At 57.2% G+C, this 922,746-nt stretch carries 837 protein-coding genes, 8 tRNA genes, 3 rRNA genes, 2 other RNA genes, 8 pseudogenes and 2 riboswitches (1 of these 860 cut by a window edge); of the genes and pseudogenes, 443 read left to right on the forward strand and 415 right to left on the reverse strand.

Annotated features, from left to right (window positions below; all coding sequences use genetic code 11):
* Window positions 1-29: 29 nt before the first annotated feature.
* Window positions 30-365, reverse strand: coding sequence for a DMT family transporter (locus N7220_RS07130; protein WP_283150764.1), 336 nt, complete (start codon window positions 363-365; stop codon window positions 30-32).
* A 746-nt stretch (window positions 366-1,111) separates the two neighbouring features.
* Here N7220_RS07130 and N7220_RS07135 point away from each other — a divergent pair.
* On the forward strand, window positions 1,112-2,779 hold the full coding sequence (locus tag N7220_RS07135; RefSeq protein ID WP_283150765.1) for an alkaline phosphatase family protein: 1,668 nt from the start codon (window positions 1,112-1,114) through the stop codon (window positions 2,777-2,779).
* A 108-nt stretch (window positions 2,780-2,887) separates the two neighbouring features.
* Here N7220_RS07135 and N7220_RS07140 read toward each other — a convergent pair whose 3' ends face one another.
* The 4 genes from N7220_RS07140 to N7220_RS07155 all read right to left on the reverse strand — a co-directional run bounded on the left by N7220_RS07140 (window position 2,888) and on the right by N7220_RS07155 (window position 6,464).
* The gene (locus N7220_RS07140; protein ID WP_283150766.1) at window positions 2,888-4,267 is read right to left on the reverse strand and encodes an ATP-binding protein; all 1,380 of its coding nucleotides are present in this window, start codon (window positions 4,265-4,267) and stop codon (window positions 2,888-2,890) included.
* The gene (locus N7220_RS07145) at window positions 4,243-4,908 is read right to left on the reverse strand and encodes a response regulator transcription factor (RefSeq protein ID WP_283150767.1); all 666 of its coding nucleotides are present in this window, start codon (window positions 4,906-4,908) and stop codon (window positions 4,243-4,245) included. Before N7220_RS07145 ends, N7220_RS07140 begins: the two co-directional genes overlap by 25 nt.
* A 127-nt stretch (window positions 4,909-5,035) precedes the next feature.
* Window positions 5,036-5,824 (reverse strand): COG4705 family protein, encoded by a 789-nt coding sequence (locus N7220_RS07150; RefSeq protein ID WP_283150768.1) that lies wholly within the window; start codon window positions 5,822-5,824, stop codon window positions 5,036-5,038.
* A gap of 46 nt (window positions 5,825-5,870) precedes the next feature.
* Window positions 5,871-6,464: an undecaprenyl-diphosphatase gene (locus N7220_RS07155; protein WP_283150769.1), complete on the reverse strand. Its 594-nt coding sequence runs from the start codon at window positions 6,462-6,464 to the stop codon at window positions 5,871-5,873.
* 356 nt (window positions 6,465-6,820) lie between these two features.
* Here N7220_RS07155 and N7220_RS07160 point away from each other — a divergent pair, with 356 nt between their 5' ends.
* A complete protein-coding gene (locus tag N7220_RS07160; RefSeq protein ID WP_283150770.1) occupies window positions 6,821-7,102 on the forward strand; it encodes a hypothetical protein in 282 nt (93 codons plus the stop codon).
* 63 nt (window positions 7,103-7,165) lie between these two features.
* Here the strand turns inward: N7220_RS07160 and N7220_RS07165 are convergent, their stop codons facing one another.
* Window positions 7,166-8,179, reverse strand: a complete 1,014-nt coding sequence (locus tag N7220_RS07165) for a YncE family protein (protein ID WP_283150771.1) — start codon at window positions 8,177-8,179, stop codon at window positions 7,166-7,168.
* A gap of 187 nt (window positions 8,180-8,366) precedes the next feature.
* Here N7220_RS07165 and N7220_RS07170 point away from each other — a divergent pair, with 187 nt between their 5' ends.
* The 3 genes from N7220_RS07170 (at window position 8,367) to N7220_RS07180 (ending at window position 12,017) form a co-directional block, all read left to right on the forward strand.
* Entirely contained in the window at window positions 8,367-8,903 is a 537-nt protein-coding gene (locus N7220_RS07170; RefSeq protein WP_283150772.1) for a MarR family winged helix-turn-helix transcriptional regulator, read from the forward strand.
* A complete protein-coding gene (locus N7220_RS07175; RefSeq protein WP_283150773.1) occupies window positions 8,900-10,072 on the forward strand; it encodes an MFS transporter in 1,173 nt (390 codons plus the stop codon). Before N7220_RS07170 ends, N7220_RS07175 begins: the two co-directional genes overlap by 4 nt.
* 622 nt (window positions 10,073-10,694) lie before the next feature.
* Window positions 10,695-12,017, forward strand: coding sequence for a methyl-accepting chemotaxis protein (locus N7220_RS07180; RefSeq protein WP_283150774.1), 1,323 nt, complete (start codon window positions 10,695-10,697; stop codon window positions 12,015-12,017).
* A gap of 88 nt (window positions 12,018-12,105) precedes the next feature.
* Here the strand turns inward: N7220_RS07180 and N7220_RS07185 are convergent, their stop codons facing one another.
* The 3 genes from N7220_RS07185 to N7220_RS07195 all read right to left on the reverse strand — a co-directional run bounded on the left by N7220_RS07185 (window position 12,106) and on the right by N7220_RS07195 (window position 15,338).
* Entirely contained in the window at window positions 12,106-13,488 is a 1,383-nt protein-coding gene (locus N7220_RS07185; RefSeq protein ID WP_283150775.1) for an MFS transporter, read from the reverse strand.
* Between the two features lie 149 nt (window positions 13,489-13,637).
* Window positions 13,638-14,570, reverse strand: a complete 933-nt coding sequence (locus tag N7220_RS07190; RefSeq protein WP_283150776.1) for a VTT domain-containing protein — start codon at window positions 14,568-14,570, stop codon at window positions 13,638-13,640.
* Window positions 14,571-14,963: 393 nt separating this feature from the next.
* Complete coding sequence (locus N7220_RS07195) at window positions 14,964-15,338, reverse strand: hypothetical protein (protein WP_283150777.1); 375 nt, start codon at window positions 15,336-15,338, stop codon at window positions 14,964-14,966.
* 176 nt (window positions 15,339-15,514) lie between these two features.
* On the opposite strand from N7220_RS07195, the gene N7220_RS07200 reads away from it, so the two are divergent.
* Window positions 15,515-16,954: an aminotransferase-like domain-containing protein gene (locus N7220_RS07200; protein ID WP_283150778.1), complete on the forward strand. Its 1,440-nt coding sequence runs from the start codon at window positions 15,515-15,517 to the stop codon at window positions 16,952-16,954.
* Window positions 16,955-16,972: 18 nt separating this feature from the next.
* Here the strand turns inward: N7220_RS07200 and N7220_RS07205 are convergent, their stop codons facing one another.
* From N7220_RS07205 to N7220_RS07215, 3 genes are all read right to left on the reverse strand, one after another.
* On the reverse strand, window positions 16,973-18,181 hold the full coding sequence (locus N7220_RS07205; RefSeq protein ID WP_283150779.1) for a winged helix-turn-helix domain-containing protein: 1,209 nt from the start codon (window positions 18,179-18,181) through the stop codon (window positions 16,973-16,975).
* A 64-nt stretch (window positions 18,182-18,245) separates the two neighbouring features.
* On the reverse strand, window positions 18,246-18,869 hold the full coding sequence (locus N7220_RS07210) for a trimeric intracellular cation channel family protein (protein ID WP_283150780.1): 624 nt from the start codon (window positions 18,867-18,869) through the stop codon (window positions 18,246-18,248).
* A gap of 4 nt (window positions 18,870-18,873) precedes the next feature.
* Window positions 18,874-21,252, reverse strand: a complete 2,379-nt coding sequence (locus tag N7220_RS07215) for a penicillin-binding protein 1A (RefSeq protein WP_283150781.1) — start codon at window positions 21,250-21,252, stop codon at window positions 18,874-18,876.
* Between the two features lie 134 nt (window positions 21,253-21,386).
* Between N7220_RS07215 and N7220_RS07220 the strand changes: the two genes are divergently transcribed.
* Window positions 21,387-22,280, forward strand: a complete 894-nt coding sequence (locus N7220_RS07220) for an HTH-type transcriptional regulator ArgP (RefSeq protein ID WP_283150782.1) — start codon at window positions 21,387-21,389, stop codon at window positions 22,278-22,280.
* A 10-nt stretch (window positions 22,281-22,290) separates the two neighbouring features.
* Here N7220_RS07220 and N7220_RS07225 read toward each other — a convergent pair whose 3' ends face one another.
* Both N7220_RS07225 and N7220_RS07230 read right to left on the reverse strand, forming a co-directional pair.
* Window positions 22,291-22,560: a hypothetical protein gene (locus N7220_RS07225; protein WP_283150783.1), complete on the reverse strand. Its 270-nt coding sequence runs from the start codon at window positions 22,558-22,560 to the stop codon at window positions 22,291-22,293.
* A gap of 3 nt (window positions 22,561-22,563) precedes the next feature.
* Window positions 22,564-22,773: a hypothetical protein gene (locus tag N7220_RS07230; protein WP_283150784.1), complete on the reverse strand. Its 210-nt coding sequence runs from the start codon at window positions 22,771-22,773 to the stop codon at window positions 22,564-22,566.
* Window positions 22,774-23,151: 378 nt separating this feature from the next.
* Here N7220_RS07230 and N7220_RS07235 point away from each other — a divergent pair, with 378 nt between their 5' ends.
* The 7 genes from N7220_RS07235 (at window position 23,152) to N7220_RS07265 (ending at window position 31,562) form a co-directional block, all read left to right on the forward strand.
* Window positions 23,152-25,209 (forward strand): S46 family peptidase, encoded by a 2,058-nt coding sequence (locus N7220_RS07235; RefSeq protein ID WP_283150785.1) that lies wholly within the window; start codon window positions 23,152-23,154, stop codon window positions 25,207-25,209.
* A 252-nt stretch (window positions 25,210-25,461) separates the two neighbouring features.
* Window positions 25,462-26,031, forward strand: a complete 570-nt coding sequence (locus tag N7220_RS07240; RefSeq protein WP_283150786.1) for a hypothetical protein — start codon at window positions 25,462-25,464, stop codon at window positions 26,029-26,031.
* 430 nt (window positions 26,032-26,461) lie between these two features.
* Window positions 26,462-27,853: a GntP family permease gene (locus N7220_RS07245; RefSeq protein WP_283150787.1), complete on the forward strand. Its 1,392-nt coding sequence runs from the start codon at window positions 26,462-26,464 to the stop codon at window positions 27,851-27,853.
* 39 nt (window positions 27,854-27,892) lie between these two features.
* The gene (locus N7220_RS07250; protein WP_283150788.1) at window positions 27,893-28,669 is read left to right on the forward strand and encodes a 3-hydroxybutyrate dehydrogenase; all 777 of its coding nucleotides are present in this window, start codon (window positions 27,893-27,895) and stop codon (window positions 28,667-28,669) included.
* Window positions 28,670-28,750: 81 nt separating this feature from the next.
* On the forward strand, window positions 28,751-29,458 hold the full coding sequence (locus N7220_RS07255; RefSeq protein WP_283150789.1) for a CoA transferase subunit A: 708 nt from the start codon (window positions 28,751-28,753) through the stop codon (window positions 29,456-29,458).
* Between the two features lies 1 nt (window position 29,459).
* The gene (locus tag N7220_RS07260; protein ID WP_283150790.1) at window positions 29,460-30,119 is read left to right on the forward strand and encodes a 3-oxoacid CoA-transferase subunit B; all 660 of its coding nucleotides are present in this window, start codon (window positions 29,460-29,462) and stop codon (window positions 30,117-30,119) included.
* 396 nt (window positions 30,120-30,515) lie between these two features.
* Complete coding sequence (locus N7220_RS07265) at window positions 30,516-31,562, forward strand: OmpA family protein (RefSeq protein ID WP_283150791.1); 1,047 nt, start codon at window positions 30,516-30,518, stop codon at window positions 31,560-31,562.
* A 245-nt stretch (window positions 31,563-31,807) separates the two neighbouring features.
* On the opposite strand, the gene N7220_RS07270 is transcribed toward N7220_RS07265, so the two are convergent.
* On the reverse strand, window positions 31,808-33,247 hold the full coding sequence (locus N7220_RS07270) for an NCS1 family nucleobase:cation symporter-1 (RefSeq protein ID WP_283150792.1): 1,440 nt from the start codon (window positions 33,245-33,247) through the stop codon (window positions 31,808-31,810).
* Window positions 33,248-33,586: 339 nt separating this feature from the next.
* On the opposite strand from N7220_RS07270, the gene N7220_RS07275 reads away from it, so the two are divergent.
* The 8 genes from N7220_RS07275 to N7220_RS07310 all read left to right on the forward strand — a co-directional run bounded on the left by N7220_RS07275 (window position 33,587) and on the right by N7220_RS07310 (window position 41,346).
* On the forward strand, window positions 33,587-34,285 hold the full coding sequence (locus tag N7220_RS07275; protein ID WP_283150793.1) for a GntR family transcriptional regulator: 699 nt from the start codon (window positions 33,587-33,589) through the stop codon (window positions 34,283-34,285).
* A 31-nt stretch (window positions 34,286-34,316) separates the two neighbouring features.
* Complete coding sequence (locus tag N7220_RS07280) at window positions 34,317-35,048, forward strand: aspartate/glutamate racemase family protein (protein ID WP_283150794.1); 732 nt, start codon at window positions 34,317-34,319, stop codon at window positions 35,046-35,048.
* Window positions 35,049-35,064: 16 nt separating this feature from the next.
* Window positions 35,065-35,991 (forward strand): allantoinase PuuE, encoded by a 927-nt coding sequence (gene puuE / locus N7220_RS07285; RefSeq protein ID WP_283150795.1) that lies wholly within the window; start codon window positions 35,065-35,067, stop codon window positions 35,989-35,991.
* A gap of 413 nt (window positions 35,992-36,404) precedes the next feature.
* Complete coding sequence (locus N7220_RS07290) at window positions 36,405-36,581, forward strand: hypothetical protein (protein WP_283150796.1); 177 nt, start codon at window positions 36,405-36,407, stop codon at window positions 36,579-36,581.
* A 397-nt stretch (window positions 36,582-36,978) separates the two neighbouring features.
* Window positions 36,979-37,983: an allantoicase gene (alc, locus tag N7220_RS07295; protein WP_283150797.1), complete on the forward strand. Its 1,005-nt coding sequence runs from the start codon at window positions 36,979-36,981 to the stop codon at window positions 37,981-37,983.
* On the forward strand, window positions 37,980-38,489 hold the full coding sequence (locus N7220_RS07300) for an ureidoglycolate lyase (RefSeq protein ID WP_283150798.1): 510 nt from the start codon (window positions 37,980-37,982) through the stop codon (window positions 38,487-38,489). The genes alc and N7220_RS07300 overlap by 4 nt, the downstream gene beginning before the upstream one ends.
* 269 nt (window positions 38,490-38,758) lie before the next feature.
* Entirely contained in the window at window positions 38,759-40,060 is a 1,302-nt protein-coding gene (gene pepP, locus N7220_RS07305) for a Xaa-Pro aminopeptidase (protein ID WP_283150799.1), read from the forward strand.
* A 107-nt stretch (window positions 40,061-40,167) separates the two neighbouring features.
* Window positions 40,168-41,346: an FAD-dependent monooxygenase gene (locus tag N7220_RS07310; protein WP_283150800.1), complete on the forward strand. Its 1,179-nt coding sequence runs from the start codon at window positions 40,168-40,170 to the stop codon at window positions 41,344-41,346.
* Between the two features lie 107 nt (window positions 41,347-41,453).
* Here N7220_RS07310 and metE read toward each other — a convergent pair whose 3' ends face one another.
* A complete protein-coding gene (gene metE, locus N7220_RS07315) occupies window positions 41,454-43,799 on the reverse strand; it encodes a 5-methyltetrahydropteroyltriglutamate--homocysteine S-methyltransferase (RefSeq protein ID WP_283150801.1) in 2,346 nt (781 codons plus the stop codon).
* A 109-nt stretch (window positions 43,800-43,908) separates the two neighbouring features.
* Here metE and N7220_RS07320 point away from each other — a divergent pair, with 109 nt between their 5' ends.
* Both N7220_RS07320 and N7220_RS07325 read left to right on the forward strand, forming a co-directional pair.
* Window positions 43,909-44,829 (forward strand): LysR family transcriptional regulator, encoded by a 921-nt coding sequence (locus tag N7220_RS07320; protein WP_283150802.1) that lies wholly within the window; start codon window positions 43,909-43,911, stop codon window positions 44,827-44,829.
* Window positions 44,830-44,991: 162 nt separating this feature from the next.
* Complete coding sequence (locus N7220_RS07325) at window positions 44,992-45,822, forward strand: ferritin-like domain-containing protein (protein WP_283150803.1); 831 nt, start codon at window positions 44,992-44,994, stop codon at window positions 45,820-45,822.
* A gap of 402 nt (window positions 45,823-46,224) precedes the next feature.
* Here N7220_RS07325 and N7220_RS07330 read toward each other — a convergent pair whose 3' ends face one another.
* Entirely contained in the window at window positions 46,225-49,911 is a 3,687-nt protein-coding gene (locus N7220_RS07330) for a DUF748 domain-containing protein (protein WP_283150804.1), read from the reverse strand.
* A 478-nt stretch (window positions 49,912-50,389) separates the two neighbouring features.
* Between N7220_RS07330 and N7220_RS07335 the strand changes: the two genes are divergently transcribed.
* The 5 genes from N7220_RS07335 to N7220_RS07355 all read left to right on the forward strand — a co-directional run bounded on the left by N7220_RS07335 (window position 50,390) and on the right by N7220_RS07355 (window position 55,020).
* Complete coding sequence (locus N7220_RS07335) at window positions 50,390-51,694, forward strand: STAS domain-containing protein (protein ID WP_283150805.1); 1,305 nt, start codon at window positions 50,390-50,392, stop codon at window positions 51,692-51,694.
* Between the two features lie 95 nt (window positions 51,695-51,789).
* The gene (hslV, locus tag N7220_RS07340) at window positions 51,790-52,335 is read left to right on the forward strand and encodes an ATP-dependent protease subunit HslV (protein ID WP_283150806.1); all 546 of its coding nucleotides are present in this window, start codon (window positions 51,790-51,792) and stop codon (window positions 52,333-52,335) included.
* 200 nt (window positions 52,336-52,535) lie between these two features.
* A complete protein-coding gene (locus tag N7220_RS07345) occupies window positions 52,536-53,492 on the forward strand; it encodes a biotin--[acetyl-CoA-carboxylase] ligase (RefSeq protein WP_283150807.1) in 957 nt (318 codons plus the stop codon).
* Window positions 53,493-53,497: 5 nt separating this feature from the next.
* Window positions 53,498-54,259, forward strand: a complete 762-nt coding sequence (locus N7220_RS07350; RefSeq protein ID WP_283150808.1) for a type III pantothenate kinase — start codon at window positions 53,498-53,500, stop codon at window positions 54,257-54,259.
* Window positions 54,256-55,020: a hypothetical protein gene (locus tag N7220_RS07355; protein ID WP_283150809.1), complete on the forward strand. Its 765-nt coding sequence runs from the start codon at window positions 54,256-54,258 to the stop codon at window positions 55,018-55,020. Before N7220_RS07350 ends, N7220_RS07355 begins: the two co-directional genes overlap by 4 nt.
* A gap of 33 nt (window positions 55,021-55,053) precedes the next feature.
* Here the strand turns inward: N7220_RS07355 and N7220_RS07360 are convergent, their stop codons facing one another.
* The 10 genes from N7220_RS07360 to N7220_RS07405 form a co-directional block, all read right to left on the reverse strand.
* A complete protein-coding gene (locus tag N7220_RS07360) occupies window positions 55,054-56,262 on the reverse strand; it encodes a flagella assembly protein FlgT middle domain-containing protein (protein WP_283150810.1) in 1,209 nt (402 codons plus the stop codon).
* 104 nt (window positions 56,263-56,366) lie between these two features.
* The gene (trmB, locus tag N7220_RS07365; protein WP_283150811.1) at window positions 56,367-57,047 is read right to left on the reverse strand and encodes a tRNA (guanosine(46)-N7)-methyltransferase TrmB; all 681 of its coding nucleotides are present in this window, start codon (window positions 57,045-57,047) and stop codon (window positions 56,367-56,369) included.
* 118 nt (window positions 57,048-57,165) lie between these two features.
* Window positions 57,166-57,627, reverse strand: coding sequence for a GNAT family N-acetyltransferase (locus N7220_RS07370; protein WP_283150812.1), 462 nt, complete (start codon window positions 57,625-57,627; stop codon window positions 57,166-57,168).
* Window positions 57,628-58,416, reverse strand: a complete 789-nt coding sequence (locus N7220_RS07375; protein ID WP_283150813.1) for a thiazole synthase — start codon at window positions 58,414-58,416, stop codon at window positions 57,628-57,630. It abuts the gene before it with no gap.
* Window positions 58,417-58,506: 90 nt separating this feature from the next.
* Window positions 58,507-58,710 (reverse strand): sulfur carrier protein ThiS, encoded by a 204-nt coding sequence (gene thiS / locus N7220_RS07380; RefSeq protein ID WP_283150814.1) that lies wholly within the window; start codon window positions 58,708-58,710, stop codon window positions 58,507-58,509.
* A 130-nt stretch (window positions 58,711-58,840) separates the two neighbouring features.
* Window positions 58,841-59,161, reverse strand: a complete 321-nt coding sequence (locus N7220_RS07385; RefSeq protein WP_283150815.1) for an energy transducer TonB — start codon at window positions 59,159-59,161, stop codon at window positions 58,841-58,843.
* Window positions 59,162-59,775: 614 nt separating this feature from the next.
* Window positions 59,776-61,779 carry a transketolase gene (gene tkt, locus N7220_RS07390; RefSeq protein WP_283150816.1) on the reverse strand — a complete coding sequence of 668 codons (2,004 nt, stop codon included), beginning with the start codon at window positions 61,777-61,779 and terminating at the stop codon, window positions 59,776-59,778.
* Window positions 61,780-62,088: 309 nt separating this feature from the next.
* A complete protein-coding gene (locus N7220_RS07395) occupies window positions 62,089-63,801 on the reverse strand; it encodes a PHA/PHB synthase family protein (RefSeq protein ID WP_283150817.1) in 1,713 nt (570 codons plus the stop codon).
* 92 nt (window positions 63,802-63,893) lie between these two features.
* Window positions 63,894-64,583, reverse strand: coding sequence for an N-acetylmuramate alpha-1-phosphate uridylyltransferase MurU (gene murU / locus N7220_RS07400; RefSeq protein ID WP_283150818.1), 690 nt, complete (start codon window positions 64,581-64,583; stop codon window positions 63,894-63,896).
* Between the two features lie 166 nt (window positions 64,584-64,749).
* A complete protein-coding gene (locus N7220_RS07405; RefSeq protein ID WP_283150819.1) occupies window positions 64,750-65,781 on the reverse strand; it encodes an aminoglycoside phosphotransferase family protein in 1,032 nt (343 codons plus the stop codon).
* Between the two features lie 95 nt (window positions 65,782-65,876).
* Here N7220_RS07405 and N7220_RS07410 point away from each other — a divergent pair, with 95 nt between their 5' ends.
* The 9 genes from N7220_RS07410 (at window position 65,877) to N7220_RS07450 (ending at window position 75,603) form a co-directional block, all read left to right on the forward strand.
* Complete coding sequence (locus N7220_RS07410) at window positions 65,877-68,015, forward strand: LPS-assembly protein LptD (protein WP_283150820.1); 2,139 nt, start codon at window positions 65,877-65,879, stop codon at window positions 68,013-68,015.
* Between the two features lie 8 nt (window positions 68,016-68,023).
* Window positions 68,024-69,316 carry a peptidylprolyl isomerase gene (locus N7220_RS07415; protein ID WP_283150821.1) on the forward strand — a complete coding sequence of 431 codons (1,293 nt, stop codon included), beginning with the start codon at window positions 68,024-68,026 and terminating at the stop codon, window positions 69,314-69,316.
* A gap of 34 nt (window positions 69,317-69,350) precedes the next feature.
* Entirely contained in the window at window positions 69,351-70,340 is a 990-nt protein-coding gene (gene pdxA / locus N7220_RS07420) for a 4-hydroxythreonine-4-phosphate dehydrogenase PdxA (RefSeq protein WP_283150822.1), read from the forward strand.
* A gap of 109 nt (window positions 70,341-70,449) precedes the next feature.
* Window positions 70,450-71,256: a 16S rRNA (adenine(1518)-N(6)/adenine(1519)-N(6))-dimethyltransferase RsmA gene (gene rsmA, locus N7220_RS07425; protein WP_283150823.1), complete on the forward strand. Its 807-nt coding sequence runs from the start codon at window positions 70,450-70,452 to the stop codon at window positions 71,254-71,256.
* Between the two features lie 165 nt (window positions 71,257-71,421).
* Window positions 71,422-72,162, forward strand: coding sequence for an amino acid ABC transporter ATP-binding protein (locus tag N7220_RS07430; protein ID WP_283151410.1), 741 nt, complete (start codon window positions 71,422-71,424; stop codon window positions 72,160-72,162).
* A 215-nt stretch (window positions 72,163-72,377) separates the two neighbouring features.
* The gene (locus N7220_RS07435; protein WP_283150824.1) at window positions 72,378-73,280 is read left to right on the forward strand and encodes a glutamate/aspartate ABC transporter substrate-binding protein; all 903 of its coding nucleotides are present in this window, start codon (window positions 72,378-72,380) and stop codon (window positions 73,278-73,280) included.
* A 181-nt stretch (window positions 73,281-73,461) separates the two neighbouring features.
* The gene (locus N7220_RS07440) at window positions 73,462-74,208 is read left to right on the forward strand and encodes an amino acid ABC transporter permease (RefSeq protein ID WP_283150825.1); all 747 of its coding nucleotides are present in this window, start codon (window positions 73,462-73,464) and stop codon (window positions 74,206-74,208) included.
* 1 nt (window position 74,209) lies between these two features.
* Complete coding sequence (locus N7220_RS07445; RefSeq protein WP_283150826.1) at window positions 74,210-74,878, forward strand: amino acid ABC transporter permease; 669 nt, start codon at window positions 74,210-74,212, stop codon at window positions 74,876-74,878.
* A complete protein-coding gene (locus N7220_RS07450) occupies window positions 74,875-75,603 on the forward strand; it encodes an amino acid ABC transporter ATP-binding protein (protein WP_283150827.1) in 729 nt (242 codons plus the stop codon). Before N7220_RS07445 ends, N7220_RS07450 begins: the two co-directional genes overlap by 4 nt.
* An 82-nt stretch (window positions 75,604-75,685) precedes the next feature.
* Here the strand turns inward: N7220_RS07450 and N7220_RS07455 are convergent, their stop codons facing one another.
* Both N7220_RS07455 and N7220_RS07460 read right to left on the reverse strand, forming a co-directional pair.
* Window positions 75,686-76,189: a Spy/CpxP family protein refolding chaperone gene (locus N7220_RS07455; RefSeq protein WP_283150828.1), complete on the reverse strand. Its 504-nt coding sequence runs from the start codon at window positions 76,187-76,189 to the stop codon at window positions 75,686-75,688.
* A gap of 148 nt (window positions 76,190-76,337) precedes the next feature.
* Window positions 76,338-76,682: a hypothetical protein gene (locus tag N7220_RS07460; protein ID WP_283150829.1), complete on the reverse strand. Its 345-nt coding sequence runs from the start codon at window positions 76,680-76,682 to the stop codon at window positions 76,338-76,340.
* A gap of 221 nt (window positions 76,683-76,903) precedes the next feature.
* Here N7220_RS07460 and N7220_RS07465 point away from each other — a divergent pair, with 221 nt between their 5' ends.
* Entirely contained in the window at window positions 76,904-77,596 is a 693-nt protein-coding gene (locus tag N7220_RS07465; protein WP_283151411.1) for a response regulator transcription factor, read from the forward strand.
* Window positions 77,597-77,599: 3 nt separating this feature from the next.
* The gene (locus N7220_RS07470) at window positions 77,600-79,003 is read left to right on the forward strand and encodes an ATP-binding protein (protein ID WP_283150830.1); all 1,404 of its coding nucleotides are present in this window, start codon (window positions 77,600-77,602) and stop codon (window positions 79,001-79,003) included.
* 45 nt (window positions 79,004-79,048) lie between these two features.
* On the opposite strand, the gene N7220_RS07475 is transcribed toward N7220_RS07470, so the two are convergent.
* Both N7220_RS07475 and N7220_RS07480 read right to left on the reverse strand, forming a co-directional pair.
* Window positions 79,049-79,330, reverse strand: a complete 282-nt coding sequence (locus tag N7220_RS07475; protein WP_283150831.1) for a hypothetical protein — start codon at window positions 79,328-79,330, stop codon at window positions 79,049-79,051.
* A gap of 100 nt (window positions 79,331-79,430) precedes the next feature.
* A complete protein-coding gene (locus N7220_RS07480; protein WP_283150832.1) occupies window positions 79,431-80,753 on the reverse strand; it encodes a deoxyguanosinetriphosphate triphosphohydrolase in 1,323 nt (440 codons plus the stop codon).
* 310 nt (window positions 80,754-81,063) lie between these two features.
* On the opposite strand from N7220_RS07480, the gene N7220_RS07485 reads away from it, so the two are divergent.
* The 6 genes from N7220_RS07485 (at window position 81,064) to N7220_RS07510 (ending at window position 87,643) form a co-directional block, all read left to right on the forward strand.
* Window positions 81,064-82,152 (forward strand): ABC transporter ATP-binding protein, encoded by a 1,089-nt coding sequence (locus tag N7220_RS07485; RefSeq protein WP_283150833.1) that lies wholly within the window; start codon window positions 81,064-81,066, stop codon window positions 82,150-82,152.
* A gap of 280 nt (window positions 82,153-82,432) precedes the next feature.
* Window positions 82,433-83,362 carry an ABC transporter permease gene (locus N7220_RS07490; protein ID WP_283150834.1) on the forward strand — a complete coding sequence of 310 codons (930 nt, stop codon included), beginning with the start codon at window positions 82,433-82,435 and terminating at the stop codon, window positions 83,360-83,362.
* Window positions 83,352-84,131, forward strand: a complete 780-nt coding sequence (locus tag N7220_RS07495) for an ABC transporter permease (RefSeq protein WP_283150835.1) — start codon at window positions 83,352-83,354, stop codon at window positions 84,129-84,131. The genes N7220_RS07490 and N7220_RS07495 overlap by 11 nt, the downstream gene beginning before the upstream one ends.
* 100 nt (window positions 84,132-84,231) lie before the next feature.
* The gene (locus N7220_RS07500) at window positions 84,232-85,296 is read left to right on the forward strand and encodes an ABC transporter substrate-binding protein (RefSeq protein WP_283150836.1); all 1,065 of its coding nucleotides are present in this window, start codon (window positions 84,232-84,234) and stop codon (window positions 85,294-85,296) included.
* Window positions 85,297-85,416: 120 nt separating this feature from the next.
* Window positions 85,417-86,475, forward strand: a complete 1,059-nt coding sequence (locus N7220_RS07505; protein WP_283150837.1) for an ABC transporter substrate-binding protein — start codon at window positions 85,417-85,419, stop codon at window positions 86,473-86,475.
* Window positions 86,476-86,527: 52 nt separating this feature from the next.
* A complete protein-coding gene (locus N7220_RS07510; RefSeq protein WP_283150838.1) occupies window positions 86,528-87,643 on the forward strand; it encodes a VanZ family protein in 1,116 nt (371 codons plus the stop codon).
* Between the two features lie 15 nt (window positions 87,644-87,658).
* On the opposite strand, the gene N7220_RS07515 is transcribed toward N7220_RS07510, so the two are convergent.
* From N7220_RS07515 to N7220_RS07535, 5 genes are all read right to left on the reverse strand, one after another.
* Window positions 87,659-88,114, reverse strand: a complete 456-nt coding sequence (locus N7220_RS07515; RefSeq protein WP_283150839.1) for an acyl-CoA thioesterase — start codon at window positions 88,112-88,114, stop codon at window positions 87,659-87,661.
* A 101-nt stretch (window positions 88,115-88,215) separates the two neighbouring features.
* Window positions 88,216-89,208 (reverse strand): lipoyl synthase, encoded by a 993-nt coding sequence (gene lipA / locus N7220_RS07520; RefSeq protein WP_283150840.1) that lies wholly within the window; start codon window positions 89,206-89,208, stop codon window positions 88,216-88,218.
* Between the two features lie 36 nt (window positions 89,209-89,244).
* Window positions 89,245-89,856, reverse strand: a complete 612-nt coding sequence (gene lipB / locus N7220_RS07525) for a lipoyl(octanoyl) transferase LipB (RefSeq protein ID WP_390901579.1) — start codon at window positions 89,854-89,856, stop codon at window positions 89,245-89,247.
* 117 nt (window positions 89,857-89,973) lie between these two features.
* Window positions 89,974-90,279: a YbeD family protein gene (locus N7220_RS07530; protein ID WP_283150841.1), complete on the reverse strand. Its 306-nt coding sequence runs from the start codon at window positions 90,277-90,279 to the stop codon at window positions 89,974-89,976.
* A complete protein-coding gene (locus N7220_RS07535) occupies window positions 90,276-91,157 on the reverse strand; it encodes a D-amino acid aminotransferase (protein ID WP_283150842.1) in 882 nt (293 codons plus the stop codon). The genes N7220_RS07530 and N7220_RS07535 overlap by 4 nt, the downstream gene beginning before the upstream one ends.
* A 296-nt stretch (window positions 91,158-91,453) precedes the next feature.
* Between N7220_RS07535 and phoB the strand changes: the two genes are divergently transcribed.
* The 3 genes from phoB to tal all read left to right on the forward strand — a co-directional run bounded on the left by phoB (window position 91,454) and on the right by tal (window position 94,881).
* A complete protein-coding gene (phoB, locus tag N7220_RS07540; protein WP_283150843.1) occupies window positions 91,454-92,140 on the forward strand; it encodes a phosphate regulon transcriptional regulator PhoB in 687 nt (228 codons plus the stop codon).
* 113 nt (window positions 92,141-92,253) lie between these two features.
* Window positions 92,254-93,543, forward strand: coding sequence for a phosphate regulon sensor histidine kinase PhoR (gene phoR / locus N7220_RS07545; RefSeq protein WP_283150844.1), 1,290 nt, complete (start codon window positions 92,254-92,256; stop codon window positions 93,541-93,543).
* A 258-nt stretch (window positions 93,544-93,801) separates the two neighbouring features.
* Window positions 93,802-94,881, forward strand: a complete 1,080-nt coding sequence (tal, locus tag N7220_RS07550; RefSeq protein WP_283150845.1) for a transaldolase — start codon at window positions 93,802-93,804, stop codon at window positions 94,879-94,881.
* Window positions 94,882-94,953: 72 nt separating this feature from the next.
* Here the strand turns inward: tal and N7220_RS07555 are convergent, their stop codons facing one another.
* Window positions 94,954-95,391, reverse strand: coding sequence for a hypothetical protein (locus N7220_RS07555; RefSeq protein WP_283150846.1), 438 nt, complete (start codon window positions 95,389-95,391; stop codon window positions 94,954-94,956).
* A gap of 395 nt (window positions 95,392-95,786) precedes the next feature.
* Entirely contained in the window at window positions 95,787-98,513 is a 2,727-nt protein-coding gene (locus N7220_RS07560) for a chitinase C-terminal domain-containing protein (protein ID WP_283150847.1), read from the reverse strand.
* Between the two features lie 597 nt (window positions 98,514-99,110).
* On the opposite strand from N7220_RS07560, the gene N7220_RS07565 reads away from it, so the two are divergent.
* The gene (locus N7220_RS07565) at window positions 99,111-99,707 is read left to right on the forward strand and encodes a 6-pyruvoyl trahydropterin synthase family protein (protein ID WP_283150848.1); all 597 of its coding nucleotides are present in this window, start codon (window positions 99,111-99,113) and stop codon (window positions 99,705-99,707) included.
* A 109-nt stretch (window positions 99,708-99,816) separates the two neighbouring features.
* On the forward strand, window positions 99,817-100,179 hold the full coding sequence (locus tag N7220_RS07570) for a nuclear transport factor 2 family protein (protein ID WP_283150849.1): 363 nt from the start codon (window positions 99,817-99,819) through the stop codon (window positions 100,177-100,179).
* Between the two features lie 20 nt (window positions 100,180-100,199).
* Here N7220_RS07570 and hda read toward each other — a convergent pair whose 3' ends face one another.
* Together hda and N7220_RS07580 are read right to left on the reverse strand one after the other, a co-directional pair.
* Window positions 100,200-100,892, reverse strand: coding sequence for a DnaA regulatory inactivator Hda (hda, locus tag N7220_RS07575; RefSeq protein WP_283150850.1), 693 nt, complete (start codon window positions 100,890-100,892; stop codon window positions 100,200-100,202).
* The gene (locus N7220_RS07580) at window positions 100,885-102,012 is read right to left on the reverse strand and encodes an AI-2E family transporter (RefSeq protein ID WP_283150851.1); all 1,128 of its coding nucleotides are present in this window, start codon (window positions 102,010-102,012) and stop codon (window positions 100,885-100,887) included. The genes hda and N7220_RS07580 overlap by 8 nt, the downstream gene beginning before the upstream one ends.
* Before the next feature lie 178 nt (window positions 102,013-102,190).
* Here N7220_RS07580 and purM point away from each other — a divergent pair, with 178 nt between their 5' ends.
* From purM to N7220_RS07605, 5 genes are all read left to right on the forward strand, one after another.
* Window positions 102,191-103,234, forward strand: a complete 1,044-nt coding sequence (gene purM, locus N7220_RS07585; protein WP_283150852.1) for a phosphoribosylformylglycinamidine cyclo-ligase — start codon at window positions 102,191-102,193, stop codon at window positions 103,232-103,234.
* 79 nt (window positions 103,235-103,313) lie between these two features.
* On the forward strand, window positions 103,314-103,919 hold the full coding sequence (gene purN, locus N7220_RS07590; protein WP_283150853.1) for a phosphoribosylglycinamide formyltransferase: 606 nt from the start codon (window positions 103,314-103,316) through the stop codon (window positions 103,917-103,919).
* On the forward strand, window positions 103,916-105,205 hold the full coding sequence (locus tag N7220_RS07595) for a DUF3108 domain-containing protein (RefSeq protein ID WP_283150854.1): 1,290 nt from the start codon (window positions 103,916-103,918) through the stop codon (window positions 105,203-105,205). Before purN ends, N7220_RS07595 begins: the two co-directional genes overlap by 4 nt.
* Window positions 105,141-106,073, forward strand: coding sequence for a DUF3108 domain-containing protein (locus N7220_RS07600; protein ID WP_283150855.1), 933 nt, complete (start codon window positions 105,141-105,143; stop codon window positions 106,071-106,073). The genes N7220_RS07595 and N7220_RS07600 overlap by 65 nt, the downstream gene beginning before the upstream one ends.
* Window positions 106,074-106,241: 168 nt before the next feature.
* Window positions 106,242-107,630 carry an RsmB/NOP family class I SAM-dependent RNA methyltransferase gene (locus tag N7220_RS07605; RefSeq protein WP_283150856.1) on the forward strand — a complete coding sequence of 463 codons (1,389 nt, stop codon included), beginning with the start codon at window positions 106,242-106,244 and terminating at the stop codon, window positions 107,628-107,630.
* Window positions 107,631-107,743: 113 nt separating this feature from the next.
* On the opposite strand, the gene N7220_RS07610 is transcribed toward N7220_RS07605, so the two are convergent.
* The 8 genes from N7220_RS07610 to N7220_RS07645 form a co-directional block, all read right to left on the reverse strand.
* Window positions 107,744-107,956, reverse strand: a complete 213-nt coding sequence (locus N7220_RS07610) for a hypothetical protein (RefSeq protein WP_283150857.1) — start codon at window positions 107,954-107,956, stop codon at window positions 107,744-107,746.
* 421 nt (window positions 107,957-108,377) lie between these two features.
* Window positions 108,378-108,848: a ClpXP protease specificity-enhancing factor gene (locus N7220_RS07615; RefSeq protein ID WP_283150858.1), complete on the reverse strand. Its 471-nt coding sequence runs from the start codon at window positions 108,846-108,848 to the stop codon at window positions 108,378-108,380.
* Window positions 108,849-108,914: 66 nt separating this feature from the next.
* Complete coding sequence (locus N7220_RS07620; protein ID WP_283150859.1) at window positions 108,915-109,520, reverse strand: glutathione S-transferase N-terminal domain-containing protein; 606 nt, start codon at window positions 109,518-109,520, stop codon at window positions 108,915-108,917.
* A 208-nt stretch (window positions 109,521-109,728) separates the two neighbouring features.
* On the reverse strand, window positions 109,729-110,502 hold the full coding sequence (locus N7220_RS07625) for a cytochrome c1 (protein ID WP_283150860.1): 774 nt from the start codon (window positions 110,500-110,502) through the stop codon (window positions 109,729-109,731).
* Window positions 110,503-110,518: 16 nt separating this feature from the next.
* The gene (locus N7220_RS07630) at window positions 110,519-111,859 is read right to left on the reverse strand and encodes a cytochrome b (RefSeq protein ID WP_283150861.1); all 1,341 of its coding nucleotides are present in this window, start codon (window positions 111,857-111,859) and stop codon (window positions 110,519-110,521) included.
* Between the two features lie 23 nt (window positions 111,860-111,882).
* Complete coding sequence (petA, locus tag N7220_RS07635; RefSeq protein ID WP_283150862.1) at window positions 111,883-112,467, reverse strand: ubiquinol-cytochrome c reductase iron-sulfur subunit; 585 nt, start codon at window positions 112,465-112,467, stop codon at window positions 111,883-111,885.
* Window positions 112,468-112,607: 140 nt separating this feature from the next.
* The gene (locus tag N7220_RS07640; protein ID WP_283150863.1) at window positions 112,608-113,102 is read right to left on the reverse strand and encodes a hypothetical protein; all 495 of its coding nucleotides are present in this window, start codon (window positions 113,100-113,102) and stop codon (window positions 112,608-112,610) included.
* Window positions 113,103-113,113: 11 nt separating this feature from the next.
* Window positions 113,114-113,866 carry a Nif3-like dinuclear metal center hexameric protein gene (locus N7220_RS07645; protein WP_283150864.1) on the reverse strand — a complete coding sequence of 251 codons (753 nt, stop codon included), beginning with the start codon at window positions 113,864-113,866 and terminating at the stop codon, window positions 113,114-113,116.
* A gap of 14 nt (window positions 113,867-113,880) precedes the next feature.
* Here N7220_RS07645 and N7220_RS07650 point away from each other — a divergent pair, with 14 nt between their 5' ends.
* A complete protein-coding gene (locus N7220_RS07650) occupies window positions 113,881-115,047 on the forward strand; it encodes a Do family serine endopeptidase (RefSeq protein WP_283150865.1) in 1,167 nt (388 codons plus the stop codon).
* A gap of 131 nt (window positions 115,048-115,178) precedes the next feature.
* On the opposite strand, the gene N7220_RS07655 is transcribed toward N7220_RS07650, so the two are convergent.
* On the reverse strand, window positions 115,179-117,119 hold the full coding sequence (locus tag N7220_RS07655; protein ID WP_283150866.1) for a monovalent cation:proton antiporter family protein: 1,941 nt from the start codon (window positions 117,117-117,119) through the stop codon (window positions 115,179-115,181).
* Between the two features lie 115 nt (window positions 117,120-117,234).
* Here N7220_RS07655 and N7220_RS07660 point away from each other — a divergent pair, with 115 nt between their 5' ends.
* From N7220_RS07660 to N7220_RS07720, 13 genes are all read left to right on the forward strand, one after another.
* Window positions 117,235-118,239 carry a KpsF/GutQ family sugar-phosphate isomerase gene (locus N7220_RS07660; protein WP_283150867.1) on the forward strand — a complete coding sequence of 335 codons (1,005 nt, stop codon included), beginning with the start codon at window positions 117,235-117,237 and terminating at the stop codon, window positions 118,237-118,239.
* A gap of 22 nt (window positions 118,240-118,261) precedes the next feature.
* The gene (locus N7220_RS07665) at window positions 118,262-118,780 is read left to right on the forward strand and encodes a KdsC family phosphatase (protein WP_283150868.1); all 519 of its coding nucleotides are present in this window, start codon (window positions 118,262-118,264) and stop codon (window positions 118,778-118,780) included.
* Window positions 118,781-118,789: 9 nt separating this feature from the next.
* Entirely contained in the window at window positions 118,790-119,371 is a 582-nt protein-coding gene (gene lptC, locus N7220_RS07670; RefSeq protein WP_283150869.1) for an LPS export ABC transporter periplasmic protein LptC, read from the forward strand.
* A complete protein-coding gene (gene lptA / locus N7220_RS07675) occupies window positions 119,343-119,918 on the forward strand; it encodes a lipopolysaccharide transport periplasmic protein LptA (RefSeq protein ID WP_283150870.1) in 576 nt (191 codons plus the stop codon). Before lptC ends, lptA begins: the two co-directional genes overlap by 29 nt.
* A gap of 44 nt (window positions 119,919-119,962) precedes the next feature.
* Entirely contained in the window at window positions 119,963-120,688 is a 726-nt protein-coding gene (gene lptB, locus N7220_RS07680; RefSeq protein WP_283151413.1) for an LPS export ABC transporter ATP-binding protein, read from the forward strand.
* Between the two features lie 60 nt (window positions 120,689-120,748).
* The gene (locus N7220_RS07685; RefSeq protein ID WP_283150871.1) at window positions 120,749-122,158 is read left to right on the forward strand and encodes an RNA polymerase factor sigma-54; all 1,410 of its coding nucleotides are present in this window, start codon (window positions 120,749-120,751) and stop codon (window positions 122,156-122,158) included.
* Window positions 122,159-122,204: 46 nt separating this feature from the next.
* Window positions 122,205-122,534, forward strand: coding sequence for a ribosome hibernation-promoting factor, HPF/YfiA family (hpf, locus tag N7220_RS07690; protein WP_283150872.1), 330 nt, complete (start codon window positions 122,205-122,207; stop codon window positions 122,532-122,534).
* Between the two features lie 315 nt (window positions 122,535-122,849).
* Complete coding sequence (gene ptsN, locus N7220_RS07695; RefSeq protein WP_283150873.1) at window positions 122,850-123,323, forward strand: PTS IIA-like nitrogen regulatory protein PtsN; 474 nt, start codon at window positions 122,850-122,852, stop codon at window positions 123,321-123,323.
* Complete coding sequence (hprK, locus tag N7220_RS07700) at window positions 123,304-124,248, forward strand: HPr(Ser) kinase/phosphatase (RefSeq protein ID WP_283150874.1); 945 nt, start codon at window positions 123,304-123,306, stop codon at window positions 124,246-124,248. Before ptsN ends, hprK begins: the two co-directional genes overlap by 20 nt.
* A 2-nt stretch (window positions 124,249-124,250) precedes the next feature.
* Window positions 124,251-125,111 (forward strand): RNase adapter RapZ, encoded by an 861-nt coding sequence (rapZ, locus tag N7220_RS07705; protein WP_283150875.1) that lies wholly within the window; start codon window positions 124,251-124,253, stop codon window positions 125,109-125,111.
* Window positions 125,098-125,481 carry a NusG domain II-containing protein gene (locus tag N7220_RS07710; protein ID WP_283151414.1) on the forward strand — a complete coding sequence of 128 codons (384 nt, stop codon included), beginning with the start codon at window positions 125,098-125,100 and terminating at the stop codon, window positions 125,479-125,481. The genes rapZ and N7220_RS07710 overlap by 14 nt, the downstream gene beginning before the upstream one ends.
* Window positions 125,462-126,007: a Gx transporter family protein gene (locus N7220_RS07715; protein ID WP_283150876.1), complete on the forward strand. Its 546-nt coding sequence runs from the start codon at window positions 125,462-125,464 to the stop codon at window positions 126,005-126,007. The genes N7220_RS07710 and N7220_RS07715 overlap by 20 nt, the downstream gene beginning before the upstream one ends.
* Window positions 126,004-126,612, forward strand: coding sequence for a flavin prenyltransferase UbiX (locus tag N7220_RS07720; protein WP_283150877.1), 609 nt, complete (start codon window positions 126,004-126,006; stop codon window positions 126,610-126,612). Before N7220_RS07715 ends, N7220_RS07720 begins: the two co-directional genes overlap by 4 nt.
* A gap of 8 nt (window positions 126,613-126,620) precedes the next feature.
* On the opposite strand, the gene N7220_RS07725 is transcribed toward N7220_RS07720, so the two are convergent.
* The 5 genes from N7220_RS07725 to dtd all read right to left on the reverse strand — a co-directional run bounded on the left by N7220_RS07725 (window position 126,621) and on the right by dtd (window position 130,900).
* The gene (locus N7220_RS07725) at window positions 126,621-128,015 is read right to left on the reverse strand and encodes an MATE family efflux transporter (protein ID WP_283150878.1); all 1,395 of its coding nucleotides are present in this window, start codon (window positions 128,013-128,015) and stop codon (window positions 126,621-126,623) included.
* 115 nt (window positions 128,016-128,130) lie between these two features.
* Complete coding sequence (locus N7220_RS07730; RefSeq protein WP_283150879.1) at window positions 128,131-128,445, reverse strand: hypothetical protein; 315 nt, start codon at window positions 128,443-128,445, stop codon at window positions 128,131-128,133.
* Window positions 128,446-128,675: 230 nt separating this feature from the next.
* Window positions 128,676-128,755: riboswitch (SAM riboswitch) on the reverse strand.
* Between the two features lie 115 nt (window positions 128,756-128,870).
* On the reverse strand, window positions 128,871-129,791 hold the full coding sequence (locus N7220_RS07735) for a GlxA family transcriptional regulator (RefSeq protein WP_283150880.1): 921 nt from the start codon (window positions 129,789-129,791) through the stop codon (window positions 128,871-128,873).
* Window positions 129,781-130,335: an isochorismatase family protein gene (locus tag N7220_RS07740; RefSeq protein WP_283150881.1), complete on the reverse strand. Its 555-nt coding sequence runs from the start codon at window positions 130,333-130,335 to the stop codon at window positions 129,781-129,783. The genes N7220_RS07735 and N7220_RS07740 overlap by 11 nt, the downstream gene beginning before the upstream one ends.
* Window positions 130,336-130,447: 112 nt before the next feature.
* Window positions 130,448-130,900: a D-aminoacyl-tRNA deacylase gene (gene dtd, locus N7220_RS07745; RefSeq protein ID WP_283150882.1), complete on the reverse strand. Its 453-nt coding sequence runs from the start codon at window positions 130,898-130,900 to the stop codon at window positions 130,448-130,450.
* A 172-nt stretch (window positions 130,901-131,072) separates the two neighbouring features.
* Between dtd and asd the strand changes: the two genes are divergently transcribed.
* The 5 genes from asd (at window position 131,073) to N7220_RS07770 (ending at window position 136,578) form a co-directional block, all read left to right on the forward strand.
* Window positions 131,073-132,179, forward strand: coding sequence for an aspartate-semialdehyde dehydrogenase (gene asd, locus N7220_RS07750; protein WP_283151415.1), 1,107 nt, complete (start codon window positions 131,073-131,075; stop codon window positions 132,177-132,179).
* A 138-nt stretch (window positions 132,180-132,317) separates the two neighbouring features.
* On the forward strand, window positions 132,318-133,148 hold the full coding sequence (locus tag N7220_RS07755) for an arylamine N-acetyltransferase family protein (protein ID WP_283150883.1): 831 nt from the start codon (window positions 132,318-132,320) through the stop codon (window positions 133,146-133,148).
* A gap of 55 nt (window positions 133,149-133,203) precedes the next feature.
* Complete coding sequence (locus N7220_RS07760) at window positions 133,204-133,809, forward strand: IMPACT family protein (RefSeq protein WP_283150884.1); 606 nt, start codon at window positions 133,204-133,206, stop codon at window positions 133,807-133,809.
* A 214-nt stretch (window positions 133,810-134,023) separates the two neighbouring features.
* Window positions 134,024-135,997: a hypothetical protein gene (locus N7220_RS07765; protein ID WP_283150885.1), complete on the forward strand. Its 1,974-nt coding sequence runs from the start codon at window positions 134,024-134,026 to the stop codon at window positions 135,995-135,997.
* A 17-nt stretch (window positions 135,998-136,014) separates the two neighbouring features.
* Window positions 136,015-136,578: a hypothetical protein gene (locus N7220_RS07770; protein ID WP_283150886.1), complete on the forward strand. Its 564-nt coding sequence runs from the start codon at window positions 136,015-136,017 to the stop codon at window positions 136,576-136,578.
* Between the two features lie 76 nt (window positions 136,579-136,654).
* Here N7220_RS07770 and yaaA read toward each other — a convergent pair whose 3' ends face one another.
* The 8 genes from yaaA to N7220_RS07810 all read right to left on the reverse strand — a co-directional run bounded on the left by yaaA (window position 136,655) and on the right by N7220_RS07810 (window position 146,110).
* Window positions 136,655-137,413 carry a peroxide stress protein YaaA gene (gene yaaA / locus N7220_RS07775; RefSeq protein WP_283151416.1) on the reverse strand — a complete coding sequence of 253 codons (759 nt, stop codon included), beginning with the start codon at window positions 137,411-137,413 and terminating at the stop codon, window positions 136,655-136,657.
* Window positions 137,414-137,511: 98 nt separating this feature from the next.
* Window positions 137,512-138,144 (reverse strand): response regulator transcription factor, encoded by a 633-nt coding sequence (locus tag N7220_RS07780; protein WP_283150887.1) that lies wholly within the window; start codon window positions 138,142-138,144, stop codon window positions 137,512-137,514.
* Between the two features lie 95 nt (window positions 138,145-138,239).
* Complete coding sequence (locus tag N7220_RS07785) at window positions 138,240-140,486, reverse strand: PAS domain-containing sensor histidine kinase (protein WP_283150888.1); 2,247 nt, start codon at window positions 140,484-140,486, stop codon at window positions 138,240-138,242.
* Window positions 140,483-141,484, reverse strand: a complete 1,002-nt coding sequence (locus N7220_RS07790; protein WP_283150889.1) for a 2-hydroxyacid dehydrogenase — start codon at window positions 141,482-141,484, stop codon at window positions 140,483-140,485. The genes N7220_RS07785 and N7220_RS07790 overlap by 4 nt, the downstream gene beginning before the upstream one ends.
* A gap of 27 nt (window positions 141,485-141,511) precedes the next feature.
* Window positions 141,512-141,766, reverse strand: a complete 255-nt coding sequence (locus tag N7220_RS07795) for an RNA-binding protein (RefSeq protein ID WP_283150890.1) — start codon at window positions 141,764-141,766, stop codon at window positions 141,512-141,514.
* A gap of 117 nt (window positions 141,767-141,883) precedes the next feature.
* Window positions 141,884-142,843 carry a complex I NDUFA9 subunit family protein gene (locus N7220_RS07800; protein ID WP_283150891.1) on the reverse strand — a complete coding sequence of 320 codons (960 nt, stop codon included), beginning with the start codon at window positions 142,841-142,843 and terminating at the stop codon, window positions 141,884-141,886.
* A 30-nt stretch (window positions 142,844-142,873) separates the two neighbouring features.
* Window positions 142,874-144,781 carry a lytic transglycosylase domain-containing protein gene (locus tag N7220_RS07805; protein WP_283150892.1) on the reverse strand — a complete coding sequence of 636 codons (1,908 nt, stop codon included), beginning with the start codon at window positions 144,779-144,781 and terminating at the stop codon, window positions 142,874-142,876.
* A 213-nt stretch (window positions 144,782-144,994) separates the two neighbouring features.
* Window positions 144,995-146,110 carry a YeiH family protein gene (locus N7220_RS07810; protein ID WP_283150893.1) on the reverse strand — a complete coding sequence of 372 codons (1,116 nt, stop codon included), beginning with the start codon at window positions 146,108-146,110 and terminating at the stop codon, window positions 144,995-144,997.
* A 97-nt stretch (window positions 146,111-146,207) separates the two neighbouring features.
* Here N7220_RS07810 and N7220_RS07815 point away from each other — a divergent pair, with 97 nt between their 5' ends.
* From N7220_RS07815 to N7220_RS07845, 7 genes are all read left to right on the forward strand, one after another.
* The gene (locus N7220_RS07815) at window positions 146,208-147,122 is read left to right on the forward strand and encodes a LysR family transcriptional regulator (protein WP_283150894.1); all 915 of its coding nucleotides are present in this window, start codon (window positions 146,208-146,210) and stop codon (window positions 147,120-147,122) included.
* A gap of 72 nt (window positions 147,123-147,194) precedes the next feature.
* Window positions 147,195-148,088 (forward strand): glycine--tRNA ligase subunit alpha, encoded by an 894-nt coding sequence (glyQ, locus tag N7220_RS07820; protein ID WP_283150895.1) that lies wholly within the window; start codon window positions 147,195-147,197, stop codon window positions 148,086-148,088.
* Between the two features lie 20 nt (window positions 148,089-148,108).
* Entirely contained in the window at window positions 148,109-148,597 is a 489-nt protein-coding gene (locus N7220_RS07825; protein WP_283150896.1) for a surface-adhesin E family protein, read from the forward strand.
* 6 nt (window positions 148,598-148,603) lie between these two features.
* Complete coding sequence (glyS, locus tag N7220_RS07830; protein ID WP_283150897.1) at window positions 148,604-150,664, forward strand: glycine--tRNA ligase subunit beta; 2,061 nt, start codon at window positions 148,604-148,606, stop codon at window positions 150,662-150,664.
* A gap of 58 nt (window positions 150,665-150,722) precedes the next feature.
* Complete coding sequence (gene gmhB / locus N7220_RS07835) at window positions 150,723-151,277, forward strand: D-glycero-beta-D-manno-heptose 1,7-bisphosphate 7-phosphatase (RefSeq protein WP_283150898.1); 555 nt, start codon at window positions 150,723-150,725, stop codon at window positions 151,275-151,277.
* A gap of 44 nt (window positions 151,278-151,321) precedes the next feature.
* A complete protein-coding gene (locus tag N7220_RS07840) occupies window positions 151,322-152,068 on the forward strand; it encodes a lysophospholipid acyltransferase family protein (protein WP_283150899.1) in 747 nt (248 codons plus the stop codon).
* Window positions 152,049-152,747 (forward strand): M48 family metallopeptidase, encoded by a 699-nt coding sequence (locus N7220_RS07845; RefSeq protein WP_283150900.1) that lies wholly within the window; start codon window positions 152,049-152,051, stop codon window positions 152,745-152,747. The genes N7220_RS07840 and N7220_RS07845 overlap by 20 nt, the downstream gene beginning before the upstream one ends.
* 73 nt (window positions 152,748-152,820) lie before the next feature.
* On the opposite strand, the gene N7220_RS07850 is transcribed toward N7220_RS07845, so the two are convergent.
* The 9 genes from N7220_RS07850 to N7220_RS07890 form a co-directional block, all read right to left on the reverse strand.
* Window positions 152,821-153,471, reverse strand: a complete 651-nt coding sequence (locus N7220_RS07850; protein ID WP_283150901.1) for a type II secretion system protein — start codon at window positions 153,469-153,471, stop codon at window positions 152,821-152,823.
* Between the two features lie 119 nt (window positions 153,472-153,590).
* Window positions 153,591-154,292 carry a prepilin-type N-terminal cleavage/methylation domain-containing protein gene (locus N7220_RS07855; protein ID WP_283150902.1) on the reverse strand — a complete coding sequence of 234 codons (702 nt, stop codon included), beginning with the start codon at window positions 154,290-154,292 and terminating at the stop codon, window positions 153,591-153,593.
* Window positions 154,255-155,694 carry a hypothetical protein gene (locus tag N7220_RS07860; RefSeq protein ID WP_283150903.1) on the reverse strand — a complete coding sequence of 480 codons (1,440 nt, stop codon included), beginning with the start codon at window positions 155,692-155,694 and terminating at the stop codon, window positions 154,255-154,257. Before N7220_RS07860 ends, N7220_RS07855 begins: the two co-directional genes overlap by 38 nt.
* Entirely contained in the window at window positions 155,691-155,948 is a 258-nt protein-coding gene (locus N7220_RS07865) for a hypothetical protein (protein WP_283150904.1), read from the reverse strand. Before N7220_RS07865 ends, N7220_RS07860 begins: the two co-directional genes overlap by 4 nt.
* Window positions 155,945-156,508 (reverse strand): hypothetical protein, encoded by a 564-nt coding sequence (locus N7220_RS07870; protein ID WP_283150905.1) that lies wholly within the window; start codon window positions 156,506-156,508, stop codon window positions 155,945-155,947. Before N7220_RS07870 ends, N7220_RS07865 begins: the two co-directional genes overlap by 4 nt.
* Window positions 156,508-157,785 (reverse strand): hypothetical protein, encoded by a 1,278-nt coding sequence (locus tag N7220_RS07875; protein ID WP_283150906.1) that lies wholly within the window; start codon window positions 157,783-157,785, stop codon window positions 156,508-156,510. The genes N7220_RS07870 and N7220_RS07875 overlap by 1 nt, the downstream gene beginning before the upstream one ends.
* Window positions 157,786-157,886: 101 nt before the next feature.
* Window positions 157,887-159,086 carry a type II secretion system F family protein gene (locus N7220_RS07880; protein ID WP_283150907.1) on the reverse strand — a complete coding sequence of 400 codons (1,200 nt, stop codon included), beginning with the start codon at window positions 159,084-159,086 and terminating at the stop codon, window positions 157,887-157,889.
* 6 nt (window positions 159,087-159,092) lie between these two features.
* A complete protein-coding gene (locus N7220_RS07885; protein ID WP_283150908.1) occupies window positions 159,093-160,775 on the reverse strand; it encodes a GspE/PulE family protein in 1,683 nt (560 codons plus the stop codon).
* Window positions 160,776-160,983: 208 nt separating this feature from the next.
* Window positions 160,984-162,633 carry a pilus (MSHA type) biogenesis protein MshL gene (locus N7220_RS07890; RefSeq protein ID WP_283150909.1) on the reverse strand — a complete coding sequence of 550 codons (1,650 nt, stop codon included), beginning with the start codon at window positions 162,631-162,633 and terminating at the stop codon, window positions 160,984-160,986.
* A gap of 458 nt (window positions 162,634-163,091) precedes the next feature.
* Here N7220_RS07890 and N7220_RS07895 point away from each other — a divergent pair, with 458 nt between their 5' ends.
* The 28 genes from N7220_RS07895 (at window position 163,092) to N7220_RS08030 (ending at window position 182,111) form a co-directional block, all read left to right on the forward strand.
* Window positions 163,092-163,901 (forward strand): ABC transporter ATP-binding protein, encoded by an 810-nt coding sequence (locus N7220_RS07895; protein ID WP_283150910.1) that lies wholly within the window; start codon window positions 163,092-163,094, stop codon window positions 163,899-163,901.
* A 25-nt stretch (window positions 163,902-163,926) separates the two neighbouring features.
* Window positions 163,927-164,688 carry a lipid asymmetry maintenance ABC transporter permease subunit MlaE gene (mlaE, locus tag N7220_RS07900; protein ID WP_283151417.1) on the forward strand — a complete coding sequence of 254 codons (762 nt, stop codon included), beginning with the start codon at window positions 163,927-163,929 and terminating at the stop codon, window positions 164,686-164,688.
* An 11-nt stretch (window positions 164,689-164,699) separates the two neighbouring features.
* Window positions 164,700-165,173, forward strand: coding sequence for an outer membrane lipid asymmetry maintenance protein MlaD (gene mlaD, locus N7220_RS07905; RefSeq protein ID WP_390901571.1), 474 nt, complete (start codon window positions 164,700-164,702; stop codon window positions 165,171-165,173).
* A complete protein-coding gene (locus N7220_RS07910; RefSeq protein ID WP_283150912.1) occupies window positions 165,174-165,806 on the forward strand; it encodes an MlaC/ttg2D family ABC transporter substrate-binding protein in 633 nt (210 codons plus the stop codon).
* The gene (locus tag N7220_RS07915) at window positions 165,803-166,072 is read left to right on the forward strand and encodes an STAS domain-containing protein (protein ID WP_283150913.1); all 270 of its coding nucleotides are present in this window, start codon (window positions 165,803-165,805) and stop codon (window positions 166,070-166,072) included. Before N7220_RS07910 ends, N7220_RS07915 begins: the two co-directional genes overlap by 4 nt.
* Window positions 166,073-166,213: 141 nt before the next feature.
* Window positions 166,214-167,083 carry an MlaA family lipoprotein gene (locus N7220_RS07920; protein ID WP_283150914.1) on the forward strand — a complete coding sequence of 290 codons (870 nt, stop codon included), beginning with the start codon at window positions 166,214-166,216 and terminating at the stop codon, window positions 167,081-167,083.
* Window positions 167,080-167,988, forward strand: coding sequence for an ABC transporter ATP-binding protein (locus N7220_RS07925; RefSeq protein WP_283150915.1), 909 nt, complete (start codon window positions 167,080-167,082; stop codon window positions 167,986-167,988). The genes N7220_RS07920 and N7220_RS07925 overlap by 4 nt, the downstream gene beginning before the upstream one ends.
* Window positions 167,989-168,020: 32 nt before the next feature.
* Window positions 168,021-168,776, forward strand: coding sequence for an ABC transporter permease (locus N7220_RS07930; RefSeq protein WP_283150916.1), 756 nt, complete (start codon window positions 168,021-168,023; stop codon window positions 168,774-168,776).
* A 20-nt stretch (window positions 168,777-168,796) separates the two neighbouring features.
* Entirely contained in the window at window positions 168,797-169,036 is a 240-nt protein-coding gene (locus N7220_RS07935) for a BolA family protein (RefSeq protein ID WP_283150917.1), read from the forward strand.
* Window positions 169,033-169,209, forward strand: coding sequence for a hypothetical protein (locus N7220_RS07940; protein WP_283150918.1), 177 nt, complete (start codon window positions 169,033-169,035; stop codon window positions 169,207-169,209). The genes N7220_RS07935 and N7220_RS07940 overlap by 4 nt, the downstream gene beginning before the upstream one ends.
* A gap of 82 nt (window positions 169,210-169,291) precedes the next feature.
* Window positions 169,292-170,542, forward strand: a complete 1,251-nt coding sequence (gene murA / locus N7220_RS07945) for a UDP-N-acetylglucosamine 1-carboxyvinyltransferase (RefSeq protein ID WP_283150919.1) — start codon at window positions 169,292-169,294, stop codon at window positions 170,540-170,542.
* Window positions 170,542-170,946, forward strand: coding sequence for a DUF4870 domain-containing protein (locus N7220_RS07950; RefSeq protein ID WP_283150920.1), 405 nt, complete (start codon window positions 170,542-170,544; stop codon window positions 170,944-170,946). The genes murA and N7220_RS07950 overlap by 1 nt, the downstream gene beginning before the upstream one ends.
* A gap of 136 nt (window positions 170,947-171,082) precedes the next feature.
* Window positions 171,083-171,733, forward strand: a complete 651-nt coding sequence (gene hisG / locus N7220_RS07955) for an ATP phosphoribosyltransferase (RefSeq protein WP_283150921.1) — start codon at window positions 171,083-171,085, stop codon at window positions 171,731-171,733.
* A gap of 208 nt (window positions 171,734-171,941) precedes the next feature.
* A complete protein-coding gene (hisD, locus tag N7220_RS07960) occupies window positions 171,942-173,240 on the forward strand; it encodes a histidinol dehydrogenase (RefSeq protein ID WP_390901572.1) in 1,299 nt (432 codons plus the stop codon).
* Window positions 173,241-173,326: 86 nt separating this feature from the next.
* Window positions 173,327-173,683 (forward strand): TfoX/Sxy family protein, encoded by a 357-nt coding sequence (locus N7220_RS07965; RefSeq protein ID WP_283150922.1) that lies wholly within the window; start codon window positions 173,327-173,329, stop codon window positions 173,681-173,683.
* Window positions 173,680-174,024: a cupin domain-containing protein gene (locus N7220_RS07970; protein ID WP_283150923.1), complete on the forward strand. Its 345-nt coding sequence runs from the start codon at window positions 173,680-173,682 to the stop codon at window positions 174,022-174,024. Before N7220_RS07965 ends, N7220_RS07970 begins: the two co-directional genes overlap by 4 nt.
* 132 nt (window positions 174,025-174,156) lie before the next feature.
* Window positions 174,157-174,750 carry an imidazoleglycerol-phosphate dehydratase HisB gene (gene hisB / locus N7220_RS07975; protein WP_283150924.1) on the forward strand — a complete coding sequence of 198 codons (594 nt, stop codon included), beginning with the start codon at window positions 174,157-174,159 and terminating at the stop codon, window positions 174,748-174,750.
* A gap of 28 nt (window positions 174,751-174,778) precedes the next feature.
* A complete protein-coding gene (hisH, locus tag N7220_RS07980; protein ID WP_283150925.1) occupies window positions 174,779-175,420 on the forward strand; it encodes an imidazole glycerol phosphate synthase subunit HisH in 642 nt (213 codons plus the stop codon).
* Between the two features lie 46 nt (window positions 175,421-175,466).
* Window positions 175,467-176,210: a 1-(5-phosphoribosyl)-5-[(5-phosphoribosylamino)methylideneamino]imidazole-4-carboxamide isomerase gene (gene hisA / locus N7220_RS07985; RefSeq protein ID WP_283150926.1), complete on the forward strand. Its 744-nt coding sequence runs from the start codon at window positions 175,467-175,469 to the stop codon at window positions 176,208-176,210.
* A gap of 78 nt (window positions 176,211-176,288) precedes the next feature.
* The gene (hisF, locus tag N7220_RS07990) at window positions 176,289-177,056 is read left to right on the forward strand and encodes an imidazole glycerol phosphate synthase subunit HisF (RefSeq protein ID WP_283150927.1); all 768 of its coding nucleotides are present in this window, start codon (window positions 176,289-176,291) and stop codon (window positions 177,054-177,056) included.
* Window positions 177,053-177,445, forward strand: a complete 393-nt coding sequence (hisI, locus tag N7220_RS07995) for a phosphoribosyl-AMP cyclohydrolase (protein ID WP_283150928.1) — start codon at window positions 177,053-177,055, stop codon at window positions 177,443-177,445. Before hisF ends, hisI begins: the two co-directional genes overlap by 4 nt.
* A 167-nt stretch (window positions 177,446-177,612) precedes the next feature.
* Entirely contained in the window at window positions 177,613-177,942 is a 330-nt protein-coding gene (locus N7220_RS08000) for a phosphoribosyl-ATP diphosphatase (protein WP_283150929.1), read from the forward strand.
* Window positions 177,943-178,062: 120 nt separating this feature from the next.
* Window positions 178,063-178,419: a histidine triad nucleotide-binding protein gene (locus N7220_RS08005; protein WP_283150930.1), complete on the forward strand. Its 357-nt coding sequence runs from the start codon at window positions 178,063-178,065 to the stop codon at window positions 178,417-178,419.
* Window positions 178,420-178,479: 60 nt separating this feature from the next.
* Entirely contained in the window at window positions 178,480-178,695 is a 216-nt protein-coding gene (tatA, locus tag N7220_RS08010; RefSeq protein ID WP_283150931.1) for a Sec-independent protein translocase subunit TatA, read from the forward strand.
* A gap of 25 nt (window positions 178,696-178,720) precedes the next feature.
* The gene (gene tatB / locus N7220_RS08015) at window positions 178,721-179,242 is read left to right on the forward strand and encodes a Sec-independent protein translocase protein TatB (protein ID WP_283150932.1); all 522 of its coding nucleotides are present in this window, start codon (window positions 178,721-178,723) and stop codon (window positions 179,240-179,242) included.
* Between the two features lie 3 nt (window positions 179,243-179,245).
* Entirely contained in the window at window positions 179,246-179,992 is a 747-nt protein-coding gene (gene tatC, locus N7220_RS08020) for a twin-arginine translocase subunit TatC (RefSeq protein ID WP_283150933.1), read from the forward strand.
* Window positions 179,989-181,758, forward strand: a complete 1,770-nt coding sequence (locus N7220_RS08025) for a PglL family O-oligosaccharyltransferase (protein ID WP_283150934.1) — start codon at window positions 179,989-179,991, stop codon at window positions 181,756-181,758. The genes tatC and N7220_RS08025 overlap by 4 nt, the downstream gene beginning before the upstream one ends.
* 194 nt (window positions 181,759-181,952) lie before the next feature.
* Window positions 181,953-182,111 (forward strand): hypothetical protein, encoded by a 159-nt coding sequence (locus N7220_RS08030; RefSeq protein ID WP_283150935.1) that lies wholly within the window; start codon window positions 181,953-181,955, stop codon window positions 182,109-182,111.
* A gap of 104 nt (window positions 182,112-182,215) precedes the next feature.
* Here N7220_RS08030 and pbpC read toward each other — a convergent pair whose 3' ends face one another.
* Together pbpC and N7220_RS08040 are read right to left on the reverse strand one after the other, a co-directional pair.
* Entirely contained in the window at window positions 182,216-184,390 is a 2,175-nt protein-coding gene (gene pbpC / locus N7220_RS08035; protein WP_283150936.1) for a penicillin-binding protein 1C, read from the reverse strand.
* Window positions 184,380-190,067 (reverse strand): alpha-2-macroglobulin family protein, encoded by a 5,688-nt coding sequence (locus tag N7220_RS08040; RefSeq protein ID WP_283150937.1) that lies wholly within the window; start codon window positions 190,065-190,067, stop codon window positions 184,380-184,382. The genes pbpC and N7220_RS08040 overlap by 11 nt, the downstream gene beginning before the upstream one ends.
* A gap of 169 nt (window positions 190,068-190,236) precedes the next feature.
* On the opposite strand from N7220_RS08040, the gene N7220_RS08045 reads away from it, so the two are divergent.
* Window positions 190,237-190,647: a VOC family protein gene (locus N7220_RS08045; RefSeq protein ID WP_283150938.1), complete on the forward strand. Its 411-nt coding sequence runs from the start codon at window positions 190,237-190,239 to the stop codon at window positions 190,645-190,647.
* Window positions 190,648-190,677: 30 nt separating this feature from the next.
* Here N7220_RS08045 and N7220_RS08050 read toward each other — a convergent pair whose 3' ends face one another.
* Genes N7220_RS08050 through N7220_RS08060 form a run of 3 tightly spaced genes read right to left on the reverse strand, consistent with a single transcriptional unit; the run spans window position 190,678 to window position 192,550 of the window.
* Entirely contained in the window at window positions 190,678-191,421 is a 744-nt protein-coding gene (locus N7220_RS08050) for a TlyA family RNA methyltransferase (protein WP_283150939.1), read from the reverse strand.
* Entirely contained in the window at window positions 191,421-191,735 is a 315-nt protein-coding gene (locus N7220_RS08055) for an MliC family protein (protein WP_283150940.1), read from the reverse strand. Before N7220_RS08055 ends, N7220_RS08050 begins: the two co-directional genes overlap by 1 nt.
* Window positions 191,736-191,764: 29 nt before the next feature.
* The gene (locus tag N7220_RS08060; RefSeq protein ID WP_283150941.1) at window positions 191,765-192,550 is read right to left on the reverse strand and encodes a pseudouridine synthase; all 786 of its coding nucleotides are present in this window, start codon (window positions 192,548-192,550) and stop codon (window positions 191,765-191,767) included.
* 101 nt (window positions 192,551-192,651) lie between these two features.
* Between N7220_RS08060 and N7220_RS08065 the strand changes: the two genes are divergently transcribed.
* Complete coding sequence (locus tag N7220_RS08065) at window positions 192,652-193,035, forward strand: SirB2 family protein (protein WP_283150942.1); 384 nt, start codon at window positions 192,652-192,654, stop codon at window positions 193,033-193,035.
* A gap of 48 nt (window positions 193,036-193,083) precedes the next feature.
* Here the strand turns inward: N7220_RS08065 and N7220_RS08070 are convergent, their stop codons facing one another.
* Complete coding sequence (locus tag N7220_RS08070) at window positions 193,084-193,959, reverse strand: LpxL/LpxP family acyltransferase (RefSeq protein WP_283150943.1); 876 nt, start codon at window positions 193,957-193,959, stop codon at window positions 193,084-193,086.
* Entirely contained in the window at window positions 193,956-194,828 is an 873-nt protein-coding gene (locus N7220_RS08075; protein WP_283150944.1) for a lysophospholipid acyltransferase family protein, read from the reverse strand. Before N7220_RS08075 ends, N7220_RS08070 begins: the two co-directional genes overlap by 4 nt.
* An 82-nt stretch (window positions 194,829-194,910) precedes the next feature.
* On the opposite strand from N7220_RS08075, the gene metK reads away from it, so the two are divergent.
* Together metK and paeA are read left to right on the forward strand one after the other, a co-directional pair.
* Complete coding sequence (gene metK, locus N7220_RS08080; protein ID WP_283150945.1) at window positions 194,911-196,080, forward strand: methionine adenosyltransferase; 1,170 nt, start codon at window positions 194,911-194,913, stop codon at window positions 196,078-196,080.
* 262 nt (window positions 196,081-196,342) lie between these two features.
* On the forward strand, window positions 196,343-197,617 hold the full coding sequence (paeA, locus tag N7220_RS08085) for a polyamine export protein PaeA (RefSeq protein WP_283150946.1): 1,275 nt from the start codon (window positions 196,343-196,345) through the stop codon (window positions 197,615-197,617).
* Window positions 197,618-197,681: 64 nt separating this feature from the next.
* Here the strand turns inward: paeA and N7220_RS08090 are convergent, their stop codons facing one another.
* Window positions 197,682-198,296: a lipid-binding SYLF domain-containing protein gene (locus N7220_RS08090; RefSeq protein WP_283150947.1), complete on the reverse strand. Its 615-nt coding sequence runs from the start codon at window positions 198,294-198,296 to the stop codon at window positions 197,682-197,684.
* Between the two features lie 243 nt (window positions 198,297-198,539).
* Complete coding sequence (locus N7220_RS08095) at window positions 198,540-199,967, reverse strand: coniferyl aldehyde dehydrogenase (protein ID WP_283150948.1); 1,428 nt, start codon at window positions 199,965-199,967, stop codon at window positions 198,540-198,542.
* A 212-nt stretch (window positions 199,968-200,179) separates the two neighbouring features.
* On the opposite strand from N7220_RS08095, the gene metF reads away from it, so the two are divergent.
* Window positions 200,180-201,010 carry a methylenetetrahydrofolate reductase [NAD(P)H] gene (gene metF / locus N7220_RS08100; protein WP_283150949.1) on the forward strand — a complete coding sequence of 277 codons (831 nt, stop codon included), beginning with the start codon at window positions 200,180-200,182 and terminating at the stop codon, window positions 201,008-201,010.
* Window positions 201,011-201,091: 81 nt separating this feature from the next.
* On the opposite strand, the gene N7220_RS08105 is transcribed toward metF, so the two are convergent.
* The 4 genes from N7220_RS08105 to N7220_RS08120 form a co-directional block, all read right to left on the reverse strand.
* On the reverse strand, window positions 201,092-201,556 hold the full coding sequence (locus N7220_RS08105) for an outer membrane lipoprotein (RefSeq protein ID WP_283150950.1): 465 nt from the start codon (window positions 201,554-201,556) through the stop codon (window positions 201,092-201,094).
* Between the two features lie 89 nt (window positions 201,557-201,645).
* On the reverse strand, window positions 201,646-202,242 hold the full coding sequence (locus tag N7220_RS08110; protein ID WP_283150951.1) for a 2OG-Fe(II) oxygenase: 597 nt from the start codon (window positions 202,240-202,242) through the stop codon (window positions 201,646-201,648).
* Window positions 202,202-204,271 (reverse strand): site-specific recombinase, encoded by a 2,070-nt coding sequence (locus N7220_RS08115; RefSeq protein ID WP_283150952.1) that lies wholly within the window; start codon window positions 204,269-204,271, stop codon window positions 202,202-202,204. Before N7220_RS08115 ends, N7220_RS08110 begins: the two co-directional genes overlap by 41 nt.
* Before the next feature lie 139 nt (window positions 204,272-204,410).
* Window positions 204,411-205,271, reverse strand: coding sequence for a fructosamine kinase family protein (locus tag N7220_RS08120; protein WP_283150953.1), 861 nt, complete (start codon window positions 205,269-205,271; stop codon window positions 204,411-204,413).
* A gap of 364 nt (window positions 205,272-205,635) precedes the next feature.
* Between N7220_RS08120 and bcaP the strand changes: the two genes are divergently transcribed.
* From bcaP to N7220_RS08145, 5 genes and pseudogenes are all read left to right on the forward strand, one after another.
* Window positions 205,636-207,033: a branched-chain amino acid transporter BcaP gene (gene bcaP / locus N7220_RS08125; RefSeq protein ID WP_283150954.1), complete on the forward strand. Its 1,398-nt coding sequence runs from the start codon at window positions 205,636-205,638 to the stop codon at window positions 207,031-207,033.
* A 65-nt stretch (window positions 207,034-207,098) separates the two neighbouring features.
* Window positions 207,099-207,701, forward strand: coding sequence for a GNAT family N-acetyltransferase (locus tag N7220_RS08130; RefSeq protein WP_283150955.1), 603 nt, complete (start codon window positions 207,099-207,101; stop codon window positions 207,699-207,701).
* Window positions 207,702-207,741: 40 nt separating this feature from the next.
* A pseudogene (locus N7220_RS08135) lies at window positions 207,742-208,380 on the forward strand (phosphatidylserine decarboxylase); the annotation flags it as partial.
* A 206-nt stretch (window positions 208,381-208,586) separates the two neighbouring features.
* The gene (pssA, locus tag N7220_RS08140; RefSeq protein ID WP_283150957.1) at window positions 208,587-209,375 is read left to right on the forward strand and encodes a CDP-diacylglycerol--serine O-phosphatidyltransferase; all 789 of its coding nucleotides are present in this window, start codon (window positions 208,587-208,589) and stop codon (window positions 209,373-209,375) included.
* Between the two features lie 130 nt (window positions 209,376-209,505).
* Window positions 209,506-211,296 carry a 2-isopropylmalate synthase gene (locus N7220_RS08145; protein ID WP_283150958.1) on the forward strand — a complete coding sequence of 597 codons (1,791 nt, stop codon included), beginning with the start codon at window positions 209,506-209,508 and terminating at the stop codon, window positions 211,294-211,296.
* Between the two features lie 236 nt (window positions 211,297-211,532).
* On the opposite strand, the gene N7220_RS08150 is transcribed toward N7220_RS08145, so the two are convergent.
* On the reverse strand, window positions 211,533-211,916 hold the full coding sequence (locus N7220_RS08150; protein ID WP_283150959.1) for a DUF2069 domain-containing protein: 384 nt from the start codon (window positions 211,914-211,916) through the stop codon (window positions 211,533-211,535).
* Window positions 211,913-212,512, reverse strand: coding sequence for an NAD(P)H:quinone oxidoreductase (gene wrbA / locus N7220_RS08155; RefSeq protein ID WP_283150960.1), 600 nt, complete (start codon window positions 212,510-212,512; stop codon window positions 211,913-211,915). The genes N7220_RS08150 and wrbA overlap by 4 nt, the downstream gene beginning before the upstream one ends.
* A 155-nt stretch (window positions 212,513-212,667) precedes the next feature.
* Between wrbA and N7220_RS08160 the strand changes: the two genes are divergently transcribed.
* Complete coding sequence (locus N7220_RS08160; protein WP_283150961.1) at window positions 212,668-213,921, forward strand: YihY family inner membrane protein; 1,254 nt, start codon at window positions 212,668-212,670, stop codon at window positions 213,919-213,921.
* Here N7220_RS08160 and aroB read toward each other — a convergent pair.
* The 7 genes from aroB to N7220_RS08195 all read right to left on the reverse strand — a co-directional run bounded on the left by aroB (window position 213,876) and on the right by N7220_RS08195 (window position 220,593).
* On the reverse strand, window positions 213,876-214,982 hold the full coding sequence (aroB, locus tag N7220_RS08165) for a 3-dehydroquinate synthase (protein WP_283150962.1): 1,107 nt from the start codon (window positions 214,980-214,982) through the stop codon (window positions 213,876-213,878). The two genes, N7220_RS08160 and aroB, sit on opposite strands and share 46 nt — an antisense overlap.
* Window positions 214,969-215,502, reverse strand: a complete 534-nt coding sequence (locus tag N7220_RS08170) for a shikimate kinase (protein WP_425326776.1) — start codon at window positions 215,500-215,502, stop codon at window positions 214,969-214,971. Before N7220_RS08170 ends, aroB begins: the two co-directional genes overlap by 14 nt.
* Before the next feature lie 121 nt (window positions 215,503-215,623).
* Window positions 215,624-217,726, reverse strand: coding sequence for a type IV pilus secretin PilQ (locus N7220_RS08175; RefSeq protein WP_283150963.1), 2,103 nt, complete (start codon window positions 217,724-217,726; stop codon window positions 215,624-215,626).
* Window positions 217,723-218,226 carry a pilus assembly protein PilP gene (locus tag N7220_RS08180; protein ID WP_283150964.1) on the reverse strand — a complete coding sequence of 168 codons (504 nt, stop codon included), beginning with the start codon at window positions 218,224-218,226 and terminating at the stop codon, window positions 217,723-217,725. Before N7220_RS08180 ends, N7220_RS08175 begins: the two co-directional genes overlap by 4 nt.
* A 53-nt stretch (window positions 218,227-218,279) precedes the next feature.
* Window positions 218,280-218,912, reverse strand: a complete 633-nt coding sequence (locus N7220_RS08185; protein ID WP_283150965.1) for a type IV pilus inner membrane component PilO — start codon at window positions 218,910-218,912, stop codon at window positions 218,280-218,282.
* Window positions 218,912-219,520: a PilN domain-containing protein gene (locus tag N7220_RS08190; RefSeq protein ID WP_283150966.1), complete on the reverse strand. Its 609-nt coding sequence runs from the start codon at window positions 219,518-219,520 to the stop codon at window positions 218,912-218,914. Before N7220_RS08190 ends, N7220_RS08185 begins: the two co-directional genes overlap by 1 nt.
* Entirely contained in the window at window positions 219,517-220,593 is a 1,077-nt protein-coding gene (locus N7220_RS08195) for a pilus assembly protein PilM (protein ID WP_390901573.1), read from the reverse strand. The genes N7220_RS08190 and N7220_RS08195 overlap by 4 nt, the downstream gene beginning before the upstream one ends.
* 168 nt (window positions 220,594-220,761) lie before the next feature.
* Between N7220_RS08195 and N7220_RS08200 the strand changes: the two genes are divergently transcribed.
* The 3 genes from N7220_RS08200 to N7220_RS08210 all read left to right on the forward strand — a co-directional run bounded on the left by N7220_RS08200 (window position 220,762) and on the right by N7220_RS08210 (window position 225,390).
* Window positions 220,762-223,065, forward strand: coding sequence for a penicillin-binding protein 1A (locus tag N7220_RS08200; RefSeq protein WP_283150968.1), 2,304 nt, complete (start codon window positions 220,762-220,764; stop codon window positions 223,063-223,065).
* Window positions 223,066-223,253: 188 nt separating this feature from the next.
* A complete protein-coding gene (locus N7220_RS08205) occupies window positions 223,254-223,871 on the forward strand; it encodes a nucleotidyltransferase family protein (protein ID WP_283150969.1) in 618 nt (205 codons plus the stop codon).
* A gap of 40 nt (window positions 223,872-223,911) precedes the next feature.
* The gene (locus N7220_RS08210) at window positions 223,912-225,390 is read left to right on the forward strand and encodes an NAD(P)H-hydrate dehydratase (RefSeq protein ID WP_283150970.1); all 1,479 of its coding nucleotides are present in this window, start codon (window positions 223,912-223,914) and stop codon (window positions 225,388-225,390) included.
* A 131-nt stretch (window positions 225,391-225,521) separates the two neighbouring features.
* Here the strand turns inward: N7220_RS08210 and rrf are convergent.
* The 15 genes from rrf to rplU form a co-directional block, all read right to left on the reverse strand.
* Window positions 225,522-225,635 (reverse strand): 5S ribosomal RNA (gene rrf, locus N7220_RS08215).
* 214 nt (window positions 225,636-225,849) lie between these two features.
* Window positions 225,850-228,740 (reverse strand): 23S ribosomal RNA (locus N7220_RS08220).
* 277 nt (window positions 228,741-229,017) lie between these two features.
* Window positions 229,018-229,093 (reverse strand) — tRNA-Ala (locus N7220_RS08225).
* Between the two features lie 156 nt (window positions 229,094-229,249).
* A tRNA-Ile gene (locus N7220_RS08230) sits at window positions 229,250-229,326 on the reverse strand.
* 95 nt (window positions 229,327-229,421) lie between these two features.
* Window positions 229,422-230,955 (reverse strand): 16S ribosomal RNA (locus N7220_RS08235).
* The 16S, 23S and 5S rRNA genes sit together here with 2 tRNA genes alongside, the layout of an rRNA operon.
* Window positions 230,956-231,500: 545 nt before the next feature.
* Entirely contained in the window at window positions 231,501-233,819 is a 2,319-nt protein-coding gene (locus tag N7220_RS20725; RefSeq protein WP_308446572.1) for a THUMP domain-containing protein, read from the reverse strand.
* A 27-nt stretch (window positions 233,820-233,846) separates the two neighbouring features.
* Window positions 233,847-234,182: an MmcQ/YjbR family DNA-binding protein gene (locus tag N7220_RS08245; RefSeq protein WP_283150971.1), complete on the reverse strand. Its 336-nt coding sequence runs from the start codon at window positions 234,180-234,182 to the stop codon at window positions 233,847-233,849.
* Window positions 234,179-235,414 (reverse strand): toprim domain-containing protein, encoded by a 1,236-nt coding sequence (locus N7220_RS08250; protein ID WP_283150972.1) that lies wholly within the window; start codon window positions 235,412-235,414, stop codon window positions 234,179-234,181. The genes N7220_RS08245 and N7220_RS08250 overlap by 4 nt, the downstream gene beginning before the upstream one ends.
* 11 nt (window positions 235,415-235,425) lie before the next feature.
* Complete coding sequence (locus tag N7220_RS08255) at window positions 235,426-238,242, reverse strand: AAA family ATPase (RefSeq protein ID WP_283150973.1); 2,817 nt, start codon at window positions 238,240-238,242, stop codon at window positions 235,426-235,428.
* A 7-nt stretch (window positions 238,243-238,249) separates the two neighbouring features.
* Window positions 238,250-238,972 (reverse strand): hypothetical protein, encoded by a 723-nt coding sequence (locus tag N7220_RS08260; RefSeq protein WP_283150974.1) that lies wholly within the window; start codon window positions 238,970-238,972, stop codon window positions 238,250-238,252.
* Between the two features lie 187 nt (window positions 238,973-239,159).
* Window positions 239,160-240,416, reverse strand: coding sequence for a hypothetical protein (locus N7220_RS08265; RefSeq protein ID WP_283150975.1), 1,257 nt, complete (start codon window positions 240,414-240,416; stop codon window positions 239,160-239,162).
* A 64-nt stretch (window positions 240,417-240,480) separates the two neighbouring features.
* Window positions 240,481-241,371, reverse strand: a complete 891-nt coding sequence (locus N7220_RS08270) for a beta-1,6-N-acetylglucosaminyltransferase (RefSeq protein WP_283150976.1) — start codon at window positions 241,369-241,371, stop codon at window positions 240,481-240,483.
* A gap of 5 nt (window positions 241,372-241,376) precedes the next feature.
* Entirely contained in the window at window positions 241,377-242,558 is a 1,182-nt protein-coding gene (obgE, locus tag N7220_RS08275; protein ID WP_283150977.1) for a GTPase ObgE, read from the reverse strand.
* A 258-nt stretch (window positions 242,559-242,816) separates the two neighbouring features.
* Complete coding sequence (rpmA, locus tag N7220_RS08280; protein WP_283150978.1) at window positions 242,817-243,098, reverse strand: 50S ribosomal protein L27; 282 nt, start codon at window positions 243,096-243,098, stop codon at window positions 242,817-242,819.
* A 21-nt stretch (window positions 243,099-243,119) separates the two neighbouring features.
* The gene (gene rplU, locus N7220_RS08285) at window positions 243,120-243,431 is read right to left on the reverse strand and encodes a 50S ribosomal protein L21 (protein ID WP_283150979.1); all 312 of its coding nucleotides are present in this window, start codon (window positions 243,429-243,431) and stop codon (window positions 243,120-243,122) included.
* Between the two features lie 292 nt (window positions 243,432-243,723).
* On the opposite strand from rplU, the gene ispB reads away from it, so the two are divergent.
* The 4 genes from ispB (at window position 243,724) to N7220_RS08305 (ending at window position 247,949) form a co-directional block, all read left to right on the forward strand.
* The gene (gene ispB, locus N7220_RS08290) at window positions 243,724-244,686 is read left to right on the forward strand and encodes an octaprenyl diphosphate synthase (RefSeq protein ID WP_283150980.1); all 963 of its coding nucleotides are present in this window, start codon (window positions 243,724-243,726) and stop codon (window positions 244,684-244,686) included.
* Window positions 244,687-244,753: 67 nt separating this feature from the next.
* Window positions 244,754-244,830, forward strand: a tRNA-Pro gene (locus N7220_RS08295).
* Window positions 244,831-245,508: 678 nt separating this feature from the next.
* Window positions 245,509-245,826, forward strand: a complete 318-nt coding sequence (locus N7220_RS08300) for a hypothetical protein (RefSeq protein ID WP_283150981.1) — start codon at window positions 245,509-245,511, stop codon at window positions 245,824-245,826.
* A 533-nt stretch (window positions 245,827-246,359) separates the two neighbouring features.
* Window positions 246,360-247,949, forward strand: a complete 1,590-nt coding sequence (locus N7220_RS08305) for a sensor domain-containing diguanylate cyclase (protein WP_283150982.1) — start codon at window positions 246,360-246,362, stop codon at window positions 247,947-247,949.
* Between the two features lie 111 nt (window positions 247,950-248,060).
* Here N7220_RS08305 and N7220_RS08310 read toward each other — a convergent pair whose 3' ends face one another.
* The 3 genes from N7220_RS08310 to N7220_RS08320 all read right to left on the reverse strand — a co-directional run bounded on the left by N7220_RS08310 (window position 248,061) and on the right by N7220_RS08320 (window position 249,947).
* The gene (locus N7220_RS08310; protein ID WP_283150983.1) at window positions 248,061-248,435 is read right to left on the reverse strand and encodes an Hpt domain-containing protein; all 375 of its coding nucleotides are present in this window, start codon (window positions 248,433-248,435) and stop codon (window positions 248,061-248,063) included.
* 217 nt (window positions 248,436-248,652) lie between these two features.
* Complete coding sequence (locus N7220_RS08315; protein WP_283150984.1) at window positions 248,653-249,168, reverse strand: GGDEF domain-containing protein; 516 nt, start codon at window positions 249,166-249,168, stop codon at window positions 248,653-248,655.
* A gap of 107 nt (window positions 249,169-249,275) precedes the next feature.
* Window positions 249,276-249,947: a response regulator transcription factor gene (locus tag N7220_RS08320; protein ID WP_283150985.1), complete on the reverse strand. Its 672-nt coding sequence runs from the start codon at window positions 249,945-249,947 to the stop codon at window positions 249,276-249,278.
* Between the two features lie 176 nt (window positions 249,948-250,123).
* Here N7220_RS08320 and N7220_RS08325 point away from each other — a divergent pair, with 176 nt between their 5' ends.
* Complete coding sequence (locus tag N7220_RS08325) at window positions 250,124-251,881, forward strand: sensor histidine kinase (RefSeq protein WP_283150986.1); 1,758 nt, start codon at window positions 250,124-250,126, stop codon at window positions 251,879-251,881.
* A 70-nt stretch (window positions 251,882-251,951) separates the two neighbouring features.
* Here the strand turns inward: N7220_RS08325 and N7220_RS08330 are convergent, their stop codons facing one another.
* From N7220_RS08330 to N7220_RS08415, 18 genes are all read right to left on the reverse strand, one after another.
* Window positions 251,952-253,565, reverse strand: a complete 1,614-nt coding sequence (locus N7220_RS08330; RefSeq protein WP_283150987.1) for an ATP-binding response regulator — start codon at window positions 253,563-253,565, stop codon at window positions 251,952-251,954.
* Window positions 253,566-254,732, reverse strand: coding sequence for an HD-GYP domain-containing protein (locus tag N7220_RS08335; protein WP_283150988.1), 1,167 nt, complete (start codon window positions 254,730-254,732; stop codon window positions 253,566-253,568).
* Window positions 254,732-260,308, reverse strand: coding sequence for a response regulator (locus N7220_RS08340; protein WP_283150989.1), 5,577 nt, complete (start codon window positions 260,306-260,308; stop codon window positions 254,732-254,734). The genes N7220_RS08335 and N7220_RS08340 overlap by 1 nt, the downstream gene beginning before the upstream one ends.
* 732 nt (window positions 260,309-261,040) lie before the next feature.
* Window positions 261,041-262,231 carry a 2-methylaconitate cis-trans isomerase PrpF gene (gene prpF / locus N7220_RS08345; RefSeq protein WP_283150990.1) on the reverse strand — a complete coding sequence of 397 codons (1,191 nt, stop codon included), beginning with the start codon at window positions 262,229-262,231 and terminating at the stop codon, window positions 261,041-261,043.
* Between the two features lie 69 nt (window positions 262,232-262,300).
* Window positions 262,301-264,913: a Fe/S-dependent 2-methylisocitrate dehydratase AcnD gene (acnD, locus tag N7220_RS08350; protein ID WP_283150991.1), complete on the reverse strand. Its 2,613-nt coding sequence runs from the start codon at window positions 264,911-264,913 to the stop codon at window positions 262,301-262,303.
* A 69-nt stretch (window positions 264,914-264,982) separates the two neighbouring features.
* On the reverse strand, window positions 264,983-266,137 hold the full coding sequence (gene prpC / locus N7220_RS08355) for a bifunctional 2-methylcitrate synthase/citrate synthase (RefSeq protein ID WP_283150992.1): 1,155 nt from the start codon (window positions 266,135-266,137) through the stop codon (window positions 264,983-264,985).
* Window positions 266,138-266,246: 109 nt separating this feature from the next.
* A complete protein-coding gene (gene prpB / locus N7220_RS08360; protein ID WP_390901574.1) occupies window positions 266,247-267,134 on the reverse strand; it encodes a methylisocitrate lyase in 888 nt (295 codons plus the stop codon).
* A 545-nt stretch (window positions 267,135-267,679) separates the two neighbouring features.
* On the reverse strand, window positions 267,680-269,356 hold the full coding sequence (locus N7220_RS08365) for a DUF1302 domain-containing protein (protein WP_283150994.1): 1,677 nt from the start codon (window positions 269,354-269,356) through the stop codon (window positions 267,680-267,682).
* A 28-nt stretch (window positions 269,357-269,384) separates the two neighbouring features.
* A complete protein-coding gene (locus tag N7220_RS08370) occupies window positions 269,385-270,050 on the reverse strand; it encodes a CoA transferase subunit B (protein ID WP_283150995.1) in 666 nt (221 codons plus the stop codon).
* A 10-nt stretch (window positions 270,051-270,060) separates the two neighbouring features.
* On the reverse strand, window positions 270,061-270,756 hold the full coding sequence (locus N7220_RS08375; protein WP_283150996.1) for a CoA transferase subunit A: 696 nt from the start codon (window positions 270,754-270,756) through the stop codon (window positions 270,061-270,063).
* A 29-nt stretch (window positions 270,757-270,785) separates the two neighbouring features.
* Entirely contained in the window at window positions 270,786-271,463 is a 678-nt protein-coding gene (locus N7220_RS08380) for a DsbA family oxidoreductase (protein ID WP_283150997.1), read from the reverse strand.
* Window positions 271,464-271,518: 55 nt separating this feature from the next.
* Entirely contained in the window at window positions 271,519-272,118 is a 600-nt protein-coding gene (locus tag N7220_RS08385) for an RBBP9/YdeN family alpha/beta hydrolase (protein WP_283150998.1), read from the reverse strand.
* A 30-nt stretch (window positions 272,119-272,148) separates the two neighbouring features.
* Window positions 272,149-273,465, reverse strand: coding sequence for an MFS transporter (locus tag N7220_RS08390; protein WP_283150999.1), 1,317 nt, complete (start codon window positions 273,463-273,465; stop codon window positions 272,149-272,151).
* An 86-nt stretch (window positions 273,466-273,551) separates the two neighbouring features.
* Window positions 273,552-274,604: a beta-keto acid cleavage family enzyme gene (locus tag N7220_RS08395; RefSeq protein ID WP_283151000.1), complete on the reverse strand. Its 1,053-nt coding sequence runs from the start codon at window positions 274,602-274,604 to the stop codon at window positions 273,552-273,554.
* Window positions 274,605-274,683: 79 nt separating this feature from the next.
* Complete coding sequence (locus N7220_RS08400) at window positions 274,684-275,532, reverse strand: TauD/TfdA dioxygenase family protein (protein ID WP_283151001.1); 849 nt, start codon at window positions 275,530-275,532, stop codon at window positions 274,684-274,686.
* Window positions 275,533-275,554: 22 nt separating this feature from the next.
* Window positions 275,555-276,535 carry a quinone oxidoreductase family protein gene (locus N7220_RS08405; protein WP_283151002.1) on the reverse strand — a complete coding sequence of 327 codons (981 nt, stop codon included), beginning with the start codon at window positions 276,533-276,535 and terminating at the stop codon, window positions 275,555-275,557.
* A gap of 125 nt (window positions 276,536-276,660) precedes the next feature.
* The gene (locus N7220_RS08410) at window positions 276,661-277,668 is read right to left on the reverse strand and encodes a universal stress protein (protein WP_283151003.1); all 1,008 of its coding nucleotides are present in this window, start codon (window positions 277,666-277,668) and stop codon (window positions 276,661-276,663) included.
* A gap of 13 nt (window positions 277,669-277,681) precedes the next feature.
* Entirely contained in the window at window positions 277,682-277,987 is a 306-nt protein-coding gene (locus tag N7220_RS08415; protein ID WP_283151004.1) for a Rieske (2Fe-2S) protein, read from the reverse strand.
* Between the two features lie 219 nt (window positions 277,988-278,206).
* Here N7220_RS08415 and N7220_RS08420 point away from each other — a divergent pair, with 219 nt between their 5' ends.
* A complete protein-coding gene (locus N7220_RS08420) occupies window positions 278,207-280,903 on the forward strand; it encodes a LuxR C-terminal-related transcriptional regulator (protein ID WP_283151005.1) in 2,697 nt (898 codons plus the stop codon).
* Between the two features lie 136 nt (window positions 280,904-281,039).
* On the opposite strand, the gene N7220_RS08425 is transcribed toward N7220_RS08420, so the two are convergent.
* The gene (locus tag N7220_RS08425; RefSeq protein ID WP_283151006.1) at window positions 281,040-282,677 is read right to left on the reverse strand and encodes a fatty acid--CoA ligase; all 1,638 of its coding nucleotides are present in this window, start codon (window positions 282,675-282,677) and stop codon (window positions 281,040-281,042) included.
* A 204-nt stretch (window positions 282,678-282,881) separates the two neighbouring features.
* A complete protein-coding gene (locus N7220_RS08430; RefSeq protein WP_283151007.1) occupies window positions 282,882-284,066 on the reverse strand; it encodes an acetyl-CoA C-acyltransferase family protein in 1,185 nt (394 codons plus the stop codon).
* 814 nt (window positions 284,067-284,880) lie between these two features.
* Here N7220_RS08430 and N7220_RS08435 point away from each other — a divergent pair.
* From N7220_RS08435 to N7220_RS08455, 5 genes are all read left to right on the forward strand, one after another.
* Window positions 284,881-285,054: a hypothetical protein gene (locus N7220_RS08435; RefSeq protein ID WP_283151008.1), complete on the forward strand. Its 174-nt coding sequence runs from the start codon at window positions 284,881-284,883 to the stop codon at window positions 285,052-285,054.
* 740 nt (window positions 285,055-285,794) lie between these two features.
* On the forward strand, window positions 285,795-286,793 hold the full coding sequence (locus tag N7220_RS08440) for an integrase domain-containing protein (RefSeq protein WP_283151009.1): 999 nt from the start codon (window positions 285,795-285,797) through the stop codon (window positions 286,791-286,793).
* Window positions 286,780-287,751, forward strand: coding sequence for a phosphatase PAP2 family protein (locus tag N7220_RS08445; RefSeq protein WP_283151010.1), 972 nt, complete (start codon window positions 286,780-286,782; stop codon window positions 287,749-287,751). Before N7220_RS08440 ends, N7220_RS08445 begins: the two co-directional genes overlap by 14 nt.
* A 97-nt stretch (window positions 287,752-287,848) precedes the next feature.
* A complete protein-coding gene (locus N7220_RS08450; protein WP_283151011.1) occupies window positions 287,849-288,361 on the forward strand; it encodes a helix-turn-helix domain-containing protein in 513 nt (170 codons plus the stop codon).
* Window positions 288,358-289,038: a VC0807 family protein gene (locus N7220_RS08455; protein WP_283151012.1), complete on the forward strand. Its 681-nt coding sequence runs from the start codon at window positions 288,358-288,360 to the stop codon at window positions 289,036-289,038. Before N7220_RS08450 ends, N7220_RS08455 begins: the two co-directional genes overlap by 4 nt.
* Window positions 289,039-289,299: 261 nt before the next feature.
* Here the strand turns inward: N7220_RS08455 and N7220_RS08460 are convergent, their stop codons facing one another.
* The 3 genes from N7220_RS08460 to N7220_RS08470 all read right to left on the reverse strand — a co-directional run bounded on the left by N7220_RS08460 (window position 289,300) and on the right by N7220_RS08470 (window position 291,823).
* Window positions 289,300-290,694, reverse strand: a complete 1,395-nt coding sequence (locus N7220_RS08460; protein WP_283151013.1) for a 4Fe-4S binding protein — start codon at window positions 290,692-290,694, stop codon at window positions 289,300-289,302.
* A gap of 97 nt (window positions 290,695-290,791) precedes the next feature.
* The gene (locus N7220_RS08465) at window positions 290,792-291,124 is read right to left on the reverse strand and encodes a cupredoxin domain-containing protein (RefSeq protein ID WP_283151014.1); all 333 of its coding nucleotides are present in this window, start codon (window positions 291,122-291,124) and stop codon (window positions 290,792-290,794) included.
* 159 nt (window positions 291,125-291,283) lie between these two features.
* On the reverse strand, window positions 291,284-291,823 hold the full coding sequence (locus N7220_RS08470; RefSeq protein ID WP_283151015.1) for an iron transporter: 540 nt from the start codon (window positions 291,821-291,823) through the stop codon (window positions 291,284-291,286).
* Window positions 291,824-292,177: 354 nt separating this feature from the next.
* On the opposite strand from N7220_RS08470, the gene leuS reads away from it, so the two are divergent.
* From leuS to N7220_RS08525, 11 genes are all read left to right on the forward strand, one after another.
* A complete protein-coding gene (leuS, locus tag N7220_RS08475) occupies window positions 292,178-294,790 on the forward strand; it encodes a leucine--tRNA ligase (protein WP_283151016.1) in 2,613 nt (870 codons plus the stop codon).
* Window positions 294,791-294,829: 39 nt separating this feature from the next.
* Window positions 294,830-295,345, forward strand: coding sequence for an LPS-assembly lipoprotein LptE (locus N7220_RS08480; protein WP_283151017.1), 516 nt, complete (start codon window positions 294,830-294,832; stop codon window positions 295,343-295,345).
* Complete coding sequence (gene holA / locus N7220_RS08485; protein WP_283151018.1) at window positions 295,335-296,330, forward strand: DNA polymerase III subunit delta; 996 nt, start codon at window positions 295,335-295,337, stop codon at window positions 296,328-296,330. Before N7220_RS08480 ends, holA begins: the two co-directional genes overlap by 11 nt.
* A gap of 102 nt (window positions 296,331-296,432) precedes the next feature.
* Entirely contained in the window at window positions 296,433-297,884 is a 1,452-nt protein-coding gene (rng, locus tag N7220_RS08490; RefSeq protein WP_283151019.1) for a ribonuclease G, read from the forward strand.
* Between the two features lie 133 nt (window positions 297,885-298,017).
* Window positions 298,018-299,046 carry a glycosyltransferase gene (locus N7220_RS08495; protein ID WP_283151020.1) on the forward strand — a complete coding sequence of 343 codons (1,029 nt, stop codon included), beginning with the start codon at window positions 298,018-298,020 and terminating at the stop codon, window positions 299,044-299,046.
* The gene (locus N7220_RS08500; protein WP_283151021.1) at window positions 299,043-300,185 is read left to right on the forward strand and encodes an FAD-dependent oxidoreductase; all 1,143 of its coding nucleotides are present in this window, start codon (window positions 299,043-299,045) and stop codon (window positions 300,183-300,185) included. Before N7220_RS08495 ends, N7220_RS08500 begins: the two co-directional genes overlap by 4 nt.
* The gene (locus N7220_RS08505) at window positions 300,185-300,976 is read left to right on the forward strand and encodes an NAD-dependent epimerase/dehydratase family protein (RefSeq protein ID WP_283151022.1); all 792 of its coding nucleotides are present in this window, start codon (window positions 300,185-300,187) and stop codon (window positions 300,974-300,976) included. The genes N7220_RS08500 and N7220_RS08505 overlap by 1 nt, the downstream gene beginning before the upstream one ends.
* On the forward strand, window positions 300,973-301,803 hold the full coding sequence (locus tag N7220_RS08510) for a sugar phosphate isomerase/epimerase family protein (RefSeq protein ID WP_283151023.1): 831 nt from the start codon (window positions 300,973-300,975) through the stop codon (window positions 301,801-301,803). The genes N7220_RS08505 and N7220_RS08510 overlap by 4 nt, the downstream gene beginning before the upstream one ends.
* Entirely contained in the window at window positions 301,803-302,159 is a 357-nt protein-coding gene (locus N7220_RS08515; RefSeq protein WP_283151024.1) for an EamA family transporter, read from the forward strand. The genes N7220_RS08510 and N7220_RS08515 overlap by 1 nt, the downstream gene beginning before the upstream one ends.
* Before the next feature lie 4 nt (window positions 302,160-302,163).
* Window positions 302,164-302,988, forward strand: a complete 825-nt coding sequence (locus tag N7220_RS08520; RefSeq protein WP_283151025.1) for a glycosyltransferase family 2 protein — start codon at window positions 302,164-302,166, stop codon at window positions 302,986-302,988.
* 15 nt (window positions 302,989-303,003) lie between these two features.
* A complete protein-coding gene (locus N7220_RS08525; protein ID WP_283151026.1) occupies window positions 303,004-305,283 on the forward strand; it encodes a hypothetical protein in 2,280 nt (759 codons plus the stop codon).
* 43 nt (window positions 305,284-305,326) lie between these two features.
* Here N7220_RS08525 and N7220_RS08530 read toward each other — a convergent pair.
* A pseudogene (locus N7220_RS08530) lies at window positions 305,327-306,169 on the reverse strand (IS3 family transposase); the annotation flags it as partial.
* Between the two features lie 77 nt (window positions 306,170-306,246).
* Here N7220_RS08530 and N7220_RS08535 point away from each other — a divergent pair.
* The gene (locus N7220_RS08535) at window positions 306,247-307,323 is read left to right on the forward strand and encodes an IS110 family RNA-guided transposase (RefSeq protein ID WP_283151027.1); all 1,077 of its coding nucleotides are present in this window, start codon (window positions 306,247-306,249) and stop codon (window positions 307,321-307,323) included.
* Between the two features lie 226 nt (window positions 307,324-307,549).
* Here N7220_RS08535 and N7220_RS08540 read toward each other — a convergent pair.
* A pseudogene (locus N7220_RS08540) lies at window positions 307,550-307,813 on the reverse strand (transposase); the annotation flags it as partial.
* A gap of 56 nt (window positions 307,814-307,869) precedes the next feature.
* Between N7220_RS08540 and N7220_RS08545 the strand changes: the two are divergent.
* From N7220_RS08545 to N7220_RS08555, 3 genes and pseudogenes are all read left to right on the forward strand, one after another.
* Window positions 307,870-308,139 (forward strand): annotated as a pseudogene (locus tag N7220_RS08545) (integrase core domain-containing protein); the annotation flags it as partial.
* Between the two features lie 254 nt (window positions 308,140-308,393).
* A complete protein-coding gene (locus N7220_RS08550) occupies window positions 308,394-310,259 on the forward strand; it encodes a hypothetical protein (protein ID WP_283151028.1) in 1,866 nt (621 codons plus the stop codon).
* Between the two features lie 412 nt (window positions 310,260-310,671).
* Window positions 310,672-310,965, forward strand: coding sequence for a hypothetical protein (locus tag N7220_RS08555; RefSeq protein ID WP_283151029.1), 294 nt, complete (start codon window positions 310,672-310,674; stop codon window positions 310,963-310,965).
* An 86-nt stretch (window positions 310,966-311,051) separates the two neighbouring features.
* Here the strand turns inward: N7220_RS08555 and N7220_RS08560 are convergent, their stop codons facing one another.
* From N7220_RS08560 to N7220_RS08620, 13 genes are all read right to left on the reverse strand, one after another.
* Window positions 311,052-312,161: an MraY family glycosyltransferase gene (locus tag N7220_RS08560; RefSeq protein WP_283151030.1), complete on the reverse strand. Its 1,110-nt coding sequence runs from the start codon at window positions 312,159-312,161 to the stop codon at window positions 311,052-311,054.
* A gap of 86 nt (window positions 312,162-312,247) precedes the next feature.
* On the reverse strand, window positions 312,248-313,069 hold the full coding sequence (locus N7220_RS08565) for a glycosyltransferase family protein (RefSeq protein ID WP_283151031.1): 822 nt from the start codon (window positions 313,067-313,069) through the stop codon (window positions 312,248-312,250).
* Window positions 313,066-313,974 carry a glycosyltransferase family 2 protein gene (locus tag N7220_RS08570; protein ID WP_283151032.1) on the reverse strand — a complete coding sequence of 303 codons (909 nt, stop codon included), beginning with the start codon at window positions 313,972-313,974 and terminating at the stop codon, window positions 313,066-313,068. The genes N7220_RS08565 and N7220_RS08570 overlap by 4 nt, the downstream gene beginning before the upstream one ends.
* Before the next feature lie 730 nt (window positions 313,975-314,704).
* Complete coding sequence (locus tag N7220_RS08575) at window positions 314,705-318,550, reverse strand: glycosyltransferase (protein WP_283151033.1); 3,846 nt, start codon at window positions 318,548-318,550, stop codon at window positions 314,705-314,707.
* A gap of 4 nt (window positions 318,551-318,554) precedes the next feature.
* On the reverse strand, window positions 318,555-321,110 hold the full coding sequence (locus N7220_RS08580) for a glycosyltransferase (RefSeq protein ID WP_283151034.1): 2,556 nt from the start codon (window positions 321,108-321,110) through the stop codon (window positions 318,555-318,557).
* Between the two features lie 3 nt (window positions 321,111-321,113).
* Window positions 321,114-322,454, reverse strand: coding sequence for an ABC transporter ATP-binding protein (locus N7220_RS08585; RefSeq protein ID WP_283151035.1), 1,341 nt, complete (start codon window positions 322,452-322,454; stop codon window positions 321,114-321,116).
* 1 nt (window position 322,455) lies between these two features.
* Window positions 322,456-323,274: an ABC transporter permease gene (locus tag N7220_RS08590; protein ID WP_283151036.1), complete on the reverse strand. Its 819-nt coding sequence runs from the start codon at window positions 323,272-323,274 to the stop codon at window positions 322,456-322,458.
* A 124-nt stretch (window positions 323,275-323,398) separates the two neighbouring features.
* Window positions 323,399-323,944, reverse strand: a complete 546-nt coding sequence (rfbC, locus tag N7220_RS08595) for a dTDP-4-dehydrorhamnose 3,5-epimerase (protein ID WP_283151037.1) — start codon at window positions 323,942-323,944, stop codon at window positions 323,399-323,401.
* Window positions 323,944-324,834 carry a glucose-1-phosphate thymidylyltransferase RfbA gene (gene rfbA / locus N7220_RS08600; protein WP_283151038.1) on the reverse strand — a complete coding sequence of 297 codons (891 nt, stop codon included), beginning with the start codon at window positions 324,832-324,834 and terminating at the stop codon, window positions 323,944-323,946. Before rfbA ends, rfbC begins: the two co-directional genes overlap by 1 nt.
* A 10-nt stretch (window positions 324,835-324,844) precedes the next feature.
* Complete coding sequence (gene rfbD / locus N7220_RS08605; protein WP_283151039.1) at window positions 324,845-325,738, reverse strand: dTDP-4-dehydrorhamnose reductase; 894 nt, start codon at window positions 325,736-325,738, stop codon at window positions 324,845-324,847.
* A gap of 1 nt (window position 325,739) precedes the next feature.
* The gene (gene rfbB, locus N7220_RS08610) at window positions 325,740-326,798 is read right to left on the reverse strand and encodes a dTDP-glucose 4,6-dehydratase (RefSeq protein WP_283151040.1); all 1,059 of its coding nucleotides are present in this window, start codon (window positions 326,796-326,798) and stop codon (window positions 325,740-325,742) included.
* A 157-nt stretch (window positions 326,799-326,955) separates the two neighbouring features.
* Window positions 326,956-327,279: a rhodanese-like domain-containing protein gene (locus N7220_RS08615; RefSeq protein WP_283151041.1), complete on the reverse strand. Its 324-nt coding sequence runs from the start codon at window positions 327,277-327,279 to the stop codon at window positions 326,956-326,958.
* Window positions 327,280-327,360: 81 nt separating this feature from the next.
* A complete protein-coding gene (locus N7220_RS08620) occupies window positions 327,361-328,014 on the reverse strand; it encodes a protein-L-isoaspartate O-methyltransferase family protein (RefSeq protein ID WP_283151042.1) in 654 nt (217 codons plus the stop codon).
* 88 nt (window positions 328,015-328,102) lie between these two features.
* Window positions 328,103-328,199, forward strand: a riboswitch (TPP riboswitch).
* A gap of 56 nt (window positions 328,200-328,255) precedes the next feature.
* Here N7220_RS08620 and thiC point away from each other — a divergent pair.
* From thiC to N7220_RS08635, 3 genes are all read left to right on the forward strand, one after another.
* A complete protein-coding gene (gene thiC / locus N7220_RS08625; RefSeq protein ID WP_283151043.1) occupies window positions 328,256-330,172 on the forward strand; it encodes a phosphomethylpyrimidine synthase ThiC in 1,917 nt (638 codons plus the stop codon).
* 352 nt (window positions 330,173-330,524) lie between these two features.
* Entirely contained in the window at window positions 330,525-331,964 is a 1,440-nt protein-coding gene (locus tag N7220_RS08630; protein ID WP_283151044.1) for a mannose-1-phosphate guanylyltransferase/mannose-6-phosphate isomerase, read from the forward strand.
* Window positions 331,961-333,364, forward strand: a complete 1,404-nt coding sequence (locus N7220_RS08635; protein WP_283151045.1) for a phosphohexomutase domain-containing protein — start codon at window positions 331,961-331,963, stop codon at window positions 333,362-333,364. Before N7220_RS08630 ends, N7220_RS08635 begins: the two co-directional genes overlap by 4 nt.
* A 4-nt stretch (window positions 333,365-333,368) precedes the next feature.
* Here N7220_RS08635 and N7220_RS08640 read toward each other — a convergent pair whose 3' ends face one another.
* The 9 genes from N7220_RS08640 to corA all read right to left on the reverse strand — a co-directional run bounded on the left by N7220_RS08640 (window position 333,369) and on the right by corA (window position 342,832).
* A complete protein-coding gene (locus tag N7220_RS08640) occupies window positions 333,369-334,745 on the reverse strand; it encodes an MFS transporter (protein ID WP_283151046.1) in 1,377 nt (458 codons plus the stop codon).
* A 249-nt stretch (window positions 334,746-334,994) separates the two neighbouring features.
* Window positions 334,995-335,324: a YegP family protein gene (locus N7220_RS08645; RefSeq protein WP_283151047.1), complete on the reverse strand. Its 330-nt coding sequence runs from the start codon at window positions 335,322-335,324 to the stop codon at window positions 334,995-334,997.
* Window positions 335,325-335,551: 227 nt separating this feature from the next.
* Complete coding sequence (gene ptsP / locus N7220_RS08650) at window positions 335,552-337,279, reverse strand: phosphoenolpyruvate--protein phosphotransferase (protein WP_283151048.1); 1,728 nt, start codon at window positions 337,277-337,279, stop codon at window positions 335,552-335,554.
* Between the two features lie 62 nt (window positions 337,280-337,341).
* The gene (locus N7220_RS08655; RefSeq protein ID WP_283151049.1) at window positions 337,342-337,611 is read right to left on the reverse strand and encodes an HPr family phosphocarrier protein; all 270 of its coding nucleotides are present in this window, start codon (window positions 337,609-337,611) and stop codon (window positions 337,342-337,344) included.
* 17 nt (window positions 337,612-337,628) lie between these two features.
* Window positions 337,629-338,030 carry a PTS sugar transporter subunit IIA gene (locus N7220_RS08660; RefSeq protein ID WP_283151050.1) on the reverse strand — a complete coding sequence of 134 codons (402 nt, stop codon included), beginning with the start codon at window positions 338,028-338,030 and terminating at the stop codon, window positions 337,629-337,631.
* A 202-nt stretch (window positions 338,031-338,232) separates the two neighbouring features.
* A complete protein-coding gene (locus tag N7220_RS08665; protein WP_283151051.1) occupies window positions 338,233-339,285 on the reverse strand; it encodes an FAD:protein FMN transferase in 1,053 nt (350 codons plus the stop codon).
* Window positions 339,285-340,232 carry a glutathione synthase gene (gshB, locus tag N7220_RS08670; protein ID WP_283151052.1) on the reverse strand — a complete coding sequence of 316 codons (948 nt, stop codon included), beginning with the start codon at window positions 340,230-340,232 and terminating at the stop codon, window positions 339,285-339,287. Before gshB ends, N7220_RS08665 begins: the two co-directional genes overlap by 1 nt.
* 139 nt (window positions 340,233-340,371) lie before the next feature.
* Window positions 340,372-341,670: a glutamate--cysteine ligase gene (gene gshA / locus N7220_RS08675; protein ID WP_283151053.1), complete on the reverse strand. Its 1,299-nt coding sequence runs from the start codon at window positions 341,668-341,670 to the stop codon at window positions 340,372-340,374.
* A gap of 202 nt (window positions 341,671-341,872) precedes the next feature.
* The gene (gene corA, locus N7220_RS08680) at window positions 341,873-342,832 is read right to left on the reverse strand and encodes a magnesium/cobalt transporter CorA (RefSeq protein WP_283151054.1); all 960 of its coding nucleotides are present in this window, start codon (window positions 342,830-342,832) and stop codon (window positions 341,873-341,875) included.
* A gap of 117 nt (window positions 342,833-342,949) precedes the next feature.
* On the opposite strand from corA, the gene prmC reads away from it, so the two are divergent.
* The 3 genes from prmC (at window position 342,950) to N7220_RS08695 (ending at window position 345,292) form a co-directional block, all read left to right on the forward strand.
* Complete coding sequence (gene prmC, locus N7220_RS08685) at window positions 342,950-343,792, forward strand: peptide chain release factor N(5)-glutamine methyltransferase (protein WP_283151055.1); 843 nt, start codon at window positions 342,950-342,952, stop codon at window positions 343,790-343,792.
* 69 nt (window positions 343,793-343,861) lie between these two features.
* Window positions 343,862-344,167, forward strand: coding sequence for a Grx4 family monothiol glutaredoxin (gene grxD, locus N7220_RS08690; protein WP_283151056.1), 306 nt, complete (start codon window positions 343,862-343,864; stop codon window positions 344,165-344,167).
* A 63-nt stretch (window positions 344,168-344,230) separates the two neighbouring features.
* A complete protein-coding gene (locus N7220_RS08695; protein WP_283151057.1) occupies window positions 344,231-345,292 on the forward strand; it encodes a glycosyltransferase family 9 protein in 1,062 nt (353 codons plus the stop codon).
* Between the two features lie 130 nt (window positions 345,293-345,422).
* Here N7220_RS08695 and N7220_RS08700 read toward each other — a convergent pair whose 3' ends face one another.
* Window positions 345,423-346,097, reverse strand: coding sequence for a glycine zipper 2TM domain-containing protein (locus N7220_RS08700; RefSeq protein ID WP_283151058.1), 675 nt, complete (start codon window positions 346,095-346,097; stop codon window positions 345,423-345,425).
* 271 nt (window positions 346,098-346,368) lie between these two features.
* Between N7220_RS08700 and N7220_RS08705 the strand changes: the two genes are divergently transcribed.
* Entirely contained in the window at window positions 346,369-347,271 is a 903-nt protein-coding gene (locus N7220_RS08705; protein ID WP_283151059.1) for a 5'-nucleotidase, read from the forward strand.
* A 264-nt stretch (window positions 347,272-347,535) separates the two neighbouring features.
* A complete protein-coding gene (locus N7220_RS08710) occupies window positions 347,536-348,738 on the forward strand; it encodes an ammonium transporter (RefSeq protein WP_283151060.1) in 1,203 nt (400 codons plus the stop codon).
* Between the two features lie 218 nt (window positions 348,739-348,956).
* Here the strand turns inward: N7220_RS08710 and N7220_RS08715 are convergent, their stop codons facing one another.
* The 4 genes from N7220_RS08715 to N7220_RS08730 form a co-directional block, all read right to left on the reverse strand.
* Entirely contained in the window at window positions 348,957-349,145 is a 189-nt protein-coding gene (locus tag N7220_RS08715) for a hypothetical protein (protein ID WP_283151061.1), read from the reverse strand.
* Window positions 349,146-349,623: 478 nt separating this feature from the next.
* Window positions 349,624-350,895: a type II toxin-antitoxin system HipA family toxin gene (locus tag N7220_RS08720; protein ID WP_283151062.1), complete on the reverse strand. Its 1,272-nt coding sequence runs from the start codon at window positions 350,893-350,895 to the stop codon at window positions 349,624-349,626.
* Entirely contained in the window at window positions 350,885-351,214 is a 330-nt protein-coding gene (locus N7220_RS08725) for a helix-turn-helix domain-containing protein (protein ID WP_283151063.1), read from the reverse strand. The genes N7220_RS08720 and N7220_RS08725 overlap by 11 nt, the downstream gene beginning before the upstream one ends.
* A gap of 366 nt (window positions 351,215-351,580) precedes the next feature.
* Entirely contained in the window at window positions 351,581-352,069 is a 489-nt protein-coding gene (locus tag N7220_RS08730) for an Lrp/AsnC ligand binding domain-containing protein (RefSeq protein ID WP_283151064.1), read from the reverse strand.
* A gap of 117 nt (window positions 352,070-352,186) precedes the next feature.
* On the opposite strand from N7220_RS08730, the gene N7220_RS08735 reads away from it, so the two are divergent.
* The 3 genes from N7220_RS08735 to N7220_RS08745 all read left to right on the forward strand — a co-directional run bounded on the left by N7220_RS08735 (window position 352,187) and on the right by N7220_RS08745 (window position 356,021).
* Complete coding sequence (locus N7220_RS08735) at window positions 352,187-353,503, forward strand: D-amino acid dehydrogenase (protein ID WP_283151065.1); 1,317 nt, start codon at window positions 352,187-352,189, stop codon at window positions 353,501-353,503.
* Window positions 353,504-353,543: 40 nt separating this feature from the next.
* Complete coding sequence (hemB, locus tag N7220_RS08740) at window positions 353,544-354,551, forward strand: porphobilinogen synthase (protein ID WP_283151066.1); 1,008 nt, start codon at window positions 353,544-353,546, stop codon at window positions 354,549-354,551.
* Window positions 354,552-354,695: 144 nt separating this feature from the next.
* Window positions 354,696-356,021: a hemolysin family protein gene (locus N7220_RS08745; RefSeq protein WP_283151067.1), complete on the forward strand. Its 1,326-nt coding sequence runs from the start codon at window positions 354,696-354,698 to the stop codon at window positions 356,019-356,021.
* Window positions 356,022-356,235: 214 nt separating this feature from the next.
* Here N7220_RS08745 and N7220_RS08750 read toward each other — a convergent pair whose 3' ends face one another.
* The 10 genes from N7220_RS08750 to N7220_RS08795 form a co-directional block, all read right to left on the reverse strand.
* Complete coding sequence (locus N7220_RS08750) at window positions 356,236-357,450, reverse strand: MFS transporter (RefSeq protein ID WP_283151068.1); 1,215 nt, start codon at window positions 357,448-357,450, stop codon at window positions 356,236-356,238.
* An 88-nt stretch (window positions 357,451-357,538) separates the two neighbouring features.
* The gene (locus tag N7220_RS08755) at window positions 357,539-358,588 is read right to left on the reverse strand and encodes an NADP(H)-dependent aldo-keto reductase (protein WP_283151069.1); all 1,050 of its coding nucleotides are present in this window, start codon (window positions 358,586-358,588) and stop codon (window positions 357,539-357,541) included.
* Between the two features lie 289 nt (window positions 358,589-358,877).
* The gene (locus N7220_RS08760; protein WP_283151070.1) at window positions 358,878-359,459 is read right to left on the reverse strand and encodes an RBBP9/YdeN family alpha/beta hydrolase; all 582 of its coding nucleotides are present in this window, start codon (window positions 359,457-359,459) and stop codon (window positions 358,878-358,880) included.
* Between the two features lie 2 nt (window positions 359,460-359,461).
* Window positions 359,462-360,280: an EAL domain-containing protein gene (locus N7220_RS08765; RefSeq protein ID WP_283151071.1), complete on the reverse strand. Its 819-nt coding sequence runs from the start codon at window positions 360,278-360,280 to the stop codon at window positions 359,462-359,464.
* 114 nt (window positions 360,281-360,394) lie between these two features.
* Window positions 360,395-361,033 (reverse strand): peroxiredoxin, encoded by a 639-nt coding sequence (locus N7220_RS08770; RefSeq protein ID WP_283151072.1) that lies wholly within the window; start codon window positions 361,031-361,033, stop codon window positions 360,395-360,397.
* 121 nt (window positions 361,034-361,154) lie between these two features.
* Entirely contained in the window at window positions 361,155-362,153 is a 999-nt protein-coding gene (locus N7220_RS08775; protein ID WP_283151073.1) for a sulfate ABC transporter substrate-binding protein, read from the reverse strand.
* A 99-nt stretch (window positions 362,154-362,252) separates the two neighbouring features.
* Window positions 362,253-362,591, reverse strand: coding sequence for a 2Fe-2S iron-sulfur cluster-binding protein (locus tag N7220_RS08780; protein WP_283151074.1), 339 nt, complete (start codon window positions 362,589-362,591; stop codon window positions 362,253-362,255).
* A 36-nt stretch (window positions 362,592-362,627) separates the two neighbouring features.
* Window positions 362,628-363,017, reverse strand: coding sequence for a RidA family protein (locus tag N7220_RS08785; protein ID WP_283151075.1), 390 nt, complete (start codon window positions 363,015-363,017; stop codon window positions 362,628-362,630).
* A gap of 101 nt (window positions 363,018-363,118) precedes the next feature.
* The gene (locus N7220_RS08790) at window positions 363,119-364,573 is read right to left on the reverse strand and encodes an N-acyl-D-amino-acid deacylase family protein (RefSeq protein WP_283151076.1); all 1,455 of its coding nucleotides are present in this window, start codon (window positions 364,571-364,573) and stop codon (window positions 363,119-363,121) included.
* A gap of 46 nt (window positions 364,574-364,619) precedes the next feature.
* A complete protein-coding gene (locus N7220_RS08795) occupies window positions 364,620-365,489 on the reverse strand; it encodes a MurR/RpiR family transcriptional regulator (RefSeq protein ID WP_283151077.1) in 870 nt (289 codons plus the stop codon).
* 122 nt (window positions 365,490-365,611) lie between these two features.
* Between N7220_RS08795 and N7220_RS08800 the strand changes: the two genes are divergently transcribed.
* From N7220_RS08800 to N7220_RS08815, 4 genes are all read left to right on the forward strand, one after another.
* Window positions 365,612-366,880 carry an amino acid deaminase gene (locus N7220_RS08800; protein ID WP_283151078.1) on the forward strand — a complete coding sequence of 423 codons (1,269 nt, stop codon included), beginning with the start codon at window positions 365,612-365,614 and terminating at the stop codon, window positions 366,878-366,880.
* A 309-nt stretch (window positions 366,881-367,189) separates the two neighbouring features.
* Window positions 367,190-368,527, forward strand: coding sequence for a GntP family permease (locus N7220_RS08805; RefSeq protein WP_283151079.1), 1,338 nt, complete (start codon window positions 367,190-367,192; stop codon window positions 368,525-368,527).
* Window positions 368,528-368,587: 60 nt separating this feature from the next.
* Window positions 368,588-369,073 carry a gluconokinase gene (locus N7220_RS08810; RefSeq protein WP_283151080.1) on the forward strand — a complete coding sequence of 162 codons (486 nt, stop codon included), beginning with the start codon at window positions 368,588-368,590 and terminating at the stop codon, window positions 369,071-369,073.
* Window positions 369,074-369,781: 708 nt separating this feature from the next.
* Window positions 369,782-370,729, forward strand: coding sequence for a DegV family protein (locus N7220_RS08815; RefSeq protein WP_283151081.1), 948 nt, complete (start codon window positions 369,782-369,784; stop codon window positions 370,727-370,729).
* Between the two features lie 52 nt (window positions 370,730-370,781).
* Here the strand turns inward: N7220_RS08815 and N7220_RS08820 are convergent, their stop codons facing one another.
* From N7220_RS08820 to N7220_RS08905, 18 genes are all read right to left on the reverse strand, one after another.
* Window positions 370,782-372,491, reverse strand: a complete 1,710-nt coding sequence (locus N7220_RS08820; protein ID WP_283151082.1) for a bifunctional metallophosphatase/5'-nucleotidase — start codon at window positions 372,489-372,491, stop codon at window positions 370,782-370,784.
* A gap of 152 nt (window positions 372,492-372,643) precedes the next feature.
* Window positions 372,644-373,333: a 2,3-diphosphoglycerate-dependent phosphoglycerate mutase gene (gene gpmA, locus N7220_RS08825; RefSeq protein WP_283151083.1), complete on the reverse strand. Its 690-nt coding sequence runs from the start codon at window positions 373,331-373,333 to the stop codon at window positions 372,644-372,646.
* Window positions 373,334-373,500: 167 nt separating this feature from the next.
* Window positions 373,501-373,701 (reverse strand): SlyX family protein, encoded by a 201-nt coding sequence (locus N7220_RS08830; protein ID WP_283151084.1) that lies wholly within the window; start codon window positions 373,699-373,701, stop codon window positions 373,501-373,503.
* A gap of 47 nt (window positions 373,702-373,748) precedes the next feature.
* A complete protein-coding gene (locus N7220_RS08835) occupies window positions 373,749-374,225 on the reverse strand; it encodes a CreA family protein (RefSeq protein WP_283151085.1) in 477 nt (158 codons plus the stop codon).
* Window positions 374,226-374,387: 162 nt separating this feature from the next.
* On the reverse strand, window positions 374,388-374,585 hold the full coding sequence (locus tag N7220_RS08840) for a hypothetical protein (RefSeq protein ID WP_283151086.1): 198 nt from the start codon (window positions 374,583-374,585) through the stop codon (window positions 374,388-374,390).
* 282 nt (window positions 374,586-374,867) lie between these two features.
* The gene (gene malG, locus N7220_RS08845; protein WP_283151087.1) at window positions 374,868-375,758 is read right to left on the reverse strand and encodes a maltose ABC transporter permease MalG; all 891 of its coding nucleotides are present in this window, start codon (window positions 375,756-375,758) and stop codon (window positions 374,868-374,870) included.
* Between the two features lie 3 nt (window positions 375,759-375,761).
* Entirely contained in the window at window positions 375,762-377,291 is a 1,530-nt protein-coding gene (malF, locus tag N7220_RS08850) for a maltose ABC transporter permease MalF (RefSeq protein ID WP_283151088.1), read from the reverse strand.
* Between the two features lie 250 nt (window positions 377,292-377,541).
* Window positions 377,542-378,747: a maltose/maltodextrin ABC transporter substrate-binding protein MalE gene (gene malE / locus N7220_RS08855; protein WP_283151089.1), complete on the reverse strand. Its 1,206-nt coding sequence runs from the start codon at window positions 378,745-378,747 to the stop codon at window positions 377,542-377,544.
* Between the two features lie 215 nt (window positions 378,748-378,962).
* Window positions 378,963-380,066, reverse strand: coding sequence for an ABC transporter ATP-binding protein (locus N7220_RS08860; protein ID WP_283151090.1), 1,104 nt, complete (start codon window positions 380,064-380,066; stop codon window positions 378,963-378,965).
* Window positions 380,067-380,180: 114 nt separating this feature from the next.
* Window positions 380,181-381,809 (reverse strand): alpha-glucosidase, encoded by a 1,629-nt coding sequence (locus N7220_RS08865; protein ID WP_283151091.1) that lies wholly within the window; start codon window positions 381,807-381,809, stop codon window positions 380,181-380,183.
* A gap of 478 nt (window positions 381,810-382,287) precedes the next feature.
* On the reverse strand, window positions 382,288-383,304 hold the full coding sequence (locus tag N7220_RS08870; RefSeq protein WP_283151092.1) for a substrate-binding domain-containing protein: 1,017 nt from the start codon (window positions 383,302-383,304) through the stop codon (window positions 382,288-382,290).
* A gap of 242 nt (window positions 383,305-383,546) precedes the next feature.
* Window positions 383,547-384,248, reverse strand: coding sequence for an RES family NAD+ phosphorylase (locus N7220_RS08875; protein ID WP_283151093.1), 702 nt, complete (start codon window positions 384,246-384,248; stop codon window positions 383,547-383,549).
* Complete coding sequence (locus N7220_RS08880) at window positions 384,223-384,600, reverse strand: antitoxin Xre/MbcA/ParS toxin-binding domain-containing protein (protein ID WP_283151094.1); 378 nt, start codon at window positions 384,598-384,600, stop codon at window positions 384,223-384,225. The genes N7220_RS08875 and N7220_RS08880 overlap by 26 nt, the downstream gene beginning before the upstream one ends.
* Before the next feature lie 118 nt (window positions 384,601-384,718).
* Window positions 384,719-386,281 (reverse strand): DHA2 family efflux MFS transporter permease subunit, encoded by a 1,563-nt coding sequence (locus N7220_RS08885; RefSeq protein ID WP_283151095.1) that lies wholly within the window; start codon window positions 386,279-386,281, stop codon window positions 384,719-384,721.
* Between the two features lie 140 nt (window positions 386,282-386,421).
* Entirely contained in the window at window positions 386,422-387,594 is a 1,173-nt protein-coding gene (locus N7220_RS08890) for an HlyD/EmrA/EmrK family protein (RefSeq protein ID WP_283151096.1), read from the reverse strand.
* A gap of 90 nt (window positions 387,595-387,684) precedes the next feature.
* Window positions 387,685-389,115, reverse strand: coding sequence for an efflux transporter outer membrane subunit (locus N7220_RS08895; protein ID WP_283151097.1), 1,431 nt, complete (start codon window positions 389,113-389,115; stop codon window positions 387,685-387,687).
* 67 nt (window positions 389,116-389,182) lie between these two features.
* Window positions 389,183-389,698, reverse strand: a complete 516-nt coding sequence (locus N7220_RS08900; protein WP_283151098.1) for a MarR family transcriptional regulator — start codon at window positions 389,696-389,698, stop codon at window positions 389,183-389,185.
* A gap of 58 nt (window positions 389,699-389,756) precedes the next feature.
* Window positions 389,757-390,341 (reverse strand): uracil-DNA glycosylase family protein, encoded by a 585-nt coding sequence (locus N7220_RS08905; RefSeq protein WP_283151099.1) that lies wholly within the window; start codon window positions 390,339-390,341, stop codon window positions 389,757-389,759.
* A gap of 88 nt (window positions 390,342-390,429) precedes the next feature.
* On the opposite strand from N7220_RS08905, the gene N7220_RS08910 reads away from it, so the two are divergent.
* Together N7220_RS08910 and N7220_RS08915 are read left to right on the forward strand one after the other, a co-directional pair.
* Window positions 390,430-391,161, forward strand: a complete 732-nt coding sequence (locus N7220_RS08910; protein WP_283151100.1) for a pseudouridine synthase — start codon at window positions 390,430-390,432, stop codon at window positions 391,159-391,161.
* Entirely contained in the window at window positions 391,158-392,225 is a 1,068-nt protein-coding gene (locus N7220_RS08915) for a patatin-like phospholipase family protein (protein ID WP_283151101.1), read from the forward strand. The genes N7220_RS08910 and N7220_RS08915 overlap by 4 nt, the downstream gene beginning before the upstream one ends.
* A gap of 559 nt (window positions 392,226-392,784) precedes the next feature.
* Here the strand turns inward: N7220_RS08915 and N7220_RS08920 are convergent.
* Window positions 392,785-394,230 carry a catalase gene (locus tag N7220_RS08920; protein ID WP_283151102.1) on the reverse strand — a complete coding sequence of 482 codons (1,446 nt, stop codon included), beginning with the start codon at window positions 394,228-394,230 and terminating at the stop codon, window positions 392,785-392,787.
* A gap of 420 nt (window positions 394,231-394,650) precedes the next feature.
* Here N7220_RS08920 and N7220_RS08925 point away from each other — a divergent pair, with 420 nt between their 5' ends.
* The 4 genes from N7220_RS08925 (at window position 394,651) to ubiT (ending at window position 398,197) form a co-directional block, all read left to right on the forward strand.
* Window positions 394,651-395,592 carry a carbohydrate kinase family protein gene (locus tag N7220_RS08925; protein WP_283151103.1) on the forward strand — a complete coding sequence of 314 codons (942 nt, stop codon included), beginning with the start codon at window positions 394,651-394,653 and terminating at the stop codon, window positions 395,590-395,592.
* A gap of 210 nt (window positions 395,593-395,802) precedes the next feature.
* Entirely contained in the window at window positions 395,803-396,801 is a 999-nt protein-coding gene (gene ubiU, locus N7220_RS08930) for a ubiquinone anaerobic biosynthesis protein UbiU (protein WP_283151104.1), read from the forward strand.
* Window positions 396,802-396,860: 59 nt separating this feature from the next.
* The gene (locus tag N7220_RS08935; RefSeq protein ID WP_283151105.1) at window positions 396,861-397,751 is read left to right on the forward strand and encodes a U32 family peptidase; all 891 of its coding nucleotides are present in this window, start codon (window positions 396,861-396,863) and stop codon (window positions 397,749-397,751) included.
* The gene (ubiT, locus tag N7220_RS08940) at window positions 397,745-398,197 is read left to right on the forward strand and encodes a ubiquinone anaerobic biosynthesis accessory factor UbiT (RefSeq protein ID WP_283151106.1); all 453 of its coding nucleotides are present in this window, start codon (window positions 397,745-397,747) and stop codon (window positions 398,195-398,197) included. The genes N7220_RS08935 and ubiT overlap by 7 nt, the downstream gene beginning before the upstream one ends.
* A 90-nt stretch (window positions 398,198-398,287) precedes the next feature.
* On the opposite strand, the gene N7220_RS08945 is transcribed toward ubiT, so the two are convergent.
* Together N7220_RS08945 and N7220_RS08950 are read right to left on the reverse strand one after the other, a co-directional pair.
* Window positions 398,288-398,959, reverse strand: a complete 672-nt coding sequence (locus N7220_RS08945) for a thiol:disulfide interchange protein DsbA/DsbL (protein WP_283151107.1) — start codon at window positions 398,957-398,959, stop codon at window positions 398,288-398,290.
* A gap of 116 nt (window positions 398,960-399,075) precedes the next feature.
* Complete coding sequence (locus N7220_RS08950; RefSeq protein ID WP_283151108.1) at window positions 399,076-399,756, reverse strand: SPOR domain-containing protein; 681 nt, start codon at window positions 399,754-399,756, stop codon at window positions 399,076-399,078.
* A 331-nt stretch (window positions 399,757-400,087) separates the two neighbouring features.
* On the opposite strand from N7220_RS08950, the gene argH reads away from it, so the two are divergent.
* From argH to N7220_RS08975, 5 genes are all read left to right on the forward strand, one after another.
* Window positions 400,088-401,473, forward strand: a complete 1,386-nt coding sequence (gene argH / locus N7220_RS08955) for an argininosuccinate lyase (protein ID WP_283151109.1) — start codon at window positions 400,088-400,090, stop codon at window positions 401,471-401,473.
* A gap of 99 nt (window positions 401,474-401,572) precedes the next feature.
* Complete coding sequence (locus N7220_RS08960) at window positions 401,573-402,061, forward strand: GNAT family N-acetyltransferase (RefSeq protein ID WP_283151110.1); 489 nt, start codon at window positions 401,573-401,575, stop codon at window positions 402,059-402,061.
* A gap of 77 nt (window positions 402,062-402,138) precedes the next feature.
* Entirely contained in the window at window positions 402,139-402,753 is a 615-nt protein-coding gene (locus N7220_RS08965; protein WP_283151111.1) for an NUDIX hydrolase, read from the forward strand.
* A 155-nt stretch (window positions 402,754-402,908) separates the two neighbouring features.
* On the forward strand, window positions 402,909-403,649 hold the full coding sequence (locus N7220_RS08970) for a pyridoxine 5'-phosphate synthase (RefSeq protein ID WP_283151112.1): 741 nt from the start codon (window positions 402,909-402,911) through the stop codon (window positions 403,647-403,649).
* Between the two features lie 63 nt (window positions 403,650-403,712).
* On the forward strand, window positions 403,713-404,258 hold the full coding sequence (locus tag N7220_RS08975) for an MOSC domain-containing protein (protein ID WP_283151113.1): 546 nt from the start codon (window positions 403,713-403,715) through the stop codon (window positions 404,256-404,258).
* On the opposite strand, the gene N7220_RS08980 is transcribed toward N7220_RS08975, so the two are convergent.
* Window positions 404,255-404,827, reverse strand: a complete 573-nt coding sequence (locus N7220_RS08980; RefSeq protein ID WP_283151114.1) for a hydrolase — start codon at window positions 404,825-404,827, stop codon at window positions 404,255-404,257. The two genes, N7220_RS08975 and N7220_RS08980, sit on opposite strands and share 4 nt — an antisense overlap.
* Before the next feature lie 55 nt (window positions 404,828-404,882).
* Between N7220_RS08980 and N7220_RS08985 the strand changes: the two genes are divergently transcribed.
* From N7220_RS08985 to N7220_RS09005, 5 genes are all read left to right on the forward strand, one after another.
* Window positions 404,883-405,506: a TetR/AcrR family transcriptional regulator gene (locus N7220_RS08985; protein WP_283151115.1), complete on the forward strand. Its 624-nt coding sequence runs from the start codon at window positions 404,883-404,885 to the stop codon at window positions 405,504-405,506.
* 208 nt (window positions 405,507-405,714) lie between these two features.
* On the forward strand, window positions 405,715-407,709 hold the full coding sequence (locus N7220_RS08990) for a ribonucleoside triphosphate reductase (protein ID WP_283151116.1): 1,995 nt from the start codon (window positions 405,715-405,717) through the stop codon (window positions 407,707-407,709).
* A gap of 128 nt (window positions 407,710-407,837) precedes the next feature.
* Window positions 407,838-408,026, forward strand: coding sequence for an anaerobic ribonucleoside-triphosphate reductase (gene nrdD / locus N7220_RS08995; RefSeq protein ID WP_283151117.1), 189 nt, complete (start codon window positions 407,838-407,840; stop codon window positions 408,024-408,026).
* 22 nt (window positions 408,027-408,048) lie between these two features.
* The gene (locus N7220_RS09000; protein WP_283151118.1) at window positions 408,049-408,777 is read left to right on the forward strand and encodes an anaerobic ribonucleoside-triphosphate reductase activating protein; all 729 of its coding nucleotides are present in this window, start codon (window positions 408,049-408,051) and stop codon (window positions 408,775-408,777) included.
* 144 nt (window positions 408,778-408,921) lie between these two features.
* Window positions 408,922-410,091: an NAD(P)H-dependent flavin oxidoreductase gene (locus N7220_RS09005; protein ID WP_283151421.1), complete on the forward strand. Its 1,170-nt coding sequence runs from the start codon at window positions 408,922-408,924 to the stop codon at window positions 410,089-410,091.
* 266 nt (window positions 410,092-410,357) lie between these two features.
* Here the strand turns inward: N7220_RS09005 and N7220_RS09010 are convergent.
* Window positions 410,358-410,433 (reverse strand) — tRNA-Thr (locus N7220_RS09010).
* Between the two features lie 144 nt (window positions 410,434-410,577).
* On the opposite strand from N7220_RS09010, the gene N7220_RS09015 reads away from it, so the two are divergent.
* The 3 genes from N7220_RS09015 to N7220_RS09025 all read left to right on the forward strand — a co-directional run bounded on the left by N7220_RS09015 (window position 410,578) and on the right by N7220_RS09025 (window position 412,737).
* Window positions 410,578-411,105: a pilin gene (locus tag N7220_RS09015; protein WP_283151119.1), complete on the forward strand. Its 528-nt coding sequence runs from the start codon at window positions 410,578-410,580 to the stop codon at window positions 411,103-411,105.
* A 27-nt stretch (window positions 411,106-411,132) separates the two neighbouring features.
* Window positions 411,133-411,852 carry a hypothetical protein gene (locus N7220_RS09020; protein ID WP_283151120.1) on the forward strand — a complete coding sequence of 240 codons (720 nt, stop codon included), beginning with the start codon at window positions 411,133-411,135 and terminating at the stop codon, window positions 411,850-411,852.
* 348 nt (window positions 411,853-412,200) lie between these two features.
* Window positions 412,201-412,737, forward strand: a complete 537-nt coding sequence (locus tag N7220_RS09025) for an REP-associated tyrosine transposase (protein WP_283151121.1) — start codon at window positions 412,201-412,203, stop codon at window positions 412,735-412,737.
* A gap of 146 nt (window positions 412,738-412,883) precedes the next feature.
* Here the strand turns inward: N7220_RS09025 and cysN are convergent, their stop codons facing one another.
* From cysN to yedA, 4 genes are all read right to left on the reverse strand, one after another.
* Complete coding sequence (cysN, locus tag N7220_RS09030; protein WP_283151122.1) at window positions 412,884-414,323, reverse strand: sulfate adenylyltransferase subunit CysN; 1,440 nt, start codon at window positions 414,321-414,323, stop codon at window positions 412,884-412,886.
* A 100-nt stretch (window positions 414,324-414,423) separates the two neighbouring features.
* Window positions 414,424-414,717 carry a YciI family protein gene (locus N7220_RS09035; RefSeq protein ID WP_283151123.1) on the reverse strand — a complete coding sequence of 98 codons (294 nt, stop codon included), beginning with the start codon at window positions 414,715-414,717 and terminating at the stop codon, window positions 414,424-414,426.
* 75 nt (window positions 414,718-414,792) lie between these two features.
* Complete coding sequence (cysD, locus tag N7220_RS09040) at window positions 414,793-415,719, reverse strand: sulfate adenylyltransferase subunit CysD (protein ID WP_283151124.1); 927 nt, start codon at window positions 415,717-415,719, stop codon at window positions 414,793-414,795.
* A gap of 366 nt (window positions 415,720-416,085) precedes the next feature.
* Window positions 416,086-416,964 carry a drug/metabolite exporter YedA gene (yedA, locus tag N7220_RS09045; protein ID WP_283151125.1) on the reverse strand — a complete coding sequence of 293 codons (879 nt, stop codon included), beginning with the start codon at window positions 416,962-416,964 and terminating at the stop codon, window positions 416,086-416,088.
* 152 nt (window positions 416,965-417,116) lie between these two features.
* Between yedA and hslU the strand changes: the two genes are divergently transcribed.
* On the forward strand, window positions 417,117-418,445 hold the full coding sequence (gene hslU, locus N7220_RS09050; protein ID WP_390901575.1) for an ATP-dependent protease ATPase subunit HslU: 1,329 nt from the start codon (window positions 417,117-417,119) through the stop codon (window positions 418,443-418,445).
* A gap of 462 nt (window positions 418,446-418,907) precedes the next feature.
* Here hslU and N7220_RS09055 read toward each other — a convergent pair whose 3' ends face one another.
* A complete protein-coding gene (locus N7220_RS09055) occupies window positions 418,908-419,537 on the reverse strand; it encodes a LysE family translocator (RefSeq protein WP_283151126.1) in 630 nt (209 codons plus the stop codon).
* 165 nt (window positions 419,538-419,702) lie between these two features.
* Between N7220_RS09055 and N7220_RS09060 the strand changes: the two genes are divergently transcribed.
* Window positions 419,703-420,581 carry a phosphoribosylaminoimidazolesuccinocarboxamide synthase gene (locus N7220_RS09060; protein ID WP_283151127.1) on the forward strand — a complete coding sequence of 293 codons (879 nt, stop codon included), beginning with the start codon at window positions 419,703-419,705 and terminating at the stop codon, window positions 420,579-420,581.
* 273 nt (window positions 420,582-420,854) lie between these two features.
* Window positions 420,855-421,472: a PAQR family membrane homeostasis protein TrhA gene (trhA, locus tag N7220_RS09065; RefSeq protein WP_283151128.1), complete on the forward strand. Its 618-nt coding sequence runs from the start codon at window positions 420,855-420,857 to the stop codon at window positions 421,470-421,472.
* Window positions 421,473-421,636: 164 nt separating this feature from the next.
* Here the strand turns inward: trhA and N7220_RS09070 are convergent, their stop codons facing one another.
* Together N7220_RS09070 and rlmH are read right to left on the reverse strand one after the other, a co-directional pair.
* Entirely contained in the window at window positions 421,637-422,233 is a 597-nt protein-coding gene (locus N7220_RS09070) for a Maf family protein (RefSeq protein WP_283151129.1), read from the reverse strand.
* 35 nt (window positions 422,234-422,268) lie between these two features.
* Window positions 422,269-422,739: a 23S rRNA (pseudouridine(1915)-N(3))-methyltransferase RlmH gene (gene rlmH, locus N7220_RS09075; protein WP_283151130.1), complete on the reverse strand. Its 471-nt coding sequence runs from the start codon at window positions 422,737-422,739 to the stop codon at window positions 422,269-422,271.
* 57 nt (window positions 422,740-422,796) lie between these two features.
* On the opposite strand from rlmH, the gene N7220_RS09080 reads away from it, so the two are divergent.
* On the forward strand, window positions 422,797-423,522 hold the full coding sequence (locus tag N7220_RS09080; RefSeq protein ID WP_283151131.1) for a TIGR01621 family pseudouridine synthase: 726 nt from the start codon (window positions 422,797-422,799) through the stop codon (window positions 423,520-423,522).
* 518 nt (window positions 423,523-424,040) lie between these two features.
* Here N7220_RS09080 and N7220_RS09085 read toward each other — a convergent pair.
* From N7220_RS09085 to N7220_RS09115, 7 genes and pseudogenes are all read right to left on the reverse strand, one after another.
* Entirely contained in the window at window positions 424,041-424,472 is a 432-nt protein-coding gene (locus N7220_RS09085) for a fosfomycin resistance glutathione transferase (RefSeq protein WP_283151423.1), read from the reverse strand.
* Between the two features lie 114 nt (window positions 424,473-424,586).
* Window positions 424,587-425,075 (reverse strand): annotated as a pseudogene (locus N7220_RS09090) (FMN-binding negative transcriptional regulator); the annotation flags it as partial.
* A gap of 52 nt (window positions 425,076-425,127) precedes the next feature.
* Complete coding sequence (locus tag N7220_RS09095) at window positions 425,128-425,811, reverse strand: DNA alkylation repair protein (protein ID WP_283151132.1); 684 nt, start codon at window positions 425,809-425,811, stop codon at window positions 425,128-425,130.
* Entirely contained in the window at window positions 425,808-426,947 is a 1,140-nt protein-coding gene (locus N7220_RS09100) for a 5-(carboxyamino)imidazole ribonucleotide synthase (RefSeq protein ID WP_283151133.1), read from the reverse strand. Before N7220_RS09100 ends, N7220_RS09095 begins: the two co-directional genes overlap by 4 nt.
* Before the next feature lie 5 nt (window positions 426,948-426,952).
* Complete coding sequence (locus tag N7220_RS09105; RefSeq protein WP_283151134.1) at window positions 426,953-427,219, reverse strand: hypothetical protein; 267 nt, start codon at window positions 427,217-427,219, stop codon at window positions 426,953-426,955.
* On the reverse strand, window positions 427,216-427,701 hold the full coding sequence (gene purE, locus N7220_RS09110; protein ID WP_283151135.1) for a 5-(carboxyamino)imidazole ribonucleotide mutase: 486 nt from the start codon (window positions 427,699-427,701) through the stop codon (window positions 427,216-427,218). Before purE ends, N7220_RS09105 begins: the two co-directional genes overlap by 4 nt.
* 341 nt (window positions 427,702-428,042) lie before the next feature.
* Window positions 428,043-429,365, reverse strand: coding sequence for an NAD(P)/FAD-dependent oxidoreductase (locus N7220_RS09115; protein WP_283151136.1), 1,323 nt, complete (start codon window positions 429,363-429,365; stop codon window positions 428,043-428,045).
* A 341-nt stretch (window positions 429,366-429,706) separates the two neighbouring features.
* Here N7220_RS09115 and N7220_RS09120 point away from each other — a divergent pair, with 341 nt between their 5' ends.
* The 3 genes from N7220_RS09120 (at window position 429,707) to N7220_RS09130 (ending at window position 431,731) form a co-directional block, all read left to right on the forward strand.
* Window positions 429,707-430,558, forward strand: coding sequence for a S1/P1 nuclease (locus N7220_RS09120; RefSeq protein WP_283151137.1), 852 nt, complete (start codon window positions 429,707-429,709; stop codon window positions 430,556-430,558).
* Between the two features lie 276 nt (window positions 430,559-430,834).
* Complete coding sequence (locus N7220_RS09125) at window positions 430,835-431,044, forward strand: cold-shock protein (RefSeq protein ID WP_283151138.1); 210 nt, start codon at window positions 430,835-430,837, stop codon at window positions 431,042-431,044.
* Between the two features lie 486 nt (window positions 431,045-431,530).
* Window positions 431,531-431,731, forward strand: a complete 201-nt coding sequence (locus N7220_RS09130) for a hypothetical protein (RefSeq protein WP_283151139.1) — start codon at window positions 431,531-431,533, stop codon at window positions 431,729-431,731.
* A 109-nt stretch (window positions 431,732-431,840) separates the two neighbouring features.
* On the opposite strand, the gene def is transcribed toward N7220_RS09130, so the two are convergent.
* On the reverse strand, window positions 431,841-432,377 hold the full coding sequence (def, locus tag N7220_RS09135; RefSeq protein ID WP_283151140.1) for a peptide deformylase: 537 nt from the start codon (window positions 432,375-432,377) through the stop codon (window positions 431,841-431,843).
* A 118-nt stretch (window positions 432,378-432,495) separates the two neighbouring features.
* Here def and N7220_RS09140 point away from each other — a divergent pair, with 118 nt between their 5' ends.
* From N7220_RS09140 to rsfS, 8 genes are all read left to right on the forward strand, one after another.
* A complete protein-coding gene (locus N7220_RS09140) occupies window positions 432,496-433,158 on the forward strand; it encodes a HugZ family pyridoxamine 5'-phosphate oxidase (RefSeq protein ID WP_283151141.1) in 663 nt (220 codons plus the stop codon).
* 55 nt (window positions 433,159-433,213) lie between these two features.
* Window positions 433,214-433,936, forward strand: coding sequence for a two-component system response regulator RstA (rstA, locus tag N7220_RS09145; protein WP_283151142.1), 723 nt, complete (start codon window positions 433,214-433,216; stop codon window positions 433,934-433,936).
* Window positions 433,937-434,125: 189 nt separating this feature from the next.
* Window positions 434,126-435,427, forward strand: coding sequence for an ATP-binding protein (locus N7220_RS09150; protein ID WP_283151143.1), 1,302 nt, complete (start codon window positions 434,126-434,128; stop codon window positions 435,425-435,427).
* A 226-nt stretch (window positions 435,428-435,653) separates the two neighbouring features.
* The gene (locus tag N7220_RS09155) at window positions 435,654-436,604 is read left to right on the forward strand and encodes a hypothetical protein (RefSeq protein ID WP_283151144.1); all 951 of its coding nucleotides are present in this window, start codon (window positions 435,654-435,656) and stop codon (window positions 436,602-436,604) included.
* A gap of 155 nt (window positions 436,605-436,759) precedes the next feature.
* Window positions 436,760-437,536: a trypsin-like serine peptidase gene (locus tag N7220_RS09160; protein ID WP_283151145.1), complete on the forward strand. Its 777-nt coding sequence runs from the start codon at window positions 436,760-436,762 to the stop codon at window positions 437,534-437,536.
* Window positions 437,537-437,614: 78 nt separating this feature from the next.
* Window positions 437,615-438,871: a glutamate-5-semialdehyde dehydrogenase gene (locus N7220_RS09165; protein WP_283151146.1), complete on the forward strand. Its 1,257-nt coding sequence runs from the start codon at window positions 437,615-437,617 to the stop codon at window positions 438,869-438,871.
* Window positions 438,868-439,524 carry a nicotinate-nucleotide adenylyltransferase gene (gene nadD, locus N7220_RS09170; RefSeq protein WP_283151147.1) on the forward strand — a complete coding sequence of 219 codons (657 nt, stop codon included), beginning with the start codon at window positions 438,868-438,870 and terminating at the stop codon, window positions 439,522-439,524. The genes N7220_RS09165 and nadD overlap by 4 nt, the downstream gene beginning before the upstream one ends.
* A 78-nt stretch (window positions 439,525-439,602) precedes the next feature.
* The gene (gene rsfS / locus N7220_RS09175; RefSeq protein WP_283151148.1) at window positions 439,603-439,974 is read left to right on the forward strand and encodes a ribosome silencing factor; all 372 of its coding nucleotides are present in this window, start codon (window positions 439,603-439,605) and stop codon (window positions 439,972-439,974) included.
* An 80-nt stretch (window positions 439,975-440,054) separates the two neighbouring features.
* Here the strand turns inward: rsfS and N7220_RS09180 are convergent, their stop codons facing one another.
* A complete protein-coding gene (locus N7220_RS09180; protein WP_283151149.1) occupies window positions 440,055-441,986 on the reverse strand; it encodes a methyl-accepting chemotaxis protein in 1,932 nt (643 codons plus the stop codon).
* A gap of 130 nt (window positions 441,987-442,116) precedes the next feature.
* Window positions 442,117-443,016, reverse strand: a complete 900-nt coding sequence (locus tag N7220_RS09185; RefSeq protein WP_283151150.1) for a LysR family transcriptional regulator — start codon at window positions 443,014-443,016, stop codon at window positions 442,117-442,119.
* Between the two features lie 223 nt (window positions 443,017-443,239).
* Here N7220_RS09185 and N7220_RS09190 point away from each other — a divergent pair, with 223 nt between their 5' ends.
* Window positions 443,240-444,241, forward strand: coding sequence for an aldo/keto reductase (locus N7220_RS09190; RefSeq protein ID WP_283151151.1), 1,002 nt, complete (start codon window positions 443,240-443,242; stop codon window positions 444,239-444,241).
* Between the two features lie 78 nt (window positions 444,242-444,319).
* On the opposite strand, the gene N7220_RS09195 is transcribed toward N7220_RS09190, so the two are convergent.
* From N7220_RS09195 to N7220_RS09205, 3 genes are all read right to left on the reverse strand, one after another.
* Window positions 444,320-444,937, reverse strand: a complete 618-nt coding sequence (locus N7220_RS09195; RefSeq protein WP_283151152.1) for an FUSC family protein — start codon at window positions 444,935-444,937, stop codon at window positions 444,320-444,322.
* A gap of 86 nt (window positions 444,938-445,023) precedes the next feature.
* Window positions 445,024-445,632: a DUF2239 family protein gene (locus N7220_RS09200; RefSeq protein ID WP_283151153.1), complete on the reverse strand. Its 609-nt coding sequence runs from the start codon at window positions 445,630-445,632 to the stop codon at window positions 445,024-445,026.
* Between the two features lie 106 nt (window positions 445,633-445,738).
* Window positions 445,739-446,941 (reverse strand): MFS transporter, encoded by a 1,203-nt coding sequence (locus N7220_RS09205; protein WP_283151154.1) that lies wholly within the window; start codon window positions 446,939-446,941, stop codon window positions 445,739-445,741.
* 141 nt (window positions 446,942-447,082) lie between these two features.
* Between N7220_RS09205 and N7220_RS09210 the strand changes: the two genes are divergently transcribed.
* On the forward strand, window positions 447,083-447,475 hold the full coding sequence (locus N7220_RS09210) for an OsmC family protein (RefSeq protein WP_283151155.1): 393 nt from the start codon (window positions 447,083-447,085) through the stop codon (window positions 447,473-447,475).
* 281 nt (window positions 447,476-447,756) lie between these two features.
* Here N7220_RS09210 and N7220_RS09215 read toward each other — a convergent pair whose 3' ends face one another.
* On the reverse strand, window positions 447,757-449,106 hold the full coding sequence (locus N7220_RS09215) for an MFS transporter (protein WP_283151156.1): 1,350 nt from the start codon (window positions 449,104-449,106) through the stop codon (window positions 447,757-447,759).
* Window positions 449,107-449,490: 384 nt separating this feature from the next.
* Between N7220_RS09215 and N7220_RS09220 the strand changes: the two genes are divergently transcribed.
* Window positions 449,491-451,212, forward strand: a complete 1,722-nt coding sequence (locus N7220_RS09220; protein WP_283151157.1) for an LTA synthase family protein — start codon at window positions 449,491-449,493, stop codon at window positions 451,210-451,212.
* Between the two features lie 133 nt (window positions 451,213-451,345).
* On the opposite strand, the gene aceK is transcribed toward N7220_RS09220, so the two are convergent.
* The gene (gene aceK, locus N7220_RS09225; protein ID WP_283151158.1) at window positions 451,346-453,184 is read right to left on the reverse strand and encodes a bifunctional isocitrate dehydrogenase kinase/phosphatase; all 1,839 of its coding nucleotides are present in this window, start codon (window positions 453,182-453,184) and stop codon (window positions 451,346-451,348) included.
* A gap of 431 nt (window positions 453,185-453,615) precedes the next feature.
* Between aceK and dnaN the strand changes: the two genes are divergently transcribed.
* Window positions 453,616-454,722: a DNA polymerase III subunit beta gene (dnaN, locus tag N7220_RS09230; protein ID WP_283151159.1), complete on the forward strand. Its 1,107-nt coding sequence runs from the start codon at window positions 453,616-453,618 to the stop codon at window positions 454,720-454,722.
* 80 nt (window positions 454,723-454,802) lie between these two features.
* Window positions 454,803-457,235, forward strand: coding sequence for a DNA topoisomerase (ATP-hydrolyzing) subunit B (gyrB, locus tag N7220_RS09235; protein ID WP_283151160.1), 2,433 nt, complete (start codon window positions 454,803-454,805; stop codon window positions 457,233-457,235).
* Between the two features lie 448 nt (window positions 457,236-457,683).
* Here the strand turns inward: gyrB and N7220_RS09240 are convergent, their stop codons facing one another.
* The gene (locus N7220_RS09240; RefSeq protein WP_283151161.1) at window positions 457,684-457,899 is read right to left on the reverse strand and encodes a hypothetical protein; all 216 of its coding nucleotides are present in this window, start codon (window positions 457,897-457,899) and stop codon (window positions 457,684-457,686) included.
* Between the two features lie 712 nt (window positions 457,900-458,611).
* Here N7220_RS09240 and N7220_RS09245 point away from each other — a divergent pair.
* From N7220_RS09245 to N7220_RS09265, 5 genes are all read left to right on the forward strand, one after another.
* The gene (locus N7220_RS09245; protein WP_283151162.1) at window positions 458,612-458,911 is read left to right on the forward strand and encodes a hypothetical protein; all 300 of its coding nucleotides are present in this window, start codon (window positions 458,612-458,614) and stop codon (window positions 458,909-458,911) included.
* Window positions 458,912-459,449: 538 nt separating this feature from the next.
* Window positions 459,450-461,726, forward strand: coding sequence for a beta-glucosidase family protein (locus tag N7220_RS09250; protein ID WP_283151163.1), 2,277 nt, complete (start codon window positions 459,450-459,452; stop codon window positions 461,724-461,726).
* A gap of 450 nt (window positions 461,727-462,176) precedes the next feature.
* Window positions 462,177-463,211: an AraC family transcriptional regulator gene (locus N7220_RS09255; RefSeq protein WP_283151164.1), complete on the forward strand. Its 1,035-nt coding sequence runs from the start codon at window positions 462,177-462,179 to the stop codon at window positions 463,209-463,211.
* Window positions 463,212-463,364: 153 nt separating this feature from the next.
* Window positions 463,365-464,171: a hypothetical protein gene (locus N7220_RS09260; protein WP_283151165.1), complete on the forward strand. Its 807-nt coding sequence runs from the start codon at window positions 463,365-463,367 to the stop codon at window positions 464,169-464,171.
* A gap of 48 nt (window positions 464,172-464,219) precedes the next feature.
* Window positions 464,220-465,161: a GGDEF domain-containing protein gene (locus tag N7220_RS09265; RefSeq protein ID WP_283151166.1), complete on the forward strand. Its 942-nt coding sequence runs from the start codon at window positions 464,220-464,222 to the stop codon at window positions 465,159-465,161.
* Window positions 465,162-465,388: 227 nt separating this feature from the next.
* On the opposite strand, the gene N7220_RS09270 is transcribed toward N7220_RS09265, so the two are convergent.
* Complete coding sequence (locus N7220_RS09270) at window positions 465,389-466,033, reverse strand: Vgb family protein (protein ID WP_283151167.1); 645 nt, start codon at window positions 466,031-466,033, stop codon at window positions 465,389-465,391.
* A gap of 38 nt (window positions 466,034-466,071) precedes the next feature.
* On the reverse strand, window positions 466,072-467,289 hold the full coding sequence (locus N7220_RS09275; protein ID WP_283151168.1) for a hypothetical protein: 1,218 nt from the start codon (window positions 467,287-467,289) through the stop codon (window positions 466,072-466,074).
* 125 nt (window positions 467,290-467,414) lie between these two features.
* Between N7220_RS09275 and N7220_RS09280 the strand changes: the two genes are divergently transcribed.
* The 9 genes from N7220_RS09280 to N7220_RS09320 all read left to right on the forward strand — a co-directional run bounded on the left by N7220_RS09280 (window position 467,415) and on the right by N7220_RS09320 (window position 479,761).
* Window positions 467,415-468,182 carry a DUF899 domain-containing protein gene (locus N7220_RS09280; RefSeq protein WP_283151169.1) on the forward strand — a complete coding sequence of 256 codons (768 nt, stop codon included), beginning with the start codon at window positions 467,415-467,417 and terminating at the stop codon, window positions 468,180-468,182.
* 125 nt (window positions 468,183-468,307) lie between these two features.
* A complete protein-coding gene (locus N7220_RS09285) occupies window positions 468,308-469,021 on the forward strand; it encodes a DUF2182 domain-containing protein (protein ID WP_283151170.1) in 714 nt (237 codons plus the stop codon).
* 248 nt (window positions 469,022-469,269) lie between these two features.
* On the forward strand, window positions 469,270-470,385 hold the full coding sequence (gene wecB, locus N7220_RS09290) for a non-hydrolyzing UDP-N-acetylglucosamine 2-epimerase (protein WP_283151171.1): 1,116 nt from the start codon (window positions 469,270-469,272) through the stop codon (window positions 470,383-470,385).
* Window positions 470,386-470,400: 15 nt separating this feature from the next.
* The gene (gene nfrB / locus N7220_RS09295) at window positions 470,401-472,641 is read left to right on the forward strand and encodes a cyclic di-3',5'-guanylate-activated glycosyltransferase NfrB (protein ID WP_283151172.1); all 2,241 of its coding nucleotides are present in this window, start codon (window positions 470,401-470,403) and stop codon (window positions 472,639-472,641) included.
* The gene (locus N7220_RS09300) at window positions 472,638-475,613 is read left to right on the forward strand and encodes an NfrA family protein (protein WP_283151173.1); all 2,976 of its coding nucleotides are present in this window, start codon (window positions 472,638-472,640) and stop codon (window positions 475,611-475,613) included. Before nfrB ends, N7220_RS09300 begins: the two co-directional genes overlap by 4 nt.
* On the forward strand, window positions 475,613-476,509 hold the full coding sequence (locus tag N7220_RS09305; protein ID WP_283151174.1) for a DUF4434 domain-containing protein: 897 nt from the start codon (window positions 475,613-475,615) through the stop codon (window positions 476,507-476,509). Before N7220_RS09300 ends, N7220_RS09305 begins: the two co-directional genes overlap by 1 nt.
* A 244-nt stretch (window positions 476,510-476,753) precedes the next feature.
* Entirely contained in the window at window positions 476,754-478,148 is a 1,395-nt protein-coding gene (locus tag N7220_RS09310; RefSeq protein WP_283151175.1) for a DUF3300 domain-containing protein, read from the forward strand.
* Window positions 478,149-478,164: 16 nt separating this feature from the next.
* Window positions 478,165-479,055 carry a DUF2950 domain-containing protein gene (locus N7220_RS09315; RefSeq protein ID WP_283151176.1) on the forward strand — a complete coding sequence of 297 codons (891 nt, stop codon included), beginning with the start codon at window positions 478,165-478,167 and terminating at the stop codon, window positions 479,053-479,055.
* Window positions 479,056-479,164: 109 nt separating this feature from the next.
* Window positions 479,165-479,761 carry a hypothetical protein gene (locus tag N7220_RS09320; protein WP_283151177.1) on the forward strand — a complete coding sequence of 199 codons (597 nt, stop codon included), beginning with the start codon at window positions 479,165-479,167 and terminating at the stop codon, window positions 479,759-479,761.
* Between the two features lie 124 nt (window positions 479,762-479,885).
* Here N7220_RS09320 and N7220_RS09325 read toward each other — a convergent pair.
* From N7220_RS09325 to N7220_RS09355, 7 genes are all read right to left on the reverse strand, one after another.
* Window positions 479,886-479,961 (reverse strand) — tRNA-Met (locus N7220_RS09325).
* Window positions 479,962-480,050: 89 nt separating this feature from the next.
* The gene (locus N7220_RS09330) at window positions 480,051-481,106 is read right to left on the reverse strand and encodes a peptide ABC transporter ATP-binding protein (RefSeq protein ID WP_283151178.1); all 1,056 of its coding nucleotides are present in this window, start codon (window positions 481,104-481,106) and stop codon (window positions 480,051-480,053) included.
* The gene (locus N7220_RS09335) at window positions 481,099-482,082 is read right to left on the reverse strand and encodes an ABC transporter ATP-binding protein (RefSeq protein ID WP_283151179.1); all 984 of its coding nucleotides are present in this window, start codon (window positions 482,080-482,082) and stop codon (window positions 481,099-481,101) included. Before N7220_RS09335 ends, N7220_RS09330 begins: the two co-directional genes overlap by 8 nt.
* The gene (locus tag N7220_RS09340) at window positions 482,082-483,017 is read right to left on the reverse strand and encodes an ABC transporter permease subunit (protein WP_283151180.1); all 936 of its coding nucleotides are present in this window, start codon (window positions 483,015-483,017) and stop codon (window positions 482,082-482,084) included. The genes N7220_RS09335 and N7220_RS09340 overlap by 1 nt, the downstream gene beginning before the upstream one ends.
* A 6-nt stretch (window positions 483,018-483,023) precedes the next feature.
* Window positions 483,024-484,034 carry an ABC transporter permease subunit gene (locus N7220_RS09345; protein WP_283151181.1) on the reverse strand — a complete coding sequence of 337 codons (1,011 nt, stop codon included), beginning with the start codon at window positions 484,032-484,034 and terminating at the stop codon, window positions 483,024-483,026.
* A 228-nt stretch (window positions 484,035-484,262) separates the two neighbouring features.
* Window positions 484,263-485,861 carry an ABC transporter substrate-binding protein gene (locus tag N7220_RS09350; protein ID WP_283151182.1) on the reverse strand — a complete coding sequence of 533 codons (1,599 nt, stop codon included), beginning with the start codon at window positions 485,859-485,861 and terminating at the stop codon, window positions 484,263-484,265.
* A 279-nt stretch (window positions 485,862-486,140) separates the two neighbouring features.
* Window positions 486,141-486,908 (reverse strand): DUF2189 domain-containing protein, encoded by a 768-nt coding sequence (locus tag N7220_RS09355; protein WP_283151183.1) that lies wholly within the window; start codon window positions 486,906-486,908, stop codon window positions 486,141-486,143.
* Window positions 486,909-487,277: 369 nt separating this feature from the next.
* On the opposite strand from N7220_RS09355, the gene coxB reads away from it, so the two are divergent.
* The 6 genes from coxB (at window position 487,278) to N7220_RS09385 (ending at window position 492,205) form a co-directional block, all read left to right on the forward strand.
* Window positions 487,278-488,381, forward strand: coding sequence for a cytochrome c oxidase subunit II (gene coxB / locus N7220_RS09360; protein WP_283151184.1), 1,104 nt, complete (start codon window positions 487,278-487,280; stop codon window positions 488,379-488,381).
* 24 nt (window positions 488,382-488,405) lie between these two features.
* The gene (ctaD, locus tag N7220_RS09365; RefSeq protein WP_283151185.1) at window positions 488,406-490,073 is read left to right on the forward strand and encodes a cytochrome c oxidase subunit I; all 1,668 of its coding nucleotides are present in this window, start codon (window positions 488,406-488,408) and stop codon (window positions 490,071-490,073) included.
* Between the two features lie 130 nt (window positions 490,074-490,203).
* Window positions 490,204-490,320 carry a cytochrome oxidase small assembly protein gene (locus N7220_RS09370; RefSeq protein WP_283151186.1) on the forward strand — a complete coding sequence of 39 codons (117 nt, stop codon included), beginning with the start codon at window positions 490,204-490,206 and terminating at the stop codon, window positions 490,318-490,320.
* Between the two features lie 4 nt (window positions 490,321-490,324).
* Window positions 490,325-490,882, forward strand: coding sequence for a cytochrome c oxidase assembly protein (locus tag N7220_RS09375; protein WP_283151187.1), 558 nt, complete (start codon window positions 490,325-490,327; stop codon window positions 490,880-490,882).
* A complete protein-coding gene (locus N7220_RS09380; protein ID WP_283151188.1) occupies window positions 490,879-491,055 on the forward strand; it encodes a DUF2970 domain-containing protein in 177 nt (58 codons plus the stop codon). The genes N7220_RS09375 and N7220_RS09380 overlap by 4 nt, the downstream gene beginning before the upstream one ends.
* Before the next feature lie 283 nt (window positions 491,056-491,338).
* Window positions 491,339-492,205 (forward strand): cytochrome c oxidase subunit 3, encoded by an 867-nt coding sequence (locus tag N7220_RS09385; protein WP_283151189.1) that lies wholly within the window; start codon window positions 491,339-491,341, stop codon window positions 492,203-492,205.
* A gap of 126 nt (window positions 492,206-492,331) precedes the next feature.
* Here N7220_RS09385 and N7220_RS09390 read toward each other — a convergent pair whose 3' ends face one another.
* Window positions 492,332-492,535, reverse strand: coding sequence for a twin transmembrane helix small protein (locus tag N7220_RS09390; protein WP_283151190.1), 204 nt, complete (start codon window positions 492,533-492,535; stop codon window positions 492,332-492,334).
* Here N7220_RS09390 and N7220_RS09395 point away from each other — a divergent pair.
* Genes N7220_RS09395 through cyoE form a run of 4 tightly spaced genes read left to right on the forward strand, consistent with a single transcriptional unit; the run spans window position 492,534 to window position 495,656 of the window.
* Window positions 492,534-493,259, forward strand: a complete 726-nt coding sequence (locus tag N7220_RS09395) for an SURF1 family protein (protein ID WP_283151191.1) — start codon at window positions 492,534-492,536, stop codon at window positions 493,257-493,259. The genes N7220_RS09390 and N7220_RS09395 overlap by 2 nt on opposite strands.
* Before the next feature lie 36 nt (window positions 493,260-493,295).
* Window positions 493,296-493,775 (forward strand): hypothetical protein, encoded by a 480-nt coding sequence (locus N7220_RS09400; RefSeq protein WP_283151192.1) that lies wholly within the window; start codon window positions 493,296-493,298, stop codon window positions 493,773-493,775.
* A gap of 2 nt (window positions 493,776-493,777) precedes the next feature.
* Window positions 493,778-494,794 carry a COX15/CtaA family protein gene (locus N7220_RS09405; protein ID WP_283151193.1) on the forward strand — a complete coding sequence of 339 codons (1,017 nt, stop codon included), beginning with the start codon at window positions 493,778-493,780 and terminating at the stop codon, window positions 494,792-494,794.
* Window positions 494,754-495,656: a heme o synthase gene (cyoE, locus tag N7220_RS09410; RefSeq protein WP_283151194.1), complete on the forward strand. Its 903-nt coding sequence runs from the start codon at window positions 494,754-494,756 to the stop codon at window positions 495,654-495,656. Before N7220_RS09405 ends, cyoE begins: the two co-directional genes overlap by 41 nt.
* A 106-nt stretch (window positions 495,657-495,762) precedes the next feature.
* On the opposite strand, the gene N7220_RS09415 is transcribed toward cyoE, so the two are convergent.
* From N7220_RS09415 to N7220_RS09425, 3 genes are all read right to left on the reverse strand, one after another.
* Complete coding sequence (locus N7220_RS09415) at window positions 495,763-497,382, reverse strand: methyl-accepting chemotaxis protein (protein WP_283151195.1); 1,620 nt, start codon at window positions 497,380-497,382, stop codon at window positions 495,763-495,765.
* 317 nt (window positions 497,383-497,699) lie between these two features.
* Window positions 497,700-498,128 carry a YybH family protein gene (locus N7220_RS09420; RefSeq protein ID WP_283151196.1) on the reverse strand — a complete coding sequence of 143 codons (429 nt, stop codon included), beginning with the start codon at window positions 498,126-498,128 and terminating at the stop codon, window positions 497,700-497,702.
* Between the two features lie 35 nt (window positions 498,129-498,163).
* Window positions 498,164-498,304 (reverse strand): hypothetical protein, encoded by a 141-nt coding sequence (locus N7220_RS09425; RefSeq protein WP_283151197.1) that lies wholly within the window; start codon window positions 498,302-498,304, stop codon window positions 498,164-498,166.
* Here N7220_RS09425 and N7220_RS09430 point away from each other — a divergent pair.
* The 3 genes from N7220_RS09430 to N7220_RS09440 all read left to right on the forward strand — a co-directional run bounded on the left by N7220_RS09430 (window position 498,303) and on the right by N7220_RS09440 (window position 500,799).
* Entirely contained in the window at window positions 498,303-498,722 is a 420-nt protein-coding gene (locus N7220_RS09430; RefSeq protein WP_283151198.1) for a VOC family protein, read from the forward strand. The two genes, N7220_RS09425 and N7220_RS09430, sit on opposite strands and share 2 nt — an antisense overlap.
* 173 nt (window positions 498,723-498,895) lie before the next feature.
* Complete coding sequence (locus N7220_RS09435) at window positions 498,896-499,504, forward strand: TetR/AcrR family transcriptional regulator (RefSeq protein WP_283151199.1); 609 nt, start codon at window positions 498,896-498,898, stop codon at window positions 499,502-499,504.
* Window positions 499,505-499,566: 62 nt separating this feature from the next.
* Window positions 499,567-500,799 carry an MFS transporter gene (locus N7220_RS09440; RefSeq protein ID WP_283151200.1) on the forward strand — a complete coding sequence of 411 codons (1,233 nt, stop codon included), beginning with the start codon at window positions 499,567-499,569 and terminating at the stop codon, window positions 500,797-500,799.
* A gap of 123 nt (window positions 500,800-500,922) precedes the next feature.
* Here N7220_RS09440 and N7220_RS09445 read toward each other — a convergent pair whose 3' ends face one another.
* The 3 genes from N7220_RS09445 to N7220_RS09455 form a co-directional block, all read right to left on the reverse strand.
* The gene (locus tag N7220_RS09445) at window positions 500,923-501,435 is read right to left on the reverse strand and encodes a DUF1993 domain-containing protein (RefSeq protein ID WP_283151201.1); all 513 of its coding nucleotides are present in this window, start codon (window positions 501,433-501,435) and stop codon (window positions 500,923-500,925) included.
* A 117-nt stretch (window positions 501,436-501,552) separates the two neighbouring features.
* Window positions 501,553-501,939, reverse strand: coding sequence for a nuclear transport factor 2 family protein (locus tag N7220_RS09450; RefSeq protein WP_283151202.1), 387 nt, complete (start codon window positions 501,937-501,939; stop codon window positions 501,553-501,555).
* A gap of 105 nt (window positions 501,940-502,044) precedes the next feature.
* Window positions 502,045-503,070: a cupin-like domain-containing protein gene (locus N7220_RS09455; RefSeq protein WP_283151203.1), complete on the reverse strand. Its 1,026-nt coding sequence runs from the start codon at window positions 503,068-503,070 to the stop codon at window positions 502,045-502,047.
* A 674-nt stretch (window positions 503,071-503,744) separates the two neighbouring features.
* On the opposite strand from N7220_RS09455, the gene N7220_RS09460 reads away from it, so the two are divergent.
* The 8 genes from N7220_RS09460 to N7220_RS09495 all read left to right on the forward strand — a co-directional run bounded on the left by N7220_RS09460 (window position 503,745) and on the right by N7220_RS09495 (window position 511,871).
* Complete coding sequence (locus N7220_RS09460) at window positions 503,745-504,383, forward strand: CDGSH iron-sulfur domain-containing protein (protein ID WP_283151204.1); 639 nt, start codon at window positions 503,745-503,747, stop codon at window positions 504,381-504,383.
* A 161-nt stretch (window positions 504,384-504,544) separates the two neighbouring features.
* Window positions 504,545-505,408, forward strand: coding sequence for a type 2 periplasmic-binding domain-containing protein (locus N7220_RS09465; protein WP_283151205.1), 864 nt, complete (start codon window positions 504,545-504,547; stop codon window positions 505,406-505,408).
* 63 nt (window positions 505,409-505,471) lie between these two features.
* Window positions 505,472-506,968, forward strand: coding sequence for a methyl-accepting chemotaxis protein (locus N7220_RS09470; protein ID WP_283151206.1), 1,497 nt, complete (start codon window positions 505,472-505,474; stop codon window positions 506,966-506,968).
* A gap of 245 nt (window positions 506,969-507,213) precedes the next feature.
* The gene (locus N7220_RS09475; protein WP_283151207.1) at window positions 507,214-508,167 is read left to right on the forward strand and encodes a trypsin-like peptidase domain-containing protein; all 954 of its coding nucleotides are present in this window, start codon (window positions 507,214-507,216) and stop codon (window positions 508,165-508,167) included.
* Between the two features lie 221 nt (window positions 508,168-508,388).
* Complete coding sequence (locus N7220_RS09480; protein WP_283151208.1) at window positions 508,389-509,369, forward strand: glycosyl hydrolase; 981 nt, start codon at window positions 508,389-508,391, stop codon at window positions 509,367-509,369.
* 282 nt (window positions 509,370-509,651) lie between these two features.
* Window positions 509,652-510,635, forward strand: coding sequence for a glycosyl hydrolase (locus tag N7220_RS09485; RefSeq protein ID WP_283151209.1), 984 nt, complete (start codon window positions 509,652-509,654; stop codon window positions 510,633-510,635).
* A gap of 187 nt (window positions 510,636-510,822) precedes the next feature.
* A complete protein-coding gene (locus tag N7220_RS09490; protein WP_283151210.1) occupies window positions 510,823-511,536 on the forward strand; it encodes an SDR family NAD(P)-dependent oxidoreductase in 714 nt (237 codons plus the stop codon).
* Window positions 511,537-511,571: 35 nt separating this feature from the next.
* Entirely contained in the window at window positions 511,572-511,871 is a 300-nt protein-coding gene (locus N7220_RS09495) for a Dabb family protein (protein ID WP_283151211.1), read from the forward strand.
* 92 nt (window positions 511,872-511,963) lie between these two features.
* Here N7220_RS09495 and N7220_RS09500 read toward each other — a convergent pair whose 3' ends face one another.
* The 3 genes from N7220_RS09500 to N7220_RS09510 form a co-directional block, all read right to left on the reverse strand.
* Window positions 511,964-512,281, reverse strand: coding sequence for a hypothetical protein (locus N7220_RS09500; RefSeq protein WP_283151212.1), 318 nt, complete (start codon window positions 512,279-512,281; stop codon window positions 511,964-511,966).
* A 275-nt stretch (window positions 512,282-512,556) separates the two neighbouring features.
* Window positions 512,557-512,766 carry a hypothetical protein gene (locus N7220_RS09505; protein WP_283151213.1) on the reverse strand — a complete coding sequence of 70 codons (210 nt, stop codon included), beginning with the start codon at window positions 512,764-512,766 and terminating at the stop codon, window positions 512,557-512,559.
* A gap of 629 nt (window positions 512,767-513,395) precedes the next feature.
* Window positions 513,396-514,088 (reverse strand): YoaK family protein, encoded by a 693-nt coding sequence (locus N7220_RS09510; RefSeq protein WP_283151214.1) that lies wholly within the window; start codon window positions 514,086-514,088, stop codon window positions 513,396-513,398.
* 315 nt (window positions 514,089-514,403) lie between these two features.
* On the opposite strand from N7220_RS09510, the gene N7220_RS09515 reads away from it, so the two are divergent.
* The gene (locus N7220_RS09515) at window positions 514,404-514,772 is read left to right on the forward strand and encodes a YrdB family protein (protein ID WP_283151215.1); all 369 of its coding nucleotides are present in this window, start codon (window positions 514,404-514,406) and stop codon (window positions 514,770-514,772) included.
* Between the two features lie 11 nt (window positions 514,773-514,783).
* Here N7220_RS09515 and pdxR read toward each other — a convergent pair whose 3' ends face one another.
* The 5 genes from pdxR to N7220_RS09540 all read right to left on the reverse strand — a co-directional run bounded on the left by pdxR (window position 514,784) and on the right by N7220_RS09540 (window position 519,014).
* Window positions 514,784-516,220 carry a MocR-like pyridoxine biosynthesis transcription factor PdxR gene (gene pdxR / locus N7220_RS09520; protein ID WP_283151216.1) on the reverse strand — a complete coding sequence of 479 codons (1,437 nt, stop codon included), beginning with the start codon at window positions 516,218-516,220 and terminating at the stop codon, window positions 514,784-514,786.
* A gap of 83 nt (window positions 516,221-516,303) precedes the next feature.
* Window positions 516,304-516,633 carry a YkgJ family cysteine cluster protein gene (locus N7220_RS09525; RefSeq protein ID WP_283151217.1) on the reverse strand — a complete coding sequence of 110 codons (330 nt, stop codon included), beginning with the start codon at window positions 516,631-516,633 and terminating at the stop codon, window positions 516,304-516,306.
* A gap of 143 nt (window positions 516,634-516,776) precedes the next feature.
* Window positions 516,777-517,640 carry an SDR family NAD(P)-dependent oxidoreductase gene (locus tag N7220_RS09530; RefSeq protein WP_283151218.1) on the reverse strand — a complete coding sequence of 288 codons (864 nt, stop codon included), beginning with the start codon at window positions 517,638-517,640 and terminating at the stop codon, window positions 516,777-516,779.
* Between the two features lie 98 nt (window positions 517,641-517,738).
* Window positions 517,739-518,311 carry a TetR/AcrR family transcriptional regulator gene (locus tag N7220_RS09535; RefSeq protein WP_283151219.1) on the reverse strand — a complete coding sequence of 191 codons (573 nt, stop codon included), beginning with the start codon at window positions 518,309-518,311 and terminating at the stop codon, window positions 517,739-517,741.
* 130 nt (window positions 518,312-518,441) lie between these two features.
* Entirely contained in the window at window positions 518,442-519,014 is a 573-nt protein-coding gene (locus tag N7220_RS09540) for a DUF4142 domain-containing protein (protein ID WP_283151220.1), read from the reverse strand.
* A 358-nt stretch (window positions 519,015-519,372) separates the two neighbouring features.
* Between N7220_RS09540 and N7220_RS09545 the strand changes: the two genes are divergently transcribed.
* Window positions 519,373-520,077, forward strand: coding sequence for a glutathione binding-like protein (locus N7220_RS09545; protein WP_283151221.1), 705 nt, complete (start codon window positions 519,373-519,375; stop codon window positions 520,075-520,077).
* A 78-nt stretch (window positions 520,078-520,155) separates the two neighbouring features.
* On the opposite strand, the gene N7220_RS09550 is transcribed toward N7220_RS09545, so the two are convergent.
* The 4 genes from N7220_RS09550 to N7220_RS09565 form a co-directional block, all read right to left on the reverse strand.
* Complete coding sequence (locus N7220_RS09550) at window positions 520,156-521,514, reverse strand: TAXI family TRAP transporter solute-binding subunit (RefSeq protein WP_283151222.1); 1,359 nt, start codon at window positions 521,512-521,514, stop codon at window positions 520,156-520,158.
* A gap of 226 nt (window positions 521,515-521,740) precedes the next feature.
* A complete protein-coding gene (locus tag N7220_RS09555) occupies window positions 521,741-523,255 on the reverse strand; it encodes an efflux transporter outer membrane subunit (RefSeq protein ID WP_283151223.1) in 1,515 nt (504 codons plus the stop codon).
* Window positions 523,252-526,524: an efflux RND transporter permease subunit gene (locus tag N7220_RS09560; protein WP_283151224.1), complete on the reverse strand. Its 3,273-nt coding sequence runs from the start codon at window positions 526,522-526,524 to the stop codon at window positions 523,252-523,254. The genes N7220_RS09555 and N7220_RS09560 overlap by 4 nt, the downstream gene beginning before the upstream one ends.
* On the reverse strand, window positions 526,521-527,762 hold the full coding sequence (locus tag N7220_RS09565) for an efflux RND transporter periplasmic adaptor subunit (protein WP_283151225.1): 1,242 nt from the start codon (window positions 527,760-527,762) through the stop codon (window positions 526,521-526,523). The genes N7220_RS09560 and N7220_RS09565 overlap by 4 nt, the downstream gene beginning before the upstream one ends.
* A 115-nt stretch (window positions 527,763-527,877) precedes the next feature.
* On the opposite strand from N7220_RS09565, the gene N7220_RS09570 reads away from it, so the two are divergent.
* Complete coding sequence (locus N7220_RS09570; protein ID WP_283151226.1) at window positions 527,878-528,531, forward strand: TetR/AcrR family transcriptional regulator; 654 nt, start codon at window positions 527,878-527,880, stop codon at window positions 528,529-528,531.
* Window positions 528,532-528,670: 139 nt separating this feature from the next.
* On the opposite strand, the gene N7220_RS09575 is transcribed toward N7220_RS09570, so the two are convergent.
* On the reverse strand, window positions 528,671-529,249 hold the full coding sequence (locus N7220_RS09575; protein WP_283151227.1) for an FxDxF family PEP-CTERM protein: 579 nt from the start codon (window positions 529,247-529,249) through the stop codon (window positions 528,671-528,673).
* A gap of 778 nt (window positions 529,250-530,027) precedes the next feature.
* On the opposite strand from N7220_RS09575, the gene N7220_RS09580 reads away from it, so the two are divergent.
* Window positions 530,028-530,639: an alpha/beta fold hydrolase gene (locus N7220_RS09580; protein ID WP_283151228.1), complete on the forward strand. Its 612-nt coding sequence runs from the start codon at window positions 530,028-530,030 to the stop codon at window positions 530,637-530,639.
* 124 nt (window positions 530,640-530,763) lie between these two features.
* On the opposite strand, the gene soxR is transcribed toward N7220_RS09580, so the two are convergent.
* From soxR to N7220_RS09600, 4 genes are all read right to left on the reverse strand, one after another.
* Entirely contained in the window at window positions 530,764-531,240 is a 477-nt protein-coding gene (soxR, locus tag N7220_RS09585; RefSeq protein ID WP_283151229.1) for a redox-sensitive transcriptional activator SoxR, read from the reverse strand.
* Between the two features lie 210 nt (window positions 531,241-531,450).
* Entirely contained in the window at window positions 531,451-532,944 is a 1,494-nt protein-coding gene (locus N7220_RS09590) for an MltF family protein (protein WP_283151230.1), read from the reverse strand.
* Window positions 532,945-533,461: 517 nt separating this feature from the next.
* The gene (locus N7220_RS09595) at window positions 533,462-534,538 is read right to left on the reverse strand and encodes an IS110 family RNA-guided transposase (RefSeq protein ID WP_283151231.1); all 1,077 of its coding nucleotides are present in this window, start codon (window positions 534,536-534,538) and stop codon (window positions 533,462-533,464) included.
* 128 nt (window positions 534,539-534,666) lie between these two features.
* Window positions 534,667-535,455 carry an SDR family NAD(P)-dependent oxidoreductase gene (locus N7220_RS09600; RefSeq protein ID WP_283151232.1) on the reverse strand — a complete coding sequence of 263 codons (789 nt, stop codon included), beginning with the start codon at window positions 535,453-535,455 and terminating at the stop codon, window positions 534,667-534,669.
* A gap of 204 nt (window positions 535,456-535,659) precedes the next feature.
* Between N7220_RS09600 and N7220_RS09605 the strand changes: the two genes are divergently transcribed.
* Window positions 535,660-536,700: a sigma-70 family RNA polymerase sigma factor gene (locus N7220_RS09605; RefSeq protein WP_283151233.1), complete on the forward strand. Its 1,041-nt coding sequence runs from the start codon at window positions 535,660-535,662 to the stop codon at window positions 536,698-536,700.
* 158 nt (window positions 536,701-536,858) lie between these two features.
* On the forward strand, window positions 536,859-537,929 hold the full coding sequence (locus tag N7220_RS09610) for a questin oxidase family protein (RefSeq protein WP_283151234.1): 1,071 nt from the start codon (window positions 536,859-536,861) through the stop codon (window positions 537,927-537,929).
* Window positions 537,930-537,988: 59 nt separating this feature from the next.
* Here the strand turns inward: N7220_RS09610 and N7220_RS09615 are convergent, their stop codons facing one another.
* A complete protein-coding gene (locus tag N7220_RS09615; protein ID WP_283151235.1) occupies window positions 537,989-538,927 on the reverse strand; it encodes an AraC family transcriptional regulator in 939 nt (312 codons plus the stop codon).
* Window positions 538,928-539,054: 127 nt separating this feature from the next.
* Here N7220_RS09615 and N7220_RS09620 point away from each other — a divergent pair, with 127 nt between their 5' ends.
* Both N7220_RS09620 and N7220_RS09625 read left to right on the forward strand, forming a co-directional pair.
* Window positions 539,055-539,954, forward strand: a complete 900-nt coding sequence (locus N7220_RS09620) for an SDR family oxidoreductase (RefSeq protein ID WP_283151236.1) — start codon at window positions 539,055-539,057, stop codon at window positions 539,952-539,954.
* Between the two features lie 371 nt (window positions 539,955-540,325).
* The gene (locus tag N7220_RS09625) at window positions 540,326-540,733 is read left to right on the forward strand and encodes a PilZ domain-containing protein (RefSeq protein WP_283151237.1); all 408 of its coding nucleotides are present in this window, start codon (window positions 540,326-540,328) and stop codon (window positions 540,731-540,733) included.
* A gap of 136 nt (window positions 540,734-540,869) precedes the next feature.
* Here the strand turns inward: N7220_RS09625 and N7220_RS09630 are convergent, their stop codons facing one another.
* Entirely contained in the window at window positions 540,870-542,036 is a 1,167-nt protein-coding gene (locus tag N7220_RS09630) for an acyltransferase family protein (RefSeq protein WP_283151238.1), read from the reverse strand.
* Between the two features lie 580 nt (window positions 542,037-542,616).
* Between N7220_RS09630 and N7220_RS09635 the strand changes: the two genes are divergently transcribed.
* From N7220_RS09635 to N7220_RS09655, 5 genes are all read left to right on the forward strand, one after another.
* Window positions 542,617-543,504, forward strand: coding sequence for a DUF4123 domain-containing protein (locus N7220_RS09635; protein WP_283151239.1), 888 nt, complete (start codon window positions 542,617-542,619; stop codon window positions 543,502-543,504).
* Window positions 543,501-544,022: a DUF3304 domain-containing protein gene (locus tag N7220_RS09640; RefSeq protein ID WP_283151240.1), complete on the forward strand. Its 522-nt coding sequence runs from the start codon at window positions 543,501-543,503 to the stop codon at window positions 544,020-544,022. Before N7220_RS09635 ends, N7220_RS09640 begins: the two co-directional genes overlap by 4 nt.
* Before the next feature lie 19 nt (window positions 544,023-544,041).
* Complete coding sequence (locus N7220_RS09645) at window positions 544,042-544,692, forward strand: DUF3304 domain-containing protein (RefSeq protein ID WP_283151241.1); 651 nt, start codon at window positions 544,042-544,044, stop codon at window positions 544,690-544,692.
* Window positions 544,693-544,709: 17 nt separating this feature from the next.
* Window positions 544,710-546,302 (forward strand): T6SS phospholipase effector Tle1-like catalytic domain-containing protein, encoded by a 1,593-nt coding sequence (locus N7220_RS09650; RefSeq protein ID WP_283151242.1) that lies wholly within the window; start codon window positions 544,710-544,712, stop codon window positions 546,300-546,302.
* 263 nt (window positions 546,303-546,565) lie between these two features.
* Complete coding sequence (locus tag N7220_RS09655; RefSeq protein WP_283151243.1) at window positions 546,566-547,123, forward strand: hypothetical protein; 558 nt, start codon at window positions 546,566-546,568, stop codon at window positions 547,121-547,123.
* Between the two features lie 80 nt (window positions 547,124-547,203).
* On the opposite strand, the gene N7220_RS09660 is transcribed toward N7220_RS09655, so the two are convergent.
* Window positions 547,204-547,524, reverse strand: a complete 321-nt coding sequence (locus N7220_RS09660) for a hypothetical protein (protein ID WP_283151244.1) — start codon at window positions 547,522-547,524, stop codon at window positions 547,204-547,206.
* A gap of 124 nt (window positions 547,525-547,648) precedes the next feature.
* Between N7220_RS09660 and N7220_RS09665 the strand changes: the two genes are divergently transcribed.
* Window positions 547,649-547,864, forward strand: a complete 216-nt coding sequence (locus tag N7220_RS09665) for a hypothetical protein (protein WP_283151245.1) — start codon at window positions 547,649-547,651, stop codon at window positions 547,862-547,864.
* 159 nt (window positions 547,865-548,023) lie between these two features.
* Here the strand turns inward: N7220_RS09665 and N7220_RS09670 are convergent.
* The 7 genes from N7220_RS09670 to N7220_RS09700 all read right to left on the reverse strand — a co-directional run bounded on the left by N7220_RS09670 (window position 548,024) and on the right by N7220_RS09700 (window position 555,537).
* A tRNA-Lys gene (locus tag N7220_RS09670) sits at window positions 548,024-548,099 on the reverse strand.
* Window positions 548,100-548,158: 59 nt separating this feature from the next.
* Window positions 548,159-549,100: a sugar kinase gene (locus N7220_RS09675; RefSeq protein WP_283151246.1), complete on the reverse strand. Its 942-nt coding sequence runs from the start codon at window positions 549,098-549,100 to the stop codon at window positions 548,159-548,161.
* 274 nt (window positions 549,101-549,374) lie between these two features.
* Window positions 549,375-550,466 (reverse strand): ABC transporter ATP-binding protein, encoded by a 1,092-nt coding sequence (locus N7220_RS09680; protein ID WP_283151247.1) that lies wholly within the window; start codon window positions 550,464-550,466, stop codon window positions 549,375-549,377.
* Entirely contained in the window at window positions 550,459-552,384 is a 1,926-nt protein-coding gene (locus N7220_RS09685; RefSeq protein WP_283151248.1) for a glycoside hydrolase family 127 protein, read from the reverse strand. The genes N7220_RS09680 and N7220_RS09685 overlap by 8 nt, the downstream gene beginning before the upstream one ends.
* A gap of 29 nt (window positions 552,385-552,413) precedes the next feature.
* Window positions 552,414-553,328, reverse strand: a complete 915-nt coding sequence (locus N7220_RS09690) for a carbohydrate ABC transporter permease (protein ID WP_283151249.1) — start codon at window positions 553,326-553,328, stop codon at window positions 552,414-552,416.
* Between the two features lie 10 nt (window positions 553,329-553,338).
* The gene (locus N7220_RS09695) at window positions 553,339-554,229 is read right to left on the reverse strand and encodes a carbohydrate ABC transporter permease (protein WP_283151250.1); all 891 of its coding nucleotides are present in this window, start codon (window positions 554,227-554,229) and stop codon (window positions 553,339-553,341) included.
* A gap of 57 nt (window positions 554,230-554,286) precedes the next feature.
* On the reverse strand, window positions 554,287-555,537 hold the full coding sequence (locus N7220_RS09700; RefSeq protein ID WP_283151251.1) for an ABC transporter substrate-binding protein: 1,251 nt from the start codon (window positions 555,535-555,537) through the stop codon (window positions 554,287-554,289).
* A gap of 248 nt (window positions 555,538-555,785) precedes the next feature.
* On the opposite strand from N7220_RS09700, the gene N7220_RS09705 reads away from it, so the two are divergent.
* The 5 genes from N7220_RS09705 to N7220_RS09725 all read left to right on the forward strand — a co-directional run bounded on the left by N7220_RS09705 (window position 555,786) and on the right by N7220_RS09725 (window position 562,754).
* A complete protein-coding gene (locus tag N7220_RS09705) occupies window positions 555,786-556,607 on the forward strand; it encodes an AraC family transcriptional regulator (RefSeq protein ID WP_283151252.1) in 822 nt (273 codons plus the stop codon).
* A 219-nt stretch (window positions 556,608-556,826) separates the two neighbouring features.
* Complete coding sequence (locus N7220_RS09710) at window positions 556,827-557,246, forward strand: VOC family protein (protein WP_283151253.1); 420 nt, start codon at window positions 556,827-556,829, stop codon at window positions 557,244-557,246.
* 291 nt (window positions 557,247-557,537) lie between these two features.
* Window positions 557,538-558,938, forward strand: coding sequence for a sodium:proton antiporter (locus N7220_RS09715; RefSeq protein ID WP_283151254.1), 1,401 nt, complete (start codon window positions 557,538-557,540; stop codon window positions 558,936-558,938).
* A gap of 380 nt (window positions 558,939-559,318) precedes the next feature.
* On the forward strand, window positions 559,319-561,706 hold the full coding sequence (locus tag N7220_RS09720) for a phosphoketolase family protein (protein WP_283151255.1): 2,388 nt from the start codon (window positions 559,319-559,321) through the stop codon (window positions 561,704-561,706).
* A 259-nt stretch (window positions 561,707-561,965) separates the two neighbouring features.
* Window positions 561,966-562,754 (forward strand): inositol monophosphatase family protein, encoded by a 789-nt coding sequence (locus N7220_RS09725; protein WP_483409574.1) that lies wholly within the window; start codon window positions 561,966-561,968, stop codon window positions 562,752-562,754.
* Here N7220_RS09725 and N7220_RS09730 read toward each other — a convergent pair.
* The gene (locus N7220_RS09730) at window positions 562,738-563,733 is read right to left on the reverse strand and encodes a Gfo/Idh/MocA family protein (RefSeq protein ID WP_283151257.1); all 996 of its coding nucleotides are present in this window, start codon (window positions 563,731-563,733) and stop codon (window positions 562,738-562,740) included. The genes N7220_RS09725 and N7220_RS09730 overlap by 17 nt on opposite strands.
* Window positions 563,734-564,046: 313 nt before the next feature.
* On the opposite strand from N7220_RS09730, the gene N7220_RS09735 reads away from it, so the two are divergent.
* Window positions 564,047-564,982: a peptidyl-prolyl cis-trans isomerase gene (locus tag N7220_RS09735; protein WP_283151258.1), complete on the forward strand. Its 936-nt coding sequence runs from the start codon at window positions 564,047-564,049 to the stop codon at window positions 564,980-564,982.
* 105 nt (window positions 564,983-565,087) lie between these two features.
* Here N7220_RS09735 and metW read toward each other — a convergent pair whose 3' ends face one another.
* The 4 genes from metW to N7220_RS09755 all read right to left on the reverse strand — a co-directional run bounded on the left by metW (window position 565,088) and on the right by N7220_RS09755 (window position 570,085).
* Window positions 565,088-565,693 (reverse strand): methionine biosynthesis protein MetW, encoded by a 606-nt coding sequence (metW, locus tag N7220_RS09740; protein ID WP_283151259.1) that lies wholly within the window; start codon window positions 565,691-565,693, stop codon window positions 565,088-565,090.
* Window positions 565,690-566,829, reverse strand: coding sequence for a homoserine O-succinyltransferase MetX (gene metX / locus N7220_RS09745; protein ID WP_283151260.1), 1,140 nt, complete (start codon window positions 566,827-566,829; stop codon window positions 565,690-565,692). The genes metW and metX overlap by 4 nt, the downstream gene beginning before the upstream one ends.
* 91 nt (window positions 566,830-566,920) lie before the next feature.
* The gene (gene msbA / locus N7220_RS09750; RefSeq protein WP_283151261.1) at window positions 566,921-568,702 is read right to left on the reverse strand and encodes a lipid A export permease/ATP-binding protein MsbA; all 1,782 of its coding nucleotides are present in this window, start codon (window positions 568,700-568,702) and stop codon (window positions 566,921-566,923) included.
* 660 nt (window positions 568,703-569,362) lie between these two features.
* Complete coding sequence (locus tag N7220_RS09755) at window positions 569,363-570,085, reverse strand: 16S rRNA (uracil(1498)-N(3))-methyltransferase (RefSeq protein WP_283151262.1); 723 nt, start codon at window positions 570,083-570,085, stop codon at window positions 569,363-569,365.
* A 507-nt stretch (window positions 570,086-570,592) separates the two neighbouring features.
* Here N7220_RS09755 and ilvA point away from each other — a divergent pair.
* On the forward strand, window positions 570,593-572,113 hold the full coding sequence (ilvA, locus tag N7220_RS09760) for a threonine ammonia-lyase, biosynthetic (RefSeq protein ID WP_283151263.1): 1,521 nt from the start codon (window positions 570,593-570,595) through the stop codon (window positions 572,111-572,113).
* 70 nt (window positions 572,114-572,183) lie between these two features.
* Here the strand turns inward: ilvA and N7220_RS09765 are convergent, their stop codons facing one another.
* Entirely contained in the window at window positions 572,184-573,221 is a 1,038-nt protein-coding gene (locus tag N7220_RS09765) for a zinc-dependent alcohol dehydrogenase family protein (protein WP_283151264.1), read from the reverse strand.
* A 225-nt stretch (window positions 573,222-573,446) separates the two neighbouring features.
* On the opposite strand from N7220_RS09765, the gene N7220_RS09770 reads away from it, so the two are divergent.
* The 4 genes from N7220_RS09770 (at window position 573,447) to N7220_RS09785 (ending at window position 578,169) form a co-directional block, all read left to right on the forward strand.
* Window positions 573,447-574,670, forward strand: a complete 1,224-nt coding sequence (locus N7220_RS09770) for a multifunctional CCA addition/repair protein (RefSeq protein ID WP_283151265.1) — start codon at window positions 573,447-573,449, stop codon at window positions 574,668-574,670.
* A gap of 103 nt (window positions 574,671-574,773) precedes the next feature.
* A complete protein-coding gene (gene mnmE, locus N7220_RS09775; protein ID WP_283151266.1) occupies window positions 574,774-576,147 on the forward strand; it encodes a tRNA uridine-5-carboxymethylaminomethyl(34) synthesis GTPase MnmE in 1,374 nt (457 codons plus the stop codon).
* 103 nt (window positions 576,148-576,250) lie between these two features.
* Window positions 576,251-577,555: an Hsp70 family protein gene (locus N7220_RS09780; protein ID WP_283151267.1), complete on the forward strand. Its 1,305-nt coding sequence runs from the start codon at window positions 576,251-576,253 to the stop codon at window positions 577,553-577,555.
* Between the two features lie 14 nt (window positions 577,556-577,569).
* A complete protein-coding gene (locus tag N7220_RS09785; protein ID WP_283151268.1) occupies window positions 577,570-578,169 on the forward strand; it encodes a glutathione S-transferase family protein in 600 nt (199 codons plus the stop codon).
* Window positions 578,170-578,493: 324 nt separating this feature from the next.
* On the opposite strand, the gene N7220_RS09790 is transcribed toward N7220_RS09785, so the two are convergent.
* The 4 genes from N7220_RS09790 to fabI all read right to left on the reverse strand — a co-directional run bounded on the left by N7220_RS09790 (window position 578,494) and on the right by fabI (window position 582,237).
* Window positions 578,494-579,420, reverse strand: a complete 927-nt coding sequence (locus tag N7220_RS09790; RefSeq protein ID WP_283151269.1) for a Dyp-type peroxidase — start codon at window positions 579,418-579,420, stop codon at window positions 578,494-578,496.
* A 2-nt stretch (window positions 579,421-579,422) separates the two neighbouring features.
* The gene (locus N7220_RS09795) at window positions 579,423-579,986 is read right to left on the reverse strand and encodes a YqiA/YcfP family alpha/beta fold hydrolase (RefSeq protein ID WP_283151270.1); all 564 of its coding nucleotides are present in this window, start codon (window positions 579,984-579,986) and stop codon (window positions 579,423-579,425) included.
* A 156-nt stretch (window positions 579,987-580,142) separates the two neighbouring features.
* Entirely contained in the window at window positions 580,143-581,120 is a 978-nt protein-coding gene (locus N7220_RS09800; RefSeq protein WP_283151271.1) for a quinone oxidoreductase family protein, read from the reverse strand.
* A 346-nt stretch (window positions 581,121-581,466) separates the two neighbouring features.
* Window positions 581,467-582,237: an enoyl-ACP reductase FabI gene (fabI, locus tag N7220_RS09805; RefSeq protein ID WP_283151272.1), complete on the reverse strand. Its 771-nt coding sequence runs from the start codon at window positions 582,235-582,237 to the stop codon at window positions 581,467-581,469.
* A 308-nt stretch (window positions 582,238-582,545) separates the two neighbouring features.
* On the opposite strand from fabI, the gene metH reads away from it, so the two are divergent.
* Together metH and N7220_RS09815 are read left to right on the forward strand one after the other, a co-directional pair.
* Complete coding sequence (gene metH, locus N7220_RS09810; protein ID WP_283151273.1) at window positions 582,546-586,268, forward strand: methionine synthase; 3,723 nt, start codon at window positions 582,546-582,548, stop codon at window positions 586,266-586,268.
* Window positions 586,269-586,412: 144 nt separating this feature from the next.
* Window positions 586,413-587,024 (forward strand): LysE family translocator, encoded by a 612-nt coding sequence (locus N7220_RS09815; protein ID WP_283151274.1) that lies wholly within the window; start codon window positions 586,413-586,415, stop codon window positions 587,022-587,024.
* A gap of 47 nt (window positions 587,025-587,071) precedes the next feature.
* Here the strand turns inward: N7220_RS09815 and N7220_RS09820 are convergent, their stop codons facing one another.
* Both N7220_RS09820 and N7220_RS09825 read right to left on the reverse strand, forming a co-directional pair.
* Window positions 587,072-587,539 (reverse strand): hypothetical protein, encoded by a 468-nt coding sequence (locus N7220_RS09820; protein ID WP_283151275.1) that lies wholly within the window; start codon window positions 587,537-587,539, stop codon window positions 587,072-587,074.
* An 8-nt stretch (window positions 587,540-587,547) separates the two neighbouring features.
* Window positions 587,548-587,934: an aggregation-promoting factor C-terminal-like domain-containing protein gene (locus N7220_RS09825; RefSeq protein WP_283151276.1), complete on the reverse strand. Its 387-nt coding sequence runs from the start codon at window positions 587,932-587,934 to the stop codon at window positions 587,548-587,550.
* A gap of 289 nt (window positions 587,935-588,223) precedes the next feature.
* Here N7220_RS09825 and N7220_RS09830 point away from each other — a divergent pair, with 289 nt between their 5' ends.
* Window positions 588,224-588,775, forward strand: a complete 552-nt coding sequence (locus N7220_RS09830; protein ID WP_283151277.1) for a hypothetical protein — start codon at window positions 588,224-588,226, stop codon at window positions 588,773-588,775.
* A gap of 365 nt (window positions 588,776-589,140) precedes the next feature.
* Here N7220_RS09830 and N7220_RS09835 read toward each other — a convergent pair whose 3' ends face one another.
* Both N7220_RS09835 and N7220_RS09840 read right to left on the reverse strand, forming a co-directional pair.
* Complete coding sequence (locus N7220_RS09835) at window positions 589,141-589,971, reverse strand: DUF1223 domain-containing protein (RefSeq protein WP_283151278.1); 831 nt, start codon at window positions 589,969-589,971, stop codon at window positions 589,141-589,143.
* Window positions 589,972-590,041: 70 nt separating this feature from the next.
* Window positions 590,042-590,458: a YccF domain-containing protein gene (locus N7220_RS09840; RefSeq protein ID WP_283151279.1), complete on the reverse strand. Its 417-nt coding sequence runs from the start codon at window positions 590,456-590,458 to the stop codon at window positions 590,042-590,044.
* A gap of 327 nt (window positions 590,459-590,785) precedes the next feature.
* On the opposite strand from N7220_RS09840, the gene N7220_RS09845 reads away from it, so the two are divergent.
* On the forward strand, window positions 590,786-592,399 hold the full coding sequence (locus N7220_RS09845; RefSeq protein ID WP_283151280.1) for an NAD(P)/FAD-dependent oxidoreductase: 1,614 nt from the start codon (window positions 590,786-590,788) through the stop codon (window positions 592,397-592,399).
* A 246-nt stretch (window positions 592,400-592,645) separates the two neighbouring features.
* Here N7220_RS09845 and N7220_RS09850 read toward each other — a convergent pair whose 3' ends face one another.
* Window positions 592,646-593,662, reverse strand: coding sequence for a class I SAM-dependent rRNA methyltransferase (locus N7220_RS09850; protein ID WP_283151281.1), 1,017 nt, complete (start codon window positions 593,660-593,662; stop codon window positions 592,646-592,648).
* Between the two features lie 254 nt (window positions 593,663-593,916).
* Here N7220_RS09850 and N7220_RS09855 point away from each other — a divergent pair, with 254 nt between their 5' ends.
* The 5 genes from N7220_RS09855 (at window position 593,917) to N7220_RS09875 (ending at window position 597,720) form a co-directional block, all read left to right on the forward strand.
* On the forward strand, window positions 593,917-594,150 hold the full coding sequence (locus N7220_RS09855; RefSeq protein WP_283151282.1) for an RNA-binding S4 domain-containing protein: 234 nt from the start codon (window positions 593,917-593,919) through the stop codon (window positions 594,148-594,150).
* Window positions 594,151-594,288: 138 nt separating this feature from the next.
* Window positions 594,289-595,656 carry an amino acid permease gene (locus N7220_RS09860; RefSeq protein WP_283151283.1) on the forward strand — a complete coding sequence of 456 codons (1,368 nt, stop codon included), beginning with the start codon at window positions 594,289-594,291 and terminating at the stop codon, window positions 595,654-595,656.
* Window positions 595,657-595,921: 265 nt separating this feature from the next.
* On the forward strand, window positions 595,922-596,449 hold the full coding sequence (locus N7220_RS09865) for a BON domain-containing protein (protein WP_283151284.1): 528 nt from the start codon (window positions 595,922-595,924) through the stop codon (window positions 596,447-596,449).
* A 136-nt stretch (window positions 596,450-596,585) separates the two neighbouring features.
* Complete coding sequence (locus N7220_RS09870) at window positions 596,586-597,197, forward strand: DUF1294 domain-containing protein (RefSeq protein ID WP_283151285.1); 612 nt, start codon at window positions 596,586-596,588, stop codon at window positions 597,195-597,197.
* Window positions 597,198-597,402: 205 nt separating this feature from the next.
* The gene (locus N7220_RS09875; RefSeq protein ID WP_283151286.1) at window positions 597,403-597,720 is read left to right on the forward strand and encodes a BON domain-containing protein; all 318 of its coding nucleotides are present in this window, start codon (window positions 597,403-597,405) and stop codon (window positions 597,718-597,720) included.
* A 94-nt stretch (window positions 597,721-597,814) separates the two neighbouring features.
* Here the strand turns inward: N7220_RS09875 and N7220_RS09880 are convergent, their stop codons facing one another.
* Together N7220_RS09880 and N7220_RS09885 are read right to left on the reverse strand one after the other, a co-directional pair.
* On the reverse strand, window positions 597,815-598,306 hold the full coding sequence (locus N7220_RS09880; protein ID WP_283151287.1) for a M48 metallopeptidase family protein: 492 nt from the start codon (window positions 598,304-598,306) through the stop codon (window positions 597,815-597,817).
* A gap of 33 nt (window positions 598,307-598,339) precedes the next feature.
* Window positions 598,340-599,719 (reverse strand): MATE family efflux transporter, encoded by a 1,380-nt coding sequence (locus N7220_RS09885; protein ID WP_283151288.1) that lies wholly within the window; start codon window positions 599,717-599,719, stop codon window positions 598,340-598,342.
* A 90-nt stretch (window positions 599,720-599,809) separates the two neighbouring features.
* On the opposite strand from N7220_RS09885, the gene N7220_RS09890 reads away from it, so the two are divergent.
* Entirely contained in the window at window positions 599,810-600,118 is a 309-nt protein-coding gene (locus N7220_RS09890; RefSeq protein WP_283151289.1) for a GIY-YIG nuclease family protein, read from the forward strand.
* Here N7220_RS09890 and N7220_RS09895 read toward each other — a convergent pair.
* Window positions 600,115-601,488 carry an HD-GYP domain-containing protein gene (locus tag N7220_RS09895; protein WP_283151290.1) on the reverse strand — a complete coding sequence of 458 codons (1,374 nt, stop codon included), beginning with the start codon at window positions 601,486-601,488 and terminating at the stop codon, window positions 600,115-600,117. The two genes, N7220_RS09890 and N7220_RS09895, sit on opposite strands and share 4 nt — an antisense overlap.
* Window positions 601,489-601,750: 262 nt before the next feature.
* Here N7220_RS09895 and N7220_RS09900 point away from each other — a divergent pair, with 262 nt between their 5' ends.
* A complete protein-coding gene (locus N7220_RS09900; RefSeq protein WP_283151424.1) occupies window positions 601,751-602,572 on the forward strand; it encodes a class I SAM-dependent methyltransferase in 822 nt (273 codons plus the stop codon).
* A gap of 498 nt (window positions 602,573-603,070) precedes the next feature.
* Here the strand turns inward: N7220_RS09900 and ugpQ are convergent, their stop codons facing one another.
* Entirely contained in the window at window positions 603,071-603,817 is a 747-nt protein-coding gene (gene ugpQ, locus N7220_RS09905) for a glycerophosphodiester phosphodiesterase (protein WP_283151291.1), read from the reverse strand.
* Window positions 603,818-604,073: 256 nt separating this feature from the next.
* On the opposite strand from ugpQ, the gene N7220_RS09910 reads away from it, so the two are divergent.
* From N7220_RS09910 to N7220_RS09920, 3 genes are all read left to right on the forward strand, one after another.
* The gene (locus tag N7220_RS09910) at window positions 604,074-604,346 is read left to right on the forward strand and encodes an oxidative damage protection protein (RefSeq protein ID WP_283151292.1); all 273 of its coding nucleotides are present in this window, start codon (window positions 604,074-604,076) and stop codon (window positions 604,344-604,346) included.
* A gap of 215 nt (window positions 604,347-604,561) precedes the next feature.
* On the forward strand, window positions 604,562-606,643 hold the full coding sequence (ppk1, locus tag N7220_RS09915; protein WP_390901580.1) for a polyphosphate kinase 1: 2,082 nt from the start codon (window positions 604,562-604,564) through the stop codon (window positions 606,641-606,643).
* A gap of 17 nt (window positions 606,644-606,660) precedes the next feature.
* The gene (locus N7220_RS09920; protein WP_283151293.1) at window positions 606,661-607,131 is read left to right on the forward strand and encodes a SixA phosphatase family protein; all 471 of its coding nucleotides are present in this window, start codon (window positions 606,661-606,663) and stop codon (window positions 607,129-607,131) included.
* Window positions 607,132-607,207: 76 nt separating this feature from the next.
* Here N7220_RS09920 and N7220_RS09925 read toward each other — a convergent pair whose 3' ends face one another.
* The 6 genes from N7220_RS09925 to polA form a co-directional block, all read right to left on the reverse strand.
* Window positions 607,208-608,401, reverse strand: coding sequence for a heme biosynthesis HemY N-terminal domain-containing protein (locus N7220_RS09925; RefSeq protein ID WP_283151294.1), 1,194 nt, complete (start codon window positions 608,399-608,401; stop codon window positions 607,208-607,210).
* Window positions 608,398-609,444, reverse strand: coding sequence for a uroporphyrinogen-III C-methyltransferase (locus tag N7220_RS09930; RefSeq protein ID WP_283151295.1), 1,047 nt, complete (start codon window positions 609,442-609,444; stop codon window positions 608,398-608,400). Before N7220_RS09930 ends, N7220_RS09925 begins: the two co-directional genes overlap by 4 nt.
* Window positions 609,441-610,202: a uroporphyrinogen-III synthase gene (locus N7220_RS09935; protein WP_283151296.1), complete on the reverse strand. Its 762-nt coding sequence runs from the start codon at window positions 610,200-610,202 to the stop codon at window positions 609,441-609,443. Before N7220_RS09935 ends, N7220_RS09930 begins: the two co-directional genes overlap by 4 nt.
* Before the next feature lie 4 nt (window positions 610,203-610,206).
* On the reverse strand, window positions 610,207-611,154 hold the full coding sequence (gene hemC, locus N7220_RS09940) for a hydroxymethylbilane synthase (RefSeq protein ID WP_283151297.1): 948 nt from the start codon (window positions 611,152-611,154) through the stop codon (window positions 610,207-610,209).
* A gap of 90 nt (window positions 611,155-611,244) precedes the next feature.
* Complete coding sequence (locus N7220_RS09945; protein ID WP_283151298.1) at window positions 611,245-611,682, reverse strand: hypothetical protein; 438 nt, start codon at window positions 611,680-611,682, stop codon at window positions 611,245-611,247.
* Window positions 611,683-611,958: 276 nt separating this feature from the next.
* Window positions 611,959-614,697: a DNA polymerase I gene (polA, locus tag N7220_RS09950; protein ID WP_283151299.1), complete on the reverse strand. Its 2,739-nt coding sequence runs from the start codon at window positions 614,695-614,697 to the stop codon at window positions 611,959-611,961.
* A 121-nt stretch (window positions 614,698-614,818) separates the two neighbouring features.
* On the opposite strand from polA, the gene N7220_RS09955 reads away from it, so the two are divergent.
* The 7 genes from N7220_RS09955 to N7220_RS09985 all read left to right on the forward strand — a co-directional run bounded on the left by N7220_RS09955 (window position 614,819) and on the right by N7220_RS09985 (window position 620,529).
* Complete coding sequence (locus tag N7220_RS09955; RefSeq protein ID WP_283151300.1) at window positions 614,819-615,553, forward strand: LOG family protein; 735 nt, start codon at window positions 614,819-614,821, stop codon at window positions 615,551-615,553.
* Window positions 615,554-615,593: 40 nt separating this feature from the next.
* The gene (locus tag N7220_RS09960; protein ID WP_283151301.1) at window positions 615,594-615,935 is read left to right on the forward strand and encodes a DUF2782 domain-containing protein; all 342 of its coding nucleotides are present in this window, start codon (window positions 615,594-615,596) and stop codon (window positions 615,933-615,935) included.
* A gap of 95 nt (window positions 615,936-616,030) precedes the next feature.
* Window positions 616,031-616,972, forward strand: coding sequence for a homoserine kinase (locus N7220_RS09965; RefSeq protein WP_283151302.1), 942 nt, complete (start codon window positions 616,031-616,033; stop codon window positions 616,970-616,972).
* Window positions 616,973-617,108: 136 nt separating this feature from the next.
* Complete coding sequence (locus N7220_RS09970; RefSeq protein ID WP_283151303.1) at window positions 617,109-617,678, forward strand: sigma-70 family RNA polymerase sigma factor; 570 nt, start codon at window positions 617,109-617,111, stop codon at window positions 617,676-617,678.
* 28 nt (window positions 617,679-617,706) lie between these two features.
* Window positions 617,707-617,904, forward strand: coding sequence for a zf-HC2 domain-containing protein (locus N7220_RS09975; protein ID WP_283151304.1), 198 nt, complete (start codon window positions 617,707-617,709; stop codon window positions 617,902-617,904).
* Window positions 617,905-617,944: 40 nt separating this feature from the next.
* Complete coding sequence (locus tag N7220_RS09980; RefSeq protein WP_283151305.1) at window positions 617,945-619,339, forward strand: FAD-binding oxidoreductase; 1,395 nt, start codon at window positions 617,945-617,947, stop codon at window positions 619,337-619,339.
* 59 nt (window positions 619,340-619,398) lie between these two features.
* Window positions 619,399-620,529 carry a M14 family metallopeptidase gene (locus N7220_RS09985; RefSeq protein ID WP_283151306.1) on the forward strand — a complete coding sequence of 377 codons (1,131 nt, stop codon included), beginning with the start codon at window positions 619,399-619,401 and terminating at the stop codon, window positions 620,527-620,529.
* An 80-nt stretch (window positions 620,530-620,609) separates the two neighbouring features.
* Here N7220_RS09985 and rpoH read toward each other — a convergent pair whose 3' ends face one another.
* The 4 genes from rpoH to ftsY all read right to left on the reverse strand — a co-directional run bounded on the left by rpoH (window position 620,610) and on the right by ftsY (window position 624,398).
* On the reverse strand, window positions 620,610-621,464 hold the full coding sequence (gene rpoH, locus N7220_RS09990) for an RNA polymerase sigma factor RpoH (protein ID WP_283151307.1): 855 nt from the start codon (window positions 621,462-621,464) through the stop codon (window positions 620,610-620,612).
* A 197-nt stretch (window positions 621,465-621,661) separates the two neighbouring features.
* Window positions 621,662-622,567: a permease-like cell division protein FtsX gene (gene ftsX / locus N7220_RS09995; protein WP_283151308.1), complete on the reverse strand. Its 906-nt coding sequence runs from the start codon at window positions 622,565-622,567 to the stop codon at window positions 621,662-621,664.
* Window positions 622,568-622,579: 12 nt separating this feature from the next.
* On the reverse strand, window positions 622,580-623,233 hold the full coding sequence (gene ftsE, locus N7220_RS10000; RefSeq protein WP_283151309.1) for a cell division ATP-binding protein FtsE: 654 nt from the start codon (window positions 623,231-623,233) through the stop codon (window positions 622,580-622,582).
* Between the two features lie 52 nt (window positions 623,234-623,285).
* A complete protein-coding gene (ftsY, locus tag N7220_RS10005; RefSeq protein ID WP_283151310.1) occupies window positions 623,286-624,398 on the reverse strand; it encodes a signal recognition particle-docking protein FtsY in 1,113 nt (370 codons plus the stop codon).
* 68 nt (window positions 624,399-624,466) lie between these two features.
* Between ftsY and rsmD the strand changes: the two genes are divergently transcribed.
* The 3 genes from rsmD (at window position 624,467) to N7220_RS10020 (ending at window position 625,742) form a co-directional block, all read left to right on the forward strand.
* Entirely contained in the window at window positions 624,467-625,015 is a 549-nt protein-coding gene (gene rsmD, locus N7220_RS10010) for a 16S rRNA (guanine(966)-N(2))-methyltransferase RsmD (protein WP_283151311.1), read from the forward strand.
* Window positions 625,016-625,051: 36 nt separating this feature from the next.
* Complete coding sequence (locus N7220_RS10015) at window positions 625,052-625,375, forward strand: excalibur calcium-binding domain-containing protein (protein ID WP_283151312.1); 324 nt, start codon at window positions 625,052-625,054, stop codon at window positions 625,373-625,375.
* Window positions 625,376-625,490: 115 nt separating this feature from the next.
* Window positions 625,491-625,742 (forward strand): YfhL family 4Fe-4S dicluster ferredoxin, encoded by a 252-nt coding sequence (locus N7220_RS10020; RefSeq protein ID WP_283151313.1) that lies wholly within the window; start codon window positions 625,491-625,493, stop codon window positions 625,740-625,742.
* A gap of 93 nt (window positions 625,743-625,835) precedes the next feature.
* On the opposite strand, the gene queC is transcribed toward N7220_RS10020, so the two are convergent.
* From queC to ruvB, 10 genes are all read right to left on the reverse strand, one after another.
* Window positions 625,836-626,537, reverse strand: a complete 702-nt coding sequence (gene queC, locus N7220_RS10025; RefSeq protein ID WP_283151314.1) for a 7-cyano-7-deazaguanine synthase QueC — start codon at window positions 626,535-626,537, stop codon at window positions 625,836-625,838.
* Window positions 626,538-626,542: 5 nt separating this feature from the next.
* The gene (locus N7220_RS10030) at window positions 626,543-627,892 is read right to left on the reverse strand and encodes a chloride channel protein (protein WP_283151315.1); all 1,350 of its coding nucleotides are present in this window, start codon (window positions 627,890-627,892) and stop codon (window positions 626,543-626,545) included.
* A gap of 10 nt (window positions 627,893-627,902) precedes the next feature.
* A complete protein-coding gene (queE, locus tag N7220_RS10035) occupies window positions 627,903-628,556 on the reverse strand; it encodes a 7-carboxy-7-deazaguanine synthase QueE (RefSeq protein ID WP_283151316.1) in 654 nt (217 codons plus the stop codon).
* Between the two features lie 156 nt (window positions 628,557-628,712).
* Window positions 628,713-629,435, reverse strand: a complete 723-nt coding sequence (locus N7220_RS10040) for a YbgF trimerization domain-containing protein (protein WP_283151317.1) — start codon at window positions 629,433-629,435, stop codon at window positions 628,713-628,715.
* Between the two features lie 92 nt (window positions 629,436-629,527).
* Window positions 629,528-630,064 (reverse strand): peptidoglycan-associated lipoprotein Pal, encoded by a 537-nt coding sequence (gene pal / locus N7220_RS10045; RefSeq protein WP_283151318.1) that lies wholly within the window; start codon window positions 630,062-630,064, stop codon window positions 629,528-629,530.
* A gap of 103 nt (window positions 630,065-630,167) precedes the next feature.
* Window positions 630,168-631,454: a Tol-Pal system beta propeller repeat protein TolB gene (tolB, locus tag N7220_RS10050; protein ID WP_283151319.1), complete on the reverse strand. Its 1,287-nt coding sequence runs from the start codon at window positions 631,452-631,454 to the stop codon at window positions 630,168-630,170.
* A gap of 42 nt (window positions 631,455-631,496) precedes the next feature.
* The gene (locus N7220_RS10055) at window positions 631,497-632,381 is read right to left on the reverse strand and encodes an energy transducer TonB (RefSeq protein WP_283151320.1); all 885 of its coding nucleotides are present in this window, start codon (window positions 632,379-632,381) and stop codon (window positions 631,497-631,499) included.
* Window positions 632,381-632,794, reverse strand: coding sequence for a protein TolR (gene tolR, locus N7220_RS10060; protein WP_283151321.1), 414 nt, complete (start codon window positions 632,792-632,794; stop codon window positions 632,381-632,383). Before tolR ends, N7220_RS10055 begins: the two co-directional genes overlap by 1 nt.
* Window positions 632,795-632,806: 12 nt before the next feature.
* Window positions 632,807-633,484 carry a protein TolQ gene (gene tolQ / locus N7220_RS10065; protein ID WP_425326777.1) on the reverse strand — a complete coding sequence of 226 codons (678 nt, stop codon included), beginning with the start codon at window positions 633,482-633,484 and terminating at the stop codon, window positions 632,807-632,809.
* A gap of 111 nt (window positions 633,485-633,595) precedes the next feature.
* Entirely contained in the window at window positions 633,596-634,642 is a 1,047-nt protein-coding gene (ruvB, locus tag N7220_RS10070) for a Holliday junction branch migration DNA helicase RuvB (RefSeq protein WP_283151322.1), read from the reverse strand.
* 581 nt (window positions 634,643-635,223) lie between these two features.
* Between ruvB and ribB the strand changes: the two genes are divergently transcribed.
* Window positions 635,224-635,910 (forward strand): 3,4-dihydroxy-2-butanone-4-phosphate synthase, encoded by a 687-nt coding sequence (gene ribB, locus N7220_RS10075; protein WP_283151323.1) that lies wholly within the window; start codon window positions 635,224-635,226, stop codon window positions 635,908-635,910.
* Here ribB and ruvA read toward each other — a convergent pair.
* The 3 genes from ruvA to N7220_RS10090 form a co-directional block, all read right to left on the reverse strand.
* On the reverse strand, window positions 635,876-636,475 hold the full coding sequence (gene ruvA / locus N7220_RS10080; RefSeq protein ID WP_283151324.1) for a Holliday junction branch migration protein RuvA: 600 nt from the start codon (window positions 636,473-636,475) through the stop codon (window positions 635,876-635,878). The two genes, ribB and ruvA, sit on opposite strands and share 35 nt — an antisense overlap.
* Window positions 636,476-636,550: 75 nt before the next feature.
* Window positions 636,551-637,072, reverse strand: a complete 522-nt coding sequence (gene ruvC, locus N7220_RS10085; protein ID WP_283151325.1) for a crossover junction endodeoxyribonuclease RuvC — start codon at window positions 637,070-637,072, stop codon at window positions 636,551-636,553.
* Window positions 637,072-637,935 (reverse strand): energy transducer TonB, encoded by an 864-nt coding sequence (locus N7220_RS10090; RefSeq protein WP_283151326.1) that lies wholly within the window; start codon window positions 637,933-637,935, stop codon window positions 637,072-637,074. Before N7220_RS10090 ends, ruvC begins: the two co-directional genes overlap by 1 nt.
* A gap of 164 nt (window positions 637,936-638,099) precedes the next feature.
* On the opposite strand from N7220_RS10090, the gene N7220_RS10095 reads away from it, so the two are divergent.
* The 4 genes from N7220_RS10095 (at window position 638,100) to N7220_RS10110 (ending at window position 641,602) form a co-directional block, all read left to right on the forward strand.
* Window positions 638,100-638,408 (forward strand): c-type cytochrome, encoded by a 309-nt coding sequence (locus tag N7220_RS10095; RefSeq protein ID WP_283151327.1) that lies wholly within the window; start codon window positions 638,100-638,102, stop codon window positions 638,406-638,408.
* Between the two features lie 180 nt (window positions 638,409-638,588).
* A complete protein-coding gene (dksA, locus tag N7220_RS10100) occupies window positions 638,589-639,005 on the forward strand; it encodes an RNA polymerase-binding protein DksA (protein ID WP_283151328.1) in 417 nt (138 codons plus the stop codon).
* A gap of 301 nt (window positions 639,006-639,306) precedes the next feature.
* Window positions 639,307-640,377: a 3-deoxy-7-phosphoheptulonate synthase AroG gene (aroG, locus tag N7220_RS10105; protein WP_283151329.1), complete on the forward strand. Its 1,071-nt coding sequence runs from the start codon at window positions 639,307-639,309 to the stop codon at window positions 640,375-640,377.
* A 160-nt stretch (window positions 640,378-640,537) separates the two neighbouring features.
* Window positions 640,538-641,602, forward strand: coding sequence for an FUSC family protein (locus N7220_RS10110; protein WP_283151330.1), 1,065 nt, complete (start codon window positions 640,538-640,540; stop codon window positions 641,600-641,602).
* An 18-nt stretch (window positions 641,603-641,620) separates the two neighbouring features.
* Here N7220_RS10110 and N7220_RS10115 read toward each other — a convergent pair whose 3' ends face one another.
* On the reverse strand, window positions 641,621-642,106 hold the full coding sequence (locus N7220_RS10115) for an E3 binding domain-containing protein (protein ID WP_283151331.1): 486 nt from the start codon (window positions 642,104-642,106) through the stop codon (window positions 641,621-641,623).
* A gap of 373 nt (window positions 642,107-642,479) precedes the next feature.
* On the opposite strand from N7220_RS10115, the gene N7220_RS10120 reads away from it, so the two are divergent.
* The 3 genes from N7220_RS10120 to N7220_RS10130 all read left to right on the forward strand — a co-directional run bounded on the left by N7220_RS10120 (window position 642,480) and on the right by N7220_RS10130 (window position 645,162).
* Window positions 642,480-643,673, forward strand: a complete 1,194-nt coding sequence (locus N7220_RS10120) for an acetate/propionate family kinase (RefSeq protein WP_283151332.1) — start codon at window positions 642,480-642,482, stop codon at window positions 643,671-643,673.
* 334 nt (window positions 643,674-644,007) lie between these two features.
* Window positions 644,008-644,778 carry a BPSS1780 family membrane protein gene (locus tag N7220_RS10125; protein ID WP_283151333.1) on the forward strand — a complete coding sequence of 257 codons (771 nt, stop codon included), beginning with the start codon at window positions 644,008-644,010 and terminating at the stop codon, window positions 644,776-644,778.
* 9 nt (window positions 644,779-644,787) lie between these two features.
* Window positions 644,788-645,162: a diacylglycerol kinase gene (locus N7220_RS10130; RefSeq protein ID WP_283151334.1), complete on the forward strand. Its 375-nt coding sequence runs from the start codon at window positions 644,788-644,790 to the stop codon at window positions 645,160-645,162.
* Window positions 645,163-645,262: 100 nt separating this feature from the next.
* Here N7220_RS10130 and N7220_RS10135 read toward each other — a convergent pair whose 3' ends face one another.
* On the reverse strand, window positions 645,263-645,979 hold the full coding sequence (locus tag N7220_RS10135; protein ID WP_283151335.1) for a LytR/AlgR family response regulator transcription factor: 717 nt from the start codon (window positions 645,977-645,979) through the stop codon (window positions 645,263-645,265).
* 4 nt (window positions 645,980-645,983) lie between these two features.
* Window positions 645,984-647,027, reverse strand: coding sequence for a sensor histidine kinase (locus N7220_RS10140; RefSeq protein WP_283151336.1), 1,044 nt, complete (start codon window positions 647,025-647,027; stop codon window positions 645,984-645,986).
* Between the two features lie 74 nt (window positions 647,028-647,101).
* Between N7220_RS10140 and N7220_RS10145 the strand changes: the two are divergent.
* The 4 genes and pseudogenes from N7220_RS10145 to N7220_RS10160 form a co-directional block, all read left to right on the forward strand.
* Window positions 647,102-648,208: pseudogene (locus N7220_RS10145) on the forward strand (YifB family Mg chelatase-like AAA ATPase); the annotation flags it as partial.
* Between the two features lie 396 nt (window positions 648,209-648,604).
* A complete protein-coding gene (locus N7220_RS10150; protein ID WP_283151337.1) occupies window positions 648,605-648,811 on the forward strand; it encodes a helix-turn-helix transcriptional regulator in 207 nt (68 codons plus the stop codon).
* A 437-nt stretch (window positions 648,812-649,248) separates the two neighbouring features.
* Entirely contained in the window at window positions 649,249-649,995 is a 747-nt protein-coding gene (locus tag N7220_RS10155; protein WP_283151338.1) for a hypothetical protein, read from the forward strand.
* Window positions 649,992-650,477: a hypothetical protein gene (locus N7220_RS10160; protein ID WP_283151339.1), complete on the forward strand. Its 486-nt coding sequence runs from the start codon at window positions 649,992-649,994 to the stop codon at window positions 650,475-650,477. Before N7220_RS10155 ends, N7220_RS10160 begins: the two co-directional genes overlap by 4 nt.
* A 38-nt stretch (window positions 650,478-650,515) precedes the next feature.
* On the opposite strand, the gene N7220_RS10165 is transcribed toward N7220_RS10160, so the two are convergent.
* Genes N7220_RS10165 through N7220_RS10180 form a run of 4 tightly spaced genes read right to left on the reverse strand, consistent with a single transcriptional unit; the run spans window position 650,516 to window position 651,984 of the window.
* Window positions 650,516-650,839: a hypothetical protein gene (locus tag N7220_RS10165; protein ID WP_283151340.1), complete on the reverse strand. Its 324-nt coding sequence runs from the start codon at window positions 650,837-650,839 to the stop codon at window positions 650,516-650,518.
* Window positions 650,814-651,188 (reverse strand): HAD domain-containing protein, encoded by a 375-nt coding sequence (locus N7220_RS10170; RefSeq protein WP_283151341.1) that lies wholly within the window; start codon window positions 651,186-651,188, stop codon window positions 650,814-650,816. Before N7220_RS10170 ends, N7220_RS10165 begins: the two co-directional genes overlap by 26 nt.
* 21 nt (window positions 651,189-651,209) lie before the next feature.
* On the reverse strand, window positions 651,210-651,701 hold the full coding sequence (locus N7220_RS10175; protein ID WP_283151342.1) for a hypothetical protein: 492 nt from the start codon (window positions 651,699-651,701) through the stop codon (window positions 651,210-651,212).
* A 22-nt stretch (window positions 651,702-651,723) separates the two neighbouring features.
* Window positions 651,724-651,984, reverse strand: a complete 261-nt coding sequence (locus N7220_RS10180; protein WP_283151343.1) for a hypothetical protein — start codon at window positions 651,982-651,984, stop codon at window positions 651,724-651,726.
* A gap of 116 nt (window positions 651,985-652,100) precedes the next feature.
* Here N7220_RS10180 and N7220_RS10185 point away from each other — a divergent pair, with 116 nt between their 5' ends.
* On the forward strand, window positions 652,101-652,349 hold the full coding sequence (locus tag N7220_RS10185) for a helix-turn-helix domain-containing protein (RefSeq protein WP_283151344.1): 249 nt from the start codon (window positions 652,101-652,103) through the stop codon (window positions 652,347-652,349).
* 252 nt (window positions 652,350-652,601) lie between these two features.
* Here N7220_RS10185 and N7220_RS10195 read toward each other — a convergent pair whose 3' ends face one another.
* The 4 genes from N7220_RS10195 to N7220_RS10210 all read right to left on the reverse strand — a co-directional run bounded on the left by N7220_RS10195 (window position 652,602) and on the right by N7220_RS10210 (window position 655,858).
* Window positions 652,602-653,174, reverse strand: coding sequence for a hypothetical protein (locus N7220_RS10195; RefSeq protein WP_283151345.1), 573 nt, complete (start codon window positions 653,172-653,174; stop codon window positions 652,602-652,604).
* On the reverse strand, window positions 653,167-653,895 hold the full coding sequence (locus tag N7220_RS10200) for a hypothetical protein (protein WP_283151346.1): 729 nt from the start codon (window positions 653,893-653,895) through the stop codon (window positions 653,167-653,169). Before N7220_RS10200 ends, N7220_RS10195 begins: the two co-directional genes overlap by 8 nt.
* Before the next feature lie 87 nt (window positions 653,896-653,982).
* Entirely contained in the window at window positions 653,983-655,323 is a 1,341-nt protein-coding gene (locus tag N7220_RS10205; protein WP_283151347.1) for an FRG domain-containing protein, read from the reverse strand.
* A 7-nt stretch (window positions 655,324-655,330) separates the two neighbouring features.
* Complete coding sequence (locus tag N7220_RS10210; protein ID WP_283151348.1) at window positions 655,331-655,858, reverse strand: hypothetical protein; 528 nt, start codon at window positions 655,856-655,858, stop codon at window positions 655,331-655,333.
* Window positions 655,859-656,123: 265 nt separating this feature from the next.
* Between N7220_RS10210 and N7220_RS20770 the strand changes: the two are divergent.
* Together N7220_RS20770 and N7220_RS10215 are read left to right on the forward strand one after the other, a co-directional pair.
* Window positions 656,124-656,231, forward strand: a pseudogene (locus N7220_RS20770) (ATP-binding protein); the annotation flags it as partial.
* A gap of 15 nt (window positions 656,232-656,246) precedes the next feature.
* Window positions 656,247-656,555 carry a magnesium chelatase subunit ChlI family protein gene (locus N7220_RS10215; protein WP_283151349.1) on the forward strand — a complete coding sequence of 103 codons (309 nt, stop codon included), beginning with the start codon at window positions 656,247-656,249 and terminating at the stop codon, window positions 656,553-656,555.
* A gap of 31 nt (window positions 656,556-656,586) precedes the next feature.
* Here the strand turns inward: N7220_RS10215 and N7220_RS10220 are convergent, their stop codons facing one another.
* Entirely contained in the window at window positions 656,587-657,012 is a 426-nt protein-coding gene (locus N7220_RS10220; RefSeq protein WP_283151350.1) for a hypothetical protein, read from the reverse strand.
* A 190-nt stretch (window positions 657,013-657,202) separates the two neighbouring features.
* Here N7220_RS10220 and parE point away from each other — a divergent pair, with 190 nt between their 5' ends.
* Window positions 657,203-659,176: a DNA topoisomerase IV subunit B gene (gene parE, locus N7220_RS10225; protein ID WP_283151351.1), complete on the forward strand. Its 1,974-nt coding sequence runs from the start codon at window positions 657,203-657,205 to the stop codon at window positions 659,174-659,176.
* Between the two features lie 114 nt (window positions 659,177-659,290).
* A complete protein-coding gene (locus tag N7220_RS10230) occupies window positions 659,291-659,836 on the forward strand; it encodes a nucleoside 2-deoxyribosyltransferase (protein ID WP_283151352.1) in 546 nt (181 codons plus the stop codon).
* Here N7220_RS10230 and N7220_RS10235 read toward each other — a convergent pair.
* Window positions 659,833-661,335 carry a capsule assembly Wzi family protein gene (locus N7220_RS10235; RefSeq protein ID WP_283151353.1) on the reverse strand — a complete coding sequence of 501 codons (1,503 nt, stop codon included), beginning with the start codon at window positions 661,333-661,335 and terminating at the stop codon, window positions 659,833-659,835. The genes N7220_RS10230 and N7220_RS10235 overlap by 4 nt on opposite strands.
* Window positions 661,336-661,553: 218 nt before the next feature.
* On the opposite strand from N7220_RS10235, the gene parC reads away from it, so the two are divergent.
* Both parC and N7220_RS10245 read left to right on the forward strand, forming a co-directional pair.
* Window positions 661,554-663,944 (forward strand): DNA topoisomerase IV subunit A, encoded by a 2,391-nt coding sequence (parC, locus tag N7220_RS10240; protein WP_283151354.1) that lies wholly within the window; start codon window positions 661,554-661,556, stop codon window positions 663,942-663,944.
* 7 nt (window positions 663,945-663,951) lie between these two features.
* Window positions 663,952-664,482 (forward strand): M15 family metallopeptidase, encoded by a 531-nt coding sequence (locus N7220_RS10245; protein WP_283151355.1) that lies wholly within the window; start codon window positions 663,952-663,954, stop codon window positions 664,480-664,482.
* A 111-nt stretch (window positions 664,483-664,593) separates the two neighbouring features.
* Here N7220_RS10245 and N7220_RS10250 read toward each other — a convergent pair whose 3' ends face one another.
* The 3 genes from N7220_RS10250 to thiD form a co-directional block, all read right to left on the reverse strand.
* Entirely contained in the window at window positions 664,594-665,178 is a 585-nt protein-coding gene (locus N7220_RS10250; protein WP_283151356.1) for a chloramphenicol phosphotransferase CPT family protein, read from the reverse strand.
* 4 nt (window positions 665,179-665,182) lie between these two features.
* A complete protein-coding gene (locus tag N7220_RS10255; RefSeq protein ID WP_283151357.1) occupies window positions 665,183-666,076 on the reverse strand; it encodes an AraC family transcriptional regulator in 894 nt (297 codons plus the stop codon).
* 141 nt (window positions 666,077-666,217) lie between these two features.
* The gene (thiD, locus tag N7220_RS10260; protein WP_283151358.1) at window positions 666,218-667,063 is read right to left on the reverse strand and encodes a bifunctional hydroxymethylpyrimidine kinase/phosphomethylpyrimidine kinase; all 846 of its coding nucleotides are present in this window, start codon (window positions 667,061-667,063) and stop codon (window positions 666,218-666,220) included.
* Between the two features lie 65 nt (window positions 667,064-667,128).
* Between thiD and N7220_RS10265 the strand changes: the two genes are divergently transcribed.
* The 4 genes from N7220_RS10265 to hemL all read left to right on the forward strand — a co-directional run bounded on the left by N7220_RS10265 (window position 667,129) and on the right by hemL (window position 669,596).
* On the forward strand, window positions 667,129-667,293 hold the full coding sequence (locus N7220_RS10265) for a rubredoxin (RefSeq protein WP_283151359.1): 165 nt from the start codon (window positions 667,129-667,131) through the stop codon (window positions 667,291-667,293).
* 78 nt (window positions 667,294-667,371) lie between these two features.
* Window positions 667,372-667,794 (forward strand): CopD family protein, encoded by a 423-nt coding sequence (locus N7220_RS10270; RefSeq protein ID WP_283151360.1) that lies wholly within the window; start codon window positions 667,372-667,374, stop codon window positions 667,792-667,794.
* Window positions 667,795-667,838: 44 nt separating this feature from the next.
* The gene (locus N7220_RS10275; protein WP_283151361.1) at window positions 667,839-668,306 is read left to right on the forward strand and encodes a CYTH domain-containing protein; all 468 of its coding nucleotides are present in this window, start codon (window positions 667,839-667,841) and stop codon (window positions 668,304-668,306) included.
* A 15-nt stretch (window positions 668,307-668,321) separates the two neighbouring features.
* A complete protein-coding gene (gene hemL, locus N7220_RS10280) occupies window positions 668,322-669,596 on the forward strand; it encodes a glutamate-1-semialdehyde 2,1-aminomutase (protein WP_283151362.1) in 1,275 nt (424 codons plus the stop codon).
* Window positions 669,597-669,644: 48 nt separating this feature from the next.
* Here the strand turns inward: hemL and N7220_RS10285 are convergent, their stop codons facing one another.
* The 8 genes from N7220_RS10285 to N7220_RS10320 all read right to left on the reverse strand — a co-directional run bounded on the left by N7220_RS10285 (window position 669,645) and on the right by N7220_RS10320 (window position 678,935).
* Window positions 669,645-670,367 carry a hypothetical protein gene (locus N7220_RS10285; RefSeq protein ID WP_283151363.1) on the reverse strand — a complete coding sequence of 241 codons (723 nt, stop codon included), beginning with the start codon at window positions 670,365-670,367 and terminating at the stop codon, window positions 669,645-669,647.
* Between the two features lie 10 nt (window positions 670,368-670,377).
* Entirely contained in the window at window positions 670,378-674,499 is a 4,122-nt protein-coding gene (locus N7220_RS10290) for a pilus assembly protein (RefSeq protein ID WP_283151364.1), read from the reverse strand.
* Window positions 674,500-674,512: 13 nt separating this feature from the next.
* Window positions 674,513-675,139: a hypothetical protein gene (locus tag N7220_RS10295; RefSeq protein ID WP_283151365.1), complete on the reverse strand. Its 627-nt coding sequence runs from the start codon at window positions 675,137-675,139 to the stop codon at window positions 674,513-674,515.
* A gap of 14 nt (window positions 675,140-675,153) precedes the next feature.
* Entirely contained in the window at window positions 675,154-676,431 is a 1,278-nt protein-coding gene (locus N7220_RS10300; protein ID WP_283151366.1) for a PilW family protein, read from the reverse strand.
* Window positions 676,428-676,838 (reverse strand): type IV pilus modification PilV family protein, encoded by a 411-nt coding sequence (locus N7220_RS10305; protein WP_283151367.1) that lies wholly within the window; start codon window positions 676,836-676,838, stop codon window positions 676,428-676,430. Before N7220_RS10305 ends, N7220_RS10300 begins: the two co-directional genes overlap by 4 nt.
* Before the next feature lie 20 nt (window positions 676,839-676,858).
* Window positions 676,859-677,470 (reverse strand): GspH/FimT family pseudopilin, encoded by a 612-nt coding sequence (locus tag N7220_RS10310; protein ID WP_283151368.1) that lies wholly within the window; start codon window positions 677,468-677,470, stop codon window positions 676,859-676,861.
* Window positions 677,464-677,958, reverse strand: a complete 495-nt coding sequence (locus N7220_RS10315) for a type IV pilin protein (RefSeq protein WP_283151369.1) — start codon at window positions 677,956-677,958, stop codon at window positions 677,464-677,466. The genes N7220_RS10310 and N7220_RS10315 overlap by 7 nt, the downstream gene beginning before the upstream one ends.
* A 488-nt stretch (window positions 677,959-678,446) precedes the next feature.
* The gene (locus N7220_RS10320) at window positions 678,447-678,935 is read right to left on the reverse strand and encodes a peroxiredoxin family protein (protein ID WP_283151370.1); all 489 of its coding nucleotides are present in this window, start codon (window positions 678,933-678,935) and stop codon (window positions 678,447-678,449) included.
* Between the two features lie 348 nt (window positions 678,936-679,283).
* On the opposite strand from N7220_RS10320, the gene ylqF reads away from it, so the two are divergent.
* From ylqF to N7220_RS10375, 11 genes are all read left to right on the forward strand, one after another.
* The gene (gene ylqF, locus N7220_RS10325; protein ID WP_283151371.1) at window positions 679,284-680,204 is read left to right on the forward strand and encodes a ribosome biogenesis GTPase YlqF; all 921 of its coding nucleotides are present in this window, start codon (window positions 679,284-679,286) and stop codon (window positions 680,202-680,204) included.
* Window positions 680,201-681,055, forward strand: coding sequence for a cobalamin-binding protein (locus N7220_RS10330; RefSeq protein WP_283151372.1), 855 nt, complete (start codon window positions 680,201-680,203; stop codon window positions 681,053-681,055). The genes ylqF and N7220_RS10330 overlap by 4 nt, the downstream gene beginning before the upstream one ends.
* Window positions 681,056-681,182: 127 nt before the next feature.
* A complete protein-coding gene (locus N7220_RS10335) occupies window positions 681,183-681,383 on the forward strand; it encodes a hypothetical protein (RefSeq protein ID WP_283151373.1) in 201 nt (66 codons plus the stop codon).
* Window positions 681,380-681,685: a cell division protein ZapA gene (locus tag N7220_RS10340; RefSeq protein WP_283151374.1), complete on the forward strand. Its 306-nt coding sequence runs from the start codon at window positions 681,380-681,382 to the stop codon at window positions 681,683-681,685. Before N7220_RS10335 ends, N7220_RS10340 begins: the two co-directional genes overlap by 4 nt.
* A gap of 36 nt (window positions 681,686-681,721) precedes the next feature.
* Window positions 681,722-681,901: non-coding RNA, 6S RNA (gene ssrS, locus N7220_RS10345), on the forward strand.
* 35 nt (window positions 681,902-681,936) lie between these two features.
* Window positions 681,937-682,530: a 5-formyltetrahydrofolate cyclo-ligase gene (locus N7220_RS10350; RefSeq protein ID WP_283151375.1), complete on the forward strand. Its 594-nt coding sequence runs from the start codon at window positions 681,937-681,939 to the stop codon at window positions 682,528-682,530.
* A gap of 226 nt (window positions 682,531-682,756) precedes the next feature.
* Window positions 682,757-685,297 carry a phosphoenolpyruvate--protein phosphotransferase gene (gene ptsP, locus N7220_RS10355; protein ID WP_283151376.1) on the forward strand — a complete coding sequence of 847 codons (2,541 nt, stop codon included), beginning with the start codon at window positions 682,757-682,759 and terminating at the stop codon, window positions 685,295-685,297.
* A 249-nt stretch (window positions 685,298-685,546) separates the two neighbouring features.
* Window positions 685,547-687,088, forward strand: a complete 1,542-nt coding sequence (locus N7220_RS10360) for a PTS transporter subunit EIIC (RefSeq protein ID WP_283151377.1) — start codon at window positions 685,547-685,549, stop codon at window positions 687,086-687,088.
* 100 nt (window positions 687,089-687,188) lie between these two features.
* A complete protein-coding gene (locus N7220_RS10365) occupies window positions 687,189-687,383 on the forward strand; it encodes a PspC domain-containing protein (protein WP_283151378.1) in 195 nt (64 codons plus the stop codon).
* 104 nt (window positions 687,384-687,487) lie between these two features.
* Window positions 687,488-688,150, forward strand: coding sequence for a glutathione S-transferase family protein (locus N7220_RS10370; protein WP_283151379.1), 663 nt, complete (start codon window positions 687,488-687,490; stop codon window positions 688,148-688,150).
* A gap of 82 nt (window positions 688,151-688,232) precedes the next feature.
* Window positions 688,233-689,495, forward strand: a complete 1,263-nt coding sequence (locus N7220_RS10375) for an AmpG family muropeptide MFS transporter (RefSeq protein ID WP_283151380.1) — start codon at window positions 688,233-688,235, stop codon at window positions 689,493-689,495.
* Between the two features lie 64 nt (window positions 689,496-689,559).
* Here N7220_RS10375 and N7220_RS10380 read toward each other — a convergent pair whose 3' ends face one another.
* Together N7220_RS10380 and N7220_RS10385 are read right to left on the reverse strand one after the other, a co-directional pair.
* The gene (locus N7220_RS10380; RefSeq protein ID WP_283151381.1) at window positions 689,560-689,817 is read right to left on the reverse strand and encodes a hypothetical protein; all 258 of its coding nucleotides are present in this window, start codon (window positions 689,815-689,817) and stop codon (window positions 689,560-689,562) included.
* 33 nt (window positions 689,818-689,850) lie between these two features.
* The gene (locus N7220_RS10385; protein WP_283151382.1) at window positions 689,851-690,666 is read right to left on the reverse strand and encodes an exodeoxyribonuclease III; all 816 of its coding nucleotides are present in this window, start codon (window positions 690,664-690,666) and stop codon (window positions 689,851-689,853) included.
* Between the two features lie 182 nt (window positions 690,667-690,848).
* Here N7220_RS10385 and pyrE point away from each other — a divergent pair, with 182 nt between their 5' ends.
* The 17 genes from pyrE to glmU all read left to right on the forward strand — a co-directional run bounded on the left by pyrE (window position 690,849) and on the right by glmU (window position 706,270).
* Window positions 690,849-691,496 carry an orotate phosphoribosyltransferase gene (gene pyrE / locus N7220_RS10390; RefSeq protein WP_283151383.1) on the forward strand — a complete coding sequence of 216 codons (648 nt, stop codon included), beginning with the start codon at window positions 690,849-690,851 and terminating at the stop codon, window positions 691,494-691,496.
* A 40-nt stretch (window positions 691,497-691,536) separates the two neighbouring features.
* Window positions 691,537-692,130: a DUF4124 domain-containing protein gene (locus N7220_RS10395; RefSeq protein WP_283151384.1), complete on the forward strand. Its 594-nt coding sequence runs from the start codon at window positions 691,537-691,539 to the stop codon at window positions 692,128-692,130.
* Window positions 692,131-692,331: 201 nt separating this feature from the next.
* Window positions 692,332-693,108, forward strand: coding sequence for a polyphosphate--glucose phosphotransferase (gene ppgK / locus N7220_RS10400; protein ID WP_283151385.1), 777 nt, complete (start codon window positions 692,332-692,334; stop codon window positions 693,106-693,108).
* 166 nt (window positions 693,109-693,274) lie between these two features.
* On the forward strand, window positions 693,275-695,188 hold the full coding sequence (gene mnmG / locus N7220_RS10405) for a tRNA uridine-5-carboxymethylaminomethyl(34) synthesis enzyme MnmG (RefSeq protein WP_283151386.1): 1,914 nt from the start codon (window positions 693,275-693,277) through the stop codon (window positions 695,186-695,188).
* Between the two features lie 45 nt (window positions 695,189-695,233).
* Window positions 695,234-695,860 carry a 16S rRNA (guanine(527)-N(7))-methyltransferase RsmG gene (gene rsmG / locus N7220_RS10410; protein ID WP_283151387.1) on the forward strand — a complete coding sequence of 209 codons (627 nt, stop codon included), beginning with the start codon at window positions 695,234-695,236 and terminating at the stop codon, window positions 695,858-695,860.
* Between the two features lie 6 nt (window positions 695,861-695,866).
* Window positions 695,867-696,658: a ParA family protein gene (locus N7220_RS10415; protein WP_390901576.1), complete on the forward strand. Its 792-nt coding sequence runs from the start codon at window positions 695,867-695,869 to the stop codon at window positions 696,656-696,658.
* 51 nt (window positions 696,659-696,709) lie between these two features.
* Window positions 696,710-697,555: a ParB/RepB/Spo0J family partition protein gene (locus tag N7220_RS10420; protein WP_283151388.1), complete on the forward strand. Its 846-nt coding sequence runs from the start codon at window positions 696,710-696,712 to the stop codon at window positions 697,553-697,555.
* 187 nt (window positions 697,556-697,742) lie between these two features.
* Entirely contained in the window at window positions 697,743-698,114 is a 372-nt protein-coding gene (locus tag N7220_RS10425; protein WP_283147460.1) for an ATP synthase subunit I, read from the forward strand.
* A 2-nt stretch (window positions 698,115-698,116) separates the two neighbouring features.
* Window positions 698,117-698,932 (forward strand): F0F1 ATP synthase subunit A, encoded by an 816-nt coding sequence (atpB, locus tag N7220_RS10430; RefSeq protein ID WP_313790863.1) that lies wholly within the window; start codon window positions 698,117-698,119, stop codon window positions 698,930-698,932.
* 119 nt (window positions 698,933-699,051) lie between these two features.
* Window positions 699,052-699,327, forward strand: a complete 276-nt coding sequence (atpE, locus tag N7220_RS10435; RefSeq protein WP_053938443.1) for a F0F1 ATP synthase subunit C — start codon at window positions 699,052-699,054, stop codon at window positions 699,325-699,327.
* Between the two features lie 37 nt (window positions 699,328-699,364).
* Window positions 699,365-699,835: a F0F1 ATP synthase subunit B gene (locus tag N7220_RS10440; protein ID WP_283147461.1), complete on the forward strand. Its 471-nt coding sequence runs from the start codon at window positions 699,365-699,367 to the stop codon at window positions 699,833-699,835.
* A gap of 6 nt (window positions 699,836-699,841) precedes the next feature.
* Complete coding sequence (locus tag N7220_RS10445) at window positions 699,842-700,378, forward strand: F0F1 ATP synthase subunit delta (RefSeq protein WP_283147462.1); 537 nt, start codon at window positions 699,842-699,844, stop codon at window positions 700,376-700,378.
* Window positions 700,379-700,388: 10 nt separating this feature from the next.
* Window positions 700,389-701,930: a F0F1 ATP synthase subunit alpha gene (gene atpA, locus N7220_RS10450; protein ID WP_283147463.1), complete on the forward strand. Its 1,542-nt coding sequence runs from the start codon at window positions 700,389-700,391 to the stop codon at window positions 701,928-701,930.
* A 26-nt stretch (window positions 701,931-701,956) separates the two neighbouring features.
* Window positions 701,957-702,826 carry a F0F1 ATP synthase subunit gamma gene (gene atpG / locus N7220_RS10455; protein WP_283147464.1) on the forward strand — a complete coding sequence of 290 codons (870 nt, stop codon included), beginning with the start codon at window positions 701,957-701,959 and terminating at the stop codon, window positions 702,824-702,826.
* Window positions 702,827-702,869: 43 nt separating this feature from the next.
* Complete coding sequence (atpD, locus tag N7220_RS10460; protein WP_283147465.1) at window positions 702,870-704,249, forward strand: F0F1 ATP synthase subunit beta; 1,380 nt, start codon at window positions 702,870-702,872, stop codon at window positions 704,247-704,249.
* Between the two features lie 11 nt (window positions 704,250-704,260).
* Window positions 704,261-704,689 (forward strand): F0F1 ATP synthase subunit epsilon, encoded by a 429-nt coding sequence (locus tag N7220_RS10465; RefSeq protein ID WP_283147466.1) that lies wholly within the window; start codon window positions 704,261-704,263, stop codon window positions 704,687-704,689.
* 207 nt (window positions 704,690-704,896) lie between these two features.
* Window positions 704,897-706,270, forward strand: coding sequence for a bifunctional UDP-N-acetylglucosamine diphosphorylase/glucosamine-1-phosphate N-acetyltransferase GlmU (glmU, locus tag N7220_RS10470; RefSeq protein ID WP_283147467.1), 1,374 nt, complete (start codon window positions 704,897-704,899; stop codon window positions 706,268-706,270).
* Window positions 706,271-706,286: 16 nt separating this feature from the next.
* Here the strand turns inward: glmU and N7220_RS10475 are convergent, their stop codons facing one another.
* Window positions 706,287-707,186: a YihY/virulence factor BrkB family protein gene (locus tag N7220_RS10475; RefSeq protein ID WP_283147468.1), complete on the reverse strand. Its 900-nt coding sequence runs from the start codon at window positions 707,184-707,186 to the stop codon at window positions 706,287-706,289.
* 350 nt (window positions 707,187-707,536) lie between these two features.
* Between N7220_RS10475 and ychF the strand changes: the two genes are divergently transcribed.
* The 17 genes and pseudogenes from ychF to N7220_RS10560 all read left to right on the forward strand — a co-directional run bounded on the left by ychF (window position 707,537) and on the right by N7220_RS10560 (window position 730,576).
* Complete coding sequence (ychF, locus tag N7220_RS10480; RefSeq protein WP_283147469.1) at window positions 707,537-708,628, forward strand: redox-regulated ATPase YchF; 1,092 nt, start codon at window positions 707,537-707,539, stop codon at window positions 708,626-708,628.
* Between the two features lie 161 nt (window positions 708,629-708,789).
* Window positions 708,790-711,996, forward strand: a complete 3,207-nt coding sequence (locus N7220_RS10485; protein WP_283147470.1) for a hybrid sensor histidine kinase/response regulator — start codon at window positions 708,790-708,792, stop codon at window positions 711,994-711,996.
* 319 nt (window positions 711,997-712,315) lie between these two features.
* Window positions 712,316-712,558, forward strand: a pseudogene (locus tag N7220_RS10490) (response regulator); the annotation flags it as partial.
* A gap of 45 nt (window positions 712,559-712,603) precedes the next feature.
* Complete coding sequence (locus tag N7220_RS10495) at window positions 712,604-712,855, forward strand: LuxR C-terminal-related transcriptional regulator (protein WP_283151429.1); 252 nt, start codon at window positions 712,604-712,606, stop codon at window positions 712,853-712,855.
* Window positions 712,856-713,283: 428 nt separating this feature from the next.
* Window positions 713,284-713,823 carry a fimbrial protein gene (locus N7220_RS10500; protein ID WP_283147471.1) on the forward strand — a complete coding sequence of 180 codons (540 nt, stop codon included), beginning with the start codon at window positions 713,284-713,286 and terminating at the stop codon, window positions 713,821-713,823.
* A 169-nt stretch (window positions 713,824-713,992) separates the two neighbouring features.
* Window positions 713,993-714,730, forward strand: a complete 738-nt coding sequence (locus N7220_RS10505) for a fimbria/pilus periplasmic chaperone (RefSeq protein ID WP_283147472.1) — start codon at window positions 713,993-713,995, stop codon at window positions 714,728-714,730.
* A gap of 150 nt (window positions 714,731-714,880) precedes the next feature.
* Window positions 714,881-717,499, forward strand: a complete 2,619-nt coding sequence (locus N7220_RS10510) for a fimbria/pilus outer membrane usher protein (protein ID WP_283147473.1) — start codon at window positions 714,881-714,883, stop codon at window positions 717,497-717,499.
* A 127-nt stretch (window positions 717,500-717,626) separates the two neighbouring features.
* Window positions 717,627-718,745, forward strand: a complete 1,119-nt coding sequence (locus N7220_RS10515; RefSeq protein ID WP_283147474.1) for a fimbrial protein — start codon at window positions 717,627-717,629, stop codon at window positions 718,743-718,745.
* Between the two features lie 108 nt (window positions 718,746-718,853).
* The gene (locus tag N7220_RS10520) at window positions 718,854-719,372 is read left to right on the forward strand and encodes a fimbrial protein (protein ID WP_283147475.1); all 519 of its coding nucleotides are present in this window, start codon (window positions 718,854-718,856) and stop codon (window positions 719,370-719,372) included.
* A 540-nt stretch (window positions 719,373-719,912) separates the two neighbouring features.
* Window positions 719,913-720,872 carry a fimbrial protein gene (locus N7220_RS10525; RefSeq protein ID WP_283147476.1) on the forward strand — a complete coding sequence of 320 codons (960 nt, stop codon included), beginning with the start codon at window positions 719,913-719,915 and terminating at the stop codon, window positions 720,870-720,872.
* 498 nt (window positions 720,873-721,370) lie between these two features.
* A complete protein-coding gene (locus N7220_RS10530) occupies window positions 721,371-724,634 on the forward strand; it encodes a hybrid sensor histidine kinase/response regulator (protein WP_283147477.1) in 3,264 nt (1,087 codons plus the stop codon).
* A gap of 103 nt (window positions 724,635-724,737) precedes the next feature.
* A complete protein-coding gene (locus N7220_RS10535; protein WP_283147478.1) occupies window positions 724,738-725,382 on the forward strand; it encodes a response regulator in 645 nt (214 codons plus the stop codon).
* Window positions 725,383-725,602: 220 nt separating this feature from the next.
* Window positions 725,603-726,616 (forward strand): hypothetical protein, encoded by a 1,014-nt coding sequence (locus tag N7220_RS10540; protein ID WP_283147479.1) that lies wholly within the window; start codon window positions 725,603-725,605, stop codon window positions 726,614-726,616.
* Window positions 726,617-726,619: 3 nt separating this feature from the next.
* Entirely contained in the window at window positions 726,620-727,369 is a 750-nt protein-coding gene (locus tag N7220_RS10545; RefSeq protein ID WP_283147480.1) for a glycosyltransferase family 2 protein, read from the forward strand.
* Window positions 727,366-728,421 (forward strand): glycosyltransferase, encoded by a 1,056-nt coding sequence (locus tag N7220_RS10550; protein ID WP_283147481.1) that lies wholly within the window; start codon window positions 727,366-727,368, stop codon window positions 728,419-728,421. Before N7220_RS10545 ends, N7220_RS10550 begins: the two co-directional genes overlap by 4 nt.
* On the forward strand, window positions 728,418-729,710 hold the full coding sequence (locus N7220_RS10555) for an O-antigen ligase family protein (protein WP_283147482.1): 1,293 nt from the start codon (window positions 728,418-728,420) through the stop codon (window positions 729,708-729,710). The genes N7220_RS10550 and N7220_RS10555 overlap by 4 nt, the downstream gene beginning before the upstream one ends.
* Window positions 729,711-729,724: 14 nt before the next feature.
* Window positions 729,725-730,576: a polysaccharide deacetylase family protein gene (locus N7220_RS10560; protein ID WP_283147483.1), complete on the forward strand. Its 852-nt coding sequence runs from the start codon at window positions 729,725-729,727 to the stop codon at window positions 730,574-730,576.
* Between the two features lie 34 nt (window positions 730,577-730,610).
* Here N7220_RS10560 and N7220_RS10565 read toward each other — a convergent pair whose 3' ends face one another.
* Window positions 730,611-731,012 carry a DUF488 domain-containing protein gene (locus tag N7220_RS10565; RefSeq protein ID WP_283147484.1) on the reverse strand — a complete coding sequence of 134 codons (402 nt, stop codon included), beginning with the start codon at window positions 731,010-731,012 and terminating at the stop codon, window positions 730,611-730,613.
* A gap of 134 nt (window positions 731,013-731,146) precedes the next feature.
* Between N7220_RS10565 and N7220_RS10570 the strand changes: the two genes are divergently transcribed.
* From N7220_RS10570 to N7220_RS10590, 5 genes are all read left to right on the forward strand, one after another.
* Window positions 731,147-732,343, forward strand: coding sequence for a glycosyltransferase (locus N7220_RS10570; protein ID WP_283147485.1), 1,197 nt, complete (start codon window positions 731,147-731,149; stop codon window positions 732,341-732,343).
* A 100-nt stretch (window positions 732,344-732,443) separates the two neighbouring features.
* Window positions 732,444-733,742 (forward strand): DUF445 domain-containing protein, encoded by a 1,299-nt coding sequence (locus N7220_RS10575; protein WP_283147486.1) that lies wholly within the window; start codon window positions 732,444-732,446, stop codon window positions 733,740-733,742.
* A gap of 123 nt (window positions 733,743-733,865) precedes the next feature.
* The gene (locus tag N7220_RS10580; RefSeq protein WP_283147487.1) at window positions 733,866-734,318 is read left to right on the forward strand and encodes a DUF4442 domain-containing protein; all 453 of its coding nucleotides are present in this window, start codon (window positions 733,866-733,868) and stop codon (window positions 734,316-734,318) included.
* 94 nt (window positions 734,319-734,412) lie between these two features.
* Complete coding sequence (gene dcm, locus N7220_RS10585; RefSeq protein WP_283147488.1) at window positions 734,413-735,681, forward strand: DNA (cytosine-5-)-methyltransferase; 1,269 nt, start codon at window positions 734,413-734,415, stop codon at window positions 735,679-735,681.
* Window positions 735,682-735,707: 26 nt separating this feature from the next.
* Window positions 735,708-736,175, forward strand: coding sequence for a very short patch repair endonuclease (locus N7220_RS10590; protein ID WP_283147489.1), 468 nt, complete (start codon window positions 735,708-735,710; stop codon window positions 736,173-736,175).
* Between the two features lie 304 nt (window positions 736,176-736,479).
* Here the strand turns inward: N7220_RS10590 and N7220_RS10595 are convergent.
* The 3 genes from N7220_RS10595 to N7220_RS10605 all read right to left on the reverse strand — a co-directional run bounded on the left by N7220_RS10595 (window position 736,480) and on the right by N7220_RS10605 (window position 739,841).
* A protein-coding gene (locus tag N7220_RS10595) for an IS3 family transposase (protein WP_283147490.1) occupies window positions 736,480-737,567 on the reverse strand; the annotation gives its coding sequence in 2 pieces (ribosomal slippage) (window positions 736,480-737,318 and window positions 737,318-737,567; 1,089 coding nt in all).
* Window positions 737,568-737,962: 395 nt separating this feature from the next.
* On the reverse strand, window positions 737,963-738,520 hold the full coding sequence (locus N7220_RS10600; RefSeq protein ID WP_283147491.1) for a flavin reductase family protein: 558 nt from the start codon (window positions 738,518-738,520) through the stop codon (window positions 737,963-737,965).
* 61 nt (window positions 738,521-738,581) lie between these two features.
* Window positions 738,582-739,841, reverse strand: coding sequence for a TIGR03862 family flavoprotein (locus tag N7220_RS10605; protein WP_283147492.1), 1,260 nt, complete (start codon window positions 739,839-739,841; stop codon window positions 738,582-738,584).
* Window positions 739,842-739,999: 158 nt separating this feature from the next.
* Between N7220_RS10605 and N7220_RS10610 the strand changes: the two genes are divergently transcribed.
* Together N7220_RS10610 and N7220_RS10615 are read left to right on the forward strand one after the other, a co-directional pair.
* On the forward strand, window positions 740,000-740,536 hold the full coding sequence (locus N7220_RS10610; protein ID WP_283147493.1) for a YaeQ family protein: 537 nt from the start codon (window positions 740,000-740,002) through the stop codon (window positions 740,534-740,536).
* 165 nt (window positions 740,537-740,701) lie between these two features.
* The gene (locus N7220_RS10615; protein WP_283147494.1) at window positions 740,702-742,279 is read left to right on the forward strand and encodes an ABC transporter substrate-binding protein; all 1,578 of its coding nucleotides are present in this window, start codon (window positions 740,702-740,704) and stop codon (window positions 742,277-742,279) included.
* 123 nt (window positions 742,280-742,402) lie between these two features.
* On the opposite strand, the gene N7220_RS10620 is transcribed toward N7220_RS10615, so the two are convergent.
* Both N7220_RS10620 and N7220_RS10625 read right to left on the reverse strand, forming a co-directional pair.
* On the reverse strand, window positions 742,403-743,032 hold the full coding sequence (locus N7220_RS10620; protein ID WP_283147495.1) for an NADPH-dependent F420 reductase: 630 nt from the start codon (window positions 743,030-743,032) through the stop codon (window positions 742,403-742,405).
* Window positions 743,033-743,225: 193 nt separating this feature from the next.
* Entirely contained in the window at window positions 743,226-744,062 is an 837-nt protein-coding gene (locus tag N7220_RS10625) for a LysR family transcriptional regulator (protein ID WP_283147496.1), read from the reverse strand.
* Window positions 744,063-744,181: 119 nt separating this feature from the next.
* On the opposite strand from N7220_RS10625, the gene N7220_RS10630 reads away from it, so the two are divergent.
* Together N7220_RS10630 and N7220_RS10635 are read left to right on the forward strand one after the other, a co-directional pair.
* Window positions 744,182-745,486 carry an MFS transporter gene (locus tag N7220_RS10630; protein ID WP_283147497.1) on the forward strand — a complete coding sequence of 435 codons (1,305 nt, stop codon included), beginning with the start codon at window positions 744,182-744,184 and terminating at the stop codon, window positions 745,484-745,486.
* A gap of 328 nt (window positions 745,487-745,814) precedes the next feature.
* Window positions 745,815-747,128, forward strand: a complete 1,314-nt coding sequence (locus tag N7220_RS10635) for an aspartate aminotransferase type Ic (protein ID WP_283147498.1) — start codon at window positions 745,815-745,817, stop codon at window positions 747,126-747,128.
* Between the two features lie 240 nt (window positions 747,129-747,368).
* On the opposite strand, the gene N7220_RS10640 is transcribed toward N7220_RS10635, so the two are convergent.
* The gene (locus N7220_RS10640) at window positions 747,369-748,574 is read right to left on the reverse strand and encodes an MFS transporter (RefSeq protein ID WP_283147499.1); all 1,206 of its coding nucleotides are present in this window, start codon (window positions 748,572-748,574) and stop codon (window positions 747,369-747,371) included.
* 110 nt (window positions 748,575-748,684) lie between these two features.
* Between N7220_RS10640 and N7220_RS10645 the strand changes: the two genes are divergently transcribed.
* The 9 genes from N7220_RS10645 to urtE all read left to right on the forward strand — a co-directional run bounded on the left by N7220_RS10645 (window position 748,685) and on the right by urtE (window position 763,078).
* Window positions 748,685-749,563 carry a LysR substrate-binding domain-containing protein gene (locus tag N7220_RS10645; RefSeq protein WP_283147500.1) on the forward strand — a complete coding sequence of 293 codons (879 nt, stop codon included), beginning with the start codon at window positions 748,685-748,687 and terminating at the stop codon, window positions 749,561-749,563.
* Between the two features lie 964 nt (window positions 749,564-750,527).
* Window positions 750,528-752,354 (forward strand): allophanate hydrolase, encoded by a 1,827-nt coding sequence (gene atzF / locus N7220_RS10650; RefSeq protein ID WP_283147501.1) that lies wholly within the window; start codon window positions 750,528-750,530, stop codon window positions 752,352-752,354.
* A 12-nt stretch (window positions 752,355-752,366) separates the two neighbouring features.
* Window positions 752,367-756,002: an urea carboxylase gene (gene uca / locus N7220_RS10655; RefSeq protein ID WP_283147502.1), complete on the forward strand. Its 3,636-nt coding sequence runs from the start codon at window positions 752,367-752,369 to the stop codon at window positions 756,000-756,002.
* Entirely contained in the window at window positions 755,999-756,745 is a 747-nt protein-coding gene (locus N7220_RS10660; protein ID WP_283147503.1) for a GntR family transcriptional regulator, read from the forward strand. Before uca ends, N7220_RS10660 begins: the two co-directional genes overlap by 4 nt.
* A gap of 194 nt (window positions 756,746-756,939) precedes the next feature.
* On the forward strand, window positions 756,940-758,205 hold the full coding sequence (gene urtA, locus N7220_RS10665; protein ID WP_283147504.1) for an urea ABC transporter substrate-binding protein: 1,266 nt from the start codon (window positions 756,940-756,942) through the stop codon (window positions 758,203-758,205).
* 198 nt (window positions 758,206-758,403) lie between these two features.
* Window positions 758,404-759,996: an urea ABC transporter permease subunit UrtB gene (gene urtB, locus N7220_RS10670; RefSeq protein WP_283147505.1), complete on the forward strand. Its 1,593-nt coding sequence runs from the start codon at window positions 758,404-758,406 to the stop codon at window positions 759,994-759,996.
* A gap of 215 nt (window positions 759,997-760,211) precedes the next feature.
* Window positions 760,212-761,444 (forward strand): urea ABC transporter permease subunit UrtC, encoded by a 1,233-nt coding sequence (urtC, locus tag N7220_RS10675; RefSeq protein WP_283147506.1) that lies wholly within the window; start codon window positions 760,212-760,214, stop codon window positions 761,442-761,444.
* The gene (gene urtD, locus N7220_RS10680; protein WP_283147507.1) at window positions 761,441-762,283 is read left to right on the forward strand and encodes an urea ABC transporter ATP-binding protein UrtD; all 843 of its coding nucleotides are present in this window, start codon (window positions 761,441-761,443) and stop codon (window positions 762,281-762,283) included. Before urtC ends, urtD begins: the two co-directional genes overlap by 4 nt.
* 102 nt (window positions 762,284-762,385) lie before the next feature.
* Window positions 762,386-763,078, forward strand: a complete 693-nt coding sequence (gene urtE / locus N7220_RS10685) for an urea ABC transporter ATP-binding subunit UrtE (protein WP_283147508.1) — start codon at window positions 762,386-762,388, stop codon at window positions 763,076-763,078.
* A gap of 200 nt (window positions 763,079-763,278) precedes the next feature.
* Here urtE and N7220_RS10690 read toward each other — a convergent pair whose 3' ends face one another.
* From N7220_RS10690 to dnaA, 7 genes are all read right to left on the reverse strand, one after another.
* Window positions 763,279-763,851: a sugar O-acetyltransferase gene (locus N7220_RS10690; protein ID WP_283147509.1), complete on the reverse strand. Its 573-nt coding sequence runs from the start codon at window positions 763,849-763,851 to the stop codon at window positions 763,279-763,281.
* A gap of 102 nt (window positions 763,852-763,953) precedes the next feature.
* On the reverse strand, window positions 763,954-765,105 hold the full coding sequence (locus tag N7220_RS10695) for a MalY/PatB family protein (protein ID WP_283147510.1): 1,152 nt from the start codon (window positions 765,103-765,105) through the stop codon (window positions 763,954-763,956).
* 34 nt (window positions 765,106-765,139) lie between these two features.
* Window positions 765,140-766,036 carry a DMT family transporter gene (locus N7220_RS10700; RefSeq protein ID WP_283147511.1) on the reverse strand — a complete coding sequence of 299 codons (897 nt, stop codon included), beginning with the start codon at window positions 766,034-766,036 and terminating at the stop codon, window positions 765,140-765,142.
* A gap of 240 nt (window positions 766,037-766,276) precedes the next feature.
* Window positions 766,277-767,101 (reverse strand): NAD(+) diphosphatase, encoded by an 825-nt coding sequence (nudC, locus tag N7220_RS10705; RefSeq protein ID WP_283147512.1) that lies wholly within the window; start codon window positions 767,099-767,101, stop codon window positions 766,277-766,279.
* Between the two features lie 299 nt (window positions 767,102-767,400).
* Window positions 767,401-767,868, reverse strand: coding sequence for an EVE domain-containing protein (locus N7220_RS10710; protein WP_283147513.1), 468 nt, complete (start codon window positions 767,866-767,868; stop codon window positions 767,401-767,403).
* Window positions 767,865-768,635: a sulfite exporter TauE/SafE family protein gene (locus tag N7220_RS10715; protein WP_283147514.1), complete on the reverse strand. Its 771-nt coding sequence runs from the start codon at window positions 768,633-768,635 to the stop codon at window positions 767,865-767,867. The genes N7220_RS10710 and N7220_RS10715 overlap by 4 nt, the downstream gene beginning before the upstream one ends.
* A gap of 588 nt (window positions 768,636-769,223) precedes the next feature.
* On the reverse strand, window positions 769,224-770,639 hold the full coding sequence (dnaA, locus tag N7220_RS10720) for a chromosomal replication initiator protein DnaA (RefSeq protein WP_283147515.1): 1,416 nt from the start codon (window positions 770,637-770,639) through the stop codon (window positions 769,224-769,226).
* A 284-nt stretch (window positions 770,640-770,923) separates the two neighbouring features.
* Here dnaA and rpmH point away from each other — a divergent pair, with 284 nt between their 5' ends.
* Genes rpmH through yidC form a run of 4 tightly spaced genes read left to right on the forward strand, consistent with a single transcriptional unit; the run spans window position 770,924 to window position 773,331 of the window.
* On the forward strand, window positions 770,924-771,058 hold the full coding sequence (gene rpmH, locus N7220_RS10725) for a 50S ribosomal protein L34 (protein WP_283147516.1): 135 nt from the start codon (window positions 770,924-770,926) through the stop codon (window positions 771,056-771,058).
* A 21-nt stretch (window positions 771,059-771,079) separates the two neighbouring features.
* Window positions 771,080-771,445 carry a ribonuclease P protein component gene (rnpA, locus tag N7220_RS10730; RefSeq protein WP_283147517.1) on the forward strand — a complete coding sequence of 122 codons (366 nt, stop codon included), beginning with the start codon at window positions 771,080-771,082 and terminating at the stop codon, window positions 771,443-771,445.
* A complete protein-coding gene (gene yidD, locus N7220_RS10735) occupies window positions 771,433-771,642 on the forward strand; it encodes a membrane protein insertion efficiency factor YidD (protein WP_283147518.1) in 210 nt (69 codons plus the stop codon). The genes rnpA and yidD overlap by 13 nt, the downstream gene beginning before the upstream one ends.
* A 27-nt stretch (window positions 771,643-771,669) precedes the next feature.
* Entirely contained in the window at window positions 771,670-773,331 is a 1,662-nt protein-coding gene (yidC, locus tag N7220_RS10740) for a membrane protein insertase YidC (protein ID WP_283147519.1), read from the forward strand.
* Between the two features lie 87 nt (window positions 773,332-773,418).
* Here the strand turns inward: yidC and N7220_RS10745 are convergent, their stop codons facing one another.
* Complete coding sequence (locus N7220_RS10745; protein ID WP_283147520.1) at window positions 773,419-774,447, reverse strand: aldose epimerase family protein; 1,029 nt, start codon at window positions 774,445-774,447, stop codon at window positions 773,419-773,421.
* Window positions 774,448-774,638: 191 nt separating this feature from the next.
* On the reverse strand, window positions 774,639-775,862 hold the full coding sequence (locus N7220_RS10750; RefSeq protein ID WP_283147521.1) for a XylR family transcriptional regulator: 1,224 nt from the start codon (window positions 775,860-775,862) through the stop codon (window positions 774,639-774,641).
* A gap of 229 nt (window positions 775,863-776,091) precedes the next feature.
* Here N7220_RS10750 and xylA point away from each other — a divergent pair, with 229 nt between their 5' ends.
* The 5 genes from xylA (at window position 776,092) to N7220_RS10775 (ending at window position 783,313) form a co-directional block, all read left to right on the forward strand.
* Entirely contained in the window at window positions 776,092-777,411 is a 1,320-nt protein-coding gene (gene xylA, locus N7220_RS10755; RefSeq protein WP_283147522.1) for a xylose isomerase, read from the forward strand.
* Between the two features lie 376 nt (window positions 777,412-777,787).
* Window positions 777,788-779,260, forward strand: a complete 1,473-nt coding sequence (gene xylB / locus N7220_RS10760) for a xylulokinase (RefSeq protein ID WP_390901487.1) — start codon at window positions 777,788-777,790, stop codon at window positions 779,258-779,260.
* Window positions 779,261-779,399: 139 nt separating this feature from the next.
* Window positions 779,400-780,419 (forward strand): D-xylose ABC transporter substrate-binding protein, encoded by a 1,020-nt coding sequence (gene xylF / locus N7220_RS10765; protein ID WP_283147523.1) that lies wholly within the window; start codon window positions 779,400-779,402, stop codon window positions 780,417-780,419.
* Window positions 780,420-780,503: 84 nt separating this feature from the next.
* On the forward strand, window positions 780,504-782,084 hold the full coding sequence (xylG, locus tag N7220_RS10770) for a D-xylose ABC transporter ATP-binding protein (RefSeq protein WP_283147524.1): 1,581 nt from the start codon (window positions 780,504-780,506) through the stop codon (window positions 782,082-782,084).
* Window positions 782,085-782,113: 29 nt separating this feature from the next.
* Window positions 782,114-783,313: a sugar ABC transporter permease gene (locus N7220_RS10775; protein WP_283147525.1), complete on the forward strand. Its 1,200-nt coding sequence runs from the start codon at window positions 782,114-782,116 to the stop codon at window positions 783,311-783,313.
* Window positions 783,314-783,325: 12 nt separating this feature from the next.
* Here N7220_RS10775 and N7220_RS10780 read toward each other — a convergent pair whose 3' ends face one another.
* From N7220_RS10780 to N7220_RS10790, 3 genes are read right to left on the reverse strand one after another with little or no spacing between them, the layout of a single operon-like run.
* Complete coding sequence (locus N7220_RS10780) at window positions 783,326-783,781, reverse strand: threonine/serine exporter family protein (RefSeq protein ID WP_283147526.1); 456 nt, start codon at window positions 783,779-783,781, stop codon at window positions 783,326-783,328.
* A complete protein-coding gene (locus N7220_RS10785; protein ID WP_283147527.1) occupies window positions 783,778-784,551 on the reverse strand; it encodes a threonine/serine exporter family protein in 774 nt (257 codons plus the stop codon). The genes N7220_RS10780 and N7220_RS10785 overlap by 4 nt, the downstream gene beginning before the upstream one ends.
* Window positions 784,548-785,153, reverse strand: a complete 606-nt coding sequence (locus N7220_RS10790) for a protein-methionine-sulfoxide reductase heme-binding subunit MsrQ (protein WP_283147528.1) — start codon at window positions 785,151-785,153, stop codon at window positions 784,548-784,550. Before N7220_RS10790 ends, N7220_RS10785 begins: the two co-directional genes overlap by 4 nt.
* A gap of 110 nt (window positions 785,154-785,263) precedes the next feature.
* Between N7220_RS10790 and proB the strand changes: the two genes are divergently transcribed.
* Window positions 785,264-786,385, forward strand: a complete 1,122-nt coding sequence (proB, locus tag N7220_RS10795; RefSeq protein ID WP_283147529.1) for a glutamate 5-kinase — start codon at window positions 785,264-785,266, stop codon at window positions 786,383-786,385.
* A gap of 73 nt (window positions 786,386-786,458) precedes the next feature.
* On the opposite strand, the gene N7220_RS10800 is transcribed toward proB, so the two are convergent.
* Window positions 786,459-787,124: a CNP1-like family protein gene (locus N7220_RS10800; RefSeq protein ID WP_283147530.1), complete on the reverse strand. Its 666-nt coding sequence runs from the start codon at window positions 787,122-787,124 to the stop codon at window positions 786,459-786,461.
* A 196-nt stretch (window positions 787,125-787,320) separates the two neighbouring features.
* Here N7220_RS10800 and N7220_RS10805 point away from each other — a divergent pair, with 196 nt between their 5' ends.
* The 4 genes from N7220_RS10805 (at window position 787,321) to rnpB (ending at window position 789,499) form a co-directional block, all read left to right on the forward strand.
* The gene (locus N7220_RS10805; RefSeq protein WP_283147531.1) at window positions 787,321-787,557 is read left to right on the forward strand and encodes a sulfurtransferase TusA family protein; all 237 of its coding nucleotides are present in this window, start codon (window positions 787,321-787,323) and stop codon (window positions 787,555-787,557) included.
* 6 nt (window positions 787,558-787,563) lie between these two features.
* On the forward strand, window positions 787,564-788,601 hold the full coding sequence (pyrC, locus tag N7220_RS10810; RefSeq protein WP_283147532.1) for a dihydroorotase: 1,038 nt from the start codon (window positions 787,564-787,566) through the stop codon (window positions 788,599-788,601).
* Entirely contained in the window at window positions 788,598-789,074 is a 477-nt protein-coding gene (locus tag N7220_RS10815; protein WP_283147533.1) for a hypothetical protein, read from the forward strand. Before pyrC ends, N7220_RS10815 begins: the two co-directional genes overlap by 4 nt.
* Before the next feature lie 13 nt (window positions 789,075-789,087).
* An RNA gene (rnpB, locus tag N7220_RS10820) (RNase P RNA component class A) lies at window positions 789,088-789,499 on the forward strand.
* Between the two features lie 497 nt (window positions 789,500-789,996).
* Here the strand turns inward: rnpB and N7220_RS10825 are convergent.
* Window positions 789,997-790,257: an accessory factor UbiK family protein gene (locus N7220_RS10825; RefSeq protein WP_283147534.1), complete on the reverse strand. Its 261-nt coding sequence runs from the start codon at window positions 790,255-790,257 to the stop codon at window positions 789,997-789,999.
* Window positions 790,258-790,537: 280 nt separating this feature from the next.
* On the opposite strand from N7220_RS10825, the gene glnK reads away from it, so the two are divergent.
* From glnK to N7220_RS10840, 3 genes are all read left to right on the forward strand, one after another.
* Window positions 790,538-790,876: a P-II family nitrogen regulator gene (glnK, locus tag N7220_RS10830; RefSeq protein ID WP_283147535.1), complete on the forward strand. Its 339-nt coding sequence runs from the start codon at window positions 790,538-790,540 to the stop codon at window positions 790,874-790,876.
* Between the two features lie 24 nt (window positions 790,877-790,900).
* Window positions 790,901-792,361, forward strand: coding sequence for an ammonium transporter (locus N7220_RS10835; RefSeq protein WP_283147536.1), 1,461 nt, complete (start codon window positions 790,901-790,903; stop codon window positions 792,359-792,361).
* Window positions 792,362-792,624: 263 nt separating this feature from the next.
* Entirely contained in the window at window positions 792,625-792,873 is a 249-nt protein-coding gene (locus N7220_RS10840; protein WP_283147537.1) for a hypothetical protein, read from the forward strand.
* A gap of 107 nt (window positions 792,874-792,980) precedes the next feature.
* On the opposite strand, the gene udp is transcribed toward N7220_RS10840, so the two are convergent.
* The 7 genes from udp to N7220_RS20835 all read right to left on the reverse strand — a co-directional run bounded on the left by udp (window position 792,981) and on the right by N7220_RS20835 (window position 799,406).
* A complete protein-coding gene (gene udp / locus N7220_RS10845) occupies window positions 792,981-793,757 on the reverse strand; it encodes a uridine phosphorylase (RefSeq protein WP_283147538.1) in 777 nt (258 codons plus the stop codon).
* Between the two features lie 34 nt (window positions 793,758-793,791).
* A complete protein-coding gene (locus N7220_RS10850; protein WP_283147539.1) occupies window positions 793,792-794,199 on the reverse strand; it encodes a cytidine deaminase in 408 nt (135 codons plus the stop codon).
* 175 nt (window positions 794,200-794,374) lie between these two features.
* Entirely contained in the window at window positions 794,375-795,694 is a 1,320-nt protein-coding gene (deoA, locus tag N7220_RS10855) for a thymidine phosphorylase (RefSeq protein ID WP_283147540.1), read from the reverse strand.
* Window positions 795,695-795,723: 29 nt separating this feature from the next.
* Window positions 795,724-796,506, reverse strand: a complete 783-nt coding sequence (gene deoC, locus N7220_RS10860) for a deoxyribose-phosphate aldolase (RefSeq protein ID WP_283147541.1) — start codon at window positions 796,504-796,506, stop codon at window positions 795,724-795,726.
* Between the two features lie 105 nt (window positions 796,507-796,611).
* Window positions 796,612-797,886 (reverse strand): NupC/NupG family nucleoside CNT transporter, encoded by a 1,275-nt coding sequence (locus N7220_RS10865; protein ID WP_283147542.1) that lies wholly within the window; start codon window positions 797,884-797,886, stop codon window positions 796,612-796,614.
* 292 nt (window positions 797,887-798,178) lie between these two features.
* Window positions 798,179-799,117, reverse strand: coding sequence for a protein-methionine-sulfoxide reductase catalytic subunit MsrP (gene msrP, locus N7220_RS10870; RefSeq protein WP_283147543.1), 939 nt, complete (start codon window positions 799,115-799,117; stop codon window positions 798,179-798,181).
* A 112-nt stretch (window positions 799,118-799,229) separates the two neighbouring features.
* Window positions 799,230-799,406: a protein MIGRI gene (locus tag N7220_RS20835; RefSeq protein WP_425326769.1), complete on the reverse strand. Its 177-nt coding sequence runs from the start codon at window positions 799,404-799,406 to the stop codon at window positions 799,230-799,232.
* 289 nt (window positions 799,407-799,695) lie between these two features.
* Between N7220_RS20835 and mraZ the strand changes: the two genes are divergently transcribed.
* The 18 genes from mraZ to N7220_RS10965 all read left to right on the forward strand — a co-directional run bounded on the left by mraZ (window position 799,696) and on the right by N7220_RS10965 (window position 818,775).
* A complete protein-coding gene (gene mraZ, locus N7220_RS10880; protein WP_283147545.1) occupies window positions 799,696-800,133 on the forward strand; it encodes a division/cell wall cluster transcriptional repressor MraZ in 438 nt (145 codons plus the stop codon).
* Complete coding sequence (gene rsmH, locus N7220_RS10885) at window positions 800,130-801,059, forward strand: 16S rRNA (cytosine(1402)-N(4))-methyltransferase RsmH (RefSeq protein ID WP_283147546.1); 930 nt, start codon at window positions 800,130-800,132, stop codon at window positions 801,057-801,059. The genes mraZ and rsmH overlap by 4 nt, the downstream gene beginning before the upstream one ends.
* Window positions 801,056-801,364 (forward strand): cell division protein FtsL, encoded by a 309-nt coding sequence (gene ftsL, locus N7220_RS10890; RefSeq protein ID WP_283147547.1) that lies wholly within the window; start codon window positions 801,056-801,058, stop codon window positions 801,362-801,364. The genes rsmH and ftsL overlap by 4 nt, the downstream gene beginning before the upstream one ends.
* Window positions 801,361-803,202, forward strand: a complete 1,842-nt coding sequence (locus N7220_RS10895; protein WP_283147548.1) for a peptidoglycan D,D-transpeptidase FtsI family protein — start codon at window positions 801,361-801,363, stop codon at window positions 803,200-803,202. Before ftsL ends, N7220_RS10895 begins: the two co-directional genes overlap by 4 nt.
* Before the next feature lie 2 nt (window positions 803,203-803,204).
* On the forward strand, window positions 803,205-804,683 hold the full coding sequence (locus N7220_RS10900) for a UDP-N-acetylmuramoyl-L-alanyl-D-glutamate--2,6-diaminopimelate ligase (protein WP_283147549.1): 1,479 nt from the start codon (window positions 803,205-803,207) through the stop codon (window positions 804,681-804,683).
* Window positions 804,684-806,063, forward strand: coding sequence for a UDP-N-acetylmuramoyl-tripeptide--D-alanyl-D-alanine ligase (locus tag N7220_RS10905; protein WP_283147550.1), 1,380 nt, complete (start codon window positions 804,684-804,686; stop codon window positions 806,061-806,063).
* 15 nt (window positions 806,064-806,078) lie between these two features.
* Window positions 806,079-807,152 (forward strand): phospho-N-acetylmuramoyl-pentapeptide-transferase, encoded by a 1,074-nt coding sequence (mraY, locus tag N7220_RS10910; protein ID WP_425326783.1) that lies wholly within the window; start codon window positions 806,079-806,081, stop codon window positions 807,150-807,152.
* Between the two features lie 15 nt (window positions 807,153-807,167).
* Window positions 807,168-808,592, forward strand: a complete 1,425-nt coding sequence (murD, locus tag N7220_RS10915; protein WP_283147552.1) for a UDP-N-acetylmuramoyl-L-alanine--D-glutamate ligase — start codon at window positions 807,168-807,170, stop codon at window positions 808,590-808,592.
* Window positions 808,589-809,779 (forward strand): putative lipid II flippase FtsW, encoded by a 1,191-nt coding sequence (gene ftsW / locus N7220_RS10920; RefSeq protein WP_283147553.1) that lies wholly within the window; start codon window positions 808,589-808,591, stop codon window positions 809,777-809,779. The genes murD and ftsW overlap by 4 nt, the downstream gene beginning before the upstream one ends.
* Window positions 809,772-810,845, forward strand: a complete 1,074-nt coding sequence (gene murG, locus N7220_RS10925; protein WP_283147554.1) for an undecaprenyldiphospho-muramoylpentapeptide beta-N-acetylglucosaminyltransferase — start codon at window positions 809,772-809,774, stop codon at window positions 810,843-810,845. Before ftsW ends, murG begins: the two co-directional genes overlap by 8 nt.
* The gene (gene murC / locus N7220_RS10930) at window positions 810,842-812,248 is read left to right on the forward strand and encodes a UDP-N-acetylmuramate--L-alanine ligase (RefSeq protein WP_283147555.1); all 1,407 of its coding nucleotides are present in this window, start codon (window positions 810,842-810,844) and stop codon (window positions 812,246-812,248) included. The genes murG and murC overlap by 4 nt, the downstream gene beginning before the upstream one ends.
* 183 nt (window positions 812,249-812,431) lie before the next feature.
* Window positions 812,432-813,349 carry a D-alanine--D-alanine ligase gene (locus N7220_RS10935; protein ID WP_283147556.1) on the forward strand — a complete coding sequence of 306 codons (918 nt, stop codon included), beginning with the start codon at window positions 812,432-812,434 and terminating at the stop codon, window positions 813,347-813,349.
* A gap of 6 nt (window positions 813,350-813,355) precedes the next feature.
* A complete protein-coding gene (locus N7220_RS10940; RefSeq protein WP_283147557.1) occupies window positions 813,356-814,102 on the forward strand; it encodes a cell division protein FtsQ/DivIB in 747 nt (248 codons plus the stop codon).
* Between the two features lie 85 nt (window positions 814,103-814,187).
* On the forward strand, window positions 814,188-815,420 hold the full coding sequence (gene ftsA, locus N7220_RS10945; protein WP_283147558.1) for a cell division protein FtsA: 1,233 nt from the start codon (window positions 814,188-814,190) through the stop codon (window positions 815,418-815,420).
* A gap of 143 nt (window positions 815,421-815,563) precedes the next feature.
* A complete protein-coding gene (gene ftsZ / locus N7220_RS10950) occupies window positions 815,564-816,751 on the forward strand; it encodes a cell division protein FtsZ (protein WP_283147559.1) in 1,188 nt (395 codons plus the stop codon).
* A 374-nt stretch (window positions 816,752-817,125) separates the two neighbouring features.
* On the forward strand, window positions 817,126-818,040 hold the full coding sequence (lpxC, locus tag N7220_RS10955; RefSeq protein ID WP_283147560.1) for a UDP-3-O-acyl-N-acetylglucosamine deacetylase: 915 nt from the start codon (window positions 817,126-817,128) through the stop codon (window positions 818,038-818,040).
* A gap of 6 nt (window positions 818,041-818,046) precedes the next feature.
* On the forward strand, window positions 818,047-818,229 hold the full coding sequence (locus tag N7220_RS10960; protein WP_283147561.1) for a hypothetical protein: 183 nt from the start codon (window positions 818,047-818,049) through the stop codon (window positions 818,227-818,229).
* A 186-nt stretch (window positions 818,230-818,415) separates the two neighbouring features.
* Entirely contained in the window at window positions 818,416-818,775 is a 360-nt protein-coding gene (locus N7220_RS10965) for a RidA family protein (protein WP_283147562.1), read from the forward strand.
* 162 nt (window positions 818,776-818,937) lie between these two features.
* On the opposite strand, the gene N7220_RS10970 is transcribed toward N7220_RS10965, so the two are convergent.
* Together N7220_RS10970 and N7220_RS10975 are read right to left on the reverse strand one after the other, a co-directional pair.
* Complete coding sequence (locus tag N7220_RS10970) at window positions 818,938-819,570, reverse strand: class I SAM-dependent methyltransferase (RefSeq protein ID WP_283147563.1); 633 nt, start codon at window positions 819,568-819,570, stop codon at window positions 818,938-818,940.
* Window positions 819,571-819,581: 11 nt separating this feature from the next.
* The gene (locus N7220_RS10975; protein ID WP_283147564.1) at window positions 819,582-820,430 is read right to left on the reverse strand and encodes a PA4780 family RIO1-like protein kinase; all 849 of its coding nucleotides are present in this window, start codon (window positions 820,428-820,430) and stop codon (window positions 819,582-819,584) included.
* A gap of 157 nt (window positions 820,431-820,587) precedes the next feature.
* Between N7220_RS10975 and N7220_RS10980 the strand changes: the two genes are divergently transcribed.
* Window positions 820,588-821,220 carry an NAD-dependent epimerase/dehydratase family protein gene (locus N7220_RS10980; RefSeq protein ID WP_283147565.1) on the forward strand — a complete coding sequence of 211 codons (633 nt, stop codon included), beginning with the start codon at window positions 820,588-820,590 and terminating at the stop codon, window positions 821,218-821,220.
* A 42-nt stretch (window positions 821,221-821,262) separates the two neighbouring features.
* On the opposite strand, the gene fba is transcribed toward N7220_RS10980, so the two are convergent.
* The 18 genes from fba to phnD form a co-directional block, all read right to left on the reverse strand.
* Window positions 821,263-822,336 (reverse strand): class II fructose-bisphosphate aldolase, encoded by a 1,074-nt coding sequence (gene fba / locus N7220_RS10985; protein WP_283147566.1) that lies wholly within the window; start codon window positions 822,334-822,336, stop codon window positions 821,263-821,265.
* A gap of 110 nt (window positions 822,337-822,446) precedes the next feature.
* Entirely contained in the window at window positions 822,447-823,442 is a 996-nt protein-coding gene (locus N7220_RS10990; RefSeq protein WP_283147567.1) for a class 1 fructose-bisphosphatase, read from the reverse strand.
* 136 nt (window positions 823,443-823,578) lie between these two features.
* Window positions 823,579-824,451, reverse strand: a complete 873-nt coding sequence (gene tpiA, locus N7220_RS10995; RefSeq protein WP_283147568.1) for a triose-phosphate isomerase — start codon at window positions 824,449-824,451, stop codon at window positions 823,579-823,581.
* A gap of 22 nt (window positions 824,452-824,473) precedes the next feature.
* Window positions 824,474-826,006, reverse strand: coding sequence for a glycerol-3-phosphate dehydrogenase (glpD, locus tag N7220_RS11000; protein ID WP_283147569.1), 1,533 nt, complete (start codon window positions 826,004-826,006; stop codon window positions 824,474-824,476).
* A 137-nt stretch (window positions 826,007-826,143) separates the two neighbouring features.
* Entirely contained in the window at window positions 826,144-826,392 is a 249-nt protein-coding gene (locus N7220_RS11005) for a hypothetical protein (protein WP_283147570.1), read from the reverse strand.
* Window positions 826,393-826,533: 141 nt separating this feature from the next.
* A complete protein-coding gene (locus N7220_RS11010; RefSeq protein ID WP_283147571.1) occupies window positions 826,534-827,241 on the reverse strand; it encodes an MIP/aquaporin family protein in 708 nt (235 codons plus the stop codon).
* Window positions 827,242-827,299: 58 nt separating this feature from the next.
* Window positions 827,300-828,796 carry a glycerol kinase GlpK gene (gene glpK / locus N7220_RS11015; RefSeq protein ID WP_283147572.1) on the reverse strand — a complete coding sequence of 499 codons (1,497 nt, stop codon included), beginning with the start codon at window positions 828,794-828,796 and terminating at the stop codon, window positions 827,300-827,302.
* Window positions 828,797-829,245: 449 nt separating this feature from the next.
* Complete coding sequence (locus N7220_RS11020) at window positions 829,246-830,016, reverse strand: DeoR/GlpR family DNA-binding transcription regulator (RefSeq protein ID WP_283147573.1); 771 nt, start codon at window positions 830,014-830,016, stop codon at window positions 829,246-829,248.
* A 304-nt stretch (window positions 830,017-830,320) separates the two neighbouring features.
* Window positions 830,321-831,454: a YjbE family putative metal transport protein gene (locus tag N7220_RS11025; protein WP_283147574.1), complete on the reverse strand. Its 1,134-nt coding sequence runs from the start codon at window positions 831,452-831,454 to the stop codon at window positions 830,321-830,323.
* Window positions 831,455-831,484: 30 nt separating this feature from the next.
* A complete protein-coding gene (locus tag N7220_RS11030) occupies window positions 831,485-832,738 on the reverse strand; it encodes an NRAMP family divalent metal transporter (protein ID WP_283147575.1) in 1,254 nt (417 codons plus the stop codon).
* A 15-nt stretch (window positions 832,739-832,753) separates the two neighbouring features.
* Window positions 832,754-833,629, reverse strand: a complete 876-nt coding sequence (gene hflC, locus N7220_RS11035; protein ID WP_283147576.1) for a protease modulator HflC — start codon at window positions 833,627-833,629, stop codon at window positions 832,754-832,756.
* Window positions 833,626-834,666 (reverse strand): FtsH protease activity modulator HflK, encoded by a 1,041-nt coding sequence (hflK, locus tag N7220_RS11040; protein WP_283147577.1) that lies wholly within the window; start codon window positions 834,664-834,666, stop codon window positions 833,626-833,628. The genes hflC and hflK overlap by 4 nt, the downstream gene beginning before the upstream one ends.
* A 231-nt stretch (window positions 834,667-834,897) precedes the next feature.
* Window positions 834,898-836,859: a helicase-related protein gene (locus N7220_RS11045; RefSeq protein WP_283147578.1), complete on the reverse strand. Its 1,962-nt coding sequence runs from the start codon at window positions 836,857-836,859 to the stop codon at window positions 834,898-834,900.
* A gap of 177 nt (window positions 836,860-837,036) precedes the next feature.
* On the reverse strand, window positions 837,037-837,864 hold the full coding sequence (gene phnX, locus N7220_RS11050; RefSeq protein WP_283147579.1) for a phosphonoacetaldehyde hydrolase: 828 nt from the start codon (window positions 837,862-837,864) through the stop codon (window positions 837,037-837,039).
* 12 nt (window positions 837,865-837,876) lie between these two features.
* On the reverse strand, window positions 837,877-838,983 hold the full coding sequence (psrA, locus tag N7220_RS11055) for an iron-containing alcohol dehydrogenase PsrA (protein WP_283147580.1): 1,107 nt from the start codon (window positions 838,981-838,983) through the stop codon (window positions 837,877-837,879).
* 41 nt (window positions 838,984-839,024) lie between these two features.
* Entirely contained in the window at window positions 839,025-839,834 is an 810-nt protein-coding gene (gene phnE / locus N7220_RS11060; protein WP_283147581.1) for a phosphonate ABC transporter, permease protein PhnE, read from the reverse strand.
* Window positions 839,831-840,643, reverse strand: coding sequence for a phosphonate ABC transporter ATP-binding protein (phnC, locus tag N7220_RS11065; protein WP_283147582.1), 813 nt, complete (start codon window positions 840,641-840,643; stop codon window positions 839,831-839,833). Before phnC ends, phnE begins: the two co-directional genes overlap by 4 nt.
* Window positions 840,640-841,515: a phosphonate ABC transporter substrate-binding protein gene (gene phnD / locus N7220_RS11070; protein ID WP_283147583.1), complete on the reverse strand. Its 876-nt coding sequence runs from the start codon at window positions 841,513-841,515 to the stop codon at window positions 840,640-840,642. Before phnD ends, phnC begins: the two co-directional genes overlap by 4 nt.
* Window positions 841,516-841,624: 109 nt before the next feature.
* Here phnD and N7220_RS11075 point away from each other — a divergent pair, with 109 nt between their 5' ends.
* Complete coding sequence (locus N7220_RS11075) at window positions 841,625-842,518, forward strand: LysR family transcriptional regulator (protein WP_283147584.1); 894 nt, start codon at window positions 841,625-841,627, stop codon at window positions 842,516-842,518.
* A gap of 373 nt (window positions 842,519-842,891) precedes the next feature.
* Window positions 842,892-844,409: an EAL domain-containing protein gene (locus N7220_RS11080; protein WP_283147585.1), complete on the forward strand. Its 1,518-nt coding sequence runs from the start codon at window positions 842,892-842,894 to the stop codon at window positions 844,407-844,409.
* A 200-nt stretch (window positions 844,410-844,609) separates the two neighbouring features.
* Here the strand turns inward: N7220_RS11080 and N7220_RS11085 are convergent.
* A tRNA-Lys gene (locus tag N7220_RS11085) sits at window positions 844,610-844,685 on the reverse strand.
* Between the two features lie 95 nt (window positions 844,686-844,780).
* Window positions 844,781-845,698 carry a LysR family transcriptional regulator gene (locus tag N7220_RS11090; RefSeq protein ID WP_283151431.1) on the reverse strand — a complete coding sequence of 306 codons (918 nt, stop codon included), beginning with the start codon at window positions 845,696-845,698 and terminating at the stop codon, window positions 844,781-844,783.
* A gap of 171 nt (window positions 845,699-845,869) precedes the next feature.
* Between N7220_RS11090 and N7220_RS11095 the strand changes: the two genes are divergently transcribed.
* The 8 genes from N7220_RS11095 to yicI all read left to right on the forward strand — a co-directional run bounded on the left by N7220_RS11095 (window position 845,870) and on the right by yicI (window position 855,972).
* Entirely contained in the window at window positions 845,870-846,883 is a 1,014-nt protein-coding gene (locus tag N7220_RS11095) for a zinc-binding alcohol dehydrogenase family protein (protein ID WP_283147586.1), read from the forward strand.
* A 126-nt stretch (window positions 846,884-847,009) separates the two neighbouring features.
* Complete coding sequence (locus N7220_RS11100; RefSeq protein WP_283147587.1) at window positions 847,010-847,804, forward strand: SDR family NAD(P)-dependent oxidoreductase; 795 nt, start codon at window positions 847,010-847,012, stop codon at window positions 847,802-847,804.
* A 181-nt stretch (window positions 847,805-847,985) separates the two neighbouring features.
* Window positions 847,986-849,020 carry a substrate-binding domain-containing protein gene (locus N7220_RS11105; protein WP_283147588.1) on the forward strand — a complete coding sequence of 345 codons (1,035 nt, stop codon included), beginning with the start codon at window positions 847,986-847,988 and terminating at the stop codon, window positions 849,018-849,020.
* A 327-nt stretch (window positions 849,021-849,347) separates the two neighbouring features.
* Window positions 849,348-850,562 carry an ABC transporter substrate-binding protein gene (locus tag N7220_RS11110; protein ID WP_283147589.1) on the forward strand — a complete coding sequence of 405 codons (1,215 nt, stop codon included), beginning with the start codon at window positions 849,348-849,350 and terminating at the stop codon, window positions 850,560-850,562.
* Window positions 850,563-850,637: 75 nt separating this feature from the next.
* Entirely contained in the window at window positions 850,638-851,540 is a 903-nt protein-coding gene (locus N7220_RS11115; protein WP_283147590.1) for a carbohydrate ABC transporter permease, read from the forward strand.
* A 1-nt stretch (window position 851,541) separates the two neighbouring features.
* A complete protein-coding gene (locus N7220_RS11120) occupies window positions 851,542-852,354 on the forward strand; it encodes a carbohydrate ABC transporter permease (RefSeq protein WP_283147591.1) in 813 nt (270 codons plus the stop codon).
* A gap of 125 nt (window positions 852,355-852,479) precedes the next feature.
* Window positions 852,480-853,553 (forward strand): ABC transporter ATP-binding protein, encoded by a 1,074-nt coding sequence (locus N7220_RS11125; RefSeq protein ID WP_283147592.1) that lies wholly within the window; start codon window positions 852,480-852,482, stop codon window positions 853,551-853,553.
* A gap of 97 nt (window positions 853,554-853,650) precedes the next feature.
* A complete protein-coding gene (yicI, locus tag N7220_RS11130; protein WP_283147593.1) occupies window positions 853,651-855,972 on the forward strand; it encodes an alpha-xylosidase in 2,322 nt (773 codons plus the stop codon).
* A gap of 93 nt (window positions 855,973-856,065) precedes the next feature.
* On the opposite strand, the gene N7220_RS11135 is transcribed toward yicI, so the two are convergent.
* The 19 genes from N7220_RS11135 to N7220_RS11225 all read right to left on the reverse strand — a co-directional run bounded on the left by N7220_RS11135 (window position 856,066) and on the right by N7220_RS11225 (window position 871,601).
* Entirely contained in the window at window positions 856,066-856,212 is a 147-nt protein-coding gene (locus N7220_RS11135; protein WP_283147594.1) for a hypothetical protein, read from the reverse strand.
* A gap of 375 nt (window positions 856,213-856,587) precedes the next feature.
* A complete protein-coding gene (locus tag N7220_RS11140; RefSeq protein WP_283147595.1) occupies window positions 856,588-857,232 on the reverse strand; it encodes a hypothetical protein in 645 nt (214 codons plus the stop codon).
* Window positions 857,225-857,731, reverse strand: coding sequence for an ImmA/IrrE family metallo-endopeptidase (locus N7220_RS11145; RefSeq protein WP_283147596.1), 507 nt, complete (start codon window positions 857,729-857,731; stop codon window positions 857,225-857,227). The genes N7220_RS11140 and N7220_RS11145 overlap by 8 nt, the downstream gene beginning before the upstream one ends.
* A 530-nt stretch (window positions 857,732-858,261) precedes the next feature.
* On the reverse strand, window positions 858,262-858,633 hold the full coding sequence (locus N7220_RS11150; RefSeq protein WP_283147597.1) for a hypothetical protein: 372 nt from the start codon (window positions 858,631-858,633) through the stop codon (window positions 858,262-858,264).
* Window positions 858,634-859,183: 550 nt separating this feature from the next.
* Window positions 859,184-860,143: a phage protein gene (locus N7220_RS11155; RefSeq protein ID WP_283147598.1), complete on the reverse strand. Its 960-nt coding sequence runs from the start codon at window positions 860,141-860,143 to the stop codon at window positions 859,184-859,186.
* A 70-nt stretch (window positions 860,144-860,213) separates the two neighbouring features.
* On the reverse strand, window positions 860,214-860,408 hold the full coding sequence (locus tag N7220_RS11160; protein ID WP_283147599.1) for a ribbon-helix-helix domain-containing protein: 195 nt from the start codon (window positions 860,406-860,408) through the stop codon (window positions 860,214-860,216).
* Complete coding sequence (locus N7220_RS11165) at window positions 860,405-860,815, reverse strand: hypothetical protein (RefSeq protein WP_283147600.1); 411 nt, start codon at window positions 860,813-860,815, stop codon at window positions 860,405-860,407. The genes N7220_RS11160 and N7220_RS11165 overlap by 4 nt, the downstream gene beginning before the upstream one ends.
* Window positions 860,812-863,499 (reverse strand): DUF3631 domain-containing protein, encoded by a 2,688-nt coding sequence (locus tag N7220_RS11170; RefSeq protein ID WP_283147601.1) that lies wholly within the window; start codon window positions 863,497-863,499, stop codon window positions 860,812-860,814. The genes N7220_RS11165 and N7220_RS11170 overlap by 4 nt, the downstream gene beginning before the upstream one ends.
* A 69-nt stretch (window positions 863,500-863,568) precedes the next feature.
* Window positions 863,569-863,865, reverse strand: a complete 297-nt coding sequence (locus N7220_RS11175) for a hypothetical protein (RefSeq protein WP_283147602.1) — start codon at window positions 863,863-863,865, stop codon at window positions 863,569-863,571.
* Window positions 863,862-864,101, reverse strand: a complete 240-nt coding sequence (locus N7220_RS11180; protein ID WP_283147603.1) for a hypothetical protein — start codon at window positions 864,099-864,101, stop codon at window positions 863,862-863,864. The genes N7220_RS11175 and N7220_RS11180 overlap by 4 nt, the downstream gene beginning before the upstream one ends.
* Window positions 864,098-864,244: a hypothetical protein gene (locus N7220_RS11185; RefSeq protein WP_283147604.1), complete on the reverse strand. Its 147-nt coding sequence runs from the start codon at window positions 864,242-864,244 to the stop codon at window positions 864,098-864,100. The genes N7220_RS11180 and N7220_RS11185 overlap by 4 nt, the downstream gene beginning before the upstream one ends.
* A gap of 293 nt (window positions 864,245-864,537) precedes the next feature.
* Window positions 864,538-864,708 (reverse strand): hypothetical protein, encoded by a 171-nt coding sequence (locus N7220_RS11190; RefSeq protein WP_283147605.1) that lies wholly within the window; start codon window positions 864,706-864,708, stop codon window positions 864,538-864,540.
* A complete protein-coding gene (locus N7220_RS11195) occupies window positions 864,705-865,040 on the reverse strand; it encodes a helix-turn-helix domain-containing protein (protein WP_283147606.1) in 336 nt (111 codons plus the stop codon). Before N7220_RS11195 ends, N7220_RS11190 begins: the two co-directional genes overlap by 4 nt.
* Before the next feature lie 10 nt (window positions 865,041-865,050).
* Window positions 865,051-865,305 carry a helix-turn-helix transcriptional regulator gene (locus N7220_RS11200; protein WP_283147607.1) on the reverse strand — a complete coding sequence of 85 codons (255 nt, stop codon included), beginning with the start codon at window positions 865,303-865,305 and terminating at the stop codon, window positions 865,051-865,053.
* An 87-nt stretch (window positions 865,306-865,392) separates the two neighbouring features.
* The gene (locus tag N7220_RS11205) at window positions 865,393-865,914 is read right to left on the reverse strand and encodes a hypothetical protein (RefSeq protein WP_283147608.1); all 522 of its coding nucleotides are present in this window, start codon (window positions 865,912-865,914) and stop codon (window positions 865,393-865,395) included.
* 100 nt (window positions 865,915-866,014) lie between these two features.
* Window positions 866,015-867,253: a tyrosine-type recombinase/integrase gene (locus N7220_RS11210; RefSeq protein ID WP_283147609.1), complete on the reverse strand. Its 1,239-nt coding sequence runs from the start codon at window positions 867,251-867,253 to the stop codon at window positions 866,015-866,017.
* Between the two features lie 192 nt (window positions 867,254-867,445).
* Window positions 867,446-867,521, reverse strand: a tRNA-Ala gene (locus N7220_RS11215).
* Window positions 867,522-867,643: 122 nt separating this feature from the next.
* A complete protein-coding gene (gene secA, locus N7220_RS11220; protein ID WP_283147610.1) occupies window positions 867,644-870,391 on the reverse strand; it encodes a preprotein translocase subunit SecA in 2,748 nt (915 codons plus the stop codon).
* Between the two features lie 310 nt (window positions 870,392-870,701).
* Entirely contained in the window at window positions 870,702-871,601 is a 900-nt protein-coding gene (locus tag N7220_RS11225) for a M23 family metallopeptidase (protein ID WP_283147611.1), read from the reverse strand.
* 48 nt (window positions 871,602-871,649) lie between these two features.
* Between N7220_RS11225 and N7220_RS11230 the strand changes: the two genes are divergently transcribed.
* The 5 genes from N7220_RS11230 (at window position 871,650) to N7220_RS11250 (ending at window position 876,919) form a co-directional block, all read left to right on the forward strand.
* Window positions 871,650-872,087, forward strand: coding sequence for a DciA family protein (locus N7220_RS11230; protein ID WP_283147612.1), 438 nt, complete (start codon window positions 871,650-871,652; stop codon window positions 872,085-872,087).
* A gap of 413 nt (window positions 872,088-872,500) precedes the next feature.
* The gene (locus N7220_RS11235; RefSeq protein ID WP_283151432.1) at window positions 872,501-873,331 is read left to right on the forward strand and encodes an undecaprenyl-diphosphate phosphatase; all 831 of its coding nucleotides are present in this window, start codon (window positions 872,501-872,503) and stop codon (window positions 873,329-873,331) included.
* A 121-nt stretch (window positions 873,332-873,452) separates the two neighbouring features.
* A complete protein-coding gene (locus tag N7220_RS11240; RefSeq protein WP_283147613.1) occupies window positions 873,453-874,034 on the forward strand; it encodes a thioredoxin family protein in 582 nt (193 codons plus the stop codon).
* Window positions 874,035-874,039: 5 nt separating this feature from the next.
* Window positions 874,040-875,188, forward strand: coding sequence for a GNAT family N-acetyltransferase (locus tag N7220_RS11245; RefSeq protein ID WP_283147614.1), 1,149 nt, complete (start codon window positions 874,040-874,042; stop codon window positions 875,186-875,188).
* Between the two features lie 120 nt (window positions 875,189-875,308).
* Window positions 875,309-876,919, forward strand: coding sequence for a methyl-accepting chemotaxis protein (locus N7220_RS11250; protein ID WP_283147615.1), 1,611 nt, complete (start codon window positions 875,309-875,311; stop codon window positions 876,917-876,919).
* Between the two features lie 43 nt (window positions 876,920-876,962).
* Here N7220_RS11250 and N7220_RS11255 read toward each other — a convergent pair whose 3' ends face one another.
* Entirely contained in the window at window positions 876,963-877,631 is a 669-nt protein-coding gene (locus N7220_RS11255) for a tetratricopeptide repeat protein (protein ID WP_283147616.1), read from the reverse strand.
* 456 nt (window positions 877,632-878,087) lie between these two features.
* On the opposite strand from N7220_RS11255, the gene N7220_RS11260 reads away from it, so the two are divergent.
* On the forward strand, window positions 878,088-879,971 hold the full coding sequence (locus N7220_RS11260) for a methyl-accepting chemotaxis protein (RefSeq protein ID WP_283147617.1): 1,884 nt from the start codon (window positions 878,088-878,090) through the stop codon (window positions 879,969-879,971).
* On the opposite strand, the gene N7220_RS11265 is transcribed toward N7220_RS11260, so the two are convergent.
* Window positions 879,968-880,648: an NAD(P)H-binding protein gene (locus N7220_RS11265; protein ID WP_283147618.1), complete on the reverse strand. Its 681-nt coding sequence runs from the start codon at window positions 880,646-880,648 to the stop codon at window positions 879,968-879,970. The two genes, N7220_RS11260 and N7220_RS11265, sit on opposite strands and share 4 nt — an antisense overlap.
* 427 nt (window positions 880,649-881,075) lie before the next feature.
* Here N7220_RS11265 and N7220_RS11270 point away from each other — a divergent pair, with 427 nt between their 5' ends.
* Window positions 881,076-882,113 (forward strand): purine-nucleoside phosphorylase, encoded by a 1,038-nt coding sequence (locus N7220_RS11270; RefSeq protein WP_283147619.1) that lies wholly within the window; start codon window positions 881,076-881,078, stop codon window positions 882,111-882,113.
* Between the two features lie 78 nt (window positions 882,114-882,191).
* On the opposite strand, the gene N7220_RS11275 is transcribed toward N7220_RS11270, so the two are convergent.
* Window positions 882,192-882,422, reverse strand: coding sequence for a hypothetical protein (locus N7220_RS11275; RefSeq protein ID WP_283147620.1), 231 nt, complete (start codon window positions 882,420-882,422; stop codon window positions 882,192-882,194).
* A gap of 34 nt (window positions 882,423-882,456) precedes the next feature.
* Here N7220_RS11275 and N7220_RS11280 point away from each other — a divergent pair, with 34 nt between their 5' ends.
* The 4 genes from N7220_RS11280 to N7220_RS11295 all read left to right on the forward strand — a co-directional run bounded on the left by N7220_RS11280 (window position 882,457) and on the right by N7220_RS11295 (window position 885,436).
* Window positions 882,457-883,431: a threo-3-hydroxy-L-aspartate ammonia-lyase gene (locus N7220_RS11280; protein WP_283147621.1), complete on the forward strand. Its 975-nt coding sequence runs from the start codon at window positions 882,457-882,459 to the stop codon at window positions 883,429-883,431.
* A 193-nt stretch (window positions 883,432-883,624) separates the two neighbouring features.
* Window positions 883,625-883,942 carry a hypothetical protein gene (locus N7220_RS11285; protein WP_283147622.1) on the forward strand — a complete coding sequence of 106 codons (318 nt, stop codon included), beginning with the start codon at window positions 883,625-883,627 and terminating at the stop codon, window positions 883,940-883,942.
* 191 nt (window positions 883,943-884,133) lie between these two features.
* A complete protein-coding gene (locus N7220_RS11290) occupies window positions 884,134-884,784 on the forward strand; it encodes a DNA-3-methyladenine glycosylase I (protein WP_283147623.1) in 651 nt (216 codons plus the stop codon).
* Between the two features lie 142 nt (window positions 884,785-884,926).
* Entirely contained in the window at window positions 884,927-885,436 is a 510-nt protein-coding gene (locus tag N7220_RS11295; protein ID WP_283147624.1) for a DUF1993 domain-containing protein, read from the forward strand.
* A 108-nt stretch (window positions 885,437-885,544) separates the two neighbouring features.
* Here the strand turns inward: N7220_RS11295 and N7220_RS11300 are convergent, their stop codons facing one another.
* A complete protein-coding gene (locus N7220_RS11300; protein WP_283147625.1) occupies window positions 885,545-886,018 on the reverse strand; it encodes an Lrp/AsnC family transcriptional regulator in 474 nt (157 codons plus the stop codon).
* Between the two features lie 650 nt (window positions 886,019-886,668).
* Here N7220_RS11300 and N7220_RS11305 point away from each other — a divergent pair.
* From N7220_RS11305 to ydiJ, 7 genes are all read left to right on the forward strand, one after another.
* Window positions 886,669-887,439, forward strand: a complete 771-nt coding sequence (locus N7220_RS11305; protein WP_283147626.1) for an ABC transporter substrate-binding protein — start codon at window positions 886,669-886,671, stop codon at window positions 887,437-887,439.
* A 126-nt stretch (window positions 887,440-887,565) separates the two neighbouring features.
* The gene (locus N7220_RS11310; RefSeq protein ID WP_283147627.1) at window positions 887,566-888,552 is read left to right on the forward strand and encodes a GlxA family transcriptional regulator; all 987 of its coding nucleotides are present in this window, start codon (window positions 887,566-887,568) and stop codon (window positions 888,550-888,552) included.
* A 100-nt stretch (window positions 888,553-888,652) separates the two neighbouring features.
* Window positions 888,653-889,885 (forward strand): aspartate aminotransferase family protein, encoded by a 1,233-nt coding sequence (locus N7220_RS11315; RefSeq protein WP_283147628.1) that lies wholly within the window; start codon window positions 888,653-888,655, stop codon window positions 889,883-889,885.
* 205 nt (window positions 889,886-890,090) lie between these two features.
* On the forward strand, window positions 890,091-891,143 hold the full coding sequence (locus tag N7220_RS11320; protein ID WP_283147629.1) for an arginine N-succinyltransferase: 1,053 nt from the start codon (window positions 890,091-890,093) through the stop codon (window positions 891,141-891,143).
* Window positions 891,140-892,177 carry an arginine N-succinyltransferase gene (gene astA, locus N7220_RS11325; RefSeq protein ID WP_283147630.1) on the forward strand — a complete coding sequence of 346 codons (1,038 nt, stop codon included), beginning with the start codon at window positions 891,140-891,142 and terminating at the stop codon, window positions 892,175-892,177. The genes N7220_RS11320 and astA overlap by 4 nt, the downstream gene beginning before the upstream one ends.
* A gap of 163 nt (window positions 892,178-892,340) precedes the next feature.
* Complete coding sequence (locus tag N7220_RS11330; protein WP_283147631.1) at window positions 892,341-893,384, forward strand: DUF1338 domain-containing protein; 1,044 nt, start codon at window positions 892,341-892,343, stop codon at window positions 893,382-893,384.
* Window positions 893,385-893,734: 350 nt separating this feature from the next.
* Window positions 893,735-896,776 carry a D-2-hydroxyglutarate dehydrogenase YdiJ gene (gene ydiJ / locus N7220_RS11335; RefSeq protein ID WP_283147632.1) on the forward strand — a complete coding sequence of 1,014 codons (3,042 nt, stop codon included), beginning with the start codon at window positions 893,735-893,737 and terminating at the stop codon, window positions 896,774-896,776.
* 151 nt (window positions 896,777-896,927) lie between these two features.
* Here ydiJ and serA read toward each other — a convergent pair whose 3' ends face one another.
* Complete coding sequence (gene serA, locus N7220_RS11340) at window positions 896,928-898,157, reverse strand: phosphoglycerate dehydrogenase (protein ID WP_283147633.1); 1,230 nt, start codon at window positions 898,155-898,157, stop codon at window positions 896,928-896,930.
* A gap of 572 nt (window positions 898,158-898,729) precedes the next feature.
* Here serA and N7220_RS11345 point away from each other — a divergent pair.
* On the forward strand, window positions 898,730-907,447 hold the full coding sequence (locus tag N7220_RS11345; RefSeq protein WP_283147634.1) for a glycoside hydrolase family 94 protein: 8,718 nt from the start codon (window positions 898,730-898,732) through the stop codon (window positions 907,445-907,447).
* A gap of 34 nt (window positions 907,448-907,481) precedes the next feature.
* Here N7220_RS11345 and N7220_RS11350 read toward each other — a convergent pair whose 3' ends face one another.
* Both N7220_RS11350 and phhA read right to left on the reverse strand, forming a co-directional pair.
* Window positions 907,482-907,769, reverse strand: coding sequence for a 4a-hydroxytetrahydrobiopterin dehydratase (locus N7220_RS11350; protein WP_283147635.1), 288 nt, complete (start codon window positions 907,767-907,769; stop codon window positions 907,482-907,484).
* Between the two features lie 819 nt (window positions 907,770-908,588).
* Window positions 908,589-909,479 carry a phenylalanine 4-monooxygenase gene (gene phhA / locus N7220_RS11355; RefSeq protein WP_283147636.1) on the reverse strand — a complete coding sequence of 297 codons (891 nt, stop codon included), beginning with the start codon at window positions 909,477-909,479 and terminating at the stop codon, window positions 908,589-908,591.
* Window positions 909,480-909,625: 146 nt separating this feature from the next.
* On the opposite strand from phhA, the gene N7220_RS11360 reads away from it, so the two are divergent.
* On the forward strand, window positions 909,626-910,102 hold the full coding sequence (locus N7220_RS11360) for an Lrp/AsnC family transcriptional regulator (RefSeq protein WP_283147637.1): 477 nt from the start codon (window positions 909,626-909,628) through the stop codon (window positions 910,100-910,102).
* Between the two features lie 207 nt (window positions 910,103-910,309).
* Window positions 910,310-912,055: a DUF885 domain-containing protein gene (locus tag N7220_RS11365; protein WP_283147638.1), complete on the forward strand. Its 1,746-nt coding sequence runs from the start codon at window positions 910,310-910,312 to the stop codon at window positions 912,053-912,055.
* Between the two features lie 969 nt (window positions 912,056-913,024).
* Here the strand turns inward: N7220_RS11365 and N7220_RS11370 are convergent.
* The 6 genes from N7220_RS11370 to N7220_RS11395 form a co-directional block, all read right to left on the reverse strand.
* Complete coding sequence (locus N7220_RS11370) at window positions 913,025-913,720, reverse strand: GNAT family N-acetyltransferase (RefSeq protein ID WP_283147639.1); 696 nt, start codon at window positions 913,718-913,720, stop codon at window positions 913,025-913,027.
* A complete protein-coding gene (locus N7220_RS11375) occupies window positions 913,717-914,349 on the reverse strand; it encodes a 4'-phosphopantetheinyl transferase family protein (protein WP_283147640.1) in 633 nt (210 codons plus the stop codon). Before N7220_RS11375 ends, N7220_RS11370 begins: the two co-directional genes overlap by 4 nt.
* Window positions 914,350-914,520: 171 nt before the next feature.
* Window positions 914,521-914,667: a hypothetical protein gene (locus tag N7220_RS11380; RefSeq protein WP_283147641.1), complete on the reverse strand. Its 147-nt coding sequence runs from the start codon at window positions 914,665-914,667 to the stop codon at window positions 914,521-914,523.
* 246 nt (window positions 914,668-914,913) lie between these two features.
* A complete protein-coding gene (locus N7220_RS11385) occupies window positions 914,914-916,278 on the reverse strand; it encodes a sigma 54-interacting transcriptional regulator (protein ID WP_283147642.1) in 1,365 nt (454 codons plus the stop codon).
* Between the two features lie 8 nt (window positions 916,279-916,286).
* The gene (locus N7220_RS11390; RefSeq protein WP_283147643.1) at window positions 916,287-916,847 is read right to left on the reverse strand and encodes a hypothetical protein; all 561 of its coding nucleotides are present in this window, start codon (window positions 916,845-916,847) and stop codon (window positions 916,287-916,289) included.
* On the reverse strand, window positions 916,834-918,261 hold the full coding sequence (locus N7220_RS11395) for a sensor histidine kinase (protein ID WP_283147644.1): 1,428 nt from the start codon (window positions 918,259-918,261) through the stop codon (window positions 916,834-916,836). The genes N7220_RS11390 and N7220_RS11395 overlap by 14 nt, the downstream gene beginning before the upstream one ends.
* 404 nt (window positions 918,262-918,665) lie before the next feature.
* Between N7220_RS11395 and N7220_RS11400 the strand changes: the two genes are divergently transcribed.
* Together N7220_RS11400 and N7220_RS11405 are read left to right on the forward strand one after the other, a co-directional pair.
* On the forward strand, window positions 918,666-919,862 hold the full coding sequence (locus tag N7220_RS11400; protein WP_283147645.1) for a cation:proton antiporter: 1,197 nt from the start codon (window positions 918,666-918,668) through the stop codon (window positions 919,860-919,862).
* A gap of 103 nt (window positions 919,863-919,965) precedes the next feature.
* Complete coding sequence (locus N7220_RS11405) at window positions 919,966-921,093, forward strand: YbdK family carboxylate-amine ligase (protein WP_283147646.1); 1,128 nt, start codon at window positions 919,966-919,968, stop codon at window positions 921,091-921,093.
* Between the two features lie 52 nt (window positions 921,094-921,145).
* Here the strand turns inward: N7220_RS11405 and N7220_RS11410 are convergent, their stop codons facing one another.
* Window positions 921,146-922,195, reverse strand: coding sequence for a porin (locus tag N7220_RS11410; protein ID WP_283147647.1), 1,050 nt, complete (start codon window positions 922,193-922,195; stop codon window positions 921,146-921,148).
* Window positions 922,196-922,385: 190 nt separating this feature from the next.
* A protein-coding gene (dinB, locus tag N7220_RS11415) for a DNA polymerase IV (protein WP_283147648.1) crosses the window boundary here: on the reverse strand, window positions 922,386-922,746 show its end. The gene runs 695 nt beyond the window's last position; the window shows 361 of its 1,056 coding nt (coding positions 696-1,056); its start codon lies beyond the right edge, outside the window — the gene reads right to left on this strand; it ends in the stop codon at window positions 922,386-922,388.

Consider the following 922,746-nt stretch of genomic DNA (forward strand, 5'->3'; position numbering starts at 1 on the left):
TGTCTCATCAGTCCTCGCCACGGCGAGTCTCAGGCGCTTTCGCTGAGATTGAGCACAATCAGGCTGGCAATCGCCAGACCTAGCCCCAGCAATTTGACCGAGGACACGGATTCGCCAAACCAGGTAATCCCCACCACCGCCGTCAACGCGGTGCAGGCGCCAGCCCACACGGCATAAGCGAGGCCAATTTCCAGTTGTTTGGTGGAAAGCGCCATCAGCCAGATCGCGCTGAGGTAGCAGGCAATGGTGATTGCCGTGGGCAGCGGGCGGGAAAAGCCAGCGGAAAACTTGAGCCCAACGGTGCCTATCACTTCGGCAAAGATGCTGAGCCCCAGAAAAATCCAGGCAGGTTTGATAGCAGGCATGCAGATCCTCACAACCCAATGTTTATACCGAACATTGAGAGCAGGAGAGCAGCGGTACCCAGACGGCATAACGGTATGTCATCCAGACCGGGAACACAAGTTGAGGCAGATGCGCACACCCAAGCGACCAGGCCTGTAGCATCGACCCTGGCCCGTCATCGCCAAAACCTTACACAAACTCAATCCTTGTAAGCACAGATTCATGGCTGAAAACCGCCACGGTTTCTGAAACAACAACATGCCAAGGTAGCATGCACGTCCCCTGCCGACGGCCGATTATTAAAATCAGCGCAACAACGTGGAAAATGCAAATAGACGCAATCAAAGTCCGCTTCTTCAAGACCAAGTGGGCCTTGTCTTTTTGCCGCGAACCTGATGCCAGCAATGCTAATTTTCACAACCCTGCTGCGTTATCTGCATGAAACCTGGCAATGGAACAACACGAGAATGAGGTCGTTGAAACCAGAAAACCAATTCAAATACAAATCTGACTTTTAAAAAAAAGATGTATTGCCGATTAAGAAAACATCCAGCGAAGGGCTATTTTCAGCCAGCTTTGCTTTTGGTTCTTCATAAAAAAAGCAGTTGTACAAAATAATAACCGGCCCTCAAATTGTCTGAAAACGAATCGCAGCCTTGATTCTGGATTGTTGCAGATGAAACCCTAAGTTTCTTATAAGTAAAGTGAAACGAAATTAACATGTAAGCAAAATAGTATTTTTCGCTTTTCACCCTGAGCGAATTACATGAAACTTCTTCACTTCACCTGGGTACCTGTGCTGGCCGCCCTGCTTGCTGGCTGCGGCGGTTCTTCTGACAGTTCGAGCACTCCCACTCCGACGCCTACACCGGCCCCGACGCCAGCGCCGGTTGCGGTCGGCCCGACTGCGAAGCGAGTCTTGCTGATCAGCATCGACGGCATGCATCAACAAGATCTGAGCGTTTGCGTGGCCAACGGCGGTTGCCCCAATCTGGCGACGCTGGCGCAAACCGGCGTGACGTATACCGGTGCCACCACGCCGGGCTTGTCGGATTCTTTCCCCGGTCTGGCCGCGCAACTCACTGGCGGTTCGCCCAAGACCGCAGGCTTGTTCTACGACGTGTCTTATGACCGCACGCTGTACGCGCCAGGCGACGCCACCTGTACCGGCGCTCAAGGCTGGAACGTGGTGTTTGATGAGACGACAGGTGTTGATGCGTTGAATGGCGGCGCACTGGTGCACATTGATGGCGGTGGCTCGTTCAACCCGCAGGCGATCCCGCATCAGAAGCTCAATGGCGTATGCGTGCCGGTTTATCCGCATAACTACATCAAGACCAACACCATTTTTGAAGTGGTCAAAGCCAATCTGGCTGGCTCGCGTACGGCATGGGCAGACAAGCATGCCTGGGGTTATGACTGGGTGAATGGTCCTTCCGGCAAGGGTGTGGATGATCTGGCCCGCACGGAGATCAACTCTACCGATGCCGCTACCGGCACGGATTACACCGACGTCTATACCCACACCGAAACCTTCGACAATCTGCACGTGCAGGCCATCATCAACCAGATTGACGGGAAAGACTCCACCGGCGCTGCAGCCAGCGTGCCGACGCTGTTCGGCACCAATTTCCAGACTTTGAGCGTGGCACAGAAAGCAACGCGGGCCAGCGGCGGCGGTTATACCGACGCGGTCTTCACCCCGGGCCCGCAAGTCAGCGCAGCCATCAAGTATGTGGATGCCGCGCTGGGCAAGATGGTGGCAGAACTCAAGGCGCAGAACCTGTATTCATCGACCTTGATTGTAGTGTCCGCCAAGCATGGCCAGTCGCCTTCCGATCATTCCTTGCTGATCAAGAATGGCGATACGTTGAGCGCCTTGCTCCAGGCAAACAATTATCTGGATTCGACCGGGCACTTTGGCCAGAACGCCACCACCAGCGGCAGCCTGAATGATGGCACCGGCTTGTCCGGCACTGGCATGGTACAAGACGATGATGTCGGCCTGATCTGGCTGCATGACCAGTCACAACTGCCCGCCGTGCTGGCTACCTTGCAGGCCAATAACGGTTGTACCGGCACCGGCATCTGCGCCAACAACGCCCAGGCTTATATCTTGTCGGGCTCGCAACTGGCGGCAAAATTTGGCGACCCGGCACAAGGTCGTACGCCAGATATCATCGTGCAACCTAATCCGGGCGTCATTTACACCAGCAGCACCAAGAAAGATGCCGAACACGGTGGCAACGCGCCAGACGACAGCCACGTAGCGCTGCTGGTTTCCTACCCGACATTGACCGGGCAGACCAACACCACGGCGGTTGGGACCACGCAGATTGCCCCGACCATCCTCAAGGCACTGGGCCTGGCACCGACCTTGCTGAACGCGGTGCAGGTGGAAGGCACTGCGGTACTGCCAGCGTTGGGATATTGATTCACCCAATCGACAAAACGCACGTAGCAAACTGGTAAAAGAAAACGGCCCGCTGGGCCGTTTTTTTCATATGGATGTACGGATATCCCGCTTGGGCCTTTGCCGCTGCTAGTTGGCAGAGTCTGGTGCGGCAAGCACATCCAGCGCGGGAAACGTCACCCGTACCCGCAGGCCACGCTGCCGGTTTTCATCTACGTATGCCAGTGCGATATGGGCGCCGATACGTTCGGTAATGACCTTGACGATGGATAGACCCAGCCCCGCGCCGGTTTCGTCATTGCCCAGCACGCGATAAAACGGATCAAACACCCGCGCCAGTTCTGTGGCAGAAATTCCGGGACCGGTATCGTCAACCTGCAACACGACCTGCTCGCCGTGCGCTTCCACCGCAAGGTCTATTCGCCCGCCAGCGGGGGTGTAACGAATCGCATTATCCAGCAGATTTTTGACCAGCACTTTCAGGTCGGCCTCCTGGGCACGGATCAGCGCGTCCTTGCCATCGACCACGCCGATATCAAGCTGCTTGGCTTCGGCCAGTGGCAGCAGGTCTTCCAGCACCAGCCGAAAAATATGCTGGATCGACACCGTATTGGGTACGTCGCCAGCCGTGCCTTGCATTCGCGCCAGGGTCAGCAGTTGGTCGATCAGGATGCGGGCGCGTTCGATGCCACCGCGCAAGGCAGTCAGGCGCTCTTGCGCCTGGGGCGACATTGGGGCCGTACTCAGCCGTTCGGCCTGTAACGACAGCGCGGTGAGCGGCGAGCGCAATTCATGCGCGGCGTCCGCCACAAAGCGCCGCTGGCCTTCCATTGATTGAGCCACCCGCCCCAGCAAGCGGTTGATGGCCACCACAAACGGGCGGATTTCGCTGGGCAAGGTATGCGGTGCGATCGGGTGCAGTTCTTGCTCACCGCGCTGGTCAATTTCCTGCGAGAGTTCGGCAATCAGCCTGAACATCTTGCGCACCAGATCGGCCACCACCAGCAACAACACTGGCACCAGAATCAGAAACGGCAACAAAGTGCGCAAGGCGCTATCACGGGCGATTTCGTCCCGGACGACCGTTTCTTGCGACACCGCAATGCGCGCACCACCGCGCACGGTTTTGATCAGCACTCGATAAGTATCGTCGCCGGTGACCAGTGTTTGCATTCCGTCTTTCAAACTGGCCGACAGCGCCGGTGTTGATCTGTCGTCATCGCCGGGCGTATTGGCGTCAACCGGAACACGCTGCACCACGACTCTGACATCTTCCTCTCGGTCGGAGAGTTTGCGCGGGTTGCCTACTGGTGGGAGCGGCAAGTGATGCTCGTCAAACAACAAGGCGACCTGACGCAGCGTCTCATCCTGCAGTTCGTGCGCTTCATCCTGGGCTGTAAAAAAAGAAAACGCGCCAGCAATGATGGCGACGCCCAGGATGACCACTGCCAACCACAGCGACAACCGCAGTTGCAGCGAGTCTTTTATTCGCTCTTTGAAACCATCCATCCCACGCCCCTTATATTTTTGATGGCTTCGTTGCCCAGTTTTTTGCGTAGTGAGTGGATCAGAAACTCAACCACGTTGCTTTCGACTTCTTCGCCCCAGCCATAAATGCGGTCTTCCAGCGCGGACCGCGACAAAATCGCACCGGGACGGCTCATCAAGGCTTGCAGCAATGAAAACTCGCGGCTGGACAAGCGCTGCGGCGCGCCATCCTTGAAGGTGGCTTCACGGGTGGTTGGGTCCAGTTCCAGAATGCCATTGCTCATGACCGGCATGACATGGCCATTTTTGCGCCTCAGTACGGCGCGGATGCGGGCCAGCAATTCGGCCATCTCAAATGGCTTGAGCACGTAGTCGTCAGCACCGCTATCCAGCCCGGCCAACCGGTCAGCCAGCGCGTCACGCGCAGTAATGATCAATATCGGCACCGGGTTATCACTGCTGCGGATGCTGCGCAGTACGCTCAGGCCATCTTTGCCCGGCAAGCCCAGATCAAGCAGCACGACGTCGTAATACTGACAGGCGAGCGTATCCATGGCGTTTTGCCCGTTACGCACCCAATCTACCGCGCAGGATGCGTCACGCAGCGCGGCCTGGATTACCTCGCCGATCATGGCGTCATCTTCGACCAGCAATACCCTCATAACGACCTCACCGACTTGATAACGAGCGCTTCCGCGTGCTGAGCCAAAGCGCTATGCAAGAATCCACAGGGCAATTCATCAAACTTGTTTATACACAGCCTGCCCTGCCTGCATGGCGCGCAACCGCTTACTCCAGCCATTGCGATCCAGTCAGATGCTTGCGGGTAGCGCTGAGATATCCCACCAGGCCAATAGTGGTCAGCAAGAATAACCCGCTGGTGACCAGCTTGCCCAAGCCCAGACCACCGTCATGGACCGGCTGGGCCAACCAGTCGCTACAGGCATTTCCAAAGGAGCAAGTCAGCACGCAGGCGGCCCAGAAACAACTGGTGGCGCTGAACTCCAGCAGGTAATGGCCCACTGCAACCAGCCCGAGCGCGACACCCAGTAACAGAACCGTGAAGGCATAACCGGGATGCAGATTTTCTGCCACCCAGTCGCCAGCGATTGTTCCCAGCGCAAAGGTGAACAGGATGGCTAGCCAGTAAAACAACTCACGTTTGCGGGTGACTATCGAGCGAAAGGACACCGAACTTTCTTCGGCATGCCACACAGCCAAAGTAATCCATAACATCACGCAGAACAAACCAGTGGCATAGGTCAGCGGCACACTCAGTTGGTCAATCAGGCTGTCGCTGAGCAACGCACCGGCCATGCCAACCAGCAACATGCAGCACCAGTACAGCCACGGCGTGAACTGACGGCTGCGCACCTGCGCTGGCAATATCGCCATCAGCAAGATCCCAAGGACCATGCAATAACCCGTCAGACCTGATCGCGGATCGGCATTGAGCAAATCCGCTGCCGACTTGCCGACGGTGGTCGACATCATTTTGATCAACCAGAACAGCATCGTCACGTCCGGCACTTTGACCGGCCTTGCGGGAGCAGGTATTTCGGTGGCGAAATCGATCACCATAAACTCCTGCCCACCAAAGTCACCACACTGTGGTCGTAGCGGGTCATTTTGGTATCCAGCCACGTCTGATGAGTGGTTGCCCGACAAAGCGGTAACATTGTTCCACCCATTGAAACAGCCAGCTCATCAAGCGTTGTGGCTGGCGGCATAGCGCGGCAGTGAGGGCTGCGACAATGGCAGCACCCAGCATATCCAGCGAGAAATGCACGCCCAGATAAATACGCGCCCACGCCACTGGTAAACCCGTTAACGCCAGTGCGACGCCGATTCGGCGCAGGTGTGGATGCAAAGCCAGGCTGAATGCCACGGCCCAAAGCAGCGTGAGGTGATCACTGGGGAAAGATGAGTCAGCCACGTGCTGGATCAAGGTATGCCCCACACCGATCATGAACGGGCGCGGGTGCTGCCAGACCAGGCCAATCAACTGGTTCAGACCCAGCGCAAGCAGACCGGCAGTGGCGGCCTCTGTGGCAAAACGGCGGGTGGACGGGCTGCCACGCAACCAGCAGATCACCAGCAGCAACGGCACCAGCCAGATCAAATAATCAGCCAGCACCGTCGCGCACAGCACGGTCCCGGCGGCGGGGTGAGCAGGCGCATTCATCCACAAAAACAGCGCTTGATTGAGTTCTTCCAATTTCCAGCTCCGTAAACCAGGCAAAGCCTGCTGCCAGCCCAAAGGGGTGGCCGTGGCGCAAACACAAGCTGCGCACAATTTTGAAAGCTGGAATGTACCTGGGCTGACTTAGCCAGGACTGAGGTCGGCGCTAAGGCTGTTCTAAGTATCAAAGAACATGCTAATGAAGCGCGCAATTGCGCTTGAAACGGGGTGAGGAAGTTTGCGTACCAGCTTTGCAGGCTCGGTCCGGGGGGTCCGGGCAAGCGTGAAGGCGCGGTTACACCAAGTGAATCACTCTGCCTTCTTTGCAGTTCGATCTGCAGTAACGTCAGGACGCAATGCTGCGCCTGGCAACACACACAGGGAGTTTTGCCATGTCAGTTGGCGCCGTAGCATCCAGTTCGCTCAATGTTTCCATCAAATCGCCGGTCGCTTCGGCATCCAGCAGCAACACTGCATCTTCGGCCACTCAAGAAGCGAAAGAAACCGCAGCACAAACGGCACAAGAAGCCCGCGGTGGTGACCACCAAGCGCAACGGCTGGAACAAAAACGCGCCCAGGCGGCGGCCAATCAACCCGGTGCCACCCCGGCTGCATCCAGCCAAAGTTCGGTATTGACCAGCACTTCGGGCAATCTGATCAACGTAAAAGCTTGAAAACGCCAGGGTCAGTCGTCGATGCTGGCCAGCGCGGGACCAGCATTGGCGATTGTTTTATGGCTAACGCCCAAGCACCAGAACGCGGAAAGTCCCCTCTTGCGCCACCGGACGGGCGCCAGGTCCGCCAGCTGATGCTGCCGGGTCTTGTGGCTTGAAACTGGCAGTAGGCAAATATAGTTTGTGCAGCAGTGTGTCTGCCGCAATGGTACGAGCGCCAGGCGCTGTCTTGATGATTGCCACAGTCGCAAACTGGTTGGGCGCGGTTTGTGCCACCACGCTGACCGTGCCATCGCGACCATTGGCGCTTATGGCGTAGCCATCCAGTAACGCTACCCCATCCGCGCCACGACCAATCGGTGCTTGCCCCAGCACCTTGCCAGTCACCGGATCGCTAATCACCATCACGCCATTGCCGCATACCGAATACAGGTGTCCGCTGGTTTCATCACGCGCCAGACCGGTTGGACTGTCGCAGGGGCTAATCGAGTAGCGCTGCACCAGCGCGCCTTTGCGTATATCCAGCACGGCGACTTCATTGGTGTCTTCGATATTGAAAAACACCAGTCCGTAATTGTTGGTTTGCGCGAATTCCGGCTTGCCCCCGACGGCAATTGCGGGCTGCACCAGCTCCCCGGTTTTGGCATTCACAATGCTGATATCTTGCGATTTGCCATTGAAGGTCACCACGCGCTGGGTCGCGGCGTCATACACGATGGCATCCGGATTACTTCCCACCTTGATCCGCCGTCCGGGTTGCAGGGTTTCCAGTGCAAACTCGCCAATCTCGTTGTCGGCACCATTGCTGGTAAAGCCCAATCCCAGATCATGCGCGATAGCGATGCCGTGCACGCCATGGGTAGCCGCGATCACGCCCTGGAGCTTGCCGGTACGGGTATCGATCGCATCGGTCTGAGTGCCGTTCGCCACAAACAGGCGCTGGCTGGCGGCATCATATTGCAGGTAATCCCACCTGACCGGCCCATCAATGGCAATCTGCGCGGTGACTTTATAGTCAGGCGCGGCCAGCGCCACGGCGGTGGCCAACAGCATGCTCAGCAACAATCCCGTTTTCATTCCCGACAGTCTCCTGGTGTAATGACGAAACACACACTCTTGGCTCGGTGCGTAATGCGCGCAGCATAACAGGCGTAGCCCGACATCGACGGATGCGCCATTCATCGCCTCAACCCCCATTCAGCGCTTTCATTCAGACAGGCTTATATGCAGTATGCATACATGCAGTTTGCATATGAGGTGTGTCATGGCTCTGCCCGTTGAAAACTTGCTGGGTGTGCTCGCCTTGCATGTCATGGATGAAATCCACGATCAGCCCATGCCTGCCGCACTAAGCGGGCTGACCACGCGGGCGGCGCTAAATGCAATTCATATCTATCCAGGCTGTTCAATTGAAACCCTGCGCGAGGTGCTGGACTTGTGTCACCCTGCGGCGGTGCGGGCGGTAGCCGGATTGGTTACCGCCGGCCTGGTCAGCAAAGACCCCGGGCGTGACAAACGCACTGTGGCGCTCAACCTGACCGAGGGCGGCTTGCTTGAACTGGAGCGAGTCATGGCGGCGCGTGATGCCATGCTGCAACGCGTGGTCGGACGCCTGGATAACTCCGAGCAAATCCAGCTGGAAGCATTGCTGATCAAAATGCTGTGGCACGAAACCCGCGACAGCCCGCACTCCATGCGCCTGTGCCGGTTATGCGACGATGGCCCTTGTCTGGAGGCAGGCTGCCCGGTGGAAAATCGCGCCACTGGCTTGCCCATGCCGATTCATCAGGTGACAACGTGACCGCCTCTTCCCGACTTCCGTGGCACACCATCAGTGCGCTAACGCTGGTGTCTTCATTTGCGCAGATCGGCCAGTTCGGCTTTGGCTTTATGGTGTTGCCACTGTGGCTGGCTCAGCATGGGCTGGATGCACCCCGCGCCGGTCTGTTCGCCGCCATGCAATGGACCGGCATGCTGGTCGGGCTGATAGGCACGCCTGGTCTGGCCGCACGCTTTGGAGCCCGTTTGGCGGTTGGCGCGGGTTTGCTGATCAGTGTTGCGGGCTTCGCCATCATGCCTTGGGCGCAATGGCCATTATGGTTACTGGCCGCGTTTTTGATTGGTGCGGGCTTGGGCGTGCGCTGGATTGCCAATGAATCCTGGCTGTATCGCCTGGTGCCGTCCGCCTACAGTGGCCGCGTGGTTGGTACGCACGAAACCCTGATTGCGCTGGCCGAAATCATCGCGCCGTCGTTTGCCGTGTGGCTGGGTATCGCGGGCGATATGCCGTTTATTGCGGGTGGGCTGTTTACCTTGAGCGCGGTCATTCCATTACTGTTTGCCCGGGGCGACAGCCACGACCCGGCACATCATGCGCACTCACCCGCACCGGCCACCAGCGCCAGCCGCTTTAGTCCGGTGATCAAACTGGGCATGGCCACCGCCGTGGTCGGTGGGCTATGCGCGGGTGCGTTCTATGGTTTGTTCCCGTTGTTTACCAGTGGCCGTGGAATATCCAGTACCGATTCGGCGAGTCTGCTGGCGTTGTTTGGCTTGGGCGCAGCCTTGTGCCAGATGCCCATAGGCTGGCTGGCCGATCGCATCGGGCTGGCCGGAACCGTGTTGATCAGCAGCGTGGCTGCCGTGGTCTCCAGCCTGTTGCTACTACTCAGTTGGTCGCCCGCACTGGCAGCTGGTGCCTTTTTGCTGGGCGGCGTCACCGCGGCGTTTCTGACGCTGGCGGTCTACGCCGCCGCCAGCAGCCCGGTCAGCGCCATGGGCCGCAACATGCGCCTCATCACCGTGACCTACACCGGAAGCTCAATCCTCGGCCCGCTTGGCGCCGGTACCGGCATGAACCTGTGGGGTGGCGATGCCTTGTTGTGGCAGGAGATCGGGCTGGTGCTGCTGCTCGGCGCGGTGGCACTGGCGATGTTGCGGGTGGCGCGGACTGCCGCGTCTCAAATTTGACATAGCCCGCGCAGGCTCAGCGCCTCGATAACATTGTTTGGGCTCGCAATCTGGCGTGTTGCGGCCTACCCAAACAATAAATCAATGCCCTCAGCCCCTTTTTTACGTCCTGTTTCGCAGGCACGGTTCATACATCTTTTTGCCAGATCCGCAGCTACATTTGCAAAGGATTAAATGGCCGTCAATCGTAAACACGTGCGTACGTTTTCGCTGGTCATGACTAGCTGGACAATAAGTCCACGCAAGTGCGGCCTTTCTTTTATTTTGTGGAAAACTTACAAAATTTGAGCTAAAACCAGCAAAACTGCTAGATATATCAGTTTACAACTTACGCAAAATACTACTAAACACTTACCCGACAGTAGCAAAAAAAATACAGTTCCCCGCTGTTTGGGAAGCTGATTTGTCAAACAATGACCCGCTCAGGTAGTAATTAAGCAAACAATGATATTTGAAATTGATGCCTTATTACGGGTAGCGCATTTAAGCGTTTAACTACTCGATTGGCCTGTTTCTCAGATATTTGATCCGGCCTTGGTCATGCTCGCCCCACATCGGGACGATCCGCAGCACATCGTCGATCCATCGTCTGTGTATAAAAACTGTTCTGGGAGGAGTCCCCATGTTTAACCGGCAGAGCAAAGAACTGGCATTGCAGCAGGACCAGAAAATCAAGTTGCAAGACGCTTTCCTGACAGCCCTGGACCGGTCCATGGCGGTGATCGAATTCACGCCGGATGGCACCATTCTCTGCGCCAATGACAATTTCCTGAAAACCACGGGTTACGAGCGATCCGACCTGGTCGGCAAGCATCATCGGGTGCTGTGCGAGCCGGGTTACGCGAGCAAACCGGAATACGCCGACTTCTGGCGACAACTGGCGGCGGGCAAGTTTTCTTCCGGGCGCTTCAAACGGGTTCGCCGCGATGGGCAACCGATCTGGCTGGAAGCCACTTACAACCCGATCTTTGACGACCAGCACCGGGTCATCAAAGTGGTGAAGTTTGCCCAGGACATTACCAGCCAGATCTCGGCGCAAGAGAGCCAGCGCAATATGCTCAGCGCCATTGATCGTTCGATGGCCTCCATCGAATTCAATCTGGATGGCACCATCATTACCGCCAACGATAACTTTCTGCACGCCACGGGTTATCGGCTGGATGAAATCAAAGGCCAGCATCACCGCCTGTTCTGTGATCCGGATTACCGCAACAGCGTGGAATATGCCGAGTTCTGGCGTACGCTCAATCGCGGCCAGTTTGTATCTGGCCAATTCAAGCGCATGTCCAGGAATGGCAACGTATTGTGGATGGAAGCCACCTACAACCCGATTTTCGATACCGAAGGCAAACCGTACAAAATCATCAAGTTTGCCAACGACATTACCGAACGCGTGCTGCAGCAAGAAGCCGATGCCCAGAATGCGCGCCACGCCTATCAGATTTCTGAAGAAACCGACGCGGTGTCTGAGCAAGGCAAGCAGGTGATCCAGCATGCGGCGCAAGAAATGCACGGCATTGCCAACACGGTGCAAAGCGCGTCAAAGCTGATCGAGGAACTGGGCGTTAAATCCAGCCACATCAGCAGCATCGTCAATACCATTAAAGAAATTGCCGACCAGACCAATCTGCTGGCTCTGAATGCCGCCATTGAAGCCGCCCGCGCGGGCGAGCAAGGGCGTGGTTTTGCGGTGGTGGCGGATGAAGTACGCAAGCTGGCCGAACGCACCGGCGTATCAACCACCGAGATTGCCGGGATGACCAGCAAGATTCAGGAAGGCACCCGCTCGGCCATTCTGAGTATGGAAGCCTGTGTAAACCAGGCCAACGATGGCGTGACGCTGGCCAATCAGGCAGGCGATGCCATTATTCGCATCAGCGAAAGCTCCAAGCAGGTGGTACGCGTGATCCGCGAGTTTTCGTCGGTGAAGACTGCAAAAATCTGACGGGCTATCTAACAGATATACATGGCGGATATACAAAGAGGCATCCACGGATGCCTCTTTTGCTGTCTGCCTGCAATGCCCGCTGCAATCACCCGCGTTGCGCCATTTCGCTCCCGGCGTCATGCGGCAACTTGCGCGTGACCGGAATCGACAGGATCGAGAACAATCCGATCACCAGAAATGCGGGCCAGAAGTCAGACTCCTGAATATGCGTGTGCCCTTGCAGATGATTGGATAACTGCAGTGCCATCCCCGCCACAATCACCCCCAGCCCCAGCGACAACTGCTGCACCACGCTGGCCAGACTAGTGGCGCGGCCGGCGTCTTCACTGCGGATATCGGCATAGACAATCGAGTTCAGGCAGGTGAACTGCAGCGACGGGAAGAACCCGCCCAGTGCCACCACCACCAGCATCACCATGATCGAGGTGTGGCTGTTAAACAGGCCGAAGGAAGCCAGCGCCAGGCCGGCCAGCAGCGCATTGACCATCAACACCTGGCGAAAGCCCCAGCGCTTGAGCACACGCGGCCCCAGGCTTTTCATGAATAGCGCGCCAAAGGCCGAAGCGCAGGTAATCGCGCCGGATTGAAAAGCATTCATGCCCATGCCTTCCTGCAGTGCCAGCGGCAGCAAAAACGGCACCGAGCCCAAACCAATCCGGAACAGGGAACCACCCAGCACGCTGGCGCGAAAAGTGGGTATCTGCAAAAAGCGTGGGTCAAGCAACGGATGCTCCGCGTGCAACGCTTGCCGAAAGTACAGCCACAGCACGATCACGCCAACCAGCGTCATGCCGATAGCCCATTCCACCGGCACCAGATGGCTACCCAGCAGCGCCAGACCCAACATGGTGAACGAACTACCCAGCGCAGACACGATGAAGCCACGGACATCCAGCGGCTCCGGCGAAGCCTCACGCGTGTTGCTGATAAAGCGTCCTGCCAGATACAGACCCAGCAAGCTGACCGGGATGTTCACGAGAAAAATCCAGCGCCAGTGAAAATACGTGGTGATAAATCCACCCAATGGCGGCCCGATCACCGGCCCGAACAATGCGGGCATGGTCAGATAGCCAATGGCTTTAACCAGATCGGCACGCGGTATCGCCCGGAAGATGATGATGCGCCCGACCGGCACCATCATCGCCCCGCCCATACCTTGCAAAAAACGTGCGCCGACAAAGGCTTCCAGCGAACTGGAAACCGCGCACAGCAAGGAGCCCAGCATGAAAATGCCAATGGCAGAACGGAACACAGTGCGCGCGCCAAAGCGGTCGGCCACCCAGCCACATACCGGAATAAACACACCCAAGCCGACGACATACGCGGTGAGTGCCAGTTTCAGGGTAATGGGGCTTTGTCCAAGATCGCGGGCCAGTACCGGCAGCGAGGTGGAGATCACCGTGGCGTCCATGTTTTCCATGAACAAGGCACAGGCGACGATAAGCGGAATAATGAAGGGACGATGCATGACCAAAGCCGGAGGCACCACCGATCAAGTGGTACCGCATTGTAGCGATTGGTCTGATATGTCAGGGTAACAGGCTGTAAGTTTGCACAGAGATACAGTTAACGGCTGGCCGGACAATAACGACGCATTATCCGGCAGCCCGCAGACCGTCAGCTTTGCAGTTCGGCCTCGAACCAGGCTTCAAGCCCACCCGCCAGCGGCAAAGCGCGGGTCCAGCCCATGCCGCGTAATTGCTGGGCAGCGGCCACAGCCGAGACATCATTGGGACAGCTGCAGTAGAGCACCACGTCCCGGTCCTGCAGCAGAATCGACGTGGCAGTGTCGATCTCTTTCAGGCCGATCAGATAAGCGCCAGGAATCACCCGTGGGTCCAGCGAACGCCCTTCCGCCGAGCGTACATCGATGATTACCGGATCGGTACCGGCAGCAATGGCTGCCTTTAATTGCGCCACCGAAATGCGTGGCATTTCTTCCGACAATTCTGCTGCGTGACGGCGTTTGATCACCCGGCCGATGAGATAAACCACCACCAGTGCCGCCAGCGACCAGATGGCGCCCTCGCCTAATTGCTCCAGCACAGCGAGGACCAGATCAAGCTGATTGCTGAACAGGGCACCCAGCCCGAGAAACACGACCGCCCAGAAAATGGAGGCCGCCACATTCCAGCGCAAAAACGCCGGTAATGACCAACCCAACGCGCCCGCCAGTGGCGGAGCTACGGCGGAAATCCCCGGTACGAACTTCGCCGCAAACAGCGACAGCCCGCCCCATTTCACAAACAGGGTTTCGCTTTGCCGCACACACACATCGGCCGACAAAGACACTTTACAGATCACGCCCAACACGCGCCGACCCAGACGGCGCCCGGCCATAAACCAGACCAGATCACCCAGCGCGCCACCCACGGTCGCGGCCAGCAGCAAACCCAATGCCATTTCACCAGACGCAGTTGCCAATGCGCCCACCATCACCAACAGCGGCGCAGCGGGCAGCGGCAAGCCCGCCCGCGAAATCAGCGTCACCAGAAAAGTCAGCGGTAATGCGTACTGCTGGGTCCAGCCCAGCAAAAAATGGATGTTCATTGGGTCACAGGGTGAGATTCATGCACAGACCAGCTATCGCGGTGGTTTATGCATCGATCATACGATTTTCCACTATTTACTGAGACATTTGTGGGCGGGCTGTGCGAACGCAAGATCATGCGCCGACTACTGGCTGGTCTGAAAGACCGCCGGTCATCCGCATTGCAGCAATTGGCCGGGTATGGCCGGGCAGGAGAAGGTCACAAACTGAAGAGCGTTGGCCTGGTTGGCCCGGGGAGACCGGAAAGACCGTCGTGTTCGAGCACACGACGGTCATCCAGATTATCAGTTATCGAATGCGCCACAGCTTGGGCGGGCTAACCAGTTCACTGCAGACCATCTGACGATGTTTGCAGAAGGTATTTGAAATCGCGGCGACCCCAGCCAAGGCGATCAAAGGCGAAATGAAGTGGCCAAAGTCACCGTTTGCCGCAGCCAACCGTAACACCGCGCGGGCAGGCGGATGGCCTTGATTTTGTTCCACAGCACCAGACTCTGGGACTTGGGCTCCTGAAAGCCAATGCAGCGCAGCTCCGTGCCGCCCACCGCATACAAGGTGGACCACCCCTCTTCCTGCATGGTGTAGAAGTCTCCCGACTTCAGATAACGCGGCACTTGATATACCTCTTCCGCCAGCCAGCGTGGCGCTTCGGCCAGGTGCAGATGCCCGGATAACACGTGCAGTGCCATGCCTGGGCGACTATGAAACTGGAAAGTCTGGCCATTGAGCATTTCGATAGTCAGAAAAGATTCGGGAAGGCGCGACATGCTGGCAATCTCCTGCGGTGGGATATGCCATACAGATTAAGGAATAGCACCGCCGCCCCACAGGTACACACGCTGATTTTGCGCAACGAAACAAGACCAGAACAGTGCATCTGTTTCGATGCAGATCAGGAAAATCTGTATCTGTTATGCCTCCGGCGTGCACCGCAGAATGGGGCATGGACCAATTGCCTATCTACCGCCAGCTCGCCAGCCACTACCGTCAGGCCATTGAAACCGGCACCTTGCGCCCCGGTGATCGTATGCCTTCAGTGCGCGCATTGATGGAACGGCATGACATCAGTCTCTCTACCGCGTTGCAAACCTGCCGCCACCTGGAAAGCCAGGGCTTGCTGGAAGCGCGGCCACGTTCTGGCTACTTTGTCTGCCATCGCTCCCGCAGTGCGCTGGCCAAGGTGCCCGATCCGATAGTGGCCCTGCCTGATACCGCGCAATACGTCGGCATCAACGAGAAAGTCTCGGCGATTCTGGCGCAGGCCATGAGCAGCAAAGTGCAGATCAACCTGGGCGTGGCGTGCGGCGCGCCGGAGTTATACCCAAACGAGGCATTGCGACAAGCTGCGGTACGGGTATTGCGCCAGCAACCGGAACTGTTCGGTAGAGCCGTGCCACGCAACGGTCACAGCACCCTGCGCAGCGTGCTTGCCCGGCGTGCCATGGGGGCGCGCATGAATCTCACCGCCGATGACATCATCATCACCCACGGCTGTACCGAAGCGCTCAACCTGGCGCTGCGCGCCATTGCCCAACCGGGCGACATCATCGCCGTGGAATCCCCCACCTTTTACGGTGTGCTGCAGATACTGGAAAGCCTGGGCATGCGCGCGCTGGAAATCCCCACCAGCCCGGAGACCGGGATCTCGCTGGAGGCGCTGGAGCTGGCCGTGCAAACCTATGGCAGCATCAAAGCCGTGGTGGTGGTGCCGCATTTGCAAAACCCCTTGGGCGCGATCATGCCGGAAGCCCACAAAATACGGCTGGTCAACTGGTGCGAAACCAACAATATTGCGCTGATTGAAGACGACACTTATGCGCTGCTGGCCGATAACGACAGCACCATGCCGTCGCTCAAAAGCTGGGATCAAACCGGCAATGTGATCCATTGTGCGTCACTGCACAAAACACTGGCGCCAGGCATGCGCGTGGGCTGGATTACCGCAGGTAAATGGCGCAGCCGCGTGGAAATGCTCAAATACGCTCATTCCCGCCCCAATGAAGCGTTGTCACAACTGGCTGCCGCCAGTTTTCTGGGGTCGGGCGAGTTCGAGCGTCATTTGCGGCGCCTGCGCACCCATCTGCGTACGCAACGCCTGCAAGTCGCCCAAGCCGTCGCTGGGTACTTTCCCGAAGGCACCCGCCTGACCGTGCCGGAAGGCGGCTTTGGCCTGTGGGTAGAAATGCCCGAAAAACGCAACTCGCAAGCTGTGTTTGAGACAGCCCTTAAAGCAGGCATCCGTATTGCGCCGGGAGTGATGTTTTCCAACTCGCAGCGCTTCAATTCGTTTTTGCGGATCAGCTGCGGCACGCCGTATAACAGCGAGCTGGATCAGGCGATGCGCAAGTTAGGGGCCATTGTGGAGAAGTCGCCAGCAGGTTGAGCGGGGTTAGGCCCAGTTCTACGCCGCCAGCAACGCTTCCGCCACGCCCACCGGCGCATTCCGGATAACCACCTGCGGCGTGGCATGCCAATCCGCACATTTCTGGATGGCTTTGCGTATATCCGTCAGCAAGCGCCCGCTCACCCGCACTCCCTCTTCAAGATGCAACGATTTGATCTCGAAGATACCGCTGGTTCGGTGCGCTTTGGCATCCAGCCGCCCAACCAACTTGCCGCGATTGAGTATCGGCAGGCTGAAATAGCCATATTTGCGCTTGCGCTCCGGGGTGTAGCACTCGATGGTGTAGTCGAAACCGAACAAGGCCGAAGCCCGTTTTCGATCCCACACGACGGGGTCGAACGGCGATAACAACGTGGTCACGGTCGAGGCCAACTCGCCGCTTTGGGCGGCGTCGATTTGTTCGGCCAGTTCATGATGTATCCAGGTAGCGGCCTTCCAGCCTTCAACCTGCACCGGGATCAACTCCCCCGCATCAGTCAGCGCTTGCAGGTCCGCCAGATAGGACACTTTGGGCAGGCGGTAGTAATCGGCAACCCAATCCGCGCGCACCACGCCCAAGGCGCGACAACTACGGCGGATCAGTTCAACGTGCACGGTAGCCGAATCAGCCAGATCTCGGGCATCGTCCCAGTTTTTGAGTACGCGTTCAGCCAGGTCATACACGCGATGGAAGTTGCGACGCTCGCTGACCATCAATTCGCCCGTGGTGAACAAGACTTCCAGGTGGCGTTTTTCCGGCTTCCAGTCCCACCAGCCGCTGCCCGAGCCCTCGGCCCGCGAGAAATCGGCAGCCCGCACCGGGCCACTTTCGCGGATTCGCTGCAATAGTTGGTCGATGTCAGCCTGATATTGCTGGTGCCAGTTAGCAGCGTATTTCCAGCCCATGCCGGATGGATCGAGCATGCGATGGCGCATCAGGCCGTAGTCTTCAATCGGCAGAAAACATGCCTCGTGCGACCAGTACTCGAACAATTTGCCTTCGGCCAGCAGTTGTTCCAGCCAGGTGTTGTCGTATGCACCCAGCCGACTGAACAACACCAGATAAGGGCTGCGCGCCACCACGTGGATAGTGTCGATCTGCAATTGGGCCATGCGGCGGATGGCGTCCAGCATATCCGGCTTGTTGGCTTTGCGCCGGGGTGGCGTCAGTAAGCCTTGCGCGGATAAATGCAGGGTGCGGGCAGCAGCAAGCGAGATGGTTTTCACGATGGGCAAGCATCAAGACAAGAGAAGCCGATTCTACTCAATCTGCCCGAACGCACTTGGGCAATTACTCGAAGCCGCGGATTCCTGTGCCGGAAAATCCCGGCAGCTCCCAGCGAAAGTGAATCGCCAGCCAGCGAATAACGAAACCGATGGCCAAAGCGATGAGCGACGCCGTGCCAGCTTCGACATCCAGCACCTGTAGCCCCATATACAAACCACCGGCAATCAGCGAAATGCTGGCATACAACTCGCGTCGCAAAACCAGTGGAATCTCGTTGCACAGAATGTCGCGCAGCACGCCACCAAAGATGCCGGTGATCATACCGAACACCACAGCAACGGCGGGATGCACGTCGGCACCCAGCGCGATGTTGCAACCGATAATGGTAAATGCCACCAGCCCCAGTCCGTCGACCAGCAAAAACAGCATGCGCAAGCGATGGATATGCCGGGCCACGGCGGCGGTCAGTATCGCAGCCACTACGGTGAACAGCAGATATTCAGGGTTCGCCACCCAGCTGAGCGGGTAATGCCCCAACAGCATGTCGCGGATCGACCCACCGCCCAGCGCGGTGACTGTACCCACCAGGCACAGCCCGAATAAATCCATCCCGCGGCGCATGCCCATGATTGCGCCCGACATGGCTTCGGCGACAATCGCGACCAGATAAATGTAATGCAGCAGCATGGCTTCAACCGTCATTGGAAAACAACTTCAAAATAGTCTCACGTTCGGCTTCCTGCGCTGCTTTATCGTTTTCAGCGGGTGCGGATGCCACATTGGCCGAGCCACCATTGTTCACAATCTGGCATTTGAACGGGCTGCGGATAAAGTCATGGTCATCCGCCACGCAAGTGCCCGTGGTGTATTCGCTGTACACAAAATCGTCGCCATCTTGTACCAGACCGGCTGGTGGATCTGTTTGCGGCACCGGCTCGCGCTGCGCCAGCGCGGTTTTCATGTAATCGATCCAGATTGGCAGCGACACCGTGCCACCGGTACGCCCACCCAAACTGCGCGGCTGGTCGTAGCCCACCCACACCACCGACACCAGATTGCCACCATATCCGGCAAACCAGGCATCGCGGGCGTTGTTGGAGGTGCCGGTTTTACCGGCCAGATCATCCCGCCCCAATACCTTGGCCGAGTGCGCGGTGCCGGTGCTGACCACGCCGCGCAGCATGCTGTCCATCAACCACGCGTTACGCGCTGAGACCACGCGTTTACCCGTAGCCTGTACCGGTGCGGCATACAGCACCTTGCCCAACCGGTCGTTCACGCTCTTGATCAGGCGCGATGGCACTTGAATGCCGCCGTTGGCAAATACCGCATAAGACGAAGCCATCTGCAATGGCGTTGCGCCACCAGCGCCCAGCGCCAGCGGCAGCGATGGCGGGTTGCGCGCAGCATCAAAGCCAAACTGCACCGCGTGTTGCTGCACAAACTGCGGCCCGGCGGCCTGCATCAGACTGACTGAAACCAGATTCTTGGAGCGTGCCAACCCGCGCCGAACGGTGATGAATCCTTCGTAATTGTTGCTGTAGTTCTTCGGCCGCCATGGTCGCGCCCCGGTTTCTTCTGCGGTCAGCAGACGCTGGGTGTCATCCACTTCGGTACCGGGGAAGTAGCCTTTTTCCAGCGCTGCCGAATAAATAAATGGCTTGAAGCTGGAACCCGGTTGCCGATACGCCTGCAGGGCGTGGTCATATTTGTTGCGGGCAAAATCAAAGCCGCCCACCAGCGCCAGGATGTCGCCGCTACGCGCATCCAGCGATACCAGCGCACCTTCCATTTCCGGTAAAGCCACCAGTTGCCAGCGTTCGTTGCCCAGATCATGGGCATAGACAATGGCCCCGCGATTGACCGCGTTGGCGGGCGTAAAGGTAATGCCGGTGGTGGCGATATCCAGCGGCGAACCATCGCGGCGCAGCGCCCGCAGCACGGTACCTTGGTGCCCGGTCACCAGCGTGGCAATAACATCGTCGCCGCTGTCGGGCACGCTGGATAACAGACTGCGCACGGTCTGGCCGTCCGGGCCATCGGCTGGCAGGCTCACTGTTTTAACCGGGCCGCGATAACCACGAGACGCTTGCAGATCAAGCAACCGGGATCGCATTGCAGCGTCGGCGCGGCGCTGATCCGACATATTGATGGTGGTGTGGATATCCAGCCCCATGGCATAAACGTCATCGCCATAGCGTTCCAGCGCCCAGCGCCGGGCGGCTTCTACCGGGTAAGCGGCTTCGCGCAAAGCCGGGTTGTCCGGCGCCAGTTCCAATGGTTCTGCCAGCGCTTGCTGGTATTGCGGGTCAGTCAGATAACCCAGTTCGTGCATCCGTTTGAGGATGTATTGCTGGCGTACTTTGGCGCGCTCCGGGTTGGCCACCGGGTTGTAGGCCGATGGTGCTTTGGGCAGGCCCGCCAGCATGGCCGCTTCCGCCACGCTGATCTGGCTGATCGGCTTGCCAAAATAGATATTGGCCGCCGCCGCAAAACCGTATGCCCGCTCGCCCAGGTAAACCTGGTTCATGTACAGCTCCAGCAAACGGTCTTTGCCGTATTCCTGCTCCAGCTTGAAGGCCAGCAGCATCTCGGTCAGTTTGCGCTCGACGGTTTTTTCTCGCGTCAGATAGAAATTACGCGCCACCTGCATCGAGATCGTGCTGCCGCCCTGGCCATGCCAACCGGTCAGCACATTCGCCACTGCCGCCCGCGCCAGGCCAGAAAAATCCACCGCGCCGTGCTCGTAGAAACGCGCGTCTTCAATCGCCAGCAAGGCCTGCTGCATACGTTGCGGTATTTGCGCCAACGGCAATACGTCGCGTCGCTCCTGGCCGTATTCCGCCAGCAAGGTGCCATCGGTGGCGTAAATGCGCAGGGGTTGCGCTGGTTGATATGCCGCCAGTTCTTTAATTGATGGCAGTCCTTGCCAGGTGTGCCAGGCCCACCAGCCCAGCGCGCCTGCCCCAATCACACTCAGGCCAACAACAAAACCCAGTGCCAGCAGCACACCGCGCCAGAAACGGCGCAGCGATGACTTGGCAGGAGGAGTAGCGGGGGATTCAGTCATTGGTTTTCCATGAGGGTCGCAGCTTGCTGCGGGCGTGGATTATGCAAAGGCAATGGCATAACATGAACATTGCTTACTATTTATTAGCCATGCTTAAATATTCTTAATATCGAACCTTTTGCGGAGCCTGTACCGTGGCACTAGACCCCAGACAAACCGAGGCGCTGCTGGCCGTGATTGAAACCGGCAGTTTTGAACAAGCCGGAGCCCGCTTGCATGTCACGCCGTCGGCGATTTCCCAGCGGGTGCGTGCGCTGGAAGAAGACATGGGCGCGGCACTGGTGGTGCGCAGCCGCCCGGTACGGGCCACTCGCGTGGGGCAACGGCTGCTACAGCATTTGCGTCGGGTCATGCTGCTGGAAGAAGACCTGGCCTCTGACCTGACCGAGCAACGTCACGCGCCCTTATCAGTAACCATCGCGGTCAACGCCGATACGCTGGGAACCTGGTTTTTTCCGGCACTGGCCGAATTGCTGGCCAGCGAACAGGTGTTGTTGGACCTGGTGGTGGAAGACCAGGACCACACCTATGAAGTTCTCGAAACCGGTATGGCGACGGGGTGTATCAGCACTCAGCCCAAGCCAATGAAAGGCTGTTTTGCCGATCCGCTGGGCATCATGCGCTACCGGCTGATCGCCAGTGCCAGCTTTGCGGCGCGCTGGTTTCCCCAAGGATTGAACCGTGCTGCCGCACGCCATGCACCGGTGGTGGCCTATACCCGCAAGGACGCGCTGCAAGCCTCGTTTTTGCAGGAAAGACTGGGCCTCACGGCAAAGGCTTATCCCTGCAATTACGTGCCAGGTTGCGATCCGCATTACGCCGCCATCAAGTACGGATTGGGTTATGGCATGGTGCCCGAGATGCTGATTCGCGATGCGTTAGCGGCGGGGGAACTGGTTGATCTGGCGCCAGATCATCCCACCGATATCGCGCTGTTCTGGCATGCCTGGAAAGTCCAGTCGCCTCGCATGGAGAACATGTCACGGCGGATCGGTGAAGCCGCGCGCCAGTTGCTCACGGTGAGCTGATTCGCCCAGATCAGCGCAAGGTCACGCGATAGATATGCGGTAATGCCGCGTGCTCTGGCTTCCCTGCAGTCACCACCGGCAATTGCCGTAACGCCCCGGCCGCCACCGGCTGGGCGTTGGCTTCAGCGGCCTGCAACGCAGCCGGTTGCACAACCCAGGCGTCCAGCAACAAAGCACAGGTCAGCACGGCGCTACCAATAAAGCCCAGCCAGAACAGCAATCGATGCCAGTGCAGGGAAGCAGTCTTGCGGGGAGCCATTTGCTCTGCAAATTGGGTCATGACTCATTCCCCACGCAGAAAAGACATGGAAGCCGGCATGGAGCCAGCGACACTCTGCGCGACGGCGGCGGTATCCGACACTGCGGCACCAGTCTCGGCCAGCGACAGCATGGTGTGGATTCTGGTTTCAAAGGCCAGCGCTGCCTCGACGGCATCCATCACGGCAAAACCGACTACAACAGCAACAAGTGCAATGACAAGAGTGCGTTTCATGATGATCTCCGGTGTTCTTTTTTGTTAAGCCGCCAATCCGAACCCTCGGTAGCAGCGAATGAACACAGTGTGATCGGGTCTTGAATAAAGGTGAATTCAGCTTAGTATTTGTACGTAATGCATAAAATAACTTAATAAGTAACGGAGCAAATCCGCCGCCGTGGCCGCAGGTGGGGTGGATCAGACAGATTCAGCAGTCATACTGGCCTTGGGCGTGAGCATTCGCGAAAATGGCCCGGCACTGGTTTTACCTGCAATCATCACCTCCCCCGCAGTCTTCCTCGCCTGATCCCGGAGCCAACCCGCAATCCCGGACAGCCAGACCCGGCCAAAGCGAGCGAACGGACTGGATCAAAGCTCATACAAAGAGAGTCTGTCTTGCGTAAATTACTGATCTTAAGCAGCTTTTTACTCCCCACCTTGGGCTTCGCGGCCGAAGGCATGTGGACGCTGGATAATCTGCCCACCGCCCGTATCCAGCAGCAATATGACTTCATCCCCAAGCAGGACTGGATCGACAAGGTCATGCATGCGTCGGTGCGTATTGCTGGTGGCTGCTCGGCGTCGTTTATCTCGCCCAGCGGACTGGTGCTAAGCAACCACCACTGCGCGCTGTCGTGCGTCGAACAACTGTCGACGGCCAAAAAAGACTATGTGCACGATGGCTTTCTGGCCGCCACGCCTGGCCAGGAAGTCCGCTGCCCGGAAATCGAATTGAACCGGCTGGACCAGATTACCGACGTCACCGACACGGTAAAGAAAGCCACCGAAGGGCTGGATGGCAGCGCGTTCAAACAAGCGCAGAACGCCGTCAAAGCCACGTTGGCCCAAGCTTGCGTAGGCGACGATAAAACCACTACCCGCTGTGATGTGGTCGATCTGTATCACGGTGGCCGCTACGACTTGTACAAATATCACCGCTATCAGGACGTGCGCCTGGTGTTCGTCCCGGAAAAAGCCATGGGCTTTTTTGGCGGCGATCCGGACAACTTCAATTTCCCGCGCTATGACCTGGATATGTCTTTGCTGCGGGCGTATGAAAACGGCAAACCGGCGGTGGTGAAGGATTACTTCCCGCTCAATCGCAACGGCGCGCAACCGGGTGAACTGACTTTTGTGACTGGCAACCCCGGCATGACGCAGCGCCTGCTCACGGTGGCCCAACTGGAAACCACGCGTGATGTGCGCCTGGTGCACAGCTTGTTACGGCTGTCGCAAATGCGCGGCATGCTCACCGAGTACAGCCGCAGCAGCGATGAAGCCGCACGCGTCGCCTCCACGCATTTGTTTGGCGTGGAAAATACCTACAAAGCCCGCTACGGCCAGCTGGAAGCGTTGTTGAACCCGGCGCTGCTGGAACAAAAGCGCAAAGACGAAGCCAGCCTGCGCGCCTTTGTGGCCGGTAATCCGGCGCTGCAGGCCAAAGTGGGTGGCGCATGGGATGCCATTGCCCAGGCCGAACTGAAATATCGTGATCTGGAAAACGATTACCTGACCAAAGAAATCGGCATCGCGTTTGATAGCCGCTACTTTGATATCGCCCGCGATGTGCTGCGTGGTGGTGATGAACGCCCGCAGGCCAATGCCAAACGCCTGCCCGAGTTCAATGAATCGGCACTGCCGCAGCTGGAACAACGGTTGTTCTCCAGCGCGCCGATCTACCCGGACTTTGAACAGGCGCGGCTGACCGCTTCGCTAACCAAAATGCGCGAATTGCTGGGCGCGGATGATCCATTCGTCAAGCAGGTGCTGGGCAAGCAATCGCCAGCACAAGTGGCCGCACAACTGGTCAATGGCACGCATCTGGGCGATGTAGCTGCGCGTAGGGCCTTGTGGCAAGGCGGCAAGAATGCGGTGGCGGCATCGAACGATCCGTTTATCGTGTTGGCGCGCCTGGTCGACCCGGCGGCGCGTTCAATCCGTAAGCAGTACGAAGACAGCGTGGAATCGGTCGAGCAGAAGAATGCCGAACTGATCGCCCAGGCCCGCTTTGCCCAAGCCGGTACCGGCGTTTATCCGGATGCCACGTTTACGCTGCGCTTGTCATATGGTGAGGTACGCGGCTGGAAGGAACATGGCCGCGACATCGCGCCATATACCGACCTGGCTGGCTTGTTTGGTCGCGCCACCGGTGCCGAACCGTTTGCCCTGCCGCAATCGTGGCTGGCGGCCAAAGACCGGCTGAACCTGCAACAACGACTGGACTTCGTCACCACCAACGACATCATCGGCGGCAATTCCGGCAGCCCGGTCATCAATCGCAACGGCCAGATTGTCGGGCTGATTTTCGACGGCAATATCCATTCGCTGGGCGGCGCGTTTTATTACGATGAAACGCTGAACCGGTCTGTCGCGGTACACAGCGGCGCCATTCTGGAAGCGCTGGACAAAATTTACGGCGCCGGTGCGCTGGTCAAGGAAATGACTGCCCCATAAACAATACGGCGCAGCGTGGAAAGCTGAAACTGCTGGCGTGTCGGCCGGGCATCGCAAATGATGCTCCCCGCATGCCAGTGGTCGCTTTAAGACGTCCTGATACGTCAGCGATACAAATCAGCGGAACCTGGACAAACGCGGGATACATGGCTCTGGTGCAATGCCAGCCAGGTCCGTCCGTTCTGGGCGGCCAATCCACTCATGTCGCCAGTTGCCCTGAGTGGCATCGATATCGACTCGGGGAGTATGGCCATGACCAGCAGCATTTCATCCAGTTCAGTTTCGTCGCTGCTGGCCAGCCTTAGTTCCAGCAGCACCAGTTCAGGCACTTCCACTACCGACAGTCTGCTCAACGATGTACTGGCCGCAGAAGAATCGATTACCAGCAGCAGCGCAACGACAGCTGTCGCCAGCCCCAGCACCACCGTCTCGTTGGGAAACAGCAGCAATAACAGCGATGCGACGACGTATACTTCCGCCGGGTTGCTGTCAGATCTGAACCAGATTCTGGCGCAAAACACCATGACCGACCCGTTGCTGGCCAGCGATTCGGCAGACAGCACCGATAGCAGTTCGAGCGACATGCTGAGCCTGCTTGACGGCAGCAGCGCAGCCGCCAGCACAGGCAGCAGCAGCTTTGATTCGTTACTGAGTGAGCTGGAAGGCAATTCTGGCAGCTCCAGTTCAGCCACTGCGGCGGCGTCAGGCAGCACCACCTCACTGGATAGCCAGTGGGCGCAAATCCTGCAGAACGATCCGCAGGCAGCCAGCGAAGTGACCACTGCTTCGCTAAATCAAAGTCTGATCAATTCGCTGTTGTAACGCCCTCGCTCGCCGGCGATCAGGCCGGTGACATGACATCTAACGGCTACTCCTTTGCTTGCGGGCAAATCGGGTAGCCGTTGTGTTTTGCTACGCCCGTTATTGCCATTGCCCGCTGCGCTTTCACTAGCTACATCATAATTCGTCTCTATTCGGAGACTTCGTCCACAAATCGAGACAAAACCGCGTTTTCGGCGCTGCAGTTACTGATTTAGATCAGTTTGCTGCGCTCGCACAAATCGTCGAATCGTCTACGTTTCGAGACAACCCTTCCCGATACTCCCACGCCGAGCCGCGTAAACCCTCAATATGTAGTTCATTTTTTCCTGGTACAAAATCTGCTTTTACCCGGTGGCGCACTGAATATGTGCGACTGGCGAATTCCTCGTCAGACAGAACGGCAAAAAAAATATCGCCACTGGAGGAGTAAATGGCTCTGCTGATTGTTCTAGCCGCACTGGCCTTGCTGATGTACACCGCTTATCGCGGTTACAGCGTGATTCTGATGGCACCCATTGCCGCGCTCGGTGCGGTGCTGCTGACTGATCCGACGCTGGTTGCACCGGTGTTCAGCGGCATCTTCATGGAAAAGATGGTGGTGTTCGTCAAACTGTACTTCCCGGTGTTTTTGCTGGGCTCCCTGTTTGGCAAATTGATCGAGCTATCCGGGTTTTCCAAATCCATCGTGAATGCGGTCATTGGCTGGATTGGCCGCGAGAAAGCCATTGCCGTCATCGTGGTGGTCTGCGCCCTGCTTACCTACGGCGGCGTTTCGCTGTTTGTGGTGGTGTTTGCGGTCTACCCGTTTGCGGCCGAGATGTTCCGCCAGGGCAATATCCCCAAGCGACTGATTCCGGGCGTGATTGCGCTGGGTGCTTTCTCGTTCACCATGGATTCACTGCCCGGTACACCGCAAATCCAGAACATCATCCCGACCACTTTTTTCAAGACCACCACGTGGGCTGCGCCGGGGCTGGGCGTGGCCGGTGCGCTGTTCATTTTTGTGGTCGGCCTGCTGTATCTGAACTGGCGTCGCCGGGTGCTGATGCGCTCGGGGGAAGGTTACGGCACCAATCTGCTTAACGAACCCGCGCCGGTAGATACCTCCAATTTGCCCTCGCCCTGGCTAGCGATTGCGCCGTTGGTGCTGATCGGCGTGATCAACTTTGCATTAACCCGTTTGATTCCGGCATGGTACGGCGCCAGTCACACGCTGGCTTTGCCGGGTCTGGCCAAACCAGTCACCACGGTTATTCCGGCGGTAACGGCCATCTGGGCAGTGGAAGGCGCGTTGTTGTTTGGCGTGATCTTTGTGTTGGCCACGGCTTTTCGCACCATTCGCAGCCGCGTGATGGAAGGCAGCAAGCAGGCCGTTTCCGGCGCTTTGCTGGCCGCCATGAATACCGCCTCGGAATACGGTTTTGGCGGTGTGATTGCCGCCCTGCCCGGATTTATTGCGGTCAGCCACGCCCTGAGCGCCATTCCCAATCCGCTGGTGAACGCCGCGATCAGCGTCAGCACATTGGCGGGGATTACCGGCTCGGCCTCGGGCGGCATGAGCCTGGCGCTGGCGGCATTGTCAGACACCTTTATCCAGGCCGCCAATGCGGCGCATATCCCGCTGGACGTGCTGCATCGCGTGGTGGCCATGGCCTCGGGCGGCATGGATACGCTGCCGCACAACGGCGCGGTGATTACTGTGCTGGCGGTCACCGGGCTGACCCATCGTGAGTCTTATCGCGACATCTTTGCCATCACCCTCATCAAGACCGTGGCGGTGTTCTTTGTGATCAGCGTGTATTACCTCACCGGCCTGGTGTGAGACGGATATCCAGCTTCATTTTTTGTGAGACATACACTCATGACAGACCTTAAAGGCAAAACCGCACTGATTACCGGCTCGACCAGCGGCATTGGCCTGGGCATTGCCCAAGTGCTGGCGGCCCACGGTGCCAACGTGGTGCTCAATGGCTTTGGCGACGTGCTGGCCGCGCAGGAAAGCGTCACCCGTTATGCCGGGCGCGTGGGTTATCACGGTGCGGACCTGGCCCAGCCAGACCAAATCGCCGATCTGATGCGCTATGTTGAAAGTGAGTTCGGCGGTGCGGATATCCTGGTGAATAACGCGGGCATTCAGCATGTCGCCAACGTGCAGGACTTTGCGCCAGAGCGCTGGGATGCGGTGATCGCAATCAATCTCTCGGCGGCTTTTCACACCATGCGGCTGGCCATTGATGGAATGAAGGCACGGGGCTGGGGCCGGATCATCAATATTGCATCCACCCATGGTCTGGTGGCCTCGGCGCAGAAGTCCGCTTATGTCGCAGCCAAACATGGGCTGATTGGCTTAACCAAAGCCGCCGCGTTGGAACTGGCGCAAACCGGCGTGACCTGCAACGCCATCTGCCCCGGCTGGGTAAAAACGCCGCTGGTGGAAAAACAGATTGCCGATCGGGCAGCGGCCACTGGCATTTCCGTAGCACAAGCCACTCGCGACTTGCTGATCGAAAAACAACCTTCGGCTGAGTTTGTGACCCCACAGCAACTGGGTGAACTGGCGCTGTTTCTGAGTAGCAATGCCGCCGCGCAAGTGCGTGGCGCGGCATGGGCGATGGATGGCGGGTGGACGGCGCAATGAAGCGCACATCTTTCGGATTAGCTGGGTGGCTGATCAAGATTGGCGGGGCAACCGTGGTACACCAGAACTGGACAACCAGACATGAATAAACTTTATCCGGACGCCCGCACGGCACTGGCCGATATCGTCGCCGATGGCCAGACCATCGCTGTCGGTGGCTTTGGTTTGTGCGGTATTCCTGAAGCGCTCATTAGCGCCTTGCGTGACAGCGGCGTGCGTAATTTGACGGCGATTTCCAATAACGCCGGAGTTGATGGCTTTGGCCTGGGCCAGTTATTGGAAAGCCGACAGATTCGCAAGATGATTTCCAGCTATGTGGGCGAAAACAAAGAATTTGAGCGCCAGTATCTGGCAGGCGAACTGGAACTGGAATTCACCCCGCAGGGCACGCTGGCCGAAAAACTGCGGGCAGGCGGCGCGGGGATTCCAGCGTTTTTTACGCCGACTGGCTACGGCACGCTGGTGGCTGAAGGCAAAGAAACCCGCGAGTTCAACGGCAAGATGTATGTAATGGAAACCGCGCTGGTGGCCGATGTCTCGCTGGTCAAAGCGTGGAAGGCTGACAAGGCGGGCAATCTGATATTTCGCCGCACTGCACGCAACTTCAACCCCAACGTGGCCACCGCCGGACGCATTACCGTGGCCGAAGCGGAAATTATCGTCGAGATTGGCGAGCTGGACCCGGACCAGATCCACACGCCGGGCATCTTTGTGCAGCGACTGATCCACAACCCGCACCCCGAAAAACGTATCGAACAACGCACTGTGCGTGTGGCAAAGGAAAGCTGATATGGCCTGGACCCGAGACCAAATGGCCGCGCGTGCCGCCAGAGAATTGCAGGACGGCTTTTACGTGAACCTGGGCATTGGCCTGCCCACACTGGTGGCCAATCATGTGCCGGATGGAGTGGAAGTCTGGTTGCAATCCGAAAACGGCCTGTTGGGCATTGGCCCTTTTCCCACCGAAGATGAAGTCGACGCCGATCTGATCAACGCCGGCAAGCAAACCATCACTACCCTGCCTGGCTCGGCCACGTTTGCCAGCGCCGATTCGTTTGGAATGATTCGCGGCGGCAAGATCAATCTGGCCATCCTCGGTGCCATGCAGGTAAGCGAAAAAGGTGACCTGGCCAACTGGATGATCCCCGGCAAAATGGTCAAAGGCATGGGCGGCGCGATGGACCTGGTCGCCGGCGTCGGGCGAGTGATCGTGTTGATGGAACACGTAGCCAGGAAAAAAGACGGCACAGAGGAAATCAAGCTGTTGCCGGAATGTACCCTCCCGCTAACCGGCGTCGGTGTGGTCGATCTGATCATCACTGATCTGGCGGTACTGGAAGTCGGCAAAGACCGCCTGCATGTGCTGGAACTGGCACCCGGTGTCAGCGCTGAAGAGGCCCAGGCGAAGACGGGTGTGGCGTTACAGTTTGCCGTTGGCTTAGTCGCTTAACCAGATCAGTGCCTGCTTTTCTTGCGGCGACGCGCGAGCCCGCTGCTCTTCACCCCTGTAATACCACTGGTACCGCAGGGTTAAGCTGTGGTGCCAGTTCATCTCTTATCCACACTCAATTGTCAGGCTATTCTTACAAATTTATTGCTACGCTCTGCTCCAATACCACTTGTCCAGGTGGTATTAGCCCTTGCCATCCGTGTTGCAAAAAAAATACAAAAAAATCTTTCCCCTACCGTACGTCTGCTGATACCAAATTGTAATTATTTGTTGCACTGCCGGGTACCTATAGTCCGAAGCAGGTTGCCATTACAAACGCAATCAACCTATTGGTGCCGCGCTTCGCCAAAATGGCCAGGCCCGACAGACCTTCAAGGCAAGAGTAGGAGCAAAAAGATGAAGAAAGCACGTATTTGCCTGACCATTCTGGCAGGGCTGATCAGTACTCAAGCCCTTTGCGCCGATGATTTTTCCGGCTTTTTTGGGGGACTGAAAGCGGGTATTAACCGCTCGGAAACCGACGGCAATTTTGCGACCCACAGCAACGATGCTTTTACAGGTGGTGGCGAGCTCGGCTACAACATGCAGTGGGACAACTTCCTGGTCGGGTTTAGCGGCTTTTATGACTATATCGACAAAAGCGCTCACGACGGGCCTGGCAGCGGCATGACTTCCCAGTACGGTGCCAACCTGGGAGGTGCGGACTTGAAACTGGGTCTGCCGTTTGATCGCTGGATGCCGTACGCCAAACTGGGCTACGGTCGGGTTAATGGTTCCGGCGAGAGCAACAACTTTGGTGGTAACGCCTTTCACGGCGGGTTGGGGCTGGAATACAAACTGGCACCTCACTGGGGTCTGGCTGGCGAATGGACCGCGACCGAGCCGTCTGATCACGGCATGAAGTTCAAGAGCAACAGTCTGACGCTGAACCTGAACTACTATTTTGGCAGCCCGACTCCGGCTCCTATGCCGGTAGCCGAACCTGCGCCAGCGCCAGCTCCGGCACCAACTCCGGCACCGGAACCGCAAGTGGTTACCAAGCACTTCTCGCTCAAAACTGACGTGCTGTTTGAGTTTGGCAAGGCCGATCTGAAACCTGAGGGCCATGACGCACTGGACAAGCTGTATGACCAAGTCAAATCGCTCGATCCAAAAGAAGGTAAAGCCATCGTGATCGGCTACACCGACCGGATCGGCAGCGAGAAATACAACATGGATCTCGGCTATCGCCGCGCCAAAGCCGTTGCGGACTACCTGGTGTCCAAGGGTGTTCCTGCTGACAAGGTTGAAGCCCAGAGTAAAGGCGAGGCAGACCCGGTTACTGGCGACACTTGCGCCAAGGTCAAGGGTCACAAAAAGCTGGTTGAGTGCCTGGCGCCAGATCGTCGCGTAGAGATTGATGCGCAAGGTGTGCATGAAGAAACAGTGACACCAGCGCAATAAGCGTTTTTTAGAGTATTGCCGGGAAGAACGGCCAGGTTGCACACCATGCAATCTGGCCGTTCTTATTTGGGCTGGATTTGCAAAGCTGAATCCCGACCGCGCGGCTCACTTCTCTGAATTCAAGCGAAGGGGAAAGTACGCATTGGGTGATGCCTGGCAATGACTCGACACATCGCCCACATGTCTGTAGCGCCAAAAACAAAGAGCGCGAGAGTTACCCCTCGCGCTCATCTTCCCGAATGCAACTACGCTACTTGGCGTGCCGCCCGTACAAACACCGGGCTCTTCATGATTGCCAGATAAGAAATCCCGCCCAGCGCACAACCGATAAACCAGTTGAAGTCGGCCATTGATTTGATCCCGGCAAAGGTAATCAGCAAACCGGCAGCCACCGACGGCACCAGCGCATATAACGCGCGCTTGTTTACGCCGTTGTCGTACCAGTACGCGCCACCGGCTTTGTCTTTGTACAAGTCGTCCACCACGATCTCCTGATTGCGCACCAGGTAGAAGTCCGCCAGCAAAATCCCGAACAACGGGCCAATGAATGCCGCCAGCGTATCGAGCGTGTAGTGGATTACGTCCGGTGAATTAAAGAGGTTCCACGGTGTGAGAAACACCGAGCCGATGGCCGCGATAAAACCACCCGCGCGGAAAGACACTTTGCTGGGGCTGACGTTGGAGAAATCAAACGCTGGCGAAACAAAGTTGGCAACGATATTGATGCCGATCGTTGCGGTGACGAAGGTAAACGCGCCCAGCACCGCCACCAGCGTGTTGTCGATTTTGGCCACAACCTGGATCGGGTCGGTAATCATCTGGCCGAACACCGGAATGGTGCCCGAGGTAATCACCACGGTGACCACCGAGAACGCCAGGAAGTTAACCGGCAAACCCCAGAAGTTGCCGCGTTTTACTTCCTTGAACGATTTGCCGTAACGCGAAAAGTCGCCAAAGTTGAGCATCGGGCCAGAGAAGTACGACACCACCAGCGCAATCGCGGTGATCATCGGGCCAATCACGGCCAAACCATGGTATTTCACTTCACCCAGGTTAAAGGTGATTTTGCCTGGACCGGCCTTCATCACAATCCAGACAGCCAGACACAGCATCACCACGTACACCGCCGGGCCAGCCCAGTCGATAAAGCGTTTGATGGTGCCCATGCCGTTCCAGAACACCAGCGCCTGCAGCACCCACATGATCATGAACCCCAGCCAGCCCAGATAACTGAGCCCGGCAAAGGCGCTATGGGTGAGCGTTTCCAGACCCGGAAAAAAGCGCAGCAGCACAATGGTCAACGCGCTGGAAGCAAGGAAAGTCTGGATGCCGTACCAGGCCACCGCAATCAGCCCACGAATGATCGCCGGCACATTCGCACCCCACACGCCAAAGGCCATGCGGCAAGCCACTGGGTACGGCACGCCGGCTTTCTGGCTAGGCTTGGCGACCAGATTGGCAAACACATTCACCAGACAGATCCCGGCGATCAACGACACCAGCACCTGCCAACTCGACAAACCCAAAGCAAACAGGCTACCGGCAAACACGTAGCCACCAACACTGTGTACATCCGACATCCAGAAAGCAAAAATGTTGTACCAGTTCCAGTCCTGCTTTTTCAGCGGGCCCAGATCTTCGTTGTAAAGCCGGTCACTATAACCGGCTGGAGTTTGCTCAGACATGGAATGACTCCTGACCTGTTGATTTACTTTGCCACACTGGTCCCCGCCATTTCTGGCAGGGTTCAGCGCAGCTCACTTTGTATACAATCGGTAGCAGCGATTCCACTTTGGTCATTCGCTGCGCATAAGGTCTGCAGTAAGATGACCAGCAAAAAGCGTTCCAGCGTTTGCCTGATACAAAGAATAATGGCCATAAGCCCATTGCAACGCGCTTCAGTGCTACGATTCGCATTACGCAATTGGCATTAACTTTGTATACAATAATTAGAAAATACGAATACAAAATACGATACAAAACGGTGCAACCGCACCAGAACCGGGCAATAAAAGGAAGTCAGCATGTCCGCAAAAACGCGTGACGAAGCCATTTACGAGAACCTGCACGCCGCCATTTTTGAGGTGCAACTCCCCCCTGGCACCCGCCTGCCAGAGGATGAACTGGCCGAGACTTTTGGCGTATCACGCACCGGTATTCGCAAGGTATTACAGCGGCTGGCGCACGAGCGGCTGGTGGATATTGTCCCCAACAAGGGCGCTTCGGTGGCGCAGCCATCGGTAAAAGAGGCGCGTGAGGTCTTTGCGGCCCGCCGCATGATTGAATGCGCCGCCTTGCCGCAAGTCATCAGCCATGCGCGAGCCAATCAAATCAAAGTCTTGCGCGAGATCATGCTGCGCGAGGATGAAGCACAACTGAGTGGTAACCGCCCCGCCGCCATCCGCCTTTCCGGCGAGTTTCATCTGGCGTTGATCCGCATTGCCGATAACGACACGTTGGCGCATTTTTTACGGGAGTTGGTCGCACGTTCGTCGCTGATCATCGCCACTTATGGCGCGCCGATTGCTGTTTCATGCCGCCACTCCGAACACGAACAGATTCTGGATTTGATCAGCACCCGCGAAACCAAAGCCGCCGTGGAGTGGATGGACCAACACCTGCTGGAAGTCGAGCGCAGTTGCAGCTTTGCGGTAGAAGACGAAGAACCGGACCTGAAAGCCATACTGAGCACCATCGCCCGCCGTGGCACGGGACTTGCATAACCCGACTAGCCACGACTTGCCAGGAACCACCATGCGCCTACGCATCATCAACCCCAATACCACCGCCAGCATGACTGACAAGATCGGCGCCGCGGCGCTGGCCGTGGCCCGACCGGGGACCGAAATCATTGCGGTGAACCCGGCCAGCGGCCCGGTGTCGATTGAATCGCACTTTGACGAAGCCATTGCCGCCGTGGGTGTATGCGATGAAGTTCGTGCGGGCGAAGCGACTGGCACTGACGCGTACGTGATCGCCTGCTTTGGCGACCCCGGCCTGTACGCCGCCCGCGAGCTGACGCGCGCCCCGGTGATCGGCATTGCCGAAGCCGCGTTTCACATGGCTAGTTTGATTGCCACACGGTTTTCGGTGGTCACCACGCTGGGCCGCACCGGGATCGTGGCTGAGCGTCTGCTACATGAATACGGTATGGCCAACCGCTGTCGGCGCGTGCGTGCGGCGGAAATCCCTGTACTGGCGCTGGAACGCAATCCACAAGCGGCATTTGAGTTGATCGTGGAAGAAGCCCTGCGCGCCCGGCGTGAAGACGGCATTGGCGCGATTGTGCTGGGTTGCGGCGGCATGGCCGATCTCACCGACCAAATCGCCCAGGCCGTAGGTTTACCGGTGGTCGAAGGCGTGACCGCAGCGGTGGCGCTGGCCGAATCACTGGTTACACTGAAACTGCAAACCAGCAAACACGGCGATCTGGATTTCCCGCCCGCCAAACCCTTCAGCGGCGACTTTGCGCGTTACTCCCGTTAACCACCCGGACCACTTTATGACGCAACACTATCCACGCGATCTGATCGGTTATGGCCGCAATCCGCCCCACGCCAACTGGCCGGGGAAAGCCAGGATCGCCGTGCAATTTGTACTCAATTACGAAGAAGGTGGCGAGAACTGTGTGCTGCATGGCGATGCGGGCTCAGAGCAGTTTCTGAGTGAGATGTTCAACCCGGCCAGCTTTCCGGGCCGTCATCTCTCGATGGAATCGATCTACGAATACGGCTCACGCGCTGGGGCATGGCGCATTCTCAAAGAGTTTGAAAAACGCGGTCTACCGTTGACCATTTTTGGCGTATCGATGGCGCTGGAACGCAATCCGGAACTGACCCACGCCTTTGTCGAACTCGGCCACGAAATCGCCTGCCACGGCTGGCGCTGGATTCACTATCAAGACATGCCCGAAGCGCAAGAACGCGAGCATATGCAGATCGGCATGGACATCATCGAACGCCTGACGGGCGAGCGCGCGCTGGGCTGGTACACCGGCCGCGACAGCCCCAATACCCGGCGACTGGTGGCCGATTACGGCGGCTTCTTGTATGACTCCGACTACTACGGTGACGACCTGCCGTTCTGGACCACCGTTACCAAAACCAATGGCGAAACGGCTCCGCACCTGATCGTGCCCTACACGCTAGACACCAACGACATGCGCTTCTCGCTACCGCAAGGGTTCTCGCAGGGTGATGACTTCTTTACCTATCTGCGAGATGCGTTTGATGTGCTGTACGCCGAGGGCGAAGACAGCCCAAAGATGCTAAGCATAGGCATGCACTGCCGTTTACTCGGCCGCCCCGGGAGGATGCGGGCGTTGCAGCGTTTTCTGGATCATATTGAACAACATGAGCGGGTTTGGGTTTGTCGGCGGGTGGATGTGGCGAAGCATTGGCGGGCGGAGCATCCGTTTAAGGATGTGTAGGGCGGGTGGAGCCCGCCGCTGGCGGCTGGGCCAGCATTGCAATGTGAAGAGATGGGGTGCCTGCGGCACGGTTTGGTTTGATACCCGGTGGTGACCGGGAGCACGATACTTTTTCTTGCCTCGCCAAGAAAAAGTAACCAAAAAGAAGGCGACCCCGCACCGGCGTCCAGCCTGCGGCTGGATACCCCCACTTTCGCAAGATTGCCCCGGCGGGTCGACGAACTAGCCCGCAAGCGGGCGTCGGACAAGCGTCACCCGAAAGCCCGGGGCAATCTTGCTTCGCTTGGCGCCTGAAAGGGGAGGAAAAGCACGTCGTCTGTTGGCTGGCGGTCTTTGTTTGCTGTTGCCGTTACTGGCTGCCGACGTTGTACTGGATTTCCGCCAAGGGGACCGCCTAGGTCGGGAATGACGATGTGATTGGTGTGCAAGGGTTTCCTGCTGTTGCTGTTGCTGTTGCTGTTGCTGTTGCTGTTGCTGTTGCTGTTGCTGTTGCTGTTGCTGTTGCTGTTGCTGTTGCTTTTAGCTCCCCTCTTCTGAAAGAGGGGCAGGGGGGAGATGGCTGCAATGTGGAATTCACCGTTGCTGTCTGATCCACCCAAAAACCAATCTCCCCTAACCCCTCTTTGGAAAAGAGGGGAACTGGTATCGCGGTTAATTCCAGATTCATCATCCTTGCTTAGCCACGCCGACCGAGGGAGCGCAGGATGCGCGTAAAGACCCCTGGCCAACAGACTGTTCGTTTCGGCTTTTGACCTTGGGCCCCGTCGGCGCTTGAGCCCGGGTCGCCTTTTGCTATCCCGCTCTGCGGGACTTTTGGTTACTTTTCTTTGGCGAAGCAAAGAAAAGTAACGTGCCCCCGGCCACCGCCGGGTATCAAAAGCCTTTAAACCCCGTGCCGAAGGCACTAACAAAACAAGCTTTTAAAGTTGCAGTTAAAAATTTCGTATTTGGGACAACCATTCAAACAACCCGGACGCTCAGCCCCTCATGACCGAACAACCCATCCTCCCGCTTTGGGCAAAACAATCCATCAACCTCGCCGACCCGCGGTTGGGTGCGCTCGCCATCGCCGCGAGCGATGAATTCTTCGCCCCACTCTCCCGTATGCTCAACCCCGAGCCCGCCGTGTTCATCCCCGGCAAATACGACGACAACGGTAAATGGATGGATGGCTGGGAAACGCGCCGCAAACGCACCATGGGCCACGATTGGTCGATCATCAAACTGGGTCGCAAAGGCGTGATTCACGGGTTCGATGTCGACACCAGCCACTTCACCGGCAACTACGCGCCAGCGGTATCAATTGAAGCCACCAGCAGCGCCAGCGACAACCCTGCCGATCTGGCTCAGGTACAGTGGCAAGAAGTGTTGGCCTCCACCAGCCTGTCCGGTAACTCACACCACTTTCTGCCTGCCACCACTCATGGTGAGTTCACCCATCTGCGTATCCACATCTATCCAGATGGTGGCATCGCCCGTTTGCGCGTGTATGGCCAGCCGGTAGGCGCGTTTGATGAGCCCGGCAAGCTGTACGATCTGGCCGCGCTGGAAAACGGTGGTCGGGCGGTGGCATTTAACGATGCTCATTTTGGCGTGGCGTCCAACCTGCTGTTGCCGGGGCGTGGCATCAATATGGGTGATGGCTGGGAAACCCGCCGTCGCCGCGAGCCGGGTAATGACTGGTGCATCATCCAGTTGGGCACGTCAGGAATCGTCGAGCGAATTGAAGTCGATACTGCGCACTTCAAAGGTAATTATCCGGATCGCTGCATGATCCAGGCAGCGCGCATGGACGGTGGCACGGATCAATCCATCATCACCCAAAGCATGTTCTGGCCGGTGTTGCTGGATGAACGCAAACTGCAGATGGACCATATCCACAGCTTTGCCGACGGCATTGCAGCGCTGGGGCCAATAACGCACGTGCGGCTGAATATCATTCCGGATGGCGGCGTTTCACGCCTGCGCATCTGGGGCAAGGTCGCGCCATGAGCGAGCCGTTGCCACTGACGGTTGAATGGCTGACGGCCGAGGCGTTTGCGCCGTTTGGCGATGTGATCGAAGCCAGCGGCGCGGAGCGGCATTTCCCCATCAATGGTGGCAATACCGAGCGCTATCACGATCTGATGAAGATTGAGGTCGACAACGACGGTCATCCCATCGTCAGTATTTTTCGCGGGCTACCGCGCAAGCTGCCCTTTGCCGTGACCATGCTGGAACGTCATCCAAAGGGCAGCCAGGCGTTCATGCCACTGAATGGACGGCAATATCTGGTGGTGGTGGCACCGCGCGGCGAGGCGGTAACGGTGACCGATATCCGGGTGTTTCTGGCTCACGGCAGCCAAGGCGTGAACTACGCGGCGGGCACCTGGCACCATCCGTTGCTCGCGCTGGATGAAACATCAGATTTTCTGGTGATCGACCGCGCCGGGCCGGGCAACAATTGCGATGAAATCACACTGGCGCGTGTTGGCGTCATCCCGTTGCCACTGCCGTAGTTCGCTCCCCAGTAGCCCGGATGAAGCAACGCGAGAATCCGGGAGCCATGCCTGCCACAAACATATCTGGACGAAGGGCCGTGGTCGCCCGGGCAAGCGACCATGACTACCAGCCGTTTCACGACCAAATAGCCCAACCCAATGGCATCCATCCCACAGCGCCAACGCTGCATCTCCCCGCGCCAAGGCTTCCCGCTATAATGCCCCTTTCACCCATATCCCAACAAAACTGCCGCGCTCCGTGATCCGGGCCGCCGCCAGGAGCCTGAATGCAACCGTACGCATCCCGCCGTCAGCAGCTTATTGATACCCTCGCCCCTGGCGTGCTGATTCTGCCCACCGCCCCGGAACAAACCCGCAACGCCGACTCCACCTATCCCTATCGCTACGACTCCAGCTTCTATTATCTGAGCGGCTTTCAAGAGCCCGAAAGCGTGGTGGCGCTGGTGATTGGCGATCAAGCCCAATCCGTGCTGTTTTGTCGCGATAAAGACGAAACCCGCGAAATCTGGGATGGCTTTCGTTACGGTCCGGCAGCGGCTAAAGAAGCGTTTGGTTTTGATGCAGCGTTCACCATTGATGAACTCGATACCGAGATCGTCAACCTGCTGAAAAACCAGCCGCGCGTTTACTTTGCGCTGGGTGCAGATGCCGCTTGGGATGCCCGCTTGACTGGCTGGCTGAACGCCGTGCGCGCTCAATCGCGGACCGGCGTGACTGCGCCGACCGAAATCATCGACCTGAGCCCGATTCTGGCCGAAATGCGTGTGTTCAAAGATGAACACGAAATTGCCAGCATGCGCCGCGCCGGGCAGATCAACAGTGAGGCACACAAACGCGCCATGCTGGTGGCCAAGGCCGGTCTGCATGAATACGCGGTGGAAGCCGAACTGCAGCACGAGTACTACCGCAACGGCAGCCGTTTTCCGGCGTATACGTCGATTGTCGCTTCCGGTCCCAATGCCTGTGTGCTGCATTACGACCGTAACGATCGCCTGATGCAGGAAGGCGATTTGCTGCTGATTGACGCCGGTTGCGAAATCGATGGTTACGCCAGCGACATCACGCGCACCTTTCCCATTAATGGCCGCTTCAGCGCGCCGCAAAAAGCCATTTATGAACTGGTGCTGGCCGCGCATGCCGCAGCACTGGATAAAGCCCGTCCCGGCAATCGTTATACCGACATGCACAACGCCGCCGTGCGCACGCTGGCCCAAGGTCTGATTGACTTGAAGTTCCTGACCGGCACGGTGGATGAAGTCATCGAGAACAAGACTTTCCGCCAGTTTTACATGCACGGCACCGGCCACTGGCTTGGGCTGGATGTGCATGATGCAGGCGCCTACAAGGTCAACGGCGAAGACCGCATTCTGGAAGCGGGAATGGCGTTTACCATCGAGCCGGGCTTGTATATCCGTCCGGCCGAGAACGTGCCCAAAGAGTATGAGTACATCGGCGTACGGATTGAAGACGATATCCTGCTCACCGCCAACGGCACGGAGATTCTCAGCGACGATTGCCCGCGTAGCGTGGAAGACATCGAAGCCTTGATGAACCGTTACCCGGTCTAATCTTTGTAGGGTGCGCATTAATGCGCACCGTTTATATCAAGCTGAAGACGAACGCGTTCGCATGCCAAGGCATGCAAACCCTACATTGCCCATTCACAGGAAACACCATGATCGCGCGCCCGTTACCTTGCCATGTAGATATCGCCATTGTCGGTGGTGGCCCGGTGGGCGCGCTGGTGGCGCAACGGCTGGCACGTCAGGGCAAGCAGGCACTGGCCATTGAAACGCGCCAAAGCGTGGAGGATGGCCCGACCGATCCGCGCGCATTGGCGTTGTCCTGGGCCAGCTATCAAGCGCTGCTGGACGCTGGTTTGTGGCGAGATGGCCTGGCGCCAACAGCGATCCAGCGCGTGCACGTATCGCAACAAGGCTCGCTGGGCCGCACGGAGCTGAACGCGAACGAACTCAATCTGCCAGCGCTGGGCTACGTGGTCAGCTACGACAAACTGGCACGGCTGGCGCTGGAGCAACTGACCCTCGGCCCGGCGCAACTGGCCTTGGGCACCACCGTCACCGGCGTCCGTAGCCTGTCGCGCTTTGCCGAGCTGCAACTGGCCACGCACACCGGCCCGACCAGCATGACAGCACGGCTGGTGATTCTGGCCGATGGCGGCAAGTTGATCAGCCAGATCAATGGCGTGCAGCAAACCGTCAAACCGTATAACCAGCACGCGATTCTGGCCACGCTCACGCCTACGGTGCCACATGCAGGCGTGGCGTATGAACGCTTTGCCGATGATGGCCCGCTGGCCCTGTTGCCGTATGGCGATGACTTCATGCTGGTGTGGACACAAACCCCGGAACAAGCCGAAGCGCGTCTGGCGCTGTCCGATGAAGACTTTATGGCCGAAGTAGCCCAACGCTTTTCCGCCAGACTGGCAGGATTTTCCGCAGTCGGCCCGCGCCGCAGCTGGCCGCTGGCGCTCAAGACACTCGATTCAGTGGTCGCGCCGCGCATGGTCATGATCGGCAACGCCGCGCAAACCCTGCACCCGGTCGCGGGCCAAGGCCTGAACCTGGGTCTGCGCGATGCCGCGGTGCTGGCTGATGTCATCGCCACCACACCAGCTCGTGAGTTGGGTGAAGCAGCCATGCTGCAGCGCTACGCCGCTTTGCGCCGCAAGGATGCAGGAGTGGTTACCGCGTTTACCGATAATCTGATTTCATTCTTTGATCGTCCGAACCCGGTGTTCAAACATGCCCGCAGTTTGGGGATGCTGGCGATGGACCAGATCGGACCATTGCGGCGCGGATTTGCGCGGCGGATGGTGTACGGCGTGAAGTGAGGTGGTGCGCCCCAAGGACCCGGAAGTACGTAGCCCGATGGAGCGCAGCGGGAATCCGGGCTACAACGTCGCAGGATGCGGTTGGCACCCTGCGTCGCTTCAACACCTCAATGCGCGCAACCGCACTCGCCGTGAGATATCTCCACCTTCGCTGGCGAATGATCCACGGCCAAAACACCGTTCTTCGCCAGTTCCAGCCGCGCGCGACGAGTCGCTTCCAGCATGGTGTTCAATGCTGCCTCAGTCTCCGGCCAGCCACGCGTCTTCAGGCCGCAATCCGGGTTCACCCACAAGCGTTCTGCCGGAACCACTTCTGCCGCTTTGCGGATCAAGCGCAGCATTTCGTCCACCGGCGGTACGCGCGGGCTGTGGATGTCATACACGCCCGGGCCAATCTCGTTCGGATAGGCAAATTCGCCAAACCCGGCCAGCAATTCCATATCTGAGCGTGAGGTCTCGATGGTGATCACATCGGCATCCAGCGCGGCAATCGCCGGCAGAATGTCGTTGAATTCCGAATAGCACATATGGGTGTGGATCTGCGTTTCATCCTCGACACCACTGGCAGAAACCCGGAATGCTTGCCCGGCCCACGCCAGATAAGTCTGCCAGTCGCTCTTTTTCAGTGGCAAGCCTTCACGGAACGCGGGTTCGTCGATCTGGATCACGCGGATACCGGCTTGTTCCAGGTCGACCACTTCATCCCGAATCGCCAGCGCGATCTGCAGCGTGATATCGCTACGCGGCAAATCATTGCGTACAAACGACCACTGCAAGATGGTGACGGGGCCGGTCAGCATGCCCTTCATCGGCTTGGTGGTGAGGCTCTGGGCGTATTGGCTCCATTCCACCGTCATCGGCGTCGGGCGTGAGACATCGCCAAACAGGATAGGCGGTTTTACGCAGCGGCTGCCGTAGCTTTGCACCCAGCCATTGCGGGTAAAGGCAAAGCCGGACAACTGTTCGCCAAAGTACTCGACCATATCGTTGCGTTCCGGCTCGCCGTGCACCAGCACGTCGATACCCAGCTTTTCTTGTTTTTCTACTACCAGGCGAATTTCAGCCTGCATCGCAGCGCGGTAGTCCTCTGCTGGCAGATTGCCGCGTTTGAACGCAGCGCGGGCGGCCCGGATTTCGGCAGTCTGCGGAAAGCTGCCAATGGTGGTGGTCGGCAGTGGTGGCAGGTTGAGCCACGCTTGCTGTTTTTGCTGGCGAACTGGGTAGGCCGAATCACGCTGCGCATCACTGGCTTGCAAGCCGTTCACTCGTGCCTTCACCGCCTGTTGGTGAATACGGCTGGAAGAACGACGCGACGCTTGCACGGCATCCGAGGCAGTCAACGCTTGCGAGATGCTCTGCGCACCCGCCACCAAACCACGCTTGAGCGTCGCCACTTCGGTCAGCTTTTGCCGGGCAAAGGCCAGCCAGGACACAAACTCGCGGTCCAGTTCAGTTTCGTTCTGCAGATCAACCGGGCTGTGCAGCAGCGATGAGCTTGATGCCACCCACAGCTTGTCGCCCAGTCTGGCTTGCGCCGCTTGCAGGGTATCGAGCGAGCCACGCAAGTCATTCGCCCAGATATTGCGGCCGTCCACCACGCCCAGCGACAACACTTTGTCCGCTGGCCATTGCGCAGTAAATGCATCCAGTTGCGCCGGGGCGCGCACCAGATCCAGATGCACGCCTGCCACCGGTAAAGTGCTCAGCAGCGTTGAGTGATCGGCCACACTTTCAAAGTAAGTCGCCAGCAGCAACTTGAGACCGGCTTGCGACAGCTCACGGTAGACCGGAGCAAAGGCATTCAGCCATGGCTGCGCCAGTTCCAGCGCCAGAATCGGCTCATCAATCTGCACCCATTCCACACCACGGGCAGCCAGTTTTTCCAGAACGCGGCGATACGCGGGCAATACGCGCGGCAGCAGCGACAAGGTATCAAGACCGGGTGTCTTGCTCTTGGCCAGATACAAGAATGTCAGCGGTCCGATCAACACCGGCTTGGTGTTGTGGCCTTGCGAACGCGCTTCATCCACTTCATAAAAGAACCAGTCCACGCCGCCATCAAAGCGGGTTTCGACATCCAGTTCCGGCACCAGATAGTGGTAGTTGGTATCGAACCACTTGGTCATTTCCAGCGCGGGTTGCGCGGTATTGCCACGCGCCAGTTCAAAGTATTGCTTGAGCGTGAGTTTTTGCGCGTCAAAGCCAAAACGCGGCGGAATCGCGCCGAGCAACACAGCGGTATTAAGCATCTGGTCGTACCAGGCGAAATCACCGGCGGCGACAAAATCCAACCCGGCTTCTCGTTGCCAGGCCCAGTGGGTGCGACGCAAATCAGCGCCAGTTTTGGTCAGCGCCGCTTCGTCGATCTCGCCACGCCAGAATTTCTCCTGGGCGAACTTGAGTTCACGTTGTGCGCCGATGCGAGGGAAGCCCAGAACATGAGCCTTAGTCATGATTTTCTCCATATCCATGAATTTGACTTGTCATCATCGGCGCATCGTCGCTATGATTCAAATTCAAAATATTCACCAATGTCATGAGCAGTAATCATGAGAGGCCACAATGCAATCTTTACTTGAGTTACGGCACCTCAAAACCCTGGCTGCGATCCAGGAAAACAAAAGCATTACCCGCGCAGCGGAGCGTTTACATCTGACGCAATCGGCCGTTTCGCACCAGTTGCGCTTGCTGGAAGACCATTACGGCGTGCCACTGTTGACGCGCAAAGGCAGTACGTTGGCGTTTACTCCGGCAGGCGAAAAGTTGTTGTTGCTGGCGCAAAGCGTGATGCCGCAAATCAACGCCGCCGAGCGCGACATCGCCAAATTGCGCGAGGGTGAGGCTGGGCAACTGCGCATTGCGGTGGAATGCCATACCTGTTTTGACTGGCTGATGCCGGCGATGGACACCTTTCGCGAGCGCTGGCCAGAAGTCGAACTCGATATCGTCTCCGGCTTTCATGCCGATCCGGTCGGGCTGATTTTTGAAGACCGCGCTGACCTTGCAATTGTGTCCGAACTCGAAACCGAACCGCGCGTCACACACTTGCCGCTGTTTGTGAGCGAAATGGTCGGGCTGGTCGCGCGCGATCACCCACTGGCCGCCAAGCCATGGCTGGATGCAATCGACTTTGCCGATGAAACGCTGATCACCTATCCGGTGCCGGACGACATGCTGGATCTGATCCGCAAAGTGCTGCGCCCGGCGGGAGTGAACCCGCTGCGCCGTACCACCGAGCTCACCGTGGCGATGCTGCAACTGGTGGCCAGCAAGCGTGGCATTGCTGCGCTGCCACACTGGAGCGTGCAGCATTATCTGGAGCGCGGGTATGTGGTGGCCAAGCCCATTACCGAAACCGGTTTGACCAGCGAGTTGTACGCAGTGGTGGCGTCGGAACGTGCACAGGTGGCGTATCTGCAGGAGTTTGTGGCGATTGTGCGTGATGTCAGCGCCAGCGAACTGCCGGGAGTAACGCTGCTGTAGGAATGCGCCGGGTAATATTTGTCTGGAAATCGACTACGCAAAACTACGCTTTCTCAATTAAAACAAGGGTGTCATCCCGCAGTGCGGGAACAACGTTGCTTACTTATAGCCCAACCGCGGATAGCGATGCAGCGCGTCGCCGCCACACCAAGGAGAAGGCCCATGGCACCCGTCGCTCAAGCAGCAGCACTGTCCTGGCAATTTGATAATGTCGACCTGACTCGGGTTGATTTCAGCCGTATCAAAGACAACGAAACCTTGTTCTATCTACTGGTGGCGTCATCGTTTATTGAAAGTGGCGCAGATTTGTATACCAGCAACTTGGTGGATTTTTTTGCCGACGACGCGGAAGTCGCCGCCTGGCTTAGCAATCACTGGGAACAAGAAGAAATGCAGCATGGGCGCGCATTGCGTTGCTACGTGCAGCACGTCTGGCCAGATTTTCCGTGGCAGGCCGCGTTTAACGATTTCTTCGAGGAATACGCGGCGCTGTGCGTGGCTGAAGAACTCGAACCGACCAAGGCCCAGGAATTGGCCGCACGTTGCGTTGTGGAAACCGGCACCTCCAGCCTGTATCGCGCCATCAACACCTGCACCGATGAGCCGGTGCTGCGCGAGATCACCGATCACATCCGCCGTGATGAAGTGACCCACTACAAACACTTTTATCACTACTTTTTGCGCTACCGCGAAGCACAACATTTAAGCCGCTTCAAAACCTTCACCACCCTGGCCCGCCGCTTGCTGGAACTGCGCAACAGCGATGCCGAGATTGCCTTGCGCCACACCCTCACCCACCACAATCCCACCGCGTCTGACTTTCATCGCCAGCGGATCAACAACGAGGTCAGCGGTCTGATCCGGCGCAACCTGCCGGTAGATATGACCATCAAGATGCTGCTCAAACCGTTATTGCTGGGGCCAAATATGCAGAAGGCGTTGCAGTGGCCGTTGCAGGGCGCCACGCAGTTGTTTTTGCGGATGCCATTGTAGGTTGGGGTCAGGACTTGGTTGTTGTTGCGATTACCGATCATCCCCACCTTGCCCTGGATTCCCGCCAAGCGGACCGCCGAGATCGGAAATGATGATGTGATTGGTGTGCAACGGATTGCTGCGGGGGCTGTGACGGTTGCTTTTAGCTCCCCTCTTTTGGAAGAGGGGCTGGGGAAGATGGCTGCAATGAGGGATTAACCGCTGCGGCCCGGTCCACCCAAAACCCAATCTCCCCTAACCCCTCTTTGAAAAAGAGGGGAGCCACTATTGCTGTTACTCCTGACTCTGCCTCTTTGCTCACCACGCCGACCGAGGGAATGCCGGAGGCGCGCAGAGGTAACAGGCAAATAGACGGCTCGCTTCCCCGCTACAACCTGCATAGACATCAACCATAAAGCACCGTTAGCCCAACTTGAACGCCGCCCGCGTTGTCGGGCCGCCATCTTTGGCCGCCGCGCCGCCGCCTGCATCAATTCGTGGCTGGGTGACGTAAACCCGCGCAACATCCACACCTTTGCTTTCCAGGAAGCTTTTCACCACCAACGCCCGCTGGTTGGCTAGCGCGCGTAATTCGTTCTCCCCGGCCGGCAAATTGGCCAGTAACAGTTTCTCCATCTCCGCAGGTGGCAGCGACTTGTTCATCCCGATCAGATTGGTCGGTTTGTTGGGGAATTTGGCCTGCTTGTAGACCACTTCCAGCAACTTCGGATATTCCTCGGGCGTGATCTCCAGCGCGGTTTCATCGGCCACCGATTCGCCGTGTTCCACCAGTTGCTTCGCTTTGATTGCCTTCATGCGCGACAAGACCATTTCTTTGCGCAAACCCGTTTGGTCTACCGCAGGATCGGCCCAGCCACTGATTTCCAGCTTCATGGCAGGACGGTCATTCAGCGCAGTAGTCAGCTTGCTCAAGCTTTCTTGTGTGGCGGTATCCAGCACCGCCGAACCGGGAGCAAAGGCGGCGTAAGAGAACTGCGGGCCGCCGCCAAAGGCCGATGCCAGCAGATCAAACGGCGCGGTAATGGCTTTCTCCAGCAGGTTGACGATGACCTTGATGATCAAACCGCCCACGCTGAATTGCGGATCGTCCAGCGAACCGGCAATGGGCAGGTCCAGATTGATCTGGCCGTTGCGGTCAGTTAGCAACGACAAAGCCAGTTTCACCGGCAATTTGGTGGCATCCGGGCTATCGGTTTTATCACCCAGCGTCAGCTGATCCAGACTTACCTTGTTTTGCGCCAGCAATTTGCGGTTTTCAATTTGATAGTGCACATCCATGGACAGCTTGCCTTTCTGGATGCCATATCCGGCGTATTTGGCCGAATAGGTTGAGGCTGCTGCCAGTTCGTACCCCTTCACCGAAGCATTGATATCCAGGAACAACTGCTGCGCCAGCGGATTAAGCTGGCCACTGACCGCAACGGGTGCGATATGGTCCACGCTTCCTTTGATATCCAGTGCAGCGCGGGCGGTTTCAGCCGAAGACAAACCGGTGATGGTGCCGCCCATATCGGTCAGATTGGCAGTGTAATTCGGCTTAACAAAGTCATCGGTGTAATTGATATTGCCGCCCGCCAGTTTGATGGTGCCGATACTGATGGGCGGCAACGGCTTGGCCGGAGCACTCACCGGGGCCGAAGCCACTGCACCAGGCTTGGGCGCCGGAGTGGGCACAGGCGTAGCGCTGACCGCCGCGCTGGCCGGGGCCGAGGCGCTGGTCAGCGAGACCTGCTTGCCACGGCGATCCGCGTTGCCCTCTTTGACAACAATGTCGGCCAGGTTCAAATGACCATCCGGGTACAACACCAGCCGCGAGTAAAAATCCTGCAGCGACACGGTGTTGACGTTGACCCGCAATGGTTCAAAGCGGGCATCAATACCGCTCACATCCAGCCGCTTGAATTTGAGGAAGTCCTCGCCCGTAATTTTATCCAGTGAGTACAGATCATCCACCCGGACACTACCGCGATAACTGCCGGTAAATTTGGGCGCTGTGCCGAATACCAGGTCCCCCTTGGCCGAGACGTGAATGCTGGGCACGGTAACGTTCAACCAGCGCGAGTAATACGCCTGGCCATAACCCACATCCAGATTCTGCAAATTGAGTTTGATCTTGCCCGAGGCCGGAGAGTTGGCAACCGCCCCGGAGACTTCATAACGGCCGCCTTTCCCGCCCAGCGCCAGCAGGCTGAACTGCGCAGGCGTAGCGGAAGGCCATTCCACCGGGCCGGTTTCCAGCTTCAGGCTTTTGATTACCACCGGCGGTAACTTGGGTAATTGGTGATCAACAAACCGCATGCCCAGGTTATCAATGTTTACCGCGCTGGCGGCAACATGCGGGGGCTTAAGCTCTGCGACCGCAGCAGCGACCGGTCGCCCCACGTGCGCGTCTGCGGCCTGCGCTTTGGTTATCCCGCCCCAGTCGATCAGCCCGTCGAGCCCGCGTGCCGCGCCGATATTGGCATCGGCCAGCGTTACCCGGCCCAGTTGATAGCGGGCGTTGTCAAAGTCCAGCGACGCATCGGCAATAGCCAGTTTGCCAATCTGCAACTGGCCTTCCTTGCTGTTGTTGAGCTTGAACTGGAAGTTATTGAAGCTGCTATTGACCGCACTGAGCTTGAGACCGGTGTCGGCGGCATAGTGATACTGGCTGGCAAAATCGAGCGTGCCGCCGGTAATTGCCGCATTCAGCCGGGGCGTTGCGTAGGGCTGATATTGCGGCAGTGCCAGGGCCGCCAGTTTGATATTGCCGTCCAGCACCAACGGTTGCAGCGTAAACGTGCCCTGCTGGGTGATTTTTTCACCCGCCGGAGTAGCGGCGGCGATGTCCAACGTGGCTGCGGTTTTACCGGGCAAAGTAAAGCGCTGCACCGTGATATCGAGCGGATCAAACACCGTGACAAAGGCCGGTTTCACGGTTTCATCACGCAAGTCCACACGGGATTTACGCAGATTGATCTGCGCAATCGCTACATCGGGCGTTGCCGACGGTTGTTCTTTTGCCGCCGCAGCGCTTGCCGCTGCCTTGGCGGGCGCCGCCGTGCTTGCTGGTTTGTTCTGTAATGCCTTGATGAAGTTCAGGTTACCCGCGTCGTCACGCGTTACGGCCAGATGCAGCCCATCGCTTTCTACGTTCTGCAAATGGTAAACGCCCGCCAGCGGACGCACATCCGCCAGTGTGATTTGCAGCCTGGTCACTCCAAATAACGGCGCGCCGGCATCATCGATCAGCTGCACATCGCGCAGCGCGGCCGAGCCGGTCAGGCGCAGTTGCGGCTGGTCATGCTCTTGCCGGAACACCAGTTGCAACTGGCTATCGAACTTGGCCGCAGGCAGTTTGATACCCAATTCCAGCGGCACATATTGCATGTATTGCGGCAAATCCAGTCCGGTTACTTTGAGATCAACCGTGGTCTGCCGGGTGTTTTCAAACGGCGTGGTTTTGCCATGCAGATCAAACGGCGAGCCATTCAATTTGAATGCCAGATGCGGCTCGACCACGGTATCGACAAAGCCCGGCAAGCTGGAAATAAACGGCACGCCCAGCTCGATACCGGTGATTGCCGTTTTCTGTTTAACCACCTGGTCATCAAAATCGATACGCCCACCCAGAAGCTGGATGTTGTAAAGCGCAAAGCGTGGCAGTGTATTGTCCGTTTTGGGCTTGCTGGCAGGCTGATCGAGCAAATCCGACCAGTTGTAGCGATGCGCAGTTTGCCGCTGCAGCAGCAAGTAGGGTGTATCCAGGGTCAGCGCGCTCAGCACCGGGCCGCGGCGCCAGATTGAGGCCAGATCGAGATTGGCGACCACGCTCTTGGCTGAAAGCACGGTTTTGCCCGCTTCACGCACCTGCAAACCGTCTATATGCGCTTGCAGGGTGAACGGGTTGAAGCCCATGGCGGCAATGGTGGTGGGGCGATGCAATGCCTGGGTTAGCGCTTTTTCCAGTTGCGGCCGGGCCAGCCAGGGCAGCAACAAAAATCCGCCGATTGCGACAAGCACCAGCAACACCGCCAAACCAGTCAACCAGCGGGCCAAGCGGCCAGGTGTGCGAATGAAACCAACTAACCAAGCACGCAAACGGGGCATTCAGACGTTCCGTAGAAGGTAAAACAGACAAATAGCGCTATTGTGAGTAAACAGGCATCTGCAATTGCCTGGCTTGCGTATATAGATAGTGTATAGGTGCAATCAATGCTGACAACAACGTCTGCGCAGCACGCAAAGGCCATGGCAAAGACATTCGCTTTCACGTATCTATCTTGAATATTTCAAGGAAGGCAGAGCAGACCCAAATACGTTAAGCAGATACAAAACAATTGGTCGCCGCCGACGCTTCGGGATCAACCTGGCTTCCCGCTGGACCGGCTTAGCGCTTAGAATCGGGGTATAAATCAGAATGTTTTACAACATTTACGATTCGACCTTATAGCTTTAAACCGGGCATGTCGCCTGGCGCGCAGCGAACATTATCTGCGCCCATGAGCTATGACGCCGTGCTTTATTTCACTTGATCACCCCTGAGCTGCGGTGGTCAGGCTTATGAATTTGAACCCGGGTAAATAACGTGGTTTTTTCGTTTTTCAAGAAAAAAGAGGGTGATGGCAAACCAGAACCGCAAACCAGCGGTCCGGTTACTGCCCCGCGTGCGCCAGCCGCGGCGCCCGCCCCTGCACGTGCTGCCACTGCCGCAGCGCCTGCAGTTACAGCCGCCAAACCCGATGTGCCCACTGTTTCTCCGGCCAAGTCGCCCGCTCCTGCCGCTGCCAGCAAGCCGGTAGCCGCTGAGCCATCCAGCTATAACCTGCAAGAACTGACCATCGAAGTCGAAGACGGCAGTACCAATCTGACTGAAGCCGAAGAAGAAGCAGTTGTGTTGTACGCCAATGGCCAGACTGCTGCGGCTGCCACCAGTTTGCGCGCCGCTATTCCTGGCATCACCGGCCAGCGCCGCATCGAAACCTGGTCGATGCTGTTCGAGCTGTATCAACAGCTGGGCAAGCATGCTGACTTTGACGATCTGGCGCTGTTGTACGTGGTTGAATTCGAATCCACGCCGCCGCTGTGGCGTGAACTGGCGGCCAATACTGCTGCCGCGGCCGCCGCAGATGCCGCCGCAATTGGTACGGCCGGATATATCTCGCTGCCGGCACAACTGAATGGCGACAACACCTCACGTGAAGTCGACAAGCTGGTCACCACGTGTAAATCCGGTACGCCTGTGCGCCTGGATATGAGCAAGGTGTCAGGCATCGACAGTATGGCCGCAGCGGAACTGTTGTTTGGCTGGCAAAGCGTACGCAAGCTAGGCAGCGTGGTGCAGGTGATTGGCGCTGACAGCATGATCAAACTGCTGGGTAGCAAGATCGAACCTGGTCGCGTTGCCCCGGCCGAAGCGCCTTATTGGCTATTGTTGCTGGAAACAACCCAGGCCAGCGGGAATCAGGATGCGTTTGAAAATATCGCCATCGATTACGCGGTGACCTATGAAGTGTCGCCGCCCTCGTGGGACGGCTCGCTGGTATTTGCCGCGCCAGCCAAAGGCGCACCAGCAAGCAGCAAAGCAGCGGCAGCACCCCCTACCCCATCTACACATTCGCCAGATCGACTGCTGTTGTCCGGCGCGCTACTGCAAGGCGCCGCAGCACAACTGAAGGGCATTCGTGAATTTGCAGATCGCCAGAGCCGCCCGGTGCTGGACTTCCGTGAAGTCACCCGCGTCGACTTTGAAACAGCTGGCCAGTTATTGAATCTGGCCATGGAGCTGGTGCAAAAAGGCGTGGTGGTACGCCTGGCCGGAGCCAATCCGCTGGTGGCCGGCATGTTGCGCTTGATGGGCATTGGCGATCTGGTCGAAATCAGCGGCAACTGACGCCCCCTTCCCTGCCCGACAATCTCTCCTGCGCTTGAACGGGGCCACTTGCGCCCCCACATCAATTGCAACATACGTTTGCAGGAAAGAATCCCATGGAGCAATTTGACGGAACAACGATCGTCTCGGTGCGTCGCGGTAGCGATGTGGCCGTGGGCGGAGATGGCCAGGTCACACTGGGCAACGTGGTGATCAAAGGCACCGCACGTAAAGTACGCAAACTTTACAACGACAAGGTCATTGTCGGTTTTGCTGGCGGCACTGCCGACGCGTTCACTTTGTTCGAGCGTTTTGAATCCAAGCTGGAAAAACATCAGGGCAACCTGACCCGCGCTGCGGTGGAGCTGGCCAAAGACTGGCGTACCGACCGCATGCTGCGCCGACTGGAAGCCATGTTGATCGTGGCCGACCCAACTGCCACCCTGGTAATTACCGGCAACGGTGACGTGCTGGAGCCAGAACAAGGCATCGCAGCGATTGGTTCGGGTGGTGCTTACGCCCAGGCCGCTGCCCGAGCATTGCTGGAACATACTGATCTGCCGCCATCGGTGATCGTCAAAAAGGCGCTCGAAATCGCTGGTGATATCTGCATTTACACCAATCAGAATCACGTGGTGGAAACCTTCGAGCAACCCCGGTAAATAGCGCCTGGTTACTCAAAAAAAAAGCGGGCCATGCCTGCTTTTTTTACGTCCGAACGCCTGCCGTGGCCAAGACTGGCCACAAGCCGTGTGCCACAAATACACAAACTCGCTCCTTCGGGCGAAGAAACAACACCGCATGCCCCTGCCAATTGCAGCCCGCGCTCACTTTGGCAGCCGCCTGCGCTAAAATCCCGCGCATGAACCATACACTCGCCTGCCTGCGGCATCTGAATGCCGAAACCTGGGTCTCTGGTGCCCGCATTGCCGAGGCGCTGGATTTATCGCGCGCCAGCGTATCCACTGCACTGGCCCAAGCCGAGGGCTTTGGCATTACGCTGGAACGCAAACACGGCGTGGGCTATCGCCTGACCGAACCGGTAGATTGGCTGGATACCAAGGTCATCCAGCGGCTACTGCCCCGCAATGGCGTATTGCACGTTGAGGTGGCCGACCGTACTGATTCGACCAACCGGCAATTGCTGGCGGCACCGGCACACGGCTTGGCACTGGCGGCAGAATGGCAAGACAGCGGGCGCGGACGGCTGGGGCGGCGCTGGCAAGGTCGCCTGGGTGCCAGTTTGATGTTTTCACTGGCTTGGTCATTTCCTGGCGGCGCGCCTACGCTGGCCGGGCTGCCGCTAGCGGTAGGCAGTATCGTGGCTGAAGCGCTGGCGGAATGCGGCGTCGGCAATATCGCCCTGAAGTGGCCGAACGATTTATTGATCGGCAACGCCAAAACCGGCGGCATTCTGATCGAACTGACCGGCGATGCGCTGGGACCGGCATGGGCGGTGATCGGTATCGGGCTTAATTTGTTGCCGCCCGCCGTTGAAGTTAATCAGGTGGCTACCGGTCTGACCGAGCATGGCCTGAATGTAACGCGCAATGATTTGCTGGCACGTTTACTGGAAAAACTGGAACATGGGCTGGAACGGTTTGCCCGCAATGGCTTTAGCGAATTTCGCCAGCAATGGGAAAGCCGCCATGCCTGGCAAGGTTTACCAGTCACGCTTTCCGGTCCGGATGGCAGTACCCAGGCAGGCATTGCCGCTGGCGTGACCGCCGACGGCGCATTGCGCCTGGAAACAGCCGATAAAGAACTCATCATCCACGCGGGCGACGTCAGCCTGCGCCTCGCCGCAAATCAGGGCTAAGACTCATGTATCTGTTGATTGATCTGGGCAACACCCGCCTGAAATGGGTCCAGGCCACTGCCGCTGACGCCTGGAGCGAGCTGACCGAGGTGGACGCGCAAGCCAGTGAAACCTGGCACAGCCTGTTCTACACCCTTGAGCAGCCAAAGCGTGTGTTGGCTTGTTCTGTCGGGACTCCGCATATCCGCGACTTTCTGAGCCGCGCAGCGTTTGACATGTGGAACATCGAGATTGAATGGCTGACTGTCACCCGTGAGGCGCTCGGTGTGGAAAACCGTTATCGCAACCTGGCCCAGCAGGGGCCGGATCGTTGGGCTGCGGTATTAGGCGCGCGCAGTCTGTATCCGGATCAAGCATTGGTGGTCGCCAGCGCAGGTACGGCGCTCACGGTTGAAGCGGTCACGGACGACGGGCTCTACCTGGGCGGCACCATCCAGCCCGGATACCGGCTGATGAAACAATCGCTTAACCAGGGCACCGCCCGCCTGCCTTTGGCCGACGGCTATTTTCACGATTATCCGACCTCGACCGAAGACGCCATTGAAACCGGTTGCCTGACCGCGCTGGCCGGGAGCGTGCAAGCCATGTTGCGCCGGCTGCAAATGCGCGCCGACGCACCACGCGTTTTGTTAAGCGGCGGCGATGCCGAGCGTTTGTCCGGACATCTCGATATGCCGCACACGCTGGTCGATAACCTGGTGCTGCATGGTCTGGCGGCGCTGGCGTTCAGTACCCATCAACCCAATGTGGCGGAGCCCAGCGCATGAAGTGGATACTCGCCGTGCTGCTGGTCGCCAATGTCGCTTTTCTTGCGCTGAACAAAACACTCCCGAGCGCGCTGCCAGCAGGCACCGCATCGCATGAGATCAACGCGGACAAAGTCCACATCGTAACCGGCAACGTAGCTTACGCCTCGCAAGCGGCCTCTGCGGCAGCAGCCAGCGCGCCGGCAGAAGTTGCCGCCGCTACTCCGATGCCAACCGCAGTACCAACGGCAACGCCTACACCCGTTGCCGCAGACGCGACCCCAACGCCCACGTTGAAACCGCTCGCGCAAAATAGCGATACACCGCAGGCGTGTTTGCGCTGGACCGGGCTGACCGGGGATCAAGCCGATATCGCGCGCGCGCGCATCAAGGCACTCAAGTTGGTGGCCACCGAACAGAATCTGGGTAGCAATGCCAAGGTGTGGGTATACATTCCGCCGCAACCTGATCTGGAAAGCGCCAAACGCAAAGCTGAACAGCTGGCCCAGTTGCAAATTGATGATTACTTCGTGGTCAACAATGGCAGCAAGTGGCAAAACGCCATTTCGCTGGGTGTGTATTCGACCCATGACGCCGGAGCACGACGTCTGGACGAATTGCGGGCCAAGGGCGTGAAGTCCGCCGTTCTGCGCGACAAGGATGACTCCCTGCGCCACAGCAGTTTTGTATTGAAGTCGGTTACCGACAGCCAGCGCGATACCCTGAACAAAGCGGCGGCTCAACTCAAAGGTACGGTACTGGAACCGGCCAGCTGCGGCTGATTAGCTGCGAGCGGTTCCAGGTCGCATTGCCACTCAAGGTTCGAACTTGGTGACTTTGGCACCGGACTGGGATTGCACAGCTGCTGGCTCGCTGTCCATTTCTGGTTGCGGCGCGGGCTGGTTCTGCTCATTCAGCAGTTTCGGCGCAAACCGGACAAAATCTCCCGGCTGCGCCTGACCTTTATCGACCGTCACTGCCGCGAATTGCGTTTGCACCTGAGCAACAGTCGCCATCCCGGCGCGTGTTTCCGGCAAACCCAAGCCCATACCGGGATTGCTACCCGGCGTGGAAATCGGCTGCATGCCATATTTTTCGCGATAAAACTGCAAGTGGTCGCCGGCAACCAAACCGCTCATGGCGCCTGCATCCACGTAGGCCAAACCGTTTTCCACCTTGGTCACGCGTGCTGAAAACGGTACACAAGCCACGTCCGACTGCGCCCCGGCAACTAGTTGCTCAGCTACGCTGCCAAGCGCCTTGCCAAAGTCGCTACTCATGAACCCGGCGCTGCCCACCGGCTGCGATGCCCGTGCCAGGATATCGCCAGAGACCACAGTCTGCACCCGCCGTTGCGCCACCACTGCGCCAGATACGGTATCGAATACAAAGATTTCGATATCGGCATGGCGTGCCGATGGCGTGGCTTTCAGGCCGGCACCAAAGAAATCCAGTATCGGTCCGTCCAGTGCCAGCTTGCGCTCACCGGGCCGCACATCCGAGCCATGCGTGGCGCGATAGGTTTCGCCTTCGGTGGAAATATCCTGAACGATTCCGCCCAGTACCAGTTGCGTACCAAACTCCCGGCCCAGCAACCGCACTTGATCCGGCAAGAAGATCGGCGCATCGAAACGCGGATCAAGATCAAATGGCACTTCCCCTTTGCTGGCGCTGGTTAACCAGCCGCCCACGCGGGTGAATTTTTGCTGAAAAATCTGCTGCAAACCGGACTGCAGCTGGCGCAGATCCTGCGATTGCGATGGTTGGCGCACCCAGAATGGGGTGACCAGCAGTTTGCGTTTGTAGGGGTTGGCGGCGCAACGCGGCGGGGCGATCTCGTCCCCTGTCACTACCGGCACCACGGTGCCATCTGCACTCGTCGCAGCAACGCTGGCGCTGTTTTTGGGGATACCCGGATTAACCCATCCCGCAGGTTGGGTGGTATCAGCCAACGTAAGGTGCGGCACCATCGCCACAACCACAGCGGCGATAGAATGGCCAAGCAAAGTAAACCGGGAGGGCATGCGTGATATCCGCAAAAAGCAATTTAACCGAGACATGATATATGGATATCACACACTCGGCTGGGCCGCCCGGTTACTTGAGAAAGCGCGGCGTCAGTGCGTGCTTAGCGCACGCGAAACACCAAGTCCCACACGCCATGCCCAAGGCGGATACCGCGCTGCTCAAACTTGGTCAGCGGACGATAATCCGGGCGCGGCGCGTAGCCGTCCGCGGTGTTTTCCAGCGCAGGTTCGGCGCTCAGCACTTCCAGCATCTGGATCGCGTAATCCTCCCAATCGGTGGCCAGATGGATATACCCGCCCTGCTTGATGCGGCTGACCAGCAATTTTACGAAGTCTGGCTGGATCAGGCGACGCTTGTTATGGCGTTTCTTGTGCCACGGATCAGGGAAGAACACGTGCACGCCATCCAGCGCGGCGGGGGCGATCATCTGTTCCAGCACATCCACCACATCGTGCTGCACGATGCGCAGATTGGTCAGGCTTTGTTCGCCCACCAGTTTGAGCAAGCTGCCCACGCCGGGCGTATGCACTTCGCAACCGAGGAAATCTTTCTCGGGAGCGCCAGCGGCGATTTCCGCCGTGGCCTGGCCCATGCCAAAGCCGATTTCCAGAATCTTCGGCGCGGCACGACCAAAAGCAGCGGCCAGATCCAGCGGCTCGGCAGCATACGGGATCATGAATTGCGGGCCAAAGTCGTTCAGCGCACGTTCCTGACCGGCAGACAGATGCCCCTGGCGCAGCACGAAGCTGCGGATACGGCGCATGTAATGTGGGTTGTCCATAGCAAAAACCTGAATTCGATGTAATGCGGGGGATGCAAACAAAACGCCGCACACTGGTGCGGCGCTGCTAGCGATGAATGGCGGCCATGTTAAAGCCTGCAGCGGCTTTTAGCCAGAATCACCGGGTCAGCGGCAGGCTGTAGTAACGGTAAGTCTGGTCCATTTCATAGCCCAGCGACTCGTACAAAGCCTGCGCCGTGGTGTTGCTGTGGGCGGTGGAGAGGTCGATGCGCACCGCGCCGGTGGCCTCGCCGTGCTGGCGGGCCTTTTCCATCAACAGCCGGGCAATACCGTGCCCTCGCGCCGTTTCTGCCACGAACAGGTCGTACAACGTCCAGAACGGCGCTGCAGCCAGCGAGCAAAAACCGGGATACAGCTGGATGAAACCGGCAGCTTGGCCATCAATCTCGGCCAGCAGCACCACGCTTTGCAGTTTGGCCAGGCGCTCCGCCAGATAATTGCGGGCGAGCGTCAGATCGGATGGAAGTTCGTAAAACACCCGATAGGCATCGAACAACGGCGCCACTGCGTCGAGATCATCCAGCGAGGCATAACGGACACTCACCACTGTGCCCGCCATTTACTTGGCGCCAATCAAGCCGGAGATCGGGCTGGACGGATCAGCACTGTACAGCTTGCGCGGCATGCGGCCAGCCAGGAACGAATCGCGGCCGGCCTGCACCGCCAGATTCATCGCCCGCGCCATGCGGATTGGATCACGCGCGCTTGCGATGGCGGTGTTCATCAGAATGCCGTCGCAGCCCAGTTCCATGGCAATCGCGGCATCGCTGGCAGTGCCGACACCGGCATCGACCAGCACCGGCACTTTGGCGTTCTCAATGATGAGACGCAGATTCCACGGATTAAGAATCCCCATGCCCGAGCCGATCAACGACGCCAGCGGCATTACCGCCACGCAGCCAATCTGCTCCAGTTCTTTGGCAATGATCGGGTCGTCCGAGGTGTAGACCATGACGTCGAACCCGTCCTTGACCAGCACTTCTGCCGCCTTGAGGGTTTCGCGCACATTCGGGTACAGCGTGGTGGAATCGCCCAGCACTTCCAGCTTGACCAGGTTGTGACCATCAAGCAGTTCACGACCCAGGCGCAGTGTGCGCACTGCATCGTCCGCGCTGTAACACCCGGCGGTATTGGGTAGATAGGTGTATTTCGAGGGCGGTACGGCATCCAGTAAAGACGGCTGGCTGGCGTCCTGGCCAATGTTCACGCGGCGAATGGCTACTGTGACAATCTCGGCGCCACTGGCTTCAATCGCCAGCCGGGTTTCTTCAAAGTCCTTGTATTTGCCGGTGCCTACCAACAAGCGTGACGAATAGGTTTTTCCGGCAATCTGCAACACATCGGACATGATGAAACCTCTTGGGAAATGAAAACAGGAAATCTGGAAAGACGATCACACCGGTGGATATCAACCCGCCATACGTGAAATAGACATTGCTCAACCACCACCCACCGCAACCACAATCTCCAGCTGGTCGCCATCAGACAACGCGGTCGCGGGAAAAGTGCTGCGCGGCACGATCTCGCCATTACGCTCAATCGCTACCCGTTTGCCGAGCAAATCCAGATGCTGCACCAGATCAGCTACCGTGAGTGGCGCGGGAAATTCGCGAGGCTGGCCGTTAATGGAAAGCTTGAGCATGGGCTTGTAAGTTGCAGAGCGGAAAAGTGCGCATTTTACCACGGCAAATCAGGCCAGCCGGTTTAGGCGACCGGTTATTTGATTAAATCAAACAATCGGGGCTATCCGGTTACTCGCATGTAACCAGCATTCAATCGCTCAGACGGAACTCGATCTGCTGGATTGTTTCGGCGGCGATTTTAATGCCATGGCGTTCGGCCGGGGCGAAGCGCCACTGTTGTTGCACAGTGGTCCTGGCCGCGTCATCCAGCCGTCTGGAACCACTGGATTGCTGCACGTGGACATCATCCGCCACGCCTTGGGCAGTGACATGAATACGCAGCATCACAACGCCCTCCTCGCCTCGTTGGCGGGCGGTTTCGGGGATGACCGGTTTGGGCGCTTGCAGGATACGGATGGATTGGGTGGCGCTGGTTGTGTCCTCAGTAGCGGCCGTCGTACCAGACGACATATGGGCGCAATTCACATCCTGGCCGCTGTCGCAGTGGGCTGAACCGGTACTGGATGGAGCGGGATTTGCGGAGGCAGCGGCGGCGCGGCTTTGAGGAGAATTCGCTGTCGATATCGTATTGGGCGATGCCGAGGCTGTTGCCATCGCCTGCATTGCGGTCTGCTTCGAGGTGGCAACCCCGGATTCTCGCTTCGCTTCATCCGGGCTACGAGATAAAGGACGGGCGTGCGGCGCGGTCTGTTGAACTGGGGGGTTCAGGCTGGGGCCGGATTTATTTATTTGGGGACTAGATACTGCGGGGTCAGCGGCCGATTTTGCTGCGGAAAGGTTCTGCGCTGGCGCCATCGCAGAACTCTGACCCGTTGTCACCGAAGACTGCCGCAAACTCACCGTCAATTGCTCCGGTACTGCAATGTGCCGCGCCATCACTCCGCGCCACAGCAACAGGCAGCCGTGTGCAGCTAGCGAGATGATCAGCGCCAGCAGCAAATAACGGGATGAGGGTGGGGAAGGCTTCACGGGCGTCAGTATAAACGTCTGGGGCAAACAAAACGGGCACCCGCAGGTGCCCGTTGCTGATGACGCTACCGGGATAAAACCCGGCAGACCGCCATTTACTTGATGATTGCCTTGGCCTTGGCCACTGCGTTCTCGACGGTGAAGCCGAACTCCTTGAACAGCAGCGGAGCCGGTGCGGATTCGCCAAAGCGATCCATACCCAGCACGTCGCCTTCCAGGCCAACGTACTTGCGCCAGAAGTCGGACACACCCACTTCGATGGCCAGACGCGGCACGCCAGCTGGCAGCACGCTAGCCTGGTAAGCCTTGTCTTGCTTGTCGAACACGTTGGTCGATGGCATGGAAACAACGCGCGATGCGATGCCTTCAGCAGCCAGCGCTTCGTGAGCCTTCACCGCCAGATCGAGTTCCGAACCGGTAGCAATGATCACAACCTTCGGGTTAGCCGCATCGCGCAGGACGTAACCGCCCTTGTTGATATTGGCGATCTGTTCGTCGTTACGAGCCTGGAATTGCAGGTTCTGACGGGTGAAGATCAGCGTCGAAGGTGTCTTGGTTTCTTCGATTGCGTGAGCCCACGCCACCATGCTTTCCACGGTATCGGCCGGACGCCATACGTTCATGTTCGGGATGTAACGCAGGGTCGATGTTTGCTCAACCGGTTGGTGCGTCGGGCCATCTTCGCCCACGCCGATCGAATCATGCGTAAACACGAACAGTTGCGGGATCTTCATCAGTGCGGCCATACGCAACGCATTGCGTGCGTATTCGCTGAACATCAGGAAGGTCGCGCCGTATGGACGATAGCCGCCGTGCAGCAAGATACCGTTCATGATCGCGCTCATACCGAATTCGCGCACACCATAGCTGATGTAGTTACCGGACAACGAATTGTCGGCTTCACGAGTCAGCGTCACGCTGGTCTTGACGTTAGTCAGGTTGGAACCAGTCAAGTCAGCCGAGCCAGCCAGGAATTCTGGCAGCGACGGGGTGTAGGCGTTCAGTGCGTTTTGCGAAGCTTTACGCGTTGCAATGGTTTCAGCCTTGCTGTTGGCTTCAGCCACGGCGGTCTTCACCACTTGCGCCCAGTCAGCCGGCAGACGATGCGCGTTGCGGCGCTCGAACTCTGCAGCCAGTTCCGGGTGAGTCTTGCTGTATTCGCGGTACAGGCTGTTCCATGCCGATTCCCACTTCTCGCCAGCGGCTTTCTTGTCCCAACCGGCGTACACGTCAGCAGGGATTTCGAACGGGCCGTGGTTCCAGCCAATCGCAGCGCGAGTCGCGGCGATTTCTGCATCACCCAGCGGCGAGCCGTGGCTGTCGTGGCTATCAGCTTTGTTAGGCGAGCCCTTGCCGATCACGGTCTTGCAGCAGATCAGGGTTGGGCGTTGGGTTTCAGCCTTGGCTTCTTCGATTGCGGCCAGCACGGCGTCCACATTGTGGCCGTCGATTGGGCGAATCACGTGCCAGCCGTAGGCTTCAAAGCGGCCGGGGATATCTTCGGTGAACCACTTGTCGGTGTGACCGTCGATGGAAATGCCGTTGTCGTCCCAGAACGCGACGAGCTTGTTCAGGCCCCATGTTGCGGCCAGAGCACACGCTTCGTGACTGACGCCTTCCATCATGCAACCGTCGCCCAGGAATACCCAGGTACGGTGATCAACGATGTCAAAACCCGGGCGGTTGAATTCTTGACCCAATAGTTTTTCAGCCAGCGCAAAACCCACTGCATTGGCGATACCCTGACCCAGCGGGCCAGTGGTGGTTTCAATCCCTTCGGTGTAGCCGTATTCCGGATGGCCCGGAGTCTGGCTGTGCAGCTGACGGAATTGCTTGAGTTGTTCGATCGGCAGGTTGTAACCGGTCAGATGCAGCAGCGCGTACTGCAGCATGGAGCCGTGGCCGTTGGAGAGGATGAAGCGATCGCGGTTAGCCCAATGCGGGTTTTGCGGGTTGTGGTGGTAGTTACCTTCGCCCCACAAAGCCAGCGCGATTTCTGCCATGCCCATCGGCATGCCGGGGTGACCGGAGTTGGCTTTTTGAACTGCATCCATCGCCAGGGCGCGGATGGCATTGGCGAGATCGGCACGCGTTGCCATATGAGAAATCCTCTCGAAATTATTCGAAACGTGGTTCGAAGTGTGGGAAACAGAGATGGTACGGCGCAAAGTCGTCCACAAAATCGCTCTATCCAGACGGTCTGGTCAAAGCGGTTTTGTTGGCGACTTCAGGGCCGCGCCTTCGCACTGGCCGACATTATCCCCGAGTCATAGCCCTGGGGACAACCCGTAGCGAGAGCAAATCTCGTTACGTTTTAAACGGAACGGCCAAATCCGGCCTATCCGTCTGCCGAACACAAATAAAACCGGCAGTGCCAGGCACTGCCGTTTGCTAAAACGCGCCAGCACTCAATCGAGCACGTATTGCCCCGGCGCTGCCATGATTTTCGGGTATTGCCGGTTGGAAAGCTTCGGTTTGACCCGGTTGCCGCTAAAGGGTTGCAACCATTGCGCCCACGACGGCCACCACGATCCGGCCACCTTTTCCTGGCGACCATGCCAGTCGTCGGTTTCCTCACCACGAGTCACCGAACCTTGGCGAAAACTGCGTTTCGAGGTCGGCACTGGCGGGTTAACGATGCCCAGAATGTGCCCGGAACTGGATAACGTAAACGTCAGCGGACCTTTGGCGACGCGCGTCAGGCTCCAGGTTTGCTGCCAGGGGGCAATGTGGTCTTCCTCGGTAGACACCATAAACAATGGCGTTTCGATACGCGACAGATCAATCGGCTCACCGGCGATGGTCAGCGCATCCGGCTGGATCAATTTGTTATGAAAGTAGAACTCACGCAGATAGTAGCAATGCATTTTCTGCGGCATGCGCGTGGTGTCCATGTTCCAGTACAACACGTCGAACGCCATGGGTGTTTCGCCCAGCAGATAGTTGCTGACCCAGTAGTTCCACACCAGGCTGTTCGGCCGCAGCATCCTGAAGCTGGACGCCATCTCGCGCCCATCCAGGTAGCCCTTCTGCGCGATGGTGCGCTCGACAAACGCCAGGCCTTGTTCATCCAGAAAGATATCGATATCGCCGGGTTTGGAGAAATCCGTGAGCGAGGTCAGCAAGGTGGAACTGGCAATCTTGCCCGCCTCGCCGCGTTTGGCCAGCCATGCCAGATAAGTTGCCACCAGCGTGCCGCCAATGCAGTAACCGGTGAGGTTGACTGTTTCGCTGCCAGAAATCGACCTGGCCACTTCAACAATCTGATCAATCCCTTCGCTCAGGTATTCATCAAAACCGACCTCGGCCGCATCCGCGCCCGGATTGACCCAACTGGCAATGAACACCGAAAAACCTTGCTCGGTCAGATATTTGACCATGCTCTTTTTGGCATCCAGATCCAGCACGTAATACTTGTTGATCCACGGCGGAATGATGACCAGCGGCACTTTGTACACATCTGGCGTCACCGCATCGTAGTGGATCACTTCCAGCAACGGCCCGCGATGCACCACGGCGCCCGGCGTCAACGCCAGGTTTTCACCCACTTTGAAAGCATCCGGATCGGTCATGGAAATCTCGCCGCGCTGCGCATCGCGCGCCAGATTCTCCAGCCCTTTTTGCAGGGACTCACCACGCGTTTCCAGCGCCCGGGCCATGGCAACCGGGTTCAGGAAGAAATAGTTATTGGGGGCAACGGCATTGAGCCACTGCCGCAGCCAGAACGCGGAGCGATTACGCTCGTCCTGGCTCAAGCCCGGCGTGGCAAACAGGGAGTCTTGCAGCCAGCGGGTGTTGAACAGATACCACTCTTTCAAGCCGTCCCAAAACGGCGACTCAACCCATTCCGCGGCGGTAAAGCGGGTGTCTTCCGGGTTTGGCGCAAAAATATCGCTAACCGGCTGTCCCAGGAACCGCTGCCAGGTGTAGTCGCCCCAATGCCGGGCATCGTCCGCCCAGAACGCCAAGGCACTGGATAGCTCGGCAGGATGCGTCAACCAGGCCTGCTGCGCCTTGAAGGTAGTCGCCAGTAAGCCGAACGGGTCAAATGCCTGGCGCAGATTGCGCTGCAGTTCGGTCAGGCGGGCGGTCTGTTCTTGTAGCAAGGAACGGTTGGTCATGAGTGGCTCCGGCAGATAACCGATCAGACCAGCTTACGTTGCAGCGCACCAAAACTCAACGCCGCCCGGCAGGCATGCGATTAGTTGGCTTGTTACGCCACCAGCTGATTGGCTGCAGCCAGGCGTTCAGTAGTACCGACATCCAGCCATTGCCCGGTAAAGCGCTCGGCGGTGAGCTGACGTTGTGCCATCGCCCGCAGAAAATGCGGCAACAACGGCGACGGTTGATTGGCTGGAACATCGCGCAAAAAGGCCGGCGTGTAGACCGCCAGCCCGGCGTAGGTCATCGGCTCGTCGCCGGCCTCGCTGGCTTTGGCATAGCCATCGGCGTCCATCGCCAGATCACGACCAGTGGGGTAGCTGGCTTTGGGCATCAGCACCAGATGTCCCAATTGTTGTGGCGCTTGCTGCATGCGCTGGGCCACGGCAACCAGCTGGGCGAAGTCATAGTCGGTAAAGATATCGCCATTAATCACCAGAAACGGCGCATCACCCAGCAAGGGCAAGGCATGGGCAATACCACCGGCGGTTTCCAGCGCCGTGGTTTCTGGCGAATAACTGATCCGCATACCCCAAGCGCTGCCATCGCCCAGCCGTTGCTCAATCAGTTGTCCCAACCATGCGTGGTTAATGACCACCTCACGGATGCCCGCAGCGGCCAGTTTTTCCAGATGCCATACAATCAGCGGCTTGCCGCCGACTTCCAGTAATGGCTTGGGGCAGGTATCAGTCAGCGGACGCATGCGTTCGCCACGGCCGGCGGCCAGAATCATTGCTCGCATGGGATGCTCGCTGAAGAATGGAATAGGTAGGGTTTGCACGTTTTAACGTGCGAACGCGTTCAATACCGTCGTTTTTTAAAAGGAAGCAAAAAAACAGGACGGCGCCCGGCGCGAATGGCGCGCATAAACACGCACGCTGCACCGTCGCACCCGGCCGTTCAGTTCGTCAGAAGGTAAAACCGCTTTCGACCTGCTCACCCTGCGCATTCAGCAAAATGCGATACAGGCCGGTGAGTTCCGAATAACGCTGGCAAACCTTGCGCATATAGCCCAGCACACGTGGGATATCGGCCAGATAACGGTCTTTGCCATCGCGATGATGCAAGCGCGCAAACAATCCCAGTACCTTGATATGACGCTGCAAGCCTTGCCATTCGAAGGCACGGTAGAAGTCGCCAAAATCGTCGTTGACTGGAATTCCTGCGGAGCGCGCCTTTTCCCAGTAGCGGATGACCAGATCGAGTGCAAAGGCTTCATCCCACTCGACGTAGGCATCGCGGAACAGGCTGACCACGTCGTAGCACAGCGGACCATTCACAGCGTCCTGGAAGTCAATCACGTACAACTCGTCGTCTTTGACCATCAGATTGCGCGAGTGATAGTCACGCAACATGAAGCCAGTCGGTTGCGCCAGGCATTGCGCCACGATCAGGGCAATCGAACGCTCCCAAGTCGCCAGGTCTTTGTCTTTGAGTTCGACGCCCAGATGTTTGCCCAGATACCACTCGCGGCCAATTTCCATTTCGCGACGCAAAAATGCGCCATCAAACGCTGGCAACTGCTCGGCCGAGGTGTTTTTCTGGATGTGGACCAGGGTATCAATCGCCTTCAGATACCAGGCTTTGGCGGTGCGTTCATCGGTCAGTAACTCCGAGAGCATCACGTCGCCCAGGTCTTCCAGCAGCGTCAGCCCAAGTTGCGCATCGTGCGCAATGACCTGTGGCACACGTACACCGGCGGCGGACAGCTGTTGCTGGATTGCCAAAAATGGCTGCGCATTGAATTGCTGTGGGTCGGCGTCCATCACCATCAGGCTGCGATCGGGCCATTGCGCACGCCAATAGACGCGAACACTAGCGTCGGAGCCGCCTGGTTGCAGGGTTTGGGGTGGCGCAATGGTGACCGAAGTCAGCCATTGCCTGATCTGATCGCCGCGCTCGGGGCTGCCTGGGGCGGGAATGTGAACGGTTTGCTGCATGAGACTCACTGCATTGCGGTAGAATCCGCCAATTCTATCAGCACGTCGCCCCGGCCCGCATGCTCGCCACTCCTCCCTTTCGTTGCACAGTTTTGATGTTCGCGCTGATAAGCGCGCTTTCGCACGCGGCCGAGGAGGCGCAAACCGAGGATGTGCCGGTCTCGATTGAGGCAGATCACATCGAAGGCCAGCAGCCCGACACCGCCAAAGCCACTGGCAATGTGCACATGACCAAAGGCGTCGAAGACTATTACGCCGACTGGGCGACCTACGACCAGTCGAACCAGCATTTGCTGGCTGGTGACAATGTGCGGCTGGAAAAAGAAGGCGACGTGATGACCGGTCACGAGCTGGATTATTTCCTGGATCGCAAAACAGGTACGCTGACTGACCCGGATTACCAGATCGCCCAAGGCCTTGGCCGCGGCAATGCGGTGACCTTGCTGTTTGAAGGTGACAAGCAATATCACTTCCAGCAAGGCCGCTTTACGACCTGCCCGGTCGACAATAACAGCTGGTATCTCAACGCCAAGAATATGTGGCTTGATTACAACGTGGAAAAAGGCGAAGCCACCAACGCCTGGATCGACTTCTACGGTGTGCCCATCCTGTACATGCCGTGGATGAACTTCCCGCTCAATAACAACCGGCAGACCGGTTTCCTGGTGCCAGCGTTGGCGGTGAACAACCGCAACGGCCTGGACCTGACGCTTCCGTTCTACTGGAACATCGCGCCGAACATGGACGCCACCATTTACCCGCGCTACCTCAGCGATCGCGGGCTGATGATGGGTGGTGAATTCCGGTATCTGGAGCCGTCATACTTTGGCTCGATCCGTGGGGATGTGCTGCAAGACAAAGAAGCGGACATGACCCGCTACGATATCTTTTTCAAGCATTCGCAGACGCTGACCGACCGCTTGCACTTGACCCTGGATATCCAGAAGGTCTCGGACGACAACTACTTCAACGATTTTGGCGATCGCGCGGCTGTCGCTTCGCAAACCAGCCTGCCCCGCCAGGGTGTACTGACTTACACCGGCGACGGCTGGTCCAGTTCGATGAACTGGCTGCATTACCAGACACTGCAAAGCGTCACCAATCCGATTGCGATTCCGTACGCGCTATCTCCGCAAATCACGTTTAACACTGCGCCGACCTATCTGGACGGTCGCATACAAACAAACGTGCAAGCGGAATTCACCAATTTCACGCATCCGACTGAAACCAATGGCTACCGCACCTGGGTTTACCCCAGCGTGTCAGTGCCGTTCCTGACGTCGTACAGCTTTATCACGCCAAAGATCGGCGTGCATGCCACTGAATACAATCTGACCGCGGCCAATGGCAACAGCGAGGGCAGCGAAAGCCGCGTGTTGCCGATCATGAGTCTGGATTCGGGTCTGGTGTTTGAACGCGACCTGGACTACAAGGGCGACAGCTATACGCAAACGCTGGAACCGCGCGCTTATTACTTGTATATCCCGTATCGCAATCAGTCAGGCCTGCCTAACTTTGACTCGGCCCAGACCGATTTCTCGTATTCGCAGATGTTCTCGGAAAACCGCTACACCGGTAACGACCGCATCAACGATGCCAACCAGATCACCGTCGCGCTAACTTCGCGCCTGTTTGAGTCTGACACTGGTATCGAACGGCTGAACGCAACCATCGGCCAGCGTTTCTATTTCAAGAGCCCGCAAGTTTCGCTGGATAGCAGCACGATTCCGAACACCAGCAAGTCCGATTTGCTGGTTTCACTGGGTGGCGAAGTCCTGCGCAAGCTCAATGCTTCATACGAAATCCAGTACAACCTGCAGGATCGCACCACCTCTTACAATGCCTTCAACCTGACCTGGCGACCGGACGACGCCAAGGTCTTCAACATGCGCTACATCTACAGCACCTACACCTCGCCGCTGACCAAGCAAGTGGACTTCTCCGGTCAATGGCCGCTGGGCGCGGGCTGGTATGGTGTGGGCCATGTGAATTATTCGCTGATCCCGTCCGATACCAACCGTTTTCTGGATACACTGGCCGGCGTTGAATACAATGCGGGCTGCTGGGCATTGCGTCTTGCCGCCCAACGTTACGTAACCAGTGACGGTGGCACCAGCAACACGTTCTACTTCCTGCTGCAACTTGGTGCACTCGGTGGTTTGGGGACAAATCCTCTTAGCGCCTTGCGCACAGCCATTCCTGGCTACACCGACATCTTTAGCCCTAACAAGTGATCGACTTTATGAAGCTCCGTTCCATTTTTGCGCTCGCTGCCCTGGTTACCACCATTGCGGCGCCAGTGTCTCAGGGCGCCGACGTCCAGACTGTCGACCGCATCGTGGCCGTGGTCAATCGCGAAGTCATTACCGCGAATGAACTGGCGGCCCGCGTCGCCCAGGTCCGCCAGAACCTCAAGTCCCAGAAAATCGCCGAACCACCGATGGACGTGCTGCAACGTCAGGTGCTCGAACGCATGATCAACGAAGACGTGCAACTGCAGTTCGCTGCATCTACCGGCTTGAAAGTGGACGATGCGCAGCTGGATCAAGCCACCACTGCGCTGGCCAAGCAAAACAAAATGACCGTGCCGCAATTTCGCGATGCGCTCACCGGCCAGGGCATTACCTGGCCTGAGTTCCGCAAACAGATCCGCACTGAAATGACCCTGCAGCGCTTGCGCCAGCGTGAAGTCGACAACCGCGTGGTCGTGACCGATGCCGAAGTCGATGAATACCTGAAGCTCAATGCCAACAAGCAGCAGATGGATTACCGTCTGGCGCACGTGCAAGTTGCAGTGCCGGAAAACGCCACGCCGGATGAAGTACAAGCCCGTCGCGCCAAGATTGTGGCAGCTCGCCAGGCCATTAGTGATGGCAAGGATTTCGGTACCGTGGCGGCACAGTACTCCACCGCCAAAGACGCAACCGAAGGTGGTCAACTGGGTTGGTACGCTGCTGGCAGCTTGCCGCAGCAAATGGTTGATCTGCTGCAACAAATGCAGCCGGGTCAGCTGACCGACATCATCCGCAGCCCGGCCGGTTTTGAACTGGTCAAGCTGATGGAAGTGCGCAAGCAAGACAGCCAGCAAATGGTTCAGCAAACTCACGTGCGGCACATTCTAATTCGTCCGAGCGAACTGGTTTCCGAAGCTGAAGCCAAAGCCAAGTTGATCCAGATTCGTGACCGTATCGACCATGGCACCAAGTTTGAAGAAATGGCTCGCGCCTTTTCGGAAGACGGCAGCGCAGCCAAGGGTGGCGATCTGGGCTGGATGAATCCGGGCGAAACCGTGCCTGAGTTTGAACATGCCATGGACGCACTGAAGATTGGTGACGTCAGCCAGCCGGTGCAAACGCAGTTTGGTTTTCACTTGATCCAGGTACTGGATCGCCGCCAGCAAGACGTGACGCAAGATCGCGAGCGCTTTGGCGTACGTAATGAACTGCGCCAGCGCAAGGCCGACGACCAGTACGAAAGCTGGGCACGTCAGTTGCGTGATACCGCCTACGTTGATCTGCGCCTGAAAGACGAATAAGCCAGTCGGCGTTGCAACGCATCAAGGACCAGTCATGAGCGCTCTGCCCCGCATTTCAGTCACCAGTGGCGAACCGGCCGGTATCGGCCCGGAGCTACTGGCTGCGCTGGCGGATGCCGCTCTGCCAGCGCAACTGGTTCTGCTGGGCGACCGTGCTTTGCTGCGTGAGCGCGCTGCGTGCAGCGGCAGCCAAGCCGAGTGGCCCGATTACCAACGAGATACCACGGCTGCTGTCTCGCTACTGCATGTGCCGCTGGCTCAGCCCGCTGTGGCAGGCCAGTTGAACACCGCCAACGCCCAGTACGTACTGGATATGCTCGACATCGCCACCGATGGTTGCATGACCGGTGAGTTTGCGGCGGTCGTCACCGCGCCTTTGCACAAAGGCGTGATCAACGATGGCGTGGCCAGCCAGTCCGGCAAGTTCTTTTACGGGCACACCGAATACCTGGCCGAGCGCACCCATACGCAGCGCGTGGTGATGATGCTGACCGGTGCCAATTTGCGCGTAGCGTTGGCAACCACCCATCTGCCACTCAAAGATGTGGCCGCCGCCATCACCGAAGACAGCCTGACTGAAACGCTAGAGATTCTGCACTCGGATCTCAAACACAAGTTTGGTCTGGCCAATCCTCGCATTCTGGTCGCGGGTTTGAACCCGCATGCGGGTGAATCCGGCCATCTGGGGCGGGAAGAAATTGACGTCATTATCCCGACGCTGGATAAACTGCGCGCACAGGGCATGACGCTGATCGGGCCGCTGCCCGCCGACACGCTGTTTAATCCGGCACAGCTGGAACGCGGTGACGCGGTTCTGGCGATGTACCACGATCAAGGCTTGCCGGTGCTCAAATTTGCCAGCTTTGGCGCGGGCATCAATGTCACGCTCGGCTTGCCGATCATTCGCACGTCGGTCGATCATGGTACGGCGCTGGATCTGGCTGGCACCGGGCGCGCCGACGCGGGCAGCCTGATTGCTGCCACAGAACTGGCCATTAATCTGGCCAATGCCGCTCACGGTTAATCCCGATTATCAACCGCCCCGGCACCCTATACAGTATCGCCAGCCAGTGCTTGAACACTGACATGGCGATTTTCCATTTTTAGAACTGGTTATCCAGAAAGCACATCGCATGGGCCACATTCCCCGCAAACGTTTTGGGCAGAACTTCCTGCAAGACCAGGGCGTGATTTACGACATCGTTGCCTGCATCAACCCGCAACCGGGCGAGCCGCTGGTCGAAATCGGGCCAGGTCTGGCTGCGCTGACCGAGCCGCTAATGGCGCGGGTTGGGCATCTGCACGTGGTGGAGATTGACCGCGATATCGTCACCCACCTGGTGCAGCGCTTCAAACCGGAACAACTGACCATTCATAACGAAGATGCGCTCAAGTTTGATTTCGGCGCGCTGGCCGCACACATTGCGCCGGGCAGCCGCATCCGGCTGGCGGGCAATCTGCCGTACAACATCTCGACCCCGCTGTTGTTCCATCTGGCGGAGTTCGGCTCGTCTATTGCCGACATGCATTTCATGTTGCAAAAAGAAGTGGTTGACCGCATCGCCGCTGAACCGGGCACGGCCGATTACGGGCGGTTGTCGATCATGTTGCAGGTGCGTTTTGCTACCGAACACATGCTGGATGTGCCGCCGGGCGCATTCTATCCGCCGCCCAAGGTTGATTCGGCCGTCATCCGGCTGATCCCGTGGCCAACGCCGCCGTGGCCGGTGGACGATATGCCGACACTGGAAAAACTGGTGCTCAAGTCTTTCGCTGCCCGCCGCAAAACCCTGCGCAACAACTTGCGGGGCGTGGTGGACGATGCCGAACTGGCAGGCGTGGATATTGATGCGGGCATGCGTCCGGAACAGATTACGGTCGAACAGTACGTGCGGCTGGCCAACTGGATGTTTGCGCAGAAGCGGGCCATTGGCGGATAAGCACAACTTGCCGTGGTCAAATTTTGCGAATTACCGTAAATTCGGTGCAGCACATCCTGTAAGCGTCCCCGCCATTCGCTGTGCCAGAACTCATCGCTCTGGCCCCACTGGCAGGGGCCAAACCAACCCCATCGGGCATACGCAATGAACGCAGAAACCGCCGCCATGATCCGCTTCAATCAGGTCAATAAATGGTATGGCCGTGAGCACCATGTGCTCAAAAACATCAGCCTTGAAGTCAAAACCGGCGAGGTTGTGGTGGTGTGCGGGCCGTCCGGTTCGGGCAAATCCACGTTGATTCGCACTATCAACCAGCTCGAAGCCATTAACGATGGCGAAATCTGGGTCGATGGCATCCAGGCAAACAACCCGAAAACCAATATCAATCGCCTGCGCGAAGAGGTTGGTTTTGTCTTTCAGCACTTCAATCTTTACCCGCATTTATCAGTACTGGAAAACATCACGCTCGCGCCGATTCGCGTACGCAAGATGAGCCACGTTGATGCCAACGCACGCGCCATGGAACTGCTGGAGCGCGTTGGCCTGGCGCACAAACGCGATGCTTATCCGGCCCAGTTGTCGGGTGGCCAGCAACAACGCGTCGCCATTGCGCGCGGCCTGGCCATGCAACCCAAAGTCATGTTGTTCGATGAGCCAACTTCGGCGCTAGACCCGGAAATGATCGGCGAAGTGCTAAAAGTAATGCAGGGTCTGGCCGGTACGGGCATGACCATGATGGTGGTAACCCATGAAATGGGCTTTGCCCGTGAAGTAGCCGACCGCGTTATTTTTCTGGATCACGGCGAAATGCTGGAAGAAGCTGCACCAGAAGAGTTCTTCCATCACCCGCAGCATGAGCGGACCCGGCAGTTTTTGCGGCAGATTCTGGCGCCAATGCACGGTTAAGGTGCATTAAACGCACCCCGACGGGGCCGGCAAAAATGTCGGCCCCTTTGTTTTTTATTAGTAAAATCCGCAACTTGCGTCATTATTCAGACAGCATGAAACTGAATCTGAAACTGCTTTGAACAACCCCGGCAATTCAGGGATATCACTAAGGGCGTTTGAAACGCTGCATCCCTATACTGCCGTCATGCCCATCACAGCTCGTGGAGAATAAAATGTTCAAACTTGTGCCCGCCGCACTGGCTCTTGCCGCCCTTTGTAGCATGACCGCCGCCCACGCCGAAGAACTGACCGGCACCCTGAAAAAGGTGAAGGAAAGTGGTGAAATCGTAGTGGGCGTGCGTGATTCGTCCATTCCGTTTGCTTATTACGACAACCAGCAAAAACCGATCGGCTACTCGATGGATCTGGCTGGCAAGATTGTGGACAACGTCAAAAAGACGCTGAACATGCCCAACCTGAATGTGCGCTACAACCTGGTGACCTCGCAGACTCGTATTCCGCTGGTCACTAATGGCACCGTCGACTTTGAATGTGGCTCCACCACCAACAACGTCGAGCGCCAGAAGCAAGTGGCTTTCTCGGTGGGCATTTTTGAAATCGGCACCCGTTTGCTGACCAGCAAGAAATCCGGCATCAAGGACTTCTCTGACCTGGCAGGCAAGAACGTGGTGACCACTGCCGGCACAACGTCCGAGCGCCTGATCAAGGCCATGAACGCCGACAAGAAAATGAACATGAACATCATCAGCGCCAAGGATCACGGCGAGTCTTTCCTGATGCTTGAATCGGGTCGCGCTGTTGCCTTCATGATGGATGACGCTTTGCTGGCCGGTGAAATGGCCAAGGCCAAGAGCCCGGGCGACTGGACTATTACCGGCAAATCGCAATCGTACGAAATCTACGGTTGCTCGATGCGCAAGGAAGATCCGCAGTTCAAGAAGGTTGTGGACGATGCAATCAAAGCCACCTTCAAATCCGGCGATGTCAACAAGATGTACACCAAGTGGTTCCAGCAACCGATTCCACCAAAGAATCTGAACCTGAATTTCCCGATGAGCGACGAGCTCAAGCAACTGATCGCCAATCCGACGGATAAATCTGCGGAACAGATGTAAACCGCGGTCGTCCCGAACAAAAGGGGGCAAAGCGCCCCCTTTTTTGTCATAAAGAAACCAACGCACACAGCAAGTACCCGCTCACCCCGGGTACCACAAGAGCTATGCCACGCCCGCCGGAGTTGATCTTGGGCGCCATGCTGGCTTGTGCTTTGCCATTGCTGCTGTCAGGGGGAATAACATGAATTACCACTGGGATTGGGGCGTGTTTTTCAAGCCCACCGGGGTAGGCTCGGAAATCTATCTGAACTGGTTTATTGCCGGCTTGGAGATGACCCTGGGTCTGGCGCTGGCGGCCTGGATTATCGCGCTGGTGCTGGGCACCATCCTGGGCGTAATGCGCACTTTGCCGGGCAAAATATTGCCGCGCATTGCCGGCGCTTACGTCGACTTGTTCCGCAACGTGCCGTTGCTGGTGCAATTGTTTATCTGGTACTACGTCATACCGGATTGGCTGCCCGAGAGCATAGGCAACTGGCTCAAGCAAGATATCTCGCCCATCATGAACGCCTTTATCACGGTCACCGTGTGTCTGGGCCTGTTCACTGCGGCGCGGGTCTGCGAGCAAGTGCGTACCGGCATTCAAGCATTGCCCAAGGGCCAGACCAATGCAGCACTGGCGCTTGGACTGAGCCTGCCGCAGGTTTATCGCAATGTGGTGGTGCCACAGGCGTTTCGCATCATCATTCCGCCATTGACCTCCGAGTTTCTGAACATCATCAAGAACTCGTCGGTGGCGTCATTGGTGGCTTTGCCGGAACTGCTGGCGCAAACCAAGCAGACGGTGGACTTTACCGCCAACCAGTTTGAAGCCTATACCGTCGGCACCTTGATCTACTTTGTGGTGAACATCGGACTGATGCTGTTCATGCGCTGGGTGGAAAAACGCCTGCGTGTACCGGGCCTGATTGCGCTGGGAGGCAAATAACATGCTGCATTTTTCTGATCTTTCCGGATCGCTGCCCGGCTTGTGGGACGGCATGAAAATCACACTGCAGATGTTGCTGATGGCAGTTGTCGGCGGCATGGTGCTGGGTACACTGCTGGCGCTGGCGCGACTGTCGAGCAACAAGTTTCTCAGTTCGCTGGGCGGGTTCTACGTTACTTACTTCCGTTCGATCCCATTGCTGATGGTGATCTCGTGGTTCTACTTTGCCGTGCCGCTGATCATTGGCTGGGTCACTGGCGCCAACCACCCTATCGGCGCTTTTGTGTCTTGCCTCGTGGCGTTCACCATGTTCGAGGCCGCGTATTACGCCGAGATCGTGCGGGCCGGCATTCAGGCGGTTTCGCGCGGCCAGATCAACGCTGCCTATGCGCTGGGCATGCCCTACGGCCAGGCCATGCGTCTGGTGGTGCTGCCGCAAGCGTTTCGCAAAATGACGCCGCTGCTGCTGCAACAGTCGATCATCCTGTTTCAGGATACATCGCTGGTCTACGCGGTCGGTGTGCTCGACTTCTTTAACGTCGCCTACTCCAAAGGCAACATCACGGGTGAATTGCAGCAGTACATCCTGCTGGCCGGTGTGGTGTATTTCGTGATCAGCTTCGGTGCCTCCCGCCTGGTGAAGCATCTGCAAAAAAGGATGACCGTATGATTTCCATCAACAACATCAGCAAGTGGTATGGCGAATTCCAGGTGCTGACCGATTGCAGCACGCAGGTTGAGAAAGGCGAAGTGGTGGTGGTGTGCGGGCCCTCGGGCTCGGGTAAATCCACGCTGATCAAGTGCGTTAACGGGCTGGAGCCATTCCAGCAAGGCACTATCACGGTGGAAGGCACCTCGGTAGGCGATGCCAAAACCAATCTGCCCAAGCTGCGCAGCCGTATCGGCATGGTGTTCCAGAACTTTGAACTGTTTCCGCATCTGACCATTGCCGACAACCTGACCATTGCGCAGATGAAGGTACTCGGCCGCGGCAAAGACGAAGCACTGGAAAAAGGCATGAAACTGCTGGATCGCGTCGGCCTGAAAGCGCAAGCCGCCAAGCACCCGGGCCAATTGTCTGGCGGTCAGCAACAGCGTGTGGCCATTGCGCGCGCGCTGGCCATGGACCCGATCGCCATGCTGTTTGACGAGCCAACCTCCGCGCTTGATCCGGAAATGATCAACGAAGTGCTGGATGTGATGGTGGAACTCGCCAAAGAAGGCATGACCATGATGTGCGTGACCCACGAAATGGGCTTTGCCAAGAAAGTGGCAAATCGCGTCATCTTTATGGATCGTGGCCAGATCATCGAAGATGCCAAAAAAGAAGAGTTCTTTGGCAGCCCGCGTTCGGAACGGGCGCAGGCGTTTTTGTCGAAGATTCTGCAGCACTGATACACCGCAGCATCGGCCGCATAGAAAAAGCCACGACTTCAGTCGTGGCTTTTTATTTACCCAACACAATCACACCAATACATTACTCCTGAGCGTCGCCCGGTTTGGCGTGGTCAGCGCGATGCTGCGCCCACTTGGCTTCACGCTCTTTCATCTTGGCTTGCAGTTGCTGCTGCTGGGCTGGCGTCAGCACGGCATACAACTGATGCTGGAACTTCAGCCGTGCCGCACGACCGGCCACCATTTGCTGCGCATCGGTCTGGACCAGTTGATCTGCCTTGGCATCGCTGTAATCGCTGGAGAACAGCAGCGCCTGCTCCTGATCATGGCTGGCCTTCATACCTTGCATTTGTTGCTGCATGGCCGAGCGGTTGGCTTGCATCAGTTGCTTGATCTGCGCTTTCTGGGCGTCGGTCAGATTCAGGTCTTTGAACATCATCCAGCCATCATGCGGGCCGTGCGGGCCTTTGTGCATGTGCTCTGCTGGCGGCTGAGTCGGTGCATCGTCAGCAAATGCGCTGGTGACCAGCGTGCCCATCGCAACGGTAGCGACAACGGCGGCAATCAGGTTTCGAGTCTTGAACATGGTTCACTCCTTTGCATATGACTTGTGGTTATCGGGTTCCGGCGGGGTCAACCGGCGATGGTTACATTATCCGGTGACCCTGTGTTAAGCGGTGTTAATCGATTGAAAAGACAAAGTAAAGTTTCGTATCAGGGCATTGCCAGCGGTATCAACCACGCCATTGCGGACGATTGCCGTGGTCACCACGACCGTCGTGCCAGTCACCGTGATCCGGGCGACCACCCCAATGTGCCGGAGGAGCCGGACGATAATAAACCGGGCGCGGTTGCACAACATACGGGCGATAAACCGGACGTGGCGGAACGTAATAGACCGGGGCTACCACCGGGCGAGGTGCGTAGTAAACCGGGGCGGGGGCTACCACCACCGGCGCTACGGCTACAGGCAGCCCCAGTCCGATACTGACCGATACGTGCGGGCTGGCCATGGCGGAACCGGCGCTCAGACCGATTGCGGCGGCGGCGATGCCAATCAGGTATTTGATCTTCAACATGGTGATCTCCAGAAAAGTGGTTTTACAGGACAAACAACCTGGCGCTGTTCTGCGTTGCCTTGGTCGTTTGGCGTGATTCCACTATGCTCGGCCCTTTGGTAAAGGTGGGTTATCGAAGTGCAAAGATTGCGTAAAGCAACCGCCCTTTACTTGGTTAATCCCCGCTAAATCAGCGAAGATGTGAACCGGATCACGCGAAAATGAATATAAGCAAAGGAAGCATCATGCGAATTCTGCTGGTGGATGACGACACCGAACTCTGCGCCATGCTGGCTGAATACCTCGGCACCGAAGGCTATGAGGCCGATGCCGTGCACGATGGCGAAGCGGGCGTTGCCGCCGCATTGTCGGGCAAGTACGGGATCATGGTGCTGGATGTCATGATGCCGCGCATGGGCGGAATTGAAACGCTGCGGCAAATCCGCGAGAAAAGCCGCATTCCGGTGATCATGCTGACCGCCAAGGGCGATGACATTGACCGCATTATCGGGCTGGAACTGGGTGCCGATGATTACGTGCCCAAACCCTGCCAGCCGCGTGAACTGGTGGCTCGCCTGCGCGCCATCTTGCGCCGCACCGGCAATACCGAAACCACAGAAGACGATCCGGTCGTGCCACTGGTTTCCGGCCCGTTACAACTGAATCCGGCATATCGGCGGGCCGAATGGAACGGCGAGCCGCTTGATCTGACCAGCTCCGAATTCAACCTGTTAGAGATGCTGTTGCGGGCACAAGGCAAAGTGCTCAACAAGAACGAATTGTGCGAGCAAGCGCTAGGCCGCCCGTTTACCCGCTATGACCGCAGCGTGGACGTCCACATGAGTAACCTGCGCCAGAAGCTGGGCAATTACGCCGATGGCCGCACGCCCATCCAGACCGTGCGCGGCATTGGTTATCAATGGCTGACGGAGTAAGCGATGCCTAAAGGACGTTTATTCTGGAAGATTCTGATCGGCTTCTGGCTCACGCTGATTTGCGTGTTCTTTGGTGTGGCCGCCGTTTTTGCCATTTACGATGAACAACGCGCCGTGGTGCAGGACGCACTGGCCACCAATCCGCGGTTGTCGGTCCTGACCACTTCGGCCGCCAGCGTGCTGCGCTATGGCGGCGTCAATGCGTTAACCGAGGTCTCCGCTTACTGGCCGCGCTTTGCCAAGACCAATATCCTGGCAGTGGGCGACGACGACAAAGACGCGCTGGGCCGCCCGGTTCCCGCCAATGCGCTCAGCATGGCGCGCCAGTATGTCCACAACAACAGACCCGCCAGCGCTGGCGAACCCGATCAAAGCACGCCCAGCGTAATCCAGGTGGTGACGCCGCAGCAGCAACATCTGCTGGTGTTTGCCGTGTTTGACGAAAACATGGTCCGGCGCACGCCACAACGACAATGGTTGCCGCCGCAAATGCTGTGGCTGGGTGCATTTGGTAGCCTGATTTTCAGCGCCCTGCTGGCGTGGTACCTCACCCGCCCTATCCGGCTGTTGCAACGCGCGTTTGATCGAGTTGCCAATGGCGATCTGGATGAGCGTATCGCTCCGCGCATGGGCCGACGGCGTGACGAAATTGCCGACTTGGGCCACGACTTTGACCGCATGGCCGAGCGCCTCAAACAGTTGGTCCACTCCCAGCGCCAGCTATTGCATGACGTGTCGCACGAGCTACGCTCACCGCTGGCGCGCCTGCAAGTAGCGGTAGGTCTGGCCCGCAAACAACCCGACAACATGATGACCAGCCTGGATCGGATCGAGCGTGAATCGAAACGCCTGGATGAGTTGGTGGGAGAGCTACTTACGCTCTCGCGGCTGGAAGCCGCTGGGCAGGCTGACCCGGATCACTACTTCGACATGATTGAACTGCTGGATGCAATTGTCGACGATGCCCGCTTTGAAGCCGAAAACGCCGGAATCCAGATCGGTCTGGGTATCGACCCGGCGCTAGCTAACCAGGAGGCCATTTTGAGTGGCCGAGCCGAGCCGATGTATCGGGCGGTGGAAAACGTGGTGCGCAATGCGCTCAAATATTCGCGGCCAGGGCAACGCGTAGACCTGGATGTACAACTGGCAGATGGCGGCAAAACGCTGGAAATCAGTGTGACCGATCAGGGCCCCGGTGCGCCGGAAGAACAACTGGAATTGATGTTCCAGCCGTTTGTGCAACTGGATGGTGAAAACCGCCAACCGGGCTATGGTTTGGGGCTGGCGATTGCCCAGCGTGCGGTACAAGCTCACGGCGGCACCATCAAGGCCACCAACCGTGCCCAGGGTGGCCTGATGATCTCTATCCGGTTGCCGTTGATGTCAGGGCTGACCGAGGCGGCGTAGCGTGGATTCGTTCCGGCTGCGGGACGAATCCATCACGCGCATTCTTTATTGCAGTGGCTGTGTCTGGACCTGCGCGGTAGCCGTTGTCGGGGCGGCGGTTAGCCCGGCGTGTTGCACAGGAGCAGGTGTGGCTGAAGGCGCTGTGGCCTTGTCGTAAGCCCAGCCGCCGACTGCGGCGGTGCCTTCGACACCCGCCTTGCCCACATCCCAGGCAATACCGGTTGCCGTAGTGGCCACGTTCACCGCAGCGGCTCCTACTGATACCACGGCACAACCATTCAGCGCTGCCAGCAGTGGCAAAGCCATCAATCCCAACGACCACTTCATTTTTTGCTTCATCTTCCTGAATATTCTTTTCTGCGGGCGCAAACCAGTGGCTGGCTGCGCCCATTTGTTGTTGCAAATCCGTTATTGCAAACCGGTTAAATTAGCGGCCCATACCGCCTACTTGTTGCGCCAGATAGGTGGCGTAGTTGTCGGTCATTCCACCGATAAAATCGAGTACGCGCCGATAGGTCTGGTAAATCGGCCACTCTTTGCGCGGCGCATTGTATTCCATCAGGTCCAGAATGCGCTTCATCCTGAAAGGCAATTCCGGCGAAACTTTGAGCTGGTAAGCGGCGTTGCAGAATGCATCAAGCAGGATATCCAGGCAAGTGAACGACCCCACCTCAATTTCCACCTTGCGCCGGGCGTTGAAAATACGGTCTCGCGCCAGTTGTTTGGATTCGGCAATGCCCTGGCGCACGCTGGCCGGGCAATCATTGAGCAAATCGCCCTGATAACTGCCTTCCATCAAGCGTGGATACTGGCGCAAGAACGCCTCCGCCACCTCGGCCACGCAGCGCCCGACTGCCTTGCCGCGCAACAACGAAATCTTGCGACGGGTTGATGGCGCCGCTGCGACTTCCAGCTGCAGCAATTCATGATCGCCGCCGCAGATTTTCAGCAAGATCGGTTCAACGATCTCGTACGGCAGCATGCCAATCTCGATACCGTCTTCCAGATCAAGAATGGCGTAGCAAATATCGTCAGCCGCTTCCATCAGATACGACAATGGGTGCCGTCCCCATTTGCCCGGCGAAAGTTGTGGCAACCCCAACTCGGAAGCCACTTGTTCCAGCAGTAGATGTTCAGATTGATAACAGCTGAACTTGCCCTTTTCACCGGCGTATTCGCTGGTCCACGGATATTTGAGCGTAGCGCCCAGCGTGGCAAAGGTCAGGCGCATGCCGCCTTCAAAGCGATGGTTTTCCAGTTGCGTAACCACCCGAAAGCCTTGCGCGTTACCTTCAAAGGTTTGCAGGTCACGGCGTTCGTCAGCAGTCAGGTTTTGCAGCAGGTAGGCATGTTCATCGCGGCGAAACCAGTCGCGAATCGCGTATTCACCGGCATGGCCAAACGGCGGATTGCCAATGTCGTGCGCCAGGCAAGCAGCCTGGATAATCGCGCCCAGATCATAGGGCGTGATGTGCGCTGGCAAACGGCCCTGCAACTTTTCGCCCACCAGAATACCCAAGCTACGGCCTACGCAGCCAACCTCAATCGAATGCGTCAGCCGCGTATGCACGTGATCATTTTCGGTCAGCGGATGCACCTGCGTTTTGCGCCCAAGCCGCCGGAATGGTGACGAAAACACAATGCGGTCGTGATCTTTGTGAAAGTCGCTGCGCGACGATTCGACATCGTGCGCTTCGTTACGCGGCGCGCCCAGACGTTCGGCACTAAGCAAGCTATTCCAGTCCATCATGATTTTGGCGATCCGGTGACTATACTGACGCAACAAAAAACGGGCCGCTGGCAAGCGCTAACGGCAAGGCATCATACCGCGTGGCCAGCCTGGCGCGGCACTTCATCAGTCGTCATATTGGCGACGTAGCGTTGTCTATTTTGATCCACACACGCTTGCATCAGGCTTGCTGCGGCGATGCCGACGCCGGGACAATGCCCTGTCAACCACACCGCCCCCACGCAATTGCTTGTCTTTACGGGTAAAACGGCCGCCCAGGGGAGCAGGAATTTAGTTAAAATGGCCGCCGTTTTTTTGCTGGGGTAGATCAATGGCACTGCTGGAAATTCGGGACGTGGTCAAACGCTTCGGCGACTTCACCGCCGTCAACCACGTGAGCCTGAGTGTTGAAGCAGGCGAGTTCTTTACCCTGCTCGGACCATCGGGCTGTGGCAAGACCACATTGCTGCGCATGCTGGCCGGTTTTGAAGAGCCGGATGAAGGTCAGTTGCTGCTGGATGGCAAACCACTCAATGGCGTTCCGCCAGAAAAACGCCCGGTACATACGGTGTTCCAGAGCTATGCCCTGTTCCCGCATATGACAGTGGCGCAGAACGTGGCTTTCCCGTTGAAGATGGCCAATATCCCGGCCGATCAGGTCAAAGCCCGTGTGACCGAAGTGCTGGATGACGTGCGCCTGGGCCAGTTTGCGCAGCGTTTTCCACATGAATTGTCCGGTGGCCAGCGCCAGCGCGTAGCCATTGCCCGCGCCCTGGTGAACCGCCCACGCGTGCTGCTACTGGATGAACCGCTGTCGGCGCTGGACGCCAAGCTGCGCGAGCAAATGCAGCTGGAACTGATCAACCTGCAAAAGGAAGTCGGCATCACGTTTATTTACGTGACGCACGATCAAGGCGAAGCACTGGCGCTGTCGCATCGTATTGCAGTCATGAGCCAGGGCCAGGTGGAGCAACTGGACGCCCCCGAGAACATCTACAGCTATCCCAAGAGCCGCTTTGTGGCTGACTTTATCGGCCAGTGCAATTTGCTGGATGCCACCATTCGCGAAATTGGCCCAGAGCGCATGAAGGTAGAGATTGCCGGCGTCGGCATGGCCGAAGCGCTGCCCGTTGCGGGAGCCACCGTCGGCCAGCAAGGCACGCTCACCCTGCGTCCCGAGAAAATCAAACTGGCCGCAACCCTGCCCACCGGCGTGGCCGACGAAGTCCACTTCAAAGGCACAGTGCATGACTGCCTGTATCTGGGCGACGTGACTGTGTACATCGTCGAACTGGAAAACGGTACGAAAATTGAGACCATGCTGCCCAACGCCGCATCGGGCCGCGCGCGCTTCTTTGATGACAATGATCAGGTAGAACTGGCATGGCGTTTCGACGCTGGCCATTTCTTGCTGGCGTGATGAGAGGCAGCCAGGGCCTGTCCCCATTTGTTTTGCAACCACCGCAGCCTTGAGCGGCTGGTCAGGCAAGAAATGAGGAGAGACGTCTGGTTATTCCAGATGAACGACGAATGACACTGCATGACTAGCCGGGCAAGGCTGCCCGAAGGGTTCTAGCCCGCAAGCCGCCATACGGTGTTGTGAACCTTGCCAATGAAATAACCATTGCCCGCGGTTCACGCCTTGTCTGGCGGCTTGCGGACCAGAACGGTGACTGCAAAACAAATGAGGACCGGCCCTAATGGCGCGCTCAAAAAACCTGGCAAAGTGGCTGATTTCCGGCCCGCCGCTGCTATATCTGATCTTCTTCTTTGCCATCCCTACGGCATTGATGGCGTTTGCGGCATTCCGCTTTCCCGGCGACTACGGCGGCTTGTTGCCGCTGATTGGCGCCGATCCGGCCACCGGCAAAACCGTGTTGCTGGTGAACAGCCAGAACTGGCACGACTACCTGACGCTGGATAACTTCGCGCGCTTCTTTCAGGAAGCGGTGTACGTCGAGTTGTTCATCAAGTCATTCGGTTATGCCGCGCTGACCACGCTACTGTGCCTGGGCATGTCTTACCCGCTGGCGTGGCTGATTGCCCGCAGCCCGAAGAAATGGCGTGACTTGCTGGTGCTGCTGGTGATCTTGCCGTTCTGGAGCAACTTCCTGATCCGCGTGTATGCCTGGATGATTATCCTGGGGCCACAAGGCTACTTTGCCAAAGTGGTGAACATGGCATTGGGCTGGATCGGCATCGCGCCGCAGCAGTTTCTGTTTACGCCGTTTGCCGTGATCATCGTGCTGGTTTATGTGCATCTGCCGTTTATGGTGCTGCCGCTGTACGCCAATCTGGAAAAGCACGACATGGCTTTGCTGGATGCCGCGCAGGATCTGGGCGCATCACGCTGGCAACGCTTCTGGAAAGTCACCTGGCCATTGAGCTTGCCGGGCGTCTACGCAGGAGCTGCGCTGGTGTTTATCCCGGCGCTGGGCATCTTTGCGGTGCCTGATCTGGTGGGCGGCACCGACGGCATCATGATCGGCAATCTGATCAAGCAACAATTTCTGGATTCGCGCGACTGGCCATTTGGTTCGGTGCTGTCGATCATGCTCACCCTGTCCGTGCTGCTGATGGCCGGTTTCATGACCATGCTTGGTCGCGGAGGTAAGCGCAATGCACTCTAAACAAAGCAAATGGCTGTGGGGCGCGTCCCTGCTGGTTTACGCATTTTTGTACATGCCGCTGCTGATTGTGGTGGTGTACTCGTTCAACGACTCCAAACTGAACGCGGAATGGGTCGGCTTTACCACTCAGTGGTACGGCGTGTTGTTCAACGACGACCAGATGCTCACAGCGGCGCGCAACTCGCTGCTGATTGGCGTCACCTCCAGCTTCTTCGCCACCATTCTGGGCACGCTGGCGGGTCTGGCCATGTACAAGTACAAGCTGCGCTTGCTGCCAGTGCTGGTGCTGACGCCGATTGCCATTCCGGAAATCCTGATGGCGTTGTCACTGCTGATGTTCTTTGTCGTGCTCAACTTCAGCATGGGCTATCTGTCGATTGGCCTGGCACACATTGCGTTCTCGATTGGCTTCGTGGCGATTGTGGTGCGCTCGCGTTTGCAAGGGATGGATGAATCGCTGGTGGAAGCCGCGCGCGACCTGGGCGCATCGCCATTGCAAGCGTTCTGGCAAGTCACCTTTCCGCTGATTCTGCCGGGCATCATCGCTGGCGCATTAATGGCTTTCACACTTTCGATTGATGACTTTGTGATTACTTACTTTGTAGCCGGCGCTGGAGCGTCTACCCTGCCGCTGCAGATTTATTCCATGCTCAAGATTGCCGTTACGCCCGAAGTGAACGCGATTTCCTCGCTGTTGATGCTGCTGACGCTGGCACTGATTGTCATCGCCGCCAAAGTCGCCCCGGGTGCCTTGCGCGCCAGTCACTAAAAACCCCAGTTACAGGTTCGGCCCGGTGCTGAACCTTCTTTCGCCGGTAAACTGCCTGCCCCAATCATTGGGGCGGGCAGTTTCATTGAGGAAGGACGTTATGAAAAAACTGTTGTTGTCGCTTTCACTGGTCGCACTGGCCAGCGCCGCCCATGCCGATAATGTGCTGCATTTGTTCAATTGGAACAACGCGGTGCCGGACAGCACCATCAAGGCGTTTGAGAGCCAGTGCAAATGCCGCGTTGAAGCCACTTATTACGGTTCGGTAGAAGAGATGCTGGCCAAGCTCTCGGCAGGTGCCACCGGCTTTGACGTGATCGGACCGGCCAACTACGGCATTACGCCGTTGGTGAAACTGAACCTGCTGCAGCCGCTGGATCACAGCAAGTTATCCAACCTCAAGAATATCGCCCCGGCTTTTGCCAATACCAGGCTTGATCCGGGCAACAAGTATTCCGCGCCGTATGACTTCACGGTCACACTCGTCGGATACAACGAAACCAAGGTCAAAGAGCTGGGCCTGGACCCGACCACGTGGGCCATTGCCTTCGACCCCAAGGTGCTGGCCAAGATCAAAGGCAAGATCACCGTACTGGATGATCCGCGTGAAGTGATCGGCGAAGCGCTCAAGTACAACGGTTTTTCGGCCAATTCCACCAATCCGGCCGAGCTGAAAAAAGCCGTGGCGACGATCGAGGCCGCCAAGCCGTATTGGGCGGCATTCAACAGCCAGAGTTACATCAAGGAACTCACGGTCGGCAATATCTGGGTGGCGCTGGGATACTCGAACGATATGTACCAGGCCCGCAGCGATGCCGCCAAAGCCAATCGCCCGTTCAAGATAGGTTACGCCTTGCAAAAAGAAGGCAACGGCATGACCGCGGATAGCTTTGTGGTCGCCAAAGCCGCGCCACGGGCCGATCTGGCGCATCAGTTCATCAACTTCATGCTTGATGGCAAAAACGCGGCTGAAACCACCAATCAGGTAGGCTCCGGCACATCCAACACCGCTGCTTTGCCTTTTGTGCGCGCAGACTTGAAAGCCGTGCCCGCTATCGCCCCGAGCTCCGCTCAAGCCAGCAAACTGGAGCAATTGACCGATCTGGACGCCAAAACCCGCCGTGCGTGGAATCAGGCCTGGACCGAGATCAAGGTCAGCAAATAAACGACAGTCGTTGCGGCGAGGTTTTCCAGAATATCTGATCTGGCATAATCGCCGTTTTCCGGCGTGGGACAGCGTATTCCGCGCCCTTTTTTGTGGTTCCGCAACTGGAGTGTCAACCCGATGAAAAAGCTTTTGATGGCCTTGATGTTGGCCGCAGGCGCCGCCCACGCTGAAGATGTTTTGCATATCTACAACTGGAACAACTACATCGCGCCGGAAACCGTAAAGCGCTTTGAAGCCGACTGCAAATGTAAAGTGGTGCAGGATTACTACGGTGCCATGGAAGAAATGCTGGCCAAGCTGGCCGCTGGCGCCAAGGGTTACGACGTGATCGTCCCTACCGGCTTTGCCCTGCCGCCGCTGATCAAGCAAGGCCTTGTGCAGCCGCTGGATAAAACCAAAATCCCGAACATCAAGAACATGAACCCGGCGTTCATGAACAGCCAGTTTGATCCGGGCAACAAGTACTCGATCCCTTACGCTTTCACCACCACGTTGATTGGTTACAACGACAAAAAGATCAAGGAACTGGGCATTGATCCGACCAGTTGGTCTGCCATTTTTGATCCGGCAGTGCTGAGCAAGATCAAGGGCAAAGTCACCGTACTGGACGACCCGAAAGAACTGTTTGCTGCCGCCATGATGTACAACGGTTTCAATCCGAACAGCACGGACATGAAACAATGGCAAAAGGCCAAGGACACCATCATCAAGGCCAAGCCTTACTGGGCTGCGTTCAATAACCAGAGTTACATCAAGGAACTCACGGTCGGTAACATCTGGCTGGCGCATGGTTATTCCAGCGATTTCTTCCAGGCCAACGCTGATGCCCACACCGCCAAGCGTCCGTTTGGCGTGGCGTATGTCCTGCAAAAAGAAGGCAACACCTTGTCGGTGGATAATGTGATGGTGATGAAGTCCGCACCGCGTCCGGATCTGGCGTTCAAGTTCATCAACTTCATGACTGATGGCAAAAATGCATCCGATCTGACCAACATGATCGGCTCGGGCAACCCGAACGCCGCCGCCGGCCAGTTTGTGCAAGCTGACATCAAGAAAAACACCGCGGTATTCCCGGCTCCAGCTGATATGAAAAAGCTGTATCAACTCAACGCTCTGGAAGGCAAACCGCTGCGTGATCTGAACCGGCTCTGGACGGAAGTGAAGACCGCCCGGTAAGCTTCAAGGGGTAGCCAGTCTGGCTACCCTTTTTTCATTGCCCTCCGGCCTCATGCGCGCACTCCCTCCCATCAGCTTCCTGGCCCACCGTACTGCCCCCACTCGCGTGGCGCGCTACTTCTTCTGGTGCTACCTGCTGGTTGTGCTGCTGGTCTCGTTTTACCCGTTCTCCGGCTGGCGTTTTACCGGTGAACCGATCTTTGCCTTCTATACCTACCCGCTGCCGTATTACTTCACGTTTTTCGACAATCTGATCAACGTGGTTGCTTATTTCCCGCTGGGATTATCCGCCGCGCTGGCCATGCGGCGCTGGCGCTGGCTCGGGCCCTTACTGGCAGCGCTGATCGGCATCCTCACGTCGTGCGGGGTCGAATTTGTGCAGCAGTTCATTCCGACCCGGGTGGCGTCCAATATGGACATCCTCTCCAATGGCTGCGGCAGCGTCATTGGCGCGTTTGTGTCGGTGATTGTGGCGATGCGCCGCTCACAACGGCGCTGGCTGGTGTTCCGGCATTCGCACCTGTTTCCCGGTGGTGCAGCGGAATGGGGCATGGTGTGGCTGGGCCTATGGCTGATTACCCAGTTCGATCCATCCGTGCCGTTCTTTGGCGTGGTCGATGAACCACGCGGCATCCCGCAACCCATTCTTGCGCCCATGGGCGATCCAGCTTTGTTTTTGAACCTGCTGGAAGGCTGCGGCATGATGCTCAACACACTGGGCGTATGCTTGTTTGTGTCAGTGCTGGTGCGCCACAGCCGCGAGATACCCCGCGCGATTGCGTTGCTGGTCACGGTGGTGCTAGCCAGCAAAATCGTCTTTGCCGGGGCCATGCTCAAGTGGGTGGATTTTTTTGCCTGGATCAACCACAACGTGGCTTTGGGTGGCTTGGCAGCACTACCCTTGCTGGCAGTGCTGTTGCGGCTGAAACGCCCATGGCGGGCGCTGGCCGGGGCCGTGTGCTTGCTGGCGACCGTATTGGTGAGCTGGATGTGGCCACTCACACCCCAACTGTCGGCCATTTTGCCGTTGTTCCGCTGGAACTACGGCCATCTGATGCACTTCCGCGGACTGGCGGCGCTGATCAGCGATCTGTGGCCCTACGGCACCATGTTGTTCCTGCTGGGCTTTGCCGCGACCTACCGCAGCGAGAACGAGCCCGACTGGTGAGTGCGCAAATGCGACTCAGGGCTTGTGCAGTCGCGCTATACGCCGTGCTTCGGCATCCTGCCAGCGCTTTTTCTCGATCTGTTTTTCTGGCTCAAACAGTGGCACTGGCGTGGTTTTACCATCGTCCCCTATCGCCACCATGGTGAAGTAGCAACTATTGGTGTGCCGTACCGTACGCTCGCGGATGTTCTCGGCGATCACCTTGATGCCGATTTCCATTGAGGTGCGCCCGGTGTAGTTCACGCTGGCCAGAAAAGTCACCAGTTCGCCGACGTGAATCGGCTGCTTGAAGGTGACCTGATCCACCGACAGCGTCACCACATAGGTTCCTGCATAGCGGCTGGCACAGGCATAGGCCACTTCATCCAGCAGTTTCAGCAATTGCCCACCATGCACGTTGCCAGAAAAATTGGCCATTTCCGGCATCATCAACACGGTCATGGAAAGCTGGTGGCGGGGAGTGTCGCTCATGAAATGTTCCTGGATAAGTGAACGCGGCAGATACGATGTGGATATACCAAAAGTAACGCCGGGCAAGCCCGGCGTCATCTGGATTATTTGCAGCGTCTGACTTAAACCACGCCAGCGTGATGCGCCTGCGCGTCGGCATGATAGCTCGAACGCACCATCGCACCCACGGCGGCGTGCTTGAAGCCCATCTTGTACGCTTCTTCCTCAAACATCTTGAACACATCCGGGTGCACATAACGCAGCACCGGCAGATGGCCATTGGAAGGTTGCAGATACTGGCCGATGGTCAGCATGTCGATGTCGTGATCGCGCATGTCACGCATCACTTGCAGGATTTCTTCATCAGTTTCGCCCAGACCGACCATGATCCCGGACTTGGTATTCACGTGCGGGTATTTGGCCTTGAAGTCTTTCAGCAGCTTGAGCGAATGCAGATAATCCGCGCCGGGGCGGGCTTGCTTGTACAAGCGCGGCACGGTTTCCAGATTGTGGTTCATCACGTCCGGCAAACCAGCGGCAAAGATATCGACAGCGATATCAAGGCGGCCGCGGAAATCCGGCACCAGCACTTCGATCTGTGTGGCCGGGCTGGCCGCGCGGGTCTTCTGGATGCATTCCACAAAATGCTGGGCACCGCCGTCACGCAGATCGTCACGGTCGACCGACGTCACCACCACGTAACGCAGCTTGAGCGCAGCGATGGTTTCAGCCAGATGTTGGGGTTCGTTCTCATCCAGCGGATTGGGACGGCCGTGGCCGACATCGCAGAACGGGCAGCGACGGGTACAGATGTCGCCCATGATCATGAAGGTGGCTGTGCCCTTGCCGAAGCACTCCCCGATGTTGGGACAGGACGCCTCTTCGCATACCGTGTGCAGCTTCTGGTTGCGCAGAATGTCTTTGATTTCGTAGAAGCGGCTATTGGTGCTGGGCGCCGTAACGCGAATCCAGTCCGGCTTCTTAAGCTTTTGTTCCAGCGGAACAATCTTGATCGGGATACGCGCTGTCTTGGCTTCGCCTTTGTGTTTTACACCGGCGGAGTTGGAAGCAACAGGGGAGGCAATCTCGGAGGCAGTCTTGAGTTCTTCAGTCATCGTGTCAGCGCAACCCTTGCTTGTGGCAAGCGTTAATCAGTTGATTTGTTGCAGAATTTTGTCGGCCATTCTACGCGCAAGCGTGGCAGGTGTCTCGGCAAAGCCGTAATCACTCAATTGAGCAATCCGCAGGCCTTCGTAGCCGCACGGATTGATCCAGCCAAACGGCTGCAAATCCATGCCGACATTGAACGACAAACCATGAAATGAACAGCCATTACGAATGCGCAAACCCAGCGCGGCAATCTTGGCCTCGCCCAGTTCATCACGCACATATACGCCCGGCGCATCGACCTTGCCCCAGGCTTCGATATCAAAGTCTGCCAGCAAGTTGATAACGCTTTGTTCCAGCTTGCGCACCAGTTCACGCACACCGAGCTTGCTGCGACGCAGGTCCAGCATGGTGTAGGCGATCAGCTGGCCGGGACCGTGATAGGTGACCTGCCCGCCCCGATCAATCTTGACGATGGGAATATCGGTCTGGCGCAAGATGTGTTCCGGCTTGCCCGCCTGGCCCAGGGTGTAGACCGGCGGGTGCTCGAGCAACCAGATTTCGTCCTGGCTATCCGGCGTTCGGGCATCGGTGAAGTCCTGCATGGCGTGCCATGTCGGCTCATAGGCTTGCAGGCCGAGCGGGCGGACCAGCACGCCGCCGACCTCAGCCGGTTGCTGATCGTGCCAGCCCTCTGTGGCGACCAGCACACCGTTGTTCTCCTCACGCCTCACGCCTTGCTCCTTTTAGCCCCGGTTGAGCGGGACACACCATCACAACACCATGCGTACCAGCGGATGCGCCCGCAACGCGGCATCAATGGCGTGCACTTGTTCAACGCTCTCAAACGTAATGGAGAGCGTGGCGGCGTAGTAATTGCCTTCACGGCTTTCGCGAATGGTGACCAGCTCAGCCAAAAAGCCGGGGATATGCTGTACGGTCACTTCCATCAGCGCAGCGTGAAATTCGTCCTGGGCGACCTGCTTGCGGCTCACCGCTTTTACCGGGATCAACACGGGAAACTCAACCAGGTCTTCCAGCTTGGGCTGGCCCAGATCAGTCAGGTTAACTTCGCTCATGCTTGTGGCTCCTTGTGGCGCATTACGTCGCGCTTGAATTGCTGATAATGGCGATACATGGCCCGGAACAATGGCCCGGGCTGCCCGCTACCAACCGGGCGGCCATCCATAATCACCACTGCCAACACCTCTTTGGACGATGAAGTCAGCCAGACTTCGTCGGCATCACGCACTTGCTGCTCGGTGATCTCACAAACCCGATGCGCCATACCATGTTGTCGGGCCAGTTCCAGGATGAGGTCGTAAGTGATGCCGGTGAGCATCAGATGCGAGGGTGGTGGGGCCAGTATTTCGCCTTGAATGACCACAAAGATGTTGCTCGATGAGCCTTCTATCAAGAGGCCATCCCTAAATAGTACCGTTTCCGCCGCCCCTTCAGCCACCGCCAACTGACGAAGCAACACGTTGGCGAGCAGTGTCGTGGCCTTGATATTGCAACGCAGCCAGCGGATATCCGCCGCAGAAACCACCGCGACGCCCTGCTCTACCAGATCCGGCGACGGCTGAGTCAGCGGGTCGGCATAGATCAACACCGTGGGTTCAACTTTCGTCGGAATCACATGATTACGCGGGTACGCTGGCCCGCGGGTTACCTGCAAATAGACCGACTGATCGGCAAAACCCTGCAAGCGGATGATCTCCAGAATCAGCGTTCGCCAGGTTTCCCGCGAATGCGGGTTATCGATCTGCACGGCAGCCAGGCTGTTTTCCAGCCGGGTCAGGTGTTCATCCAGCCGGAACGGCAAGCGGCTGTACACCGGAATGACTTCGTACACACCGTCACCAAACAGAAATCCGCGATCCAGCACCGGCACCTGGAGTTGCTCCAGCGGGGCAAAACGGCCATTCAGATAAGCGGTGAGTTCGGGAATTTGCATGGCGAAGTCTCAGGGCTGCACAAAGTAATATTCCATTATGGCCTTGGCTGGGCCTGCTGAAACCTGGTGATTTACCGTCAACTCAGACAACCGCTGGCGTTGTCAGGAAGGCCTTATTAAAAACTTGTAATATTCTGTTCACATTAGAGCCTTAATCTCGCAACAATTTTCGGGCGCCCACGTCGCATACAACAATTGAAAACTGGCCATTTGAGCTGGTTTCACTCGGAGATGAGCCACCCTCGGGATGGCAGCTTGAAGCGCCCTAACCGCAACCACTGCGAGGTTTTAACCCGATGCCAGCCAATATCTTGCTCGTTGAAGACGAACCAGCCATCCAGGAACTGATTTCCTTCAACCTGACTCAGGCCGGCCATCACGTCATGCGGGCCGATTCAGCCGAATCTGCAGCGCATATCGTGCGTAATGCTTTGCCCGATCTGATTTTGCTGGACTGGATGCTGCCCGGCATGACCGGCATTGAATTTGCCCGCAAGCTGCGCGGCGAAGAACGTACCCGCCAGATTCCGTTGATCATGCTCACCGCGCGTTCGGATGAACAAGACAAGATTATTGGGCTGGATACCGGTGCCGATGATTACATCACCAAGCCATTCAGCCCGCGTGAACTGCAAGCGCGCATCAAGTCGGTGCTACGTCGCCGCTCGCCGCAAGTGACGGATGACTTGGTCGAAGTACAAGGTTTGCGGCTGGACCCAACCACTCACCGTGTCACCGGCAACGGCGACCCGATTGATCTGGGCCCGACGGAATTTCGTCTGCTGCATTTTTTCATGACTCACCCGGAGCGTGTACACTCGCGCGCCCAATTGCTTGATCAGGTCTGGGGTGATCATGTGTTTGTGGAAGAGCGCACCGTGGACGTACATATCCGCCGTCTGCGCTCGGCACTGGAAATCTCCGGCTATGACCGGTTAATCCAGACTGTGCGCGGCACCGGTTACCGCCTTTCCGCACAATAAAAACCAGTTGAAAAATCCACCGGCTTTATAAAACCGTAAGCCGGTGGAAAAATCGTAATAAACTCATGCCAGTCTCGACCGCATAAAAACCCGTTCCGCTTTCGGACTTTTCGATGATTTGGCTGCGCTCGACCATTTACTATATTTCTATCGCCCTCGTGGCCTTGCTGGTGTCTGCCATCGCCGGGCCGCTCTGGGGTTTATCTCTGGCGGTGATCATTCTTGGAATGGCCACCGCATTCCATTTGTTCAATCTGGCCCGTTTGCTGCGCTGGATGCGTAACCCGCGCGTTGATAACGTGCCTGGCAGTTTTCTGCTGTGGCAAGACTTGTTCGACCGGCTGTATGACCAGGTTCGTTCGCAAAAGAAAACCCAGGAACGGCTGGCACATATGCTGGAGCGCTTTACCAGCGCTGGCGAAGCGTTGCCTGATGGCGTGATCATGCTGGATGAACACGACCGGATTGAATGGTGCAATCAGGCCGCCAGCCAGCATCTGGGCATTGATCGTGTTACCGACATCTGGCAAATCGTCACCAACATCGTGCGTCAGCCGAGCCTGCGCGAATATCTGCGCATGCAGGATTTTGCGCACCCGCTGATGCTGCGCACGACTCGTCCTCACGAACAGGTGTTGTCAGTGCAACTGGTGCCGTTTGATTCAACCCGCAAATTGCTGCTGTCGCGCGATATCACCCAGCTGGATCGGGTCCAGACGGTGCACCGCGACTTCATTGCCAATGTCTCGCACGAACTGCGCACGCCGCTGACGGTGGTCGGCGGGTTTATCGAGACCATGATCGACATTCCGCAACTGGACGAGACCACGCGCGGCCAGCAACTGCAATTGATGTACGACCAGACCCAGCGCATGCAACGGCTGGTGGATGACTTGCTGACTTTGTCGCGGCTGGAAAACGGCCAGCAGATGAAGGAAGAAGAAGTCGACGTGCCGCAATTGATGAAACTGATGCAGGCCGAAGCGGCCGGTTTGTCGCAAGGTCGCCATGAAATCCGCATCGGCACTCTGGCGCCGATCCGCTTGATTGGTAATCACGACGAACTGCATTCGGCGTTTGGCAACCTGGTGTCCAATGCCATTCGCTACACGCCGACCGGCGGGCAGATCACCATCAACTGGCAAGCCGATGGCGAGCAACCTGTGTTCAGTGTCCAGGATACCGGCATCGGCGTGGCGCCCGAACATTTGCCGCGACTGACCGAGCGCTTTTACCGGGTGGATCGCGGTCGTTCGCGTTCGACCGGTGGTACCGGGCTGGGGCTGGCGATTGTTAAACATATTCTGCAGCGGCATCAGGCGCAGCTGGCAGTGAAATCCCGGCTGGGTGAAGGCAGCGAATTTTCGGTGCGCTTCCCACCGCATCGCTCGCTAAGTGACTGAGCTGGCGTGATCTGTAACGGCCAGAAATTCGCAAAAAGCAGCCCAATGCGAGGGCGTACGTCGGGAAAACCCCGATTCTTGTGTTTTATTTATGCGCCCTGGCCCCATATACTTGCGTACCGCCGGGCGCTACGCGAGCCGGTAGTGTGAAATCTTCGAAGTGATCGCATGTCCAACACAGTGTCATTAGCGGATAATGACGGATGAATTGGGCGGTTACGCCTTTTTATGACAACGTATGAATTTGAGGTGAATGCAATGAGTAGAATCGCTGCCATCAAGCCCTTCGGGCAACGTATCTGGCTGGATAACCTGTCCCGCGGCCTGCTGAAATCCGGCGAACTGGCTCGCCTGATCCAGGAAGACGACATCGCTGGCGTCACATCCAACCCGGCGATTTTCTACAAGTCCATCAGCTCCGATGAACTGTATGCAGGCGACCTGGCTGAGCTGAAAAAGCAAGACCTGACCGCTGAACAACGCTACGAAGCACTGGTTGTGCCGGACATTCAAGCCACTTGCGACCTGACCGCACCGATGTACCGCGACACGAAGGGTCTGGATGGCTACGTCAGCCTGGAAGTCTCGCCGACTCTGGCTAACGACGCACAAGGCACCATCGACAACGCCAAGCGTCTGTGGGCTGCCATCAATCGTCCAAACGCCATGATCAAGGTTCCGGCTACTCCAGCTGGCGTGATCGCGTTTGAAGAACTGATCACCTCCGGCATCAACGTGAACATCACACTGATGTTCAACCTGAAGCATGTTGATGACGTGACCAACGCCTACGTGCGCGGTCTGGAAGCACGTGTTGCTGCTGGCCTGCCGATTGATCACATCCGCGCAGTGGCATCGGTATTCCTGTCCCGCGTTGATACCCTGATCGACAAAAAGCTGGAAGCGCTGGGCACACCAGAAGCCAAGGCTCTGTCGGGCAAAGTAGCTATCGCTTTCGTCAAGGTGGCTTACCAGCACTACAAGAAGCTGTTCCACGGCAGCCGCTTTGCGGATCTGAAAGCCAAGGGCGCACATCCACAACGTCTGCTGTGGGCATCCACCGGCACCAAGAACGCTGCTTTCCGCGACACCATGTACGTGGAAGAGCTGATCGGGCCAGAAACCGTTAACACCGTGCCAGACGCTACCCTGAACGCATTCCGCGATCACGGCGTTGCTGCTGACAAGCTGGAAACCAACACCGAAGCTGCGGTTGAGACTCTGGTCCAACTGCGCAAGGTAGGCATTAACTACAACCTGATCGGTGAACAACTGCAGGTTGAAGGTCTGAAGCTGTTTGACGAAGCGTTTGAAAAGCTGCTGGAACTGACCAAATAATTGGTCCAGTCTCACTGGCATAAAAAAACCGGCTTTCATGGCCGGTTTTTTTATTGGTCTCGCTCAAGACACTCAACCCGTCATCAATGCTTGCGCCCGTTCCAGATAGGCCACCATCAGTTGCGTACGCTCACGCCCGAACACCAGCGAGGCCACCTGCGCCACCACAGAACGCTGCTGGCCTGGCGCACATTCGTCCGCAGCATTGGCCACCCAGCACTCACAACCACTGATGTGGCCGAGGGGCGACACGGTCACCGTATTGGCGCCGATCTTGCACCAGTTGCTATTGGCTGCAGCGCGGATGTGGTCCACGTCGTACAGGTTGGATGAGGTCATGCCTCCCGCAATGGCATAGAAGTCGTGCTCGCCATCCCACGCGGCAATACTGGCGGTGCTTTGATTGATAACGCGGCCATTGAATGGCCAGGCGGTATACATGGCTTGGGCCGGGCTGGCCAAGGCGAACAGGACGGCGGCAAAACAACCTGCAACTGCAATTCGTTTCATATCGACGGCTGGAATAATCTGAGTGGCCTGCTTAACAGCAAGAACCGGGCCAGCTGTGGCAAGACGCCTTGTTTTCAGAGACTTAGCCAACATGCCAGTTCATTGCTGACTTGTTTCAGCCAGGTTAAGAACTCATGACGTCGCCATATAGCGACGCTTACTCTATGCCATATGGCTATTTGCTTGATTTGAATGCGGTATGACTGTCGCCATATGGCGACGCCGACGTCAGAAAGTGACAAATTCGTGACGATTTAACCGCAATGAAGGCGTAACTGGTGCGCGCATGCCCGGCGTGGGAAGAGCCGAATCCTATATCCGCCAGGCAATAAAAAACGGGCCAGTCTTGCGACCGGCCCGTCCGTTCAAGGAGATATCGTCAGCGTCAACGCGACTTATTTCAAGCCCACGGTTGCATCGGGATTCTCTTGCTGCAGGATGTACTTGGTACCGCCAATGGTCACGACATAGTTCGACGGACCAGAGATCGGCAGGTAGTAGTTCAACGCCACGGTCACAGTCTGCCCCGGGGCGATGGTTTGCCAGGTCGGAACGCTGAACTTGGCATGGTTGTAGTTGGCCTTGAAGCCACCAATATTGTTCGGACCACTGTAACCCGCCGAAGTATTGGTCAAACCGAAGCCAGACTGATCCGCCATGGTGGCCGGAGTCGAAACCGGGTAATCAAACTCGATCGTGGTACCGCCCGGGATGGTTTGCGTGGTGTTGTTGGTCAACTCCATCTTGGGGGTGATCGGGTAGTTGTTATCGCCCAGCGGCCACTGATCCAGCGTAATCCCCAGCGCTACCGAGGTCGTCGGCAGTGTGGTTTCGGCCTTCTTGTTGCCATACGGCGCGGCAGCGGTGAAGGCGTTGTAGATGTCGGTGGTCAGCGTGGTGCCCATGTAGTACTCGCCCTTGCCGCCGTTCATGCTGGCGTTCCAGGCATAGTCACCGGCCAGTTCCCAGATCATGGCGCCGCCGATACCGTTGTTCACGATATATTGGGCCTTGGCCTGGATGGACTGCTCGGTTTCGGTCGACAGGAACACTTGCTTGGTGGCATTCCACAACCACGGCGCGACCAGCGTTGCGCTGTAGTTAGGAACATACGTGCCGGTGATGGTCTTCTCGGTCACCTTGTAGGCGTCCAGATAGTCCGGAACGATGCCATTCTGCAAGTTCAGGGTATGCCACAACGGGTTGCCCCCGCCCGGCACCGGATTGCCTTGGGTGTCCAGGTCATACCACACGTTATCGATACCGGTCGCACCCTGACCGCAAGTCGCAATGCCCTTGCAAGTAATGGTGCTGCTCACTGTCGGCGAAGTACCCCACAAGCCGTTGGTGCCGCCCGTCACGCCCTTCCAGCCACGGGTGTAGTACGGCACACCCAGGTTGATCCGGCCTGCTTGCATTGCGCCACGATAATAGTGGAAGGCCCAGTCGGTGTTCAGATAACCAATGCCGCCGTATTGCGAAGCGCCGTACACGCCACCCGCCTTCAGTTCAGCATCGTTGCCATCGTCAAACAGCGCGGCGTTCGGACCGACATACTGGTTCCATGCGCCATGCAGGTCGTAGGACATCAAGCTGGCGTAGTCCAGATACTGCAGACCGGACATGTTTTCTTCGCCACGCAGAATCCAGCCCGAAGCCGAACCGGCAATGCTCAGCATGTAGTACTTGTTGTCGTTGGCCGCTGCGGCATCCAGTTTCTGGCGCAGGGTTTTGAGCAACAAGTTGTAGCTGGTCATCAAACCTTTCTGACGTGGCCCCGAGATGGAGAAGTCGTCCGGGTTACCGGCTTGCGAGTTGGTGGTTGGGTGCTCGTAGTCGATGTCCACGCCATCAAAGAACGTGTACTGACGCAGGAACGCCACGACCGAATCGGCAAAGGTATTGATCCCGGCCGTGTTGGTGGAGCCATCGGCATTGGTGGTCATGGTGTAGAAACCAGTACCGCCCGCCCAGCCGCCAATCGACATTATCACTTTGACGTTCGGGTTGGCTTTCTTGTATTGCGCCAGCAGGTTGAAGTGCCCCTTGTATGGCAACGAGGTGTCCATCTGCGCGCCAGCCACACCCGGCCAGGTCAGGTTGATATCGGCGCTGGTGGCGCTGGTATCAATGGCGATCTTGTAGGTGTTCTGGTCAACCGTCGCAAACGCGTAGTTCAGGTGCGAGATCTTGTTCCATGGCACGTTGTTCACCAGGTAAGACGGAGTGCCATCCACACCGGTGCGCCAGCTGGCGAAGTAACCCACGATCCGGCGATTCAGCCCGTTGGCCAGCACTTCACGGCCATTGGCGTCATACACCTTGCAATACGGCACGCCGGTCGCACCGGGGATCAGACCATCCGGACGGCAAGCATTGGCTGACGGGGTTGGTGCAGGCGTTGGTGTCGGGCCTGGCGCTGGTGTCGGTGTTGGTGTTGGTGTTGGTGTTGGTGTTGGTGTTGGTGTTGGTGTTGGTGTCGGTGTCGGTGTCGGTGTCGGTGTCGGTGTCGGTGTCGGTGTCGGCGTCGGTGTCGGCGTCGGCGTCGGCGTCGGCGTCGGTGTTGTATTGCCACAGTTACCGACGATCAACCACGGCTGGCCGCTGCCCGTAACACCGGAATTGGTAGCCGGGCTCTGGCCCTGGGTCCACCAGTTGGCCTGGTAGTTCACGCCATTCAGGCTGACCAGCGCGCCAGTGCTATAGGCAGTGGTGGCATTCCACGCTGCATTACAGTTACCGGAGGGAGTCGGTGCCGGAGTGGGCGTTGGTGTTGGAGTAGGTGCCGGGGTTGGCGTCGGAGTCGGCGCAGGTGTTGGGGTAGGAGTCGGTGTCGGAGCTGGTGTTGGGGTAGGAGTCGGTGCTGGCGTTGGGGTCGGCGTTGGTGTGCCGCCGGCATCCGCGCCAAGATCTTTCCACAGGCTCGGGGTTGCCGCCGGGTTCCAGTTGGCACCGACATAATCGGTCTGGGTTACCAGCGCTTGATAATCGTGACCGTTGTAATAAACGATCGTGCCAGCGGTATAGGTACCGCCATCTTGCCAGGTCGGGTACGCGGCGAACGCGTATACCGCAGCCAGGGCAATGGGCAAGGCCGCCAGGGCCAGCCGCTTGCTTTTCATGGTTAAGTCTCCAATCCAGTTTTGTTTATATCGAAGTGACCCGTTCATGATTTCGACGGGCCTTTCAAGCGCAGGCTTGTAAGAAAAGCCGGATTACGCGCTCGCGGGCGAATGCTTATGGGGCCGCATTCTGCCCTTGAACCTTCGATTAGCTTGAAGCACCCCAAGTGTGTCAAGGCAAGCGCCGCTGCCGCCAAACGCCTGCCCGTGGCACAACCAGACCAGTGCGTTGAACGCGACATATTGCGCTGCAACATAAACAGGATCGGAGGACGGATTGCGCCGATGCAATGCCAGTTTTTTCCGCAAACCGTTTTGCCGCAGCACAAAAATCAGGGATTACTGTTGAAGACCGGGAAATACCACTTCAGAAAGCGCTACCACTGGTCTGTGACAGCCGGATGTCAACCAGACGCGTCAACGCGCCTTTGACGTCAGTCGCATACGGCAAACTACTTACAATACTTACGACAAACCTTGTCCCAGGCTGCAACGCAACACGGCCAATTTTGCCGATAAAGCGGTTGGATCGCCCTGCCGCTTGCAGTCGATAGCCGGTTTCTGATAAAACCCGAGTTCATTACTCAGGTTTTATTCATGCTGATCCGCAAGCTGTTCAAATTTGAAAGTGCACATATCGTGCGCAACTGTTCTTCAGACCGCTGCCGCCGTTCGATCCACGGCCATAGCTACAAGGTTGAAGTGCTGCTGGAAGCGCACGCCCTGGACAACGGCCAGATGGTGTACGACTTTGGTCTGATGAAAAGCACCATCAAAGACGTGATCGATGCGTTTGATCACGCCATCTGTTTCTGGGATAAAGACGACCCCGAATACATTCGTTTATCCAAAGAATTCAGCGCACGCTGGATTGCCGTGCCGGTATCGCCTTCGGCCGAGCAATTTGCCCGCATGTTCTTTGTGGTGATCGACGCGATCCTGCAGAACACGATCATGAAAAACGGCGAGAGCGATGTGCGCCTGCATTCGGTGATCGCCCACGAAACCGAAACCGGTTACGCGCAGGCATTCCGTGAAGACGCCGTGAATGAGCGCATGGGCATCATTCGCCTGCAAGACCTGGTGTTTTCGGAGCAGGTAAAAGCCGAATGGCATGACCCGCAAATGATGGAAAAACTGATCGCTGGCGAAGCGTTCATCAACCCAGAAGTGCCGCTACAAATCAAAGGCTGATGCGGCCGCCGCAGTAGCGGCGGATCTTGCAAATATAATCGTCCTCGCTAGCCGCGCTGGCATATGCTATCCCTGTGAAATACCCGCCCCCAGCACAGGACGATAGCCCATGAATGTCGCCACCATTTTGTCCCCCGAAGCAGTCGTTGCCGCACAAGTCGATGCCTACAACGCGCACGATCTATACCGCTTTGTGGCTTGTTACTCGCCGCATGTCGTCATTTCCGGCTGGCCATCCGGGGCCGCGCGGCTGGAGGGCCGGGATGCGCTGGCGGATTACTACCGGGATTACCGTTTCAACTTGCCCGATCTAAGCGTGCAGATTCGTCAGCGCATTGTTTACGGCAATGTGGTGATTGATCACGAGGAAGTGTACGGGCTGGAAAAACAACCGGTGATGGCCGTGGCCATTTATGAAGTTCACGACGGGCTGATCAGCAGCGTGCATTTTCTGGACGAGCCGACCTGGTAACACGCTCTGAGCATGATGCGTCAGGGCGCCGGAAATATCCCGCCCTGACGGCGCTCGCCACTGAGTACTTCGCGGATCAACGGCACGGTAACTGGCCGTTTGAGCGATAACGCATAGCGATTGGCTTGTTCCAGCACTGAGCGCAGGCTCGCCAGATCACGTCGGCTATGGCGCAGCAGGTAATCCGCCGCTTCCGTCGACAACTCAAAGCCCGATTCGCGGGCCTGCGTGCGCAATGCGGCAATCTTGTCGGAATCCGACAACGCCTTGAGTTGATACACCAACCCCCAGCCCAGGCGAGTCGTCAGATCATCACGCAAGTCCAGTTGCATGGGCGGCACCGGGCCAGTTGCCAGCAAGCGGCCGCTGCCTTCGCGCAACGTGTTGTAGTGATCGAACAGGCGGATTTGCTGTTCCGGGTCCAGTTGATCGACGTTATCGACAATCAACGCGGCGTCAGCAGCCAAGAAGTCGGGTAAGGACTGACTGGCCGCATCAATGCTGATCACACCCGGCCAGCGTTGCGCGGCGGCCGCCAGCAAATATGACTTGCCCACGCCATTGCCGCCCCACAGATACAGAAAGCGGATGTCACTCGCGCCCGCGGCCCATTCGCCCAGCATAAACAACAGCTCGGCGTTTTCGCCCGGCACAAAGCCTTCAAAGCTGGGCGGCTGCGGCAGGTACAAATCAAGAATCAGTTGCTCACTCATCGCCCTTTCCTTGCTGCAGATTGCGGCGTGAGATGCCAGCGTGCGGATGCTTGCGATAAACATCGCTATCCAGATAATGCCTTCGCAGGTGGCGCAGGCCGACTTGCAAAATGGCGGCCATCGGCAACGCCAGCAAGACTCCGACAAAACCAAACAACTGGCCGAATGCCATCAGGGCGAAGATCACCGCGACCGGATGCAGCCCGATGCGGTCACCGACCAGATAGGGCGTTATCAGATTGCCTTCCAGCGCCATGCCGACCAGAAACACCACCAGGCACAAGCCGATGCCGACCACCGACCCAAACTGCCCGGCGGCCGCCAGCGTGGCCAGCACCATGCCGGTGCCCGAGCCGAGATACGGAATAAACGTCAGCAAGCCCGAAACAATACCCACTGGTAGTGCGGCATTCAGCCCGGCCAGATACAGGCCGCCGCTGTAAATCACGCACATGACCAGCATTACGGTGAGCTGGCCGCGCAAGAACTCGGACAACACATCGTCAATTTCGACCAGGAAGCCGCGAAAGCGTCGGTCCCAGCGGCGTGGCACCAGTTCCAGCACGCGCGGCGAGAATTTGTCGCCGTCCCGTAAAAAGTAAAACAACACCACCGGGGTAAGGAAAACATTGGCCATGAGGCCAATAAACGCTCTGCCGCCGTTGCCAAGACTCTTGAAGATGCTTGGCAAAGCAGCCTTGATCGCTTCTTCGTGGCCAGCTATCCAGGTGACAAATGAATCGTGATCCAGCGCCACATGAATACCAAAACGCTGTGCCAGCGCCGGTGCCAGCGTGTTATCCACCCAGTCGGCAAAATGCGGCGCCAGGTGATAAAGCTGCTGTACTTGCTGGATGACCAGCGGCGCAATAATCAGCAGCAAAGCCAGCAGCAGCAACACCAGACCGATAATGACCAGCAAGGCGGCCAGATTGCCGTTGACGCGATGACGGGTCAGCCAGGATTGGGCCGGATGCAGGATGTACGCCAGGATCGCAGCGGTCGCAAACGGCATCAAAACCGGCATCAACAGCCAAAGCAGCGCGCAGGCGGGCACCAGCAGGGCAGCAAGCCAGGCCGGGTGCAATTCTTTGGGCAGACGGGGAGTCGGGCGTATCATCGCAGGATGCGTTAAAATACTGAGCTTTTTGGCAAAAAGGCTGCCAATTCTAGCTGCAACGCGGCATTACCGCCATGAACCTGAGTTCCGACGGTCACGTTTTGTAGCTATAAGTTGAAAACATTGCAGCCATTTGCATACGCCATTTGATCAGATCAGGACCACGAGGCCACCACGCATGACCACCACCCCCACCGGCTTGAGCTACCGCGACGCAGGCGTTGATATCGACGCGGGCGATCAACTTGTCGAAAACATCAAACCGTATGCCAAGCGTACCATGCGCCCGGAAGTGCTGGGCGGTCTGGGCGGCTTTGGCGCGATGGTGGAGATCTCGAAGAAATTCAAGGAACCCGTGCTGGTTTCCGGCACTGATGGCGTGGGCACCAAGCTCAAGCTGGCTTTCGAACTCAATCGCCATGACACCGTCGGTATCGATCTGGTCGCCATGAGCGTAAACGATATTCTGGTGCAAGGCGCCGAGCCGCTGTTCTTCCTCGACTACTTTGCCTGCGGCAAGCTCAATGTCGACGCCGCCACTGAAGTCATCCGCGGTATTGCCCACGGCTGTGAACAAGCCGGTTGTGCGCTGATTGGCGGTGAAACCGCCGAGATGCCGGGCATGTACCCGGTTGGTGAGTACGATCTGGCCGGCTTTGCGGTTGGTGTGGTGGAAAAAGCCAACATCATCACCGGCAAAACCATCGGGCCTGGCGACGTAGTATTGGGCCTGGCCTCCAACGGCGCGCACTCCAACGGTTACTCGCTGGTGCGCAAGATTCTGCATCTCTCCGAAGCCGATTACGCCGCCGAGTTTGAAAACGGCAAATCGCTGGCGGATGTTGTGATGGCCCCGACCCGCATTTATGTGAAGCCGTTGCTCAAGCTGATGCAAACCCTGCCGGTCAAAGGCATGGCGCACATCACCGGTGGTGGCATTTCTGAGAACGTGCCGCGCGTACTGCCTGACAACGTAGTCGCACAAATCGACGCCAAGAGCTGGACCATGCCCAAGCTGTTCCAGTGGCTGCAAGAGAAAGGCGGCGTGGCGGCGGCAGAAATGTATCGCACCTTCAATTGCGGTATCGGCATGGTCGTGATTGTCGGTGCCGATCAGGCTGACGCTGCCGAGCAACTGCTGACTGGCGAAGGCGAGACGGTTTATCGCATCGGCACTGTACGTACCCGTAACGGTGACGAACACCAGACCCAAGTCGCTTGAACTGTGTGAGAACTGCCACGCTGAGAGCCGGTCAAATGCCCGGCTCTCGCGTTTTCAACGCTTACTGCATGCGTCTTTCATGAAGAACATCGTCATTCTGGTTTCCGGTCGCGGCAGCAATATGCAGGCGATCGTAGAAGCCAATATCCCTCAAGCCCGCATTGCGGCAGTGATCTCCAACCGGCCCGATGCTGGCGGCCTGGCGTGGGCGGCTGCGCGCGGCATCGCCACGGCGGCGCTGGATCACACCCAATTTGCTGATCGCGCGACGTTTGATAGCGCCCTGGCGCAACTGATTGACGGGTACGAACCAGACCTCGTGGTACTGGCTGGCTTCATGCGCATCCTCACCGACGGTTTTGTAAACCACTACGCCGGACGCCTGATCAATGTACATCCGTCCCTACTACCTGCTTTTACCGGCTTGCACACCCACCAGCGCGCCATTGATGAAGGCGTGAAACTGGCCGGTTGCACCATTCATTTTGTCACTGCCGAACTTGATCACGGCCCGATCATCGCGCAAGCAGCGGTGCCTGTACTGGAAGACGACACCGCTATCGCACTGGCTGAGCGCATCCTGATTGAAGAACATCAGCTTTACCCACTTGCCGTGCAATGGTTTGTGCAAGGTCGCCTCCATATTGAGGGCCATCGCGTGCGCATTGGTCACGCCGCCGCATGAGCCAACCCCGCGTCGCCAATCGCTGGCGAGCACCCCGCCTTCTGCTGATCCTGGCCTTTGTCGTGTCGTTGATCGCGCACTTTTTGTCGATCTCCGGCGACATGATCTACGACTATGTGATGAACGGTACCAGCCCGGATACCCATGAGAAATTACGCAAAGCCACGCACAAGTTGTCCGCGCAAGAATGGGATGACGATGACAAACGGCCAGAAGCACTCAAGGGCATCAAACGCCCGGATGTAGTCACGGTCTGGCTCACACCGAAGCAACCCGTAGTCAAGGCGCCAGTGGTGGTCGCTGTCGCCCCCAAGCCCGAGCCGCGCAAAGCTTCGCCAGTTGTACGGCGCAAACCCAAGCCAGCAGTACAACTGGCTAGCCGCAACAGTGCCAGTGCCGCCAGCGCGACAGAAGTCGCAGCCGCGTCTGTACCGACCTCCTCCTGGTTCAGCAGTGCCAGCGCCGTTGCCAGTGCACCTGCCAGCGAGACGATTGCCGCAGCCAGTGCGCCAGCCCCAGCTGGCAATGGCAAGGCGAATCACGGCATAACCGCCAGCAGTCCGCAGATCGCCAGTGCAGCAAGCTCGGCGAGCGCTTCTGCCCCGCAAATAGTCGCCGCCGCCAAGGGCTTTCCACAGACAGTGGCGATTACCTATAAATATCAGGGCCTGCCGATTCCGGCGCGGCTGAAATGGGAAGCGCAAGGCGACAGATACTCACTGAATATTGCTGCCTCCATGTTTGGCAAAAGCCGCGCCTTCAGCAGTGTCGGCAGCATCAGCAAAGATGGCTTGGCGCCAAATCGCTTTAGCGACACACGCGACGGCAAGCTGCAAAATGAAGCGCTGTTTGACTGGTCCAGCCATCAGTTGACCTTGCACGACGGCAACAAGACTATTCAAGCGGACTTGCACGCTGGCGATCAGGATTTGTTCTCCGCCGCGTTCCAGTTTGCGCTGCAGGGTTCACGCATGAAGAACTTCACCTTTTCGCTGGCCAGCGGACGCAAGGTGTACCCGAACGTCGCATTTGAGATTCTGGGTGAAAAAACCCTGAAGCTTTCCGGCAAGCCGGTCGATGCCATTTTGTTACGCGGTGTATTTGAAGACCGGGTTTTTGATTTCTGGCTGGCGCCGCAGTGGTCCAACCTGCCCGTGCGCATGGTCTTGAATATGGGCAAGGACTCGCCGCTGGATATCTGGGCCACGGAGATCGAGATCGATGGCAATACCGTACTGGAAGCGCCGATTCCTGGCCTTGATCGCCCACGTGGCCCGCACGGCTAACCCTTATCTGTTCGCCAACACCATGAAGCCTATGAACTTTCGCTCGTTGTTAATTGCCTGCTTGTGTGCTTTTCCTGCCATGATGGTCGGCGCAGCCACGCCCGGCGCTTCGGCACCAGCCGAGGCATCGAGTATCGTTGCGGTCAGCCAGCAAGCTGCTGTTAATCCGGCGCAGCTGGATGCGGCTACAGCAAAGGCAATCAAGGCTTTTCCGCAGAACGTAGGCATCACTTATGTCTATCGTGGTTTACCCATTCCGGCGCGTCTGAAGTGGGAATCGGGCAATGGCCGTTATTCGTTGACGATTGGCGCCGCGTTGTTCGGGCGCACGCGGGCCTTCAGCAGCGAAGGACGCATTGGCAAAAATGGTCTGGAGCCAGAGCATTTTACCGACACCCGCGACGGCAAGCTAGAAAACGAAGCGGTATTTGATTGGTCCAGCCATCAGTTAACGCTGCATGATGGCGACAAAACCTCGGTCAATGAATTGCATGCGGGCGATCAGGATTTGTTCTCCGCCGCCTTCCAGTTTGCCTTGCAGGGCGTGCATAGCAGAAATTTCACTTTCTCCATGATCAGCGGTCGCAAGGTCTACAAAAATGTGGCCTTTGCAGTCATAGAAGAAAAAACATGGCGCTTGTCTGGCCAACCCGTTGATGTAGTTTTGCTGCGCGGCACCTTCGAAGATCGGGTATTTGATTTCTGGCTGGCCCCGCAATGGTCTAACCTGCCAGTAAGGATGGTGCTCAATATGGGCAAAGACGCGCCGCTGGATCTTTGGGCCACGCAAATCGACATTGATGGCACGGCGGTACTGCAACCACCCACCGCTGATCCGGGCTCTCGACCCAAATCATCGGGCAATTAAGCACTTTTGTATTTTGATGTCCGGCACGCTGGCAGCACAATTTGCCGCAAACCGGGCAACTGAGAACCTGCAGTTCGCACCACTGGCATCGATCGGATGGCTCTTGGTGCATTACGGACCGCAGCGTTCTTTATTGTTCACGAATTAACATTACCAAGAAAAAACACCATGCTTCTCACAACGATCCAGTTCAACGCAGTGCTCGACGCCCTTGAGCAGATTCTGCCCTTCACCGCTCCGGCTGACGTTTGTATGTCGCGCCTGTTCCGCGAACATAAAAAGCTGGGCGCGCGTGACCGTAGCGCGGTGGCAGAAAACGTCTTTGGCGTATTGCGAGCGCTGCCCAAACTCAAGTGGATTGCTGGCGAAGAAGCCGGTGCGCGCCTGTGGCTGCTGGCTTTTCATGCCGCCGTAGAAAAACGCACCATGAAAGAACTGGCCACCTTCTATCGCGAAGACCAACTGGAACTGGCGAAGAAGTGGAAAGCCGTGAATCTGGCGGAAGCGCCGCTCGCCGTGCGCGCCGGGTTTACGCAATGGATTGTCGACGCCTTGCACGCAGAAGGTCGCAGCAATGACGAAATCCTCGCCATTGGTCACGGTCTGGGCCAAAGCGCGCCACTGGATATCCGCGCCAACTTGCTAAAAACCAAGCGCGACACGCTGCTGGAACAATTGCGCGCGGAACATTTTGTGGCCGAGCCAACGCCTTACTCGCCTTGGGGTATCCGCTTGGGTGCCAAACCCGCCTTGTCGCGCCATCCAGGTTTCCTTGGCGGTCTGTATGAGGTGCAAGACGAAGGCAGCCAGTTGCTGGCGTTGATCTCTGGCGTACGCCGTGGCCAGATGGTGACCGACTTCTGCGCTGGCGCCGGTGGTAAAACCTTGGCACTGGGCGCGCTGATGCAATCGACCGGGCGTTTGTATGCGTTTGACGTGTCGGAAAAGCGTCTGGCCAATCTGAAGCCGCGGGTGGCACGTTCTGGTTTGTCCAACGTGCAAGCGCAACTGATTTCATCCGAACACGATCAAAAGATCAAACGTCTCGCAGGCAAGATGGATGTGGTTCTGGTCGATGCGCCATGCTCTGGCTTGGGTACGCTGCGCCGTAATCCGGATCTGAAATACCGTCAGACACTGGTAGGCGTGGGTGAACTGAACAACAAGCAGGCATCGATTCTGGCTTCGGCGGCACGACTGGTAAAGGTGGGCGGGCGTCTGGTCTATGCCACCTGCAGTATCCTGGAGTCGGAAAACAGCGTCATTGTCGATACCTTCCTCGCCACTCATCCCGAATTTGAGCGCATGGACGTTCGTACGCTGCTGAGCAAAGAACGCGTCGAGCTTGAACTGGCCGGCCCGGACCTGGTTCTGAATCCGCAACAGCACGGCACTGATGGCTTTTACGCCGCCGTATTGCAACGCAAACCGCTGCAGGCTCAAGTTCTGGAAAGCGAAGCCACAGAAGAACTGGAAGAGTCCGCCGCTGCTAACGATGCTGACGAAGAAAGCGGCGAAGCCGTTGCGGTCGAAGAAGTTGTGGCTAGCGCGCCCTGAGTGACTTGTTCCCGGCCAGGCCGGGACTGCTAAACGAAAAAAAGCCCCGGTGATTAGCCGGGGCTTTTTACATTCCGGCTCGGTCATGGGCCCGAGTCGGAACGGTGAACTCTTTATTCGACGATCAAAGTCAGGTCGTTAACCGATTCCATACTGGAATTACCCGGACCCCAACAAACCTTGGCGCGCTTGCCAACTTGATACAGCACAAGGCCGTCAACTTGTTCGGGTTCACCCAAGCCACCGGCACGGTTCACGCGCATATTCGGTTCAAACTTGGTTACATCGGAACCAACCTTACCAAAAAACGGGATGCTGATGCTCATGGTGAATCTCCTTTCGGGCGACTTATTCAATGACTTCATCATACATCAAACGTAGTTAAATTACGTAACTAAATTTCAAACGTTTATCACTAAATACTACAAAAAATCATACGAAAACATCGAAAATAAAATCAAAAATACAATCCAACACACTGTTTTTTATATGTTTTTTATATGTTTTTTAAATAATTAGGACAAAAACATAAAATTCAAAATGGATATTTTTGTAGTATAAATGACATTTAATTAACGTTTTTGGTGCAGAAAAACATCATTTCTAGCGTTTATGCACCAGAACTACGCACCCTTTTCGCCACTCGAACCCTACACTGCAGACAAATGGTTGGCCGTCAGACCCATCAATAAAAAAACCTCGCCGAAGCGAGGTCTTTTTTTGACAATACAAGCCAGCGACTGCCGGTTATTTCACAACCCGCAAATGCGAACGCCCTGCCGATGGACGCGGCGGCTCGGGATGATCATCATCGTCGTTGTTGTCCTGCTGCACAGCATCGTGGAGATCTTTGCTGGCCAGCACCGGGCCCGACTCGGCAGAAGAGCCTGCTACTTCTTCCGGCGGCGCTTCATATTCAAAGCCCATCCCCTCACCGTTCTCACGCGAGAAGATCGAGACCACAGTGCCTACCGGGATCATGATGTCGCGCGACACGCCATTGAACCTGGCCGAGAACGATACGTAGTCATTGCCCAGATTCAAACCACGAGTGGCGTTGTAACCGATGTTAAGAACAATTTCCCCGTTCTTGACGTATTCCATCGGCACCTGCATCTCGTTGCGGACCGCAACAACCAGATAAGGCGTAAAGCCGTGGTCGGAACACCATTCGTGAATGGCACGAATCAGATAGGGTTTGGTCGAGACTGATGACATGGATATACCCCAATAGCATGAAAGGCGATGCGCCAAACTACGGTGGCACATCGCGCTCATACCATATTACTTGCGCATGGCTTTTTCGTTGGCGGTCAACGAATCGATAAAGGCCTGGCGGCTGAACAGACGCTCACCATACTTCAGAATCGAGGCCAGTGGCTTGGTCACTTCAATGCCATAGTGCTCAAAGCGCCACAGCAGCGGTGCAATGGCCACGTCCAGCATCGAGAACTCTTCACCCAGCATGAACTTCTGCTTGGCAAACAGCGGAGCAATCTGGGTCAGATTGTCGCGAATGGTCACGCGGGCAGCATCTTGCGCTTTCTTGGTGGCGGCGCCGTCTTCCAGTGTTTTCACGTGGATGAACAGTTCGCGCTCGAAATTGAACAACATCAGGCGGGCACGGGCACGCATGACCGGATCAACCGGCATCAGTTGCGGGTGCGGGAAGCGCTCATCAATGTATTCATTGATGATGTTGGATTCGTACAAGGTGAGATCACGCTCAACCAGAACCGGCACTTCGTTGTACGGGTTCATGACGGCGAGGTCTTCTGGCTTGCTATGCACGTCGACATCGATGATTTCGAAGTCCATGCCTTTTTCAAACAAAACGATGCGACAGCGGTGGCTGAACGGGCAAGAAGTGCCGGAATACAGCTTCATCATAAGGCGGGGTCTCCGAATGGGGATGACGTAAAACGCTGAATTGTAAAGACTTTCGCTCAACAAGGCCAGAAAATGAGCGATAACCAAATGATTAATAAGGAAAAAATGCCTGTCTGCCGAGCGCCACACTTGAAGATATGACCAGCTCAGGATTACCAATGAAAAACGGGGCCAATGGCCCCGTTTTTTGCTGCATCACCCAAGCTGCTTAGTGTTGCACGTCTTTCCAGTAATCCTTCTTCAGCGCATAAGTCAGCGGGAAGAGGATAAAGATCAGGAACAGCAATACGGCATAGCCGATTTGCTCGCGATGAATCTGGGCTGGCTCACTGATGTAAACCATGAAGTTGACCAGATCGCCCACGCGCTTGTCGTACTCGGTGGAATCAACCTTGTCGCCATCAAAACGAGTCAGCAGACCGGTTTTGACCAGCTTCACGCCTTCCAGCACTTGGGCGTCTTTGCCGTTAACCTTCTCGGTCTTGTACACCGGCTCCTGGGTGCCTTGCAGCTCCCACAGCACGTGCGGCATGCCAACCTTGTCGAACACTGCGTTGTTCCAGCCGGTCGGGCGGGAATCATCACGGTAGAACGAACGCAGGTAGGTATACAGCCAGTCAGCACCGCGAGCACGAGCTTCTACCGACAGATCTGGCGGAGCAGCACCCAGCCAGTTCTTGGCATCGGCGTTGGTCATCGCCACACGCATCGGGTTACCAACCTTGTCGGTGGTGAACATCAGATTCTTTTTGATCTGATCTTCAGTCAAGCCAAGGTCAGTCAGGCGGTTGTAGCGCACCAGCGCTGCACCGTGACAGGACAAGCAATAGTTGGTGAAGGTTTGCGCGCCGCGTTGCAGCGACTCGGTATCTTGCAGGTTGATCGGTGCCTTATCCAGCGCCGGACCACCTTCTTCAGCAAACGAAGCCAGCGGCAGGCACAGCACTGCAGCGGCAAGCCAAACACGTAAATTCAGTTTCATGGCTGCGGTTGTCCTGTTAAATCACTTTGGCAAAGAGAGCCGTGAGCACCAAGGTAATCGCGACATAGACAAAGAAGCGAACCTTGCGCTCAAACGTCGCATCGGTCGTGCGGCTTGGTACCGGCTTGTAGCTATCGAGCTTGGTATAGAACGGCATACCGGCAAAGAAGCCAAAGTAGATCACCGACAGAATCCGCGAGACCAGCGTACGCACGTCTGTTGGCGGCAACGTACCCAGAATGCCCAGACCGATAAACGCCACCAGGAACAGCACCAGCGCAGTCTTGAATACCGGGCCGCGATAACGCACGGACTTGACCGGTGCACGATCCAGCCATGGCAACAGCGCAATCACGACAACCGCAGCGCCCATCGCCAGCACGCCCCAGACTTGCGAACCAAGGAACGACGGCACCGCACGCAAAATGGCGTAGAACGGAGTGAAGTACCAAACCGGCGCAATGTGCGGAGGAGTCTTCAGCGGATCAGCCGGGATGAAGTTGTTGTCTTCAAGGAAGTAACCAAACATGTTCGGCTTGAAGAACACGATGGTCGAGAACACGATCAGGAAGACCACCACACCCAGGATATCCTTGATGGTGTAGTGAGGATGCATCGGCACGCTGTCCAGCGGAATGCCAGTCTTCGGGTCTTTATTCTTCTTGATATCCACGCCATCCGGGTTGTTCGAACCGACTTCGTGCAGCGCGATCAAGTGAGCCACCACTAGCGCCAGCAGCACCAGCGGCACAGCAATCACATGCAGCGCAAAGAAGCGGTTCAGTGTCACGTCGGACACCACGAAGTCACCACGGATAAAGGTCGACAGGTCTGGTCCGATCAGCGGAATCGAAGAGAACAAGTTAACAATAACCTGCGCACCCCAGAACGACATCTGACCCCATGGCAGCAGGTAGCCCAGGAACGCTTCGGCCATCAGCACCAGGAACACCAGCGAACCGAACACCCAAACCAGTTCACGTGGCTTCTGGAACGAACCGTAGATCAAGCCACGGAACATGTGCAGATAAACCACGACAAAGAACATCGAGGCGCCGGTGGAGTGCATGTAGCGGATGATCCATCCCCCCGCCACGTCACGCATGATGTATTCGACCGAATTGAACGCCACCGAGATGTTGGTGCCCGGAATGAGCGAGCCATCCGGCTTGTAGTTCATGGTCAAAAAGATACCGGTAACAATCTGGATTACCAGCACCAACAGTGCCAATGAACCAAAGAAGTACCAGAAGTTGAAGTTCTTGGGCGCGTAATACTCGGACATCTGCGACTTCCATGTGGAAGTCAGCGGAAACCGGTCATCAACCCAGTTGAGGATTTCTTGTGCTTTGCTCATGTCTCAGCCTCTTTGGGAGCCGGTTACTTGTCGTCGCCGATACGCAGCGTGGTATCGGTCAGGAACTTGTAGGGCGGAATAGGCAGGTTCAGTGGCGCCGGAACACCGGAGTACACGCGACCTGCGAGGTCGTATTTCGAGCCATGACAGGGGCAGTAGTAGCCGCCGAGCCAGTCCGGACCCAGATCCGCCGGAGCCAGCTCCGGGCGGAAGGTTGGCGAACAGCCCAAGTGCGTACAGACACCGGTGGCAACCCAGATTTCCGGCTTGAGCGAACGCCATTCGTTGTGCGCGAAATCCGGCTGATCGCTGGCGTCAGACTTGGGATCGTTGAGTTTGCCATCAAGCTTGGGCAGATTGTCGAGCATTTCCTTGGTGCGTTTAACCACCCACACCGGCTTGCCGCGATATTCGACGTTAATCTTCTGGCCCATCTCAAGCTTGCTGATGTCCACTTCTACCGGCGCGCCAGCGGCTTTCGCGCGCTCTGACGGCAGGAAGCTTGCGATAAACGGCGTCGCGATTCCCGCTACAGCTACCGCACCTGCGCCACTGGTGGCGAGAAGCAGAAACCGACGTTTGCTGTTATCAACGTGCTGGTCACTCATAACCCGATCCCTGACAAATTATGGAACAAGAAACAACGACCAAACCACGCTCGCGCGTGGTTCATGGGTGATGTTGCTCGTAAAACGCGTGAATTCTACCCGACGTGCGGCCGAACTAAAAGCCGCACGCGTACAAGGGACTACCAGCCACCACTGCCAGCGTAACCGGCAAGCTCTTTACTGAGTTTGTCAGACACTACACCGGTGATTTCCGCTACGCGTTCTTTGGCTGTTCCAGGATAGCTGACCTGAAACACTCTTGCCGAAAGATTCAGCCCGCCACTGGCGGGGCTCAACATATAGACCATCCGCGCCTCGGTAGGCTGTTTGGCAGTGGTCACAACCTCGGCAAACTCCACTCGCATGGCGCTGCGATTACGCACATTCATGCCTTTGCCGGTGCGAAATTTAACGATGTCATCGAGCACGGCTTGAGCAGTGCGGCCTGTAATACGCACGCTAGGCACCTGACCGGGAGCCGGCAATTTGGTCTGTGGCAATTGCGCCTCAGTCGGCGAACTGGCATTACCAACACCGGGACGACCGCCCGAAGACGATTCTGGCGGGGTAGCACATGCCGCCAGCAACACGCTGGCAACCAGCGCCAGCAGGCGCAGTGGGGAAAGTGATTTCATATTCACGCGATTCATACCGGGTTGGGAACTTCCAGGTGGATAACGTCAAGGCCGAAGTGAGCCGCAAGATGATCGCCCAGCGCCCGTACACCGCCTCTCTCGGTAGCATGATGACCAGCCGCCAGATAGGTCACACCGGATTCGGCCGCCAGATGTGTCACGAATTCAGCGCTTTCGCCGGAAACAAAACAATCGATATCCAGTGTGGCCGCTTCATGGAAAAACCCTTGGGCGCCACCGGTACACCAGCCGATGCGGCTGACTGTGCGATCGGCCGGGCCCAGCACCAAAGGTTCGCGTCCGGTTGCGGACATTAACCGGGCGGTCAGTTGTGCCACCGTAGCTGGGCTACTGAGTGTGCCAACGCAACCAAGTTCCTGATCGCCAAAAAATTGGTCAGCCGTCGCACCCATTAATTTACCCAGCGTCGCGTTATTGCCGACTTCCGGGTGGGCGTCTAGCGGCAGATGGTAAGCAAAGAGGTTAAGATCTGCCCCAAGCAATGCGGCAATTCTGGCTTTCTTGGTCCGCACCACTGGCTGGGCTTCGCCTTTCCAGAAAAAACCATGATGCACCAGCAAAGCATCGGCCCCCGTTTCTATCGCCATTTCGATTGCAGCCAGGCTGGCGGTGACCGCTGTCGCCACCCGGGCGATACTTTCACGGCCCTCAACCTGCAGGCCGTTTGGGCAATAGTCGCGAAAGCGCGATACGGACAAATATTGTCCGATATACTTTTCCAGTACCTGTCTGTTTACCGGCATTGATCCGGGTCCCTATGAAAAAACTTTGGTTGATTTTCGCACAAACCACTACCGCCGGGCTTGCGATCTGGTTCCTTGCAACCTTGCTCTATCCGGAGTGGGTACCGAACAAGGCGATCCGCGAAGTGGTCACGCTGCGCGAGAGCACGCATGCTTCCGGCCCGGCCAGCGCGGTTGCTTCCGCGCCCGTCAACCGTGCACCGCTTAGCTATAGCGCCGGTGCGCACCGGGCAATGCCAGCGGTGGTGAATATCTATACGTCCAAAGAAGTACGCTCACCGCGCCATCCGATGCTCAACGATCCGGCATTCCGCCGCTTCTTCGGCAACGACGATGCGCAGCGCACTTCCAGTCTGGGCTCCGGGGTGATCGTGTCCGACAAGGGCTACATCATCACCAACAATCACGTGGTGGAATCGGCCGACGAGATTGAAGTCGCACTGGCCGACGGTCGCACGGCCGAAGCTAAAGTGGTGGGCTCTGACCCCGATACCGACCTGGCTGTGATCAAGGTCGATGAAGGCACCTTGCCGCCAATTGCCTTTGCCGATGGCGACAAGTTGCAAGTGGGCGACGTGGTATTGGCAATCGGCAACCCTTTTGGTGTGGGCCAGACCGTCACCATGGGCATTGTTTCCGCGCTGGGCCGCTCACAACTGGGCATCAATACCTTCGAGAACTTCATCCAGACCGACGCCCCGATCAACCCGGGTAATTCCGGCGGCGCGCTGGTGGATACTGAAGGCAATCTGGTTGGCATCAATGCCGCTATCTATTCACAGTCTGGCGGTTCGCTCGGCATCGGCTTTGCCATCCCGGCTTCCACCGTCAAGCAGGTCATGGAAGCCATTATCAAAGACGGCAAGGTGACTCGCGGCTGGCTGGGCGTAGAAGCGCAGGATGTCACGCCGGAACTGGCGGCGTCGTTCAAGCTGAAACAAGCCCACGGCGCGCTGATTGCCGGTGTGGTGCGCGGTAGCCCGGCGGATAAATCCGGCATCAAGCCGGGCGACATCCTGTTGTCGGTCGCGGGCAAAAATATCGACGACTCATCGGCCATGCTCAATCAGGTGGCGGCACTCAAGCCTGATGAAATCGCCGCCATGCATTTGTTCCGCAACGGCCAGGACATCACCTTGAATGTGAAAATCGGACGTCGTCCGAAAATTGCCCAACGCTAAAGCATCGCCATCGTGAGCCAGCCTGGCTCGGCCGATAAAAAACCGCCCAGTCGCTTAGGGCGGTTTTTTTATATCGCGGCAAAGCCGACTAGAACGGGGAGGCAACACCATCGCAGTAACGCTCGCTCAAGCTAACCGCCGCTCAACAACAGCATTTCCGCTGCCGAGAGATTTTCCGGCTCGCCCAGCAGCACCAGCACGTCGCCCTCCAGCAATTCGAAATCGGCCTCAGGCAAGACTGGCGGCATATTGGTTCGGCGCAGGGCTTTCACATCGATATGCATCGCTTCCAACCCCAACTCACCCAGATGGCGCCCGATTGCCGCCGAACCTTTGATCAAGTGCACACTGTGCAGGCGCGGCTGGGAGCGGTCGCTTCCCTCCACGTCATCGGTCGCGCTGCGAAAGAAGCCACGGAACATCTGATAGCGCGCTTCCCGGACTTCCCGAATGCGCTTGAGCACCCGATTGAGCGGCGTGCCTAGCAGCATCAGCGTGTGCGATGCCAGCATCAGGCTGCCTTCCAGGATTTCGGCCACCACCTCGGCGGCACCGGCGGCTTTGAGTTTGTCTATATCCGAATCGTCGTAGGTGCGCACGATCACCGGCAAATCCGGCCGCAATTGCTTGGCCAGTTCCAGAATCTGTAACGCGGAATGGGTATCGGCATAGGTCACCACCAAGGCGCGCGCGCGCATCAGCCCGGCGGCCAGCAAGACCTCGCGCTTGGCGGCATCACCATACACCACCGATTCACCCGCTGCGCCAGCTTCACGCACCACTTCCGGGTCCAGATCAAGCGCAAAGAACGGGATGTTTTCTTGCGACAACAACCGCGCCAGTGATTGCCCGCTGCGCCCATAGCCACACAACACCACATGCCCCTGCGCGCCCATCGACCGCACCGCAATCTGATGCAGGTTGGCCGCCATATTCATCCACTCGGAACTGGCCAGGCGCAGCACGAGCTTGTCGCTGTGCTGAACAATAAACGGCGTAGCCAGCATCGATAACACCACGCCAGCAATGGTTGCTTGATGCAGTTCGCTGGAGATCAGCCCCGAACTGGCCGCCAACGCCAGCAACACGAAGGCAAATTCGCCGCCCTGCCCCAAGGTAAAACCGGTCCGCCAACTTGGCCCTGGCGACGAGCCAAACAAGCGCGCCAACCCGGCAATCAACAGCATCTTGCCCGGCCCCATCAACGCCAGCACCACTAACACCAGCCACCACTGCCGCAGCAAGGTGCCGAAATCCAGATTCATGCCGACCGTGACAAAAAACAGCCCCAACAGCAAATCACGGAACGGCCGGATATCGTCTTCCACCTGATAGCGATATTGCGTTTCGGCAATCAACATCCCGGCCAGAAAAGCGCCCAGCGCCATCGACAAACCGGCCAGATCGGTCAGCCAGGCAATACCCAGCGTGATGAACAACAGGTTGATCATGAACAGTTCACTGGAATGCTGCCGCGCCACCAGGTTGAACCAAGGGCGCATCAACTTCTGTCCCAAGTACAACAACAAAAACAACACCACCACAATCTTCAGCGCGGCGAAACCCAGCGCGTAGAACATCTCTCCGGCCGGGCGACTCAGGGCCGGGATCATGATCAGCAGAGGCACCACCGCCAGATCCTGAAACAACAGCACGCCAATGGCGTTCTGGCCATGTGGCGCGTTCAGTTCATTGCGCTCAGCCAGCAGCTTGGAGACCATCGCAGTGGACGACATCGCCAATGCGCCACCCAGTGCCAAGCCGGTCTTCCAGTCGCCGCCGCCTATCAACGTCACCGCGCAAACCAGCAGCGCCGTAGCCACTACCTGACTGGCACCCAGCCCGAATACCACCCGCCGCATCGCCATCAGACGGGCCAGATTGAATTCCAGACCAAGGGTAAACATCAGGAATACCACACCGAATTCGGCCAGGTGTTCGGCGCCGGTGGAGCTGTCAATAAAGCCCAAGGCATGCGGGCCAATAAGCATGCCCACAACCAGATAACCCAGCATGGCCGGGAGTTTCAGGCTGCGGCAGGCCACCACGGTCAGCACGGCTGCGGCGAGCAAAAGAAGCAGGGAAGTGAGGTGAATGGCGATTCTCGATGTCGATAATTGTGGGCTTTAGTATAGTGAAACAGCATACCGGCGAGCCTGCCATGTAACAACGTCGCTAGCAGATTCCATGCCCGGTCTTTTATACTTGATCGCCATGAGCCCCAAAGACACCTCCCGTTTTCTCGCCCGCGCCCGCCATGTGCTGGCGATTGAAGCCGCCGCCATCGAGCATATCTCGCAACGGCTGGACGAACGTTTCAGCCAGACCTGTGAACTGATGCTGGCCTGCAAAGGTCGCGTCGTCGTCACCGGCATGGGCAAATCCGGCCATATTGCGCGCAAGATTGTCGCCACCATGTCCAGTACCGGCACGCCCGCGCTGTTCTTGCATCCGGCAGAAGCCGCGCATGGCGATCTGGGCATGATTACGCCCCAGGACGTGGTGCTGGCACTGTCGTACTCCGGCGAATCAGACGAGTTGCTGACCATTTTGCCCAGTCTGAAGCGCTTGGGCGTGCCGCTGATTGCCATGACCGGTAACGGCAAATCCACCCTCGCCCGCGAAGCGCATATCTGGCTGGATTCGGCCGTGGAACAAGAGGCCTGCCCGCTAAATCTCGCCCCCACCGCCAGCACTACAGTGGCTTTGGCGCTGGGCGATGCTTTGGCTGTTGCCATGCTGGAAGAGCGCGATTTTGGTGCAGAAGACTTCGCCCACTCCCATCCGGGTGGCAGCCTTGGGCGACGCTTGCTGATTCGCGTGAGCGACGTCATGCGCCACGGCGACGACTTGCCCATCGTGCAGGAAGACACGCCATTACGCGATGCACTGATGGAAATCAGCCGCAAAGGCCTGGGCATGACCGCAGTCATGAATCCGCAGAACCAGTTGGTAGGGATTTTCACCGACGGTGATCTGCGTCGCGCGCTGGACCGTGGCGTGGACGTACATCACACGCGAGTACTTGAAGTGATGACGCCCAACCCCATCACCATAGAAGCGGGTAAATTGGCCGCACAGGCGGTATTGATCATGGAAGAGCGCCGCATTGGCGCTTTGCTGGTCACCGATAGCGGCAAGCTCGCTGGCGCTTTGAATATGCACGATCTGCTGCGCGCACGCGTAGTCTGACTGGCACCGAACAGGGAACACCATGAACCACCAAGCAGCAAAAGCCGTACGCCTGATGATCTTTGACGTCGATGGTGTCATGACCGATGGCAGTCTGTTTTACAACGACGCCGGTGAAGAACTCAAAGCATTCAACTCGCTCGATGGCCACGGCATTCGCATGCTGCAAGACAGCGGCGTCAAGGTGGCAATCATTACCGGGCGCAAATCGCAACTGGTGGCCCATCGCGCGCGCAATCTGAATATTGAACTGCTGTACCAGGGTGCGAATGACAAGCTGGAAACGTTTGGCGAACTGCTGGCAGCCACCGGCCTGACCGCCGAACAATGCGGCTATATGGGCGATGACGTCATTGACTTGCCGGTGATGCGCCGAGTGGCGTTTGCCATTGCCGTGCCAGACGCGCCGGAAATCGTGCGCGACAACGCTCACTACATCACCAGCAAACACGGCGGTCACGGCGCAGTGCGTGAAGCCTGTGAATCCATCATGCGTGCACAAGAAACGCTGGATGGTATCCTCGCGTACTATTTGCGCTAAGGACGGCCAGTGAATTCTTTGTCTTCGCGACTCTTGCCGTTGGTGTTGATTGTGTTCCTGGCGCTGCTGGTGTGGGGACTGAACTCTGCCGCAACCTTGCCGGCACTGGACAACCAACGGCTGGTGGATGAGCCGAATTTGATAGCCAACAACACCCATACCGTGCGCTTTGACGAACTGGGTCGGCCGTTCGAGCGACTGGACGCCGACAAAGTCAGCCATTACGAAGAAAACGACAGCGCCTGGTTCGACAATCCGCACCTTGTGTCTACTGCACCGGGCAAACCGCGGGTCGACCTCGTTACCACGCGCGCGCAATCGATCAACAAAGGCGAAAAATTGTGGATGCCCGAACCCACCACGATGACGCGCCAGCCAGATGCACAGCACGCGCAAATGGTCATTCACGGTCGGGAAATCTGGTATCAACCCAAACCCGGTGACGCCTGGTCGGAAGCCCCGGTCGATGCCGACATGGGTGCCTACCACGCCAAGGGTGTTGGCTTTCAAGCCGACCTTGCTGGCCAGACCCTTTTAGTTAAATCCAGAGTGAGCACCACTTATGTCCCTGCGCAACGCAGCAGTAAATAGCGTCCTGACAATCAGCCTGGCGCTGGGGGCAACTGCCGCCCTGGCCTCAACGGCTGATCGTGAAAAGCCGATGAAAATTGAAGCTGATTCGGCCACTTACGACCAGAAAGCCAATACCGGTGTGTACACCGGCAACGTGGTTGTCACGCAAGGCACCATGACGCTGCGCTCGGACAAGCTGGTGATCCATCAAGACGCGGATGGCATGCAATATTCGCAAGGCGATGGCAAACCAGTGAAATTTCGCCAGCAGGCAGATGATGGTGAATGGGTTGATGCTGAGTCACTGCATTACGATTACAACCAGAAAACCGGCATGCTGGTGCTGACCAACAGTGCCTGGGTGCGCAAGAACCAGAACGAAGTGTTTGGGGACATCATCACTTACAACCTGAACAACGACCAGTACACCGCCAACAGCACCAAGTCCGGCGCCGGTCGCGTCAATGTGACGATCGTTCCGAAGAAAAAAGACGCCAGTGCCGCTGCCACCACCAAACCGGCGGCAACCAAGGCCAGTGCAGTCACCGCAAGCGGGGCCCAATGAAGCCCTCCCGATCACTCGATAACAACGGCCCGGCCACTCAACCCATGACTGCATCCCTGAACGCTTCCGGTTTGATGAAACGCTACGGCAAACGCACCGTGGTACGTGACGTAGCCATTCGAGTGGATGCGGGAGAGGTCGTCGGTTTGCTTGGCCCTAACGGCGCGGGCAAAACCACCAGCTTTTATATGATTGTCGGGATGGTCGCTGCCGATGGTGGCGAAATCACCCTGAATGGCCAGGACATCAGTCGCCTGCCGATGCACCAGCGCTCAGAACTGGGCTTGGGTTATCTGCCGCAGGAAGCTTCGATTTTTCGCAAGATGACGGTCGCCCAGAACATTCTGGCTGTGCTGGAACTGCGCGAGAAAAACGCCACCCGCCGCGCCGAAAGACTGGACGAATTGCTGCATGAATTGCACATTGCCCATCTGCGTGACAGCGGCGCCATGAGTTTGTCTGGCGGCGAGCGGCGACGTGCCGAAATCGCCCGCGCACTGGCTGCTGATCCGCGCTTTATTTTGCTGGACGAACCCTTTGCCGGAGTCGATCCGATTGCGGTGATGGACATCCAGCGCATCATTGCTTATCTGCGCGACCGTGGTATCGGCGTGCTGATTACCGACCATAACGTGCGCGAAACGCTGGGGATTTGTGATCGGGCGTACATTATCTCTGAAGGCTCCGTGATGGCATCCGGGCATCCAGCCGAAATCATTGCCAACGAACAAGTGCGCAAGGTTTACCTGGGCGAACATTTCCGCATGTAACCGCGCCATGCCTAAAGCGCCGATCAACCGCCACCCTCTTTGTCTGGATATAAACGCAGCATGAAGCAATCCCTTCAACTGCGTCTTTCGCAGCAACTGAACCTCACCCCGCAGCTGCAGCAGTCAATCAAGCTGTTGCAGCTGTCCACACTCGATTTTCAGACGGAAATCGAGCGTTACCTGCTGGAAAATCCGCTGCTGGAACAAGATGGTGGCGGCAGTAACCCTTCCGACAGTCCCGAACCTGTTTCCGGCGAGAGCGACAGCACCCCGCAAGAACCGGCCTACGATGGCAGCGGCGACGACATGAACTGGGGTAGCGGCACCGGCAATGCGCGCAACGGTGACGATGATGACGACTTCGATCCGGCCACCCAGGTCGCCAAAGAGCTGACGCTGCGCGAGCATCTGCTGGATCAAGCGGGGGTGCTGCGTTTGCCCGAGCGCGACCATGCTGCCCTGGCTTTCATGATCGACGCAGTGGACGATGAGGGATTTTTACCAATGTCCCTCGAAGAATTACTGGAACAAATCCCGCCGGAGATCGTCACACATCTGGAGCTTGAAATTGATGACCTGGCCGTAGCACTGGCCAGACTCAAGCAGTTTGATCCCGTTGGGGTGGGTGCCCGCAATACTGCGGAGGCTTTGGGCCTGCAGTTGCGCCTGGTTGCACCTTCTCCCGCTTGCGAGCTGGCACGACAGATCGTCGGACAACATCTCGATTTATTGGCCGGGCGTGACTACACTAAGCTCAAAAGGTTACTGAAATGTGACGACGCGGCACTGAAAGCCGCGCAAAGTGTGATCACCAGTCTGAATCCGCGCCCGGCAGCACAATGGGCGGCATTGACACCACGTTACGTTGTACCTGACGTACTGGTGCAAAAGATCAAGGGGCAATGGCAGGTGAGACTCAATCCAGCCGCGATGCCGCGGTTGCGCATCAATCAAGTCTATGCAGATATCCTGCAACGTAGCGAAGGCGGTGTGCTGGCGCGCGAGTTGCAAGAAGCCAAATGGCTGGTGAAAAGCGTGCAACAACGCTTTGAAACCATTCTGCGGGTCGCTCAGGCCATCGTTGAACGCCAGCGTGCGTTTTTCGAACATGGTGAAGTCGCCATGCGCCCGCTCGTCCTGCGCGATATCGCCATGGAACTGGATCTGCATGAATCCACCGTGTCCCGCGTTACTACCCAGAAATACATGACCAGCCCACGTGGCTTGCTGGAGTTCAAATACTTCTTCGGCAGTCACGTTGACACCGAAGCCGGTGGCGAATGTTCGGCCACCGCCATCAAAGCGCTCATCAAACAGATGATCCAGAACGAAGACAAAACCCGGCCGCTCTCAGATAGCGCCATTGCCGAAGCTTTATCCGGGCAAGGGATCGTGGTTGCGCGGCGAACCGTTGCCAAGTACAGGGAGGGCATGAACGTTCCACCCGTCAATCTGCGCAAAAACCTGTAGCCCTTATCGGTGCAGTGTCTTAATGGCTTACCAGAAGGAGAATGCCATGAACCTCAACATCAGCGGACATCACGTTGAAGTGACCCCGGCCTTACGGGAATACGTTACCAGCAAGCTCGACCGGATAACGCGACACTTCGACCAGGTTGTAGACGTCAGCACGATTCTGTCTGTAGAAAAATTGCAGCAGAAAGCCGATGTCACAGTGCGGGTTCGCGGAAAAGACATCCACGTTGAGGCATCAGACAAGGATATGTATGCGGCCATTGATTTACTGGTCGACAAACTTGATCGGCAGATTGTGAAACACAAAGAATGCTTGATGGATCATCGCGGCGAAGCGATCAAACATCAGCAAACCGTCGAAGAGGAATGACTTTCCGGCATTAACCAGTCCTTTGATACAACAAACGGGAGCCAATAATACTGGTTCCCGTTTTTGTTTATGCATTCTGGGCGGTACAATAGTATTGGTTGTGCAGTGCAATGGCACGTTAATGGGGCAAGATTGCACTGTCCTGGCTAATAAATTGCGCAATACTTATCAAATAGCACCGTAAATGCGGTGTGGTTCGCAGTTCCAGTGAGCACTATCCAGACCGGTGAATAGAGCAAAAGCAGCCATCGGAATTCGTCACAGGTGGGGCGCGCAGGATACGCCCGCCGCTTTGGTCAGTGAGTCGGCAACACGATGAGTCTGATATCCAGAATTCTGCCCGCCAATAATGTGTTTCTAGATTTGGACGTGGGCAGCAAGAAACGTGTTTTCGAACAGGTGGGGATACTGTTCGAGAATAGTCACGCCATTGCGCGCAGCGTTATTTTCGATAGCCTGTTTGCCCGCGAAAAACTCGGCTCAACCGGCTTGGGCCAAGGTGTGGCAATTCCACACGGCCGCATCAAAGGTCTGAAAGAAGCCAGCGGCGCGTTTATCCGGCTAAAAAGCCCGGTGCCTTTTGATGCGCCGGATGGCAAGCCCGTGAGCCTGGTCTTTGTGTTGCTGGTTCCCGCTGCTGCCACCGACCTGCATTTGCAGATATTGTCCGAGCTGGCCCAGCTCTTTTCTGATAAAACCGTGCGCGAACAACTTGCAACGGCCAGCGACGTGGACGCGGCCTGGAAACTGATTTCCACCTGGGAACCGTATGCCGCAGATTACCGTTAGACAGCTGTTCATCGATAATGCGGAAAAGCTCAGGCTCACTTGGGTAGCAGGTCAATCCGGTGCCAACAATCTGCTCACCAATGATGCCGCCGAACAAAAGCCGCGTCTGGCACTGGTTGGTCACCTGAACTTCATTCACCCCAACCGCGTGCAGGTTTTGGGGATTGCCGAAGTCAATTATTTTGCCGGTCTTAGCCCCGAGGCCCAGAAAGATTCGGTCGAACGCCTGTTTGCCAATGAAATGGCACTGATGGTGGTTGCCAATGGCCAGCCCGTGCCCGACACCTTGCGTGAAGGTGCCGAACGTCACCACGTACCGCTGCTGACCTCCACCGAACAATCGCCATATTTGATGGACGTGCTGCGCTATTACCTGGCCAAGGCACTCGCGGTTTCCACCCACTTGCATGGCGTGTTTCTGGACGTGCTGGAAGTGGGCGTATTGCTGACTGGCGAGTCGTCGATGGGTAAGAGCGAACTGGCACTGGAGCTGATCTCACGCGGCCACGGTCTGGTGGCCGACGATGTAGTTGAGGTTTATCGCACCAACCCGGAAACACTGGAAGGTCGCTGTCCGCCGATGCTGCGCGATTTTCTGGAAGTACGGGGGATCGGCGTGCTCAATATCCGCACCATTTTCGGCGAAACTGCCGTGCGCCCCAAAAAGACGCTCAAGCTGATCGTGCATCTGGCCAAAGCGGGCGGCGAAACGCTGGCGCCAATTGATCGGCTGCAAATGCAGGCGGCCACGCAGGAAATCCTCGGCGTGCAAATCCGCAAACTGGTGATTCCGGTGGCGGCGGGTCGCAACTTGGCGGTACTGGTTGAGGCCGCGGTACGTAACTATATTCTGCAATTGCGCGGCATCGACTCCACCCGCGAGTTTATTGAACGGCACCAGCGCTTTATGGAGCTGGGCGAATAACGATGACGCAAAAACGGCAACAGGTCATCCTGCTTTCAGGGGTCTCGGGCGCGGGCAAGAGTGTAGCGTTGCGCATTCTGGAAGACCTCGGTTATTTCTGCATCGACAACCTGCCCTCGCCCATTTTGCCGCAAACCGTCGCGCTGCTGGATGAAGATGGCTACCCCAAGGTTGCCATTGCCGTTGACTCTCGTAGCGCGCACAACCTGGCCGCTTTTCCCGATCACCTGGCGGCGATGCTGGAACTCAAAGTCGACGCCCGCTTGTTGTTCCTGGAGGCGAGCGATGAAACGCTGGTGAAACGTTTCTCGGAAACCCGCCGCGCGCATCCGCTCTCTGGCGGCAATCTCACCGTTACCGAGGCCATCGCGCTTGAACGTGAGATTCTGGAATATTTCTCCGCCAATGCTCATCGCATAGATACCAGCGTGCTGTCTGCAAACCAGCTGCGGGCAATGGTGCGCGACTTTGTCGGGCTGGATCAATCCCGCCTGACTTTGATTTTTGAGTCATTTGGCTTCAAACATGGCCTGCCGCAAGATGCCGACTTTGTGTTTGACGCACGCTGCTTGCCCAACCCGCATTACGATCCGGTCTTGCGCCCACTCACCGGCAAAGACCAACCGGTCATTGATTTCCTCAAACGCCAGGAAGCCGTGGGCCGCTATTTAACCCACTTGATTGGCTTTCTGGAGCACTGGATTCCCGAGTTTGATCGCGACCACCGCAATTACGTTACGGTCGCGATTGGTTGTACCGGTGGCCAGCATCGTTCCGTTTTCCTGGCGGAACAACTGGGCCGCCACTTCGCCAATCAACGCCAGGTCTTGATACGCCATCGTGAGCAACATGGTACGGCCTGAATGGCGTCTGTTGCAGCCCGGTGACTGGTTGGTGATGTTGCTGGCGTTAAGTCTGGTCATCGCTTTGGCCAGTTATGCCTGGCAGCGCGATACCGCAACGCATGTGCGCATTTATCAGTCTGGCAAATTGTTTGCCGAACTCGATCTGGCGGCTGATCGGCAGATGAAAGTGCCCGGCCCGTTAGGTGACACCACCGTTCAGGTCGCTAGCGGGCGCGCGCGTATCGCCGCCGACCCCAGCCCACGCCAGTATTGCGTGCGGGCTGGCTGGCTGACCGAAACCGGCCAGATCGCCATTTGCCTGCCTAATCGCACCAGCATTGAACTGACAGGTAGCCGCGCACGCGCCTATGACAGCCTCAGTTACTGATAGCGCGCCGCTCAAAGTCGTCGCGGGCGCAGACGACCTGCGCATCGCCCGTTATGCCGCAATCGCCATCTTGCTGGGCGTGATCGAGGCGGGCTTCCCCTCGCCCATCCCCGGAGTAAAACCCGGCATTGCCAATATCATTACGCTGGTGGTGCTGTGGCGCTACGGCTGGCGTGATGCCGCCTGGGTTTCATTGCTGCGGATCTTTGGCGGGGCGTTGGTGCTCGGTGGCTTTCTCTCACCAGGCTTTGCGCTGAGCGTGTGTGGCGGCATTGTTAGCCTGGCCGCATTGGCTGCAGCCCAGTATTTGCCGCGCCGCTGGTTCGGCCCGGTCAGTCTTTCACTGATTGCCGCTTTCGCCCATATTGCCGGACAACTTGGGCTGGCCCGACTGTGGCTGATCCCCAATAATGGGCTGATCCGCCTGGCGCCGGTGTTTTTTGGCGCAGCACTGATTTTCGGGCTGGCAAACGGGCTGATTTGCGCCCGCTTGCTCAACGCATCGCCCAAGGAAACTACACCATGAAGACCATTACCGTCGGGCTCACCGGCGCCTCGGGTTTGCCATATGGCATGCGTTTGATCGAATGCCTGCTGGCGGCGGGTTGTCATGTGCATGTGCTGTACACGCAAGCGGCACAGATCGTCGCCAAACAGGAGCTGGGCTACACCTGGCCGGGCCGGGCGGCAGATTTTGATAACTGGTTGCGCGAACACTTCAAACTGCCCGCTGATACCAAACTGGATGTCTGGGGCCAACAGGAATGGTTCGCGCCGATGGCATCGGGCTCGAATCCGGGCGATGGCATGGTGGTGTGTCCGTGCACCATGGGCGCGTTGGCGGCTATTGCCGCAGGCGTGTCAGATAATCTGCTGGAACGCGCTGCCGATGTCATGATCAAGGAAGGAAAAAAGCTGGTGCTGGTGCCGCGCGAAGCGCCGTTCTCCGCGCTGCACCTGGAAAACATGCTCAAGCTGGCGCGGCTGGGCGTAGTGATTCTGCCGCCCAACCCAGGTTTTTATCATCATCCGCAGAGGATTGATGATCTGGTGGATTTTGTGGTGGCACGCATTCTGGACCAACTGGCCATTCCCCACACACTGATGCAGCGCTGGGGCGATAAGGCCTGACTGAAAAACTAGAGAGCCTGTTCCGTAACACGGAGAGCAGCTTTCTCGCGAGCCACTGCCCGCTGGCTGACGCGGGCAAATTGCAGCGTCAGCATGACTGCAGTAAATCCCAACGCCACCACCAGTGCCTCCCAGTACCCCACCGCGCCGCGACCAACAATGGTATCGCCGACGCCGAAAGTCAGCGCATAGCCCAGCGGCAAGCCAATCACCCAGAACGCAGTGAGATGGATGATCATTGGTGTGCGCGTCACCTTGTAGCCGCGCAATATCCCGGCAGCGACCACTTGGGTGGAATCAAACAACTGAAAGAATGCGGCATAAACCAGCAACAACGACGCCAGCGCCAGCACTTGCGCATCCTCCGTGTACCAACTTGCGACCCAGCCATGCCCAAATGCGGTAAACAGCCCAGATACCGCGGCTGCTGCCACACCCATCTTGAAGCCAGCCCAGCCAATAAAGCGTGCATCTTGTGGCTGCCCGGCACCCAATGCCTGACCAACCCGCACCGTCAGGGCGGTGCCCAAGGCAGCTGGAATCTGGAACACCAGCGAAGCAAAATTCAGCGCGATCTGGTGCGCGGCGACCGGCACTGTACCCAAGCGAGCGATCAGCAGCGAGATACCGGCAAAGGCGCTGACTTCCACAAAGAACATCAGTCCCATGGGCACACCCAGCTTGAGCAACTCACGCTGGCGATGCCAGTCGATGCGCACCCAGTGGCGCAACGGATAAGTCTCGCGATACACCGGCGAGAATCGCATCCACGCCAGCATCATGACGGCGCTGGCCCACAGGCAAAATGCCGTGGCATAACCGCAACCCACGCCACCCAGCGCCGGAAAGCCAAAATGGCCGTAAATCAGAATCCAGTTCACCGGCACGTTCAGCGCCAGCCCCAGCAAGGCGATCACCATCAGCGGTTTGGTACTGTTTAGACTTGCACTGTAGCTGTAGCAAACCCGGAAAAACGAGAACGCTGGCAAGCCCCACGCCACTGCACCGAGGAACCGCCGTGCTTTGTCGGCCACATCCGGCGTCAAGCCGAGATGATTAAAGATGGGCATCGCCAGCCATACCAGGCACAGCCCAACCACGGTGAACATCGCCGCCTGATAAAACGCCTGTTGCACCAGACCAGGAATACGTTTGGTATCGTTGGCGCCCACCGCATGCGCGATCAGCGGGCTGCTGGCCAGCAGCAGACCGATCATGGTCACGATGACGGTGATCCAAACGGAGGCACCCACGGATACGGCAGCCAGATCGCCCGCCGAAACGTGACCAGCCATCACCGCATCCACAAACGCGGTGCCCACTTGGGCCAACTGGCCAATCATGATCGGCCAGGCCAGATGCCAGGTGGCGCGGATTTCACGCCAGATACGCGGCAGAGTCATGCGGTCCTTGCTAAAGCGCTTAAGCTTTTTTGATTATGTGCGATTGATATGAGGTATTGCGCCACTCACAGCCGGTCAGACCGGCAACTTGCAAGTGATTGGTATGTGACCTGCGTCAATCCAGTGGTGTGCACTGCGGCCTGGCTGGCACTTCGTAACTGCCAATCAGTTCTGGCAGGCGCTGACACAGCAACAAGGCGGCCTCCAGCTCGATATCCAGTACCGCCAGCGAACCGTCATCCAGCAGTTGCGTGTGATAACCCAGCGCCACTGCCACCGCTGCGGCTTTGGATAAAGGCGCAGGGCCAGCACTGGCCGCGCATTTCAGGCGCAGCCAACGGCGATAATCGAGTCGCAAGCTCAAAACAGCTTGCGGTTTGCTGCGGCGTTGTTGGAACAAAGCGAACTCGGGAACAAAACAGTCGTACATGGTGGCCTCCTGAAGTTGAGAAAAAATCAACGACGGCCACCGGTCTTCTGATCCGCGCCAAAACCAACAATGATTCGGGCACAGGCGGCCGACGCTTTAGCAGCATTTCCCGAATCCACTCAAGTGGTTCGGCGCGCCCCGCAAGTTGTCGCTTAACTCGGCGCGGCCACGCTTGCGCGCGGCAGGTATTACAGATGCAGCAAAATCTGAAAACAAAAAAACCTGCGTGCCAGACGCAGGTCGCGGCACGCTTTAGCAGTATTTATAACGCGCCCGCAAGCTGGCTGATCAAATCGGCGCGATAGTTTCATTTGTACGCCTTGGCGGCGGGAGGCGTCAAGTAGTGGCTCAAGTGGTTTAGGTCTGCAAACGACGGGCTGGCTGGGCCGAACCGCCCAACGATCACACCAAACAAGATTGAAAGCTCACACCGTAACCCCACTCCGCATTCGCCCCATCACCCTGCGCAAGTCTCGCGCCGAGCCAAACCCCGACAACTCCGCCACTCGCTCCATCGGCAAGCGACTGTCCGCCAGCAGGGCTTGCGCCTGCGCGACTCGCAGCAATCGTAGATATTCGGTTGGCGCGGTTTGCGCGTGTTCACGGAACAGGCGGGTCAGGTGGCGGGCGGAGACATGCACCAGCTCTGCCATGTTTTCCAACGACCAATCCGCCGCCACATCTTGCGCCAGCTTTTCCTGCACCCGATGCACCAGCGGGTGTAGATGGTTGCGATGTTGAAACCAGGCGGACAGCTGCGGGTCATCGCCACCGCGGCGAAAGTACACCACCAACCGGCGGGCAATTTCGGCGGCTTTTTGCGGTGAGATTTTGGTAGCAATCAGCTGCAAGGCCAGATCTATCCCGGCAGTAATGCCAGCGGACGTCCAGATCGGCCCATCTTGCACAAACACCCGGTCGGCCTCGACTTTGGCGGCTGGGGCAAACTGCTGCAACTCGGCGGTGTGCATGTAATGCGTGGTACAGCGACGCCCATCCAGCAAGCCCGCTCTGGCGGCGTACAACGCCCCGGCACAAACGGTCGCCAGTTCAATGCCGGGCTGGAGCATGGCGGTGCGCAACCAGCGGGTGATGACCTCGCCCTGCGCAGTATCTGCGCCGGGCTCATGGCCGGGAACGATGAGCAAGGCCGGTGCAATCAGCCTGGCGGGCAGTGGCTCAAGATTGGCAATGGTGACGCCGACCAGTGTGCGTGCTTCACGGGCAGGCCCGACAAAGTGCAGCCGGAAGTGCTCGTCACCCGCCATGCGCAGGGCTTCTGCCGGACCGGCCAAGTCCAGCAAAAGCAAGTCATCGGCCACCACCAGCCAGACATCAAGCGGCATATTGCTCGTCTAGCGCGGCCAGACATTCTGCCACTGTGGAAACTCGCGCAAACCGGCCAGCCAGGACCAACTCCGTGCGATGTTTGATTTGTGCAGCAGTCACCGTCACACCGTCGGCATGCGTCATCGGCCAGGTCAGTGTGGCTTCGGAGACAAAATCGACCGCGTAGCCCAGGTCAGACGCCACGCGCGCTGTGGTTTCGCAGCATTGCTCGGTGCGGATGCCGCTGATGCTGACATGGTCAATGTCATTGGTTTTGAGCCATTCCAGCAGGCCGCTTTCGGTCAAGGCATTGTGCACGTGTTTGTTAAAAACCAGACCACTTGGATCGGGCATCCAGTCCAGCGCCACACACAAGCCGTTAGCCGGGTCGAAGGCGCCCGCCGAGTGATGGAATATCTGCACCACTGGCCAACCCCGCGCCTGGTATCCGGCGATCAGCGCCAGCTGCTTCTCTTTAAATGCGGGGAGATCATCTTCAGTCCAGAACGGGCGGTGTATAAACGATTTCTGGACATCAATTACAATCAGGGCGGATTTCATGGCAAGGCTCCTCGGGTTGGTTGCAGCCTTAATTTACGATGCAGCATGCCATGAACCAAGGGGCGCTGGCGACCAGTAGCGGACAATTCAGGACATACCCTGTTGAACGCGCTCACTCGGGATTTTTTGAATCCAGTTGCAAGGTTACCGGTCCATCATTCAGCAAGCTCACCTTCATATCCGCGCCAAATACTCCGGTTGGCACTGGTTTGCCCAACAAGGCAGTCACCCGGGCGACGAAATCATCAAACAACCCAGTCGCATGCTCTCCCTTGGCCGCGCGCATCCACGAGGGCCGATTGCCTTTCTTGTATGAGCCAAACAAAGTGAACTGCGATACCGCCAGGATTTCGCCACCGGTCTCCAGCACCGAGCGGTTCATTATTCCTGCGTCGTCTTCAAACACGCGCAGATTGCAGACCTTGGCGCTCATCCACGCCAGATCTTCGGCCGTATCGGCGGGTTCAATCCCCACCAGCAGCAGCAAGCCAGCGCCAATGCGGCCGACGGTTTCACCCGCCACATCGACCTGTGCATGTTCCACCCGTTGCAGCAAAACCCGCATTCTGACCGCCCCTTTTTGCAATTTCGCCAAAACCCTCATGTTAGCGGGTTATTGGTGCCCGTCCGTACCGATCAGCGCCGAATTGGTGCCAAGGCTGGCGTTCAATCGCGGATTTCTCTAATATCATCAATCCACTTGGATATTTGTAACCCTGTTGCTGAAGGAAAAGATGATGAAGAAGGTAGGCTTGGTCGGTTGGCGCGGCATGGTGGGCTCGGTGCTCATGCAACGTATGCAGGAAGAAAAAGATTTCGACCTGATTACCCCGACATTCTTCACCACCTCGCAAGCAGGCAGCACCGCGCCGAACTTCGGCAAAGACGCAGGCACGCTTAAAGACGCGCACAACCTGGACGAGTTGCGCGCCATGGACGTGATCATTTCCTGCCAGGGCGGTGATTACACCAACGACGTATTCCGTCGCCTGCGGGCTTCGGGCTGGGAGGGCTATTGGATCGACGCCGCTTCTACCCTGCGCATGGAAGACGACGCAGTCATCATTCTGGACCCGGTCAACGATAGTTTGATCCGCAACGCCGTAGCCAGTGGCGTCAAGAATTTTGCTGGCGGCAACTGTACCAACTCCATCCTGCTGATGGGCGTGGGCGGTTTGTTCCGCGAAGACCTGGTGGAATGGGTTAGCTCGATGACTTACCAGGCGGCCTCCGGTGCGGGCGCCAACAATATGCGCGAACTGGTCAAGGGCATGGGCGTGATTCACGCGGCCGTGGCTGATGAGCTGGCCAATCCGGCATCGGCCATTCTGGAAATCGACCGCAAGGTGGCCAAATCCATCCGCGAAGATGTGCCGACCGAGTTCTTCCCGGCGCCACTGGCTGGCGGTTTGATCCCGTGGATCGACAAGCAACTGGAAAACGGCCAATCCAAGGAAGAATGGAAAGGCCAGGCCGAAGTAAACAAGATCCTCGGCACCGACAAGACTATTCCGGTTGATGGCCTGTGTGTGCGAATTGGCGCAATGCGCTGCCACAGCCTGGCGCTGACCATCAAGCTGAAGAAAGACCTGCCCTTGAGCGAAATCGAAGCACTGATCAAATCCACCAACCAGTGGGTGAAGTGGGTGCCGAACGATCGCAGCATCACCGAACAAGAACTGACCCCAGCCGCCATCACCGGCAAGCTGGATATCGGTGTTGGCCGCGTGCGCAAGCTCAACATGGGCCCGGAATACATCAGCGCGTTCGTGATCGGCGACCAATTGCTGTGGGGCGCTGCCGAGCCACTGCGCCGTATGTTGCGTATTTTGCTGGATAAGTAACAGACCGCCAGAAACGCTGGCTTGCTTCATCAAAAACCCGTGCTTGTCGCGGGTTTTTTGTTGCCAACGTGCGTGTCATGCCGCCGCACTAACGGCTTTGGTGTCTTATGATGGTCTGGTGCCCACATGGAAAACCGCATGGACTTCATCAACCTTTATCTGCAGCGTCTTGGCCTGACGCGAGACAGCCTGCCCGCCGACCCGGTAGCGCGCTTGAACCTGCTGCACAATACCCACCAGCAATGCATTGCCTTCAACAACATCGAAGTTCTGCTCAGTCGTCTGCCCGAACTCGACCCGGATAAGGTCGTCGACAAGGTGCTGCGACGTGCTCGTGGCGGTTACTGTTACGAACTCAATGGCCTGTTCGGTTGCTTGTTACGCGAGCTGGGTTACGACACGCATTTTCATCTGGGCAAGATGCTGGCCGGTAGCGGAGTCGGGCCGGAAGAACGTCCACGCACTCACCACGTGATATCGGTATTGATTGAGCGCCAACGCTGGATGATAGATGTGAGCTTTGGCGCGCGCGGTCTGGTTGAAGCGGCGGTATTGCAGACCGAACAGCCTTTCACACAAATGGACACTTTGCGCTATCAGCCCTATGGCGATGGGTATCTGCTGCAAAGCCAGATCAAGGGCGAATGGCAGACCCTCTACTGGTTTGATCTGGTCGAGGTTTACCCGGCGGACTGTGTCATGTCCAACTACTACTCGTCGACGCACCCAACTTCGCCGTTCCTGCACAATCTGATGGCCCTGCGCCTGACCGGCCCACGTGCTCGTGTCACCTTCAATAATCTGCGTGTGGCGCAGGTGAACAATGGCGTGCGCGAAGAAACACTGTTGACATCATCGCAGCAGTTACGCGACGCAATCGAGAAGCATCTGCATATCGTATTGGATCACACCGAGGCAGAGAGTTTGTACCTGCGGATCAGTGAACAACCCGCACTCCAGCTGGTCTGATCCCACCCCAGAGAATGCGCAGCCGCTAAAATGGCGTTTTACCCGCGCCACCACCATGCCCACCTATACGCTTGCCGCGCCAGTGCATGCCGAACTGGAAATCAAAAAGAGCCGCTTCCTCGGTAGCGTCCTGCCTGTGGCAGACCGTGCTGCTGCTTTGGCAATCATCGCACGCACACGTTCCGAGCATTCCGCCGCAGCCCATGTCTGCTGGGCTTTGCTGGCTGGAGGTGAATCTGGCATGTCGGATGATGGTGAGCCTTCCGGCACTGCCGGGCGTCCGATGCTGAGCGTACTTCAGCATCACCATCTGGATGGCGTGCTCGGTCTGGTTGTGCGCTATTACGGCGGAATACGGCTAGGCGCTGGCGGCCTGGTCCGCGCTTATACCGATGCAATTGCCAGCGCTATTAAACAGGCCCAAGTGGTTCCACTCACGGCCAAGGTCACCATCGAGATCGAGATTCCCTATGCCGATGAAGCCCGTGTACGCCACTGGCTGATGCAATCCGGACACTTACTGACCGCTTTTTCACATGCCAACCTTGTAAGACTTTGCTTTATAACAAATGCAAGCGACCAAGCAATAGCAGAAGAAAACTTGCAAAACCTGACCCAAGGCCAGGTGCGATTTCTGGGGCCTGCTGCATCATCCCGATAAATCGCAATGGCATAAAAACCTGTATAAACAAGCCTCAAAACCTTCCCCTCACGGACTTTCCGGATCGCCTGCATATTTAGTATCAAATGAGACTGTTACGTTTATTCATGCAATTTCTTACAAAGATTGCACAAAAATATCAGACTTCACTAATATAATCGGAACAGCATGGCCCCGGTCATGCCACCACCCATAAAAAGTCAGGGGCACCCTCTTGGAATCTTTGCTTGAACAAAGCCGGAAACTTGTTGTTGCCGGCACTTTACTCACAACGCTGTTGCTAACAGCATGTGGAGGCGGCGGCGGTGGCGGCGATAGCTCGCCCTCCCAAGCCGCAGCCGTAACCCCGGTACCCACCCCAGCGACACTGACCGGCGTGTTCATCAGCGAGGTCGGCAACAACGCGTATTACAACACTGCGGCCTGGTTCGAGATTTACAACAAGACTGGGCACGCAATTGATCTGGCCAGCTATTCCGTGCGAACTCGGGCAATCAATCCGGATAACGGTACGCCAGCAGCACCCGCAATTGAAACGTTTGCGCTGCCCCATCTGACTATCCCCGATCAAGGTCGCGTGGTGGTCGCCAGCAAAGTCGACCCGACGCTGGTGAACAACAGCAATGTGACTTATATCAGCGATGCCAGCGGCTACGTTCCAAGCTGGAGCACCGCTGCGGGTTTCGTCGAGTTACTTGCAAATGGCAAGACAACCGACTTTGTCCGGTTTGGGAGTGAGTCGACTGCACCGATCAGTTCCGGTATGTGGATCGGCGCGAACGTCCCTGCATTTGCCAAGACTTCTGATGTAAACGGTATCAACACTCTGAGCTCGTCTATCGTTCGCCTTGATAGCAATTTCACGCAAACGCACACCAGCACCGACTGGACGGCGGTGAATTTCTCGACGCCTGGCGGCCCCAATGACGTTGGCCCCGGCGTGGTCGACAGCGATGCCGATGGTATTCCCGACAGCGCCAAAGTCGCCGGTGGCACTTACAGCGGCATCGACTTGTACAGCATGGGTGCACGCCCCGGCCAACGCGATCTGTTCATCCAGGTTGATTACATGAACAGCACTGACCCGGGCATTACGCCTCAGCAGCAAGCCTTGCAGAATGTGGTTGCAGCGTTCAGGGCGCATAACATCGCCGTTCACTTTGATGCTGGTAACTTGTTCGCCGCCGCATTTGATCCGGTTAACTTCAACCTCAGTGGCGCGGTCAGCAACAAGCGAGCCTTGGTGCCATGTACAACTGTGTATTCCACCAGTCAATGCACCGATGTAAACACAATCAAATCGGCTGCGTTCGATTACCGTCGCAAGGCCATGTTCCGTTATTTGCTGATGGCCAATAGCCAGAACCTGGACGGCTCATACAGTTCCTCGGGCGTTGCCGAATTGCTGGGGCCGGACCTGGTGGTCACCTTGGGTGGCTGGAATCTGAATACCAACAATGCCGCCAATACCAACATGTTGGTCAACTATCAGGCCGCGACCATCATGCATGAGTTGGGTCATACGCTGGGCCTGCAACACGGTGGAGACGAATCCACCAACTACAAGCCAAACTACTACAGCGTCATGAACTACATGTATCAGCTGTATGGTTTACCCAAAGACCCAACCGGCGCCGATCAAGCCACCAACAGCAACGGTTTGTCTGAGGTCAATGAGCGTTATTACCTTTACAGCCTCAGCCTGCAATCGAATCCACCTGCCCAGTTTGTGCCGGGCATTAACAACACCGCCTATTACCCGGCAGTCATGCATGACGGCCCCGCGACGACCACTTTCAAGATGGATTACTCTGACGGCACTGGTGCATTGCTGGACGAAAACCTGCTGAATGAATCATTGGTGATCGGTCGCGGCGCAGGCGCGAACGCCTACGGCGATTGGGATCTGAATGGCCACAATACGACTGGCACCTATCGTTTTCATATTGTGGACGAGGGCATGGATACTAGCTTCACCCAGATGCACGATTACAATGACTGGGCCAACCTCGTACTGGCAATCAATAAGTACGGTGTGGCGCATTTTAATGGCGCCAGCATCAAATCTGCTTCCTCTGCATTGCCGAGCACGCCATATGATCCGGTATTCAATACCCGGCGCCCGCTAGCACGAGAAGATGCGCCACCCGCCTTGTTGATCAAGCACCTGCGCGCGCTCAATCCATAATGGTGAGCATGAAAACCATGAAAAACCTGCTCTGGGTTTGCCACGGATTGCTGGCGTTTGCGCTCACTCATGCGAACGCCGCAACCCCATTGCAGATCCAGGGCGCCACTTTTCAGCCCCAAGAGGCCAAGGTCGCATTGCCCGCGGTGGATCGACAGCAGGTTTTGCGCTTTCGGCTGGATCAGCCAGTGACGATTTCAGGTTGGCCAGCTTCGCTGCCCCGCAAGCTCGGCCAGCAGAATATCTCGCTGATGAGCCTGCCCAATCCGGCTGGGCCAATAACTTTTGCACGATTTACGCGTGCGGGAGTGCCAACGCCTTGGCTGGTGCTGGTTTCCCGAGGTCGCTCTGGCAGCGAAATCATCGCGCCCTGGCGCTTGAAGATAGAGCCTGCAAGCCGCTATTCGCTCAACGCGGGTGACGGTTCAATACGCCTTATCCATCTGGCGCAGCCCGTCATTCTGAAAGATGCGCAGGGGGTGCGCTGGCAATTTGAACTGCTCAGTGTGAGTGCTCCGGCCAACTCCGGGCAGGATCAGGAAGCGCGTGGCGATTGGTATCTACGCCAGCTAAGTGAATAAACCAGTATTGGCAGAAAATAAAAGGCCGCCCGTTCAACTACGGGCGGCCTTTTTTGCGTATCGCATTCGCGCAAATTTATTCCGCCAGTCGTCGCCGAAACAACCATCGCTGCTCATCGCTGCCGTCCGCCACAAAAGCATAGCCTTCCAGATCAAACTGTTTAAGCTGCTGCGGATCGTCCAGCTGATTCAATGCCGCGTAGCGCACCATCAGGCCGCGGGCGCGTTTGGCGTAGAAGCTGATGATCTTGTACTGGCCGTTCTTGAAGTCTTCAAACACTGGAGTAATCACCGGGCAGTTCAGCAATTTGGGCTTGATTGACTTGAAGTATTCGTCCGAGGCCAGATTCACCAGCACTTTTGGCTTTTGCGCGTTGAGTGTTTGTGTCAGCGTATCGCCCCACCAGGCATACAGATTTTTACCCGCCGGGTTAGCCAGCGACTTCCCCATTTCCAGACGATAGGGCTGGATCAGGTCAAACGGCTTGAGCAAGCCATAGAGGCCGGAGAGGATGCGCAGGTGAGATTCCAGATAATCGAAATCCGGCTCGCTCAAGTGCGCAGCACCCAGCCCTTCGTAAACGTCACCCATAAACGCCAACACCGCAGCCCGTGAATTGCGGACGGTGAACGGGCGCTTCCAGCTTTGGTAGCGACCTGCGTTAAGTACGGATAACTCGTCCGAGATATCCATCAGTTTGCCCATATCCGCTGGCGTCATTTGCTTGAGGATATCGACCAGTTCGGCGGAGCGATCCAGGAAAGCGGGTTGAGTATGCCGCCTGGTTACGAGCGGCGAGGTGAAATCGAGCGTTTTGGCGGGCGAGATCACCATCAGAAAACCCGCGCGCTGGCGGGTTTTGCGAGGAGTGGCCGCCAATGGCGCGGTCAACGGTTGGTTCATTACTGTTGCTCTTGTTGCTAAACCGGGGGTTATTCCGGCTGTTGGGTATTGATTTGCGCATCGCGCAGCAAGGCGGCGAGTTCCATTGCTGTTTTGACGTGCATTTTTTCCAGAATGCGCGCGCGGTGTACTTCCACCGTTTTCATGCTGATCGAAAGATCATCGGCAATTTGTTTGTTCAGGCGGCCAGTCAGGATCAGCTTCATCACCTCGCGTTCACGCGGCGTCAGCGTGGACAAGCGGATTTCTACGGCGTGTTTGGCTTGCCACTGATTGCGGCGCGTGGTGTCGGCGCGCAGACAGCTTTCGACCAGATCAACAATTTCGTTATCGCTGAAGGGTTTTTCTACGAAATCTGCCGCGCCACCTTTCAGTGCGGCAACCGCCATCGGTACGTCGCCGTGACCAGTCAGAAACACGACTGGCGGGGTATAGGCATACTCCTTCAGGCGTTCAAACAATTCGGTGCCGCTCATGCCGGGCATGCGCACATCCAGAATCAGGCAGCTAAAGCGCTCGGGCGCGTAGTCAGCAAGGAACGATTCCGCTGAGGCAAAAGCTTGTACCTCGTGATCGCGGGTAGAAAAAAGCCAGGCCAGTGCGTCACGCAGGGCGTCGTCGTCGTCCACGATCGCGATGCGGCCGAAGTTGTTGGCTTTCATGGGTTTGCTCCTTGAGTCATGATCAATGCACGTTCCGTGAGGTGCGCCTTTATAACGCGTTTGTGACGACCAAAAAAGTAGTTTCCGTTTTTCGACTACAAATCTTGCTCAACCAACCCTTCGTCCGTTGTTGGGAACGGTACCGTAAAGATGAAACGCGTACCACCACCAGGATTTTCTTCCACCCACATCCGGCCGTGATGATGTTCGATAATGGATCGGCAAATATTCAGGCCAATGCCCATACCGGTGTCTTTGGTCGAGAAAAATGGCTTGAACAATTGTTCGCGTTGTTCGGGCGCAATCCCCACGCCACGGTCAGCAATCGTCACCCGAAGCATCTCGTCATCACGCGACAGGCCAATGGCCAGGGTACGCCGGTCACGCGGGGTGGCATCCATGGCTTCCAGCGCGTTCTTGATCAGATTGAACAATACTTGTTCCAGCATCACCGCATCGGCATAGATGGGCGGCATGCCTTCGTTTTGGGCAATGGAAATCTCCACGCCGCGCCGCACGATCTCGTGCCCCAGCAAGCCGAGCACGGTTTCCAGCAGCGTGTTGATGTCACAGCGCTGCCGCCGCGGCGCGCGACGTTGTACGAACTCGCGAATGCCGCGAATGATGTGGCCAGCGCGTTTGGCTTGTTCGCCCATTTTGTCCAGCGCCTGGCCCAGCTGCGGCAAATTTGGCGCAGTGCTGGATAGCAAATTGCGGCAACCCGAGACATAACTGGCAATGGCACCGAGCGGCTGATTCAGTTCGTGCGCCAGGCTGGAAGCCATTTCACCCATGCTGATCAGGCGGCCGGTTTGTTGCAGCGCTTCGTTTTGTTGGCGCTCGCGCTCGCTGGCGCTCTTGAGTGCGGTGATGTCGGTGGCAATCTCCAGCCATACCGCAGAACCATCCACCCAAGTGCTCTGGCGACTTTTTACCTGATACCAGTGATCGCGATAAGTGTCGTACCACTCGGCATCCACCGGAGGCTCGGCCCGGCGCACTACCAGCGGCACAATACAGCAGCGTCCGCGCAGATCCGGCAACTGAAAGGCGCGATCGAACTGCAGATTGGACATCAACAATTCGCCGGTTTCAGCATCGGTGACCGCCACCGACGCATCCAGGCCATTCAGTACCGCCACAAAGCGTTCGTGCGAAGCTTGCAGCGCTTCGCGCTCGCGGCGGATTTCAGTTACGTCATGCAGCGAGCCCATCCAGCCAATGTGGTGACCATCGCCATCGACCAGGCGTGAGGCGTGGATACGCACGTCAAAGCGTTCGCCATTACGGCGCATCAGTCGCACCATAAAACCGGATGGCTCGACATGTCCCGCAACAATGGCATCGTAAGTGGCCTGGCAGCGCTCGATTTCTTCGGGCGGCCAATATGGCATCGGTGGACGCGTCTCACGCAGTTCTTCGGCGCTGTAGCCCACCATCTCGCCAAAGGCGCGGTTGGTGTAAATGATGCGGCCACGGCGATCGAACGCGATCATGCCGGACACCAGCGAAGTGTCCACCGCATGGCGAAATGCGACCTCGGCCTTGAGTTGTTCTTCCGCCTGCGCACGCACCTTGATCATGCGATTGAGCGCGGCGGTGGAAGCCAGCATGGCGATGGCCAACACCAGCATCAATGCAGGCAGGATGTCACCGGTGGCGGAAACCGACCCGGCGTAGAGATCGCCCTTGAGCTTCATCTCCAGCGGCGGCGCTGTGAGCTGAATGGTGTGGCTGATGCCGGTGGTGTCCAGTTGCCGCTGGAACTTGGCAGCGAGCGGATGACCGTTCGCGTCGATCAGCGATATCTGGTAGCGCTGGGCAATCCACCACGGCACCTGTTGCTGCAGCAGCGTATCAAGCGCAAACACCGCAACAATAAAGCGCCGCCGATCTGGCGTGGCGATGGCGTAAGTGACTTTGGGTTCGCCATGAGAAACCGACACCTCACCCCAACCGCCAGCGCCCTCATAGGGTACGGACCAGTTGTTCTGGGTCGCGGCATGCCACAGCACCAGACCGTGTCCGTTCTGCACAGAGAAACTGGCAATCTCCGGACTGGACTGAATCAGCGACTGCACGCGGGCCTGGAATATCGGCTCGCTTAGATCGGTGATATTGAGCGTTGCGGCCAGCCCGGCCAGCGATTGCAAATCGAACGTGATCTGCTGTTCGATGGCTTGTTTTTGCCACAGCAGATCCTGTTCCAGCAAGGTAGAGCGCTGACTGGTTGCTTCGTCACGCGATTGCAAAAGCCAGGCTGCGAAAGCCAGCGTAAACACGCCGGCCAGCAGCCCAGGAATCAGTGGAAGCCAGCGCGCGAAGCGATGGGGTGAACTCATGCACCGGGTTTTACTGCATTCACCAACGGCTGTCCATTTTGATATGCAGTGATGTTTTCCAGTACGGTATGCGCGATGGCGGCCAGCGCCTCATCCGTCAGAAAACCCTGGTGCGAGGTGATCATTACGTTGGGAAAGGTGGTCAGCCGCGCCAGCATGTCGTCTTTGAGCGCCTCATGCGATAGATCCTCAAAGAACACGCCTTCTTCGTACTCATACACATCCAGCCCGACACCAAACAACTGGCCGGTCTTCAATGCCTTGATCAAGGCTTTGGTATCAATCAACCCGCCACGACTGGTGTTGATGATGACCGAGCCCTGCTTCATCTTTTTCAGCGTAGTGGCATTAATCAGATGTTGGGTTTCCGGGGTCAGCGGCGCGTGCAATGACACGATATCGCTCTGCCCCAGCAATGTATCCATATCCACAAATTCGCAGCCGATCTCGGCAGCACGCTCGGCTGACGGAAAGCGGTCATACGCCAGCACGCGGCAGCCAAAACCCTTGGCGATCTTCATCGCTGCCACACCGATCTTGCCAGCGCCAATCACGCCAAAAGTGCGGCCATGCAGGTTGAAGCCAACCAGGCCATCCAGCGAAAAATTGCCTTCGCGAATACGTTGGTAGGCGCGATGCGTTTTGCGTACAAGCGTCAGCAGCAAGGCGAACACGTGTTCGGCCACCGCTTCAGGCGAATATGCGGGCACACGCGTCACCGTGACACCAAACTCGGCGGCGGCGGCAAGATCGACGCCATTGAAACCGGCGCAACGCAATGCCACATGCCGCACGTTCAAACGGGCCATTTCCTGCAACACGGCACGATCCAGCCGGTCGTTAACGAACGGACATACCACATCAAACCCAGCCACCAGCGGCACTGTGGTGCCATTGAGCCGATCTTCAAAGAAGGCCAGTTCGTAGCCAAATTTCTTGTTGGCGGCTTCCAGCCCCGCCCGGTCATAACGTTTGGTATCAAAAACAGCGATGCGCATCCACTTATCCTCAGGGCAGCGCCCGACTTAATTGCCCCAGCCCAGCGAAGTATGGGCGCACTGCAAGGTGCGCTCACGCCAGAGGTGGCCTTCCAGTTGGCGAGCAATGGCACCGACATCGGTATCCGATCGATCAATCGTTACCAATGCTGCGGTGCGTTCCCCCAAGCCTTCTGCCAGCGTGATTTCACCCATGTCGGGCACACCCAGGTCGGCCAACATGGTACGCACTTCATCCACGGTAACGTCTGGCGGCAGGTTGCCGAGCATGATTTGAGCCATGGGAAACACTCCTTGATAGAAGAAAATTGATAGTCGAAAACCAGTGTAGGCGGATTGTCGGGCTAGCGAAACGCGGAAAATGCATTTTGATTGGTGGAGCCCGCCCGCGTGGGCTGGCTAAGGCTTGCGGCCGGCCTTGCTGCGAAAGTGCGCATACTTGCTGCCGCGAGCGGCATGGGCCATCCAGCCTGGTGCCACCGCTTCCAGCGCGGTAGGCTTGAAACCTGGAATATCCGGGAAAGGCTGATCAGTCACATTATCGACGCGCATCGAATCCAGATTGTCACGACTCAGCGGTGGATTAGGCAGCAAGGACATCGCCGCAGCCTGCAACCGCGCCGCCCAATCCGGCAATGGCAATACCGGGCGCGCATTCCCACTCACGCGACCGGCATAGCGCACCAGTTCGGCCAGCGTGTAGACCTTGGGGCCAGCCAGATCGAAACTTTGCCCGATCCAGTCGCGCCGATGCAGGGCAGTCTCAAACACCCGCACCACATCCTGCACCCATACCGGCTGAAAGCGGGCATGCGCACCGGCTAAAGGCAGCAACGGTGCCAGCTTTTGCAGTTCAGCAAACAAATTGAGGAAGCGATCCTCTTCACCAAATACCACCGATGGCCGAAAGATGGTCCAGTCCAGTTCGCTTTGCCGCACCAATGCCTCAGCCGCGCCCTTGCTGCGTTGATACATTGATGCCCCGGCCGGGTCCGCGCCCAACGCGCTCATGTGCAGGTAGCGTCGGCCGCCATTGGCCTGGCAGGCCGCAATGATATGCCGCGTCAGTTCGACATGAGCCAGCTCAAACTGTCGCTGGCTGCCTTGTAACAAGCCAACCAGATTGACCACCACTCGCGCTTCGCGAACCAGGCGCTTGAGCACAAGCGGGTCGTGTACGTCGGCTTCGATCAGCTCAACCCGTGGCAGCGTCAGCAGATGCTCCCGGGCGCGTTCGCGATCCCGGGTGGGAATGGTTACCGGATAACCAACACGACACAACCGTGCGGCCAGAGCGCGGCCGATAAAGCCGCTGCCACCAATCAACAGTACCGGGTGCAGTACCAGACTCTGAACCATGCGCACTCCTTGCCCGCTTTACCCCTGCAATCAGGGGGCGTCGATGGTCGCCGCATCTACGTTTTTGCCCGGAATCGGCGCCAGCCGCGTGTGGAAAGATTCGGACTCGCCAAACGATGCCCCGTACAACTGGGCGTTGGCCATCACCTTCTTTACGTAGTCGCGGGTTTCTTCAAACGGAATCGTTTCAATATAGACAATCGGGTCCAGCTGCCGCGTGTCATCCTGCCACGCTTTCGCCCGCCCTGGCCCGGCGTTGTAACCCGCAGTGGCCAGAATGGCCTGACCACCGAGGCGGTCCAGAATATAGCGCAGATAAAACGCGCCATATGCCACATTGGTGTCCGGATCAGTCAGGCTGCTGATATCCAGTTTTTTCTGGCCGTTTTTCTTGCCCACCCACTGCGCAGTGGAAGGCATCAATTGCATCAAACCGCTGGCCCCTGCGCCCGAGCGGATGTCCGCCACAAAGCGGCTTTCCTGCCGAATCAAGCCGTATACCCAGGCCGGATCAAGATTCTGCGCCCGCGCTTCGCGTTCGATCTGCTCGCGATAAGGCGTCGGGAAACGCATCACCAGACCCGATAGCGGTTTGGCGCGTTCAGCCGAATAGATCGAGCGATCATAAATTTTGTTGCGTGCGGCCAAGGTAGAAGCGGCGACCAGTTCTTGCGGGCTCAGATCACGCATGGCCCAGTTCCACTCGCGATTGCCCTCAACCCGCCAGTTCTGGCCGAACAGCGCCAGGGCTCGCACCACGCCCGGCTTGGCGCCTACGGTTTTGATTTCAGTGTCCGTCGGCAAATAGGGCGATGGCGTGGCTTCCAGCGCCGGACCGGCTTCTTCACGGGCGAGCAAGGCATAGAAATCATCGCCGTCAGACAATTTCAGCAGGATGGGTGCGGCCTCCTGCGCCCGATTGGCACGTTTGAGAGCCTGCGCATACCAGTAACGCCAAGCGTTTTCGGCGGCTTGATCTGCCGGCATGGCGGCAATGCGATCGAGCACGGCGGTCATGTCACCCACGCGCAAAGCGGCGCGCACGGACCATGCCCGACCATCGGCATCCAGGCCATCCAGTCCGCCACGGCTAAACCAGCCGCTGGCTTCTGGATGCTGTTTTTTGGCAGCGATTTCGGCAATTTGCTGCCAGCCATACCGGCGATCTGCTTCGGGCAGTTTTTCTCTGAGGCTATCCAGCGCTTGTGCTGCGGCATCCGGGTCGGTGCGGGCGATGCGCTGAACTGCAAACAGCGCCACTTCGCGACCTGCGCGGTGGCTGTAATCCAGCTTGCCCAAGGCTTTTTGCGGTTGCGAATTGGCCTGCCCCAACACGCGCCCGGTCAATTCGGACGGAAACCCGACTCGCGGCGCCAGCTGGGTGGCAAAGTCGTTGCGCCCAGCCGACAAAGCCATACGGATGCGTAGCCAGGCATCTTCTTGCGTTAGCTGCCCGGCAGAAAACAGACTCTCGAAGATGGGGCCACAACTTTCCGGCTGACCTTTATCGGCAAACCAGAAGCCGCGCAATTTGCTCAAATCTGCGCTGCCGGTAGCCGCGATACGGGCTTGGGCATTCAGGCACTGCAAATCAAGCGACGGTGAATCCAGCTTGGGAAACTCGACCACGTAATGCGCCCAGTCCTGGCGCCGACCCAATTCTTTTAGCCAATCCTGACGCAGCCGTTCGGCCAGCGGCGTGCCGTCAAACCGGGCAAAAAAAGCGTCCACGTCTTCTTGTGCCACGGTATTCAGTTGGGTACTGAGCAAGTAATAACGCGGGTACATCTCCAGCGGGTCGTTCTGCGCGTTGTCAGCCATGCGACTGAGCGCCGGAATATCGCGACTGCGGGCGGCTTCACGCAGCGCGGAGAGATCAATCTGGGCATGGGCGCCGATGCTGGCAACCAACAGGCAAAGGAATACGGGAAGTTTCATGAAACCGGCGACTCAACGGAATGGGATGGCGCGAAAGTGCAGATTTGAATACAGCACTGGCTTTGCCGAAGCATAGGGCATGCCCCGCACCGTGTCACAGGTCATTTTTGTGTCAGCAAGTACGAGGTTCAGGCTAGACAAACCACTCGATCACACGTTCCCCATCCTGAACGACACACCATTCCATTCTTGTAAGTGCCGTCCTGCAAATTGCTACTGCAGTAGTGCACGCACCGCGAGGTTGATCCCGGCACCACCAGCAATCAGCCAGACAAACAGCGTCGTCGCCAGTAACAGTGGTTTTACCCCCGCCGCCCGGATGGCGGTGATGCGGGTATCCAGCCCCAGAGCGGCCATGGCCATGGCCAGCAAAACGGTATCCAGTTGCAGCAAAGCGTTGACCATCGGCTTGGGCACCCAGCCCAGCGAATGCACGCCCGCCATGACAATGAAGATCAGTGCGAACCACGGAATGGTAATGCCGCCGCTGGCTTTCTCTTCACCCGCTTGCGGAGCCCGCGCCACCCACCAGGAAACAAAGACCAGGAACGGAGCCAGCATCATGACCCGGATCATTTTGGCAATCACGGCCGTGTCCGCCGTGGCCGGACTGACCTGGCTGGCTGCCGCCACAACTTGCGCCACTTCATGGATGGTCGAGCCGGTATAGATACCAAATGCCTGCGGCGTAGCCAGCAAACCCAGGTGCTGGGCCAGCGGGTAAAGCGCCGGATACAGAAACATGGCCGCAGTACCAAACACCACCACGGTCGAAACGGCGATGGTGACAGTCGAAGGTTTGGCCCGCAGCACAGGTTCAGTCGCCAGCACGGCGGCGGCACCACAGATCGCGCTACCGGAGCCGATCAACAGCGCGGTTTGCCGATCCAGCCCAAAAATCCGCGTACCAGCCTGATAAGCCAGCACCAGCGTACTGGAGAGCACCAAGCCGTCGATCAGCACAGCGGAAATACCGACCGCGCCAATTTGCTGAAATGTCAGACGAAAGCCATACAGAATGATCCCCAGCCGCAGCAGTTTTTGCTTGGAAAATTTCACCCCCGGCCCGCAACGCTCACCCATGGCGGGATAAAACGTATTGCCCAGCACCATGCCACCGACGATGGCTAGTGTGAGTGCGGACAAGCCGGTGGATTGCATTGCTGGCAGGCCAGCCAACCAGCTGGCCACCGCAGCGAATAGCAACGTCAGCAACAACCCGGGCGCATGCTGTAACAGCGCCATGCCCCAGTTGGCGTAAAAAAGACTCGCATCGGCCAACGCATGCTGGTTAAGTGCTGGATTAGCTGTTTTGCTAAGGGAATCCACGGTTTGCCACCTGGCTACAGAAAAGACAAACCCATGTTATTCAGTTTGGTTATATATTAATAACCAATAGTTTCATTGAGACTGATCGGAAAAATCGATGATCAAACTGACCTTGCGTGAACTGGAAATTTTCCTGGCTACCGCGCGCGCTGGCGGGGTCACCGTTGCAGCGGAGCAGGTAGGGTTGTCGCAGTCCGCAGCCAGCAGCGCCTTGGGCGAACTGGAACGCCGCCTTGGCGTGCAATTGTTTGATCGGGTCGGCCGCAGGGTAGAGCTTAACGAACACGGACGCTGGTTGTTGCCCCAAGCCGAAGCCTTGCTCGCACAGGCCCGCGTGATTGAAGAACGATTTCGCACCGATGCGCCGGCACGATTGCGTCTATATGCCAGTTCCACCATCGGCAACCGCGTATTGCCAGAATTGGTCGCCCGTTTCTTGCAACAGGCACCGGACAACCGCATTGAGCTGGCCATTGGCAACACTGCCGATGCCGTGCAGGCCGTGGCGGAATATCGTGCAGACCTCGGGCTGATCGAGGGAATCAGCGATGACGGGCGTATCACAGTGGAACCGTGGTTACGCGATGAACTGGTCGTAGTGGCGCCACCGGACCATACCTGGGCCGGTCAATCCGTGTCGCCCACCCAGCTGGCCACGGCGCGCTGGTTATTGCGCGAACCGGGATCAGGCACGCGTGAGGTATTAAGCGGGGCATTATTACCGCTGGCGGGCAGTCTGGAGGTGGCGCTGGAATTAGGCACCAGTGAAGCCATCAAGGGCGCAGTGCGCGCAGGATTGGGCCTGGCTTGTTTGTCACACCGGACTGTTTCAGGCGAATTGGCTCGCGGCGAGCTGATTGCGCTGGCCACGCCAGAGCTGGATTTAACCCGCCATTTTTATCTGATCCGCGCCCGCGATAAAATCCCCACGCAAGGCATGCAGCGCTTTCACGCCTGGTGCATGGCGCTACTTGCCGAGGAATCTCCTGGTACAGCGAGCGCGGCAAAATAGCCGAAAACCGCCAAATACAAGTAGAATCAGCGGGTTTAGAGTCACCACGCCCACCGGGCCGAGAACTACGCAATGCTGACCTTTCAGGAAATACTGCTTACGCTGCAAAGCTATTGGGCCCGCCAGGGCTGCGCGCTATTGCAGCCTTACGATATGGAAATGGGTGCCGGTACTTCGCATACCGCCACGTTCTTGCGCTCCATCGGCCCAGAGCCGTGGAATGCCGCGTACGTGCAACCCTCGCGTCGCCCCAAAGACGGCCGCTATGGCGAGAACCCCAACCGCCTGCAGCACTACTATCAGTTCCAGGTGGTGCTCAAGCCTTCGCCAGACAACATCCAGGACTTGTACCTGGGTTCGCTGCGCGAACTGGGCGTTGACCCGACCATACATGACATCCGTTTTGTAGAAGACGACTGGGAAAACCCGACACTGGGCGCCTGGGGCATGGGCTGGGAAGTCTGGCTGAACGGCATGGAAGTCACCCAGTTCACCTACTTCCAGCAAGTGGGCGGTCTGGATTGCAAGCCGGTGTTGGGCGAAATTACCTATGGCACCGAGCGTCTTGCGATGTACCTGCAAGGTGTAGAAAACGTCTATGACCTGATCTGGACGCGTTATCCCGATGGTCAGGAAGTCACCTATGGCGACATCTATCACCAGAATGAAGTGGAGCAATCCACTTACAACTTTGAATACTCCAACGTTGAATTGTTGTTGAGTCTGTTCAACAGTTTTGAAGGTGAAGCCCGCACCCTGCTGGAAGCCGGTTTGCCGCTGCCAGGCTACGAGATGATCCTGAAAGCCGCGCACACCTTCAACCTGCTGGATGCACGCGGCGCGATTTCGGTGACCGAACGCGCAGCCTACATCGGCCGTATCCGCACGCTGGCGCGCATGGTGGCGCAAGCCTATTACGACTCGCGCGAAGCACTGGGTTTCCCCATGTGCAAAACGCCGGTCTGAGGCCGACGCCGATGAGCGCCATGCGTCGTCTTGTCTTTGCCATATCTCTGCTGGTCATGCTGGCGGCGTGTGGCAAGTTTGACGACGGCACCACTGCTCCGCAACCCGTGCCCACGCACGGGGATTGGCGCTCCTATGGCGAAATGGAAGACTTTGAAGTGCTGGCCGATATCAAATCGATCTCGCACAACGAGCGCGACGCCGATTCGCAATACACCTATGTGTGGATGCTCCAGCACTTCAAACAAACCCAGGTCGATGGCACGTCCAAAGGCGAGTACCGCAAAAAGTACATGCGCCAGGCCATACACTGCCCGAGCGGGCGCATGGCCGGTATTGCCGTTGAATTGCGTACCGAAGACGATGAAATCGTCGCCCGGTATGACGTCCCCGGTTATCAGTGGGAGTTTGAAACTCCCGCTCCCGATACTTATGGTTCGGACTTCGTGCGTCAGGTCTGCCTGATCGAGAAGCACCAGGACCAACAAGCTGAAAAATCGAACGAGTAAATCACGATGTCGCAAACCCTGCTGATCGAACTTTTCACCGAAGAACTGCCGCCTAAGGCACTCCCGCGCCTGGGCGCTTCGTTCGCGCAAACGCTGTTTGACGAACTGAGCAAACTGGGCTTCGTGGACAAAGACGTGGAGTTCCACCCTTTCGCCAGCCCGCGCCGTCTGGCGGTATCGATCCCCAACGTGCTGGCAGTGCAACCGGAACAGCAAATCGAAAAGAAAGGCCCAGCCGTTGCTGCGGGCTTCAAGGATGGTCAGCCTACGCCAGCGCTGGCCGGCTTTGCCCGTTCTTGCGGCGTAACGCCCGAGCAACTGGAAAAAACCCACGACGGCAAGCAGGATATTTTTGTTTTCCGCGCCACCAAGCCGGGCGAGCCATTGTCTGGTGTGCTGTCTGGTCTGGTCGAACTGGCGCTCAAAAAACTGCCCGCGCCCAAAATGATGCGTTGGGGCAATCGCGATGGTCAGTTTATCCGCCCGATTCATGGCCTGATCGCCCTGCACGGTAACGATGTGATCCCGGCTAAAGCGTTGCATCTGGATGCAGGCCGGGTGACGCGTGGACATCGTTTCTTGTCGACAGGCGAAATCAGCCTGAGCAGTGCCGACGGTTACGCCAGAACCCTGTACGAAAACGGCAAAGTGGTCGCCAGTTTTGCCGCACGCCGCCATTTGATCGAAGATCGTCTGACCAGCGCCGCGCACGCCATTGATGCCACCATCGCCCCGTCCGACGGTTTGCTCGACGAAGTCACCGCGCTGGTTGAATGGCCTGTTGTCTACACCGGAGAATTCAGTGCGGACTTCCTGAAAGTACCGCAGGAATGCCTGATTCTGTCGATGCAGCAACATCAGAAATACTTCCCGCTGCTCGACGCCAACGGCAAGCTGCTGCCGAAATTCCTGGTGGTATCCAACCTCGAAACCGCCGACCCATCCAACATCATCCACGGCAACGAGCGCGTGTTGCGCGCACGGCTGTCTGATGCGCAGTTCTTCTTCCAGCAAGACCAGAAAATCAAGCTGGAAGGCCGCGTGGGCAAGCTGCATCAAGTGGTTTACCACAACAAGATTGGTAGCCAGTTTGAGCGCGTGGAACGCCTGACCAAGCTGGCCGGTGAAATCGCCGCCGCTTTGGGTGCAGACCGCAAACTGGCCGAACGGGCCGCCTACCTGGCCAAGGCCGATCTGGTATCCGATATGGTCGGCGAGTTCCCGGAACTGCAAGGCATCATGGGCATGTACTACGCCCGCATCGACGGCGAAGACGAACAAGTCGCGCGCGCTATCGAAGGCCACTACCACCCCCGTTTTGCCGGCGACACGCTGCCGGAAGGCCCGATTGCCCTGGCCGCCGCGCTGGCCGACAAACTCGAATCCATCGTCGGGATCTATGGCATTGGTTTGATCCCGACCGGCGACAAAGACCCGTTCGGCCTGCGCCGCGCCGCCTTGGGCGTGCTGCGCATGTTGCTGACCTTGCCGCTGAATCTGAAAGCGTTGCTGGTCAGTACTGCGGCCACCTTCCCGGCGGGCGTGGTTAGCGCCAATGTGCCTGATGGCGTGTTTGATTTCATGCAGGAACGCCTGAAGAACTATCTGGCGGCCGATTACCCGGCGGCCGATATCGAAGCCGTGCTGGCGTTCAAACCGGCCCGCCTTGACGACATCCAGAAACGCCTGGCGGCAGTGGCCGAGTTCAAAGCGCTGCCAGAAGCCGCTGCATTGGCAGCAGCCAACAAGCGTATCCGCAATATCCTGAAAAAAGTGGAAGGCGAGATTCCGGCATTGAATCCGGCCTTGTTTGCCGAGCCCGCAGAAAGCGCTTTGCATGCCGCCGCCCAAACCATTACCGGCCCGGTCAACAATGCACTGGCGGCGCAAGACTTTACCGGTGCGCTCAAGCAATTGGCCGCGCTCAAAGCGCCGGTCGATGCGTTCTTTGATGGCGTTATGGTCATGGCAGAAGATGCCGCTGTGCGTGGTAACCGACTGGCACTGCTGGCGGGTCTGGCTGAGTTGATGAACCGTGTGGCAGAGCTGTCGCTGCTGGCCGAATAAGCTGTGTAATGCGAACCGCGCTCAGCCAATCCAGCTGGCGCGGCCAACCTGAATGGTCATGGCCCATATGCAACTTAAACTGCTGATTCTTGATCGTGATGGGGTCATCAATGAAGACGACCCCAACTACATCAAATCACCCGCCGAGTGGATTCCCATCCCCGGCAGCCTGGAAGCCATTGGCGAGCTGACACGGGCGGGCTGGTCGCTGGTGGTCGCCACCAATCAATCCGGCGTGGCTCGTGGCTATTACAACGTGGAGATGCTTAACCGCATCCACGCCGCCATGTACAAAGCAGTGAACGAGGCCGGTGGGCATATCGACGCAGTATTTTTCTGTCCGCACGCACCTGAAGATCAATGCACCTGTCGCAAGCCACTGCCCGGCATGATCCTGGATATCGTACGGCGCTATAACATCCAGCCTGCCGAATGCATCATGGTGGGCGACAGTCAGCGCGACCTGGAGTGCATTGCCAACGCAGGCGGCAAAGCCATTCTGGTACGCACCGGCAACGGCGCCAAGACCGAAGCCGCAGGCAAAATGCCAGCAGGCACACTGGTGTTCAACGATCTCGCCGCCGTGGCGCGGCATCTGCTCACAAGCAACTGATTAATCCGTTCGCGCACGCGAATCAGCAAGGAAGTACCCAAGTCATGGTGTTGTTGCGCTCTCTCATTTACTGGCTGTTCTTCAGCATCGTTACCCCGCTGTACGCCCTGCTGTGCTTTCTGATTTTGCCGCTGCCGCCCAGAACCCGCGTCAAGATCATCTCGACCTGGTGCGTGACTCTGCTGTGGTTGCTGGAGCGCATTTGCGGCCTGAAATACCAGGTAACCGGCCGCGAGAATATCCCGCCAGGCCCGGCAATGATCATGTGCAAACACCAATCCGCTTGGGAAACCTTGGGCTTGCAATTGGTGTTCCCGCCGATGGTGTTTGTGGTGAAGCGCGAACTGTTCAAGATTCCGTTTTTTGGCTGGGGCTTGCGGGCTGCCGCGCCTATTGCCATTGACCGCTCTGCCCGCGCCGAAGCCCAACGTTTGTTGATGGAACAAGGCCGTGACCGGGTTGCGGCCGGTTTGTGGATCGCCATTTTCCCGGAAGGCACGCGTATTGCGCCGGGCCAGCGAGGCAAGTACAAACAAGGCGGCGCCCGACTCGCTAGTAGCCTGGATATCCCGATCGTTCCCGTGGCGGTCAACGCTGGTGAATTCTGGCCGCGCAACTCGTTCCTCAAATATCCAGGCGTAATCACCATGGCCATTGGCCCGGTTATTGAAACGACCGGACGCACGCCCGACGAACTCATGGCCGCAGCGGAAACCTGGATCGAAACCGAACAAAGCCGCATCGAAGGTGCCGGCCCATGCTTTCCCGGAAATGAGCAAGCAAAAGCTTGAGTTGCAGAACGGCGAGATGCTGGAGTACGAACTGACTCGCAGCGCCCGTCGTCGATCAATCGGCCTCAAAGTAGACCGCTCCGGGCTCACGCTGGTGATCCCCACTCGCGCTACCTTGGCCGACGCCGAGCGGGCCATCCGCGCCAAGCTGGCGTGGATACGCGGGCACCTGAGCAAATTGCAAAACCTGCCGCAGGTTACGCCGAACCCTTTGCAGGCTGGCGCCACCGTCCAGTGGCTAGGCCAGCCCTGCCAGATCATCGCCCCTGCCCCACGCAGCAGACTCTCCGATCAAACTCTGGCACTGGCCAGTAAAACCGGTGAGCCTGCAGCCGTACTGGCTGCATTTGTACGCTTCAGCCAAGCCGCAGCGCGCGTCTATTTTGCCCAGCGCGCCGCCTTCTTTGCGCCATTGATGCGGGTCAGCCCCAAGCGGGTCTTGTTGACCTCCGCCGGGACGCGTTGGGGATCATGTACTGCAGCCGGCGATGTGCGTATCCATTGGCGCCTGATGCAAGCGCCGCCAGCCGTAGTGGACTACGTCATCGTGCATGAGCTGGCGCACTTGCGAGAGATGAACCACTCTCCCCGCTTCTGGGCCGAAGTCGAAAAAATCGTGCCCGACTGGAAAACCCAGCGACAGTGGTTACGGCAGCACGGCAATGCGCTGCATGGTTAGCCTGTAGAGTGAACCTGGTTTACACAAAAAAAGGCCGCTTTATGCGGCCTTTTTAATGGCGAGCGCCTACCGCTCAAGGCAGAAGCCGAATCGATAATGCGGCGGAACCGGATTTACTCCAGCAATCGGCATCAGCGCTATAGCCCGTGGGGCTATCCTTGGTTCCCGTCGCGCTGCTACGGATTTCGCCCGTGGTGGGATCACCATCGTCAAACTGCTGATCGAGTGCGCATACGTAACGAATATCGACCACTTTTTCGTCCAACCCTTGCGCAACCAGCCAGCTAGAACCTGCTGCTGTGCCACCTTTGCCGTCTTCGCCTTTAGCCACCGCCCACAAAACACCACCAGGCATCTTCTGGTCAGCAGCAGCTAACAGTCTGCTGTTCTGGATCAGCATGCTCCAGAATTGCGAGGCTTCTGCTTCACCAAGTATCAAACCATCTTTGGGATTGCTGGCGTCGCCAACGCACTCGGCCGGAGTCTTCGCCGCGCTGCTGCAGCCATCTCCCGGGTATGCCTGATAACGTTCAAAGAAGACCTGCATGGCGGTCTGAATTTTGCTGGAACTGGCGTAAATGCTTTTGACCCGCGCACCATCAATCAGGTCTTTACCCTTAAACGCCATGCCCAACAACAAGCCTACAATAACCAGTACGGTTGCCATCTCCACCAAGGTAAAACCGGCCTGGCGCGAGTGGCCTCGATACGTAGAGTACCTCATAAAATCTAACTCCTCATTTTCATTTGTGCGGTTGTAACTACCTGAAAATGCAAGGAGTGCTGGCGTATTTCTGTGGAAACGTTGCTTGTAGTTATTGGTTAGATTGGCGGCGAGCCGTGTTACGGCAATCTGCCCGCACTAATTGCCTCGGCAATCAATTGACTGGGGTTGATCCACTCAGTCAAATCGTCATAGGCGTTGGTGGCGGGCTCATCAATGCGCGGCTTGCTGATGAACATTTTGCTGTCACTGGCATTTACCAACTCATCCGCATTCCCTTTGCCTTCAAGCGGCCCGGGGCCATGGGCGCCGTGCGACACAATCACCACGGCAACCGCGCTTGCGAGGTAGTCCTGGCTATTGGCGCTGGGGTAGATTTCCAGGTCCCCCAGCGTGAGCAGATGAAATACCATTCCCGGCGCCAGCAGGACTTCTTCAGACTTGTTGGTATTCGGCCCGGCAAATGCCTCGCTAACCCGATAGGTAAACGGCCTGCCCCAAGCGTCCACGTGCCCCAATCCCAGCGTCGCCCATGGCAAGTAACCCTGCAGATAGGCACATCTACCGGTGGTTGCTTCACGCATTTCCAGCCCGGTCGCCTCCGCGCCAACTTGCGCGGCACAGGGCAAGCGGCCATTGCGCACCGCATACCCGAGCAAGGTTTGCTTGATTGCCGCGAGTTGATCTTGCGTGGAACGTGCGCGTTGCACCTCTTGTGACAAGCGGATCGCCCCCAGAGCACCGGCCATCAGTAGCCCCAGCACGGCCAATACCACCGCCATTTCAACGAGCGAGAAACCATTGTGGCGCGGTGAAGCCATTGTCTGATCCAGGTTTTAGCCAGCGGTAAATCCGGTCATTGCTGGACAGCGCGGGAACCGCCAGCATTTCTGTTTCGCCAGTCTGCGTTTGCCATCCTTGCTGATTGATCACGCTATTCAATGCACCGGTTCGAGGATCGACAAACCCCGGCACAGCCTCCAGATAATTGGCGAGACTGGATTTATCCGTGGAGGTGCTCCGAGCCTGGCCAGACAGCGGCCAGCCAGGGCTGACCATGATCGCGTCAGCGCGCACCGGCCCGCTAGTGGTAACAATTGTTGATGACACACTGCAACCCGTTGCCGGTGGCGCAATTGCATCGGCGTTCACGCTGTAATAAAACTGCTGTTCCCAGCGATTGCGATACAGCCATTTGAAGCGCTCGGTCGCGTTGGCGCCTACCTGCTTGCTCACCTCGTTAATCAGCCAGATCGATTTGGGCAAGCGCCCACGACAAACCGCCAGATCGGGCACGCAATCATTGGCGTTGGTTTTTGTCGCAATATCGACGCAGGCCGGGTCATCAAACCTGGCTGGATGTGGCAGTTTTCCGGCTCCTTTGTACAGCCGCCACCATTCCAGCAGGCGTTGATAATCCCGCAATGCACGCAGCGAAACCGCCTGCATCAATTCGCTACGCCGGATCACCGCCACCCGGTCATTGAGGATCAATTTTTGCCTGGCGTCGCGAATATCGCCGCCGACAAACGCGCCTTTGCTCATATCCAGATTGCTGAAACTACCGTCTGTTGTACTGGCACTTTCGAGATAGTTAGATGCGTTGACTTTGTCTGCCGCAGTGCCACGTTTTTGGTTAGGCAGCGCCACACCCGGTGCAAAAATGACGACGACTGCAGGATCAGTCTGGGCAGTTAGCGCGCTGTGCGCGGGCGCATTCCACGCCTGAAACCAGGCGGATTTGGGTACGAAATCCGGATTGAGAATACTTGAGTTACTTTCTTCAAAGCCTTCCACGACAGCCATCCACAAGCGCTCGCCGCTGCCGTCCAGAAAAGGGGCGTGCAACATTGTCCGGTGGGCAATACGCCCCAAGCGCAAAGCGGCTTTCGTGCATGTTCCCGCCGCATCGCCCTGATAACCCGCACGGTCACTAGCGGGGTCTTTGCTGTCCGGGCACGGAAAAGCGCCGGGACGCGCCAGATTGGTGGAACCCGAACCACTCAGCCCACCGTTTTGCACTGACCACGCCAGCAATGCGCTGCGGGCATCCGCCAAGGCCCGGCGGGTTACTTCCTCGCGCCGTTCTATCGGATTGACTTGTGCCAGAAGACTTTGGATCTGCCAGAGAAACACGCCGCACAGCAACGTCAGCATCAGCAGTGCAGTAACGCCGCGCTGGCATCGCAATGACCGTGGGGCTGAACGCCGGTAGCGGTTCATGGCCCCTCCTGCCATTCATCACCGACCCGCACATGCGCAGGGACAGATATCACAGGTTGTGATGCCGCATCGACCCAATGCCGAATGTGTCCGTCAGCAATTGTTTGCGCACTCAAAACATGAATAACGCTTACGGCGGGCATAGATGCGATGGTCATGGCCGCGCGTTCTTGCTGCGAATAAAACAACCGGCCCCACTCGGCAGCCACGGCTGGCAATGCGATACACAAGAGCAGAATCACGACAGATTTCATGGCTGCAACGCCCCGCCAGGCACGTTCGGGCCAAAACCGATCACTTCGCCGGAGCAATGCATAACAATGCCGGACGGATGGTCTGTGGTAGTGCTTCGAGTAAGGTGACACGTCGACACATCCAGCCAGCCCGGGAGGGTTTCGAGACGAGACCAGAACCTGGAGAGTGCTTGCTCATGCATGAGCCAGACATCGAACTCCAGCGCCACTGCCACCAAACGCCACGCCCCTTGAACTGGCCCTGCAGGCAGGGGTTTGGCAAATTGTGAATGGATGATTTCGAATTGCCCATCAACCGCCCCTGCCACCCAGTCCTCTATTACTTTGGCATCTGCAGGTTGCAAGGCGCCTCGTTCAGCCAGTTGTTTGAGCCGCGCGCGGTCCTCGGCACTTAACCAGACCGGTTTGGGTTGCTGCTGGCTCTGCTGGCGATATTCAATCCATTCGTCCTGCGCATGTTGCAGCGCAAGCAAACGCCATGTGGCTACTCCAGCCAGAATCAGGGAGGCCAGCACTAGTGCGCTACTCGCCAGATAAGATCGCACTAAATGCCTTTGCATTACCGTGCACCTGCGGGATGTAATGACGCAAAGGCAATCAACCAGTGCCAGTGCCGATTGGACTCAGGCCTGGCATCTGCTACTGCAGGAGCTGTTCTGGACACTGCTGCCGCACCTTGTTCCAGCATGCTTTTTTTGAAAGTGTTAAACGTTGAGGTCTCACTGGAGCCGTCATCGGCAAGCAGCACGAGGCGCAATTGCCGCTTTATCCCCGCAGCAACGACATCAGCCTCGTCAACGGGCTCCCAATCCACCGCGTCAAGCTGCAATTGGGGGAATGCCAGTAACACCGTACTGAGCGACTGCAAAGCCGACTGCATATCCGGAATATCGGCGGGATATTTGCGGAACAGTTGCACAACTGCCTGATCAATATGGGCGTCAGACTCTGCAATCAGCGCTCGGGGCGGCTGGGTTGGCATCAGCAGGCCTTTCATTTCAGCGCGCACCTGTATTGAGTAAGCAAGCAGGAGCCCGCAATAAATACCGCTGAGTACCGCTATTCCCCAATTGGCCACGGCAAACCGTCGCGCTAACTGGTATCGCCGTTGCACCACCAACAAATGTGCAGGGAGTGGCAAAGCATTGCGAACCAAGGCCCTTCGCTGCAAAAGTCTGGACCTGCTATTTTTTGGTTCTGACTCGACCACCAGTTGGTGGGGCGGCATCCCCGGAAACACGGGCAGCGATGCGGCGGGCACTTCCGTCAGTTGTTCCGCAATATTGTGAGAGAGGCGGATCACCAACTGCTGCTCAGTGCCCAGCAACATCCGGCTCTCCAGATGAGCACAGGTATTGGCAATATCCTGCGCCAAGCCGTGTGGTGATTGCTCGTCCGTCTCCTGGCAAAGCCGGGTAAACAACGCCAGCCCATCTCGGGCGAGTACGTGGCGCACGCCACCACCGAGACCAGGAAGCACCCATAACTGTGGCCCCACCGCTTTGTAACGGATAGTGGCTACGAGGTCAGCGTAAAAACATACGCAGTCGATCACGTGCCCAGCGGCGACCAAGCCATCCAGCAGGTCTGCTATCAGTGTCGACTGCGCCATGCCACCGAAGACTGCCATTGTGGGTGTTACGCTTGGCATACTCCGGCCCGAACCTCCTGGACAACCAGGGAATATCTGTCGGGCCCGACTCTGCAGATAAGACGAGTAGTCCCTTTTTTTCAGCACCGGCAACGGTTCGATCAGATAATCCTGCTCAGGCAAATCAAGCACGATTGTTACCGGCTCAGCTTTTAGCGGTAGGCAGGACAGGACTTGAGCCAGCATGTCGGCCTGCAGCGGTATTTGCGCATGCCACTGCCAACGGGCGCCGGCACAGTGACCCGTACGAACAAATGCAGCGCCAACCATCACCACTGTTTTTGTTCTCATCGTAATCGACCCAGGTTATCGAACACCGGGCCCAACACGGCGAGCATGATCCAGCCAAGCAAACCACCCAGAACGACGGTTATGCAGGGTTCGATCAGACTATGGATACGCTGGGCAATCAGCTTTACGTCGCGCTGGTAGTAGTGGGCGACCTGGCGCAGTGCTGCGCCCAAATGGCCGGTTTGCTCGCCGGTTCGCAGCATTGCCATCAGTAAGTCAGGCAGCAAAGAGGTACTCGCAAATGCCTGCCCCAAGCTGGCTCCTTCTTCGATGCGCAAGCGGGCTTGCTGCAGGAGCGCGCGTAACTGGATGCTGGTCACTGCCGATTGGGCAATTCTCAAAGCATCCAGTAGCGGCACGCCGGCGTCGTAAAGCAGTCCCAGGCTCTGGGCGTACTGCCCCAATGCGCTCTTGAGTCTGAGCGTGCCAAGAAGTGGCAAATCGAGTAAAAACCGGTCACAGCCAGCCGCAACTCGGGAGCTCGTTTTGATTGCCCAGATCAGACCCGCAAGGCTCGTCAGCGCAAGTGACAAGATGGCCCAGCCGTAGTGACTAAGTAATCCTGTTGCGAGCAGCAGTGCCCGCGTGGCCAACGGTAATTTCCCACCAGTGTCCGCGACAAAATCCTGTACTTGCGGCATCACGCTGGTTAGCAAAAATAACGTGGCCGCCAGCATCACCGTGGCGGCAAAAACCGGGTAGTAGAAAGCCTTGCCAGTTTGCTCGGCGACTTCATCGCGCCACAGGAAATAGCCATGCAAATCAGCCAGCACTTCCACCAGTTGTCCGCTGGCTTCGCCCGCCCTCACCCCATTAAGCAGCAGTGGCCCGAAACACGTTGCGTGCGTCTCCAGTGCTTGGGAAAACGTTGAGCCCTCGTGAATTTGCTGCAGCACAAGAGGTACTGCATCTGCCAGAACACCCGCAGCCAATGCATTGCGCAATTGAGTCAGGCTATCGAGTAATGGAATTCCGGCCTGCAGCATCTGGCTCAAATGAAAGCAGAAATCAGCCAGATCACGCCAGCGCGCAGTTTTGCGGCGGAACACGCCCAAAGCGTTGCCCTGCCGTTGTGCCTGCAGCAGCGTCAGACCGCTGGCCTGCAACTCTTTTTCCAGCTCGACGTGTGAAGCAACATTGCGTTCACCCCGGCTAGGCCGGCCTTGCTTGTCGATGGCGTGATAGCGGTAGCGCATGGGCAATCACCGCAAAAACTGGGCTGAAAAGTCGGCCACCCGACAGGCTTCAGCCGTGTCCGTCTGGCCGGACAACACCTGGTTAATCAATTGCTCCTGCAAGGGCTGAAAGCCAAGTTGGCGAGCCATATCCAAAGCCTGCATGCGTTTCGCAGGCTGGAGCAGCAATGCGGCCAGTTCCGGCACCACAAACAATTGCTCCATGACTGCAAGACGGCCGCGATACCCACTGTCGCCACATCGTGGGCATCCCACCGCGCGATATACCGGGCTCTCAGGCGCGCTTTCCACAATTCTCGCCAAGATAGCGTCTGCTGCTACTGGTTCGCGGCAGGCTACACATAACTTGCGCACCAGACGCTGGGCTATGACTCCCAGCAAATTTTCGGCCAGCAACGCAGGGCTTACCCCCAGATCCAGCAGGCGCGGAACTGCCCCGAGCGCCGAATTGGCATGCAATGTCGCAAACACCAGATGCCCTGTCATGGCGGCCCGTAAAGCCACGGCGGCAGTCTGAGCATCCCGGATTTCACCGATCAGGATAATGTCCGGGTCCTGACGCAGCAGCGCACGGACACCCTCATCGAAATCCAGACGCGAGCCTTCACCCATTGAACTCTGCCGGACCCCGTCGAGCTTGTATTCGACCGGGTCCTCCAGCGTCATGATATTGACGCGCTCGCTTTTGAGATGAGCCAGAATTGAATACAAGGTGGTGGTTTTGCCAGAGCCGGTCGGGCCAGTCATCAAGATCAGCCCCGCCGGGCGCTGGATCAGTTGCAGCAGTCCTTTCAACGCTTTGGGTGGCAAACCCAACTGGTCTAACGCAAGCAAGCCGCGATTGCGCTCCAGCAAGCGCAACACCAGGTTCTCACCCGTTACCGTCGGCATGCAGGCGGCGCGAATATCCAGTTGGCGATGGCCGCAATCCACGCTGAAGCGTCCATCTTGCGCTGCCCTATTTTCCGCAATATCCATCCCGGCCAGCCCCTTGAGCCGCACTAGCATCATGCTCCAGAATCGCTCATGTACCACACGCACCGCGCGCATGACGCCATCGACCCGATAACGGACGCGCACAAACGCAAGTTCTGGCTCAAAGTGGATATCAGATGCGCTTTGTCTGGCCGCATCCTCAATAAATGCCTGTACGAGCGAGCCCACCCGCCCATGACCGGTTTGGGCCTGGTCTGCAAGCGCGTCAATTTGGTCGAGTAAAGCCTCAATGCCCAACTCACGTGGATAACAAGCATCCAGGCGCAAGGCCAGGCGAGATTCGCTAATCAGCCTCGCCTCGACCCGGCGCGCCTGTGGCACCAGCCAGCGCAACCGATCCAGCAGCATCGGTTGGTTTGGGTCAACCAGACCAATCAATAACGCCGCCTCAATGGGCTCCCAGGCGATCGGATAAAAACCGTACTGCCGGGCCACCGCTTCTGGCACAAGACCAATGGCAATATCGTCCGCAACAAAATGTTCAGGTGCTGGCATCGCGTTAACGTGTTGCTCAGCCAACGCCGTATCCAGTTGCTGTTCAGACAAGAATCCGAGCAGCAAGAGTTGCTGTCCAATCAGCAAACCGGTGCGCCGCTGTTCCGCCAGCGCGATTTGCATCTGATCCGCAGCCACCCATTGGCGCTCCAGCAAATAACGGCCGAATTGCCCCACTTGCATGCGATGTGTGGTCATTGCTTGTCTGCCCTGGCGCCGAGGGTGGAGGCACTTGCCCGCAGCGCGTTGTGGCGCTGTAACCAAGCGGTATATCTCGCTTGGTGCTGGGCAGAGGTTTCTGTCGCAGATATCGATATTTGCGGGGCTGCTGGTGCTGTCGGCCAACGCAGGCCGGACACTATGGCGAGCAGAAGAAAGATCGCGGCAACGACCAGACGTGGCGTCATCATGGCGTTACTTCCGGAGCTTGCACGCTGCCGTTGGCAAATGCTGAAAGGTCGTTACCGGCCGCAGCAGAAAAGAAGGTATCACCAGGAGGCTGGATGCCGGTTTGTGCCAAGGTGGAATTCGGAGTCGAACCATCGATCACCCGTGGGCGCAGGAAAATCACCAGTTCGATCCGTCTGGTCTGGTCGTCGCGATAGCTGAACAAGTCACCCAGGCCAGCAACACGAGACAACCCGGGCAATCCGGTGCGCGCATTGGCACTGGCATCCTGGATCAGTCCGCCCAACATGGCCAACTGGCCTGACGGCACATGCAGCGTGGAGTCGAACTCACGCACCTGTAATACCGGCACCTGGCTAACCACCGGCTTTTGCATGTCTCGCGACATCAGCGCCACGGCTGGGTCTTCAACCCAGGAGCGGATATTGGTGATGGTCGGCCGCACATTCAGCGCGATTTCACCCGTGGCCGATACCTGTGTGAGTACCTGCAGTACCAGCCCCACCGGCACTGTGTGCAGTTTGCTGGCGTAGTGGCGGCGCGTGATATCGCCATTGCTGTTCTGGTCTTCAGTTAGATCCAGCGTGAAATAAACCTGTTCATCCACCACCTTCATCACGGCGGGCTGATTATTGATCGCAACGATTTTGGGGCTGGATAAAACCCGGGTGCGGCCAAATTGTTCGAGTAGTTTTACGGTGAGATTGAAACCACTCAACAGTGGATTGCCTTTGCTGATCAGGGCCAGCGGCACGTCACCCAAGTTGTTGCCTGTGGTTTGCTGCGAAACCTGCCAGCCTTTATCGGAAGCCGCGAGCCAGCCCCAGTCGATACCCGCCTGGTAGTGATCCGATAAAGCCACTTCCACAATCGTGGCTTCTATCAGCACCTGGCGTTGGGCATTGGCACCCAGAGAGTTGATAAAGCTGGCGACCTGCAACTGTTCTGTCGCAGTGGCATAAACGCCGATAACCCCGGTTTCGGGGTGCACCAGCACCAGTCTGCCAGGTTTGTGCGATTCGGTCGTGGCCGGTACGGCGATGTGCTCACCAGTTTTGCTCTCTGCCCGCGCCCGGCCTGCCTCGGCTAGATTTTTTTCGATACGCGACAGTTTTTCGGCCACGTCGATCGCCGAGGTCGTTTTGCCTGCAGTCGAAGTGCCAGCCAGAAGCGGCAACCCGGTTGGCGAAGAGACCTGGACCGCTGCAACCACTGGCCGCTCAGTCACTTGCAGCATGGCTTTTAGATGGGCCTCCAGACGCTCCCAGAACATATTGTCGGCGGTGGATTCGATCTCGGTGGTGGAGCTATTGATTGCACTGCCTGTTCGCTCATTGCTGATGCTACCGCCCGTCCCTGAAACCGAGTTGGCCAGGCTGACCGAGGAACGCACTTTGCGAGACAGGTTGAAATAGTCGATATGGTAGTTCGCCCAATAAGGTTCATCGGGCATGACAGTTAACACCCCACTTTCCAACGTCCAGCGCAGCGGTACCTGCCTGGCCACCCGCTCAAGAATCTGCGGCAAGGTCTGATTCAATGCATTCAGGGTGACTTCGCCGCCAATTGCGGGATGCACGTCGAGGTTTACCTTGGCGTCACGCGCCAGGGTAAACAACAACGATGCCACCGGCAGCTTATAGGCCACGACGGAAAACAATTTGGGACGGTTCGGGGTGGGGATGGCGGGAGGAACAGACGTGGGGACAGCTGCGTCTGCATGAACTGGCAGTGGTGTATCCGACAAATGGCCCATTGGAAGTGGGCTTGGACGACCGGTCGTGCCGCAGCCGACCAGTACGCAACAAATCAGCAACATCCCGAACAATGTGAATCTTACCGTTTTGCCCATTTTGTATCGGCCCGACACAGCATCAGGCCAGCGACCCATGACGAAGAATGAGCGCTAAAAACTACACTTCGGCAAAAATTGAAATTTTGATGTTAGTCATTGGCAATTATTACGATAATTGCCTTTCTCAATTCTTTCTGACAGAACAGCATTTGGCTGCATGTATTTTCATGACATATTCATAGGGCTGGCGGCAACGCCGCTTTATCCCTAAAATGGACGTCCTTTGTACTCACCAGTCTAACCGGGTTCGCATGACCTCCCCGCTTGTCCAGATCGATCGGGTTCGCTTCGGCTATTCAGAGCGAGACATCCTCAGTGATGTATCGCTTACAGTCGCGCGCGGCCAAGTGGTTGCCATTATGGGCGGTTCGGGCTCAGGTAAAACCACGCTCCTGCGACTGATCGGCGGCCAGATCAAGGCGCAAGGCGGCTCAGTCAAGGTTGATGGTGACGAAGTAGGTTCATTGGGTGAAAGCGCCCTGTATGGCATGCGGCGCAAGCTCGGCATGCTGTTCCAGTTTGGCGCGCTGTTTACCGATTTGTCGGTCTACGACAACGTGGCCTTCCCCTTGCGCGAACGCACTTCTTTACCCGAGTCGGTTATTCGCGATCTGGTTTTGATGAAGCTGCAAGCGGTCGGATTGCGTGGCGCCATTGATCTGATGCCATTCGAGCTTTCCGGCGGCATGGCACGCCGCGTGGCCTTGGCCCGCGCCACGGCGCTGGACCCGCTGATCATGATGTACGACGAGCCATTCACCGGGCTTGATCCGATTTCTCTATCGACAATCGGGCAACTGGTACGTGAACTCAACGATGCTTTGGGCGCGGCGTCGATCATCGTGACACACGATGTTTCTGAATCGCTGGATATCGTCGACTACGTTTATTTCTTGTCGGGCGGCAGCGTTGTGGGCCACGGCACACCAGACCAGATCCGTGCCTCGGAAGTGCCGTTTATCAAGCAGTTCATCAACGGCGAACGTGACGGCCCGGTGCCATTCCACAAGCCGGCCCCGCCTTATGCACTGGATCTGGGACTGGAGAACAACCGTGGATAATGTTCTCGTACGCTTTTTTTCGAGTATTGGTCGGCCATTTACCAATACCTTTATCAAGGTCGGGTTTGCCGCGCGTTTTTTTGTGGCGATACTGCGGCACTCGCCGACATCGTTACTGCGCTTACGCCTGACCATCCGCGAGATCTGGTTCGCTGGCGTGTTGTCGGTACTGATTATTGTGGTGTCTGGCTTGTTTGTCGGCATGGTGCTGGCGCTGCAGGGCTATGACACGCTCAGTCGTTTTGGTGCTTCATCCGCCTTGGGCATCATGGTGGCGCTGTCGTTGGTGCGCGAACTGGGACCAGTGGTCGGTGCACTACTATTCGCCAGCCGTGCGGGTTCTGCCATCACCGCCGAAATTGGCTTGATGAAGGCCACCGAACAGTTGTCGGCCATGGAAATGATGGCGGTCAACCCGATCGCCCGTGTCGTCGCTCCCAAATTCTGGGGCGGTGTGATTTCGATGCCTTTGCTCACGGCCATGTTCAGCGCCATGGGCATTATTGGTGGTTATCTCATTGGCGTGCATTTGTTGGGGCTTGATTCCGGCATCTTCTGGTCGCAAATGCAAAGCTCGGTAGATATGCGATTTGATGTCATGAACGGCATCATCAAAAGCGTGGTGTTCGGGATTGCCGTTTCGCTGATCGCGGTATTCGAAGGTTACGACGCAGCACCCACCGCCGAAGGCGTCTCGGGGGCGACAACGCGTACTGTCGTAACCTCTGCACTGGTAATTCTTGGTCTGGACGTGATCCTGACCGCATTCATGTTCCGGGGAATCTGATGAAACGAGGCATGATCGACTTTTGGGTCGGACTGTTTATCGCCGCTGGTGTAGTTGCCATTTTGTTCTTGTCGCTGCGCGTGAGCAGCCAGAGCGGCCTGCCGGCGCGCTCAACTTATACGGTGACGGCCAACTTCGACAATATTGGCGGGCTGAAAGTGCGGGCACCGGTGAAAAGTGCCGGCGTAGTCGTGGGCCGCGTCACCAATATCGAACTGGATACGTCCCGTTACGTCGCCAAAGTCACCATGGCGCTGGATAACCACTATCATTTCAGCCGGGATTCATCGGCCGAGATTCTGACCTCCGGTTTGCTGGGCGAACAATACATCGGCATTACGCCGGGGGCTGACGACAAGATGCTCGCCGCGGGCAGCACCTTCAAACTGACATCGTCGGCCATCGTGCTTGAACAACTTATCAGTCGTTTCCTGTTTTCCAAGGCGGAAGACGGTAGCGACAAATCTTCAGCGGGAAATCAATAAATGACTGTGTTTAAAAACTGGCTGGCTGCGATCTGTGTGGCAGCGTTGCTTCCTGGTGCTGCATTTGCAGCGCCTGCCGCCACTGATTCACCTGAACAGATCGTGCGTAGTGTCAGCAAGGACGTGCTGGACATCCTCAAGAAAAACGACAAAGACACCAGTACCATCCGCAGTCAGGTTGAAACCCGTCTGGTGCCACTGGCCGACTTCAACCGCATGACCGCGCTGGCCGTGGGCCGCTACTGGAAAAGCGCCACGCCTGACCAGCAACAAGCGCTGACCAAAGAATTCCGCACCATGCTGGTTCGCACCTATCTGTCGGCGTTGACTATCTACAAGAACGCGCAGGTTGACGTGAAGGGTTCACGCCCGGGCGACACACCAGACGAGCAAACTGTACAGACCGAAGTCAACCTGCCAGGCCAGAAGCCAATTGGCCTGGATTTCAACTTCGAGAAAACCGATGCGGGCTGGAAGGTGTTTGATATCTCGGTTGAAGGGATCAGCTTCATCAACAGCCACCGCAACCAGTTTGGCACCGTTATCCGCAAAGACGGCATTGATGGCCTGATCAAGCAGCTCGCGGCCAGCAATGCGGGCTCTACTGCAAAAACCGGTAGCGCTGCCAAATGAGCGTTCATGCCATTACCGGCAAGTTAACGATGGATACCGCCGGCGCGCAGCTGGCGGCATTCTCGTGGCCAGTAGCGGCAAATGAACTGACGCTGGACTTGAGCCAGGTGCAGGAAGTCGATTCGTCGGCCGTTTCAGTGCTGTTGCATTGGCAACGCCAGGCAAAAACCCAACAAGCCAACTTCCTGATTACCGGCGTGCCTCCGGCGCTACGTGAGCTGGTGCGGCTGTATGGTGTAGAAGACCTGCTGCCCACCGGGGCCTGAACGGATCGGCAAACCCCGCCCCATGCGGGGTTTTTGCTTTTGTGACCGCTGTAAATTCACTTTTCAATTCAGGCTGATAGCTTGCCCGAAACCGCTTACAATACGGGTCTGTCCCGAATCAAAAAAATGCCAATCCTGACCATGCGACGACTTGTCCCCATTGCCGCGCTGTTGCTGACGGCCTGTGCCAGCCCCAAAAACAATTACGATCCGCTTGAACCGGTTAATCGTGGCGTTTTCTTTGTGAATAACGTGGTCGATCAAGCCGTGGTCAAACCGGTGGCAACGGTCTACGCCAATTACGCCCCTGGCCCGGTCAAGCAAGGCACCAGCAACTTCTTTGGCAATATCGACGACTTGTTCTCCAGCTTTGGCTCATTGCTGGAAGGACATTTCAAAGAAGCAGGCACCAGTATCAGCCGCGTCGCCGTCAACACTACCATTGGCATGTTTGGCATTTTTGACTGGGCCACCGACATGAAATTGCCGAAGCCGGATCAGGATTTAGGTCTGGCTTTGGGACATTGGGGAATCGGCAGCGGCCCTTATCTGATGCTGCCGCTGCTGGGACCAACCACCTTGCGTGATTCGGTTGATCCGGTTGTGCGCACTTTCTACGGTCCAGGCAGCTATCTGAACACCACCGGCGAAGAAATCCTCTGGGCGTCTGTTGATGGCATCAACATGCGGGCTCAGGTTCTGCCGCTGGATGCACTGATCGAATCCCAGCCTGACCCGTACGCCTATATCCGTGACGCCTATCTGCAGCGCCGCTGGTACAAGGTTTACGATGGTCAGCCGCCACACGCCTTGCAGTTGGGTCCAACTGACGATGACGACGCGGCTGATGACGCAGCACCGGCACCTGGCGCCGCCAGTGCGCCGGCCGCTGCTGACAAGCCCGTTGCCCCAGTAGATGCTTCTGCAGTTGCCTCGGCCACGCCAGCCGCAGCAGTAATTGAAGCGCCCGCAGCCACTGCTGCGTCGGCAGAAGTAAAGGCCAGTCAGTGAGCGCTATCCAGTTCAACCAGGTCGTCAAACGTTATGGCGACTTCCAGGCGCTCAACGATGTCAGCTTTAGCGTAGAAGAAGGCGATTTCTTTGCACTGCTGGGCCCAAATGGCGCAGGTAAAACCACGCTGATATCCATCTTGGGCGGCCTGGCCCGCGCCACCAGCGGCCAGATTTCGATCATGGGCCGCGACGTGGTCACCGATTACCGTAATGCCCGTCGCGCCGTCGGCATCGTGCCGCAAGAATTGGTGTTTGATCCGTTCTTCAGCGTGCGCGAAACGCTGCGTTTTCAGTCGGGGTATTTCGGCCTCAAACAAAACGACGCCTGGATCGATGAGATCCTCGAAAACCTTGGCCTGACCAATAAAGCCAATGCCAATATGCGCTCCCTGTCTGGCGGTATGAAACGCCGGGTGATGGTGGCTCAGGCGCTGGTGCATCGGCCCCCGGTCATTGTGCTGGATGAGCCCACGGCCGGGGTGGATGTGGAACTGCGCCAGACACTGTGGGAGTTCGTGCGCCGCTTGAACAATCAGGGCCACACCATTGTGCTGACCACGCACTATCTGGAAGAGGCTGAAGAATTATGCAATCGCATCGCCATGCTCAAGCAAGGCAAGCTGATTGCGCTGGAAGACAAACAAAAGCTGCTCAATCGCGGCAAAGCCCGCACGCTGCGCATCAAGCTGTCTGAAGGCAATTTGCCATTAAGCCTGGCCGATCAGGTCATCGCCGAGAAAGACGGTCTGTATGATTTGCGCCTTGCTGACGTGGCCGGACTGGAACAGATTCTGGGCGAACTCCGCCAGCATGGCGCAATCGTGCGCGATATCGAGATCGCCAAACCCGATCTGGAAGACATCTTTGTCGAAATGATGCAAGGCCGTACTGCGCAAGGCTAAGCCCGCACAGACGCCCGACGGAACCCACATACATGCAAGGTTTTTCCACCCTTTTCTACAAAGAACTGCTGCGCTTCTGGAAGGTCAGTTTTCAGACCGTACTCGCGCCGATTCTGACAGCGCTGTTGTATTTGCTGATCTTTGCCCATGTGCTCGACTCACATGTAGAACCTTATCCAGGCGTGCGCTATACCGCGTTTCTGATTCCGGGTCTGGCGATGATGTCGATGCTGCAGAACGCGTTTTCCAACACCAGTTCCAGTCTCATTCAGTCCAAGATCACCGGAAATCTGATCTTTATTTTGCTGCCGCCGCTGTCGCACTTTGAATTCTTTGCCGCTTACGTGCTGGCAGCTGTCTTGCGCGGCGTGATTGTAGGCGCGGGCGTATTGCTGGTAACGCTGTTTTTTGCCATTCCGCCAATCCAGCACTCCTTGTGGATTCTGGTGTTTGCGCTACTGGGTACCTCGATCATGGCCATTCTGGGTTTGATCGCGGGGATATGGGCCGACAAATTTGACCAGTTGGCGGCTTTCCAGAACTTTTTGATCATGCCGCTGACTTTCCTGTCTGGCGTGTTTTACTCGATTCACAGCCTGCCACCGTTCTGGCAAGGCGTTTCCAACTGGAACCCTGTGTTCTATGTGATCGATGGCTTTCGCTTCGGATTTTTCGGGGTTGCCGATGTTTCGCCATGGCTCAGTTTGACCGTTGGCGGCGCTACATTGCTGGTACTCGCCACATTGGCCTGGCAACTGATAAAATCCGGTTATAAATTAAGGCACTAGACTAGAAAGCAACGATTCTGATGACTCCCGAACAAGTTCAAACCCTGCTGGTTACCCGCCTGGACGCCACCGCGACCGAGGTGACTGGTGACGGCCACCATTTTTACGCCCGCCTGGCTTCGCCCCGTTTTGAAGGGCTGGGCCTGCTGGCACGACATCGCCTGGTCAAAGAGGCACTCAAAGACGTGATCGATTCTGGCGAACTGCATGCGCTGTCGCTGGAAAAAACGCTCACGCCCGCAGAATGGGCCAACCGGTGAGCGATTCTGATCGCTTCAATCTCGATGGCATCGCCGCTGACAAAGCCCGCATCGAAGAAGCCAACCGGACCCAACGCACAACGCGCGACCGCAGCACCCAGAAGCTGATCGCACTGACCAATCTGCCCTGGCTGATCGCCATCGCGGCCTGGTTGCTGTGGAAATACCTCTGAGCACAGTCCAGATAACTCATACCGAAGCAGCCGCTAACGGCTGCTCACGCTAACCGCATTCCCGCAGGAGCGGGCAAAGATCATGGAAAAACTGAAAATCATCGGCGGCCATCCGCTGGCAGGCGAAATCACCATTTCTGGCGCCAAGAACGCAGCATTGCCGATTCTTTGTGCGGGCCTGCTCACCGCCGACACACTGCGCCTGACCAACGTGCCGCAATTGCGCGACGTCAAAACCACCCAGAAGTTGTTGCAAGGCATGGGCGTGCGCGTGATGACCGATAACGTTCACGAATACGAACTGACTGCCAATGCCATCACCAACCTGTGCGCGCCGTATGACCTGGTGAAAACCATGCGCGCATCGATCCTGGTGCTCGGCCCAACGCTGGCCCGTTTTGGTGAAGCGCAAGTGTCCCTGCCCGGTGGTTGCGCCATTGGTGCTCGTCCGGTGGACCAGCACATCAAGGGTCTGCAAGCGATGGGTGCCGAGATCGTTATCGAACACGGTTATGTCAAAGCGTCTGGCAAGCTCAAAGGTGCTCGCATCGTCACCGACATGGTGACCGTGACCGGCACTGAAAACCTGCTGATGGCAGCAACATTGGCCGAAGGCATCACCACCATCGAGAATGCCGCACGCGAACCGGAAGTGGTTGATCTGGCCGAATGCCTGATCGCCATGGGCGCTAAAATCAGCGGCCACGGTACGGATACCATCACCATTGAAGGCGTGAAATCCTTGCATGGCGCCACCCACGCCGTAGTGCCAGACCGCATTGAAACCGGCACATTCCTGTGTGCCGCCGCCGCCGCGCAAGGCCGCGTGGTATTGCGCAATACCCGTGCCAACATCCTGGAAGCGGTCTTGGACAAACTGCGTGAAGCCGGTGCGTATATCGAAGCGGGCGACAACTGGATTGCGCTGGACATGAAACAGCGCCCGAAAGCCGTGAACGTGCGCACGCTGCCCTACCCGGCGTTCCCGACTGACATGCAAGCGCAGTTCATGATGCTCAATGCCATCGCCGATGGCACCAGCGTCATGACCGAAACCATCTTTGAAAATCGCTTCATGCACGCGCCAGAGCTGACGCGGATGGGCGCCAACATCAGCACCGAGGGCAACACCGCCATCGTTCGCGGCGTTGAAAAACTGTCTGGCGCCACCGTCATGGCCACTGATCTGCGCGCTTCGGCGTCGCTGGTCATTGCCGGTCTGATCGCCCAAGGTGAAACGATCGTCGATCGCATTTACCATCTGGATCGCGGCTACGAGCATATTGAAGCCAAACTGGGCGGTATTGGCGCGCAAATCGAGCGGATCGCCTGATGCTGACACTCAACCCGAAACCGGCCAGCGACGACAGCGACGGCAAACTCAAGCCGCCTACCGGCGTCGAGAAAACCGTCGCCATGCTCACGCATTTGTCCGGCATTTTCTGGATTCCGTACCTGCCGATGCCGGTGTTGGCGTTGATCATTCCCTTTCTGGTGCTGCAATTTGCCCGCGTGCATTCCGAGTATGTGGAACAACACGCGGTGCAGGTCGCCAACTTCCAGTTGCTGATGGGTTGTTTTTACGCGCTCGCCATGATCTTGTCGTACGCGTTGCATAATGTATTTCCGATCTGGTGGGTGGCCATAGGCTCCGCCATGTTTTGTCTGTGGGAAGGCGCCAAAGCCATCAATGGCTGGCCGTCACGTTACCCACTGAACCTGAAACTCTTCAAATAAGAGCGGCAAATATAACCCTGCTGGCTGCGTTGTACTCACTTGCCGTACCATTTTGTACTGTCTGCGTTTCGCACGCCTTGCCATCACCGCTTCGCTGGGTTTTATCCGCCACTCTATAAACAGAGCAAGACAACATATGATTACGATCGCGCTGTCCAAAGGCCGCATTTTTGAAGAAACCGTCCCGCTGCTGGCTGCCGCTGGCATCGTGCCGAGCGAGGCACCAGAAAGCTCGCGCAAGCTGATCATTGGCACCAATCACGAAGATGTGCGCCTGATCATCGTGCGTGCCACCGACGTCCCCACCTACGTGCAATATGGCGCGGCCGATCTGGGCGTGGCGGGTAAAGACGTGCTGCTGGAACACGGCGGCGCGGGCTTGTATCTGCCGCTGGATCTGGAAATCGCCAAATGCAAGCTGATGGTCGCCGTGCAGAACGGCTTTGATTATGAAGGCGCGGTGAAACAAGGGGCACGCTTGCGCATTGCCACCAAATACACCGAATGTGCACGCGAGCACTTTGCCTCCAAGGGCGTGCACGTTGACCTGATCAAGCTGTACGGCTCGATGGAACTGGCGCCGCTTGTGGGTTTGGCCGATGCGATTGTCGATCTGGTTTCTACGGGTGGCACGCTGAAGGCCAACAACCTGGTGGCGGTGGAAGATATCCGCGATATCAGTTCACGGCTGATCGTGAACCAGGCCGCACTCAAGCTCAAACAAGATCGCCTGCAGCCGATTATTGATACGTTCGCCGCCACGGTTGCAGCGCGTAACCCCGCCTGAAGCCGCAGTTGCAATAAAGACCAGCGCCCTCACTCCTCATGGATGAGGGCGTTTTCATGTGCGGTCTGACCGGATAAAACCGATCCAGCCATTTCAAACGATTCCCGCCCCTAACCCCTGCCTGTCCAGATTGTGAACAAGTGGTTTCGCAACGTCGGGGATGCAGCCGGTATAATCACTCTCCTTTGCATAAAACCGGATGTTTGCCATGATCCGCCGTCTCGATTCACGCGCCCCCCAATTCCAGAGTGAGCTGGCTGCACTGCTCGCCTTTGAATCTTCCCAAGACCCGGAAGTCGATACCCGTGTCGCCGTGATTCTGGACGACGTCAAACATCGGGGCGATGCCGCAGTTATCGAATACACCCAGCGTTTTGATGGCCTGAGTGTCGATGCCATGCCGCAACTGGAGTTGTCGCAAGACGAACTCAAAGCCGCATTCGAGCGTCTGCCGCAACAGCAGAAAGACGCCCTGCAAGCCGCTGCCGCACGTGTACGCAAGTATCACGAGCATCAAAAAATGTCGTCGTGGCAGTACACCGACGAAGACGGCACGCTGTTGGGTCAGCAAGTTACACCGCTGGATCGCGTTGGCATTTACGTGCCAGGCGGCAAAGCGTCGTATCCGTCGTCCGTGTTGATGAACGCGATTCCCGCGCACGTCGCGGGCGTGAGCGAAATCATCATGGTCGTCCCGACACCGCGTGGTGAACGTAACGATCTGGTGCTGGCCGCGGCTTATATCGCCGGGGTTTCCCGCGCCTTCACCATCGGCGGTGCGCAAGCGGTTGGCGCACTGGCCTATGGCACCCAAACCATCCCGCAAGTCGACAAGATTACCGGCCCCGGCAATGCCTACGTTGCCGCCGCCAAACGCCGCGTATTTGGTATTGTCGGTATCGACATGGTAGCCGGGCCGTCAGAAATTCTGGTGGTGTGCGATGGCACGACCGATCCAGACTGGATAGCCATGGATTTGTTCAGCCAGGCCGAACATGACGAGATCGCCCAAGCCATTTTGCTGTGTCCGGACGCTGACTTTATCGAGAAAGTGGCTGCCAGCATTGAACGCCAACTGCCCGAAATGCCGCGTGCCGATATTATCCGCGCGTCGCTCAGTGGTCGCGGTGCGCTGATCCAGGTGAAAGATCTGGATGAAGCGTGCGACATCGCCAACTGGATTGCCCCGGAGCATCTGGAGTTGTCGGTAGATAATCCGCAAAACTGGCTGCCCAAGCTCAAGCACGCTGGCGCGATCTTCCTTGGCAAGTTCACCTCGGAAAGCCTGGGCGATTACTGTGCCGGGCCAAATCACGTATTGCCGACCGCCCGTACCGCACGGTTTGCCAGCCCGCTGGGCGTGTATGACTTCCAGAAACGCTCCAGCTTGATTCAGGTTTCCGCCGAAGGCGCGCAAAGTCTGGGTCGCATCGCCAGCACACTGGCGCATGGCGAAGGCCTGCAAGCGCACGCACGTGCAGCCGAGTATCGCTTGAACGATCAGTAATCCGTAAGAGTTAATCTCAAGAGCCCGGCTATGCGTCCAGCCGGGCTAGCACTGCACCGATAACACCGGCCCGAGGGTGATCTGCAATGCCAGCAAAAAGTGAATATCTGGAATGGCTCGTCGAGCAGTTGGCGCCATTGGGCCACATCCGCGTCAAATCCATGTTCGGCGGCTACGGGCTGTATTGTGATGAGGTCTTTTTTGCTCTCATCGCTGACGACGTGTTTTACGTAAAAGTGGACGACACCAGTCGCCCGCGTTTTGAGGTCGAGCAGTTGCAACCGTTTATGTACCGCATGAAAGACGGTTGCCAGCAAACCATGTCGTACTACCCGCTGCCGGAAAACACCTTGGAAGACCCAGAGGCGATTCGCGATTGGTCGCGAGAAGGCATTGGTGCGGGTTTGAGGGCTGTGGCCAGTAAAAGCAAAAAGAAGAAATGACGGGGAAAATCTCTACCCAAAGCGCCATGCATTACAACTGGGGCAATGGCGAAGATGGCTGGCACCTGGTACGTAATCCTGCACTGTCAATCATTCAGGAACGGATCGGCCCGGGCGGTTCGGAGCAGCGTCATTATCACCATCACTCAAGCCAGTTTTTCTATGTTTTGAGTGGCCAATTGCAGATCGAAATCGCAGGCAGCACCGTTTTACTGGGTCAGCACGAAGGGGTTGAAGTCTCCGCTGGCGTCCCGCATCAAGTACAGAACCGTTCGCAAACCGACGTACATTTTCTGGTTACGTCGCTACCGCCGAGCCACGGCGACCGGGTTGCAGCCTGATTTGGTGCCATTTATTGCCATTTACGGCGTTTTAACGCGTTCAATGCCCGCTTTTGCTTCACGCGCATGACGAAGTCGTGGACAATTACGCCAATTGCGCCCACAAGGGCTATTGCTGATTACGAGAACACAATGCGTCAAGTTCAGGTTACCCGCGACACTCTTGAAACCCAGATCACCGTCTCCATCAATCTGGATGGGACAGGCAAATCCAAATTCGACACCGGCGTGCCGTTTCTGGAACACATGATGGACCAGATCGCCCGTCACGGTTTGATCGATCTGGATATCGTGGCCAAGGGTGATTTGCACATCGACGCCCACCATACCGTGGAAGATGTCGGCATTACGCTGGGCCAGGCTTTTGCCAAAGCGGTGGGTGACAAGAAAGGCATTCGCCGTTACGGCCACGCTTATGTGCCGCTGGACGAAGCCTTGTCGCGCGTGGTGATTGATCTTTCTGGTCGGCCCTGTCTGGAATACGGCGTGGAATACACCCGTGCCATGATTGGCGGTTTCGACGTTGATCTGTTTGGCGAATTTTTCCGCGGTTTTGTAAACCACGCGGCAATCAGTCTGCATATCGACAACCTGAAGGGCAAAAACGCCCACCATCAGGCCGAGACCATCTTCAAGGCATTCGGCCGTGCATTGCGCATGGCAATCGAATACGATGAACGCATGGCTGGCATTACGCCATCCACCAAAGGCACCCTGGTCGGTTAACCGACTTTTCTAGCGTTGAATATCTGAAATGCGCATTGCAATCGTTGACTACGGAATGGGCAATCTGCATTCCGTCACCAAAGCCCTTGAACACGTTGCCGGTGATGACGCCAGCATCGTGCTGACTGACGATCCTATCGAGGTCGCAGCCGCTGACAAAGTGGTTTTCCCCGGGCAAGGCGCCATGCCGGACTGCATGAGCCATTTGCAGGAAAGCGGTCTGAAACAAGCGGTGCTGGACGCTGCCACCCAAAAACCGTTCCTCGGCATCTGCGTGGGCGCCCAATTGCTGTTTGATTACAGCGAAGAAGGCCAGACGCCGGGCTTGGGCGTATTTGCCGGTGAAGTAATGCGCTTTCCCAAAGACCTGATGCATGACGAGCACGGCCAAAAGCTGAAAGTGCCACACATGGGCTGGAACGAGATGTTCATCACGCGTGAGCACCCGTTGTGGCAAGGCATTCCGGATGGTGACCGCTTTTACTTTGTCCACAGCTATCACTTCAAGCCTTCTGACGACATCACAGTGATTGAATCGGCTTACCCTTACCGGTTTGCCGCCGCCGTTGCGCGCGACAATATTTTCGCAATTCAATGCCATCCGGAGAAAAGTCACAATGCCGGGCTGCAATTGCTGCGAAATTTTGTACACTGGGATGGTCGCCCTTAAACGGGTGACTCCTCTAACAACCTGACTTCATTGAAGTTTCTGCATCATGCTGATTATTCCCGCGATTGATTTGAAAGACGGCCACTGCGTACGTTTGCGCCAGGGCCTCATGGAAGACGCAACCGTGTTTTCTGAAAAACCCGCTGCCATGGCTCGCCACTGGCTGGATGCTGGCGGTCGCCGCTTGCATCTGGTGGATTTGAACGGTGCATTTGCCGGCAAGCCCAAGAATCTGGACGCCATCAAAGCCATTCTGGCCGAAGTCGATGGCGAGATTCCGGTGCAACTGGGTGGCGGTATTCGTGATCTGAACACCATCGAGCAGTATCTCGATGCCGGTATCGATTACGTCATCATTGGCACCGCTGCGGTCAAGATTCCAGGTTTCTTGCACGAAGCATGCGATGCCTTCCCTGGCCACATCATCGTCGGACTGGACGCCAAAGATGGCCGCGTTGCCACCGACGGCTGGTCCAAGATTACCGAGCACGATGTGGTTGATCTGGCCCGCCGCTTCCAGGATTACGGCGTGGAAAGCGTGATCTACACCGATATCGGCCGCGACGGCATGCTCTCTGGCGTCAACATTGAAGCCACCGTCAAGCTGGCGCAGGCGCTGACCATTCCGGTGATCGCATCTGGCGGTCTGACCGATCTGGATGACGTACGCAAGCTGGTCGAAGTCGAAAGCGAAGGCATTGAAGGCGTGATTACCGGTCGTGCCATTTACGAAGGCACCATCGACTTCAAAGCCGCGCAAGACCTCGCCGACGAAGCGGTTGCTGCCTGACCTTTACCCTGCAGCCCTCGCAAAGAAAAATGCCGGTGCAACACGCCGGCACTTTTTTTCCCGGGCCCGGAAGCTGACATGCCACTAGCCAAACGCATTATCCCTTGCCTTGATGTCACCGCTGGCCGCGTGGTCAAGGGTGTGAACTTTGTTGAGCTGCGCGATGCGGGTGATCCAGTTGAAATCGCCAAGCGTTACGACGAACAAGGTGCCGACGAGCTCACCTTTCTGGATATCACAGCGTCTTCGGATGATCGCGATCTGATTCTGCACGTCATTGAAGCCGTCGCCTCGCAAGTGTTTATCCCGCTCACGGTAGGCGGTGGCGTGCGCAAGGTAGAAGACGTCCGGCGTTTGCTGAACGCGGGTGCCGACAAAATCAGTATCAACACCTCCGCCATCACCAACCCGCAACTGGTCGCGGATGCCGCCGCCAAATTTGGCAGCCAGGCGATTGTGGTGGCGATTGATGCCAAGGCTGTGTCAGGCACGAATGATCGCTGGGAAGTCTTCACCCACGGTGGTCGCAACGCTACCGGCCTGGACGCGGTGGAGTGGGCAATCAAGATGCAGCAACTGGGCGCTGGCGAAATCCTGCTGACCAGCATGGATCGCGATGGCACCAAGATCGGTTTCAACCTGCCGCTGACCCGTGCGGTGTCCGACGCTGTGGATATTCCGGTGATTGCTTCTGGCGGCGTGGGCAATTTACAGCATATGGTCGAGGGCGTGACCCTGGGCCATGCCGATGCCGTGCTGGCCGCGTCGATCTTTCACTTTGGTGAATACACCGTGCGCCAGACCAAAGAAGCCATGCGCGATGCCGGGATCGAGGTGCGTTTATGAGCTGGCTGGATGAAATCAAATTTGATGATGCCGGGCTGGTGCCGGTCATCGCCCAGGACGAGCACACTGGCCGCGTGTTGATGTTTGCTTTTGCCAATCGAGATGCCGTTGCCCTGGCTGCCGAAAAAGGCACCGCGCATTACTGGACCCGCTCACGCCAGAAGTTGTGGCACAAAGGGGAAGAATCCGGCAATTTCCAGCACATCAAGGAAATCCGGCTCGATTGCGATGGCGATGTCTTGATCTACATCATCCAGCAGGATGGCGGAATTGCCTGCCACACCGGACGCGAAAGCTGTTTTTTCCGTAAACTCGTCGGCGCTGAATGGGAAGTGGTAGACGCGGTGCTGAAAGACCCGGCAAGCATTTACGGCAAGCATTCGCACTAAAGGTCGTCGGCATGAACCGTTGAATGGTCGCCCCGGAGCCCGTCGCAAGACGGGCTTTTCAAATTGCCCGGGTTGATTCGTACATCTTAAAACATGCTGCCTGCAACCCCGCCGTCCTTTCGTAATCAAACCACCCTATAATTGACCCTTTGCACCTGGAGCGAAGTATGGTTTCCGCCGAGATTCTGGAACGCCTGTCTGAGACACTCGCCGCGCGGCGTAACGCAGACCCGTCCACTTCCTATGTCGCCAAGCTGTTTCATAAAGGCCAGGAAGCTATCTTGAAAAAGGTGGGAGAAGAAGCGGTCGAAACCATCATGGCCGCCAAAGATGGCGACAAGCTGCACCTGGTACGTGAAGTTGCAGATTTGTGGTTCCACACCATGGTATTGCTGGCCCACGAAGGCTTGAGCGCAGAAGATGTGCTCGCCGAACTGGCCCGCCGCGAAGGCATTTCGGGTATCGAGGAAAAAGCCTCACGCCCGGCGCACGATTAAGTACACGTAAGTACGCAACGGACTGCCCCAAAATATCGTTGTACTGATACCGGCACCGGCCGGATTAACCGGCTACTCGCGTAGGCGTGGTTAGACGTCTGGTGTACATGGAGAATAACAATGACTGATTGCCTGTTCTGCAAGCTGGCCAGCGGTGAAATCCCCAGCAAGCAAATTTATGAAGATGATGAAGTCGTGGCTTTTCACGACATCCATCCGGTCGCGCCAGTGCATTTTCTGATTGTGCCCAAAGTCCACATTGATTCACTGGCACATGCCCTGCCGCGTCACCAGGCATTGCTGGGCAAGATGTTGCTGCTGGCACCGCAACTTGCCGACGAACATGGTTTGGCGGATGGCTTTCGCACCGTGATCAATACCGGTCACGCGGGTGGGCAGACTTTCTTCCATCTGCACGTGCACGTCTTTGGCGGTAACGCCATGACCCCGAATCTGGCTGAAATCAAAACGCAGTAAGTCGATCTTTCTGTTGTTACCTTAATGAACGTGCGGCTTTGCGCCGCCTGGAGCAAACAAATGGGTTCTTTAAGCATCTGGCACTGGCTGATTGTGCTGGTCGTGGTCGTACTGATTTTTGGTACCAAGAAACTGAGTAATGTTGGCAAGGATCTGGGTTCTGCCGTGCGTGGGTTCAAGGAAGGCATCAACGGTGAAGGCGAAGCAGCCAAGCCAGCCGATACCAAGCCTGAAGCTGGCCGCGTCATTGACACTGCCGAACGCGACAAACGCTAAACCGCCCTGCTGACGGAAATTACTCGTGTTCGACATCAGTCTGGGTGAGATGGCCGTAATCGGTGCGGTGGCCTTGGTTGTCATTGGCCCGGAGCGGTTGCCAAAAGTAGCGCGTACACTGGGCTTGCTGGTGGGGCGCGCGCAGCGCTTTGCGTCCAGCGTTAAAGCCGATCTGGATCGCGAGATTGCACAAAGCGAACTGGCAAAGATTGAGGCCGAGATGCGCGCTGAAGGCACCGCCTTACGCAACACAATCCATCAGCCACTGGCTGACGCCAAAGCCGCGTTGCTCAGCGCGACACCCGAAGTCGCAACGCCCACCATTGCTACACCAGCGATGATGGAGCCCGCACATGTTGCCACGCCCGAAGATATGGCACTGGCGCCGCAAATTGAACAACCTGTGGTGGCAGCAACGCCTTCCGTTGCCAGCGCCGCCCCGCACGCCGAACCCGCCGCAGAACTTGTCCCCGAGCATGACGAGCGTCAGCTTGATCTCTTTTACACTCCGCCCGCCGAGCAACCGCCGGCGCGTGATCGTCGCTGAGTCATGACCCAGGATAACTTTCAGCCGCTGCTGGTCCACCTGATCGAGTTGCGCACGCGCATTGTGCGCAGCGCGCTGGTGTTCTTTGTCGGCTTTGCCATCTGCTTTTACTTCTCGCAGCAGCTGTATGACTTTCTGGTGGCGCCACTGACTGCCGTGCTACCGGGGCAGAAACTGGTTTCCATCGGCATTGCCTCACCGTTCTTGCTGCAGGTAAAAATCGTGGCCATGACGGCGGTGGTGATCACCATGCCTCACAGCCTGTACCAGCTGTGGGCCTTTGTCGCACCCGGCCTCTATGCCCACGAAAAACGCATGATCGGACCGCTGGTGGTGTCGTCCACGCTGCTGTTTGTCTGCGGGATGGCGTTCGCTTATTTCTTTGTGTTTAAAACCGTGTTCGGCTTCGTCGCCACGCACATTCCGTCATCCATGACCTGGCTGCCGGATTCCGACCAGTACTTGAGCTTTGTACTGGGTTTGTTTATTTCTTTCGGCATCACCTTCGAAGTGCCGGTAGCCATCGTGCTGCTGGTTCGCATCGGCGTGGTTACCGTAGAAAAACTGGTGAGCTGGCGCCCATATGTGATTGTGGGTGCGTTTATCGTGGCTGCGGTCGTCACTCCGCCCGACCCGCTTTCGCAATGCCTGCTCGCCGTCCCACTCTGGCTGTTGTATGAAGCCGGTTGCATCGTCGCCCGCTGGACCGGGCGCGGCGCTCCTCCCAACACCGACCCACAAGAACAATGAAAACTCCCGCTTCACTTCGCATTTATCAGGCATTGTTATTTCTGCTGGCCGCTGTGCCATGTGGCATTCCATTCCGTTATCCGCCCAATCCGGTGTTCCCGTCAGAACTGGCCGCTTTTGGTTTCTGCGCCCTGCTGATCATGGCTGCGGCGGCACTGCCTAATACCTTGCGCCGCAGCGCCCCGCCGTGGATGAGCTGGCCGTGGCTGGCTCTGGCCGCGGTGTTGCTGATTCAGATTGTGGCCCTGCCGGTTATTTACTGGTCTGAGCGCACCATTCCACTCAGCTATCTGATTACGGCTGGTCTGGCCGTATGGAGCCTGTCGCTGGCCCGTGACGAACATGGCATTGAGCCATTGGCCGTTGCGCTGGCGTGGGGCTTGCTGGTGGGTGCGCTGTTCAATACCGGCATTTCAGTGCCGCAGATTGTGCAGTTGCTGGAACATGGCCCGCGCCTGATTTTTGGCAACATTGGCCAGAAAAACATGTACGGCCATTATCTGGCCTGGGGTCTGGCTGCGGCGGCATGGCTGACGGCGCATCGCCGTTTGCAAAGCTGGGCCTTCTGGATTCTGGCGGCGTGGCTGGCCTTGTCCATGGCGTGGTGTGGTTCGCGCTCCATCTTCCTGTACGCCGGTGCCTGGCTGGTATTCGGTGGCGTGCTGTTCTTCACCACGCATGGCAAAAACCGCCGCTTTGCGGGCTTCCTGTTCGGGGCGGCAGTATTGATTCTGGCCATGCAGTTCGTGGCACCACTGATCAACGAAGTCATGCAAGCCTCCTTGCACGCCAAGAATGAAGTCCCGACCGGGCTGGACCGGCTGGACTCCAATGGCGCCCGTCGTCTGGTGGAATGGCACAAGGCCTGGATGGTATTCCTGGAGCATCCGGTGCTGGGCGTAGGCTGGGGCGGCTATGGCGCGGAAAGCGTGCGCTTGCAGGTAATTCCGGCCTTTGCCAAGGTCGTTGAACCGGTGTTGTTTACCCATTGCCACAACTCGCTACTGAACCTGATGGCAGAAACCGGCGTAATCGGTACCGTCGTCGTCGTCGTGCCGCTCTTGCTCGCCTTTGCTGCACTGTGGGGCCGTCGACACGATACGGTGGCGGTGTTTGGTGCGTCGCTGGTGATCGTGTCCATCCTGCACAGCCTGGTGGAATACCCGCTGTGGTATTTCCACTTCTTCGGCCCGTTTGCGCTGATGCTGTACCTGATGTTCGACAACGCGCCCAAAGGCGGCCTGTCGATGGTGCAGGCCCGCATGGGTGGCATGTTGACCGGCCTCGCCGCACTGGCCCTGGGTATTGCCGGTACCGCGTTTTATATCCAGCTTTATCCGATCATGGATAGCTCCAGCAAGCCCAAAGAGAACGAGCGCCGCATCCATATCCTGGAGCAAATGCGCCACAATCCGTTGCTGGATTACTTTGCCGAATTTGGTCTATCGAACTTCATCGTGGCCAACCGGGACGACATCGCCTGGAAGCTGGGCGTTGTTGCCCAACTGGATCGCATCCATCCATATCCGGGCCAGTTGTCGGATGAGGCCATCATGCGCGCACTGTTAGGCGATCAAGCCAGGGCGCACGAACGCATTCGCCAGGCAATTTATTCGTTCCCGGATAGCCTGGGTTATTACCGCCACGAAATCGAACGCTTCCCGCATGAACCTGCGGTGCAAGCGTTGCTGGTGGATGTGGCCGCAGGGGAAAAAATGTATGGCAAACAGCCATACGATCCAAACGATGATAGCGACGACGATTGATTCCATCATCGCAGCGCAATTAGAAAAGCCGGCTCCCCAGCCGGCTTTTTTCATGTCCGTGCGAGAAACAGAAGCCCTCACGGCTAGCCGTCCATCAGTACCGCCAAGCGCAGCGCATCCATCCGGACGAAACCGACGTAGATGATAACAAGGGCCACAACAGCCCTCCTTTTTGACCAGCAAGGAGAATCATCATGAAACGTCTCATCGTGTCTCTTGTGGTTTTGGCATTTACCGGTTTGACTGCAGGCAGCGTATTGGCTGACGGCGTGGGTGCTGGCGGAACCCAAGGCGGTGCCAATGGCGTGATGCGTCACCCTATGCCCAAACCGGCGCCTGACAGCACCAACTAACAAGAACCACTCAAGGCCGCAGCATCCGCTCACAACAGGCCCGTAATAAAAAAGGCTACCGCCAGGGTAGCCTTTTTTTATTTCCAATAACACACAGCCAAATGCTAACTCTGCCGTTTCGCCGCCTTCTTTCCAGGCGGGCTTTGCTTCAGAAATGCGCCGCGCACTTCAAAATGGACTTGCTCGATCACTTTGCGATTGTCACGCAGCTCCAGCACATGCCGCCCCGGCATCGGGAACCATGCCAGCGCACTGCCTTTACCCAGCGGTTTGCCGTTGAGCCACCACTGCGGTTGGCCGACGCCATCGGCCCGAAATACCACACGCTGATTAGCCGGTGGAATATCCGGGTCCAGCGCGTAAACCGAGCCATCAACCGGATTGCTGATGCCTTGCGGTTTGGCGCGCTGATCTGCATCGGCTGCGTACACCACATCGCGGGCGGTGCCCGGCAGAAAATACTCGCGGCGACTGGCTTCAACTGTGTTTTCAAAGCGAACCTGCCGCATCTCGACACCAACAGGCGCAGTCGGCGGACGCGATGGCGTATTGGCATGCAGGCGGCCCATCACTTCCAGCCACACCGGCGCGGCACCGTGCATGCCGGAGACATCCCACATCGGCGCGCCGCTGGCGTTGCCAACCCACACCGCCACCGTATAGCGCTGCGAGTAACCCACCGCCCAGTTATCCCGCATATCCTTGCTGGTGCCGGTTTTAACAGCAGTCCAGAACCGCGTAGCTAGCGCGCTTTCCAGGCCAAAAGTGCGGGCGCGGGCGGTTCGGTCGGACAGGATATCGCCAATGATGAAGCTGCTTTTTTCATCCAGTAAACGCACCGCTTGTGGCTTGGGATCTGCGCTCAGCCAACGGGTCGGGTTCTGCAGACCACCATCGGCCAAGGTGCGATAGGCATTGGCCAGATCCAGCAGCCGCACATCAGCCGCACCCAGCGCCAGGCTGTATCCATAATAATCGCCGGATTCATTCAAGCTGGTCAGCCCGAGCGCGTACAAACGCTCACGCAAGCGGTTGGGCGTAACCATCTCGATGGTGCGCACAGCAGGCGTGTTGAGCGAAGAGGCCAGCGCGGTACGGGCGGACACTGGGCCTTTGAAATCCTTGTCGTAGTTCTGGGGCGCATATAATCCGCTGGCGGTTTGCAGGTCCAGCGGGCTGTCGTCCAGTAGCGATGCGGCAGTGAGCCAATGTCCTTCCAGGGCGATCTGGTAGAGAAATGGCTTGAGCGTAGAGCCGGCCTGGCGCAGCGAGGTCACGCCATCGACCGCGCCCGCTTTGGATAAATCGCCGCTGGAACCTACCCACGCCAGGATATCGCCACTGCGATTATCCAGCACCACCAGCGCGCCATCCTCCACGTTGCGCTGGCGTAGTTCAGTCAGCTGCCGCCGCAAAGTTTCGGTGGCAAAGCGCTGCAGATTGGCATCCAGCGTGGTCCGGATCGGTACACCAGGCGGTAGTTTTGAGCGTGCCAGCAGCTTGCGGGCAAAGTGCGGGGCCAGTTGTTCATCTTGCTGATAGCCATTGCCATGGCGCGCCAAGGCGATCTGCGTTTCTACCGCGATCTGGTCACAACCCTCTTTGCGGCCCATGTCGTGCAAGATGCCGCAAGCGCGTTGGGCTACTTTGGGAGGAGCCGCATTGGGCGCACGGATCAAGGCCACCGCAATGGCCGATTCATGCGCATCCAGACCGGATGGCGACTTCTCAAACAGCGAGGCCGAGAGTGCGTCCAGCCCGACAATCTCACCGCGAAAACTCACCAGGTTGAGATAAGCCTCCAGCACCTCGGCCTTGGTCCAGCTGTGTTCCAGCCATTGTGCCGAAATTCCCTGCTGTACCTTTTGGGTGAGTGAGCGCCCTTGTGTTCCGCGCTTGAGATCGTCATCCAGCAAACCCACCAATTGCATGGTCAAGGTGGAGGCGCCGCGCGTGCGCCTGTTCCACAAATTGCCCCAACTGGCTGCCGCCACGGCGGACCAATCGACCCCGCTGTGCTGATAGAAGTTGCGGTCTTCCGACAACACCAGCGCCTGGCGCATGGCCGGCGAGATTTCCGGCAGGGTCACCCAGTCGAGCTTGCGCACGGCCTGATCGACGCGGACCCGCTGCAATGGCTGGCCGGTGCGATCCAGCAAAATCACATCTGACGAGCGCCAGCCGGATTTCACTGACTGGAAATCCGGCAGCGCCAAAGCAGGGGCGGCGACCAGCGCCAGCACAAGCGCCAGCCGCGCAGCCCATCGATCAGCGTGCATCGTTCACCTTGAACACCGCATTGGGAGCAGCACCAAAGACATCGGGCGCATACAGGGCCTCAACCCGCGACGGCGGCAATTTGAAGGTGCCGGTGTTATTCAGCCGCATGGTGTATTCCACCGTAAAGCTGCCGCGCGGGATGTACTCGTAATAAGCCCGATATCCGGCAAAGCGGCGTTCCACATAGGCTGGCCATGCATCGCCAGATTGCTGCTCGCCCTGCGTGGCAATTTGCGAATCACGCCCCAGTCCATTGCCCAGAATGCTGGCGCCAGTCGGCACCGGGTCATCGACCACTACCCAGGTCATATCGGCTTGGGCAGTAATCTCCAGCTTCACCCGCACCACATCGCCGCGCGAATACTGACCGGCAACTTTGGTCTCAACCGGCGTGACGGTTTTCTTGATGCGATAACCGGCGGTTTGCGGTGCGGTGAGCGGCAATGCCGCTGAAACCTGCACTGTTGCCCACGGGGAGCCGGTGCCCTGTTGCGTCAGCCCCAGCGTGCCCTGGCCGTTGGCGGGCCACGGCAAATCCACCTTGGGCGGCAAGGCGGACTGCCACGTCACCGATTGCTTGCTGTTACCCAGCGCCAGATTGACCTGCCCAGTGACCGGCTGGCTTTCAAATTGCGCGCTGAAATGCCGCACCGCCAGCGAGCCCCAGGCATTGGCATTGGTCGTCCACCAGGCGCCGCGTTCCTGGCGGCCCAGCAAGCCGGTCAGCAGACGTGGCATGTCGTCTTTGAAGGTCGGCATCTGGCTGGCCACCAGCACCAGGCGGGCAGAGTTCACATCGGCGTTGCCCATCAGCCACCACCAGTAATCGTCGCGCTCAGTAGAGAACACCATGCGCGTGCCCTGATAGGTGAGTCGTCCGCGCAATAGCTGCTCGGCCTGCGCCAGTTTGGCGGCGCGATCCGGTGCGGTCGGCATGTGCTGCAACAGCGACATCCAGTCGATCACCATGCCGGTCGACCAGCTATTGAGCTGCACGGTGAGCGTATCCAGTTGCCGTGGCAGTGCCCGACCATAGCGAGACAATGCTTCCAGCGCGGCCAGACGGCGAGCATCGCCCGAGTCACGCGGCATCCACAGATCACGCTTGAGCTTGCCCTCAACAAAATTGGTCAAGGCCGTGAGCATGCGTTCGCGCGAGTCATCGGGAATCTTCCAGCCTGCGTCGTTGGAAACCGCCAGCAAATATGCAGTAAGCGTATCGCTGCCCATGGAGCGACTGCCCTCCTGCACCGGGAAATACTGCGCCAGACCATCGGCATCCAGATAGCTGGGCAGGTCAGCCATGATGGCATCCCAGCGGGTTTTGTCGTTCAAGCCAATGGCAATGGACGAGCGTTGTTCCAGGCACGAATATGGATAGCGCAAGAACCAGTCGCGCACGGCGGGCATATCGCCGCCCAGTTTAGCCTGCAATTGCACCGACACCCCGCCACGCCCCGGCTCGGCCCCTTGTGGCAAACCGACCGGGATCGATACTTCACCGGTAATCTGGCGCAAGGTGGCTTGTTGTACGGTCACTGGTGTAGCTGGCTCAATATCCTGTTTGAAGGCCAGCTTGTCTTGTGCCTTCTCGCCCCCTTGCTCTTTGGCCGAGAGCGTCCATTGCAGGCTGGAGATACCTGCTGGCACCGTCACCGGCCATTTCACCTCACGCGCTTCGCCGGCGGGAATCTGCACGGTTTGCGCATTCAACGGTGGCAAGCCTGCAGCTTGCGCCTCGACCAGCATGGTCATGACGCGGCTTGAGCCGTTGCGGATATTGATACCGGCGTCGACCTGATCGCCCGAGCGCGCCAGTGGCGGAATGCCGGAGGTGATCTGCACATCCTGCGTCACGGTAATGCTGGCCGAACCAGTGCCAAAGTACGCATCACCACTGTCCGCCACAGCTACCAGCTTGAAGCGGGTCAGCGCGTCGTTCAGCGGTACGGTCACGGTGGCGCTACCGGTTTTATCCAGCACCACGTGGGGCTGCCATGTCAGCAACGTATCCAGCAGTTCACGCGTTGGTGCGAAACCGCCACCGCCGCCCGGTGCAAGCGCTTTACGACCGAAGTGGCGTTTACCCACCACTTGCAGTTGCGCGGTAGAGGTCTCTACGCCGTAGCTGCGTCGTTGCAACATGGCTGTGAGCAAATCCCAGCTAGTGTTCGGCTGCAGTTCCAGCAAGGCTTCATCCACCGCGGCAAACGCTACTTCCGAGCCAGCCGGTGCAGGTTGACCGTTGGGAAGCTTGACCTGAACCTTCACCGTGGCGGTTTTGCGGATCGAATAGGTTTGTTTATCCGGCGTTACTGTCACCGCCAGTTTGTGGCCTGCGGTGCCGATGGTGAGTTCAGCCATGCCATATTTGAAGGCAGGCCGGGACAAATCGACCATTGCCGTCGGTGCTTGATAGTCACGTCCTTCGTTGCGGAAGGCATCCCACCAATCCAGCGGCGTACGCCAGCCCCAGGTAAAGAAGGAATACCACGGTACTTCGCGCACCCGGCCACGAACTGCCAGCACCGATACATACACATTCGGCGCCCATTGCGGTTCTATTTTCAGATCAATCGACGGGTCTTTACCGCTCAGCTCCACTACGCGGGTTTCAATGACACCTTCGCGCTCAATCGCCAGCCAAGCTGTGGCTTTGCGGAACGGCATACGGACTTGCAAGCGAGCGGTATCGCCAGGTTGATAGCTGGTTTTTTCTGGCAAAACGTCGATGCGGTCGTTGTTGTCGACGTCAAACCACATCTCACCTTCGCGCGTGACCCAGATGCGTTGTGAGGCACTGGCCGGATGGCTGGCGCCATCATCGGTCTGGGCAATCAACTCAATACTGCCTTCGTTTTTGAGCGAGATGTCGCAGAACACCAAGCCACGCGAGTCCGTTTTGCCATCGCAAACGTTGCCCAGATCTTTAGTGGTTTCCTGGTGATCGTAGGCATAAAAGCCGCCCACCAACCGTTTGCGACTGGAAAGATACTCATGTTCCACGGCTTTGACGGTCACATTACGCCCGACCACCGGTTTGCCATTGGTATCGAGCACCACCGCTTTGAGCCCGGCACTCTTGCCCACCGAAACCCAGTCGTCCACATTCAGGCCGATGCGCACTGCGCTCGGCCACAGCGCGACCGTGCGCGAGAGTGTTTGTACCTCGCCATTCGGATCGGCGTAGGTGGCTTCCATCACCATGTCGTAAGGACGGTCGAGCTTGGGTAGATCTTTCACGGCGGTCTTGGCATTGCCGTTGGCATCTAGCGTGAGCGCGGATTTATCCAGCACCACTTTGCCATCGAGCGATTTCTGCTGCTCCCCACGCGCGGTTTCCGGCGCGGAGAAGCTGAAGTTGTCGTAGCCCTCAACCCGGTCATAACGGTCGCGCAGCATGGCGCTAACCTGAATCGGCAAGCCCTTGGCCGGGCCACCCGTGCCATAAGAGAGCGACACGTTCAGCGGCACGCTGGTCGGGGCAGCTGTGGTTTTGGCGTCGGCCGAGAGCTGACCACGCATCACCGGCAGCCGGAACTCTTCCACCCGGAAGGTGCCGGTGTAAAGCGTGATGCCATCGCGATCAATGCTGGCCTCTCCTTTGTCGCCCTCACCGCGATTGGGCTTGCGGGTCAGCGAGACCGAATACATCCCCAGCTTGGCGGTTTTGGGAATGGCAAAGGTCGATTCGGCATAGCGCCCCTGGCGCCACGTCAGTGGATATTTGAACGACTGCCCACTGCCATCATGGGTAATCACCATTTGGTCCGGCAACTGGCTCGCGCGCGGCAGGCTCAGACCTTTGCTGGTTTCCACGCGCATGAAGTGCTTCATCGAAACCGTTTCGCCAGCGCGGAACAACGGGCGATCAAACACCGTGGTCGCGCGGACCGAGGGCTGCGGACTCATGTCGGTCGGCACCGGGAAGCGCCAGGATTCAATGCCCTGATTCCAGCCAGAACGCACAAACGACACGTCGTCGCGCCCTTGGGCATCCTTCTTGCGTGCGGTCACAAACAGACCATCAAGCGAACCGGCCGGGCAGTTGCCGTATTCCTCCAGCGCATGATCAATACTGGCTACGCCTTTGCTGTCGGTTTTGCCTTGCCACAGCAAAGTGCGGCGACAGTCATAGATGCTGACTTGCGCGTCGGCCACCGGCTGCGCCCGATCCAGCGTGGTCACCCACACCGCAGCGTTTTCGCGCCCCCGCTTCAGATGTACTCCCAAGTTGGTGATCAACATAGCGGTGCGCACGTACATCGGCGCTTCCAGCCCCAGCAACGATTTACCCAACAGGCGCGATTGCAGCTCTACCACATGCAAGCCCGGTTCTTTGGCCGGAATGCCGACCACCGAGAATGGCCATTTACCGTTTTTGTCTGGCGACGTCGGGACGGGCATGCTTTGGACGCCCTTCTGCCCTGCCAACAAGCTCAGGCGCCGCGTTTCAACATCTTTGCCCTTGATGTGCGCGTAGGACTCGTGCCAATTCTGCACTTTGGCCAGCCAGGTCATCATGGACTGGTCATCAGTGACAGTCAGGCTATCCACCCCAACCTGAATCTGTTTCACATTGAGGTCGGCTTCAACGTCCCGCAAGGTCACGGCAATGGCCGGATCGGCATTCAGTTCCACAATGCCGAACGGCGCAGCGGCGAACTTGGCCAGAGGCGGTGCCAGTGCAGTACTGAAAGCCAGCGGGAAGGCCGCTTGGTTGGTCAATTCCCGACCGTTCTCATCAACAAAACCATCCGGCAATTTGATTTTGAAGGCGGCGCTGGGCGAGAACGGCGGCTTGAAAGTGGCTTCATAAACGGTGCCGCCGCTGTCGCGGCCGAAATCCGGTTTGCGTTCGCCATCGGGCGTTTGCAGCACAATTTGCTCGGCCCGCTTGCGCTGTACCTGTGCCGAGAACCGTAGCGTGACCGGGCGCAGCGGAATACACGCCGCCTTGGCACTTTCGCGCTCACACGTAAATGATGCGGCAAACGCTTCGCGCACGGTGAAATCCAGCGTTTGTTTTTCTTTGCTACCCGGGCGTTCCAGCACCAGTTTTACTTTCTTGCCTGCGGGCAGACGCTGGCCGCAATCGATAGCATCAATATTGGCCGCCTGTTTTTGCCAATCCAGATGCTTGATCAGGGTGGCTTTGTCGGCAGCGCTGATACGCTGGGCTGGCAGGCGCTCGGGTGAGCCTTCTACCTGGCAAAACAGAGGAATTGGACCGGTGATCTTGCCGTTGTAACGCAAGACAAAAGTCTGGTCTTCGTCGATCTCGCTGCCGCTATCCGGTGCGCTTTCCACTACCGCCAACGGCCCTGTGGTGAAACGGAACTGCCGCGTGCCGGTTATCTCTTCGCCCGCCAATGTCTTGAGCGTGGGCTTAACATTGAAACGGCAGGCAGTCTGGCCCGGCAAGCCTTGCGGAAAATCCATCACCCAGGTTTGGTCATCAATCCAGTGCGCGTCACCCTTTTGCGCGCAATCGACATCAAATGGTGCAGCCGCCCCGACGCTGCCCATGCGGATCATCGGGGCGGAAAAAGTCGCGCGCACCTGCTGGACTTCGCGGACTTCATTTTGTGGAGAGAAGGAAGAAACCGTGGCCGCTTGAGCTTGCACCCCGGCGATGGCAATTAAAAACAGGGCAGAGCGACAATATGTCAGCATGATTTTTATCGGCGGGAAGCGGTTGATCGATTTTTATACTTTCCCGATTTTGGCAGAAACTTACGATTTGTTGCATTTAACTTGGCAAGTTTGAGAAAATTCACGGTCGATATGGTCGCAACCCAACCCAACCGGGTGCACATTTCCTTATTGCTACAGGAGCATTCCCATGCAAGTTCAGACCTACCTCACGTTCAACGGCAACTGCGAAGAAGTACTGGCGTTTTACAGCCAGTCATTGGGTAGCAAGACCACATATGTGGTGCGCTACAAGGAGGCTCCGGCGGATCAAGCCACTGACCCGGCGTGGGCTGAAAAGATTCTGCATTCGAACTTTTCGATAGGCGATACACAGCTTATGGCCATGGACTGTACGCCCGAGCGCGCCACGGCCCAGAAGAATGGCTTCACGCTCTCGCTGAATGTCAATACGGTGGAAGAAGGTGAGCGCTATTTCAACGCGCTGGCTGATGGCGGCCAGATAACCATGCCATTTGGCCCCACGTTCTGGACCAAAGGTTTTGGCATGGTAAAAGACAAGTTCGGCACGCCGTGGATGATCAACTGCACGGATCAATAAGCCGTCGCCAGTAGCCAGGAGGGCTGTGCGTTAGCGGTATACCGCGTAGATGAAAAACTCGCGGTTACCGTCGCCGCCGGCAATCGGGCTGGGCAGGTAATCCAGTACCGTAAAGCCGGCGGCGTGCGCGGCAGAACGAATCTTCTGTTCGACTTCCGGATAGCAGGACTCATCGCGCACGATGCCGCCTTTACCCACTTTTTGCGGCCCGACTTCAAATTGCGGTTTGACCAGAAACAGCAGTCGCGCGCCCGAATCGATAACGCTGGCAATGGCCGGCAAAACCAGCGTCAGCGAGATAAACGAGACATCGCCAACCACCAGGTCAATTGCAGCATCCAGCGCAGAAGCGATCAGTTCGGCGTTCAAATGACGGGCGTTGACGCCTTCAAATTGCTGCACGCGCGGGTCTTGTAGCAAACGCGGATGCAACTGGTCATGCCCCACCTCCACCCCCACCACCCGGCGCGCACCTGCTTGTAACAGGCAATCGGTAAAGCCGCCGGTAGAGATGCCCACGTCCAGCGCCAGCATGCCAGTCACATCCAGTCCGGTATGGGCCAGCGCACCCGCCAGCTTTAAACCGCCGCGTGAAACGAAGCGATCCGCCGCATCAGGAATAACCGTGATGGCGGCATCATCGAACACCTTAAGACTAGCCTTGGTGACCGTTTTGCCTTCCACGGCCACGCGCCCGGCCTCAAGCAAACCCTGTGCAGCGGTGCGTGACGAGGCCAAACCGAGACTGACCAGCAGCAAATCGATTCGCTGCATCAATCGGCCACTTTATGACATTCGAAAGCAATCATATTGCCGTCGTGTTCCAGAAAACTGTCTGCACCTTTGCTATGCCACAGCCATTCGCCATCGCCCCAAGCCGCGCCAGAGGCCACTGGCGTTTGCGCGAGGTCGAGAATGCGATAGGCATAGCGAATCCGCACGTGGGACATTTCGGCATTCGATTGCACGGTAAAAGCCTGCCCGTTAGCGCATTCGTAGCGACCATTGATTTGCTCTGGCGTGGCCCAAGCCAGCGCGGGCAGCGCCAGCAAGCCGGTGACCAGGGCTTTTTGGGCGAGATGCAACATGGCGTTCTCCTGATCAGCAAAAATGCGGATTAGTCGAAATGCTCGTTCGCGGCAAGATAACGCCACTTGCCGGGCGGCAACTGACCCAAACGCACATTACCAATGCGAATCCGCTTCAACCCGACTACGCGCAAACCGACCAGTTCGCACATGCGGCGGATCTGGCGTTTTTTACCTTCGCGCAAAATGAAGCGCAGTTGGTCCTTGTTTTGCCAAGTCACGTTGGCCGGTTTGAGCGCCGCACCATCCAGTTCCAGACCGTGATTGAGCAAACGCAAGCCTTCTTCCGACAAAGCACCTGCCACGCGAACCAGGTATTCCTTGTCGACGGGAGAGTCCTCGCCGATCAGGGTTTTGGCAACGCGGCCATCTTGTGTCAGGACCAGCATGCCCACCGAGTCGATATCAAGACGCCCAGCCGGCGCCAGACCACGCAGATGTTGCGGGTGAAAGCGCACGCCGGAGAGATCGCCATCCCAGTGGTTATCCAGCGTCACCAGCACGGAAGCCGGTTTGTAACCACGCTCGGCCTGACCCGAAACAAAGCCAACGGGCTTGTTGATCAGGATGGTGACGCGGTTGGCCTGCGCTTGCTGCGCCGGTTTATCCAGCGTGATTTCCTGGCCTGGCAATACGCGGCTGCCCAGAATGTTGACGACCACGCCATCCACACGAACCCAGCCGCGTTCTATATAGTCATCGGCCTCACGGCGCGAGCAGATGCCCAGTGCGGCCATGCGCTTGGACAGGCGCATCGATTCGTCTGGCGCGGTCGCGCCCTGCTCGGGAACGTCTGGCGTCGATTCATCGGTCATGGTGTTCATCTCCCTGTAACTGGCCGCCTGCAAGCGAACCCGGCAGAATACCAGAATTGTAGGCATCAACTGCGCGCCGCGCCCCAAAACACGGAGAAAACATGGTGTATTACCTGGCAATCAAGCATATCCACATGCTGTGCGTGGCTCTTTCCGGTCTGCTGTTTGTGTTCCGCGGCAGCCTGATGCTGGCCAATTCGCCGCGCCTGCAGTCCACCTGGCTGAAAGTTACGCCCCACGTGGTCGACAGCGTGCTGCTCCTCGCTGGCGTTACGCTGGTGATCATCAGCCACCAATATCCGGGGCAGCAACCGTGGCTGACGGCCAAACTGATCGGACTGGTGATATACATCGTATTAGGGACAATCGCGCTGAAACGTGGCCGTACCAAGCGCACGCGGGTACTCGCTTTGATTGCGGCTCTGGCAGTGTTTGCGTGGATTATCTGCGTGGCCATTACCCGCAATCCGCTGCCATTCATGTAGTTCGGCAAGGTGGGTTTGGCAAAACCAATCCACCTTGCGCCGCCCGCATCAATACGGCGACTTATCGCCTTCGGGCCGGGTTTTGAAGCGCCGGTGCAGCCAGTAATACTGCGCCGGGATTTCACGCACCCGGTCCTCAATAAACCGGTTCATGCGTGCGGTATCGGCCAGCAGATCGTCAGATGGAAAATTATCGGTCCACGCCGGGTAATAACGCGTGACGAAACCGTCTTTTTCCAGCCGCGTAATCATGGGCACCACCACCGCTCGGCCCAGTTGCGATAAGCGTGACAACGCCGGAATCGTCGCCGCCGGAATGCCAAAGAACGGCGCAAAGATAGATTCCTTCGGGCCCATATCCTGGTCAGGTAGGTAGTAGAACGGCAGCGTGTGTTGGCGCAGTGCTTTGACAATGGCGCGGATGCCATCGTTACGCTTGATCAGCAGTGGCTTGCCAAAGCGGCTGCGACCCATGAGCAGCAACTCATCCATCGGGTTCTGGTGCGATGCCGAATACATGCTGGCACCCCAGTGATCAATGGTGTGGCGGATACCACCGTAATCCAGCCCGATAAAATGCGGTGCCAGCAGAATGATCGATTGGTCCTGTACGGCCAGATAGTGCTCGTAGCCTTCGCGACGGACCAGTTTCTCTACCCGCTTTTTCGAGCCAAACCACAGCACGCCGTAACTGAGCAGGCAGGTCGACAGCAAGCGGAAGTGCTCACGGATGACCTTGCTACGCTGGGCGTCGGTCCATTCCGGGAAACACAGACGCAGATTGGTCATGCCAATGCGCCGCCGTCTTCCGGCCACCAGATAAAGCAAGCTGCCCAACGCCGCACCCAGCCAGCGCAGCACAGTAAACGGCAATAAATGCAGCAGCCAGAAAAACGCAGCCAGCAAACGGGCGGGAAAACTCATTCAGACTCCGGCTCCGGCGCACCGGCCGGACTCTTGTAACGGTTATAGCTCCACAGATACTGAGCCGGGGCTTTTAAAATCAGCCGTTCCAGATTGCGATTGAGCAAAGCGGCGTCGCGCGCAGGTTCGCCATTAAAGCTGCCCTGCATTGGTTCAACGTGAATCACGTAACCTCGCCCCCACGACAAGCGCTCGGCAAAACAGAACAGTACCGTCGCCTTATTGCTGCGCGCCAGCCGCGGCAGCAACGTCATGGTATAAGCGCGATGCCCGAAAAACGGTGCCCATGCGCCATCACCCGCCCCCGGCGCCTGGTCCGGCAGGATATAGATGGTCTGCTTTTCACGCAGGGTTTTCAGCAGCAGGCGCACGCCCTGGGCATTGGCCGGTGCCGCGCGACCATTGGCCCGATCGCGGCTTGCCAGCATCATGGGTTCCAGCCATTTGATCTTGGGCGGTCGATACAGCGCTGCCATGATGCGCGGGATATTCCAGCCCAGATACACGCCACACACTTCGATCCCACCCAGATGCGGCGACACAAAAATGATGGGCTCCGGCTTTTGCAAGGCGGCTTCAACGTGCTCCCAGCCTTGCGTACGCTTGACCATATTTGATACGTGCTGCGGCTTGCGCAGCCACGCCGCCAGCAGTTCCATAGCGCCCTTGCCGTGCTCGGCAATACTTGAGCGCCTTAATCGGATATAATCTATGGTTGTATCAAATTGCGCTGCCCGCCTCGCATTGTCATCGAGCCGGCGGCGATAAGTCGGGGAAGTCCACCACGCGACCCAGCCCAATGCAAAGCCAACGGCTTGCAGGATGCATAATGGAATATATGCAAGTGGTCTGAACAAGCGCACAAGCATGTGTGGATAACCTTTCGGGCAAAACCCGGATTCTAGCGACTTTCAACCATTACAGACATGGCATTAAAGGACCATATAGCCCATGAGTGAATTCCTGTTTACCTCTGAGTCAGTCTCCGAAGGACACCCGGACAAGGTTGCAGACCAGATTTCCGACGCCATTCTCGACGCGATCCTGGCACAGGACAAGTACGCGCGCGTGGCTGCGGAAACACTGGTAAATACGGGCCTTGTGGTCCTGGCGGGTGAAATCACCACCACCGGCAATATCGATTACATCCAGATTGCGCGTGACACCATCAAGCGCATCGGCTACGACCATTCCGACATCGGTTTTGACTACAAAACCTGCGCGGTGCTGGTGGCGTACGACAAGCAATCGCCCGACATCGCCCAAGGCGTGAACGAAGGCCAGGGCATGGATCTGGATCAAGGCGCGGGCGACCAGGGTCTGATGTTTGGCTACGCTTGCGACGAAACCCCGCAACTGATGCCAGCCGCCATTTACTACGCGCACCGCCTGGTGCAGCGCCAGTCCGAACTGCGTAAAGATGGCCGTCTGCCATGGTTGCGCCCGGATGCCAAATCGCAAGTCACGCTCAAATACAATGCAGATACCGGCAAGGTGATTGGCGTCGACACAATTGTGTTGTCGACCCAGCATCATCCGGATGTCTCGCACGCGCAATTGACCGAAGCGGTCATCGAAGAAGTGATCAAGCCGGTGTTGCCACCGGAATGGCTGCAAAACAACCCGAAATATCTGGTCAACCCGACTGGCCGTTTCGTGATTGGTGGCCCGATGGGCGATTGCGGTCTGACTGGCCGCAAGATCATCGTCGACACCTACGGCGGTGCAGCACCACACGGTGGCGGCGCGTTCTCGGGTAAAGACCCATCCAAGGTGGATCGTTCCGCTGCGTATGCCGGTCGTTACGTCGCCAAGAATATTGTCGCTGCGGGCATTGCCAAGCAGTGTCTGGTGCAGATCAGCTACGCGATTGGCGTATCCAAGCCAGTTTCGATCATGGTCGATACCTGGGGCACTTCCAAGCTGTCCAATGAACAAATCGTTGATTTGATCAAAAAGCATTTCGACCTGCGCCCCAAGGGCATTGTGCAAATGCTGGATCTGCTGCGCCCGGTGTACACACGCACTGCCGCGTATGGTCACTTTGGCCGCGAAGAGCCGGATTTCAGCTGGGAACGCACCGACAAGGCCGAAGCGCTGCGCGCGGATGCAGGCTTGTAAACAACGGCTGGTGAGTTAAAAAACGGGGCGATTCAGCCCCGTTTTTTATTTGGCCACATGTGGGCGCGGTACCTTGTGGCAGCCATGGTCATCAATCTGAATGCCGCACCTGTCACACTGGAAGTCTGACCTTACCCCCTTGACATGAACCTCTGCGGCAAGAGTTCCTCACAACTTGGATCGATATGCGCTATTTTGCGAATACGACACTAATAATCTTCGGCCATCGGGGTATCCATTGAGCATATCAACAGGTCTCTTTTTGCTGGTTCTGCTGATCGCGTTATCCGCCTTCTTCTCGATGTCGGAAATCTCGTTAGCCTCCGCGCGTAAATTCAAACTGCAAATGCTGGCCGAAGAAGGCGAGCCACGCGCGCAAGCGGTGATCGATCTGCAAGAAAAGCCCGGAGACTTCTTTACCGTAGTGCAGATTGGCGTCAACGCCGTGGCCATTCTGGGCGGGATTGTAGGTGATGCCACCTTCTCGCCGCTGCTGTTGCGACTATTTGGCTCGCTAGACCCGGCGCTGGCCGCCAAGCTGGCCTTTCTAAGCACCTTTTTGATCACCACCGGTTTGTTCATCCAGTTTGCGGATCTGATTCCCAAACGCTTGGGGATGGTGGCGCCCGAACAGGTGGCGGTGGCCATCGTGCGGCCAATGCGCTGGTGTTCGTTGATCCTGATGCCATTCGTGTTGTTGTTTAACGGCGTCGCCACAGTGGTGTTGAAAATGCTGGGCATGCCCGCCCAGCGCTCAGAAACTGTCACCGCCGGCGAGATCGTGGCGCTGGTCGATGCGGGGGCCGAGGCAGGAACGCTGCACAAGCAGGAACACCGCTTTATCGAGAATGTGTTTGAACTGGCCGAGCGCTTTTTACCCTCCGCCATGACCGCGCGCGAAGCCGTAGTTTATTTCTCGCTCACCGATACGGATGCCGCCATCCGCCAGAAGATCGCCAGCCAGCCGCACGCCAAGTTTCCGCTGTGCGAGAACAGCAGCATCGACACCGTGTTTGCCTATATCGATGCCAAAGATTTGCTGCATGCCATCCTGAAAAATCCGCAAGCAGCACTGGTTGCCACGCTGCGCGAAATCGCCGTCAAAACCGTGCTGGTGGTGCCCGATACATTATCGCTGGCCGACGTACTGGATCGATTCCGCGAAACCCGTGAAGACTTCGCAGTGATCATCAACGAATATGCGTTGGTCGTGGGCGTGATCTCGCTCAATGACGTCACCGGCCAGTTGATTGGCAGCATCGTCGATAACAGTGATGAAGACCAGATCGTGCGCCGCGATGAGAATTCCTGGCTGGTCGATGGCATGACCCCGATTGGCGATCTGAAGCGTGCCATTGAACTGAACGAAATGCCCGATGAAGAGAACTACGACACGCTGGCGGGCTTTTTGATGCTCAAGCTCAAACGTATCCCCAAGAAAGCCGAGGCAGTGGAATACGGCGGGTTCCGTTTTGAGGTGGTGGATATTGACCATCACAAGATCGATCAGGTCTTGATCAGCCGCTTGCCGGCATGAAAAAAGGGGCACATGGCCCCTTTTTTTTACACCCTTCGCGGGTTAGCGCAGAACGCTGGCAGGCTTATTTCTTGCCTTTGTTCAGGTCTTTGTCCACGTAGTACTTGGTGCCGGATACGGTAACTTCAGCATCAGCGCCGTTTTCGGTGAACTGGTAAGCGTAAACGCCTTCCCCAACGGCACGAGCACCTTCAAAACCACCACCTGTATCACCCGCCTTGGCCGACGCGCCCGCTTCACCACCAAACACCCAGCCTTTGGTCACAAACTTGTGGAAAGCTTCTTTGTTCGGAAATATCAGCACCAACCGGGTATTTTTGATACCCAGACCCAAGCCACCCTTGACTTGAACCATACGCATGAAGATTTCATGCCCATCGCTTTGGTTAACCGCCAAGCCTTCACCACCACCGGCACCCGCAAACAATATGGTCGCACTACCGTTATTGAAGACCGCATAACCGGCGGATTTGGCAATGGCATCCTTGGCAGTCGGGTGCTTCTTGTAAACCGTCTCCAGCGTATCCTTGGTCACAGCGCGTACTGCCTGACGTTGTTCCTCTGGGGACTTGGCGTTGGCGCCAGCTGAGCCACCCGTAGCAGGCATTTCATCAGCGTAAGCCTGGGCACCGAAAAGCAGAGCAACTGCTGCGGGGATAACGAGCCATTTCTTGTTCATATTGATGTTCTCCTATCAAGTGACATTATCGGTATGCAACACCGTCAATCCCGGAATCTGCGTTCCGTCCATATTGCCGCGCGGATGCAGCAACTGGTTCGGCGGGTGCCGAATTACTTTCCCCCTGATACATTCCTTCAATATAAGCCAGCGCCAGCCAGATGCACTGTGCGGGACATGCTTGTTATAGCCAGGCTCGCGCCAAGTTGCCTGGTTGACTGACACGGCTGCACTGGTAATTTGTCATTTCAACAACAACCGGATTACGCGGGTAAAGACTTCCCCATAAGGCGGCTCCAGCCAATCCATCGCTCGCACTACGCCTTGGCGCAGCACCGGCTTGAGGTGAGAAAACGAATCAAACCCGGCCTGACCGTGATATGCCCCCATGCCGCTCTGCCCCACACCACCAAACGGCAGATCAGCTGCGGCGATATGCAACAAGGTGTCGTTAATGGTGACGCCACCGGCCTGTGTTTCTCGCAGGATGCGAGTCTGTTTCTTGCGCGACCGGGTAAATGCATACAGCGCCAGTGGCTGCGGACGCAGGTTGATATAGCTCAGTGCTTGTTCCAGATCGTCATACGGCACGAGCGGCAATAACGGTCCAAAGAGTTCTTCGTTCAACAATCGCGCATCGTCGGGCACGCCGGTGTACACATATGGCGTAAAAAACCGGGACTCCGCCGAATTGGCCTGCGGCGGCACCAAGGCATGAGCTAACGCGCCCAGCGTCAATGCATCGTCGTGGATCTTCTGCATCCGCTGATACTGAGCGGGCGTCGCCATTGAGGCAAAGTCTTGCGGAAAATCCGGGTAGTGTCGTTGTGTCCAGCGTTTGGCGATGGCAATAAAATCAGCCTCGCGCCCACGCGGCAGCAATACATAGTCTGGCGCGATGCAGGTTTGCCCGGCATTCACCAGCTTGCCGTACAAGATGCGCGAGACCGCCTGTTCAAAATCGTAGTCATTCAGAATCAGCGCGGGCGACTTCCCGCCCAACTCCAGCGTCACCGGCGTCAGGTTTTTCGCAGCAGTCTGCATAACGCTGCGCCCGACGCTGGTCGAACCAGTAAAGAGCAAATAATCAAACGGCAACTCGACAAACGCCTTGGCCTGGCTGACATCGCCGCCCAGGAACACCAGTTCGTCTTGCGCAAAATAGTGGGGGCATAGCTGTTGCAGTAACTGGCACAGCGCCGGCGATGCCTCAGACAACTTGATCAGCGCCCGGTTACCGGCAGCAAATGCGGCAATCAACGGCCCAAAGGCCAGAAATGCCGGGTAATTCCAGGGCACCACAATGCCAACCACACCGCGCGGCTGCGGCAATACCTGCGCCCGCGCTGGCCATAATTGCCAGCCCGTGGCTCGCCGACGCGCCCTCATCCAGCGTGGACCGGCGTGTAATGCGTGGGCGATGCCAGCCAGCGTCGGCGCCAGTTCCAGCAGCTCGGTTTCCTGAGCCGGACGCTGACCAAAATCGTTATTGATGGCGGCGATGATGGCCTGACGATTTTCCAGAAGCAGCCGCCGCAATGCCAGCAACCGCGCCGCCCGCTGTGACCAGTCGGGAAACGGCTGGGCGCGCTGTGCCTTCCGTAAACGGGCAAAGTGGACGCCGAGATCACTGCGGGTCAGTTCGGGCAAATCATGTTGGGCGTTTTGCATTGGCGCTCGGGCTAAACCTGGCTCTGGCGTGAATGAATAAACATCATTGTAGGTACATTCGCACAAATCAGTCATAGGATGCTCGCCGCATTCGTTTGTTTGAAATGTCCTACATGCATCGGACTCACGGCGGCATGAAGCTGGCGGCGAGCCAGCAATGGATGCTCAGTGTTAAGATGCCCCGTTGTTATTAGAAGATATGACAAGACATCGTGAGCCAGACGCCCATCAGCTTTGAATTCTTTCCGCCCAAAACCACTGAGGGCGCCGACAAACTGCGAATTACGCGGCGGCAGCTGGCGCAGTTCAAGCCAGAATATTGCTCAGTGACCTTTGGCGCGGGTGGCACCACCCAGGACGGCACGCTCAATGCCGTGCTGGATATCCAGTCCGAAGGGCTGGCGGCGGCACCGCATTTGTCCTGTATCGGCTCCAGTCGGGCCAGTGTGGCCGAGATTCTGCAACGCTATCGTGACAACGGCATTCGCCATATCGTGGCTTTACGCGGCGATATTCCGTCAGGCATGGTGGATGTCGGTGAGTTCCGTTACGCCAACGAACTGGTGGCGTTTATCCGCGAGCAACATGGCGAACATTTTCACATTGAAGTGGCGGCCTACCCGGAATATCACCCGCAGTCCGCCAGTGCCGAGGCTGACCTGCGTAACTTTGTGAACAAGGTCAACGCCGGAGCCGATTCGGCCATCACCCAGTATTTCTTCAATGCCGATGCCTATTTCCGCTTTGTGGATGAAGTGACCGCACGCGGGGTGAAGATTCCGGTGGTGCCAGGCATCATGCCGATCCAGAACTTCAATCAGCTCAATCGTTTCTCGGAAATGTGCGGAGCGGAAATTCCGCGCTGGCTGAAGTTGCGCTTGCAATCGTTTGGTGATGACAGCGCATCGATCCGCGCTTTGGGCCTGGATTTCATTACCGAGCTCTGCGACCGCTTGCTGACTGCGGGCGTACCTGGTCTGCACTTTTACACGCTCAATGCCGCTGGTGCGGTATCGACGATCTGCCAGCGTCTGGGCCGCTAAAGCGGGCTCGCAGGCAATACCAAAACAAAAGGGCCGAATCGGCCCTTTTGTTTTGTGCGGACATCTACCCGAAATGACGGCTTAACGCTGCACTGGCACCACGCGGCTGGTCTGGCCGTCACTGATGACATCAACCCGTTGCCCGGCCGAGAAGCTCATGTCCGCCGCCTGGGTAATCACCAAGCGTTGGCCGTTATCCAGGCGCACGGTAATTTCCAGCGCAGCCTGCGTCGAGCCGTTCTTTTCAATCTGGTTACCCGCCACACCACCGGCAATCGCGCCCAGTACACCCGCCACAATCGCGCCGTTGCCACCGCCAATCTGGCTACCAGCTGCCCCGCCAATCACGCCACCCGCAATGGTGCCGATTGCATTAGTGTCATTCTGAATGCGCACGTTACGAACACTTTCCACAATCCCCGCCTGCGCCGTAGAGGTACGCATGGCCTGGCTGCGAGTGTAAGTGTTGGCCGAATCACTGGCGCAACCGACCAGCGCGAGCGAGGTAGCGGCAAGAGCAATGACAAGGGTGCTGCGCAGTTTCATGGCTATCTCCGGATGCTGAAGTACGTATGAATTTTCACAAGGAATCAACACATTATAGTTGCTTCAGGTAGCACCTGACGCCGCAACATTCACACTGGCCGCCGCCGGAACCAGCCAGTCAGTGAGCGGCGTTCTCGTGTCGCCGGCAGCACTTCATGCTCGAAGCGGTCAGACAGAAACAGCACCAGCGTACCGCCATGCGGAGTCACGTCCTGCGTGCAACCATGGTCCTGGCTGTCCAGATAAATGCGCAGCTGGCCGCCATCGCTATCTTGCCAGTCTTCGTTCAGGTACAGCACGAAGGTCACAACCCGCGTATCAGCGTTGCGGTGCTGGTCCAGATGGCGCTGGTAAAAGCCACCCGCCGGATAGACCGCGAAATGGGCTTCAAATTCCACCAGTCCCAGATAAAGACTGGCATTGAAGGCCTGGCGCAATTCTTCCAGTTGGTCCAGTACCGGCACCGCGAGCGGCGCATCGTTGTCCAGCCACAGGACTTCATCCCCACGAATGCTGATATCACGCTGATAGCCTTGCTCGCGCCCGACTCCCGCAGGGCGAAAATCAGCCTGGAGCGCGTCCATATCGGCCCGCAGTGCGGCGACCTGTTGCGGATTCAAAAACCCTGGCCAGACAAACTTGCCTTCATCGACCAGTGCTTGCACGACGGTGTTGTACCCACTCAACAACGGATTCTCCTGTTAATTCGATAACCCTGGTTTCTTCCGGTTTGGCGCGCGGCGGAATCAGGAAGTCCTGCGGACGGGTCACAGCGCGTCGCAGCAGTCTGCCAACAATGGGACGAGTCGAACGCAGGGTCAGTTTGCGCGAACGCAGCGCCACCCACAGCGCCAGCCCGAAACTCACCAGCAAGTTGATCAAGCCGATCAGCGCGATGCCGACCGCCGAAATGGCCACTACGTGCCAGTCCAGCGTGAAGTCATAACTCACTGCGGCAAACGACAGATACGCAGACGAGAAAGTGATATGGCGAATATCAATCGGCAAGCCCAGTAGTACGCCTATGGTACCAATCGTGCCCAGCATCAAGCCAAAGTAGAAATTACCAGCCAGCGCGCCCAGATTGTCGCCAATGTAAGTACCAAGCCGCCTGGCGCGCGATTCGCCGGCCAGCCTGTTCAGCCACGGCAAGGCAGCGATCCGTTGCGGAATCTGGTTATACAACGCTTTGTTGTCGTAATAACCCGAGATCAATCCGGCCAGAAACAGGCATACCCCGGCAATACCAGCGTGAAACAAGGCCAGGCTCTGGATCGGATTCAGGTCGTGCAACAGATGCTGGGCTTTGTCGACGTCCACCACCGGGCTACCGGTTACCCAAACCCACGCCAGCGCAATCAGCAACGCGGTTGGCAGCACCACCAGCACGTTGCCCATGATCGCCACAAACTGGGTGCGAAAGACTTTGACGATCAACTCACTGAGTTGGTTGATGTCTTCCGGCTTGAGCTTGCCCGAGCGCGTGCCTTCATGCAGCGTGGCGGCAATCTTCGCTGCCGTCATCGCCGGTTGTTTGGTAGCGATGGTGCAATGAACGATATGCACCAGCATGAAACCAAACGCGTAGTTCAAGCCGAAAACCAGCGCTTCCAGCAATAGCGGCAAGTGCGCTTTGGCCACCAGCAGCTTGAACAGCGCCATAAAGCCGACAATCAACCCGGCGCCCGCGGCCGAGCGGAACATGTTGCGCCATTCCTTGCGCGACTCGGCAATGTAGTGGCCGCCGGTGTGGCTGGCATGCTCGGTCACCTGCAGCGCCAGCAATTCGGTATTTTCGGCGAACACGTCCCGCAAGGAGTGTTTGCGGTTTTCGGCACGGACCAGGGCGATACTGACGCCCAGCATGGCTTCGCCTTTTTCCTTGGTGCGAGATACTGAAACCACCCGCAGCAGGGCTTTAAGCCGTTCAATATGCTGAGTGAGGCGCAGCAGGTGGTACGTGAGGCTCACTGACACCCCGTTGCGCAGCGCGTGTTTGCGCACCCGCACCACCACTTCTTCACACTGTTCCAGCAATACCAGAATGTGGCGCTCGTCTTCCTGCGGCGGCACCTTGTTGGTCATCGCCTGCAGATTGTGTTCGATGAAGGTATGAACCTCCAGATTCTGCCGCACGAACGGCGACACAAAACGCTTGGCGTCTGGATGATTGCGCACGATCTCCGGCTCAAGCCCGATCGCGGCAATGCGTGTCGACAGGACCTCAATGGCCTCCAGCACTTGCACCCGAATCCGCCCGATTTGCTCGAAGTCGGTTTCCTCTTCGATATGCAGCGCCCGGCCCAGGCTAAACCAGATGTCCTGCGGAATCGCTTCGAGCCAGATGTAATCGTTATGCCGAAAAAACACGCTGCCAAACAGATCGCGCAGCGAGCCGGGAATGGGCGCGGGCGGCAGGATGCGGTCGCCAATGCGGCGCGATACCGCGGCAAAAAAACTCTCGTTCGACAAAATGCCGGTGTCGGCAAAGAACTGCACTTGCTCGCTGCGCGACAGCACCGACAGCAGACAACGGCGCACGGCGGCACGAGCTTGGGGCGATTGCTCCAGCAAATACGCCAACGAGCGCACGCTGTTGATGGCGGCTTGCGTGTCGTCTACCCGGCGTGGCCGCATGGCCGCAACCAGTTGCCGCAGCAACTCCGGGGCGCGCTCGGGGGATGCATCTATCATGGCGTGCAAGGTTGCTTGCATGCATTCTCCTGGAGTGGGTCAAGTTCACGATCTGGGCGATCGATTGTTATGTATTTGTTTTATATATATTCGCTGCACGCCGTCTTGCCGATGGCATTTGCGGCGGAGCAGCATTAAACGGTAAACCCGGCAGGTAGCGTCAAGCCGAAATGTTCACAAGCAGCGCGTCAATCATCGTCTGCGCTCTATGCACATAGCCGCCGCCAAACATGTTGGCGTGATTGACCACATGGTAAAGATTGTAAAGATCGCGGCGCCGTTCAAAGCCGCTATCCAGCGGCCACGTTGCCTGATAAGCCTGATAAAACGCCGGGCTGAATCCACCAAACAACATGGTCAACGCCAAGTCTGCTTCGCGGTCACCATAGTAGCAGGCGGGGTCAAACACCACCGGGCTGCCATCCGGCAGATACGCCGCATTGCCGCCCCACAGATCACCGTGTAACAGCGAAGGCACTACTTTGCGCTGGCCGAAGAAATCATTAAGCCCATCAAGCAATGGCTCGGTATCGTGCAGCGCCAACCCGTTGCTGGCCGCCAGATCAAACTGATGCCGCAAACGCCGCTCACGATAGAACTCGACCCAGTCGTCCATCCAGCCATTGGGCTGTGGTGTGGAACCGATGGTGTTGTCACGCTGCCAGCCAAAGCTCGCTGCGCTTAGCCGATGCAGTTGCGCCAGTTGCTGGCCAAGTTGTGCTTCATCGCCACGCCGCCGTAAATCCAGCCATTCCAGCACCTGAAACGAACTTCCCGCCGCCACACCACAAACCACTGGTGACGGCACGTGAATCCCTTTAGCCAGTGCCAGCAAACCTTCTCGCTCGGCCTCAAACATCTCGCGACGATTGTGTTGGTTCAGTTTGACGAACCAGTCGCCCTGGTCAGTGCGCAAGCGCCATGCCTCATTGATATCCCCTCCGGCCACCACTTCGGCCCGGCGAAACTGCAGTGGCCGCTCAATAACTGTAGCCAGTTCAGCGACGATTTCGTTCCACATTCAAGCATCCTTTTGCTGTGCCGGATGGCAAACAATCTGGCGCGATAGGGCAAACTTATTGCCCATTTTTTGCACAGTTGAACTATAGAAAACCCAGGAAAGCAAGTGGGGATTTTCAACCTTACAAGCCAAAACCAAAGCATGTACTGTGCGAACACCCCATCAAGTGAATCTTGACAGCGCCAGCGAATCGGTCAACCCGTATGACTGGCTGTCCTGTTCATCTACGCGGCGTCCATTCCCGGCCACACCCCGGCATCTGGAATGCTACGCCGCTCCTGTTAGCCCACGAGGCGAGCAATCGACGCAGCCGGGTTGCAGTTTGCACCCGGCGGTCCCGCCGCAATCTTCGAAAGCTGAAATCATGAGTTTATTCCGTACCAAAAATATCGATGCCATGGTGGCCGTGAGTCAATCCGGCGTATCTGGCCTCAAAAAAGCCCTTGGTCCAACCGATCTGGTTTTGATGGGCATCGGTGCGATTATCGGCACCGGCATTTTCGTTCTGACCGGCACTGGCGCGCTGACTGCAGGTCCAGCGCTCACGCTGTCGTTTGTCATCGCCGCCATCGCCTGCGGCTTGTCTGCGTTGGCATATGCCGAATTCGCGTCATCCATTCCGGTTTCCGGCTCTATCTACACGTATTCCTACGCCACGCTGGGCGAACTGGTCGCCTGGATTATCGGCTGGGATTTGATGCTGGAATACGGTCTGGCTACTTCGGCGGTTTCCGTGGGCTGGTCAGGTTATTTCCAGTCGTTGATTCATGGCTTTGGTATTGATTTACCCACCATTCTGACCGCCGCGCCGGGCGCTGTTCCGGGCAAGCATACGCTGTTTAATCTGCCCGCCTTTCTCATCATGATGGCGATCACCACGCTGGTTTCAATTGGTGTCGCGGGTTTTGCGCGGCTGAACAACATCATGGTGGCGATCAAGATTGGTGTGGTGCTGCTGTTTATTGTGGTGGGCGTAGGTTACGTAAAACCTGCCAACTGGACCCCGTTCATGCCGTTTGGTTTCCATGGCATGTTTAACGCCGCGGCCTTGCTGTTCTTTGCTTTTATTGGTTTTGACGCCGTCTCCAGTGCGGCGGAAGAAGTCAAAAACCCCAAGCGGGATCTACCTATTGGCATTATCGGTTCGCTGGCAGTGTGCACCATTTTGTATGTCGCTGTTTCCGCCATCATGACCGGTATCGTGCCATACCAGCAGTTTGCCGGTGTCGATCACCCGGTCTCGCTGGCATTGCAATATGCCGGGCAGAACTGGGTAGCCGGGTTTATCGATCTGGGCGCCATTCTGGGCATGACAACGGTGATTCTGGTGATGATGTATGGCCAGACCCGTGTGATCTTTGCCATGTCGCGCGATGGCTTGCTGCCGGCAAAACTGGCCAAAGTACATCCGCGCTTTGCCACGCCGTTTATCACGACATGGGTCGTCGGCATCGTGTTCGGCATTATCGCCGCGCTGATTCCGCTCAATATCCTGGCCGAACTGATCAATATCGGCACCTTGACCGCGTTCTCGCTGGTCTCGGTAGCAGTGATTGTCTTGCGCAAAACCCGGCCCGAGCTGCATCGCGCCTTCCGTTGCCCAGGCGTGCCATTCCTGCCGTTGCTGGGTATCGCGTTCTGCCTGTTCTTGATGAGCAACCTGCAAGCGATTACCTGGCAAGCCTTTGGCATCTGGCTACTGATTGGCTTTGTGGTGTATTTCGGTTACTCACGCCGCCACTCAAAACTCGCCCAGCGGTAACTAGCCGGTCAACCTCAAGTCGCCCATGCGCATTATCCAGATTAGTGTTTCTTCTGGATCATGCCGTGGGCGATTTTCCGTTGTTGGTCACGACCAACTTGTTGTTGACTGCGTTCACGCCTGCTGATGCTGCTTATGTACAGCTATTCGCCGGCGAATCGACGCTGATCGAGATGCTGGACAATGCACCCTGGCCCTATCCTGACGGCGCAGCCCAGCGCTGGATAGCCACACATCCCGACCTTTATCAGAACCGGCAGGCCATTTACCTGGCTATCCGCCTGCGTGGCAACGGCCAGGTGATAGGCTGTGTTGAGTTGCACGATCTGGTACCACAGCACCGCGCCGAACTGGGCTACTGGATTGCCTTGCCGTGGCAAGGACAGGGCTATGCCAGCGAAGCGGTACGAGCATTGGTCGAATACGCCTTCGACGCTCTGGCGCTACGTCGGCTGGATGCGACAGTGTTCACGCGCAATATCGCCTCGATCACGTTGTTGGAAAAACTGGGCATGCAGCGTGAAGGTCTGCGCCCCGGTTGGGGCTCCAGCCGCGGCAATCCGGAAGATGTTTATTGTTATGGTCTGACCCGGGCGCGCTGGAATGCCCGGACGGCGGCTGCTGGTGTGCCGCCCGACACCGTGGCGTCCCGTATCAGCAGCCCCTGAGTTACAATTCGCTCTTTGCGAATTTGTACCGGGGAATAATTTGAACAAGCACTATCCACATCCGATCCTGGCACGCGAAGGCTGGCCCTTTATCGCCCTGAGCCTGATCGTCGCCATCGTGGTGACTGCGCTCGCTGGCGCATGGTCGATTCCGTTCTGGATCATTGCCGTATTTGTCGTGCAGTTCTTCCGCGATCCGCCTCGCGTTATCGTGGCCGACCCCAAGGCTATTCTGAGTCCGGCTGATGGCCGTATCGTGGTCGTCGAAAAAGCCATGGACCCGTACCGCAAGGTCGAAGCGCTCAAGATCAGCGTATTCATGAACGTGTTTAACGTGCACTCCAACCGCAGCCCGGTTGATGCCACCATCGAACATATCGAATACAACGCCGGTTCGTTCCTGAACGCCGCGCTGGATAAAGCCTCCAAAGAAAACGAGCGCAATGCCGTGCTGGCCAAACTGGCCGACGGCACGCAGATCACCTTTGTGCAGATTGCTGGCCTGGTAGCCCGCCGTATTCTTTGCTACGCCAAAGTGGGCGATCAGTTGGCTCGCGGCCAGCGTTACGGTTTTATCCGCTTTGGCTCGCGCGTTGACGTGTACTTGCCGCTCACTGCCAAGCCGCGAGTGACGATTGGCGACAAAGTTTCGGCCACCGAAACCATCCTTGCCGAACTGCAATAAACCCGCATTCAGTATGAGTCATGACGGCGGGAAGTCTCATCTCCACCGTCAGCCCGGCAAGGTCTGCCCAACAAGGCAGACCTTGTTGACCTGGAGCGTTCCAGGTCGCTAACACAACCGTTTCAGCCCATACCCGGCCAAGGCCGCGACAGAATGGTTCTGTTAGCGCTTTCACCATTACAAACAATAAGGGATAGCCGATGCAATCCAAACGCCCCATTACTCTGCGCCGCCAAAGTATTTACCTGCTGCCTAACCTGTTCACGCTGGCCGCCTTGTTCTCCGGCTTCTACGCCATTGTTCAATCAATGAACAAAATGTTCGTGCCCGCCGCCGTGGCCATTTTCATTGCCATGATCCTGGACGGGCTGGATGGCCGCGTAGCGCGCCTGACTCGCACGCAATCCGCCTTTGGCGCTGAGTTCGATAGCTTGTCGGACATGGTTTCGTTTGGCGTGGCGCCAGCACTGGTGGTGTACGAATGGGCGCTGCGCGACTTCGGCAAGATTGGCTGGATGGTCGCGTTCGTTTATTGCGCCGGTGCCGCCATGCGCCTGGCACGCTTCAATACCAATCTGGAAACGGGCGACAAACGCTGGTTCCAGGGCCTGCCTTCCCCTTCGGCCGCCGCGCTGGTCGCAGGCCTGGTGTGGATTAGCCACGAATACGCTGAAGAACTGGCGCCGCTCAGCGATGCCCTGCCATTTATTGCGCTGTTCTTCACGCTGTTTGCCGGTCTGACCATGGTGTCTAACGTCAAATTCTGGAGCTTCAAGGAAATCAATATGCGCAAGACCGTGCCGTTTGTGGCACTGCTGGTCATGTTGCTGCTGTTGATGCTGATTGTCGCCAAGCCGCCGCTGGTCTTGTTCTGCCTGTTTATTGCTTATGGCGCATCGGGCTATGTCATGTCGGCCTGGAACATGCTGCGCCGGGGTAAAAAACCCGTTGAACGTAGCAATAGCCACTCCGCACCTCCAGAAAATTAGACATTTTGTAGTAATTAATGTCCAACCGGTCAAGCTAACTGTCGATTTCGTTCTGAAATTCGACAAAACCGTTTGACCAAATGTCCACAGCGTTTTATGCTTGAGTCCAATTACTGGTCTGGAGCATGACATGTCTGTGGACATTGAACGTCTGATCGAGCACTTTGGCGGCCCCAGCGAGCTGGCCGATGCGCTCAACCGCCTTTCCCCTGACGATCCTGTGTCCCGCGCTGCCATCTACAAATGGCGTGAACGCGGCAGCATGCCCCTCTCCGCACTGAACCGTCTTACCCGACTCGCCGCCAGCCAGGGGCGATCTTTCGACATCCAGTCTTTCTTTACCGGCGCTTCCACCGCGCCGAGCACACGGAGCACACCGAATATGGGCGATCGTTTGTTTATTTTCGACACCACATTGCGTGACGGCGAACAATCGCCCGGCGCGTCGATGACTCGCGAAGAAAAAATCCGTATCGCCCGCCAACTGGAACGCCTGGGTGTCGACATCATCGAGGCCGGCTTTGCTGCCGCCAGCCCGGGCGATGCCGAGTCGATTCGCCTGATTGCGGAAATCATCAAGGAATCCACCATCTGTTCGCTGGCTCGCGCCAACGAGCGTGATGTACGCGCTGCCGGTGAAGCGATCAAACACGCCGCACGTGGCCGGGTGCATACCTTTATTGCCACCAGCCCGATCCATATGGAAAAGAAGCTGCGCATGACGCCGGACCAAGTGGTCGAGGCCGCAGTGAAAGCCGTGAAGATTGGTCTGGAATACACCGATGATGTCGAATTCTCCGCCGAAGACGCGCTGCGCTCTGACCCGGTATTCCTCGCCCGTATTTTTGGCGAAGTGATCAAGGCTGGCGCCAAAACCATCAACGTGCCCGACACCGTCGGCTATGCCGTCCCGCACTTTACCGAATCGTTCTTCCGCAATTTGATCGCCGCGACCCCGGGCGGTGATTCAGTGATCTGGTCGGCACATTGCCACGATGACTTGGGCATGTCGGTCGCCAACTCGCTGTCCGCCGTGCTGGGCGGCGCCCGTCAGGTGGAATGCACTATCAATGGTCTGGGCGAGCGTGCCGGTAACGCCAGCCTGGAAGAGATCGTCATGGCGGTGAAAACCCGCAAGGACGTCTTTGGCCTGGAAACCCGTATCGACGCGACGCAGATTGTGCCGACCTCCAAGCTGGTTTCGACCATTACCGGTTATCCGGTGCAGCCGAACAAGGCGATTGTGGGTGCCAATGCTTTTGCTCACGAATCCGGTATTCACCAGGATGGCGTGCTCAAGCATCGCGAAACCTACGAGATCATGAGTGCCGAATCGGTCGGCTGGTCGACCAACCGCCTCACCTTGGGCAAGTTGTCGGGCCGTAATGCCTTCAAGACCAAGTTGGGCGAGCTGGGTATTGAATTGGCCAGCGAAGAATCGTTGAACGCGGCCTTTGCCCGCTTTAAAGAGTTGGCCGATCGCAAACGCGAGATTTTCGACGAAGACCTGCATGCGCTGGTGTCCGACGAACTGATCGCCATCGAACAAGAGAAATATCGTCTGACATCGCTGAAGGTGGTGTCGGAAACCGGCGAAACACCAAGTGCCACGCTGGTCATGGCTGATGACGGCGCCGAAAAACGCGCCACCTGTGATGGCGATGGCCCGATTGATGCAACCTTCCGCGCCATTGAATCGATTGTCAGCAGCGGCGCTGAAATGCAGTTGTATTCGGTGAACGCCATTACCCAAGGCACGGACAGCCAGGGCGAAGTGACTGTGCGTCTTTCCAAAGAAGGCCGCGTGGTTAATGGTCAGGGCGCCGATACCGACATTCTGGTGGCCAGCGCCAAGGCGTATATCTCAGCCGTCAACAAGTTACATAGCAAAATCACACGTACCCATCCGCAACCCGTGTAAGTCGCTTATCGGCGCAATGGCGCATTCTGCGAACGGGTCAGCGGCCGCTGACCCGGTTCACCTCGCAGTGCGGAGTTGCCGGAATCCATCCGCCCACAAGGCAGGACAGGCGAAGGTTTTACCAAAACCTTTGACACCTTGGGCGCACAGAACCAGACGTTCTGCGGCGAACCCCAAGGCTCCGGCATTATTTTCCCCTTCCCTTCTGCAATACCTCAGCCAGCCACTTCCCGCTTTTACATTCCTGCTTCAGCTTCAGCCTTCAACACGCTGGGCCGCGTCCACTTGGCGTAATACGAAATCGCAAAAAACGCGACCGTGGTGATGGCCACTTCAATCATTGCCAGATTGCGCGACAAGCCAACGTCACTCCATGAGCGCATCAAGCCTTCCATCCACCACAGCAAAATGAACATCGACGCCCACTGGTAGGTGTAACGGCGCCCATGCAGCAAACCACGCAGTGGTAATAGAAGCGGCACAGCCTTGAACGCGAACGAAGAACCACCAGGTCGCAAAGGCGCCAGCCATAACTCCCACGCCAGACACAGCGCGATCAACAGCAACACACACACTACAGACGTCCATTGCGCCCACGCGCGCCGTACTGCCGGGCTCATGCTGCCACCGCCAGTTTGAGGGCCACTTCAGCCAGCCGCTTGCCTTGGGCAACGGCCAGTTGCCGTTCATGTTCAGAGATGGGCTGTTCGCCGCGCATGCCGGCAATATGACTCACGCCGTATGGCGTGCCGCCCGTATCGGTGGCAGAAAGCGCCGGTTCGGTATACGGCGTACCGAGCAAGATCATGCCGTGATGGAGCAGTGGCACCATCATGGTCAGCAAGGTTGCTTCGTTCCCGCCATGCATGGAGCCCGTGCTGGTGAACACGCATGCCGGCTTGCCAGCCAGTGTGCCAGCCAGCCAGGCATTGATGGTCGAGTCCCAGAAGTACTTCATGGGCGCAGCCATATTGCCGAATCGGGTCGGGCTACCCACTGCCAGCCCGACACATTCGATCAAGTCTTGCTCCCAGACATAGGGAGCGCCAGTTTCTGGCACAGCGGGCTCGGTGGCTTCACATACCGTGGATATCTTCGGTACTGTGCGCAGCCGCGCGGTCGCGCCAGGCACCGCATCAATACCGCGTGCAATGAGTTGTGCCAGCTGGCGGGTTGCGCCATGCGTGCTGTAGTACAGAACCAGGATATCGGCCAACGAAAACTCCAGATGCAGAAAACAGAATGTGTACCGGACAATGAAGCACTCCATGACAATGGCGCGGCTAAACTGCGGCGGTATGGTTAAACTTGCGTATTATAAATTCTCGCTGGCCCCTTGATGGGCCATTTATTCAGGAAGCTTCCGAACTCATGAATGTGTCTGCGCTGGCAAAACAAAAATTAGAGGTACTGCTCACCCTGCAGTTCTGGCGCCGCTTGCTGGGATTCTTAAAATTTGTCGGGCGCCGTTTGCTGGAAGATCGCTGCATGCAAACCGCCGGCAGCCTGACTTACACCACCTTGCTGGCGATTATTCCGCTGTTCACCATCGCGCTGACGTTGTTTTCTGCGTTTCCGATGTTCGACGATTACAGCACCCGCTTCCGTTATTTTATCGTAGCCAACCTAGTGCCCGATGCCTCGGGCAAGGTCATCAGCGTTTATTTGCGCCAGTTCTCTGATAACGCCGAAAAACTCACCGCCTTCGGCACGATCGGCCTCGCCGTCACTGCGCTACTGCTGGTCTTCAATATCGAGAAAACGTTCAACCAGATCTGGGCGGTGCAACGCCAGCGCAAGCTATTGTCCAGAACGCTGATTTACTGGGCCGCCATCACACTGGGGCCGCTGGCGCTGGGCCTGAGTTTATCCATGACTTCCTGGATCTACCACCACAGCGGTGGTTTGATCGGCGGGATTCGCATTTTCGACAGCACGGTGCGCGTCGGCCCCTGGTTTGTGACCTTCGCCATGCTCAGTCTGATGTACAAGATGATCCCCAATTGCTACGTACCGCGGCGTCACGCCGTCGCTGCGGGCCTGGTGGTCGGGGTGGCGCTGGAATTGATGAAGGCGCTGTTTGGTTTGTACATCAAACAGTTTGTAACGCTCAAACTGGTCTACGGCGCCTTTGCCAGCTTCCCGATCTTTTTGACCTGGCTCTATATGTGCTGGGTGATTGTATTGGGCGGCGCAGTGTTTTCCGCCAGCCTGTCGTACTGGCACGGCAACGCCTGGCGTTGGCAGAGCTTTGCCAGCATTCGTTTCGAACAGGCTTTGCGCTTGCTGGTCGAGCTATCTCGGGCTCACCATCGCGGCGAGATCATGCATATTGACGCACTACGCCGCCAGGTCAGCCTTGGGCTGGATACCGCGCACTCCTTGCTGGAACGCATGCTGGAAAAAGGCTGGGTGGAACAGGTCAGCGACGACGCGTGGTTGCTGGCGATATCCCTGGAACGCATCACGCTGGTTGAGGTATTCGAACATGTCGTATCACCTCTTTACGCGCATGACGGGCAACATCTGGCAGAGCTGATCGGCCAGATGCGCCATTCCCTGAGTGAGAGTCTGGCTGATTACGCCGCGCTGGAAGCCACTGCGTCGGCAGAACAGCCAGCCTGAAGGGCCGCTGCGATGACCGTCGGCGTGAGCGAGCCGATGTAGGACTCACCCAGCTTGCGCAGCAAGATGAACTTGATTTTGCCAGCGTCGACCTTCTTGTCCTGCGCCATCAAATCCGAGAAGCGCTCGAATCCCAAATCAGGCGCAATCGTCGGCAAGCCCGCAGCCGCGATCAGCTTGATGATGCGATCCAGATCGGTCTGGGTGATCTGACCGAGTTCGAGCGAAGCACGCGCAGCCAGTACCATTCCGGCAGCAACGCCTTCACCATGCAGCCAGGCGCCGTAACCCAGGCCCGTTTCAATGGCGTGACCAAAGGTATGCCCCAGGTTCAGCAAGGCGCGAACGCCATGTTCTTTTTCGTCCTCGCCAACAATGCGTGCCTTGTTCTGGCAACTGCGCTCGACCGCGTATGCCAGCGCGTCGGTATCACGCGCCATCAAGCGCTCAATGTTGGCTTCCAGCCATTCAAAAAACGCCAGATCATCAATCAAACCATATTTGATGACTTCGGCTAGGCCGGCGGAGAATTCACGCGCGGGCAAGGTATCCAGACTGGCCAGATCCGCCAACACCAGTTTGGGCTGGTAGAACGAACCAATCATGTTCTTGCCCAGCGGGTGATTGATCGCTGTTTTGCCGCCAACGGATGAATCCACTTGCGCCAGCAGCGTGGTCGGAATCTGGATAAACGGCACGCCACGCTGGTAGACCGCAGCCGCAAAGCCCGTCATATCGCCCACCACGCCACCACCCAAAGCAATCAACGTGGTTTTGCGTTCAGCACGGGCGCGCAACAGGCCATCAAAAATCAGATTCAGCGTTTCCCACGTTTTGTATTGCTCGCCGTCGGGTAGCACAATCGTGACGACCTGCACGCCTGCGCCCTCGAGACCTGCTTGCAGCGGCGTCAGATAAAGCGGCGCCACGGTGGTATTGGTGACGATGGCTACGCGTGGTTGCGGCAGCAACGCCGTAATGCGATCTACCTGTGCCAGCACCCCGCGGCCGATCAAAATGTCATAAGAATCGGTGCCAAGGTCGAGCTTAACGGTGCGCATACGCTTTGTGTTCCAGTTGCTGCAACAGTTGATGAGTCAAATGCTGGACGGTTTGCCGACTGGTATCGATGACCAGATCAGCAACTTCGCGATAGAGGGGATCGCGCGCTTCAAACAACTCGGCCAAACGCTGTTTAGGATTGGCCGTTTGCAGCAGCGGGCGGTTTTTGTCGTGGGCCGTGCGCATGTACAAGTCATCCACGTTGGCGCGCAGGTAAATCACAAAGCCGCCGCGTCGCAAACTGGCACGATTGTCCGGATTGAGCACCGCACCACCGCCGGTGGCCAGCACGATCTCTTTCATGCCCGCAAGTTCGGCAATCACCGCGCATTCGCGCGCACGAAAGCCGGCCTCGCCTTCGAGCTCAAAAATAGTCGGCACGCGCACGCCGGTACGCGCTTCGATCTCATGATCGGAGTCATAAAAGGTTTTACCGGTAGCGCGCGCCAATGCGCGACCGACGGTCGTTTTACCCGCGCCCATCAGGCCGACCAGAAAGAAGTTGCCTGGCATTTTCATAAATATGATTGTACAGGAAGCCGCTAGCCTAAGGCACGTGGGGCCGGGCATGCAAACTGACTGTTCACCGCAAAATAAAAAAGGGAGCCGAAGCTCCCTTTTTTCATTAAAACCAGGCGGATTAACGCAGGGTCAGATCAGACTGCAGAATCTTCGGTGTAATGAAGATCAGCAATTCAGCACGGTTATCGGTATCAATCTTGTATTTGAACAAGTTGCCCAAGACCGGAATATCGCCCAGCAACGGTGTCTTGTTGACCGAGTTTGCCAGTGTCTGGGTGTAGATACCACCGATCACAATCGTGCCACCGTTCTCAACCAGCACTTTGGTCTCAATGTGCTTGGTATTGATCGCCGGACCGTTGGCCGTAGACTGCCCCACACTGTCCTTGTTGACCTTCACATCCATGATCACATTGCCATCTGGCGTGATTTGCGGAGTGACTTTCAGCGACAAGGTGGCATCTTTAAACGCAATGGTGGTCGCGCCGTTCTGTGCACTTTGCGAGTACGGAATCTGCTGACCGTCCTCAATCACCGCTTCAACTTGATCGGCGGTAACCAGACGCGGACTGGAGATGATCTTGCCCTTGCTGTCTGCTTCCAGCGCGGACAATTCCAGACCGACCAGCCAGTTGGCGCTTGCCGCGACCAGAGCAAAGGTGGAGGCATTACCCACACCCAAGCCGGTTGCTGGCAGGTTCACGTTCAGCAGATTGGTCGCAGAAGTCCCGCCAAGCGTGCTACTGGAGGACGATGACGACGAGCTGCTGGACGATGACGAAGAGCCGGTCTGGGTGAAGTTGTTCAAACTTGGTGCCGTGCCGATAGTTGTGCCACCGCTGTGACCCAAGGCAGCCCAACCCAGACGGGCACCCAGTTCACGGCTAAAGGTATCCGAAGCTTCAACAATCCGCGCTTCGATCAACACCTGGCGAACCGGGATATCGACCTTGTTGATAATGGCGCGAATCTGCTCGAGCTTGCTCGACACATCCTGAATGAACAAGGTGTTGGTACGTGGATCGACCACCACACTGCCGCGCTTGGACAGCATTTGCTGACCACCATCGCTCAGCATTTTCTTGATGTCATCGCCCTTCTGATACTTAAGCTGGAAGGCTTCAGTACGAGTAGGTTCGAGATCATCCACAGACTTCTGGGCTTCAAACTGCTGCTTTTCTTTGTCGGCCAGTTCCTGACGTGGCGCAATCCACAGCACATTGCCACTGCGACGCTGATCCAGGCCCTTGGCTTGCAGAATGATATCCAGCGCTTGGTCCCATGGCACGTCTTTCAGGCGCAGGGTCAGGTTGCCGTTCACCGTGTCGCTGGTCACGATATTCAGACCAGTAAACTCGGCGATCACTTGCAGCACGGTACGGATTTCCACGTTCTGGAAATTCAGCGACAGCTTTTCGCCCTTATAGACAGGCTTGGCCTTGGCCGCCTTGTCTTCATCCAGTTTTTCCCGAACTTCGACAATGAAACGGTTTTCAGTCTGATAGGCCGAATATTCCCAGTTACCCTTGGGTTCGATCACCATGCGGGCGTTGTCGCCCAGGGCGAATGAATCAACCTTGACCACTGGCGTACCAAAGTCGGTCACGTCCAGACGACGTTCCAGCGCCTTGGGCAAGGTAGCCTTGGTGAAATCAACAACCAGGCTCTTGCCTTGCGGGCGAATGTCGATCCCCACATTCGGGTCAGACAAGTCGACCACCAGACGGCCTTCGTTGTTGGCACCGCGACGGAAATCAACAGCCTTGATCGATTGCGTAGTGGCTGAAGGTTTAACATCGGCAAAGTGCACCGGACGCGCTTCTGGGGCCACGGCGGACTGCGAACCATCCAGGGTAATCAGGAACGAGTTCCCGTCGACCTTGGTGGTATAGCCAGCCTGCTTTTGCAGGTTCAACACCACACGGGTACGACCCGAGCCTTCGGCCAGATTAATCAGCCGCAACGCGCTGCCGTTGACCTGAACCGAGCTCTTGCCCGCCTGATTGGCGGCACCGGCAAAGTCAAAGGCGATCCGGGGCGGCGTATTGACCGAGAAACTGGTCGGTGTAGGCACCGCGCCATTAAAGGTCAGCTTGATCACCTGCTTTTCTGCAGAGACCGTAGTTACATCCACGGCGGTAATATCTGCCGCAAACGTCCATGATGCTGCCAGCGTAGTGCTTGCCAGCAACACTCGTTGCAGGAACGATGCTTTGATCATTTCTTTTGCTCCGCCTCTTGCAGGGGAAGCGACGTATCGCGCTCCACCCAGTCTCCGCCGCTGTCTTCGACAATTTCTTTAAGCTTCACTTCCGTCTCGCTGATCGCGAGCACCTTGCCGAAATTTTGTCCCATATAATTACCGACCTTGATCCGGTACAGATTGCCGTCAGGCGCCCGAATCAGGGCCTGTATCGTTTTTGCTTGCTGCAATGTGCCAACAAAAGTGAGCTTTTCGAGGTCGTAGCTTTCGAGTGCTTCTTTAGGGCGATTCATATCTGGCGTAACGCCGCCGTTGCCCTTGCGCGCCATATCCATTTTGTGTGGGTTGAACGGGTCAGCCACATCAAATGCGTTATAAGTAAACGGCGTATACGGTTTGGCTTCCGGCAGTGGCTCAACCTTGCCACGCATGCCTTCGCTGCTTTCGCGCATCCAGGCCTTGAGATCGCTGTTTTGATCGCCAAAGCAGCCGGACAAAGCCAAAGCCAGCAACGACACTGCCACCCCTCGCACCATCAGGCGTTTCTCTCGATAATCCATGCGAGTGGTCCTCATTTGTTCTTCTTCTTCGCCGCAGCTTCAGCCTGGCGCACCGCCTGCGCTTCACTGTCATCCAGCGCGCGATAGGTTTTGGCTACAGCAGACATCGCCAGCATGTCAGGCGACTTTGGCACCGACAGTTCGATATTGGTCAGCGTCACGATGCGCGAAAGCTGCGCCACATCGCTCACAAATGCCGCGAGATCGTGATAGCTGCCGGTGATCTTGATGTCGATTGGCATTTCGGCAAACTCAGCCGTTTTGACCTCGGCACCAGGCTTGAACAGATCAAACTGCAGACCGCGCCCTACACCCGCCTGGTTGATTTCGGTCAGCAATGTTTCCATTTCCGACTTGGTCGGCAGTTGCCGCAGCAATGCACCAAACGACTGCTGAATTTCCGCCAGCTGCTGCTTGTATGCTTCCAGGTTGATGGCTTTCTTTTCTTTATCCAGGTACTCAGTCTTGAGCGCTTCTTCTTTCAGTTGTCCAGCAGAAAGCTGGTCCATCTGATCGCTCCACAGATAGAAATACCCCAAACCCAGCACGACCACGAACACCAGCACCGCCAGACCTATCTGGGCGCCTCGTGGCCAGTTCCCCATATCCTTGGGATCAAGATTGCGCAAATCGTCCAGAGTCATTATTTGGTTCCTCCGGCAGCAGATGCCGGACGGCGCGCGGCAGCAGCGGGTGCCGACGCATCGTCGGTGACCCGGGTAATAGCGACATTGAGCGTAAACTCGGACAAGCGCTGGTTGGCAACCTGAGCCGACTTCACTTCAACCAACGTGGGCTGCTCGAACACCGGTGAATCAGACAGATTGCGCATCAAGGTTGAAACGCGGGCGTTCGATTGCGCGTAGCCATTCAAGACCAGTAACGCATCCTTCTGCTTTACCGACTTCAAATAGATACCCTCAGGCGTCTGGCGAGTCAGTTGGTCCAGCACTTTGACATCTTCAGAACGGTTGGACTGCAAGCGCTCAACCACCTTTTTGCGATCAAGTAGCTGTTGCTTTTCCAGCTTCAACTTTTCAATCTCGGCAATCTGCTGGTCCAGCTTGGCGTTTTCCTGGGTCAGGAATGTATTGCGTTCGTTCTGCGTATCAAGCCGTGCCTGATAGAAGAAATAACCCAACGCCACCACTGCAGCAGAAGCCACAAAAGTAAATCCAAGAGCAGCCAGATAACGGTTATGTCGCGCTTTACGCGCTTGTTCGCGGTGCGGTAACAGGTTAATGCGGATCATGTCGGGTCAAACCTCCGCATGGCCAGACCACATGCGATCAACAGTGAAGGTGCGTCCAGCTGAATCTGCTTGCCGCGGACCTTGCCTGTCGCCATGCCGTAGAACGGGTTGGCGCGCATGGTGCTGGTCACTTGGGTACGACTGGAGACCGCGTCATCCAGACCGTGAATGGCACTGCAGCCACCCGCGAGCAAGATGTGATCAACCGAGTTGTAATTGCTGGACGTGTAAAAGAATTGCAGTGAACGCGAGATTTCCAGCGCCATGGTGTCCATGAACGGCTGCAGCACTTCGGGCTCGTAATTTTCCGGCAGGCCACCATTTTTCTTGGAGGACTCTGCCTCTTCCGAAGAAAGGTTGAACTTGCGCTGGATTTCCTGGGTCAACTGGTTTCCGGCGTAAGCCTGATCCCGGCTATAGATCGATTGCCCATCTTTGAAAATATTCATGTGCATCGCAGTCGCGCCGATGTCGACCACCGCCACAATCTGGTTGTCACCGTTGCTGGGCAACTGTGGCCGCATCAACTCGAACGCAGCTTGCGTCGCGTAGGATTCGACATCCACCACCAAAGCTTTCAGACCGGCCGACTCAATGGCAGCAACGCGCTCTTCAACTTTTTCCTTTTTCGCCGCCGCGATCAAGACCTCGGATTCTTCCGGCACGTTGGGCGCAGGGCCCAGCACCTGGAAGTCGAGATTGACCTCGTCCAGCGAAAAGGGAATGTACTGGTTTGCCTCGGTCTCGACCTGAGTTTCCAGATCGCGATCAGACAAATCCCCCGGAACCAGGATTTTTTTGGTGATTACCGACGCAGCAGGCAACGCAATCGCGACATTTTTCAGTCGGGATCCCATTTGCCGCCATGCACGGCGCAACGCCTCGGCCACAGCGTCCATATCAGCGATATTGCCATCGGTTACCGCATCTTTCGGCAACGGTTCAATGACATAGCGCTCAAGACTGTAATTGCGCCCGGTTTGACCCAGTTCGACCATCTTGACGGCCGAGGAGCTGATATCCACTCCGATCAATGGCGGCGCCTTTGGTTTGAGAAAGTCGAGATTCAACACAATTTCCTTTTAAAAACAGGAAAGTAGAATGATATCCTGTCAGAATGCGTGAAAATCCTAACAAGCACTGGCCAGACCTGTAAAGAAGCGCCTGTAATTTACGTTTATTTTTGCAACAGGCAGCGAATATCGTAAATTGCCTGTAATGCTGCCATTAATGAACCACACATGACAAAACGAATCCTGCTTATTTGCGTTGGCATCTTCGGCGGCCTTATTATTTTCGCCGTTGGTCTGGCTTTTTTTGCCGTCCTTCTGACATATCCGCGTTTACCGTCGCTTGAAGCATTAACCGAGTACCACCCCAAAATCCCATTACGGGTATACACCGCCGATGAGATATTAATCGGTGAATTCGGTGAAGAACGCCGCGCATTCGTGCCCATTGATCAGGTACCAACGGTCATGAAACAAGCATTGCTCGCCGCCGAAGACGAACGTTTTTATCAACACGGTGGCATTGATTACGTGGGCGTAATGCGGGCGATGGCTGGAAATATCGTGTCCGGTCATGCGCAATCCGGCGCTAGCACCATCACCATGCAAGTTGCCCGTAATTTTTATTTATCCAACGAAAAAACATTTAACCGTAAATTCAACGAAGCATTACTGGCATTCAAAATCGAGCACAATCTCTCGAAAGATCAGATTCTTGAGCTTTATCTGAACCAGATTTATCTCGGCCAGCGTGCATACGGTTTTGCATCTGCATCACAAACCTATTTCGGAAAAGATCTAAAACAATTAAATGTTGCTGAGGCGGCCATGTTGGCAGGACTGCCCAAGGCGCCTTCTTCGTATAATCCAGTTGCCAATTTCAAACGCGCTACATTACGCCAACAATATGTATTACGGCGCATGCATGAGCTGCATTTCATCACCGACGAACAGTACACCAGTGCACTGAATACGCCGCTGCAAATCAAACGTATGGTCCAGGATTTCCCGGTTCATGCCGAATATGTTGCAGAAGCGGTACGACAAATGATGGTCGACCGTTACAAGGATGCCGCGTATACCGCCGGATTCAAGGTTTACACGACACTCGACAGCAAGGACCAGACAGCCGCGTATGAATCCCTGCGCAAGGGGTTAATTGATTACGACACTCGTCATGGATATCGCGGCCCCGAGGCTTTTATTGACCCTGATCTTTTCAAGTCTGGTAATGAAGAGGCGCTGGACGATGCGGTTGCTGACGTGAAGGACTCGGGCGATTTGCTGGCAGCAGTGGTTCGGCAATCCTCACCCAAGTCCGTCACTGCGTGGCTTAAAGGTGGCGAGAACATCACTATTGAAGATGATGGGCTCAAATTTGTGCGTTTTGCATTAACTGACAAAGCCAACCCCACCGCGCGCATACGGCCAGGCGCGATCATCCGGGTCAAACAAACCGATAACGGATGGGCGATTAGCCAGTTGCCACAAGTCGAAGGTGCGCTGATTTCACTGAACAGCCAGAACGGGGCGGTCAAAGCCATGGTGGGCGGCTTTGACTTTAACCGCAGCAACTTCAATCACGTCACCCAAGCCTGGCGGCAACCGGGCTCCAGTTTCAAACCCTTTGTCTATTCTGCTGCGCTGGAAAAAGGGGTTACCCCTGCAACGCTGATCAACGATGCACCAATCGTGATCAACCCGGACCAGGTTGGCGGGCAGAAGTGGGAACCCAAGAATTACGATGGCAAGTACGAGGGCATGATGACGGTGCGTAATGCGCTGACGCACTCCAAGAACCTGGTGTCGATCCGCATTCTGCAATCGATCACCCCGCAGTTTGCTCAGCAATTTGACACCCGCTTTGGCTTCACCGTACAACAGAACCCGGCCTATCTCACCATGGCCCTGGGCGCCGGTAGCGTGACACCGCAGCAGATGGCGGAAGGCTATGCCGTGTTCTCCAACACTGGCTACCGGGTCTATTCCTGGTATGTAGACAAGATCATGGATGGTCGCGGCAACTTGCTGGCGCAGATGGCACCGCAAGTCGCCGGGCAAAATGCCAAACGCACCCTCGAAGCCCGTAATGCCTTTGTGATGACCAGCATGATGCAGGATGTCGTGCGCTACGGCACTGGCTCAAAAGCGCGGGTATTGGGCCGAACGGATCTGGCCGGCAAGACCGGGACCACCAACGATACGCACGACGCCTGGTTCGCTGGCTTCAACCCGGATGTGGTCACGGTTGCCTGGGTGGGCTTTGATCAGCCTCGCTCACTGGGTGGCTCGGAAACCGGCGGTGCCGCTGCGCTACCGATCTGGATCAGTTATATGGGTAAAGTGCTGGCAGATATGCCGGAGCGGCAATACCCAGTACCCAATGGCGTTGTTGCCCAAACCATTCAGACCGAGAAGGGTGATCGCACTGAGTATTTCTTTAGCGAATACACGCAGACCAACCCTGATCTGGGCCTGGGGAGTGGTACTGCAGCCACGCAACCGCTGGATGAGATAAAGGATTTGCTGTTCTGATTCGCTTAAATGCGCGTAATGAATTACTGTTATGCAAGTGAGGTCCGTTGCCAGTGCAATCGATCTCACCCTTCCCCCGAGATGACGCCCCGGAGGTTCCCGACCTGACGCTTCTTACAGCTGAAAAGACGGCACGTGAAATCACTGCCTGCCTGCTCAATCTGACTGCAAACGGGAGAACCACCATCATGGGTAAAGCATTTTCCGCCGATCGTCACACCATGACTTTGCGCGCAGAAATCGCACATCATGCCGCACGCATGATCGCCGAAGATCATTTGCATGATTTCGCGTTAGCCAAGAAAAAAGCAGCGCGACAACTGGGGGTCTCTGAAGCGCACGTTCTGCCATCCAATCAGGAAATCGAAGATGCGCTGGAAAGCTATCGGTCGATCTATCAACCAGAGCATGGCGACAGCCTGAAACAGCTACGGCTAAAAGCGGTAAGCATGATGCGCCTGCTGAGCCCGTTCTCTCCCTATCTAACAGGGTCGGTTTTGTCTGGCGTCGCTGGCGAGCAGTCCGATATCAACATGTTGCTATATACCGACGACCCGAAAAGCGTTGAAATCTTTTTACTGAACGAACGCATCGAATATCAGCATCTGGAACCTCCCCCCGCACACCGGCATGCTTCGTATCCGACTTTGGCATTCTGGTATGACGACACCCAGATCAAGTTACACGTGCGCCCCAAAGTTGCCGAGCGCCAGAATCCACGTCGCGACGAGCGCGAACGAGCCCGGCTGGATGAGGTACAAATGCTGCTTGAGCGCCCAACCACTTTCGGCGCCTTAGCTCTGTAAAACCCGCCCCCGCGCCAATTAATCATTCCGGGCAATCCGTTTGGTTGCTCTGGAGCTTTGCATGACTCACCCATTGTATTGCGCACGCATCACGCGCGAAATCGAACAGATTCAAGCTTCTGCAGGTGTCCCGCTCATGGCTCGGGCAGGCGAAGCTGCCGCCAACTGGATTCAGCGGCGTTTTGCACTCACGACCCCCATCACAGTACTGGTTGGCCCCGGCAACAATGGCGGCGATGGCCTCACCGTCGCCTGGCATTTGAAGGCCTCCGGATATTCGGTGCGGGTGCATTATGTGGGCAATCCGGAGCAAGCATCCCCCCCGACGGCCAATGCGCATAAACTCTGGCAACAAGCAGGCGGGCGGCTGGATGAACAATGGACAGCGGATGCCGGCGTAGTCATCGATGCATTGTTTGGTATCGGGCTTAGCCGCAATGTGCCGACTGATCTGCAACAATTGTTTAGCTCAATTATCGCCTCCCGCCAGCGAGTGATAGCCCTGGATATTCCCAGTGGGTTGCACGCTGATACTGGCGCGATTCTCGGCGCCGCACTCCCCGCTCAAGCGACACTCACCTTCATCGGCGACAAACCCGGCTTGCATACTGCCAATGGGCGGGATTATGCGGGTGACGTCACCGTGTTTGACCTCGGGATATCACAGGATGCCTTCCCCGAGTCCGACTTGCAGCTATTTGCTCTGAAACAACTTCCGGGCGCACTGCGCCGGCAACAAGTGAGTCACAAAGGCACTTACGGCACGGTTGGCATCATCGGCGGCGCAAAGGGCATGACCGGAGCCGCGCTATTGGCCGGACGGGCCGCGCTGAAACTCGGAGCAGGCAAAGTCCGCATTGGCTTGCTTGGCGACAGTGTGAGTGTCGACCCGCTTTATCCCGAACTTATGCTCAACAGTGCCGAAGCGTTGATGGAACAGCAATGTGCCGTGCATCTGATTGGGCCAGGTTTGGGACGCACGGAACAAGCGCATAAATTGCTGGAAGATGCGCTGAGCAAACCAGGCCCCTTGGTCATTGATGCGGATGCGCTGAACCTTATCGCGGGCGATAGCAAACTTGCCAGCGCATGCCAAAGGCGTGGCACCCGCGTAATCATCACCCCTCATCCCACTGAAGCTGCGCGTTTGTTGGGCACAACAACAGCGGCAGTTCAGGCTGATCGGCTTTCCGCAGCCCGGGATTTGGCAGGGAGATTCAACTGCGTTGCCGTATTGAAGGGTTCGGGCACTGTCGTTTGTGATGGCACAACAACTTCGATCAATTCATCGGGCAACGCCGCGCTGGCCGCGGCAGGGCAAGGGGATATTCTCGGCGGCATTATTACGGCTTTGCTTGGCCAGGGGCTTGCCCCCCCGCAGGCAGCAAGGGTGGCTGTATTTATTCATGGCGCGGCGGCCGACAACTGGGTCAAAGCCTTCCCTAACGCCATCGGACTGACTGCGGGGGAAACCATAGATTACGCGCGGCAGGCTCTTAATGATCTAGAGGTGGAATAGTAGACGACAAAGCCCCGCAGTTCATCGCTGCGGGGCTTTGTCCTTGCGTACTGCCTTTTGCCTTGCGCGCCTTGCGCACGGTGCAAAGCAAAACGCCCGGTACAGGTTCCTGTCCGGGCGTTCAAAGGGGTGTCTGGCAATGACCTACTTTCACACGGGTAATCCGCACTATCATCGGCGCTAAGTCGTTTCACGGTCCTGTTCGGGATGGGAAGGCGTGGGGCCAACTCGCTATGGTCGCCAGACGTAACTGGTTAGAGTCACGACTGTTATTCGTCGCTGCTCTGATTCTGGAAGAAGCTGCAGGCAAAGCCTGCTGTTTAGCGTGGCCGGTCCGGTTTTCACCCTGACCCACCACCGACTCAATTCGTTCGTATCGTATTACTTGGGGTTGATTCGTACTTTCGTACTTCTGTTCGAGCTCGTCACCAACACAACCCGAAACAACGCTCAGGTTATAGGATCAAGCCTCACGGGCAATTAGTATCAGTTAGCTTAACGCATTACTGCGCTTCCACACCTGACCTATCAACGTTGTGGTCTCCAACGACCCTTCAGGGGAATCAAGTTCCCAGGGAAATCTCATCTCGGGGCAAGTTTCGCGCTTAGATGCTTTCAGCGCTTATCTCTTCCGCATTTAGCTACCCGGCGATACCACTGGCGTGATAACCGGTACACCAGAGATGCGTCCACTCCGGTCCTCTCGTACTAGGAGCAGCCCCCCTCAAATTTCCAGCGCCCACTGCAGATAGGGACCAAACTGTCTCACGACGTTTTGAACCCAGCTCACGTACCACTTTAAATGGCGAACAGCCATACCCTTGGGACCGGCTACAGCCCCAGGATGTGATGAGCCGACATCGAGGTGCCAAACTCCGCCGTCGATGTGAACTCTTGGGCGGAATCAGCCTGTTATCCCCGGAGTACCTTTTATCCGTTGAGCGATGGCCCTTCCATTCAGAACCACCGGATCACTATGTCCTGCTTTCGCACCTGCTCGACTTGTCAGTCTCGCAGTCAAGCCACCTTGTGCCATTACACTATCAGTACGATGTCCGACCGTACCTAGGTGACCTTCGAGCTCCTCCGTTACACTTTGGGAGGAGACCGCCCCAGTCAAACTGCCTACCATACACGGTCCCCGATCCGGATAACGGACCAAGGTTAGAACCTCAAAGGGGTCAGGGTGGTATTTCAAGGTTGGCTCCACACGAACTAGCGTCCATGCTTCATAGCCTCCCACCTATCCTACACAAACCACTTCAAAGTCCAATGTAAAGCTACAGTAAAGGTTCACGGGGTCTTTCCGTCTAGCAGCGGGGAGATTGCATCTTCACAAACACTTCAACTTCGCTGAGTCTCAGGAGGAGACAGTGTGGCCATCGTTACGCCATTCGTGCGGGTCGGAACTTACCCGACAAGGAATTTCGCTACCTTAGGACCGTTATAGTTACGGCCGCCGTTTACTGGGGCTTCGATCAAGAGCTTGCACCCCATCACTTAACCTTCCAGCACCGGGCAGGCGTCACACCCTATACGTCGACTTTCGTCTTGGCAGAGTGCTGTGTTTTTGATAAACAGTCGCAGCCACCTTTTCACTGCAACCTCTTCACGCTCCACGAGCAAGTCGCTTCACGCTACAGAGGCACACCTTCTCCCGAAGTTACGGTGTCAATTTGCCGAGTTCCTTCTCCTGAGTTCTCTCAAGCGCCTTGGAATTCTCATCCTGCCCACCAGTGTCGGTTTGCGGTACGGTTCCGTATTGGCTGAAGCTTAGTGGCTTTTCCTGGAAGCATGGGATCAATCACTTCGGTCCGAAGACCTCGTTATCACGCCTCAGTGTTAAAGGGGACCGGATTTGCCTAATCCCCACACCTACACGCTTGAACCGGGACATCCAACACCCGGCTGACCTACCCTTCTCCGTCCCCACATCGCACCAATACAAAGTACAGGAATATTAACCTGTTTCCCATCGACTACGCTTTTCAGCCTCGCCTTAGGGGCCGACTCACCCTGCGCCGATGAACGTTGCGCAGGAAACCTTGGGCTTACGGCGAACGGGCTTTTCACCCGTTTTAACGCTACTCATGTCAGCATTCGCACTTCCGATACCTCCAGCACACTTTACAATGCACCTTCACAGGCCTACGGAACGCTCCCCTACCACGTGCAATAAATTGCACATCCGCGTCTTCGGTTACATGTTTGAGCCCCGTTACATCTTCCGCGCAGGACGACTCGACCAGTGAGCTATTACGCTTTCTTTAAATGATGGCTGCTTCTAAGCCAACATCCTGGCTGTCTGTGCCTTCCCACCTCGTTTTCCACTTAACATGTCATTTGGGACCTTAGACGGCGGTCTGGGTTGTTTCCCTCTTGACAACGGACGTTAGCACCCGCTGTCTGTCTCCCAGGCTGATACTTGACGGTATTCAGAGTTTGCCATGGTTTGGTAAGTCGCGATGACCCCCTAGCCATAACAGTGCTTTACCCCCGTCAGTAATACCTGAGGCACTACCTAAATAGTTTTCGGGGAGAACCAGCTATTTCCAGGTTTGTTTAGCCTTTCACCCCTATCCACAGCTCATCCCCTGATTTTGCAACATCAGTGGGTTCGGACCTCCAGTGCGTGTTACCGCACCTTCATCCTGGCCATGGATAGATCACCTGGTTTCGGGTCTACGCCCAGCAACTGTGCGCCCTGTTCGGACTCGGTTTCCCTGCGCCTCCCCTATGCGGTTAAGCTTGCTACTGAACGTAAGTCGCTGACCCATTATACAAAAGGTACGCAGTCACCCCATTTTCAGAGGCTCCCACTGTTTGTATGCATCCGGTTTCAGGTTCTATTTCACTCCCCTCCCGGGGTTCTTTTCGCCTTTCCCTCACGGTACTGGTTCACTATCGGTCGATCACGAGTATTTAGCCTTGGAGGATGGTCCCCCCGTCTTCGGACAGGATTTCTCGTGTCCCGCCTTACTTGTCGCATGCTCAGTACCACAATTCTCTTTTCGTGTACGGGGCTATCACCCACTGTCGCCGGCCTTTCCATGCCGTTCCACTAAGAGTACTGCTATCACATGCAGGCTCTTCCGGTTTCGCTCGCCACTACTTCCGGAATCTCGGTTGATTTCTTTTCCTGCAGCTACTTAGATGTTTCAGTTCGCTGCGTTCGCTTCTCATGACCTATGTATTCAGTCATGGATGACCCAAAAGGGCCGGGTTTCCCCATTCGGACATCTACGGATCAAAGCTCGTTTGCCAGCTCCCCGTAGCTTTTCGCAGGCTACCGCGTCCTTCATCGCCTGTGATCGCCAAGGCATCCACCAGATGCACTTATTCGCTTGATCCTATAACCTCAGACTTGTCTCAGGTTACAAAATCGTGTTTGCGACGTTACATCGAAACCATATAAAACAGTCTCGATTCACTCGATACAATCAAACCCAATTTATTACTACTAAATTTGAGTCTTGCTTCTTCCAGTTTGTTAAAGATCAGATACGGTGCCTTGCGGCAAGCAGTGATTAAACTGCTCTAATTGAAGCAATTAGAAACAAATATCCTCCCGCACTTTGCAGGACACTTGTTTATAAGTGCTTTTACGATTGCCTCACCGCCAGGTGATGGTGGAGGTTGACGGGATCGAACCGACGACCCCCTGCTTGCAAAGCAGGTGCTCTCCCAGCTGAGCTAAACCCCCAATCGTGTTTGCTTTTTGTCAGAGCACTTCCATCCACCTTCTTCCGTCTTTTGCGCGGCAGTGACCGAGCAAGACAAGGAAGGCACAACCGACGTGTACTGTTTCGTACACGAGGTTTTGCATGACGCCGTATTGCGACGGTCAATGTCGTGCAAATGGTGGGTCAAGCTGGAATCGAACCAGCGACCCCCGCCTTATCAAGACGGTGCTCTAACCAACTGAGCTACTGACCCAGCTCCACAAATTACGGCGTCTTCGCAGACGCCGCTTTCCGTATCTTCAACCTACAGCCGATGAGTGTGAGTACTTGGTCCAGACCATTCTCTTGAAAGGAGGTGATCCAGCCGCAGGTTCCCCTACGGCTACCTTGTTACGACTTCACCCCAGTCATGAATCCTACCGTGGTGACCGGCCCCCCGAAGGTTAGCCTGGCCACTTCTGGTAAAACCCACTCCCATGGTGTGACGGGCGGTGTGTACAAGGCCCGGGAACGTATTCACCGCGACATGCTGATCCGCGATTACTAGCGATTCCGACTTCATGCACTCGAGTTGCAGAGTGCAATCCGGACTACGATCGGTTTTGCAGGATTGGCTCCCCCTCGCGGGTTGGCGACCCTCTGTACCGACCATTGTATGACGTGTGAAGCCCTGGTCATAAGGGCCATGAGGACTTGACGTCATCCCCACCTTCCTCCGGTTTGTCACCGGCAGTCCCATTAAAGTGCCCAACTGAATGCTGGCAACTAATGGCAAGGGTTGCGCTCGTTGCGGGACTTAACCCAACATCTCACGACACGAGCTGACGACAGCCATGCAGCACCTGTGTTCTAGCTCCTTGCGGCACTCCCAAATCTCTTCGGGATTCTAGACATGTCAAGACCAGGTAAGGTTTTTCGCGTTGCATCGAATTAATCCACATCATCCACCGCTTGTGCGGGCCCCCGTCAATTCCTTTGAGTTTTAATCTTGCGACCGTACTCCCCAGGCGGTCTACTTCACGCGTTAGCTGCGTTACCAAGGTCCGAAAACCCCGACAACTAGTAGACATCGTTTAGGGCGTGGACTACCAGGGTATCTAATCCTGTTTGCTCCCCACGCTTTCGTGCATGAGTGTCAGTATCAGCCCAGGGGGTTGCCTTCGCCATCGGTGTTCCTCCACATCTCTACGCATTTCACTGCTACACGTGGAATTCCACCCCCCTCTGCCGTACTCTAGCGAGCCAGTCATCAATGCAGTTCCCAGGTTGAGCCCGGGGATTTCACATCGATCTTAACAAGCCACCTGCGCACGCTTTACGCCCAGTAATTCCGATTAACGCTTGGACCCTACGTATTACCGCGGCTGCTGGCACGTAGTTAGCCGGTCCTTATTCTTCAGGTACTCTCATCCCCGGGACGTATTAAGTCCAAGGATTTGCTCCCTGACAAAAGGGCTTTACAACCCGAAGGCCTTCTTCACCCACGCGGCATTGCTGGATCAGGCTTGCGCCCATTGTCCAAGATTCCCCACTGCTGCCTCCCGTAGGAGTCTGGGCCGTGTCTCAGTCCCAGTGTGGCGGGTCGTCCTCTCAGACCCGCTACGGATCGTTGCCTTGGTGAGCCTTTACCTCACCAACTAGCTAATCCGACATCGGCCGCTCGTATGACAAGAGGTCTTGCGATCCCCCTCTTTCCCCCTCAGGGCGTATGCGGTATTAGCCAACCTTTCGGTTAGTTATCCCCCATCACACGGTACGTTCCGATGCATTACTCACCCGTTCGCCACTAACTTGTGGAGCAAGCCCCACAAGTCCGTTCGACTTGCATGTGTAAAGCATGCCGCCAGCGTTCAATCTGAGCCAGGATCAAACTCTTGAGTTCAATCTCTGTTACTTAAATTTCGCACTCGCTTAAAACTCGAAATTACAAAGTAAAACTTTGCAAATATTCTCATCTAAGTGCGAGTACTTGTTTTGTCCTTCCCAAGCACTCACACTCATCGGCTGTAATTTGTTAAAGATCGTTTGCCACCAGACCCGGAAACCCTGCTAAACTCTTCGTTTTCGCCGTTTCGCTGTTGTGTCTGCAGCGGAGAAACCGAACTATACGGACCAGACCGGACCCCGTCAACACCTTCCTGCAACATTCTTCGCCCCGCCTGCACAAACCCCTGATCCGTAAGAATATTTCTTTCAGCGATCATTGCAGTCCCGTGACAGACCCCTCGCCCTACCCCGCAAAACACGGCCTTATCCCCTGGTTCACCCCTTCCTTCCGCACCATAAAACACCCCAAAACCGCACCAAAGCACCCCAAAACAGCAGCACCAAAGCAAAAGCCGCTCTGGCGAGCGGCTCTTTGTTGCGTGAACCTCACATATATATCTGGGTAGTCCGTATATATAGCGGGTTCTCAAGGTAGTGCGATCAAACCTCCCGGTTGGACCCAGCCACCACCTTGAACTCATACAAGCGGCAATCCAGCGCGCCGTTATAGATTGGTGTGCGTTTGGTGGCGTTCAGGCGAATCAGTTTCGGCAAACGCATATCTGCTGTTAACAAATAAGCGCGCCAGCCAGAGAAACGTTGCTTGAGCGAGTCACCCAGTTGCGGATAAAAGCCGGCAAGTTTTTCCAGTTCATCCAGTCGCACGCCATAAGGTGGATTGGAGATCAGCACGCCTTCGTCCGCCGGTGGTTGCGCCAGCAAGACGTCGCCCACTTGCACCTTGATGTAGTCCTGCACACCAGCCGCTTCGATATTGCGCATTGCGCTATCAATGGCGTGGATATCCCGATCACTACCCACAATCGGGAACGTCAGTTCATGGCGTCGCGCCGCTTCGCTTTCCTGCTTGCACTGTTGCCAGAACGCGCGGTCATAGCTGGATAGTTTCTGGAAGCCAAATTCACGCAGTCGGCCTGGCGCCATATTCAAGGCCATCATCGCGGCTTCGATCAGGAAGGTGCCGCTGCCGCACATAGGATCAAGCAACGGCTCATTGGCGTTCCAGCCTGCCAACGCCAGCAAACCGGCCGCCAGGTTTTCGCGCAGCGGTGCTTCCACGCTTTCCTGGCGATAGCCGCGTTTGAACAGCGGCTCGCCCGACGTATCTATATATAACGTCGCCAGACGATCAGTCAGGAACACGTTGATGCGGATATCCGGGTTATGGGTATCCACACTCGGGCGCTCATCGGTAGCGGCACGGAAGATATCGCAAACCGCATCTTTCATTTTCAGCGCAATGAAATCAATACTGCGCAAGCCACTGCGCTGGGCGGTGACATTCACCTTGATGGTGCGCGACACATCAAACAAGGCTGGCCAATCGGTGCGCGAACCCAACCGGTACAGATCAGCCTCGTTACGATAAGCGCGCTCATCAAGACGCAGCATGATGCGGCTGGCAAAACGTGAATGCAGATTCACTACATACATCAATTCAGCTTTGCCTTCGAAGGCCACTCCGCCCTCACCGGCCAGAACCGCATCCGCACCCAATCGAGTCAGTTCATCCGCCAACAGTTGCTCCAGGCCACGCGGGCAGGGGGCATAGAAGTGTTGAATGGCAGTCCAGTCAAACGCATCCGGGGCCACCGCTGGTGCGGCATGGCGCGCAGTGCCGCCACCCTGCGCAGGTTTACTGAAAGAACGCGCGCTGGCCGGGCGTTCATCGCGCCGTGGTTCTGACTGGCGTTCGTCACGGTTGAAGCCACCACTGCGGTCGCGCTCACCAAACGATTTCGCACCATACGGTTTTGGCGCATTGCGGTCGGCCGGGCGATCTTGTGACGGGGAACGATCACCGTATGCCGGTCGGTCACTTGGCGCACGTTCATCCCGACGTTGCTCCGGTCGACGCTCATCACGATTGAAGCCACCGCTACGATCGCCAAACGACTTGGCGCCGTACGGCTTGGCTGGACGGCCTTCTGCCGAACGATCTTGTTGTGGAGACCGATCACCATACGCAGGTCGATCAGTTGGCGCACGCTCATCCCGGCGTTGCTCTGGTCGACGCTCGTCACGATTGAACCCGCCGCTCCGGTCGCCAAACGATTTGGTGCCATACGGCTTGGCCGGGCGGCCTTCTGCCGAACGATCTTGCGACGGGGAACGGTCACCATATGCTGGTCGATCACCTTGCGTACGTTCATCTCGCCGTGGTTCTGGGCGACGTTCGTCCCGATTGAAACCACCAGTCCGATCCGGAGCAGGCTTGGCACCGTATGACTTCGGCGCCTGGCCGCTGAATGAGCGTTCTTGCGATGCCGGCCGGGCGTGGGGTTTATCGCCGCCACCTTGCTCGCTGCGACGCGTATCCGGGTTCCGCTCATCACGGCTGAACTGACGCGGCGGGCGATCCCCGGCTGGGCGATCATCACGGCGCTGGTCTGGTCGGCGTTCGTCACGATTGAAACCGCCACTGCGATCACCGGCCGGTCTGTCGCCGTACGGTTTGGGTGAGCGCGGACGGCCATCATCACCCGTCGCAGTCACTTTGGCATAAGGCTTGCCGCCACCGCTACGCTCATCACGCTTGGGACCGGAAGGGCGGCGTTCGTCACGACCACCTGCCGCGGCAGTTTTATCGCGAAAAGTCGGGTCTTGCGCATAAGGTTTACTCGCCTGGCCGCCGGAAAATGCCGCAGCACGACCAGCCGGACGCGCCGGGCGCCGGGCATTGCCCCCCGCGGTTTGGGCTTCTGTGGGCGGCAATTTCAGGGTCTTTTTTTCACTCATGTTTTGTATCCAGTTCAAACCACCCGATCAGGGCAGCGAACGGCGCAACGCGGCAGGCAGTTTAGCCCGCACCAGGCGGTACGACGTTTGTATTAGTTCGGCCAGCAATGTGTCTGGCAAAACCGTGGGCGCATCAAGCGCAATCCAGCGATGCCGCGCCAAGTAAGGCGCCGGGCATACACCGGGATAATCAGTCAGTTCCAGAAAGCGTTCGGCTTCTACCTTGAACGCCACTCCGCCGGCCTCGCGCACCATGGCAAACGTCTTGCCGCCGATGGAATAAACCTGGCTGGTTTGCCATTTCACGTCGAAGGTCACGCCAGGCAAAGCCGCGCACAGTGCCTGAAACTGCGCAGTATTCATAGATATTGTTCCTGCCCGGCCTTTTGACTGAGTTGGTCCATGCTTTGGGCCAGCCCCGCCAACGAGGAAGGCAACTTACCTGCCAACAGCGTTTCGAGCTTGCGGCGATCCGCATCGGTTAACGGCAGGCGATGATCACATTGCATCAGTGTAGCCTCATCCATCGGCCAGGGTTGCCATATACCGCCCGTCTGGCTGGCCAAAGCACCAGCCTTGAGTGCCAATTCGATTCCCCATGGATCGCAATCACAGCTGATGCGCACCGGCACTTTTGCCAGCGCCAGCAAATGCCGCACGCTATCCAGCCACCAAGGCGCTACATAACCGGGCAGCCAGATCACCAACTCACCCGCGCCCGCTTGCTGACAGACACTGGCAAAGGCGGAGAGGTTCTCCACAATAGTGATTTGCTGTATGCCGATGATCTGATCGCACGTTGCGACATTGGCAGGCGTCATGGCCACATGCTGCGGCAGGAGCGACAAATCCAGCATTACCCAGCCGTTTGCGACCAGCGTGCAATTGCCACCCAGCGTCAACAGCGGTGCATGCGCCGAAATACCGCAAGCGGCCAGATCAACATGCTCATTGAGCCACTGCCACTCGGCGTCGTGGATGAGCCGGGTCCGCGAGCGAACAAACTGCGCAAACTGACTACGTGTGCCACTGCGGCCCTGAGCCAACCATTGCGCCAGGCCGTCGCACAACTGCCGGCGCGACGGCACGGACTGGCTGGTGCTGCCAGCCAGCGCCAAAGACAGCGCCAGCAAGCGTTCATCTGTTACACCAAACCAACGCAGATTTTCGCGTTTGGCTTTTTCTGCCGCCGGGTCAGCCAGGCCCATCTCTTCACGCAGCGCAGATAAATCACGCCATGTGAGCGATTTTGGTTGCCAGGAACCCGGCGCAATCCGACTGCTGACTTCTTCGATCTCGATCCAGCCGCGCAGTAACAAACCCAGCAGAGCTTCAACGGCCAGATGTTGACGCTTGGGACCAGCCCAATCCAGTAAGACCATCCATTTGGGATGCTCGGACCGCGTTTGTTTGAGCCACTCCAGCAACAAGGCGCGTCGTTCGCGCGGCCAATCAGCCAATGATTGCGGGGCGTTCAAAGCAGCACGCAGTCGGCGCTTCTCTGGCGCGGCATCACGCCCCGGCTCACCAAGGCTTAGTATTTCAATACCGGGCTGCGACTCGTGTGCACGCCAGTCTTGCGTCCCCTCATCCATCGCGCTACGGGCTACTCCGACGTCACCGGCGCGCGCACGCGCCGCCGCGTTTGCGCGATGATCGGCGCCCAGGTTTCACCTGGCTGTTTCTTGCGGGTGGTCAGCGTCAGTTCGCTTGGGCCATAAACATTGGTGTTATGCGTCAGCGGCGTGGTGATCAGGTACTGCGCTTGCGTGGCTTTAAGGAAGCCGCCAACCCGGTCGATATTGAAGATATCCAGGTGGGCAAATGGCTCATCAATAAACACAAAGCCCGATGGATTGGCTTCATCCATCATCAGGCTGATCAGCATGATCAGCGACTTCATCACCTGCTGCCCGCCCGATGCCTCACCATCATTCAGACCCATCATGCCTTTCTGGTCAAAGTTGAAGCGCACGGTGAGACCGGCCTGCGACAGCACCAGATCATCGTTATCCAGATGCGGCAGATCAGTCTCGACCTCAATACCCGACAACTCACCCAGCCGTTTCAGGTTGCGGCCATAGGCGCGAACGGTAGCTTTGAGCTTGTTGATATAGGCACCGCGAGCTTCATCAGTCAGCAGTGCGGTGCGCTGAACTTCATTGCGATGCACCAGCGTATCGTTCGCCAGCGCGTTGTAATCGTCAGTCACTTTGTCGCGGCGGGCGATGATGGTCGGATCAGTTTCCCAATCGATCTGTGCCAGCCGTTCACGTTCGCGCTCAACCATATGCAGCACTTCACGCGAGCTGCCGTATTTGTCTTTCAGCGCGCGCATATGCTCACCCACGCGCACGCGTTCTGGCATCTCGGCCTTGGCCTGACGCAAATCGCGGATACGGCGGCTTTGTTCATCGCGCTGGCGGGCCAGTTGTTCCAGTTCCACCTCAACCAGGCCGTTCAGGCGATCACGGCGATCTTTGAGTTTTTCAAACGCCACGCGACCATCTTCACGCGAGGTACGCGCTTCTTCCCAGCTGGCTTGGGCGGCGGCCATGGCGGCGCCGGCTTCTTGCACCCGACGTTGTTCTTCCGGCCATCGCTCGGCCACGGCAGCAAATTCATCCTGGCGCGCAGCCAGTTGCACCACGGCTTGCATACCCATCAAAGATTGCTGAATGGCGGAAATATCGCGCTCCAGTTCCACCAGCTTGCCTTCGTCCTGCAGCAGTTGGTCGTTCAGATCACGCAAGCGGCGGCTGGCTTCGGTCAGACGCGATTGCCGAGCAGCTTCACCGAAGGCGTAATCGCCCGGTCGCGCTGAGATATCACGCGCGCCACGGCGTTCTTTGTGATAACCCTCGCGAGTAATCCAGTCGCCATCCAGATCTTTACCGTCTGCCACCGATTTGGCGCGTTGGGTGCGATTGAGCAAACCCACCAGCCAGCCCGGCGCATCGGCTTTGAAATCGACCACTTCCAGAATCGAGTTGCGATTGGCCGTGCCGATGCTTTCACGCTCGGGCACAATGAAATGGCGATATTTGAGTTGCTGACCAATCTCGAATGCGCGCTGCCGATCCGCATAGCGGTTCAGCAAAATGATATGGCGATACGGCGCCAGCAAGGCTTCCACCGCGTCTTGCCAGCTGTTGTCGCTCACCTCAACGATTTCGGTCAGCAGTTGATGCGGGATACCGGCTTCATCCAGCGCTGCACGCATGCGGTTCACGAAGTCGGGATGCGGCTGACGACCTTGCTGCAACGAATACTGGGCTTCGGCCAGTTGCTGGCGCTCATCCTTCATCAATTTGATGGACTGCTTGAGCTGGGCCGCTGCTTCACGCCGCTCGCCCAGTCGGTCATTCAGCGCCACACCATCGGCACCATGTTCTGCCTCGGCCAGATTGCGCAGGCGTTCGGCTTCTTTCATGGTTTTTTCGCTATCGCGGGCAGCGTCACGCGCTACCTGGAAAGCGGCGTAGGCTTCGTCGTGTTCTTTGCGGGCCGATTCTTCGCCGGATTGGGCATTCTCCTGGCCGGTGGCGATCTGCCGATATTGGGCATCCAGCGCGTCCAGTTCATCCTGCTTCTGGCGCAACCCTTTACGCGCGCCACGGAACTGGTTGATGTAGCCGCGCAAGCTTTCCCATTGCTCCACATACTTGAGTGCCGGTACGGCTTGTTGTTCCAGCTTTTCGATATCCAGTTGCAGCGAGCGCCATTCCAGATGGTTATTGGCGCGCAGGCGCAGGCGTTCAACATCCAGCCCGACCTGGCTGAGCTGCTGCTCCATCTTGCCCAGTTCGCCCTCAGCTTCTTTCAGCCGCAGCTTGGCTTCGGCGTAATGATCCAGCACCTGCTTGTCGCCAAACACCTGGAACACCAGGTCCAGCAACGCTTTAGGCGAGTATTCGCACAGCTTGTCGGTATCGCCCTGCTCCAGTGCCAGTACTTCGGCAATCGCCGGGGTCAGCCCGGCTTGCTCCAGCCGACGTTTGTATTCACCGACACCCAGCCACTGCACGGCGGATTCGGTATCGGCGTTCATCGGGACATCGCCTTCGGCAATGGCGTACTGGCGTACCCAATCGCCGCCTTGTTTCTTGATGCGGCAAAACAGCGTCACCTCATCTGAGGTAGCCGGAAAAAACAGATACGGAAACAAACCGCCCGCTTGCTTGCGCGGATTGGACACCACGCCACGCAGCCAGGCGTAGTTTTCGCGGTTGTTACGCACATAACGTTTGTAATCACGCCGACCGGAACACTTGAGCGCAAGCAATGTGCGCAAAGCATCCAGCAACGTGGTTTTACCCGAGCCGTTCGGGCCAACGATGGTGACAATCTGGGCATCCAGCGGCACGCGAATGGCACGCCAGAAATCCCAATGAATCATTTCGAGTTCGCGAATCTGGAACATATTCTAATTACGCCTCTTCTTCAGACTCGGACTGCGGCAGGTTATCGGTGGCCAGATCAGCCTCTGGCTCGTCCGCATTATCGTCATCAACCGCGATGCGGGTGCCGGTCAGCTTGAGCACTTCGGCCAGCGCACCTTCAATAATGCGTGGCGCCAGTTTGGCGTAGTCGATCATCAAATCCAGCAACGGGCCTTCGTGGATCATCTTGTTGCGGCGGATCACAAAGCCCAGCTTGGCCAGTTGCCCCAGGTTCATCGAGAACCGCGATTTACCACCGAGCTTTTTGCCAAAGTCAGCGTAGACCGCATCTTCCGGAATGCCCGGCGCAATTTCGTCACCACGAACAATGGGTTTCTCGGTGACGAACATATCGGTCTGAGTGTCGCCAGCCTCGCTCGCCCGGGCAATCTGCCGCTCGCGCTTGGGCAGAATGATCAGCGCCCACACCACCACCAGCAAAGCGATGGCGTCACGCGGCAGACCCATATTATTGGACAGCCAGTTCTCGCCCTCGCCAAACACCCAGTCTTCCATCTCGGGCTCCAGGCCCACCGCGATGTATTCAGCGTAGGGGTTTTCCAGCAACTGCAGGCCGCATTCTTCCAGCCGCCGCTCCAGGCTTTCGCGGAAAACCTCGTCGATCAGCGCGCGCCGCGCCAACGGGTCTTTGCGCGGAATAAAGCGATGCGCCAACAAGCGCGCCAGCAGGATATTGAGGGCTTGATCCATAGTTCTCTAGTTCAATTCAGCCAGTTGTTCTGTCATTTCGTAGCCAGGATGAAACGTAGTGAGAATCCGGGGTGGCAATGCTTGCCGCGGCGGACTCTGCGCAACATTCATATTCCCAAGCCTGCATACTTTCTTGTATTGCTACCCCGGATTCCCGCTTACGCTTCATCCGGGCTACCGGGCCTAACTAAAGCGGCTTGACCCAACCTCGCGTCAGCGTTGCCACCTCGGGGTGATCCACTTCGTCCACGATGTCTTCAGTCACAAACGCCAATGGCAACTTCACCAGATCAGCCACAATGCTTTGTTCCAGCGCAGCTTCCTGGTCGCCCAGCAGGGACAATAACGACAAGCGATACGCGGTTTCAGGGTATGTATCTGCCAACACGGCCTGAGCCAATGTGGTTTCCACATCTATGCCTTGCAGCAGGGCAAACAACTCTTCGGCGTGGATCAAGCGTTCGGCTTCAACAGCGGTCATCGCCGGGGAAATCTCGGATGAAGGCAGATCGCTGGCGACGATTTCATCACGCTCGCGTTCCAGCAGTTCAAACTCGGTCACATCCAGCAAGATATCGGACATGGCAAACGACGGTTCGGGGTGGAAGGTGAGCAGGTCACGACCCAGCGTGGCCAGTTGTTCTTGCGTGCGTTCGCGCAGCCAGTCAGCCACGTTGGTCGAGGTCAAACCCGATTGGCCAAGGTGAACACGCTGCGCGGCCAGTTCTGCCAAGCGACGCTGGAAGACGCCGGTCATGCGCAGCATACGGCCTTGCGCCAGAGCAATCGCCTGCGCCACTTGCTGCACCTGGCGATCACCCGATTCATCTTCCAGCACGGAGCGGACCACGTCTGTGCCCTTCTCCACCCACTTCCATACGCTTTCGAGCTTGGCCCGGGCATTGCGAATCTGGTATTCCGATTGGGATTCGAGCGCTTCTTCAAAATTGCGGTGCAGTTCGTTCAGCCGCGCATGCAAATGCTGCAGGGCTTCAGGCGAGACATTACCCAGCGCCTGGCCAGCGGCGACTTGAGCGGTGAGATAACCGAGTTCGGCATCGCTATCGGCAAACTGGGTGAGCGTGGCGATGGCGGCCAAGGCAATGCGGGCCGATTCACTGAGCGAATACAGGCTCTCGTCGCTATCCCACACCAGCAAGCCGTTTTCACGCAGGCGCTTGAGCACCGTGTCGCGCTTGACCGGGTTGATATACGAGAAATGCGTTTCGAGTTCTTGCGGGCTCCAGCGCGGCGCGTCGGCGCGCGAGCCGATCACTCGCAAAATCAGCAGGCGCACCATCACTTCATCTTCACCACCACGAAACAGCGTGATGAGCGCGTTGAGATATTCGCGGGCGCGCAACAGGCTAGCCAGTGGCCCTAAATCAGCCGGGTCAAATCCGGGCTGGAAAAACTCGGCGAGCGGTGATTCCGTATTGATCATGCGGGGCAGCGGGCCGTTTTCAAAGATGGAGCATTTTACGCGGGAAGCCGCATGCGATGGGTGGTTATGCGACCGATTGACGTGTTGCCAACGCCTGGTCGATGAGCGCGGTCACTTTGCCGTCGGCCGTAAACTTGCGCGCAAACAGCGTCGGACCCGACACCAGCTCGGCGACATCTTCAGTTTCAAAGGTAGCGGGTGACCAGGCATCCGCTTGCCAACGGATGGCGTGATGGTTGTGTTTGACCAGATGCGGCGCCACACAAGTGGCCATCAACACGGTTTGCACAAACATTTCATCGGGTACGCTGGTGGTCTGAAAGAACCGGATAACTGACGGATTACGGTCCACAAAATCGGTCAGCACTTTGCAGGCATCAGCTGACAAACACCACCATTGAGAACCGGCCCATACTTGGGCGAGCGGCGTGGGGAGACGGCGATGCAAACCCAGGCGTCTTGCGCCACGCTGCAACTTTTGGAGGGCTTTGCCCAGCGGCTTGCCATTAAGACTTTCGGGATGAAATGCTTGCCAGCGATGGCGCACGTCGAACTGCGCTTGCGAGCGCACGTCCAGATAACCCAAGGCGTCCGACGCACCTAGCCGGGCAGCGATCTGCGCATGAGTTTTGACGGGGTAGTCGGCGCCAGACAGCAGTATCGCCCAATCAAAGCCTACGGCCTGCGCCGCAGCAAGCAAATCCAGCGTTGCGGCGACCAGCGAAAAACCACCCCAGCCACACGCTCGCCGTGCGATGAATTGCACCTCCGCGTTGGCGGGCATCGCGGCTTGCATTGCCGCGAAGGTGGCATCGCTGGTTTTGGCATCGATATGCAGATAACACCGCACACCGGGCCCCTGCAGACGCGCAACCAACCGACCCAACTGGGCCGGATGGTCGTGCGCGAGGATCAGGTAAGCAATCTGCAGCGGTGCCTGTTGTTGCTCAACCAACCCGCTCAGGCCTCGTCGCCATCAACATGCTGCAAAGCTGCAGCGCATTCTTCTGGCGTCAGCCCTTCGCAAACATTGGGTGCCGGAGCCGGTGCAGCTTCAGTGGCGTGAGCCATTTGTTCTTTCTTGAGCGCGCGGGCGGCGTCCAGATAATCCATGATCGCCCAGGTCAGGCCACGGCAACCTTCGCCAGTCAGACCGGAGATGGTAAACAGACGGCGCTGTTGCGGATCAAACGGCTTGTACGGATCAGGCTCGCCACCATCCCAGCCATAGGCTTCGAGGAAGTCTTTCACGCGTTGATCGCGCTCTTCTTCCGGGATCATGTCCAGCTTGTTCAGCACCAGCCAGCGCGGCTTGTCATGCAGTTCTTCATCGTACTTGCGCAGTTCTTCAACGATGGCCTTGGCTTCAGCAACCGGATCGGTGCCTTCATCAAACGGCGCCAGATCAACAATGTGCAGCAACACACCAGTGCGGGTCAGATGCTTGAGGAAGCGATGGCCCAGACCAGCGCCTTCTGCCGCGCCTTCAATCAAACCGGGGATATCGGCAACCACAAAGCTGCGGTTGTCATCGATACGTACTACGCCCAGATTCGGGTGCAGCGTGGTAAACGGATAATCGGCCACTTTGGGCTTGGCGGCAGAAACGGCGCGAATGAACGTGGATTTACCGGCATTAGGCATGCCCAGCAGGCCAACGTCAGCCAGCACTTTCAGTTCCAGTTTCAGTTCACGGGTTTCGCCTGGCTCGCCGGATGTGGTCTGGCGTGGCGCACGGTTCACGGATGACTTGAAGTGGATGTTGCCCCAACCGCCCTTGCCGCCCTTGGCAATGCAGATGCGCTGACCGTCGTGGGTCAAATCGGCAATGATTTCATCGGTTTCGGCATCGGTAATCACCGTGCCCACCGGCATGCGCAGTTCGATATCGTCGCCCGCCGCACCGTAGCAATCGGCACCGCGACCGGACTCACCATCCTGCGCTTTGTATTTTTTGACGAAGCGATAATCGACCAAGGTGTTGATATCTTCATCCGCCACGGCCCACAAGCTGCCGCCACGTCCGCCATCGCCGCCATCCGGGCCACCACGTGGGATGAATTTTTCGCGGCGCATACTGGCCGACCCTTTACCGCCCTTACCGGCGATGACTTCAATTCTGGCTTCGTCAATGAATTTCATGATGAACTCTGAGTGTGAGGCATGAGGGGCGCGGTGCGAGGAGTAAACACCTGGCTGATCGCATCATGCGCGAACAGCCCCCGGAAAAACCGGACCTGGCGCCTTCGTCTGGTGCCACCGGTCCTCGACATTATACAAAGTGACGGGCAATAAGTTTCAAAGTGGTTCTCACTTGACGCCTTATCAAGACCCCACCCCTTACAAACAAAAAGCCCTATCACAGGGATAGGGCTTTTTCAGGAAATGACCCCGTAGCGATTAAGCTACTTCGATCACTTCGCCTTCGTACGGCTGAATGGTCACAGTGCGACGTTGTTGCGCGCCCTTGATCACAAATTTCACGTAACCGTCGACCAGCGCGAACAAGGTGTGATCCTTGCCCATACCAACGTTGTCACCAGGATGGAACTCGGTGCCACGTTGACGCACGATAATCGAACCGGCGTTGATCAGTTCGCCACCGTAGGCTTTTACGCCCAGACGTTTGGCGTGCGAATCGCGGCCGTTACGGGAACTACCGCCAGCTTTTTTGTGTGCCATGGTTGTTAGCTCCTGTCTGAATTACGCGTCGATAGAATCGATGCGAATTTCGGTGTAGTTCTGGCGATGGCCTTGATGTTTCTGGTAGTGCTTACGACGGCGCATCTTGAAGATGCTGACCTTCGCGCCACGACCATGAGACACGACCGTTGCCTTGATGGCAGCGCCGGCGACCACAGGGGTCCCGATCGTCACTGCATCACCGTTTGCCACCATCAATACTTCATTCAGTACGATCTGGCTGTCGATGTCTGCAGCAATCTGTTCTACTTTAAGTTTTTCGCCGACGACAACTTTGTACTGCTTGCCACCGGTTTTTACGACTGCATACATTTAACAAGCTCCAAAGAGTTTGCACCCAAAAAACTGCACTACTTGCGCAATACAGCCCTCCGCCCTTGCGGAAGAATCGGCGACTATACGCTGGACTCCTTTACCCGTCAAACACTTATCGCATTTTCCGGCTACCGTTCAGGGGGTCGGCAAGGCCTCGCCAAAAACTGAAATCAAAACAAAAAATCGCCGCCCGCCTTGTTGCAACACAATCGTGGTCGAAGCATGTACCTGAACCATGCTAAGATTTCGCGTTTACTTAATACCCAGTTCAAGCGAGGCGCTCGTGGCAATGGAGTTGGTCAAATCGGTCGTCGACCAGGATATGACGGCGGTTGACGCCTTGATTCGCAAACAGCTCTATTCAGATGTCGTGCTGGTGCGCCAGGTCGGTGAATACATTGTTTCTTCCGGCGGCAAGCGCCTGCGGCCCATCCTGGTGCTGCTCACCGCCAAAGCACTGGGCTATCAAGGCGAACATCACCACACTCTCGCTGCGGTAATCGAGTTCATCCACACCGCCACTTTGCTGCACGACGATGTGGTCGATGAATCATCGTTGCGCCGTGGCCGCGAAACCGCCAACGCCCTGTTCGGCAATGCCGCCAGCGTCCTGGTAGGCGATTTCGTTTATACCCGCTCGTTCCAGATGATGGTTTCCGTTGGCTCCATGCGCGTCATGGAAGTGCTGGCTGAAGCCACCAACATCATTGCCGAAGGCGAAGTGCTGCAATTGATGAATATCGGTAACGTCGATATCGATGAAGCCGGCTATTTGCAAGTTATTCAATACAAAACCGCCAAGTTGTTTGAAGCCGCATCCCGCCTTGGTGCGATCCTGGCTGGCGTCGATGCCGATACCGAAGCCGCCTTTGCCCGTTACGGCATGCACCTGGGTACTGCGTTCCAGATTATCGACGACGTACTGGATTACTCCGGCCACACCGAAGAGATCGGCAAGAACCTGGGTGACGATCTGGCTGAAGGCAAACCAACACTGCCATTGATCTATGTCATGCGTAACGGTGATGAGGAACATGCCACCGCCGTACGCGAAGCACTGACCCATGCCAGCCGTGACCGTTTTGATGATGTCAGCCGCGCAATTCACGCCACCGGCGCACTCGAATACGCCCGCAAAATTGCCACCGAAGAAGCCGCCCGCGCCAAGGCCCAATTGACTGGAATACCAGATAGTCCAGCCCGCCAGGCCTTGCTGGCGCTGGCAGATCTGGCTATCTCCCGAAACAGTTGACAGCCCCCAAGTCGGCGGAGATAATCCCGTTTCTTCGCAGCTTACAAGCCTGCGCAGACACCCAAGTCGGGGTGTAGCTCAGCCCGGTGGAGCGCTACGTTCGGGACGTAGAGGCCGGAGGTTCGAATCCTCTCACCCCGACCAGATTTGCCTTGTTGATCAAGGACCGCACAAAGCCCCACTTGCTGGGGCTTTGTCGTTTTCGGCCATTTCGTGACGAATTAGTGGCTGGCCGCAGACCTTTCGCATCACCGCCGCGAAACCCCGATTAAAACGGCTTTCCAGATTCGCCCCCAACAACAGAAAGGGGCACGCGGTGGCAGCCATCAGTTTTCACTCGACAATCGTTACCCCAATGTTCCGAGCTGCCGGACAAAGCGCCGTGCACATGCCAGCCGAACGCCGTCGGCGCGACGCCACGATCATGCAGTACTTCAAAGCCCATGCGCCCTGCCGCAATCCGCTTGCCATAGCAGGTGAGCGCCTCGCGCGACTGCATTACAAGACGATAGCGGGCAAGGTCTGGGCATAGAGGGCTTCGGCTTCCTGTTTGAATTCATCAGCAAAGGCCCGCTGTATGGCGACTTGCCCGGAGAAAGTAACCGGCGCGCAGGCTGTCGATGAGTTCGTGGCCCCCCCTGCCGATGCCGCATCAATCACAAGGATGGCCACGTGGTCTTAGCCAGGCGGGCCCTTTAGACCGGCCTGGCCAGGTTTGTTCCCCTGCAAAACCACCTGGTTTTTATGGTAGTTGTTCGCAGCAAGTATTTTCCTCGCGGTGTCAGAATTCGCCGAGTCTCATTTCGAGACAAGGAGATAGCCATGAAGAAACCTGTTTTTATTCTTGCAGCTGCCGCTGTGCTTTCCCTGCCAATGGCTTTTGCGGCAGAAACCATCGTGGTTCAGCAACCCGCACCGGTTTATGCACCGGCACCCGCTCCCGTTTTTCCGGCTGGCGGAGTAGTGATGGGCATGGCCGTTGGCGCTGCCATCGCCAATAACAATAATGATGAAATCAACGTAAACGTCAATCGCTCGACCAATATCCAGCGCGACCAGATACAACATTACGACCGCAACAACACGGTCAACGCCAATCGAGATGCACCACGGACAAGACGGCAAGGCCGTAACCGTTAATGGCTCCGTTGCAGGCTCAATCCATTAACAGCGCGCCATAGCCTCCACCTGCTGCAATGGCACTTCTCGCATTGCGTTGCCAAAACTAAAACTTCAACTCCTGCACGTCACCTCCGGCCAACCGGGCGACGCGATGCAACGCTCGCCCTGTTCGCCCCCTCAATACCCTTTTTATTCCCCCGATCCGGCCAAAAACGGTACCGCCAGTCCCACAACAAACGGTGCCCGCACAGCAAATAATCCCTGCAAGATCAAGGCGGTAATACTGCCGTTTTTCCCGGTTTGCTTAGACCCGCTCAGTTTCGCCACATTGAAGTTGGGTAAAACGTACGGACGTGCTGGTTGGCTTTCGTCAATGCCCTGGTGCGATCCGGAAAATGCATGGTCATAAAGCGTACGCACAGCAATTCGGGGTGACGTCGGGCCTGCAAAATTCTCCGCCCGTTGCTTGGGTTTACCAGTTCACTGATGCAGACCGATGCGCTCACTCCCGGCCCGGCCCTATCAGTACGTTTATATGAGTGTTGTTCATCGTGCATCTACGATCTTTCACGAGCACTTTATTCTCCGGCCTGCCGGCCAAACGGGCGCTACTGATACTGGCGCTGCTGGTTCAGGGTGGCAGTGTGGCGGGTTATCTCTATCTGGAACGCGGCTGGATTGAGGCGGGGGTGGTGCAGAGCCTCAGAAACGTTTCGTCGATGCATATGCGAAGCTTCGAGCAACTCGAGACAACGTTGAATTATCAGCTCGCAACTGTTGCTGACGAAATGCAGGAGATGGGTGTCCACGCGGACAACCCGCAAAAAAGGAAGCTCCTGCTAAGCAAGGAAACAAAACACGGATGGCTTGATACCGTCGCGGTACTTGATTCAACCGGCAAGATCATTGCCCTTGACTCTGGCGTGCCGGTGGCGTCGGTCTTGCCGGCGACTGTTCTGGCCAATAACTCCTTCAAGGATTCGCCACAATACCGCTTGATCTATGATCGCTGGGTAGAATCCACCTCCGCTTTTGTCGCCCGCCCGTTTGCCGCCGAACTGGGAGGAGGTGGCATGATGACTTACCAGATGATCAGGTCGCCCGATGGCAAAACCATGGGCAGTGTTGTGGGCTTCACCAGCCTGCATAGCTTGTCGGTGCTGCTTAATACCGACGCAGTGCGAGGTTTCGATCTTGGCAAAGATGGCGTGCTGGCCATTCTTGATTACCACACGCGAGAAATGCTCTATCGCTATACCTATGCCGGGGATCCGCAAGCGGGGCATAAAGGTGGCGGGCAAACGATCAGCAGCTCATCTTTTCGGGACACCCGCTATGGCCCGGATGTGAAGTTTTACCGGTCTACGGTTGACGGGCTGGAGCGGCTCGTCGTGCTGGCCCCGCTGCACGACGCCCGCTGGCTGCAAATGGTCGCGCAAAGCAAAAACGAATACCTGTTTAACTGGCGTATCCAGGCCGCCATCACCGGCCTTGTATTTGCCTGTATCTGTGTCCTGCAATGGCTGCTGTTGGACGTATTTCACCAGAACCAGGTGCAGCGCAAAGTACTTGAATACGACGCTCTGCATGACCTCATGACGGGTCTGGCTAACCGGCGCAAATTTTTCAGCTGGACCGAGACGATCCAGCATCAGTCAGATCGGTATCGGCAGCCATGGAGCGTTCTGGCACTGGACGTGGACCATTTCAAGAAGGTCAACGATACCTACGGCCATGACGCAGGGGATGCGGTGTTGCGTACGCTCGCCGATATTTTGCGGGCCAACATCCGCGATTGCGATATTGCCGCGCGCTTTGGCGGAGAGGAATTCATCATTGGCCTACCCCAGACCGAACAGCACGGCGCAGCGGTTGTGGCGGAGCGCATCCGCCAGGCGCTGGCGGAAACGGTCGTTACGGTGAACGGACAGGATATCCGCTGCACCGTCAGCATCGGCATTGCTGAATACCAGCCACAATCTGGCATGAATATGCAAAACGTATTGAAACAGGCAGATGCCGCACTTTATCGCGCCAAAGCATGGGGTAGAAACCGCGTGGTATTGGCCAAAGACCTGACGGCACCTGCAATTGCTGCCAAGCCCGTCAAAGATGGGCGCAAGGTCAGCGTGACTCACTGATATCCGCCAGCCGAATCGGCAGAGCTGAAGATGAAATTGAAATAACCATCACTGACGCGCTGGCAAGCGTGTAGCCAAACCGGTTGTCGGCTACGATTTCACGAACCACTGCTAGCCAGCATCTCCAGAGCCATCCTGGTCTGTTCCGCAATCGTTAGCAACGGGGCGAAGCCCAGCGACAATCGCCTGCATTTGTCGTGCCAGGGCAGAATCCAGCTGTGCAACCACGTGATCGCGAGGCAAATCAGCGCCACGATTCAATTCAAGGCTCGCTTCCAGCTCGGCAGCCAGATTTTGCGTCTCCCGCGCGCCAATCATCGCGGCTAGCCCTTTCAAAGTATGGGCAAGACGCTGTGCCGTTTGCAGATCATTGCAGGTGAGCGCCTCTCTGATTACTTGAGCGGTTGCGGCCTGATTTTTGACAAAGGCCTGCAGAATTACGCGGCGACGGTCTGCATTGCGCGAACGGAACCAGGTGGCCGTCATATCCAGTCCATCTATTTGCAATGTTGCTTCCCGGTGGGCGAATGGTGGTATCAGTTGATGTGCGTTGCGGCTGCGGCAAGCCGGTCGACGCAACCAGCGGCATGCGAAGACACGGGTTGGTTCCGCTTGGGCAAAAGCCGGGCCGGACTGGACATGGCTTGGGTGCTTACCTGAGCATCAGCCCGAGTTGAGTCGGAATGTTAGCTGGCCGTTCTGATCACGCCCCAGCCAGCACAGCCTGACCCCTGCCCGATTGTCTGGCTCGAGCAAGCGCCTCATCCGCCCGGTTCGCGACGCCAGCCATACCTGCCTCCAGATCCGGAAAGGACGCGGCGACACCAATATGCACAGTGCAGCGGATCGTCCGATCGAGAAATGAAATGGACTGGTTAGCCAATACGCTGTGGATGCGTAGTGCTACTGCCTGGGCGTAGCCTTGCGTTGCCTGCCATAGACCTATCACGAATTCGTCTCGGTCCAGACGGGCGGCGATATCGCAATTACGCAAGCTGGCTCGCAAGACATCGGCAACCAGCGCCAGCGCAATGTCCCCGGCGTCATAACCGCCGGTGTCGGTAATCTGTTTGAAGTGCTCCAGATTCAGAACAAGCACGGCGTATGGCAATTGATCACGCACTAATGGCTCAGCCCAACAGAAAAACTGGTGCCGGCTATGCAGACCTGTGATCTGGTCAAGCGCAGAGCCGGGTGCAAACGTGTTGAGATTTTCCATAAGGAATCATCTCAAACTGCAGAAAGAAGTGACTGAGCAAATATGAGCAAATCGCAGATATTTAGCCACGTTGCGCGGCTGCATACAACAATAAGGTGAGACTCGCGCTAATTGCGCAATTCAATGGGATCGTGAAAGCGATAGCCTATATTACGCAAAGTAGTCACCGGTAATTCCAGCCCACACGCTTGTTCGACTTTACGGCGCAGGCGCCGCATCTGGGTATCCATACGGCGCTGATCATAGTCGAGAAAGCGTTCACCCAAGGCGCTAACAATGGATTGCCGGGAAACGTCACCGCCGCTTGCGAGTGCAAGCAGCACAACGTAATCTTGCCCGGATAACGGGATCGGCGGGAAACCAGGGGGAATGAGTTGGCGGGGAGCAGCCTGCAGAATCCAGCAGGGTAATGTATCGGCAACCAGACGGCGGCCCAGTGCTGCTACCGTGGCGTTCAATTCGTCTAAATCGGCAAGTTTTGAAAGGTAGTGATCAGCCCCGTCAATCAGGCCGCTCACTTTGTCATGGGTGGTATTACGGGCGGTCAGGACGATGATGCCAACCCGCTGACGAGCAGCACGTAGCTGTTTGATCAAGTCCGTACCGTCGCCATCCGGCAATCCGAGGTCGATGATGACAATTCGGTGTACAGCGGGAATAAACGCCTGGCGAAATTCGGCAATACTTTTAGCCACCGTAACGTCATGGCCGTTTTCACCCAAATACTCGGCCAATTCTTCGCAAAGAATCGGCTCGTCTTCCAGTAATACCAGATTCATGATCATCCCGAATAAACCCGGAAATTCCATGCCCGGGTTCGTTCATCATTGCTGCACTAACACGCGTGTGTTGAGGCAAAACGATGCGTCCGATCCGTATGACATGGTCCTATCCAATATTACGATACTTATTTTGTGTCGCAATGGGAGTTTGCGGACTTTGCCTGGCGCAGCCGGTGCAGGCGGAACCTCAGCCCATTGCTACGCCGTGGCTAATTGATAGCACCGCAACCCTCACAGCCAAAGACGCCGGGCGCGCCACAACCTGGAACCCGCCAGTCACCGAAGTGAATCATGGCTTTACCGCGGCAGCGATCTGGCTGGGTGTAAATCTCGATGCTGCCCATGGTCAAACCATTCTCGAATTGACCAATCCGATACTTGAAGACGTGCGGCTGTACCAACTGCAGAGCGATGGCTCCTGGCAGGAACAACGGGCTGGCAGAGCCGTAGCGCACAAGCTTTGGCCACTGGACACCATCAGCGTGGCCTTCGTCTTGCCGCCATCCACGGCGAGTACGCATTTCATGCTGCGGATCGCTTCGCGCACGTCCCTTTCCACCCGGGTGCAGTCCTGGTCCGCCAAAGCGTTCTATGCGCATACCGCCGAGGAAGGTTTCTGGCATGGCGTGTACTTCGGCGTGTCTTTCCTGGTAATCGCGCTACAGCTGTTTTTCTGGTGGTGGACGCGAGAAGCGTTTATGGGCTGGTATGGCGCCTATGCAGCAACCATCTTGCTGGTGGTGCTGCTCGCAAGCGGACTACCACGTCATCTTGCGGGCAGTGTGGCCGTTCCGCTCGGTGGATTTGCGCTGTGCATTTTGCCTTGGGTGGGGGCAAAACTTTCTTCCGGCATGCTGGATCTGCGGGACTGCCTGCCGCGTTACGGCCGAGCCATGCTCTATGGATTGGGCGCGGTTGCCAGCGTTGCTGCCCTGCTGACTCTGAGCGGTTTTTACGCACTAGGCGTCAGTGTTGCGGCCATTGCCTCATTGCTGTGGGCAATCACCACTCAAGTCGCAGCCTTTGTCCTGTGGCAGCGAGGTATGCGCAAAGCACTGTTTTATATGGTCACCTTCAGCATCTTTGATCTGGGTGCCGCTATCCGCTACCTGCGCAATCTGGGAGCACTCTCCCCCAGCGTGCTCACCGACTACAGCCTGCAGGCAGGCGCGTTAATTCATATGGTCATGATGAGTCTGTACATCATTTACCGCTACAACGCGCTGCGACGGGCTCTGGCTATCGAACAACTGGCCCATCAGCAGCAGCGCGATTTTGTGTCCATGGTGTCGCATGAGTTTCGCACCCCCATGGCCATCATTAATACATCGGCGCAGAAACTGGCCGCCAATCCAGACGGGCCCAAAGAGCGCTTCCTGCAACGCTGTACCAACATCCGTAATGCCTGTCTGCGAATGAGTAACCTGATCGACGAATATCTGTCGCTAGATCGCCTGGAATACGCCGAGCAGCCCATGCATCATGCCTGGTGCAGCATCCAGGAGTTGCTCGAGGAAGTGGCCGCCGACTTCCCATATCGGCGAGTGCACGTAATAACAAATGCCCTGCCCGCCAGGTTCTTTTGCGACCGTCAGCTTTTACGCGTTGCTTTGGGCAATCTGCTATCTAACGCCAACCGCTACTCGCCTCCGGATAAAGGCATCGAACTGCAGGCCGAGGGCGACGATACTGGGGATGTGCGAATACGGGTGGTGGACCATGGAGAAGGCATTGCCCCCGACGAACTGCCACGTATTTTCCAGAAGTACTTTCGTGGTCGAAATGCCAGCAGCAAGCCCGGAGCGGGACTAGGGCTGTTTCTGGTCGAACGCATTGTGCAACAGCATGGCGGCAAGCTGACGGTGGCCAGCCCGGCGGGCGAAGGCTGTAGTTTCTCGATCTGGCTGCCGCATACCACCGACCAGCCCTAGCCTTTCACGCAGCGTTGTTGCTTGAATCGGCTTGAGCAAAATCGCTTTCAGCAGCAGGAGCCCGCTACAGTCATGCCAGTCGCTCAGCGCCAGTTTCGGTGCTGGATTCAACGTAATCCGCCGGAATGAGCGGCAGCTGAATACTCAGAGTGGTTGTGGCGTTTTCGGTCGACACCGCAAAAGCGATCTGGCCGCCTTGAGCCTCAGTCAGCAGCTTGGCCGAATACGTACCAATGCCCGTACCGCCACGTTTGCCTTTGGTCACAAACTTGGAGAAAAACACATCCCGTATTTCGATCGGGACCATTCCTTCATTGGTGATGAAAATACACAGCATGTCACCCTTTTTCAGTTTGACGCTCACCAGGCCTTTCTCAGGCGCGGCCTCGCAAGCATTCTTGAGCAGATTCTGAAAAATCGACCAGGTGAGCATGGCATCACCGAATGCACGTGCCGGCTCCGTGCCTGCGGCTTCGTCTGCTTCCACGGAAATGGTCAATTGCTTGTGTTTGAATGCCGTACGTACAAGATGTACGACTCGCTGCAAAATATCTTCGACCTCAATCGGCTTGGCCTCCAGTACAAACCGGCCGGTTTCAATTTTGTACAATTCGGACGAAAGATTGATCATGCCAAGTAATTGCAAGCTCGTTTCCTCGGCCTCACGTAACTGATCAACCTGATAACGATTCATTTGCTTCATGGAATCTGTGGCAATCAGGTTTTGCAGCAGGCCGATTACACCGGCCAGGCCGCCTTTGAGGTCGTGACGCATGACATGTTCTACATCGTCACGCAGTCTGGCTGCCTCCAGCATGCTGTCATAACCCGCCTGGAGAGAGCGGTGCAGCGTCACGTAGCGCATGAAATTGCGGATGCGCAATGTCAGCTGGTCAGGATCGATGGGCTTGGTCACAAAATCAACTGCACCCAACTCTAGGCCGGCATGCCTGTCTTTGTCTTGTGCCAGGGCAGTGACAAAAATCACCGGAATACTCTGCGAGCCCGGGTGCTCGCGCATGCGTCGGGCGACTTCAAAGCCATCCATTTCCGGCATCATTACGTCGAGTAAAACCAGGTCGGGCGGCGTGGCTGAATGGCAAATTTCAAGCGCCTTTTCACCGTTAAGGGCAATGCGGATGCGGTATTCATCCTTGAGCAACTCCGCCAATACCTGAAGATTATCCGGCGTGTCATCCACCACCAGTACCGTGGGTTTCTCGGGTTGGGCAACCGGCTCATCGGTTGCCGTCTTTGCCAGCATTTCTTTCATTGCCGCGAGCGCTTTCGGCGGACGCGGTTTCCAGTTGATTGCCCTGTTGATGCTCGCTTCCAGCCGATCCGGCGAGTACGGCTTGACCAGTAAATCGCTCACGCCGTTGGCGATGGCCTGTTCAAGATGCCTGCGGTCTGACTCAGCCGTAATCATCACAAAGGGCAACCGACACAAACTCTCGTCGTTGCGCACTTCGCATAACAATTCAAAGCCGGTCATCACCGGCATGTTCCAGTCAGACAAGATGACATCTACCCGGTGCCTGCGCAGCAGCCGCAATGCTTCGGCCCCATTGCTTGCCGTGATGACTTGATCCAGCCCCAGTTGGCGCAATTGGGTCGTGGTGACTTTGCGCATGGGCTCAAAATCATCGACCACAAGTACCACCAGATCCTTGAATTTCTGCATTTATGCCTGCCTTGATTCTTGTGATTCCAGACTGCCGATCAACCTGGCTTTCTGTTCGAGCTCTGCGTCCGTATCGCCGTAGAACCTGGCAATAGCCTGGAACTCTCCCTGCAACTGGTCAAACGCATCGACAATGTCCGGGTCAAAATGCGTGCCGCGTCCAGCCAGGATGAGATTGGAGGCGGCTTCGTGCGACATGGGTTTCTTGTATACGCGCGGGCTGATCAAGGCATCGTAAACGTCGGCCAGCGCCATAAGCCGTGCACTGAGCGGAACACCATCGCCGGACAAGCCAAGTGGATAGCCGCTGCCGTCCCATTTTTCATGATGAGAAAAGGCGATTTCCTTGGCCAGCACCAGAAACTCGATCTGATAGCCCAGCATCTGCTCCATTTTTGCGATGGCAGCGCGCCCTTTTACGGCATGCGTTTTCATGATCTCCATCTCTTGCGGGGTCAGCTTGCCCGGCTTTAACAAGATGTGATCAGGAATACCCACCTTGCCGATGTCATGTAATGGCGCCGATTTGAACAACAGATCAATGTAGTAATCATCCAGCTGGGCGCTAAAGCGAGGGTGGTCGCGCAAGTGCTCGGCCAGGGCCTTCACATAGCGTTGCGTGCGCAAGATATGGTTGCCAGTCTCCGAATCGCGCGTTTCCGCCAGCGAGGCCATTGCAGCAATCGCCACACTCTGCACCGCTACCACTTCCCGCGTACGCCGCGCAATCTCGCATTCCAGATAGGTATTTTTGTCGCGCAGCAGATCCCTCATGCGTTTCAGGGCCAATTGGGCAGTTACCCGCGACACTAAAGTTGACGGAGAAATCGGCTTGGTAATGAAGTCGACAGCACCGACTTCAAACCCGCGAGCCTCATTTTCTTCATCCGAGTGGGAGGTAAGAAAGATCACCGGGACATCGCGGGTCGCCGCATTGATTTTAAGCATTTCGCAGGTCAGATAACCGTCCAGCCCATCCATCTCGACATCAAGCAGGATCAAATCCGGCATATCGCCATGCGCCAGCAGGGCAAGTGCCACTTCGCCGCTGCTCGCGAGCAAGAGCCGGAAGTCGGGCTCCAGCAAATGCGCCAGTATTTCCAGCATGGAAGGCGTGTCGTCGACCACCATGATGGTCGCCTTATCCGACGTTGTTGCAGACTTCATTACGAATCCCTTCCTTCAATTGCTGTGACTGCGGCCTGCAGCGCACTGCGGGCAGTCCCAAAATCAAACATCCGCATTGCCTGCTCTACCTCACGTATGTGTTGCGGCAACGCCTGCCGTAACAGCGGCGCGGACTTTTCAAATAATTCACCGGCCTCGGCATCGTCCTTGCTCAACAAGTGTTCGAGTCGGGCGCACAGTTTTCTGACCTGCTCGAGATCCGGACTGCTGCCCGGCTCCGCAGATAAAGCACTGGGGGTAGCAGGCAGCACCGCGGCGAGCTGGGCCAACAGCGGGTGCAGAGCGGCTTCCAGCGCGTTGATGCGTACCTCTATCAACTCTGCCGCATGCTGATCGCGTAACGCATGTTCGACCTCAGCGGCCAGCTGCTGCACCTGGACCGCACCAAGTTGCCCGGCCACGCCACGCAGGCTATGAAAACTGCGCTGTGCCGTGGCGGTGTCGCCTTGCGCGAGTGCGGCGCGAGCCTCGACAACCGCATTGCCATGGCTTTCAACAAAGCTGCCCAGCAAGCGCAGATATAACGCGGTGTTGCCGCGAATTCGGCGCAGCCCGGCGACCGAATCAAGTCCGTGGATGTGTGACAGCGTGGAGCCTAATTCGACTGGCGATGCGCTTGCAGCGGGTATTTCGGACTTGGCTGCGACCGGCTTGAGCCACCGTTGCAGCGTATTCCAGAGAGCCTCTGGCTCCACGGGTTTGGCGATATGGTCATTCATGCCGATTTCGAGGCAACGTTGACGATCTCCCGTCATGGCATTGGCGGTCATGGCGATGATTGGCAGGGTGTGGCCTTGACTGCGGATCATCTGCGTCGCCACGATGCCATCCATGACCGGCATCTGCATGTCCATCAGCACGAGGTCAAAGTTGTTTTCAGCGATTTTTTGCACCGCTATCGCTCCGTTCCCGGCCAGCTCCACGCTCAACCCGCCTTCTGCCAACAGCTCCATAGCGACTTGCTGGTTCAGGGCGTTATCCTCAACCAGCAAGATGCGCGCTGCCTGCAACTTCGGAACCTGGAAGGAGCCAGTGGTTAATGCGTAGGTGGGTCTGACGACGCCAGGCGTGGCCAGAACGTTGGCGATACAGTCATGCAACTGGCCCGAACTCACTGGTTTGGGCAGCGTGCCATTGATACTTTCCGAGGCCGCCTGCAGCCGGATCTGCTCATTGTCGTAAGCTGTCATCATGACAATGCGTGCGGGGCGTGACGGACGGTGCGAGCGTATATGCCGACTGGCCGTGAAGCCGTCCATGCCGGGCATATTGCTATCCATAAAAATAATGTCATAGGGCTTGCCCATCTCATCCATCGCAGCAACGCGCTCAATTGCGGCCTCCCCCGATGAGGTGGCATCAACCTCCAGCCCCAAGTGGTTGAGCATGCGTGTTTGCGTTGTGCGGGCGCTGTCGTTGTCGTCCACGACCAGAACCTTGGCGCGCGGCAGTATTTCGTTTCGCTGCGCTGCATCACCTGGCACCGCCGGAATACCCAGACTGGCCGTAAACCAGAAGGTGCTGCCCACTCCGTAGGTGCTCTGCACCCCGACTTCGCCGTGCATCAGACCTGCCAGCATTTTGCAAATAGCCAGGCCCAGACCGGTGCCACCATATTTGCGGGTGGTGGACGTATCTGCCTGCCGGAAAGAATGAAATAACAGACCGCGCTGCTCATCGCTAAGGCCAATGCCCGTGTCCTGCACGGCAAAATGCAGAACCGCCGCCTGCCCTTGCAACTCACCCAGTTGCACGGAGAGTTTGATCTCACCCTCATGGGTAAACTTGATCGCGTTATTGATGTAGTTGATGAGCACCTGCCGCAGTCGCACCGGATCGCCAATCAAGCGGCGTGGCACGTCATGGGCCACATCGAATATCAGTTCAAGTGATTTGACCGATGCTTTTTCGATGTGCAGCGCGCCAAGATCGTCCAGCAATTTGTCGAGGGAAAATTCCACCTGCTCGATGTCGAGCTTGCCCGCTTCAATTTTGGAAAAATCCAGAATATCGTTAATGATGCCCAGCAGATGCTGGCTTGAATCCTGAATTTTTTTCAGATAGTCGCGTTGTTTGGGCGTCAAGTCAGAGCGCGTCGCCAGATGGGCCATGCCGACGATCACGTTCATCGGTGTGCGAATTTCGTGGCTCATATTGGCCAGGAAATCACTTTTGGCCCGTGTCGCGATTTCCGCATCATCCTTGGCGGCCGCCAGCTGCGCGGTTCGTTCTTCAACCAGAGCTTCAAGATGCTGCTTGTAGGATTCGAGTTCGCTGCGCGCCAATTCCGCATCTTCAGCCAGACTGATAGCCGCCGCCCGTTCATCCTGCATGATCAGCGCGCTTTGGCTCAGGCGCTGTTCAACCCGTCGATTGCGCCGGTCCTGCAAAGCGGTAGCCGCAATCAGATTGGCAAAGTGTTTCAAAAAACCAATGATTTGCGGCAGTCTGGTTTCGTCCAGTACCGCATCTGCATCGTTCAGGACACCCGTTGTCGTCAAACGAAAAGGCGCAGTGCGCAGAACGGCGACTTGCTGAGCATCAACCCAAATCGGCGCGGCGCAAGCGTATACACCTGCAACGCCATGATAAATCGCACACTCGCTGGCAATGGACTGGGGGTCGCTGCCATCGACACGTTGCATTGCGGCGAGGGAAAAATCCTCGCGCCAATCCGACGCGACCACCAACACCCCATTTTGATCGAAGATGGCAGCATTGATGCCCAACAGGTCGCAGTAATCAACAAGAATACGCTGTGTTTCAACGGTCACCGGCAATACCGGAATATCTGGCGTAATTGCCGTGGAGCCGATAGTTGGCAGTGATGTGGGCGGCGCCAAGACTTGTGCGGGCGCATCGCCGTCCACTTGCTCGGGCGAGTCATAGATGGGTGAATGACCCAGCTCCAGCGCCAACGCATTCACCTGCCGCTTCAATTCGATAACCCGGCTTTCTCGCCCTAATGCCAGCCGGTTGAAGCGCTCGATTTCATCGATTTTTTTGCGGTCGGATACATCGACAAACGTCCCGATCACGCCGCCTGGCGAACCATCGGCTTTGCGAAAACTGGATATGTAATAGAGGGTGTCATGCACCAGCCCATCCGCAAAAGATAGAGACATCTCACGCTGCACCGAAGAACCGCTGGCTACGAGCTCTTTATGCTCCATGTGATGGGCATGGCGATCAGCCTCCGGCATAAAGTCCAGGTCCAGCACCTGTTTGCCGATGAGCGCCTCACGTTGCATATTGAATGTCTGCTCGTATGCTCGATTGAAGCCCAGATAACGCAGGTCAGCGTCTTTGTAGAAAATGGGATAAGGAATCGTGTCGATCAAAGCCTGCAACAGCGCGGTATGGTCACGCTCCTGTTGCTCAGCCCGGCGCAGTTCGGTCGCATCATGAAAGAACACGACAGCGCCGTCCTGAATGTCATCTTTATAAAGCGGCGATATGCCGTAGTTGATCGGCAGAAGCGATCCATCGCGACGCTGCATCAGGCCACTAAACCGGCTGCCGTAGGCACTATTGACTCCAGCACCTAGATCACTGCCTGAATCGGGCATTTGGTCATCGGCAAAGTGCGATTCACAAGCAGCCAGCTCATCAATGCTTTTGCCCAGCAACTCTGCTTCCTGGTATCCAAGCACTTCCGCCGCATATGGGTTGATAAACGTCAGCCGGTTATCGGCCCCCAATCCCATCACGCCATAACGGGCAGAGGTCAGAATCATGCGATTGAGCTGCTCCAGCTCCGCCTGTTTGGCTTCGTCAAGCTTGCGCTGGGTGATATCGCGCACAGCCGCACAAATATAGGTGCCTGCAACGGTGTGTTTGGGCAAGACAGACAAGCGCACGTCCACCGGAAACTCGCTGCCGTCACGGCGCAATCCGCGTACGTTCGCGTTGGTGGAAGACATCGATCGTGCCACTGCCTCCACGGCATAACCATCGCGCAGCGCTGGATGCCGTGCCCGCGCTGCTGTTGGTAACAAGACTTCAATTGGCTGCCCGAGCAAGCCACCACGCGAATAGCCAAACATGCTCTCCAACTGGGTATTACTCAGCACAATAGAGCCACATTCATCGACAACCAACATGCCGTCTGGAGCCGACTCAATGATGCTGCGGTACCAGGCTTCGGTGACCGCCAGTTGTTCTTGCTGTTCTTCCAGCAGACGGGTCTTCTCGGCGAGTCGTCGATTGAGTTGTTCCAGCTCCTCGCCATGTTCCTTTAACTGCTGCCCCGAAATAGCCAGCGCATCGGCCTGAATCTGCGTTCTTTCGAGCAGTTCCTGCGTTCGCAAGGTGCGCAGTAAAACATCCAGACGCGGCTCAACAATCAGCGACAACCGATCAAGCGCATACAGTTCGCGCTCGCTAAAGCTATTGAACGAGGCAAACTCGATCACGGCCATCTGCGCGCCGCCCAACTGAAGTGGCAGCACAACCAGATTGAGCGTGGCATCAGCCCGATCGGTTACAACCAAAGGCCAGGACGAGGCAGGGACTCCATTGACTGACATTGGCTTTTGAGCAGACCGGGCCTGAACCAACAGACGCTCCGCCACCTGCGCGCGCGCAGCGCCTTGCTCTTCGGTCAGGCCATAGCCACCGATATAAACAAACTCGCCGCCTGCTTCGCGTTCCAGATAGAACGCTGCCCGCTCGCAACGCAGCATCGGCGCTGCTGCGACCAGCAGTTGCTCGGCAAATCCGGCCAGGCTTTCCTGTTTTTGCATGACATTTGCAATGTATAACCAGCCTTCCGTGGTCCACTGCTGATCCTGCAACCGACTCGCAAGATTGTTGTACGCAACGGCAATCAGGTCGATCTCGTCCTTTCCGGCAACGCTGACACGTACCGAGAGATCATTCCCGGCGGTAGCCTGGCGCATCGCCGCGTTAACCCGGCCAATCTTGCGATTGAGTTGTCGTAGCATGCCGTACGCCCAAGCCGTACCAAGCAATACCGCAAGCGCCAGAATGGACCCGGTCACCAGATAGGCCCGCATTTGATTGCGATGTGCGTTTTCGAAATTGGCTTTGGCCACGCGCAATTGCAAATCAATCAACTGATCGATGCTGGCGAAAACCTGCGCAAAGTTGTCCTCCAATTCGCCATGTTCCAGCTCAGTCAATCCCGCACTGTTTTTCGCGGTTATGAGCGAGTCCAGTCTGGCCAATGTGCCGTCGGCCGCGTCCATGCTCAGACTGGTCTGCGCCACCAGTTTTTTTTCTTCGTCAGTCAACGCAGTTTTGAGATAAGTATCCCATCGGGCATGAATCGAGATTTTTGCCTGCCGAATGCTCGCCTGGGCCACGTCCCAGTCGATCTTTCCTGCTCCTAGTTTGTGAACGACCTCCAGCGCATGCTTGGCATACAGATCTTCAATGCGCTTAAGCTCGGCCAGGCTGGTTACCCGGTCGTTGTAGGTCGTTTCAAAATCAGACTGGATAGAGGCTACCCGGTAGACGTTATTTCCGCCTTGCACGAGCATCAGAAAAAGGCCGCCAAACAGCAGCATCAGCAGCTTGGCCCGAATCGTCATTTCCGAGTTTATTTTGGTCAATTTCAATTTAGTGCTCTCATTCATAAACTTGGTCAGGAAATGCTCAATTCAAATAAATTCGAGATATCGCACACCGTGCAATATCCGTTGGCGACAACAACAGATTGTTTGGCTACCCTTTCAAATCGGCCAATTCACAGTGCCGGGTGAATCTGGATAGCTGGATCGGCTTGATTGCCGCTTGCCCTGACCCTAAGCCAGGCCGGGAGCACTAAGCGCCCGGATTTCTGATCCATCAAGCGATCAGCCGCTATGCCGCACGGCGGGTACACTCGCCACTCGCTGGAGGTGCCATCGCGCTTGACGGATCGAGGAAATGTCTCGTCGCCATGAGGCGCTCTTTTTTACATTCCGGATGACTATTGGGCGCCAATAATCGTTATCCTGTTTGCTTTGCAAACAGCCTGCAATGCACTGCAATTCGCTATCAGCCGAACAGTCCGTTTTCTATTTTCAAGAACAGATTTCTGAAAATAACATCATCCGGAATTTCAAATCTGAGCAAAGCTGAGCATTGTAAATAACGCCAATAAACCCGAAAAAAAAGCAGCCTTCCGGACGGAAGGCTGCAATCAGACATAGCGCGATGTTATCGCGTCGGTCAGTTGGATCAGGGCATAAGCCCCACCCTGATTGGGTTACGAATCAGGGATTCGTGGATCTGCGGCATGCATTCACAAACCTGGCTGCTCACATCCTCATAAATCGTTCTCAGAACGCCTCGCCCGGCACGCGCACCCAGCCTTCCATCAACACGCGAGCACTTCGGCTCATGATTACTTTGGTCACGGTCCACTCCCCGTTGAGCTGGCTTGCCTGTGCACCAACCCGCAAGGTACCGGAAGGATGACCAAAGCGCACGGCCTGGCGCTCGCCCCCACCCGCGGCGAGATTGACCAATGTGCCTGGGATGGCGGCGGCGGTACCGATGGCCACGGCGGCAGTGCCCATCATGGCGTGGTGCAGCTTGCCCATTGATAGTGCACGTACCAGCACATCAATGTCCGCAGTAGCGACCGGCTTGCCGCTGGATGAGAGGTAAGCCTTCGGTTTTGCAACGAAGGCGACTTTCGGCGTGTGCTGACGCGTGGCGATCTCGTCCAGGTTCTGGATCAACCCCATGCGCAGCGCGCCGTGAGCGCGGATGGTTTCAAACATCTGCAGCGCTTTGGCGTCACCGTTAATGGCATCCTGCAGTTCAGTGCCGGTGTAGCCGATTGCTTCAGCCTCGACAAAAATGGTCGGGATGCCCGCGTTGATCAGCGTGGCTTTCAGCGTGCCAACGCCGGGTACTTCCAGATCATCCACCAGATTACCGGTGGGGAACATCGAACCGCCGGCACCGTCTTCTTCTGCTGCCGGGTCGAGGAATTCCAGCTGTACTTCTGCTGCGGGAAAAGTGACGCCATCGAGTTCGAAGTCACCGGTTTCCTGCACCGCGCCGCCGGTAATCGGCACGTGCGCAATGATGGTCTTGCCGATATTGGCCTGCCAGATCCGGACGGTGGCGATACCGTCATGCGGAATACGCGCTGAGTCGACCAGTCCACCCGAAATGGCGAATGAACCCACCGCCGCCGACAAATTGCCGCAGTTGCCGCTCCAGTCGACGAAGGCCTTATCGATAGACACCTGGCCAAACAGATAGTCGACATCGTGATTGGGGCGGTTACTCTTGCTGACGATCACAGTCTTGCTGGTGCTGGAAGTCGCGCCACCCATGCCGTCAATCTGCTTGCCGTATGGGTCGGGGCTACCGATCACGCGCATCAGCAAAGCGTCACGCGCAGCGCCGGGCTGCTGCGCGGCTTCGGGCAAATCTTGCAAACGGAAGAACACGCCCTTGCTGGTGCCGCCGCGCATATAGGTGGCGGGAATCTTGATTTGAGGTTGATATGCCATTGCATTGCCTTATTGCCAAAGCCGGACGGCGCATCGCTACGGCGCCCGGCTTGTGGTTGAGTCAGCCCATCAGACGGTCTCTGCCGCCGATTCAAGGAAGTCCTGCGCAAAACGCTGCAGCACCCCGCCCGCTTCGTAGATTGCGACTTCTTCATCACTGTCGAGGCGGCAGGTCACCGGCACTTTGACCATTTCGCCATTCTTGCGATGAATCAGCAGCGTCAGCGTGGCGCGCGGCGTACGTGCGCCGGTCACGTCGTAAGTCTCGGTACCGTCGAGTGCCAGCGTTTTGCGATTGACGCCCGGTTTGAACTCCAGCGGCAGCACGCCCATACCGACCAGGTTGGTACGGTGAATGCGCTCGAAGCCTTCGGCCATGATGACTTCGACACCCGCCAGGCGCACACCCTTGGCCGCCCAGTCACGCGAGGAACCCTGGCCGTAGTCAGCGCCAGCCACGATGATCAGTGGCTGCTTGCGTTCCATATAAGTTTCGATGGCCTCCCACATGCGCATCACTTCGCCTTCCGGCTCCACGCGCGCTAACGAACCTTGTTTCACCGTGCCATCGGCGTTCAGGACCATTTCGTTGAACAGCTTGGGGTTGGCGAAAGTGGCGCGCTGTGCCGTCAGATGATCGCCGCGGTGGGTAGCGTAGGAATTGAAATCTTCCTCCGGCAAGCCCATTTTGGTCAGATATTCGCCCGCCGCGCTGCTCGCCATGATGGCGTTGGACGGTGACAAGTGATCTGTGGTGATGTTGTCCGGCAACACCGCCAGCGGGCGCATGCCTTTGAGCGTGCGTTCGCCCGCCAAGGCGCCTTCCCAGTACGGCGGGCGGCGAATGTAAGTGCTCTTCGCGCGCCAGTTATACAGTGGAGTGACCTGCTCGCCGCTGTCGGCTTGCGGGGCAAACATCGGCACATAGACCTGGCGGAACTGCGCAGGCTTGACGGCGCTTTTTACGACCGCGTCGATTTCTTCATCGGCGGGCCAGATGTCTTTCAGGCGAATTTCTTTGCCGTCGACCACACCGAGCACATCTTTTTCGATATCAAAGCGCATGGTGCCCGCAATGGCGTAGGCCACCACCAGCGGCGGTGAAGCCAGGAACGCCTGCTTGGCGTACGGGTGAATGCGCCCGTCGAAGTTGCGGTTGCCAGACAGTACGGCCGTCGCGTAAAGGTCACGGTCGATGATTTCCTGCTGGATGCTTGGTTCGAGTGCACCGGACATGCCGTTGCAGGTGGTACAGGCGAAGGCAACGATGCCAAAACCAAGTTGTTCCAGTTCTGGCAGCAAACCGGCTTCTTCCAGATAAAGTTGTACCGTTCTGGAGCCAGGCGCCAGCGAGGTCTTGACCCACGGCTTGCGGCTAAGGCCCAGGCGGTTGGCATTACGCGCCAGCAGACCGGCAGTGATCACATTGCGCGGGTTGCTGGTGTTGGTACAGCTGGTGATGGCGGCGATGATCACCGCACCATCCGGCATCAGGCCAGCGGCCTCTTCGGCGCGGGCCTTGTCGAGGTCGACGGCAATACCGCGTTCGGCCAGCGCCGAAGTGGGCAGGCGCTTGTGCGGGTTGGACGGGCCGGCCATATTGCGCACCACGCTCGACAAATCAAAGTGCAACACGCGTTCGTATTCAGCGTTTTCAAGGCTATCGGCCCACAGGCCAGTATGCCGGGCGTACAGCTCGACCAGCCGCACCTGCTCTTCCTCGCGCCCGGTGAGCTTGAGGTAGTCGATGGTCTGCTGATCGATAAAGAACATCGCCGCCGTGGCACCGTATTCAGGGGCCATATTGGAGATGGTGGCGCGGTCGCCCAGCGTCAGCGCTGCAGCGCCCTCACCGTAGAATTCCAGATATGCGCCAACGACCTTTTCTTTGCGCAGGAACTCGGTCAGCGCCAGCACCACATCTGTGGCGGTAATGCCAGGCTGCGGTTTGCCAGACAGTTCGACGCCAATGATGTCGGGCAAGCGCATCCACGAGGCACGGCCGAGCATTACGTTTTCGGCTTCCAGCCCGCCAACGCCAATGGCGATCACGCCCAATGCGTCAACGTGCGGGGTGTGGCTGTCGGTGCCAACCAGCGTATCGGGGAAGGCCACGCCATCTTTGGCATGAATCACCGGGCTCATCCGCTCCAGATTGATCTGGTGCATGATGCCGTTGCCCGGCGGGATCACCTCGACATTCTTGAAAGCCTTTTTGGTCCAGTCGATGAAATGGAAGCGATCTTCGTTGCGGCGATCTTCAATCGCGCGGTTCTTGACGAAGGCTTCGGGGTCGTAGCCGCCACATTCAACCGCCAACGAGTGGTCGACGATCAACTGCACTGGCACGACCGGATTAACTTGTGCGGGGTCACCGCCCATGTCGGCAATGGCGTCACGCAGACCGGCCAGATCGACCAGCGCGGTCTGACCAAGGATGTCGTGACAGACCACGCGGGCCGGGAACCACGGAAAATCCAGCTCGCGTTTACGTTCAATCAGCTGCTTTAGTGAGTCGGTCAGCGTGGCAGGCGAACAGCGGCGGACCAGATTTTCAGCCAGTACGCGTGAGGTATAGGGGAGCTTGTCATAAGCGCCAGGCTGGATCGCCTCAACCGCAGCACGCGTATCGAAGTAGTCCAGCTGGGTGCCTGGCAGAGGTTTGCGGTGTGCAGTATTCATGGCGTAGGCAGACTATAGAGTTGTGGCCAAGGGCAAGAAAGGGGGCAACGGCCCCCTCTGCATTCAGAATCAACGCTGTTCGATCGGCACGTAGGCCAGATCTTCCGGCCCGGTGTAATTGGCCGAAGGACGGATGATCTTGCCGTCCTGACGCTGTTCGATGACGTGCGCGCTCCAGCCCGAGGTTCGCGAAATCACGAATAGTGGTGTGAACATTGCTGTCGGCACGCCCATCATGTTGTAGCTTACCGCGCTGAACCAGTCGAGATTGGGGAACATCTTCTTCACGTCCCACATCACCGACTCCAGGCGTTCGGCGATATCAAACATCTTGCTGTCGCCCACGGCTTTGGACAGCTCACGCGCCACACCCTTGATCACCTTGTTGCGCGGGTCGGCGATGGTGTAAACCGGGTGACCAAAACCAATCACCACTTCCTTGCGCTCAACACGGGCGCGGATGTCGGCTTCTGCTTCGTCCGGGCTTTCGTAGCGCTGCTGGATCTCGAACGCGACTTCGTTGGCGCCACCATGCTTGGGACCACGCAGTGCGCCAATCGCGCCCGTGATGCAGGAATACATATCCGAACCCGTGCCAGCGATAACGCGGCCTGCAAAGGTCGAGGCGTTGAACTCGTGCTCGGCGTACAGGTTGAGAGATGTGTGCATTGCCCGCACCCACAACTCGCTTGGCTTCTGGCCGTGCAACAAGTGCAGGAAGTGACCACCGATAGTGTCATCGTCGGTTTCCACATCGATACGTTTGCCGTTGTGGCTGAAGTGATACCAGTAGAGCAGCATGGAGCCGAAGGACGCCATCAGGCGGTCAGCGATTTCGCGCCCGCCCGGCGTGTTGTGGTCGTCTTTTTCCGGCAGTGTGCAACCCAGCGCCGAAACGCCGGTACGCATCACATCCATCGGGTGGGCCGACGCAGGCAGCGCTTCCAGCACGGCTTTCACCGATGCAGGCAGGCCGCGCATGGCCTTGAGTTTTTGCTTGTAACCGGTCAGCTCGGCCTTGTTGGGCAGCTTGCCGTGCACCAGCAAGTAAGCGACTTCTTCAAATTCGCAATGCTCGGCGATATCGAGGATATCGTAGCCGCGGTAATGCAAGTCGTTACCGGTGCGCCCTACGGTACACAGCGCGGTATTGCCAGCGGTCACGCCGGACAGAGCAACCGATTTCTTCGGTTTGAGCGGAGTTGGAGTTGCTACGTCATTCATTGCCGTTGCTCCCTTGCAGGTCGTCTCGATAGATCAAGAAAAAACAGATTGTTAAGTTCAGAGAGGTTGGCCGGAGGGGTTTCACAGTCCGGCCGACCATCATGTGCAATCACTTTTGTGTGGCGGCTTCACCGGCGAACAGCGCATCGAGCTTCTGTTCGAAGGCGTGGTAACCCAAGTGCTGATAGAGGTCGGCACGGGTCTGCATGGTGTCGAGCACGTTGGCCTGAGTGCCATCGCGCTGGATTGCCTGATAGACATTCAACGCGGCCTGGCTCATCGCACGAAACGCCGAGAGCGGATACAGCACCAAGCCAACGTCAGCGGAAGCCAGTTCATCAGTGGTGAACAGCGGCGTCGCGCCGAATTCAGTGATATTGGCAAGAATCGGCACTTTGACCGCAGTCGCGAAGCGGCGGTACATATCCAGACTGGTCATCGCTTCGGGGAAGATCATGTCGGCACCGGCTTCAACACACGCCACGGCGCGTTCGATTGCCGCATCCAGCCCTTCGACCGCCAGCGCATCAGTGCGTGCCATGATCACAAAGCTGTTGTCACGACGGGCATCGACTGCCGCCTTGATGCGGTCGACCATTTCGCCCTGCGTCACAATCGCCTTGTTCGGGCGATGGCCGCAGCGCTTGGCTTGCACCTGGTCTTCGATATGCACAGCTGCAGCACCGGCTTTTTCCACGGCCCGCACGGTGCGGGCGATATTGAAAGCGCCGCCCCAGCCGGTATCGATATCGACCAGCAATGGCAGTTCGGTGACATCGGTGATGCGCCGGATGTCGATCAACACGTCTTCCGGCTGGGTGATGCCCAGATCGGGAATGCCGCAACTGGCTGCGGCAACACCACCGCCAGACAAATAAAGCGCCTTGAAGCCGCTATGCTCGGCAAGGCGGGCACTGTAGGCGTTGATGGCACCGACCACTTGCAGTGGATGTTCGGTCTGGACCGCCGCGCGAAAGCGGGAACCTGGTGAAGACATTCGCATTTCCTTTATCTAATAACCGCCTGTACATGATGTGCATTTGGGCCGCATCTCACTGCCATGCGACACAAGCAACCCTATACCTGGCACCAAAACAGACAAGCGTTTGCATGCAGAATCAGGGCAGGAAAATCGCATCCTTGCGGGACTGAAAACCCGCCATCCCGATTCCAGTGCGACCTGGCTATTGATCATTCATAAGCGGGCTATTTGATGGCGCAGCCCGGATAAGCGGCTGAGGAATCAAGTGATATCAATGTAGCTGACAAAAGTTGCCAAAGCCCCCCTCTAGTACAGGGGGTTTTGGTAGCGACAGAGCCGTATCCGCCCCCACTCCTGCACCTCACCGGGTGTACTGCAAATCCGTGACCAGGACAGCCACAGGCGGGCCTTGGACATTGGAGCAGGAGTGGCATGCTGGCGTTCACAACCAGCAGCACCGGACACCGATTCAGCCGATGAAAGAGCGGCCGATTCGATGTCCGCACTGGTGCAAAGAATGTATTAAAAGTCGCCCGGAACCGGGCGACTGTATGGCTGGTTTAGAACGTGGTTTTAAAGGTCAGCGACACGGTATCGCGATCGCTCAACAGACTCATCAGCCCGGCATACGAGGTGATGGTGCCGTTAGCAGCGGTCCGGTAAGGCCCGAAGAACGAGGTGTACTTCAAGCTGAACTCGTATTTCGATTTCACCATTGCGGTTAAACCGGTCGACCAGTTCCCCGTATGTTGATTGCCGCCCAGCGGAACTGCCGACTCACCCTTCAGACCATCCGAAAAGCTGGTTGGCATGGACAGATCGACGCCGGTAAAGACCTGGGTCCAGGCGGGTGCAACAAACAGGTTGATACCGAAAAAGTCCTTGGTGGAGCGGTCGATCCCGGTATATGCCGGATTGCCACGATACTGCGCATAGCCGCTGGTAACAGACACCAGCCGGTTCCAGGTCAGCTCGGCCTGGACTGTTGCGCGATCAAACAAAGCCGTTTTGCCGAAGACCTTGGTGTCATTGATGGCCAGGTGCAGGGTGTTACCGTACGCACCACCAGTGTCGCCATCTTTAGGCATTGCCGCGATAAAGCCAGGCGTGCCTGCCTTGGCCGGGGCAATGGTCAGGAAAGGCTGACTATTGAGCGGCATATTTTCGCGGTAGCTCAAATCCACTGCCAGCTTGGTGCCCGCGACATCCTTGTTCAGGCTTAGGCCATAGATATCGATGCCCTGGGCAAACGCCACGCTGTATTGCCGGGTGACCGGATTAAGAATCACCGAGTCTGGCAAGGTATCGGAAGTGTTGCGGTAAAACAGGCCGAGCGTGCCGCCAAGCCAGCTTGGAGACCATTTGGCGTAGAGGCCATAGTCGCCGGAGCTGTCTGGCGTCAGATCTTTGCCATGTTTGGCCAGCAGGCCGCCAGGCAGATAGGCTGACTCGCCACCATTGAGCGCAAGGTCATACATGCCCAGGTAAGAACCTGCCTCCGGGAAGCGCGAATGCTCCCAGTCCAGATAGTACTGCGCGCCAAATTTCCATTCCGGCGAGACCACATAATCAGCGGTAAGCTGATTGCGCGGCAGGTAAACCTCTTTTTGCTCATTGCGCGGAATGGTAAACAGCTTGCCAAGGTCCATGGCGAACTGGCCATAGTCGATGCCATGCAGCAGCGTTTGTGTACCGCTGCCCCACACCTGCAAACTCTTACCTGCCGTGACATTGAGCTTCTGGTCCGTGCCGATATCGAAGTTGCTGAAAGCGTAGGCTTCCAGCAATTCGCCCGACGCGCCGTGCGCGTAACGGTCGGTATAGTCGCTCAGGCCAAGGGCGGGCTTGCCATTCACCAGGTGATTGGGCGTCGGGTTGGGGTTATCCAGATTGTTGTAGGCAGCGTCGTACCAGGCCGCACCACTGACACGGAACCCCATCTTGTGCTGATAGCTGAAGTCGAACGCGCTAAACAGATCAAGCCGTTCTGACGTCATCTGCCCCTTGTCAAAGTTCAGGTCGCCATCGTTGTAGTTCGGGCTGCTGGTGATGTGCGGATCTTGCGCAGAGACGCGGTTCGCCAGGTTCACCTTGACGGTGTTGTCCCAATTCACCGAGATATCGCTGTTACCGGTATCAAACTTGTAGGCCTGAGCCGGCATGGCAGTCAGGGCGGCTGCTGTGGCGGCCGCCAATACGGACAATTTGCTCACGAACCCCTTAGATTTCTTCGACATATCTCCCCCACTCATTTTAATGTTCAAGTTATATCTGGACTTCTACATCTTGATGGGACTGCAGAGCCGCCATCAGCCGAGCTCCTGTGAGCATTTGAATTTCAGTTGCCGTTACCCCCGGAGCGAGCTCGATCAGTTGCAAACCATTCGGGGTCACATCGATCACCCCCAGGTCCGTGATAATCCGGTTCACTACAGCGCAGCCAGTCAGCGGCAGCGCGCATTGCTTCAGAATTTTGTGTTCGTTGCCCTTGGCGACGTGCTCCATCAGCACCACCACGCGGCGGGCGCCAGCCACCAGATCCATCGCCCCACCCATGCCCTTGACCAGCTTGCCGGGGATCATCCAGTTGGCCAGATCGCCGGTTTCGCTCACTTGCATGGCCCCGAGAATGGCCAAGTCGATATGGCCACCGCGAATCATTGCAAACGAGTCCGCGCTGGAAAAATACGAAGACCCGGGCAAGGCCGTGACGGTCTGTTTGCCCGCGTTGATCAGGTCTGCATCCACCTGATCGTCAGTCGGAAAAGGTCCGATACCTAACAGGCCATTTTCGGATTGCAGCCATACGTCCATTCCTTGCGGGATGTGGTTGGCAACCAGCGTCGGCAGACCAATCCCGAGGTTTACGTAGAAACCGTCCTGCAGTTCCTGTGCTGCACGCGCCGCCATTTCATCGCGAGTCCATGCCATGTCTGTGCTCCTAGCCTTGTACGGTGCGTTGTTCAATGCGCTTTTCAGGCGTCGCATTGATCACGATGCGATCAACGTAAATGCCCGGCAGATGGATTTCGTCCGCGGCCAGCGCGCCGATCTCGACCAGTTCCTCGACTTCCACCACAGTGACGCGGCCAGCCATGGCACAGACCGGATTGAAGTTGCGTGCGGTCTTGTTGAACATCAGGTTTCCAGCCTTGTCGGCCTTCCACGCCTTGACCAGCGCCACGTCCGCAGTCAATGAATGCTCGAGGATGTGCGGCACGCCATTGAACTCGCGCACTTCCTTGCCTTCGGCGACCATCGTGCCCACGCCAGTACGGGTGAAGAAGGCCGGAATCCCCGCGCCGCCAGCGCGCAGCTTCTCGGCCAGCGTGCCTTGCGGGGTGAATTCGAGCTTTAGTTCGCCGCTCAGATACTGGCGTTCAAACTCTTTATTGCCGCCGACATAGGACGAAATCATCTTGCTGATCTGGCGTGTGGTCAGCAGTTGACCCAGCCCGAAGTCATCGACGCCAGCGTTGTTGCTGATACAAGTGAGATCACGCGCGCCGCTGTCGCGCAGTGCGGTAATCAGCGCTTCGGGAATACCGCAAAGCCCAAATCCGCCGACAGCGAGCGTTTGTCCGTCGCGCACGATTCCGATCAGAGCGGCTTGCGCGCTCGGATAGAGTTTGTTCATGGCATCAATCCAGTGAGTGGTAGTCGCTGCTACATCGAGTTGAGCGCGGGATAACTGAGCGCGTGCTGCATTGCTGCGAGCAAGGTTTCCGGCGGCAGTGCGCCGGACAAGGTGAACTGCTGGTTGAACACAAAACTGGGCACACTGCCCACACTGCGGCGGGATGAAGACTGCGCGTCTGGTTCTGGCGCAGCCTCACTGATCGGCGTGCCAAGACAATCTGCAACCGCTGCGCCATCGAAACCGTATTTGATTCCCAGCCGGGTCAGCAGCGCGTGGTCGCCAATATCCTCGGCATCTACAAAGTAACCTTGCAGCAGCCGTTCAATCAGCGCTTCCTGCTGTTGTGCGCTGCCGTGCTTGCCCACGAAATGAATCAAGCGGTGTGCGGCCTGCGTACTGGGCATAACGGTGATTTCCCCGAACGCAAAGTCGATCCCCGCCAGACGGCCAGCGCGCTGCACCTGAACCCGCCGCGCGGCCACTGCTTCATGGCTGCCCAGGCGCTGCACATAAAATTGCAGATAGGGCAGCCCTTGGGCCAGTACATCGGGCAGCAGCATGTGCGAGCGCCAGATCATTTCGACCTCGACATCCGGATTGAGCTTGTTCAATTGGGCAATGGCAGTGCTCAAATGACGCTTCCCGATCAGGCACCAAGGGCAAATCAGGTCAAAAAAGAATTCGATAACCAAGGGCGTCTTCATACACGGGTCACAATAAGGAGCAAGGGCACAGCGATTGAGCGGTGTCGATATTGGTTCACTGCGGAGCAACAGCACTGTCGAGCTGGCAGAGGTCACGAATCAACGTTTGTGCCTGCGGCCACTCGCCAAATCCTGCTGCCGGGTTTAAATGCCCAACCGGGCCGATTAGCTCTACACGACTACCCCAGGCCTCAGCCATCGCAATAATGCGTTCAAGCTTGCCCAGCGGATCGTTACTGCTGGCCGCCACAATTGAGGCAAAAGGCAGTTTGCTGCGTGGAACGGGCAACCAGCCGTTGGCGGCGATTGAATGACTGTCCGGGTAACCGGCTGGCATCGGAGATTCCAGATCGGCGGGAGCCGCCAGCAATGCGCCCAGAATGGGACGCTGATGCTGGCTGGCCCACTGAACCGTGATCATGCAACCCGCACTGTGTGCCACCAGCACAATCGGCCCTTCGATTTCACTGACAACCTGCTGCAACGCGGCTACTCGGGCGGCGCAACTCAGTTTGTCGTGTTCCAGCGGCGGCACCGAGCGCACCTTGTGACCAGCTTGATGCAGCTTTTCTTCGAGCCGGGTTTGCCAATGTTCTGGCACGTGGTCGCGCAGCCCCGGAACAATCAAAACGGTGGGCGATGTGCAGTGGCTCATGATGTGATTCTCATTTCTCACGTGATTCGGTTAAATCCGGGCTTTGGCGCGCATGGCGTCCAGATAAGCCAGATCGTGTGAGTATTTGCGTTTGGCGATCACGAACACCGCAGTAGCCAGCAAGCCGATAAAGAGAATGACGCGCAGTGCAACCAGCAGCCCCACTTTGTCGGCAATCAGCCCGGTTACAAACGGCCCTGGCGCCAGGCCCAGCAGGTTATTGGCCAGAGTCAGCGTGGCAAATGCCGTGGCATGGATGGAGGTTGGAGTCAGCCCGGCCACCATGGCACCGGCCGGACCAGATGTACCCGCCACCAGAAAGATGCCCAAGCCAAGCAACACCAGTTGCAGCGGACCAGCTGGAATCTGCAATGCCAGCGACAAGAACGTGAACGAGACCAGGCAAAACGCGATGGCGAAGGTCAGTTTGCGTGACGGGTTATTGCGGCTGAAGCGATCGGTAATGCCGCCACAGAACACCATGCCCACACCGGCGATCAGCAAGAACATCGCCGCAGTCACCCCGGCCTTGTCGGTCGGCATGGCGTAATAGCGGTTCAGATAACTTGGCATCCAGGCCAGGATGGCGCCCATCAGGAAGAACTGCAGGCCGCTGCCCACGTAGACACACTTGACCGTGCGGGTGGAGAACAAGCTGGGCAGCATGGCGCGCCAGCTGATGCGCGCTGCGGCGGCTTCTTTGGCCTCGGTCGTGACTTCAGACTTTTGCTGCGCCAGACGCTGTTCAGTCACCACCAGGCGGTAAATGCTGACCAGCACCAGACCGAACAGAGCCATGATGCCAAACGACCAGCGCCAGCCCATATGTACGGCGATCACGCCGCCGATCCCCATGCCCAACACCGAACCGAAGGCACCGCCGGCCATAAAGGCACCGGTCAAGGTCGAACGCATGTTGGCGGGAAAAATACTCAGGATCAATGCGATACCAACACTGCCGTAGGCGGCTTCACCCAAACCAACAAAGAAGCGCGCGACCAGCATTTCGCCGTAGTTGTTGGCCAGCGCACAGCCCAATGTGGCGAGTCCCCAGACGGCAGCCATCACCGTAATGCTTTTGACGCGGCCCCAGCGGTCTGCCAGCAAAGACAAGGGGAAAGTCAGCAGGCCAACCATCAGCGCTACCACGCCACTGAGCGAACCCAGTTGCGTATCGGACAATCCCCATGCCGCTTTAAGCAACGGAAAAACCGCATTCAAGACCTGGCGCGACATGTAGTCAGACAACAGCAGGCCAAAGGTCAGAGCAAAAACGACCCAGGCATAAGTACGAGAAACCGATGGTGCTTCCTGATAATCCGCGACCATGGCATTAGCGATATTCATTCCCAAAATGCTGCCCTCCAGATTGTCTGTGGATCGTTATCGGGCCGGGCCAAAGCGTCGTTGAACTGCCTTGGCCCCAGGCGCCCTTATTTACGCAGCGGCACGTTCTTTTCGCCCGACTTGCGATTTGGCGCCATGCCGTTTTCGGCCAGCGTCTGCTCAACGGTGTCGTACTGCACGCCAATCTTGTAAATGGCACGTGCTTCCTTGCCATTGGCCACTTCCCGGCCAAGTTCATGGGCAACGCGCACGCATTGCTGAATCTGCTGCACCGAACTCATGCGCTTGCCGTGCTGGTCGATGATGGTGTCTTCAATGCCGCAACGTGGGTGCAGGCCCATCGCCATTGCCATCATGTTGAAGGGCAGAACGTTCTTCAGCAGCGATTCGGCGGTCAGCGTGCAACCTTCTGGCGCACGATGGATGAAGTTGAAGAAGTTGAACGGATTCGGGCCATCAAAGCCGCCCCCGATGCCAATCCATGTCAGGTTCAGCGGACCTTTGTACGCACCTTTACGCACCAGACGGTCCAGCGTTTCCAGCGCGTGGATACCGGTCAGCTGAAAATGCGGCTGGATGCCAGATGCCGCCAGTCGACGCAGATGCTCTTCAACCCATGCCGGGCCAGCGGGCACGGTCATTTCGCTGTAGGCGGCCTTCAACCCTGGGTTAGCCAGCGAGGTGCCTTCCAGGTATTCCGGATAGAGCAACTCCATGATGTTCATTTGCGTGGTGTTGATCGCTACGGTCACCTGGTCTGGCTTGGGCAACAGGTCCGCCAGCATGTGGCGGGTGTCATCAGACAACCACTTGGCCGCCTGGCCATCGTCTTCCGGCGCAAACGAGATCGAACCGCCCACCTGGATGATCATGTCGGGCACGGCATCACGCACACCGGCGATCAGTTCATTGAATTTGGACAGGCGCTTGGAGCCTTTGCCGTCGAGTTCACGCACATGCAAATGCAGCACGGTGGCACCGGCTTCATAACAGTCGACGGCCTTTTGTACCTGCTCTTCCATGGTGACCGGGATGTCTTCGGGGAAGTCTTCCGGTGCCCACTCCGGGCCGTACGGCGCCACGGTGATGACGACTTTGTCCTGGTTTTCTGGATGCAGTGAATCGTCTAGAAATTGCATGGTGTATCCCTCTTCTTGCGTCGGTTATTTGTTTTCAGGTGGCTTGAGTACGTGCCTGACCCATCGGTCAGGCAGCTGGCTAAAACGGTTTGTCGCCGACGATGCCTGCCCGCTCCATTTTGCGATGGCATGGCGGGTAGTCCATCACCGCGTAATGCTGGGTGGACCGGTTGTCCCAGATGGCCACGCTGTTGGGTTTCCAGCGCCAGCGCACCTGGTATTCGGGGATGTAGGCCTGGCTGATCAGATAGCGCAGCAGGTCGCTTGCACCCGGATTGGCATCCTGGCCGTAGCGCACGTTGGCTGCGGTGTGGTAGTTGGTGATATGCGTGGTGAACGCATTCACATTCAGGATTTTTTCGCCGGTTTCGGGATGCGTGCGCACCACCGGGTGCTCCGCATCGGGAAATCTATCTTTGAGCGCCAGGCGTTTTTCGATTGGCAAGGCCGCGCCAAAACTGGCTTCAATGCTATGGCGAGCGCGCAATCCGGCGATCCTGGTTTTGATCTCGTCGGGCAGCTTTTCGTAGGCCAGCACCATGTTGGCCCACATGGTGTCGCCACCCACTGGCGGGCATTCCACGCAGCGTAGTACAGCACCGAACTGCGGCGTTTCGCGCCAGGTGGTATCGGAATGCCAGGCATTCTCGTAGCGATCGTTCGGCTGCTCCGGGTTCTTGTAGATCCGCACCAAGCCGGGGTATTCCGGGTCGCTGCCGACGACTGGATGATCCTCCAGGTCGCCGAAGCGACGCGCAAACGCGACGTGGTCAGCGCGTGAGATATCCTGGTCACGCAAGAACAGCACACGGTGCGTCAGCAGCGCGGCGCGGATTTCGGCAAACAGTCCGTCATCGTGAACGGCATCGGCCAGGCTGACGCCAGTCAGTTCGGCACCCAGTGCATAAGTCAGTTGTTCGATACGCATGAGATTGGCTCCTTGGCCCGGATCAGATGACGAACACCGATGAGCCGGTCGTCTTGCGTGTTTCGAGATCGTGATGCGCCTGCGCGGCGTGTTCGAGCGAGTAGCGTTGATTGATCTCGATCTTGATCCGGCCAGCCGCAACGTGGCCAAACAGTTCAGCGGCCAGTTCGTCTTTTTCTGCGGGATCAGCGATGTAATCCGCCAGGGCCGGGCGGGTCAGATAGAGCGAGCCCTTCATCGCCAGCAGTTGCGGATTGAACGGTGGAATCGGGCCAGAGGCCGTGCCAACGCAAACCATCAGGCCACGGCGCTTGAGCGAATCAAGCGATGCTTCGAAGGTATCTTTGCCCACGCTGTCGAACACCACGTTCACGCCCACGCCATTGGTCAGTTCACGCACGCGCTTGGCGACGTCTTCCTGGCTGTAATTGATGGTGTGGTCGCAACCATGAGCGCGGGCAATTTCTGCCTTGGCTTCGCTCGACACCGTACCAATCACGGTCAGGCCGAGGATCTTGGCCCACTGCGCCACAATCAGCCCAACGCCACCGGCAGCGGCATGCAACAGAATGCTGTCGCCTTGTTTGAATGGATAAATGCGGCGCATCAGATAAGCAGAAGTGAGGCCACGCATGGTCATGGCGGCGGCTGTTTCGCAACTGATTCCTTCCGGCAGCTTGATCAGCGGCGCGGCTGCAATCAGTCGTTCGGTGCTGTAGGCGCCCAAGGTGTTGATGAAGCCGGTGTAGGTAACACGGTCACCCACGGCGACATTGGTCACGCCTTCACCAATGGCTTCCACCACGCCAGCCGCTTCCACGCCCATGCCGGCGGGCATTGGCACTGGATACAGACCGGAACGGAAATACGTATCAGCAAAGTTGAGCCCGACCGCTTCGTGCCGCAGGCGTACCTGGCCCGCCGCCGGGGCGCCGACCGAGACTTCTTCGTACTTCAAAACGTCCGGTCCACCAGCTTCATAAAAACGAATGGCGTGTGCCATGTTGCTCTCCTGTTATCCATGTGGGCGCTATAGGCTCACACGGTAAAAATTCATCAGATTAAAACAAAGTGTTATATAAAACACATTTGTTATATATTTTTAATATAAATCATTACGGGTGACGGCTAAACCAGATCGGCGATCAGGGTAAACAAGTGCTCGAATTCGGCTGCGGTGCTGCCATCAAAGCGCGGATCATCGTTGCTGGAAAAGACGCATTTGATTTCACCCCAATCTGCTTCAGTCAAATGACGTAGCGCAGCAGGAATGATCACCCCTTCTTCACGCCCCAGGTGTTCCCATACGAATCGGGCGTATTGGGTAACGGCGGTTTTCATCTCGTTCAGCGTCGCTTCGCCTGCCACGTATCGGTCAACAACCAGGGCCAACTCCGCGGTGAGCTCGGCATCTCGTTGATGCTGGTGTTCCAGTTCGTCCAGATCGGCAGAAACCAGATCGGTCCGCTCCCGCAACTTGCGGAAAAGGTATTCACTTTCTTTAGGATGATGCAGGGTCAGCGCAAAGGCCTGGATATAACGAATCATGGACTGCATCAGCGCATGATTTGGTGTATGACCGTGCTCTTGTGCAGTCTGGATCATATAAAGCCATGCGCGCAAAATTGCGGCGAGCGAACGGTGCTGGTCACGAATGATCGCAATGGCCTGAGACGACAAAGTGGACTTGCTGGCCGCCGAAACCAGCACCGGAATGTCGCTGTGCATCAACACTTTGAGCATTTGCGCATCGAGCATGGTGTCGGCGCGGTCGCCCTTGCCATGCAAGGCCATGAAGATCAGATCGCAATCACCGGCACGCGCAGCACTCAAAATAGCCTGTGAGGGATCATCGCTCACGCAACTGCTTGAACTGCACGGCACGCTTTGGGCGCGGGCGGCGGATTCCGCTCTGGCCAGCAACTCACGCGTGCGGTTTTCGTAGACGTAGGTAAACTCGGTCGGTACAGATTGCCGATTGCCTTCTGCCGATCCGAACAGCAAGGTCGCGTGGTCGGGCTGGGCGTGGAAAAAGCTGATGCGGGCATCCAGGGTGCGGGCCAGTTCGACAGCGCGACTGACCGTTTCAATGGAAAGATCGGTATCGTCGATGGGGACAAGCAGGTGACGGTACATGGCAGCTCCAGGCTCAGGCAATCAGGACCTGCACTTTTCCTTCGACCACCCTGACCGGCAGGGTAGGAACAGAAAGTGCGGCGGAAACGTTATTTGCGCCGGTGGTTACGTCAAAGCGCAGGCCATGAGCCGGGCACACCACGGTACGCCCCGAGAAACAACCGCCGGAAAGCGCCGAGCCCATGTGCGGACAGGCATTTTCCAGCGCATGAATGGCGCCATCCACGTTGAACAGAACAACGTCATAGCCGCCGAGGCGTACTGCCAGCGAACGCCCTGGGGCAAGCTGCTCCTGGGCACAGACGTCTTCGTATTTCATGTGGTTATTTCCCGTATGGAGTGAACCCTGAAGCTAGAGTAAATCTAGGAATGTTCCGACGCCCTACTCAGAAAAGGGAGGGAAGAGGGGGGGTTGACCAGGTGGGGGGATTCGACTGATCCTTCATTACGGGCATGGCTATTTCTGGCCCGGTGGTTGAGTGGTTGGGCTGATGGCGTACTGTCAGCCAGACATTGCATTACCTAAAGGCGCAGCCTGATGTCGTCAGAGAGTAGTGGTGCATTCGGCGCCGTAACCGAATTTGTTCTCAAGACCACCCCCCCCAAAGCACCCCGCCATTTGCTGGTCCGTCCCCGGCTGAGCGCCATTGAGGACAGCTTTCGGGAACATCGTTTGATTGTGGTGCAGGCCCCCGCCGGGTTCGGGAAAACCTCCCTGCTGGCGCAATGGCGGCGCGAATATCTGACCCAAGGTGCCGTAGTCGCCTGGCTGCTAGCCGATGGCCGCGATGATCCCTACCGTTTTCTGCAAGGTCTGGTGCATGCAGTCAGAGTGGGGGCGGCGCGGCCAAACTTTGGCCGGTTACTGGTCGAAGGCGCAACCGCAGTGGTGGGAGAACTGGAGGGCGTGACCACCTGGCTGGCCGAACTGGCGATGTCCGCACTGGACCTGGTGTTGTTTATTGATGAAGCCGACCACCTGCCGCAAGCCAGCCTGACGGCATTGACGTACCTGATGCACAACGCCCCCAGCAACCTGCGGGTCGTTGTTGCGGCGCGCAGCGGGATCACCGCCGCTGTCGCTGATCTGGAAGGCTATGGCCAATGCGCAGTGATTGGCGCCGAGACACTGCGTTTTCGGCTGGATGAAACCATTGCGCTGATCCGTAACCGATTCGGCGCCCGCGTCGATGCCGATACCTGTGCGCGTTTGCACGAACTGGCCGAAGGCTGGTCACTCGGTCTGCAGTTGACACTCTCGGCAATGGAACGGGAGAGCGACCCGTTATCTGTGCTTGGTTCTTTATCCAGCAGCGCGGGTGGATTGCGTGACTATTTCGTTGATGGCTTGTTATCAAAGCTGCCCGCCGCTGACCTGACCTTTCTCACCAGCATTGCGCTGGTCGATCAGTTGCACCCAGACCTCTGCGCAGCTTTGAGCAGCCATGAGCACGCAGAAGAACAACTTGCCCGTTTGATGCGGGAAACGCCGATTTTTGTCGCCAGCGAAAATGGTACATGGTGCCGCTTGCATATGCTGGCGCGTGACGTATTGCGGGCGCGATTTGCGCAATTACCGCAGAAAGAACAGGCACAACTACATGGCCGCGCCATGCACTGGCTGGCCGAGCACGGCATGGTGGAAGAAGCGGCAAGACACGCCTACGCGGCGGGCGAATACAGCGTGGCCTTTGCCTTTGCCGAGCGTTGTTTTTACGACGCGGTAAGACAGGGACATCAGGTGGCGGTACTCGACTGGTTCGAGCGCTTGTCCGAAAGTGACCTGGAGCAGCGCCCCCGTTTGCGACTGGCTGCGGCATGGGTACTGGCCCGCAGCGAGCGCCACGATGAAGCAGAAAGACAAGTCGACCGCTTGCTGGCCAACCCCGATATCGATGACGAATTGCGCTATGAATGCGCGCTGATCATGTGCGCAGCGGCTTATTTTGGCGACGATCCCGACCTTTTTGTCGCCATGTTCAAACCCTGGGCTGGCTCGGCTCCCACGCGTGACCCGTGGCTGCTGCAAATTCACGCCAACCGGCTTGCTGGCAACGCCATCCTGCACGGCGACCCGGCGCAGGCACGACGACATCAGCAGCTCGTTCCAGCCTTCGGCGGAGACAGACCCGCCGGCTATGTAGCGCGTTGGGGCGGGCTGATGGTGGGTCTGAGCTATCTGGTCGAGGGCCAATTCCGCCTGGCGGAAGAAGTCTTGCGACCTGCACTGGCTGGCGCTGAACTGGGTCTCGGACGACGCAACCCCTTGTCGTGCATGCTGGCGTCCTTGCTCGCCACGGCGGTCTACGAGCGCGACCAACTCGATGAAGCCGCCGCCTTGCTGGCCAACCGGCTGGACGTGCTGGAACGGACCGGCACCCCGGAAACCGTGATGTACGCTTATCGTGCCGCCGCCCGCGTGGCCGCCGCCCAAGGCAGCGAACATCGCGCTCTGGATCTGCTTGAGGCCATGTACTCCACGGGCGTCGCGCGCAACCTGCCGCGACTGTGTGTGGTCAGCCTGGCCGAACAAATCCGCATTCATGCCGGGCGTTTCCGTTCGGAAACCTGCCGTGCCCTGGTGCAGCGGATCGATGAAATCGTGCAAGCCAACGCGGATCGTGGCCCGTTGTGGCAAAAACTGGTGATCTTCTTCCAGACCCTGTCACATGCTTATGCGGCGTTTTCCGTGCAGAACTGGCGCGGCGCGCTTGAAGATCTAGCCATCGCCGGCCCCCAAGCAGACGCCATGAAGATTGGCCGCTATCGCATCGAAATCATGGCATTGCGAGCATTTGCGCTCGATAACGTCGGTGAAGATGGCGTGCCCTTGATTCGTGAGGCGATGAATCTGGCCCAGACCTTTGGCCTGGCCCGCACCTTGGCCGATGCTCATCCTTCGCTAGCAGACTGGGCGCGGCGGGTAGCGAAAGAAAGTGAGGATGTGGGCGCTGGCGGGCAGATCCCGCGTGCGGCACGCCCACCTGTCGAAAACAAAAACGCCGCCCCGCGTGCGCTACCGAGTATGGGTTTGACCCCCAGAGAGCGAGACTTGCTTGAGCAGCTGGCACGCAATCTTTCGAATAAAGAAATTGCCATTGCCATGTCGGTGAGCGAAGAAACGGTGAAATGGCATCTGAAAAACCTGTTTGGCAAATTAGATGCCGGTTCACGCCGCCAAGTTGTGCGACGGGCGCAACTGTTGGGTTTCCTGGAAGGCGGCGGCGCTACCTAGCCATCAGGCTTGTCCCTTGCCCTGCGACAACACATCACATGCCCATCACATGCTGGCCAACTCAATCTGACAGATCAATCCTGATTAAAAGCCCGCCGTGACGCCAACCCAGCTTTGCCACGGCGGTAAAACGGTGCTAGCGATATTGATTGCGCAAAGCCAGCTTGTTGAGCTTGCCAACGCTGGTTTTGGTCAGTTGTTCAACAAACTCGATCCGTTCCGGAATGGCGTATCTGGAAATAAATCCTTGCGCCGCAAAGTTCTGCAAATGCGTGCGGATATCCTCACCAGACAGTTTGTTGACGAATTCCGGCAGCACCACCACCAGCGCCAGCGGGCGTTCGCCCCATTTGTCATCAGAAACGCCGATGACAGCCGCTTCCATCACCGCCGGGTGACGGCAGATCAACTCTTCCACTTCCAGCGATGACACCCACTCCCCGCCCGTCTTGATGACGTCTTTCATCCGGTCGGAAATCTGCAGATAGCCGCGCGCATCAATATGGCCGATATCCTGCGTGTGCAGCCAGCCGCCGTCCCACAGCTGTTCCGAGGCATTCGGGTTGTTGAGATAACCTTGCGTGAGCCAAGGCGCGCGGATGACGACCTCGCCAGCGGTTTTTCCATCCCGTGGACAAGTATCCATCTGCTCGTTGACGGTTCTCAGTTCGACCAAAGACACCGGGCGACCCGCGCAGAGCCGCGTAGCAATGTCTGTCTCACCTTCGACCAGGTCTTCGCTCATGACTTGCGCCAGCGCCACCACCGGGCAGGTTTCCGACATGCCGTAGCCGGCAAATACATCGATACCGCGCTCAAGCGCCGCCTTGGCCAGACTGGATGTCAGCGCAGAGCCACCAATGATCGCCGTCAGTCCAGACAAGTCGATATCGCGCCCGGCCGGGTCGGACAACAACATGTTCAGGATCGTCGGTACGCTATGCGTGAAGGACACCTTTTCTTTCTCAATCAATTTGAGAATGGTGCCAGCCTGATAGCGCCCCGGATAAACCTGTTTGAGCCCGGCCAACGTCGCGATATACGGCAACCCCCAAGCATGCACATGGAACATGGGCGTCAGCGGCATATAGACATCGCCGCGATGCAGGCCGCCTTGCTGTGGCGCCAGGGCCAAGGTATTAGAGACCGCGAGCGTATGCAGAACCAGCTGCCGATGGCTGAAATACACACCTTTGGGTGTGCCGGTGGTACCGGTGGTATAGAACGTCGTCGCCCGCGTGTTTTCGTCGAAGTCGGGGAAATCAAACTTGTCTGCGCTGCTGCTGAGCAAGCTCTCGTATTCCCCTTCGAAATGAGCAGGAACGGACGCAGATTCGTCAGACAGCAGAATGAATTTCTTGACGCTCGTAAGCTTGGGTTGAATCTCTGCCAGAACGGGCAGGAAGTCCTCATTCACCAACAGCACATCGGCCGCCGCGTGGTTGAGGGTGTACAAGATTTGATCCGGTGACAGCCGCACGTTCACCATCTGCAGCACTGCGCCCAGCATCGGCACCGCGAAGAAACACTCCAGGTAACGGTGGCTATCCCAATCCATCACGGCCACCGTACAGCAGCCCTTCACCCCCAGATTGGTGAGAGCATTGCCCAGGCGGTTGATGCGCAGCGAGAACTCTTTGTAAGTGTGCCGTCGCTTGTCCGCGTAGACGATCTCCTGTTGCGGCGCTACGGCCAGCGGCGTGTGCAACAGCTGCTTGATCAGCAACGGGTAGGTATAAGCGGAGGCCGTAACCGGGATGGTGTTTGTTTCCATAAATACGATGCTTCCTGTCGAACCGTGCGCTCGAGTGGCGTGCTGCCGCAGGATGGTGCGGCCAGGAACATATGACCTCTCCTGAAACCACGCCACTCAAGCTCACTTGAAATCGTTCAAATAGACCAGCCAGCCGTACTGAGCTTGCAATATCGTGCCCCAATCAACCGGGCACGACAGCAAGTTCAGAAACGGCCGATGGCGTCACGCACGCTCGAAAATCGCCGCCACGCCTTGGCCGCCGCCGATGCACATGGTAACCAGTGCATAGCGCCCGCCGATCCGTTGCAGTTCATGCAGCGCCTTGACGGTGATGATGGCGCCGGTCGCGCCCACCGGATGGCCGAGCGAAATGCCGGAACCGTTCGGATTAACCTTCGCCTGATCAAAGCCCAGTTCTTGCGCCACTGCGCAGGCTTGGGCCGCAAACGCTTCGTTCGCTTCAATCACGTCGAGATCAGCAACGGTCAGCCCGGCACGCTCCAGCGCAATGCGGCTGGCTGGCACCGGGCCGATCCCCATATAGGCAGGATCAACCCCGGCATGCCCCCACGACACCAGTCGCGCCAGTGGCTTCAGGCCAAGCGCCTCTACCCGTGCGCCGTCCGCCAGTACTAATGCAGCCGCGCCATCGTTGAGGCCAGAGGCATTGCCAGCGGTGACTGAACCGTCTTTCTGGAACGCGGGCTTCATCTTGGCCAGTTGCTCCAGCGTGGCATCGGCGCGCACGTGCTCATCGGTATCGAAAACCACCGTGCCCTTGCGGCTGGCAATTTCGACCGGGACGATCTGTTCTTTGAAGCGCCCTTCGGCAATTGCCCGAGCGGCGCGTTGCTGGCTTTCCAGCGCCAGCGCATCTTGTGCCTCGCGGCTGATGCCGTAACGGGTCGCGACGTTCTCGGCGGTAATGCCCATATGAATCTGCTGCCACGGGTCATGCAGAATGCCGAGCATGTAGTCGATCATCTGCGCATTGCCCATGCGCGTGCCCCAGCGAGCGCCGGGCATCATGTAAGGGCCCCGGCTCATCGACTCGGCACCGCCGCCGACAGCGATATCAGCATCACCCACCATAATGCTCTGCGCGGCCAGCAAGATCGCCTGCAGGCCAGAACCACACAGCCGGTTGACGTTGAAGGCCGGAGTTTCCTGCGGGATGCCAGCATCCACCGCCGCGACCCGAGATAGGTACGCATCGCGAGTTTCGGTCGGGATTACATTGCCCATCACCACCTGACCCACCGCCGCCGGGTCAACTCCGGCGCGTTCAAGCGCGGCGCGAATCACCGTAGTGCCCAGTTCAACCGGAGCAACATCTTTGAGCGAGCCGCCAAAGGCGCCAATCGCGGTACGGGCAGCGCCAACGACAAAAATTTCTTTTGGATTCATGGATATTCCTCTCGCCTCGCAAGCGCATTACCTGCGACTCGGCTCTATGCGTTATATGACCGATTCGATACTAGAGGCTGTTCCATGAAATTCCCCCCCCTAGTCGCAGGGGGGCGGTACGGAGCCTCCCCGGCACTTCAATTCCCGCCGATACCTCCTACCTTGAGCAACAGAGCGCTTCACGCTCCTGCTCGCGACACCCGGCGTTCCGCGTTCGTCTGTTTCCTGCGTGCATAACGTTTGCGTTTGAGCCCCTTCGGGATCTGGGCCAGCCCAGATACTCCAATATCCGATCAGGGCTTCTGGGGTCAATCAGAAAGGACTGGGGCATATTGCTGCGATAGGTATCGTGATTGCCTATCTCGTATCGCGTGGCGGCGGGATGTAGGTATGTGACCCGCAGCCAGGTACCTCAGCTACTCCGAACGAAACAAAGTCGAAAATATGGAAAGCGGAGTGCAGAGCGAATGTAGTCAAATCGATGCCAGCGTGGCAGCTACCAGTGTTAGCGGACTGCTCGCCAAGGTATCTAGTAACGACGAGGCTGCAGGAAAACTCCGAACTGTGGGTACCGGCGTTCTGGCATCAGTTCGTCAAGGCGCGAAAATTTGGCGGCAAATCAGGGCAGGGAACAGTCTGGTTTTTATGGTCTGTGCCTGCGTCGACGCGGTTTTCGGCACGAATGCATATTCGTGGCCATCTCTTGGGCCCGAAAAAATACGCTACCACCGTCAGCAATTTTTACGTCATGCGCCGAGGCCAACCCCTCAGGCGGGTAAACCGTTTTGTCCTAATTGAATAGGAGGTCAACAACATGCCAACGCAATCAGAACGCAGGAACCAGCGTCAGAAAGAACTGAAAGAAAAAATCGATTTGGTCTTGGAAAAACTTGCGGCCAGGGGCATCACTGGTGAAGCGTATGACGAGATCGCAAAAAAAATCCAGTACCTGTCCATCTTACTATGCTCGCGGGCGAGCTGGAAATGAGCAGGGCTGGGGGCCGCGCTATCCAATCCGCTACCGCAAACAAACGAAAACGACAGTAGTTGCATCGCTTCTATTCTGATGCTAAATTTAACCCGTTACCCAAGAAGCATATCGACGGCTTCTTCCGTGGTTCAACGCCACAACCCATTATTGCTACCACGACATCAACACGGCCAATAGTTGCGTTTTGATCTCGCCTGCCTTTGAGACAGTTTGCCCCACTGCAAACTATGTTCTCTTCGCCCCTGCCCCGCCAAAGCCTGAAAATTTATTTCAGCAAGCCTTCACGGCTGGTTATTCAACCAAACCGTAAATTCCCGAATACACCGCTTCACCCTCCTTGGCCCGATTGTGGCCCACTAGCCGCTGCGCACGGCAGACCAAATCGATCCCCCTTCGCATTTCCCCCGCGCGATTATTCGCGCCTTAAACCTCAATAGAAACATGGAGTGCGCTTTTCGCTCACTCCGGCTTCTTCTGCCAGGCATCAGCACACCTTAATGCCATGCTGACCTCTCTCCTGGATTGTCTTGCATAAGTGGTTTCACAAGCCACTGTCCTGGACGTGCCCCCGTCCCGCTCACTGTCGACAACTCGAACAGTCACTTCTCCATACCCCTTCCACAGAACCCTGCAATTCAGCCCGGTTATCACAACGGGTTCAGACCTCATCTCATCACAGCACGGTTCATGGGCGGAAGGGCGTCCGATTTTCTTTGTATCACCCAACGGAGAGAAATGTGGCAAATCGACCATCCAAGACACGGCGGGAACGCAAGGCATTGCTAAATGCTGTAACTGCAAGCAAGGCATCCAGGACCAAGGTTAACTATGCACACTGGACCAATCGTTTGTGGAACCTGTTGAAAGAGCGCGGTCACGACTTGCGCTTCCCGGAAAAGGTCCCTGAAACCGAAATGATTGCAATAGTCAAAATTTATGTCTCGCGACTAGAAGGCCTGAGTGTGCGAAGCATTCACAACCAACTGGCCGCCATACGGAAGGTCTTGGCACACTGGGGTTTCTCTAGTCTTGCCTCACCGACCCACCCAGTGTTGAACAATTTGGCACTCCTGGGCAAAACAGCATCCCGCGTTTCCACGCGCCGACCCTGCAATGATCTTCGCTTTAATGAAATCATGCTTCAGGCGGAAACACTTCGGCTCCCTCAAGGTGTCATCGCCATCATTGGCCTGCAGCGATATCTTGGCTTGCGTGCCACCGAGGCATTGATGAGCGCCAATAGCCTCGCGACCTGGTTACATCGTGCACGTACAAATCAACCTCTTCATATCATCTACGGGGTCAAAGGGGGGCGGCAACGGTTCGTGAACTTGGCCCCAGATAATCGCGAAGGGGCTTTGATCTGGATTGAGCGCGCACAACGGGTCGCCAAAAAACAGCACAATCGACTCATGGTTAATGATCGGCTCAAGCACGCAGATAACACCTACCACGAACACTGCCGCAAAGTCGGTCTTGCTAACCCAGCAGGCCCCCATACCTTGCGTTACAGGTGGGCGACAGCCCAGCTGGATCATTACCTCAACACGGCAAATCTCTCTTTACGTGAAGCCAAAGCGGCAGTGGCGCTTGATCTGGGGCACGGAGAGGGCCGCGGAAATGAAATTTGCGCACGCTACTGCCGCGAGTACCTGATCAAACATGGACTTTTGGTACCACGAAAGCCAGCAACCGAATTAGCCATACCAATGCATTTAAAAAATGAGGTTGATTGAGCAATTGCTTAGCCCCGACATGCTGAACATCGGACACCCATGTCTAGCAGCACAACAAAATAAAAAAGCCGGCAGACAATGCCGGCTTTTTTATTTTTCACGCTTAACTAAAGACTGGCACCGTCACGTGCCCCATTCGCTCGCGACGCACATCACGCCATCCCTGATTTTTTCTCAGTGTTTTCTGGCATTCTGCGAAGTTGCGTCGCAACATGAAGCAGCAGCGACATTCATTGCGTCGCGCTGCCAATCCGTAAATCCATTCAAGGTAGCCATGCATTTCTGGCAGGTACTGACCAATTTCGGCGATTCAGCACTGCTGCTTCCGGTGGCCGTTGTGTTGATCGGCTGGATGCTCTACGAGCAAGCCTGGCGCTGCGCATCGATCTGGGTGGCGTTGTTTGTTCCGGCCATGGTTCTGGTAGTGGCTACCAAACTGGCCTTTCTGGGTTGGGGCATCGGCATCGAAAGGCTGGATTTCACCGGATTTAGCGGGCACACCACGCTCTCAATGGCGATCTATCCGGCGCTAGCAGTGTGGATTGTGCAACGCATGCATCCGCGCAATCATCTTCGTGCTTATGTATTGGGCTGGCTGTTTGCACTGGTGATTGGCGTGTCCCGGTTGACGCTGAACAAGCACTCGCTGTCCGAGGTGGCCGCGGGAGTGGCTCTGGGCACGGCGGTGAGCCTGACCTGGACATGGCTGTCGGCGCTCGATTCCCGGCCCAGCCACCACTTTGTGCTGGCGGTTGGCATTCTGGCGATGCTGATCGGCGGGCTGCATGGAGAACGGGCACCCACGCAGGGGTTTATTGCGCGGTGGGCGATATCGATGTCGCATCGTCCGGTGCCCTATAACCGCTATACCGCTTGGCCGGGCAGCCATCCGCACCACTTCTCACCGAGCAATCCGGCTTACGACCGTTTTCCTGGAAAAACACCGCAAACCGAGTAATGGCGCGCTCTCGTCGGCTCGGTGGCGGGTTTTTGTCGTGCTCATTCCAGCCAGAATCCCGCATACTGTTGTCATAAATTGAACTGCGGAGACCAGCGTGTCCCAGAACCGTATTCAGGCTTTGCGCAAACAGCGCGCGTGGACTCAAGAGCAGCTAGCCCAGTGTAGCGGCCTGAGTGTGCGCACCATCCAGCGTATCGAAAATGGCGAACCTGCCGGGGCGGAAACACTGCAAGCCCTGGCTGCAGTGTTTGAAGTGCCGGTTCAGGATTTGCAGGAATCCGCCATGGCACCGCCGCCCTTGTCGGCCAGTGCAAGTCCGCCAGCAGATGCTCCGGACCCACAAGCCGCATCGCAAGAAGCAGAATTGCGCGCCCAAGTTGAGCGGGAAGCTCGCTTCTGGGGGCAGATGCAGCGATTCGGCGCCTTGTTGGTGGTTTTACTGATCATCAATCTGCTGACCAGCCCGAGTTATTTGTGGGTGAAATGGGTGGCATTAGGCTGGGGTTTGGCGCTGGTGTCGCGAGCTTTGCGGGTATTTCAACTATTTGGCGGGTTCGGGCCGGTCTGGCAAGAGCGCCGTTTACAACGTTTAAGGGCCAAAACATGAGCAACACAACCGCCGTCAACCAGCGCCCGAAACTGCGCACCGGGCTGATTATCGAGATTCTGGTCAATTTTGTGTTGCCGTGGCTGGTTTACCGCCAGGTTGAAGCGCAGTGGGGCTCACACAACGCCTTGCTGGCCTCGGCCGTTCCGCCTGTGTTGTGGAGCGTACTGGAGCTTGTTCGCCATCGTCGCCTCGATGCGCTGAGCCTGCTGGTCATCGCCGGGATTGTGCTTTCGGTGGGCGCCGTGGCGCTCGGTGGCAGCCCAACCTTGATGCTGATGCGCGAGTCCTTGATTACCGGCGCCTTCGGCCTGGCATTTTTGATCTCCGCCGGTTTGCGCCGCCCGCTGATTTATTATCTCGCCCGCGCCACCGTGGCACGGGAAAAGGGCGATGCCATGGTCCGCTTCGAGCAATATTGCACTGATGGCAACGGCAAAATCGCCCGCTGGCTGATTGTGATGAGTCTGGTCTGGGGCGGCGGTTTGCTGGCCGAAATGGCACTGCGGCTGTGGCTGGCGCAAACCTTGCCGATCGAGCGTTTTCTGTTGGTTTCGCCGTGGTTGAGTTACGGCATCTATGCCGCGCTGGGCGGCTGGACCTGGTGGTATCGCCGGCAGTTGCGCAATCGCCATCAGCGGCAAGAAGCAGGCACGTTGGCGCAAGTGCAGCCCTGATCTATCTCCCGTCCTGTTCCAACGCACCCTTTATAAAAAAGACCCGTCCATATTGGCGGGTCTTTTAACTGGGCGCTGCACTCAGCAACGCAATTTCTGGATTATCAACACGTAGCCCGGATGAAGCGTAGCGAGAATGCGGGGCATGTCGGCCCGAGGGAGCCGGGTGATTCGTTGATGCATTGTCACCCCGGATTCTCGTTAACACGCCATCCGGGCTACGGGTTTGGGAGCATCACCTTAGGCAACGCACACTCTGGATTACCAGCCCCAGAACATCAGCCACCAGCTGGTATCAATCAACGCCAGCGCTCCGGCAAACACCAGCCAGGAAGCTGTTTTTTGCCCGATGTTCGCGCTGTAGCGGCGCAACACGCCAGCGGCCAGCCACAGGCTCCACAGATTGGCCAAGGTGAGCATGGTGATACGCACCGGGCTGACCCACAGCAACGACACGCCTTCCGGCTTGAGAATGGTGATCGATGTTGCGGACAAGCCGAGAAACAATCCACAGCCCGCCAGCGGAATCAGCGCCAGTGCCAGATGGTGAAAGCGCCGGGTGTCCCAACGCCCCAGCAAACGATTGGCAACGGCCAGAATGGTACTCAGCGCAGTGCCCAACGCCAGACCGATGGCCACAATCCATGCCACCACCAACGAGCCGTCCAGCAAGGTAAAGACGTCGTTTTGCTGCGGATAATTGGTAAAGATGAACCACGGCAAGGATTTTTCTAGCGGCCACATGATGTTACGGTTGATCAACCACTCGGCAATGCCTTGCTTGAGGTCAACCATCCACGGGCTGACTGTCCACTGGAACGCGCCAATGGCCAGACCGAGCATGCCAAACAGCAGCAAAATGGTTTGCCAACCGGCGTCTTTAGTCGGGCCAACTTTGACGATTTCTTCGCTGGCCGAGCGCGCAGTCAGCTCGATTGCATCGCGGTGACCGCTGCAACGGCCACACATATGGCATTCCGCATTCCCTTCCATATGCCGGATGGGCACCAGCGGCGCACAGACAATGGGGATCACTTTCTTGCCGTGGTAAGACCTCTTCCAGGCGTCGCCATTCACCTTGAAATGCACCGGTGCCAAGCGAGACAGCATGTTGAAGACGCCGTTGACCGGGCACAGATATTTGCACCAGGCGCGTCGGTCACGCGCATACAAAAAGCCGATGATCATGGCAGCAACAGTGGAGCCGCCCAAGACCACGATCACTGCTTTGGGATATTGGTAAACGCTGACCATCTGGCCGTAGATGGTGGTGCCGGCAAAGGCCACAAACGGCCAGCCGGACCAGCGAATCCAGCGCGGCAAAGGCAGGTTAAGACCAAAGCGGCTGGTGAACTCTGACAACGCGCCTTCCGGGCAGAGCACGCCACACCACAAGCGGCCAAACAGCACCATGCTCAGCAACACAAACGGCCACCAGATGCCCCAGAACAGGAACTGCGCGAATACCGTCAGATTATTGAAGATGCGCGCGTCGGAATCCGGCAGCGGACTGATCACCGGCAACACCAGCAAGCCCACGTAGAACACCACGACGACCCATTGCGCCGCGATAATCGCGCCACGATGCCGGGCCAGCCAGTTCCCGGCTTGGGCCAACAGGGTTTGAGTTGGAGTGCTACTTGACGCTTGCTGCATTGCTGCTGCCTTTCTTTTCCGAAGATGCGCATCTTACCGGCATGCGAATCATTTCGAACTGTAAAACCTGCCGCTTAACCGCCAGGATGACTGGCAATTACTTCGCGATGATCTTGCCTTTGGCGGTGGTCTGATGGAAATCGTCAAACCAGGTGTATTCGCCAGCGGACAAGGGCGCGAGAATCACGGATGACGTCACGCCAGGGCCGAGCACCTTTTCTTTGCGCAACTGCGTGCTTTCAAATTCCACTGCCTGGCTGCCGGTATTTGAAACCACCACACGAATCTTCTTGCCCGTCGGCACAACCAGTTCGGTTGGCGACGCTTTGCCGTCTTTGAATTCGATCTTGATTTCGTATGGCTCTTCCGCCCAGGCGGTCGCGGTTAACGCAGCGCTAGCCAGCGCTAATGCCAACAGATGTTTACGCATCTTGTATTTCCCCTTGCCCGCCGCAGGTGGCAGGCATTGCCAAATCTTGCAAAGTCAAAACCATCGCCCGCAAAGCATAAAGGGCACGCAGCCGGATCAGCCGCGCGCCCATGGGCAAAAACCAGAGCCGGATCATGTCCGGCCCGGCTTAGCTCAGGCTTAGTAACCGCCCTTCTTGCCTGTGCCTGCGAAGGTGAACTCGTAGTCGTTGGTGATGGTGTCAAACCATGGACCAACGCCGGTTTCCTTATCCACATGGCGGCCAAAATGCGCCATCGGGTTCTTGGATGGCGGCAAAATGGTGAGCTTGAGTTTGTACTTGCCTGGTCCGAACAGTTTGACGTTATCGCCGTAATGCGGGCCGTCATCGGCCACCATGGCCATCATGTCGCCAGAGATTTTCTGATTGGTGCCCACTTTGGTGACTTCATACTTCACCAGCAGCGCCGGCATCCATTCGCCTTCAGCAAAACCGTTCGGGTTGTGCTTGAGCGCGTGGATATCCGCCTCCAGGTGAATGTCCGACTCTTCGGCTTTGCGCATCATGCCTTCCGGATCCATCTTGATCGGCTGCAGATACACCGCACCGATTTCCATGCCGCCTTTGAGCAGCGGCTTGCCAATCGGATATTCAGCGGCAAAGGCTGATGCAGCCAGGGTCAGCGCAGCAACAGCGCCAGCCAGAATCGAAACACGCATTGTGAACCTCATCGGAAAATTGAATTAATTATCAATTGAGAAGCATTATCATTTCACGAATGATGCCTGACCGTGTCGCTTAGCTCAAGTGCTCAGTAACAAAAATGTTTGATCCGCATCAGATTTCCTTCGGAGGAGGTCTGTGGCAGCCCGTAGCCCGGACTGGGCTCTCCAGCGAGGGAATGGCGAAGCACGGTAAGTGACTGGCTATTTCTGCCCACGCCGCCCGATATCCGCAATTCCCCACCGTTCACCTCACTCTTTTTGGGCAATGCATCGCACGCGCCGTGACGCCCCGGCCCTGCTCCCCGTATAATTCACTCCTTTTGACCGACTTTTTTCCCGGACCAAGCCATGCAAGAGCAATACATCCCGGCAGAAGTAGAAGCCGCCGCGCAAAGCGAGTGGGAACAACACCAGACAGACCGTGCCCTTGAGGACACTTCCAAGCCCAAGTTCTACTGTCTATCCATGTTCCCCTACCCGTCCGGGAAGCTACACATGGGCCACGTGCGCAACTACACCATTGGTGATGTGCTCAGCCGCTACATGCGCATGAATGGTTTCAACGTGCTGCAGCCGATGGGCTGGGATGCGTTCGGCATGCCGGCAGAAAATGCGGCCATCAAAAACAAGGTCGCCCCGGCCAAGTGGACTTACGAAAACATCGATTACATGAAGATCCAGTTGAAATCGCTGGGTCTGGCGATCGACTGGGAGCGCGAAGTCGCCACCTGCAAGCCCGATTACTATCGTTGGGAACAATGGCTGTTCACCCGCCTGTTCGCCAAAGGCATCATCTACAAGAAAAGCGGGATGGTGAACTGGGACCCGGTCGACCAGACCGTGCTGGCCAACGAACAAGTGATCGATGGCCGTGGCTGGCGTTCGGGCGCGCTGGTAGAAAAGCGCGAAATCCCGATGTATTACTTCCGCATCACCGATTACGCCGAACAACTGCTGCAGGATCTGGACCAACTGGGCGGTTGGCCTGAGCAAGTCAAAACCATGCAACGTAACTGGATCGGCAAGAGCTTTGGTGCCGAAGTGGCGTTTGATTATGACGTTGCCACCACCGGCGAAGCCGGCCAGCTCAAGGTCTACACCACCCGCCCCGATACGCTGATGGGCGCGACCTACGTGGCTGTAGCGGCCGAACACCCGCTGGCGACCCTCGCCGCAGTGAACAAGCCAGAACTGCAGGCGTTTATCGCCGAGTGCAAATCCGGTTCCGTGGCCGAAGCCGATGTCGCCACCATGGAAAAGAAAGGCATGCCGACCGGGCAGTTCGTAATCCATCCTCTGACCGGCGAAAAACTGCCGGTGTGGATCGCTAACTACGTGCTGTGGGGCTACGGCGAAGGCGCAGTCATGGCCGTACCTGCGCATGATGAACGCGATTTTGAATTCGCCAACAAATACAGCCTGCCGATTGTGCAGGTGTATGCGCCGGTTAATGGCGAGAACAATTTCGACGCCAAGGTCTGGCAAGACTGGTACGGCGCCAAGGATGACTCGATCCGTACCATCAATAGCAGCAAGTACGACGGCAAAGATTACCAAGGTGCGTTTGATGGCATCGTGAGCGACCTGGAAGCCGGTACTCACGGCACCAAGCGCACCCAATATCGTCTGCGGGACTGGGGTATCAGCCGTCAGCGTTACTGGGGCTGCCCGATCCCAATCGTCCACTGTGCCGATTGCGGCGATGTGCCGGTGCCAGAAGACCAGTTGCCCGTCGTGTTGCCAGAAAACGTCGTTCCCGATGGCCGTGGCAACCCGCTGGCGCGCATGCCAGAGTTCTACGAAACCGCCTGCCCATCCTGCGGCAAGCCAGCCAAACGTGAAACCGACACCATGGATACGTTCGTGGAGTCGTCCTGGTATTACGCCCGTTACACGTCGCCTGATGCCGCCACCGGCATGGTCGACGAGCGCGCCAAATACTGGCTGGATGTCGACCAATACATCGGCGGCATTGAACACGCCATCCTGCACCTGTTGTACGCGCGCTTCTTCCACAAACTGATGCGCGACGAAGGTCTGATCCACACCGACGAGCCGTTCCGCAACTTACTCACGCAAGGCATGGTGATTTGCGAAACGTTCTATCGCGAACATGACGACGGCAAGAAAGACTGGATTGCCCCGGCTGACGTGGAAATCGAACGCGATGCCAAGGGCAAGATCATTGGCGCGACGCTCAAGAGCGATGGCCTGCCAGTGGTAGTCGGCGGCATCGAGAAGATGTCCAAATCCAAGAACAACGGTGTTGACCCACAAGCGCTGATCGAGAAATACGGCGCGGACACCGCCCGCTTGTTCATGATGTTTGCCGCACCGCCAGACCAGAGTCTGGAATGGTCTGACGCCGGTGTGGAAGGTGCTTATCGCTTCCTCAAGCGTTTGTGGAAGCTGGTCAACGATCATGTTGCAGGTGGCGTCACCACGGCGTATGCCGGCGGCGAATTGTCAGCAGAACTCAAAGCATTGCGCTTTGCCTTGCACAGCACGATCCAGAAAGTGAGCGATGACTACGGTCGCCGCAAACAATTCAACACCGCCATCGCCGCAGTCATGGAGTTGCTCAACGCCTTGAGCAAGCAAGCAGGCAGTGATGCCAGCGCGCGGGCAGTGGCACAAGAAGTACTGGAAACCGCCGTCAAGTTGCTGTCGCCCATTGCACCGCACGCCACCAACGCACTGTGGGCAGCGCTGCGCCCGGACTCACGCCTGGCCGAGCAAAGCTGGCCGGTGGTCGACGAAACCGCACTGGTACAGGACGAAATCGACATGGTCGTACAAGTGAACGGCAAGCTGCGCGCCACGATTCGTGTATCCAAAGACGCCAGCAAAGAAGCCATTGAAGCGATCGCGCTGGGTGACGAGAACGTGCAACGCTTTGTGGAAGGCACGCCGAAGAAAGTTATCGTGGTACCGGGTCGACTGGTTAATATCGTCGCCTGACCCATCAACCCCGTCCAACAACCACCAGGGTTTTACGCAATGACTGCAACGCTGCGCCGCCTGACGGCCATTTTACTGATTAGCCTGCTGGCGGCCTGCGGCTTTCATTTGCGCGGGCAAGGCCCGAATTCGGGCTTTGCTTACCCCACGGTGTATGTGGAAGGCAAAGGCGGCGTCGCCCAGCAGTTGCGGCTGTATCTGCCGCTGCTGCCTAACGTCAAGTTGATCAAAGACGCCACACAAAAAGATGTCGCCAAGATTGCCATCCTGAACGAGAGCACCAACAACGCCGTGCTGACTATTAATAGTGCAGGCCAGGCTACGGAATACAAGACGTCGTTTGTGGCCACCTTCAGCGCCTTCCGCCCCGATGGCACTGCCATTATGGAAAGCCAGCAAGTGACGCTGTCGCGCAGTTACTCCTATGATCCGAACAACCCGATTGCCATGACCGGTGAATCCAACCGCTTGGTCAAAGACATGCAGCAGGATGCCTCGCAACTGATCCTGCGTCGTATCAACGCTGTTGCTACACACGGCGACAATGCGCAGTGATGATCTGGCCCGCCACCTGAAAGGCGGGCTGGCGCCGCTTTATTTGCTGCATGGCGAAGAAGGGTTTCTCACGCTGGAATCGGCCAACGCCATTCGCGAAGCGGCGATGCGTAACGGCTTTAGCGAGCGTGAAGTGCTGACGGTGGAAAGCGGATTTTCCTGGAGCCAGCTCGGCCACATCGGCAATTCTTTCTCGCTGTTTGCCGAGAAAAAACTGGTTGAATTGCGCATCCCTACCGGCAAGCCCGGCGTGGAAGGCGCTAAAGTGCTAGAAGCCTATGCCGCTCGCCTGCCGCAAGACACTGTCACCGTCATCCAGTGCCCCAAGCTGGATCGTACCGCCCAGAATGGCAAATGGTTTCAGGCGCTGAGCCAGCACGGCGAAGTCATCGAAGCCAAGCCCATTGAGCGCACCGCATTGCCCAACTGGATTGCCGCGCGCATGACGGCTCAGCAACAATCGCTGGAACCCGATGCCATGCGCTTTCTTGTCGACCGGCTGGAAGGCAACCTGTTCGCGGCGCATCAGGAAGTACAAAAGCTGGCGCTATTACATCCCGCCGGAACGTTGACGTTAGAGCAAGTGCGCGAAGCAGTGGCCAATGTTGCCCGCTATGATGTCTTCCAGATGGGCGAAGCGCTGCTGGCTGGCGACGCTACGCGCTTTGTGCGCATGCTGGATGGCTTGCGGGCCGAAGGCGAAGCACCGCACCTGGTCTTGTGGGCGCTCGCCGAAGAAATTCGCGCACTGTGGCGACTGGCTCAAGGCCGCGCCAACGGTGCCAATATGGCACAGCTATATAAAGAAAACCGGGTGTGGGGTGCCAAGCAAGGCGTGGTAGACAAAGCACTCAATCGCGTAGGCGGAACCGAACTGCGAGCCGCGCTCAGTACCGCAGCAAAAATCGATCAGATCAATAAAGGTGTCGGCCAAGGTGATGCCTGGGACGAATTACTGAACATGTGCCTGCCCTTGCTCAAATAGGCCCGAGCCATCTCGGGCATTGCACTGCAAATATCTGCCTCACACTCGACCCAACGCCAGATAGCTTGGCCAGAACATAACAAATACGTGAGAGATTCGACGATGAAAGAACAGATTCTGGTCAATATCACCCCGCAAGAAACGCGCGTGGCGACGGTTGAAGACGGCGTGGTGCAGGATATCCATATCGAGCGCAGCACCCATAGGGGGCTGGTCGGCAACATCTATCTGGGCGTGGTTAAACGTGTCTTGCCAGGCATGCAGAGTGCCTTTATCGAGATCGGACTGGAACGCGCCGCGTTTCTGCATATTGCTGACGTGATCGAACAACGCCAACATCCCAACGAAGAATTGCGCATTGAGCGTCTGGTGCACGAAGGCCAGCCCGTGGTCATTCAGGTCATTAAAGACCCGATCGGCACCAAAGGTGCCCGCCTTTCCACCCAGATCAGTATTGCCGGCCGCTTCCTGGTGTTTCTGCCGCAAGAAACCCACATCGGCATCAGCCAGCGCATCGAGAACAACGACGAACGCGACCGTCTGCGTGCCCGACTGGAAAGCCTGCTGCCACCGGGCCACCTCGGCTATATCATCCGCACCTCGGCCGACCATGCAACCGATGCCGAACTGCTGGCCGATATTGACTACCTGAACCTGATCTGGGCCGACATCCGCCAGAAATCACAAACCCAACCGCCCAAATCGTTGCTGTTCCAAGACCTCTCGCTGCAACTGCGTACGTTGCGCGACATGGTGAACAGTGAGACCGAAGAAGTATTGGTGGACTCTCGCGAGAACGTGCAGAAGATGCGCGAGTTTGCTCAGGCTTTTGTGGCCGACGTATTTCCTCGCGTACAGCATTATTCGGGTGAACGCCCGCTGTTTGAACTGTATGGCGTAGAAGCAGAGATTGAACGCGCACTGGCCCGCCGCGTAAATCTGAAGTTTGGTGGCTACCTGATCATCGATCAAACCGAAGCCATGACCACCATCGACGTCAACACCGGCGGCTTTGTCGGACATCGTTCGTTTGACGACACCATCTTCAAAACCAACCTGGAAGCCACCCACGTCATCGCCCGCCAGCTGCGCCTGCGCAATCTGGGCGGCATTATCATTGTCGACTTCATCGACATGGACAATGACACCCATCGCAACGCCGTGATGGACGAACTACAAAAAGCCATCGGCCGCGACCGCACCAAAGTAACGGTCTCCAATTTCACCAGCCTTGGCCTGGTTGAAATCACCCGCAAACGCACCCGCGAAAGTCTCGCCCACGTACTCTGCGAGCCCTGCCCCACCTGCCAGGGCCGGGGCCAGATCCGTACCGCCGAAACAGTCTGCTACGAAATCCTGCGTGAAATCCTGCGCGAAGAACGCCAGTTCAAAGCCCGCGAATACCGCATCCTGGCATCGCAAAACGTAATCGACATGTTCCTGGACGAAGAATCCGCCAGCCTCGCGCAATTAGTAGACTTCATCGCCAAGCCGATTTATTTGCAAGTTGAGACGGCATATACGCAGGAGCAGTTTGATGTGGTGTTGATGTAACCACTTCACGCAATCACTTCACGGGACCAAAAGGGTGACGCCCGTTTCCTCTCTCGGTAAAATATCAAAAATCACCGAAATTTTTACTGAAAGCTGACACTTGCATGCATGCAAGGTTGGTGGAGTATTTGCAATGAGCTTCTTCCCAGTATTCTTGTCAGTTGTGTATGTAGTGCGTAATCAACAGCCGCAACTTGAGACAATTTTGAAAGACGCCTCTGCAGCTTTATCGTCCTTGGCGAGTGATTACGAGCTGATCGTCGTCGATAATGCTTCAAACGACGAAAGTGTGTCGATTCTGAAGAGGCTGACCGCCCAGAATGGGTTACCAAACCTGCAAATCTACGCCCTGACAAAAGAGGTGGATGCAGACACAGCCTCTTGGGTCGGGCTGGAAAGTGCGCTTGGTGATTTTGTAGCTGTTATCGATCCGCTGACTGATGACATTTCCTTTCTGCCCCAGATGCTAGACAAAGCTGTGAGCGGTGCGGATGTGGTGTTTGCCAGGAATTTGCAAAAGCCAGCGCAGAACGTGACTTACCGGGCTGCTTTTTCGGTGTTCAACCGTCTCTATAAGTATTTCAGCGGTGTTCACCTTGCTAATGAGGCCCCTCAGTACCGATTGCTCAGCAAGCGTGTGGTGAACTTTATTCTGCAGCATGCTCAACCTGCGACGACTTATCGGCATTTGCCCGCGACAGGGGGGTTCGCTCGGGCCAATCTGGAGTACAGTACCCCGCCGTTTTCGGCAAAGCAGAAGAAACTGGGTGAAAGCGTCGACCGAGGCATGCGTTTACTGGTGTCGACAACCAAGGCCCCTATGCGCTTGGTGACTGCTCTTTCGTTGTTTGGCGCGGTTGCTAACTTGGTTTACTCCATTTATGTGGTGGCCATCGGCTTGTTCAAGCCCCACGTAGCACCGGGTTGGGTGAGCTTGTCCTTGCAACAGTCCGGTATGTTTTTTCTCATTTCGCTGGTTCTTCTGGTTTTGGGCGAATATATCCTGCAGATGGCTAGCCTTTCAAATGAGGGGCCGCTTTATCATGTTGCTCAGGAGTTCACCAGTGCTCGCATGACCCATCGTGAAAAGCTCAATATCGAGGAAGTAATGGCGCCTCCCACCAATGGGACACTCGGTGAAGAGCAGCGAGTTCACGGATGACAGGTTCGGGAAGCACATTTGATGCCGTCATTATCGGCGGTGGCTTTTACGGTTCGGCAATCGCAATTTATCTGGCCAAGCAGCGCGGATTGCGGCGGGTTTTATTGCTTGAGCGAGAAACCCAGCTGCTGGTTCGTGCCTCTTACAATAACCAGGCGCGCGTCCATAATGGGTATCACTACCCGCGAAGCTTTACCACCGCCTTTCGCAGCCGAGTGAATCTGCCGAAATTTGTTCGCGATTGGCCCGAGGCAGTCAAACGCGATTTCACCAAGTTGTATGCGATTGCCCGGCGCAATTCAAAAGTCACAGCACGCCAATTCGAGCGCTTTTGTCATGAGATTGGCGCGAATGTCAGCCCCGCTGACGCAAAGCTCCGGGCTCTTTTTGAGCCACGACTGATTGAGGACGTGTTTGCCGTTGAGGAATATGCATTCGATGCAACAGTGCTGGCCCGCTGGGCCGAGCGTGAACTGGACGATAATGGCGTACGGGTTCTGCTTGGTACCCGGGCAACCGGTGTTACCAAAATGGCGGACGATAGTCTGGCCGTGACAATGCAAACTCCGGGCGGCGAAACAGAACAGGTGCAATGCCGGTATCTCCTGAATTGCACCTATAGCGGACTTAACCAGTTGCGCGGCAATTTTCCCGGAACGCAAACTCGTCTCAAGCATGAAATTACCGAAATGGCGCTCATGCACGTACCTCCCGAGCTAGAGAATATTGGCATTACGGTAATGGACGGGCCTTTCTTTTCGCTAATGCCATTTCCTGCTCGTGGACTACATACTCTTTCCCATGTCAGGTATACGCCACATTTAAGCTGGGAAGATGAGTTGGGCACCGATCCGTATGAAAAGCTCGCTCGCTACGAGCGTGCTACACGCACGGACAGAATGGTGAGAGATGTAGGGCGATATCTGCCGTCTGTACTCGCAGCGCGGCATATTGATTCGCTGTTTGAGGTGAAAACCGTCCTAATGAAAAATGAGGGCGATGACGGCAGACCCATTTTGTTTGAAAAGCATTTTGATTTGCCAGGGTGTTTTTCAGTGCTTGGCGGCAAGATAGACAATATTTATGACGTTCTTGAGAAACTGGAAATTGAGCAGTTCGAGAACCTGGAGCAGATGTAATGACAAATGCACTGATTGGTTTCTCCGGTTTTGTGGGGAGTACGCTTTTGCGGCAGGCCCACTTCGATGCGTTGTACCGTTCAACCAATATCCAGGATATTGCGGGTGAAGCGTTCGACGTTGTGGTCTGTGCCGGGGCGCCGGCACAGAAGTGGATTGCTAATCGCGACCCGGAGGCGGATCGCCAGAAGATCGAATCGCTGATTTCACATCTTAAAACGATTAAATGTGAAACTTTCGTTCTGATTAGCACCGTGGATGTTTTCTTGCAGCCTCTAGGGGTGGACGAAGACACGGCAGTGCAGGAGACAGGTCTACATGCATATGGCCTGCATCGCAGACAATTGGAAAAGTTTGTTCAAGAGCACTTCCCCAAACATTTGATTGTGCGCTTGCCTGGTTTGGTCGGCCCGGGGCTGCGTAAAAATGTGATTTATGACTTCCTGAATAACAACAATCTTGTGTCCATTGAAAGTCGAGGGGTATTCCAGTTTTACCCAATGGTGAACCTTTGGTTCGATATTCAAGTTGCACTGCAGGCTGGACTGACATTGGTCCATCTGACGGCTGAGCCAATCAGCGTTGCCGATGTCTCGCTTCTTGGCTTTGGCAAGCTCTTTGGGCATCAATTGTCCGGCACACCTGCCCGGTATGACATGCAAACTTTGCATGCGGCAATCTTTGGCAAAGGCGGACGGCATCAATATAGCGCTAGCGAAACGCTACTTGCCATACGCGCATATGCTCAGTCTGAGCCCTTCGCTCGGACCTCCTCGGCGGGTGTAGCATGAGATTGGCCATATCGAATATTGCGTGGGACACCACTGAAGATGAAGGGGCGGCCGCGCTTTTGAAGAAATACCACGTCGACGCCATTGATATAGCGCCCGGCAAATATTTTCCCGTGCCAGGAAAAGCAACTGCTGCTGATATGCATGCCGTTAAAGATCAATGGGCTGAGCGTGGCGTTGAAATTACCGGGATGCAAGCGTTATTGTTTGGGACAACGGGGCTGAATATGTTCGGGGCTCCTGATATCCAACAGGCTATGCTCGATCATCTCGGGGCGGTGTGTCGCCTCGGTGCTGGTACCGGTGCGAAACGGCTTGTGTTTGGCTCTCCCAAAAATAGAGATCGCTCGGGCTTGAGTGACTCACAAACTTTGGATATGGCGATTCCATTCTTTCGTCGCTTGGGTGACTTGGCCCTGCAGCATGATGTCATCGTGTGCCTTGAACCAAATCCCCCTTGTTATGGTGCAAATTTCATGACTGATAGCGTGGAAACGGCTGAGGTGGTTCAGCTGGTCGGGCATCCCGCTATAAAAATGCAGCTAGATACTGGCGCTTTGACTATCAATGGCGAAAACGCGCGCAATGTATTGGCGGAGCACGCTGAATTAATAGGGCACGTACATGCCAGTGAACCCGATCTGATTCCACTAGGGGATGCAAAAACAGATCATGGAACGCTCCATGCCATTTTGAGGGAGTACCTGCCTGAGCATGTGGTTTCGATCGAGATGGTGGCGACAAAGCATGAGCCACATCTCGCTTCGATTGAGCGGGCATTGATTGTGGCAGTCCAGAATTATAGGTCTGCGAAGGAATATCGCTAATGAAATGGCTGATCCTTGTCTTGGGTATCGCAGCTAATGCGTCGGCCAGCGTGCTCGTCAAACTGGCCATGCTCCCGCCCAGAAAGTTTCCATCGCTTTCCGACCCAGCCGCAGCGCTGACAAACTGGCCATTTTGGGTGGGATTGACTCTTTATGGCGGGGCATTCCTGCTCTATGCAGCGGCATTGGCACGATTGCCCTTGAACATTGCACATCCCATTTTAACCTCTGGTGCAGTTGCCACCGTTGCTTTGTCGTCTACATTGATTTTTCGGGAGCCATTTCACTGGACAACCGGTGCGGGCATTCTGTTAGTCATTGCGGGTGTTTTTCTTATTACTGTGCGAGTTGCGTAACCCAATGGCTATGACCTCCTGCGTTTCTCCTGATGTACGTGCCTCTTGGCAGGTGCCTTCATTTACCCAATCTCTGTGGTTGGGTCGGCAGCATCCGTGGTGTGTAGTTATTCCTGTCATTAACGAAGGCGAACGTATCAAAAGCCTGATTGCGAGGATGGACGCACTGGGTATTGCAGAAGTCGCGGATATCATTATTGTCGATGGAGGAAGTACCGACGGTTCTCTGGAATTAAGCGCCCTGCAGGCAAAGGGAGTCCGGGGACTTCTGGTGAAAACTGGGCAAGGAAAGTTAAGTGCCCAATTGCGCTGCGCATATGCTTTCGCTTTGGACATGGGCTATTCGGGGATTGTGACCATTGATGGCAACGACAAAGATGATCCCGAGCCGATCCCGAGATTCATTGCAGCGCTTAACGACGGGGTCGACTTCGTCCAGGCCTCCCGTTTCATTGCCGGTGGTATTGCCCAGAACACCCCAAAAGCGAGGGATTTTGCTATTCGATTTATTCACGCCCCCTGCCTGAGCTTGGCCTCAGGATTCAAGTGGACTGACACAACCCAGGGCTTTCGGGCATATAGTAGCCAGTTGCTACTTGACCCTGCAGTTGCCCCGTTTCGAGACGAGTTTGCCGGGTACGAACTACTCGCTTACCTCTCTTATATCGCGCCCAGGATGGGCTATCGCTGCGTTGAATTGCCGACAAGCAGAAAATATCCGAAGGGTGAGGTTCCGACCAAAATCAGTAGTGTCCGTGGAAATCTTGCGGTTATGAAGGTGCTATTAAAGGCATGCCTTGGCCAATACAATCCATCCCAGAAACTTTAAAAAAAAATCATATTAATGAAAATCGTATCCATTGAAAGCAGCAGGACTTTATTGTTGTTTGCATGCCTGTTTGTCGTCATATTCTCGTCTCTGCACCTTAACACCGGTTCTGGTTCCAATGGGAATGTTGAGCAATGGATTAACCTGACGAATCAGATGTTCTATGGAAAGCAGGACTTCCTATTCAGTTACGGGCCGATGTACTGGATAGCGGGAGGTGCGACATCACAGTATAGCGTCATGTCTTACTGGGGAGCTATTGGCTTCTTGAGCTCCATTAATGCGGCCGTATGGACACTGATTTTATCAATGACCTTGAAAGCAGGTTCGATTGCTTTCCTAGCTATCGCATTTTTTCTTTTTTTTGGAAATTTGGTTTTTCCTCCCTCCTTGTTTTTATGGCCGTTCATAGTTGCGACCTATCTGGACCATAGAAAGTCGGTCGATCGACCCATCAATTTAAAGCAATGCATTGTGCTTGGAGTCCTTGCAGGAGGAGCCATCTACATAAGATATTTCTATGGCTTGGTGGCTGCAGCCACTTTTGGATCTTATTTTTTTAGTTGCATGATTAGTGATAGAAAAATTCATCTGTTCGGCGTATTTGCTGCCAGCATGGTCGTGAGCTATTTGTTTGTTGGGTTATTGGTTTTCCACGACACGACCAGCATAATTAGTTACGTTGTCATCAACAATCAACTGAGTTTTGGCAATTCTGTTGATATGACACTAGATGTGGGGAATACTACAAAAACTTGGATTATTGTTGCTCTTGTATTGGTTGCGCTTAACGCGTACGTCGTTCTACGCAAAAGACAGTTTTTCCTCACAATTAATATTCTCTTGCTGATTTTCTTCAAGCTGGGCTTTGGGCGTGCAGACCATTATCTCAACTATTTTGTTTCGCCTGTGGCCATGCTCGCGCTCTTGGCTATTTTTGAGAAATCAAAAATTGGCCGTGCAGTATTTTTGCTAATCATGATCGCTTTGTACTACTTGTCAACCACGCCAAGTTACATCAACTCCCCCACGAGGGACCCTTTGCGTGCAGCCATTGATTTCAATAGCAGCTACGCGGCACGAATGGCCAATGCTTACCCAGAATTCAAGCTGGATTCAGTAATGCGGGAACTCATAGGCAATTCTACCGTTGACGTTTATCCGTATAACAATGAGTACATATTCGCCAATGAATTAAATTATCGGCATAGGCCGCTATTCCAAGGCTATATGACACTTACGCCGAAACTCGACGCTATGAATCAGACTTATTTCGAATCGCCTAACCGCCCCGAGTTCATATTGTGGACTGCGGGCATTTCATGTACTTCTGCCCGGTGCAACCCGTTCGATTCGCCTGACCAGAAATATTCGCTAAATGAAGACCCGTTAACCACTAGTTCAATTCTTCTTAATTATCATGTTGTTAAAAGTGGCAAGGGGAAGGGCGGCGTGCCGCTGCTGCTTTTGCGCAAAAATCAGTTTGTGACAGCCTATGCGGAAAAATTTATTGCCGAGCGAAATATGGAATTTGGAAAATGGTATTTAGTTCCCAAAGTGAGCGGTGGCTTGCTTAAAATCAAACCGAATTTCAAGCTGACCATTTATGCAAAGGTCAAAAACATGTTATTCCGCGGCAATGTCCTGAAGATTAAACTTAAAGGGCAATCTGGGCAGATACGCGAGTATAGGCTGAATATTTTGAATGCTTCCAGCGGTGTGACGGTATCGCCGTTGTTGGATAACATTGACCTTAGCGGCGAAAGAATCACCGAAATTATGTTTGATACAGCATCAAGTGGCTATTTTGAACCAGAGTTCACAGCGAATTGGGTCAACATTGCGGCCGCTAGTATTGTAGATCGTGGGTATGTATCGTCTGACGCCATTGTAAACGGGGTTCCGGCCCATGATGACCAAAAGTCGGGAGTATGCGATGGCTCAATAGATACAGTGAATGGGGCATTGATCACAGCCGCCCCCCTGCGGGTGTCGGATTTTATGGGGGTGCGCGGATGGCTAGCAGCATCCACTCAGAAGGGCGAGATTTATGACAATATCTTCCTCACCTTCACGAATCAAGCCGGCAAGCAGATCTACGTTAAAACTCGCAGCCAGATACGAGACGACGTAGCGAAGGCGTTCAAACAGCCTCCACTTAGCGCTGCTGGTTTTGAGTCACAAGTTGACGTTTCGGGGTTTCATGGAAAGGTCATACTAGGCATGGCTGGAATGATCGGCTCTGTTCTCTATACGTGCAGCCAGTTTCAGGTACCGATTCAATTGGTAAACTAAGCAACCAACATTTGGCTTGATCTCCTCCCGCTTAGCCGAGCGGCTAGAACTGGAGATTCCCGGCTTCAAGGTGTGCGAGCCGGAACTCGCTCGGGGTCCGGTTTCCCAGTGAGCTATGCGGCCTGAACTCGTTGTAGTCGACCCGCCAGCGCTCAATCTTTTCCCGCGCATCGTCCAGCGACAGGAACCAGTGCACGTTCAGGCATTCATCCCGCAGACTGCCGTTGAATGACTCGATAAACGCATTATCTGTGGGTTTGCCCGGACGTGAGAAGTCGAGCGTGACCCCGTGTTCATACGCCCAGTGGTCCAGCGCATGCGAAATGAACTCGCTGCCATTGTCCACCTGAATCCGTTGCGGCGTCCCGCGCAATGCCTGTAGATGCCGCATCGTGGCCACGACATCCACTGCTTTCAATGCGTAATCCACCGTGATGGCCAGGCTCTCTCGGCTAAAATTATCCACTACAGTCAACGCCCGGATTCTTTGCCCGTTGAACAGCTGGTCCGCGATAAAATCCATGCTCCAGCAGGCATTTACCGTAGAGACTTCAGGTCGCCCCTGCCGGTGCGCGGCAGCCACGCGACGGCGTGGCCGCTTGCTGCGCAGGTTCAGCCCTTCCTCGCAGTAAATCCGGTACGTCTTCTTGTGGTTGATCAGCCAGCCTTCGCGCCGCAACAGCACATGGATGCGCTCGGCACCGTAGCGAATGCGCGTGGCCGCAATCTCCCGGATCCGCTGTCGTTCGGCCCGGTCATCCCGGGGGTGGGCGTGGTAGAAGTAAGTGGCCTGCCGCAACCGGATCACTGCCGTCGCCCGGCGGATGCTGACCCGGTAAGCCTCAATCAGGAAGTTGGCCAGCTCGCGCTTGCGGGCTGGCTTCAGAGCTAATGGAATGGTCCGCCCCTCCCTCTGCAGGAACATACTTTGATTGGGCTTCACCTTTCAGCAAGGAGACGATCATGAGAAACAAACCTGTTGGCGCAACCGTGTACGGGATCGATCTGGGTAAGACCACTTTTCATGTCGTGGGTCTGGACGCTGCGGGTCATCCTGTTCAGCGCATTACGCTCAGTCGTAACACCATCTTCACTTTCTTTTCGAATGCCACTGCGGCGCGGATCGGCATGGAGGCCTGCCCCGGATCACAATGGCTTGCCAGGAAACTTGAATCTATGGGGCATACAGTCAGAATCATCCCGGCCCAGTTCGTCAAACCCTATGTCAAATCCAACAAGAATGACCTGATCGATGCAGCAGCCATTGCCGAAGCCGTGACGCGCCCCACCATGCGTTTTGTGCAGGCACGTTCCGTGGAGCAAGTGGAATTGCAGGCCCGGCATCGGATCCGGGACCGGTTGATTGCCAGCAGGACTCGCTTAATTAACCAGGCTCGCGCATTCTGCCTTGAGTTTGGCATCCCCATCCGGGCCGGTAGCAGTGCATTCAAGCTCGGCTTGCCGCAGGTGCTGGCTGATGAAACAAATGATCTCACGCCTCCCATGCGCGACATGCTCCGAGACCTGGCAAATGAGCTGGGGCAGATCGAGCAGCGCATCAACGACGTCACCGAACACATCAATGCCGTTGCAACCCGTTCAGAGATGGCAAGGCGCCTGACCAGCATTCCCGGTATCGGTAATCTCGGTGCTACTGCCATTCTGGCGGCCGTCGGGGATGGTCATCAGTTTCATAAGGCCAGAGATCTTGCCGCCTGGCTGGGGCTCGTGCCTGCGCAATACTCCACCGGTGGCAAATCGACCCTTCTCGGTGTCAGCAAGCGCGGCAACAGCTACATCCGGCGTTTACTCATTCATGGCGCGCGCTCTTGTGTCCTGCATCTGGACAGCTCAAAGGACCGGCTGGGCGAGTGGATCGCCGGGCTGGAAGCACGCATGCATGCGAACAAGGTGGTCGTGGCACTGGCCAACAAACTGGCCAGAATCGTGTGGGCGATCCTGAACCACCCTGGCACACTCTATTTACGTGACGGCCGGATCAGCACACGAACACCACAGCAGGAAGGAGAAATTGCCTGACCCATTCCCAGTTTGCTGGATTCTGTATTGACGACAAAACAGCCAAACGGCGCACGGTAAATCTTGCAAAAAAAGCGGGTTCAGAGCCCGAACCGCTATTTAGAAACCGTACGCGCGTATTTCATCATGGCCTGGCTGTAACAACAGCCCACTCGCGAGAGGCCGGATACATTAAGGCAAACTGTTCTGTCACGGATACACCATCTTGCAAAGCCGGGGCGGACCATACATTTTTTTGAATGACTTCCTGCAGCATCTGCTTGTCCAGGCTCAGGTCAGCCACCATCCGCTTGAGCCGGGCATTTTCTTCTTCCAGCTGCTTCAGGCGCCTCAATTCGCTCACGCCCAGCCCGGCGTATTTCTTTTTCCAGAGATAAAACGTGGCCTCGCAAATGCCCATCTTGCGGCAGACCTCCGCCGTGGCGGTGCCCGACTCGGCCTGGCGCAGCGCAAAGGCAATTTGTTCTTCCGTGTATTTCGACGTTTTCATGGCCAATCTCCTGCCCGTGAAGGCATCAAATCTGCCAGAAATCCCTGGTTTTCGCTGCTCCGGTTTTGTGGGAGGAGATCACTCATCAACGCGAGGTACAGCTACGCCAGATTCAGCCGGGCAAGCCGAACCAGAATGCGTACATCGAATCATTCAATGGCCGGTTTCGTGATGAATGCCTGAATGAACACTGGTTTACCAGTCTGGCCCATGCACGGGTACTCATAGAAACCTGGCGCCGGGAATACAACGAGGAAAGACCCAAGAAATCGCTGCGCGGCCTGACGCCGTCCGCGTATGCCAGGCAACTGGCGGCGAAGTCGGTTAGCCGCTCGGTTAGGCGGGAGGAGATCACCCGCCGAACTAAAGAAATGGCTAAGATTACCGGCCATGCCCCTAGAAGACGAATTTAATCCCGTTTACAAATACTTCCTCCAGGCATCCACTTACATCTTATCGGTCAGAAACAGTCCATTTAAGCCCGAGGCAACACTCGCACGTCGAATGCAATTCTTTATTCATGTTACAACGCAGCTACGGAGATAAATGAGCCTAGTCCTGTTCAACAACAAATGTTAGGATGAAGGAAATAGAATGTGCACTAGCCTCGTTACCGGCAGCAAAAAATATTGGAAATTTGTCTATGCTAACCAACGCTATTATCATCAGAAAAGCAATCAGCATATTATTTTATGCGGGAATATTTTTTTTAGCTATCTCCATTCTATTTTTAAGAAATCCTGATCCTATTTTTAATCCTGTAATTTACGCAGAGGATGCACTTTGGACTGCATCAGGGCTGACTAACGGGTGGTTACACGTATTGCTTCACGCGAGAACGGACTATTTTGTTTTTATCAATATATTTTTATTGTTTATTTCCACAAAATTAAGCACTTTTTTTTCAACAAATCCGCTCTCTCTTCTTCCGCAAGCAATTGCTTTTGTTTCTTTTTCATTCTACTCCGCTATAGCAACGTTTGCATTTGCAACTCTAAGGAAAATCACTACATCATTCTTTTCCGGAATCGGATTCATTTTGATTGTTTTGCTTCCAATGGGCAACACGCAAAATGAAACAATTGGGAGAATATTGCAAGTTGGATTTGTCATCCCCTTGCTTGTCGTAATGTTGCTTTTTTGGCGTGACGAACTAAGATGCAAATTGCTTTCAATTTGCGTTGATATATTTTTATTTATTTGTGCTGCAACAAATCCGATTACATTAGTCCTTGTTTTTTCTTACGTTATTTTTGATTACTCGCGAGACGAAAACTTCTTGTCATGTATAAGAAGAACAGGAATTCTGATTACTTCATTTACTGTTCTCGCCATATACCTCCTCCCCCGACTAGGTGGTAAAGGCGGGGTTCCGGAGGATATGGTTAGTAGCAACCTAATTGAAGCAACAGTTGCAAGACCTTTACTCTACCCCTTTTTATTTCCATGGTACGAGAAACTATCAGACGCGGTTTCTATCTTACTTTTTTTATTTTTATTTGCAATGACTTACAATGCCTACCGAAAATCAGGCAACGAGCACGCAAAGAAACTTATTCTATTTTCCGCTGTTGCTTTGGCAATCTACGATCTATTGTCTATCATTAAGCGACCGGGCTTGACAAGCTTTTTTTCAAACTATCAAAACACTGGGCCAGATAGATATTACGTAGGATTGAATGTATTGGTGGTATTTTTGACAATTTCTTGTATTTCTCAAATATCGCGAGCGCGGAAAAATATATTTTTCTTATTTTTAATAATGGTATCGATTTTTGAAGTTTACGCTTTCAACGGGTCGCTGATTTTTGAATTTTATGAAACTCGGCAGCCCATAAAAACGATGTTTAACTTTCCTGAGCAAATTTGTCTTAGTGAGCCTCAAATACCTTTAGAAGCCACGTCGCGGATAGAAATTTATCCTGAAACATCAGAATGGATCATGTCAGTTCCTTCTCGTTATATAAAAAAAGAGGGATGTAATTTTACTAGCCGTGCAGATGCTGGAATCGCCCACCTAGGTGAAGTATATAAAATACAACCAAGCACCCCACTTGGAGAGGCTAATGCAATACCCCTCTTAATGACAGCGGCTCAACAAAACCAAAACACAAGCTTAAATCGTATAGGGGTTATGTTTGCAACCTACGTTAAAATAAACCAAGGCGATGCCGTATTGCGCCTAAGGGGGCCGAAAGGCGCCGAATTCATTCAAAGATTTTCTCTGGCAACACTCTCGGATAATAAATATCACTATTTCAACCTTGATTCAAAGCGTTACACGCTCGGTGAAATTTCCGGACTCACTGGTAGAGGGGTGAGCACATGGGAAGCCCATGGTGACAATGGAAGCGTTAATACCTGCCTTGTGTATGAGTACGTCGACGGCAAGAAACGCTTTACACCAGGATGCCCATTAGATGGGCCAGTTCGAGTGCTGAGATAAGCGCTTCACAAATTAGCCGCTCGGATTCAACCGGTCAGTATAAGCCCTGCGTATTACTGACTGGTCTGGCCCGGCCTCAATGGACACCGTGTTAAGCACTGAGTGCTGATTTGCGCTGCTCGAATTCCACCGGGGTCAGATACCCCAAGTCGAATGGCGGCGATGAAGATTGTAAAACCGGTGTATTCAAACACAGCCAGCACCTGGTTCACTGCATCACGCTTGAACGATTCGGGGTAAGTACGTCTGTCTTGGTCATGAACACAACTCCTAGGTGGGCATTATCCACCTTAAGTTAGTCCATTGAGGTCGGGGCACACCACGAACGGAACGAGAACAAAGAGATCGCCTATGCTGAAACCCTAGACGATTCAGGACAGTAGCGGAATGCACAAACTATAACGTGCTCAGCATGCGCGAGACTATCGACTTGTTTGGCGTTGGCTTTGAGATGCCGAAGGAATGGAAACCTGAAGTTTATCAAGAGTACATGGTGCCAATTCTGATTAGCCGCGACGAAGGCCCTCAAGTACTTCACGCAACCTACGGGACGATTCCGAAAAAGCACTTTCCGCCCGGCGCCAAATTCTCAACGGTGAACGACCTCGTCGGATCAATTGGCGAAAAGCATTGGTTTAAAATCGGTTTGGAAGCGCTGCCAACTTTGTTTGGTGCCGATACTGCAGTTCTACGATCCGTGCAATGAAACTGCTAACTCCAAGAAAAAACCTAAGTTTTAGCACGATAGCGCAAATGCTAGACAAAGTGTTGCGCTGTCTGAATCCCTCTAGGTTAAGAACCTCGGGGGTTTCGACGACGCCGAACAATTAACCAGCGCGGAGCGCGAAAGCGGGCAATACAACGGTATAGCCATATATAAGCGACAATAAACATGACCACAGAACACTGAAGAGCAAATGTATTGCTCCAGAAAAGCGTCGCGGGAATCACGCCCAAAGAAGACAATAACCATAGATAAGGTGATGTCATCGAATTGCGAAATACCTTATGCCGTGGATCCGGGCTTCCAACCGCCCAACGCATCAGGCGTTTGTACACAAGCTGATGCAAATGGGCGGCATCGGGAAGGCCAGGATTAGCTTGACGCGACAGACGTCTTGCCATGGTAAATATGGTTTCAACAACAGGGTAAATCACCAAGAGGAAAGCGAACCAAGGCGATACGCCTGGATTACGCGCTATCAGCAAAATTGCCGACGCCGCAATCCAGAAGCCCAGAAGATAAGCGCCACCATCCCCCAGGAATATCAGGCCCCTTGGCCAGTTCCAGAACAAAAACCCAAGGCACGCACCAATGCCGCCTGCAGCCAAGGACCAAATTAGGTGGTCTCCATTCAGGAAAGCAACGTACCCGATCCCTGCCAGCATGATTGCAGCCACCGCCGCCGACAAGCCGTTATAACCGTCAATAAAGTTCATCGCATTGGTTACGCCGGCCAACGCAACAACCGAAAAAACAAAAGAGATTGCGGGAATACTCATAACACTGTCGATAAAAGAGATATCGAGCCGCACAACCCGAATGCCAAGTAACCACCAGGCGAGCATGGCTGAAAATAAAATACAGCTCATCCGCAGAACGACCCCTCCGCGCTTGCTAATATCTTCAAAAAGCCCACTGGCAAATGCCGGGAGCACCACCAGCAACATATGTAAAAAAAACAGTTGTTCAGTTTTCGCCCGATACCACAGTGCCACCCAGCATGAAAGTAGTGCCACCACAATCGCAAGGCCACCAATCCTCGGTACCGGCCAGACATGAAATTTCTGAACTCCGGCAAGATCGGAATCTGAGCTAAAACGTGCGTGCAAATGGCTGCTGCGAACTAGCCACATCGACACGAGGAACGCTACAGCAAAGGAGAAAACAATAGGTAGCACGTATTATTACTCGATGAAAAAAGGATCATGGATCTACTGCACCTAACGCAGCCACGACAGGTAGGCCATCTTATTATGGGTTCATTTTATAATAAAAGCTCACGTTTCGCTCGGGCGTTCCTCGTCTTTCGGTATGAATCTAAAAACCAACCCCATTTAAAGAAATAACGCACACTTGATGCAACATGGAAAAAAAGTAATTTCTTGCTCTTATATGAACCTTTCGCATACGCATGAGTAATTGAAGCTTCCGGATAAAAACAATTAATCCAGCGCGCCCCAATTCGCCGACAAAGATCGGTATCTTCAAGATACATAAAATACCCTGGATCAAATCCACCGACCCCATCAAAAGCCTTTTTTCTTAATAACATGAAGCATCCGGAAAGCACTGGAATGTCAGCGATTTCGTTATAACTCCAATTAGCGAGATCATATCGGCTGCTCATTGAATTTAGACAGGGCATTGAGGGCAAAAAACGCCTTGCCAGCAAATCAACAGGGGTGGGCAACATTTTACACAGCCGCTGTATATGCCCGTCAGGAAATCGTACCTGCGGCATCAGCAATCCCACGTCCTCATTATTTCCAATATAGGTCAGCATTTTTTCTATATCCGAGGGCAAAAACGAAACATCTGGATTAACCACAAGATGAAATTCTGCGCCAAATCCACTCAACCAAGAATAAGCAAGATTATGCCCTTTTCCGTAGCCTAGATTGCGTCCGATGGATAAATAACCCCAGCCATTTTTCAAAACTTCATTTTTTAAAATTGCATCACCAAAATTATCGACCACACAAATTGCCGTACTACGTAGCGCACACAGTGATTGAAACAAGGGCTCCAATTCTGACAAAGTGGATTTATATATAACCACCGAGATGGTTAATTTTAATTCGCTCATCGCCTTCCCGACCTGCCAATCATCCCATGCCACAATCCGCTCAACATCATTTTGAAATGAGCAGCACCGTTATCCGCGAACACACCATAAACAACGAAACGTATTGGTAATTTTGTCAGCTCAATAAGCTTCCAGCAGAGCGGAACGTAACTTCGCCGCATCAACGCAATGCCGTTTCTAACAAAATAATAATGCCTTAAAGGTGAATGCAAAGGGTAGCGCCTACCAAATACGCTGATAGGTTCCTCGCCCAATGTGTGCTGCATTACAATTTGCGGACAACCATACGAGGCCCAGCCCAGTGCATTAGCACGCAAGCCCCATTCAATATCCACAAAATCAATAAACAAACTATCATCCATTGGACCCACCGCATTCCATGCCTCGCGAGTAATGCAAGCACCAGAAGTAATCAGATAATCCGCACGAATGATTTGTTCGCCCTGAGCAGGTAGGCGCCGTATCCTCAGCCCCTCGCGCCGGATAAATGGCGCCAATCGGCCAAGCCGACGATCAAAATAGGCCGGCCCAACCTGTGCTACTTGTCCAACTTGTTGTGCCTGATAACAACAATCGAGCAGCGCTTGAAGAGCGCTGGATGTGACATCACTATCTTGATCGAACAAAAAGACATAACCACATCCCGCGTCGAGCAGGTATTTGATACCAATATTGAGCGCAAAGGCAATACCCATGTTTTCCATCATTACCAGCAAGCGGACATTACCGGCACTCTCAATGGGAAGTTCAATCGCAGCCCCCCCTGGAGTGTTATCAACCACAACCAGCTGCTGCACGAACCGGGACAGACGTGTGATTCTTGCGATCACATCAGGATCAGGGAAATAAGCAACAATAACAGCCCCAGCTATTTTGGGGACACCACTCACACCAGGATCGGTCATTCTTATTCCAGAAAAGCTTTGCAATGAATTTCTCAGGCCCGTCTTCGATCTCATATTGCAAAAATGGACGTGTTAAATTGCACACCGCGAGTAATGGGAAGCGCGGGAGGCATTTCGTTCCGCTACCTCCAGAATTCGCTCCCCCAAAAAAGTCTTTCCACGGGTACATGCCGAAAGCCGCGGCATAAAAACTGCAAAACCAAACTTCAGGAGAAGCCAAACCGAATGTATCAATAGGTGAGCAGCCTTACTGCACGAAAAATCACCATTGCATTCTATTTTGGACTCCACTGAACCAATTTCTTGGTATTTCCGAATACCCTCATGGAATGAATCACTGCCAATATTTAACGCGGAAAGTTAATACGTTTAATCAGCGCCGCCTACCTTCCCATTAATTACCATTTTCTGTATGGCCTTATACCGTTGCGTTGAGTGGACATAAGGCCTTGCCAGTGCACTAACGTTCCGCGATCGAAATCGCGCAGTTAATGGCTGCCATGTAAAAAATCAATGCCGCAAATGACCTCAACCGATTTTAATCACGGAAATCACAAATATAAACTCGATATTATCGCGGCGACATAACTTGCGGATGTCGTCTTTTTTTGTATTACATTTGTGCATATGTATTTAGTCAAAAAAGCGCCTATTAGTCGCTTTGCTTCCCTAAACGAGCCGGTATCTCCTGTTATCAATATTGTTTGCTCGTTAAACATCATGGTGCATTTCAGTTCGTGACTACCCGTGGTTGGCTCGAAATACTGAAAGGGGTTATTTTCAGGTCCAGCCATGGGCTATATGCAGGGTCGCGCTGTAATGCATCGCCGTACGTCCTGGTCATATAATCGACTTCTTTTTCAAAGCGCATCCGTTTGGCTGGAGCGATATCGGCACCCCGCGTAGCTGATTCATAATGGTAAAGCTCTGCAAACGGCGTCCACAAATTTCTGTAACCCGCGTCGCGGATACGTATGCACAGATCGACGTCATTAAATGCAACGACCAAGTCTTCTTCGTTTAGGCCATTGACCTTATCAAACACTTCTTTACGTACAACAAGGCACGCGGCTGTTACTGCGGACAAGTTTTGAACCAACCACGCCCGCCCGAAATAACCAGGATTTTGGCGTGTTAAGCCATGGTGCATATGGCCCGCGACGCCACCAAATCCCAACACTACGCCCGCGTGCTGCAGGGTGTCATTCGGATACCACAGTCTTGCGCCTACCGCGCCAATTTCTGGCCGGACAGCTTGACTCACCATTTCGCTGAGCCAATCAGGAGAAATAACCTCGATATCATTATTGAGCAGGCAAATTATTTCTCCCGCCGCCTCAGCCACGGCACAATTATTCAGCCTTGAATAATTAAACGGTGAGTCATCACGCAGTATCCGGATATGCCCTTTTTGTTGAAGCAACGCAAAATAAGCCAGTGCATTTGGGTCTGTGCTGCCGTTATCTACCAAAATTATTTCATAATTTGGGTAAGTGGTTTTTTCCAAAACACTTTCAATACACTGTCTAACCAGTTCGACTGCATCTCGCGTCGGAATGATAATCGATACTTTGGGAGGGCTAGTTGGCAAGGCATACTTCACACGCAGCATACCCATGCCAGGCATGGCCTCGTCGACCACCGCCGTCACGCCGTTCCTTTGCAGATGCTCTTCTACCGCATGGATGGCAGCAGTCAGTGCGTAGGGTTTCTCCGACCCAGCGGCTGCGGTGCTTCCCGGCACAATACGCCAGTGGTAAAGAATCCGAGGAATATGTACGATCGATCCATGGCCTGCAACTTCGATGCATCTAAGGGCTAGATCGTAGTCTTGGCTACCTTGCATGCCTAATCGAAAGCCCCCAACTTGCCGAACCAACCCTAGCTCGTATACCCCCAAGTGGCTGAACATGTTTTGAGAAAGGAATAAATCCGGGTTCCAGTCTGGCTTGAAATATGGGTCAATACGAAGCCCTTCTGGCGACAGCTTGTCTTCATCACTGTAAAAAAGCTTGGCTAGTGGATTGGCGATAATTGCCTTGGCGACCTCGTACAGCGCGTGCTCTGCCAGTTCGTCGTCGTGATCAAGCAATGCTATAAACTCGCCTGTCGCCAATCCGAGCGCACTGTTGCTTGCCTCTACTATGTGCCCGTTTACTTCGCGAAAGGTGACTTTGATCCGCGAATCCTGCGCGGCATAGCGCTGCAATATATTGCGAACATGCGGCTCCGTTGATGCGTCATCGGCAATACAAAGCTGCCAATGAGGATAAATCTGGTTACGCACGGAATCGATCACTGCCCCTAGCAGGTGTTCTGGCGTGTTGTATGTCGGCATAACGACGCTGATCTGAGGTGGTTTTTCTAGGCTGGCTATCTCATCTTGCATACGCTTGCGGCTTGCTGCGTCCCGAGTATCAAAGCGCGTGATCCAGGTTGGATAATCGATAGGCGTTTCTTGATTCAGCGCCGCTTGAACAATGGGTTCCGGCTGAGGGCGCTCAAGATCACGAAAACTATTGAGGGCCTCTACCGGACCCTCTTTAAGCACAGCCCTGGATGCGCGAGCCCCCAACTTACTCCAGCCCCCCAACGCCGTACGTAGCCGCCGTAGCTTGCCCCACCGCGCTCGCCAAGCGACTGCCACTGACATTACCTTTCGCAGATCGGCCGTTGCCCTCCACGATTTTGATTGATATACGGCTCCAAGTTCACTACGCAACGCATTGACTTCAACACCCAGAACATTGATATGCCCTTCGCGCTGGCCAGCTATCGACAAGGCCTGTGTTAACTCTTGCCCAAGCTCCTTGAGCTGATCATTCAACGTGTGAATCTGACTTTTCAACGCCAAGTTATGTGTTTCAAGGCTTTTGGCATGCTCTTGAAGAGCGTTGGTATGCTCTTCAAGAGCTTTGCCACGGGCAAATTCGTGGGGAGCGGCCACAGGGTCCAGTTTCGTTGGCAACTCAAAAGCCATCATCTGACTTGGACGCGCGGCGCGTTGTGCAATGCGGGTATGTAGCTCATATTCGTCGACCAACAAAGCGCTGAGTCGCGGTGCTACATCCATATCGCAACATTGCATCACGCGCACGATCAGGTCGACGATGTTGAGAGGGACTCCTGCCTCCGGGACTGCCACCACGCCGGCCCGCAACAGGCAATGAAGCAACCCACGAAATACCACATATTCTAGTGAGGTTGATTCCTGCTCATCCCATTCAAAATCGAATCCCGTGAGCTGGCCATCTGCGGCCATCATCAGATTAAATGGAACTGCGTCGATAAGTCGACCCGGCAACACCGCAGTCTTTTCCTGGCCTTGGCTTAACTCATATTGCTTCAACCAATCAATCCAGACCGTTGCCCATTGCGCAATATGGGTTATCTGCCAGCCTGGTTGCCCCAGAATCAACGGCAATTGGTTAAAATAGATTCGCCCATCTAAATAAGCTTCCGAGGAAGTAGCCGCGCCACTTTGCTCTAGGCGCGCGTCCGAAAAAAGCGAATTGCGTAAAACTAGCTTTTCTGTGCCGCGTTGGACAATCCTGATTTCTCGCGCAAATTCTTTTTGACGTTCCGCGGAATAGGCAAATGCCAAGTTGTCTTGCGCCACTTCGGGAGCCCCCTCGCTCGCTATTACGAGAAAGGAATTTGCCAATTCGGCCGCCATACCGTTCGCCGCGACCTCGCGCCACGCTGCACTCTCTACGAATAATCTCTTGTAATCGTAGTGCTGATTACGCGCACTCTGGCCGCAGAGTAAATTTTCAACAAAGTCGGCCCCCTGTTCCATGCCCTTTTCGGTGAAGACAATTGCGGGCAATTTGTAATCAGGAAATGGGTATAGAAACTGCGGTTGCGCAAAACCTGCGTTTAATAGCTGTGCCTGGAGTATTTTTCGGCCAAAGGTTACCGGCCCCTTTGCATCGTAGCGCCCTTCGATACCCACGAAAGCCGACCCTAAATGATCTTCTGGAGCACCGGCAAAATATTTAAGCCCAAGTTGGTTCTCAATCGCGACGATCAACACCCCAGATGGCTTCAGATGTCGCTTTGCAATTTGCAGCGCTGCCTGAATCGGGTCTGGTCCATCAATAAACATGCGGCTGTATTCAAGAACGCCGATCATCGTAACAACGTCGTATTTTTTCCCTTCGGGAAATCGCTGGAAATTATCACTGTATATGCTGACATTCTGCAGACCGCGGCAACGGGCAGCGGCAATACCAGCCCGCCGAGCGCTCCCCTCAACAGCTGTAACGGTCGTGGCAGTTTCACCAAGATAGCGAGTTATGGCGCCGCAACCCGCGCCAAGCTCAAGGACATCGCCTTGCAGGAGGTGTTTAATTGGGCGCAGCAAATTAGCCCGGGCGGGTGAAAAATGGTAAAGAGTGGCCCAGTCATCAGCCTTGGCGAACAACTCGGATGACCCAACTCCGACATCTTTCGTATCGCAAATAAGCTGATAAATCCGGTTTTCCGTTTCGTCACCGTCTGAGTAGCCAAACGGTGCCTGCTCGGGCCGGACATAAATACCCAAGTCAGCGCGAAATTCGAAGCCAGTTATCATTTACTTAAATTCTCTTGATAGGTATATGTTGGGCCAATTGCTGTAAATGTTCTTTCAGCTCTGCCGCTTGGTCTGGGAAAAGACGGATATGATGCTTGTAAGGATTGGGGCGCAGATCACCTCGGCTATGCCTGATAACAAGCCTCTCGATCGCGGCCCTCAATTGCGTACCGTCATCGTCTAGAGAAATAATATCGCCATTTTCGCCGACAACGATATCCTCTGTTACTCCCCCGGCATCCGTTGCGATGACCCAAACATCACGCACAAGCGCTTCTCTAACTGTTAGGCCGAAGCTTTCTTTCCATTGCGTCGGAAATAACAGGACATCAATACGGGCAAAGAATTGGTCTATATTTTTTTGCGTATAAGCAGGCACGATCTGAACATCGCCGGCCAAGCGAAACTGTGCGGGCTCCATCGAGGCTTCGCCCAAATTCAGTAGATTATCCACCAGGATCAACTCATAATTTGCAGTGGACAATCCATTCAGGGCATGCTTGATAACATGTATACCCTTGATTTCTGTGTTTCCACCAACGTAGCCTAACCTTAATTTGGTCGCAGGCAATTTGCGGGTCTCCACTGGTGGACGAATCCCGTTTTTGTGTACCACGATTTGCTCAGCAGCAAATCCATTTTGAGCATATAACTGTTTAAAAAACGCGCTGGGCACCAATAACAGATCAGCTTTCTGTAAAATGCTGCTCAAGCGCTTCTGCCGATAGCGGTTCAATTTTGGATTTTCGACACATCGATCACAGATCGCCAAGTCAATGGTAGTCTGATGACAATATTTTTTCTTTCCGGTAATCATGAATTGGCGGCCACAAATCCACCAAGCATCATGCAAAGTCACTACAAATGGAATCCCTCGAAATTTACAGGCCTCGGCCATCAATGCCCCAAGGCCCTGAACCGAGTGCAAATGGACTACATCCGGTTTGAATATCGCTAACACCTCTAGAAAAGGCGTTAGCGTTGATGGATTTTCAAACTCTTTCGTCTTGTCAGCCTCGTATGGGAGGCCCATGCCAAATACCATGGTATTTTTTGCTTCATAACGTACTAGTTGATAAGGCGGCGCCTTATCAACTGGTAATGCGGTAAATACGCAGACGTCGGTGTCAAGCGTATTTGACAGAAGCGCAGTCAGCTCCTCGGCCACGACCGTTGCACCACCAAAGCTGCGTGGTTCAAAGAAGATATTGACCTGTAATACCCGAAGTTTGTTTCTGGTCGCCTGTGCAGTGGGCCGGCGCTCTAGTAGAGGAGCCAAACTAGTCTGTGCAATTGCGGCGGGCATGTATGCGCTGAGTACGCTGATCTTGGCTGCAGCCCCTATCTTGCTTCGCAATTCTGGGTTTGTGACAAGGTTTTGCAGTGCAAGGCGCCACTCCTCCTGATTGTCCGCGAGATAGCCATTTGCCCCATCCAAAACGACGTCACGGAATGCCGAGCGCGGTGAACATACTGAAGGTAACGACAAGACACCCGCTTCCAGAAATTTGATATTGCTCTTGGCGTCATTAAATATAGAAGGTTCAAGGGGTGCGATGCTGATATCGCACTCGGACAATAACCGCAGGTAATCAGAGTATGCGGCCAGTGGGAATCTCTCTATCTGGTCAACAAACTCGACAAATTCGGCAGGGAGATTTAATTCACCCACGATTCGTAACCTGACCTGCGGATTGGCACGCAAAATTTGGATAATTGCATTGGCAGCGCAGCGAAAATCGGCGTCATGGGTTTTTGTCCCCGAACCATAGCCAATACGCACCACGCTATCGTTCCGAGGTTTGCCCTGAGTAAGCAACGCGTCTACCGCATCCAGCGTTTCGCGATCCAATGCATTGTTTATGACCCATACGTCCTTAATGCCGATTTCACGCATTTCCTGGGCGATCCCTTCTGTCGATGCAATTCCCGCGCCACACGCGATGAGCATTTCCCGATAGAGTCTCGCACCCTCCAGTAATTGCCTGACCATATCTTCGGACAGTTCTTTTAAATTGCTATTGAGACTGTATTTCTCCTCGTTAAAAATGAGGTCGTCTACTTCCCAATATATGCGGGCGCGCAAGCGCCTCGCTTCTTCTACGAGCTGGATACATTGTGGATAAGCGGGCACGCGGTAAAAAATAATGATCGAGTGCGTTTGTAAAGCTGCGGTACAAGCTTGTAAATCGGTCCAGCTCAATACCGTGCAGGGGTAGCCCAACCCACCGACCATTTGCTGTTTTTGAGTTACGCGATATTTGGTGCATTGAGGAATGCTCGTCTCGGCAATAATCAATACGCGACAACCCAACGACTCTATGGCATCTCGGTTAACTGGCGGCAATGATCTGGGTAGCCCCAAACTAACAAGGATGGGCTGATAGCGCAAGACGCCGGAAAGACCTCGCGTGCGAAGAAAGCGAGCGGCACGCAGGCACGTGTGAATTAGCCCGACGTGGCGCAAACTATCTACCACGGCGTGACAAAGACCTTTTACTCGCGACAATGCTAGTTTGGGCGAGCGAAGCGACATAAAGATAAAGCGAACGAACTGCATATTTCAACTTGCCTGCAGCAAGTTATTAGACGGTGAGTCAAAAACAATTTGCGCTTGTAAATCAACCAGCCCGGAAAACGCTGTTACTGGATCGACCTTTAAGTGAATGGAATCATAACGACGGTCATGCGGAATAACCTCTCCAGACAATGAGCGACTGGCAATACCCACGGAAACAAAATAGTCCCCTTCGAACAATCTTAATGGTAACGATACAGAGAAAATGCCATCCATCCCTGGTTGAGCAATATCCAATACTTCAGACCCTTGCTGCTCTGTGTTCGTGTTGTATATCGTAATGCCTTCTTTGGTTTTTACGGCAAAACCAAAAATTGGGCGTACAACAACCGCCAAAAAACGAACACGCAAGGCCAGAGTTAGATACTGCCCGCTAATTAAGGTATTTGGAAACTGACTACCATTGACGAAAGCAGCAAAATCAACCAGTTCAGCAGCCCTGTCTCCCCAACGATATTCAGAAGGGTTGTAATACGGACGGGCCTCAAAGCTTTTATCCAGATCTGCCAAAGCAGTATGGTTAGACGAAATAATGGGTACAGCTTTGGGTACAGCTTCTAGTTGGGTAACTACATCAGTTTTCACTTCAACAACTGGCTTGCCAAATAGTATATCCAGGTAGCGGTTAACGACTTGCCGAGGAAGGCCAGTCGCCACCATATGGCCACCATCAAGCAAAATAGCTGAATCACAATGTGACACAATTTGCTCGGTCGCGTGGGTGACCAATAGGATGGAGGTTCCGTTCTCTTTCAGCTTTTTCAGACGTGCGAAGCATTTGGCTTGAAACTTGGCATCTCCTACCGCCAGTGCTTCATCCACAATAAGTACCTCTGGCTCTATCTGCGCTTGCACCGCAAAAGCCAAGCGAATCAGCATACCGCTCGAGTAAGTACGGGTCGGTGCGTGCACGAAATCGCCAATATCAGCAAATGCCAATATATCGTCGATACGAGCATCAGTTTCTTCTCGACTCAAGCCTAGAAGAGAGGCATTCATATAGACGTTTTCCATACCAGTAAATTCCGGATTGAAACCCGCTCCCAACTCCAGCAACGCTGCCACGCGACCGTTTACCGTGACCTCTCCGTGAGAGGGGTCCAGCGTTCCAGTGATTATTTGCAATAGAGTAGACTTGCCCGATCCATTTTTACCTACTACCCCGACCGTCTGCCCACGCGGAACTACAAAATTAATATCGCGTAAGGCCCAGAATTCTTTATGTAATGCTACCTTGCCCTTTGAAAGCGCATGAAACAGACGGTGGTGCGGCTTTGACCAGATATTAAAGCACTTGGCGACGTTACTTACTTCTATAGCATTCATATCAAAGTACATCCGCAAAACCGCGCCGCGTTTTCTGAAACCAGGCAAACGCAAGAGTCGCAAGTACAAGACTCACTAAGGAATTCATCCCTAACGCCAGGAAATCAGGGCGGAGGCCTTGCACAAAGACCCCACGAGCTTGTTCAATGAGACCAGCCAAAGGATTTAGCATAATCAATCCTTGGAAACGAGGAGGAATCGCACTAATCGGGAAAAAGATCGGGCTCAGGAACATTAGAATAGTGATGAAAACGGTAACGATTTGCCCTACGTCGCGAAAATAGACTCCCAGTGAAGATAAAAACCACGACGACGCCAAACAGAGGAGACACACAGGGATCAGCACTAGTGGGTAATACAGTGCAGTCCAGGGAATGCCAACTCCTGCGATGACCATGAAAATCACCAAGACTGCAATGCCAATCAACACATTGAAGAGCGCAGCCCCCAAACTGACGAAAGACAACACTTCCAAGGGAAAAATGACTTTTTTAACGTAGTTCGCATTACCGAGAATCAAGTTTGGTGCACGCGTAAAACAGTCAGCAAAAAGATTGAAGAGTATCAAACCGCAGAACAAGACAATGGCAAATTCAGCTTTACCGCCACTCATACCTCCCCACTTAGCTTTGAAGACCACGCTGAATACAAACGTGTATATGCCAAGCATCAACAGGGGATGCAGAACGGCCCAGACCATACCCAGCATCGAGCCGCGATAACGGCCCACAATCTCGCGGACGATCAAACTCTTGATTAGCCCCCTGTTGCGCAAAAAAGAAGCCACCAGTTCTGCTGGGCCAAGCTTGTATTCTTTCATTTTTCCAACCGAATCGACACAGCACTCATACCGCGCCGTTTGTTAACAAGCATGTTTTACCTCGGCGCAGTCCCAATCGTACCAACACGCCATCACAAAATTCAGAGGGCCCTAGAGAAGGCTATCAAACGAAATATTCTGCGAGAGCGAAAGCGGATGCTTCAGCATCCTTACCAGAAACCACGGGCTGTACCTGCAGGGGCCAGTCGATGGCCAATGTCTTGTCATCCCAGCAGATAGCCCGCTCGTACTCCTTGGCCCAGTAATCCGTGGTCTTATACAAAAATTCGGCGTATTCGGAGGTGACAACAAAACCATGGGCGAACCCCTCTGGCACCCACAATTGCCGCTTGTTTTCGGCACTTAAGGTCTCGCCCACCCATTGACCAAAGGTAGGCGATGATTTTCGTAGATCAACTGCAACATCAAAGACCTCGCCAAGCGTCACCCGCACGAGTTTGCCTTGCGCCTGTAGTATCTGATAGTGCAGACCCCGCAGTACTCCCCGGCTGGAGCGTGAATGGTTGTCCTGGACGAAGTTGACTGTACGCCCTATTGCTTGCTCGAATCGAGCATGGTTGAAGCTCTCAAAAAAGAAACCCCGGTCATCCCCAAAAACTTGGGGTTCGATTATTTTTACGTCCGGAATGGCAGTGTCAATCACTTTCATTAAAAAACCTTATCCTTCAATATCTTCAGCAGATACTGACCATATCCATTTTTCTTGAGAGGCTGTGCCAGCTTCTCGATTTCGGCAGCACTTACCCATCCGGCATGGAATGCAATTTCTTCTGGGCAACAGACTTTCAGCCCTTGGCGAGATTCAATGGTATGAATGAACTGGCTGGCCTCAAGCATCGATTCGTGCGTGCCCGTATCCAGCCAGGCATAGCCGCGACCCATGGTTTGCACTTCCAGTTCACCACCGTTCAGGTACGCAGCATTCACATCCGTGATTTCAAGTTCACCACGGGGTGAAGGCTTAATACTCTTGGCAATTTCGACCACTTTATTGTCATAAAAGTACAAACCAGTTACCGCATAATTCGACTTAGGAGTTTGCGGTTTTTCTTCGAGGCTAATCGCATGGCCAGCAGCATCGAACTCAACCACGCCATAGCGTTCCGGGTCATTTACTCTGTACGCGAAAACAGTTGCTCCGCTCGTCTTGGCGGAAGCGTCCGCCAACAGACCAGCAAAATCGTGTCCATAGAAAATATTGTCGCCAAGCACGAGTGCGCAATCATCGTTACCAATGAATGATTCGCCAATGATAAAGGCCTGAGCCAAACCGTCCGGGCTGGCTTGTACAGCATATTGCAGGTTGATACCCCACTGGCTGCCATCACCTAACAGTTGCTCAAACCGGGGGGTGTCCTGGGGGGTGGAAATCACCAAGATATCGCGAATGCCCGCCAGCATCAGCGTGCTAAGCGGGTAATAGATCATAGGCTTGTCGTAAATCGGCAGGAGCTGCTTGGATACCGCAAGGGTCGCCGGGTAAAGGCGGGTACCAGATCCACCTGCGAGGATGATCCCTTTTCTGGAACGAGTCGTCATTGCAAAATTCTCAAATCATTAATTGAAGGGTTCGCTGCAGCGTATCGCGCCATTCAGGCAAGGCCAGACCGAAAGTGGTACGCAACTTGTCGGTCGATAGCCGGGAATTGGCTGGCCGAGGCGCTGGCAACGGGTAGCCGGACGTGGGAATCGGCTCGATGTCGCTGGCTTTTAACTTAAGCGCAGCTCCCAAGGCGCGTGCCTGATCGACAACCTCAACCGCATAATCACGCCAGTTGGTTTCGCCTGCAGCGGCCAAATGGTAGATTCCATAGGGGAAAGCGTCTGTGCTCTTGGCGTGCAGATACTGTCCGACAACCTGGGCAGCCACGTCTGCAATGACAGACGCAGCGGTAGGTGCGCCAAACTGGTCCGCAACGACTTTAAGGCTTTCGCGCTCACCCGCCAGACGGAGCATGGTTTTGGCAAAATTATTGCCATGAGCACCAAAAACCCAGCTGGTGCGAAAAATCAGATGCCGCGCACCTGAGGCAGCAATGGCCTGTTCACCGGCCAGCTTGCTTTGACCATAAACCGAGCGGGGACCAGTCGCATCAGACTCAAGATACGCCCCGGCTTTGTCGCCGTCATACACATAGTCGGTAGAGAAATGCACCAGCAGTGCGCCTGACTTTACTGCCGCTGCGGCCATGACGGCAGGAGCAGTGGCATTGATGGCAAATGCCAACTCTCTTTCCGTTTCTGCACGATCCACTGCGGTATAAGCAGCCGGATTTACAATGACGTCCGGCGCATATCTGTCCAGCAATGCAGCAACCGCATGCTCGTCAGCGAGATCACACTCATCCCGTCCAACGGCAATGACCTCACCCAAAACGGAAAGGCTGCGCAGCAATTCAAAGCCAACCTGCCCCTGCTTTCCTGTTACCAGAATCCGCGTCATTTCAATTTCCGTATTGCTGGTTGACCCAGTCACGATAGGCACCACTGGTCACATTCTGGACCCATTCCTGGCTATCCAGGTACCACTGTACGGTTTTGCGAATGCCGCTTTCGAATGTCTCGGTCGGTTTCCAGCCCAATTCATCCGCCAGCTTGGTTGCGTCAATGGCGTAGCGGCGATCATGACCGGGGCGGTCGGTTACATAGGTAATCTGGCTAAAATAGGACTGACCATCCTCGCGCGGGCGCAGTTCGTCAAGGATGCTGCAAATATGCTGCACCACATCCAGATTGGCTTTCTCGTTCCAGCCTCCCACATTGTAGGTTTCGCCCAACCGGCCGGCCTGCAGGACCCGGCGGATGGCGGAACAATGGTCCTTCACGTACAACCAGTCGCGGATTTGCTGGCCGTCACCATAAATAGGCAGCGGTTTCCCAGCCAAGGCATTAAGGATAACCAACGGAATCAGCTTTTCCGGGAAGTGGTACGGGCCATAATTATTGGAGCAATTGGTCGTCAGTACCGGCAGCCCGTACGTGTGATGCCATGCACGGACCAGGTGATCTGATGCGGCTTTGGAGGCCGAGTAGGGGCTATTCGGCTCGTAGGCATTGGTTTCACGAAACGGGTGATCGTCAGCGCTGAGCGTGCCGTACACCTCATCGGTCGACACATGCAAGAACCGGAACGCTGCGCGCTCTGCTTCCGGCAATGCACTCCAGTAGGCACGAACCGATTCCAGCAAATTAAAAGTGCCAACAACGTTGGTCTGGATAAAATCGCCTGGGCCGTGGATTGACCGATCAACGTGCGACTCTGCCGCAAAATTCACTACCGCGCGCGGGCGATGTTCTTCGAGCAGGCGAGCGACCAGTTCACGATCACCAATATCGCCATGCACGAACGCATGCCGAGCATCGCCCGCAAGGGACTTGAGCGTATCGGCATTGCCCGCATAAGTGAGCTTGTCGAGATTGATGACGGCTTCGTTGCTTTCAGCCAGCCAGTCGAGAACAAAATTACCGCCGATAAAGCCGGCGCCGCCGGTGACCAGAATCATAATTTCAATGCGTCCATGGTATGGATAGAAACCGACAGAGCGTCATGTGCGCATGCTCTGTCGTAAAACCAGAAATGATCAGATATTTTGACAAAACTCGCCAGCAATACGCTTGTGAATCTGACAATTCAAAACAATCTGTGGTTATTTAGCGATATCAATAACGCGCCATCGCCGGCTCAACCTCGCCCGCCCAGCCATCCACCCCGCCCGCGAGGTTATAAACATGGCCAAACCCTTGCCGCTCCAGAAATACGCCGACTTGATAGCTGCGCATACCGTGATGGCAGATCACCACCATCTCTGCATCTTCATCCAGCTCCTGAAAACGCGACGGGATTTCATTCATCGGCAGGGGCTGGCTGTTTTCCAGGTGGCACATGGCAAATTCCCATGGCTCACGCACGTCGAGCAAAACCGGATTAGTTCGGGTTTCGTCCGCCAGCCAGGCGGCGAGGTCACGCGCGGATAATTGCTGCATTTGTTACTTTCCAGATACATGTGACTGCATAAAAAAGGCGTGGCACGCAGCCACGCCCTTGCGTTGTCGAGCAACCCGGCCTTAGAAGTGGAAGGCCGGTGCCACCGGTGCGTTTTTCATGCGCGGCAGGTTGTACTCAAACAGCTTTTCTTCGCTGAACGCGCCATGGTCAACGCGTTTTACCAGCGTTGCGCTCATGATTGGCAATTCGCCGACGATCGCGATCAGGCGACCACCTACGGCCAGTTGATCTTTCAGCGTAGCAGGCACAGAGGCAAAAGAGCCAGTGGCGATGATTACATCGAACGGCGCTTGCTCAGTCAGGCCATGCACGGCGTCGCCAACGATAACGCGAGCGTTGCGCACACCTGCGGCGGCCAGATTGGCTTCCGCTTGTGAGGCAAGGGCCGGTTCGATTTCGATGCCGTACACGTTGGCGGCCAAACCAGCTGCCAGCGCCATCAGATAGCCGGTGCCAGCACCAGCAATCAGCACCTTGTCGGCGGGCTGCAGTTCTACTTCTTGCAAGAAGCGGGCTTCGACTTTCGGTGCCAGCATGGTTGCGTCATGGCCGATAGGCAGTTCGGAATCCACAAAGGCCAGCGCCCTTTTGTCGGCCGGCACGAAGTCTTCGCGTTTGACCGTCAAAACCCGATCCAGCACCTTCTGATCCAGAACGTCCCAAGGACGGATTTGCTGTTCTACCAGCAAGTAACGGGCATGTTCCCAATCCATATTTTCACCTTGAATTCGGCCGCAAACCGGCGCGCGCACTATCAAATTAACTTGCGATTATCGCATAAAGTTAGTACCTTGCCACATAGAGTTTCGCTAGGGGTTCCGCTGTATTTGGCGGATGAGAGAGTCCCTTTGCACCTGATCCGGTTCACACCGGCGTAGGGAAGCGAAGCCGCCGTCCCCTCTGGCATGGCGTCTTTTGCGCATCCCCGCGCCCTTTTCATACAAGGAAGACGCCATGAATAATCGTGCAGATTTCACTGCAGCCCAGGCCCATGTGGACGAAGCTGCCATCCAGCCGCTGCCCAATTCCCGCAAAGTGTATGTCCAAGGCAGCCGCCCGGATCTGCGCGTGCCCATGCGCGAGATCAGCCAGAACGATACGCCGACCGCGTTTGGCGGCGAGCAAAATCCACCCATCACCGTGTATGACTGTTCCGGCTTGTACACGGACCCAACCGCAACGATTGATGTACGCAAAGGCTTGCCCAGTGTGCGCGGCGCGTGGATTGAGGAACGCAATGACACAGTCTTGCTGGATCAACTGACCAGCGACTTTGGCCGCATGCGTGCTGACGACAAGACGCTGGACGAACTGCGCTTTGAGCTGCATCGCCAGCCACGCAAGGCCAAAGACGGCGCCAACGTGTCGCAAATGCATTACGCCCGTCAAGGCGTCATCACGCCAGAAATGGAATACGTGGCGATCCGCGAAAACATGCGCCGCGAAGAATATATGCAAAGCCTGCTGGATATCGGCGGTGACAAAGGCAAGCGCATGGCGGATCTGATGCTGCGTCAGCATCCCGGCCAGAGTTTTGGCGCGTCCATCCCGGCCAAGATCACCCCCGAGTTTGTACGTGACGAAATCGCCCGTGGCCGCGCGATTATCCCCGCCAACATCAATCACCCCGAAGTCGAGCCAATGATCATTGGCCGCAATTTCCTGGTGAAGATCAACGGCAACATCGGCAACTCAGCCGTCACCTCGTCCATCAATGAAGAAGTCGACAAGATGACCTGGGGTATCCGCTGGGGCGCGGACACCATCATGGATTTGTCCACCGGCAAGAATATCCACGAAACGCGGGAGTGGATTCTGCGCAACAGCCCGGTGCCGATTGGCACGGTGCCAATCTACCAGGCGCTGGAAAAGGTTAACGGCAAGGCCGAAGACCTGACTTGGGAACTGTTCCGCGACACGCTGATCGAGCAAGCCGAACAAGGTGTGGATTACTTCACCATTCACGCGGGCGTATTGCTGCGTTATGTGCCGCTCACCGCCAACCGCATGACCGGCATTGTGTCGCGTGGCGGCTCGATCATGGCCAAGTGGTGTCTGGCGCATCACAAGGAGAACTTCCTCTACACGCATTTCGCCGACATCTGCGAAATCATGAAGGCCTACGATGTGAGTTTCTCGCTGGGCGATGGCTTGCGTCCAGGTTCGATCTGGGATGCCAACGACGAAGCCCAGTTGGGCGAATTGCGCACGCTGGGCGAGCTGACCCAGATTGCGTGGCAGCACGATGTACAGGTGATGATCGAAGGCCCGGGCCACGTGCCGATGCAGTTGATCAAAGAGAATATGGACCTGGAACTGCAAGACTGTTCCGAAGCGCCGTTCTACACGCTGGGGCCTTTGACCACCGATATCGCCCCCGGCTACGACCACATCACTTCCGCCATCGGTGCGGCGCAGATTGGCTGGTACGGCACGGCGATGCTGTGTTACGTGACACCGAAGGAACACCTGGGCTTGCCGAACAAAGATGATGTCAAGGAAGGCATCATCACCTACAAGCTGGCTGCACACGCTGCAGACCTGGCCAAGGGCCACCCAGGCGCGCAGATTCGCGACAATGCTTTGTCCAAAGCACGCTTTGAATTCCGCTGGGAAGACCAATTCAACCTGGGTCTCGATCCGGACAAAGCGCGTTCTTTCCACGATGAAACGCTGCCACAAGAAGGTGCCAAACTGGCGCACTTCTGTTCCATGTGTGGTCCGCACTTCTGCTCAATGAAGATCACCCAGGACGTGCGCGAATACGCAGCGCAGCAAGGCATCAACGAAGCGGAAGCGCTGAACAAGGGTATGCAAGCCAAATCCATCGAGTTCGTAAAACGCGGCGCCGAGGTTTATCACAAGGAATAACCCACGTCCGGGCCCGTCTACCGGGCCACGAGTGAGTCACAAAATGAGCGCTGCGGCGCTCATTTTTTTTGCGCGCTCAGCCAAGCTGGCATGAAGTGCCTTTCAACTACAGGATTGCTCCGTTAGTCGTGATTTTTTGTAAGCTTTATGCTTTCCATATTGAAATATTCCAACGCCACAGCGGAGTTCTTTGAGAAGGATCAGTGTTTACTTATAGATAAACAGTGAAGTTAATGCTTGACTCCTTGTATTGCATTGCACAAAAATTACTAACAACAGGGACAAACTTGTCTCCTATAGTAAATAAACTTCAATGCCATTTTGCGCCGTCAATATCCAACAGGAGCAAGCCATGTCTGTTTATCCAGTCGTTCTATGTGGTGGTAGCGGTTCGCGGCTGTGGCCAATGTCGCGTGGTGGGTATCCCAAGCAATACCTCAAGCTGACCGGCAAAAACAGCCTGTTGCAACAGACTGTGGAGCGTTTAAAGGGCATTGCCGAGGTTAATCCGCCGCTATTGATATCGCATGAAGAGCAGCGCTTTCTGGTGGCGGAGCAAGTGCGCAAAGTGGATGTCACGCCACAAACCATCGTGCTGGAGCCCGTCGGCAGAAATACGGCGCCTGCCGTCGCCATCGCCGCCTTGCTGGTCACCGAGAAAGACCCGGAAGGATTGCTGCTGGTACTACCGTCGGATCACGTCATCCAGAACGAGACAGTTTTCCACGCCTTGGTCGCGCAAGCGGCAACGGTGGCACAGATGGGCAAGCTGGTTACCTTCGGGATCAAGCCAACCTCGCCACAAACCGGTTATGGCTATATCCGCCGCGGCGCGTCGCTCACTACCGATGGCGCTTATCACGTTGACGCTTTTGTAGAAAAACCGGATCTGGCCACTGCTGAGCAATTCCTGGCGGCAGGCAGCTACTACTGGAACAGCGGTATGTTCATGCTCAAGGCCTCGGTCTATCTGGATGAGCTGCGTCGCCTGCAACCAGAAATGCTGGTCAACGCCCAGCTGTCGCTGGAACGCAGCATGCGCGATGGCGACTTCACCCGGCTGAACAAAGACGCCTTCACCGCCTGCCCGTCTGATTCCATTGATTACGCGGTGATGGAGAAAACCACGGAAGCCGCCGTGATTGAGGCCGCCGATCTGGGCTGGAATGACATCGGCTCGTGGAGTGCGCTGGCTGATATCGGTGACAAGGATGATGATGGCAACGTGGTGCTTGGGGATGTGCTGACCGACCAGGTTAGCGGCTCCTACATCCGTGCGGAATATCGCATGATTGCCGCCATCGGCCTGAAGGATATTGTGATTGTCGAAACCGCCGATGCCATTCTGGTCGCGCACAAAGACAAAGTGCAGGACGTCAAAAAGATTGTGGAGCGGCTCAATGCCTCCAAGCGCTCCGAGTCGATCACGCACCGCAAAGTGGTACGGCCGTGGGGGTCATACGAAGGCATCGACAATGGCGATCGCTTCCAGGTCAAACGCATTATCGTCACCCCGGGCGCGCAACTGAGTCTGCAAATGCATCACCACCGCGCGGAGCACTGGATCGTGGTCAAGGGCACGGCGCTGGTGGATAACGGCGATCAGCACATCTTGCTGACCGAAAACCAGTCCACGTATATCCCGCTGGGTGTCACGCACCGCCTGAAAAACCCTGGCAAGATTCCGCTGGAATTGATCGAAGTGCAGTCCGGCCCATATCTGGGCGAGGATGACATCGTGCGCTTTGAAGATACCTACGGCCGGGTAGAAGCGCCTGCGGTGATCAAATGAGTGGCGGTAGCTTGCGTTGTTTCAAGGCCTACGACATCCGCGGCCGGCTGGGCGATGAGCTGAACGAAGACATCGCCTACGCCATTGGCCGCGCGTATGCCCAGTTTCTGCAGGCCAGACGGGTGGTGATCGGTGGGGATGTGCGTACTTCTACCGATGAGCTCAAAGCCGCGCTGGCTAACGGCTTGATGGATGGGGGTGCCGATGTCATCGATATCGGCATGACCGGCACTGAGGAAGTCTACTTTGCCGCGTTTCATCTGGATGTAGATGGCGGCATTGAAGTCACTGCCAGCCACAATCCGATCGACTACAACGGCATGAAGCTGGTCAAGCGCGGTGCCCGTCCCATCAGTGGCGATACCGGCTTGAAAGAAGTGCAACACCTCGCCGAAACGCGCAACTTCGCCCCTGCGCTCCGGCGCGGCACGTTAACCCGTCAAAGCATCCTGGATGCGTACATTGAGCATCTGCTGGGTTATGTCGATCTGGCAACACTCAAGCCGCTCAAACTGGTGGTCAACGCCGGTAATGGCGCTGCGGGCCACGTGGTCGATGCGCTGGAAGCCGCGTTTACCCGGTTGCATGTGCCGATCACGCTCATCAAGGTGCATAACGAACCCGACGGCACCTTTCCTCATGGCATTCCCAATCCACTACTGCCGGAATGCCGCGCCGATACGGCCAACGCAGTCAAAGCGAACGCCGCCGATATGGGCATTGCCTGGGATGGCGACTTTGACCGCTGCTTTTTGTTTGATGAACGCGGCGAATTCATCGAGGGTTATTACATCGTCGGTCTGCTGGCCGCAGCGTTCCTGGCACGCCAGCCTGGCGCCAAAATCATCCATGATCCGCGCCTGACCTGGAACACCATCGACGTCGTGAAAACCGCTGGCGGCATACCGGTGCAAAGCAAGACCGGCCACGCTTTTATCAAGGAGCGCATGCGCCAGGAAGACGCCATTTATGGCGGCGAGATGAGCGCACATCACTACTTCCGCGATTTTGCCTACTGCGACAGCGGCATGATTCCGTGGCTGCTGGTGTGCCAGTTGCTGAGCATCACCGGCGAGCCTTTGTCGGCGCTGGTGGCAGATCGCATTGCGCGCTTCCCGTCATCCGGTGAAATCAACCGCAAACTGGCCGATGCACCCGCAGCCATCGCCGAGATTCGCCGCCGCTATGAACCTGAAGCACTGGCGGTGGATGAGACCGACGGCATCAGTCTGGAGTTTGCTGACTGGCGCCTGAATCTGCGCTCGTCCAACACCGAGCCCGTGGTGCGGTTGAATGTGGAGTCACGCGGTGATCCGGCACTGATGCAGCGCCATACCGACGACATCCTTAAGGTACTAGATGGCTTTGCACTCCAGCCAACCGAGGCAGCAACACACTAAGCACTCAGGCCTTTGCGGGCACGACATGCGGCATGGGCGCTTTGAAAATGCCCCATGCCGCCAGCAGCAGCAAACCGATCGACACCCAGGCGGCCTCGCGCAGGCCGCTTATGGTTTGCGCGGCATCTCCGTTGGCCAAAGACCCGAACACCGCCACTCCAATGGCACCTGCGGCTTGCCGGGCGGCGTTCAGAACCGCCGACGCCGTGCCGGAACGCTGCTTGGGTACGCTGGCCAACACGGTGGTGGTCATCGCTGGCACTGCCAGTCCCATGCCGGTCGGGATCAGCAAGAACGCCACAAACAACAACGTGTGTGAGCTTGCTCCGGCCACACTGAGCAGCAACAGAAACCCTGCCGCATCCAGCGACGCGCCCAACAAAATCGGCAAGCGCCGCCCGAAGCGGGCCATCACCCAGCCGCTGATCACATTGGACAAAAAGAACCCGGCGGTGAGCGGCAGAAACGCCAGTCCGGCGTGCAAAGCGGAATATCCCAACACGCGTTGCAGATAAAGGGTGAGCACAAACAACATGCCGTAATAGGTCAGATTAACCGCCATACCAAATAACACGGCCGCGTTGAAGGTGCGATTACGAAACAGGTCGAGTGGGATGGTCGGCTCAGGCACGCGCTGCTGCACTCGAAGAAACACGAAACCGAGCAAAAACGCCAAGGTAAATCCGCCCCAGATAAATGGATGACCAAAACCCAAGGGGCGGGCCTCGATCACGGCGGCGATCAGTGCGGTAAGTGCCAGCGTCACCAGTATCTGGCCAGTCCAGTCGATGCGATGGGAGTGCGCGTGGCGTTCGGTTTCCGGCAAACGCAGGCCCAGCAACATGCCAGCCAGGCACAGCGGTAGATTGACGAAGAAAATCCAGCGCCAGCCCACCGTATCCATCAGCAACCCGCCAATCACCGGCCCGGCGGCAATCGAGATGCTACCCGCCGCAGTCCACCAGCCAATGGCCCGGCCGCGTTCAGTGGGCGCATCAAAAAATACGTGGTTAAGCAATGCTAGCGAATTGGGCAGCATTACCGCCGCACCCAGGCCCTGCAATGCCCGGGCGGCGATCAAACTCAAAGAATCGGGTGCCAAGCCACACAGCAAAGAAGCCACGCCAAACACGGCAAAGCCCATCACAAAGCCACGGCGACTACCAAAACGATCGCCCAGCGCACCAGCCGACAGCATGAAAATCGCAAATGCCAAGGTATAGGCATCGACAATCCATTGCAGCGTGGCCACTCGGGCCGAGAACTCGGTCGCGATATGCGGCAGCGCGACGTTAACGATGGTCACATCAAGCTGCCCCACCACAAAAGCCAAGCTGGTTGTACCAACGACAAAAGAAAACCGGGGCGAGGCTGGATTCATGAGTGACTACTGTGGAGTGGGAACAAGAGCTTTAGAACGCCGGAGACGGCGATTGAACATGAGTGGCGTCAAACGCGGCCACGGTGTGGGCGACATCGCGCAGCTATGACGCAGGCATAAAGGGGAAGTTACCAAGCCGATTTGTCATCGGTCAAGCGCAGATCTGCGGGCAATATCCGGTTTCTCTCCCACAACGATCTGCGCTCTTTGCAGTTGGCTCGTTTGATACAGCCATCAACGAGGTCTGGATCAGTCTTCTACCAAAACGGCTTCCGGGCCGTTTTTCTTGACCGACTCGATGCCGTTTTCTTGCGATGCCTTGCTGTTGTACAGCTCGCTCTTGCCAATGACCTGGTGATTGGCCGCCTTGAGTACAAAGTAGGGATGCCCGTCTTTGCTTTCTTTGCGCTCGTAATTGTCGTCATCGGCGGCGTTTTTGCGCACCGACTCGATCCCGTTGAGAGCCGAAGCCTTGGCATGATATAGCTCGCTGGTCAAAATGATCTGACCGTTAGCGGCATGTAGATTGAACATGTACTGGCCATCTTTGGCCTGTTTCAAATGGAATTTGCCTGACATGGTTGTTCCTTATCTGCTTATGAACCAGGAATCAGCGGTAAGGCCACGGCGCTTGTGCCCGGATCAATTGGCACTCAACGCCAGCGGCTGGGGTGCGGGCAAAAAAACCCTACCAGGTCAGTATTGGAACAAGCTGACGCATTTTTAAAGTTTTTAGCTGCATCAAAAGCAAAAAACCTGCAGCCGCTGATGCAGCATGCAGGTTTTGTGTGGGCGTCGGTGGCAAATCAGGCTTGCAGTTGTTCCATCACCTGGCGCAAACCGTCGATTTCGTCGGCTTCCAGCAACTGGGTAATCAGTGGCTGGATTGCGGCCAGATCAGTCGACAACACCTGTTCTTTCACCTTGAGCAACCGCGCCGGCAACATGGAGAAGCGGCGCAAACCCAGCCCCAGCAGCAAACGTGTCAGCGCCGGGTCACCTGCCATTTCGCCGCACATCGAGATCGGCTTGCCGACGCGATTGCAGGTACTGATGACGTGATGCAACAAGCGGATTACTGCCGGATGCACCGGGTCATATAAGTGCGAAACCGCATCATCATTACGGTCAACGGCCAAGGTGTACTGGATCAAGTCGTTGGTACCAATGGAAGCGAAATCCAGGTGGTGCAGGAAATGCTCCACCGTGAACGCCGCCGCCGGGACTTCGATCATGCCACCCAGCTCAATCTGTTCATCAAACGGAATACCTTCCGCGCGCAGCTGGGCTTTGACTTCTTCCAGATGGCGACGGGTCTGCTTGACCTCACCGACGTGCGACAGCATCGGCACCAACAGTTTGATCTTGCCGTGTGCCGAAGCGCGCAGCAGTGCGCGTAACTGGGTGCGGAACAGCTGTGCTTCGGCCAGGCACAAACGAATGCCAGTCAAACCCATCGCCGGATTAGGCGCGTCAGACTCCTCCTGCCACTTGGGAATCTTGTCTTTGCCCAGATCGATGGTGCGGATGATCACGGGCTGTCCGGCCATTTGCTCGGCCACAGAACGGTAGGCCTGGTATTGCTCTTCTTCAGTCGGCAGATCGTCTTCACTCAGGAAGAGGAATTCCGAGCGGAACAGGCCGATACCGGTGGCGTGGTTTTCCAGCACCTGGTCGGTGTCTTCCGGCAATTCGATATTGCCGAACAGTTCAATCTCGATGCCGTCTTGCGTCACCGGCAGACTGGTCCGGATGTCCTGCAGTTTGGCCTGGCGGACAGTCCATTCATCTTGGCGAGCGCGGTATTCGGTCAGCGTGCGTTCGTCCGGATTGACGATCACCACGCCATTCACGCCGTCAACGATCAGTAGTTCGTCTTCATGAATCAGCGAACGAGCATGGCGCAGCGCCAGCACGGAGGGTAAATCCAGGCTGCGCGCCAGAATGGCGGTATGCGAAGTCGGGCCGCCGACATCGGTAATGAACGCGGTGTATTCGCTGTCTTTGAACAGCACCATATCGGCGGGCGAAAGATCGTGCGCCACCAGAATGGAATCGCGATCAGTCGGTGCCGGGGTGTGCATGGCCATGTCGTGGCCAGCCAGCGTTTTAAAGATACGCTCGGTCACCTGAATGACGTCGGTGCGCCGTTCTCTCAGATACTCTTCTTCGATCTCGTCAAACTGCGCCAGCAGGGCATCAAGCTGCAACTTGAGCGCCCATTCGGCGTTGCATTTGCGTTTTTCGATAATCTCGCGCGGCTCAACCGACAGTGTGTGATCGTTGAGCAGCATGATATGCAAGCTGAGAAACGCACCGAGTTCCGTGGGCGCGTTATCCGGAATGCTGCCCCAGAGCATTTCCAGCTCCTGGCGGGCAGTCTTCACCGCCGAGTCGTAACGCGTTACCTCGCCGGCAATATCTTCCGGGCGCACCGTGTAATGCGCGATCTCGATATCGGTATGCGATATGAGGTGAGCATGGCCAATGGCAACCCCGCCGCCAATGCCGATCCCGTGCAAGGTAAGGCTCATTACGACTCCAGTACCGAGAAATGAACCACCGTCACAGCCTGTTGCTGCACGGTGGATGGGGTTTATTCGCCTTCGCCGAAATAATCGGCGATCAGAGCTTCCAGCGCATCCAGTGCGTTCTGGTCGTCCGGGCCGGTGGTTTCGATGGTCACCGTGCTGCCTTTGCCCGCCGCCAGCATCATGACGCCCATGATGGATTTCGCGTTGACACGCTTCTGGTTGCGGCTGATCCAGACTTCACTTTGAAACTGGCTGGCCAGTTGGGTCAGCTTGCTGGACGCACGGGCATGCAGCCCAAGTTTGTTCACGATTAAGAGTTCTTTTACCGGCATGACACATCAACCCCTGATCAACCCTGTGCCGCATTGGGCAACATATACAAAACGCCTTCCAGTCCACCGGTGATCGCCTTGCTCACGACGATTTCCAGCGGCTGATGGCAATAAGTCAACGCGCGCACCAGCATGGGCAGGTTGACCCCCGCCACCGCTTCCACGCGACCGGGCTGGATCAGCCGGTTGGCCACATTGGATGGTGTGCCGCCGTAAATATCGGTCAGCAACAATATTCCCGAGCCATCATCGAGCATCTCGATCAGGTCATGCGCTTTGAGTACCACGTCGTCCGGGTCTTCGGTTTTGCTCACCGAAAGCTGGCCGATATTGGTCAATGGCCGACTCATGATGTGCTCGGCACACGAGATCAGCGCTTCGCCAAGCGATACGTGCGTGACGATGATGATACCTACCATTCAGGACATTCCTTGTGCATGACCACCGCAGATTCAGGCACTCCCCCCATAAGCGAGCTGGCCGAATCCGTCTTGTTCGAGCGCGGCAGACACACAAGGCCCTGCCGCAACCTTGTGATCATACCTGACGTCCGTTTCCTGAATTTATAACCGAATTCCCTTATGCATTGCAGCAATCAAATAAGCGACAACTCAGGCGGTATCAACGCAGCCGGTAAATGTGTGGCGGTGCCTGCAACCACTGCACGCGGCTTTGCATGGATGGCGTGAGATAAACGCTGCCGTCATTGCCCACGATCAGCACATCTTTCACGCCAAAGCGGCTGGCGTAGTGCACGGCGGTGTCTTTACCACCAATAAAGACTGGCTTGGTAATAGCATCCGAAATGGCGCCAGCTTCTTGCGAGCTGGGTGCAATCAGCGTGGCCGATTGCATGGTTTGCGCGGGCCAGCCGGTGCGCGGGTCAATCAAATGGCAGTAGCGTTTGCCATCAACCTCAAAATAACGTTCGTAATCGCCCGAAGTGCCGATCGACTCGCCATCACCCAAGGTGATCACCGCCATCGCGCCTGGTTTACGCGGGTGCTGCAAGCCAACTTTCCACGGCGTATCGCCCTTCTTGCCCAACGCCAGCACGTTACCGCCAATATTGATCAGCGCGTTATACATGTGATGTTTACGCAGGTAGGCGGCGGCACGATCCAGCGCAAACCCTTTGAAGCCACCCAAGTCGATATTCACATCCGGATTGGTGCTGGATACGTTCGGGCCGTCAAATTGCAGATCATCCAGCGTCGGTTTCATCGCCACCAGTTGGCGAATCTTGTCCGGGTCAGGCAGCACGGGCGCGAAGGTATCGTTATGAAAGCCCCACGCCGCCACCAAGTCGCCAATGGCCGGATTAAACAACTGGTCCGAGCGCTCGGCATAGCCTTTGGCCTGCTGCAGAATGGCGACCATTTCCGGATCGGCCTGCGCCGCTTCGCCCATGGCAAAAGCGTTATTCAAACGGGTAATGTCAGATGGGTGCCAGGCGTGCAGTTTGGCGTGCAGCCGATCCAGATCAGCCAGAATGGTGGCCGTCGCCGCTTTTGCTTTGTCTTCGTCGACGCCGTAAATGGTGATCTGCACGGCGGTGCCAAAGACATAGCCGTCTTGCTGAAACATCGGCGGTTTGCTGCAACTGGTCAAACCCGCCAGCAGCGCCAGCATGCCCAGCCAGCGCAGAGCGCTAAACAAAGTCCGCACAGACATCAACCCAGCTTGCGTTCGAGCGCGCTGATAAACAATGCAGCCACATCAATGCCGGATTGGTCGGTGATTTCCTGAAAGCACGTCGGGCTGGTCACGTTGATTTCGGTGACATTCTCGCCAATCACATCCAGCCCCACCAGGAACAAGCCTTTGGCCGCCAGTTGTGGGCCAAGCGTTTCGGCAATTTCGCGGTCTTTGGCAGTGAGTGGTCGGGCCACGCCGGTGCCGCCCGCCGCCAGGTTGCCACGTGTTTCACCTGCCTTGGGAATTCGTGCCAGGCACCAGTCCACCGGTTTGCCATCAATAATCAACACGCGCTTGTCACCGTCTTTGATCGCGGGCAGATAGCGCTGCGCCATGATGGTGCTGGTTTCATTGATGGTGAGCATTTCAATAATCGAACCCACATTCGGGTCGTTGGCGGTAATGCGGAAAATCCCCGCACCACCCATGCCATCGAGCGGCTTGAGAATCACGTCGCCATGTTCAGCCAGAAACTCGCGGATGTCGGCACCGCGTTGCGTCACCAGCGTGGGCGCGGTGAATTGCGGATGCTTGAGGATCGCCAGCTTTTCGTTGTAGTCACGTAGCGTCTGGCCGGGGTTGAATACGCGTGCGCCTTGCGCCTCGGCCAGCGTCAACAGATGCGTGGCGTACAGATATTGCGCGTCGAAAGGCGGATCTTTGCGCATCAACACTGCGCCAAAGTCTTTCAGTGCTTCGTGTTGCGGGGCTTCCAGCTCAAACCAGTGCTTGTATTCCTGGGTAGCGGTAAAGCGCAGCCGCTGCGCGTTGGCTTGCACCACGCCTTCTTTCACCCGGATATCGTCGGCCAGCGTGATCCACAATTCCCAACCGCGTTTGTTGGCCTCGCGCAGCATGGCATAGGTGGAATCTTTGTGGATTTTGAACCCGGCTACAGGGTCGGCAATGACGAGCAGGCGCATGAGGGAATCCCGTTATTTCTGGATGACTGAGCCAGGGCGATGGCGGGAATAACAGCTAATCTGCCGCTCCCGTAGCCTCAGCTTTTGCAGCAGTGAAGTGGTGGATTGGCTACGCCAACATCCACCCTCCACCATGAGATCAAGCCGCAAACGACAACTGTGGCTCGGGTGCTGTCGCTTCGATTTCATGCGATGCGGCCAACAGCGCCAGCCGCGCCACCACGCCATAAGAATAGAAGCGGTTCGGTGCGCTATCCGGTGCACCATCGCAATCTGGTGTGGTACACGGCGAGGCAAACGCCAGCGGCTCGAAATGCATGCCTGGCGCGTTGAGGTTTTCTTCCGGGCCACGGCCGGTATGCACGCGATAGAAACCACCGACCACAAAGCGGTCGACCATGTACACCACGGGTTCAGCCACGGCGTCATTGATACTTTCAAAGGTCGGCACGCCTTCTTGCACGATCACGTCGTGCACTTCCAGCCCTTCCTTGACCACCGACATCTTGTTGCGTTGTTTGCGGTTCAGGCCGATCACTTCGTCCGCCGACTTCACGCTCATGATGCCCATGCCATAAGTACCGGCATTGGCTTTGACGATCACGAACGGGTCGTGATCAATGCCGTGTTCGGCATATTTGACGCGGATCTTGGCCAGCGTGCTGTTCACGGCATCAGCCAGTTGTTCTTCGCCAGCGCGATTGTGGAAATCCAGACCATCCACGTGAGCGAAGTACGGGTTGATGGTCCACGGATCAATCCCGATCAGTTTGGCGAAGTCGTCCGCCACATGGTCGTACGCGCCAAAGTGATTGGTCTTGCGGCGCACCGACCAACCGGCATGCGGTGGCGGCACAATGATTTGTTCGACATCATCCAGCAGCGGCGGAATACCCGCAGACAGATCGTTATTCAGTAGCACCGCACATGGATCAAACCCGGCTACGCCAATCCGGCGGCCATTTCGCACCAGCGGCTCCAGCGTGAGCTTCTGGCCATCCACCAGATCAAACGTGGTTGGCTCGGTGATTTCAGGGTTGAACGTGCCCAGACGCACCACGAGCCCCGCCATGCGCATGATGCGCACCAGCGCGGCCACGTTTTGCAGGTAGAAAGTATTGCGAGTGTGGTTTTCCGGAATCAACAACACGCGCCGCGCATCGGGACACATGTTTTCCAGCGCGCTCATCACCGCCTGTACACCCAGTGGGTGAAATGCCGGATTGAGGTTGTTGAACCCCCCCGGGAACAGGTTCATGTCGACCGGAGCGAGCTTGTACCCGGCATTGCGCAAGTCCACCGAACCATAAAACGGCGGCGTCGATTCTTGCCATTGATTGCGAAACCAGTGCTCGATTTCAGGCTGGGCGGAAAGAATACGGCGCTCCAGATCCAGCAATGGGCCAGAAAGCGCGGTGGTGAGATGCGGAACGGTCATGGGGAACACTCATCAAAAACAGCGTCAGCCAGAAATGCGGGCGGCATCCTGATAATACAACCCGCATGCATATGTTTCATCCCTAACTCGGCGCTGCGGGGTGTGAATTTATCCCGACAAATCGGGACAACCAAGCCGCGCACTGCCGAAAACATTCACGAGCCACGCCCGCAACACAGGCAATCCGCGTGGCAGTTTGCGGCTACAACCAACCTTTGCGCTTGAAAAACCAGTACGGCGCAATGCCGGACAGCACCATCAACACGAGCGCAAACGGATAACCAAAGTGCCACTGCAATTCCGGCATCGCGCCAAAGTTCATGCCGTAAATACTGGCAATGACCGTCGGCGGCAGAAACACCACGGCAGCAATCGAGAAAATCTTGATGATCTTGTTCTGCTGCAAGTTGATCAAGCCCATCAGCGCGTCCATCAAGAAGTTGATCTTGTCGAACAGAAAGCCGGTGTGATTATTCAGTGACTCCAGATCCCGCAGCACTTCGCGCAGGTCATCTTCCTGCGTTTGCTTCAGGACGCGACAGCGCAGCAAAAACGACAGCGAACGCCGCGTGTCCATTAAATCCAGCCGCACTTTGCCGTTCAAGTCTTCCTGCGTGGCGATGTCGGCCACCGTATCGGCCATAACGGTGTCAGTCATCACATTGTGGCGATTCAGCACCCGGCGGCTGACCTTGTCCAGATCGGCATAAACGCCTTCGAGCATATCCGCCGCGTACTCAACGGCGACGTCGTAAATGGCCAGCAGTACGTCTTCCGCTGAATGCACATAGTCCGCCTGCATGCGCGCCCGCATCCGGAACAGGCGAAAGGCGGCGAGTTCTTCATTGCGGATGCTCAACAAGCGCCCGTCGTTGAGCAGGAATGACACCGTGACCACGTCTGCGCCATCATTAAACTGGTGCAGAAAAAACGAGTTCAGATGAATACCGGCCTCGTCGACAAAGCAACGGGCAGAATCCTCGATATCTTCTACTTCATCGTCATTGAGCTTGAGCCGGAACACCTGCTGCAATAGCGCGCGTTCGTGCTCGTTGGGCTCCACAGAATCAATCCAGACCACGCCCTCACGTGTGAGATCGTCCGCCGATTCCACGGCCACCGGTCGTAGTCGTCCTTCCACAAAACCATATGCGGTTAGCATTTGTGTCGCCCTGCGTGAGATACCGCGCGGATTATAGGAGATGTCACCGGCCCACGCTTGCGCTGTGTATCTGCTTCAGACATCGCCAGCAGGCGCGAATTCGGAGGCCCAGGCAAAATGTTTTACACTGCGCCCATGCTTACCTATCAGAATCTTGCCAGCCAAAGCGGGCTGGACCGGGCCGATATCCACGCGCTGTTTGGTCATCTGGGCGGCTTCGGGCGTGCCTGGTTGATTGCGCACGGCGACGATCCCGCACCTGATGAGTTCGTTGCCCGCTTTAATGTGCTGGCCGAACGACGGCGTAATGGCGAACCGATTGCGTATCTCACCGGCGAAAAAGAGTTCTTCAGTTTGCCATTCAGCGTTGCGCCGGGCGTATTGATTCCGCGTCCGGAAACCGAACTGCTGGTGGAACTGGCTTTAGAGCGCCTGCCAGCCGGCGCGCCGCGCATTCTGGATATGGGCACCGGCAGCGGGATTATTGCCATCACTCTGGCGCATGAATGCACCGGTGCCCGCGTCACCGCGCTGGATGCCTCGCCCGCAGCGCTGGCCATTGCCGGGATTAACGCCGCACGCCATGCGCCACAGGTCACTCTGTTGCTGAGTGACTGGTACCAGGCACTCGGTGACGCGCAATTTGATCTGATTGTGTCTAACCCGCCGTATATCGAACAACATGATCCGCATCTGGCCCAAGGCGATCTGCGCTTTGAGCCACGCTCGGCCTTGACTGATGAAGCCGATGGCCTGGCGCACATTCGCACCATTGTGGCGGGGGCGCCGTCCCACTTACACGGCGGCGGCTGGCTATTGTTTGAACATGGCTACGACCAAGGCGAAGCATCCAGATCCATCCTCGCCGCCGCAGGTTTTTCCGCAGTGCAGACTTGGCAAGATCTGGCTGGCCTGGATCGCGTCAGTGGTGGGCTTGCCCCGGCGAGTCGCGCTGGTTAAAATACCCGAGTAAATTAATCAGTTAAAGGCGCTGCGCTTGCGACGCGCCGCAACCTAGCGAGTCACCCCATGAGCGTTCAAGAGTCCATCCGCCAGACCGTCACCGAAAACCCGGTTGTCCTTTTCATGAAAGGCACACCGACTTTTCCACAGTGCGGCTTCTCGTCCGCCGCTGTGCAGATGCTGAAAAACTGCGGCGCCAATTTTGTTGCCGTTAACGTACTGGAAGACCCGGAAGTCCGTCAGGGCATCAAAGAGTTCTCCAACTGGCCAACCATTCCACAGCTGTACGTCAAGGGCGAATTCGTCGGCGGTTCGGACATCATGAAAGAACTGTTCAGCTCCGGCGAACTGCAACAATTGCTGCAAGACTGATTGGTTACCCGTAACGCATGCCTAAACGCCAGCTGACCACTGGCGTTTTTTGTTTGAGTGCCATTGGGCCAGTACCATCGCAGCGTTGCTCTTCAGCATTATATGATCTGGAACCCGGTCCTTTCTCTTGTACAAGGCCTCCCACGCATGCTGGTGCTCCCTTCCTCTTATCACCGCGTTGCTGTTGTTCTGGCTCCCCGCCTGGGCGACTCCTTGCTACTGATGGTGCTGGCGCAGAATTTGCGGCTTGCCGGCAAGGAGGTGGTGGTATTTGGCAACTATCCGCGGTTACTGGCGCCATGGTTTCCCGACTTCGATTTACGCCCGGCACTGGAAGAAGCAACAGCAACACAAAGCCTGCAAGAATTTGAACTGGTGCTGCACATGCATGTGGGCTGGCCGCTGGAGCTGCGCAAGCATCACGCCCGCGTGGTCTATTACGATGAAATCATGGCCGTCACGGGCCGCGGTATCGTCAAGCTTGATCAGATTGCCTTGTTCTGCAAACGGCATCTAGGCCTGGGCGATGCCAGCACCGACAACGGGCTGCGTGATATCGAGCGCATGCAGTATCGCCGCTATGCCAATCGTGTGGTAATTCACCCATCTTCGACATCAGAGCTACGTCGTTGGGCGCCAGAGCGTTTTATGGAACTCGGGCTCGCCCTCAAACAGAAGGGATTTGAGCCCGTATTTATTGTCGGCCCGGAAGAGTACGACAAGTGGGCGTGGATCAAGCCTTATGGCCTTGAAGTCCCCGAGTTCCCCTCGCTGGCTGCCATCGCCAGCTTCATTCACGCCTCGGGCTGGCTGATTGGCAATGAATCTGGCATTGGACATCTGGCGTCCAATCTGGGCATCCCTACTTTGTGGTTTGCCGGTCGCGGCAAACGTGCCCGGATGTGGCGGCCGGCATGGTCACCAGCGCGGGTGATTTATCCCTGGTTTCTACCCACCGCAACTTTACGTGACCGCTTCTGGCGCGAAGTGATTCCGGTCAGCCGGGTTATGGCCGCGTTTGCAAAGTTAAGAAAAACAGCACAAAAACAACTGAGGCCGCCATTACCAGCAATACCCCCGGTAGCTACCATCACATCAGACAGGACGGTTCCTTGCGAGTCTTGAGTGCAGGAGCAGGTCAGCACTCGCACTACTCGGAAGTGCCACGCTCCGCTAACAAAAAGCCCCACAATTGCGGGGCTTTTTGTATTGGGGTAATTCATACCGTTTCATTCGCATCAGATGCGCCAGCCAATTAGTGATGGTAGTAGCCGCCACCATGCCAACCACCCCAACCACGGTAATACCCATAATTGATCGACACAGCAGGCCAGATCACCGGGGCGCCGTAGTAAACCGGCGCGGCCTGATACACCACAGCAGGTTGCTGTACGACCACGGTTTGCGGCTGATCAACATAGGTAGTCGTGGCATTGGTGGTAGCCGGTTGCTGCGGCGCGCTGCCGCCATCCACGTTTACCTGAATCGGCACCTCGCGACCTGGATCGTAGGCCATGCGAGTGGTGTAGCGCTGACCGGCGTACTCGTAAGTCACGTCATAGCCAACGGTATGTTGTTGCTGGGTCTGCGTGGTAGAACAACGGCGTACGGTTTGTGTGCTCACACCGCTGTTCTGATTCGCCAAGTTGTCACCAGCCAGAGCCCCGACTACGGCACCGGCAGCTGTCGCCGCCACGTTGCCATTGCCGTGCCCTACCGTGTTACCCAGCAGACCACCAAAAATCCCCCCGAGGATCGCGCCGCCGTAGGTGCGTGGTTGTTGCACCTGAACTTGCTCATCCCAGCATGACTGCTGCGGTATTGAAACTTGCTGCACCACCGGCGTGGTATTGATAACGCGGCCGTACTCGGCGGCCTGCGCTGCACCGGCGATTCCGGCAAGGGTCATTAGCAGAACGATTCTTTTCATTTTATCCACTCGCTTGCAGCACACTGGCTGCGCTTTGCACCCCGATTGGGGACATCACACCTTACGTATTTTCACGCTTTTGCATCTGGCGTACCAGGATGCGCGTCACAGCAAACACTTTTACGTTCAGTCACTTGGATGGCCTGGATGCCATCTGGTTCGGCGTTTTTCGCATTCTTTACAATCTGTCACCGGACCAGCCATTTCCAGCCTGATCGCGCGACCAGCGGTTATGATGCAAATACCCATCGAACGTATCCGCGAGGTTTGCATGTCCTACTCTTTGGCCAATCAATTGGTCGTCGCCATCTCCTCGCGTGCCCTGTTCGATTTCGAAGAAGAAAACACCCTCTTCGAAACGGGTGATGCCTCAGCCTATAAATCGTTACAACTGCGAAAACTGGATGAACCCGCAACGCCGGGCGTGGCCTTCGCTCTGGTGCAAAAGTTGCTCGCTTTCAACGAGGGCAGCGCCCACCGCGTTGAGGTGGTCATTCTTTCGCGCAATGACCCGGTGAGCGGTTTGCGCACTTTTCGCTCGGCCCAGCATCACGGTCTGACGCTCGAGCGCGGCGTATTCACGCAAGGCCGTGCCCCCTTCAAATATCTGAACGCGCTCAACGCCAATCTGTTTCTGTCCGTAAACGAGGCCGACGTACGCGAAGCGCTCGCCGCCGGTTTTCCCGCGGCTCGGGTTTACCCGCAATCGGTACATGCTGCCGGATTGCATCCGCATGAAATCCGCATTGCATTTGATGGCGATGCCGTGCTGTTTTCCGATGAAGCCGAACGCATTTATCAACGCGATGGCCTGCCGGCATTCCACCAGCATGAGCACGATCACGTCACCCGCCCGTTACCGGCCGGTCCGTTCAAGCCGCTGCTCGAAGCCTTGCACCGATTACAACGTGCGGCATCACCAATCCGTTTACGCACAGCGCTGGTCACTGCACGCAGCGCCCCGGCGCATGAACGGGCGATCCGTACCCTGATGGATTGGCAAATTGAAGTGGATGAAGCGATGTTTCTGGGTGGGCTGGAAAAAGGCCCGTTCTTGCGCGAATTTGAGCCCGACTTCTTCTTCGATGATCAAACCGGCCATTGCCTGTCTGGCGCCTTAGCCGGACCAACCGGTCAGGTGATCGCCGGGGTCGCCAACGAAGTCGAATCCTGATCCGGCTTACGCAATCGCACTTGATTGGATCGTTTTTCATCCACTCATTCAACAAAAGCATCAAAACAGTGCGTTTACATAACCGATGATCACCGTATTGCGCCAATTTGGTTCACATAACGCACCAGCAGAAAATCACAAAACACATATCCTTTTTAACTTCATATAGATATGACTTTGGCACAGGGATTGCTTTTGGTGCACCTCCACTAAAAAAGAGGCGCCCGAGCAAGTGGCGCACTGCTGCAATTCCTGGAGCCTTAAGTGAATCAATTACCTGCAAGTGATGACGTCCTGTTCATCCTGATCGGCGCCATCATGATCCTGGCCATGCATGCCGGGTTTGCTTTTCTAGAACTTGGTACCGTGCGCCAGAAAAATCAGGTCAACGCGCTGGTTAAAATCCTGACCGACTTCGCGGTTTCAGCCATTGCCTATTTTTTCATTGGCTATGGCGTGGCGTATGGCGTGCACTTCATGTTGCCGGTGCATGATCTCAATACCAACCACGGCTATGGTCTGGTGCGGTTTTTCTTCCTGCTGACCTTTGCTGCGGCGATTCCGGCGATCATCTCTGGCGGCATTGCCGAACGCGCGCGATTCCATCCACAGTCTGCCGCCACCTTCTTGCTGGTCGGCTTCGTCTATCCATTTTTTGAAGGAATGATGTGGAACGGCAATTACGGCGTGCAGAAGTGGTTGCAATACCATTTTGGTGCGCAGTTTCATGACTTTGCCGGTTCGGTGGTGGTTCACGCCGTAGGCGGCTGGATTGCCCTGCCCGCAGTGTTGCTGCTTGGTGCGCGCAAAGGGCGTTATCGCAAAGACGGCGGCGTCAGCGCGCATCCACCTTCATCCATTCCTTTCCTGGCGCTGGGTGCGTGGATTCTTATTGTCGGCTGGTTCGGCTTTAACGTAATGAGCGCACAGCGCGTTGCTGGTATCTCTGGCCTGGTTGCCATGAACTCGCTGATGGCGATGGTGGGCGGCACGCTGGCCGCCATGTTCTGTGGCAAGAACGACCCTGGCTTTATCCACAACGGCCCACTGGCTGGGCTGGTCGCCGTGTGCGCGGGTAGCGATGTCATGCACCCGCTGGGCAGCCTGATCACCGGTGCCATCGCGGGCGGCATGTTTGTTTATCTGTTCACCATCACCCAGAACCGCTGGAAGATCGACGACGTACTGGGCGTATGGCCGCTGCATGGCCTGTGTGGCACCTGGGGCGGCATCGCCGCTGGCATCTTTGGCCAGACTTGGCTAGGTGGCGCAGGCGGGGTGAGTTTTGTCAGCCAGATCATCGGCACGCTGCTGGGTATTGTGGTCGCCTTTGCGGGTGGCTGGCTAGTCTACGGCGCGCTCAAGAAAACCGTGGGGCTGCGCTTGAGTGACGAAGAGGAATACAACGGCGCGGACTTGTCGATTCACCGCATCAGCGCCACGCCCGAGCGCGAGAGCCACTGGTAGAACTGATATTGAAGAATTAAAACTGGCATCCACATCACAATAAGCCAATGTTTTCAAACGATTCAATAAAACAGGAAAATTGCACCAAGTCTGGCGTGGCTGCGACTGGTTTCGCGGACACCGGCCTACGCCATGCCAACCCATTGTAGCGCGCTGGGCATTGTGATCTGTCCATAGCCTTGTGGGCAGATCAGGCAGGAGCCAGCAAGCAGGCCCAGTTAAACATTTTCGTTGGTGATCTTTCTGAGCGAAAATCCGGTCGCCTGCGGCTCGATGACCAAAGTATCACCTTCAGACCAACCCAACTCTGCGAGCAGGGTGTCTGGTAATTCCAGTATCCGGTCTCCACTGCCGTCGCGGCAGTCCTGTAGCGGGAGTGTCCAGATTCTCCGATCATCAGAAGTCATATCTTGCGTCCCATGGCAGAAGTCCCCTCAAGGATAGCATCGGGATTTACCGTGGGATGCCCTTCTGACTGTTCTGCCGGCCATCCAGTACGGCCTATGCGCCTGCAAGCAGCGGTCAACGGTGCAGCAGCAATACAATCGGCTTGTTGCGCGAACTCGACGTTCGAAAGTTTTGGCTAAACCGCTGTGCAGCTGTCGCTTCTGGCCTGCTGCAGATGCTCACACTGGACGTCGCCAACATTGGGTTTGGCCTGATTAGAAGTCTGTCACGGCAGGTGATCTGGAATCGAATCAAGGTGCTGAAGGCCAATGAGGCCATGCAGCCCCTAAACCGGAACGCGCGCAAGTTGGGGATGAGTATAAATGCGCTTGCTCAGAGGATGGATCAACAACCCGGCGCTATGCGCTCACGGTGCGTATTCAAGCGGTGTGGGTCTTTCTTTCCGGTGGTTCTGTACCATGCCTCATGCCCCTGACTTCAGCCCGTACCGTCTCGCCCCTCGATAAGCGCACGCTGGCGAGCGAAGCAGGCCATCACTTGCTGCACATCCCGTTCCGGCAGGCCCACCGACCGATACACATCCGCAGACTCGGCAAGAACATCGCTTATTTTCTGCAGAGCACGGTCGGCTGCTTTGGGCGCGACACCGAACTCGCGCGCAATCGACATGGCATCTTCAAGGCTTGCGTTGTTGCTTTCCTTGACCCTGATCCCCTGATAGCCCAGGTTCGTTAGTTGGGGCACCACATCGAACACCGGCGAAAGGCGATAACGATTGCCCCCGTCATGCAGGTAGCCATGGTTTTTGATGTGATCATCCGTGTTGTCTACGAACAGGTTGAAGAGCAAGCGAATAAACAACTCTTCCAGATCCAGCCGCATTGCACCGGAAACCCCGTGCTCACGCAACGACTGGGCCAGTTTGACGTACGAGCCCTCATTGCCTTGATACGCGCAATTGGTCATGGCTGCGCCGGACAAATAATGGATGCAATGACCGGAGGTTACCGAGCCTGGGCGATCAAAGCGCCGTAGTAGCAAAACACTGCGATGCCCGATTTTGCGGAGCCTGAATTCGGGAACCCGGATACCACACTGTGCTGCCAGGGTGAGCGTCCCAGCTTCCAGCAATTGCACATCCATGGTGTCGGCCGGCGCGGCAAACTTGGCCAGCCAGAGCTCATCCGCATCGATGAGGCTCGCTTTCGGCCGCACGCCACCCAAGCTCGCACCGGGATTCAACATGCGGCGCGTTGTTATGGGCACCTCAATGCCTTGGGCAATCTGGTCTGCGGCGACCTGCAGCTCCTCCAGTGTGGCCATTTCTATCGCGAGGTCGGCCGCTGATGGTTGCTGTGCCTCTTGCAGTGCCTTGTCCTTGCCCCAGAACACGAGCCCGCCCACCCTTTCGCGGTTGGTTTCCATCAGGGCTTCTACGGTTGACAACTTGTGGCCGAAGCGCGCGGTCAGCACCAGGTCTCCCCACGCGTCAGGCAGCGCATCCTGGATAGTCAGCGGAAGCGGGCCGCCATCACGCCAGCGGGTGGGCCCAATCTCAAAAGGTGCCTGTGATTTGGGTAGCCATGCCGGGTTCAGGGCAATCGTGAAGCGGTTGGCCAGGTATTGCAGACCGTATGACAAGTCGCCGGCCGGCATGGCTCCCGCCCCATAGCGAACCACGGCAGCGGGTGTGGGTACGGATTCATCTGGCTGGAACAGGCTGAGATAAAAACGATGGTCAGAAGTCACGCTCGTCATCCCTGACCGGCTTCAGCGCAGCATTCGACTGCTTGCGGGATTTGCGCACCAACGTCGCGTCAACGGGGGCCAGGCGGGCGAGGCTGTCCAGTTCACCAAGGTGGTACAACGCATTGACAAGCGTACCAACGGACACCCCTGATGCACCCAGCTCAAGAGAACGAAGCGTGTTCTCACTGATCAACATACGGCCGGCCAGATCCGGAATCGTCAGACCTTTTTCTTTGCGCAGGAAGCGCAGACGGGCGCCGAGCTCGGCCAGCGCTTCATTGCCTTGCGCAGGCGTGCGCAGATCAATTTTTATTTTCATGGCAACACCTCAAAATTTTGAACTTTATTTACTGATTAAAGCAAAATTTTGCGGTTTTTTCTATAACCCGCCAATAAACTAGAATAATATGCAAAATTTTGATGTTTTTACCCCTTAAAACACCAATATTTTGATGCTATTGAACCTGAAAACGTCTCTGTTTTCACCACATGTGTTTCTCAGGAACGAGATCAATTTGCCTGCTTTCAGACGTTTACACGGCCTACAGACCGGCGTCAGTTTGCCGGACTTAATCCCCCGATGCCTGGTTTAACTCCGCATTTTTAGAACCAGCGCCGATTCATCGACTAAATACGAAAACGCCGCTCCCATCGAGCGGCGTTTTTCATTTGTGCACCACCTGCTTCAATCCGGCAATGGCAACGCCAGCGTCTCTTTGACTTCTTCCATCACCACATAACTGCGCGATTCGGCGGCGCTGGGCAAACGCAGCAGAATGTCGCCCAGCAAGCGCCGGTAATGGGTCATGTCTGGCAGCCGCGCTTTGATCAGGTAATCAAAGTCGCCCGAGATCAGATGGCATTCCAGCACTTCCGGGATGGTGGCCACCGAGCGGCGAAAGTCGTCAAATACCTCGCCCGACTTGCGCCCCAGCTTGAGTTCTACAAACACCAGCAGCGGCGCTTCCAGCAATTGCGGGTTCAAGCGGGCGTGATAACCGGTGATGACGTTGGTTTCTTCCAGCCGTTTTACCCGCTCGGCGCAGGGGGTGGCGGTCAGGCCGACCTTCTCGGCCAACTCGGTAATTGGCAGCCGGGCATTGGCCTGCAGCAAGCGCAAAATCTTGTAATCGATGCGATCCAGCGTGCGTCCGGATTGATAACGAGTGCGCATTGCAATGTAGTCTCTGTTTTTGACCTAACAAATGGAGAGTATCACTAGTTAACGCTTCATATACTCGGCTTATTCTCCAACTATATGACATACAACAGTGTGTCCCCGGGTCAAGCGATGAAAGCAATTGTGATCGGTGCAGGTGTCGTGGGCGTCACCACCGCGTACTACCTCAGGGCAGCCGGTGTCGATGTCACCGTGCTGGATCGACTCGAAGCGCCAGCGGATGAAACCAGCTTCGGCAACGCCGGGCAGGTGTCGCCTGGCTACGCCGCGCCGTGGGCGGCGCCGGGCATTCCGTGGAAAGCCATGAAATGGCTGCTGTCGGAACACGCCCCGCTGCGTATCCGCCCGGATGGCACGTTCTTTCAGTTGGCATGGATGGCCCGCATGGTTGCCAACTGTACCGAGGCCGCCTATGCCCGCAACAAGAGTCGCATGGTGCCGCTGGCCGAATACAGCCGTGATTGTCTGCGTGATCTGCGCAAAGACCTCAACCTGCATTACGAAGAGCGCTCGCTGGGCACATTGCAGATTTTCCGTAACGACAAACAACTGGCGGCCGGGCGCCGTGACTCCGGCTTGCTGGATCAAATGAACGTCGCCAATCAGGTGCTCGATCAAGACGGTTTGCTGCAGGCCGAACCCGCCCTGAAAGCCGTGGCTCACAAGCTGACCGGCGCGCTACTGCTGCCCAACGACGAAACCGGTGACTGCAAGCTGTTCACCGAACGGCTGGCAGCGATTTGTGTCGAGATGGGCGTGCATTTCCGTTTTGGCGTGACCGTGCAGTCGCTGGTGGCCGAAGGTAAACGCATCAGCGCGGTCGAACTGGATAGTGGCGAAACGCTAAACGCTGACTCGGTGGTGCTGGCCGCTGGCTGTGCTTCACGTGCGCTGGCTTTGCCACTGGGGCTGGATTTGCCGGTTTACCCGGTCAAGGGCTACTCGATTACCGTGCCGCTCACCAACCCGGAAGGCGCGCCGCGCTCAACTGTGCTGGATGAAACCTACAAGATCGCGCTGACCCGCTTTGATAATCGTCTACGCGTGGGCGGCATGGCGGAAGTGGCCGGGTTCGACAAACGCATTGATCCAGTGCGTATCGATACGCTCAATATGGTCACCAACGATCTGTTCCCGCATGCGGGCGATTTGTCCAAAGCCAGCAAGTGGACCGGCCTGCGGCCAATGACGCCCGATGGCACGCCGATTGTGGGCAGCACGCCATATGACAACCTGTTCACCAACACCGGGCACGGCACGCTGGGCTGGACCATGTCGTGCGGCAGCGCGCGGGTGATTGCCGATACCGTTCTGGGTCGTCGTCCGGAAATCGATGCCCGCGAGTTGTCTATGGCGCGTTACGCCAAAGGCAATGCCCGTATTCACGAAGGCAGCAAAACGTCTGGTCAGATAAAATGGGCGGATTGATCTACATCAACCGCCATTCATTCTGACCAAAGTGCCTGCCATGAGTTATCTACGCCAGTTCCCCGCAACGCGTATGCGCCGCATGCGTCGTGATGATTTCTCCCGCCGTCTGATGCGCGAAAACGTGCTGATGCCGAGCGACCTGATCCTGCCGGTGTTTGTGCATGAAGGGGTCAACAAAGAAGAAATCGTCGCCTCGATGCCTGGCGTGAAGCGTCAATCCATCGATTTGTTGCTCAAAACAGCAGCCGAAGCGGTGGAGTTGGGCGTACCGGCGCTGGCGTTGTTCCCGTCGATTGATCATTCGCTCAAAACACTGGGCGCGGAAGAAGCGTGGAATCCGGATGGCCTGGTGCCACGCACCATCCGCGCACTGAAAGAGGCTTTCCCGCAACTGGGCGTGATTACCGATGTGGCACTGGACCCGTACACCATCCACGGCCAGGACGGCATCATCAACGAAGACGGTTATGTGCTGAACGAGGAAACCGTCGTCGCCCTGATCAAACAAACGCTGTGTCACGCCAATGCCGGTGCTGACATGATCGCCCCCAGCGACATGATGGATGGCCGCATCGGCTCTATCCGCCAGGCACTGGACGAAGCTGGCCATGAAATGACGCGCATTCTGGCGTACTCGGCCAAATATGCCTCGGCCTTCTATGGCCCGTTCCGCGACGCGGTGGGTTCTTCGGCCACGCTGGGCAAAGGCAACAAAGCGCAATACCAGATGGACCCGGCCAATTCGGACGAAGCGCTACACGAAGTCGCCATGGACCTGACCGAAGGCGCGGACATGGTCATGATCAAACCGGGCATGCCATATCTGGATATCGTGCGCCGCGTTAAAGACGAATTCGGTGTGCCGACCTTTGTTTACCAGGTATCCGGCGAATACGCAATGCTGCAGGCGGCCATTCGCAACGGCTGGCTGGATGAAAAGAAAGTGGTGCTTGAATCCCTGCTGGCGTTCAAACGCGCCGGAGCCGATGGCATTCTGACCTACTTTGCGCTGGATGCTGCCCGCTGGATCAAGGGTCAGTTCTAAGCTGATTTGACGGTTTTACCTCGCAAAGCCCGCAAGCCAAATGCGGGCTTTGCCGTTTGTGCCACCGGAACATTCCGGCACAAAGCCGGTCTGCGTCGGTTACATTATAAAAATCCCCTTCGTAATCCCCTTCCTCAGGACTCAATGAGTAGCAGCTTTTTGCTGGTTCTACTGGCCATCGTGCTGGTGTTGTTAAACGGTTTTTTTGTGGCCGCCGAATTCGGTCTGGTCAAGCTGCGCCAGACGCAGGTCAAAGCCATGGCGCGTGCCTATGGCTGGCGCGGGCGCATTCTGGCAAAAACCCACGCCAATCTGGATGCATATTTGTCCGCCTGCCAATTGGGTATCACGTTGGCCTCGCTGGGTTTGGGCTGGGTGGGCGAGCCCGCTTTTGCCCATCTGATTGAACCCATGCTGGGCTGGATTGGGGTGACCAGCCCTGAGTTGGTCAGCGGCGTGTCGTTTGCCGTCGCGTTTTTCACCATTTCGTTTTTGCATATCGTGGTGGGTGAACTCGCCCCCAAATCCATGGCGATCCGCAAGTCCACCACCATTGGGCTGTGGACGGCTCCGGCGCTGTATCTGTTTTACTGGGGCATGTATCCGGCGATCTGGCTGTTAAATGCCAGCGCGGCGTGGGTACTCAAGGTGGTTGGGCTAGGCGCGGAACATGGCCACGAGAGCGATTACTCGGCGGACGAAATCAAGCTGATCATGCGCACCAGCAAACCCGAAGCCGGGTTCTCGCGCAAGGAATGGCGCACGCTGGCGCAGTCGCTGGATTTCCCGACACTGGACGTGGCGGACCTGATGCACCCGTTCACCGACGCGGTGATTCTGGATGCACGTCAGCCGATGGACGAGAACCTGGATCGCATCGCCCGTAACCGTTTCAGCCGTTATCCGTATCTGGATGAAAATGGCCGGATCAAGGGCGTGGTCCACGTGAAGGATATTTTTCTGGCGCATCGCTTTAGCAGGCTGGAATCCACGCTCGATTCACTGGTACGCCCGGCTGAAGTCGTGTTGCCGACGATTCCCGCCCGTACCTTGCTGGAGCGTATGCGCCAAGGGGCATCGCACTTTGCCATCGTGGCGTGGAACGATGAGGAACCCGTCGGCTTTGTCACCATGGACAATCTGTTGAGCGCCATGGTCGGTGAGATTCGCGATGAGTTCCGTCAAAGTCAGGATGACTGGACATTGATGGACGACGGTTCAATGATCGGCAAAGGCACGCTCACCGTGGTGACACTGGAGCGCGCGCTGGGCATAGATATCGATATCGACGGGGCGGATACCGTGGGCGGGCTGGTGCAACTGAAAACCGGTCGCGTGCCGGAAGAAGGCGAGCGGATCGAGTTTGACCACTTCAGTGTGGTAATCAAGAAAATGCGCGGCCCGCGAATATTGCTGGTGCGGGTGTTCCCGAAAAAGACCACACAAGATCAGGACCACGTGCGGTTTTAGCAAGTGACCGTTGGAGTCCCGTAGCCCGGATGGAGCGTGCCCCTCGGGGGTACCCCCATATAGCGTTCGGATATCACGTATAGCGGCTGCTGCGGGGAAGCGAGAATCCGGGGCTGCAACGTATCAGTGGGCGACCGACATTTGATTTTGCCAATATCGCAACCCCGGATTCCCGCTGGCGCTTCATCCGGGCTACTAGTTCGCCGCGCTGTGGCTAAGTTGCACTCACCAACGTCTCGCGCTGGGTCAGTTGCGGGAACCAGCGCATCCATAATCCCACCACCACCAGCGTGCCGATCCCGCCCAACACGACGGCGGGCACCGGGCCTAACAAGGCGGCAGTCACGCCCGATTCAAACTCGCCCAACTGGTTGGATGCGCCGATAAAGATCGAACTGACTGCGCTCACCCGGCCGCGCATGGCGTCCGGGGTTTCCAGTTGCACCAGCGATGAACGAACCACCACACTGATCATGTCCGAGGCGCCCAGAAATGCCAGCGCGACCAGCGACACAAAGAAGTTGCTGGATAAACCAAACACAATGGTCGCCAGGCCAAACACACCCACCGCACCAAACATGATTTTGCCGACGCGTTGTTTGAGCGGGTAATGGGCGAGATAGATCGACATGCTCAATGCGCCCACTGCCGGGGCCGAGCGCAGCACGCCCATACCCCACGGGCCAGTGTGCAAGATGTCGCGGGCATAGATCGGCAGCAGCGCGGTCGCGCCGCCCAGCAGCACGGCAAACAGATCAAGCGAGATCGCGCCCAAGATGACTTTTTTCTCGCGGATATAACGGATACCGGCGAAGAGAAATTCCAGCGATGCCGGAGGTTGAGTGCGCTGAACCTGGCGTAACAGGGGCAGCGTGCCGATGGCAACGGCGGCAATCAACCAGCACACCGCGCTCACGGTGTACACCGCGTCCGGACCCACGGCGTAGATGAAACCACCCAACGCCGGGCCCGAGATGATCGCCACCTGCATCACCCCAGAGTTCAGCGCCAGCGCACGTGGCAGGTCTTTTTCAGTCACCAGGTTGGGCACCAGTGCCTGCAAGCTGGGCGATTCAAACGCCCGGCCTGCGCCAATGCAGAACGCGCCCATATACAGCGCCAGCGGCGTAAGCAAATGGTAGAAACTGCCCACGGCCAGTGCTATGGCGGCAGTGCCTTCCACGATCTGGCAGATGGTGACGATGCGGCGACGGTCATAGCGATCCGCCACATGCCCGACCACCAGCGTCAACAGCAATTGCGGCAGAAACTGCGCAATGCCGATAAACCCGAGGTTAAGCGCGCTGTGGGTGAGGTCGTACATCTGCCAGCCCACGGCGACGGCCAGCATCTGGTAGGCGAGAAACGAGCCAAGGCGGCTCACCAGAAAATGACGATAAGGCTTGAGCGCCAGTAAAGAAGAATCCATGCGGTTTTCCACTGAGGAAAAAACAGGAACGGATGCGTGGGCATCCGTTCCTTTTATTACTGCCTGAGATGTTCCTCAGGTACCGACATCAAGGTGCCGGGTTAGGCTGCTTGACGTGTACTGCTTCGATTTCCGCGAGGATTTCGGCGCCCAGCTTGACGTTGATGCTCTCGATGTTCTCTTTGAGCTGCGCCATGGTGGTGGCGCCAATCAGGTTGCTGGTCACAAACGGACGGCTGTTTACGAACGCGAGTGCCAATTGTGCCGGGCTGATGCCGTGTTTACGGGCGATCTGCACATAACCATTGATGGCGACTTCCACTTCTGGCTTGGTGTAGCGGGTGAAGCGTTCGTACAGCGTGATGCGGCCATCGGCCGGACGTGCACCGTTCAGATACTTGCCCGACAGCGCACCAAAGGCCATTGGCGAATAAGCCAGCAAGCCGACATGCTCACGGTGGCTGAATTCCGAGAGGCCAATTTCAAAGGTGCGATTCACCAGGCTGTACGGATTCTGGATCGACACAATCTTCGCCACGCCGTGTTTTTCGGCGGCGGCCAGAAACTGCGCCACGCCCCACGGGGTTTCGTTGGATACACCAACGTGGCGAATCTTGCCGGATTTGACCAGTTCAGCCAGCGCCAGCACGGATTCTTCAATCGCTACGGTTTCTTCACCATCCACCCACGGATACGCCAGGCGGCCGAAAGTGTTGGTGCTGCGATCCGGCCAGTGCAGTTGGTACAGATCGATGTAATCGGTTTGCAGGCGCTTGAGGCTGCCATCTACCGCTTCAAACAAGCTGGCGCGGTTGTGGTTGGTCTGGCCGTTACGGATGTGGTTGGGTTGATGCGGCTGGCGCACCGGGCCTGCCGCTTTGGTGGCAATCACCACCTCGCTGCGGCGACCGGTTTTAGCCAGCCAGGTACCAATGTATTGCTCGGTACGGCCTTGGGTTTCTGGCTTGGGCGGCACCGGATACATTTCGGCCACATCCAGAAAATTAACGCCTTGGGTCAGGGCGTAATCAATCTGCTCGTGGGCTTGGGCTTCGGTGTTCTGTTCGCCCCAGGTCATGGTGCCCAGACCAATCAGGCTGACTTCGAGATCGGTGAGGCCGAGTTTGCGGTATTCCATTGTGGCTCCTTGTTATCCGGGAGCGCCGTAGCGCCCTCGCCCAGCGAACCGAAGCGCTTGAATTGCGTATGCACTCAATGCGCGTCATGCCGGCAAGGTGCGGCATGCATTGGTTTTGCTGGCTGAAGAAATTGATTGCTGCGGTGACTGTCGGCTTTTCCAGGTCGGCCCGCAACGCGTTGCCCGATGTCTGGAACCAGCGTCGTTTGTGTTCCCCAAGCATGGGTAACGGTGCAGCGCCGGTAAACGTTGACCCGACCGGTCGTATATTACCGTTAGCCCGCGCGATTTACTTGCTGAGTTTACGCAAAAGCTGGCGCAGCAGCTTGATACCCACCGGCCATTCGCCATGGCCGGAATCGACGTTGATATGCCCGACGCCAGACAACGGCACCAGATCGCTGCCCCAGCTGCTGGCCAATGCGGTAGCGCGATCCAGCGAGCAAGTCGGATCATTATCGCTGGCGACCATCAGACTGGGAAAAGGCAACGCTCTGGCCGGCAGTGGCAAAAAGCCCTGAAAGCTGTCGGGCGCTTCGTCGCGGGTGACATCGGCCGGAGCCACCAGCAAGGCGCCGACAATCTGCTCCACCTGGCGCGACAAGGCGGACCAGTGTCCTACCGTCACGCAACCGAGGCTATGCGCCACCAGCACGGTTTTGCCCTGCGCTTTGTGCAACGTGCGCTCCAGCCCGGCCACCCACTCGGCGGCACGCGGGTTTTCCCAATCGTGTTGTTCCACCCGGATCAACTCCGGATATTGTTCGCACCAGCGCGTTTGCCAGTGTTCGTCACCCGATCCGCGCCAGCCCGGCGCAATCACTATGCTATTGCCGCTTTCCAGCCAGCGCTCAATTGGATCAACCACCATGCTTATCCCCTTCCCAGCGGGCGTGGTTCGCCCAGATAGAATCCTTGCAACAGATCAGCCCCGGCATCGATGGCAATGGCGTGCTGAGCTTTTGTTTCAATCCCTTCCACTACCACCGTGGCTTCCAGCTCGTGCAGCAACTCCACCAACTTGGGCAGTGCCCGCTGCAGACGCGGCGATGTCGCGGCCTGGGCAATCAAGGCTTTATCCAGCTTGACCACATCGGGCTCCAGCTGCCACAAGCGGTCCAGATTGGCGTGACGACTGCCAAAGTCATCAATGGCAATGCGGTAGCCCACGCTGCGATAGTTGTTCACGGCCTCGCGCACCCGGCTTAATTCGCCCGGCGCGATTTCATCCTCGACGATTTCCAGCACGATCTGCTCCGGTTGCCAGTTCAAGGTCTGCAGCACGCGCTCAAACACCACGCCGTGGCGCTCGACACCGGTCAGCAATTGCGGATGCACGTTCAGATACAAGCCCGTCAGGCCGGTCTGGAAAGTGGCGTAGTTGTACAAATGCAGCGTGCGCGCCAGCCGGTCAAACGAGATCAAGCGGCCATGTGCCACCGCTGCCTGAAATGCGGCTTGTGGCGACATCGGCTTGCTGCGGGCCGATGCGCGCAATAGCGCCTCGTGCCCCTGCACGTTCCCTTTCGCATCAAAAATCGGCTGGAATACGCTGTTCAAGGCCAAGCCCAGCGCCCGCACGCCAATGCCGCGAGCACCGTCGACATTGAACTCGGCCTCAGGCCAGTCCTGGCGAACGAAATCGGGCAAAGGCATGGCTAATGCGCCAGGCAAGGAGGTAAAGCCGGTCATGGATATCTCATTGGTTCTACAACAACTGCAAACAGCGGCCACAAATCGGCGGCGAAAAAAAGCCAGGCCCACAGGACCTGGCTGGCAGACCGTTGGCGTGCAGTGCGGGCGGTCTTACTTGTTGGGTTGCGGGGTCAGGCGCAGATAAGGACGTACGGCACGGTACCCTTTGGGAAAGCGCTGTTTGATTTCGGCTTCGTCTTGCAGCGAAGGCACGATCACGACTTCATCACCGTCTTGCCAATTGGCTGGCGTGGCTACTTTGTAGTTGTCGGTGAGTTGCAGTGAATCGATCACCCGCAAAATTTCATTGAAGTTACGACCGGTCGAGGCCGGGTAGGTCAGCGTCAGCCGGATCTTTTTGCTCGGATCAATGATGAACACCGTGCGCACCGTGGCATTGGCCAGCGAGTTCGGGTGGATCATGTCGTACAGCGAGGCCACTTTTTTGTCGGCATCGGCAATGATCGGAAAGTTGACCCGGGTGTTTTGAGTTTCGTTGATGTCATCGATCCACTTGTGATGCGATTCGAGCGGATCAACGCTCACGGCCAACGGTTTGACGTTACGCTTTTTGAATTCGTCCGCCAGCTTGGCGGTGTAACCCAGTTCGGTGGTGCACACGGGCGTGAAGTCTGCCGGGTGCGAAAACAGCACAATCCACTTGTCGCCAGCCCACTCATGAAAATGAATCGGGCCTTCGGACGAGTCTTGCGAGAAATCGGGGGCGACATCGCCCAGACGCAGAGTCATTGCGGTACTCCTTCAATTTCATTGATTTTCAGTGCTGGCATGCACTATCAGCACCGCCCTCGCGGATGCCCCGATCTTGCGATCACGGCATCCGCTACCTGCTTATAGTCTGTTTTGCGGCTTAGTGTGCGTTGTAGATCTGGTCGAAAACGCCACCATCAGAGAAGTGGGTTTGCTGGGCTTTGGTCCAGCCGCCGAACACGTCGTCGATATCAAACAGCGCCACTTTCGGGAACTGGTTGGCGTACTTGGCGTACACATCCTTGTCGATCGGGCGATAGAAATTGCGGGCGGCAATCTCCTGGCCTTCCTTGCTGTACAGGTACTTCAGGTATTCCTCGGCCACTTTGCGGGTGCCCTTCTTGTCGACCACTTTGTCCACCACGGCAACCGGCGGCTCGGCTTTGATCGAGATCGACGGCGTCACGATGTCAAACTTGTCAGCACCGAATTCTTTTTGCGACAAGACGGCTTCGTTTTCCCAGGCCAGCAATACATCGCCTAGACCACGCTGGGTGAAGGAGATGGTCGAACCGCGCGCGCCGGTATCCAGCACGGGCACGTTCTTGTAAACCTTCTGGATGTAATCCTTGGCTTTTTCATCGGTACCGTAGGTCTTCTTGGCCCAGCCATAGGCCGCCAGATAAGCCCAACGTGCGCCGCCGCTGGTTTTCGGATTGGCGGTAATTACTTTCACGTCGCTACGAACCAGATCGGTCCAGTCTTTGATTTTCTTGGGATTACCTTTACGTACCAGGAACACGATGGTGGAGGTATACGGCGTAGCGTGATCCGGCAGTTTGGCTTGCCAGTCCGGCGCCAGCAGCTTGCCTTTGTCGGCCAGCACGTCGATGTCATAGGCCAGTGCCAGCGTTACCACATCGGCCTGCAGGCCATCGAGTACCGAACGCGATTGCGCGCCGGAGCCACCATGCGACTGGCGAATGGTGACGTCATCACCGGTTTTGGCTTTGTAGTATTTGGCGAAGGACTTGTTGTAGTCCTGGTAGAGTTCACGGGTCGGGTCGTACGACACGTTGAGCAATTCATAGCTGGCGGCCAGCGACGAGGTGGCGGCAAAAGCGAATACGAGCGAGGTCAACAACGGCTTCAACTGCATGGCGGCGATCCCTTAGGCTTGTTTTTTATTAGAACAAGCCGAAGTCTGCCAGTTAGTTATTTAGGCGTGAAAGACTAATAAACTAAATCGTAATTCCATTTAGAAATATACGAAAATTTCGCGCTCCAGCACGATATGACACGCCAGCCTTGGCAGCTCTGGGCTGTCAGGTAAAGTGCGTGGCGCAGAGGGCGCCATCAGCCCGGCGCGGATCAACACATTGCGTTCAATCCCGCCCAATTGCACCGGGCGCGGCTGGCCTTCGTGCAGCAAGCGCACCACGCACGCGCCGCAGGTGCCTTGCCCGCAGCGCCAGGCCATGGGCAGCTTGCCCGCCGCCACCTGGTCGCGCACCACGTCAATCAACCGCTGACCCGGCTCACCCTGGACTGTCAGCGGCTGTGCCAGTTTTTCTGAAGCAAACGTCACTGCGGGCATGGGTGGTTATCCTGAGCGAATGCTTGGACGATCAAGTTATGGCTTCTTGTACGCCACGCAATCGACTTCAACCTTGCAGTCGATGACCATGCTCGACACCACGCAGGCGCGCGCGGGCGGGTTCTCGCCAAAGTATTCCTTGAACACTTTGTTGAACGACTGGAAGTCACGCGGATCGTCCAGCCACACGCCACAGCGCACCACGTGTTCCGGGCCGTAACCGGCTTCTTGCAAAATCGCCAGTACGTTCTGGATGGTCTTGTGTGATTGCGCGACGATGCCGCCTTCAATCACTTCACCGTTTTCCATCGGGGTCTGGCCAGAGACAAACAACCAGCCATCCGCGCCTGCCGCACGGGCAAACGGCAGGTGCTGACCACCAGTACCGGTGCCGCCACCTACGCCATACCGGGTGATATCGCTCATGGTTTCTTTCCTTTTTCAGTTACACACATCAATCAGGTATGGGCAGCATCAGGCCGCCAATACGCTCAATCCACTTCAATCTGGCCGGAGATATCCCGGAATCAACCCGCGCCGCCTACTCTTCCCCGCGCCAGAAACGTCCCGGCACGCTGGCCGGTCGGCTGCTTGTTTTGTGCCGACAACACGCCGTTCACCCACACTGCGGCAATCCCTTCCGCCGGTTGCAGCGGGTCGGTAAATGTCGCGGCATCGCGTACGGTTTCGGGGTCGAATAGCACCAGATCCGCCCAATATCCTGCGCGGACAAAACCACGTTCGGCCAATCCAAAACGCTCTGCCGACAAGCCGGTCATTTTGTGGACGGCTTCCGGCAATTCAAAAATCTGTTGTTCGCGGCAGTAGTACCCGAGCACGCGCGGGAATGCGCCCCACAAGCGTGGATGCGGCAACGGGTCGTTGGGCAGACCATCCGAGCCCACTGCGGTGGCCGGGTGGCGCAGTACATTGCGCACATCAGCCTCACTCATGCAGTGATACACGGCGCCCGCCGGTTGCAGCCGCTTGGCCGCTTCGATCTGCTCCACCCGCCATTCCGCGGCGATTTCGGCCAGCAATTTGCCGCCCATTTCCGGGTGGCTTTGCGACCAGGTGACCAGAATGTCGATCTCGTCGGTGACTTGTTTCAAATCCAGGGTGGATGAGCTGGCGGTATACGGATAACAATCACAGCCGACCACTTGATCCTTACGCGCTTCGTCCAGCGCCTTGAGCACATCTACGGTGCGACCCCAGTTTTCGACGCCAGCGCATTTAAGATGCGAGATCACCACCGGCACGCGGGCGTGTTTGCCGGTCTGGAAGGCTTCGTCCATGGCGTCCAGAATCTCGGCGAACTCGCTGCGCAGATGCGTGGTGTAGATACCACCAGCATCAGCCAACGGTTCTGCCAGCGTCATGATTTCCTGCGTACTTGCGGCATAGGCATTGGCATAGGCCAGCCCGGTGGATAACCCCAACGCGCCGTGATCCAGCGCCTCGCTCAACTGCGTACGCATGGCCGCGGTTTCTTCTGGCGTAGCAGTGCGATCCAGCGTGCTCATATGGTTTTGGCGCAAGGCGGTGTGGCCAATCAACGCAGCGACGTTGACCGAAGGCTGCGCCTGATTCACTGCATCCACATACGCACTGAAAGTTGGATATTGAAACGCCTCGGCGGTACCCAGCAGGTTCATCGGGTCCGGCGGATCGCCCTTGAGCGTCACTGGCGACGCGCTGATGCCGCAGTTGCCGACAATCACCGTCGTCACGCCTTGCGAGAGCTTGGGCCACATTTGCGGCTGACGAATCACGTTGGTGTCGTCGTGGGTATGCACGTCAATAAACCCGGGGCTGAGCACCTTGCCGTTGGCATCAATGGTTTGGGTTGCTTGCCAGTCTCGCAGCTGGCCGATGGCGGCGATGCGGCCCTCGTTGATAGCCACATCAGCCGGGTAGGCGGGCGCGCCACTGCCGTCGACAATCCGCGCGTTGATAATCAGGGTTTCACACTGGTTCATGCCGCTACTCCTTGCTTGTTCTTGCCCAAACTTCGCGACCGATAGATCAATCGCCCAGCGGCTGGCGGTCATCGCCGCCACGGCTGGTATCGAGCACGTATTTGATCCGCCGCAATAGCTCCTGACTCTGGTCGCGCTCCAGCAAAGCCACTTCGGTGGCCAGAATATCCAGCGCCATCAACATCGCGTAACGCGAACTGGATGGTTTGAACACAAAGTCCGTTTCCATGGTCTGGATCGGCAATAGGTGGTCGGCCAACTTGGCCAGTGGCGATCCCAATGCGGTAATCGCCACCACCCGCGCGCCGTATTCGCGGGCGATGGCTACACTGGCCAGTAACTCCGGCACCTGGCCGGTGACTGAAAATGCCAGCACCACACTTTGCGTATCCATGGTGGCGGCAACCACACGCTGCAGCACGGCGTCTTGATATGTGGCCACGGGCACGCCCAGGCGCACCAGCCGGAAACGCGCCTCGTCAGCGACTACAGTGGAACCACCACCCATACCAAATGCATAGACCATGCGCGCGTTGCCAACCGCGCTAGCCGCCTTGCGTACTATGTCTAGATTGATTAACTCGCGATTGGCCTGCAGCAGCGCCACGATGTCTTGGTACACCACATCGGCACTGTTGGCAGGCGCGTCAGAACGTGGCTGCAAAAAACGGGTGCCGATAGCGCTGGCCTGCGCCAGGCGGCGTTTGAGTTCGCGTACGTCCGCGCAACCCAGCACCTTGGCAAAGCGCGTCACACTGGCTTTACTCACCCCGGCTTGTTCGGCCAGCGTATCAATACTGGCGGCACTGGCGGCGGCCAGATCAGACAGGATCAGCCGCGCCACTTTTTGCTCGGATACGCTCAGCTCGCCACTGCGTTCAGCAATGCGGGTAACGATGTCGAAGGTGGGTTCCATGTACGCCGCTGATCTAGTCAGGAAGGTTTTGGGCTTGACTGTTACTTTATAACAGATCAGATTTGAAGGTAACACGATCTTGCGTTGCTGATTGTTCTATCTCCTGATAAATGGTGGATTCAATGACTGATACAAACTACCAAAGTGGCATGATTGATCCGCTCAACAAAGGGCTGGGCGCACTGGATGCACCCATTTCTCCAGCTGCCGCCACCGGCTTGGGCTGGCGCTTGCTGGACGAAGAAATCAGCCTGCCCGCCGCCGTGCTGTATGAAGATTTGATCCAGCACAATCTGCAGTGGATGCAGCAATTTGTCAGCGAGTACGGCGCCAAACTGGCGCCGCATGGCAAGACCACCATGGCGCCCAAGTTGTTTGCGCGGCAAATCGCCGCTGGTGCCTGGGGCATTACCCTGGCCACGGCGCATCAGACGCAAGTGGCCTATCAACACGGTATTCGCCGGGTGCTGATGGCCAATCAACTGGTCGGCCGCCGCAATATGGAGATCGTGGCCGATCTGCTGCGCGACCCGTCCTTCGAATATTTCTGTCTGGTCGACTCCGCCGCCGGGGTCAATCTGTTGGGGCAGTTTTTCAGTGAGCGCGGCCAGACGCTACAAGTGCTGCTGGAACTGGGCGTAGCCGGTGGCCGTACCGGCGCACGTGATGTCACGCAGCAAGCCGAAATTATCGCCGCCCTTGCCCGCTGGCCGGATGCGCTCAAGCTGGCCGGGGTTGAAGTCTACGAAGGCGTGCTGAAAGAAGAAGCCGATATCCGCGCCTTTTTGCAGCGCGCCGTGGGCGTTGCCCGTGAACTGGCCCAAAGCGGCTGGATCAAGCGTTACCCCGCCGTGTTGTCCGGTGCCGGTTCGGCCTGGTACGACGTGGTGGCGCAAGAGTTCTCCAAAGCCGATATTGGCATGCCGCTGGACGTGGTGTTGCGACCCGGCTGTTATCTGACCCATGACGTGGGCATTTACAAGGCAGCGCAGGCGCAAATCCAGACCCGCAATCCGATTGCGCGCAAGCTGCGTTCCAGCCTGAAACCGGCACTACAACTGTGGGCTTGCGTGCAATCCATCCCTGAACCAGAGAAAGCCATCATCGCACTGGGCAAACGCGACGCCGCCTTTGATGCCGGCCTGCCTACCCCGGCGCAACGCTATCGCCCCGGCAGCGCGGCACCGGTTGCTGTTCCGGCGCACTGGCTGCTGACCGGCATGATGGATCAGCACGCCTATATGCAAATCCAGCCCGGCGATGATCTGCAAGTGGGCGACTTGATCGCCTTTGATATCTCCCACCCCTGCCTGACCTTCGACAAATGGCGGCATATCCCGGTGCTGGACGCCGATTTTAGGGTTGTCGATGTAGTCCAGACCTTCTTCTGATCAGAATCTGCCAGGAAATGGCCGTCATTCGCACTACGACAAACAGCCCGGCGCAATTTGGCCGGGCTGTTGTACAACTACGGTGCATCCCTGATACACGACAAACTTTGCAAATGTTAACGTTAACATTTGCTGAAAATCATGGTGTTATAAAAACCGGCCGCCCAGAGCTGGATGGCAAGTACGGATCGTCGCCGCAATCCTGACGCAAAATAATTGTGCAGGTTTTGCATGAAAGGTGACGCAAACCAACTACAAAGGCTGAAGGAGCCAAATCCTTTACCAGCCAATTAGCAGGAGTCGATTCAAATGGTGCAGGGAAGCATGCTGCTGATTTACGCCCTGGTGGCGATTGTGGCGCTGATCGTTCTGATCGCGCGCTTCAAGATGAATCCGTTTATTACCTTGTTGGTGGTGTCATTTGTGCTGGCCGTTTCGGTCGGCATGCCCATGACCACCATCGTCAAATCGTTTGAAACGGGGGTTGGCAATACGCTGGGGCATATTGCGCTGGTGATTGCGCTGGGCACCATGCTCGGCAAGATGATGGCCGAATCAGGCGGCGCGGAGCAGATCGCGCTGACGCTGATTCGCTGGTTCGGTGAGAAAAACGTGCACTGGGCCATGGTGACCATTGGCTTGGTCGTGGGTCTGCCGGTGTTCTTTGAAGTCGGCTTTGTGTTGCTGATCCCGATTGCCTTTAACGTTGCCAAACGCACTGGCTCGTCGATGGTGCTGGTCGGTATCTCGATGGTGGCTGGCTTGTCGGTGGTGCACGGTTTGATCCCGCCTCACCCTGCGGCTTTGCTGGCGGTGACGGCTTATCATGCCGATATCGGCAAGACCATTTTCTACGCCTTGATTGTCGGTATCCCGACCGCCATTCTGGCTGGCCCGGTGTTTGCCAAACAGATCAGCAAGTACGTGAAGCTGGATGGCGAAAACCCGATGATGAAGCAGTTCGCGCAACAGCAAGCGCGTGAACTGCCTAGCTTTGGCATTACGCTGGCCACTATTTTGTTGCCGGTTGTGCTGATGCTGATCGGCAGTTGGGCTGACGTCTTCTTTGCCAAGGGCTCGCTGGGGAATGATTTCCTGCGCTTGATCGGCAATTCAGTGATGGCGCTGCTGATTGCCACGCTGGTCAGCTTCTGGACTCTGGGCTTTGCCCGCGGCCTGAGCCGCGAGACCATCCTCAAGTTCAGCAACGAATGTCTGGCTCCAACCGCCACCATTACTCTGGTGGTCGGCGCGGGCGGCGGCTTTGGCCGCATCCTGATGGATAGCGGCGTATCCAAGGTAGTGGTGGATATGGCCACCAGCGCGCATATCTCGCCGCTGCTGCTGGGCTGGATGGTGGCAGTGCTGATTCGCCTGGCTACCGGCTCGGCCACTGTGGCGATGACCACGGCTTGCGGCATCGTGGCCCCAATCGCCATGGCAGCCGGCGCACATGCTGAACTGATGGTGCTGGCTACCGGCGCGGGTTCGCTGATCTTCTCGCATGTGAATGACGGTGGGTTCTGGCTGGTGAAGGAATACTTCAACATGACCGTACCGCAAACGCTTAAAACCTGGTCAGTGTGTGAAACGATTATCTCGGTAGTGGCATTGTTGCTAACCCTGGCGCTGGCCACAGTGGTTTAACCCCATGCAGCAAACGGCCCGCCACGCAGGTGGGCCGCGTTTTTATCTGGAGCGGTAAGCATGATTCTGATCTTGATGGGTGTATCTGGCAGCGGCAAAACCACCGTTGGCCAACTGCTGGCGCAAAAACTGGGCTGCGGTTTCTCGGATGCCGATGTGTTTCACAGCGAATCCAATATTGCGAAGATGCACAACGGCATCCCGCTAACCGACGACGACCGCTGGCCCTGGCTGGCGTCGATCCGCGCCGCCATCGAGGACTACCGCGCCCGCGGCATCACCCACGTGTTTACTTGCTCCGCGCTGAAGGAAATCTACCGCGAGAAGCTGGCCCATGCCGGTGAGAGCGATATTCACTTTGTGCTGCTTAATGGTTCGGTTGCGCTGCTGCAGCAGCGCCTCGCGCAACGCAAAGGCCACTTCTTTGACCCGCACCTGCTGCAAAGCCAGATTGATATTCTGGAGATTCCGGACAACGCGATTGTGGTCGATATCGCCCCAGCGCCGGATGAAATTGCCGATGAGGTTTTGCGGCGGTTGAAGTAGATTTTTGGTGGCCTGCGGCGAATTGGTCGCCGGACAATATCTTGTGAGAAACCCGGCTTTGGCCGGGTTTTTTGTTTGTTGTTGGCAGCGGCTATCTACTACCACACCGAATTCTGCCCAGGGGACCGCCGAGGTCAGGAGTGACGACGTGATGGGTGTGCCACCGGGCCTTTGCCTTTGCTTCCGCCACAAGCATACCGCTCTGTAAATCACGCCGACCGAGAGTCGGAGACCCAGGCTCCGACCGACCGAGGGAACGCAGGATGCGCGCAGAGATTCCTGGCCAACAGTCTGTTCGTTTCGGCTTTTGACCTTGGCCCCCGTCAGGTGCTTGCACCCGGGTCGCCTTTCTTTTGGTTTCTTTTCTTTGGCGACGCAAAGAAAAGAAACGTGCTCCCGGGCACCCCCGGGTATCAAATGCCTTTAAAACCCCGTGCCAAAGGCACTAACAAAACCACCGCAACGGCGAGTTATACCCGGCCTACATTCCCGCCAACGTCCCTCCCACACCCGCAAATCACCAAATCCGCAACACATCTCCCCAATCAAACACCCCTATTACCGATCATCCCGGTTGCCCAACCTCTCATCATCTTGCTATCTGTAATGTAACTGGCATCATTGCGCTATATCAGGACGTCATGATGGCGTCACAAAACATAAAAACAAAACAACTCACATAGCGGTACCACTCTGGAGGAGTTCTGCATGCGCATCGGCATCGTTACCGATTCCTGCTGCGACTTGCCACGTTCGTTCCTGGACGAACATGGCATCGTGATTCTGCCCATCACCATCCACGGCTCGGATGGACAAACATTTCTGGATAGTCGAGATCCACAAGCGACCCAGGCGTTTTATCGCGACCGCCTTACTGGTGGCGCTACCGGATTTGAATCGTCACCGTTTTCCACCGATGAAATCCGCAAGCTGTTCCTGGACAAATTGGTGGTCGAATTCGATTACGTGTTTTGTCTGACGGTGATGTCCAGCCGCAGCCGGATTCACGAATACGCCACGCAAGCGTCATTGAGCATTCTCAATAGCTACAAACCCATCCGTGAAAGCGCTGGCGTTACCGGGCCGTTTTCCCTGCGCGTGTTTGACAGCAATAACCTGTTTACCGGGCAAGGGCTGATGGTGGCCGAGGTGGCGCGGATGGCTGCGGCGGAGAGTTCCACGCTGGAGATCATCCGTCATATCGAGCGCCTGCAAAAAACCACGCAAGCGTTTTTGATTCCGGAAAATCTCGGCCAGTTGCGCACCCAGGCGCGGCGCAAAGGCGACAAGAGCGTGGGTCTGATGTCTTACATGATGGGTTCGGCGCTGGATATCAAACCGGTAGTGCGTGGCTTCCAGGGCGATACGCAACCAGTTGGCCGCGTGCGCGGGTTTGAAGCTGGTGTGCAGAAACTGTTTGATCTGGCCGTCACGCATATCGAAAGCGGGCTGGACGCACCAACCATCTGCGTGAGTTACGGTGGCGATCCGGCACGGGTTGCGGCGCTGCCAGGCTTTAGCAGACTGGAAAAAGTCGCCCGCCAGCATGAAGTGCGAGTGCTGGTGTGCGAGATGAGCCTGACTGCCGGGGTGAATATCGGCACTGGCGGGGTTTCCGTGGCATTCGCTTCGCCGCGCGAAGCCACGCTGGACTAAGACCCGGCAACGTTGGTCATCGCCCGCGCCAGTCACAGGCCCGAGGCGGTTGTTAATTGCGCCGGATAATCCGGTCTGCGGCAACTTTGCGGCCTGCTGGCTGGCCCATTGCGGCCTTGTGCTGCAGATAGCCGGTCAGCGCTTGCAGATCCAGCACCGGCGTGACCACGCGGTCTAACCCATCGCGAAACACGGTCACGCCGTCTCCCCCTTCCGCCAGAAAGTCGTTCATCACCACGCGGTAGTTTTGCTCCGGCTCAATGGGATGCCCGTGAAGCATCATTGAAGTGGCGTCGATACGTTCGTTGATGGGCAGACCCGCATCCCAGGCATAGCTGAATCCACTTGATACCTGCATGACATGCGCGGTGGAGGCCGTCAGCACCCATTGCTGTTCCAGCGCCGACTTGATCTGCGCACCGGTCAACGTCATCACCACCAGATTGTTATTGAACGGCAGCGTGGCAAAGGCATCGCCAAAATTGACGGTCTGTTGCGGATTGGGCAAAGCATGCGGCAAATCGTCGCGCATGGTGCCGCGATTCAAAAATACGATCTGCGTGCCGTAGATTTTGGTGGCCGACAGATAAGCATCCGCCACCAGATCGCCCAATGGCGCTTCGCCCGTATCCGGATGCATTTTACCGGCGCGCACGACCTGCTCGACGGCCAGTTTTGCGACGGTCTGGCGCGCGGCGGGCTCAGTCAGCGCTTCGGCGCGAGCCACAATCCCCTGCATGGCCGGGTCGGCGGGCAAGCGGGCCGGGTCGACCACCAGGTTCACCGAGCGCTGGCGGATTTCCTTGCCGGTGACCGGGTCGATGGTCAGCGTGATACGGGTCAGCAAGTGGCCGTAGTCTTCCGCTTGCGTCACCAGCTTGTGGTCTACCCGGCATTGGTAGCCGCGATGGGTGTGACCGGAGATCACCGTATGCACGTCCGGGTCCAGCCGTTTGGCAATGCCGACAATCTCGCCGGTCAAGGTATCGCAATCGCTCACGTCAAAGCGCTGACGGGTGTCGCCGCCTTGGTGAATCAGGGCCACAAAAACCTTGATGCCCTGTTTGCGCAGTTGCGCCACGGTGCGGTTGATGGCCTCGGCCTCATCTTCAAAACGCAAACCGGCAACGCCATCGGGTTCGACAATCAGCGGCGTGGATTTGAGCACCGCGCCAATAAAGGCGATGGGTACGCCGTGGGCCTCGCGGATCACGTACGGTGGCAACAACGGCTGGCGCGTAACGGTGTCGATGACGTTGGCGGCGATCCAGCGAAATTTTGCGCCGCTGTAACCAGGCTGATACTTGCAGGCCCGCTGCGCTTCGTTTGACTGGCAACCGCCGTTTTGCATGCGCAGCAGTTCATCGCGGCCCCGGTCCAGTTCGTGGTTGCCGAGCGCACTGAACTCCAGCCCGAGCTGGTTGAGTGCGTCAATGGTCGGCTCGTCACGCAACAGCCCGGAGGTGAGCGGACTGGCCCCGATCAAATCGCCGCCGCCGACAAATATTAAATGCGGATTGCGGGCGCGTTCCTGGCGCACCATGGCTCCCAGCGCGTCTATGCCACCCGCAGGAATCATCTTGCGACTGCCATCGGGCTGCGGCGCGTAAAACGGCGTGGGCAGCAGATTGCCATGCAGATCATTCAAGGCAAGGATTTCGACCTCAAACGGTTTGCCCGCCACTGGCATTTCGGAAGCCTGGGCAAAACGGGCCAGGAAAATGGCACAACAGAAAACAGCGGTCAGAAGCGAAAAGCGCATGGCGGCAACGAAGCAAATCCAGATCAGACGTGGGTCAGTGGTTGATAACGGATCAACAGACAAAAACCGGGAGCCAGGCCACCGCAAATTGTTGCAGCAGGAATGGCTCCCGAGATGAAACGGCAAATCCCTTAGGTGCTATGGGTACTGGCTCAGTCCAGATAGCCGATGCGGGTGGGTTTCAGGTCCGCATCAAAGTCGTAAATCAGCGGTGCACCGTTGGGAATTTCCACCCCCATGATGTCCGCATCAGATACGTTTTCCAGGTATTTCACCAACGCGCGCAACGAGTTGCCGTGCGCGGCAATCAACACATTCTTGCCCTCGCGCAGCGATTGCGAAATGTGCGATTCCCAATACGGCAGCACCCGGAACACGGTGTCTTTCAGGCATTCGGTCAGCGGCACTTCTGCGCGTGGCGCTCCGGCGTAACGCGGATCGCCAAACACATCGCGCTTGTCGCCAGGTTCCAGCGCCGGCGGGCGCACGTCATAACTGCGACGCCAGATGCGTACTTGTTCATCGCCGTGCTGCGCCGCTGTTTCGGCTTTGTTCAGGCCAGATAGCGCGCCGTAATGACGTTCATTCAGTCGCCAGTCGATCTGCACCGGAATCCACATGAGATCCATTTCGTCCTGGATATGCCACAGCGTGCGGATCGCCCGTTTCAGCACCGAGGTATACGCAATGTCGAACGTGTAACCCGCCGCTTTCAAACGTCGCCCGGCATCCCGTGCCTCGGCCGCGCCTTTTTCGGTGAGATCGACATCAATCCAGCCGGTAAAGCGGTTTTCCAGATTCCATTGCGATTCGCCGTGGCGAACAAGTACCAGTTTGGCCATGAGGTTCTCCGGTGAGAGGAATATGCGCGGGCAGTCGCCTTGCGGCTACCAGTGGTCCAGGACTTCAAGAATAGCAGGCAAGCGCAGTTTGACGCAGCCTGGCGCATGCAGTTCGCCAATCCGGCTTATTTACGGGACCTCTCCTGGCGACCAGGCCGAAGCCGACCTCAGTAATGCGGCGGAATTTCGTCGGCCAGTGAAGTCGGGCGATAGTTTTCCAGCGTGCGCACGTTGCCTGCCAGCTCCCGCAAATCTTGCTGCAAGCGGCTGATTTGTTGCGATTGCTCGGCCACAATTTTATTGAGCGTTTCGAGCAGGTCGTCTTGCAGGGCGACCTTGATTTCCAGTTCAGTGATACGCGATTCCATAAATGCCTCCGTCTTCAAGCTTTGAGGACGCGATTCTACGGCCAGGATTACGGTTTGAGCGGAATGGTTTGCCCGCTCACCGCCACCACCGCAATGGCGTTATCCGGGCTGCCATCCACCACTTTGTCCGAATACGTCAGATAAGCCAGCGTATTGCGTTTGGCATCTACCAACCGCACCACCCGTACATGTTTGAAGATAAACGACGCTCCTTGCTTGAAGACTTCTTCCTGCTTGGGGATAGGCTTGAGAAACTTGATCTCGCCCACCTGGCGGCAAGCCACCGAGAACCGCGACGGGTCTTTGGCCATGCCCACGGCACCGCTCAAGCCACCGGTTTTGGCACGCGACACGTAGCAAGAAATGCCCGAAACGGAAGGGTCATCAAAGGCTTCGACCACGATCTTGTGGTCCGGCCCGACCAGCTGGAAGGCAGTATCGACCGAGCCGATTTCTTCCGCCCACGCACCCATGGCAATCGCTAGCAAGAGCGTGCCACTTGCAATGGCAAACCAGGTTTTCATTGTCACGTCTCCAGTGGTTTTTGCCAGCATACCTGCGCCACGGCGACGAATATATGAATGCGCTATCGGCGGCATCGCAAATACAAAAAAAGACTGGCGTCGCCGTCAGTCTTTTTATGCCGCTTGATCTGGGGTATCTGTCTCGCCTGTATGGCTGACCCTTTACATCTGACCCGCTTGTTGCTGCTTTTGCATGGTCGGTACCGGCATGGGCGTGCTGTTCTTCTCCCATGGCGGCGGACGGCGCACGGCGCCTTGTGAACCACCGGCGGTACCGCCACCGCCCATGCCATCGGCCCAACTGCTTGTCGGGATAGCCAAGGTGGATAGAAGAGCCAGAGTGAGTGCGACTTGCTTCATGTGATTTCTCCAGGAAACCCGAAGGTGCAGCCACATCAGGGAGGGATATCCAGTCTGCGCTGCTATAGCTTTAGTCGCCTTGGCATGCGAGTTCTATCCGCCGTGACCGCAACGGCCCGCCAAACGGCAGGCCGAACCGCAGACGTAAAAAAACCGGCCCCCCTGCGGGAGGGACCGGTCCAAGTCGCGTGCAAAAGATAACCAGGATTGCTACTGCAATGTTTCTATTCCGTCCTCTTAAAGCCTGTGGTTTCGTCGCTAGGACAACGTTGCCACCGGCTTTTAGCCCTTCACCCCGCCCGATGTCAGCCCGTTCACCATCCACTTCTGCGATAACAAAAACAGCAGCGTAATGGGCAGGCCAGACAAAATTGCAGCGGCGGCAAAGTCGCCCCACAGATAGTTCTGTGTGTATAAGTAAAGTTTTGATCCCACAGCCAGCGTGAGATTTTGTTCCTGGTGCAACAAAACCGACGCCACCGGATACTCAATAATGGCGCCAATGAATGCCAACAGAAATACCACAATCAAAATGGGTACCGCCATAGGCAACAATACGTAGCGAAACGTTTGAAAATGGCTGGCACCGTCCACCAGCGCGGCTTCTTCGATTTCGACTGGAATCGTTTCAAAGTAGCCCTTGATGGTCCAGATATGCAGCGCCACGCCACCGGCATAAGCCAGCACCAGACTGCCGTGGCTATCAATGCCCAGCCACGGCACGTAATTGCCGATCTGGTCAAAGATGGCGTAGATGGCGATCAGCGACAGCACCGACGGAAACATCTGCATCAAGAACAAGGCATTCAGGCCAAACTTGCGGCCCACAAACTTGAGCCGGGCAAAGGCATAGGCGCAAGTTGTGGACAACACCAGCACCACCACGGCGGTCATCAGCGCCACCTTGCAGGAGTTCCACAGCCAGTGCAGCACCGGGAACGGCGGGTCAACCTGATGCCCGAACTGGTCGATGTACGAAAAGCCCAGCGCCAGCTTCCAGTGCTCCAGACTGATGTGATCCGGAATGATGCCGCCAGCAGCAAAGTTGCCGGAGCGCAATGAGATCGACACGATCATCAAGAACGGAAACAAACACAGCGCAATAAACGCGATGAGGGCAATGTGAGTCGCAGCAACGCGTCCGGTATGACTTTTATCCAGCACCATGGCCATGGTTTATTTCCTTTCCTGCACATTAACGCGAGTGAGCTTCAGGTTCAGCAGCGACAGCGCGCCCACCAGGATGAAGATCACCGTCGAGATCGCTGCCGCCAGGCCGAAGTTCTGGCCCGAATCCTGGAAGGCAATGCGATAGGTGTAGCTCACCAGAATGTCGGTCGCACCGGCTGGCGTCATGCTGTCGGCAAAGTCCGGACCGCCCGCAGTCAGCAGCGAGATCAGCACAAAGTTGTTGAAGTTGAAGGCGAAACTCGCCAGCAACAACGGCATGATCGGCTTGGCAATCAGCGGCAGGGTAATGCGGGTGAGGTTGGTCCACGCGCCGCCACCGTGAATGGCTGAGGCTTCATACAAGTCGCTCGGGATCGATTTGATCAGCCCCATCACCAACAGCATGATGTACGGATAACCCAGCCAGGTATTCACCAGCAGCAACATGGCGCGGGCGAGCCACGGGTTGGAGAACCATTCCGGCTTGATGCCAAACATGGCGTGCAGCACGTAGTTGATCTCGCCAAAGTTCTCGTTGAACAAGCCTCTGAAGATCAAGATCGAAATAAACCCCGGCACGGCATAAGGCAGGAACAAGGCCACGCGGTAGATACCGCGAAACTTGAGCGATTCCCAACTCAAAGCCACCGCCAGCAAGAAGCCCACCACAAAGGTCAGCAACACAGTGCCTGCGGCAAAACAGACGGTCCAGACAAAGATTTTAAGCAGCGGACCACGGAACTGGCTGCTGGTAAACAACTGCACAAAGTTGGCCAGACCCACTTTGACGGTAAAGCCTGGCGTGACTTTCTCGCCAGCGGCGGTTTCATAAAAACCGGTCTTGATATTGGGCTTGAGCACATCGCCCGTTTGCAGGTTCTTCAGCGAGCCATCTGCGTTCTGGCTGTACAACGGCGCAGAAGGCGAGACTTTGGAGAACCCTGAAATCTGGTATTTCGAGACGTGATCCGGCACCACAATGCGCAACTCTTTGAGCGCGGGCTGCATGGCGATCACGGCGCGAATGGCGATCTTCTCGCCTGCGGGTGCAGCGTTGGCCGGGTAGACTTTGAGTTCAACCGGTTTGCCAGTGGCGTGGTCCAGATTGACGCTGTCGCTCACCCAGTTGTGGCCATCGGCGGAACTCAGATAAATGCGGGCGTCGGCACCGGCCGGGTAAATGGCCATATCCAGCGCGTCGCCGCCAGCGGAATAGGTCTGATCCAGAAAATAGCGGGTGACACGATCAAACGTCAGCAGATTGGTAGAACTGTAATTGGTAAAGCCGATGCTCACGGTATAGGCGGCCGGGAACACCACAAAAACGAGTGCGGCAAATACACCGGGGTACAGATAGCGCCATGGATACAGACGCGGCGAGCTGAGCAGCCAGATCGATGCCGCCAGGATCACGGTGAACCCCATGGCTGTCCAGGTATGCCCGGCGGTGTAGACCGCCACAATCAGCCATATCGAGGCCAGTATCAACAGCAGCCCCAGTGCAGGGCCGGCCCAGCGGGCCAGTTTGCTTTGCATTTCCGTGTTTCCTTGCCGGCTCTACGGCATCAATGCGCGCGATCCGGAACAACCCAAATCATCGAGAACTCCCACCGCTAGATATCTGGCGGGAAACACCCCGGCCGCAACGTGGCAGCGCTGTTGCCGGGGTTTACTACTTTGCTCACGCAGGGTGCGTACTTGTGCCGCACAGCGGCGTTATGCGCACCGTCCCGCCTTGGCTGAACGCGTTCGCACGCAGTGCGTGCAAACCCTACGGTGTTGTCAATTACTTGGCCTTGATCTTGGCTGCAGCTGCGTCCAGACCATCCTTCACGCCTTGACGGCCTTGGGTGATGTTCTGCAGCGTGGTAGCCATGGTCGACCAGAACTTGCCCATTTCCGGGTTGTTAGGCATTGGCGAACCCGCTTGTGCGCTCTTCATGGTGGCAGCGATGTTCGGATCAGCCTTCAGTTCGTTGTAGAACGCCTTGTTGGCAGGTACGCCCAGCGGCACATCGTCGTTCATGGTCTTCAGGCCCTTGACGCTGAGCATGTAGTTTTCCAGGAACTCAACAGCCAGATCCTTGTTCTGGCTCGATTGCACGATCATCGCGCCCAGCACGCCCACGAACGGCGCAGATGCCTTGCCATTCACGGTCGGGATTGGCGCCACGCCGAAGTTGATCTTGCTCTTCTTCAGGTTTTCCCAAGCCCACGGACCGGTAATCATCATGGCAACCTTGCCTTGATTCACGCCTGCTTCCATTTCAGCGTAAGAAGCGCTCTTGGGCATGGCACCGGTCGAGATCAGCTTCATCAGTGTGTTCACACCAGCAACCGAACCGGCATTGTTCACGCCGACATCGTCGGCATCATAAGAGCCGTCCGCCTTGTGCTTGAATGGATAACCACCACCCGCGCCCAGCAGCGGCCAGGTGAAGTAGGTGTTGGTGTAGTCCCACAGAATGGCTTTTTTGCCTTCGCCGGAGAGTTTTTTGTCCAGCGCCATCACGTCGTCAAACGACTTGGGCGGTGTGGGGACCAGATCCTTGTTGTACACCAGCGCCACAGCTTCGATGGCGATCGGGTAACCCCAGGTCTTGCCGCCCGAAGTCCAGGCCTTCCAGCCCAGCGGATCGATTTCACCCTTGACCTTGGCGCTAGGATTAACCGGGCTCAGCAAACCGGCAGTGGCCCATTCGCCCATGCGGTCGTGTGGCCAAATGAAAATATCCGGGCCTTTACCAGCAGCGGCAGCTTGCTGGAACTTGTTCGGTGCATCTTCCGGGCGCTCTACCACCACTTGCACGCCGGTCGCCTTGGTGAATTCAGCACCAATGGCCATCAAACCTTTGTACGACTTGTCGCCATTGGTCCAGATCAGCAGTTTGCCAGGTTCAGCGGCCACTGCAGACATTGCACCCAGCCCCATGACTGCAGCTGCAACCGACGACAACACTACTCGACCCAAACGACTGCGCGAGATATCCATTGCTTGACTCTCCATCGATATATTTTCAGAGTTTTGATAGTGAGTGACCGGCAAAACCAACCTGATGGCGCTTCAGAGTCGTACCAGGCAGATTTTACTGACTACTCCAGTCCCTAAACCGGTTTGAATAGCGCCGGAAGCCACATTGTTCAACCAGATCACCGCATGTGCGATCAGTAAAAGCCATTACGACAATGTGGGTTTCCGGGCAATCTTCACTCAGCCAGGGGGTCCAGCCGACGCAAGGCAATGCCTTGCGCGTTAAACAGGTAACCATGCTGCGGTTTGAAGCCGATCGACATGGATTCGCCAATCTCAACGTGCTTGAGTGCGGGGATACGCACGGCCATCGGCGCCTTGCTGCCGACGTGTTCCATATACAACACAGATGAATCGCCCAGGCGTTCCAGCACCACCACTTTGCCGCTGACCACATTGTCCTGGATCGCCACATTCAAGTGTTCCGGACGCACGCCGACGGTGACTTCATCACCTACTTGCGCGCCGCTGGCATCTACCGCCACGCGCACTTGCTGGTTGTCCGGCAGCGTCACGCTGACGCCGCTGGCGTCAATCTGGGCAATGCGGCCAGTCAGGAAGTTCATGCCGGGCGAACCAAGGAAACCGGCCACGAACAGATTCACTGGTTCGTAGTACAGCTCGGTCGGCGTGCCGACTTGTTCCAGCCGTCCGGCCTGGAACACCACGATGCGGTCGGCCAAAGTCATGGCTTCGACCTGATCGTGCGTCACGTAGATCATGGTCGCGCCCAGTTTGCGGTGCAGCTGGGCGATGTAGATCCGCATCTGCACGCGCAGCGAGGCGTCCAGGTTGGACAGTGGTTCGTCGAACAGAAAGACTTCCGGCTTTTGCACAATCGCGCGGCCAATGGCTACGCGCTGACGCTGGCCACCCGACAATTCGCGCGGCTTGCGTTCCAGCAGGTGATCCAGCTGCAGCACTTTGGCGACGTCTTGCACAATCGGCGTGTACTCGGCCTTTTTCATATTGGCCAGGCGCAAACCAAATGCCATGTTTTCAAACACGCTCATGTGCGGATACAGCGCGTAAGACTGGAACACCATGGCAATGCCGCGCTTGACCGGCGGCAGCTCGTTCATGCGCACGCCGCCAATCTGCAACTCGCCTTCGCTGATGTCTTCCAGACCGGAAATCGTGCGCAGCAGCGTGGTTTTGCCACAGCCAGACGGGCCCACAAAAACGATGAACTCGCCGTCGTTGATTTCCAGATCAATGCCATGCAGCGTGGTGACTTCGCCAAAACGCTTTGTGATGTTCTTCAGACTAACTGTTGCCATGCTGTCTCTCTGTTTACCGCATCAAGCTGGACGCGTTCGCACGCTGCGCGTGCCAACCCTGCAAAATCTGCTCACGTAGGGTGCGCATTCATGCGCACCGCCACCTCACCAACTTCAAACCACCACGCCAAACCAGCCACCCCACGCGCCCAGCTTGAGGGTCTTGCCCACCAGTTCGGCGCCTGCCAGACCGTGGCCAGCCAGTTCGGTTGCAGCAACCGGCAACTCAAACGTCGTTTCTTGTTCACTCAAATTGAACACCGCCACAATCGTCTGGCCATGCCAGCTACGAGTGAATGCCAGCACCGGTTCAGCGGATTTGAAGAACGCGATATCGCCCTCAATCAAGGCCGGTTGGGTTTTACGCCAGTGCAGAATGCGGCGATAGGCGTTGAGCGTGGATTCACTGTTCGACTCTTGCGTATCCACGGCCAGCGGTACATGTGTCGCGGCAACTGGCAGCCAAGGTTCGTGCGCGCCAAAACCGGCATTAACCGCGCCAGACTGCCACGGCATGGGCGTGCGGCAACCGTCGCGGCCTTTGAATTCCGGCCACATCGTAATGCCGTACGGGTCTTGCAGTTGTTCAAAGGTCAGTTGCGCTTCGGGCAGGCCCAGTTCTTCGCCCTGATACAGGCAACTGGAGCCACGCAAGGCGGTTTCCATGGCCAGAATCATGGGCGCAAAGCGCGGATGTTGCGTGTCTTTGCCCCAGCGGGTAACAACGCGGATCGAGTCGTGGTTGCCGGTAGTCCAGCAGCCCCAACCGTCTTTGATTTCGGCTTCCAGATCACTGACCTGGCTGCGGATATGTTCGGCAGAGAAGTCGGCGGTCAGCAGGTTAAAGCTGTACGCCATGTTCAGCTTGTCGCCGCCATTGGTGTACTCGGCCATGATGCTCAGGCTATTGTCGTCGCCCACTTCACCCACGCTCATCGCGCCGTATTGATCCAGCAGCTTGCGGATGCGCTGCAGGAAAGCCACGTTTTCCGGCTGGGTCTTGTCGTACAAATGCGCTTGGTAACCGTACGGATTTTCAATGCTCACCGACGCGGTATCACGCTTGGTCGCTGGCGGATTGCTGCGCAGTTGTTGATCGTGAAAATGGTAATTACACGCATCAAAGCGGAAGCCATCCACACCGCGCTTGAGCCAGAATTCGATCTGTTCCAGCGTGGCATCCTGTACTTCCGGGTTATGGAAGTTCAGATCCGGCTGGCTACCGAGGAAGTTGTGCATGTAGTACTGCAGGCGACGGGTATCCCAGCGCCACGACGGGCCGCCGAAAATCGACAACCAGTTGTTGGGCGGCGTGCCGTCAGCTTGCGGATCGGCCCAGATGTACCAGTCGGCTTTGGCGTTGGTCCGATCCTGGCGGCTTTCCTTGAACCAGGCATGCTGATCTGAGGTGTGCGACAACACCTGATCAATGATGATCTTCAGACCAAGCGAATGCGCTTTGGCCAGCAGGCGGTCGAAGTCCTCGATTGAACCGAACAGAGGATCAACCGCACAGTAATCAGAAACATCGTAGCCAAAGTCTTTCATCGGCGACTTGAAGAACGGGCTGATCCAGACTGCATCGACACCCAGGCTGGCGACGTAATCCAGATGCGCGCTGATGCCATTGAGGTCACCCACGCCATCGCCATTGCTGTCGGCAAAACTGCGCGGATAAATCTGGTAAATCACCGCACCACGCCACCACTTTGTGCTGCCTGAAGCTGCCTGTCGCTTACTCATGATTTCTTCTTTGAAAAGAGTCATTCACCAAAATGTCTCGCCCGATACTTTGGTTAATGACCCGGGTTACCGGTTTACTCAACTGCCTCGTTGCGCCGGGTGCGTAGCAGTTATAGACCGCCCGTGCACGCTGCGAGAACCAGGTTTGTGCCTTATCCGCGCGGCGGATGATGCGGGCTATTGCGTAGTGCAATCACCACCAGCTTCTTTTGTCAGCACGAGACCAAGCCACTTTCAGCTCAATTTGATGGACAAATCCGGCATTCACATCAATCAAACCGGTTTGAATCAGCGTAGAGCGCATCTTAAACCTGGTAGTAAGCAATCAGAAACTACGGTAAATCACTTATGAGAGAGGAAGCAGAAACGCGTGCCGTGGCGCAAACCCAAGCAGCAAAGGACGAACGCGGGTTCAGCGTCAGCAGATAAAGGCATCTGCATGCTTTACCGGGCGTTGCAAAAAGGAGGAATTCGCAGTTCAGGCGGTTGCTGGTGCCATATCGGTACTGCCGCAAACAAACTCCGGGCGCCACAGGCGGTTAAGTGTTTGCGGCGGGTTGCCGGCAAGACGGCCCAGCATCAATTCGGCCATGGTGCGACCGGCTTCGCGCGCTTGTGGCTGGACGATGGCGCTCACGGTCATGCTGTCGGCCAGCAAAGCCGGTAAACCACCGAACACGATCACCGAGATATCGCGCCCTGGTTGCAGGCCGCTCTGGCGCAAGGCGTTCATCACGCCCACCGCCGAGACGTTGTTATCCACCACCACCGCTGTCGGGCGTTGCGGCAAGGCCAGCAGTTGATTGAGCGCAGCGGCACCTTCGGCCGGGCTCAGGCCGCCTTGCACCATGAACTCGGGTTCCACCTGCACGCCCGCTGCGTGCAGGCCGACCAGATAACCCATGCGCCGTTGTGCGGCGAAATTCATGCTCAGCGGCGCGCTGATCAACGCAATATGGCGGTGACCTTGCGCGGTGAGGCGGTCCACCGCGATGCGCATGCCGTATTCGTTATCGTAATCGAACCAGGCGTAGGGCTTGGCCAGATCACTGCGTCCGTGCGCCACAAACGGGAAGTTCTTTTCTTGCAGATATTGCAGCCGCGCATCGCTCACTTGCGTTCGCGCCACAATCAAGCCGTCCACGCGCCCGCCAGAAACCACGCGCTGATAGGTTTCCAGTTCGTTCTCTTGCGCGGCCGAAACAATCACCAGGTCCATCGCGGCTTCACCGAGGCGTTCGGTAATACCGGCAATGATGTCCAGAAATACCGGATCGCCCAGATCAGACGGCTCAAACGGATAAATGATGCCGATGCTGTCGGTTTTGCCCGTCGCCAAACGCCGCGCCACAGTATTGGCGCGATAACCCAAACGCGCCGCCGCCTCTACAACGCGCTCGCGGGTTTCGGCATTGACTTCAGGAAAGCCATTGAGCGCGCGACTGACGGTCGTTGGGGAAAGCTGTAAATGGGCAGCGAGCTGACGAAGGTTCATGGGCACCAGGTATGGATCGGCAACAGAGCGACGAAATGCGGATGTTAAACGGTTGTGCGCAAAAATGGCTAATTGCCTGATGCTGTTACGCGATCAGCAAGATAGATCGACCACGTTTTGCCATTGCCGCACATTCTGCGGGCCCGTCCCGGCCAAAGCCATCCAGCGAATGCCGTATCCCTGGCTAATTGGCGGGTTTACCGGCATCGACGGCGCCATTTTTCCGGTATCGGAAGCGCGATTCAGTTTTCGAAGCGAAAAGAGATGGTTTCCACGCCGCGCCGGAACAGCACGTTGGGGCCTTGCAGCGTTAAATGCCATTCTTCGCTGGCCAATGGTTTGCGCCGCTTGAATGCCCGCACGTTTACCACCGCCACACACACACCGTGGTCCGGGTCGCGTACGGATTCATACAGAATGAGATCGACATCGCTGTTCTCACGCGCGGCGCTGCCCAGTTCGTGCGTGGCGGTGTAGTTGTCTGGTGCGTTCCACAGGCTGGCATGTTCAGCAAACGGTGGCTTAAGCAAATCAATGGCTTTGCCCGCGACGCTAACTTGAAACAAGGTGCGGGCTAGCGTGACATGGGTATCGCGCAAACCAGCCGAAGCCCGGTTGAAGCGATGCTGCCAGTAACCGGATTCCGCCATCGCGGTCAGTTTGTTTTCGGCGGCATAAAGCATGCCCAGCGCACCGGGCCGCACAAAGCGGCTGCCATTGGGAGGATGCGCCGGGTAGCGAAACGGCGTGCTTAACAGGTAATGCAGTTTGGCGGCATCGGTCGGCAGCGGCGGTTTGTTGTCATCCAGAATGGCCTCAAGCAGGGCTTGTTCATCCGGATCGTTATCCACCAGCGCCAGTGTCGCCACCTCGCGTTGGGTTTCCACCGAACGCCAGGGCTTGAGGGCGACTTCTGCGTTAGATTCGGCCGCGCATGGAATCAAGATAAATCCCTACCTGAAACAAGCCACCGGCACCGCGCCGGACGATATCGGACGGTACGCCACCCAGATCGGTGTTAGGCGAATGCATCCAGCGCCGGATCAGGTCTTCCTGCCCGCCGAGAATCGACGACAGCGAGCGATAAACACGAATCAGCGCCAGCGCGGCGTCCCATTCCGGGCGATGCGTATTCAGTTCGTACTGACCGTGCACCATGCGGCTGACGCTGGCACCAGACAACCCAAGCAGGCGGCCCAGGTCAGATTGGCGAAAATCGAGCTTCTCTGCCGTGCGCACTACAGCTTTGGTGATTACTGCTTCTTCTTGCGGCGTGACTTTTTCAAGTGCAGTCATGGCAAAACTCCTTTCTGAGGAAAATATACCACTTTATTGTTTCCACAGAAAAACCCCACCGATCAACGTGGGGTTTTTCTGTAAATCTTGATGAACTCGCCTGAGTCGTCACGGGGACTCAGTGACCGCCACCACCCGAACCGGCATTGTTGGTGAATGGCGGCTTAGCCAGCCAGACAATGGCCACCAGCGACAGGAAGATCACACCCAACAGCCAGAACACTTCTTTGGTGGCGATCATGTACGCCTGCTGATTGATCACCTGATCCACCTGGGCATACGCGGCCTGCGCCGATAAACCAAGGTCTTGCAGCTTGGCCAGATAATCCGTCGTGGCCGGGCTGGCATTGGTAATGTTTTCGGTCAGGCGGGCATGCGAGAAGGTCTCGCGCCGATCCCACAAGAACACGGCAATGGCTGTGGCAAAGCTACCCGAGATGGTCCGGAAGAAGTTGGACAAGCCCGAAGCCGAAGCCATTTGTTGCGCGCCCAATCCCGACAGAATGATCTGGTTGATCGGGATAAAGAAACACGCAATCGCAATCCCCTGCGAGAAGCGCGCCAGTGCGATGTAGCCGAAATTGGTATCCAGCGTAAAACTGGCGTACCAGAACATGGTGCCGGCAAACACGGTGAACGCCACTGACGACACCACGCGCAACTCAAGCCGGTTGATGTTCTTGCCAATAATCGGCGAGAGCAGCAGCGCCAGCACACCGCCTGGCGCAGTGGCGATCCCGGCCCACGTGGCGTTGTAACCCATCACCGTTTGCAGCCACAGCGGGAACAGCACGGTCGAACCAAAGAAGCAGAACATGCCCAGCGACAGCACAATTACGCCGATACGGAAATTGCGCCGCTTGAGCAAGGTGAGGTCAACAATCGGATGTTTGTCGGTCAGCTCCCACGCCACGAAGTAGGTCAGCGCGGTTACTGCGATCACAGCCAGGGTAACGATGAAGGTGGAGTTGAACCAGTCCAGATCGTTACCGTTATCCAGCATGACTTGCAGGCTGCCCACGCCCGCCACCAGCAAGATCAGCCCGACCACGTCGATAGGCAATTTGACGGTCTTGGTTTCGCGGTGCTTGAGCAACTGCCAGGACATGATCCCGGCGGCCAGACCAATCGGCACGTTGATGTAGAAAATCCACGGCCAGCTGAACTGGTCGGTGATGTAGCCGCCCAGCAAGGGCCCGAAGATCGGCGCAACAATCACCGTCATCGACCATAACGCCAGCGCCACGCCTTTTTTCTCGGGTGGATAATTGTTCAGCAGCAAGGTTTGCGACAACGGCACCATCGGGCCGGAGACCAGACCTTGCAGGAAACGGAATGCCACCAGCATGGGCAGGCTGTTCGCCAGACCACACATGATCGACATCACCGTAAACAACAGCACGGATAACGAAAAACAGCGCACCTGGCCAAAGCGGCCAGCCAGCCAGCCGGTCAGCGGCACGGCAATCGCCGCCGCCAGACCATACGAACTGATCGCCCATGTGCCCTGATTGGCCGCCACTGCCAGATCCCCGGCGATATGCGGCACCGACACGTTGACGATGGTGGTGTCGAGAATTTCCATGAAAGTGGCAAACGACAATGCCACCGTCATTAGCCCGAGCTTGGCGCCATGTAAAGGCGCGGGGCTGGGCGCAACCGCCTGGTCGCTGGAAGCCATGATTACCCTCCAGGGTAAGAACTGGCACAACCGTTACCTTGGGCGACGGCTGGCTTTCTTTTATTCAATGATCAACGAATTGATGTGCTGGATTGCGTGGCGCACCTGATTTGTCACCGGCGGCCACGCCAAGGTGCGTCTTACTTGCCGAGGTTCTTCGTCACAATGTTGTTGGCCAGCTTTTCGGCGTCTTGCATCGGTTGAGCAAAAGCCTCGGTGGCGAACAGCGGTTTGTTGGCGGCCGTGGCGGACAGCACATCGCCATCGCGGTTATGGGTATCGACCTCAACAACGGTCGACAGGCCAACCCGCAGTGGATGCGCTGCCAGTTCTTTTTCATCCAGCTGGATACGCACCGGCACGCGCTGCACTACCTTGATCCAGTTGCCGGTGGCGTTTTGCGCTGGCAGCAGGCTGAATGCGCTACCGGTACCGGCACCCAGGCCTACAACCTTGCCGTGGTACTCAACCTTGCCGCCATAGATATCGGCGGTGATTTTGGCGGCCTGACCGATGCGGATATTACGCAGCTCGGATTCCTTGAAGTTGGCATCCACCCACAGTTGGTCCAGCGGCACAATCGACAGCAACGATTGGCCTGGGGCGATACGCGCGCCAACCTGAACACCACGCTTGGCCACGTAACCCGACACCGGCGCGACGATGGCATTGCGTTGCACCGACAACCACGCTTGCTCAAAGTTGGCTTTGGCGCGCAGCACGGTCGGGTGGTGCGGGATATCCACACCATCAATGCTGGCGTGCTGAGCTTCGGATTGCTTCACCGCCACATCGAGCGCGGCTTTGGCGTTCTCGACTGCATCTTTGGCGTGGGACACTTCTTCCGTCGACACAGTATGGTCGGCGGCCAGCGGCGCACGGCGATTCAAGTCATCGTTAGCGCGGGACAAATCAATCTTGCGCTGGGCCAGCACCGCATCGTACTGGGCGGCATTGGCATATTGCTGGCGCAACTGGCGCACGGTATCGCCCAGGGCGGCTTCCGATTGTGCCAACGCTACTTTGGCGTCCACTGGGTCCAGCTTGACCACTTCTTCGCCGCTCTTCACAAATTGCGTTTCGTCGGCACGGATTTCAGTCACGGTGCCGGTGACCTGCGAGGTCAGCGTGACCAGGTTGCCGCCCACATAGGCGTTATCGGTTTCTTCGCGCTGCGACAACACCGTGGCGTAGTAAATGCCATAGCCGATCCCGGCCAACACAAATACGGTGGTGATAATGGCCATTATCGGCTTGCGTTTTTTTTGCTCGGGCGTAGCTGCCGGCTGGGCGGCGTTGGTTTCTGTCGTCATGGTGTTTCTCCGGAATCTGTTTTGTCTTTTTGCGTGGTCAGTGCTGACCACTTTTGCTCAATTTTTTAAATGCTGATCTTTGGCAGGCGCTTATTCAGCCTGTGCAGCGGTATCGGCTGGGGCCTCGTAACCGCCGCCCAAGGCGCGAACCAACGCGACTTCAGCTTCCAGCTGACGATTCTTCAGCACCAGCAACTGGTCCTGGATCATCAGTACCGGCAGCTCCGCACGCAGGACCGAGCCTTGATCCGTCAGGCCGCTTTGCATCCGTTTTTGCTGGCTATCGCGAACGCCTTCAGTGGCATGCAGATAAGCACGCATCGCTTTTTCCTGATCGCTCAAGCCTTGCAGCGCAATGCCCTGATTGGCCACGTCCTGCACGGCGTTTACCAATGTCTGGTTGTACTGGGCAATGGCAACATCACGCTGCGCACGGTCACCTTGCAAGCCAGCCGCCAGGCGACCGCTGTCAAAGATCGGCAAGCTGATCCCAGGCGTAATGCCATAGGTACGCGTGCCGCGTTTGAGCAGATCGTCCAGACTCAGGCTGGAGAAACCGAAGAAGGCACTCAGGTTTACATCGGGGTAAAACGCAGCTTTGCTGGCATCGGTGCGCTGCACACTGGCTTCAACGCGCCAGCGTGCGGCTTGCAGATCTGGACGACGGGCCACCAGATTCAGGCCAAGATCGGTCGGCACGCCACCGGCAGTAGCCGGCAATGGCCGGGCGCCCAAATGGTCGATGCCGCTATCACTACCGGTCACGCCAACCAAAGCCCGCAGCGATTCACGATCTTTGCGCTCACTGGTTTGCAGTTGCGCGATCACGCTGTCCTGATTGGCCACGTCACCACTCGCGCTACGCTGCACAGTGTCGTTTTCCAGACCGCTTTGCACGCGGCGTACCGCGATTTTTTGCAGCCTGTTTTGCACGTCGCGCTGCTGCTTGACCAACTCAATGCGTGCCAGATCGGCCTGCCAGGCAAAGTAGGCCTGCGCCACAGCAGCGGTCAGCGCTTGTTCAGCAGCGGCGTAGTCGGCACGGCTGGCAGCGGTTTCGCCCAATGCGGCGGCAATCTCGGCCTTGTGCTTGCCCCACCAGTCAAACTGGTAAGTGGCGTTGACCATCGGTTCGCTGTCGGTGATCCAGGTGCCAGCCAGAGGCGGCGGATAGATGCCGTATTGCGAGGTCATTTCGCGGGAGACACTTACGCTGGCGCGAATGTTCACACCGTCGGCGGCGCGAGCCTGGCTGATGCCGGTCTGCGCCAAGGTCACGCGCGTCTGCGCCACGGCCAGCGACGGCGAGCCCTTAAGGGCGGCATCCATCAGTGCGTTGAGCTGATCATCTTGATAACGCGTCCACCAGCGTGCTTGCGGCCAGCCTTCCTGCGCCAGCTTGAGCTGGGTGGAAAGCTGGGCGGCGGCGGCGTCGCGCATCTTGACCGAGGGGTGGTCATCCGGAACGCTCGCGCATCCCGCCAACAGTACTAATATGCCAAACGCAAGCTTTTGTTTCATATCGTTATAATCAAAAGTGGAATTATTTAGGCAAAAAAAGTGGCCAGCGACAATCAACCGTAGTTGATCAAGTCAGACGAGCCAACAGTTTTTTCAATACGCTTTCCAGCACATCACGCTCTTCGGCGGTCAGTACCTCAAATGGTGCGAATGCGTAATTCTGGATTTTTGGCAGCAGCTCTTTTACGAGTTCTTCGCCATGTGGAGCCAGGTAGAGATCGATGCGGCGCCGGTCTTCCGGGTTGGGTTCACGCGTCAACAACTCTTTGGCAACCAGCTCATCGCAAATCCGCGTGACATTGGCGCGCGATTCGCCAGTCGAATCAGCCAGATCTGACGGGTTTAACGGCTTGCCTTGCGAGCTGACCAGCATGACCAGCGCCAGAAAACTGATGCGGTTCAGGCTGTACTCACGCAGCACTTGATTCATGCGCGCGTTCAGGCCACCGGCGACGTGCTGCAGCAGCATTTTGAGCAATACGCCCTGCCGATCGCTGCCCGGCACGCGGGAGCAAACACGCTCGATTCGCTGTTCAATATCCACAAAACTGGGGATATCGGTGTGATCATGGATTTCGTTCATGGCTAAATAGTAAATATTTGTACTATTTATAGCAAGAATTATTTGAACCGTCAGTCGGTTATCTGGTCAATGCGTGCGCTACGCACGCCCTTAATTCGGGCAAGACTTCCTCGGCAAACCACGGATTGTGTTTTAACCACGCCTGATTACGCGGGCTGGGATGAGGCAGCGGAATGCAGCGCGGGCTGTATTCGCGCCATGCGCGCACCGTGGCGGTGAGATCGGCTTTGCGTTGGGCGCCAAGAAAATACGCCTGCGCATACTGACCAATCGCCAGCACCAGCTCAACCTGTGGCATGAGTGGCAACAAGCGCGAATGCCACAACTGGCGGCATTCTGGCCGTGGCGGCAAATCGCCGGACTTGCCTTTGCCGGGATAGCAAAAGCCCATCGGCACGATGGCGATGCGCGAAGCATCATAAAAAGTGGCTTCATCTACCCCCAACCATTCGCGCAAGCGTCGGCCAGAAGCATCTGACCAGGGCACGCCCGAGGCATGGACTTTGGTCCCTGGCGCCTGTCCGACAATCAGCACTCGCGCAGTGGTCGACGCAGTCAACACCGGCCTTGGGCCAAGTGGCAAGGATGCGGCGCAATGCGTACAGGCGCGGATCTCGGTCAACAGTAAATCAAGCTCGCTCATCACCACCTGCAAAAAAAAGAAAAGGCGGCGGCGTTGATACCGGCCGCCCTACTTTCAGTCAACGCGCACTCGCGTTAAAGTTGCGCCCATGAAACTAGCACTCGATCGCATTCTCCAATCCCAAGGCTTTGGCTCGCGCAAAGGCTGCCGCGAACTCATTGCCGACGGCGAAGTCGCCATTAATGGCGAGCTCGCTACCGACTACCGCACCGTTTTCGAAACGGACGGCATGCTCATCACCTTGTTCGGTGAAGAAGACTGGCCCTATCGCGAACGGCTATATGTGGCACTGAACAAGCCTAGCAATTATGAATGCTCGCGCAAACCAAGCCATCATCCGGGCATTCTGACGCTGTTGCCGGACCCGCTGATTGAACGCGACATCCAGCCGGTCGGGCGGCTTGACCATGACACCACCGGCCTGCTGCTACTGTCGGATGACGGCGCGTTTATCCACGCGCAATCGCACCCGCGCCATCATCAGCCCAAAACATATCTGGCAACCGTCGCCGAAGCGGCCACCGAGAAACTGGTGCAACACTTGCGCGACGGCGTGCAATTGCATGACGAACCCGCACCGATTGCCGCTTTGTCCGCCCGCCTCGTCGATGAATTCCATATCGAGATGGTGCTGGACCAAGGCAAGTATCACCAGGTTAAACGCATGCTGGCCGCAGCGGGCAATCACTGCGCGGCACTGACCCGCGTGGCCATTGGCGGACTGACACTGGCATCGCTGGACCTGGCCGAAGGCGAATGGCGTTATCTGACTGATGAACACATCGCCGCACTGAACCGGGAACCGGATCTCTCCGCATGAAGTATCTGAAGATCCAGGCCGGGCCAGCAGCCCTGGCGCAGATTCAGTCTGCCGGTTTCATGCCGGATATGTTCTCTCATCTGGGTGCGGCAGCGGGCGGTCCCAAGTGGCAAGTGCTGGCACGGCTGGATCGCATTCTATTTGGCGAATGGTTGGCCGCGCGGAGCACGCCGCTGCAAGCCGTAGGCGCATCGATAGGCGCATGGCGACTGGCTGCGGTGGCCATGAGTGATCCGCTGGCCGGGCTGGAGCGCTTTGAAGCGGCCTATCTGGAGCAACGCTACACCGTCAAGCCACCGGCCAGCGAAGTCACCCACGAAGCCCGCAAGATCATGACGGCGATGTTCGGTAGCGATGGCGTCGAGCAGATCATCAGCAACCCCAAGCTGCATTTGCATATCCTCACCGCGCGTGGCCTGAACGGCGTGGATGGCTCAGGCAGCCGCAGTGACCGCAAAGCGCTGGTCCGAGCTGTTTTCGCCAACGCCCGTGGCCGTCGGCATATGGCCAATTTCTTTCAGCGCGTGGTATTTCACACCGGCGCGCACCCCGCCCGTTTTATCGACGATGGCTTTGGCGATACCGCTGTGCCACTCAATACCGCCAATTTCAGCGATGCTTTGCTGGCCAGCGGCGCCATCCCTGGCGTACTGGAAGCAGTGAAAGACATCCCCGGTGCACCTGCCGGGACTTATCTGGATGGCGGGCTGATTGATTACCACATGGATCTGGCGCTGGCCGAGCCGCAAGGACTGATGTTGTTGCCGCACTTTGCCAGCAAAGTCACCACCGGCTGGCTGGATAAATTTCTGCCATGGCGCAAACCGCTGTTTATGGATCGCACGGTATTGCTGGCACCGACTGAGGAATTCCTCAAGCTGTTGCCAAACCAACGTGTGCCCGATCGCAAAGATTTCATCCGTTACGAAGGCCGCGATGCCGAACGGGTTCGCGACTGGAAGGTGGCGATTGAGGCCGGGCAGTATCTGGCGGAGGACTTTGCGACGTTGATCAATAGCCGGGAGCCGGTACAGTTTGTTGAGCCGTTGCCAGGGCGGCGGTGAGGGTCGCTGGGGCATTGCACCCCCGGATTCTCGCTTCGCTTCATCCGGGCTACTGGTTACCACGTCACCCTTTTGCCTGGCTTTTGATCTTTACCTGGCAGACAAAGCAACGGAACACGCCGACCGAGAGCCGGAGACCTCAGGCTCCGGCCGACCGAGGGAACGCAGGATGCGCGTAAAGGCAACTGGTCACCAGTCTGTTCGTTTCGGCTTTTGACTTCGGGCCCCGTTTGCGTTTGCGTTTGCGTTTGCGTTTGCGTTTGCGTTTGCGTTTGCGTTTGCGTTTGCGCTTGCGCTGTCGGGTCGCCTTTTGCTATCCCGCTCTGCGGGACTTTGGGACACCTTTCTTTGGCGACGCAAAGAAAGGTGTCGTGCTCCCGGTCACCACCGGGTATCAAACGCTTTTCACAACCGTGCCGCAGGCACTAACAAAAACACGCCTTCAGCGTAAAACAAGCAACAACATCTGTCTGGCGGATTGCACCTGCCCTACCTGCGCAGCAATGGTGGGTTATCGCCCCGAGCGAGGCTCCAAACCCACCTTACACATCAACTAACCTTAACCCAGCTTCGCCGCAATCCCCGCCGCCAGCTTCGGATCAACCTTCTCGAAATGCCCCAGCATCCGCTGCACCACACCCGGTTGCGTCACGGCGGCCATCGAGCCGGCGATGTTATCAATCAGCAATTGTTGCTGCGAACCATCCATCAAATGGAACAGCGCCGCCGGTTGCGAGTAATGATCATGCTCGGTTTCTGCATGGCTGTAGCGATCAGCACTCACCTCGCCCAGCGCCAGCGCGGGTTCGGCGTAACCTGGCGCTTGCTCGGCAGAGCCACCCAGCGAGTTGGGTTCATACACCGGCGCCGCGCCACCATTACCGTCAAAACGCATGGAGCCATCGCGCTGATAGTTGTGGAACGGGCATTGCGGCGCATTCACCGGCAATTGCGCGTAGTTGCTGCCGATGCGATAGCGATGCGCATCGTTGTAGGCAAACAGACGACCTTGCAGCATTTTGTCCGGCGAAAAGCCCATGCCATCCACAATATTGGCGGGCGACAAGGCGGCTTGTTCGACTTCGGCAAAGTAGTTTTGCGGATTGCGGTTCAGTTCCAGCTCGCCGACTTCAATTAATGGGAACTCGGCATGCGGCCAGATTTTGGTCAGATCAAACGGGTTCCAGCGAAATTGTTGCGCCTGGGTTTCTGTCATCACCTGGACACAGACACGCCACTTGGGAAAGTCCCCCTTGTCGATGGCGTTGAACAGATCACGTTGGGCGTAATCCGGATCGGCCCCGGCCAGGCGGCCCGCTTCGCTCGGGTGCAGATTCTTGATGCCGGCCTTGTTCTTGAAATGCCACTTCACCCACACGCGCTCGCCAGCGGCGTTAATCAGGCTGAAGGTGTGGCTGGAGAAGCCATGCATAAAACGGAAGCCATCAGGCGTGCCCCGATCCGAAAACAAGATGAGAATCTGATGCAGCGCCTCGGGCGAGAGCGACCAGAAATCCCATTTGGCATTGGCGTCTTTCAGGTGCGTTTGCGGATTACGCTTCTGGGTGTGGATAAAGTCCGGGAACTTGAGCGGGTCTTTGATGAAGAACACTGGCGTGTTATTACCGACCATGTCCCAGTTGCCGTCTTCCGTGTAGAACTTCACCGCAAAACCGCGTGGATCGCGCTCGGTGTCGGCAGAACCAGACTCGCCACCCACCGTAGAAAAACGCAGGAATACCGGGGTTTCTTTGCCAAGCTCGCTGAACAGTTTGGCCCGCGTATGCGCGGTGATATCCGCAGTCACCCGGAAAGTGCCGAATGCGCCGGAGCCTTTGGCATGTACCACCCGCTCTGGCACCCGCTCACGGTTAAAGTGGGCCAGTTTTTCCACCAGATGAATGTCTTGCAGCAGCACCGGCCCGCGCGGGCCCGCAGTCACGCTGTTCTGGTTATCGGGAATCGGCTGGCCAAAATTGGACGTCAGAATCGGACGGTCAGACATGGTTAAGGCTCCTGAACTATGTGCTCTGAAAAGGGTTGGGACAGATGAACAATCCGGCTAATACGATCCGCTGTAATGCGCCCAAAGCTCTGCCCACTCGCTGCGTCTGAATAGCTGCATGATGCGCACTCTTGCCTGAGGGGATGAACTGATTGTGGGCGACGCCAGCCAATAATAAAAATTGAATATCCATACTTCTTTGGTAGTTAAAAACTATATTGCGACTCACCACCGTTGCCCGCTTTGATCGACCGCGAGGATCAACCACTTGGGGCGCTGCAATCGGTATAGACCGGATTTGGCCCAGATTTATGCAGAACTGGATAAACACTGCGTGCGATTAAATGGCATTGCATGTCGCCAGCGCCCGCCGCGTCAGGGCAATGGCATAATGCGAACATTTCCAGCACCGAGCGCATCATGGCTATCCTGATCAGTGGTTCCATTGCCTACGACACCATCATGGTGTTCCAGGACCAGTTCAAAAATCATTTGTTGCCTGACCAGCTACATATTCTTTCCATTTCGTTCCTGGTGCCGGAGATGCGCCGCGAACTGGGTGGTTGCGCCGGCAACATTGCCTATAGCCTGAAAGGCCTGGGCGATGAGCCGCTGATTGTCGGCACGGTCGGCAGCGACTTCGGCCCCTATGCCGCTCGCCTGGATAAACTGGGTATCTCCCGCGCCGGGATCCAGGAATTGCCAGAACACTTCACCGCGCAATGCTTTGTGACCACCGATCTGGACGACAACCAGATCGCCGCCTTCCACCCTGGCGCCATGAATCTGTCGCACTTCGTGCAACTCACTGAAATCGGCGTGCCGGTCACGCTGGGCATCGTCGGGCCGGATGGCAAGCTGGGCATGCAGGAACGCTGTCGCCAACTGGCCGCTGCTGGCGTGCCGTTTATCTTTGATCCGGGCCAGGCCATGCCGTTGTTCTCGGGCGAAGAAATGCTGGAAATGACCGAACAGGCCGACTACCTGACCCTGAACGATTACGAAGCCGAAGTGATGTCGAAAAAGACCGGCTTCTCGATTGCGCAATTGGCACAAAAGGTCAAAGCACTGATCGTCACTTATGGCGCAGAGGGTTCGGAGATTTTTGCCGATGGCCAGACTTATCGCATTCCGGCCGTCAAAGCCGAAGCGGTGGTAGACCCGACTGGTTGCGGTGACGCCTTCCGCGCCGGCTTGTTGCACGGTATCAGCCATGGCTGGGACTGGCCGAGCACCGGCAAGCTGGCGTCCCTCTTGGGGTCACTCAAGATCGCCCAGCGCGGTGCGCAGAATCATCACGTTGAACTGGCCGATATCAAGCAGCGTTATCAAGCGGCATTTGGTGAAAGCTGGCCCAGTTAACTGAGCCCCTGGCTTGGCAAAACCTCAGACCCGATACGCCGTCAGTAGTACATGACGGCGTATCGGGTCTTTGTTTTGGGCACTACCTGATATTCACCGCGTTCGCTTTGTCGGCACCTGCCAATTACAAGAATTCATCTTGATCAGGATTAAGGGCCATTCACGGCAACCAGCCTAAGCTGCTCCGCTTTGCCTCTGGCGGAGCGTTGCATGCGTGTTCCTCATCTGGTCTGCCCCGCTGGCAGCCTGCAAGCCCTGAAAAAAGCCGTGGACCACGGCGCCGATGCGGTCTACGTCGGCTTCAAAGACCCCACCAACGCCCGCAATTTTGCCGGACTCAATTTCACCGATCAGCAGCTCACCGAAGGCGTGCATTACGCCCACCAGCGCCAGCGCGAAGTGCTGGTGGCGATCAACACTTACCCGCAAGCCGGGCAAACCACACACTGGCATCGCGCCGTAGATCGCGCCGCCGATCTGGGCGCCGATGCAGTGATTGTTGCCGATATGGGTCTGCTGGAATACGCCACCCGCACGCATCCGCAATTGCGGCGCCATCTTTCGGTACAGGGCTCTGCCACCAACGCTGACGCGATCAACCTGGCCCGCGATCATTTCGGGATTTCCCGCGTGGTGCTGCCACGGGTGCTGACCCTGCCGCAAGTAGAGTACGTGGCCGCACATACCAAAGTAGAGGTCGAAGTATTCGGTTTTGGCAGCCTGTGCGTCATGGCAGAAGGCCGTTGCCAGCTGTCATCGTGGGCGACCGGTGAATCGCCTAATACCCACGGCGTGTGCTCACCCGCTGCGCATGTGCGCTGGGAGCAAACCGGCGGCACGCTCAACGCCCGCCTCAACGGCATTCTGATTGATCGCTTTGCCGAAGGCGAACCAGCTGGTTATCCGACCCTGTGCAAAGGCCGTTTTGAGGTCTCGGGTGATACGTATTACGCGCTGGAAGAACCCACCAGCCTGAACACGCTAGCGATCCTGCCAGAGCTATTACGTATCGGCGTCGCCGCCATCAAGGTCGAAGGCCGCCAACGCAGCCCGACCTACACCGCCCAGGTGACCAAAGTGATGCGTGAGGCCATCGATGCCGCAGCCAGCAGCCGTTATGCCGTCAAACCAGACTGGACCCGCCAACTGACCGACGTCTCGGAAGGGCATCAGCAAACGCTGGGCGCCTATCACCGGCCGTGGCGCTGAACCGGCAAACGTCTGCGGTCCCTACCAAACCAGAACAAGCAATGATCAAGGAAACGCGCATGAAAATCGCCTTAGGCCCTCTGCTGTATTACTGGCCGCGCAGCCAGGTCAGCGACTTTTACGCCGCCGCCGCCCACTGGCCGGTGGGCATCATTTATCTGGGTGAAGTGGTCTGTGCCCGCCGCCACGAGCTACGTACTGCCGACTGGATTGAATTGGCGCAAACGCTCCAGCAAGCAGGCAAAACTGTGGTGTTGTCGTCGCAAGCATTGCTGGAATCGGCGGGTGATTTGATCAGCCTGCGCAAACTGGCCGACGCCGGGTTCGCGCTGGAAGCCAACGACCCTGGCGCGGTCAAGATTGCGCAGGACGCGGGCGTGCCGTTTGTAGCTGGCCCGCATTTGAATATCTACAACGGCGCTACGCTGGATTGGTATGCCGCACGTGGTGCCACCAGCTGGGTGCCGCCAGTAGAAATGCCCGGCGCAGCATTACGCCAGTTGCTGGCAGAACGCAGTTGCAGCATTCCCACCGAAATTTTCGCCCATGGTCATGTGCCGCTGGCCTTTTCCGCCCGTTGTTTCACGGCACGGCATTTTGATCTGAGCAAAGATGCCTGTGAATTTCGCTGTATTGAACATCCGGACGGGCTGGACGTGAACACACGTGATGGTCGGCCGTTCTTGCGCATCAATGGTATTCAGACCCAATCCGCCGCTTGCCAAAGCCTGTTCAGCGCACTGCCAGAACTCAAAACCAGCGGCGTGGATGTTTTGCGCATCAGCCCGCAAGCGCACTTCACCGAAGAATGGGTGCGCGCCTATGCGGCAGCTTTGGCCGGAGAAGCCGTCGAGCCCGATATCGCCACGTGGCAACCCGAAGGTATTGCCAACGGTTATTGGTACGGCAAAGCCGGGATCGAACATCTGATCGGGAGCGGTGCATGCTGAACTTTTTTACCACTTTGCCGCGCAAAGTACTGCCACGTTTACCCGAAGCGCCACCGGCGCTGGTTGCTGGCTTTGTACTTAACCGGCTGGCACCCAGGCTGTGGGCGGATGACGATTTTTCCTGGCTGAACGGGCAAACAATCCGCATCGCCATCCGTGATCTGGGATGTGGTTTGACGCTTACCCATAATGGCCGCCGCTTTGCTGCCAGCAACGCGCCTGCCTCGGTCACGCTGGCCGCCAACTGGCGCGATCTGGCGGCGTTGATGCGACACGAGGCTGATCCGGACACGCTGTTCTTTCAGCGCAAACTGCTGATTGAAGGCGACACTGAGTTAGGTCTGCATCTGAAAAACCGGCTGGATGCGACCGATTGGGACGCGCTCTATCAAAGCTTGCCAAAGCCCATTGCCCGCTGGCTCACGCCCGGCCATCTCGCCAGCTAACGCTTTCGCCCGCCAAAAAGAAAACGCCCGGCAAGTATCTGACCGGGCGTTTTGCTTTTCACAGCACATGCAGCGAACTAGCGCGTGCTGTTATTTTTTCTTGGTGGTTGCGGCGGCAGCAGGTTTTTTCTGTGTTGCGCGCTCTTTGGCGATCAACTGGTCGATCACCGTCAGCACCGTACCGTCTTCCTTGCCTACCATGGACGGCGCAGTTACAAATTTGCCGTTCACGATAAAGGTCGGGACGCCGTCAATCTGATAGGTATTCACCAGTTGCGAAAGCTTGCCCAACTCAGCGTTGGCCGAGAACGAGTTATAAGCGGCCTTGAACTGGTCGACATTGATGCCTTGCTTCTTCACCCAGTCAAACAGGACTTCATCGCGACGCAGTTCCAGACCGTCACGTTGAACAGCGTTGAACACAGCTTGCTGGTACTTGGCAGCGATGCCCATCTGGTTCAGCGCCACAAAGATTTTGGCGTGAGCGACGATATCGCTACGGCCTTGCCACACCACGTGATAGCGGATGAAGTTCACATCCTTGGGCAACGCGGCAGCCCATTTCTCTACATACGGTTCAACGTGGAAACAATGCGGGCAGCCGTACCAGAAGAACTCGATGACTTCGATCTTGCCAGGTTGCTGCACCGGCACGGGATTGGTCATCAGTTTGTATTCGGTGCCTTCTTTGATATCGGCATGCGCTGCTACCGCGGCCACCAGGCCAACTGCGAGCAGCAAGGATTTGATCCAGCGGGTCATTGCTAACGTTCCTTTATTGTTTAGATGGCAACGGCGGCTGTGACCGCCTTTGCCCGCATAAATTCACTGTCTTGCCATTTTATGTTGCGACTACCCAAGTTCAGTCACTGACCTGGTTACTGCCCTTTCACAGTCGCGGCGACAATGCCATTGGACTTGAGATCGCCCCGCGCCTTATCCATATCGGCCACGCTGCTGAACGGACCAACCCGCACCCGATGCCAGACGCCCTTGTCCTGGGTTTCCACCGTCTGAATGCGCGCTTCAATCCCGATCAATGCCAGCTTGGCTTTCAGGTTGTCCGCTTCTTGCTCATCCTGGAACGCCCCGACCTGCAGATAAGCACCTTTAGGCGCCTCTACCGTAGCGGGCGGAGTAGCGTCAGGCTGAACCGGTTTTTTGGTCGGGGCAGCCTGTTTGTCGCTTTTATCTGACATGGCCGGCAACACTTTGTAGAAATCAAAGCGTTCGCCTTCACTGGCAACCTTGGGCGCCGGTGTTGGCGTGGCCGCACCGCCAGACTGTGGCAAGGGCTGTGCAACATCCTTACCTTCACCTTGCGGGCGCAAGACTTCGGGCTGATTCGCCACCGAAACCGGCGCGCTGGACACCGCGTCCGGCGGTGGCGATGCGGCCTTGTTGGCAAACGGATTGGTACCACGATTGATGTAGAACGCGACCCCGACTGCAACGGCAACGCCGACCAGTGCTCCCAGCACAAGCCCCGTCAATAAAGAACCACCGCCTCCCCCACCGCCCCCGCGCGACGATGTGCCACTTGAACGGGTGCGCTTCATATCTCTACTCATGTATTCCTTCTCCGGCGCTTCCCATAACGCCTGTACCGCCAATTCGCTGACAATCGCGCCAGCCTGGCCGGGTTTTTTCCGTAATCAACACGATATCGATTTATGCCTGATACTAAAAGGCTCATTTCGGGCGCCGGACGGTCAATGTGCCCGAAACCGGCGCCTAGCGCGGCAAACGGCGGAATTCTAGCACCCGCAATAGGCCTTGCCGCAGATAATAAAGAGTAATTTTGCTTCTCAGGAAGTGACGGTGCAGTGCAACAGAAGTCTGGCCGTCATATAATCAGCCCCTCGTCTCGTGTTTCCAGGGTTTTTCCCCATGCAGGATTCAAAAAAAGGCTGGTCCGGCCGGTTCACCGAACCCGTCTCCGATCTGGTCAAGCGCTATACCGCATCGGTCGATTTCGACAAGCGCATGGCGGAGGTGGACATTCAAGGTTCGCTGGCACACGCCACCATGCTGCAACGCGCGGGCGTCCTGACGGCAGAAGACCTGCGTGCCATCCAGTCCGGCATGGCCGACATCCTGGACGATATCCGTCACGGCACTTTTGAGTGGTCGCTGGATCTCGAAGACGTACATATGAATATCGAGCGTCGCCTGACCGAAAAAATCGGCGACGCGGGCAAACGTCTGCATACCGGACGTAGCCGCAACGACCAGGTCGCCACAGATATCCGCCTGTATCTGCGCGGAGCGGTTGATCTGCTGATTGGCCTGGTGCACGACCTGCAAATTTCGCTGCTGGAACTGGCCGAGAAACACGCGTCCACCGTCATGCCAGGCTTTACCCATCTGCAAGTGGCGCAGCCGGTGACGTTTGGTCATCACATGCTGGCGTATGTGGAAATGCTGGGCCGCGATGCCGAGCGTTTTGCCGATGCCCGCCGCCGCGTTAACCGGATGCCGCTGGGCGCTGCCGCGCTGGCGGGTACGACTTTCCCGATTGATCGCAACTACACGGCCGAACTGCTCAATTTTGAAGCCGTCTGTGAGAACTCGCTGGACGCAGTGTCTGATCGCGATTTCGCCATCGAATTCACCTCTGCCGCCGCGCTGACCATGACGCACCTGTCGCGCTTGTCGGAAGAACTGATCCTGTGGATGAGCCCGCGCTTCGGCTTTATTGATATCGCCGATCGTTTCTGTACCGGCTCGTCGATCATGCCGCAGAAAAAGAACCCGGATGTGCCAGAACTGGTGCGCGGCAAGACTGGCCGTGTGAATGGCAATCTGGTATCCCTGCTGACATTGATGAAGGGCCAGCCACTGGCCTACAACAAAGACAATCAGGAAGACAAAGAGCCGCTGTTCGACACCGTGGATACGCTGGTCGACACCTTGCGCATTTACGCCGACATGATGCGTGGCATTACCGTGCGCCCGGAGTGTATGGCCGCTGCAGTCAAACAGGGTTATGCCACTGCCACCGATCTGGCCGATTATCTGGTCAAGAAAGGCTTGCCGTTCCGTGATGCGCATGAGGCCGTTGCTTTAGCGGTGCGTTACGCCGAAGAAAAGCGCAAGGATTTGTCCGAGCTGCAACTGGTAGAACTGCAAAGCTTCTCGTCGCTGATTGATTCCGATATCACCGAAGTGCTCACACCCGAAGGCAGCATTGCCGCGCGTGACCACGTCGGCGGCACGGCACCCAATCAGGTGCGACTGCAGATTGGCAAGTGGCGCCAGCGCCTGGGCGTCTGACCCGGCAGCCTTGATCGGTCAAACCCGATTTGCACACCCCAACAGGCCGCCATTGCGGCCTGTTTTGTTTCAAGCTCCGACACTCTGGACTTACCTTCGATGACTATGCCTTCCCAAGCTGATATCCAATGGCACTGGCTGGCCTTTGCTGATTTCGATATCGCCACGTTGTTTGACTATCTCAAACTGCGTCAGGACGTGTTCATCATTGAGCAAAACTGCGTCTACCCCGATCTGGATGATCTGGACTCGCCATCGTGGCACCTGGTTGGAAAAAACGCCCAGGGCAAAGTCGTTGCCGCGTTGCGCCTAGTGCCGCCTGGTTTGAAATATGCCGAACCTTCGATCGGCCGGGTTGTGGTTGCGCCGATTGCACGCCAGGGTGGCATGGGTAAACGATTGGTGGCCGAAGGGTTGCGGCAGTCGGCGCAAATCTGGCCAGGCCTTGGTAACCGGATTGGCGCGCAGGCGCATTTACAGCGCATGTATCAGTCATTGGGTTTTGAGCCAGTGGGTGAGCCTTACGATGAAGACGGCATTCTGCATGTAGACATGCTTTGGTCGCCGCACCAGGCCACAGCGAACTGAAGCTGTGAACGAGTGGTTTGACAAGCTCGCTCCTGCCGTCAAATGATGGTGGCCACCCTTCGCCCAGGATGATCCCGATGACGACTTCCCGCCTTGAACAAGCTCGCCGCCTGCAAGCCGTGGCCCAAACCGGGCTGCATTACGCCCGCGATCCGTTCGATATTCAGCGCTACCAGGAAATCGCCGCCATCGCCCATGCCCAGTTGGCCGAGCTGACTGGCGCGGCCACCACAGAGCAAATCACGCAGTTGTTTATCCCTGAAAAGGGTTATGCCAACCCCAAGCTGGACGTGCGCACCGCCGTGTTCCGGGATGACCGCATTTTGCTGGTGCGCGAACTGAGCGACGGCTGCTGGACATTGCCCGGAGGCTGGGCCGACGTGGGCTCAACGCCAGCACAGATCGCCGCCCGGGAAGTGCTGGAAGAAGCGGGTTTTGTAGTGCGCATTAGCCGTTTTATGAAGCTGATCGACATGCACCAGCATGCTCATCCACCCGAGCCGTTCCATATCTGGAAGCTGATCTTTCAGGGCGAAATCCTCAGCGAAGGCCAGCCAGACGGGATCGAAACGGATGGCGTGGGTTTCTTTGCGCTCGATGATCTGCCGCCGTTGTCATTGCAACGCATCCTGCCCGAGCAGATTGCGCGGCTGTTTGAATTACGGGCCAGCGGCGGGGTTGATTTCGACTGATCACACCGGCGGAACAGCATTCACTCACTGCTATCCAGCGCCAGCACCCGGTTTTTTCTGCGAAACGCCTCCCAAAAGCAAGTCGGCGCGATGGACACCCACGGTCATTCAGGGAAAAATGCTCTTCTTTGGCAAACCGCAGCGCGCCCTACACCATGCCCACCCAGCTCAGCGTCAATCTCAACAAGATCGCCCTGATCCGCAATTCGCGCGGACGTGATTACCCTTCGGTGCTGCACTTTGCCCGCCTCGCGCTGGAAAATGGCGCCGCCGGGGTCACCATTCACCCGCGCCCGGATCAACGCCATGCGCGTAATGCCGACGCCTTGGCATTGGCCGCGCTGGTACGCGACTTTCCCGGCACCGAGCTGAACATTGAAGGCTATCCTTCGCGCGATTTCCTCGACGTGGTGCTGCAAGCGCGCCCGGCACAATGCACGCTGGTGCCGGATGAACCCGGTCAACTGACTTCTGACCATGGCTGGAACATTCGCGAGCGGCTGGATTTTCTCAAACCGGTCGTGGCCGAACTGAACGCCGCGGGTATTCGTGTGAGCCTGTTTGTTGACCCGGACGTGGAGCAGATTGCTCTGGCCCCGCAAACCGGCGCGGCGCGAGTCGAGCTTTACACCGAAGAATACGCGGTGCGCCATGGCGAAGGCAGCCATGCGCAGGTGCTGGACGCCTACGTGGCGGCTGGTAAAGCAGCGCATCAAGTCGGGTTAGGGCTGAATGCAGGCCATGACCTTAACCTGCAGAATCTGGGCGATTTTCTGCAGGCGGTGCCGGGCGTGGATGAAGTTTCGATTGGCCATGCGCTGGTGGTGGAGTCACTGGAAAGCGGTTTTGCCAATGTGGTGCGACAGTACGTCGCCATTTGCCACGCAGCCCGTTAAGTCTGCCCATATCCGAGATTGATCCCGCAACTTGTTTAGCATTTGTCCAGGCAAGGAGCCCCAATGCAGTCCGGCGTTGTAATGCAAGTCAGCGTGAGCGCCAGTCACACTTTCAGCAAACCCAACGTGGTCAGCATCCGGCTGTTGGCAGGTTTGGGGGTGGAAGGAGACGCTCACATGGGGACGACGGTTAAGCATCGCTCGCGTGTGGCGGTTGACCCAACCCAGCCCAACTTGCGCCAGGTGCATCTGATTCACGCCGAACTGCATGACGAATTGCGCGAACGCGGGTTTGATTTGCTGCCGGGGCAAATGGGCGAAAATATCACCACCCGCGGTATCGATCTGTTGGGTTTGCCGCGAGGAGCCCGTTTGCATATCGGCGAGCAGGCGGTGGTGGAGATTACCGGCCTGCGTAACCCATGTGCGCAACTGGATCACTATCAACAAGGACTGACGGCCGCTGTGTTGGGGCGAGATGAGGCTGGCAATCTAATACGCAAAGCGGGCGTAATGGGCGTGGTGCTGGTCAGCGGCGAAACCCATCCCGGCGATACCATTCGGGTCGAGTTGCCACCGCTACCCCACCACAAGCTCGAACGCGTTTAGCTAGCCAGACCTTCCAGCACCTCCGCGGTGCTGCGTACCTGCGACAAACGCGGAAAGATATTCGCGAATGCAAACGCATGTTGTTCGGCATTGGCTGCACTGCAGGCATCTTCTGCAATCACCAGTGCATAACCGTGCTCCCACGCCGCGCGAGCGGTTGATTCAACACCGATGTTGGTCGAAATCCCGGCCAGCACAATGGTTTTGATGCCACGGCGGCGCAATTGCAAGTCCAGTTCGGTGCCATAAAATGCGCCCCACTGGCGCTTGGTGATCTTGATATCCTGATCGCTTACTGCCAGGTCTGCGGCAAATTCCAGCCAGTTGGCCGGCAAAGTGGCAGCGGGCGAAGGCCTATCCACCGGCTGCTTAAGCGCATCGGCAAAGTCACCGGCCCAGCCCACGCGGACCAGCACGACAGGAGCGCCCAACTCACGGAAGCGCCGAGCCAAAGCATCACCATGCTCTACCACCGTTTGCGCGGTGTGCGGGCCGCCAGCAAACGGCAGAATGCCTTGTTGCAGATCAATCAACACCAATGCGGTGGTTTGTGGATCAAGCTTTACCATGTTGTTGGACTCCATCATTATGTGAGGAACTCCTCACAAAAACGAGTATATGAGGATGACCTCACAAAACGCAAGTATTACCGCCAAACAACCACAGCGCGAACGCGGTCGCCAACGGGTTGCCGCCCTGCTGGACGCAGCCGCCAGCCTGTTCGCAAACAAAGGCTTTGAAGCGACCACCATGACCGGGATTGCCGCGCAGGCAGGGGCATCCATCGGCTCGCTCTATCAGTTTTTCCCCACCAAAGAACATGTGGCGGATGCAATCCTGACCGAACACGCGACTGATCTCCACTTGCAAATGAGTGCCTTGGCGGCACGGGCCAACAGCCTGAGTCTGCAAGAAACAGGGTCACAGCTATTCGCCGCGCTGATCGAGTTTCGCGCCGCACATCCTGCCTTTGCTGTTCTGGTAGAAGCACGAGGCGCACCTTTCGTGCGCGCCAGCGGCATTCGCCAACGCTTGCGCGAGCAAGTGCTGGATATCTTGCGCCACAAAGCCCCGGCCATAAGCGATGAGGAACTTACGCCTATTGCCATTGCGATCCTGCAAATCATGAAAGCCGCGGTAGCACTCAACGGTGAAACTGATCTCCCCCAGCGCGACGCCGCGCTGCAAGCTTTACGCGAGATGCTGCTAGGGTGGATAACAAGCCGCTTAGGACCAGCTACGTCCTGAAAACTGATGTCTTGGGCAGACCCGCTTCTGTGTCGGGGCTCAGCATGGAAAAGCTGTCCAGAATTCGTACTGGGGGGCATTCTTCACGCCACTCATTTTTATCGTAATTGACCGGCATCAAACAGCAGCGGCTTCCGACTATCGCCCTCGCCAAACACTATATATGGTGTCGTTAATTGATTAATTAACCATATATAGAGGTTTTATCGTGACCACTCAGCCACTCTACGTGCGCAAACGCGACGGCCGTATCGTCCCCTTTGAAGCGGCCAAAATCGCTAGCGCGCTTGAGCGGGCAGCGCAGTTGAGTGGCGAATTCAATGCACCCCAGGCGCTGGAACTGGCCCAACTGGTCACCGGGCGTCTGGCCGGAACCAATGCGCCGGGCATTGAGGCGATTCAGGATCAGGTTGAAGAAGCGCTGCTGGAGCAGCACCACCTGCAAACAGCGCGGGCCTATATCGCCTATCGCAGCCAGCATGCCCGCCTGCGCGCTGACACCCGTACCGTGGTGGACGTTGAATCCAGCATCAACGAATATCTGAACCAGTCTGATTGGCGTGTGAATGCCAATGCCAACCAGGGCTGGAGTCTGGGTGGCATGATCCTGAACACCAGCGGCAAGGTCATTGCCAATTACTGGCTCAACCACGTTTATCCTCCGGAAATCGGCGCGGCACATCGCTCGGGTGCGATCCACATCCATGATCTGGACATGCTCTCCGGCTATTGCGCCGGTTGGTCGCTGCGCCGCTTGCTGCACGAAGGCTTCAATGGCGTGCCGGGCAAAGTGGACGCCACGCCGCCCAAGCATATGTCCAGCGCCATCGGCCAGATCGTCAACTTCCTTGGCACGCTGCAAAACGAATGGGCTGGCGCGCAGGCGTTCTCCTCTTTCGATACCTATATGGCGCCGTTTATCCGCGTCGACCAGCTCAGCTTCAAGCAGGTCAAACAGTACATTCAAGAACTGATCTACAACCTGAACGTGCCTAGCCGCTGGGGTACGCAGACGCCGTTTACCAATCTGACCTTTGACTGGGTTTGCCCGGAAGATCTGCGCGAGCAAATCCCGTATGTGGGCGGCCAGGAAATGCCGTTCAGCTATGGCGAACTGCAAGCCGAGATGGATATGATCAACCGCGCCTACATCGAAGTGATGATGGAAGGCGATGCGCTGGGCCGCGTGTTCACCTTTCCGATCCCCACCTACAACATCACCAAAGACTTCGATTGGGATCACCCCAACACCGTTTTGCTGTTCGAAATGACTGCCAAATACGGCCTGCCCTACTTTCAGAACTTTTTGAACAGTGATCTGGAGCCGCACATGGTGCGCTCCATGTGCTGCCGTTTGCAGCTGGATTTGCGCGAGCTGCTCAAGCGCGGCAACGGGCTGTTTGGCTCAGCCGAGCAAACCGGCAGTCTTGGCGTGGTGACGCTTAATTGCGCCCGCATTGGCTACGAATTCAAGGGGGATGAAGTCGGTGCTTTTGCCCGCGTAGATGAATTGATGGAACTGGCCAAACAAAGCCTGGAAATCAAACGCAAACTGATCGATCGGCTGATTGCGGGCGGCCTCTATCCCTATACCAAGCGCTATCTTGGTACGCTGCGCAACCACTTCAGCACGCTGGGTGTGAACGGCGTCAACGAAATGATCCGCAACTTCACCTGCGACGAACACGACATCACCACGCCGCGGGGTTACGACTTTGCCAACCGGCTTATGGATCACATTCGTGATCAGATGACGACATTCCAGGAAGAAACCGGCCATCTGTACAACCTGGAAGCCACGCCAGCCGAAGGCACCACCTACCGCTTTGCCAAAGAAGACAAACGCCGTTATCCGGAAATACTGCAAGCGGGCACCGTGGCGCAACCGTATTACACCAACTCCACCCAATTGCCGGTGGGTTATACCGACGACCCGTTCGAAGCGCTGGCGCGCCAGGAAGTACTGCAGCGCAAATACACCGGCGGCACGGTACTGCATCTGTATATGAACGAGGCCATCTCCAGCGCCGACGCCTGCCGCACCTTGGTTAAACGTGCGCTGGCGAATTACCGGCTGCCCTATGTGACGATTTCGCCCACTTTTTCAATCTGCCCCAAGCACGGCTATTTGAGCGGACACCATGAGTTCTGCCCGAAATGTGATGCCGACTTGATTAGCAAAAAGCAGCCCTGCTGCGCCTAGGTTTGCTGCATGTGCATGCAGCGCACGCGGCTGAACGGTTGCCACGGAATTCCAGCCGCGTTCTTTTCTTCTCTTCCAACCCAAAACCCAAGCAATCCTTTGGGCCAGTGATCTAACAGGAGCACGCCATGAACGACCTCAACATCCAGCAACATCTGCACAACGCCACAGCCCAAGCCATTCAGCTCAAAGGTGAAGAACGCACCCGTTGCGAAGTGTGGACACGAGTAATGGGTTATCACCGGCCCGTTTCCGCATTCAATATCGGTAAACAGGGTGAGTTCGCCGAACGCCAATTCTTTACCGAGCAACATTGAATAACATCAAGAGCACACCGATATGACCATGCCAGACGAACACGCGCCTCATCCACCCAAGCTGGGCGGACTTGTGCCGTTCTCCAGTTGCGACTATCCGGGCAAGCTCGCTTGCGTAGTGTTCATCTCTGGCTGCCCCTGGCGTTGTCACTATTGTCATAATCCGCACCTGCAAACGCGCAGCAAAACACCAACCGAACCCGCTTGGGATGATATCGTCAACTGGCTGGAGGGACGCAAAGGCTTGCTGGATGCCGTGGTCTTTTGTGGCGGCGAGCCGCTAACCGAGCGCTGGTTGCCGTTGATGATGGCGCAAGTCAAAGCCATGGGGTTCGAGGTAGCGTTGCATACCGGCGGCGCCTATCCGGAGCGACTGAAACAATGCCTGCCTTATCTGGACTGGGTGGGCTTTGATGTCAAAGCCCCCTTTGCCGAATATGAAGGCGTAACGCAGATTCGCGCAAGTGGCGACCCGGCGCGCGAATCGCTAGGGCTCATACGCGATAGCGGCGTGGCCTATGAGTGCCGCACCACCATCCACCCATCCTTGCTGAACGACGATGCCTTGCTGCGGCTGGCCGGAACATTGGCGGTTTATGGCGTGCAAGACTTCGTGCTGCAACCTTTCCGGCCCAATGGCTGCGCCTCCAGCCAATTGCTGCAACAACCGGCACCAGCCGATTATCCAAGCCCCGTCACTTTGCAGCAGCTAAGTAAACTGGTGCCCGGAACTCGTATAAGGGCGCATTAATCACCGCCCATCTCGTGATTTTTATACACGGCATCATCAGCGCAGCAACGCCTTGATCTAGATCAAAATCACTCGACGACCAAACCCGCAGACTCCCACCCCTCAACAAAGAAAACGCCATTGTGGCGGGAGATCGCATTCATGCTGCACCACACTTTCAAACCGCTGCTCATCAAGGGTAAAGCGCTGCTACCAATCGTGCAGGGCGGGATGGGGGTTGGTATCTCGGCCCACAAACTGGCCGGTGCCGTTGCCAAAGAAGGCGCGCTAGGCACCATCGCTTCTGTTGATCTGCGTCATCATCACCCAGACCTGCTGGAGCAAAGCAAAGCAACAAAAGTTCAAGCCGAACTGGATGCCTTGAACTTTGAGGCGTTAGCTCGTGAAGTAAAGCTGGCCAAGGCCACTGCACAAGGTAACGGTTTGATTGCCGTGAACGTGATGAAAGCGGTTGCTTCCAATACCGACTACGTGCGCGCCGCCTGCGAAGCCGGCACCGACGCCATCGTCATGGGCGCGGGCCTGCCGCTGGATTTGCCGGAAGTCACCGCAGACCACCCGAACGTGGCGCTGGTGCCGATCCTCTCGGACAGCCGCGGCATCAACGTGGTTCTGAAAAAATGGCTCAAAAAGAACCGTTTGCCCGATGCCATTGTGATCGAACACCCGGCCCACGCCGGTGGCCATCTGGGTGCCACCAAGATCGAAGAAATTCATAACGAGAAATTTGATTTCGACCGTGTCCTCACCGAAACCCATCAAATCTTCAAAGACCTGGGTCTGGAAAGCGCACGCATCCCGTTGATCGTCGCCGGTGGCATCAACAGCCACGAAAAAGTACTGCATTATCTGAACAGCGGCGCCAGTGGCGTGCAGTTGGGCACCGCCTTTGCCGTTACAGAAGAAGGCGATGCTCATGCCAATTTCAAAGAAGTGCTGGCCAACGCTCGCGATGAAGACATCGTCGAGTTCATGAGTGTGGCCGGTCTGCCCGCCCGTGCCGTGCTCACACCATGGCTGAAGAACTACATCAATCGCGAAGTGCGTCTGCAATCCAACGCCAAGGCTGATCCGGCCCGTTGCACTCAAGGCATGAACTGTTTGTCGGTCTGCGGCCTGCGCGATGGCTTGGCTAAAGTCGGCCAGTTCTGCATCGACCTGAAACTAGCCGCAGCCATGCGCGGTGAGGTGAACCGGGGCTTGTTCTTCCGCGGCGCCGACAGCCTGCCCTTCGGCAGCGCCATCCGACCGGTGCGTGAGCTGATCGACTACCTACTCACCGGCCAACGCCCGCAAAATCTGGCGGCAATCTGATCGCTCTTTGGCGGGATTCCCAGAGCTATATAAGAGAAATCTGACGAATTAGAGAAATTGAAGGTGACGAAAAACGTCACTTTGATGAGAAAGGCCGGATTGTGCAAACAACCGGCCTTTTGTTTTGCCATAAAATTCCCACCACTCGTCGCCGCCTGGCGCAAACGCCCTGGCACGCAGCCGTAACAAATCCCGTCGCAAATCCACCCATTCCTGCAGGCCCAAAACAAAAAGGGCCAGGCTGAAAGCCTGACCCCTGCTGCATCTGGTGCCGTTGAAGTGAATCGAACACTCGACCTACTGATTACGAATCAGTTGCTCTACCAACTGAGCTACAACGGCAAGAGCCGGCATTATAAGCAACTTTGCAAGGGATACCAACCCGGGCACAATGCGCCGGCGGCATACAGGACACTGGCATGGCTTTTGCTCAATAGCTACTGCGCGGGTACGCCGCACACCAACAAATATTTTTGGAGATTGAACATGCAACGTATGCAAAAGGGTTTTACCCTTATCGAACTGATGATCGTGGTTGCGATTATCGGTATCCTGGCTGCTGTGGCGATTCCGGCTTACCAAAACTACATCATCCGCGCAAAAGTGACTGAAGGTCTGGGTCTGGGTGATGCAGCTAAGACTGTTGTTGCTGATAATGCCGCTAACGCAGCTGCTCAGTTTGACCTCGGGTATCAACCAGTGGGTGCCACTGCAAACGTGACTTCTGTTGCTATTGATGGTACTGGTGCTGGCGGAATCACCATTACCTATACCCCAAGCGCTGGTGGTGTACCTGGTAAGAATACAATTACCCTGACCCCATATTTCAAAGCTGGTGGCACCTCCGCTGCAGCTGGGACCGTATTGACAGCTCTGTCGATTGCAAACGGTGCGATTGTCGTTCCGACCGATGCTATCCAGTGGGATTGCTCCGCAGAGAATCACACAGCCGTAGCTCCAGGCGCAGTTGCAGGTACTCTGCCAGCCAAGTACGCTCCTGCCGCTTGCCGCTAATATGGCGTAGCCCTGTAGCCCTGTAGGGTGCGCATTTATGCGCACCATTACACCCAAACACCCGCTGTATTCCGGCGGGTGTTTTGTTTTATTGGTTTGATGAACGAACCGTCCACTGAACGCGTTCGCACGCGTGGCGTGCAAACCCTACGGGTGCGCATGCATGCGCACCACCACACCCAAACACCCGCTGCATTCCGGCGGGTGTTTTGTTTTGTGGATTTGATTAACGAACCGTCTGCTGAACGCGTTCGCACGCACGGCATGCAAACCCTACGGGTGCGCATGCATGCGCACCACCACACCCAAACACCCGCTGTATTCCGGCGGGTGTTTTATTTTGTGGATTTGGTTAACGAACCGTCCGTTGAACGCGTTCGCATGCACGGCATGCAAACCCTACGGGTGCGCATTCATGCGCAACATTTCGTCCAAACACCCACTGCACTCCGGTGGGCGTTTTGTTTTGTTTTGATTAACGAACTGTCCATTGGACGCGTTCGCATGCTCGGCATGCAAACCCTACGGGTGCGAATCCATGCGCACCCATTACACCCAAACACCCGCTGCATTCCGGTGGATGTTTTGTGTTGTGGATTTGATTTACGAACTGTCCGTTGGACGCGTTCGCATGCATGGCATGCAAACCGTACGGGTGCGCATTTATGCGCACCATTACACCCAACCACCCGCTGCATTCCGGCGGGTGTTTTGTTTTATGGATTTGATGAACGAACCGTCTGCTGAACGCGTTCGCACGCACGGCGTGCAAACCCTACGGGTGCGCATGAATTCGCACCATTACACCCAAACATCCACTGTATTCCGGTGGGTGTTTTGTTTTATGGGTTTGATGAACGAACCGTCCACTGAACGCGTTCGCACGCGTGGCGTGCAAACCCTACGGGTGCGCATGCATGCGCACCACCACACCCAAACACCCGCTGCATTCCGGCGGGTGTTTTGTTTTGTGGATTTGATTAACGAACCGTCCGCTGAACGCGTTCGCATTTATCCCGATTCATCGGGACGCATGGCGTGCAAACCCTACGCGCAATCAACCTTTGGGGAACGGCGAATTGCTAACCTGCGAATATGTCTCGCTATCGCCGTTCGCACACGCCTTCCGCGTCCTGGTTCTTTACGGTGGTTACTTTTCGTCGCCGGAAAATACTGACTGACGAAACGCTTCGCGACGCATTACGGGCCGCAATCCAAAAGGTACGAACAACCCGCCCGTTTGTTATTGATGCCTGGGTTTTGCTGCCAGACCATATGCATTGCATCTGGACATTGCCGGATGGCGATCATGATTACTCCGGGCGCTGGAGCCTAATCAAGAGCATGGCGTCACGTAAGTTGCCGGAATATCACCAACCGGGCTGGATGAGCCAATCCAAAACCAGTCGGCGCGAATCGACCATTTGGCAAAGGCGGTTTTGGGAACATCAATTGCTTGATCAGGCGGATTTTAATCGGCATATGGATTACATCCATCTCAATCCATTGAAACACGGCTTGGTCAGGAGCGTAGCCGATTGGCCTTGGTCGAGCTTCCACAGATATGTGGAGGCCGGAGTTTACCCATTGAATTGGACTCGCGACCATCCGTTGATTGATACCATGGAATGATTGCAAACACGACGTAGGGTTTGCACACGTCGTGTGCGAACGCGTTCAGTGGCAATCGAATACACAACACCGCAAAACATCCATGCATTGCAACGAGTGTTTTGTTTTTGTGACATTGCACGCGTTCGCACGCGGGCGTGCAAACCCTACGAAATATCTTTCGCACCCCATCCCGGAAAATACTTGCGCACCAGCGCGTTCATTTCCAGCTCAAACGCACGCAGCCGTTCCAGTTCGCTCATCGCGGCAATGTCGTCAACGGCAGAAGCAGCGTCTGTGGCAACCGCACCAGTCACCATCCCCGCCCCCGCAGTCGCATTGCTCAAGCGATCGATCACAATAAAGCCGCCAGTCCCACGGCACAGCGCGTAGCTGTCAAACACCACCGGCGCATTGGTTTCTACGGTAACCAGGGCAATCTCGTTTAGCGCGAGCTTTTCGGCAGAGATGTGCGCCAGGGTGTTCACGTCAATGCGATGCTTGATGCTGCGCACGCGGCCGAACACGCTTTTGCCGCCGAGTTTGAACTGGTATTCCTTGCCGGCTTGCAGCGGGGATTCGCTCATCCAGACGATATGGGCGTCGAAGGCCTGGCTGATGGCGGGCTGGATGTCTTGCGCGCGGACCAGCAGGTCGCCACGGCTGACGTCGATTTCGTCTTCCAGCGTGAGCGTCACGGCCTGGCCGGCGAAGGCACTGGGCAGGTCGCCGTCATAAGTGACAATCGCTTTGACTTTGCTGGATTTGCCGGAAGGCAACGCCACCACTTCGTCGCCCGGGCAGACGTGGCCGGCGGCGATGGTGCCGCAGAAACCACGGAAATCCAGATTCGGGCGGTTAACGTATTGCACCGGCAGGCGGAAGGCATTCAGTTTGGCGTGGCGGGAGACTTCGACCGATTCGAGCAGGTTCATCAGCGTGCCGCCGTCGTACCACGGGGTGCGTTCGCTCGGGGTTACAACGTTGTCGCCGCGCAGCGCTGAGATCGGGGCGAAGCGGATGTCGTCGATGTCCAGTTGATCGGCGAATTGCAGGTATTCGGCACGGATTTCGTTGAAGCGCGCTTCAGAGAAATCCACCAGATCCATCTTGTTCACGGCCACCAGCACATGTTTGATGCCCAGCAGCGACACGATAAAGCTGTGACGACGAGTCTGCGTTTGCACGCCGTAACGGGCATCGATCAGGATAATGGCGAGGTCGCAAGTGGACGCGCCAGTGGCCATATTACGGGTGTATTGCTCGTGGCCCGGGCAGTCGGCAATGATGAACTTGCGCTTGTCGGTGCTGAAGTAGCGATATGCCACATCAATGGTAATGCCTTGCTCGCGCTCGGCTTGCAGGCCATCGACCAGCAGCGCCAGATCGAGTTCTTCGTCGGTGGTGTTGTACTTTTTGCTGTCTTTGGCGATGGCGGCCAGTTGGTCTTCAAAGATCAGCTTGGAGTCATGCAACAAGCGGCCGATCAGCGTGGATTTGCCATCATCCACGTTGCCGCAAGTGATAAAACGCAGCAGGTCTTTGTTCTCATGCTGTTTCAGGTAGCCGAGGATGTCGCTGGCGATCAGGTCAGATTGGTGAGACATGGTAGTTCCAGTAGGGTTTGCATGCTTGGTGGGCATTGCCCACGAACGCGTCATTACGATAGGTCGACCGGTGCGCACAAATGCACACCCTACAATTCAATTATGCAATCAACGCAGCCAGTGACGCGGCGCTCAGGTTGGGATTGAACTCAACCACCTGATAACGCGCGGCATCGGCCACAGCAAATGGGTCTTGCGCCAGGATACTTTCCAGCGCGTTGCGCGATTGGGCTTGCGCCAGGATCACCCCGCCAATACGTGGCGAGCGCGGGCCAGACAACAAGAACACGCCCGCATCGTAGTGCGTTTGCAGAAACGCCCGGTGCGCGGGCACCAGGGCATCGATTTCTGTCAGTGGGCGGATGTAATCAACCAGCACAACGAACTTGGGCATTGGGTTTTCCAGTGGTCATCCGGGCTACGCGGGCAGGTGGATCAACGCAAAGTAGCCAATCCACCCTACGCAGGCTCAGAAATAACCTTCCATTTTTTTCTTTTCCATCGAACCAGACGAATCGTGGTCGATCACCCGGCCCTGGCGTTCGCTGGTTTTGGTCAGCAGCATTTCCTGGATGATCTCGGCCAGTGATTGTGCGTGTGATTCCACCGCGCCGGTCAGCGGATAACAGCCGAGCGTTCTGAAACGCACCCACTTGGTTTCGATACTGGCTTTCTGTTCCGGCGTCAGGTACTGCAAGATGCGATCGTCGTCGATCATCACCAGCGTGCCGTTCAGATCCACCACCGGGCGCTCGGCCGCAAAGTACAGCGGCACAATCTCGATATTTTCCAGAAAGATGTATTGCCAGATATCCAGTTCAGTCCAGTTGGACAGCGGGAACACGCGAATCGACTCACCTTTGTCGATGCGCGAGTTATAGATATTCCACAGCTCCGGGCGTTGGTTCTTTGGGTCCCAACGATGGTTCTTGTCGCGGAACGAGTACACGCGCTCTTTGGCGCGAGACTTTTCTTCGTCGCGGCGAGCGCCGCCAAAGGCGGCATCAAAACCGTATTTATCCAGCGCCTGCTTGAGGCCCTGGGTTTTCATCACGTCCGTGTGTTTGGCACTGCCTGCCGTGAACGGGTTGATGCCGGCTTTGACGCCTTCTTCGTTCACGTAAGTGATCAGGTTCCAGCCTTCTTCACGCTGTTTTTCACGTAGCTTGTACATTTCCTGGAATTTCCAGGTGGTGTCCACGTGCATCAGCGGGAACGGCGGCTTGCCAGGAAAAAACGCCTTTTTTGCCAGGTGCAGCATGACGGCGGAGTCTTTACCGATGGAATAGAGCATCACCGGGTTTTCAAATTCGGCTGCCACTTCGCGGATGATATGGATCGACTCGGCTTCCAGTTGCTTGAGGTGAGTCAGCCTCGCTTCGCTAATGCCTGTCATTGCTGCTTGCTTTACCTGAGAGTGGATACGCGTTTGGACTTTGTTTATCGCTTTGGGCGGGCGTGTTTACGCCAGGCGAACGCGGAAACGTTCGAATGTACCGGATCGCCAGGTATCAAGAAAGATTCAATCGTTATAACGATATGGAAACGGCGCTGCAGGGCGCGCTGGATATGGCGATGGGGGGTAATTCACGTAGCCTGGATGCAACTACCGCTCTGGGAAGACGCGCCCGCAACGCCACCGGATACCTCATATGACGGATGTAGGGTGTGCGTTTACGCGCACCGTGAACAGCATCGCCTTTTGGTGTCGGTGCTCGCTCTAAACACCATTGAACGCCTTCGCAAGCTGCGCTTGCAAACCCTACTTGCGCGCATGTCCGATCACGATCAGCGCCACGCCCGCCAATATCACCGCCATGCCGCCCAGCAACGGCAGGCTGATCGACTCCCCGGCAAACGTCGCACCCAACAACACCGCAACGACCGGGTTCACGTAGGCGTAACTGGTCGCCAGCGCCGGGCGCGAGTGGTTGATCACGTATACAAATGCGCTGTAGGCCATGATCGAGCCGAAGGTAATCAGATACAGCAGCGCACCGATACTGGCCGCCGGAATGTGCGCGGGCAGATGCTCGCCATGGATCTGGCTCATGATGAACAAAACAATGCCACCGCCGAGCATCTGCACAGCCGCCGACATGCCGCCTTTGGGCATATCCAGCCGGGGCTGCAATATGGTGGCGAACGACCAGGTTGCGGCGGCAATCACCACCAGAATCACCCCACCGGGGCTGGCTGCGGCGCTGGCGTCCAGGTTCAGTAATCCCACCCCCAGAATGCCCAAGCCGACGCCAAGCCACTCCATGACCTTCGGGCGCGTGCCAAACAGCCAACCGAACAATATGGCAAACACCGGGCCGCTGGCGACCAGCAAGGCGGCGAGCCCGGACGGCACGCTTTGCTCGGCAAGGCAAACAAAGCCATTGCCGATACTCATCATCATGGTGCCGATGATGATGCCGTTCTTCCATTGGCGCGCACTCGGCCAGGCCACCTTGCGCCATTTGAACCAGCCCAACAGCAGACATCCGGCCGTGGTCATGCGAATGGCCGCCAGCAATAGCGGTGGAAAGCCTTCCAGCCCAACGCGGATACCCAGATAGGTGGAACCCCAGACAACGTAAACGATGGCGAGACACAGAATGAGAATGGCGGGGCGAGCGGGCTGGGTGTGTTGCACGAGGGTGTTCCGGTAACCGGCTAGCAAGAGGCCAGCGCAGGACGGGTAATGCTGCCATGTTTATCCGGGCAGCGCAGCGTACAGCCGGCCTTGAAAAAGGCCGCTACAGCCTGAACCTTGATCCTAACCAAGTTGAAGGACCCGGATACACCATGACTACCATGACGCCGCACGAAATCGTCCATGAGCTGGATAAACACATTGTTGGCCAGAAAGATGCCAAGAAAGCCGTGGCGATCGCCCTGCGCAATCGCTGGCGCCGTCAGCAAGTGGCCGAACCGCTGCGCCACGAAATCACCCCCAAAAATATTTTGATGATTGGACCGACCGGTGTTGGTAAAACCGAAATCGCCCGCCGTCTGGCCAAGCTGGCCGATGCCCCGTTTATCAAGGTGGAGGCGACCAAATTCACTGAAGTGGGTTACGTCGGCAAAGACGTCGACAGCATCATTCGTGATCTGACCGAAATCGCCGTTAAAGGCGCCCGCGACCGCGCCATCGCCAAAAACCGTGGCCGCGCTGAAGATGCGGCCGAAGATCGCGTACTGGATGTGCTGGTGCCGCGCGCGCCCAAAGGCCCGTTTGCGCCAAATCCGGAACTGGATGAGGCCGGTCGCGAAACCCGCCAAAAATTTCGCAAGATGCTGCGCGAAGGCCAACTGGACGAGAAAGAAATCGAAATTGAAGTCTCGGCTAGCGCGCCAGCTATGGACGTGATGGGCCCACCGGGCATGGAAGACTTCACCAGCCAACTGCAAGACATGTTCAAAGGCGCGATGGCGGGCAAGACGCGCACGCAGAAAGTCAAGATCGGCGAAGCCATGAAGCTCTTGACCGAAGAAGAAGCTGCCAAGCTGGTGAACGAGGAAGAAGCCCGCGCTGAGGCGCTCAAAGCCGTAGAACAGAACGGCATTGTGTTTATCGACGAAATCGACAAAGTAACCAGCCGCGCCGAGGGCGCTGCCGGTGAAGTCAGCCGCCAGGGCGTGCAGCGCGATCTGCTGCCACTGGTAGAAGGCACTACCGTTAGCACCAAGTACGGCATGATCAAGACCGATCACATTCTGTTTATTGCGTCGGGCGCTTTTCACCTGGCCAAACCGTCGGACCTGATCCCCGAGTTGCAAGGGCGCTTTCCGATTCGGGTGGAACTCTCGTCGCTGTCGGTGGAAGACTTTGTACGCATCCTGACCCAGACCGATGCTTGCCTGGTGAAGCAGTACGAAGCACTGCTGGCTACCGAAGACGTGCAGCTTGATCTGACCGATGACGCGGTTCAACGCATTGCCGAGATCGCCTGGACAGTAAACGAGCGTACCGAGAATATCGGTGCCCGGCGCCTGTCGACAGTACTGGAAAAGCTGCTGGAAGATTTGTCGTATGAGGCTAAATCCGGGCCGGTGAGGATTGATGCGGCAGCGGTGGATGCCAAGCTGGGGGCGTTGGTGGGGGATGAAAATTTGTCGCGGTATATGTTGTAACACCGACGTTGCTCGTAGCCCGGATTCGCGCAGCAATTCGGGGTGCGATGTGGGTAGCCGCAAACGCGAGTAGCTTATTGAAGTATTGCCACCCCGGATTCTCACTTCGTTTCATCCGGGCTACGGGCGTTCATCATGGCATCCTCGGTGGCCCACTGGCATGCCACTCGTGCAAACCACGCCGATCGAGAGTCGGAGACTCAGGCTCCGACCGACCGAGGGAACGCAGGATGCGCGCAAAGACCCCCGGTAAGCTTTTGCCCTGGGACCCCTTGCGGCAGCAGGGTCGCCTTTCTTTTGGTTACTTTTCTTTGGCGAAGCAAAGAAAAGTAACGTGTTCCCCGGCACCCCGGGGTATCAAACGCTTTTAAAGGCCCGTGCCGCAAGGCACTAACAAAACAGGCATTTGACGTCGAAGTAAGAACCAGAATCTCAAGGCGGGTTACACCCGCCCTACATTCATCATCTCGCCACAATCAACCTCACCCCTAACCCCACAAAAATCGTCCCCGCAATACGATCCAGCCACAACCCAGCCCGTGGCCGGCGATTCAGCCACTGCCCTACCGCACCAGAAAAATATCCCAACAATCCAAACAACACCGCCGCCTGCGCGGTAAATACCAGTCCGAGCTGCGCGGTCTGCCAGCCCACTGCGCCGTGAGCGGTCACTACGAATTGCGGCAGAAACGCCAGAAAGAACAGCACCACCTTGGGATTAATGGCATTGGCAAACAAGCCTTTGGCAAACAGCTTGCGCAACGATTCGTCCGCTGCCCGGCCATCGGCTACGCGGGCGCCGCCGCTGCTGCGCAAAGCCTGAATACCCAGCCAGACCAGATACAAGCCTCCACTCACCTTGAGTGCCGTGAACGCAATGGGCGATGCCGCGATCAGCGCACTGATTCCCACAGCCGCCAGCACGGTATGACTCAGACAACCCAAGGCGCAACCCAGACCAAACACCATGCCGCGTTTGCGCCCGCGCGAGATGCCAATGCCCAGCACCATCAGGTTGTCCGGGCCGGGGGATACGGTGATGAGCATGGCGGCGGCCAGAAAGCCAAAAAACTGTTCGGGTGCGAGCAGCATATAAAGTCTTTTTTGATACATGGGAATGACTCATCTTACGTCGCCACGGCTGACGGCGAAACTGCTGGTGCCATACCCCTCTGGTCAGGCGGAAAGTGCATCAACGCTGCCCGCCGCCATCAACTACAGGCATAATTCGCATTTTTGCCAGCGCAGGGATGCCCCATGACCGGACTGACGACCACCAACCTGAAAAGCCTGAAGAAAATCTACTCCGGCAAAGTACGCGATCTGTACGAGATTGATGACCAGCGCATGCTGATGATCGCCACCGATCGCCTGTCCGCGTTTGATGTGATCCTGGCCGAGCCGATCCCGGAAAAGGGCAAGATCCTGACCGCCATTTCCAATTTCTGGTTCGACAAATTCAAAGGTCTGGTGCCCAGCCACTTCACCGGCGAGCAACCGGAAGACGTCGTCAGTGCGGAAGATCTGCCGCAAGTTCAAGGCCGCGCCGTGGTGTGCAAGCGCCTGAAGCCGGTGCCGGTTGAAGCCGTGGTGCGCGGCTATATCGTGGGTGGCGGCTGGAAAGACTACCAGGCTACTGGCATAGTCAGCGGCGTGAAGCTGCCTGCAGGCCTGCAGGAAGCCGACAAGCTGCCTGAACCCATTTTCACCCCGTCGACCAAAGCGGCGATTGGTGACCATGACGAACCCATCTCGTTTGAACAGTGCGAACAACTGATCGGCGCCGATCTGGCGGCGCAAGTCCGCGACACCGCCATCCGCCTGTACAAGACGGCATCCGAATTCGCCGCCACCCGCGGCATCATCATTGCTGACACCAAATTTGAGTTCGGCCTGGATGAAAATGGCACTCTGACGCTGATGGACGAAGCGTTGACGCCGGATTCCAGCCGTTTCTGGCCTGCCGACCAGTACAAGCCTGGCAGCAACCCGCCCAGCTACGACAAGCAGTTTGTGCGCGACTGGCTGGAAACCACTGGCTGGAACAAAACGCCACCCGCACCGGCACTGCCGCTGGAAGTGGCAGAACGCACTGCCGCCAAATATCGCGAGGCGCTGGAAAAACTCACCGGCTGATCACCGGTGTCACATTGTTGTAAATACAAAGGGCCCACAGTGGCCCTTTGTTGTTTGTCTGCATTGCGCCGCACAAAAAAAGTTGTCCAAGCGCAATAAATTCAGCTATTTCTGAGAACTAGTTGTCCGATTAGGTCAAGAATGTCGCTCGGCAGGTTTGTCGGGCCGGATGGTTGCAGTGGATTTAACCATTCTGCATAAATAACACCCCTGAAACCAGGCAAGCAGGTAAGTTAGAGCACTTGCGAAACGAGATTTCAAGAAAAGGCTTCTATGTATCGCGGCGAACGATTCAATGGTTACAGCCATTTGGCCGGTGCGATTCTTTCGGTCATCGGCTTGGTGTTGCTGATTGTTTATTCCAGCATGCATAGCGATGCCTGGAAGGTGGTCAGCACCGCTGTTTACGGCAGCACGCTGGTGTTGCTGTACACCATCTCAACCCTCTATCACAGCCTGCATGGCAAGGCCAAAGCGGTATTCCAGAAGCTGGATCACTGCGCCATTTACCTGCTGATAGCCGGGAGCTACACGCCGTTTGCGCTGGTCACCTTGCGCGGACCGTGGGGCTGGACGCTATTTGGCGTGAACTGGGCTCTGGCGGTGATTGGCATCGTGCAGGAAATCCTGATCGGCAAGCGCACCCGACTGTTCTCCATGCTGATTTACGTGGCCATGGGCTGGATGGTGGTGTTTGCCCTCGAACCGCTGATGGCGGCGCTACCTATCGTTGGTTTTTACTGGCTGGCAGCGGGCGGCATCATCTACACCGTGGGGATTGTGTTCTTTCTGTTCGACGAGAAGGTCAAACACTTTCACGGCATCTGGCACATGTTTGTGCTGGCGGGCAGCGCGTGCCAGTTTGTGAGTATTTTGGGATATGTGAAGTAAGAACCTAATGGTAACGGCGGGCTTCACCGGCCCTGCGAAGCGGGCTTTACCAGGCTGGTGTCCGTAGGGCGGATGAAACCCGCCGTAATGCTCTGTGATAGATCACGGGGTGGATTTGGACGGGGATGGCTACGCGCATCCACCCCACACAACGACGGCCCCACTCACAGCGCCAGCAACCCCATCCCGTATTTGCCCAGCAGCACCGCAGTTTCATGCAGCGGCAAGCCCATTACGCCGGTAAAGCTGCCCTCCAGCCGCGAGACAAACAAGCCACCACCGCCCTGAATGCCATACGCCCCGGCTTTATCCATCGGTTCGCCGCTGGCTACATAAGCGGCAATTTGCGCTTCAGTCAGTTTGGCAAAATGCACCACGCTCACTGACAACGCCACCTCCACGCCTCCAGCATGGCGCAGGCCAAGACTGGTCAGCACTTCGTGACTGGAGCCGGATAGGTCCCGCAGCATGCGCGTGGCATCCGTGGCATTTTCCGGCTTGCCCAGGATGTACTCACCCAGCACCACGGTCGTATCCGCAGCCAGCACCGGGCGCACCGGTAACCCTTGTTTGACCATCGCCGCCCAGCCGCTTTCCGCTTTGTCATGCGCGAGCCGTAATACGTAATCACGCGGATTTTCGCCTGGCAGCGGCGTTTCATCCACCGGCGCGGCGATGCGTTCAAATATCACGCCTACTTGCGTCAGCAGTTCTTTGCGGCGCGGGCTGGCGGAGGCGAGGTACAAGTCAATATCAATCATATGATCAGATTCTTTGATGGGTTTACCCGAACCACTTATTCGCGGTGATACGGGTGGTTATGCAAAATGGAATACGCCCGGTACAGCTGTTCGGCCAGCAACACCCGCACCATACCGTGCGGCAAAGTCAGGGCAGACAATTGCAGTAACTGGTCGGCGCGCTTTTTAACAGATGGGTCCAGCCCGTCGGTGCCGCCGATGATAAACACCGCATCGCGACCATCGGTGTGCCAGTCTTTCATTTGCTCGGCCAGCTTCATGGTGGTCCAGTTGGCGCCGCGTTCATCCAGCGCAAACACGCGTGCACCTTGCGGAATGGCGGCCAGAATGCGCCCGGCCTCTTCTTCCATCACCTGTTGTGGCGTGCGTCCGCCCGAGCGTTTATCCGGTTTGAGTTCAACCAGACTGATCGCGAACTCGCGCGGCATGCGTTTGACGTATTCGCCAAAGCCGTCTTCGATCCAGCCGGGCATTTTGTGCCCGACGGCAATGATGATGAGTTTCATGGCGTTTCAAGGTATATATGTTGGGTCGAACTTTACCCGCAAGCCGCCCAGACCGAAATGGCCGATGTTGATCATGCTCTGCACTGCGCCGATCCTGCGCAGTTATCCACCCTGTTTACCCACGCTGATTTTCTGGTGATCTACAAGCCACCTGGCATGAGTTTTCATCGGGAAGGCGACGAGCCGGGCGTTATGGATATCCTGCGCCAGCAGCAGGATGGTCCGTTGTTTCCACTACACCGGCTGGATCGCATTACCTCTGGCTTGCTACTGATCGCCCGCAATGAGAACGCCGCACGCGAGTTTGGCGAGATGTTTGCCTCACGCCAGCTGGAAAAATTCTATCTGGCACTCTCTTCACGCAAGCCGCTCAAAAAGCAGGGCACCATCGCCGGTGGCATGCAGTCCGGGCGCGGCGGTAACTGGCTGCTGACCCGCGATACCGCCAACCATGCCGTCACCCAGTTTTTCAGCTACGGCTTGGGTAACGGCTTGCGCGGCTTTCTGCTGCGCCCGCGCACGGGTCGCACTCACCAGTTGCGGGTGGCGCTCAAAAGCTTGTCAGCACCGATTCTGGGCGATATTCGTTACGGTGGTGAGGCGGCTGATCGTGGTTATCTGCATGCCTTTGCCCTGCGCTTTACCTGGCAAAACCAGAGTTGGGCGTTTCGGCTATTGCCACAGTCTGGCGAACATTGGCCACAGCAGTGGCCATTACTGGCGCAGCCCGATCTGCAGGCACCGTGGAATTTGCCCTGGCCCGCAGCCAAAACAGATAAATAATCGTCAGATTAAAGTCAGCAATTCTGCCAACCGGCTGCAGTGGCCAGGTCAGCGGTGTGCTTTGCCGTGCGTAACTCCGCTACCATCGGCTCACTGCTCGCAAAAGACGGGTAGACAAGAGATTGACGAGGATGAAACACGATGCAATGGATCCGGCCTTCTGCCTTATCCGCGCTATCGGCTGCGCCAAATGCAGCCCACTCCTGCGCGGCATACCCCACATGCCACACCGAACGCGTGCATGCGTCCGCAAGCATAGTCAGTTACAACACCAGATACCATCAGCCATGTGTCAGTGCACGCCATCAGGTGAGCATTTACTAATCCCTTGCCTGACGCCAGGCGATGCTGCGCCATGGCTCGCTTACCTGTTCCAGAAAACACCAAATTCCCGCTGTCTGATCAATTGAGTTTCACGGTTTCACCGTAGTGGTAGTAGCAGTGCTGTACGCGCCCACCTTGCGGCCCCTTCATGGGGCCGCCTTTTTTTGGGAGAGCACAGTTTGACGGCATGAACCTCAGGAGAAAATCATCCCGGCATAAGGCTTGTTCCGGCAGGCCGCAAGACGGCTGGCGAGATCGCCCACATGCAGTTCCAGTTGATGCCCATCCGGGTCCAGAAAGTAGAACGATTCACCCTCGCTGCGATTCGCCTTCCACTCCCGAGCGCCACAGGCCAGCACGCGCTGGCTCAGTTCGGCAAATTGCGCAGCGGCAACGCCAAACGCGATATGTGTGTAATCCGGGCTGGCTGAATGAATTCGCGCCGGGTCTAGTGACAAACACAGCCATTGCGCGCCGACGGTGAGATACGCGCCGCCATCCCACTGCGCATGCAATTGCGCGCCCAGGCCAGCCACATAAAACCGCACCGCGCGATTCACATCACCCACGGCCAGTGTCAGGTGATTCAAACCGGTAGCCGCAGCAGGTGCGTCGGCCGTTTGCATGGCATGAGCCAGTTCCGCTTCACCGCGTGCAGCCAGCGCACGTGCCACTTTGGCTTGATCTACCAGGGGGCGATTCTGCGAGAGTTTGAACTTGCCTTCCCACCGGTCAACCCGAATCTCGAACGCCACGATATGCGTGGACAGCTTTTCGACATAAGCCGGTGGCATCAGCTCGGCAGACAGCGGCGCGGCTTCGTAACTGCCAATGAGCGCCGCCAGTGTAGATGCCGGATCATCCAGCAAGCTCACCGTTCCCGCGGCATGCACCGCTATGTAATTCCACGTTGGCACGGCCGGGCCAGTAGCGTACCAGGTTGGCGAAATATATCCGTGTGGGCCGTGGAAGATCACCAGAACCTGCGCATCGTCAGACCAGGCCTGCCAGTGTGGATTGATCCGTGCCACGTGGCCTTGCAGTCGATCACCGTCAGCACCGGTATGCAAGACCAGTGGCACATGACTGGCGTAAGGCATGCCATCGACCGTACTGATGACGGTGGCAAAGGCGTGCGCCCGCACAAAGTCGTGGATGGATTGAGTCTCGGTGGCCGAAAAATGGCTGGGAATATACATGGCGGGTACTGGGCAAAGGTGAACCGGCATCGTGCCACGCCAGGCCCGGTGCGGCTAGTGACGCCCAGCGAGGGGCTCTCGGCTAGAGGTGCTTGCTGGCTTCGCGAATCGACAACGGCGATAACCGCTCCGCATGCTGCTGCACAAACGCCCGGATGATATCCGGATCAGTCCACGCGTGTTCGCGCAGACCCCAGCCTATGGCTTTGCGGATAAAGAAATCGGTATCGGCCGCATTGGCCAGGCAGGCGTGAAACAACCGTGATACGTCGGTGCTGGCTTTCCAGTGCAACTGATAAATGATGGCCGTACGGCGCAGCCACAGGTTCTCGGCGAGTACCAGTTGATCGATTTGCGGGATGAGCTCTGGATGGCGCAACACCAGTCCACCAATAATGCGACCAGCCAAGGTATCTACCGAATCCCACCAGGATTTGGTCACCACCAGCGCCAGCAGACGCGGCAAGGCGACGGGCGTGAGCGCTTTTGCGCAGGCGGCCAGCAGATCACAAGCGGCGTATTGGTATTCGCGCTCGGGTTGCGCCCACAACGCATCGGCCAGATCAAGCAAAGCCGCCTCGGCCAACGCTTGGCGCGCTTCTTTCTCTAGCGGTTTGGTCAGGATGCGCCGCTGCGGCGTTGCGACACCCAGATATGCAAAATGGCCGCGCATATACGCGACCATTTGTGGGGCTCGCAGCGGATCAGCTGCCGGTGCCAGCACCGCAACATAGCGCTCAAGCCATGCTGCGGTGGTCTCTGTCACAGCGTGTCCTTGATGGCCACGGCTTGTTCCAGTGCGGCGTCGGGCGTGTCGGCCAGCACGTTGAAGTGACCCATCTTGCGGCCAATGCGCGCTTCTTTCTTGCCGTACAAATGCAGCTTGGTATTGGGTGCGGTCAGCAGTACTTCCCAATGCGGCTCGGCGTTGTTCTCGCCCCAGCTATCGCCCAGCAAGTTGACCATGACTACCGGGCGCAGCAAATCCGGGCGGCCAGGATACAAGCCGCACATGGCGCGCACTTGTTGTTCAAACTGGCTGGTGACGGTGGCGTCCAGCGTGTAGTGACCGGAGTTGTGCGGGCGCGGCGCCATTTCGTTGATCACCAGGCGATCGCCTTCCAGCACAAAGAACTCCACCGCCAGCACGCCAACGTAATCGAGTTTTTCTACCAGTTGCAGCGCCATGCTTCGCGCCTTGTCGAGCAAGGCCTGGCTGATGCGGGCCGGGACAATCGAGATGTCCAGAATGCCATTCACGTGCTGGTTTTCCGCCACCGGGAAGCAGGCTGCTTCGCCGGCACAGGTACGGGTGACAATGGCCGAAACCTCTGCCACCAGCGGCAGCATTTTCTCCAGCACGCAGGCCTGATGCTTCATGTTGGACATGGCGAGGCGCGCTTCTTCAGCGCTGTTGACGCGGACCTGGCCTTTGCCGTCATAACCCATACGCGCTGTTTTCAGAATACCGGGCAGGTAAGGTGACAAATCACCCGCCAGATCACCCGCGTTATTCACCGCCAGAAATGGCGCGGTATCCAGACCCGCACCACGAATAAAGGTTTTCTCCGCGATGCGGTCTTGCGCAATGGCGACTGATTCACCCGATGGGCTGACCGGCACGCCTTGCTGCGCCAGCCAACGCATGCTGTCGGCGTTGACGTTCTCGAATTCGGTGGTAACGGCGGCACAGGTCTGAGCCAGTTGCGCCAGCGCTTGCGGATCAGTGTACGGACGGGCGATGTGGATGTCGGCGAAGTCTGCCGCGGGGGAATGTGGGTCCGGATCAAGCACGGTGACTTGATAGCCCATGGTTTTGGCAGCGACTGTAAACATGCGGCCAAGCTGGCCACCACCCAGAATACCCAACATCGCGGGTGGAAGAATCGGCTTGATCGCCATTATTTTCAGTCCTTTTCTCGTTTTGCTTTGAGGATTTGCAACTGCGCAAAGCCCCATAAGGCCAGTCCATAGACAAAACCGGCCGTCAAACCCAATGGAAACGTGTGTAACAGCCCCGAAATAGGGTCTTTGCTAATACCATTTAGCGTACGCACTAAATACAACAGCGCACTGGTCGGAACACCCCAACACACTACGCCACGCCACAGCACACAGCGCCACCAGCCGCCGGAAACGACAGCCTGGTAGCGTGCCAACTCATCCTGATTCATACCTCTGGCAGCGTCATATCCAGCACGGTACGTTCCTGGCGCATGCGGAACTGATCCAGTTTCTCGGCCAGTTCAGGGTTTTCAGCAGCCAGAATGGCCACCGCAAACAGACCCGCATTGGCCGCACCGGCCTCACCAATGGCAAAGGTGGCGACCGGCACACCTTTAGGCATTTGAACGATAGACAATAAAGAGTCTTCGCCGCGCAAATACTTGGATGGCACGGGCACGCCCAGCACTGGAACCGTTGTCTTTGCTGCAATCATGCCCGGCAAATGGGCGGCGCCACCAGCACCGGCAATGATGCATTTCAGCCCGCGCGACCTGGCGGTTTCTGCGTATTCAAACATCAGATCCGGCGTACGGTGCGCCGAGACCACTTTGCATTCAAACTCGATGCCAAATGCTTTGAGCTGCTCGGCGGCCTGACGCATGACGTCCCAGTCGCTATTGCTGCCCATGACTACGCCAACTTGCGCCATGCGATATCACTCACGGGAAAAACACCAAATCTTACCGAAGAAAGGGGGCATGCTGCCAATTGCCATTGGTCAGTGTGCGCTGAAATACGCAATAAAAGACAGCAAGCCGGGGCGAGAAACCAAAAATCACAATTTTATTAAACAGTCAATAATTAGATCGCGATAATGACCGTCGGTGCAGGCAAGCAGAGGATTCGTATTGCGCGACGTGTTACCACGCCGCGCGGTTTCGTTTCCATCCTCTGTTTATAACGCCGCCTCGATAGGTCGGCGTTTTTTTTGCCTGTACCAAACGCGAGTGGCTTCTGACAGCCCAACGCGATATGGCACACGCCCACTACTTAGTGCAGCTTGAGCGCCGGGTTGGCGATACGGCGCAGCTTGTCACCCAGATACAGCAGAGTAGCCATAAACCAGCCGTGCAAGGCGGCCTGGTGCATGCGGTACAGCGAAGAGTAAATCAACTTGGCGCCCAGCCCTTCCACGTAATAATCGCGCTTGGGCCCGACCACCGCTGCCAGGCTGCCCACCGCCGTGCTCTTGCCCAGCGACACCATGATGCCCTGCGGCTTGAAGCGGAACGGCGCCACTTCGCGTCCTTCAAAATATTGCTCCAGCATTTGTGCCAGCCAGCGCGCCTGCTGGTGAGCCACTTGCGCCGTCGCGTTCAGCGGCGGACCACCTTCACCGTCGGTCGCAAACGCGCAATCGCCAATGGCAAAGATATGTTTGTCGGTCACGGTTTGCATGACCGAAGTCACTTCGATCTGCCCGTTGCGATTGGTTTGCAGGCCCAGCGTCGATAACCACGGCGCAGCCTTCACCCCGGCGGCCCAGACAATGATGTCCGACGGAATGATCCGGCCATCGGCCAGCGACACGCTATCGGGGTTCACTTGCGCCACTTTGCTGTTGGTGAGCACCGAAATATGACGGCGCTCCAGCTCAGTCGTGGCATATAAAGACAGCGATTCCGGCGCACCCGACAAAATACGCGGCGCAGCTTCAATGATGTTGATGCGCAGTTGGGCCGGGGCCAGATGCGAGCCGTAGTTATGCGCTTCCGTCACCGCGTGATGAATCTCCGCCGCCAATTCCACACCGGTTGGGCCTGCACCAATAATGGAGATCCGCAGCTCGCGCAGTGGGTCGTTGGCGGTACCAACAATAAACGACTGGCCCAAAATGCGTTTGCGCAGGCGGTCGGCTTCGGTCGGGGTATTCAGTTGCATGCAGTTTTCCTGCACTCCTGGTGTACCAAAGTCATTACAGATGGCGCCCACCGCCAGAACCAGCGTGTCGTAGGGGATCAAGCGTGGGCCGGTCAGCACCGTGCCATCGTCCTCATCGCGCACCGCATCCAGCCGGATGGTTTTCTCTTCCCGATCCAGATCGCTCATGAAGCCGAATTCAAACTCATAACCGTGGCGATGAGCGTGCGCGAAGTAATTCACTTCATCCTCGCCGGTATTGAGCGCGCCGGTTGCGACCTCATGCAGCAGCGGTTTCCAGATATGCGTCGGCGATCCATCTACCAGCGTCACCTTGGCCTTATGCGTGCGGCCCAGGTTGTGGCCAAGCCGGGTTGCCAACTCCAGTCCGCCTGCACCTCCACCAACAATGACAATACGATGCGGCTTTCCTGGTTCTGTAGCGATGCTCATGGTGTTCCCCGAATCTTCAATATAAGTAGCGAATCTGGTATCAAGCGGTGCGCTGGCCGGTTACGCAACGCAGTCAGTTGCCGGGCAACGGCAAGCTCAAGCGGCGACTTTCTGGACACCCGGCCCACGGCTTTTGGCAATTTCAAGCCCAATGGTTAACTTTTGGCGTAATTTCACACGAATAACCGGAGAATGCCTGCCAAATACCTTGCTTGAAAACAAAAAAATTACGTAGCCAACAGCGTTCTAATTACAAGTTTGCACAATCCCTTGCGAACATTTATATGAGAACAAGCAAGAAACACCGCCCCTTCCCCTGGCTACTTGCTTTGGCCAGCTTGGTGCTTTGTCTTGTAAACCAGCCGGCCCTGGCGTGGGGAGCCCAGGGCCACCGCATTACCGGACTGGCCGCATGGAAGCTGCTTACGCCACAGAGCCGGGCTGCGGTACGTGACCTGCTGGGCACCGACAATCTGGCTGATGCCACAACCTGGCTGGATCGTAACCGCGCCGCTCTCGCCCTTAGTCACCCGGGCTCCGCCCAGTGGCATTACGACGACATCCCTCTTTGTAGCACCGCTGATTACAGTAGCTACTGTCCGAACGGCCAATGCGCGACTGATACCTTGCGCCGCGAGTCCGCTACTTTGAGTGATTCCGCAGCCACGCGCGAGGCGAAACAACTCGCTTTGCGCATTGTCATTCACCTGGCCGCCGATATAAGCCAACCGCTGCACGCGGCCAATAATGCCGATCGTGGTGGCAATGACGAACAAGTGATCTTTGCGGGTCGCCCGACCAATCTGCATGCCTTATGGGACAGCGTCATGCTCAAGCGGCTATTGCGTGGCACCAGTGAAGCTGCTTTTGCCGATCAATTGTTAAGTGATTTCGCGCCGCAACTGGCCGCATGGGCAGCGGGTACGCCCCAAGACTGGGCCGATGAATCCAACGCTCTGGCACGCGCACTGGCGTATGGCGAGTTGCCTGGCGGGTTCACTTGTCCGCAGCGCACCGCTGGCGTGACGATTGATGTGCCGCTGGCCTACGCCGACGCCATGGCCCCCGTTTTGCGGCACCAGTTGGCTAAAAGCGCTGCGAGAATTGCCAGCATTCTGAATCAGGCCTTTGCTGTTTACCGGGGCGGCGACTCCGACAGTCAAGGCAACTTGCCTGCGAGCGGCTATCGTTAAAGCTGGCGGCAAACGACTAACGCAAAACAGGCAAAATTGCCACGCAGCCCGCACCAATCATGGGCCTGCGCCACTTGTCGAAAATCATTTGTAGCTATCGACAGTAAAAAAAAACCTGTGTATGGTGCGGCCTTGCACTTCTCGATTCAGCATGACCACGGTTTACCCTGCTTTGCCCTTGTAGGCGTTTTGCCAGAGTTTCCGGTACGTTTCCTGATCGTATGCACCACCGGGCTTTCAGCCCATTTTTAAAAAATTGTTTCAAAGGAACGTAGCATGTCTACTACTACCGGTACTGTTAAATGGTTTAACGACACCAAGGGCTTCGGCTTCATCACCCCTGATAACGGCGGCGACGACCTGTTCGCGCACTTCTCCGAAATCACCGGTCAAGGCTTCAAGACGCTGAAAGAAAACCAGCGCGTTGAGTTCGAAGTAAAGAACGGCCCTAAGGGTCTGCAAGCTGGTGCCATCCGCGCCATCTAATCCTTCCGATTAGATTTGCTTGAAAAAAAACCGCAGCTTGCTGCGGTTTTTTTATTGCCCCTGCCGGCCCAGCCCTGCACCGAGCTATGCTCCTTGGCCCCCGAAAGTTGCTCAAGCCGTTGATCAGCATCTGCGGTGACACGCAGATCTTGATCATCCGCCCCCACAAGTCGGTTACGCCCAGCAAGTGTAAAACCGTACTAATGTATGAAAACGCATTCAATTCTTCATGCACTACGTACAAAAAAAGAACTAAAACTACACGATTATGACAAAAACATGATTGTTGGGTGACGTAAAAGAAATCATTATTTTACATTTAATCATTTAAAAACAATAATATAAATACAATCAATGCCACTCTAGAGCACCGACCGCCATGTAGTTGTTGCGTGTACATTCCGTAAATAATTACTACGTAGTATAACTACGAAACAGTTATACTGACGTCATCAAAATTCAATCAGTTCTCTGGAGAGAAACATCATGGCAATCAGCATCCCTTTCTTCGGCAAGTCCGCACAATTTGAACGCAACACCCGCGTGAACCGCGTAGCGACCGTCAGCAAGCCAGAAGCAGTTGATGGCATCGTGATGTTCCAGAAGGGTAACAAGGCCAAAGTGTGCTGGGGCCCGGGCAACCAGAGCGTTGAGTCCGTACGCGACCTGACCCTGATCGTTGAGTAATTATTGTTGAGGCAAACGCCCGGCACCGTGTGGTGACGCGCAATAAAAAGCCCTGCAGCTGCAGGGCTTTTTTGTTTTCGGCGTTGAGCATTGTCGCAACACCGTTCAATCAATCATCCGGCGCATCGGTCAGATCCGGAAACAATACGTCCAGAAAACCAAAGCGCGTCATGTCCCGGATACGCTGCGGGTACAACACACCCCACAGATGATCACATTCATGCTGCACCACGCGGGCGTGGAAGCCTTCGGCAATGCGGTCGATGGCGTGACCGTGCTGATCAAACCCTTGATAGCGGATGCGGGTATAACGTGGCACTTCACCACGCAACCCCGGCACCGACAAGCAACCTTCCCAGCCAGACTCTTCCTCATCGCTCAGCGGCGTAATCACCGGATTAATCAGAATGGTTTGCGGCACCGGCTTGGCGTCGGGGTAACGCGGGCTGGCTTCAAAACCAAAAATCACCACCTGCAAGTTAACGCCAATCTGCGGGGCGGCGATGCCCACGCCGTTATAGGCATGCATGGTGTCGAACAGGTCTTCGATCAACATATCCAGTTCAGGGGTATCAAAGGCCGCAACCGGCAGCGATGGCTCCTGCAGGCTCGGCGTTCCCATTTTCAGCACCGTACGTACGGTCATTTTCAGTTGCTCCAGCCCGCTGGGCTCACAAAGTGTGCAGATTGCGGTCCCATAAAAAGGACGCGCGGCGGCGGCTGCCGCTACAATCGACATATTCCCAAAACAATAGCTGGCTGTCATGTCCCATGCCGCGAACGCGGTCCCCGAGTGGGTGCCGTCGGCCCGCAAGTTATTACGCCGCAGTCGCGAAGGCGCGCTGGCAACGCAATCAGCCCAGCTGGCCGGGTTTCCGTATGCGTCCTGGCTGCCCTACGCCTGCGATGAAACGGCCAGTCCACTGTTTGTGATCAGTCGTCTGGCTGAACATACCCAGAACCTCCTGACCGATGGCCGGTCCAGTCTGCTGGTATATGACAGCACCGACGACGCCGTTGCTGCCGAACGTGTCACGCTGGTCGGCATTGCGCGGCCGGTTGCCGCCACGCCCTTGCTTATGGCTCGACTCCAGCGGTATCAGCCACAGGCAGCGCAATTTCTGGCGTTGGGGGACTTTTCGGTCTGGCGCTTGCAGGTAGACGTTCTACGCTACATTGCCGGATTCGGGCGCATGGGCTGGAGCAACAGCGAACAGTGGCAAGCCGCACCGGTTTTATCGCTGGAAGACGAACACGCGCTGTTGAGTGAACTGGCCCCACAAAGTGAGGTATCACTCATCGGCGTAGATTTTGACGGGATGGATGTCCACCGCAATGGCAGGTTCATCCGTTATGCCTTCGAAACCTGCCCGACCGATATCCCAGCGCTGCGCGAAGCGGTACTCGCCCAACTGCGTGCCGGCTGATCATCGTGGCCAATTTTAATAACGTATTAACTGATTAGTGGATTCGGAGTAATCGATGACCCAACGCATTCTGTTCGTTGAGGATGATCTGGAACTGGCCGGTTTGATCGGCGGTTTCCTGAAGAACTTTGAATTTGAAGTAGAACACCTGGCTGACGGCAACCACGTGATCGAAAACGTGCGCGCCAATCCGCCCACACTGATTTTGCTGGACCTGATGCTGCCCGGCAAAGACGGCATGACCATCTGCCGCGAACTGCGCGAGTTCTATACCGGCCCGATTGTGATTCTGACCTCGCTCAATAGCGACATGAACCAGATTCTGGGGTTTGAGATCGGCGCCACCGACTACGTGGTCAAGACCACGCCGCCGTCGGTACTGGTGGCTCGCATCAAAGCGCATCTGCGTCAGTCCACCGGCACCGTCACCCCGACCATCAGCGCCGCCAAAGATGACCGCACCACCACCAACTTTGGTCATCTGATCATTGATTCGCGCAACCGCACTGCAACTTACCGCACCGAGCCGCTGCATCTGTCGACCGGTGACTTTGACTTGTTGTGGGAGCTGGCCAGCCACGCTGGGGAAATCCTCTCGCGCGATCATTTGCTCAAGCGTTTGCGCGGGATTGAATACGACGGGCTTGATCGCAGTGTGGACGTGGCGATTTCGCGTTTGCGCAAGAAACTGGCAGATGATCCGATCGAGCCACGCAAGATCAAGACCATTCGCCATAAAGGCTATTTGTTTGCGACCGACATCTGGTGGCAAGAATAAGGCCTGCTGCCAGGAAGTGAACCGGATGCCCCCGGCGCCAGGATCCGACCTCACCCGGTCCTGCGCGGGCGTGGCATCCCTGCCGGAGCGCCGTGACTGACCATGTCTGCCCGCCCACGTCGCCATCGCCTGACACGTCTGACTTTAACCCTGCGCCGTTCCCGGCGTTCTTTCCCGGCGGGTTTTGCAATGCGCCAGCTTTTTTTGCGTTTCTATCTCACGGTTGTGCTGTGTTTTCTGGCCTCGGCGTTAATCATCGGCGGCCTGTACAAGCACATGATCGAGCGCATCAACCAGCATTACCTCACCGATATCTTCCAGACCACCATCAGCATTGTGGAAGAAGAACTGGGCGATTTGCCGCAATCAATCTGGCATAGCGAAATCAGCCGGCTGCGCGGCAAGCTGCCGGTGCCAGTCGAAATTGAGCAGCTGGATGCCTACACACTCAGCCCGCCCAACCGCAAGGCGCTGGCTGATGGCGACATCATTTTGCTGGAAGATGAAGACATCTATCTGCACCGCATTCCGGACACCCAACTGATTGTCGTGCTGGGACCGGTGCCGTATCTGAACCGGCTGGACAATATTTCCTGGCCCGACATTCTCGGTTTGCTGCTGATGTGCGCGGCGCTGGGCTTGCCCACGTGGTTATGGCTGCGACCGTTCTATCGTGATTTGCGCTCGCTGATTCGCCAGAGTCGCAAAATGGGCAGCGGTGACTTTCAAGTGCGCGCCGAGCTTTCCGAGAACTCGCCGCTGTCGACACTGGGCTCCACCTTCAACCGCATGGCGCACGACGTGCAAGAGCTGACCGCCAGCCGCCAGCAAATGATCGACGCCATCTCGCACGATCTGCGTACACCACTGGCCCGCATGCGTTATCGGCTGGAAGCGCTCAAAGCCGGCGCTGAAACGGACTCGCAAGCCGCAGGTATGGAGCGCGATCTGGAACAGATCGATCAGCTGGTCGAAGAATGGCTCACGCTGCGCAAACTGGAACGCTCGCAACTCAAGCTGGAAGTCCAGCCCATTGAAATGCTGCCGTGGCTGGAGCGCCAGCTGACTGAACTGGCCGTCGGCGGCACGCCGGTGCCACTGGAAAACGCCACCGGTATGCGTGCGCCGCTGATGTCGGCCGATAGCTATTATCTGTCGCGCGTGCTGGGTAATCTGATCAGCAACGCCCGCCGCTATGGTGGCGGCAAAATCCAGGTGGTATTGACCTGGTCCGACGGCGTAGCGCGCCTGATGGTGGACGACAACGGCCCCGGAATTCCCGAAGCAGAACGCGAACGTTTGTTGCAGCCGTTCGAGCGACTGGAAAGCAGCCGCAACCGGACTACGGGCGGATATGGCCTGGGTTTGGCGATTGTGGCCATGGTCATGCGCGGGCACGGCGGCAATTTGCGCATAGAAACCTCACCGTTGGGCGGGGCTCGCGCCTTGTTGTTCTGGCCAACGAACATGAAAGACGCCGATAAACTGTAAGTTAAAGGGCTGATGCCACCCCATCAGCCCTTTGAATTGTAAGGAAAAACCAGCCCCACGCTGGTGCGGCTAATAACAAAAAGAACGATTCATGCACCGCCGAAGTACATTCAGTTACAACACGCAACCATCCCCGCACTGACCGCACGCTCGCAATTCTCAATAATCCACTCCAACACGAAACACACGTGTCCCGCATTCCTCAAAATATTGTTGGAGAAACACCATGAACAAGTTGGTTGCTGCTCTCGTCGCTACCATGTTTGCCGGCGCCGCTGCTTTTGGCGTTGCTGCTGACGCTCCTGCTTCCACCGTTAAATCGGTGAAGGTTGAAAAACACGCTCACAAGAAGGCTTCCGGCGCTACCGAGCAAAAAGCTCAAGCGAAGAAGGCTTCCGCTGCTTCCGTAGCACAAAAGGCTCAAGCCAAGAAAGCTTCCGCAGCTTCCTCGGTACAAAAAGCACAGGCCAAGAAGGCTTCTGCTGCTTCCGTAGCGCAAAAGGCTCAAGCCAAGAAAGCTTCCGCAGCTTCCTCGGTACAAAAAGCACAAGCCAAGAAGGCTTCTGCTGCTTCCGTAGCGCAAAAGGCTCAAGCCAAGAAGCACAAGGCTTCGGCAGCTTCCGCAGCTCAAAAAGCACAAGCCAAGAAGCACAAGGCATCCGCTGCTTCCGTAGCTCAAAAAGCACAAGCCAAGAAGCACAAGGCATCCGCTGCTTCCGTAGCTCAAAAAGCACAAGCCAAGAAGCACAAGGCATCCGCCGCTTCCGTAGCTCAAAAAGCACAAGCCAAGAAGCACAAGGCATCCGCCGCTTCCGCAGCTCAAAAAGCACAAGCTAAAAAGCACAAGGCATCCGCTGCTTCCGTAGCTCAAAAAGCACAAGCCAAGAAGCACAAGGCATCCGCCGCTTCCGCAGCTCAAAAAGCACAAGCCAAGAAGCACAAGGCATCCGCTGCTTCCGTAGCTCAAAAAGCACAAGCCAAGAAGCACAAGGCATCCGCTGCTTCCGTAGCTCAAAAAGCACAAGCCAAGAAGCACAAGGCATCCGCTGCTTCCGTAGCTCAAAAGGCTCAAGCCAAGAAGCACAAGGCTTCGGCAGCTTCCGCAGCCCAAAAAGCTCAAGCTAAAAAGCACAAGGCTTCCGCTGCTTCCGCAGTGAAGGCATCCGCAGCTAAGTAATTGGCTCCGGTAATACCAACAAAAACGGGGACTTCTGTCCCCGTTTTTGTTTTTGAACTACCCGGCGTGCCAGGCGTCTGCCACCTAGGCACAAAGCCTGACGTGGGGTCAGCGCTATTTCCCTGGTTTAGTTGGACTGGTTTTCGAGGTTTCTCATGAAGTGGTTAATCGTTCTGCTCTCTTTTGCCGCCGCTTTGGCTCACGCCAACCCTGAGCAAGAACGCAAGGCGCTGTTTTTTGGTCACGATGACCGCGTGTTTATTCCCGCACCGTATGCTGCGCCGTTCAATGCGATTGGCGTATTGCAGACCGAAAAACAAAGCGAATGCACCGCGACGCTGATTTCCCCCACTACCGCCGTTACCGCTGCGCATTGTTTTTTGATGGAAGGCCGCACCGTTGATCCGGGTCGCTGGTTCCTCGCAGGTTTTAACAAAGGCAAATACACCGCCCGTTATCGCGTGGTCAGCCAGATTTTTAATCCCCGCTTTCAAGCCGGGCTGAAATACAAAGGTGATGATGTCTACATCATGCCTGCCGCCGCGCCCTACGATATGGCCATCCTGAAACTGGAGCTGGTTGATGGCACCGCACCGCAGCCTATCCCCGCTTTCAGCGGCAATCGCGCTGAGCTTGAAGCGCTGCTCAAGCAAAGCAAGTTCACGGTCACCCAGGCTGGTTTTGCCGAAGACCACGACGACGCGCTCACTGCGCACCGTGGTTGCAGCATCACCAAGCTACGTAGCAACAACACGATTTATCACCGCTGCGACACCTTGTCTGGCGACAGCGGCTCGCCCATCTGGGTGGAAACAGCTCACGGCCCGTTGCTGATTGGCGTGCAAAGTTCGGCGCCAGACTGGTTCAATCGCAAGATCGCCGACAACGTTGGCGTTACCGTCTTGCAAATGCCGGTACTGCCGCAACGTTAAGCCAGCAGCAGCCGGAGCGGACAGCAGCATGCCATTTCGCTACAATGGCATGCTATTCCCTTGATTTTCGAGCAGAAGATGGATATTCAGGCATACATGCAGGATGTTGGTCGTAAAGCACGCCAGGCCAGTCGCGCCATGGCCAAGGCTGACACCCGCGCCAAAAATGCTGCCCTGGAAGCAATTGCCACCGCTGTTGAACGCGATGCTGCGTTGCTGATCGCCGCCAATAACCAGGATATGGAACAAGCCCGCGCTGATGGCCTTGAACCTGCCCTGCTCGATCGTCTGCAACTGACTGAAAAAACCATTCGCACCATGGCCGAAGGCCTGCGTCAGATCGCCTCTTTGCGTGATCCGGTGGGCGAGATGGGCGATTTCAAATATCAGCCTTCCGGCATTCAGGTCGGCAAGATGCGTGTGCCGCTCGGCGTGGTTGGCATCATTTATGAAGCCCGCCCCAACGTCACCGCTGATGCGGCCGGGCTGTGCATCAAATCCGGCAATGCCACCATCCTGCGCGGTGGGCGCGAGGCGTTCCACTGCAACCAGGCGATTGCCAAGCTGGTGAAAGAAGGCCTGGCCGTGGCCGGTTTGCCGGAAACCGCCGTACAGATTATCGAAACACCCGATCGCGCCGCCGTGGGCGAGTTGATCACCATGGCCGAGTTCGTGGATGTGATCGTGCCGCGTGGCGGCAAGAGCCTGATTGAGCGCGTGGCCAAAGATGCCCGCGTGCCGGTGATCAAGCATCTGGATGGCATCTGCCACGTCTACATTGATGAAGAAGCGGATGCCGACAAAGCTATTCGCATTGCCGATAACGCCAAAACGCATCGTTACGCGCCCTGCAACACCATGGAAACGCTGCTGGTGAATGCCAAGGTGGCGCAAGCCATTCTGCCGCCACTGGCTGACATTTATCGCGCCAAGGGTGTGGAACTGCGCGGTTGTGCAGCCACGCGCGATATCCTGCCTGACGCGATTCCGGCTACTGAAGAAGACTGGCGCACCGAATACCTGGCGCCGATTCTGTCGATCAAGATCGTGAACGATCTGGACGCGGCCATGGACCATATCAACACTTATGGTTCGCACCATACCGACGCCATCGTCACCGAAAACTATTCCAAAGCGCGCCGTTTCTTGCGTGAAGTGGATTCGGCTTCGGTGATGGTCAACGCCTCTACCCGTTTTGCCGATGGCTTTGAATACGGGCTGGGTGCAGAGATTGGTATCTCCACCGACAAAATCCACGCCCGCGGCCCGGTTGGGCTCGATGGTCTGACCAGCGAAAAATGGATTGTGCTCGGTAACGGAGAAGTCCGCGTTTGAGTACCCCTGATATAGCCATGCCGCCGAAAGCCACTTTGGGTATTTTCGGCGGCACCTTTGACCCGATTCACAATGGCCACCTGATCCTGGCCCGGGCCTTGCGCGATACGTTCGCCTTGCCCGAAGTACGGCTGATCCCCACCGGTTTGCCACCGCATCGACCGGCCCCACCGGTTTCGCCGCAGCAACGTTTTGACTGGGTGAACCAAGCCCTGGCTGGCGAATCCGGGCTGACAGCCGACGACCGGGAGGTGCGCCGAGACGGCTACTGTTATACGGTAGATACCTTGGCCGAGTTGCAACAGGCTCTGCCGGATACCTTGCTGGTGTGGTTGATCGGGGCAGATTCGTTCCACCACCTGACCACCTGGCAGCGCTGGACCGACCTGCTTGAAGCCGGTCATATGGTGATTGCCGCACGTCCCGGCTACGATTGGACTAAGCTTTCTGAAGAACTCACGCGGGTATTGCAATCCCGCGAAGTGCCAGCGCAAACCGACGCGTTGGGCAAAGGCAGGATCAGCATCCTGCCAACTCCGCTCATGCCGTTTTCTGCTACCGATCTGCGCGAAAAACTCGCGCGCGGTGAAGATATCAACGGCCTGACTCCGGTCGCCGAAGCCATTCGGCAGTCCGGGCTTTACCTAACTTGAAGCGGTTTTACCGCCGGATGGGCAAACGTCAGTCAGACTTGTTTGCCGGTTCCGTCGGTCACCGCAGGATATGGATGCATGAACGAACACACACAGCAGATGCGCGACGTTGCCGTAGCGGCACTGGAAGATATCAAGGGCAAAGAAATCCTGGTCCTGGATACCACGCAGCTCACCGATCTTTTTGATTGCATGATCGTCGCCACCGGCGAATCAAACCGCCAGGTTCGCGCCCTGGCCAACAACGTCAGTGTTGAGCTCAAGGCCAAGGGTTTTGAGATCGTCAGCACCGAAGGCGAAGACTCCGGCGAATGGGTACTGGTCGACGCGGGTGATCTGGTCGTGCACGTGATGCTGCCGCCAGTACGCGACTACTACGACCTGGAACAATTGTGGGGCGGCCAGAAGCCAACCTTCAATCCGCTGGGCAAGAGCTGGTCTGCGGTATAAGGCTTGAATGCAAAAGACCGGTTTGACCCGGTCTTTTGTGTTTCTGGCGCGGCCACAAACCGGCTGCCGCTGACAACGCGCTAGAGCCTGAAACGCCCCAGCGTGGTAGTCAGGTTGCTTGCCACCTGATGCATTTCTTCTGCCTCCGCCGCCGCCTCGCGCGACGCGGCTTCGTTCTGCACGATCATCTGCGTCACACGTTCCACGTTGGTGGCAATCTCATTACTGGCCTGGCTTTGCTCGCGCAGCGCGCCGGTAATCTCACGCGTCACCCGCAATACCTCACTGGATGCACCTTCAATCCGGCGGATGGCTTCGCCTGCCTCATTCGCCATATCCACGCCCTGCGTCACCCGTGATTGCGTCATCTGGATGTTCCTGGACGTGTCGTTGGCACTGGTCTGGACGGCTTCAATGGTACGGCTGATTTCCTGGGTTGATTGCGCTGTACGCTCCGCCAGCTTGCGTACTTCGTCCGCGACCACCGCAAAGCCACGGCCTTGTTCCCCGGCGCGCGCAGCTTCAATGGCCGCGTTCAGCGCCAGCAAGTTGGTTTGATCGGCCACTTCACGAATCACCTGCACCACGCTGGCAATCGCGCCGGTTTGCTGCGCAGTGGCTTCAATCACTTTGGCGGTTTCATCAACCTGATTCGCCACGCCCTGGATTTCCGTCACGGTGCGGGCGATCACCTGGCCGCCTTGACGCGACAACGCCGCGCTTTCGTCCGTGCTTTCCAGCGCCGTCTGCGCACTGGCCGCAATATGATTCACACTCACGGTCAGTTCTTCCAGCGCCGCTGCCATGGTCGTCGTGGCATCACTCTGGCGGGCCGAGCCCTCGGCGATCTGCCGGGACGTCGCTTTAAAGCGGGCGGCAATCTCGTTCACCCCGCGCGCTTCTTGCTGGATTTCTTCAATCATGGCCCGCAGCGCATCGCGCATTCGCGACATGGCTATCAGCATGCTGCCTGGCGCTGCATTGCTGATCTTCAGCGGAAACGACAAATCACCGTCGGCAATGGCCTGTGCCGCACGAACAGCCAGTTCCGGCTCACCGCCCAATGGCTTGAGTACCAGATGCCGCAATAACGCCAGCAATACCAACAGCAGCAAGACCGCCACCAGCACTGCACTGGCACCAATCACCAATGCGCGCTGACGGGCGATCTGGTTGACCTCAGATTCCGGCCACATCGCCACCACTTTGAATTGCCAGGCATCAAACGGGCGCTCGACCTTGGCCCAACCCGCAGGCGTACTTTCGACCACCTGCTGCGCGGTGGCGTCGTCTACCCCGGAGGAATGAAAGCGCACTTTGCCTTTGTCATCGACCACCGCCACAAAGCCACTTTGCAGCAAACGCGTCCGCCCGACCGTGGTTTGCAGCGGCGTCAGATCCACTTTGTAACCGACATACCAGATGCCGATCACCGCATTGGCGGCATCGCGAATCGGTTCATAGCCGGTGATATACGGGTTGCCCAGAATATCCACCTGCCCATAAAACGGCTGGCCCTGGCGGATGGCAGCGATGGCACGGCCCTTTGGATCAAGCATGGTGCCAATGGCACGCACGCCGTCCTTTTTGACGTTGGTAGACACGCGCACGAAGTCTTCACCGGAACGGGAGAACAACGTGGCCGTCCCGCCCATGATGTCGAACAGGCCATCGACCAGCTCAAAATGATTGGCTTGCGGCTGCGTACCTAACAGTAATTCGGGGACTTGTTTGTCTTTGACTGCCACCGCAGGCCCGGCGGCGGGAACGCCCGTCGCTATACCGCGCGACTTGAGCAGCTTCATGGAGGCCTGAACCCGCGCTTGCATCTGATCGTTGGTCAGCTGCAGTTGATCGACCGCATTTTGGGCGGCCTGTTCAGCTTGGGCATCGGTTTGTTGATGAACGCGATCGCTTTCGTTCAAGGCAAACAGCAGCGCGCCTCCCAAAATAACCGGAAGTAAAATCGCAGCAACAGCCGTGGCAACACGACCCTGCAAAGAGTGCGGCATGGGGAATCCTGGTTGTATCAGCATTTTATAATGCGCGAATTATGCCAAATGAATGCTGAGTACGTGACAGTACGACTTGTTCACCGACAAACGGCGACAATCCAGATAATTTAAACCGCGCAAACCTTTGCTAGCGTGAAGTGGCCAGCAGAATATCTGCCACCCAATCCACAAACACCCGCACACGGGCAGACAAGCGCCGGTTTTGAGCATAGACCACGGAAACCGGCAGCGGCGCCGCCCGATATTGCGGCAAGACTTCCTGTAACTCGCCGCTGGCCAACAGCTCCTGTAAACCTGCGTGCGGCGCTTGAATCAGCCCCAGCCCGGCTTGGCAACAAGCCACGTAGGCCTCCGAGCTACTAACCGAGATCAGGCTGCGCATCCGTAGCGTGCGCGACTCACCGGCCACGAAGTATTCCCAATCCAGATCACGTCCGGCGCGGCTGGAATGAAAATTCACCGCCAGATGCGAAGCCAGATCTGCCAGCGTTTGAGGCGTGCCGTGCTGTTCCAGATAACTACGCGAGGCGCAGTTGATTTGCTCGATCATGCCAACGCGGCGTGCCATTAATGTGGAATCGGCCAGCGGCCCCACGCGCACGGCGCAGTCCACACCCTCGCCGACCAGATCGACAAACCGGTCCGACGCGCCAAAACGCAGCTGGATATCCGGATAACGAGTGAAGAAATCCGGCAGGTGTGGAATCACCTCAAACCGCGCCATGCGCTCGGGCATATCCACCTGAACAACGCCCGTGGGTTGCTGCGTGGCGCCACTGAACAAGGTTTCGGTCTCCTCGAGTTCGGCAACCAGCCGGGTGCAGCGCTCCTGATATAACAAGCCTTCCTGCGTCAAACTGACCCGGCGTGTGGTGCGCTGGAATAACTGCGCGCCAAGGCGTTTTTCCAGAGACTGAATGGCATTGCTGACCGTAGCGCGCGGCAAATGCAGCCAGTCCGCCGCTTTGGTGAAGCTGCCAAACTCGGCCACTTTAAGAAAAACCTGCATGGCCTGAATGCGATCCATTGCTGAGCTCTGAGAGGTTGATACATTAATTGTTATTTACATTCGGATAATAAATCCAGTTTTGCGGTATTTATCCAGGTATCGCGATCAATAACAATGCACTCCAACGCGCTGGCCTCTGCCCCAACAGAGAATCATCAAACGCAAGCACAGGGTTACTACACTGAGGCATCGACAAATATCTGCCGCTGCCCATCCACTGTTTTGAGACTGGAGTTTGACAATGCAAACACGACAACTTGGTAAGACCGGCCCGCTGACCTCTGCGCTGGGTCTGGGCTGCATGGGCATGTCTGGCATGTATGGCCCGGCGGACGAGGCCGAAAGTATCTCCACCATTCACGCCGCGATGGACGCAGGTGTGGTTTTGCTGGATACCGGTGATTTTTACGGCATGGGTCACAACGAAATGCTGATCGGCAAAGCGCTGCAAGGCAAAAACCGTGATCAGGTACAGATCAGCGTCAAATTTGGCGCACTGCGTGATCCGGCGGGCGGCTGGTCTGGTTATGACTCCCGCCCGGCGGCGATCAAGAATTTCCTCGCCTATACGCTGACGCGCCTGGGTGTGGATCACATTGATATCTATCGCCCCGCCCGGCTGGACCCGAACGTGCCGATTGAAGAAACCATTGACGCGATGGCCGATCTGGTCAAAGCGGGTTACATCCGCCATATCGGTTTGTCTGAGGTGGGCGCGCAAACCATCCGCCGCGCTGCGGCAGTAGCGCCCATTGCCGATCTGCAAATTGAATACTCGCTGATCTCGCGCTCGCTGGAATCGGACATTCTGCCCGCCTGCCGAGAACTAGGCATTGGCATCACGGCTTATGGTGTGTTGTCGCGCGGCTTGATCAGTGGTCACTGGACGCCAGAACGGTCACTGCAAAAGGGTGATTTCCGCGGCGTGAGCCCACGTTTTTCGGGCGACAACCTGGTCCACAACCTAGCACTGGTAGATACGCTGCGTGGCATTGCGCAAGCCAAAGGCGTCACCGTGGCGCAGATTGCCATTGCCTGGGTGCTGGCGCGTGGCGAGGATATCGTGCCACTGGTGGGTGCCCGCCGGCGTGAACGTCTGGCCGAATCATTGGCCGCGCTGGATGTACAGCTGAGCGCCGCAGATCTCGCACAAATCGAGAACGCCATCCCCGCCGATGCCGCCGCCGGTGAGCGTTATCCGGCAGCGCAACTGGCGCATATGGATAGCGAAAAACACGGCTGATCCAGCTAATGTGTATGGCCGGGTGAGTTAACTGCCTGGCCATTTCAGATCGCCATTCACATCAATTGCGACAGCGGTTCAATCGTCCGCCTGACCACCGCGATAATCGCGCGCCACGTCTTTGCGATGCTGCAAAACACCGCGCTGATGCGCTTCAAACAACTTGGCGGGCAGCGCCGGTTGTTCTTCTATGTGCCGATAGCGGCCCAGCTTGAACAGCGTCATCAAACTGGCCTCGGCAAAGTGCAAACCACCGCCAATCAACACGCCCAGCAAGACCTCACCGGTGCGAAACAGCGCGGTCAGTTCCGGCGTGACGTCAGTTGAAGACGTTAACAACACCAAAGGCGCGGTCCACAAACAGACCCGGATGGTCGGGCGCCCTTTTGCGATGACAGCGCAAATACCCACCGCCAGCGCCAGCTGCCACGCCAACGGCACGTTTAGCCACAAACCTGAGCGATGAACGATCAAGGCAATCAGCGCGCCCAGCAAGGTGCCGATAATCCGCCCGGACATGGAGTCGCGCGTGGCGTGGATGTTCTCTTGCGAAACGATCAGCGCCGACATCGACGCCCACACCGGATGCGGCAACTGCAGTACCAACGCCAGCAAATATGCCAGCGTGGCCGATCCGGCGCAGCGGATCACAAAGCTCACCATGTCAAACGCGCGGTGGCGGAACTCGACTTCCATTGCTACTCCCGATTTTCAACCGACCCCTTTTGGTAGTTCAGCGTAGGCCGTGCGACGGGGCGCGTCCAATCGCTGGCGCCTTGGCCTCAGGCAAATGCAGCTGCGGCCAGCTTGTCTGCATGGTTGCGGATATCCGTCGGCCAGCGGGCAATCTGGCTCGCCCACTGCACGGTATCGCCAGCAAACAGCGCGCGGCTGGCCTCTTCAAAGCCGGGCTGATCACCAGCCATGGCCGCCATAAAGCGATAACACGCCTCCTGCGCTTTTCGTTGCCGGTCTTTACCTTCATTGGCGTGCCGCGCAGCTTCTACCAATTTGCGTAATGCCACCGAGGCGCCGCCCGGTTGGGCATTGAGCCATTCCCAGTGGCGCGGCAGCAAAGTGACCTCGCGCGGCACGACACCCAACTTGGGCCGACCTCGACCACGCGCTGGTTCGTCGTTTGCTTGCACTGCGGGTTCGAGTGCCGGTTCGGCTACGGTGGATGCGGCCAGACGCTGGGCCACATCGGTAGCGGTCCCACGAAAATCTACCTCAACAAGCTGGCTGGTGACGTCATCAAAAATGAGGATAGACGCCGATTCACCGCCATCGAGCGCGGCTTTGGCCGCAACGGCTACTTGTGCCAGCTCACCCGACGCCAGCAGGTTGCTTCCGGCAAAAGCGGAACAGGTTTGTGATTGACTGGAATTCATGGATCGGCCCCTTCAGGCGCATTCGATCGACATAATTTACCCGGACAATAATAACCACGTCAATATTTTATCCGGGTAAATATATCTCGATATCCGCCAAATCCGCTCAGATCTGCTCTTTTACGGCATCGGCAATGACCAACTTGCCATTCGGGCGGACCCGCGCCACCAGCAAGAATCCCACTGCCACCACCAGCAACACTGCGACCATGGCGGCCGAACCCCAAGCCTGCATCGCCATGCCGGTAATAGCCGGGCCGGCGCTACTGCTCACGTTCCAGGTCAGAGCTATCAACCCGGCAGAACGCAGCAAGGCCGCGCCGGTAAAGTAATCGCCACTGGCCACGACCGCCAGCGTGTACACCGCGCCCGCCAGCCCGCCAAGCACAAACAGATATGGCCACCACAACCACGAGGCATGCACTACCCACGGCATGAGCGGCAACAGCAGACACAACAGCAAACCACATAAGCGATGGATGCGTGCGCGGCCCCAGTGATCGGCCAGCCAGCCCACAGCAAATTGCAGCATGGCATCTCCAGCCATGACCACTGCGGCGGCCAGCAATGCTTGCTCGCGCGAGAAACCGTAATCCAGCGCAAACAGCGGCAGAAAGCTCAGGGTGACGGTATCAAACAGGGCAAAGAATGCGGTGCCAGCGATGATCACCGGGGCGAATCGCATAATGGCCCACCAGGAGGCGTTGGCATTCTGGGTGGCATCAGCTGGGGCGATCTCGCTGGCGTGGTCGTCATCCGTGCCGCCACGGGCCAGGGCAACGCCAGGCGCGCCCAGCAAGAACAATGCACCGGCAATCAAAAAGCCGGTATCAGGCAAGCCGGACAACCAGGTGGTCAGCCCTGGCCCCAGCATCTGGCATAGGCTGAAACTGGTGGAGTAGATCGCCACCACGCGGCCACGTGACGCATCGGGCGGCAAGAGGTTGATCCACGCTTCGCCCAGCACAAATAGCGGCGCCATCGACAAACCGAACAAAAACCGCAGCAGCGCCCAGCTCGCCAGCGAAGAGGTGAACTGCAATGGCATCACCGCAGCGGTCGCGAGCAGCATGCAAGACAACATGACGGTGCGCCGCCCAAGGCGTCGGGTGATTGCTGGCGCGGCAAAGGTGCCGGTCACCCCACCCAGCGCACTGGCCGCGGCCAGCCAGCCGACCACTTCCGGGCCAAAGCCCTGCCGGATCAGCGCCAGCGCGGTTAGCGGCAAGGTGCAACCCAAGCCGATGCCGACAATCGCCACACTGAATGTCACCGCCACAAAATCCCGCCAGACGTGCCGCTCCAGCATGCAAGCTCCCCAAGTTTCGACGCCCAAGACCAGCTGGCGTCAGAGTCTGGATTCTAGCGGTGCCAGCGCATGGTGAACCAATTGGCGAGCTACACTGTGCAGACCACCTGGGTACGGTCTCACTTTTCTGGCGGAGTAATCATGACTATCAATGTGAACTGGCAAGCGGCCAGCGGTGAGTCGCTAGCCCATATCAGCAACGGTACGGCGCAATGGGTGGCAGATATCAGCCCGGCCGCCGGTGGCAACGGCAAAGCGCCAGACCCCCACGATTTGCTGGATTCCGCGCTGGGTGCCTGCACCGTGCTGACGCTACAGATGTACGCGCAACGCCGTGGTTATGCTTTGGCAGACATTGCAGTGAGTGTGACGCGGCACGAGGAAGACGGGGTGTACCGGTTGCAACGCCAGATCACCTTGGGCGGTAATCTGGATGACGCCGCCCGCGCCGATTTGCTGCGGGTAGCGGAGAAGTGCCCGATTCATAAAGCGTTGAGCGGGAGATTTGAGATTGCGACTGAGTTGGTGGGTTAACGGCTAGCTCGGCTAGCTTCACCCCTTCGCATAAACATATGCAGGGCGGCTACAACCCGCCGCGCTCCGCCCGAATCAGTATCCGCCCAAAGCACGCGGCGGCGCTGTACCCACCCTACTAGACACGACACTCAATGAGCACATAGGGTGGGTTAGCCGACCCGGCGTAACCCACCGGCAATGCCGCCTCAATGACAGCACCACATAACCTTGGCTTGTTGGGGCAGATGACTTTGATCTGTGCAACGCCCTTTTGGGGTATTGCACCCTATGCAATTGAACTAGCCCCGCTGAGCCACTGGCTGCGCACCCACTTCTGCAGCCTCACTGGTAACCACATCGCTCACGAGATCAGCCCCTTTGGTTTCACGCATCGACAATACGGCCAGGAAGCTCAACAACGCCGCCACCGATACATATCCTCCCACCCAGCTCAGACCGCCTTTTTCCACCAGCACCTGCGCAATAAACGGTGCAATCGAGGCCCCGATGATCCCGCCGACGTTATAGGCAATGGACGCCCCGGTATAACGCACGCGGGTCGGGAAGATTTCCGGCAGCAACGCGCCCATCGGTCCAAAGGTAAAGCCCATCAGGAACAGCTCGATCACCAGGAACAGCCCGACCGAAACGGTGGTGCCACCGCCAAGCAGCGGCGCCATGGTGAAGCCAGACAACATCGCCAGCGCAGTACCCAGCAACAGCACCGGACGGCGCCCCCATTTATCGCTAGCCCAGGCTGACAGTGGCGTGCCCAATGCCATAAACAGCACGGCAAAGCACAACAGCGCCAGGAATTCGGGCTTGGAGAAATGCAGCACTTTCACGCCATAAGACAGCGAGAACACGGTTGAAATGTAAAACAGCGCGTAACACACCACCATCGAGAAAGCGCCTTGCACCACTGGCACCAGATGGCCAGAGAAAGTCTCGAACAGCGGCACTTTCACGCGTTCATTGCGTTGCATGGCTTGGGCGAACACCGGGGTTTCGTGCAGCTTGAGGCGCACATACAAGCCGACCATCACCAGCGCGGCGCTGAAAATAAACGGCACGCGCCAGCCCCAGCTTTTGAACTGGTCATCGCTAAGCAGCACCGCCAAACCAAAGAACAAGCCATTGGCAAACAGAAAACCAATCGACGGCCCCATCTGCGGAAACATGCCAAACCACGCGCGCTTGCCGGCAGGGGCGTTTTCGGTAGCCAGCAATGCGGCACCGCCCCACTCGCCGCCAAGGCCAATGCCCTGACCAAAGCGCAGCACGCACAACAGAATCGGCGCGAGCGTGCCAATACTGTCATAGCCCGGCAAGAAGCCAATCAGCGTGGTCGATACGCCCATTACCAGCAATGAAGCCACCAACGTGGATTTACGCCCGATGCGGTCGCCAAAGTGACCAAACAGCGCAGAACCAATCGGCCGCGCCAGAAAGGCGATGCCGAAAGTGACAAACGCATTGAGCGCCTGGGCGGTGCTGGATTCTTTGGGGAAAAACGTCGGGCCAATGATCAGCGCGGCGGCCGTGGCAAAGATGTAGAAATCAAAAAATTCGATGGCGGTACCGATAAAGCTGGCCACCGCAACCCGCGCCGTGGAATTGGCAGGCGGGCTGATCGCAGAAGTCGTCATGGCTGGTTCTCTGTATTTTTATGACACTGCGTGGCAGAGAATGCCAGTTGCTGATCCAGCAGCCGCCATCCTCCAGTCATGCCGTCAGGTATGTATGGGGAGAGTCTGGCAAACGGGCGGACGACGGGTGCGAATTTGCACCAGGACACAACGGGCGGCGGATGTGCCGCGGGCTGGGTCTCGAACCGGAATGCGTTTGCGGCTGGATAAGCTGGAAAAGATGATAAGGATGCGCAAAAAAACCTGCAAGCAGGGGAACCCGCCATGCTTTTCGTCAGTCTCTCTTCAGGATTTTCACAAAAATGTAAAAATTGCCGTTTGCGTGGCCCCGGCTCTCGGTCTAAGGTCGGGGGTTTTGCCGCTGCCACCCACCTCATTGCGCCCATGAAATTGCTCAGCCCCGCCGCCATTGCGGATATTGGATTCCGCAAACTGCGCCCGGCCACCGTGCCGGCATGGCTAGCGCCTGCCTGGAAAAAAGTCAGCCCCGTCGCGCCAGTGCTTCTGTTGTTGGCCATGCGCATTCTGGTCGATACCGATTGGGCCGCCCCGCGCGTGCTGTTTCAATTGCTGTTGTTCTGCTTCTTTTTTGCTTTTCTGGAACGCTGGTCCGCGGTAGCCGCCACCATCGGGCTGGAAGGCGCGTTGCTGAACGGTAGCTGGATCAAGGAAGACGCGACGGGCGAGCCGTTGCTGACGCGGGATCTGTTTGAAGTGTCGCAGGGCGCCGCGCTGACTGGTTATGCCGACTGGCATCTGGTGTTCTACGTGGTGCTGACTTTGCTGGCTGTGGGCTATGGCCTGTATCGGCATCCCAAAATACTGTCGTGGCGGCTATTACCGGCCACCATCCTGCCCGCCCTGTTTTTTATCCGCATGGATAACCCGGCCCGGCTGGATGACTACATTACCCCGCGCCTGACCGATGCCCTCGATACCCAGTATCTGTCATACAACTTCCGTGAAAACGCGCGCAGCAACGGCATTCTGGGGCACTTGTACCTGAACGCCGAAACCGTGCCGCCGCCGGAGCATGGCCCGCATAATTTCTACGCCGCCGCGCCACTGCGCCAATTTGATGCCTCCACGCCAGATGTATTCGTGGTCCTGTGTGAGTCTTGCTTCACCACCGAAGACCAGCGCTTTCCCACGTCTGTGCTCAAGCTCAAAGACCAGGGCTTTGCACTGACTCACATGGTGAGCCCGGTATACGGCGGCGGCACAGCGGAGGCCGAATTTGAAGTGCTAACGGGCCTGTCCAGCAAGGTTTTCCCGGGGGTGGATTACCAGAACTTTGCCAACCAGTATCGCAGCGATGCGCATACCATCGTCAGCCACTTCCGCCACGAGGGGTATCACACCTACGGCCTGCATGACTATTACTCGACCTTCTGGAAGCGCAACATCATTTATCCAAAGTTCGGCTTTGACGAGACGCATTTTGTCGATGAAATGGACTGGAGCGAAGAAGGCTGGCCGGATGACTCCTTGTTGTTTAACAAGGTGCTGGACCTGTACGGCAAGAGTCCGCGCAAGCAAAAAACGATGATGTTCCTGGCCACGGTAATGACCCATGGCAAATACGTCGGCGCCAATGATGACAACGGCGAAGCGGATTACCGCAACCGCCTGGATAAATCCATCGCCGACATGCAGAGCTTTGTGACCAACCTGCAAAAGGCCGCAACCAAGCGCAAACGGCCATTGTTGATTGTGGTGTTTGGCGATCACAAACCCGGCCTGACCGCCGTGTTCAATCGCGACGGTGTGCTGAGCAACAACCTGTTCGCCAGTGCGGGCGAGCGCAATGAAGACTTCCGTTTTGTACCACGCCTGTCTCCCGAACAACTGGCCGAACGCGGCAGCATTCCGGTGCTGGTGAAGTACGTCGGCAAGCAAAAGAAATTGGCGGGCGAGATGGCCGACAATATGACCGGTAAACCGCTGCTGTGCATGTCATCGCAACTGGCTCAAACCACTGAGCGCCAAGGCCAGTTCTTCGGCTCGCTCGCCCGAGTGTGCGATGAAATGAACGGCATGCCATATGGCGAGCACGGTTGGGAGAATACCTTCCCACCGGCGTTGTATGCGGAGCGGTTGTTTTAGCCCACATGGATTTAAAACATGTAGCCCGGATGAAGCCATCAGGCGGGAATCCGGGGCAAACCCAGTGGCCGGATCGATTGCGGCGGACACGGCAAACACAGCAATCCCGGATTCCCGCTGCGCTCCATCCGGGCTACGGGAATGGGTTTGGGTGTAGAGCCAACCCATCTGCCGCATCTGAAGCCGCTACCGCCTTAAAGCGGTTACAAAACCGCGCGTCCTGCGGGTAAGGATAGAAGTCCTCCACAATCCCCTGCTGGATACGTGCTTTGGTTTGCTGCCAGAACTCGGGCTTGAGCAAATCGGCGTGGTATTTGAGGAAAGCTTCGCGCATGTCGGCGCGGTTGAGCAAGAAGTCGCCGAACTCTTCCGGATAGACCTCGTTTTTATGGCCGGTATACCAAGCCTCGCCGCTCAACTCGTATTCCGGTGCCAAAGGTGGTGGAATGCGGCGGAAGTCGCAGTCGGTCATGTATTCGATTTCGTCGTAATCGTAAAACACCACGCGTCCGGCGCGGGTCAGGCCGAAATTCTTGAACAGCATGTCGCCGGGGAAGATATTGGCTATGGCCAGTTCGCGCAGCGCGTTGCCGTAATCGCGGATGACGGTTTCGACGATCTCGCCGCGATTGTTATCCAGCAGAATATTCAGCGGCACCATGCGGCGCTCGATGTATAGATGGCGGATCACCACGGTGTCGCCATCTTCCTCGTACATGGTCGGCGCCAGCCGGGCCAGTTCTTCCAGTAGCTCCGGATCGCAACGGTTACGCGGCAAGGCCACATTGGAGAACTCCCACGAGTCGGCCATGCGCCCTACCCGATCGTGTTGCTTCACCATCTGATACTTGGCGCGCACCAGTTTGCGGTCGACCTCTTTGGGCGGCGGGATCACGTCTTTGATGACCTTGAATACGAACGGGAACGACGGCAGCGTGAACACGATCATCACCATGCCTTTGATCCCCGGCGCGACGGTAAAGCGGTCGGTGGAATGGCGCAGGTGGTGAAACAGCTCGCGGTAAAACATGGTTTTACCCTGCTTGCCCAAGCCCAGCATGGTGTACAGCTCGGCGCGTGAGCAATCCGGCAACACTTCGTGCAAGAACTGCACGGTAGCGGAGGGGACTTCCATATCCACCAGGAAATATGCCCGCGAGAGCGAGAACAAATGGCGGATGTGATAGTGATTGAACAGCGCGGCGTCCACATACAATTGCCCGGCAGCATTGCGGAACAGTGGCAGCGCAAAGGGGATTTCTACATCGCCATTGATCGCCCGGCCAATGATGTACGCAGTTTTGCCGCGATAAAACGGCGAGGCCATGACCTGGATGTGCGCGTTGAACGCCAGCTTGGGCCAGTGTCCCAGATGCGCGTGTACCGCCCGCAGAATGTAGCGCACATCACGCTTGAGGTCTTCAAACGGCAGGCTCCAGCCAAAATCCGTCAGCAGTTTTTCAATGGTGTCTTCCAGCCAGCTACGCGACGGATAGTAGGTGCGATAAACCTGCGGGTGATGCGCCTCGATGTATTCGGTGGACACCGCTGGCCGGTAGAAGATGAAATCGTTGTGAAAATACGTGCGATGCAGGATGCGACAGCAGACCGAGTTGAAGAAGGTCTCGGCCAGCTCCGGCTGCTTGTGGTTGATCAGCAGCGCGATATAGGCGGTTTTGGCGCTGGCCCACAGTTCGTCGGGCAGGTTTTGCAGCGCAAAACGTTGTTCGATGCGGGCAACGGCCTCATCCACCCGCGCATCGTAAAAGGCAATCCGCTGGCGTACCGTCTCCCGTAGCGCGGCAATGTCGCCGGACTCAAAATGCCCCTTGGCCGACTGGGTACACTCACGAAACAGCCGGTAGTGGAAATCAAAGCCTTGCAGAATCGCCAGCGCCAGTTCAGCGGCATCACCATTTGCGGCGATATCGCTCACCGACGGCGCGACAACAGCTTGCTCCAGGTGTCCCATACAACCTCCACAACGCTCGGTTCGTGTTCAGTCCAGTTTAGGGCGGTACTGCCGATTGCGTGGGACCACGTTAGCGTGGTGCATTGCAACAGACGATTGGGCCAAACCCGCAGGCGGGTGTTTGAAGCGGTAAGTGACTTCGTAGCCCGGATGGAGCGTGAGCGGGAATCCGGGATTGCAATGCTTCCGCGGGCAATTAGCTTTTAACTTGCCAACGGCATCCCCGGATTCTCGCTTTGCTCCATCCGGGCTACGTTCACCTTTCCCCAGCCACCTTGCACCGCCTTTCTGCCCGCTAAACGAAGGCTTGCAGCCGTTAACCGTCCTCTGGCAAACATGGCAGGGCGGTAAAGGTAGCTTGCACGTGTCTTGAGGCCCGGTTTCGGGTAAAATCTTTTCCTATTTGAACCCACTTTTGCGGACCTGTAGCCATGCCCTTGTTGCAAGCCGAACGTGATGCCCTGCTGAAGCCGCTCGCCACCGTGACCGGTATCGTCGAGCGCCGTCATACGCTGCCAATTCTGTCTAATGTGCTGATCCGCAAACAAGGCGACACCCTCGCCTTTACCGGGACTGATCTGGAAATCCAGATCGCCAGCCAGCAAAACGAAGGTTTCTCTGGCGAAGATTTCGCCATCACCGTTTCGGCCAAGAAGCTCTCCGACATCCTGCGCGCCATTCCGGACCGCGCCGTGGTGACGTTTGAAGACAACGAAGGCCGTTTGACGCTCAAAGCCGGCAAGAGCCGCTTCCAGTTGCAAACCCTGCCAGCGGGCGATTTCCCGACACTGGCGGTGGATACCAACCTGAAAGCCACCATCCGCATGCCGCAAGGCCAGCTCAAAGCACTGTTGGGCCGCGTGCAGTTTGCGATGGCGCATCAAGACATCCGCTATTACCTCAATGGTTTGTTCTTTGTGACTGAAGGCAGCCACCTGAAACTGGTTGCCACTGACGGTCACCGTCTGGCGTTTGCTTCGGCCGAGCTGGATTCCAGCTTCGAGAAAAACGAAGTGATCCTGCCGCGCAAAACCATTCTGGAACTGTACAAACTGCTGGCCGAAGTGGATGACGAAGTCACCATTGATATCGCCAGCAACCAGGTACGCTTTGCCTTTGGCAATATCGTGATCCACTCCAAGGTGGTTGACGGCAAGTTCCCGGATTACCAACGCGTTATTCCGCAGAACAACGACAAATTCCTGAAGATTGAACGCCAGACTCTGTTGTCTGCCCTGCAACGTGCCGCAATTCTCTCCAACGAGAAATTCCGTGGCGTGCGCTTGGTGCTGACCGATGGCGTGATCAAGATCCTGTGTAACAACAACGAGCAAGAAGAAGCGCAGGAAGAAGTCGAGATCGACTACACCGGCGCGCCGCTGGATATCGGCTTCAACATTCAGTATCTGCTGGATGTGCTGACCAACCTGCAAGTCGAAACCCTCGACTTTGTGTTCGGCGATGTGACCTCCAGCGTACTGGTCAACATTCCAGACAATGAACACTTCAAGTACATCGTGATGCCGATGCGTATCTAACGTACGCCGTTGAAATCACCGTCAGGCTGGGGCTTCCCCGGCCTTTCGTCTTTTATTGCAGTCCAGGAACAAGCATCGACATGAGCGAAAATATCGACCCGCAAGCCCCGCAAATTTCCAGTACCAGCCAGGAATACGGCGCCGATAGCATCAAGATCCTCAAGGGTCTGGAAGCCGTACGCAAACGCCCCGGCATGTATATCGGCGATACCGGCGACGGTACCGGTCTGCATCATATGGTGTTCGAAGTCCTGGACAACGCAATTGACGAAGCTTTGGCCGGCCATTGCGACACCATTCGCGTCATCATCCACGCCGACAACTCCATCAGCGTGGAAGATAACGGCCGTGGTATTCCTACGCAGATCAAAGAAGACGACGAGTTCAAGCGCTCTGCCGCTGAAATCGTCATGACCGAACTGCACGCCGGCGGCAAGTTTGACCAGAACAGCTACAAGGTGTCTGGCGGCCTGCACGGCGTGGGTGTGTCGGTGGTGAATGCGCTGTCGGACTGGCTCAAGCTCACCGTGCGCCGTGACGGCAAAGTGCACACTATGGAGTTCCGTCAGGGTGAACGCGTCAAGCCGCTGGAAATCACTGGCGACACCGATCGTCGCGGTACTGAAGTCCACTTTTTTGCCTCGATTGAAACCTTTGGTTTGATCGAATTCCACTACGAAATCCTCGCCAAGCGGATTCGCGAACTGTCGTTCCTGAACAATGGCGTGGGCATTACGCTGATCGACCGTCGCAGCGGCAAAGAAGAAAACTTTGCCTACGTCGGCGGCGTGAGCGGCTTTGTGGAATACATGAACCGCAGCAAGACCGTGCTGCACCCGCACATCTTTCACTCTGTGGGTGAGCGCGATGGCATGACCGTTGAAGTGGCCATGCAGTGGAACGATACCTATCAAGAATCCGTGCAGTGTTTCACCAACAACATTCCGCAGCGCGACGGTGGCACTCACCTGACCGCGCTGCGTATGGCGCTGACCCGTACCCTCAATAATTACATTGAGGCGAACGAAGTCGCCAAGAAAGCCAAGGTGGAAACCAGCGGTGACGACATGCGCGAAGGCCTGACCTGCGTGCTGAGCGTGAAACTGCCAGACCCCAAGTTCAGCAGCCAGACCAAAGACAAGCTGGTTTCCAGCGAAATCAGCCCGGTCGTGCAAGAAGTACTGGGCCAGGCACTGAACGACTACCTGCTGGAAAACCCGGCTGACGCCAAGATCATCAGCGGCAAAGTGGTTGAAGCCGCCCGCGCCCGTGAAGCCGCCCGCAAAGCGCGCGACCTCACCCGTCGTAAAGGCATTCTGGATGGCTTGGGCCTGCCAGGTAAGCTGGCCGATTGCCAGGAAAAAGACCCGGCGCTATCTGAAATCTACCTGGTCGAGGGTGATTCCGCCGGTGGTTCTGCCAAGCAAGGCCGTGACCGCAAGTTCCAGGCCATTCTGCCGCTCAAGGGTAAAATCCTGAACGTCGAACGCGCGCGTTTCGACAAGATGCTGGGCAGCCAGGAAGTGGGCACGCTGATTACCGCACTGGGTTGCGGTATCGGCAAAGACGATTTCAATATCGAAAAACTGCGCTACCACCGCATCATCATCATGACCGATGCCGACGTGGACGGTTCGCACATCCGTACGCTGTTGCTGACGTTCTTCTACCGCCAGCTGCCAGAACTGGTTGAGCGTGGTTACATCTACATCGCCCAGCCGCCGCTGTACCGTGCAGCGCGCGGCAAGAGCGAAGCGTATCTGAAAGACGATCAGGAACTGGACCAGTACCTGTTGAAACTGGCCGTGAACGGCGCCGAAATCATCCCCGGCACCGACAAACCAGCCATCGCCCAGGAACAACTGGAAAGCCTGTCGCGCCAGTATTTGATCACCAACGCCGTGATCGCGCGCTGCAGCCGCTTTATCGACCCGATGGTGCTCAACGCCCTGCTCTACAGCGGCGCAATGGACCTATCCACCCACGCAGCGGCAGAAGACTCCGCCGCCCGCCTGACCGCCGCGCTCAAGCATCCGGCCTTCATCGTCCACGCCAGCACCTTTGAAGACGCTGGCAGCGTGCTGAAGATCGAACGCCACCTGCACGGCGTGGTGACCATCCAGTACATCGATGAAGACTTTGTGTTGTCTGGCGACTACGCCCAGCTGAAAAAGACCGGCGACATGCTGTCTGGCCTGATCACCGAAGGCGCCAAAGCCCGCCGTGGGGACCACGACATCGCCATCAACACCTTCAAGGAAGGCCTGGACTGGCTGCTAAACGAAGTGCGCCGCGGCGTCACTATCCAGCGCTACAAAGGCCTGGGCGAAATGAACCCGGAACAGCTGTGGGAAACCACCATGGACATCACCGTCCGCCGCCTGCTGAAAGTGAACGTGGAAGACGCCATTGCGGCGGATGAAGTGTTCACCACGCTGATGGGCGACCAGGTTGAACCGCGTCGGCATTTCATTGAGCAGAATGCGCTGGTGGCTCGGAATATTGATATTTGATTTGTGTTGTAGCAGGAACCATAAGCTGAGATTTTGGGAGGCATCTATTGAGATATTTATGGATGCTTCGCTTCAATAGCGTGGTTCTATGGCGCCTAGCCTACAAGACCGGCAAAGAGAAAAGGCCACCTTTCCAAGGTGGCCTTTTCTCTTTCACGCTGCACGGCAATCCTCAAGCGAAGGTCATCATCACTTTGCGTTTGTTATGTTTTGATGGCTGCAACCTATAAATCATCTCCCGTTTCATCTTCATAGGCCAGATTCCCTGCTTCACTTGGGGAGATTCACGCCCATTAACAGGATGTCCATAAAACGGGCAGCAGCCCATCCGGTGCCTGACTCGGTTGCACATACGTAAGATCGATTGACCTTGTACTCCAGCTAGACAAAGCAAGTAGCCCGGATGAAGCGCAGCGGGAATCCCACCTACTTGCTAGCTTTTCATCCCTCAATACTTGATATCACGAGCAGTCTGACGGCCTTGTTGCTTGGTTTCGCGCTTATCGTGACGGCAACTCGCGTTGCTTTTCTGGTTGGCGGCCCGGCAGGCTTGTTTGGTGTCGCGCGAACCTTGTCGTGTGTCTTGCCGGACGTCACGTGCGTCGCGACGCTGTTGTGCTTGCTCCGTTACGGCGGACTGGACTGACCCTGCGCCCAGGGCCATTGCAAGTACCAGTGCGATAAGTCCAGGATTTCTTGCTTGCATGACGTGGTCTCCCTCCATGAAAGTGATTGGCGAGCTGGTATTAATTTAGTGGATGCACAGAAATGTGGGCGCAAAATCTTCGGGAAGCCTCCCACTTTCACCCAATTTGTTAATGCCAGTGATCGTGGGCGGCAAAACTCTGTTGCTCGTTGTGAAAACCGACCCAGGCAACACTACGAGGGCCACGATCACTTCCTGTCGTTAAGGCGAGAAAGAGCCAAAGGCGGCGGTACTAACGGTATGTAATCACTCTGGTTGAACAATGGTGATTGCTTTGCTGTTACTTAGGCGTGGTCAGTTGGTCGGCAAGGAGCCTGAATGAAACGGCGCGATAATCCGGGAGCCATATCGCAAAACACCTTCACTGGTCCGAGTGATATATTGCGCCCCCGGATTTCCGCTAACGTTTATGCCGAGAATCGGCCTTCATCCGCGCTACGAACCACGAGCTAGCTTAGAAAGACGCAAAGTTCGACCGGTTCAGAAAAAACGCCCGGCTCGCTCGGGACTTTTCTTGGCGAACCAAAGCCACCACTCCTGTGCGTCTGTGCCAACACCTGCTATCTTACTTTTGTGTCAGTTGGTGAACGGGCAGACAATTGGCCATCGACAGCCAGCAGTCGGCCAAAAACGAAAGCTTGAAAACACCTGATGATCAAGGGGCGTTGGTATGGATAAGCATGTTTTGGAAATTGGCAGCAGGCATCTGAATTTGCAGGATATAAAAAAATACTGGGTTGATTGTGAGTCCGCAGAGGAACAGAAAATCCGGACTAGCCAGCAAGAAAATAACTATCTTGGAGGCATGTTTTCGTTGCTGATTGCCGGTGTGGTCAGTGCTTATCTCGCACGAAAACAAAGACGGTCCGCCACAACAAAATACCTGCATATTGAAACGAGCCAGAATGGCAGTTATTGCTTTTCGGAAGATGAAATCAACATCAACGATGTGCTCAGCAAGCTCAAGTAAACAGGTTCATGACTGGCGCAGCGGGTTCTGCCTGACCAATTTCGGGACGAACAAATACAGGCCCGCCCGCTGTGGTTGCCGCGAAACTCACACTCTTTCAGTGGCTTTGCCGCTGCACTCAACAAAAGCCGCATCCGGTGGTTCTTCGGTTTTACCTTCCCCTTTTTCGACAACCTCCGGCGTGGTGTTCCTCCCCTCGAAAAGGTGTGTTTTGACTCCACCCGATGTGGCCATCTGCGAAAACCAGAAGGTGGCGGGTTATCCGCGCCACATCTTGTCGCCTCTCAGAAAAACCCAGCCGTTTCAAGCAGTAACCGTAATATCTAACCCTTACCTGGTTCACCCTAGAGTCGTCACACGCGCGTCACATTTCGTCTTTTTCTGGCTACCTTTACGCAATTTTGCGCAACCGGGTGCCAAATGCCGCAACGGCGTGCAAAGAGCGTTTTGGTTGACCCGACTACCATGTTTGCTCCGATAACAAATCCCGCGACCGAGTAATAAATCGGCCGACAGGGAGTATGGAGTAGAGATAAACATGACGACTCGCACAACATTGGCCTTGCTGTTTGCAGCGGCCGGTCTGCTGTCTGCCTGCGGCGGCAGCGACGATAGCAAACCCGCCACAACCACAACGGTGACCGATCCAGATACGGTTGCGGATCAGCGCGCATCGGCGTTGGTAGCGCAAATGACGCTGGATGAAAAAATCCAGCTGGTTCATGGCGTCGGTACCCAAACGGGGCCGCTGGGTGGCGCCGGATATATCCCCGGTATTCCGCGCCTGGGCATTCCTGATTACTACACTGCGGACTCAGCAACTGGCGTTTATCAGGCCAAAAACGGCGTAACGGTGGATAACGGCGCTACCGCAATGCCATCAAATATCGCGCTGGCCGCCAGTTGGGACACGCAACTGGCCTACAACTACGGCTCGCAGATTGGCAAAGAATTGAGAACCATCGGATATACCGAAGGTTTGGGTGGCGGCGTAGATCTGGCGCGCGAATTGCGCAATGGCCGCATTTTTGAATACATGGGCGAAGACCCGGTACTGGCGGGTTATCTGATTGCCTCCCGCACTACCGGTACGCAAGATCAAAAGGTGGTCGCGACCATCAAGCATTTTGCCGCCAACGATCAGGAAACCAATCGCTTTACTTCCAATTCAATTATTGACGAGCGCACGCTGCGCGAGCTGCAATTGTTGCCGTTTGAAATTGGCATCAAACAGGGCAAGCCCGGCAACGTGATGTGCGCGTACAACCTGCTCAACGGGATCAAATCTTGCGAGAACACCTACCTGCTGACCGATGTGCTCAAGACCGAGTGGGGCTACCAGGGCAAGGTGCAATCTGACTGGTTCATGGCGCTGACCGACACGGTACGCGGAGCCAACGCCGGGCTGGATGAAGAAGAAGGCGGTTCGACCGACGATAGCGCCGGGTTCTATGGCGTGCCCACCTTCTTCAACCAGAAGCTGAAAGCCGCCATCGCCGCCGGCACCGTGCCCCTGTCACGTCTTAACGACATGGTGCAACGCAAGCTGCGCACGATGATCCGGCTGGGCATCATGGATTCTCCCGCACCCTTGGGCGGCACCATTGACCAAGCTGCTGGCGATGTCGCAGCCAAGGCGGCGGCAGAGCAATCCATGGTCTTGCTGAAAAACGCCACGCCAACCGGCACTACGACCCCGGCTCTGCCGCTGAACGCTGCAACTATCCAGCGGATTGTGGTTATTGGCGGTCATGCCGATGTCGGCGTAATGACCGGCGGCGGTTCAGCGCTGACCCCTCCCCGTGGCGGCAATGCAGTAACGTGTCTGAACCCGACAGCCACGATTGGCGGGCAAGTGACCGGCTGCGCCACCTGGTATAAATCGTCGCCGCTGGATGCAATCAAGGCCAAGGCACCGAACGCCACCGTTACTTATCTGGATGGCTCCGACGCTGCGGCCGCCGCAACCGCTGCTGCCAACGCAGATGTCGCAATCGTCTTTGGTACGCAGTGGGAAACCGAAGGCGGTGATCTGGCATCGCTCAGCCTGCCTGACGCTGTAGCCGATCCGGCCAACCAGTCTTACGACCAGAATGCCCTGATTGCTGCCGTAGCGGCCAGCGCCAAGCGCAGTGTGGTTGTGCTGGAAAGCGGCACAGCCGTGACCATGCCGTGGGTGAACAGTGTCCATTCCGTGCTTGAGGCCTGGTATCCTGGTATTCAGGGTGGCGCAGCGATTGCCGATGTGTTGTTTGGCACGGTTAATCCGTCGGGCAAGTTGCCGATCACCTTCCCGGTTAACGACACGGATCAACCGCAAAAGGCGATTTCCTCGACTGATCTGAATGTGGTTTACAGTGAAGGGCTGAACATGGGCTACCGCTGGTACGACTCGCAAAACATTACGCCACTGTTCCCCTTCGGGCACGGCTTGTCGTACACCAGCTTTGCGTATTCCGGTCTGACCACCGCAGTGGATGCCAATGGCAATCTCACAGCCAGCTTTACGCTCAAGAACACCGGCTTGGTCGCCGGGGCTGAGGTCGCGCAGATTTACGCCGCGCTGCCTGCCGCTGCGGGTGAACCACCGCAACGCTTGATTGGCTGGCAAAAGGTGCAACTGGCGCCAGGCGCCAGCACCAAGGTCACTGTGAGCGCAACGGCTGAACGCCTTGCCATCTGGGATATCACGCTGCATCAGTGGCGCATTCCGGCGGGGACGTTCTCGTTTACCGTGGGTGGCTCCTCGCGTGACCCGCTGGCATTGGCAAGCAAACAACCCTTTGCCGGAAAAGTGCTTGCGCTGACGCACTAACGTCTGTTCAACCGGGATAAACCGCAGCGTTTGTTGCAAGACGCGGTTTATCCCGGTTTTCGCCGCGTGCATTTATAAAAAGGCTTGATAGAAACAACTGACCAAACACCGTGTTAGCGGTCAGGCCAGAACAGGATGAAGGTGGGGTAAACCCTGCCAGGACGATGTAACAAGCTGTGTTAGATTAAACACCGTCATGCGCAACGAGTGGAAATCGTTGCCGCATGATCTCCCGGCCAGACAGTGCCGGGCTTCAGGTTCGTGCTGCCATCACGTTCCCGATGTACCAGATGCTTTGTATGTCTGTGTAACGCCTGCGTATGGGCGTTGCCAGCGCATCGATCATTCCATAACTGCTGGAATACAACTTCGCGTTTGCCACCTTTGGTGGAATGAGCGCGACGTTGCGCCGCTACGCAAACGCGGCCAGCATGCGTTGTGAGGTTAAAAATGGCAGTTTGGCCTAAAACAGTCACCAGCCGATTGGCACTTCTTGGTCTGGAATCCGCAAAAGCCAGAGGCATCAGCCCGGCCGAGTTTCGCCGTATCACCGGCATCACGGAACTCGAAACCAAAGATCCGCAGGGCCGGATTGCCGCAGCCAAACACATCGCAATGCTGAATCTGATGGAGCGTTCGCTGCCATCGACCTCAGAAAATCAAAGCCTGCTGGCTATTCCCCTGGCCGCGCCATTCAGCACAGTGATTGGCATCGTTGCCAACTCGCCCACGCTCAAAGATGCCTATCTGAATTACCTCCGCTTCAGGGCATTGATTGGCGATGTTGACGATCTGCGCATCAAGGAAGAAAACGGCCGCTTCGAATTTGAATACGTGCTGGACGGCGATCATAACCGCACTTCCCTGAGTGCTTTTGGCAATCTCATAACGATGGCCAAGCTGGCCCGCCAATACACTGAAGACGACGATCTGCCCGTCATGCTTGAACTGACTGGCAAGCCCTTTGCCTCTGAACAAAAGCTGCAGGATGTTGAAAAATGCAAAGTGCGCTTCGGGCAAAGCCACAATCGGCTGGTTCTGAATCTGCCGACGGCCAATGCCCGCTATCACCTGCACAATCGCACCGCGTTTGATGCCATTCACGGCCAGGCCGTTCACGATCTCAAGGCACTTTATAAACGGCACTCGTTTGCTGCCCGAGTTGAAGGACTGGTCGAAGAACAGGCCCGCAATATGTCGTTCCTGGCCGAGGAACACACCACGCTGGAAATGGTATGCGGCGGCTTGAATATGTCGCGCTTCAGCCTGCATCGGCGGCTGCAAAAAGAAGGAACCAACCTTCGGCGGATCATGAATCAGGTCCGGCTCGAAAAGGCCAAAGAATTGCTCCTGCAAAACGAGATGTCAGTCTCGAACATCAGCGACATGCTGGGGTTTTCGTCGGTATCCGTGTTCTCAAGGTTCTTCTCCGAGCAAAGCGGCACTTCGCCATCCCGCTACAAGTCACTGCACACCTGTGACTGAGCGCAATGCCGATCGCGTTTTTGCTGCCCAAACCCGGTCATTGTCGCTTTCAACATACAGCTAGATATCCGTTCAGAGCTTCCTGACCACGGCAATGCCGGGCCGTGGTTAGAATATCAGTCTTTTATCAATTACTTATGGGTTGGCTGGACCATGGCAGAAGGACATTTTGATGCGCCGGTGTTTATCAAGGAGTTGTATGAAACAACGGTCAACATCACAGATACCCCCTTCTTCTATAACGATGGCGGACAGCCGGTTTATCTGAATGCGCTGCCAGCCGGGGTCACACCGCTGGAACCGGCGACAACTAATCCGGCAGTAGCCATTGGCAATGAATACGTCGTCGCCGAGGTCATGGGCATTAAACCGACGCCACCCTATGGCGTGGAAACCCAGTTGGGATTTATCGCCAAAGAAGTGGTGTATGAACCGATGTGGGCCACGCGCGATATTGCCGCCGCATTTGGCATCACGCTGGTCGAACCCGGTCAGGGCGTTCCGCTAAGTAGCCCGGTACACACGCTCTCCCAAGTCGAATATGAATACGGCGTCTTTGCCGGACATTGGTCGCCTTATCAGAACACCGGCAACAATCTACTCACCGTGGTGTGCACAGACCTGGAACATCACGACTTTCCGCATGTTTTTGCCTCTACCGATCCCGAATTTCCGTTGGTGATTTCGGTAGCCAGATACTGGCCCAAGCTCTCAAAAATCCGCGTGGCAGACTTGTGGGTACGGCGTGGTTGTGCGCTTTATATCCCACCCAAACCAGCCCACGACAACCCGGAATGCATTGATCTGCATAACAACCGTAACTCGGCCCGGGCATGCTGGGGCGATATCAAACACAGTTCGGTGGTGACCAAAACACTGCTGCAAACCGAAAACGGCTTCTTTTACTGGTACTGGAACGCCGCGCCTACGGTGCATACCAACCTGACCGCGGTGCGTTAATCAAAACAACCGCCATTCGGTCCAACAAACAATTCAGGAAACCCCGGCATGTCTGATATCCACGATCTTGATAGCGATAGCGCGGTTTACAAAACGCTGCTGGAATCCACCCAAGCCATTCCCTGGAAAATTGACTGGGCCAGCATGCAATTTGCCTATATCGGACCGCAGATTGAGCCATTGCTGGGCTGGAGCCAGGACAGCTGGGTTTCCGCCGAAGACTGGGCGATGCGCATTCACCCGGATGACCGCGATTACGTGGTGAATTTCTGCATTTCGCAATCCAAAGCCGGGATAGACCATGAAGCAGACTACCGCGCGCTGACCAAAGACAACGGCTACGTGTGGATACGCGATGTCGTGCACGTGGTGCGAGACGAGAATGGCGAGGCGCAATCGCTGGTCGGGTTCATGTTTGATATCAGCGAGCGCAAAAAGACCGAAGAAAAACTGATCAGCCTGCAAAAAGAACTGGAAGCGTTGTCATTCAAAGACGGGCTGACCGGCATCGCTAACCGGCGCCGCTTCGACTCCAGCCTGGATGTGGAATGGACCAACGCCCAGCGTACTGGGCAACCGCTCTCGCTCATTTTGCTCGATATCGATTTCTTCAAACAATACAACGACCGTTACGGGCATATCCTGGGCGACAAATGTCTGACCCGCGTGGCCCAGACATTGAGCCTGGCCATTGCCGGCCCCAGAGACATTGCGGCGCGATTTGGCGGTGAGGAGTTCGTGATTTTACTGCCAGAAACCGACGAAAACGGGGCGCGTGAGGTGGCGGAGCGGTGTCAGCGGCTAATTGAAAAACTGCAGATTCTGCATGAGAAAGCGGACGACGTTCAGGTGCTCACAGTCAGCATGGGCGTCGGAACTATCGTCCCGAGCGCAGGCATGGAAGCCACGGACTTCATTCAGGCCGTAGACAAATGCCTTTATAGCGCCAAACAAAATGGCCGCAACCGGATCGAATCGGCACGCATTTAACCCTGGACTCTGCTGCGCCGATTGCCATCATGTAGCCCGGATGAAGCGTGCCCCTCGGGGTACCCTCACAAGGCGCCTGGATATCGCATATAACGGTTGCAGCGGGGTGGCGAGAATCCGGGGGATTGCAATGCATCAACCAATAACTGGCATTCGCCTTTGCCAATATTTGGCCCCGGATTCTCGCTTCGCTTCATCCGGGCTACATCTGAGTCTGAGCTGAAAGATCAACCAGCGGCCCGCTTGGGCCGCCGTACCGTCCGCAACTTGCCACTGCCGCCGCCGCCGCAGAAAAACTGATCCGCGCCGTCTGATTCCAGACCAGACACGCCTACACCTTCCGGCATCTCCAGCCGTTCCAGCACTTCGCCGGTTTGCGGGTCGATGTGGCGCAGTTCGCTGGCGTCGTTTTCCCAGGTGCCGTGCCACAGTTCGGAATCCACCCAGGTTACGCCCGTCACAAAACGGTTGGATTCAATGCTGCGCAAGATCGCACCGGTTTCGGGGTCGATCTGGTGGATTTTGCGTTCGCGATACGCGCCTACCCACAGCGTGCCCTCGGCCCAGGCCATGCCCGAGTCACCACCGCCGCCAGGCGCAGGAATGGTGGCCAGGGTGTCGCCCGTTTGCGGGTCAAGCTTGAGGATGCGGTCGCCGGAAATCTGGAACAAATGCTGGCCATCGAACGCCGTGCCCGCGTGGGCGGAAATGTTCAGCGCACGTTTCGGCTCGCCACTGGCCGGGTCCAGCGCGGTGAGGGTTTCACCGGTCGCAATCCAGACTTGTTGGCCGTCGTACGTCACCCCACCAATCTGGCTCACACCAGGAAAAGGGCCGTACTCGCGGATGATTTCTGCTGGTAGTCGCTTCATGTTTGTATCCTGGTTACTGGGTGCGGATGAGTACCATGTTAGCCACCTGGCAACGGCGCAGAGAGTAACAACGTTGTCGTGAATCCCGGTGCGGGCGGCGTCAACCAGCGTCTGGCACGACCGTGGCCCAAGGCCTGCACCTTGCCCGCCTCTGACAGCACGTCGAGCGAGCGCTGGATTGTGCGCTGACTCGCCCCAAGTGCTAGCGCCAGCGCAGAACTGGACCACGCTTCGCCATCGGCCAGGCAGGCCAGCACCGCCGCATGCTTCTCTTCTACCGGCCGCGCAAGCACAACCACCTCCGATGAATGCGGCACCAGCGTGAATCCGCGGGGCGTAGCGCTAACCTCTGCCAGCGTGCCCAGCACAGCGCGCAAACGGCCGATTTCAACCCGCAACCGCGCCCGATGTGATTCGTCGGCATGCCTGGCCCGAAACGCCCGCGCGACCAGCGTGTCTCTGGGCACATCGGCTGGCCACGCTTCAGCCAACGCGCGCGCCAGCACGAACAACACCGGACGCCTTGCCAGCGCGATTACTGTGTTGGTATCGCACACCACGTGGCGGCAGGCATCCACGATCAGCGCCTTTGAAGCCAATAATACTTCGACCTCATCGAGCAGGATGGGCCGTTCTTCACCTCGCACGATCAAGCGGGCGGCAGGTGTGTTCAGCATAAACATTGCACTGCCCACTTCTGCCGACAGAGCGGGAATACGGGCGCGGCGGGCGGCGCTTTCAGCCCGGGCCAACGCAGCGCGGGCAGCGGTCGCCTGCAGCCGCCGCATGGCGATGCCCGCCACCATCAGTTCATGTGCAGTGCTTAAAACCGGCGGCAATCCGGTTGGATCAAGGCTGGCTAGCAGCATCTCGGCGGCGTCCAGTTGCCCGATCAACAATTGGTGTCGCACTTCCAGATACTGCGCATGCGCGGCGTTGATCTGGTCACCGTGTGCGGCCAGCGTTGCCCGCGCGGTGGCGAGCGCCTTGGCGGGCCAGCCCAGATCACGCGAGGCGAGTGCGATTTCTGCCTCAGCCACCACGCAACGCGCCCGTGCCACTGCCTCTTTCGCGCCAAATGCACGCGCTGCACTACGCACCAGCGCCTTCGCCCGCACGAAATCGCCCAATTGCGCGAGAGCAATTCCGCGCAGCGCCAACGCCGGTGGGTCGTTGCGCAAGGCCACAAAATTCAGAGCACCCAGCGGGTCTCCCGCCGCCAGCGCGCCCGCCGCCGCCGTGATCAGTGAGTCCATGCAAATCCCGCCAAACTTGTCACTCCCTCGCGTTTCAGGCCCGGTACTAATCTAGCACACGTCACTCAACCACCTTGTCGCAGGCAGTTCTGACCGAACGGCGAGGCTTCTCAACGGAGATCATCATGATGACGACGCACGTAACTGGAACTCACGAAGAATGGCTGGCCGCGCGACTGAAATTGCTGGCGGCTGAAAAACAGCTCACGCATCACAGCGATCTGCTGGCGCAACAACGCCAGGCACTGCCGTGGGTTCGCGTGGACAAGACCTACCGCTTTGAAACCGACAAGGGCAGCGCAACACTGAAAGACCTGTTTCAGGGTCGCTCGCAATTGCTGGTGTATCACTTCATGTTCGGGCCGGACTACACCGCCGGTTGCCCGTCTTGCTCGGCCATTGCTGATAGCTTCGACGGCTTTGTCTCCCATCTGGCCAATCACGACGTGACGCTGGCGGCGGTTTCCCGCGCACCGATTGCCAAACTGAGCGCCTACAAAGAGCGCATGGGTTGGTCGTTTCCGTGGGCCTCTTCGCAGGGCGGCGATTTCAACTTTGACTTCAACGTGTCATTCACTGAGGAGGAACAACGCAAGGGCGATATTGAATACAACTATATGCGCGGTGCGCATGCCATGGACGCCGTTCCGGCACCAGAACCGGTGGTGCAGTTTGCCAACAGTTGCGGTACCGACGCGGCTACGTATGCGCGCGATCGCCCGGGATTGAGCGCCTTCGTCATGGAAGATGGAGTGATCTATCACACCTATTCCACCTATGCCCGCGGGCTGGACGGCATCTGGGGCATGTACCAATGGCTCGATCGCGCGCCGCTGGGCCGCAACGAGACGGGCATCTGGTGGCGCCGTCATGACGAGTACGAAAAGTGCTAAGGCATGGCAGCAGCGTTGTGGCCGTACGCGGGAAGCGGGCGGCTGCAACCCGCCCATCTCCCGTTCCCGCTTCCCGTGGTGTCTTCTTCGGCAGCCTGGCACTGCTGTTTGTGGTGAGCGCGGCTATGACCATCATCTGGTGCCGTTCGATGGCGGATATGGATGGCATGACTATGCCAGGCGACTGGACCATGTCCATGACCTGGATGCGCATGCCGGGCCAGACCTGGTTGCGCGCCGGGGCGGTGTTCCTTGGCATGTGGGTGATGATGATGGTGGCCATGATGCTGCCAGCGCTCGCCCCCGTGCTGTGGCGCTACCAGCAATGGGCAAGCCGTTCAGCCCATGCCCGGCCAGCCCGGCTCACCATCCTGGTGGGTCTGGCTTACTTTAGCGTGTGGACGATGGTTGGTCTGGCTGCCTTCCTGGTCGGGATCACGCTGGCAACCCTGGCGATGCAGCAACCCGTGTTGGCGCGCGCCGTGCCAAGTCTGGCAGGAACCGTGGTGCTGATGGCTGGCGCGCTGCAATTCACCCGCTGGAAAGCGCATTTGCTGGCCTGCTGCCGAGGCAGCTCCGGCCATGGCGGCGAGTTCGGGCCGGCCAATGCCAGCAATGCGTGGCGCTATGGCCTGCAACTGGGTAGCCACTGCTGCCAGTGCTGCGCCGGACTCACCGCAATCTTGCTGGTCGGCGGTGTAATGGACCTGCGCATGATGGCCATCGTCACTGCCGCCATTAGCGCCGAACGCCTGGCCGCACGTGGCAAAACGGTGGCATACGCAATTGGCATCGTCGCTGTCGTGGGGGGGCTATTGCTGATTGTGCGAAATATCTAGCTTGGGAGCGTCGTCGTATATGGTCAGACCGGAGCCAGACCGTCTCTTGGCAATCAGTTGAACCACCCACGACGCTTTTTTTTGCGCGTTCATCAAGGTCACGCTGCCTTCTCGTAATTGTCATCCGCCAATTTCTTGTAAAGTCAAAAAATACCTATCAATACCCTGACTTCATATTGTTGGTTATTTGTCAGCGATGCGGTTATATATGTAGAGCTTTATCAATAACGCTTTCACTGGAAGTAACCATGCGTGACATCCTGCTTGTCTCCGGCACCCGTCCCGAAATCATCAAGATTGCCCCGCTTTATCATGCATTGCGCTCACAGCAATGGGCACGTGTGTATTGGTTGCATACCGGGCAGCATGGTGAAATGGCGCAGCAGATTCTGGCGTGTTTTGACATCACGCCCGATATCACGCTGGAGCGCCGTGGCAGCAGTCTGGCCGACTTCAGCATCGGTTGTCGGGAGCAACTGGAGGCGGTGATGCTTAGCCGCGCCTGGTCGTTGGTAGTCGTGCAAGGTGATACCGAAAGTGCTTTTCTGGGAGCGCTGGCCGGGTTTTACCACCGGGTGCCGGTGGCTCACGTTGAAGCAGGCTTGCGCACTTACAATCCGGACCGGCCGTTCCCGGAAGAAGGCTTGCGGCAGATGATCGGCCGGGTGGCACGCTTTCACTTTGCGCCCACCGAACGGGCACGCGATGCCTTGTTGAAAGAGAACATCGCCAACAGTCACATCACGCTTAGTGGCAATACCGTGGTGGATGCCCAGCAGTGGGTCATTGCCCATCGCGGCATTTCACGCCAGGCCAGCGATCGCGGGCATATGTTGGTCACCGTGCACCGGCGCGAAAACTGGGGTCACGATGTTGAGGAAATCTGCCACGCCATTGCCGACATCGCCACCGCGCATCCGGATCTACCGGTACTGTTTCCGGTGCATTTGAACCCGGTGGTGCAAAAACCGGTGCATGACATCCTTGGCCATATTGCCAACGTGCAACTGGTGCCGCCGCTGGATTACCTGCAGATGCAGCAAGCGCTGGTCGATGCCTGGCTGGTACTGACTGACTCCGGTGGTTTGCAGGAAGAAGCTCCCACATTTGGCGTACCGCTGCTGGTATTGCGTGAAGAAACCGAGCGTCCCGAAGCCATTGATGCAGGCTGCGCCCGGCTGGTGGGCACGAAACGGGCGACCATCGTCGAGCAGGTTGAAGCACTGTGGCAGAACAAAGCGGCGTATCAAGCCATGCAGCAGGCGGGCAATCCGTTTGGCGATGGCAAGTCGTGCGAATACATTGTGGCAACACTCAAGAAAGGCCTCGCGCATAAAGCCGATCCGGCTCCGGACTTTGCCTAAGCCGGGAGTGCATTGATGTCTTTGCTGGATATATTTTCAACCTACCTTTACGGCCTGAAGCTGCTTGCCATTGCGGTGGCGGTGATGATGCTGGTCAGCGGCATCGATGATTTGTTTATCGATGTGGTTTACTGGGGCCGCCGTATCTGGCGCCTGCTGACCATTTATCGCAACCACCCGTATCTGGATTACACCGCGCTGTACGAGCCGGACGAAAAGCCGTTGGCCATCATGGTGCCCGCGTGGCAAGAAACCGGAGTGATCGGCAAGATGGCCGAACTGGCCGCCACCACGCTGGATTACGAGAATTACCACATCTTTGTCGGCACTTATCCCAATGATCCGGATACCCAGCGCGACGTGGATGAAGTCTGTGCGCGCTTTCCCAATGTACATAAAGTGGTCTGCGCCCGCCCCGGGCCAACCAGCAAGGCCGATTGCCTGAACAACGTACTCGACGCCATTTTGCAATTCGAGCGCCGAGCCAATTTCGAATTTGCCGGTTTTATCCTGCACGACGCCGAAGATGTGATCTCGGATATGGAATTGCGGCTGTTCAATTTTCTGGTGGCGCGTAAAGATCTGATCCAGATTCCGGTTTATCCGTTTGAACGGCCGTGGACCAACTTCACCAGCCTTTCTTATCTGGATGAGTTTGCCGAACTGCATGGTAAAGACGTGCCGGTGCGCGAAGCCGTCGCCGGTCAGGTGCCCAGCGCTGGCGTTGGCACGTGTTTCAGCCGCCGTGCAGTACTGGCCTTGTTGGCCGATGGCGATGGCATTGCCTTTGACGTACAAAGTTTGACCGAAGACTACGACATTGGCTTTCGGCTGAAAGCCAAGGGCATGACCGAGGTGTTTGTGCGCTTCCCGGTGATCCGCGATACGCCTACGCATTCGCTGGGCAAACGCCTGCTGGGGCAAAGTCGGCGCTCGTCCACCGTGATCTGCGTACGCGAGTATTTTCCGGATACCTTGCACACGGCGGTAAGGCAAAAATCGCGCTGGATTATCGGCATTGTTTATCAGGGCTTCAAAACCCACGGCTGGACAGGCAACTGGACGCTCAATTATTTTCTCTGGCGTGACCGCAAAGGCGCCATCAGTAACTTTGTGAGCTTTATCGCTTCGCTGATCCTGATCCAGTTGTCGGCGTTATGGCTGTACCAGCATTACTGGCCAAATGCCTACCGCTTCTTGTCGATTTTTGAAGGCGACCATGGACTGGTGCTGCTGCTGTGGGTCAACTTCTTCCTGATGGCCAACCGCATGCTGCAGCGGATTATCTTTGTCTCCGGTTATTACGGCATTGGCCAAGGTTTGATGGCGATTCCACGCTTGTTCTGGGGCAACATCATCAACTTCCTGGCGAACTGGCGTGCGCTGAGCCAGATCATTGCCCAAGGCGATCCGCGTCGCGTGGCGTGGGACAAAACCACGCATGACTTCCCCAGCGTGGGTGGCGAAAATCGCGCCCGCCGACCGCTGGGCAGCATCCTGATCGAGCAAGGCGCCATTACCGAAGCCCAACTGGCCAGCGCTCTGGCGCAACACCGCAGCCAGGGTCTGCGCCTGGGAAGCTGGCTGGTACAAACAGGGGTCGTTAGCGCGCAAGCACTGGCAGAGGCGGTTGCTACGCAGAGTCATGTCAGCACCGAAGCGGTCGATGCCTACAGTCTGTCGCCCCAGCTAATTGGCCGCGTTCCCGCTGCAATGGCCATGCACTATGCCATCTTGCCGCTGCGCGAAGAGGGCAAAACCCTGGTGGTGGCCAGTGAATCCGATATTGACCCGGTATCGCTGGCGGCACTGGAACGCAAGCTGGAACGCCCGGTGCGTTATGTGATCGCCCGCCGTGGCGAGGTCACGGTAGGATTGCGCCGCTGGTATCTGCCCAAACTGCAAGCCGACCCGCGCGAACTGCTGGACGCGGCCATCGACCAAGGTTTGATCACACCCGCGCAAGGCCAGGCCATCTGGCAGGAATACGTACCTCAACAAGTATTATTTGCCGAGATATTGATGTCACTGGGTCATCTGGATACCGCCGCTCTTAAAGCCCTGCTGCTGCGCCATGAGCGCTCCAGCCAAAGTCTGCGTGAATTTCTGGTGGATGAAGGCGTGATTAGCCAGCACACCCTGCAAGAGGCATTGCAGCTGCAAGATCAGCTGCAGCCCTCAATGCCGCAACTGCTGCAACGCGCTGGCGTGACCATGGAACAGCTGGACCACCTGCGCCCGGCGGCGGCCGTATGAATACGTCTTTGAGAGTACTCCCTGCCTTGTTGGCACTGGCCCTTGCGGCACCGGCGTTGAGTGCAACGGACAGCAGGCTGGACCTTGGCGACGAAGTGAGCGGCTACCGGCGATTCATTATTTATCCGCATTTGCAGAAGGCCTTCGCGCTGCAGCAGCGCGGCGAAAACCAGCAAGCCATCAGCGAATTCCTGGCCGCGCAAAAGCTGGTACCTAAAAATGCCACCGTTGCGCTTTATCTGGCCGATGCCTATCAACGCAATGGCCAGCCTGATCGGGCCGAAGCGGTGCTCAAGCAAGCGGCCCAGCGCACGCCCAAAGACATGCGCATTGCCGAAGCACTGGCGACGCTGCAAGGTGCCCAGGCAACACAAGCGCCTGAAGAGGTCAGCGAAGCCGGGGGCGCCGCGCAAGCCCCAGCCGCTACAGACACCACTTGCCAGCCCAAAGAAACGCCAGTGTGCAAGGCCATAGCCGGCAATGCCGCATTACGCGCGGGTCAGTTGGCCAAGGCGCAAGCCGAACTGGATGCTGACGATGGTTTTGCGGCCAGTCCGCAAGGCCTGGAGCTGCGCCACTCACTGGCACAACGGGCGATCTTTTTACGCGACTGGCCGCGAGCCGAAAGCCAGTTTGCCGCACTCAATGCCGCAGGCCAACTCACGGCCAACGAGCGCAGCCAGTGGCTTAATCTGCTGCTGACACAGGGACGCCTGAGCGATGCCGAGCGTCTGCTGAACCAGAGTCCTGCCGTACGTGGACGTGATCAGCTGGCCTATGCACAGGCATTGGCCCGGCGTGGTGAGCGCGCAGCGCTCGTCCGTTACATGGTCGGCAAACAGCCTGACTTCCAGAACGCCGCCGATGAGCAGCAATGGCTGAGCTTGCTGGAACAAATGCCGGGCATAGAACGCGACACGCTCTATGCGGAATACACACCCACCTTTAGCGTCAACCGCCGCGCCCAGGCGCAGGCGCTGGTACCGCGCCTGATCGCCAGCGGCAGCGACAATGCCGCCCAGCGCATGCTGGAACGTTTGCCCGCCGACGAAATGCTCCGCGAGCGTTTTACCCTGAGCGTGAAAGCAAATCAGCTTGATCTGGCCGAAAAACAGGCAGCAGCCCTGCTACGGCAACACGATAACGATCCGGCGTTGCTCGATTCACTGACCTGGCAACTGATTGCTCATGATGGCCAGGCACAAGCCGCCCGCTTGTTGCTGGATAACTATCCCTTCACCGCCGCGCAGCCCGCACGCCGTGGGATTTTGTTGCAACGCCTCACCGGCTTGATCGGCGAAACCCCGGCATTGCTGACCGCTGAAGACAAGGCCCGGCTGGCAAATCCTCTGGCTACACCGGGTCCGCGCGGGCATCAGGCAGCGCTGTTTGCCGGCCTCAAGGACTGCAAACAAGTCCATGATTTGCTGGGTGATCTTTCCAGCGGCTACAGCCATGACGACTGGATGCGGCTGGGCGACTGCTATAGCAGTGACAACCTGCCGGGTCTGGCGCAATACAGCTATCAGCAAGCCCGGCAGCGGCAACCCGACGATGGCTACGCGACGCGCGCCGTAGCCTACCAGGCATTCGCCACCAAAGATTACGCCAGCGCGGCACAAGCGTGGCGCTCGCTGCGCAAGGCGGACTTGCTGCCCGGCGAGTTGATCTCCGCCGCTAATACCGACCTGGTCGCGGGCGACAAACCCGGTGCAGCGCAATGGCTGGATGAATACGAAGACCGCGGCGCCGTGCGTGACGATGAATACTGGTGGTTGCGCGCACAAACCGCCCCCGATGCCACCGCCGAACGCGCAGCGCTGGAACGTGCTCTGGCCCAGCGCGAAGACGCCCGCTATTACCAGCGACTGGCCACGCTGCAGAGCGCCGACAAGCAATATCAAGAGGCTGTGGTCTCGTTGCAGCGGGCCCAGGCGCTTGCTCCAGACGATGCCGAGTTACAGGCAACACTGGGCTACGCTTGGTGGTTTGCCGGAAACGCGGCCAAATCGCGAACAGCATTGCAGGCCGCGCATCAACAAGCGCCAGGCGACATTGCCATCACCCGGCAACTGGTTTATTCCAGCCAGCGCATGAGCGATAACACGGCCGCTCGCGCCTATGCCCGCGAGGTGATCGATTACGACCTGACTATTGATCCTGCCGATAAAACCGACGCCGATCTGGAGCAGCAATTTGGCTTCAGACGCCTGCATGAAGATCTGGGCCGTCGCTGGAGCTTTTCCGCTGGCGCGTTTATGGGGACCAACGCCGGTTCAATTGCCAACTCACCGGAGCCGGGCACGGCCTACCGCAGTTATTCGCAAGTTGAGGCAGACTACCGCCTGGGTGACCCGGCGATTCGCGACGGCAAAACGCTGGAAGCCTATGCTCGCATTTTTGCCGGTAGTGGTACCGAGGGCGACCAATATGCCGCCTTACCCATTTACGCGCCGATGTTGGGCACTGGCCTGCGCTGGAAGCCGTTGCGTGACTGGACCTTCTACCTGGCCGCCGAATATCAGACGCCACTGGATCGCACCCAGGATACGGTTTCGGACGTCATGTTCCGGGCCAGCGCATCGCTGTTCAACGATGGCAAGTTCAGTGATGAATGGCACGAATCCGGCACGGGCTGGATGGCGCAGAACCTGTATCTGGACGCCGCTTATTACCTGCATCAGGAGCGCGCTGCCGCCACTGCGGACTATCGCCTGAGTTATCACAAGAAACTGGTGCGGGGCCAGACCCTCGAGCCGTACGCCCATATGCAATACAACCTGTTGGACCAGCAAGGGTATAGCCGCGATGTACGGGCGGGCTTGGGTATGCGCTGGAATCACTGGTATGGCGAAACCCGTTACGATGCCTATCCGAGCAAGATCAGCGTCGGACTGGAGTTCCAGCACGCTTTCGAAACTTATCTCGGTGACACTAACACCGTGTTCCTGACTTTTGGAGGACTCTGGTGATGCGTCTGATAAAACTTCTGCTGCTCGGGCTGCTTTGCTTGCCGGGGCTGGCCCAGGCCATGAACGCCATTTTTTATCAGCCGCAGTTACGCGATCTGAGCATCGCCGCCGCCAGCTGGCCGCGCATCTTTGCTACGGCACGGCAGAGCGGATTTGATACGCTGGTCATGCAGTGGACCCGCCAGGGCGACGCCTTTACGGCGCCGGAACAGCAAGCCTGGCTCACCGCTCGCCTGAACGAGGCGCACGCCGCCGGTTTGAAACTGGTTATCGGCTTGAGTTCTGATCCTGATTTTTTCATCAAGCAGCAACAACCCGCACGCTTGCTGGATAGCTACTTCAACGGCATGGCCAGAACCGATGCAAAACTCGCCCAATACTGGATCAAACAGCTGGGGACTGATGCCATTAGCGGCTGGTATTTAGGGTCGGAAATTGACGACATGCGCTGGCGCGAACCGGACAGCCGCAGCCAGTTGCAAAACTGGCTCAATCGCAGTCAGAAACTGCTGCACGCGCAGGGCGACAAGCCGGTGTATGTCAGCAGTTTTTTTGCCGGCAATATGGCACCCACGCAATATGCCGCCATGCTGGAGCAACTCGGTCACGGCAGTGGCGTGCATATCTGGGTTCAAGATGGTGCTGGCACCGCCAAACTGAACGAAGCTGAACGCGGCTTGTACGTGGGCGCTGTCACGCACTGCGACGGCCCGGCGGCCCAAGGCATCGTGTTTGAGTTGTTCCGCCAGACCGGCACCGACGACAACTTTACCGCCGAGCGCCGGACACCAGAGGAAGCCCGGCAACTACTCAAGCAACGCGCGGCATGCGGCGGTGACAGCGTGTTTTTCTCGCTGCGCTATTTGCCCGGGCTGGAAGGGCTGTTGCCCATTTGATGCGCCCCTGTTGCCCGCGACCGAATCCTGGCACGAGCGGTTAAGCAGCGAAAGCAGACCGCCGTCTGTCCGGGAAAAACTTGCTAACAACGCAAGACTCCTCTTTGCTAAAGGGCAAGATAATCCGGTATCAGTGCTTTGGCTCAGCCGCCAAGCGAGGAAACCCGGACATCTAAAAATGAAGTCATAACCAGCAGATCAGTGATCTGCATGATTCCGCCCGGGGACCTCTGCAATGGTGGCAGTGCTCAAGACTCTGCGTCAGTACGCATTGATGCTGGCGTTACCCCTATGGTTGCTCTGTGCCGCCTGGCCAGCGCTGGCCGCAGATGATCCACCGTTGTCCAATGCCCAGCTTGATCAGCTGGTGGCGCCCATCGCTTTATATCCAGACTCGCTGCTTTCCCAGTTGCTGATGGCAACGACGTATCCTGACGAGTTTGAAAAAGCGTATCAGTGGTCCAAAGCCCACCCCGACTCCAAGGGCGATTCCGCCGTAAAAATGGTTGAAGCGCAAAACTGGGACCCAGCTGTTGCCTCTATGGTGGCCTTCCCGGATGTGCTGATCACGCTTGGCGGTCAGCCCAAATGGGTAAAGGACATGGGCGATGCCTTTCTGACCCAGACTGCCGACGTGATGGACGCGGTCCAGCGCTTGCGGAATCAGGCGCAAAAAGCGGGCAACCTGCAATCGAACGAGCAGGTTACCGTGACCACGCAACCTGGCCCCAAACAGCAAGTCATTGTGATCGAGCCGGCCCAACCGTCGGTGGTGTATGTGCCGACTTATAACCCTGCCGTGGTGTACGGTCCTTGGGCGTACCCAACTTATCCTCCCTATTACTACCCACCACCTGCTGGATACTGGTTTTCCACTGCGGTGATGACTGGCCTGGCGTGGGGTGTCGGCATTGCCGTGGGCAACGCGCTGTGGGGCGGCTGCAACTGGGGTTCAAGTAACGTCAACATCAACGTAAACAAGTACAACAACATCAATTCCAACCGCAAATTTGAAGGGGGCGGTGATCGCGCTTCCTGGAAACACGACCCCGGCCATCGCACCTCGGACTACCGGGGCGGTGCTGCCGAACGTGATCGCCTGAACAACGATTTCAAAACCAACCAGCGCGAACAATTCCGCGGTCGTGATGACGCTGGTCGGGAAAATGGGCGTGATAATGGACGAGACAACGCTCGAGATAATGGACGCGACAACGCCCGTGACAATGGCAGAGACAATGGACGCGATAACGGTCGGGCAAATACCCGTGACGCTAACCGCGAGCGAGCTGCGAACACCATGGAAAGCCGCGGCATCAGCAACTCGTCGCGTGGCGGCAGAACCGGCGGGGCACAGGCCGGGCAAATGGATCACAATCGCGGCGGCGCCAACAGTGGCCTGGGCAATAACAACGGAGCCCGTGGCGACAACCGCAGCCAGGCGGGATCACGTAACAATGCCCTCACCGGCGTCAACGATATGCAATCACGAACAGAGTCCTCGCGCGGTCGGGAAAGCCGCGCCTCGCCCAGCATGCAAGGCACCAGCCGAGCTGGCGCTTCAAACCGCTCTGCTCCGGCAGCCCGCTCCTCCACCAATCGCCCGGCGCGCAGTGGTGGCGGTGGCCGTGGTCGTTGAATAACGAGGGTTAATCATGCATGCAACGCGTCTATTCAAGGCTGTGCTGATCCAGATCATGCTCTGCGCGTCGATCGGGGCCATGGCAGCAACAGCACCACGTATTTTTCCAACGCCAGAGGCCGCTGCAGACGCCTTGGTTGACAGCATCGCCACCCATGACGATGACGCACTCAGTGTCATTCTTGGCAGCAACTACCGCACCTTTATTCCCACCGGCGGCATAGCGCCTGAAGACATCACCCGCTTCCTCGCGGCTTGGGCGCAAGCGCATGAGATCGTGCAGGTGGATGAACACAAGGCACTGCTTTCTGCGGGCACGGCGGGCTGGACTTTGCCAGTGCCGATCGTCCACGGCAAAGCTGGCTGGTATTTCGATACCAAAGCGGGTGCCGACGAAATGCGCACGCGGGCCATAGGTCGCAACGAACTGGCCGCCATCCAGGCAACGCTGGCGTACGCCGATGCCCAGCATGACTACTGGAACTGGTCGCAAGCCCAAGGCCAGGCCGCCTACGCCCAAAAGCTGTTGTCCACTCCTGGCAAAAAAGATGGCCTGTATTGGCCCACCCAGCCCGGCGAAGATCCCTGCCCGCTGGGCCCGCGCTTTGCCGATGCCAAAGCGGGTGAGCCATACCACGGTTACCGGTTCCGCATTCTGACGGCGCAAGGTGATGCCGCTGCCGGTGGCGCGAGGAACTACATCAAGGATGGGCGGATGGTGGACGGGTTCGCCCTGATCGCCTGGCCTGCCAGCTATGGCAAAACCAGCATCATGAGCTTTATGGTCAATCAGGACGGAGTGGTTTACGAGGCCAATCTTGGCTCGGCCACAGACCGGCTTGCCCGTGGCATTCGTACTTTCAATCCAGGCGAAGGCTGGAGCGAACTCAAGAACAACCCATAGCCCCATAAAGCCGATAACGAATAACTCAAGGGATGAAAACCGGAGCTGGTCCCGGCCGCCACCCAGCCCATTTCCCACACGCTCTTGCTACCTGCATCAGGAGAACACCATGAAAGCCTGTCTCGCGCTGATACCTGCTGGATTATTGCTGTTTGGCTTCTTGTCAGCACCACTTCATGCCGAAGACACCGCGGCAGCGGCGAGCGCCCCGTCCAAGTTCATGGCCGCCAGCGCTCACGCCACCGGCACCATCACCGCCATTGATGCAGCTACCCGCACAGTCACCATCAAAGGCGACCGCGGACGTGTCTTCGATATCGTGGCAGACGACAGGGTGCGCAATTTTGATCAGCTGCATGTCGGTGACCTGGTGGGCGTGGTTTACCAACGCTCCATCGCGCTCACCCTGCAAAAAGGCGGCGGCAAAGCCCGCACCGTTATGTCGACCATGGCCTCCAGCACAGCTGAAGTGGGTGAAAAACCGGGTGGTAGTGAGGTCCGGCAACATACCGTGGTGTGCGACGTGCTGGCGGTAAACAAGAAAGCACATACGATCACCCTCAAGGGGCCGCAAGGACACGTCATTGACGCCGCGGTAGAAGACCCGGAAGTCATGAAGGTAGTGAAAAAAGGCGATCAGATCGTCGCCGTGGTCACCGAAGCGATCGCGATATCGGTCACTCCCGCCGCCACCAAGGGCCAGTAGGCTGACCGTAGTAATGGCTTCGGACAGCATCTCTCTGATCCGGAGCCCTGTTACCACACCAGCGATAACGGACCCAGATATGCAAAAAGCCCAACCATCACTGGTTGGGCTTTCGCTTTGAAACTGGTTGCGGGAACAGGACTCGAACCTGTGACCTTCGGGTTATGAGCCCGACGAGCTGCCAACTGCTCCATCCCGCGACAGAGAAGAAGAGTATGTCATGGATATTGCAATGCGTCAACACCTACATGACTTTTAGTTTTATAGCTCTTGTTCAACGCCTCCACCCTTATGTGTTTGGACTAGCCGTTCCCGCAGAAATTTCTTCTACCCGATGACAGGCAATCTGCCGACCGGCAAACGGGCGCAGCAGCGGCACTTCTGCTTTACAACGCGCCTGGGCATAGGGGCAGCGGGTATGAAAGCTGCAGCCACCAGGAGGGTTGATTGGCGAGGGCAACTCGCCGGTCAGCTTCACCCGCGTCTGCCGGTCTTCATGACGGATGGCCGGGGTGGCTTGCATTAGCGCGCGGGTGTACGGGTGCAGCGGGTTGTCAAAGACCGCCGCGTTGGCTCCGTATTCCACGGTAGAACCGAAGTACATCACCATCACATCGTCAGCTACGTGCTCCACCACAGCCAGGTTGTGGCTGACAAACACGTACGCGGTGCCGAACTCTTCTTGCAGATCCATAAACAGATTGAGAATCTGCGCCTGGATGGAGACATCCAGCGCCGAGGTCGGCTCATCGGCCACCAGCACTGCCGGGTTGAGGATCATCGCGCGGGCGACGGCGATACGCTGGCGTTGGCCGCCAGAGAACATATGCGGATAGCGGTGATAGTGTTCCGGGCGCAAACCAACCCGTCGCATCATGTCGCGCACTTTGGCTTCACGCGCTTTGGCGTCCAGACTGGTATTGAGCAGCAACGGTTCTTCCAGTTGCGTGCCCACTTTCTTGCGCGGATTGAGTGATGCGTATGGGTTCTGGAACACCATCTGCACCCGTGGACGCAGGCCACGCAGGGTGGTTTTGTCGGCAGTTGCGACTTCCACCCCAGCAATATTGAGCGATCCGGCCGACGGCGTTTCCACCATGGTCAGTTGCCGCGCCAGCGTGGACTTGCCACAGCCCGATTCTCCGACCACCGCCAGCGTACGATGCGCGGCGAGTTCGAAGCTCACGCTATTGAGGGCTTTCACTGTCGCGTGACCGCGCAAAAAGCCCCGTGATACCTGGTAATGGCGCGAGAGTTCACGCGCGATCAGAATCGGCGCTTCGCCAGTGGGGGCGGGTGCGCCTGGATGCGATTGATGCCAGGTTTGAGTGGGTTGATTAGCCATAAATCGGTTTTCCTGCGTCATCAAGCGGGAAGAAACAGCGCGTTAACGCAGCTTGGGCGGGAATAAGCTCCGGGTGCTGGGTGCGGCAACGGTCTTGCACATACGGGCAGCGCGGAGACAACAAACAGCCAGCCGGGCGATCATATTGACCGGGTACCACGCCGGGCAGCGTGTTCAGACGCGCCGCACCCTGGCTGTGTTCTGGAATGGATGACAGCAACGCCTGAGTGTATGGATGGCGCGGCAAGTCAAAGATGGTCGGAATCGGGCTCTGTTCGACCACTTCACCGGCGTACATCACCACCACACGCTGCGCCACTTCGGCCACCACGGCCAGATCGTGGGTGATCAGAATAAGACCCATGCCCTGACTCTTTTGCAGATTCACCAGCAGTTCCATGATCTGCGCCTGCACGGTCACATCGAGCGCGGTGGTTGGTTCATCCGCAATCAGAAACTTGGGATTACAGGCGATGGCCATGGCGATCATCACACGCTGGCTCATGCCGCCGGACAACTGATGCGGATACGCAGTGAGGCGCGATTTGGCGTCGGGGATTTCGACCAGTTCCAGCAATTCCAGCGCGCGTTTCTTGAGCGCGTCGCCCCGCAGTTCGGTGTGTTGCTTGAGCGTTTCGATAATCTGATAACCCACCGTGTAGGCCGGGTTCAGGCTCGACAGGGCGTCCTGGAAGATCATGCTGATATCGCGACCGACAATCTTGCGTTTGTCGCGTGGCTTCATATTCAGCAGGTCTTTGCCATCAAACACCAGTGAATCCGCAGTAACGCGACCCGGAGCGTCGATCAGCCCCATCAGCGCCAGCATGGTCACGCTCTTGCCGGAACCGGATTCACCGACAATGCCGACGATCTCGCCCGCATCCACACTCAAGCTCACGTTGGATACGGCGCGGAACGGGTTGGCCGCACTGCCAAATTCAACAGACAGATTTTTGATTTCAAGCAGTGCCATTACGCGAGCCTCTTCAGTTTCGGGTCCAGCGCATCGCGCAGACCGTCGCCCATCAGATTGAGCGCCAGCACGGTAATCAGAATGGACAAACCAGGCATGGTCACCACCCACCAGGCGCGCTCGATATAGTCACGCGCGGCGGCCAGCATGGTGCCCCACTCCGGCAGTGGCGGTTGCACGCCCAAGCCCAGAAAACCCAACGCAGCGGTATCGAGAATGGCGGAAGAGAAACCCAGCGTGGCCTGCACGATCAGCGGGGCCATGCAGTTGGGCAGCACCGTGTTGAACATCAACCGCAGCTTGCCCGCGCCCGACAACCGCGCCGCAACCACGTAATCCTTGCCCAGTTCAGTCATGGCCGACGCACGCGTCAGCCGCACATACGATGGCAAGGTCACAATCGATAGCGCCAGCATGGTGTTGACCAACCCCGGCCCGAGTACCGCCACAATGGCAATGGCCAGCAGCAAAGACGGCAGCGCCAGCATGATATCCATCAAGCGCATGATGGCCGTGCCCAGCCAGCCCGGATAAAACGCCGCCAGCAAGCCCAGCGCAATGCCCGGGATCAGCGAGACGACCACCGACACCAGACCAATCATGAGCGACAACCTGGCGCCGTGCATCAAGCGCGAGAGGATGTCGCGACCCAATTCATCGGTACCGAGGAAGAACGTGGCGTGGCCATCGTGCGTCCACGACGGCGGGGTCAGCATGAAATCGCGGAATTGTTCGCTGGGGCTGTGCGGTGCAATCAGCGGCGCCAGCACAGCGGCCAGAACCAGAATCACCAGATAGATCAGCGCAATCAGCGCGCCGCGATTGGCTTTATAGGCCAGCCAGAATTCGCGGATTGGCGTGGGGTGGTGCAGTACCTCTGCCACCGGCACCGCTGCTGCGGTTTCTGCCACGGTTTGAGTTGTTGTTTCGGCCATGCCCTGTTACCTCGCGTGGCGAATGCGCGGGTTGATGACGCCGTACAGCACATCAACCAGCAGGTTTACAAAAATGATCAGTGTGGCGATCAGCAAGATGCCGCCCTGTACCACCGGGTAATCGCGGGCGCCAATGGCGTTGATCAGCCATGAACCCACACCCGGCCAGGAGAAGATGGTTTCGGTCAGTACGGCACCGGCCAGCAATGTGCCGACCTGCAAACCAATCACCGTCACCACCGGCATCAGTGCATTGCGCAGTGCGTGAACCAGCACGATGCGGGTCATCGACAAACCCTTGGCGCGCGCGGTTCGGATGTAATCCTCACGCAGCACTTCCAGCATGGATGAACGCGTCATGCGGGCGATCACCGCCATCGGGATCGTACCCAGCACAATCGACGGCAAGATCAAATGCTCCAGCGCAGATTTGAAGGCGTCCATGTCGTGCGCCAGCAAAGTGTCGACCAGCATCAGGCCGGTGACTGGCGGCACGTCATAGAGCAGATCGATGCGGCCCGAAACCGGCGTCCAGCCCAGTTGCACCGAGAACAGCATGATCAGGATCAGACCCCACCAGAAAATAGGCATGGAGTAACCGGCCAGCGCCACGCCCATCACGCCATGGTCCGCCACCGTGCCACGACGTACTGCGGCGATGATGCCCGCGCCCAAGCCCACGATCAGTGCAAAGATCATGGCGCAAATGGATAACTCCACCGTGGCGGGGAACAGCGTCAGAAACTCATGCATCACCGGCACTTGAGAGCGTACCGAAAGGCCCAGATCACCATGCACGGCATGGACCAGGTAATGCCAGTATTGAAGATAAAGCGGTTGATCCAGCCCGAGGCGCTGCATGGCCTCGCGGTAGAACACCGGGTCAACGTGACGCTCGCCCATCATTACCAGAATCGGGTCGCCCGGAATCAGGTGAATCAGCGAAAACGCCAGCAAGGTGATGCCCAGAAAAGTCGGAATCACCACGCCTATGCGACGCAGCAAAAATCGGATCATGTGTGCGTACTCGCAGATACAGAAAATACAGAAACCGGAAATCCGGCCAGCACAAAGCGTTTTTTCAACATCGCTGACTAACCAGAACGTCGGGTTATAGCCGGTTGGCCGCCCGCTGTCATATGAGTTTGTTCAATTCATTTATACAGGTTTTTCGGGCGGCCCATGGACGACAAAGCCGGCCCCGCAGAAGCACCGGGCCGGCCTGTCGCGTATTACCCAAAGCCGTTACTTCAGGCTCACACCGTAGAACGAATTCAGACCAAACGGGCTGATTTTGAAGCCATCCACTTCTTTGCGCATCGGCTCATAAACAGTCGAGTGGGCCACCGGGGTAAACGGCACTTGCTGCTTGAAAATCACCTGGGCTTGCTCGTACAGCTTGGTCCGTGCGGCCTGGCTTGGTTCAGTGCGCGCCTTCACGATCAGATCGTTGAAGTCTTTTTCGCACCATTTGCCAAAGTTATTGCCGTCCACCGCTTCGCAACCCAGCAATGTTCCCAGCCAGTTGTCCGGATCACCATTGTCACCAGTCCAGCCGATCAGCATTGCATCGTCTTCACCAGCGTGAGCGCGCTTGATGTATTCGCCCCATTCGTAAGTCACGATCTTGGCTTTGACGCCGATCTTGGCCCAGTCATTCTGGATCATTTCGGCCATCAGCTTGGCGTTGGGGTTGTACGGGCGTTGTACCGGCATGGCCCACAGGGTGATTTCAAAACCGTTAGGCATACCCGCCTTGGCCAGCAGCGCCTTGGCCTTGGTCACATCGTTCGGCGCGTCTTTCAGGGTCTTGTTGTAAGACCACTGGGTCGGCGGCATCGGGTTGGTAGCCAGCTGGCCAGCACCTTGATAGACGGCGTCGATAATGGCTTTCTTGTTGATGGCCATATCCAGCGCCTGGCGCACTTCCAGCTTGTCCAGCGGCTTGTGGGTAACGTTGTAGCTCACATAACCCAGGTTGAAACCAGCCTGGCTTGGCACTTTCAGCGCCGTATTGGCTTGCATGGCTTTCAGATCAGCCGGACGCGGGTAAGACATGATCTGGCACTCGCCCTTTTGCAGCTTCTGATAGCGCACGGACGGGTCGGTGGTAATAGCAAAGATCAGCTTGTCCAGCTTCACTTCGCCTTTACGCCAGTATTCGGTATTGCCGCTGTAACGGATCACGCTGTCTTTTTGATAAGCGTTGAAGATGAATGGGCCGGTGCCGATCGGCTGGGTGTTGATCTGGTCTGCCTTGCCTGCCTTGAGCAACTGGTCAGCGTATTCAGCCGACACCACCGAGGCAAAAGACATTGCAATGTTCTGCAGGAAAGCGGCGTCACCCTTCTTCAGCGTGATCTTGACCGTGTACGGGTCAACCTTCTCTACCTTCGTAATGTTGGTATCCATGCCCATGTCAGATGCATAAGGATACGAGGCGTTAGTCGCCTTGTTGAAAGGCAGGTTTTTGTCGGTCAGCCGGGCAAAGGTAAAAATCACGTCGTCCGCGTTGAAGTCACGCGTGGGCTTGAAATAGCTGGTGGTATGGAACTTCACACCCTTGTGCAGCTGGAATGTATAAGTCAGACCATCGCTGCTGACTTCCCATTTGTCCGCCAGACCTGGGCGAATCTGGGTGGAACCCGGCACAAACTCAACCAGACGGTTGTAGATGGTTTCAGCCGAGGCATCAAAGTCGGTACCGGTTGTGTAGCGCGCCGGATCAAAGCCCGCCGGACTGCCTTCGGAGCAGTAAATCAGTGTTTTGCCTGCGGCCATTACGCCACCTGCGCTCAGTGCCAGCACCGATGCAAGTGCAATACCTGCTTTGATCTGCTTCATGTTAGCTCCACCTCCGGTTTAAAAAGAAAAGCCCCAATAACAAGGACAGTGGGCGCAAATCGTAGACACGCAGCGCTACGACACCATTCGGAATAACCCCTATTGGGCAATATTTGTTGATGGTTATCAAACCAGACTAGCAGCGGCAGGAGCAAATGCAAAAAACCGTGGCTGCCAGCAGGCTTACCACGGTTTTCCATCTTCATGACACTAGTTACCGCGTGAAGTCGCGAGCCAACCGGGAAAATCCCGGTGAACCCGCCTCAAAAACGCACCAGATCAGTGCACCAGATCGCGATAAGCACACCAGGTTGCGTGCCCCAAAAGCGGGAAAATCACGACCAGACCTACCAGGTAAGTGGCGAATCCGATGGCGGTCAGCACCACAATGATCGCGGCCCAGACCAGCATGGCAGGGATGTTTTCTGCCACCACCCGTACGCTCGTCACCAGGGCGGTAATGCTGTCGACTTCACGATCAGCCAGCATCGGAATCGACACGGCTGCGATGGCGAATACCACACAGGCCAGCACCAGGCCGGTCAGCGACCAGGCAATGGTGAACCCAAGGTATTCCGAGGTCAGCGCATGGGTGAAGAACTGCATGCCAACCGCTTCACCACCATAAAACAGCGCAAACAGAATGGCCGAAATGCGCTCCCAGCACATGGCGATAAAACCCAGAATGACGCCCATGAAGGCAATCTGGCCCACGTTGCGCAGCAGATCACGAATGGATTGCGCAAAGGAGGTCTCCCGTCCTTCTTCACGTTCCTTCGTGAGTTCGTAAATGCCCGCCGCACCCAACGGTGCCAGCAGCAGAAAACCGGTAATCGCAGTTGACGACAAATAGGCGTAGTTCGCCGCAATTTTCATCACAAGAAAACCAATCAGTGCAATTACGACGCCGTAACCTAAACTGGGTAGCGGGTGCGCCTTGAAGTCGATCCAGCCTTGTTTTAACCAGTAAAAAGACCGCAACGCACCCACCTTGCCGGTTTCGGGCATGGAGAAATGATCGTCGAGTCCGTGCAAGTGCAAGTCCATGATTTTTGTCTCCTCTTTGCGGGCATTTCCCTTCACCCGTAATTCATGATTACGTCAACCCCGCACAAAAAGAGACACTTGTCCGATGAGCGGTGCAGCAAAAAGGTGCGTTTTGCATCAATGGTTTGCGGCAGATTAAAAATTTGCTACCTTTTGTAAACAAAACCCGGGAAAGCTGGCTGAAAACAAAGTCAGTACCTACAAGAGCCTGTCCGCAAGTGAACGCAAGCACGAACCATCGGTAGTAGTGCCCGTTTTAAAGTTCGGTAACAGCGCAGTGAGCTGTTGCTCTACTGAGACACTCATTACCTTCAGTTGCTTTGCCATTCATCTGCCATCAGGCGAGAAACGCACTACTGGAGGTTTTAGATGCTGCTCAGGCGACTTTGTGTCGCGCTGGCCTGTACGCCGGCGTTTGCATTTGCTGAAAGTTTGTACACGTTCCAGACTCCGCAATCCTCCATCGCCAGCCGCATCAGCGACCTTCACACGTGGATCATGTTGATCATCGTTGTGATCTTCGTGATCGTGTTCGGTCTGATGTTCTACTCGATTTTCAAACACCGGAAATCGACTGGCCACGCTGCCAAACATTTCCACGAAAACACCGCCGTCGAAATTGCCTGGACCATCATTCCGGCGCTGATCCTGGCCGTTATGGCCTGGCCTGCCGCCAAACTGGTGCTGGACCAGAAAGACACTCGCGACCCGGACGTCACCATCAAGGCCACCGGCTACCAGTGGCAATGGGGCTACGACTATCTGGACTATGGTTTCGGTTTTCGCAGCCATCTGGCTACGCCGCGGTTGCAGATCGACAACTACACCGGCGACGTCGCCAAAAACCAGCAATACCTGCTGGAAGTGGATGAACCGGTGGTGGTACCTGTCGGCAAGCGCGTACGTGTGCTGACCACCGCCAACGATGTGATCCACAGCTGGTATGTGCCGGCGCTGGGTGTCAAACAAGACGCCATTCCCGGGTTTATCCGTGACACCTGGTTCACTGCCGACCACATTGGCACCTATCGCGGCCAATGTACCGAGCTGTGCGGGCGTGACCATGGCTATATGCCGATCGTCGTGAAAGTGGTGAGCGACGCCGACTTCAAGACGTGGGTAGGCGTACAACAGGCAAAAGCCAAAGCAGCAGCGGATGACCCGAACAAGAAGTGGACCAAAGACGAGTTGATGGCTCGCGGCAAAACGGTGTTCGAATCCAACTGCGCGGCGTGTCACAAGATTGACGGCAAGGGCGGTGGCGCGTTCCCGGCACTGGCTGGCAGCAAGATCGCCACCGGACCGAAAGATGGCCACATCCATATCGTGCTGACTGGCAAAAATGCGATGCCTTCGTGGGCGGGTTTGTCCGACACCGAGATCGCCGCCGTCATCACCTACGAACGCAACAGCTTTGGCAATACGGACGGCGACTTTGTGTTGCCGGCTGAAGTCAAAGCGGCCCGCAAGTAATCAGGGAATCAGGGACACAACACCATGACCACTGAACACGTTCTACCGCGCGATGCCGCTCCTCATGACACCGCGCATGGCCACACTGGCCACGAAGATCATCACCACGGCGCGCAAGCAGGCTGGCGCCGCTGGGTGTACGCCACCAACCATAAAGACATTGGCACCATGTACCTGTGGTTTGCCTTCAGCATGTTCTTGCTGGGCGGCACCTTTGCCTTGGGCATCCGCGCCGAGTTGTTCCAGCCAGGTTTGCAGTTCTGGCAACCGGAGTTCTTTAACCAGCTGACCACGCTGCATGGCGTGATCATGGTGTTCGGCGCCATCATGCCGGCGTTTACCGGGCTGATGAACTGGATGATTCCGCTCATGATCGGCGCGCCGGATATGGCGTTTGCCCGCATGAACAACTGGAGCTTCTGGCTGCTGCCACCGGCGGCGCTGTTGCTGATCATCTCGCTGTTTGTGCCAGGCGGCGGCCCCGGCGCGGGCTGGACCTTCTACCCGCCGCTGTCGGTGCAACTGGGTGCGGGGATGGACTTCGGTATCTTCGCCATTCACTTGATGGGGCTGTCTTCCATCATGGGCTCGATCAACATCGTCACCACCATCCTGAACATGCGCGCACCGGGCATGACGCTGCTGAAAATGCCGATGTTCGCCTGGACATCACTGGTCACTGCCTATTTGCTGATTGCCGTAGCGCCCGTGCTGGCTGGTGCGGTGACGATGCTGCTGACGGATCGACACTTTGGCACGCACTTCTTCAACGCGGCTGGCGGTGGTGATCCGATCCTGTTCCAGCACGTGTTCTGGTTCTTCGGCCACCCCGAGGTCTACATCATGGCGCTGCCCGCGTTCGGCGTGGTGAGCCAGATTCTGCCGACCTTCAGCCGCAAGCCGCTGTTTGGTTATGTGTCTATGGTCTACGCCGTGTGTGCCATCGCCATCCTCAGCTTTATGGTGTGGGGCCATCACATGTTCGCGGTGGGCTTCCCGGCCACGGCGCAGTTGTTCTACATGTTCATGACCATGCTGATTGCTGTGCCAACCGGCGTGAAGGTGTTCAACTGGATCGCCACCATGTGGCAAGGCTCGATGACGCTGGAAACGCCAATGCTGTTCGCGATTGGCTTCTTGTGTCTGTTCACCATTGGCGGCATGTCCGGCCTGGTGTTGTCGCTGGCGCCGGTCGATATCCAGTTGCACGGTACGTACTACGTGGTGGCGCACTTCCACTACGTGCTGGTGGCCGGTGCGCTGTTCAGCCTGTTTGGCGCCACCTACTACTGGCTGCCCAAATGGTCCGGCTATATGTACAACGAGCGCATGGGCAAGATCCACTTCTGGTGGTCGATGATTGCTTTCAACATCACTTTCTTCCCGATGCACTTTCTGGGTCTGGCCGGCATGCCACGGCGGATTCCGGATTACGCGCTGCAGTTCACCTTCTTTAATGAAGTTGCTTCGGTTGGCGCGTTCCTGTTCGGCTTTGCACAGATTTTCTTCCTCTACAACGTGATCCACACCATTCGTGGCGGCGTCGGCCCTGCTCCGGCCAAACCATGGGACGGCGGCACCACGCTGGAATGGGAAGTCGCCTCGCCCGCTCCGCACCACACCTGGGAAACCCCGCCGGATGCAGCACTGGTCCAGCGTGGTCTGGTGGCGCAAGGGTTGGAACATAACTGAGGCGTGAGGATGTGTAGTTGTAGGGTGCGCATTCATGCGCACCATGAGGGCAACAGCAACTGAACGCGTTCGCAAGCGAAGCTTGCAAACCCTACGGCGCTGAGCGGGGATGAATGAGATGGAGAACGCAATGACCCACGAACAACCTGAGCGCCGCCGCAACATCCGGACGGCATTGATCCTGGCCAGCATTGCCCTGGTGTTTTTTGCCGGGATCATGGTTCGGCATTGGTTGTTTGGTAACTGACACCATGAATACCGCCACGCTCAATCAAACCCGGCAAGGCAATCGCAAAACGGCGATAAAGCTGGGGGTGATCGTGCTGGCGATGTTCGGGTTCTGCTTTGCCATGGTGCCGATGTATGAGGTGTTCTGCCGCGCCGTGGGCATTCAGCAAGACCGCATCGTCAATGAAAACGACGTGGTGCCAGCGTGGTCGCAACGCATTGATCTGGACGCCAATGAAGCGCCTGGCGTGTTGGCGAAGCTGATTCCGCTGGATCACACCGCCAGCGGTAAAGCCGGCCAGTTGGTAAAAGCGCATTTCCGGCTGGAAAACCCGACCGACAAGCCGTTGCAGTTACGGGCGATTCCCAGCTACGCGCCCAGCAACGCGGTGCGGTTTGTGCAAAAGCTGCAATGTTTCTGTTTTGATGCCATCGATCTGGCCCCGCATGAAACACGCGATGTCACGGTGGTGATGCTGTTGAAAAAAGAACTACCCGAGTCGCTGGGGCCGATCACCTTGTCGTACACGTTGTTCAACGCTGCAGATAGCTCGGCAGACGGCAAGGTGAGCGGCTCATGATCGCCACCATCAAAACCGTGCTGGCCGCATTTTTTGGCGTCCGTGGCCGTAAAGGTGCCGAGGCCGAAAAACTCAAGCCGCGGCAATTGATTGTGACGGCGATTGTGTTGGCGCTATTACTGGCATTGGGCGTATTTACGCTGGTGCATTTTCTGGTGGCAAGCAGGACGTAGTGGACATTCAAGCCCGAGAGTTCGTAGCCCGGATGAAGCGCAGCGGGAATCCGGGAGCAATGCGTAAAAGAATCGCACCGCAATGAATGGTAAACGTCGCAGCCCCGGATTCTCGCTAACGCTTCATCCGGGCTACATGATGAGTTGAAAGCAGACAGAAATACCGGCAAACGCATTACTGGAGGAGGCTGCAACCCATGGTTGCAACCCAATAAAAGGCGGGCTAACCCGCCACTCACAAGCACCACGCAAGGCCACTTCGGTGGCAGCCCTGGAGAGAAACATGAACGTAGAAAACGGCATCCACGATCCGCACTACTTCGTGCCGCAGCCTTCCCGCTGGCCTATAACCGGCTCTATCGCGCTGTTCTGCATGACCTGCGGTACCGCGTTCTGGATCAACAACATGCAGTTCGGCAAGTGGGTCTTGCTGCTTGGGTTCTTGATCCTGATTCGCATGCTGTTCGGCTGGTTTCATGATGTCATTCAAGAGTCCCAACACGGCGATTACGGCCAGCAGGTGGACCACTCGTTCCGCTGGGGCATGAGCTGGTTCATCTTCTCGGAAGTCATGTTCTTTGCCGCGTTCTTTGGCGCGCTGTTCTACACCCGGGTGATCTCGGTACCGGAACTGGGCTGGTTCTCGGACACGCACTCCTTGCTATGGCCGCAGTTCAACGCTGCGTGGCCCGCGGTAAGCGGCCCCAAGACCGGCGGCTACACACCCATGGAAGCCTTTGGCATTCCGGCGATCAACACCGGCTTGTTGTTGTCGTCTGGCGTGACCGTGACTTGGGCGCACTGGGGCTTTCTCAAGAACAACCGCACGCAAATGGCGCTGGGCCTGGCGTTCACCGTGGCCTTGGGTATCTGCTTTTTGTTCTTGCAGGGTTTTGAATACCACCACGCTTATACGCAGATGAACCTGACGCTGGCCTCTGGCGCGTATGGCATGACCTTCTTCATGCTGACCGGCTTTCACGGCATGCATGTGTTGGTGGGCGTGCTGATGCTGTCCACCATGCTGGGCCGCGTGCTCAAGGGCCACTTCACCCCCGCGCATCATTTCGGCTTTGAAGCCGCCGCCTGGTATTGGCACTTTGTAGATGTGGTGTGGCTGGGTTTGTTCGTGTTTGTTTATTGCTTGTGAGGCTTGCCCCGATTTATCGGGATAAAGGCGGCGAGGTACCTCACACAACCAGTTGTACGGCAGGCGGGTGCAGTGCAGGGGCTTATAAGAGGAGAAGGGAAAGGCAGGGATGCCTTTCCCTATCCCTCACACAGCAGGGCCGTGGGGTTGCAGATAACCGAAGTACCACGCCAGCAACAACAGGATAAACAGTGCGACCGAAACCGCGATCCGCAAAGTGAGCGATTTCGCCAGTTTTTCAGACCCTGCCGGGCCGCGTACCAGTTGCAGCAAAGCACGGCCCAGTGCAACCAGAATGATCAGCAAAAACAGCACTATGACGATTTTCATGGCATCTCCTCCTGATATTGGCAACGGTAGCACAAACGTCATAAAGCTGCCGGTCGCCCACCAGCGACGCGGTGCTTTGCTCGGTCTGGCCGGGCTGGTGTTGCTGACTGTGGCACTCGGTTGCTGGCAAGCCGCTCGCGCGGTTTACAAGCAACGGTTGGCCGATCACTACGCCGCCAGCATCGCTGCGCCCGCTTTGCCATGGGGCAGCAACGATGAACCACCGTTGTTCCGGCGCCTCACTCTCAAAGGTCACTGGCTCGCCGGCCAGACCTTGTATCTGGATCACCGGGATTACCAGGGCGAGATTGGCGTGGAAGTCATCACTCCGTTTCAGCTGGATGATGGCGGCATTGCGCTGATCAATCGCGGCTGGAAAGCACACAATACCGTCGAAAGCGCCCCCGCGCTGATTGCGCCCCAAGTGGAAGTGCTCGCCTGGCCGCGCTTCTTTGAACTGGCCAAAACCCCGCCGCAAGGCAATCTGTTCCAGAACATCACCGCCGCCCGCTTTGCCGAGTGGTCGCATCTACCCAAGCCGCTGTGGTACGGCCGTTTGCGCTCGCCCGCGCAAGATGGCCTGGCCCACGACAGCGCCACGCCTGACTTCAACCCCGCCCGCCATATCGGTTACATGCTGACCTGGTGGGGCATGAGCATTGCCGGAATCTTTCTGTGGCGACATTTTCGCCGTTCGACTCAACCGCAATCGCAGTCCAAATAAAACAAGATCAACAAGATCGCACGGAGACATACGAATATGAATAGCGGGCAAAAAACACTTCTCACGATGTTTGGCATTACGCTCGCCCCCATCCTCGCCGCGCAGGCGTTTTATTCCTGGTGGCAACCCAATCACGTCAAAAGCTATGGCGAATTGCTGGCGACCGAGTCAGTGGTCCCGGCCAACGGTTTCTGGCGGCTGGTGGCGGCCGATCCATCCGGCTGCACCGACAACCAGAAACAACTGCTGTTTGCCACCCGCCAGATGCGCCTGGCACAAGGTCAGGAAAGCCATCGTATTCAGCGTGGTTCCACCACTGTTTGCCCGGCGCTGGATAGCGACGTGGCGGTGCTGGCGCCAACCACCCATTTGCAGGAAAGCGGCCTGTATCTGATCGACCCGCACGGCAATCTGGTGATGCGGTATCGCCCCGGCCAGATCGACGACAACGAAGGCCGCAAAAAAGCGATGGCGGAGATCGGCAAGATCCTCAAAAACAACGAAGCGCTGGGCTGATCATGGCGAACTCACGTTTGCGTTATCTGGTCTGGCTAGCCGTGATCTGGACTTTCGCCCTGGTGATGCTGGGCGCGTTTGTACGCTTGTCTGATGCGGGCTTGGGCTGTCCGGATTGGCCTGGCTGTTACGGTCATCTGACCGTGCCGGAAAAACCGCACGAACTGGCGCACGCCGCCGCCACATTCGGCGCGATGGTGGAGCCGGAAAAAGGCTGGAAAGAGATGATCCACCGTTACGTAGCCGGTGGCTTGGTAGTGATCGTGCTGGCGCTCACCGTGTTGCTGGCGCGTAATCGCCGCAAATATCGCATTCCGGCCTTGCTGGTCTTTGCGCCTTTGCTGGTGATCGTGTTTCAGGCACTGCTGGGGATGTGGACGGTCACGCTCAAACTGATGCCCGCTGTGGTCACCGCGCATTTGCTCGGCGGCATGACCATGCTGGCCTTGCTGGGTGCGATTGCGGTGAAAGGCACGCTCCCGAGCATCAATATCAGAGGCGCTACTCGCACGCTGGCGTGGATTGCGCTGGCGGCCTTGCTGGCGCAACTGGCGGTGGGCGGGCTGGTGTCCAGCAATTACGCCGGGTTGGCCTGTGATGGTTTCCCGACCTGCCGCGGCAGCTTTGCGGCCCCGGATGGCCTGGCGCAAATGTTGCGACCGGGTCGCCAGTTGGGGCTGACGGCCGAAGGCGCGCCGCTGACCATCGCCAACCTGGCGGCGATTCACTGGTTGCATCGTGTCGGCGCGTTGATCGTCACGCTGCTCACCGTGGTTCTGGCATTGAAACTGGCTGGATATCAGCGGCGGCTGGCGTTGCTGTTACTGGCGGCGCTAACGCTGCAAGTGTTGCTCGGTATTGCCAATGTGTTGTTCTCGCTGCCTCTGCCGCTCGCCGTCGCCCATAACGGTGGCGCGGCGCTTTTGCTGTTTTCCCTCGTCAGTGTGATCGCCCGTAGTAGCGGGCAAAGGACGCAACATGTCTACGCAAACGCTCGTCACGCCTTCGCGGGTCGTTGAATTCTGGCGACTGGGGAAACCCAAAGTCGTCAGTCTGATTGTGTTCTGTGCGGCAGCGGGTGCCTTGATGGCGACGCCGCAATGGTCGGCCTTGCCCAATGTGGTGATGTGCTTGCTGGGCATTGCGCTGGTGGCCATGGGCGCGGCGGCAGTCAATTGTCTGGTGGAGCGCGATCGGGATTCGGTCATGCGCCGCACGGAGCGTCGCCCGCTGGTTAAAGGCACCCTCACACCGCTGGAGGCCGGTTTATACGCCGCCACGCTAACGCTCTCGGGCCTGTGGCTGTTGCTGACTTTCGGTAATGTGCTGGCCATGTGGCTGACACTGGCCACCTTCTTTGGCTACGCCGTGGTGTATACCCGCTGGCTCAAACCGGCCACGCCACAAAACATCGTAATTGGTGGCGCAGCAGGTGCTATGCCGCCGGTGCTGGGCTGGGCGGCGGTCACTGGCAGCGTGCCCGCCGAAGCCGCCGTGCTGTTTTTGCTGATCTACACCTGGACGCCGCCGCATTTCTGGGCGCTGGCACTGTATCGCGAGCTGGATTATCAGAAAGCTGGCCTGCCGATGCTGCCCGTCACCCATGGCGCGGCGTTCACCCGCCAGACCATCGTGCTGTACGCAGTGATGCTGTTCGCCGTGGCCTTGCTGCCGTTTGTGATTGGCATGAGCGGCTGGGTCTATCTGGCCATTGCGGTGTGGTTCAACAGCGGTTTTCTGGCTCGCTCCATCAAGCTGTATCGCACCGCCGATGACGCCGTCGCCCGCAATCTGTTTTTGTATTCGATCAAGTATCTGGCGTGGGTGTTTGGCGCGCTGATTCTGGACCGTTTGTACACGGTGGTGGCCAGCCACTTCTGATCTTTTAGGTCGACGTTCTCGCCATTCGCCCTGACCGGGTGGATGGCTGAAAAACAAACGGGATGCCCATTGAGCATCCCGTTTGTTTTGCCAGCTACTGATCAGATTAAAGCTGGAAGCGTTGCACCATCGTGTTCAACCGCTGAGCAATCTGGGCAATTTCGTTAGCGGTTTCGCTGGAACGGTGAATCGACGCCGTGGTTTCTTCAACCATCTGCGCAATGTCTTCCACCCGCACCGCAATGCTGGTGCTGGCATTGCTTTGCTCACGCGTGGATATGGCCATTTCGCTCAAGCTTTTGAGGGTGTTCTGCGCACCTTCATGAATGCGCCCGAGCGACTCCGCCACTGCTTTCGCTGCTGCGACGCTGTTGTTCACTTGCGGTAACGCGCCTTCCATACCCGCCACAGCGGCGTCGGTTTCGGACAATACGGACTCGAGCATGTGACCGATATCCACGGTCGCTGCGCTGGTGCGCTCGGCCAGTTTACGGACCTCATCGGCCACCACGGCAAAGCCACGACCTTGTTCGCCCGCACGCGCCGCTTCAATGGCGGCATTCAGCGCCAGCAAGTTGGTTTGCCCGGCAATGTCTTTGATCACGGCCGCAACGGACGAAATCTCGCGCGATTTGGTATCCAGGTCGCGAATACGTGCCGAGGCACTGGACACGCTTTCTGCCAGTTCCTGCATGGCAACTGACGCCGTGTTGACCTGCACCACGCCTTCGCCAGCCAGTTCGGTCGCCGTTTGCGAGGTGCGCTCGGTATCGGCAGTGTTATCCGAAATATGATTGATGCTGACCGTGAGTTCTTCCATGGCCGAGGCCATCGAAGCAGTCGCATCGGACTGGCGACCGGCAGCGGAGGAAATCTCCTTGCTGGCATTGGCGATCAGTCCGGAATGCTGTTCCAGCTGGCGCGCATCACGCTGCACTTCAGCCAGTACCGAGCCGAGCGATGCCCGCATTTTCTCAACCGCGCCCAGAATGCTGTCTGTAGAAGCATTGTGCGTACTGCGATCTGCGGCGAGGTTACCCTGCGCCACCCGCGTCACCAGATTCACCACTTGCTCGGGCTCGCCGCCCAGCGTTTGCAGCAGACGGCGCACAGCCAGCACCAGCATGGCGCCGACAATCCCGGCCAGTACCAGACACACCAGCACCTGCCAGCGGGCGTTACTCCAGAAGCGGGCATCGGCTTCGGCAAAGCTGATGCCGCTGCCCACTACCCAGCCCCAATGCGGCGTGCGCACTGCCACCGACAACAGGTCTACTGTTTTGCCGTTACGTGTGGAATCCCACCAGTATTCGGTAAATGCGCCACCGGATTGGTCCAGCGCTTTGGCCGCAATGGCGCCCACGCTATTGCCCTTGGCATCTTTGAAATCGTTAAAGCTGGTGCCATTCAGTTGAGGGTCCAGCGGCGTGGCGACAAACACCAGTTTGTCGTCGGTGACGTAAACGTATTCGGACTCGTGATATTTGTTTTCCCGCAGAATCTGCGTCGCCAGCGCTTTGGCATCGGCCTCGCTCATCTTGCCCGCGGCCGCCTGGTTTTCCAGCTGCACAATGGTGTTGTAAGTGCTTTTCACCAACTGCTGGATGCGCGCCTTGTTGTCGATATTGCTGGCACTGCGCAATACGTACAGCCCGGTGACCATGGTGCCCAGCAAGAACACCAACACTATCGCGGTTAATCCCCACGCTTTCTGGCGCAATGTCATTTCGTTTTATCCTCTAATCTTGTTTTGATCTTGTACTGTGCCGCTACTATCCAATACCTGCCGTCAGATTTCACATCTCATAATCAAACCTGACCTGAAAATCGCAAAATTATTTTGCCGAATCAATCCAATCGAAGGCTTTGGCACCGCATATGTGCAGCACATGCAATATGTCTTGTCAGACTACTGCTTTCATCATGTTAGCGAACAGTGCATTGGTTCGCTAACTTTACATATTTTTTCAACACTTCGGGTGTGCACCTGCCCAACGCGGACGTGACCCCACGTGTTGGGAATAAAGGTAAACCTGTGCGAACTCAAGGCAGGAAGATGGCCTTGGTGGTCTCGAACTCGATGGGCGACGAAGTGTGCTGGTGCACAATCTGCCAGACGCCTTGCCTGCGGCGCAGCGCCAACGTCATGCGGTTTTGCATGCCGCGCAATCGGGTGCCGTCTTGCGCGATTGCCTGGTATGAGACGAACAGATAGGCCATTGCCATGTCTGCGTCTGAGGTTGTCTGGATATTGGAGAAATCGACCAGCACCCGCTCTTCTTGCAAGGAGCCGAACCAGCCTTGAACGATCTTGCGCCAGGCAACAATGCCGCGATATTCCCACTCGGCCCACATATCAAAAATGCTGATGTCCTGGTCATAAATGGCCAGAAAGGCATCGACATCTTTGGCGTATACCGCAGCCTTGTATGCCGCCAGTATCGGCAGGACAGGTGATTCTGCTTCAGTCATTGCGGTGCTCCCAAGTCGTACATTGTCGGCGTTGCCTATGCATTCAAATGCATCAACGCCAGGGCAAAGCGCAGACAAATACAACGGTTACCGCGCCGCCGCTCGTTACGGTGTTGACCGGCGCGGGCATCGTGTACTTTATCGGCTACCTTAGTCACCAGAGACCGCAGCGCCATGCGTCCCCGCCTTAATCTCATCTTGCTGGGTGTAGCCGTTATCGCCAAAACCGTCGCTTTTTACGAAGCGCTGGGCTGGCCCAAAGCGGACAGCAGTCACGATGGCTTTGCCAAGTTCGATCTTGGAGGTGTAGTGCCGGGAATCCAGTCGCGCAAGGCATTTGCGATGGATGCCCATAGTGACACCAGTGAAAGCAGCGGTTTTTCTGCCATGGCACTAGCCTATATCGCCCGCTCCGCCGAGGATGTACCGCGCGTTCTGGCCAAAGCAGCTGCGCTGGGCGCCACCATCGTCAAACCCGCCACGACCAATACCTGGGGCATTGCCGGATACTTTCGCGATCTGGATGGGCATCTGTTTGAAGTGCTGTACGAAGAGGGCTGGGTGTTTGATGAGAATGACAATCTGGTGGTTTAGGGCTGACGATACGTGGCCGGCCAAAACCCTCAGCGCGCATCCAGGCGGAACTGGCTTGCCACTCACGCGCAGCTCGTCACACTCGCAGTGAATAACCCGACCCACCGCTGATCCTGCCAGACTTGATTAGGAAACAACCGTTTCCTATATTTTGCGACATGACAGACATGCCAATGACATTGCCAGCCAGCACCAGACCGCGTGGGCGTCCGCGCGAGTTTGTCATGGACGACGTACTGGATCGGGCGATTCTGGTTTTTCGGCAACAGGGCTATCACGCGACCTCGGTGGACGATCTGGCGCGGGCCATGCGGCTCACGCCCGGCAGTTTGTACAAGGCATTCAAAGACAAGCGGGCGATTTTTCTGGCGGCACTGGATCGTTACGCCACCTTGCGCTCGCGGCAGATACGCCAGATTGCCGCAACCAATAAAACCGGGCGGGAACGCTTGTGTGATGTGCTGACCGCTTATGTGCAGACATCGCAAGGCGATGAGGGACGCAGCGGTTGTCTGGTGGTCGGCAGCGCGGTGGAGCTGGCAATTCTGGACCCCGAAATCGCCCTGCGGGTGCGTGGATCATTGCGCAAGAACGGCGCTTTTCTGGCCAGCTTGATTGAAGCCGGGCGGCTGGATGGTTCCATTGCGGCCCATATAGACAGCGAGGCGACCTCGCAGTTACTGGTCTGCCTGACCCAAGGGCTGCGGGTGGTGGGCAAAACCGGCGGCACCCGACTGGACGCCGCTGCGGCGGTTGCAATTGCCATGAAATGGCTGGATTGACTCAAGCCATCCCGTTTTTTGCTTATTTAGGAAACGATCACTCCCTTTCTGGAGCCAGCACGATGACCACGTCCTCTACGCCCGCCAATGTTCCAGATAACAACGGCATTTCCCACGGCATGACCTGGTTGCTGGCGACGGCTTGCGGTCTGATCGTGGCCAATATCTATTACGCGCAGCCACTGATCGGGCCGATCGCGGCCGCGCTGGGACTGACACCTGCCGCGGCGGGTTTGATCGTGACAATGACGCAAATTGGCTACGGCGCGGGGCTGATCCTGATTGTGCCGCTGGCAGATTTGCTGGAAAACCGGCGGCTAGTGTTAAGCGTGCTGGGTATCGCCATCCTGGCCTTGCTGGGCGCGGCGTTTGCTAACCAGCCACTTTCGTTTTTGCTGGCCGCATTGCTGATCGGCATTGGCTCTGTTGCCGTGCAGGTGCTCGTGCCCTATGCCGCGCATCTGGCCCCGGAAGCCATGCGCGGGCGAGTGGTCGGTAACGTGATGATCGGACTGATGTTAGGTGTGATGCTGGCGCGACCGGGGGCGAGCTTCATTACCTCTATATCGTCGTGGCACGTGGTTTTTCTGGTTTCTGCCTTCGTGATGTTGCTACTGTCGCTGGTGCTCGCCCGCGCCTTGCCGTCGCGTACCCCAACGAATCGCCCACACTATCGCAAGCTGCTTGCTTCGATGGCGCATCTGGCGCTAAACACGCCGTTATTGCGACGCCGCGCGCTGTATCAAGCTTGTTTGTTCGCTGCGTTCAGCTTGTTCTGGACCACCACTCCACTACTGCTCGCTGGCCCGGCATTTCATCTGTCGCAGCGTGGCATCGCTTTGTTTGCCCTGGCGGGCGTGGCCGGTGCCATTGCCGCCCCCATTGCCGGGCGGGTGGCGGATCGCGGCTGGAGCCGACCTGCCACCGGCATCGCAATGATCAGCGTGGCACTGGCGTTTGGCCTGACGCACTTGGTTCCGGCTGGCTCGCCCATGGCGTTGGGCTTGCTGGTAGTGGCGGCGATCCTGATCGATTTTGGCGTTCAGGCCAATGTGGTGCTGGGCTATCGCGCCATTTTTACGCTGGGGGCCGAGTACCGCGGGCGACTCAATGGTTTATACATGGCGACCTTTTTTGGCGCCGGCGCCGTGGGCTCCGCTGCTGGAGGCTGGGCCTTTGCCCACGGTGGCTGGGCGCTGGCCTCGGCAATCGGTTTAACCTTGCCCATTGCTGCGCTGTTGTACTTTGCGACCGAACGGGCGCAGTGCGGCGAACCAGCCAGTGTGACGCGTTGATGGCGTTGCCTTGCCGATAACGCCGCAAATGAAAATCCCGATCGAGCCCTGGCGATTATTTCACCGTAGCTTAATCGGGATGGGGTGCTGCCACTCAAACCCGGCGGCAGCTAGCCAGTGTGCTTACTCGCCAAACGGTCCCAGGTAGTCGGTCTTGCCAATATCCAGCCCGTGCTGGCGCAGGATGTCGTGTGCCGTCGCGATATGGAAAAAGAAGTTGGGCAGCACAAAGGTCACCAGATACTCATCGCCGCTGAACGTGGTTTTGATGGTGCTGAAATCCAGCGTGACTTCAGTGGCTTCAGTGCCTTCCATTTGTTCGGGCGCAATGCTGTCAAAAAACGCCAAGGTCTTCTGGATGCGCGTTTGCAGTTCAGCAAAGCTGTTTTCGCAATCAATAAATCGCGGCACTTCAACGCCCGCAAGGCGGCCAATGGCGTTTTTGGAAGTGTCTGAAGCTCGCTGAATCTGCCCGGCCAATGGCAGCATGTCGGTCGCCAGCCTGGCATGTACCAGCATTTCCGGCGGCAAGCCGGTGGCTTGGGCGTGGGCCAGCGCTTTATCCAGATAGCTGGACAGCACTCGCAGGCCGCGCTGAAACACCGGAATGGAAAGGCGATACATCGAAACTGCCATGGCTTGATTGCTCCTTGAAGGTTCAGCTAACTGTGGCGGCAATGTGGGCAATTTCAAGCTGTTATCAGCGGTATCGGACTGCGAAATGCCAGGCGGACGATCAATCGTCTGGCTGCTTCAGTGATCAGTCGCCGTATCCAGCTTTGGCGTGCCCAGCTTGAACCACGCCTTGGCGATTTTGCCGTCGCTCACTTCGTAAATGGCAATCACGTCCACCGTGCCCACACCACCCGCAAACGTGCGCCGGACCACTTCGCGATCCACCACCAGATTGCCTACCGACACCCGCGTCAGCAATTGCCCAAACAACAGCGGCTCGGCAAAACGGATTTCGTGGCGCTGGCGAATCGCCGCAGCGCCCTCGGCCAGCAACGTTGCAGGGTGCTCATAATACAAAGCATCGTCATGCCAGTACGCCATAAAGGCGTCGATATCGCGGGCGTTGTACGCCGCAAGCTGCCCAGCGACGACCTCTTCCGCTTCGTTGGTATTACTGCTAGTCATTTGCACTACTCACAGGTGGACAACAAGCTGTCTACCATAAAGCAAATCGCCGCCCCTGCGTATCCGGCAGGGCGCGGCGATCGGTCGCGACCAGGCCAGGATGCGCTAGAAAGTACGCGCCGCCGGGTAAGTGCTGGTGAAATCATTGCCCCAGCGAAAGTTGATGAACGACATCGTTACCGAGACTTCCAGCCCTTCCACAAAATGCCAGCAGCCCACCGGCAGGAACAGGATTTCACCCGGGTTCAGAATGCACTCGCGCACCTGCACATTGCGCATGGCGGGGAAGCGGTTGTAGTCGATATTGCGGGCGTCAACATAGGTGAAACAGTGTTCATGGTTGTACATGCTGGCAATTTCGTTGGCGGGCACCAGCAAAATGCGTTTGCGGCCGATCACCTGGGCCATGAAGTTGTTGGTCAGGTCATGGTGAAACGGCGTGATGGTGCCCGCCGGGCCGAACCACAGGAAACCTTGATCCGTTGAGCCCGGATTCAGATACTCCGGCAACGGCAAGATGTCGCGCCACAATTCGGCCAGGGCCTGCCGATTGTGCGAATCGTTATAGGCCGTCATGTAAAAATCGTTGGTCGGACTGTGGGTGCGAACCAGTTGCACGAATTCGGCAAAGCGCATGCTCTTTTCGTGCCGGCGTTTGTCCAGTTCATAGTGCTCGTTACTGTTGCGGCCAAACTGGACCTCCACCGCGCGCTCGCCACAGCGATCGGCGAAGTAATCCAGGCTCCATTTCTGCATGGCAGGCCATTGATCCATCATGCCGGTGATGATCACCGGGCGCCCGGCGGTGTAGTAATCGTTGAAAAACTCGGCGCTGGATAACCGCTGGCGCCGCGGGATTTCCGGCGAGCGTAGTTGCTCCAGCCGCCGCTGGTTGTCCAGCACCCAATCGTGCTTGGCGAGGCGGTTTTTCAGTCGTTCGGCGCCCGCCAGATACGGGCTGGCCAGCGCAGCCTGAACCTCACGCAGTGCGTCTTCCGGGTCGGCCCCGGCCGCCACCATCACCTTGGTCAAATCCTGCGGCGCACCGCCCAGCAGCAGGTTTTCGGCAATCCAGCGTCGCCATTCGTGATCCACCACAACCCGCGGTGTTGTCTGATTTTGCGTTTCCATCCGCCTCCCTGGTCAGTGCCAGTGGTTATTGTCTCGTTGTCCGGGTACACACCAGCGCGAGGCCCGGTATGTACCACCCTCGATACTGCGCAATAGCCTACTTCGCGAGCCCCAGTCTGAGTAGCGGCAAGCGGTCAGGCGTTCGGTAAACGAGACATTCGGTGGCAGATGGAAATAAACCGGCGTCACCGTGCCGTAGAACTTATTTGTGTTCCTGCAATTGCAACAACCACGAGAACGCGGACGGATTGCGTTGAGCAAAGGATGGGCGGCCGGGCCGGGTTGCCATGTTGACTGGCAAGGGGGCGGGTTTGGTTCGGAATTTAAGGGTGGTACCGGCGGATAAGTTGCCCATGATGCACTCCTGTTGAACGTGTGAAAGTACAAAAGGTAAGTGCATGAATTATGAGACTTGTGAGAAATTTCTGCGAACGGGCTCCGTTGTAAGTTGATATTTATCAATATGTTGTGAACACACCACCCGCAGCATGGCTCTCCCTTACCATCCGGCTGAGGTGGCCAGATAGCAGCCTGCAAGCCACTTCCCGGCAAAGCGCGCGTTGCCGCCTAGAATGAGTTTTGAAGCTCGCCAGTAAATCCGGTCAACCACCGGTATCAGGGCAGATAAACCAGTTCGACTGCGCCCACGCGCCTGGTTTTAGCAGGAGACCAATATGAGCAAGGAAATCGTTCGCGGTAGCAGTGCCGTTATCGAGTTTGATAGCGAGCGCTGCATTCACTCTCGCCACTGCGTACTGGATAGGCCAGATGTCTTTGTGCCCAATGTGGCCGGAGAATGGATACACCCTGACCAGGCCAGCACGGCCGAACTACTGGAGCTGGCCCGCAACTGCCCGTCCGGTGCCATTCAGTGCCAAGGTCTGGACGGCACTTTGCTGGAGGCGGCGCCGCTGGTGAACACCGTACGGGTGCGCGAGAACGGCCCTTTGGCGATGCATGGGCCAATTTATATCAACGGTCAGACGCAAGGTTATCGCGCCACATTCTGCCGCTGCGGGGCTTCCAGCCATAAGCCATTCTGTGATGGCAGTCATGCCGGGGCCGGGTTTACCGCCAGCGGTGAAGCACCCGCCGCGACCAGCGAACCGCTGGCGCAACGCAACGGTGATCTGCAAATTGAACCCACACCCAATGGCCCGTTGCATGTCACCGGCTGTCTGGAAGTGGTGACCGGCACCGGCAAAACCATTAACCGCGTCACCGATGCCTGGTTATGCCGTTGCGGCCACTCTGGCAACAAACCGTACTGCGACGGTAGCCATGTCAAAGCCGGTTTTCGCAGCGAACCCTGACGGTTGGGCTGTGTGTCCTTTCAATAGGGCCGAAGTGAGGTGGCTTAGCTAACTGGCATACCCTATAACGGCAATGTATCAGCGCATGTAACACTGCATTGCCCGGACTGATGCACACGCCGGTCCGGTATAACAAATGCAGGACAATGGGGGAGTATCTGATGGGTTTGCATATCCAGCGCGCCGCAGGGGCGCTTTTGTTGCTGGGACTGCTGTGTCTGGCACCCCAGCTCGCCGCACAAGTCATCATCACCAATCCGGCCACCGAGCCCAAAGAGCAACTGGCGCTGTCGGTGCTCAAGCTGGCTTTGTCCAAATCCATGCCGGATGCCACTTTCCAGGCGCTGCCGCAGTTCTCGGAAGAAGCGCGCTCGGTCGAATACCTCAAGGAAGGCAAGATGTCTGTGATGTGGGCCGGCACTCAACCTTCGTACGAGCAAGAACTGACGCCGATCCGCATCCCGCTGGAAAAAGGCATGCTCGGCTACCGGATTTTCATCATCCGCAAAGGCGATCAACCCAAGTTTGATCAGGTGAAAACGCTGGACGACCTGAAAAAACTCAAAGCCGGTCAGGGCCGTTTCTGGGGCGATACCGCAGTGCTCAAATCGGCCAATCTCCCAGTGGTGACGCCGGTCAAATACGCCAGCATGTTCCCGATGCTGGAAGGCGAGCGCTTTGATTACTTTCCCCGCGCCATCCACGAACCGTGGAGCGAGGTGGAAAAATACAAAGACCTGAATCTGGAAGTGGAAAAACACATCCTGCTGGTCTACCCGTTTGCCATGTATTTCTTTGTCGCCAAAGACAACAAACCGCTGGCGGATGCCATCACGCGCGGCATGGAAGCAGCCATCAAGGACGGCAGCTACGACAAGCTGTTTTACAGCAACCCGCTGGTGTCCGATGCGCTGTCACGCGGGCATCTGAAAGACCGGCTGGTGTTCCGTATTCCCAATCCGTACATGTCGCCGGAAACCCCGGTCAATCGGCCCGAACTGTGGCTGGATATCACCAAATACTAAGCAGCGTAGCGCTTGTGCAAGCAGGCGCCGGTTGCAACTACCAGTGAGGGGAAGTCTATGGGCATGACAACAAGATCAATCAGTACCCGCCTGATCGGCACCGTGAGCGTCGTGGTGCTGGTCATCACCATCCTGGTGCTGGGGGTAAGCTATGCGCTGGTTTCACACCAGGCGCAGCAAGACCTGCAGGAAAAAATCGGCGAAAGCTCAGACGTGCTGGGCATCGTCTTGCGTGATCCGGTGTTCACCTACGACAACGGCCAGATCAGCGCGATTCTGGCGTCGTTCATCAAACAGAATCACGTTTACCGGCTGCACGTGGCAGACCAACGCGGCAAGGTGCTGGGCGAGATCAAGCAAGAGCAAACGGTGTCTGACAGCTTGTTGCAAAGCCAGACCATCAAACTGGTCGGCGAAGATGGCAATGCGTTGGGTCAGGTGGTGGTGGATTTCCGTACCGATTCGGTCGGTCAGCAAATCCGCGTTACCTCGCTGTACGTGGTGGGCGCCGTGTTGTGTGTGCTGGCAGGGGTGATGTTCAGCCTGGCCATCATGATGCGCACCTTTGTGACCAGCCCGGTCAAACGCATCAACCGGGCACTGGGCGAAATCGCGGCCGGTGGCGGCGATCTGACCAAACGGCTGACTATTTCCAGCCATGACGAACTGGGCGAACTGGCGGGCAGCTTCAACCGCTTTGTGGAAAACCTGCACACCCTGCTCAGTACGGTGGTGGGTTCGGCCAAACAGTTGTCGGTGGCCGCAGATGGCCTGGCCGCACGCACCAGCGAAGTCTCCGCCGCCAGCCGCAAACAGCTGGAAGGCGCGGAAGAAACCGCACAATCACTGGCCGAGATGTCCAAAGTGGCGCAAGACGTGGCCAGCAGCGCCACGCGTTCGGCCACCAGCACGCACGAGGCCAAGCAACAGACCCAATCCGGCGTTAGCGTGGTCACCAACACGGTTGAACAAGTCGGCCAGCTGGGTGCCGAGATTACCGATACGCGGGATCGCATTATTGATCTGCGCAACGACTGCAATGCCGTCACGCGCGTGCTGGACGTGATCCGCAATATCGCTGAACAAACCAATCTGCTGGCCTTGAACGCCGCCATCGAAGCCGCCCGTGCGGGCGAGGCGGGCCGGGGTTTTGCAGTCGTGGCCGATGAAGTGCGCAAACTGGCCCAACTGACCGGTGCTTCCACCAGCGAAATCGCCGAGATGGTCGACAAACTGCAATCGGCCGCGCGCAATGCCGGTGAAGCGATGGACCGCAGCCACGCCCGCGTGGATGACACCGTACAGCGCTCGCAAGAAGCCGGCGTTTCGCTGGAGCGCATCCGCGACAATATCGACATCATTGACGACATGAACGTGCACGTGGCCGCCGCCGCAGAACAGCAAAGCCGCACCATCTCTGGCATCAGCAGCAATGTGGAATCCATCCAGCGGCTGGCGCATCAGGTAAACGACATGTCCGCTTCGGCCCACGCCGAAAGTCGTGAAGTGCTGAATATTGGCGAGAGCCTGCGTAACGAACTGGGTAAATTCCACTTGTGATTGGCCCGTGTGGTCAGATGCGGGTGGGCTCTCCCGCTCTGACCGCTTTAGTACTGCGTAATGCTGTGTTGCCCTGCAGCCAGGGCTTCATTCCCTCCAAGGGAAAGGTATTTCATGTTGCGGTGCCCGTAGCCGGCACGCCAATCAAACACAGCTGCCGCGATTCGCAACCTCCAGCCTGGAACCAGACGGCTTAAACCCAATTACCCCAAGCCGCATTTGCGTTGCAAATATGTATCTTGATTATGTCAATTTCCATCATGAAGTTGACGCAATTCTTACCATTTGAAATGATGGCAGCCCTCATTTCAATAATAAAATCAATCATGAAAATCCGGTTGCCTGGCGTTCTAGCCCTCTTGATCCTCTCTGCCCATTGCCCGGCCGAGGTTTATAAATCAAAGGATGCAGCCGGGAATGTGACGTTTTCCAATGTTGATCCTTCTAGCGGTGGCCAGGTTTACTCAGGCAATGGCAATCAGGGTGGCACTGTAAGTTCCACACGCACGGTAACCAACTATGCCTATTCCCGTTTTGGCGCATGGGCCAGTTACCGGACCACGCAAACCTATCAAGTTAGAAGCCGATCTATCGCGTCCGGCAGCGGGTTTCGGGTTGCCAACAGCCTGATTGTGACCAGCAAACACCTGGTACACGATTGCAGTCAGGTCATGATCAATAATCAGCGCGCCGCTTTGCAGGTTGCCTTGAGTGGTGCCAGCGATCTGGCCTTGTTGCGCGACGGCTGGGGTACAGGTTCGCTGATAAAGTTCCGCTCAGACGAACCAGTCTTGGGTGAGCCGGTTTTTGTTGGGGGCTACATGCTGCCCAACCAGCCCACAGATAGCTTTTTGCTTAGTCCGGCGCAGGTTCAGGGCAAGGCGGCAGGCAATGATCCGCATATGTTTGAACTCTCAGGCAAAATCGTCCCGGGCGCCCGCGGCGGCCCCGTACTAGACCAGGCCGGGCACTTGATTGGCATGGTTGGAGTGAACACGAATACCGAAACCGCTTCGCACACCATAGATGTATCGAGTACCGACCATCAAAGTCCAGCTATCAAAAACACCGAAATCATCGCCTTTCTGAAGGCATACAACATCGATCCACTCATGGCCACCGCAACTCAGCCGGTTTCGCAAAGCGCAATTTCCGGGAATCTGGAACACGCAATGGTGACGATTTCCTGTTATCGCTAAGAGCCTGACGAAGATGCAGTATTGTGTACTTTGAGTGCAATTGTGCTCTGTTTACCGTTTATCGCGACTAAATGACTGCACGTGCGCTATGCCTTGCCGCCCTGCCTGGTAAATGTCAGGATGCGTTCCGATCAGTATTCAACAACGATCGGGAACGGTTCTATCTCCCACCACAGCAGACAGGGTGCGGCAAAGCGCCGCAGCAGGAATAAACAGCAGATATGCCTAATTTCAATTTGATTGGTGACTGCAGGCGCGCATTTGCCTTCCTGCTTGTAAGCGTTTGCCTCGGTCTTGCAAGTTGTGGCGGCGGCGGTGGGTCTGCAGGTAGTACTGGCAACAATAGCTCGAATGCAGCCCCAATCACGCCCACTCCCGCACCGGCGCTCACCCCAACCCCCTCCCCTACCCCAACATCGGCGCCAGCCAGCAAAAGCGCCAAGCGCGGTATTGCTTATGATCTGGCCTCGTCGCAAGACATGGCGGCTGTCGCGACGGGTGCGAGCTGGTGGTACAACTGGGGGCAGACTCCCAACAGCGGCATTCCCACGGATTACCAAGCCCGCTATGGCATGGATTTTTATCCCATGCTGTGGAACGGCAACTTTGTCGACGCCAATGTCATTAGCTGGCTGCAAGTACACCCGTCGGTCAAATATCTGCTCGTGCTTAACGAGCCCAATCTGGTCGATCAAGCCAATATGACGCCCGCTCAGGCGGCGGCATTGTGGCCGCGGTATGAGGCGATCTCCGCCGCGACCGGCGTCAAGCTTGTTGGCCCGGCGATGAACTGGGGCACCATGGCCGGATATAGCGATCCGGTGGTGTGGCTGGATGCGTTTTACGCGGCCTACCAGGCGGCCAATGGCAATCGCAATCCGCAGATCGATTACCTGGCTTTTCACTGGTACGACTACGGCCTGGGCGCGCAGCTGGATCGGCTGACCAAATACGGCAAGCCATTCTGGGTGACCGAATTTGCCAACTGGCATAGCTCAAACGACGGCGCGCAGATTGATACGCTGGCCAAACAAGAGGCGCAAATGGCCGACATGGTTGCCACCTGCGAAACACGCAGCGATGTTTTCCGCTATGCCTGGTTCACTGGGCGCATTAATCCAGATCCGCATTTCGACAGCTTGCTGGCAGGCAGTGGCATATTGAGCGACTTGGGTAGCAAGTACCTCACCCAACCTTGGTAAACAGGCGCTGACGTGGGTGGCACGGATCAGCGGCTTCAGGATCAAATACTCGACTACTCTGCATAAAGCCACGCTTGTCGGTAATTTGCGCGCCCTGTCGTTGTTGCCAGAACGCGCCAATATGACGTTGGTCTACAACCAGATAAAGATCTGAATAAGCACAGTCAACTGCATCGGCAATATGGTGTACCGGGCATGTCCGCCTGCGCCTGATGCTGCACTGTGCCGCTGCCCTTGGGGGGGGTTCCGCACACATCGTGCTCGCAAAAGAGGAATCCGGTTATGCCAATCCAGAAACAACGAGACAGCTTGCGCTGCCTGGGCTCCCTGCTGGCACTGGGTGCCGCGCTGGTGCTGGGCGGCTGCGGCGATGGTCAGGACAGCAGTAGTTCCGCCATGCCCAGCACTGCATCCGCCAGCATCAAACAGACCACCACAGTGCTGCCGCAACAGCCAGTCGTCGCGGTTACGCCTGTGCCGAAAAACACCACCAAGAGCACCAAACGCGGTATTGCCGACAATCTCGGCGGCTATTCAATGCTCGATCTGGCCGCAGTCTCGCCGGGCGTGAGCTGGTGGTACAACTGGAATCTCACCCCCACCAGTAATCTCCCTTCAGACTACCAGGCCATGTACGGCATGGAATTCGTGCCCATGATCAAGACCGGAGACTTTGTCGATGCCGACGTGATCAACTGGTTGCTGGCTCACCCTTCGGTCAAGTTCCTGCTGGTTCTCAACGAACCCAACCGCACCACACAAGCCAATATGACGCCGTGGCAAGCCGTGGCGGTGTGGCCACGGTTTGAGAACATTGCGGCCAAAACCGGTGTGAAACTGGTCGGGCCGGCCATGACTAACGGCAACACGCTGCACTATGGCGATCCGGTGTATTGGCTGGACAGTTTTTACGAAGATTTTCGGGCACTGTATCAACGCGATCCCAAGATCGATTTTCTGGCTTTTCACTGGTATGACTACGGACTGGCGGCGGCACTGGACCGGATGGACAAATACGGCAAGCAGATCTGGGTCACCGAATTCGACAACTTTCATACCGGCAACGACGGGCTGCAGATTGATAGCCTGAGCAAGGCACTGGCGCAGCAGGCCCAGATGACTAATATCCTGGAAACGCGCAGCGACGTGTATCGCTACGCCTGGTACACCAGTCGCTTGTCCGGTAATCCCTTGTTTATCAATTTGCTGAGCGGACCGGGCCAGTTGACGGCCATGGGTAGCCAGTATGTGACGCTACCGTGGTGAGGCGGCGCCACCAGCATCGCCAGCGGTGCGGTGCATGTCAGAACATGAGCACACTGCGATAAGCGCCAAGCGACCACCGCCTCTTGCGGTGGTTTTTTTTGGCCTCATGTACTTGCGGGTAGATAAACCGGTTTGCGGACCCAATCGGCAGTTTCCGTCCCGGCAGCGACCATCACAGGAAGCATTCATGCGTCTCGCAATCATCAGTGGCGGCTCTAAAGGTCTGGGAGCCAGTCTGTGTAATCAATATCTTGCCGCGGGTTTTACCGTGGTGGAGTTTTCCCGCTCGGCCCCGCACGATTATTCGATCCAGGTTGATCTGGCCGACCCAGTCACCACGCAGCAAACGGTGGCGACCACACTGCGAGCGTTGGCCGGGCAAAAGTGGGATGAAATTGTGGTGATCAACAACGCGGGCGTACTCGACCCAATCGGCCCCACTTCCGTCAAAGACCCGCAGGCGGTACTGGCAAATATCAACACCAACTTTGCTTCCGCCATTGTGTTTATCAGTGAAGTTGTTGGTGCATTTCAGGGGCACGCTGCCCGCAAAATCATCGCCAGCGTTTCGTCCGGTGCCGCGTTGAAGGGTTATGCCGGCTGGTCGCTGTATTGCGCCGCCAAAGCAGGTGTGGAGAATTTCATCCGTTCAGTCGCGCTGGAACAGATTGCCCAGAGCCAGCCTTTCTTTGCCATCAACATTGACCCCGGCGTAATGGATACCGGTATGCAGGCGCTGATTCGCAGCAGCACTGTTGCCGACTTTCCGGATGTAGCGCGTTTTGTCCAACGCAAACAAGCAGGCGAATTGCGTTCCGCCGATGCGGTTGCCCGCGCGATCCGCCAGATCATCGACCAACCCGCACTGGAAAACGGCGGGCGCTATCCCGCCGTGGTTTGATCCAGCAGGCTTAACCCGAACAAGGATGCACTCTCATGGCTATCCGCCACCTGGTTTTACTGAACTTTAAAGATGACCTTTCCCCGGCAACCCGGACCGAACTGGAAACCGCATTCGTGGCGTTGTCGCTGCAGATCGATGGCATCACTGCCTTCGATTGGGGTATCAATCACAGCGTGGAAGGCTTGGGCAAAGGCTTTACGCATGTTTTCAACTTCACTTTTGTGGATGCCGCCGCGCGGGATACCTATATGGTGCATCCGGCACATCTGGCCTTTGTGGCACAGCTACAACCGTGCCTGAACGATGTGATCGTGCTGGATTACGACCTCTGACCTCGCCTGCACAATGCCCTAACGCGAAAAGCCCCGTAGTGTGCGGGGCTTTTTCTATTACGCGGCATAAGACTGGTAATCGCCCCGTTTATTTAGCGAGCAGAAGTGTCTTGCGCCCCGTAGCTGGCAAACACGCTTTTGACCACCCCACCCGCCGTTTCAATACGGCAGCCACGATAACCGTAGCCGTTTTTCATTTGCACAAAGCTGACCCCGGAGGCCGCAATCGTGCCCAGCATATTCTGGCGGGCGATATACGTTTGCAGCGCTTCGACCGTAGCAATCGATTTCAGCGGTCCGCAGGTTTCCTGCGCCTCCCGCCGCTTTTGTTGCACGCTGTAGCTTGAATACAGCATCAGTCCCGTAAACAGGCACATCAGCACCAGCGACATCACTTTCCTGGCAGTCATTCGGCTAATCCGGCCACTATTTGGTCAAGCGACAATTCTAGACCCAGCCGCACCACTGCAAACCCGGTGACACCGTGGCGTGCCGCCGGCGCGACACTTTGGCGACGAAAGCCATCCACCCCGACTCAGCAGAATGGCTCGGCAATATATAGACCGATCCGGAATATACATATGCCAGCCAACACCAATTGCGCGCGATAACAAAAGTGCCAGATATGCCCATACCTCGCTATTTTAAATACGCGATGTAAGGAAATAGCTAATGGGAATTCAAATCAAGCCAGTTTCTTTGGCCTGGATTTCATCAAACGGGCTTTTGCTTCCAGCAAATCATCCAGGTTTTCGAACATGCCTAAAGGCACGTACCCGACCTTGATTCCACTGGTAAAAGCGCGGACGTTTTTATCCAGCATTACGTACAATTTTTCAACGTGGAAATTCTGGCTTTCAACACTGTATTGAAGCACGTACAGACTTTCATTCATCGCCGTAGCAACCCCAAAATATTTGCGATGTGTAAGAAACGAAAGTGCCGGACAAAAAACGCGAGACACCTACCCCGGCAACAAACCATAAAGATAAAAATCCTGGTATGGTTTACCAAGGCAAGCGAAGGACAGGGCGGGTAACCCTGCGTGCATCGTCTTATTTAATAAGAAATTTGTCAAGAACCAAATGACAATGGCACTCATAAAAACAACCAGAGCCGCTCGTTTATTGCAAGCTCAAGTTCGCGCCGATGGTTGCACCGGTTTGGGCGTTCAATTGCACCAGCCGCGTGCAAATTGCACTACCCATTCCCAATATCGCATGAGCCGAAAAGCGATATGTTTTGAAAAAACCTGGATTCTTTCCGATATATCAGCGTCAATTATTTGAATATGAAACCGGTTCCGTTTTCATGTTTGTTGTTAAAGGCAATTTATTTGCCCTGATTAATCTGGATATTGAAACAATAAGATATTTCTAATATTCGGGAAGTATCGACATATACATCAACACAGATTTGCCTGTGCCCATTTTCGGCTCAGGAAGAAACCTTAAACCGTCAAACGCCAGCCGTGCCCGGCTGTGTGCATTTGGCGCGGGCTTGGTCTGTCAAAGCACGGCAAATCTAATGAGCAGGTAAAGGAAATGCCACTGTCTGGCGCGCCAGACAAGTAGCGGCGAGCGCCAGCCAGGGTGGCAGTGCAAAGCACCAAAGGCCGATCAAATGGAACAGCACTGCGGCAGCGGCACAACCAACAGCGAAGGCCAGCACCGTGGCTGCCAGGCGCGAGATGCGGTTTTTGACCAGGGCCTGCTGCTCGGCCGGTAAACCGCCCAACAGATCCACCGCATCAATGACAATCTGGGTGGTACTGCCGGTCATCAAGGTCGTTGGCGGCGCGCTGGATAGATATATCCGGTGCACCGCGTTCTGGATTGCCATTGCCGCGACCAGCGTCATGCCTGTGAGCAACGCTGGCCAGTGATCGCCATTGGGAAACGGCCCCAAGCCGATTGCAAACACTGCGGCAACGAGTAGCAGCAGTGTTTGCAGTCCCAGCAGAAACGGTATTTCTGCAATCTGCCGTTGAGTAAGCACCGCGCCGCCAACTCGTACCAGCCCCACCACCACGCAGAACAAGGGCAACGCCGCCAGCTTGGCAATCACGCCTGAAGTGCCAAATGCCAGCGCCGCGCCCAAGGTGACGAAGTTGCCGGTGACATGAGCCGTAAACAGCCCTTGCAGCGCCAGAAAACCAGCCGTATCGACATAACCGCCGGTAGCGCTGAGAACACCAGGCAGATTCACAGTTTTCATGGGGTTCCTTGTTGCAACAAAAGAGCCAAGTCATGGCAAACAGGCTGCAGATTAACCGGATTCATTCATCGATGGATATGCGTTTAGCATGTTCAGAGGCCGCATGGGTTATCGGTATCAAGCAGGACGGTGATGCCGCAGTTCGGTTGAAGGCAAGCAAAAAGCCGACCAGTCCGCATTGGCATTTGCCAATTACCCCACGGACCAACCGCGATTAACTGTAGTTGCCCAGCCGCCGAACTGTACCCGCGCAGCCGGTATTTTTCTGGCGGTGATCTACACTGCGGCTGACTACCTTCTGCTGTGAGAGGCGCCATGGGCTATCACCCGGTCAATCTGCTGTTCCGGTTTATCCTCGAACTGGTCGCGCTGGTAGCGATGAGCTTTTGGGGCTGGACGCAGCATGACGGACTGGCGCGCTATGCCCTGGCGCTGATGGATCCGCTGCTGGCGGCAACCATCTGGGGCATTTTCAATGTACCCGGGGACCACAGCCGCTCCGGCGATGCCTTGGTGGCGGTGCCTGGCATGGTGCGGCTGGCCATCGAAGCGGTCATTTTCGGCTTTGCGGTATGGGCGCTATTTGCCACCGGCGCGGTTACGCAAGGGCGGTGCCTGGCCGCGGCGCTGGTTATTCACTACGCGTTGTCGTGGGACCGCAATCTCTGGTTGCTGCGCCGCTGAAGGGCGAGCGCTCAAACCCCGCGCGAGCGCAATACGTGCGCCAGCTTGCCCAGTGCTTGATCGATATCGGCAGCGCTAATGCCACCATAACCAAACAAAATGCCGGGCCGTTTGGGCCGCGCCGTATGAAAGCCGGATATGCCGTACAAGCCCACTGCCACTTCACGCCCCGCCGCAATAATCGTTTCTTCGGCCAGTCCGGGTTTAAGCAAAGCGGTTAAATGGATGCCCGCCGCAGGCACAATTGGTTCAAACCACGTTGCGAGATCACCGTGCAGATGCGCCAGTAGCATGGCGCGGCGGGTTTCGTAGTGTTTGTGCATGCGCCGCAAATGCTTGGTGAAGTCCCCATTGAGGATAAACCGGCCGACTGCCGCCTGGGTCAGCGTGCAAGAGTGGCAATCGCCAATTTGCTTGGCTTTTTGTAGCGCCGGCTTCAGCGACAGCGGCGGCACCACATAACCCACGCGCAACTCGGGAAAGATGGTCTTGGAAAACGTCCAGACATAGGCCACCAGTCCCGCGCGATCCAGACTTTTGAGCGACTCCATGGGACGCCCTTCAAAACGGAACTCGCCGTCGTAGTCGTCTTCCACAATCACCACTTTGTTTTGCTGTGCCCATTCCAGCAACTCCACCCGCCGCTCCAGGCTCATTGGCATACCTAGCGGAAACTGGTGCGATGGCGTCACGTAAACCAGCCTGGCTTGCGCAGGCAGTTTGGCGGTCACCAGCCCCTGTTCATCCACCGGCACACTCACTACTCTGGCGCCTATTGCGGTAAAACAGGCGCGGGCGGGCGGATAACCGGGGTCTTCCATGGCCACGGTATCGCCGGGGCGAATCAGCACCCGGGCGAGCAAGTCCAGCGCTTGCTGCGCACCTTGGGTGATGATGACGTCCTGCCAATTGCTGACCACTGCCCGGTTAAATGCCAGATACCGCGACACCGCCAGTCGTAGTTCCTGTTCACCCGCCGGATCGTGATACTCGCCGCGGCCCCGCGCTTGCAGCCGCAAGGCATGGTTGATGCAACGCCGCCAGGATTCAAAGGGAAAGGCGCTTTTGTCGGTCATGCCACCTTTGAAATCCAGCGCCAGCGCGGTGCCCGCCTTGGGCATGGCTAGTGCGTCCGGCATGTCGTCCCAGATGGAATCCAGTTGCACCGGTTCGCTTTGCGCTTCTGTTGACGTCACTGGCACGCGGTTAAGTGAGTCGGCGACAAAGGTGCCTTCTCCAGTGCGGGTGCGTAGATAGCCTTCTGCGATCAAGCGCTCAAATGCATCCAGCGTGGTTTTGCGCGAGACGCCCAATTGCACCGCCAGATCACGCGTAGAGGGCAAGCGCTCGCCAGCGGCCAGACGGCCATCCAGGATTCCGGCGCGCAATTGCCGGTAAATTTGCCCGATCAGGTCGTGACGCCCGGCAATGCTGATATGGATGTCCATGCGGTGGCTATCTTGATGAGTCTTGATCGACTCATTCTGGCATACCACTGGCCGGAGCTGTCCGGATACCTGACGCGCCGCGTTCAGGCGTCGTAGTTACCTGGCGCAAGCACCGGCAAGCCATGCATGCCACGCGCCTTGTTGCAGTATTCGCTGCCAGCCGCGAACTCACGGCAAGTGCTGGAACGCTGGGTATAGATGCTGCAACTGACCGGCTGACCGATCTCGCCAGTCAGCGCCACACAGCGCACTGGCTTGTTCTCGGTACCGCGCATGGCAACGTGATGTGGGCTAATGGTGGTCGTCAGTTGCTGCGGCACTGAGCCGAACGGGTGGGCGTCTGTTTCGGCCCAGTAAAACGAGACCCGGAAAGACGCGCAACAGGCGCCGCATTCCAGACACGGGTGAGTCATGATTTCTGCTTGAAAACGAGGGCGTGGCGCATGATAGCGACCCGCCCCCTGCCCGGCAAACTGCCGCCGATGCCCGGGCAGATATGGCACACCACGCCACTTTCGGATGATGCTGGTCGATGAGTGCCACGCGCCATAGCTCGTCAATGCAGCGGCAAAGGTGGAATCGGGCCGGTTTCGGTCGCATCTGCGGTGGCACTCACTGCGCGCCAACGTTCCCCGGCGGCAGCACGATCTGCCTCGACCAGCCCGGCATAATGCAGCGCATCGCTCCCCAGCAAGAGATGCGCTGGCGGTGCGTCGTGATAGGCCAGACGCAACACCACTTGGGCAATGCGCGCCGGGTCACTGTTCTCATGACCGATATGCGGCTTGAGCAAAGCCAACAAGCCGCCGACCGAGGCTTCATATTCAGGCCACAACTGAGGGATGTACTGGCTGGCACGCTGACCCCAGTTGGTGCGCATGCCACCGGGTTCGAGCGCGCACACCTTGATACCCAGCGGCGTCAGTTCTTGCGCCAATACTTCGGTAAACCCGCCCACCGCCCATTTGGCCGCTTGATAAGCGCTCAAGCCCGGCGTGCCCATACGCCCGCCGACTGATGACACCTGGATAATGTGGCCCGAACGTTGCGCCCGCATCATCGGCACTGCGGCGCGGCTCACATTCACCACGCCGAAAAAATTGGTGTCGATCTGCGCGGTAAAGTCTGCGGCGCTGGTTTGTTCGAACGGAGCGATGTGGCCGTAGCCCGCGTTGTTGATCACCACATCCAGCCGCCCGAATTCATCCACAGCCAGTTGCACTGCGGCGATGGCCGCTTGTTGATCAGTAACATCTAGCGCGGCGACCCTGACCTGATCGCCATAGCGTTCGCGCAGATCGGCCAGTTGTTGCGGATCGCGCGCGGTGGCAACCACTTGATCGCCCGCCGCCAGCGCCTCTTCGGCAATCGCCCGACCCAAGCCACTGGCGCTACCGGTTACTAACCAGACTTTGTACATGATGTGATCCTTTTGCTGAGATGACCAAGTTTATGAGCGTTTAATCACTCATTAATTGATCAATACAAAAATCGCACGCAAACAATGACCTGCTCTCATTACTTGGCGGCGATGGCGTTCCAGAATGATTGAAACCCGGCGTCGGCATACATCTGCGCCTGTGCCGGTTCGCGGCTCATGAAATCCATGGTGGTTTCCGCCAGCGAACCCATGATGGCGCCGACAAACGCCGGTGGCTGGGCGCGTAATACGCCAGCGGCAATACTGTGCTGCACCAGCGTGTTGATATCAGCAAACGACCGCATACCCTGCGCTTTGCTGTCTTCGGTGACCCGGTCGGACACCGACAATTGCGACAACGTTTTGCGGCTGGCCGGAAAAGCGACGCCCCATTCCACATACTTGTGCCAGAAATGACTGGCGCGGGTTTTGGCGTCACTTTTGTGCGGGTATGAATCCATCATGGTGTCACGCATGGTGGATTTGATCTGCAAATACAACTGATTAAGCAGGTCATCTTTGTTGGCAAAGTAGGTGAACAGCGTGCCTTCGGCCACGCCCGCCGCTTTGGCGATTTTTGAAGTGGGCGCACTCAGGCCTTCCTGCGCGATCACTTGTTCAGCGGCGGCAAGAATGGCATTGCGTTTGTCTTCACTTCTGGGTCGGGCCATGGCGGAATTTTGGCGCTTGAATATTAACTGAGTAAGTACTCAATTATAGGGAGCGAACCTCGTCAACACAAGCACCGTGCATCGCCGCCCAGAACAGCAAGCCGTAAACCAGCACCAGCAGCGAGAATCACTACTCACTTTTTGAGTTGGCCAGCATATGGCGCGCCATTTCCAGATGGTCATTGATGGTCGGCAAGGTCATCTGGGCATAGCTGACCAGGTCTTTGTCTTTGCCATCTTTCACATACGCTGTGAACAACTTCTGGGCATCCAGATGCCCTTTCAAACCGGCGATGCCGATATAGTCATGTTCCAGCTGTGGTGCTGGAAGCTGGCTCAAGCGGTCATACAACTGCTGGTCTTGCACACTCAAACCATCGGGCAGTTTCACGCCTTTGAGTTCAGCCAGTTGGCGCAGGCTGTCCTGATTGGTGCGATGCTCATCCATCATGCGCTGGGCAAAGAATTTCACCTCCGGCACGGCGGTTTTTTTCAGCACCAGTTCGCCCAGACGGATTTCGGCCAGATTGGCGCGCGCGGCGTTGTCGATAAATGTGGCCTCCAGCGGTGCCACCGGGGTACGCACCGCAGCGGCGCTGGCGGGAGAAGCCACCGGCGCATCGGCCGCCTGACTAAAATTGGCGCTCGTCCATAACAGCAGCGCGGGGAGCAGGCAGGGAACAAATCGGGGTAACCGGATCATGATGAACTCCTTCACGATCGCCAGACAGCATCTGGCGCTATAACAAATATCGATTCCCGATTGTTGAGCGCGTCGGCCTATGTAACTGTCGGTGGGCGCGGCGAGCCACGGCTGAAAACGCCCAAAATGCTGTCCGTCTTTACCTACATACTGGTTTGCGGGTTCCAAATGGCCGGTTTTTGGCACGCTGGTAGATTGATTAGCCGCATTGGCTTGAGAAATGGTGATCCGGCCCGCACTGTGTTTGCTACCAACCAGGCAAGTCTCCCGCGTATTGCGCGGGCTTGTTGACTGATGTGTCATCCCCGTTACCCGGGAGCCAGCCTCGCGGGTTTTTCTGCTTTGCAAAGGACCGACCATGGCTGATCTTTCCGCGTTCCCGATTACCCACAAATGGCCGCCACAGCAGCCCGACCTGCTGCAGTTGTACTCACTGCCGACTCCCAACGGCGTGAAAGTGTCGATCATGCTGGAAGAAACCGGCCTGGCCTACGAGCCGCATCTGGTGCGTTTTGATACCAATGACCAGATGTCGGCGGAGTTCCTTTCGCTCAATCCCAATAACAAGATCCCGGCCATCCTTGACCCCAATGGCCCGGGTGGCAAACCGCTGCCCTTGTTTGAATCGGGCGCCATTCTGGTTTACCTGGCCGACAAAACCGGACAACTGATGCCCAGCGATCCGGCAGCGCGCTACGAAACCTTGCAGTGGGTGATGTTCCAGATGGGCGGGATTGGCCCGATGTTTGGGCAGTTGGGATTCTTCAACAAATTTGCTGGCAAAGACTACGAAGACAAACGCCCGCGTGATCGTTACGTCGCGGAATCACGGCGTTTGCTGGGCGTGCTCAATCAACGCCTGGCCGGGCGTCAGTGGCTGATGGGCGACGACTACAGCATTGCCGACATCGCCGTTTTCCCGTGGGTGAATAATCTGATTGGATTTTATGAAGCGGGTGATCTGGTCGGCTTTGCCGACTTCACCGAGGTAAACCGGGTCTTGCAAGCTTTCCTCGCACGCCCGGCAGTGGTCCGCGGATTGGGTATTCCCAAGCGCGTGTAGCCTGGTCTTCGCCCGGAGAGATATCCAGCAACAAGGCCGCGACAGTAACAGCGTCGCGGCCTTGTTACGTCTGGCGCACTAAGCAGGCGTCGCAGCTTCGCGGCGGGATGCATCGCTGAGCCGTTCGCGCACAAAGCTCACGTGTTCTCGCAGCACATAAAACGCATCGGCATAGGCCAGTGGCATCTTCATGCGGTTCACGCTCTCTTCGATGGCATCCAGCTCTTTCACCAGCGCCTCGCGCTCGGCGCCCTGGGTGTTGCTCATGGCGCCACGCTCAATGGCAATCAACAAGCCATACCAGCGGTAAATCCGCGAGCGCACGCGCCAGCGATACAACGCCGGCAAAGCGCGCATCGCCGGCACCAGCAACACGGCGATAGGCACCAGCAGTACGACCAGCCGATCCAGCAAGCTGGCCACCCAGAACGGCAAACTGCGATACAAAAAGCTTTTGCCCGACTTGTAATAGCGCGCCGCATCATCGCTGATGCGGTATTCATGTGCCTCGGGGTTGGGAAATTCGCCCGCGTGTTGCAACAAGCCAGATTTGCCGTGGACTTCTTGCGCTGCCTCAATCAGCAAATCGGAGATAGCCGGATGCAAACTGGAACGCGCCACCAGCTCCACCATCGGGCTGATCAAATGGACGGTATTGGGCGGCTCATTTTTGCCCAGATTCAGCACGCCCGGCGGCAGGTCGATTTCATCCAGATAAGTGAAGCGCCGGGTATAGGCAGCGGCTTGGGCGAAATCCATGGTGGAAATGCCTGGCCGATGCAACACGCTCACCATGGTGGCGCGTGAGGCAGAGCCACCGTCAAAGAACGCGGCATCAAGATTGCCAGCAGCCAGCTCGTTGGCGGCTTGTTCACCATCCACCGGCACCAGCGTGGTCGGGCCGCCTGGCACGATGCCGTTGGCCTTGAGCAAATCCAGTGCGATCACCCGCGTGCCGCTGCCCTCTTCGCCCACGCCGATCCGCATCCCGGTAAATTGCGACAATTGCGTAATGTTTTCGCCACGATACAAAACCAGAATCGGCGCATGAAACACGCTGCCCAGAGACATCAGCGAAGAGGTATCCAGACCACCCGCGACGCCGCCTTGCACCAGCGCGATGTCCACAGGCTGTTTGGGGTCGAGCAAGCGTTGCAGATTCTGCACCGAGCCCCCTGACGGCAGCACCTTGAGCGTGATGCCATTGCGCGCGAGGATCTTCTTGTAGGCCATTGCCGTCGGCATGAACGAACTGTCTTGCGGCCCGGCGCTCATCACAATGGTCTTGGGCGGTGCGGGCTCTACCAGCCACACCAGCAAGCCCCCGGCGATCAGGAACAAGCCCAGAATGGCGATCCACAAAATGATGAGTTCGCGTTTTGAGGTCACCGTCCGCGGATTGAGCCGGGCGAAACGGGATAGGTGGGCAAGGGGCATGGGATAACGTCCAGAGCTGAGGTGGGCGGTAGTTTAGCTTGGGCGGTCAAGGCGGGATATGAGGTGCAACTGGCAGTGGATTGCCAAGCCACAGACTGTGGCGCCAATGCCATCACCCGACCGTGGAGGCGATCATCAGGACGAGTAAAAGCGCAGTGCTGCAGATACCAAAAGGGCCGCAAAGACACGGCCCTTTTTCGCTTGCTGGCACCAGCGGAACCATGCCTTATGGTTTTGCCGTATTACTGGTCGATTTGCCCACCACAGTCTCATGCAGGCTGTTGCCTTCGTAGTCCTCCGGTGGATTGCCCATGGCGTCGAACAGGGCAGCGGTGTCGGCCAGGCGCGCTGCTCGTGCCCGCACAAACTGCACGTGCGCACTTTGGTACTGTTGTCCGGCGGTAAGCGTGGCGTAGAACGGCAACGCGCCCAGTTGGTAACGCGCTTGCGTGTTGCTGGACATCTCGCGGGCGGCATTGGCGGCGCGCTGGGTCTGGTTGAGCAGATTAGCGTCTTCCTCCAGCGAAACCAGCGTATCGGCCACATTCTGGAATGCCGACAAAACGGTCTGCCGGTATTGCGCGACGGCGGCTTCGTTGGTGGACTCATATTGATGCTTGCGCGCAACCAGCGCGCCACCGTGAAACAGCGGTTGCGTCAGCGTGGCGCCCACGCTCCAGATCACTCCGGCAGGCGAAGTGAAACTGGACCAGTCAAAGCCGCCGCGCCCATAGGCGGCGGATAATGTCAGCGAAGGAAACATCGATGCCGTCGCAGCTCCGGCTTCATCGGCGGTCAGTCGCACCGCAGCCTCGGCCGCCAGGATATCCGGGCGCTGATGTAACAAGGTGGTCGGCACCGCCAGCGGAACATTGGCAGGCAGATGCAGCTCACTCAACGCCAGCGGTTGCGGCGCCTGGTCCGGCGTGCGGCCCAGCAGCACGGCCTGAGCATGGCGCACGGCCAGCAATTGCTGGCGCAAAGTGGGCAAGGTGGCGGCGGCATTGGCGGCGTCCTGTTCCGCCGACAGCATATCGTCACGCGAAGCACTGCCTAGCTCGAAGCGCGCCGCCATTTGTTGGGCGCGCTGTTCACCCAGCGCCACCAGTTGCGTGGTGGCGTTCAGTTGTTCTTGTAGCGAAGCCGCGTTGATAGTCGCAACCACGATATTGGTCGCCAGCGCGCGGCGGGTGGCTTCCAGCTGGAACGCTTGTTGTTGCACTTGCCCGGCCAGCGCCCGGTCGGCGAGGATGGCAGCGCCGAAGAAGTCAAAGGTGTATGACGCCTGAATCTGCGCGGCGAAGACATTCTCGATAAAGGTTTGCTGGGTCAGTAGCGGAATCAAGGTGCGCTCGCGCGTTGGACTGAAGCCCACATCGACCGTCGGATATAACGAATCGCCAATTTGCGAGCGCAGCGCTTCACGAGCGGCTTGGAGTGTGTGCTGGGCGGCAGCCAGCGACTGATTGTTTTCCAGCCCTTCGGCCACCAGTGCATTCAATGCCTCGGACTGGTACGCCTGCCACCATTCAGGTACCGGTGTTGCACCAATCTCCAGGGTTTGCGCTACGCCATCGGCCATAGGCAATGCTGCGGGCTGACTTGCAGTGACTGGGGCCGCAGAATAGTGCTCGGGAGCAGGCATCACCGGCGGATTACGGTCCGGCCCAAACGCGCCGCAAGCGGCCAGGCTGAGTGCCAGCGTGGCCAGACTAAAACGCTGGATCGAAGACTTGTTCATGGTGTGGTCTCCTGCCGCGCTTCATCGCGTTTGACGCGGAACCACAAGGCGTACAGTGCGGGCAGATAAAACAGTGTGAGGATCGTGGCCACGGTAATGCCGCCCATCAAAGCGGTCGCCATCGGGCCAAAGAAGTTGCTGTGCAGCAGCGGAATCAACGCCAGCACTGCCGCAGCGGCAGTGAGCGTGATCGGCCGGAAGCGCCGCACCGTGGCGCCAATGATGGCGTCAAAACGGTTGTGCCCGGCGCGGATATCCTGCTCGATCTGGTCCACCAGAATCACCGAGTTACGCATGATGATGCCGAACATGGCGATCGTACCCAGCATGGCCACAAAGCCAAACGGCATGCGGAACAACAACAGCGCCAGCACCACGCCAATCAAACCCAGCGGCGCAGTCAGCACCACCATCAACACCCGGCTGAAGCTTTGTAATTGCACCATCAGCAGCACCAGCACCACGATGACCAGAATCGGCATCTGCACATTGATGGAGGCCTGTGCCTTGGCGTTTTCTTCCACCGCGCCGCCGACCTCAATGCGATAACCAATGGGCAGTTGCGCCCGCAAACTGGCCAGTTTGGGATCAATGGCATCGGTCACATTGATGCCTTGCGCTCCGTGTTGCACGTCCGATTGCACGGTAATGGTCGGCTGGCGATCACGCTCCCACACCACCGCGTATTCCAGGCCATAGGTAAAGCGCCCGAGCGCCGCCAGCGGCACGGCGGTGCCATTGCTCGAAGGCAACGCCAGCCGTTCAATTTGCGAGGGATCGATACGGTCATGCTCTGGCGCGCGCAGATCGACGCCTATCAACTGATCGCGTTCACGAAACTGGGTGATGGTGTAACCAGTGAGCGACATTTGCAGATAATTGGCGACATCCTGCGACGACACATTCAGCGCCCGCGCTTTGGTCTGGTCCAGTTCAAAGCGCACAGACCGCTCACCCGGCTCATCCCAGTCAAACTGCACATTCGTGGTATCCGGATTGGCCCGCATCACAGCGGCGACTTGTTCGGCCAACTGGCGCACGGTGGCAATTTCCGGGCCGGTTACCCGGAATTGCACCGGAAACCCAATCGGCGGGCCGTTTTCCAGGCGGCTGATGCGCGAACGAATGGTGGGGAATTCGTTATGCAGGACCGGCTCCAGATCCGCCGCCAGCTTTTCCCGATCCGCAATGGTTTTGGCGGTGATCACCACCTGGGCGAAGTTGGGCTTGGCCAGTTGTTCATCCAGCGGCAGATAAAAACGCGGCGCGCCTGAGCCGACAAAATCGACAAAGTGGTCAATCTCCGGGCGTTTGGCCAGAGTGGCTTCGAAGCGCTGGGTTTCACGCAGGGTGGCGGCAAACGACGCGCCATCCGGCAGGCTCAGATCCACCAGCAGTTCGGTACGGTCAGAACTGGGGAAGAACTGCTGCGGCACCAGCGTGAACGCAGCCATGGCAGCGACAAACAGCGCCAGCGTAATCAGCAACACCAGCCCGCGCCGATCCACACACCAGCCGATCCAGCCGCGCAGCCGTTTGTAAAAGCGCGTGTCGTAAATGTCGTGATGCGCGGCTTGATTGGCATCGTCGTGATGCCCGAAAGCGCGCCGGTTAGGGTGCTCAGACAAAATACGGTAGCCAAATAACGGGATGACCACCACCGCCGCCAGCCACGACAACAGCAGCGCAATGGCCGACACCTCAAAGATTGAACGCGTGTATTCGCCGGTGGCCGATTCGGCCAGCGCAATCGGCAAGAAGCCAGCCACAGTAACCAGCGTTCCGGTCAGCATCGGAAAAGCCGTGCTGGTATAGGCAAATGCGGCGGCGCGCATGCGGTCGTAGCCTTGCTCCAGCTTCACCGCCATCATTTCCACGGCGATGATGGCATCGTCAACCAGCAAACCCAGCGCCAGAATCAGCGTGCCCAGCGATACCTTGTGCAGGCCGATGCCAAACAAGTGCATGAACAAGACCGTGGCCGCGAGCACCAGCGGAATGGAGATCACCACCACCATGCCGGTGCGCAAACCCAGGCTGATCAGGCTGACGACCAGCACAATGCCGATGGCTTCGGCCACGGCTTCAACAAAGTCATCAATCGAGTGCGATACCGCGTGCGGCATGCTGGAGACTTCCACCAGCTTCAGACCTGCTGGCAATAACTCCTGCAAGCGTTTGGTCTTGGCATCCAGCGCTTTACCGAGGGCGATGACGTCCGCAGTCGGCGCCATGGTGATGCCCATGCCCAACGCATTCTGGTTATTGACGCGCATGTATTCGGTGGGCGGATCGGTATAACCGCGCTTGATTTTCGCGATATCGCCCAGCCGGATCACGCGGCCATTTACCCGAATCAAGGTGTCCGCCAGTTGCTCGACACTCTGGAATTGACCGCTCGGCCGCACAAAGACGCGGTCATCTGCGGTAGTGAACACGCCGGCGGCGGCGACCGTGTTCTGTGCGTTAACGGCGTCGGCAATTTGCTGCGGGGTCAGTCCCAGTTTGGCCAGTTGCGCATTGGCGATCTCGACGTAAATCCGCTGTTCCTGGTCAGCAATGAAATCGACCTTGTTTACACCGGGCACGCGCAATAACTCCACGCGCAAACGTTCGGCGTAATCGTGCATCTGCGCAAAGGAGAAACCATCACCCTGCAGCGCATACAGATTGGTGTACACGTCGCCAAATTCATCATCAAAGTACGGCCCTTGCACCCCGGACGGCAGCGTATAGGCGATATCGCCCACTTTCTTGCGCACCTGATACCAGGTGTCCGGCACTTGCGCGGGCGGCGCGGCGTCTTTGATGGTGAAGAACAGCAATGACTCGCCAGGCCGGGAATAACTGTTCAGGAAATCGACATCCGGCGTTTCCTGGAGTTTGCGGGCGATGCGGTCAGTCACTTGTTCCTGCACCTGGCGCGCGGTGGCGCCGGGCCACAGGGTTTTGATGACCATCACCTTGAAGGTAAACGGTGGGTCTTCGGACTGTGCCAGCTTGCTGTAGGACAGCACGCCAAACAGCGTGATCAGCACCAGCAAAAAGGTCACCAGCGCCTGATGTTTGAGCGTCCAGCTGGACAGATTGAATCCTTCCCGGCGGGCGGGAGGCTCAGCGGTCTGCCCGCCATGTGCATCTTCGACCGCCGAGGCAGGTGGCGTATCTGCGGGAACATGCGCCGCCGACTCAGTGGGTGTGGGTTGGCTGGCCGCTGCATGAGCATCGGGAGCAGGCTGATTGGGGTGATCCGGTTGCTGCTCGCTCATTGCGCGGCTCCGGTACCCGCGCCTGGCGCCTTGGTGGTTGCGCCGTCAGCGTCGGCCTCGTTCTGAAACAAGGGGCCGACCGGTTTTACGTGCTGCCCGGCAAAAACAGTGTGCACGCCTGCCAGCACAATTTGCTCGCCATCTTTCAAACCGCTGGTGACCGTTGCGGTGCGCTCGCCATAACTGGCCACTGCCACGGTGCGCAATTCCAGAATGGCGCTGCCCGGCTTGACCACCCACACCGCAGGATCTTTACCTTGATGAAAGATCGCCGTCGCGGGAATCTTGAAGTTGGGGTGGTCGGCCACCGCAACGGAGCTGGCCACACTGTTATCCGCATCGCTCACGCCTGGCGGCAACAGGACCGCGTCGCCTGTCATGCCGATATGCACTTCATCACCAGGATGCAGCAAGGTCAGTTTGACGCGATAAGTACGGCTTTGCGGATCAGCAGCAGGGGAAATCTCGCGCACCCGGGCGTCGTAACGATGGCCGGGTAGCGACGGGAAGGTAACGCTGGCGTTCTGGCGGATTTCAATCCGCGCCAGATCGGTGTCGGCGGCATCCAGCGTGACATCAACATCGCCATCCCAGGCCAGCCCGTAGATAGCCTGGCCAGCGGTCACCACGGCGCCGGTATCGGCGTTCTCACTGGTAATCACGCCATCGTGATCGGCCAGCAGCGAGTTGTATTGCAGGTTGTTTTGCGCCAGCAGCAACTGGGCGGCGGCCTGATCGCGCCCGGCAACGGCGGCGGTGTAATTGTCCTGGCTTTGTTCCAGTTCGTTTTTGGCGATCAGGTTGCGTGCGCTTTGCGCGTGATCCCGATCCAGTTGCTGCTTGGCAAACACCACCTTGTGACTGGCCGCATCCAGCGCCGCCTGAGAACTGGCGACCTGCTTTTGCGCGTCGATGGGATCAAGCCGCGCCAGCACCTGCCCTTTGTGCACCGTATCGCCCAGCCGCACGGAACGTTCGATGACCTTACCGGCCACCCGGAACGACATCACCGTGGTGTAGCGCGACGCCACCTCAACCGGGTAGCGCATTGAATCGCCAGCCACCGCGCCAGCCGCTTGGGGATGCACCGTTTGTGCCACCACCACTGCCACCGGCGCCGCCGGCGCTTGTTCACGCTGACAAGCGCTCAGCCCGAACACGGCGGTAGTCATCAAAGCTAGCGAGCGCCACGGCGCGGGCCAGGCCAGTGCAAGGGATAGTCGGTTTAGCGCGTTCACGACAACTCCTGGAAATCCGGGTTAGTTTTTCATTCGTTGTCGCATCCTAATACATACTTGTATCCGAATACAACTGAGAATTTGGATATCCTGACCCATGTGATAACATCAATATATGACCCGCCAACGCCTTACTCGAGAAGAAAGTCGCGACCAGACGCGCCAGCGGTTGCTGGACGCTGCGCAGCCGCTGATCGCCGAGAAGGGTCTGGTGGCCACCAGCGTGGAAGATATCGCCGATGCGGCCGGTTATACGCGGGGCGCGTTTTATTCAAATTTCGGCAGCAAGAACGATTTGTTTATCGAACTGCTGCGGCGTGATCATCAAAAAGCCAATGACGAATTCGTGGCGGTCTTCACCGACGAAACGCCGGTAGAACAAATCCGTGCCCGTACCCGCGAGATTTACGGCCGTTTGTACCGCGATAACGAATGCTTCATGAACTGGACCGAAGCCCGCATGCTGGCGGCGCGTGATGCCGATTTCGCGACCAAGCTGTCGGCCCTGATGAGCGAGAAGCGGGCGCAGATTGCGCAATTCATCGGCTATTTCTATCAGCGCCTCGGCGTCACTCCACCCACCTCTACCGACGACATGGCGATGGGTCTGATGAGCCTGGTCGAAGGCGTCAAGCTGTTCATGTTGTCCAGCCCAGCCGAAACCAGCGATGCCCAGGCCGAAGCGGTGCTTGGCTTGTTTATAGACTCGATCATGGAACTGGCCTGCCTGCGCGCTCAGTCGGCCACCGCCAACAACAGCGCGCTGTAACCGCCCCGCTCAACGCATCCACCTGCGACGAACGCAAAAAGGTCCACAACCTGGGTTATGGACCTTTCTGTTATCGCTGGCAGTTAGCCCCTCTGCCCGTGTCACCGTAAAAGGCGAAACAAGGCCGCTGCGGCAAAACTCAAACTGCCACTGCCGCCAATGAGTTAAAGCTGCCACCCAGGCCGGACTTGCGGCGACGCATGCGTGCCGCCACCAATGCCACCATCCCCAAGCCGAGCAAGGCATAGGTTTCTGGCTCCGGCACCGGAGTCAAAGTACCCAGAATGCCGTACACGCCCTGCACTGCGCCGTCCTGCAACGTGCCTTTTACTTCAAGCGCGTAGGTATGACCGGCGAGGAACATCTCGGCAGCGGTAAAAGCTGGCTCATTCAACGGCACGCTACCAAAAAATGTGTAGGTGAGTGGATTCCCGCTGGTGATGTCCCACAGCGACAAGGTAGCCGTGGCAATTTTCTGCAGGTTACCTAGCGAGAGCTGGCTGAAGAAAACATTGTCCGCGTAAGAAGTAGGGGTGACGCCAAATTTGATGAAGTCATCAAAAGTGCTCGAGGTGACCGTGTTGTCGATGATGAAATTGGTCGGCGAATGAACAACCCCCAAATCGAGGCTGTTCTGGGCTCTGACTGTCGGGATGGCCAAAGCGCCTGCGGATGCGCCGACGAAGGCAAGGCTTGTTACAAGGTGACGTATTTTCATGAGACTCACTTTTCCTGATTTTAGTGGTGCGATAAGACCGTGAGCTGAACGGGTCTCGCTATGTGCCCAGAGTGAGTTAAAAGCGGTCAGCGCTTCCGGGCAGAAAGCGAGACAAAAACCTCGGGCCAATCTCCCCGTGGCGGTGGTTCGACGAAGTCTTTAGCGCGTGAATCATCGCCCCGTGAGGGTTTTGCGACGTGCAGAGTTCTGTTTCTGGATGCTTGCCTTGAACAACGCCTAGCCTAATTATGTAAGAAATATTCTTTCATACATTTATTGTTAAGCTGAACTTAACCCAAAATTAAATGTAAGTAAATAAACAAGCGTCTCATATTTGCTGCCTTGCAACATATGATTGGTTGACGCTTTGATCGCAACCAATTCACAAATAACTGTTATTTAACAACCATTTAAACTGATTGTCACGTATGACTTTGCTTAATTTTTGTAAGAATAAAGAATTAATAGCAGGAAAACTTACAGCAATGAGTAAGTTAAATGCTTACACTTTATATGCCGTTTGTCGGATTTAATTTAAATAAATGTCACAAAACATAGGAATAACAGTTTTTCACGTAAGGTTAACAATCGGTGAATCAGTAATGAGCGCACAGCGCCAACGCCGCATCCGGGCAGGTTTTCGGCCTGAGTGCCGACAGACACGCTCGCCGGGTAAGCCCCTGTGACGCGGATATCACCCTGATCAAAAACCTGCCGTCCGTACCGTGCCATGCAGATGCATGGGCAAACCCGCCCAAAGTTCTCCTGGAGACCCGTCGTGTCCTCACCGTCCAAACTGCTTTTCCTGCCCGGCGCGTCCGGTATTGCTGCATTTTGGGAGCCACTGGGCACACGGCTGCTACATCCGGCGAGCAGAGAATTTGTGGGCTATCCAGGGTTCGGCGCCATTCCGGCCGACCCGGATATCAAGGGGCTGGATGATCTGGCCACAAGGGTGGTGCAGCGCATTGATCAACCCACTGCGCTAATTGCCCAATCCATGGGTGGGGTTATCGCGATTCTTGCGGCGCTCAAGCGCCCGCAGTTGGTAACGCATCTAGTGCTGACGGTGACTTCAGGCGGGCTGGATACACGCAGGCTGGGTGCAGTGGACTGGCGGGAAGACTTCATCAAGGCCAATCCGCACAGGCCGAACTGGTTTGTCGCTTCCAGGCACGATCTGACGGCCAGGCTGCGGCACATCAGTGCTCCGGTGTTACTGCTGTGGGGTGATGCCGACCCGATCAGCCCGGTGGCAGTGGGACAAAAGCTGGAACAACTGCTGCCCAATGCACAGCTGCATGTTGTGGCGGGCGGCATGCACGATCTGGCGCAGGTACACGCGCAAGAACTGGCACCACTGGTGGATGCCCATTTCGCCAGAGCCTGATCGCGCAGGCTTTATGCTGAGTCCCCGACCCGTTTCAATCTTCAATTGGTGCCGAACGGGCGCAACGCCGGTATTACGGCGGTGTCTGGCCGGTGCTGCGACGGCTCACAAGCCACGCAAACAGTCAGCGCCCCTTGCCGGGCGGCGCGATGCCCGGCCGGTCACCCAGCAAATAGCGCGGGCCATTGCCTTTGCTTGCTGCGATATCTCCCGGGTTGTACAGCGCGCACGACTGCAAAGACAGGCAGCCGCAGCCGATGCAAGCGCCGAGCTGGTCGCGCAACGCGGTCAGGGTGTCGATGCGCTCTTGCAGCCGCCCGCGCCAACCTTGCGCCAGTTCATTCCAGTCGGCTGGTGTTGGCGTGCGTTGCGCTGGCAAGGTAGCCAGAGCGGCGGCGATTTCCTGCAAGCTCAGCCCCACGCCTTGCGCCACCCGGATAAACGCCACCCGGCGCAGTACATCTCGCGAAAACTGCCTTTGCTGACCGGGTAATCGGGTACTGTGGATCAGCCCTTCTTCTTCGTAAAAGCGCAATGCACTGGCGGCTACACCAGAACGTCGGGCTACTTCGCCGATACTGATCAATCCATTTGGCTGCATGGCTAGTCTCTTGCAGGTAGCGGCGACAAAGGGCTGTCGCACCAGCCAACCGCACTGAAGTTAACTTTAACTTTCACAGCATCGGCACACAACCGGGATAAAAACTCAGGATAACTGGCGCGGGTTTTATCCACCGGCCTGGATGGGCGTGGCTGAACAACAACCCCGCGTTGGAAGGGCGCTTGATGTTCGGGCGAAGAACAGCGTCTGCTAAGCCGCTGCCGGTGGCGCAACGGTCTTTTTCGCCGTGTCGCGTTCTTCCTCGGCCTTTATCAACAAGGTGTAGGCGATGTAGTACTTGAAGATGTTGCTGACGTAGGTAACGGTCTCGGCCCCGACTTTTTCTGCGACCACAGTTTCAACATTGTTAAACCATTTATTCGGATCAAGCCCGCGCTGTTTTGCCAAACTGCGCATTTGCTGGATACGGCCAGCACCGGCGTTGTACGAGGCGAAGGCAAATAGTCCTTTGTTGAGCGTGTCCATGGGCTCATTGGCGTAATACTGGTCGATCATGAAGCGGATGTACTTGACCCCGGCGTGCACGTTCGCATCAAGCTTGCGTATGTCCCCCACATTCATCGACTTGCCCGTGGCCGGCATCAGCTGCATGACGCCAATCGCCCCGACATGGCTGCGCGCCTTTTGATCAAGTCTGGACTCCTGGTAGCCCTGCGCCATCATCAAAAGATAGTTCATGTGGTACTGCTTGCCGTACTTGATAAAGATGGGCTTGATGGCCTCAAACCGGCCAAGATCATCATCTTCAAGCGCATTTTTGACGAAGTTCTGCTCGGACAGGTAACGCTTGAAGATCGTGTTGCCAAACGATGTGCCCTGCCCGTGCGTTTTGATAAAGTCATCCAGGCTGGCTTTCAGTTGCGGGCTGTTCTTGCGCATCATCAGCGCGATCTGGCCCCCCGTATTCACCGCAAGCTCCGGGCGCAATTGCAGTTTGGGCAGCACGCGCGCCCACAGTTTGGCCTTGTAGTCGTCAACCACCGTCATTTTGAGTAGCCCGCTGCCGACCATTTCCAGCAGGTCTTCATCCTCAAGCTGCTCGGCGGCAGGGATCAATTTGATTTGCGGGCGCTTTTCCCTGGCGAAGCGCTGGTTAAGCTCCTGCAAGTGTTGCCAGTAACTGGATGATTTGCGCACGTATAAAGACTGGCCAGCCAGGTCTTCGATCTTGCCCAGTTTGGGCGCATCGGGGCCGGTAACGATGATCTCGTTGACGTTCTCGTAGGTCGGCGCAGTGAAGTCGACGTGTTTGAGCCGCTCCGGCGTAATGGTCAGGGCGGCGGCGGCAATGTCGGCCCGTCCGGCCAGCAGCGCCGGAATGATCTGGTCGCGGCGGGTTGGCACAAAGAAGACCATCACCTTGATTTTTTTGGTCTTGAGTTGCGCATTCAGGCTGTCTTCGTAGACTTTCAGCGCCTCATACGTTGCGCCGCGTTGCTTGCCGTTTTCAACCCAGTAATTGGTCTTCGAAGGTACCACCAGTACCCGGATGATGCGCCGCTTGACCATGCCGTCGAGGTCACCGTGATAAACCGGATTTTTGTAGGGCAACTCACCAAAAATGCGCTCTTGACCGGGCGCTGAGGCAGTGGTCGCCGCAGGTGGTGGCGCAGCGAGCGAGAGGCAAGCGGAAAGCGCGCCAGCGATGGCGATCAACCACGCTTTGACCGGCTGGATTGACATGGGGGAGCTCCATTGTCAGCAGAACTGAATGTCTACCGTGACGCCTGGATTTCTTCTTCGAGCCAGCTTTCAAGATAGGTGGCTTGCCGTTGGCGAGGATGCCATATGTCGGCGAATGCCGATGACTGGCGGGTTTGTGGCAGGCGTGCGACTGGCGGCGCACCAGCCATGGGTTGCCCACTTCCGCTGCGATATTGGGTTGCGGACCGCGCGGGCCAGCTGACGTGGAAAAAGGATTCATCCGGTTTTGTTTTAAAAAAAATGTATGGTCCGCCCCGGCTTTGCAATGTATGGTCCGCCCCGGCTTTGCAAGATGGTGTATCCATGACAGAACAGTTTGCCTTAATGTATCCGGCCTCTCGCGAGTGGGCTGTTGTTACAGCCAGGCCATGATGAAATACGCGCGTACGGTTTCTAAATAGCGGTTCGGGCTCAGAACCCGCTTTTTTTGCAAGATTTACCGTGCGCCGTTTGGCTGTTTTGTCATCAATACAGAATCCAGCAAACTGGGAATGGGTCAGGCAATTTCTCCTTCCTGCTGTGGTGTTCGTGTGCTGATCCGGCCGTCACGTAAATAGAGTGTGCCAGGGTGGTTCAGGATCGCCCACACGATTCTGGCCAGTTTGTTGGCCAGTGCCACGACCACCTTGTTCGCATGCATGCGTGCTTCCAGCCCGGCGATCCACTCGCCCAGCCGGTCCTTTGAGCTGTCCAGATGCAGGACACAAGAGCGCGCGCCATGAATGAGTAAACGCCGGATGTAGCTGTTGCCGCGCTTGCTGACACCGAGAAGGGTCGATTTGCCACCGGTGGAGTATTGCGCAGGCACGAGCCCCAGCCAGGCGGCAAGATCTCTGGCCTTATGAAACTGATGACCATCCCCGACGGCCGCCAGAATGGCAGTAGCACCGAGATTACCGATACCGGGAATGCTGGTCAGGCGCCTTGCCATCTCTGAACGGGTTGCAACGGCATTGATGTGTTCGGTGACGTCGTTGATGCGCTGCTCGATCTGCCCCAGCTCATTTGCCAGGTCTCGGAGCATGTCGCGCATGGGAGGCGTGAGATCATTTGTTTCATCAGCCAGCACCTGCGGCAAGCCGAGCTTGAATGCACTGCTACCGGCCCGGATGGGGATGCCAAACTCAAGGCAGAATGCGCGAGCCTGGTTAATTAAGCGAGTCCTGCTGGCAATCAACCGGTCCCGGATCCGATGCCGGGCCTGCAATTCCACTTGCTCCACGGAACGTGCCTGCACAAAACGCATGGTGGGGCGCGTCACGGCTTCGGCAATGGCTGCTGCATCGATCAGGTCATTCTTGTTGGATTTGACATAGGGTTTGACGAACTGGGCCGGGATGATTCTGACTGTATGCCCCATAGATTCAAGTTTCCTGGCAAGCCATTGTGATCCGGGGCAGGCCTCCATGCCGATCAGCGCCGCAGTGGCATTCGAAAAGAAAGTGAAGATGGTGTTACGACTGAGCGTAATGCGCTGAACAGGATGACCCGCAGCGTCCAGACCCACGACATGAAAAGTGGTCTTACCCAGATCGATCCCGTACACGGTTGCGCCAACAGGTTTGTTTCTCATGATCGTCTCCTTGCTGAAAGGTGAAGCCCAATCAAAGTATGTTCCTGCAGAGGGAGGGGCGGACCATTCCATTAGCTCCGGATGAACCACGGCTCAAGTTAGTGAATCACTCCACTCATCGCCAATCGCTAATCATCCAGTGCGCCCATGCTTAGGTTCACGGCGGTTCCGGTCATCCCGCTTGCGCCGTCAGATGCCATAAATGCCGCCACATTTGCCACCTCCGCCAGCACCATGGTCCGGCGCGGGTGGGTCGTACTCGCGAGATAGTTCCCAAACTGCTCCCAACTCATTTCCGCTGCCTTGAATTTGGCATCAAAGACCTCCCTCATTGTTGCTGTCTCGGGAATACCGTGCGGTCGCAGGCTGAGCACCCGGATGCCGTGGCGGGCAAGTTCGCATGACAGATCGCGAGTCAGCGCCTCCTTCGCCGCCTGAGCCGCGCCATAGCCGCCGTTGGTTGGCGTACCACTGCGCGCCGGGATTGCGGTCACCGTCATGATCACGCCCGATTTGTTGGGAATCATGTACCGGGCGGCGATACGGGCGGTCAGGAAATACGACTTCGTATAGCGCGTAATCGGTAGCAGGAAATGCTCGGTATCCATATCGGCCAGCGGTACGCCCAGAATCTCCTTCGGGGCAACGCCGATGGCATTGAACGAGATATCGACACGCCCCGCCTTGGCAATCACCGACTGCATATGCTGCTCCAGCGCCTTCTCATCCAGTGCATCCACCGCAGCTGCTTCGGCAAATCGGTCACTGGCAACGATCTCGCTGGCAAGCGCCTCGACGGGTGCCAGTTGATGGCCGCTCAGAAACACCTTGGCACCTTCGCGCGCAAACGCGCGGGCAACTGCGCCACCGATTGCACCGCCAGCGCCATAAATCACCGCAACTTTATTCTTCAGCATTGCAAACTCCTTTCCATTCAAGGGTTGTGACCGACGACCGAGCGCACCCGCATCTGGCTGCCGCTTTCACAATCCGCATGTGGATAGTTGGCGCCGTCGACCGTATAGACACCGCGACATGCCAGAACTGGGCGGTGCCGTAGCAGAAGTTTTCTCTGCAACGCGATGGGCTATAACAGGACAGGACCGCGACAAGGAACGGGCATGCAGAATGGCAAGACGCTGGCAAAAGACGACGCGACCGCCGAACTGCTCCTAAAAGCGCGAGCGGGCGATGGTGATGCGTTCGGCACATTAACCGGCCCGCATCACCGGGAACTGCGCGTGCATTGCTACCGGATGCTCGGATCATTTCAGGATTCCGAAGACGCTATGCAAGAAACGCTGGTGGCTGCGTGGCAAGGCCTGAGCGGATTCGAGGGGCGTTCGTCACTGCGCACCTGGCTCTACCGGATTGCCACCAACAGGTGCCTCAATGTGCTGCGCGCGGCCAGTCGACGTCCGCCCAAAGAATGGGATGTGCCCGGCGTGGCGCGGCCTGAACCCACGCGGCTGGGCGAAGTGGTCTGGCTCGAACCCATCCCGGACGCCGAGCTTGAGGAAACAACCGGCGTGATCCTTGGTCCGGAGGCCCGCTACGAGCAGAGCGAATCCATTTCGCTGGCCTTTGTGACAGCCCTGCAGTTGCTGCCGCCGCGCCAGATTGCGGTCTTGATCTTGCGCGACGTCCTCGGATTTCAGGCAGATGAGGTCGCCCAGATGCTGGATGCCACCATCGAATCGACCAACAGTGCGCTCAAGCGGGCCCGATCCAGCTTGCAGCGCCGCTGGGCTCCACCTGCGGATAGCCAACTGCCGCCCGCCCCGAATTCATCCGCCGAGAATGCGGTGGTGGCGAAATTCGTCAGTGCCTACGAGGCCGCCGATCTGGACGCGCTGGTTGCAATGCTGACCGACGATGCGTTCATTTCGATGCCGCCGATGCCTTTCGAATATCTGGGCCGCGCCGATGCAGCCCGCTTCTGCGCCGCGATATTCGGTGCGGGGCGGCGCTTCCAGCTCGTACCGACGCGGGCCAACGGTCAGCCAGCGTTCGGTCTTTATCTGCCCACGCCCACGGGCATTCAGCCGGGGGTCGGCCTGTTCGTCCTGACGCTTGCGGGTGAGCAGATCCAGGCGATAACCCGCTTTGAAAGCAGCGTACTGCCGTGGTTTGGGCTGCCGCCGTCGCACCCGGCGCGTTAGTTAGCGCAGCCTGCCGGGAAGGCATGAAACGATAGCCATGAGCGGCGATCCTGATGGCCCGCATGCGTATCTCCACAGCCAATGACCTAAGCAAAGAATGCCTTGCATTCAAGTTAACTTGAACTTTCATACTGGCCGCATCTCAACTGGAGACGGCCATGACAACACCACAAACCGCAACGACCCAAACCTTGTTTCGCTTGCTGGATGCCAATCGCGGTTGGCTGGCGGCACGCGGCACCAGCAATCACCTACCGATGGCGCTGGCCGCGCTTTACCGACTGGGGGCCGATGCAGCGCAACTCGAATCTTTCAACGCCAGACATATCGCACGCCTGCCGTTTCTGGAAATGGAAACCGGACAGCCAGTTAACGGCTGGCGCGAACATTTAAATCAACCGGGCCGGTTTTTGTCGGTCAGCTTGTACTTTGAACAACGGCTGGCTCGCGAAGGTGCCGCGGTCGTCATGGCAGAAGTTTTTGGCAGCCTGCCCTTCGCCCCTGCTACCGTCGCTTTTCACGCCATTATCCGCATTGCACACGGACTGGACGTCGGACATACCGGCGAAATTGCGGCGGGCCTCGCGACCTACGTCAGGGACTATCTGCCGATCAATGCGGGCGCCTTACCTGCTGCGCGTTCCGCGAACGTCAATCTGCAGCTGGCCGAGATGTCCGGACCATTGCGCGAGCTCAAGCCCGAAGGCCGGATGATCACCAGCAAAGTGCAGGGGGTGGCAGCAGACCGGCGCTTTATCGACACGCTCACCGTTGCGCCCGACAGCAGCCAATTGATGCAGGAAATGGCGCATGCCGCTATCGCCATCTACGCTTGCACGCGTGACTTTACCGCCTTGCATCTGGTGACCAGCACCCACGCGCTGCGCGTGATTTGCGATCATCTCCCCCCGCCGACTGCCCGCAGTTTGTTACCCGCTGCCTGGATTGCCTTCTGCGCAGCCTGGGCGACGTTTGGCGCACCCGCAGTGCCTGAAGTGGTCGCAGATGACCAGTTCGCGCTGCCCACATGGCCCGAGCTGTTTGCCCAAGTGATCGGGCAAACCGATGACCACGTGATCAAATTGACGTGGTCTGCCTGGGCTGAAGACCAGGCGCATCCATCCCCGTGGTATCAGTTAGCCGTCGCACGAACGCTCGCGCCACCCAAAGCGTCTGGCATTGACTCAACGTCTGTGCAGCGCGCGCTGGATGTTGATCTGTGCAAGTAAAGGGCTTGGGCATTAGCCCTTCACCGGGCTGATCCACCCTCTTTGCTGATGGGTACGAATTACCCGGCTGCGGCCGTGGACCGGCGCACCGGCTCCTGACCACGGCCATATTGTCGCGGCGAACAGCCCATTACCCGCTTGAATGCGGTGCTGAAAGCACTATCGGATTCGTAGCCCAGCGACAGCGCAATGGTGGATACCGCTTCGCGTGAATTCAACAGCCGGTCGCCCGCCAGCAACATGCGCCAACGAGTCAGGTATTCCATGGGCGCTTCGCCGACCGTCTCTTTGAAGCGCAGCGCAAAGGTTGAGCGGGACATGCCCGCATGTCCGGCCAGTTCTTGCAACGTCCAGCGATGCGCCGGGTCGGTATGCAGGGCGTTGATGGCGGCACTCATTTGTTTGTCGGCCAGCGCGAACAGCCAACCAACGCCGCCGCTGACCCCTTCGGCCAGATACAGGCGCAATGCCTGGACCAGCAGCATGCTGGCCAGATGCTGGGCCACCAAAAAGCCGCCAGGTTGGCGCTCACGCAACTCCAGCCGCATCCGTTCCAGCGACCAGCGCAAGGCCGCCCTGTCCGACTCTTTGCGGATATGCACGATAGATGGCAACACACCCAGCAGCAGGCTGGCATGGTTCGCCGCGAGGGCGAAGTGCCCGCCCACCCCGAGGAAATCCCGACCGCCGTTCCACGACACAATGTTGCCGTTGCGCGTGGCTGGCGTAATGGTACTGGCATCAATTGAAGGCAAGCTCAAATCACTCGCCAAACGGAAAGGCCGCCCACGCGGCAGCAAAAAGCAGTCGCCAGCAGTCAGCAATACCGGCTCGGCTTCGCCATCAAGCGCCAGCCAGCATTGGCCCGAAACCACGGCATAACACTTGATGCCCTCGTAGGCGGAGAACCGGATAGACCAGTCTCCGCCCATCTCAAAGCCACCTGATGCATAGCTGCGCAATTTCAGTAAAGACAACACATCTGATAACGCATCCATGATAAACCCGGACGATCACAAAGAAAAAACGGACTCTATCTTATGGACCGTATTTCTTCAACGGCCTATCTTGCCCATACGCGACTGCCTTGGCAGTCATCCATTTGTGCATAAGAGGGGTTATTTCATGCGTGTATTCGTGACAGGAGCTACTGGGTTTGTTGGCTCTGCCGTGGTACGGGAGCTGATCGGCGCAGGCCATCAGGTGTTGGGGCTGGCGCGCAGCGATGCTGCGGCACAGTCGCTGGGCGCAGCGGGAGCTCAGGTGCATCGTGGCGACTTGCAAGATCTGGACAGCCTGCGCAGCGGGGCGGCGGCCGCCGAGGGCGTGATCCACACCGGTTTCATTCATGATTTCCATAACTTCAAAGCCGTCTGCGAGATCGAGCGGCACGCCATTGAAGCACTAGGCGCAGCACTGGTAGGTTCTGAGCGTCGTTTGATCGTAACCTCCGGCACCTTGCTACTTTCGCCGGGCCGCCTTGCTACCGAAGACACCGTGCTGGCCATGACCTCCAGAGAGATGCCTCGCGTTGCCACGGAAGAAGCTGCCCAGGCGCTCACAGCACAGGGCGTCAATGTAGCGGGCGTACGTCTTTCGCCTTCGGTGCACGGGGACACTGACCACGGGTTTGTCCCCATGCTGATCAATATCGCCCGCGAAAAAGGCGTGTCGGCCTATGTGGGTGACGGGCTGAATCGCTGGACTGCGGTACATCGGCTGGATGCAGCACGCCTTTACCGTCTCGCACTTGAAAAAGGCACTCCCGGGGCGAGGTATCACGGCGTTGATGAGCAAGAAATTGCGTTCCGGGACATCGCAGAAGTCATCGGCAAACGTCTGAACGTGCCGGTAGTCAGCAAGTCGCCAGGCGAAGCCGCGGAGCACTTTGGCTGGCTTGCCGCGTTCGCCCAAATCGACGGGCCTGCCTCTAGCGAGCGGACTCGAGAGCAACTGGGTTGGCAGCCAGCGCAGCCTAGGTTGCTGGCCGACCTGCAGCAATCAGAGCACTACTTCAAAATCTGAGTCTGGCAAAAGCGTGGAAAAGAGCGCCATCGTCATGGGTTAAAGCGCTGGCGTAACTAGCAGAGCGCTGCTTACCCGCGCCATGACATAGGTCATATCCGATTGCGAGGGAGAGACAAAAAAACAACGGGCAACCCGCGTATTTATGCCAACGCCATTAAAAGCCTGCATTGCGTTTGCTTCAGGCGGCATAACTAGTGAATGATTGATCTCTTGTGGCTGGTTAGGGGAGGCCACACTCGCGCACCAGGCCAGGCATAAATTTGCGCATCGGCCCGGTCAAATCAGCCAGGCCGTGCGCCTGCTGGTGCGCTCTTCGCAGTCAAAAATATTAAGCCCGGACTGAGTCTGGCATTGAATAAAACAAAAACATGGATGCAGTCAGCAGCTATTCGAGAAGCCCGGAACTGGATCAAGGCCGGGCGGCCAGTTGCCCCGCGCGCTGGCGCGTTGCGGTACTTGAGGAAAGCCGCAAACATCTTGGGCGCACCGTGAACGTCTCGCTCTTTGGCATTTCGGTACACGGCGAACACACGATGCAACCCGGCAGCTTCAACGAACTTTACCTGGAAATTCCGCCCCAGGTACCCGCTGCCATGGGTGGCCAACCCTTGGTGCTCCGGTTCAAGGCGCGGGTAATCCATACCGTTCACGACTCTGCCGCTCGTTGCTTCAGGATCGGCATGGAGTTTGTTGACGTCGACAGAGCAGTTGAAACGCAACTGGCAGATGAACTTGTCAGACGGTATCCGGCATATGCGCGTGCCATAAGGATGTGAAATCCGGAAGCGGGCTGGTGCCTGGAAAAATGTGGGGGGGAACGCATGGATGGCAGGCGTTCTTCAAAACCGGGGTGCCCGTGATGTGGTTTTTCTGTTTCAAGCAAGCCGCTTGAATCCAGATTGACCGATACAATCACCTGTTCAAATATTGCATGCCGCAAAACAGCGCCAGCGCTCCCCACACCCACCACTGGGCCGACCCATGCTGCACCCACTTCCGGCTGCGGGCGCGCCACGGTGTTTCAACATAGCGATGCAATACGACAGCCGCACCCAAGGTGACGGCCAGGAAGACGAGATATACGACTAATGCTTCGGCCAGATATAGATGCGGCAAATTGGTGCCATCATCCTGAATACGTTGCGGCAAGCCGTAAAATAACGCGAGCAAGAACAGATTCAGCACAAAGGCATGCACCATATAGATGGCATAAGAGTGCTCGCCCAGCCATTGCAGCGCACGCGCGCGCAACACGCGTTGAAACGCGCCAGGGCGGCCGCAGACAATGCCAAGAATCAGCAACCCGGATAAAGGGAAGATCGCCACATCGTTGCGCACGCTATGGTTAAACTGCAGAAACGCCAGCAATAACGCCAAGGCCAGCCACGGCGTAAAGGCGGGTAAAACCGGCGCCCGCGCCTGCACCAGCGCGGCAATCAGGCAGCCCAGAAAGAATCCGGCCACGCACCACACCAGGTTGACGTAATCCGCGCCAACCTTTGCCCACATCATGTACATCGCGCCGAGCGCCAGCGCGGCACATACCCAAAGCTTGAAGCGCGGTAACAGGCACACCACGCCCGCAAACAGCAGGTAAGTATAAAACTCCACGCTGATCGACCATGCTGGCCCATTAAAAGTGAAGCCGGCGTTATTCGGGCCAATGGCCTGGATCAGCAACAGTTGCTGGAAGAATGCGTGCCAAGTGTTGGCGACAAATGGATCGCCCAGGTTGTAGCCCATCTGCAGCAACGGATATTTAAGGAATTCCATCAGCAGAAATGCGGCCAACATCACCAGATGTACCGGGTATAAACGCCCCAGCCGCAAAAACTGAAAGCGCAATACGGCGCCTCCCGATTGCAGTTTCTGGCCATACGCGGTGTACATCACAAAGCCGGACAACACAAAAAACAACTGCACCATCAGCGCGCCATTGCGGATGATCGCTACGTCATGCAACCAGCTATTCCAGCCCGGAATATGGAACAGCACTACCAGCAACGCCGCCAGCCCGCGCAGGCTTTCAAGTTCCGCGTAGCGGGTCACTCCAGCGGGAGCAGAGGGCAATGAGGACATGACGATGGCAGCAGCGCGGAAGGGGTCTGGATCGTAACTGAAGCCCTACTGCGCCGCAACATTGCACCTGATTTGTGTCGTGGCGGGCGGCGAGATAAGGGCGGCGGGCGTTTTGATAGATTTCTGACAGCCGTGGAAATCATCCAGCGGACCACGGACTCAATATGAGCCAGTGAATCGCACACCTGCCGGATATGCAAACCGAAAACAAAAAGGCCACTCCGCAGAGTGGACCAAGTGCTTGTATTTAATTGGTGTTAAAACTCCGTGCGGGCGTGGCCCAAAACGCAATCCAGCACGGCATTTCCTTATCTATGAATGTTTACCATGTTAGGAGTTAAAGATTAGGTGCTGCAGGTAGCTGAATGGTGGCTTGCCTTTGGCCGGTTGTTCTACGCCAAACCATTCCTGGCTCACTCCAAGCCCAGTACTAAAAGTCCTGTTCACTCGATATTCTCGTAATCAATCCTGGCTTCAGCATTTATCAATGCCGACAGCATGTGGCAACGCAACTACCAAGCCTATCGTTTCGCTTACACCAGTTGCTATACAGGCCGTTTCAAGTCCAGACGGCCCGACCATGCAACTTGATATCCCCGCCCAGCGCAACCAGCCAACCCCCGACTTTGAACACCTGCATGAACTGAATGAAACCGGCGAGCTTTATACGCTGGTCGATGCCGCCGCCGCACCGGAACAAGCCGACGAACTGGTTCACTTTCTCAAACGCGTTGGTGCAGTCAATCTGTTTGGTACGGCGCGTGAAGCCAACCACGAACAATATGTGGCGTGGATGGTACCCCCGGTCAGAGACCCGGACACCCGCCGTTATGTGCTTGAAACCTTTTATACCCAGTCCTGGCGCGCACCGTTTGTGACCTGGCTCCAGTCCACACTACCACCCGACGAACTGGGCATGCGCCTGCAAAACCGCCTTAAAGCGTCGGTAATGGGCAGCGAAATGCTGCTGCGCTATTACGACCCGCGTGTGCTGCCCGGTCTCATGAAGGTCATGTACGGCAGGCAGCGCACACCTTGGCAGGCGCTGGGTACGCAGTGGCTTTATTTCGACCTGAGCCACAGGCTGCAAACCATTGAGCTGCCCGGAGCAACAGGGTATGACCCACACAGCTACACGCTGGTTTTTGACGATACCCAGGCCGATGCGCTGATGGATATGTCAGAACTGGGCCAACTCATCAGTCATTGCTGCGACAACTACCCCGACACCTTCGGCGAGCTGTCGTTGCAAGACCGCCACGACACCGCCAACGCGGCCCGCCAGATAGCCCAGAAAACCGGGTTTAACGTGTTTGACGATTACGTACGGGTAACCCGACTCATGACCGCCCTGGGCGAAACAAGCCAGCTACCGGTCAACTGGGCGGCGCACCTGAAACGCATTCATGACGGCGAAATGACCTGGCAGCAACTCCCCGCATTGCCCAGCCAGGAGCAAGCACGATGAAGCCGCGCCACCTCTTGTTACCTGCGTTGCTGGCGCTGGCGGCTGCATTACTGACCGGCTGCGGCAGCACGTTTTACGGCCATCCACCCGCCAGCCCGCAAGTAACCGATACCGCCTCCGCCCCGGATGGCCCTTCACTGATGATGGTGCCCATCAACCATTACGGGCGCTATGCCGACTCAGTTTTTGTCGACAAATATTGGGCGGGAAATGTCACCAGGCAACATGAAGACGGCACCCCGGCTGGTGGCGGCAAAGCCGTGTGCTGCTACCAGGGTTACAAAGACTGGAGCAAACCGGTCAAGGTACGCTGGGTTTGGGGCTATGAGCGCGATAAACAGACGAAACAGATTGTGCGCGAAAGCGAGTGGCACGAAGCCATGGTGAAGCTACCAAGCCAGCCACGCAGCGCCCCGGACCCGCTCGATAGTGACGCCTATCTATGCATCATCCTGCGCGACCGCGACAAGGTAGAGCTGGCTTATTCACGCACCAGCACCGGGTGTGCTGACAAATAAACTCACGGGATACATGGCCATGACCATAAGACAAGCTGGTACCCCAGTCACCGATACCGAACTGGCCGCCGCTGCTGAAGAAAATATCCATGTTCGCACCAACCGCGAAGAGGGCTGGCGACAGACCGTCACCAACAAGGCCGACAAGTTCAAGTGCCGCTTGTTTTCCGTTCCGTTGCTACTGGCACTGTCTGCGGGGTTGCTCAGCGGCTGCGGCAGCACGTTTTACGACCATCCACCCACCGGCTCGCAAGTAGCAGATAACGGCCCAGCCCCGGATGGGCCCTCGCTGATGATGGTGCCCATCAACCATTACGAGCGCTATGCGGTCGATATTCTGGTTGGCAAAAACTGGGCAGGTGATGCTAACGAACCACACGAGGATGGCAGGCCGTCAGGTGGTGGTGGCGCAGCGTGTTGTTACGCAGGGTACAAGGACTGGACCAAACCGGTCAGGGTTCGCTGGAAATGGGGTAGTGAGGTTGACCCTCAAACCAAAGCAGTAACTAAAGAACGTGAGCCCCACGACATCTGGGTAAAGCTGCCTGGCCCGATACACGACGACCCCGACCCAAGCAAAGATGAAGCGTATCTATGCGTCATCCTGCGCGACCGCGACACGGTTGAGCTTGCGTATTCCCCAGTTGGTAGCGGCTGCGCCAACAAATAATCCAAAGAGCATTCATCATGACAATCAGACAAGCCGGTGCACCCGTTACCGATGCGGAACTGGCCGCAGCCGCTGACGAAAATATTCTTGTTCGCACCAACCGCGAAGAGGGCTGGCGGCAGACCGTCGCGGACAAGGCCGACAAGTTCAAGTGCCGCCTGTTTCCCAAAGTGGCCTTTTTCTTTGACGGCACCAGCAACAACATGGATATCGAACTGAAAAAGGAAGCGTCGAAACAGGAGCTGACCAATATTGCCACGTTGTATCGGTCGGCTATTAATGAGAAGGAAAGGGAGGCCTTTCCGCGTTATTTTTCCGGTGTAGGCACGCCCTTCAAGGTCGACCAGCCGTTAGATGGGTTTGGCAGCTTCAGTGACGATACGGGCGGCAATCTTGGTCTGGGCTTTGGCGCGGGTGGTGACTTGCGCGTCCGGGCGGCCCGCATGGAACTGTGCCGTATTGTCACACGTGAATATAGCGACTCCAAGCCGATAGAATTTATTACCCTGTCCATATTCGGTTTCTCTCGCGGAGCAACTATCGCTCGCGCTTTTTTGCAGCAGTTGATGGAAAAAGACTGCACCAGCGTCAAAGACGGGTTGGGATTGAAGATTAAGGGCCGTGACCCGGTACGGCTACGTATCAACTTTATGGGGCTATTTGATACGGTGGCCTCGGTCGGTGCGCCTGGTGCCCACCGGGGTTACGCCAGCAAACTGGCGATACCGCGAGAAGTAGAACGCTGCCTGCATCTGGTCTCTGCGCATGAGGTACGCAAGGCGTTCCCGCTGGACTCGGTACGGGTCGGCCAGACTTGCCCAGGCAATTGTGACGAAGTGGTTTACCCTGGTGTTCATTGCGACGTGGGTGGCGGTTATTCCAGCGACGCTCAAGGGCGAGACAACCAGCTCTCCCGCATTCCGCTGCGCGAGATGTATAAGGCCGCGCTTGAGGCTGGGGTCATGCTGACCCCATTTGCACGCTTGAAAAACGACGTGCAAATGCACTTCACTTTACCGCCAGATTCCCCTGTAGCTGCTAACTACAATGCCTATATGGGCGCACTACCCAACGGGGGAGAAGGCCTGGAAAACCTTATTCAGGCCCACCGTGCACCGTTCTTCCGTTACCGCCGTCTGGTGACTGAGGCACGCAATCGTATGTATTTGCTTGGCAGCTTGGGGCAGGCCGTACCCGCCAGCGTGTATGAGGGCATGTCACCTGCCGCAGAAAAAGCCAACCTGCCTGACCAGCAGTGGCGCGACAACATGTCGGCACCCCAGGTAGAACAGGCGCAGCAGCTTATTGCCGCGCAAAAACAACTGGAAAACCGGGTGCAATACCTGCGCAACCCGCAAGCCGAAGAGGTAAACCAGCGACCCGGCCCGCGTGCACTGACTGATTATGAAACGAAGTTACTGGCTGCCTGGGATGACCCTGCGCCGGTGCCCATGACGATATATCGTTTCATGAGCCAGCACGTACACGACTCGGTAGCTCACTTCAGCGGCTGGCCCTGTGCACTACATGACCAGCGAGGGCTTTACAGCGATAGCCTGCGCACAGATGCGCTCTACAACCCAGGCAAGAACCCCACCATATTGGTGTAGCCCTGTAGCCGGGTGCCCGTCTCTGATTAATGTATCGGGCATCTGCTGGCGCTGTTTACCGGACCAGCCCACCAGCGTTTTGCCATAATCAAGGCTTGGGGCGATACCCCGGCATGACAGGGCGACAACATGGCAGCAGGCAGAAAAACCGACACACGACCGCGTGATATTCCAGCCCCGCCCGCGAGCCAAGCCCCAAATGCGCCCTCAAGCTCGCCTGCGGGGGCGCTGCAGGTCGTACGCCAACCGGGTGAAGAAACACCATGGCGATGGCCCGCACCGCCGCCAGCGCCGTTGTACGCGGTACGGCGGCAGGCTGTGAGTTCGGCAAACCGCTCTTTGGCGCGGGTATCGACCCGACCGCCTACATGGGCCTGCTTCAGCGGCAGGCCGACGCGGTAAAGGCGGGCGATATGTCAGGCGTTGAAACCATGCTGATGACCCAAGCCAATACGCTGGACATGGTTTTCAACCGCTTGGCTATGCAGGCCATTCAAAGCCCGCTCATGCAGCAAATGGATACGCTACTGCGGCTGGCGCTCAAGGCACAGTCACAATGCCGCTCCACCCTGGAAGCACTGGCCGACATCAAGAACCCGCGCCCGGTAGCGTTCGTGAAACAGGCTAACATCGCCCACGGCCCGCAACAGGTGAACAATGCCCCGCCCCAAGGCACCGCTACGAGTGAACGCGCCCAGGCTGGCGCTGATGGTGGCGTAGCGTTCGCGCACGGAAAAATGGAAAAAATATCAAACGAACTATCAGGAGTTGGTCGTGAGTTATCAACGAAGGGCAGAACACGGCGCTTCCGTAACACATAGCCAACCGTAAAAAACCGTTCAAACCGTCTGCCGATGACGGACCGTTTTATCAGCTATCAAGGCCATGTGTATTGCGCAACCTATTTGCATTTCACAAAGAGGTTACGCGTTACCATCATTCCTGATTGTGAAACGACCCCACCAGATGCCGAGACAGAGTCGGCGGTGTATCCACCCGTTGTCGTTGAGAAAGGGGCCGCCTCGCCTTGCTGGGTGAGCACGATATACCCCCTTGAGCCACAAATTTCACCGGCCTTTTCGATGCAGGCACCGAAATTCTGAACGGTTCCGTCACAGCTTATGTTGTAACCCTTTGAACCATCTGCCAGATGTACCTCTTTGGAGGTCGCGCAGCCGGTAAAAATGAGAAGGGCAATAGATGCAAATGCCAGACGAGCCATGTTGATTTCCTTTCCTCGCGGTGCTGTAGATTATTGATAGTCACCGATAAGAAAAAATGGAAAATAGTTTCAGACGCGCGACAATATATTTTCCGATGCGCTGAAAAGTTAAGTAGGAAAAAGCATGAGCTACCAGCGAACGCCGGAACACCGGGCCTTGCGTGCAGCGTTAATCCAGCAATGGAAGCCATGGCAGAACGCCACAGGGCCGCAGACAGCGACCGGCAAACAGACAAGTGCCCGCAATGCCTGGAAACATGGCATGCGCTCTCGGGCGATACAGGATGAACTGCGCACGCTGCGGGCGCTGGTTCGGTCGTGTGCAGGCCGGTTAGCCTGACCCCGGCCACCCCACCCAAGCCGCCAAACTTACGTGGCGGCTTTTTTCTGGCAGTCGCGTTTGCGCTTTGTGGCTACCGGAAAAGCCTACACAGTGCCTACACAAACGCCGAAAAACAAAAAGGCCACTCCGAGGAGTGGCCTAAGTGCTTGTATCTATTGGTGGGTTGTGAGTGGCTCGAACACTCGACCTACGGATTAAGAGTCCGCTGCTCTACCAACTGAGCTAACAACCCAACGAGGCCGCAATATTATATATGGCCTTAAAAGCTGTCAAGCACCGGGCCGTACTTTTTTACAGTTTGATGGCAGGCATGGCGGTGGTCGGGATGATGGCGCCGCGGTGCTGGATGACGGTGCCGGCCAGTGTGTTGCCGGTGGCGGCAGCTTGTTCCGGGGTATGCCCGGTGAGACGTGCAGCCACGTAGCCGGCACCAAACGAATCGCCTGCAGCGGTGGTATCAACCACTTTGGCGACGCGAGTCGGCGGGATAGATTGAGGTTGCTGGTTCACAACGCGGACCACAGTGTCGTTGCCGCCTTGTTTGACCACGACCTCGGGTACCGGCAACGCCAGCGCTGCGGCCAGTGCGGTTTGTGCGTGGGTGCCTGGCGGGAGCATGGCAATTTCGTCGTCCAGGGTGATCAGGGCGATATCGCAGCCCTCATAGGCGCGGCGATACCATTGACGGGCCTGGTCTGCCCCTTGCCACAAGCGTGGACGATAGTTGTTGTCGAAGATGACCTTGCCGCCATTGGCCCGCACTTTGGCGGCGGCGCTCAGCAAGCGTTCGCGGCCAGCATCGGGCAGGATGGCCAGGCTGATGCCGCTGAAATACAGCACATCCAGTTGATCCAGCGTTTGTTCAAGCGGAGTCTCTGCGGCAGCAAAATACGCTTTGGCAGCACTGGTGTCGCGCCAATAGCTGAAATGGCGTTCGCCATCGGGATCAACCTGGATCATATACAAGCCAGGCACTCGGCCTGCCAGGCGTTGCACCAGACCGGTCTGGATGCCCTCCGCCTGCCACGCCTGCAGCATGGCTTCGCTGTGCGGGTCATCGCCTAAAGCGGTGACGTAATTGACTTGTACGCCGTGCGTTTGCAGCAGGCGGGACAAATATACGGCGGTGTTGAGTGTGTCGCCACCAAAGGTGCGGCGCAGCAGGCCGCTCCCTTCTTCCTGCAGTTCAATCATGCATTCACCGATCAAGGCAATGCGTTGCGGGGAACTCATCGGGTGCTTCCTTGTTTATTGGAACGACTGACCAGTATTCGTCCGGGGAACCCGGCTGCCATGCAGCTAACCCTGTCTGTGATTTGGGTTAACCAATGCGTAATTATCCACGCGTTTGCGACGTTGGGTGCTGCGCGAGGGCAATACTGGGCGTTTCTGACTTGCTTTTCTGTATTTTGGGGTACGCGATTTGAGAAATGCGAATGCCAGGCCAAACAGATGATCTTGCCCTCTGTTGCGCCTGGCATTTGCTGCGATGGAGTGAGATGCGTAGTTATCCGGGCCGATTCAATGCATTGCCATCTGTTCCAAACCAGATGGCTTTTCCCGGCACGGGTTGCAAGAACACAGATTCGCCGGCGAGCGGGGTAGGTAAATCAGGAGAAATTTTTACGGTGATGCGCGTGCCATCTTGCGCGGCGGTATGCAGTAGCAAAGCGTCACCCAGGTTCTCGGTGAGTTCCACATTCGCCGCCAGCCCTTGATCTGGCGTAACCAGGCGCCAATGGTCTGGCCGCACTGCGAGCGTAGCTGCCTGGCCAAAGCCTTCCGGCAAGGCGATGCCCTCAATGTTCAGTTTCTGCCCGCCGGCGGTCGTCGCCAGATTACCTTGGCGGGTTGCTTCGACATGGGTACATGGCAGGAGATTGATCTTGGGCGAGCCCAGAAACCCGGCCACGAAGGTATTGCGCGGCGCGTTGTAGAGTTCAGTCGGCGTGCCGATCTGTTCCAGATAGCCATCGTTGAACACAGCAATCCGGTCGCCCAGCGTCATGGCTTCTACCTGATCGTGGGTGACGTAAACCATGGTCGTTCCAAGCTCTTTATGCAGCCGAGCCAGTTCCATGCGCATTTGCACACGCAAAGCAGCGTCCAGATTGGACAACGGTTCGTCAAACAAAAACACCTTGGGCTCACGCACGATGGCGCGACCGATGGCCACACGCTGCCTTTGCCCGCCGGAAAGCGCGCCGGGTTTGCGGGCCAGCAGGCGGGTAATGTCGAGCACCTCGGCGGCACGCCGCACTGCGCGGTCTATCTCGGCGGCAGGTACTTTGGCCATCTTCAGCGCAAAGCCCATGTTTTCGGCGACGGTCATATGCGGATAGAGGGCGTAGCTCTGGAACACCATGGCAATACCGCGCTGCGCCGCTGGCAAATTGTTGGCCAGTTTCCCTTCAATTTCCAGCGTGCCGGAGGTGATGTCTTCCAGACCGGCAATCATCCGCAACAAGGTAGATTTGCCGCAACCGGATGGCCCGACAAACACCACGAATTCGCCCTGTTTTACTTCCATATCCAGGCCTTTGATGACATGGGTGGTATCAAAGCTTTTGCGCAGATTGCGCATCACCAAGCTAGCCATAGGTTGCCTCCGTCACCGCTTGTTTGAGCCAGACCTGCATGGGACCCGCGTTGCGGTTATGCCAGGTAAAATAGGGAATGGCGACCAGCGCGACGTCGCGCGAAGACTGGCGGCCGGCACCGTTTCGCTCTTGATACAAGACATTGGACCAGCGCCGCTCCGGCACCGGTAACTTGCCCACCGCGCGCAATGCAATCACGCCATCCAGCAATTCAGGCTCCCATTGCGCCTGTACGCTGCTGTTGGCCAGTTCGATATCCTGCAAATTTACGCCGGGGTGGTCGGCGGCTTCAATGCAATACAGCAGCGGCCCGCGCATCAAAGCCACGCGTCCGGTGTTTTCCAGCACATGCGGATGGCTTTCCATGACCCGGACCGGCATCGGCAGCGACAGCCGAATCTGGTCACCAGCGCGCCAGGCACGATTGAGCTTGATATAACTGCCTGGCGTCAGCTCTTCGCCCACCACCTTGCCGTTAATGCTCAATTGCGTTTGCGTGGCGGCCCAACTCGGGATGCGCAGCATCAGGTCAAAGGTATGTTCGGCATCAATGGTGATTTCAATATCACCATCCCACGGGTAACGGGTTTGCTGGTGCAGGCCGATCACTTTGCCATCAAGTTCAATCTGCGCATCGCAACTGGCATACAAATGCACCCAAACAGCCGCGGCGCTGGTGCTGTAAACCGACCCGCTGAGCGCCGCGACAGTACGCGCCACATTGGGCGGGCAGCAGGCGCATTCATACCAGGCCTGGCGTTTGTGATTGCCGTCGTTAGCGAGCGGATTCACGTAAAAGTAGCGCTTTCCGTCCAGCGACCAGCCTGGCAGCATGGCGTTATACAGCGTGTGTTCCAGCAGATCGGCATAGCGGGCATCGGCAGTGGCGGCCAGCATGCGCTGGTTCCACATCATGCTGCCGATGGCCGCGCAGGTTTCGGTATAAGCCTGCGCATTGGGCAGTTCATAATCCGCGCCAAGCGCTTCGCCGTGGTGACGCGAGCCCAAACCGCCGGAGATATAAATCTGGTGGCCCTGCATGTGTGACCACATGGTTTCCAGGGTGTTAAGCAAAGAGCGGTCGCCGGTTTCCAGAAACACGTCAGCGGCACCGGTGTTGTAATACAAAGCCCGCACCGCATGACCGGCCATGGCGCTTTGTTTACGCAATGGCGCGTGATCCTGAAAGTACTCCAGGCCGAACCAGCCACCGGTCAAATGCCCATAGCCACGCGCATCGATAAAGTGTTCGGCCAGACGCAAATATTTGATGCTGCCGGTCTCGCGATAAAGCTCGACCAGTGCCAGCTCGATCTCTTCGTGGCCATCAATCCCCGGGTTCTTGCCTTCGATCACTGTGCCGAACACCTCGCAGATCAGGTCCGCAAAGCGGACCGCCACATCAAGCAGCCGCCGGTTTTTTTGGGTGCGATGATGCGCGACCGCCGCTTGCAGCAAATGGCCCGCGCAATAGAGTTCATGGTTATCGCGCAGATTGCTCCAGCGTTCGTGCGCCCGTTCCACCGCGTAATACGTGTTGAGATAGCCATCGTCGCACTGCGCGGCTTCAATCAGGCCCAGCGCTGTATCGAGCTTTTCCTGCAGCTGCGCGTCGGCACGTAACGCCAGCGCCCAACTGGTGGCTTCGATCCATTTGTAAACGTCCGAGTCGTTAAATACCTTGCCCCGGAACGGCCCCAGTTGCGGGTTGCGGATGCGGCGGAAGTTATCAAAATTGCCCCACTCTTCCATTTGCTGGTACTGCGACAGCAAGGAAACGCGGGTATTGCGTTCCTGCCGCGGCCCCCAGAATTCGCCGCCCAACGTCACCGCCAGCGGCGATACCGGTGTAATGCGCGCATGCGGGCTTTTCGACAAGTCCACCACTCGCGGCTGGTCGCTCTGTTTCTCGGTCATCATCATGTTTTTCCTGGATTGAGAGTGGGTTAGGCCTTGACCGCACCGGCGATCAAACCGTTGATATAAAAACGTTGCAGCAAAAGAAACAGCGCGGCGCAGGGCAAAATGCTGATGGTGATACCGGCCTGCATCACTCCCCAGTTCACGCCGCCCATAAACTGGGATTGCGCACTTTGCAGCAGCACTGGCAGGGTGAATTTGTCGGCGTCCGAGATCAGCACCAGCGCGACCAGCAACTCATTCCAGGCAGTAAAGAAGGCAAATAGCGCCACGGTGACGATGCCAGGCTTCACGATCGGCAACATCACTCGCCACAACGAACTGAGCACATTGCAGCCATCCAGCGTGGCGGCTTCTTCGAGTTCACGTGGCACGCAGTCAAACGAGTTGCGCATCATGAAAATGGAAAACGGCAGCTGGAAGGTGATGTACACCAGCGCCAGCCCACCCAGCGTGTTATGCAGATGCAGAAAATTAAGCAGGATGAATAGCGGCGTGAGGATGGATTGAAACGGGATCATCATGGTGGCCAGCACCAGCATGAAAATCAGCTTCTTGTACGGGAAGCGAAAGCGCGAAAAGCCGTAGCCGCCCAGTACCGACAGCACTACTACGCCCGCTACCGTCATTAGGGCCACGCAGGTGCTGTTCCACAGATAGCGCCACAAACCCGCGCCAAAATGCAGCAGTTCTTCGTAGTTTTGCAGCGACATCCGGCTGGGCCAGAACGTGGGTGGCGAGGCCGAAGCTTCTGCCGCTGGCTTGAATGACGTCACAATCGACCAGAACACCGGGAACAAAAACAGCAGCATCACCAGGAAGGCAAAGGCCAGCACCAGGCCGCTACGCCAGCGCAATGCGCGCGGCACCACGACCGCTACATCGTCATCCGGCATGGCTGCGTGTTCCATGGTCGGGAGCGTGAGGGAAGGTTGATTCATGATCGGTCTCTCAGGCGTTGTCGTCACTGCGCAGCAAATACAGCTGCACAAAACTCATTACGATCAGGATCAGCAGCAACACCACCGACATGGCCGAGGCATAGCCCACTTTGGAATAGGTAAACGCGGCGCGGTAGATCCAGTACACCACCGAGATGGTGCTGTTCTGCGGCCCGCCATGGGTCATGATGTAGAACTGGTCAAACGCCAGATACGAGCCGATCACCGATACCGTCAGCGCCAGCGCAAAGGTCTGCCGCATCAGCGGCAAGGTGATGTAGCGCAGCTGGTTCCAGCGATTGGCGCCATCGATGCGCGCCGCCTCGTAGAGGTCTTCCGGAATGGCCTGCATGCCTACCAGCAGCAGCACCATGGTGAAGCCGGTCATCTTCCAAGTAACCATGGCGACGATGGAAAACAACGCGCCGTTGGCGGTATCGAACCATTCCAGTGGCTCATCCAGCAGCCCCACTTTCATCAGAATGGCGCTGAAAACGCCCACCTGATCGTTGTACAGCCATACCCACAACAGGCTGGCTGCACTCATGCCAATCACCACCGGCAGAAAGTACGCAGTGCGAAACAATCCTGACCAGCGCCCCGGGCGTTGTACGACCAATGCCAGGATAAAGGCCGCAATAAACAGCGCTGGCGTCACCAGCAGCGTGTACTTGGTGGTGAACAGCAGGCTTTGCCAGAACGAATCGTCGTGTGCCAACTGCACGTAGTTATCCAGGCCATTGAAACTGCGTGCGCCAAATAATGGCCAGTCGTGCAGCGACATCCACAAGGTCATACCCAGCGGAATGAAAAAGAAGGTGGCAATCATCAACAGACACGGCGCGACAAACAAATAACCGGCCCATGCGTTGCGCGTGGTCAAACTGGCTTGGGCAGCCATGGCAATCCCCCGAGGGAAAGCCGCTCCGCGTGGCAGCGCAGTGCGGCTTTGGTGCGATTACTTACCGGCCAGAATTTCGGTAAAGCGCGTTTGTGCTTTCTTGACGGCGGCATCGACGTTGCCGCCATACACCGCTTCTTGCACCATCGTCGCCCACGGCCCGTTGTTGTCGTTGATCAACTGGTTGAACTTGTCGCTGTAGGGAGCCTGGCCTTTGCTGAACGCATCAAACGCGACTTGCAGTCGTGGATCGCCATTGACATAGGCTTTGCCCAGATCGGAGCGCACCGGGATGCTGCCGTTTTTGGCAAAGTATTCCACCTGCACTGGCTCGGTCAGACACCAGCTAATGAACTCAAATGCAGTGCCCGGGTGTTTCGAGCCCTTGGGGATACCAATCGAATCGCCACCGGCAAAGCTGGCGGTGCCGCCTTTTTCACCGGGGAATGGCGTCACACCAAAGTCGATTTCCGGATGTTCACGTTTGAGCAGGCCAATGGCAAAGGCACCGGTGCCCACCATGCCGACCTTGCCGGTGAGGAAGGTGTTGATAAAGTTCTGGCCCGCATCTGTTTTAGAGCCAGCCGAGATTTGCCCGGTGCTCCACATGCGATGGTAAAAATTAAGCGCGTTTTTGACTTCGGGTTTGTCCAGCGTCGGGGTTTTGCCATCGGCACTCAAAATGTCGCCGCCCGATGCCCAGATGTACGGCGTGAAGGTGAAAATCTGGCAACCGCCACACGCGCCGGAGAAATAGAACCCTTTTACACCGCCGCCGAGTGCGGTGATTTTCTTGGCATCAGCCTCGATCCCGGCCCAGTCTTTGGGTGGGCTGTTGGGGTCCAGCCCGGCCTTCTTGAACAGCCCTTTGTTGTAAACCAGCAAGGAGCCTTCGGCACTGAATGGCAAGGCATATTGGCGCCCACCGGAATTGGCCAGACGCATATGTGCTTTGGACAGCGTTCCGGCAAATGGCAGTGCTTTGGCTTTGTCAGTGATATCGGTCAGTTGCCCGGCTTTGGCCAGTTGCGGCACGTAGATCAAATCCACCGCCAGGATATCCGGCACGTTGCCTGAGGCGGCGGCAGTGCCAAACTTGGTCATGAAATCATCGTTGGGAACGACGGTAAGGCTGATCTGGTCTTTGTGGCTGGCGTTCCAGGCCTTGACCAGAGGCGTGGCGACCGACGAATCCTGCATGCGGACCCAGAACGTCGCGTTGTTTGCATCATCTGCAACGGCGCAGGCCGACGCAGCAAATATCAGGCTCGCGCCCAAAAGCAGAGTTGCCCTTCCAGAGGTATTCATTTTTTGGCTCCGTGATCAGGGGATGGCAGATTGGCCATCGGCATTGCCAGCACATTGAATGGACCTGCACCTGTGTACTGGACGTTATGTAGTGCTGGCCGCAATACTACAGACCGCCAATGCGGCGACAAGCAATCAAACCACACAAAACAGGACTATTCCGACATCGATACCGGTACGCTTAGTCGGAACTGTTTAGGCTGGATAGCCAGATATGGATAATTCAGACACTTATAAGGACACATCGCATGCTGCGGTTTGATCCCTCTTTGCCACTACATGCGCAGAATGGCGGCTTGTTCGTCTCCACCTGCGCGACGTGGACGCACCCGGAACGCATCCTCAATTCTTATGAGCTGGTTTTCGTCAAAGAGGGCGTGCTGTATCTGAGCGAGGAAGGAAACGACTTCGAGGTTCGCGCCGGTGAAGCGCTGTTGCTGTGGCCAGGCCGTCATCATCGAGGCACGCGACCCAGCTCGCGTGATCTCAAGTTCTACTGGGCACACTTTACCCACGATGCGCTCGCGGTCATGTCGCAAGAAGGCCAGTTACAAGCGCGCCAGCACGCCGCCGTGGCGCGGCCGGATCATGTCACCGCTTTATTCCGGCGCCTGCTGGACGACCAGGAGTTATTCGGCGCGCGTTCGGCCACGTTGAGCCTGCTGATGATGCTGATATTGTGCGAGCTGGCGCGCTCCAGTCAGTCCGCCCGAACCGAAGAAGGCGCGGCATCCGTGCTGGCGGGCAAAGCCGACGTGGTTATACAAACCAAGTTTCAGGACGCGATTTCGTCATCCAGTATTGCTGCCGAACTGCGTTGCAATCCCGATTATCTGGGCCGGGTATTTCGCGCCGAATATGGCAAGACGCTGACCGATGCCATTAACGAACGCCGCACACGTCACGCCGCCGCGTTGCTGGCCGAAACCCGCAGCGGCATCGACGAGATTGCGCGCCAGTGCGGATTTGCCGACACCGTGTATTTCCGGCGGATATTCAAACGCAACCAGGGCATGACGCCGGGTGCGTTTCGCTCTTTGCATACCCGTACGCATATCAACCATGGCTAAGACCACTACGGTTGCCGTGAAGTAACGTGCCGGTACGCATGACAAGCTGTACGGAACACATCTCGCCATGGCTTGTCTGACCGGCCTGGCGCTGGCATACGCTCAAGAAAAATTCGGGTGTGTCATCCAATCAACCGATAATGGCGAGCTGGCTGATTGCCCGGATAAGGGTCGACTGAGTTTGCCCCCGCAGCCAGAGCAATGAACAAGGAGAAAAAAATGAAGTATCTACATACGATGGTTCGCGTCACCGACGTGGAAGAATCCATGCGTTTTTATCGCGACGCGCTGGGTCTGGAAGAAGTCTCGCGCAAAGAAAGCGAGCGCGGCCGCTTTACCTTGATCTACCTAGCCGCGCCTGGTGATACCGACGCGCAAGTCGAACTCACGTTTAATTGGGACCCGGAGGTTTACACTGGCGGGCGCAATTTTGGGCATCTGGCCTATGAGGTCGAAGACATCTACGCCGCTTGTGCCCGGCTGGAAGCACACGGCGCAGCGGTATTGCGTCCTCCGCGTGACGGCCACATGGCTTTCGTACGTTCGCCAGATGGTATTTCTATCGAACTGCTGCAAGCCGGCGCTGCACTACCCGCTGCAGAACCATGGGCTTCCCGCGCTAACGTGGGCACCTGGTAACAGGCACAGTTTTGGCTTGGTCCGTTTTGTCCTTGTCCTCTGCAGGGCAGGACAAAACCGGCTTGGCTGCTGGCATTAAGCGGGGAAAACCCGAAACATACTGCACTGCATGGCCGCCTGGCTATAACCATGTAGCTATCTAACCAATACCGTCTAAATCAATATTGTGCCCGCCTTTGTTTACCCGCTTGGCGCGACGAGCGCTGCCGGGTCACCGGACACTTAAAAAAACACTCATGCCACCGTCTGTTCGGTGACACTTACCATCTCTTCAGGACAGCCATCCCGCTCATGACTATCCACCGCTTTGCCGCTTTACTTACCTTTTTGCTCCCTGCCGCCGCCTTTGCCGCTAGCCCCGACGGCGCCAATTTGTCATTGGCGTGGACGATTCCGTTTGCCGGCATGCTGTTGTCCATTGCTGTTTTTCCCTTGCTGGCACCGCATTTCTGGCATGACCACTTTGGCAAGATCGCCGCCTTCTGGATTGCGGTTTTTCTCGTGCCATTTGCCATGGTTTTCGGTCCGGATGCGGCGCTGCATAGCGTGGTGCATGCGCTGGTGGGCGAGTACATCCCGTTCATCTTGCTGCTGTTTGCGCTCTACACGATTTCCGGCGGCATTCTGGTCTGGGGCACGCTGCGCGGTTCGGCCGGTCTGAACACCGGTCTGCTGGCTTTGGGCACAGCACTGGCCTCGATCATGGGGACCACCGGCGCAGCCATGCTGTTGATCCGGCCCATCCTCAAAGCCAACGCACACCGTCAGCACAACGTGCATGTGGTGGTGTTCTTTATTTTTCTGGTAGCCAATATCGGTGGCGGCTTGACCCCGCTGGGCGATCCACCGCTGTTCCTCGGCTTCTTGCAGGGCGTGAGCTTCATGTGGACGGTGAAACACATGTTCCCGTCCGTGTTGTTCTGCTCGGCTGTGTTACTGGCTGTGTTCTACGTGCTGGACCGGCGCTTCTGGCAGCGTGATCCCGCACCCGTGGCCACCGAAAAGCCGCAACCGATCAAGCTCTACGGCTTGTGGAACATGGCATTGATTGGCGGCGTGGTTGCCGCAGTGTTGATGTCCGGCGTGTGGAATAGCGGCGTGCAGTTTGACGTGTATGGCACGCCGGTTGATCTGCAAAGCGTGGTGCGCGATGTCTTGCTGCTGGTCTTTGCGCTGATCTCGTTGTGGTTAACGCCCAAGCAAATCCGCGCTGGCAACGAGTTCAACTGGTTTCCGATTCTGGAAGTCGCCAAATTGTTTCTGGCGATCTTCATTACCATCGCGCCCGCCATTGCCATCCTGCGCGCGGGCGAGGCCGGGCATCTGGCGGCGCTGGTCAAAGTGGTCAGCAACAGCAACGGCGAGCCCATTGATGGCATGTATTTCTGGATGACCGGCCTGCTGTCGAGCTTTCTGGATAACGCCCCGACCTACCTGGTGTTTTTCAACCTGGCCCACGGCGATGCGGCGCACATGATGGGGCCAATGGCATCCACGCTACTGGCGATTTCCATGGGTGCCGTGTTCATGGGCGCCAACACCTATATTGGTAACGCGCCCAATTTCATGGTCAAGGCGATTGCCGAGCAAGGCAAGGTCAAGATGCCGGGGTTCTTCGGTTACATGCTCTGGTCCGGTGCCATTCTAATGCCGTTATACCTGCTGGTGACACTGATTTTCTTTCATTTCTGATGACGATTTTCGCCTGTCAAAAAGGACCGCTGCTGCGGTCCTTTTTTATTTGGTCAGCCAGCTGAAATCACGCCGTCCTACCGTGCATATTTTTAAATTTATGCCATGATAATTTGCACAGTGCTTTCTTTTTGCAGCGGTGGAACTGGTAAAGACCATGAGCTGTCTTTCTTCATCTTCGGCTAGAGATTTCTCGGTGGTTACTCGGTAATTTTGTCACAGCAAGCAGAAACGCAACTCTTCGTGTTGATCTGCATCAGATGACTCTTATGTAAACGGCATAGACTGACTTCAACCCGGCACCTTTGTCTTGTCAGCAGGGCAAAGGTCATCACTGTCAAAAAAGTTTTTGCAATCACAACCAGGAAACGAGGTGAACCGTGGCTCAAAAAGCTCTCCCTAAGGACCTCATCGACAAGATGCACGCGTACTGGCGTGCCGCCAACTATCTCTCAGTTGGTCAGATCTACCTGCTCGACAATCCCCTTCTGAAAAAGCCTCTCAAGCGCGAACACGTCAAGCCGCGCCTGCTGGGTCACTGGGGGACCACGCCGGGTCTGAACTTTGTGTACGTGCATTTGAATCGAGTGATCAAAGAACGCAATTTGTCGGTGGCTTATATTGCCGGCCCTGGCCACGGTGGCCCTGGTCTGGTTGCCAACACCTGGCTCGAAGGCACTTACGGTGAGATCTATCCGAGCATCGGCCAGACCACTGATGGTATCCAGCGTCTGTTCAAGCAGTTCTCTTTCCCTGGCGGCATTCCTTCGCACGTGGCACCGGAAACACCGGGCTCGATGCACGAAGGTGGTGAGCTGGGTTATTCGGTTTCCCACGCTTTTGGCGCTGCGTTTGATAACCCGGATCTGCTGGTTGCCTGCGTTGTCGGCGACGGCGAAGCAGAAACCGGCCCGCTGGCCACCAGCTGGCACTCCAACAAGTATCTGCACCCAATCAATGACGGTCTGGTGCTGCCAATTCTGCATCTGAACGGTTACAAGATCGCCAATCCGACCTTGCTGGCCCGTATCCCCAAAGAAGAACTGCAAAAACTGTTCGAAGGTTATGGCTACAAGCCGCACTTTGTTGAAGTGGGTAAAGATGTCCATGACTACACCGAGATGCACCAGCGTTTTGCCGCCACCATGGACACCGTGCTGGACGAATTCAAGGCGATCCGCGAGAAAGCCCTGAAAGAACAAAAAGCCGGTAAAGAACTGACTCGTCCGCAATGGCCGATGATCGTTCTGCGCAGCCCTAAAGGCTGGACTGGCCCGGTGGAAATCGACGGCAAGAAGGTTGAGGATTACTGGCGCAGCCACCAGGTGCCGTTCTCCGACATGACGCCAGAGCACGTCAAGAATCTGGAAGACTGGCTCAAGAGCTACAAACCAAAAGAACTGTTCACCGATGACGGCGCCCTCAAGCCAGAACTGCGTGAACTGGCGCCGAAGGGCGACCTGCGCATGGGTGCCAACAAACATGTGCATGGTCTGGTTTCGCAAGACCTGAAAATGCCGGACTTCCGCAAATATGCGGTTGAAGTCAAAAAGCCGGGCACCGTCAACGCCGAAGCCACCCGCGTTATGGGCAAGTTCCTGCGCGACGTGATGAAAGAAAATCTGGACGCCAAGAACTTCCGTATCTTTGGCCCGGATGAAACTGCATCCAACCGCTGGCAAGACGTGTATGACGTGACCGGCAAAGACTGGATGGCCGAACACAAGCCAGAAGACGCCAACAACGACTATCTGGCACAAGATGGCCGCGTGATGGAAATCCTGTCTGAGCACACCTGCCAAGGCTGGCTCGAAGGTTATCTATTGACTGGTCGTCACGGCTTCTTTAGTTGCTATGAAGCGTTCATTCACGTGATCGACTCCATGTTCAACCAGCACGCCAAGTGGCTCAAAACCACACGTGACATCCATTGGCGCAAACAGATTCCGTCGCTGAACTACCTGCTGACCAGCCACGTCTGGCGTCAGGATCACAACGGCTTCTCGCACCAGGATCCTGGCTTCCTTGACCACGTGGTCAACAAGAAGTCCGAAGTCATCCGCGTGTATCTGCCCGCTGATGCCAACACCTTGTTGTCGGTAACCGACCACTGCCTGCGCTCACGTCATTATGTGAACGTGGTGGTTGCGGGTAAGCAGCCAGCGCTGCAATACCTGACCATGGATCAGGCCATCAAGCATTGCACCAAGGGCGTGGGTATCTGGGATTGGGCGTCCAATGACCAAGGCACCGAGCCCGACGTCGTGGTGGCTTGCGCCGGTGACGTGCCGACGATGGAAGCATTGGCCGCAACCGACTTGCTGCGCCAGCACTTCCCGGACCTGAAAATCCGCTTTGTGAACGTGGTCGACTTGATGACGCTGCAACCCAAGGTCGAACACCCACACGGTCTGGATGACCATGAGTTTGATTCGGTCTTCACCACCGACAAACCCATTGTGTTTGCCTTCCACGGCTACCCATGGCTGATTCACCGCATCTGCTATCGCCGCAACGGTCACGACAATCTGCACGTACGTGGCTATGTGGAAAACGGCACCACCTCCACACCGTTCGATATGGTGGTGATGAACCAGGTTGACCGTTACTCGCTGGCGATTGATGTGATCGACCGCGTTCCAGCTCTGGCAGTGAAGGGTGCGCACGTTCGGCAGAAGTTCGAAGACAAGCTCGTTGAACACAAGCACTACATCAACGAGTACGGCGACGACATGCCGGAAGTACGTGACTGGAAGTGGCCTTACTAAGCCATCAGATAGCAAGTGGTTGTTGAACAGAACGGCCCGCAAATGCGGGCCGTTTTTTATGGGATGGTTATATCCATCCAGTCATCCTCATGGTCTGCGACTGGCTGGCGCGGCCACGTTGAAATGGGGCAGGCCACGTTGTCCAACGCTACTCCCATGGAAAACCATTATTGCGGCGCGGCAAATTCCGAAAGACCATTTGCATTGGCTCGCATACAATCACCTCGAAGCAACCTAGCTGGAGCACCCCGTGTCTGACCTGGAACTGCTGGCCCAAATCTGTGATCTCGCCCGGGAAGTCGCCGCGCGAGAGGTCATGCCACGTTTCCTGAAAGTGGCCAGCGGGCGCAAACAGGATGGCAGCACATTTACCGAAGCTGATCTGGCCAGCCAGGCCGCATTGGTCGACGGATTGCCAAAGATTGTCGACTGCCCGGTGCTGGGCGAAGAGATGACCACCGCCGAACAATTGGCGCTGCTGGAACAAAACCCGGACGGCTTGTGGATTGTTGATCCTATCGACGGCACCACCAACTTTGTCCACGGTTTACCGTACTTTGCCATTTCCATTGCCCTGATGCGGCAAGGCCGATCGGCGCTAGGTGTGGTGTACCTGCCGGTACTGAATGAATGCTATTACGCCGCAGCGGGCCACGGCGCATGGTGCAATGGCGAACCGCTGCCACTAATCGCACCCGATATCAAAACCGGAGACGGCGTCGCCATTGTCGAAACCAAGCATCTCACCGGCCGCCTGCCCACGCGTGTGGTCTCGGTGGCACCGTTCAACAGCCTGCGCAATTTTGGCGCATCGACCATTGACTGGTGTTACCTGGCTGCCGGGCGTGTGGATATCATGCTGCACGGCTCACAAAAACTATGGGATTACGCGGCCGGCGCGCTGATCGCCGAAGAAGCCGGTTGCCAGCTGGCCACGCTCAATCTGGATGACTACTGGGCCGACCGCGTGATGCAACGCTCGGCCATTGCCGCCCGCACCCCTGCACTGTTCGGCCCTTGGCGTGACTGGGTCAGATTGAACCGATAATGCCGCGCTCAAATGGATAAACCACGCCCAGACCTTCGCGGGCGTGGTCCAGCAAGCGGATCATCGAGCGTGAGGTTTCATGCGACAGCACCGGACTTTGCAGTTTGCCCGTGCGCAGCAACTCGCAGAAATGCGCAGTCTCGTAATTCAAGCCACCGCCTTCAGCCGGTTCATGCAGTTCCACCTTGCGGCCATCGGTGTAGCAAATGGTGGCGCGCTCCGGGTGCCACCATTTTTCGTGGATCACCACATGACCATTGGCCGCCGCCAACATGGCATCGCCCGCGCCAGACAATCCCAAGCCGCAATAAACCTGTGACCAGCCACCGTGATGCTGGCTGTTGATGGCAGCAAAGGTATCCACACCAGCGGCAACGCGGCCTTGCACCTGTACGTCTTTCGCCGCACCCAGCCAGTCTACCGACAAGAACACGCCGTACACGCCGACATCCAGCAAACCACCACCAGCCAGATCGGGTTGATACAAGCGGCTGTCAGGTTCAACGTCGGGAATGGAAAACCCGGTGCGGACAAATTGCACCGGCCCGATCGGGTCTGCCAGCAACGTCTCACGCAGCTTGCGATACAGCGGGTAGAACGGCGGCTTCATCGCCTCCATAAACAGCTTGCCGCTCACCGCAGCCTGCGCCAGCACGGCTTCCAGCTCACCGAGGCTGACCGCCGCCGGCTTCTCGCACAGCACGGCTTTACCGGCAGCCAGCGCGGCAATGCTGTATTGCGCATGGCTGGTGTGCGGCGTGGCGATATAAACGGCGTCGATGTCGCTAGCGAGCAAGCTTTCAACCGACTCAGCCACGTGGCCGCCAAAATCGCCGACAAAATCCTGCGATTTTTGTGCTGAGCGATTCCACACCTGCGTCAATTTGGCGCCATCAACATGGGCCAGCCCTTGAGCAAAGCGACGCGCAATGCCGCCGCTGCCGATAATGCCAAAGCGGATTTCCTGCGAAGTAGTCATGGTAGTTCCAGGCCAAAAGACGAAGTAAATATGAGACGGCGATTCTGCCAGCAAGCAAACGCGACGTATTTGTCCGGAATGATACTGCACTGAACAACCGGACCAGAGTGGGTATGCGCCTTATCCGCCTCTGACCATCATAAGTGGTGACTCAACCCGGATACATCTCCGCGCCTTAAGTCCTGTGGTTGCGTCAAAACATTACCCATTAGCTTTTCAGATTTTTCCACAATATTTTCAGACTTGTTACCGCGAAGATCAAAACGATGCACTGCACTATGCCTGTTCCCTTGAATCACAAAGAACAAATGTCATGCGTAACTTCAAGCCTGCACTCGCGCTGCTCGCTGCACTGATGAGTGGTCACCTACTGGCGGCCCCGGCGGCCAGCGTGAATGGTGAAATCATCAACGAATCTGATCTGGAGGCCTTCAAAAAGGCCGAGCTCGGATTAGGTACTTGCGGAACAGGGGCCGACATCTCATCGCAAGAGCGCGAATGCGCCCGTAGCCGCTTGCTCAAAACCGCAATCCACAATGTGCTCGACCGCCAGCATTTTGAACAACTCACTAAAGATCGTTCGCTGGAAAAACTGCCGGAATTTGCCACCTTCATGCGGCTGGCCGGGCAAAATGGCTATTGGTACGCTGCTGCACTGGCCCAGCCGGTACCGCAAGCGGTCACGGAGCAGCAAATCGCGGATCTCTACAAACAGAAAGTCGAGGAAAACAGCAAGAATCGTCAATTCGAACTGCAACGCGTCCTATTCAGCAACAAAGCTGCGGCAGACCATTTTCTGGCCTCGCTGCAAACCAACAAACGCGCCTTTTCCGAAAGACCCAACCCGTTACAGCCTGAGTCTTCTCGTGACATACGGGACTCCGTTGAAGTCACCCTGCCGCAAATGCAGGAATATGACGCAGGCGTTGCTAAAGCCGTGCTCGCACTCAAAACGGGTGAAAACACTGGCGTGCTGAAAACGGTATCGGGCTGGGAAGTGTTGAGATTGCGCCGGGTTTATCCGGAACAACTGCCGTCGCTGGCCGAAATGCACGATGATTTGAAGGAGACGCTGGAAGCTCGCAGCCAACGCCACTTCAATGACCCGTTCGATAGCTGGAGAAAGAACGCCGCCATCAAAGTTGCTCCGAAATCCGGCGCGCCATTGGTTGAGGTCAAATGGCCCGAACTCGGCCTGAAAGACGAATCCGGTTGCGGCTGTGGTAACAGCGACAGTGACGATGATTGAACCACCTGGCAGATAACGACCGAAGTTGATCCCAACGCCGGTTCGTTACGCAAAAAGGCCGCATCTTTGCGGCCTTTTTCATAGCTATTCCAAGTCTGAGTGAGTTCAGACTTTATCGAACCGCACCAGCGCCAGGCTACCGCGCAGATTGGGCAAGAAATGCACCGTGGCACCCTGATGCATCACGATCTGACCCGTGCTTTGCATACCCAGCTTGTTCAGTAGCAACCCAAAGTCATAAATGGTGCATAAGTGGATATTGGGCGTGTTGTACCACTCGTAGGGAATGGTTTCCGACACCGGCATGCGGCCCAGCGCCAGTTGCCAGCGGTTTTCCCAGAAGCCAAAGTTGGGAAAGGTGACGATGCCGGTTTTGCCCACCCGCAGCATTTCAGCCAGGATGTTTTCAATGTTGTGCATGGCCTGAATGGTCAGCGACAGCACCACAAAATCGAAGGTATTGTCTTCAAACGTGCCAAGGCCGCTTTCCAGATCGGTCTGGATCACATCCACGTGCTTTTCAATGCACGCGGTGACGCTATCGACGTCAATTTCCACGCCATAACCCTGCACGCGTTTGTTGGCCGCCAGCCAGGACAGCAGCGAACCATCGCCGCAACCCAGATCCAGCACGGTGGAATCGGGCTTGATCCATTCGGCCACATTGCGCAAATCGGGGCGCAGGCTTTGCGTGTTCATTGGTGCATTCATGCGCCGACCTCCTCTGCCACGCGGTTCAGATACGCCCGCATGATCTTGTGATACGGCTCATCCTCCATCAGGAAAGCATCGTGACCGTGGGCAGATTCAATCTCGGCGTAACTCACGTGTTTGCGGGCATCCAACAACGCTTTGACGATCTCGCGTGAGCGCTCCGGCGCAAACCGCCAGTCGGTGGTGAACGAAATAACCAGGAATTTGGCAATGGCTTCTTTCATCGCCACGGCCAGATCGCCGCCGTAATGACGCGCCGGATCGAAATAATCCAGCGCTTTGGTCATCAGTAGATAGGTATTCGCGTCAAAGTAATCCGAGAATTTGTCGCCCTGATAACGCAGGTACGATTCGATCTCGAACTCCACCTCGTAGCTGTAGCGATATTCACCGCTGCGTAACAAGCGGCCAAATTTCTCGCCCATGCCATCATCAGACAGATACGTGATATGCCCCAACATGCGCGCCAGCCGCAGACCGCGCCGTGGTACGGTGTTGTGGGCGTAGAAGTCGCCGCCATGAAAATCCGGGTCGGTGAGGATAGCCTGGCGAGCAACATCGTTGAAGGCGATATTCTGCGCAGTCAGCTTGGGCGCGGAGGCAATCACCAGCGCATGGCGCACGCGTTGCGGATAGGTGATGGTCCAGCGCAGCGCCTGCATGCCACCCAAGCTGCCGCCGATGATCGCCGCAAACTGATGAATACCCAACTGATCGGCCAGCCGCGCCTGGGTTTCTACCCAGTCGCGAACCAGCACCAGCGGAAAACGCGAACCGAACGGCGTGCCGGTTTCCGGATCAATCGACGACGGCCCGGTCGAGCCATGACAGCCGCCCAGGTTGTTTACGCCAATCACAAAAAAGCGATTGGTATCGATCGGCTTGCCCGGCCCGATCATGTTATCCCACCAGCCCGGCGCTTTATCGGTTTCTTCGTAACGGCCGGCCACATGGTGATGCCCCGACAGCGCGTGGCAGATCAGGATGGCGTTGGAGCGATTGGCATTGAGCGTGCCGTAGGTTTCGTACATCAGCTCATAGCGCGGCAAGGTCACACCGCTGGACAAAGCGATGGGCTGATCGAAAACCGCCTTCTGGGCAGTCACAATCCCTACGCTTGACGGGTTGGTCATGGGTCGGTCCTGTTGGCAATATTCTTGTTCTGACTGGCTCGTCGGGTGTCTGGCACGGCACCCGACGTTAAAACCGTTCGTCATTCGCTCGTTACAGCTGTTCTGGCTTGGCCTGTGGCACGCTTTCTTCGCTGGCAAACTGCACGGCATGCATATGCGCATACGGGCCGCCTTTGCCGATCAGATCGGCGTGGCGACCAGTTTCAATAATGCGGCCTTGTTGCATCACCACAATGCGATCCACGTTTTCAATGGTGGACAAGCGGTGCGCAATCACGATGGTAGTGCGATTGCGCATGAGGTTCTCTAGCGCCGCCTGCACTTTGCGTTCTGATTCGGTATCCAGCGCGCTGGTGGCTTCGTCCAGAATCAGGATCGGCGCATCTTTGTAAATGGCGCGGGCAATGGCCAGACGCTGGCGTTGGCCACCGCTCAAACGCACACCGTTCTCGCCGAGCATGGTGTCAAACCCGTTCGGCATGGCCTCGACGAAGTCCAGCGCAAACGCCGCTTGGGCCGCCGCATGGATGCGCTCACGCGAGGGTTGCGCATCGCCGTAGGCAATATTGGCCGCGACCGTATCGTTAAACAGCACGACGTCCTGGCTCACCATCGCAAACTGGCGGCGCAAGTCGAGCAGTTTGTAATCGGCCAACGACACGCCATCCAGGCGGATTGCGCCGCCAACCGGGTCGTAAAAGCGCGGCAACAGATTGGCCAGCGTAGTCTTGCCGCTGCCGGAACTGCCGACCAGCGCTACCGACTCGCCTGGCGCCACATTCAACGAAATGTGATCCAGCGCCGGGCGGGTATCGTCGCCGTAGTGGAACAACAGCCTGTCGATCTGCAACTCGCCACGAGCACGCTCAATAGCATGCGTGCCGGTATCGTTCTCGATTTCTTCATCCAGCACCGCAAACACCGACTCCGCCGCCGCCAGCCCGCGATGCAGGCTTTCGTTGATCTTGGTGATGTTCTTGATCGGCTGTTGCAACGCCATCATCGCCACCATGAACGACACGAACGAACCCGCCGTCAGCACGCCCGATTGCGCCCGCAAACTGGCGTAATAAATGATGACCGCCAACGTGATCCCGATCAGCAACATGATCAGGCCCGAGTTGGTGCTAGACGTGGCCGCACGTTTCACCGCCAGCGAGCGCACACGGTTATTCACGTTGAAGAAGCGGGCCGTTTCATATTTAAAGCCGCCGAAAATCTTGACGATGCGTTGGCCGGAAAGGGATTCATCCAGAATGCTGGTCATCTCGCCCATTGATGACTGCGTAGCGCGCGACAATTTGCGCTGGCGCTTGCCGACAAAGCGGATACTCAGCGCCACACCTGGCAGCAGAATCAGGCACAGCAATGTCAGTTGCCAGTCGGTGGAAACCATTACGCCCAGCAAAAAGATCGCCAGCATGGAATCACGCACCAGCACCGTGAGCACCTGCACGCCAGCGTCCATGATCTGGTTCACGTCATAGGTCACGCGCGACACCAATACGCCGACGGACGACTGATCGAAATATTTCACCGGCAATTGCATGAAGCGATTGAACATGCGCTCGCGCAAGTCGTGCATGACGCGGGAAGACAACCAGGCGCTGGAGTAATCACTGGAGAAATTGGACACCAGCCGCAGCACGGCCAGACCCAGAATGATGGCAGGCAGAATCCACGCATCGCGCCGTGCCAGTGAATCGGCTCGCAAATTGTGGTCTACCAACGGCTGCAGCATGCGGGTAAGCGTGGCATCCACCCCGGCAGACACCGCCAAGCCCACCATGGAAATGATCACCATGCCCCAGTACGGCTTGATCTGGCGCAGGATGCGGAAATAGAGGTTACGACTGGTGTTGCTGTTGCTCATTCGGGCGACTTCGCTCGGCGCAAAACGCTGATTATAAACGGCCTGGGTACTTACGAGTGTTTTGCTTGTTTTGGGTATACGGGAATGCCCGGTAGTGACCTTGGAGGAAAAGCACTTCGTCTATTGGCCGAGTTGCTCTGTTTGTTGTTGCGCGTGCTGGAAAGCGCCGTCACGCTGGATTCCCGCCAAGGGAGCCGCCGAGGTCGGGAATGACGAGAGGATTGGTATATAGGAGGCTGTTGCCGTTTAGGTCCGCAAATGGTGGGTTGGCGCTGCGCGCCGAATCCACCCCGCAGTTGATACTTTTGATTTTTACCGGGCAAACAAAGCAGCTGATCACGCCGACCGAGAGCCGGAGACCTCAGGCTCCGGCCGACCGAGGGAACGCAGGATGCGCGCAAAGACACTAGATAGGCAGTCTGTTCGTTTCGGCTTTTGACCTTGGGCCCCGTCGGACGCTCGCGTCCCGGGTCGCCTTTTCTTTGGTTTCTTTCTTTTGGCGACGCAAAAGAAAGAAACGTGCTCCCCGGCACCCCGGGGTATCAAACGCTTTTCACAAACGTGCCAAAGGCACTAACAAAATAGCTTCAGATGTTGAAGTTGAAATTAACGCCAACACACCAGCACCGCTTGCCTCACCCTCTCCGCAAAAGCGCCCCCTCAACAATCCCCAAACATCACCTGCAACACCGCCAGCACCGCCGGCCCAGCCGTCTCAGTCCGCAAAATTCGCGGTCCCAACACCACGCCAGTGAACCCAGCCTCCCGCGCCGTGGCTTCTTCCGCCTCGCTCAAGCCCCCTTCCGGCCCCACCAGAATCACAACGCCCGCAGCCGGTTTGGCCAGCGTGGCCAGGCGCGCATCGGCCTCGGGAGCCAGCAATAACCGCGTCATACCAGCCGGCAAATCAGCCAACACATCTTCCAGCGTCGCCACGCCATGAATCACCGGCACCCGCGTACGCCCACTTTGTTCGCAGGCGGCTTGCGCCACCGCCTCCCAGTGCGCCAGTCGCTTGGCCGCCCGCTCACCGCTCAAGCGTTGCTGGCTATGCGTGCCATGAATCGGGCGGATTTCGGTCACGCCAAGCTCGGTGGCTTTCTGGATGGTGTAATCCATGCGCTCGGCTGCCGACACCGCCTGGATCAGCACGGTGCGCAGCGGCGATTCGCGTTCAGCGGCGCTAAAACCGGTCACAATCACCGCTACATCGCGCTTGCCCATCAAGGTAATGCGCGCTTCGTACTCGCCGCCCTGACCATTGAACAAGGTGATCGTCTCACCCGGTTGCATGCGCACCACCTGCACATGCCGGGCGGGGCCTTCAGGCAGGTTGAAAGCGGTATCTACAGCAAGCGGGTGATCTACAAAAAAGCGGGGCATGGCGCAAATCCGGAGCGAAGCGGTGAAGTGCGTATTCTGGCAGAGTCCCAAGTGGCCATGTAGCCCGGATGAAGCATTAGCGAGAATCCGGGGGCAATATTGGGTGGGCCAGGGGCGGCGCGTGGTCCGTTGGCACAGGGTGGTCCCCGGATTCCCGCCTGCGGCTTCATCCGGGCTACGAAACTGGAAACGGATGATTGTGCTTGCTTGGCCGGCTACGAGAACCAGATCCGAAATGTGTGGGGGACAACGCAAGCTGCGGGTGCCCGGTTGGCATTGCCACTGGATTCCCGTCAAAGGGACCGCCCAGGTCGGGGATGACGAAAGTGGTTGTGAAATCAGCACGGTGACCCGGCCTTACCTTCGCCCAATTACCCTCGCCAACACCCCATCGCGGATTTCCCCACTGTACTGCGCAAAATCCACGCTGATTGCGCCATGACTGATGCATGCGCTTATGGCTACAATGCAAGGCCCTACCCACTCTTAATTAGTTGGGCACTACATATGTCAGACACCACGAACGATTATCTGGAACGAATCCTCACCGCGCGCGTGTACGAAGCCGCCATTGAGACCCCGCTGGATATTGCGCCGAACATTTCGCGCCGTATTGGGAACCACGTGTTGATTAAACGCGAGGATATGCAGCCGGTGTTTTCGTTCAAGATTCGTGGTGCCTACAACCGCATGGCCCAACTGACGCCTGCCGAACTGGAACGCGGCGTGGTGACGGCATCGGCCGGTAACCATGCTCAAGGCGTGGCGCACTCAGCGCAATTGCTCAAATGCCGCGCCACCATTTTCATGCCGACCACCACGCCCAACATCAAGGTCGATTCAGTCACCCGTCGCGGCGCAGAAGCCGTGTTGGTCGGCGATTCGTTCAGCGACTGTTATCAGAGCGCGGTGAATCTGGCCGAAGAAACCGGCGCCACTTTCATCCACCCATACGACCATCCCGACGTCATTGCCGGGCAAGGTACGATCGGCATGGAAATCCTGCGCCAACATTCCGGCAAACTGGATGCCATCTTTATCCCGATTGGTGGTGGCGGCCTGATTGCGGGCGTGGCTGCGTATGTGAAACGTCTGCGCCCGAACGTGAAAATCATCGGTGTAGAGCCGACTGATGCCAACGCCATGTACCTCTCGCTCAAACTGGGCGAGCGCGTGGTGCTGCCACAAGTGGGCATTTTTGCCGATGGCGTGGCGGTGAAACAGGTGGGCGAAGAAACGTTCCGCCTGTGTCGCGATCTGGTGGATGAAGTGATCCTGGTCGATACCGATGCCATGTGTGCGGCGATCAAAGACATGTTCGAAGAAACCCGCTCGATCCTGGAACCGTCCGGCGCGTTGGCGATTGCCGGGATGAAGGCTTGGGCAGCACGCGAGAAAATCACCGAACAAACCTTTGTCGCCATCACCTCAGGCGCGAACATGAACTTCGACCGTTTGCGTTATGTGGCCGAACAAGCCGAGCTAGGCGAAGAGCGCGAAGCGGTAATTGCGGTCACGCTGCCCGAGCGCCCAGGTGCGTTCCGCGCGCTGTGCAGTGCCATTGGCTCGCGCAATATCACCGAGTTCAACTACCGCTACAGCGACAAAGACCAGGCACACGTGTTTGTCGGACTGCAAATCCAGAACCGGGCGGAAGTCACGGAGTTGATCGAGAAACTGGCCGCGGAAAAGTTAGCAGCGGTTGATCTCACCGATAACGAACTGGCCAAGCTGCACGTGCGCCATTTGGTAGGTGGCCATGCACCGCAAGTGGATAACGAACGCGTGTTGCGCTTCGAGTTTCCGGAGCGGCCGGGCGCGCTGCTCAACTTTTTGAACAGCATGGTTGGGTCGTGGAATATTTCGTTGTTCCACTACCGCAATCACGGCGCCGATTATGGCCGCACGCTGGTAGGTATTCAGGTGCCGGCAGAAGACGACGCCGCATTTGCCAGCTTCCTGGAAAAACTGGGTTATCCACATTGGATTGAAACGGATAACGCGGCGTATAAGTTGTTCCTGGGGTGAGTGCGCAGTAACGGCAAAACAAAAAAGCGAGGGCAAATGTCCTCGCTTTTTTTATGCGCCATGCCGCAGATCAGGCTTCGATAATTACCTTCAACGCCCGGTTATCAGCCGCTTTACCAAAGGTCTCGTAGGCCGCCAGCATATCCGTGAGTTTGAAGTGGTGCGTAATCAAGCGCTTGGGGTCGATCTTGCCCGCGACCACGGTCTTGAGCAGCATCGGCGTGGTTACTGTATCCACCAGCCGCGTGCGCAAGGTGATGTTGTGACTCCACAGTTTTTCCAGATGCAAATCGACTTTCACCCCATGCACGCCCAGCACCGCGATATTGCCGCCGGGAGCGATGATGCTTTCACACAAGGCAAACGTCGGCGGTACGCCCACGGCTTCAATCGCTGTATCCACACCTTTGCCGTCAGTCAGCGCCATGATGACCGCTACTGCGTCTGTACTGCCGCTGTTGACGGTATCGGTCGCGCCAAAGCCCTTGGCCACCTGCAGGCGGTTATCGTCCAGATCAACCATGATGATCCGGGCTGGTGAATAGAACTGTGCCGTGAGCAGCGCCGCCAAACCGACCGGCCCGGCACCGACAATGGCTACGGTCGAACCGGGCTCCACCTTGCCGTTGAGTACACCGCACTCGAAACCGGTCGGGAGAATGTCGCTGAGCATCACCAGCGCTTCTTCTTCCACGCCCGCCGGGAGCGGATACAAGCTGGTATCGGCATGTGGAATGCGCACAAACTCAGCTTGGGTGCCGTCGATTTCATTCCCCAGAATCCAGCCACCAGTAGTGCAATGCGAGTACATGCCCTTTTTGCAGAAATCGCATTTGCCGCAAGAGGTAATGCAGGAGATCAGCACCCGATCACCCGGCTTGAACGCCGTAACGCCGGCGCCTACTTCGTCGACCACGCCCACACCTTCGTGCCCCAGAATGCGCCCCGGCGTGCAGGTGGGCACGTCGCCCTTGATGATATGTAAATCGGTGCCACAGATAGTGGTTTTGGTGATGCGCACGATGGCATCATCGTTAGCCTTGAGCTCCGGGCGAGCGCGTTCTTCCAGCGTGATTTTGCCAGGGCCGCCGTAGATAAGTGCTTTCATGAAAATCTCCTTTGCTAATGCAATCGGTAAATCCACCATATGCGCTTTGGACAAAGGGCCAGCGAATGCGACCGCAGCCAGATCAATATCCTTGTAAATAAATGGGATGAGCGGTCTGCCCGCCGGAATCTGCTACCCGCGCTACAATCACAAGTCGCATTGCCGGTGGCTTTGCGTTTTTGTTCAAGCTAATTTTGCGTTGTGGGTCGAGCGAAGAAGGCAACCATGAAGGTTTATCGTGTCGGCGGCGCAGTGCGCGACCGCTTGTTGGGTTTGCCAGTGAAAGATGTGGATTGGGTCGTCGTGGGCGCCACGCCGGATGAAATGCTGGCTGCCGGTTACAAACCGGTCGGCAAGGATTTCCCGGTGTTTCTGCACCCGAAAACCTACGAGGAATACGCGCTAGCCCGCACCGAGCGCAAATCCGGCCACGGCTATACCGGTTTTGCCGTCTACGCCGCGCCCGATGTGACACTGGAAGAAGACCTGCTGCGCCGTGATCTGACCATCAACGCCATGGCCGAGGATGAATCTGGCCAGATTACCGATCCGTTCAATGGCCAGGCAGACCTGCAGGCGCGCTTGCTGCGACACGTATCCGCTGCGTTCATCGAAGACCCGGTGCGTATTTTGCGGCTGGCGCGTTTTGCCGCGCGTTTTGATTTTGATGTCGCGCCCGAAACCATGGACTTGATGCGCCAGATGGTGGCCAATGGTGAAGCAGATCATCTGGTGCCCGAGCGTGTGTGGCAGGAAGTCGCAAAGGGGCTGACGGAAGACAAACCCTCGCGCATGTTCAATATCCTGCGTGAATGCGGCGCATTGGCGCGCGTTATGCCAGAGATCGACGCCTTGTTTGGCGTGCCACAACGGGCCGATCACCACCCGGAAGTCGATACCGGCGTGCATGTGATGATGGTGGTCGACTACGCCGCGCAGCAAAAGCACCCGCTGACCGTGCGCTTTGCCGCGCTGTGCCATGATCTGGGCAAGGCGATTACGCCAGAGCACATTCTGCCCTCGCATATCGCGCATGAAGCCAAGGGTGTGCCGCTGGTGGAGAAATTCTGCGAGCGCATTCGGGCGCCATCAGATTGTCGCGATCTGGCAATCATGGTCTGCCGTGATCACACCAATGTGCATCGGGCGCTGGAATTACGCGCTGAAACCGTGCTGGCCTTGTTGCAGCGCTGCGATGGGCTGCGCAAGCCGGATCGCTTTGGCCAGATGCTGGATGCCTGCGAAGCCGACGCCCGTGGGCGCTTGGGTTTTGAGAGTCGCGCCTATCCGCAAGCCGCTTATTTGCGGGATTTGCTGGCTGCGGCGCGTGGCGTGGATGCGGGTGCCATTGCACAGTCCGCACCCGATAAAGCGCAGATTCCCGACCTGGTCGCCGCGGCCCGCAAACAGGCCATTGCTGCAAAAATGACCGAACTAAAACACGTCTGAAGCGCCGTGTAGCAGATTAAACATCGCAAAGCGGCCGCTTCGATTTAAAATGCCTGCCCTTCGCGCACCGGGCATGACCGGGGCATGAGGTGGCAATCCATGTATGATCAACCACTTAGCTGTCAGCAAAGACTCACAAACCGTGCTTTATCACCCTGATACCATCGCTGCTATTGCCACTGCTCCCGGTCGGGGCGGCGTGGGCGTGATCCGTGTATCCGGGCAGGATTTGGGCGCGATTGTGGCCGGGTTGATCGGGCGTGAACTCGCACCGCGCCACGCGCATTTTGCCAAGTTCAAAGCGGCGGATGCCGAAGTGATCGACGAAGGTCTGGCGTTGTACTTCCCCAACCCACAATCGTTCACCGGTGAAAACGTGCTGGAATTGCAAGGCCACGGTGGCCCGGTGGTGTTGCGCATGTTGCTGGCGCGCTGCGTCGAACTGGGTGCGCGCCATGCCGAGCCAGGCGAGTTCACCAAACGTGCGTTCCTGAACGGCAAGCTCGATCTGGCACAGGCCGAAGCCGTGGCCGATCTGATCGATGCGCAATCCGAGGCTGCGGCGCGCTCAGCGCTCAAATCGCTGGATGGCGCATTCTCGCGTGAGATCAACACGCTGGTGGAACAACTGATCAACCTGCGCATGCTGGTTGAGGCAACAATTGATTTTCCTGAGGAAGACATCGACTTCCTCGAAGCGGCCAACGCCCGCGGCAAGCTGAATGATCTGCAAGCGCAACTGGCACGAGTGCTGGCCACCGCCAGCCAGGGCCGCTTGCTGCGCGAAGGCATGCACGTGGTGCTGATCGGCCAGCCCAATGTTGGGAAATCCAGCCTGATGAATGCGCTGGCGGGTGAAGAAGTCGCCATCGTGACCGAGATCGCCGGCACCACGCGCGACACAGTGCGTGAACTGATTCAGCTCGATGGCGTGCCGTTGCATATTATTGATACCGCCGGTTTGCGCGAAACCACCGATACGGTGGAGCAAATTGGCATTGAGCGCACATGGCGAGCGCTCGACAAAGCCGATCTGGCCCTGTTATTGCTTGATTCCCGCGAGGGCATCACCGCGCACGACGAAGCTATTTTGCAACGTCTGCCTGCTACGCTGCCGGTCTTGCGCGTTTTCAACAAGATCGACCTGACCGGGGAAAGCGCCGGTGTTGTCGGCGAAAACGAAGTGCATGTTTCCGCCCAGTCTGGCAGCGGACTGGATGCGTTACGTGGCAGGCTGTTGCAAATGGCTGGCTGGCATGGCGCCAGTGAAGGTGTGTTTATCGCCCGCGAGCGCCATCTGGATTCCATCCGCCGTGGCGCGGAACATCTGGAAAACGCCGGTAAAGCGTTTTATGCACTGGAACTGTTTGCCGAAGAACTGCGCCTGGCGCAGCTGGCATTGAACGAAATTACCGGCGAATTCAGCTCGGACGACTTGCTGGGCGTAATTTTCAGCCGGTTTTGCATTGGTAAGTAAGTCAGTAAATAGCACTCGAGTCGTTAACAAAATCGTCCCGGCAATGCGTTCAACACAGCTGGGGCGGTTTTGTTAACGGCTCTCAGATTAGTCAGGAAGCACCTTGAATCACTCAGTCACCGCAGCAGAACAACACAACCTTGCCGTTACCGCCGCCAACGCTTGCGGTATCGATTTTGGTACGTCCAACTCCACCGTCGGCTGGGTTCGCCCGGGCGCGCCAAATCTGCTGGCGCTGGAAGACGGCAAAACCACCCTGCCTTCGATGTTGTTCTTCAATATGGAAGAAGACACCGTCAGCTTTGGCCGCGCCGCGCTGGGCGAGTACCTGGAAGGCTACGAAGGCCGTCTGATGCGCTCGCTCAAGAGCATTCTGGGCACCGGTTTGATGGATTTGCAGACCGAAGTGCAAGGGCGCTCGTTGTCTTTTCGCACCATTCTGGGTCATTTCATTGGTGAACTGAAACGCCGCGCGGAAACATCGGCCGGTCGTGGCTTTGATAGCGCGGTGCTGGGTCGCCCGGTGCATTTTGTCGATGACAACCCTGCCGCCGACCAACTGGCGCAAGACATCCTCGCCGATATCGCCCGCGCCAACGGCCTGAAACATGTGGAATTCCAGTTTGAACCGATCGCCGCCGCGTTCGACTTTGAAAGCACACTACAACGCGAAGAATTGACGCTGATTGTGGATATCGGCGGTGGTACATCTGACTTCTCGCTGCTGCGTTTATCGCCAGAACGCGCGCGCCAGCTGGAGCGCCGTGGCGACATTCTGGCCAATGGCGGCGTGCATATTGGCGGTACGGACTTTGATAAATCGCTGAGCCTGAGTTCCATCATGCCGCTGCTGGGTTATCACAGCCGCCTGAAGAACAACTCGGAAGTACCGTCCAGCTATTACTTCAACCTGGCGACCTGGCACACCATCAACTTTGTTTACACCCGCAAAATCTGGACCGAACTGCAGGATGTGTTCCGCGATTCGGGCGACCAGACCCGCACCTCGCTGGATCGCTTGTTGAATCTGATCCAGCGCCGCACCGGCCACTGGCTGGCCATGCGCGCGGAAGAAACGAAAATTGCGCTATCAGATGCATCCATTCACCACCTGGAACTGGATCGCATCGAAGACGGGCTGTATCACGACGTGACGCGTGACGAATTTGAAGGCGCCATTGAGGGTCAGATCACCCGCATTGAACAAACCGTGAACAACCTGCTGACCGATGCGGGCGTGCGCGCCGATCAGGTCGACACCGTGTTCTTTACCGGTGGTTCCAGTGGCGTGCCTTTGCTGCGTCAGCGCGTTTCCGCTTTGTTGCCAGCAGCGCGCCATGTAGAAGGTGATTTGTTCGGCAGTATTGGTGCCGGTCTGGCCATTGATGCCAGCCGCAAGTTCGGCTAATTCCGGAGTCCTGCATGTATACCGTTCACGGCGTTGCCCAGTCGGGTAACTGTTACAAGGTCAAACTCACCCTCGCCCAGCTGGAAAAACCATTCACCTGGAACGAAGTGGACATGATGGGTGGCGCCACCCGCAGCCCGGAGTTTCTGGCGATGAACCCGGCCGGCCAGGTGCCGGTATTGCAGATTTCGGCGACCAGCTTTTTGCCGCAGTCGAACGCCATTCTGTATTACCTGGCACAAGGCTCCACGCTGTTCCCGGAAGACCGGCTGGAACAAGCCCAGGTCATGCAGTGGCTGTTTTTTGAGCAATACAGCCATGAGCCGCAAATTGCCGTGGCGCGGTTTATCGTGCACTTTGCCGGTCGCCCAGCCGAGCGCGAAGCCGAGTTGCAGCAGAAAATCCGCAATAGCGAGAGTGTGTTACGCGTGATGGAACAGCACTTGAGCGAGCGCCGTTATTTTGTTGGCGAGCGCTACTCGATCGCCGATATCGCGCTGTATGCCTACACGCACAAGGCACATGAAGGGCTGATTGATCTGGAGCCGTTCCCGGCGGTGCGCGGTTGGCTGGAGCGCGTTGCATCGCAGCCTGGCTATGTGGAGATGGGCTGAGCCAGTTAACCCAACCTGTAGCCCGGATGAAGTGTAACGAGAATCCGGGGTGACAATGTGGCCATGGGTAAACGCATCTGATTTGCCAATATGGCGCCCCGGATTCCCGCCTACGGCTTCATTCGGGCTACAAAATCGCTGGCGCAATACCCAAGTCCGTAGCCCGGATGGAGTGCAACGGGAATCCGGGGTTGCAACGGTTCAACAGGTCACGGACGGTTGAATTTACCGATATTCCACCCCGGATTATCGCTACGGTTCATCCGGGCTACGAAGTGGCTGGTGCAATACCCAAGCTGGCGTATTACACACTACTCATAGCGCTCACCCCAACCGTGCCAAAGCCTCCCGGCTTGGGGCAAAGAACGATCCGCCCGTCACCGCCCGCGTGTAATTGAGCATGTGATCCACCCGGCCATCAAACGTCGGGGCGACCATGCGGGTCAGCATTTTTTCGAATACCTCTGGCGTGCGGCAGTAAGAGGTAAACATCAAACCCCGATCCCCTCCCGGCGTGCCGTAGGGCAAAGAGTGGCGGAGCATTTCCAGTTCTTCGCCGTTCTCTTCAATCACCACGCGCGAGATATGCGCGGTGAGCGGTTTGTGCTCGTCTTCCAGTTCAACATTGTGGGCTTTGGTACGGCCAATGGTTGCTTCTTGCTGCTTCACCGGCAGCTTGTGCCACTGCTCCAGCCGGTGCACGTAACGCTGGGTATGCACATAGCTCCCACCCAACCAGTTGGGGTCTTCTTCACCGACTACTGCAGCGTGGGTGCGATCTTCATCGCCTTCCGGGTTTTCGGTGCCATCGACAAAACCGGTCAGATCGCGCCGGTCGCGGTAGCGGAACCCGCTGATCGACTCCACCACTTCAAACCACTCGCCCATTTGCGAGGCAAAGTGATCGGCAAATTCAAATATCAGATCGTAGCGCTCACCGCGAATATGCAGCAGCAAGTCGCCATCCGTAGCGGGAGCCGGGTGGATGGCACCCGGAATACGTGGAAACTGCCGCAAACCGGCCGGGCGACCGTGCTCAAAAATTTCTGCCCAGCAATCGCTGCCAATGGCCACCACCGCGCTGATTTGCGCATCCGGATTACCCGCAGCCAGTACGTCGATCTGTTCCGGAAACTTGCCCAGAATGGCCCGTAATGCTTGATCGCCACGCCGGCCAAGGCGGCGCCGCATCGTCAGAAAAATAGCGTGCGTGGACGCGGCAGGCAAAACACCGCGCTGTGGCGTAGACATAACTAACTTCCTCCTTGTGCAAAGTCCCAAACGAGCGGCAGATACTCGCCAAACCCCTGGAACGAATGATCCCCGCCTTCGATGACGGTTTGTGCGCAGCCCGCGTATTTGGTCACCGATTCCCGGTAATCCAGCGTTTCATCGCCGGTTTGCACCATTAACCAGTAACGCGATGGATCGCTGACGCTGCGCTCGTATGTTTTCAGATGCTCGCCAAATGCGGCATCAATCATATGGATTTCACCCGTCTGGTAATTGCGCTGTTGCCCGACATACTGCTTGATCATGATGTACGGGTGTACTGCCGGATTAACCAGTACCGCTTTGCCGCCAAATTCCTCGACCGCCCAATTGGCAAAGTAACCGCCCAGTGAACTGCCAATAAAGCAGACCTGCTCGCCGTGCAGGCGTTCCAGCGCGGCCTGGATTTCTTTGCCGGCCTCGTACGGTTCCATGGGCAATTGCGGGCAGTGAAAATAATCCGAATAGCCGTGCTCGGCCATCCAGACAGCGCTTTCATTGGCTTTTTGTGAGAACGGGCTGGATAAAAATCCGTGGAGATACATCAGGTGAACCATGGTGGAACCTCGGCAAGACCAGTTCAAACGCCCGGTTAGGCGCGCTGGCAAAACTGTTCCAGAAGCCGCTGCAGCGCTTTGCACACCGGCATGCCGTAGTCAGGCATGCCGGGCAAATCGGCCAGAGCGGCAGATTATTGGCGCTTACGGCAGTAGAACAATTGAACCGGTGGTCTGGCGCCCTTCCAGGTCACGCTGGGCCTTGGCAGCGTCAGCCAGGGCATAACGCTGATGCACCTGCGCGGTGACCTGGCCGCTGGCCAGCACCGCAAAGTAATCCGCCGCCGTGGCCAGCAATTCCTCGCGGGTGGCGGTGTAATGGGCCAGCGAGGGACGAGTGAAGTACAGCGAGCCCTTTTGCGACAAAATCCCCGGTGGAAACGGCGGCACCGGGCCAGACGCATTGCCAAAGCTCACCAGCATGCCACGCAGCGCCAGACTATCGAGCGAGCCATTGAAGGTGGCTGCACCCACGCCGTCATACACCACCGGCACGCCTTTGCCTGCGGTGATTTCGCGCACACGTTCGGCAAAATGTTCGCTGGAATAATTAATGACGTGATCGCAATGCGGCTTGGCCAGCTCGGCCTTTTGCGCCGAACCCACCGTACCAATCACCGTGGCGCCCAGCGCCTTGGCCCACTGTGTAGCAATCTGGCCCACGCCACCCGCTGCGGCGTGGATCAAAATCGTCATGTCTGCCTCAACCTTGAAGGTGCGCTTGAGCAAGTATTGGCAAGTCATGCCGCGCAGCAAGGTACCGGCGGCGATTTCATCCGGCACGGCCTCTGGCACCGGCACCAGCCGCGCTGCCGGGATATTGCGGTGGGTGGAATACGAACCAATCGGCCCGCCCGCATATGCCACGCGATCACCGACTTTGAACTCGGTGACATCCGGCCCCAGCGCTTCGACCACGCCTGCGGCCTCTTGGCCCAGACCCGACGGCAACGGCACCGGATACAAACCGCTGCGGTGATAGGTATCCACAAAGTTCACCCCGACGGCGGTGTGGCGCAGACGGACTTCGCCTGGCGCCAGCTCGGGCAGAGTGACTTCGCTATAACGCAGAACAGAGGCATCGCCGGTCTGCTCAAAACGGATGGCATGGGCTTTCGTCATTTCGTTTCTCCTTTTACTGCTTTCGTTCTTGTTATTGGCGCCTGGGTCTTGATGACCCAGACTGCTTTCATCATAGCGTTTGCCAGATGGCCGGGTGAGATTGCCCGGTAACCAGTCCGCATCGCGTAATGCCCGTCGGTAGCCCGGATGTAGCGTTGCCCCTCGGGGGTACCCCCACACAGCCATCAGATGCCACATGGAACAGTCGCAGTGGGGCAGCGAGAATCCGGGGCTGCCGAGGAGACCAGATCAACAACGCGCACCTCGCAAATATTGCTCCCGGACTCTCGCTGCACTTCATCCGGGCTACATGCTCACTTCGACCAGCCGCCCATTCATGCAACGATCATGCCAGGATGTGCATGCCGCCATCCACGTGCAAGGTCGTGCCGGTCATGCGCCGCGCGCCAGGTTCGCACAGAAACGCCGTCGCAGCGCCCACGTCATCAATATCAATCAGCTCACCCAGCGGCGCTTTGCGGGCGGCTTCATCAATCAACAAATCAAACTCACGGATGCCGCTGGCCGCGCGGGTACGCACCGGACCGGGCGAAACGGCGTGCACGCGTATCTTTTTGGGGCCGAGTTCGTTGGCCATATAGCGCACAGTGGATTCCAGCGCCGCCTTTACCGGCCCCATCACGCCGTAGTTGGGCACAACCTTTTCCGCGCCGTAGTAACTCATGGTGATGAGGGTGCCGCCCGTTTTCATCAAGGGCTCAGCGAGTGCCGCCAGTCGCACGAATGAGTGGCAGGAAATATCCATCGCCTGCAAAAAGCCCTCGCGTGAGGTATCGACAATGCGGCCATGCAGATCATCCATCGGCGCAAAAGCAATGGAATGAATGCCGATATCCAGCTTGCCAAAGCGCCCGTCGATCTCGGCAAACACAGCCTCCATGCTGCCGGGCACTTGCACATCGCACTCCAGAAACAGCGCGGGTTTCAGTTCGTCCAGCAATGGCGCCACAAAGTCCCGCGTGCGGCCGTTCAGATAGGTCAGCACCAGCTCCGCCCCGCGTGCTTTGAGCGCCTTCGCGACGCCGTAGGCAATCGAGTTGGCATTGGCAATACCGGTAACCAAGGCAACTTGCCCGGCCAGTGTTTGTTCAGACATGGATGGATTTCCTCTCGCGGCTAGCGTGTAGCAAGCTTTCGTTATGAGCCCGCCGCTGGATCACCGCAAGCCGAAATATTGGCAGCGGTGACAATCCGGTGCAGAACCCGCCGGTAAACCACCCGCACCACACAACACACACTTTGGGTTTCACCGTTCGCCCTCATGTTAAAATTGCCGATTCGCCTTGCCCTAGCCTTCCACCTGGTAGGGTTTGCACGTTTTAACGTGCGAACGCGGAACCACGGTGCGCATGAATGCGCACCCTACGTGAATAGCTTCGCCATAACACCTTGAGAATCAAGCCAATGACCCGTGCCGCCGACCTGCAAAAACAGCTAGACCAACGCATCCTGATCCTGGATGGCGCCATGGGCACGATGATTCAACGTTATGAGCTGCAAGAGGCCGATTATCGCGGCGAACGTTTTGCCAACTGGCCCAGCGATCTGAAAGGCAACAACGATCTGCTGGTGCTGAGCCAGCCACACATCATCCGCGACATCCACCAGGCGTATCTGGATGCCGGTGCCGACATCATTGAAACCAACAGTTTCAACGGCACCCGCATTGCCATGGCCGATTACGGTATGGAAGAACTGGTGTGGGAGATGAACTACGCCTCCGCCAAGCTGGTAAAAGACCTGTGCGTGGCGCAAACCGCCAAAACACCAAACAAACCACGTTATTGCGCGGGCGTGTTGGGGCCAACCAACCGCACCTGTTCCATCTCGCCCGATGTAAACGACCCAGGCTTTCGGAACGTCACTTTTGATGAGCTGGTAGAAAGCTACACTGAAGCCATTGATGGCCTGGTCAAAGGTGGCGCAGATTTGCTGCTGGTCGAAACGGTGTTCGATACCTTGAACGCCAAGGCCGCCGTCTTTGCCATCCACAAATACTTTGATGATCACCCCGAGGCCGAGCGCCTGCCGGTGATGATCTCCGGCACCATTACCGACCAATCTGGCCGCACGCTCACCGGCCAGACCACCGAGGCCTTCTACAACAGCCTGAATCACGCCGACGCGCTGACCTTTGGCTTGAACTGCGCGCTGGGCCCGGACTTGCTGCGCCAGTACGTGGAAGAGATGTCTCGCGTTTCTGCCACCTACGTATCAGTCCACCCCAACGCCGGTTTGCCCAACGCCTTTGGTGGTTACGATCTGGACGCCGCAACCATGGCCACACAGGTCAAGGAATGGGCCGAGCACGGCCTGGTGAACGTGATCGGTGGCTGCTGCGGCACCACACCAGAACACATCGCCGCCATCTACGCCGCCGTGAAAGACCTGCCCCCGCGCAAGCTGCCGGAAATTGAAGCCAAGTGTCGCTTGTCTGGCCTGGAGCCATTCAACATTGGCGACAGCGACCTGTTTGTGAATGTGGGCGAGCGTACCAACGTTACCGGCTCCAAAGCCTTTGCCCGGCTGATTCTGAACGGCGATTACGCCACCGCGCTCGACGTCGCCCGTCAGCAGGTGGAAGCGGGCGCGCAAGTGATCGACATCAATATGGACGAGGGCATGCTGGACGCCCATAAAGCCATGGTCACCTTCCTGAACCTGATCGCCGCCGAGCCTGATATCAGCCGCGTGCCGATTATGATCGACTCGTCCAAATGGAGCGTAATCGAAGCGGGCCTGAAGTGCGTGCAGGGCAAGTGCATCGTCAACTCGATCTCCATGAAAGAAGGCGTGGAGCAATTCAAGCACCACGCCCACTTGCTGCGTATGTACGGCGCAGCGGTGATCGTGATGGCATTTGACGAAGTCGGCCAGGCCGATACCTACGCCCGCAAAATCGAGATTTGCGAAAAGAGCTATCGCATTCTGGTGGACGAGATCGGCTTTCCGCCTGAAGACATCATCTTTGACCCGAACATTTTTGCGGTCGCCACCGGCATTGAAGAACACGCCCGCTATGGCTTGGACTTTATAGAGGCTACCGGCTGGATCAAACAGAACCTGCCGCACGCCAAGATTTCGGGCGGCGTGTCTAACGTGTCGTTCTCCTTCCGCGGCAACAACAAAGTACGCGAGGCAATCCACGCCGTATTCCTGTACCACGCCATTCAAAAAGGCATGACGATGGGTATCGTCAACGCCGGGGCGCTGGAAGTGTACGAAGAAGTGCCGCAAACCCTGCGTGACGCGATCGAAGACGTGGTGTTGATGCGCGGTGACCAATCCGACCCGCTGGCCAGCACCGAGGTGCTGATCGCGCTGGCGGAGTCCTTCAAGGGCGATGCCAGCCAAGCCAAGGGGGAAGACCTGAGCTGGCGCCAGTTGCCATTGCAGGAGCGCATCACCCACGCGCTGGTCAAAGGCATTACCACCTTCATCGTGGAAGACACAGAAGAAGCCCGCTTGAACGCCGAACGCCCGATCCACGTGATCGAAGGCCCGCTCATGAACGGCATGAACCATGTGGGCGATCTGTTCGGCGCAGGCAAGATGTTCTTGCCGCAAGTGGTGAAATCCGCCCGCGTGATGAAAGCCGCGGTGGCCCACCTCGAACCCTTTATCGAGGAAGAAAAAATTGCCATGGGCCTGCAAGACGCGCCGGCCAAGGGCAATATCGTGATGGCAACGGTCAAGGGCGACGTGCATGACATCGGCAAGAACATCGTCGGCGTGGTGCTGCGCTGTAACAACTACAAAGTCACTGACCTGGGCGTGATGGTGCCTGCGCAGAAAATTCTGGATACCGCCAAAGAAATCGGTGCGGATATGATCGGCCTGTCTGGCCTGATCACCCCCAGCCTGGAAGAAATGGCGCACGTGGCCAAAGAAATGCAACGCCAGGGCTTTACCCTGCCGCTGCTGATTGGCGGCGCCACCACCTCCAAAGTGCATACCGCCGTGAAGATTGAGCCGGGCTACCCGGCAGGCAATGTGGTGTACGTGCCGGATGCGTCGCGTGCCGTGGGTGTGTGCTCCAACTTGCTGAGCGACGATCTCAAGCCCGCGTTTGTGGACAAACTGCGCGCGGAATACGAGAACATCCGTACCATCCACGCCAATAAAGATCGCACCAAATTCCTGCCGATCTCCACCGCCCGCGCCAACGGCTTTGCCCCGGCCACCGGTTTTGACTGGGCCGCGTACACCCCGCCCAAACCCAACAAACTGGGCGTGATGAAGTTTGAAAACGTGCCGCTGGAAGACATCGCCCCGTATATCGACTGGAGCCCGTTCTTTAACGCATGGGAGCTGTTCGGCAAGTACCCGAAGATTCTGCAAGACGAAGTGGTCGGCGAATCCGCCCGCGCCTTGTTTGCCGATGCGCAAGCCATGCTCAAGCAATTGATTGCCGGTAAGTGGATCTCCACCAACGGCGTGGTCGGGCTGTTCCCCGCCAACAGCGTGAATGGCGAAGACATCGAAATCTACGACCCGGCCACCGGTAACACACTGATGACCTGGCACAACCTGCGCCAGCAAAACGTGAAAGCCGCAGGCAAACCTAACTGGTGTCTGGCCGACTTTATCGCCCCCAAAGACAGCGGCAAAACTGATTACATTGGTGCGTTTGCCGTCACCGGCGGCATAGGCATTGATCCGCACGTTAAAGCGTTTGAAGACGCCAACGACGACTACAGCGCCATCATGGTCAAAGCCCTGGCCGACCGTTTTGCCGAAGGCTTTGCCGAATACATGCACGAAAAAGTACGCAAAGAACTCTGGGGCTACGCCGCCGATGAACACCTGAATGTGGACGAACTGACCGACGAAAAATACACCGGCATCCGCCCCGCCCCCGGCTACCCCGCCTGCCCGGACCACACTGCCAAAACCGGCCTGTTTGAAATCCTGGACGCCACATCCATCGGCATGCAACTCACCGAAGGCTACGCCATGCTGCCTACGGCGGCGGTAAGCGGCTTCTACTTCAGCCACCCGCAATCGCAGTATTTTGCGGTCGGGAAAGTGAACAAGGATCAAGTGGAGGAATACGCGCAACGGCGTGGGGTGACGGTGGAACAGGCGGAGCGGGATTTGGCGCCGAATTTGGGTTATAACGCGTAAAACGCCGTGTAAAACAAAGGCTGTCCGGCATACATTTCTAGCTGCACGGCTTGGGCACTTCCTCCCCATGCCGTCTCCCGGCTTAACCGGATATCTGACAGTTTTTAGTCACCGGGGTTGGTGAAATTGATCTGGAGAATAGCGATGAGCCCTGAGTTTCTGCTGACATCTCTGGTTATTGTTGCGTCCCCAGGCACCGGTGTACTGGTTACGCTCTCCGCCGGTCTTACCCGCGGGGCCAAGGCTGCCATCGTAGCCGCGTTTGGTTGCACCCTCGGGATTGTGCCGCACATGCTGGCCGCCATTACCGGGCTCGCGGCGCTGCTGCATACCAGCGCAGTCGCTTTCGAAACCGTGAAATATGCTGGCGTGGCCTATCTGCTGTACATGGCCTGGATGACTTTGAAGGAACATGGCACCTTGAAAGTTGATACCGACAACACCCCGCGCTCCAGCATGGAGGTCATCTGGTCTGCCATTCTGGTTAATCTGCTCAACCCTAAATTGTCGATCTTCTTCTTTGCGTTCCTGCCGCAATTCGTCGGCAGCAGCGAGCCCCATCTCTTGCCAGGCATGATCGAGTTGTCGCTGGTCTTCATGGCGATGACGTTTGTTGTATTCAGCATTTACGGCGTATTTGCCGCTGCTGTTCGCGACCACATCATTTCAAGTCCAAAAGTTCTGACCTGGATGCGCAGAACCTTCGCTGCGGCCTTTGTGGGTCTGGGCCTCAAGCTTGCGTTGACTGAGCGCTAACCTGCCGAGCGAAGGGGGAAACTTGTGGGTATTTTCTTATGGGATGGCTACGTGGCCGGCTTTGTTCGCTCAGCCAGCAACTTGAACCGCTTGCCGTCAAATTCATAAAAATACGTGCCATTACCCCTTTCGTTTCGAGCGCCATGCACTATCAGCAAACGGCTGTTTGTTTTGAATTCCAGCGGCTGCTGAATATTTATATCCCAACAACAGACCGTAAACGGTAGCCAGATTACCGAGCCGGTTTTCGCATCGATTGCGGCGGTCATCTGACAAGAAGCGCCGCAGCCCCAGGAAGCCAACACGTAATGCCCGGCAAAGTTGGGCTTACTGTGTCCGGCTTCCCGTAACCGGGACGCGTAACGACGGCTCTGGGCGTCGGCCAGTTGCACTTGAGCGGGCTTGTTCGGGGGAATTACCGTTACCGAATAATCTGCAAAACCCGGATTGATTTGGGCACTCGCGACAGTAACGTGCAGCAGGTAGCACAGAACGGCGGAAATCAGCGGGCGCATATGATTTTTTAATACCAATGGTGGGTTTGCCAGAATGCTTTCGCATTTGAGGCTGAATGGTAACGGCCCATGATGTAATGAATACCGCCTTGACATTCTTCAACCGGGTTGCCAAATGAATTTGCACCGTGCGGGTTGAGATCGTACTGCGCCTGTAACAACTGGAATAATCCGCGTGCGGAGGACGCAGAGTTATGAGCGTTGACCACCCCACCGGACTCCTGCGCCATGATCCACAGCAGATCGTTATATTCAGCAGCTGAAACCCCCTCTAGCCGCATCGCTTCACGCAAGGCCTCTTGCGATTCGTAGGGTACGGTTAGCGGACTTTTCTCTGACCACTGACTTTTACGGTGTTTAATCTGGCGGTGGTTGTGGGCGTGTTTTGAACTCATTTCGAATCGGTCAGGAAGATTGAAAAGGTGCTCCACCGTACCGCCTGACTAGCTGTAATTCAATCCCGTCAAATTTTGGGAATTTGTGCTCACGTATGGTCGATTGGGGCCGCTTATGCCTTGGGTAACAATACAACCCGCTCACATCTATCTGTTAATCACCGCTTGAATCAGGAAATTTTCGGGTAAGATACGCCGCTCAAATAATCAGCAACTGGCGGGCTGGTGCGTTAGCGCATCTCTACGTTCGCCCGGTGCGCTTTCTGCCTATAAACCGGATTCAAGACTAATGAAAAAACTGTTGTCGGTTGCTCTGCTGGCTTGCACTGCGCAAGCCATGGCTTCTACTTTGTCCACTCCGGTATTACTGGAATCGCCGATCGCTTACGCGCCGGGTGCCAGCGTTGTGGAACAGGTCAAGCAAGAATGCAAAATTGAAAACATGCTGGAAAGCCACATCGGCCCAACGCTGGGCAAGCTCAATGGCACTGGCGTGGGTACGGCAGCCAGCGCGGCAGATGCCAAGGGTGCGTCGGTGCTGCGCGTGCAGATTACTTATGTAATGGGCGTGGGCGGCGGTGCGTGGTCTGGCCCCAAGAGCATCTCGGTAAAGGCTGAGTTGCTGGACCAAGGCAAGGTAACGCGCCAGACCAACATTAACCGCTGGACTACCGGTGGCATGTTCGGCGGCTTCAAAGGCACGTGTTCCATTCTGGACCGCAGCGCGACAGCAATTGCCAAGGATCTGGGCCGCTGGGTGAGCGACCCCAGCTATCAAATCAAGGAAGAACCAACACCCAAGGGTGTTGACGCTTCCGGCACAGAAACTGCTGCCAGGTAATTAGCCTCGTTTTAGCGGGATCGCAGGCGGGCGCTACAAGATAAAAGCCCGCCTGGCGCTGGATCAGCCTATAGTCATCTGGCGAGATGCTCCCGTTGTTTTGTACGGCGGGCTAGCTGCAGGAATCAACCTGTAACCGCATCACCAGCCGCCAGATCGGCTGGGCTGCCAGGAGAACTACCATGGCCAAAGGTCAAATTCGCGGTAACAAAGAAGTCAAAAAACCGAAAAAGGACCGCACCCCGCTAGCACCTCCGGGCACTTTCATGCCCAAAGTAGAACCCGCCAAAGGCAAGTAATTGCGCGGAGTTTGCTTCAATAAAAACCGGCCATGCGCCGGTTTTTTGCTGGATGTTGTTCACCGGTTAACGCGCGCAATCCGCCGTAGTCACCGCCTGCAAGACCTCTGCCGTTTTGCTGTTCTGCACATAGGCCACCACCCGGACGATCTTGCCCGTGGCAGGCGGTAGCGAAAGCGTAGTCTGGATTGAGGCACCTTGATCACTCAGTGCAATTGGGGGGCTCAGCACTCGCGTTACGTGCGCATGGTTTAGCGTGACCCCACCGTTTTCCCCCGCCTGCACATGCGAGACCAGATTGCCCTCAGTCACCGCCAGCCGCAGTTGCAGTGGCTCTGTTGGTTTGGCGGTTTTGATGGCAGAAACCACGGTATGCACGCTGAGTTGATTATTGCCCAGTGCCTGCACCTGCAATTGCACACTGGCTGGCGCGTTTTGGCTAAAGGTTTGGCCAAACACCACATCGAGCTTGCTGCGCCAATCCAGATACGGCGTGCCATTTACAAAGAAGTGCGGCGTGTACACCACGTGGCCGCCGGTGACATCCACCATCCAGCTTTGCAGATCACCAAACTCAGGCTGTGCGAACGGATCACGCCAGCCCAGGTTATCCCAATAGTTAACATGCAATGCCAGCGGGATGACTTGCTGACCGCTGTTGCTGGCCATGGGCGCATTACCGAGCGTATTCAAACGCTGATCGGCAGGAGGGCAATCGGAACAGCCTTCGGAGGTAAACAACTGCACCAAAGCGGCCCGATGCGGACTGCTTTGGGCGGTACACGCAGCGGCGGCAGCCAGTGCTTGCATGGGTGCCAGCGCCGCCAACAGCAGCGCCAGCGTGGCGCTCAGGGTTTTGAAAATAGAGGTGGAACGAGAAGGGCAAGACGCGCGCATGTTGGACCTCTTTGCATGAAAGCATGACCGATTAGTCGCGCGCGCCTGCTCTTTATGACAATCGGCCGGATCAACGCACCGTGGCGCGATGCCCGACCGGCACCACGGTCTGGCCAATGGGCGCCAACGCAATTACCGCCAGTTTCAAATGCTGAATGCCAAATGGAATGCCGATGATGGTAATGAAGTTAACCAGCGCGGCAGTGACGTGGCCAATGGCCAGCCACCAGCCAAAAAACAGAAACCACAATACGTTGCCAATAAAGCCCAACGGCCCGGTGCCTACATCGTGAAACCCGTTCACATGCCTGCGGCTCACGGCTTCTTTGCCAAACGGCCAGAACGCAAAACTGCCAATCACAAAGCAAGAACGGCCCCAAGGAATACCAATAATGGTGACAAAAGCGATCAGCCCCGCCAGCCACCAGCCCAGGCCCATCCAGAACCCGCCCAGCACAAACCACAACACGTTACCGATGAAGCGCATGACCCGTTTCCCCTTTGCTGTTTTTCTGGTGATGAACGACAAACCTGCATCATAGCGGGGTTGTGGAAATTTGCAGTTTGGGACGCCACAAATGGCAGAAAGTACCACCGGAGCCCGGATTCATAATCCGGGATGGCCGTGTGTGACCCGCCACTGGGCGCACGACATCCAGGCATTGCTCCCGGATTGTGAATCCGGGCTACAGGCTCTCGATTCACTCTACACCCTTGATCCGACACAACTATTTCTCGGTTTCGGTCAAAACCGCCATCCGGTACAATGCGCGCTCTGGCGACGTTGTGATCGCCCATTTATGCGGACCCAAGTATGTTGCGACTGACTGAAATCAAGCTGCCGTTGAACCACACCCCAGAAGAATTGCCCGCCGCAATCCTGAAAAAACTGGGCGTTCCGGCTGGCGATGTGAACGGCTTTACCATCTTTTTGCGCAGCTACGATGCGCGCAAAAAGCACAATATCCTGCTGACCTACACGCTGGATGTGGACGTCAAAAACGAAGCGGCGCTGCTCAAGCGCTTTCATGACGATCGTCATGTCGGCCCGACTCCTGATACCGAATACAAATACGTTGCCCAAGCGCCTGCTGGCCTGAGCAAGCGCCCCATCGTCATTGGCACCGGTCCCTGTGGCCTGTTTGCCGGGCTGATCCTGGCGCAGATGGGGTTCAAGCCGATCATTCTGGAACGCGGCAAAGCCGTGCGTGAACGCACCAAAGATACCTGGGGCCTGTGGCGCAAACGGGAACTGAACCCGGAATCCAACGTGCAGTTTGGCGAAGGCGGCGCGGGTACATTCTCGGACGGCAAGTTGTACAGCCAGATCAAAGATCCCAAGCATTACGGCGAGAAGGTGCTCAAGGAGTTCGTACTGGCCGGTGCGCCGGAAGAAATCCTCTACGTGAGCAAGCCGCACATTGGTACGTTCCGGCTGGTAGGAATGGTGGAAACCATGCGTGAGACCATTACCAAGCTCGGTGGTGAAGTGCGCTTTTCCAGCAAGGTAGAAACACTGCAGCTGGAAAACGGCCAGGTGACTGGCGTAACGCTGGCCAGCGGCGAGCATATAGAGGCCGACCATGTGGTGCTGGCGATTGGCCACAGCGCACGCGATACCTTCCAGATGCTGCACGAACAGGGCGTGTTTATGGAGGCCAAGCCGTTCTCGATCGGTTTCCGGATCGAGCACCCGCAATCGCTGATCGACAACGCCCGCTTTGGCCCAAATGCCGGGCACCCGATTCTGGGCGCGGCGGATTACAAGCTGGTGCACCACGCCAGCAACGGGCGTTCGGTGTACAGCTTCTGTATGTGCCCGGGCGGCACCGTGGTAGCGGCAACGTCCGAGCCTGGTCGCGTGGTCACCAACGGCATGAGCCAGTACTCGCGCAACGAGCGCAATGCCAATGCCGGCATCGTGGTGGGGATTTCGCCGGAAGTGGATTACCCAGAACACGTGCTCGCTGGCGTGGATTTTCAGCGCAAATGGGAATCCCGCGCGTTTGAGCTGGGCGGCGGTACATACAGCGCGCCAGGCCAGTTGGTGGGCGATTTCATCGCAGGCCAGGCTTCGACTGAGTTCGGCTCAGTGCAACCGTCGTACACGCCCGGCGTGCATCTGACTGACTTGGCGACTGCATTGCCGGACTTTGCCATTAGCGCGATTCGCGAAGCACTGCCCGCGTTCGACAAGACCATCAAAGGTTTTGGCATGCACGATGCGGTGCTGACTGGCGTGGAAACGCGCACCTCGTCGCCTGTTCGCATCAAGCGCGACAACGAGACGCTGCAAAGCATCAACACCAAGGGTTTATTCCCGGCCGGTGAAGGTGCTGGCTATGCGGGCGGGATTTTGTCGGCGGGTGTGGATGGCATCAAGATTGCCGAGGCGGTGGCCTTGAGTATCATGCAAAGCCGCAAATAAGCTGTTAAACGCCAGGCAAACAAAAAGCCGCGATCCTTAAAGGATGGCGGCTTTTTGCTTTTGTAGCCCGGATGGAGCCGCCGGCGGGAATCCGGGGCCGCCATGCACAGACGAACGATGCATTTCTGATCTAGCCAACATCGCGCCCCGGATTCTCGCTAACGTTTCATCCGGGCTACGGGTCTTTTGTTTATGTGTTGGCGATATTGCATGGTGGATTGCCTGGCGGCGAATCCACCCTACGAATTACACTCGCAGCAGCGCAATCTTCAGCGGCGGGTTGCCATCCAGCGTTGGGAAGTCCGCCTCGGGGGTGATCCATTCCATATCGCGAATCTCGCGACCGGCTTTTTTGGCACTGCGTTGCAGTTGGTCAAACCAGTCTTGCCGATCCACCGAGGCCACGTTGTTGGTACAAATCAGCGTGCCGCCTTCTGCGGTGGCCAACAGCGCCGGCTTGAACAGCGCGGAGTAGTCGTTCACCAGATCGACCACGCCAAAGATGCTCTTGGAGTAACGCGGCGGGTCGAGCACCACCAGATCAAACTGTTGTTTCTCCAGCTTGGGGAACGGTGGCAGGCGCTTGCCACGCACTACGCGTGGCTGGCCCAGACCGGAATACTGGCGCAATGCGGCGAAGGCATCGCTTTCTACATAGCGCAGCGTGTGACCGAGGTGATTCAGGCGCGAGTTCTCTTTACCGACCAGCAAGCTGGATTCGGCAAAGTCCACATTCACTACTTGCTTGGCACCAGCCTTGGCCGCAGCAATGCCCACGCCGCAGGTATAAGCAAACAGGTTCAGCACGGTTTTGCCAGCGGCTTCTTGCATCACGCGGCGGCGGCCAGCGCGCAGGTCGAGAAACAGCCACGGGTCTTGCCCGGCATGGCGCGCCTGAATGCGGTAAGTCACGCCCAGTTCTTGCGCTTCACGCGGCTCGAAGGCGGCGTCCATTTGTTCATTGGACAGCTTGTTGGCAATGCGCGAGTTCGGCTGGCTGCGGTCGTTGTAAATGATGGCGAAGCCAGGAAAGCTGCGATGATAAAACGTCTCAAGCTCGGTCAGTTGTTCGGCGGTCAGCGGCTCGTGAAAGCTCTGCACCAGCAGCAGGTTGCCGTATCGATCCACCGTCAAACCCGCCACGCCTTCTACGCTGCCATGAAACATGCGGTAGGCATCGGTTTGTTCTGCGTGTAACCGGGCAACCAGTTCGGAGCGGGCCGTCAGGGCGGCGGAAAGCAGGTCGGTAAAGGAAGATGTCATGCGGTAAGCCGTGGGCGAGTGAAAGAAGTCCAGCAACGCGCCAGACTTTGCTGACAACGCGCGAACCGGGCATTTTAACAGGGATCGCTCGCACAAACTGGTTTGATGGACCACGCTGGTCGCATGTTTCGCAATAAAAACCGGTATTTATGTGCAATTGTTGGTCAGATATGCGGCAGGCGCTACGTCGGCAGAGGCGCAAATATCCGGCCTGATCCTGTTACCATTCTTTCTTTTGCCCAGCGCTGATCACCATGCAAACTTTTGAAGTCGAAATTTCCACCGAATACATCGCCCTGTGTGATCTGCTGAAAATCACCGGTCTGGTCGATAGCGGCGGCGCGGGCAAAGCCATGGTGGCCAGTGGCATCGTCATGGTTAACGGCGTGCAGGAACTGCGCAAAACCAACAAGATTCGCCCCGGCATGCAGGTGCAGGTAGAAGACCAGGTGTTAATCCAGGTCGTCGCTGCACCCGCAGAAGAGTAATGCTTGATCGTCATCAATATCCGGCGCCGTGCGTACTCGTAATCCCGACTGGGCATTGTGCACAACGCGTGCCACATTAAAAAAAGCCCCGCCTACGACCCAAGTAGCCGGGGTTTTCACCTTGAACGGAACCCTGTTTTGGAAACATCTCAACCACAAGAAGGCCTCAAGCGCGGGCTGAAAAACCGGCATATCCAGCTCATTGCGCTGGGTGGCGCCATTGGCACCGGTTTGTTCCTCGGTTCGGCCAGCGTACTCAAAGCCGCCGGTCCTTCCATGATTCTGGGCTACGCCATTGGCGGCTTTATTGCGTTTCTGATCATGCGCCAGTTGGGCGAGATGGTGGCGCAAGAGCCCGTGGCCGGTACCTTCAGCCACTTTGCGTATAAATACTGGGGAGATTTCCCCGGCTTTTTGTCGGGCTGGAATTACTGGGTGTTGTACGTGCTGGTGAGCATGGCCGAGCTGACCGCCGTGGGTGAGTACATTCAGTACTGGTATCCCGGCGTGCCCACCTGGGTTTCTGCGCTGGTGTTCTTTGTGGCAATCAACACCATCAACCTTGCTAACGTGAAGTTGTTTGGTGAAATGGAATTCTGGTTTGCCATCATCAAGGTGGTGGCGGTGATCGGCATGATCGTGTTTGGCGGTTATCTGCTGCTGAGCGGCCACGGTGGCCCGCAAGCGTCGTTCTCCAATCTGTGGAACGATGGCGGGTTCTTTCCGCATGGCTTTGGCGGCTTGTTCATGATGCTGGCGGTGATCATGTTCTCATTTGGCGGACTGGAGTTGATCGGCATTACCGCTGCTGAGGCCGATGATCCGCGCAAGAGCATTCCCAAAGCGGTGAATCAGGTGATCTACCGGATTCTGATTTTCTACATCGGCGCGCTCACCGTGTTGTTGTCGCTGTATCCGTGGAGCAAGGTCGCCGCAGGCGGCAGCCCGTTTGTGATGATCTTTTCGCAGATCGGCTCGGGGCTGACGGCCAATATCCTGAACATCGTGGTGCTCACCGCCGCATTGTCGGTCTACAACAGCGGCGTGTATGCCAATAGCCGCATGCTGTATGGCCTGGCTGAGCAAGGCAATGCGCCCAAAGCGCTGCTGAAAGTGAACAAGCGCGGCGTGCCGACGCTGGCGATTGGTTTGTCAGCGCTGGCGACCTTTGCCTGCGTCATTGTTAATTATGTAATCCCGAAAGAAGCGCTGGGTGTGCTGATGGCGCTGGTTGTCGCCGCGCTGGTCATCAACTGGGCCATGATCAGCCTGACACACTTCAAGTTCCGCCAGGCCATGGTCGCCAAGGGCGAAGAAATCGCCTTCAAGTCATTCTGGTATCCGCTCACCAACTGGATTTGCCTGGTCTTCATGCTGATGATTCTGGGCATTTTGTTGTTCACGCCCGGGCTGGATGTGTCGGTGTATCTGGTGCCACTGTGGTTGCTGTTGTTGTGGGGTGGCTATGCCTGGAAAAAACGTGTGGCGAGGCAGGCCGTAGTTTGACCGCGCAGCGCTCAATGGCTTGAGTCATCTCCGCCAATTGACTGGTAAAGGGTTAACGTCAAAAGCGTTAACCCTTTATTTTTTGCCGTATTTCATTGTGGCGGGGCCTATACGACCACCCTTCACCCCGGGAACGCTGATACTGATTGACTCCCCGGCGGCATGACCTATGCATAACTTTGGGTTGGTTTATAAGCCGCGATGTCACAAAGCACCAATCCAGCCCAATCCCAACTCCAGTCCATGCATTTCGAGGAAAAAAAACATGAAAAAGCTTCTTCTTCACACCACGTTGACTGCGGCTCTTGCCCTTGGCTGCGCCATGTTCGCCAGCAACGCAGTGGCCGACAGCAATATGCCGGCAACCGATACCAGTTCCACACCGGCCCCGTCGCTGGCCAAGCAAGTGAAGGCAGCACTGGCAGATCCGGCTTTGGGCGCCAAGAAAATCAAGGTCAGCAACAAAAAGGGTGTGATCACTCTGAGCGGTACGGTCCCCACCAAAGCGCAGGCAGACCAGATTGTTGATGCCGCCGGCAAAGTGGCTGGCGTGAAAAGCGTGGTCAACCATATCGATACGCAGGATTCGCTGGCTGGTCAGGTCAAAATGGCCTTGGGCAAAGATGCCAGCCTGCATGCGTTTAATCTGAAAACTCACGAGAAAGACGGTGTAGTGACCATTTCCGGTTCGGTTGAAGAACAGGTTGAGTCGGATAAAGCAGTCACTATCGCCAAAGGCGTACCGGGCGTGACCAGCGTGGTCAATCACATCAATGTGATGCAAACCAACTGAGTCGGCCACATCTGCAAGATCAGGAAGCGGCTCTGCGGGGCCGCTTCTTTTTTGCCTGCCAGACAGGCGTGGCCCTGCCGATACGGTGGCGCTCTGCTAGCATCTGCAGACTTTTAGCCACTCTCATCTGTTTTTCATGCTCAAACACGGCACGCTGGTTATCTGGCAAGACGCACAAGGCTTCGGGTTTATCGAAACACCCGAACGCGCCCGCTATTTCCTGCATATCAAGAGCATCAAACGTGCCGGTAACGGGCGCCCGCAAGTTGGCGATGAGGTGATCTTTGCACCGGGTAAAGATGCGCAAGGTCGGCCAGTGGCGAGCGCCGCGACGATCGGCACCAGCAGGCCAGGTCGGCTGCCGCCCGCGCGCTCGCGCCCGGTCCGATCAGAAAAGCGCCCCAGTTGGAGCTGGCTCGATTTGCTCGCAGTTAGCGGTTTGCTGATTTTGGGAGCAGTCTGCTTGCGCTGGCCGCATGGCATGCAGCTGTTGCAAATCATGGCGGCGCTGAGTGGACTAAGCCTGGTGTTATATGCCATCGACAAGCATCAGGCCCGCCGTAGCGGCAGACGGATTGCGGAGCGCACTTTGCAAGTATTGGCGCTAGCAGGGGGCTGGCCAGGCGCCTGGCTGGCGCAGCGGCTGTTTAACCACAAAAGCGTAAAGACCTCTTTCCGGCTGGTTTTTGCCATCGCGGTCGTGTTGCAGGTCGGATCGGTCGTCGGCATGGGCTTAATGCCGCATTGACGCGGCCTGGCGCGCTTTTTCTGCAGCGCTTATCAAGCGAGCCGAGGTCGCGATTGTCATTTTTGTTGGCCGAAATCCGGCAGTTGTCATGAAAACGCAATGATCTCTTCATACATTTCCGCCTGAGTCGGAAAATATCGCGCCGCACGCGGTGCTTGCCGATCTGATTTCAACTGCTCCCAATCCGGTTAACAAGGAAAAAGAAATGAACAAACTGCTCGCACGCACTCTTATCGCCGCCGCTCTGGCCCTGGGCACTTCCCTGGTTTCCACCGGCGCCATCGCCGCTGACGCACCAGCAGCTGCTCCGGTTTCCGACGAAGCGCTGGCCGCTGCTGTTAAATCGGCTCTGGATGCTGATCCAGAACTGAAAGCATTCAACCTGGTTGTTGCTTCCAAGAAAGCGGAAGTCTCGATCGACGGTACTGTTGATCACGGCGTGCAAATGGCCCAAGCCGGCCAGATCGCCGAAAAAGTACCTGGCGTGAAATACGTCATCAACAACATCACACCAAAAGACTAAGTATCAGGTCTAAAGCAGCTGCTGCACCAAACACAACGCCCGGCCGGGTTAATCGGTCGGGCGTTTTTATTTGTGCCAGGAGCGCGCCAGCGGTTCAGCTGTGTTCTTTGAGCGTGAGCCACACGCGCAAGTCGAACTCAAGCTGGTGATAATCCGGCTGCATATGGCAGCACAGCTGGTAAAACGCCTTGTTGTGGTCCTTTTCTTTCAGGTGCGCCAGTTCGTGCACCACGATCATGTTCAGAAACTCGGGCGGTGTTTCACGAAACAAGGTGGCAACGCGGATTTCATTTTTGCGCTTGAGCTTGCTGCCCTGCACGCGCGACGTAAACGTATTGGTGCCCAGCGTGCCGCCAATCAGATCAAGCTGGTTGTCGTACTGCACGCGCGACAGCACCGGCGCGTTTTTCAGGTAGCGCTGTTTCAGGTCAGTGACATAGTCGTACAGCGCTTTGTCGGTCTGGATGTCATTGCGATCCGGGTAGCGTTGCTGCAGCCACGGCCCCAGCTCGCCGTTGCTCAACAGCGTGGCAACGCGTTCTTGCAGATGCGGCGGATAGGCCGCCAGGTAGCGTAATTCGGTCATCCGCTCATTGTAACGCGGTGCTTTGCCTGCTGCTTAGGCGCTCGCCGATGCGGGCTCTGGTTTGCTCACCATGCGCGCCCGGCGCCAGCCGCCAAACTTGTAGTACCACAGCGCCAGCACCAGCGACACCACCGAGCCCACTGGAAAGCTCCACCAGATTGCCTCCGCGCCGTAAGACTTGCTCATGATCGAGGCAAATGGCAGCCGGGTGAGCCACATCGAGATGATGAGAATAATCAGCGGTGGCACCACTGCACCGGTCGCCCGCACCGTGGCAAACAGCACGATGGTTACGCCAAACAAAATGAACGACCAGGACACGGTCAGATCAATATGCCGGGCGATGGCCAGCGCGTGGGCGTCATCTGGCAAAAACAGACCCAGCACCAGCCTATCCAGCAGCAACAGTACGGCGACCAGCACGCCAGTCATCAAAAAATTGAATAGCACCCCGACGCGGGTAATGCGCGAGACGCGATCCCACAGCCCCGCGCCCACGTTCTGCGCCACCATAGACGACACCCCGGCTCCCAGCGCCAGTGCAGGCATCTGGATGTAGTTCCACAACTGCGAGGCCACGCCATAGGCGGCGGTCGTGGTCGAGCCGTGCTGGTTGACCAGGCTGATCATGACGATGGCGGATGAGGCAATCACCAGCATCTGTAAACCCATCGGCAAGCCTTTGAACACCAGCGAACGCAGAATGGCCAGATCGGGTTTGAGGTAATGCAGTTCGTGTTTGCCCAACAGCAGAAAGTAATGGCGGCGCTTCAAGTGCCAGAGCATGGCAAACAGACTGAAACTCTGCGCGATCAGCGTGGCTGTGGCCGAACCAGCAATGCCCATGGCCGGAAATGGCCCCCAGCCAAACATCAACACCGGGTTAAGCGCAACGTCGATCACCGCCGACAACAACATGAACCAGAATGGAGTGCGTGAATCGCCGGTACCACGCAGCGTCATCATCATCACGTTGTACAGATACATGAACGGCACGGCGATAAAGATCACCCGCAGATAAGACACTGCATACGGCCGGGCATCCATTGGCGTGCCCATGGCATCCAGGATGTGCGGGGTAAAGATATAACCTGCTAGCGCCAGCAGCACCGACACCGCAATAAAGAACACCGCGCTGGTACCGACCACACGCTTGGCCTGATCAATATTGCGTGCGCCGACCGCCTGCCCAACCAGAATGGTGTTGGCCATCGATAAACCAAACACAACGCCCAGCAGAAAGAACAGCACGATATTGGCGTTGGAGGTGGCGGTCAGCGCCGCTTCCCCAAGGTAATGGCCGACCCACATCGAGTTGATCGAGGCATTGAGCGACTGCAGCACATTGCTGCCCAGCACCGGTAGCGAGAAAAAAAACAGCGTGCGCGCCACCGGCCCCGTGGTCAGGTTCATGCGGGATTTGCTCATGGGCGACGGGCCACTTTTATGTGATGATCAAAGTCATCGAATATTGGCTGGTTTGAGCGCGAACGCAAACACTTTATGACGACATCCCCGCCACCCGCGCCCGCCGCCGAACCCTGGTTTGTCTATTTGCTGGAGTGCCGCAATGGCGCGCTGTATACCGGCATCACCAATGATGTCGCTGCCCGCTACGCCGCTCACGCCAGCGGTAAGGGCGCGCGTTACACCCGGGCCAATCCGCCAGTGCGGCTGGCCGCTGTGATCAACCATCCGGATCGGGTCAGCGCGGCCAAGGCTGAATACACCATCAAGCAACTCACGCCTGCCGCCAAACGCGCCTTGTGCCTGCAGCATCCGGCGCCCGCGTTCGTCGCCTTGCCGGATTAACCCTCAGTCTCTCGCGCCACGCGGCACAGGGCGTCGTAACAGGCGGGATCAATCGCCGGGCCCACGCTGCCTTGCATGATCTTCAGGGTTTCTTCAATCGACATGGCCGGGTGATACGGGCGCTCAGCGCTAATGGCGTCAAAGATATCGGCGGTGGTGATGATGCGGGTTTCAATGCTGATGGCGTCGCCCTTCAGGCCACGTGGATAACCCGTGCCATCCAGCCGTTCATGATGCGCGCCAGCCAGCGAGGCCAGTTCGCTGAACGAGGTAATGCGCGACAGAATCGCCTCGGTATAACTGGCGTGCATCTTCACCGCTTCCCATTCTGCGGCATCAAGCTTGCCGGGTTTGTCCAGAATGGAATTACTGACGCCCAGCTTGCCAACATCGTGCAGCAACGCCGCCCGCCGTAACCAGCGGCGGCGCGGTTCCGGGATTTGCATCGCCGCCGCAATGGCATCGGTATACAAGCCGACGCGCTGGCTGTGCCCGGCGGTGAACGGACTTTTGGAGTCAACCACCTCGCCAAAGGCTTCGGCGATGTCGTCCAGATAATCTTCATCTACCGGTACGGCAAACTGGGCGGGTTCCAGCGCCAGCACGGCTTTGCCGATTTGATCGGACTCCAGCATTTTCCAGAACGCGGCATCTTTGGCCACCGACTCAAATGCGGAACACAATTCCGGATCAAACCATTTGCCATTGCGTTTGCGCACTTCACGCAGCGCCGCCGTGCGGCCGCTAGAAAAATGAAATACGTCGATGACCTGCGCCAGCAGCGCCACGCGTGAAGCCAGCGGAATGGCATCGCCCACCAATTGACCGGGGCGACCCGAGCCATCCCAATGTTCATCCAGCGAACGAATGCCGTTGGCCACCTGATCATTAAAACGCAAGCGCTTGGCAATGCTGGCTCCGCGATCACAGCGAGTCTGGATCAGCTCTTGCGACATCTCGCCGCCATTCTTGAGCACGTTCAGAATGGCTTGCAGCCGAGCACTCCAGCGCGCGTTCTTGCCGGTGTGTGAGAACACAAAGCCCAGAATCTGCGGCAAGCCAGGACCAACCAGTTTGAAGCTTTGTTTAAAGCCCAGATCGTCGGTGAGATACAGCTCGCAAATGCGCGCGGCGTTGCTGCTGCAGCCCAGGTCTTTCAGCAGCAGCGTGTAATAGAGATCCCATTGTTCGCGCTCACTCACGCCCAGCGTCCGGGCGACGTTCAAGCCGATCCAGCAGCAGCGGATGCAATGCCCCTCGGGCTGGCCTTCGGTGATATCGAGTGCATAACTCAAGGATGCCATCAGATCAGCCAGCTTGAGCTCGGCCACCGGGATCGTGGGCGGAGAAAGGACGAACTGATCGTTCATGGCAAGGGCTCCGGTAGCGGGAATGTACTGAACATCTTTTTTGTCAGCTTATACACTTGTCATGATGTGGTTGGCAGCAAAAACCCGTTTTTTACTTACAGACAGACCGGCGGTTACGCCGCCAACCCTGGTAAACCAGCGGTTATGCGCGGTGCCTGCAAGAAATCCTTTATAATTCATGGCTATCCCAACGACATTCGAGATTATGGAATGTCTGACCGACCGGCGCCGGCTGCCGGTCTTGTCGTTTAAAGAGATCGCTGTGAACACCATCCCCGAAATTCGCCCCGGCCAGTCGGTCGAACTGCTCAAGCAACTGCATATCCTGACCCGCGACGGCAAACTCAACCAGGACAGCCGCCGCAAGCTCAAGCAGATTTACCATCTGTTCAACTTTATCGAGCCGCTGCTCAAAGACGTGCTCGCACAACACGACGATGTAACGCTGGTGGATCACGGCGCGGGCAAGTCGTATCTGGGCTTCATCCTGTACGACCTGTTCTTCAAGGAACGCAGCGGCGGCCATATCTACGGCATCGAAACCCGCGAAGCGCTGGTCAGCGGCTCCCGCGAGCTGGCGCAACGGCTGGCATTTCCACGCATGTCGTTCCTGCATGAATCGGTCGAGCAATCGATGACCTCCACCGCCATGCCCGCTGAAGTGGACGTGGTCACCGCATTGCACGCCTGCGACACCGCCACCGACGACGCCATCAAGTTCGCGCTGCAGAAAAACGCCCGCCATATCGTGCTGGTGCCTTGCTGCCAGGCCGAAGTCGCCGCCACTTTGCGCAAGCTGAAAAACCAGTCCTTCGGCAAAACCGCGCTCTCGGAAATCTGGCGCCACCCGATCCATACCCGTGAATTTGGTAGCCAGATCACCAATGTATTGCGTTGCCTGCTGCTGGAGGCCCACGGCTACCAAGTCACGGTGACCGAACTGGTGGGTTGGGAGCATTCAATGAAGAACGAACTGATCATCGCCAGCAAAACCACCCAACGTCCGCGCAACGCCAGAGAACGGTCCGAAGCGATTCTGGATGAGTTGAATCTGGGGGAAATGCGGTATCGGTTTGTGTATTGATTGAGGGTTGAGCGGGGTCGGCAAGTAGTGATGTAGCCCGGATGAAGCGTGCTCTTCTGGGGTACGCCCACAAAGCTCCAGCATATTACATATGACAGTTGCAGCGGGGCAGCGAGAATCCGGGGAACGGTATCGGCAACTTCAAATGTCTGTGGTTCGTTGACGCTTGGTCACCCCGGATTCCCGCTGGCGCTCCATCCGGGCTACGGGGATTGGGTTTGCAAACGGTGGATGCGCACAAAGGCCCCTTGCAAACAGATGGTTTGCTCGGCTTTTGACCTTGGGCCCCGTCGGACGCTAGCGTCCCGGGTCGCCTTTCTTTGGGTTACCTTTCTTTGGCGAAGCAAAGAAAGGTAACGTGCTCCCGGGCACCCCCGGGTATCAAATGTTTTTCGCAAACGTGCCGCAGGCACTAACAAAACGATCTTTTGATATCAGGTTTGAATCCAAACATATAAGGATGCGCGGACTGTCGTTGCGCCCCGCATCCCATTTACCTCACTCCAACCCCTCAACACCCCGCATCACCCCCAACGCATCCGTAAACACTCCGCTCACTCCCCAATTCTTCAACTGTAAAGCCCGCTCCGGCCCATTCACCGTATACGCCAGCAACTGATACCCCGCATCCCGTACCTCAGCCACCCGCTGCGCATTCAGCAAGCGCTGATTGCAATGCAGCGATACCGCTTCCAGCGTCTGCAAGCGCTCGCGCCAGTCGTGTTCCCATTCATCGATCAACCACCCCACCGGCAACCACGGCGCTTCCGCCACGGCGGCCTGCAAGGCTTCATACGAGAACGACGATAACAGCGGCGGCACGGCTTCACCCTGCCAGAGCAACGCGGCGTCCTGCGCCACCAGCCGGCCGGTTTCCAGTTCGCGGCCGGGGCAGGGTTTGATTTCCACATTGGCGTGCAAACCATTACGCACGCAGTACAAGCCGATGTCGCTAAATGCCGGGATCGGCGTGCCGGCGTAGATCGGGTCTTTCCAGCTGCCCGCATCGATGCCGCTTAATTCGGCAAAGCGCTTGCTCGCCATGGCACCAAAGCCGTCGCTGGTGCGCTCCAGCGTATCGTCATGCAACAGCACGCAGACGTCGTCCGCGGTGAGTTTGACGTCGAACTCCACTGCACCAAAACCGGTCTCAACGGCTTTGATCATGCCGGCAAGGGTATTTTCCGGTGCAAGATCGCCGCCACCACGGTGGGCAAACAGAAACGGATAAGGCCATGTGCTCATGATCATTCCACGCGCAGCAAAAGAGGGTGAGACGATTATGCCGCACGGATTGTTCCATTGCCGTGTCGGTGCCTTTGCCCGGACTAGCGCTGTGGCGCGTGCCATGCCAGGTTGAACGGGTACGCGGTGTATACTGGCAGGCTTACCCGAAACTGCACTGCCGCCTGTATGGGGCTATGGTTTTTGCCTGATAGCGTGGTTTTGTCATGCTGCGGCAATATGGGTGTCATTCAATATCGCATTTAGTGAGAGCAAAATGAGCAGAACCGTCAACTGCGTCAAATTGGGCCGCGAGGCAGAAGGTCTGGATTTTCCGCCAGTGCCGGGTGATCTGGGCAAGCGTCTGTGGGAAAACGTGTCGAAAGAAGCATGGCAAGCCTGGGTGAAACACCAGACCATGCTGATCAACGAAAACCGTTTGAATCTGGCAGACCCTGGCGCACGCAAGTATCTGCAACAGCAGCTTGAAAACTATTTCTTTGGCTCTGGCGCGGACTCCGTACAGGGTTACGTTCCGCCAGCGCACTAAGCGCACGCAGTATGGATTCGGGCCGCACTAGCGGCCCTTTGTGACTGCCGTTGACGCGGCAAACTGTTTTCAAGCGTACCGCCCCAAGTGTTCCGGCAACGTGTTTTGTCTTGGTGTATTACCGGCTTTACCCGTGTTTACCGAAAGCAAGCCTGCGCCCGGCACACTTTGTGCTGATCCTCTCCACCGCCATGCAGTCAGTCGATGCCATGAACATGAACTATAAACCCGCAGACAACCAGTTGATGCTCAACCGTGAGCTGGGCCTTCTGGAGTTCAACCGCCGCGTGCTTGCACAGGCCGAGGACCAGGCCAATCCGCTGCTGGAACGCCTCAAGTTTCTGTGTATTGTGTCTTCCAACCTCGACGAGTTTTTCGAGGTGCGCATGGCGTGGCTCAAAGAGAACATGAAGCTCTCCGCCACCCGGCTCTTGCCGGAAGGCGTCACGCCGCTGCAGGCGTTTGAATCCATCACTCGCGAATGCCACGATCTGGTAGAGCGCCAGTACCGCGTGTTTGGTGACGTGTTGCTGCCCGCGCTGGCCGCTGAAGGTATCCAGTTCTTCCGCCGCACGTTGTGGACTGATGCGCAGCGTGAATGGGTGCGCGATTTCTTCTTCCGTGAACTGATGCCGGTGCTCACACCCATCGGGCTCGATCCATCGCATCCGTTCCCGCGCGTGCTGAACAAGTCGCTCAACTTTATCGTCGAACTGGAAGGGCGCGATGCGTTTGGCCGCAATTCCGGCATCGCCATTGTGCAAGCGCCGCGCATTTTGCCGCGCTTTGTGAAAATCCCGTCTGAAGTATGCGGCGTGGATCACGGCTTTGTGTTCCTGTCGTCCATCCTGCATGCGCATGTGGATGAGCTATTCGCCGGCATGCAGGCCAAGGGTTGCTATCAGTTCCGGGTTACGCGTGATTCGGACGTGTCGGTCGATAACGACGAAGACGTCAAAGATCTGCGCGCGGCGCTGGAAGGCGAGTTGTCGCAACGTCCGTTTGGCAGCGCAGTACGTCTCGAAGTCGCTGACAACTGCCCGCTGCAACTGCAGGACTTCCTCAAAGAGCAGTTCCGCCTGGAAGACGTGGACGTCTATCGCGTCAACGGCCCGGTGAATCTGGTGCGCCTGATGCAGGTACCCGATCAGGTCGATCGACCGGACCTCAAGTTCGAGCCGTTCATGCCGGGCACGCCGGTGGAGTTGCGCAAGCAGTCCGATCTGTTTGCCGCCATCCGCCACGGCGACGTGTTGCTGCACCATCCGTACCAAAGCTTCACTCCGGTCATTGATCTGCTGCAACAAGCCGCGCTGGACCCGGGTGTCGTTGCCATCAAAATGACCGTGTATCGCACCGGTTCAGACTCCGCCTTGATGGATGCGCTGGTTGAAGCCGCCCGCCGCGGTAAAGAAGTGACCGCCGTGGTTGAGTTGATGGCGCGCTTTGACGAAGAAGCCAATATCAACTGGGCGGCCAAACTGGAACGCGCTGGCGCTCACGTCGTATACGGCGTCTATGGCTACAAGACCCACGCCAAGATGCTGCTGATCGTGCGCCGCGAAGAAGGCAAACTGCGCCGCTACGCCCACGTTGGCACCGGCAACTACCATCCTCGTACCGCCAAGCTGTATACCGACTTTGGCCTGATGACGGCCAATGAAGAAATCACCAGCGACGTGAACGATGTGTTCATGCAGCTCACGGGCCTTGGCTTGGCTGGCGATCACTATCAGCTGTGGCAAGCGCCGTTCACGCTGCAACCAAACATCCTCAAAGCCATTGACCGCGAAATTTCCCACGCGCGGCTGGGTCGCAAGGCCGTGTTGATTGCCAAGATGAACGCGTTGCTGGAACCGACCATCATCGAGAAGCTCTACGAAGCCTCGCAGGCTGGCGTCACCGTTCACTTGATCGTGCGTGGCGTGTGCGCGCTGCGTCCGGGGATTCCAGGCATCTCGGAAAACATCCGCGTGCGTTCGATTGTCGGGCGCTTCCTGGAACATCATCGCGTGTTCTACTACTACAACGATGGCCAGGAAGATTTGTATCTTTCGTCCGCCGACTGGATGGGCCGCAACCTGTTCCGCCGTATCGAAATCGCCTTCCCGATCCTCGACCCCAAGATCAAGCGTCGGGTGATTCGTGAAAGCCTGCGCCCGTACTTGGTCGATAACGTTCAGGCCTGGGAAATGCAATCGGACGGTCGCTATCGTCGCAAGACGTCCCGCGCCGCCAAACCGCGCTCCGCCCAGGCGGGCCTGCTGGCTGATATGGCGGCCAAGCAGCGCAATTGAGTACGCAAGGATCAAGTATGGATTTGATTTTGTGGCGGCATGCCGAGGCCGAAGATGGCTCACCTGACCTCAAACGCGCACTCACGCGCCATGGTCAGGAGCAAGCCCGGCAGATGGCGCGGTGGTTGACGCCGCGCCTGGCCAAACAATCGGTACGCATCTTCGCCAGCGAGGCCTTGCGGGCCCAGCAAACGGCGGCGGCGCTATCCAGTGACTTTCTGGTAGATGCCCGACTGAACCCGGATGTACGCGGCCCGGCAGATTATCTGGATGTGACTGGCTGGCCAGCCGGTAACGAAGGCGACATCACCGTTATCGTGGCCCATCAGCCTACTATTGGCCGCTTGGCTGGCCTGTTGCTGACCGGCCTGGATCAGGACTTGTCGACCCGCAAAGGCGCAATCTGGTGGATTCAGCGGCGCGTGCGTGGCGGTGCGGTTCAATATTGCTTGCGGGCAACCTTGTCACCGGATTTGCTGGAAAGCTAAGCGCATTTAACGCCCATGAAAAAGGCCACCTGCAGGTGGCCTTTTTATATTGCTGCTGCGTATTCCAGCGCCAGGGTTAACGTGCCAGGGCCAGATCCAGCGCAGCGCGGTAATGGCGGGCGGCATCATCGTGGCGATCCAGCCGCTCCAGCAGTTCAGCCAGCTCGGCATGGACCACGGCAGTTTTTTCAACGGCCAGACATGCTTCCAGATAGTTTTGCGCCTTGCCCCACAAGCCACGCGCCCGGCACAAACGGCCCAGCGTCAGCAATAACTGGCTGTCTTCCGGATGTGAGGTGAGCCACGCTTCGGCTTGTTGCAGCTGGCCCACGCGGTCTTCAGCTGGCAAATCCAGCCGACCATAACGCTCGACCAGTTCGCTCGACCACCGTTTGCCCAGCGCATCTTCAATCACCGAACGTGCTTCGGTCGGTGCGCCTTGCTCGGCAAATTGATCCACCACAGCGGTGGTAATTTGCGGCAGCGCTTTGTCTTCCGCCGACAGTTTGGCCCACCAGTTTTTCAGCTCACGTCCGGCCAACGCATGGCTGGCCAGCAACGACAATAACGCCTGAGCCCGAATGCGTGCAGCCTGGGCCGCGTCCAGCGCATCGGTCTTGGCCAGTTGCTCGCACAGCCGCAAGATGGCTTGCGGATTGTCTTCACGCTGGCGCAAACGCAGTTCCAGGCGCATGGCGGCGGTCAGCTTGGGCGAAACGGCACGGGCCTCGGCAATGGCGGCATCGGCATCGGCATAACGACGCTCGTCCAGGTAAAGTTCGGCCATGGTCATGGCCAGCGCCAGATGCTGCGGCGACAGCTTTTGTTTGAGATCGGCAAAGTAGCGATCACGTTTGCCGAAATCACGCATGGCATGCGCCGCCCGCGCTGCCAGCAGGCCATTGACGGCAATGGCTTCATGATTGCGGCTGGCGGCAAACGCTTCTCCCGCCAGGCGTTCGGCGCGTTGATAGCGGCCTTCATGAAACGCAATGCGTGATTCGCGCTCCAGCTTGATCGAAGCGTCTTGTGCCTGGCGCTCACGATAGCGCTTTACGCGGACCGGCAAACCACCCAGCTCGCGCACCAGCCGTGTCACCGCATAAATCACGGCCACGGTGATTAGTACCAGCAAGATAAATACGTTGAGCGAGATTTCCACTCGCCACGGCGGCACAAACAGCAGGGCGTAACCGGTGTTCACTTGGGCAAACAAGGTGACGCCGACCGCCAAAGCAAACAGGGCAATCAACCAGACCAGAATTCTCACGGTTTGGTCCTTTCTGCAGCCTGGCGGGCAGTGCGGACAGCGGCAAGGCTGGCATCCAGCGTCGGCACACTTTGCGCGAGCGAGATCCGTGACAACTCATCCAGGGTCGCCTTGGTTTGCTGCACCGGCTTGGCCGTCTCATCAAAATACTGCTGCAGGTAATGGCTGACCGAAACCAGATCGGCGCGGAAGGCATTCTGGTCACGCGTCAGCAAGGACGTACGCGCATCCAGCAAACGTAGCTTCATGTTTTCGCGCAAGAAGAAGGTTTGATTGGCAGTCAGCAGCGCGGCATCAGGTTTATCCATGCGGCGAATCTGGATCAGCGTCTTCAGATCAGCCCACAATTCGGCGCCAAAGTTACCGGCCCAGTTGGAGCTGGCAGGCACAGTCTTGGGTTGTTCTGGCAGACGGTTTACGTCTACAGCCAGTGGCAATTGGTCCAGTTCATCAATCAGGCTGTTCAAACGCGCGGCGATGCCAACGGTATCCAGTGCGGGCAGGGTTTTGAGCCGGTCCATATCGCGGGTGACGGCCTGGCGCAGTGAAATCAGCTCGGGCTTGTTCAGCTCCTGCAGCTTGCGATCGGTGCTATCCAGCGCCGTCAGCGCCAACGCAACGCTGCCGGACAATTGCAGTTGCTGGCTGGCATAGGTGAGATTCTGTTCAATCTCGGCCAGTGAGCGCTGGGTGTCTGTGCGGGTGAGCGCGTCGTACATGGTGGTGAGCGAGGCCTGCTGGCTCTGCGCTTCGGCTTCTTTTGCCGACACCAGGGCAATTTGCTGCTGCACAGTGTGCAGTTGCAGTTGTGCCGCCGCGTTGGCCGCTTGCGCTTGTTCGGCGCGCAGGGTTTGCTGTTCAACTTGCTGCGCCAGGCTGGCCTTGAGCACATCCACCTGATGCTGTTGATGCAGCCACACCCCACCAGCCGCCAGAATGGCGACGATAGCGAGCAACACACCCGGTTGTGAAATGGCAAAGCGGCGGCGCGGCTTTGGCGTTTTTGTCAGCGCTGCCGACAGGGATTCTTGGTCCTGGTTCATGGCGTCCTGTTGAAATGACGGCACAGCGAAGTCACGATGCCAGCATCACCCGCGTCGGTGGCAACCAATTGCGTGGCGCCATGTTCTGCCAGTGCGGCAGCGATCCGCGGGTGCGGCGTGAAATATAAAAGGGATTGTAGCCGCTGGATGTGGTCGGCTCCAAATCGGGTGAACAGATAATGGGCGGCTTCGGAGCTGGAAACAATGACACCATCGCACCCAGCCGCCAGTTGCTGGCCCAGCTGGACGGCGTCAAACGCTGGTGGCAAACGCCGGTAAGCCGCGATTTTTTCCAGCTGCGCGCCACGATCCTGCAACCCTTGCGGCAAGATATCGCGTCCGCCATCGCCTCTGAATAACATGACTCTTTGCCCGCTCAGCTGCGCCAGACGCGGTTCCGCCAGCAAGCCTTCACTATCAAACCGGGCCGTTGGCGCAATGACATCGGCAATACCGTACTCGCGCGCCCGCTGCACACTGCCCGGCCCGACCACCGCGACCGGCACATGCGACGGCCACGCGCCTGGCAAACGGGCAAATACGGCATCCAGCGCCGAAGGGCTGACAAACACCGCCAAGTCTAGCTGCGCCAAACGCATCAGTGCGTCGTCCAGCGCGACCAGGTCAAGCGGCGGGGCGATTTCCAGCAGCGGCAAACTCACCGCATGCGCTTCTTGCGCTTCTAACAGTGCAATCAGCGCCTGCGCTTGCGTGACGGGACGGGTGACCCAGATCCGCTTGCCTGCCAGCGATGTCATCGGATCAGTCTTGGGCCGCAGCGGCCAACGCGGTGAGAATTTCGGCCGCGCCTTCCGTCAGCAGCAAATCGGCCACCTGCAGACCCAAGCCATCGGCCGCAGCCCGTGAGCCATTGGATTCGGCGTAAACAATGTCGCTGCCATCCGGATTGGCCACGAAGCCGCGCAGCCGCAAGAAGCCATCGTCATCTTCCGCAAACGCGCCCAGCGGCACCTGGCAAGAACCACCCAGACGCCGCGATAGGGAACGTTCAGCCTTCACACACGCGGCAGATGCCGCATCGTTCAACGGCGCCAGCAGCGCTTTCAGATCATCCCGCCCGGCGAGAATCTCAATACCCAGGGCACCCTGACCTGGCGCAGGCAAGCTGTCTTCCGCACTCAGCGTTTCGCGAATCCGCTGGTTAAAGCCCAGGCGCTTGAGCCCCGCTGCGGCAAGGATGATGGCGTCGTATTCACCGGCATCCAGTTTGCCCAGACGTGTTCCCAGATTGCCGCGCAGCGGTTTGATCACCAAGTGCGGAAAGCGCGCGCGCAGCTGGCTTTCCCGACGCAGGCTGGATGTCCCAACCACTGCGCCATCGGGCAAATCCGCCAGGCAGCTGTATTTGTTGGAAACAAACGCATCGAACGGGTCTTCACGCGTGGTGATGGCCGCGATATCAAAGCCTTCCGGCAACACCATCGGCACATCCTTCATGGAATGCACAGCCAGGTCGGCTCGGCCTTCTTCCAGCGCGGTTTCCAGTTCTTTAACGAACAAGCCCTTGCCGCCGATCTTATTGAGCGTGCGATCCAGGATGCGGTCGCCCTGAGTGGTCATGCCCAGCAACTCCACGACCAGACCGGGATATAACGCTTGCAGGCGGTCACGAACGTGATGGGCCTGCCACAAGGCAAGCGGGCTCTCACGAGTGGCAATAACAAGGCGGGCGGGTGCGGCTGCAGTCATGGCGTGCATCAAGTTCGGGGGAAACCGCCATTCTAACGCGTAGTTAAAGGCAGACGGCGGCCGCAACCGGGAAATATGCCCGCGAACGAATCAGCGCAACTCGTTCGGCCCGATCAGCGACAGGTCAAAATCAATATCCTGCCACTGCTGGGGCGCGGACTGAACCGGCGGGACCTGAGCCTGTTCAACAGGCGCCCGACGGCGCAACAACATGAATAGCGCCCCCGCAATCAGCATCGCCAATGCGCTCCATTGCAGGATGCTCGATAACAAACCGGAGGCCTCATCGGCTAATGCAAATGGCCAGAATGTCCCGGTGTATGGCTTCTGGATCATGGGTGCTGCCCTGTCCGCCACGGCTGGCATTGCCCGCGCCGGCACGGTGCCGCGCCATTGCCGTTCCAGCAGCGTCATACGCAACTCAAGCGCATTTTTGTCCCGCCGCAATTGCGCCAGCGAGGCATCCAGTTGCGGCGATGAAACGGCAGGCGGCAGCGCTGCCGGGTCTGAAAGCCGGCCGTCCAGCATCAGAGGTATCCGTTGTTCACCAAGGTAAACCTCCTCATCCGCGTGCGCCGTTCCACCGATGCCCACACAGCCCAGCAGAACGATGCTTATCAGTAGCGGCCGAAGCCTCCCGGTCGCTTGAGCAGCGTTTCTTTGCATGTTGTCGCGATCCAATAGCCCAGCGGGCTGACAATAATTGCAAGCCGACCAGTTTATTGAGGCGAGGAACCGTTTCCTATAAGAATGCGCCTATTCAAAGCAGGATGTGTCGGAGGTCTGGATTCTGAACGGGCAGACTTAGTGTGCTTCTTCCCAGTTCATACCTACCCCTGTATCGGCCACCAGCGGCACTTTCAGGCTGGCGACACTGGCCATCACTTTCGGCAATTCGGTGCGGACCAGCTCCAGTTCGGCATCTGGCACTTCCAGGATCAGCTCATCGTGCACCTGAAGCACCAGTTTTGATGCCAAGCCATCGCGCTCCAGCCAGCCTTGCACCGCCAACATGGCCAGTTTGATCAGGTCGGCCGCTGTACCTTGCATTGGCGCATTAATTGCGGCGCGTTCAGCCCCGGCGCGGCGCATCGGATTAGCCGCTTTGATTTCCGGCAGCCACAAGCGGCGACCAAACACCGTTTCAACAAAACCGACGCGCTTGGCTTCAGCGCGAGTGCGTTCCATATACGCCGCCACGCCCGGGAAGCGACCAAAGTAGCGATCAATATAGTTCTGCGCCGCGCTGCGTTCGATTTCCAGCGATTGCGCCAGGCCAAACGCGCTCATACCGTAAATCAGGCCAAAGTTGATGGTCTTGGCGTAGCGACGTTGTTCGGAACTGACTTCCAGCGGCGTCACGCCAAACACCTCGGCAGCGGTGGCGCGGTGAATATCCTGTCCTTCCGCAAAGGCCTTGAGCAGTGCGGCATCACCCGATAAATGCGCCATGATGCGCAATTCAATTTGCGAGTAATCGGCCGAAACCAGGTGATGACCCGGCGGCGCAATAAATGCCTCGCGAATCTTGCGACCCTCTGCCGTGCGCACCGGAATATTCTGCAGATTGGGATCGGTAGAACTCAGCCGCCCGGTGACCGCCACCGTCTGGTTAAAGCTGGTATGCACGCGCCCGGTTTGCGGGTTCACCATCAACGGCAGTTTGTCGGTGTAGGTGGATTTGAGCTTGGACAGCGAGCGATGCTCCAGCAGCACCTTGGGCAGCGGAAAATCCTTGGCCAGCTCTTGCAGCACATCTTCATCGGTCGACGGTGCGCCTTTGGGGGTTTTCTTGATGACAGGCAGCTTCAGTTGCTCAAAGAAAATCTCGCCAATCTGCTTGGGGCTGCCCAGATTGAACGGCTGCCCAGCCAGCACGTAGGCTTCTTTTTCCAGTTCCAGCAAACGCAGGCCGATTTCATGGCTCTGTTTATTGAGCTTGGGGCCATCCAGCAAAATGCCGTTGCGCTCCATGCGGTACAGTACTTCGCGCACCGGGAACTCGATTTCGCGGTAGAGCTTGTCCAGTTTGGGCAACTCGGCCAGCCGCGCGTGCAGCGAATGTGCCAGCCGCAAAGTGATGTCGGCATCTTCTGCTGCGTAGGCCGTGGCGGCTTCAACGCCGACTTCTTCAAAGCCAATCTGTTTGGCACCTTTGCCGCAGATGTCTTCAAACTTGATGGTGGTTTCGCCCAGCTCACGTTCGGCCAGGTCGTCCATATTGTGGCGTTCGTGGCTGGCCAGCACGTAGGACATCAGCATGGTGTCATCGGTAATGCCACGCAACGTTACGCCGTGATTGGTAAATACGTGTTGGTCGTACTTGAGGTTCTGGCCAAGCTTCTTGTGTTCAGCCGATTCCAGCCACGGCTTGAGCAGCGCCAGCGTGGCATCAAACGGCAGTTGATCGGGCGCGTCGGTGCCGCGATGCGCCAGCGGCAGATACGCCGCTTCGCCCGGCGTGACCGAGAACGACATGCCAACGATGCGTGCCTGCATCGGATCAAGGCTGGTGGTTTCGGTATCGACCGAGGCCACGTCAGCAGCGTTCAGTTTGGCCAGCCAGTTTTGCAATTGTTCGTTGGTCAGAATGGCTTCGTAGTTGCGTTCCAGCTTGCCAGCGGCTGGTGCCGCAACGCCGTCCGCGTTTGCCGGTGCATCACCGCCCGTGTCGCCCGCTGCCAGCTTTTCTTCAGCCTCACGCAACCAGGTACGGAAGTTATAGCGACGGAACAGCGCTTCCAGTTCTACCCAGTTGGCCGCACGCGGCGTCAGATCGGGCAGCGCGTTGGGCAATTCCTGGGTCAGATCGACATCGCATTTGATGGTGACCAGCGCTTTGGCTGTGGGCAGCCACTCCAGCGAAGTGCGCAGGTTCTCACCGACCACGCCGCCAATTTTGTCGGCGTTGGCGACGATGTTATCCAGCGTCTGGTATTCGGCCAGCCACTTGGCGGCAGTCTTCGGGCCGACTTTAGGCACGCCCGGCACGTTGTCGACGGTATCGCCAATCAGCGAAAGGTAGTCAACGATCTGATCCGGGCGCACGTTGAATTTGTTGAAGACACCGGCTTCATCCAGCACTTCTTCGGTCATCGAGTTTTCGATGCGCACGCAATCATTGACCAGCTGCGCCATGTCTTTGTCGCCGGTAGACATGATGGTTTCAATACCTTGAGCACACGCCATGACGGCCAATGTGCCGATCACATCGTCGGCCTCCACGCCTTCAATACACAAAATTGGCACACCAAAAGCGCGCACTGCCGCGTGTATGGGTTCTACCTGCACTCGCAACTCGTCGGGCATCGACGGGCGGTTGGCTTTGTATTCGACGTAAATATCGTCGCGAAACGTTTTGCCCTTGGCATCAAACACGCAGGCGATGTAATCGGCGGGAGTGGTCTGGCGCAATTTGCGCAGCATGTTCACAAAACCGTAGATGGCATTGGTGGGGGTGCCGTCCGGTGCCGACAGTTCGCGAATCGCGTGAAAGGCGCGGTAAAGATAAGACGAACCATCAATGAGCAAAAGCTTAGGCATCAGGGGAAACCCTCTATACTGAAAAAAAGCGGCGGCGCCTCACAGCGCTGGGAAGAGTCAGTAACCGGCACGGTTTTGTTAGCGACTCTATCTACCATCTACCACTTGAAAAGAAGCCACCATGAGCCTCAAAGATAAAGTGCCCACACTGGTTGAGAGCGCAGTTCACGCCGACATTCATGCATGGCGCGCGCGCGAATCATGGCGCGTATTCGAAATCATGGCAGAGTTTGTCGAAGCCGCCGAAAGGCTGCAACCGATACAGCCTGCGGTGTCGATCTTTGGCTCTGCCCGCATCCCGCCAGATCATCCGTATTATAAGCTGACCGAGCAAGTTGCCCGTTTGCTATCGGATGCCGGTTTTTCGGTGATCTCCGGTGGCGGCCCAGGCATTATGGAGGCGGCCAATAAAGGCGCGTTTTACGGCAAAAGCCCATCGGTGGGCCTCAATATCCAGCTGCCTCACGAACAAGGCGGCAATCCCTATCAGGATGTCAGCCAGAGTTTTCGGCACTTTTTCGCCCGCAAAGTCATGTTCGTGAAACACGCTACAGCGTATGTTGTGATGCCCGGCGGGTTTGGCACGCTGGACGAACTCACCGAAGCGCTCACTCTCATTCAGACTGGCAAGTCACGCAAGATTCCGATCATTCTGGTCGGTGCCGCGTTTTGGAGTGGCTTGGTGGATTGGTTCCGCACCACGCTGGTTAACGAAAAAATGATCGCCGCCGCCGATATGCACCTGATTCAGTTGATTGATGACCCGGCTGCCATTGTGACGGCTATCTTTGATTATTACGAAACGCGCGGCTTTGAGATGTCGCCGGCTGAACGCGAAATGCAATTCAGCCTCTAAGCGAATACGTGCACCACACAAATATAAAGGAGACCTGCTCATGCGTTTCACTACCCTGTTTGCCGGCTTGATGCTGGTGGCAGGCCTGGCTCAGGCTGCCGCCCCCGACAACAACCGCGAGCCGGAAGGCCCACCGCCGCCGCCGATGCCCGCAACCGATTCGCCAGCGGCACCCGAACCCGAAGTGACCATCGTTGAAAAAGCCGATGCCACCATTTCCGAGTACCGCATGAAGGGCAAGCTGTACATGATGCGCGTGGTGCCCAAGGTGGGCGCGCCGTATTACCTGATTGATCGCGAAGGCAATGGCCGCTTCTCGCAACTGGCCGATAATGGCGGCGATAACCTGTCCCCGCCACGCTGGGTTTTGCTGGAGTGGTAACAATCCATCCTTAACGCCGGGTTTTGATTGAATTCTGATCGCGCCTTTGAAACAATGCCCGGCGTCGGCCAACCCACCAGAAGAAATGAAGCGCTATGTCTGTATTCACCACCGTTACGCCGGATGACCTGGCGCCATTTCTGAAACGCTATTCGATCGGGCAATTGGTCGAACTCAAAGGCATTGCGGCCGGGGTGACCAATACCAATTATTTCGTCACCACCACGCATGGCCGTTACGTATTGACGCTGTTCGAGACGCTGCAAGCCGAAGAGTTGCCGTTTTACGTCAATCTGCTGGCGCATTTGGCGCATCACGGCATTGCCGTGGCCGCGCCGATCGCCAATCTGGACGATCAATATATCGATACGCTCAATGGCCGCCCCACCTTGCTGGTGACCTGCGTATCCGGTGGCGTAGCCGAAACCCCCAATGAAGCCCAGTGCGCCCAAGTCGGCGAAATGCTGGCGCAAATGCATCTGGCCAGCCGCAGCTATGGCGGCTACATGAAAAACCCGCGCGGCGTGCAATGGTGGGCCGATACCGCTGCGGCTGTTGATGAATTCCTTGCCCCGGCCGACGCTGCACTGCTGCGCGCTGAAGTGGCGCTGCAACAGTCACAGGACTATCGCAGCTTGCCCGCTGGCGTGGTGCATGCCGATCTGTTCCGCGACAACGTATTGATGGATGGCGATCGGGTTGGCGGCTTTATCGACTTTTACTACGCGTGCAATGACGCCCTGTTATACGACGTCGCCATTGCACTGAATGATTGGTGCGCGCTGGCCGATGGCGAAATCGACCCAGTACGCGCCCGTGCCTTGCTGCGCGGTTATCAGGGTGTGCGGCCGTTTGTGGCAGAAGAAATCGCCGCGTGGCCCGTTATGCTGCGCGGCGCTGCGCTGCGCTTCTGGACGTCCCGACTGCTTGATTTCTACAAACCCGCTGCCGGTGAAATGACCTTCGCCAAAGATCCGACACACTTCCAGCGGGTGATTCAGCAGCACACCGGGCGCCAGGATTTCTGGCTCAATTGATCAGGCCGTAGCGCATCGAGATAAAAAGTAGGGTGTGCATTCATGCGCACCATGCAAGTCGGACTCTAGTTGAACGCGTTCGCACGCTAAGCGTGCAAACCCTACTACTTATCTACTGACTATAACTGGCGCATTAATGTCATTTTCAGAATCGCTCCACCAGTTGCGCCCAGACCTGTTGCGCTACGCCCGCTATCAACTGGGCGACGACACAACCGCCGAGGATGTCGTCCAGGAAACGTTGCTGGCCGCGCTGGAAAAACCTGACTCGTACAGCGGGCAATCCAGCCTGCGTACCTGGGTTACAGCTATTCTCAAGTTCAAGGTGATCGACGCCCAACGCCGCCGGTATCGCGACCCGGTGCTGGTCAATCCGCATCTGGATGAAGAAAACGATCTCTCTGATTTCGACAATATGTTTGATCGCACCGGCCACTGGGGCAGCGATGGCCCGCGCCACTGGGCGCATCCGGACGCCAGCTTGCAGGACAAACAGTTCTGGAGCACGTTTGAGGCCTGCCGCAAGAACATGCCCGCCCGTACGGCGTTGGTGTTCTGTTTGCGAGAAATTACCGGTCTTGAGATTGAAACAATCTGTCAGCAATTAGAGATCACCGCGACTAACTGTTCTGTACTGCTTTATCGCGCCCGCATGGCGTTGCGGTTGTGCTTGCAGAAAAACTGGTTTGACGAGGCCACCGAATGATCACACCGGCCAACAAGGAGTTCGCTTAATGCTGGGAGCCTGCAAACAGGCCAGCCGCCTGCTGTCCAAAGCGCAAGACTTGCCACTGACTTTTGGCGAGCGGCTGCAGCTGCGCTTTCATCTGAGCCTGTGCGACAAATGCCGCAATTTCTCGCGCCAGCTGCAAATGCTGCGCCGTATCGCCCGCCAGGGTAGCGAGCGGACCGAGTCTGACCCTACGTTATAACCGCGCCTTCAAGCCGTATTCCCGATAGAGAAGTCCCGCCATGTCGCATCCGTTACTCGCTGAACTCGCTACTTTCCTCGACGCTGCCGGCATCCTCACCGGGCCTGCCACCGAGGGCTACATGATCGACGGGCGGCGGCGCTATCACGGCCAGAATCTGGCGGTATTGCGCCCGCGTTCTACCGAGGAAATCGCCGCCGTGGTCAAAGCCTGTGCCCGGCATGGCGTGGCGATGGTGCCGCAGGGCGGCAATACCAGCCTGTGCGGCGGTGCGACGCCCGACGAAAGCGGCCACGCGGTCGTCATCAGCATGGAGCGCATGAACCGCGTGTTGAGCGTCGATGAAGGCAACAACACCATTACCGCCGAAGCGGGGGCCATCATCGCTGACGTGCAAATGGCCGCGCTCAACGCCAAGCGCTTGTTCCCGGCCGATTGGGGCGCCAAGGGTTCGGCGCGCGTCGGCGGCGCTTTGGGCACTAATGCGGGCGGCCTGAATGTGCTGCGCTACGGCAATATGCGCGAGCTGACACTTGGGCTGGAAGTAGTGCTGGCCGACGGCCGTATCTGGAACGGCTTGCGCGGCCTGCGCAAAGACAATACTGGTTATGACCTCAAACAGTTGTTCATTGCCTCTGAAGGCACGCTGGGCATCATCACTCGCGCCACCTTCAAGCTGTTCCCGCTACCCACCGCGCAATCCACTGCGCTGGTGCCGGTGGCCGATCCGCAAGGTGCGGTCAACCTGTTACGCGGTTTGCAGCATGAACTGGGCGATCGCATTACCTCGTTCGAGCTGATCTCGCAGCGCTGCTGGGAACTGCTGGCGCAATACTGCCCCGAACTACCCAAGCCATTTGCCGAGCTGCCGCAATGGACGGTGCTGGTAGAGGTTTCCGATGGTGGCGCGGATGAACATTTGCTGGATCGTTTCGCTGAAGCGTTGATCGCCCTGGGTGGCGACGACGCGCTGATTGCGCAAAGCCGCAGCGATGCCGAAGATTTCTGGCAACTGCGGGAGGCCATTCCCGAAGCGCAAAAGCGCAAAGGCGTGAGCATCAAGCAGGATATCGGCGTCCCGACTTCGGCTTTCCCGCAGTTTCTGGTTGAGGCGCAAGCGGCCCTCAAAAGCGAGTTTGCCGAAGCTGACATCATTGCCTTTGGCCACTTGGGCGATGGCAATCTGCACTACAACGTATTCATGCAGGATGTCACCAAGGCGGCTTACGCGCACGAGCCCAGAATTAATGAACTGGTCTACGCGGTGGTACAGCGGCACAATGGCACCATCTCGGCCGAGCACGGCATAGGTCAGCTCAAACGCAACCTGCTGCCGCATTTTCGCAGTGACGTGGAAATGGCGCTGATGCATGACATCAAGCGTGCGCTCGACCCCAACAATTTGATGAATCCCGGCAAGTTGCTCGCGGACTGATCCTTACCGGGATCAACGCGGCGGGCGACTCAATCCAACCCATCCTCTTTGGTGCCCGCATGCTGACGCTCTCCACCGCTTTTGATTCCGGTGCAATTGAAACTATTTCACTGGAAGATCACGCCAATATCCGTTTGAACCTGCGCGCCGATAACGCCTCCGCCTTCAAGCAATGGTTCCACTTCCGCTTGTCTGGCACCGCGTTTCGCGAATGCGTGATGCATATCGAGAACGCCGGGCAATCGGCTTATCCGGGCGGCTGGGATGGCTACGCCGCACGCGCCTCGTATGATGGCATTGAATGGTTCTGCGTACCGACCGAATACGAAAACGGCGTACTGACCATTCGCCACCAGCCGCAACGTGACACGGTTTACTACGCGTACTTCGAGCCGTATTCGTGGGAGCGTCATCTGCAAATGCTCGGCCACGCCCAGATTTCGCCCGATTGCGTGATCCGTGAACTTGGTCAGACTGTCGATGGTCGCCCGCTGGACATGCTGCGCATCGGTACGCCGGAACCGGGCAAGAAAACCATCTGGATCACTGCCCGCCAGCATCCAGGCGAGAGCATGGCCGAATGGTGTGCCGAAGGCGTTATCGGCACCTTGCTCGATACCCAGCACGCCGTGGGCCGGACCTTGCTCAATAAAGCCGTGTTTTACATTGTTCCCAATATGAACCCGGATGGCTCGGTACGCGGCAATCTGCGCACCAACGCGGCTGGCACCAACCTGAATCGTGCGTGGCAAGCCCCGAGCATGGAAACCAGCCCTGAGGTGTTTCTGGTTCGCCAGGCCATGCAGGAAACCGGCGTGGATGCGTTCTTTGACATGCACGGCGACGAAAGCATTCCGCACAACTTTGTGGCTGGCTGTGAAGACAACCCTTCGTTCTCGGCGCATCAACGCGCGCTGCAAGATGCCTTCAAAACCTTGTGGGTGGCGGTCTCACCAGATTTCCAGACCGAGTACGGCTACGGCGACAGCCAGTTTGGCCCGGAGACTCTGACGCTAGCCACCAACTGGGTCGGCGATCATTTTGGTTGTCTGGCGTTTACGCTGGAAATGCCGTTCAAAGACACGGCCAATCACCCAGAGCCTGATGTGGGCTGGAATGGTGAGCGCAGCATGCAGCTGGGCGTATCCATGCTGACCGCGCTGAATGGCGTGATTGATCGCCTGCGTTAAATACTTCCACGCCACTGCGCGACACGCAGCAAATAAAAAAGGCACGCCGTAGCGTGCCTTTTTTGATCAATCCCCGGCAATCAAGCCATGGCTGGTTCAAGCGCGTCTTTCATCTTTTGCAGCGCCTTGGCTTCAATCTGGCGAATCCGCTCTGCCGAAACACCAAATTCGGCGGCCAGTTCATGCAGCGTAGTGCTGCCATCGTCACCGAGCCAGCGCGCTTCGATAATGCGGCGGCTACGTGCGTCCAGCGTACCCAAGGCTTGCTGCAGCCCTTCCGATTGCAGATTGTCGTAGGCGCGGCGTTCGATCTGGCGAACTGGTTCGTTTTCGCTATCAGCCAGCCAGTCGATTGGTGCGTAACCGTCGTCGTCCCCGTCGTCCGCCATCAGGGCCACATCCTGGCCAGTCATGCGGGTTTCCATTTCGAGGACTTCTTCCGGCTTCACGCCCAGGTCTTCGGCAATCACTTGCGCTTGCGCTTGAGTCAACGCGGAAAAACCGGTTTTCTTGGAACGCAGGTTGAAGAACAGCTTGCGCTGGGCTTTGGTGGTGGCAATACGCACCAGACGCCAGTTGCGCAAAATGTACTCATGAATCTCGGCTTTGATCCAGTGCACTGCAAACGAGAACAGGCGCACGCCACGGCTCGGCTCGAACCGCTTCACAGCCTTCATCAGGCCAATATTGCCTTCCTGTACCAGGTCTGCCTGCTGCAAACCGTAACCGGCATAACCACGCGCAATGGAAACCACTACGCGCAGATGGGACATCACCAACTGGCCGGCGGCTTCCAGGTCGTTGTCATTGCGGTAGCGGTTGGCCAGATCAATTTCCTGCTCATGAGTGAGCATGGGCACGGCATTGACTCGCTGAATGTAGCTCTCAATGCTATCGCCACCAGTGATGACCGGCAATGCAACGCTATCTACCATGAATATTCTCCTGTGTTGCTCTGCGTCGTTTCAAACGACGACGCTAGATATTAGCACTCCATCCCTCTGAGTGCTAACGGTGCAAAAAGTTCTTATGAATTCAAGCACAGAAGAATCATTGTTGCACGGCAATATTTTCAATCTACCCGATAGACTAGACCAATCGGTCGCATCAACCGACAGGCGGCAGCGCCAGATTAGCGAAATTGCCGCAGATGGCGACCGACTGCCAGCGAAGCGCCCAACAAGCATAGCAGTGTGGTCACCACCAAGGTCACCACCACCACGCGCCAATCTGCCAGCGCCAGACTGAATTGCTGACCATAGCTGCGTGCCAGCGCTTCAACCGCTGGGTTCAGCCAGGTGCGGGCGCCCCAGACAATCGCGCAAGCCAGCAAGCCGCCCAGTACGCCCTGCATCGCCGCAAAATAAACAAACGGACGGCGGATAAAGGCATCGGTCGCGCCAATCAGCTTGGCCACCTCGATTTCGTCGCGGCGGGTCAGAATCTGCAGCCGGATCGCGTTGCCGGTGATAAGTACCAAAGCGACGGCCAGCAACACCAGAATGATCTGCAACAGGCCTTTACCCACGGCAATCAGCTGCTGCAACCGCCGCGCCCAGGCTGAATCAAGCTGCACCTGATCCACGCCCGAACTGGCGGTGAGTTCTTTTTGCAAAGCTTCTAGCGATTCTGGCGAGGCATCGGTATGCGCGGTAAGGACAAAGGCATCGGGCAACGGATTATCAGTGAGCCCGGCCAGCAAATCGCCACTGCCCACACTGGCTTGCATCTGTTTGAGGGCCTCGTCTTTACCAATAAAGCGCACGCCTGCCAGCCGCGTATCCGCCTGCAAATGTTGCTTGAGTGTGTTGATCTCGTCCGCTGTGACCGAAGTGCGCAAATAGACGGATAACTGCGGTTCCACCGGCAACTTGCCGATGACGCCTTGGGCGCTGGCAATCAGCAGATAAAACCCAAGCGGGAAGGCCGCTGCAATGGCGATCACCAACAGATTGAGCAAGCTGGACAGCGGCGCACGGACAATGCCGCCGAGCGTGCGTTGAAAAGCGATCCAGTTCAGGCGTATCCAGTGTTTCATGCGTGCGCCACCTTATGCGGAGAACTGGCCGTTTTTCAGGCGCAGGATGCGGCGACCATAGTCGGCCATGAGCGTTTCATCGTGGGCGGAAATAACCAGCGTCACGCCCACCTGGTGAAACGACTTGAACAATTCGAGGATGTCGTTGGCGTAATCGCGATCCAGATTGGCGGTGGGTTCATCGGCCAGCAGGATGGAGGGGCGGTGCACCACGGCGCGGGCAATGCACAAGCGTTGCTGCTCGCCACCCGACAGACTCACCGGGTTGAGGGCGTCTTTGCCAGACAGACCAACTTTATCCAGCGCGGCCTGCACACGGCGTTTGGCTTCGCGGTGATCAAAGCCGATGATATCCAGCGGCAGGCGCACGTTTTCAAACACGCTGCGGTCGTAGAGGATTTTGTGATCTTGAAAAATCAGCCCGATATGGCGGCGGGTATACGGCATGGACGCGCGGCGCATGCGCGCCAGGTTCTGGCCGTTCACCAGTACCGCGCCCTGGGTTGGGCGCTCGATACCGGCAATGAGCTTGAGCAAGGTGGATTTACCTGCGCCCGAATGGCCAGCCAGAAAGACGAGTTCGCCATCCTGGATTTCAAAACTGAGTTGTTTGACGGCATCAAAGCCGCCGGGGTATCGCTTGGTGACTTGCTGGAACTGGATCATGCGCCGTCCGTTATCAGGGTAACCATGCCGCGGGGACCGGATACATCAATCGTCAATCAAACAACGCATCAACATAATCCTTCGCCACAAACGGGCGCAGATCGTCGATGGTTTCACCTACACCAATAAAGCGGATCGGCACTGGCCGTTGCTTGGCAATCGCCGCAATCACGCCGCCCTTGGCGGTGCCGTCCAGCTTGGTCAGCACCAGCCCCGTCAGGCCCAGCGCATCGTCAAAGGCTTTGACCTGGCTGACTGCATTCTGGCCGGTATTGGCGTCGATCACCAACATGATTTCATGCGGACCAGTCGGGTCTGCTTTTTGCACCACACGCTTCACCTTTTTGATTTCTTCCATCAGGTTCAGCTGAGTCGGCAGGCGGCCGGCGGTATCGACAATGATCACATCACACTGGCGGGCGCGGGCGGCGTTGACCGCATCGAACGCCACCGCTGCGGCATCGCCGGATGCCTGGGAGATCACCTGCACGCCATTGCGCTCGCCCCAGACCACCAGTTGTTCGCGTGCCGCAGCGCGGAAGGTATCACCGGCCGCCAGCAGCACACTATGGCCCTGGCCCTGGAAGTACTTGGCCAGTTTGCCGATGCTGGTGGTTTTACCGGCGCCGTTAACACCGGCAACCATCAAGATAAAAGGTTTTTGCGGAGTGATAACCAGCGGCTGTTCCAGCGGCTGAATCAGTTCAAGCAACGCTTCTTTCAGCGCCTGGCGCAATTCGGAAGCGTCTTTCAGGCCACGCAGCGACACCCGGTCGCGCACATCTTTCAGCAGCGTATTGGTAGCCTCCACGCCCATATCGGCGGTAAGCAACACGGTTTCCAGTTCTTCATACAACTCTTCATCGATCTGGCCGCCGCCAAACAAGCCAGCCAGATTCTTGCCCAGCGAATCCCGGGTTTTGGCCAGACCGGCCTTCAGCCGCTCTGCCCAAGACATTTTGGGCTTTTCTTGCGGTTGCGGTTGCGGCAGTTCCGGTGCCGGTGCCGGAACAGGCACTTCGACCGCTACAATGGCTTCCGGGGCGATGACAACGTCAACTGGCGCCGTAGCAGGCGGCTCGACGGGCTCAAGCGGCGTGGATACCGGTTCGGCAACAGGTGTTGTCGGGTCGGTTTTGGGTTTCTTGCGGAAAAAATCGAACATAGGTGTTTGCGTCGCGTCGCCAATGGCGGAAAATATCTGATTTGGCGCGATTTTAGCGCGGGTGAGGCATGGCAGGACAGCATAAAAACCAGGTTCGCATAATTGGGGGCGAATACAAGCGCCGCATGGTCCATTTTCCGGACGGCGATGGCCTGCGTCCGACGCCGGATCGCGTGCGCGAAACACTGTTCAACTGGCTCGGCCAGGATCTGACCGGACAGGTTTGTCTGGATCTGTTTGCGGGCAGTGGCGCACTGGGTTTTGAAGCCGCATCACGCAATGCCAAACGTGTGGTGATGGTGGAAAAAGCCAAGCCGGTGTATGCCGCGTTGTCCGATAACCACAAAACATTGGGTATGACCAACGTCGAACTGATCTGGTCCGATGCCATCACCTGGTTGAAAAAAGCATCCGGCAAGTTTGATGTGGTGTTTCTTGACCCGCCCTTCGCCTCCGATCTGCTACCCCAGGCGCTGGAACTGGTGGCGGGCCTGCTCAATGATGACGCGGTGGTTTATGCCGAGTGCGGGCAGTGGCCAGATTTGCCGGGCTGGGAAGTGACGCGGGAACTGAAAGCGGGCGCGGTGCGTTGTGGTTTGCTGCGGCGAGTTGGTTGAACAAATGATCCAATCATCACAATAGGGCAACAATAGATGAAGAAACTCATCGTATTGCTATTGCTCGCGTTTGTTGGTGTGCGCGGCTGGCAACACTACCAGGAGGCCAAAGCAGTCGACGCCGCGGCCTTGGCCAGCACCAACCGTGCATTACCACGGGTTGCTCCCGGCGATGACCGGGTAGCTGCTAACGATTTGCCGGTACGCGCAACACAGGCCGTGTTTCAGTGCGAAGACAAGCACTACTGCAGCGAAATGAGGTCATGCGAGGAGGCAAAGTTTTACCTTAACAACTGCCCTAACCCGAAAATGGACGGTAATCACGATGGTGTCCCATGCGAACAGCAGTGGTGCCACTAATTCACGAAACGATTCACCCGCACTGCCGTCCAACAGATATGCCGTTGTCCCATAGTAAGGAACGTGGGACAATCGCCGCCGTTCTAAACGTAGCTGATTTTGAAGGAATATCGCCATGGCGCTGATGATCACGGATGAATGCATCAATTGTGATGTCTGCGAACCCGAATGCCCCAATAGCGCAATTTCGCAAGGCGCTGAGATTTACGAGATCGATCCGAACCTGTGTACCGAGTGCGTTGGCCATTACGACGAACCGCAATGCCAACAGGTCTGTCCGGTCGATTGCATTCCGTTCAATCCGGAAGCAAAAGAATCGAAAGAAGAGTTGTATCAAAAATATCTGATCATCTCGGGCAAGGCATAAGCGTCTTCGCAGACCGCATGCCAATAAAAAACCGGACGGTGATACGTCCGGTTTTTTTTACGCCAGTGATTCGCGCCACCCACGGTGGCAACATCAGCCTTGATAACGGGTCGGATCAGCCACCCCAGCGGCTTCAAACCCGGCTGCACGTAAACGGCAGGCATCGCACTGGCCACAAGCACGGCCATCCTCATCCGCTTTGTAGCACGTCACGGTCTGGCTGTAGTCCACACCCAGCGCCAGCCCGGCTTGTACGATCTCAGCTTTGGACAAGGTAATCAGCGGGGTGTGTATAGTCAGCGGGGAGCCTTCCACGCCAGTACGCGTCGCCAGTCGGGCCATTTGCTGGTAGGCGGCGATATAGTCAGGGCGGCAATCCGGGTAGCCGGAGTAATCCACCGCGTTTACACCGATATAAATATCATCGCTCTTCAGTACTTCGGCCCACGCCAGTGCGTACGACAACAAAATGGTGTTGCGTGCGGGCACGTAGGTAACCGGAATCTCGTTCTCAGTAGTCTTGCCATCTGTTGGCACTTCAATGGCCGCATCGGTCAGCGCCGAACCACCAAACACCGCCAGATCAATCTTGATGATGCGATGCTCAACTGCGCCGAGCGACTTGGCCACGCGCGCTGCGGCTTTGAGTTCGGCGTTGTGGCGCTGGCCGTAATCAAACGACAAGCAATACGGCGCGAAGCCGCGGCTTTTGGCAATCGCCAGGCAAGTAGCCGAATCCAGCCCGCCAGACAACAGAATGACAGCCGGTTTGAGTGACGAAGATTGTGTAGTCATATGCGTTACTCCCGTTTCTGCGCAGCCATTTGCTTGAGGATATTGGCTGCCAGATCGTGATAAAGATTGGTTCGATAGATACGGGCCACACTGGACGCCACCATGGCGGCAGCCAGCGTGGAGATCACCATCGCGTGACCATCGGTCATTTCGATCATGATGATGGCCGAGGTAATCGGCGCCCGCGTCACCGCCGCCAGCATGGCAACCATGCCGATGGCGAGAATTTTGATATGGATGGCGTCGCCAAATAGCGGCGCAAACCAGCTGCCCACGCCCGCGCCCAAAGCCAGCGACGGGGCAAATATCCCGCCCGGCAGGCCGGTGAGAAAGGTCGCCAGCAGGCTGACAAACTTCAGGGGCAGGTAATACCAGGCCAGCAAGCCATGACCACTGATGGCCCGGCTGGTTTCATCGGCGCCGCTGCCAAAGATCGGCAGGATCAGGCCGCACAAGGCAATGGCCAACCCGCACAGGGCGATGAACCAGTAAGGATGCGCCACCCGGAAATGCAATACCGGGCCTGGCAACCAGCGCGTCTGATGCACACATAGCCAGGAAAACAAGCCACCAATCAGCCCGGCCACTACCGCTACCACCACCATGGGCACCAGGATGCTGTACTCGAACTCTGGCACGTGAATCCGCCCGAAGTAGGTGTAGTCGCCAATCAACGCCAGCGAGACCACACCGGCCAGGATGACGGCACCAATCAACTTGCCGCTGGTTTCGGTTTCGACCGAGCGCGCCAGTTCTTCAAAGGCAAACACAATCCCGGCCAGTGGCGTGTTGAAGGCAGCTGCGATACCCGCTGCGCCGCCCGCCAGAATCAACTGACGCTGGAAGACCGGATCAGCCAAAGGTAAAAAGCGGCGGCAGGCGTACATGATGCTGGCACCGATCTGCACCGTAGGGCCTTCACGTCCGAGCACAAAGCCGCTGCCCGCACCCAGCACGATCCCGAGAAACTTGATGGCACCGATGCGCAGCGAAAGAAGCCTCTCCGCTTGTTCTGGCTCTTCGGCAACCTTGATGGCTGCCATGGCTTGCGGAATACCGCTGCCTTCCGCGCCGCGGCCCAGTCGGGACATTAACCAGCGAATGCCCATCCCGCCCAGCGGGAGCGCCAGCAATGGCCACCAGAACCAGCGCGCGGTGAGATGCTGAAAGCCCAGAAAGGCCCATTCCGCACATTTGGCCAGCAATACGGCTACCAACCCCACCATTGCCGCGCCGCCCCAGAACACCAGCGTAGAGCGGCTGCGATAGGGCAGTTCCTTGAGTCGAACCAGAATGCGGATAGCGAGGATACGCAGCTTCATCAAATGGCCGTGTAATTGTGGAGAGTCGGACATTGGGGTTCGTTTAAACGCCTGGGCGATCACCCCAAAGAATTTTATGCAACTGCACTTGCATGCGCACCGGCAGATGGTCTTCCAGCACCCAGGCGGCCAGATCGGCCGGTTTGAGTGTTTCCCAGACCGGTGAGAACAGTACCGGGGCGCGTTCGTTCAGTTTTTTATCGCGTAACAAGTCACGCGCCCATTCGTAGTCTGCGCGGTCAACCAATACGAACTTGACCTCGTCGCCGGTTTTGATGGCGTCCAGGTTTTCCCAGCGCATTTTGGCCAGCTCACCCGAGCCTGGGGTTTTGATATCAACGATGCGGGACACGCGCGCATCCACGCCTTCAATGGCCAAAGCACCGCTGGTTTCCAGGCTCACGTCAAAGCCCTCGTCACACAGTCGCTGCAGGAACGCCAGGCTGTGCTTCTGCGCCAGCGGCTCGCCGCCGGTCACGCAAATGACGTTGGCACCAAACGAACGGATTTTCTCAAGGATGGTGTCAAAACTCTGGGTTTCGCCACCATGAAATGCATACGCGCTGTCGCAATAGCCACAGCGCAAAGGACAGCCGGTCAGACGTACAAAAACCGTGGGCACGCCCATGCGGCTGGTTTCGCCCTGCAGCGAGAAAAAGATTTCGGTAATACGTAAAGAGGGTGCTTGTTCAGCCATTGATGAATACTCCGTGCCGGAAACACAGTCCAGCGGATTGCAGATGGCGCATTACAGCGGTAACGCAGCCGGGTTTTCCGAGCCAGATAAAAGTCCGGCGGAAATGAAAACGGCGTCGGCCATGACCGACGCCGCGTCAATCTTGTGTTGCCCACCTCAGTTGGTGGTCAGCAACGCCTTCTTGGCGATGGCGGCTTTATCCGATGAGGGATACTTTTCCAGCAATTGTAGCAGATAGGCGCGCGCACCCTTTTTATCGCCCGCGGCATTGGCAGCCACGGCGCGGCCATAGAGTGCATCCGGCGCAACGGGATCATCCGGCGCCTGGTCCAGCACGGCACCATAAGCCGCTTGCGCCGCTTTGTAGTTCTTCAGCCCGGTCTGGCTTACACCGAGCCAGTATTGGGCGGTTGCGGTATGTGCGCTGTCCGGATTGGCCTGGATAAATTGCGTCAGTGCATTGACTGCATCTTTGTTCTTGCCGCCTTTGGCCAGTGCAATAGCTGCATCCAGCGATTGCTGATTGCTGGCTTGCTGCTCTTGTACGGCTTGAGCCTTGGCTTGTTCGATCGTGCGAACACGCGTGTCCAGGTCAACGTACAAATCTTTCTGCCGCTTGGTGGCTTCATCCAGATTGTATTGCAGCGTTTCATTCTGCCCACGCAAGGTAGCCAGATCCTGCTTGAGTTGTTCAAGCTGGTTGACCAGATCAAGCATGCGTTTGTTGGCGGCTTCCAGGAGCTGGATGCGCTGATCTTGCGAGCTCACCTGGGTCTGCAGGTCGACAATCTGCTTGCGGGCGTCGTCGTCACTGAACAAACCAGCGTTGGCATGGGTGGTGGCAAAAGCCAGAACGAGAAGGGCGGCGATTCGTTTCATCGTTTTCCGGGTTTCAATGTGAAAACAGCGTTGAACCAGCGCCTGCCGGTCCAACGCTGCACGATAGGCAGTTTTATGCCTGCGGGCAAGCCTTACTGTGCCGATTCGCCGTTATAAACGATCTGGGCACGACGGTTACGCGACCATGCTTCTTCGGTATCGCCTTGTTCCAGCGGTTTTTCCTTACCGAAGCTCACGGTTTCGATCTGGCTATCCGGTACACCCAGCGCGCTCAGCTGTTTCTTGACAGCTTCAGCACGCTTTTGACCCAGCGCCATGTTGTATTCGGCAGTACCGCGGTTATCGGTATTGCCTTGCAGGATGATCTTGGCATCCTTGTGTTCCAGCAGGTACTTGGCATGCGCCTGGACCAGGTCGCTGAACTTGCTGTCGACCACGTACGAGTCAAATGCGAAGTAAACGTTACGTTGCGACAGGATGTTGTTCGGGTCAGTCAGCGCGCTGTAGCCGGCAGGCAATGCTTTGCCCTGGGTCAGGTCAACGGTAGCTGGCTTGGTATCAGCAGCAGGCGGAGTGGTGGTCCCGGTAGTGACAGGAGCTGGCTTGGGCGAAGAAGCGCACGCGGCAAGCAAGGCAGTGAGCAATGCGCTCATCAAGATTTTTTTCATATTCAATAATCTCCAAAAGTGTGCATCTGCAACCCATTGGCAGCAACGAGTTGCCGCAGCCCGCTTGTTTGAATGGCACGGCTGCGTGTGCGTCCCGACTGTTTTATTTCAGCATGGGTCCCCATGCCGGCTGCCTTACATCACCCGCTTGCGCTCTGAGGCGAGCCTTGACGCGTCCATCGCTGGACACTGCCGCCAAAACTCCTTTACCTCCAGCCTGTGTTTCGTACAGCACCATCCGGCCATTGGGCGCAAATGTGGGCGAATCGTCACGGCTGCTATCGGTCAACACCTGCACCTGGCGGGTGGACATATCCATGATAGCGACCTTGTAACCACCGCTCTGGGTCACAAACACCAGAGACTTGCCATCGGCACTGACTTTGCCAGAGGCGTTATAGCTGCCCTGAAAGGTAAGGCGCTCAGCCGCGCCACCGTTGCCAGACATTCGATAGATTTGCGGGCTACCGCCACGGTCAGAAGTGAAGATGATCTGGCCATCGGCAGTAAAGGACGGTTCGGTATTGATGTCACCTGTGTTGGTCAGCTGACGGGCATTACTGCTGTTGCTATTGGGGCCGCTGGCATCAACCAGATAAATCTGTGAGCCGCCAGTACGCGTCAGCACCACCGCCAGTTTTGAGCCGTCAGGCGACCAGGCCGGGGCCGAGTTGCTGCCCTTGAAGTTGGAAGCTTTCCAGCGCTTGCCAGACAACAGATCCTGGATATACACCACCGGTTTCTGGTCTTCGAACGATACATAGGCCAGGCGGGTGCCATCGGGCGACCACTTGGGCGACATGATCGGCTGGTTGGATGCCAGGATAGCTTGCGAGCCAAAACCATCGGCATCGGCCACTTGTAGCTCGAAGCGCTTGCCTTGCTTGGTAATGTAGGCGATGCGTGAAGTGAACATGCCACCAAAGCCGGTGATCTTCTGGTAGATCATGTCGGAAATCTTGTGCGCGGCGTAACGCATTTTGGTAGGCGGCACGATCAACTCGTAACCCACCAGTTGTTGCTTGCTGGCGGCATCCATCAGCCAGAACTTGACCGACACTTGGCCGTTACTCGACGGCGAAACATTACCGATCAGCACGGTTTGCGCGCCTTTGGCAGCCACCGCGCCAAAATTGATCTGGCTGGGTTGGTATGGCACCGGCGAAAGATCACCGGCCCCAATCACCTTGAACAAGCCGCTGCGGGTCAAGTCATCGCTCACGACGGTCGTAACCGGCTGTTGCTGCTGCACTTCGTTCTGGAACGGGGCAATCGCAATGGGGTATTGATTGGCACCCACGCCCACGACATCGAACGAGATATCGGCACGCGCCGCGGCGCTGGCCAGCAGGCTCATGGCTAGTACAAAACGGGCAAAGCGTAGCAGCACTGGTTTGTTCTCCTTGTTCAATGTGTATTAGCTGATGATGCGTCAGTCTTTAAGCCGGAAATTCGCCGTCAGTGAACGCCATTCGCCGGTAAACGGCACGCTGCCCGGTCTTGGTGGCAAGCGCCCCAAATCCAGAATGGCGCGTTTCACTGCATCATCGTAGGCCGAATTACCACTTGGCTTGACCACTTGCGCATCCTGCACCGTACCATCAGGCAAAACAGTGATGCGCATGCTGACCGCGGGGTTTTCATCCCCGTTAGGCACGTAATGAATTCTGGACCGCAACAGACTGCTCAAGCTCGCCAGATAACCACCACTCCCCCCCGCGCCAGTGCCTTTACCACCTGCCGGACCGGTATTGCTGGTGGCATCAGGGTTATTGCCCTTGCCACCCGCTTTGCCGTTCGGCTTGGCCTCTGCCGTATTGGTCAGCGTATTGGCCGACAACAAAGCATCCATCGAGTTCGGATCAACCTTGGGCGGTTTTTTCTCAGCCTTCTTTGGCTCTGGCGTCGGCTTGGGCGCCCTGGTTGGTGCTGGCGTTGGCGCAGCAGTCGGTTTCGGTGTTGGCGTCGGCTTGGGAGTTGGGGTCGGCGTAGGTTTTGGCGTCGGTCGCGGCGTAGGCACAACCTTCACTTTTTCTTCCTGAATATCCGGCTTTGGCTCCGGCGTGACCACGGGCTCGGGCGTTATGACCTGATGCTTGACCGGTTTTTCCGGCTGAGGTTCCGGAATTTTTTCAATTGCCGGCGGCGGGCCGCCCCAAAGTTCCACTTCCACCGGTTGCGCCTTGTGCGTTTGCCAGTTCACCGAGAACAGCAAAAACAGCACAAACAGGCCGTGCATCGCCAGCGCCAGAAGCAGCGATAGCGTGGATTTTTCTTCCGGATGTTTGGGTGGGCGATGTTCCATCACTGCGTTCATCAGTGGGTATTCACCTTCAAGCCAACCCGGGCAACCCCGGCCTGCTTGAGTACGTCCATGGCGTTCATCACGGCTTCGTAGCGCACCGATTTATCGGCGGCGATCACGACCGGGCGATCAGCATTGCCGGCCAGATGGGTTTTAACCAGATCGGCCAGACCTTTTACGTCTGGCGTCGATTCCGTGTTGCCCTTGTCATTGACCTTGATCGCGCCATCGGCGCCAATTTCAACAAACACCGGCGCGACATCCATCTGTTTATCAGCTTTGCCCACGGAGGGCAGGTTGACCACACCGCTTTGCATCATCGGCGTGGTCACCATAAAGATCACCAGCAATACCAGCATCACGTCGATATATGGCACGACGTTGATCTGGTTCATTGCGCGGCGCGGGCGTCGGGATCTTGCCATTTCGCAATCCCCTTATTTGGCCGCTTGCCGTTGCAGGATGTTGGAGAACTCTTCAATAAAGCTGTCAAAACGGCTGGCGAGCTGATCCACATCGTGCGCAAAGCTGTTGTACGCCACCACCGCGGGAATCGCCGCAAACAGGCCGATGGCTGTTGCCACCAGCGCTTCGGCAATACCTGGCGCTACGTTAGCCAGCGTGGCTTGACCCACATTGGATAGACCACGGAAGGCATGCATGATGCCCCACACCGTACCGAACAAGCCGACGTAAGGGCTGACCGAACCTGCTGATGCCAGGAACGAGGTGTGTTTGTCCAGGTAATCCAGTTCGCGCTGGTAGCTGGCCCGCATGGCGCGGCGAGTGCCTTCCATGACGTCAGACAGTTCCATGCCGCCTTTCTGGCGCAGCTTGAGAAACTCCGAGAAACCGGAGATGAAAATCCGCTCGATGCCGTTTGGATTGCCGCGCCGCACCTGTTCGTACATCGCGTTCAGATCAGAGCCACTCCAGAAGCGGTCTTCAAACTCGTCAGTGCTCTTTTTGGCTTTGGCGATGGTGAAATACTTGCTGAAAATCCGCCACCAGCTCAGCAGTGACACCAGTACCAAAATCGCCATGACCAACTGCACGACCGTACTGGCCTGCGTGATCAGCGACAGAATCGACATGTCCTGGGTGCCAACTTCCACGGTATTTCTCTCCCTTTATGGCCAGCATTGCGGCCAAAACGCAACATTTTAGGCCGGTATTGGCCATTTTTTGTATGAAACTATGACACGTGAATATTCACGCGGCAGTAATCAAATCCCCGCATCTGTCTTGGGCGGGGTCAAACCAAAGTGCTGATAAGCCAGCAAAGTAGCGATGCGGCCACGCGGCGTGCGCTGCAACAGACCTTGCTGAATCAGATAAGGTTCCAGCACATCTTCAATGGTGTCCGAGGCTTCACCTATGGCGGCCGCCACATTGTCCAGGCCCACTGGCCCGCCACCAAACTTGCTGATGACTGCGTCCAGCAGCTTGCGGTCCATTACATCCAGCCCGGCGTGATCGACGTCCAGCATTAACAAGGCGGCATCGGCCACTTCCTGGGTCACGGTGCCATCGGCTTTGACTTCGGCGTAATCACGTACCCGACGCAGCAAGCGATTGGCGATCCGTGGCGTGCCACGCGAGCGTCGCGCTACTTCAAACGCGCCATCGCCCAGAATGTTGACATCCATGAGCCCAGCCGAACGCTCAACAATGCGGGTCAACTCCTCCGCAGTGTAGAACTCCAGGCGCGCCACGATGCCAAAACGATCGCGCAACGGGTTGGTCAGCATGCCGGCGCGGGTGGTGGCGCCAATCAAGGTGAAAGGGGGGAGGTCGAGTTTGACCGAACGCGCGGCCGGGCCTTCACCGATCATGATATCGAGTTGGAAGTCTTCGAGCGCTGGGTAGAGAATTTCTTCCACCACAGGCGAAAGTCGGTGAATTTCGTCAATAAACAGAACATCGTGCGGCTCAAGATTGGTGAGTAGCGCCGCTAGATCGCCAGCGCGTTCCAGCACCGGGCCACTGGTCTGGCGCAGATTCACTCCCAACTCACGCGAGATGATGTGTGCGAGCGTGGTCTTGCCCAAACCCGGCGGCCCGAACAGCAACACGTGATCCAGCGCTTCGCCGCGTTTCTTGGCGGCTTCGATAAAAATTTCCAGCTGGCCACGTGCTTTTTTCTGGCCAACATATTCGTCCAGCAGTTTGGGGCGCAAAGCGCGCTCCAGTTGCTCCTCCTGCGACGACATGGTTTTGGCAGTAATCAGCCGCTCGGCGGGGGCGGCAGAAAGGGAATCGGTTTCGATCATCGGTGCAGGTTCCAGGCAAATGTCGGGCACGGCCCATGCGGGAAAGGCCCAAGAGAGGCAAATCCGCTGCGTGCTAGACTGGCAGTCCGGCTATTGTAGCCGGATAGGTACGTCTTCAGGGCGGGGTGAAATTCCCCACCGGCGGTATGGCGATGGATGGATTGGCGGCAACGCCGGATGTCCCGCGCTGAGCCCGCGAGCGCTTGCTGATCACCGGGACAATGGCCCGGGTCGGCAAGGTCAGCAGATCCGGTTATCCCAAAGGCCGTACACAAAAGCGTCATGACACGACGCCGAGCCGCCGACAGTACATGTTTGGTACGGCCAGGCTCGGCAACACAGTCAGGGCGTTTTTGTGTGCGGCCCCGAAAGGAGATTCCGGGGCCGACGGTTAGAGTCCGGATGAAAGAAGAGCGTGCTCACCGCGCAGATCAGCGATTGCGTGCATGCCATTTTGCGCGTGCCGTTTGCTGACTGCGTGGTGTGTATTCGTTGGTTTTACTTCTTGTCTTTTTCAAAGCCCTGAAACGTTTATCGCACTTACATATTGATCATCAGGATCACTTGCGAGGACGTTTCTCATGCATTCCCCACAGCAATCTCTTTCCAGTCTGACTCCAGCCGAATTACATGCGGTAGAAGGCGCCATTGCCACCATCAAAGCCGGTAAACCCGTGTTGCTGCTGGATGACGATGATCGTGAAAACGAGGCCGATATCGTCATGGCCGCCGAGGCGGTAGATATCCCCAACATGGCGCTGATGATTCGCGAATGCAGCGGCATTGTTTGTTTATGCCTGAGCAATGATCTGGCCGATGCACTGGCCCTGCAGCCGATGGTGCCCGCCAATCAGAGCCGTTACCAAACGGCGTTTACCGTGACTATCGAAGCGGCCCAAGGCACGACCACCGGGGTTTCCGCTGCCGACCGCGTCACCACCATTCTCACCGCCGTAGCGGATGGCGCCAGGCCAGAACACCTGACCCGGCCTGGTCACGTCTTCCCGTTACGTGCCCGCAATGGCGGGGTACTGGAACGACGGGGCCATACCGAAGGGTCCGTTGATCTGGCGCGGCTGGCAGGCTTCAAACCCGCCGCAGTGCTGTGCGAACTAATGAACCCGGACGGCACCATGGCAGTTGGCGAACAGATCATGGCATTTGCGCAACGGCACAGCATGCCGGTGGTCACCATCGACGCGCTGGCTCGCTATCTGGCCCAGCAGACGACTGTTAGCCGCGAACCAGTTGCCGCAATGCCAGCTTGATGCCTTGCGCCACTTCAACGTCGGCTGGCAGTTCTTTCATGGCTTGCGCGGCTTCACGTTCGTTGTAACCCAGCGCCAGCAATGCGTGCAGCACATCGGCGTGGCCGCCTTGCTCCAGCAGCGGGGCGGCCAGCTTGCCCGTGGTCGTCGTCGCGGCGGCCATGCTGCCCAGCTTGCCCTTGAGTTCCAGAACCAGACGTTCTGCGGTCTTCTTGCCGATGCCGGGCACTTTGGACAACCGGGTGATGTTTTCGGTAGCAATCGCAACGGCCAGTTCGTCTGCAGATAAGCCAGACAGGATAGCCAGCGCAATCTTGGCACCAATGCCGGTGATCTTGATCAGGGCGCGGAACAGATCGCGTTCGTCGCGGGTGGCGAAGGCGTACAGCAACTGGGCGTCTTCACGCACCACCATGTGGGTAAACAGGGTGACTGGCTCGCCCACATGCGGCAGCACGTAGATTGTGCTCATTGGCACGTCGACTTCATAGCCGACACCGGCCACGTCAATGACCAGTTGCGGAGGTTGTTTTTCGACGAGCGTGCCGCTCAGGCGTCCTATCATCTGTGAAATCCGGAAAAGGGGAACGGGAAAAAGAGGAGTATAGCGGGATCGTGCGCCAGCACAGCACTGGACACATCAAGCCAGACGGCCGCGCTTGATCTTCAAGCCCGCGCCAAGTTGCTTGAGTGCACTACCTGCGTGCTGCGCGTGAGTCAGCGCGACGGCCAGCGCATCGGCGGCATCGGCTTGCGGCAAGCCATTAAGCTTGAGCAGCCGCTGCACCATGTGCTGCACCTGATCTTTATCAGCATGGCCATTGCCAACCACCGCTTGTTTGACCTGCAGAGCGGTGTATTCAGAAATGGGGAGTTTGGCGATGACCAGCGCCGAGATCACGGCGCCACGGGCCTGGCCCAGCATCAGTGTCGATTGCGGATTCACGTTCACGAACACTTGTTCAACGGCAGCTACATCAGGCTGGTAAGTGGCGGCGACCTGAGCAATGCCTTCGAGCAAGCTGGCGATGCGCTCGGGCAAAGTGCCACCGACCGGGGTGCGTATACAGCCAGACGCCACATACGCGCGTTGCTGCCCCGCAATATCCAGTACGCCAAACCCGGTGACCCGTGAACCGGGGTCAATACCCAGGATGCGCATTACCGGCCGCTCGCCGCTTGCAGTGCCAGATCTTTGGTGAACGACCAACGTCGCACCACCACCAAGACGGTGGCGCGATTGCCGTTTTCATCAACCAGGCCCTTGGGGAGGCGGCTGAATGGCGCCGAACGATGCACGATCTGCAGCGCCGCTTCGTCCAGCTTCGGATTGCCCGAACTGCTATCGATGGTGGCCGAGCGCAGCGAACCATCTTCATTGATTTCAGCAGTCAGCGTCAGCTTGCCGTAGAGCTTGTTGCCATTCGCATCGGCCGGGTACAACGTGGTACCCAAGCGCTCAATCTTGAGCTTCCACTGGTCTTCCCACACTGCAGTCAGGCTCTTGTTGGCTGGCAAGCCAATGCGCGCCTTGCGCGGGCGTTGCTGATATTCCTGGTTTTCCTGGTCGATCTTGCCCATCGCGCCGCTCAGATCCTTGATCTGCTGATTGAGCTTTTCGTGATCGACGCCAGTCGTATGGGTCTGTTGCGATTTATCCGCAGCATCCTGCAATTGCTGCACGGTGGCCGGAACCTGGCTTTTGATCTGCGCCATCAAGCGAGCCGAATTTTGCTCAAGCTCCTGCTCCTGGCGCATCACCTGTTGCAATTCGGTATTGAACTGGTCCGACTTGGCAGGCAACGGGCTGGACACCTGTTTGTCGGCATCGGTGTTACCGCCGGCATCCTGGTCCACCTGGGCCCGCACTTTGGCCTTGGTGGGCGCAGTGGCGGTGGCTTTGTTGACGAGTTCCACCTGCATGAACTCGGTTGAAACTGAAGGCAACATATCGGGGCGAACGATTTTGATGCCAATAATGATTGCGGCATGAGCGAGCGCCGACACGACGATTGCTGTCGTCATGAACCGTTCACCGCGCATCATTGCCAATTCGCCTGTCATGGAAGTCATCCGCCGAGTGTAGCATAGCAGTCTTATTCACAAGAACGAGCCGCCTGGCGCGGCGTTTGCAAGCCTGACCGGCATTGTTAATATGCTGCGTCGCCCATATATGGATGTGAATCAAAATGCGTCTGACCCCGATTCTGCTCACCTGTCTGCTTGCCGCCACAACTCTGGCCCATGCAGAAGACGGCGCCAAAGTCGCCGCCAAGTACAATTGTCTGGCCTGTCATGCGGTCGATCATAAAATTGTCGGCCCGGCTTACAAGGATGTGGCGGCCAAGTATCGCGGGCAGCCAGGGGCAGAGGCCAAGCTGATGAAGACAGTAAAAGAAGGCGGTGGCGGCACTTGGGGCACCATCGCGATGCCGGCGCAGCAAATTGGCGATGAAGATTTGCGCACCATAATCAAATGGATACTGGTACAAAAATAGTCAGCCAGCACAGTGACAAGGCGCACTTTGTGTTGCACCGGCGGTCTTATTGTGGATTGGCTGATATTGCATTGGGCGCATGAGTTGATTAAGCTCCATGCCCATTTGGCGGGCCGGGTTTTGTAAGCCTCTTGCCATTTTAACCACCGGCCCACCCGGTTCTGATAAGCGAGCACGACAATGGCCAAACTCACCGAACAAGACATCCTCAGCTGGAACGGTCCGGAAGGGGATTACATGAATCAGGACCATCTTCAGTTTTTCCGGGAACTGCTCCAGAAAATGAAGGTGGAACTGCTGGCGAACGCAAACCAGACCAGTCAGCACCTGCAAGAGCAGGAAGCGACACCGGATCCGGCTGACCGCGCAACGCTGGAAGAAGAATACGCACTGGAACTGCGCACGCGTGATCGCGAACGCAAGCTGCTGCTGAAGATCGACTCCACGCTGCGCAAACTGGATGATGGCTCTTACGGCTACTGCGAAGACACTGGTGAACCGATTGGTCTGGCCCGTCTGGTTGCCCGTCCGACCGCTTCGCTGTCGCTGGAAGCCCAGGAACGCCGCGAACGCCTGAAAAAGCAGTTCGCTGACTGATCTGCAACTGACTGCGCCCATTGCGCAGAGCGGGCACTAGTTCGCTTTGCAGTTTCATGCGCATCGCACCCGCTGCCATCCCGGCCGGGTGCGTTGTTGTTTTCTGCACCCGCTGTTTATGATCGCGCGCACTGACGCGGTAACGCCAAATTCGGCACAACATCCGTGCGCCACGGCCGCGCATCGCCCCGAATACGTGCTTTCACTCTTGTTCCGCGCTGGCGGGCAAGCTACTCTAGTGGTTTCCCAAAAATCTTGCGGTGCAGCAAGCCTTGGCACCGGCCGACCTCCAGGACTGTTTATGCAATACCAGACCGACGACGTACGTATCCGTGAAATCAAGGAGTTGCTGCCTCCGGTTGCCGTTCTGGAAAAGTATCCGGTCACCGAAACAGCCTCCAGGACCGCTTTCCAGAGCCGCCAGGCCATCCAGAATATCCTGCATGATCGCGACGACCGCCTGCTGGTCATCATTGGCCCCTGTTCCATCCATGATCCGGTTGCGGCACTGGAATATGGCCGCAAGCTGATCGCGTTGCGTGAACAGCACAAAGCTCATCTTGAAGTGGTCATGCGCGTGTACTTTGAAAAGCCGCGCACTACCGTAGGCTGGAAAGGCCTGATCAATGATCCGTTTCTCAATGGCAGCTTCAATATCAATGAAGGCCTGCGCATTGCACGCAAGTTGCTGCTGGATCTGAACGACACCGGTTTGCCTACTGCTGGCGAATTCCTCGACATGATCACCCCGCAATATGTGGCTGATCTGATGAGCTGGGGCGCCATTGGTGCACGTACCACCGAATCTCAGGTTCACCGCGAACTGGCTTCGGGGATTTCGTGTCCGGTCGGCTTCAAGAATGGTACCGACGGCAATCTGCGTATTGCGCTTGATGCCATCCGTTCCGCCTCGGCACCGCATCATTTCTTGTCAGTAACCAAGATGGGCCATTCCGCCATCGTCGCCACCGCCGGTAACCCGGATTGCCATGTGATTTTGCGCGGCGGCAAAGAACCGAATTACGACGCCAACCACGTGCGCGCTGCCATGGCCGATCTGGCTGCAGTCGGTTTGCCAGAAAAACTGATGGTCGACTTCAGTCATGCCAATAGTCGCAAAGACTATCGCCGGCAGATGGAAGTCTCGTCAGATATCAGCGCGCAAATTGGCGAAGGCAACAAAGCCATTTTCGGCGTGATGATCGAAAGCCATCTGGTGGAAGGTCGCCAGGATCATGTTGAAGGCCAGCCACTGTGCTACGGCCAATCCATTACCGATGCCTGCATCGGCTGGAGCGACACCGAAAAAACCCTGCAAGAACTAGCCAACGCCGTGGCACAACGTCGCGCCTTGGGCAAAATCGGCGCCTGATCGGGACGTTGCCGATTAGCTCGCACACCAAAACGCCTCGTCAGGGGCGTTTTTTTTGGCCAACGCTTCGTTACCGGTTGGTTTATTTGTGAGCAGAACCACGGTGCGGTGGTCGATAGTGTAGTTTCATGGTTAACCGCCAACATCCAGCTACCCAGAGATGCGCCAACCACTCGTTCCACTTCACCTGCTGGCCTTGAATGCCGACGCCACCTTGCCGTGGCGCCAGGCTGTATCGTCGGGCATTGCAGTTGGGCTGCCCGCGCTGATCGGCCTGCTGACCGATAATCCGGTGGGTGCCTTGCTGGGCGCAGTCGGGGGCTTGTATGCCACGTTGCTGGATTACGGCGGTACGGCACGGCATCGACTGCTGACTCAGGCATTTGGCCTGTGCCTGATCCTGGGCAGCGGCGCTTTGGGTCTGTGGTTGGGGCCGCATCACGTCATGATGTTTGTGCTGCTGGCGTTGCTCACTTTTGCCATCGGCTGGAGCGACGGTCTGGGTGTTGCAATGGACAACATCTTTCGCTTCGCCGCACTGGCCCTGGTGCTGTACGCCTATCTGCCCGCACCACCTGGCGCCGCATTTATCTTTCTGGCAATTGGTATTGGCGTCGGCGTTGCCAGTGTATTGATCGACGACCGCCTGTGGCCCCGCGCGCTACCACGGCAGCATAACGGTCTGAAAAATGCGTTTCGACAGTTACGCTCCGGGCATAGTGCCGGACTGCTGCATGCCGTTGGCCTGAGTGTGACGACCTGCGCCGCGCTGTGGATCGCCCAGCACACGCATTATCCGCGCCCAGCCTGGGTGGCCGCAGTGGTGTTGTTTGTCACCCGCCCGGATGGGCTCGATAGCCTCACCCGGCTGTTTCGCAGTGTCTTTGGCGCGTTGATCGGAGTGGCGCTGGCCTGGCTGGTCACGCATCTCACCCCGGAAACCTACGCCTTGTATGGCTGGGCTGTGCTATTTGCGTTTTTGCGCCCTCTGGCGCTGGCCCGCAATTTCTGGGCGCACTACGCCCTCATGACCGCCATGTTGATGATCCTGTTCGATATTCTGCTGTTACCGGAAGGTCAGGCGGCGGGCGTTGCCATCCTGGCAATCCGTTTGCATGGCGTGGTATTGGGTGCGCTGATCGCATTGATCGGCATGGTGACGTTCAACCAGCAAGCCCGGCGTTATTTCGTGCAACAGGTCCGCGATCGATTGCCCGGCAAATAACGCGCTGCCCGGCACTAGCTAGCGCCGCAACAAGCCCCGCACATGGCGTTCCACATCGTGTTCTTCGATTTCGCCTTGCGCACCGGTGCCTGCTACTTCCGCCAGATCTACCCCCAAACGTGCGGCCAGTTGTGCGGCTTTAAGGCTGGCGACCAGGTAATCCCGGCGGGCCACATAAGCAGCCACCAGCGCCGGCGGTTCGTCGTCACCGGGCTGCACCGGCGGCGGCAAGATTTCCAGCCAGTCGCCGTCTTCGTCCTCGACTTCCATCATCAGCAGCAAGCCCGTGGACTCGATCTGATCACCGGTCTCGACCAGATAGCGGTCAACAAAACCGGCAGCCGGCGCGTGGATGGCGATTTCGTCATCGCCAGCGCGCAAGGTCACCAGCAAGTCATCGGCACTGACACCGGCGCCCACGGCCGAATGCAGCTCGGCCACCAGCGCCTGGCCCGCAAATTCGGGAGCACAGATGAGATGGGTCGTATATTCTTTTGTCATCATTCTTCGGCGCTGTAAACGGTCGTATCCCGCATTGGACGTGGTAAAAATCTACGCAAAGCGCATTGATCTGTACCAATATTTGCTTCTGATGGCGTCATAAAATATGCAGCGGTAATTTTATGCCATCGCATTACACGCGCGCATGGCAAATCAGCTTCACCGATCAGGCGCCAGTATAACCGGGCCAGCCCTACAGACCGCGAATCGCCGCCGTAATGCCCAGGCGAAGGTCGATAGTTCGACTGGATTTAGCAGTTCAACCCGCGATGCTGGCGCGATTTATCGCGGAACTCACCCAATGCGCCGCTACATGCGGCGCGGGCATGAATGCCGGAGCACCAGCTGCCCGCATGCCAACCAGGAGAAATGCCTCATGAATGACCTGATTCTGATCATCAACGCTGGTTCATCCAGCATCAAGTTTTCCCTGTTTGCACAAACATCTGCTGATCCAGAGCTGTTGTACAAGGGTCAGGTTGAAGGCATTTACGTCGACCCGCAATTTTCTGCCAAGAATGCCGCTGGCGACAAACTGGCCGATGAAAAACTGCCAGCGGATTCCCCGCGCAGCCACGACTACGCCCTGCGCTACCTGCTTGATTGGGTTAATGGCCATACCGACGGTCGCAAGCTGGCAGTGATTGGCCATCGCGTGGTGCATGGCGGTTTCAACTTTACTCAACCGGTACGCATTGACGCGCAAGTGTTGGCCGAACTGGATAAAACCGTATCGCTGGCACCGTTGCATGCACCCGCCAACATCGGCCCGATGAAGGCACTGGCTTCGCTGTTGCCAGACGTGCCGCAAGTGGCATGTTTTGACACCGCCTTCCATCGCACCCAGCCTGAGATTAATCAGCTGTACGCACTGCCGGTAGAACTGGCCGAACGCGAGGGTATCCGCCGCTGGGGCTTTCATGGCCTGTCGTACGAATACATTGCCAGCGTTCTGCCGCAGATTGACCAGCGCGCTGCCAACGGTCGCACCGTCGTCTGCCATCTGGGTAATGGCGCTTCGATGGCAGCGCTGGATCAGGGCAAGTGTGTGCTGACCACCATGGGCTTCACCGCACTCGAAGGCCTGCCGATGGGCACCCGTACCGGCAGTCTCGATCCGGCCATCGTGCTGCATTTGATGACGCATCTGAAAATGACCACCGCCGAAATCGAAACCCTGTTGTACAAGGAATCGGGCTTGTTGGGATTGTCAGGTGTTTCCAGCGATATGCGCGAGCTGCATGCCAGCAAAGAACCGCGCGCGCGCATGGCAGTGGAATACTTTGCCAACCGTATCGTGCAGCAAGTGGGTTCGCTGGCCGCGTCTATTCAAGGTCTGGATGCGCTGGTGTTCACCGCCGGTATTGGCGAGAACGATGACGAATTGCGCGCGCTGGTCTGCAATGCACTGCGCTGGCTGGGTGTAGACATTGATGAGAGTGTCAATGCCAAGCGCAGTGGCGAGCCACGCCGTATTTCCCGCGCGGACAGCAAAGTAGCCGTTTACGTGGTGCCAACCAACGAAGAACTGATGATTGCGCGGCATGCCTTGCGCTGTATTGCCGCCTAACGCTTGGCAACATCTTTTCAGCACTTTCTGCCCAAGGGCACAGCATATCGCTGTGCCCTTGTTGTTTGTGCGGCCAGCCAATGTAATAAAAAATGGCGATGGTTGCACCGGATCGCAGCCAAACCGGCTATCGTGTGTTCCCTTGCTTGCAGCGGCTGAAATCCTCAAGCGGCGCCAGCAAGGGAACGCATCACTCCGATGCAGGTCCACAACGGGCAACATAGCTCTGTGCTTCACACAGCTTTCACAGCATTTGCCGATACTGATCAACTTGTCAGCATCACTGTTTGGTCAATACGATGCAGCGTGAGGCAGACAATCAAGGAATTACGAGATGGATTACACCGGCATCATCATCGACAACAGTGTGGAACCCAAGCGGGTTCCAGCCAGCCACGGCTGGCTCTGGATCACCGACGCGTTTCGGCTGTTTTTCCGCCATTGGTGGCAATGGCTGTTGCTGACTGCAATTACATTGACGATTTTGATGGGCGTAATGCTGATCCCGGTGCTGGGCATGATTACCCCGGTGATCGCACCGGTGTTGCTGGCTGGCATTGCCTGGGCCGCCAATGAATCCCGCGTCAACAACCGCGCGCCCGCTGTACCGGACCTGTTCAACGGCCTGAAAACGCATGCGCGCAGCCTGTTGGGTGTCGGGCTGATTTATGCCATCGGCACCATGATTATCGTGATGATCCTCGGCGGCCTGTCAGCCTTGCTGATTTCACCGGATCAGATCGCCGCCATTCGCAGTGCCGAAACCACGCATGAAATCCCGGATCTGGGTGCCGGTAGCCTGGTGTTCATCCTGCTATTTTTCTTTGGCATGCTGGTGATGAACAGCATTTATTTCTTTGCGCCGCAGCTGGTCGTTCTGCGCAACATGCGTGCCGTTGAAGCCATGCGCACCAGCTATCTGGCGTTCTGGCGCAACTGGCTGCCGCTGACAGTTGCCGGCTTGATCCTGATGGTGCTGGCCGTTATTGCCAGCTTGCCCATGATGCTGGGGCTGATCATTTTATTGCCGGTATCGCTGCTGTTTAACTACTGCTGCTATGCCGATGTATTTAGCGAATTTAGCGACATTCCTCCTCATCCATAAGGAAGTATCGTGCCTGAAAGTCCGTACAAGGGAAAAACCGGGGTACAACGCGTCTTCAATGCTCTGGGCTACTCGCTCGACGGGCTGAGCGCTGGCTGGAAAAACGAGGCCGCTTTTCGCCAGGTCGCGTTGCTGGGTTGTGTCGGGATTGTGGTGGCGTTCATCGTGCCGCTGCATGCTTGGGCGCGAGCCGTGGTGATCGCCAGCCACTTGCTGACGGTGATTGTGGAATTGCTCAACTCGGCCATTGAAGCCGCCGTCGATCACACCTCGCTGGAACGCCATGAACTGGCCAAGCGCGCCAAGGACCTGGGCAGCGCCGCCCAGTTGATCTGCCTGATCAATCTGGCAGCGATGTGGGCCTTGGGGCTCACTGGAACCTGACCGTACGACAAGTTCGAGTACCCAACAAAAAACCCCGCCAGTTTGCAGCTGCGGGGTTTTTGTTGGGCGTTGCTGATGCTTCAGGTACTACAAACGCGGATCAACCGTTGCGCTTGAATTCCTTGATCACATGCTGCTGGCGGCGGCTGACGGCCAAACGCTCCGGCACGTCTTTCAATACGGCGACCCAGTGGGTTTCACCGCCATTGGAAGGCATCTTTTCAAAGCCGACCAGCGATTCACGCGCCACCAGACAATTGCGGTGGATGCGCACGAAGCGGCTGCCAAATTCTTCTTCCAGCCGGGTCAGTGAATCCTCCAGCAAATACTCCCGTTCACGCGTGCGCAACGTAATGTATTTCTGCTCTGCCTTCAGATAACGCGCTTCGGCTACCGGAATCAGATGCAAACGGCCGCGCTCGGTCACACTGAAATGGCTGCGGGCATGCGAGGCCGGTTCGGCCTGGCTGCGCGCCTGGCGCAATTCCAGCACGCGGTTCAGCGCATCGAGCAAACGCTCGCGCCGGATCGGTTTGAGCAAGTAGTCTATCGCGCGCACTTCAAAAGCCGCAACGCCGTACTCTTCAAAGGCCGTAGCGAAGATGATTGCGGGCGGCTGGGACAACCCCTGCAACTCACGCGCCAATTCAATGCCGCTCATTTGCGGCATCTGTATATCGATAATGGCAGCGTCTGCATCAGCCTCGGCCAATTGGGCCAGCGCGGATACGCCATTGGTGGCTGTGCCAACAATCTCGATAGGGCATTCGCCCGATACATCGTTCAACACATCTTCCAGCCTGCGCAGGGCAGGCATTTCGTCATCCACCAAAAAAAGGCGAAGCGGCGTCGTCATGGGTGATCTCTCTGTATGGCACCACAATGTGTACTTGATAATAGTCGCTCGCTGCCTGAGTTGTCAGCGTAGCTTCAGCATCAAAATGCAATAGTAATCGCTCACGAATATTTTCGAGAGCCATCCCGTTGCCAACGTGCTCGCGAACAGCATCGGGCGGCGGCAACGGATTTTTCACGTCCAGGTGCAATTGGTCGCGAAAACGGAAAACATGTACTTCAATTGGTGCGGGATTCAGCGCGGGCTCAACACCATGATAGACCGCGTTTTCGACAAGTGGCTGCAACATCAAAGGCGGCACTGCGGCATCGCCTGGCATGTTCTCGGTATTCCACTGTACTTTCAGGCGCGAACCCAGTCGCACCATCTCGATATTCAGATATCGCTTGGCCAGTTCGACCTCGCGATCAAGCCTTGAGAGCTGGCGATTGTCTTTCATGACCACGCGGAACAAATCCGCCAGATCTTCCAGCACTTGTTCCGCTTTGGCTGGCTCGTAACGAATCAGCGCCAGCACGGCATTCAAACTATTAAACAGAAAGTGCGGGCGAATCCGCGCCTGCAACGCAGCCAGCCTGGCCTCTGACAATCGCGGCGACAAGGCTCGCTGGCGCAAATGAAAATACTTCAGCAACGTCAGTGCGCTGGCCACCACGACCACGGCATTTGCCAATAGCGCGTTCCAGTTGGGCACGCCCAACATCAATAACCAGTGCCCGAAGGTGCCAGCCACCGCGACCAGCACACAGGTCGCCGCAACACCGCGCGAATATTCCAGTTTGGCCAGCAACGGGTTGGCCAAACCCAGCAGCAACAATGCCGGCAACATCGAGAATTCCAGCCACAATACCGACGCGGCCAGATTCTGCGGCCATGCTTGCCAGCGTTCAAGCCCGATCAATGTATAGACGAACAGCGCCAGGTGTACAAACACCAGAATGCGCAGCAGGACTCCCATATTGCGAAAGTCAGGCAGCAGATCGGACTCGATAGATACGTTTGGATTCACGACGGATCAAGGTTCAGGCAAAAAGCAGTGGCTACACTATAGCGGACCCACATTGCGGATTCGAACGATAGATTATGTCGCTGGCGCTGATTTTCACCCGGGCACTGGATGGACTCAACGCCAGGCCGGTTACAGTAGAGGTTCATCTTGCTAACGGGTTGCCTGCTTTTAATCTTGTGGGGTTGCCCGAAGCGGAGGTCAAAGAGAGCCGCGAACGGGTACGTGCGGCACTCACCGTAGCCGGTTTCGAGTTCCCGGCACGGCGTATTACCGTTAATTTAGCACCCGCAGACCTACCCAAATCCTCTAGTCACTTCGATTTGCCGATTGCCGTCGGGATTCTGGCGGCAAGCGGTCAGTTACCGCGCGATACACTGGCGCAATACGAATTTGCAGGTGAACTGGGCCTTTCAGCCGAATTACGGCAGGTGCGCGGCGCGATTGCCTTGGCCAAAGCCGCAAGCCAGGACGGGCGCCAGTTGATCCTGCCCGCTGAAAGTGCGCCAGAGGGAGCGCTTTATCCCGGTGCAACCGTCTTATCCGCGCCACACTTATTGGCCATTTGTCGCCATTTCAGCCAAAACCAGCCGCTAGAGGCAGGTCGGCCACCCGAGGTCGGCGCCAGCGTTAGCTATCCCGACATGCGCGACGTGCGTGGGCAGCAGCAAGTCAAACGTGCGCTGGAAATTGCCGCTGCCGGCCAGCACAGCTTGCTGATGGCGGGCCCGCCAGGTACCGGGAAATCGATGCTGGCGCAGCGACTGCCGGGACTGCTGCCACCGCTGGATATCGACGACGCACTGGAAGCCGCCGCCGTGCGTTCGCTCACCCGCGCAGGTATGGATCCGCGCCAGTTTGGCATCAGACCATATCGTTCGCCGCACCACACGGCATCGGCGGTAGCGCTGGTGGGAGGCGGCTCCAACCCGCAGCCGGGCGAAATCTCACTCGCACATCACGGCATTCTGTTTATGGATGAATTACCGGAGTTTGATCGCAAGGTTCTTGAGGTTCTGCGCGAGCCACTGGAGAGCGGGGAGGTTCATATCAGCCGTGCCAATCACTCGGTGACCTTTCCGGCACGGTTTCAGCTAGTGGCGGCCATGAATCCCTGTCCATGCGGTTATTTTGGTCATCCCACCCGCGCTTGCCGCTGCACGCCCGACCAGATCAACCGTTACTGTTAAAAGTCATTAGAAACCGGATTTGTCATTAAGAAACCGGATTTCTGAGTCACTAACGGCCGGATTTTTTTCCATCCAGCTGCCCGCATAAAAGCTACAGAGCCCAGCACTGTTAGTGTGTGCTGGATGCCTTAGTGACGGTTCCCTGCTCTGCTACTCGATCCTGTGAAAACAGGATTTCCTATCTATACCCCATGCCGGTTTCAACCATCCTTTAATTATTGTTTTCAATAGAAATTGATAATTAGAAATAATTGTCAGAATTTTGATTTATGGTATCTAAATAAGAAAATCAGTCGAATACACCAAGTTGCATCACTTTGACATTGAATGATTTCATATGCTCTTATGCTGCTTTTCTCATGCAGCGCAGCCTGAGTAGCGAGGTGATTTATGACTGAATTGCAATTGATCGATGTACGTCAGCTTGCAAGCTTGCTGTCCATTAGCGTGCGGAAACTAGAAGAGCTCATTCTCGCGGGAGATGCTCCGCGTTTCCTCAAGGTAGGATCACAGCGGCGCTGGAAAGCAGCTGATATCGATAACTGGATGGTAAAAAAGGCGGACGAGATCGAGCAGCAGTTCAAGAAGACTGAATGAAGTGAACAACCTTACCAAGCAAAGAACCACAAGGATATAAACAGGCTACGAAAGCAATTTCTTGAAGTTACGCGGGATAGAGGAAAACGAGGAACCCCGACACCGAATCAAAAGTCCCTCGTGGTGCCAACAGCTAAATTGACACCATATTTTCCTTGCCATAGTGGCCGGCGTCAAGCCTGCCTGGCCCCGCTCGTCCTTTTAATCAACGAGCTCTGCCCCAAGGAAAAACATCATGCAAATATTGAAGCCCATCACTCTCTTCAGTCGTACCAATCTCAGCAGCCACCTGTTTCTCCTCGGCTGACCCCCTGAGCAACCCTGCGATCAAGATAATCGCCAGCATGCGCAGTCAATTAATGAATTTCCATTCGATTCTTTCAATGGAAAGTTGCCTGTGCCTGCGCGTCTCTGATATTCATTGAGTAGATGGCACCATGCAGAAGAACATCGAAGAATTAAATAAAGTAATAGAACTTTTTTCACCCAGCGAACGAGATAATATTCTTTGGACGAGCCGGTTTCGAACTAGAACCGTTATTTCTTCTTTCAAATTTCATGCCGCACCCGTATCAGAAAGCTGGATAGAAGAATCTTTTTTTCGTCTAGCTGAACTAACTCCTGAAATCACGGAGCTCAAGTCTCAACCATTCACGGCCATTATCAAAGATGGAATATCATCTCGATCCTACACGCCGGATTCTTTAGTAAAGGTTCGAGATAAATGGATTGTTGTTGAATGCAAGCCTTTTATTAAAGAGATCAATTCCGATTTCAGTATATCAACTCAGCAAATCGCTAGTTTTTTCCGGGATTACGCACTTCCCTTTGTCGTCATCGACGAGCTTGATGTACTCAGACCAGTGCTTCGCAAGAACGTCGCTCTTCTATGGCAGTGCCGTCGCCCCCCCGAACTGGCTGCGCGGATCAGACCCTTGCTCGACCGCATTCCGGATGGCGATACAGTAGCTGTTCATGCATTGATGGAAGGCGGCTTCACCAGATTTGAAATAGCGCACGCGATTTGTAAAGGCGAGTTATTTCTCGACATGAACCTGCAGTTTCTTGACTCCAAAGTATCCCGAAGCAGGTTTCGCAATACGAGTGATGCGCTTTCCAAGCTACTTTACCCACCCCAACGATGCGCAACCATTGCGATGTATGGGGAGGAGTTTATTCAATGAAGAGCAGCTCCAGTCTTTGCCCAGGTTTGATTTTCCGGCGTGGGCCGGCAAGCTATGAAGTCTTGCAATTGCAAACGGACAATACGTTGTTGTGCCGTCGTAGCGGCACGAACAATGAAATCTTGCTCCCCAAACTGCAATTCCTCTCCGAATATGAGTCTGGACATATTTTCGACCTGCAATCGGAAGATCGCCCTTTCCGGCCTCTAAATGGTTCCAGGCCTAGGGTCAGCGCTGTCTGGGAACAATCCAGCATGGCGCAACAAGCCATTGCAACTTGTCGCTGGGAAATTATCCAGGCGGTGGAGGGTGAAGGGCCGATAACCATGGACATGAAGGGTAAGATAACGAATACCTTCCGGAAGATGTACAACTTGCCCGATACGTTAAATCCCTTCTGCCCGGAATTTGTGAATCGCCGTCTGAATTTGGCAGATGAGCCATATGCGGCCACAAAGGATGATGGAGACAATCATGATTAAGGGGCTTCGGCAGCAACTAGCCCCCTATTCAGATGAACTCAGGATTGGATATGTGCACTCTCCAGCCGGCGCAGCCCCCAGCCTTCCGATCCATCTTCCAACGCAATGCTGGTCCTATAACTCAGCAGGTGGGCGCTATTCTGCTCCAGTACATCAAGCACCGCACCGAAGTCCGCTAATAGCAGAGTTCGCCACATTGGCAAGTCAGTGGAGTTCAGCGAGACCGGATCAAGTTGATATTCAAATACGAACCAGTGCGTCCGGAACAGCTTCTCCACTGCGAAAAAACGGCAAGCACCCCTGGTGTGAGTACTGCCGTGATTTGGGGGCGTAATCTCAAATTGCGGTACGGTCTTGAACATCTTTTCCACATCCCGTAATTGCAGAGTGTCTATTCCATGCGAACCCGCCTGGATGTGTAGCGAAGTAAATCTTCGTTCCATCCATGCTGTCATTGATCTGATGTCTGTTGCAGCGTTTAACATTTTCCCGCAGTGTCGGCGGCAGCGCCTTTTTCGCACGCTCAAATGAGCGGATACGGACCCAGCTTGTCGATAGCACGATCTCTATGTCCGAGCGTCCAGCCAGAATTTCTTCCAGGTTTTTTCCCCACATAAACAGCGCCACGGGTGCTTTCAGCACAGGGCCTCCTTTTTGCAAGTAGACTGCATCGGGGTGGAGCACGCCGTCAAAATCAAGAAAAAGGATCATGCTGAAACCTATTTCCGTTGGTCATGCAGGTAATGGACCGTGGATATAAGATTCTTTCCCCGCCAGTTCGAGGTCACCCGCAGCCCAGTAAATCTGTATAGGGGGGCGAGGATGCGATGGTCTGATCTCTGGTAAAGGCTCGGTGATGCGACAGCCGTCCTGGAGATAGAAATCAAAGGCTGCTTGTTGACTGCCAAACACGGCAAAGGCTTTTTCCAGTCGACGCAAGACCCAGCCGCCAGTCCCGCTTACCGCTATGCTGGTCCGGTAAGTCAGCAAGGAGTCACGATGGCGTTCGACGACATCTGTTACAGCACCAAAATCCGCCAGTAACAGTGTGCGCCAGAGTAGGGGTTCTGCGGTGCCCAGTGCTTCTGGTTTAAGCTGATATTCTAGGACGAACCAGTGGCTGTGGAAGAGTTTTTCTACTGCGTAGAACCGACACGCCCCCGAGGTTTCCGAACGCCCTCGTTTGCCGACAGTGATCTCAAATTCAGGCATGGTTTTAAACATGTTTTGACTGCCACCAATCCTGTCAGGTATTTCCGAGAGGGGTTTGGCATGGAGGCAACTGCTCCCTGTTTATCGCATCTACCAGTGTAGCCATTTTGTCAAAGCGTTTCCCCATGTAGCGGGCCACAAGACCACAGGTGATTGCTCCAAGCCCAATAGGCGGGATGATCAGCAGTGGGATGCCAACAATGATCCCTGTCCAGCCGGCGATCTTGAATAGCTTGATGGTCATGCGCTGGTGTTCCAGTTCCATGTCCAAAAGCTTGTGACGATTCTCGCTCACTCTAAAACTCCCTCATGCAAAAAGCGCCTGGCACTGCGGAATCAGTCCCCATGCCAAGGGTTGACCGCATATTATCCTATTTTGGGATATTTTTGAGTGGGTGATCAGATGGAACAATGAAATCCATCCATGATCCTCGCTACCGTGACCTTATCCAGCAATTGGTGGACGCTCGCGTGGCTTCGGGGATTACACAAACCGTATTGGCGGAAGCGCTGGGGAAGCCACAGTCATTTATTGCGAAAGTCGAAAACCTCGACCGCCGTCTGGACATTGTGGAAATGGGAGACTGGTTACTGGCTCTGAGTCAGCCAGCGGACGAATTTCTCGCTCGGACTGGTTGGCCTCGAAAGTTACATGGATAGCCAAGCTGTCGAATGGTCGCCGCGACTCGTTGTCCCAGCTTGATGTACAGCTTGACCGCGCGGATGCGGTCTTCGTATGAATACATGAACTACCTCTTGGTAGTCCAAGATTTTGTCCGCATCCCCATCTGATCAATATTCAACGCGTGCCAACATCCCATACACCCGAAAGCCCTTGGCACCATGCTTTGCACGATGCGGAGGGACTTCGGCAGGGCTGGCATGCTTTTACGGGGAATGACCCGACGTACGTTACGGCTTGATGGCCTTTCGCAACTCGGCAATCGCTGTGGTGAGTTCGGAAATGATTTTCAGGTAGTCAGTGTCCTTGTCTCCACTACCAGACGCAGAAGAACCTTCAGACTCGAGGCGGCCGAAATAACGCGTCGCGAAATCCCGTTTCACCTCATTCCGTTCCTGGTCGCTCAGGGTTGCAAGGAACGGATCAATAGAGGCGAGTTCCAGTTCTGCCTGTCTCAATCTGCGCTCGTTTACTTGGGACTGCTTGACCTGCATTGCGCCGAAACCGGCAAGCAAGATAAAGGGGGTAGAGATCAGAGTCTGGCGAGCCACTGTAGCCCAAGTCAGGTCCTTGTCGTACGTCAGGAAGAAGAAGACGACCCCCACCGCGATCCAGATAGCCAGCGACCAGAATGCGACGCCCTTCCAGAAACTTGCCTGCTTGCGTTCCTCGTTGGCGGTTTTCTGATAGCCATGCGCCATTCCGGTATCGGAAATGATACCGATCAGCCTTTGCGCAAAGGTCTTCTTTTCATCCAGAAACGCAAGGATTGCTTTAGTATCTGTTTCCGCTTTCTCAATCACTTCTTTGTGCCGGGTCAACGCCTTGTGCGCAGCGTCCAAATAATTTGCGTTCCTTTTTTTTTTCGCTCTCTTCAAACGTGGTCCGGCGGGCTTCTTCTTCTTTGAGCGCCTCAGTAGCACGTGCCTGTTCAGCCGCAGTATGTTCTGTCTGCCGGGTGGACTGTGCATCGGAAAACTGCTGCTGAAATGCGGCAATCGCCGTATCCAGGCGCTGCTTCTGGTTGCTGATTTCCGTAGCGGATTCGGCAAGTCGCCCCTGCTGGCCGCCAATCTCCTGAATCAACGCTGCCATCCGTTGTTCCAGGTTGCGGGTCCATTCTGAAATGGAGCTGTGATAATTGGCCGCAGCCTCACGCAAGGCCTCAATATGCACTTCCGTTGTCACGGGTATCTGGATGATCGTCGCCAACAAACCATCAACGTTAGCCTGCGCATTCACCAAGTGGTTAGCATTGCGATTCGAGAGGAAGTTGTTGAACTCCGCCCGAGTACCGTTGGAGTACTGGACCACCCTGTCCAGAAGGGCAGTCTGCACAAAATAGGGATCAGCATTTTCCAGCACCTTGCGAGCATGCAAGCCAATTGCATCGGCACGGTTGAAATGTTCGCGAACCTGCTCCTCCAGATCACTCTCGAGCGGCGTACCTTCAACGAACAACAGCAGATCATTGAGACTGCCAATCGCTGCATGCGAAACGACCCGGTCAACCAACGCACCCATGTTCATTATCCTAGTTGTTATTGAGGGGTAGATCAGGCCACTCCCGCCAAGAAGGGTCTGGCGGGATTAGTTAATAGTCAGGCTGGCTCAGCCGGGGTGCTTAAATTTCTTGGCAATATAACGTGCAGAACGTTCGATGTACGGATAGACGGTTCGCTCGTTGATATTCATCTGATCCAGTTCTTGCAGTAGAGCGGCCTTGTAGTTGATCTTGATTCGACGTATCCGGATGTTCTCGTCACCTGTTTCCACGAGGACTGCATCCAGACCAAAGAGTAGGAAGGCCCCGATCTGTGAGGCAATTCTGTCGTTGGCCCGTTTGCCTTTCACACAGATAATGGACCGCAGGTCTGCTGGATTTATGCGTGGTTCGAAGTAGGGTTTTTCTTCCTTGATGAGATGCAGATATCGCTTGAGCGTAATCTCCCGGAAGTTCAATTTCTCTGCGCCCTTCAGTGTGGCAAGCTTGTTTTGCAACCAAGTCTTGTCGTCAGCGGGGAGGCGAGCCAGGTTGGCAAGACAGCTAGCGCGATCTGAATCGAAGTATTTGATCTGGTCAGATTTGATGCTGAACACAATAACTTCACCCGTTTTGTCTTCAGACGACTCGCAGGCGAAATAGAGGGCGATCAATGGATTCGAAGTGATATCTAGCAAGCGGGTGGGCAACCCAAAATGCTGCATGCGGACAAGTTTATCGAGCGTGTGGGCATCAGTCTGAAAGTCTGCTGGGTTGGAGATGAGCAATTCCCGGTATATCCGATGCTCCTCCTTCAAATAGAGATAGTTTCCCTTACTGTCAGTCCGTAGAACCGAAGGAACCAACCGGTAAACCTGATCAGTATGTCCCCGGTAGAACACTTCACGCCCAGCCTCGGGGCTCTGTAGAACTAGCTCGACGAATCGCTGTAGTGAATCTGCCTCCTCTATCGTGACCTCATCTGTGGAGGACTGAGAAGGTGGAAGGCTTTGGCTGGGTTGCTTCAAAGAGCGGGTCCCAGAGCTAATGGCCCCGCCCCGGCGCAGGACCCTTAAAAGGTCAACACTTTTAATGGCCCAGTGAGTTCTGGTCATTTCCCAATGGCGGATGTCCAGCTGCTGCGTCAGGGGGGCTAGTGTGCGGCGATTTAGCTTTCTAAGGCGGGTATTGACCTCGAATTCAATTTTGACAAAGCTTTTCTCGGCGACAATGCGTGTAATCCAGCCGAGCCGAGCCGAATCGAGGTCCCCTTCGTACAGGAACAGGCAGGGGAACGACTTCAGGCGTTCAATGTTTGTCGTAGTAAGTGTCTCGAATTCAGCAACGATCTCACTATCGGTGTATTCCAAAAAACGGGACCGTGGAAATTCGTAGATACCATCCGGCCCATCCCAAGCCCCAACTGAGGCGGTGACCAGGAGGTTGTAAGCATGTTCCACGGTATTCACCCCAGGATCATGAACGGATGGTGGTAACGTCAATCAGCATTGCGTCCCCGTTATCCAACATGAAACGGGTTTGACCATCGTGTGCCGGAACCGTGAAATCGCGATTGAGAATCACGTTTTCCGAACCATGAATGGATGCCGGGCAGGACATCGCCTCACGTGCCTGGAGGACTGTCGCTTTTTGTTCCTGGATTTCCTGAATCCGAATGTTCAACGTAAAGCTGCCGGCGGATGAAGAAAGTGTGATGGATGAGCCCTCTCGAAGCCTGTCTTGCTTCAACGCACCCCGTTTTACCGAACCGTCAATCGAGCAATCCCAGCGGAACACGTCTTTATAGATGTAAGAGTCGGCTGGAACGCCATTTGCATTCTCAGGTGACGAAAGATAACCAGATAGCGGCCGCCCTGCGACAAGGGACTCCTGCCCTTGGGCGTTTACAACCCGAAATGCCACCTTGTAGTTAGGTTCGCTTGCGTAGGTTGCGCTGGCAAAGGTTGCAGCAAAAAGGACGGCAGCGTAAATGTTGTTATTCATTATGAAATCCCGATATTTGAGGCAAACTTTCCGCCCAAGGCTTGTACAGTCTAATGGCGGATTGTCATTTCATAAATACAACAGTGTGGAATGGAGTTTTTAAGAGATTTTAAGCACGCTTAAACCCCGTTTTCGGCACAGTAAGTTCGGCTCAGCTATACGTCGAAAAAAATCCGGCCGTTAGTGACTGAAGGAAAAAAAATCCGCTTGTTAGTGACACATGGATCAAATCACGAGTCATTAGCGGTCAAAATTTCCCTTACAAATCAATGAGCCCAATCCGGCATTTAATGACTCTTTACACCGTTACAAGGCCAGATTATCCGGGCCGTTCCTGGATCGGATCGATCTGGCAGTCGAAGTCCCGGCAGTAAACGAAGCTACCTTGATGGCCGCACCCGACGGCGAGAGCACCGTTGTGATTCGCGAACGTGTCATCCGTGCCTGGAATCTGGCTCGCCAGCGACAGGGTAAATCCAATGCCGCCCTCACAACTGCCGAGATTGACCGCTTTTGCACGCCCGATGAAGCAGCTCGCGCGCTGCTGCATACCGCGCTGCAGCGTCTTAATTTATCTGCCCGCAGTTTTCACCGGGTGCTAAAAATCGCTCGCACCATTGCTGATTTAACTGGCACCGAGCAAATCCGTTCCGATCATGTTGCTGAAGCGATCCAATACCGGCGTGGATTGGGCTAGCGACGGACACAACCAGCTGTTGCGCGGCATATCAATTAAGCTGGCGGCAGCGGGAGACGGTCAGGTTGGTGGGGGTTTCGACGATCACCGGCGCGGGTCGTGGCTGGGGAAAAGATTGCTCCAGAATATCCAGTCGGCGCTGCCAGGCTTGCGCCAGATCAGCCGGCACGCAACGGGCAATGGCTTTGCGAAACAACTGGAACACCACACCATGCGCTTCAGCAAAAATAGCTGGAAACTGCATGCCACTGTTGCCGCCACGACTCATGGACAGCCGCCAGGTTTCGCCATCCAGTACGGCGTACCAGAACTGCACCAGCCGACCTTTCAGCGGCCCTTCATCAGCAAACTGGTTAATACTCGTGGCAAAACGCGGATGCTGGCGCAACAGCGAAAGAAAATCGTCGACTACGTTTTTGATCGCCGGAATGCCGATCATGGATGCAAGCGCGTACATGGTATCTTCCAGTCCGTCTTATAAATTCGTATCGCTGAAAGACTTTCTGCCGCGGTAAACGTTCCTTTTAAACCCGACGGTAATGTACACATAACAATGGTGACCGGCAGCACAGCGGTTTGCCGCAGGACCGGCGTTTGCTAGACTTCGCCGCATCTTCCCGTAACTTGTCAGAACACCCGGTCGCCCCATGTCCACACCCCGCTATGATGAATCCGCTGTAAAAGTCCTCAAGGGCCTCGATCCAGTACGCCACCGTCCCGGCATGTACACCCGCACGGACAACCCGCTGCATATCTGCCAGGAAGTGATCGATAACGCGGCCGATGAGGCACTGGGCGGCTTTGCCACGCGTATCGACGTGGTGATGTATCGCAACCAGACCTTGCGCGTGGCGGATAACGGTCGCGGGATTCCGGTGGGGATTCATCCGGAAGAAGGCGTTCCCACCGTGCAAGTGGTGTTCACCCAACTGCACGCGGGCGGCAAGTTCGACAAAAAAGACGGCGGCGCTTACGCGTTTTCGGGCGGTTTGCATGGCGTGGGTGTTTCGGTCACCAATGCGCTCTCTACCCGGCTGGAAGTTGAAGTCAAACGCGACGGCCAATTGAACAAGCTGGCTTTCGCCAATGGTGACGTGGTCGAGCCGCTCACGGTGGCTGGCACCTGCGCCAAAAAGGACACCGGCACGGCCGTGTTTGTGGCGCCGGACCCAAAATATTTTGATGCTCCCAATATTCCGCAAGGTGATCTGGAGCATCTGCTCAAATCCAAAGCGGTGTTGCTACCCGGTTTGATCGTTACCCTGAAATTGGAACAAGCCAACGGTGAATTCCTTGAAAAATCATGGAATTACCCGGATGGCCTGCCAGGCTATCTGGCTGAGCAACTAACCGGCTATGAACTGGTTATCCCGATTTTCCGCGGTGAGAAATACATCGAAGGCGCGGACGACACTTTCTCGCCCGGCGAAGGCTGCGCGTGGGCACTGACGTGGAGCGAAGATGGCCCGACTTCACGTGAATCGTATGTGAACCTGATCCCGACGCTGGTCGGTGGCACGCATGAATCCGGCCTGCGCGACGGTGTATTCCAGGCCGTGAAAACCTTCATGGAGTTTCATTCGCTCACCCCCAAGGGCGTGAAACTACTGCCGGAAGACTTGTTTAGCCGCGCGTCATTTGTGCTGTCTGCCAAGGTACTGGACCCGCAATTCCAGGGCCAGACCAAAGATAAACTGACCAGCCGGGATGGATTGAAACTGGTTTCAACCATGGTCAAATCGCCATTCGAATTGTGGCTGAATGAGCATGTTGAGCTGGGTAAAAAGCTGGCGGAATTGTGTATCCGCGCGGCTCAAGCCCGGCAAAAGAACGCCCAGAAAGTTGAAAAGAAAAAGTCCAGCGGCATTGCCGTGTTACCCGGCAAGCTCACCGATTGCGCCAGCGATGAAACCGGCCGTTGCGAGTTGTTCCTGGTCGAAGGTGATTCCGCCGGTGGTTCGGCCAAGCTGGGGCGTGAGAAAGACTTCCAGGCCATTTTGCCGTTGCGCGGCAAGGTGCTGAATACCTGGGAAGTTGATCGGGACCAGATTTTCGCCAACAACGAAGTCCACGATATTGCCGTGGCGATTGGCGTTGATCCGCACACCATCAACGAGACACCCGATCTGTCCGGCCTGCGTTACGGCAAGATCATCATCATGTCGGATGCGGACGTGGATGGCTCGCACATTCAGGTGCTGTTGCTCACCTTGTTCTATCGCCATTTCCCGGGCTTGATCGCCAACGGTCATGTGTACGTGGCACAACCGCCACTGTATCGGGTAGACGTGGCGGGCTCCGGCAAGAACAAGCCACCACGCAAGTTCTACGCGCTGGATGAAGGCGAAATGACGGCGATTCTGGACAAACTTCGTGCCGAGAAAGTACGCGAAGGCGCCTGGAGTATTTCGCGCTTTAAAGGCCTCGGTGAAATGAATGCCAGCCAGTTGTTTGAAACCACCATGAATCCGGACACCCGCCGCGTGTTGCGCGTAGGTATCCCGGATGATGTCAGCCAGAACACGCGTGATCTGATGCATATGTTGATGGGCAAAAGCGAAGCGTCCAGTCGCAAAGCATGGCTGGAAGCGCGCGGTAACGAGGTCGAAGCGGACATCTGATACCGCCAGGCGCCCGGGGCCGCGCAATGCGGCCCTGACATGGCCTGTAATCGGCCATAATATAGCAACTTCATCTTCGGCTGGCTCACTCGAGAGCCAAGTGCTAACCCATTTATGGTTGCTGATATTTCCGTTTATCTCGCCGGGCCAGGCGTCTTCCGGCAGGATGCCGCGGTCTGGGGCTCCCGCCTGAAAACCGCTTGCGATATCCACGGACTGGTCGGGCTATTTCCGCTGGATAACGCCCTGCCAGCGTTGCCGGACGAGCGCAGCAAGCGCGAATGGATATTCCAGCAAAACTGTACAATGATCAGCCGCAGCGACTTGGTGTTCGCCGACATGCGCGCTTTTCGCAGTGCCAGCGAACCCGATTCCGGCACTGCGTTTGAAGTCGGTTTCGCCTTCGCCTTGGGCAAACCGGTGTGGCTATGGCTATCCGATGTCACCGCCGACACACCCATGTACAAGCGCATTCCCAGCGCGTTTAAACAACAAAATAGCTGGATGGATAACGACAACAACGCCATCGAAGACTTTGGCGTGCCGTTGAATCTGATGCTGTGGCAAGCGGCCACCGGCGTGATCGTCGCCAACAGCCCCGAACTGGCCATCGCTGAGCTGGTCAAGCGCGCCCGCCTGCCTGTGCTGCGCCATCGTTAGTATTTATCCAGCGGAATACGTAATTGCAGCAGCCCGCCAAACTGGGTTGCACCGTTACTTTGTTTGCGGATCACACTCGCCCCGACATTGGCCTGAATGTGGGTGCGCGGCACCATCCAGTTCACGCCGCCAATCAACCCGTTCAAAGTGTCAGCACGCGGGAAAGCCTGATTGATCGCCTGATCACCGGGATTCACTTGAGCGTGCAGGTAGCGGAAGGTGTATTGCTGCTGGTAGCGCCATTCTGTTGGTGTCCAGGTCAGATTGGCCGAAACCGATTTGCCATCGCCCCCCATCCAGCTCCCAATCGGCAACTGGTCCTGGTAATAGCCATCGCGGTAAGTCCAATGGTTATATGCCAGGCCGGATTGCCCTGCTTTGCGACCAAAGAAACGGTCGGTCTCACTGTCTGTGGCTTCAAGGTGCCATTGCAGGCGGTGGCTGCCCAGTGATTGCGCCATGCCGATGCCCGCCAACACCATATATTTCGATGGCAAATGGCCGGCTTCATCTTCGCCAATGGCTTGCCCATACAAGGTCACTGGATTACCGCCGATAAATGGCAAGGTATAGCGCAGATCAAAGCCCGCTAGCTCATCGCTGGGGTCGTCCTGTGCTGTCGCGGTATTGGAGTTGCCGCTCACCGCCTTCCAGAAGCCGTGCGCGTCGTTGGCCCGCCCGGCGCCGCCCCACATGATCATGCGCGAGGCGCCCAACTCCAATCCACGCAATGGTCGCGCATAAACCCGCATCCCCGTTATTTGGGGATGGGCAATCACCTCGTCATGCTGAATCTGCCCCAAGAATAACTCGTAGCCCCACGGCCCGATCCACGATAACCACCGCGTCTGGAACGGTGCATCGCTGCCGTTGCGCAAACCGAAGCCAGCGATAGCTGTGGCGTGATTGGACCAGATCAGACTATCGGACCAGCCCGGCCCCCACCAATGATCCAGTTGCCCCACATACAAAATCTGGCCAGCCACATTGAGCGCCGCGTAGCTACCTTGCAAATCGGTACGGCTCTGCCGGTCTGTGAGCGGAGAATTGAGTCCCCGCACTTCCAGATGAGCCGCAGCCACATCGTTACTGCCTTGCCCATAGACCGATGCCGCCTCTCGCGCCAGCGGTGTATTTTCAAAACCGGTAGCGCGTAGTTTGCTGGTGTTGACGTCTAGCTCCGCACCCCACGAGTTTTGCATAGCCGCTTCCACCGCCCGAACGACGCGCTCAAGCGTTGCATAATCTTGTGGGCTGGCCAGGCGGATGTTTCGGCGAGCGACGGCCTCGACCACGATGCTTGCTGGTAGCGGCCAGGTTGAAGTTGATATGTCCAGTACGCCCCGATTGGCCAGCCACTCCAGATCTGCTCTTACCGCGGCGTCACCGGCTTGCAACAAGACAGGTGAACTTCCCGGGTATGCGGCCTGAACGGTGGTTCCGGCCAGCAGAGCAAACGTCATTAACAGGGTTTGAGACAAACGTATTTTGGAGGGCATTGCTGGCTATCCACGAGCAAATAGCGCGACCTTAATTGCCCACTATCGGCGGTAATATCGGAAGAATCCGTAAATGCCGATCCATCACACTGATTTGTTCGTGTTGTGTTCCACGTGGAACATTCTGTGTTTCGTACACACATTCCGTAGCGGCGTGTTCAGCTTGCCCATCTCGCGGCTACAATGCCGACTGACTTGTTTTCATTGATCCTGGTGCCATGTCCGAAATCGAAGAACCAAACGATCTGCTCGCCGAAACGCTGCCCACAGACGACGTGCCAGCCCAAGCCGACCAAGGCGGCAACCGCCGCTATATTGCCGCGCAGGTGTCCGCTACCCTGCCCGACGACGGCGAGTCCGTGCAACTCGGCTTATACGCTGAAAAGAGTTACCTCGAATACGCAATGAGCGTGGTGAAAAGCCGTGCCCTGCCGCAAGTCGAAGATGGCCAGAAGCCGGTGCAGCGTCGCGTACTGTATGCCATGCATGAGATGGGTCTCACCGGCACCGCCAAGCCGGTGAAGTCAGCGCGTATCGTTGGTGAGGTACTGGGCAAGTTTCACCCGCACGGCGACCAATCGGCGTATGACGCCCTGGTGCGCATTGCCCAGGATTTCTCGCTGCGTTATCCGCTGATTGATGGCCAGGGTAATTTCGGCTCGCGTGATGGTGATGATGCGGCGGCCATGCGCTACACCGAAGCGCGTTTGACACCGATTGCCGATCTGCTTTTGGCCGAACTGAACCAGGGCACCACCGATTTCATCCCCAACTACGATGGTGCGTTTGAAGAGCCGGTATTGCTGCCCGCGCGCTTGCCGATGCTGCTGTTGAACGGCGCATCCGGCATTGCCGTGGGGATGGCCACCGAGATTCCGTCGCACAATCTGGGCGAAGTAGCCGACGCAGCGATTGCCTTGATTCGTGATCGCTCGCTCAACGTGGCCGCTTTGATGCATTACATCCAGGGCCCGGATTTGCCTGGCGGCGGCCAGATTATTTCCGGTCAGCGTGATATCCAGGCCGCCTATGAAACCGGCCGTGGCTCGCTCAAGATTCGCGCCCGCTGGGAGAAAGAAGACCTCGCGCGCGGCCAGTGGCAGATGATCGTTACCGAGTTGCCGCAAGGTACGTCGTCGCAAAAAGTACTGGAAGAGATCGAAGAGCTCACCAACCCGAAGATCAAGAAAGGCAAGAAAGCGCTCACCCAAGAACAGATGCAGACCAAACAACTGGTGCTGTCATTGCTGGATCGTGTGCGTGACGAGTCGGGTAAAGAACAGTCCGTCCGCCTGGTGTTTGAACCCAAGTCATCCCGCCAGAATCCGGATGACCTGATGAATGTGCTACTGGCGCATACGTCGCTGGAAACATCGCTGTCGATGAATCTGGTGACCATTGGCCGCGATGGTCGCCCGCAGCAAAAGTCGCTCAAAGCCTTGTTGAACGAGTGGGTCGACTATCGCTTTGTAACCGTGACTCGCCGACTGAATCACCGTTTGGGTCAGGTGAACGATCGCATGCATATTCTGGAAGGCCGTTTGATTGTCTTCCTGAACATTGACGAAGTCATTCGCATCATCCGGCATAGCGACGAGCCCAAGCCTGCGCTGATCGAAGCCTTCAATTTGTCTGATCGCCAGGCCGAAGACATTCTCGAAATCCGCTTGCGCCAGTTGGCGCGGCTCGAAGGCATCAAGATCGAGCAAGAACTGGCAGCATTGAAGATCGAGAAAGAAGAACTGGAACATTTGCTGGGCAATGCGGGCGCGCTGCAAAAACTGATCATCAAAGAGATCGAAGCTGATCGCAAAAAGTTTGCTGATCCACGCCGTACTTTGATTCTGGCCGCGGAAAAAGCTGTGCTGGAAGCCACCGTGGTGGACGAACCCACCACATTGGTCCTGTCTGAGAAAGGCTGGCTGCGCGCCCGCCAAGGTCACGGTCTGGATATCCAGAACCTGGCCTTCAAGGATGGTGACGCACTGCTGGCCGCCATAGAGTGCCGTACAGTCGACCAGGTGGCATTGTTCGGCGCCGATGGTCGCGTGTATACCATCGCCGCCTCCAGCGTGCCTGGCGGCCGTGGTGACGGCATGCCGGTCACCACACTAGTGGACCTCAACGCGCAAACCCGCATCACGCAGATGGTGGTCGCCAAAGCGCAGGACTGGCTGGTAATTGCCAACACCGCTGGTTATGGCTTCACCTGCCAGTTCGAGAATTTGTTGTCGCGACAAAAAGCAGGCAAGAGCTTCATCACTGTGGAAGCTGGCGAAACCATCCTCAAGGTCACGCCATTTGTTCCACGTGAAACATCGCTGGTGGCGTGTTTGTCCAAGGGCGGTAAATTGCATCTATTCCCGCTGGCTGAGTTCAAACAGCTCACGGGCGGCGGCCGTGGCGTGATCACCATGGCGCTGGACGACAAAGATACACTGGCAGCGATTACCGTTTCAGATGGCGGCACGCTCAAATTGACTGGCACCGGCCGCGGCGGCAAGGCTGTTGAACTGGTGCTGGATGCGAATGAGATGGCGCCGTACATTGGCAAGCGCGCACGTAAAGGCAAGCCGATCAATGCCGGGCTGAAATTCCCGGGATTCTGATCTCGCTATGACTGCGTCGTCATCCGATCTGCAATTGCTCTGGGCCAGTCTGGGCATACCCCCAGACTGGGTGGCAGCGCATGGCTTGCCTGTTTATGTCGAAGCACAAGCGCTGGAATTGGTGGAAATCCCCGCAGCAGTGTCGGGCAAAACCATGTTGCTCTCCCCTGCTGCGGCAAATGCCTGGCAGGAGATGCAGGCAGCCGCCGAGAGTGACAGCGTATCATTGCTGCTGATTTCGGCTTGGCGCAGCATTGCGCGGCAAGCTGAGTTGATCAATAACAAGCTCGCCCAAGGCATGTCCATTGACGCGGTCTTGCAGCGACTAGCGCCGCCAGGATGCAGCGAACACCATACTGGGCGGGCCATCGATATCGCCACGCCGGATGCGCAGTCGCTAACGGAAGCCTTTTCCCAAACACCAGCTTTTGCGTGGTTAACAGCGAATGCCGGACGATTCGGATTCACACTCTCTTTTCCACAAAACAATCCGTATGGCTATATGTATGAGCCGTGGCATTGGTGCTTTCAGGATTGAACTCACTGATCTTGCACTAATATAAAACGGCCCGTTTGGGCCGTTTTATATTTGGTCATGCTGCGGTAGTCCTCGCCGGGAGGTTTCATCTATCCATCCCCCAAGCGCCGTTCATGCGCTCAACATGCTGAGCGCATTCAGTGTAGTCCGCGCGCCCGACCAGTTCCGTTCCGCGCCATTTAATTGCTGGGTTAACTGCGCGGCGCAGTCCTCCGGCGAAGCAACTGTGCTATCAAGCGTAAGATCGTAATCCATGTATTGATGCACCCGATTGAATTCCCAAGCCGCCAGCCCTGCTGCGCGGTCTCCTCGCTGCTTCTCGCGCCGGATGGCTTCATCCAGCTCACACTGCACCCCAACCAGCGCCACTTGATATCCAGCCAGTTCGGTCAACAGTTCAAGCTTTTCACTCGCGTCGCACCAGGCGTTATCTACCACTAGTTTGAGTCCGGCCTGCAACAGGCCAGGCAAGCAATAGTGATAGCCGCGGACCAAGGCTTGCCACTCGTACCCGTTGCGGGTGATGACATCGCCTTTTTGCATGCGTATCAGATCAGCAGCGGGCAATGTGTAAAGCACACTATCGATAGAAAAATTGAGATATTGCTCCGGCAGCAATTCCTGCAGGACACGGGCAATCGACGTTTTGCCGGAGGAACTGGTGCCATTCAGGACGATAACTTGCGGCAGTGTCATAGGCTTAATCGGTCATAAGCGGCAGGCACAATTCGTAATGCCCGCTCAGATACTGGTCTTCTTCGTAACGCTCCACCCGTGGCCGGGACGGATCGAGCACCACCTTGGCGTTGGCTACCCATGTCAGCATCAGATCACGCCAGCGCGGGCCGATATCGTCGTTGGGACCATGATGGCGAAACACCGCCCAGCGCCCGCCCTGTAATTTGTAATCACCCAGCCCACGCGGAATGCGGGTTTGCGGACTAATGATTTGCGCTGCATCGTAACGACGGCGGCCCGATGGCGTGGTGGCCGGATCGCTCCAGATCAAGCCATAGCGGCGTGCCGGAGCAATGCCGTACATGGTGCAGGTTTTACGAAAGCGCTTCCACAGCAAGTCCAGATTGCAACCGTACTCGCCGACTTCGCGGATGTACACCACGCGTTCGGTATCCCAATGCTCGATGGTGATCCGTGCGTTTACTTCGGCAAAACTCCAGTGGTAATCCGCCGAGGTACCAGCGATCGCCGCGCCCGGTTTATATGAATGCTCGCCCAGATTGCGATCACGCCACGCATCTGCAGCCGGCGCGCCTTTGCGCCATTCACTCGGCGTAAAACCGAACTCACGATGAAACGCCCGGCTGAAGGTGGCCGCTGAAGAGAACCCCACTGTTAGCGCCACTTTGCCAATCGGCATTTTTGGCATCCACTGCAATATGGATGCCGCCGTTTCCAGTCGCAGCCGCCACAAGAACGCTTGCGGGGTAGTCGCATAACGCGATTGAAAGCGACGGACCAGATACCAAGGGGAATAGTGAGCTGCGTCGGCCAGATCGGCCAGCGTAAGCGGAGCGGAAAGGTCGCGCACCATGCGGTTGATTGCGCGTTCCAGTCGCAGGCAGGGAGTGGACATCGGGGTTTGTCCTTTACGTGTGGGGGCGTGCAGCCGGCTATTTTAGCAGCGCCTGCTCACAGCGCCTACGCGCCCCGTCCGCTTTTAATGCACCAGGTTTGCAGGATGTTCCACGTGAAACATCCCGCAAACCATCTCACTTCACGCAGCAGGCGTTTCGGGCTTGGCGGCCTCTTCCTCTTCGCCGGTCCGCGCCCAGAACAAGCGGTCCGGGATGAACTGCCCCATTCCCGGCCGGAAAGCACGACTCAGAGCCTGCCAAGTGTATTCCTGAGCATCACGCACGGCCACGGGCAATTCCGCGCCGCTCGCCAGCGCGCCGGCAATGGCTGATGCCAGCGTACAGCCTGCACCGTGGTAACTGCCCGGCAATCGATCCCAGCTATCGCTGCGCGTACGACCGGCGCGGGAGAACAGCGTGTTGTTCACTTTGGGTGTGTTCTCGTGCGTGCCGGTGATCAACACGTATTCACAGCCACAATCGAGCAAGCGGCTGGCGGCGGCATCCAGCGCCAGCTCTTCCTGCTCGTCCGGATCATCCGAAGCCAGGCGGCGGGCCTCGATACTGTTGGGCGTAATGATCAAAGTATGCGGCATCAGCAATTCGCGCATCGCGTTGATCATTTCTTCACCCGATGGCTCATCGTGACCCGAATTCAAAACCGGCTCGAACACCAACGGAATATCCGGATAATCCGCCGCGATCTCGGCAATGACCGCCAGATTTTCAATACTGCCGACCATGCCCACTTTAATGGCATCGATCTGCATGTCTTCCAGAATGTAACGGGCCTGGTCCTGCAGCCAGTCGGGTTCAACCGGCTGGAACTCCTGCACACCGGTGGTGTCTTGCACGGTCAAGGCAGTCACCACCGGCAAGGGATGACAGCCCAAAGAAGCCAGTGTCAGAATGTCCGCGGCAAGGCCCGCGCCGCCTGAAGGGTCGTTTGCACCAAAGACAAGAACTAGCGGAGGTGTAGCAATCATGGGCGGGCAGCTATTATTTAATCAGGTAGAATTCTGATTCTAAACCAAGCAACAAAGTGGACCGCATGAAAAAATATATGTGCCTGATTTGTGGCTTCATTTATGACGAAGCCGAAGGCTGTGCCAACGATGGCATCGCCCCTGGAACCAAGTGGGAAGACGTACCGATCAACTGGACTTGTCCCGATTGCGGTGCACGCAAAGAAGATTTTGAGATGGTCGAAATCTGATCTTTGGCGATGCAAACGGCGCTGGCTTTTTGACCCAGCGCCGTTTTTTCATTTTTTTCTGCCGGAAACAAGTCCACCATGCTTTGGGTCAAAGCCTTTCATATCCTGTTTGTAATCAGCTGGTTTGCCGGCCTGTTTTATTTGCCGCGCATCTTCGTCAATCTGGCCATGACCGACGATGCCACTACCAAAGAGCGCCTGCTGCTTATGGCAGGCAAGTTGTTGCGCTTTATGACACCGCTAGCCGTGCTGGCCATCGTCTTTGGCGTGTGGACATGGTCGTACTACCAGTTCTTCGCCGGCCCCGGCTGGCACTGGATGCACGCCAAACTGGCACTGGTGCTGTTGCTGGTGATCTACCACGGCTGGTGCTTCAAGCTGTTTAATGACTTCACTGCTGGCCGCAATCGCCACAGCAATGTGTGGTATCGCTACTTCAACGAGATCCCCGTGGTGGTACTGCTGGCCGTGGTGATCCTTGTCACGGTTAAACCATTCTGAACGCCGTCTGCCGCTAGTCATTATCGGATATAAGGATTGCCACCATGGCGCAGGAAATCGAAAGAAAGTTTTTGCTGAGTAGCGAGGACTGGCGTAACCAGGCAGAAAATGCGACTCGAATTGCCCAGGGTTATCTCAATGCCGACCCAGCCCGCACAGTTCGGGTACGTATCAAAGGCGAGCAAGGATTTTTGACCATTAAAGGCAAAAACGAAGGTATCACCCGCGCTGAATACGAATACCCGATTCCGCTGGGTGATGCCGCCGAATTGCTGCAACTGTGCCCCACCGTACTGGACAAAACACGCCACGAAATTCGCAATGGCGGATTTTTGTGGGAGATCGACGAATTTGCTGGCGACAATGCCGGATTAATCGTTGCCGAAATCGAACTACCCACCGCAGATACCGAATTTGTAAAACCTGACTGGCTCGGCGCCGAGGTATCGGGCGACGCGCGCTATTACAACAGCGCCTTGTCCGTCACCCCATACAGCCGCTGGCCACGTTGAACTGGAGTCTCACGCATGTCTCGCAATACTGAATTGTTCCAGGCCGCCTGCAAACATATCCCCGGCGGCGTTAACTCCCCGGTGCGCGCCTTTGGCTCTGTCGGCGGCACCCCTCCCTTCATCGCTCGCGGCGAAGGCGCCTATGTCTGGGATGCTGATGGCAAACGCTATATTGATTATGTTGGCTCATGGGGCCCGCTCATTCTCGGCCACGCCCATCCACAAGTGATCGAAGCCGTGATCCAGGCCGCGCAAAATGGCCTGAGCTTTGGCGCCCCCACCGCCGCCGAAATCGAGTTGGCCGACTTGCTGTGTGACCTGCTGCCGGCGCTGGACCAGGTACGCCTGGTTTCGAGCGGGACTGAAGCCACCATGAGCGCGATTCGCCTGGCCCGCGGTTTCACTGGTCGCGACAAACTGATCAAGTTTGAAGGCTGCTATCACGGCCATGCCGACAGCCTGCTGGTCAAAGCGGGCTCCGGCCTGCTGACCTTCGGCAATCCTTCCTCCGCCGGCGTACCCGCTGCCGTGGCTGCCGACACCATCGTCCTGCCCTATAACGACGTCGCCGCGCTGGAAGCCGCCTTTGCCGAAAACAAAGGCAAAATCGCCGCGATCATCGTCGAGCCGTTTGCCGGCAACATGAACCTGGTTAAACCATCCGCCGAATTCGTCGCCGCGATGCGGCAGCTAACGCAGGACGATGGCGCGGTACTCATTTACGACGAAGTCATGACCGGTTTTCGCGTAGGTCTGGGCTGCGCCCAAGGCCTGCACGGCGTGACGCCAGATCTGGTGACATTGGGCAAAGTCGTCGGCGGCGGCATGCCACTCGCGGCCTTCGGTGGTCGCGCTGACATCATGGCCAAACTGGCACCACTAGGCCCCGTATACCAAGCTGGCACGCTCTCCGGTAACCCGGTCGCCGTTGCAGCCGGCCTGGCCACCTTGAAACTGATCCGTCAGCCAGGTTTCTTTGAAAAGCTCACCACACAAACCAGCAAACTGGTCGATGGCCTGAACAAAGTAGCAAAAGAAGCTGCTGAAACCTTCTGCGCGCAAAGCGTTGGTGGCATGTTCGGCGTGTACTTCAGCGCTACTCCGCCGCAATCCTTTGCCGAAGTCATGGCTTCGGACCGCAACCGTTTCAACGCATTCTTCCATGCGATGATGGATGAGGGCGTGTACCTGGCACCGTCGGCATTTGAAGCAGGATTTGTTTCGGCGGCGCATACGGATGAAGACATCCAAATAACAATCAGTACGGCAGCTGAACTACTTTCCAAATAACCACGTCATGCAAAACACGCTGTTAACCTAAATAGAAAGGGCGGGGTGTTACTCCTCGCCCTTTTTATTACGCGTTGCCGGAACACTCGCTTCAGCATGGAACGGGGCTTCAGATTCAAAACCATGTGTGTTGGGTGGAACAAAAGAAAACTGAAGATCCTGCCATACAGACACCTCTATACCATTTTGCTGCCCGGCTACAAATCCCGTTTTCAACAACGCAGCGACCAATTTATCTGCAACCCAACGGTCCTCATCCTGCACCTTCAGTATCTGGACACGATATACACGCCCGCTGTCCAAAACAAAGATCCTTAGCGTAATCGGTAACACAGGTCTATTTCCAACCTCAGCAGAAATATCGCTGAAATCAGGGGCACTGCGCGGAATGGGTTTTACTTCGAGTAAACCCGGATCGAGAAAAACCGGAGGTTGTAAAACAGCGTTCTGAGTATCCCTTACCTCCGAAATAACGGCATCAGATTCGCGTGGCAGGTCCGGCTTCACATCCTCAACCAACACCTGCCCGCGAGTCATCGCTGCTAACGGCACACTGCGAACAAATTTGGAGCCCAAGTAAGTCCCATTTGTAGTTTTGCGCGGGTAAGCGGTGGCAAAGTACACGGAAAATGGGGCAGCACCGTCCTCAGCGCGCCGTTTACTGACTTGATGCTGATGTTCCATCAGAAACAATGTCAGCAACACGTGGGCCGCCAAAGAAAAACAAAGGGCAGAAAGAAATCTGCCCTTTGCCAGATGAAAAAAAACCATCTCTCACCAGTTAGTTGTTAACTGGAACTTCTCGCCAGTTTAGCAATTGGCCGGAACCAGAATTAGAGAACGAGCCTGTCAACGGTGTTACATGCCCACCGCCGCCATTCATACCTCCGTCATCACCTACTAAGGGCTCCACCCCGCCGCCATCGTTAATTGAGACTATCGAAAAGCTGGTTCCAAGACCGGTACCACTAATATATGAAACCGGCGAACCACCCACCCCATTAGTCAATATTGTTTTACCCGTCGCAATATCAACCGTAAATGATTGATGATTACCTGATGGTGAACATACATCCCCGGAAGGAGCATTCGCTACCCAACCAACATAATTAAGGTTCGAGGCGATCGCCGTGTTAATCAACAGGTAACTACTGGTACCTGGAAACGTTCCCATATCGTAGTACCAACCCATCGCAGAAGTCGGCGCCGTGCCAATACCGTTAATAAGATCGGTATTCGCATTCAACTCACTACGGGTGAGTGGGAAGGTAACGCCAGTTGGCAAATTAAAATTGGTTCCAGTCGCAGATGTCATGTAATAGCCACTAGAAGTACCATCGGCAATAGCGTAAAACGTCTCGGCTTTATTGCTGATAACATCCGAGGCCCCCAACAACTTCCCTGTACCGACAAACACGTAACGACGCAGCGTGTTAGGCAGCGTAACAATCAATGGCGGCACAGTAACAGGCTGATTATTACCACTACTATCAGTTAAATGTGCAATGCGCGTAGGTGCTGGATAGTTACCAGTAGCCGCCGTCAGATCAAACCGCCACACATTCCCTTGCAGGTCCCCTGCATATACCGTCTCAGCCGTGAAATCCGTAGTATCTGGTACAAACGCCGCAGCGTAAGCCAACCCATCCGAATTCACAGAACTACCATCGGAGGCCTGTATCTTCTGCAGCAGGTTACCGGTAGGAGGGTCAATAATATAGAGATAGCCATTACCATCACTATTGTTGTACCCAGAAGTGACAATAACCACCCAGCCATATTGTTTGGTTTTAACAATAATTGGTGGCCCGTAGCTGTACCCCATTGTGTTATATGCAGCTTGGGAGCTATTTACCTCCCATTTGACAGCATTGGCCAGTGCTTGTTCATTCGCGCTATTGCCCGACCCATTGTTTGCCGAGTAGGCAGGAGGATTGGTCACATCCAGCGCATAGTAACCCTGCCCGCCTTTACCCAAAGGACCAACCAATAAAGACGCCCACTTAGAAGTGGTGATCTGCGTATTGCCGTTGGTGCGTGCCATATCCAGGTCATTAACCAAGACGGTAGCATCTACATAATTGTGGTGCACAAAAGTCGGATTACCGTAAGCCGCCAAGCCATTAACCAGTGGTGTACCCGTCGGTCCGCTATACAGCGCGCCTGGGATGTACGCAAACAACTCGGAGCCACCAGTTTTTGTGCCGTCAAACGCGTGCAACATACCATCATTGGCACCCACATACACAACCGGATTCCGGGAGGCGTAAGTCGCCTTGAAGGCCGTATAACCCGGGTTGTTTGCCTCACTAAAACCAAGCGCGGGCGGGCCAACTGCATTCAGCTTTGAATCTACGATATCGCCCAGTACTGCAGCGCGCGCGCGATATGCCTTGGTGCTGCCAGTCACCGCTGATCCGACCTCGTTGGACTGATCTCCCCGGACGTAATTGAGATAATTTGTTTGTGTGGTCGAATTAGATATATTGTTTGGTGACGAAAGCGAAGTACCCGGATCAAGTTTGGATAAGTCCGTGGTAGAAAGGCTGGAAGGCCGAAACGGCACCCCTTTCCCGCCACTGTAACTGGCAATTACTCGTCCGCTGTTCCAGCCATTACTAGCAATTTGGGTTTGCAATAGCTTCTGGGCGCTCCATGGCGTTCCTTGCGTGGTAGGCGCGGCACCTGGACCACTAAATGTGTACAGCGTACCAACCACATCACCTATCCATTTAGAAGAATCGTAACTGGCGGCATAGTTCATGCCACCTGCGGTGGGGATTTTCGGAGAAGAGGCGGATTGTGCAGTAGTTGTTTGAGCTGTCTGCGCGGCGATACTTTGAAAGGCGTTGGTCAAACCCTGCACCATCGCTTTTGCCTGGAACGCCGGATAATAATTGTTAGGTTGCAAATCGGTTGAAGTCGAAACAACTGGAAGGCCTGTGCTCCACGCACCCTGCGTCAGCTTTGTTCCATCATAGGCTTTGTAACCCGACGGAAGAGTAAAACCGCCGTATTTGGTAGCGTACCAGTATTGATTTTTGCTTTGATATTTCTGATTTTCCAGCACATCCACCCAATAGGTGGAAATTGTCTGAGTAAATGTTTTGGTGCCGTCCGTATTAAGGTACTGGGTCCACTTATTGGGCGTAATATCATTTACATGGGAGTCATAGGCAATCCCGGCCATTAAATAGCTGGAATCGTCGGAACAACACCACGACAAGTTGGTACTACCCAAATTCGAAACGCCTTCGAGACTACCTATATATGTGGTAGCACCGCTTGAGCCAGAATACGTGGTTTGACCATGCCCAATTGTAGTATCCGCGGTCATATCACTGGGTGCGGATGGCTCGTAAGTACTGTTATTCTTTGCCGTTGTCGAACCGGGGAGGTTTCCATCAGCATGCGTATTAACGTCGCCAATACCGAGAATAAAATTCTTTTGGCATGCGTAAATAATAGGATCTTTCCAGTTACTCCCGGTAATTACCGGAAAACCATCCGCCATGGTACTGTTAACACCTGAGCTATAGGTAGACACCTCAGAGTTAGCCGGCACCGGATATTTGCTTGAGCCCGGATCACTTGCGAATGCTTTGTAGTAACGAATACCCGAGTAATAAAGTTCAGAAACGGGATCATAGGTCTTATAAACACCACTGGATCGGCCAAATTTGTTTAAATAGTTCATTACGCCACTATTGCTAATAGTGGCATTACCAGACGTTACCGTCCCGGAAGCATCTGCGGGGTCGGGATTAGCAAACATTACCCCGGTAGCACCACTCCATTCGGGGTTGGTATTGGATTTCGGTGTAGTACCCGGAACAGGCTGAGTTGGTCCAATGTAATTCATATTGGCACGTAATACGCCACCATCGCGGAGCAAGCCGCTATCATTCAAATAGCCAAAAACACCATATCTGATCTTGCCCGAATATTGCTGCATCAATCCTTCAGGTTTAAAAATCGGCTTGGAATCAGATCCCATATAGCCAACGCAGTTTGATTCCAACCCAATTACACTGTCGCATACGCGAGCACGAATGATCACCGTATAAATCCCGCTGCCGCTGTAATCGTCCGTAAAATTACTGGATAACGGGTTATACGCATTATTTGTGCTAGGAGTATAAACACCTTTTTTTGACGTGGTTCCTGCCGTATAACTATCACCCGTCGTACTACCATTAGAAGAATCAAAGGACGCGGTATTAGTAAATTGCATCCGGTTGCCCAAGCCCCAGATCCGGAACGAAAGATTGCTCCATGAAAATGGTGAGACTGCGCTAATTGTTGAGCTTCCCGCTAAACTGCGATTAGGCGTTTCCCCCGCGCTGCCTTGGCCAGATGCCCAAGCCTTTTCAAGAATAGTACCTTTGTTTACCGCATTCCCAGTTCCAGAAGCTGACGCATCGGTAGATCGGTAGCCGCCGGTTAGAGCCCAGCGGAATGGGTCAATAGTCTGCATGGAAGCCCAGTTTAAAAAGCTACCACTCCATAAATGGGATGTACTAGTACTGGTGCAACCAAACGTCGAACTAGCAGCACTTACCGGAAAAAAGAAACTGCCATTCGTGGAACTGTCCAGCGCCGAAGAACTGTCATAGTAGTAGTCATAGCACTTTGCTGGATCAAAATAGCCAATGAAGCCAGAAGTTGTAACCCACGGTGAAAAAGAAGTCGGATAGGCAATACTGTTTGCAGTCGGATATTCCACGGACAGCGTTAATAGCAAATTACCGGGAACTGGGGTACTGGTAAAAACCGGCTGATCGGCCAGATCAGTTGAAGCGAAACTAACAGTTGGCACTAATAATCCGGCCGTTAATACCAAATTCCCGATAGCTTTCCCAAACAAGGTAAGAGCTCCAAATAATTTTTTATTAGCATTCATCTTATTATCCTTGCTAAAGGGCTATAGTAGTTTGGACAAAAATCTGACTATTCTTTGACCCATCTACCCGTACGCTAATTCGATAAATTGTTAAATTGACCCCACCTACGGCAGCGTTATTTGCCTGCCCCGCAGTAGCACCATAACTACCTGGTCCCGGCGGCATCATTGCGCAAGCATTAATAGTTGATGCTTGCCCTTGCATCGCGCTGTCGCAGAGGCGGTCGATTATATAATTAATTGTGGTGTTATTAGATCCATTCACTTTGTTAGTGGAATTCACATAAGTAGAACCAGAATTGAGCAATTCGTCTGGTACTCCAAATTTGGAAGCAGGCAGGCGAACGGCAGAATAATTCGACGCTTTAACGTCAGAATAACGCGTTGCTGGAGCTTTCAGTGTTCCGGTTTTCAGTTGCGCTATCGCAGCCTGAATACCCAACTCAGCCTGATTATTAAGGTCCCTTTGGTAACCGAGACTCCCTACCTGTAGTAAAGAAGAATTGGCAGACCTAAATAATGCAATCGTCGTTAACAATAAAAGCGTAAGGGCTATCAATGTAATGATAAGAACAACCCCTCGCTCGCGTTTTGGACGCAGCAAATACCGGGTTTGGCTAAAATCTGCATTCGGTACCATGTGACCTCACGCCCCTATTTGGCAACATTACGAATTGGAATCGTTGATTCAACAACGCGGTAACGGTAATTCAGCTCTTGCCCAGAAAGGGCTCGACTATAGCTTGGAGCGGGAGTTCCCGCAGCGCTGGCGAGGTCCGTAAACATTGCTACGGTTCTGGTACCTGCGTTGGCTGACTCCTGAATAGCCGTTTTCTCCGGCAACGACGTTCTTATGAGCATAGCTACCCGAACAGCACGAATGCTTTGCAAAAGGCCGTTTGCCGCAGGGGTTCCCGACATGAGATTGCTTGAACTGTAATTGCCAGAAGGATCAACCCATTCCAGACCAGTAGGCGTCCAGATGCCATATACGGCATGAATTTCTACAATCCCGTCTGCCAGTGGTTGAACCGTTTCGCTAGCTTGGCCGCGCATCAAACTAGTCATGTGTAAAAGATCATAACTGTACAAAGTGTTGTAAGCGCCAGCAGTTATAGCAACAAATCGCGGAGCATTGGTGGTTGAACCCGGCGTAGCAGAATTTAAATTGCCAATTGACATTAATTCGCCGGTTGTTCCCGGGACGTTACCGATACCGGTAGTTGACGAATGTAAAGAACCACCAAGACTCAGAGTTACGGGGCCGATATAGCTTGTAATAGCGGCAGAGGAAAGTTGGTCTACATAACAGTTACCGTTGTTGCCGGTTGTTAAAGCAGTGGGGGCTGCTGCCAGAATAATATCGTTAGCCGAAAAATTTGCCGAATTGGGCACACTTACAGAACCAGAAGTCGGCGCTGTCGCTGTAAGATAAGTCTGGTATTCGGCTACGCCACCATTACCAGCCATTACCACCAGAATATCTGAGGCTGGAGCGGCATTATTTAGCGGATTAACGAATGATGACCCTCCCTTGTCTATCAAAACAGGCGCTAATCGATAGGTACTGATATCCGCAGTGAGATTATCAAATGGCGCAGGTAAAGCTGCGACTGGAGGTAAAATTGAAATACCAGCCTGATTTATGGCACTAAGGGCGCAACCATAAGTAGTTGCAGGATCGCCAGAAAATCCGGTCCCCGCACTGCGAATTAGTTGGTCAGCCTGGAATAATGCGTATGAACCAGCTTGGTCCATATCCCCGACGGACACAATAGTACGTTTACGTCCTTCATTTGCTTTCAATACGGAAAATATAATCAGAGAGACGATCAAACCAATAACTAGCGCAATCATTAGCTCCATTACGCTAAAGCCATGTTCATCGTTCTTACGCAAAACAAGTGGTCTGTTATTTTGCTTGAGGCTCATTGAATAACTACCTGCGTTGAATATGAACTTGTCTTTGTGCTTTTTGGTTCTTGCCATGTCACCGTAACAGTTGCGGTGTTGGTGGCTACATTTGTAACAACCGTTCCAACTCCATTAGGTAAGGGAGAGAGCCCACCCGCAGTATTGGTCGCTGCCGCTGCACCAATCGGGATCTGGTTTTGCCAAGCAGTGATTTGTGCCGGAATATTGACCGTCTGATTTGCCCACATTTGTGAAATTATCTCATTTGCGAATAGAGCAGCTCTGGTGCGATTCTCCGAAGATGTAGTGGTCCTCGATGCAACAGTAACTGCGGCTACCAGCCCAATTACACCAATAGAAAATACCAATATCGCTATCAACACTTCCAAGAGCATGAAACCGGTCTGTTTTTTGGCGGATTGCATGTTATGTACCTGAAAGTTAATCAATACGAAGAATTAGCAAAGCAACCATCTGGATTGGATGATGAATAGACTTTAGCGGGATCACACATTCTCACCGCGCCGGCGGAGCTGACGGTCACTTGGAGCGGGCGATCAGCAGGATTCCCGCTGATTGCGCTGCTATCCACTGTATAAGCCAAAACGCCGTTACCTGTGGCTGGGATGCTACAACCAGCTGCTGACGACAATCTGCCCATTGCATTGAAGCAAACAGTTACTGGGCCGTTGACAGTCACACTGGCGGTACCCAAGCTACCGCCCTGCAAATAAGCGGTATTTTCGCCGGCCATTAAAGTAACTGTTTGCGTAAACCAGTTTGTCCCACTTGCGCTGAGCGCTGCTCCAGACGGAATATTTCCCGCAGAGGGATTAGCAGTGGTCAGCGATAATGTTACGACCCTATTGAGTTGGGTGGCGTTGGCTTTAGCAGTGCGCAATGCATTTTGCAGGCTTTCGGCTGCAGTACGAGTACGTGTATTTTGGATCCATGTACCAAAGGCGGGAATGGCCAGCCACAAAAGAATGCATGAAATTGCTATGGCAATCATAAATTCAATGAGCGTAAATCCATGCTCGCCACCTTTGTTCAGCATGTTGTAGCCCCTTTAGTCGTGGACCAACAACTTCCTGCAATTGCTGTGCTACCCCAAGCAGGGCCAAAGGTAGTCGTCTTGGTGTCAGTTTGATCTACCGTATATGTAAAACCGGCAAGTGAACCGGTAGCTACTACCGGTACAGCTTGAAGGGTGTAAGTGGTCGCAGTAATTGCAGAGCATGAGACGATAAAGTCGCCAAACGTTCGCGAATTTGCGGGACCATCGCAAGGAGCAAGAACAGCTGCTGAGGCGTCGGTATAGACCCGGTTGTCTTGAAAATATTGTTCCATCGCTGCTTGCATCGCACTTAAGCCATTGATTGCGTTAGCCAATTTTGAACGAATAACGTAATTTTGATAGGAAGGAATGGCTATAGAGGTAAGGATTGCTACAACGGCAACAGTAATCATCAGCTCAACCAGTGTAAATCCGGCTGTGCGGTGGTGTTTTTTTCCAGACGTCTTGTAAAGGTTTTGCTGTGTCATAGGTATTACACCTTATGAATATTGGGAAATTCTCTGCTCAGCACAGCAGACGATATCTATAAAAACTGATTACCGATCGTTCTCACTGCCACTAGACATGTCATTTTTGCGCTAGCCGCTGTTTAAAAGGATATGGCATCGACCGCGAAGAAGACATGCGCATCATCGCTTCATGATCGAATATTAGAACAAAGTGTTATGAGAATGCATTTGCGACAGACGAATGTCAGAAAAAGCAACATCAACGGCTTGTTTTCCTCCCCTCGCTGAGCATCCAAAGGAAATTCTGACAAAAAAATAATAATTCCTGTCAATTTTTGACAGTAAATACGGATAGGTAAGGAGGCGGGATAGGTAACCACTGGCAGGTCTTGTCGGGATGCTTCAACTTTTTGATAGTGAATCGCGCAGTGCTGAAGGGAGAAGGATTGAGGTCTATTGAGGGTACGAAATAAAGCTTGCAGGATGCTGTTGTATAAGACGGTTACTCAAATTAACAGAGTGATTTCTTTTTCAAGTTCGGTTTTATTGATCGTGCCCAAATAACGTTTGACAATTCTCCCCTGCTTATCAATTAAAAAACTCGTCGGAGTAAGACTAACGTCGCCAAACGCTTTGGCTATATTTCCGCTCAGATCATGAGTAATGATAAATGGCATTTTTTGCTGGCTGACAAAATTCTGAACATAAAGCTGCGGGTCGTATTGCATAGCTACAGATAAAGTTTCGTAGCCTTTTGGCCCAAACTTGTTTTGTAGCGACCCCAGATTAGCCATTTCTTCAACGCACCCTGGACAGGTAGTTGCCCAAAAGTTGACCAGTACCACTTTTCCTTTCATGGAAGCCAGGTTACTGGTGGTGCCTTGTAAGGTGGTGTAGTCAACTTCAGGAGCCAATTTTCTGCTGTCTTGGGTTAGCAGAATTGCTGCTGTGATCAAGACAACAACTACAGGAACAAGCCAGTACAGACGTTTCATGGTGATTCTTTAACGTTAGGGCTGAAGGAAAAACCATTTGGTGAACAGGTTTTCACTTAAACAACAATATTGGATAAGAAGATACAAGAATAGATAATAAGGAGTGACCTTTTCTGTGGATAACCTTATTTTCTGTTATCGATCAGCATGTTATTACGGTTCAAGGGTTGTATTCAAGTTGCGTATGGCCTGTGGATAGTTTGGGGGTGCTTTCGGGCGGTTGCCGGGCGGGGGGAGTTATCCCCTGGTCCACTGTTTTTTTCCACAGGCCATGTGATTGATTTCATTAGGGCTTTGTGAACAAAGGTATAATCCAACGCTTTTTTGCTTCACAGAAGGGGACGTCCGATGGCGATCCAGTGGTATCCCGGGCACATGAACGCTGCCCGCAAGGCGGTGGAAGAAACCATCGGCAAGGTAGATATGGTGATCGAGATCGTCGATGCCCGTCTGCCGCTGTCCAGCAGCAACCCCATGCTCGAAGTCTTGCGCAAGAGTCGGCAGCGGCCAGCGCTGAAAATTTTGAACAAAGCTGATCTGGCTGATCCGGTGCAGAACAAAGTCTGGCTGGAATGGTTCAAGGCGCAACCGAACACTGCGTCGTTGCTGCTGGGTGACGACAAGAAGCCTGGCGACGTGAAGAAGATCGCGCAGTTGTGTCGCGAACTGGCACCCCATCGCACCGGAATGGAAAAACCGTTGCGGGCGCTGATCGTGGGGATCCCCAACGTTGGCAAATCGACGCTAATTAACACGCTGATGAATCGCAAGGTCGCCAAGGTGGCGGATACGCCTGGTGTGACCAAACGGCAGCAGCGGGTAGAAACGCTTGACGGCGTGATCCTTTACGACACCCCAGGTTTGCTGTGGCCACGGATCGAGCGGGAAGAATCCGGTCTGCGGCTGGCATTGGCCGGGTCGGTAGGTCGTAATGCGTTCCACGAGACGGAGGTAGCGTGGTTTGGCGTGCAAACCTGGATCGAGCGCTACCCGGAATTGCTGAAGGCCCGGTTCAAGCTGGCTGATCTTGACGGCGGTTTCGAGCAGATTTTCGAGAAAATTGGCCGCAAGCGTGGAGCGATCCTGCCTGGTGGCGTGCTGGATGAACAGAAAACCGCTGAGTTGATTTTGACGGAGTTTCGCTCGGGCAACTTGGGTCGGATCACGCTGGAAACACCGGAGGATTTCATTGCTCCACCACAGCCAATCCGCCAAACCGACTACACCCATGCGGGCAGCAAGGGTGAAGACGAGGAAGAACAGGAGTGATTCGGGTTTGGTGTTTCGCGCTGCTGCTGGCCGTGCCGGTTTTCGGTTTTGCCAGTGTGGAAGCAAAGGACGATAACGGTCAGATCATTCGTTTACCCCAGCCAGCACAACGGGTGATTACCTTGGCGCCGCATGCAACGGAACTGGTTGCGGCATTGCGACCCGCTGCGCTGGTGGCGGTGGATACGGCCAGTGACTACCCGGCTAGCGTCAAAAAGTTGCCTAAAGTGGCCGATTTTCAGAGTCTGAATATCGAGGCCGTCTTGGGGGTTCATCCGGATCTGGTCGTAGTTTGGGAAAGCCAGGCGGTGAGCCAGTCGGTTGCACAATTGATTCGCCAGCATATTCCGGTGTTTGTCAGCCGGCCACAAACGCCACTGGATGTCGCGTCCAGCCTGCGCCGCCTTGGGCGGTTGCTGGGCCAGGATGCGGTGGCAGACCAATTGGCGCGACAGCAGGAGAGCCGTTATCAGGCTTTGCGTCAGCGTTATCGGTCGGCAAATCCGGTCAAGGTTTTTTTGCAGGTAAGCGAACAGCCGCTACTAACGTTGTCCAGGCAGAGTTTTCTCGGTCAGGCACTGGCCGATTGCGGTGCGATTACGCCGTATGCGGATGCCAAAACTGAGGCGCCGCAAGTCAGCACCGAAGTGGTGTTAGCGTTCGCTCCGGACTTGATCCTGAGCACTGGCCCAACCGATACACTGAAAATGTGGCGAGCCTGGCCGCAAATTCCGGCGGTAAAAAACCGTCATTTGCTCGGATTGGAGGGTGATCAGTTCGTGCGGCCGGGGCCACGTCTGATTGAAGGCATGCAGACTTTGTGTGCGGCCGTCGATGCCCTCAGGCGCTGAAATATGCGAATTTACGGCTTTTGAAGTCGTAAACAGCGTGGTTTGCCGCACAACAATACGTTACAGCCCAGCAAGCTTGCCTTAGATGTCATAGAATCCCACAGAATTAAAACCGCGATGGGTCGACATGGACGCCGAACTCGCCACTCTTGAAGAAAAAATCCACATGTTGGCGCGCATTGTCACGGCCTTGCGCAGTGATAACCACCAACTGCGCCAGGAAATTCTGGCTGCGGCGCAACTGAATCAGCAACTGGTCAGCAAGCTCGATGAAACAAAATTGCGGGTCAGCGCGTTGATTGAGCGTTTGCCGGAGGATGAAGCATGAGCCAGATCAAGCAGCTTGATGTGTCAATCATGGGCCGCGAGTTTCGCGTAGCCTGCCCGGATGACGAAGAAGAAACATTGCTTCAGGCCGTTGAGGTGCTTAACGGCAAAATGCACGAGATCCGTGAGAGCGGCAAAGTGATTGGCATCGAGAAGATTGCGATCATGGCCGCACTCAACATTGCGCATGAATATCTCCACGTGAAAGCAGGTGGTTTTGACATTGGTGCGTATCGGCGTAGAATCTCGGACATGAACGCTACGGTGGATGCGGTGCTCAAGGGACAGACAGAACTGTTCTAGGCATAGTGAGCGCAAACCCTTCTACCTGCGACGATTGCTTTCCTGCGGTGTTCGATTACGGTTCTAATTTCCTTGAACCTAGCTTATCCTTCGGTCGCCAGCCACGAAGCGCCTGTTGTGAGCATTCCTCGTTGAATGCACCTGATGGCGCACGGCCAGCGGCCCCTTGAACCTCCGGGTTCAGGATATGAACCGACCGGCACTCGCGGGAAGCCCCCCTCTTCAAGTATCCGCACCGATCCCTGTGATCCATGTCTGCAAATCCGGATAAAGCCGCCCTCCGGCGCACGCTGCGCCAACGCCGCGCGGCTCTGGATATCGCCTCCCGACGCCAAGCCAGTCTTGCCATCATGCAACGAGCTCTGCAAAACGGTTATTTGCGCCGCGGTTCGCGCATCGCCGTTTATGCGCCGATGGGCAGCGAGCTATCTACCTGGCCGCTGATTTTGCGGGCGATCCAGGCCGGATGTCAGGTATTTTTGCCGCAAATTCCCCGCCGTGGCCGGCAAATGCGGTTCGTCCGCTTTGACGAAACCGTCAGTTGGCGTCGCGATCAGTTCAATATTCCGGTGCCAATACACCCGCAAACCTGTGTAGCACGTGATTTATCCCTGGTATTCGTGCCGTTGGTCGGGTTTGACCTGCGACTGGCGCGGCTGGGCCAAGGTGGCGGCTACTACGATACAACCTTCCATTTCCGCCGCTCACGCAAGATCTGGAAAAAGCCCCGGCTGATTGGTTTGGCTTACGAATGCCAGCGGGTAAAGGCTTTGCCCGTGGAACCGTGGGATTTACATCTAGATGAAATCATTACTGAAAACAACACCTATCGGCCTCCTGCGTAGGCGGTTGGGGTGGTTTTTCCAAGTCATATTCCGGTCAGCCTGGATTTCCATGACAGAAAGCCAACATGACAATGGGAAAAATTTCACTGATCTCTCGCGTATGAAGCTCTAAACTACGAAGCAGTGTCGATACCCGAACGCGGGCTGAATGCCGGTTTTGCCAAAGCAAGCCGGCTTTACTGCATCCGGAAGATCGGAAAAAGCTTAGAAAAACCTTGAGGTTGCCATGACGTTATCGAATCAAACCGTGGAATTGATTGCCCCCCTTTCTGGTCTTTTTGTGCCGCTTGAGGCCGTACCGGACCCAGTATTCGCGCAAAAGATGGTGGGGGATGGCGTCTCAATCGATCCAACCTCAAATGTTTTGCTGGCTCCGGCGGCAGGCAAAATCACGCAGCTGGCATCAAGCTTCCATGCGCTGACCCTGACCACCCATGAAGGCCTGCAAGTTTTGCTGCATATCGGCCTGGATACGGTCATGCTCAAGGGCGAAGGCTTCAAGCCGCTGGTCAAAGAAGGCGACGAAGTCAGCGTTGGGCAGCCGCTGATTGAATTTGATGATCAACTGATTAGCAGCCGCGGCAAGAGCACGATGACCGAAATCGTGATTGCCAACGGCGACATCGTCACCAATATGCAACCGGCGCGCGGCTTTGCTCACGCCGGTAAAACAGTGGCTTTGACGGTCACCTTTGCCGGCACTGCTCCGGCAACCGCCACTACTGCGCCTGCTAGTGCGAACGAAACCGATTTGATCCGCGTACCAAACCCGACCGGTTTGCATGCCCGTCCGGCTGCTGTGCTGGCCAATGCCGCCAAGACTTTCAAATCCGATATCAAACTGGTGCGCGGTACGGAAGAAGCAAACGCCAAATCCGTGGTCAGCATCATGGGTCTGGAAGTCCAGAACAATGATGAAATCCGCATCAAGGCCACTGGCGTTGATGCTGCTGAAGCGCTCAAAGCACTGAGCGAGTTGATTCGTTCGGGTTCGGGCGAAGACTGTGGCTCCGCCGGCGCGCCAACTGCTGCACCCAAGCCAGTTGCCGTACCGCGCCCTGCTCCCAAAGCGCATTCCGATGATCCGAACGTGTTGTTGGGCGTGTCGGCTTCGCCAGGTCTGGCTGTCGGTCAGATCTTCCAGGTCCGCCAGGAAGTCATTGAGGTCCGCGAAGCTGGTGACAATCCGCAACTGGAACGTCGTCGTCTGGAAGATGCGCTGAAAGAAGCGCGCCAGCAGCTGGAAGGGCTCAAGGCCGAGATCAGCGATGCGTCCAAAGCAGAAATTTTCTCTGCTCACCAGGAATTGCTGGCCGACCCGGACTTGCTGGATCTGGCTCTTTCCGCAATCTCCAATGGCAAGAGCGCACCATTTGCCTGGAAACAAGCATTTACCGTCTATGCCGACAAACTGGCCAAGCTGAAAAACGAATTGCTGGCTGGCCGTGCCAACGACATCCGCGATATCGGTCGCCGGGTGTTGCGTCTGTTGACGGGTGTGAAAGAAGCGGCGTTGGAAGTGCCAGAAAACGCCATTCTTATCGCCGAAGAACTTACACCTTCAGATACGGCCAGTCTGGATCGTAACAAGGTGCTGGGCTTTGCGACAACGGGCGGTGGTGCCACCAGCCACGTGGCAATTCTGGCGCGTTCACTGAATATTCCGGCGATTTGCGGTATCGAAGAAGCCGTATTGCAACTGGCTAACGGTACCAGCGTCATTCTGGATGGCAGCAAAGGTGCGCTGCGTAAAAATCCGTCTGAAAGCGAAGTGCTCGAGATTCGCAATCGTCAAGCTACGCTGGCGAAAAAACGCGACGAAGAACTGGCGTCCGCCAACCTGCCAGCGGTGACTACTGATGGCGTGCATATTGAAGTCGTCGCTAACATCGGTGGACTGGAAGAAGCACAACACTCGATTGAACTTGGCGGCGAAGGCGTTGGCCTGTTGCGTTCCGAGTTCCTGTATCTGGAGCGCACCGACGCACCGAACGAAGAAGAACAAACACAGATTTACAGCGATATCGCCAAAGCCCTTGGTACCGAGCGCACTTTGGTGATCCGTACGCTGGACGTGGGGGGCGACAAGCCGTTGCCATATCTGCCCATGCCGGTTGAAGAGAACCCGTTCCTCGGCGTTCGCGGTATCCGTTTGTGCTTGGCCGCGCCAGAAATGTTCCGCACCCAGTTGCGCGCCATTCTACGTGCTGCGCCGTTCTCCAAATTGCACATCATGTTCCCGATGATTGCCTCGCTGGAAGAAGTGCGTGAGGCCCGCAAGATCGTGAACGAAGAAAAAGCCGCGCTGGCAGTCACCGCCGATGTCAAAGTCGGGATCATGGTGGAAGTACCTTCCACCGCCGTGATGTCCGAAATCTTTGCCCGCGAAGTCGATTTCTTCTCCATAGGTACCAATGACCTGACCCAATACACGTTGGCGATGGACCGTGGTCACCCGAAGCTGGCCAAACAGGCCGATGCTTTGCATCCTGGCGTGCTGCGGCTGATCGCCATGACCGTCAAAGGCGCCCATGCCCATGGCAAGTGGGTAGGCGTATGCGGTGGTATTGCTTCCGACCCGCTGGCCGTGCCGGTATTGCTGGGCATCGGTGTGGATGAATTGTCGGTGAGCGTACCGTCGATCCCTTCCATCAAGGCCATGGTGCGTAAATTGAACAAGGCTGACTGTCAGAAACTGGCGGCTGAAGTTCTGCAAATGGGTACCGTTGCTGAAGTCCGCGCTCGGTTGTCTGGTCTGGTCGATTAATTCGGTTTTGAAGTAAGTTGCACCTCACAACAGGGAACAAGCTTGAAACAGCTGGTTTTCTGTTGTGAATAGTTCACAAACGGCACTTAAATCCCGAGATGTACAGAGGACGCCGTATTTGGTTCAGCCTGCCGCCAAGAGCAGAATGCCCGCTGGAATATAAAAGCACGTTTATAAACAGTGGCGAGAGCCGGTCATGGCCATTTGGTCATGGGCGCAGCAATCGCCCATAGGGCAAGGAAAGCCATCATGTTCAAACAGGCATTCGCCGTTCTGCAAAAGATCGGCAAGGCACTGATGCTGCCAGTTGCGGTTCTTCCCGTCGCTGGTTTGCTGCTTGGTATTGGTAGTTCCAACTTTACGTTTATCCCCACGATTATTAACCACATCATGGCGCAAAGTGGCGGCGCGATTTTCGGCAACCTGCCGATCATCTTTGCCGTAGGTGTGGCTTTGGGGCTGGCTGAAAACGACGGCGTAGCAGCAATCGCTGCCGTGGTTGGCTTTGTGGTGATGATCGCCACAATGGGCGTTATGACTGAAGTGACCGGTGTTGCTCCGGCCACCGTCCTTGGCATGAAGTCCATGGAAACCGGTGTGTTCGGCGGCATTATCATCGGCGCGGTCGCTGCGTCCTTGTTCAACCGCTATTACCGCATCCAGCTGCCTCAATATCTGGGCTTCTTCGCCGGTAAACGCTTTGTGCCGATTGTGACCGGTATCGCTGCCATTTTTGTTGGCGCGATCCTGGCAGTGATCTGGCCACCGATCCAGCACGGCATTGACGTGTTCTCGCACTGGGCTGCTGCCAGCGATCCGCGTACCGCCGCAACCGTTTATGGTTTCGTGGAACGTCTGCTGATTCCGTTCGGTCTGCATCACATCTGGAACGTGCCGTTCTTCTTTGAAATCGGCAGCTTTACCGATGCTGCAGGCAAAGTGGTTCACGGTGACATCAACCGCTTCTTCGCGGGCGACACCACCGCCGGTATCTTGTCGGGCGCATTCCTGTTCAAGATGTTCGGTCTGCCAGCTGCTGCTTTTGCGATCTGGCACACTGCCAAGCCGGAAAAGCGCGCCATGGTTGGCGGTATCATGATCTCCGCTGCCCTGACCTCGTTCCTGACCGGTATTACCGAACCAATCGAGTTCTCGTTCCTGTTTGTGGCTCCGGTGCTGTACGGTATCCACGCTGTGCTGGCTGCTTCGACCCAGTTCGTGGCTAACACGCTGGGCATGCACATGGGCTTCACCTTCTCGCAAGGTGGCATCGACTTCTTGCTGTTCAACGCCTTTGCCAATAACCCGGCAGCGCAACACTGGGCGTACGTGCTGATTCTTGGCCCGATCTACGCAGCGATTTACTACTTTGTATTCCGTTTTGCGATCACCAAGCTCAACCTCAAGACCCCAGGTCGTGAAGATGACGAAGCTGTTGCTGTTGTGGCAGCTGGTTCCGCAGCAGCTGCTGCGGCCGCAACGGTAACTGCAACCACCGCGACTACTGATTCGGTGAGCGCAGCACTGGCGCAATCTGATCCGCGCTTTGCTTTTGCTGGCCAGTTGGTGACTGCGTTTGGCGGCACTGAAAACATCAAGGGTCTGGATGCATGTATCACCCGTCTGCGTATTGCAGTGGCTGACCCAACCAAGGTTGACCAGGCCAAGCTCAAATCCATGGGCGCGGCAGGCATCATGATGGTGGGTAATGGTGTGCAGGCTGTGTTTGGCACCAAGTCCGACAACTACAAGACAGATATGGATGAATACCTGAAGAAAGGTGGCCGTTAATCCATATGGAATCAGGTAAAGTGCGTTGAACGCACCAATCTGACCAAGCCAGAACGGGCGTGTATATCACGCCCGTTTTTATTTTCAGGAGAGCCGGAATATGGAAGAAAAACGCTTGCGCCGTAGCAGCAACAATCGCTGGATTGCCGGAGTAATCGGCGGTATGGGCGATTACATGGACATCAGCGCCGACAAACTGCGCATAGTGTTTATTCTGCTGTCGATCTGCGTAGCGGGCTTCCCCGGGCTGATCCTGTATCTGATCTTGTGGTTTCTCATGCCCACGGATGACTGATCTACTTCTTTTTGCCGCACCTCATCTTGCATAGTGCCGGTGTGGGCTCCAACTAGAGCGGATGCAACCTGACCCGAGCAGGTTGCTCCTTCCCGGAGCCCCATATGTCGCAACCCCGCTTGCATCTCATCAGTTTTGATCTCTGCCCCTTTGTGCAGCGTGCCGTGATTACGCTGCTGGAAAAGGGAATCCCGTTCGAGCGCACCTATATCGATCTGGCCAACAAACCAGAATGGTTTTTGCAGCTTTCGCCCACCGGTAAAGTCCCGGTTTTGCAAGTTGACGACGCCACGCTGTTTGAATCGTCAGTGATCGCTGAATACCTGGACGAGGTTTACGGCCCGCAACTGCATCCGCTGGATCCGCTCACCAAAGCCCAGCATCGGGCGTGGATGGAGTTTTCTTCAGCGACATTGGGTTCGTTGTGGAGTTTTTATACTGCGGCCAATACTGAGGGTCTGGAAAACGCCCGCAAAGATGTCCTCGGCAAAATTGCCCGGCTTGAAGCCGCGGTGAGTAACGGTCCGTTCTTTGCCGGTGAATCAATCTCGCTGGTTGACGCTGCTTTTGGCCCGGTTTTCCGGTATTTCCCGGTATTGGAAAGTCTGGGCGAGTCCGGCTGGTTTGATGCCGCACCCAAAGTCCATGCCTGGAGCACAGCCTTGTTGGCGCATCCTTCGGTAGTTGACGCCGTGCAACCGGGTTATAGCGACAAGCTCAAGGTGTTTATCAAAAGTAAAGGTGGCGTGCTGGCTACTAGAGTCTGAGCCCACATTGTGATGTCGCGTGCGTCCAGGGGAGGGTTGCGGTAAGGTATCGCACCCCTAACCATCGCTCCCGCAACTGCGCATGACTGCTCCCGACTGGAAACAACTGCTGTTCACTCGCCGCATGGCGATCTGCCTGTTTTCCGGTTTCAGTTCGGGCTTGCCGCTCTATATCCTTATCAATCTGGTCCCGGCGTGGCTCAAAAGCGAGCATGTCGATCTCAAGGCGATTGGTTTCTTTGCGCTGATTCAGATCCCCTACACTTGGAAATTCATCTGGTCGCCGTTAATGGACCGCTTTTCCCTGCCGCATCTGGGGCGGCGGCGTGGCTGGATGCTGGCGACCCAGGTCGTGCTGCTGCTGGTGATTGCCGGTGTGGGCGTGTTTAATCCGCTTACGGACATCTGGTCGATTGCGGCATTGGCGTGCATCGTGGCGTTTTTCAGTGCCAGCCAGGATATCGTGCTCGATGCCTACCGCCGGGAAATCCTCAGTGAAGTTGAACTAGGCCTGGGTAACTCGGTGTTCGTTAACGCCTACCGCATTGCCGGGCTGATCCCGGGCGCGTTGTCCCTAATTCTGGCGGACCATTTGAGCTGGTCACAGGTATTCATGGTGACGGCTTTGTTCATGTTGCCCGGCATCATTCTCACGCTTTGCGTCAAAGAACCCGCTCTGGCGCGGGCGCCCGCCACTTTGCGTGAAGCCGTGGTTGAGCCATTTCATGAGTTCATGACACGACATGGCTGGCAAAGCGCGCTGCTGATCCTCGCATTTATCTTTTTCTACAAACTCGGCGACAGCATGGCCACCGCGCTGGCGACGCCGTTTTATCTGGAGCTGGGTTTTACCAAAAGCCAGATCGGGTTGATTGCCAAAAATGCCGGACTTTGGCCCAGTGTCATCGGCGCGTTGTTGGGCGGCATCTGGATGATCAAACTGGGCATCAATCGCGCGTTGTGGTTATTTGGCGTGGTACAGCTGACGTCGATTCTGGGTTTTGCCTGGCTGGCCGGCATGGGCGCTAACCAATACGCGCTGGCGTTGGTCATCAGTTTTGAGGCGCTGGGTGTCGGACTCGGTACGGCGGCGTTCACTGCCTTTATCGCCCGCACTACCAATCCGCGTTATACGGCCACGCAATACGCGCTGTTTACCAGTCTGGCCGCAGTGCCGCGCACGTTCTTCAACGCCGCTACTGGCGTGCTGGTGGAGCATTTTGGCTGGCAGCAGTTTTTCCTGGTCTGCGCGCTGCTGGCGATTCCAGGCATGCTGCTGCTATTCAAGGTCGCACCGTGGACGACGGCCGTGCCGGAAAATACCGAGCCCGCGCAGACTGCCTAGCGAAAAAAAAGCCAACCGGTCAGGGTTGGCTTTTTTATTGGCGATGTGGCGAATTGCGGGTGAATCAGCCTTTGCGCAACTGCACAATGGCGTAGGCAAAGCAGATCACGCCAATCAATCCTTCGCCCACTGCCCAGGCTTGCCAGGCATTGCCATTGCCAAACCAGGCGTTGGCAAAGCGCAGAAAGAATTCGCACAGCCCGTTGGCGATGTCGGTACAGCTATGCCGACTGGTCCAGTCCCATGCCGCGACACCGAGAAAACCCGCGCCGACCACTGCTGCAGGGATGGCCTTGGCGCGAGGGGAAATATCATCACTCATACTGGCAACCTGTTGTTTTGAACGCATTGCTCATTACAACGGATAGTCATAATCGACCAGCAACGGCGCATGGTCAGAAAATTTGATGTCTTTGAAGATGCTGGCCGAATTGAGCTTGCCCGAGAGCGATGGCGAAACAATATGGTAGTCGATGCGCCAACCCACATCTTTGGCATAAGCCTGCCCGCGATTGGACCACCAGGTGTAACCCGGCAGTTCCGGATAGAGCGTGCGCCAGGCATCGACCCAACCTTGCTCGGCAAACAGTTTGCCGATCCATGCCCGTTCTTCTGGCAGAAAACCTGAATTCTTCAGATTGCCTTTCCAGTTTTTCAGATCAAGCTCGCGGTGGGCGATATTCCAGTCACCAATCAGCACAATGTCGCGTCCGTTTTGCGCCAGCGCAGCCAGGTGGTGCCAGAAGCGTTCCATGAAGGCAAATTTGACGGTCTGGCGTTCTTCGCCACTCGAACCCGACGGCAGGTAGACCGAGACCACCGACAGGTTGCCAAAGTCCGCCTGGATATAACGACCTTCGGAGTCAATATCCTCAATACCCAGCCCGATGACCACGTTGTCCGGCTGGCGACGGCAATACAGGCCTACGCCGCTATAGCCCTTCTTTTCGGCGCAATGAAAATAACCATGCATGCCATCCGGATTACGCATGAGATCGGTCAAATCGGCATCTTGCGCTTTCAGCTCTTGCAACCCGATCACGTCAGCTTTCTGGGTGGGAAGCCAGTCGAAGAAACCTTTATTGGCGGCGGAGCGAATGCCGTTCAGATTGGCAGAAATGATGCGCAAAGCGAGTCCCTCATCTGGATTTTCAGTGATTTCAAATCGCATGAGCCGGCACGGGGCGGGCATAATATGCTGTTTTTTGTCACCGGGGTTACGAAAAGCGGCAGTACGATGGCATAAACCGATGCTGGCTGTCTTGGCCCCATCATGGCCCCATCACAATTCTTGAAAGTCGCTTCGATTAAGTCGCAGCGGGCTTTCTATCGTTATCAGGAGGCAGTTTCACTATGTCCGATTTCCGCCAGGATTTCATCGAATTTGCCGTGGCACAGAATGTGCTGTGTTTTGGCGAGTTTATCACCAAAGCCGGACGCCCCTCGCCGTACTTCTTTAACGCCGGATTGTTCTACAACGGCGCGGCGCTGGGTCAACTGGCTCAGTTTTATGCAAAGGCAGCGGCGGCTGCCGGTATCGAGTTCGACGTGTTGTTCGGCCCGGCGTACAAGGGGATTGTGCTGGCTGCAACTACCGCAGTTGCACTGGCACAAGCCGGGCGGAACACCCCTTTTGCTTACAATCGTAAAGAAGCAAAAGATCACGGCGAAGGTGGCGTGCTGGTCGGGGCGCCGCTCAAAGGGCGCGTCTTGATTATCGATGACGTGATCTCTGCGGGTACGTCTGTCCGCGAATCCGTGGCGATGATCCGGGCACACGGCGCCGAGCCGGCCGGGGTGTTGATTGCGCTGGACCGGATGGAACGCGGTACCGGCGAGTTGTCTGCAGTACAAGAAGTTGAGCAGCAATATGGCATTCCGGTGATTCCAATTGCCACGCTGGATGACCTGATGAGCTATCTGGAAAACACTGCGGGCATGGCCGATAACTTGAAAAAAGCGGCGGCCTACCGCGAGCAATACGGGATTCGTCGGGACTGAGCGAAAACGCCGACCGGCAATTCCGGATATTTTGAGGGTAATGATGAAGTATTCAGGTTTGCCGGTCGTGCTGGCATTGTTGCTGGTCGCGGCTCAGGTTCATGCCGCGTTGTATCGTTGGGTGGATGATAACGGTCAGGTGCAATACAGCGACAAGCCACCAGTGGCAGGCGCCAAAAAGGGCGTATCGGTGCTGGACACCCAAGGCATGGTGCGCAAGGAACCGGCGCCCCAACTGACGCCAGAAGAAAAAGCCCGGCTGCAAACTGAAAAAGCCCAGCAACTGGATCAACAACGGCGCGATCGCGCCTTGTTGCAGTCGTTCTCCAGCCCCAAAGATATTGATATCTTGCGCGACCGCCAGATCGAATCAGTGCAAGCCAGCTTGCAAACCAACACACTGCGGCGCCAGAGCGGTCAGGCCAAGCTGGACCGGCTCAATACTCAGGTCGCAGCTATCCAGAAACGCGGCAGAACACCGCCTGCCGATATGCTGGGTGAGGTCATCGCGACCCAGAAAGAAATCAACGATATCGATGACGATACCCGGGTTAAACAGGCCAGTATCGTTACCATCCGCCAGCATGCAGAAGAAGACAAAAAGCGGTTAAACGAGCTGCAGGCAGGCAGGTAAGCCGTCGCGTTTTATCCACATGACACAGCTGTTGTCCGGGCTAGGGTTATTGCCTGGCTTGACTTTGATTGCACAACAGTTAAATTCCCGGATGATTTTTGAGATCGATTTGCACCCGCCAGGCGGGTTTGCAGGTAAGGTCCGGATCGTAATCCGAGACATCTAATTTTCTATTCAGTGCAGCAACGCAACGGAGTCATCATGGCCAACGCAGCTCAGGGGCCCAAAATTGTTTTGGGGATTGATATCGGCGGTACCGGCATTAAAGGTGCCCCAGTCAATGTTGAAACCGGCGAACTGGCCGCCGAACGTGCCCGTTTTGATACGCCCCAGCCCTCTACACCTGAAGCGGTCGCTGCTGTGGTCAAGCAGATGGTTGAGCATTTTCAGTGGAAAGGCCCGATTGGCTGTACCTTCCCGGCGATTGTGCGCAATGGCGTGACGCTGTCCGCCGCCAACGTCGATCAGACCTGGCTGAATGCCCCGGCAGAGCAAATCCTGGCTGACGGCGTGGGCCAACCGCTCAAGCTGCTCAACGATGCGGACGCTGCCGGTCTGGCAGAACAGACTTTCGGTGCCGCCAAAGGTCGTGCTGGCAAGGTGCTGGTCATTACCTTGGGTACCGGCATTGGCACGGCGCTGATTGTGGACGGCAAGCTCATTACCAATACCGAGTTTGGCCACCTGATTTTCCCGAAAGACACCATTGCCGAGAAATATTGTTCGGGCAAGGTCAAGGATGATCTTGATCTGAAATGGAAAGACTTCAATCCGCGCTTGAACGGCTATCTGAAGCATCTGGACCTGTTACTGTCGCCAGACCTGGTGATTATCGGCGGCGGGATCAGCAAGAAGCACGAGAAGTTCATCCCGGAAATGACCGGTATCCGCTTCGAAGTGACCGCTGCCACGCTGCAAAACGATGCCGGCATCGTGGGCGCTGCGCTGGAAGCCGCACATACCTACGGCGTGCTGTAATACCCGCCTGAAAACGGGGTGAAAAGCGGGGCCACCAGTGCAAGTTGGCCCGCCTTTTCACCCCGCTCTGTTCTGATTCCCCTGCGGGCGCACCTCACGTGGCGCAAGTGCCTGTTTTGCCGTAGAATATTGCCCCTTATGCAATCAAAGCGGTAGCACAGACCCCATGCTTTATCCCACTCGTTATGACGTCATCGTGGTTGGCGGCGGCCATGCCGGCACAGAAGCCGCGCTTGCGGCTGCGCGCATGGGGCAGAAGACACTGCTGCTGACCCACAATATTGAAACCCTCGGCCAGATGAGCTGCAATCCGTCGATTGGCGGCATTGGCAAAGGGCATCTGGTGCGTGAGGTTGATGCCTTGGGCGGCGCCATGGCGCTGGCTACCGATATGGGCGGCATTCAGTTTCGCACGCTCAATTCGTCCAAAGGCCCGGCCGTGCGTGCTACTCGCGCCCAGGCAGATCGCGTGCGTTACAAGGCCGCCATCCGCCACATGCTGGAAAACCAGCCCAATCTGGATTTGTTCCAGCAAGCGGTGGATGACCTGACGCTGGATGGCGATCGCGTTACCGGCGTGGTGACGCAGATCGGTATCCGTTTCGAGGCCTCTGCCGTCGTGCTGACGGCTGGGACATTCCTCGGCGGCAAGATACATGTCGGTATGGAAAACCACACTGGCGGCCGCGCTGGTGATCCGGCATCGGTCACGTTGTCGCATCGTTTGCGTGAACTGGATTTGCCAGTTGGTCGTCTGAAAACCGGCACCCCGCCGCGTATTGATGGCCGCACCATTGATTTCTCCGTGCTGGAAGAACAGCCAGGCGATACACCCGAGCCCGTGTTTTCGGTCCGTGGCAATGTGGGTATGCACCCGCGCCAATTGCCGTGCTGGGTAGCGCATACCAATCTGCAGACGCATGACATCATCCGCTCCGGTTTTGATCGCAGCCCGATGTTCACCGGCAAGATTGAAGGCGTTGGTCCTCGGTATTGCCCGTCGATTGAAGACAAGATCAATCGCTTTGCCGACAAAGACAGCCACCAGATTTTCCTGGAACCGGAAGGTCTGGATACCAACGAGTTCTATCCGAACGGTATCTCGACCAGCCTGCCATTTGATATCCAGCTTTCCGCCGTGCGTTCGATCAAGGGCCTGGAAAACGCCCGCATCATGCGTCCGGGTTACGCCATTGAATATGACTATTTTGATCCGCGCGGCCTGAAAGCGTCGTTTGAGACCAAAGCCATAACCGGTCTGTTTTTTGCGGGCCAGATCAATGGCACCACCGGCTATGAAGAAGCGGCGGCACAAGGTCTGTTTGCTGGCTTGAACGCCGCGCTGTTTGTCCGCGAACAGGAGGCATGGCTGCCAGGCCGTGACCAGGCTTATCTGGGCGTGCTGGTGGATGATCTTGTCACCCAAGGCGTGACTGAGCCGTACCGTATGTTCACTAGCCGCGCTGAATACCGCCTGCAATTGCGTGAAGACAATGCCGATCTGCGTCTGACCGAAACCGGCCGCCAGCTCGGCCTGGTGGGCGATGAGCAATGGGATCTGTTCTCGCGCAAACGCGATGCGGTGGAAGCCGAACTTTCCCGCCTGAAATCGACGTGGGTGAATCCACGCATTCTGGATGCGGCGGAATCCGAACGGGTTCTGGGTAAGGCGATTGAGCGCGAATACACCCTGGTTGATCTGCTGCGTCGGCCGGAAGTTACGTATGCTTCGCTGTTGACCCTGACTGCGGCACAACCGAAAGAGGGCGAGGCACCGGTGACTGATCCGCTGGTGGCAGAACAAGTCGAAATCCAGGTTAAGTACCAGGGTTATATCGAACGACAACAATATGAAGTGGCCAAGCGCGATACGCTGGATGACTTCCGTTTGCCGGAAGGACTGGATTACACCCAAGTGGTGGGTCTGTCGATTGAAGCCCAGCAAAAGCTCAACAAGCATCGCCCGGAAACACTGGGCCAGGCCGGGCGGATTTCCGGAATTACGCCCGCCGCCGTTGCTTTGTTGTTGGTTCATTTAAAGAAAAAGCAGTTGGTTGAAACTGCGGGCAAAGCTGCCTGAGTCTGACCACTTCTAACCTAGACAGAAAACAAAAGAAAACCGCTCATGAACGACGTGCTCAACGCCGGTCTGGCCACGCTGGGTATCCAGCTGGACGACGCGCAAAAACAGAAACTGCTCGACTATGTCGGCTTGCTGGAAAAATGGAACAAAACCTATAGCCTGACAGCGATTCGTGAACCCGAGCGCATGGTGCCGCACCATCTGCTCGATTCGCTGGCGCCGCTGGCCGCTTTCCCCGCCGGGCAAAATGCCCGCATCCTGGATGTGGGTTCCGGTTTTGGCACGCCAGGCATTCCGTTGGCGATTGCCCGCCCGGATTGGCAACTTGTGTTGCTCGATTCCAATCACAAGAAAACCACCTTCTTGCGCCAAGCGCTGCTTGAGCTGCAATTGCCCAACGTTACTGTTGTCAGCGACCGGGTCGAGGCCTATCACCCGGAAGCGCCTTTCCAGGTCATTACCTCGCGCGCATTCGCTGAATTGGGCGAGTTCGTCAAACTGACGCGCCACCTGTTGGCGAGCGGTGGTTACTGGGCCGCTCTCAAAGGCGTGTATCCTTATGAGGAAATTGCGCTGTTGCCCAAAGACCTCGTGGTTACCGAGGTCGCTCAATTGAAAGTGCCCGGCCTCGAAGCCGAGCGCTGTCTGGTTCTAATCAAAGAGGTGTGAAGTCTGATGACGCGTGTGCTTGCGATCGCAAACCAGAAAGGCGGAGTGGGTAAAACCACGACGGCGGTGAATCTGGCCGCCAGCCTGGTCCATCTGGGTAAACGCGTCATGCTGGTCGACCTGGACCCACAAGCCAATGCCACGATGGGTTCGGGCATCGACAAGGGCAAGGTCGACGCCACGGTCTACAACCTGCTGATTGGCGAAGCGCAGATCAACGATGTACTGGTCAAGTCCGAAAATGGCGGGTTTGATCTGTTGCCCGCCAACCGTGATCTGGCCGGTGCCGAAGTTGAACTGGTCGAGGCACAAGCTCGCGAGTCCCGCCTGAAAACCGCGCTGGGCGGTATTTCCGGTAATTACGATTTTGTGATTCTGGATTGCCCGCCTGCGCTGAATCTGCTGACGCTGAACGGCCTGGTCGCTGCTGACGCAGTGATGATTCCCATGCAGTGCGAGTATTACGCGCTGGAAGGTCTGTCGGACCTGGTCAACACCTTGCGCCGGGTGAAGCAAGGTTTGAATCGCCGCATCGAGATCGAAGGTTTGCTGCGGACGATGTTTGATCCGCGCTCCACGCTCGCCCAGCAAGTGTCGGATCAACTGGTCAAGCACTTCACTTCCAAGCTTTACCACACCGTGATTCCACGGAACGTACGTCTGGCAGAAGCGCCCAGTTATGGCCGCCCGATTCTGTCCTATGACAAAACCTCCAAAGGCGCGCAAGCCTATTTGCAACTCGCCGAAGAGTTGCTGGCACGGCATAATCCGGTCGATGCTGCACAGCCGGTTGTTTAAATTGCAGATGCAATCGCTGATGCCAATCCCATTCGCCGGAATCACCCGAACATGAACAAAAAATTCAAAGGCCTGGGTCGTGGCTTGGACGCATTGATGGGCGATGAGGCGGCCAACGAATCGCTTCAACAATTGCCCGTTACCAGTCTCCAACCGGGCAAATACCAGCCGCGTACGCAGATGGACGAAGCCGCGTTGCAAGAACTGGCCGAGTCGATTCGTTCGCAAGGCCTGATGCAGCCGGTGCTGGTGCGCCCGATTGCGGGTGGCCTGGAAGATCGTTACGAGATCATCGCCGGTGAACGCCGTTGGCGCGCTTGCCAACTGGCGGGCCTGACTGAAATTGCTGCGCTGGTCCGCGAAGTGCCGGACGAAGCCGTGGCGGCGATGGCGCTGATCGAAAATATCCAGCGCGAAGACCTCAATGCGCTGGAAGAAGCCCAAGGCTTGTCGCGGCTGATTGATGAGTTTGGCATGACGCATGAAGCGGTCGCGCACGCGGTTGGTAAATCCCGTGTGACTGTAACCAATCTGCTGCGTTTGCTGAATCTGGCGGAACCGGTACGCGACTTGCTGGCGGCCGGTCAGTTCGACATGGGCCACGCGCGCGCATTGCTGGCGCTGCCAACGCTTAAGCAAATCGACACGGCGCGCACGGTAGCACTCAAAGGCTTGTCGGTGCGTGAAACTGAAGCGCTGGTGCAGCGTCTATTGCAAGAAGTGCCGGCACGTGAAGAAAAGAAAGCTGATCCGGATATCACCCGGCTGGAAGAAGAAGTTTCATCCCGTCTTGGCTCAACGGTTGCCATCAAGCATGGCAAACGCGGCAACGGCAAGTTGATGATCGACTACACTAGTCTGGATGACCTGGACCGTTTGCTGGCGCTATTGAAATAGTTGCAAAACGGACTTTCCGCCGGCCTGACCAGACCTGCAAGGCTAACGCACAATATTGGTGCAATTCTTGCGAGATGAGCGCCCGAAAACCCGGCATGGGTCAAAAACCCAGTAACTTCAATGTGTAAAATTGACGCGCAACAAGCGTCATCCGTATAATCGCCGGATATTTGCCTGGCGTAACAAAATGGTTAACAAAGCACAGATCCGGGGCATCATCCGGCTTAAGGCCTGGATTACTCTAGCGGTCGCGGTGCTCGTTTTTATTTTATGGGGTTCGCAAGCAGGAATTGCAAGTGTCATGGGTGGCACTGTCGCAGTTTTGGGTTCCCTCATTTACGCTAAAACGGCTTACCAGTTGCCTTATGGGCCGCCAGAAGTGCTGATGAAACTGCACTTTCTGGGCGAAGCACTAAAAATGGCGTTTACCCTGGTGGCCTTTGGGGCGATTTTCGTCTTTCACCGGAAGGTGGTCTGGCCAGCGCTTATCTTCGGATACGCTGCAGCGGCCTCGGCCTTCTGGTTCGGGCTTTTGATCAAATTTAAAGACAAGAAATAATCATGGCTGAACAGACCTCAACCGAATATATCCTTCACCATCTGACGCACAACCGTCTGCACACCGAAGGAACAATGGCCAATTTCCACCTGGATACATTCTGGGTGGCGCTGGTTCTTGGTTTCATCTTCGTCGGCATTTTTGGTCTGGTTGCCCGCAAGGCAACTGACGGTGTGCCTGGCAAGTTGCAAAACTTTGTCGAGCTGATCGTCGAGATGGTCGACACCCATATCAAAGATACCTTCCACGGCAAAAGCAAGGTCATCGGCCCATTGGCGCTGACTATTTTCTGCTGGGTGTTCCTGATGAACGCCATGGACTTCTTCCCGGTTGACCTCTTCCCCATGATCGCGCAATGGATTGGCGTCACCTTCTTTGGTGCTGATCCTCACCATGTTTACCTGCGCGTGGTACCTACCGCCGACGTAAACCAGACATTCGCCATGTCGATCTCGGTGCTGTTGTACATCATTGGTTTCTCCATCAAGGCCAAGGGTCTGGGCGGCTGGATCAAGGAACTGTTCACCGCACCGTTCCATGCTGAAGGTACCGTCGGCAAGGTTTGTCTGCTGATCCCCAACTTCCTGTTCCAGTTGATTGAACTGATCGCCAAGCCGATTTCGCTGGCACTGCGGTTGTTCGGCAACATGTACGCCGGTGAACTGTTGTTCATCCTGATCGCACTGCTGCCTTGGTGGATCAACTGGGTGCTGGGCACACCGTGGGCTATCTTCCACGTGCTGGTTGTAACGCTGCAAGCATACGTATTCATGGTTCTCACCATCGTTTATCTGTCGATGGCGGTGGAAGACCACTAAGCCGGCTGGCGTCCGGTTTGGGCGCTGCGGTTTTAAAGCATCGCGCCGGGTAGCATTGCGCTGCCCGGTTCGAGTTACCCCCTTATCTTGTCAACTTCCTTTTCAGGAGATACAACAAAATGGCTGCACCCGAAGTAATCGCTAGCGTTCAAAGCGCAACTGCAATCGCTGCCGCACTGATGATTGGTCTGGCTGCACTCGGTACCGCTATCGGTTTCGCCATCCTGGGCGGCAAATTCCTCGAGTCCTCGGCTCGCCAACCGGAAATGATCCCGGTTCTGCAAACCAAGCTGTTCATTATCGCCGGTCTGCTGGATGCGATCTCCATGATCGGCGTCGGTGTTGCTCTGCTGTACACCTTCTCCAACCCGTTCCTCTCCGCACTCGCTGGTTAATTAGTCACGTCACCGCGAAAAACTGGAGGGCTACAACGTGGAATTCAATACTTCCCTCATTGGCCAGGTAATCACTTTTGCCTTGCTGGTGTGGTTCACGATGAAAATCGTGTGGCCTCCGCTGACCGGGATGATGGAAAAGCGCGCGCAGCGCATTGCTGAAGGTTTGTCGGCAGCAGATCGTGCCAAGCAAGATCTGGCCAATGCCGAAAAAGCTTCTGCTGAAAAGCTGCGTGAAGCCAAGCAACAAGCTACAGAGCTGATTGCCCAAGCTGAAAAACGCGCCAACCAAATCGTCGACGAGGCGAAAGACAAGGCCAAGGTGGAAAGCGATCGCCTGCTGGCGGGCGCCCAAGCCGAAATCACACAGCAAGTCGAACAGGCCAAGGGCGTGTTGCGTCAACAAGTGGCGAGCCTCGCCCTTGAAGGTGCAACCAAGATCCTGAAGCACGAAATCGACGCCGGCAAACATGCCGCGCTGTTGGATTCGATCAAAGCGGAACTGTAATCAGTCATGGCAGAACTCATCACCGTCGCAAGGCCGTACGCCGAGGCTGTGTTCCGTCTTGGTAAAGAAAGCGGCAAGCTGGACCAATGGTCCGAAGTGTTGGCAAAGCTCGGCGTTATCGCCGATGACAAGCTGGCGCAAACAGTCGCGTCCGACCCAAGATATTCCGCTGCTCAGGTTCAGCAATTGCTGGTCGAGCTGCTGGGCGCAGGCGTGAGCGATGAAGTGAAAAACTTCGTCACGCTGATTATCGAAAACGGCCGTTTCACTGTGCTTCCCGCCATCCGCGACTTGTATGAGTCGTACAAGGCTGCCGAAGCTGGCGAAGTGGAAGCGCAAATCGAATCGGCTTTCCCGCTCAATGCCGCTCAGGTCGAAGAACTCAAGACTTCGCTTGCCCAACACTTCAAACGCAAGGTGGCGGCTACAACCTCCACCAACCCCGAATTGATCGGCGGCGTAAAAGTGACGGTAGGTGATGTTGTGATCGACGCATCCATAGCCGGCAAGCTCTCTGAACTGGCGACGAGCCTGAAGAGTTAGGAGATTTTTAATGCAACTCAATCCGTCTGAAATCAGTGAACTGATTAAGGCCCGGATCCAGAACCTGTCCGAAGGCGCACAAACTGCGACCGTCGGCACGGTTGTGTCGGTCACCGACGGTATCGTCCGCGTTCACGGCTTGTCCGATGTAATGCAAGGCGAAATGCTGGAATTCCCGGGCAACACTTTCGGTCTGGCACTGAACCTGGAGCGTGACTCCGTTGGTGCCGTGGTGATGGGTGAATACACCCACATCTCCGAAGGCGATGAAGTCAAGTGTACCGGTCGTATTCTTGAAGTCCCGGTAGGTCCGGAACTGGTTGGCCGTGTGGTCAACTCGCTGGGTCAACCTATCGATGGCAAAGGCCCGATCAACGCCAAGCTGTCCAGCCCGATCGAAAAGATCGCGCCGGGCGTTATTGCGCGTCAATCGGTTGACCAGCCACTGCAAACTGGCCTGAAAGCCATCGACACCATGGTGCCGATCGGTCGTGGCCAGCGTGAGCTGATCATTGGTGACCGTCAGACCGGCAAGACTGCCGTTGCTCTGGACGCGATCATCAACCAGAAGGGTACTGGCGTTACATGTATCTACGTTGCGATTGGCCAGAAGGCTTCGTCGATTGCCAACGTAGTGCGCAAGCTGGAAGAACACGGCGCGCTGGCTCACACCATCGTGGTGGCTGCCGCTGCGTCTGAATCCGCTGCGCTGCAATACATTGCTGCTTACTCCGGTTGCGCAATGGGTGAGTACTTCCGCGATCGCGGCGAAGATGCCCTGATCGTATACGATGACTTGTCCAAGCAAGCCGTTGCTTACCGTCAAATCTCCCTGTTGCTGCGCCGTCCTCCGGGCCGCGAAGCATACCCGGGCGATGTGTTCTATCTGCACTCCCGTCTGCTCGAACGCGCTTCGCGTATCAATGCTGTTGAAGTTGAAAAACTGACTGGCGGCGAAGTGAAGGGCAAGACTGGTTCGCTGACTGCGCTGCCTATTATCGAAACCCAAGCGGGTGACGTGTCTGCATTCGTGCCGACCAACGTGATTTCGATTACCGATGGCCAGATCTTCCTGGAAACCGACTTGTTCAACGCCGGTATCCGTCCTGCGATGAACGCCGGTATCTCGGTGTCCCGCGTTGGCGGTGCAGCGCAGACCAAGGTGATCAAGAAGCTCGGCGGTGGTGTACGTCTGGCGCTGGCTCAGTATCGTGAACTGGCTGCGTTCGCGCAGTTTGCTTCCGACCTGGACGAAGCGACCCGCAAGCAGCTTGAGCGCGGCAAGATGGTGACCGAACTGATGAAGCAGGCTCAATACAGCCCGCTCAAGGTTGGCGAACTGGCCGTGACCCTGTTGCTGATTGCCAAGGGCAGCTACGACGATGTTCCAGTTAATCGCGCACTCGCATTCGAATCGGCCTTCCTGGCTGATCTGAAAGCGAACCACGCTGATTTGCTGGCCCGCGTTGATGCCAAGGGCGCCTTGTCGGATGAAGACGAAGCCACAGTGGTGAAAGCCGTGGCCGCGTTCAAAGCCAGCAGCGCGTACTGATTCGGTACTGAAAAAGGAACTGGATCATGGCAGGCGGTAAAGAAATCCGTACGAAGATCAAAAGCGTGAAAAACACGCAGAAGATCACCCGCGCTATGGAAATGGTCGCGACATCCAAAATGCGCAAGGCGCAAGAACGCATGCGTTCGGCCCGTCCTTACGGCGAAAAGATCCGCAACGTAGCGGCTCACCTTTCGCAAGCATTTGTGGACTACCCGCATCCATACCTCCAGAAGCGCGAAAGCGTTAAACGGGTTGGCCTGATCGTGGTTACGTCGGACAAAGGCCTGTGCGGTGGTTTGAATACCAACGTACTGCGCCAGTCCGTCACCAAGATGAAAGAACTGCACCAGCAAGGCGTCGAAGTCGCTGTTACCGCAATCGGTAACAAGGGCTATAGCTTTATGAGCCGTAACGGCGCCAAGGTGATTTCTTCTGCAGTAGCTCTGGGCGATACGCCTCACCTGGAATCCTTGATCGGACCGGTCAAGGTGATGGTAGATGCGTTTATCGCGGGCGAAGTAGACGAAGTCCAGCTGGTGTATACCAAATTCGTCAACACCATGAAGCAAGAGCCGACGGTAGAACAGCTGTTGCCCCTTTCCGGTGATGCCTTTGGGCAACCGGCACACGGCTACAACTGGGAATACCTGTACGAGCCGGATGCAAAGACCGTCATTGACGAACTGATGAATCGCTACGTGGAAGCGTTGATTTATCAAGCCGTGGCGGAAAACATTTCATCCGAGATGGCTGCGCGCATGGTGGCCATGAAGGCTGCAACCGATAACGCCGACAAGGTGATCGGCAACCTGCAACTGCTGTACAACAAGACGCGTCAAGCTGCGATTACCAAGGAACTCTCGGAAATCGTCTCTGGTGCGGCAGCAGTCTGATGCAGGCGGCTAACCGATTGATGCAAGCTATTAGGAACCTACGATGAGCCAAGGCAAAATTGTGCAAATCATTGGTCCGGTTGTGGACGTGGAATTCCCACGCGACAACCTGCCCAAGGTGTATGACGCGCTCAAACTGGCCGAACCTGAACTGACGCTGGAAGTCCAGCAACAGTTGGGCGACGGCGTTGTGCGTGCGATCGCCATGGGTACGACCGATGGTCTGAAGCGCGGTCTTCTGGTATCCAACACCCACGCGCCGATTTCGGTTCCGGTGGGTCTGGCTACTCTGGGCCGTATCATGGATGTGTTGGGTAACCCGATTGACGATGCAGGCCCGGTTGAAACCGAAGCCCGCCGCGCCATTCACCAACTCGCTCCGAAATTCGACGAATTGAACCAGTCTATCGATCTGCTGGAAACCGGTATCAAGGTTATTGACTTGATTTGCCCGTTTGCCAAGGGTGGTAAGGTTGGTCTGTTCGGCGGCGCTGGTGTGGGCAAGACCGTCAACATGATGGAATTGATCAACAACATCGCCAAGGCACACTCGGGTCTGTCCGTGTTTGCCGGCGTGGGTGAGCGTACCCGTGAAGGGAACGACTTCTACCACGAAATGAAAGACTCCAACGTTCTGGATAAAGTGGCGATGGTGTACGGCCAGATGAACGAACCGCCGGGCAACCGCCTGCGCGTAGCGTTGACTGGTCTGACCATTGCGGAAAACTTCCGTGACGAAGGTCGTGACATTCTGTTCTTCGTGGACAACATCTACCGCTACACGCTGGCTGGTACTGAAGTTTCCGCGTTGCTGGGCCGTATGCCTTCTGCTGTGGGCTATCAGCCTACGCTGGCAGAAGAAATGGGTGCTCTGCAAGAACGGATTACCTCGACCAAGGCTGGTTCGATCACTTCCATCCAGGCCGTTTACGTGCCAGCGGATGACTTGACCGATCCGTCGCCTGCAACCACCTTCGCCCACTTGGACGCAACCATCGTGTTGTCGCGTGACATCGCTTCGCTGGGTATCTACCCAGCGGTCGATCCGCTTGACTCCACTTCGCGTCAGCTCGACCCGCAAGTTGTGGGTGAAGAGCACTACAACGTGACGCGTGGCGTGCAGCAGACATTGCAAAAGTACAAAGAATTGCAAGACATCATCGCGATTCTGGGTATGGATGAATTGTCGCCAGAGGATAAGTTGTCCGTGGCTCGTGCCCGTAAAATCCAGCGTTTCCTCTCGCAGCCGTTCCATGTGGCCGAAGTCTTTACTGGTTCACCAGGCAAGTACGTGCCATTGAAGGAAACCCTGAAGGGCTTCAAGGGCATTCTCAACGGTGATTACGACCACCTCCCCGAACAAGCCTTCTACATGGTTGGCGGTATCGAGGAAGCGATCGAAAAAGCCAAGACCTTGCAATAAGGGAGTAGGCTATGGCGATGACCATACATGTTGACGTGGTAAGCGCCGAATCGCTGATTTTCTCTGGTGTTGCTGAATTTTTCACAGCACCGGCAGAAGGCGGCGAAGTCGGTATTTACCCGCGCCATGCGCCTCTCCTGACTCGTATTCGTCCAGGTGCGATTCGCATCAAGCTGGCCAACACACACGAACCGGATGTCATCCTGTACGTGTCTGGCGGCCTGCTTGAAGTGCAACCGCATTCGATCACTGTGCTGGCTGATACAGCCATCCGTGGTGCGGATATCGATGAAGCCAAGGCGCGTGAAGCCAAGGCCAAGGCTGAAGAGGGAATTAAAAACCGCAAGACCCAGATGGACTTCGCTATGGCGCAGGCCGAACTGGTGGAAGCGGTGGCAATGCTCTCAGTCGTGGAGAAGCTCAAGAAACGCGGTCACTAAGACGCGCCATTGTGCGATCCGGAAAAAGCAGCCTGCGGGCTGCTTTTTTTATTTCCGTAGTTTTGCAGTTTCGGCATGGCCGATTGAACGAGTGGTGAGTGCATTTACCAGCGGATCAGCGCGCTTGAGTCGATAATTGCGGCGTTTCCTATGTCACAGCTGCAGCTGACCGGTAAAATGGCGGCTATTGTTTTCCAGGATAAACCCATGTCCCGTCTTGATGTTGTAATCCTCGCTGCCGGCCAAGGCAAACGCATGTACTCGTCCCTGCCCAAGGTTTTGCACCGAATTGCCGGCAAACCGCTGGTGGGGCATGTACTGGACACGGCGCGCGCGCTGCAGCCCGCAAAAACGGTGGTTGTGTATGGCCACGGTGGTGATCAGGTGCAGGCAGCATTGAGCGTCGATGCTGATCTGGCCTGGGCTCATCAAGCGCACCAACTGGGCACTGGTCATGCGTTGGCGCAGGCTTTGCCCCATCTGAGCAGTGATATCACGCTGATGCTGTACGGCGACGTTCCGCTCACCCGCGTTGAAACATTGCAAGCCCTGCTGGCAGCCAGTGCCGATGGCAAGCTGGGCATTCTGACGGTGACGCTGGTTAACCCGACTGGTTACGGCCGCATCGTGCGTAATGCGGCGGGTGAAGTTCAAGCCATCGTCGAGCAAAAAGACGCATCGCCCGAACAAGCGGCGATTCGCGAAATCAACACCGGCATCCTGGCGCTGCCGACGGGGCGTCTGGCGCAGTGGCTGTCTGAACTGAAGAACGACAATGCTCAGGGCGAGTACTACGCGACCGATTTGATCGCTTTGGCCGTGCGTGATGGCGTACCGGTAGTGACGACACAACCGGCCGATGCCTGGGAAGCCGAAGGCATCAACAACAAAGTTCAGCTGGCGCAATTGGAGCGCATTCATCAAGCCAATCTGGCCCATGCATTGCTAGTGGCCGGGGTAACGCTGGCTGACCCGGCGCGTATTGATATCCGCGGCGAACTGAAGCATGGCAAAGACGTGTTTGTGGATGTGAATTGCATATTTGAAGGCTCGGTCACATTGGGCGATGGCGTGCAGATTGGCGCCAATTGCGTACTGCGTAATGTGCAGATTGCCGATGGTGCGGTGATTCACCCGTTCAGCCATCTGGAAAACGCAGAAGTGGGCGCAGGCTCGCTCATTGGCCCGTATGCCCGCTTGCGTCCGGGTGCCAAGCTGGCTGAAGGCGTGCATATCGGCAACTTTGTTGAGGTCAAGAACGCGCAGATCGGCACCGGCTCCAAGGTGAACCACCTGTCTTATATTGGCGATGCGCAAATTGGCCGCGATACCAACGTCGGCGCTGGCACCATCACCTGTAACTACGACGGTGTGAACAAGTTCGTGACGGTGATTGGGGACGAAGTCCGTATCGGCTCCAACAACTGTCTGGTTGCGCCAGTGACAATTGGCAATCGCGCCACCACCGGCGCTGGCTCGGTGATCAGCAAGAATGCGCCGGAAGGCGAACTGACCATTGCCCGCGCACGGCAAGTGACCATTCCGGGCTGGAGCCGCCCGGTCAAAATCAAGAAAGACTAAGTCTGGGCGATGAAGCTTATGCGGGCGTATCTTCCTGGGTTCTAACGAGGATGCGCACCGCATGAGCCGTGGGCCGGATTGGGGCGCCGCGCGCTTCGGCCACGGCTTCGGTCAACTCCGCACCCAGTAACAGAATCAAGGCCGAGTAATAGACCCACACCAGCAGCACCACCACGCTGCCCGCTGGTCCGTAAGCGCCGCCGACATCGCTGTTTTGTATGTAAAGACTGATGCCGATTTTGCCGAGGATGAACAACAGATCGGTCAACACGGCACCTGCCAGCGCATCGCGCCAGGCGATGATGGCATCGGGCAAGACCTTGAAGATGGCGGCAAACACGAACACGAAAATAGTGGTCGAAACACTCGCCTCCACCACCTGCCACGCCACGGTGTGGCCGGGCACAAACAAGCCGATCAGCGTACTCGCCGAAAAAGAAATCACCAGCAAAAACGCTACCGCCAACAACAGACCCACGGCGTTCATGCGTGAGCGCAGCCACCCGATCACCGCTTGACCCGGCCGCGAGCGCAAACCCCACACGCGATTGATTGCACCTTGCAGTTGTGCAAACACCGCCGAAGCCGCAATCAGGGTAATCGTCAGTCCGATGATCCCGGCCAGATTACCCACGCTGGGGCGGCTGGAGGCATTGCGAATTACCAGCTGGACGGCATCTGCGGCTTTAGGACCAACCATGCGATTCAGCCCATCAACCAGTTGCGTCTGGTAATCCGGCGAGAGTGATGCCACCACCCACAGCAGCAAGACCAGCAGCGGGGCGAACGACAGGGCTGAGTAAAACGCCAACGCTGCCGCGCGCGTCATCAGCTCATCGTCAAAAAAGCCGTCAATGGTCTTGGAGACGACGCGTTGCGCGAGGTGCCAGAGCCCCAGCAGTTTCTGCCATAACATTCATGTTCTCCGATCACCGTGCGAGCAGCGTGCGCCACGCACCAGCCGTCTACTATCCGGGCAAGACCGTTTCGGCTGTCAGACAAACACCGCCGTGGGCCTCATGAACAAACGACAAGTATCGCCTCGTGTCGGTTCCTGGTGATTTTGCGGGATGCCCGTCGCCAAGCAGAGCGGCGGCCCGTGCGGTGGTACAATCGAGGCTAATTCTGGCCTGTTTCGGGTAGATATACACCGGAACAACATCCCGCGCCGTCTTGCCTGGGATATGCCATCGCTGAATATCTCGACACAGAACACCGGATGCATCTCGTTTCTGTTGTCCACCAATTGAAAATAAGGATCATCCAATGAGTCTCAAATGCGGCATTGTGGGCTTGCCCAACGTCGGCAAATCCACACTCTTCAACGCCCTGACCAAAGCCGGGATCGAAGCGGCCAATTACCCGTTCTGCACCATTGAGCCGAACGTCGGTATCGTCGAAGTGCCGGATGCACGCCTGCAGCAGCTGGCGGACATCATCAACCCGCAAAAGATCGTTCCGGCGATTGTGGAGTTTGTGGATATCGCTGGCTTGGTGGCCGGTGCCAGCAAGGGCGAAGGTCTTGGTAACCAGTTCCTGGCCAATATCCGCGAAACCGATGCCATCGTGAATGTGGTGCGCTGCTTCAACGACGACAACATCATTCACGTTGCCGGCCGCGTTGACCCGATCGATGACATTGCCGTGATCGGTACCGAACTGGCACTGGCCGATATGGTGACCGTTGAGAAATCCATTCTGCGTGATGGCAAGAAAGCCCGTAGCGGTGACAAAGACGCGCAACAACTGGTGGCTGTGCTGGAAAAACTGCTGCCTGTGCTGAATGAAGGCCGTCCCGTGCGTTCGGTTGGTCTGAGTGCCGATGAAAAAGCGCTGATCAAGCCACTGTGCCTGCTAACCGCCAAGCCAGCCATGTATGTGGCCAACGTGGCAGAAGATGGCTTCACCAACAATCCGCTGCTGGATAAAGTAACCGAATACGCCAAGACCGAAGGCGCGCCGGTTGTGGCCGTATGTGCCGCTATTGAGTCTGAAATTGCCGAGTTGCCGGATGAAGACAAAACCGAATTCCTGGCAGAGTTGGGTCTGGAAGAGCCAGGCCTGAATCGTCTGATCCGCGCTGGCTTCGAGCTGCTGGGCCTGCAAACCTACTTCACTGCCGGTGTGAAGGAAGTGCGCGCATGGACCATCCACAAGGGCGACACCGCGCCGCAAGCCGCCGGCGTCATCCACACTGACTTTGAGCGCGGCTTTATCCGTGCCCAAACCATCGCTTTCGCTGATTTCATCAGCTACAAGGGTGAGCAGGGCGCCAAAGAAGCCGGCAAGATGCGGGCCGAAGGCAAGGAATACGTGGTCAAAGACGGCGACGTCCTGAACTTCTTGTTTAACGTCTAAGCCTGGTGCTGCAGGTCCATCTGACCCTTCTCGAAGGAGCGCCAGCCGCCCCAAGGAAAACCCCCGTACAAACGGGGGTTTTTTGTTTTATGGCGCGCAGCAAGTGAGTATCTGGTGCCTGCACGTCGACTATACGGATCACCGGGCGCGCGCCAAGAGACGTGAACCGCCCGCGGCATCGCTCGCGTAAAACCGGAGATTGCCTATGCTTACGGGGTAGGCAGTCGCTGCGGACGGTAACCATTGGTGTAACCGCTCATACAGCCTTGATTTTTTATATGTACGGGGTGTGGTCGCTCAAACCTCGTATACGCATCCTGCGGACACCAGCGTTGAACCTCAATTTCACCCACTATCGCAAGCTAGCTGACGAATCACTGCAGTCCGGCAGAATGTTCAGTCTTGCGGCCGGGCTGATACTGATACTGATGACCTCGGTTCTGGTCTTCGCAATTTATGGACTATTCCAGCAAACCGTTTGGGTATTGAGTGGGTTGAGCCGCAATCATTTCAATGGCGTTCTTACGATTCAACGTACCAACGAAGCGTTTGTGAGAAGTCTGACCCGCAATGATGTCGCTGTGCCAGTGAGCATGATCGACCATCAGCGCCTGCAACAATTGGCAGATGCCGTGTTGGCGTATCCCTCAAATAGTTTGTCCATTCTGGACAAAGAAGAATGGGGTCAGCCACTGGTTTTGCTAACCACTGATATCCCAATCAGTCGGGAACGGGCGCTGCACTTGGCCGAGCGTGGCTTGCGGTTTGCTTTTCTCTCGTCTTTTTTATGGTCAAACGAGGATAAGCGCCCGGCCTATGTCGTGGGAATAGACGTCGCCAGTGGCAGAGCGATTCTCAGTGCTCGCGAGGGCTATCTGCAGAAACTGCATCTCTCGCCCGCCACGCTACAACAGTTGCTAGAACGGATTCGCGCTGGCCAACTTGCCGGAAACCCAGATTCTCCATTCTGGCTGGCCGCCACAGAGGACCAGCTTGAGCGAATGCAGATGTTCAATTGTGTCCTGCCTGTTCGTGGGCCTGACGGCACCATTGACCGCTATGTCGTAACCGGAATCCCCACCAGCAGCTTGCCGCAGGATGTGGTAATTCCGGAACTGGATAAACAGTACTGGGGAAAAATGGTCAATCTGGTGAATGTCGGTTCATCCAGCTTGATCTGGTCAGCACCAGACTCCCGGTTGACCGTGGCTTCGTTGCAGGCCCACGCACCGGACCTTGGTGGGGCCGTCGTTTCCCGGTCCTGGTTTGATCACGGTTTTTTCTATATTGCTGGCAGAACCGGCCATCAAGCCTGGGGCGTGGTCTACGCGTACCCGGTTTCGGCTTTGTTGCTGATGAATCTCACCAGCATTAGCTGGATACTGCTGGTTTACGTGCTGTCAGTCAGCCTGCTGTTTTTTGCCGTGTACCAGGTCCGGCACCGGTATCTACGCCCTTGGGCCGCTCAACTCAAGCGCGCGCGGGAGGCCGAAGCAAGCAGCCGCCAGGCCGCCATCGCGGCTAACGAAGCCAAGTCGACCTTTCTGGCGACCATGAGCCACGAAATACGCACCCCGCTGTATGGCATGCTGGGAACGCTGGATTTGCTATCCGAGTCCGATATGCCCGCTACCCGGGGTGAAGCTCTGCAGACCATGCGTGAATCGTCGCAAACGCTGCTGGCGATCATTGACGACATTCTGGATTTTTCGCGAATCGAGTCGGGTGTGTTACGGCTGGAACATCTTCCCTATGCGCCGGTGCTGATCCTGGAAAGCGTAGTACGTAGCTTTTATCCGCTTGCCCACAAAAAAGGGCTGAAGTTGTATTGCCAATTGCAGCCAGGCCTGCCCGAACTACTGGGCGACGCCACCCGTCTGCGTCAGATTGTGGGCAATCTGTTATCCAACGCCATCAAGTTCACCCAGACTGGCAGCGTAACCCTGCGGCTGTGGCTGGAAGCGCGCAGCACACAGCTCACACCGATAGCTGGCGAGGAATCTACCGCTGGCTTCTCATATTTAGTATTTAGTGTTCGCGATACCGGGATTGGCATCGATCCTGCCACGCAAAAGCAACTGTTTGAGCCCTTTATACAAGCGGATGCCGGCGTGACCCGGCAATTTGGTGGCACCGGTCTGGGGTTGTCGATTTGCCGCAGACTGGTCCATTTAATGGGGGGCGAAATCAGTCTGCAAAGCGAGCCCGACGTGGGTAGCTGCTTTACTGTCAGCGTCCCTGCGCATGTGGCCGCTGTTGCACCCAACGCCGCCGCTGCGACGCCGCCAGAATTGCGACCCGTCGTCGATTTGCAAATAGATGATCCACAAGTGCGCGACAACATTGCGCAGCAACTGCAGAAGGCTGGCTATCCAATTCATATTGCTGGCGCGCCAGTGTCCGATGCGGGGCGCGGGATCGTGCAAGTCACCGCGGGAACGCGGCAAGGATCTGCCAGCCGCTCTCAGGCCGCCGACCCGGGCAAGCCCGTGATCCGACTGCTTCCCGACGGCCCGCTAATCCCGCAACAAATGCAGCACGAAATTTGCGCCAGTTTGTATAGCCAGGAATCACTGTCGTCGGCACTCAGTCTGGCAAGCGGGCAAGGTCTCACTGCCGTCCAAAACCCCGCGTTGCCACCGGTCCAACCAATAGTGGGCCTGCGCATTTTGATTGCGGAAGATCACCCGCTGAACCGTCAACTTCTCAAGAAACAGCTGGAAGCCGTTGGCGGTACGGTTCAGGCGGTCGAAAATGGTTACCAGCTGCTGGAGGCATTGCAGCATGCAACGTTCGACATAATCTTCACCGATGTGAATATGCCCGGTATGGATGGCTACGCGCTAGCGCGTGCCTTGCGTGCCCAAGGCAATGCCACCCCGCTGATCGGGATCACCGCCAGCGTGTTTCCGGGAGAACGGGAGCGTTGCCTGGCCGCAGGCATGAATGTGGCGCTATTCAAACCGATATTGCTCAAAGACCTGCGCCAAGTGCTCAGCGCAATTGTGCCAACCGCCTCGGCTATTGCGTCCGACGTGAACGTGGTTGATGAAGATGGGCTCTCAAGGGTTCTCGTCGAAGATCCGGCCCTGCAACGAGCTTTTGTCGCCAGCGTGCAGCAAGACTTGAACGTTATCCGGCATGCCGTGGAGCAAGGCGACGCCCTGACATTGCGTCGGCATGCGCACCGGATGCGCGGTGCTTTCAGTGCTGTCCCGGACGGGGAAGATATCCAGGAGTCGTGCCGGGCGCTGGAGCTGATGGCAGCACACATGCAGGACGAAGCCGTAGTCGCGCTTGCTGGTCTGGAGACATATATCGAAACGTTTTTCAGCGAGCTGCCAATCGCCACCCCAAGTGGCGAGTGAAGCTTCAAAACGGTTCGGAAAGCTACACGGTTGTAAGAGAGATCACGCCTGGATGTGCAAAATAATGACATTTACGATAAAAACTAAGGATTACCCTAGAGCCACAACAACGGAAAAAACCTAGTATTCCGGCAGATAAACAAGGACTTGCCTTAAGCGATCGGAGTACTAATGATCAAACCCATTTGTTTCAGTCTGCGCAAGGAAGAGGAAATACAGCATGGTCAAAATCATCGTTGCCGACGACCACCCCATCGTCCGGGCCGGGATAGCGCTGGAAATCGCCAAAAACCCGGATTTCGAGTAGGTCGCTGAAGCCGCCAGCTCCACTGACTTGATGCAAATTCTTGAGCAAGACCCTTGTGACGTATTGGTTACAGACTACTCCATGCCTGGCGGCAAATTCGGTGATGGCCTGCCCTTGTTGCAACTGCTGCAACGCCGCTTTCCCACGTTAAAGATTGTGGTGATGACCATGCTAGATAACCCCGCGTTGATCCGTAGCATCCAGAAAGTAGGCATCAACGCCATTCTCAACAAAAGCGACAAAGCCTCGCACGTGGTTTCGGCCATCAATGCGGTCTATCAAGGCGGTGGCTATGTGCCTATGTCAGTGCGAAACCTGCTCGAAACCGCGGGCCCGCAACAGTTTGAACAGCGTTTGTCCAAGCGGGAAATGGAAGTCTTGCGCCTGTGTGCCTCTGGCGTATCCATTGTTGAAATTGCGCGCATATCCAATCGCAGTACCAAGACGATCAGCGCCCAGAAATCTGTAGCAATGCGTAAGTTAGGGCTCGAGAACGACCACGATCTATTTCAGTACGCTGTCACCACCGGGTTGATCAGCCCCGCTGGCTAAATCAACATAAAGCCTGGTCTCACGCCATTCGTTGAATGCTCAATTTTTGCCTCTCACCGGCCCTCCCGGTCAGCAGGCAGGTCTGTCGCTCCTGCCAATACTGTTGGTAGAAACGCTGCAATACAGCAATTTACTATTTTTAAGGCATCGCTGATTCAAGTCATTACATGGCAAGAGCATTATTCGACCGGTCACTTGGGTGATGTTTGATTCGGAATTTAAAAGCTCCGATTCACTTGACGTCTATGAAAGCGTGTGAGCTGGGTTAATTGGCTCGTCAGTTGCATAGACGTGCCGCAATGAGAATTGAAAATACGGACCAAATTAAAACCGTAGACATTGCAGCCAAGGCCAATTCAAGCAAGTGAGATTAAGTCGGGGATTTACTTTCTGGCTTTTTGCTATTATTTTTTTGGAATTTACCAATCATGATGAAGAAACTGATTCCTGCACTGATCATTGGCATGGGCCTGTCCGCTGGTGCTTTTGCTTCTGATGGCACCATCACCATCAACGGCGCACTGACGGCACAAACATGTACCATCGTCGGTAACAATCAAGGTAGCGATTTCACGGTTACACTGCCAAAAATCTCTACCGCTGCACTGTCCGCAGCTGGTTCCAATGCTGGTGCAGTTCCTTTCAGCATTGTGCTGTCCAACTGTATGCCGGTAACTGGCACTGTTGCTACCTACTTTGAATACGGTGCCAATACCCTGGCCGACGGTAACCTGAAGAATGCAGTGGGCGGTCAGTACGCAACCAACGTTGAGGTGCAATTGCTCAATAACGATATGTCCCCCATTGATGTTAGCAAGGGGAGCGTCGTCGCTCAAGGTTCGACTATCAAGTTCATCACCGCTGGCGGCGCCACTCTGCCGTACGTAGCCCGTTATGCGTCGCCGCTGGGTGGCGCGACCGCTGGTGACGTGAACACCACTGTTACCTATTCGATGAACTATCAGTAACAGGGTAATTGCCTCGGGGTGACCTTGTCCTTGAGGGATATTCCTGATCAGGTTGGGCCGAATGGCCCAACCTGCTTTTGTAGAAAGATATTTCCGGCCGAATTGAATGTTTCTTATCCGGAATTCTTGTTCCGGAAATTGTTTGCTTTATTTTGCTTGGTTAATTGTCATGAATATCAAAAAAATCGTTTATAGCTCACTTGTTACCGGACTGCTGCTCATTGGCGGACTGCTGCCATTTGCTGCTCCAGCGTCGGTCGTGATTGCCGGTACGCGAGTGATTTATAACGCACAGGATTCTGAAATCACCATCAAGTTGTCCAATAACGGTGAAAAACCCGCTTTGACCCAAGTCTGGCTGGATAAGGGTGACCCGAAGGCAGACCCGTCCAGAATTGACCTGCCGTTCACCATTACCCCGCCGATGTCGCGCATCGACCCGGCCAAGGCGCAAACGCTGCGCATTGCCTATACCGGCGAACCGCTGCCGCAGGATAAAGAATCCGTGTTCTGGCTCAACATGCTGGAAATCCCGCCCAAGCCCATGGCGGACGAGGCCGGTGCCAACCACATGCAACTGGCGTTCCGTTCCCGCATCAAGTTCTTCTTCCGTCCGGCCGGGCTCAAGGGCTCGGTCAATGATGCCCCGGGCAAGCTGACCTGGCATGTTGCCGACAAGGGAGGCAAGCAGGTGCTGCAGGTGACCAATCCCACGCTCTACCACGTGACCGTCATTGCCGCGGCAGTGGGTGCTGCCAAGTTTGACGACGGCGACATGGTGGCACCTGGCGGTACCCTGGATATCCCCCTGAAAGGCCACGCCGCCGCTGCAGCGGGTACCAAAGTGCAGTTCACCACCCTCAACGACTACGGCGGCCCAGTGCAGGGCGAGGGCGTATTGCAGTAGCAGTGGCGCTCTTGTTCCCGGGGCAACCAGCCCGTAAAGCGCCAGTCACCTCGCCAGACTTTCCATCCAGGATTTCCATCCAGTTTACGGCTTCACGCTGGCCCGGCCAGCGTGAACGGGCCGGTGTTGCCCTGAAAAACGGACTTACCTATGACCAACCGCGTACAAAAAAACAGTAAAGAAATCCGTACCGCCCACAAAAAGGCACCATCCCGGTTGTGCCCGGTGAGCGCCGCGCTCCTTTCCGTATTTGCACTGGGTCCGGTATGGGCAGACGAAGCAGCCCAAGCCAAGCCGATCCAGGTGGCGGCCGTCGAATTCAACCAGGATTTCCTGAACGGCCCGAACAGCCCGGCGGCCAGCAAGCTCGATATCAGCCGCTTCAATAAGGGCAATGTCGCGCTGCCCGGTGATTACCGCGCTGCGCTGTACGTCAACCAGATGTGGATCGGCGTGGTGGAAGTGCCACTGCGGGAACTGCAGAAAGGCTCCGGCAACGTTCAGCCCTGTTTCAGTCGTGACTTGCTGGAACGCATGGGGGTTGATCTCAATCGGCTGAGCCCCATTGCGCAAGCCAAACTGCAGGCACAGGCGGGCGCATCCTGTCTGGTGCTGCCGGACTTGGTGGATGGGGCCTTTGCCACCTTTGACAACGGTGAACAACGACTGGATGCCAGCGTCCCGCAGGCATTTTTGAACCGTAGCGCGCGTGGTTATGTTGACCCGCAGTACTGGGATGACGGCATCCCGGCCGCCACGTTGCAGTACAACGCCAACGTGTTCCACAGCGCGGGTGATAATAACGCCTCCTCGACCCAGAGCTATCTGGGCCTGAACGCCGGTCTGAATGCCGGTCCGTGGCGCTTGCGCTACAACGGCAACGTCACCCACAACACGGGTGGCGACACACATTACCAGAGCATCCAGAGCTACGCCCAGCGCGGGTTTGCCGACATCAAGAGCCAGCTCACGGTCGGGGATTCGTTCACCGACGGTAGCGTGTTTGACAGCTTTGGCGTGCGCGGTATCCAGCTGGCCAGTGATGACCGCATGTACCCCGAGTCACAGCGCGGCTACGCGCCGACGGTACGCGGCATCGCCAACAGCAATGCCAAAGTGCAGATCCGCCAGAACGGCAACATCATTTACGAAACCACCGTGGCGGCCGGCCCGTTTGAAATCAACGACCTGTACCCGACCGGCTACGGCGGCAACCTGGACGTGATCGTCACCGAGGCCGATGGCAGCCAGCACGTGTCGTCGGTACCGTATGCATCGCCGGTCAACGCGTTGCGGCCAGGCATCACCCGCTACAGCGCATCGGTCGGCCAGTACCGCAACACCAGTATCCGCAGCACGCCGTTCGTGTTTGAAACCAACGCCCAGCACGGCTTCAGCAACCTGTTTACCGGCTACGGCGGCACCATCGTGGCGGAAGATTATGTTTCTGCAGCACTCGGTGTGGCGCTCAATACCGAATATGGCGCATTCGGTCTGGATATCACCCAGGCCTCGGCCAGCTTCAGAAACCAGCCGGACCACAATGGCCAGAGCGTACGCCTGGCTTATTCCAGGCTGTTCTCGCCCACCAACACCAACCTGACGCTGGCGGCCTACCGTTACTCTACCAGTGGCTTCCTGAGCTACACCGACGCCATGACCCTGCGCGATCTGGATGACCGCAATCTCGGGAACTTCATGGCCGGCATCCAGAAAGGCCGACTACAGCTGACGCTGAACCAGAGTCTGGAGAAATGGGGTTCGGTGTACCTGTCCGGTTACACCCAGGACTACTGGAACAAATCCAATCGCGATACCCAGTTCCAGGCCGGTTACAACGTGAGTGTGGGACGGGTGGGTGTGGGGGTGTCCGCTGCGCGCGAGTTCGACGTGAGTACTGCCCGCTGGAACAACCGCTACATGCTCAACTTGAGCCTGCCGCTGGGTAACGGCGCTTACGCCCCGAGCTCCAACACCACTTATACGCATGACACGCGGGACGGCAGCAACCAGTTGCAAGAAAACATTTCCGGTGCGCTGGGCACAGACCGCGAGTTCAACTACGGCATCAACGCCAGCCGCACCAGTGGCGGCATGGCGGACAGCAGCAACACCTTTGGCGGCAATGTCGGCTATCTCAGCCCGGTCGCCCAGTTGCGCGCTAGCGCCAGCCGCAGCAACGGCTATACGCAGACCAGCGCAGGGATGTCGGGTGGCATCGTGGCGTGGCAGGGTGGGGTGGCGGTCACGCCAAACACCGGCGACACCATGGCCATCATCGATGCCAAAGATGCAGCGGGCGCCCGCGTCGCCACCGCGCCGGGCGTGCGGGTCGACCCGTGGGGCCATGCGCTGGTCAGCAATCTGACGCCGTTCTCAATGAACAACGTCGAGCTGGACCCCAAAGGCCTGCCGATGGGTGTGCAACTGAAGACCACGGAAATGCATGTCGCGCCGACTGCCGGTGCCGTCGTCAAACTGAAGTTCGACACCGTCAACGCCGGCAAGGCCCTCATTATCCGGACCAAACGTGCCAATGGCGAAGCGCTGCCGTTTGGAGCCGAGGTGCTGGACAGCGCGGGCAACAACGTCGGGTCTGTTGCACAAGGCGGCCGCATCATGACTTACGGCCTGAAGCAGGATCAGGGTGAGCTGACGGTCAAGTGGGGCGAGGGTAAAGGCAATTCTTGTTCGCTGGGTTACAGCATTCCCAAGGACGGAGAAGGCAAGCAGGCGCCTTATTACTTTACTGATGGCGAGTGCCGGTAATGCGGACCACACACTCGTATGTGTGTGGACAGGGGTAGAGCCGCATTGCATTTACTGACATGCACTGTCGTTGATTACGACTGATGCACGCGAGTGCCGGTAAGCGCTCCACAACGAGGTTTGAACCATGAAACGTAACCATTTCCGAGGGTGCCAAGGTATTGCGATGAAATTCCCAAGACATTTGACGCTTTATTACGCGACCACTTACCAACCCGTCCGCTCACTGTTTACCTGGCTAGGCACCTGGTGTGCACTCCTGGCCCTGACCTTGTTGCCCGCTATTGCGCAGGCGGCAAGTTGCACCCCACACGGCGGCCCTGCGCCTCTGGTCGTCATGCTGCCAGGGTTCACGGTAAATGCCAATCCCAACGTCCCGATCGGCGCCATTCTCGGATCCAATACAACGACATGGTCAGCAACCAGTCCCAGTGCTTATATTACGTGTGACATTACGATGTCGTCGGAAATCTATAACGGCGATGGAACCTATCTCGGGACGGTGGGTGGGACACCAAACGTATATGCGTCGAGTATTCCGGGAGTGGGTTTCCAGTTCACTTTGGGTTCAAGCACCCTCCTTCCCTACACCGCATACTTAGACCCGGTACAGGGGGGGCCAGGCGTTCATTGGGCGCCCAATCCTTCGTACAGCTTCACCACCAAGCTGGTCAAGACGGGGGCTATCGCTGCAGGTGGCAGCCTAAACGGAGAGATAGGTCAAGTTTGGGTCACCGGATCGGGCTTCAATTTTCAAATCGTATCCATTCAGCTATCGTCCAGCATTATTTTTACCCCGACAAGACCAACATGCGCAGCGACAGCGCCGCCGGTCTCGCTGGGTGTTGCCACCATTGGCACGACCTTGAGGAACGTGGGCGATACGTCACCCGCCCAGAACTTTAACGTCACACTGGTCTGTTCCGGGGGTAGTGCTGGTGTTACGACGAACCTTTATGCCACGTTGACGGACCAGACCAATCCGGGCAATACATCCAATCAATTGTCACTGACCAACACCTCTGTGGCCACGGGTGTGAAGATCCAGGTTCTGAATGGTGCAACCATTTTGGGTTATGGCCCTGATTCTATTGCTGCCGGTAACACCAACCAGTGGTTAATACAAAGTTCGGTCGGGAATACCACGCTCACACTGCCGTTGTCGGCACGCTATATCCAGACAGCGGCTTCCCCAACACCGGGGAATGCGGATGGCATAGCAACAATGACATTGAGTTATCAATAATCTGTGCTGAATGCCTGCGCATAAGTGAATTGGTTTTTGGGTGGCTGTTATATCTACCCGGTTACTTTTCAAGTAAACGCAGAGTCACATATTTTGAGGGAATTGAAGATGAAAACGATTAAATATATTGCTGCAACGCTGGCGCTGGGTGCTGCGGGTTCTACCTTTGCCGCAGACGTTACACTCAACTTTAGCGGTACCCTCATGCTTCCGACATGTTCGGTGACCACGGGCACGGCCAACCAGAACATTCCGCTGGGCTCTGCCAGAACAACCGATTTTGCTGCCGTGGGCACTACCAATAACCCGGCTGCGTTTGAAATTGATTTGCAAAACTGCGCGAATGGCACCAATGTCACGATGACCGTGAGCGGCACCCAGGTCGGGGCAAACGTGGGCGTGCTGGCCAGTACCGGCAGCGCTGCGGGCGTGGGTGTGCAACTACTGACCACGGCCACTGTCGGTGCCACTACAGGTACCCCGCTGGCACTGAACAGCGCCATTTCCAGGGGTGCCATTTCTGGTACGACAATGACGATTCCGCTGGCGGCGCAAATGTATCGTACCGGGACCATGTCAGCGGGGGACGTTGCCGCGATTGCCACGGTCAACTTTACCTATAACTAAGATCAAGAGCGCCAATATAAAACACCGCCATATGGCGGTGTTTTATATTGGCGCGGCATACCGTCTGGCTAACGCACAACCTAGACCCTTTCATCTCCAGATCATGCACAGCAGGCGTTACCTCGTCGCCTCCGCTCCCAAGTAGTTGTCCTGCCTATATCTTGAATCCCCGGCCCGTTTGCTGTCTTTTCTCCCCAACCAACTTCGGCTCTATCTTTGCTTTGACATGACGCCTGTTGTATTGGCATTAGTTCGAGGTGTGGCCGTTTTTAAGGGATCGCTGATTAAGAAAATTCCTAGCTAACTGCAAGATACGGCTCGGCCCTGACTTACGTGTTCTGGTTTCAGGCAGGGATTAAGCTGAAGGTCAGTATTTTAGTGAGCGCTGCCCTTCAAATCTGCACCAGCCCGAAATAGTCCGAAATAGTCCGAACCTGACACCTCCACTGAATTGGTCCGGAAAACTGCGGCAGACAACAAGTGGTTCACAGTAAATTGCGCATCTCATCGCTGGGTGCACGCAAGTACGGAGTTAACGAGATGCTCAAGCGATATGTACGTTTTTTTGCTGTTTTGGCGTTTAGCGTTGCTGGATTGTGCTCTGGCATGGCTAGCGCAACAAATTGCCAGTGGGCGCCAAGTAATGCCACGGGTTATTACACGGTCAATCTCCCGGGTTCTGTACCCATGCCGCGGGACGAAACAATGGGAGCTTCTCTCGTCAATACCGGTTCTTTTAGCGTTGGCGGCTCCTTCATGGTCACGAACTGTGTCAACGCCAATGGTGGGGTGGTTAATGCGCGTGGCCCCAATGCGCCGAGCCCCGGTATTGCACAACCGATAGGAAACACTGGTCTCGCATGGACCTGGAGTTGGTCAGGGCAGCCCTTGACCAGCTATGGCATTTATTTGTCGGGCTTTAACGGTGGCGGGGGGCTCGGCGGTGCTCAACATGCCATTACTCTGACCAGAATTGGCCCTGTTGCGCCAGGGACGGTGATTCCAGCGGGCGTTCTTGGCTCATTCAATACGGGTGATCTGCAGAACATTGTGGTGACCTTGGCCAACGACATCGTCTTTACTCCACTGGCGTGTTCCACCGGGGATGTCGTCGTACCCATGGGGACGCATCAGGGGTCGGAGTTTGCTGGCGTTAATACGTTTACAGCATCGACCAATTTCAATATCACTCTGCAAGCGTGCCCGTCGGGTATAAACACCATCAAATATCAAATTGATCCGACAACAACGGTATTGAATGCGGCCAACTCTGTGGTTGCGCTGGATTCCTCATCTTCCGCCACAGGTATTGGTGTGCAGCTGCTAGATAACTCCGGTAATGCACTTCCCCTGGGCACGCAACAAACCCTGGCAGGTTATAACAGCGCAACGGGCGGTAATTATACGATTCCGCTGAAAGCCCGTTACTACCAAACCAGCTCGCCGCTGGGATCAGGGTCAGCCAATACGTCTTTGACGTTTACCATGAGCTACCAATAGCCATTTTCTGGCCTAAAAAAGGAACCCCATTACCCGAAAGGGTTGTGGGGTTTTGTTATGTGGGGGGCCTTTGATAGCTGCCGTGGCCGTCCAACCGGCGAAACAGGGTTGATCTGAAGACAGGTGCGCGCCCTGCCCGGCAGGAAAGCGCCTCCCTGCTGGCAAACCACGGGGAACGAATTTTAAGGGATCGCTGATTAAGAAAAATCCTAGGCATCTGCAAGATACGGCTTGGTCCTGAACAACCTTTTCTGGTTTCAGGCGTGAGCAAATCTGATCGTGTGAAGCCTGCCGTGTCCCAGCCCTTTATCGCAACAAGCCTTCTTTACCCATTTGTGTATCCGCTGCCGGAATCCCGCGTCAGTGCGCTTCAAGACGCACAACCGGTCGGTTGTGAGGGCGTCACGGTACTGACGAGTTGGGTTGCCAAGTCAAAGCACGCTTCAACGCTGCTGGCGCTGCGCTCGCGTGTGGCCGCAGCAGTAGCGGGGAACTGACATGCGCAAGCTGCTGACCTTGGGAAAATGGAAAACACTATCGTTAAGCATGCAGCAAATTCGCATGCTGATGTGGTGTCTGACCATCGCTGTGGGTGGCTTGGTGCTGATGGTGATTGCTGTGGTGGTGCAACAGAAAGTAGACCACAGCGTCGCGCAACTGGCCGCCACTTTCGGGCAGCAGAGCCAGGAGGCCGCCCGCCGCGTGGATATTGCCCGGCAACAGGCTGGCAATCTTGCATCCATGCTGGAGCACTTGAGCGATCTGGATCACGGCGGCCAGCCCAGGGATGTTGAGGCTCGCCGCTTGATAGAAAATCTGCGTGATGGTGGAGACGGTCAATATCAGGCGCTGCCAGCGTATCCGGATGGCGGCGCTACGGCAGGCCCGACCGAAACCGGCACGCTCTCTACGCTGCTGTCATTTTGCTGGCGCATCAATGGTGCGCAGTACAGAGACCTGCGTAACGCCTACATTGTGGGGCTACGATCGGACCAGTTTTATGTTATTCCCCGTCGGCAAGGCGAGGCCCAGGTGCATCTGAGCGATGACGCATGGCGCCAGCGTTACGCCAGCCAGATTTTGGCGCGTGTTCGCTCAACAGCCATTCTGCAAGCCCTTTATGCCGATCCCGATAGCGTGATCATGCTGGAACCGATGGTAGACCCGCTCAGCGGCAAACCTGTGGTCACGCTGGTTGCGCTCGTGCAAAGGCATGATATTCCAGTCGCCCTGCTGGCCATCGATGTCCCCGTGTCGACCTTCCTGGCAGATCAACACTTGTTACCCGGTTTTGGCATGGTCTTGCCTGACGGCAAAGGCACGCTGAGCGACTCTGAAACGCTTGACCCGGTATTGCAACGGATTACCGAGCGCGCAGTGCAGGCGGTCAATATCGATAACGACGGTACTTGGGTCTGGCTGGGCCGGTTGCACTGGTCAGTGCTCTTCAAGCGGACCGAGGGCGACTTGCAAACGCAGGCTGCGTTACCCGCAAGCCTGATCTGGTCAAACTTGCGTTCTTCGGTACTGCTATTGCTGGGGCTGGGATTGAGCGGAATCGGGCTGATGGTGGTCTGGATCATGCAGATCGACCGGCGCATTTTGCGGCCCACCTTGCGCCAGTCGGCGTTGATGCAGGAAAGCGAAGCCTTCAACCGCGGAGTGGTGCAAATTGCCCCGGTCAGTTTGATGATCGCCCAACGAGATAACGGAAAAATCCTCAAACGTAACGTCCTGGCCCGCAAACTGGCTGATGATGCCGCTGAGGGAGAAGTGCAGCGCCTGATCGGTCTGTGTCAGGCGGCTGCGCCCTCTGTGGATAGCCAGAATGAAACGGTTCAGTTCGAAGTTGAACTGGCCTGCATGCAGGGCGAACCGCGCTACCTGGAAGTACGCCTCGTCGCCAGCATTTACCAGGGTATGGCGGCCTTGTTGATTACGTTGAACGATTGCACCGTGGCGCGCAATTCCGAGATACAGCTCAAACAAGCCGTCGCCGCAGCGGCCGAGGCCAATCGTGCCAAATCAGCGTTTCTTGCCACCATGAGCCATGAAATCCGCACGCCGTTAAACGGCATGCTGGGCGGCATTGAACTGCTGGACATGACTGAACTGGATGCGCAGCAACGCAGCCGGCTAGATGTGCTCAAACGGTCTTCGGACTCGCTGCTGAACACCATTAACGACGTGCTGGATTTCAGCAAGATTGAAGCCGGGCAAATGGTGATCCGGCCGCAACCTTGTAACCTGGTCGATCTGGTTGAGGGTGTAGCCCGCAACTTCGGCGAAATTGCCCTGGCCAAAGGTATCGAATTCTATTGCGTTATCGACCCATTGTTCCGCGGCGAAATCATGATCGACGGCGCACGGCTGGAACAGATCCTCAATAACCTGGTGGGCAACGCACTCAAGTTTACCGAGCGTGGCAAGGTCGTGATCAACGTTGCGTCGGTGATGGAAAACCATGTGCCCCGGCTGGAAATCAAGGTACTCGATACCGGTATAGGTATTAGTCCGGAAGACCAGAAACGGCTGTTTACGCCGTTTGTGCAGGTAGAGCAGTCAGACTCCCGGCGTTACGGCGGCACGGGTTTGGGGTTATCCATTTGCAAACGGTTGCTGGCCTTGATGGATGGCGAAATCCATCTCATGAGTGAAGCGGGCTTTGGTTCCTGTTTCCGCTTGAGCCTGCCATATGACGAACTCCACGGCTCGCTGGATCATGACGTGCCAATGCAATTGCGCGGTATTACCGTTCGACTGGCGTTGGCCCTGCCCGAAATGAAAGCCGACGTAGAACGCTGGTTACGCTGGCACCATGCCCAAGTCATCGATGCGGGCTCGCCCTACAAAGGCAATGCCATTTTGCTGACCGATACCCACCTGGCGTCGCAGCATCCAGCTGCAAACATTGTCTTGGCGCCCGGTGTGATGCCCGGACCGGCGCCGCGGGCAGCCACAGTGTCCTGGCTGAACCGCAATGGCTTGATCCTGGCTGTCATGAAAGCCGCCGGTCGCGCCCCGCGTCAGGCTGAGGCATTGCAAGCGCCGCAGCGCAGGGCGGCGCGACGTCAGCTGCGGGTTTTGCTGGTTGAAGATCACCCGGTCAACCAGATTGTGATGCAAGGCCAACTGGAGGCGCTGGGCCAGATGGTGGACCTGGCCGGTGATGGGCTTGTCGCGCTGGAGCAAATTCACCAAGCCGCTTATGACTTGATCATTACCGATATCCAGATGCCGCGTATGGATGGCTACACCCTGGTGCGGGCGTTGCGCGCACAAGGCATAACGGTGCCCATTATCGCCATTACCGCCAATGTTTATCGCGATGAACAAGAACGTTGCCGTGCGGCCGGAGTGGACTATTTTCTGACCAAGCCCGTACAGACTGAGGCCCTGCGTGCGCTGCTTGACCAGATGCCGGCAGCCTCCGGTGCGACAGTCAGTGCGCCCGCCAAACCGTCGAACGTTCTGCCGTGGGAACTGATGGTCCGTAGCCTGGAAGCCGATATTGCCACGCTGCAACAGGCCTTCGTTGCCAAGGACAAGGTCGCAATGCAACAGCGGTTGCATGCATTGGCCGGCGCGCTGGCCGTCGTAGGCTACGACGCACATAGCCGCCAATGCCGCAGCCTGGAGAAAAAACTGGCACAGCAGGCGATGGACTCACCAGGTTTCAATGCTTGCTGGCTAACTTTGCAATCCCGGCTGCAAGATCTGCTTTCCCGCATGCGGGCTGAGGCGTCTATTACATCAACCTGAGCCATGAAGCATCCGTCTAACCGACCCGGTGTACCCGGCAGTATTGCGAGCCGCGCACCGGAAATCCACCCAGCAAAGGCCTCGGCCTGGAGTAATTTGCATTATGAAAACCAGACTCGTCATCGCCGATGATCATCCCATGGTTATCCTGGGCGTAATGGCCGCGCTTGCGGATGATCCAAACATCGAAGTTTGCGGCACGGCAACCAGTTCAACCGATTTGGTCGTCTTGTTGCAGCAACAAAAGCCAGACGTGTTGATTTGCGATTTTCAAATGCCGGATGGCAAGTACGGCGATGGCATGAATTTGATTTCTCATCTCAAGCGCCATTTTCCTGAATTGCGGATCATCATTCTGACGATGATGACCAACCCGCCGATACTCAATGAAATTTTGAAAGCTGGTGTGGAAGGGTTGCTGTTGAAAGGTTGCAGTGCAGACGAAATGCGGGCGGCCGTCAGATCGGCGTGTGGTGGGCATTATTATTTGAGCAAGACCACGCTGGCGCAACTGAACATGCGGCCTGGGGCGGAGCCAAATACCACTGCGCACGTGAGCGTAAAAGAACTCGAAGTACTGCGTTTATATGTGAACGGGCTGTCTGTTTCAGAAATCGCAAAAAAGCTCTGTCGCAGTATCAAAACCATCAGCAGCCAAAAGCAAAGCGCCCAGCGCAAATTGGGAATCAACAATGAAAAAGAGCTCTACGAATACGCACAAAGCCAGGGCCTGACGGGTTCACATTAAAAATTGGAAAACTAATAACCTGGCTGAAACTGGTCGACGAGCCCGGAATCTCTCGAGGGAAAATGCGTCAGCTTCAAACGGCACGGCTGAGCGCTCGTACGGAATCACACGGGCAGACACAAGCGTAAAAAACAACAAAAGCCTCACAACTGTGGGGCTTTTTACTGTCAGGGGCGGCTAACAGTAGGCGCCGCGCTGGACCTGCTAAAATGGGCGGCCAATGACCCAACTGGTTTCGCCTAGCCGTCAGCCCATGCCCAACCCTTTGCTCACCGCCCGTCCGGTCGTCAAATTTCTGCGCTATGCCTATCGCTATAGCCACGGTGCAGACATGCGCCACAACGCCCCGATCTGGCCGTACGTGAAGCTGCAGCGTGACGCGCGCGGGCGACTGACTGGTTGTACAGTACGCGGCGCCACGCAGCCGGCGCTGGTTAATCTGGACACGCTACCGCGTGATGCCAGCGGTCCTTGTCACCTGATCCTTAGTGGTCCGTCGGTGGCCGGGATCGACTACAACCAGTTGTCGCTGCCACACGCCATGGGGGTGAATGGTTCAATCGCTTTGCGGGAACGCTATCCTCAACTGCGCTTTGACTATTACGCCATGCTTGATGCCGGTTTTGTGCGCAAACGCCAGCACCTGGTCCGGCAGATTCTGGGGGAAGACCTGCTGTTGTTTGTCACGCCCGAGGTGTTGCGCTGGATCGTGCATCTGTTCGAGCCTGCGCAAATTGTCTGCCGCATTGCGGTGTTTGAAGAAGTGCACCAGCGCGTCGGCTTGCGTAAACCCACGCCCGAGCAGCTTGAGGCCGAATTCAAAGACGACACCGAACTGGTGCTGTTCGACGCCTGGAACGAAGTCCACGCCCATGGCTTCAGCTTTGATATCACGCGCGGCCTGTTTGGCGGTGGCACGGTTGCGTATTCAGCGTTGCAGTTTCTGGTGTGGCTGGGTTATCGGGAAATCTATATCCACGGGCTGGATCTGTCCGAGGCCAACACCACGCCGCGTTTTTATGAAACGGCGGGCAAGCAACTGGGCAGCGCGTTGTCCCGACAGTTTGTCGGGCACATTCAACCGGCCTTCAGCGATGCGGCGGCGCTGCTCAAGGCCCGAAACGTACAGGTGTATAACCTTTCCCTGGACAGTGCGTTAAGCGAAGACATTTTTCCCAAACTGGACTGGCACACCTTGATTCCCTCCTCACTCGCACCGCGAAGCGAGTCCTGACGCATGCGCCTTTCAGTCATTCTGATTACTAAAAACGAAGAGGCGAATCTGCGCGATTGCCTCGCATCTGTAGCCTTTGCCGACCAGATCGTCGTGGTGGATTCCGGCAGTACCGATGGCTCAGTTCAGCTGGCCCGTGAATTGGGTGCGCTGGTACTCGAGACCGACTGGCCCGGTTTTGGCCCACAGAAAAACCGTGCTCTCGATCTGGCTGACGGTGACTGGGTCTTGTCGATTGATGCCGACGAACGCGTCACGCCTGAACTGGCCGCCGAAATTGCGCAAATTCTGGCCAGCCCAAAGTTCGATGCCTACGAGATCCCCCGGTTATCCAGCTACTGCGGGCGGTTTATTCGGCACAGCGGCTGGTGGCCTGATCCGGTACTGCGCTTGTTCCGGCGTGGCACAGCGCGCTTTACCGATGTGGCGGTGCACGAACGCGTGGCATTTAGCGGGCCGATCGGGCGGTTGCATAATCACTTGCTGCATTACACCTATCCCGATCTGGAAAGTGCGCTCAATAAAATGAACCGCTATTCCACCGATGCAGCCAACGCCATGTTTGCGCGAGGCAAGCGCGCTTCACTAGGCGGCGCGATATTGCGCGGGTTCTGGACCTTTGTACGTATTTATCTGCTGCGCCGCGGTTTTCTGGACGGACGCGAAGGCTTTTTGCTGGCTGTGGCCGCAGGAATCGGCAATTTCTATCGTTATGCCAAACTGGCCCAACTTTACCGGCAGCCCAAAGCATGAAAATTCTCGAAATGGATTTCGAAGCCGGTTGGCGCGGTGGTGAGCGGCAAACATTTTTGTCGATGCAGCAGTTCCGGGCCGAAGGCCATCAAGTCGAATTGCTCTGCCGCAAAGGCGGCATGATCGCCGAACGTGCGCGCGCTGAAGGCTATGCCGTGCACGACTATCGCTGCTTGCTGGGCGTATTGAGTTTTCTGGCGGTGCATGGCGAGGGCTATGACATTCTGCACGCCCAAACCGGCCATATGCTCAGCTGGGCCGTGCTGACCAAATTATTTCATCAAAAACCGGTCGTTTATTCGCGGCGGGTGGCGTTCCAGCTGCGCGGCCTGTTAACCCGCTACAAATATCGCAAGGCCGATCAGGTAGTGGCAATCAGTGAGGCCTGCGCTGACAGCGTGCGGGCGCTGGGCGTGCATGACATCATGATCATTCCTTCCGCTGTTTTGCCGGTGGTCCCCGACGCGCAACGCATTGCCGATCTGGCGCAGCGGCTGGGTGTAAACGGACGCAAGGTGGTGGCAACGACTTCCGCGCTGGCTGAAGACAAAGACCCGTTGATGCTGGTGGATGCCATCGCCGCAGTGCGTAAACAGCGCGATGACTTTGTATTCATCCATTTCGGTGCTGGGGCGATGGAAGCCGAGGTCCGCGCCCGTGTGTCAGCGCTGGGGCTGGCCGATACATTTTTGTTCGCAGGCTATCAGCAACAAGTGGAAGCTTTGTTTGGCCTGTTCGATGTATTCGTAATGAGTTCGCGTGAGGAAGGGCTGGGCAGCAGCGTGCTGGATGCCTTTAGTGCGCGGATTCCGGTAGCATCCACCGACGCTGGCGGCCTTAAAGAGGTGCTGGCGGATGACCGCGGGCTGCTAAGCCCGGTTGCCGATGCCACTGCCCTGGCGCTCAATATTGCGCGCTTGCTCGATAAACCAACCTGGATCAATACCATGACCGACAAAGCCCATGCTTATGTCAGCAGCGTGCACAGCGTCGACACCATGGCGAACGCATACCTTGATCTGTTTACCCAACTACAGCGTGCATCTCGATGAGTCGATCCAATCCAGCTGCAAACCTGTTTTGCGGCACCATTGTGTTGCTGGTGGCGCTGTTGCCTGCGCTGGCGCTGGCCACAAGATCCGCCAGCTCCACTCTGTTTTACCTGCTGCTTTTGTTCAGTCTGGTCACTCTGGCTACCCGCAAAACGGTGCGAGTCAGCTGGCGTGAAATGTGGCGGGACTACAAACTGCTGATTTTTGCCTTTAGCTTGCCCACTTTGTCTTTGCTGGCGACCAGTGCCTGGCATCAGAACTGGAGCAGTTCGGATTTCGAAAAAGTGCTGCGTTTCGCGCTCACCATACCGGTATTCTGGTTATTGCTGCAGGTAAGAGACGACCTGTTGCGGCACGTGCAGTGGGGGTTGATTGTCGGGGCTTTATCCGGCGCCTTCATGATTATTGTGGTCATGAAAATCATGGGACTCGATCGCGGTTATCTGACATCCATTGGCACCAATTACAACGCGGTTTCATTTGCCAATGTGGTCATGCTGGCCGGGCTCTCAACGCTACTGACGTTGGGCTGGCAGCTCACGCGTTTCAAGCGGGCCGAGCAGATCATCAAGATATTCACCGGCCTCGCCTGTTTTTATGCGGTGCTGATTTCGGAAACCCGCAGTAGCTGGATGGTCATCCCAATCTGCGCTTTTATCGCATTCACTACCTTCACGCATTTCCGGGCACGCTGGGGTGTAGTGGCATTGCTGCTGGCGCTCGTGTTGCTGGGGTTATTGGCCTGGATTAATCCCACGCTGCATGAACGCACCATGGTTGGGGTCAAGGATATCCAGAGCTTTATTAATGGCAGCGATCTGGATACGTCGCTGGGCATCCGCTTACAGCTGTGGCGCGCTGCATTGCATATGTTCATGTTGCAACCGTTGTTCGGCGTGGGTGGCGGAGGCGAGTTCTCGCTTATGCTGCACAAGTTTGTACCTCTGCATATTGTGACGCCCGGCGTGGCTGGAGATTTCGGCGAGCCACATGACGATTTTCTGTCCGCGCTTTCCTGCTACGGCATACTTGGATTCACTGCCATTTGCGCCATCTACTTTGTGCCCGCCTGGTATTTCTGGCGTCGTCGCACCACGCCAGACCTTAACATTCGCGTTGCGGCCAGTCTGGGGCTCATGCTGTGTTGCTGTTTCGCCCTGTTCAGCCTGAGTGAGTTGATGTTTCGTGGCATGCGCACCGTACCGGTCTATACCGTGTTGATAGCCGCATTTCTAGCGCTCTCGCATCCCCGGCGTAACGTGACAGCGGCTCCGCCGTCTGTGACCTGAACAAGATTGATCGCATGAATTCTCCATCGCACGCCAGCGCCCGTACCGTTCCGGTATTGATGTATCACCACGTCTCGCCATCCCCCGGCCCGATTACGCTGTCACCGGAACATTTTGACGCGCAAATGCGCTGGCTGGCCCAGGCCGGTTACACCACGCTCGATACCGCCGCGTTCGCCGGGTTTCTGGCGGGTGAGCCAGTCCCGGAGAAATCCGTACTGCTGACTTTTGACGACGGTTATCTGGATAACTACGTTTATGGTCACGCTGCGTTGCAACGGCATGGTTTGAATGCGGTGATGTTTCTGGTGACTGGCTGGATGGGCGACGGTCCGGTTCGCGCCACGCAGGGGCAGGGTGCGTTACCGGCAACACCGGCGCATGGCGAATGCGAACAACTTATTGCCAGCGGCCATGCCGACGACGTCATTGTGCGCTGGAGCGAAATTGAAACCATGCGTGCGGCGGGTACCTTCGAGTTTCACAGCCACACCCACACCCATACTCGCTGGGACAAGCAATGTGCCTATGCCAGTGAAAAACGCGAGCGGCTGGCGCAGGACATCGCCCAGTCGCGCTCAAGGTTGCAACAGCGGCTGGGTGGCGTGTCCGATCATCTGTGCTGGCCGCAAGGCTATTTTGACGCCGACTACCAGCAGGTGGCGCGTGAGGCTGGCTTCAAGTATCTGTACACCACTCGCGATGATGCCCGTAATGTGCCGGGGACCGATCCTGCGCGGATCTGTCGCATCGGCGAGAAGGGGCGTGGTGCCGATTGGCTGGCGCAAAAACTGTGGCTAGTGCGCAATCCGCTGCTGGGCGGCGCGCATTACTGGCTCAAGCAACACCAGAAGAAAAAGCGCTGACCATTCACCCGACGGATTCCCGGATCTGTGGTGTTTAATCTTCTGGTTCCTTGCGAATCTGCGCGCCGCGCTCCACCAGCAACTGGCGCAGAATCGCGCGATGGCAGCGGTTCTCGTTTTCGCAATAACAGCCCAAAGCAAAGTGGGTGGTGGCCGATAGCGCGGCCAGCAAATCCAGCACTTTGCCAGTATCCCCGGTGTTGACCTCTGCCCGGAATTGCCGGGCAAAGTGCTGCCATTCGTTATCAGTAACCACGGCTTTGGCTTGCGCGACCAATTCGGCGCTGGGTGACAGATTGGGCAACCAGACGTCGTAGAAATCGCGGCTGCTGAATTCGGCTTTGGGTACGCCGCGCGGTGGGCGGCGCACCGTACCAATGCGCACACCTTCATCGGCGATTCGGGGCGTGCCCAATTGAACGATGCGGATACTCATAAGTCGCTCCAGGTGCCGTCAGCTATCTGGCGTTTGCCGGATCATAGCAAACCCGACCACTTCAATTGCGCGAGACGCCGGTCAACCCGCCGTCAAGGCCACTGGCTTTGGGCTGCGCCGGCTCTCATGCGACAATGCCGCGCGAACTGGCCAACAAGCCAGTTCAAAGTCCGCGCTGCAAACTCACCGCGCCAACACGGGAAATACTCAGCTTGAAGATTCTCTACACCAACTTTCACAACGGTGATGGCGGCGGTCATACCACCTACATCATGAATCTGGCGCGCGCTTTGGCGCCCCGGCATGAGATTTTTGTAGCGGCCCCGGCCAGCAGTCGTCTTTACCAAGCGGCGTCGGCCATACCGGGTGTGCAGGTAATCGATCTGGCCTTCAACAACCGCCTGCCCACCGTGTTGCGCACCACCAAAGCATTGCGTGGATTGATTGCCCGGCACGGCTTTGATGTCATTCATGTCAATGGTTCGGCCGATCACCGCATGGCCATGCTTGCCATCATTGGCAAGGGCAAGCGGCGCCCGCGCATTGTTTATACCAAGCACAATGACTTGCCGGTGACGGGTCTGGCCACTTGGCTCAAGGCGCGTTTTGCGACCGATTGCGTGATCTGCGTTTGCGAATACACCCGCCGCAAACTGGCGCAGACAGCCTATGCCCACGGCGCCTTGCGCGTGGTGTACAACGGCATCGATCTGGCCCGTTATGCGCCGCTGGATGCCGCTGCAACTCAGGCTGCACGGGCGCAATGGCTGCCAGCAAACGAACAACACGTGCTGGCTCTCGGTAGCAATGCGGGCACGCCGGATTACAAGGGCTGGCTGGATCTGGTCGAAGCGGTGTCCACGTTGCCTGATAATCTGCGCCGCCAGGTGCGTATCGTCATGGCTGGCGAAACGCCGTCCGCCCGCCAGGTGGAGCGCGTTGCGGCGTTAGGCATGACAGAACGAGTCACCTTCTCCGGTTTGCTGGATGACGTGCGCCCGCTGGTCGCGGCGCTGGATATCGGTTTTGTGATTTCGCACCAGGAAACCATCTCCTTTGCCTGCCGTGAAATGATGGCTATGGGCAAACCGGCGCTGGTATCGGATGTGGGTGGCCTGCCAGAAAACGTGACTTCCGGCGTTGATGGCTGGGTAGTGCCGGCGCGTAATCCTGCTGCTTTGGCGCAATGGTTGACCGGCATATTGGCCCAGCGCGAGCAACTACCCGCCATGGCACACGCCGCGCGCGATAAAGCGGTGCGTGAATTTTCGCTCGATACCTTTGTGCAGGGCACCGAGCAGGTTTACCGCGATCTGCTCGCCGCACGCTAACGTTAGCCACAACCTACCTGACGATCAGACATCTTCCGGTCTCGACGCGCGCCACAAACGCCTATGATGAACGGCATGATGTCTATCCAGTTACCATTCAATGCCGCCTGAATCCGTCTCTAGTCCCAGCCTTTACTTCCAGGCCGACGCGCTGAAGGCACAGCGTTTACGCCACGCCCGGCTCTTTGCCACGGGCTTGTTGCTGGTCATGGCGCTCATTTATCTGACCTGTCTGCGCTATGAGCATGCAGCACCAGCGCTGGGTTATGTGGCGGCTTTTGCCGAGGCTGCCATGATTGGCGGCCTGGCTGACTGGTTTGCGGTTACGGCCTTGTTCCGTTATCCATTGGGCGTGCCCATTCCGCACACGGCCATCATCCCCAAAAACAAAAACCGTATTGCCGATAATCTGGGCAGTTTTATCGAAACGCACTTTTTGCAGCCAGAGCAATTACTAACGCGGATCGATGCCTTCAACCCGGCGCGGCGGCTGGCAATCTGGCTGGCTCGCCCCGGGGCCAAGCGCGAACTGACCGATCAGGCGGCGCATTTCTTTACCTTTGTGCTGGGCACGCTGGATGATCCGCGCCTGGCGGCCATTGCGCGTGATCTGGTGCTCAAAAGCATCGCGCGTGCCGATTTCGGCGGCAGTGCAGCCATGCTGATCCAGCTGCTGCGCCAGGATAACCGCCACCAGCAGATACTCGACGGCGTTTTGCGGGAGTTACTGGCACAACTGGAATCGCCCAAAACCCAGGCTTATCTCGCGGGGCTGATCGCCAAAGAGTTTGATGTACTGCGCTGGGTCGCGCTGGATGAAGCGGGTGGGCGTTATCTGGCGCGCAAGCTGGTATCCGCCGCATTGCTGGAGATCGACCACGCACTGGTCCAGCCCGATCACCCGTTGCGCGCCACGTTTGACCGGCAACTGGCCGAGCTGGCCGATAATCTGCAGAACGACGCGGCCATGCGCCAGAAACTGGAAAACTGGCGAGATGCACTACTGGCTTCGCCAGCGCTGCACGAAAAACTGGATGGTCTGTGGGGCACCTTGCTGGCCAGCCTGCAGCAAGATCTGACTGGCGAGAACTCGCAAATCCGCAGCCGCGTGGGCGCGGCCATCAAACAATTGGGGCTGCGGTTGCACGAAGATCGCGCCTTTGGCGAATGGCTCAATCAGCAATTGCGTGATTTTGCTTCGCGCTCGCTGGTGCGTTATCGCAGCGAAATTGGCCGGTTTATCGCTGACCAACTCAAGGCTTGGGACGACAAAGTGCTGGTCGAGCGGCTGGAACTGAATGTCGGGATTGATCTGCAATTCATTCGTGTCAACGGCACGCTGGTCGGCGGCCTGATTGGCTTGCTGATCTACTCCGCCCGCCACGGCCTCGGCTTTTAGCGGCGAGAATGGCTGTTCATGCCGCCTGTTTTAAACGGGCCCCTGCAGGCCATTGCGCATTGACCATCCCCGCGTGAAACGGGCAGGCTGTTGCTCCTTAATCGTCCTCACTTTGTATGACTTATGAAAGTTTCCCTCTGGCGCCACCTCATCAACATCTGGCCTCCGTTGCTGTTCGCCGGTATTCGCGTCGCCCGCGTGGCCCCGGACTTTCGGCAGGTCGTGGTAGAGCTGCGCTCGTACAAGATCAATCTGAACATCATGCGCTCGCACTTTGGCGGCAGCCTCTACGCCATGACCGACCCCTGGTATATGGCCATGTTGATGCAGAACCTGGGCAGCGATTACTACGTGTGGGATCGCCATGCCGACATCAACTTCCTGAGCCCCGGCTACGGCAAGGTGACCGCCGTCTTTAGTCTGGACGATGCGCAAATCGATGCTATCCGCGCGGCCACGGCCAACGGCGACAAACACCTTGCGCAATTTCAAGTCGAAATCCACGACCAGACCGGCAAGCTGGTCGCCACTGTCGGCAAAACGGTGTACGTCCGCAAAAAACCGCACAAGCGTTAAGCCATGTAGCCCGGATGGTTCGTCGGCGTTGGTCCTGCTGGTTTCGGGGAACAATTCCACGCATAATGCATGAAAAATTCCCAGCGAATCCTGCATGAACGCGCCTGCCGAGCAAATCCACAGCCTGTTGCAACAAACCCTTACCCGCTATTCCCGCACTGAATTGGCCCAACACCTGGGCGTGAACCCGGCAACCATCGCCCGCTGGATCAACGGCCAGAGCGAGCCGCGTGCCTATGTCGCGCAGGCGCTGCAGCAGTTGCTGGCGCCGGCATCCGCACCCGAGCAAGCCGCAGAATTCACGTTCATCGATTTGTTTGCGGGCGTGGGCGGGATTCGCAAAGCGTTCGAGCAAGAAGGCGGCCGCTGTGTGTTTACCAGCGAGTGGGATAGCTACGCGCAGAAAACCTATCACGCCAATTATCCGGATGGGCAAACGCTGAACGGCGATATCACCAAGGTGCCGGAGGATGAAATCCCGGCGCACGATGTGTTGCTCGCGGGTTTTCCGTGCCAGCCGTTCTCTATTGCCGGGGTATCCAAAAAGAACTCATTGGGCCGTTTGCATGGTTTTGCCGATGCCACGCAAGGCACGCTGTTCTTTGATGTGGCACGCATCATCGCCGCCCGCCGTCCGCGCGCGTTTGTGCTGGAAAACGTCAAGAATCTGCACTCGCACGATAAAGGCCGCACCTTCGACGTGATCCTGCGCACGCTGCGAGAGGAACTCGGTTATCACGTGCATTACCGCATCATCGACGGCCAGCACTGGGTGCCGCAGCATCGCGAGCGCATCGTGATTGTCGGGTTCCGTGAGCCGACCCCGTTCAACTGGGATTTACTCAACCTGCCCGCCAAAGGTGAAACGCGTATGGCGCAGATTCTGCATCGCACCGATGGCACCGAGCCGGTGCTGACACACGATGGCGACAAGTTTTTTGATCACAAAAGCGGCCAGATCAACCCCAAGTACATCCTTACCGACAAGCTTTGGGCCTATCTGCAGAACTACGCCGAGAAGCATCGCGCCAAAGGCAACGGCTTTGGCTTTGGCCTGGTCACCGAAAACAGCGTGGCGCGGACTTTGTCGGCGCGCTATTACAAAGATGGCTCGGAAATCCTGGTCAGCCGGGGAGAGGGTAACAATCCACGCCGTCTCACGCCGCGTGAATGCGCCCGCCTGATGGGGTACCCGGATGACTTTGTCATTCCGGTTTCGGACACGCGCGCCTACAAGCAGTTTGGCAATTCGGTGGTGGTGCCAGTGTTCCGCGAAGTAGCACGCATCATGAAACCGTGGATGATTGAGCCGGAAACCACGCCGGTGCTCAATGATCTGTTTGCCGACGTTACGCCAGCCTGATCTGGCGCGAGCGGGAGGTGCGGGCAATGACCGATGTTGTAGACCCAGCCACCCGCAGCCGCATGATGTCGGGTATCAAAGGCAAAAACACTTCGCCCGAGGTAATGATCCGTAAAGCCCTGCACGCGCGGGGTTTTCGCTTTCGTTTGTATGTCAAAACCCTGCCGGGCAAGCCTGATCTGATCTTGCCCAAATACAAAACAGTGATCCTGGTCCACGGCTGCTTCTGGCATGGCCACAATTGCCGTTATTTCAAAGTCCCGAAAACCCGTACTGCATTCTGGCTGGACAAAATCGCCCACAACCGCGCGCGGGATGAACGCGAATATCTGGCGCTCAAGGCGCTGGGCTGGCGAGTGCTGGTGGTGTGGGAATGTGCCGTGCGTGCGGCGCGGCGGGATGCTGGGTTTCAGTTGGTGGAGTTTATTGCGGGGTGGTTGCGGGGGGAGGATGAGGAGGCACAGATTAGTGAGCGGGGGGTGGAGGGGTTGTGATTTGGTGGGCGGGTAGTTTGCAGGGTGCGCATTGATACGCGGACGTTTGGTTGCGCTTGAACCCAACTGCAAAAGCTGGAGCGCCTTCGGCACGGTGTTAAAAGCGTTTGATACCCGGGGGTGCCCGGGAGCACGTTTCTTTCTTTTGCGTCGCCAAAAGAAAGAAACCAAAGAAAAGGCGACCCGGGACGCTAGCGTCCGACGGGGCCCAAGGTCAAAAGCCGTGACCCTCGGGGGTAACCCCACAATGACGATGAAAGTCAGGGGTAATCCCCCCGTATTTAACCGGGGTCTGAAGTAGAGGTCATTGGGTTAATGCCAGCTTCTGTTTCGGGGTGATTCCTCCAAGCGCCATATTCGGTCGCTCGTGATTGTAAGTCCACATCCAGTTCGTTGCATGTGCCTGCACCTGTTCAATCGAATCAAACAGGTATTGCCCCAGCCAGTCATACCGGACCGTGCGGTTGTACCGTTCAACATACGCATTCTGCTGCGGCTTGCCCGGCTGGATATGCAGTAACTGGATTCCCCGTTTTGCGGCCCAGTTCGCCAGCATGCTGCCGATATATTCCGGGCCGTTGTCACTGCGGATGGCCTCGGGCTGACCACGCCATTCGATGACCTGATCCAGCGCCCGCACAACCCGTTCTGCCGGCAGGGACAGGTCCACATCCATGGCCAGTGCTTCGCGGTTGAAGTCGTCAATGACGTTGAACAGCCTGAAGCTGCGGCCATCCGCCAACTGATCATGCATGAAGTCCATTGACCAGCACTGGTTGGCCGCGTGCGGCACAGCCAGTGGCTCTGGCTTCTCCCGCACGATGCGCTTTCTGGGCTTGATCCGCAGGTTCAGTGCCAGCTCCCGGTAAATCCGGTACACCCGCTTGTGGTTCCAGCGATACCCCTTCACGTTACGCAGATACAAAAAGCACAGGCCAAAGCCCCAGTTGCGCTGGTTGTGTGTCAGCCGGATCAGCCAGTCAGCGATCTCGTCGTTGATGACGTTACTCCTGGACTGGTAGCGATAGCAGGTCTGGCTGATACCAAATGCCTTGCATGCCACAGCTATAGCACACCCGAACTCCCGCACCGCGTGTTGTGCCATCTCACGCCGGCGAGATGGCTTCAGTACTTTTTTGTCAGTGCTTCCTGCACGATCTCGGCCTTGAGCCGTTCTTCGGCATACATCTTCTTGAGCCGCCGGTTCTCATCTTCCAGTTCCTTGAGCCGGGCCATCAGCGAGGCATCCATGCCGCCAAAGCGGCTACGCCATTTATAGAAGGTGGCCGAACTGATGCCGTGTTCCCGGCACAGCTCTGGAACGGGAGCGCCGCCCTCGGCCTGCTTGAGAATGGCAATGATCTGGCTGTCGGAAAAGCGTGAGCGCTTCATGCAAAACTTCCTCGATGGTTCAGGGAGAAAATTCTACTTCTGGCGACGATTAATTTCCGGGGGGATTACCAGGGATGCAAGTTGCAGCGGGGGAAACGAACAGACTGCTGACCGGCGTTCTCTGCGCGCATCCTGCGTTCCCTCGGTCGGTCGGAGCCTAAGGTCTCCGACTCTCGGCCGGCGACGTTTGCAGGTTGCTTGCCAGCAGCAGTCCCGACGTCAGTAGCCCGGATGAAGCGAAGCGAGAATCCGGGGTTGCAATGCATCAACCGGCCACCCTGCTGGCCATCGCCAGTTTGGCCTCCCGGATTGCTTCGCGAATCCGGGCTACAAACCCGCATTCGCTCCGGTCCAGGGGCTCGCCAAGCCGCCCATATAATATTCCCGCTCTGCGCTTACTTCACCTCAAACGCCTCGCCCGTCGCAAAAAACTGCCCACCCGCAATGTAATGAATCGACCGACGTAGCGGGTCTTCCTCAGCCTGCCAATGGCCGTTTTCAAATGCGCGTGGGTCGGCGTGGGCGGCTACGACTTCACCGATAAACATGTCGTAAGTCTGCTGATTATGCGGTTCCTGGATCACCTTGCATTCCAGCCAGCCCAGACATCCTTCCACCAGCGGCGCGCCGATTTTGCTGGCGGCGAAATACTGTAGGCCACTGTTGGCAAATTTGTCGCCATCGCGGCCAGAACTGGAGCCGACTGCCAACGTTTGCGCCGCCAGTGCCCGGCTGGGGATGTTCAGTGCGAACTCGCCTGAGGCATCGACCAACTCGCGGGTGAGGGTGGCTTTATCGATAATGACTAGCATTTTGGGCGGGTCAAAATCCAGCGGCATGGCCCAAGCGGCGGCCATCACGTTGTGCTGGCCGTTGTGGGCGCTGGTGACCAGCACGGTGGGGCCGTGGTTAAGCAGGCGGTAGGATTTGGCGAGTTCGACCGGAGTGCGCATATATTCAATCCAGAAATCAGCAGGGAAGGTATTCTTTATGGTGGGGTAACAAGCGGCGGGATCAAGTGTGCTTTTGCGCCAGCCACTGCACCGCGCCGCTACCTGCCGCGCGGCCACTGGCAAAGCAGGCTGTCAGCAGATAGCCGCCGGTGGGAGCTTCCCAATCGAGCATCTCGCCAGCGCAGAATACGCCGGGCAAGCGCTGCAGCATCAAGTGTCGGTCCATGGCCTCGAAAGTGATACCCCCGGCGGTGCTGATCGCTTCGTCCAATGGCCGCGGAGCGGTCAGGCGAATTGGCAGCGCCTTGATGGTACGGGCCAGTTTGAGTGGATTGGCGAATTCTTCCTTGCTCAGCATTTCGCGTAGCAAACCCGCTTTGACGCCGGTAATGCCCAGTTTGCTTTGCAGGTGGCTGGATAACGAGCGCGAACCGCGGGGCAGGGCGACTTCGGTGGTGACTCGTTCCAGGCTACGACCCGGCGCCAGATCGACATAAATGGTGGCGCTGCCTTGCTGGTTGATCTGGTCGCGGATGCGGGCCGAAAATGCATAAACCAGGCTGCCTTCGATGCCGGTTTGTGTCACCACAAATTCACCCGGTTTGGCGTGGGTTTCACCGCTGGCGCTGGTGAACGACAATGCCACTGATTTGAGCGGAACCCCGGCAAATTTGTCCGCAAATATCGGAGTCCAGCCCACGTCAAACCCGCAATTTGACGCTTGCAGCGGGGCGATCTCGACTCCGCGTTCCGCCAGCAATGGCACCCACGCGCCGTCCGACCCGAGCCGGGACCAGCTACCGCCACCCAATGCCAGCACCACCGCGTCAGCCTGGATGGTTCGCTGGCCCTGCATCGTGGCGAAGCGCAGGCTGCCGGCGGCATCCCAGCCGAGCCAGCGGTGGCGCACATGAAAGCTCACGCCAGATTCTTTAAGCCGGTGCAGCCACGCCCGCAATAGTGGCGCGGCTTTCATTTCCTTGGGAAAAACCCGCCCGGAGGTGCCGACAAAGGTCTGGATGCCCAGTTCATGAATCCAGGCTTGTAGCTGATCGGGCGTAAACGCCGAGATCAGCGGTGTCAGTGCGGAACTGCGCTGGGCATAGCGTTGCAGGAAAGGACCAATCGGCTCGGAATGGGTGATATTCATGCCGCCCACGCCCGCCAGCAAAAACTTGCGTCCAACCGAGGGCATGGCATCAAACACCATGACTCTCGCGCCGCTGGCGGCAATGACCTCGGCCGCCATCAAGCCAGCCGGGCCGCCGCCAATAATGGCCACTACAGGCGTTGCCACAACAGAAGAAGGGGATGCAGGCATGGAGAAAATCCGGATCAAGGCATGTTTCAAAGCAGGTATTCTACAGCCCGCACAGGCTTGCCCGCTGACTGGTCGTGCCTTGGGCTGCGCAGAAAGGCTGGCAGCGAGTAAACTGCCGCACTTCTCACCCCTTACACCTGATTCAGGCCGGAGCCGCAGTGGCGCTTAAATCCACCATTTTCAAAGCCGAGTTGTCGATTGCTGATATGGATCGCGGCTACTACGGCACGCATAACCTGACCATCGCCCGCCATCCTTCCGAAACCGACGAGCGCATGATGCTGCGCTTGCTGGCGTTTGCGCTGCACGCTTCAGAAACACTGGAGTTCGGCCGTGGCATCAGCGACGAAGAAGACCCGTCGATCTGGCAGCGTACGCTGACCGACGAGATCGAATTGTGGATTGATCTGGGCGTGCAGGACGAAAAGCGCATCAAGCGCGCCGCGCAGCGTGCCGATCAAGCGTGGATTTACGCTTATGGCGGTTCGGCGGTGGATATCTGGTTTGGCAAAAATGCTTCCGAGATCAACCGCTTCGACAACCTGCATGTGGTGACGCTGGACCCCGCCACGCTGACCGCATTGGCCGGTCTGGCCGAGCGCACCATGCAACTGCAATGCACGATCCAGGACGGCGAAATCTGGATGTCTACCGATAAAGACAATATCCAGGTAGTGCTGCGCACATTGAAGTAACGCCATAAAACGCTGCCGTACCGTAGCAGGGTGAACATCCGCGCCTTGGGAAATGGGCAATCAGGGCATATGTTGAAATGGTTTGGTTCTTTGGGTTTGGCGGCGCTATCCCGTAAGCTTGTCCGATACCCGATCAAAATAATTCAAAACCTGCCGGAGACCCTGATGCGCCTGAAGACGTTCGCGTTGCTCGTTACCACCTTGCCCGCACTGGCCTTGGCCAAACCGCTGACTGTTTGTACGGATGCCAATCCCGAAGGCTTTGACTTCGTCCAGTATTACTCGTTGGTCACGACCAATGCCTCGGCCGACGTGCTGTTCAGCCGCCTGGTGGATTACGACTCTACGACCAGCAAGGTGGTGCCCGGCGTGGCCGAGAGCTGGGCGGTGAGCGACGATGGCGAAACCTGGACCTTCAAGCTGCGCAAAGACGTGCAATTTGGCACGACCGACTGGTTCAAACCCGCGCGCACCCTGAATGCCGATGACGTGGTGTTTACGTTTGATCGCATGCTCAACACGCAAAGCGCCTGGTACAAGACCTCGCCCAACGGCTACCCTACCGCGCAATCGCTGCAATTGCCCAAACTGGTCAAGGCCGTGAAAAAGGTCGATGACAACACGGTGCAGTTCCAGCTGAACTACCCGGATGCCACCTTCCTGCAAACGCTGACCATGGGCTTTGCCTCGATCTATTCGGCGGAATACGCCAACAAGCTGGGCGTGGCCAAAGCTGGTGACCTGAACACCAAGCCGGTCGGCAGCGGGCCGTTTGTGCTCAAGAGCTTCCAGAAAGATGCGGTGATCCGTTACGACGCCAACCCGGCGTATTACGGCGGCAAGCCCAAAGCCGAGAAACTGATCTACGCGATTACGCCAGACGCCACCGTACGCCTGCAGCGGATCAAAGCCGGCGAATGCCAGATTGCGCTGGCGCCCAAGCCGCTGGATATCCAGGCCGCGCGGGGCGACAAGAATCTGAAAGTGGTGGAGAACTCAGCTTTCATGACCGCGTTTGTGGCCATCAACAGCCAGCACAAGCCGCTGGATAACCCGCTGGTGCGCCAGGCCATCAACACCGCGTTTGACGCCAAAACCTATCTGAAAGTGGTGTTCGACGGCACCGCGCAAGACGCCAGCCGCCCGTATCCGCCCAATACCTGGAGCTTTGACAAAGACCTGGGCGATTACAACTATGACCCGGTCAAGGCCAAAGAATTGTTGAAGAAAGCCGGTCTACCCAACGGTTTCGAGACCACCATCTGGACGCGCCCAACTGGCAGCGTGTTGAACCCGAACCCCAAAGCGGGCGCCGAGTTATTGCAATCTGACCTGGCCAAAGTAGGTATCAAAGCCACCATCAAAACCATTGAATGGGGCGAGTTGATCAAGCGCGGCAAGGCGGGCGAACACGATCTGCTGTTTATGGGCTGGGCTGGCGACAACGGTGATCCGGATAACTTCTTCACGCCGCAATTCAGCTGCGCGGCCGTGCAATCGGGTACCAACTTTGCGCGCTATTGCGATCCGCAACTGGACAAGCTGATTACCGACGGCAAACGCACCGCCGATCTGGCCCAGCGCACAAAGATTTACCGCAACGCGCAGAAGATCATTTTTGATCAGGCGGTGTGGGTGCCGCTGGCTTATCCGACGGCCTATGCGATTACGCGTTCCAATGTGACTGGCTACCACGTTAGCCCGTTTGGGCGGCAGGACTTTGCGGGTGTATCGGTGAATTGATGAGGTTTGGGTGGGAGGGCCAATATGGCTTCGCCCACCTGCACCACCTTTGACGCGGACTACCCCGGCGCGGTTTTCTCCCGTTAACGCCGAACTGGCGTGCCGCGCAGGACTGCCTATCCGTCAGTCCCGCTGCACTTGGGCAAACGCAAATCCTTGCGGGTGGCCTGGCTGCATGGCCTGGTTGATCCACAGCATGGCCAGCGGCTCCAGCAAGCGCGCGGCTCGCAACGGACCGGCGTCGATTGCATCAAAACCAAGGTCCGCTACCAGTTGCAGTACAACGGGCTTGAGTTCCTCGTCGTCCCCGGCGACAAACATCATGGCTTTGGGCTGAAAAGCATGCGCGTGGGGGATATTCTCTATCCCGGTCTGGTTCAAGGTTTTGAACACGCTGGCACCGGTTGCACCTGCCGCAATTTGCTCGCCTGCCGATGTATCAAATCCGAGTGTGAGCTCAAGCCCGTTTGGGCCCATGGCCAGTGGATTGGTGCAGTCGATCACGATCAAGCCAGTCAGATCGCCCAAGGCCGTGAGCGCCGACTGGGCAATCGGGTAAGGCACCGCCAGCACCACAACCTCGGCATCACGCCGCTCGTTGGCCGGTTGTAGTCGTTCACGCGGCAGTTCTGCGTGTTTTGGGCTGTCCGGGGCGCTCACCCCAAACCGTACATCATGCCCGCAGGCCAGCCAGGCTTTTCCCAGGATAGTACCCACTTGCCCGGCACCGATAATCAGAATTCGTTGTGTCATGCCGACTTGCTCCGTACGCAGATTTGAAAAGTACCCGATCAACGCCTGATTCAGCGTGACCACGCCAGTCCGGTATCAGTGTAGTGGCGCATTTCGGCAATCTCGCCAATAAAGGGCTGGATGGCAGCCTGGAATATCGGGCGCGCGCTGGCGCCTCCATTGTTTATAAGCGTTTTGGCTGCGGTGCTACCACTTACCCTGCTTTCAACGCTGCGCCCATCACCTTCAATGCACTGCGTGAACGTTCATCATTCACGCTGCGAAACACGCTCACGCTGGATTTACGCAAACGTGGCAACCCCAAGCGTTCACGCACTGACACAGACCCGGCAGGTGCCACCCGCGCGCACAGCGGCGCGACCGCCAACCCTGCGGTTACCGCCGCCGCTACGGCGCTGACGCCCCCACCAACAAACACCTCTTGCCATGCGATACCGGCCGCATTAAGCGCTTCGGTCGCCTGACTGCGCAAGCCGCAAGGGCTGGAAAGCGTGGCGATGCGCAGCGTGGTTTCATGTGGCCAGTCCGGCAGGCCGAACCAGTCCATTTCATCGCTGAACAACACCTCGCCATCGCGCCGTTCGCCGTGGCCCAGCACAAAGGCGGCATCCACTTCGCCAGCGTCAAACAGCGCCAGAATTTCTTGCGACATGGCAATGCGCACTTCAATGATCAGCGCCGGGTCATGCGTGTTCACTTTAGCCAGCAGGCTGGGCAAGGCCGCACCGGCCACGTGATCGCTAATGCCGATACGCAAACGGCGCGGCGGCGCGTGCAGCACTGACCACGCCCGGTCATGCGCGGCCAGCAAATCCCGCGCCGAGTTCAAAAACGCCGTGCCCTCCACCGACAAACGCACCTGGCGTGGCGTGCGTTCCAGCAGGCGGCGCTCCAGATGCGCTTCCAGCCGTTTCAGTTTCAGGCTGATGGCCGATTGCGTGGTATCGAGCACTTCTGCCGCGCGGGTAAAGCTTTGCAAGTCCGCAACCAGCACAAAAGCGTGTACGGCATCCAGATCCAGTGTTTTCATGATCGTCCGATAGATTTCATAAACTCATTACTGAAATAGTTATCCATATCTGTTTGTTATGGCAAGTCAGTGCGACGATAGGTGCCTGAATCGTTCCTGCATCGCGCCCGGAGGCCAAAATGAAACCCGACTTGCCACAAGCGGCACTTGCCCAACTCGGGCGCCGCCATCGCTGGAAAGTGCTTGGCGTGGGTGTGGCTGCCAACGCCGCCTTCTCTGCCGCGTTCGCCGGCATTCCGGCCACTGCCGTAGTGATGCGCGCGCAGTACCAATTGAGTACCGCGCAATTGGGCCTGGTGCTGGGCATGATGGGCTTGGGCGTCGCCATTAGCGAACTACCCTGGGGCCTGCTGACCGATCGCTGGGGAGATCGGCGCGTATTGTTGCTGGGGCTGTTTGCTACGGCCTTGTGGTTGCTGGCGCTGGCAGTCTGGGTGGTCCCTGGCCCGTTTCATGCGCCCGGCGTGTCGGTACTGGCGTGTAGCCTGCTGGTGCTGGGCTTGCTGGGTGGCAGTGTGAACGGCTCCAGCGGTCGCGCCATCATGGCGTGGTTTCGAGAGGGTGAACGTGGCCTCGCCATGAGTATCCGGCAAACCGCCGTGCCCACTGGCGGTGGCTTGGGCGCACTGATATTGCCAACGCTAGCGCTGGCCCACGGTTATGCTGCGGTCTATATCGGGCTGGCAGTCTTTGGCGGAATAACGGGAACGCTGGCCTGGTTCTGGATTCACGAACCGCCCACTGTGACCCAACACGCTGCTGCCACAAATGGTGTGGCGCAACCCACGCATGGCCCATTGCGCGATGCCAATATCTGGCGGGTGGCCATCGCGATTACCTTGCTGTGCGTGCCGCAAGTGGCCGTGCTGACCTTTGCCACGGTGTTTTTGCATGACTTCGCCCACGTCAGCACTTTGACGCTGAGCGCCACCTTGGTGACCATCCAGTTGTCCGCAGCAGTGGTGCGGGTCTGGAGCGGCCACTGGACAGATAAACACCAGAATCGCCGCACTTATATCCGCGTTTGCAGCGTGCTCAGTGCGGCTGCTTTTGCCCTGCTGGCGGCGATAGTCCAGTTTGCCGCACGTGAAGGGCAGTGGCTGCTTTACACCACGCCAGTCATCATCACCGCGCTGGTACTGGCAGGGATTTGCATTTCCGCCTGGCATGGCGTGGCATATACCGAACTGGCCACGCTGGCTGGCGCCAACCGCGCCGGTACCGCGCTGGGGCTGGCCAATACCGGGTGCTTTATCGCCTTCTTCATAGTGCCGTTGTGCATTCCGGCAATTCTGCTGTTTTCTTCGTGGCCGATGGTGTGGTTGCTGGCTGGGATATTTGCTCTGGCAGCCTTGCCGGTGCTGCCCAAACCGGTGCGCAACGCGGCTATCAGCGGCGTTCTCTCCAAAGTGCGCGTTGTGTAATCTCGCGATGACCATCCGTGGCCGGGATGAAGCGAAGCGAGAATCCGGGGCGGCAATATTGATCTGCTCAAGCGACCATTGAGCCTTGCTGATGGGTGGCAATCCCGGATTCTCGTCAAGGCTTCATTCGGGCTACAGGTGTTTCAAAGTCGTATGCAAATTCGCATCCTCCGCCTTGCGCCCAACGTGCGGCCCAGCATAAAACCGCTGGTCGGGTCGTAATCCCAGGTAAAAGGCCAGAAAATTCATCGTAAAACTGGCCTTTTACCCGCAGTTTGGCGCACCATATCGCCTGTTTGCGGTAAACGACCCACTTAGCGAGGATGCAATGCAAGACGTAACTGGTGCGCTGCCAGCCGGTGAACTGGCCAGCCTGAACAACGACGATCTCCAACGCTTTCACGCGGCAACCAGCGAGCGCTATCAAGCGTTCCGTGCGCGCGGCCTGAAACTGGATTCCACCCGTGGCAAACCGTCGGCCGAACAGCTGGATCTGTCCAATGGCCTGTTGGCTGCTGTGGATGAAACCGAAGCCAAAGGCGGCGGCGATCTGCGTAACTATGGCGGTGGCGTAAACGGCCTGCCGCAGGCACGTGCACTGTTCGCACCATTGATGGGCGCACCGGCAGAACAAATTGTAGTGGCGGAGAATTCGTCGCTGGCGCTGATGCACGACACCATCGCCTACGCTTTGCTCAAGGGCGTACCTGGCGGCAAGCCATGGTCCGCTGAAGCGGTCACCTTCCTGTGCCCGGCACCGGGTTACGACCGTCACTTTGCCATCTGCGCCCAATACGGCATCCGCATGATCGCCGTGCCGATGACCGGCACCGGCCCGGATATGGACTTGGTCGAAAAACTGGTCGCTGAAGATGCCTCGATCAAGGGCATGTGGTGTGTACCGAAGTACAGCAACCCGACTGGCGATATCTACTCGGCAGAAGTGGTTGAGCGTTTGGCCAAGATGAAAACCGCTGCGGCAGATTTCCGTTTGTTCTGGGACAACGCCTACGCCGTTCACCATCTGACCGATACCAAGCACGAAATCGCCAACATCCTGGAAGCCACCGCCAAAGCGGGCAATCCGGATCGCGCCTTTGTGTATGCCTCCACCTCCAAGATCACCCTGGCGGGCGCGGGCCTGGCGCTGTTTGCTTCGTCCCCGGCCAACGTATCGTGGCTGACCAAGAACATGGGTTTCCGCTCGATTGGTCCGGACAAAATCAACCAGCTGCGTCACGTGAAGTTCCTGAAAGACTTCGCGGGCGTTGAAGCGTTGATGGCAAAACATCGTGCGCTGATCGTGCCGAAAGTGAACGCTGTGCTCGAAGCGCTGGAACGTGAACTGGGCGGCCGTGGCGTAGCGACCTGGACCAAGCCGGACGGCGGTTACTTCATCAGCTTTGACGTACGCGAAGGCTGCGCCAAACGCACCGTGCAACTGGCCGAAGAAGCCGGTGTGGCGATGGTGCCAGCGGGTAATACCTTCCCGAACGGCAATGACCCGAAAGACACCAACATCCGCATCGCCCCGACCTTCCCGGCGCTGGATGGCGTGAAGCTGGCCGCAGAAGGGATTGCTTTGGCGACTCTGGTGGCTGTGGCTGAGAATGAACTGAAGAAGCGTGGTCTGGCGGACTGATTAACCGCAAGTTTCACGTGAAACAAAAGGGCGCCGATGGCGCCCTTTTTTATTGGTGGTGAGATATGCGCATTTCGTATGCCCGTATTCGCGCAGCAATCCGGGGTTGCCATGTGTGAACGAACCACAGGCAATTGCGAGACCGACCATCGCAACCCCGGATTCTCGCCTGCGGCTTCATCCGGGCTACAGGGTGGTTCTGAATGCTCCAATCCCGTCGCGGCTAGAGGCAATACCGAATCAATGGGCCGCAGCCTGCAACGCCGGATGCCCCTTCCCCACATGCCGCCACACCATCCACGACACCAATCCACCCAGACTCAACAACGCGCCCACCAGCGACACCCCGTTCCAGCCCATATGCGAGTAAGCCGCTGCCGACAGCAAAGACCCCAGCGATCCGCCGATAAAGTAGCTGGTCATATACCCGGCAGTAACCCGGTTGCGGGCGTCCGGTCGCAGGCGGTAGATCACGTTTTGATTGGTCACATGCACGCCTTGCACGGCCAGATCCAATACCAGAATGCCAATCAACAGCGCCACAATGGATTCACGAGCGAAGGCGATGGGAATCCAGGACAGCAACAGCAAGATCAACCCGGCCCAGGTGGTGTGATGCATCTTGCCGCGATCAGCCAGCCGCCCGGCGGCATTAGCGGCCAGCGCGCCAGCTGCGCCGACCAGACCGAACAGGCCAATGGTGGCATCGGAATAATGATAGGGCTCACTCGCCAGCAGGAATGCCATCGAAGTCCACAGCACACTGAAAATGGCGAACGAGAATGCGCCCAACAGTGCCCGAACGCGCAACACCGGCTCATGCACAAACAGCGTGAATACCGATGCCAGCAGCTTGTGATATGGCAACCCGGCGGTTTCGTGGTGATGCGGCAACATGCGCCATAACGCTGCCGCCGTAACCAGCATGACGCCCGCCGCAACCCAGTAAACGGTGCGCCAGTCGCCCAGCGAAGACAGCGCACCGGCCACCGTTCGCGCCAGCAAAATGCCCAGCAGCAGGCCACTCATCAGGGTGCCGACCACCTTGCCCCGTTGTTCCGGCGCGGCCAGCGTCGCGCCCAATGGCACCAGAACTTGCGACACCACCGAGAACAACGCCGCCAGGGACGTACCAATGAGCAACAGCGACAGATTGGCCGAGTTGGCGCTTACCAGCAGGCCGCCCGCGCACAGGATGGTCATGCCGACAATCATGGCACGCCGCTCCAGCAAGTCACCCAATGGCACCAGCAGCAGCAGGCCCACGGCGTAACTCAACTGCGCCACGGTAATGATGATGCCCGCGCTGGCTGGCGTCAGATCAAAGGTGGCGGCGAGCGTATGCAGCAGTGGTTGCGCGTAATAATTGCTGGCTACCACCAGCCCGGTTGAAAACGACATCAGCCAGACCAGAGCCGGGCTGAGACGGTGTGCAGAGGTACTCATATGTGTTTATCCAGTGACGTGCCCTTGTTTGAGGCGCAGTATCGAGCATGCTCAAACATAACGCCAATGCATGGTTTTCATCGGATTGATCTCGATTTAAGATAGATATCATGAACCTGCGCCAGATCGAATTCGCCGTTGCCGTTGCTGAAGAACAAAGCTTCACTCGCGCGGCTGAACGCTGCCACACCGTGCAATCTGCCCTGAGCCACCAGATCGCCAAACTGGAGGACGAACTGGGCAGCAAGTTGTTTGAGCGTACCAGTCGCAGCGTGCGGCTTACGGTGGCCGGACAGGCGTTCTTGCCGGTGGCGCGGCAAATGCTCAGCGCCCAATCGCGCATCCGCGACGAAGTCGCCGCTGCCAGTGGCACCGTGCGCGGCACGCTCACCGTTGGCACCATTTCCACGTTTACTCATGTTGATCTGGTCGACGTGCTGGGCCGCTTTCATGAGCGTTATCCGGATGTGGATATTCGCTTTTATCAGGGCATGAGCGAGAACCTGGTGGTCGACGTCCGCGAAGAACGTTCTGATGTAGCGTTTCTTGGGCTGTGGCCGGGGGAGCCGGTGGAAGGCGTCAACAAACAGATCATTGCCGATGAGGATCTGGTGGCGATTATTCCGCTCAGTCATCCGTTATCGCGGGAGAGCAGCATCAATCTGCTGCAACTGGTGGGCTCGCCGCTGGTGGATTTCTACGCCAACAGCGGCGCTCGCCGCCAGACCGCAGAAGCCTTTGCCGCTGCTGGGGTTAAGCCGCGGGTGAACTTTGAGGTCAGCCATATCGATCTGCTGGAGCGGATTGTCCGGCGTGGGTTGGCGATTGGCCTGGTACCCAGGTTTGATTTTGATGCCTGCGACAAGCTGGCGATGGTGCCGGTGGAGGACGGACCGGTGCGGCGGGTTTATGCGGTGTGGGGGAATGATCCGACGCCGGCGGCGGTGGCGTTTATGGGGATGGTGAGGGAGGCGTTGGAAGGGGCTTAGGGTGGGTACGACCCGCTGCTGTGGTTCTGTCACTTTAAAAGCTTGTTTTGTTAGTGCCTTTGGCACGTTTGTGAAAAGCGTTTGATACCCCGGGGTGCCGGGGAGCACGTTACTTTTCTTTGCGTCGCCAAAGAAAAGTAACCCAAAGAAAGGCGACCCCGCTGCCGCAAGGGGGCCCGAAGTCAAAAGCAGAAACGAACCGTCTGTTTGCGAGTGATCTTTACGCGCATCCTGCGTTCCCTCGGTCGGAGCCTAAGGTCTCCGACTCTCGGTCGGCGTGTTCAGTTGCTTTGTTTGCCAGCCAAAAAAAACCTAAAACATCGGCGCGTAGATGGATTAGTCGCGGTAAGTCGGGATAAAGAGCCTCGCGACAATCCACCATTTGCCAAGCTAAACCTAAACCCCTGTAGCCCGGATGAAGCGTCAGCGAGAATCCGGGGCAACGCGCCAATATCCACTGACATTTGAAATTTTGCCTACATCACTTCCGGATCCCCGCTTGCGCTCCATCCGGGCAATTTAGCCCGGTTACGGGACAAAACTGACCCAAATCGCAATCACTCCGGCACATCAATCACCTCGTCATTCGCGACCTGGGCGGCCCCTTGGCGGGAATCCAGTGCAATGCTGGCTGCCGGCAATGGCAACAACAAACAGCCCCATCAGGCCAGCAGCACGGTGTTTTGCCTCCCCCTGACCGGCGCTCAAGCGTTTTCCGGTTTAGCCCAACCCACCATGTACCCATTCTAGAAACACCCCACCTACCAAACCTTTTCCCAACCTTGCATTATCCCGGTGCATCTTTTGGGATTCCTGTAATGACATGGTGCAATGCCATATGAATAATCCATGTCATAAACCCATGATTTCCATAACATATCAATAACAATCAACAGGTTAGTATCTCTGGCACACCGCTTGCTCATTCTGTCTTTGTGCGATGTATACAAGACGGAATACAAACATGGGTGCAACACTTCTACCGGTAACTGGCTGGACTTTGTCCGAATGGCGTGCGGCATATGCAAGCGGTATGCAGCCGCGCGCAGCTATTGAACATGTACTGGCGGCACTGCCAGCCAGCGATAACGCCTGGATTGCTAAAGCCACGCCCGCGCAGATCGAAGTGCAGTTATTAAGCTTGCAAGCGCGGCTGGAAGTGGCCGATGGGGATTTGTCCCGTTTCCCGTTATTTGGTGTGCCGTTTGCCGCCAAAGACAATATCGATGCGGCAGGTTGGCAGACTACCGCTGCTTGCCCGGCATTTGCGTATGAAGCCGCTGCTGATGCCACGGTGGTTCAGCGCATGCTTGATGCTGGCGCCATCCTGATTGGCAAAACCAATCTCGATCAATTTGCTACTGGCCTGAATGGCACGCGCTCGCCATATGGCGCGGTGCCCAATACCTTCAACTCGCGCTATGTCAGCGGCGGTTCCAGCTCGGGGTCATCTTCGGTCGTGGCGCGCGGGTTGGTGCCGGTTGCCTTTGGTACCGACACCGCCGGATCGGGCCGCGTACCCGCCGGGTTCAACAATATCGTCGGTCTGAAGCCCACCAAGGGCTGGCTCAGCAATGCGGGCGTGGTGCCAGCGTGTCGCACGCTGGATTGTGTTTCGATCTTTGCCCTGACGGTTGATGACGCCAAAACCGTTGCCCATATCGCCGGTGGTTTTGATGCGGCTGATCCGTACTCGCGTGAGCCGGTACCGGCATCGGCGATCATGAATGCCAAGCCGCGCTTTTGCATCCCGGACAAACTGCAATGGTTTGGCGATGCCGAATCCGCGCGGCTGTTTGCGGCGGCCTGCACCCGTTTGCAAGAGATGGGCGTGGAGTTGGTGCCGGTTGATTTTGCGCCATTCCTGGAGCTGGCTGATCTGCTGTATCAGGGTCCGTTTGTGGCTGAGCGCGTGTTTGCGGCTGAAGACTTGCTGGCTGATGACCCGGACGCGATCAACCCGGTGGTGCGCTCGATTATGGAAGGCGCCGAGCAATACACCGCTGTGGATGCTTTTCGCGCTGAATATCGCCGTGCTGAACTGAGCCGCATCATCAATCAAACGCTCAAAGGCTTTGACGCACTACTGGTGCCAACCTCGCCGTCGATTTACACCATCGAACAGATGCTGGCCGATCCGGTCACGCTCAACTCGCGCTTTGGCACCTATACCAACTTCGCCAATTTCTCCGATTTGTGTGCGCTGTCGGTGCCTGCCGGAATGCGTGGCGATGGTCTGCCGTTTGGTATCACCTTGCTCGCCCCCGCTTGGCAAGACGACGCGCTGGCCACGTTTGGCCGCAGCTGGCAGCAACAACAAGCACTGCCACTCGGTGCCACTGGCCGCATTTTGCCCGCCCAATCCAAAGAGCCCGTCACTGCGCTGCGTGATCAATACGTGCGTGTCGCCGTGGTAGGTGCCCATCTCACCGGCATGCCACTGAACACCCAATTGCAGGAACGCAACGCCATCCTGGTCGAGCGCACGCACACCTCCGCCAGATATCGCTTGTACGCGCTGGCCAATACCACGCCACCCAAACCGGGTCTGGTGCGCGGCGAGACTGGTGCGGCGATCGAGCTGGAACTGTGGGATGTGCCGGTCGCCGCCTTTGGCAGCTTTGTGGCGCTGATTCCGGCCCCGCTGGGCATTGGCACGCTGGAACTGGCCGATGGCCGCAACGTGAAAGGCTTTATTTGCGAGCCATGGGCCATTGCCGAGGCACGCGACATTACCGAATTCGGCGGCTGGCGCGCTTATATCGCCAGCCTGCAATCCGCCAAAGCTTGAGGGAAACCAGCCATGTTCAACGTTGTTCTGATCGCAAACCGCGGCGAGATCGCTTGTAGAGCCATTCGCACCCTCAAGCGCCTGGGCGTGAAAAGCGTTGCAGTGTATTCCGACGCGGACCGTAACAGCGCGCATGTGACTGAAGCCGACGTGGCGATTGCGCTGGGCGGCGACAAACCGGCTGACAGCTATCTGCGCATCGACAAAATCATCGCCGCTTGCAAAGAAACCGGCGCGCAAGCGGTGTTCCCCGGCTATGGCTTTTTGAGCGAGAGCGCCGAGTTCGCGGCGGCATGTGATGCAAACGGCATCGTGTTTGTCGGCCCGACCTCGTTGCAGATGGAAGAGTTCGGCCTCAAGCACCGCGCACGAGAACTGGCTGCCATCGCAGGCGTGCCGACTACGCCGGGCAGCGGTTTGCTGGCATCGGTAGAGCATGCGTTGGCCGAGGCCGAAAAGATTGGCTATCCGGTCATGCTGAAAAGCACGGCCGGTGGCGGCGGTATTGGCCTGACCCGCTGTGACGATGCCGAACAACTGGCCGCCGCGTTCGACCGCGTACAACGGCTGGGCGAACAGTTTTTCCGCGATGGCGGTTCGTTTATCGAGCGCTTTGTCGATCAGGCGCGCCATATCGAAGTACAGATTTTTGGCGATGGCAAAGGCGCCGTGTACGCACTGGGTGAGCGCGATTGCTCTATCCAGCGCCGCAACCAGAAAGTGATTGAAGAAACTCCGGCGCCCAACCTGCCCGTCGCTACTCGCGATGCCTTGCTGGCTTCGGCCAAACGGCTGGGTGAATCGGTCAATTACCGCTCCGCCGGGACCGTGGAATACGTGTACGACAGCAAGCGCGACGAGTTTTACTTCCTTGAAGTAAACACACGCCTGCAGGTAGAGCATCCGGTGACCGAATCAGTCACCGGGCTGGATCTGGTCGAATGCATGTTGCGCTTGGCGGCGGGCGATGAATTACCGGTTGCCGCGCTGTTGACCGCACCGCGAGGCGCGGCGATTGAAGTGCGTTTGTATGCAGAAGACCCGGTCAAACAGTTCCAGCCATCGCCCGGCGTGCTGACCGAGGTGTCGTTCCCGGATGCCACTATCGTGCCGGTCCGTGTGGATGGCTGGGTGGCTACCGGTACCGACGTACCATCGCTGTATGACCCCTTGCTGGCCAAGTTGATTGTCAAAGGCGCCAATCGTGCCGAAGCGCTGGCCAATCTGCAAAAAGCGCTGAACCACACGGCATTACACGGCATTGCCACCAATCTGGATTACCTGCGCCAGATCATCGCCAGTGCGGCGTTTCAGGCTGGCCAGGTCTCCACGCGCTTCCTCGATACCTTTGCCTATCAGCCGTCGGTGCTGGAAGTCCTCGAGCCTGGCACCTACACCAGCGTGCAGGATTACCCTGGCCGCGTCGGTTACTGGGATATTGGCGTGCCGCCATCCGGCCCGATGGATGATTACGCGTTTCGACTGGCCAACCGGATTGTCGGCAACGATGAATCTGCTGCCGGGCTGGAATGCACGCTGCAAGGCCCGACGCTGCGCTTTCACAATGACGCGGTCATCGCCCTGACTGGCGCGGTGTGCGCGATCACGCTTGATGGCGTGGCTGTCGATATGAACGCGCCGCTCTACGTGCAAGCCGGGCAAGTGCTGGCGGTGGGCCGTGCCAGCGCAGGTTGCCGCACTTATATCGCTGTTCGCAACGGCATTGATGTGCCGGTTTACCTGGGTAGCCGCGCCGCCTTTGCGCTGGGCCAGTTTGGTGGCCACGCCGGGCGCACCTTGCGCGCTGCCGACATGCTGCCGATCAGCCAGCCTGAGTTGCCAGCGTGCACCACACCCGCGCCGGTGGACGTTCCCAATGCCGCACCCGCTGAGCTTGTTCCACATTACGGCAGTACCTGGGATATCGGCGTGCTGTACGGCCCGCATGGTGCGCCGGATTTCTTCACCGCCGAATCCATTGAAGCGTTCTTTGCTGCCGAGTGGGAAGTCCACTACAACTCCAACCGTCTCGGCGTGCGGCTGATCGGCCCCAAGCCGAGTTGGGCGCGTAGCGATGGCGGCGAGGCTGGTCTGCATCCGTCCAATATCCATGACTGCGAATACGCCGTCGGCAGTATCAACTTTACCGGCGATTCGCCGGTGATTCTGACCCGCGATGGCCCCAGCCTGGGTGGCTTTGTCTGCCCGGTGACCATTGCCAAAGCCGAGCTGTGGAAAGTCGGCCAGGTTAAACCCGGCGACAAGATTCGCTTTAACTGCATCAGCTACAAGCAAGCTGCCGCGCTGGAAAAAGCCCAAGACGCGCAATTGGCCGCGCTGCAAGCAGTCGCGCCGCAAGAACTGGTTTTCCCGGCGTTGCCAGCGACTTCATCGCCCGCCATTCTGGCCGAGCTGCCAGAAAATGGCCTGCGCCCATCGGTGACTTACCGGCAGGCTGGCGACACTTATATCTTGCTGGAATACGGCGCCAATATCCTGGACCTGAAGCTGCGCCTGCGCATCTATCTGATGATGCAAAAGCTCAAGCAACTGGACGTGCCGGGTGTGCTGGAATTGTCTCCGGGCGTGCGTTCGCTGCAGATTCGCTACGATGGTCGCATCATCAGCCAGCAACGCTTGTTGGCCACGCTGCTGGCCGCCGATGCCGAATTGCCCGATGTTTCCACCCTCAAACTGCCAACGCGCGTGGTCTACATGCCCTTGGCGTTTGAGGATTCCGCCACGCTCGGCGCGGTGCAGCGTTATCAGGAAACCGTGCGCCATCAGGCGCCGTGGTTGCCTAATAACGTCGACTTTATCCAGCGCATTAACGGCCTGACAACGCGCGAGCAAGTCAGTGACATCATTTTTGATGCCAGCTATCTGGTGATGGGTCTGGGCGATGTCTATCTGGGCGCACCGTGCGCTGTGCCGCTGGACCCGCGCCATCGCTTGCTGACCAGCAAATACAATCCGGCGCGCACTTTCACTGCCGAAGGCACGGTGGGGATTGGCGGCGTGTACATGTGCATTTACGGCATGGATTCGCCTGGCGGCTATCAACTGGTCGGCCGCACGCTGCCGATCTGGAACAAATTTCTCAAGAACGCCGTGTTTGAGCCCGGTGAGCCATGGTTGCTGCGCTTCTTTGATCAGGTGCGGTTCTATCCGGTATCCGAAGCCGAACTGGACGTGCTGCGCGAAGACTTCCGTCACGGCCGCGCCGGTTTGCGCATCGAACAAGAAGTGTTCGACTTTGCCGCCTACGAGGGTTTCCTGGCCGATAACGCCGCCAGCATTACCGAGTTTCAGGCCAAACAGAAAGTGGCCTTTGAGGCCGAAGTGGCGCTGTGGGCAGCAGACGACACAGCTCATCAGCACGTCGCCGAAATCGTTGAGGAAGAAGAAGACGCGGTAGGCGACGGTCACCACATCGTCAGTGCCGATCTGTGCGGCAGCATCTGGAAAGTGCTGGTGGAAGTCGGCCAGCGCGTAGATGCCGGTTCGCCACTGATTGTGGTTGAAGCCATGAAAATGGAACTGGCGGTGAACGCGCCATTTGCCGGCACGGTGCGCTCGATCCGCGCGTTGCCGGGCAAGTCGGTTACGCCGGGTGAGCGTTTGCTGGTGCTGGAACCGCACGCATGAAGCCCGATCCGGTGATCTCTTTGCAGCAGGATGCCGCCGCCGAGCCCAAGCGGCGCGGCGCGGGCGACAACCTGGCGCATCGCATTTACGCCAGCATCAAGACCGACATCATGGAGTTCCGCCTGCTGCCGGGAGATCGCTTTACCGAGAGTGAAGTGGCCGAGCGCTTAAAAGTAAGCCGCACGCCGGTGCGCGAAGCCTTGTACCGCCTGCAGACCGAACATTTTGTGGAAGTGCAGTTTCGCAATGGCTGGCAGGTACGCCCGTTCGACTTTGCCTACTTCGAAGACTTGTACGACGTGCGCGTGATTCTGGAACTCGCCGCCGCGCGCCGTTTATGCGAACACGTCGACTCCACACCCGTGCCGGAGCTGGAAGAACTCAAGGGAGTATGGCTGGTGCCGGTGGGGGAACGTGTCACCGACGGCCAGATCGTCTCCGGTTTTGACGAGCTGTTTCACTCGACATTGGTGGCTGCTACCGGCAACCGCGAAATGGCGCGGATACACCGCGACGTCACCGAAAAAATCCGCCCGATCCGCCGCCTGGATTTCACCAAGCCTTTTCGGGTGGACACCACGTACCACGAGCACGGCGCCATTTTGCGGGCGATTGTGCAGCGGCGCGGAGATGAGGCACAGCGGATGCTCAAGGCCCATATCGACGAGAGCAAATCTGAGGTACGCAAGATCACGCTGCATATGTTGCATGCGGCGCGGCGACGGGGCACTGCAGACAGGTAGCCCGGATTCCCGCTAACGCTTCATCCGGGCTACGAAATACCGCTTCACCAGAAAACAAAAATCCAGGTCCGTGCAAAGACCAAACCAGTACGACTACTGAATAACTCGCAATACAGAAAGGCAATAAAAGCAAAAAGCAGGAAGGAAACCCATCCGTTTTCGTCACTTTCATTCAGTTATCAGGAGATGTAGCCATGAAACGTCGTACCGCACTGAAAGTCATTACGCTGTCTACGCTGATCGCCGCCACCGGTTTCACCAGCAACGCTTTTGCTGCAGACACCATCAAGGTGGGCATTTTGCATTCGCTGTCGGGCACGATGGCCATTTCTGAATCGGCGCTGGAACAAACCGCGCTGATGACTATTGCCGAGATCAACGCCCAAGGCGGGGTGATGGGTAAACAACTGGAGCCGGTGGTGGTTGATCCGGCTTCCAACTGGCCGCTGTTCGCCGAAAAAGCCCGCCAGTTGCTGGCCAAAGACAAAGTGGATGTGGTGTTCGGCTGCTGGACTTCCGTATCGCGCAAGTCGGTGTTGCCGGTGTTCCGTGAACTGAATGGCCTGTTGTTCTACCCGGTGCAGTACGAAGGTGAAGAACTCGAGAAAAACGTGTTCTACACCGGCGCCGCGCCGAATCAGCAAGCGATTCCGGCAGTGGATTACCTGTTGAGCAAAGATGGTGGCGAGGCCAAACGCTTTGTACTGCTGGGTACCGATTATGTGTACCCACGCACCACCAACAAGATCCTGCGCGCCTACCTGCATACCAAGGGCATTCAGGATTCCGACATCATGGAGGAATACACCCCATTTGGTTATTCCGACTACCAGACCATCATCGCCAAGATCAAAGATTTCTCCGCGCAAGGCAAGAAGACCGCCGTGGTTTCGACCATCAATGGCGACTCTAACGTGCCGTTCTACAAAGAGCTGGGCAACGCTGGCCTGAAAGCGACCGATGTGCCGGTCGTGGCGTTCAGTGTGGGCGAAGAAGAACTACGCGGTGTGGATACCAAGCCGCTGGTGGGCGAACTGGCTGCATGGAACTACTTCATGTCGGTGAAGAACCCGGAAAACACCAAGTTCACCAAGATGTATCGCGACTGGGCCAAGAAGCAAAAGCTGCCTAACGCTGACACCGCCGTGACCAACGACCCGATGGAAGCCACTTATGTGGGTATCCATATGTGGAAGCAAGCGGTTGAAAAGGCTCATTCCACCGATGTCGACAAGGTGATTGCGGCCATGGGCGGCCAGACCTTCAAGGCACCAAGCGGCTTTACCCTGGAAATGGACCCGAAAAACCATCACCTGCACAAGCCAGTGATGATCGGCGAAGTGAAAGCCAACGGCCAGTTCAACGTGGTATGGAAGACCAAGGCACCGGTCAAGGCCCAGCCATGGAGCCCGTACATTGTGGGGAACGACAAGAAGAAGGACGAACCGGAAGCGAATTGATTGGTTGTGAGAAGAGAGGGGTGAGGCGCGAGGCGTGAGCTGAAAAGCCGCACGCTTTACCTCGCACTTCTATTGACTCGTCATTCCCGACCTGGGCGGTCCCCTTGGCGGGAATGACGAATTTAAAGGCCGCAGGATGAATTCGCACTACCTGAGTTGGCCGGAAGTCTGCGCAACACCGAGTATGGGGATATCCCAATGAACAAAATACTGCGCACGTTGCTGGCGCTGGTGCTTGGATGTCTGTTGATGGCGTCCGCTCAAGCCGCCCTCGACGCCAGGGTGGTCAAGCAACTGGTCGATGATGATTCCGACCAGAAAATCGAGGCCATTGCCGCGCTGGTCAAAACCGGCACGCCCGAAGCCGCGCGGCTGCTACAGGCGCTGAGTGACGACGCGCTGTATGCCACAGATAGCCGCATCTGGCTCAAGGCCGATGACAAGGTCTACGACGCCGTCACCGGCACCGAGATCACCCCGGCGCCCGATGATGTCGACACCGTCACCATCAATAACCGGGTGCGCGGCACGCTGGATTCCGCATTGGCCGGCTTCAAACTGTTTGACCCGGACCCATCTGCCCGACTGGCTGCGGCGCAGTCGCTGCAGGGGGACGTTGGCGCAGTGATGATTCCGGCATTGACGCTGGCGCTGCAAAAAGAAACCGACAGCAAGGTCAAGCCCATCCTCGAACAACTGCTGGCGCAAGCCAATCTGAAAAACCCGGACGTCAAAGCGCGCTTGGCGGCGGTGGAAGGGCTGACGCACAGCAATTCACCCAACGCCCGCGGCCTGTTGCTGACCCGGCTGGACCCGGCCAACGAGCCCGACGCCGCCGTGCGCGAAGCGGCCAAAGCGTCGATTGCCTCGATTGATTCTCGCCTGGCGTGGACCAGCGCGCTGGCGAATGTATTTTCTGGCCTCAGTCTGGGCAGCATTTTGCTGCTGGCCGCGCTGGGTCTGGCCATTACCTACGGCGTGATGGGCGTGATCAACATGGCCCACGGCGAGTTGCTGATGGTGGGTGCGTATTCGGCGTATTTCGTCCAAGGCGTGTTCCGCAATCACTTCCCCGGCGCGCAAGACTGGTATCTGGTCGCTGCCGTGCCGGTGTCTTTCTTTGCCGCCGCGTTTGTCGGCATGGTCATGGAACGTACCGTGATCCGCTGGTTGTATGGCCGCCCGCTGGAAACGCTGCTGGCCACCTGGGGCGTATCGCTGGTGCTGATTCAGGGCGCGCGCACGCTGTTTGGGGCGCAGAACGTCGAGGTCTCCAATCCATCGTGGATGTCTGGCGGCATTGAGCTGTTGCCTAGCCTCACGCTGCCGTGGAACCGCATCGTGATCATCGGCTTTGCGCTGTCGGTGCTGGTGCTGATGTGGGCGATCATGCAAAAAACGCGGCTGGGATTGTTCGTGCGCGCGGTCACGCAAAACCGGCCCATGGCGGGTTGCGTCGGCGTGCCGACCAGCCGCGTGGATACGCTGGCGTTTGGCTTGGGCGCGGGCATTGCCGGGCTAGGTGGATTGGCGTTAAGCCAGATCGCGAACGTCGGTCCGGACATGGGCCAAGGCTATATCGTCGATTCCTTCCTGGTGGTGGTGCTGGGCGGCGTGGGCCAACTGGCCGGTGCCGTGTGGGCCGCGCTGGGGCTGGGCATCGCCACCAAATTGCTGGAAGGCTGGGCCGGTGCGGTGATCGCCAAGATCATCGTACTGGCGATCATCATCATCTTTATCCAGCGGCGCCCGCAGGGATTGTTTGCGGTGAAGGGCCGGGTGATGGATTGAGCTGTTACGGACAACACTTAGCCCGGATGGCATTTGCCCCTCGGGGGTATCCCCACCAAGCCTTCTGATATCGCGGATGTCAGTTGCAGTGGGAAAGCGGGAATCCGGGGTGGCAACGCCTCAACAAGCCACCGATTTATGCTCTTGGCCGTGTCGCCCCCGGATTCTCACTAACACTTCATCCGGGCTACAAATGCTTGGAAACTGGAACGATTATGCGAACTTCATACACCGAACGCGCGGTACGCATCCTCGGCCCTAAAGGCTGGAGCGCGTTGGCCATCTTTCTGGCGATCATGCTGATCCTGGTGCCAGTGCTGCATTTGCTGGTGCCACCGGGTAGCCCGCTGCACTTGTCGGATTACGCGATTACGTTGTCGGGCAAGATTCTTTGCTACGCCATGGTGGCGGTGGCGATGGACCTGATCTGGGGTTACGCCGGGATTTTGTCGCTGGGCCACGGCCTGTTCTTTGCGCTCGGTGGTTACGGTTTTGGCATGTACCTCATGCGCCAGATCGGGCTGGACGGTAACTACCACAGCCCTCTGCCGGACTTCATGGTGTTTCTGGACTGGAAAACCCTGCCCTGGTACTGGCAAGGCACTGATCACCTGCTGTGGGCGCTGGTGCTGACCATTGCCGTGCCGACGGTGATCGCCGCCATTTTTGGCTACTTTGCATTCCAGAGTCGCATCAAAGGCGTGTATTTCTCCATCATTACCCAGGCGCTGACCTATGCCGCCATGCTGCTGTTTTTCCGCAATGAAACCGGCTTTGGCGGCAACAACGGCTTTACCGATTTCAAACGCATTGCCGGGTATTCGATCACCGCGCCTGAAACCCGCGTGGTGCTACTGGGGCTGACTTCGCTGGCGCTGGCGGGCACGCTGGTGCTGGGCCGCTGGCTGGTAACATCACGTTATGGCCGGGTACTGGCCGCCACGCGTGATGCCGAATCGCGCGTCATGTTCATCGGCTACAACCCGCTTTGGTACAAGCTGTTTATCTGGACGCTTTCTGCCGCGCTGTGTGGCATTGCCGGGGCGCTGTATGTGCCGCAAGTGGGCATCATCAACCCGTCGGAAATGTCACCTGCCGCATCCATCGAGATCGCCATCTGGGTGGCCGTGGGTGGGCGCGGTACCTTGATTGGCGCGGTGATTGGTGCGGTGGCAGTGAGTCTGGCCAAGAGCTGGTTTACGGTGTCCTTTCCGCAATACTGGCTGTTCTTCCTCGGTTTTCTGTTCATTCTGGTCACGCTGTTTTTGCCGGAAGGTCTGGTTGGCTTGTACAAGCGCATCGTCTTCCGTCTTAAACACAAAGACACCGCCAATACCGAAACCGTGTTTACGCTGGAACCGGAAACTATTAGTCCACCCGTTGCCGCATCCGTTGTTTCCACGGCACCAACAGCCAAACCCACGCTAACCGGGGAGAGCGCAGCATGATCACCGTGGCCAGCGGTACCGAACTTGAACAACGCCCGCAATGGGCTGACGCCAGCGCCGGGCAATCGCGTGCGGTGGTGCCGGGCGAACTGGATATCGCTCACGGCGTGATGCTCTATCTGGACGACATCACCGTGAGTTTTGATGGCTTCAAGGCGCTGAACAAACTCAGCCTGCATATCGACGTGGGCGAACTGCGCTGCATTATCGGCCCCAACGGCGCGGGCAAAACCACCATGATGGATGTCATCACCGGCAAAACGCGCCCGGACAGCGGCAAGGCGTTCTTTGGCCAGACGCTGGACCTGACCCGCCTCAAGGAACCCGAAATCGCCCACGCCGGGATCGGCCGCAAGTTCCAGAAACCGACGGTATTCGAGAACCACACGGTGTTCGAAAACCTGGAACTGGCGATGAAAACGGACAAGCGCGTGCGCAAGAGTCTGTTCTTCAAGCTCGATAGCGAAGCGCATGGCCGCATCGACGCCGTAATGAAGCAAATCCGGCTGGATGCCTTTGCCAATCGCATGGCGGGGCTGTTATCGCACGGCCAGAAACAGTGGCTGGAGATTGGCATGCTGCTGATGCAAGAACCCAAGCTGTTGCTGCTGGATGAACCGGTCGCGGGCATGACCGACGACGAAACCATGCGCACCGCTGAGCTGTTTGTATCGCTGGCGGGCCAGCATTCGTTGGTGGTGGTTGAGCATGACATGGCGTTTGTGGAAAAGCTCGGCGGCACCGTTACCGTGCTGCACGAAGGCAGTGTGCTGGCCGAAGGTGATCTGGCGACGGTACAGGCGGATCAGCGGGTGATTGAGGTTTATCTGGGGCGGTAGGTTTTGGCCTTTTTGGTGTATTCGCAGGGTTTGCACGCTTGCGTGCGAACGTGCCCGGCACGACGGTGCGCAATCTGCGCACCCTACATGAAGAGAACAAACATGCTGCAAGTCGAAAACCTGAATCAGTATTACGGTGGCAGTCACATTCTGCGCGGCTTGTCGTTTACCGCAGAACCGGGGCAGATCACCACCTTGCTGGGCCGCAACGGCGTCGGCAAAACTACACTGCTAAAAACGCTCATGGGGCTGGTGCCCGTCAAGACGGGCTCGATCCATTTTGGCCCGACCGACATCACCAAGCTGGCCTCATACGACCGCGTAAAAGCCGGTATTGGTTACGTGCCGCAAGGCCGCGAGATTTTCAGTCGACTTTCGGTGGAGGAGAACTTGCGCATGGGTCTGGCCACGCGTCCGGCCCGCACCGAAATCCCGCCACGGATTTTTGAGATGTTTCCGGTGCTCAAGCAAATGATGCGGCGGCGTGGGGGCGATTTGTCTGGTGGCCAACAGCAACAACTGGCTATTGGTCGCGCGCTGGCTATGGGGCCGAAATTGTTGATTCTGGACGAACCGACCGAGGGGATTCAGCCTTCGATTATCAAGGATATTGAACGGGCGATTCGGGCTTTGGCGGAGACGGGGGAGATGGCGATTCTGGTCGTCGAACAGTATTACGACTTTGCCCGGGCGCTGGCGGATCAATACCTGGTGATGGAACGGGGGGAGATTATCCGGCGGGGGAAAGGGTCGGAGATGGATGCGGATGGGGTGAGGGAATTGTTGTCGGTGTAATCGGGTTTTGGCGTGGGGAACGCGTTGTGGCATTTGCCTGTGCATTGCCTTCAAAAAGCGGGTTGTTAGTGCCCGGCACAAGTAAATGCATTTGATACCCGGGCACCCCGGGTATCAAAACATCCACGCCAACGGCGCATAAACTCAGTCCTTCCCAACCCACGTCCATCAGAACTACATAGCTCTGGTCGACTGATCAATCACCCTTCCCGCTTCGCATAAATCGTTGCCATATCTGGCTCATCCAGTTGTCGCACCACCTGCGCCGGGTTCCCCGCCACCAGGGTGCATCTGGCCACATCCTGGCTCACCACCGCGCCCGCCGCGATTACCGCATGATCGCCAATCGTTACCCCCGGGCAAATAATCGCCCCGGCCCCAATCCACACGTTCTCACCAATCGAGATCGGTTTGGCGGTGAAGGCCACTTGCTGACGCTCCCACGGGTCGACCGGGTGGGTGGTGGCGTGGATTTGCACCCAGGGGGCGATCAGGGTGTAGTCGCCGATGCTTACTGGCGCGCCGCCGGAGATAGTCAGGCCCTGGTTGATGTAAACTTTTTTCCCCAGCCGGATATTGCGTCCGCCACCCATGAACAGTGGTGGTGTGACCGTGGCGCCTTCGCATTGGGCGAACATTTGCGCTAGCAGCGCCTGGCTTTCTTCCCAACTCAGGGCCGGATTATTGAACTGGCGCAGCAAGTCCTTGGTGCGCGCCCAGCTGTCGTCGCGGCTGATGTCTTCAAACTGGGTCGGGATGGATTTGGCGGCCATGCTGGCGTGCTCTTTGATCTGGAAACAAGAGCTTAAACCAGTGGCATGAAGCCGCTGCGTAATCCGGCAATTTCGGCTAACGCAGCGGCCAATGGGGCGGGATTAACGCTCGCTCAATGCTTTGCGCATGCGCTTGAGTGCTTCTTGCAAAGTGGATAGCGGGCAGCCGAAATTGAGCCGCACAAAGCCACGCAGGCCAAAATCCACGCCATCCGACAAACCAACGCCCGCCGCTTCAAAGAACTGGAACGGGTTGTCGATGCCGGTAGCGCGGCAGTCAATCCAGGCCAGGTAGGTGGCCTCTGGCCGGGTAACACGTACGCCTTCAAAGCCATCCAGCTCGCTCATCACCAGATCACGGTTACGCCGCAGCACGTCCAGCAGCTCGGCGCGCCAAGGGCCGCCATCGCGGTAGGCGGCTTCGCAAGCCACATAACCGAACAGATTGGTGTGCGGCACGATGCCACGCATCACATCGGTAAAGCGCTTGCGTAGTTCCGGATTGGCGATGATGGCAAACGACGCGCCCAGCCCCGGCACATTCCACGTCTTGGATGGTGCCATCAACGTGATGGTGCGCTGGGCCATTGCGGGCGAGAGCGCGGCAAACGGCACGTGCTTGAGTTCTTTATCCAGGATGAGATCGCAGTGGATTTCATCGCTGACCACGGTCAGATCGTGCCGTTCAGCCACTGCGGCCAATTGCTGCAATTCTTCGGTACGCCAGACACGGCCAACCGGGTTGTGTGGGTGGCACAGCATCAATGTGTTCTGGCCAGGCCCCAGGCTGGAGACCAGCCGATCAATATCCCACGCCCAGTGAGTACCGTCGGCACGGTCGGCCTCCAGTAGCGGCACGCGTACCAGCGGGCGTTGCGACAACACCGGCGCGCTCATGAACGGTGGATAGACCGGCGTGGCGGTCAATACTGGATCATGCGCGCCGCCGGTGGCGCGGCATGCCACATTCAGACCAACCACCAGCCCCGGCAGCGGCACCAGCCATTCTGGCGAGATCTGCCAGTTATATTCGCGGACCATGGCGTTCACCAGTGTCATCACCAGTTCTGGCGTGGCTTCCGGGTAGCCGAAAACGCCGTGTTCCAGCCGCTCGCGCAGCGCATCAATGATGGCGGGCGGTGAGGGGAAATCCATATCGGCCACCCATAGCGGCAGCACATCCTTGCCCGCATATTTGCGCCATTTGTTGCTGTCGCTCTGGCTGCGGTCTACAACTTTGTCGAAATCGAACATGGTGGTTCCTGGTTTTGGATGGTGCACGATCCGGTCATTTCTTTTTGCTCACGCGCAAAACGCCCGCCATGACCACGGCGGCGCCCAGCCATTGTAACGGTGTCAGGCGTTCATCCAGCACCAGCATGCCGAGGAATATCGTCAATATCGGGCCAATGCTGCCAATAATGGCGGCGCGCGGGGCACCAATGCGGGCCATTGCGGCAGCCATGGCGTAGATCGGGAAAACCGTTGCGATCAGCGCGATGACCGCTGCGTATATCCATACCGGCGTGGGCACCGCCAAAGCGCTGACCGGATGGGTAACCAGGAAATGCGTCACCATCGCCACGGCCGAGATCGTCAGCGCACCTTCGGTAAAGCGCATGGCACCAATGCGCGCAATCACCGCCGGGCTCCAGGTCAGATATAGCGCATAGCTGACGGTGCTCAGAAACACCAGCAAGATGCCGCTCCAGGCTGCGTGCGCATTGCGCAGATCCGGTACCAGCACCAGCAGCATGCCCAGATAAGACAGCACCAACGCGCCTCCCACGCGGCGGGTGATCGGCGTTTTGGCAAACCACGCCGAAAACAGCACGGTGAAGGTGGGATACAGAAACAGAATCAGCCGCTCAAGACTGGCGCTGACGGTAACCAGACCCAGAAAGTCGAACAGGCTGGAGAGGTAATATCCCAGCAGCCCCAGCAAGATCAGCCACAGGCGGTCGCGCCAGGCTAGCGGCGGGCCATCATCACGCCGTGCCAGTTTGATCAGCCAGAACATGGGCAAGGCGAGAACCAGCCGCAATGTCAGCAGCGTGATGGCATCAACCGGATAGCGATAAGCCAGTTTGACGAAAATGGCTTTGGAGGCAAAACCAACGGCAGCGGTGAGCGCCAGGATCATGCCGAGGCGAAAACCTGGTGCGGTGGAGGGTGCTTCAGACATTACGGTTCCTTGTCATAGTCGGGGCAAGGTCCGGCAAGGGAATAAGTGGGAGAGTTGCGTCTTGCTGATCGTATCCACCGCCGGGCCTGGAGTAACCCTGCGGTGGCAAACAGGCATCACCGCCGGGAGGACGAGGTCCACCACAGCAGGTGCCAATGAAAAACGGTATGAGTGAATGTGGGTTTCATGGGCTGAAAACTAGCATGTCGATTGCATGCGCGTCCATGAGGTCGCGGCTGGTCAGCGCGTTTCAGACTGCATTTGCGCCACCATGGCCTCAATCAAACGGCGGGCGATGCTGGCGCGCATCGGCAGATCGGGCAGTTTATCCAGCGTGTACCACTGCGCATCTTCAATCTCGTCGGGCTGGCAGACTATGTCGCCACCGGCGTAGTCCGCCATAAAGGCCAGCATTAGCGAATGCGGGAACGGCCAGCTTTGGCTATCAAACCAGCGCAGGTTTTTCACCTGAAGGCCGACTTCTTCCATCACCTCACGGTGGATAGTGTCTTCGCAGGATTCTCCCGCTTCCACAAACCCGGCCAACGCACTGTATACGCCAGGTTTGAAATGCGGCGAACGGGCTAACAGCAACTCGTTACCACGGCGGATCAACACCATCACCGCGGGCGAAACACGCGGGTAATGGCGATGTCCACAACTGGGGCAGGCGCGGGCCGGTTCGCGTTCGGCTACTTGCGTGGGCGTGCCGCAGACACCGCAAAAACGATGTTCTCTATCCCAACTGGCAATTTGTTTACCACGGGTGGCGATCCAGAAATCGGCTTCATCCATTTGCCCGTAAACAGCACGCAGATTATGGCGTGCCAGTCCCGACGGCACGCCCGTGTTTTCTGGCCAGAACAACAGGCGGCAAGGCTGGCCTTCGCGATGGCCGATCAGGTAGTCCAGCGCCGGGGCGCCCAGTTGTTCCTGGACGGTCGTGGTGGCCGGTAACTGGTTGGTGCTATCCAGCAGCAGTTCGTCGCCAATAAAGGCGAAGCAGCGGGCGTGGATGTCTGCACAGAAGGAGGCGAAAGCGGGGGCGAAGATGGATAGCGGCATGGCCAATATCATACCCTTGGACGAGACGTTTTTTTCATGACGCTGTTATGGCGCCGACGGCTGTGCTGGGGAAGACCACCTTGAGTCGAACCTGATTGAGAAGCTGCAGAGAAATTCGCAAAAATATTGTTTGCCACTGTCAACCGCCAGTAAAAACGCCGCGTTATTACCGTGCGGGCGGCGAGAGTCGCTCGTGTGCGGTTGACAACGCTCAGTTGCCTTTGGGCACGAGCTTTAGGGCACCTGTTTGATACAGGTGCCTTTTTTCTTTTTGGCCGCCGTTCTGGCCGCCAGCCCGCTCAAAGCTTTTGCTGGATGAAGTCCCATTCGGCGCGCGTTACAGGCGTAATCGACAAGCGATTACCGCGCTGCAAAACCTGCATTTCAGCCAGTTCGGGATAGCTTCGCATCTCGGTCAGTTCCAGCAGGCGCGTCTTTTTGACGAACTTGACATCCACTTGCACCCAACGTGGGTTTTCCTGGCTGGATTTCGGGTCAAAATACTTTGATTTCGCGTCAAACTGGGTAGGGTCCGGATACGCTGGCGTGGTCACTTCAGCGATCCCGGCAATGCCTGGTTGCGGGCAACTGGAATGATAAAACAGCACCTGATCGCCCGGCTGCATGCCGTCTCGCATGAAATTGCGTGCCTGATAATTGCGCACGCCAAACCAGCCCAGCACGCCATCGCGCGCCAGATGATCAATGCCGGCTTCGTCGGGTTCGGACTTCATCAGCCAGTAACGGGTGGGGTTTGATTTGTTCATGCGCGCAACGTATCCCAAACAAGTTTCGCCAGCAACACCAGCGCCAGAGTCAGAAATAGACGGCGAATCCACAGATTGCCACCTTTGAGCGCCATGCGGCTGCCGACCTGGGCGCCCGCAACGTTCGCTACCGCCATCGGGATGGCGTAACCGTAGATCACCGCGCCGACAGGGATGAACGACACCAGCGCCGCCAGGTTGGTGGCCAGATTGACCACTTTGGCCGAGGCCGAGGCCCGCAGAAAATCAAAGTGGAAAAACCGCACAAACAAAAAGATCAGGAAAGAGCCGGTCCCTGGCCCGAAAAAACCATCGTAGAAGCCGATCACCGCGCCAATGGCCAGCCCGATATACAGATCGCGCCGAGTCAGTGGCCGTCCGGCGTCCTGGGTACCAAAGGCGGGTCTGATCCATGTGTAAACCAGCATGACCAGCAACAGCACAATGACCAGCGGGCGCACCCAGTGTTTATCCAGTAGCTGGATCATGCTGGCGCCGCCGTACGAACCCACAAACGCCGCCACGGCACAGGGCAGCAACAGATGCCAGTCCAGCTTTACCTGCCTGGCGTAGCGCCAGGTGGCCGAACCCGTGCCCATGATCGAGGCAAACTTGTTGGTGCCCATGAGCGTGGCGGGTGAGGTATTGGGCAGGATTGCGAACAAGCCCGGTACCTGGATTAATCCACCGCCACCGACGGCTGCGTCGATCATGCCTGCGACGAAGGAAAGCGGGATCAGCAGGAGCAGGGTGCTGGTGAGGATCATGGGGAGGCGTGGTTTGGGGGGGAAAGGTGTGAGGATGCCAGTTGTGAAGGGGTGGGGGTATGCTGCGTTTCCCGAACGCGGGAGGATTAGTCGGCATTGGCGGGGTGTTAGTGCCTTCGGCACGATGTGAAAAGCTTTTGATACCCGGTGGTGACCGGGAGCACGTTTCTTTTCTTTGCGTCGCCAAAGAAAAGAAACCAAAAGAAAGGCGACCCGGGCGCAAGCGCCGACGGGACCCAAGATCAAAAGCCGTGCCCCTCGGGGGTACCCCCACAACGATGCAGAATGCTTCGAATGCAGGTTGCAGGGGGAAACGAACAGACTGTTGACCAGCCACCTTTGCGCGCCTCCGGCGTTCCCTCGGTCGGCGTGATTGGACGCTTTGTTTGCCCGGAAAAGCTTCGTAGCCCGGATGAAGCGAAGCGAGAATCCGGGGTGGCAATGCGTCAACGGCCCGCTGCGCAAGGTTTCACCAACGGCTCCTGCTTTGCCGTCTCCCCTCACTTGCCCAACTCGCCGCACATCACAATAAAAAAGGGCGGTCGCCTATCGCGCCGCCATTTTTTTGATCCAATCACTTCGCCCCAATCAACTACGCAACATCTGCAACAACACGTTGTACTGGTGCGAAAGCTCGCTGTCGCTGCTGCGCTGGGCTTCAATGGTGCGGCAGGCGTGCAAAACGGTGGTGTGATCGCGTCCACCGAAAGCATCGCCAATCGCGGGGAGCGACATTGGCGTGAGTTCTTTGGTCAACGACATGGCAATCTGGCGGGGGCGGGCGATGTCCCGGGTGCGCTTTTTGGAATGCATGTCGGCGATCTTGATCTTGTAAAAGTCCGCTACGGTCTTCTGGATGTTCTCAACCGTAATTTGGCGGTTACCGGATGCCAGAATGTCGCGCAGTGCCTCTTTGGCCGCTTCCAGCGTCAGTGACTGATTGGTAAAGCGCGCATACGCCAGCACGCGCTTAAGCGCGCCTTCCAGCTCGCGTACGTTGGAACGGATGTGTTTGGCGATAAAGAACGCCACGGTCGAGTCGAGTTTGAAATTCTCGCGCTCGGCTTTCATCATCAGAATGGCCACGCGCATTTCCAGTTCTGGTGGCTCGATCGCCACCGTCAAACCCCAGGAGAAACGCGACACCAGCCGATCCTGCAAACCATCGATTTCTTTCGGGTAACGGTCCGACGTGATGATGATTTGTTTGTGGCCTTCGACCAGCGCATTGAAGGCGTAGAAGAACTCTTCCTGGGTTTTGTCTTTGCCGACAAAAAACTGGATATCGTCGATCAGCAGCAGATCCAGCGAGTGGTAGTAGCGTTTGAACTCATCAAATGACTTGTGCTGATAAGCGCGCACCACGTCGGCCACGTACTTCTCGGCGTGGATATAACGAATCTTGGCGCCAGGGTTGCGCTGATGTACCGCGTTGCCAATCGCTTGAATCAAGTGAGTCTTACCCAGCCCAACACCGCCATACACGAACAGCGGGTTGTAGCTCACTCCGGGGTTTTCGGCCACTTGTTGTGCAGCGGCGCGCGCCAGTTGGTTGGCTTTACCGGTGACCAGCGTTTCAAAGGTGAAGCTGGGGTTCAGCCGCGTGGTTTCATGATGGGTCGAGCCCATCTGGATGGCGCCCGGGCGATGTTGCTGCACCGGGGCGGGGGACTGGCTGGCTGAACTGGACTGGCTTTGCGGTGCCGGGGATACCGGGCGGCCGGTAGAAACAGGCGGCGGCGGAGCCTTGCGTGGGATATTGCCCACTTTGAGCGAGATGGCGGCGATGCCACCTTCGAAAAACGGGCTGGCGGATTCTTCAATCACGCCCAGATAACGGTCACGGATGAACTGCAGGAAAATCTGGTTGGGAACGATCAGGTTCAGGCTGTCACCAGCGACTTCTGCGACCAGCGGCTTGATCCAGATGCGAAACTGGTCGGCGCCCAGACGTGTTTCCAGTTCGTTCAGGCAATGAGACCAGCAGTTTTCCAGTGCAGACATGACGACTCTTGTTTTGGTGCCCTAATGTCTGGTCTACCGTGGGGTGACGCCAGGCAACAGCGCGGTAACGCTGGCGGCATGCAACCCGCAACTGGCCACTTGCGTAGACGCCAGTTTCGGTAAAGCCCGGTTCGGACTGATTTTTGTGGATCGGTCGGATTCTACGCGCAATGCGGGGACTTATCCACAGGGCCTGTGGGTAGCGCTTATCTATTTATGTTGACAATTTAAGAGCTTAACTGTGTAATTGATGGTTTACTCCAGATTTTTTGCAGGGATCTATCATGAAGCGTACTTTCCAACCTTCCGTTATCAAGCGCAAACGCAATCACGGCTTTCGCGCACGTATGGCAACCCGTGGTGGTCGTGCAGTTCTGCGCGCTCGTCGCTCACGTGGCCGCGCTGTTCTTTCCGCTTAATTTTCAGCGGGTGCGTCCGGTATGTCGGGCGCCACAAGATATCGCTTTACGCGGGCTCAGCGCCTTCTGAAAACGGATGAGTTCTCATCCGTTTTTAGTTTGCGCAACGCAGTCAGCAACGTGCATTTCCAGGTATTGGCCAAACCCAATGCACTGGGACAGGCACGGCTTGGCCTGGTGGTAGGGAAACGAACCGACAACCGGGCAGTGGTACGCAATTACATCAAGCGCACCATACGCGAAACATTCCGCCTGAATGCCCAGGCGCTCAATGGCCTGGATCTGGTTGTGCGTTCACGCCAGGCTTTTGGCCGTTCAGAGCGCGTTGCGGTTCGGGCTGAACTGCTTGAACTGTTTGCCCGGATACGGCGGCGATGTCCCGTCTGATGATCTTTCTGCTGCAAACCTACCGTTACACGTTGAGTCCTTTGCTCGGCGCGCGCTGCCGTTTCTCACCCAGCTGTTCACAATATGCGATCGAAGCTATTGCGAAATATGGCGCAGTGAAAGGCGGGTGGCTTACAATGCGCCGTCTTGCCCGCTGTCATCCCTGGGGCGGTCACGGTCACGACCCGGTTCCTTAACCCGGCTCCTTAATTTCCGAGTACACGATGGATACCCGCAGACTAATTCTGTTCATCGCGATTTCGTTCGGCATCCTCTTCTTCTGGCAGAAGTGGATGGAGCATCGATATCCGCAGACTTCCAATCCGGCTTTGACTGCCAGCGCACCTGCGTCTGGTACTCCTGCCACCACCCCGGGCGCTGCTCCGCAAGATGCTGCTTCGCTGGCCAAAGGTCAGCGCATCAAGGTAACTACTGATCTGTTCGCGGCTGAAATCGACACTGCCGGTGGCGATCTGCGCCAACTGCAGTTGCTCAAGCACGGCGCGCTGGATAACAGCAAGCAGCCGTTCACCTTGCTGCAAGACAGCGGTGCGCACACCTATGTGGCGCAAACCGGCCTGATCGGTGATGGCTTGCCGACACACAAGACCACCTTCACTGCCAGCCAGAACGCCTACGCCTTGGCCGACGGTCAGAACAAAGTGGATGTACGGCTTGAAGCTGCTGGCCCGGATGGCGTGAAGGTTGCCAAGATTTACACCTTCACCCGGGACAGCTACGTCATCAACGTGAGTTACGAGATCGTCAATGGCGGCACCAAGCCACTGACCACGTCCGCGTACTTCCGTCTGTTGCGTGATGGCAAATCGGCTGACGCTGCATCCAGCACCCCGAGTATGTTCGGCGGCGCGCATACCTTCACTGGCCCGGCGGTGTATACCGATAGCGGTAAGTTCCAGAAGGTGGATTTCAGCAAGCTGGACAAGGGCGAAGCCACTTACGTGCAAAGCGCGAAAGACGGCTGGGTTGCGATGATCCAGCATTACTTTGCCAGTGCATGGATCATGTCGCCGCTGGATCAGCCTTCGTCATGTGGTGCCAATGCGTGCCGTTACGATCTGAAGAAGCTGCCAGACGGTTTGTACTCCGCTGGTGCGATTGTTGATCTGCCTGCCATTGCGCCGGGTGCGAAGAAAGACCTGACGGTTGAGTTGTATGCCGGCCCGCAAGAAACGGCCATCATCGACCATATCGCTCCGGGCTTTGACCTGATCAAGGACTACGGCATTTTCACCGTGTTCTCCAAGCCAATCTTCTGGGTGCTGGATCATATCCACAAGGTCGTTGGTAACTGGGGTTGGTCGATCATTCTGCTGACCATGCTGATCAAGGCGTTGTTCTTTCCGCTGGCCGCCAAGAGCTATCGCTCCATGGCCAAGATGCGCAAGCTGGCACCGCGCATGGAACAACTGAAAGAGCGTCATGGCGACGACAAGGTGAAGTTCCAGCAAGCCACGATGGAACTGTACAAGACCGAGAAAGTGAACCCATTGGGCGGATGTCTGCCGATGCTGGTGCAGATTCCGATCTTCATCTCGCTGTACTGGGCCTTGCTGGCTGCGGTTGAACTGCGCCAGGCACCATGGATTCTGTGGATCCACGATCTGTCGGTGAAAGACCCGTACTACGTCTTGCCGGTCTTGATGACCATCTCGATGTACGTGCAAACCTTGCTCAGCCCGCCACCGCCGGACCCGATGCAAGCCAAGATGATGAAGATCATGCCGTTGGCATTCAGCGTGTTCTTCTTCTTCTTCCCGGCCGGTCTGGTGATTTACTGGGTGGTGAACAACTGCTTGTCGATTGCCCAGCAGTACTACATTACCCGGCAGATCGAAAAGCAGGATCAAGTCGTCAAGGCTTGAACTGGCTCAGGTCACTGGTAATTGGTAATAAAAAAAGCCGCCTTAACCGGGCGGCTTTTTTACGTCTGATGTTCACTCAAACGAGCATCACATCCGTACTCCAAGCCGGTACGTCGTCACCTGGCGATAAATCTTGCCGGGCCGCAGAATGACTTGTTCGGCTTCTTCACTGTTGATCTGGTTGGGAAAAGCCTGCGCTTCCAGGCACAAGCCATCTTGCGCGTGCCATGGGCGGCGACCCTCCAGGCCATCCAGATAATTGCCCGTGTACAACTGGATGCCGCGTTCGGTGGTCGCCACGGCCATTTCGCGGCCGCTGGTGGGGTCGTAGACAGTGGCGACTTCGCGCAACTTGCCTGCATCCCCATTCAACACGTAACAATGATCAAACCCGCGAGCCAAGGCCAGTTGCGCGTCCGGCCAATCCAGCCGTGAACCAATCGGCGCGGGTGTGCGGAAATCAAATGCGGTACCCGCCACCGGCTTTTGCTCAACCGGAATGGATTCGGCATCAATGGCGAGGAATGCATCAGCATCCATAGACAGCAAATGTCCGCGAATATCCGATTCGCCGCCAGACAGATTGAAATAAGCGTGATTGGTCAGATTGATCGGCGTGGCGATATCGGTGGCGGCGGCATAGGCAATGGTCAGCGTGCCGGTGTCGTCCAGCCGGTAATCCACTTCCACCCGCAGGTTGCCAGGAAAACCACCGGCGCCATCGGGCGAGATCAACGACAAGCGCAGCGAATCCAGCGATACATGTGCCTGCCAGCGCTGGTTATGAAAACCGGCATTGCCGCCATGCAGGTGATTGTTACCTTCGTTGGCATCCAGCGGATATTCATTGCCATCGATATTGCAGCGCGCGCCTTTGATGCGGTTGGCCCAGCGGCCCGCCACGCTGCCAAAGAAGCCATTGCCACGAATGTAGCCAGCGGCGTCGGGATAACCCAACAACACATCGGCCATGCGACCAGAGCGATCCGGAGCAAACCAGGATACCAGTGATGCACCGATATCAGTCACCACCACCCGCATGTCGTGGGAATTGCGCAGGGTATACAGGCTCGCGCCGCCATCCCAAGGGGCGGTTTGAATGGGCAAAATGGACATGCAATCTCCGGGAAAACTTGTTTTTGTACCGTCCAGGATAAAGACGGGCAGGTCTGAACCACTGGGACCAGCGTAAGGGCCGGTCCTGTCGTTCACTTGATGAGGCAAAGTTTACGCGTCCATAGTGGCTACGGTATGGAGCCACGCATGGACATAGCGGTTAAATCGATTGGCAGATTTAACCGGCTTGGTTACTGAATAAGCACCGGCGGCGCGCCGCGCGCATCCACACTGCGGTCATAAAACTCGCGTGGCGTGCAGCCCAGTTCGCGTTTGAAGACTGCATGCAGATATTGCAACGAGGTAAAGCCGCAACGCACGGCGATCTCGCTGGTCGGCAATTCGCCAGCCAGCAGCATTTCGCGGGCTTTTTCCAGCTTGAATAACAATATTTCCTGGTGCACGGTGTAGCCCAGTTCGCGGCGGAAATAGCTTTCCAGCGATGAGCGTGATACGCCCACATAATCGGCCACCTGTTCGGTCTTGATGCCCTGGCAGGCGTACTGGCGAATGTAATGGCGGGCGCGCATCACGTACGGGCTGGACAATGGCTGGTACTGGCTCGACGCCAATACGTTGATACCTACCGGCGGCACCAGAATGCGGGTCTCGCCCAAGCGGGCACCGTGCAGCATCTGGTGCAGCATGTGCGCGGCGGTGCGGCCCATTTCTTCTGCGCCCTGAGCGACCGAGCTGAGTGGAATACGGTTGAGCGTGCGGGTGAGTGGATCGTTATCAATGCCGATAATCGAGACTTCTTCCGGCACGGCAATTCCCGCTGACAAACACGCCTGTAATAGATGGCGGGCGCGGGCATCGGTGACTGCGATCACGCCTACTGGTTTTGGCAGGCTTTTAAGCCATGCGGCCAGTTGCTCGCTGGCACTGCTCCAGCCGGTTGGCGACGTGGCCAGACCGCGATGGATTTCAGCCTCTTTACCCACCAGCTTGCTGAACGCTTTTTCGCGTTCTTGCGCCCAGCGGTTGATGGACGATTCGGGCAGGCTGTACAGGGCGAAGCGTTCCAGCCCGACGTCGATCAAATGGTCGTGCGCCAGCTTGATCAGTTTGAGATTGTCGGTTGCCACGTACGGCACGCCGCGCGGGTAGTCGGCTTCATTTTGATAAGAGCTACCGACAGCCACTACCGGCAACGGGCTTTTGGCCAAGGCCTCGGCTACGGCCGGGTCATCAAAATCGGCAATGATGCCGTCGCCTTGCCAGTTTTCCAGGCCATTGAGCCGGCAGCGGAAATCTTCTTCCAGAAACAGATCCCATGCCACGCGGGTCGAGCCCAGGTATTCGCCAATGCCGGTGATGACCTGGCGGTCGTAAATCTTGTTGGCATTGAACAGCAAGGCAATGCGATGCGGTGCTTTGCCGTGATTTGGCTGCGCTGGCGTGGTGTGGATCATTACTGAGTTCCCGAAAATCACAAATCAGTGTGGCAATGCGCACCGTTTATGTGCAAAACACCCGGAATAACACGTTTTAAAACAATGTAGCGATTGTAGTGCGCGCCGCATCGGTGCGCAGCAGCTTGCCAAAAAACGGCAACCGCACTGGCCGATTTCGTAATTGTGGGTAGCCGACTACAAAGCCTAGCATTCCCGGCGTCAATCATCCGTTTTCTGGAGTTCCGCCATGGCCGAAGTTTTTGCCAACATCAGCAAGGTCCGTTACGAAGGCCCTGAGTCTGACAACCTGTTTGCGTTTCGTCATTACAACCCGGATGAAGTCATCTTGGGCAAAACCATGGCGGAGCATCTGCGCATTGCCGTGTGTTACTGGCATACCTTCTGCTGGCCGGGTTCGGACGTATTCGGCCCCGGTGTGTTCGAGCGCCCATGGTTCAAGAGCGGCGACGCCATCAGCGTGGCACGCGGCAAGGCCGACGCCGCGTTCGAACTGTTCTCCAAGTTATCCGTACCGTTTTATACCTTCCACGACAACGATGTAGTCAGCGAAGGCAAATCGATCCGCGAATATGTGGAAAACCTCGCACACATGGTGGATTACCTGGAGCAAAAGCAGTCTGAAACCGGCGTGAAGCTGCTGTGGGGTACGGCCAATGCATTCAGCAATCCACGCTATGCCGCCGGTGCTGCCACCAATCCGAATCCGGAAGTCTTCGCCTACGCTGCCACTCAAGTATTCAACGCCATGGGCGCAACGCATCGTCTGGGCGGCGCCAACTACGTGCTGTGGGGGGGTCGTGAAGGCTACGAAACATTGCTCAACACCGATCTGAAACGGGAGCGGGCACAACTGGGCCGCTTTATGCAGATGGTGGTAGAGCACAAATACAAGCTGGGTTTTGGCGGCACCATCCTGATCGAACCCAAGCCGCAAGAACCGACCAAACATCAGTACGACTACGATACCGCTACCGTGTATGGCTTTCTCAAGGACTTCGGCCTGGAGAAAGAAATCAAGGTCAACATCGAAGCCAACCACGCCACGCTGGCAGGCCATTCATTCCAGCACGAGATTGCCACGGCAGTGTCGCTGGGTGTGATGGGTTCCATCGATGCCAACCGTGGCGATCCGCAAAACGGCTGGGATACCGACCAGTTCCCTAACAGCGTTGAAGAAATCACCCTGGCTATTTACGAGATTCTGAAAGGCGGCGGCTTCAAGAACGGTGGCTTTAACTTTGATGCCAAGGTGCGCCGTCAAAGCTCAGATCTGGATGACTTGTTCCTCGGCCATATCGGCGGGATGGACGTCCTGGCGCTGGGCCTGAAGCGCGCGGCCAAGATGATCGAAAACGACAAACTGGCCCAGTTCAAAGCCCAACGTTATGCCGGCTGGGACGGCGAGTTTGGCCGCGGCGTACTGGCCGGCGAGAAAACCCTGGCCGATGTGGCGCAATGGGCGGTTGCCCAGAACATTGATCCCAAGCACGTCAGTGGTCGCCAGGAGCATCTGGAGAACGTCGTTAACCGTTACATCTACGGTTAATACATCGTCCGGGCCCTGCCCGTCGTGACCCCATGCGCGACGGCGCGGGCCAGGAAACACGTCCTGTTCCGGCTAACGGACACGGATGTGTGTTGTCTGGTCGGCGTTTGCTGACTCTCCTCGCCCGCTGTGAGCCGCATCTGTAGCTGATGCGACGATACAACGGCTTTATGGCGCTGCGGACCCGAACCTCGCAGCGCCATTTCTTTGCACGTTGGCCTTTATCAATTGATTACAAATGGAATTTCATGGTGAAAAAACGTCATGAGCTTCGGCAGATTTTGTAATTGTAAGAAGCTGACTACAGGAAGAATCTTGCGGCCAGTATCACAAAACGCATAAAACGCACATTTATGGTGCAAAGCAACACGGGGTCATGATGTTTATTGGAATTGATCTGGGTACGTCCAGCCTGAAAGCCATTTTGCTTGATCGCCAAGGCGTCGTTCGCGCCAGCGTCAGTGCGCCGCTGGAGGTCTCTCGTCCGCAAGCGTTATGGTCAGAGCAATCGCCTGCCGATTGGTGGGCCGCTTGTGAAGCCGCCGTGCCGCAACTGTTGCAGCTAGCCCGTGAGCAAGGCATTGCTGCCAGCGATATCGAAGCCATTGGCCTGACCGGGCAAATGCACGGCGCCACTTTGCTTGACGACCAGGGCCAAGTACTGCGTCCGGCCATTTTATGGAACGATGGCCGCGCGTTTGCCGAATGTGCCGAGCTGGAACGCCGCGTACCTGAATCCCGTGCGATCACCGGCAATCTGATGATGCCCGGTTTCACCGCTCCCAAATTGCTGTGGGTTGCCCGCCATGAGCCGGCCGTGTTTGCCCAGGTCGCCATGGTGCTGCTGCCCAAGGATTACCTGCGTTACCAACTGAGCGGCAATTTCGCCAGCGATCTATCTGACGCCGCTGGCACGCTGTGGCTGGATGTGGGGCAACGTGACTGGAGTGACGAACTGCTGGTCGCCACCGGGCTCACCCGCCGTCATATGCCGCGTCTGTATGAAGGCAACCAGGTTACCGGCTATCTCAAGCCCGAACTGGCCGCCCGTTGGGGTTTGCGGACTATTCCGATTGTGGCTGGTGCCAGTGATAACGCCGCTGGTGCCATTGGCGTCGGCATTGTCGCGCCAGGCCAGGCAATGCTGTCGCTAGGGACCTCCGGCGTTTACTTTGCCGCCTCTGATGGCTTTAACGCCAACCCGCAACGCGCCGTCCACAGTTTTTGCCATGCCCTGCCCGAAACCTGGCACCTGATGTCAGTAATGCTGAGCGCTGCGGCTTGTCTGGATTTCACCGCACAACTGACGGGCTATGCCGACGTTCCGGCTTTGCTTGCCGCTGCGGAACGTCGCACGCTGGACGAGCGTACTCCCACCTTCCTGCCTTATCTGTCGGGTGAGCGGACGCCCCATAACAACCCGGCGGCGCAAGGCGTGTTCTTTGGGCTGACCGGCGCCACCACTCCGGCCGATATGGCCAATGCCACGCTCGAAGGCGTTGCTTTTGGTCTGGCGGATGGCGTTGAGGCGCTGGAATCCACCGGCGTGGTGCCGAACGAAATCACCGTAATAGGTGGTGGATCACGCAGTGCGTATTGGGTACAGATGCTGGCCGACGTGCTGGGTCGCCCGCTGGTATGCCGCTCCGGCGGTGAAGTGGGTCCGGCACTGGGTGCCGCCCGGCTGGCCCATCTGGCGATGGACCCGCAAGCCAGCGTGGCCAAAGTTTGCCCTGTGCCCGAAATCATTGGCCGTTACCAGCCCGATGCGGCTCGTAGCGTCTGGCTGCGCGAGCAACGCCGCCCGCGTTTCAGCCAGTTGTATCAGCAAGTCGAATCTTTGTTCTGACCTGGTGCAGTTGCCACCAGTTTGCTGCAAGCCCCGACGCAGATCGGGGTGGTAAGAGGAAATACGAAGCGTTGTTCACTGTGCGGTGATCGCACATTTCAAACAATAAACGTTCTACGAAATACCTCAGGAGCCATCGATGAAAGCCAAACTGATTACGACCCTGCTAGCCACCGCCACCACTTCCGTTCTGATGTTTGCAGCGCCTGTTGCCCAGGCCAGCAAAGACAAGCCAGTGATCGGCTTTTCGATTGATGACCTGCGCGTCGAGCGCTGGGCTCGCGATCGCGACTATTTCATCGCTGCTGCTGAAAAGCTCGGCGCCAAGGTTTACGTGCAATCGGCTGATGCCAGCGAGCAACGCCAGATTTCGCAAATCGAGAACCTGATTTCGCGTGGTGTTGATGCCATCGTGATCGTGCCGTTTAACGGCAAAGTGCTGACCAACACCATTCGGGAAGCCAAGAAAGCGGGCATCAAGGTCATTTCTTATGACCGCCTGATTTCGGATGCCGACATCGATGCCTACATCACCTTCGACAACACCAAAGTGGGTGAAATGCAGGCCGAAGGCGTGCTGAAGATGAAGAACAAGGGCAATTTCTACCTGCTGGGTGGTTCACCGACCGACAACAACGCCCGAATGCTGCGTGATGGTCAGATGAAGGTGCTCAAGCCGTATATCGACAAGGGCGACATCAAGATTGTCGGTTCGCAGTGGGTTGCCGAATGGAGCCCGCAAAAGGCGCTGACCATTGTGGAAGACGCGCTGACTGCCAACCAGAACAAGATCGATGCCATCGTCGCTTCCAATGACGGCACCGCAGGTGGCGCCATCCAGGCACTGGCTGCACAAAAACTGGCCGGTATCGTGCCGGTTTCCGGTCAGGATGCCGATCTGGCTGCGGTTAAACGCGTGATTGCCGGCACCCAGGCCATGACCGTGTACAAGCCGCTGCGTCTGATTGCCACTGAAGCCGCCCAATTGTCGGTCAACCTGGTGCAGGACAAGCCGGTGAAATATGACACTCAGCTTGATAATGGCGTGAAGAAGGTCAACACCATCCTGCTCAAGCCAACCATGCTGACCAAAGAAAACGCGGCAGATGTCGTAGTGAAAGACAACTTCTACACCCAGGCGCAATTGTCCGCGCAGTAAGCCTTACCAGCATGACGCAGGGTGGATGCGCTGCAAGCTGTTCACCCTGCGTATGTTCAATATGCAATGCATGTGGGAAACACGATGTCTGATTTCCTGATGGAAATGCGCAATATCCGCAAGTCGTTTTCGGGCGTGAAAGCGCTTGATGGCATTGATTTGCGTATCCGCGCAGGTGAGTGTGTTGGCTTGTGCGGTGAAAACGGCGCGGGTAAATCCACCCTGATGAAAGTGCTGTCGGCGGTGTATCCGCACGGTAGCTGGGAAGGCGAGACCCTCTGGCAAGGTCAGCCCTTGCAGGCACAGACGATCAAGGAAACCGAAGAAGCCGGCATCGTCATCATCCACCAGGAATTGATGCTGGTGCCCGAGTTGTCGGTGACCGAGAACATCTTTCTGGGCAATGAAATCACCTTGCCGGGCGGGCGCATGAATTACGCAGCCATGCACCAGCGCGCTCAGGCTTTGATGGCCGAGCTGGAAATGCCGCAAGTGAACGTAGCGTTGCCGGTCTACAACTACGGCGGCGGCCAGCAGCAACTGGTGGAAATTGCCAAGGCACTGAACAAAAAAGCCAAATTACTGATTCTGGATGAGCCGTCATCGTCGCTCACCACCTCTGAAATCAAGGTGCTGCTGAACATCATCAAGGCGCTCAAAGCCAAGGGTGTGGCGTGCGTGTACATCTCGCACAAACTGGATGAAGTGGCCGAGATTTGCGACACCGTAACGGTCATCCGCGATGGCACGCATGTGGCCACGCAGCCGATGGCTTCGCTCACCGTCGACCGCATTATCTCGATGATGGTCGGGCGCGATATCGCCAATCTGTACCCGCGCGAACCCCACGAGATTGGCGACGAAGTAGTGCTGCAGGTGCAGAACGTCACCTGTTATGACGTGACCAATCCGGCGCGGCGCAAAGTCAAAAATGTGTCTTTCGAACTGCGCCGTGGCGAGATTCTGGGTGTGGCCGGGCTGGTCGGCGCCGGGCGCACTGAGCTGGTGTCCACGCTGTTTGGCGCGTATCGCGGCAAGCATGACGCCACCGTCAAACTGCACGGCAAAGTGATTGATGTGTCTTCGCCGATCAAGGCCATCCGCCACGGCATCTGCATGGTGCCGGAAGATCGCAAGCAGCACGGCATCGTGCCGGAATTCGGCGTGGGCTGGAATATTTCGCTGCCGGTGCTGGGCAAGTATTCGCACAGCGGGCGCATTGATAAAAGCGAAGAGCTACAAACGGTCATGCAGGAAATCGGCAGGCTGAAGATCAAAACGGCCAGTCCGCATCTGAAGATCACCGGTTTGTCTGGCGGCAACCAGCAAAAGGTGGTGCTGGCCAAAATGCTGCAGCCCAAGCCGGACATCCTGATTCTGGATGAGCCCACGCGCGGTGTGGATGTCGGCGCCAAATATGAAATCTACAAACTGATGTTTGAACTGGCGCGCCAGGGCATCAGCATCATCATGGTTTCCAGCGAACTGGCCGAGGTGCTGGGCGTGAGTGATCGGGTGCTGGTAATGGGCGAGGGCGAGTTGCGTGGCGATTTCGTCAACGATGGCCTGACCCAGGAACAAGTGCTGGCCGCCGCGCTGACGCCACTGGCGCAGCAAGCTGCGGCATCGGCCAATTCAAACAGTGCCGCGCCGGTCGCGGCCTGAACCGGTTACAAGAACAGGGAGCTTCAAACATGAAAACCGGCACACTCGCCGCCGACAACGGATTGTCGGGTAACAACGCCAGCCGCGGTGGCTTTCCCGGCATCAAGCAGATATTCAGCCAGAACAAGATACTGGCGCTGCTGATTGCCATTGCGGTGATCTGGGCCTTCTTTGCCTGGAAGACCGAAGGCGGCTATTTGACCGCGCGCAATTTGTCCAACCTGCTGCGGCAGATGTCCATCACTGGCATGCTCGCCAGCGCCATGGTGTTCGTCATCATTGCTGGTGAAATCGACTTGTCGGTGGGCTCGTTGCTGGGCTTGCTCGGCGGCATCGCCGCCGTGCTGGATGTGACCTACCACATGCCACTGGCGGCCAACCTGGCCATCGTCTGCGGGCTGGGTCTGCTGGTTGGTTTGTTCAATGGTTACTGGGCGGCTTACCTGCGGGTCCCTTCGTTTATTGTGGGTCTGGGCGGCATGCTGGCATTTCGTGGCGTGCTGCTGGGGGTTACCGGCGGCACCACGATTGCGCCGGTGTCTGACCAGCTGGTGTATCTGGGCCAGGGTTATCTGCCGCTGTTGTGGGGTGATCTGCTGGGCGTGTTGCTGTTTGTGGTCGCGGGCATCATTACCTGGCGCGCACGTCTGAACCACGCCCGCTACGGTTTGCCAGTGGCGCCGCTGTGGCGCGATATCGCCAAGGTGATCGCCGCCGGTGTGTTGATCTTCGGCTTTGTGCGCACGCTCAACGCTTATGACGGCATTCCGATTCCGGTGTTGCTGCTGATGGTGTTGCTGGCTGTGTTTACCTATATGGCCACGCAAACGGTGTTCGGCCGCCGCATCTACGCCGTGGGCAGCAATATGGAAGCCACGCGTTTGTCTGGCGTGAATGTGCGCGGCGTGAAGCTGGCCATCTTCGGCATCATGGGGCTGATGTGCGCGTTTGCCGGCGTGGTGAATACCGCACGGCTGGCCGCTGGCTCGCCTTCGGCCGGTTCGATGGGCGAACTGGATGCCATTGCCGCATGTTTCATTGGCGGTACCTCCATGCGTGGCGGCGTCGGCACCGTGCATGGTGCGCTGATCGGTGCGCTGGTCATGGCTAGCCTGGATAACGGCATGTCCATGCTTGACGTGGATTCGTTCTGGCAAATGATCGTCAAAGGCGCGATCTTGCTGCTGGCGGTGTGGATCGACGTGATTTCGCGCTCCGGCTCACGCTAGACCGGTTTTGGACTAGCCCGGCCGTCGTGGCCACAACAAGCGCGGGGCAGCAATGCCGAGGGTGAGAGACAGCAAGATCATCACCGCCCGGATGGCGCTGACCCCCGCTTCAGTCAGCAACACCCCGCCTTCAGTCGGCACTTTCAACAATGCGATATGCAGCAGCGCTTGCACTGCGTGATACATCGACGTGCCAGGCACCATCGGAATGGCGGCGCTGATGGCATAAACCGCGCTGATCTGGCGGGTACGCTGCGCCAGCCATTGTCCGGCAAAGCCCAAAAAAAGCGCGGCAAACAAGGTGGCGATGACCAGATCAATACCCCACAGCACCAGCAAACTGCGCAAGCCGTGGGCGAGCACGGCCAGCAAACAGCAAGCGGGCAGCACCCGCGGCGGCACGTTGAACAGCAGCGCGAAACCCAAGGCGGCGGGCGCGGCCCACAATTCCAGTAACCAGGCGTTCATGATCCGGTCACCCGCAACGCCAGGCTCATGCCCAGGGCGATACCCAGTATGAACACGGCGCTCATGGTCAGTCGCACGTTGCCGTTCAGGTAATTGCCACTGAGCAAATCACTCATGCCGTTGATGAGCGGCACACCGGGGATCAGAAACAGCACGCAAGCGGCCAGTGCGGCATCGGGTGTGGCGGTTAAATGGCGCAACGCCCCAACGATCAGCGTGGCAACGAAAGCGCTGACCGTGGCAAAGATCAGCGGCTGGAAATGGCGCGCGGCCAGCCATTGGCGCAGCAACATGCCCAAACTGCTGCCCAGTGCGGTAATCGCAATGGCCATTAGATCGCCATGAAACAACGCCGCGAAACCGCCGCAGGCCAGCCCGACCAGCCCTGCCACCAGCCATTGCGGGTAATGCCGTGGCCAGCCTTCAATCTGTAGCAGCAGCATATGAAAAGCATCGCGGGCGATGCGGCCGGATTCGAGCGCGCTGATGGCGTGCTCAACCGCATTGAGCGCCCGGAAATTCACGCCCATATGCGGTGCCTTGCGTAGCGCCGTCTCACGCAGGCTACCGTGTTCAACGGTCAGCCCCAGATTGAGCGAAGACACCACCGTATCGGCGCGCTGTGCCCCCAACGCCAGCGCAGCGCGCTGCATGACGTTGCTGGTTCGTGCAGTATCTCCACCGCAGCTGTGCGCAATCAGGCCCGCAAGTAGTGCGATGTCGGTGAGGGTGGCCAGATTGGCCGGAGTCATTGAGTCAGGAGCAGTCATGCCCCCATTTTAGAGGTCGCCAATGCGGTTTGCCGTTGTCGCCGCACAAACCGCCACGCCAGCAGCAGGCCCAGCAAAATGGCGTAGATCAAAGGTTGGGTGATGTCGCGCTTCACCAGCCACCAGTAATGCAGGACGCCCAGTGTGGCAATCACATAAATCAGCTTGTGCAGGCGGGCCCAGTTGCGTTTAAGCCGCCGGACCATCTTGTCGGTCGACGTTACTGCCAGCGGAATCAACAATACAAAGGCCAGGAAACCGACGGTGATGAAAGGGCGTTTGACGATATCGCGCAGAATCTGGTGGAAATCAAAAAAGTGATCCAGCACCAGCCACGTCAAAAAGTGCATGCACACGTAAAAGAACGCATACAGGCCCAACATGCGCCGGAACCGGATCAGCTCGTTTCTTCCCGTGATCTGACGCAATGGGGTGATGGTGAGGGTGATCAGCAGAAAATTGAGCGTCCATGTCCCGGTCTGGTGGGTGATGAACTCGATCGGGTTGATTGCGGTCTGCGCCAGCCACGCGGTGCGTGCCAGCGGAATCAGACAGATAAAAAACAGCGCAATTTTCAGGCGCTTGAAGGTCAGGGCAGACATGGTGCGATTCCGGAACGAGTAGCGATATAAGTTTTGTCGTGAATCGGGCAGGTATATGACAAGCCTACACCGGTATAATTACGCGTTTTGATCAACTTTGGATGCACAACATGCCCGTAAGTGCCCTGCAGCGCGCCCACCGCATTGTCGTCAAGGTGGGTTCCAGCCTGGTAACCAACGAAGGCCGTGGTCTGGACCACGCCGCGCTGGCTCGCTGGGCGGCGGAAATCGCCGAGCTGGCCGCATTGGGCAAAGAGGTAGTGTTGGTGTCATCCGGCGCGGTGGCGGAAGGCGTGGCGCGGCTGGGCTGGAAAGAAAAGCCCACGGCTATTCACGAAAAACAAGCCGCCGCTGCTGTGGGCCAGATGGGTTTGTGCCAGGCCTACGAATCGGCTTTTCGAGCGCATGGTCTGAAAACCGCACAGGTATTGCTCACGCATGAAGATATGGCTGACCGCACGCGCTATCTGAACGCGCGCACCACGCTGCTCACATTGTTGTCGCTGGGCGTGATTCCGATCATCAATGAGAACGACACAGTGGTCACCGCTGAGATCAAGTTTGGTGACAACGACACGCTGGGCGCGCTGGTGACCAATCTGGTCGAAGGTGATGCGCTGGTTATCCTCACTGACCAGCAAGGCTTGTTCACTGCCGACCCGCGCAAAGACCCGACGGCAACGCTGATTCAGGAAGCACGCGCTGGCGATGCCGCGCTGGAAGCCATGGCTGGCGGCGCGGGTTCCAACGTGGGGACTGGTGGCATGCTGACCAAGGTGATCGCGGCCAAGCGGGCAGCGCGTAGCGGTGCAGCAACCATCATCGCCAGCGGGCGTGAGCAAAAGGTGCTGACCCGGCTGGCCAGTGGCGAGGCCATTGGCACGCAACTGGTGCCAGAGAAAACCCCGCTGGCAGCGCGCAAACAATGGATTGCAGCACATTTGCAAGTGAGGGGGCGGCTGATGCTGGACGAGGGCGCCAGCCGCGCGTTGACCGAGAAAGGGTCCAGCCTGTTGCCGATTGGGGTGATCACGGTCGAAGGCGAGTTCTCGCGCGGCGAGATGGTCAGCTGTATCGACGCCGAAGGACGCGAAATCGCACGTGGTCTGGTCAACTACCCGGCGGGTGATGCACGCCGTATCCTGCGCCAGCCGACCGGGCAGATTGAGGCCATTCTGGGCTATCTGGAAGAACCGGAACTGATCCATCGCGATAACCTGGTGCTGCTGTAATCCTCGCGGGGAAGGCAGAAAAACAAAAAGGACTGCATAGGCAGTCCTTTTTGTTTGAAACGGCACGGCTGGCTTATTTGCCCAGACCAGCGCCATTCTGACCAGCACCTGCGGTGGTGCCTGCCGGGCTGCGGCAACCAGGGCAACTGGCGTTGACTGGCGTCTTGTTCCCCAGCTCGGATTTCATGTCCTTGATGGAGAGCGGATCGCGCATGCTGCATAGCGAGTCGTACAACGGCGACTGATACGTGTTGTAGCCGCTTTCCTGCACTTGTTGCCATTTACGGGTCAGCGTGGCCCAGACCGGGTTGTCGCTGTTGGCGTAATAGTAAGTGCGGTACTGGCCGGTATCGCAATCCAGCCCTTCGTAAACGTAGTTGTATTTGCCGTTGCGCAGCGGAATCCCCACGGCGTAACGCACGATCTTGTCTTTATCACCGATCGAAAGGCTGTCTTTGGAGATGATGAAGCGCTCGGTACCCCAAGCGTAGTTATTGCGAATTTGTGTCCAGTCGCCCAGCTTGGCCAGCTCCGGCGGGGTGAACGCTTGCTCGGCAGGAACCGGCAGCACATCTTTAAAGAAATTGGTAAAACTGGATTTTTGCGAGCCATCACCATCGCTGTTGGTGTTGTCGTGATTGGCATCACGCGGATTGTCCGGGTTCTCGCCAACCACACCGGCAAAAACGGGCAGTGCCGCAAACAGGGCGATAAGCGCGGCGGGGATAATGCGTTTCAAGATGTCTAGCTCCATGGGCGGGATGGCCGCAATACCTGTGTGGCGGGGCCGGTCACAACCCGATAATCATACGCTGATCCGCTTTTCGGCGCGCCTGGCGTGTGTAAATGACCGCTACAAGCGCCGCTCGGCACGGCGGGCGCATCCAGCGTAAAATGCCGGATTCGCCCAGATAATAAATGATATGGAATCGCCCATGGATGCCGATCTTGCCATTGATCTTTCCGGCCTGAATTGCCCGCTGCCGATCTTGCGCACCAAAAAAGCGCTGGCCACTTTGCAAGGCGGCCAGACAGTTCACGTGGTTTGCACCGATCCGGCCACCTTGAAAGACTTTGAAGCTTTCTGCAAACAGACCGGCAACACCTTGCTGCAGGGCGCCGAAATTGACGGCAAATTCATATTCCTGATCCAGAAACGCCAGCAGGCCTGAACCCAAATGACCCAAACCATTACCATTACCCGCCCCGACGACTGGCATCTGCATCTGCGTGATGACGCCTTGATGGCCGCTGTATTGCCGCACACTGCGCGTGAATTTGCCCGCGCCATTGTGATGCCCAATCTCAAGCCGCCGGTGACCACCACAGAACTGGCTGCGGCGTATCGCGCGCGCATTCTTGCCGCATTGCCAGTGGGGCTGGATTTTGAACCGCTGATGACTTTGTATCTGACCGATCGCACTGACGCTGCCGAAGTCGCGCGCGCCAAAGCCTCTGGTTTCGTCCATGGCATCAAGCTGTATCCGGCAGGGGCGACGACCAACTCTGATAGCGGCGTGACATCGTTTGAAAAAGTTATGCCCGCGCTGGAGAAAATGGCCGAATTGGGCCTGCCGTTGCTGGTGCATGGTGAAGTGACCGATCAAAGCGTGGATGTGTTTGATCGTGAAGCCGTGTTTATCGAAACCATTCTGGCGCCGTTGTTGCAACGCCTGCCCGAACTGCGGGTGGTGCTGGAACATATCACCACGCAGCAAGCGGCCGAGTTTGTGGCCTCGTCTTCGGCCAACGTGGCCGCCACGGTCACCGCGCACCATCTGCTGATGAATCGCAACGCCATGTTTACCGGCGGCATTCGTCCGCATCATTACTGCTTGCCGGTGCTCAAGCGCGAATTGCATCGCGAAGCGCTGGTGCGTGCCGTGACCAGTGGCTCGAACAAGTTCTTCCTGGGTACCGACAGTGCACCGCACGCCCGTCACACCAAGGAAAACGCCTGTGGCTGCGCGGGCATGTACACCGCGCACGCCGCATTGCCGCTGTATGCCGAAGTGTTTGACCGCGCCGGCGCACTGGACAAGTTCGAGGCCTTTGCCAGCTTTAACGGCCCGGATTTCTACCGCTTGCCGCGCAATAGCGGCTCGGTCACTTTGACTAAAACCGCATGGACCGTGCCGTCTGAATATCCATTTGGCGAAAACACCGTCGTGCCACTGCGTGCCGGTGAGCAAATCGACTGGACCCTGAACGCGTGAGGGCGCTGGTCCACCGCAATGCCAGCAAACCGGCCTGGCTGATCTTTGGCCTGGTGCTGCTGGCCACCGCTTTCTGGGGCTGGCCGCTGATTGATTCGCCGCGCTTCGAAAATCATTTTTTCGGCTTGTTCTGGTATTCGATGATCGCTCTGGCGGCGGCGTTCTGGGCTTTTCCGGCAGAACAACGCGTCTACGATGGCGTGCTGGAGCGACGCATCTGCCTGTTCGGGCTGATTCCGGTGCGCACGCGGCAAATTCCGCTCAGCGCGTTTACCCGCGTGATGCTGGATCAAGAGCCCAACGTGATCGGCCCGGACAGCATCTGGGTCTGTCTGGCTGACGATGGCGAGGCCCGTTTTGTGTTCGCCCACTACCGTGCCACCACCGCAGGTGTGCGCAAAGGGGTGGAGCAAGTACACCGTCTGGCAGAGCTGACTGGATTGCCGTTTGCCCAAAGTGACCCTGAGGCCTGATAATGGCGGCCGCGAAGCAAGCCAGACAGCCGCTGCCCGTTATTAATACACGGGGGGAGGAAAGTCCGGGCTCCGCAGGGCAGGATGCCGGCTAACGGCCGGGCGCCGTGAGGCGACGGAAAGTGCAACAGAGAGTAGACCGCCGATGGCAGGACTTTGTCCACATTTGCATGATGCGGCTTTGGTCGTGTCTACAAATGGCACAGGCAAGGGTGAAACGGTGCGGTAAGAGCGCACCAGCGTCCCGGGCAACCGGGCGGCTCGGTAAACCCCATCCGGAGCAAGACCAAGCAGCAGGCGTTGAGGTGGCCCGCCGAGCCTGCGGGTAGGTTGCAAGAGCCCACTAGTAATGGTGGGCGTAGAGGAATGGCTGTCAGGATGCGCGAGCATCTGTACAAAACCCGGCTTATCGGCTGGCTTCGCCCCTCACATTTTGCTATTTCAGCATGCATGAAAGCCACCGAGTTGATCGGTGGTTTTTTTGTTTTTAAGCGTGATGGCTGGTTTTATTGGCCAATGTTGGGAGTCCGGATGAAGGCCACTTCCTGGCATAACCGTTAACGGGAATGCAGGCGATATTGGCGTGAGGCAAATGCTGATGGCTCGTTGGCGCATTGCTTCCCCGGATTCTCACTTCGTTTCACCCAGGCTACGGGATTGTTGGTGAACAGTCCCGTTTGGGGGGCCTTGTACTGGATTCCCACCTGTACGGGATTGACGACGTAATGGTTCTTGTTGGTTCTTGTCGTTGATATGACCAGGTGGAATGCGGCCGCTCTACAAAGTCCAATATCGCCACTCAATCGGGAGTTGGTGTGCCGCCAGGAAGAAAAGGCTCTTAAAGCCAGTCCCCCAAATAAAAAAGCCCGGCATAAACCGGGCTTTTTTTTGTTGAACCAGCAATCTGCAGATTCAACGCCGCTCAAATACCGTCTTGCGGATTGGCGCCATGCAGGCGCTGCTCCAGATCCAGTACCCGCGCTTCCAGTTCCGCCAGCTTCTCACGGCTGCGCGCCAGCACTTCTTGCTGGATTTCGAATTCTTCACGTGTCACCAGATCCAGCTTGGTGAAGGCCGAGCTCATCATTGCACGTACGTTTTTTTCCACATCCCGCGCCGGGCTGTTGGCGATGGCGTCGGAGATCTTGCTGGAAATTTCGTCGAACAGTTTTTCCTTGATCATGCCGCTTCTCCTGAATGGTTTGCACCTTATCAGTTTAGCAGAGCAGCGCAGAATGCCTACCGCAGGCTGAAATGCTTACGTGAATATTTCTTCAGGCAATGCGCACTTGCATGGTGCATATTGAATTTTCAACTTGGTTCACGCGCGCAAATTCGGTGCGGTTTACCAGAAATATTTCTGATGGTGCCGTTTATCCGTTGTAAACATTGGGAAAATTTACGCTGGCACGGTTTCTGCTCATAGGGAAACGTCGTTACCGGGACACATGAGGAGCACACCCATGAAATTTGTTACCGCCATCATCAAGCCATTCAAGCTGGATGAGGTTCGTGAAGCCTTGTCGGCAATTGGTGTAGCCGGCTTGACCGTAACTGAAGTGAAGGGATTCGGTCGGCAAAAGGGCCATACCGAACTGTATCGTGGTGCGGAATACGTTGTTGATTTTCTGCCCAAGGTAAAGCTGGAAGTCGCCATTGCCGACGACCTGCTGGACCAGACGCTGGAAGCGATCGAAAAAGCCGCAAACACCGGCAAGATCGGCGACGGCAAGATTTTTGTTTTCGCGCTTGAGCATGTTGTTCGTATTCGTACCGGTGAAACCGGCGAATCTGCAATCTAATAAAATTGGGAAGGAGATGACCCGATGAAAAAAGTCTTTGCGATGTTCGCATTGCTGGGCGCGATGTGTATGGCGGCCCCGAGCTTTGCTGACGATGCCTCCGTGGCTGCAGTGGCATCAGATGCCGCGGCCGTAGTGGCTTCGGATGCGTCGGCAGTTGTTGCCGCCGTAGCTTCGGCGGTAACGACTGACGCTTCAGCCGCTGGCGCCGCTTCGGCCCCCGCCGCTGCCCCGGCTCCTACAGCACCGTTCTCGGTAGATTCGTCCAAGATCAGCAGCGGTGATACCGCGTGGATGTTGACCTCTACCGCACTGGTGCTGTTCATGACCATTCCTGGTCTGGCACTGTTCTACGCCGGTATGGTTCGCAAAAAGAACGTGCTGGCCACTGTGATGCAAAGCTTTGCCATCACTTGTGTCGTCACCATTTTGTGGGTGGTTATCGGTTACTCGCTGGCCTTCACTCCTGGCAACAGCTTTATTGGTGGCTTCTCGCGAGTCATGTTGTCTGGCATGAACTACATCAAGGGTGCCAACGCAACCACGCTGACCGTGAGCCATCTGGCTTCTTCGATCCCGGAATCGGTGTACATGGTCTATCAAATGACCTTCGCCATCATTACTCCGGCACTGATCACCGGCGCGTTTGCTGACCGCATGAAGTTCTCGGCCATGCTGGTGTTCATGGCTCTGTGGTCCATCATTGTTTACGCCCCGATCGCTCACATGGTGTGGGAACCAACAGGCTGGCTGGCAACTGCAGGCGTCCTGGACTTCGCTGGCGGTACTGTTGTGCACATCAACGCCGGTGTTGCCGGTCTGGTTTGCGCCCTGGTTCTGGGCAAGCGTGTTGGTTATGGCAAAGAAGCCATGGCTCCGCACAACCTGGTGCTGTCGCTGATCGGTGCTTCGATGTTGTGGGTGGGCTGGTTCGGCTTCAACGCCGGCTCCGCAGTCGCTGCTGATGGTCGTGCCGGCTTTGCCATGATGACCACACAAGTTGCTACCGCCATGGCCGCACTGGGCTGGATGTTTGCCGAGTGGGTTGCCAAGGGCAAGCCTTCCGTCCTGGGCATCATCTCTGGTGCAGTGGCTGGTCTGGTTGCGATTACCCCGGCATCCGGCTTCGTCGGTGTGGGTGGCGCGCTGATCATCGGCCTGCTGGCTGGTGTGGTTTGCTTCTGGTCCGCTTCGTGGCTCAAGCACAAGCTCGGTTACGACGACTCCCTGGATGCCTTCGGCGTGCACGGTGTTGGCGGTATCCTGGGTGCGATCCTGACCGGTGTATTCGCTGTGAAAGATATCGGTGGTGCTGATGGCAGCGTGATCCTGCAGGTCAAGGGCGTGTTGTGCACCCTGATCTACAGCGGCGTGCTGACCTTCATCCTGCTGAAGATTATTGATGTTGTGATCGGCCTGCGCGTGACTGAAGAAGAAGAACGCGAAGGTCTGGATGTGTCCCTGCACGGCGAACGTGTGGAATAAGTAAAACTATAAAACAGAACACATCCTGTTTGATCGTAAAGAGCAGAGTCGTACCTTCAACCCGCCGCAAGGCGGGTTTTTTTTGTCTGGTGTTTGCGGAGCGCCGGGCGGGACATGCGCAACGTCAACGCCAGTCAGTAACGTTGCGTTATGCTGCTGACTGATCCGGAAAGCCGGGCTCCGCTCGAATCGGCTTGATGCCAAGAGGCAGCATGATCGGCGGCGCGAAGGATTAAACCTCATCAACATGGAGCCGTTGCCGCATGATCGATACCCACACCGCCCGCGCGTTTTTGTTGAACAAATACCAGGGAGCCTGGAGTGCGTTTTACTACGCTGGCACTGCCGGCATCGTGCAGTCGTTCGACCATTTGCGCGAAGAGTGCGCCAAGGTCACCGCGCCCGGGCTGGCCGAGTGGATCGAATATCAGGCGCAAAACGCGCCCCAGCGCAAAACGTTTTTCGGGGGCACGTACTGGTTGCTGCCCTGGTCCAGTGAAAAACGGGATTGAACCGCTTCACTTTCCGTTAAACATGCCCAGTTGTAATGGCTTGGCGCTGACAAAAAAACCGGGCGTGAAGCCCGGTTTTTGCTGAACGTATATCTCGATCGCCAGATTTAGCCCTGTAGTTGCCGAGCCGCTTCAACCGCAATGGCAACCGCATCCACTTCGGTCTTTTTCATGGTCTCAGCGTTGGGCGTTTCCTGTTGGGTGCGGTTCACGATGACCCCGGCGATCATCCCGGCGCGCAGGCCCAGCGCGGCACACATGGTTAGCAGTGTGGCGCTTTCCATCTCGTAGTTCATCACATGCAGCGCTTGCCACTGCTTCATGCTGCCTTCCCATTCCTTGTTCACCCGCCCGGAATAAGTGTCATAACGTTCCTGACCCGGATAAAACGTGTCTGAAGAGGCGGTGATCCCGATATGGGCTGTGGCGTTTTTTGCCTTGGCGGCCGCGACCAGCGCCGTGGTGCAGGCAAAGTCGGCGACGGCGGGGTAAGCGGCAGGTGCAAAGTGATAACTCGCGCCATCCAGCCGTACCGAACCGGTGGTGATCAACACATCGCCCACGTTAATGTGCGGCTGGATAGCGCCAGTGGTGCCGACGCGCAAAAAGGTGCGGATGCCCAGTTGTGCCAGTTCTTCGACCACGATGGATGTCGAAGGGCCGCCGATGCCGGTCGAACATACCACCACGGCCTTGCCGTCGAGTTCACCTAGCCAGGAGTTGAATTCGCGATGGCTGGCCAGTGGCTGCGGGTTGCTCATCAACTCGGCGATGCGCTGGCTGCGGCCCGGGTCACCCGGCACGATGGCGACAGTGGCGCCTTTGAGCATGGCTTTGGTTAAACCCAGGTGAAACACTTCGGATTGCACGTTGGCTTGTGACATTGCGGCTGTCCTTTCTGCTTGCGCGGGCAAGCGGTTATTTATTGGCGTTGGGGTCGAGGTAAAACGCGCCGGGCAGCAACGCGCTGGCGCTGGTCACTTCAACATCGCCCTTGAGATTGGTGAGCACCACTTCCAGTTTGGGCGAGCCCAGTTCAATGATGACCTGGCGGCAGGCGCCACACGGGGCGATCGGGCCATCGGTATCGCCAACTACGGCCAAGGTCTGGAAATCGCCTGGCTTGTAACCGGCGGCCACCGCGGCAAACAGTGCGGTGCGTTCGGCGCAGTTACACAGCCCGTAGGAGGCGTTTTCGACATTGCAGCCATGAAACACCTTGCCGTCTCGCGTGAGCAACGCCGCTCCGACCAGAAACTTTGAATACGGCGCATAAGCCTTCTGCCGCGCGGTTTTTGCTTCATGCATCAGTTGATCGTGATTCATATCGGCTCCTGAAGAATCGCATGCGAGGATCAACATCCTCGCGAAAAGCGGGTTTGATGGTAGGTGAATTGCCGCTCACTGCTAGCGTGAGCACGGCTTGAGCGTTAATTCATTTGTTGTAGCCTGATTCCGGCCTCATGCCTGGTCTTTGCGGCCTGAACGAGGCCAGCCTGGGTTATTCAACATATTGGTAAACCACGGGTGGCAGATCAGGCGCAACCGCTGCCAGCTTGTAGGCGGCGGTGATCTCAGCCACGGCCTGGCGGGCGCTGTTCTCATCCCGGGCGTGTATTACGCCAAGCGGGTCACCTGGTTCAATGCGCTGGCCAATCTCGGCCAATTCGGTCAGCCCTACCGAGTAATCAATGGCGTCGTCGGGTTGGCGCCGTCCGCCGCCCAGATTGACCACCGCCAGCCCGAGCGCGCGGCAATCCACCGCCGAGACGTACCCCGAATGAGTCGCGGTAATGGGCAGGGTGATTCGGACTTGCGGCAAGTGTCGTTCGGGATGTTCCAGCAAGTCAGCCGGGCCGCCCAGTGTGGCGACCATCCGGGCGAAGCGTTCCGCTGCCGCGCCACTATCCAGGCTGGCCTGCAGTTGTTGCCCGGCTTGTTCAAGCGTGACCGCCAGGCCGCCTTGCAGCAGCATTTGTCCGGCCAGCGCCATGGTCACCTCATGCAAACGCGTCGGGCGGGATTTGCCGGTCAGATAATCAATGGCGCAGCGGATCTCCAGCGCATTGCCAGCACACGGTGCCAGCGACTGGTTCATGTCTGTGAGCAGCGCCGCCGTTTTCAGGCCCGCGCCGTTGCCAACGTCGACAATACTACGGGCCAGCTCCAGCGACTTTTCCATGGTCGGCATAAACGCCCCGGAACCGGTTTTTACATCCATGACCAGCGCCTGCAAACCGGCGCACAGCTTCTTGGAAAGGATGGAGGCGGTAATCATGGCCACCGATTCCACTGTGGCGGTGACATCACGCACCGCGTAAATGCGTTTGTCGGCCGGTGCCAGCGCCGCGGTCTGGCCAATAATCGCGACGCCCGTCTCTCGTACCAGACGGCGGAAAGTGTCGGTATCCGGCGTGATGTTATAGCCGGGAATGGCTTCCAGTTTATCCAGGGTGCCGCCGGTATGCCCAAGGCCACGTCCGGAAATCATCGGCACGAAGCCACCGCAAGCGGCGACCATCGGCCCCAATAACAGTGAGGTGAGATCACCCACGCCGCCGGTCGAATGTTTATCCAGCACCGGCCCTGGCAAATTGGCCGAAGCCCATTCCAGTATCTCGCCCGAATCGCGCATGCCCAGCGTCAGCGCAACGCGCTCGCTGGTGGACATGTCGTTGAAGAAAACGGCCATGGCAAAGGCCGCTATCTGGCTCTCCGACACATTGCCATCGCCCACACCGCGCACAAACCAGCCGATTTCCTCAGCACTGAGTGCAATGTTATCCCGCTTTTTGCGAATGATTTCCTGGGGCAGAAACATGGTGGGTCCTGGGCTGTCGTCGTTGGGATTCAATACCCCGAACTACGCGTGGCGCCGGCGTCGTGCCCCAGCGTGACCAGTAAATTGCCCAACAAGCTGGAGGCACCAAAGCGGAAGGTCGCCGGGCTCGCCCAAGCGGGGCCCATGATACGGTCGGCAATAGCCAGATAGGCCGCCGCTTCGGCTGCAGTGCGCACGCCGCCAGCGGCCTTGAAGCCGACCGGTTTACCCGAATCGTGTATCGCCTGAATCATGATCTCAGCCGCTTGCAAGGTGGCGTTGACTGGCACTTTGCCGGTAGAGGTTTTGATGAAATGCGCACCCGCCGCGATGGCGATTTCACTGGCGCGTTTGATCAGACTGGGCTCTTGCAACTCTCCAGACTCAATAATCACTTTCAGGGTTTTGTCACCCACCGCCAGCCGGCTTTGTGCCACCAGTTTGTGGCCGACTTCCTCGTCTCCCGCCATCAAGGCGCGGAACGGGAACACCACATCGACCTCGTCCGCGCCCAGAATTACGGCTTCGGCGGTTTCTCCGGCCGCAGCCTGCGGATTGGCTTCGCCCTTGGGGAAGTTGGTTACTGTGGCGACGGGAATAGTCAAACCTTTACTGGCCAGCGCTTCTTTGGCGGTTTTGACAAATTGCGCATAGACGCACAGTGCAGCGGGTGTGCCAACCGGGGTATCGGCGGCGGCGGCCAGGGCGCGGATGGATTCGTGTGTGTCGCTGTCATTCAGCGCGGTCAGGTCCATCAGATGCAGCGCGCGCAGGACGGCTTCGGTGAGTTGGTTGCGATTCAGTTCGGTCATGACAACCTCCGGCTGAAGATAAGATGAAGAACGGGCATTGCGATGCAGTAGACCCGCCCGACGCAGGCGCTTGCAGGTCGGGCCTACGGCTCGGGGACTGGATGCTTAATGCACAGACAAGAAAATACCGGCAATGGTTGCACTCATCAGATTAGAGAGCGTACCGGCCACCACCACGCGCAAGCCGTAGCGAGCCACTTGCGACCGGCGTTCCGGGGCGACGGCAGAGAAACCGCCCGCGAGCACGGCAATCGATGAGAAATTGGCAAAGCCGCACAGAGCGAACGACACAATCGCCAGCGTTTTGGGGTCCAGCACCTGCAAACCAGCGGCAGCAACTGAGGCCGCGTCTTTGAGGTAAGGAGCCAGGCCGACATACGCGACAAACTCGTTCAGGATCATTTTCTGGCCGAGGAAGTTGCCAGCGATTTGCGCGTCATGCCAAGGCACGCCAATTAGCCAGGCCAGTGGCGAAAAGGCATAACCCAGCAGGTATTCCAGGGTCCAGTTGGGATGACCAAACCAGCCGAAGATGCCGCCGACCACGCCATCGACCAGTGCGATCAAGCCAATAAAGCCAATCAGCATGGCGCCGACATTGAAGGCAATCTGCAAACCGACGGAAACGCCGGATGCGGCGGCTTCAATAACGTTGGCGGGGCGATGTTCGTCAAAGCCGATTTCCTTGAATTCGACTTTGCTTTCTTCGGTGCTCGGGCAAATGATCTTGGCAAACAACAAGCCGCCTGGAATCGCCATGAACGAGGCGGCCAGAAGATATTCCATCTTCACGCCCAGCCCGGCGTAACCCGCCAGCACCGAGCCCGCCACTGCCGCCATGCCACTGGACATCACCGCAAACAATTCCGGCCCGTTCATGTTTTTAACAAACGGTTTGACCACCGCAGGCATCTCGCTCTGGCCCAGAAAAATGGTGGTGGCGGCAGAGAAAGATTCGATCTTGGAAACACCAATGACCTTGTGAAAGAGGGTGCCCAGGATCAGCACCACCCATTTCATTACGCCGATGTAATACAGCACCGAAATCAGCGCGGTAACAAAGATAATGGCGGGCAATACGCGGAAGGCGAATACAAAGCCGCCGTCGCCAAAGATTTCAAACATCTTTTTGTCGACCAGGCCGCCGAACAGGAACGAAATACCGTGCTGGCCATAATCGAGCACGTGGTTCACCGCATTGGCGGCACCGGCCAGGATATCTTTGCCGATGGGTACAAACAGGATGAATGCCCCGATCACGATTTGGGTGAGCAAGGCGGCAATGACGACGCGGGGTTTGATCAGGCGGCGGTTATTGGAAACCGCAAAAGCAATCAGTAACAGAACCACCATGCCGAACAGGCTGCGGACGATATCCATCTTTATTGGTACTCCCCGGAAAACGGTTTGTTAACGGTGCTTTTGTCTGCAGCGGCGCGCTTGTGGCACGAGTGCAGCTGGATATGTGAAAGGCATATCAACATACCCGCGGCAGCTGCACGTGTTTTGATGCGTATCCTATTTTTGGCAGAAAACCTGAAATATGCGAATGGGGTTTCCCGCATTGCGCCTCAGGTGGCTGGTGCGGACAGCGCAAATGAAACAACCGCGACAATGCGCGGTTGTGTGGGGAATGCCAGGCCGGTAGCGTTTGGCGCCGGTGTCAGCAGCCTCAGTAGAACTTTTTCAGGTCCATATTGCGGTACATCGCCGCAACGTACTCGCCGTAGCCATTGAACATCAGCGTCTTGCGACGGCTGAATTCGCCAATACGGCGCTCGGTGGCCTGACTCCAGCGCGGGTGATCCACTTCCGGGTTTACGTTGGAGTAAAAACCGTACTCGCTCGGGATCGACTTGTTCCACGCCGTGGCCGGCTGTTTCTCGACCAGCCGGATCTTGACGATGGATTTGGCGCTCTTGAAGCCGTACTTCCACGGCACGATGATCCGCACCGGCGCGCCGTTCTGGTTAGGCAACGGCTTGCCATAAAGGCCGAAGGTCAGCAGCGTGAGCGGATTCATGGCTTCATCCATGCGCAGGCCTTCGGTATACGGCCAGTCCAGCACGCGCTCGGAGACCCCGGGCATTTGCTTTGGGTCGGCCAGCGAAGTGAACTCCACATATTTGGCGTTGCCGTTAGGCTGCACCTGCTTGAGTAGTTCAGACAGCGGAAACCCTTCCCATGGCATCACCATCGACCAGGCTTCCACACAGCGCAGGCGATAGACACGCTCTTCCAGCGGGGCCAGTTTCAGCAGGCTATCGATATCAAACGTTTGCGGTTTGGCACATTCGCCCTCAATCCGCACGCTCCATGGCCGCGTTTTCAGCGTGCCGGCATTTTCGCCCGGATCGGATTTATCCGTGCCAAACTCGTAGTAATTGTTGTAGTGGGTGATCTGCTCAAACGTATTTTTGGCTTCAGTGGTGCTGTATTTGCTGGGAGCCCCGGCAAAGGATGGCGCGGCAGCTGCCATGGCCAGTTCAGGTACAAAGCTTGCCGCCGCCAGCGTACCGGCCGCCTGCATGAACAGTCGGCGTTGCCGGTAGACCTCTTCGGGCGTGATTTCACTCGGTGCGACGTCGGACTTGAAGATAAATCGAGACATGGGTTTCTCCCGCAGGTGGCCTGATAGTGCTTTAGTCGCGCGGCTGGCTTTTTTCTTTCATCGTTATACCGGCATTCTCTTACGAGGCAATGCTTTTGGCATAGGACCGGTATCAATGAAAAAAGTGCAGCACTACAACGATGCTCGATGCAACAACCAGCACCATGGCGGTGATGTTGACGACTCGATCAACCTCTTGCCGGGCTCGCGGGAACAGGCGGCTGAAAATCAGCCAGGCGGCAAGCAGTAGGAAAATGAGGCGTAGAGCCAAGGAAAATGCTGAAAGCACTTGGGAGTTTTCTGGCGGCGTAAGAGTGAGGATCAGGTGGGGACAGCGCGCGTTAGCACTGGCAATACTTAATGTAGCACTTTAAGTACGGGTCGCTGATGCCTGATTTTGAGTGAATTTATTAAATCGCAGTTTACTGACGATGACCATTATAAGTGATTGTATAGAAACAGAAAAATCCGTGAGCGCCCCTTGTGGCGCCTTTTTATTTGCTCTATAGTGGGGCGAAGTGGGAGAAAGTGGGTGAAAGTGTCCTTTTCTGCTCCACAACACCAGGAAAAACCAGGCAATGTTCGGCGGCGTAGCAACTCTTAATCTCGACAGCAAAGGGCGTTTGGCCATACCGGCCAGGCACCGCGAACTGCTGTCTGCCCATTGCGCCGGCAAACTGGTCATTACCGTTGAGCCGGCAGGCTGCCTGCTGGTCTATCCCGAACCAGACTGGGTGCCGGTTCGCGACAAACTCAATCAATTGTCCGGCGCACAGGTGAACATTCGCCGCGTGATCGTCGGGCATGCCGAAGAAATCGAAATGGATGGCGCCGGTCGCGTGCTGATCCCTCCTCGCTTGCGGCAAATTGCCGGGCTGGACAAGGAAGTCGCACTGGTGGGCATGGGTAACAAGTTCGAGTTATGGGATGACGCCAAATGGGCCGCACAAACTGCGTCCGTTCTGGCGATTGACCCGGCCGAACTGGCCCAGCAAATGCAAGGTATCGTGCTGTGAGTTTTATCCATCGCACGGTCTTGCTCGACGAAGCGGTCGAGGCTCTCGCCATTATCCCCGATGGCATCTATGTCGACGGGACTTTCGGTCGCGGCGGCCACAGCCGTCTCATTCTCTCAAAACTTGGCCCCAATGGTCGTCTGATCGGATTCGACAAGGATCTGCAGGCCATTGCTGAAGCCAACACCATTACTGACCCACGTTTCACCATCGTCCACGAAGGCTTTGCCGGACTGGCGCAGGCGCTGGACGCCTTGGGCGTGTCGCAGATTGATGGCGTATTGCTGGACCTTGGGGTTTCTTCCCCGCAACTGGACGACGGAAGTCGCGGCTTTAGTTTCCGCTTCGACGCTCCGCTCGATATGCGCATGGACACCACCCGCGGCATGACTGCTGCGCAGTGGATTAACAGCGCCGATGTAAAAGAAATTGCCGAGGTGGTACGTGACTATGGCGAAGAGCGGTTTGCTAAACAGGTTGCAACAGCGATTGTTGCGGGTCGGGACATCGAGCCCATCACGACTACACGCCAACTTGCCGCGCTCGTGGCAAAGGCCGTCCGTACCCGTGAGCCGGGCCAGGATCCGGCGACGCGTACCTTCCAGGCTGTACGGATTTTCATTAATCGGGAGCTTGAAGAGCTCTCGCTGATCTTGCCGCAAGCCTTGGCCAGACTGAAGCCAGGCGGACGTTTATCGGTGATTGCCTTCCATTCGCTGGAAGACCGCATCGTCAAACAGTTCATGCAGCATGCGTCCAAGTCGCACATGCCGGACAGACTGCCGCTACGGGCGTCGGAAATGCCGGTGCCACCCTTGAGAATCATCGGCAAGCCCATTCGGGCAAGCGATGAGGAGGTGGCAGCAAACCCCAGGGCTAGAAGTGCGATTCTGCGGGTGGCAGAAAGAACGGAGGCGGCGCTGTGATCCGCCTCAATCTATTTTTACTGACCCTCGCAATTGTTTGCGCTCTATCCGTGGTTACCAGTCAGCACCGTTCGCGCAAGGCCTACGGAGAACTCCAGAAAGAACAAGAGGTTGCACGTCAACGCGATGTGGAATGGGGTCAGTTGCAGCTGGAAGAAAGCACTTGGGCGATGCACTCGCGTATTGAGTCCGAGGCCACGCAACGACTGAATATGCAGATGCCAGGCGCCGCACGCACGCAAGTGATCGGCCCGGAAGGTACCGCGATTGGTCGCGCGGCCACCAAAGCGGACCTGAAAGAATGAACGCCCGCGTCTCTTCCGTGCGCCCGCATCAACGCTACGCCCACGTGCTCAAGCTCGAGCGCTGGCGTGTCTGGGCGATTCTGACCGGCTTGATGGCGCTGTTCGTGGTGCTTCTGGCGCGCGGCTTGTATCTGCAAGCGTTCAACGAGTCATTCCTGCAAAGTCAGGGTGATGCGCGTTATACCCGTGCGCTCAAGCTGGAAGCCAATCGCGGCATGATCACCGACCGCAATGGCGATCCGCTGGCAATCTCCACGCCGGTGCAATCCATCTGGTGCAGCCCGCGCGGCATGATTTTGCTGCCGCCAGGGCAAAAGCGTGATGACGATTGGGAACCAGCGAACGATAAGGACCCGGTACCGGTGTCACGTGACGAAGTCGCTACCTTGGCCAAATCGCTGGGCATGACCACCGACGACATCTTCAAGAAGATTGTCGCGGTCTCACGTAAAGGCCCGAACGGCGAAGACATTCGCCCGGATTTTGTGTGGCTCAAGCGCGGCCTGTCACCTGCTGACGCCAAGACCGTGCTGGCCTTGAATGTGCCCGGCGTTTATGCGCAAACCGAATATCGCCGTTACTACCCCGCCGGGGAAGTGATGGCGCACATTATTGGCTTCACCAATATTGACGGCAAAGGGCAGGAAGGCTTCGAGCTGACCCGCGACAGCATGCTGGCCGGCAAACCCGGTAGCCGCACGGTGATTCGTGACCGCCGCGGCTATATCGTTGAAGACATTTCCACCATCATTCCTCCGCGCGATGGCGAAACACTGACTTTGTCGGTGGACAAGCGCATCCAGTATCTGGCTTATCGCGAGCTGAAAGCGGCTGTGGAATTGAACAAGGCCGTGGGCGGCGGCATCGTGGTGCTCGACGCCCATACCGGCGAAGTATTGGCGCTGGCCAATGCGCCGTCCTACAACCCGAACAGCCGCAACCGCATTGACCCTGCTGCACGCCGCAACCGGGCGCTGACCGATATCTATGAGCCTGGTTCGGTCATGAAGCCGGTGACGATCTCGGCAGTAATGGATTCCGGCAAGATCACGGCTAATTCCAAGGTTGATACCTTCAACGGCACCATGTCGATCGGTCCGGCGACCATTCACGACACCCACCACGGTGGCGTGCTGAGTATCGCCCAGGTTATCCAGCAGTCATCCAACGTCGGCGCTGCGCGTATCTCATTGATGATGCCGCGCGAATACATGTGGAACGCCTATCACAACGCCGGTTTCGGTGAGCCACCGCACAGTGGTTTCCCTGGCGAAGCGGGCGGTATTTTGCGTAACTGGAAGAACTGGCGCCCCATTGAACAAGCCACCATGGCCTTTGGCAACGGGATTTCGGTCAGCCTGATGCAAATGGCGCGGGCTTACCAGATGTTTGCCGATCAAGGCCAGATTCACCCGATCACCTTTACCAAGCTGGTCGCCCCCATGCCGGGCAAGCAAGTGATTACTCCTGCCAGCGCCCAGGCTATGCGCGACATGATGGAATCCGTCGTGCAGCCAGGCGGGACCGGCGTTGCCGCGCGCGTGGTCGGTTATCGCGTGGCGGGCAAGACCGGTACTTCACACAAGCTGGAAGGTGGCCAGTATGTGAACAAGTACATTGCCTCCTTTATCGGTATGGCGCCAGCATCTGACCCCCGTTTGATTATCGCCGTCATGATTGATGAACCCACTGGCGCCAAACACTTCGGTGGTTCGGTTGCGGGGCCGGTGTTCAGCAATGTCATGGCTGGCAGTTTGCGTTTGCTGGGCGTGCCGCCCGATGCGCCGACCGACAATATCCTGCTGCCTGCGCCCGACGAATCGGACGCAAGGGAATAAACATGAAGCCCAAAACCTGGAATCTGTCCCCGCTGGACCTGGCTGCAATCGACAAGATCGCCGCAGGTAGACCGGTGCGCGCAGATAGCCGCCTTGTGGATGCGGGCGACGTGTTTCTTGCCTTTCAGGGTGAGTACTCCGACGGGCGCTCGTATATAGGTAGCGCGGTGGGGCGCGGCGCTGGTGCAGTGCTGTGGGAAGCGGAAGATTTTTCGTGGCAGCAAAGCTGGCAAGTGCCCAATCTACCATTGCCGCAATTGCGCGCGCAGGCGGGCATCGTCGCCTCCCATTTGTTGGGCGATCCTTCCAAAGCGTTGTTAGTGGTCGGTGTGACAGGCACCAATGGCAAAACCTCAATCGCTCATTGGCTGGCGCAAGCATTTACCTTGCTGGGCAACAAAACGGGCTTGATGGGCACCATGGGCAATGGCTTGTGGGGCGCGCTGGAAGCATCCAGCCGCACCACGCTTGATCCGGTCGCTGTGCAGCAGTGGATGGCGCGGTTCCGCGATCAAGGTGCTAGCCAGGTGGTGATGGAAGTTTCTTCGCATGGTCTGGCTCAAGCGCGTGTGCATGGCGTGGCTTTCGATACCGCCGTGTTCACCAATCTGACTCGCGATCACCTTGATTACCACGGCACCATGCAAGCCTATGGTGCCGAAAAGGCTCGCCTGTTTGCCTGGGAAGGACTCAAAACCGCCGTGATCAATGTGGACGACGAATTTGGCCGCGAGCTAGCCAAATCGACCACGGCACAGCAAGTGTTTACCTACGGCATCGACCAGGGTGATCTGCGTGCGGTGGCGGTTCATGCCTCGCTCAACGGGTTGGCGCTGGAAATCGAAACGCCAATGGGCCGCGCCAGCATCGTTAGTCAGTTGATTGGCCGCTTTAACGTCTACAACCTGCTGGCCGCGCTGGGCGTGTTGTTGTCTGCCGGTGTGCCGCTGGCCAATGCCGCCCAGGTCTTGAGCGAGATCGAGCCCGCTGGCGGGCGCATGCAGCGTCTGGGTGGTGGCCGCTTGCCGCTGGTGGTGGTGGATTACGCCCATACGCCGGACGCGCTGGAAAAAGCCCTGGCTACGCTGCGTGAAGCCATGCCTGCCGGTAAACGCTTGTACTGCATTTTTGGTTGCGGTGGCGACCGCGATCCGGGCAAGCGCCCCATGATGGCCAAAATCGCTTGTGACCTGGCCGACAACGTCATTATCACCAGCGACAACCCACGTACCGAAAGCCCGCAAAAAATTGTGGAAGACATCGTCGCGGGCGTTGAGGGTGTGTATGGCCTGGGTGATCACAACTACGCCATTAGTCTCGATCGGCGCGTGGCCATTGAAGACACCATTGATCTGGCCGGGCCAGACGACGTGGTGCTGATCGCCGGTAAAGGTCACGAGACATATCAAGAAATCAATGGTGTGCGCCAGCATTTCGACGATGTCGAAGAGGCGCGTGCAGCTTTGGAAAGGAAGCAGTAAATGATGCTGACCCTGCGCGAAACAGCGCTGGCCCTTGATGGTTTGCTGACAGGCGATGCCGACATCGCCTTTGTCCGCGTGACCACCGACAGCCGCGACATCAAGCCGGGTGATCTGTACGTTGCGCTCAAGGGCGAGCGGTTTGATGGTCATGATTTTGCCGCCGATGCTTTGGCGCAAGGTGCCGTCGCGGTGCTGGTAGAGCGTGTGGTAAGTGGCACGCATATTGTCGTGCCCGATACCCTGGCCGCGCTGGGCAAACTCGCCGCCTACTGGCGCGAGCGCATGACCGACCTGAAAGTGATCGCCGTGACTGGCAGCGGTGGCAAAACCACCGTCAAGGAAATGATCGCCACCATCCTGATCACCCGCTTTGGTGAAGAGGCGGTGTTGGCGACGCGTGGCAACCTGAACAACCACATTGGCGTGCCACTGACCTTGTTACGCCTGACCGCGCAACATCGTTTTGCGGTGATTGAAATGGGCATGAACCATTTCGGCGAGATTGATTACCTGACTCATCTGGCCCGCCCGGATGTGGCCGTAGTCAACAACGCGCTGCGCGCTCATCTGGAAGCCTTGGGCTCGGTGGAAGGCGTGGCCCGGGCCAAGGGTGAGATTTTTGGCGGACTGAAAGCAGGCGGCACAGCGGTAATCAACGCTGATGACGCCAATGCTGCGTTGTGGAGCCAGTTGGCCAACGGCAATCGCCAACTCAGCTTTGGTCTGCACACCGCCGACATGCATGCACGGGACATCGTCGAAACGGCGGAAGGCTCGGAATTTATCCTCGGTGTGCCGATCGATGAAACCCGCGTGCTGCTGCCTGCGCCGGGCCTGCATAACGTGCGTAACGCGCTGGCCGCTGCCGCTGGCACTTACGCTGCCGGGCTGGACGTGACGCAAATTGCTGCTGGCCTGCGGCAATACAAAGGCGTGAAAGGCCGACTCGAACGCAAAGTGGCGGCCAATGGCGCGCAAGTGATCGACGACACCTACAACGCCAATCCGGATTCGATGCGCGCGGCGGTCGATGTACTGACTACCTTGGCCCGCGCCGGTGGCAATCCATCCATTCTGGTGCTGGGTGATATGGGCGAAGTTGGCCCTGATGCTGCTGATCTGCATGCAGAAATCGGCAAATACGCCAAAGAGCAGGGCGTACAGCAACTGTTTACGCTGGGCGAACAAATGGCCAATGCCGCGAGTGAGTTTGGCAACAAGCATTCGGCCACGCTGGAAGACCTGATGGCCACGCTGCAAATGGCAGTGACACCAGACAGCCTGGTGTTGGTGAAAGGGTCGCGCTTCATGCGTATGGAACGGGTAGTACAAGCGCTGCAAGGCATCGCCCAAAACAACAATAAAAAGGATGCCTGAGCCATGTTGCTGCTACTGACTCAATGGCTGGCCGAATCGATCCGCGCTTTCAACGTGTTCAACTACATCTCGTTGCGTGCGGTGCTGGCCATGATTACGGCCTTGGGAATTTCGTGGGCGCTGGGCCCGCTGGTGATCCGCAAGCTGACCGAAATGAAAGTCGGCCAATCCGTACGCAGCGATGGCCCCCAGACTCACCTGGTCAAAGCCGGTACCCCGACCATGGGCGGCACGCTTATTCTGCTGTCGATTGGCATAACCACCCTGCTGTGGGGCGAGCTGAACAACAAATACGTGTGGCTGGTACTGATTGTGACGCTGGCTACCGGCGTCATCGGTTTTATCGACGATTACAAAAAGGTCGCGCTCAAAAACCCGAAGGGTTTGAGCGCCAAAGCCAAGATGCTCGGCCAGTCGGCCATTGCCATTGGTGCCGGCGTGTTCCTGGTCAACGCGGGCCAGCTGCCGTCGCACACCGGCTTCATCATCCCGTTTTACAAAGAAATCCTGTACCCGTTCGGCGCGATCGGCTTTTGCGTGCTGACCTATTTCGTGATCGTTGGCACGTCCAACGCCGTCAACCTCACCGATGGCCTCGACGGTCTGGCGATCATGCCAACGGTGCTGGTCTCCGGTGCGTTCTGCATTTTTGCCTACGTGGCCGGTAACGCCGTGTTCTCCAAATACCTGGGCATTCCGCATGTGCCGGGCGCCGGTGAACTGGTGATTTTCTGTGCCGCAATGGCCGGTGCCGGGCTCGGATTTTTATGGTTTAACGCCTACCCGGCGGAAGTGTTCATGGGCGACGTTGGCGCACTGGCACTCGGCGCGGGTCTGGGCACTGTGGCCGTGATCGTGCGCCAGGAAATCGTGCTGCTGATCATGGGCGGTGTGTTTGTGGTGGAAGCACTGTCGGTGATGATCCAGGTCGCCAGCTTCAAGCTCACCGGCAAGCGGGTTTTCAGAATGGCGCCGCTGCATCACCACTACGAATTGAAAGGCTGGAAAGAGACGCAGGTTGTGGTGCGTTTCTGGATTATCACCATGCTGCTGGTGATGGCCGGTCTGGCCACACTGAAACTGCGTTAAGGAATCGGCAACAAAATGGCTTGGCAAGGAAAACACTGCATCGTTGTGGGCCTGGGAGATTCGGGTCTGGCTGCTGCCAAATGGCTGGCAGGGCAAGGTGCGCGAGTGTCGGTGGCAGATACCAGCAATACGCCACGCAACCTGGATGCGCTCAAAGCGGCGCTGCCGGATGCTGGTTTACGTCTGGGCGCTTTCTCCGATGCCACTTTTGCTGATGCCGATGCCTTGATCATGAGCCCTGGCGTAGCGCTGGTGACTCCCGCCGTGGCTGCTGCCGTGGCGCGTGGTGTTCCGGCGATGGGCGACATTGAACTGCTGGCGCAAGTGATTGCTGGCACGGCGACCAAAGTCATCGCCATTACTGGTTCCAACGGCAAATCCACGGTCACCACCATGGTTGGCCAGATGTGTGAAGCCGCCGGTTTGCAAACGGTGGTGGCGGGCAATATTGGCTTGCCGGTGCTCGAAGCCCTGGCGCAATGGCAAGCCAAAGGCGCTTTGCCCGATGTGTTTGTGCTGGAACTTTCCAGCTTCCAGATCGAAACCACCTATTCGCTGCAAGCCGATGCGGCCACCGTACTGAACGTGACCGAGGATCACCTCGATCGCTACACCGGCATGGCGCATTACGCCGCCACCAAGGCGCGCGTGTTCAACGGCAACGGCGTGATGGTGCTCAATCGTGAAGACGACTGGTGCCAGGACATGGCCTTGCCGGGCCGCGAAGTGATCTGGTTTGGTGCCGACCTGCCGCGTTCTGCCACCGAATATGGTCTGGTCGAGCAAGGCGAAGATTTCATCCTGCGCGCCGGTGATACTGAACTGCTCAAGGCCAGCGAATTGCCGCTGGCTGGTTTGCACAACGCCGTGAACGCTTTGGCTGCGATAGCATTGTGCCGCGCCATTGGCTTGCCGAATGCCCCGCTGATTACCGCACTCAAGGTCTTCAAAGGTTTGCCGCACCGCGTTGAGTTTGTGGCCGAGATTGACGGCGTTAAGTACTACGACGACTCCAAAGGCACCAATGTGGGCGCCACGGAAGCCGCTCTTAAAGGCATGACCCAACCGGTCGTGCTGATCGCCGGCGGCGATGGCAAGGGCCAGGATTTTGAACCGCTGGTTGAAGCGTGCGAGCGTATCTGCCGCGCGGTGATTTTGATTGGTCGCGATGGCCCGAAGATTGCCGAAGTGCTGAACGATGCGTCGTCACCATTCATTGCCGTGGGCGATGACGAGGATGACGATGACGAATCGTTCCTGCCGGTATTGCAAGTGCCGACATTGGAAATGGCTGTCTCCATTGCTGCCAATATGGCGCAACCCGGCGACGCCGTATTGCTGTCGCCCGCCTGCGCCAGCCTGGACATGTTCCGCAATTATCATCACCGCGCCGAAGTGTTCATCGCCGCGGTGAAAGCGCTCGCCGGAGGTTCGGCGTGAAGAACATCTTCTATCAGGCACTCAAACGCGTTCGCCCAACCATGGCTGCCTATGACCAGGCACTGCTGTGGGCGATCCTCGTCCTGCTCGCGTTTGGTCTGGTGATGGTGTATTCGGCGTCAATTGCACAAGCCGAGGTCGATAAAGACATCGGGTTCCGCGCCAATTACTACCTGATTCGTCATTCGATTTTCCTGGTGGTCGGGCTGATCGCAGGCTTTGTGGCGTTCAATATCTCTACCAAGACGTGGCAGCAGTATGCCCCGGCGCTGTTTATCGTTGGTGTGCTCATGCTGGCCGTGGTGCTGGTGCCGGGCATTGGCCGCGAAGTAAACGGTAGCCGCCGCTGGTTGTCGCTGGTGGTTATCAACTTGCAGCCATCCGAGATCATGAAGTTTGTGGTGCCGTTGTATGCCGCTGATTACACCGTACGCAAAGCAGCCTTCATGCGCGGCGACCTGATCGAAAGTATCACCAAGGGCCTGCTACCGATGATGGTGGTGATGCTGGTGGTCGGCGGCTTGCTGTTGCTGGAGCCGGACTTCGGTGCCTTCGCCGTGATTACCGCCATCGCCATGGGCCTGTTGTTCCTGGGCGGCTTTAACTGGCGGTTGTTTGCCGGTTTGATCGTCGCACTGGCGGTGGGCTTTGTCGGGCTGGTGGTTAGCTCGCCTTACCGGATGCAGCGTGTGCTGGGCTTTCTTGATCCGTGGAAAGACCCGTTCGGCAAGGGCTATCAATTGAGTCACTCGTTGATCGCCTTTGGCCGCGGCGAATGGACCGGCGTGGGCCTGGGCGCCAGCGTCGAGAAGCTCTCCTACCTGCCCGAAGCGCACACCGACTTCTTGATGGCGATCATTGCCGAGGAACTGGGTTTCCTCGGCGTAGCGTTCGTGGTCATGTTGTTCGCGTTTATCGTGCTGCGTTCTTTCCTGATTGGCGTGCAAGCCGCCAAGCTCGATCGCGCCTATCAAGCGCTGGTTTCGCAAGGCATCGGTATCTGGTTTGGCGTGCAGTCGGTAATCAATATCGGCGTGAACATGGGCCTGATGCCAACCAAGGGCCTGACCTTGCCGCTGTTGAGCTTTGGTGGCTCCGGCATCGTGGCCAATCTGCTGGCCTTGGGTGTGCTGATGCGCATCGACTATGAAAACCGCCAGATGATTCGCGGGGTGCGCCATGAGTAAGCGCACTTTGCTGGTGATGGCGGGCGGCACTGGCGGGCATATTTTCCCGGCACTGGCCGTGGCTGATGCCGTGCGGCAAAAAGGCTGGAGCGTGGTCTGGCTGGGCGCGAAAGGGGCGATGGAAACGCGCATCGTGCCGCTGCATGACATTCCGCTGGAAACCCTGCCCATTACCGGCGTACGCGGCAAAGGCCTGCTGAAAAAGCTGGCGCAGCCGTGGGTGCAACTGCGCGCGCTGGCCGGTGCAGTAAACGTGATCTTCCGTTACCGCCCGGACGTAGCCATTGGTTTTGGCGGCTTTACCGGCTTTCCTGGCGGCCTGGCCACGCGTCTGCTGTGGTTGCCGCTGGTGATTCACGAACAGAACTCCGTGGCTGGTCTGACCAATAAGGCGCTGTCGCATATCGCCAACCGGGTGCTGTTTGCTTTCCCTGGCGCATTTGCGTCTGGCAAGAAACGCGCGTGCATCGGGAACCCGGTACGCGGTGCGATCCTGAATGTGCCAGTTCCGGCCGAGCGCTTTGCCGGTCGTACTGGTCCGCTGCGCTTGCTGGTGGTCGGCGGCAGCCTCGGTGCCAAGGCCTTCAATGACGAAGTGCCCAAGGCACTCGCGCAATTGCCACAAGAACAACGCCCGGTGGTGATTCATCAAGCAGGTGAAAAGAATATCGACGCCCTGCGGACCAACTACGCCCAGGCTGGTGTTGAGGCTGAATGCGTGGCGTTTATCGCCGATATGGCTGCGGCTTACGCCGACGCCGATCTGGTGCTGTGCCGCTCCGGCGCACTCACGGTGTCTGAGCTGGCCTGCGTTGGCGCGGCCAGCGTGCTGGTGCCGTATCCGCACGCGGTGGATGACCACCAGACTGGCAACGCTAGATATCTGAGCGACGCGGGTGCTGGCGTGTTGCTGCAACAAACCGAATTCAACGCAGCGCGTTTTGCCGCGCTGCTGCAACAAACCAATCGAGCGGCTTGCCTGACGATGGCCCAATCAGCCCGGCAACTCGCCCGCCCCGAAGCCACACAAGACGTGGTGCGGGTGCTGGAGGAATTATCAGCATGAAACATAAAGTTAAAAGCATTCACTTTGTCGGGATTGGCGGCGTTGGCATGAGCGGCATCGCCGAAGTATTGGTCAACCTGGGCTTTGAAGTCAGCGGTTCTGACTTGGGCAGCAATGCCACCACGCAACGCCTGATCGCCGCAGGCGCCAAGGTGTATCAGGGCCATTCGGCCGATTACGCCCGTGGTGTGGACGTGGTGGTGACTTCGACCGCCGTGACTGCCGATAACCCGGAAGTGCTGGCGGCACGCGAAGCCAAAACCCCGGTTATCCCGCGCGCCATGATGCTGGCCGAACTGATGCGGCTCAAGCAAGGCATCGCCATTGCCGGCACGCATGGCAAGACCACCACCACCAGCTTGACCGCGTGCGTGCTGCAAGCGGCTGATTTAGACCCAACCTTTGTGATTGGTGGAAAGCTGCATGCGGCTGGCACCAACGCGCGCCTGGGCCACGGCGATTTTCTGGTGGCCGAGGCAGACGAATCAGACGCCTCGTTCCTGTATCTCAATCCGGTTATCTCGGTCGTGACCAACATCGACCAGGACCACATGGATACCTACGGCCACGACTTCAACAAACTCAAAGGTGCGTTTGTTGATTTCCTGCGCCACCTGCCGTTTTACGGTCGCGCCGTGCTGTGTGTGGATGATCCACACGTGCGCTCCATCCTGCCCGAAGTGACCAGCCCGGTTACCACCTACGGCTTTAGCGAAGACGCCACCTTGCGTGCCGAGAACGTCGAAGCTGCAGGCGGCCAGATGAAGTTTGACGCGGTGTGGGAAAACGGCGAAACCCGCCGCATCCCAATCGTGCTGAACATGCCCGGCAAGCATAACGTGCTCAACGCTTTGGCGGCGATTGGGATTGGCTTGGAAGTGGGCGCCAGCGAAGGCGCAATTCAGCGCGCTCTGGCCGAATTCACCGGTGTCGGTCGGCGCTTCCAGCAATACGGCGAAGTGGCCTTGAAACCCGCTGCAGATGGCAGCGGGCGTGGCAGTTTCACGCTAGTGGATGACTACGGTCATCACCCGGTAGAAATGGCGGCGACTCTGGCCGCAGCGCGCGGTGCTTTCCCGGGCCGTCGCCTGGTGCTGGCGTTCCAGCCACATCGCTACACGCGCACCCGCGACTGTTTTGAAGACTTTGTCAAAGTGCTGTCCACCGTCGATGGCTTGTTGCTGGCCGACGTGTACGCCGCTGGGGAGGCACCAATTGTCGCCGCGGACAGCCGCAGTCTGGCTCGTGCCATCCGTGTTGCGGGCAAGGTCGAGCCGGTGTTTGTGGAACAAATTGCAGATATGCCTGAGGCAGTATTCGCCGCAGTGCAAGACGGCGACGTGGTTATCACCATGGGCGCCGGGTCGATTGGCGGTATCCCGGCCAAGCTCGCGGGGGCATGAGATGAATCTTTGGGTGAGTACAGAGTTGCTTGCGGCGCCCGGCCAAGCCGAGCGCTTGCGTTGGAAGGTGTGCCAGCAACCGCTCGCTCTGATTGGTCCCGACTCCCCCCGCCCTCGCCGCCGCGAGGGAGCCTCACTGCGTTCGAGGGCGGCATGGGAAATTTTTAACTGGAAGCATCAGCAATGAAGCAATACGGAAAAGTGGCGGTTTTGATGGGAGGCACCTCCAGCGAGCGTGAAGTCTCGTTGATGAGTGGCACCGGCGTGCTGGCGGCTTTGCAAAGCCGAGGGGTGGATGCGCACAAGTTTGATCCGGCTGAAAAACCGCTGCTGTCGATCAAGGACGAAGGTTTTGATCGTGTGTTCGCTATTTTGCACGGTCCATACGGTGAAGACGGCACGGTCCAGGGCGCGTTGGAGGTATTGGGCGTGCCTTACACCGGCTGCGGCGTACTGGCTTCGGCCATCGGCATGGACAAGCTGCGTACCAAGCTGATCTGGCAAGCGCTGGGTTTGCCGATTCCGGCGTTCGAGTTGGTCGATGCCAACTCCGACTTTGCCGCCATTGAGCAAAAACTCGGTCTGCCGCTGTTTGTAAAACCGGCCACCGAAGGCTCCAGCGTGGGTGTGGTGAAGGTGAAAACGGCGGGTGGCCTCAAGGCGGCTTATGAAGAGGCAGCCAAGTTCGACAAGCTGGTGCTGGCCGAAACGTTTGTCGGTGGCGGTGAATACACCACGGCCGTGCTGGGCAATGCAGCACTGCCCGCCGTGAAGATTGAACCGGCCACCGAGTTCTACGACTACGAAGCCAAGTATTTCCGCGACGACACGGTTTATCACTGTCCGTGTGGTTTGTCGGCAGAGAAAGAAGTGCAGATCGCCGCAGATGTGCTGAAAGCATTCTGGGCCATTGGCGGCAGCAGTTGGGGCCGCGTGGACTTTTTGATGGATGAAGCAGGCCAGCATTACTTGCTGGAAGTAAACACCGCACCAGGTATGACCAGTCACAGCCTGTTTCCGATGGCGGCGCGCCAGGCGGGCATGAGCTACGAGGATCTGGTGCTGCGGATTCTGGACACCACGCTGGACGGGCAGGAATAACACGGCATGTGGGACAAGCCCCAACTTCTGATGTGGTTTGCCAATCTGCTCACGGCCATGGCCGTGCTGCTGCTGTTTTATTCCGTGCTGTTTCTGGCGGTGCATTCACCGCTGTTCCCGGTCAAGCGGATCGCGGTGGATGGCGATCTGGCGCACGTCACACGCGAGCAGTTGCAGTACGTGATCAAGAACGACCTCAAGGGGACGTTCTTTACGCTGGATCTGGACAAGACCCGGCAAGCCTTTGAAAAGTTGCCGTGGGTGCGCCAGGTGAGCGTGCGGCGGCGTTGGCCAGACCGGCTGGAAGTCACGATTGAAGAACATCACGCTATCGCGCGTTGGGGTTCGATTGCGTTGTTGAACAACTATGGCGAGCGCTTTGACGCCGCCTCGAACGATCAGCTGCCGATCCTGGAAGGTCCGGATGGCACAGAAAAGCTGATGGTGGATGGTTTGAGTGATTTGAAGACTGCGTTGGGCCCAATGGGCAAGCAACCCACGCATATCTGGTTGTCTGAACGCCGGGCATGGCGCTTTGAGCTGGATCGACAAGTGATTGTGGAAGCAGGTCGTAACGAGGTGCTGGACCGGGTCAAACGCTTTGCCACGGCCTATGGCGGCTCACTGGCCAAGCTCTCTGGCGATGCCCAGCAGTTTTCGTATGTGGATTTGCGTTACCCGAATGGTTTTGCCGTGAGATTGCCGGGCTTCAAACCCGCAGTTCCGGCCAAGGGCGCCAAAGCGCCAGCGTGATACAGGCCCGGCTTTGATCAGCGTTTAGCGCGGATCGCCGGACAATTTTTCAAGTGATTCATCAGGAAAGATAAAGAGGTTGTCAGTGACCAGGGATACCAAAAACCTCATCGTGGGGCTCGATATCGGCACCAGCAAGGTGGTGGCGGTGGTGGCCGAAGTGCAGGAAGACGGCTCGTTGAACGTCGTCGGCCTGGGCTCGGCTGCGTCCCGGGGCCTGAAGCGCGGCGTAGTGGTGGACATCGAGAAAACGGTGAACGCCATCCAGTCGGCTTTGGGTGAAGCGGAATTGATGGCGGATTGCAAAATCCGCGAAGTGTTCACCGGGATTGCCGGTAGCCACATCAAGGGCCTCAATTCGCACGGCATGGTGGCGATTAAGGATAAGGAAGTCACGCAGGCCGATATGGACCGCGTGATCGAAACCGCCAGTGCGGTGAATATCCCGACCGATCACCAGGTGCTGCATATCCTGGCGCAGGAATACATCATCGACGGCCAGGAAGACGTCAAAGAACCGCTGGGCATGAGTGGCGTACGCCTGGAAGTGCGCGTGCACATCGTCACCGGCGCGGTCTCTGCCGTGCAGAACATCACCAAGTGTGTGCGTCGTTGCGGGCTGGAGATCGCCGAAGTGGTGTTGCAGCCACTGGCCTCGGCCTATGCCGTGTTGACGGAAGACGAGAAAGATCTGGGTGTGTGCCTGGTCGATATCGGCGGCGGCACGACGGATATCTCGGTGTTCATTAATGGCGCGATCCGCCACACCGCGGTGATTCCGATTGCCGGTGACCAGATCACCAACGACATCGCCATGGCGCTGCGTACGCCAACCGGTGAAGCCGAAACCATCAAGCTGCAATACGGCGTGGCGCTGCGTCACATGACCGATCCGCAACAGATGATCGAAGTGCCGGGCGTGGGCGAGCGTGGCTTGCGCCAGATGAGCCGTCACACCCTGGCCGAAGTGGTCGAGCCGCGAGTGGAAGAGTTGTACAGCCTGGTGCAGACAGAACTGCGCCGGGCCGGATTTGAAGACCGGTTATCCAGCGGCATCGTGATTACCGGCGGGGCATCGTTGATGCCCGGCATGGTGGAACTGGGTGAGGAAATCTTCCACATGCCAGTGCGTCTGGGGCATCCGAAGTACGTCGGCGGGCTGGCCGAAGTAGTGAAGAACCCGCGCTTCTCCACCGCTGTGGGTTTGTTGTTGATCGCCAAAGAGCAATACATGCGCAATCCCGTTGGCCGGGCCAAGGATGGCTCGTTCGGCGACATGCTGGGCCGCATGAAATCGTGGTTCCAGAACAACTTCTAACAGTCTGGATGCATCAGTTACCAGTTTCAGCAGTACCGGTTCAGGCAGTAACAAAAGCAAGAATTCAGTCGTAGTCGGTTTTGAAAACGGGCGTTTTTTTATTTTTCGGGTCAGCAGTAGTTTTAGGGTCAGAGGAGAAACACATGGCACTTACTTTTGAAGTTCAGGAAGTAGCGCACCTTGTGAACATCAAGGTGATTGGTGTTGGTGGCGCGGGTTGCAACGCGATCAACAACATGATCGACAACATGATGCAAGGCGTGCAGTTCATCGCCGCCAATACGGACGCACAGGTTCTGAAACTGTCGCGCGCCGATAACGTGGTTCAGCTGGGCGCTGACCTCACTCGTGGTTTCGGTGCAGGTTGCAACCCGGAAATCGGTCGTCAGGCAGCAGAAGAAGACCGTGACCACATCGCCGAACTGATCGAAGGTTCGGACTTGTTGTTCATCACCGCAGGCATGGGTGGCGGCACAGGTACTGGCGCCGCGCCGGTCATCGCGCAAGTGGCACGTGAGAAGGGCATTCTCACGGTTGGCGTGGTGACCAAGCCAGGCATCGACGAAGGCGGTCGCCAGAAAGTGGCGCAAGTGGGTATCGACGAACTGGCGAAGTATGTTGATTCGCTGATCGTGGTGTCCAACCAGAAGCTGGAAGAAGTGCTGGGTGAAGATGTCACCATCGACGAAGCCTTCCGTGCTGCAGACGATGTCCTGCGCAGCGCTGTGGGTTCCATCGTTGAGATCATCAACTACCCGGGCCTGATCAACGTCGACTTTGCCGACGTGAAGACCGTCATGCGCGAAATGGGCATGGCCATGATGGGTTCGGCCGTGGCTGTGGGTGCAGACCGTGCTGTAGTAGCAACCGAAGAAGCCATCCGTTGCCCGCTGCTGGACAACATCAGCTTCAAGGGTGCTCGCGGCGTGCTGGTGAACTTCAGTGCCAGCCGTACCACGCTCAAGAAGGGCGAAATTCGCCAGTCGCTGGAAATCATCAACGCCCACGTGGCCGAAGATGCTCAGGTCAAGCACGGCGTGGTGTATGACGAATCGCTAGGTGACCAGATCCGCATCACCCTGATCGCTACCGGTCTGGGTGCCAAGGAAACCAGCAAGCCGCAACTGTCGGTCGTACAAGGTCAGGGCCAGCAAGCCCGTACCGGTACTGACAACATGGGCTTTAACGCAGAAGATTACGACACTCCGGCAATCTGGCGTACCCGTCGTGGCGGTGGTGCCGGTGAAGCTGCGGCGGCACCTGCGGCACGTCCGGCGTTGAACAATATCGACATGGATATTCCGGCGTTCTTGCGCCGCCAGGCCGATTAAGAGTCGCAAAAAAAGCTGTATGCAGTGTTGCGCTTGCTTGCCGTACCAAGTTGTACTGTCTGCACGGCGCGCGCCTCGCCTACAGCATTTTGTAGCGACTCTACACAACGCCAACTGCGCCTCTGACCCGATCGCGTAGCGTGCGGCACGCCCAACGGTGTGCCGCACCGCGCCCCTGTCTCTGGTGATTCATTTCAACTGGATGGGTGCGCACGACCGTCTTTTGCCCACAAGGCGGCTGACTGTAGCGCATACGGACGCAGTAAGTAGATTGATTCCGGCTATCCCTTTTATTGTGACGATCAATCCAGCCCATGACCCGGGGCTGCTAAAATGTCTCAGTAGATTGAATAGCCAGGCGGAGTAATCGATACATGTTTCAGCAACGCACCTTGAAATCGACGGTTCGTGCCGTCGGCGTCGGCTTGCACTCAGGCGAGCGGGTAACGCTCGTCATGAAACCGGCACCGGTGGAACACGGGATCGTCTTCAAGCGTTCGGATATGCCCGATTCGGACGTATTCAAGGTGGGGCCGGATCTCGTCAACGACACGCGACTCTCCTCCACGCTGGTCAAAGACGGCGTGCGCGTAGGCACCATCGAACATCTGATGTCGGCCTTTGCCGGTTTCGGCATTGATAACGTGCTGGTGGAAGTTGACGCTCCGGAAATGCCGATCATGGATGGCTCCTCCGCGCCATTCATTTACTTGCTGCAGTCCGCCGGTGTGGTGCTGCAAAACGCGCCCAAGCGCTTTGTGCGCGTGCTCAAGCCGGTGCAAGTGGCCGAGGGCGACAAATGGGTAAAGCTGGAGCCGTACGAAGGCTACAAAACCACGCTCACCATTGATTTCAAGCACCCGGCGTTCAAGAAGTCGCAACAGTCGATCTCCATCGACTTTGCCAATACCAATTACATCAGCGAAATCGCCCGCGCCCGCACCTTTGGTTTTATCCACGAAGTTGAATACATGCGCATGAATGGCCTGGCCCGTGGCGGCAGCATGGACAACGCGGTGGTCATCGACGAATACCGCGTGCTCAACGATGGCGGTTTGCGCTTTGATGACGAGTTCGTGCGCCACAAACTGCTGGATGCGATTGGTGATCTGTACGTGATTGGTCACCCACTGATTGCGGCGTTCTCTGGCTACAAATCCGGCCACGCGATGAACAACAAGCTGCTGCGTGCCTTGCTGGCGGACCCGACCAGCTATGAACTGGTGACCTTCGAGAACGATACCCAAGTGCCCTCGTCCTTCCACGCGCTGCCACCGCTGTCTATCTGATCATCCATGTTTGGCATCTTGCGCATTCTGTTTGTGCTGGCCGTGCTGTTGGCTGGTTTTGGCGCGTTCAAATATCTGCGCACGCGTGACCGCTTCTGGCTGCGCATGATCAGTTGGGTGCTGTACGGCGTGCTGGCGCTGCTGTTGGTGTTTTTTAGCGGGTTGGCGTTGCAGCGGATGATGATGTAACCGGCGTGGCGTTGGGTGGAATCCGGGCGACCTTTTCTGAAGCGCGATAATCCACCGCCGCATTGGTGGATTGGCTTCGCCGAGTCCACTGACTGGCCAATACTGCAAACAGGTGACAGCGAAGCCCACTGCGGCGATGATGCTGGCTGATCATTTCCTCATCATCTGCCAGCAGGAACCCGCACTATGTCCAATTCCGATATCCAGCGCCTGAACCCAACCCCGCAATGGTCTGATGCGACCAGCTTCAACGGCATTTCCTTCTTTGTTGAAGTCCCGGAAAGCGGCACGACTTTTGTCGAGCAAACCCACGCCTTGCTGGCGCAGGCTGAACGCACGCTGGAGAAAGTGGGATCGGATAAAAGCCGCTTGCTGATGGCGATGATTTATCTACCTGATCTGGCCAACCGCGCTGCGTTTAACGAGATCTGGCAAGCCTGGCTGCCAGAGGGCAGTGCGCCGTCCCGCGCTTGCGTACGCGCTGATTTGGCGTCACCGAATGATCTGGTAGAGATTGCATTTACTGCGGCGACAAAAATCGCATAAAGATAGCTGGTATTCGGGCTAATCGACAAAACCCGTAGCCCGGATGGAGCGTAGCGGGAATCCGGGGACGCAATACATCCTTGGGCCTCTACGTGGGAATTTGCCGACACCGCACCCCAGATTCCCGCCCTGCGGGCTTCATCCGGGCTACCGGGTCTCGCGTCAGTGTGAAGGTTTGCGCCAAACGCTCGCCAGCCACGGCTGCTGTTCACGCGGCAGTCCGGCAGGGCGGTAGTAGTGGTCCAGCTCCACAAATCCGGCTGCGGTCATGTAATCGCGCCAGTGTTGCAGATCGTGATACGCGCCGTAGCGGCCACGATTCCAGCCCTCTTCATTGTTGCCGCGTGGATTGGAGCTGAACAGCACGCCCCCGGACTTGAGAGTCGCGTGTAACTGTTTGAGAACCTGCGGCAGCGCCTGGCTGGGCACGTGGAACAACACCGCGTTGGCAAACACGCCATCAAAGTGCGCATCCGGTAAATCCAGCGCCAGAAAATCCTGCTGCCAGACCTCGCAACCCGAATCCTTCCGCGCCATCTCGACAAACTCACCGGCACCTTCCAGGCCAATGGCCGTGTGGCCCAGCGCGGTGAATGTTTTCAGATCACGACCCGGCCCGCAGCCAAAATCCAGAATGGTGAACGGGGCGGCAGTTGTGATGTGCTGCAGCAAGGCGGCGATATTCTGGCTGACATCGTGGTCTGCCGTGCCTGCTCGAAAATCCTCAGCCACGCCGTTGTAATGATGGATATTGAGCGCGGCAATTTGCGCCAGGTCATTCGGGTCCAGAGCCATGATGTTTAGCCTCAGCCGGCTTCTTGCTGATATCGGCGGCGGTTTTCTTCGTCCAGGCGTACGGCTTCCACTTCTTCCAGCACGCTCTTCACATCCGCCGGTTTGTGGCTGATGGCAAAATGGCCAGTGAGTGGCACGTCTGGATGCAACGTGCCGGCTTCAAAGATCGACCAGATTTCTTTGCCGTACTGGCTGGTAAGCAGTTCAGGTGCAAACTGGCCGAAGTAGGTCGCCAGATTGTCCACGTCGCGTTCCAGCATCTGGCTGGCGTTGTTGTTGCCCGCAGCGTCCACAGCTTGCGGCAGGTCGATGATCACCGGACCATCGGCATCGACCAGAATGTTGTACTCGGATAAATCGCCGTGGATCATCCCGGCGCACAGCATCAACACTACTTGCTTGATCAACTGGCCGTGATATTGCACCGCCAGTTCCGGCGACATTTCCACATCGTTCAGGCGCGGTGCGGCATTGCCCTCAGCGTCGGTGATCAGGTCCATCAGCAACACGCCCTCAAAGCATAGATATGGGCGCGGCACGCGGACACCGGCTGCGGCCAGCTTGTACAGAGCATCCACTTCAGCGTTTTGCCAGACTTCTTCCTGCATTTTGCGGCCATAGCGCGAGCCTTTTTCCATGGCGCGGGCCTGGCGGCTGTTCTTGACCTTGCGGCCTTCCTGGTAGGCGGCGTTCTGTCGGAAACTGCGTTGGTTGGCCTCTTTGTAGACCTTGGCACAGCGGATTTCTTCACCACAGCGCACCACGTAGACCGTGGCTTCCTTGCCGCTCATCAACTGGCGGACGACTTCATCAATCAAGCCATCTTCAACCAGCGGCAGCAATCTTGGAGGTGTTTTCATAGGCGGGGCAGGTAGACCAAATGCAAGGAAATTCAACACATTATACCGGTTTGAAGTAGCCTCGCCGGGAGTTCTTCTTTGTCACAAAGGTTTGTACCTGGCCCAGCGGCGATTATGCTGCGGGTAAAGCGCAACGACGCTGCTTGGGGAAATGCATATGAGTACGCTGTTATTGACTGGTGCGACCGGCCTGGTCGGTCACGCCGTTTTGCGCCAGGCTTTGGCTGACGAACGTGTGAGTCGGGTTGTGGCCCCCACTCGCCGTGCCTTGCCACCGCATCCCAAACTGGAAAACCCGGTAATCGACTTTGACCAGTTACCGAAAGACGCGCCATGGTGGCAGGTCGATGCGGTGATCTGCACCTTGGGCACCACCTTGCGCGTGGCTGGTTCGCGAGAGGCTTTTCGCAAAGTGGATCTGGAATACCCGCTGCGCATTGCCTTGCTGGCCCGCCGGCATGGCGCGCGCATGTACGCGCTCAACTCCGCCATGGGTGCCAAGCTGGGGTCGCGGGTGTTTTACCTCAAGGTAAAGGGTGAACTGGAACAGTCGCTGATGGAGTGTGACTATCCGTCGGTACTGATCGTGCGACCGGGGTTGCTGGGTGGCGATCGCACCGAAATCCGTCCTGGAGAGCGCTTTGGGCAGGTGGTGCTGGGCGCATTGAACGGCATCATGCCCAGACGATTTCGTATCGTGCCCGCCGAGAAAGTGGCGCGCGCCTTGCTGGAAGGCGCGCTGGCTGCCACGCCGGGGCTGGAAATACTGGAATCGGAAGACCTGCTGTAAACGGTCTGCGTTCGTCGCGACTAGATGGCCTCCCGCCCGGAATTAACCGGCGGGCGTCATCATGGCGCGCAACTGCCCGCTGGTATAGCGCTGCGCCATCTTGTCCAGCGTCAGCGCTTTGATCTTGCTGGCCTGGCCCGCAGCGCCGAAGGCCTCGTAGCGCGCGATGCAGATGGTGCGCATGGCATCGACCGATTGTTGCAGATATTTGCGCGGGTCGAACTCGGATGGCGCTTGCCCGAAAGCGCGGCGAATGGCACCGGTTGCCGCCAGCCGCAAATCGGTATCGATATTCACTTTGCGTACCCCGTAGCGAATGCCCTCGACGATTTCATCCACCGGCACGCCGTAGGTTTCGGGGATTTCGCCGCCAAACTGGTTGATCACCTTGACCCAATCTTGCGGTACCGAAGAACTGCCGTGCATCACCAGATGGGTATTGGGCAGGCGGGCATGCAACTGGCGGATACGTTCGATGGCCAGGGTTTCGCCGGTCGGCGGCTGGTTGAACTTGTAGGCACCGTGACTGGTGCCGATGGCGATGGCTAACGCATCGACCTGAGTGGCACGTACAAAGGCGGCGGCTTCTTCCGGGTCGGTCAGCATTTGCGCGTGATCCAGTTTTCCGGCTGCGCCAACGCCGTCTTCTTCGCCTGCCAGTCCGGTTTCCAGGCTGCCCAGCACGCCCAGTTCACCCTCTACCGAAACGCCGCACGCATGCGCAAACGCGACCACGGTGCGAGTGGTGGCGACGTTGTAATCAAAGTCTCCTGGCGTGCGGCCATCTTCATGCAACGAACCGTCCATCATCACCGAGGAAAACCCCAGCTGGATCGCCCGCTGGCAAATAGCCGGGCTGGTGCCGTGATCCTGGTGCATCACAATCGGTAGATGGGGAAATTCTTCCAGCGCTGCCAGCATCAAATGGCGCAAAAATGGCGCTCCGGCGTAAGCACGCGCCCCGGCCGAAGCCTGCACGATCACTGGGCTGTCGGTGCGGTCGGCCGCTTCCATGATCGCGCGCATCTGCTCCATATTATTAACGTTGAACGCGGGCACGCCGTACTGCTCTTCGGCGGCGTGATCCAGTACCTGGCGCAGTGAAACAAGGGACATATTGCTCTCCGGGCATCGTCAGTGCGGTAGCAACCGGCGCTGCCGACAGGGATTCAAATAGCGGTGTTGAACGCCAGGCGATCCTGGTCGTACTGAAAGAGCGCCAACGTTTACGGTTGCCGGTGGTAATCCACCAGTCGTTCGACCTCATTGCGTGAGCCCAGCATGACGGCTACGCGCTGGTGCAAGGCGTCGGGCTGGATATCCAGAATGCGTTCGCGCCCGTTGGAACTGGCACCGCCAGCCTGTTCAACAATCATTGACATCGGATTGGCCTCGTACAGCAGGCGCAACTTGCCGGGGCGGTCTGGTTCCCGGCTGTCTTTGGGATACAAAAACACGCCGCCACGGATGAGGATGCGATGTACTTCGGCCACCATTGAGGCCACCCAGCGCATGTTGAACGCCTCGCCGCGCGGGCCATTCGTGCCAGCTAGACATTCGTCGATATAACGCGTGACCGGCGCTTCCCACAGCCGGGCGTTAGAGGCGTTGATGGCAAATTCGCGCGTGTCTGGCGGAATGCGCAGATCGGGATGAGTCAGGATGAACTCGCCGGTTTCCTGATCCAGCGTAAAGCCGTTCACCCCATGGCCGGTGGTTAACACCAGCATGGTCGCCGGGCCGTAAATGGCATAACCGGCGGCAACCTGCGCGCTACCGGGTTGCAGAAAATCCGACTCCGCCGGTGGCGTATCTGAATCCGGGCCTGCCAGGATAGAAAAAATACTGCCCACCGAAACGTTCACGTCCAGATTGGATGAGCCATCCAGTGGATCAAACACCAGCAGGTACTTGCCCTGGCGATACTGGTTGGGAATGCGGTAAATGGTGGGCATTTCTTCCGACGCCATTGCCGCGACCTGACCACCCCATTCGGTCCAGCGGATCATCAACTCGTTGGAGATGATGTCGAGCTTTTTCTGGATTTCGCCCTGGATATTGTCTGTGGCGCTGTTGCCCAATGAGTCGGACAGCGGCCCACGCGCCACCGCCGCGCTGATGACTTTGCAGGCAGTTGCCACCTGGCTGAGCAGAATGCCCAGATCGGTATTGGTCGTCTCGGCAAACTGGCTGGTGTTGAATTCTGAAAAACTGATGCCCATAAGTGCTTTCCTTGCCGCCGGGCCTGCTCCCTGGATAAGAGGCGGTACGGCGGCCTGTGTCTGGCTGAAAATTCTGGCCGGGCCAGCCGCCATGACAGCGGCATGCCCACTAAAATATAGTGCGTTGGGCCGCTCTTTAGCGGCTTTGCCCCGGATATTGCAGCGCTCCTGCCACTACTGCGGGATGAATGGCGGTGTCAGCGGCCTGCGCAGCGGCGTAGATGCGCAAAAATGCGCCGGTATCCAGTGAAGCGCCGCCGACCAATCCGCCGTCGATGTCTGGCATGGCAAACAGCGCCGCGGCATTGTCGGCGTTCACACTGCCACCATAGAGCAGCGTGATGGCTGCGGCCGCCGCCACGCCGTGCGCGGCAATCTGTTCCCGGATAAAGCGATGCGCGGCCTGGGCTTCCTCCGGCGTGGCCGCGATGCCGGTCCCGATCGCCCACACCGGTTCATAAGCAATGATCGCGCCTTGCCACGCGCCGCTCTCAAGCAGTGTGCCCAACTGATATTGCAGCACCGCTTCAGTCTGACCGGTTTGCCGCTGCACCCAGTTCTCGCCAATACAGACAATCGGCGTGATGCCCGCTTGTACGCAGGCTTTGGCTTTGGCCGCGATCAAAACATCGTTTTCATGATGATGCAGGCGCCGTTCCGAGTGCCCGACGATGGCATAGTGACAGCCCAGATCAGCCAGCATGTGTGCCGACCATTCGCCGGTGCGTGCGCCATCAGCCAGCTCGGCTACGTTCTGGCTGCAATACTGCAAATGACTTCCGTGCGCCAGCCGGGCAACTTCGCCCAGATACGGTGCGGGCGGGCACAACACGAGATCAACGTCGGCTGTGGCGATCTCGGCCAGCAGGGGCACAGCCTGGCGGCACAGCGCCAGATTGCCGTACATCTTCCAGTTGCCGACTACCCTTTTGCGGCGCGGTGACGTGGGGTTGGATAACCGCCCGGCCAGCGTCGGCTGAATATGTGGAGTACGGGAAAACAGGCTCATTGCAGGTTCCATTTTCCAGACCTCAGGCGACGCGGCTGCGCCGGTGGGCGTTCAGGTCTTTACGTGCCAGATAATCGGCCAGCCAGTTTTCCAGCAATGGCACGTTGGCCGGGTCTATGTGCAGTTGCAGTTTGCTACGGCGCCACAGGATGTCGTCGGCCCGCTGCGCCCATTCCACTTCAACCAGATACCGGGCTTCTGTCTCATATAAACCTGGCACAATTTGCGCGCCCAGATCAGACAAACAGCGTGCTTTACCCAGCAGGGTCTTGATTCGCGTGCCGTAAGCGCGGGCGTAGCGCAACAGCAGCGCTTCGGGCAGCCAGTCGTAACGTTGCTGCAGGTCGGCAAAAAAACGATTGAAATCGGCATCGGCGATATCGCCACCCGGTAGTGGCGCGGTGGCCGTCCATGTCGGGCGGGTGCTACCCAATAGCGGTGCGAGTTGGTCGACGGCTTGCTCTGCCAGTTTGCGGTAGGTGGTGATCTTGCCGCCAAACACCGACAGCAGCGGCGGCCCGTCGGTGTTCAGTTCCAGTGAATAATCGCGGGTCACTTTGGCGGCGCTGGATGATTCATCATCCAGCAGTGGCCGCACGCCAGACATGGTGGCGAGCACGTCGGTCGGGCTGATCTGCTGCGCAAAATAACGATTACTCATCTGGCACAAGTAATCGATCTCATCCGGATCGATCTGCACTGCTGCGGGGTCGCCGTGGTATTCGATATCGGTCGTACCAATCAGCGTGAATTCGCCTTCGAACGGAATCGCAAAAATGATGCGCTTGTCCGGATTCTGGAAGATATACGCAAACGGGTGATCGAACAGTTTGCGCACGATGATGTGACTACCTTTCACCAGCCGCACCGAGTGGCTGGATGGCGTGTCGATCACATCGCGCAGCAGCCGGTCCACCCACGGCCCGGCTGCGTTGACCACGGCGCGGGCAAACACGGTTTGCTCGCGGCCATCGGCATGATGCAGCTCAATGCGCCAGGACTTGGCCTCACGCCGTGCGCCAGTCACCGCCGTGCGAGTCATGATGGTGGCACCATGTTCGTGGGCGTCCATGGCGTTCAGCACCACCAGCCGGGCGTCTTGCACCCAGCCATCCGAATAGGCAAACCCGCGTTTGAAGCCCGGCTTGAGTGGCACGCCTGATGGATGTTTGGCAAAGGAGATTGTCTGCGCGCCGGGTAGCAATTCGCGTTTGGCCAGGTGGTCATACAAAAACAAGCCGGTGCGGATCATCCATTCCGGGCGTTGGTCTGCCGCGCGTGGCATGACAAAACGCAATGGCCAGATTATGTGTGGTGCAGCGCGCAGCAGCACCTCGCGCTCCTGCAGCGCTTTGCGGACCAAGCCAAATTCGTAATGTTCCAGATAGCGCAAACCACCGTGGATCAATTTGGTACTGGCAGAGGAGGTGTGCGAAGCCAGATCATCTTTCTCACACAACAGCACCGATAACCCGCGCCCAGCCGCGTCTCGCGCAATTCCGGCGCCATTGATGCCACCGCCAATGACCAGCAAGTCATACATCAGCTTGTCCAATGTGTTTCACCTTTGTGCTTTGACCAGAAAACCAGCCAACCGCTCCGGCTTTCAACTACAAAACCATGTTCGATTCGGTGTTCTGTATTTGTTCGTATGAAACAAATTCTAGACATTTTAAGATAATAAAACAACATTTAATGTTCTAAAAATGTTGTTTTATGGTGGTATTTTGATTTATCTGTCAAAAAATGAACATAAAACGAAAGCAGGGCGCGCGAGGGTTTTGCGGGGAGCGGTGCTTGCGGTACGAGGGGAGTTAGTGGCCGGGGGATGATCGCCAATTGTGGGCGAATGGCATTGCGACCATTGGGCCGGGCGAGGTTTTGTCGCCCGGATGAAGCGCCAGCGTGAATCCGGGGAGCAGCATCGGCAATTTCAGACACCGTGGTCCATTGAGGCATTGCCACCGTGGATTCCCACTGCGTTCCATCCGGGTTAGGTTATTGATGAAACAGGAACGGATGGCGGCCAAGCGGGTTGAGCCTGCTTTGCCGCCACCCATTCCTGTAGGGATCAATCAACTTTTACGTCTGGCTCAAAAACAAGCCTGCGGCCAACGCGCCACCATTCAACGAGCCCACCACTGGTACCCAGGAATATGACCAGTCGCTATCGCGTTTACCGGGAATCGGCAGCAGCGCGTGCATGATACGAGGGCCCAGATCGCGCGCCGGGCTCATCGCGTAGCCGGTGGTGCCACCCAGCGATACGCCAATCCCCAGCACCAGCAAACCGACCGGCAGTGCATCCATGGCGCCGAGTGAAACCTTGGGCGACACCATATGCAGCACGGCAAACACCAGCACAAAGGTGGCGATGATTTCGGAGGCCAGATTGCCGGGCAAGCTACGGATGGCCGGGCCGGTGCAGAACACCGCCAGTTTGGTATCGGCACAATCGGTGTGTTCAAAATGCTTGCGATACATGAACCAGACCAGAAAAGCGCCGGTCATGCCGCCCAGCATTTGTGCCGCCACGTAGCCCGGCACTTGCGCCCAGGCAAATTTGCCCGCGACCGCCAGAGCCAGCGTGACCGCCGGGTTCAGGTGCGCGCCGCTGAACGAGGCCACACAAAATACGGCAACAAACACCGCCATGGCCCAGCCGAAGGCAATCACGATCAGGCCGCCGTTTTGACCCTTGGTTTTGTTCAGAATGACGTTGGCAACCACGCCGTTGCCCAGCAAGACGAGCAAGGTGGTGCCGATAAATTCAGCAAAGAGGGGATTCATATCCAGAGTTCCGCAATGATGGGAAAGGGGCAATGCCGCTCAGGTGATCAGGGCTTGATCAGGATGCCGACCACGCAATGGTGGCTTTGATGGCGCGCTGCCAACCGGCAACGCGGCGATCGACCTCGGCTTGCGGCAATTGCTGGGTAAAGCGCTGATCCAGTTGCCACTGACCCTGCACGTCTTCCACATCATTCCAGTAACCCACCGCCAGACCAGCCAGGTACGCCGCACCGAGCGCGGTAGTTTCGGTGATCTTCGGCCGCACCACATTGATACCAAGGATGTCCGACTGAAATTGCATCAGCAGATCATTCACCGTGGCACCGCCGTCAACGCGCAGTTCGGGCATGGTGATACCGGCGTCAGCTTCCATGGCCTTGAGCACGTCCATGGTCTGGTAGGCGATGCTTTCCAGAGCGGCGCGAGCGACATGGCCGCCGGTAGTACCCAGCGTGGCGCCAAACATCGAACCGCGTGCGTCTTGATTCCAGTGCGGTGCACCCAGACCGGCAAACGCGGGCACCAGATACAGACCATCGCTGTCGGGCACGCTGCGCGCCAGGCTATCGACCTCAGACGAAGTGCGGATAATGCCCAAGCCATCGCGCAGCCATTTCACCACCGCGCCGCCACTGAAAATGCTGCCTTCCAGCGCGTATTGCACTTCGCCCTTCACTTGCCATGCCACGGTGCTCAACAGGTTGTTGCGCGAGGTAATCGGCTTGTTGCCGGTGTTCATCATCAAGAAACAGCCCGTGCCGTAGGTATTCTTGACCATGCCCGGCCGCGTGCATTGCTGGCCGAACAACGCGGATTGCTGATCGCCCGCGATCCCTGCAATGGGGATGGCGCCACCAAACAGGTTGTCGGCGGTGTGGCCGTAGACCTCACTGGAAGAACGCACTTGCGGCAGCATGCTGTGCGGAATATCCAGCAGCTTGAGCAGTTCGTCATCCCACTGCAGTGTGTTGATATTGAACAGCATGGTGCGCGAGGCGTTGGACACATCGGTGACGTGCTCGCGGCCATGGGTGAAGTTCCACACCAGCCAGGAGTCGACGGTACCAAAGGCCAGTTTGCCTTGCTCGGCACGGCTGCGGGCGCCGGGAACGTTATCGAGTATCCATTTGATTTTGGAACCGGAGAAATACGCGTCAATTGGCAGCCCGGTTTTCTCGCGGATCATTTGCTCCAGCCCATCTCGCTTGAGCGAATCGCAATAGCTGGCGGTGCGGCGGTCTTGCCAGACAATCGCGTTGTACACCGGGTGGCCGGTTTCGCGATCCCAGACAATGGTGGTTTCGCGCTGGTTGGTAATGCCGATGGCGGCAATCTGGCCGCTTTCCAGGCCAACGGACGCCACGGCTTCAGCCGCTACGCCAGCCTGCGTGCCCCAGATTTCCAGCGGGTCGTGTTCAACCCAGCCCGCCTGCGGGTAGTGCTGGTGGAATTCCTTCTGCGCCAGCGACACGATATTGCCCGCGCGATCAAACACGATGGCGCGTGAGCTGGTAGTGCCTTGATCCAGCGCGAGGATAAATTGCTTTTGCATCTCTTCAACTCTCCAATTGACGGGTTGCGAGCCGATCACTGTGCCGCGACCGTGCCGCAGGGGCAATATCCCGCGACGTTCAGATCGCACCAGGTGGTGCGACGCGGGATTGTTCGTTTATTTTCGATTTGTACGGTTATTGCGAAAAATGCAACACAAACAGAACATTATTCGAATATTTTGGAAAACGAAAGGTGCTATCAACCCGCCAGGAAAAATTCAAAAGCTCGGCATGGGTCAGCTTGGATGGCAAAAATGTAGTGTCATTACGAGTGACTACATTGATGCATAAAGGTTTTGTCAGAATGCTGCAGCGAAACAAAAAGACCGGTTTATGTCGGAAAAAGGCGCACCAGGTTGTTGCGTAATCCCGACAGGCGGTCTGTTTTGATGCAACTTGAATGCCTCAGTCTGCGCGTGGATTGGTGCGGGTGGTTTCAGCCTGCAGGTCAGTGGCTTTGGTCGGCGATGTAAAGCTCAGTGCCGGTTTCGGCGAGGACGCTGCTCATCTCATCTGGCAGCGGCGCATCGGTGAACAAGGCGGTAACCTGCGACAAATGCCCCAATTGCACCATGGCTGGACGGCCGAATTTGGAGTGATCGGCCACCAGAAACACATTGCGCGAATGCTCGATAATCGCCTCGGATGTGCGTACCTCGCGCAGATCAAAATCACGCAGCGTGCCGTCACTCTCAATGCTGGATATGCCCAGAATCGCGTAATCCACCCGGAATTTGCGAATGAACTCGATGGTGGCTTCGCCGATAATGCCGCGATCGCGCGGGCGCATGACACCGCCAGCGACGATAACCTCGCAATCGGCGTAGCTGCACATCATGGCGGCGACGTTCAGGTTGTTGGTAATCACCCGCAAACCCACGTGATGACTCAGCGCCTTGGCGACTTCTTCGGTGGTGGTGCCAAGGTTGATAAACATCGAGGCGTGATTGGGAATGTGCTGAGCCACCAGCCGGGCAATACGTTGTTTCTCGCTGCTGAACATCACCTGGCGGGTGTTGTAGGCCACGTTCTCGACACTTGAATGAGCACTGGCCCCACCGTGCACGCGTTGCAGCAAACGCGCATCAGCCAACTGGTTGATATCGCGCCGGATGGTCTGGTGCGTCACGCTGAAATGCGATGCCAGCTTCTCCACACTGACATGACCGTCACGCTGGACCCAGTCCAGAAGTTCTTGCTGCCGCTGATTCAGGATCATTCCATTGCCTTGTTGCCCGAGGGGGAGGGTTTGCTGCGTTTGCGGCAAACCGGGAGATATTACACTGAGTGCGGGGGCCGCGATGAGGGTGTCTTGAGCGGGAAGGTGGCGTTTACATGCCAGGCAACAGTTACGGGATAAAGCGAGGGCCTGCCAATCACGCCGTTATTCTCGACCTCGGTAGTCCCTTGGCGGAAATCCAATGCAGTGGTAACTACTCACTGCGGTAGCAATAGCAGCGACCGGACAGCCCCCATTTTCTCCTTGGCGCTATTACCAAGAGAGAGAAAGGGGGCGCAGCCGCCTAACCAAGTCTGGCTAACGCTGCCAGTGCCCCCGTAACCACGGGATGCCCCGACGGTGGCGGCATGGTGCCGACGATAAACAGGTGATAGAACAACCAGCCCAGACAGATCACACCAATAATCCCCGCCAGCACAAACAGCACTTTCAGGCCTATGGACCAAAGCGGCGATACATTGACCGGATCGTCCGGGCGAATAAGCGCGGGGCGGTCGAGTAGTTCGGGTTCGGTGGTGGGTTGCGTGGTTGCAAGCTCTCGTGCCGACCTTGCCTGGTCTTCAGCAAGCGGGGTTTGTGTGGGCACAGCAGCGGCCACGGCTACGACTGCCTTGGGGGAGATGGCAGGGGCTGACACAGGCGCGGCGGCAATAAGTGCAGGTCCCGTGGGCAGGATATTTGCAGTAACGGGTTTCCGGTTACGAAGCGGCGCCGGGCGCACGAGTACCCGGCTTTGCTGGCGAATGATGCGGCTTTCCAGCAAAACAAATATCACGCATATCGCCGGTACGACCAACTTCAATGCGGGTGCCTGGCTGTTTACCCAATCAGCTACCAATGGGTCGGATACCGCAATGCGCCCGGCGATCCAGCCCAGCAACATACTGCCGCCGGGCACCAGCCACGGGTTTTCGTCCAGCCAGCGGCCAATGAACAAACTGCCGTACATCAGTAGCGGCACGCTACCCAGTAAGCCCAATACCAGCAGCCAAACGCTGCCTTGCGCCACGGCCCCGAGCGCCACCACGTTGTCCAGGCTGAGCACCAGATCGGCCACCACTACGGTGACTACGGCGCTGGCCAGTGAGGTCTGGGTGCTGCTGGCGTCCTCGCCGCCCTTGTCTGCGGCGTTGTCATCGCTATCCAGAAGTAGCTTGATTGCGATCACCAGCAACAGTACCGCGCCTACCAGCTTTAACAGCGGAATCATCAGCACGTAGCCGACCACGGTGGTCAGCAAAGTGCGCAGGATTACCGCCACCCCGGTGCCAATTAACACGGCGCGGGCGCGTAAAGGTGCGGCCACGTTGCGGCAGGCCAGCGCAATGACCAGGGCGTTGTCACCGCTGAGGATCAGATCAAGAAAGAACACCTGGATGCTCAGCCCGAGCGCCATCAACACGCTGTCAGTCCCCATGCGGGCTCCCTTTGCAAAGCAAACTTAAAGTCATGGCGATCCCCATGCACCGGCAAGGCCTGCATACAAACCAAACAACGCCGTAACGCCAAAAAGGATAGCAATCACCACGGCATAGGTTCCCTTCAGCTGGTAGCGTTGCGGCAACTCTTTGCGAGCCAGCCAGTACAGCAAACCCAGCACTACCGGCAACAAAATGGCGTTGATTACGCCGGTGGCAATCGATAGCTTGATCAAATTGACACCCGAAGCCACCAGTACCCCGCCCGCTAGCAACATGAAGCCAAACGCGCCGTAAAACCACGGCGCTTCACGCGGATGTTGGGCCAGGGTGTGGCGCATGCCAAAGACTTCGCCCAGCGCCCACGCCGCACTCAGACACACTACGATGGTGGCAACCAGCGCGCCGCCGCTCAGCGCCATGGCAAACAGAATGCGGCCGGTGTCTGGCCCCAACACACGGGTAAAGGCTTGGGCAATTTGCGGGACGCTATCCAGCGGCACACCGGCGCCTTCGTGACCAAACGCGGCGGCAGTGGCGATCAGCACGGCGGCGGTGATCACCTGACACAGGATGGCGCCCAGAAAAGTGTCGATCCGCGCCAGCTTCAGGTGTGACAGCCCCAGCCCTTTATCGATGAGGGCAGATTGCTGGTAGAACACGGTCCACGGCATCACGCTGGTGCCCAGATTGGCGGCGACCAGATACAGGTAACCCGGGTTGTGTAGCGGTATATGCAATAGCTGACGGCCCATTTGCGCCCAATCGGGCTGGGCTTTCCAGGCCACTAGCAAAAACGCCAGTTCAAAGATGCCCAGAAAAATGGCGATGCGTTCAACCGAGTGATAGGAGCCCGTACAGACCATGGCAAAGATCAGCAGCCCGATCACCGTCACGGTTTGCCACGGTTGCAGCCCGAACAATTGCCCCACGCCCGCCAGCCCGCTCATCTGGGTGATCAAGGCACCAAAGCAACTGATCACCAGAGTGGTCATCGCCAGCACGGCGATGGCCCGGCCAAAGCGCTGCAAAATCAGCTCGCCGTAACCTTTGCCGGTGCCCAAGGCCAGGCGCACGGTGAGTTCCTGCACCATGAACAACAGCGGGATCAGCAAGGCTTGCAGCAGCAACAGGCGATAACCCCACTGCGCACCACTTTGCGCGGCGGTAATCACGCTGCCGGCATCGGTGTCGGCCAGCATCACCACCAAGCCAGGACCGATGACCGTGGCCAAGCGCTTGAGCCGTACCAGCGTGGCGGGAGGAATTGCGTTATCCATCATCGAAAGCCGCAGCCGTTACGGCTTGGCATCAGGCCCGGCTTTCAGATAGCGCATCATGGCCGAATCGGGTGACAGCACCAGCGTTGGGCTGGAATCGGCCAGCGATTGCTTGTAGGTCTGCAAGGCGCGGTAGAACTTGTAGAACTTGGGGTCTTTGCTGAAGGCCAAGCCAAGAATACGGTTGGCTTCGGCATCGGCCTGACCGTGGGTGATCACGCTCTGACGTTGCGCCTCAGACAGAATCACCGTGCGCTCGGCATCTGCGTGGGCCTGAATCTGCTGGCCCCATTCGGCACCTTGGGCGCGCAATTGCCGGGCTTCCTGCTGGCGCTCGGACTTCATGCGGTCGTAAATGGCCTGACTGGTTTCCAGTGGCAAATCGGCCCGATGCAGCCGCACTTCGGTGACTTCCAGCCCCAGCGGCCGTGAGCGTTCGGCCACTTCTTGCTGGACCTGCATCACGATCTCGTCGCGCTGGATGGATAGCAGCGTTTTGAGCGGCACCTTGCCCAAAGCCCGCCGCAAAGACGAACTGACCATCTGCGCCAGCTGGGCATTGGCTTGGTCCGGGGTACGTAAAGCGCGGTAAAACACCAGCGGATTCACAATGCGATAACGCGTGTAGGTTTCGACTTCCAGCCGCTTTTCATCGCCCAGAATGATCTGCTCCGGCGGCGGCGCCAGCGTTTGGGCGCGGGTGTCGTAGAACATGACGGTATCGATCAGCGGTATCTTGAATTTCAGGCCGGGGTGCTCATCCACTGTGAGCGGCGCGCCCAGGCGGATGACCAGCGCTTTCTGGCCCTCATTCAAGGTGTACAAACTGGATGACAACAGCCAAATCAGGGCGATGCCGCCGACAATCAGCAAGGGACGCAAACGGCGGTTCATGGGTGTGCCTCCTTGCCGGTCGCCGCTTTGGGCTTATCCTGCAACTGCAGCCACGGCATTACGCCATTGCCGCTTTTGCCGGTGGCATCCACCACCACTTTGCTGGCCTTCTTGAGCATTTCATCCATGCTTTCCAGATACAAACGCCAGGCAGTGACATCTTTGGCTTGAATGTAACTCTGGTACACCGAGTCAAAGCGTTGCGCCTCGCCTTGCGCCAGATTCACCACCTGCGCTTTGTAGCCTTCGGCTTCCTGTTCAATGCGGGCGGCGTCGCCATGGGCACGGGGAATGATGTCGTTGGCGTAGGCTTGGGCCTCGTTGCGGGCGCGTTCCTGATCGGCGCGGGCGCGCTGCACATCGTTGAAAGCGTCAATGACGGCGGCGGGTGGGTCAACCCGTTCCAGCTGTACCTGAGTCACCAGAATCCCGGCCTTTTCCTGGTCCAGCAAAGTTTGCAACACCGTGAGCGTTTCTTCGGCGATCTGCTGGCGACGGTTGGACATGGCGGCCTGGATTGGCGTGCGGGAGATCACCTCACGCAGCGCGCTTTCAGCAGTGACGCGCAAGGCGGCTTCCGGCATGTTCACGCTGAACAGAAACTGCCCGGCATCTTTGATGCGCCAGAACACCGTGCAATCGGCCTCAACGATGTTCTCGTCGCCGGTCAGCATTTGTTTCTCTCGCGGATCAACCACCGAGGCCTGCGGGCCGTCAACCTGGTTGCCTAGATGAATCTGGTTAATCTGCGTGACCTCGGGCAGCATCACCGTTTCAATGGGCCACGGCAGGTGGTAGTGCAGGCCGGAATCCGTGGTTTGCACCCAGCGCCCAAACTGCAGTACCACGCCTTGCTCGCTGGGTTGCACTTTGTAGATGCCACTGGCCAGCCAGCCCAGCAACACCAGCCCCGCAATCAGCGCGAACCCTTTGCCTTGCAGACCGAGCAAACGCAAAAAGTAATCCACATGCTGCCAGCGTGCGGCGAGCCATGGTGTGGCGGCCGCGTCTGTGTCGGGAGGCATTGCGCTGGGCATTATCGGGTTCCGTTGCTGGGGCTGATACTTTGGGTAGCGGCTGAAGTCGCTTGCCGATAGCGGCGCGAGTCTGACGATTCGCAGCCGATCTCGTTTAACGGGGCGGGATGTGTCTGGTTTACCGCGGACGCGGTATTTGGCGGGTTTATTTGATTTGGGGCAAAGGCAACGAGCGCACGGCGAGTTGCAACATCGACAGACGCACGCACTTTGCACGCGCGTCTGTTGCGTTTATCGCCGCCGATTCGGTCCGCTAGCGCCACGGCGCACCGGCTTGGCGGGTTTTTTGCCATGCCGATGCCGCGTGTTCTGTACTTGCAGCAGCTTGTCGATTTCTTCCGAAGTCGATTGCATCAGCGATTGCGCCATTTCACCGCTGGGGAAGGTGTCTGGCATGCGATAGCCGAGCCAGGCGTAGGCGGAGTACAGCTTGCAGGTGTCTTCCAGATATTGCAGCTCATTGCGTCCGCCCAGGCCCTCCATGCGCAGCAGCGGAGCCGCCTTTTTGTTGGCGCGACAGGCGGCCCAGTCTTTCAGGGCGCGTTCGAGCATGGGGATTTTGGTCGAGATCGGGCACAGGCTGAAGGTGAAGCGCTCCGCCAGCGACAGCGGCAATACATCCAGCCATTTGGCTTTTTCCAACTGGTCAGTCAGGTTGGCGGGCAGGAAGAATTCGTCATGTACGTTAATGTGTTTGGTGAACAGTTCCAGCAACGGCTGCAGCTTGCTCTGGCCGCTGGCGGCGGAGATCTGCTGCAGGTAATCCAGATTAGGCGCCACGAAGAAGCCGGTCGCGGGTAAGGGTTCCGGCTTTTGCTGGAGCAGCATGGTGATGGCTTTGTGCGTTTGCGCATCCAGCCCGGCCACAAAACCGGTTTCATGCTCGCCAAACCGCCCGGCGCGACCTGCAATCTGTTTGGCCAGCGAGGCGCTGATCATGCCTTCGGAATAACCATCCCACTTGTTGGCCGTGGTAAAGATCACGCGGCGTGCAGGCGTGTTCAGGCCCATGCCGATGGCATCGGTGCCGACCACAATGGTGGTTTCGCCTTCAATAAAGCGTTCGGCCTGCGCCTGGCGCACCTCGGGCGACAAATTGCCGTAAATGGCCGATACCGCAAAGCCTTGCTCGATGGCCTGATCGCGCCAGTTCAGCACTTCGCGGCGCGAGAACGCAATCAGCACATCGCCCGGATGCAGGTTCTTGAGGGAACCCAGCGGCTGGCGTTCCATTTCCAGCGGAGACTTGCGTTGCAGCTTGCGTACTTCCAGCGTGCCGCCCACACGTTTGACTAGCGATTCAATGGCTTCTTCAGCCTCCAGCGCGCCCAGCAGATACACCGTGTTGGCTGGCACGCCACAGACGGCGGCAGTCCACGCCGCGCCGCGATCCGGATCATCCAGCAGCTGGATTTCATCAATCACCGCCACATCAATCGCCCGGTTGGGGTTGAGCATTTCCACCGTGCTGGCCACATGCGTGGCGTCCGGGTGCAGTTTGCGTTGCTCGCCGGTAATCAGGCTGACCGCAACCCCGGCGTCAAGCAGGCGGTGGTAGTTTTCCAGAGCCAGCAAACGCAACGGCGCCAGATAAACACCGGATTTGGCCAGTGCCAGATGTTCCATCGCCTGGTGGGTTTTGCCGGAATTGGTCGGCCCCAGCACCGCAATGAAATGGCGCCTCATCTGCTGCGCCAGCGTGAACGATTCCGGGTACAGCGACAGGTTGATCGCATCGTGCGTTTTGGCGGCTTGGCGCGTAGCTACGCCGGTGCTGAGTAACGATTCAATCCGTTCCACCGCCAGTTTGCAGCGAAAACGCGCCAGTTCGTACTTGGCCTGGAACGCGTTGTAGGCACTACTGGGGTCGAGTTCGTATTCCTGCGAGATCTTGGCGATCCCCAACGCGCACTGCAGCAGTTGTTGCTCCAGTTTTTCGCGTGCGGCGGCATTCCAGCGCTCTTGCAACAAGGCCAGTCGTTCCGCTGTACCGAGTTTGCGCCACTTGTTGGTCTTGCCCAGAAAGCCTTCATCCGGCACCAGGTGATAAGGCACCACCCGCTTGTTCACCACAATCTCGCCATGTACTGACACCGCGTAACTACCTTCGGTAGTCACCAGAGTGGCCTGGTGCACCTGCAGGTAATCGTTCAGGGCCGAGGTTTCGGGCGTTTCAAGCAGGGTATCGGTCATAAGTTCGGGCCGGTGCAAAAAAGACATGACCGAATTGTAGGTGCAGTTTGCTGCGTCGCGGGATTTGCATGACATTGCGTCGCAAAATCCGCGTTACCGGACCTGGAAAAATCCAAAGCCCAACGGTAAGGCTGGGCTTTGGATTCTGCATATGAGCTGACCGGACCGACTTGCTACTCAGGGCGTTTCGCCCGCCTTGATTCGTGCATCAATGGCCATGACGATTTCTGGCAAGTCTGCCACCGAATCAATCACGTAATGCGCCCCGGCACCCAGCAGCCGTTCGCTGGCAATGGCTTTACGCCGGGCGATTTGCTCTGGTGTCGCCCCGGCCATTTCGGCGAGCGAATAACCCACCTCGTTGCCCGAAACGGTCACGCCCACGCACCACATGCCCGCGTTACGGCCTTCTTCAATGCCGGGAGTGGTGTCATCAATCTTGATGCATTGGCGCACGTCACTCACCGCCAGTGCCAGGACGTTGGCCAGCGCCATATACGGGCCTGGGCGGCCACCGGCGGGCAGTTCATCCCCGGCCACGGCATAGTCTGGCGAGACTCCCGCCGGAATGGCATTTGCCAGCACCACATTCAGCACTTCGCGTGGATAACCGGAGCATGAGCCAATCTTGATACCTGCGTTGCGCAACCAGGTCAGTACTTCCGGAGCGCCGGCAATCGGTGCCGAATAGTCGCCAACCCGGGTCAATTGCAGCGGCATGAAGCGCCGGTACATGGCGTCGATATCGGCGTCGGTCGACGGATGGCCCATCTTGTCTTGCCATTGTTGCTGAATGGCCGGCTCGGCCAGCAGCGCGCTGATGTGCTGCCATTTGGATAAACCCATCGGGCCGCGCGCCTGTTCCAGACTGATCTGGATGCCAAACTGGGCAAACACTTCGACGAAAATCTGGGTAGGAGCGAGCGAGCCGAAATCGACCAGCGTACCTGCCCAGTCAAAGATGGCCGCCTGCACGGCGGGTTTGTTCTCAAAATGCGCGTTCATGATTGATGACCTTCAGTTGGGATGTTTGTCGCCGGGAATGATGAAATTGCGGCCACGCGGGCCTTGCAGTGCCTGGTCGATCCGGCCATCCCAGTCGGCTTCGGCCAGACCATAGTCGGCGGGGTCGGTACTCACGCCCAGGTCTTCCAGAAAATCGCGCAAATGCTGGACGGCATTGCCCGCGCTGGTTGCGTCAAAAATCCGCAGCAGCAGGGCGTCCAGTTCGGCATCGGCGCCCACGGCCATTTCCATGATGCGGGGCAAGCTGAAGGAGCACGCAATGCCATGGGCCACGCCTTGCTGCAGGGTGATGTCATAAGACAGCGAGTGCGCCAGCGCGGTACGCGTATTGGAGAACGCCAGGCCCGCCTGCAGTGCTGCCACCGCCATGCGTTCACGCAGGGTGACGTCATCCAGGTTAGCCAGCAGACGCGGCAAGGTGGCGATGATTTCGCGGGCTGCCGTCACGGCCAGGGTGGCGGATACCGGGTTGCGATGGATATTCCAAAGCGATTCCAGTGCATGCGACAACGCATCAAGGCCACTGGCCAAGGTGCTGGCGCGAGGCAATGTCACCATCAGGTCGGCATCGATAATGGCGGCTTCGGGCCACGACCACGGCTGATGCAACGAGTATTTGCGCGCCGCTTGCTGATCCCAGATGGTGGCCCACGGTGTTACTTCACTGCCGGTGCCTGCGGTGGTTGGAATGGCGATCAGCGTTTTGGCTTGCCCGCGCAATGGCGCGCTGCTATCGGTGCTGGTGAGCAGGGTAAGCAGTTCGTCAAAGGTGCGCGATGGTGTGGGTGCCAGCATGGCCTTGGCGCAATCGATCACGCTGCCGCCGCCCAGCGCGATAATGCAATCGGCATCGGCATAGTGCTGCCACACGCGCTGGTACATCGGCCGGAGCCAGCTCACGTCCGGGTTGGGTTGTACGTCGGACTCGATGGCCAGCAAACGCTCGCCCAGCAAATCGGCCAGCCGCTGGTTAATGCCCAGAGAGGCGGCTTCGGGAAAAGTGATCAGGATTGCGCGGCGGTTGCCGAGCAGCGCGGACAGTCCGTCCAGCGCTCCGCGCCCGGCGTGGATATCGACAGGGTTCTGGTAGTGCCACATGGGGTAAATTCCGTTTTGTTTTTCTGGTGGGCGCCAGCGCATTAGCCGCGCTGGATGGCCCGGCGCAAGCGCGATGAAATGGCATCCGCCGCAATCACCATGACGGCGATAACGATGATGCAGGTGGCCGACTGCGGGTATTTGAAGAGCTTGAGGCTGCTCAGCAACTCGAAACCCAGCCCGCCCGCGCCGACCATGCCCAGCACGGTGGCCGAACGCAGGTTGACTTCAAAGCGGTACAGAATCACGGCGATCCAGGCGGTGATGACTTGTGGTATCACGCCAAATACGATCACTTGTAGTGGCCGGGCGCCGGTGGCTTCCAGTGCCTCGATCGGGCCCTGGTCGATTTCTTCGATGCTTTCAGCAAAGAATTTGCCCAGCATCCCCACGCCATGCAGCGCCAGAGCCAGCACGCCAGGAAATGGCCCGAGGCCGACGGCGGAGACGAAAATCAGCGCCAGAATGAGCTCATTGATACTGCGGATCAGGTTGAACAATTGCCGCGCGCCCTGATACAGCAGCCACGGCATATGCAGATTGCGTGCCGCCAGCAAAGACAGCGGTACGGCAAAGATCACGCCGAAAACTGTGCCCCACAGCGCGATCTGGAAGGTCTCCAGCGCCGGGCCGATCAGCCGGGGCAATATCTTCCAGTCTGGCGGTATGGTGCGGCCGATAAAATCGGCAATTTGCGGCAGGCCGCCAGCCAGATCACTCCAGCTCAGTTGCGCACCGGCGGCGCTCCATTGCAGCACCACAATGCCGATGACCATCGCGGCGCCCAGGCTCAACCATTGCGCGGAGTTTTTAGGCCCGCTGACCAGCCATTGATGCTTGAACGTGCTCATTGCAGTACCTCCAGGCCCACGGCATGTGTGATTGCGGTCGCGGGAGTGAGACTCACCGGGGCCATGGTCGGCGCTGATGCATCCTGGCCCGGATAGATGCGCTGCAAGTCCGCCTCGGTCAGCGCACCTTCGCGGCTGTCGAACACAATACGACCCTGCGCCAGACCCACAATGCGGTCGCCAAATTCGCGGGCGTATTCCACCTGATGCAGGTTGCACACCACGGTGATGCCTAGTTCCCGCGTGGCATCGCGCAGGTATTGCAACACCATGCGTGCGCTTTGCGGATCAAGACTGGCCACCGGTTCATCGGCCAGAATCACCCGCGGCTGCTGGGCCAGGGCGCGGGCAATCCCCACGCGCTGCATTTGCCCGCCGGAAAGCGAACTGGCGCGCGCCGTGGCTTTGGCGGCCAGACCAACCCGGCGTAAACACTCATGAGCCAGAGCGACGTCTTCACGCTTGAACAGCTGAAGTATTGAGGTGAACGTCGGCAGCGCACCCAGGCGGCCAGTCAGCACGTTTTTGAGGACCGACAAACGCAGAACCAGGTGATGGTGCTGGAAAATCATCGCCACCTGGCGACGCAAAGCACGGGTGGTGCCAGGCTGGTTGGCATCCAGCCCGGTGACTTCCAGTTCGCCCGAGTCCGCCGTCACCAGCCGGTTCATACAGCGCAGCAGTGTCGATTTGCCCGCGCCCGACTGTCCCAGGATAACCACGAATTCTCCCGGTGCGACATCCAGATCGATGCCGCGCAGAACCAGGTTGTCACCCCAGGATTTGGTGAGTTGGCGTACGTGAATCATTTCATTTTCCGCAAATCAAGCTCGAGCACCTTGGCGGTTTCGCGAATGATGTCATAGGCGGCATCGTTGGTCGGCTGAAAGCCCGCCAGCATGCCTTGGTCGCCCCATGGCAGGTCTTTGATATTGGCAAAAGCCTTGCTCAGTTTTTCTTTGGTGGCCGGGTCCAGATCTTTACGCCAGACCATCGGCGATTCCGGGATCGGGCTGGAAGTCCACACCACCTTGAAGTCATCTTGCTTCACGACGCCACGAGCGATGGCAGAGGCGAGAATCCGGTCAGCCACAGCAGCAGCGTCGACCTTTTTGTTTGCCACAGCCAGGATGCTGGCGTCGTGCGAGCCCGAAAACACAGTGCGCGAGAACAGTTTGTCTGTGTCATAACCCGCTTTCTGCAAAGCGGCTTTGGGGAACAAGTGGCCCGAGGTGGAGCTTGGATCAACAAAAGCGAAGGTATGGCCCTTCAGTTGCGCCAGCGAGCTGATATCCGACTCTTTGCGCACGATGATCAGGCTGTGGTACGCACTGGAGTTGTTTTTCTTGGTGACCGCAACCGCAAATGCTTCGGCATCAGCCACCTGATTGGCCAGCGCGTAAGAGAACGGCCCCAGATAAGCGACATCCAGCTTGCCCGAACGCAGTGCTTCAATCACGCCGTTGTAGTCGGTTGCCACAAACGGCTTGATGGTCAGACCGGTTTGCTGATGCAGGCTTTCCAGTACTTGTTTGCTGCTTTCAACCATGGCTTGGGAGTCTTCGGACGGAATCAGGCCGATGGTGAGCGTGGTTTTAGGTTCGGCTTGGGCCGGGGTAGCAACCAGCAGCGGCAACACCGCCAGACAGAGCGCGGACAGCAAAGACGACATGCGTTTCATGGCAAACCTCGTGACAGGGAGAATGCCGCAGAGATTAACGACGTAATGTGACAGTCATCTGAGCGGTTCAACATGTCTTTGCCCAGCAAACTATAGAAGGAATCTATACATGAGCACTGCCCGGTTCCGCGCCTTCCTCGCGGTGGCGCGCTACGGCAGCTTCAGCGCCGGTGCCCGCGCTTTGGGGCTGAGCCAGCCCACGCTGACGGCACAAGTGCAGGCGCTGGAAAAACAACACAATGTGGAGTTGTTTGTGCGCCATGGCCGGCGGCTGCAATTGTCTGAAGTTGGCCAGCAACTGCTGCCATTCGCCCAGCAACTGGCTTCGCTGGAAACCGATGCGTACAACCTGCTGCACGATTCAGGCAGGCTCACTCGTGGCCAGTTAAAGCTGGGCGCGGTGGGGCCGTTTCATGTGATCGAGATGGTTGATGCATACCGGCGCCAATATCCCGATATCGAGATATCGATCCGCATCGGTAATTCCGCTGCGGTGCTGGCTGATCTGGAAAACTACATCACCGATATCGCGGTGCTGGCCGGTCAGCATGATGATCCGCGCTTTGCCATTCACAGTTACGCTCGTCATCGCGTGGTGTTGTTTGCCAATGTGGCGCATCCGTTTGCCCATCGCGGCAGCATTTCGCTGGCCGAGTTGCACCAGCAACCCTTGCTGCGCCGGGAAAAAGGCTCAACTACCCGCGCCGCGCTTGATCTGGCGCTGCAGCAAGCGGGCGTCAAACCCCATATGTCGATGGAGATTGGCAGTCGCGAGGCGCTGCGTGAAGCCGTTATCCGTGGCTTGGGTTTGGGTACGGTGTCCGAGGCCGAATTCATTGCGCACCCGGATATCCGTATCGTGCGGCTCGAGGGCGACCCGGTACACACCGAAACCTATGTTTACTGCCTGGCTGAGCGGCGACACAGCTTGCTGATTTCGTCGTTCTTTGAGCAGGCATTGTCCGGCGAGCCGAAAAGGCAGGCGGAGCTGACTAGCACGTAATGTGCGCTGCGATATTTGATACTCATCAACGATCAGTGCGGCAATAAAACAAGCTGCCGCTGTCAATTAATGCCCATCATACAAAACGGTATGCCGGGCAAAATCAGTCCAATGCAAAAGGCATAAGGCAGCGGGGTTGTACGGTTTTTTCATGCAGAAAGCCCGAAACGTCAGAGATCGTCAGAGACCGTCAGCGACGAATACACACCGCTGAAACTTGCGCCCAAGCAGTCATCCATCTTGCCCGCTTTGGCCAAATTGGTGGCCTGTATCTAGCCCATTGCATCTGCTCTGCCTCACCAAATGGAAAGCGCGCCCGGACTCGGGCCTATGATCAGGCTCCAGCTATAGCGGCACCACAAAGGTTCCGCTCATGATGAAACTTCGGCCCTGGTACATGCCGGTGGCGATCGCCACCGGTTTTTGTGCGCCTGCGCTGCTGATTGCGCTGGTCTCCTACGGCATCGCCCAGCAAGCCTTTCTGCACCGCATTGACGAGTTTTCCGGCCGCGTATTGCTGCGTGCGGAAATGGTCGCGGGCGAGGCGCAAAACGCTCTGGCCGAGGCCAACGCTACAAGTGGTCCCTATTGTGGCGAGGCGCATCTGCATGCTCTGCGCGAGATCGAGCGCAAATATCGCTACGTGCGTGAAGTGGCGTATCTGCAAGGTTCTACCCTCGCCTGTACCTCTCACGTCGCAGATGTGGGCAAGGGGCTGGTCAATGCCGCCGATGTTGCTGCCGGGCTGGACTCCAGGTTTGTAGCATTGCGAGACCGACAGCATCTGGTCATCGTTGATCCGCGTTTCTATGTAGATATCGTTCCGCTCGATAACACAATCCAGCTGGGTGTGGTCGACACCGCCAACGGCCAGGCCATTGCCAGATGGCCACATGCCGACCCGGAAATATTGAAACAGGCGCTCGCCGGCAAACTGGACAAACAGGCAATGGAGGGGCGCATATTCCGGGTTGTGCGCTCGAAACAGATGGCAATGGCAGTGGTGATCTATGAGCCGGAGATGCCGTTCCAGCAGGCATGGCAAAAGCTGCTTTATATCTGCATGCCCTTCGCTCTGGCCATGAGCTTGCTGGCTAGCTGGCTGGTACTGCGCTGGGCCCGCAAGTGGCAGGGCCCCAGAGCCACCTTGCTCGAAGCACTCCGGCGCAAACAATTCTTTGTGCAGTACCAACCCATTATTGAGCTGGATACCGGCAGATGTAGCGGCGCGGAGGCCCTGGTACGCTGGCGCACGGCAGAGAACGTCACCGTCAGCCCGGCAACTTTCATCCCGATGGCCGAGAGCCTTGGACTATTGCCGCAGATCACGGACGTGGTACTGGCTCAAATCGCACGCGACCAGGGCGCGTTTCTTGTCGCCAATCCATCTCTGCATATTTCGGTGAATTTCGCTGCATCAGACCTGCAGCAAAGCGACGTGGTCGGCAAATTGACCGGCATGGTGGCGCAAATGGGTATCCGGCCCCAACAGATATGGGTGGAAATTACCGAAAGTGCCTGCGTTAATGATCCCGTTTCGCTAGATACGCTCAACCGTCTGCACCACGCCGGTTTTCCTATCTATATCGATGACTTTGGTACGGGTTATTCCAGCCTGGCCTATTTATCAGAATTGCCGCTCGCTGGCCTGAAGGTCGACAAGATGTTTGTTGACGCCATTGGCAAAGCGACGGCGACCGCAGACATCACCGAACACGTTATCGCAATGGCTCAGGATCTGAACCTGAACATCGTGGCAGAAGGCATAGAGACCGCAGAGCAGCACGCTTATCTGAAGGCTCGCGCAGTGCAATATGGCCAGGGATGGCTGTTTGCGCGCGCGCTGGATGCGAAGGCTTTTCAGAATTTCCAGCCTGCAACTGCGGCGTAAAAGCCGAATTGGCAAACCGGTTTCTCAATGCAAGGATGGTTGCGGCTGGCCGATAGCGATGGGTCGATTTCTCCAGGAAATACAATCATTGCCATGGCCGGTTGTGCTTGGGAGCGACGGTTTGCGTGGAGATCAGGTTTGAAAATGCATTGCAGAATGCAAAAGAGGCCAGCCCTTGCGAGCTAGCCTCCTGAATTTTCTGGTGGGTCGTGCGGGATTCGAACCTGCGACAAACGGATTAAAAGTCCGCTGCTCTACCAACTGAGCTAACGACCCAACGAGCCGCGCATTCTGCCTAAGAATTGTCGGGGCGTCAATACTTTGCTGCGGATATTTTTTTGGCGCAGCAGCAAAGCCGCCAGTTTGCGGGCTTAAAGGGCGGCTGGATTCGCAATCTGGATGTACCGGGCAAACCGGCTTTGCAGGTATTCACGCAGGCGAATGACGGTGGGCGATAACGTGAGGCGGTGGGCGCAGAGCAGGTACATGGGGGCGGCTTCGCCCTGATAGTGCGGCAGCAACAATTGCAGCCGACCGGTTTGCAGATCGGGCAACACATCCAGCTTCGATTTGTAGGCAATGCCCAGCCCGGCCAGCACCCAGCGGCGCACCACCTCGCCGTCGTCGCTCACCCGGTCGCCATGTACCGCCACTGTGTAATCCGTATCGCCCTGGCTGAAGCGCCAACGTTCGTGCACGGTGTCGCTGAGCAGAAAACGCAGACAATTGTGCTGACGCAGTTGCGCGGGAGTTTGTGGGGCGGGGTGGCGAGCCAGATAGTCGGGTGACGCCACCAGCACGCGGCGGTTTGTGGGTTCTAGCGGCAACGCCACCAGGCTGGAGTCCTCTGGTGCGCCATAACGCAGGGCGATATCGACCGGTTGGCGGTAAAAGTCGGCGAGGCGGTCGCTGATGCGAATCTGGAATCCCACTGCAGGATGTTCGCGCTGGAAGTCATCCAGCCAGCCTGTCAGCAAATTGCGGCCCAAGTCAGAGGGCATGGAGATGCTCAAGGTGCCGGAGATGTGTTGTTTGTCCTGGGCGATGGCGTCACGGCCCGCTTCCAATGCGGCTAGGGCGCTGCGGGCGTGTTCCAGATAGCGTTCGCCGTCACTGGTCAGGCGCAATCTACGGGTGGATCGCACAAACAGCCGCGTTTGCAATTCGGCCTCAAGCCGTTTGAGCGCCGCGCTGGCAACGGCGGGAGTGAGATCAAGTTCGCGCGCGGCGGTGGAAAAGCTGCCGTTTTCTGCCGCCCGTACAAACACCAGTAAATCTTCAATTCGCACCAAGATTGAAGGCCCTCATTTCGGCTATTTTCAAAAATAAATTGAAACTGCATCTGATCTTAGCCTGTTTTTCAGCTGCCGTAACAGGGTCAAGATGCGCTCATTCGATTCGCATGTGGCAGTGGCATTGCCCTGCCAGTCAGCACCTTTACAACGTTCCGGAGAAACATCATGAAAGCAGTAGGCTATTACCAGAACCAGGCCATTGATCACCCTGAGTCACTGATCGACCTGACCCTGCCAGACCCGACGCCGGGCGAGTACGACTTGCTGGTTGAGGTGAAGGCGATCTCGGTAAACCCGGTGGACGTCAAAATTCGCGGCGGGGTGGCGCCAACGGCCGGTGAGGCCAAGGTCATTGGTTGGGACGCCGCTGGCGTGGTGCGTGCAGTGGGCAGCAAGGTCAGTTTGTTCAAGGTCGGTGATCGCGTGTGGTATGCCGGTTCATTGACTCGGCCCGGCACTAACAGCGAGCTGCATCTGGTGGATGAGCGCATTGCGGGCCGCATGCCGCAATCGCTGGATTTCGCCCATGCTGCGGCGCTGCCACTGACGGCTATCACGGCTTGGGAATTGCTGTTTGATCGCCTGCAGGTGCTGGATAACGCTGCGCCGAGTGGTAACGCATTGCTGGTGATCGGCGCTGCGGGTGGCGTGGGTTCGATCATGGTGCAGCTGGCGCGGCAATTGACCGGGCTAACCGTGATCGGCACCGCATCGCGGCCAGAAACCCAGGCTTGGGTAAAAGAGCTGGGCGCGCATCACGTGATCGACCACACCAGGCCGCTCACCGAGGAACTCAAGCGCATTGGCGTTGCTCAGGTGGAGTACGTGGCGAGCCTGAACCAGACCGAGGCCCACTACGCGCAGATCGTCGAGGCGCTAGCCCCTCAAGGCAAGCTGGCGCTGATTGATGACCCGGCTCAACTGGACGCCCGTCCGCTCAAGCGCAAGAGTATTTCGCTGCACTGGGAGTTCATGTTTACCCGTTCGATGTTTGCCACTGCTGATCAGATCAAGCAGCATCAGTTGCTGAGCCGCCTGGCGAATCTGATCGATGCCGGGGTGATTCGCACCACGCTGGCCGAGCATTTTGGCACCATCAATGCCGCCAATCTGAAAAAGGCCCATGCCTTACTGGAAAGTAACAAGGCGCGCGGCAAGATTGTGCTGGAAGGGTTTTGATCTGGCGGCTTTGGCCCGATGTAGTGCTCACGTTGTTCAAGGTTTTGCTAAACCGGCTGCTGCGGTAGCCGGCACATTTTGGGTTTGATTGATTCTGGCTTTGCCACACTCAGGAGCAACTTTGCTATGCATATCGATTTGACAGGTAAAACCGCACTGGTCACAGGTTCATCATCCGGCATTGGTTTGGCGATTGCGCGTGGGCTGGCCGAAGCTGGCGCCTCCGTCGTTTTGCATGGACGTGATGCGGCCAAACTGGAGAAAGCACGCCAGAGTATTGCTGCGGCTTTTCCGAAAGCTACGCTCAGCGTGATCGCGTCTGATCTGGGTACAGCGGCGGGCGCGCAAGCCATCATCGCCGCATATCCAGATGTGGATATCCTGGTGAACAACGCCGGGATTTTCGAACCGCGGGAGTTTGCCGAGATCACCGATGAACACTGGCAAACCATGCTTGATGTGAATGTCATGAGTGGCATTCGTCTGTCACGTCATTACCTGCCGCGCTTGCTCAAAGCCAATTGGGGCCGCGTGGTGTTTATCTCCAGCGAATCCGGTTTGAACATTCCGGCAGAGATGATCCATTACGGCGTCAGCAAAACCGCGCAACTGGCGGTATCACGCGGCATGGCTGAACTGACTGCGGGCACAGGCGTGACTGTGAACGCGGTGCTGCCCGGCCCGACACGCTCGGATGGCGTGGGCAACTTTTTTGGTGAAATCGCCAAAGAACAAGGCGTGCCGCAAGAGCAGGTTGAGCGTGATTTCATTGCTACGCATCGACCGACATCGCTGCTCAAGCGCCTGGCTACGGTGGAAGAAGTCGCCAATATGGTGGTGTATGTGTGCTCCACGCAGGCTTCTGCCACCAACGGCGCGGCGCTGAAGGTCGATGGCGGAGTGGTGCGCTCTATCGCCTGATCAGGCGTCATGGTGGCTCACGAGTGGCGCAAAGTTGCGGCGCAGTGCCTGACGGCAACTGCGCCGTATTTGTTCCCGGCTTGTCCGCTCGGCTCAGGGCGGCTTGTTATCGCGGACCGGTCCGGCTACGCTTGCGGCCAAATAACCCGCATGTATCTGCACGCCAAAGGACCAGTCCAATATGGGCATCCGCAAGCTCGCCAGCGAGCTGAATCTATCCGTTTCCACTATCTCCCGTGCTCTGAACGACAGTGACGAAGTGAGCGAGAAAACCCGCGAACGTGTGCGCGAGGCAGCAGCACGCCACGGTTATGCGCCTAATCGCGCCGCCGAAAGCCTGCGCAAAGGACGGCTGAACACCATAGGTTTGATGCTGCCCGCCCGGCTGGAAGAAGAAAACTACACGCTGGCGCTGTTCATGCGTCTGGCCGATGGTTTGCAATCTGTGCTGGCCATGCATGGCATGGATCTGGTTATGTACGGCAGCAAATCGTACGAAGAAGAGTTCGTGCGTTTGCGGCGCATCGTGGAGCGACATCACGTGGACGGCGTGATTCTGGCCGGCACGCGCCGCCATGATGAACGCATTGATTACGTGGCCGGGCGTCGTTTTCCGTTTGTGGCTTTTGGCCGTAGCGAATCCGGTGGTGACCACGCCTGGATCGATCTGGATTTTGCCGCTGCCGCAAAAACCGCCGTCAGCCATCTCACCGGATTGGGGCATCAGCGCATTGCCATTGGCGTACCCGGTAAAGACGCCATGCAGGCGCATCTGTATCTGCAAGCCTGGCAAACTGAAATGGCCAGGGCGGGATTGCCACTGCTGCCGGATTTCGTCCAGGTTGATGAACTGTCTGAGCGCGGCGGTTATCGCATCACCGAAACCCTGCTGGCATTGCCGCAGCCGCCGACGGCGATCATGTTCCAGAGCGATAGCATGGCCATTGGCGCCTATCGCAAACTCAATGAATTGGGCAAAACGCCGGGGCGCGATCTGGCCGTATTTGGCGGCGTACTGGCGGGGGATGTGCCGGAATATCTGTCGCCAAGGTTGAGTGGTTTTACGGTGGATGCCCAGGCTTTGGGCGTGCGCATGGCCAAGGTGTTGCTGTCGCAATGGCCGCAGTTTGCAGAAATCTACGCCAGCGAAGCCCGGCAAAGTGTGTGGCCGCTGGATTTGCGCGCACGCGATAGCGATGGTGGAGCAGGCCACTGATACTGCACATTTGGCGAGCGGCTAACCTGGATTTTGCTGGCTGTCGTTTTGTTGTTAATCACCGCTGCACTTCTGTTTTTCCACAATCCCGATTCTGTTTTTCACTTGCTTGCTTGACAGCTTTTGGTGCGAGGTCAAGAATCGCCGCACCATTTCGGAAACGTTTCCGTAACTTGTTCCGGAAAATTACAAGCGATTCAATAGCAGCTTTGCTCGCTGCCGGAATGGTGCGCAAGACAACAGCATATTCATGACCGGTGGACTGACACCGGCCCAGCAGGCGAACCCGGTTTCGCCATCCGCGACTTTGCAGCAACTGGAGGGGCTATGAAAAAGAACATGCGTGCCGTGTGTACGGCACTGGGTCTGGCATTCACGCTGGCTAACGCGGCAGCGCTCGCCGCCAGCCTGTCGGTATGGGCGGTGGATGAGCCGGACAACTACACCGAAAAAATGGCGCGCGAATTCGCCAAGCTGCACCCGGATGTACAACTGCAAGTGCGCAAGGTTGGTTTCTCGGCCCTGAACGACGAAGCAATGCGTGCGGTGATGTCCGGCAATGGCCCCGATGTAATCCCGGTCGATAACCCGAACACCGCCATGTTTGCCGCCCGCAATGCGCTGCTGGATCTGACGCCGTATCTGGTCAAATCCAAAGTGATCGACGTCAAACAGATCTTCCCCGGCCCGCTGAAAAACGCCAGCTGGAACGGCAAGGTCTACGCGATTCCTCGCGGCACCAATACCCTGGCGCTGTACTACAACGAAGACCAGTTCAAGGCTGCCGGGCTGGACCCGAACAAGCCGCCACAAACGTGGGACGAGCTGTATGCCTACGCCAAGAAACTGACCAACGCGCAAAAGAACATCTACGGCCTGGCGTTCTCGGCAGTGGGTGACGAAGAAGGCGTATTCCAGTTTCTGCCGTTCATTCAGGCTACTGGCGCCGATTGGGACAAGCTGAACAATCCGGGCGCTGCCCGCGCCGCTGCGTTCTGGCAAAAACTGCTGGACGACAAACTGGCTTCGCCGGACACGCTGAGCCATCGCCAGTCTGAAGCTGCCGCTACCTTTATCAACGGGAATGCGGCCATGGATATCAACGGCCCGTGGGAACTGATGGCTGTCGAGAAAGGCGCCAAGTTCAAGTGGCGCGTAGCGTTGCTGCCTACCGAAAAGGCCGGTGGTACCAAGGCTTCGGCGCTGGGCGAACAGAATCATGCCATTTTGCGCACCGCCAAGAACCCGCAAGTGGCGTTTGAGTTCCTGGAATACATGTACAGCCAGCGTGGCCGTAACTGGAACGAATTCGGCATGCTGCCACCGTCCAAAGACACGGTGACCAAAGACCCGAAATGGCCGGATGCGTACAAGACGTTCAACGAGCAAATGCAATATGCCCGTCCACGTGGCCCGAATCCGGAATGGCCGAAGGTCTCCAAGGCGATCTCCACCGCTGTTCAGTCGGTGTTGACGCATCAGGCTGATCCGAAGAAAGCGATGGATGCGGCCTACCAGACTGTGCAATCGATCAAGAAGTAAGCGTTTCACCTCTGCGGGCGGCGGCGGATGTACGCCGCCGCCCGATTCGCATTTCCAGGCTTTACGGGGCAACCCATGAACAAGTTATTTGCCCGCTTTCCCAAAGAGAGCGGCTTCGAGATCACGCTGGCGGTATTTGCGCTGGCGTATCTGCTGGTCTTTGCCGGCTTGCCACTGCTGTACAACATTGTGTTGTCGTTCCAGCAAGTGGACTTGATGGAGCCAGCCACGCTGCTGCGCCCGTTTGCCGGGCTGGCCAATTATCACGATATCTTCAGCCGTCCTGAAGCGCGCCAGGTACTGGTAAACACGCTGCTGTTTGTCGGTTTGTCGCTGGCGCTGCAAGTGGTCATCGGCTTTCTGCTGGCGCTGCTGTTTCTGCAAGACTTCCCCTTCGCCACCTTTATGCGCGGCCTGTTTCTGGCGGGCTGGATCATGCCCGGGCTGGTGGTTGGGGTGATCTGGAAACTGCTGTTCGCCGGCGATTTCGGTGTGCTCAATGACTTGCTGATGCGCTCCGGCATTTTGCATGACCGCATCTTCTGGCTGTCCGACCCGGCGTATTCGATCTACGCGGTGATCATCGCCAACGTCTGGCTGGGCGTGCCGTTCAATATGCTGCTGCTGTCAGTCGGTCTGGCGGCGATTCCCGGCGACTTGTACGAAGCTGCGGAACTGGATGGCGCCAACGCCTTGCAACGCTTCTTTGGCATCACGCTGCCCATGATGAAAGCCACGCTGGGCGCGGTGATCTCGCTGGGCGCAATCATGACCATGCAACAGTTCGACCTGATCGCCGCGCTTACCCAAGGCGGCCCGGCCAATTCGTCGCAAGTGGCACAGTACTGGTCATGGCAGTTGTCGTTCCAGACCTTCGAAGTGTCGGCTGGTTCGGCCGTAGCCACGCTGATGATGATTCTGGTGCTGATCGTGGCGGTGTTTTACGTGCGCTCCACGCGCAATGAACGGATGGTGTGAGATGAAGCGCTATGTCTTGTTTGTGATCGCGCTCATCGTCACCGCGGTCTATCTTTTTCCGCTGTACTGGATGTACATCACCGTGTTCAAAAGCGCGGCCGAGATGTTCCAGTCCCCGCCTACCTTCTGGCCCGCCCACGCCGAATCGCATATCTGGCAGGTGTTTACCGAGCGCGGTATGGGCAAGTTCTTGTGGAACTCGTTCATCATCGCCTGCGGCACCACGGCAGTGACGGTGTTTGTCGGTACTGGTGCAGCGTATGCGCTGGCTAGCGTACAAAACCGCTGGACCAGCCTGGCGATTTTCGCCGTGTTGGTGCTACAGGCGCTGCCATCGAGCCTGATGGTGACGCCGATCTTCACCGCTTTCAAAGGACTCGGTCTGCTGGAAACCCCACGCCTGGCAGTGGTGATTGCGCAGATCACCAAAACGTTGCCGTTCTACATCGTGCTGTGCCGCGCCAGCTTTGTGCAGATTCCGCGTGAACTGCGCGACGCCGCACTGGTGGATGGCGCCTCTCCCGCCCGCGCCTTCTTTGATGTGATCTTGCCACTGGCGGTGAACGGCATTCTGGTGACGGCAATCCTGGTGTTCCTGCAATCGTTTGGTGAGTACGTCTACGCCCGCTCGCTGATTCTGGATGACCAATACCAGACCGCCACGGTCGGGCTGTCGGCGTTTATTGGCGCCACCAAGATCGACTGGATCGGGATCATGACTTACTCCGCGGTGTTCGTAACGCCAATCCTGATCGCCTTCATGCTGCTGCAGCGGCGGATTGTGGCTGGGCTGACCGCTGGCGCTTTGAAGTGAGCGGCTCAGAAAACCAAGTGGAACGATGCCGACAAGGCGTACGAAGTGTAGACAGTACAAGTGCTACGGCAAACGAGTACAACGCAGGCGGCAGGGTTTTATGAGCCGCTCACACGGAACAGATCATGAATCGCATTGAAATTGAACATCTGAACAAGTCCTACGGGCCGGTGGAAATCCTCAAGGACATCACCATCGCTGTGCCGGAGGGGCGTTTTGTGGCGCTGATCGGGCCATCGGGCTGCGGTAAATCCACCCTGTTGCGCACCATTGCCGGGCTGGAACAAATCACCGGCGGCACGCTGAAAATTGACGGCAAAGTGGTCAACAAGACCCCGCCGCGCAAGCGCGACGTGGCGATGGTGTTCCAGAGTTACGCGCTCTACCCGCACATGAATATCGAAAAGAACATGTCGTATTCATTGCGCCTGAAGCGTAGCGCGCCGCAGGTCATCAAGGACAGCATTAGCGGCGTGGCCGAAACGCTGGGGCTGACACATTTGCTGGAGCGTATGCCGCGCCAATTGTCCGGCGGACAACGCCAGCGGGTGGCGATGGGCCGCGCCATTGTGCGCAATCCCAAGGTGTTTTTGTTCGACGAGCCATTGTCCAACCTGGATGCCGCGCTACGCGTCCACATGCGCTCGGAAATCCGCAAATTGCACGAGCGCTTGCACGCCACTTCCGTTTACGTAACGCACGATCAGGTCGAAGCCATGACCATGGCCGATCACGTGGTGGTGCTGCGCGCAGGCCGCGTCGAACAACAAGGCGAGCCGCTGGCGCTGTATGACAAACCAGCCAACAAGTTTGTGGCCGGCTTTATTGGTTCACCAGCCATGAACTTTATCGAAGCGCAAATCGGCGGTGATGGCCGCAGCGTGCTGTTTGGTGCCGAAGACCTGCAAACGCTGGATAGTGGCCGCGATTTGCCACCAGGTTTGAAAGTGTGGCTAGGCTTGCGACCAGAACATCTGCATCTGCAAGGTGCCGGGCAAGCGGTGCGCTGCGCAGTGGAGAACGTCGAAACCACCGGCTCGATGACCTTTATCGAAGCCCGCCCCGGTGGCGCGGCCGCGCAACCGTTGCTGGTGGCGCATGCCGGCAAAGCCACGGTGACGACGGGGGAGCAGTTGAACCTGCATATCGCCACCGAACATTTGCATCTGTTCGATCGCGAGACCGAAAAAGCCATTTAAGCGAAGGTGCTCCGGTGCGCTACAGCGCCAGGTATCTCGGATTTTATTGTTGACCGGAAACGTTTCCGGTCAGGCATCAACAAAACGGAATTCCAACATGAAAATCAGTGACGGTAACTGGCTGATCCGCGAAGGTCTGAACATCCTGTACGCGGTGCAAATCCACAGCGTGGATGTGCTGGACGATGAACTGCTGATCTACGCCGCCCCGCGCGACGTCTCCGGGCGTGGCGCGCAGCTGGATACGGGTCTGCTCGCGTTTCGTATCCACTCGCCGCAGAACGGTGTCATTGGCGTGCGCGTCGATCATTTCCAGGGGGGGCGTGATACAGGCCCGCATTTTGAAGTGAACCGCCAACGTGTGCCGGTGCAGATCACCAACACCGCTACCGAAGCGACGCTGACCAGCGGCTCGCTGACCGTGCGCATCGCCAAAACCGGCGATTGGGCGGTGGACTTTCTGCGTGGTGAGCAGCGGATTACCGGTAGCGGTTTTCGCGGTTGCGGCCATCTGACCGATGGCAATCAGGATGGCGCTCCGTATATGTTCGAGCGCCTCGACTTGGGTGTGGGCGAGAATGTCTATGGCCTCGGCGAGCGCTTCACCGCTTTCGTGAAGAACGGCCAGACCGTGGAAAGCTGGAACCGCGATGGTGGAACCAGCACCGAACAAGCCTACAAGAACATCCCGTTTTATCTGACCAATCGCGGTTATGGCGTGTTTGTGAATCACCCGGAGAACGTCTCGTTTGAAGTGGGCAGCGAGAAGGTCACCAAGGTGCAGTTCAGCGTGCCAGGCCAGGGGCTGGAGTATTACGTGATCGACGGCCCGACACCGAAAGAGGTGCTGGACCGCTACACGCAATTGACCGGACGCCCGGCGCTGCCTCCGGCCTGGTCGTTCGGGCTGTGGCTGACCACTTCATTCACTACCGATTACGACGAAGCGACGGTCAATCACTTTATTGATGGCATGGCCGAACGCAATATTCCGCTGCATGTGTTCCACTTTGACTGCTTCTGGATGAAGGCTTTCCATTGGTGCAACTTTGAGTGGAACCGTGAAACCTTCCCCGATCCGCAAGGCATGCTGGCGCGGCTGAAAGCGCGTGGCCTGAAAATTTGCGTGTGGATCAACCCGTATATCGCGCAACCGTCACCGCTGTTTGCCGAGGGCAAAGCCAAGGGTTATCTGCTGCAAAAGCCCGACGGCGATGTGTGGCAGTGGAACAAATGGCAACCCGGTCAGGCGATTGTCGACTTCACCAATCCGGCCGCGTGCGAGTGGTACGCCGGGCATCTGCGCCGCTTGCTGGATATGGGCGTGGATTGCTTCAAGACCGACTTCGGCGAGCGCATCCCCACCGACGTGGTTTACCACGATGGTTCGGACCCGCAGAAGATGCACAACTACTACAGCTACCTGTACAACAAGGTGGTGTTTGACGTACTGGTCGAAAAACGTGGCGCGGCCGAAGCGGTGGTGTTTGCCCGTTCCGGCACAGTCGGTAGCCAGAAGCTGCCGGTGCACTGGGGCGGCGATTGCAGCGCTACCTACGAATCGATGGCGGAAACGCTGCGTGGCGGGCTTTCGCTGTGCTTGAGTGGCTTTGGTTTCTGGAGCCACGATATCAGTGGCTTTGAGAACACCGCCCCCGCCGATGTCTACAAACGCTGGTCGGCGTTTGGTTTGCTCTCCAGCCACAGCCGCCTGCATGGCAGCAAATCGTATCGGGTGCCTTGGCTGTTCGACGATGAGGCCGTGGCGGTGGTGCGCCACTTTACCGAGTGGAAATCGCGTCTGATGCCGTATCTGTATGACGCATCGGTACAAGCCACCACCGGCACGCCCACCATGCGCGCCATGATGCTGGAGTTCCCGCATGATCCGGCTTGTGATTATCTCGATCGCCAGTACATGCTGGGTGATTCGCTGTTGGTGGCGCCGGTATTCAATGCGACGGGCGATGTCGACTTCTACGCGCCAGAAGGCCGCTGGACGCATCTGTTCAGCAACAAGGAGATTGTCGGTGGCCGCTGGCACCGCGAACAGCACAGCTTTTTGAGCCTGCCGCTGTACGTGCGCCCGAACACCTTGCTGGCGCTGGGCACCAACGATCAACAGCCGGATTACGACTACGCCACGCAGAGCGAACTGCATCTGTTTGCGCTAAAAGACGGGCACGTTGCTACGGCAACGGTGCGTGACTTGCAGGGCGCGACGGTCAACACCGTGAAGGTAAGTCGGAAAGGCAATGCCCTGAGCGTGGAACAAACCGGCAAAGCACAAGACCTGACACTGGTGCTGCGCAATGTGCCGACGCTGGCCAGTTCCCCGGCACTGGAGACGGAAAGCACGCCACTGGGTTTGCGTATCAGGATTCCTGCGGCAAAGCTGCCGCTGACCCTGGCTCTCTAACCGGGCGCCAGCGGGAATGTGGAAAAGCGGCAGCCTATCGGTTGCCGCTTTTTTGCGTCTGGACATTCACACCACCACCGCGCAAGCGATGAATCAGTGATCCCAAGGCAAGGGAATGGTGAAGGTATCCGCTTCGGGCTGGGTGGATTGCTCGGCAGGAGGGGGAGGCAATTGCGCGGCCTGAACGGCTTTCTTTTCCTGAAGCAAGCGCCAGATGCGGACATGAGAGGCGCGATGCATGGCGATTCGGGCAAGGTTTGATTTGTTCACGGCGGGCCTGTGTGCTTCACGTGACGGTTTCACGGGGGCAAACGCATCAAGTCACTGGATACGGCTTGCACTGGACCGCATTATCCGCTGGCTTGCGCATACCTTGGGTATTTTCGTGTTACAAATCAAAAACTGTGGACCGAATGGCTATCGAACTATCAACTGTAACCCGCACCATTGCTTGTTCCAGAAATTTTCATATGGCTTGATACCGTCAAAAATACCGTCAGGCCGCGCCCGCTTGCCTCATTTATGGGCGGTTTTCGAAAACAAGCGTTGCGCCATGAGCGTATGAAAATGGAAAAGCAAAACCCCGCAGTTGCGGGGCTTGGTATCTACTTGACTCTATCTCTTGGCTATCAGCTCGGTGACACCTTTCATGATTTCACCGACACCTTTCATGATTTCACCGACGCCCTCGGTGGTCGGGGTTTCGCTTTCATCGTCATCGCCCTTTTCTTTTTCTTTTGTGGGAGCTCGTTCAAACACGCGCTTCAACAATGCAAATAGGAGCAATGTCGGCGGGATAATCAGTTCAGAACCAATCAACAGTATGTGCCAATCAAAACCAGAGGCTGGGGATGGCTTTAGCTCGTCAACCTTGCTTGCGGAAACAATAGACGTTTTTTGTGCGGTCACGACCTTCACGTCGGATGCAGGCGCTTCCCGGTGAGATGCTGCTTCCACCTCGTTCAGTTTCGCGCGCTGCATGGTGTAATCCGCTACCGTGCCAACAAAGCGGATAAAGTAGAAGGTCATGGCGGCGACGAAAATAAGCGCCGCTGTAGCCACGATGACGCGCATACACCTTGCAACCCATAGATCAGAAGCTTCCTGATTCGGAATCGCAAAGTTGCTTGGTATCGGAGGGTAAAATGCGGCTTTAAATCGGTCCCAAGCGCCCATCGTCACTGTCTTGGAGGGCGTGTGGCCAGCCCCTGCGTTAGGTGCTGAAAGATCAACACCTCCTGGGTTATTCGCTTCAGCCAAGTCTGATTCCTAATGCATCAAGCCTGAAACCCATTGCAGCACTTGAAACATTGAACATCTCAGCCATCTGCTCAACGCTATAAATGTTAGGTTTATTTGCTAGTACCCAGTCAATCGCTACTTTAGGCATGAGGAGCGCTGCCGCGAACTTGTTTGCGGCGACCTCTTTTGGGTCCTTAACGCCACTGAAAAAGCTCGCGACATCGTCACGGTAACGCTCGCTTTGGTCCGTTAGATGCCCTAAGGCTAAATGCCCGATTTCATGCGCAACTGTGAAACGTTGGCGTACTTCGGGATCGGTGAGCTTGTAGCCAATCTCAATCCCGCCATTGTCTTGACGGCAGATATAGCCTGTTAGCCGATCAAAGGGCGAGATTTCTTTGATTTCTGCGCCCATGGCGCGAGCAATCGCAACGACATCTACCGGAACGCGACGGTCCCAGTATCTATCTAGTACATCCTTGGCAGAAAGGTGGGTGCGACCCTCTACAGCTTCCATATCCCTATTTTCTACATGGCTAAGCCCGCGCGATGCGGGCCTATTGACGATGCTGCCAGTATGGACTAGATGCGATCAAAATTGCAATTTTGCATATTCCAAGCCGTTAAACCGCGTTCCATACCGTTCCATATTCGCCATTTTGGTGGGCAACCAGCGCCAGCAAGAGGGGGTATGCCAGCACGGATGCAAACGTTCGGCTTTATCGTTTAATAACTCCAGCCAGTCAGTCCTACAAAAGCCAGTAAATACAAGCCATTGCGCCGTTTGGGGTGTTTCGAAACCCTCGGCATAAATCCGAATTCATGGGGTGAGTTTTCGCAAACGCATGCACTCGCACCAATCGTCTGCCTCGTGCGCCCTGACCGGCCCTTTCATGGGGTGTTTTCGCAATGACTGCATTTCCTTTTTTATGGGCTTGCAAAACTCAGGCTGCTGGCGCCGTTTTACGCTCCCACGCCGCTGCTGGCAGTTGTTCCCACCAAGCAACGAAAAACCCGACACTGTGGCCGGGCCTCGCGCGCGCGCAATCAAGCCCGGTTCAAGTCAGGTGCGCGAAGCATGATTTCCTCTCGCTCGGCTTTATTGATGTCGGCTAGCTCCACGTTTCGCAGAAGAGTCAGTACGACCTGATGGCCTTGAAGTATTGCCTCAGCGAGGGCCCGATGCGAGGCCCTGAACTGGTCGAGCTTACCCCTGCGATAGGGACGGCCATGTAGCAGATTCAATACGTTGCGCCGATAGTGCTTCAGTGGGCGTTTGCTACCGCCCTTGGCTTTCCCCACATAGCTGTGTAACAGCTCGCCAGAACATGCGTCATAAACTTCCCACAGGTATAGCAGAGGCTTGTCCTGCTCCACGCCATTCTCATTGAGGTGAAATGTAAATGCCAATTCGGTCAATTTGCTCACCTTCGTAATTTCCCCAGGCAGTCCCTTGCACTGCGCATGATAGCGTTATCGCTTCCTGTCCTCGATCTCTCCTGCACTGCGTATGCCATGCACCCGCGCATTCTGACTACTGGCCTCCTTGCCGGTTTTAGTCTTGGGCCCCCAGTGGTCGAGACCACGCCAGCCGTGCAGCCGACTGTTAAAACGACGCAACCCGCAGATGCCAGCCAGCTGCCGATTCCACCGATAGCGCCAGCGTTGCAGACCAACAAATGCAGGTCATAAACACCTACTGCAAATCGGTATCTGACGCAGTGGGCGGCAGCTATCAGATAGAGCAGGCTTGCCGCGGACAAGAGAGGGAAGCTGCGAATGCAGTGGCCACAATGAGTATCCCCAAGCGGGTAGCAACATAGTGCAGCCAGGTTGCAGATGCTGCTGGGCACAGCTTCCAGATATTGAAGACCTGCGTCGACCAAGAGCTTGCAGCAAAAGGACAAGTCGATAGCGGGCAATAATTGGTGGGAGGAACAAGCGGGCGCGATTCAGCGCCCGCACCCGTCTAGCCAAATGCCTTGATCGGTGAAATGGCGGAAGCCTTATCCACGAGCGCCAGCGGCACAGACGCGTCAGTCGCCAAGCAAATCACGTCGGTGTACCACTCATTGCCACGCGTATCTCCTGAGTGCTCGGCCACCATGATGTAATACCGTCCGTTGTTGTCTTTCTTGCCCTGCCTGGCCGCTATGTTGTTTGCTTTAAGGTTCTCGGCGCTAACGCCGTACCGCTGTTCCTGAATGCTGGCGTTATCCAGCTGGATCAGGCGGCCAATCCGGATCGCCGGATTCAGCAGCATGCGCACCTTGATGCCGTTCTGAGTCTGCTCGGGCAGCCCAACCATGCCGGTTGCAGCAGTAACGGCTGGAATCTCGCCAGGTATGTAGGCGTCCAGCGGAATGATCTCCACCTTGCCGTCCTGAATGCTCCATTTAGCTGAGATGGTTTTTACTAAGTCATCTAGGTAAGTTTTGGCGGCTCCGAAGTAGGTCTTTCCGCGCGGTAGTGTGTTGCCAGTGAGCGCGGGCGGCTTGTAGCCGAGCGTTACCCCATGCGGCACCATCGACTGAATAATTGCTGCTATCTGGTCATCAACTGATGCCCCGGCCGCTAGCGACATGTTCATCACCGCGAAGTTATATGCCCGGTCTCCATCAGCCGCAGTGATATCCAGATAAGTGTCGGTCTGGCTTTCACGACCACGCCGGAATTGCACCGTAGTACCATCGAAGATAAGCCCGAAATTCTCCTCGTACCCAGCCTGCAGCACTACTCGCGTAAATTCTTTCTGGATCTTCTGGCAGGTCTCATCCGACAGGTTGTAAACCCGGATATCTGCGCTGTTTGGGGTTTTGCTATCCCCGCGGTGAATCGCAAACCGGAATCGAAGTTGCGACAAGTCCAGCGCTTCCTTGTCATCGCCAATCAGAAGTGATGCCTTGCGTAGGTATTGTGGTGTGCTCATCGTGAAGCCTCGTAAATTCAAAGTCGTGGGTGGGTGCCTCGCGCACGCGCGCGTACTGGTGTATTAATCATCAGATCATCGGCATCTCCCTCTCCAGTTTCTCCAGCAGCGCCAGACGCACAAATTCAGACCTGTTGCCCTTGGCCGGGTGCTTCCCGCCATACGGGTAGCCAATCAGGGCATCAATCTGCATCAAGGTGTCTAGGGGCACGGACACTATCAGCCGTGTGACCGCTTGCCCGTTGAACCTCCGCAACTTGCTCATTGCACCTCCCTTGCCTGTTGCAGGGCGGTTTGTGCCGTGCGTTCTTGTTCGATCTGCCAGTGGTCACTGACGGGCCAGACCTGCGTCACGCGCTGCTCGAACCACGTGGCAAGGCTTTCCAGATTCAGGCGCTTGCCGTATCTCTGGTGCAGTTCGGCGACGGCAGACAGCAGGCCGTCCGGGTCGATGATCTGGCCACCGCCGCCACCATGTAGCGCATAGGGCAGCACGGCACGTACTGGCTGATGCACCAGAATGTCGATCACCTCTGCTTTGTGCTGGCGCAGGTCACGGATAAACGCATCGTTCGCCGCTACCCGGTTTCCGCTCAGTTTCAGCACATCACCTTTCACAGAGAGAAGCAGGCCGGTGCTGGTGGCGTAGTCGATCAGTTGGGCGGCGTTCATATCGTCATCTCCCACTCGGAATCGTCACGTGCAGCGGGTACGTTTTCCGCCTGATCGTAATCTGCCAGCCAGTCTTTTTCGGCTTCGCTTTCGACTTTCCCACCGCTTTGGGGGTTTCTATCCGCAACACCGCCACAACCCGCGTCAGTGCTTGATCTAGCTTCTTTTTTATCCGCAACATTTCCCTCGATGTTGCGGATATGAAAATCGCTGAAACCCGCGCCGTTATTGGCTTGTGGCGGTGTTGCGGATTGAGAAGGGGGGTTGAGCAGGTAACGCGTGAATGCGTCGGCAAACTGATCCAGCCGATACCCTTTTGGGGTATTGATACCGATGCGCACCGAGTTGGAAACAATGCCAAATTCGCCCAGCCGTTTGGATAGCTGGCGGGGGGAAAGTGGCCTGCCCCGGTTATAGGTCGCCCAAGCGGATTCTTCGTCCCGGCAAAGCTCCTCGATCAACTGGGCGGTGCTGATGCGGTCAATGCCCATGCGCTCAAACACGGACTTGATATCGCCCAGTAACTCCTCGTTGAAGCTCGGTGCTTCGTCTTCGGTATTGGTCAGCTTGTGTGCAGCCAGTCTTGCCAGCCGTGGCCACTCCCCGCCCGCCAGATCGGCAATCGCCAGCAGCGGCTCCCAGTTGTCGGCGGTGCGGTTGCTCAGGCCGTCCAGTGTGGGGCGCATATGGGCGAAGGTTTCGCCGTGGTCGTCGGCCCAGCGGGCAAACTGGCGCTTGACCATATGGAAGGCGTCACGGTCGCAATGGCGCAGGTTGTCGCAACGTTCGCCTGGCAGCTTGCGGCGCATCATCAGCACGACAGACCGGCTGGTTATGGTTTCTGCTACGCCATGCGCGCCGATACCGCTGATGGCCTTGGGTCCCCACGTAGAAAACTGCCTTGGCTCAAAGCTGTCGCCCACCGTTCGGATGACATAGGCCGTATCCCGGGTGTGGCCGGAATTGATGACGCCCACCAGCTCCGGGTTGTCCTTCATGAAGGTGTCGGCCTCATCAATGAACAATGACGGTTTCCAGTGTTCCACAGCCCGGAACAAGGCGGCGGGTGTGACGTTGGATGCCCACAGTGGACGGCTGGCCAGCTTCGCCAGCGCAGCCAGCAGCGTCGATTTGCCGCAGCCCTTCTCCGGTGCGGTAATCAGCGCCAGCGGCAATACCGTGGCGTAATCGGCGTACCACGTCAGCGCACACCACAAAGCTGCAGCACGCAGGGTTTCCCGGTCAGCAATGACATAGCGGCACAGCAGGGCAAAGGCATCATCCAGCACGGCAGCACCGTTGACCGGTGTCGGCCATGGCTCCACGTCATCAAATATCACGCTGGTGCCGCTGGTTTCGGTATCGCCGGATTCGGCTAGCAACTCCTTGCGTGCTGCCGCAACCAGCTTGTCGAGGATGCCCAACGGGATGCCACCCAAGGCCTCACCAGCAGCCTTGCGGATGCGGGCATAGGCCAACGGTTTCAGTCCGGCCAGATGGATCAGGTAAGCATCTTCGTCACCGGCATCGGGCAAGCCTGCCAATGGCATATCTGCAGTGTCTGGTATTGAATTTTCCTTTAAATCACCCCTAACCGCGTTTCCCTTTACACCCGCAACAAATGCAGCTTCTGACCTTGAAATTTCCTTTAAATTACCCTCACTCCCTTTTGCCTCTACATACGCAACGTCTGACACTTTTGCCCCCTCGATCTGCTGGCGCATGGCATCCAGCCCGGCCAATTGGTACAGGTCGTTAAAGTCAGAGGGCGCACCTTTGCCCGCATCGGCCCATTGCTGGCGCTGCTCGTCGGTGAACGTTGGAATGCACCAGCGGGCATTGCCGTGCGCTCTGGCAGCGTTGATCGCGGCTTGCTGGCCGGTGCCGGATGCATCGCAATCTCCAGCGACAATCAGCGCCAGCGATGGCAAACCTTTGGACAGGCGTTCTGCCACGACAGGCAGATTCCCTGCATTCCAGCCCACCACCACGGGCAGGCCGGTGGCTTCGTGCAGGCTGCAGCCAGTCGCCCAGCCTTCGCATAACAGGGCTTCGGTTGCACCCTTGAGCTGGCCCAACACCAATGCCGTACCCTTGACCTGGCCACCGGTGCAGAACCGCTTGCTGCCGTCTTCACCGATGAATTGCAGGTTCACCAGATCGCCACCCACGCGCAACGGCAGCACAAGCATGTTTCGCAACTGCTTCGCGCCCACCGGCTTGATGCCTTTGGCGACCACGTATGGATGGCTGGCCAGTACCGGTCCCGCGGTTTCCCACAGCCTTGCGGCCTTGGCTTTGGCTGCTTCACGCTGCTGGCGCTGGTCTTCATCGGCCAGCCGTTGCGCTTCGGCAAGTTCGGCATCGAGCGTCGCCCGCTGTTCGGGTGTCGGCGGCGTGTACGGCGTGGCGGGTTTGTAGCCGTGCTGCATGGCCTCATGAAACAGGCTGGCAATGGTTACACCTCCCGTTTCCTTGATGCCTTTCCAGACGGCTTTGGCGCTCTTGGCGTTGTAGCTGTCTGCGCCTTGGCTCCAGTTGTCCCACAGGGCAAAACCGGCTTCGCCCAGTTCGCTTTTTATGGCCATGCCCATGCGATACCACACCGCCCGGTCATCGGCGGCAACATGGGCCAGCGCGGCTTGAATGCGATCTACGGTTTCAAAGGTTTGGGGCGCATTCATGGCGACCTCCGGCAAATGCAGATTGAGCTGGGGCCTCCGCACTGAAGCGGATAGAACGATTGTTCATGGTCAGGCCTCCGGTGTGGGTCTGGCGCGGCTGGCCAGTTCGGTGGCGTTGATTTCGATGTTGCGCAGGTCGATCAGCAGGTTGGCGTAGTCCTGCAGGAAGAACCCGAGCCCGGTCAGGATGGAATGATCGCCGCCCACATCGTCGGGGTAGCTCATGGCCAGATCGCCAATCGCCTGCAGCCCGATCAGTCCGTTGACGATAGCCGTATCGGCATTGGTGGCCAGCGATGACAGTTCAGAAGCAGACAAGCTGTCCAGCTTCTGCGCTTGGGTGAGAACGTAACGTAGGGCGCTCATTGCCGCACCTCCGCTTGTCCCAGTACATGCGCCTGCTCGCTGATCTCATCGAGCAGGCGGTAAAGCAGGCCAAACCCGGCAACGCGGGCATCGTCCGAGGGCAGCGCCACCGGCATATTCACCGGGTCGCTGTTCTGCAAGTCGGAATACAGCTCCAGCAGCATGGCCAGACCTTTTGCGTGGCACTGGGTCAGGCACAGCTGGTCAATTTGATCGAGATAGGCTTGGCGGTTCATTTCGCGGCCCTCCCGGCAATGCCAATGCAGACCAAACCGGCAAGCAGCGCCAGCACGGCAGCAGCAGGACGGTGGGCATAAGCGAGAACGGCAGAAACAGCGGTAAAGGCGTGCGCGACGGGCGCAATGAGGGCGTTAGGCATGGTGGCTTCCTTAGTAGTGGAATGCCTGCCATCCGTCGCCAAACGGGGGTGGCAAGCACGTAGCGGGGTTGGCGAACCGGCACTAAGGAAACCGGCATACCCGAAGGTATCCCCACTACGGCTCGCCATGAACTGGGCGCACCAATAGCGGTGTACGGACGAAAAAAATCCGCCAGGGAGGCGGTTGTCCGCCTTAGTAGTCAGGTCGCCAAACCCGGTCGCGGGACTTACCGCGACAGGCCAAGGATATGCTGGCGCTGGTTGATGTGCAAGGGGGGATGAGAAATGGAGATTCACGGCAGGCGCTCCACAATTTCGCCCTCATGCTTGGGCATGGCAACTTCAAACGCGCACACGGCGGCATATAGCTCATCCATGCACGGTTGGACGTTACCGCCAGCGGCATCCAGAACAGCCTTTGCGGTCAGCAGCAAATCCACAGCGTAAAAGGGTAACGGGTTCATGCTGCGGCCTCCCCATCAAAGAAGCCAGGCGCAGGCCACTCAGGAACACCCAGCGAGTAACGCGCGACATTGCGGCGAATGCGGCCACGGAACACCACCTCCGGCTCGATGACTGTTTGTATGTTCCAGCCCTTGGCCCGCAGGTCATACACCCGCGCAGCAGTCTCGGGGATGGCGCAATTGGCGGTAAGTTCAAGCGATATGGTCGGGCCACGCTTGCGCAGTAGTTCCAGCACCTCGGCACATTGCCCGGATACAACCGGCTGCTTAGAATTGGCGTTGTTGACTGCGCCGCTACTTTGGGAAACCGGGTGGCGGTTTTTCTTTTTCATGATCGCCCCCTTATGCTGCCAAGCGGGAATCAATCCAGGCGCGCACATCTTCTGCACGCCACGCTGTTACCCGCTCGGAAAGCTTCACCGGTGCCGGGAATTTGCCCCCGCGCACCATGCGCCACAGACTGGAAGCGGAGAAGGGAAGAATTGCCGGGATTAGCTGGGCTTGGCGCACATACCCAGTCACCGGGAGTGCGCCGTATTGCTCGTGAAACCGTGCGTTGGATGCACGATTAGCGGTGGAAGTAGTTTGCTGTGCCATTCGTAGCCCCGCAGTGGGTTGTGGTGAAGGAATGGCGCCAAGTTAAAACATGCTGAAAACGGTGATTAGATCGCTTGCCCGCTGGCGTTATACGTCATCTGGCAGATGTATTACGTCTGCCTGCAAACGTAATGATTTTTCGAAATCGCGTATCCAGTCGTAAATTGTTCGTTCGATATTATCGATGGATAGCTTTACCCCCAACTGATCGGCCCTGCGTTCCAGAGGACCTCGAATATTTTTTGCTGCCTGCCTCATGGATTTCCAATTCCTGGATTGATACAAGCCTATAGCTTCCTTCCGCAGTTGATAGTGCGGCGCATGCCGTTTCTCGGCTAATCGCTTCGCTTTCTTGCTTTCAAGGTCTTCAAACTCGCTTACAATCTGCGGAATGCTAGACGCGATGTCAACGAATCGATCAAGTGTGCGCCTGCTCAAAATCCGCATTCGCTCATAATCTTCCAGCGCTAGCCGCATTTGCTGCGGAGTAATGTCTAGGCGCTGGCAGTAAGCAGATAACCGTTCGCCTCGGGCGTTAAATCTCTCTAATTCCTGTCGCACCCCGAGAAAAATATCATCATCGTCATCGTCAATTCGGTTGCCACTCATAACGCCACCTTGTAAGCGTCATCCCTTGTTATTGGATGCTGCGCCAGCCGGGCAACGGTTCCCGGTTTTCGCCCCGTCGGGCTAGGCGCAGCAAACTCGTTTAAGCGGTTCTTGCTGGAAAGTGTATTACGTCAGCGCCTGACTTGAGTTTGTCCAGGTAGTCGGCCCATACCTGCATCATTGAGCGCCGGTCTTTAATGAACTTGGTGCGGTTATATGCAGTGCCAAGGGCATCCGGCACGCTGTGGGCCAGTTGGTGCTCGATTACATCCCGCTCTATGCCCAGTTCTTCATGCAGGATCGTGCGGGCCATCGCCCGGAAACCGTGGCCAGTGATGTCTTCTTTGGTGTCATACCCCATGCGGCGCAATGCGGCATTGATGGCGGCCTCGCTCATTGGCTTTTGCGGGTCGCGTCCAAGAAACACATAGCGACGGTGCCCGGTGAGCGCATGAAGCTCTTTCAGTATTGCCAACGACTGACTTGAGAGCGGGACAAGGTGAGGCGTTGTGATGCCTTTCCGTAGCCAGCCCTTCATTCGTTCTGCAGGAATATTCCATTCCCCTTTTTCCAGATCGATCTCTGACCATTCTGCTTTTCGCAACTCACCCGGGCGCGTGAATACGAGAGGTGCCAGCTTCAACGCGCACTGCACGACCAACGTACCTTTAAAGCCATCCATTGCGCGCAACAGCTCTGCCACGCCTTGGGGTTCCACGATTGATGCGTAGTGCTTGGTTCGCGCGGGTGGGAGTGCGCCGCGCAGGTCGCCGGATGGATCACGCTCTGCCCGCCCCGTTGCGACGGCATAGCGGAATACCTGGCCACAATTCTGCAAAGCACGGTGAGCGGTATCCAGTGCGCCACGGCTTTCGGTTCTGCGGATTGTAGCGAGCAACTCCGGGGCAGTGATTTCGGATATTGGTCTGTTGCCCATCCAGGGGAAGACGTCTTTTTCCAGACGCCGAATGACCTTCTCAGAGTGGCCTTTGGCCCACGATGGTTGATGCTTTGCAAACCATTCGCGGGCCACAGCTTCGAATGAGCTAACCGCGGCGATTTGTCGCGCCAGCTTGTCGGCTTGCTTGGATGCGGCAGGATCGATACCGCTGGCCAGCAGCTTGCGCGCATCACCGTGGCATTCCCGGGCGCGCGCCAAACTTAAATCAGGGTATGCGCCATAAGACAGCGTTTTGCGCTTTCCCCCAAACCGGTAGTCATACCGCCACAGCTTGCCGCCGGATACCGCCACAAGCAGGTACAGGCCATCGGCGTCTGGCATCTTCTGCGGTTTGGTGGCCGGTTTGGCTTTCTTGATGGCAACGTCTGATAACGGCATAGCGGCCTCTGGTGCTGGATGACGGTATTTTCATGACGGTATTTTCCATTTTTTTGAAATACCGTCACAAATACCGTCAGATGTGACGGTATTTCATGATACGGCACGACGCGTCATGGCGCAAAAAAAGCCCTTGAATCTAGCATTTTCAAGGGCTTTAGGCATGTAGTGATATGGTATGAAATGGCTGTTTGGTGGACCGAATGAGGATCGAACTCACGACCTCCGCATTGCGAACGCGGCGCTCTCCCAGCTGAGCTATCGGCCCGTCGCATTGAATCTAGCCAGCTGGTTTTTGCGCGTCAAGTTTGCCTGGCATGCTGCATGGCATGAACAACAAAAAGCCCGTCAACGACGGGCTTTTTGTTTGAGGCGAGACAAGCTGAACGATTAGCTGATCTGACCGTGGCAGTGCTTGAACTTCTTGCCGGAACCGCATGGGCATGGGTCGTTGCGGCCCACACCGGCAAACGGATTGGCACCGCCAACAGCAGCACCTGCGGCGGCTGCGCCAGCCAACGATGCCTTGATCTGCTCCTCGTCACCCGATGCCAGCACAGCAGCCAGATCATCATGATGGAACTGCAGCGCGCCATCCGGTACGGCTTGTGGCTGCACAGCATCGACGTCGGCTTGCGAGCGTACTTGCACATTCATGACGATCTGCACCACGTCGCGCTTGATGCTCGTCAGCAGTTCGCTGAACAACTCAAACGATTCACGCTTGTATTCCTGCTTGGGGTTCTTCTGGGCATAGCCGCGCAGATGGATACCTTGACGCAAGTGATCCAGCGACGACAGATGTTCACGCCAGTGTTGATCCAGATGTTGCAGCAGTACGGCGCGTTCGAACTGGCGGAAGGTGTCTTCGCCAGCGTCAGCCACTTTTTGCACGTAAGCATCACGCGCCAGCGACACAACACGCTCTTTGGCCACTTCGTCCGACATACTGGCGTCTTGCTTGAGCCACTCGCCAACAGGCGCCTGAATGTTGAATTCTGCCAGCGCTTTTTCCAGACCCGGAATGTCCCACTGTTCTTCCATGGCTTGCGCCGGAATGTATTGCTCGAACAGATCGTGGAAGAAACTGTCGCGCATGGCGGCAATGGTTTCTGAAGTATCGGCGCTTTCCAGTAATTCGTTGCGCTGTGTGTAGATGGCTTTGCGCTGCTCGTTGGCGACGTCATCGTATTCCAGCAATTGCTTGCGGATATCGAAGTTGCGGCCTTCTACCTTGCGTTGGGCGGATTCAATAGCGCGGCTGACAATACCGGCTTCGATCGGCTCGCCTTCCGGCATCTTGAGCTTGTCCATCACGAACGCGACACGGTCACCGGCGAAAATACGCAGCAGCGGGTCTTCCAGGCTCAGGTAGAAACGGCTGGAGCCCGGGTCACCCTGGCGACCGGAACGGCCGCGCAGCTGGTTATCAATCCGGCGTGATTCGTGGCGCTCGGTACCAATGATGTGCAGACCGCCGCTGGCCACGACTTGATCGTGCAGCTTTTGCCATGACACTTTCAGGTCGGCAATTTTGCTTTCTTGAGCCGCTGCATCCAGGCTTTCGTCGGCTTCGATATCCTTGATGGTGCGTTCGATACTGCCGCCCAGCACGATATCGGTACCGCGACCGGCCATATTGGTAGCAATGGTCACCTGCGCTGGCGCACCAGCTTGCGTCACGATCTCGGCTTCACGCGCATGTTGCTTGGCGTTCAGCACGTTGTGCGGAATCTTCGCCTGGTTGAGCAGATTGGAGAGGATTTCCGAATGCTCAATCGAGGTCGTACCCACCAGCGAAGGCTGACCGCGCGATACGCAGTCTTTGATGTCTTCGATGATGGCGTTGTATTTTTCGTTGGCGGTTTTGAAAACCTGATCTTGCTTGTCCTGACGCACCATCGGGCGGTTGGTCGGGATGATCACGGTTTCCAGACCGTAGATTTGCTGGAATTCGTAGGCTTCGGTATCGGCCGTACCGGTCATGCCGGACAACTTGCCGTACATGCGGAAGTAGTTTTGCAGTGTGATCGTGGCCAGGGTCTGGTTTTCCTGGTTGATCTCAACGCCTTCTTTGGCTTCCACGGCCTGGTGCAGGCCTTCGGACCAGCGACGGCCAGACATCAAACGGCCGGTGAACTCATCAACGATGATGACTTCGCCATCCATGACCACGTAGTTCTGGTCACGATGGAACAGCGAGTGCGCGCGCAGGGCAGCGTACAGGTGGTGAACCAGGTTGATGTTCTGCGCGGAATACAGGCTGTCGCCTTCTGGCAGCAGCTTCATGCCAGTGAGGATCTGCTCGACTTTTTCGTGACCGGCTTCAGACAGCAGTACGGTATTGGCTTTTTCATCAACCCAGAAATCGCCTTCGCCTTCTTCTTCTGCCTGGCGCACCAATTGCGGAGGCACCTGGTTCATCGCCAGATACATTTCGGTGTTGTCGTCCGCCGGGCCAGAGATGATCAGCGGGGTACGCGCTTCATCGATCAGGATCGAATCCACTTCATCGACGATGGCGTAGTTGAGCGTGCGCTGTACGCGTTCACCCACGGTGAACACCATGTTGTCGCGCAGGTAGTCAAAACCGAATTCGTTGTTGGTGCCGTAGGTGATGTCGCAAGCATAGGCAGCTTGTTTTTCATCATGAGCCATTTGGCCCAGATTCACGCCACAAGACAAACCAAGGAAGTTATACAACTTGCTCATGGTGGCCGCATCGCGCTGGGCCAGGTAATCGTTCACCGTCACCACGTGCACGCCGTTGCCAGACAACGCGTTCAGATACGCAGGCAGCGTAGCGACCAGGGTTTTACCTTCACCGGTACGCATTTCGGAAATCTTGCCCTGATGCAGGGTCAGACCACCAATCAGCTGCACATCAAAGTGACGCATACCCAAGGCGCGCTTGGAGCCTTCGCGACAGACGGCAAAGGCTTCTGGCAGGACATCGTCTAGCGATTCGCCTTTGGCAACCCGCTCGCGAAACTCGGCGGTCTTGCCGCGCAGTTCGTCATCGGACAGCGACTGAAATCTGGATTCCAGCGCGTTGATTTTCAGCACGACTGCGCCGTATTGCTTGAGCAGGCGGTCGTTACGGCTACCGAAGACTTTCTTGAGCAGATTGGAGATCATTTCCTGTTACCAGATTTTTCGCCGCGAGCGGCTTGTCTTGTTGTTCAGGTGCCAAATGTTGCCACCGACCTGTTTGCTAATCAGAACCGCCTACCAGCCTCGCCAGACTTGGCTCCGGGATAATCCGGACCAGCATAGGGATTGCCAGCGATTCTACGAGAACGGCGGGCAGGTTGCCCTGGCCGCCGCTTCAAAACCGTGCGTGAGTATCGCACCGATACATAACGCGTGTGCACAAGATAAGGTCGAATGGCCGGTTTTCCAGCCCTGACCGCAGTAACTAGTGCACTATTTGCACACCACTGGCCGCTTAATCGTGCGGACCCTCGGTGCTTGCCACTGTACCAACATTGTTTTGCGTATTTTGCGCGAGGAACCGTAGCGGATTTTGCGCCACGCCTCGATAGCGGATTTCAAAATGCAGATGAGCGCCCGTTGAACGTCCGGTGCTGCCAATTTCTGAAATCACTTGCCCGGCAGTAACATGATCGCCGACTTTCACCAGCAATTTGCTGGCGTGGGCGTAGCGACTGGTCAAGTTATTACCGTGGTCGATCTCGACCATATTACCATACTGCGGATGGAAGGCCGCAAAGACCACCGTGCCTGCGCCGGCGGCCTTGATCGGGGTGCCGACTGCGCCCACAAAATCCAGACCTTCATGAAAAGCCTGATGCCCGGTAAACGGATCAATGCGCCAGCCAAAGCTGGAGGACTGCAAGCCGGTGGTCAGCGGTGCCAGCGTCGGCAGAATGGTACTTGCAGGGCGCAACAAGACGGTTTGCGCCAGGCTGAACTGGTCATAAGCATTGCTGGCATCGGTTTCGGTAGTGCTCAGCTGCTGCAAAAATTCGCGGGCAGACATGGCGTGATCGCGGGTCTGCACACCACCACGTGGCACCGGGGCGGTGGAGGAGAGCGGTTTGACGTCGATACCCGCTTTGGCGCCGACTTGCTGCGCCAGACCATCCAGACGGATCAACCGCGCTTGCAGTTCGCCCAGGCGTACGGCCATGGCGTCGAGTTCGACCTGGCGCAGCGGCTTTATTAATGGCCACAACTGTTTGGGCGAACTGCCCGACAGCGACATGCCAATGGCCAGGCCCAGCCCGCCGGTCAGCACGGTCAGTCCGATAAATAGCGCAACGATCTTACCGATACCCAGATGTAATGCACTGGAGTAGCGGTTTGAAATAAGAATAATATTCAAGGGGACTGCTCCCTGAATGACCTTGCAAACATCGCAACATCGAGAAATATGAAAAAAAGCTCCACCACCGGTTTTATCGGTCGTAACCGGGCGCTCAGGCAAGTTGCCGATCGTGTGGGCGAATACAACCGGATTCTCAAAGCGCTGCAGTCAGCACTGCCGCCAGAGGTCGCTCGTGCCTGTCTGGGCGCGGCGTGGTCTGGCGAGGCTTTGATTGTGGGTGTGAACAGCGCGGCAGCGGCCACCCGTATCCGGTATGCCGCGCCAGATTTGCTGGAAGCTCTCGCGCGGGCTGGGTGGGAAGCTACCGCAATCCTGCCGCGGGTGCAAGGCTCGTTCAGAGAACAAAAACCCATACGCGCCAAAGACTTGAAGATGGGCGGCGCTGCGCGCGATGCTTTTACCGAGTTGGCCGACACTGTAGAGGATCAGCAGCTGGCTGCTGCGATTCGCAACTTGCTAAATAATCAGTCCCGCAAGCTATAACTCGTTTTTAGTGTGTTAACTAGTGTGTTAACTGATTAGCCTGGCGCAAATTGCGGACAAAAAAAGGGGCACCAGAAGGTGCCCGCTAATCAGGGAGGAGATGAGCAAAAATGCGCGAATTGCTCGCACACGCCAGATATGACGTGGGGTTGTTTATCTAGTTCCCAAGCTAATTGGTAAAAATTCACTTTTTTATATGAACGGTCATTTTGCAGGGGCCGAAGGCCGCCTCTTGGCCGAACCGGGCTAACCCCGATTTCTATCCTGCACCCCGCGCCGTTGCTCACGTTCCCTGGTACAACGCTCGCAGATTTGCCAGCGTGCTGAAAGTTTTGCCCACACCGCCGCTGCCCACTTCTATAATCCCCGCCAACTACAACAAACATTACTCAACCGCGGGAATCATATCGATGCTGGATACCGTTTTGCTGTTCAAGTCCTTGGTCATGGGCGTGGTCGAAGGGATTACCGAGTTTCTGCCGATTTCCAGTACCGGCCATTTGATCATTGCTGGCAATTTGCTGGACTTTCTGCCCGACCAAAAAGAAAAGCGTGATGTTTACGAGATATTTATCCAGCTCGGCGCAATTCTGGCCGTGGTCTGGGAATACCGCGCCAAAATCGGTCAGACCTTGAGCGGCGCCCGCCGGGCGGGTAGCGAACGCAATCTGCTGTGGGGCGTCATCATCGCCTTCATTCCGGCCGCTGTGTTGGGCAAGCTATTCAATGACACCATCAAGGCGTATCTGTTCAAGCCGGTGCCCGTGGCGCTGGCTTTCATCATTGGTGGTTTGCTGATTTTATGGGCAGAAAAGCGCCAGCATCGTGTACGCGTCGAGACCGTCGATGGCATCTCGCTGATGGATGCACTCAAGATCGGTTGTGCCCAGTGTCTGGCGCTGATTCCGGGCACCAGTCGCTCTGGCGCAACCATTATTGGTGGCCTGTTTTTTGGCTTGTCGCGCAAGGCGGCAACCGAGTTCTCGTTCTTTCTGGGCATTCCCACGCTGACTGCGGCTTCTCTTTATAGTCTGTGGAAGCTGCGTCACGTGCTGGACGCGGGCGATGCGGGGATTTTCGCAGTCGGTTTCATTGCCGCGGCCATCAGCGCATTCATTGCGGTACGGGCTTTGCTGCGCTTTATTGCCAATCACACCTTTATCGCTTTTGCCTGGTATCGCATCGCTTTTGGTTTGATTGTGCTGCTCACGGCCTGGACCGGCCTGGTGCAATGGTCGGTTTGACCGAGCAATCCTGATGACGCCGGTGGGTCTGGCACATTGCAACGCAACTGTAGCCCACCAGCGTCATGACATCCGGCTAAAATGGGAGGATCAATCCAGTTGATCCAACAAGGCGAATCCCATGGCCAGAACCCTTTCCACCATGCTGCCTTTGGGCACCCCGCTGCCAGAGTTCACACTGCCTGATGGCAATGGTGTGGCGTATACCCTTGGTGACCAGGGCGGTAATTGCGGCTTGCTGGTGGCGTTCATCTGCAATCATTGCCCTTATGTAAAACACATCAACCCGGTGCTGGCGCCGCTGGGCGCCCAACTGGCCGAACTGGGCGTGGGGATGCTGGGTATTTCCAGCAATGATGCCGATACCTACCCGGCCGATGGCCCGATCCAAATGGCCCAGACTGCCGCAGAACTGGGTTACACCTTTCCCTATCTGTACGATGAAACGCAAAGCGCCGCCAAAGCCTTTGGTGCCGCGTGTACGCCTGACTTCTTCTTGTTTGATGCGCACCTGAAACTGGTTTATCGCGGGCAGTTTGATAGCAGCCGCCCCAATCAGGGCGAGCCAAGCGGTCAGGATATCCTGCGTGCGGTCGATGCATTGGTGGCTGGCAAGCCTCCGCTGGCGGAGCAAATTCCTGGCATGGGCTGCAATATCAAATGGAAAGCCGGTAACGAGCCCGACTACTTCGGCAAGGCATGACGCGCTTGGCCACAGAACTGCGCGTTTTCGATCAGATAGAAGATATCCAGCCCGATGCGTGGAATCGGCTTGCCGGCACGCATCCGGCGCTGCAGCACGCTTTTTTGCAGGCACTGGAACAAAGCGGCAGTGTGGATGTGCAAGCGGGCTGGCAGCCTTGTCATCTGACCTTATGGCGCGACGGGCAACTGGTCGGCGCCATGCCGCTTTATCGCAAAAGCCATTCCTGGGGTGAGTATGTATTCGACTGGGCTTGGGCCCGCGCGTACGAACAGCACGGCCTGGATTACTACCCCAAACTGATCAGCGCGGTGCCGTTCAGCCCGCTGCCGGGTGCGCGGTTGCTGGCCGAAAACGATGAAGACCGGCGAGCCTTGATTGAGGCGGCGATTGGCGTCACCCGGGAGCTGGGTGATTCATCGCTGCATATTCTTTTCCCCACGCCGACAGAGGCTCAGTTTGCTGGCGAATGCGGCATGCAGTTGCGCGAGCAAATCCAGTTTCACTGGCAGCGTGATCCAGCGTGGCACAGCTTCGATGATTTTCTGGCGAGCCTGAATCACGACAAGCGCAAAAAAATCAAACAAGAACGCCGCAAAGCCCTGCATGGACCGGATGGCGAAATTGAAGTTCTGCGCAAACACGGCACGGCCATTACCGCGCGGGACTGGGCGTTTTTTGAGCGCTGCTACGCCAATACCTATCTGGAACATAACTCCCAACCGTATCTCAATCTGGCGTTCTTCAAGCAACTTCATGCCGCAATGCCAGACGCCTGCTTGCTGATCATTGCCTCTCGCAACGGCCAACCTCTGGCAGCGGCATTTGATCTGGTCGGGCCGGACGCGCTATATGGGCGCTATTGGGGTGCGCAATGGGATGACGCCGGCTTTGCGCCAGGACTGCATTTTGAACTGTGTTATTACCAGGGCCTGGAGTTTGCGCTGGAACACGGCCTGGATACGTTTGAGGGTGGCGCGCAAGGCGAACATAAAATGGCGCGGGGATTCATGCCGGTCACCACCTGGTCGGCCCACTGGCTGGCCGATCCACGTTTTGCCAATGCGGTGGGGCGATTCCTGGCCAATGAGCGCCAGGCCGTCGATGAATGGGCCGAAGCGCTGGCGGCCCAACATCCGTTCCGGCGAACTTGAGCGCTGTCAGAAAAAGACCGATCGTCAGACTTTTATGCAGTTTTTGGTCATAAACACTGGGTAGACTTACAATCCACACCATTCCATCTGCATAACCGTTTTCTGATTGATGAGGCTGCCATGAAGTTGCAAACCAGAGTCTGGATTATCATTGGGGCTGCTTTGGCCGGTTTGTTACTGGTATCCGCAGTGGGTTTGGTGAGTTTGCGGCATGCCATGATGGCTGACCGCCAAGGTCAGATTAGTACTGCGCTGGAACAAGCGGTGGCGCTGGTCACCTACTACCAGGGTGAAGAGGCTTCCGGCAAGTTGTCGCACGATGAAGCGCAGGCACGCGCCAAGACAGCGTTAGGCCACATGCGCTTCAAGGATATTTATTTCTTTGTGCGCGGCACCGACAACATGATGATCGTGCACCCCAACCCGGCCCGTGTCGGCAAGATCGACAAGGGCACACAGATGCCGGATGGCCGCTACACCTCAGACCTCTACAACGATGCGCTGGCCAAAGACCGCATCGGCCTGATGAATATCCTGACCGCCCGCCCTGGCTCCAAGACCGAACTGCCCAAGCTTAATGGCGTGGTCAAGTTTGAGCCGTGGCAATGGATCATCGGCATTGGCTTCTTTATTGATGATATTGATACCGCTTTCTGGGAACAGGCAGGCGTCATGCTAGGCGTGGTCTGCGTGGTGCTGGCGATTGTGGCCGCGTTGCTGATCAGCATGTCGCGGCGGATTCTGGGGCAGCTTGGCGGTGACCCTGGTTATGCCAGCGAAATTGCCACTGCCATTGCTGCGGGCGATTTGACGCGCAAGATCAAGGTCGACGGGCGCAGCGACAGCCTGCTCGGGGCCATGAGCCGCATGCAGGACGGCCTGCGTGATATGGCGCAGCGCTTTAATGGTGCTGCGAGCAGCCTGGCTGAAGCGGCCACGTCACTTACGCGCCAGATGAACCAGATCAGCGAAGGCAGCCGCGCATCGTCCGAGTTCACCGCCAGTACGGCGGCGGCGGTCGAGCAAATGACAGTCAGCATCAACCACGTGTCCAGCAATGCCGGGGACAGCGCCGGTAGTTCGCAGCAATCAGTCCATCTGGCGACCGAAGGTGAGCAACTGGTGCATGACGCAGCCGATGAAATCCGCCAGATTTCGCAAAAGGTGGGCAGCGCCGCCGGGCAGATTCATGGTCTGGTCGATCGCTCCCGCGAAATTGATGGCATCGCCAAGGTGATCCGCGATATTGCCGATCAGACCAATTTGCTGGCACTGAACGCCGCTATTGAAGCGGCACGGGCAGGTGAGCAAGGTCGTGGTTTTGCTGTGGTAGCCGACGAAGTGCGCAAGCTGGCTGAACGCACGACCACCGCAACCCAGGATATCACCCGCACCATTGAAACGGTGCAGCGTGATACCGAACAAGCCGTCGGCGGCATGAATCAGGTGAGCGCGCAGGTGGAAACCGGCGTTGCGCTGGCTGAACGCGCGGCGACATCGTTGCGCGAGATCAGCCTGAGTGCGGCGGGCACCCTCGATAAAATCCGCGAAGTGGCAGGCGCAACCAAAGAGCAGAGCGAGGCCAGCAACAGCATCGCCGGGCATATCGAGCGCATCGCCAATATGGTGGAAGAGTCGGATGCATCGGTCAGCAACGCGCGCGATTCGGTGCAGCGGCTGGAAGGCCTGGCGCTGGAACTGCGTACCACGGCGGGTCGCTTCCGGCTGTAATGCAAAGTGGTGAGGCGCTCCGGCGCGGAGGTCTCACCAAAGTTTATTGCACGTTAGCGGCGGGTTTGCTGGCCGCTGCGGCGTGCTTCAGACGCACACCCAGATCATGCGCACGGATCGCCGCAGCCGGGTCGCCCTGCAGCGCCGCTGCGTGATACCAGCGCCACGCTTCGACCAGATCCTGCGGTTGGCCATCACCCTTTTCATACATGGTCGCCACGATATATTGCGCGCCCACGTCGCCACCTTCCGCGGCTTTTTCATACCAGCGCGCGGCTTGCACCATATCTTTAGGCGCGCCTCGTCCCAGGAAGTATTGTGTGGCGACGCTGGTCTGGGCAGCGGTGTGGCCTTGTCGGGCTGCCAGCAAAAACCATTGCGTGGCATCGGGTTGTGAGCGCGGCAAATGATCGCCATTCTCGTACAGCAACCCAAGTGCGTATTGGGCCTGTGCCAGATGATGCTCCGCTGCCTTGCGCAGCCACAGCAGGCCGTTGTCTTTGTCCACCGCCGTGCCTTCGCCCCGCCATAGCATCATCGCGTAATTGTACTCGGCCAGCGGCTTGCCCTTTTGCGCGGCCTGGCGATAGGCCGGTAACGCTTTGGCATAGTCACCGCGCTCATAGGCCAGCCATGCCGGGTCGGCAGCCAGAGTCGGGGCGCTCAATATCAACAGACATAAAGCGGATAGCGGGAGCAGGATTTTTTTCATGGAGTCATCCAGTAGCCGGGATTCAACTATCTGTTTAGTCGCGCACGGGTGCTTGCGCTGACGTCGCGGCGCCTTCAAGCCACCCTATATATGGCATATGGCGCGGTGACTGTGCCGGTTACGACAACGGCTGCGGCAAGGCGAATGGTGGCCAGCGTCTCGGGCGCTTCCGTTCGTCGGCTCAACTGAGAGTGACGCCACTCCGGGCAGCCTGCAAGTAAGGCGTGGCGTTGTATTTTGCTTACGGTTATGCGTTCTGCATACGCTTGAACCGCAACATGCTACGCAAACCTTACAGCCTTCATCTACACTCAAACCAGCCCTGGACTGAGCCGGAAAACGGTGACCGGGCTGCCAGACCCATTTCGAAAAACAAGTGCCAATGACGCCGTTCCAGGTCAGCCAGCGGCCCATTGGCAGATGCAGGTTAATTACCGCTTCAGGGACGGACCTTTCATGCGTTCACTGCGTGCCAGACTGATTCTGTTTATGGTGATCCTGACCGTGGTCACCACTTCCATCCTTGCCGGGGCCGCGTATTACAAAATGCGCACCGAGATCGTGGCGGGTTTGAACAACGAGATACGTGGGGTGGGCACCGGTTACAACGTGGTGCTGCGCAACTGGATTCAGGACAAACAACGTGTCATCGGCGGCGTGGCTGAGATGATCGGCGCGGCGACTGGCGATGAGTCAGCCATCCTGACGCAGGCTGAAAAGAGTTCCACGTTTGATTCGGTCTATTTCGGCACCACCGACAAGAAGATGGTGCAAGGTCACAACCTGGATCTTCCGGCCGGATACGACCCCACCAGCCGACCCTGGTATAAACAGGCGGTGGGCGACGACAAGCTGATTCTCACGGCGCCATATATCGATGCCTCGACCAAGCAACTGACGCTGTCTTTTGCCGCGCCGGTCAAAGACGCGGGCAAGCAACTCAAAGGCGTGGTGGCGGGGGATGTTTATCTGTCGGCGCTGGTCAAAGACGTGCTGAATATCAAGCTGACCGGCGACGGTTATGCGTTTCTGGTGGGTAAAGACGGCAAAATCCTGGCGCACAGCGACGCCGGGATGGTGCTCAAATCGGTATCGGACCTGAGCAAGGATTTGCCAGGCGATCAACTCGCCAGCATTGCCGACGGCAATCTGCATGAAGCCAATATTGGTGGCGCCAAAAAGTTCTTTTATCTGCAGCCGATTGAGCAATCGGACCTGTTCCTGGCGCTGGTGATCGATAAATCGGCCGCGCTGGCGCCGTTGAACCAGATGCTGGAGCTATGCATTGCCGCTCTGGTGATTGTGCTGGCGGTGGTGTTGCCGATTGCCAGCTTGCTAATCCGCAACATGCTGTCGGGTTTGATCCGCGTGCGTCAGGCCATGCAGGAAATAGCCCAAGGCGGCGGTGATCTGACGCGCAAGATTGATATCCCCGGCGATGATGAAATTGCGCAGACCGCGCAGGCATTCAACCGCTTTACCGACCAGTTGCGCGACATGTTCCGCGATATTCAGCAGCAAAGTGACAGCCTCACCACCGGCGTGGAAGGGATCAACAGCGTGCTGCGTGAGCTGGCGGCGGATTCCGAAAAACTGTCTGATCTGGCGGCCACTAACGCGGCCACGATTGAGGAAATCACCGTCAGCATTTCGCACATTGCCGACAATGCCACGGATGCTGATCAATTGGTCAAGAGTACCGGCGCACTGTCGGGAGAGTCCGCCTCCACCGTGCATGAAGTCGCTGCAGAGGTGGGCAAATCGGCGTCGGAAGTGGAATCTCTGGCCAGTTTGCTGGACCACCTGAACCAGCGTGCGCAGGAAATCAGCGGCATTATCCGGGTCATCAAAGAGATTGCCGATCAAACCAATTTGTTGGCGCTGAACGCCGCCATTGAAGCCGCGCGGGCGGGCGAGCAGGGCCGTGGATTTGCCGTGGTGGCCGATGAGGTACGCAAACTGGCCGAGCGCACCAGTGCCGCGACGCTGGAAATTACCGGCATGATTGAGGCGATCCGCACGGAAACCGACGGCGCCGTGGGCAGCATGCAACAGACCCACAATGTGGTGAAACGGGGCGTGCAACTATCCAACCATGCCGCCAGCAAGATCGGCTTGATCCGCGAGAACATGGATGGTGTGATGCAGAAAATGGGCGAGATTGCGCTATCGACCAAAGAGCAGCAGCAAGCCACCACGGCCATGGCGCAAAGTGCGGAGGACATCACCAGTCGCATGCTGCAAACCGATGCCTCGCTGCAACGCGCGACAGATAGCGTCAAACATCTGAACGAACTGGCGACCTTCTTGCGCCAGCTGTTCAGCAAGTTCCACATTTAGCCGGGGGCAGACTCAACGGTGAGTTGATTGATATCCACGGTTTCCAGCACGGGCCGTGGATAACCCCGCTGTGCCAGTGTGAGCATGACCCGGCCCATTTGTTCCGTGGTGGTGATGTATTGCGGCCAGACCCGGCGCAGGGTGGTCAGCAGCGGCCCAACCACCACATAGATGGCCCGATACCAGCCGGTTTTCGACTTTACCCCGTGAAGTGGCTGAATCGCCCCGGGGCGCAGCATATAAGCGGCCTGGAATGGCAATTTCAATAACGCGTTTTCGGTTGCCCCTTTAACCCGTGCCCACATTGCACGCCCATGCTCGCTGCTGTCTGTTCCGGCACCGGAAACATAGATAAACGTGAGCGCCGGGTTCTGGCGCACCAGCAACTGCGCGAGGGCAAGCGTGAGGTCATAAGTGATGCGGCGATAAGGCGCCTCGGCCATCCCGGCGGACGACACACCCAGGCAAAAGAAGCAGGCATCAAAACCGCTGAGCTGCTCGGCAAAGGCGGACAGATCGTATAAATCTGCCGCTACCAGTTCGCGCAGTTTGGGGTGCGTCTGCCCGGTGGCGTTGCGACCCACGCACAGCACACTGTCTACGGCCGGGTCCCGCAGGCATTCTCGCAATACACCCTGGCCGACCATGCCGGTGGCGCCCAATAGAATCACTTTCATTGTTTTGCTCGCTGCTAAATGGCGCGGCCAGTGAATGGCGCACGCGGATTGCTGATCACCAACTCGCCGTGGGTACGAGCCGAACACATTGCAAACCTGGCCCATCACGCTATGAGTTCCAGGCATGTTTGTATGTCGGGTGTTATTTATGATTGAGTAAGCGCTCAATAATAAATATTGTGATGACCTTGTCAAATTGCAAGCCTGCATCCGCAAGGCAAGTCTCGGCGCATTGACTAAAGTGGGTGAGCGCCTGCCATTACGTGAGGCTTGCCAAAGCCCGGATGACATGCAAAAGGCGGATGTCCGCTATATGGCATGGGCCATTGGCAGCGTTGGACCGGCCGGTTAGCCTTGGCAACGATGTTTTATGGCTACCAGCGCAGCTGCCGCTGGTTCCGTTTTCAACTGCTCAACGGATCTCTTCATGCCCCATTTAACACTGCGTGCCAGCCTGATAGCGGCGCTCACATTGCTCAGTCTCGGCCCGGTTCAGGCTGCACCAGTAACCCACTCACAGCCGGTTAAAGTCATGATCATTTCCATGTTCGGGCCGGAAGGGCAGGTCTGGCGGGATCACCTCAAGTTCAATCGCAAAGTGGCCGTGCCCGGTTTGTCGCCCGACTACCCGGCGGTGAGTTGCACTGCCGACGGTATTTGCCTGATGACGACCGGCATGGGCCACGCCAACGCGGCGGCATCCGTGTCTGCACTGGTTTGGTCACGCCAGTTTGATCTGCGCAAAACGTATTTCCTGATCGCCGGGATCGCCGGTATCGATCCACAGCAAGGCACGGTGGGTTCTGCCGCATGGGCGCGCTATCTGGTGGATTTTGGCATTCAGTGGGAACTGGATGCGCGGGAAATCCCGGCGGGCTGGAAAACCGGTTATCTGGGCATCAACACCAAGAGCCCGGATGAAAAACCGCCGCTGGATTACCGCACCGAAGTCTTTCAACTGAACGAGTCGCTACTGCAACGGGCCGTGGCTTTATCCAAAGATGCCAAACTGGTCGACAGCAAAGAAGCCGCTGCCTTTCGCGCCCGCTACACCTACGCTCCGGCCAACCAGCCGCCTGCCGTTATCCAGTGTGACACGCTGGCTGGCGACACCTGGTTCTCTGGCACCAAACTGGGCGAGCGCGCTCGCGACTGGACCAAGCTGCTGACTGACGGCAAAGGCACTTATTGCACCACCCAGCAAGAAGACAACGCGACCTACGAAGCCCTCAAACGCGGCGCCTCCGCCGGTTTGACTGACCTGAACCGCGTCGCAGTATTGCGCACCGGCTCTGACTTTGACCGACCGCCAGAAGGCGTTTCGGATGCCGACAACCTGCTCAAGTATCAGGAACAAGGCGGCTTTGTGCCTGCCGTGCAAAACCTGTATCTGGCCGGATATCCGCTGGTCCAGTCCATCGTCAAGGATTGGGCGCAGTGGAAGGATGGGGTACCGGCGCAGTGACACGCGGTTGATTGCAGGGATGCAGCGAGACGGCACCGATACTGGTGAGATGTGCCGTCGCTGATTTACTGTTGCAGCTTATTGCCCGGCATAAAACACCAGGTAATCCATTTTGCGTTGCTCGTTCCAGTAATTGCTGTCGTGCCCGCCGGGGGCGATGTGGCGGCGTTGCCGTGAGCCGCCGTGGTGCAGAGCGCAAGTCTGCAGTGGCTGAAGATGACGACGGGCCGCGTCACGCACTTTTTTGTCTGTATCGTCCCGCTCTTGCGCATTCTGTTGCGATACGCGCCGTGAAGTCCCTCCTATCATGAGCGCAGTATTTCAATAATCCCGGAGACGCCCGATGACCCCGTCTGACTTGCCCACCTACGCCGACGTGCTGGCCGCCGCAGCGCGCATTGAAGGGCATGTGCATCGCACGCCGGTACTCACTTCCAGCCAGCTGGATGCCGAAGTGGGCGCGCAGGTGTTTTTCAAGTGCGAGAACCTGCAGCGCATGGGGGCGTTCAAGATTCGTGGCGCGTTCAACGCCTTGGCGCGGTTTGATAACGCGCAGCGGCGGGCCGGGGTGATCTGTTTTTCGTCGGGCAATCACGCGCAGGGCATTGCGCTGGCAGCAAAGCTGCTGGGTATTCCGGCCACTATCGTCATGCCGCAGGACGCTCCGGCGGTCAAAGTGGCGGCAACCCAAGGTTATGGCGGCAAAGTGGTGTTTTATGACCGCTATCGCGAAGACCGCGAGCAAATCTGCCGCGAGCTCGCGCGGATGCAAGGGCTAACGCTGATTCCACCGTTTGATCATCCGGATGTGATCGCCGGAGCGGGGACGGCGGTGAAGGAGTTGCTGGAAGAAACCGGGCCTCTGGACGCATTGTTTATTGGCATGGGTGGCGGCGGGGCGCTGGCGGGTTCAGCGCTGGCGGCGCGCGCGCTTGCACCTGCTTGCCAGATTTATGGCGTGGAGCCCGAGGCGGGCAACGATGGGCAGCAGTCATTGCGCGCCGGGCACATTGTGACGATCAAAACCCCAAACACCATTGCCGACGGTGCGCAGGTGCAGCAGCCGGGCGAAATTCCGTTTGCCATCATCCGCCGCGATGTCGCCGATATCCACACCGTGAGCGACGCGCAACTGATCGAAAGCATGCGCTTCTTTGCTACTCGCATGAAGTTGATGGTTGAACCGACCGGATGCCTGGGGCTGGCGGCGGTGCGGCAGTTCAAGTCGGCACTGGCCGGCCAGCGTGTTGGCGTGCTGATTACCGGCGGCAATATCGATCTCACCCGGTTTTGCAGTTTGCTGGCAGAGCCGGCCTGACCTTGTAGCTCGGAGCGAGTGCTTATCAGAATCTGCTGATAATTATCAATGAATCAATATGATTGATATTTATCAATAATCAGGAAACATTGTTTCAACGAATCTGTAGTTTTTCTACGTAATTTAGCGGCATAAGATGGGCTCCAATGTCGAAACACAAACGACAGCCAAACCTAAACTCTGGAGAACCATCATGAACAAGTTTGCTGCTTCTTTCGTATTTGCTGTTGTTGCCGCCGGTGCTGCTTTCTCTGCTCAAGCTGCAGATAGTGACAATGTCGCCCAACGTGCCCAACGTGTTGAACAACCGGCATGGCAACGTGCTGCCAACGCACCGCAGAATTTTGCTGCGCAAATCAACCAACAACCTGGCCGCGCCCAATTTGCTTTCCGCGCTGTCACTCCAGCAACTGACACTGCCAACGTACCGGCATGGGAACGTGCTGCTGCTGCTCCCCAAAACTACGCTGCGCAAATCAACGCCCAACCAGGCCGCGTTGCCAGCAACTAAGCCAATCGTCTCAAGGCTGTGATGTGAATGAAAAGCCCGCTTGCGCGGGCTTTTTTGTGTCTGTTGCAAGCCGGAACGCCGATCAGCGCATGGCCGCGCCGGGCATACTGGCGCAACAAGCGGATTGCTTTATCGGCTGTGTTGCGCGGATTATGTCGCGTTATCGACATAGCTTCTGGAGCGCGTCACCGATGGCTGGTTCTTCTTCTACGCTGGCGCAGTCCGCCGATACCAACCTGATCGAACCGGCGCGTTGCAGCTGGTGCGGGGCCTCGGCGCAGTACCAGCATTATCACGATAACGAATGGGGTTTTCCGGTCGATGATGACCGGCGACTGTTCGAGAAGGTCTGTCTGGAGGGTTTTCAGTCGGGCCTGAGCTGGATCACCATCTTGCGCAAGCGCGAAGCTTTTCGTGCAGCGTTCGCCAATTTCCAGATCGAACAGATTGCGCGTTTTGATGACGCTGATATCCAGCGCTTGCTGGCCGACGCGGGCATTGTGCGGCATCGGGGCAAGATTGAAGCCACCATCAACAATGCGCGTTGCGCGCTCAAATTGCTGGAAACCGAAAACTCGCTGGCCGCTTATTTCTGGCGCTTTGAGCCTCATCCCGCCAGCCGTCCCGAGCTGGTCACGCCGGATTACCTGCGCACGATGACCACATCACCCGAATCAAATGCACTGAGCCGTGATCTGAAAAAGCGCGGCTGGCGCTTTGTCGGGCCCACCACCATGTACGCCTTGATGCAGGCCATGGGTCTGGTGAATGATCATCAGGAAGGCTGCATCACCCGGCAGCAGGTTATCAGCGCGCGTGCTACGTTTGTCGTTCCGCAATAGACCACGTCTTCTCACTGGTGCCAGCCGCCAGTGGGTAACGGCGGTGTGAGCTATCTCATTGTTGCCAAAACGAAATTGCTGCGACGCGAAATGGCTGCGGTTTGATCCCTATAATGGCGTGTCATTCAACCAGGAATAAGTCATGTCCATTTCGCTGTACGCCGCATCCGTGCCTGTTTTCAAACAAATGCTGGGTAGCCTGAACGACATTCTGGCCAAGGCCGAAGCCCACGCTACGGCAAAAAATATTGACCCGCTCGTACTGCTGCAGTCGCGATTGTTCCCGGACATGTTTGCACTGTCCAAACAAGTGCAGATCGCCAGCGATTTTGCCAAGGGTGTATCCGCTCGCCTGGCGAATGTTGAAGTGCCGGCGTACGAAGACACCGAACAAACCTTCGCCGAGCTGCAAGCGCGCGTGGCAAAGACGCTGGCGTTTGTCAGCAGCATCGAGCCTTCGCTGTTTGAAGGCGGTGAAACTCGCGAGATCGTCTTGCGCCCGGGCACACCGAAAGAGAAGAAATTCACTGGCCAGGCTTATTTGCTCAGTTACGGCCTGCCGCAGTTCTTCTTCCACGTCACCACTACCTACGACATTCTGCGCAGCAACGGCGTGGAACTGGGCAAGAAGGATTACATGGGCGCGGTTTGAGCCCATTGAGCCACCGGTCGGGTTATTGATCGGAGGCGAATGAGTATGTTGATTGCGGCGGGCCGATATCTGGCCCGCCGTAGTTTTGTCGGGCCAGGTTGTGGGTTATCAGACCTGAACCGACGGAATACTCTTCATACAACGCAACGCAAACATCGACCGGCTGTGGCGAATGCCGGAAATCCGGTACAGCTTTTCGCGTAAAAAGCGTTCATATCCTGCAGTGCCATCCACCGCCAGTTTGACCAAATAGTCATATTCGCCAGACACCAGGTGCGCTTCCAGCACCTCCGGCAATGCCGCCAGTTCTTCGCCAAACCGCGCCAGCGCGGTGTCTTCGTGACTGTCCAGGGTGATTTCCACCAGCACGATATCGGCAAAGCCCATTTTCTTCTGATCGATCAGCGCCACGTAGCCACGGATATAACCCTCCGCCTCCAGTTGGCGCGTGCGGTTCCAGCAGGCGGTGCTGGACATGCCTACCAGTTCAGCCAACTCGGTATTACTTAGCCGGGCGTTCTTTTGCAGCTCTCGCAGAATCTTGCGGTCGTGCTGGTCGAGTGAATGATTTCGAGCGTTCATATCCACCTTCAGAAGAATCTAAATATTATTCATTAATATGAAGAATATTCTTCCAGATTTTTGGTGAAGGCAAGCCAAATCAAAAAGCCTGTTCCGTGCCGCTGACGGTATATTTTTCTGACTGTCATGCCCGGGCAATCCTGCAGATCATCATGTCTGTTGCGAGTGTCCCCTCCCGCCACCAGCGCGGATCGGGTGTCATGCTCGCCTTACCATGGCGGGTCAGAGTGAACGTCGGCCAACTCACTGCCAGGCGCAACACTCACGGGATGATGGAACCCGCCGCTCTGCGCCTTTTTGGCGACAGTGAGCGCTGCGCTGGGGTGTAAGTACGTGGTGGCAATTTCGCAAATGCGACATCTAATTGCCAAAGTCGACCAGCGACGGGCACCAGACAATGACTTTGTTTGTTGCAATCAACTATTTATCTGATTGATTCCAATACGTTTGTTGCCAATTTCCCGGCCGTTTTTGCACGGCAGCATCGACCCGCCTTTCGGGCTATCCGCAATTGTCGTCATTCCGGTTTGCTGAAACCATCAATCCACATGCTGTCTGACCTGACATCGCAACGTGATTGTCAGACGGCTTTGCCCTCTCGGCGTTCTGGATCGCTCGGGATTGCCCGGGTTTCACCCCACGGAGACAACATGAAGAAACTGACCCTTGCAGTGGTACTGGGCCTGGCCATGGCCGGTGCTTGTGCCAAAGACTGGACCACCATCCGTTTTGGTGTGGATGCCAGCTACGCGCCATTTGAATCGAAACAGGCCGATGGCAGCCTGATCGGCTTTGATATCGACCTGGGCAAAGCAGTCTGTGAAAAGCTCAAAGCCAAATGCGTGTTTATTGAAAACGACTTTGACGGCATGATTCCTGGCCTGCAAGCGCGCAAATTTGACGGCATCTTGTCGTCGATGTCAGTGACAGAAAAGCGCCAGCAAGTCATTGCTTTCTCCGACAAGCTCTTCAATGCGCCAGTACGCATGGTGGCGAAAAAGGGTTCGACCCTGCAGCCCAAGCCCGAAGCACTGGCTGGCAAACGCATTGGTGTTGAACAAGCCACTACCGCTGAAACCTATGCCAAAGCCTATTGGGAACCCAAGGGCGTGACCGTGGTGCCGTACCAGAACCAGGAACTGGTGCTGGCTGATCTGGTAGCAGGCCGTCTGGACGCGACCTTGCAAGATGCGGTGCAGGCTGACGTCGGCTTTCTGAAAACACCACGCGGCGCCGGTTTTGCCTTCGCTGGCCCAAATCTGGAAGATCCGAAAACCATCGGCAACGGCACCGCGATCGGTCTGCGTAAAGAAGATACTGACCTGCGCGAGCAGATCAACAAGGCACTGGGCGAGATCCACAAAGACGGCACTTACAAGCGTCTGGCCGCCAAGTACTTCAGCTTTGATATCTACAACTGAGCATCACACATAGGCTGACAAAGCGTCGGGTTTGATGCGTGCGGGCCGCTGGTTTACGCCAGTGGCCCGTTACTGTTTCGCGTCTGGTTCAGACCCGCCCCGACGAATGCTTCGCTGCTTTTGCCAATGTCATCCGCCACTCGTATTGCTCTGGTGTTGCTATCGCCATGCTCCATGCTGGCGTTGGGCGCGGCTGCCCAGGTGTTTGCGCTGGCCAACCGCCTGGCTGGCAAAACGCTGTACGAGGTGAGTTTCTTGTCGCGAGATGGTCAGGCGCTGACGCTGACCGAGGGAGTCGACTTTCCCGTCAGCGGCAACTTGAGCCAGGTTCGGCCGGGCGATCATGTCTTGCTGCTCAGTGATGGCATCGAGCGCTTTGCCGATGCCCGCCTGTTCTGCGCAGAACTGGCGCGGCTGGCGCCACATCTGCCGCTCATCGCAGGCTTGGGTACCGCCGCCTGGTGGCTGGCCAGCGCCGGTTTGCTCGATGGCTATCGCGCCACCATTCAGTGGCAACATGCGGTGCCCTTTGCCGAACGTTTCCCTGCCGTTTTACTCAGTCAGCATGTATTTGAACTGGATCGCCAGCGGTTTACCTGTGGCGGTGGTGCCGCGCTGCTTGATGGTCTGCTGACCCTGATTGGCCGCCAGCATGGGAATGCCCTGATTGAAGATATCGCTGGCGCCTTGTGCATGGAGCGCATCCGCCCCAACGAGGCGCGCCAGCGCGTGCCACTGATGGTGCGATTGGGCGAGAAGCAACCGCGTGTGACCGAAGCGGTCATGCTGATGGAAGCCAATCTGGAAGAACCGCTGACCACCGACGAACTCGCCCGCCTCACCGGCCAGTCGCGCCGCCAGCTGGAGCGCTTGTTCAAACAGCATCTGGATATGGCGCCTACCCGTTATTACCTGCAATTGCGGCTGGAACACGCCCGTCATCTGCTGCGCACTACCGGTAAATCGATTATCCAGATCGGTCTGCTGTGCGGGTTCTCGTCCGGCGCGCATTTTTCTACGGTGTACCGCGGGCACTTCAATATGGCGCCACGCGAAGAACGGTTTGCTGGCAGTGCCCGCGCGCTTGCCATATCCACGCCAGAAGTTGGCTGATCTGTCTCAAACAGGCAGTTAGTTGTCGCTCTTGGGAAATATCTCCTGGCCCGCCCACTCTAGAATGGGCTCTCCCTAATGCCTGTGTCCTGGAGTTCGTATGTCCAACGCCCCTGTAAACCGCCAGACTTTTGACGAAGTAATGGTGCCCAACTACGCACCTGCTGCGTTCATCCCGGTTTCTGGTCAAGGCTCGCGCCTGAAGGATCAGGATGGCAAGGAATACATCGATTTTGCCTGCGGCATCGCCGTGACCAGCTTGGGTCATTCGCATCCGGAACTGACTGCCGTGCTGCACGAACAGGTTGATCGCCTCTGGCATCTAAGCAATACATTCACCAATGAGCCCGCACTGCGCCTGGCGCGGCGTCTGACCGAAACCACCTTTGCCGAGCGCGTGTTCTTCTGTAACTCTGGCGCTGAAGCTAACGAAGCGGCGCTCAAGCTGGCACGCCGTTATGCCGCCACCCAGAACGCCGACAAAACGCAGATTGTGTCGTGCAAACAGGCTTTCCATGGCCGCACGCTGTTTACAGTGTCGGTCGGCGGTCAGCCCAAATACACCGAAGGCTTTGGCCCGCTGCCAGGCAACCTGGCACATATCCCTTTCAATGATATCGCCGCCGCTGAAGCCACCATTCACTGGGGCACTTGTGCGGTGATCGTCGAGCCGGTGCAGGGCGAGGGCGGCGTAATGCCGGCCAACAAGGCGTACCTGCAAAAACTACGTGAACTGTGCGACAAGCACGGCGCGCTGCTGATTTTTGATGAAGTGCAGATCGGCGTTGGTCGCTCTGGCTCCCTGTTCTCGTATATGGAATACGGCGTTACGCCAGACATTCTGACCTCGGCCAAAGCGCTGGGTAACGGCATGCCGATTGGCGCAATGCTCACCACCAGCAAAATCGCCGCATCGTTTGTGGTGGGCACGCACGGTTCCACCTATGGCGGCAATCCGCTGGTGTGCGCGGTGGCCGACAAGGTGATCGAATTGGTCAGCAAGCCAGAAACGCTGGCTGGCGTGAAGCAACGTCACGACTGGCTGGTCGATGGCCTGAAGGCAATCAATGCCAAATATCATATTTTCGAAGACATTCGCGGCCAGGGCTTGCTGATCGGCGCAGAACTGGTGCCAGCGTTGCATGGCAAATCCAAGGACTTTGTTAATGCAGCCGCGCGGCACGGCCTGGTGGCGCTGGTCGCGGGCGTGAATGTAGTGCGTCTGGCACCGTCGCTGATTATTTCGCAGGCTGATCTGGTTGAAGGCCTGCAACGTTTTGAAGCTGCCGTGGCCGAGCTGACTCAGCAGGTTAAAACTGCGCAACCGGCGTGATTGCTGGTGTAGGGCGGGTGCAACCCGCCGCGATCCGCTAACCCGGACTCCTGCTTTGCTCCATCCAGGCTACAAAGAGGCTGGCCATGGCAAACGGCGGGTTGCACCCGCCCTACGTGCCATGCCTGGTGAGTCCCCGGCCTGGCACTACAATCAAAACATAAACATAAATAGAACTAGATCAATCCACTGGAGCCACCCCGCCATGTTGTTTGTTCGACCGAGCAAGCTGTCCGATCTGGACCAGCTGGAGCGCATGGCCCGCGCCACTGGCCCTATCCTGCATTCGTTGCCGCCAGATCGCGCCCGCCTGCAAAAAGCCGTACGCCACTCGATTGATTCGCTGGCGGGTGAGGTCGAATATCCGGGCGAAGAAAGTTATATGTTTGTGCTGGAAGACTCCGACACCGGCATGTTGCATGGCACTGCCAGTCTGGTGGCGCTGGAAGGATTTTCCGAGCCGTTTTATGTGTTCCGCAACGAGGTCGTGGTGCATGCCTCACGCGCACTCAAGGTCAATCACCGTGTTCACGCGCTGGTGATGTCCCACGAAATGACAGGCCGCACGCGCCTGACCGGGTTTTATGTTGATCAATTCGCCCAGCAGCAAGGCTCGCTGGCGGCGCATTTGTTGTCACGCGCGCGGATCATGTTTGCCGCGCAGCATCGCCAGCGCTTTACCAGCGACATCTTTGCCGTGCTGCCTGGCGTAACCGACGCCGCTGGTCATTCGCCATTCTGGGAAGGCGTCGGCCACAAGTTCTTCAAACGCGATTTCCGGCAGATGGAGATCGAATCCGGTGGTCGCAGCCGTACCTTTATTGCCGAGATGATGCCGGTTGATCCGCTCTATGTGCCGCTGTTGTCAGAAGACGCGCAACGCGTAATGGGCGAGCCACATACCGACGTGCTGCCCAATTACGAATGCCATCTGGCTGAAGGGCTGGAGCCGGACAAATTTGTCGATATTTTCGATGCCGGGCCGGTGCTGACTGGCGCGCTTGATGTTTGTCATTCGGTGCGCTTCAGTACGGTTCATCGTGCAGTGCGCGGCCAGCCCGCTGCGGCGGATACGCCGTGGCTGGTCAGCAATCTGCTGACCGAAGGATTTCGCTGTGTGGTGGTGATGTTGCCAACGCCACTCACTGCGCCCGTGGTGTTGCCGCAGGTCGCCGCCGACATGCTGGAAATCAACGACGGTGACGCCATCCGTTGCGTGCCGCTGTTTACGCCGTCAGGTGCGGGAGAAATGCAATGATCGTCATGCGACTTTGCCGCCCCACTGACCTGGATGCACTGCTGGCGCTGGCCCACAAAGCCGGCCCCGGCATGACCACGCTCAAACCGGATCGTGAAGTGCAATCGGCGCGGCTGGACCGCGTGCAGCGCACCGTCGAAGGCACCGCGCCGCTGGCCGACCAGGGCTATCTATTCATGATGGAAGACACTGCCACCGGCCAGGCCGTGGGCGTGTGTGGGCTGGAAGTCGCTGTCGGCCTGGAGCAGCCGTTTTACACCTATCGCATGGATACGTTTGTGCACGCCAGCCGCGAAATGGGCTTGTACACGCGCATGGACAAGCTGCACATGTCGCACGGTCTGACCGGTTATTCGGAACTGTGCACGCTGTTTCTGGACCCGGCTTTTCGCTTGCCCGGCAACGGCGCGTTGTTGTCCAAATCCCGCTTCATGTTCCTGGCGCAGTTTCCGCAACGTTTTTCTGAACACTTGTGTGCCGAAATGCGCGGCCATTTTGACGAGAACGGCGAATCGCCATTCTGGCGGGCGTTGGGCGCACACTTTTATCGCATCGGTTTCAACGAGGCCGATCAACTGGTGGCGATGGGGAAAAAGGCTTTCCTGGCCGAACTGATGCCGCGCTATCCGGTGTACGTAGATTTTCTGCCGGATGACGCCCGCGCCTGTATCGGCAAAACCCACGCCGACACCGAACCAGCGCGCCGTTTGCTGGAAAGCGAAGGCCTGCGGGCCGAGCAGCATATCGACATCTTTGAGGGCGGTCCGGTGCTGGAAGCCCGGGTGGATAGCTTGCGGGTGATGCACGACAGCGTGCTGGTGCAAGTGGCGGTGGTCGATACGCCGCCCGCGATCATTGAAGGCAGCCCGCGTTATCTGGTTGCCAATGGTGAACTCGCCGAATTCCGGGTGATTCTGGTTAACACAGCGCCGCAAGATGGCTTACTGCAACTGGATCACGAGCAAGCTCAGGCGCTGCGTGTGACCAATGGCAGCACCGTGCGGGCCATGACGTTGAACTCGAGCAGTACGTAGGGTTTGCACGCTGGCGTGCGAACGCGTTCAGGAGTCTGCAGCGGTGCGCATGAATGCACACCCTACATGGTTAAACCAGATTGTTAGGGGCATTTGATTTTGCATGGCAGGGCAACCTGCCACTTCACTACCGTCTCATGTAACTGTTTTTGAGGACCAGGCAATGACCAACCCAGCCGCTTTCGCAACCAGCCAGCTCTGGCAACTGCTATCCGCCACCATTGGTGAGCCCGCAACCGCCGAACTGTTCAACATGATCACCGTCGACGCTGTGCTGCTGACTCCGGCGGTTGACAGCGTGCCGCGCGTGCTGATCGCGCAAGCCATGAACATGCAGCTCTTTGCCAAAAATCTGGCCGCGGTGCCGGAAGGCAAAGCCTACGTGGCAGAAAAGCTCGCGGCGGGTGGCAAAGTGGTCTTTGATCACGGTGCGCTGCGTACGGTAGCTGCCGCCAACACTGGCTCGCTGCCGGTGGGCGAACTGGCTTTCAAACGTATCCTGGAACCGCTGGGTTTCGCCGTTGCCGGCTTGTATCCGCTGCCACGCCTGAAAATGACCGGCCGAGCTTATTGCCATGTGGACGCGCCGGAATCTGTGGCGCAGTTCTTTGTGTCCGAACTGCACGTCGATCAATTCTCTCCTGCGTTTGCCGCTGCCGTGGATGAGGTCGTATCCAGCTCGCAAGACCCGTTGTCTGGCCGTCATCTGGCTTTGCTGGAACAACTGGGCCGCACTGGCGTGCTGAGCTTTCCCGGCGCGGTTGAATTGCTGCCGGCGCTGGTCGACAGCTTTGGCGTGCATCACGCTACGCCAAGCCTGGCGGCCTACGAAATACTTTTGGCCGAATCCGCCGAAATGGCGTGGATTGCCACCGAGGGCAACAGCTTTAATCATGCCACCGATCGCGTGGAGGATGTATTTGCCGTGGCCGATGCTTTACGCGCCAAGGGGTTGCCGATCAAAGACAAGGTAGAAGTCTCCAGCGCCGGGTCTGTACGCCAGACCGCGTTCAAAGCAACGATGGTGGAGCGGACCTTTAAAGCTGTTGATGGCTCGCTGGTGAAGCGGGTAGTGCCGGGGTCGTTTTATGAATTCATCTCGCGGGATGTGATTGTTGATGCTGAGACGGGCGGGCAGAAGCTGGATTTGCGGTTTGATAGCGGCAATGCGCAGGGGATTTTCAAGATGACCGCGGCGGCATGTTGAGGCGTTGTTCGTTGGATGGGTTCGGCGCGGTGGTTTTGTAGCCCGGATGGAGCCGGAGGCGGGAATCCGGGGTGGCAATGTTTCAATTAAGTGCCGATGTTGAACGTCTGTTTGTTAAGTGCCTTCGGCACGGGTGTTTAAAGGCGTTTGATAGGTAAACACCGTGCCGCAGGCACTCAAGCTTTTGCCAAGAGGCCCAGACGAAGAAGCCCCAAACCATAATCCGGTCTACGGTTCAGCCACAACGTGGCAATATGATTCGATTAACGACCAACGTACTTTCGTCCTGCCCAACACCACCGGCTGGTGCTCCCTCCTCCCTTGGAATAGCGCCCCTTATGAGAGCCCCAATGATCCCCCGTCTCGCCAACCGCCCAATTGCCAATTCGCTCTACCTGGATTTCGTAGCCGAGCTGGGCGTGCGTGGGTTCGAGGGGGAGTTGAGCGCCAGTTATGCCGATCGCACGGTGCAAGCCACCGACAACTCCATCTACCAGGTCTGGCCGCAGGTGGTGGTCACGCCCAAACATACCGATGACCTGATCCGCCTGGTCAAACTGTTGGGTGAGCCACGCTTTCAAAAGCTGGTGATCAGCCCGCGCGGTGGCGGTACCGGCACCAACGGGCAGTCGCTCACCGATGGCGTGGTGGTGGATGTGTCGCGCCATATGAACCGCATTCTGGAAATCAACGCCGCCGAGCGCTGGGTGCGGGTTGAGGCGGGCGTGGTCAAAGACCAGCTCAACGCCGCGCTCAAACCGCACGGATTGTTTTTTGCGCCGGAATTATCCACCTCTAACCGCGCCACCATCGGCGGCATGGTCAATACCGATGCCAGCGGTCAGGGCTCATGCCTGTATGGCAAAACGCGCGATCATGTGCTGGCGCTGGATACCGTGTTGCTGGATGGCACGCTGTGGCGTTCCGCCCCACTCAACGATGCTGAGCTGGCCGTGGCCAAACAGCGCACCGACAAGGTGGGCGAGATCCACCGGCTGCTGGATGATATCCAGCACACCCACGCCGAGCTGATCCGCGAGCGCTTTCCCAAACTCAATCGTTGTCTCACTGGCTACGATCTGGCGCATATCCGTAATGCCGAGGGTTTGTTCGATCTGAACGCGATCCTGTGCGGAGCCGAGGGCACGCTGGGGCTGGTCACTGAAATCAAACTCAATGTGCTGCCCATCCCCAAATTCAGCGCCTTGGTGAATGTGCGTTACACCAGTTTTGATGCGGCCTTGCGCGATGCATCGGCGCTGATGGCGCTGGGGTCATCGTCGATTGAAACGGTGGATTCCAAAGTACTGGGGCTGGCGCGGCAGGACATCGTCTGGCACGGCGTGAGCGAGTTTTTCCCGGACGATGATGTACCCGCGCTGGGCGTTAATCTGGTCGAATTTATCGCCGACGACCAAACTGCATTGCAAGCCAAACTGGCCGAAGTGACCGGCATTTTGCAGCGCGATGGCCGCCAGCATGGCCGTTGCGGCCATACCGTGGCGTTGGGTGATGCGGCGGTCGGGCGGCTGTGGGGCATGCGCAAGAAGTCGGTCGGCTTGCTGGCCAATATGCAGGGCGATAAACGTCCGATCCCGTTTGTGGAAGACACCGCCGTGCCGCCAGAAAACCTGGCCGATTACATCGCCGAGTTCCGCGCGCTGCTCGATAGCCACGGCGTCATCTACGGCATGTTCGGGCATGTCGATGCCGGCGTGCTGCACGTGCGCCCAGCGCTGGATATGAAAGACCCGGAACAGGAAAAACTGATCCGTACCATTAGCGATGGCGTGGTGGCGCTGACCCGCAAATATCACGGCCTGCTGTGGGGCGAGCACGGTAAAGGCGTGCGCTCGGAATACGCGCCGGAGTTCTTCGGCCCGTTGTATCCGGTGCTGCAACAGATCAAGGCGGTGTTCGATCCACATAACCAGCTCAATCCCGGCAAAATCGCTGCGCCGCCGGGGCAGGAATTGTGGAAGATTGATGCCGTGCCCACACGCGGCCAGCATGACCGGGTGATCCCCATCGCCGTGCGGAAAAACTATGATGAGGCAATGCATTGCAACGGCAACGGCGCCTGCTTCAATTTTGATCCGGACGACGCCATGTGCCCTTCCTACAAAGGCACGCGCGACCGGCGGCATTCGCCCAAGGGGCGAGCTTCGCTAATGCGTGAATGGCTGCGGCAAATGACGCTGGCCGGGGTCGATCCGCTGCAGGAAACCACGGCGTTACGCCAGCATGATGGTTGGTCGAATCTGCTGGGGCGGCTCAGGAACACACTGCGTAAACGCCAGGGGCAGAGCGATTTCTCGCACGAAGTGATGGACGCCATGCAGGGTTGCCTGGCGTGTAAATCCTGTGTCGGGCAATGTCCGGTGAAAGTGGATGTGCCGGAGTTCCGTTCAAAATTTCTGGAACTGTATTACGGCCGTTATCTGCGCCCGGCCAAGGATTATCTGGTGGGCTCACTGGAAACCATGCTGCCGCTGGTGGCGCGCTGGCCCGCTCTGTACAACGGCGTAATCGGCAGTGGCGCCGGTAAAATGGTGATGCAGCGACTGGGCATGGTCCACAGCCCGGCGCTCAGTGGCGTTGATCTAGTCGCAGCGCTGCGTAAGCGCGGTTTTGCCATGGCCACACCGCAGGTTTTACAGACGCTGGATGAGGGCCGCCGCAGCCAGTCGGTGATCATCGTGCAAGACGCCTTCACCAGTTACTTCGAAACCGGTTTGGTGCTGGACCTGTTCGACTTGCTCAAGGCGCTGGGCTTCAACCCCTTGCTCGCACCATTCAAGGCCAACGGCAAACCGCTGCATGTACATGGTTTTCTGGGACGCTTTGGGCAGGTGGCCGCGCGTAATGCCGCCAGCTTGCGGGCGCTGGCCGCGACCGGGATTCCGTTGGTGGGGCTGGAACCCTCCATGACGCTGACCTACCGCGCCGAATACGCCAAAACGCTGGGCAAAGACGCCGCGCCGACGGTGCATCTGTTGCAAGAGTGGCTGGTGCGGCGGCTGGATCAACTACCACAAAACACGGTGGCGGCAGAGCGTAGCTACACTCTGCTGCCGCATTGCACTGAAAAAACCAATGCCCCCGCAGTATCCAGCGACTGGCAGAAGTTGTTTGCGCGTTTTGGCATCTCGCTCAAAACCCAGCCAGTGGGTTGCTGCGGTATGGCCGGAACATATGGTCACGAGGCCGAACATCGGCCAATGTCCGAACAGATCTACGGGTTGAGCTGGGCACCGGTGATTGCCGCCGCCGAGACGCCAGAAATGCTGCTGGCGACGGGGTATTCCTGCCGCTGCCAGGTGAAGCTGATTGATGGGGTGCAGTTGCGACACCCCTTGCAGGCGTTGTTGCAGGCGGTGCGAAGCGCATAGGGTGCAATACCCCAACGGGGGGCATTGCACCAATCAAAGCGGCCGGCGTGATCGCCATTATTGGCCCCTTTGAACGGTGGGTTACGCCGTTCCGGCTAACCCACCCTACATTGGCGATGCAGCCCGGGTGGGGCGGGTTGCATCCGCCCTATTAGAACAACACCCGGCAACGAATCGTCCCCGGAATGCTGCTGAGCTTCTTCAGCACGTCATCGGTGTATCCCGAATCGATATCGATCACCACGTAACCAATCTCGCTATTGGTTTGCAGGTACTGCGCGGCGATGTTGATCTGGCTGGCGGAAAACACGTTGTTCACCGCACTCATCACGCCTGGCACGTTCTGGTGCACGTGCAGCACGCGCCGTTTGCTGGCTTGCGCGGGCAGGGCGACTTCCGGGAAGTTGACCGACGACGTGGTGGTGCCGTTGTCGCTGTACTTGATGAGCTTTTCGGCCACTTCCACGCCAATATTGGCTTGCGCTTCTACCGTGGAACCGCCGATATGCGGGGTCAGAATCACGTTGTCGAATGCGCGTAGCGGTGAGGCGAATTCTTCGTGGTTGTCTTTCGGTTCTACCGGGAACACGTCAATGGCCGCACCGGCCAGATACTTTTTATCCAGCGCCGCTGCCAGTGCTTCGATATCCACCACCGTACCGCGAGCGGCATTGATCAGCACTGCACCGGGCTTCATGGCCGCAATCTGTTCCGCGCCCATCAGGTTCTTGGTAGAGGCTGTTTCCGGCACATGCAACGTGACGATGTCCGACTGGCCCAGCAAGGTATGCAGGCTGGCGATCTGCTGCGCATTACCCAGGGGCAATTTGGAGGCAGTGTCGTAGAACGATACGCGCATGCCCAGTGCCTCTGCCAACACGGACAATTGCGAGCCAATGGCGCCGTAGCCGATGATGCCCAGATGCTTGCCGCGCACTTCGTACGAAGCACTGGCCGATTTAATCCAGCCGCCACGATGGCAACTGGCGTTTTTCTCCGGCACGCCGCGCAGCAACAAGATGGCCTCGGCCAGCACCAGCTCTGCCACCGAACGGGTATTGGAATACGGCGCGTTGAACACCACCACGCCTTGGCCTAACGCCGCATGCAGATCAACCTGGTTGGTGCCGATGCAGAAACAACCCACAGCCACCAGTTTGCTGGCCTCGGCCAGTACATCGGGCGTGAGCTGGGTGCGCGAGCGGATGCCGACAAAATGCGCATCGGCAATCTTGCGTTTGAGCTCATCCGGTGCCAGCGCGCCAGGCAGTGCCTCGATATTGGAATAACCGGCGGCATGAAAGGCATCAATGGCGCTTTGGTGCACGCCTTCCAGCAACAGAATGCGGATCTTGTCTTTCTCGAGGGAGGTTTTGCTCATCGGGTATCACCTTGGTTTGGCAAAAAGTGCACTACACAGATTACAAGAATAGCTGTTTTGCGATGGACACGATCCGGCTAGCGCAAGTTGCAGACTCTGGATGTGGAATATTTTTGTGCGACTGCAGCAAAGTAGGAGTCCACTGACGCACAAGAGTTGCACGTCTGACAGACGCCTGGCAAACCACATCGCAAACTGGTCCGCAGTGCCTGGTGAAAATTGCCCCTGACAACCGGGATAGGCGTATGGTGAGCGGACCACACACAGCTTTCGTTTTGCGCATGCTCAACCTCTGAGACCAGGCAAATTGAAGGTTTTCCCCGCCCCGCTTGTTCCAGAGCCATGAGCATCGCTTCACCGCTCGCCAGTCACAGTTCGTACCAGTCTTAGTACTCATAAATCACAACCGCAACGCGGCACGAAAGCAGTTTTCGCTAACCGGCAAGCCACAGCTTTGTGGCCATGCCGGTCTGGTTTTGTGCGCTGCGCGCGGTGTTCAGCTTCTGAATCGCTTGCCAACACCGGTGAGGCTTGCCAGTGCATGTTGGCGTATCAGCAAGGAGGCATGCATCTTGGCACTCACCGGTCACTCTGTTTTCCGCCAGTCTGGCAAAATTCTGGGCAAGTCTTCCCCGCGCTACGACGAAGACAGTCTGCGCGACTACGCCGCCACCGAGGCGCCATTGCGGGCCGAGTTGTTCAGCGCCGACCAGATGGAGCGCCACGGCAGAACGCTTGGCGCATCGCACAAAATTGGCGAAGGTTACCCAGCAGACCGCTTGCTGGCCCGTCTGGCCGAGAACGAAGCCATTCTGATTGATGCGTGCCGCATTCTCACCACCACCACCAATACCAGCCGGTTAACCCCGGCGGGTGAGTGGTTGCTGGATAACTTCTACCTGATCGAAGAGCAAATCCGTACGGCCAAACGCCACTTCCCCAAGGGCTATGGTCGGGGCTTGCCGCGACTGGCGGGTGGCGAATCCGCCGGGCAACCGCGGGTGTACGAGATTGCGCTGGAAGCCATTGCCCACGGCGATGGTCGCTGGGACCCGGAAAGCCTGAGCCGTTACGTAGCCGCGTATCAACAAGCCTCTGAGTTGACCTTGGGTGAGTTGTGGGCGATTCCGATCATGCTGCGGCTGGCGCTGATCGAAAATCTGCGCCGGGTCAGTGCCAGCATTGCTACCGGCAGCGCCGACCGCAATCTGGCCGATGACTGGGCCGGCAAGATGATCAACGCCGCCGAAGAAGATCCCAAAAGTCTGATTTTGCTGATCGCCGACATGGCCCGTTCTGATCCGCCAATGGGGCCGACTTTTGTGGCCGAACTGGCGCGGCGGTTGCAAGGCCAGGGCGCGGCGCTGGCTTTACCGCTGACCTGGATGGAACAACTGCTGGCTGAACAAGGCCAGACCATTGAACAAATGGTGCTGGCCGAGAACCGCCAACAAGCCGCCAATCAACTTTCGATCAGCAACAGTATTTCCAGCCTGCGCCTGCTGGGCGCCACCAACTGGCGCGAGTTTGTCGAAACCTTGAGCGTGGTTGAGCAGACCTTGCTCAATGATCCGGCGGGCATGTATGGCCACATGGATTTCGCCACCCGTGACGATTACCGCCACACCATAGAGCGCACCGCGCGGCGCGCCCGCATGCCGGAAAGTGCCGTCGCCCGTCGCGCCATTGGTCTGGCTGCAGCGGCCACCAGCGATGGGCCGATGATTGATTCGCCCATCCATGTAGATCGCCACGCGCACGTCGGCTTTTACCTGACCGGGCGCGGGCTTTATCAACTGGAACGCGATTGCCAGGCGCGTTTGTCGCTGGGCCTGCAATTCAAACGCTGGTTCCTGCGCGCGCCGGTTAGCCGGTACGTCGGGCCGATCACGCTCATTACCTGGGCGTTGACCGGCGCCATGCTGCTGCGGGCACACTCCGCTGGAGTGCATAACTGGTGGATGCTGGCGTTGCTCGGCGGCGCGCTACTGGCCAGCTTGAGCCAGTTGGCGGTGGCGCTGGTTAATTTGCTGGCAACCAATATTGCGATCCCGCGCTTTTTGCCGCGCCTGGATTACAGCAAAGGTATTCCGCCGGAATTGCGCACGCTGGTCGTCGTGCCCGCCATGCTTGGCAGCGCCGCTGGCGTGCAGTCGCTGGTTGATGATCTGGAAGTGCGCTTTCTGGGTAATCGTGATCCCAATTTGCATTTTGCCTTGCTGACCGACTTCACCGATGCCGCCAGCGAGACCCTGCCCGAAGACGCCGCCTTGCTGGCGCTGGCGACCGCGCATATCAATGATCTCAACAGCCAGTATCCCAACCAGCGCGGTGACACGTTCTTTCTGTTTCACCGCCCGCGCCGCTGGAATGCCAGCGAAGGTGCGTGGATGGGTTACGAGCGCAAACGCGGCAAGCTGGCGGCGCTCAACGCCTTGTTGCTGGAAGGCAAAGCGGACGAATTCTCGTTGGTGGTCGGCCATACCGGCGTGCTGTCCAACGTCAAATATGTCATTACGCTGGATACCGATACCCAATTGCCACGTGACGCCGCCCGCCAGTTCATCGGCACCATGGCGCACCCGCTCAATCACCCGCGCTTTGACGAAAAACGCCAGCGCGTGGTCGAGGGCTACGGCATTTTGCAGCCGCGCGTGGCCGAAAGCCTACCCGCCAATGGCCCCAGCCGTTATGCCCGCCTGAGCGGTAGCGAACCGGGCATTGACCCGTATACCCGCACGGTTTCGGACGTGTATCAAGATCTGTTTGGTGAAGGCTCGTTTATTGGTAAAGGCATCTACGACGTTGCCACCTTCGAGCAATCGCTGGCCGGACGTTTTCCGGAAAACCGCATTCTCAGCCACGATTTGCTGGAAGGCTGCTACGCCAGGTCCGGCCTGCTGAGCGATGTGGCGCTGTATGAATCATCCCCTTCCAGTTACCTGAGTGACATGCGTCGGCGCAGTCGCTGGATTCGCGGCGACTGGCAGCTGGCCAGTTGGCTGTGGCCCAGAGTTCGTCAGGCCGATGGCGTACGCAGCAAGAATCCGCTAACCAGTTTGTCGCGCTGGAAGCTGCTGGATAATCTGCGCCGCAGCCTGGTGCCGCTGGCTTTGCTGGTGCTGATCGGATTGGGTGCCACGGTTTTGCCGTTGCCACGCATCTGGCTAGGTACGGTGCTGCTGGTGTTGTGGGCACCGGCGGTCCTCTCCGCGTTGATTGATCTGATTCGTAAACCCGGCGAAATTACCTGGCGCCAGCATCTGTTTACCAATAGCCATCTGATCTGGACTCAAGCCACCCAACTGGCGCTGCGCCTGGCCACTTTGCCGCATGAAGCCGCCGTGAACACCACCGCCGTGGTGCGTACCCTGTGGCGGGTGCACGTGTCGCGCAAGCATTTACTCGAATGGTCCACCGCTGAAAGCGTCAGCAATGCGGCTAAATATGATCTGGTGACCTTTGCCCGTGCCATGTGGATGGGGCCGGCGCTGGCCATTGTCATCGCCGTCAGCGCGCCCATTATTGACGTCAGCTGGCTGTTGTTTGCCGCCTTGCTGGCTGGTCTGTGGCTGGTTTCGCCGTTGCTCGCCTGGTGGATCAGCCAGCCGCCGCAGCCATTCGCCACCGAACTGGATGCCGAACAGACGCGTTTGCTGCACCGGACTGCCCGCAAAACCTGGTTGTTCTTCGAGACCTTTGTGGTGGCGGGCGAGCATTGGCTGCCGCCGGATAACTTCCAGGAAGTACCGACCGGCATCATCGCCCACCGGACGTCGCCCACCAATATCGGGCTGGCGCTGCTGGCCAATCTCACCGCCTACGATTTCGGCTATCTGCCTTGCGGTTCGTTACTGGAACGCACCACCAATACGCTCAATGCCATGCTGACGCTGGAACGCTATCGCGGCCATCTGTACAACTGGTACGACACCCGCACCATGCAACCACTGGCACCACGTTACGTTTCGACGGTCGATAGTGGCAATCTGGCCGGACACTTGCTGACCCTGCGTCAGGGGTTGCTGGCGCTGCCCGACGAACCGGTAGTGCATCCACGCTTGTGGCGTGGCTTGAGCGATGGCCTGGGGCTGGTCACCATTCATTGGGAGGGCGATCCACCGGCTGTATTGACGTCCATGCAAGGCGTGATCGCCAGTGCGCTGGTCACTCCGCCCACCGGCCCTGCTGCGGTGTACAAGGTCATCGCCGCGCTGACCGGCCAGACGGATCAGCTGTGCTCGCTGATTGCGGATGTCCCGGAGACTGTAGACCTGCAACGCGCGGCGGCTTCGTTGCAACGGCAGTGCTTCAGCACGCTGAACGACATCAAATCGCTGATGCCTTGGGTCACTTGGAGTGACGCGGAAATTGCCGCAGTGCCGCTGCTGGCAACCATGCCATTGCTACGCGATATTCCCGGCTTTGGCGCATTGGCGGTGGACGAGTGGGGCATGGCGACACCATTGGCCGCCCAAGTCATTGAAGCCAGTCGCCAGGCGCGGGATCGACTGGCGTTGATGAATGCGCTGGCAGTCCAGGCACTGGGTCTGGCGCAAATGGATTACGGCTTTTTGTACGATCCGTCCGTGCATTTGCTGGCGGTGGGTTACAACGTGGATGATAACCGCCGCGATAGTGGTCGCTACGATTTGCTGACCTCGGAAAATCGCTTATGCAACTTTGTGGCGATTGCCCAGGGGCAGTTGCCGCAAGAAAGCTGGTTCGCGCTCGGGCGCCTGTTAACGCTGGTGGATAACCAGCCGGTGATGGTGTCGTGGAGCGGCTCGATGTTCGAGTATCTGATGCCGATGCTGGTCATGCCTGGGTATCCGGAAACGCTGCTCGATACCACGTGCCGTGCGGCCGTGCGGGCGCAGATTGAATACGGCAAACAGTGTGGCGTGCCGTGGGGGATTTCTGAATCCGGCTACAACACCACCGATGCCCACCTCAATTATCAATATCGCGCGTTTGGCGTGCCTGGTTTGGGGCTCAAACGCGGGCTCGTCGACGATTTGGTGATCGCGCCATATGCCACCGTGATGGCGCTGATGGTGGCACCACAAGCGGCCTGCCAGAACCTGCAAAAGCTGTCGGCGATGGGTGCGGAAGGTGCATTTGGCTATTACGAAGCCATTGATTACACCGCCTCGCGTTTGCCGCGCGGTCAGCGTAGCGCGCTGGTGCGCTCGTTTATGGCGCATCACCAGGGCATGAGTTTTCTGTCATTGTCATATGCGCTGCTGGGTCAACCCATGCTGCGGCGCTTTGCGGCCGATGCGCAATGCCAGGCCACCATGCTGCTGTTGCAAGAACGCGTGCCGAAAACCATAGCGGTGTATGCCCGCGCCGGCCAGTTTGCCAACAGCACGGTTTCGGCCGAAACCGGAGAAGCGTCGATTCGCGAATACGACCGGCCCGACACGCCGATGCCGGAGGTGCAGCTGTTGTCCAACAGCCGTTACCACGTCATGGTCAACAACGCCGGTAGTGGCTACAGCCGCTGGAAAGGCATGGCCGTCACCCGCTGGCAGGAAGACCCGACCTTCGATCAACTGGGCGTGTTCTGCTATCTGCGTGATCTGGAAAGTGGCTTGTTCTGGTCGGCCACAGCGCGCCCGTGCGGCATGCTGGGCGAGCACTTCAAAGCCATCTTCTCTGAAGCGCACGCTGAATTTCATCGCCACGATCAACGCTACGACGTGCACAGCGAAATCGTGGTTTCGCCGGAAGACGATATTGAACTGCGGCGCATGCGCATCACCAACCGCTCGCGCCGCAAACGCGTGCTGGAAGTGACCAGCTACGCCGAAGTGGTGATCGCCCCGGCCAATGCCGACAACGCGCATCCGGCTTTCAGCAAGCTGTTTGTGGAAAGCGAAATCCTGCCCGAACAACAAGCCATTCTGTGCAGCCGCCGCCCGCGCGAACAACACGAACCGCGGCCATTTTTACTGCATTTGATGGCAGTGCATGGCGCGGATGTCGATCAGTTCTCTTGCGAAACCGATCGCTCGCGCTTTATCGGGCGCGGTAACACCTTGGCGGCCCCGACTGCGCTGACGGCGACCGGCAATCTATCCAATACCCAAGGCGCCGTGCTGGACCCGATTGTCTCGGTGCGACACCACATTACGCTGGAGCCCGAGGCCACCGTCACGCTGGATCTGGTGTTGGGGATGTCCGATACCCGTGAAGGCGCCTTGGGCCTGATCGAAAAATACCGGGATCGCCGCCTGGCTGACCGGGTGTTTGAACTGGCGTGGACCCATAACCTGGTGCTGCTGCGGCAAATCAATGCCAATGAAGCCGACGGCCAGTTGTACGGCCGCATGGCCGGTGCCGTGCTGTACGCCAATGCAGCGCAGCGCGCCGAAGTCACCGTGCTGATGAACAACCGGCGCGGCCAGTCCGGGTTGTGGGGTTATGCCATCTCCGGCGATCTGCCGATCGTACTGTTGCGCATTGCTGATCCGGGCCGTATCGAACTGGTGCGGCAACTGGTGCAGGCTCACGCTTACTGGCGGCTGAAAGGGCTGGCCGTGGATCTGGTGATTCTGAACGAAGACCACGCCGGTTATCGCCAGCAATTGCAGGAACAGATCATGGGGCTGATCTCCGCCGGGATCGAAGCCAATATTGCCGATCGCCCGGGCGGCGTGTTTGTGCGCAATGGGGAGCAAATGGCGCCCGAAGACCGTACGCTATTGCAATCGGTGGCGCGCATCATCATCACCGATAGCCGTGGCAGTTTGCAGGATCAAGTAACCCGCCGTGGCGCCTTGCTGGCCACACCTCCGGCCTTGCTGGCAGGCCCGGTTAGTAGCGACAGCGCCGGGCAAACCCCGTCGCGGCGCGGCACCAGCGATCTGGCCATTTTTAACGGCACCGGTGGCTTTGCCGCAGACGGGCGTGAGTATGTGATTGTCACCAATGGCAACCAGCGCACGCCCGCGCCATGGTGCAATATTCTGGCCAATGCCGATTTCGGCACGGTGATCTCGGAAAGCGGCTCGGCTTATACCTGGCGTGGCAACGCCCATGAATTCCGGTTAACGCCCTGGTATAACGACCCGGTCCAGGACACTGGCGGCGAAGCGTTCTACCTGCGGGATGAAGAAACCGGCAAGGTCTGGTCGCCCGCGCCATTGCCGTGCCGCGGTACCGGTGAATACATCACCCGCCATGGCTTTGGCTACAGCGTATTCGAGCATGAAGAAAACGGCATCCGCAGCGAATTGACGATCTTTGTGGCGCTCAATGCCCCGGTCAAGTTCTCCAGGTTGCGGGTGAGCAATGTATCTGGCCGCACCCGCAAACTCTCGGCCACCGGCTACGTGGAATGGGTGCTGGGCGATCTGCGCCCAAAAACCGCGCCTTATGTGGTGACCGAAATCGCCGCCGATAACGGAGCGCTGCTGGCCCGCAACAGCTACAGCAGTAGTTCGGGTACCCAGGTCGCTTTCTTTGATGTGGATGACCCGCTGCGCGAAGTAACCTGCGACCGGCGTGAATTTATTGGACGCAATGGCTCGCATGCTCGTCCTGCTGCGCTGGAACGCATCCGGTTGTCGGGCAAGGTCGGTGCAGCGCTCGACCCCTGCGGCGCGATCCAGGTACCGTTCGGGCTGGTGGATGGCCAGGAGCGCGAAATCACCTTCCGCCTGGGCGCGGGGCGCGATCTGAACGAGGCCACCGAGCTGGTTCAGCGCTTGCGTGGTGCCACTGTGGCCGCCGATACCCTGGATGCAGTGCACGAATACTGGCGCCACACGTTAGGCGCGGTGCAAGTGCAAACGCCAGATCCGGCGATCAACCTGCTGGCCAATGGCTGGCTGGTTTATCAGGTACTTGCATGCCGCTTGTGGGGCCGTAGCGGGTATTACCAGTCCGGCGGCGCCTATGGATTCCGTGACCAGATTCAGGACACCATGGCGCTGGTCCATGCCGAACCGCAGCGCATGCGCGAGCATCTGATCCTGTGCGCCAGCCGCCAGTTTGCCGAAGGCGACGTGCAGCACTGGTGGCATCCACCCACCGGTGCGGGCGTGCGTACACGCTGTTCGGATGACTATCTGTGGTTGCCCATGGCGCTGTGCCGTTATATCGAAGTGACCGGTGATATCGGCGTGCTTGATGAAAAAGCACCCTATCTGCAAGGCCGTTTGCTGAATCCCGACGAAGAATCCTGGTACGACCAGCCGGGCGTGAGCGATCTGCACGAAACCTTGTATCAGCATGGCGTTCGGGCCGTTCTGCACGGCTTGCGCTTTGGCCCGCATGATCTGCCATTGATGGGCTCGGGTGACTGGAACGACGGCATGAATCTGGTCGGCGACAAAGGCGTGGGCGAGAGCGTCTGGCTGGGCTTTTTCTTGTACGAAGTGCTCAATCAATACGGCGCGCTGGCGCGGCGGCATGGCGATATCGGCTTTGCCGAACGTTGCGCCAATGAGGCGGAACAACTGCAGCGCTCACTGGAAACGCATGCCTGGGACGGCAACTGGTATCGCCGCGCCTGGTTTGACGACGGCACGCTGCTGGGCACGGTCACCAACGATGAATGCCGCATCGATTCGATCGCGCAAAGCTGGTCGGTCCTGTCGGGCGCAGCCGGCAGCGAGCGGGCGCAGCGGGCTATGCAGTCGCTAGACGAAAACCTGGTCCGCCGCGAAGACAAGCTGATCCAGTTGCTCGAACCGCCATTCGACAAAGGCACGCTGGAACCGGGCTATATCAAAGGCTACGTGCCAGGCGTGCGCGAAAACGGCGGCCAGTACACCCACGCCGCAGTCTGGGCGACCATGGCGTTTGCCCACCTGGGCGACGCCAAACGCGCTTGGGAGTTGATGGGCCTGATCAATCCGGTAAACCACGCACGCAACGCGGCGGAGGTGGCGAAATACAAGGTCGAACCGTATGTTGCCGCTGCCGATGTCTACGGCGTGGCGCCACATACCGGGCGCGGTGGCTGGACCTGGTACACCGGCTCGGCCGGTTGGATGTACCGGCTGGTAGTGGAGTCGTTGCTTGGCCTGCGCCGCGAGGGCGATACCTTGCGGTTGGTGCCCTGCTTGCCAGATGGTTGGCCGGGTTTTGATATGGACTACCGCTTTGGCGAGACCACCTACCGCATCAGCGTGCTACGCGGCGACTCTGCCGTACTGACGCTGGATGGCGTGCGACAAGAGGGCGACGCGCTGCAGTTGGTGGATGACCGGCGCGAGCACAAAGTACAGGTGCAGGTGGTGGGTATCACCGCAGATGCTGGCGTGGCACCGTCGTAGCCCGGCGCCATATCCGGGCGGCGGCGGTTTTGGATTAAACCAAGCTGTCCATGAACCGGGCCATTTCCACATCCAGTGCCGACAAGCCGTTGGCATCGTGCGTGGTGAGGGTGACTTCTACGCGGTTGTAGACATTGAACCACTCCGGGTGGTGGTTCATCTGCTCGGCTTTGAGGGCGACCCGGCTCATGAAGCCAAAGGCGGCGTTGAAGTCTTTGAAGCTGAACTTGCGGGTGATGGCGTCGCGGTTGGCGACGGGTTGCCAGTCGGGCAGGGATTGCAGGGCCGTGGTGCGTTCGTCGGGGGGGAGTTGTTTGGTCATGGTGATGTGGGCTCCTTGTAATACCTAAGTGTATTAGTGCCTGCGGCACGGCGTTAAAGGCTTTAGATACCCGGTGGTGACCGGGAGCACGACACCTTTCTTTGCGTCGCCAAAGAAAGGTGTCCCAAAGAAAAGCGACCCCGAGCCGTCGCCCGGTTTGCAACCGGGTACCCTGCGCTATGCAAGATTGCCCCGGCGGGTGACGAACTAGCCCGTAAACGGGCGTCGGACAAGCGTCACCCGAAACCCCGGGTCAATCGTGCTTCGCTTGGCGCCTATCAGGGGAGGAAACGCACCCCGTCTGTTGGCCAGCGATTGCGATTCAACTCTTGCCTGCTTTTGCCCGCCACCATTTCGTCAGTCCCAACCTCGGCGGTCCCCCTGGACGGGAATCCTGTCGGGTCGCCAGGCTGCCATAGTGAACGTAGCCGCTGGATTCCCGCCTTCGCGGGAATGACGATGTTATGGGTACGCCCAAAGGTCTTGCAGTTGCTGTTGCCGAAGGCATACCAACCCCGCGACTTACGCCGACCGAGAGATGGAGACCCAGGTTCCGACCGACCGAGGGAACGACGGAGCCGCGCAAAGAATCCTGGCCAACAAACGGTTTGCTTTGGCTTTTGACTTCGGGCCCCTTTGCGGCAGCGGGGTCGCGTTTTCTTTGGTTTCTTTCTTTTGGCGACGCAAAAGAAAGAAACGTGCTCCGCGGCACCACGGGGTATCAAATGTCTTTAAAACCCGTGCCGAAGGCACTAACAAAAAAAGCTTTTGAAGCCGTAGCCATCCCAGCAAGGTGGGTTGCTCTCACCCAACACCCAATCACGCATCCTCCGTCAACGCCCACCCCTCACCCGTCCCCCGATGAATCACCAAATCCCCATCCAGCACATCCCCAGCCGGGATCTCGTCTTTGTTGGCGATTTCCTCATAATACGGCGTGAAATCCGGCTCGGTCGCTTTGAACAACTGCTCAAAATTATCGATCACAAAATAGGTCTTCTGAAACGAATCATAGCGATACCGCGTTTTCATGATCCGCAGCAGATCGAACCCCAACCGGTTGGGGCTGTCGCTCTCCAGCGCGTACATAGACTCGGAGCCACTCGACAATATCCCCGCGCCATAAATGCGCAAACCGGCCGGGGTGTTGATCAGGCCAAACTCCACGGTAAACCAGTACAGCCGCGCCAGCATATCCAGCGAGCCCAGCGCCTGGGCCTTCACGCCGCCCTTGCCATAGGCCTGCACGTAATCGGCAAACACCGGGTTCATCAGCAATGGCACGTGGCCAAACAGGTCATGGAAGATGTCCGGTTCTTGCAGGTAATCCAGATTCTGCGGTTCGCGAATCCACCAGGTCACCGGAAAGCGCCGGTTAGCCAGGTGTTCAAAGAAAATATCGCCCGGAATCAGCCCGTGCACTGCCACCAACTGCCAGCCGGTCGCCTGCATCAGGTGCTGGTTTAGCTGCGTGAAGTCGGGAATACGTAACGGATCGACTTCTAGCTGTTGGATGCCGTCCATGAACTCGTCACAGGCGCGACCAGGCAGCAGCGCAAGCTGACGGGCATACAGCTTGGCCCAAGTGGCGTGGTCTTCTTCGGTGTAGCGTTCCAGCGGCTGGCGCATGGTGTAGTCGGCCGCGTGCGTGAGCCCGGCGTTTTTACGCATGGTCACGTCGGGGGCGACGAATTCTTCGGTGTTGTCCATGAGCGGCTCCTGCGAGGCATGTGCATCTATGCATACAGTCTAAGTCGGGTAGGGTGCGCAGTTGGCGCAGAGTCGGCCCGATATTGCTGAGAAAATGCAGGATTCGTGCAATTATTTAGCATCATCTGCATGGAGTCTGCACAGATATGCTGGACAAGTTCGATTACCTGATTCTGGCCGAGTTGCAGCGTGACGCACGCGCTTCGCATCAGAGCCTGTCGCAGCAAGTGCCGTTGTCGCCATCGCAAATTGGCCGACGCATCCAGCGCATGGAAGAAACCGGGGTAATTCGCGGTTACCGTGTGGCGCTTGATCCCGAACTGCTGGGCTTGTCGGTGCAGGCGTTTGTCAGCGTGATTCTGGAGCGCCATGGCGAAGCGGCGATCCGTGAATTTGCCGCCGCCGTGCAAGCCATGCCCGAGGTGCTGGAAGGCCACGGCATTACCGGCGATGCGGATTACCTGCTGCGCGTGATCGTGCCCGATCTTCCCGCCTTGTCGCGCTTTGTCATGCACAAGCTCACCGGGCTGCCGGGCGTGCGCAGCGTGAAGTCCAGCGTGGCGCTGGACCCGGTCAAACGTACGGCGACACTGCCATTGCCCATGCCAGTGAGCAAGGCCTGACTCTGCCGGTTTGGCCGACTGCAGCTTGTACGCACTTGAAACACGGCCGCTGTTGACGCTCTTGCCGCCGCCGCTTTACCGTCTTCAGCTTGCCGTTGTCATAGCGACTGGCCCTACCCGGTGCCGCGCTTGATCTGGCTTACCCAACCACTTTCCAAAGAGAGATCGTCGATGCTCACAAGGCCTCGTGCGGGATTGCTCGCGCTTATGTTTGTTACCCCGTTCAGTTTTGCCAACCAGCCCGCTTGGGTCGTGCGCAGTAACGAGCTGGCACAGCCCGTGTTGCAAGCCCAGGCGCGTTATTCGCCGGAGCAAGCATCGGCCAACGGTCAGGAAGAATTCGATACTGCGGTGGCCGATCTGGGGCCGCATCTGTACGAGCGGCGCAAGGCGGATTCCGACAAATTGCTGCTTAAACTCAAGGCCGAGCGGACGGTCGAAACCGACCCGAAAGTGCGCGAGGATCTGGATATCCTGATCGGTGCGGTCAAAGACGACGAGCAAACACAGCTGCTGCAGCGGCAGAATCTGTTGCAGTTCATTAATGTGGCACAGGTGGTTTACTACGGGCTGGATGCGGTGCTGGAACCGCGCAACAAGCCAGAACGCCAAGCCAAAGCGCTGGTCCGCCTCAATCGTTATGCCGGGCTGGAGCCGGGTTATCGTCCGCTGGCGGACCTGGCGCGCGAACGCACTGAGGATGATCTCAAACGGCATGGTCTGACCGGACCATATATTGAAGACATCAAGCAGCAACTGGAAAACACCGACGCGATGCTTAAAGGCATCCGCGAAGACTTCACCAACGCCAAGGTCAAGGGTTGGGAGCAACCCTACGCCGCGCTGGAACAACAATTGCACGCCTATACCGAGTGGGCCCGCCAGGCGGTGCTGCCACGTGCCCGTAATGAGGCGCGACAACCACCGGCCATCTACGCCGATGAACTCAAGCAGGTTGGGGTGCCGATTGGTCCGGATGAACTGATCCAGCGCGCCGGGGCGGATTACCAGGAAGTGCTGGGCCAGATGAACGCCGTAGCGGGGCGCATCGCCGCCGAACAGCATTTGCCTTCCAGTGATTACCGCGATGTGATCCGCATGCTCAAAAAGCAGCAGATTGCCCCGGCCGACATGTTGCCGCACTACGAAAGTCGTTTGAAACAGATTGAAGCCATCATCCGCCGTGAGCATCTGGTGACTTTGCCTGCACGCGAAGCACACATCCGGCTGGCGACCGAGGCTGAATCGGCCAGTGTCGGCTCGCCGTTCATGAACCCGCCCCGCTTGATTGGCAATACCGGCGAATACGGCGAATTTGTGATTACGGTAACCAACCCGCACGCTCAGTCCGACGCCAAAATGGATGACGACACCCATCAGGCCGCATCCTGGACGCTAACCGCTCACGAAGCCCGCCCCGGTCACGAATTGCAGTTTGATTCGATGGTGGAAAAAGGCACCTCCATCGCCCGCGCCATCTTTGCCGAAAACAGCGCCAACGTGGAAGGCTGGGCGGTGTATTGCGAAGCCATGATCGAACCCTACATGCCGCTGGATGGACAACTGATCTCGTTGCAGTCGCGCCTGTTGCGCGTGGCCCGCGCTTTCCTCGACCCTATGGTCAACACCGGTCGCATCACCCCCGCGCGCGCCAAGCAGATGTTGATAGATGACGTTTTGATGTCCGAACCCACTGCCCAATCGGAAATTGATCGCTACGCTTTTTCCAGCCCGGCACAGGCGACGGCTTATTACTACGGCTATACCCAACTGCGCAGCCTGCTGACGCAAACCCAACTGGCGTTGGGTAAGGGGTTTAATTTGCAGGCATTCAACGACTTTATTGTTGACCAGGGTTTGTTGCCGCCGACTTTGCTCAAGCTGGCGATTGAACAGGAGTTTGTGCCGGAGCAGTTGGCTTTGATGGCGAAGGGGAAGGTGGCGGGGAAGTGACGGGGTATTCCCGGGAAGAGGCTGCAGGTGCGTGGCCTCTGTTAGCTTGGCGGTAACTTGGAAATCGAAAGCTTGTTTGGTTAGTGCCTTCGGCACGGATGTGAAAGGCGTTTGATACCCGGGGGTGCCCGGGAGCACAACACCTTTCTTTGCGTCGCCAAAGAAAGGTGTCCCAAAGTCCCGCAGAGTGGGATAGCAAAAGGCGACCCGGGTGCAAGCACCTGACGGGGCCCAAGGTCAAAAGCCGAAACAAACAGACTGTCTGCCTGGTGTCTTTGCGCGACTACGTCGTTCCCTCGGTCGGAGCCTGGGTCTCCGACTCTCGGGCGGCGTGGTTTGCTGGGTGGAATGCTGGGGTCAGTTGCAACAGCAACAGCAACAGCAACAGCAATAGTGGGTGTCCAACCAGCTCGTCATTCCCGCGAAGGCGGGAATCCAGCTGCTACGTTCACCATGACAGTCCCGGCGGCCCCATCGGATTACCGTCAAGGGGGCCGCCTAGGCCGGGAATGACGAAATGGTGGTGGACAAATGGTGGGCGAGGAATTGAATCGTAATCGGCGGCCAACAGAGGATTTGTTTTTCTTACCCTGAAGTCGCCAAGCGAAGCATGATTGCCCGGGTTTCGGGGCCCCACTGTTTGACGCCCGTTTACGGGCTAGTTGGGCACCCGCCGGGGCAATCTTGCATAGCGCAGGGTACCCGGTCGCAGACCGGGCGACGGCTTGGGGTCGGCTTCTTTTTGGTTTCTTTTTCTTGGCGACGCAAGAAAAAGAAACGTGCTCCCGGCACCCCGGGTATCAAAACCAAGCCGTGCCGAAGGCACTCAAGCATGTAGCCCGGATGAAGCGTAGCGAGAATCCGGGGTTGCAATGCTTCAATTGGCCACTGCTCGTGCCTTTGTCAGGTATGGCAATCCCGGATTGCTCCCCGAATTCAAGCCACGAGCTACTGGCAGACCTCATGAACTCAACAACTCCGAGGCGTAGCCCGAAACCGCATCCGCTTGGCAAACAAATGCTCCGGCACACCGGCTGCCACAAACGGATGCGTGGACATCTGTACAAACCCCAGCCGGCGATACAGCGCAAACGCTTGGGTATTGCTCGCCAGTACATCCAGAATGATGTCCTGACCTTTACGTGCCGGGAGTTGTCCGCAGGTCATGGCGTGGCTGAATAACGCCGAGAACACGCCGAGCCCGCGCATTTCCGGCACTGTGGCGCAGTGGGCGATCAAGGTTTGGTCGCGGGCGGGTGAGGGGATTTCCCGTTGCAGCACCAGGCCACGACGCAGGATGGCGCCAGTCTGCCGCCAGCCAAAATGGCGGGTGAGTTGCGCGGCCAGATAGGGGCCGTTGAGCAAACTGCCGCGCCCGTCCTGAATACTCATCACCGCGACTGGCTGGTCCGCCAGCGTGGCGACCTGGTGGTGATGCCAGGAGAAATGGCCCAGCGGTTCTTCCAGCGCTTCTTGTAAAAATGCGATGCACGTCTGGCTATCAGCGCCCAGAAAATAGGCAAACTCGGCTTCACCAGCGGCGTAGATCAATTGGGCCAATACCGTCGCATCGCCAGCCGAGGCCTGGCGGTAGCGCAACTGGCTGGAGTGGAACGGCTGCAAGCTGCTGGCTGTGGGATAAACGATGACGTCGTGCGCATTCATAACTGCAGCACCAACGGGCGAATGGTCACATTGATGGGGTGTGCCGCGACCACAGCCCAATACAGATTCGGCTCAACGACCCCGCTCGCCGCACAAGCGTCGTCCAGCAATGGCAGCGCGGCTGGTTCACCGTAGACATGTTCACGCAGACCACCCTTGAAACCCGCCTCGCGCAGCGTCCATAAGAGATAGAAGCGTTCTGCTTGTTCGGTCGCGCTGGCCTGTTCCACCCACGCCAGATCAGTTGCCGCATAAGCATGCCGCGCCAGCGCCAGTACGTTGCGCGGGCGGCCCAGTTCCAGATCCAGTCCGAGGCGGGTGTTTTGCGCCAATGCCAGCCCCAGCCATGGGCCGGTGTGCGATAGCGATACTGCCAGATCGGGTTGGCGGTCGATTATCGGGCTCGCCTGCGCCCGTTCCAGGATGTTGTTGACTGTCAGCGCGACGCCACTGAGTTCGCCAGCGGCCTGAGCCAGCAAGCAGCGGCCCAGCATGAACTGGCGCCGGCGTTGGACGTTGGCGATCTGACTCATCCGTGCGACGGCATCGTCCGACCAGGGTAGGGCGGACAGCGCGACATCGGTGATGGATGGATCATCAGCAAGAAGAAAGAGGGTTACCGCTGGCATGCCGCTCAGTTTACACGCAGCACACTGTCATGATCGTGGACAAAAAGAGGCCCACCCCATCAAGGGGTGGGCGTTACGTCAGCGCTGGGGGGGTAGCGCCGATGTCAGACCCGGGCCGACCTGCTATTGCAACAGGCCAGCCCGGGGTCAGTCGGTCACGGGAGATAAAGCTTACTTCGTCAAACTTTGCGGAGCGCTCGCCGGAGTCGGGTCTGCGCCAGTGGTTGAGGTGGAAGTGCCTGCGGCATAAGCCACAGACCCGAGCATGACAGTGCCGGCAATCAGTGCGAGATTAAGCATGAGTTTTCGGATTTGCATCGGTAAGCTCCTTTCCAATGTGAAATCTGGATGTTTAAAAGACAACCTCAATCTGGAGGTAAGGCTACTAATGCAAGTGGCGTGCCAGCTTTAAATACTTATTGTTTTTCAATGTGTTGCGTTTGATGTCATGGATTTTTGTGTAATTGGGCCAGTATAAAAATGAAAAAACGTCGCCATTTGGCGACGCATTATGAAATGCAGGGCAGAAAGGGTCATATTCACGGCCTTTCGGCGCTGTCGCTGTCAGGCGACACCCTCGCCGGACTGGCGAAATAATCCCGGATTCAGCCCGTGTTTTTGCAGCAGTCGATAGAACTCGGTGCGGTTACGCCCGGCGATGCGGGCGGCGTCGGTAACGTTGCCATCCGCCACTTTCAAGAGTTGAGTGAGATAGTCCCGCTCAAAGCGGATTTTGGCATCGTTGTAATTCAGAATGCCCTGCGCCGGTAGCCGCAAGGCCCGCTGGACCAGCGTGAGCGGGATGATCGACGCCGTGGCGAGTGCACACACTTGTTCCACCACGTTGTATAACTGGCGCACATTGCCCGGCCAAGCGGCGCAAACCAGCGCCTCCATGGCGTCGGGCGCGTAGCCAGAAACGGCCTTGCTGTAGCGCGCTGCCACCTGGCCCAGAAAATGCGTGGCCAGTAGCGGGATATCTTCGCGCCGCGCCGACAGCGGCGGCAGGGTCAGCGACACCACATTGAGCCGGTAGTACAAATCCTCGCGAAACTGGCCCTGGGCGATGGCGGCATCCAGATCGCGGTGAGTGGCGGAAATAATGCGCACGTCCACTGCCACCGCTTCATTGGCGCCCACCGGCCGCACGGCTTTTTCCTGCAACACGCGCAGCAGCTTGACCTGCAAGGGCTGCGGCATATCGCCAATTTCATCCAGCAGCAGGGTGCCGCCATTGGCGGTCTGGAACAACCCGCGATGGTTGGCCAGCGCGCCGGTAAAGGCCCCTTTGATATGGCCAAACAGTTCGGACTCCAGCAGTTGTTCCGGGATGGCGCCGCAGTTGACTGCCACAAACGGGCCGCGTCCGCGTGGGCTGGCACGATGCAGCGCGCGAGCCAGCACCTCTTTGCCGCTGCCGCTTTCACCCTGGATCAGCACGCTGGCATCGCTGGCGGCCACCAGCCGCGCTTCGCCCAGCAACTCTTCCATGATCTGGCTGCGGCTGATTAAACCACTGCGCCAGTTCTGGTCGTTTTGCTGTGGCGAGCCACCGCCCGTTGAACTCAGATTCAACGCTTGCGCCACTTTATCCAGCAGCACGTGGGCGTCGAACGGTTTGGTCAGATAGCAGAACACGCCGCGCTGCATGGCCTCGACCGCATCGGGGATCGTGCCGTGTGCGGTTAGCAGGATGACCGGCAAGCCAGGGTGGCGTTGGCGAATTTCTTCAAACAGCGCCATGCCATCCTGGCCAGGCAAACGTACGTCACTGATCACCAGTTGCGGACATTCCACGGCGATTTGCGCCAAAGCCTGCTCGGCCGAGGCCACTGTGGTGGCGCGATAACCTGCGGCATCCAGCCGCAGTGCCATCAGCCGCAACATGTCTGCGTCGTCGTCAACAAACAGCAGGTGGGCTTTTTCCATGGGCTTGTTCATTCCTTGCGCGCCGGGGCGGAAGCTTTGTCGGCCATATCTTTCTCAATGTTTTTGAGCGCGTCCAGCTGCGTTTTAAGCTGGTCGGCACGGCGCTGGGCATCTTTGCCGGCGGTGGTTTGCTTATCCAGTTGGTCTTCCAGTTTGCGGCGATCGTTCCATTGCTGGCTCAGCAATTGCGCCAGCGGTCGCAACGCGTTGTCGGTGCGCGTCATGTTGTCGACCAGCGCCAGCGCCCGGGTCAGGTCATTGGGGTTACGGGTATGCGATAACAAAATGGCTTGTTTCAACGAGGTTTCCGGGGTCTGCAAGCCATTGGCCAGTTCTGCGGCGCGACGGGTCAGTTCTGCTGGCGGCAGCGCGCGCGTTTGCAGATAGAACTCGGTGCTGGTGCGAATCGGGTCAGGCGGTGGTGCCGGGGCTGGCGTGGGCGTCACCGCCGGGGCAGAGGCAACCGGAGCCGGAATCGGCTTGCGGATGCCCCAGCCGCCAGCGCAACCGGCCAGCAGTGCGCTGCACAACAACAGTGGGGTAAAGCGGGAGGACTTAATGATGATCATCGGGCAACGTAATCCTGAAACGGGCGCCGGGGCCGGTTGCGAGTAATTCAACCGCGCCGCCATGGGCCTCTACCAGCTCACGCACAATGGATAAACCAATGCCGTGACCAGGAGTGGCCGATGGCGGCTGCCCGCCGCCGCGATAAAACGGGTCGAAAATCCGGGGTATTTCTGCAATGGGCACGCCAGGCCCTTCGTCGGCGCATTCAATCAGCGTGGTGCCATCAGCCTGCATGCAAGACAGAGCCACCGTGCCGTTTTCCGGGCTGAAGCGGATGGCGTTGGATAACAAGTTACCGACCACCATACCCAGTTTTTCTGCATCGGCCGTAATCACCGCATTGGGGCCAGTCACCGTGACTTGCAGATTGCGTGCTTGCCACTGCAGTTTCTGGTTTTCTACGGCGGATTCAATCACCGTGCGCACATCGGTACTGGCACGAGTAAGTCGGCGCGCCTGCCAGGCAATGGTCTGGTAACGCAGCAAATCTTCAATGCGGGTCTGCAGCGTTAATACGTTCTGCTGCAGGATGCCGGTGATCTCGCGCTGGCGTGGTTCCAGCGGGCCGATGATACCCTCGTCCAGCAAGGCGACACCTTCGCGTAATGCAGCGAGCGGCGTTTTGAGTTCGTGCGAAACATGCTGCAGCACGCGGGTTTTTTCTTCATCTGAAGATAACAAGCGCCGCCGCAACCAGTCCAGTTGCACGCCCAGTTGCCGTAAATCGCCCGGCCCGCCAATGACTACCGGATCGGCCAGCCGGTTCTCGCCCAGCTGATGAATGGCGGCCGCCACCCGGCGCAGTGGTCGGGCAAAGCCGAGATTCCACGCAATGATCAGCAGCAATGCGATGGCGCCTACGGTGATCAGTTGCCACAGCAGCAAGGTGCGCTGGCGGTCCAGTTCCTGCAAGAATGAGTCGTTACGACTGGCGATGCCATTGCGCGTGTCCTGCACGATCTCGTCATTGAGTTCGCGCAGATGCTCCAGCTGCGCAAACAGATAGTGCTGCTGCAGTTGGGCTTCGTCGAAAGAGCGGGCCAGCACGGACCCCGCAGTTTCTGCGGTTTCCAGCCACTCGTTAAACACTGGCGCCTGCGAGCCGGAAGCCACCTTGATGGCACGGAGCGCAGTTTGTGCGTCTTTCCAGGCATCCATATAACGGTCGCGAAATGACGGGTCATTCAGGATCAGGAACTGGCGCGCACTGCGTTCCATGGCCAGCGAGCGCTCTTGCAATCGCTGCGCCTGCTCGGTCAGCGTGGCCGCACTTTGCGAGGTGCTGCGGCTTTGCTGGCCCAGATGTTCCATCATCCACAGAGCGTTCACCGAGGTGCCGCCCAGCAGCAGCACGGTAATCAGGAACAGCGTTGCCGACCAGAATCCCAACGATTGCGGGAAGAACTTCAACATGGGCAGTGCTCCGGCCTGTATGCCTTGGTGTGGAGTTTTTCAATGGCGCAACCACGCGCCGCAAAGTCCCGCCCCGACAAGCTTCCGACCGTTCTGACTTGCTGTTGGCCTCCGGCCGGTAACGAATTGGCAGAGGCTTTTCTGATCGTTTTGTAGTTTAATCGTAGAACACGAGGATCAGACCATATCACCTGGACACCCTCGTCGCATGCGTGCAGTGCACGCATTTTCAATCAGCATCGTTATTCTGGCCGCCGGTGCACAGTGCTTGTGCTTTGTATCTGCGGCAACCCTTAGTCCAGTCAGTTCACCTTGCGTCATTGCGCTGGCACCCGCCGTTACCCGGCCTGGCCGGTTGCTGCGGATACCGCGCCCCGAACTGCAAATCACCTGTGGAGCCTGGCATGCTTGATCTGGATTTTCTGCCATCCTTTCCCTTTGAATTCAATGTAGTCGCTCTTTTCGGCATTTTGCTGGTCGTCGCATATATTGGCGGCGGCGCAGTTCAGCGGCTGAAGTTCTTGCCGCGCATTACCGGGTTCACCCTGGTGGGTATATTGCTGGGCCAAAGTGGCCTGGGTTTGATCGACAGCGCCACGCTGCTCAAGTTGCGGCCCTTGCTCGATATTGCGCTGGGCGTGGTGCTGTTTGAGTTCGGTCAGCGGCTGGACTTCAAATGGTGGCGGCAAGATCGCTGGCTTGCAGTCAGCTGCGTCACCGAAAGTGTGCTTGGCTTTGCGCTCGCTTTCGGCACTCTGTTGTATCTGGGCTTGTCGCCGCTGGTTTCGGGCATGGCGGCGGCGATCGGAATTTCTACCTCGCCCGCGGTGTTCTGGATGATTGCTCGCGATGAACATGCCGAAGGCCAGGTGACTGATCGAGCCATGAACCTGATCGCCGCCAATGGCGTGATCGCGTTCATCACCGTGGCCATGTTGCTGGTCATGCTGCATCTGGATCAAGGCGCGTCGCTCAAGCTGGCGATCCTGCACCCGTTGTGGCTGGTAGCCGGGTCCATTTTGCTGGGCTTTCTGATGGCGCGCAGCACCTTGTTTCTGGTGGGACTAACCAGCAAAACCGGCGATGGCCAGTTGGCGATTTTGATCGGCATGGTGTTGGCGGCCGTGGGTTTTGCCTCAGTTTTGCGTTTTTCTGTGTTGATTACCTTGCTGGTGCTGGGTGTGTTTATCAAGAACATGGACCGCGATCGCCGCGTCGCTGCCGTGGATATTGGCCGTTACGGCTATCTGTTCCTGGCTGTGCTGTTTGTGATTGCCGGCGCCAGTTTGTCCTGGCCCGCGTTAATGGCCGGTGGCTGGGCGGCTTTGGCTTTCACCGTGGCGCGCTTTGCTGGCAAATTTCTTGGCACCATGTTGATTAGCCCGTTCAGTGGCCTCGGGCTGCGTAAATCTGCCTGGTTGGGACTGGTGCTGTTACCGGTATCGGGCACAGCGCTGGTGCTGGCCGAAGATATGGCCCGGCTGTATCCGGAATTCGGCATGACCTTGCGCGGCATTGTGCTGGGATCAGTGGCGCTGCTGGAGCTGGTTGGTCCGGTAGTCACACTCCTGGCATTGCGGCTGGCACGCGAAACCCGTTGAGCGGGATAAACGGAACCGAGTGACATGGATGCCAGCCAAACCCGGGAAGGGGGAGGGCTGGACACATCCACCCTGCGACTCAACTCGACAAGGCCTCGTATCGATGGATGAAATGGATTTCCAGAGTTCCCCGCAGTTATCCATGGGCGTGGAACTGGAGTTGCAAGTGCTTAACACCCGCGACTACAACCTGACCCGCGGCGCGCCGGATTTGCTGCGTTTGCTGGCCAGAACGCCTTACAAGGACACCGTCAAACCCGAAATTGCCGAGAGCATGATCGAGATTAATTCCTCGATCCACACCCGCCACGACGAGCTGGTACAAGAACTGCGCGGCATCCGCGACGAGATCGCCCGCCAGTGCGGCAAGCTCAATTTGACGGTGGCTGGCGGCGGTACGCACGCGTTTCACCAGTGGAGCGAGCAGCGCATCTTTGATATGCCACGGTTTCATCAGTTGTCCGAGTTGTACGGCTATCTGGCCAAGCAGTTTGTGGTGTTCGGCCAGCATGTGCATCTAGGTTGCCCCAATGGCGACGACGCGGTCTATCTGCTGCATATGTTGTCGCGGCATATCCCGCAATTCATTGTGTTGTCCGGCGCATCGCCGTTCTCGCAAGGCGAAGACACCGCGTTTCATACCTCGCGGCTGAACGCCATCAACGCTTTTCCGTTATCCGGGCATATGCCGTTTGTGCAAAGCTGGGCTGAATTCACGGCGTTTTTTGAGCGCATGAAAAGCTTTGGCGTGATTGGCAGCATGAAAGACTTTTACTGGGATATCCGCCCCAAACCGGGCTACGGCACGGTGGAACTACGCATTTGCGACACCCCGCTTACCGTGGAAAAAGCCGCAGCGTTGGCGGCCTTTGCGCAATGTCTGGCTCGTTATTATCTGACGGAGCGACCGCAGCAACCCTCGCCCGACGTCTACGAGCTATACGCCTACAACCGCTTTCAGGCCTGCCGCTTTGGCGCGCAGGGGAACTTCATTAACCCGTATACCGGCGTGCACAGCGAACTTGGTGCCGATATCGCCCAGACGCTGGCGCAAATGCGGCCCCAGGCGGAACGATTGCAGTGCCAACCCGCATTGCTGGCGCTGCAGGCGGAAGTACAAGGTGGTCAGGCTGACAGTCAGTGGTTGCGTGAGGTACTGCAACGTGAGCAGGCGATGAGCGACGTGGTGCGTCTGCAGGCCGAACGCTGGATGCAGCCGCAACCGGGTTGATCGCGTGACGAACCGGCATCGCGCCTGCTCGCCACGCCAACTACTGAGCGGATCAGAAGAACGCCAGCAAGCCGATCGACAGCACCTTGCCGTTACCCGGCTGCGTTGGCGTCCAGCCGGTGGTGCCGGAGGTGGTGACAAAACCGTTCTGATCGTTGTTGTTGATGTACGCCGCTTCCGCGTACAGGATCGAGTGTTTGCTCAGGTTGTAGTCAGTGCCGATCTCGAACTGATCCGCCGTTTTGATCTTGCCGCCATTATCAAATTTGCCTTCAAACTGATGCACCCAACCGGCCCGAGGCGTCCACACGCCTACGTTGTATTGGGCCATCAACATGGTTGAATCGCGTTTGAAAGCGCCGCGCGGATCGGTGGTGTCTTGCGTCGCATGCTGGTAGAGCAAGCCCACAAAGGCGCTATCCGTGGGGTACCACTGGCCGCCCAGCATATACGCCTGCAAATCGCCATCAGCCGACGTTGTCCCGGTAAAGTCGGTCACGTCCGCCAGACCGGTGCGAACCTTGTGGCTTTGCAAGATATACGCGCCGTACAGTTGAAACGCAGACTGTTTGAAGTGCGCGGCGCCAATGGCTGTGTAATCGTGATTGCCGCCGCTGACAAAGTTGTATTCGCCATCCAGCGTCAGCCCGCCCAGCGACGGGCTGGTGTACATCACCGCACCGGTATTGCGAGTGACATACGTGGCGTCATCGAATGTACTGGCCATGGTGACGTTGGATTCAAAAGTATCGAACTCTTCCACGATCAGATCGTAACGGCTCTTGCCGCGCCCGGAACGCAAGGTGCCCCAAGTGTCATCCTGCACCCCGATCCATGCTTCCCGGCTACCCCACTGACCGCTACTGCCGGTGAGCGCTCCGCTTTCCACTTCCCAGATGGTTTTGGCGCCGCCATCCCATTTATCGGTGCCCTTGAAACCAATCCGCGTACCCACATCCTGGTAAATGACGCTGGTGCCTTGCTTGCCGTTATTACCCGTATCCACGTCGCCCGTGATGATGCCGTAGAGCGTAACGTCGGCCATGGCTGCGCCGGTCAGGCTCATCGCCGCGAGCGCAAGGGTGATCTGCACTGTTTTCATCGGTGTTCTCCGCAAGTTGTGGCCAGGTACAAATATCCAGCCAGAAAAAGGAAAGTGGTATTACCCGGTGATAGTGCAAAACCCTTATGCGCGCTGGTTTCGGCGGGGTCTGACTTACGAGTGGTATCTTTTTGAAGAAAATGTATTGTAATTGCAACAGCAACCGGCTGCGGCCAAATCAAGGCCGTGATCAGAGCAAAGTCAGATTGACCGGCCCCGCCAACGGCGTATCGGCAAAGCGCACCCCGACACCCAGCAAGCGGACCGCTTTATGCCCGCGTGGCCACGCCTGGGTTAACAGCTGCTCAAAAATCTCCGCCCGGGGTTCGCTGCAGATGCATTCCATCGTGGTCTGGGTGAAGTCGTGATATTTGATTTTCACGAAGGTCTTGTGCGGCGGTTCGCCGTCGCGCAGCCGGGCAAAGCGCTCAGTGAAGTCCTCTATCAGCGCGGGCAATTTGGCCATGCAGGCTGCCAGATCAGGCAAATCCTGGTTGTAGGTGTATTCCACCGATAAAGACTTGCGACGGCCATCGCGTTGTACCGGGCGC

It is taken from the genome of Silvimonas soli (assembly GCF_030035605.1).
In the GTDB taxonomy this organism is placed as follows: Bacteria; Pseudomonadota; Gammaproteobacteria; order Burkholderiales; family Chitinibacteraceae; genus Silvimonas; species Silvimonas soli.

What these genes read in the sequence shown, in the direction of transcription:
- N7220_RS07130 (WP_283150764.1), bottom strand. Translation starts at nt 365, where the DNA reads ATGCCTGCTATCAAACCTGCCTGGATTTTTCTGGGGCTCAGCATCTTT.
- N7220_RS07135 (WP_283150765.1), top strand. Translation starts at nt 1,112, where the DNA reads ATGAAACTTCTTCACTTCACCTGGGTACCTGTGCTGGCCGCCCTGCTT.
- N7220_RS07140 (WP_283150766.1), bottom strand. Translation starts at nt 4,267, where the DNA reads ATGGATGGTTTCAAAGAGCGAATAAAAGACTCGCTGCAACTGCGGTTG.
- N7220_RS07145 (WP_283150767.1), bottom strand. Translation starts at nt 4,908, where the DNA reads ATGAGGGTATTGCTGGTCGAAGATGACGCCATGATCGGCGAGGTAATC.
- N7220_RS07160 (WP_283150770.1), top strand. Translation starts at nt 6,821, where the DNA reads ATGTCAGTTGGCGCCGTAGCATCCAGTTCGCTCAATGTTTCCATCAAA.
- N7220_RS07165 (WP_283150771.1), bottom strand. Translation starts at nt 8,179, where the DNA reads ATGAAAACGGGATTGTTGCTGAGCATGCTGTTGGCCACCGCCGTGGCG.
- N7220_RS07170 (WP_283150772.1), top strand. Translation starts at nt 8,367, where the DNA reads ATGGCTCTGCCCGTTGAAAACTTGCTGGGTGTGCTCGCCTTGCATGTC.
- N7220_RS07180 (WP_283150774.1), top strand. Translation starts at nt 10,695, where the DNA reads ATGTTTAACCGGCAGAGCAAAGAACTGGCATTGCAGCAGGACCAGAAA.
- N7220_RS07185 (WP_283150775.1), bottom strand. Translation starts at nt 13,488, where the DNA reads ATGCATCGTCCCTTCATTATTCCGCTTATCGTCGCCTGTGCCTTGTTC.
- N7220_RS07190 (WP_283150776.1), bottom strand. Translation starts at nt 14,570, where the DNA reads ATGAACATCCATTTTTTGCTGGGCTGGACCCAGCAGTACGCATTACCG.
- N7220_RS07195 (WP_283150777.1), bottom strand. Translation starts at nt 15,338, where the DNA reads ATGTCGCGCCTTCCCGAATCTTTTCTGACTATCGAAATGCTCAATGGC.
- N7220_RS07200 (WP_283150778.1), top strand. Translation starts at nt 15,515, where the DNA reads ATGGACCAATTGCCTATCTACCGCCAGCTCGCCAGCCACTACCGTCAG.
- N7220_RS07210 (WP_283150780.1), bottom strand. Translation starts at nt 18,869, where the DNA reads ATGCTGCTGCATTACATTTATCTGGTCGCGATTGTCGCCGAAGCCATG.
- N7220_RS07215 (WP_283150781.1), bottom strand. Translation starts at nt 21,252, where the DNA reads ATGACTGAATCCCCCGCTACTCCTCCTGCCAAGTCATCGCTGCGCCGT.
- N7220_RS07225 (WP_283150783.1), bottom strand. Translation starts at nt 22,560, where the DNA reads ATGACCCAATTTGCAGAGCAAATGGCTCCCCGCAAGACTGCTTCCCTG.
- N7220_RS07230 (WP_283150784.1), bottom strand. Translation starts at nt 22,773, where the DNA reads ATGAAACGCACTCTTGTCATTGCACTTGTTGCTGTTGTAGTCGGTTTT.
- N7220_RS07240 (WP_283150786.1), top strand. Translation starts at nt 25,462, where the DNA reads ATGACCAGCAGCATTTCATCCAGTTCAGTTTCGTCGCTGCTGGCCAGC.
- N7220_RS07245 (WP_283150787.1), top strand. Translation starts at nt 26,462, where the DNA reads ATGGCTCTGCTGATTGTTCTAGCCGCACTGGCCTTGCTGATGTACACC.
- N7220_RS07250 (WP_283150788.1), top strand. Translation starts at nt 27,893, where the DNA reads ATGACAGACCTTAAAGGCAAAACCGCACTGATTACCGGCTCGACCAGC.
- N7220_RS07255 (WP_283150789.1), top strand. Translation starts at nt 28,751, where the DNA reads ATGAATAAACTTTATCCGGACGCCCGCACGGCACTGGCCGATATCGTC.
- N7220_RS07260 (WP_283150790.1), top strand. Translation starts at nt 29,460, where the DNA reads ATGGCCTGGACCCGAGACCAAATGGCCGCGCGTGCCGCCAGAGAATTG.
- N7220_RS07265 (WP_283150791.1), top strand. Translation starts at nt 30,516, where the DNA reads ATGAAGAAAGCACGTATTTGCCTGACCATTCTGGCAGGGCTGATCAGT.
- N7220_RS07270 (WP_283150792.1), bottom strand. Translation starts at nt 33,247, where the DNA reads ATGTCTGAGCAAACTCCAGCCGGTTATAGTGACCGGCTTTACAACGAA.
- N7220_RS07275 (WP_283150793.1), top strand. Translation starts at nt 33,587, where the DNA reads ATGTCCGCAAAAACGCGTGACGAAGCCATTTACGAGAACCTGCACGCC.
- N7220_RS07280 (WP_283150794.1), top strand. Translation starts at nt 34,317, where the DNA reads ATGCGCCTACGCATCATCAACCCCAATACCACCGCCAGCATGACTGAC.
- puuE (WP_283150795.1), top strand. Translation starts at nt 35,065, where the DNA reads ATGACGCAACACTATCCACGCGATCTGATCGGTTATGGCCGCAATCCG.
- alc (WP_283150797.1), top strand. Translation starts at nt 36,979, where the DNA reads ATGACCGAACAACCCATCCTCCCGCTTTGGGCAAAACAATCCATCAAC.
- N7220_RS07300 (WP_283150798.1), top strand. Translation starts at nt 37,980, where the DNA reads ATGAGCGAGCCGTTGCCACTGACGGTTGAATGGCTGACGGCCGAGGCG.
- pepP (WP_283150799.1), top strand. Translation starts at nt 38,759, where the DNA reads ATGCAACCGTACGCATCCCGCCGTCAGCAGCTTATTGATACCCTCGCC.
- N7220_RS07310 (WP_283150800.1), top strand. Translation starts at nt 40,168, where the DNA reads ATGATCGCGCGCCCGTTACCTTGCCATGTAGATATCGCCATTGTCGGT.
- metE (WP_283150801.1), bottom strand. Translation starts at nt 43,799, where the DNA reads ATGACTAAGGCTCATGTTCTGGGCTTCCCTCGCATCGGCGCACAACGT.
- N7220_RS07320 (WP_283150802.1), top strand. Translation starts at nt 43,909, where the DNA reads ATGCAATCTTTACTTGAGTTACGGCACCTCAAAACCCTGGCTGCGATC.
- N7220_RS07325 (WP_283150803.1), top strand. Translation starts at nt 44,992, where the DNA reads ATGGCACCCGTCGCTCAAGCAGCAGCACTGTCCTGGCAATTTGATAAT.
- N7220_RS07330 (WP_283150804.1), bottom strand. Translation starts at nt 49,911, where the DNA reads ATGCCCCGTTTGCGTGCTTGGTTAGTTGGTTTCATTCGCACACCTGGC.
- hslV (WP_283150806.1), top strand. Translation starts at nt 51,790, where the DNA reads ATGGAGCAATTTGACGGAACAACGATCGTCTCGGTGCGTCGCGGTAGC.
- N7220_RS07345 (WP_283150807.1), top strand. Translation starts at nt 52,536, where the DNA reads ATGAACCATACACTCGCCTGCCTGCGGCATCTGAATGCCGAAACCTGG.
- N7220_RS07350 (WP_283150808.1), top strand. Translation starts at nt 53,498, where the DNA reads ATGTATCTGTTGATTGATCTGGGCAACACCCGCCTGAAATGGGTCCAG.
- N7220_RS07355 (WP_283150809.1), top strand. Translation starts at nt 54,256, where the DNA reads ATGAAGTGGATACTCGCCGTGCTGCTGGTCGCCAATGTCGCTTTTCTT.
- N7220_RS07360 (WP_283150810.1), bottom strand. Translation starts at nt 56,262, where the DNA reads ATGCCCTCCCGGTTTACTTTGCTTGGCCATTCTATCGCCGCTGTGGTT.
- trmB (WP_283150811.1), bottom strand. Translation starts at nt 57,047, where the DNA reads ATGGACAACCCACATTACATGCGCCGTATCCGCAGCTTCGTGCTGCGC.
- N7220_RS07370 (WP_283150812.1), bottom strand. Translation starts at nt 57,627, where the DNA reads ATGGCGGGCACAGTGGTGAGTGTCCGTTATGCCTCGCTGGATGATCTC.
- N7220_RS07375 (WP_283150813.1), bottom strand. Translation starts at nt 58,416, where the DNA reads ATGTCCGATGTGTTGCAGATTGCCGGAAAAACCTATTCGTCACGCTTG.
- thiS (WP_283150814.1), bottom strand. Translation starts at nt 58,710, where the DNA reads ATGCTCAAGCTTTCCATTAACGGCCAGCCTCGCGAATTTCCCGCGCCA.
- N7220_RS07385 (WP_283150815.1), bottom strand. Translation starts at nt 59,161, where the DNA reads ATGTCGTCTGGTACGACGGCCGCTACTGAGGACACAACCAGCGCCACC.
- tkt (WP_283150816.1), bottom strand. Translation starts at nt 61,779, where the DNA reads ATGGCAACGCGTGCCGATCTCGCCAATGCCATCCGCGCCCTGGCGATG.
- N7220_RS07395 (WP_283150817.1), bottom strand. Translation starts at nt 63,801, where the DNA reads ATGACCAACCGTTCCTTGCTACAAGAACAGACCGCCCGCCTGACCGAA.
- murU (WP_283150818.1), bottom strand. Translation starts at nt 64,583, where the DNA reads ATGCGAGCAATGATTCTGGCCGCCGGCCGTGGCGAACGCATGCGTCCG.
- N7220_RS07405 (WP_283150819.1), bottom strand. Translation starts at nt 65,781, where the DNA reads ATGCAGCAAACCGTTCACATTCCCGCCCCAGGCAGCCCCGAGCGCGGC.
- N7220_RS07410 (WP_283150820.1), top strand. Translation starts at nt 65,877, where the DNA reads ATGTTCGCGCTGATAAGCGCGCTTTCGCACGCGGCCGAGGAGGCGCAA.
- N7220_RS07415 (WP_283150821.1), top strand. Translation starts at nt 68,024, where the DNA reads ATGAAGCTCCGTTCCATTTTTGCGCTCGCTGCCCTGGTTACCACCATT.
- pdxA (WP_283150822.1), top strand. Translation starts at nt 69,351, where the DNA reads ATGAGCGCTCTGCCCCGCATTTCAGTCACCAGTGGCGAACCGGCCGGT.
- rsmA (WP_283150823.1), top strand. Translation starts at nt 70,450, where the DNA reads ATGGGCCACATTCCCCGCAAACGTTTTGGGCAGAACTTCCTGCAAGAC.
- N7220_RS07430 (WP_283151410.1), top strand. Translation starts at nt 71,422, where the DNA reads ATGATCCGCTTCAATCAGGTCAATAAATGGTATGGCCGTGAGCACCAT.
- N7220_RS07435 (WP_283150824.1), top strand. Translation starts at nt 72,378, where the DNA reads ATGTTCAAACTTGTGCCCGCCGCACTGGCTCTTGCCGCCCTTTGTAGC.
- N7220_RS07440 (WP_283150825.1), top strand. Translation starts at nt 73,462, where the DNA reads ATGAATTACCACTGGGATTGGGGCGTGTTTTTCAAGCCCACCGGGGTA.
- N7220_RS07445 (WP_283150826.1), top strand. Translation starts at nt 74,210, where the DNA reads ATGCTGCATTTTTCTGATCTTTCCGGATCGCTGCCCGGCTTGTGGGAC.
- N7220_RS07450 (WP_283150827.1), top strand. Translation starts at nt 74,875, where the DNA reads ATGATTTCCATCAACAACATCAGCAAGTGGTATGGCGAATTCCAGGTG.
- N7220_RS07455 (WP_283150828.1), bottom strand. Translation starts at nt 76,189, where the DNA reads ATGTTCAAGACTCGAAACCTGATTGCCGCCGTTGTCGCTACCGTTGCG.
- N7220_RS07460 (WP_283150829.1), bottom strand. Translation starts at nt 76,682, where the DNA reads ATGTTGAAGATCAAATACCTGATTGGCATCGCCGCCGCCGCAATCGGT.
- N7220_RS07470 (WP_283150830.1), top strand. Translation starts at nt 77,600, where the DNA reads ATGCCTAAAGGACGTTTATTCTGGAAGATTCTGATCGGCTTCTGGCTC.
- N7220_RS07475 (WP_283150831.1), bottom strand. Translation starts at nt 79,330, where the DNA reads ATGAAGTGGTCGTTGGGATTGATGGCTTTGCCACTGCTGGCAGCGCTG.
- N7220_RS07480 (WP_283150832.1), bottom strand. Translation starts at nt 80,753, where the DNA reads ATGATGGACTGGAATAGCTTGCTTAGTGCCGAACGTCTGGGCGCGCCG.
- N7220_RS07485 (WP_283150833.1), top strand. Translation starts at nt 81,064, where the DNA reads ATGGCACTGCTGGAAATTCGGGACGTGGTCAAACGCTTCGGCGACTTC.
- N7220_RS07490 (WP_283150834.1), top strand. Translation starts at nt 82,433, where the DNA reads ATGGCGCGCTCAAAAAACCTGGCAAAGTGGCTGATTTCCGGCCCGCCG.
- N7220_RS07495 (WP_283150835.1), top strand. Translation starts at nt 83,352, where the DNA reads ATGCACTCTAAACAAAGCAAATGGCTGTGGGGCGCGTCCCTGCTGGTT.
- N7220_RS07500 (WP_283150836.1), top strand. Translation starts at nt 84,232, where the DNA reads ATGAAAAAACTGTTGTTGTCGCTTTCACTGGTCGCACTGGCCAGCGCC.
- N7220_RS07505 (WP_283150837.1), top strand. Translation starts at nt 85,417, where the DNA reads ATGAAAAAGCTTTTGATGGCCTTGATGTTGGCCGCAGGCGCCGCCCAC.
- N7220_RS07510 (WP_283150838.1), top strand. Translation starts at nt 86,528, where the DNA reads ATGCGCGCACTCCCTCCCATCAGCTTCCTGGCCCACCGTACTGCCCCC.
- N7220_RS07515 (WP_283150839.1), bottom strand. Translation starts at nt 88,114, where the DNA reads ATGAGCGACACTCCCCGCCACCAGCTTTCCATGACCGTGTTGATGATG.
- lipA (WP_283150840.1), bottom strand. Translation starts at nt 89,208, where the DNA reads ATGACTGAAGAACTCAAGACTGCCTCCGAGATTGCCTCCCCTGTTGCT.
- N7220_RS07530 (WP_283150841.1), bottom strand. Translation starts at nt 90,279, where the DNA reads ATGAGCGAAGTTAACCTGACTGATCTGGGCCAGCCCAAGCTGGAAGAC.
- N7220_RS07535 (WP_283150842.1), bottom strand. Translation starts at nt 91,157, where the DNA reads ATGCAAATTCCCGAACTCACCGCTTATCTGAATGGCCGTTTTGCCCCG.
- phoB (WP_283150843.1), top strand. Translation starts at nt 91,454, where the DNA reads ATGCCAGCCAATATCTTGCTCGTTGAAGACGAACCAGCCATCCAGGAA.
- phoR (WP_283150844.1), top strand. Translation starts at nt 92,254, where the DNA reads ATGATTTGGCTGCGCTCGACCATTTACTATATTTCTATCGCCCTCGTG.
- tal (WP_283150845.1), top strand. Translation starts at nt 93,802, where the DNA reads ATGAGTAGAATCGCTGCCATCAAGCCCTTCGGGCAACGTATCTGGCTG.
- N7220_RS07555 (WP_283150846.1), bottom strand. Translation starts at nt 95,391, where the DNA reads ATGAAACGAATTGCAGTTGCAGGTTGTTTTGCCGCCGTCCTGTTCGCC.
- N7220_RS07560 (WP_283150847.1), bottom strand. Translation starts at nt 98,513, where the DNA reads ATGAAAAGCAAGCGGCTGGCCCTGGCGGCCTTGCCCATTGCCCTGGCT.
- N7220_RS07565 (WP_283150848.1), top strand. Translation starts at nt 99,111, where the DNA reads ATGCTGATCCGCAAGCTGTTCAAATTTGAAAGTGCACATATCGTGCGC.
- N7220_RS07570 (WP_283150849.1), top strand. Translation starts at nt 99,817, where the DNA reads ATGAATGTCGCCACCATTTTGTCCCCCGAAGCAGTCGTTGCCGCACAA.
- hda (WP_283150850.1), bottom strand. Translation starts at nt 100,892, where the DNA reads ATGAGTGAGCAACTGATTCTTGATTTGTACCTGCCGCAGCCGCCCAGC.
- N7220_RS07580 (WP_283150851.1), bottom strand. Translation starts at nt 102,012, where the DNA reads ATGATACGCCCGACTCCCCGTCTGCCCAAAGAATTGCACCCGGCCTGG.
- purM (WP_283150852.1), top strand. Translation starts at nt 102,191, where the DNA reads ATGACCACCACCCCCACCGGCTTGAGCTACCGCGACGCAGGCGTTGAT.
- purN (WP_283150853.1), top strand. Translation starts at nt 103,314, where the DNA reads ATGAAGAACATCGTCATTCTGGTTTCCGGTCGCGGCAGCAATATGCAG.
- N7220_RS07595 (WP_283150854.1), top strand. Translation starts at nt 103,916, where the DNA reads ATGAGCCAACCCCGCGTCGCCAATCGCTGGCGAGCACCCCGCCTTCTG.
- N7220_RS07600 (WP_283150855.1), top strand. Translation starts at nt 105,141, where the DNA reads ATGGCAATACCGTACTGGAAGCGCCGATTCCTGGCCTTGATCGCCCAC.
- N7220_RS07605 (WP_283150856.1), top strand. Translation starts at nt 106,242, where the DNA reads ATGCTTCTCACAACGATCCAGTTCAACGCAGTGCTCGACGCCCTTGAG.
- N7220_RS07610 (WP_283150857.1), bottom strand. Translation starts at nt 107,956, where the DNA reads ATGAGCATCAGCATCCCGTTTTTTGGTAAGGTTGGTTCCGATGTAACC.
- N7220_RS07615 (WP_283150858.1), bottom strand. Translation starts at nt 108,848, where the DNA reads ATGTCATCAGTCTCGACCAAACCCTATCTGATTCGTGCCATTCACGAA.
- N7220_RS07620 (WP_283150859.1), bottom strand. Translation starts at nt 109,520, where the DNA reads ATGATGAAGCTGTATTCCGGCACTTCTTGCCCGTTCAGCCACCGCTGT.
- N7220_RS07625 (WP_283150860.1), bottom strand. Translation starts at nt 110,502, where the DNA reads ATGAAACTGAATTTACGTGTTTGGCTTGCCGCTGCAGTGCTGTGCCTG.
- N7220_RS07630 (WP_283150861.1), bottom strand. Translation starts at nt 111,859, where the DNA reads ATGAGCAAAGCACAAGAAATCCTCAACTGGGTTGATGACCGGTTTCCG.
- petA (WP_283150862.1), bottom strand. Translation starts at nt 112,467, where the DNA reads ATGAGTGACCAGCACGTTGATAACAGCAAACGTCGGTTTCTGCTTCTC.
- N7220_RS07640 (WP_283150863.1), bottom strand. Translation starts at nt 113,102, where the DNA reads ATGAAATCACTTTCCCCACTGCGCCTGCTGGCGCTGGTTGCCAGCGTG.
- N7220_RS07645 (WP_283150864.1), bottom strand. Translation starts at nt 113,866, where the DNA reads ATGCCGGTAAACAGACAGGTACTGGAAAAGTATATCGGACAATATTTG.
- N7220_RS07650 (WP_283150865.1), top strand. Translation starts at nt 113,881, where the DNA reads ATGAAAAAACTTTGGTTGATTTTCGCACAAACCACTACCGCCGGGCTT.
- N7220_RS07660 (WP_283150867.1), top strand. Translation starts at nt 117,235, where the DNA reads ATGCCCGGTCTTTTATACTTGATCGCCATGAGCCCCAAAGACACCTCC.
- N7220_RS07665 (WP_283150868.1), top strand. Translation starts at nt 118,262, where the DNA reads ATGAACCACCAAGCAGCAAAAGCCGTACGCCTGATGATCTTTGACGTC.
- lptA (WP_283150870.1), top strand. Translation starts at nt 119,343, where the DNA reads ATGTCCCTGCGCAACGCAGCAGTAAATAGCGTCCTGACAATCAGCCTG.
- lptB (WP_283151413.1), top strand. Translation starts at nt 119,963, where the DNA reads ATGACTGCATCCCTGAACGCTTCCGGTTTGATGAAACGCTACGGCAAA.
- N7220_RS07685 (WP_283150871.1), top strand. Translation starts at nt 120,749, where the DNA reads ATGAAGCAATCCCTTCAACTGCGTCTTTCGCAGCAACTGAACCTCACC.
- hpf (WP_283150872.1), top strand. Translation starts at nt 122,205, where the DNA reads ATGAACCTCAACATCAGCGGACATCACGTTGAAGTGACCCCGGCCTTA.
- ptsN (WP_283150873.1), top strand. Translation starts at nt 122,850, where the DNA reads ATGAGTCTGATATCCAGAATTCTGCCCGCCAATAATGTGTTTCTAGAT.
- hprK (WP_283150874.1), top strand. Translation starts at nt 123,304, where the DNA reads ATGCCGCAGATTACCGTTAGACAGCTGTTCATCGATAATGCGGAAAAG.
- rapZ (WP_283150875.1), top strand. Translation starts at nt 124,251, where the DNA reads ATGACGCAAAAACGGCAACAGGTCATCCTGCTTTCAGGGGTCTCGGGC.
- N7220_RS07710 (WP_283151414.1), top strand. Translation starts at nt 125,098, where the DNA reads ATGGTACGGCCTGAATGGCGTCTGTTGCAGCCCGGTGACTGGTTGGTG.
- N7220_RS07715 (WP_283150876.1), top strand. Translation starts at nt 125,462, where the DNA reads ATGACAGCCTCAGTTACTGATAGCGCGCCGCTCAAAGTCGTCGCGGGC.
- N7220_RS07720 (WP_283150877.1), top strand. Translation starts at nt 126,004, where the DNA reads ATGAAGACCATTACCGTCGGGCTCACCGGCGCCTCGGGTTTGCCATAT.
- N7220_RS07725 (WP_283150878.1), bottom strand. Translation starts at nt 128,015, where the DNA reads ATGACTCTGCCGCGTATCTGGCGTGAAATCCGCGCCACCTGGCATCTG.
- N7220_RS07730 (WP_283150879.1), bottom strand. Translation starts at nt 128,445, where the DNA reads ATGTACGACTGTTTTGTTCCCGAGTTCGCTTTGTTCCAACAACGCCGC.
- N7220_RS07735 (WP_283150880.1), bottom strand. Translation starts at nt 129,791, where the DNA reads ATGCCGCTTGATGTCTGGCTGGTGGTGGCCGATGACTTGCTTTTGCTG.
- N7220_RS07740 (WP_283150881.1), bottom strand. Translation starts at nt 130,335, where the DNA reads ATGAAATCCGCCCTGATTGTAATTGATGTCCAGAAATCGTTTATACAC.
- dtd (WP_283150882.1), bottom strand. Translation starts at nt 130,900, where the DNA reads ATGCGGGTTTTGCTGCAACGGGTGGAACATGCACAGGTCGATGTGGCG.
- asd (WP_283151415.1), top strand. Translation starts at nt 131,073, where the DNA reads ATGAAGAAGGTAGGCTTGGTCGGTTGGCGCGGCATGGTGGGCTCGGTG.
- N7220_RS07755 (WP_283150883.1), top strand. Translation starts at nt 132,318, where the DNA reads ATGGACTTCATCAACCTTTATCTGCAGCGTCTTGGCCTGACGCGAGAC.
- N7220_RS07760 (WP_283150884.1), top strand. Translation starts at nt 133,204, where the DNA reads ATGCCCACCTATACGCTTGCCGCGCCAGTGCATGCCGAACTGGAAATC.
- N7220_RS07770 (WP_283150886.1), top strand. Translation starts at nt 136,015, where the DNA reads ATGAAAAACCTGCTCTGGGTTTGCCACGGATTGCTGGCGTTTGCGCTC.
- yaaA (WP_283151416.1), bottom strand. Translation starts at nt 137,413, where the DNA reads ATGGTGATCTCGCCCGCCAAAACGCTCGATTTCACCTCGCCGCTCGTA.
- N7220_RS07780 (WP_283150887.1), bottom strand. Translation starts at nt 138,144, where the DNA reads ATGAAAGCCAACAACTTCGGCCGCATCGCGATCGTGGACGACGACGAC.
- N7220_RS07785 (WP_283150888.1), bottom strand. Translation starts at nt 140,486, where the DNA reads ATGAGTTCACCCCATCGCTTCGCGCGCTGGCTTCCACTGATTCCTGGG.
- N7220_RS07790 (WP_283150889.1), bottom strand. Translation starts at nt 141,484, where the DNA reads ATGCGCATCGCTGTTTTTGATACCAAACGTTATGACCGGGCGGGGCTG.
- N7220_RS07795 (WP_283150890.1), bottom strand. Translation starts at nt 141,766, where the DNA reads ATGGCTCAAATCATGCTCGGCAACCTGCCGCCAGACGTTACCGTGGAT.
- N7220_RS07800 (WP_283150891.1), bottom strand. Translation starts at nt 142,843, where the DNA reads ATGGTTCAGAGTCTGGTACTGCACCCGGTACTGTTGATTGGTGGCAGC.
- N7220_RS07805 (WP_283150892.1), bottom strand. Translation starts at nt 144,781, where the DNA reads ATGAAACTTCCCGTATTCCTTTGCCTGTTGGTTGCCAGCATCGGCGCC.
- N7220_RS07815 (WP_283150894.1), top strand. Translation starts at nt 146,208, where the DNA reads ATGATCAAACTGACCTTGCGTGAACTGGAAATTTTCCTGGCTACCGCG.
- glyQ (WP_283150895.1), top strand. Translation starts at nt 147,195, where the DNA reads ATGCTGACCTTTCAGGAAATACTGCTTACGCTGCAAAGCTATTGGGCC.
- N7220_RS07825 (WP_283150896.1), top strand. Translation starts at nt 148,109, where the DNA reads ATGCGTCGTCTTGTCTTTGCCATATCTCTGCTGGTCATGCTGGCGGCG.
- glyS (WP_283150897.1), top strand. Translation starts at nt 148,604, where the DNA reads ATGTCGCAAACCCTGCTGATCGAACTTTTCACCGAAGAACTGCCGCCT.
- gmhB (WP_283150898.1), top strand. Translation starts at nt 150,723, where the DNA reads ATGGCCCATATGCAACTTAAACTGCTGATTCTTGATCGTGATGGGGTC.
- N7220_RS07840 (WP_283150899.1), top strand. Translation starts at nt 151,322, where the DNA reads ATGGTGTTGTTGCGCTCTCTCATTTACTGGCTGTTCTTCAGCATCGTT.
- N7220_RS07845 (WP_283150900.1), top strand. Translation starts at nt 152,049, where the DNA reads ATGAGCAAGCAAAAGCTTGAGTTGCAGAACGGCGAGATGCTGGAGTAC.
- N7220_RS07850 (WP_283150901.1), bottom strand. Translation starts at nt 153,471, where the DNA reads ATGAGGTACTCTACGTATCGAGGCCACTCGCGCCAGGCCGGTTTTACC.
- N7220_RS07855 (WP_283150902.1), bottom strand. Translation starts at nt 154,292, where the DNA reads ATGGCTTCACCGCGCCACAATGGTTTCTCGCTCGTTGAAATGGCGGTG.
- N7220_RS07860 (WP_283150903.1), bottom strand. Translation starts at nt 155,694, where the DNA reads ATGAACCGCTACCGGCGTTCAGCCCCACGGTCATTGCGATGCCAGCGC.
- N7220_RS07865 (WP_283150904.1), bottom strand. Translation starts at nt 155,948, where the DNA reads ATGAAATCTGTCGTGATTCTGCTCTTGTGTATCGCATTGCCAGCCGTG.
- N7220_RS07870 (WP_283150905.1), bottom strand. Translation starts at nt 156,508, where the DNA reads ATGCAAAGGCATTTAGTGCGATCTTATCTGGCGAGTAGCGCACTAGTG.
- N7220_RS07875 (WP_283150906.1), bottom strand. Translation starts at nt 157,785, where the DNA reads ATGCTGGCTCAAGTCCTGTCCTGCCTACCGCTAAAAGCTGAGCCGGTA.
- N7220_RS07880 (WP_283150907.1), bottom strand. Translation starts at nt 159,086, where the DNA reads ATGCGCTACCGCTATCACGCCATCGACAAGCAAGGCCGGCCTAGCCGG.
- N7220_RS07885 (WP_283150908.1), bottom strand. Translation starts at nt 160,775, where the DNA reads ATGACCACACATCGCATGCAAGTGGGGCAATTCGGCCGTTATTTGCTG.
- N7220_RS07895 (WP_283150910.1), top strand. Translation starts at nt 163,092, where the DNA reads ATGACCTCCCCGCTTGTCCAGATCGATCGGGTTCGCTTCGGCTATTCA.
- mlaD (WP_390901571.1), top strand. Translation starts at nt 164,700, where the DNA reads ATGATCGACTTTTGGGTCGGACTGTTTATCGCCGCTGGTGTAGTTGCC.
- N7220_RS07910 (WP_283150912.1), top strand. Translation starts at nt 165,174, where the DNA reads ATGACTGTGTTTAAAAACTGGCTGGCTGCGATCTGTGTGGCAGCGTTG.
- N7220_RS07915 (WP_283150913.1), top strand. Translation starts at nt 165,803, where the DNA reads ATGAGCGTTCATGCCATTACCGGCAAGTTAACGATGGATACCGCCGGC.
- N7220_RS07920 (WP_283150914.1), top strand. Translation starts at nt 166,214, where the DNA reads ATGCGACGACTTGTCCCCATTGCCGCGCTGTTGCTGACGGCCTGTGCC.
- N7220_RS07930 (WP_283150916.1), top strand. Translation starts at nt 168,021, where the DNA reads ATGCAAGGTTTTTCCACCCTTTTCTACAAAGAACTGCTGCGCTTCTGG.
- N7220_RS07935 (WP_283150917.1), top strand. Translation starts at nt 168,797, where the DNA reads ATGACTCCCGAACAAGTTCAAACCCTGCTGGTTACCCGCCTGGACGCC.
- murA (WP_283150919.1), top strand. Translation starts at nt 169,292, where the DNA reads ATGGAAAAACTGAAAATCATCGGCGGCCATCCGCTGGCAGGCGAAATC.
- N7220_RS07950 (WP_283150920.1), top strand. Translation starts at nt 170,542, where the DNA reads ATGCTGACACTCAACCCGAAACCGGCCAGCGACGACAGCGACGGCAAA.
- hisG (WP_283150921.1), top strand. Translation starts at nt 171,083, where the DNA reads ATGATTACGATCGCGCTGTCCAAAGGCCGCATTTTTGAAGAAACCGTC.
- hisD (WP_390901572.1), top strand. Translation starts at nt 171,942, where the DNA reads ATGATCCGCCGTCTCGATTCACGCGCCCCCCAATTCCAGAGTGAGCTG.
- N7220_RS07965 (WP_283150922.1), top strand. Translation starts at nt 173,327, where the DNA reads ATGCCAGCAAAAAGTGAATATCTGGAATGGCTCGTCGAGCAGTTGGCG.
- N7220_RS07970 (WP_283150923.1), top strand. Translation starts at nt 173,680, where the DNA reads ATGACGGGGAAAATCTCTACCCAAAGCGCCATGCATTACAACTGGGGC.
- hisB (WP_283150924.1), top strand. Translation starts at nt 174,157, where the DNA reads ATGCGTCAAGTTCAGGTTACCCGCGACACTCTTGAAACCCAGATCACC.
- hisH (WP_283150925.1), top strand. Translation starts at nt 174,779, where the DNA reads ATGCGCATTGCAATCGTTGACTACGGAATGGGCAATCTGCATTCCGTC.
- hisA (WP_283150926.1), top strand. Translation starts at nt 175,467, where the DNA reads ATGCTGATTATTCCCGCGATTGATTTGAAAGACGGCCACTGCGTACGT.
- hisF (WP_283150927.1), top strand. Translation starts at nt 176,289, where the DNA reads ATGCCACTAGCCAAACGCATTATCCCTTGCCTTGATGTCACCGCTGGC.
- hisI (WP_283150928.1), top strand. Translation starts at nt 177,053, where the DNA reads ATGAGCTGGCTGGATGAAATCAAATTTGATGATGCCGGGCTGGTGCCG.
- N7220_RS08000 (WP_283150929.1), top strand. Translation starts at nt 177,613, where the DNA reads ATGGTTTCCGCCGAGATTCTGGAACGCCTGTCTGAGACACTCGCCGCG.
- N7220_RS08005 (WP_283150930.1), top strand. Translation starts at nt 178,063, where the DNA reads ATGACTGATTGCCTGTTCTGCAAGCTGGCCAGCGGTGAAATCCCCAGC.
- tatA (WP_283150931.1), top strand. Translation starts at nt 178,480, where the DNA reads ATGGGTTCTTTAAGCATCTGGCACTGGCTGATTGTGCTGGTCGTGGTC.
- tatC (WP_283150933.1), top strand. Translation starts at nt 179,246, where the DNA reads ATGACCCAGGATAACTTTCAGCCGCTGCTGGTCCACCTGATCGAGTTG.
- N7220_RS08025 (WP_283150934.1), top strand. Translation starts at nt 179,989, where the DNA reads ATGAAAACTCCCGCTTCACTTCGCATTTATCAGGCATTGTTATTTCTG.
- N7220_RS08030 (WP_283150935.1), top strand. Translation starts at nt 181,953, where the DNA reads ATGAAACGTCTCATCGTGTCTCTTGTGGTTTTGGCATTTACCGGTTTG.
- pbpC (WP_283150936.1), bottom strand. Translation starts at nt 184,390, where the DNA reads ATGCACGCTGATCGATGGGCTGCGCGGCTGGCGCTTGTGCTGGCGCTG.
- N7220_RS08040 (WP_283150937.1), bottom strand. Translation starts at nt 190,067, where the DNA reads ATGCTGACATATTGTCGCTCTGCCCTGTTTTTAATTGCCATCGCCGGG.
- N7220_RS08045 (WP_283150938.1), top strand. Translation starts at nt 190,237, where the DNA reads ATGCAAGTTCAGACCTACCTCACGTTCAACGGCAACTGCGAAGAAGTA.
- N7220_RS08050 (WP_283150939.1), bottom strand. Translation starts at nt 191,421, where the DNA reads ATGCAGCGAATCGATTTGCTGCTGGTCAGTCTCGGTTTGGCCTCGTCA.
- N7220_RS08055 (WP_283150940.1), bottom strand. Translation starts at nt 191,735, where the DNA reads ATGTTGCATCTCGCCCAAAAAGCCCTGGTCACCGGCTTGCTGGCGCTG.
- N7220_RS08060 (WP_283150941.1), bottom strand. Translation starts at nt 192,550, where the DNA reads ATGACCGATGAATCGACGCCAGACGTTCCCGAGCAGGGCGCGACCGCG.
- N7220_RS08065 (WP_283150942.1), top strand. Translation starts at nt 192,652, where the DNA reads ATGGTGTATTACCTGGCAATCAAGCATATCCACATGCTGTGCGTGGCT.
- N7220_RS08070 (WP_283150943.1), bottom strand. Translation starts at nt 193,959, where the DNA reads ATGAGTTTTCCCGCCCGTTTGCTGGCTGCGTTTTTCTGGCTGCTGCAT.
- N7220_RS08075 (WP_283150944.1), bottom strand. Translation starts at nt 194,828, where the DNA reads ATGCTTGTGCGCTTGTTCAGACCACTTGCATATATTCCATTATGCATC.
- metK (WP_283150945.1), top strand. Translation starts at nt 194,911, where the DNA reads ATGAGTGAATTCCTGTTTACCTCTGAGTCAGTCTCCGAAGGACACCCG.
- N7220_RS08090 (WP_283150947.1), bottom strand. Translation starts at nt 198,296, where the DNA reads ATGAACAAGAAATGGCTCGTTATCCCCGCAGCAGTTGCTCTGCTTTTC.
- N7220_RS08095 (WP_283150948.1), bottom strand. Translation starts at nt 199,967, where the DNA reads ATGCAAAACGCCCAACATGATTTGCCCGAACTGACCCGCAGTGATCTC.
- N7220_RS08105 (WP_283150950.1), bottom strand. Translation starts at nt 201,556, where the DNA reads ATGAAACTGCGCAGCACCCTTGTCATTGCTCTTGCCGCTACCTCGCTC.
- N7220_RS08115 (WP_283150952.1), bottom strand. Translation starts at nt 204,271, where the DNA reads ATGCAAGCAACCTTGCACGCCATGATAGATGCATCCCCCGAGCGCGCC.
- N7220_RS08120 (WP_283150953.1), bottom strand. Translation starts at nt 205,271, where the DNA reads ATGTGGAACGAAATCGTCGCTGAACTGGCTACAGTTATTGAGCGGCCA.
- bcaP (WP_283150954.1), top strand. Translation starts at nt 205,636, where the DNA reads ATGAGTTTATTCCGTACCAAAAATATCGATGCCATGGTGGCCGTGAGT.
- pssA (WP_283150957.1), top strand. Translation starts at nt 208,587, where the DNA reads ATGCAATCCAAACGCCCCATTACTCTGCGCCGCCAAAGTATTTACCTG.
- N7220_RS08145 (WP_283150958.1), top strand. Translation starts at nt 209,506, where the DNA reads ATGTCTGTGGACATTGAACGTCTGATCGAGCACTTTGGCGGCCCCAGC.
- N7220_RS08150 (WP_283150959.1), bottom strand. Translation starts at nt 211,916, where the DNA reads ATGAGCCCGGCAGTACGGCGCGCGTGGGCGCAATGGACGTCTGTAGTG.
- N7220_RS08160 (WP_283150961.1), top strand. Translation starts at nt 212,668, where the DNA reads ATGAATGTGTCTGCGCTGGCAAAACAAAAATTAGAGGTACTGCTCACC.
- aroB (WP_283150962.1), bottom strand. Translation starts at nt 214,982, where the DNA reads ATGCGCACCGTTAAGCTCGACCTTGGCACCGATTCTTATGACATTTTG.
- N7220_RS08170 (WP_425326776.1), bottom strand. Translation starts at nt 215,502, where the DNA reads ATGAAAATGCCAGGCAACTTCTTTCTGGTCGGCCTGATGGGCGCGGGT.
- N7220_RS08175 (WP_283150963.1), bottom strand. Translation starts at nt 217,726, where the DNA reads ATGATCAAAGCATCGTTCCTGCAACGAGTGTTGCTGGCAAGCACTACG.
- N7220_RS08185 (WP_283150965.1), bottom strand. Translation starts at nt 218,912, where the DNA reads ATGACTCTGGACGATTTGCGCAATCTTGATCCCAAGGATATGGGGAAC.
- N7220_RS08190 (WP_283150966.1), bottom strand. Translation starts at nt 219,520, where the DNA reads ATGATCCGCATTAACCTGTTACCGCACCGCGAACAAGCGCGTAAAGCG.
- N7220_RS08200 (WP_283150968.1), top strand. Translation starts at nt 220,762, where the DNA reads ATGACAAAACGAATCCTGCTTATTTGCGTTGGCATCTTCGGCGGCCTT.
- N7220_RS08205 (WP_283150969.1), top strand. Translation starts at nt 223,254, where the DNA reads ATGGGTAAAGCATTTTCCGCCGATCGTCACACCATGACTTTGCGCGCA.
- N7220_RS20725 (WP_308446572.1), bottom strand. Translation starts at nt 233,819, where the DNA reads ATGAGTGAAAAAAAGACCCTGAAATTGCCGCCCACAGAAGCCCAAACC.
- N7220_RS08245 (WP_283150971.1), bottom strand. Translation starts at nt 234,182, where the DNA reads ATGAATACTGCGCAGTTTCAGGCACTGTGCGCGGCTTTGCCTGGCGTG.
- N7220_RS08250 (WP_283150972.1), bottom strand. Translation starts at nt 235,414, where the DNA reads ATGGATGAGGGGACGCAAGACTGGCGTGCACACGAGTCGCAGCCCGGT.
- N7220_RS08255 (WP_283150973.1), bottom strand. Translation starts at nt 238,242, where the DNA reads ATGTTCCAGATTCGCGAACTCGAAATGATTCATTGGGATTTCTGGCGT.
- N7220_RS08260 (WP_283150974.1), bottom strand. Translation starts at nt 238,972, where the DNA reads ATGGATCAAGCCCTCAATATCCTGCTGGCGCGCTTGTTGGCGCATCGC.
- N7220_RS08265 (WP_283150975.1), bottom strand. Translation starts at nt 240,416, where the DNA reads ATGATCAATACGGAATCACCGCTCGCCGAGTTTTTCCAGCCCGGATTT.
- obgE (WP_283150977.1), bottom strand. Translation starts at nt 242,558, where the DNA reads ATGAAATTCATTGACGAAGCCAGAATTGAAGTCATCGCCGGTAAGGGC.
- rpmA (WP_283150978.1), bottom strand. Translation starts at nt 243,098, where the DNA reads ATGGCACACAAAAAAGCTGGCGGTAGTTCCCGTAACGGCCGCGATTCG.
- rplU (WP_283150979.1), bottom strand. Translation starts at nt 243,431, where the DNA reads ATGTATGCAGTCGTAAAAACCGGTGGCAAGCAGTACAAAGTTGTCGTC.
- ispB (WP_283150980.1), top strand. Translation starts at nt 243,724, where the DNA reads ATGGAGTTGGTCAAATCGGTCGTCGACCAGGATATGACGGCGGTTGAC.
- N7220_RS08300 (WP_283150981.1), top strand. Translation starts at nt 245,509, where the DNA reads ATGAAGAAACCTGTTTTTATTCTTGCAGCTGCCGCTGTGCTTTCCCTG.
- N7220_RS08310 (WP_283150983.1), bottom strand. Translation starts at nt 248,435, where the DNA reads ATGACGGCCACCTGGTTCCGTTCGCGCAATGCAGACCGTCGCCGCGTA.
- N7220_RS08315 (WP_283150984.1), bottom strand. Translation starts at nt 249,168, where the DNA reads ATGGAAAATCTCAACACGTTTGCACCCGGCTCTGCGCTTGACCAGATC.
- N7220_RS08320 (WP_283150985.1), bottom strand. Translation starts at nt 249,947, where the DNA reads ATGAATCTGGTATTACTGGAAGACGAGCCGATTCTTTGCGAAGAATTG.
- N7220_RS08330 (WP_283150987.1), bottom strand. Translation starts at nt 253,565, where the DNA reads ATGCAGAAATTCAAGGATCTGGTGGTACTTGTGGTCGATGATTTTGAG.
- N7220_RS08335 (WP_283150988.1), bottom strand. Translation starts at nt 254,732, where the DNA reads ATGAAGTCTGCAACAACGTCGGATAAGGCGACCATCATGGTGGTCGAC.
- N7220_RS08340 (WP_283150989.1), bottom strand. Translation starts at nt 260,308, where the DNA reads ATGACGATTCGGGCCAAGCTGCTGATGCTGCTGTTTGGCGGCCTTTTT.
- prpF (WP_283150990.1), bottom strand. Translation starts at nt 262,231, where the DNA reads ATGGCATATCAACCTCAAATCAAGATTCCCGCCACCTATATGCGCGGC.
- acnD (WP_283150991.1), bottom strand. Translation starts at nt 264,913, where the DNA reads ATGAATACTGCACACCGCAAACCTCTGCCAGGCACCCAGCTGGACTAC.
- prpC (WP_283150992.1), bottom strand. Translation starts at nt 266,137, where the DNA reads ATGAATGACGTAGCAACTCCAACTCCGCTCAAACCGAAGAAATCGGTT.
- prpB (WP_390901574.1), bottom strand. Translation starts at nt 267,134, where the DNA reads ATGTCTTCACCAGGTTCCCGCTTTCGCGCGGCGGTCCAGACCGAACAT.
- N7220_RS08365 (WP_283150994.1), bottom strand. Translation starts at nt 269,356, where the DNA reads ATGTCGAAGAAATCTAAGGGGTTCGTGAGCAAATTGTCCGTATTGGCG.
- N7220_RS08370 (WP_283150995.1), bottom strand. Translation starts at nt 270,050, where the DNA reads ATGGCATGGACTCGCGATGAAATGGCGGCGCGTGCAGCACAGGAACTG.
- N7220_RS08375 (WP_283150996.1), bottom strand. Translation starts at nt 270,756, where the DNA reads ATGAACAAACTCTATCCGAGCGCGCAAGCCGCTCTGATCGGAATCGTG.
- N7220_RS08380 (WP_283150997.1), bottom strand. Translation starts at nt 271,463, where the DNA reads ATGAAGACGCCCTTGGTTATCGAATTCTTTTTTGACCTGATTTGCCCT.
- N7220_RS08385 (WP_283150998.1), bottom strand. Translation starts at nt 272,118, where the DNA reads ATGAGCCACTGCACATCGCCCACCGTTTTGATTGTTCCGGGGCTGCGC.
- N7220_RS08390 (WP_283150999.1), bottom strand. Translation starts at nt 273,465, where the DNA reads ATGAATATCGCTAATGCCATGGTCGCGGATTATCAGGAAGCACCATCG.
- N7220_RS08395 (WP_283151000.1), bottom strand. Translation starts at nt 274,604, where the DNA reads ATGCAATTTCTAGACGATTCACTGCATCCAGAAAACCAGGACAAAGTC.
- N7220_RS08400 (WP_283151001.1), bottom strand. Translation starts at nt 275,532, where the DNA reads ATGCGTATCGAACAACTGACTTATGCACTGGGTGCCGAACTGACTGGC.
- N7220_RS08405 (WP_283151002.1), bottom strand. Translation starts at nt 276,535, where the DNA reads ATGGCACACGCCATTCGTTTTTATGAAGCTGGTGGACCGGACGTTTTG.
- N7220_RS08410 (WP_283151003.1), bottom strand. Translation starts at nt 277,668, where the DNA reads ATGTACCGTCACCTGCTTGTCCCCATCGACGATACCGATCTTTCCATT.
- N7220_RS08415 (WP_283151004.1), bottom strand. Translation starts at nt 277,987, where the DNA reads ATGAAATACGAAGACGTCTGTGCCCAGGAGCAGCTTGCCCCAGGGCGT.
- N7220_RS08420 (WP_283151005.1), top strand. Translation starts at nt 278,207, where the DNA reads ATGTCGTCAGAGAGTAGTGGTGCATTCGGCGCCGTAACCGAATTTGTT.
- N7220_RS08425 (WP_283151006.1), bottom strand. Translation starts at nt 282,677, where the DNA reads ATGGAAACAAACACCATCCCGGTTACGGCCTCCGCTTATACCTACCCG.
- N7220_RS08430 (WP_283151007.1), bottom strand. Translation starts at nt 284,066, where the DNA reads ATGAATCCAAAAGAAATTTTTGTCGTTGGCGCTGCCCGTACCGCGATT.
- N7220_RS08435 (WP_283151008.1), top strand. Translation starts at nt 284,881, where the DNA reads ATGCCAACGCAATCAGAACGCAGGAACCAGCGTCAGAAAGAACTGAAA.
- N7220_RS08445 (WP_283151010.1), top strand. Translation starts at nt 286,780, where the DNA reads ATGAGGTTGATTGAGCAATTGCTTAGCCCCGACATGCTGAACATCGGA.
- N7220_RS08455 (WP_283151012.1), top strand. Translation starts at nt 288,358, where the DNA reads ATGAGCAACACAACCGCCGTCAACCAGCGCCCGAAACTGCGCACCGGG.
- N7220_RS08460 (WP_283151013.1), bottom strand. Translation starts at nt 290,694, where the DNA reads ATGCAGCAAGCGTCAAGTAGCACTCCAACTCAAACCCTGTTGGCCCAA.
- N7220_RS08465 (WP_283151014.1), bottom strand. Translation starts at nt 291,124, where the DNA reads ATGCGTAAACATCTGTTGGCATTAGCGCTGGCTAGCGCTGCGTTAACC.
- N7220_RS08470 (WP_283151015.1), bottom strand. Translation starts at nt 291,823, where the DNA reads ATGCGTGTTTCGATTCTGGCTGGCGCTGTTGCTGCGCTGACCCTGGCT.
- leuS (WP_283151016.1), top strand. Translation starts at nt 292,178, where the DNA reads ATGCAAGAGCAATACATCCCGGCAGAAGTAGAAGCCGCCGCGCAAAGC.
- N7220_RS08480 (WP_283151017.1), top strand. Translation starts at nt 294,830, where the DNA reads ATGACTGCAACGCTGCGCCGCCTGACGGCCATTTTACTGATTAGCCTG.
- holA (WP_283151018.1), top strand. Translation starts at nt 295,335, where the DNA reads ATGCGCAGTGATGATCTGGCCCGCCACCTGAAAGGCGGGCTGGCGCCG.
- rng (WP_283151019.1), top strand. Translation starts at nt 296,433, where the DNA reads ATGAAAGAACAGATTCTGGTCAATATCACCCCGCAAGAAACGCGCGTG.
- N7220_RS08495 (WP_283151020.1), top strand. Translation starts at nt 298,018, where the DNA reads ATGAGCTTCTTCCCAGTATTCTTGTCAGTTGTGTATGTAGTGCGTAAT.
- N7220_RS08500 (WP_283151021.1), top strand. Translation starts at nt 299,043, where the DNA reads ATGACAGGTTCGGGAAGCACATTTGATGCCGTCATTATCGGCGGTGGC.
- N7220_RS08505 (WP_283151022.1), top strand. Translation starts at nt 300,185, where the DNA reads ATGACAAATGCACTGATTGGTTTCTCCGGTTTTGTGGGGAGTACGCTT.
- N7220_RS08510 (WP_283151023.1), top strand. Translation starts at nt 300,973, where the DNA reads ATGAGATTGGCCATATCGAATATTGCGTGGGACACCACTGAAGATGAA.
- N7220_RS08515 (WP_283151024.1), top strand. Translation starts at nt 301,803, where the DNA reads ATGAAATGGCTGATCCTTGTCTTGGGTATCGCAGCTAATGCGTCGGCC.
- N7220_RS08520 (WP_283151025.1), top strand. Translation starts at nt 302,164, where the DNA reads ATGGCTATGACCTCCTGCGTTTCTCCTGATGTACGTGCCTCTTGGCAG.
- N7220_RS08525 (WP_283151026.1), top strand. Translation starts at nt 303,004, where the DNA reads ATGAAAATCGTATCCATTGAAAGCAGCAGGACTTTATTGTTGTTTGCA.
- N7220_RS08535 (WP_283151027.1), top strand. Translation starts at nt 306,247, where the DNA reads ATGAGAAACAAACCTGTTGGCGCAACCGTGTACGGGATCGATCTGGGT.
- N7220_RS08550 (WP_283151028.1), top strand. Translation starts at nt 308,394, where the DNA reads ATGAAGGAAATAGAATGTGCACTAGCCTCGTTACCGGCAGCAAAAAAT.
- N7220_RS08555 (WP_283151029.1), top strand. Translation starts at nt 310,672, where the DNA reads ATGCGCGAGACTATCGACTTGTTTGGCGTTGGCTTTGAGATGCCGAAG.
- N7220_RS08565 (WP_283151031.1), bottom strand. Translation starts at nt 313,069, where the DNA reads ATGAGCGAATTAAAATTAACCATCTCGGTGGTTATATATAAATCCACT.
- N7220_RS08570 (WP_283151032.1), bottom strand. Translation starts at nt 313,974, where the DNA reads ATGACCGATCCTGGTGTGAGTGGTGTCCCCAAAATAGCTGGGGCTGTT.
- N7220_RS08575 (WP_283151033.1), bottom strand. Translation starts at nt 318,550, where the DNA reads ATGATAACTGGCTTCGAATTTCGCGCTGACTTGGGTATTTATGTCCGG.
- N7220_RS08580 (WP_283151034.1), bottom strand. Translation starts at nt 321,110, where the DNA reads ATGCAGTTCGTTCGCTTTATCTTTATGTCGCTTCGCTCGCCCAAACTA.
- N7220_RS08585 (WP_283151035.1), bottom strand. Translation starts at nt 322,454, where the DNA reads ATGAATGCTATAGAAGTAAGTAACGTCGCCAAGTGCTTTAATATCTGG.
- N7220_RS08590 (WP_283151036.1), bottom strand. Translation starts at nt 323,274, where the DNA reads ATGAAAGAATACAAGCTTGGCCCAGCAGAACTGGTGGCTTCTTTTTTG.
- rfbC (WP_283151037.1), bottom strand. Translation starts at nt 323,944, where the DNA reads ATGAAAGTGATTGACACTGCCATTCCGGACGTAAAAATAATCGAACCC.
- rfbA (WP_283151038.1), bottom strand. Translation starts at nt 324,834, where the DNA reads ATGACGACTCGTTCCAGAAAAGGGATCATCCTCGCAGGTGGATCTGGT.
- rfbD (WP_283151039.1), bottom strand. Translation starts at nt 325,738, where the DNA reads ATGACGCGGATTCTGGTAACAGGAAAGCAGGGGCAGGTTGGCTTTGAA.
- rfbB (WP_283151040.1), bottom strand. Translation starts at nt 326,798, where the DNA reads ATGATTCTGGTCACCGGCGGCGCCGGCTTTATCGGCGGTAATTTTGTT.
- N7220_RS08615 (WP_283151041.1), bottom strand. Translation starts at nt 327,279, where the DNA reads ATGCAGCAATTATCCGCGCGTGACCTCGCCGCCTGGCTGGCGGACGAA.
- N7220_RS08620 (WP_283151042.1), bottom strand. Translation starts at nt 328,014, where the DNA reads ATGGATTGGGAACATGCCCGTTACTTGCTGGTAGAACAGCAAATCCGT.
- thiC (WP_283151043.1), top strand. Translation starts at nt 328,256, where the DNA reads ATGAATAATCGTGCAGATTTCACTGCAGCCCAGGCCCATGTGGACGAA.
- N7220_RS08630 (WP_283151044.1), top strand. Translation starts at nt 330,525, where the DNA reads ATGTCTGTTTATCCAGTCGTTCTATGTGGTGGTAGCGGTTCGCGGCTG.
- N7220_RS08635 (WP_283151045.1), top strand. Translation starts at nt 331,961, where the DNA reads ATGAGTGGCGGTAGCTTGCGTTGTTTCAAGGCCTACGACATCCGCGGC.
- N7220_RS08640 (WP_283151046.1), bottom strand. Translation starts at nt 334,745, where the DNA reads ATGAATCCAGCCTCGCCCCGGTTTTCTTTTGTCGTTGGTACAACCAGC.
- N7220_RS08645 (WP_283151047.1), bottom strand. Translation starts at nt 335,324, where the DNA reads ATGTCAGGCAAATTCCATTTGAAACAGGCCAAAGATGGCCAGTACATG.
- ptsP (WP_283151048.1), bottom strand. Translation starts at nt 337,279, where the DNA reads ATGAGCCTTACCTTGCACGGGATCGGCATTGGCGGCGGGGTTGCCATT.
- N7220_RS08655 (WP_283151049.1), bottom strand. Translation starts at nt 337,611, where the DNA reads ATGCCGGTAAAAGAACTCTTAATCGTGAACAAACTTGGGCTGCATGCC.
- N7220_RS08660 (WP_283151050.1), bottom strand. Translation starts at nt 338,030, where the DNA reads ATGGTAGGTATCATCATCGTCACGCACGTATCGCTTGGCGAAGCGCTG.
- N7220_RS08665 (WP_283151051.1), bottom strand. Translation starts at nt 339,285, where the DNA reads ATGTCTGTGCGGACTTTGTTTAGCGCTCTGCGCTGGCTGGGCATGCTG.
- gshB (WP_283151052.1), bottom strand. Translation starts at nt 340,232, where the DNA reads ATGCGCCTGCTCGTCATTGCCGACCCTGTAGCCGGGTTCAAAATCCAC.
- gshA (WP_283151053.1), bottom strand. Translation starts at nt 341,670, where the DNA reads ATGACCGTTCCGCATCTCACCACCGCGCTTTCTGGCCCATTGCTGGAT.
- corA (WP_283151054.1), bottom strand. Translation starts at nt 342,832, where the DNA reads ATGCTAACCGCATATGGTTTTGTGGAAGGACGACTACGACCGGTGGCC.
- prmC (WP_283151055.1), top strand. Translation starts at nt 342,950, where the DNA reads ATGTTTTACACTGCGCCCATGCTTACCTATCAGAATCTTGCCAGCCAA.
- grxD (WP_283151056.1), top strand. Translation starts at nt 343,862, where the DNA reads ATGAGCGTTCAAGAGTCCATCCGCCAGACCGTCACCGAAAACCCGGTT.
- N7220_RS08700 (WP_283151058.1), bottom strand. Translation starts at nt 346,097, where the DNA reads ATGAAAAGAATCGTTCTGCTAATGACCCTTGCCGGAATCGCCGGTGCA.
- N7220_RS08705 (WP_283151059.1), top strand. Translation starts at nt 346,369, where the DNA reads ATGTCCTACTCTTTGGCCAATCAATTGGTCGTCGCCATCTCCTCGCGT.
- N7220_RS08715 (WP_283151061.1), bottom strand. Translation starts at nt 349,145, where the DNA reads ATGACTTCTGATGATCGGAGAATCTGGACACTCCCGCTACAGGACTGC.
- N7220_RS08725 (WP_283151063.1), bottom strand. Translation starts at nt 351,214, where the DNA reads ATGAAAATAAAAATTGATCTGCGCACGCCTGCGCAAGGCAATGAAGCG.
- N7220_RS08730 (WP_283151064.1), bottom strand. Translation starts at nt 352,069, where the DNA reads ATGCGCACTCGTTATCAATCCGGACGCACGCTGGATCGCATCGATTAC.
- N7220_RS08735 (WP_283151065.1), top strand. Translation starts at nt 352,187, where the DNA reads ATGAAAGCAATTGTGATCGGTGCAGGTGTCGTGGGCGTCACCACCGCG.
- hemB (WP_283151066.1), top strand. Translation starts at nt 353,544, where the DNA reads ATGAGTTATCTACGCCAGTTCCCCGCAACGCGTATGCGCCGCATGCGT.
- N7220_RS08745 (WP_283151067.1), top strand. Translation starts at nt 354,696, where the DNA reads ATGAGTAGCAGCTTTTTGCTGGTTCTACTGGCCATCGTGCTGGTGTTG.
- N7220_RS08750 (WP_283151068.1), bottom strand. Translation starts at nt 357,450, where the DNA reads ATGGATTCTTCTTTACTGGCGCTCAAGCCTTATCGTCATTTTCTGGTG.
- N7220_RS08755 (WP_283151069.1), bottom strand. Translation starts at nt 358,588, where the DNA reads ATGGAATACCGCAAACTCGGCCTCACCGATCTCGAAGTCAGCCTGATT.
- N7220_RS08760 (WP_283151070.1), bottom strand. Translation starts at nt 359,459, where the DNA reads ATGGTGGTTGATCCAATTGAGCGCTGGCTGGAAAGCGGCAATAGCATA.
- N7220_RS08765 (WP_283151071.1), bottom strand. Translation starts at nt 360,280, where the DNA reads ATGACCGGCTTTACCTCCTTGCCTGGCGCATTAGCCATGCCTTTGCCC.
- N7220_RS08770 (WP_283151072.1), bottom strand. Translation starts at nt 361,033, where the DNA reads ATGACTCTGCGTCTGGGCGATGTCGCCCCCGATTTCTCGCAAGACTCG.
- N7220_RS08775 (WP_283151073.1), bottom strand. Translation starts at nt 362,153, where the DNA reads ATGCAGTTGAAGCCGTTGTTGACCTCGCTCGTATTCGCTTTTGCCGCC.
- N7220_RS08780 (WP_283151074.1), bottom strand. Translation starts at nt 362,591, where the DNA reads ATGCCCGCAGTGACGTTTGCTTCAGAAAAACTGGCACAGCCGCTGACA.
- N7220_RS08785 (WP_283151075.1), bottom strand. Translation starts at nt 363,017, where the DNA reads ATGAGCGATATCACCCGGTATGGCGTAGGTGGCGGCACCGGTACTGGT.
- N7220_RS08790 (WP_283151076.1), bottom strand. Translation starts at nt 364,573, where the DNA reads ATGAACCAGTGTGAAACCCTGATTATCAACGCGCGGATTGTCGACGGC.
- N7220_RS08795 (WP_283151077.1), bottom strand. Translation starts at nt 365,489, where the DNA reads ATGGAACCCACCTTCGACATCGTTACCCGCATTGCTGAACGCAGTGGC.
- N7220_RS08800 (WP_283151078.1), top strand. Translation starts at nt 365,612, where the DNA reads ATGACTGATACAAACTACCAAAGTGGCATGATTGATCCGCTCAACAAA.
- N7220_RS08805 (WP_283151079.1), top strand. Translation starts at nt 367,190, where the DNA reads ATGGTGCAGGGAAGCATGCTGCTGATTTACGCCCTGGTGGCGATTGTG.
- N7220_RS08810 (WP_283151080.1), top strand. Translation starts at nt 368,588, where the DNA reads ATGATTCTGATCTTGATGGGTGTATCTGGCAGCGGCAAAACCACCGTT.
- N7220_RS08815 (WP_283151081.1), top strand. Translation starts at nt 369,782, where the DNA reads ATGCGCATCGGCATCGTTACCGATTCCTGCTGCGACTTGCCACGTTCG.
- N7220_RS08820 (WP_283151082.1), bottom strand. Translation starts at nt 372,491, where the DNA reads ATGCGCTTTTCGCTTCTGACCGCTGTTTTCTGTTGTGCCATTTTCCTG.
- gpmA (WP_283151083.1), bottom strand. Translation starts at nt 373,333, where the DNA reads ATGGCCAAACTGGTACTTGTTCGCCACGGCGAATCGCAATGGAATCTG.
- N7220_RS08830 (WP_283151084.1), bottom strand. Translation starts at nt 373,701, where the DNA reads ATGGAATCGCGTATCACTGAACTGGAAATCAAGGTCGCCCTGCAAGAC.
- N7220_RS08835 (WP_283151085.1), bottom strand. Translation starts at nt 374,225, where the DNA reads ATGAAAACCTGGTTTGCCATTGCAAGTGGCACGCTCTTGCTAGCGATT.
- N7220_RS08840 (WP_283151086.1), bottom strand. Translation starts at nt 374,585, where the DNA reads ATGAAGCAAGTCGCACTCACTCTGGCTCTTCTATCCACCTTGGCTATC.
- malG (WP_283151087.1), bottom strand. Translation starts at nt 375,758, where the DNA reads ATGGCCATGGTGCTGGATAAAAGTCATACCGGACGCGTTGCTGCGACT.
- malF (WP_283151088.1), bottom strand. Translation starts at nt 377,291, where the DNA reads ATGCAAAGCAAACTGGCCCGCTGGGCCGGCCCTGCACTGGGGCTGCTG.
- malE (WP_283151089.1), bottom strand. Translation starts at nt 378,747, where the DNA reads ATGGATATCTCGCGCAGTCGTTTGGGTCGAGTAGTGTTGTCGTCGGTT.
- N7220_RS08860 (WP_283151090.1), bottom strand. Translation starts at nt 380,066, where the DNA reads ATGGCAACAGTTAGTCTGAAGAACATCACAAAGCGTTTTGGCGAAGTC.
- N7220_RS08865 (WP_283151091.1), bottom strand. Translation starts at nt 381,809, where the DNA reads ATGAGTAAGCGACAGGCAGCTTCAGGCAGCACAAAGTGGTGGCGTGGT.
- N7220_RS08870 (WP_283151092.1), bottom strand. Translation starts at nt 383,304, where the DNA reads ATGAACCTTCGTCAGCTCGCTGCCCATTTACAGCTTTCCCCAACGACC.
- N7220_RS08880 (WP_283151094.1), bottom strand. Translation starts at nt 384,600, where the DNA reads ATGACTGCACTTGAAAAAGTCACGCCGCAAGAAGAAGCAGTAATCACC.
- N7220_RS08885 (WP_283151095.1), bottom strand. Translation starts at nt 386,281, where the DNA reads ATGGCTTCCAGCGACCAGGCGGTTGCGCCCAGCCCCGCGCCTTTACAT.
- N7220_RS08890 (WP_283151096.1), bottom strand. Translation starts at nt 387,594, where the DNA reads ATGACGACAGAAACCAACGCCGCCCAGCCGGCAGCTACGCCCGAGCAA.
- N7220_RS08895 (WP_283151097.1), bottom strand. Translation starts at nt 389,115, where the DNA reads ATGAAACAAAAGCTTGCGTTTGGCATATTAGTACTGTTGGCGGGATGC.
- N7220_RS08900 (WP_283151098.1), bottom strand. Translation starts at nt 389,698, where the DNA reads ATGAACGAAATCCATGATCACACCGATATCCCCAGTTTTGTGGATATT.
- N7220_RS08905 (WP_283151099.1), bottom strand. Translation starts at nt 390,341, where the DNA reads ATGAGCGAGCTTGATTTACTGTTGACCGAGATCCGCGCCTGTACGCAT.
- N7220_RS08910 (WP_283151100.1), top strand. Translation starts at nt 390,430, where the DNA reads ATGAAACTAGCACTCGATCGCATTCTCCAATCCCAAGGCTTTGGCTCG.
- N7220_RS08915 (WP_283151101.1), top strand. Translation starts at nt 391,158, where the DNA reads ATGAAGTATCTGAAGATCCAGGCCGGGCCAGCAGCCCTGGCGCAGATT.
- N7220_RS08920 (WP_283151102.1), bottom strand. Translation starts at nt 394,230, where the DNA reads ATGTCTGACCGTCCGATTCTGACGTCCAATTTTGGCCAGCCGATTCCC.
- N7220_RS08925 (WP_283151103.1), top strand. Translation starts at nt 394,651, where the DNA reads ATGGCTATCCTGATCAGTGGTTCCATTGCCTACGACACCATCATGGTG.
- ubiU (WP_283151104.1), top strand. Translation starts at nt 395,803, where the DNA reads ATGCGTGTTCCTCATCTGGTCTGCCCCGCTGGCAGCCTGCAAGCCCTG.
- N7220_RS08935 (WP_283151105.1), top strand. Translation starts at nt 396,861, where the DNA reads ATGAAAATCGCCTTAGGCCCTCTGCTGTATTACTGGCCGCGCAGCCAG.
- ubiT (WP_283151106.1), top strand. Translation starts at nt 397,745, where the DNA reads ATGCTGAACTTTTTTACCACTTTGCCGCGCAAAGTACTGCCACGTTTA.
- N7220_RS08945 (WP_283151107.1), bottom strand. Translation starts at nt 398,959, where the DNA reads ATGACCCGCTGGATCAAATCCTTGCTGCTCGCAGTTGGCCTGGTGGCC.
- N7220_RS08950 (WP_283151108.1), bottom strand. Translation starts at nt 399,756, where the DNA reads ATGAAGCGCACCCGTTCAAGTGGCACATCGTCGCGCGGGGGCGGTGGG.
- argH (WP_283151109.1), top strand. Translation starts at nt 400,088, where the DNA reads ATGCAGGATTCAAAAAAAGGCTGGTCCGGCCGGTTCACCGAACCCGTC.
- N7220_RS08960 (WP_283151110.1), top strand. Translation starts at nt 401,573, where the DNA reads ATGACTATGCCTTCCCAAGCTGATATCCAATGGCACTGGCTGGCCTTT.
- N7220_RS08965 (WP_283151111.1), top strand. Translation starts at nt 402,139, where the DNA reads ATGACGACTTCCCGCCTTGAACAAGCTCGCCGCCTGCAAGCCGTGGCC.
- N7220_RS08970 (WP_283151112.1), top strand. Translation starts at nt 402,909, where the DNA reads ATGCCCACCCAGCTCAGCGTCAATCTCAACAAGATCGCCCTGATCCGC.
- N7220_RS08975 (WP_283151113.1), top strand. Translation starts at nt 403,713, where the DNA reads ATGCAGTCCGGCGTTGTAATGCAAGTCAGCGTGAGCGCCAGTCACACT.
- N7220_RS08980 (WP_283151114.1), bottom strand. Translation starts at nt 404,827, where the DNA reads ATGGTAAAGCTTGATCCACAAACCACCGCATTGGTGTTGATTGATCTG.
- N7220_RS08985 (WP_283151115.1), top strand. Translation starts at nt 404,883, where the DNA reads ATGACCTCACAAAACGCAAGTATTACCGCCAAACAACCACAGCGCGAA.
- nrdD (WP_283151117.1), top strand. Translation starts at nt 407,838, where the DNA reads ATGAACGACCTCAACATCCAGCAACATCTGCACAACGCCACAGCCCAA.
- N7220_RS09000 (WP_283151118.1), top strand. Translation starts at nt 408,049, where the DNA reads ATGACCATGCCAGACGAACACGCGCCTCATCCACCCAAGCTGGGCGGA.
- N7220_RS09015 (WP_283151119.1), top strand. Translation starts at nt 410,578, where the DNA reads ATGCAACGTATGCAAAAGGGTTTTACCCTTATCGAACTGATGATCGTG.
- N7220_RS09025 (WP_283151121.1), top strand. Translation starts at nt 412,201, where the DNA reads ATGTCTCGCTATCGCCGTTCGCACACGCCTTCCGCGTCCTGGTTCTTT.
- cysN (WP_283151122.1), bottom strand. Translation starts at nt 414,323, where the DNA reads ATGTCTCACCAATCTGACCTGATCGCCAGCGACATCCTCGGCTACCTG.
- N7220_RS09035 (WP_283151123.1), bottom strand. Translation starts at nt 414,717, where the DNA reads ATGCCCAAGTTCGTTGTGCTGGTTGATTACATCCGCCCACTGACAGAA.
- cysD (WP_283151124.1), bottom strand. Translation starts at nt 415,719, where the DNA reads ATGACAGGCATTAGCGAAGCGAGGCTGACTCACCTCAAGCAACTGGAA.
- hslU (WP_390901575.1), top strand. Translation starts at nt 417,117, where the DNA reads ATGACTACCATGACGCCGCACGAAATCGTCCATGAGCTGGATAAACAC.
- N7220_RS09055 (WP_283151126.1), bottom strand. Translation starts at nt 419,537, where the DNA reads ATGCTGCTCGCACCCGAACAGTTTTTTGGCTTTCTGGCCGCCGCCATG.
- N7220_RS09060 (WP_283151127.1), top strand. Translation starts at nt 419,703, where the DNA reads ATGACCGGACTGACGACCACCAACCTGAAAAGCCTGAAGAAAATCTAC.
- trhA (WP_283151128.1), top strand. Translation starts at nt 420,855, where the DNA reads ATGTATCGCGGCGAACGATTCAATGGTTACAGCCATTTGGCCGGTGCG.
- N7220_RS09070 (WP_283151129.1), bottom strand. Translation starts at nt 422,233, where the DNA reads ATGATTGATATTGACTTGTACCTCGCCTCCGCCAGCCCGCGCCGCAAA.
- rlmH (WP_283151130.1), bottom strand. Translation starts at nt 422,739, where the DNA reads ATGAAACTCATCATCATTGCCGTCGGGCACAAAATGCCCGGCTGGATC.
- N7220_RS09080 (WP_283151131.1), top strand. Translation starts at nt 422,797, where the DNA reads ATGGCCGATGTTGATCATGCTCTGCACTGCGCCGATCCTGCGCAGTTA.
- N7220_RS09085 (WP_283151423.1), bottom strand. Translation starts at nt 424,472, where the DNA reads ATGCAAACGGCCGACGCACCTGCTGCGGCTACCGGTTTGAATCACCTG.
- N7220_RS09100 (WP_283151133.1), bottom strand. Translation starts at nt 426,947, where the DNA reads ATGGCGATCAAGCCGATTCTTCCACCCGCGATGTTGGGTATTCTGGGT.
- N7220_RS09105 (WP_283151134.1), bottom strand. Translation starts at nt 427,219, where the DNA reads ATGAATCAGGATGAGTTGGCACGCTACCAGGCTGTCGTTTCCGGCGGC.
- purE (WP_283151135.1), bottom strand. Translation starts at nt 427,701, where the DNA reads ATGGCGCAAGTTGGCGTAGTCATGGGCAGCAATAGCGACTGGGACGTC.
- N7220_RS09115 (WP_283151136.1), bottom strand. Translation starts at nt 429,365, where the DNA reads ATGAGCATCGCTACAGAACCAGGAAAGCCGCATCGTATTGTCATTGTT.
- N7220_RS09125 (WP_283151138.1), top strand. Translation starts at nt 430,835, where the DNA reads ATGTCTACTACTACCGGTACTGTTAAATGGTTTAACGACACCAAGGGC.
- N7220_RS09130 (WP_283151139.1), top strand. Translation starts at nt 431,531, where the DNA reads ATGGCAATCAGCATCCCTTTCTTCGGCAAGTCCGCACAATTTGAACGC.
- def (WP_283151140.1), bottom strand. Translation starts at nt 432,377, where the DNA reads ATGACCGTACGTACGGTGCTGAAAATGGGAACGCCGAGCCTGCAGGAG.
- N7220_RS09140 (WP_283151141.1), top strand. Translation starts at nt 432,496, where the DNA reads ATGTCCCATGCCGCGAACGCGGTCCCCGAGTGGGTGCCGTCGGCCCGC.
- rstA (WP_283151142.1), top strand. Translation starts at nt 433,214, where the DNA reads ATGACCCAACGCATTCTGTTCGTTGAGGATGATCTGGAACTGGCCGGT.
- N7220_RS09150 (WP_283151143.1), top strand. Translation starts at nt 434,126, where the DNA reads ATGCGCCAGCTTTTTTTGCGTTTCTATCTCACGGTTGTGCTGTGTTTT.
- N7220_RS09155 (WP_283151144.1), top strand. Translation starts at nt 435,654, where the DNA reads ATGAACAAGTTGGTTGCTGCTCTCGTCGCTACCATGTTTGCCGGCGCC.
- N7220_RS09160 (WP_283151145.1), top strand. Translation starts at nt 436,760, where the DNA reads ATGAAGTGGTTAATCGTTCTGCTCTCTTTTGCCGCCGCTTTGGCTCAC.
- N7220_RS09165 (WP_283151146.1), top strand. Translation starts at nt 437,615, where the DNA reads ATGGATATTCAGGCATACATGCAGGATGTTGGTCGTAAAGCACGCCAG.
- rsfS (WP_283151148.1), top strand. Translation starts at nt 439,603, where the DNA reads ATGAACGAACACACACAGCAGATGCGCGACGTTGCCGTAGCGGCACTG.
- N7220_RS09180 (WP_283151149.1), bottom strand. Translation starts at nt 441,986, where the DNA reads ATGCCGCACTCTTTGCAGGGTCGTGTTGCCACGGCTGTTGCTGCGATT.
- N7220_RS09185 (WP_283151150.1), bottom strand. Translation starts at nt 443,016, where the DNA reads ATGGATCGCATTCAGGCCATGCAGGTTTTTCTTAAAGTGGCCGAGTTT.
- N7220_RS09190 (WP_283151151.1), top strand. Translation starts at nt 443,240, where the DNA reads ATGCAAACACGACAACTTGGTAAGACCGGCCCGCTGACCTCTGCGCTG.
- N7220_RS09195 (WP_283151152.1), bottom strand. Translation starts at nt 444,937, where the DNA reads ATGGAAGTCGAGTTCCGCCACCGCGCGTTTGACATGGTGAGCTTTGTG.
- N7220_RS09200 (WP_283151153.1), bottom strand. Translation starts at nt 445,632, where the DNA reads ATGAATTCCAGTCAATCACAAACCTGTTCCGCTTTTGCCGGAAGCAAC.
- N7220_RS09205 (WP_283151154.1), bottom strand. Translation starts at nt 446,941, where the DNA reads ATGCTGGAGCGGCACGTCTGGCGGGATTTTGTGGCGGTGACATTCAGT.
- N7220_RS09210 (WP_283151155.1), top strand. Translation starts at nt 447,083, where the DNA reads ATGACTATCAATGTGAACTGGCAAGCGGCCAGCGGTGAGTCGCTAGCC.
- N7220_RS09215 (WP_283151156.1), bottom strand. Translation starts at nt 449,106, where the DNA reads ATGACGACTTCTGCGATCAGCCCGCCTGCCAATTCCACGGCGCGGGTT.
- N7220_RS09220 (WP_283151157.1), top strand. Translation starts at nt 449,491, where the DNA reads ATGAAATTGCTCAGCCCCGCCGCCATTGCGGATATTGGATTCCGCAAA.
- aceK (WP_283151158.1), bottom strand. Translation starts at nt 453,184, where the DNA reads ATGGGACACCTGGAGCAAGCTGTTGTCGCGCCGTCGGTGAGCGATATC.
- dnaN (WP_283151159.1), top strand. Translation starts at nt 453,616, where the DNA reads ATGCCCTTGTTGCAAGCCGAACGTGATGCCCTGCTGAAGCCGCTCGCC.
- gyrB (WP_283151160.1), top strand. Translation starts at nt 454,803, where the DNA reads ATGAGCGAAAATATCGACCCGCAAGCCCCGCAAATTTCCAGTACCAGC.
- N7220_RS09240 (WP_283151161.1), bottom strand. Translation starts at nt 457,899, where the DNA reads ATGGCCCTGGGCGCAGGGTCAGTCCAGTCCGCCGTAACGGAGCAAGCA.
- N7220_RS09245 (WP_283151162.1), top strand. Translation starts at nt 458,612, where the DNA reads ATGGATAAGCATGTTTTGGAAATTGGCAGCAGGCATCTGAATTTGCAG.
- N7220_RS09250 (WP_283151163.1), top strand. Translation starts at nt 459,450, where the DNA reads ATGACGACTCGCACAACATTGGCCTTGCTGTTTGCAGCGGCCGGTCTG.
- N7220_RS09255 (WP_283151164.1), top strand. Translation starts at nt 462,177, where the DNA reads ATGGCAGTTTGGCCTAAAACAGTCACCAGCCGATTGGCACTTCTTGGT.
- N7220_RS09260 (WP_283151165.1), top strand. Translation starts at nt 463,365, where the DNA reads ATGGCAGAAGGACATTTTGATGCGCCGGTGTTTATCAAGGAGTTGTAT.
- N7220_RS09265 (WP_283151166.1), top strand. Translation starts at nt 464,220, where the DNA reads ATGTCTGATATCCACGATCTTGATAGCGATAGCGCGGTTTACAAAACG.
- N7220_RS09270 (WP_283151167.1), bottom strand. Translation starts at nt 466,033, where the DNA reads ATGAAGCGACTACCAGCAGAAATCATCCGCGAGTACGGCCCTTTTCCT.
- N7220_RS09275 (WP_283151168.1), bottom strand. Translation starts at nt 467,289, where the DNA reads ATGGACTCACTGATCACGGCGGCGGCGGGCGCGCTGGCGGCGGGAGAC.
- N7220_RS09280 (WP_283151169.1), top strand. Translation starts at nt 467,415, where the DNA reads ATGATGACGACGCACGTAACTGGAACTCACGAAGAATGGCTGGCCGCG.
- N7220_RS09285 (WP_283151170.1), top strand. Translation starts at nt 468,308, where the DNA reads ATGACCATCATCTGGTGCCGTTCGATGGCGGATATGGATGGCATGACT.
- wecB (WP_283151171.1), top strand. Translation starts at nt 469,270, where the DNA reads ATGCGTGACATCCTGCTTGTCTCCGGCACCCGTCCCGAAATCATCAAG.
- nfrB (WP_283151172.1), top strand. Translation starts at nt 470,401, where the DNA reads ATGTCTTTGCTGGATATATTTTCAACCTACCTTTACGGCCTGAAGCTG.
- N7220_RS09300 (WP_283151173.1), top strand. Translation starts at nt 472,638, where the DNA reads ATGAATACGTCTTTGAGAGTACTCCCTGCCTTGTTGGCACTGGCCCTT.
- N7220_RS09305 (WP_283151174.1), top strand. Translation starts at nt 475,613, where the DNA reads ATGCGTCTGATAAAACTTCTGCTGCTCGGGCTGCTTTGCTTGCCGGGG.
- N7220_RS09315 (WP_283151176.1), top strand. Translation starts at nt 478,165, where the DNA reads ATGCATGCAACGCGTCTATTCAAGGCTGTGCTGATCCAGATCATGCTC.
- N7220_RS09320 (WP_283151177.1), top strand. Translation starts at nt 479,165, where the DNA reads ATGAAAGCCTGTCTCGCGCTGATACCTGCTGGATTATTGCTGTTTGGC.
- N7220_RS09330 (WP_283151178.1), bottom strand. Translation starts at nt 481,106, where the DNA reads ATGGCTAATCAACCCACTCAAACCTGGCATCAATCGCATCCAGGCGCA.
- N7220_RS09335 (WP_283151179.1), bottom strand. Translation starts at nt 482,082, where the DNA reads ATGGCACTGCTTGAAATCAAAAATCTGTCTGTTGAATTTGGCAGTGCG.
- N7220_RS09340 (WP_283151180.1), bottom strand. Translation starts at nt 483,017, where the DNA reads ATGGCCGAAACAACAACTCAAACCGTGGCAGAAACCGCAGCAGCGGTG.
- N7220_RS09345 (WP_283151181.1), bottom strand. Translation starts at nt 484,034, where the DNA reads ATGATCCGATTTTTGCTGCGTCGCATAGGCGTGGTGATTCCGACTTTT.
- N7220_RS09350 (WP_283151182.1), bottom strand. Translation starts at nt 485,861, where the DNA reads ATGAAGCAGATCAAAGCAGGTATTGCACTTGCATCGGTGCTGGCACTG.
- N7220_RS09355 (WP_283151183.1), bottom strand. Translation starts at nt 486,908, where the DNA reads ATGGACTTGCACTTGCACGGACTCGACGATCATTTCTCCATGCCCGAA.
- coxB (WP_283151184.1), top strand. Translation starts at nt 487,278, where the DNA reads ATGCTGCTCAGGCGACTTTGTGTCGCGCTGGCCTGTACGCCGGCGTTT.
- ctaD (WP_283151185.1), top strand. Translation starts at nt 488,406, where the DNA reads ATGACCACTGAACACGTTCTACCGCGCGATGCCGCTCCTCATGACACC.
- N7220_RS09370 (WP_283151186.1), top strand. Translation starts at nt 490,204, where the DNA reads ATGACCCACGAACAACCTGAGCGCCGCCGCAACATCCGGACGGCATTG.
- N7220_RS09375 (WP_283151187.1), top strand. Translation starts at nt 490,325, where the DNA reads ATGAATACCGCCACGCTCAATCAAACCCGGCAAGGCAATCGCAAAACG.
- N7220_RS09380 (WP_283151188.1), top strand. Translation starts at nt 490,879, where the DNA reads ATGATCGCCACCATCAAAACCGTGCTGGCCGCATTTTTTGGCGTCCGT.
- N7220_RS09385 (WP_283151189.1), top strand. Translation starts at nt 491,339, where the DNA reads ATGAACGTAGAAAACGGCATCCACGATCCGCACTACTTCGTGCCGCAG.
- N7220_RS09395 (WP_283151191.1), top strand. Translation starts at nt 492,534, where the DNA reads ATGGCATCTCCTCCTGATATTGGCAACGGTAGCACAAACGTCATAAAG.
- N7220_RS09390 (WP_283151190.1), bottom strand. Translation starts at nt 492,535, where the DNA reads ATGAAAATCGTCATAGTGCTGTTTTTGCTGATCATTCTGGTTGCACTG.
- N7220_RS09400 (WP_283151192.1), top strand. Translation starts at nt 493,296, where the DNA reads ATGAATAGCGGGCAAAAAACACTTCTCACGATGTTTGGCATTACGCTC.
- N7220_RS09405 (WP_283151193.1), top strand. Translation starts at nt 493,778, where the DNA reads ATGGCGAACTCACGTTTGCGTTATCTGGTCTGGCTAGCCGTGATCTGG.
- cyoE (WP_283151194.1), top strand. Translation starts at nt 494,754, where the DNA reads ATGTCTACGCAAACGCTCGTCACGCCTTCGCGGGTCGTTGAATTCTGG.
- N7220_RS09415 (WP_283151195.1), bottom strand. Translation starts at nt 497,382, where the DNA reads ATGACATTGCGCCAGAAAGCGTGGGGATTAACCGCGATAGTGTTGGTG.
- N7220_RS09420 (WP_283151196.1), bottom strand. Translation starts at nt 498,128, where the DNA reads ATGACTGAAGCAGAATCACCTGTCCTGCCGATACTGGCGGCATACAAG.
- N7220_RS09430 (WP_283151198.1), top strand. Translation starts at nt 498,303, where the DNA reads ATGCGTCCCCGCCTTAATCTCATCTTGCTGGGTGTAGCCGTTATCGCC.
- N7220_RS09425 (WP_283151197.1), bottom strand. Translation starts at nt 498,304, where the DNA reads ATGGCGCTGCGGTCTCTGGTGACTAAGGTAGCCGATAAAGTACACGAT.
- N7220_RS09435 (WP_283151199.1), top strand. Translation starts at nt 498,896, where the DNA reads ATGACATTGCCAGCCAGCACCAGACCGCGTGGGCGTCCGCGCGAGTTT.
- N7220_RS09440 (WP_283151200.1), top strand. Translation starts at nt 499,567, where the DNA reads ATGACCACGTCCTCTACGCCCGCCAATGTTCCAGATAACAACGGCATT.
- N7220_RS09445 (WP_283151201.1), bottom strand. Translation starts at nt 501,435, where the DNA reads ATGGCAGTTTCGATGTATCGCCTTTCCATTCCGGTGTTTCAGCGCGGC.
- N7220_RS09450 (WP_283151202.1), bottom strand. Translation starts at nt 501,939, where the DNA reads ATGACTAGCAGTAATACCAACGAAGCGGAAGAGGTCGTCGCTGGGCAG.
- N7220_RS09455 (WP_283151203.1), bottom strand. Translation starts at nt 503,070, where the DNA reads ATGGAAACGCAAAATCAGACAACACCGCGGGTTGTGGTGGATCACGAA.
- N7220_RS09460 (WP_283151204.1), top strand. Translation starts at nt 503,745, where the DNA reads ATGAGCAAGGAAATCGTTCGCGGTAGCAGTGCCGTTATCGAGTTTGAT.
- N7220_RS09465 (WP_283151205.1), top strand. Translation starts at nt 504,545, where the DNA reads ATGGGTTTGCATATCCAGCGCGCCGCAGGGGCGCTTTTGTTGCTGGGA.
- N7220_RS09470 (WP_283151206.1), top strand. Translation starts at nt 505,472, where the DNA reads ATGACAACAAGATCAATCAGTACCCGCCTGATCGGCACCGTGAGCGTC.
- N7220_RS09475 (WP_283151207.1), top strand. Translation starts at nt 507,214, where the DNA reads ATGTCAATTTCCATCATGAAGTTGACGCAATTCTTACCATTTGAAATG.
- N7220_RS09480 (WP_283151208.1), top strand. Translation starts at nt 508,389, where the DNA reads ATGCCTAATTTCAATTTGATTGGTGACTGCAGGCGCGCATTTGCCTTC.
- N7220_RS09485 (WP_283151209.1), top strand. Translation starts at nt 509,652, where the DNA reads ATGCCAATCCAGAAACAACGAGACAGCTTGCGCTGCCTGGGCTCCCTG.
- N7220_RS09490 (WP_283151210.1), top strand. Translation starts at nt 510,823, where the DNA reads ATGCGTCTCGCAATCATCAGTGGCGGCTCTAAAGGTCTGGGAGCCAGT.
- N7220_RS09495 (WP_283151211.1), top strand. Translation starts at nt 511,572, where the DNA reads ATGGCTATCCGCCACCTGGTTTTACTGAACTTTAAAGATGACCTTTCC.
- N7220_RS09500 (WP_283151212.1), bottom strand. Translation starts at nt 512,281, where the DNA reads ATGACTGCCAGGAAAGTGATGTCGCTGGTGCTGATGTGCCTGTTTACG.
- N7220_RS09505 (WP_283151213.1), bottom strand. Translation starts at nt 512,766, where the DNA reads ATGAATGAAAGTCTGTACGTGCTTCAATACAGTGTTGAAAGCCAGAAT.
- N7220_RS09510 (WP_283151214.1), bottom strand. Translation starts at nt 514,088, where the DNA reads ATGAAAACTGTGAATCTGCCTGGTGTTCTCAGCGCTACCGGCGGTTAT.
- N7220_RS09515 (WP_283151215.1), top strand. Translation starts at nt 514,404, where the DNA reads ATGGGCTATCACCCGGTCAATCTGCTGTTCCGGTTTATCCTCGAACTG.
- pdxR (WP_283151216.1), bottom strand. Translation starts at nt 516,220, where the DNA reads ATGGACATCCATATCAGCATTGCCGGGCGTCACGACCTGATCGGGCAA.
- N7220_RS09525 (WP_283151217.1), bottom strand. Translation starts at nt 516,633, where the DNA reads ATGACTCACCCGTGTCTGGAATGCGGCGCCTGTTGCGCGTCTTTCCGG.
- N7220_RS09530 (WP_283151218.1), bottom strand. Translation starts at nt 517,640, where the DNA reads ATGTACAAAGTCTGGTTAGTAACCGGTAGCGCCAGTGGCTTGGGTCGG.
- N7220_RS09535 (WP_283151219.1), bottom strand. Translation starts at nt 518,311, where the DNA reads ATGGCCCGACCCAGAAGTGAAGACAAACGCAATGCCATTCTTGCCGCC.
- N7220_RS09540 (WP_283151220.1), bottom strand. Translation starts at nt 519,014, where the DNA reads ATGATCCGGTTACCCCGATTTGTTCCCTGCCTGCTCCCCGCGCTGCTG.
- N7220_RS09545 (WP_283151221.1), top strand. Translation starts at nt 519,373, where the DNA reads ATGGCTGATCTTTCCGCGTTCCCGATTACCCACAAATGGCCGCCACAG.
- N7220_RS09550 (WP_283151222.1), bottom strand. Translation starts at nt 521,514, where the DNA reads ATGCCCCTTGCCCACCTATCCCGTTTCGCCCGGCTCAATCCGCGGACG.
- N7220_RS09555 (WP_283151223.1), bottom strand. Translation starts at nt 523,255, where the DNA reads ATGAACAAGTCTTCGATCCAGCGTTTTAGTCTGGCCACGCTGGCACTC.
- N7220_RS09560 (WP_283151224.1), bottom strand. Translation starts at nt 526,524, where the DNA reads ATGAGCGAGCAGCAACCGGATCACCCCAATCAGCCTGCTCCCGATGCT.
- N7220_RS09570 (WP_283151226.1), top strand. Translation starts at nt 527,878, where the DNA reads ATGACCCGCCAACGCCTTACTCGAGAAGAAAGTCGCGACCAGACGCGC.
- N7220_RS09575 (WP_283151227.1), bottom strand. Translation starts at nt 529,249, where the DNA reads ATGAAAATACGTCACCTTGTAACAAGCCTTGCCTTCGTCGGCGCATCC.
- soxR (WP_283151229.1), bottom strand. Translation starts at nt 531,240, where the DNA reads ATGCAGCCAAATGGATTGATCAGTATCGGCGAAGTAGCCCGACGTTCT.
- N7220_RS09590 (WP_283151230.1), bottom strand. Translation starts at nt 532,944, where the DNA reads ATGTCAATCCAGCCGGTCAAAGCGTGGTTGATCGCCATCGCTGGCGCG.
- N7220_RS09595 (WP_283151231.1), bottom strand. Translation starts at nt 534,538, where the DNA reads ATGAGAAACAAACCTGTTGGCGCAACCGTGTACGGGATCGATCTGGGT.
- N7220_RS09600 (WP_283151232.1), bottom strand. Translation starts at nt 535,455, where the DNA reads ATGCTGAAGAATAAAGTTGCGGTGATTTATGGCGCTGGCGGTGCAATC.
- N7220_RS09605 (WP_283151233.1), top strand. Translation starts at nt 535,660, where the DNA reads ATGCAGAATGGCAAGACGCTGGCAAAAGACGACGCGACCGCCGAACTG.
- N7220_RS09610 (WP_283151234.1), top strand. Translation starts at nt 536,859, where the DNA reads ATGACAACACCACAAACCGCAACGACCCAAACCTTGTTTCGCTTGCTG.
- N7220_RS09615 (WP_283151235.1), bottom strand. Translation starts at nt 538,927, where the DNA reads ATGGATGCGTTATCAGATGTGTTGTCTTTACTGAAATTGCGCAGCTAT.
- N7220_RS09620 (WP_283151236.1), top strand. Translation starts at nt 539,055, where the DNA reads ATGCGTGTATTCGTGACAGGAGCTACTGGGTTTGTTGGCTCTGCCGTG.
- N7220_RS09625 (WP_283151237.1), top strand. Translation starts at nt 540,326, where the DNA reads ATGGATGCAGTCAGCAGCTATTCGAGAAGCCCGGAACTGGATCAAGGC.
- N7220_RS09630 (WP_283151238.1), bottom strand. Translation starts at nt 542,036, where the DNA reads ATGTCCTCATTGCCCTCTGCTCCCGCTGGAGTGACCCGCTACGCGGAA.
- N7220_RS09635 (WP_283151239.1), top strand. Translation starts at nt 542,617, where the DNA reads ATGCAACTTGATATCCCCGCCCAGCGCAACCAGCCAACCCCCGACTTT.
- N7220_RS09640 (WP_283151240.1), top strand. Translation starts at nt 543,501, where the DNA reads ATGAAGCCGCGCCACCTCTTGTTACCTGCGTTGCTGGCGCTGGCGGCT.
- N7220_RS09645 (WP_283151241.1), top strand. Translation starts at nt 544,042, where the DNA reads ATGACCATAAGACAAGCTGGTACCCCAGTCACCGATACCGAACTGGCC.
- N7220_RS09650 (WP_283151242.1), top strand. Translation starts at nt 544,710, where the DNA reads ATGACAATCAGACAAGCCGGTGCACCCGTTACCGATGCGGAACTGGCC.
- N7220_RS09655 (WP_283151243.1), top strand. Translation starts at nt 546,566, where the DNA reads ATGGCGATGGCCCGCACCGCCGCCAGCGCCGTTGTACGCGGTACGGCG.
- N7220_RS09660 (WP_283151244.1), bottom strand. Translation starts at nt 547,524, where the DNA reads ATGGCTCGTCTGGCATTTGCATCTATTGCCCTTCTCATTTTTACCGGC.
- N7220_RS09665 (WP_283151245.1), top strand. Translation starts at nt 547,649, where the DNA reads ATGAGCTACCAGCGAACGCCGGAACACCGGGCCTTGCGTGCAGCGTTA.
- N7220_RS09675 (WP_283151246.1), bottom strand. Translation starts at nt 549,100, where the DNA reads ATGAGTTCCCCGCAACGCATTGCCTTGATCGGTGAATGCATGATTGAA.
- N7220_RS09680 (WP_283151247.1), bottom strand. Translation starts at nt 550,466, where the DNA reads ATGGCTAGCTTGGTGATGCGCAATCTGCGCAAAAGCTTTGATACCACC.
- N7220_RS09685 (WP_283151248.1), bottom strand. Translation starts at nt 552,384, where the DNA reads ATGACCGAGAAACAGAGCGACCAGCCGCGAGTGGTGGACTTGTCGAAA.
- N7220_RS09690 (WP_283151249.1), bottom strand. Translation starts at nt 553,328, where the DNA reads ATGAATCAACCTTCCCTCACGCTCCCGACCATGGAACACGCAGCCATG.
- N7220_RS09695 (WP_283151250.1), bottom strand. Translation starts at nt 554,229, where the DNA reads ATGGCTGCCCAAGCCAGTTTGACCACGCGCAACGCATGGGCCGGTTAT.
- N7220_RS09700 (WP_283151251.1), bottom strand. Translation starts at nt 555,537, where the DNA reads ATGAATACCTCTGGAAGGGCAACTCTGCTTTTGGGCGCGAGCCTGATA.
- N7220_RS09705 (WP_283151252.1), top strand. Translation starts at nt 555,786, where the DNA reads ATGCTGCGGTTTGATCCCTCTTTGCCACTACATGCGCAGAATGGCGGC.
- N7220_RS09710 (WP_283151253.1), top strand. Translation starts at nt 556,827, where the DNA reads ATGAAGTATCTACATACGATGGTTCGCGTCACCGACGTGGAAGAATCC.
- N7220_RS09715 (WP_283151254.1), top strand. Translation starts at nt 557,538, where the DNA reads ATGACTATCCACCGCTTTGCCGCTTTACTTACCTTTTTGCTCCCTGCC.
- N7220_RS09730 (WP_283151257.1), bottom strand. Translation starts at nt 563,733, where the DNA reads ATGACTACTTCGCAGGAAATCCGCTTTGGCATTATCGGCAGCGGCGGC.
- N7220_RS09735 (WP_283151258.1), top strand. Translation starts at nt 564,047, where the DNA reads ATGCGTAACTTCAAGCCTGCACTCGCGCTGCTCGCTGCACTGATGAGT.
- metW (WP_283151259.1), bottom strand. Translation starts at nt 565,693, where the DNA reads ATGAATGCACCAATGAACACGCAAAGCCTGCGCCCCGATTTGCGCAAT.
- metX (WP_283151260.1), bottom strand. Translation starts at nt 566,829, where the DNA reads ATGACCAACCCGTCAAGCGTAGGGATTGTGACTGCCCAGAAGGCGGTT.
- msbA (WP_283151261.1), bottom strand. Translation starts at nt 568,702, where the DNA reads ATGAGCAACAGCAACACCAGTCGTAACCTCTATTTCCGCATCCTGCGC.
- N7220_RS09755 (WP_283151262.1), bottom strand. Translation starts at nt 570,085, where the DNA reads ATGCCCCGCTTTTTTGTAGATCACCCGCTTGCTGTAGATACCGCTTTC.
- ilvA (WP_283151263.1), top strand. Translation starts at nt 570,593, where the DNA reads ATGTCAGACACCACGAACGATTATCTGGAACGAATCCTCACCGCGCGC.
- N7220_RS09765 (WP_283151264.1), bottom strand. Translation starts at nt 573,221, where the DNA reads ATGAAAGCACTTATCTACGGCGGCCCTGGCAAAATCACGCTGGAAGAA.
- N7220_RS09770 (WP_283151265.1), top strand. Translation starts at nt 573,447, where the DNA reads ATGAAGGTTTATCGTGTCGGCGGCGCAGTGCGCGACCGCTTGTTGGGT.
- mnmE (WP_283151266.1), top strand. Translation starts at nt 574,774, where the DNA reads ATGATCAACCACTTAGCTGTCAGCAAAGACTCACAAACCGTGCTTTAT.
- N7220_RS09785 (WP_283151268.1), top strand. Translation starts at nt 577,570, where the DNA reads ATGTATACCGTTCACGGCGTTGCCCAGTCGGGTAACTGTTACAAGGTC.
- N7220_RS09790 (WP_283151269.1), bottom strand. Translation starts at nt 579,420, where the DNA reads ATGTCTACGCCACAGCGCGGTGTTTTGCCTGCCGCGTCCACGCACGCT.
- N7220_RS09795 (WP_283151270.1), bottom strand. Translation starts at nt 579,986, where the DNA reads ATGTATCTCCACGGATTTTTATCCAGCCCGTTCTCACAAAAAGCCAAT.
- N7220_RS09800 (WP_283151271.1), bottom strand. Translation starts at nt 581,120, where the DNA reads ATGACGAAAGCCCATGCCATCCGTTTTGAGCAGACCGGCGATGCCTCT.
- fabI (WP_283151272.1), bottom strand. Translation starts at nt 582,237, where the DNA reads ATGTCTGAACAAACACTGGCCGGGCAAGTTGCCTTGGTTACCGGTATT.
- metH (WP_283151273.1), top strand. Translation starts at nt 582,546, where the DNA reads ATGACCCGTGCCGCCGACCTGCAAAAACAGCTAGACCAACGCATCCTG.
- N7220_RS09815 (WP_283151274.1), top strand. Translation starts at nt 586,413, where the DNA reads ATGAGCCCTGAGTTTCTGCTGACATCTCTGGTTATTGTTGCGTCCCCA.
- N7220_RS09820 (WP_283151275.1), bottom strand. Translation starts at nt 587,539, where the DNA reads ATGCGCCCGCTGATTTCCGCCGTTCTGTGCTACCTGCTGCACGTTACT.
- N7220_RS09825 (WP_283151276.1), bottom strand. Translation starts at nt 587,934, where the DNA reads ATGAGTTCAAAACACGCCCACAACCACCGCCAGATTAAACACCGTAAA.
- N7220_RS09830 (WP_283151277.1), top strand. Translation starts at nt 588,224, where the DNA reads ATGAAAAAACTGTTGTCGGTTGCTCTGCTGGCTTGCACTGCGCAAGCC.
- N7220_RS09835 (WP_283151278.1), bottom strand. Translation starts at nt 589,971, where the DNA reads ATGCGCGCGTCTTGCCCTTCTCGTTCCACCTCTATTTTCAAAACCCTG.
- N7220_RS09840 (WP_283151279.1), bottom strand. Translation starts at nt 590,458, where the DNA reads ATGCGCTTCATCGGTAACGTGTTGTGGTTTGTGCTGGGCGGGTTCTGG.
- N7220_RS09845 (WP_283151280.1), top strand. Translation starts at nt 590,786, where the DNA reads ATGTTGCGACTGACTGAAATCAAGCTGCCGTTGAACCACACCCCAGAA.
- N7220_RS09850 (WP_283151281.1), bottom strand. Translation starts at nt 593,662, where the DNA reads ATGACATCTTCCTTTACCGACCTGCTTTCCGCCGCCCTGACGGCCCGC.
- N7220_RS09855 (WP_283151282.1), top strand. Translation starts at nt 593,917, where the DNA reads ATGCAAACTTTTGAAGTCGAAATTTCCACCGAATACATCGCCCTGTGT.
- N7220_RS09865 (WP_283151284.1), top strand. Translation starts at nt 595,922, where the DNA reads ATGAAAAAGCTTCTTCTTCACACCACGTTGACTGCGGCTCTTGCCCTT.
- N7220_RS09870 (WP_283151285.1), top strand. Translation starts at nt 596,586, where the DNA reads ATGCTCAAACACGGCACGCTGGTTATCTGGCAAGACGCACAAGGCTTC.
- N7220_RS09875 (WP_283151286.1), top strand. Translation starts at nt 597,403, where the DNA reads ATGAACAAACTGCTCGCACGCACTCTTATCGCCGCCGCTCTGGCCCTG.
- N7220_RS09880 (WP_283151287.1), bottom strand. Translation starts at nt 598,306, where the DNA reads ATGACCGAATTACGCTACCTGGCGGCCTATCCGCCGCATCTGCAAGAA.
- N7220_RS09885 (WP_283151288.1), bottom strand. Translation starts at nt 599,719, where the DNA reads ATGAACCTGACCACGGGGCCGGTGGCGCGCACGCTGTTTTTTTTCTCG.
- N7220_RS09890 (WP_283151289.1), top strand. Translation starts at nt 599,810, where the DNA reads ATGACGACATCCCCGCCACCCGCGCCCGCCGCCGAACCCTGGTTTGTC.
- N7220_RS09895 (WP_283151290.1), bottom strand. Translation starts at nt 601,488, where the DNA reads ATGAACGATCAGTTCGTCCTTTCTCCGCCCACGATCCCGGTGGCCGAG.
- ugpQ (WP_283151291.1), bottom strand. Translation starts at nt 603,817, where the DNA reads ATGAGCACATGGCCTTATCCGTTTCTGTTTGCCCACCGTGGTGGCGGC.
- N7220_RS09910 (WP_283151292.1), top strand. Translation starts at nt 604,074, where the DNA reads ATGAGCAGAACCGTCAACTGCGTCAAATTGGGCCGCGAGGCAGAAGGT.
- ppk1 (WP_390901580.1), top strand. Translation starts at nt 604,562, where the DNA reads ATGAACTATAAACCCGCAGACAACCAGTTGATGCTCAACCGTGAGCTG.
- N7220_RS09920 (WP_283151293.1), top strand. Translation starts at nt 606,661, where the DNA reads ATGGATTTGATTTTGTGGCGGCATGCCGAGGCCGAAGATGGCTCACCT.
- N7220_RS09930 (WP_283151295.1), bottom strand. Translation starts at nt 609,444, where the DNA reads ATGAACCAGGACCAAGAATCCCTGTCGGCAGCGCTGACAAAAACGCCA.
- N7220_RS09935 (WP_283151296.1), bottom strand. Translation starts at nt 610,202, where the DNA reads ATGACATCGCTGGCAGGCAAGCGGATCTGGGTCACCCGTCCCGTCACG.
- hemC (WP_283151297.1), bottom strand. Translation starts at nt 611,154, where the DNA reads ATGACTGCAGCCGCACCCGCCCGCCTTGTTATTGCCACTCGTGAGAGC.
- N7220_RS09945 (WP_283151298.1), bottom strand. Translation starts at nt 611,682, where the DNA reads ATGCTGGACGGCCGGCTTTCAGACCCGGCAGCGCTGCCGCCTGCCGTT.
- polA (WP_283151299.1), bottom strand. Translation starts at nt 614,697, where the DNA reads ATGCCTAAGCTTTTGCTCATTGATGGTTCGTCTTATCTTTACCGCGCC.
- N7220_RS09955 (WP_283151300.1), top strand. Translation starts at nt 614,819, where the DNA reads ATGAGCCTCAAAGATAAAGTGCCCACACTGGTTGAGAGCGCAGTTCAC.
- N7220_RS09960 (WP_283151301.1), top strand. Translation starts at nt 615,594, where the DNA reads ATGCGTTTCACTACCCTGTTTGCCGGCTTGATGCTGGTGGCAGGCCTG.
- N7220_RS09965 (WP_283151302.1), top strand. Translation starts at nt 616,031, where the DNA reads ATGTCTGTATTCACCACCGTTACGCCGGATGACCTGGCGCCATTTCTG.
- N7220_RS09970 (WP_283151303.1), top strand. Translation starts at nt 617,109, where the DNA reads ATGTCATTTTCAGAATCGCTCCACCAGTTGCGCCCAGACCTGTTGCGC.
- N7220_RS09975 (WP_283151304.1), top strand. Translation starts at nt 617,707, where the DNA reads ATGCTGGGAGCCTGCAAACAGGCCAGCCGCCTGCTGTCCAAAGCGCAA.
- N7220_RS09980 (WP_283151305.1), top strand. Translation starts at nt 617,945, where the DNA reads ATGTCGCATCCGTTACTCGCTGAACTCGCTACTTTCCTCGACGCTGCC.
- N7220_RS09985 (WP_283151306.1), top strand. Translation starts at nt 619,399, where the DNA reads ATGCTGACGCTCTCCACCGCTTTTGATTCCGGTGCAATTGAAACTATT.
- rpoH (WP_283151307.1), bottom strand. Translation starts at nt 621,464, where the DNA reads ATGGTAGATAGCGTTGCATTGCCGGTCATCACTGGTGGCGATAGCATT.
- ftsX (WP_283151308.1), bottom strand. Translation starts at nt 622,567, where the DNA reads ATGAAACACTGGATACGCCTGAACTGGATCGCTTTTCAACGCACGCTC.
- ftsE (WP_283151309.1), bottom strand. Translation starts at nt 623,233, where the DNA reads ATGATCCAGTTCCAGCAAGTCACCAAGCGATACCCCGGCGGCTTTGAT.
- ftsY (WP_283151310.1), bottom strand. Translation starts at nt 624,398, where the DNA reads ATGTTCGATTTTTTCCGCAAGAAACCCAAAACCGACCCGACAACACCT.
- rsmD (WP_283151311.1), top strand. Translation starts at nt 624,467, where the DNA reads ATGGCAGGACAGCATAAAAACCAGGTTCGCATAATTGGGGGCGAATAC.
- N7220_RS10015 (WP_283151312.1), top strand. Translation starts at nt 625,052, where the DNA reads ATGAAGAAACTCATCGTATTGCTATTGCTCGCGTTTGTTGGTGTGCGC.
- N7220_RS10020 (WP_283151313.1), top strand. Translation starts at nt 625,491, where the DNA reads ATGGCGCTGATGATCACGGATGAATGCATCAATTGTGATGTCTGCGAA.
- queC (WP_283151314.1), bottom strand. Translation starts at nt 626,537, where the DNA reads ATGACTACACAATCTTCGTCACTCAAACCGGCTGTCATTCTGTTGTCT.
- N7220_RS10030 (WP_283151315.1), bottom strand. Translation starts at nt 627,892, where the DNA reads ATGTCCGACTCTCCACAATTACACGGCCATTTGATGAAGCTGCGTATC.
- queE (WP_283151316.1), bottom strand. Translation starts at nt 628,556, where the DNA reads ATGGCTGAACAAGCACCCTCTTTACGTATTACCGAAATCTTTTTCTCG.
- N7220_RS10040 (WP_283151317.1), bottom strand. Translation starts at nt 629,435, where the DNA reads ATGAAACGAATCGCCGCCCTTCTCGTTCTGGCTTTTGCCACCACCCAT.
- pal (WP_283151318.1), bottom strand. Translation starts at nt 630,064, where the DNA reads ATGAAAAAAATCTTGATGAGCGCATTGCTCACTGCCTTGCTTGCCGCG.
- N7220_RS10055 (WP_283151320.1), bottom strand. Translation starts at nt 632,381, where the DNA reads ATGAACGCAGTGATGGAACATCGCCCACCCAAACATCCGGAAGAAAAA.
- tolR (WP_283151321.1), bottom strand. Translation starts at nt 632,794, where the DNA reads ATGGCAAGATCCCGACGCCCGCGCCGCGCAATGAACCAGATCAACGTC.
- ruvB (WP_283151322.1), bottom strand. Translation starts at nt 634,642, where the DNA reads ATGATCGAAACCGATTCCCTTTCTGCCGCCCCCGCCGAGCGGCTGATT.
- ribB (WP_283151323.1), top strand. Translation starts at nt 635,224, where the DNA reads ATGCATTCCCCACAGCAATCTCTTTCCAGTCTGACTCCAGCCGAATTA.
- ruvA (WP_283151324.1), bottom strand. Translation starts at nt 636,475, where the DNA reads ATGATAGGACGCCTGAGCGGCACGCTCGTCGAAAAACAACCTCCGCAA.
- ruvC (WP_283151325.1), bottom strand. Translation starts at nt 637,072, where the DNA reads ATGCGCATCCTGGGTATTGACCCCGGTTCACGGGTCACCGGGTTTGGC.
- N7220_RS10090 (WP_283151326.1), bottom strand. Translation starts at nt 637,935, where the DNA reads ATGACGACAGCAATCGTCGTGTCGGCGCTCGCTCATGCCGCAATCATT.
- N7220_RS10095 (WP_283151327.1), top strand. Translation starts at nt 638,100, where the DNA reads ATGCGTCTGACCCCGATTCTGCTCACCTGTCTGCTTGCCGCCACAACT.
- dksA (WP_283151328.1), top strand. Translation starts at nt 638,589, where the DNA reads ATGGCCAAACTCACCGAACAAGACATCCTCAGCTGGAACGGTCCGGAA.
- aroG (WP_283151329.1), top strand. Translation starts at nt 639,307, where the DNA reads ATGCAATACCAGACCGACGACGTACGTATCCGTGAAATCAAGGAGTTG.
- N7220_RS10110 (WP_283151330.1), top strand. Translation starts at nt 640,538, where the DNA reads ATGCGCCAACCACTCGTTCCACTTCACCTGCTGGCCTTGAATGCCGAC.
- N7220_RS10115 (WP_283151331.1), bottom strand. Translation starts at nt 642,106, where the DNA reads ATGATGACAAAAGAATATACGACCCATCTCATCTGTGCTCCCGAATTT.
- N7220_RS10120 (WP_283151332.1), top strand. Translation starts at nt 642,480, where the DNA reads ATGAATGACCTGATTCTGATCATCAACGCTGGTTCATCCAGCATCAAG.
- N7220_RS10125 (WP_283151333.1), top strand. Translation starts at nt 644,008, where the DNA reads ATGGATTACACCGGCATCATCATCGACAACAGTGTGGAACCCAAGCGG.
- N7220_RS10135 (WP_283151335.1), bottom strand. Translation starts at nt 645,979, where the DNA reads ATGCCTGCCCTGCGCAGGCTGGAAGATGTGTTGAACGATGTATCGGGC.
- N7220_RS10150 (WP_283151337.1), top strand. Translation starts at nt 648,605, where the DNA reads ATGACTGAATTGCAATTGATCGATGTACGTCAGCTTGCAAGCTTGCTG.
- N7220_RS10155 (WP_283151338.1), top strand. Translation starts at nt 649,249, where the DNA reads ATGCAGAAGAACATCGAAGAATTAAATAAAGTAATAGAACTTTTTTCA.
- N7220_RS10160 (WP_283151339.1), top strand. Translation starts at nt 649,992, where the DNA reads ATGAAGAGCAGCTCCAGTCTTTGCCCAGGTTTGATTTTCCGGCGTGGG.
- N7220_RS10165 (WP_283151340.1), bottom strand. Translation starts at nt 650,839, where the DNA reads ATGTTCAAGACCGTACCGCAATTTGAGATTACGCCCCCAAATCACGGC.
- N7220_RS10170 (WP_283151341.1), bottom strand. Translation starts at nt 651,188, where the DNA reads ATGATCCTTTTTCTTGATTTTGACGGCGTGCTCCACCCCGATGCAGTC.
- N7220_RS10175 (WP_283151342.1), bottom strand. Translation starts at nt 651,701, where the DNA reads ATGTTTAAAACCATGCCTGAATTTGAGATCACTGTCGGCAAACGAGGG.
- N7220_RS10185 (WP_283151344.1), top strand. Translation starts at nt 652,101, where the DNA reads ATGAAATCCATCCATGATCCTCGCTACCGTGACCTTATCCAGCAATTG.
- N7220_RS10200 (WP_283151346.1), bottom strand. Translation starts at nt 653,895, where the DNA reads ATGGGTGCGTTGGTTGACCGGGTCGTTTCGCATGCAGCGATTGGCAGT.
- N7220_RS10210 (WP_283151348.1), bottom strand. Translation starts at nt 655,858, where the DNA reads ATGAATAACAACATTTACGCTGCCGTCCTTTTTGCTGCAACCTTTGCC.
- N7220_RS10215 (WP_283151349.1), top strand. Translation starts at nt 656,247, where the DNA reads ATGGCCGCACCCGACGGCGAGAGCACCGTTGTGATTCGCGAACGTGTC.
- N7220_RS10220 (WP_283151350.1), bottom strand. Translation starts at nt 657,012, where the DNA reads ATGTACGCGCTTGCATCCATGATCGGCATTCCGGCGATCAAAAACGTA.
- parE (WP_283151351.1), top strand. Translation starts at nt 657,203, where the DNA reads ATGTCCACACCCCGCTATGATGAATCCGCTGTAAAAGTCCTCAAGGGC.
- N7220_RS10230 (WP_283151352.1), top strand. Translation starts at nt 659,291, where the DNA reads ATGGTTGCTGATATTTCCGTTTATCTCGCCGGGCCAGGCGTCTTCCGG.
- N7220_RS10235 (WP_283151353.1), bottom strand. Translation starts at nt 661,335, where the DNA reads ATGCCCTCCAAAATACGTTTGTCTCAAACCCTGTTAATGACGTTTGCT.
- parC (WP_283151354.1), top strand. Translation starts at nt 661,554, where the DNA reads ATGTCCGAAATCGAAGAACCAAACGATCTGCTCGCCGAAACGCTGCCC.
- N7220_RS10245 (WP_283151355.1), top strand. Translation starts at nt 663,952, where the DNA reads ATGACTGCGTCGTCATCCGATCTGCAATTGCTCTGGGCCAGTCTGGGC.
- N7220_RS10250 (WP_283151356.1), bottom strand. Translation starts at nt 665,178, where the DNA reads ATGACACTGCCGCAAGTTATCGTCCTGAATGGCACCAGTTCCTCCGGC.
- N7220_RS10255 (WP_283151357.1), bottom strand. Translation starts at nt 666,076, where the DNA reads ATGTCCACTCCCTGCCTGCGACTGGAACGCGCAATCAACCGCATGGTG.
- thiD (WP_283151358.1), bottom strand. Translation starts at nt 667,063, where the DNA reads ATGATTGCTACACCTCCGCTAGTTCTTGTCTTTGGTGCAAACGACCCT.
- N7220_RS10265 (WP_283151359.1), top strand. Translation starts at nt 667,129, where the DNA reads ATGAAAAAATATATGTGCCTGATTTGTGGCTTCATTTATGACGAAGCC.
- N7220_RS10270 (WP_283151360.1), top strand. Translation starts at nt 667,372, where the DNA reads ATGCTTTGGGTCAAAGCCTTTCATATCCTGTTTGTAATCAGCTGGTTT.
- N7220_RS10275 (WP_283151361.1), top strand. Translation starts at nt 667,839, where the DNA reads ATGGCGCAGGAAATCGAAAGAAAGTTTTTGCTGAGTAGCGAGGACTGG.
- hemL (WP_283151362.1), top strand. Translation starts at nt 668,322, where the DNA reads ATGTCTCGCAATACTGAATTGTTCCAGGCCGCCTGCAAACATATCCCC.
- N7220_RS10285 (WP_283151363.1), bottom strand. Translation starts at nt 670,367, where the DNA reads ATGGTTTTTTTTCATCTGGCAAAGGGCAGATTTCTTTCTGCCCTTTGT.
- N7220_RS10290 (WP_283151364.1), bottom strand. Translation starts at nt 674,499, where the DNA reads ATGAATGCTAATAAAAAATTATTTGGAGCTCTTACCTTGTTTGGGAAA.
- N7220_RS10295 (WP_283151365.1), bottom strand. Translation starts at nt 675,139, where the DNA reads ATGGTACCGAATGCAGATTTTAGCCAAACCCGGTATTTGCTGCGTCCA.
- N7220_RS10300 (WP_283151366.1), bottom strand. Translation starts at nt 676,431, where the DNA reads ATGAGCCTCAAGCAAAATAACAGACCACTTGTTTTGCGTAAGAACGAT.
- N7220_RS10305 (WP_283151367.1), bottom strand. Translation starts at nt 676,838, where the DNA reads ATGCAATCCGCCAAAAAACAGACCGGTTTCATGCTCTTGGAAGTGTTG.
- N7220_RS10310 (WP_283151368.1), bottom strand. Translation starts at nt 677,470, where the DNA reads ATGCTGAACAAAGGTGGCGAGCATGGATTTACGCTCATTGAATTTATG.
- N7220_RS10315 (WP_283151369.1), bottom strand. Translation starts at nt 677,958, where the DNA reads ATGACACAGCAAAACCTTTACAAGACGTCTGGAAAAAAACACCACCGC.
- N7220_RS10320 (WP_283151370.1), bottom strand. Translation starts at nt 678,935, where the DNA reads ATGAAACGTCTGTACTGGCTTGTTCCTGTAGTTGTTGTCTTGATCACA.
- ylqF (WP_283151371.1), top strand. Translation starts at nt 679,284, where the DNA reads ATGGCGATCCAGTGGTATCCCGGGCACATGAACGCTGCCCGCAAGGCG.
- N7220_RS10335 (WP_283151373.1), top strand. Translation starts at nt 681,183, where the DNA reads ATGGACGCCGAACTCGCCACTCTTGAAGAAAAAATCCACATGTTGGCG.
- N7220_RS10340 (WP_283151374.1), top strand. Translation starts at nt 681,380, where the DNA reads ATGAGCCAGATCAAGCAGCTTGATGTGTCAATCATGGGCCGCGAGTTT.
- N7220_RS10350 (WP_283151375.1), top strand. Translation starts at nt 681,937, where the DNA reads ATGTCTGCAAATCCGGATAAAGCCGCCCTCCGGCGCACGCTGCGCCAA.
- ptsP (WP_283151376.1), top strand. Translation starts at nt 682,757, where the DNA reads ATGACGTTATCGAATCAAACCGTGGAATTGATTGCCCCCCTTTCTGGT.
- N7220_RS10360 (WP_283151377.1), top strand. Translation starts at nt 685,547, where the DNA reads ATGTTCAAACAGGCATTCGCCGTTCTGCAAAAGATCGGCAAGGCACTG.
- N7220_RS10365 (WP_283151378.1), top strand. Translation starts at nt 687,189, where the DNA reads ATGGAAGAAAAACGCTTGCGCCGTAGCAGCAACAATCGCTGGATTGCC.
- N7220_RS10370 (WP_283151379.1), top strand. Translation starts at nt 687,488, where the DNA reads ATGTCGCAACCCCGCTTGCATCTCATCAGTTTTGATCTCTGCCCCTTT.
- N7220_RS10375 (WP_283151380.1), top strand. Translation starts at nt 688,233, where the DNA reads ATGACTGCTCCCGACTGGAAACAACTGCTGTTCACTCGCCGCATGGCG.
- N7220_RS10380 (WP_283151381.1), bottom strand. Translation starts at nt 689,817, where the DNA reads ATGAGTGATGATATTTCCCCTCGCGCCAAGGCCATCCCTGCAGCAGTG.
- N7220_RS10385 (WP_283151382.1), bottom strand. Translation starts at nt 690,666, where the DNA reads ATGCGATTTGAAATCACTGAAAATCCAGATGAGGGACTCGCTTTGCGC.
- pyrE (WP_283151383.1), top strand. Translation starts at nt 690,849, where the DNA reads ATGTCCGATTTCCGCCAGGATTTCATCGAATTTGCCGTGGCACAGAAT.
- N7220_RS10395 (WP_283151384.1), top strand. Translation starts at nt 691,537, where the DNA reads ATGATGAAGTATTCAGGTTTGCCGGTCGTGCTGGCATTGTTGCTGGTC.
- ppgK (WP_283151385.1), top strand. Translation starts at nt 692,332, where the DNA reads ATGGCCAACGCAGCTCAGGGGCCCAAAATTGTTTTGGGGATTGATATC.
- mnmG (WP_283151386.1), top strand. Translation starts at nt 693,275, where the DNA reads ATGCTTTATCCCACTCGTTATGACGTCATCGTGGTTGGCGGCGGCCAT.
- rsmG (WP_283151387.1), top strand. Translation starts at nt 695,234, where the DNA reads ATGAACGACGTGCTCAACGCCGGTCTGGCCACGCTGGGTATCCAGCTG.
- N7220_RS10415 (WP_390901576.1), top strand. Translation starts at nt 695,867, where the DNA reads ATGACGCGTGTGCTTGCGATCGCAAACCAGAAAGGCGGAGTGGGTAAA.
- N7220_RS10420 (WP_283151388.1), top strand. Translation starts at nt 696,710, where the DNA reads ATGAACAAAAAATTCAAAGGCCTGGGTCGTGGCTTGGACGCATTGATG.
- N7220_RS10425 (WP_283147460.1), top strand. Translation starts at nt 697,743, where the DNA reads ATGGTTAACAAAGCACAGATCCGGGGCATCATCCGGCTTAAGGCCTGG.
- atpB (WP_313790863.1), top strand. Translation starts at nt 698,117, where the DNA reads ATGGCTGAACAGACCTCAACCGAATATATCCTTCACCATCTGACGCAC.
- atpE (WP_053938443.1), top strand. Translation starts at nt 699,052, where the DNA reads ATGGCTGCACCCGAAGTAATCGCTAGCGTTCAAAGCGCAACTGCAATC.
- N7220_RS10445 (WP_283147462.1), top strand. Translation starts at nt 699,842, where the DNA reads ATGGCAGAACTCATCACCGTCGCAAGGCCGTACGCCGAGGCTGTGTTC.
- atpA (WP_283147463.1), top strand. Translation starts at nt 700,389, where the DNA reads ATGCAACTCAATCCGTCTGAAATCAGTGAACTGATTAAGGCCCGGATC.
- atpG (WP_283147464.1), top strand. Translation starts at nt 701,957, where the DNA reads ATGGCAGGCGGTAAAGAAATCCGTACGAAGATCAAAAGCGTGAAAAAC.
- atpD (WP_283147465.1), top strand. Translation starts at nt 702,870, where the DNA reads ATGAGCCAAGGCAAAATTGTGCAAATCATTGGTCCGGTTGTGGACGTG.
- N7220_RS10465 (WP_283147466.1), top strand. Translation starts at nt 704,261, where the DNA reads ATGGCGATGACCATACATGTTGACGTGGTAAGCGCCGAATCGCTGATT.
- glmU (WP_283147467.1), top strand. Translation starts at nt 704,897, where the DNA reads ATGTCCCGTCTTGATGTTGTAATCCTCGCTGCCGGCCAAGGCAAACGC.
- N7220_RS10475 (WP_283147468.1), bottom strand. Translation starts at nt 707,186, where the DNA reads ATGTTATGGCAGAAACTGCTGGGGCTCTGGCACCTCGCGCAACGCGTC.
- ychF (WP_283147469.1), top strand. Translation starts at nt 707,537, where the DNA reads ATGAGTCTCAAATGCGGCATTGTGGGCTTGCCCAACGTCGGCAAATCC.
- N7220_RS10495 (WP_283151429.1), top strand. Translation starts at nt 712,604, where the DNA reads ATGTCAGTGCGAAACCTGCTCGAAACCGCGGGCCCGCAACAGTTTGAA.
- N7220_RS10500 (WP_283147471.1), top strand. Translation starts at nt 713,284, where the DNA reads ATGATGAAGAAACTGATTCCTGCACTGATCATTGGCATGGGCCTGTCC.
- N7220_RS10505 (WP_283147472.1), top strand. Translation starts at nt 713,993, where the DNA reads ATGAATATCAAAAAAATCGTTTATAGCTCACTTGTTACCGGACTGCTG.
- N7220_RS10510 (WP_283147473.1), top strand. Translation starts at nt 714,881, where the DNA reads ATGACCAACCGCGTACAAAAAAACAGTAAAGAAATCCGTACCGCCCAC.
- N7220_RS10515 (WP_283147474.1), top strand. Translation starts at nt 717,627, where the DNA reads ATGAAACGTAACCATTTCCGAGGGTGCCAAGGTATTGCGATGAAATTC.
- N7220_RS10520 (WP_283147475.1), top strand. Translation starts at nt 718,854, where the DNA reads ATGAAAACGATTAAATATATTGCTGCAACGCTGGCGCTGGGTGCTGCG.
- N7220_RS10525 (WP_283147476.1), top strand. Translation starts at nt 719,913, where the DNA reads ATGCTCAAGCGATATGTACGTTTTTTTGCTGTTTTGGCGTTTAGCGTT.
- N7220_RS10530 (WP_283147477.1), top strand. Translation starts at nt 721,371, where the DNA reads ATGCGCAAGCTGCTGACCTTGGGAAAATGGAAAACACTATCGTTAAGC.
- N7220_RS10535 (WP_283147478.1), top strand. Translation starts at nt 724,738, where the DNA reads ATGAAAACCAGACTCGTCATCGCCGATGATCATCCCATGGTTATCCTG.
- N7220_RS10540 (WP_283147479.1), top strand. Translation starts at nt 725,603, where the DNA reads ATGACCCAACTGGTTTCGCCTAGCCGTCAGCCCATGCCCAACCCTTTG.
- N7220_RS10545 (WP_283147480.1), top strand. Translation starts at nt 726,620, where the DNA reads ATGCGCCTTTCAGTCATTCTGATTACTAAAAACGAAGAGGCGAATCTG.
- N7220_RS10550 (WP_283147481.1), top strand. Translation starts at nt 727,366, where the DNA reads ATGAAAATTCTCGAAATGGATTTCGAAGCCGGTTGGCGCGGTGGTGAG.
- N7220_RS10555 (WP_283147482.1), top strand. Translation starts at nt 728,418, where the DNA reads ATGAGTCGATCCAATCCAGCTGCAAACCTGTTTTGCGGCACCATTGTG.
- N7220_RS10560 (WP_283147483.1), top strand. Translation starts at nt 729,725, where the DNA reads ATGAATTCTCCATCGCACGCCAGCGCCCGTACCGTTCCGGTATTGATG.
- N7220_RS10565 (WP_283147484.1), bottom strand. Translation starts at nt 731,012, where the DNA reads ATGAGTATCCGCATCGTTCAATTGGGCACGCCCCGAATCGCCGATGAA.
- N7220_RS10570 (WP_283147485.1), top strand. Translation starts at nt 731,147, where the DNA reads ATGCCGCGCGAACTGGCCAACAAGCCAGTTCAAAGTCCGCGCTGCAAA.
- N7220_RS10575 (WP_283147486.1), top strand. Translation starts at nt 732,444, where the DNA reads ATGCCGCCTGAATCCGTCTCTAGTCCCAGCCTTTACTTCCAGGCCGAC.
- N7220_RS10580 (WP_283147487.1), top strand. Translation starts at nt 733,866, where the DNA reads ATGAAAGTTTCCCTCTGGCGCCACCTCATCAACATCTGGCCTCCGTTG.
- dcm (WP_283147488.1), top strand. Translation starts at nt 734,413, where the DNA reads ATGAACGCGCCTGCCGAGCAAATCCACAGCCTGTTGCAACAAACCCTT.
- N7220_RS10590 (WP_283147489.1), top strand. Translation starts at nt 735,708, where the DNA reads ATGACCGATGTTGTAGACCCAGCCACCCGCAGCCGCATGATGTCGGGT.
- N7220_RS10600 (WP_283147491.1), bottom strand. Translation starts at nt 738,520, where the DNA reads ATGCGCACTCCGGTCGAACTCGCCAAATCCTACCGCCTGCTTAACCAC.
- N7220_RS10605 (WP_283147492.1), bottom strand. Translation starts at nt 739,841, where the DNA reads ATGCCTGCATCCCCTTCTTCTGTTGTGGCAACGCCTGTAGTGGCCATT.
- N7220_RS10615 (WP_283147494.1), top strand. Translation starts at nt 740,702, where the DNA reads ATGCGCCTGAAGACGTTCGCGTTGCTCGTTACCACCTTGCCCGCACTG.
- N7220_RS10620 (WP_283147495.1), bottom strand. Translation starts at nt 743,032, where the DNA reads ATGACACAACGAATTCTGATTATCGGTGCCGGGCAAGTGGGTACTATC.
- N7220_RS10625 (WP_283147496.1), bottom strand. Translation starts at nt 744,062, where the DNA reads ATGAAAACACTGGATCTGGATGCCGTACACGCTTTTGTGCTGGTTGCG.
- N7220_RS10630 (WP_283147497.1), top strand. Translation starts at nt 744,182, where the DNA reads ATGAAACCCGACTTGCCACAAGCGGCACTTGCCCAACTCGGGCGCCGC.
- N7220_RS10635 (WP_283147498.1), top strand. Translation starts at nt 745,815, where the DNA reads ATGCAAGACGTAACTGGTGCGCTGCCAGCCGGTGAACTGGCCAGCCTG.
- N7220_RS10640 (WP_283147499.1), bottom strand. Translation starts at nt 748,574, where the DNA reads ATGAGTACCTCTGCACACCGTCTCAGCCCGGCTCTGGTCTGGCTGATG.
- N7220_RS10645 (WP_283147500.1), top strand. Translation starts at nt 748,685, where the DNA reads ATGAACCTGCGCCAGATCGAATTCGCCGTTGCCGTTGCTGAAGAACAA.
- atzF (WP_283147501.1), top strand. Translation starts at nt 750,528, where the DNA reads ATGGGTGCAACACTTCTACCGGTAACTGGCTGGACTTTGTCCGAATGG.
- uca (WP_283147502.1), top strand. Translation starts at nt 752,367, where the DNA reads ATGTTCAACGTTGTTCTGATCGCAAACCGCGGCGAGATCGCTTGTAGA.
- N7220_RS10660 (WP_283147503.1), top strand. Translation starts at nt 755,999, where the DNA reads ATGAAGCCCGATCCGGTGATCTCTTTGCAGCAGGATGCCGCCGCCGAG.
- urtA (WP_283147504.1), top strand. Translation starts at nt 756,940, where the DNA reads ATGAAACGTCGTACCGCACTGAAAGTCATTACGCTGTCTACGCTGATC.
- urtB (WP_283147505.1), top strand. Translation starts at nt 758,404, where the DNA reads ATGAACAAAATACTGCGCACGTTGCTGGCGCTGGTGCTTGGATGTCTG.
- urtC (WP_283147506.1), top strand. Translation starts at nt 760,212, where the DNA reads ATGCGAACTTCATACACCGAACGCGCGGTACGCATCCTCGGCCCTAAA.
- urtD (WP_283147507.1), top strand. Translation starts at nt 761,441, where the DNA reads ATGATCACCGTGGCCAGCGGTACCGAACTTGAACAACGCCCGCAATGG.
- urtE (WP_283147508.1), top strand. Translation starts at nt 762,386, where the DNA reads ATGCTGCAAGTCGAAAACCTGAATCAGTATTACGGTGGCAGTCACATT.
- N7220_RS10690 (WP_283147509.1), bottom strand. Translation starts at nt 763,851, where the DNA reads ATGGCCGCCAAATCCATCCCGACCCAGTTTGAAGACATCAGCCGCGAC.
- N7220_RS10695 (WP_283147510.1), bottom strand. Translation starts at nt 765,105, where the DNA reads ATGTTCGATTTCGACAAAGTTGTAGACCGCAGCCAGAGCGACAGCAAC.
- N7220_RS10700 (WP_283147511.1), bottom strand. Translation starts at nt 766,036, where the DNA reads ATGTCTGAAGCACCCTCCACCGCACCAGGTTTTCGCCTCGGCATGATC.
- nudC (WP_283147512.1), bottom strand. Translation starts at nt 767,101, where the DNA reads ATGCCGCTATCCATCTTCGCCCCCGCTTTCGCCTCCTTCTGTGCAGAC.
- N7220_RS10710 (WP_283147513.1), bottom strand. Translation starts at nt 767,868, where the DNA reads ATGAACAAATCAAACCCCACCCGTTACTGGCTGATGAAGTCCGAACCC.
- N7220_RS10715 (WP_283147514.1), bottom strand. Translation starts at nt 768,635, where the DNA reads ATGATCCTCACCAGCACCCTGCTCCTGCTGATCCCGCTTTCCTTCGTC.
- dnaA (WP_283147515.1), bottom strand. Translation starts at nt 770,639, where the DNA reads ATGTCTGCACTGGAAAACTGCTGGTCTCATTGCCTGAACGAACTGGAA.
- rpmH (WP_283147516.1), top strand. Translation starts at nt 770,924, where the DNA reads ATGAAGCGTACTTTCCAACCTTCCGTTATCAAGCGCAAACGCAATCAC.
- rnpA (WP_283147517.1), top strand. Translation starts at nt 771,080, where the DNA reads ATGTCGGGCGCCACAAGATATCGCTTTACGCGGGCTCAGCGCCTTCTG.
- yidD (WP_283147518.1), top strand. Translation starts at nt 771,433, where the DNA reads ATGTCCCGTCTGATGATCTTTCTGCTGCAAACCTACCGTTACACGTTG.
- yidC (WP_283147519.1), top strand. Translation starts at nt 771,670, where the DNA reads ATGGATACCCGCAGACTAATTCTGTTCATCGCGATTTCGTTCGGCATC.
- N7220_RS10745 (WP_283147520.1), bottom strand. Translation starts at nt 774,447, where the DNA reads ATGTCCATTTTGCCCATTCAAACCGCCCCTTGGGATGGCGGCGCGAGC.
- N7220_RS10750 (WP_283147521.1), bottom strand. Translation starts at nt 775,862, where the DNA reads ATGATCCACACCACGCCAGCGCAGCCAAATCACGGCAAAGCACCGCAT.
- xylA (WP_283147522.1), top strand. Translation starts at nt 776,092, where the DNA reads ATGGCCGAAGTTTTTGCCAACATCAGCAAGGTCCGTTACGAAGGCCCT.
- xylB (WP_390901487.1), top strand. Translation starts at nt 777,788, where the DNA reads ATGATGTTTATTGGAATTGATCTGGGTACGTCCAGCCTGAAAGCCATT.
- xylF (WP_283147523.1), top strand. Translation starts at nt 779,400, where the DNA reads ATGAAAGCCAAACTGATTACGACCCTGCTAGCCACCGCCACCACTTCC.
- xylG (WP_283147524.1), top strand. Translation starts at nt 780,504, where the DNA reads ATGTCTGATTTCCTGATGGAAATGCGCAATATCCGCAAGTCGTTTTCG.
- N7220_RS10775 (WP_283147525.1), top strand. Translation starts at nt 782,114, where the DNA reads ATGAAAACCGGCACACTCGCCGCCGACAACGGATTGTCGGGTAACAAC.
- N7220_RS10780 (WP_283147526.1), bottom strand. Translation starts at nt 783,781, where the DNA reads ATGAACGCCTGGTTACTGGAATTGTGGGCCGCGCCCGCCGCCTTGGGT.
- N7220_RS10785 (WP_283147527.1), bottom strand. Translation starts at nt 784,551, where the DNA reads ATGACTGCTCCTGACTCAATGACTCCGGCCAATCTGGCCACCCTCACC.
- N7220_RS10790 (WP_283147528.1), bottom strand. Translation starts at nt 785,153, where the DNA reads ATGTCTGCCCTGACCTTCAAGCGCCTGAAAATTGCGCTGTTTTTTATC.
- proB (WP_283147529.1), top strand. Translation starts at nt 785,264, where the DNA reads ATGCCCGTAAGTGCCCTGCAGCGCGCCCACCGCATTGTCGTCAAGGTG.
- N7220_RS10805 (WP_283147531.1), top strand. Translation starts at nt 787,321, where the DNA reads ATGGATGCCGATCTTGCCATTGATCTTTCCGGCCTGAATTGCCCGCTG.
- pyrC (WP_283147532.1), top strand. Translation starts at nt 787,564, where the DNA reads ATGACCCAAACCATTACCATTACCCGCCCCGACGACTGGCATCTGCAT.
- N7220_RS10825 (WP_283147534.1), bottom strand. Translation starts at nt 790,257, where the DNA reads ATGATCAAGGAAAAACTGTTCGACGAAATTTCCAGCAAGATCTCCGAC.
- glnK (WP_283147535.1), top strand. Translation starts at nt 790,538, where the DNA reads ATGAAATTTGTTACCGCCATCATCAAGCCATTCAAGCTGGATGAGGTT.
- N7220_RS10835 (WP_283147536.1), top strand. Translation starts at nt 790,901, where the DNA reads ATGAAAAAAGTCTTTGCGATGTTCGCATTGCTGGGCGCGATGTGTATG.
- N7220_RS10840 (WP_283147537.1), top strand. Translation starts at nt 792,625, where the DNA reads ATGATCGATACCCACACCGCCCGCGCGTTTTTGTTGAACAAATACCAG.
- udp (WP_283147538.1), bottom strand. Translation starts at nt 793,757, where the DNA reads ATGTCACAAGCCAACGTGCAATCCGAAGTGTTTCACCTGGGTTTAACC.
- N7220_RS10850 (WP_283147539.1), bottom strand. Translation starts at nt 794,199, where the DNA reads ATGAATCACGATCAACTGATGCATGAAGCAAAAACCGCGCGGCAGAAG.
- deoA (WP_283147540.1), bottom strand. Translation starts at nt 795,694, where the DNA reads ATGTTTCTGCCCCAGGAAATCATTCGCAAAAAGCGGGATAACATTGCA.
- deoC (WP_283147541.1), bottom strand. Translation starts at nt 796,506, where the DNA reads ATGACCGAACTGAATCGCAACCAACTCACCGAAGCCGTCCTGCGCGCG.
- N7220_RS10865 (WP_283147542.1), bottom strand. Translation starts at nt 797,886, where the DNA reads ATGGATATCGTCCGCAGCCTGTTCGGCATGGTGGTTCTGTTACTGATT.
- msrP (WP_283147543.1), bottom strand. Translation starts at nt 799,117, where the DNA reads ATGTCTCGATTTATCTTCAAGTCCGACGTCGCACCGAGTGAAATCACG.
- mraZ (WP_283147545.1), top strand. Translation starts at nt 799,696, where the DNA reads ATGTTCGGCGGCGTAGCAACTCTTAATCTCGACAGCAAAGGGCGTTTG.
- N7220_RS10895 (WP_283147548.1), top strand. Translation starts at nt 801,361, where the DNA reads ATGAACGCCCGCGTCTCTTCCGTGCGCCCGCATCAACGCTACGCCCAC.
- N7220_RS10900 (WP_283147549.1), top strand. Translation starts at nt 803,205, where the DNA reads ATGAAGCCCAAAACCTGGAATCTGTCCCCGCTGGACCTGGCTGCAATC.
- N7220_RS10905 (WP_283147550.1), top strand. Translation starts at nt 804,684, where the DNA reads ATGATGCTGACCCTGCGCGAAACAGCGCTGGCCCTTGATGGTTTGCTG.
- murD (WP_283147552.1), top strand. Translation starts at nt 807,168, where the DNA reads ATGGCTTGGCAAGGAAAACACTGCATCGTTGTGGGCCTGGGAGATTCG.
- murG (WP_283147554.1), top strand. Translation starts at nt 809,772, where the DNA reads ATGAGTAAGCGCACTTTGCTGGTGATGGCGGGCGGCACTGGCGGGCAT.
- murC (WP_283147555.1), top strand. Translation starts at nt 810,842, where the DNA reads ATGAAACATAAAGTTAAAAGCATTCACTTTGTCGGGATTGGCGGCGTT.
- N7220_RS10935 (WP_283147556.1), top strand. Translation starts at nt 812,432, where the DNA reads ATGAAGCAATACGGAAAAGTGGCGGTTTTGATGGGAGGCACCTCCAGC.
- N7220_RS10940 (WP_283147557.1), top strand. Translation starts at nt 813,356, where the DNA reads ATGTGGGACAAGCCCCAACTTCTGATGTGGTTTGCCAATCTGCTCACG.
- ftsZ (WP_283147559.1), top strand. Translation starts at nt 815,564, where the DNA reads ATGGCACTTACTTTTGAAGTTCAGGAAGTAGCGCACCTTGTGAACATC.
- lpxC (WP_283147560.1), top strand. Translation starts at nt 817,126, where the DNA reads ATGTTTCAGCAACGCACCTTGAAATCGACGGTTCGTGCCGTCGGCGTC.
- N7220_RS10960 (WP_283147561.1), top strand. Translation starts at nt 818,047, where the DNA reads ATGTTTGGCATCTTGCGCATTCTGTTTGTGCTGGCCGTGCTGTTGGCT.
- N7220_RS10965 (WP_283147562.1), top strand. Translation starts at nt 818,416, where the DNA reads ATGTCCAATTCCGATATCCAGCGCCTGAACCCAACCCCGCAATGGTCT.
- N7220_RS10970 (WP_283147563.1), bottom strand. Translation starts at nt 819,570, where the DNA reads ATGGCTCTGGACCCGAATGACCTGGCGCAAATTGCCGCGCTCAATATC.
- N7220_RS10975 (WP_283147564.1), bottom strand. Translation starts at nt 820,430, where the DNA reads ATGAAAACACCTCCAAGATTGCTGCCGCTGGTTGAAGATGGCTTGATT.
- N7220_RS10980 (WP_283147565.1), top strand. Translation starts at nt 820,588, where the DNA reads ATGAGTACGCTGTTATTGACTGGTGCGACCGGCCTGGTCGGTCACGCC.
- fba (WP_283147566.1), bottom strand. Translation starts at nt 822,336, where the DNA reads ATGTCCCTTGTTTCACTGCGCCAGGTACTGGATCACGCCGCCGAAGAG.
- N7220_RS10990 (WP_283147567.1), bottom strand. Translation starts at nt 823,442, where the DNA reads ATGGGCATCAGTTTTTCAGAATTCAACACCAGCCAGTTTGCCGAGACG.
- tpiA (WP_283147568.1), bottom strand. Translation starts at nt 824,451, where the DNA reads ATGAGCCTGTTTTCCCGTACTCCACATATTCAGCCGACGCTGGCCGGG.
- N7220_RS11010 (WP_283147571.1), bottom strand. Translation starts at nt 827,241, where the DNA reads ATGAATCCCCTCTTTGCTGAATTTATCGGCACCACCTTGCTCGTCTTG.
- glpK (WP_283147572.1), bottom strand. Translation starts at nt 828,796, where the DNA reads ATGCAAAAGCAATTTATCCTCGCGCTGGATCAAGGCACTACCAGCTCA.
- N7220_RS11020 (WP_283147573.1), bottom strand. Translation starts at nt 830,016, where the DNA reads ATGATCCTGAATCAGCGGCAGCAAGAACTTCTGGACTGGGTCCAGCGT.
- N7220_RS11025 (WP_283147574.1), bottom strand. Translation starts at nt 831,454, where the DNA reads ATGGGGACTGACAGCGTGTTGATGGCGCTCGGGCTGAGCATCCAGGTG.
- N7220_RS11030 (WP_283147575.1), bottom strand. Translation starts at nt 832,738, where the DNA reads ATGATGGATAACGCAATTCCTCCCGCCACGCTGGTACGGCTCAAGCGC.
- hflC (WP_283147576.1), bottom strand. Translation starts at nt 833,629, where the DNA reads ATGAACCGCCGTTTGCGTCCCTTGCTGATTGTCGGCGGCATCGCCCTG.
- hflK (WP_283147577.1), bottom strand. Translation starts at nt 834,666, where the DNA reads ATGCCCAGCGCAATGCCTCCCGACACAGACGCGGCCGCCACACCATGG.
- N7220_RS11045 (WP_283147578.1), bottom strand. Translation starts at nt 836,859, where the DNA reads ATGACCGATACCCTGCTTGAAACGCCCGAAACCTCGGCCCTGAACGAT.
- phnX (WP_283147579.1), bottom strand. Translation starts at nt 837,864, where the DNA reads ATGAACGCGCATTTTGAGAACAAACCCGCCGTGCAGGCGGCCATCTTT.
- psrA (WP_283147580.1), bottom strand. Translation starts at nt 838,983, where the DNA reads ATGTGGCACTACCAGAACCCTGTCGATATCCACGCCGGGCGCGGAGCG.
- phnE (WP_283147581.1), bottom strand. Translation starts at nt 839,834, where the DNA reads ATGAGCACGTTCAAGCATCAATGGCTGGTCAGCGGGCCTAAAAACTCC.
- phnC (WP_283147582.1), bottom strand. Translation starts at nt 840,643, where the DNA reads ATGATTCACGTACGCCAACTCACCAAATCCTGGGGTGACAACCTGGTT.
- phnD (WP_283147583.1), bottom strand. Translation starts at nt 841,515, where the DNA reads ATGAAACGCATGTCGTCTTTGCTGTCCGCGCTCTGTCTGGCGGTGTTG.
- N7220_RS11075 (WP_283147584.1), top strand. Translation starts at nt 841,625, where the DNA reads ATGAGCACTGCCCGGTTCCGCGCCTTCCTCGCGGTGGCGCGCTACGGC.
- N7220_RS11080 (WP_283147585.1), top strand. Translation starts at nt 842,892, where the DNA reads ATGATGAAACTTCGGCCCTGGTACATGCCGGTGGCGATCGCCACCGGT.
- N7220_RS11095 (WP_283147586.1), top strand. Translation starts at nt 845,870, where the DNA reads ATGAAAGCAGTAGGCTATTACCAGAACCAGGCCATTGATCACCCTGAG.
- N7220_RS11100 (WP_283147587.1), top strand. Translation starts at nt 847,010, where the DNA reads ATGCATATCGATTTGACAGGTAAAACCGCACTGGTCACAGGTTCATCA.
- N7220_RS11105 (WP_283147588.1), top strand. Translation starts at nt 847,986, where the DNA reads ATGGGCATCCGCAAGCTCGCCAGCGAGCTGAATCTATCCGTTTCCACT.
- N7220_RS11110 (WP_283147589.1), top strand. Translation starts at nt 849,348, where the DNA reads ATGAAAAAGAACATGCGTGCCGTGTGTACGGCACTGGGTCTGGCATTC.
- N7220_RS11115 (WP_283147590.1), top strand. Translation starts at nt 850,638, where the DNA reads ATGAACAAGTTATTTGCCCGCTTTCCCAAAGAGAGCGGCTTCGAGATC.
- N7220_RS11120 (WP_283147591.1), top strand. Translation starts at nt 851,542, where the DNA reads ATGAAGCGCTATGTCTTGTTTGTGATCGCGCTCATCGTCACCGCGGTC.
- N7220_RS11125 (WP_283147592.1), top strand. Translation starts at nt 852,480, where the DNA reads ATGAATCGCATTGAAATTGAACATCTGAACAAGTCCTACGGGCCGGTG.
- yicI (WP_283147593.1), top strand. Translation starts at nt 853,651, where the DNA reads ATGAAAATCAGTGACGGTAACTGGCTGATCCGCGAAGGTCTGAACATC.
- N7220_RS11135 (WP_283147594.1), bottom strand. Translation starts at nt 856,212, where the DNA reads ATGCATCGCGCCTCTCATGTCCGCATCTGGCGCTTGCTTCAGGAAAAG.
- N7220_RS11145 (WP_283147596.1), bottom strand. Translation starts at nt 857,731, where the DNA reads ATGGAAGCTGTAGAGGGTCGCACCCACCTTTCTGCCAAGGATGTACTA.
- N7220_RS11155 (WP_283147598.1), bottom strand. Translation starts at nt 860,143, where the DNA reads ATGAGCACACCACAATACCTACGCAAGGCATCACTTCTGATTGGCGAT.
- N7220_RS11160 (WP_283147599.1), bottom strand. Translation starts at nt 860,408, where the DNA reads ATGAGCAAGTTGCGGAGGTTCAACGGGCAAGCGGTCACACGGCTGATA.
- N7220_RS11165 (WP_283147600.1), bottom strand. Translation starts at nt 860,815, where the DNA reads ATGAACGCCGCCCAACTGATCGACTACGCCACCAGCACCGGCCTGCTT.
- N7220_RS11170 (WP_283147601.1), bottom strand. Translation starts at nt 863,499, where the DNA reads ATGAATGCGCCCCAAACCTTTGAAACCGTAGATCGCATTCAAGCCGCG.
- N7220_RS11175 (WP_283147602.1), bottom strand. Translation starts at nt 863,865, where the DNA reads ATGAGCGCCCTACGTTACGTTCTCACCCAAGCGCAGAAGCTGGACAGC.
- N7220_RS11180 (WP_283147603.1), bottom strand. Translation starts at nt 864,101, where the DNA reads ATGAACCGCCAAGCCTATCTCGATCAAATTGACCAGCTGTGCCTGACC.
- N7220_RS11185 (WP_283147604.1), bottom strand. Translation starts at nt 864,244, where the DNA reads ATGCCTAACGCCCTCATTGCGCCCGTCGCGCACGCCTTTACCGCTGTT.
- N7220_RS11190 (WP_283147605.1), bottom strand. Translation starts at nt 864,708, where the DNA reads ATGAACCCGTTACCCTTTTACGCTGTGGATTTGCTGCTGACCGCAAAG.
- N7220_RS11195 (WP_283147606.1), bottom strand. Translation starts at nt 865,040, where the DNA reads ATGAAAAAGAAAAACCGCCACCCGGTTTCCCAAAGTAGCGGCGCAGTC.
- N7220_RS11200 (WP_283147607.1), bottom strand. Translation starts at nt 865,305, where the DNA reads ATGGCACAGCAAACTACTTCCACCGCTAATCGTGCATCCAACGCACGG.
- N7220_RS11205 (WP_283147608.1), bottom strand. Translation starts at nt 865,914, where the DNA reads ATGAGTGGCAACCGAATTGACGATGACGATGATGATATTTTTCTCGGG.
- N7220_RS11210 (WP_283147609.1), bottom strand. Translation starts at nt 867,253, where the DNA reads ATGCCGTTATCAGACGTTGCCATCAAGAAAGCCAAACCGGCCACCAAA.
- secA (WP_283147610.1), bottom strand. Translation starts at nt 870,391, where the DNA reads ATGATCTCCAATCTGCTCAAGAAAGTCTTCGGTAGCCGTAACGACCGC.
- N7220_RS11230 (WP_283147612.1), top strand. Translation starts at nt 871,650, where the DNA reads ATGAAAAAAAGCTCCACCACCGGTTTTATCGGTCGTAACCGGGCGCTC.
- N7220_RS11240 (WP_283147613.1), top strand. Translation starts at nt 873,453, where the DNA reads ATGGCCAGAACCCTTTCCACCATGCTGCCTTTGGGCACCCCGCTGCCA.
- N7220_RS11250 (WP_283147615.1), top strand. Translation starts at nt 875,309, where the DNA reads ATGAAGTTGCAAACCAGAGTCTGGATTATCATTGGGGCTGCTTTGGCC.
- N7220_RS11255 (WP_283147616.1), bottom strand. Translation starts at nt 877,631, where the DNA reads ATGAAAAAAATCCTGCTCCCGCTATCCGCTTTATGTCTGTTGATATTG.
- N7220_RS11260 (WP_283147617.1), top strand. Translation starts at nt 878,088, where the DNA reads ATGCGTTCACTGCGTGCCAGACTGATTCTGTTTATGGTGATCCTGACC.
- N7220_RS11265 (WP_283147618.1), bottom strand. Translation starts at nt 880,648, where the DNA reads ATGAAAGTGATTCTATTGGGCGCCACCGGCATGGTCGGCCAGGGTGTA.
- N7220_RS11270 (WP_283147619.1), top strand. Translation starts at nt 881,076, where the DNA reads ATGCCCCATTTAACACTGCGTGCCAGCCTGATAGCGGCGCTCACATTG.
- N7220_RS11275 (WP_283147620.1), bottom strand. Translation starts at nt 882,422, where the DNA reads ATGATAGGAGGGACTTCACGGCGCGTATCGCAACAGAATGCGCAAGAG.
- N7220_RS11280 (WP_283147621.1), top strand. Translation starts at nt 882,457, where the DNA reads ATGACCCCGTCTGACTTGCCCACCTACGCCGACGTGCTGGCCGCCGCA.
- N7220_RS11285 (WP_283147622.1), top strand. Translation starts at nt 883,625, where the DNA reads ATGAACAAGTTTGCTGCTTCTTTCGTATTTGCTGTTGTTGCCGCCGGT.
- N7220_RS11290 (WP_283147623.1), top strand. Translation starts at nt 884,134, where the DNA reads ATGGCTGGTTCTTCTTCTACGCTGGCGCAGTCCGCCGATACCAACCTG.
- N7220_RS11295 (WP_283147624.1), top strand. Translation starts at nt 884,927, where the DNA reads ATGTCCATTTCGCTGTACGCCGCATCCGTGCCTGTTTTCAAACAAATG.
- N7220_RS11300 (WP_283147625.1), bottom strand. Translation starts at nt 886,018, where the DNA reads ATGAACGCTCGAAATCATTCACTCGACCAGCACGACCGCAAGATTCTG.
- N7220_RS11305 (WP_283147626.1), top strand. Translation starts at nt 886,669, where the DNA reads ATGAAGAAACTGACCCTTGCAGTGGTACTGGGCCTGGCCATGGCCGGT.
- N7220_RS11310 (WP_283147627.1), top strand. Translation starts at nt 887,566, where the DNA reads ATGTCATCCGCCACTCGTATTGCTCTGGTGTTGCTATCGCCATGCTCC.
- N7220_RS11315 (WP_283147628.1), top strand. Translation starts at nt 888,653, where the DNA reads ATGTCCAACGCCCCTGTAAACCGCCAGACTTTTGACGAAGTAATGGTG.
- N7220_RS11320 (WP_283147629.1), top strand. Translation starts at nt 890,091, where the DNA reads ATGTTGTTTGTTCGACCGAGCAAGCTGTCCGATCTGGACCAGCTGGAG.
- astA (WP_283147630.1), top strand. Translation starts at nt 891,140, where the DNA reads ATGATCGTCATGCGACTTTGCCGCCCCACTGACCTGGATGCACTGCTG.
- N7220_RS11330 (WP_283147631.1), top strand. Translation starts at nt 892,341, where the DNA reads ATGACCAACCCAGCCGCTTTCGCAACCAGCCAGCTCTGGCAACTGCTA.
- ydiJ (WP_283147632.1), top strand. Translation starts at nt 893,735, where the DNA reads ATGATCCCCCGTCTCGCCAACCGCCCAATTGCCAATTCGCTCTACCTG.
- serA (WP_283147633.1), bottom strand. Translation starts at nt 898,157, where the DNA reads ATGAGCAAAACCTCCCTCGAGAAAGACAAGATCCGCATTCTGTTGCTG.
- N7220_RS11350 (WP_283147635.1), bottom strand. Translation starts at nt 907,769, where the DNA reads ATGACCAAACAACTCCCCCCCGACGAACGCACCACGGCCCTGCAATCC.
- phhA (WP_283147636.1), bottom strand. Translation starts at nt 909,479, where the DNA reads ATGGACAACACCGAAGAATTCGTCGCCCCCGACGTGACCATGCGTAAA.
- N7220_RS11360 (WP_283147637.1), top strand. Translation starts at nt 909,626, where the DNA reads ATGCTGGACAAGTTCGATTACCTGATTCTGGCCGAGTTGCAGCGTGAC.
- N7220_RS11365 (WP_283147638.1), top strand. Translation starts at nt 910,310, where the DNA reads ATGTTTGTTACCCCGTTCAGTTTTGCCAACCAGCCCGCTTGGGTCGTG.
- N7220_RS11370 (WP_283147639.1), bottom strand. Translation starts at nt 913,720, where the DNA reads ATGAATGCGCACGACGTCATCGTTTATCCCACAGCCAGCAGCTTGCAG.
- N7220_RS11375 (WP_283147640.1), bottom strand. Translation starts at nt 914,349, where the DNA reads ATGCCAGCGGTAACCCTCTTTCTTCTTGCTGATGATCCATCCATCACC.
- N7220_RS11380 (WP_283147641.1), bottom strand. Translation starts at nt 914,667, where the DNA reads ATGCAAATCCGAAAACTCATGCTTAATCTCGCACTGATTGCCGGCACT.
- N7220_RS11385 (WP_283147642.1), bottom strand. Translation starts at nt 916,278, where the DNA reads ATGGAAAAAGCCCACCTGCTGTTTGTTGACGACGACGCAGACATGTTG.
- N7220_RS11390 (WP_283147643.1), bottom strand. Translation starts at nt 916,847, where the DNA reads ATGATCATCATTAAGTCCTCCCGCTTTACCCCACTGTTGTTGTGCAGC.
- N7220_RS11395 (WP_283147644.1), bottom strand. Translation starts at nt 918,261, where the DNA reads ATGTTGAAGTTCTTCCCGCAATCGTTGGGATTCTGGTCGGCAACGCTG.
- N7220_RS11400 (WP_283147645.1), top strand. Translation starts at nt 918,666, where the DNA reads ATGCTTGATCTGGATTTTCTGCCATCCTTTCCCTTTGAATTCAATGTA.
- N7220_RS11405 (WP_283147646.1), top strand. Translation starts at nt 919,966, where the DNA reads ATGGATGAAATGGATTTCCAGAGTTCCCCGCAGTTATCCATGGGCGTG.
- N7220_RS11410 (WP_283147647.1), bottom strand. Translation starts at nt 922,195, where the DNA reads ATGAAAACAGTGCAGATCACCCTTGCGCTCGCGGCGATGAGCCTGACC.